Origin of the sequence: Streptomyces sp. S465 (assembly GCF_026898115.1) — a bacterium.
GTDB classification, from domain to species: Bacteria; Actinomycetota; Actinomycetes; order Streptomycetales; family Streptomycetaceae; genus Streptomyces; species Streptomyces luomodiensis.
On the sequence record NZ_CP114036.1, the window covers coordinates 3,900,001 to 4,822,746 of the forward strand.

Here is a 922,746-nt window from a genome sequence, read left to right on the forward strand (position 1 = left end):
TCGGTACGGACCCAGGTCACCCCTTCCAGCGCGGCGCCCCTCACCTGCCAGCTCGCCGCATGCAGCTCGACCCTGAGGGGCCGGCCGAGTTCGTCGAGGGTGAGATCCACGGACCCGGTGTGATCGCCGGAAGGTGAGATCCGCTGTGCGACATAGCGCCAGCCGCTGGGTCCGGGCGCGCACTGGAAGTGCTCCTCACCCAGGGGGGTGTGATCGTGCGGGTCGTGGAGGGAGTAGCGGCCACGGGGCATGGTGAGGTCCTTGACGAGCGTGGGGCCCGCCCGGCCGGACGGCACGGACGGGCCCTGGGGCCCCGCTCGCGAGGGGCGGAGCCAGGTCAGCGGCCGCCGACGGTGCGGTCGGCGGCGCCGGTGCGATCAGCGGACGCGATCAGTAGCGGTAGTGGTCGGGCTTGTACGGGCCCTCGACCGGGACGCCGATGTAGGCGGCCTGCTCGGGCCGGAGCGTGGTCAGCTTGGCCCCGAGCGCGTCCAGGTGGAGACGGGCGACCTTCTCGTCCAGGTGCTTGGGGAGCACGTAGACGTCGGTCGGGTACGACTCCGGCTTGGTGAAGAGCTCGATCTGGGCGATGGTCTGGTTCGCGAAGGAGTTGGACATCACGAACGACGGGTGACCGGTCGCGTTGCCGAGGTTCAGCAGGCGGCCCTCGGAGAGCACGATGATCTTCTTGCCGTCGGGGAAGGTCCAGGTGTGGACCTGCGGCTTGACCTCGTCCTTCACGATGCCCGGGACGGCGGCGAGCCCGGCCATGTCGATCTCGTTGTCGAAGTGGCCGATGTTCCCGACGATCGCCTGGTGCTTCATCTTGGCCATGTCGGAGGCCAGGATGATGTCCTTGTTGCCGGTCGTGGTGACGAAGATGTCGGCGGTCTCGACCACGTCGTCCAGGGTGGCGACCTGGTAGCCATCCATCGCCGCCTGAAGGGCGCAGATCGGGTCGATCTCGGTGACGATCACCCGGGCGCCCTGGCCGCGCAGCGACTCGGCGCAGCCCTTGCCCACGTCGCCGTAGCCGCAGACGACCGCGACCTTGCCGCCGATCAGCACGTCGGTGGCGCGGTTGATGCCGTCGACCAGGGAGTGGCGGCAGCCGTACTTGTTGTCGAACTTGGACTTGGTCACCGCGTCGTTGACGTTGATCGCCGGGAAGAGCAGCGTGCCGTCCCGCTGCATCTCGTAGAGGCGGTGCACGCCCGTGGTGGTCTCCTCGGTGACGCCGCGGATCTCGGACGCGAGCTGGGTCCACTTCTGCGGGCTCGCGGCGATGGTGCGGTTCAGCAGCTCGAGGATGACGCGGTGCTCGTCGTTCTCGGCGGTGGCGACGTCAGGGGCGGCGCCGGCCTTCTCGTACTCGACGCCCTTGTGGACGAGGAGGGTGGCGTCGCCACCGTCGTCCAGGATCATGTTGGGACCGCCGGTGGGGGTGCCGGGCCAGGTCAGCGCCTGCTCGGTGCACCACCAGTACTCCTCCAGCGTCTCGCCCTTCCAGGCGAAGACCGGGATGCCCTGCGGGTTCTCCGGGGTGCCCTGCGGGCCGACGGCGACCGCGGCCGCGGCGTGGTCCTGGGTGGAGAAGATGTTGCAGGAGGCCCACCGGACCTGGGCGCCGAGGGCGACCAGGGTCTCGATCAGAACGGCGGTCTGCACCGTCATGTGGAGCGAGCCGGTGATACGGGCGCCGGCCAGCGGCTGCTGCTCGGCGTACTCCTTGCGGATCGCCATCAGGCCGGGCATCTCATGCTCGGCGAGGGTGATCTCCTTGCGGCCGAAGGCAGCCAGAGAGAGGTCCGCGACCTTGAAGTCCTGACCGGAGACGGCTGTCGTCATGAGTGCTGCTCCTCCTCGATCGTGTGCGAGCGAGAGTGGTTTCGGCTGGGCATGCAAGGCCTGGGCAGGGCCCCCGCACGGCGGGCACACCTGTCCCCTTCTACCTCACAGTGCGCAGTCCGTCGGAGGCCCTCTCTCCCTCGGCCGGCCCGCGGTGCGGACCGCCCGACCGCCATCAGCAGCGACGTCTGGCTCGGTCACGAATCTACACCGATCGGCGCAGCGAACCCCAGCCCGCATCGGCCATCGTCGACCGCGACGCCTTGACCGGGGCCTACGGCCACCCGGCCGCGGGCACCGTGGCGCATCCGGGCGCTTTGATCCCGGCCGGATGTATTGCACGATGCCGCGAGCGCGGGGACGCTGGCAGCTTCCCGCGCCCGCTCAACGCGTTGTTAAGGAGAACCACGTGACCAGTCCAGCCGATCCCCCCAACGGTGCGGGGGCCAGCGGACCGGGGCTCAAGCTGCTCGCGGTGACCGCCTGTCCCACGGGCATCGCCCACACCTATATGGCCGCTGAGAAGCTGGCTCAGGCGGCGGAGTCGCTCGGCCACAGCATGAAGGTGGAGACCCAGGGCTCGATCGGGGCCGAGAACGTGCTGTCTGACAACGATGTCAGAAACGCGGACGGCGTCATCATCGCCGCCGACAAGGACGTCGACCGCAGCCGCTTCATCGGTAAGAAGGTGCTTGTCGTCGGGGTCGCCGAGGGCATCCACCACCCGGAGCGGCTGATCGAGCAGGTCCGTGAAGCGCCGGTGTACCAGGGCGGCGGCCGGGACGCCGAGGGCGGCGCCGCCCCTGCGGCTCCCGGCGGCGGTAAGGGGCGCAGCGTCACCTATAAGGCGCTCATGAACGGCGTCTCGTACATGATCCCGTTCGTCGTGGTCGGCGGACTACTGATCGCGGTCTCGCTCGCCCTGGGCGGTGATACGACGTCCGAGGGCATCGTCATCCCCGACGACTCCTTCTGGAAGACGGTCAACGACATCGGGACCATCGGCTTCCAGCTGATGATTCCGGCCCTGTCCGGCTATATCGCCTACGCCATCGCGGACCGGCCCGCGCTGGTCCCCGGCATGGTGGGCGGCTGGATCGCGGCGCACGGCGAGCTGTACGACAGCGAGGCGGGCGCCGGCTTCATCGGGGCGATCGTCACCGGCTTCCTGGCCGGCTATCTGGTGCTGTGGATCAAGCAGGTCAGGGTTCCGAAGTTCGTCCAGCCGATCATGCCGATCATCGTGATCCCGATCGTGGCGACCTCGGCGCTCGGCCTCTTCTTCATCTATGTCCTCGGCGAGCCGATCTCCTGGGTCTTCGAGCACCTCACCGACTGGCTCGGCGGGCTGACCGGCACCAGCGCGGCGCTGCTCGGCGTCCTCCTCGGATTGATGATCGCGTTCGACATGGGTGGGCCGGTCAACAAGACCGCGTTCCTCTTCGGGGCGGGACTGGTGTCCAAGAACCCCGAGGTCATGGGGGCGTGTGCGGCGGCCATTCCGGTTCCGCCGCTGGGGCAGGGACTGGCCACGCTGCTGCGCCGCCGGATGTTCGACGACCAGGAGCGGGAGACCGGGCTCGCGGCGCTCTTCATGGGCTTCTTCGGCATCACCGAAGGGGCGATTCCGTTCGCCGCGGCGCGTCCGGCGCGGGTCATTCCGGCGAACATGCTGGGCGGCGCGGTCGCCGGGGCGATAGCCGGGGTGGCGTCGGTCGAGGACAACGTGCCGCATGGCGGTCCGATCGTCGCGGTGCTCGGCGCGGTCGGCGGGGTGCCGATGTTCTTCGTCGCCGTCGTCGTCGGTACGGCGGTCACCGCCCTGGGCACGATCGCGCTGATGTCGGTGGGCGGCGGCCGGGCCATGGCCGCGGAAGCCTCCTCTCCGGTTGCCCCGCCCGCGCCCGAGCCCGTCCCGGCCGGGGTGGGCGGCGGTGTCGGCGATATCGGCGATACGGGGGCGGCGAGCGGCGGCGCGAGGACTGCGAGCGGCGGCGCGGCGGTGTCGGCGGCTTCGGCGGCTTCGGCGGTGTCGGCGGCGAGTAGTGGCACGGCGGCCCCGGTGGCGGCCCGTACGGCGGTGTCCGTCGAGACCGCCGACGGCGAACCGGGAAGCGGGACCGCGTCCGAGCCAGGCGCGGTGGACCAGGTGCTGTCCGGCTATCTGACCGAGCGGACCGTGAAGGAGCGGCTGACGGCGAACCGTAAGGACGCCGCGATCCGCGAGATGGCCGAGCTGCTGGCTGCGAGCGGCAGGGTGGCGGATACGGCGGAGCTGGTGCGGGCGGCGTTCGCCCGTGAGGACCAGGGCACCACCGGCCTCGGCGAGGAGATCGCGATTCCGCACGCCAAGACGGATGCGGTGACCGCTCCGGTCGTCGGCTTCGCGCGCGCCCCCGAGGGCATCGACTGGGGCGCGCCGGACGGGACGAAGGCCAGGCTGGTGTTCATGATCGCGGTGCCGGAGGCGGCCGCGGGCGATGAGCATTTGCGGATCCTGGCGCTGCTGTCGCGCACGCTGATGGCCGCGGAATTCCGGGAGCGCTTGCTGGGGGCCGCGGATGTGGGGGCGATTCTGCGGGTGCTGGGGGAGATCGAATAGGTCGGGGGCGGGGGCGGGGCGGACGGGTGCCTACCCCGTTCCGTCCCCGCGCCTTCCCGTGCCCGGAGCAAGCCACGGGCCCGGGACCGTTGGGGCTCCTCCCCCGGTCCCCGGCGCCAGCGAATCCGGTCCCAGCTCGGGAGCCCAGCCCCGGCTCAGGAACCCCAGTCCCAGTCCCAGCTCGGGGGTTCCAGCCCCGACTCGGGAGTCCCCAGCACCGACACGAGGACTCCAACCTCTGGCTCGGCTGCTCCGACTCCCGATGCCACGACTCCGGTCCCGGCTCGGGGACCCCAGCCCAGATCGGTCGGGGCACTTCCGGTCCCGGCTCAGGAGCCACAGCCCGAGCCGGGACTTCGCGCCCCGCCGCCAGGACCCCGGCATCGGCTCGGGAGCCCCAGCCCCCGGCTCAAGGACTTCCCGTCCCGGCGCAAGAATTCTCCGAAGCCACGACTCCGGTCCCGGCTCGGGGAGCCAGCCCAGATCGGGGCACTTCCAGTCCCGGCTCGGGAACTTCCGGTGCCGGCTCAGGAGCTCCAGCCTCCAGCTCGGTTCCCCGCCCCGGCACGGGGACCCCAGCCCCACCAGACGGAGGCGTCGGCGGGGCAGGTCTGGGTGGCAGGCCGGTGGGTCAGGCCGGCGGGGGCGTGGTGGGGGACGTCCGGAGGATGTCCGGCTCCAGGTAGATGACGCGGGCGATGGGCACCGCCTCGCGGATGCGCGCCTCCGCGGCGTCGATCGCGCGGGCGACCTCCGCCGCCGTGTCGTCGTGCTGCACCGCGATCTTGGCGGCGACCAGCAGCTCCTCGGGTCCGAGGTGGAGCGTACGCATGTGGATCACGCTGGTGACGGTGTCGCCGTCCACGGCCGCCTCGCGGATCCTGGCGACCTGGGTGGCGTCGGCCGCCTCGCCGAGCAGCAGCGACTTGGTCTCGGCCGCGAGCACCAAGGCGATCAGCACCAGCAGAGCGCCGATGCAGAGGGTGCCGATGCCGTCCCAGACGCTGTCGCCGGTCAGCAGCGTGAGCCCGACGCCGCCGAGGGCGAGGACCAGACCGATGAGGGCGCCGAAGTCCTCCAGGAGGACGACCGGCAGTTCGGGGGCCTTGGCCCGGCGCACGAACTGCGCCCAGGTCAGCTGGCCGCGGAGCTCGTTGGACTCCTTGATGGCCGTGCGGAAGGAGAAGCCTTCGGCGATGACCGCGAAGACGAGCACCCCGACCGGCCAGTACCAGTGCTCCAGCTCATGCGGATGCTGGATCTTCTCGTAACCCTCGTACAGCGCGAAGACACCGCCGACGCTGAACAGCACGATGGAGACGAGGAAGCCGTAGATGTAGCGCTCGCGCCCGTAGCCGAAGGGGTGCTCGGGGGTGGCCTCGCGCTTGGCCTTCTTCCCGCCGAGCAGCAGCAGCCCCTGGTTGCCCGAGTCGGCGATCGAGTGCACGCCCTCGGCGAGCATCGACGACGAGCCGCTGAAGGCGAACGCCACGAACTTGGCTGCGGCGATGGCCAGGTTCGCGCCCAGCGCGGCAACAATCGCCTTGGTTCCGCCTGATGCACTCATATGTGCCGAATGTCCCTTCCGCTTTCATGACAAGCTCATGGCGGCTGATGCAGCTGATGGCAGCTTTGCCTGTGCTTTACCGCCTCACGGCGGGCCATTGTTCCAGCCCTTCGAACAGGCGGTACCTCAGGCGGTCACTGTGGCCCGGAACACAGTGCCGTCACCGGTCAGCGCGACCTGCTCGCCGGCCCGTACGAAGGCCGACTGCCCGCGCGTCAGCGGAAGTCCGCCGCCATCCGCGCCCCGCAGGGAGACCTCGCCCGAGACGCACAGCAGGATCTGCGGGCCGGTCGCCGGCAGCGGGCGCGGCTCGGCCCCGTCCGCGAGGACGTGGCGGGAGAGCCGGAACTCGTCGATCGGGGTGGCGTACAGCTCCTCGCCGGAGGAGTCGGCCTCGGGCCGCAGCACGGCGGGGGCGGCGCTTTCGAAGCGGACGACGCGCAGCAGCTCGGGGACGTCCACGTGCTTGGGCGTCAGTCCGCAGCGCAGCACATTGTCGGAGTTGGCCATGATCTCGACGCCCAGCCCGTCGAGATAGGCGTGCGGAACGCCGGCGCCGAGGTAAAGCGCCTCGCCGGGCTGGAGGGTCACGAAGTTGAGCAGCATCGCGGCGATCACCCCGGGGTCGCCCGGGTAGTGCCGTGCGATGGAGGCGTACGCCGCGTACGCCGGGGCGTGCGGACCGCCCAGCTCGCCGAGCCGCTCGGCGGCGGCAGCGGCCAGCCTTACGGTCTCCGCCATCGCCTCCGGGTCGGCGGTCAGCACGGCGGTCAGCACCTCGCGCAGGGCGTGCGACTCCGGGTGGGCGTGCAGGATGTCGACGTACGGTTTGAGCGAGTCGACCTCAAGAGCGGCCAGCAGCTCGGCCGCCTCGTTCGGGTCGCGGAAGCCGCACAGACCGTTGAACGGCGTGAGCGCGCATATCAGCTCGGGCTTGTGGTTGGCGTCCTTGTAGTTGCGATGCGGGGCATCGGCCGGAACGCCGCGCTCCGCCTCGTCCGCGAAACCCTCCTTGGCCTGCGCGAGGTCGGGGTGGACCTGGAGCGACAGCGGCGAGGCGGCGGCCAGCACCTTCAGCAGGAACGGCAGCCGCGGCCCGAAGAGCCTTACGGCCTCCGCGCCCAGCTCGCCCTCGGGGTCCGCGGCGATCACCTCGGAGAGCGCGACGGACCCCGCGCCCCGGTCGATCCGGGACGGCGCCCCGGGGTGTGCCCCCATCCATATCTCGGCCTGCGGCTCGCCGCTCGGCCGGATGCCCAGGAACTCGGGGATGGCGGTGGTGGAGCCCCAGGCGTAGGGGCGCACGGTGTTGACGAGGCGGTCCATGCGGTGCGGTCCTGACTGTGCAGTGAGGGACGTTCGGCGGGTGGTGCGCGGTTTACGGCCTCAAGTTCTATCCGCCGAAGCGAGCGCGAGGTAAACGGCGGTGAAATCCGTGATGGCGAGCAGTTCCGCTGCGCTCTCCAGCGGACTGCCCTCGGCCGGTTCCAGCTCGCTGAACGCGGTGTCGTGCGCCAGCGCGAGCTCCCGTGCGGTCGGCACGGCCGAGACGGGGCCCACCGGCTCGTCGTGGAGCAGCACGATCCGGGCGCGGAGCGCCTCGGGCTCCTCGACCCGGTCGCGGAAGAAGTCGTCCGGATCGGCCCCGCCCGCGAACGCCCCGCTCAGCAGCGTGCCGTGCGCGGCGAGCGCGCCGGGGAGCTCGGCGACCAGCGCGGGGCGCCCGGCGAGCGCCGCGAGCAGCCCCGCGAAGCGCCGCCCGGCGGCGGCCGCGACCGGGCCCTCGGTCCACAGCAGCGGAAGCGCCCCGGCCAGCTCGGTCGCGAGCGTCTTGGCGGGGTTGGTGTACGTGGCGATGGCCGGGCCGCAGCGCTCGGCCACCTGGTCCAGCCGGTCGGCCACCTGCTGTAGCGCGGCGGGCGGCGCGGACACCAGCCCGATCCGGTCGACCAGCAGAAGCAGCGGGGTGAGCAGGGCCCACAGCGTGCCGGGCAGCGCGGGGCCGGTCATCTCGTCGGGAGCGGTGCCGGGCGGCTCGACGGGCTGCGGGACGGACGGCGTCCCGTGGGAGGCGGGGGCCGCGCCCAGGGCGCCCTCGGCCTCGCCCGCACCGGGTGCGTGCGGGCCCCTGGTGTACGGATCGGTGCCGTACCCGCCCGTGGCGTACGGGGCCGAGACGTACGGCGTCGTGGCCAGCGGCACCATCAGGCCGCGCGCCTGCGCGACCGCGCCGGTCAGCGGGGACTGGCCCGGGGCCACCGCGACGATCGCGCAGCCGCGGCGGTACGCCTGCTCGACAAGGCGCGGAAGGCCCGGTTCCGTACCGTCCGGTGTCGCGATGACCAGCAGGTCGAGCGGGCCCGCCCAGCCGGGCAGGGTCCAGCGCAGCGCGCCCGGCGCGGGAGCGACGCCGGTGGGCGCGATCAGGCTGACCGGGCAGTTGCCCCCGCTGAGCGCGCCGAGAAAGTCGGCGGTGCAGCTTCCGGCCGCCCCCGGGCCCGCGATCAGGACGGCGCGCGGCCGCCCGTCCGGCTTGAGATCGCCGATCCCCGCCTCGGCGGCATGCCGGGCGGCGGTGCGGATGCGGGCGCCGGATTCGGCGGCTGCCCGCAGCAGCCCGCGGGTATCGGCGCGGGCGAGGGCCTCGGGGGCGTCGAGGAGGGATTCGTCGAGCATCGTGCTTCGGCCTCCGATCGCCGTGGCGGGCGGTACGCGCGGGACCGCGCGGGACCGCGCGGGACCGCGCGGGCTGGTACTCCGGCGGGGTCGCCGGGTCAGGCCGGGCGGCGCGCCTCGTCGACGAGCAGCACGGGGATGCCGTCCCGGACGGGGTACGCGAGACCGCACCCCTCACCCGTGCACACCAGCTCGGAGGCCTCACCGGACTGCTCCTCGCGCAGCGGGGCGTGACACGCCGGGCAGGCGAGGATCTCCAGAAGACCGGCTTCGAGCGGCATGGGGCGTCCCTTCGGGTATGGGTTCCAGCCGGACATCAGTCCGGCGTGGTCAGCGTACCGCCGGGCGAGGGCGCGGCGCGGCCGGTGGGGGCCGGAGGCCGGGGCTGCCCGGGGCTCCGGAAACGCCGTGGGTCCTAGGGACGGAAAGACGGAAACGCCGTGGGGTCTGCACCCGGATGGCCGTGGGTTCTACGTGTCCTACGTGTCCTACGTGTCCTACGCGCGGGCGGCCTTGGGGACCACGTGCCGCGCGGGCGGCCTTGGGGACCGCGTGTGGGCCCACACGCGGTCCCCAAGGCCACGGCCAAGGACCCACACGCGGGCCCACACGCTGACGCCCGCAGGGCCAGCACGCTGACGACCATAGGGACCACGCTCGGCCGGCCGTGGAGACCACGCGCGGACGCGCCCGTAGGGCCCACACGCGCCCACGCACGAGCGCCCGCGCGCGGACGGCGATGGGCCTTCGCGCGGGCGGCCGGGGACCCACACGCTGATGACCGTGGGCCCCACGCCATGACGGCCTTAAGCCGGCGGGCCTTCACCAGCCGCTTGCCGCCCGGACCCGCCGCCGACCAGTCGTACTGGCTGGGCGCGTCCGGGCGGATGGGCATGACGTTCGACGCCCCGGTCGACCCGCGCCCCGTCCCATGCGTCCCGTAAGGGCTACGCGCGGACGAGGGAGAGGACCTCGTCGCGGACGCCGGCCACCGTCCCGGCGTCGCGCGCCTCCACGTTCAGGCGCAGCAGCGGCTCGGTGTTGGAGGGGCGGAGGTTGAACCACCAGTCGGCGGCGGTGACCGTAAGGCCGTCGAGTTCGTCGAGTTCGACGCCCTCGCGGCCTTCGTACGCCGCCTTGACCGCTGCCATCCGGCCGGTCTGGTCGTCGACAGTGCTGTTGATCTCCCCGGAGGCGGCGTACCGGTCGTACTGCCCGACCAGCCCCGACAGCGGACCCTCCTGGCCGCCGAGCGCGGCCAGCACGTGCAGGGCGGCCAGCATGCCGGTGTCGGCGTTCCAGAAGTCGCGGAAGTAGTAGTGCGCGGAGTGCTCACCGCCGAAGATCGCGCCGGTGCGGGCCATCTCGGCCTTGATGAAGGAGTGGCCCACGCGGGTGCGGACGGGGGTGCCGCCGCTCTCCTTGACGACCTCGGGGACCGACCACGAGGTGATGCAGTTGTGGATGACCGTGCCGCCCGGGTGCTTGGCCAGCTCGCGGGCGGCGACCAGGGCGGTGATGGCGGAGGGGGACACCGGTTCGCCACGCTCGTCCACGACGAAACAGCGGTCGGCGTCGCCGTCGAAGGCGAGCCCGATGTCGGCCCCGGTCGCCCGGACCCGGGCCTGAAGGTCGACGATGTTCTTGGGGTCGAGCGGATTGGCCTCGTGGTGGGGGAAGGTGCCGTCCAGCTCGAAGTAGAGGGCGTCGAGCTCGAGCGGGAGCCCCTCGAAGACGCTCGGGACGGTGTGGCCGCCCATGCCGTTGCCCGCGTCCACGACGACCTTCAGCGGCCGGATGGCGGTCAGGTCCACCAGCGAGCGCAGATGGGCACCGTAGTCGGCCAGGACGTCCCGCTGGGTGAGGGTGCCGGCCTGGGCGGCGGCCTCGGGCGCGCCGGTGGCGGCCCACTCCTCGACCAGGGCGCGGATCTCGGCGAGCCCGCTGTCCTGCCCGATGGGGGCGGCGCCCGCGCGGCACATCTTGATGCCGTTGTACTGCGCGGGGTTGTGGCTGGCGGTGAACATCGCGCCGGGCAGACCGAGATGTCCGCTCGCGAAGTACAGCTGATCGGTCGAGCACAGTCCGATCTCGGTCACGTCCGCTCCGAGCGAGGCGGCGCCCCGGGCGAAGGCCCGCGCCAGTCCGGGCGAGGAGGGGCGCATGTCATGACCGATGACGATCGCGTCCGCGCCGGTCACTCGGACGAAGGCGGCGCCGAAAAGTTCGGAGAGCGACTCGTCCCACTGGTCCGGGACCACACCGCGCACGTCGTAAGCCTTCACGATCTGCGACAAGTCGGGCACAGCCAACCCCTTCTGGAGGTCCTGGTGAGATGTCTCTATGGGCAGATGTCTCTACGGACTCCAAAACCTACCCGCAGGACCTTGCCGGGAACTGTGAGGCCCGTCGCGCGGCGTGCTGCGGGCTCCCCGGACCGGCTCACGGCAGCATCCAGCGCAGCAGGAAGGACGACTGCGCGACGACGATGAGGCACATCACCAGCAGCAGCGCGAGGCTCCACGGCAGCACCTTACGGAGCAGATCCCCCTCGCGCCCCTTCAGTCCGACCGCCGCGCAGGCGATGGTGAGGTTCTGCGGGGAGATCATCTTGCCGAGCACCCCGCCCGAGCTGTTGGCGGCGGCGAGCAGATCCGGTGACAGCCCGGATTCCCGGGCGGCGGTCACCTGGAGGGCGCCGAAGAGGGCGTTCGCGGAGGTGTCCGAGCCGGAGACGGCGACGCCGAACCAGCCGAGCACCGGGGAGAGGAAGGCCAGTCCGGCCCCGGCGGCCGCGACGAAGTGACCGATGCTGGCGGCCTGCCCGGAGAGGTTCATGACGTAGGCGAGGGCAAGCACCGAGGTGACCGTAAGGATCGCATGGCGCAGTTCCCGCACCGTGGCCGCCCACTCCCGCAGCGCGTCGCGCGCGGTCACCCGCAGCACGGCGGCGGTGGCCACCCCCGCCACGAGCACCAGGGTGCCGCCGGTGGCGAGCAGCGGAAGGGCGAAGACATTGCCGCCGACCGGCTTCCCGTCCGGGGCGGCGACGTCCAGGAAGGGCCAGTCGACGGTGCGGGTGGCCTTGGCCAGGAGCTCCTTGACCGGGCCGATCTGGGCGATGGAGAAGATCGCGACGATGAGCGCGTACGGGGCGTAGGCGCGCAGCACCTCGGGGCGCGGGTCCTCGCGGTCCAGGTCGTCGCTGCGTACGCCGGTGAGCACGGCGGTACGCACCCGCTCCTCGGCGGGGCGCCGGGCGGCGGGCACGGCCACCAGGGCGGCCGCGCCGATCAGCGCCGCGGCGATGTCGGCGAGCTGGACGGAGAGGTGGTTGGAGACGGTGAACTGGGCGACGGCGAAGGCGACTCCGCAGGCGAGCGCGGGCACCCAGGTCTCGCGCAGCCCGCGCCGCCCGTCGACGAGCGCGACCAGCAGCAGCGGGACGACGAGGGCGAGCAACGGGGTCTGGCGGCCCACGACGGAGGCCACGGAGTGCAGCGGCAGCCCGGTGACCTGAGCAAGCGTCACCACGGGGGTGGCCATGGCGCCGAAGGCGACCGGCGCGGTGTTGGCGACGAGCGCGACGACGGCGGCGCGCACCGGGTCGAAGCCGAGCGCCACGAGCATGACCGAGCAGATCGCCACCGGCGCGCCGAACCCGGCGAGCGCCTCCAGGAGCGCGCCGAAGCAGAAGGCGATGACCAGGGCCTGGACGCGGGGGTCGTCCGAGAGCCGGCCGAAGGAGCGGCGCAGCACGTCGAAGTGGTCGGTGCGGACCGTCATCCGGTACACCCACAGGGCGTTGACGACGATCCACATGATGGGGAACAGGCCGAAGAGGGCTCCCTGGGCGGCGCTGGAGAGGGTCTGGCCGACGGGCATCCCGTACGGGAGCCAGGCGACGAGGGCGGTGACGACGAGCCCGATGGGGCCCGCGTAGTGAGCGCGCATCCGCACCCCGCCGAGCAGGACGAGGACGGTGACGAGGGGAAGCGCGGCGACGAGGGCGGACAGGGAGAGTGAATCGGCGACGGGCTCCAACTGCTGCACGAACACACGGGCCTCCCGGCATGAGCCATCCCTGGAAGGTCACATCCGCTATGCGGAAACGGAGGACCTGGGGTGCAGGCATGGTCGTGTCCGCGCCAAGTCGCAGTCAATGCTCCGTCAGCAAGTGATCCGCGCATATCTCCGAGGAGACGCAAAGGAAGATCACGGAGGGGAGATCACTGAGGGAAGATCGCGGGAGGGAAACGGATCAGGGCTCGGGCGAGCGCAGGACCCGCAGATGACCACGGCGCGCGACCTCACGCGGATCGCCCTCCCGGCCGCTGTGCCCGGGGCCGGCCCCGGGACCGGAACCGGGACTCCCCGGACCGGCCGCCGCCCCCGCCGCGCGCTCATGCGGACGGGCGGCCTCGCGCACCGCGTTGGCCAGCGCTTCCAGATCGTCACCGCTGGGCCGGGTCGGGCCGGTGTCGACGGCGAGCCGGACGACCTCCCAGCCGCGCGGGGCGGTCAGCCGCTCCGAGTGCTCCGAGCACAGGTCGTAGCAGTGGGGTTCGGCATAGGTGGCGAGCGGGCCGAGAACGGCGGTCGAGTCCGCGTAGACGTACGTCAGCGTCGCGACGGCGGGGCGGCCGCAGGCGGTGCGCGAACAGCGACGTACAGGGCTCACGACGTTGGACGGTACCGCACTCTTGAGCGGGCCGCGACGACTCTCCACCAGCTCACTCCGCCGTGTCGTCCCGGTTCGCCCCGTGCACCCGAAACGTGAACCTGCTCGCTGACCAGCGAAGACTCTCCGCCCGAGGATGATCGTCGGCACCGCCGACGGTCAGCTCTCGAACCGCGAGGGATCATCTTGGGCCAGGGAAGCGACCCAAGAGACGTCTGTTTTTGGACCTAAGCGTGGCCGGAATGCTCATTTGGCGACATCCGGTCCGGCTGTCCGGTAAGCGCGTGTGGGCGGGCGGGCGACAGCTACCCTCGTGAGTGATGACCAGGCCCGTACCCCCCCATCAGTCCGAGCCGCGCCCCCGTCGTCGCGATCGTCACGGACGAGGTATGCGCGGCCCCATCGCGCCGCCCCAGGTGCCGCTCTCGGTCAGCCGGGCGGAATCCTTCGTCGACCTCGTGCAGGACTCGGCGGAGCGGCTGGAGAGACGCTGGCCACAGCTGTCCGCGGTCGACTTCACGGTGCTGGAGGTGCCCATGTCGGGCCTCGGCGGCCCGGGGTCCGGCGGGGGCCCGGACGGGCACGGCGGAGCCGACGGCTGGGACGGCGAGTCCGTACCGCTCGGGCGCTTCATCGCGGCTCGCGGGGACGCGCCGGACCGGATCGTGATCTACCGCCGCCCGGTCGAGATCCGGGCGAAGAACCGGGACGAGCGGGCACTGCTGGTGCACGAGGTCGTGGTCGAGCAGGTGGCGGAGCTGCTGGGGCTGGCCCCGGAGTCCGTGGACCCGCGGTACGGACAGGACTAGCGAGCAGCAGGAGAAACGGGCGGGAGCGAGGAATTCCGGGGCGGCTACGGACCCCCCGAGTGTCCGTAGCCGCCCTCCGGACGGGCTCGCCGCGACGCCGCTAGTCGCCGTTGAGCACGGACAGGTCCTGGTCCGCTTCGGGCACCGCGACCGTGCCCCGGTCGTCCGGCAGCGCCTGGATCGTGAACATCGGGACACCGCCCTCCGGCAGCGCCAGCATCCGTGAGGCGTGCACCGGACCGCCCGAGAGCCGCTCGACCGTCACCGCGTACGAGCCCTTGCCCGAGGCCGGGTGCGGCGGCTCCAGGGCCTTGGTGGTGCCGCCCTTGATCTCGTACGTCTTGCTGACCGGGCTGCCGCCGCCGGCGCCCGCGGAGGCGGTGATCCGCACCTTCGCGGCCGCGCCCGGCGCCACCAGGGAGAGTGTCGAGCCCTTGGTGCGGTTGTCGGCCGCGGTGGCACCGCGCTCGATCGCGCCGGTCGCGGGGATGAACGCCGTCTCCTGGTTGCCGCCCTTGCCGCGGGTCACCTGGAGGGCGGCCACGACCGGTGTGGCCGAGCCCTTACCGCCCTCGGGGGTGAGCAGCAGCGAGCCCGGCTCGCCCTTGGTCACGTCGCCGAGGTCTATCGCGGCCGTCATCCCGCTCTTGACGTGCAGCGACTCATGTCCGGCCGGGGTGATCGAGTTGTTCGGCCCGGCCAGCCGCACCTTGAGGTCCGCGTCGTCGGACCCGGGCGCGAAGACGACCAGGCGCGCGGAGGTGACGTCCTCCGGGATGCCGGGGATCGTCACGCTCGCCGAGGGCAGGGCGGAGGCGGGGAGCCAGTCGCTGCCGGCCTTCTGGTCCACGGCCTGCACGGCCGCGCCGATCCGGCCGGTGCGGGCCGTCACGCGCAGCGCGGCGCCCTCCGCCCGCTGGTCGGTGAGGGTCGAGAGCAGGACCGGGACCGTGGAGCGGGGCGGGACCGTGATCGACTCATCGGTCGAGGGCTTCAGCCGGCCGCTCGGTCCGTAGAGCTTCAGATCCACCTCGGCCGCGGCGTCGTCCGGGTTCGTCAGATGGACGAAGTCCTGGCGCTCCTTGTCGGTGCTGACGCCGGGGAACCAGAAGTCGGTGTCGGGCGCCGTGCACGCGGTGCCCAGGAGGCCGCGCCCGCTGCCCGCGTCCACCGTGGTGGTCTGCTGGACGGTCCAGCCGGGCGCGAAGCGGCCGTCGGCGGTCCCGATGAGCGCGGGCGCGTCCGCGCTGTCCTCCTCCACGGTGACGGGCTTACCGGGCTCCTTCAGGGGCAGCACGGCCTTGTCGCCGCCCTTGTCCTCATCGGCGCCCTTGGCGTCCTTGCTGTCGCCGTCGTCCTTACTGTCGCCGTCGCCGGGGTCCGACACGTCGTCCGGGGGGCTCTGGGCGGGCAGCAGTTCGGCGGTGCCGTTCTTGGTGGCCACGTCGTCCCGCTCGGGGGTGTACGCGGTGTAGGTGGTGGTGCTCACGTCCGAGGAGGAGGGCGTCGGGCACAGCAGCGTCGAGCGCTGCACGGGCAGCCGGGTGGCGGCCTTCGCGGCGGGGTCCGGGTCATCGGACGAGCCCCCGGTGAGGGCGGCCACGCCCGTGACGGCGGCCAGCGCCGTGGCGGCGCCGATCAGGGACAGGGTGGTGCGGTTCATCGCTGCTGCTCGCTCCCGTCGCGGCTGTCCTCGGGGCCGGCGTCGCCGTACGTCGTATCGCCCTGCGGGGGGTGGCCGCCGTCGGCGTAGGGCTGCTGCTGGTCGTAGCCGTAAGGATCGGCGTACTGGCCGCCCGCGTACGGGTCCGCCGGGTACTGGCCCTCCTGGTAGCCGGCCGCATAGCCGGTGTCCTGGTAGCCGGTGTCCTGATAGCCGCCCTGGTAGTCACCGGCCGGGTACTGCCCGCCGGGGTAGTGACCCCCGTAGTCCTCGCCCTGGTACTGCTCCCCTTGGTACTGCTCGCCCTGGTACTGACCGGCCGGGTACTGCCCGTATCCGGCGTCGGCGTACGTCTGCGCGTCCCACTGCTGCCCGTACTGCTGCTGGTGCGGCACGGCGGCGGCCTGCTGGTGCGGCACCGCCGCGTACGGGTCACCGGCGGCCGCCTCGCCATACGGGTCACCGGCGGCCGCGGCTGTCTGGTCGCCGTACGGGTCGTTCGCCGCTGCCTGGTCGCCGTAAGAGGCGTTCGCGGCAACCTGATCGCCGTAAGGAGCGTTCGCGGGGACCTGATCGCCGTACGGGTCGGCCATCGCGGCCGGCTCGGCGGGCGGATCCGCCGCCTCCGGCCGCCCCATGGCGGCCTCGGCCCCCGCGGCCTGCGCTGTCTGCGCCTCCGCGGCGGCCCGCAGTCGGCGCGCCCGGCGGCCGTCGCCCGCCAGGTCCTCGGCGGTGACGGCGGCGGCCGCGCCCTCGGCGTCCGGCAGGTCGTCGTCGACATCCCGGCGGCGGCCCGGCAGCGCGAGCACCAGCAGCACCACCGCGAGCAGTCCCTGCGCCCACATCCAGGCGGTGTGCGCGATGGGCGTGTCGTAGGTGAGGTCCAGCCGGCCGCCGCTCGCCGGGAGTTCGAAGCCCTGCGCCCAGCCGTCGACCGTCGTCGGCTTCAGCGGCTTGCCGTCGAGCGTGGCCTGCCAGTCGGGCACGGCCCGGTCGGCGATCCGCAGCACGCGCCCGGCCGCGCCGTCCGGCACGGTGGTGTGCGCCTCGACGGGGCCGGACGCCACATGCACCGGCTTGACCGCCGCCCCGTCCGCCGAGCGCGCCGAGGACTCGGCCGGGACGATGGAGACCCGCGAGACCCGCTCGTCGACCCGCCACAGCACGCCGCCGTCCTCCCGGCTGAGCTGGGTGAGGCCCGGGGTCGCGTTCAGCACCCGCTCCATCTCGCGCGGGGCGCCGTTCTGGACGTACACGTAGCGCACCGCGTAGCCGCCCAGCTGGCGGGTCTGGTCGGCGCCGGAGCCCGCGATCAGATTGGCCACCACGCCGTCGAGCCGGGTGTCGGAGCCGCCCGCCGCGGCGAGCTCGCCGTCACCGAGCCGGGCGCCGGAACCGTGCACCAGGGCGTAGTCGGCGTGGGCGCCGCTGCTGCCGCCGCCGAGCACCAGGGTGCGGGCCTGGTCCTCGGTGGCGCTCTCGGCCGCCACGAACGCCGGGACCTGCGAGGGGTCGCGCCGTTCGACCGGGCCGTCCGCGCCGCTCACCATCCAGCTGACGGCGGCGTACAGCGGCGCGGCCACCGTGGCGACCGCGATCAGCAGTGCGACCGGCTGGCGCCAGCCGAAGCTCTGCGCCGCCACTCGCTCCCGTGCGCCCTCGGCGCCGACCACACCGGCGGTCAGCAGGGCCAGGCCGTAGACGAGGGTCGCGGGCCCGGCCCAGCCGGAGCCGTTGGCGAGCGCCGCGAAGAGGAAGCCGATGAGCGCCACGACCCACGCCGTGCGCACCACCATCTGCCGTTCACGGCGCATCAGGGCGGCGAGGGCGGCCAGGACGAAGCCGATCAGCAGCAGTGTGCCGCCGCCCTTGGGGCCGCCGGGGCTGAGCGCGAGCAGGTCCAGGGCGGACGCGGAGCCGGTGCCGCGGTCCAGCCCGGCCTCCTGGAGGAAGCGGGCCGGGTCGGTGAGGAGGTCCAGCGACCAGGGGGCGAGCACGACGAGCGGGGTGACGACCACGATCAGGAACCGCAGTCCATGTCCCATGAGCTGCTCGGTGCCGCTCTGCCGGTACCGCAGCGCGAGTACGCCGAGGCCCAGCACGAGGGCCATCGGCCAGACGACCGGGGTGAAGGCCATGGTGAACGTCAGCAGCAGCGCGTACGCCCAGGCCGCCCGCCAGCTCGGCAGCCTCGCCCCATTGCTCGTGAACCCGCCCGCGGCGGCCGCGGCGCGGGCCATCAGCGGCAGCAGTATGGCGAGCACGGCGGTGCCGAGCCGCCCGCCCGCGAGCGCGCCGGTCGCGGCCGGCAGGAAGGCGTACGCGACGCTTCCCCAGGCGCGCAGCAGCCGCGACTCGACCAGCGGCCGGGAGGCGAAGTACGCGATGAACCCGGCCAGCGGCACCGAACAGACCAGCAGCAGGGTCAGCGTGAAGCCCGTGGAGCCCAGGAAGACCGTCGCCAGCGCGGCGAGGGCGGCCAGGTACGGCGGCGCGGACTGCGTCCCCCCGGTGCCGACCGGATGCCAGCCGTCCACATAGCTCGACCACAGCGCGGAGACATGAGCGGGCGCGGGCAGCAGGGCGCCGCCCGCGAGCGCGCCCGCGCCGAGCAGGTTCCGGCAGGCGACCAGCGAGACCACCAGCAGGACGAGGAAGAGCATCGGCCCCGGCTTGCGCGCGATCCGCTTGAGCCGGGCGAACTGCTCGATCTCCAGGAAGTCGGCGTCCTCGTCGCCGGGCCCGGACTCGACCGCGCCGTGCCGCCCGCCGGAGGACAGTTCGGGCTCGGAACGGCCGCCTATATTGCTGGCGACCTGCTCAACCGTCGCCCTTACGGTCGCACCGGGCGGCGGGAAGAGCGGCCGCAGCTCGCTCGGCTCCACGGCGGGCCGGCCTCTGCGCTTGCGCGCGGCGAGGATCCGCTCCGGCCGCAGCAGGGTGCCGAAGAGACCGGCGACCTCGTCCAGCGCCTGCCCCGGCACCTTGCCCACCAGATACGCCAGGGTGCGCAGCAGCGTGCCGAACAGGAGCCGCAGCATCACATAGGGCAACAGCGCGCCACGGGTGTTGACCAGCAGCGTGTAGACGGCGCCCGCCTTGTCCACGCGGTGCGGGTTCGCAACCGAGCGCCCCACGCAGTCGATGGGCCGCCGCTCGCGCGCCGACGCCTCCGCGTGCCGCAGTACGGCGTCCGGCGCGACCAGCACCTGGAGTCCGGCCGCCTGGGCGCGCCAGCACAGGTCGACGTCGTCGCGCATCAGGGGCAGCCGGGCGTCGAAACCGCCCAGCCGCTCCCACACGTCGCGGCGGACCAGCATGCCGGCGCTGGACACGGACAGTACGGGGCGCACCTGGTCGTGCTGGCCCTGGTCCTGTTCGCGCCGTTCGAGGCCGGTCCAACGGCGGCCGCTGCGGGCGATGCTGACGCCGACTTCGAGCAGCTGCCGGCGGTCGTACCAGCCGCGCAGCTTGGGGCCGATGATCGCGGGCTCGCGGTTCGCGGTGAGCTCGGCGTCGGCGACCCGCAGCAGCTCGGCCAGGGCGTCGGGCTCGGGCGCGCAGTCGTCGTGCAGCAGCCACAGCCACTGGACGGGCTCGCCGTGCGGCAGCTCCGGCATGTCGTACGCGTCGTCGCGCCAGGTGCGGTTGACGGGGTCCCAGCCGCTGGGGCGCTTGAGGTACGTCAGCTCCTCGGGGCCGAGCACCGGGGCCGTACGGACCGCTTCGGCGACGGCCGTGCCGAAACCGCTGCGGCGCGCCATGTGCAGCACCCGGTCCTCGCCGAGGGCCTCGGTGAGCAGCCGGGCGGAGTCGTCGGCGCTGCCGGTGTCGGCGGCGACGACGCTCTGGACGGGGCGCTCCTGGCCGAGCAGGCCGGACAGCGCGTCGGGCAGCCAGCGGGCGCCGTCGTGGGCGACCAGCACGGCGGTGACGACATGGCGCGGGTAGGCCGGTGCGGGGACCGGTTCTTGAGCGGGCGCAAACGCGGCGGTGGCGGCCGGGTATTGGGCCGCCGAGTGGCTGTGCACGGACATCGAGGTACGGGCCCCGGTTCGCTGGACTGCGGTGGACGCGCGTGCCCCATGGGGGCGTTGGAGCGTCTCGGACGGGGCCCCACACTAACGGCTGTGTACGCGACCGGTCCGCCTCCCGTCGCCACGGGCGCGGCGGGCGGACCGTTCACGCTGACCGGTCACGGCGACTCACTCGGCCGTGACCATGGGCTTGGCGGGTCTGGCGCGGAGGGCAGACCCGGCGGGCGTCAGACGGCGGCCTTCTTCAGCCGGCGGCGCTCACGCTCGGACAGACCGCCCCAGATGCCGAAGCGCTCATCGTTGGCGAGGGCGTACTCGAGGCACTCGGAACGGACCTCACAGGCAAGGCAGACCTTCTTCGCCTCACGGGTGGATCCGCCCTTTTCCGGGAAGAACGATTCGGGATCGGTCTGGGCGCACAGCGCGCGCTCCTGCCAACCGAGCTCCTCGTCCGCCTCTTCGACCAGCAGTTGCTGGAACAACTCGGTCATGTGCGCCCCTCGTCTGTCTACACGTCCCCGCGCCCGCTGCCGTCGGTGAATCGGCAGAACGACACGAGTGAAATTACAAGTGTGCCGATCCGGGCCAGTCAAGCCGAGATCTGCTATTGGGCCTCTTATTCACTCTGCGGAACCAAGGTTGCGCGGAAAGTGTTCAAATCGTCCTAAACTCGACACCTTCCCCGTCCGTGCCTCAGGTCCCTCCTCTCACCTCACTGAGGAGGACGTCATCGGCGCGGGTCGCGTTGCGTGGCACGCGCGGTGTCACGGGGGCGACACGCGTTGATGCGCCGTGTCACCCGTACAACGCCCGCACAAACCTTTCTCCCTCCACAGAGACCGGATGAGGTGAACCTTGACCCGAAATGTGAGACCAAGTTGACAGCGGCGCGACGATCCGGGTCTCCTTGGTCGCATGTCAGTGACCCACGCGCCTTCGCCGACCCGTGACCACGGGTTCAGCTGCGCTGTGCGGGCTCGCTGTCGCTGTTCGAGCTGTTGATGCCTGCTGAGCTCCAGCTTTCTCCGCGTTTCTCTCGCGACGTCTCGTGCTGACAACCGTCGGACACCACCAGGTACCGCCTGATAGCGCCTGACGCCGCACCCCCCACCGCACTCCGCGTGCCTACCGCGCGCTTCCCGCCGAGGAACCCCCGTCATGAACAGCGACGTTCAGATCGCCGGTGACCCGCTCGCCATCCAGCATCTGCTGCCGCCCGTACCCGCGCACCCCTCCACCGTCTCCGGCTTCGCCGGTCTGGCCCGCACCATCGCGGCCGACCGCGACCGCTGGGCGCCCCTCGTCCAGTACGACGCCACCAGCCGCTGGTACCACCGGCTGCGCACCGGCCCCGGTTATGAGGTGTGGCTGCTCAGCTGGGTGCCCGGACAGGGCAGCGGCGCCCATGACCACGGCCGCTCCTCCGGGGTGCTGACCGTGCTCCAGGGCGAGCTCACCGAACGGGTGGGAGCGCGCGGCGCGCGGCATACGTTGCGCGCCGGCGCACAGCGCGTCTTCGCGCCCGGCTATGTGCACGACGTCGTCAACGACTCCCTCGAACCGGCCGTCAGTCTGCACATCTACTTCCCCGGGCTGACCGAGATGCCGCTCCACCCCACCCAGAGCGCCGAGTTGTCCAGCGTCCCGGGGGCCGGGGCGGGGGCCGAGACGCTGGACGTCCTGGGCGGCTGACTGGGCGGCTGAGCGGCCGCCCTCACCGGGACCGGCTCCGGCTGACAGACTGTCTTCATGCGCATTGTGGTTCTGGCAGGCGGTATCGGCGGCGCCCGTTTCCTCCGCGGTCTGATGTCGGCGGCTCCGGACGCCGACATCACCGTCATCGGGAACACCGGCGACGACATCCACCTCTTCGGCCTCAAGGTCTGCCCCGACCTCGACACCGTGATGTACACCCTCGGCGGTGGCATCCACGAGGAGCAGGGCTGGGGCCGGGCCGACGAGACCTTCGCCGTCAAGGAGGAGCTGGCGGCGTACGGAGTGGGGCCCGAGTGGTTCGGTCTCGGCGACCGCGACTTCGCCACGCACATAGTCCGTACGCAGATGATCGGCGCGGGCTATCCGCTGAGCGCCGTCACCGAGGCGCTGTGCGCGCGGTGGCAGCCGGGGGTGCGGCTGCTGCCCATGACGGACGACCGTGTCGAGACCCACGTCCTGATCGACGACCCGGAAGGCGAAGGCCGTAAGGCCATCCACTTCCAGGAGTACTGGGTGCGCCTGCGCGCATCCGTACCCGCCCACGCCGTCGTGCCCGTCGGCGCCGACCAGGCCAAACCGGCGCCCGGCGTCCTTGAGGCCATCGCCGACGCCGACGTCGTCCTCTTCCCGCCGTCCAACCCCGTCGTCAGCGTCGGCACGATCCTCGCCGTGCCCGGTGTGCGCGAGGCCATCGCCGACGCCGGCGTCCCGGTCGTGGGCCTGTCCCCCATCGTGGGCGACGCGCCGGTGCGCGGCATGGCCGACAAGGTGCTCGCCGCCGTCGGCGTCGAGTCCACCGCCGCCGCCGTCGCCAAGCACTACGGCTCCGGGCTGCTCGACGGATGGCTCGTCGACACCGTGGACGCGGGCGCGGTGGAGGAGGTCGAGGCCGCCGGGATCCGCTGCCGGGCGATCCCGCTGATGATGACGGACCTCGAGGCCACGGCGGCGATGGCGGCCGAGGCGCTGGCGCTGGCGGAAGAGGTGCGGGGATGAGCGGCCGGCCCTTGCGGGGCACGGGAGAACTGCCGTCGTATCAGGTGTGGGCCCTGCCCGGCATGCCCGAGGTGCGGCCCGGTGACGACCTCGCCAAGCTCATCGCCGACGCGGCGACCTCCGGCGGTCTGCCGGGGCTCGCGCACGGCGATGTGCTGCTGGTCACCTCCAAGATCGTCAGCAAGGCGGAGGGGCGGATCGTCGAGGCCACCGACCGGGAGGCGGCCATAGACGCCGAAACGGTGCGGGTCGTGGCGCGGCGCGGCCGCACCCGGATCGTCGAGACCCGCCACGGCCTGGTCATGGCCGCCGCCGGGGTCGACGCCTCCAACACCCCGTCCGGGACGGTCCTGTTGCTTCCCGAAGACCCCGACGCCTCGGCGCGGGCGATCCGGGCCGGGCTGCGGGACGTGCTCGGCGTGGAGGTCGGCGTCGTCGTCACCGACACCTTCGGGCGGCCGTGGCGGACCGGGGTCACCGATGTCGCCATCGGGGCCGCCGGGGTGCGGGTCCTGGACGACCTGCGGGGCGGAGTCGACGCGTACGGGAACCCGCTGAGCGCGACCATCGTCGCCACCGCCGATGAGCTGGCCGCCGCGGGTGACCTGGTCAAGGGCAAGGCCGCGGGGCTGCCGGTGGCTGTGGTGCGGGGGCTTCCGCAGGTGGTGAGGTTCGAGGGGCTGGACGAATCGGACGGGGCTGGTGGGACTGGTTGGGTTGGCGGGGCTGGCGAGGCTGGCGAGGACGGCGGGGCTGGCGAGGCCGGCGGGGCTGAAGGAGCTGATGAAGGTGCGCGGGCCCTGGTGCGTGGTGCCGCGGACGACATGTTCCGGCTGGGCACCTCCGAGGCCGTGCGGGAGGCCGTGACGCTGCGCCGTACGGTCCGGGAGTTCACCGACGAGCCGGTGGACGGTGCGGCGGTGCGCCGCGCGGTCGCCGCCGCCGTCACCGCGCCGGCGCCGCACCACACGACGCCGTGGCGCTTCGTCCTGCTGGAGTCGGAGGAGTCGCGGACGCGGCTGCTGGACGCGATGCGGGATGCCTGGATCGCCGATCTGCGGGGGGACGGCTTCTCCGAGGAGAGCATCGCCAAGCGGGTGCGGCGCGGGGATGTGCTGCGCAAGGCGCCGTATCTGGTGGTCCCGTGCCTGGTCGCCGACGGCGCCCACACCTACCCCGACCCGCGGCGGAACGCGGCGGAGCGAGAGATGTTCGTGGTCGCGGCGGGGGCCGGGGTGCAGAACCTGCTGGTCGCGCTGGCGGGTGAGGGGCTGGGGTCGGCGTGGGTGTCTTCCACGATGTTCTGCCGCCCGGTGGTGCGTGAGGTCCTGGGCCTGGCGGACGACTGGGACCCGATGGGAGCGGTCGCGGTGGGCCGCGCGGCAACCGCCCCGCCGGCCCGGCCGGAACGCGGGGCCGAGGGGTTCGTGGTGGTGCGGTAGGGGGACGGGGGCCGGCGTTGGGTGACCGGGGCCGTGGGTTGCGCGGCGGGTTGCGCGGCGAGGTCGTGTGCGCCGGGACCGGGGGCGCGCGTTGCGCGAGGTGGGGGCGCGGGTGTGGTGGTGGTTGCTGGGGCGCGTGGTCGGTTGCGTGGGTGGTGCGGGGGGGCGGGGTTGCCCCGGGGTGCGCGGCCGGTTGTGTGGGTGGTCGGCCGGGGGCGGGGTTGCCCTGGGGGCGCGGTCGGTTGTGTGGGGGGTGCCGGGTGCGGGGCCTCCGGGGCGGGGTCCTGGACCGTATATTTACGGCGCCGACGACAGTTGAACGTGGGGTGGGCCGGAGATTGGCGCCACAAATACACGTAAGCGTCCAGGCCCCCGCCCCTCCGACCCCGCCCCCTCCCGTCTCGTCGGCGACCGCGCCCCGGCGGCCCCCGGCGCCGTCCGGTGCCGGGTCCGCCCGGTGGCGCGGGTGCCGGGGGTGGGTGCGACCCCGCCCCCTCCCGCCTCGTCGACAACCGCGCCCCGGCGGCCCCGGACACCTGCCCGGTGACGGGTACGCCCGGCGGCGCGGGCGCCGGGCGGGGGGTGGCGCACCCCCGCACCCACCCGTCTCGTCAGCGACTCCCCGCCGGTGACCCCGAGCGCCTGCGCGGCCCCGGGTACGCCCGGCGGCGCGGGCGCTGGGCGGGAGTGGGCGCACCCCCGCCCCCTCCCGCCTCGTCGACAACCGCGCCCCGGCGGCCCCGGACACCTGCCCGGCCCCGGGTACGCCCGGCGGCACGGGTGCTGGACGGGGGTGGGCACGCCCCCGCATCCATCCACCTCGTCGATGCCCCCCGGTGGCCCCGGACGCCTGCCCAGTGACGGGTACGCCCGGCGGCGCAGGTGCTGGGCCGAGAGTGGGTGCGACCCCGCGCCCTCCCGCCTCGTCGGCGACCGCACCCGTGGCGCCGGACGGGGGCGGAGGGCGGCTTGGGTGGGGTCGTAGGGTGGCGGCGTGTGTGTGAGACGTACCTGGAGCCCCTCGGGGCCCTACGACCTCTCGCGTAGCCTCGGCGTGCTGCAGCGCGGGCCGGGGGATCCCGCGTTTCAGGTCGGCGCGGACGGCGCGTTCTGGCGGGCGAGCCGGACGCCGGCCGGGCCCGGGACCATACGGATCGCGCGCAAGGGTGCGGAGATCGAGGGCCGGGCCTGGGGGCCGGGCGCCGAGTGGCTGCTGGATGGTCTGCCCGCCCTCCTCGGGGCGGACGACGACCCGGCCGCGTTCGTACCGCGCCACCGGCTCGTCCACGAGGCGCACCGTCGCCACCCCGGCCTTCGGCTCATCCGCACCGGGCTGGTCCTCGAATCCCTGATCCCCTCGATCCTGGAGCAGAAGGTCACCAGCACCGAGGCGTACCGGGCCTGGCGGCTGCTGCTCCAGCGCCATGGCGAACCCGCGCCCGGTCCGGCCGAGCGGATGCGGATGCGGGTCATGCCCGACCCACGGGCCTGGGCCCTGATCCCCTCGTGGGAGTGGCACCGCGCAGGCGTGGACAGCAAGCGTTCCGCGACGGTCCTACGGGCCGTCCGGGTCGCCCGGCGGCTGGAAGAGGCCGCGTCCATGGACCTCACCGCCGCCTCCGCCCGGTTGCAGCTGATCCCGGGCATCGGGCCCTGGACGGCGGCGGAGACCCTACAGCGCAGTAATGGCACCCCGGACGCGATCACGGTCGGCGATCTGCATCTGCCGCGCATCATCGGTTACGCGCTCACCGGAGAGCGGGGTACGGACGACGAGACGATGCTCGGGCTCCTGGCCCCCTACGCGGGACAGCGCCACCGCGCGGCCCGGCTGATCCTCCTGTCCGGCCGCACCCCACCCCGTCGCGCCCCTCGTTTCGCCGTCAGGGACTTCCGGGCTATGTAGCCCCGGCGGCCCGCCACCCAGGTGGGGCCGCCGACGAGGCGGGTGGGGGCGGGGTCACACCCGCGCCACCGGGCGGACCCGGCACCGGACGGCGCCGGGGACCACCGGGGGGCGGTCGCCGGCGAGACGGGAGGGGGCGGGGTCGGAGGGGCGGGGTCCTGGACGCTTACGTGTATTTGTGGCGCCAATCTCCGGCCCACCCCACGCTCAACTGTCGTCGGCGCCGTAAATATACGGTCCAGGACCCCGCCCCGGAGGCCCCGCACCCGGCAGCACCACATAAGCGGCCGCGCGCCCCCGGGCAACCCCGCTCCCGGCCGACCACCCACGCAACCGCCCGCGCCCCCAGGGCAACCCCGCCCCCGCGTTCACTGGTCCGACGAGAAGCGGACCGCACCCGCCGGGATGTCCGCCCCGCACCACACCCGTACGCCGTCCCGCAGTTCGTTGTCCGGTCCGACCAGCGCGCCGTCCCCGACCACCGCGCCCTGGAGCACCGTACGGGCGCCGATCCGTGCCCGCGCGCCGATGAGCGAGTCGCGCACCTGCGCGCCCTCCTCCACGACGGCGCCCTCCAGCACCGTGCTGCCGTCGATGCGCGCACCCGCGCCCACCCGGGCCTGCGGGCCGATGACCGTGCCGCCGGTCAGCTTGGCGTCGTCCGCGACCGATGCGCTGTCCAGGACGAGGCGGTCGCCGCAGCGCCCCGGCACGGCCGGGGAGGGGGCGCGGCCCAGCACCAGGTCCGCGGAGCCGCGCACGAATGCCTGGGGGGTGCCGAGGTCGAGCCAGTACGTGGAGTCGACCATGCCCTGTAGATGCGCGCCCTCGGCGAGCAGACCGGGGAAGGTCTCGCGTTCGACGGAGACGGGGCGGTCGGCGGGGATGGTGTCGATGACCGAGCGGTTGAAGACGTACGCGCCCGCGTTGATCTGGTCGGTGACGATCTCCTCGGGGGTCTGCGGCTTCTCCAGGAATGCGGTGACCCGGCCCTGTTCGTCGGTGGGGACCAGCCCGTACGCGCGGGGGTCGGGGACCCGGGTGAGGTGGAGGGAGACATCGGCCCCCGTCGTGCGGTGGTTGTCGACGAGGGCGCGGATGTCGAGGCCGGTGAGTATGTCGCCGTTGAAGATGAGCACCGGGTCGTCGGGGCCCGAACGCAGCCGGGAGGCCACGTTGCGGATGGCTCCGCCGGTGCCCAGCGGCTCCTCCTCCGTGACGTACTCCAAGTGCAGGCCGAGCGAAGAGCCGTCACCGAAGTACGGCTCGAAGACCTCCGCCAGATAGGAGGTGGCGAGCACGATGTGCTCGACCCCTGCGGCGCGGGCGCGGGCGAGCTGGTGGGTCAGAAACGGAACGCCTGCCGCCGGGACCATCGGCTTGGGGGTGTGCACCGTCATCGGGCGCAACCGGGTTCCCTTGCCGCCGACCAGGAGGATCGCCTCTGGCGATAGCGTTGCTGGCGCTTTGGTCACGTATCGTCTCTGCTTCCTGCTGGGGCTCGCCGGTCGGCGGCCAGTGTAGGCAGATCCCCGGACCGCGCCTGATCAGCGCCCCTGTAGGCGGGCGGCGGTCTTCCGTACCGAACCGAGCTTCTTGTAAAGACGTTTCCCCGGGCACTCGGTGGCGAAGCCGTCGCGGTGACCCGCGATCACATGAAGCTTTACCTTGGCGCCCTTTTTGTACTTGTTACCGCCTCCGGACACCAGATGCGTGGTACCGCGCGGATTTCGCTTGAAGAGGCCGAGTTTCCACGCGGTGAGCTTGGCGATGGCCTTCACGGCCTTGGCCGAGGGCTCCTTGGTAGAGAAAGTGCCGAGGACGGCCACGCCCATGCTGTTGGTGTTGAAGCCCAGAGTGTGCGCTCCGCGTACGGCTTTGGTCACACCCCCGGAGCGGCCTTCGTAAATCTTTCCGCACTTGTCGACGGTGAAGTTGTAGCCGTAGTCACGCCATCCCAGGCTCTTCACGTGGTAACGGTAGATACTGCGCAAAACGGAGGGCGCCTGGGAGCAGCTGTACGTATTGCCCGTGACGGTGTGATGGATGAAGGCCACCTTGACGGTCTTGCTGTAGACGTGGCCCTTTTCGCGGATCTTCTCGTCGGCACCCCAGCCCGCGCGGGTGATGATGCGGGGCCGCGGCGCGGTGTGGCGGGCGGCGTTCGCCTTGGTTTCCACCTCCGCCGGGAGTGCGCCGGGGGGCTGGGTGGACTCGGTGGACTCGGTGGGCTCAGTGGGCTGGACGGAGGGCTTCGAGGACGGTTTCGGGGAGGGCTTCACCGAGGACGGCTTCGAGGACGGCTTCGGAGAAAGCTTCGAGGGCGGCTGCTTGGAGGACGGCTTCGAGGAGGGTTTCGGGGACGGCTTCCCGGGCCATCCGGACGACGGCGACGGGCTCACGGGCCGTCCCAACGACGGCTTCCCGGGCCGTTCCGCCGCCGGCTTCCCCGGCCCTCCCGCCGACGGTTTCGCGCCCGGCCCGGTGCCCCCCGGCGTCGGCGCGGGATGTGCCGGAAGGGCGCGAAGCGCGGCGCGGTCCGGAGGCGGCGGCGGAGCCTCGCCGGGGTCGACCAGCTCCAGCCGGAGTCCGGCGGGCAGGGCCGTCGGCCGCCCGCCCTCACCCGCGGTCGCCGCCCGAGCCTCCTCACCCGGCACCCGAGCCTCCTCACCCGGCCCCCGAGCCTCCTCGCCCGACCCCCGAGCCTCCTCGCCCGCACTCGGCCCCCGAGCGCCCTCGCCCGCTGCCCGCGCCCCCTCGTCCGTCGCCCCCTCGTCCGTCGCCGGCTCGCCCGTCGTCCGCTCGGGCCGGATCCGCGCCTGGACGCCGTCCGAGGCGCCGACCCACAGCGGTGCCGTTCCGCCGCGGGCCCGTGCGCCGCGGTGTTCGGGCGAGTCGGGATCGGGGGCCTCGTCCCCGTACGGCAGCAGTTCGCGCCAGGGGGACCACTCGTCGCCGCCGACCGCGCGGGTGCGGACCTGCACCCGGGCGCGGAGGTCGGCGGCGGACTGGTCCCAGACGACGCCGACGAGCGAGAAGGGCCGCACGCTCGGCGCGGTGACGCCCCGGTCGCCCGCGTCGCCGCCTGGCGCGGCCACGCTCCGGTCGAGTCCGCCCGCCGCGAGCGGGAGGAGCGGCAGCGACTGCGTGGAGCCGGAGGTGGCGGTCCGTTCGGCCCGCTCGGCGCGGGCGTGGGCGGGGCCCGGATGCAGGGCGAGGGGGAGGGCGAGGGCGGCGGTGCACGCGACGCCGATCGAGGATGCCAGATACGCACGCATGATTGAAATCGTCTACATAAGGGGACAAACATGTCCATTCGGAAGAGCCGCCACGTCGCGGACCGTTCGATGACCCGGGCCTCACCGACCCCATCCGCACCGCACCTTCGGCGCGTAGGCTTGCGCGGGTGAACGCCACCGATCGCACCCCCGCCGACCTGCTGGGATCCGCGCTCGCCGCGGATCCGTCCCGCCCGCTCGTGACCTTCTACGACGACGCCACGGGCGAACGCGTCGAACTGTCCGTGGCCACCTTCGCCAATTGGGTGGCGAAGACCGCCAATCTGCTCCAGGACGATCTGGCCGCCGCACCGGGTGACCGGTGCGCGCTGCTGCTGCCCGCGCACTGGCAGACCGCCGTGTGGCTGGTGGCCTGCTCCTCGGTCGGGGTCCTCGTCGACTTCGGGGGCGACCCGGCCTCCGCCGACCTCGTCATCAGCGGCCCGGACACCCTCGAGGAGGCGCGGGAGTGCTCCGGGGAGCGGGTGGCACTGTCGCTGCGGCCGCTGGGCGGCCGGTTCCCCCAGTTGCCGGAGGGGTTCGCGGACTACGCCGTGGAGGTGCCCAGCCAGGGCGACCGCTTCGCCCCGTACTCCCCGGTGGACCCGGAGACGCCCGCGCTGGCCGTCGGCGGTCTGGAGCTGACCAGCGCGGAGTTGGTGGAGCGGGCGCGCGCCGACGCCGCCGCGCGGGGGCTCGGGCCCGGCTCCCGGATCCTCTCGGGGCTTCCGTACGAGAGCTGGGAGGGGCTGTCGTACGGGCTGTACGCCCCGCTGGCCGCCGGTGGTTCGGTGGTGCTCTGCCGCAACCTGGACCGGCTGGACGAGAAGGGGCTGGCCGAGCGCACGGAGAGCGAGCGGGTCACCGCAACCGCCCCGTGAGGCGCCCCCCACCCTGAAACCGCCACCGCGCCCTGAGGCCGCCCCCACCCCAAAACCGCCCCCACTCGGAAACCTCCACCCCACCCCAAAACCGCCCCCACCCCGAAAGCACCACCCCACCCCGAAACCGCCCCACCTCGAAGCCGCCACCCACCCTCAAGCCACCCCACTCCCCGAGACCTCGCCCTCATCCCCACCCTGACCCGTCCGGCGGACCGGAGGGCCGAGCCCACGGGCCAGGGCGTCCGCCCCGCGCGATGATGCACGGATACGTACAACCATGTGCGGGGTTCGCATGTCTGTTCCGTTAATCGGTATCCCGGTAATCGGCATCCCGGCATGCGAAGCCGCTCCGCCCCGCGGGCGGGAGACGGGTGGGAGGACGCGGACGTGACGACTGACGACCCTGAGCCCGCCCCGAGACGCAGGCGTCGCTGGCCGCGCGTCCTCGCCCTGGGCGGGGCCGTGCTGGTGCTGTCGGTCGCCGGGGCGGGGTGGTGGTTCTACGAGCACCTCGACGGCAATATCCGCACCGATACCCGGACCGCGAACGAGCTCAAGAAGTACGAGGCCGAGCGCCCGGTGTCGGTGGTGCGGGACGCGCAGAACATCCTGCTGATCGGCTCCGACAACCGGGGCGGCGAGGGCAACGGCGCATACGGCAGGGACACCGGCACCCAGCGCTCGGACACCACGATCCTGCTGCATCTCCAGGCCGGCGGAAAGAGCGCTACCGCCGTCTCCATCCCCCGCGATCTGATGGTGGACGTGCCGGCCTGCGACGGGCCGGACGGAAAGCGGACCCAGCCCCGGTTCGCCCAGTTCAACTGGGCATTCGAATTCGGTGGTGCGGCCTGCACGATCCGCACCGTGGAGAAACTGACCGGGATCCGCATCGACCACCACGTGATCGTGGACTTCAACGGCTTCAAGCGGCTGGTGAACGCGGTCGGCGGGGTGGAGATGTGCCTGAAGGAGCCCGTCGACGACGCCGACGCGCATCTGAAGCTGCCCGCGGGGCGTCAGGTCCTCCGCGGGGAACAGGCACTCGGTTATGTGCGCGCCCGGTACAGCATCGGCGACGGCAGCGACACGGAGCGTATCGGCAGGCAACAGGAGTTCATGGCTTCACTTGTGAAGAAAATGCAGAGTAATGGTGTGCTGCTCAATCCGGCGAAACTGTATCCGGTACTCAACGCGGCGACGTCCTCGCTGACCACCGATCCCGGGCTCGATTCGCTCAAAGATCTGTACGCTCTGGTGCGCGGTGTGCGGGACATCCCGCGGGAGAAGATCCACTTCCTCACGATTCCCCGTCAGCCGTATACGTACAACAAGAACCGCGACGAGCTGGTCCAGCCCGACGCCGACCGGCTGTTCCGGCAATTGCGGCTGGATCGCCCGGTGTCGGTGGCCCGTACCGTCACGGCGTCGACGAGCGGCGACCCGAAGGCCGGCGACGGCAGCCCCTACCAAGGGACGACCGCGGCTCGCGGCATCTGCGAGTAGCGGCGTCCGCGAGCGGCGGCATCTGCGAGTAAACGCACCATAAGAGCGAGCTGTGATTCGTGAAGGATCGGATAAGGATTGGGCAGATTGCCCAGTTGTAGGGAAGTGGAATCTGTCACCGGCGTCGCTTGACGCTGATCTGGACGGATAGTGTGAGCGATCCGGTGCGCTCTACGAGGTGGCCGCGCACTGCACAGGAAGACGGATGGAGCGCCTTGAGGGGGAGGCGCCGCGTGGCACCGACGGAGGACACAGGCGACCGTGGACGCGCAAGGCCCTGGCGGGGCGGGTGACTTCGACCCAGCCGATCAGTGGGTGTTCGACCCGAACACGGGCAACTACGAGCTGCGGCTGAACCCTGCCGAGACATCGGCGGACACCACCGAGCTGCGAGCTGTCTCCAGATCGTCGAGCGAGGACGAGGCCACCGACTCCGAGCCCCGAGGCCGCCGACGCGCGGCCAGGCGGGAGAAGGAGAAGGAGACCGGCCCGGTCAGCCGTCGCAAGCCGAAGCCGAAGAAGTCGAAGGCGAAGAAGGCGCTCTACTGGGGCAGCGGCACCCTGGCCTTTCTGCTGGTGGGCGGCTCAGCCGCGGCGTACTTCATCTATCAGCACCTCAACAACAACATCAGCAAGGTCGATGTCGGCGAGAACAACGCCGCGGTCTCCGACGGGCCGATGAACATCCTGCTCATCGGCACCGACCGGCGCGACGGCAAGGGGAACGAGGGGTACGGCGACGCGGGGAGCGTCGGGCACGCCGACACCACGCTGCTCTTCCACGTCTCCGCGGACCGGTCCAACGCGACCGTGCTGTCCATCCCCCGCGACATGATCACCGACATCCCGGACTGCCGTACGAAACAGGAGGACGGCTCGTTCAAGACCATCCCGGGCGAGTCGGAGGTGCGCTTCAACACCAGCCTGGGCCAGGAGGGGCGCGACCCCGGCTGCACCTGGCAGACGGTCGAGAAGCTGACCGGGCTGGAGATCAACCACTTCATGATGGCCGACTTCAACGCCATCAAGGAGATGTCCACGGCGGTCGGCGGGGTCGAGGTGTGTCTCGCCAAGGACATCAACGACCCCAAGTCGCATCTGAACCTCACCAAGGGCCGCCACACCATCAAGGGTGAGGAGGCGCTGGCGTTCGTCCGGACCCGGCACGCCGTGGGCTTCGGCGGCGATCTGGACCGGATCAAGCTCCAGCAGCAGTTCCTGAGTGCGCTGATGCGCAAGATGAAGTCCAGCGGGACGCTCACCAGCCCCGGCAAGATGTGGGACCTGGCCCAGAGCGCCACCAAGGCGCTCACCGTGGACACCGGGATCGGCACCGTCTCCAAACTGGCCTCGCTGGGGAAGAACCTGAGCAAGGTCGACCTCAAGAACGTCACCTTCGCAACCGTCCCGGTGGTCGACAACACCGACGGTGCGACCGTGCTGCTCGACAAGACCAAGGCCGAGCCGCTGTTCGCCATGGTCCGTCAGGACGTGTCCCTGACCGAGGTCAAGAAGAAGGAGAAGGCGGAGAAGGACAAGCAGGCGGCGCGGCTGAAGGGGACGAAGGCCGACCCCGCCGATGTGCGGGTCAAGGTGCTCAACGGCAGCGGGCAGTTCGGCGCCGCCCAGGAGACCGTCGACTGGATGCAGAACACCGAGGGGATGATCCGCACCAGCAACGGCGGAAACGCTCCGTCGGAGCTGAAGAAGACGACCCTGGAGTACGCTCCCAACCAGGCCGACCAGGCGCGTCGGCTGGCCGACAGCATGGGGCTGCCCGCCTCCGCCATGAAGGAAGGCACGAAGGACGCCGAGCCGATGGCGGAGATGACTCTGACGCTCGGGGCGGACTTCAAGGGCGCCGGCACTCCGATCTCCGCTCCGAGCAAGGCGCCGAAGGACATTCAGAGGGTCGAGGCCGACGACAAGAACGTCTGCGCCAAGTGACCGTCATCGGCCGGCGGAACCACCCTCGTCCATCGGGCCGGACGACGAAGACAACGGGGAGGGCCCGATGCGGCAGAGCAGTGTGCGGGGGGAGAGAGACCGGCAGTCCGCCGTCCCCGAGCCCCGCGAGGACGGCGAGGACAGTGCGGATGGCGCGGACGGCGGACCGCCGGAGGGAGCGGGTCCCGCGGCGGGGAAGACGGGGCGCCGCCAGGGCGGCCCACGGCAGCCGAAGCCGAAGAGGAGTCGCGGCGTGCGCATCCTGCGCTGGAGCGCGCTGACGCTGGCCGTACTGATACTCGGCGCGGCCGGGGCCGGCTACTTCTACTACCAGCACCTGAACGGCAATCTGCGGAAGGAGGAGCTGGACCTCGGCGACAGCAAGATCGGCAAACCCGAGCCCAACGCCGCCGGCCAGACCCCCCTCAACATCCTGCTCATCGGCTCCGACAGCCGGAACACCGCGGAGAACGTCAAGCTCGGCGGCGCCAAGCAGGACGCGGACCGCAAGCCGCTGGCCGATGTGCAGATGCTGGTGCACGTCTCGGCCGACCGCAGCAATATGTCGGTGGTCAGCATTCCGCGCGACACCCGGGTGACCATCCCCCAGTGCACCGACCCGGACGACGGCACGGTGTACCCGAAGACCGAGGGGGCCATCAACCAGTCGCTCCAGCACGGCGGTCCGGGCTGCACGGTCGCCACCTGGAAGGAACTCACCGGCGTCTACATCGATCACTTCATGATGATCGACTTCTCCGGGGTGGTCTCGATGGCCGACGCCATCGGCGGCGTTCCGGTGTGCGTGGACGGCAACGTCTACTCCCACGACAGCAAGGGCCACGGCTCCGGGCTGAAGCTGACCAAGGGCACCCACAACGTCAAGGGCGTCCAGGCCCTCCAGTGGCTGCGCACCCGCTACGGCTTCGAGGACAACAGCGACATCGGCCGGGCCAAGGCCCAGCACATGTACATGACCTCGATGATCCGCCAGCTGAAGTCCGGCACCAAGCTCAGCGACCCGGGCAAGCTGATGGACCTCGCGGAGGCCGCCACCAACGCGCTGACCGTCGACCACGGCCTCGGCACCGTCAAGAAGCTGTACGACCTGGGCAACGACCTCAAGCGGGTGCCGACCAAGCGCACCACCATGATCACCATGCCCTGGGAGTACGGCGGCGGCGGGCAGTACGTCCTGCCCAAGCCGGGCGACGCCGAGCAGACCTTCGCGCTGCTGCGCAACGACACAGCGCTGGACGGCAAGGACAAGAAGAAGCCCGACGCGACCCCGGCGCCCACCGCGTCCAAGGAGGAGCTCCCGGTGGTGGTGCAGAACGGCACCGCCAGCACCGTCCTGGGGCCGGTCTCCGGCCGGGCCTCGGTCATCACCTCCGAGCTGGTGCGGCTGGGCTACGCCAAGGCCACCGCGAACACGGTGCTCGTCTCGCAGGCCGACACCACCGTCCTCTACCCGAGCGAGGCCGAGCAGGGCGACGCCCTAGCCGTGGCCAAGGCGCTGAAGCTGCCGACGTCCGCGGCGAAGTCGTCGAAGTCCGTGCAGGACGTCACCGTGGTGGTCGGCAACGACTGGCGCGAGGGCACCACCTATCCGAAGGCGACGACGGACGACGGCGACAGCGACAAGGCGCCCAAGAGCGCGGACGCCCTCAACGGCGAGGAGAAGAGCTGTATGAAGGTCAACCCCAACTACACCTTCTGAGCCGTCACGGCACGGCGAAGGGGCCGGACCCGGCACGCGGCACGGGTCCGGCCCCTCGGCGTCCGGGCGGGCGGGGCGGCTACGGGGCCATGACCGCCGGGCGGCGGCTGGCGATGACCTTCTTGGCGAGCGCCCGCGGGCTGGTCAGGAAGCCCCAGCCCCAGGACATGTGCATGGTCGCCAGCGCCACCGGGATCTGTAGCCGGGCCTTCACCGGCAGCCCCTTGCCCGCCGGGACCGAGCCCGCGACGATCGCGGCCAGATAGCCGCCCGGGACCACCAGGCCCCACGGGGTGACGGCCGCGCCCACCACCAGGCCCGCCGCGATGGCGGCGACGGCGGTCGGCGGGGCGAGGTAGCGCATATTGATCGAGCCCTGGTGGAAGCGGGCAACGACATGGCGCCAGCGTCCGTAGTCCTTGTACTGCTTGGCCAGCGCCCGCACGTTCGGCCGCGGCCGGTAGGAGACCTTCAGCTCGGGCGAGAACCAGACCAGCCCGCCGGCCTCGCGGATCCGGAAGTTCAGCTCCCAGTCCTGGGCGCGGATGAACTCCTCGTTGTAGCCGCCCTGGCGCTCCAGCGCCTCGCGCCGGAAGACCCCCAGATAGACGGTTTCGGCCGGGGCCGCGGCACCGCCGGTGTGGAAGGCCGCGTTACCCACTCCGATCTTGGAGGTCATGGCAGCGGCGACGGCCTTCTCCCAATCGTTCTCGCCCTCGGCGAACATGAGCCCGCCGACGTTCTGCGCGCCGGTCTCCTCCAGGAGCCGTACCGCGGTCGCGATGTAGTTCGGCGAGAGCATGCCGTGACCGTCGACCCGCACCACCACCGGGTGGCGGGACGCCTTGATCGCCGCGTTCAGGGCGGCGGGGGTGCGGCCCGTGGGGTTGGGCACCGTATGCACCCGGGGGTCCTCCGCCACCAGTTCGGCGGCGATCTCGTCGGTACGGTCCGTGGACGGGCCGAGCGCGATCACCACCTCCATCTCACCGGCGTACTCCTGCTCCAGGATGTGCCGCACGGCATTGCGCAGATGGCGTTCCTCATTGAGTACCGGCATGATCACGGAGACGGCCGGGAGCTGATGCGGGGGCATGGCACCTCGGGGTTCGGGGGCGGCCGGCCCAGGAGACTGGGGGGTGGGCCCCAAAGGACTGCGGTATCCCGCCCACGTTACCGCGAATGGTGGACACCGGAGCGCGCCGCCCGGGTGGCAGCGCGGGGCAGGGGCGGCGTGGGGCCGCCGGAGCGATCGTCGTACCGGCCTACGGTGAGGCGGTTCCGCCCAGCCCGCCCGTTCCCGGAGGTCTCCTCACGTGAGTGCACCGGCCCGGCCGCCGCGCCCGTCCCGCCCCCGCCCCCGCCGCCCCCGCTGGGGGCTGCGGCTGGCCACGGGCGGCGCCTGTCTGGTGCTGGCGGTCAGCGGCATCGGGCATCTGCTGGTCCGGGAGCTGGAGACCGGGATCCACCGGGTGGATGCCTTCGGCGGCCTGGACAACCGGCCGAAGAGCACCGGCGGCGGCGTCAACTTCCTCGTGGTCGGCACGGACGGACGGGAGAAGATCACGCCACGGGAGAAGGCGCTGTACCGGCTGGGCGGAGCCCCCTGTCACTGCACCGACACATTGGTGCTGCTGCATCTGTCGGCCGACCACCGCCGGGTCAGCGCGGTCAGCCTGCCGCGCGACTCGTACGCCGAGATCCCCGCGTACACCGACGCCGCCGGCGTCCGCCATCCCCGGCATCCGCGCAAGCTCAACGCCGCGTACGCCGAGGGCGGGCCGAGCCTGACCGTGCGGACCGTGGAGCACCTGACCGGAGTGCGGGTCCACCACTACCTCGAGGTCGACTTCACCAGCTTCATGAAGACCGTCGATGTGATCGGCGGGGTGAAGATCTGCACCACGCGGCCGCTCAAGGACGACCACACCGGGCTGGACCTGCCCGCCGGCACCCATGTCCTGGACGGCGGCCAGGCCCTGCAATACGTCCGCTCCCGGCATGTCGACGGCACCTCCGACCTGGGCCGGATCAAGCGCCAGCAGCGCTTCCTGGCCGCCGTGGTCCACCGGACCACGACCGGTGGCATCCTGCTCAATCCGGTGCGGTTCAACCAGGTGACCGGGGCCCTGCTGGGCTCGGTCCGCGCCGACCACGGCCTCGAAGCGGCGGACCTGGTGGCGCTGGGCCGGGCGATGCACGGCGTCACCCCCGCGTCCTCGGAGTTCGCCTCGGTCCCGGTGATCCTGCCCGGCGTTCCGCTGAAGGGGGCCGGCTCCACCCTCCGCTGGGACCGGGCCAAGGCCAAGCGGCTCTTCACCGCCTTCCGCGAGGACCGGCCGCTCGTCGCCCACCACCCGAAGCGGCGGGGGGCCACGACGGTCGAGGTGGCTCCGGGCCGGGTCCGGGTCCGGGTGTTCAACGGCACCGACACGCCGGGGCTCGCGGCCCGCGTGAACCGCGCGCTGCACGCCACCGGCTTCGCCACCACCGGCTCCCCGGCGGACGCCGCGACCCCCGACGTCCGGCACACGGTGATCACGTACGACCCGGGCTGGGACCGCTCGGTGCGCTCGCTGGCGGCCGCGCTGCCCGGTGCCCAGCTGAAGCCGGTGACCGGGCAGGGGGCCGTGATGCGGGTCACGGTCGGCACGGACTACACGGGCGTACGGCCGGTCCGGGCCGAGCAGCCACCGAGCAGTGGTTTCGGGGCCGTCACCGGCGACGAGGTCACCTGCCCCGAGGGGGCCGGCCGCTCGCTCTGAGCGCCGGGCGGGGCACGCTCCGCTACGGCCGGTCGGCGCCGTCGGCGGCCTCGGGGCCCTCGGGGCGCCGGGCGGCGCGCTGGGCGCGGAGCTCCTTGATCGCGCGGCGGCGGGCCAGCCGGTGGGTCCGCCGGATCTCGGCCTCCTGGTAGCGCCGCTTGTCCCGCTCGGTCTCCGGGATGACCGGCGGCACGGGCCGGGGCTTGCCATCGGCGTCGACGGCCGCGAAGACCAGATAGGCGCTGCCGACCTGGGTGGCGGGCGTGGACTCGTTCCACCGCTCGGCCAGCACCCGCACCCCGATCTCCATGGAGGACCGGCCGGTCCAGTTGACCTGGGCCTTCACATGGACGAGATCGCCGACCCGGACCGGTTCGAGGAAGGCCATCTCGTCCATCGACGCGGTGACCGCGGGCCCCTCGGAGTGGCGTCCGGCGACCGCCCCGGCCGCGTCGTCCACCAGTTTCATGATCACGCCGCCGTGCACGGTCCCGAGAAGATTGGTGTCACTGCCCGTCATGATGTGTGACAGCGTGGTACGAGACGCGGAGGTGGGCTTTCCCAGAAGCTCCGGTTCCGCACCCTGGGCCTGATTGGTCATGCCGTCCACCTTATGCGGACCGGATTCTTATCAGGTCTGCAACAGCCGTGCCGCGATCCCGCCCCCGCCCTGTAAGGCGCCCCACCCGACCAGGCACACTGCCTTGCATGAGCGAATGGCCCCAAGGAAGGACCGGCGACGGCAGCGGCCGGTATGGACGTGGCAGCGGCAGCGCCGAACCGGAAGGGGCGCGCGCCATGCCGCAGGTGAGACGCGCGGCACCGGGTGCGGGCGGTCCCCCGCCGCACCCCGAGCCGCCGCTGCCGCCCGAACTCTCACCCCGCGGCACCATTCCGCGGCAGCAGTCGTCCCACGGTCATGACGACTACGACGACGGCTACAACACCGGGCAGGTCTACGGCCACGGCGGACCGGGCGGCCGCGGCCCCGGAGGCCCCGGCGGACCGGGCGGCGGCTCGCGTCCGGTGAGGCCGAAGAACTGGAAGCGCCGGATAACCATCGGCCTGGTCACCCTGATCGTCCTGCTGCTCGCCGTCGGCATCGGCACCTACTTCTGGGCCGACTCCAAGCTCCGCCGCGAGGTCGACCTCAACAAGGTCGAGGACCGGCCGGACGGCGGCAAGGGCACCAACTACCTGATCGTGGGTTCGGACAGCCGCGAGGGCATGTCCGACGACGAGAAGAAGCAACTGCACACCGGCTCGGCCGACGGCAGGCGCACCGACTCGATCATTATCCTGCACGTCGGTGACAACGGGAACACCATGGTCAGCCTGCCGCGTGACTCCTGGGTCACCATCCCGCCGTTCACCGGACCGGACACCGGCAAGCGCTACGGCCAGTCGCAGAACAAGCTCAACGCCTCCTTCTCCATGGCCGGCCCCGAGCTCCTGGTCCGCACGATCGAGTACAACACCGGGCTGCACATCGACCACTACGCGGAGATCGGCTTCGGCGGCTTCGCCAAGATCGTGGACTCGGTGGGCGGGGTCGAGATCGACGTGCCCCAGGACATGAAGGAGAAGCACGCCGGCACCGACCTGAAGAAGGGCAAGCAGACGCTGAACGGCCAGGAGGCGCTCGCCTTCGTACGGCAGCGCTACGGTCTGGCCGGCGGCGACCTGGACCGCACCCGGAACCAGCAGAAGTTCCTCTCCGCGCTCGCGGACAAGGCCGCCACGCCCAGCACGATCCTCAACCCGTTCAAGCTCTACCCGACGATGGGCGCGGGCCTGGACTCGCTGATCGTGGACAAGGACATGAGCCTGTGGGACGTGAAGGACATGTTCTTCGCGATGAAGAGCGTCTCCGGCGGTGACGGCAAGCAGATGAACATGCCCGTCTCCAACCCCGGCCTGGCCACCTCCAAGGGCAGCGCGGTGCAGTGGGACATGACCAAGGTCAAGCAGCTGGTGGGCGAGCTGAAGAACGACGAGAAGGTCACCGTCTCCGGCAACTGACCCGGCCGTCGTACGAAAAGGCCGCCGCCGGACCCGGTCGGGTCCGGCGGCGGCCTTTTCGTTGCGGCCTTACGGCAGGTTGCGCGCCATCACGATGCGCTGGACCTGGTTGGTGCCCTCGTAGATCTGGGTGATCTTGGCGTCCCGCATCATCCGCTCCAGCGGGTAGTCGCGGGTGTAGCCGTAGCCGCCGAGCAGCTGGACGGCGTCCGTGGTGATCTCCATCGCGGCGTCGGAGGCGTAGCACTTGGCCGCGGCGCCGAAGAACGTCAGGTCCTCCTTGCCGCCTCCGGCGGCCACGCGCTCGGACTTGGCCGCCGCCGCGTAGGTGAGCTGCCGGGCCGCCTCCAGCTTCATGGCCATGTCGGCGAGCATGAACTGGACGCCCTGGAAGTCGCCGATCGGCTTGCCGAACTGCTTGCGCTCCTGGACGTACCCCTTGGCGTAGTCCAGGGCGCCCTGGGCGATGCCGAGGGCCTGGGCGGCGATGGTGATCCGGGTGTGGTCGAGGGTCTTCATCGCGGTGGCGAAGCCGGTGCCCTCCGCGCCGATCAGCCGGTCGGCGGGGATGCGGACGTTGTCGAGGTACACCTCACGGGTCGGGGAACCCTTGATGCCGAGCTTCTTCTCCGGGGCTCCGAAGGACACGCCCTCGTCGGACTTCTCGACGACGAAGGCGGAGATGCCCTTGGAGCGCTTCTCGGGGTCGGTGACGGCCATCACCGTGTAGTACTCGGAGACCCCGGCGTTGGTGATCCAGCGCTTGACGCCGTTGAGGACGTAGGAGTCGCCGTCGCGCACCGCCCTGGTCTTCATCCCCGCCGCGTCCGAGCCCGCGTCCGGCTCGGAGAGGCAGTAGGAGAACATCGCGTCGCCCTTGGCGAGCGGGGCCAGGTACTTCGCCTTCAGCTCCTCGGAGCCGGAGAGGATCACCGGCAGCGAGCCCAGCTTGTTGACCGCGGGGATCAGCGAGGAGGAGGCGCAGACCCGGGCGACCTCCTCGATGACGATCACGGTGGCCAGTGCGTCGGCGCCCGAGCCGCCGTAGGACTCGGGGACGTGCACGGCGTGCAGATCGTTGGCCACCAGGGCGTCGAGCGCCTCCTGGGGGAACCGGGCCGCCTCGTCGACCTCGGCGGCATAGGGGGCTATCTTCGCCTCGGCCAGCGAGCGGACGGCGTCACGGAGCATGTCGTGCTCCTCGGACGGCCGGTACAGGTCGAAGTCGTTCACCGAGGACGCCAAGCCTCTCACTCCCCAAGAGTGCTAACTACCGTTAAGTAACTGAATTCTAGGGGGGCCGTCCCGATAGGTATAGGTGAGGTACCCGACACCGTCGGCTGAGCCCGTCCGGCGCTCCCGGCTATGCTCAGGCACCGCATCTGCGATCGACCGTTCTGGAGCACTTCCATGGCCCTCAAGATCACCGTGATCGGCACCGGCTATCTCGGCGCCACCCACGCAGCGGCCATGGCGGAACTGGGCTTCGAGGTGCTGGGCCTCGACATCGTGCCCGAGAAGGTCGAGATGCTCACGGCGGGCCGGGTGCCGCTGTACGAGCCGGGCCTGGAGGAACTGCTGCGGCGCCACACCGCGGGCATCGAGGGCGCCACCGGACGGCTGCGCTTCACCAGCTCGTACGAAGAGGCGGGTGAGTTCGGCGACGTCCACTTCATCTGCGTGAACACTCCGCAGAAGCACGGCGAGTACGCCTGTGACATGAGTTACGTGGACTCGGCCGTGGAGTCGCTCGCCCCGCATCTGCACCGCCCCACGCTGGTCGTGGGCAAGTCCACGGTGCCGGTCGGCAGCGCGGACCGGCTCGCGGCCCGGCTGGCCGAGCTGGCCCCGGTGGGCGCGGACGCCGAGCTCGCCTGGAACCCGGAGTTCCTGCGCGAGGGGTTCGCCGTCCAGGACACCCTGCGGCCGGACCGGATCGTGGTCGGCGTCGCCGGCGACCGGGCCGAGAAGCTGCTCCGCGAGGTGTACCAGAAGCCCATCGCCGAGGGCTCGCCGTTCGTGGTGACCGACTTCCCCACCGCCGAGCTGGTGAAGGCCGCGGCCAACTCCTTCCTGGCCACGAAGATCTCGTTCATCAACGCCATGGCCGAGGTCTGCGAGGCGGCCGGCGGCGATGTGGTCAAGCTCGCCGAGGCCATCGGCCACGACGAGCGCATCGGCAGGAAGTTCCTGCGGGCCGGTATCGGCTTCGGCGGCGGCTGCCTGCCCAAGGACATCCGGGCCTTCATGGCGCGCGCCGGTGAACTCGGCGCCGACCAGGCGCTGACCTTCCTCCGCGAGGTCGACTCGATCAACATGCGGCGCCGTGGCCATATGGTCGAGCTGGCCCGCGAGGCCGTCGGCGGCAGCTTCCTGGGCAAGCGGGTGGCGGTGCTGGGCGCGACCTTCAAGCCGGACTCCGACGACGTACGGGACTCCCCCGCGCTCAATGTGGCCGGTCAGATGCAGCTCCAGGGCGCCCAGGTCACCGTCTTCGACCCCAAGGGCATGGCGAACGCGCGGGCCCTCTTCCCGACCCTCGCCTACGCGGCCGACGCGACCGAGGCGGCGCGGGGCGCCCATGCGGTGCTGCACCTCACCGAGTGGCGCGAGTTCCGCGAGCTGGAGCCGGCGAGCCTGGGCGACGTGGTCGCCGAGCGCCGCATCCTCGACGGGCGCAACGCCCTGGACCCCGACCGCTGGCGCGAGGCCGGCTGGACCTACCGCGCCCTGGGCCGTCCCCTGGCCTGACCGCCGTGGGGTGAGCGGCGCGTCGGTGGTGTGCGCGGGTGCCTCGTGGTTTGAGCGGGTACCTCGTGGTCAACCCGGAACCGGACCACGAGGAGGAACCAATGGCTGTCGCCACACTGGACGTCGTCGTCATCGACTGCCCCGATCCCACCGCGCTCGCCCGCTTCTACCAGCAGGTGCTGGGCGGGGAGATCGAGAACGCGGGCCGGCGCTGGGTCGATCTCTTCCTGCCCGCCGGGCCCCGGCTGGCCTTCCAGGAGGCCCCGGACTTCCGCCCGCCGAGCTGGCCGTCGGCGGACGACTCGCAGCAGCTCCACCTCGATCTGCGGGTGACGGACATCGAGAGCGCCCAGGAACGGGTGCTGGAGCTGGGGGCGCGGGCGCTGGACCTCGACGACGACGGCGGGAAGCGGAACTTCAGGGTGTACGCCGACCCGGCGGGGCACCCCTTCTGCCTCATCCGCCCCTGAGCGGAGCGCACGCCCGGCCGGGGAGCGCGCCCGGCCCGATCGCGCGCCTGGCCGGTCAGTGGCCGGGGCGGGTTCCGTCCAGCTCCTCGATCGTGGCGATGGACGGGCCGCGGGAGGTGCGCAGCCCCTGGGCCACCTCCTCGGCCGAGCGCACCGCGCGGACCGCGTTCTGCCAGGTCAGCTTGGCCAGGTCGGCCGGGGACCAGCGGCGGTCCAGGAGTTCGGCGACGAGGTTCGGATAGCCCGCGACATCGGCGAGCCCCTCGGGGGTGAAGGCGGTGCCGTCGAAGTCGCCGCCGATGCCGATGTGGTCGATGCCCGCCACCTCGCGCATGTGGTCGAGGTGGTCGGCGACGGTCGACACGGTGGCCAGGGGTCGCGGGTTGGCCTCCTCGAAGGCGCGCTGGACCTTCATCGCCGCGGGGGTCATCTCCAGCGGATGCAGTCCATGGGCGCGCATGTTCTCGTCCGCCGCCCGGGTCCAGTCGACCGCCGCGGGCAGGACGAACTTCGGCACGAATGTGGCCATCGCCACACCGCCGTTGGCGGGCAGCAGCGCCAGCACATCGTCCGGGATGTTGCGCGGGTGGTCGCAGACGGCGCGCGCGGAGGAGTGCGAGAAGACCACGGGCGCCTCGGTCACCCGGAGCGCGTCCCGCATGGTGTCGGCGGAGACATGGGAGAGGTCGACCAGCATGCCGAGCCGGTTCATCTCGCGCACCACCTCCTCGCCGAAGCGGGTGAGGCCGTGCGCCTTCGGTTCGTCGGTGGCCGAGTCCGCCCAGGGGACGTTGTCGTTGTGGGTGAGCGTCATGTAGCGCACGCCGAGCTCGTACAGGACGCGCAGGGTGGCCAGGGAGCAGTTGATGCTGTGGCCGCCCTCGGCGCCCATGAGGGAGGCGATCCGGCCCTCGGCCCGCGCCGCCTCCATGTCGTCGGCGGTGCGGGCGGGGCGCAGCTCGGCCGCGTACCGCTCGGTGAACCGCCGGACGACATCGATCTGTTCGAGGGTGGCGCTGACCGCCGTGTCGCCCTGGAAGTCGGAGCGCACGTACACCGACCAGAACTGGGCGCCCACACCGCCCGCCCGCAGCCGGGGGATGTCGGTGTGGGTGTACGCGCTCAGGTCGCCGGCGATGTCGCGCCGGGCGAGGTCGTAGCGGACCTGCTCGCGCAGCGCCCAGGGCAGATCGTTGTGACCGTCCACGACGGGGTGGGCGGCCAGCAGGTCACGGGCGTGCGCGAGGTGATCGGTCATCCTGCCATCTTGCAGTGCGACATGACCGAAGTCACGCGACGGACCTCACCGCCCTCAGGCGTACCGAGGCCGGACGCCCCTCACGTGCCGAAGCCGAAGGAGCCCGCCCCGTCCACCTTGGCGCGCAGCCGCTTGCCCTTCTCGGTGGCCTGCGCGTTGAGCTCGTCCTGGAACGCGCGCATCCGCGCCCGGAGACCGGCGTCGTGCGCGGCGAGTACGCGGGCGGCGAGCAGCCCCGCGTTCCGGGCGCCGCCGACCGAGACGGTGGCCACCGGAACCCCCGCGGGCATCTGGACGATCGACAGCAGCGAGTCCATGCCGTCGAGGTACTTCAGCGGTACGGGCACCCCGATGACCGGCAGCGGGGTGACAGAGGCGAGCATGCCCGGGAGATGGGCGGCGCCGCCCGCGCCCGCGATGATCGCCTTGAGGCCGCGGTCCGCCGCGTTCTCCCCGTAGGCGACCATCTCGCGCGGCATGCGGTGGGCCGAGACGACATCCACCTCGTAGGGGACCTCGAACTCGTCGAGGGCCTTGGCCGCTTCTTCCATGACGGGCCAGTCGGAGTCGGAGCCCATGACGATGCCGATCACAGGAGCGCTCATTCGGTGATGGTCCCTCGGAGGTAGTCGGCGGCGTGGCGGCCGCGCTCGCGCACATCGGCCAGGTCGTCGCCGTAGGTGTTGACGTGGCCGACCTTGCGTCCCGGCTTCACGTCCTTGCCATACATATGGATCTTGAGCGCCGGGTCGCGCGCCATGCAGTGCAGATACGGCGCGTACATGTCGGGGAAGTCGCCGCCGAGCACATTGGTCATCACGGTCCACGTCGCACGCGGCCGCGGATCGCCGAGCGGCAGGTCCAGCACGGCCCGCACATGGTTGGCGAACTGGGAGGTGACGGCGCCGTCCTGGGTCCAGTGACCGGAGTTGTGCGGGCGCATGGCCAGTTCATTGACCAGCAGTCGGCCGTCACGGGTCTCGAACAGCTCGACCGCGAGATGGCCGACCACCCCCAGCTCCGCCGCGATCTTCAGCGCCATCTCCTGCGCCTGGCCGGACAGCTCCTCGGACAGGCCGGGGGCCGGGGCGATCACGGTGTCACAGACCCCGTTCACCTGGATCGACTCCACGACGGGGTAGGCCACGGCCTGGCCGTGCGGGGACCGTACGACATTGGCGGCGAGCTCACGGGCGAAGTCGACCATCTCCTCGGCGAGGACGGGCACCCCGGCGCGGAACGGCTCGGCCGCCTCCGCCACCTCGCGGACGACCCATACGCCCTTGCCGTCGTAGCCGCCGCGCACCGTCTTCAGGACGACCGGGAAGCCTGTGCCCTCATCGGCGAACCGGGCGACGTCCTCGGGGTCGGCCACGATGCGGTGGCGGGGGCACGGCACACCGGCCTCGCGCAGCCGCTCCCGCATCACACCCTTGTCCTGGGCGTGCCGCAGCGCCTCGACTCCGGGGCGGATGACCACGCCCTCCGCTTCCAGGGCGTGCAGATGCTCGGCCGGGACGTGCTCGTGGTCGAAGGTGACCACATCACAGCCTTGTGCGAACGCACGAAGGGTGTCCAGGTCGCGGTAGTCGCCGATGACGACATCGCTGACCACCTGGGCCGCCGAGTCCTGCGGGGTGTCACTGAGCAGCTTGAACCTGATGCCGAGGGGGATGCCCGCCTCGTGGGTCATACGGGCGAGCTGGCCGCCGCCGACCATGCCGACTACCGGGAATGTCACCCTCCCAGGGTAACTTCCCCGTTCGACCGGCCCTGACCTGCGTTGGAGGAACCTCCAGATATCCGTACCGGTCTCCTGACGCGGCCTGAAGGGCACGGGCCACGGCCGCTGGTTAGCATGGGGGGATTGACGACGCCGACGGGACGGGGCTGAACGATCACCATGAGTGAGCGGAGCACACTCGGCGGGCTGCGCGCCCAGATGGGGCAACTGGCCCGCGAGATCGCGAAGTTCGGGGTGGTCGGCGGGGCCGGGGTCTTCGTCAATCTCGCGGTGTTCAACCTGGTGCGCAGCGTCACCGAACTGCCCGTGGTGCGGGCCAGCATCGTGGCGACGGTGGTCGCCACCGGCTTCAACTACGTGGGGTACCGCTACTTCACCTACCGGGACCGCGACAAGCAGGGCCGCACCAAGGAGCTCAGCCTCTTCCTGCTGTTCAGCGCCATCGGCCTGATCATCGAGAACGGTGTGCTCTACACCGCCACCTACGGCTTCGGGTGGGACGGCTCACTCCAGAGCAATGTGTTCAAGTTCGTCGGCATCGGCCTGGGCACCCTCTTCCGGTTCTGGTCCTACCGCACCTGGGTGTTCCGGACGCTGCCCGCACGGGATGCCGTCGAGCGCGCGGAGGCGTTCCTGTCCGAGGCGCCGCCCGCCCAGGCCGGCCGGAAGCAGCCGGTCCGCAAGTAGCCGGTGCGCAAGCAGGGCCCGCCAGGGGTCAGGGCTCCGGGTGTTCCTCGGCCTCCCGGCTGAGGAAGAGCGCGAACACCGGCGGATACTGCTGGAGCAGCTCCAGCCGGCCGCCGTCCGCCTCCGCCAGGTCCCGGGCCACCGCGAGCCCGAGCCCGGTGGAGTTCCGTCCGCTGACCGTCCGCTCGAAGACCCGCGCCCCCAGGTCCGGCGCCACCCCGGGCCCCTCGTCGGAGACCTCCACCACGGCCTGGTTGCCGGTGACCCGGGTACGCAGCGCGACCGTACCGTCACCGTGCATCAGCGAGTTCTCGATCAGCGTCGCCAGCACCTGGGCGACCGCGCCCGGGGTGCCCACCGCGCGCAGCCCCTTCTTGCCCGAGCGCACGATGGCGCGGCCCTCGCTGCGCGAGGCCGGGCGCCACTCCTCGATCTGCTGCTTGACCACCTCGTCCAGATCGAAGGCGACCGCGGAGCCGCTGCGCGGATCGCGGGAGTTGGTCAGCAGCCGCTGGACGACGTCGGTGAGCCGCTCCACCTGGCCCAGCGCGATCGTCGCCTCCTCCTTGACCGTCTCCGGATCGTCGGTGAGCGTGATCTCCTCCAGCCGCATCGACAGCGCGGTCAGCGGCGTACGGAGCTGGTGCGAGGCGTCGGCGGCCAGCCGCCGCTCGGCGGTGAGCATCCGGGCGATGCGCTCGGCGCTCGAGTCCAGCACATCGGCGACCCGGTCCAGCTCCGGCACCCCGTAGCGCCGGTGGCGCGGCCGGGGGTCCCCGGAGCCCAGCCGCTCGGCGGTCTCCGCGAGGTCGGTGAGCGGGGCGGAGAGCCGGTGCGCCTGGCGTACGGCCAGGGCGACCGCGGCGAGCACGGCGAGCAGCGCGACCGCGAGGATGATCAGCATGGTGCGGCCGACCTCGCGGCTCACGGTGGAGCGGGACGCCTCGACCCGTACCACCTCGCCCTGCTCGCCCGTCTCCTCGGCGGAGATGACCTCGCCCGTGGGGCGCTTGCCGATCTCCACATCGCGGTGGTCGGGCATCCTGATCACGGCGTAGCGGCCGGACTCGATCTGCTCGCGCAGCACCCGGGCGGTGACCCCCTCGCCGCCCAGCAACCTGCTGTCGACGATGCTGACCAGGCGTACGGCGTCGGAGCTCACGCTCTCCTTGGCGCTGTTCTCGATGGTCCGCGTCTCGACGATGACCAGCGACAGGCCGAAGACGGCGATGACGACGAGCACCACGGCCAGCGTGGAGTTGATCAAGCGACGGCGCATGGCCCCACCGTGTCAGTCCTGGTCAGCTTTCTCAGCTTTTCTCGAACCGGAAGCCGACACCACGGACGGTGGCGATGTACCGGGGGTTGGCCGCATCGTCACCGAGCTTCTTGCGCAGCCAGGAGATGTGCATGTCGAGGGTTTTGGTGGAGGACCACCAGGTGGTGTCCCACACCTCGCGCATCAGCTGATCGCGGGTGACGACCCGCCCGGCGTCCCGCACCAGGACGCGCAGCAGATCGAACTCCTTGGCGGTCAGCTGGAGCTCCTCGTCGCCCATCCAGGCGCGGTGCGACTCGACGTCGATCCGCACCCCGTGGGTGGCCGGCTGCTGTTGCTGCGTCTCGACGGCCCCGCGCCGCAGCAGCGCCCGCACCCGGGCGAGCAGCTCGGCGAGCCGGAACGGCTTGGTGACGTAGTCGTCCGCGCCGGCGTCCAGGCCGACCACCGTGTCCACCTCGTCCGCGCGGGCCGTGAGCACCAGCACCGGAAAGCCGTGGCCCTCGGTACGGAGCCGACGACAGACCTCGAGCCCGTCCATCCCCGGCAGGCCGAGGTCGAGGACGAGCAGGTCGACGCCTCCTTGCAGACCGGCGTCGAGCGCGGTGGGTCCGTCCTCCCGCACCTCGACCTCGTACCCCTCGCGGCGCAGGGCGCGGGCGAGCGGCTCCGAGATGGATGCGTCATCCTCGGCGAGCAGTACTCGGGTCATGGGGTGATGGTAGTCCGCCGAGGTCGGAGCACGGGGCGCGTACCAGGTGACGGGCGCAGCACGGAAGGTGGCACACGCCACGCGTGAGGTATCTCTCACCGTACCCGGGAGTAGCAAGTACGTATCGTATGGTGAAACAACGTCTGTAGCACTCCTCCGGGGCCTTTGGCCGTGACGACGCGCCGAAGGTCTCTGTCGTGTCCGGAGGGACGAGGTCGGCACGACCGGCCCGGCCCGCGCCGGCGCTCAGTCGCTCAGCCATCCCCCCACGGGCGCTGGCCCCGCTGGCAGCGCTCCCTGAGCACGCAAGGAAACCACCATGGCGTCCAGCCTGACGAAGGGCGCCACCGCGCAGGGGATCCCTGCCGGCGGCAAAACCTTCTTCGGCCACCCCCGCGGCCTGGCCACTCTCTTCATGATCGAGATGTGGGAGCGGTTCAGCTTCTACGGCATGCGGGCTCTCCTCGTCGTCTATCTGATCTCCGGCGGCCCCGACGCCAAGGTCGGTGGACAGGGCGGCGGGCTCGGGATGTCCGAGGGCAACGCGGTGGCCATCTACTCGGTCTACCTGGCCCTGGTCTATCTGCTGGCCATGCCCGGCGGCTGGTTCGGCGACCGGGTCTGGGGGCCGCGCAAGACCGTGGTCATCGCGTCCGGAGTCGTGATGGCCGGACACCTGGCGCTCTCCGTCCCCGGCGAGGCGACCTTCTTCGTCGGCCTCGGCCTGGTGGCGCTCGGCTCGGGTCTGATCAAGGCCAACATCTCGACGATGGTGGGCCAGCTCTACGACGGGCCGCAGGACCCGCGCCGGGACGGCGGCTTCACCCTCTTCTACATCGGCATCAACATCGGTGCCTTCGCCGCCCCGTTGGTGATCGGGACCGTCGGCCAGTCCTACAACTGGCACCTGGGCTTCGCGCTCGCCGCACTGGGCATGGCCCTGGGCCTGGTCCAGTTCCTGATCGGCACCCGCCACCTGAGCCCGGAGAGCAGCACCGTCCCCACCCCGCTGGCGGCCGAGGAGCGCCGCTCCTGGCTGCGCAAGGCGATGATCTGGCTGATCGTCGCCGCGGTCTTCTACACCGGGGTGGCCCTCAGCGGCAGTTGGACGCTCAACTGGGTGCTGGTCCCGATCACCGTCCTGGGCCTGATCATCCCGACCGGGGTGCTGATCCGGATCAAGCGCGACCGGGATCTGTCGGCGGTCGAGCAGACCAAGGTGAGCGGCTACATCTGGTTCTTCGTGGCCGCCGCGGTGTTCTGGATGATCTACGACCAGGGCGGTTCGACGATGTCCGCCTTCGCGGACGCCAAGACCGCGGACACGATCTTCGGGCTGCACTTCCCGTCCTCGTGGTTCCAGTCGGTCAACCCGCTGATGATCATGGCGCTGGCCCCGATCTTCGCCTGGCTGTGGCTGTGGCTGGCGCGGCGCGACCGGGAGCCGAACACCACGGTGAAGTTCGCGATGGCCCTGGTCCTGATCGGTGCCTCGTTCTTCGTCTTCGTCGTGCCGATGGGAATGGCCGAGGACGGGACCAAGGTCAGCCCGCTGTGGCTGGTGTCGATCTACATGGTCCAGACGATGGGCGAGCTGTGCCTGTCGCCGGTCGGTCTGTCGGTGACCACCAAGATGGCGCCGGCGAAGTACGCCAGCCAGATGATGGGCGTGTGGTTCCTGGCCGTGACCGCGGGCGACTGCGTCACCGGGCTGCTGTCCATCGCCGGGGTGGACCTGAGCGGGGTCGGGGTGATCGCGCTGGAGGCGGCCTTGGCGGCGCTCGCGGGCTTCGCGGTCTTCATGTACCGGAAGAAGGTCGTGGCCTTGATGGCCGACGTCCACTGACGTCGATCCGGACCCGTGGGGCCCGGCGCGGGGAGACCGCGCCGGGCCTCGCGCATGTGCTCAGCGGGTGGTGCCGCGCAGTCTGCGCCACGGGGTGAGGACGAAGATGGCGCCGCCGAGCAGGACGGTGGTACCGGCGATCAGGGCGAGCGCCTTCAGCCCGCCGTGGTCGTTCGCACCGGTCTCGGCGAGACCGCCGCTGGTACCGGAGCCGCTGCTGCCCGACGACCCGCCGGAGGTGTCGCCGCCGGTCGTACCGCCGCTCGTGTCACCGCCGGTGGTGCCGCCGGGCTGACCCGTGGTGTCCAGTTCGAGCGAGACACCGGGGTCCTTGGACGGGGTGCACGTGGTGGTCGTACCGAGCGCCTTGACCGTCAGCACCCCGGGGGTGAGCGTCGACGTGCCCGTCGCACCCGGCTTGTAGGTGCCGGTGAGGTCGGGGATCTCCATCGGGTCGCCGGACGTGATGGGCTCCTTGTTGGTCGGCCCCTCCACGGCGACGGTGCCCTTGTCCGCACCGCCGACCTTGACGGCCATCGACGGCTTGACCGAATCGGCGGGGATGTCGGCCGGGCTGTCCATCACGGACTTGCCGAACTTCACGGTCAGATCGAAGTTCGCGCCGTTCTTGGTGGCGTTGATCTGGACCGGGGAGGTCGCGTTCTTGTCGCCGATGGGGGTCTTGCAGGCATAGGCGACCTGGACCTCCTTACCGGTGAACGAGTCGTTCCCGCCGTCCCCGCCACCGGTGGTGCCGCTGGTCGTACCACTACTGCTGGTGCCGCTGGTCGTGCCGCTGCTTGTGCCGCTCGTCGTGCCGCCCGAATCGTCGCCGTCGTCCGTCACCTTGATGGTCGCGGCGGCCTTGACGGCCTCCTTCGCCGAGCACTTGGTGTCCGTGGACAGCGGCTTGCTGACGTTGATGTTGTAGGCGCCGGGCGTCAGCGTCACCTCACCCGCCTTCGTGAGCTTCAGCTTCCCCTTCATGTCGGAGAGCTTCATCTCAGCGCCCTTGGGGATCGCCGGGTTCTCCCGCGGCCCCTCCAGGGACAGCTCACCGGTCTGGGCGCCGCCCACCGTGATGGTGCCGGTCGGCAGCACCGTGTTGGCCTCCAGGTCGAGGATCGGCGGGTTCGTGGAGGCGGCCTTCACCGTCTTCCACACCACCTCGACCTCGTCGCCGACCTTGGCCGTCTTCGGTGCCGTCACGGCCACCGTCGTGGTGCCCTCCACCGGGGGCAGGCCCGAGATGGCGGGCGGTATGCACTCGGTCTGGTACGAGACCTCGGCGCCCTGTGCGGTGCCCGCGCCGAGCAGCACGCCCCCACCGCCGAGCAGCAGCGCGACGGCGGCCGCACTCACTCTTCGTCGCATCTCACGTGGTTCCTTTCGGAGTCGGTCGGATCTCCTCGGACGGTGCGGAAATCTGGTGGTGTGTCCGGGTGTCCGGCGCCGTGTCCGGGGTGAACCAGGGCAGCGCCGGACCCGCGCCGTTGGCCGGGGTGGGGGCGGGGGCCGAGGCCGGGGCGGCGGGCGTACGGGGCCGTACCTTGTCCACGACGGCCATGCCGATCCGGAAGACCGCCGCCGGGACCACCACGCACAGCAGGACCCAGAAGAGCGTGACGCCCCAGGGCCGTCCCACCGCCCACGGCTGTTCGACGAGCAGCTTGTCGCCGTAGCGCAGCGAGACCTGATAGTGGCCATGGGCCCCGGCCGACAGTTCGACGTCCAGCTTGACCTGCGCCTTCTTTCCCGGCTGGATGGTCCCCCGCCATCGCTGCTCCTCCCAGGAGGGGGCGAAGACGCCGTGCGAGGTGCCCACCTCGAAGACCGGATCGCGGGCCGGGGTCGAGCCGAGATTGCCGACGGTGACCACGAGCCGTCGCCTCGGCGGCGCGCCGAACCAGGTCAGCAGCCCGCTGGAGCCGTCGAGCCGGGCGGAGAGCACGCTCAGCCGCTCGCCCCCGGTCCGCTCCTTCGGCAGCGGCGCCACCGGGTGCCCGGCGACCTTGAACGTCACGTCCGCGGCGGCGGCCGCACCGGTGACGGTCGCTATGTGGATGACGCAGGGGCAGGGTTCGGGCGGCTCGGCGACCGGCAGCTTCTTGGTGAAGGTGCCGTCCGCGCCGACGGTGACCGCCCTGCCGTCACCGTTGGCGCAGGAGTTGGTGCCGCCGATCATGTTCTGTCCGCAGATGAGCAGGGTGAGCAGGGCGCGCGGCCGCCATCGTGCGCCGGTCACGGTGACCGTGCCGCCCGTGCCCGCCTCGGCCTGGGAGACCTTCGCGGTCGGGCCCTCGGCGGCCGCGGCGCCGCCCGTAAGGGGCGCACCGAGGGTGAGGAGGACCAGGGCGAGCACGGTGAGCACGGCGGGGGGCCGGGCCGGGGTGGCTCCGTATCGACATGCCTTCACGTGGTCGCTCCTGCCCCTGTGCTCTGCGGTCGCGGTCGCGGGGTGCGGCGCCGTCTCCGCCGCCGTCGCAGCAGCCAGGCGCCCGCGCCGCCGCCCGTGCCCGCCAGGACGGCCGCCGCCGGGGCGAGCGGCCACCAGGGGACGGCGGTGTAGCCGGCGGTCGCGGTGGCGTGCGCGCCCCCGCCCGCGGTGACCGTGAGCCGCACGTCCACCGAGTCGAGGGCGGGCGGGTCCGGCCAGCTCTCGGTGAGCCGCACCCGTGTGCCCGGCTGAAGTTCGACCGGGAGGGTGCGGGGTTTCCGGCGCAGCACCTGGCCGAAGAGCCCGTCGGCGCGTACGGCCAGCCGCGGGGTCAGCACGGTGTTGCCGCGGTTGACGAGGGCGTAGCGGATGGCCGCCCCGCTGCCGCGGCCCTGGACGGTCACGTCCTCGACGGAGAGCGCGGACAGCGTCGCCCCGCTGATCCGCAGCCGCAGCCGCACCGCGATCTCGCGGCCGCCGGAGGACACCAGGACCTTGCCGGGGCGTTCGCCGGGCACCGCGTCGGACGGGACGGTGACGGTGAAGGGAATGTCGGCGCGGGTGCGGGGCGGCACCGTCACGCGCTGTTCGGCGAGCGCGATCCGGGCACCGTCGGCACCGCGCAGCCGGACGGTGCGGGGACGCTGGCTCCGGTTGGTGACCGAAAGCTTGTCCTCGAGGACGGCGCCGGGCCCGCCTTCCAGGTAGATGTACGGCCGGTCGTCCGCGCCCGGTGCGCCCGCGCCGCCGGCGGCGGGCGCCGCCGACCAGTCGGGGCCGGCGGCGGCAGCCGTGGCGGGCCAGGCCAGTAGGGACGCGGCCAGCAGGGCCGGGGCGGATACGCGGACGACCGCACGGACGTCTGCGGGGATGACCGCACGGACGGCAAGGCGGCTGACTGCACGGATACGCGGCGGCATCGGCGGCTCCTCGGATGCCGCGGGACTAGCGCGCGGGCCGCTGACGGCGGGTCAGCCACAGCGCTCCGGCCACGCCCGCGAGCAGCACGGTGCCGCCGAGGGTGCCGAGCGCGACGGCGGAGTCCGCCGGTCCGGTCTGTGGCAGCTCATCGTTCGAGCCGCCCTGCTCACCGCCGGAACCGCCCGAACTCGTACCGCCCGTGCTCGTACCGCCCGTACTGTCCGAGCCGCCGGTGGAACCGGAGTCTTGGCCGCCGCCCGCGGCCTTGACGTCCAGCGTCAGCGAGGGCTTGGGGCTGTTGCCGGGGGTGCAGGTCGTGGTCGTGCCCAGCGCCTTGATGGTGAGGGTCGAGGCGGTGAACGTGACCTTTCCGCTCTTCTTGGGGGTGTAGGTCCCCGACAGGTCACTGATCTTGATCGGGGTGTTGGCGGGGATGGCCTTGTCGTTGGCGGGCCCCGACACGGACACCGTTCCGCTCTCCGCACCGCCCAGTTTGATGAGCGCACTGGGGTGCATGGCGCCCTTACCGAGCTCGACGGGGCTGGAGGAGACGCCCTTCTGGAAGGACATGGTGAGCTTGTAGGCGTCGCCACTCGCGACGCTTTTGATGTCGATGGGCGACACGGCGCTTTTGTCGCCGATCGGCGTCTTGCACTGGTAGTCGACGTCCACGGTGTCGGCGTGCGCGGCCGGGGCGGTGAGGAGTACCACGGAGCCGGCCAGGGCCACCGCGAGCGTGAGGGCGCCGCCACGGCCGGCCGGGCGGCGTTGGTTGCGGGACACCACGAGATCCCCTCTCGTCAAGCGCCGCAGCCGAACGTAACTGACGGCACATCAGATGGGGCGCTGACGGTACGCCGGGGACCTTGTCAAGGGAAGACAAAGAACACGCCGGATCGGCGTGCGGTGGGCCGCGTCTGGGGGTACGCGGCGCCCATGCGGTGGGGCCGAGGCCGCGCTCTTCAGCCCGGCGCGGCGAGTTCGGCCCAGACCGTCTTGCCCGATCCGTCCACGTTGCGCACGACTCCCCAGTCGAGGCACAGCCGCTGCACGATGAACATGCCGTGCCCGCCGGGGCGTCCGGCGCGGTGCGGGGTGCGCGGCGCGGGCGTACCGGTGCCGAGGTCCACCACTTCGAGGCGGAGCACCTTGGCGTTGCAGCTGACGCGCAGCTCCTCGGGGCCGTCGGCGTGCAGACAGGCGTTGGTGACCAGCTCGGAGACGACGAGCAGGACGTCCTCGGCGGCGGCCCGCTGGTCGGCGGTGGCGGCCGGAAGCCACCCCCAGTCACGCAGCGCCTGGCGCGTGAAGTCGCGGGCGCGCGGCACGGCTCCGCTGGCTCCGATCAGATGGAGCCTGCGGATCTGGCGGATAGGGCCGGCGGTCGTGGTTGCCGGTGGGGAGGCCGAAGCGGCGGGGCCGTCCGGGTCCGGGCCGCGGTCGCCCGGCGGGTACGGCCGGGTGGTGCTCATCAGCGCTTCACCTCACCGATTCACCGATTCAGGGACAAGGGATACCTGATCTCTTCAACAGTTTCAGCCTGTCTCCTGCCCGGCCATAGCGTGAGAACACCCACCACTTCCGCGTCGTCGATGTGACGCAGGCAACGCGCCGATGACGCACCGATGACACGCCGGAAACAGGAATGGCTTACTTCACTCGACAAGCGCCGCGTCAAGCGTCTCGTGAACCGTAAAGACGGCGTCCGCGCCCGTGATCTCGAACACGCGAGCAACGATGGGCAGCATCCCGGCCAGATGGACCCCGCCGCCTTCGGCCTCGGCCTTGAGCCGCGCGCCGAGGAGGACGTTGAGCCCCGTGGAGTCGCAGAACTCCAGCTTCGAGCAGTCCACCACCAGCCGGACACGTCCCCCCTCCACGCACTTCTCGAGCGGCTCGCGCAGCACTTCGGCGGTGTGGTGATCCAACTCACCCGCCGGCGTGACGACCGCACTCGCCCCATGGTGCCGAACCTCGACCTGGAGTCGGCCTTTGCTGGCGCTGCCGACCATCCCGCGGTCCATCTGCGCACCTCTTCTGGCGTCTCGTTGCTTTCGATTGCGCGCATCGAACCCTACGCCTTCTACCCGGTCCCCTGGTAGCCGAACATTTCGCATAGTTCGGCAAATATGGACAACGTGGACTTGCCACTTGGTGGCCGTTGCAGGTAGGCGTAGAGAGACACACCCGCTTACGGCCCGGCTTTGGAGGCGCCGCTCACCGGAGCAGCACGTTATGGCACCGGCAGCCATATGCCGAGAACGATGGAGGAGACTATGTCACCCCGCCTCGACGACACGCGTACCGAACCCTCGGGGAGTACCCGGACCACCGTCTCGTCGACCCCCCTGCCCGAGCAGTTCGTACCCGACATGGACGTCCAGGCGACCGTCGGCCACCTCTTCGAGGAACTGCCGGAATTGTCCGATCTGCCGGAGATACCCCCGTATGACACGGTGGCACCGGTGGACGCGAGGGCGCTGTCCAAGACCCTCTTCGAACGCCTCGAGGTGCTGGAAGAAGGCACCCACGAGTACGCCTATGTGCGTAACACCCTGGTCGAGCTCAACTTGGCGCTGGTCAAGTTCGCCGCCTCCCGGTTCCGCTCCCGCAGCGAGCCGATGGAGGACATCATCCAGGTCGGCACCATCGGCCTGATCAAGGCCATCGACCGCTTCGAACTCGGCCGCGGCGTCGAGTTCCCCACCTTCGCGATGCCGACCATCGTCGGTGAGATCAAGCGCTTCTTCCGCGACACCAGCTGGTCGGTGCGCGTGCCGAGGCGGCTCCAGGAGCTCCGGCTCGACCTGGCCAAGGCCGGCGACGAACTGGCGCAGCGGCTCGACCGCGCGCCCACCGTCGGCGAGTTGGCCGAGCGGCTGGACATCACCCAGGCAGAGGTCGTCGAGGGCATGGCCGCGAGCAACGCGTACACCGCGAGCTCGCTGGACGCCCAGCCCGAGGAGGACGACTCCGAGGGAGCGCTGGCGGACCGGATCGGCTACGAGGACCACGGGCTCGAGGGCATCGAGTACGTCGAGTCCCTGAAGCCGCTGATCGCCGACCTGCCCGCACGCGACCGGAAGATCCTCTCCCTGCGCTTCGTGGCGAACATGACGCAGTCGGAGATCGGCGAGGAGCTGGGCATCTCCCAGATGCATGTCTCGCGGCTGCTGTCGCGCACCCTCCGTCGGCTCCGCAAGGGACTGATGATCGAGGAGTGACGCCTCCGCAGACGGATAAGGGCCCGCCCCCGCGCACCGGGACGGGCCCTTATCCGTGCGCGCTCCATGCCGCGCTGCCAGGGCGTCAGACCAGGGTGCCGTGCTGCCACACCGCCGAGACCAGGGGGACGCCGGGGCGGTAGGCGAGGTGCACATGCGAGGGGGCGTCCAGCAGCGCCAGATCGGCGCGGGCGCCCGGACTCACCCGGCCCACATCGGTACGGCGCAGGGCCCGCGCCCCACCGGCCGTGGCGGCCCATACGGCCTCGTCGGGGGTCATCCCCATGTCCCGTACCGCCAGGGCGATACAGAACGGCATGGAGCTGGTGAAGGACGAGCCCGGGTTGCAGTCGGGGGACAGGGCGACCGTGACGCCCGCGTCGAGCAGCCGGCGCGCGTCCGGATAGACCGAGCGGGTGGAGAACTCCGCCCCGGGCAGCAGGGTGGCGACCGTCTCCCCCTGGGCCAGCGCGTCGACGTCGGCGTCGGTCAGATGGGTGCAGTGGTCGGCGGAGGCGGCGCCGAGCTCCACCGCCAGCCGCACCCCGGGGCCGTGGGAGAGCTGGTTGGCATGGACCCGTGGGGTCAGCCCGCGCTCCTTGCCCGCGGTCAGGATGGCGCGGGCCTGATCGCCGTCGAAGGCGCCCTGCTCGCAGAAGACGTCGATCCAGCGGGCGTGCGGGGCGCAGGCGTCCAGCATGGGACCGGTGACCAGATCCACGTAGCCGGCCGGATCGTCGGCGAACTCGGGGGCGACGATATGCGCCCCGAGGAAGGTCACCTCGTCGGTGTGGGCCCCGGCGATGGTCAGGGCGCGGGCCTCGTCCTGCGAGGTCAGCCCGTAGCCGGACTTGATCTCGACGGTCGTGGTGCCCTGGCGGCGCGCCTCGGCCACATAGCGGCCGACGTTGGCGTGCAGCACGTTGTTCGAGGCGGCGCGGGTGGCGGCGACGGTGGTGCGGATGCCGCCGGCGCTGTACGGGCGGCCGGACATCCGGGCGTTGAACTCCTCGGTCCGGTCGCCCGCGAAGACCAGATGGGAGTGGGAGTCCACGAAGCCCGGGATGGCCGCCCGGCCTCCGGCGTCGACCCGGTTGTCGGTGGCGGGTGCTTTGCTTGTCCCACCGACCCAGGCGACGCGGTCGCCGTCGATCACGACGGCCGCGTCCCGGATCAGGCCGAGGGGGCCGTCACCGAGGGAGGGGTCATTGGTGACCAGAGCGGCGATGTTGGTGATGGCGGTCGTGGGCGTGGCGGTCGTCGCGGTCGTCATGGTGCGGGCGTTCTCCTTCGTCGGCCGGGGCGGTTGCGTCGGCCGGGGCGGCCGCGGCCGGATCACCAGTCGTACAGGGCCGCGATGGACTCGGCCAGCGCTTGGGGGACACGGGGGACGAGCTGATGGGCGCCGTCCCGTACGACATGGCGGCCGCCGACCACGGTGTGCCGGACATCCGCGTTGGTCGCTGCGAATACGGCGGTCTCCGCGCCCAGCCGGGACGGCGGCCCCGCCGTGCGCACCGAGTCCAGCGCGATCGTGGTGAGGTCGGCGAGCGCGCCCACCTCGATCCGGCCCGCGTCCGCGCCCCAGCCGAGCGCCGCATGGCCGTCCACGGTGGCGGCCCGCAGCAGCTGGGCCGCGGTCCAGTGGCCCCGGGCGCGGGTGTGCAGCCGCTCGTCGAGCTCCATGGCGCGGGCCTCCTCCAGGATGTCGATCACGGCATGGCTGTCGCTGCCCAGCGAGAGCGGGGAGCCCGCACCGTGCAGCTCGGCGGCCGGGCCGATCCCGTCGGCGAGGTCACGCTCGGTGGTCGGGCACATACAGACACCGGTGGAGGTATGCCCCAGGAGCCGGATGTCGCCGGGGGTGAGATGGGTGGCGTGCACGGCGGTCGTGCGCGGGCCCAGCACCCCGTGGTCGGCGAGCAGCCGGGTGGGCGTGAAGCCGTGGGCCTCCACACAGGCGTCGTTCTCGGCGGTCTGCTCGGAGAGGTGGACGTGCAGGGGCGCCGTGCGCTCCTGGGCCCAGCCGGAGACGGTCGCCAGCTGATCGACGGGGACGGCCCGCACCGAGTGGATCGCCGCGCCGATGCGGGTGTTGCCGTCGGCCTTCAGCTCTTGGACCCGCTCGGCCCAGCCCTCGGCCGTGCCGTCGGAGAAGCGCAGCTGGTGCTCGTTGGGCTCGGCCCCGAAACCGGAGGAGAGATAGCAGGTGTCCAGCAGGGTGATCCGGATACCGGCCTCGGCCGCGGCCGCGATCAGGGCCTCCCCCATCGCGTTGGGATTGCCGTAGCGGGCGCCGCCGGGGGCGTGATGCAGGTAGTGGAATTCCCCGACGCAGGTGATCCCGGCCATGGCCATCTCGGCGTAGACGGCGCGGGCCAACTCGAAGTAGCTGTCCGGGGTCAGCCGGCCGGCGACCTGGTACATCACCTCGCGCCAGGTCCAGAAGGAGTCCGGTGCCCCCGTGCCCGGCCGGTCCGCCTCGCCCTGCGCCTGTACGACCCCGCGCAGCGCCCGGTGGAAGGCATGGCTGTGGGCGTTGGCCAGGCCGGGAAGCGTCAGACCACGGAGGGTGACGGAGCCGGCGGGCGGCCGCGGTCTCCCGGGCACCACCGCCGTGATCCGCCCATTGGCGGCGGCCACGATCACCACGTCCGACCACACGCCTCCGTCCACCCAGGCGTGCTCCGCCCAGTACGTCTGCGCCGTCAGTGACACGCCAGGCCCTCCAGTACCTCCGCGAGCGCGGCCACACCGGCGAGGCAGTCGTCCTCGCCCGCCGTCTCCGCGGGTGAGTGCGAGACGCCGGTGGGGTTCCTTACGAACAGCATGGCCGTCGGAACGGACGCGGACAAAATGCCGGCGTCGTGCCCGGCCCCGGTGGGGAGCACCGGAACGCCGCCCAGCAGCCCCGACAGCCGGTCCCGGAGGGCGTGGGCGAACTCGACGACCGGGGTGAAGGACTCCCGGGTCACCCGGACGTCCACCCCGTCGCGCCGGCCGCGCTCGACGGCGGCGCGCTCGATCTCGCCGACCACGGCGGCCAGGGTCTCCTCGTCGGCGGCGCGGGAGTCCAGCCAGCCGCGCACCAGGCTCGCGATCGCGTTGACCCCGTTCGGCTCGACGCGGACCTTGCCGAACGTCGCCAGCGCCCCCGCGACCCTGGCCTTCTTACGGGCCGCGAGGACGGTGTTGGCGTAGGTGAGCATCGGATCGCGGCGGTCCTCGATCCGGGTCGTCCCGGCGTGGTTGGCCTCACCGTGGAAGTCGAACCGCCAGCGGCCGTGCGGCCAGATCGCGGAGGCGACGCCCACGGGGGCCGCGTCCGCGGCGGAGCCGCCGTCGGACCGCGCCGACAGGGCCCGTCCCTGCTCGATGTGGAGCTCGACGAACGCGCCGATACGGGCCAGCCGCTCCGGGTCGGGCCCGATGGCGTCCGGGTCGTATCCGGCGCGCTCCATGGCCCGGGGCAGCGAGACGCCGTCCGCGTCGCGGAGTCCGTGCGCCTGTTCCCTGGTCAGCTGCCCGGCGGTGAGCCGGGAGCCGACGCAGGCCAGACCGAAGCGGGCGCCCTCCTCGTCGCCAAAGTTGACGACGGCGAGCGGTTTGACGGGGCGCGCGCCGCGTGCCCGCAGCTCGTCGAGGGCGGCGAAGGAGGAGACGACGCCCAGCGGGCCGTCGAAGGCGCCGCCGTCGGGGACGGAGTCCAGGTGGGAGCCGGTGACCACGGCGTCCCCCGCCGTGGGGTCGCCCAGCCAGGCCCATTGGTTGCCGTTGCGGTCCACCTCGTAGGTGAGGTCGCGGTTCCGGGCTTGCTCCTCGAACCACGTTCGGCAGTCGGCGTCGGCTTCGGTCCAGGCGTAGCGGCGGTAGCCGTTCGTCGTGGTGTCGCGGCCGATGGGGGCGAGGTCGCGCCACATCGCGTGGAACGACGCGCCGGAGTTCTCCTGGTTCACTCCGTCTCCCTCATCGGAACCCGGACGTCCTGCTCCCGAGCGACCTGCTCCGCGCGGTCGTAACCCGCGTCCACGTGGCGGATCACGCCCATGCCGGGGTCGTTCGTCAGCACCCGGCGGATCTTCTCGCCCGCCTGCGCGGTGCCGTCGGCGACCGTGACCTGACCCGCGTGGATCGAGCGGCCCATGCCGACGCCGCCGCCGTGGTGGATGGAGACCCAGGACGCGCCCGAGGCGACGTTGACCATGGCGTTGAGCAGCGGCCAGTCGGCGATCGCGTCCGAGCCGTCCAGCATGGCCTCGGTCTCGCGGTACGGGGAGGCCACCGAGCCGCAGTCGAGGTGGTCGCGGCCGATCGCCAGCGGTGCGGCGAGCGTGCCGTCGGCGACCATCTCGTTGAAGCGCTCGCCCGCCTTGTCGCGCTCGCCGTAGCCGAGCCAGCAGATACGGGCGGGCAGCCCCTGGAAGTGGACCCGCTCCCCCGCCATCGTGATCCAGCGGGCCAGCGACTCGTTCTCCGGGAAGAGTTCGAGGAGCGCCCGGTCGGTGGCCGCGATGTCCTTCGGGTCGCCGGACAGCGCCGCCCAGCGGAAGGGGCCCTTGCCCTCGCAGAAGAGCGGCCGGATGTAGGCGGGCACGAAGCCGGGGAAGGCGAAGGCGCGCTCGAAGCCCGCGAGCTTGGCCTCGCCGCGGATCGAGTTGCCGTAGTCGAAGACCTCCGCGCCCGCGTCCATGAAGCCGACCATGGCCTCGACGTGCCGGGCCATGGACTCGCGCGCCCGCTGGGTGAAGTCCGCGGGCTTCTCGGCGGCGTACGAGGCCATCTGGTCGAAGTCCACGCCGATCGGCAGATACGACAGCGGGTCGTGGGCGCTGGTCTGGTCGGTGACGATGTCGATCGGGGCGTTCCGCGCGAGCAGCGCCGGGACCAGCTCGGCCGCGTTCCCCAGCACGCCGATCGACAGGGGACGCCGGGCGTCGCGCGCCTCGGTCGCCAGTTCGAGGGCGTGGTCCAGGCTGTCGGCGCGGACGTCCAGGTAGCGGTGGCCGATCCGGCGCTCGATGGCGCGCGGATCGCAGTCGATACAGATCGCGACGCCGCCGTTCATGGTGACCGCCAGCGGCTGGGCGCCGCCCATGCCGCCGAGGCCCGCGGTGAGGGTGATCGTCCCGGCCAGGGTGCCGTCGGTCCCCTTGCCCGTGGAACGCAGCTTCGCGGCCACGGCGGCGAAGGTCTCGTAGGTGCCCTGGAGGATGCCCTGGGTGCCGATGTAGATCCAGGAGCCCGCGGTCATCTGGCCGTACATGGTCAGGCCCAGCGCCTCCAGGCGGCGGAACTCCTCCCAGTTGGCCCAGTCCCCGACCAGGTTGGAGTTGGCGATCAGCACCCGCGGCGCCCATTCGTGGGTCTGCATGACGCCCACCGGGCGGCCCGACTGGACCAGCATCGTCTCGTCCTGCTTCAGCGTGCGCAGGGTGCGGACCATGGCGTCGAACGAGCGCCAGTCGCGGGCCGCCTTACCGGTGCCGCCGTAGACGACCAGCTGGTCGGGGTGCTCGGCGACCTCCGGGTCGAGGTTGTTCTGGAGCATCCGCAGGGCGGCTTCCTGCTGCCATCCCCGGGCGCTGAGCTCCGTACCACGCGGGGCCCGTACGGGTCGCGGTCCTGACATGAGCCAAGCCTCCCTGGCCGTGACTGGATTGAGTTATTCACATACTGATGCGGTGAATATGCCTAGTCAATAGGGCCGGGCGGCGTGGTGTCGGGAAGCCCTCGGCCCGAGGCCGTCAGCTGGGACCGTCCGTCGGGGCCCGCGCGCTCGGCGTACAGCGACAGGGACAGGCTCAGCTCGCGTCGGGCGCCTAGCGTGGAGGCATGGCGGAGAACGAGAACCGGAACCGACTGGGCGCATATCCACGGGCGCGGCGCGAGCTGATGCGGCCGGACGTACGCCCCGCAGCGTCCTCCACGGATCTGGTCGGCAGCCGTCCCCGGATGGTTGGCTGACGTCATGACGTCGACACCGGTTGCGCTCGCCGCCCGCCGCCGACAGGCCGTGCGGGCCGCCGTGGAACAGGGACTGCTCGGCCCGGACCAGCCCGTGGTCGGGCTGCTGGACGTGGCCGGGATCCGCACCGCCGCCGCCGCGCTGCGCGCGGCCTTCGACGAGGTCGTCGCGCCCGGCACCCCCGTTCTGCACGCCTTCGCGGTCAAGGCCGCCGCGCTCGTCCCCGTACTGCGGCTGCTGGCCGACGAGGGCCTGGGCTGTGAGGTGGCCAGCCCCGGCGAGCTGGCGCTGGCCCGCGCGGCGGGGGTGACGCCCGACCGGATCGTCCTCGACTCCCCCGCCAAGACCCCCGCGGAGCTGCGCGAGGCCCTCGACCTGGGCATCGCCGTCAACGCCGACAACCCGCAGGAACTGGACCGGCTCAGCGCGCTGGTGCGGCACCACCCGGCCCCGCCCCCGCCCCTGGGTCTGCGGGTCAACCCCCAGGTGGGCGGCGGCACCATAGGCGCGCTGAGCACGGCCACCGCGACCTCCAAGTTCGGCATCGCCCTCCAGGACCCGGGGGCGCGCGAATGGGTCGTCCGCGCCTTCGCCGACCGTCCCTGGCTGACCCGGCTGCACGCACACGTCGGCTCCCAGGGCTGCCCGCTGGAGCTGATGGCGGGGGGCGTACGGGTGGCCTACGAACTGGCCGAGGAGATCAACCAGGCGGTCGGCCGCCGGCAGATCGACACCCTCGACATCGGCGGCGGGCTCCCGGTGAACTTCGCCTCCGACGAGATCACCCCCGGCCACCGGGAGTACGCACAGCTGCTGCGGGCCGCCGTGCCGGGGCTCTTCGACGGGCGGTACGGCCTGGTCACCGAGTTCGGACGGTCCCTGATCGCCAAGTCGGGCCTGGTGCTGGCCCGGGTCGAGTACACCAAGTCCGCGGGCGGCCGCCCGATCGCGGTCACCCACGCGGGCGCCCAGCTCGCCACCCGCACGGTCTTCGCCCCCGACGCCTGGCCGCTGCGCGTCACGGCCTACGACGCGGAGGGCCGCCCCAAACCGGCCGACGGCCCGATCCCCCAGGACGTCGCCGGCCCCTGCTGTTTCGCGGGCGACCTGATCGCCTGCGACCGCCCACTGCCGGAGCTGGCGGCGGGCGACCTGATCGGCCTGCTGGACACGGGCGCGTACTACTTCTCCAACCACTTCGCGTACAACAGCCTGCCCCGGCCGGGGATCTACGGCTTCGACGCCACCACCGACGGCGGCGTGCGCTTCGCGACGGTACGGGAGCCGCAGACGATGGACGAGATCGTGGCCGAGAGCGGGGTCGCGCACGCGTTGGCCCTCAGCCGGCTGCGGTAGGCGTTGTTCGGGCGTCGGTGCGTGTGAGGACGGGCGCGGACGGCGCGGACCGCATCGCCGCCCGGCGGGCCGGTCGGACGGCCGGCGGTGCCCAGCCTGGACCAGGGGAGGCGCCACCGGCCCCGCCCCACCGACCCGGCGATCGGCGACGGGCCCCGGCCAGGGCGCCCCCCGGTCCCGTACTCAGAGGCGCCGACGGCGCGCGCCGGCGCCACGCCCGCCCACGCCGCGCAACCCCAGCGCGGGGTAACCCCCAGCGCGGGGCGAGCCCCTGATACGGGGCAACTCCTTCAGCGCGCGGCAAGCCCCACCGCGAGGCGACCCCTCAACACGGGGCGAGCCCCACCACGGAGCAACCCCCCAACACGCGGCAAGCCCCACCACGGAGCAACCCCCCAACGCGCGCAAGCCCCACCACGGAGCAACCCCCCAACGCGCGGCAAGCCCCACCACGGAGCAACCCCCCAACGCGCGCAAGCCCCACCACGAGGCAACCCCCCAACGCGCGGCAAGCCCCACCACGGAGCAACCCCCCAACGCGCGCAAGCCCCACCACGAGGCAATCCCTCAACACGGGGGCGAGCCCCACCACGGAGCAGCCCCCAACGCAGAGCGAGCCCCGCTACCGGGCAACCCCTCAGCGCGCGGCCGACACCACCGCTCGGGCGCGTCGCGCACCGCCCGGCCCCGCGTCCCCGGCCACGATCCCCGTCGTCTGGTAGCCGTTCACCGCCTTGCCCGCGGGCCGTCCACGAGGGACCCACTCCGGGCGCACCCACAGCAGCACATCGTTCGCGCGTTCCCAGCGGCCCAGCCACAGCGCCTTGGCCCACAGCCCCACGCCGAGCCCCGCCATCAGCATCCCGCCCGCCGCCGGAACGGCGAAGGACGAGCCCACCGCGGCGAGGAACGACAACAGCAGCCACCACCGCACGGCGCGTCGGCGGGTCCGTACGGTCACCGCGCGGTCCTGGAGGAAGACCGACTTGCCCGCGCGCGAAGCGCCGCGCGCCAGCGTCAGATACCGCTTGCGCCGCACCATGAAGACGACGACCGCGGCGATCAGGAAGAGCGCCGCCCCGGCGAGCACTCCGATCCGGCGCCCGGTCAGCCCCGGCAGCAGCACTCCGATCCCCGCGGCCAGCACACCGAGCCACCACAGCCACCCCGCGGAAGCCCTCACGATCACCGCCACCCGTGCCAGCGCATACGCCCCGCGCCCCACGACCGACCTCCTCATCCCTGACGAATCCCGGCAGAAATCCCCGTCGAACCAAGGAATTTAGCCAGCATGCCTGAGAATTCGGTGAGAGGGGCGGAACCGGAACCCTGGGCAGTGCCGAAGGGGCTCACTCCACGAACAGGCCCCGCTCCGCGGCCTTCGCGTCGAACTCCTCCAAGCGCGCCTGCGCGTCCGGCAGCGCGTCGCACATCGCCTCGAGCAGCACCCGCCCGAGCAGCATCGGCGCGCACGCGGTGTCGAAGGCGAGGCCCGTACCGACCGCCGCGGGCAGCAGCAGATCGCTGTGGCGGGCGACCGGGGCGAAGGCGCTGTCGGCGACGGTGACCACGGTCAGGCCCGCCTCCCGGGCGTACTCCAGACCCTCGACGACCTCACGCGGATGGCGCGGCAGCGCGAAGCACAGCAGCACCGTCGCGCCCGCGTGCCTCGCCGCGTCGACGCGGTCGGCCAGTATCGTGCCGCCCTCGTCGAGCAGCCGGACGTCCGGATGGACCTTGCGTGCGAAGTACGTGAAGCCGCGGGCCTGCGCGGAGGCGGCCCGCAGACCGAGGACCGGCAGCGGACGGGAGCCCGCGAGCAGCCGGCCGGCACGGACGACGGGGGCGGGGTCGGCCAGCAGCGCGGCGAGATGGCGCAGATTGTCGATCTCGGCCAGCACGGCCTGCTGGTACTCGTTGTACGACCCCTCGTGCGCCTCCGGCCCGGCCGGGGCGACCTCGCGCAGATGCTTGCGCAGCGCCGGATAGCCGTCGAAGCCGAGGGCGACCGCGAAGCGGGTCACGGACGGCTGGCTGACGCCCGCCAGCTCGGCCAGCTCGACGCTGGAGAGGAACGGCGCGTCCGCCGCCCGCCGCACCATGCAGTGGGCGATCCGCCGCTGGGTCGGGGTCAGCCGGTGGCCCTCGAAGAGCGCCTGAAGCCGGGCGGCGGTCGAGGCACCGGATCCGGCCGAACCGGCAGGCGCGCCCGAGCCGGCCGAGCCGGCAGGCTCATCCGAGCCGGCAGCAGAGCCGGCCGAGTCGGCCGACGTGCCCGGCGGCGCCGCCGCGACGTCCTCGCCCCTCGGCGTCACCCTCGCACCGCCCACCCCGTTGTCCGTACTCATCCGGTCCTCCTGACCTTCCTACCCTCATCCCTCATGCTCCCGCCAGCCGGTCGAGCAGGCGTGCGGCCACCGCCACATCCTCTGTCAACGGGCGGTCCGGCATCCGTGGATCGAGCACTTCCGACGCCGGGGCGAAGGCGGCACCGGTCGGGATCGGCGAGAGCGCGGCGCACGAGGGCTGGGCGGGGCCCGGCCGCGAGCCGGGCTCAGACCGGGCTCAGACCGGGCTCCGGCCGGGCCCCGGCCGGTCTCAGGCCGGGGGCAGCAGCTTCTTCTGCGGCTTGCCCATGGCGTTGCGCGGCAGCGCCTCCAGGAAGCGGACCTTGCGGGGCCGCTTGTGGACGGAGAGCTGGGCGGCGACGAAGTCGATCAGCTCCCGTTCCCCGATGCCGTCCGCGACGACATACGCGACGATCTCCTGACCCAGATCGTCGTGCGGGGCGCCCACGACGGCGGCCTCGCGGACGGCCGGATGGTCCAGCAGGGCGTTCTCCACCTCGCCCGCGCCGATGCGGTAGCCCCCGGACTTGATCAGGTCGGTGGAGGCGCGGCCCACGATGCGGTGGAAGCCGTCCGGGTCGACGGCGGCGATGTCGCCCGTGCGGAACCAGCCGTCCTCGGTGTACGAACCGGCCGTGGCCTCGGGCCGGTTCAGATAGCCGTCGAAGAGGGTCGGGCCGGTCAGCTGGAGCTCACCGATCTCGGCGCCCTCCTCGGCGGCGATCCGGGTGCGGATACCGGCCAGCGGGGTGCCGACATAGCCGGGGCGGCGCTCACCGTCGGCCCGGGTGGAGATGGTGATGAGGGTCTCGGTCATGCCGTAGCGCTCGATGGGCCGCTGGCCGGTGAGCCGTTCCAGATCGCGGAAGACGGGGGCGGGCAGCGGGGCGCTGCCGGAGACCAGCAGCCGGGCGGAGGCCAGGGCGCGGGCGGAGTCCGGGTCCTGGACGACCCGGTTCCAGACCGTGGGCACGCCGAAGTAGAGGCTGCCGCCCGCCGCCGCGTACGCCGCCGGGGTCGGCTTGCCGGTGTGCACCAGGCGGCTGCCCACCCGCAGCGGGCCCAGCACACCGAGCACCAGCCCGTGCACATGGAACAGCGGCAGACCGTGCACCAGGGTGTCCTCCGCGGTCCAGGCCCAGGCCGCGGCGAGCCCGTCCAGATCGGCGGCCACCGCCCGCCGGGAGATCAGCGCGCCCTTGGGCGCCCCCGTGGTCCCCGAGGTGTAGAGGATGAACGCCGTGGACTCCGGGTCCGGCTCCGGCTTGGCCCACGCCGCCCGCTCGGTCGGATCCACCGGGACGGTCTCCACGGGGGCCTCGACGGCCTCCCCGGTGAGCAGCAGGGTGGCGCCGGAGTCCCGCAGTATGTGGTCCCGCTCGGCCGGGCCGGAGTCCGGCGGTACGGGCACCACCGGCACCCCGGCCAGCAGCGCGCCGACCACCGCGACCACCGTCTCCGGGGTCGCGGTCGCCCGGACCGCGACGACCGGCGCACCGGCGATACGGGCCGCCACCGCGCCCGCGGCGCCCAGCAGCTCCTCGCGCGAGAGGGAGCGGCCGCCGACGCTCAGCGCGTCGGGGCGGTCGCCGCCGGGCGCGGCGAGGGACGTGAGGAGAGGTGCGGACACGGAACGGACTCCTTCCACAGCGGGCCAGGGACGCCTTTCGCCCCCTTCTTCTTCCGGGGGCCGGCCCTACCGACAAAGCGTCCCCGCGACCGTACCGTCATTCAGCATGGACGCCCGTGACCCGGATCTGAAAAAGGAACTCGACGCGGCCCTGCAGACCCGTAAGGAACTGGGCGCGGAGTACGAGTCGGAGCTGGTCGACTCCTTCATGGAGAAGGTCGAGCAGCGCTTCGACGATGCGGCGGACCGGCAGGTCCGCCGCCGGCTCGCCGAACAGCAGATGGCCACGGCGCGCGGCGCCCGCCCGTACGCCACCGGCGCCCAGCCGGACCAGGCCCATGGCCTGGGCCTCGGCGAGCGCTTCGCCTTCGTCGGGGTCTCCCTGGTGCTGGCGATCCCGCTGTCGGCGATCGGCGTGGTGAACGCGGGCCTGCCCGGTCTGCTGGTCACCTGGTCCGGAATCTTCGGCGTCAACGCGGTCCACGCGGCGGGAGCCCTCTGCCGGCTGCGCCGGAGCCGCGCATCGGACGGGGAGCGGACGCCGCGGGTGCCGGGGTCTTCCGGGGACACCGCCCAGCGGTAGCCGGGGGGAGAACCGGGTCTCGAGAAATACGCGGGGACCGCCGCACCCCGGTGCTGGGCACCGAGGGCGGGACGACGGCGGTCCCCGCGGGGACGCGGACCGGGTCAGGGCCGGGCTCCCGCGTCCGGGCGACCTGGAGGTCCGGGAGCCGCTCCGGAGGTCCTGTCGCCGCCTCGTGGGTGTCGGTGTCGTCCTTCCGACACCCACCAATGTGCCGGAGCTGTGTTAACCCTGTGCTGCGGGCGCGTGACACGTACGTACCACTTGCCCGAAGCCCGAACGGACCCCGGTCACAGGGCGTTGGGCCCCTTACGGGTCAACAGGCGGTTGGGCGCCTCACACACCCTCACTTGGTGCCGCTGGCCAGGTAGGCCAGCAGGTCCTGCCGGCTCACCACGCCCTTCGGCTTCCCCTCCACCAGCACGATCGCCGCGTCCGCCGTGCCCAGCACCGCCATCAGGTCCTCGACCGGCTCACCGGAGCCGACGTGCGGCAGCGGCGGGCTCATGTGCTTCTCCAGCGGGTCGGTCAGCTCCGCGCGCCGGGCGAACAGGGCGTCCAGCAGCTCGCGTTCCACCACCGAACCGATGACCTCGGCGGCCATCACATCCGGGTGCCCGGCGCCCGGCTTGACGATCGGCATCTGCGAGACGCCGTACTCCCGCAGCACGTCGATGGCCTGGCCCACCGTCTCGTCCGGGTGCATATGGACCAGCGAGGGCAGCCCGCCCTCCTTGCCCTGGAGCACGTCCCCGACGCGCACCGAGGGGCCGCCCTCCTCCAGGAAGCCGTAGTCGGCCATCCACTCATCGTTGAAGATCTTGGACAGATAGCCGCGGCCGCTGTCGGGCAGCAGGACGACCACCACATCGTCCGGACCGAGTCGCTCGGCGACCTTCAGCGCCGCCACGACCGCCATCCCGCAGGAGCCGCCGACCAGCAGCCCCTCCTCCTTGGCCAGCCGCCGCGTCATCTGGAAGGCGTCCTTGTCGGAGACCGCGACGATCTCGTCCGCGACGGCCTGGTCGTACGCGGTCGGCCAGAAGTCCTCACCGACGCCCTCGATCAGGTACGGGCGCCCGGAGCCGCCGGAGTAGACCGAGCCCTCGGGGTCGGCGCCGACGACCCGGACCCGGCCCTCGCTGGCCTCCTTCAGATAGCGGCCGGTGCCGGAGATCGTGCCGCCGGTGCCGACGCCCGCCACGAAGTGGGTGATCTTCCCCTCGGTCTGCTCCCACAGCTCGGGGCCGGTGGTCTCGTAGTGGGAGAGCGGGTTGTTGGGGTTGCTGTACTGGTCGGGCTTCCAGGCACCCGGCGTCTCGCGGACCAGGCGGTCGGAGACGTTGTAGTACGAGTCGGGGTGCTCGGGGTCCACGGCGGTGGGGCAGACCACGACCTCGGCACCGTAGGCCCGCAGCACATTGATCTTGTCCGTGGACACCTTGTCCGGGCAGACGAAGACGCACTTGTAGCCCTTGCGCTGGGCGACCATGGCCAGGCCCACGCCCGTGTTGCCGGATGTCGGCTCGACGATGGTGCCGCCCGGCTTGAGCTCCCCCGAGCGCTCGGCGGCCTCGATCATCCGGACCGCGATCCGGTCCTTCACCGAGCCGCCGGGGTTGAAGTATTCGACCTTGGCCAGGACGGTCGCCCGGATGCCTTCGGTCACCGTGTTGAGCTTCACCAGCGGGGTATTGCCGACCAGCTCAATCATCGATTCGTAGTACTGCACGCCTGCTCCTGGTCCGGTTCCGCGGGATCTCCGCGTCGGGACGGCCACCGTCGCGGGGCCGTGCTGTCAGCTTATTGCGCGCCCCGCCTCCGGCCGGTGCGTTGGGACGAAGCCTGCACGGGGCAACAAGCTGTTAGCAAGGCGTACAAAGGAGTAAGAAGCGCGTGCGCGTGCGGACGGAGGTGGGCTGGACCCATGTCGATGTCGAGGGCGAGGGTGGCGCGGCGGATCGCGGCCGCGGCGGCGTACGGGGGCGGCGGGATCGGGCTGCTGGGCGGGGTGACCGCCGTGCTGTTGCTCACCGAGGTGTCCCATGCGAAGCGGGTCGTGGGCGGGTCCGAGGATCCGCCACCGCGTGCGGACGGCCGATATGGCTTCGCCTTCGCCCGCAGGACCGGCCAGCCACCCCTGCGGCTGGCCTTTCTCGGCGACTCCACGGCCGCCGGACAGGGCGTCCACCGCCCCAGCCAGACACCGGGCGCGCTGCTCGCCTCGGGGCTCGCGGCGGTCGCCGAACGCCCGGTGGACCTGCGGAACGTGGCGCTGCCGGGGGCGCAGTCCAGCGATCTGGAGCGCCAGGTCTCGCTGGTGCTGGAGGACCCCGAGCTGCTCCCCGACGTCTGCGTGATCATGATCGGCGCCAATGACGTCACCCGCCGGATGCCGCCCGCCACGTCGGTGCGGCTGCTGTCGGACGCGGTGCGCAGGCTGCGCGCGTACGGCTGCGAGGTGGTGGTGGGCACCTGTCCCGACCTCGGCACGATCGAGCCCGTCTATCAGCCGCTGCGCTGGATCGCGCGGCGGCTGAGCCGACAGCTGGCCGCCGCGCAGACGATCGGGGTGGTCGAGCAGGGCGGGCGCACGGTCTCACTGGGCGATCTGCTCGGCCCCGAGTTCGCGGCCAACCCGCGCGAGCTGTTCGGCCCGGACAACTACCACCCCTCGGCGGAGGGGTACGCCACGGCCGCGATGGCCGTTCTGCCGACCCTGTGCGACTCACTGGGCCTGTGGCCCGAGGAGGCGCCGGAAACGCTCGACGAGGGCATCCTGCCGGTCGCCACGGCGGCGGCCGAGGCGGCCGCCGAAGGCGGCACCGAGGTCACCGCGGCCCGCGGCACCTGGGCCCGGCTGCTGCGCCGCCATCGGCTCGCCCCGAAGGAGCCGACGACCGTGGCCGACCCCACCAACGCCTCGTCCCCCGCACCCCCACCCCCCACCACCTGCTGACCCCCACGGGGCCCACGCCCCCACCGACCCCCGCCGGGCCCCACGGGCCCCCACCAACCGCTACCCCGGCCGGGCCCATGACCCTCACCCGCCACCAACCGCCGGCCACCCGCCGCCCGCCCGCCACGCGACCTCGCCGGGCCCGACCCACGCCTCCTCCGCGTGACCCGATCGTCACCGAGCGTGTGCCGCCACGGGCCGTGGTACGTGGGGCGGATACCCGGACCCCGGCCGGGCCCCACAACCCACCGGCCACCCCCACCGGGCCCCATGCCCCACCGACCGCTGCCCCCTACCGGGCCTCACGGCCCACCGCCCCCGCCGGGCCCCACACCCACCGGGCCCCACGGCCCCACCGACCGCTACCCCCACCAGGCCCCAGGTCCCCACCGGCCCCCACCAGGCCCCACAACCCCACCGGGCCCCACGGCCCCACCGACCGCTACCCCCAACAGGCCCCAGGCCCCCACCGGCCCCCACCAGGCCCCGCAACCCCACCGGCCGCTTACCCCCGATCCGAGCCCCACGACCCCCGTCCGCCCCTTCGGAGCCCACGGCTCCCGGGCCGGGACTGGAACTCCCGAGCCGGAGCCGGGGCCCTGAGCCAGGACCGGGCACCGGGGCCGCAGGGCCGGGGCCGAGCGGCCGGGGCGGGGACCCGAGCCGGGGCCGCGGGGCCGGACGCCGGGGCAGGGCGCCCCCCGAGGCGTCATGGCGTCGCCGCGTGCGGGCTGTCGCGCCCCTCCGGTGCAAGCCGATCTGCTCGGCCAAGTGCGGCTTTCGTCTCGCGCCTTCGGCGCAATTGAGCAGCGGGGCAGGGGGTGGGGGCGCGGGCTTCGCTGCCGGGTGCCGGGCCGGTGGGTGTGGGCCCGGTGGCGGCTTCCGTGTTCGGTGGCCGGGGCCTCTCCGGACTCCGGGCCATAGGGGGCCGGTCCGCCCCCTCCCGGCACCTCTTCTGAGAACGCTTGATCTGGCGCAACTAATTCATCAAGCGTTTTCCAGAGAGGGTGGCGGAGAGGACACGCGAAAAGCCCCTCCGGGGCGTCCCGGGAGCGGAACACTCCCACGTCGGCGGGGAGGACCGAGAGACAGAGAAGACCGCCCCTGACCTGCGATGGAACACCCCCACGTCCAGGTCGCGCAGCACCGGATCGGCGGCCGCGCTGCCCTGGGTGGCCAGCCCCAGCAGGAGCGCACCGGCGGCGGCGAGGCCCCCAACCCCCTGCTGCCCGGCGTCGGCCTCGGCCCCGGCCAGGGGAGGCCACCACCGGCCCTTGCCGCCACCGGTCCGGCGGCCGGCGGCGAAGCCCGCGGCCCCAACCCCCTGCCCCGCTGCTCACATGCGCCGAAGGCGCGAGACGGTGCCGCACCCGGCGACGGTGCGGACGGGCCCCGGCCCGGGGGCACCGGGCTCAGGGCGGGTGCGCCGGACCGCCTGAGCGTACGCTTGGAAAAAAGAGTCCCGCGTCACAGCCCGCACCCCGTGACCCCTGCGATACGTGCGGGTAGCTTCCCTCACAGTCCAGCCCGTACCCCGCCCCCATGGAGCCGTGATGCCCGAAGCAGTGATCGTCTCTGCCGCCCGTTCGCCCATCGGCCGTGCCTTCAAGGGATCGCTCAAGGATCTGCGGCCGGACGACCTCACCGCCGAGATCATCCAGGCCGCGCTCGCCAAGGTCCCCGAGCTCGACCCGCGCGAGATCGACGACCTGATGCTCGGCTGCGGGCTGCCGGGCGGTGAGCAGGGGCACAACCTGGGCCGGATCGTGGCCGTGCAGATGGGGATGGACCACCTCCCCGGCTGTACGATCACCCGCTACTGCTCCTCCTCCCTCCAGACCTCGCGGATGGCGCTGCACGCCATCAAGGCGGGGGAGGGCGACGTCTTCATCTCGGCGGGCGTCGAGATGGTCTCGCGGTCGAACAAGGGCACCTCGGACGGGCTGCCGGACACCCATAACCCGCTGTTCGCGGAGGCCGAGGCCCGTACGGCCGAGCGCGCCGGGCAGGAGGGCACCGACTGGCACGACCCGCGCGAGGACGGTCTGCTCCCCGACCCGTACATCGCGATGGGCCAGACGGCCGAGAACCTGGCCCGGCTCAAGGGGATCACCCGCGAGGAGATGGACGAGTTCGGCGTGCGGTCCCAGAACCTCGCCGAGCAGGCCATCGAGAAGGGCTTCTGGGAGCGTGAGATCACCCCGGTGACCACGCCCGACGGCACGGTCGTCAGCAAGGACGACGGCCCCCGCGCGGGCACCACCCTGGAGGCGGTGCGGGGCCTGAAGCCGGTCTTCCGCCCCGACGGCCGGATCACCGCGGGCAACTGCTGCCCGCTCAACGACGGCGCCGCGGCGCTGGTGATCATGTCGGACACCAAGGCGCGGGAGCTGGGCGTGACCCCGCTGGCCCGGATCGTGTCGACCGGCGTCTCCGGCCTCTCCCCCGAGATCATGGGCTACGGACCGGTCGAGGCGTCCCAGCAGGCGCTGGCCCGCGCCGGGATGGCGATCGGCGACATCGACCTGGTGGAGATCAACGAGGCGTTCGCCGCGCAGGTCATCCCGTCCTACCGCGATCTGGGCATCGACCTGGACCGCCTCAACGTCAACGGCGGCGCGATCGCCGTGGGCCACCCCTTCGGCATGACCGGCGCCCGGATCACCGGCACGCTGATCAATTCGCTTCAGTTCCACGACAAGCAGTTCGGCCTCGAGACGATGTGCGTCGGGGGCGGCCAGGGCATGGCCATGGTGATCGAACGGCTCAGCTGAGCCGTGACCGAATCTCCCCCAGGATGTGACGAAGGTCCTGGGGGCGGGCCTTCCGCCCTGCTCAGCACCGGTGACCAAAGGCCCTCCCGGTACCGAATTCTGCCCATTTCGTGATGGTATGCACTGACGTCGAGAGGCGATAAGCGTCAAGCTGAGGTAGGAATTCGGGGGATCAACAGCCAACCGGGAGTTACGTCAGTGAGCCCCATGACTCTTGCCCTCCTCCTGGCCGCGGTGACCGCCACGGCCGTAGGGGCGGCCGCCCTGCACACCGCGCGCGGTGTGCGCCGGGAGATCAGCGAGCTGCGCGCCGAGCTCGCGGCCACCGTCGCCGCCGGTGCCCGGACCGGCGGAGGCGGCGGCGGCGGCGAGGAGGACGGTGCGCCGGTGCCCGCGCCGCGCGCCACCCCGGCCGCCGAGATACGCGCGGCCGTGGCCGAGGCGCTCGCCGAGGAGCGGGAGCGCGAGCTGGCCGAGGCGCGGGCGTTCTGGGCCGCCCAGGAGGCCAGGGACGCCGGTGGGGCGGCCGACTCCCCTTCGCTGCTGGGCGGGGCGAGCGGCTTCGGCGAGGACTCCGCACAGGACGCGCAGCTCTTCGTGCCCCGCCAGGCCGATCTGGCCGGGCTCGAACCGCTGCTCGGCCTGGACGCGCTGGGCCCCGAGGCCCTGGACCCGGCCGGGGACCAGGCACCCGAGGTCGAGGCCGAGGTGGAGCTGGGCGCCGAGGCGGAGCCGGCCGCCGAGCCCATGGAGTCGGCCGAGCTCGCGGCGGCCCGTCGGCGCCATCCGTCCCACCCCGACTTCACCCCCTCGTCGCCCGTCGCCGACCACGACCGCACGGTGACCAGGATCACCGAGCTGGCCGACGCCCGCACCCCGCTGTCCGATGTGCGCCCCGGCCCCCTCGGCACCCTCGACGTCTACGTGTTCGCCGACGGCACCACGATCTGCATGACCCCGGGCCACCGGGAGACGGCGGAGCGGCTGGCGGACGCGCTGCGCGAGGGCACCACCCCGGTGCTGCTCGGCGGCTCGGGCGTCTCCGGTGCGTACGCGCTCACGTTCGGTTGCGGCGAGGAGAACGTGTACGTCCTCGCCGACCGCGTCATCGCCTCGCTGTAAGCCCCTGCAGAGCCCTCGACGCAGCCCTCGGCAGAAGCGCCCGGCCAAGCCCCGCCAAGAACCGCTGGGGGCCGCTGAGAGCCGGACCGGCGGGCGCTCAGACCCCGCAGCGCCCGGCCGTCTCCGCCACGAGCGCGACCGCCTCGGCGACTCCCTCCGCCGTACGGCCGCCCCCGGCGCCGCCCGGCGCACGCTCCAGCGCGTGCACCAAGTCATGTCCGGCCACCGCGACCTGGTCGGCGACCACGAACATCCCCGCGTCCGGCATGGTCCGCGGCGGGGTTCCCGGCTCCTCGAGACGCTGTGCGCGCAGCGACAATTCCCTTGCCAGCGCCAGTCCCGCGGCCGCGGCGCCCGCGCGCAGCCGGGACTGCGGCAGGGCGCGCAGCCGGTCGGCGAGCCGGTCGACGGCGGTCAGCAGCGGGGTCACATCATCCACGCCCCGAGCGTATGCGCCACCGACGGACTGTTGCCAACGGGCGAACACTCAGGCACGGTGAGCTGAAGGAAACCCGGGCCTGGGCCCGGGACCGGAATGGACGCGTCCGGAGGCGCCGATGTCCCAAATCTTCTCCGACGAGACTCACCGGAACCTACTCTCCCGCATCCCCCACTGCACAGGCCGTGAAGTCGCCGACTGGCTGCGCACGATCGACGAGGGCCCCGCTTTCTTCCGCTTCGAGGAGAAGGTCAGCTGGCTGCGTGGTGAGCATCAGCTCGCCTACGGTCACGCGAAAGCCATCGTCCACGAACACGATTTGAGGCGCGCGGCACGCAAGCTGCTGTAGCCCCTGCCCGGAGGCAGAAGCGTGTATGACAGACCCACCCGACAGGACGGCCCAAGCCGCATAGGAAGAAGGGCCCGCGGAGGTCATCGCCTCCGCGGGCCCTTCTGTGTGGTGCGTCCACGGGGTGCGTCAAGCGCTACGCGCCTGACGCGCGCTAGTCCCTGAAGATGGAGATCAGCCGGAGCAGCTCCAGGTAGATCCAGACCAGCGACAGCGTCAGACCGAAGGCGGCCAGCCAGGACTCCTCGCGCGGAGCGCCGTACCGGACGCCGTCCTCCACCTGCTTGAAGTCCATCGCCAGGAACGCCGCGCCGAGCACGACACCGACGAGGCCGAAGACGATGCCGAGGCCACCGCTGCGGAAGCCGAGGCCGTCACCGCCGCCGAAGGCGGCGAACAGCAGGTTGACCGTCATCAGCAGCAGGAAGCCGATGGCGGCGGCGAGCACAAAGCGCTGGAACCGCGCGTTCACCCGGATGAGGCGGGTCTTGTACGCGACCAGCACACCGACGAACACGGCCATCGTGCCGAGCACGGCCTGCATCGGGATGCCGGACCAGCGGTCGTTGTAGACCTGGCTGATGACACCGAGGAAGAGGCCCTCGAAGAGGGCGTAACCGATGATCAGCGCGGGCGAGACCGTGCGCTTGAACGACTGGACGAGGCCGAGCACCATCGCCACGAGCGCGGCGCCGAAGCCCACGCCCACCGGAAGCTGCGCGATCCAGGCGACCGCGGCGGCGACGATGACGGTACCGAGGGTCATACCGGTGCGCATGACGACGTCGTCCATCGTCATGCGGCCGGTCTGCAGCGGGCTCGCCGGCGGCGCGCCGTACATCTGCTGCATCTGCTCGGGGGTCAGGTTCTGCTGGGCGTCCGCCGCATAGGGGTTCGTGGGCGCCTGCGCGTACGGGTTACCGCCGGCGTACGGATTGCCCTGACCGGCGACGGGGCTCCCGGCCTGCGGCGCCGCGCCGAAACCGGCGTAGCCGCCGCTGCGGCTGAACCCCCGTCGCGAGAAGACCGGGTTGCTGCTCCTCATCTCACTCCTCCATGGCCGCCGGGCGCGACCTTGACTCAAGAGTAATGGGTAAGCAAAGAAAGCACCCTAGTGCCCAAGGAGGATCTTTTCACGCAGCGGGGTGCCGCGCGAGGCCCCTGCGGGCCCCGCGTACGCACAGTGGGCGACCACTCCCACACGCTGAGTGCGCCCACGGGATCTGGAGGTGCCCGGAACCGGACTTGAACCGGTACGCCCGCGAGGGCAGCGAGGTTTAAGCTCGCCGTGTCTGCATTCCACCATCCGGGCCCAGCGGGTCCCCCTGAGCCGTACGGAGCGCATACGACCCTCCCCTGGAAGAGAGCAGCACGAGCCTATCCGGGGACATGCCCCCGCACAGTGAATCCGCAGACCGAGGTTGTCTTATTTTATTGGCAACTGAGGGTGCATCAGCATCGGGGCGGGGTACCCGGCGACGCCGGCGGCCATTGGACCTGCCGATATGCCCTGAACCCCCATTAACTGCGGATTGACGCAATCTCGTCGTCCCGTCCGGGGGTTCGTCTCCTACTCAAGGAGGACTCCGTCTCCGCCGCCTACATCGCGAGGCCCCCCGCAGAACCGGAGCACGGGGTGATCCCCCCGCGCCTCCCAACCGGAACCATGGAGTGTCGCCCCGCCCACTCCCGTAGAGCACGACAGGAGCCATCCACCGTGACCACGACCCCCTACGGCGTTGACACCGCCCTCCGCGCCACCGCGGCGGCCGCCCGCGCCACGGACCTCTGCAAGGTCTACGGCGCGGGCGAGACCCAGGTGAACGCCCTGGACTCCGTCTCCGTCGAGTTCCACCAGGCCGAGTTCACCGCGATCATGGGCCCCTCCGGCTCCGGCAAGTCGACGCTGATGCACTGCATGGCGGGCCTCGACACGGTCTCCAGCGGCTCGGCCCGGATCGGCGACGTCGAACTCACCACGCTCAAGGACAAGAAGCTCACCCAGCTGCGCCGCGACAAGATCGGCTTCATCTTCCAGGCGTTCAACCTGCTGCCGACGCTGAACGCGCTGGAGAACATCACCCTTCCGATGGACATCGCGGGCCGTAAGGCCGACCAGGCGTGGCTGGACCAGGTCGTGGCCACGGTCGGTCTGGCCGGGCGGCTCAAGCACCGCCCCAGCCAGCTGTCGGGTGGTCAGCAGCAGCGTGTCGCCGTGGCCCGCGCCCTGGCCGGCCAGCCGGAGATCATCTTCGCCGACGAGCCGACCGGCAACCTGGACTCCCGCTCCGGCGCGGAGGTCCTGGGCTTCCTCCGCAACTCGGTGCGCGAAATGGGCCAGACGATCGTGATGGTGACCCACGACCCGGTCGCCGCCTCCTACTCCGACCGGGTGGTCTTCCTCGCCGACGGCCGGATCGTGGACGAGCTGCGCAACCCCACCGCCGACTCGGTCCTGGACCGCATGAAGCGCTTTGACGCCAAGGGCCGCACGAGCTGACGCGGGGCGCGCGCCCGCCGCCGCACGCCGCCTCGCACCTCCCCTCCCCACCCTTCAGGACTGACACCCCATGCTCCGTACCGCCTTGCGCAACGTGCTCGCGCACAAGGCCCGGCTGCTGATGACCGTGCTCGCCGTCATGCTCGGCGTGGCCTTCGTCTCCGGCACCCTGGTTTTCACCAACACCATCTCCGACGCCTATCAGAAGAGCTCCGAGAAGGGATTCGAGGGCGTCGACGTCGCCATCACCCCCGACGGGGACCAGGACGACTCGGCCAACCCCGGTGCACCGCCCCGGCTGAGCCAGCAGGTGCTCGACAAGGCGGCCGAGGTGCCCGGCGCCGCCGGTGTCCACGGTGTGGTGACCGGCTACGCCGCCCTGTCCGACAAGGACGGCGACCTGCTCGGCAACGGCTTCTCCAACCTCGGCGGCAACTACTACCCGGGAGCCGACGGCAAGGACTCCCGGTACACGCTGACCGAGGGCCGCGCCCCCCAGAACGCGGGGGAGGTCGCGCTCGACTCCAAGTCCGCCGAGCGCGGCCACTACAAGGCCGGGGACTCCATCCGGGTGTCGGTCGACGGCCCGGTGCGCACCGAGAAGATCGTCGGCGTCTTCACCACCGACGACGGCAATGTGACGGCCGGCGGCACCCTGGCGCTGTTCGACACCGCCACCGCCCAGAAGCTGTTCGCCAAGCCCGGACAGTACGACGAGATCGATGTGAAGGCCGCCGCGGGGACCTCGCAGGCCGAGCTGAAGTCCGCGGTCGACAAGATCCTGCCCGCGCAGGCCAAGTCCGCCACCGGTCAGAAGCTCGCCGATGACCAGGCCGAGGCGATCAAGCAGCAGATGAGCAACATGCAGACCGCGCTGCTGGTGTTCGCCGGGATCGCGCTGTTCGTCGGCATCTTCATCATCGCCAACACCTTCTCCATGCTGGTCGCCCAGCGCACCAAGGAGCTCGCCCTGCTGCGCGCGGTGGGCGCGACCCGCCGTCAGGTGACCCGCTCGGTGCTGATCGAGGCCACCGTCGTGGGCGCCGTCGCGGCCGTGGTGGGCCTGGCCGCCGGTATCGGCATCGGCGCCGGGCTGCGCTCGCTGCTCAACTCCACCGGGGCGGTCGTCCCGGACGGCCCGCTGGTCGTCCAGCCGACCACCGTGCTGGTCTCGTTGCTCGTGGGCGTCGTGGTGACCGTGCTCTCCGCCTGGCTGCCGGGCCGCCGCGCCGCCAAGATTCCGCCGGTCGCCGCGATGAACAGCGTGCACGCCACGCCGACCACCCGCGGTCTGGTGGTCCGCAACACCATCGGCGCGATCCTCGCCGCGGGCGGTGCCGCGCTGGTACTGGCCGGTGCGGGCATGGGTGGCGACGGCAAGGGCCCGATGGGCTTCGGCGCGGTCGTCCTGGTGATCGGCGTCTTCGTCCTCACCCCGCTGCTGTCCCGGCCGCTGATCGCGGCCTCGGCCCCGGTGCTGCGACTGTTCGGGATGTCCGGCAAGCTCGCCCGGCAGAACGCGGTGCGCAACCCGCGCCGTACCGCCGCCACCGCCTCCGCGCTGATGATCGGCCTCACCCTGATCACCGGCATGACGGTGATCGCGGGCAGCCTCCAGCAGGGCATCAACAAGATGGCCGCCGACGGCCTGAAGTCCGACTTCGTCGTCAGCATGGGCGGCGCCGACGGCTCGCGGCCGCTGTCGCCCGAGGTGGCCAGGAACCTGGGCAAGCTGCCCGAGGTCACCACGATCAGCCCGCTGCGCGCCTCCGCGGCCCGGGTCGGCGGCGACTCCGACTCCCTGACCGGTGTCGACCCGGGGGCCATCAAGGACCTGGTCAACGTGGACTTCACCGAGGGCTCGTTCTCCGCGCTCGGTGGCACCAAGGTCGTCATCGACAGCAAGACCGCCGACAGGCACCACTGGAAGCTCGGCTCCACCGTCCCGGTGACCTACGAGGACGGCAGCGCCGGCCGGCTGACCGTGGGCGGTGTGTACGAGGGCAACCAGATGATCCGCGGTGTCATGGTCGACTACGCCACGGTCACCCCGCACATGTCCACCGTCGCCGACTTCCAGGTGATGCTGCGGACCAAGGGCGGCGCGACGCAGGCCAACAAGGACCTGCTGGAGAAGAGTCTCGGCGACAACCCGGCGATCAAGGTGCAGGACAAGAAGGACATCTCCGACGGGATCGCCCAGGTCTTCACCCTGATGCTGAACATGCTCTACGGGCTGCTCGCCATGGCCGTGATCGTCGCGGTGCTCGGCGTCATCAACACCCTGGCGATGTCGGTCTTCGAACGGTCCCAGGAGATCGGCATGCTGCGGGCGATCGGCCTGGACCGGCGCGGCGTCAAGCGGATGGTGCGGCTGGAGTCGCTGGTCATCTCGCTCTTCGGCGGTGTGCTCGGCCTCAGCCTCGGCGTCTTCTTCGGCTGGGCGGTCGGTGAGCTGGTCGCCAACGCCCTGCCGACCTACGAGCTGGTGCTGCCGTGGGGCCGGATGGGCCTGTTCCTGGTGATGGCCGCCTTCGTGGGCGTGATCGCGGCGCTGTGGCCGGCCCGGCGGGCCGCCAAGCTCAACATGCTGGCCGCCATCAAGGCCGAGTAGCGGCACCCCGGACCGGGGAGCGTCCCCGTCCGCCCCTCTCCGGGGCGGGCGGGGACGTCCGTGTTTCAGCCGCTCTCAGCCGCTCGGCCGCGCCAGTCGCGGGTGCGCAGCGGAAGCCCCGAGGCGCCGCTCTCGGGGGTGCGGACGGCGAGGATCTGGTTGACCCCGATCCGGTTGCGTTCGAAGGAGAGGGCGGAGGCGGCCATGTAGAGCCGCCAGACCCGGGCCCGCCCCGGGGAGGTCAGCCGCACGGCCTGCGCCCAGGACCGCTCCAGGTTGGCGACCCAGCCGCGCAGCGTGAGCGCGTAGTGCTCGCGGATCGCCTCCACGTCGCGCACCTCGAAGCCCGCCTCCTCCAGCTGGGTGACGGTCCGGCCAACCGGCGCGAGTTCACCGTCGGGGAAGACGTAGCGGTCGATGAACTCGTCCACCTGGTACGCCTCCTCGTCCGGCTGGGGGCGCCGGGCGATCTGGTGGTTCAGCAGCCGCCCGCCGGGCCTGAGCAGCCGGTGCAGGATCGCGGTGTACTCCGCGTAGCGCACGGCGCCCACGTGCTCGGCCATGCCGATCGAGGAGATGGCGTCGTAGGGGCCGTCCGGGACCTCGCGGTAGTCCTGGACCCGGATCTCCACCTGGCCGGTGAGCCCGGCGTCCGCGACGCGCTTACGGGCGTACGCCGCCTGCTCCTCGGAGAGCGTGACGCCGACGGCGCTCACCCCGTACTCGCGCGCCGCGTGCAGCACCATCGAGCCCCAGCCGCACCCCACGTCCAGCAGCCGCTGGCCGGGCCGCAGGGCGAGCTTGCGGCAGACCAGGTCGAGCTTGGCCCGCTGGGCCTCCTCGAGCGTGCCGTCGGCGCTGTCCCAGTAGGCGCAGGAGTAGACCATCGACGGGCCGAGCACCAGCTCGTAGAAGTCGTTGCCGACGTCGTAGTGGTGGCTGATGGCCTTTTTGTCGCGGCGCAGGGTGTGCAGCGGGCCGTGGGAGGTCCGGGCCTCCTCGCGGGGCGGCGGCGGGGGCAGTCCCGGCCCGGCGAGCGCGAGCAGCTCCCGGGCGGCGGTGCGCAGCGCGGGGTCGCGCAGCGCCTGGAGAGCGGTGCGGAGCCGGGACCGCGGCTGGCCGGCGGGGTCGCGCTCCCAGATCAGTCCGGCCAGCCGGTCCAGGGCGTCGTACAGATCGCCCTCGACATCGATGTCTCCGGCGACCCAGGCGCGGGCCAGCCCCAGCTCGCCCGGCCGCCACAGCAGCCGGCGCAGCGCCCGGCGCCGCCGGACCACCAGGGTGGGAGCGCCGGGCGGGCCGGTCTCGCTGTGGTCCCAGGCCCGGATACGGATCGGGAGGGGGGCTCCCAGCACCTCCTCGGCCAGGGTGACGATCCGCCCAGCGGCGTCGGCCATGTCGCACCTCCGTGATGGCGAGTCAAGAAGATTCACTCACCACGTAAACACCATGGAACCCGCCGTACAGTCCCGCCGACACGTTTGGATACGGCAAAACAGCGTCAAAAAGCCGGATCGGCGGAGGGCATGCGTAAGGGCGTCCGCCCCACGGATGGCGGACGCCCTCGGCGTCGGTCGTGCTGGGCCGGTCCCCTCGTGCTGGTCCGGCCCTTGAGGTCAGGACGCCTTGGCCTTCTCGGCCGGGGCCGGCTTGGCAGCGGCGGCGGCGCTGACCGGGGAGGCGGCCTCGTAGAACTCCTCGCGGGGGTTCTCGATGGCGCCGAGCGAGACGACCTCGCGCTTGAGGAACATCCCCAGCGTCCAGTCGGCGAGCACCCGGATCTTGCGGTTGAAGGTCGGCATGGCCATGCCGTGGTAGCCACGGTGCATGTACCAGGCGAGGCGCCCCTTCAGCTTGATCTTCATCTTGCCGAAGACGATCATCGCGACGCCCTTGTGCAGGCCCAGGCCCGCGACGGCGCCCTTGTTGGCGTGCTTGTACTCCTTCTGCGGGAAGCCCCGCATACCGGAGACGACGTTGTCACCGAGGACCTTGGCCTGACGCAGCGCGTGCTGGGCGTTCGGCGGGCACCAGGCGCCCTCGCCGACGGCGAGGTCCGGGACCTGGGCGTTGTCACCGGCGGCCCAGATGTAGTCACTGCCCTGGACCTGGAGGGTCGGGGCGGTGTCCACGTGGCCGCGCGGGCCGAGCGGGAGGCCGAACCGGGCCAGCGCCGGGTTGGGCTTGACGCCGGCGGTCCACACGATGGTGTTGGAGTCGACCTCGAGTCCGTTCTTGAGGACGACGTGGCCGTCGACGCAGGAGTCCATGGAGGTCTGGAGGTAGACCTCGACACCGCGCTTCTTGAGGTGCTCCAGACCCCACTGGCCGAGCTTCGGGCCGACCTCGGGGAGGATCTTGTCGGCGGCGTCGACGAGGATGAAGCGCATGTCCTCGCGCTTCACGTTCGGGTAGTACTTGGCCGCGTCGCGGGCCATGTCCTCGACCTCGCCGATGGTCTCCGCGCCGGCGAAGCCACCGCCGACGAAGACGAAGGTGAGCGCCTTGCGGCGGATCTCCTCGTCCGTCGTGGAATCGGCCTTGTCGAGCTGCTCGAGGACGTGGTTGCGCAGGCCGATGGCCTCCTCTATGCCCTTCATACCGATGCCGTTCTCCGCGAGACCGGGGATCGGGAAGGTGCGGGAGACCGCGCCGAGCGCGACGACCAGGTAGTCGAAGGGCAGCTCGTACGTCTCGCCGACGAGCGGCTGGATGACGGCGACCTTGCGGTCCTGGTCGATGGTCGACACGCGGCCGGTGAGGACCTCCGCCTTGGGGAGCACGCGCCGCAGCGGAACCACGACGTGGCGCGGGGAGATGCTGCCGGCCGCAGCTTCGGGGAGGAAGGGCTGGTACGTCATGTACGAGCGGGGGTCGACGACCGTGACGGTCGCCTCGCCGTACCGCATCTTCTTGAGGATGCGGCGCGCCGCGTACAGGCCTACGTACCCACCGCCTACAACGAGGATCCTGGGACGCTCCGTGGTGCTCATGTTTCGAGTATCCAGCACCCCCTGGGGGGCACCTCGTGAGCCCCTTCACAAGCATGGTGAAGGCATCTGCTACACTCCGCCGCCCTCGTGACGGACGCCATACCGGCGGAGGGGAACCACCGAGCGGATCACGACGTTGACAGCCCCCCTGATCAGGGCTTGCCGTTGAACGCGGGAGTAGACCACGGGGTCCGCGCGGGGCCGCGCGACACCACCCGGACAGCTCACGATCCGGTCAGCGGCCGGGTCCGACCACGGAAACCGCCCCGGACGGCCGCATCGGGCGGCTACCAGGCGTCTTTTTCATGTGAAGAGTTTCACGAACTTTCTTCGAGGCGGCTCGCGGAAGGCCCTCGAAGGGGGTTCCGCGGCCGCTCATACGTTATCTGGCCCGCTCAGGCGATGCTCCAGGCGATGCCGTCGAGGATGTCATGTTCGCTGACCACGACCTCCTCGGCACCGGTCCGTTCCATGATCGAAAGCAGGATGAGCGCCCCCGCACCGATCACATCGACCCGCCCCGGGTGCATCACCGGAATCTCCGACCGCTCGGCGTGGGTGGAGCCGAGCAGCCTTTCGGTGATCTCGCGGACCTGGTCCACGGTGATCCGGGAGTGATGGATCGCGGCGGAGTCGTACTCCTTCAGGCCCAGCGCGATCCCGGCCACGGTGGTGACCGAGCCGGCCAGTCCGACCAGAGCGTGGCCGTCCGCGGGACGGCAGACCCGGCTGAGCGGCACGGTCCGCTCGGCCAGGTCCAGCGCCTCCGCCACATCGCGCCGTATCGCGCCGATCTGAGCCTCCGTCGGGGGGTCGGTGATCCGGCCGTCCACCACCAGGTGACGCTCGGTCAGCCGGACGCAGCCGATGTCCACACTGCGCGCCGCCCGCACCCCCTCGCCGCCCTCGACGAACTCCGTCGAGCCGCCGCCGATGTCCACCACCAGATACGGCCCCGCCACATGATCATGCCCCATGAGCTCCTTGGTGGCCCCGGTGAAGGAGAACTCCGCCTCCTGGTCCCCGGTGATCACCTCGGGCTCGACGCCCAGGATCGCCACCACCCCGCGGACGAACTCCTCGCGGTTCTCGGCGTCGCGGGAGGCGGAGGTGGCGACGAAGCGGACGCGCTCGGCGCCCAGCTCACGGATGACCGACGCGTACTCGCGGCAGGCGGCGAAGGTGCGCTCCAGGGCCTCGGGGGCGAGCCGGCCGGTGCGGTCCACGCCCTGCCCCAGCCGGACGATCTTCATCCGGCGGTCGAGCTGGTTCAGCTCCCCGGTGGCCGGATCGGCGTCGGCCACCAGCAGCCGGATCGAGTTGGTGCCGCAGTCCACGGCGGCGACACGGGTCATGCGCTCTTCTCCTCGCCGGTCACGCCGGTCTCGCCGGTCTCGCCGGTCTCGTCCCTGTTCTCGTCCCCGTGCTGATCCGCACCGCACGGGGCGACGCACGGGCCCTTGCGCCACCACTCCGGCAGCATCGCGAGGGCCTCGTCCCCGAGCGGATTGACGCCGGGGCCGGCCGCGAGGGCGTGGGCGACCAGGACGTGCAGGCATTTCACCCGGTCCGGCATCCCGCCCGCGCTGGGGAAGCCCTGGAGCACCTCGATGGCGTCGCGGCGCGCGATGTAGTCCTCGTGGGCGGCGCGGTAGGCGGCGGCGAGGTCGGGATCGGTGGCCAGCCGGGCGGTCATCTCCTTCATCACGCCCCCGGCCTCCAGCGTGCCGATCGCGGACGCGGCGCGCGGACAGGTCAGGTAGTAGAGGGTCGGGAAGGGCGTACCGTCCTCGAGCCGCGGGGCGGTCTCCACGACGTCCGGATGGCCGCAGGGGCAGCGGTGCGCGATCGCACGCAGGCCCCGGGGCACGCGGTTCAGCTGCTCCCGTACGGCGCGGACGTCCGCGTCGGTGGGCGCGGTGGGCTCCGTCTGGGGCGGGGGCGTATCCATGAGTGGGAAAGTTCTTCTTCTTCGTGTCGGTTCGTCACCGGGGTGTCACCGACGGCCGGAGCGCGGCGCCTCAGCGGCGCGCGCTGCCCGCCCCCGGCGTGTCCGCCGCGTCCACGGCGTCCCAGAGGTTGGTGTACCACGGGCGGTCGGCCGCGCCCTGGTCGATGGAGTGCTCGGCGGAGCCGCTGCCGTCCGCCACGCTGAAGCCGGTCTCCCCCGGCTTGAGGAAGTGCAGCCGTTCCCGGGCCTGCTGCTCGGTGTAGGCGGGGTCGCGCAGCCGGGCCTTCTGCTCCCGCAGCTTCTTGACGTCCTCGCGGGCCCGCTGGGCCTCGCGCCGCTGCTCGGCGATGTCCGAGCGCTGGGAGATGTACTGCCGCATCGGATAGGCGAGCGCCACGACGAGGGAGCAGACGACCAGCGCGAGCAGCGCCGCGCGGCCGGTCAGCCGGCCCCGGCGGCGCTTGGTCCGCACGCGGTAGACCCGGGCGGCGGCGTGCTCGCCGAGCGCCTTGAGCCTGGTCGCGGTGGAGAACCGTTCCCGATCCGCCGGCACGTCGCCTCCCCGGTGATGACTTCGCTTGCGTAACGCCGTCCCCGGCCACGGTACGGGACCGCGGCCGGGGACATGCGTCAGACGGGTCCGCTCCCCGGAGGGAAGGGTCAGCCCTTGAAGCGCGGGAAGGCCGAGCGGCCCGCGTACACCGCGGCGTCGTCGAGGATCTCCTCGATGCGCAGCAGCTGGTTGTACTTGGCCACCCGCTCGGAGCGGGCCGGGGCGCCGGTCTTGATCTGGCCGCAGTTGGTGGCGACGGCCAGGTCGGCGATGGTGACGTCCTCGGTCTCACCGGAGCGGTGCGACATCATGCACTTGTAGCCGTTGCGCTGGGCCAGCTCGACCGCGTCCAGGGTCTCGGTCAGCGAGCCGATCTGGTTGACCTTGACCAGCAGCGCGTTCGCGGTGTCGTTCTCGATACCGCGGGACAGCCGCTCCGGGTTGGTGACGAAGAGGTCGTCGCCGACCAGCTGGACCTTGTCGCCGAGCTGCTCGGTGATGGTCTTCCAGCCGTCCCAGTCCTCCTCGTTCAGCGGGTCCTCGATGGAGACCAGCGGGTACGCCGCGACCAGCTCGGCGTAGTACGAGGTCATCTCGGCGGCGGTCCGGGACTGGCCCTCGAACTGGTACGCGCCGTCCTTGTAGAACTCGGAGGCGGCGACGTCGAGCGCGAGCGCGATGTCCTGGCCCGGCTGGTAGCCGGCCTTCTTGATGGCCTCGACGATCAGGTCGAGGGCCTCACGGTTGGAGCCGAGGTTCGGCGCGAAACCGCCCTCGTCGCCGAGGCCGGTGGACAGGCCCCGCTCCTTCAGCACGGACTTCAGCGTGTGGTAGACCTCGGCGCCCCAGCGCAGGGCCTCGGAGAAGGACTCCGCGCCGATCGGAGCGATCATGAACTCCTGGATGTCCACGTTGGAGTCGGCGTGCGACCCGCCGTTGAGGATGTTCATCATCGGGACCGGCAGCAGATGGGCGTTCGGGCCGCCGAGGTAACGGAAGAGCGGGAGGTCGGACGCCTCGGAGGCGGCGTGCGCGACGGCCAGGGAGACGCCGAGGATGGCGTTGGCGCCGAGCGAGGACTTGTCCGGGGTGGCGTCCAGGTCGAACATCGCCTGGTCGATCAGGCGCTGCTCGGTGGCGTCGTAGCCGACCAGCTCGGGGCCGATCTGCTCGATGACGGCGAGGACGGCCTTCTCCACGCCCTTGCCGTTGTAACGGTTCTTGTCGCCGTCACGGAGCTCGAGGGCCTCGAAGGCGCCGGTGGAGGCGCCGGACGGAACGGCGGCACGGCCGGTGCTGCCGTCGTCGAGGCCGACCTCGACCTCGACCGTGGGGTTGCCTCGCGAGTCGAGGATCTCGCGAGCTACGACGACGTCGATGGACGGCACGAGGTTCTCCTTCGTATGGGTCTGCGGTAGCAGCACGAGCCTAACGGGCCGGGAGGGCTGCGCCCCGCGTTCGCCCGTCCCACGAGACGGGACGTGACACAAAAAGCCAGATTCAGGATTGAATATCCAGATTTCTCTGGAATGGGTGGCCCGCTATGCGTGAGCCCCGGCCGGGCGCGCCATGGGGCGGCACGCCCGGCCGGGGCCCGTTCTCAGCCGGCCCTCAGGCGGCTGCTCAGCTGAGGTGCAGCCGCTGACCCGGGTAGATCAGGTCGGCCTTCTCGACGATGTCCTTGTTCAGCTGGAAGAGCTTCTTCCAGCCACCCTTGACATGGTGCGCCTCGGCGATCTTGCCGAGGGTGTCGCCGGACTTGACCTTGTACTCGCCGTCACCCTTCTTGATCGGACCGCGCGCCTGCTGACGCGCGGCGTGCTGGGACGCGGTACGGGGCTGCGCCTTCGGCTGGGCGGGCTTGGCGGCCGGGGCCGACTTAGTGGAGGTTCCGCCCTGCGCACCGGAAGACGTCGAAGGCGCGGCGGGCGCCGAGGGTGCGGACGGGCTGCCGCCGGCGGTCAGGCCCTTGCCGCAGACCGGCCAGGCACCCTTGCCCTGGCTGCCGAGGACCTTCTCGGCGATCTGTATCTGCTGGCCCTTGCTGGCCTTGTCCGCGGTGGGGGCGAACGCGGTACCGCCGTAGGCGGCCCAGGTGGAGCTCGAGAACTGCAGACCGCCGTAGTAGCCGTTGCCGGTGTTGATCGACCAGTTACCACCGGACTCGCACTGCGCGACCTCGTCCCACTGAGAGGTGGTGGCCGCGGAGGCGGAGGTGGCCCCGATGAGCGGTGCCGCCACGGCGGCGCCGGCCAGACCGGTGAGCGCGGCGATACGGGTGGCCTTGGAGGGGCGGCGGTGCTTCCCGTTGGACTTGAGCATCGTTGGTTCGTTTCCTCACCGACGCCTACGAGGTGAGCTGTCGGGTTCGGACGTGAGTTGCCCGGCCGGTCGCGATGGTCGCGTCCGGCTTCACCCCTAGCCGACGAGCCCGTGTCCACAGGCCACTCGGCACCTACCTTGGGTCCCCCGCTCCTGCCTTCGGCGCTGACGCGTCGGTTCCCCCCGACCGCCGGCAGGATTCGGCGTGACGATCGACGGTGCCCGCGGTGGCGAGCGGGAAGACGGTAAACACACCTCCGGAGAAGGTTCAAACACCCCAATCGCAGTGAATGGGGCTGTAATTGATCTCACCCGGCCCACATCAGTGCAGGTGGGCCGGGTGGGGAGGGATCGGACACGCGGTGCGGCCCGGAAAATGTGACGAGATGTATGTCTCACCGGAACCAGATCGGGCAATTCACCCCGAATCACTGCTCCCTGATGGTGAGGTCAAGGCGCTGACCAGGAAGGATCAGGTCGGGGTCGATGCCGATGAGGTCCTCGTTGTCTTCGTAGAGCCCTTGCCAACCACGGCTGAGGTTCTGGTCCTCGGCGATCCCTGACAGGTTGTCACCGGGTCGAACGGTGTAAGCGTCGCCCATGGGGTCCTGGGTGCGGTCCGCGCCATCGCGGGAGGCGTGGCGCCCGGAGGGCCGCGCGTCCCCCGAACCGCCGTCACCGGCCCGCTCCCCGGCGTCCTGGGCGCCACGATGGCGGCCGGTGGGCGCGGGGTCGGCGGAGGAGTCCCCCGCGGACCCCTTCGAGCCCTTGTCCGCGGGCTCGTCCGAGGGTTCGTCCGCGGGCTCGTCTCCCGGCTTCTTCGAGGACTCGCCCGCAGGCTCCTTCGAGGACTCCTCGGAACCGCCCGAAGCGGAGCCGTCCGACGCCGAGCCGTCCAGTCCACCGGGGGACCGCGAGGCGTCGGACGTGTCCGGCCGCTCGGCCGCCCCGGACGCGTCCGACCCCCCGGAGCCGTCGGACCGGCCCGCCCCCGGGGCCGGGTCCGCCTCCGGATCCGTCTCCGGGGTGGCCGTGCGGCCGGGGTTCACATCGGGGGCGTCGGCACTGCCGGTGAGTCCGGTACCCAGCGAACAGTTCGGCCAGGCGGCGGGCCCGCGGTCGCCGAGGATCGATTCGGCGACGGATATCTGCTGGGAGCGGGAGGCCAGGTCGGGGCGCGGGGCGTACTCCGTGCCGCCGTACTTCTTCCACAGGTCGAGGGTCAGCCGCAGTCCGCCGTAGAAGCCGTCGCCCTCGTTGGCGCTCCACATGCCGCCGCTCTCGCATTCGGCGACCCGGTCCCAGGTGTCGGCGTCGGCGGCCTGCGCGCCGGCCGCCCCGAAGAGGGGCATGGCGATGCCCGCGCCCGTGACCCCCGCCGCGACGACGATGGCCGGAGCCTGACGGGGGCGACGGTGTCGACCATTACCGGAACGCATGCGATTGACCTCTCCTGTGGCGAATCGGTTGCCGGTGAACATAGCGACGGCACACGATCATCACAAGGCGATGTATCCCAGGTCACGCCGCGGTCACACGGCCGACCTTTCGTCACCTTTGCCGGGCCGTACGGGTCTTGCCGACCTCACTGGGCCCCGGAGTTCCAGGTCACTGGCAGGGTGCGCAGCCCGCGCATGATGAGCCCGCCGCGCCACCGCAGGTCCTCCGGGTCCGCCGCGAGCCGCAGTCCGGGCAGCCGCCGCAGCAGGGTGCCGATCGCGGTCTGGGCCTCCAGCCGGGCCAGCGGGGCGCCCAGACAGTAATGGATGCCATGGCCGTAGCCCAGGTGCTGGTTGTCGCGGCGGGTGAGGTCGAGGACGTCGGGCGCCTCGAACCGCTCGGGGTCCCGGTCGGCGGCGGCGAGCACCACCAGCACCGGCTCCCCCTCGGCGATGCGCTGCCCCCCGAGGGTGAGCGGCTCGGTGGCGAACCGCCAGGTGGCGATCTCCACCGGCCCGTCGTAGCGCAGCAGCTCCTCGACCCCGGCGGCCAGCAGCCGCTCGTCCCCTTCTGTCAGGGCCCGCTGCATGAGGGCGCGCTGCTCGGGGTGGCGCAGCAGTGCGTAGACGCCGTTGCCGATGAGGTTGACGGTGGTCTCGAAACCGGCGAACAGAAGGATGAAGGCCATGGCCGCGGCCTCGTTCTCGGTGAGGTGCTCACCGTGGTCGCCGGCCCGGATCAGACCGGAGATCAGATCCTCCCCGTCCCCTTCTTCTCTCCGCTCTCCTTCTTCCTGCCGCTCCGCGAGCTCCAGCCGCTTGCGGTGGATCAGCTCGGCGAGATACGCCCGGATCCGCTTCACGGCGCGGGCCACCCCACCGCGCGGGCCCCCGCCGTGCCGGATCATCGTGCCGGCCCAGTCGCGGAAGTCGTCCTGGTCCTCGCGCGGCACCCCGAGCAGATCGCAGATCGCATAGATAGGGAGGGGGAAGGCGAACTCATGGATGAGGTCCGCCTCTCCCCTCTCCTCGAAGGCGTCGATGAGCTGGTCGGTGAGAGTCCGCACCCGGGGGGCGAACGCGGCTACCCGGCGCGGGGTGAAGGCCTTCGACACCAGCCGCCGGAGCCGGGTGTGGTCAGGGGGGTCGATATTGAGCAGATGTGTCATCAGCTCCGCGCGCTGTTCGCCGGGAATGCCCACCTTGCCCTTGGCGTGGGCCGCCGCGCTGTGCCGCTGGGGGTTCTTCGAGAGCCGGGGATCGGCCAGTGCCTTCCTGGCATCGGCGTAGCGGGTCACCAGCCACGCCTCGACACCGCTGGGCAGCGTGGTCCGGCGAACCGGGGCGTGCTCGCGTAGCCAGGCGTAGGCGGGGTAGGGATCGGTGGCGAACTCCCAGGTGAAGAGGGTGGGAGCGGAGCTGTCACGGGGCTGTTCCGACACCCCCCGACGATACCGGCCGAGACTCACCTCTCCGATATACCCCGTTATCCGAAATAACGGAACAACGGAAAAAAGAGGAATAAAAGAAACAACGGGGATAAAGGGAACGCGGCCGCCGTCGACAGGTTGAGCGCTGAGCGGAATTACCCCTTCATCTCCACACATCCTTCACAGTTCATCCACAGGTCGAGGCGAATGCCCGGATATCTGATGGCTGTGGCCATCGCCCGGCGAACGCCCGCACCGCCCCGCCAGAAGACCCCGGAACACGCTCTGACGTCGGCCAACGCGGCGAACAGGCGGTGTGGCTGAAACGGCGTCAGGTGGATGAATGGGACTGGGGCACATGCACGGGGCCCCCTGTCGCCGGTGATACGATCACCGCGCTTGCCAGGCGAGCCAAGGGCGCGTAAAAAACACGGCGATCCGGCACAACAGCCGAGAGGATCCCCACTCTGAGGAGCATTATGCCGCCAGTCGGGCATACGGAGTCGTTCCGGCGACGCACCGACGCCTGCGCGCTGCCGTCGGCAAGACGAGTGCGATGTCCCCGAAACCCGCGGACGCCGTACGGTTGCTGACTTACCGCCTCTCAGACACCTTCCAGTTTGACAATGCACCACACCTCCCTAAAGTCCCTGGCGGTCTAGTCGTTTAAAGAGAGTCTTAATGACGCAATATCTACAGGATCCAGCACTCTGGGCCCTGATCGCTGGCACGCCTCTCGCCGCCACCGCCATTATTCGCGGGCGAAAGGCGCAAGCGACTCTGCGCCAGGAGAAGGCGGAGCTCGAGAAACGCACGACCGACCTCGAGAACAACTACGCCGAGGCGGTGCAGGAGGCTCATAACCGGGCCGAGGAAGCCACCAAGAGCGCGCTGAAGTCCGCCATGCGTACGCTCCAGGGTCTCGCCAACGAGCAGCAGCTGGCCATCTCCAAGACCCAGGAAAAATACGGCGAGCACCAGCTCCTCCAGGACCTCCTGGAGATCGACCACATGAACTCGCAGTTCGGACGCCGTGCGCAGTCCATCGCGGTTCTCTGTGACGGCTGGCTGGGCCGTCAGCGGGCCGTCGCCTCGGTGTACGACGTGGTGCGCAGCGCCAAGGGCCGCATCCGTCACTACACCCGGGTGGAAATCCGCTCGCAGAGCAACTTCGCCCTGGTCAGCCGGGTCGTGGAACCGGTCGCACTGGCGCTGGCCGAGCTGCTGGACAACGCGACCAGTTACTCCGCGCCCGACTCGCCCATCGACATCACCATCCGCACCGTGCCCAAGGGCGTCTGCGTCATCATCGACGACGCCGGCGTCGGCATGAACGAGGAGGAGAAGAACCGGGCGGACAAGCTGCTCTCGGCCACGCACGCCACCGGTGTGACAGGACTCGGCAATCCGCCGCAGTTCGGTTTCGCGGTGATCGGTGTACTGGCCGCGCGCTACGGCTTCACGGTGTCCGTCGATTCGGCCTCTCCCTACGGTGGTGTACGCGCGGTCGTACTTCTTCCCGAGGACCTTCTGACCAATATGCCCGAGCCGGCAGAGCAGCCAACGACTTACATTCCCGCCGCGGCCGAGCAGCCGCAGGTGAGCGGCCCCATGGGCGCCTCCACTGTGAGCGGCTCCACCGCCGGGGGCCTGCCCAAGCGTCGCCGCAAGGGCTCGATTTCCATCGTTCCCACGGCGGATTCCACCAGTGCCCCGGCCCGGACGAGCGAGCAAACCGCTTCTATCATGGGCGCCTTCCAGCGCGGCACTCAGTCCGGACGCTCAGCAGCAAACCCGAACAGGGAAGGGCATGATCCTCAGTGAACAACGACCTGTCATGGATGCTTGAGAGCGCCCTGGAAGTGCCAGGGGCTCGTCATGCGATCCTGGTTTCCGCCGACGGTCTGCTGATGGCCCGTTCTCAACAGGTCGCGAAGGACGAGGCCGACACCGTGGCCGCGGCGATGAGCGGCATCCAGTCGCTGAGCCGCACCATGGCCGGCTTCTGCGGTGGCCCCAATATGACGTGGCGCCAGACCCTGGTCGAGTTCGACGGTGGCTGGGTCTTCCTCATCTCCGCCGGTGAGGGCGCGTACCTGGCGGTCTCCTCCGCCCCGGATGTCGACATGGCCGACATCACCTTCCGGATGCAGCAGCTTGTCGGGCAGCTCGGCAAGGCGCTGACCACACCGCCTCGCGAAAACACCGGTATTCAGGCATGACAGCACCAGGCGAGCAAGAGCCCGAGTCCGCTGGATTAGTGCGACCGTACGTCATTACCAACGGTCGAGGGCTTCCGGAGAATGACCAGTTCAACCTGATCACACTGGTCACCACGTCCGAACAGAGACAACCCAGTCATCTCGACCCGGAGAAGCGCAGGCTCCTTGAGCTGTGCTCGGGTGGTTATCTCTCGGTTGCCGAGATCGCGGGTCATATGGGGCTTCCGATCGGCATCGTGAAGGTGCTGCTGTCCGACCTCTCGGCGGACGGCTACCTCGTCACCCGCGCGCCCGCGCCGCCCGCACAGCTTGTCGATGTTTCGCTCCTTCAGGAGGTGCTGGATGGGCTCCAGGCCCGTTTCGGATGACGACGTCTATCTCAACGAAGCGGTGCAGATCGCGGCCAAGATCCTGGTCGTGGGGCATTTCGCGGTGGGAAAGACGACGTTCATCGGCACCATGTCGGAGATTCCGCCGCTGCGCACCGAGGAGCGGATGACGCAGGCCGGTGCCCATGTCGACGACCTCATGGGCACCCGGGGCAAGACCACCACCACGGTGGCCATGGACTTCGGCCGTCTCACGCTGAGCGACAGACTCGTCCTGTACCTCTTCGGCACACCCGGACAGGAGCGCTTCGTCCAGGTGTGGGAGGACATGACCCGAGGCGCCCTCGGGGCACTGATCCTCGTCGATCCCGAACGGCTCAAGGAATCCTTCCCGGTGATCGACCTGGTGGAGCACTACGGGCTTCCCTACGCGATTTCCGTCAACCACTTCGACGGTACGCCGGTCCGCCCCGACGAGGAATTGCGCGAGGCGCTCGATCTGCTGCCCGATACTCCCATCGTCACCTGTGACGCACGTGACGAGAAGTCGTCGGCCAACGCCTTGATGACGCTTGTCCGTTACCTACAGGAACGTACCCGCTAGGAGCACGTCATGACCCAATCGGACTTCCCGGCCCCGCCACCGGGTTGCCCAGCCCACCGCGGCGGTGAGCGGGTGCCGCTGCACGGGCCCGAGTTCGCGGCCGATCCGTACGCGTTCTACGCGCATCTGCGATCGTACGGGCCGATCGCGCCGGTCGAGCTGTCCCCCGGCGTGAACGCCATGCTCGTCACGGACTACTCGGCGGCCCTCCAGGTGCTCCAGAACCCGGACTCCTTCGCGAAGGATGCCCGTCGTTGGCGGGATTTCAACGAGGGCAAAGTGCCGCAGAGCAGTCCGGTTGTGCCCATGCTGGGATATCGCCCGAACTGTCTGTTCACCGACGGTGCGGAGCATATGCGACTGCGCCAGGCGGTGACGGAGAGTCTGGCCGGGGTGGACCCGCACTGGCTGAGCCGCCATGTGGAGCAGGTCGCCTCCTATCTCATCGCCCAATTCAGCGCCCGCGGCACCGTGGATCTGCTGAACGACTACGCCAAGATGCTGCCGCTGCTGGTCTTCAACGAGCTTCTGGGCTGTCCGCCGGAAATCGGTGACCGACTGGTCTTCGGCACCTCCGGGATTTTCGACGGCGGGGTCGACGCGGAAAAGGCCAACGAGGAGCTGACACAGGGCCTCATCGAACTCGTCGCGCTCAAGCGGCGCCAGCCGGGCGACGACGTCACCACCCGGCTGATGCAGCACAGCGCCAAACTGAGCGACGAGGAGATGGTTCATCAGCTCGTCATGCTCATCTCGGCGGGTACGGAACCGCAGCGGAACCTCATCGCCAACGGGCTCTACCTACTGCTGTCCGACGAGCGGTATTCGGGCGGTGGGCTGCTGGTCGAGGACGCCATCGACGACGCCCTGTGGAACCAGGCGCCGATGGCCAACTATGCCCCGCACTATCCGGTGCAGGACATGGAATTCGGCAACGCGCACCTCGACGCCGGCGATTTGGTTCTCATCAGCTTCGCGGCGGCAAATACCGATCCGAAACTCTCCTCGTCCCGCCAGGTCCTGAGCAAGCGGGCCCATCTCGCGTGGAGCGCGGGACCGCACGCCTGCCCGGCCAAGGACTCCGGTCAGCTCATCGCGGTGACGGCCATCGAGAAGCTGCTCAACCAGCTCCCCGACATCGAGCTGGCGGTGCCGGTGGACAGCCTGACCTGGCGTCCGGGCCCGTTCCACCGAGCGCTTGCCGCGCTGCCCGCCCGTTTTGCCCCGGTGCAGCCCCGGCGGACCGCCGCGGCCCCGCCCGGACCGCGGCAGACTCCTCCGGTCACCCCGCAGAGCCGATCCCACGGAAAGCCGGAGAAGAGCGGCTGGTGGAGCTCCTTCCTGTCATGGTGGAGGGTGTGACGTTGTCCACAATTCGAACTTATTTCAGTATGAATGAACGTTCAAGCGCAGGGGTAGAACCAACCGCGGATTCGTGTGATCCATACATCACTCTCGGTAATTCACGCGAAATAAGATAAAGCGGTCCGGGGTGTTGTGGACTTGAAGGAGTCATTGTGGGATTTGTCGCTGCCGACACCACTGTCGACCGACGTTCCGTGGTTTCACTCATGTCCCGTCTGCGCTCATCGCGAGGACAATCGAACCCCTACTCCATCTATGCGAAACTCAGGGCGATGGGAGATGTCGTACCCGCGCCCTGGGGCGGTTATCTACTTCTCTCACATGAGCTCTGCGACCATGTGCTGCGCAGTAGGAAATGGGCCACCTTCGACGCCGAATGGCGGGCGCGACAAGGTGGCGGAACCCGCTGGGACGCGCCCGCCTCAATCATGCTCAGCCAATCTCTTCAGGGACTGAATCCGCCGGTGCACACCATGCAGCGGCGGACCCTGGGGAATGTATTCGATAATGCCACCCTTGACGCTCTGCGGGGGCCGGTCACACGTATCGCCGAGACACTGCTGGACCGACTGGCGGAGCAGCTGCGCACCGCCAAGGAAGTAGATTTCGCTACCACGGTCGGCGAGGAAATGCCAGCGGCGACAATCAGCCACTGGCTGCGTCTCCCGGAATCCGATCACGACCTCCTCAAGGCACTGACCCACGGTCAGGGCCTCGCCCAGGAACTCCTGCCCTCCAAAAGCCAGCTCGCCCAGGCGAACGAGGCCGCCGAGGGCCTGCGCACGTACTTCACCCCGCTCATCTCGGAGCGCCGCCGGACCCCCGGGGACGATGTCCTGTCCGGCTGGATCCGCGTCTGGGACGAGATCGAGCCGGACCGCGCCGTCGCCGATGAGATCCTCTTCCACCTGGTGATGTTCATCGTCATCGCCTCGTTGGAGACCACCTCGACCCTGCTCTCCAACATGGTGTGGGTGCTCGATCAGCACCCCGGGGTCCTGTCCTGGCTGCGGTCCCACCCGGAGCAGGTGCCGCGGGCCGTCGAGGAAGTGCTCCGCTACGACCCGCCGATACATCTGACCACCCGCGTCGCCACCGAGGACACCGTTCTCGGCGGCTTTCACATATCGAGGGACGAGGTGGTGCACGTGATGCTCGCGGCCGCCAACCACGACCCGGCCCACCACCCCGCCCCCGAAACGTTCGACATCCAGCGCACCGAAAGTCATCTCGCTTTCGGCGGTGGAATCCATTACTGCATCGGAGCGGCCCTGGCCCGTTTGGAGGCCACGGTTCTGCTGACGTCCCTCATCAGGCGTTTTCCCACCCTTCGGGTCAGCGTTCCGCCGGTATGGGAGCCGCGGGTCGCCTTCCGGCGGCTCACCGCGCTGTATGTGACCGAGCGCTGAAAGGCGCCGAGGGAGAGAACGAACATGGCGAGGGACTTCAAAACTCTGCACGTTTCCGGCGACGGACCGGAACTGCACGTGGAACTCAACAGTCCGGAAACCGGCAACGCCATCAGCGAGGAAATCCTCGACGATCTCCTTGCGGTGCTGGAGGAAGTACACGATCGGCCGGACATCCGCGTGGTCGTGCTCTCCGGTGCCGGGCCCGATTTCTGCCTGGGCGGAGACCGCGGGGAATTCACCGGACAGCTCGCCGAGGACCCCACCGGATCGGGTCTGCGGACCATAGGCGGCAAGGCACACAGAGTACTCGACGCGCTCGCCACCACCACCGCCGTCACCATCGCCCGGCTGCACGGACAGGTCATGGGTGCGGGTCTGGCCCTCGCCCTCTTCTGCGATCTGCGCATCGGCGCGTCCGACAGCCGTTTCCGACTGCCCGAACTCGCCCTGGGCCTGCCTGCCGCCTGGGGCGGTTCGCTGCCGCGGCTGCTGCACGAGGCGGGCGCCGCCCGGATCCGGGAACTGATTCTGACCGGGAACAGCTTCGACGCCGTCCGTGCCGAGCAGCTTTCCATCCTCCACCGGGTCGTTCCCGAGGCCGGGCTGGACGACGCGATCGCAGAGTGGTCCCGACCCGTGATACGGCGCTCCGCCACCGCCCTCCGCGCCACCAAGGCGCTGCTGAACTCCTACTCGGCCGCCTCCCGGCTCGGCGACACGACCCTGCTGGACGCCGAGTTGCTGACGGCCGTGGTCGCGGCCGGTCGTCGGCAGTAAGGTTCCCCCGCTGATCATGCCCCGCGCTCAGCCGTTACCGAACGAGCCGCTGCTGCCCTCGGTCCAGGTCGGCCGGCCCTCGCTGCCGCCCTTGCCCGAGTCCCTGGTCCCGGAGCCGCCCAGCTGGTACGGGAGCCGACGGCCGGCGTCCCGGTCCAGCTCATCCGGCTCGCGGTTCTGGGTGACGTAGCCCACCCGGTCCTCCTCGTCCTGGTGCCCCGGGCCATGGCCCGCCGCCCGCGCCTCGTGATCGGCCTCCTGGGCCTTCTGCCAGGCACCGGCGCGGCGCTGCGGTCGCTGCGGCGGGACCGGTTCGCGGGCCCGTAGCCGTATCCCCCACCACACGGCCCCGAAGCACAGGATGACGACCACCAGGCCGACGACGAACGGACCCGTCCCGACCAGCAGGTCCCGGGTCACGGCGAGATCCTCGGTGTACGTATCCATGACGGCCGGGTACCCGGACCCGCCCGGATATCACTCCGGCCCCGCGCACGTCACATCACGCCCCGCGCCTCACTCCGGCGCGGAGCCCTCCGCCGCCCGTATCGCGTCCCGGTAGGTGCGGGCCGCCGCGCGCAGCGCCGCCTCCGGGTCCACGCCGTCCGCCTCGGCGCGCACCGCGAGCGCCAGCAGCTCGTAGCCGATGCCCGCGCCACCCGGCAGGACCACGTCGAGCCCGGCCGTCCGGGCGCGGGAGGCGAGCTTGGCGGTCAGCGCGAGCGCGGGCTGACCGAGCGGCACCCCTTCGGTGACCGAGGCGCGCTGCTTCTCGACCGCCTTGGTACGCAGCCAGTGCCGCTTGACGTCCTCGGGGGTCTCCGCGGACTCGTCGCCGAAAATGTGCGGATGGCGGTGGATCAGCTTGTCCACGATGCCGCCCGCCACATCGTCGATCGAGAACGGGTGCTCGGGGTCGTCCTGGGCGATCCGGGCGTGGAAGACGACCTGGAGCAGCACATCGCCGAGCTCTTCGAGCAGCGCCTCACGGTCGCCCTCCTCGATGGCCTCGACGAGTTCGTACGCCTCCTCGATGCCGTACTTGACCAGCTCCTCGTTGGTCCGGGTGCCGCTCCACGGGCACTCGGCCCGGATCCGGTCCATGACCTGCACCAGATCGAGCAGCCGCGCGCCCGGCAGATCGTAGGAACCGGGCAGCAGCTCCAGGTCCGGCATCGCCTCCCGGCCCGAGCCGGCCAGCCGCGCCAGTCCGTCGGTCAGCTCGGACTCGCCCTCGGCGGAGGTGATCACCACGGCCGTACGGCCGCCCTCGGCCAGGCAGTAGTCGACCAGTTCGCGGGCGGCCGGGGAGCCCGGCGCCACCTCGACGCCCGCCTCCCGCAGATACGGCAGCTGCGGATGGTCCGGATCGCCGGACAGCACCCGGTCGGCGCCGCGCAGCGCCTGCCAGGCGGCCCAGGACAGCAGCCCCGGTGCCACCCGGTGGCTGGTGGTGAGGAGGACGATGCGCCCGGTGGGGGCGGCGTCGGCGGCGGGGACGGACGAGTCGGCTGCGGTCACCCTTGCAACGTAACCTACGCCTGCTCCGGGGTGTCGCCGGAGGTGCGCAGCCAGGCCTCCTTGGCGAGGACGGCGGTGCCCTGGGTGTTGTCCCACTTTCCGTAGCGGGGGTTCACGCGGATGTCGAGGGCCTTGGAGGTGCGGGTGAACACCTCGTTGACCTTGGCGGTGCCGAGCTTGCGCAGCAGGGCGTTGCGCGTGAGGTCCATCCGGACGGCCTCGTCGATCTGGCCGGGGGCGATGCCCTGCTGGAGGTACAGGGCGCGCAGGGCGGCGGCCCCGCCGCTCTGCGCCTCGGCGGCGGCGCGGGCGCGCTGCACCTCACGGCGGGTGGGGTTGATCCCGTGGTCCTCGCCGGCCCGCTCGATCACCCGGAACTGGATCATCCGGATCAGTGTGTCCTGGCTCAGCCGGCCGCTGCCCGCGATCGTCTGAGCCGCCCTCGGGTCGTTCCGCTGCGCCTCCCGGACGTCCTTGACCTGCGCCTGGAGCTGGGACACGGTGATCCGGCCGCCGTCCAGGACGGCCGCGGCGCCCGGCCGCGGGGCGTCGCCGCACGCGGTGAGCACGGGGGCGGAGAGGAGGAGGGCGGACGCGGCGGAGACGGTGAGCGCAGTACGGCGGCGGATCATTGAGCCTCCCGGCAGAGATCGTGCGGCGCGACAAACGATCTGGCGTTGATCGATGGTATGGAGTCGGCGCGGCCTAGGCCACTGCTTGGACAACGATTCACCGCGGTCTTGGTCAGCCGCCGCCCGGATCGGCCCTCGGCCCATCTCAGCCGCGCACCTGGCCCAGCCACTCCAGCGTCCGCCGGACCTCCTCGGGGAAGGGGTGGTGCGGTCCGTGCAGCCGCTCCGCGTCATGCAGGAGGCGGACGAGGGTGTCATGGGCGGCCGGGCGGTCGCCCAGGGACAGCAGCAGATGGCCGATGCGGCGGCGGACGTCCAGGGGCTGGGCGGGGTCGGCGGCGGCGTACTGCTCGAAGTAGGGCAGCAGACCGCGGTATTCATGGAGCGCCGCGGCCGATTCGCCCAGCTGCTCCAGGCACTGGGCGGCCTCGTAGCGGAACTGCAGCGACTGGCGCGGGGCCTGCGGTCCCGCCTCGGCGGCGTACTCCTCGGCCAGCCGGCGCAGTTCGGGCAAGGCGCGGCGGTACTGCCCGTCGTCCATCAGCGTCGCGGCGTACTGCCTGCGCAACGACCGTACGACGGCGGAGCGCTCGCCGTGCTCGGCGGCGGCCGCCGGGAGGACGGCCCCGAGGATGTCCACGGCCTGGGTGATCCGGCCCTGGTCGAGCAGGCGCTTGACCTCCTCCACGGCCGCGGCGAGATCCGGCCGCCCGGCCGCGTCCGCGGGACGCGGCGGCGGGACGGGAACGGCGGAGGCGAACCCGGGGCGCTCCGGGCGGTCCGGCCAGGGCGCGTGCGGGCGCGTGAAGGGGCGCGTGGGGTCCATCGGCCCGGTGGCCGGGCCGGTGCCGTGGTCCGGCCGGGGCAGCAGCGGTGCCAGCGCCCGGTAGACCTCCTGGGCATCGGCGGGCCGGGCCTGCGGGTCCTTGGCGAGCAGCCGCAGCACCACCGCCTCCAGCGCCTCTGGCACCTCGGGGCGGATCCGCCGCACCGGGACCGGGGGCTCGTAGAGATGGCGGTGGAGGACGCCGAGGGCGGTGGAACCGGCGAAGGGCACGCTGCCGACGAGGAGTTCATGCAGCAGCACGCCCAGCGCGTACAGATCGGTGTACGGACCGACGGTGCCGCCCATGGCCTGTTCGGGCGCCATATAGGCGGGGCTGCCGATGGGCGACCCGGTGTGGGTGAGACGGGTGGTGTCGGCGTCCAGGACGGCGGCGACGCCGAGGTCGAGGACGGTCACCGCGCCATCGGGGCGGACCATCACGTTCCGCGGTTTGAGGTCGCGGTGGACGATCGGCACCGCGTGCACGGCGGAGAGCACCGCGCACAGCTGGGCGGCGACGCAGACCGCCCAGGGCCACGGGTAGGGGTCGTGCTCGGCGAGGTGGTCGGCGAGATCGGCGCCCTCGACATGGCTCATGACGAGGTAGAGGTCCTCATCGTCACTGCCCGCGTCGTGCACGGTGACCAGACCGCGGTGGTCGACCTGCGCGGTGACGCGGCACTCCCGGACGAAGCGGCGGCGCAACTCGTCCACGGCGTCCGCCCCGCCGCCGTCGGAACCGGGGCCCGCCATCCGGTCGGCGCGCAGCAGCTTGACGGCGACCCGGCGGTCCAGTCTGCGGTCGTACGCGGTCCACACCTGGCCCATACCGCCCTGGCCGAGGAGGGTGGCCAGCTCATAGCGGTCGGCGATGACGCGTCCGTTCACCGGCCCTGCTCCTTGCGGAGGTAGTCGCTCAGCTCATCGAGTTCGGCCCGGACGCGGTCGATGCGCTGGGGCCGGGGTGGCTGTTGCGGCTGTTGCGGCTGAGAGTACGCCGGGGGCTGGGGCTGCCGCGGGACGAAGCCGTACGGCGGCGGTGCGGGCGCGTGACCGGGCGCCGGGAAGGGGGGCGGAGGCGGCCCGGCGACGGGCCCCCGGGCCATGCGGTGGTGCCGGATGTCAGCGATCAGATAGTGCGCGCTGACCCCGGCGGCCAGGCAGAACAGCACTGCCAGACAGATGTACCCGAGCGTGCCCGGCTCGTCGTCCGGCCCGGTGCCGAGCTGCACCAGGGCCGCCATGACCAGCGCGCAGCTGACCCAGAACAGCACCCAGTCGAGCGGCCGACGGCGCAGAATGGCGATCCGCAGCATCGCGGTCCAGGACAGGATGCCCAGGCTCAGCACGGTCACGGTCACCAGGACCACCCGCAGGAGGACCACCAGCGCGGTGGTGGCGGGGCGGGGCTGCGGCGGCGCGGGGAGATGGCCGTGCATTACTGCTCCTGGAAGGGCCTGATGCCAAGGCATACGAGGGAGTGCTGACGCTGAGAGGCGATACGGGATGCTGACGCCTTTTGAGCGTATACATGGACACGGCGGACCGAGCCCGGGTTGTACCGATCTCTGACGCGATTGGTCGTGGAATCGTGATCAATGGGGCTCGACGGTGCCGTCCGCGAGCCCGTCGTACAGTCCCCGCACCAGCTGCTCGCCCAGCCGGGCCGCGTGCCGCAGGGACTCCTCGAAGGAGGCCAGGGTGCGGTAGCGCTCCCCGTAGCGCCGCTGGTCGGCGAGGGGCAGCCGGGGCAGCCGCAGCCGCCGGACGTCGAGCCGGGTGGCGGTGGAGGCGTAGCTGCTGGCCTGCCGCTGGTTGGCGCTGCCCCGCAGATATCCGGCCAGGAACCAGGGGTCGAGCGCATCGGGGTCGGGCCGCAGCAGGCTCAGATTGCGCCCCAGCGCGGCCCCGGCGGTGGACTCGTCCACGACCCGGGCGACGGTGCCGCCGCCGATCAGCGGGACGACCACATCGCCGGGCTCGGTCAGCACGGGCTCCTCCCCCTCGGCCCCCTCTCCGGCGGGGCCGCTGGGGCCGGTCGCGGCCAGTACGTCCTGTTCGGTGAGGACGGGGAAGGAGCCGCCCGCCGCCGTCGTACCGCTCTTGAGCACGAGGGCGCCCGCGCGGGCGAGTTCGCCGACCGTGGTCATCGGCCGGCGGTCGGCGGCGGTCTGCTCGGCGCGGGGCCGGACGGGCGCGGCGGGGGTGAGCTCGGCGGTGCGGGTCAGGGTGGCGGTGAGCCGGTCCCGTACGGCGGCGAGTTCGGCGATCCCGCCGCCCGTGGCGGGCGGCGGGAGATGACGGGCCGGGGCCAGGTCCACGTCGTCGTCGAGGAGTTCGATGACCGGCAGGACGCGGCACACTCCGGGCCGTTCGGGGGCGGCGCCCTCGCGGTCGAAGGCGTGCCAGGCGTCCAGGACGGTGGTCCGCACGGTCTGCCAGGGCAGTTTGCCGCGGCCGGACGAGGGGGCGGCGGCACCTTGCGCGGCGGGACCCAGCGTGGCGGCGCCGGGCGCGGTGGGGCCCTCGGCCGGGGCCGCGACCGCCGCCGCGGCGTCGACGAGCAGGACGTGCGGGGCCGGGGGCTGTCCGGCCCCGGGGCGCCGCAGCACCCACAGGTGCAGCGGGATACCGTACGGCGGCGCCGCCCCGGCAGGCAGCGCCACGACGGCCCGCAGCGCGCCGCGCCGCAGCAGATCGGCGCGGATACGGCGGCCGGAGCGGCGGGAGGCGGCGGCGGGCGGCATCAGCAGAACGGCGGTGCCGCCGTCCCGCAGGTGGGCCAGGGCGTGCTGGACCCAGGCCAGCTCGGACTCGGTCCGGGCGGGGAAGCCGTACTCCCAGCGCGGGTCGTAGGCGAGTTCGTCATGGCCCCAGTTGCGCTCGTTGAACGGCGGATGGCAGACGACGGCGTCGACGGCCGTCCCCGGGAAGGCGTCGGCCCGCAGACTGTCTCCCCCGGCCACCCGCGCACGGGCGTCGGTGCCCAGCGCGAGCCGCAGCGCGGTGAGCGCGGCGAGGTCGGGGTCCCGCTCCTGTGCGTACACGCTCGCCGCCGCCCCCGCGGCCCCCAGCAGCCCCCCGGTCCCGGAAGCGGGATCGAGCACGGAACCGGCGGTACCCGCACCGGCAGCCGGCGCGTCCGGCGCACCGCGCCCCCCGGACGCCCCCTTCCCGCCAGGGGCCACGGCCGCCCCTTGCCCCGGAGTGAGGCCCGCCAGTGCGGCCATCAGGGCGGCGGGACCCGGCGGGGTGAGGGTGTACTGCCGGGGGTTGGCGTCCAGATGGCGGCCCAGCAGGAATTCGTACGCCTCGCGCGGGCCGAGTTCCGCGGCGAGCTCCGCCGCTCCGCGCAGCAGCGGCACCGTGGGACCGAGCCCGGCCGGGTCCGGGAGGCACACCGGGTGGGTCTCGCCGAGCCGTGCGGTCAGGGCCGGGGCGAGGGCGACGGGCAGCATTTCGGCCAGCTGCTCATCGGCACCCTCGCTCAGCCGCTGCCAGACCGCGGGCCGGTCCCTGACCAGCAGGAGGACGGCTCCGACCTGGCACAGCGCGGCCGCGCCGCCCGCTGGATGCCCGGTGAGCAGCTGCCAGACGCGTTCGCGCAGCGGGACCTCGGCGAGCTTGCCCTGGGCGCGCAGCCAGCGCTCGATGTCGCCGAGCGCGAAGGTCGGGCTGGTCTCGGTGCCGCCCACGGGCTTGGGGAAGTCGGCGTGGCGGCGGCGCCAGTTGCTGACGGCGGCGCGGCCCACCCCGGCGAGCCGGGCGATGCCCGCGGCGGTCACCTCTGCTGCGTTGTCCGGCACCTGGCTGACTCCGTCCCGTGGTGCTGCTGTGGCGGCCCAGCATACCGACCGATCAACACATGCAGACCGATTCACAGCGTGAATCCCATCTCCAATATTTTCCTTGTTGACTCGGTTCACAGGCTCTGCTCTTATTGGTCCATCGCACGAGGCTCACCACCGACCGCCCAGCACCCGAAAGGTGTCGATCCGTCATGTCTCAGCAGCGGAAGCAGAAGAACTGGTTCGCCCGGCACAAGGTGCTCACCGGCGCCGGTGCGCTCATCACCGTCATCGCCCTGGGCAGTGCCGTGTCGGGCGCCGGAAGCGGCGACGACAAGGGCAACGGTCCGGACACGGCCGCCTCGTCCGCCGACGGCGGCTCCGGCAAGCACGGGAAGGAGGCCAAGGAGGCGGAGCCGAAGAAGACCAAGGCCGCCTTCAGCGGCGACGGCACGCTCCAAGTCGGCACCGACGTCAGACCGGGCACCTATAGAACCACCGGCAACAGCGGCGGCATGTGCTACTGGGAGCGGGCCAAGGACTCCTCCGGGGAGCCCGACGCCATCCTCGCCAACGACAACGTCACCGGCAGCAGCTATGTGACGATCAAGGCCAGCGACAAGATCTTCACGTCGCAGGGGTGCGAGGACTGGGAGGCCGTCCCCGCGACCGCCTCCGGAACCCCGAAGACCGAGATGGCCGGCGACGGCATGTACCGGATCGGCGCGGACATCGCCCCCGGCACCTACAAGTCCACCGGCAACGGCTCCGACAGCGGCTGCTACTGGGAGCGGAACAAGGACGCCCTGCACGGCATCGAATCGATCATCGCCAACGACAACGTCTCGGGGAACGCCATCGTGACCATCGGCGCCCAGGACGGCTATTTCAAGACCAACGGCTGCGAGAACTGGAAGAAGACGGGCTGATGCGCTCCATCACGATCCTGGCGGCACTGTGCGCCGCCACCGCCCTCACCGCATGCGGGACCGACCAGCACAAGGACGCCTCGGACAAGGGGCCCACCACGGCCGAGGAGACCAAGGCCGCCGAGGGCATCGCCGCCCTGACCGGCCCGCAGATCATCAACAGGGCCATCAAGACCACCAAGTCGGCGACCTCCCTGACCATCGACATGGACGGCATCGTCGACGGCGACCCCATGAAGTACCACATGTCCTCGGACAACAAGGGCGAGTGCACCGGCAGCATGACCATCGGCGACGGCACCGTCCGCGTGATCAAGACCGGTCACACGGCCTATATGAAGTACGACGCGGCCTTCTGGCGTGCGCAGGGCGGTGCGGACGGCGAGGCCGCGGCCAAGATGATCGGCGACCGCTGGACCAAGGCCGACGCCTCGGGCGCGGACGCCAAGGACTTCACCGCCATGTGTGACTCCGACCAGCTGCTCGCCGGGTTCTCGGCCGCCGACAACATCGCGCGCAAGGGCAGGGCCGCCACCGTGGACGGCCGGTCCGCGATCACGGTCACCGAGTCGGACGGCGAGGAGACCTACACCGCCTATGTCGCCACGGAGGGCAAGCCGTACCTCCTCAAGCTGGTGACCAAGGGCGGCAAGGAGCCGGGCACGCTGCGGTTCGACGACTTCGACCGGCCCGTCGAAGCGAAGGCCCCCACCGGGGACATCGTCGACCTCGACACCCTCGGCGACTGACCGGAGTCTGGCCGGTCCTCCCGCGCGCTACGGCCGCCGGCTAGCGCCCGCCCGAGCGCGCGGGCAGCTTCGTCGTGGGGCAGCCGCGCAGCACCCGCCGCATCGCGTCCCTCTCGGCCGAGGTCACCCACAGCCCGTACGCCTTCTTCACCGCCACCTGATGCGCCACATAGTCACAGCGGTACGCCGTGTTGGGCGGCAGCCAGGTCGCCGCGTCGCCGTCTCCCTTACGGCGGTTGGCGGAGGCGTCCACGGCGATCAGGTTGAGCGGATCGTTGGCGAACGCCACGCGCTTGTCCCGGTCCCACTTCTGGGCGCCCTTCTGCCAGGCGTCCGACAGCGCGACCACATGGTCGATGTCCACCTTGCTGCGGCCCCGCACGAACCGCACGGCGCGGCCGGTGTACGGGTCGTCGGTGAGCGTGCCCGAGGCGACCAGGCAGTGGCCGTCGCGGAACTTCACGTCCGTCAGATCCCGCTTGAGGATGTCCTCGCGGGTCCCGCAGCCGTTGTCGTCGGTGTCCACCCAGGAGCTGCCGAACTCGTCGCGCTCATAACCGGTCTTCGGCGCACGCCCCTTGACTGTGAGAGAGGACACAGCCGACAGGGCCGATCCGGACACCGTGGCCCCGCCACCGCCCACGCCGGAGCCGCCGCCTTTGTCCCCCTCCTGGTCACCGGCCTCGCAGCCGCCGACCGCCAGCAGCGCGGCCAGCAACACCACGGAACCCCGCGCCGGTATGCGAACCCGTCCCCGCAACCTTCCCGCCCCCTTCGCGTATCTTTTCGCACAGACCGCCCACACGATAAGGACCCTGGATGGACACGGCCGCAACCGCTCCGCCCGGCACCGGCGCCGAGGGGGCGACCGCCGTCACCACGGGACGTACCCGGCCGCTCACCCGGGCGGCCGCGCTGCGGCACCCGCGGGCCGACCCGTACTGGCTGGCCCTCGCCCTCTTCGCCGCCTTCACGGCGCTGTCGGTCTGCCGCTACCGCCGCATGGCCACCATGTCCTGGGACCTGGGCATCTTCGAACAGGCGATACGGGCGTACGCGCACTTCCAGGCCCCCATAGCGGATCTCAAGGGCCCCGGCGCCAACATCCTCGGCGACCACTTCAGCCCCATCACGGCGCTGCTCGGACCCGTCTACCGGCTCTTCCCCGGCCCCGTCACCCTGCTGGTCGCGCAGGCGGCGCTGTTCGCCGTCTCCGCCGTCCCCGTCACCCGCGTCGCCGCCCGGCTGCTGGGGCGCGGCCGGGGGCTCGCGATCGGCATCGCCTACGGGGTGTCCTGGGGCATCCAGCGCGCCGTGGACTTCGACTTCCACGAGATCTGCTTCGCCGTCCCGCTCATCGCCTTCTCCTTGGAGGCGGTGATCCGCCGGCGCTGGTACGCGGCGATGCTGTGGGCCGTCCCGCTGGCCTTCGTCAAGGAGGACATGGGCGCCACGGTGGCCGCGATCGGCGCCGTCATCTGGCTCCGCGCCCGGCGCGACGGCGAGCGCGGGCCCCGTGTCGCCCCGCTCGCCGTCGCGCTGATGGGCTTCGGCGTCCTGGTCTCGGCGCTCGCGCTCGGCGTGGTCATCCCCGGCTTCAACGGCGCCGGTTCGTACGACTACTGGGACAAGGTCGGCAGCGGCGGCCCGCAGACCGGCACGATCCCGTTCGGCACCGCGCTGCGCACCCTGCTGTGGATCCTGCTGCCGACCACCGGTCTGCTGGCGCTGCGCTCCCCGCTGCTGCTGGCCGCCGTGCCCACCCTCGGCTGGCGCTTCGTCTCCCACGACGACCACTACTGGGGCACGGACTGGCACTACAGCGCGGTGCTGATGCCGATCGTCCTGCTGGCCCTGGTGGACGCCCTGGACCGCAGCCGGGACTCCGCCCGGCCCTGGCTCGCCTCCTACGCCCGCCAGCTGCCCGCCGCGGTGTGCGGCGCGGCCCTGGCGCTGTCGTCCGCCATGCCCCTGTACGAGCTCACCAGGAGCGCCACCTACGAGAAACCGGCGCAGGTCGGAGCGGTGGAGCGGCTGCTGGACCGGATTCCGGACGGGGCGACGGTGGAGGCCAACGTCGGGCCGATAAGCCGGCTCACCAGCCGCTGCCGGGTGCTGTGGGTCGGCGCCACCCAGGGCATACAGCCGGACTACATAGCCCTTCAGGAGCCGCCCGAGCGCACCGCGCGGCAGGTGGTGGAGTACGCCGGACAGCTCCACCCGGGCACGCGGTACACGGCCATCGGCTCCACGTCCGGCTATTTCGTCCTCAAGCGGGGCTGAGCCGGGCTCCGGGCCACCGGACCGGCCGCGCGCCGGCCACCGCGTGCGGTCCTCAGCGCATCGGCTTGGGGGCGATGAGGGCGAAGGACGCGCCCTGCGGATCCCGCACCACGGACATCCGGCCCGCCACCATGTCGTACGGCGGGCGCAGCACCGTGCCGCCCGCCGCGGACAGCTTGGCCGCGGACCGGTCGACGTCCCCGACGGCGAAGTAGACCAGCCAGTGCGGGGGCACCTCCGGCGGCATCCCCGCGCGCAGCGGCTGGAGCCCGCCGACCGTGCGGCCGTTGACGGACAGCGCGAAGTAGTCCTCGGCGCCCTCCATCGGGACCGACTCCAGGCCCAGCGCCTCGGCGTAGAACGCCGAGGCGGCCTCCCGGTCGGTGGTGTTGAGCTCGTTCCAGACCAGCGTGGAGACCTCGTTGACCAGGCCCGCGCCGGGGAAGGCGAGCGGCTGCCAGACGCCGAAGACGGTCCCCAGCGGGTCGGTCGCCACCAGCATCCGCCCGAGGTCCATCACGTCCATGACCGGCAGCAGCACGGTGCCGCCGGCCCGGCTGACGGCCTCGGAGGTGGCCTGGGCGTCGGCGGAGCAGAAGTAGGTGGTCCAGACGGTCGGCGGCGGGGCCTCCTCGCCCACCGACTCCGCGGACATGACCCCCGCGACCGGCTTGCCCTTCAGGGTGCACATCACATAGCCGCCGGTCACCGGCGGTCCGGCCGCCTCCTCCCAGCCGAACAGCCCGGAGTAGAAGTCCAGGGCGGCCCGCTGGTCGGGGACCATCAGATCGATCCAGCAGGGTGTTCCGGGCTGATAGGACGTGACTTCGGGCATCGGGCCGCCTCCGTATCGCCACTACCGGCCGCGCGGCAGCCGGATGGGATGCCCCCACGGCCCATTCTCCTCCGGCCCGGCGCGCACGCCACTCGGCGGGGACGGTTCACCGGGTGCGGCCCGCGGCCTTTCAGGGAGGCGTGCGCCCGCCCTCCCGCGCCACGCCGCTCGGGCCGGCCGAACGCGCCGGGCGGCGGCCGGCCTTCGGGGCCGACCGCCGCCCGGCGGTGGTGAGAAGAGGGTGCGTCAGGCGCCGACAGCGCTTCCGGCCACCCACTGGTCCCAGTCCATGTTCCATCCGTTGAGGCCGTTGTCCGGCTGGATGGTCTTGTCCTTGGAGTTCTTCACGACGACGACGTCGCCGATCTGGGAGTTGTTGTAGAACCAGGCGCCGTCCGTGTTGGGGTCGTTGGCCCCCTTGGTGTCCGACAGGCCCACACAGCCGTGGCTGGTGTTGACGTTGCCGAAGATGGACTTGGCGCCCCAGTAGTTGCCGTGGATGAAGGTGCCCGAGGTGGACAGCCGCATCGCGTGCGGGACGTCCTTGATGTCGTACTCGCCCTTGCCGTCGTCGTCCGTGAAGCCGACCGTCGCACCGTTCATCCGGGTCTCCTTGAACTTCTCGGAGATCACCATCTGACCGTTGTAGGTCGTGTTCTCAGGGCTGCCGGCCGAGATGTTGATGGTCTTGAGCAGCTTGCCGTCGCGGACCACCTTCATCGTCTTGGCCTCGGCGTCGACCGTGGAGACCTGAGAGTGACCGATCTTGAAGGTGACGGTCTTCTCCTGGACGCCCTTGACGCCGGACGACGCCTCGACGCCGTCCAGGTCCAGCTTCAGGGAGACGGTCGAGTTGGGCTTCCAGTACTCCTGCGGGCGCAGGTCGAGCCGGTTGGCGCCGAACCAGTGCCCGACCACCTGCTGGCCGCTGCTGGAGGTGACCTTGATGTGCGACTCGACGTCCTTCTTGTTCGTCACCGCCTTGTCGAACCGGATGGACACCGGCATGCCCACGCCGACCGTGGAGCCGTCCTCCGGCGTGAAGTTGCCGATGAAGCTGTTGGCGGGCGAGACGGTGGTGAAGGACGAGTTCTCGGTCGCCTTACGGCCCTGGGAGTCCTCGGCGGATGCCGTGATCTTGTACTGAGTGGCCCGCTCCAGCTGGCCGTCCGGCTTCCAGGACGTCTTGTCGGCCGATATGGTCCCGGCCACGGTGTTGCCGGTCGCCGCGGACGTCATCGTGACGGAGGTGAGCTTGCCGTCGCTGACCGTGACCTTGGTGTCACTGTTGATGCCCGCGTTCGTCGCACCGGCCTTCGGCGTGATCTTGATGTGGGCGTCCGACGCGTCCTTGGCAGCCGCCTCGTCGACCTGCGACTGCGACTTGTTCCCGTCGTTCTTGGCGTCGTCGCCGCCGTCGTCGTTCCCGCCGCACGCGGCGAGCGTGAGTACGCCGCTGAGCACGGCGGCCGCGGCCACCAGTGCCTTACGGCGTTTGCCGTCCGTCATCACACGCTTCTCCATTTGACCTGGATCTTGATCCGGACCCCAGAAACCCCGAACCTGCCTGACAAGAACGCCTGTACCTTTTGGCCGGTTCCACGCACGGCGAAACTGTGCGCAAGGCCACTCAGCAAAGACACCGGACAAGCCTAAGACCCGCCGACACCCGAATCCGCACGGCTCGGTTGCCCCGGTCGTCCGGATCACTCGTCCTCATCAAGGTCGTCCAGGTCCTCGAAGGCCCCGGACCACTCGGTGGCGCGAGGATCGTAGTCGACGTGCTCGGTACTCCAGGACGCCTGGGCGAGTTCGACCCCCGGCACGTCCTCCACCAGCTCAAACGGATCGACCAGATAGGCCAGCGCCTCCGCCTCGTCCGACTCCACCATCAGGCGTGCGTGACCCCGCTCCTCCTCGGCCATGGAGGCGTCACCGTCGATGCGCTCGTCCGCCGCGCGCCGCAGCCGGTCCTGTTCGGTGATTTCCACCACGAGGTCCACACGAAGCCGGACAAACCGTGATGTCTCGGTACTCGTCATGCGACGGAGGTTAGGGGGCCGAGCGGTCTCGCTTCCGCACGACCCGCAGTTGTCACTACGATCGGGCGCACGGGGCCAATTTGCCGCAGCCTCAAGGAGGATGCCGTTGTCCGCACGCCGACCGCTGCTGACCGCCGCCGCTGCCGGTTCGCTGCTGTGCGCCCTGTGGTTCGTCCCGTCCGCCAACGCCACGCCGGAGGACCCGGGATCGTCGTCGGCGGCCGCACAGACCGCGCCCTCGTCCGGCTCCGGGACCGGGACCGAGGCCGTGCCCGACGGGAACCTGGCCGACACCGGAAGCGTGGACGTCACCCCGTACCTCTTCGGCGGCACCGCCTTCCTGGGCCTGGGCGTCGCGATGGTGACCGCCTCCCTGCGGCGCACCCGCCCCGAGGCGTACTAGGACCTCAACGGGGCGCCCGGGGAGGCGTCGTTGGCCCCGGCCGCTCAGACCAGGTGACCCGTCACCGACTCCACGGCCTCGATCAGCTTTCCGGATCGTACGAACGCGTCCGCCGCCGCCAGGTCCGGCGCCAGATAGCGGTCCTCGCCCGGCCCGCCGACCCCCGCCCGGCGCGCCGCCGCCAGCACCGCCCGGCTCGCGGGTGCGGGCTCCAGCCCGGTGCGCAGCTCGATGGCCCGGGTGGCGGCGACCAGTTCGACGGCCAGCACGCGGGTCAGGTTGTCCACCGCGGTGCGCAGCTTGCGCGCCGCCGACCAGCCCATCGAGACATGGTCCTCCTGCATCGCGGAGGACGGGATGGAGTCGACCGAGGCGGGCACCGCCAGCCGCTTCATCTCACTCACCAGGGCCGCCTGGGTGTACTGGGCGATCATCAGCCCCGAGTCCACGCCCGGGTCACCCGCCAGGAAGGGCGGCAGGCCGTGGGAGCGGTTCTTGTCCAGCAGCCGGTCGGTGCGGCGCTCGGCGATCGAGGCGAGGTCGGCCGCCGCGACGGCCAGGAAGTCCAGGACGTACGCCACGGGCGCGCCATGGAAGTTGCCGTTGGACTCCACCCGACCGTCCGGCAGCACCACCGGGTTGTCCACGGCGGCGGCCAGTTCGCGGTCGGCGACCAGCCGGGCGTGGGCGAGGGTGTCCCGGCCGGCGCCCGCGACCTGTGGGGCGCACCGGACCGAGTACGCGTCCTGGACGCGCGGCGCCTCGTCCTGGTGGTGCCCGGTGAGCCCCGAACCCTCCAGCACCCGCAGCATGTTGGCGGCGCTGGCGGCCTGTCCCGGATGGGGGCGGATGGCGTGCAGCTCGGGCGCGAGCACCCGGTCGGTACCCAGCAGCGCCTCCAGCGACAGGGCCGCGGTCACATCGGCGACGGTGAACAGCCGGGCGAGATCGGCACAGGCCATGATCAGCATGCCGAGCATCCCGTCGGTGCCGTTGAGCAGCGCCAGCCCCTCCTTCTCGCGCAGCTCCACCGGCTCGATGCCGTGCTCGGCCAGCAGCTCGGCGGCCGGCCGCACCACCCCGTCGGGCCCCTCGGCCTCGCCCTCGCCCATCAGGGCCAGCGCACAGTGGGACAGCGGCGCCAGGTCCCCGGAGCAGCCCAGTGAGCCGTACTCGTGGACCACGGGGGTGATCTGCGCGTTGAGCAGCGCGGCCATCGTCTCCACCACCACGGGCCGGACGCCGGTGCGGCCGGACGCGAGCGTCTTCAGCCGCAGGAACATCAGCGCCCGCACCACCTCGCGCTCGACCCGCGCGCCCATGCCGGCGGCGTGCGAGCGGACGATGTTGCGCTGTAGCTGGGCGCGCAGCTCAGGACTGATGTGGCGCACGGCCAACGCGCCGAAACCGGTGGAGACGCCGTAGACGGGCTCGGGCTTGGCCGCGAGGTCGTCGATCACCTGCCGCGCCGCCGCGACGGCCGCCAGCGCCGCCGAGGAGACCTCGACCCGCGCGGCGCCGCGCGCCACGGCGATGACATCGTCGGCGGTCGTCCCGGACGTTCCCACCACCACAGAGTGCATATCCATATTCAGGAACACTAGATTCTGAATCCGCACCTGTCACCCGGCCGCCGGGAAGCGCCACGGCGACCCGTCGCGGAGAAGCGGCCACCACGGCCGGTCACCGGCGGCGACCACCACGGCTCGCCACCCGCAGGCAGCGGCCCGTCACAGGGAAGCGGCCGCCGCAGCCCGTCACCGACGGCAGCCACCACAGCCCGCCACCCAGCAGACAGCGGCCCTCCACGAGGAAACGACCACCACGGCCGGTCCCGCGGAAGCGGCCACGGGCGGCGACCACCACAGCCCGCCACCCACAGACGGCGACCTACCACACGGATGCGGCCACCACAGCCCATCACAGGGAAGCGGTCGCGGCGACCGGCCGCCCGCAGGCGGCCACCGGTCACCGGGAGACGGCCACGACGACCAGCCACAAGGAGGCGCCACAGCGACCGGCCACGGACGGCGACCACCGCGGCCCGCCACCCGCCGACGGCCGCCGGTCATGGGGAGGCGGCCACGACGGCCGGCCGCCGGCAGGCGGTCGCGGCGAGCGGTCACCGACAGGCGGCGGCCCGTCACCGGCGGCCGCGGAAGCGGCGGCGCTCCGGGGGGTGGGCGGGGGAGGTGTCGGCCAGCCGGATCACCGGGTCCTCGGGGCCGCCGTCCCGGCCCGCCACGACCGGCTTGGGGGAGCGGGCGGCCTTGGCGCGGTACTGGGCCGCGTCCGCCAGCCGGAAGAGGCGGCGGGCCGACGACACGGGGCCGATCGGATCGCCGGTGGAGGCGATCCCGCAGGCGACGCCCTCGCCCAGCTCCAGCTCGGCGGCCCGGCGGCACAGCTCGTCGGCCACCCGGACCACCTCGTCCGCCGGGGGGCCGACCCCCAGCAGACAGAACTCGTCGCCGCCCAGCCGGGCCACCAGCGCCCCGGGCAGCATCGCGCCGCACAGCGAGAGCAAGGAGCCGAATCGTTCCAGCAGACGATCGCCGACCGCGTGTCCGAGGGTGTCGTTGACCCGCTTGAGGCCATTGAGGTCGCAGACCACCAGGCTCACCACCGTGCCGTCCGCGTGGTACGCCTCCAGCGCCTCGTCCAGCCGTATGTCCACCGCGCGGCGGTTGCCGAGGCCGGTCAGCGGATCGGTGAAGGCGAGCCGGCGGGCCTCCTCCAGCCGTTCGGTCTGGGCCAGCCCGGCGGCGGTCACCGAGGCCAGCACGGTGGCGAAATCGGCTTCGTCGCGGTCGAAGACGGGGCTCCCGGTCGCCCGCGCCACATACAGCTCGCCCCACGCCCGCCCGTGCAGCACGATCGGGGCCACCACGCAGCTGCCGCGGCCCCGCCGCCGGAGGGCGGCCGCCCTCCCCCAGCCACCGGCGGGGGGCACCCCCTGACGGCCGCGGTGGGGGGCCGGGCCGGTGTGCCCGCCCTCGGCGGTCTCGACCCAGGCGTGCGGCTCCCCGCCCGCGGCCCAGCGCTCGTGCAGGAACTCGGCGATCTCCGGGAAGTCGTGCACCGGATACGACTCGTCCCGCGGCTGCGGCTCCTCGCCCGCCGTCAGCTCGCCCACGTTGACCAGGACCCGCAGCCGCCCCCGCTCGCGCTCCCACAGCGAGATCGCCGCGAAACTGCCGTCGAGGGCGCGGCGGGCGGCCTCGGCCGCCGCGCCCACCGCCTCCTGCGGGGTGTGCGCGGCCGCCATCTCCTGGGCGAGCCCCACGACGGCCCGCAATCGCCCGTCGACCCCGCCGGGCCGTCCGCCGATGTCCCCGTTGTCCGTCACGACGGCCTCGCATTCCTCACGGCACGCACACTCCCGCTCTGCTCTCCAGCGTAAGAACGTCGAGGACATTCCGCTGCGGGCCGTTCACCCCGGGTATCCGGGCGGGCGGTCACCCGTGGGCCTGGCCGGGGAACCGGCCGGGCTCACTCCCCCGGCCAGTTCGGCGGACGCTTCTCATTGAAGGCGGCGACGCCCTCGGCGCGGTCGCCGGAGAAGGCCACCGTCCGCCACGCCGCGTCCTCGACCTCCAGGCCGGCCCGCAGATCCAGCCCCTGCCCCAGCCGCAGCGCCTTCTTGGCGGCCCGCACGCCGACCGGGGAGTTGCCGGCGATCCGCCGGGCCAGCTCCAGTGCCTCGGTCCGGGCCCCGCCCTCCGCCGCCAGCAGATCCACCAGGCCCAGTTCATGGGCCTCCCCGGCGGCCACCCGGCGCGCGGAGAAGATCAGCTCGGCGGCGCGCGCGGCACCCACCCGGCGCGGCAGCAGCTGGGTGCCGCCGCCACCCGGGATCACCCCCACCGACACCTCGGGCAGTCCCAGCACGGCGGTGGGGTCGGCGACGATCACGTCACAGGACAGGGCCAGCTCGAAGCCGCCGCCCAGCGCATAGCCGTGCACGGCGGCGATCGCGGGCATCGGCAGCTCCAGCACCCCGGTGTAGGCGGCGCGGGAGACCGGCCGGTGCCGCAGCATCTCGGCGTCGGAGAGGGAGTTGCGCTCCTTGAGGTCCGCGCCGACGCAGAAGGCCCGCTCATGGGTCGAGGTCAGCACGACGGCCCGGACGTCACGGTCCGCCGCCAGCGCCGCGCAGGCGGCCGCGATACTGCGCGCCATCTCGGAGGAGACGGCGTTCATGGCCTTCGGCCGGTCCAGCACCAGCTCGGCCACGAAGCCGTCCCGACGGACCGCGACCCACTCCCCGTACCGCTGCTCACTCATCCCGCACCCTCCCGGTTAACGACCGTGAACGCATCGTCGGCGATCATTCCAGCTTCCCGGGGTGTCCGGAACCTCATGCCCACCCGGACGGGTCCGGGGCCACCGCCGGGCGGTGGCCCCGGGCGCGGCCGGCGCCGCTGTCACGCCCTAGCGGGACCGCCGCCGCCGGTTGAACAACCCCAGCAGGGCCGACTGCTGCTTGGGCCGGTCCTCCCCCTGCTGCCCAGGGTCCGCCCCGGGCCGGAGCTCACCCGCGGCCCCCGTCCAGGTGGGAAGCGGCAGCGGAAGCGGCGGGGCGGGCGGCTGCGGGGACGCCCCCTGCTCCGTCCCCATCCCCTGCGGACCGCCCCGGCCCCCCTGCCTGCCGACGGGGGCGAACCGCACCGGCAGGGTGATCGCACCCCGTACGAAGACTGCGGACAGCTGCCCCAGCTCCTCCGGCTCACCGGCCAGCGCGAGGTCCGGGATGCGGTCCAGCAGCTTCTCCAGCGCGACGGAGGCGATCAGCCGGGCCGAGCCCCGGCCGGGGCACGCGTGGGGACCCGCACCGAACGCCAGATGGGCCCGGTTGCCCTGCTTGTGCGGGGACCTCAGCAGGGCGTCCCGGTTGGTCGCCGCCAGGCTGATCAGCACGGCGTCACCCGCGCGCAGCCGCTTCCCGGCGAGGTTGGTGTCGTGCACCGGGAAGTAGGGCGTCGTGTTGGCCAGGGGCGGATCGGTCCACAGCACCTCGTCCAGGGCGTCCTCGACGACCATGCTGCCGCCCATGAGGTCCCCGGAGAACCGCTCGTCGGTGAGCAGCACCCGCAGGGCGTTGCCGATCAGACCGGGCACCACCCCGGTCTGCATCCCGATCAGCAGCAGAAGCTGGTCGACCAGTTCCTCGTCGGTCAGCCGCGCCGGATGGGCGATCAGCCAGGACGTGATGTCGGCGCCCGGCTCGCGCCGCTTGAGGTCGACCAGATCGCGCAGCGCCTCAGCGGCGTCCCGGTCCCCGCCGGAGGGATCCGAACCGTCGATGAACACCGCCACGCCCCGCAGCAGCCGGTCCATGATCTCCTGCGGGCAGCCGAAGAGCTGACCGGTCACGAGCACCGGGACCAGCGCGCAGTACGACCCGATCAGCTCGGCCTCGCCCGCCCCGCAGAACTGGTCGATCAGCGCGTCGGCGATGCGCTCCACATAGGTCCGCAGCGCATCGGAGTCGATCCGGCCGGTGCTGTCCTCGATGGCGCCGCGCAGCCGCCGGTGCTCCTCGCCGTCCACGAAGTCGGCCTGCGGCCGGGGCCTGAAGACCTGCGTGGCGAAGCTGGTCCCGGACAGCACGCCCTCGTTCCTGGCGCGCCAGTGGCGGGGGTCCTTGGAGAAGGTCTCGGGGCGCCGCATGATCTCCAGCGCCGTCTCGTATCCCACGCACAACATGGCCGGGACGCCATGGTCCAGCTCCACCGGTGCCAGCGGACCGTGGGCCTCGCGCAGGCGCCGGTAGACCGCGAAGGGATCTCTTCCGAACTCGGGCGCGTGAAGCGGTTCGGCGCCGGCCCCCGCGTGGGCGGGACAGCCCGGCGGAGGTAAGGCGCCCGGATGCTGAGCACTCGAATCGTAAAGCTGGGTCACACGGGCTCCTGGACACCGCCGGGTCCACCCCGCGGGCGGACGCGGACGGTGCTACTTCGACGACAGGACCTGGGATCCACCGAGTGGATCTTGCGGAGGTAGGCTAGCCCAACGGGTGCCGCCGACGCGCCCACTTCAGCCATCCGGACAGCGCCACCGAAACGATCCGGACGCCGGCCCCCCACGATCAGAATCGGGCCACCGGAACGAATCCGGCCCCCCGGGTCATGCGCGACGGCTCAGCAGCCACGGCTCCACGACCCCCAGCCCACGCACCGGCCGCTGCCACATCGGCTGGAGCGCGAACCGGTACGACGGCGGCTCCTCGCCCTCCTTCTCGGCCGCCGCGGCCGCCTCGGCGGCCTCCGCCTCCGACACCGGGGCGTCCCCGGTGCGGCCCAGCTCCTCCGCGAACGCGCCGTCCACCAGGACCGCGTTCTTGGGCGCTATGGACGTCAGCCGGCTGGCCAGGTTCACCGTCGTCCCGAAGACATCGCCCATCCGCGTCGTGACGGTGCCGAACGCGATCCCGACCCGCAGCTCGGGCATCGTCTCGTCATGCGTCAGCGTCTCGATCAGGCGCAGCCCGATCTCGGCGGCGATGCCCGCGTCATCGGCCGCGTAGAGCACCTCGTCGCCCAGTGTCTTGATCAGCCGACCGCCGTGCGCGGCCACCAGGTCGGCGGCCGTGGTCTCGAACGCCTCGACCAGCTCGCCGAGCTCCTCCTCCTCCAGCCGCCGGGTCAGCCGGGTGAAGCTCACCAGGTCCGCGAAGCCGACCGCCAGCCGCCGGTTCACCATCTCCACGTCGTCCGCGGCCTGCACCACCCGGCCGGTCGCGGCCGCGAGCTGGCGCCGGTAGACGTAGACCAGGAACTCCTCCAGCTCCGGCAGCAACAGCTCGACCAGCGGATACGCGATCTCGGTACGGCTCATCCCGGTCTCCTGCGGCTCGGTGAGCCCCTCCAGGAACGAGTCCATCTGCCAGTCGGCGAGCCGGGCGGTGGTCTGGCCGGTGGACCGCGCCACCTGGATGGCCATCGGCTCGCTCAGCAGCCCGGCCTCGACCAGACCGGACAGCCGGCGCAGCGCCAGGACGTCGGCCTCGGTGAGCGCCTTGGCCTGGCCGATGTCGGCGAAGCCCATGGCCCGCCAGAAGCGGGTGGCCAGCTCGACCGAGACACCCGCGCTGCGGGCGGCCTGGAAAGGGGTGTAGCGCCGCTCGGCGCCGAGGATCAGCTGCTCCAGCCGGAGCGCGATGGGGTCCGGCTCGTCCTCGGGGGCCTCCGCGGCGGTGTGCTCCCGCGCCCCGGTGTCCCGTACGGCGGCGTCCGGCGCGGTGGCGTCCAGCGCCTCGCGCCCCTCGGCCGTGCCGGAACCCGCGTCGTCGGCGGTCACCGCCCGCCCCCTGTCCGATCCCTGCGCACTGCCCTTCCGTTCCCTCTTTCCGGCCCGGTTCCGAGCTCGCCCACGGCCGCCCCGAGCTGGACCGACCGCGACCACGATACGTCAGGTGTGCCGTAGCTCACTCTGTACCGCCGGGGTCAATCCCCCCTCGGTACGGAGCGTAGGTGCACGATGTCACCGGCGGAGACCGGCTCCTGGACCCCGCCCTCGGTGGCCAGGACCAGCCGTCCGTCGCCGTCGATCGCGACCGCCTCGCCGATCCGCTCCCGGCCGCCCGGAAGCTCGGCGCGCACCTGACGCCCGAGGGTCGCGCAGCCCGCCGCGTACGTCTCCTGGAGACCGCACGCCCCGGGGTCGCCCTCGAAGCGGCACCACTCCCCGTACCACTCCGCGATCGAGCGCAGCACGGCCCGCAGCAGCGGATCGCGGTCGGTGGAGACCGCACCGGCCAGGGCCAGCGACCCGGCGGTGGGCACGGGCAGTTCCTCCGCGCGCAGCGAGATGTTCAGCCCCATACCGATGACCACCGCGTCCCCGGCCCGCTCGGCGAGGATGCCGCCGAACTTCCGCTCCTCGCCCCCGACCGTCAGCAGCAGGTCGTTCGGCCACTTCAGCGCGGTGTCCACGCCCGCCGTCCGGCTGAGCGCCCCGGCGCCGGCGACCCCGGCGAGCAGCGGCAGCCAGCCCCAGCGCTCCGTGGGCACACCGGCCGCGCCGGGCCGTAGCAGGATGGAGAAGAAGAGCCCGGACCGGGCCGGGGCCGTCCAGGCGCGGTCGAGCCGGCCGCGCCCGGCGGTCTGCTCCTCGGCGATGAGCACCGTGCCCTCGGGGGCCCCGGCCTTGGCCCGGGCGACCAGATCCGTATTGGTCGAGCCGGTCAACCGCACCACCTCGAGCTCGGTCCACAGCCCGCCGGGACGCACCAGCCCCCGGCGCAGCGCGGCGGCGCTCAGCGGTGGCCGCTCCAGGTCGGACCAGCGGTTGTGCGCGTCACCGGGGCTGCCCGAGGTGTCAGAAGGCGTCATGGGGGCCAGCCTAGGGTCAGGAGGTGTGGCCAACGACGCAGTGCCACCAAGCGGTGCCGCAGATACGCTACGTGCCGGTAGCCCAGCCAGCGCAACAGCCGCCAAGCGGCCCGAAGCCCCCATAACTCCCATAGGTCCCGTCTGATTACCTTTCCACCCTCCACCTGAAGAAGTCCGCCGTATCCACCCCCAGGACGAGCAGGAGCCGCATCCCGATGGCCGAGCCGGAGATCGCCCCCGAGATTCCAGACCGTCACACCACCGCGGGGAAGCTCGCGGACCTGGAGCGCCGCATCCAAGAAGCGACCCACGCCGGGTCCGCGCGCGCGGTGGAGAAGCAGCACGCCAAGGGCAAGCTGACCGCACGCGAGCGCATCGACCTCCTCCTGGACGAGGGGTCCTTCACCGAGCTCGACGAGTTCGCCCGGCACCGCTCGACCAACTTCGGCATCGAGCGGAACCGCCCGTACGGAGACGGGGTCGTCACCGGCTACGGCACGGTCGACGGCCGCCCGGTGGCCGTCTTCTCCCAGGACTTCACGGTCTTCGGCGGGGCGCTCGGGGAGGTGTTCGGCGAGAAGATCATCAAGGTCATGGACTTCGCGCTGAAGACCGGCTGCCCGGTCATCGGCATCAACGACTCCGGTGGCGCCCGCATCCAGGAGGGTGTGGTCTCCCTCGGCATGTACGGCGAGATCTTCCGCCGCAACACCCATGCCTCCGGGGTGATTCCGCAGATCAGCCTGGTCGTGGGCCCGTGCGCGGGCGGTGCGGTCTACTCCCCGGCGATCACCGACTTCACGGTGATGGTCGACCAGACCTCGCACATGTTCATCACCGGACCCGACGTGATCAAGACCGTCACCGGTGAGGACGTCGGCTTCGAGGCGCTGGGCGGCGCCCGGACGCACAACACCACCTCCGGTGTCGCGCACTACATGGCCGGCGACGAGAAGGACGGCATCGAGTACGTCAAGGCACTGCTGTCCTACCTCCCCTCCAACAACCTCTCCGAGCCCCCGGCCTTCCCCGACGAGGCCGAACTGGAGGTCTCGGACGAGGACCGGGAGATGGACACGCTCATCCCGGACTCGGCGAACCAGCCGTACGACATGCACAAGGCCATCGAGCACGTCCTGGACGACAACGAGTTCCTGGAGACGCAGGCGCTCTTCGCGCCCAACATCCTCACCGGCTTCGGCCGGGTCGAGGGCCGCCCGGTGGGCATCGTGGCCAACCAGCCGCTCCAGTTCGCCGGCTGTCTGGACATCGACGCCTCCGAGAAGGCCGCCCGCTTCGTGCGCACCTGCGACGCGTTCAACGTGCCCGTCCTGACCTTCGTGGACGTGCCCGGCTTCCTGCCCGGCACCGACCAGGAGTACAACGGCATCATCCGGCGCGGCGCCAAGCTGATCTTCGCCTACGCGGAGGCCACCGTCCCGCTGATCACCGTCATCACCCGCAAGGCGTTCGGCGGCGCCTACGACGTGATGGGCTCCAAGCACCTGGGCGCCGACCTCAACCTGGCCTGGCCGACCGCGCAGATCGCGGTCATGGGCGCCCAGGGCGCGGTCAACATCCTCCACCGGCGCACCATCGCCGCCGCCGACGACCCGGAGGCCACCCGCGCCGAGCTGATCGCGGACTACGAGGACACCCTGCTGAATCCGTATATCGCGGCCGAGCGGGGGTATGTGGATGCTGTGATCATGCCCTCCGAGACCCGCCGCCACATCGTCCGCGGCCTGCGGACCCTGCGGAACAAGCGCGAGGCGCTGCCCCCGAAGAAGCACGGCAACATCCCCCTCTAGCGAAGGGCTGTTTCCATGATCCGGATTGTCCGGGGCAACCCGACCCCCGAGGAGTTGGCCGCCGCACTGGCGGTGGTGCAAGCACGCGCGGCGGCCGCCACGGCCGCCGCGCAGAACGAGGACGCTCCGGAGGAGTGGTCCGATCCGGCCCGAACCGTCCCCAGCCACCGGGTGCCGCACCCGGGCCCCATGGCATGGCGCACCACCTACTGGCCCGCCTGAGCCGGCCACCCACCGCACGACCGCCAGTGCTTCGCGCCGGGGCGCCTGAGTACCCGTACTCAGGCGCCCCGGCGCCACTGGCCTCAGGATCGAAAGCATGCTGTGGTCCGAGCCGCCCGATGAGCCGCCCGAGGAACTGCGGCGGGCCGAGGCCATGCTCCGCCGGGCCCGCACCGTCCTGACCGTCTCCGTGATGCTCGCGATGTGCCTGCTCAGCATGTGGGGATGAGGCCGGGCCGGAGCAGCCGGCCTTCATCCGGGCCGAACGCCGAGACGTAACCCCGATTCGAAGCCGGACCCGGTGCCGGGGCGGGCCCCTCGGGACGAGGGACCAAGCCGCGGCCGAACCCCTGCCCCCGCCTGCGGGGGCGACCGGGTTCGGGGCAGAGCCCTGAGACGCGCGCGGGGGCCCGGCTTACCCTGGTGCGCATGACTGCGCAGCGCACTCTCATCCTCGCCTCCGCCTCACCCGCCCGGCTCGGACTGCTGAAGCAGGCCGGACTGGCGCCGGAGGTGATCGTCAGCGGGGTGGACGAGGACGCGCTCAGCGCCGAGACGCCCGCCGAGCTGGCCCGGGTGCTGGCCGAGGCCAAGGCCACCGCCGTGGCCGCGCTCCCCGAGGCGGCCGGAGCCCTCGTCATCGGCTGCGACTCGGTGCTGGAGCTCGACGGTCAGGCGCTCGGCAAACCGGCGGACGCCGAGGAGGCCACCGCCCGCTGGAAGTCGATGCGCGGCCGGGCCGGGGTGCTGCGCACCGGGCACTGCGTGATCGACACGGCGGACGGCCGCCGCACCTCGGCCACCGCGTCCACCACCGTCCACTTCGGTGAGCCGACGGACGACGAGATCGCGGCGTACGTCGCCAGCGGCGAACCGCTGCACGTGGCGGGCGCCTTCACGCTCGACGGCCGTTCAGCGCCGTTCATCGACGGCATCGAGGGCGACGCCGGAAACGTGATCGGGCTGTCCCTGCCGCTGTTCCGCCGGCTGCTGGCCGAACTGGACGTGCGGATCACCGACCTCTGGAGCGACGAGGCCCACTGACCCGAAGCGTCGCTCACGCGGGGCTCGGGGCGTCGTGGCCGCCGCCCGCCGCCTCGGCGGCGGGCTCAGCGGGCTCGGCGGGCCGCTCCGGCTCGTACCCCAGCAGGGTCAGCACGATCAGCCCCAGCACCACCATCAGCCACCCGAACGCCAACCAGCCCACCAGGCCGACCGCGAACGCCCCCAACAGCCCGTGCACCACCGCACAGGTGATGAGCAGAATGCGGGCGAGCCGGCCGGGGGCCCGGTCGCGCACCGCGGTGCGCAGCAGCACCACCCCGCACACCAGCAGATAGAGGCCGAAGAGGCCGCCCGCGACCCAGGCGCCGATGGACATCGCGTCGGTGTCGAGGCCGCCCATGGACATCTGCTGACGGTCCACGACCAGGCCGAGGATCCAATTCAGCAGCGCTATGCCGACCGCTTCGAGCATCAGCGTCACAGCCGCCACCGCGGCCACTGGTCTGCGCGCCACCGCGTCCCCCTCACTCCGTCGGTGCCGAAGCACGCTACTAACGGGTAAGCGCCGCGACAAGAGGTGTGGACGAGCAGAACACCGCGGCAAAGTTTCCGTTCCTCGTTCGTAGGGTTTCCACAAAGAATCGTGAAGCGCCGCAGCACGGCGGGCCAGAGACCTTGCCCACATCGCGGACCGTGCCGCAGGCCCGAAAACCGGGCGTACCGTGGAGCGACGGGGGATTCGGCCGCTCGCCCAAGGCGAGGTTCACGCTCCGTGTGGTCAAGCTCACGCCAGGAGTCTTCTCGGCGCGAGGTGTCGCCTGTACCTAAACTCGGCTTGTTTCAAGGAGGGAGCCATCGTGCGCAAGGTGCTCATCGCCAATCGCGGCGAGATCGCTGTCCGTGTTGCCCGTGCCTGCCGGGATGCCGGGATCGCGAGCGTTGCCGTCTACGCCGATCCGGACCGGGACGCTGTGCATGTGCGCGCGGCCGACGAAGCCTACGCGCTGGGCGGTGACACCCCGGCGGCCAGCTATCTCGACCAGGCCAAGGTCCTGGCCGCGGCCGCCGAGTCCGGCGCCGACGCCGTCCACCCCGGCTATGGATTCCTCTCCGAGAACGCCGACTTCGCCCAGGCCGTCCTCGACGCCGGCCTGACCTGGATCGGCCCCCCGCCCCAGGCCATCCGCGACCTGGGCGACAAGGTCGCCGCCCGCCACATCGCCCAGCGCGCCGGCGCGCCCCTGGTCGCCGGCACCCCCGACCCGGTCAGCGGCGCCGACGAGGTCGTGGCCTTCGCCGAGCAGCACGGCCTGCCCATCGCCATCAAGGCCGCCTTCGGCGGCGGCGGACGCGGCCTGAAGGTCGCCCGCACCATGGAAGAAGTCCCCGAACTCTACGACTCCGCCGTCCGCGAGGCCGTCGCCGCCTTCGGCCGCGGCGAGTGCTTCGTCGAGCGCTACCTGGACAAGCCCCGCCACGTGGAGACCCAGTGCCTGGCCGACACCCACGGCAACGTGGTCGTGGTCTCCACCCGTGACTGCTCCCTCCAGCGCCGCCACCAAAAGCTCGTCGAGGAGGCCCCGGCCCCCTTCCTGACCGAGGACCAGAACGCCCAGCTGCGCCAGGCGTCGAAGGCCATCCTCAAGGAAGCCGGGTACGTCGGCGCCGGGACGGTGGAGTTCCTGGTCGGCAACGACGGCACGATCTCCTTCCTGGAGGTCAACACCCGGCTTCAGGTGGAGCATCCGGTCACCGAGGAGGTCACCGGGATCGACCTGGTCCGGGAGATGTTCCGCATCGCCGACGGTGAGGCCATCGGCTACGACGACCCGCCGATGCGGGGCCACTCCTTCGAGTTCCGGATCAACGGTGAGGACCCGGGCCGCAACTTCCTGCCCGCTCCGGGGACGGTGACCTCGTTCGTGCCGCCGGCCGGGCCGGGTGTGCGGCTGGACGCGGGCGTGGAGTCGGGCAGTGTGATCGGTCCGGCGTGGGACTCGCTGCTGGCCAAGCTGATCGTCACCGGTGCCACCCGTGCGCAGGCGCTCCAGCGGGCGGCTCGTGCGCTGGCGGAGTTCCAGGTCGAGGGCATGGCCACGGCCATTCCGTTCCACCGGGCGGTGGTGAAGGACCCGGCGTTCACCAGCGAGCCGTTCACGGTCCACACCCGCTGGATCGAGACCGAGTTCCACAACACGATCGCCCCGTTCACCCCGACCGGGACCGACGAGGCCGAGGAGCCCACCGCCCGCGAGACCGTCGTGGTCGAGGTCGGCGGCAAACGCCTGGAGGTGTCGCTGCCCGCCTCCCTGGGCGTGGCCACCGCCCCGGCGGGCGGCTCGAAGAAGCCCAAGCGCAAGGCGGTCAAGAAGTCCGGCTCCGCCGCCTCCGGCGACGCCCTGGCCTCCCCGATGCAGGGCACCATCGTCAAGGTCGCCGTCGCCGAGGGCGACACCGTGGCCGAGGGCGACCTCATCGTGGTCCTGGAGGCCATGAAGATGGAACAGCCCCTCAACGCCCACCGCGCGGGCACCGTCAAGGGCCTGACCGCCGAGGTCGGCGCGTCCATCACCTCGGGCGCGGTCATCTGCGAGATCAAGGACTGAGCCCGGGACGAGGGCTGGGCTTCGAGGACTGACCTCCAGAGGAGCGCCCCGCCCCACCGCACCAGCACGGCGGGCCCCGGCCGGACGCTTCCGGCCGGGGCCCGCCGTTGCCGTCCGGCCGCCGGGCCGGGTCAGCGGCCGCGCACCACGTCCTGGGGGAAGGTCAGCTGACCGTTCATCCACCGCAGGGCCGTGGGCAGCTCACGGCGCCAGGTGCGGAAGTTGTGGCCGCCCCGGTCCAGAATGATCGACTGCGCGCTCATCGGCGGCCGGACCGCGGCCAGGAACTCCCGGGTGGGGCCGTACCCGGACTCGCCCCGGCGGCTGGCGGCCACCAGCACCGACACCTGTGGCTGGGGCAGATGGCGCAGCCGCCACAGCACATCGTGCCCCCGCCGTCTGCGCTCGCCCTCCGGCCCGGGGCCGAACAGGTCGCCGGTGGTGGGGTCGTTGACCACCCGGTAGTCGGGCGAGAGGGCCGCGGCCGCGCCGTAGACGCGCGGATGACGCAGGGTCAGCTGGAGCGCGCAGGTGCCGCCCGAGGAGTAGCCCAGGATGCCCCAGGCGCTGGGGTCATGGCCGATCCGGTAGTGCCCCCGCAGCGCCTCGGGCAGGTCCTGGGCGAAGTAGGTCTCGGCCTGTGGCCCGCCGGGGACGTCCACGCATTCGGTGTCGCGCGGCGGGGCGACCGTGGGCCGCACCATCACGATCACCGCCGGCTGCAACGCGCCGGCCCGGATCAGCCCGCCGGCGGTCTGGGGCAGCCGCAGATGCTGGGCCAGCAGGAAGGACCCGCCGGGGTAGCCGCTGATCGCCACGATCACGGGGAAGCGCTGCCGGGCGTACTGGCGCTGGAAGTACTGCGGCGGCAGATAGACGTACGCCGGGTTGGCCACCTGGCTGCGGCGGCCCAGGATGCGCACCGACTCGACCTTGCCGGTCCGGCCGGAGGGTCCGCTCGGCAGTCCGTGCACCGTGTCCAGCCCCTGCGGCGGGGCGGGGCGCACCAGCCCGCCCGGCGCCCCGGCCGCCCCGGCGGCGCCGCCCCGCACCGGGGCGAGGACCGCCGGTGGCGCGTCGTCCTCGCCCAGCAGTTCGCCCCAGGACCCGTAGAACTGGAAGGTGGTGTTCACCGCGAGGGCCAGGGCGGCCACCCCGGCGCACTGGGTCACGGCGAGGGAGGCCAGCCGGCCCAGCCAGGCCCGTACGCCCCGGCCCGCAAAGCGCGGCCACAGCCAGAGCGTCAGTCCCGCACAGCCCACGGCGAGGGCGATCATCACATATTCGAGTGATCGACTGGTCAGTCCCATCGTTCTTCCACTCCGGCGGACCGCAACGCACGATGCCGACGCCCCGTTTGGGGGCGATCGCGGTGTCCGCATTGCCTGGCCAGGGCGTGCCTGCGGGCACGAAATGGCATGCTTGACTCACGGGCAGGCACGGCAGGGAGGACCGCGATGGCGATCGAGACAGCCACGGCGCACACGCCACCGCGCCCCATGCGCGCCGACGCGCGCCGCAACTACGAACGGCTGCTGGCCGAGGCGCGCACGGCCTTCCTCCAGCACGGCACCGATGCCTCGCTGGAGGACATCGCACGCCGCGCGGGCGTCGGCATCGGCACGCTCTACCGCCACTTCCCCAACCGCACCGTGCTGATGGGCGCGGTCTTCCAGGGCGAGATATGCGCCCTGCTGGAGCGGTCCCGCGAGCTGGCCAAGGCGCCGCTGCCGTGCCAGGCGCTGATCGACTGGCTGCGCGCGATCGTCGACCACGCCAGCACCTACCGCGGGCTCTCCAGGGCCCTGATGGCGTGCTCGGCGGACGAGACCTCGGAGCTGTCCCGCGGCTGCGGTCTGCCGCTGCGCGAGGCGGGCAGCGAACTGCTCGCCCGCGCCCAGCAGAGCGGTGCCGTACGGTCCGATGTCGTCATCGCCGATCTGATGCAGCTCACCAACGCGATCGCGCTGGCCGTGGAGCAGTCGCCGGACGACCCGGAGTTGGCCGACCGGCTGCTGGCGATGGCCTTCACCGGTCTCAAGGCCCGCTGACACGCCCGGGTCCCGTCCGGCCTAGCGACGGCGCGGCGCCAGATCCGCCACCCGCCCCGGCTGCTGCTCCGCCAGCGGCACCGCGCTGCGCAGCTGGGCCGAGCCGGAGCCGCCCGGCGGATGGGGGTGGTTACGGCGCGGCCCCGGCAGCGGCAGGCCCTCCTCGCCGCCGTTCCGGCCCTGGGACGGGCCGAGCCGCCCCGACTGCCGCCCCGCCGCACCGCCGCCCTCGCCCCCGCCGGCCGGGCCGGACCCCGCGCCCGGCCCGGCCACGGCGATCTGAACCCCCTGGTCCGCGAGGGCCTGGAGCTCGGTCAGGGCACGGTCGTCATGAGCGGGCGGCTCGTCGGTCACCAGCCGCGTGATCACATCGGTGGGCACCGTCTGGAACATGGTGTCGGTGCCCAGCTTCGTATGGTCGGCGAGCACGACCACCTCCGCCGCCGCCTGGACCAGCGCCCGGTCGACGCTGGCCGAGAGCATGTTGGAGGTGGACAGGCCGCGCTCGGCGGTCAGCCCGCTGCCGGACAGGAAGGCGCGCGAGACCCGCAGCCCCTGGAGGGACTGCTCGGCGCCGCTGCCGACCAGGGCGTAGTTGGAGCCGCGCAGGGTGCCGCCGGTCATCACGACCTCGACCCGGTTGGCATGCGCCAACGCCTGTGCGACCAGCAGGGAATTGGTGACCACGGTCAGCCCCGGAACCCGCGCGAGCCGGCGGGCCAGCTCCTGCGTGGTGGTTCCGGCGCCGACGACGACGGCCTCGCCCTCGTCGACGAAACCGGCCGCGAGATCGGCGATGGCCGTCTTCTCCGCGGTCGCTAGATGGGATTTCTGCGGGAAGCCGGACTCCCTGGTGAATCCGCCCGGCAGCACCGCACCGCCGTGCCGGCGGTCGAGCAGTCCTTCTGCCTCCAGCGCCCGCACATCACGCCGTACGGTCACTTCGGAGGTCTGGACGACGCGGGCGAGCTCCCGGAGCGACACCGCTCCGTTCGCGCGCACCATTTCAAGGATCAATTGGCGACGTTCTGCAGCGAACACGAAACTGACAGTAACGCCAACGACCGTCTGTTTTCAGCAGCTTGCACCAATTAGCAGAAGTTGTTCATCTGTGAGGGCACGAAGTGCTATAAGGACCGGGTCTACGACTCTTCCTGAGTCTTCCGGGTGTGCAACTGCCGGGCCACCTCGGCGATCGAACCGGACAGCGAGGGGTAGACCGTGAAGGCGTTGGCGATCTGCTCCACCGTCAGGTTGTTGTCGACCGCGAGCGACATGGGGTGGATCAGCTCGCTCGCCCGCGGGGCCACCACCACACCGCCGACCACGATGCCGGTGCCCGGCCGGCAGAAGATCTTCACGAAGCCGTCCCGGATGCCCTGCATCTTCGCCCGCGGATTGCGCAGCAGCGGCAGCTTCACCACCCGGGCGTCGATCTTCCCGCTGTCCACATCCGCCTGGGAGTACCCGACCGTGGCGATCTCGGGATCGGTGAAGACGTTCGCGGACACCGTCTTCAGGTTCAGCGGGGCCACCGCGTCCCCCAGGAAGTGGTACATCGCGATCCGGCCCTGCATCGCCGCCACCGACGCCAGCGCCAGCACCCCGGTGCAGTCACCGGCCGCGTAGACGCCCGGCGCGCTGGTCCGGGACACCTTGTCGGTCAGGATGTGCCCCGACTCCGCGAGCTTGACCCCGGCCTCCTCCAGGCCGATGCCCGCCGTGTTCGGGATCGAGCCGACCGCCATCAGACAGTGGGTACCGGATATGACCCGCCCGTCCGAGAGCGTGACCTCCACCCGGTCCCCCACCCGCTTGGCGGCCTGCGCCCGCGACCGGGACATCACGTTCATCCCCCGGCGCCGGAAGACGTCCTCCAGCACCGCCGCCGCGTCCGGGTCCTCGCCCGGCAGCACCCGGTCCCGGCTGGAGACCAGCGTGACCTTCGACCCCAGCGCCTGGTAGGCACCCGCGAACTCCGCGCCCGTGACACCGGAACCGACCACGATCAGCTCCTTGGGGAGCTCGTCGAGGTCGTACACCTGCGTCCAGTTCAGGATCCGCTCACCGTCCGGCTGCGCGTCCGGGATCTCCCTCGGATGGGCACCGGTCGACACCAGCACCGCGTCCGCCACCAGCGTCTGCTCGGTACCGTCCGCGGCCCGCACGATCACCCGCCGCGAACCGTCCAGCGACTGCTGCGGCTCCAGCCGCCCGCGGCCGCGCATCACCCGGCCACCGGCCCGGGTGACCGAGGCCGTGATGTCGTGCGACTGGGCGAGCGCGAGCCGCTTCACCCGGCGGTTGACCTTCCCGAGGTCCACGCCGACCACCCGGGCCGCCTGCTCCAGCGGCGGGGTATCGTCGGCGACGATGATCCCCAGCTCCTCATAGGAGGAGTCGAAGGTCGTCATGACCTCAGCGGTGGCGATCAACGTCTTCGACGGCACACAGTCGGTGAGCACCGACGCCCCGCCCAGACCGTCGCAGTCGACGACGGTCACCTCCGCGCCGAGCTGCGCGGCGACCAGCGCCGCCTCATAGCCGCCGGGTCCGCCACCAATGATCACGATCCGAGTCACATGCTCCATTGTCCCGCACCGGTGCGGCCGACTTCAGTCCGGGGTGTTCCGGGCGGCGACTTCGGGAGGTTTCGGACCGCGCCCGACGTACGAAGTTGCCCCGAGCTCGCCTGAAGCTCCCACCCCGAGGGGCCCTCCGCCCCTCTCCCGTACCCTCTCACCCATGTCGCTCTACGCCGCGTACGCCGGCAACCTCGACGCGCGGCTGATGTCCCGCCGCGCACCGCACTCACCGCTGCGCGGTACGGGCTGGATCAACGGCTGGCGCCTCACCTTCGGCGGTGAGCAGATGGGGTGGGAGGGCGCCCTGGCCACCATCGTGGAGGCGCCGCGATCCCAGGTCTTCGTCGCCCTCTACGACATCGCGCCCATGGACGAGGACTCCATGGACCGCTGGGAAGGCGTCGGCCTCGACATCTACCGCCGGATGCGGATCCGCGTCCACACCCTGGACGGCGACGAACCCGCCTGGCTCTACGTCCTCAACGGCTACGAGGGCGGCCTCCCCTCGGCCCGCTACCTCGGCGAGATCGCCGACGCCGCGGAATCGGCGGGCGCGCCGCACGACTATGTGATGGAACTGCGCAAGCGGCCCTGCTGATGGGGTGGCCCGGGAGCGGCTGAGACGGCTGGCCAGTACCCCTGGAACAGCGAACCCGGAACACCGAATACAACGATCCGAACACCTCGTCGCCGTTCGTCTACGCGCGTAGGCCACAACCGGCTACCCTCGTGCGCGTGAACGCATCAGTTACTTGGGACAACCAGGACGACCCGCACGCCGCGGCCGACGCCGCCGCCACCCGCCTGCGCGAGCTGACCGGCGCGGATACCCATGACGTCGCCCTGGTCCTGGGCTCCGGCTGGGTACCCGCCACCGACGCTCTCGGGACACCTGAGCACGAGTTCCCCGTCACCGAGCTGCCCGCCTTCCCGCCGCCCGCCGTCGAGGGCCACGCGGGCCGGATCCGCTCGTACCGGATCAACGACAAGCGGGCGATGGTCTTCCTCGGCCGTACGCACTACTACGAGGGCCGCGGTGTCGCCGCCGTCGCGCACGGTGTCCGCACCGCCGTCGCCGCCGGCTGCAAGACCATCGTCCTCACCAATGGCTGCGGCGGCCTCCGCGTGGGCATGCACCCCGGCCAGCCGGTACTGATCAGCGACCACATAAACCTCACGGCCACCTCCCCGATCGTGGGCGCCAACTTCGTCGACCTCACCGACCTCTACTCACCGCGGCTGCGCGCCCTGTGCCGGCAGGTCGACCCGACCCTGGAGGAGGGCGTCTACGCCCAGTTCCCCGGGCCGCACTACGAGACTCCCGCCGAGATCAACATGGCCCGCACGCTGGGGGCCGACCTGGTGGGGATGTCCACCGCCCTGGAGGCGATCGCGGCGCGGGAGGCGGGCGCGGAGGTCCTCGGCATCTCCCTGGTCACCAACCTGGCGGCCGGCATGACCGGCGAACCCCTCAACCACGAGGAGGTCCTCCAGGCCGGCCGCGACTCCGCCTCCCGCATGGGCAGCCTGCTCGCCCAGGTCCTCGACCGCCTATGACCTCGCCGGCCGGGCGACCCACTCCGGGGCTGGGACTCCTGCGCGGCGGCGTCACGGCGCATTGCGCGGGTACTCACCCCTCTGCCAACTGAACAGCGCAGCGCAGGCGGGCACGGGGCCCCCGGAACCGGGGTTGCCCCGGGGTGCGCGGCCGCTTACGTGGCGGTGCCGGGTGCGGGGCCTCCGGGGCGGGGTCCTGGACCGTATATTTACGGCGCCGACGACAGTTGAGCGTGGGGTGGGCCGGAGATTGGCGCCACAAATACACGTAAGCGTCCAGGACCCCGCCCCTCCGACCCCGCCCCCTCCCGTCTCGCCGGCGGCCGCCCCCCGGTGGTCCCCGGCGCCGTCCGGTGCCGGGTCCGCCCGGTGGCGCGGGTGCCGGGGGTGGGTGCGACCCCGCCCCCTCCCGCCTCGTCGGCGACCACGCCCCGGTGGCCCCCGGCGCCGTCCGGTGCCGGGTCCGCCCGGCGGCGCGGGTGCCGGGGGCGGGTGCGACCCCGCCCCCTCCCGCCTCGTCGGCGACTCCCCGCCGGTGATCCCGGGCACCTGCCCGGTGGCGGCTTCGTCCGGCGGCGCGGGGTGCGCCCCCGCACCCACCCGCCTCGTCGGCAACCGCACCCCGTGGTCCCGGGCACCTGTCCGGCCCGGGTACGCCCGGCGGCGCAGGCGCTGGGGGCGCCACCCCGCACCCACCCGCCTCGTCTCCGGCCCCCGGCGGCGCAGGCGCTGGACGGGACGGGTACGGCCCCGCCGCACCCGTCCGTCGGCGACCCCCCGCCGGTGGCATCGGGCACCTGCCGGGTGGCACGGGTACTGGGCGGGGATGGGTCCGATGACGAGCACTCCCCCCGATGGCCCTGCCACGGGCCAGAGCCTGCGAGAGGAGGACCAGCTACCGCGTCGGGGCACGACCGCCGGCCGGGTCCAGTGCCACTGGCGGAGAGCCGCAGGAGGGCGAGAGGAGCGCCGGACCGCACCCACTCGCGAAGCTGACGCCATCGGGCAGGCGCTCGTTGCCACCGAGACGCGGACGCCGACGAGACGCGAGAGGACAGCTACCCACCCCCGGCCCGGCACCCACGCCACCGAGCGGACCCCACACCGAACAGCACCAGGGACCACCCAGGCACGGACGCCAACGAGACGCGAGAGGCAGGGACGCACCCACCCCCACCCGGCACCCACGCCACCGAGCAGACCCCACACCGAACAGCACCAGGGACCACCCAGGCGCGGACGCCAACGAGACGGGAGGGAAGCGGGGACCTGCCCACCCCCGCCCGGCACCCGCGCCACCGGGCGGACCCGGCACCGGACGGCGCCGGGGACCACCGGGGGGCGGTCGCCGGCGAGACGGGAGGGGGCGGGGTCGGAGGGGCGGGGTCCTGGACGCTTACGTGTATTTGTGGCGCCAATCTCCGGCCCACCCCACGCTCAACTGTCGTCGGCGCCGTAAATATACGGTCCAGGACCCCGCCCCGGAGGCCCCGCACCCGCACCCACCCACACAACCGACCGCGCACCCCAGGGCAACCCCGCCCCCGGGCAACCACCAAGCACCCGCACCCGCACCCGCACCCGCATCCGCACCCGAAAACGACCACCCCCCAGGAGGCCCCCCATGGCCACGGAGTCCGACCTCATCGCCCAGGCCCGCACATGGCTCGCCGAGGACCCCGACCCCGAGACCCGCGACGAGCTCAGCAAGCTGCTCCGGGCCAACGCGCTCGACGAGCTCGCCGAACGGTTCTCCGGCACGCTCCAGTTCGGCACCGCCGGTCTGCGCGGTGAGCTCGGTGCCGGACCCATGCGCATGAACCGCGCCGTCGTCATCCGCGCCGCCGCCGGTCTCGCCGCCTACCTCCGCAAGCAGCGGCAAGCGGGGCAAGAGCAGCAGGACGGCCTCGTCGTCATCGGGTACGACGCCCGCTACAAGAGCGCCGACTTCGCCCGCGACACCGCCGCCGTCATGATCGGTGCCGGCTTCCGCGCCGCGCTCCTGCCCCGCCCCCTCCCCACCCCCGTCCTCGCCTTCGCCATCCGCCACCTCGGTGCCGTCGCCGGCATCGAGGTCACCGCGAGCCACAACCCGCCCCGCGACAACGGCTACAAGGTCTACCTCGGCGACGGCCGCCAGATCGTCCCGCCCGCCGACGCCGAGATCGCCGCCGAGATCGCCGCCATCGGCAGCCTGAACGACGTCCCCCGCCCGGACACCGGCTGGGAGACGCTGGGCGACGATGTCCTCGAGGCGTATCTGGCCCGCACCGACGCCGTCCTCACCCCGGGTTCCCCGCGCAACGCCCGCGTCGTCTACACCCCGCTGCACGGCGTGGGCCGCGAGACGCTCACCGCCGCCTTCGCCCGCGCCGGTTTCCCCGCGCCCACCGTGGTCCCCGAGCAGGCCGAGCCCGACCCGGCGTTTCCGACCGTCGCGTTCCCCAACCCGGAGGAGCCGGGCGCGATGGACCTGGCCTTCGCGACGGCCCGCAAGGCCGCTCCGGACATCATCATCGCCAACGACCCGGACGCCGACCGCTGCGCCGTCGCCGTACCGACGACCACGAATCCCACGGCCCCCACGGACGTCGCCAACTGGCGCATGCTCCGGGGGGACGAGGTCGGCGCCCTGCTCGCCACCCACCTCGTCCACAAGCGCGCCCGCGGCGCCGTCGCGACCACGATCGTCTCCTCGTCGCTGCTCTCCCGGATCGCGGCGGACGCCGAGCTGCCGTACGCCGAGACGCTGACCGGCTTCAAGTGGCTGGCCCGCGTGGACGGGCTGCGCTACGCCTACGAGGAGGCGCTCGGCTACTGCGTGGACCCGGAGGGCGTACGCGACAAGGACGGCATCACGGCCGCGCTGCTCGTCGCCGAGCTGGTGTCCGAGCTCAAGGAGCAGGGCCGTACCCTCGGTGACCTGCTGGACGACATCGCGATCGCCCACGGTCTGCACGCCACCGACCAGCTGTCGGTCCGCGTCCAGGACCTCTCCCTGATCGGCACCGCGATGAAGCGGCTGCGCGAACAGCCGCCCACCGAACTCGCGGGGCTCGCCGTGACCTCGGCGGAGGACCTGTCGCAGGGGACGGAGACGCTGCCGCCGACGGACGGCCTGCGCTATCAGCTCGCCGGCAACGGAAACGTCCGCGGCGCGCGCGTGATCGTCCGCCCCAGCGGCACCGAGCCGAAGCTGAAGTGCTACCTGGAAGCGGTCGTCGACGTCCCCTCCGCCGACGCGCTCGCCCCGGCCCGTGCCACGGCGGAGTCGGTCCTGTCCAGCCTCAAGAAGGACCTCTCGGCCGCGACCGGCATCTGAGGTCCGGTCCGGCGGAGGGCCGGTCCGACCGAGGGCCGGTCCGACCGGAGATCGGTTCGGCCGAGGGCGGCCGGCGCAGCCGAAGGCCGGTTCAGCCGCAAGCCGGGGCAACCGGAAGCCGGTCCGGCCGAAGGCCGGTTCAGCCGATCGCCAGCATGACCCCCAGCAGCACCGCCCCCGCCACCGTCGGCGCGATGACCTCGAACGCCCACCGCACCTCGGGCGCCCCCTGGGCGCCCTCGCGCTGGGCGTTGGTCTCGGCCATCTCGCGCAGATCGCCGATCGCCGCGTCGGAGGGGGCCCGCCGGTCCTCCTCGGCCCTGCCCGCCGCGACATGGGCGGACGTACTGCCGAAGGGGTCCTCGGAGGCCGCCCTGGCCTGCTGCCGGGCGGCCCGCTTGCGTTGGCGCAGGGAGACCGGGATGGCCCACAGCTGGTACGTGGCCCCGCCCGCCAGCACCTCGCTGGTGTAGCCGGCGCGCAGGCCCTCGACCGAGGCCCAGGGCAGCGTGATGGTGCGGAACGGGTTGCGGACGAGCAGCCGGTCCTGCCCCGCGTACACCGCCGGGCGCACCGTGAAGGCGATCACCACCGGTACCGCGCACAGCAGCCCGGCCAGCGCCAGCCACGGAATCCGCCCCTCGCCCCGGATCATCGCGTCGATGCCCAGCCAGCCGCCGACCGCGAGCAGCAGCACGCCGCCCGCGATCCCGCCGGTGGAGCGGTAGACCCGGTCCGGGTACGTCTCGGGGGCGGGGGAGGCGGCGGGGGCTGCGTCGTCGTCCGGGCTCGTCATGCGCCCGATTGTGCACCACCCGTCCGGTCCACGGGATTCCGAAGCCGGGGGTGACATCCGGCTACGCGCGTAGATATGCTCATCTGGTGACCATGCCCACCACAGTTCCCGCATACGGCGAAGAGGCCGCGGAGCGACTCGCGTCGATGGCGGACGTGACCGCGAGCGACAGCGCCCTGCGCCGCTTTCTGCACGGCCTGCCGGGCGTCGACGCGGTCGGCCTCCAGGCCCGTGCCGCGACCCTCGGCACCCGCTCGATCAAGACCACGGCGAAGGCGTACGCCATCGACCTGGCGATCTCGATGATCGACCTGACGACCCTGGAGGGCGCGGACACCCCGGGCAAGGTCCGGGCCCTGTGCGCCAAGGGCCTCAACCCCGACCCCACCGACCGCACCGTCCCCCGGGTCGCTGCGATCTGCGTCTACGGCGACATGGTGGCCACCGCCAAGGAGGCCCTGGGGGGCAGCGACATCCAGGTGGCCGCCGTCGCCACGGCCTTCCCCTCCGGCCGGGCCGCGCTGCCGGTCAAGCTGGCCGACACCCGGGAGGCGGTGGCCGCCGGGGCGGACGAGATCGACATGGTGATCGACCGCGGCGCCTTCCTCTCCGGCCGCTACCTCGAGGTCTTCGAGGAGATCCGGCAGGTGAAGGACGCCTGTGCCCGCGAGGACGGCACCGCCGCCCACCTCAAGGTCATCTTCGAGACCGGTGAGCTCCAGACGTACGACAACGTCCGCCGCGCCTCCTGGCTGGCGATGCTCGCGGGCGCGGACTTCATCAAGACCTCCACCGGCAAGGTGGCCGTCAACGCGACCCCGCCCGTCACCCTCGTCCTGCTGGAGGCGGTGCGCGACTTCCGCGCCGCCATCGGTGTGCAGGTGGGCGTGAAGCCCGCGGGCGGCATCCGCACCTCCAAGGACGCCATCAAGTACCTGGTGATGGTCAATGAGACGCTGGGCGAGGAGTGGCTCTCCCCGCAGTGGTTCCGCTTCGGCGCCTCCAGCCTGCTCAACGATCTGCTGATGCAGCGCCAGAAGCTGAGCACCGGCCGGTACTCCGGTCCCGACTACGTGACGGTGGACTGATACGCCATGCCAGTTTTCGAGTACGCACCCGCGCCGGAGTCCCGCGCGGTCGTCGACATCGCCCCGTCCTACGGGCTGTTCATCGACGGGGAGTTCGGCGAGGCGGGCGACGGCAAGGTCTTCAAGACCCTCTCCCCCTCCTCCGAGGAGGTCCTCTCGGAGGTCGCCCAGGCAGGCGCCGAGGACGTCGACCGCGCCGTCAAGGCCGCCCGTAAGGCGTTCGCGACCTGGTCCGCGCTCCCGGGTTCGGAGCGCGCCAAGTACCTCTTCCGCATCGCGCGGATCATCCAGGAGCGCTCCCGCGAGCTGGCCGTCCTGGAGTCGCTGGACAACGGCAAGCCGATCCGTGAGTCCCGTGACGCCGATCTGCCCCTGGTCGCGGCCCACTTCTTCTACTACGCGGGCTGGGCCGACAAGCTGGCCTACGCCGGCTACGGACCCGACCCCAGGCCCCTGGGCGTGGCCGGTCAGGTCATCCCCTGGAACTTCCCGCTCCTGATGCTGGCCTGGAAGGTCGCCCCGGCGCTCGCCACCGGCAATACGGTCGTCCTCAAGCCCGCCGAGACGACGCCCTTGAGCGCCCTGTTCTTCGCGGACATCTGCCGGCAGGCCGGGCTGCCCAAGGGCGTGGTGAACATCGTCACCGGCGACGGCTCGACCGGCGCCGAGCTGGTCGCCCACCCCGGGGTCGACAAGGTGGCCTTCACCGGCTCCACGGAGGTCGGCAAGGCCATCGCCCGTTCCGTCGCCGGTACGCGGAAGAAGGTCACCCTGGAGCTCGGCGGCAAGGCCGCGAACATCGTCTTCGACGACGCCCCCATCGACCAGGCGGTCGAGGGCATCATCGGCGGCATCTTCTTCAACCAGGGCCATGTCTGCTGCGCGGGCTCCCGCCTGCTGGTCCAGGAGTCCGTCCAGGAGGAGTTGCTGGACGCGCTCAAGCGCCGGATGCGCACCCTGCGGGTGGGCGATCCGCTGGACAAGAACACCGACATAGGGGCCATCAACTCCGCCGAGCAGCTGGCCCGTATCCGTGCGCTGGCCGACGCGGGCGAGGCCGAGGGGGCCGAGCGCTGGGCGCCGGAGTGCGAACTGCCCAGCCACGGCTACTGGTTCGCGCCCACCCTCTTCACCGGCGTCACCCAGGCCCACCGGATCGCCCGTGAGGAGATCTTCGGCCCGGTGCTGTCGGTGCTGACCTTCCGCACCCCCGACGAGGCCGTGGCCAAGGCCAACAACACCCCCTACGGCCTGTCGGCGGGCATCTGGACGGAGAAGGGCTCGCGCATCCTGGCCATGGCGAACAAGCTGCGGGCCGGTGTGATCTGGTCCAACACCTTCAACAAGTTCGACCCGGCCTCTCCGTTCGGCGGCTACAAGGAGTCCGGATACGGCCGTGAAGGCGGTCGCCACGGCCTGGAGGCGTACCTCGCCGGAGCAGCCGAACCGACGAGCGAGCGCAGCGAGCGAGAAGGAGAGCGCGACCGATGAAGCAGTCTGACCGCAACGACCGACTCTCCGTGCTCAAGACCTACAAGCTGTTCGTCGGGGGCAAGTTCCCCCGGTCCGAGAGCGGGCGGGTGTACGAGGTGACCGACACGAAGGGCCAGTGGCTGGCCAACGCCCCGCTGGCCTCCCGTAAGGACGCCCGGGACGCGGTCGTCGCCGCGCGCAAGGCGTTCGGCGGCTGGTCCGGGGCCACCGCCTACAACCGGGGCCAGATCCTCTACCGCGTCGCCGAGATGCTCGAGGGCCGCCGGGACCAGTTCATCCACGAGGTGGCCGAGGGCGAGGGGCTGAGCAGGGCCGGGGCCACCGCCGCCGTGGACGCCGCGATCGACCGCTGGGTCTGGTACGCGGGCTGGTCCGACAAGATCGCCCAGATCGCCGGGTCGGCCAATCCCGTGGCCGGGCCGTACTTCAACCTGTCCTCCCCCGAGCCGACCGGCGTGGTCGCGCTCCTGGCGCCCCAGGAATCCTCGTTTCTCGGCCTGGTGTCGGTGATCGCCCCGGCGATCGTCACCGGGAACACGACCGTGGTCGTCGCCGCCGAGGGCGCCCCGCTGCCCGCGCTCTCCCTCGCCGAGGTCCTGGCCACCTCCGATCTGCCCGGCGGGGTGGTGAACCTGCTTTCCGGCAGGACCGCGGAGATCGCCGCCCCGCTCGCCGCGCACCAGGACGTCAACGCGATCGACCTGGCCGGCGCGGATGCGGAGCTGGCGGTGGAGCTGGAGAAGGCCGCCGCGGAGAACCTCAAGCGCGTCCTCCGTCCACAGGCTGTGGACTGGGCGGCCGACCCCGGCACCGGCCGTCTCCTCGCCTTCCTGGAGACCAAGACCGTCTGGCATCCGATGGGCGTCTGATCGAGCCCCTCCCCGACCCTCGCGGCGTCCGTGGCTTCCGGACATCGCGGGGGTCTTTTTCGTCGCACATATTGTCAACAATTTCATCAACAGTTAGGTTGCGAGAGACCCCACGCCACCGAAGGACAACAGCGAATGATCATCGACTGCCATGGCCACTTCACCACCGCGCCGCCGGCGCTGGAGGCATGGCGCACCCAGCAGATCAACGGACTCACCGACCCCGCTCTCTCCCCCGCCCGCGCCGACCTCCGCATCAGCGACGACGAGCTGCGCGAGAGCATCGAGCCGAACCAGCTCCGCCTGATGGACGAACGCGGCATCGACATGACCGTCTTCTCGCCGCGCGCGTCCTTCATGGCCCACCACATCGGTGATTTCGGCACCTCCGCCGAGTGGGCGGCCATCTGCAACGAGCTGTGCTACCGCGTCAGCCGGCTCTACCCGGAGCGCTTCGTCCCCGCCGCGATGCTTCCGCAGTCGCCCGGCGTCGACCCGGCCACCTGCGTGCCCGAGCTCATCCGCTGTGTGGAGGAGTACGGGGCCGTGGCGGTCAACCTCAACCCCGATCCCTCGGGCGGCCACTGGACGGCCCCGCCGCTGACCGACCGCTCGTGGTACCCCGTCTACGAGAAGCTGGTGGAGTACGACGTCCCGGCGATGGTGCATGTGAGCACCAGCGTCAACCCCGCGTTCCACACCACCGGGGCGCACTACCTCAACGCCGACACGACGGCGTTCATGCAGCTGGTGCAGGGCGACCTGTTCGCCGACTTCCCCACCCTGCGCCTGATCATCCCGCATGGCGGCGGTGCCGTTCCGTATCACTGGGGCCGGTTCCGCGGCCTGGCGATGGCGCTCGGCAAGCCGGCCCTGGAGGAGCACGTCCTGGGCAATGTGTTCTTCGACACGTGCGTCTACCACCAGCCCGGCAGCAACCTCCTCTACGAGGTCATCCCGGCCCGGAACATCCTCTTCGCCTCGGAGATGATCGGCGCCGTGCGCTCCGTCGACCCCCGTACCGGCCGGCACTTCGACGACACCCGCCGCTACGCCGAGGCCGCCGGGCTCTCCACGGAGGATCTGGCCGACATATTCGAACGTAACGCCCGCACTGTCTACCCTCGCCTGGACGCGCTGCTGAAGAAGCAGGACCGCTGATGGCCACCGCAGGGCCGCGCATCCGCCCGGAGGAGCCCTCATGAGCACCCTTTCCCCCAAGACCCCGGGCTGGCTGGACTGGTACGCCAACCCGTCCGAGCCCGCCTTCACCCTCCCGCCGGGCACCGTCGACGCCCACTGCCACGTCTTCGGTCCGCAGGCCGCGTTCCCCTTCGCCCCCGAGCGCAAGTACACCCCCTGCGACGGCGGCAAGGACGATCTCTTCGCCCTCCGCGACCACCTCGGGGTCAGCCGCAATGTGATCGTCCAGGCCACCTGCCACGGGGCGGACAACAGCGCCATGGTCGACGCCGTCCAGTCGTCCGGCGGCCGGGCGCGCGGTATCGCGACCGTGCGCCCGGACGTCACCGACGCCGAGCTGCGCCGACTGGACGCGGCGGGGGTGCGCGGGGTGCGCTTCACCTTTCTGAAGCGCCTGGCCGATGCCGCGCCCCAGGACGCCCTGATGACCGTCGCCAAGAAGATCGCCCCGCTCGGCTGGCATGTCGTCCTCTACTTCGAGAGCAACGACCTGCCCGAGCTGGAACGTTTCTTCGGCTCACTGCCCACCCCCCTGGTGGTGGACCACATGGGCCGGCCGGATGTGACCCGGCCGGCCGAGGGACCGGACTTCACCCGCTTCCTGCGGTTCGTCGAGCGCAACGAGGTGTGGGTCAAGGTGACCTGCCCCGAGCGCCTGAGCGTCACCGGTCCCGCCGCGCTGAACGCGGAGCGCCACCCCTACACCGATGTCGTGCCCTTCGCCCGCCGCACGGTCGAGGAGTTCCCCGACCAGGTGCTGTGGGGCACGGACTGGCCGCACCCCAACCTCACCGACCACATGCCGGACGACGGGCTGCTGGTCGACTACGTGCCCCAGGTGGCGGTCACCGCCGAGCAGCAGCGGAAGCTGCTGGTCGACAACCCCATGAGGCTCTACTGGCCCGGCGAAACCGCCTGATCCCTGCCCCCTCCCCCGCTCCGCCCCCTCCCCTCCCCCAGGTGTCTCCCCGGTCTCCCCCTCCCCGTTTCCCGCCTCTCCTCACAAGGGCCGCACATGCACCATTCCAATGCGGTGAACCGGCTGAACAGACTCCCCATAGCCCGGTTTCACAAGATCACCCTGCTGGCCGTCTCCTTCGCCTACTTCTTCGAGTTCGCGGACATCAACACCTTCGCGACCACCGCCCCCCAGCTCGTGGACCTGTGGGGCATCACGGTGGACCAGGTCGCCTATGTGACCTCGCTGTCGTTCGTCGGCATGTTCATCGGCTCGGTCGTCGCGAGCACCATCGCCGACCGGTGGGGCCGCAAGAACGCACTGATCTACACCACGCTGTGTTTCGGCGTCTTCTCCCTGGCCTCGGCCTTCTCCTGGGACATCGTCTCGATGGGCGTCTTCCGGGTGCTCACCTCGGCGGGGCTGGCCGCGATGACCGTCGTGGCGGTCATCTACGTCAATGAGGTCTATCCGGCCGCCGTACGCGGCAAGTACCAGGCGTACGCGATCGTCATCGGCATCTGCGGCACCCCCGCCACCAACCTCATCGCCAGCGCCGTCGTACCGCTCACCGACTGGTCATGGCGGCTGGTCTACCTGTGGGGCTCCCTCGGCCTCCTCTTCGTCTTCTTCACCCGGCACCTCAAGGAGTCCCCCCGCTGGCACGAGAGCAGGGGCGAGTACGGCGCGGCGGACGCGATCCTCACCGAGATCGAGGCCCAGGTCGCCCTGGAGAAGGGCCCGCTCCCCGAGGCCCCGCCGCCGATCGACGAGGCACGGCCCGCCAAGGCGTCGCCGCGCCTGCTGCTGAAGAAGAAGTACCTCGGGCCGACCGTTCTGCTCGCGGTGGTGTGGGTGACCCAGACCATCGGCTTCTTCGGCTACTCGAGCTGGGCGCCCACCCTGCTGGCCAAGGAGGGCTTCAGCGTCGAGAAGTCGGTCTTCTACGTGGCCCTCACCACCGTGGGCGCCCCGCTCGGCTCACTGCTGGCCGCCCTGGTCACCGACCGGTTCGAGCGCAAATGGTGTCTGGTGGCCTTCGGCACGGTGATCGCGCTCTGCGGTCTGCTGTACGGACTGACCTTCAACCCGATCCTGATCGTGGTCTTCGGCTTCCTGGTGAACTTTTTCGAGCGCGGCTACACGGCCCTGGGGTACGCCTACTCCCCCGAGCTGTTCGACACCCAGAGCCGCTCGCTGGGGACGGGCGTCTCCTACGGGCTCGGCCGCCTCTCGAACGCCGCAGGACCGCTGATCATCGCGGGCCTCTACCACCGCACCGGCTATCAGAGCGTCTTCCTGTTCATCGCGGCCACCTGGATCCTGGGCGCCGTCGCCCTGGCGATCTTCGGCCCCAGGACCCGTCCGGCCCGGACGGCGGCGGCGGAACGGCCCCGAGCGGTCGTCTGACGGCGTCGTCATGTGGGGGTCACGCGGGCGTAAGGATGCGTCACACTGGTGTTCCGTGACCAGCCAACCGCCTTCCGCCCGCGTCGTCCTGCTCTCCGGCCCCTCCGGCTCGGGAAAGTCGTCGCTCGCGGCCCGCACCGGGCTGCCCGTACTCACCCTCGACGACTTCTACAAGGAGGCCGACGACCCGACGCTCCCCCAACTCGCCGGCGGCGGGGGCGCCGACTGGGACTCACCACTGTCCTGGGACGCGGACGCGGCGGTCGCGGCGATCGAGGCACTGTGCCGTACGTCACGGGCCACCGTGCCGCTGTACGACATCGCCACCAGCTCCCGCGTCGGTGAGGAGTCGCTGGACATCGGGCAGACACCACTGCTCATCGCCGAGGGCATCTTCGCCGCCGACATCATCGGGCGGTGTGCCGACCTCGGGGTGCTCGCGGACGCGCTCTGTCTGCGCGGCCGTCCGTCCACGACCTTCCGGCGCAGGCTGCTGCGCGACCTGCGGGAGGGCCGTAAGTCGGCGCCGTATCTGGTGCGGCGCGGCTGGCGGCTGATGCGCGCGGAGCGCGGCATCGTGGCCCGGCAGACGGCCCTGGGCGCGTACGCGTGCGGCAAGGACGTGGCGATGGGCCGGATAGCGGCCGCGGCGGCCGGACCACGCATCCCGGCCCCGGGCCCCGCCGCCCAGAAGACACCCGCCTGACAACAGGTGCGAGGCCGGACAGATCCCCCCTGGACTGTCCGGCCTCGCACCCATTTCCCCCGTGTTCCCCCGATTTTTCCTGTTTCCCCCGTTCCCCCCTTTTCCTTTCTCTCCGCCTTCGGTCGTCCCGCCGCCGTCAGGCGACCAGCTCGCCGAAGGACTCCTCCTGGTCACGGCCGAAGCTGAGGGTCTCGTCCTCGCGCAGCCGGCGCAGCGAGCGCCAGATGCTGCTTTTGACCGTTCCGACACTGATGTTGAGTATGTCGGCGATTTCCGGGTCTGTCCGGCCCTCGTAGTAGCGCAGCACCAGCATCGTGCGCTGGAGCTCGGGCAGCCGGGCCAGGGCCTGCCACAGCACGGCGCGCAGCTCGGTGCCGCGCATCGCGTCCTGGTCGCCCACCGTCTCCGGCAGCTCCTCCGTCGGGTACTCGTTGAGCTTGCGCCGACGCCAGGCGCTGATGTGCAGATTGGTCATGGTGCGGCGCAGATAGCCGCCGACCGCCGCCTTGTCGCTGATCCGGTCCCAGGCCCGGTAGGTCGAGAACAGCGCGCTCTGGAGCAGGTCCTCGGCCTCGAAGCGGTCCCCGGTCAGGTGGTAGGCGGTTGCGTACAGGGAGGCGCGGCGCTCCTGGACATAGGCGGTGAACTCCGCCTCCGACGCGGTACGCCGCTCCCCCTCTGCCTCCCCGTACGAGCTCCCCCCGGGTCCCCCCGGACCCCCGTTGTCCCCCCCGAGGCCGTGCCCGGCCTCCTTGTCCCCCGTGATCGCGTCAATGGCCACCATGTAAGGAGGCCGCTGACGCCCGGCGCCGCGAGCGCACCCCCGCCCGCTCACGGCACCGGACTTCTCGTTGCCCCGACCGGCGTCGTGGAGGCGCGTGCGAACTGCGCTGGTGTGAGTGAAGTGCAGTGTGCTCATGGTCGCGCCCCCGTCGGTGGAGCCTTGATCGGTTCGCTGCTTGCCGCCCCGGGCCGGTGGTGTTCCGCCCGGTGCACAGAAGACTTTGCCGGGCCAGTTTCATGGGGGTGTCTGCCGACTGTCACAGCCTCGTCACAGGGGATCGCGCCGATGAACCCCCGACGGTCGAACTACAGGCCCCTTGTAGGCCAGAATGACCAACGTGCCTTTCCTGTTGCTGATCGAGGACGACGACGCCATCCGCACGGCCCTCGAACTCTCGCTGTCCCGCCAGGGCCACCGTGTGGCGACCGCGGCGACGGGCGAGGACGGCCTGAAGCTGCTGCGTGAGCAGCGGCCGGACCTGATCGTGCTGGATGTGATGCTGCCCGGGATCGACGGCTTCGAGGTGTGCCGCCGGATCCGCCGTACCGACCAGCTGCCGATCATCCTGCTGACCGCGCGCAGCGATGACATCGACGTCGTGGTCGGCCTGGAATCGGGTGCCGACGACTATGTGGTCAAACCCGTGCAGGGCCGGGTGCTGGACGCCCGCATCCGCGCGGTGCTGCGGCGCGGCGAGCGGGAGGCCACCGACTCCGCGGTCTTCGGCAACCTGCTGATCGACCGTGCCGCCATGACGGTCACCAAGAACGGCGAGGATCTTCAGCTCACCCCCACCGAACTGCGGCTTCTGCTGGAGCTCAGCCGCCGGCCGGGGCAGGCGCTGTCGCGGCAGCAGCTGCTGCGGCTGGTGTGGGAGCACGACTACCTCGGGGACTCCCGGCTGGTCGACGCGTGCGTACAGCGGCTGCGCGCGAAGGTGGAGGACGTGCCGTCGTCGCCGACGTTGATCCGTACGGTGCGCGGGGTGGGGTACCGGCTGGACGCGCCACAATGAGCCACGCACGTGCGGCCACCCACCCGCACCCGACCACGATGCCCACACCCCCAGCGAGCGCGCTGGGCGCATACGGGGGCGGAGAAGTACGGAGTTGAGCGCAGTGAGCGACGAGCCCGGTCGGGCCCGGGGCTGGGCCGCGGGGCTCTTGCGGTGGTTCAGCCTCAGGCTGCGGCTGATGCTGGTCTTCGGTCTGGTGGCCCTGACCGCCGCCGTGTCCGCGTCGGCCATCGCGTACTGGCTGAACCGTGACGCGGTGCTGACCCGCACCCAGGACGCGACGCTGGACGAGTTCCGCAAAGCGCTGAAGGACGACACCGACCCGCTGCCCTCCCGCCCCACCTGTACCGAATTGCGGGACGCCGCGTTGCGTATGGCGGACAACACCCAGAAGTACGAGGTGCTGCTGATCAGCCGGACCGCGGACGGCAAGAGCTGTTCCGCGGCCTCGGACAAGGATCTGTTCACGCTCGACGTGGTGCCCGCGTCGCTGCGGCACGCGGTGGACCAGAAGCGTTCGGTGGACCAGGGGAACACCTCCCCGTACCACCTCTACTGGCAGCGGATCACGCTGGACGGCACCCCGTACCTGGTCGGCGGGGCCACGGTGAACGGCGGCGGGCCGACCGGCTACCTGCTCAAGTCCCTGGACACCGAGCGCCAGGATCTGAACTCCCTGGCCTGGTCGCTGGGGATCGCCACCGCGCTCGCGCTGATCGGCGCCGCGCTGCTGGCACAGGCCGCCGCGGCCACGGTGCTGCGGCCGGTGCAGCGGCTCGGGGAGGCGGCGCACCGGCTGGGTGAGGGGCATCTCGACACCCGGTTGCAGGTCTCGGGCTCCGATGAGCTGGCCAATCTCTCCCACACCTTCAACCGGGCCGCGGAGCGGCTGCAGAAGCGGGTGGCGGAGCTGTCCGCGCGGGAGGCGTCCAGCCGGCGGTTCGTCGCGGACATGTCCCATGAGCTGCGCACCCCGCTCACCGCGATCACGGCCGTCACGGAGGTGCTGGAGGAGGAGGCCGATTCGCTCGACCCGATGATCGCTCCGGCCGTGCAGCTGGTGGTCAGCGAGACCCGGCGGCTGAACGACCTGGTGGAGAACCTGATGGAGGTGACCCGCTTCGACGCGGGCACGGCCCGGCTGGTGCTCGACGACGTGGACGTCGCCGACCAGGTGACGGCGTGTATCGACGCGCGTGCCTGGCTGGACGCGGTGGAGCTGGACGCGGCGCGCGGGATCGTGGCCCGGCTGGATCCCCGGCGGCTGGATGTGATCCTGGCGAATCTGATCGGGAACGCGCTCAAGCACGGCGGTTCGCCGGTGCGGGTCTCGGTGCGCACGGAAACGGAAGACGAAGAAGAGCTGCTGATCAAGGTCCGGGACCACGGTCCGGGCATCCCCGAGGATGTGCTGCCGCACGTCTTCGACCGCTTCTACAAGGCGAGCGCGTCCCGGCCGCGCTCGGAGGGCAGCGGGCTCGGGCTGTCGATCGCGATGGAGAACGCGCATATCCACGGCGGCGACATCAGCGCCGCGAACTCCGCGGAGGGCGGGGCCGTCTTCACGCTGCGGCTGCCGATGGACGCCTCCCGGATCGTCGCCGACGGGGCCGGGGACGAGCCCGACGGCAAGGGCGACAGCGGCGCCAAGGGCGACGGCACGGCCAAGGGCCGGGGCAAGGAGGGCGGGTCATGAGCGGGCGGTGGAGCCGGTCGGCCGCTCTCCTGCTGACCGGCGCGGTCGCGCTGCTGGCGGCCGGATGCGGGATACGCGGCACCTCGGTGCCGGTGGACGCCGGGCCCGCGCCCTCGCGGGCGTCCTGCCGGACGCCCGAGTCGGAGCGGACCGCCGAAGGGGCGGGCCACGTCTCCGTACGGATCTATCTGCTGTGCTCCTCACGGATCCTGTCGGTGAGCCGGACCGCCCGGCTGGGCGACGAGAAGGCTTCGCCGAAGCCGGTGCAGGTCGCCACCGCGCTGCTGGAGCAGCTGCGGCTGCCGCCGACGGCGGCGGAGTCCGCGGCCGGGTTCTCCACCGCGGTGGAGGACTGGGTGGAGATCTCCGGTCCGGCCCAGGACGACCCGGACCGCGCGCTGCGGCTGAACCGGCCGCCGGAGGAGATCCAGTCGCTCGCGCTCGCCCAGATCGTCTGTACCTTCGCGGACACCACGGTGGCCGACGAGGACGGCAAGGTGGTGCTCGGCGGACCGGACAGCCAGCGGGACCCGCTCAAGGCGTACCAGTGCACCGAGGAGATGCGCCGCAATCCCGGCACCGCGGTCAACTCCGGGGTCCTGGTGTCCTGATCCGTCACCGGTTGGCACCGTCCCGTCCCGGGTCGGCGACCAGTCGGTAACAAGGTGCTGACCAGCGGGGCACGGGCGGAACCACGACCCCCGCACCCGGCGTCCTGATGGTCGTGCAGGGTCCTTCCGGCCGCAGGGCCGCCTTCCGCTACCGCGTCGCGGGCTTCGTCCTCCTCGTCGCACACCTGGCGTTCGTCTGCTGGCTGACCCTGCGACCGGTGAACGTCCCCTGGGTGTCCGCCGTGACCCTCGAACCGCTGGCCACCATCCGCGCCGATCTGGCGCTCAGCCCGTGGGAGGCCGTCCGCTCCATCGGGGGCGGGCTGCTGCTGCTCGCGCCGCTGGGGGTGCTGCTGCCGCTGGCGGGGGGCCGGGTGGAGGCGTATCCGCTGGCCTCGTTGATCCGTACGGCCTTCACCGGGGCGATGGTGTCCCTGGGGGTGGCGCTGCTGCGCAGCGAGGTGACCGGGCAGATCATGAACGTGGACGCGGTGCTGCTGAACACCGTCGGGGTCGCGCTCGCGCATCTGCTGGTGGTCCCCGCCGTCCGGGTGCGGCTCCGCCGCCGGGCCGACCGGCGCCGGGCCGGTGCCGTCCTGCGGGACGACGACGTCCAGGCCGCGACCCCGACGATTCCCAGGGTCGGGATCGCACCGTGGAGCGACGTCTCCTCCAGCACGCGGACATAGCGTTGAGGACATCGGGAACCTGCTCTTCCCGAGCACACCCGACAACTTCCGAGCACACCCGACGACGAGGAGGAATTCCCATCATGGCCGCACCGCTGGTCCGCCCCCGCCACGACAAGAAGATCGCCGGTGTCTGCGCCGGTCTCGCCCGGCGCTTCGGGACCACCTCCACGACGATGCGGGTGCTCTTCGTGGTCTCGTGTCTGCTGCCGGGGCCGCAGTTCCTGCTCTACCTCGCGCTGTGGGTGCTGCTTCCGGCGGAGGAGGGCTACCGCGAGGCGTGGTGACCCGGCGCGGGCGGCTGCTCGTCGACGGTTGTCCGGGGCGGCGGGACGCCCTGGCGTACGGAACGGCCGGGCCCACATCCCTTGAGGGTGTGGGCCCGGCCGGATGTCCGAGCGGAGGATCAGCCCAGCTTGAGGAGGTTGCTGGTCGGCAGACCGCTGAGCCCGCTCAGCAGGCTCTGAGTAGGCCGGCTCTGGGCGGCGGGGGCCGCGGGCTTGGCGGCGGGCTTGGCGGCGGGCTGCCCCGGGGCGGCATGGCCCGCGGAACCGCCGGGGACCGGCGCGCTGCCGGCCGCGGACGCGGCGCTGCCTCCGGCGATGACGGCGGCGGCACCGAGGGCAATGACACCGAGAGTCTTGAGGGTTCCCTGCTTCATCAGAAATCTGTCCTTGAGACGGGGGCTTGACCGATACGGAAACGTAGCCACGCGTTTCGACTGCCCGCAAACACGGAAAACGTCCCCCGAGGTCCCGCCCATGTCGTTTTCCGAACTCGCTCGTTCAGCTTCCCTTGCGGGCGGAATCCCTGGTCACGGAGGATGCGGGGGCCACCTGGCGGAACAGCCATTCGGACTTCAGCTCGGCATACCCGGGCTTGATCACGTCATTGATCATGGCGAGACGTTCGCCAAAAGGAATGAAGGCCGATTTCATGGCATTGACCGTGAACCATTGCATGTCGTCCAGCGAGTAATGGAACGTTGATACAAGATGCTGGAATTCCCCGCTCATGCTCGTCCCGCTCATCAGACGATTATCCGTATTCACGGTGGCCCGGAAATGGAGTCGGCGGAGCAGTCCGATGGGGTGCTCGGCGTATGACGTGGCCGCGCCGGTCTGGAGGTTGGAGGTCGGGCACAGCTCCAGCGGAATGCGCTTGTCCCGGACGTACGAGGCCAGGCGGCCGAGGGTGAGGGAGCCGTCGTCCGCGACCTCGATGTCGTCGATGATGCGGACGCCGTGACCCAGCCGGTCGGCGCCGCACCACTGGAGCGCCTGCCAGATGGACGGCAGCCCGAACGCCTCGCCCGCGTGGATCGTGAAGTGGTTGTTCTCCCGCTTCAGGTACTCGAAGGCGTCCAGGTGGCGGGTGGGCGGGTAGCCGGCCTCGGCGCCCGCGATGTCGAAGCCGACCACGCCGAGGTCGCGGTAGCGGTTGGCGAGTTCGGCGATCTCCAGTGCGCGGGCCGCGTGGCGCATCGCGGTCAGCAGCGCGCCGACGCGGATGCGGTGGCCGTTCTCCCAGGCCCGCCGCTCACCCTCGCGGAAGCCCTCGTTGACCGCCTCGACGACCTCCTCCAGGGTCAGCCCGCCCTCGAGGTGCTGTTCGGGGGCGTAGCGGACCTCGGCGTAGACGACACCGTCCGCGGCGAGGTCCTCGGCGCACTCGGCGGCCACCCGGACGAGCGCGTCGCGGGTCTGCATCACGCCGACGGTGTGGGAGAACGTCTCCAGATAGCGCTCCAGCGACCCGGAGTCCGCCGCCTCGCGGAACCACCGGCCGAGCTTGTCGGGCTCCCGCTCCGGCAGCGCCTCGTACCCCGTCTCCCTCGCGAGGTCGACGACGGTGCCGGGGCGCAGCCCGCCGTCGAGGTGGTCGTGCAGCAGCACCTTGGGGGCGCGGCGGATCTGTTCGGGGGTGGGCTCATGCGTGTGCTCGCTCGTCATCTGCGCACCATAGCCCCTACGCGCGTAGAACGTGGGGGATGAGGTGGGGGATAGATACGCAACAGTGACCCGCACGGGTAGTGGAGTACACCGGTCCTTCTGCGATTGTTCTGCCATGGCTCAGCAAGCGTTGCCCGACCGGGGCGCACGGCTGGGGCGGCCGATGGGCGCGGCCGCCGCGCGAAGGACCGTACACGGTGTGGTGCTGCTGCTCCCCGAGGGCGAACCCCACGGGACGAGACGGCCCTCCAGACTTTCGGTGGCCGCCGTGCTGCCGCTGGCCCGGCGGCTGGTCCGGGCGGGCCGGGACGAGGGGCTGACCGCCCATGTCGTCCACTACCGGCGCCGGGGCTGGAACGGGGCCGCCGCCGATGCCGCGTCGGATGCCGCATGGGCCGTGGAAGAGGTGGTGCGGCGCTACGGCGATGTGCCGGTCTGCCTCGCGGGCCACGGCATGGGCGGGCGCGCCGCCCTCCGCGCCGCCGGTCACCCCGCCGTCAGCTCGGTGGTGGCGCTGGCGCCGTGGCTTCCGGGACCGGATGAGGCGCTCGCACCCGAGCCGGTGAAACAGCTGGTGGGGCGCCAGGTGCTGATCGCGCACGGGACGAACGACGAACGGACCGACCCCGAGCTGTCCTACCGGCTGGCGGAGCGGGCGAAGAAGGCCAACCGCGATGTGTGCCGCTTCGAGGTGCACACCGACGGGCACGGGCTGCATCAGCACCGCTCCGAGGTGCAGGCACTGGCCGTGGACTTCCTCCTCGGCTCCCTCTTCCACGCCGGCTACTCCCGCCCGGTCGCCGACGCGCTGGCGGCTCCGCCGCCGCTGGGGCTGCGGATGCCGCTGGCTGCGGGGTTCGGGGCGAACCTGCGGCACTGAGCGCGTTCGCGTCGCGGGCGCGCCCGGTGGGGGCGTGCCCGGCGGGGCGTGACGGGCGGGGTGCGCCCGGCGGGGCATGACGGGCGGGGTGCGCCCGGCGGGGCATGACGGGCGGGGCATGACGGGCGGGGCGTGCCCGGCGGGGCGTGACGGGCGGGGTGCGCCCGGCGGGGTGCGCCCGGCGGGGTGCGCCCGGCGGGGTGCGCCCGGCGGGGTGCGCCCGGCGGGGTGCGCCCGGCGGGGTGCGCCCGGCGGGGCTGCTCGCCGTTGCCGGGTGCGGCGCCGTCTCGCGCCTTCGGCGCCTTTGAGCATGGGTCGGGGGGTGCCGGACCAGGGCCTCACCGCCGTCCGCCGGGCCGGTGGGGGGCTTGGGCGGTGGCGGCTTCCGTGACCGGGGGCCGAGGCCGATACCGGACAGCAGCGGGGGTGGGGTACCCCGTGCAAGAGGGCCGCTGGCCTCCGGGCCCGGCATGACTGTTGCCCCCCTGTCGAAGGCATGACCCGGGGGGTGGTGTCACCGGGCCCGAGGGGTGCCATGGGAGACCCCCTGGAAACTCATTGACCAATTAGTTGCGTCAGGTCAAGCGTCTTTGGGAGGGGTACCGGGAGGGGGCGCCCCGGCTGCCCGCAGTCCGGAGGGGCCCCGGCCGCCGAGCGCGGGAGCCGCCACCGGCGCCCACACCGACGGGCCCGGCGGACGGCGGCGGCGCCCGCGCCCCCGCCCCCTGCCCCGCTGCTCAACCGCGCCGAAGGCGCGAGACGAAAGCCGCACCCGAAAGACGGCCCCGGCCTCGTCGCCCCCGGCCCCAGCCCACCTCGCCCCGGCCCGCCGGAGACGGGCGAAGGGGCCGGCCCGCCGGACAGTGGCGGGGCGGCCCCTTCGGGCTTCAGGCCGGCTTCAGGGAGCCGGGCTAGGCCGGCACACCGCACAGCTCGCGCCGCGCGGCCTCCGCACGCCGCTCGGCCTTCGCCTTCCGCGTGGCGTACAGCGTGATCGCCGCCACGCCGCCGACCGCGATCAGGCCGATGGCGACCGTGCCGCCCCATCCGGCCGCGTGGAAGGCGAGCGCGCCGAGCGCGCCGCCCACGCTGCTGCCGATGTAGTACGACGCCTGGTAGAGCGCCGCGGCCTGGGCGCGGCCGGTCTTGGCCGTCCGGCTCACCGCCGAGGACGCCGCCGCGTGGCCCGCGAAGAAGCCCGCGGTGATCAGCACCAGACCGGCCAGCACCGCCGCGATCGAGTTCAGCAGGGAGAGCAGCAGTCCGGCCGCCGTCGTGGTCGCCGCCACGTACAGCGCGCCGCGCCGGCCGAGGCGGCCGACCAGCTTACCGGTCCCCGCCGAGGAGACCGTACCGACCAGGTAGATCAGGAAGATCGAGCCGACCAGGCTCTGTGAGAGGCCGAAGGGCTGGGCCACCAGGCGGTAGCCGATGACCGTGTAGACCCCGCCGAAGACCGTCATGAACAGCGCGCCGATCGCGTACAGCCGGCACATCAGCGGATCGGAGAGGTGCCCGGCGAGGGTGCGGCCCAGCGCCCGCGGGCTCACCGCGGCCGGGGTGAAGTGCCGGGCCTTGGGCAGCAGCAGCCGGAAGGCCACCGCGCACAGCAGCGCCATCGCGCCGACCGCGGCCAGCGCGGCCCGCCAGTCCCAGGCGTCCGCCACCCAGCCGGTGAGGATCCGGCCGCTCATACCGCCGACGCTGTTACCGGCCACGAACAGTCCGATCGCGCCGACCAGCGCCTTCGGGTGCACCTCTTCCGACAGGTACGCCATCGCGGAGGCCGGGATACCGGCCAGCGCCGCGCCCTGGACCGCGCGCAGCGCGATCAGCCAGCCCAGGTTGGGCGCGAACGGCACCAGCAGGGCGAGCGCGACCGCGACGGTGAGCGAGGCGGTCATCATGGCGCGCCGGCCGAACCGTTCGGACAGCGCGCTCAGCGGCACGACCGTGAGCGCCAGGCCGAAGGTGGCCGCCGAGACGCTCCAGCTGGCCTGGTCCGCCTGGACCCGCAGATCGTCGGAGATCGCGGGCAGCAGCGCCTGGGTCGAGTAGAGCAGGGCGAAGGTGGCGAGTCCCGCGGTGAAGAGAGCGAGCCGCATCCGGAGGTAACCGGGGTGACCCGGGCTCATCCGCCCGGCCGCGGTGTCGGTGGCCGCGTCGGGCTGAGGCTCGGACCCGGGCTCGGGCCCGGAGGGGTTCGGGTTCGTGGAGATCGAAGCGGAGGCGTCCACCCGGTGGGTTCCGGTGGACGCCTTGGTATCGGCAGGAGGCATGGTTCGACCGTACGTACCCACGGTTGATGCGTCCAATGCACGGAATGGGGATAATCAATCCACCGCAGCATGAGTAAAGGTCAGGACCGTTCGTGTCACGCATCAGTTACGAAAACGACATTCCGGTGACAGCAGATGTCGAGGCCGAGTCCTGGGCGGCCGCCCTGACACCGCGTCTCGCCCAGTTCGCCGCCGTCGCCCGCCATGAGCATGTGACGCGGGCCGCACACGAGTTGGGGGTGCCCCAGTCGACGCTCAGCCGGGCCATGGTCCGGCTGGAGGAGGACCTGGGCGTGGTGCTCTTCGCCCGCCGGGGCCGTACGGTGGCGCTCACCCCGGCGGGACGGACGTTTCTGCGCTCGGTCGAACGGGCCCTCGCCGAGGTCGACCGCGCCGCCGAGTCCGTACGGGCCGACGCCGATCCGGCGGCGGGCCGGGTCTCGTTCGGCTTCCTGCACACGCTGGGCACCGAGACCGTGCCCGGTCTGATCCGAGCCTTCCGGGTGGACCATCCCCGGGTGCGGTTCCAACTGGTCCAGAACTACGGCGAGGCGATGATCGAGCGGATGCGCGCGGGCGGCCTCGACCTGTGCCTGACCTCCCCCGTACCGGACGCCCCCGATCTGGTCGCCCGCCGCCTGGACGAACAGCGGCTGCGGCTGGTGGTCCCCGACGACCACCGGCTGGCCGGCCGCCGCCGGGTCCGGCTCGCCGAGGCCGCCTCCGAACTCTTCGTCACCCTGGAACCCGGCTACGGGCTGCGGCGCATCACCGACGCGCTGTGCGCCGAAGCGGGGTTCACCCCGAGGATCGCCTTCGAGGGCGAGGAGGCGGAGACCCTGCGCGGCCTGGTCGCGGCCGGCCTCGGCGTGGCCCTCCTGCCGCCCCCGGCGGTCCCCCGCCCCGGGGTGGCGGAGCTGACCGTCACCGCCCCGCGCGCCGTCCGCGAGATCGGCGTCGCGTGGCTGGACGGCCACCCCGATACGCCGCCGGTGGCCGCCTTCAAGAGGTTCCTGCTGAGCCGGCGGGGGCAGCTGCTGGCCTAGGGTCTGCGAGCGTCAGGCGATGCGTTCCAGCACGATCGGGGTGGTGGACTCCGTGGCCTGGGGGGCGTAGGCGACCGCGCCCTCCAGGGCCTCGAGGGCGTAGTCGAAGGTCGACGGGGTGTCGGTGTGGAGGGTCAGCAGGGGCTGGCCGGCCGTCACCCGGTCGCCCGGTTTGGCATGGAGTTCCACGCCCGCGCCCGCCTGCACCGGGTCCTCCTTGCGGGCGCGGCCCGCGCCCAGGCGCCAGGCGGCGAGGCCGATCGCGTAGGCGTCGAGGCGGGTGAGGACGCCGTCGGCGGTGGCCGTGACGACGTGGTGTTCGCGGGCGGTCGGAAGCGGGGCGTCCGGGTCGCCGCCCTGGGCGGCGATCATGCGGCGCCAGTGGTCCATCGCCGTGCCGTCGGCCAGGGCCTTGGCGGGGTCGGCGTCCGGCAGCCCCGCGGCGTCCAGCATCTCGCGGGCCAGGGCGAGGGTGAGCTCGACGACGTCGGCCGGGCCGCCGCCCGCGAGCACCTCCACCGACTCGCGGACCTCGAGGGCGTTGCCCGCCGTCAGGCCGAGCGGGGTGGACATGTCGGTAAGCAGGGCGGTGGTGCGGACGCCGTGGTCGTTGCCGAGGCCGACCATGGTCGTGGCCAGCTCGCGGGCGGAGTCGATGTCCTTCATGAAGGCGCCGGAGCCCACCTTGACGTCCAGGACCAGGGAGCCGGTGCCCTCCGCGATCTTCTTCGACATGATCGAGGACGCGATGAGCGGGATCGACTCGACCGTCCCGGTGACATCGCGCAGCGCGTACAGCTTCTTGTCGGCCGGGGCCAGTCCTTCGCCCGCCGCGCAGATGACGGAACCCACGTCGCGCAGGACGGCCAGCATGTCCTCGTTGGACAGCCGCGCCCGCCAGCCGGGGATGGACTCCAGCTTGTCGAGGGTGCCGCCGGTGTGGCCCAGGCCCCGGCCGGAGAGCTGCGGTACGGCGGCGCCGCAGGCGGCCACGAGGGGGGCGAGCGGCAGGGTGATCTTGTCGCCGACGCCGCCGGTGGAGTGCTTGTCGGCGGTCGGGCGCGGCAGGGAGGAGAAGTCCATCCGCTCACCGGACGCGATCATCGCGGCGGTCCAGCGGGCGATCTCGGTCCGGTCCATGCCGTTGAGGAAGATCGCCATCGCGAGCGCGGACATCTGCTCGTCCGCGACCTCGCCGCGCGTATAGGCGTCGATGATCCAGTCGATCTGGGCGTCGGTCAGACGGGTGCCGTCGCGCTTGGCGCGGATGACGGAGATGGCGTCCATGGGGCGGTACGGGGCCTTTCGTGGTCGGAGGCGAGGACGGACTGGTCCCGCCCGGGAGAAGGTTCCGTCCCGGGCGGGGCTTCCCATCCCGGGCGAGTGTTCCCGATCCCGGGCGGGGGGTTCCCATCCCGGGCGGAAGGGGCCCCGTCCCGGACGGAGGGCTCCCATCCCGGACGGAGGGCTCCCATCCTGGGCGGAGGGCTCCCATCCCGGGCGCGGGACTCCCGTCCCGGGGGTGGGGGCGGGGGCGCCCCGACGGGGCCGGAGCGCACAGCCGCGGGGGAGAGTCAGGGGCGCCGGAAGGTTGGCCTCCGGTTTTGCGGGGGCGCCCGGTCCTCCCAGAGGCACCCGGCTCTCCCGGAGGCGGCGGGCCGGGCGGCGGGCCCGCCGTAGCACGCCGCGCGGGCTGACGGCACCGGTCCCGGCCCGCCGTAGCGGGCCACGGCGCCGGGTCCCGGTTTGCCGCACCCGGGCGGGCCGAGTGAGCCGGGAACGCTGGACCCGCCGGACCGGCCAGGTGAGCCGGACAGGCCGAGCCAGGCCGGGCCGAGCCAGGCCGAGCCAGACCGAGCCGAGCCGAGCCGGGCCAGGCCGAGCCGAGCCGGGCCGGGCCGGGCGAACCCGGTGTGGTCCAGGCGAGCCGGGCCGAGCCGAGCCGGGCCGGGCGAACCCGGTGTGGTCCGGGCGGGCCAGGCGAGCCGGGCCGAGCCAGGCCGAGCCGAGCCGAGCCGGGCGAACCCGGTGTGGTCCAGGCGGGCCAGGCGAGCCGAGCCGAGCCAGACCAGACCGGATCCGGCCGGGCCAGGCCGGGGGAACCCGGTGGGCCGGGCGGCGGCCCGGTGGGCCGGGCGGCGGCCCGGTGGGCCGGGCGGCGGCTGGGTGGGGCCGCATTGTCAGGTGGAGGACGGGGTGCGCCGCAGGTCGGCGGGGCCGAAGGCGTCGGGGAGGAGTTCGGCCAGGGGGCGGATGCCGGTGGCGGTGTCCATCCGGAGCTCCGGGCCGCCGTGCTCCCACAGCAGTTGGCGGCAGCGGCCGCAGGGCATCAGTACGGCGCCCTCGCGGTCGCAGCAGGTGAAGGCGGTGAGGCGGCCGCCGCCCGAGGCGACGAGGGAGGAGACCAGGCCGCATTCGGCGCACAGCGCGACACCGTAGGCGGCGTTCTCCACATTGCAGCCGCTGACCGTGCGGCCGTCGTCGACGAGCGCGGCGGCGCCCACCGGGAAGCCGGAGTAGGGGGCGTAGGCCCGGGACATGGCGTCCCGGGCCTGTGCGCGCAAGGCCTCCCAGTCGGGGGCCGCGGCGGTGGACGTGCTCATGTGCCCTGTCCCTTCCGGTAGGGCTTGCTGTTCGCCTTGGGCATCCGCAGCCGCTGTGAGGCGAGCCCCATGACCAGCAGGGTCACGATGTACGGCGTGGCGCTGACCAGGTCGTTGGGCACGGTGTCGGTCAGGGCGTACCACAGCAGCAGCGCGACGGCCGCGGCGCCGGACACCGCGCCCGCGACATAACTCTTGCGGACAATCCGCCAGCCCGCCAGCACGGCGAGGCCGAGTGCGACCAGCAGCAGCAGTGCGTGGACGGTCGCCCCGCCGTTGCGCAGCTGGAGGGCGTCGGAGTAGCCGAACAGCCCGGCGCCCATGGCGAGCCCGCCCGGCCGCCAGTTGCCGAAGAGCATGGCGGCGAGGCCGATGTAGCCGCGGCCGCCGGTCTGGCCCTCGTTGTAGATGTGCGAGCGGACGAGGGCGAGGAAGACCCCGCCGAGTCCGGCGAGAGCGCCGGAGACCACCACGGCCGTGTACTTGTAGAGGTAGACGTTGACGCCGAGGGACTCGGCCGCCGTCGGGTTCTCGCCGCAGGACCGCAGCCGCAGGCCGAACGAGGTCCGCCACAGGGCGAAGAAGCTGCCCGCGACCAGGAGGACGGAGACGATGGTCAGCGCCGAGATGTCGGTGACCAGGCCGCCGAGGATGCCCGCGATGTCCGAGACCAGGAACCAGTGGTGGTTCTCCAGATCCGCGAGCCAGTCGGACAGCCCGGGGACGGTGAACGTCTGGATGGGGTCGACCTGCGGGGAGTTCTTCGGGGAGCCGCCGATGTCGCCCAGCGGTTCGAACCAGCGCTTGGCCAGATAGGTGGTGGCGCCCAGGGCGAGGATGTTGATCGCCACACCGGAGATGATGTGGTCCACACCGAAGGTGACGGTGGCGACCGCGTGGACCAGACCGCCGACCGCGCCGCCGAGGACGCCGGCGAGCACGCCCACCCAGGGGTTGGTCTGATAGCCCGCCCAGGCGCCGAAGAAGGTGCCGAGGATCATCATGCCCTCGAGGCCGATGTTGACCACGCCGGCCCGTTCGGACCACAGTCCGCCCAGGCCCGCGAGCCCGATGGGCACGGCCATGGAGAGCGCGGCGCCGATCTGGCCGGAGGAGGTGACGCGGTCGAAGTCCGCCTGCTGGGCGGCGTCGACGAGGGCGCGCAGCACCGACAGCGCGATCAGCGCCCCGGCGACGATCAGCAGCACCTTGCCCAGGGACATCCGGGAGGCGGGCCCGTTCCCCTTGCCCGGCGCGCTCGTGCTCTTGGTGGCGGTCACCGTGGCACTCATGCCGGCACCTCCGTCTCCGTCTTGTCCGAACCCTGGCCCTTACCGGCCTTGGCCTGGGCGGCGAGCTCCGCGCCCACCCTCTGCTGCTGGCGCTTGAGCCCGTAGCGGCGCACCAGTTCGTACGCGATGACGACACACAGGACGATCACGCCCTGCATCACACCGACGATCTCCTTGTCGTAGCCCTGGAACTCCAGGCGGTTGGCGCCGCGCTCCAGGAAGCCCCACAGCACGGCGGCCAGCGCGATACCGACCGGGTTGTTGCGGCCGAGCAGCGCGATGGCGATACCGGTGAAGCCGATGCCCGTGGGGAAGTCGGAGGTGAACTGGTGGGTGTCGTTGAGCAGGGTCGGCATGCCGACCAGACCGGCCATCGCGCCCGAGAGCACCATGCTGGTGAACACCATGCGCCTGACGTTGACGCCGCTGGCCTGGGCGGCGGACTCGGAGCGGCCCACCGCGCGCAGGTCGAAGCCGAACCGGGTGCGCCCGAGCAGGAACCAGAAGCCGACGCCCGCGAGCGCCGCGACCACGATGAAGCCCCAGACGGGGTCGAGGTCGCCGCCCGCCGGGATGGTGAAGAAGTGGCTGGAGGACGGCAGCGGGTCGGTGGCCACGATGTTGGTCTGCTTGTCGAGGTCGGCCAGCCGCCCGTCCACCAGCAGATAGCTGATGAGGATGCCCGAGAGGGAGTTCAGCATGATGGTGCTGATCACCTCGCTGACGCCCCGGTAGACCTTCAGCAGACCGGCGATGGACGCCCACATCGCGCCGACCAGCATGCCGACCAGGATGATCAGCGGGATCTGCACCAGGCCCGGCAGCTTCAGCGCCCCGCCGACGACGGCGGCGAAGAAGGCGGCGAGCCGGTACTGGCCGTCGACGCCGATGTTGAAGAGGTTCATCCGGAAGCCGACGGCCACCGCGAGCCCCGCCAGGTAGTACGTCGTCGCCTTGTTGAGGATGTAGACCTGGCTGTCGGCCTTCACGCCGTAGTCGAACATGATGCCGAAGGCGTTGAACGGCTCCTTGCCGGTCGCCAGCAGCACCAGGGCGGTCACCACGAACGCGGCGGCGAGCGCCAGCACCGGGGCCGCGACCGCGAGCAGCACCCGCTCCTTGTCCAGCTTCTTCATCGGTCCTCTCCCCCGGTCGCGGCCTCGGTCACGGCCTCGGTCCCGGTCGCGGCCTCGGTCCCCGTTCCGCCGTCCGCGGGGTGCTCCAGATGGCCGGAGGCCGCGCCGGTCATGGCCGAGCCGAGCTCCTCCGGGGTGATGGTGGCGGGGTCGGCGTCGGCGACCAGCCGGCCGCGGTACATCACCCGCAGGGTGTCGGACAGGCCGATCAGCTCGTCCAGGTCGGCCGAGATCAGCAGCACGGCCAGGCCCTCCCGGCGCGCGGTGCGGATCTGGTCCCAGATCTGTGCCTGCGCGCCCACGTCCACCCCACGGGTGGGGTGCGCGGCGATCAGCAGCTTGGGGTGGTGGCTCATCTCCCGGCCGACGATCAGCTTCTGCTGGTTGCCGCCGGACAGCGAGGCCGCGGTGACCTCGATCCCGGGGGTGCGCACGTCGTAGTCGGCGACGATCCGCTCGGTGTCCCGGCGGGCGGCGGCCGGGTTGAGCAGTCCGCCCCTGCTGTTGGGCTCCTCGGTGACATGGCCGAGGATGCGGTTCTCCCACAGCGGCGCCTCCAGCAGCAGTCCGTGCCGGTGGCGGTCCTCGGGGATGTAGCCGATGCCGTCCTCGCGCCGCTTGCGGGTGGGCGTGTGGGAGATGTCGGCGCCGTCGAGGGTGACGGTGCCGGTGTCGGGGTCGCGCATGCCCATGATGGCCTCGACCAGTTCGGCCTGGCCGTTGCCCTCCACCCCGGCGATGCCGAGGACTTCGCCCTTGCGGATGGTGAAGCCGATGTCGTCGAGCACCGCCCGCTCCACCCCGTCCACATCGGTGGCGGTCAGCCGCAGCGCGTCCACGACGAGCATCTCGGTGTCGGTGACGGTGGATTCGCGGGTCTCGGGCGAGGGCAGTTCGCTGCCGACCATCAGCTCGGCCAGCTGCCGGGGGTTGGTCTCGGACGGCACCACGGAGGCGACCGTGGTGCCGCGGCGGATGACGGTGATGTCATCGGCCACCGACAGCACCTCGCCCAGCTTGTGCGAGATGAACAGCACCGTCAGGCCCTCGGCCTTGAGTTCGCGGAGGTTGTCGAAGAGCGCGTCCACCTCCTGCGGGACGAGGACGGCGGTCGGCTCGTCGAGGATGAGCGTACGGGCGCCCCGGTAGAGGACCTTGAGGATCTCCACGCGCTGACGGTCCGCCACGCCCAGGTCCTCGACGAGGACATCGGGGCGGACGCCCAGCCCGTAGGCGTCGGATATCTCCTTGATCCGGGCGCGCGCCCGGCCGCCGATGCCGTGCAGCTTCTCCGCGCCGAGCACGACGTTCTCCAGCACGGTGAAGTTGTCGGCGAGCATGAAGTGCTGGTGCACCATGCCCACGCCGCGGGATATGGCGTCCGCCGGGGAGTGCAGTTCCACCGACTCGCCGTCGAGCGCGATGGTGCCCTCGTCCGGGCGCTGCATCCCGTAGAGGATCTTCATCAGGGTCGACTTGCCCGCGCCGTTCTCGCCCACGAGGGCGTGCACGGTGCCGCGGCGCACGGTGATGTCGATGTCGTGGTTGGCGACGACTCCGGGGAACCGCTTGGTGATTCCGCGGAGTTCTACGGCGACGTCGGTGACGGCACCGGCGGGAGCGCCCTTGGGGGGGCTGGCGGCTTTGATGGCGCACTCCTGAGGGGCGACGGAGGGTGGGGCGGGCCGGGGCCGGACCGGCCGGGGTACGCCGCGGACCCGGGCGGGCGCCCGGGGGCGCCCTGCGGGTCCGTGGCGCGCGGGGTCAGTCCTTGTAGGTGTCGTTGACCTTGATCTGACCGTCGATGATCTTCTTCTTGGCCGCCTCGATCTTCGGCTTGATGTCGTCGATGAACCCGCCGGAGTACGACAGGGAGACACCGCCGCGCTTGAGGTCGTAGGACTGGACGCCGCTCTCGGGCTTCTTGTCCTTGATGACGCTCTTGATGAAGTCGTAGACCGAGCCGTCCACGTTCTTGACCATGGAGGTCAGGATCGAGTTCTTGTACTGGGACAGGCCCTTGTCGTAGTACTGGTCGCCGTCGACGCCGATCGACCAGGTGCCCTTCTTGCCGGCGGTCGCCTCGATGGCGCCCGCGCCGGAGCCGCCGGCCGCGGAGAAGATCACGTCGACCTTGTTGGAGAGCATGCCCTCGGCGATGTCCTTGCCGCGGTCGGGCATCCCGAAGCCCTTGGCCGAACCGACCTGCACCCACTGGACGTCGAGCGACGCCTTGGGGTTGGTGTCCTTCAGGCCCTGCTGGAAGCCACCCGCGAACTTCTTGATCAGCGCGCTGTCGGTGCCGCCGATGAAGCCCACCTTGTCGGACTTGGTCTTCAGCCCCGCGGCCACACCGGCCAGGTAGGAGCCCTCGTGCTCGGCGGCGACCAGGCTGGCCACGTTCTTGGCGTCGACGACCGAGTCGACGATGGCGAAGTCGGTGTCCTTGTACTTCTTGGCGGCCTTGGTGAGCGAGGGGGTCCACGCGTAGCCGACGCCTATGACGGGGTTGTAGCCCGCCTCGGCCAGGCTGGCCAGCTTGTCGTAGCGGTCGGCGTCGGTGTCGCCGTCCTTCGCCGTCAACTCCTTGCCCTTGACGTCGAAGTCCTTCAGGGCCTTGTCATAGCCCTGGGCGGCGGAGTCGTTGAAGGAGTGGTCGCCACGGCCGCCGACGTCATAGGCCAGACCGACGCCGGCGTCCTTGCTTCCCTCTTCCGAACTGCTGCCACACGCGGTGACGGAGAATGCGAGAGCCGCGGTGGCAATGCCCGCGACAGCTATCGTGGATACCCGGCGCACGAGGGTCCCCTCTGAATGACTCGGAGCGCCCCTTTGCGGCGCTGGCTCCGCCGCATCGTAACGCGCGTAGATGTCAGATAAAGGCCCGCTCGGCAGCCGTTATCGGATCGTCGCGAACCTCTCGTGTCCACGAGCCGTACCGGCGGTGGCGGCGGGGTGACGAGACCGCGCGCCCCGAGGGGCGCGCGTACCTTCGCCGATGTCCACGGGCGGCGCCGACGCGGTGGCCGACCGGCGCGTCCGTCTCAGCCGAGCAGGGCGGCGGCCGTGAACAGCTCCACGCCCACCGCGATCGCGCCCTCGTCCACGTCGAAGTCGCCCGCGTGCAGGTCACGCCGGGTGGTGTCGCCGACCTTGCGGACGCCCAGCCGGGCCATCGCACCGGGCACCCGCTCCAGGTACCAGGAGAAGTCCTCGCCGCCCAGGGACTGCTCGGTGTCCTCGACGGCCTGTGCGCCACGGCGGGCGATCATCGCGTCCCGCAGCAGCTCGGCGGAGCTCGCCTCGTTGACCACCGGCGGAACCCCGCGGATGTAGTTGATCTCCGACTTGGCGCGGTGCAGGGTGGCGATCTCGTCGACCGCCGCGTGGACCAGGTCCGGGGCCTCCCGCCAGGCGGGCAGGTCCAGGCAGCGGACCGTGGCGGACAGCTCGGCGTGCTGCGGGATCACATTGCAGGCGTGGCCGGACTCCACCCGGCCCCAGGTGACGGCCAGGCCCGAGCGGGCGTCGACCCGGCGGGCCAGCAGCGCCGGCACCTCGGTGATCACCTTGGCGGTGGCGGTCACCAGGTCGGTGGTCAGATGGGGGCGCGCGGTGTGGCCGCCCGGACCGTCCAGGGAGATCTCCAGCCGGTCGCAGGCCGAGGTGATCGGACCGGTGCGCAGCCCGATCCGGCCGACCTCAACCTTGGGGTCGCAGTGCAGCGCCAGGATTCGGCCGACGCCGTCCAGCACGCCCGCCTCGATCGCGTCAGTGGCGCCGCCGGGCAGCACCTCCTCGGCGGGCTGGAACAGCAGCCGCACCGGACGCGCCAGCCGCCCCTCGCGGGCCAGCTCGGCCAGGACCAGACCGGCGCCGAGCACCACGGTGGTGTGCACATCGTGGCCGCAGGCGTGAGCGCGGTCGGCGACGGTCGAGCGGTAGTCCACCGTCTTGGTGTCGGGGATGGGCAGTCCGTCGATGTCCGCGCGCAGCGCCAGCAGGGGCGCTACGCCATCGCGCGGGCCGATGTCACAGATGAGGCCGGTGCCGGTGGACAGCACCCGCGGCTCGAGGCCCGCCTGCTCCAGCCGCGCCTTGATGGCGGCGGTGGTGCGGAACTCGCAGTTGCCGAGCTCGGGGTGCATGTGCAAGTCGCGGCGGAAGGCGATGAGTTCGGCACGCAGCTCGTCGGGGAGCGTGCCGGGCAGGGCCGGCGCGGCAGTGGGTGTGACATCGGTCGCATCGAGGGACATCAATTGCTTCACCTGAAGAAGCGTAGAACGCCAGGTGGGCCCGCCGAATGTCGATCAACAAAAATTCAATCGGTTCGGGTACGCAAAACCACCCCAGCCGGTGCATGATCCCCCTAGTCAGGGGGTATAACAGGGCGCTCGTCGGCCGACTGCGGGTGAGAAGCGCCACACGGCCGTACGGGCGACGGGCGGTGACGGCCTCAGGACCCGACGGCCTCAGGACGCGGCGACCGGTGCCGCGGGCGGACCCGGGCTCGTCGGCGGGGCCGCGTCCCTCGGGGCCCCCGCGTCCCTCGGGGCCGAGTCCAGCCGGCGCACATCGCGGGCCGTCCCGGTGACCCCGGACAGGAAGCCCTGGGCGCGCGGGGAGGCGTCGCTGGTCAGCCAGGCGGGGTCCACGTCGCAGACCGCGACCTGGACGCCGGTGCCGGCGAGCGCGAGCGGCAGGGTGTGCACCACGGTCGAGGGGAAGCTCACGATCGTGTGGCCGATGGGGCCGCGCCGGGCTATCAGCTCCAGCGGCAGATCGGGCCGTACGATCTCCAGCCCCACCTCGCCCGCGACCCGGCTGAGCTTCTCGGCGCTCTCGCGGCGGTGCGCGAAGTAGCGGGTCGCGCCATGGGCGCGGGCCAGCGAGCCGACCGCCTCCAGATAGCGCTCCAGGTCCACCACACCCGTCTCGACCAGGGACGTGCCCACCAGATCGGTGCCGCCGGTGAGCCGGGGCGGGCCGAACCGGGCCCGGGTCCAGGCGAAGTCGTTGGCGGTGATCGTGACCCCGGTGGGCGGCTCGACCGGCATCGAGCTGAAGACCTCGACCCGACGCTTGTCGTCCGGGGTGAGCCGACGGCGCGCGGTCGCGGAGACGGGCGCGAACACCACGTCGCGCGCCCCCCGGCTGCCGCGCCGGTGCCAGCGCACCAGGGGCTCCCCCTTGGCCAGCTGGGAGATGAACTCCATGGTGGCCGTGCCGTCGTCCACCACGACCAGGTCCTGGGCGCGGGTGAGGGTCAGCAGCAGCTGGACATAGCGGGAGAACGGATCGCCTATCACGATCCGCGCGGCCCGGCGCAGCGGTCCGCGCAGTCCGCCGATGGTCTTGACCGGCGCGCCGGCCCCGCCGCGCGCCTCCTCCCAGCGCACGGTGAAGCCCTCGTCCCGGGCCAGCTCGGCCATCCGGCGCAGCTGGCCGCGGGTCATCGGATCGTGCGGGGAGAGCACCACCACGGTGAGGTCCTGGCACGCCGTGGGCCCCGGGCCCCCGGCGCGCTGGGCGTCGGCGTACGCCCACTCCAGCACGTTCAGCAGCTGGACCGGGCTCTCGACGAAGGCGAGCGTCGCGGGAGAGGTCGCGGGAGTGGCAGCGGAGACCATCGCACCGTCCAAAGGCAGGGCCCGGACGCGGCGGGCAGCCCCCGAGGAGTCAGGGGTGCCCGCCGCTTCCGGGCGAGGGCCGGGCTCACCGGCCGGTGGATTCACGGCAGAGTGCCTCAGACCGCGACCGGCTCGCGGTCGGCGGCCTCGGACTCGGCGACCACGCCGGCGACCCGGCGCAGCTTCTTCATCGGGCCGAGCTCGCTCTCGTAGACCTTCTTCACGCCGTCACCGAGCGACTCCTCGATGGTGCGGATGTCCCGCACCAGCCGCGTCAGACCCTGCGGCTCGACGGAGGCGGCCTGGTCCGAGCCCCACATGGCGCGGTCCAGGGTGATGTGGCGCTCCACGAAGGTGGCGCCGAGCGCGACGGCGGCCAGGGTGGTCTGGAGACCGGTCTCGTGGCCGGAGTAGCCGATCGGCACGTTCGGGTACTCGGCCTGCAGCGTGTTGATCACGCGGAGGTTGAGCTCCTCGGCCTTGGCCGGGTAGGTGGACGTGGCGTGGCACAGCAGGATGTTCTCGCTGCCCAGCACCTCCACCGCGTGGCGGATCTGCTTGGGGGTGGACATGCCCGTCGACAGGATGATCGTGCGGCCGGTGGCGCGCAGGGCGCGCAGCAGCTCGTCGTCGGTCAGCGAGGCGGAGGCCACCTTGTGGGCCGGGACGTCGAACTTCTCCAGGAAGGCGACGGCCTCGGTGTCCCACGGGGAGGCGAACCAGTCGATACCGCGCTTCTGGCAGTGCTCGGAGATGGCGCGGTACTCGTCCTCGCCGAACTCCACCCGGTGGCGGTAGTCGATGTAGGTCATCCGGCCCCAGGGGGTGTCACGCTCGATGTCCCACTGGTCGCGGGGGGTGCAGATCTCCGGGGTTCGCTTCTGGAACTTGACCGCGTCACAGCCGGCCTCGGCGGCGACGTCGATCAGCTTGAACGCGTTCTCCAGGTCGCCGTTGTGGTTGATGCCGATCTCACCGGTGACGTAGACCGGGTGGCCGGGTCCGGCGATCTTGTCACCGAGGGTGCGGAGGCGAGAGTTGGAGCTCACTTAAGACAGTTCCTTTCCGAGAATCCACGAGGCGATCTCGCGGATCGCGCCGTCCCCTCCGGGGGTGGAGGTGACCGCACGTGCGGCGCCGCGCACGACGTCGTGCGCACCTGCGACCGCCACGGGCCAGCCGACGAGGCCGAAGCACGGGAGGTCGTTGACGTCGTTGCCGACGTAGAGCACGCGCTCCGGCGCGATGCCCTGCTCCTCGCACCACTGCTTCAGTGCGAGATCTTTTCGGTCGATGCCGTGGAGCACGGGGACCTGGAGTTTGCGGGCCCGTGCGGCGACGACCGGGTTCTTTTCCGTGGACAGGATCAGCAGCGCCAGCTCAGCGCGGCGCAGGGCGGCGATCCCGAGCCCGTCGCCGCGGTGCACGGCCACGAGTTCGCGTCCTTCGGAGTCGATCAGCACCCTGTCGTCGGTCTGGGTGCCGTCGAAGTCCAGTACCACCGCGTCGATGTCGTCGCGGGTGGGGAGGGCGCCCGGCCGCTCGGCGTCGAGCAGCGGGGCGAGCGCGCGGGCGCGGGCCAGATCGTGCGGATCGTCGATCTCCAGCACCCGGGCGGGGTCAGTGCGCACCAGCTCGGTGCGGCCGAAGAAGCGGTGCCCGGCCGCGCGGAAGCCGCGGGCGTCCATCGCGTAGGCGGCGCCGGTCTCCAGGAAGTCCTGGGGGCGGTCCTGGCGGCGCGGGCGGTACGCCTTGTCGTGGTTGACCCCGTCGCCGCCGTCTTCCTGCGGGTTCTCGCCCTCGCGCCAGACGAAGCCGTGGAAGGGGGCCACGGTCAGGGCGGTGTCGGCGCCCTTCTCGGCGACCGCCGCGGCCACCCCGTCGATGTCCTCGCGGATGATGAACGGGCTGGTGCACTGCACCAGGAGCACCACGTCCACGGTGGTGCCGTGCGACGCCTCGTACGCGTCCATGGCGTGGATCACCGCGGCCTCGCTGGTGGCGGTGTCGCCCGCGATGGCGGTGGGCCGCTGCACGACCACGGCGCCCGCGGCGCGCGCCGCGGCGGCTATGCCGGCGTCGTCGGTGGAGACCACCACGTCCGTCACCAGTCTGCCGGCCCGGCACTCGGTGACGGCGCGGGCGACCAGCGGTACGCCTCCGACCGGGGCGAGGTTCTTGGCGGGGACGCCCTTCGACCCGCCACGGGCGGGGATCACGGCGAGCACGCATGGGCTCGAGGCGGGCATGGCGGCTCCTTCGGGGGTTGCAGAGGTGATCGAGGCGCGCACGGCCTCTCCTTCGTTCGCGCTCACGGCCGCCGGTGGGTTCGCGTCGCTCACAGCTCCCCCATCCGCCGGATGACCGGAGCCACGCGCTGCACGCCGTGGCGGTAGGCGCCGCGGGCCGCTTCCCGCATCGTGTTGCGCACCACCCGCCGCAACGCCCCGACCTGCGCCTGGTCCTCGGCGCCTGCCCCGGGGCGGGGCGAGCCGTCCGGTGCGAAGCCGTACCGGGCGAGCCGGCCGGGCAGATAGCCGGGCGCGGTGACCGGGGTGTAGAAGGGGGCGAGCGGCGGGAGGGTTTCCGCGGCGGCCAGTTCGGCGACCCGCTCCCGTGCGGCGTCGAACCAGGTCTCGTACGGCCCGTCGGCGGCGACGCCCTGGCGGCTGAGCCACTCGGCGTTCGGCTCGGGCAGATGTCCGGCGTCCAGCTGGTCCCAGGAGGCCAGGCAGCCGGAGCCGAGGAAGTGGTGGTTGCCGAGCGCCTCCCGGACCCCGAGGTCGGTGAGGACGGCGGTCGGTATGGAGCGGTGCAGCGACTCCAGGGCGGCCGTGGAGCTGACGGTGACCAGCAGGTCCGCGGTGTCCAGGACCTCGCCCATGTTCCCGTAGGCGAGCCGGAAGTTGGCGGGCAGGTCGTCGCCGAACTTGGCGATCAGCTTCTGGTAGGGAAGCTCTTCGATGTGCGTGGTGTGCTCACCGGGCTTGCTGCGCAGCTTGACCACGACCTCGCGGTCCGGGTGGCGGCGGGCGTGGTCCACGGCCCGGCGCAGCAGATAGGTGCGGTCGGCGCGGTTGTCCGGGACGGACGGCTGGACGGCGAAGACGACCGTGCCGCCGGTGTACTTCCGCCCCTGCCGCGCCTTCTCGTCGTAGCGGGCGCCGCCGAGGAAGGGCAGCGCGCATTCGACGACACTGTCCGCGTCGGCGCCGACGCCCCTGTAGACATCGCGGAAACGGTCGGCGTCATGGCGGGAGTTGGCCAGCACCACATCGGCGCCGTGGCGCAGCAGCAGACCGTCGGCCAGCTTCTCGTAGACGACGCCGACGTAGCCGGTGACGACCACGGGGCGGCGGGCGGCGCCCTGCCAGGCGTGCCGCAGTCCGTGCAGCATCGCCTGGACGGCGCCGCCGACCAGGGAGAGCACGATCACGTCGTAGCGCTCACGGTCCATCGCCCGGACGAATTCGACGCCCGTGACCTCGCGCAGCGCGTCGGCGCGCACTCCGACCTCGGTGAGCTGCCGGGCGGTCGGCGTGGCGCGGCCGCGCAGCAGGAAGCCGTCCAGGCGACGGCCCGAGGCGGCACCCGACGCGTCCGGTACGAGGCGATGCGCGGTGAGCGCGCCCCATTTCCACCGGGTGTCGGAGTCGGCGAGCACGGCTACTCGCACGGGGGGATGGGTACGTGAGGACACGTCGCAGACGCTAGGAAGCGTTGTCGATTCACGGCCCAACTCAGGCGCAACAAAGGGTTAACAGAACATCGACGGTTGGAGAATCGGCTGACCGGCGTGGCGGGTTAACCGTTCCGACGTCCTTCGTTCACCTTTACGTACACCCGTGGTCAAGACGAATGCCGACCGGAGACCTAGCGTCACCCGCGTGGTTAAGCTCTCCGTCATCGTGCCGTTCTACAACGTGCAGACATACGCCCCCGACACGCTCAGAAGTCTGCGCGCGAACGCGCGTGCGGACTTCGAATTCATTCTCGTCGACGACTGCGCCACCGACGGGACGCCGGAGATCCTGGAGCGGGCCGAACGCGATCTTCCGGGGGCCGTCTACGTACGGCACGAGAAGAACGGCGGGCTGGCCACCGCCCGGAACACCGGCCTGGACAAGGCCACCGGGGAGTACATCACCTTCCTCGACGGCGACGACTGGCTGGCGGCCGGGTACTACGAGCGGCTGCTCGCGGCCATCGAGGACCTGGGGTGCGACTTCGTCCGCGTCGACCACGTCCAGTGCACCGCCCGCGCCCGCCAGATCCACCGGGTGCCGCACGGCCGGCGCGATGTGGTCATGAACCCGCGGGACGCGATCCTGCCGGCCGACCGCTCCACCTCCGTGGACTACGCCTTCGCGTGGGCGGGCATGTACCACCGCCGGCTGCTGGACGACGGACTGCTGCACTTCACCGACGGGCTGCGGACCGCCGAGGACCGGCCCTGGATCTGGCGGCTGCACCGCGAGGCGCGCAGCTTCGCCGTACTCGGCCTGCACGGAGTGTTCTACCGGCGCGGGGTCGCCTCCTCGCTCACCCAGATCGGCGATGTCCGCCAGCTTGACTTCATTCGCGCATTCGACCAGGTCATCGAGGAAACCGCACGGGACCGCGACGCGGACGCCCTGCTGCCGAAGGCCGTCCGCACGTATTGCGCGATCATTTCCCACCACCTGGGCAACATCGAAAGATTCGAACCACAAGTGGCCCGCAAACTCCGTTCCATGTCGGCGGCGGCGATGAAACGCATGCCCCAGGACGTATTGAAGGACGCACTGGATTCCATGGACTACGAGCGCGCCGCACGGCTGCGGCGAGTCAAGCGCCGGCCCGCCGGGGCGGAGGTGGCGGCCTGATGTCCGCCTACACGCCCCTGGCGGAGCGCAAGCGCACCCAGATCTTCCTCGCCTCGACCCTCTACGGGGCGGCGACCCTCGCGGCCGCCATCGACGCGGGCAGCGTCGGCCCGGCCGACCGCCGGCTGCTGCTGATCAGCAACAACGCCGCGACACCGGAGACCACCCCGGCGGTCGACGAGATGCCCGGCTTCGAGCGGCTGCGCACCCGCTTCGACCGGGTGCTGTCCTGGAACGAGACCATCTCGCCGTTCCACCCCGGCGGCTGGGCCCCGCGCATGGACGACACCCCGCTGTGGGAGCGCCATCTGCGGCTGCTGTGGAACCTCGGCGACGACGAGATCGAGCTGGTCCTGGAGTCCATCCAGGTCAACCCGGCGATGGCGGTGGCCAACGTCTTCCAGGGCGCGCCCATCGACGTCTACGCGGACGGGCTGATGAGCTACGGCCCGACCCGTAACAAGCTGGACCCGCTGATCGGCACCCGCATCCGCCGGCTGCTCCACCTGGACCTGGTGCCGGGGCTGCGGCCACTGCTGCTGACCGAGTTCGGCGTGGCACCGGAGGTGCTGCCGACCGAGGTGTTCACCAAGGTGCTCACCGAGGTCGCGGACGCCGCCCCGCGCGGTGTCGCCTCCGCCAGTGAGCGGATCGCCGGCGGCGGCGGCCCGGCGCTGATGCTCGGTCAGTACCTGTCCGCGCTGGACATCCTCACCCCGCAGGAGGAGGAAGAGCTGCATGTGCGGATGTTGCGCGGCGCCGTGGCACTGGGCCACCGCACCGTCGTCTTCAAACCGCACCCCACCGCCCCGGCCCGCTGGTCGCGGATGCTGGAGAAGAAGGCCGCGGAGCTGGGCGCGGAACTGACCGTCATGGACACCCCGGTCCTCGCCGAGGTGCTGTACCAGCGGATGCGCCCGGCCCTGGTCATCGGCTGCTTCTCCACCGCGCTGCTCACCGCCGACGTCTTCTACGGCCTGCCGGTGGCCCGGATCGGCACCGAGGTGCTGCTGGAGCGGCTCACCCCGTACCAGAACAGCAACCGCATGCCGGTGACGATCGTGGACGCGCTGCTGCCCGACCTCGAGGACCACAAGGCGGTGACCGCCGCCCAGCCGGTCGACGAGCGGGCGGGCAAGCGGCTCGGCGGACTGGTCACCGCGGTCGGCTTCTGCATGCAGGCGAAGATCTACCCCGATCTGCGGCCCGCCGCCGAGCGCTATCTGGCCACCCATCTGGACGCCCACACCTGGCGCTACTTCAAGAAGCGCCGGCTGACCGCGCTCGCCCTGCCCGGCGCGGTCCCCTCCCAACTCGCGTTCATCCCGCGCAATGAGACGGTGCGCCGGGTGGCCCGCCGGGCCCGCGCCCTGAAGCGGGCCGCGCTGAAGCGGACGGTGACCGGATGAGCGCCCCGCCCGCCCCCGACGCGGGGCCGATACCGTCCGCGGCGGCGACGGCTCCCGCGCCGGCGCCGCCGCGCGCCCCCGACGACGCCCTGGAGAGATCCGCCGAGCAGACCGCCAAGGCGGCCGCACGCGGCGGCGGCCACCCGGTGCGGCTGCGGGCGCTGGACGGGCTGCGCCTGCTCGCCGCGCTCATGGTGGCCGCGTACCACTACGGCGGCCGCAGCGGCGAGATCAGCCAGGCCTGGGGCACCTCGCCCCGCGAGCAGTTCCCCACCCTCTCCGGCTACTTCGCCTACGGCTGCCTCGGCGTCCAGATCTTCTTCGTCATCAGCGGCTTCGTCATCTGCATGAGCGGATGGGGACGGCCGCTGCGCTCCTTCTTCGCCTCACGCGTCTCCCGCCTCTACCCCGCCTACTGGGTCGCGATCATCCTGGTCACCGCCGTCTTCGCGCTCCCCTGGGTCGCCTACGAGGCGGTCTCGCCCAGCGACGCGCTGGTCAACCTGACCATGCTCCAGCAGCCGCTCGGCGCGCACCGGGTGCTGGGCGTGTGCTGGACCCTGTGGGCGGAGCTGCGCTTCTACGCCCTCTTCGCGCTGTTCGTGGTCCTCCCGGGCGCCAGCCGGCACCGGGTGGTGCTGTTCTGCGCCGTCTGGACCCTGGGCGCGGCGTTCGCCGAGGCGGCGAACCTGCCGCTGCTGGACGTCGTCCTGATGCCCGAGTACGCCTCGTACTTCATCGGCGGCATGGGCATCTACCTGCTCCACCGCTTCGGCCACGACGCCCTGGCCTGGGGCATCGTCGGGATCAGCTTCCTGATCGGCCAGCACTACGCGATCGGCGAACTGTGGCACCCGGCGAACGTCAACGCCTTCTCCTACCGCTCGGCCACCGCCATCATCGCCATCGTCGCCTTCGGCTACGTGGCGGTCACGCTGATCGCGCTCGGCAAACTCAACTGGGCGAACTGGCGCTGGCTGACCCTGGCGGGCGCGCTGACCTACCCGTTCTACCTGGTCCACGAGCATCTGGGCTGGGTGGTCGTGGGAGTGCTCCACCGCAAGCTGGGCATCCCGTCCTACGGGACGTTCGCCCTGACCGTGCTGCTGATGCTGGCCCTGGCCTGGGTGCTCTACCGCTTCGTCGAACAGCGGCTCACCCCGGTGATCAAGCGCTCGCTGACCACGGTCCGGCTGTAAGGGGTCCGCTCGGCCACGGGCTCCCGCGCGGCGCGGGAGCCCGGTCCGGGCCCCGCGCCGGACGCGTGGCTCCGGACTCAGAGCCAGCGCGGCTCGTCGGCGCCCAGGCGGCCGGGCGGGCGGGCCCAGTCCGGCGGACCGTCCGGGGAACCGGTCGGGAGGCCGATCGGGGAGCGGGCGTAGCGCAGCTTTCCGAGGTCGGAGGCGGTCTCGGCCAGCCAGGGCGCCGGGTCGTGGGCGGGGCCGTCCGCGCGGCGCCCCAGGGGGGCGGGGGCGATGCCCCGCATGAGCCAGGACGCGGTGCCCGCGAGGGAGAGCCGCAGATGGCGCCCGCCGCCGGTCTCCTGGCGCTCGGTCAGCGCTCGCAGCACCGCCGCCGCCAGCAGATAGCCGGTGCCGTGGTCGAGCGCCTGGGCGGGCAGCGCGCCGGGCCGGCCGTCGGTACCGGCGTCGGTGTCCGCCTCGATCGCGGCGATCCCGGTCGCCGCCTGGACCAGGCTGTCGAAACCGCGCCGCCCGGCCCACGGTCCGGACCAGCCCCAGGCGCACAGCTGGGCGACGATCAGTCTGGGGTGGCGCTCCAGCACGGCGTCCGGGGCGAGGCCGAAGCGGTCCAGCGCACCCGGGCGGTAGCCGGTGACCACCACATCGGCGTCGGCGAGCAGCGCGTCGACGGTACGACGGCCCTCGGGCGCGGCGAGGTCGACGGCGGTGGAACGCTTGCCGAAACCGGTGTCGGCGTGGGCGTCGGGGTCCTCGGGCAGCCGTGGGGAGTCCACGCGCAGGACGTCCGCGCCCAGCAGGGCCAGGGTGCGGGTGGCCACTGGTCCGGCGATGACCCGCGTCAGGTCGAGGACCCGCACCCCGCTCGCGGGCCCGCTCCTGGGCCCGCTCGTGGGCAGTGGCGCCTCCCGGAGCGGGCGCGCGGCGCCCTCGCCGATCCGCCGGGACTCGATCAACGGCAGCCCGGCCAGCGGGATCGCGCTCTCACCGGGCCGCGCCACGGCAACGGCCAGTCCGCCCGCCGCGTAGACGGTCTCCTGGACCGCGCGGGCAGGGCGGGCCGCGAGCGCCGCCGCGAGATCGTCCGGCCCACTGTCGGCGGGCAGGCCGAGGGCGGTGAGCAGCCGGGCTCGGTGGTGCGGGTAGTTGGCGTGGGTGCGCACCCAGCCGTCGGCCGCGCGCCAGAAACCGGACAGCGGGGCGAAGTTGGTGGGCTTGCGGCCGTCGATGCGCAGATGCCGTTCGCTGACGAACGCCGTCGCGACGGCGCCCTCGTCGACCCATACCGCCGGAACCGCCCCACCGGAGCGCCGCGCGCCCAGTTCGGCGGCGGCCAGCGAGCACACGCCCACGGTGGCGCGGGCCAGCTCCGCCACGGGCAGCCGGGCGGGCAGTGCCCCACTCACCGGGCGGTACGCCACCCTCTCCAGCAGCGCCGGATCACCGCCGAGGGCGGTCCAGGCGTGGGTGGTGGCGGCGTCCGGTGGTGCGTCGCTCGTGTCGCTCCTCGTCATCCGCTCATTGTGCGCCGCGGCGCACTGACGCGGCGGCGAGGGCCCCGCCCCCTCCTCCTGGTCGGGGACGGAGGGGGCGGGGCCGGTGCGAGAGGGCGGCGGGCTTACGCGGCGCCTGCCCGGTGGCAGAGGCCGAGGGCCTCGTGCCCGAGAGCGTTGGACAACGTTGTCCGACGCTTGGCCGCCGGTAGGGTGCCACGGCCGCTCCGGCCTGCCAAGACACCCGGCGCCACAACTAGTGCTCCCGTCAGAACTCGTTGCCTGCGCTGGTTCTTCTCCGGTAGTGGCAGCGGCGGGCGGTTGCCTGGTGCTGTCTGCGCCGGGCCGGCCAGTTCAGCGGCCGGTCGGGGGTGTGGCCGTGTCAGGGAACCGGCGCGGTGGATGGTCTACGACGAGGAGTTGATGGAGGCGGGCGAGTGCGGAGAGGAGGGTGTCTCGCTCCTTGTCGTCCACCGCGGCCAGGGCGGTGGTCAGGGCATTGTCGGCGTGTGCGGCGCGGCGCTGTTCGCTGGCGGTGCGGATGGCCTCGGTGAGGTCGACCAGGGTTTTACGGCCGTCGGCGGGGTCGGCGGCGGTGGTCACCCAGTTTCGGCCGGCCAGGGACCGCACGCTGGTGGAGACGCGGCTTTGAGCGAGGCCGGTGCGCTTGGCGATGTCGCCTACGGCGCTGCGAGGGTGCAGGAAGAGGTCCTGGAGGACCAGGAACTCGCCGGGGGCGAGGTTGAGTGCGTGGGCGCCCATGCCTTCGAGGGCGATCTCCGCCAGGCGGCGGCCGAGTTGGTACAGCTCACTCATCTCCATCTCCATCTCTCCAAAATACATCTCCCAGTATCCATCTGAGCAGATACATCTTGACAGATCCATCTTTCCAAAGCATCTTGAGAGATGTAGATGGGCGGCAAGCCCGGACTCCACGAGAGAAGACACCATGAGCCTCAGCGACTACCTGCTCTACACCGGCGTGTTCATCGCGATCCTCGCCACGCAACTCGGCACCCAGCGCCCGGACGCCAGGCGGCTGCTGCTGCCCGTCGCGATCGTCGCGGGTGTCGGCTTCAAGTACGTCAAGGACATACCGTCCGGAAACACGGCCCATCTGATCGAGACGTCCGGACTCGTGCTCGGCCTGCTCTTCGGTCTCGCCTCGATCGCCCTGATCGAGGTCCGCCGCGACCCGGCCGACTCCCGCCTGGTCACCGTCGCGGGCTGGCCCTACGCCGCACTGTGGACGGCCGCGATGGCACTACGCATGGGCTTCGCCTACGGCTCCACCCACTGGTTCACCCACGCCCTGGCCTCGTTTTCCATGCAGCATCACGTCCCGGCCGCCACCTACGGCACCGCGTTCGTCCTCATGGTCCTGGCGATGATCACCGTCCGCACCGTCGGCGTCCTCATCCGCGCCCGCCTCGCGGGCGCCACCATCGACTTCGGCGCCCTGGGCATCGCACGCCGGCTCGCACGCTGAGCGTCCCATGGGGTGACCGCCTTCGCGGCAGGGGCAGGAGCAGGAACAGTCGCAGATGGAATTCGGCCGAATGCCCCGCACTGCGCGACATCACCGAGCTCAGCGACTCAGCATTGCCGACCCAACCGCGTGTTGCGAAGATGCCGAGGACCTCGATGCCCGCAGCGGCGTGGCCAGCCGCCCGCCGCGCACCCGACCCCCACGTCCCACGAGGACCAGGCAATCTCCCCGTGCCCGCCTCTTCCCCGATGTCGGCAGGTCGTCCCTGCCGGCCGTCGCCGCCGGCCAGGCGAGGCCACCGCTCATGTGACCGTTCAGGATTCCCGCGGCCCGTTGTCGCCATGGTGCGCGCTGCCATGATCTACAGAACTGGGACCGGCCGCAGCAGCACGCGCGTTACGTCCCACATGCGTGCAGTATCCACCCCGAGCTCATACAGCCGGGTTTGCACTGCCACGCCCTCGAGTCGAGCACGCCCTCGACGCTCTCCCCAGGCGCGGGTCCTGCACGACGGACGACAGTAGACGCGGCGCCGCCCTGTCGGAAGCTGACGCATCGGACCGCCGCACCATCCACACGGAGCGAACTGGCCTTCGAGGTCTTCCGGAGTGCGGTGGGGCTTCAGAGGGGCAGATCGTCAGGCAGGACATGAAACGCCTTGTGATGGCCGAGGGGACGTACAGCACGGAAGTCCCGGCGGTCCAGGGTGAGGATCGCGTCGGTGTCGTAGTCGGCTGCCAGGGCGACGTTCACCACGTCGGTGAGATCGGGATCGGAGGGTCTGAGCGATGCGTGCCTGCGGCTCTGGGCCATGTCTTCGACGCAGGGGCCTAACCGTGCAATCGGCGTCGCAGGAAGGTGTGCCAGGTCTGCTCGAAGGAGGCGGTCAGCGCTGCCTTGGGGGCGAAGCGGTCCCAGGCGTGGAAGGCGCCGGCGTAGACGTGCAGGTCGACTGGCACGCCTGCGGCGATCAGCTTCCGGGCGAAGTCGACGTTCTCGTCGCGGAAGACGTCGAACTGGGCGGCGGCGACGAAGGTGGGGGGCAGGCCGGCGAGGTCGGTGGCGCGGGCCGGGGCGCAGTACGGGTGCAGGTCGGGCGCGCCGGCCCGGTCGCCGAGGACGGCGGACCAGGCGTGCAGGTTCTGGTCGCGGTCGACGATGCCGAGGTCGAGGATCTCGTGGCTCGACTGGGTCTCGTTGCGGTCGTCGAGCATGGGGTAGCTCAGGGCCAGCAGACACGGCGCCGGGTAGTGGCGGTCGCGGGCCATCAGGGCGGTCGCGGCCGCGGGGGCGCCGCCGCCGCTCGCGCCGGCGAGGCCGATGCGGTCGGGCGCGATGCCGAGATGCGTGGCGTGCTCGCGTAGGTAGGTGTACGCCAGATATCCGTCCTCGGCGGCGCCGGGGGCCTCGGTCTCGGGGGCGAGGCGGTAGTCGACGGCGGCGAGCACGCAGTCGAGTGCCAGGGCGAGCGAGGCGTGGTAGGGCGCGTCTTCGTGCGCGCTTCCGAGCACTTGGCCGCCGGCGTGGAACCAGAGCAGTGCGGGCTTCGGACGGTCCTCGGCTTGCCGACCGGACGGACCGGATGTATTGGATGGACCAGACGTATCGGACGGGTCGGGCTGATCGGACGGACGGAACAGCACGATGTCGAGGAGGGACCCGTCGTCGCGCGCGATCTGCACGGTTTCAACGTTCACGCGCGGGTCGGCCAGATTCTGCGCATTGGAGTGCGCATCAGCCGGCGTTTCGGCGGCGCGCAGTCGGGCGCGCAGTGCGGGCACGTCGGAGAAGTCGAGCAGTGGCCCGTTCGCCGCCTGGATCATCGCCTCGACTATCGGGGCGAGCTCGGGGTCGAGTGCGTAGTCGGAGACCGCCATCGTCTTTCCTTTCGTCAGAACAGATCGGGCCGGCCGCTGCCGGCGTAGATCCCGCCGTCGACCGGTCGGAGGGAGTAGCCGGGCAGGACCCGGCGCGGGTTGAACTTCTCGACCAGGCCCTGGGGCCCGGGGTGGCCCCGGTGCTCCGGGTCGCTGATGAGAGAGGTGTGACGGTGTTGACGCGGATCCTGTGCGGGCCGAGGTCGAAGGCGAGACCGCGGGTGAAGTCCACTACCGCGCCTCGGCCGCGTTGGACGCGGGCCGCGGAGCTGTTCACCGCGGGGCGCTCGACCGGGCAGGTGGCGCGGGAGCTTCGGGTGACGGCCGTGTCGGTGGGCCGGTGGCGGCGGGCCTGGGAGACGGGCGGTGCCGATGCGCTGGTCTCCATGATGAGGATGGTCGATCGACCATCCTCATCAGCCTGGACAACGACGTACTCGACCCCGTGATCGTCACCGGCTGCCATGCCGGCCGCACCCACAAGCTCACTTCCGGCCAGAAGAACGCCAACCGCGTCATCGCTGTCGGGCGGGCACCGGTCGAGCACGGCTTCGCCCACCTCAAGAACTGGCGGGTCCTCACCAAGCTCCGTACCGACCCTGCCCGCGCCACCTGCCTCCTGCGTGCCCTGCTCGTCCTGACGAACCTCGAAGTCCATCGCTGACGGATCTGCTCAGCAGATAGGCACCCACGACAACTCCCCTGGAACCGGTGTGCGTCAGGACTGAATGTTCTCCAGGTCCTGGAGGAGGCTGGGGTGGGTCGGGTGCCACCCGAGGGCCTCGCGGGTGTGGGTGCTGGACGCCGGCTGGTCCATGGCGAAGATCGGGCCGAACGGGCCGAAGTTCTCCTGCGGGACCTCCTGGACCGGCAGGCCCAGTCGCCGGCCGATGACCGTCGCGATGTCCAGCACCGCGTCGCCTTCGTCGCCGACGGCATGCCAGGCCGTCCCCGCCGGTGCGGACTCAAGGACCAGACGGAACAGGACCGCTGCGTCGAGCGCGTGCACGGCCGGCCAGCGCTGGCTGCCGTCGCCCGGGTAGCCGGCCACCCCAGTGCGGCGCGCGTGATCGGTCAACAGGCCGGCGAATCCGCCCCTGCCCTCGTTGTGGACTGTGCGCGGCATGCGGACAGCCGTGCTGCGCACACCGCGCGAGGCGAGGTCCAGCAGTGCGTTGACCGAACGGCCCCGACCGCCTACTGGTCCGTCGGTCGGTAGCGGATCGGCCTCGGTGGAGGCGCGTCCCGGTACCCAGGGTGTGCCGGAGACCGTGACGATCGGGCGGTCGCTTCCGATGAGTTCCTGCCCCAGCGTGGTGAGAGCCGCGCTCTCCTCGGCGATGGCCTGGGCGAGCGCGTCCGGACTGCTGTAGTCGCGTCCGAACGCCAGACTGATCACGCCGTCGCACTGCGCCGCGCCGGACCGCAGGGCGTCGAGGTCGGCCAGGTCTCCTCGCAGCACCTTGGCGCCAGCGCTCTCAAGGGCCTGTGCGGAGCCGTCCGAGCGAGCCAGCGCGAGAACGGTGTGGCCGTTGCCGAGCAGTTCGGCGACGACGGCGGAGCCGATGGTGCCGGTACCGCCGGTGACGAAGACATGCATGAGCTCTCCCAGAAAGTGATGAGACTGTTGTCCCATCACTGACTCTACATGGTGATGGGACAGGTGTCCCATCACCTATCCTGGTCTCATGGCTAGATGGCAACCAGGGGCAGCCCAGCGGCTCGTCGTCGCGGCAGTCGACCTGTTCACCGAGCAGGGGTACGACGCCACCACGGTGACGCAGATCGCCGAGCGCGCCGGCGTCACCAAGAGCACCTTCTTCCGGTACTTCTCCGACAAGCGCGAGCTGCTGGTCGCCGGCCAGGAAACGCTCAGCAGGCTGCTCGCCGACGGCATCACCGAGGCCCCTGCGAGCGCCAGCCCGCTCCAGGCGGTGGCAGCCGGTCTGGAGCGCGCGTCGAGCGCCATGGGACCAGCGAACCGCGAACTCGGCCCGCGCCTCAAAGCAGCCGTGGCAGCCAGCACCGAACTCCAAGAGCGCGACGCCCTCAAGAGCGTCGGACTCGCGGCCGCCATGACAGCCGCGCTCATCGCCCGCGGCGTCCCCGAGCCGACCGCGCACCTCGCGGGCGAGCTGGGAGTCCTCGCGTTCAAGCGGGGCTACGCCCAGTGGTCCGAAGGCGATCGTGATGACACAGAAGGGCTCGCGCCATATGCACTGGCAGCCCTGGAAGACCTGCGTGCGGCAACCGCATCGCTGGGCTGATCGATGCCGCCCGGCCGGCGCCGGCCGGGCCCTGTCGGCGCCACGGGCACCGCGCCCGTCGACCGCCTCCGAGACACCTTGCTCGTCATGACAAACCTCGGAGCCGATCGCTGACAGATGACCGGACGGCATCCGAACCGCCCACCAGCCGCGGTGATCAGCTTGCCGACGTCGTCGGCGATCCCGGGGATCGTCCTGGCCGAGGGCATGCGCGACGACCTGGGCGGTGGTCACGGGCCGCCATGTCAGCCACCAGTTCGCGTACGGCCGGCCGTCGGATGTGCTGGGCCGCGCAGCCTTCGGCCACGCGCAGGACCCGGTACCCGCTCTCTGCCACCGTGAACCGGACGGTGCCTGATGGTGTCGTTTCCGCGTCCCGCGACGACAGCCAGGGACGCGTGAGCGAGCATCACCAAGGCGATGTGCCGGCACCAGCCCGGATAGCGGCGGACTCGTGCTGATTGAGACCGCACTCGTTCTTGGCCGCCTGGGAAGCCTCCTCGATCGCCCAGCGTGATTTCTGGCTGGAGTACCAGGGACCCCCTACCGCGCGGCCTCCGGGGCCAAGGTCGCCTCGATGCCCGCCACGATGGCGCGCAGGCCCTCCTCGAAGCGCTCCTCGTAGCCCTGGAACAGGTCCGCGCTCACCGCCGCCGCCAGCGAATACCCCTCGGCGGCCATGCGTGCCTCACGCTCGGCGACCTCGTAACCGGACATCCGTTCGCCCGGCCTGGGCTCGACCGACTGCTCCTCGATCACGAAGCCGAGCGTGAAGCTGAACGCGATGAACGTGGCGCGGGCGGCGGCGCCCGGGTCGAAGCCCGCCGCGACGAAGGCGCGCAGATGGTCCTCCTGTGACGCGGCGTGGTCGGTTCCGGTGAACCGGCTGCCGCTGAAGACCTTCGCGCCGTCGCGGTAGCCGAGCAGCGCCCGGCGCAGACCGCGCTGGACCTCGATGAGCCGCTCCTGCCAGGTCAGGGCGTCGAGATCGGCATGCGACTCGACCATGCTCCGGAACATGGCGGTGCTCATCTCGTCGAGCAGCGCCTGTTTGTTCTTGAAGTGCCAGTACAGGGCGGGGGCCTGGACGTTCAGCTCCTTGGCGATGCGGCGCAGGGTGAGCCCTTCGAGGCCCACGTCGTTCAGCAGCCGCAGGGCGGTGTCCACCACGAGGGTCCGGTCGAGTCGCGTCGTCGCCATCCGGCCATTCTCCCTGCTCGCGCAAGCCTCCTTGACAATTTAACGCCGTTAAGTGCACGCTCTCCCCATGGAACTTAACAACGTTAAGGACGCGGACGTGCTGATCGTCGGGGCCGGTCCGGCCGGACTCACCCTCGCCGTCGACCTGGCCCGGCGCGGGGTGCGGGCCCGGGTCGTCGAGCGCGGCGAGGGCCTGTTCCCGGGCTCGCGCGGCAAGGGCATCCAGCCCCGTAGCCGGGAGGTCTTCGACGACCTCGGCGTCGGCGACGCGATACGGGACGCGGGCGGTCCGTACCCGCCGATGATGAAGTGGGAGGACGAGCGGCGGCTCGGCGCCTTCGAGATGATGGAGCGGATCGAGCCCGCGCCGGACCGGCCGTACCACGAGGCGTGGATGCTGCCGCAGTGGCGGACCGCGGAGATCCTGCACGCGCGGCTGACGGAGCTGGGCGGCCGCGTCGAATTCGGCACCGCGCTCACCGGCCTGGAGCAGGACGAGGACGGTGTCACGGCGCACCTCGGCCACGCCGACGGCTCGGCCGGGACCGCGCGCGCCGCCTACCTCGTGGCGGCCGACGGCGGCCGCAGCACCGTCCGGAAGGCGCTCGGCATCGGCATGACCGGCGAGACGGTCGACCCGGCGCCGTCGGTGGTCGCGGACGTGGTGATCGACGGCGCGGAGCGGGGCCTGGACCGCGACCACTGGCACGTGTGGTGGCACGCGAAGGGCGGCGGCATCGCGCTGTGCCCGCTCGCCGGGACCGACCACTTCCAGGTCGTCGCGCAGTACGACGACCCGGACGCCGTTCCCGACGCCTCCCCCGAGGCGGTGCGACAGCTGATCGCCGACCGCACCGTCCTCGCCGCCTCCGATGTGCGCGAGGTGCGGTGGGCCTCGGTGTTCACCCCGCGCGCGGCGATGGCGGACCGCTTCCGCGCGGGCCGGGTGTTCCTGGTCGGCGATGCCGCGCACATCCATTCCCCGGCGGGCGGCCAGGGCCTGAACACCAGCGTGCAGGACGCGTACAACCTCGGCTGGAAGCTCGGGCAGGTGCTGCGGTACGGCGCGGACCCGGCGCTGCTCGACAGCTACGAGGCCGAGCGGCTGCCGGTCGCGGCGGGGGTGCTCGGCATCAGCACCCGCATCCACCGGGCGCACCGGGCGGGCGACGCCAAGGGGGGACGGCGCGCGGAGGAGGTCCACCAGCTGGAGCTCTCCTACCGGGACGGGCCGCTCGCCGTGGACGACCGCGGCCGGCCGGGCCCGGTGGGAGCCGGCGACCGGGCCCCGGACGCGCCGTGCGCCCTGCCCGACGGGACGCCCGTCCGGCTCTTCGACGTCCTGCGCGGGCCGCAGTTCACCCTGCTGGTCCTCGGTGACGCGGAACCGCCCGCGCCGGACGCCGACTTCGGCGGCCTCGCCACGGCGCTGGGCGCGGCCGGATGCCTGCGCACCGTCAGGGTCGGCGGCCCGGACCCCGACCTCCTCGACCCGGACGGCCACGTGGCCACCGGCTACGGCCCCGGCCCCGCGCTCTTCCTCATCCGCCCGGACGGCCACGTCTGCTGGGCGGCGGACACCGCACGGACGCGAAGGCGCTCCGCGCTCGCCCACTGAGCGCTGTCCGTCTCAGGCCGCCCGGCCACCACGTCCGCCGTGGGCCGGGCACATCGCGGGGCGCCGGGTCCCGCCCGTATCCGCCGAGGCGCACCCCGGATGCGGGCGGGGCGACGCGCACGCCCCACCCGCCCGCGCGTCCAGCCCCAAAGACACCTCGCGCGCGGGCGGACCGGGATGACGCGGCTGAGCGGCGTCCAACGGAACGTCAGGCGACGCGCAGCGGGACGGCAGGCGGAATCCGCCAGGACCGTGAGCGGAACCCGGCGGGACGGCAGGCGGACCCGGTAGCGGGACCACGGGCACAGCCCAGGGGCCACGAGCGAAACCCACGGACCACGAGCGAAACCCAGCAGCACCGTCCCCGAAGTCCGGCGGGACGGCAGGCGGACCCGGTAGCGGGACCACGGGCACAGCCCAGGGGCCACGAGCGAAACCCACGGACCACGAGCGAAACCCAGCAGCACCGTGCCCGAAGTCCAGCAGGACCTCGGGCACACCCACGGACCACGAGCGAAACCCAGGGACCACGGGCACAGCCCAGGGACCACGAGCGAGACCCGGCAGCGCGGTGCCCGAAGTCCGGCGGGGCCTACGCGAAGTCCAGCAGGACCTTGCACGACTGGCTGCGGTCGGCGGCCTGGCCGAACGCCTCCGCCGCCTCCCGCACCGGCCGTACCGCGCTGATCAGCGCGTCGAACGACGGCTCGGCCGCCAGCAGCCGCAGCGCGTCGTCGAACTCCGCGTGGAAGCGGAACGCGCCGCGCAGGTCGATCTCCCGGGCGACCAGCAGGTTTCCGGCGAACGGGGTCTGCCCCGGCGGCAGCATGCCGAGCTGGACGACCACCCCGCCGCGGCGCACCCGGCGCAGACAGGTGTCGAGCCCGGCGGCCACACCCGATGCCTCGATCGCGACGTCCGCCTCGTCCGAGGGCCAGCTGGGGTCGTCCGGGTCGTCGGCCCGTACGCACGCCGTCGCGCCGGCCGCCGCCGCGAACTCCAGGGCGCGGGGCAGCAGGTCGGTGGCCGTGATGGTCGCGGCGCCCGCCGCGCGGGCCGCCGCGACGGTCAGGCAGCCGATCGGGCCGGCGCCCGTGACCAGCACATGACGGCCCGCGAGGTCGCCTGCGCGGCGCACCGCGTGCAGCGCCACGGACAGCGGTTCGGCGAGCGCCGCCCGGCGGGGCTCCAGCCCCTCGGGCAGGGTCCGCAGCTGCACCGCCGGGACGGCGATACGGGAGGCGAACCCGCCCTGCACATGCGGGAAGCGCGCGGCGCTGCCCAGGTAGCGGGTGTCCCGGCAGACGTTGGCGCGGCCGTCGAGGCATTCGGGGCAGGCCCCGCACGGGGTGGCCGGGTGGACGGCGACCGGGGTGCCGGGCGCGGGCCCGGTCGCCCCGTCGCCGTAGGCCACGACCGTGCCGACGACCTCGTGGCCCAGCAGCATGGGCTCCCGCAGCCGGAAGTCACCCACCCCGCCGTGGCGGTGGTAGTGGAGGTCCGAGCCGCAGATCCCGCCGTAGCGGACCGCGACCACGGCCTGACCCGGCCCCGGCTCGGGCTCGGGGAGTTCATCGATCCGCAGATCGCCCGGCCCGTGGATCACACAGCCCAGCACCATCCGCCCCGCCTCCTCGTCGGTTGTCCCCGCTCGTCGGTGGCCCCCGTGTTCACAGGACGCTCGTCATGCCGCCGTCGACGTACAGCACCTGTCCGCTGACGAAGTCCGAGGCGGGGGAGGCCAGATAGAGCAGCGCGCCGACCAGGTCCTCGGTGCGGCCCCAGCGGCCGGCCGGGGTCCGCCCGCGCACCCAGGCGCTGAATTCCTCGTCCTCGACCAGCGGCCGGGTCAGCTCGGTCTCGATGTAGCCGGGGCCGAGCCCGTTGACCTGGATGCCGTACCGGCCCCAGTCCGCGCACATGCCCTTGGTGAGCATCTTCAGCGCGCCCTTGGTCGCCGCGTACGGGGCGATCCCGGGGCGGACCACCTCGCTCTGCAACGAGCAGATGTTGACGATCTTGCCGTGGCCGCGGGTGGTCATCCGCCGGGCGGCCTCCCGGCCCACCAGGAAGGCGCTGGTGAGGTTGGTGTCCACGATCTGCTGCCAGGCGGCGTCGGTGAACTCCAGCAGCGGCGCCCGGTTCTGCATCCCGGCGTTGTTGACCAGGATGTCGAGCGGGCCCACCCGCTCCTCGACCTCGGCGATCCCGGCGGCCACGGCCGGGCCGTCGGTGACGTCGAACGCGGCGGTGTGCACCCGTGCGTCGGCGCCGCCGACCTCGGCGGCTGCCTTCGCGGCCTCCTCGAGGGCGTGCGGGTCGCGCCCGTTGAGCACCACCGTGCAGCCGGCCTCCAGCAGACCGCGCGCCAGGGCGTGGCCGATGCCCCGGCTGGAGCCGGTGACCAGTGCGGTGCGGCCCGCGATGTCGAAGAGCGGATGTGTGGTCATGGCGTGCGTATCCCTGCCTCTCGCTGCCTGTGCTTCTGCTCGCGTTCCTCTGCTTCTGCTCCCGTTCGGGAACGGTGCTAGATCACCAGCGACAGCAGCAGGACGAAGGCGAGCGAGACGACGGAGATGACCGTCTCCATCACGGACCAGGTCCGCACCGTCTGCCCCACGCTCATCCCGAAGTACTCCTTGACCAGCCAGAACCCCGCGTCGTTGACATGGCTGAAGAAGAGCGATCCGGCGCCGATGGACAGCACCAGCAGCGCCACATGCGTGCTGGACATATCGGCGGCGAGCGGTGTCATCAGCCCGGCGGCGGAGATCGTGGCCACGGTCGCCGAGCCGGTGGCGAGCCGGATGGCGACCGCGATCAGCCAGGCGAGCAGCAGTGCGGAGACGTTCCAGCTCTCCGAGATGTCCATGATCATTTTGCCGACGCCGATGTCGATCAGCGTCTGCTTGAAGCCGCCGCCCGCGGCGACGATCAGCAGGATTCCGGCGATCGGCGCGAGCGAGTGCTCGACGGTGGAGGAGAGGCGGTCCCGGGTGAAGCCGGCCGCCCGGCCCAGCGTGAACATGCCCACGATCACCGCCGCCAGCAGCGCGATCAGGGGCGCGCCGATGACGTCGGCGACCCGCTGGACGTGGTTGTCCGGGTTGTCCACCACGATGTCGACGAGCGCCTTGATGAGCATCAGCACGACCGGCAGCAGCACAGTGATCACGGTGGCCCCGAATCCGGGACGCCGCTCCAGCTCCGCCGACGGGCGCGTGGGGATCAGCCGGTCCGGCGGGGTGACCCGCACCCAGCGGTCGGCGACGCGGGAGAAGACCGGGCCCGCGATGATGGCGGTGGGCACGGCGATGAGGACGCCGAGCGCCAGGGTGATCCCCAGGTCGGCGTGGACCGCGTCGATCGCGGCGAGCGGACCGGGGTGCGGCGGCACCAGGCCGTGCATGACGGACAGGCCCGCGAGCGCCGGGATGCCGATCCGCATCAGCGAATAGTTGCCGCGCTTGGCGACCAGCAGCACCACCGGGATCATCAGCACCATGCCGACCTCGAAGAAGATCGGCAGTCCGATGATCCCCGCGATCAGCACCATGGCCCAGGGCATCGTCCGGTCGCTCGCCTTGGCGAGGATCGTGTCGACGATCTGGTCGGCGCCTCCGGAGTCGGCGAGCAGCTTGCCGAGGATCGCGCCAAGGGCGATCAGCACGCCCACGCCCGCGACGGTCGAGCCGAGTCCGTTGGAGAAGCTGGTGATGACCTTGTCGAGCGGGGCCCCCGCGACGGCGCCGAGCGCCAGTGAGCCGATCGTCAGCGACAGAAACGCGTGCAGCTTGGTCTTGGTGATGAGGAGGACGAGGACGGCTATGCCGACGAGGACGGCTATGCCCAGCTGTGCGTGACCGGCCGACGTGATCGGGTCGACGGTGTCCGCTGCCAGCATCTCGACGCTGAGTCTGCTCACGGGCGGGTTCCTAACGTGCGTTACTGGTGTTCGAGCCGCCGCAGCGCGTCGGCGGCCCGCTCGGTGATGATCTTTGGCTCCGGAGTGACGTCGACGGCCACGCCGCGCTCGTCCGCCTGAAGCGGTTCGAGCGTGGCGATCTGCGAATCGAGCATCTTCTCGGCGAAGAAGTGGCCCTTGCGCTCCTTCATCCGCTCGGCGATCAGCGAGCGATCACCCGTCAGATGGAGGAAGACGATGCCGGGCGCGGCGGACCGCAGCCGGTCGCGGTACGCCCGCTTGAGCGCGGAGCAGCTGACCACCCCACCCCCCTCGGCGTGGTCATGGGCCCAGGCACCGATGGCATCCAGCCAGGGACGCCGGTCGTCGTCGTCCAGCGGGATCCCGGCCGACATCTTCTCGATGTTGGCCGGCGGGTGGAAGTCGTCCGCCTCGGCGTACGGAACGCCGAGCTCCTCCGCCAGCAGGGGGCCGACCGTGGTCTTGCCCGTGCCGGACACTCCCATGACCACGACAACCTGGGGGGCGTGCATTGTGTGAAACCTCGCTGTCTTCTTCGACCTCGGCGCCGGGCACACTCAACCCCACAGATACGACGTATTCAAGAGTCTGTGACTTAAAAGTCATACTTATTTGCCGCTGAACGGCCACGTAGGCTGAGCGCATGGACGAACAGGGGCCCGCGGGCCGTGGTCAGAGGCCCAAGGCCAGGGGGCTGCACGACCGGCTCCTGGAGTCCCTCGGCCCCGCCATCACGGCGGGCGACTACCCACCGGGCACCGTGCTGCGCACCGACGAACTGGAGCGGCGCTTCGACGTCTCCCGCACAGTGGTCCGGGAGGCGGTGCGGGTCCTGGAGTCCATGCACCTGGTGGAGTCCCGCCGCCGGGTCGGGGTGACGGTGCGGCCCACCGAGGAGTGGGACGTCTTCGACCCCCAGGTCATCCGCTGGCGCCTGGCCGGCCCCGACCGCCCCCGCCAGCTGCGCTCCCTCACCGCCCTCCGCTCCGCCATCGAACCCGCCGCCGCCGCGCTGGCCGCCGAGCACGCCACGCCGGAGCAGTGCGCCGAACTCACCGAGCACGCGCTCAACATGGTCGCCACCTCACGCGGCCAGCAGCTGCCCGCGTACCTGATCCACGACATCGCCTTCCACCACGTGATCCTGCGCGCCTCGGGCAACGAGATGTTCGCGCGCCTGGGCGATGTCGTCGCGGAGGTCCTGACCGGCCGCACCCAGCACCAGGTCATGTTCAGCGACCCCGACCCGGAGGCGGTCACCCTCCACGTCCGCGTCGCCGAGGCCGTCCGCGCGGGCGACGCGGAGGCGGCGGAGCGCTATACGAGGGAGATCACCGTGGGGGCCCTGCGCGAGCTGGACATCCTGGCCCCGTAGTCGGGTGCGGGTTCCGTCCGCGCCTTCGACGCGAGACGGAACCCGCACCCACCCGAGCCGAGCGGCCCCAGCGCGGAGCGCCCGCCCCCGCTCAGATCACCGGCACCGGATGCAGGGCGACACGGTCGGCGTCGCCTCCCAGGCTTGCCGCGCGGGCCGCGGCCGCCGTCTCGTTGGGGTTGCCCAGGGAGACGGCGCTGACCTGGGCCAGGCGGGCGTACTGGGCCTCGGTCAGAGTGAGGTCCAACGCGTCCAGATATTCGGTCAGCTGCTCGCTCGTGCGGGGGCCGATGACGGGGATGTAGGCCGTGGCGGCGCGGGCCGCGTGCGCCCGCAGCCAGGCCACGGAGACCTGGGCCGCCGAGACCCCGGTCTCGGCCGCGATCGCGAGGACGGTGTCCAGGACGGCGGTCTTCTGGTCACCGTCCTCGACCCGCACCCCCGCACCCTGGCGGCTCAGCCGCCCGTCCGCACCGGTGCGGTATTTGCCGGTCAGCATTCCGCCCGCCAGCGGCGCGTACAGCGCGGCACCGAGTCCGAACGCCTCCGCCATGGGCAGGAGTTCGCGGTCGGCGGTGCGCTCGGCCAGGCTGTACTCGACCTGTATGCCGACGATCGGCGCCCGGCCGCGCAGTTCGGCCACCGTGGCCGCCGACGCCACCCGCCAGGCGGGGAAGTTGGACAGCCCGCCGTGCAGGATCTTCCCGGCGCGGACCAGGTCGTCGAAGGCCGCGACGATCTCCTCGACCGGCGTGATCGTGTCGGGCATATGCGCCCAGTACACATCGATGTAGTCCGTGCCGAGCCGCCTCAGGCTCGCCTCCAGCGAACGGATCATGTTCTTGCGGCTGTTGCCGGTCGCGCTGATCCCCGTGCGATCGCCTCTCCCCGCGCTGTACTTCGTGGCCAGCACGAAGTGGTCCCGATCGGCGGCGAGCAGCTCGCCGAGCAGCGTCTCGGACGCCCCGCCCTGGTAACGGTCGGCGCTGTCGACGAACGTGCCGCCCGCCTCGGCGAAGGCGTCGAAGATCGCCCGGTACCGCTCGCGATCCGTGGTGGTGAAGTTCGCGGTGCCGAGCGCGTACTCGGATACCCGCAGGCCAGTACGCCTGCCGAAGGTGGTGTACCGCATCAGTGTGCCGCCTTCCCTGAAACTGGAATCTGATTCCGGTAACCGTACCGGAATCAGATTCCGGTACGGTGGCACCGTGGCCACCACCGGCAAGGACAAGCCCCTGCGCGCACACGCCGCCCGCAACCGCGACGCCCTCATCGCGGCGGCCTGCGACGCCTTCGAGGCCGGCGAGCTGGACATCCGCATCGAGGAGATCGCCCGCCGGGCCGGGGTCGGCGTCGGCACGCTCTACCGCCACTTCGCCACCCGTGAGGCGCTGATCGAGGCCGTCTACCGGCAGCGGGTGGAGGACCTGTGCGGCGCGGTGCCCCGCCTACTGGACGAGCTCGCCCCGTACGACGCGCTCCGCACGTTCCTGCGGCAGCTCATCGCGCACTCGGCGGCCAGCCAGGGCATGGCCGTCGCACTGGAGGCGGTCATGAACACCGGATCACCGGTCTTCGCGCAGGCCCGGACGGACATGACCGAGGCCATCGCCACGATCATGACCGCCGCCGTCACGGCCGGGGAGATCCGCGCGGATGTCACACCGGAGACCGTCTTCCGCGCGATGGGCGGCATCTGCACCAGCCATGACCAGCCCGACTGGGAGGACGGCGCCCACGCGATCGTGCGCCTCCTGCTCGACGGCCTCCGCTCCGGCGCGGCAGTCATACCGCGCTAGGCGGGGATACCGCGCCAGGCAGGGACACCGCGCGCGGAAGGGACACCGCGCCAGGCACCGGCCTCGGCTCATCCCGGCAGCCACCCCCGGCTCGCCGCTCGGCCAGACGTCCGGGACGTCGGCGACGGCCTTGGGGGGCAGCACGCCCCGCAGCCCCTGCGCCGTACGTTCCCCGCCCCCCTTCTGCGCCCAACCCCACATGTTCCAGACGTACACGCTGTCCGGAGAGGGCCGGCGCCGCAGCCCCGGCGAGCCCCTGGAACGCCTCCTCGCCGATCTCCTCCACTGGCGTGCGACGACACCCAGCGCGACTTCGACGCCACCCTCGACCGAGCACGGACCCGCCACGCACAGGGCACGGGCACCGGCCTCCGCCTCGGCGCCGGCTAGAGCGAAGGCCAGCGCTCGTACCACCGCTGATCGGCCTCCAGCTGAGCCGCCAGCGAGATGAGCATGGGCTCGCTGCCCGCCGGACCGAGGAACTGCGCGCCAAGGGGCAGCGTGCCCTCGGGGTCGGCGAACCCGGCGGGGACGTTCATCGCGGGCCAGCCCAGCACGTTCCACGGCCAGGCGTACGGGCACGCCGCGATCATCGCCCGGTCGGTCTGCCAACTCGACAGCCGGGCCATGGCCCCGATCCGCAGCGGCGGTGTGGCCGTCGTCGGGGAGAGGACGACGTCGAAGCGCTGGAAGATCGCCCCGACCTGGCGCTGCAACGACTCCTCGTGCGCCCGCGCCCACCGCAGCGCGGCGCCGCCCAGCAGGCGGCCGTTGCGGGCGGCGGAGCGGGTGCGGACGTCCAGCAGGAGCGGGTCGGGGACGCGGCCGGACCATTCCATGAGCCCGGCGGTGGCGCGCGGCAGGAAGGAGAGGCCCACCAGCCCGTAGCGCGGCTCGGCCGCCACGACCTCATGACCGAGTGCCGTCAGCCGCTCGGCGAGCCGGATGACCGAGGTCCGTACGACGGGGTCCAGTCTCTTCGGCGTACCCGTGAAGGCCGTCTTGAACGACAAGGCGATGCGCAGCCGCCCCGGATCGCGTTCCACGGCGGACAGCACATCCACCGGCTCCGGGCAGTGCAGATCCCCCTCGCAGTTGCCGCTCGCGGCATGCAGCAGCAGCGCCGCGTCGGCGACCGTACGGGCCAGCGGACCCATGCAGGTGATGCCGTTGAAGGACTCCACGTCCGGCCAGGTGGAGATCCGGCCGCGCTGGGGCTTGATGCCGATGAGGTGCGTCCAGGCGGCGGGGATACGGATCGAGCCCGCGCCGTCGGAGCCGAGCGCGGCGGGGACGAGACCGGCGGCGACGGCGGCCGCCGCGCCGCCGGAGGAGCCGCCGGGGGTATACGCCGGGTTCCAGGGGTTACGGGTGTCGCCGAAGGCGGGGCCCTCGGTGAACGGCCACTGGCCCAGCTCGGGGGTGTTGGTCTTGCCGACGATCACCGCCCCGGCCGCCCTCAGCCGCCGTACCGCCTCGCCGTCCGCCGCCTTGGCCGGGAAGTCGCCGCAGCAGCCGAAGGCGGTGGGCTCGCCCGCCACATCCGTGTCGTCCTTGACCGCGATCGGCACCCCGAGCAGCGGCAGCCGCTCCCCCGCCGCCAGCCGCCGGTCGGCCTCGGCCGCCTCGCGCAGGGCGGCCTCGGCCCGCACGCGGCGGAAGGCGTTCAGCGTGGGCTGCGTCTCGGCGATGCGCTCGAGCGCCTGCTCGACCAGTGCGCGGGAAGTCACCTCGCCGCCGGCCAGGGCGCGGACCCGCTCGCCGAGACCCTTGGGAATGACGCTGGTCACCGGGGACCTCCTCGGGTGAGTTCGGCCACTTCCCCTTTACCGCAGGTGGCTTCTCCGCGCACCCTGGGCACCGGTGATGACCTGTTTACTCAACTTTCACCACGTTCACCACTTGCGTCACGATCATCGCTGAGCACAGAGGACACCCGCATGACCGACATCGCGGCGCGCCGCACCGGCCCCCACTCCCGCACCGGAGGCCCCTCCGACGACCACGACCACCTGGTGGAGCACCTGTGCGGCTGGGCCCTCGTCGTCGTCCTCGCCATGCTCACCGTCCAGCTCGGGCTGTTCTAGCGGTACGCGGTCACACCACGAACGCCGGGACGTACGCACGTCGGCCGCACACCCCGGGCCGTACACCACACTGCACTCGGCCGTATGGCATATTGGACCACCTGAACGGCAGTACCGGCCCGAGGAGAGACATGACGACCGACACCGCAGGCTGGCTGGACTCCGCCGCCATCGACCCCGCGGTGCACGCCCTGCGCCCGGACTACCGCGCGCTGCTCATCACCGCCGAGGGGCTGCGTCCCGGCCCGAGCGACGAACTGAGCGAGCGGCTGCTGGCCGATGCCGAGTCGGCGGCGCGGGAGCGGTTCGGGGACGGGCCGGTGGAGGAGCATCCGCATCTGGCCGCCTGGCGGGAGGCGTTCCGCGCCTTCGGGGCGAAGCCGCAGCGCACCCGGCCCAGCGCGGAGGCGCTGCTGCGCCGGGTGTCCGCCGGACTGCCCCGGGTGGACCGGCTGACCGACATCTACAACGCGATCTCGGTCGGGCATGTGATCCCCCTGGGCGGCGAGGACCTCTCCCAATACGTGGGCGCGGCCCGGCTCGTGCGCGCCGAGGGCGACGAGACCTTCGAGACGACGGCCGGGGGCGAGCCCGTGGTGGAGCACCCGGCGCCCGGCGAGGTGGTGTGGCGGGACGACGCGGGCGTCACCTGCCGCCGCTGGAACTGGCGCCAGTGCACCCGCACCCGGCTCACCCACGACACCACCCGGGCGATGTTCGTACTGGACGCGCTGGGCCCGATGGACGACACCGCGCTGAAGGCCGCCGGTGATCAGCTCATGGAGGCGCTGACGGACTCCAGCCCGGGGGTGGCGATCGCCGCCAGGCTGCTGGGCGCCGCCTAGAACAGCGCCTGCTGCCCCGGCGTGGGCGGCTCGTCCTCCCCGAACAGCTTCGGCGGGGTGGTGAGCAGCGGCGCCATCCGCCGCGAGCCGGGGCAGGAGATCAGCTCATAGCCGGCGCGCCGCCCCGGCGGGTCGTGGCGGGCGAAGCGCCCGCCGACGACCGCGATCTCACGGGTGCAGACCGGGCAGGTGCGGCGGGGTGACGACGACATGGCTCCAGTGTCACCCACACCCCTGACAACGAGCCGGGGACGACCAGCCCCGGCGACCCTGCCCCACAGCCCGCCCCCTTGGCGGTACGCCACACCCACGGCCCGCCCCCTGGCGGTGCGCCACACCTCCGGCCCACCCCTGGCGGTACGCCACACCGCACGGCCCACCCCTGGCGATGCGCCACACCGCACGGCCGCTCCCTAGCGGTGCGCCAAACCCACGGTCCGCCCCTGGCGGTACGCCACACCCGCGACCGCCCCCTGGCGGTACGCCACCGGCCCGCCCCCTGGCGGTACGCCACACCCGCGACCACCCCCTGGCGATGCGCCACCGGCCCGCCCCCTGGCGGTACGCCACACCGCACGGCCCGCCCCTGGCGATACGCCACACCGCACGGCCGCTCCCTAGCGGTGCGCCAAACCCACGGCCCACCCCCTGGCGATACGCCACACCGCACGGCCGCCCCCTAGCGGTGCACCACACCCACGGCCCACCCCCTGGCGATACGCCACACCGCACGGCCGCCCCCTAGCGGTGCACCACACCCACGGCCCACCCCCTGGCGATACGCCACACCGCACGGCCGCCCCCTAGCGGTGCACCACACCCACGGCCCACCCCCTGGCGATACGCCACACCGCACGGCCGCCCCCTAGCGGTGCACCACACCCACGGCCCACCCCCTGGCGATACGCCACACCGCACGGCCGCCCCCTAGCGGTGCACCACACCCACGGCCCACCCCCTGGCGGTACGCCACACCCACGGCCCACCCCCCTCGCGGCCCGACCCCCACAGACCCGCCCCGCGACCCGCCCCACACAAGACCCGACCCACGCGGATTCACCCCGCGCCCCGGTCCCACACGGTCCCGCCCCACACAGCCCCGGCCCCGCGAAGCGCGGGGCCGGGGCTGTGGGCGGACCGCCCCCTCGCACCGCCCCCCTCGCACCGCCCACGCCGTCACGGCTGCCTCAGAACGCGTCCACCGGCCGGTACGTCCCCCACACCTCCCGCAGCGCGTCGCAGACCTCGCCGAGCGTGGCCCGCGCCGCGAGCGCGTCCTTCATCGGGTACAGCACATTGGCCGTACCCGGCTCGCTCTCGGCGGCCTTCCGCAGGGACGACAGCGCCGCGCCCACCGCCGACCGGTCGCGTTCGGCGCGCAGCCGGGCGAGTCGGTCGCGCTGCCGGGCCTCGATCTCCGGGTCGACCCGCAGCGGCTCGTAGGGCGCCTCTTCGTCCAGCCGGAAGCGGTTCACGCCGACCACCACCCGCTCGCCCGCGTCCGTCTCCTGGGCGATCCGGTAGGCGTTGCGCTCGATCTCCTCCTTCTGGAAGTTCCGCTCGATGGCGGCCACGGCACCGCCCAGGTCCTCGACCCGCCGCAGCAGGCCGACGGCCGCCTCCTCCACGGCGTCGGTGAGCGACTCGACGGCGTAGGAGCCCGCGAAGGGGTCCACGGTCGCCGTCACATCGGTCTCGTGTGCCAGCACCTGCTGGGTGCGCAGCGCCAGCCGGGCGGAGGTGTCGGTGGGCAGGGCGATGGCCTCGTCGAAGGCGTTGGTGTGCAGGGACTGGGTGCCGCCGAACACGGCGGCCAGGCCCTGCACCGCGACGCGTACGAGGTTCACCTCGGGCTGCTGGGCGGTGAGTTGGACGCCCGCGGTCTGGGTGTGGAAGCGCAGCATCTGGGACTTCGGATCGCGGGCCCCGAACTCCTCCCGCATCACCCGCGCCCAGATCCGGCGCGCGGCCCGGAACTTGGCGACCTCCTCCAGCAGCGTGGTGCGGGAGACGAAGAAGAAGGAGAGCCGGGGCGCGAAGTCGTCGACGTCCATGCCCGCCGCGACGGCCGTACGGACGTACTCGACGCCGTCGGCGAGCGTGAAGGCGATCTCCTGCGCGGGCGAGGCCCCGGCCTCGGCCATGTGGTAGCCGGAGATCGAGATGGTGTTCCACTTCGGCAGCTCGGCCTTGCAGTACTTGAAGATGTCCGCGACCAGCCGCAGCGAGGGGCCGGGCGGGAAGATGTAGGTGCCGCGGGCGATGTACTCCTTGAGGATGTCGTTCTGGACGGTGCCGGTCAGCCGACCGCCTGCCACGCCCTGCTCCTCGGCGACGAGTTGGTACAGGAGCAGCAGCAGGGCCGCCGGCGCGTTGATGGTCATGGAGGTCGAGACCCGGTCCAGCGGAATGCCCGCCAGCAGCACCCGCATGTCCTCGATCGAGTCGATGGCCACCCCGACCTTGCCGACCTCGCCATGTGCGAGGGGGGCGTCGGAGTCGTAGCCCATCTGGGTCGGCAGGTCGAAGGCCACCGACAGTCCGGTGGTGCCGTGCTCGATCAGCTGCCGGTAGCGGGCGTTGGACTCGGCGGCGGTGCCGAACCCCGCGTACTGCCGCATCGTCCAGGGACGGCCGGTGTACATCGTGGGATGGACCCCACGGGTGAAGGGATACCCGCCCGGCTCGCCCAGCCGCTCGGCCGGGTCCCAGCCGCTGAGCGCACCGGGCCCGTACACCGGCTCGACGGGGAATCCGGACTCCGACTCGCGCGCCATGGGTCACGCCTCCTGATGGCTGATACCGGGTCCTCTTCCGCTAGGGGCCTCCTACACAGCATGCGTCGAGGTTCGCCCCGTGGCAGCCCCGGGAAGCATTCAGGGCAAAAGATCAGTGGAGTGGGGGGTCGGATGCACCGGACAGCGGTGGTGGGCACGGCGCTGGCCACAGCCACGGCGGCGGCACTGATCGCGGGGTGCCGGGCGGGCGAGACGACCGTGGACGGCCGGGGGCAGGAGAGACCCCGGGCACGGGCCGACACCAGCGCGTCCGCGCGGGAGACGCCCCGGCCGCGTCGCACCTTCACCCACGAACCGACGGCCAAGCCCTCGGCCAAGGCCGTGGTGCGCTCACCGCGCACCACCGAGCCCGCCCCACCACGGCGCACCGCGCCGAGGGTGGCCCCACCGGTCATCGCCTTCGGCACCACCTCGGACCGCGTGCGCGAGCTCCAGGCCCGGCTGCGCGCGCTGGGCCTCTTCCACCGCAATCCGACCGGCTACTTCGGTACCGTCACGCAGGCGTCGGTCAGCGCCTACCAGCGCGGCCACGGCCTGACGGCCACCGGCTCGGTGGACCAGCGCACCTGGGCCTCACTGCGCTCGGCGACCAAGACGCCCACCCACGACGCGCTGTATCCGCCGACCACGCTCCCCCTGGCCAAGCCGGATCCGCGGTGCAAGACCGGCCGGGTGCTGTGCATCAGCAAGAGCAGCCGCACCCTGGCCTGGATGATCAACGGCCGGGTGGTGTCGGCGATGGACGTGCGCTTCGGCTCGGAGTACACCCCGACCCGGGAGGGGCTGTTCCAGGTCAACTTCAAGAGCCGGGACCATGTGTCGACGATCTACGACACCCCGATGCCGTATGCGATGTTCTTCAGCGGCGGCCAGGCGGTGCACTATTCGGCGGACTTCGCCGCCCGCGGCTACAGCGGCGCCTCGCACGGCTGTGTGAACGTCCGGGACAAGAAGAAGATCGCCGCACTCTTCGACCAAGTGAAGGCGGGCGACAAGGTCGTGGTCTACAAGTGAGCCACCGGTGAGCTACCGGTGAGCCGTGCGGCGCGGCCGGCCCGACCGGCACGGGCGGGAAAGGGGCGCGGGCAGAGCCGGGGGAACGTGCTCTGCCCGCGCCGGATGCGCGGAGCCGTCGGTACGGGGGGAACCTCGGCTCCCGCGCGGCCGATGACCAGTCGGCCCGTTTCTTTCAGCGTCACCACCCGCAAAAACGTCACACCTGGCTGCTGACGCCTCTGCCCTTACCCGTTCACCCGCTGGTCGTGGGGTCGGCCGAAGCGGACGAACCCGTCGATGTCACGGGGTCCGTCGAGGTCACGGAGTCACCCGGCGTCGATGGCGTGGAGCCGGAGCCGGAGCCGGAGTCGGTGCCGGAACCCGAGCCGGTGCCGGGGTCACTCGGCGTATCGGTGGTGTCGGGCGGAGGGGGCGGCGCCGCGGAGTCGCCGCCCCCCTCGTCATTTCCCGCGTCGTCACCGCCGCCCGAACCGGTGTCGGTGCCGTCCGAACCGGTGTCGGTACGCGGGCCGCCCCCACTGTCCCCGGCGAGGATCTCGGTGCAGTAGCCATGGATGGCGGACGCGCCCCCGGCCGCCTTCGTCAGCTTCTTCAGCGACTTCTCGTCGAGGTCCGCGCCCGTGCCGGACTCCGACGCCAGATACCGGGTGCAGACGTCGAGGGCCCATTGCGGAACGCCGGCGTTCCCGTTCGAGGAGGGGTTCTCCGTCTTGCCGCTGTTGCCCTTGCCCTCGTTCTCGCCGCTGTTCCCCTTGTTCTCGCCCTTGTGTTGTCCCTTGTTCCCGCCGTCGTCCCCGGGGTGGGAGGAGGCCGCTCCGCCCTGGGCGCCGTTCGCGCCCACGTCGCTGGCATCGTTGTCGGACGAGCCGCTGGGGTCGGGCGTCGTCGTACCGCCGTCCTTCGAGATCTCCGGACGGGCGGACACCCCGCCGGGTCCGGTCCCCGACATGCTCACCGAGGGGCCCGGTGTGCCGTCGCTCTGGCCGAACGGGGTCGGCAGCACACCCGCCGCCGCCGCGACCGCGAACCCGCTCAGCGCGCACCCGGCCACCGCCGCGACCATGCCCGCGCGCAGCGGGCGGCGCAGCCGCGGCTGCCGCTCCTTGAGCCGCCGGATCCGGCACAGCCGCCGGACGGTACCCATTCCGGCCACGGCCTCCGCCTCGGCGCGGGCCGCCCGGAAGGCGGCCACGGCCGCCTCCTCGCCGGGAAGCGGGGACGCGTCGGCGCGGGCCGTGGGGCGGGCCGCGTCGGCGACGGCGCTGAGCACGGCCGCCAACCGTTCCGCTTCGGCATATGACTGGTCACCCCGGCCGTCGGGGGCCATGGGCTGCCCCTCGACCGGTTCGCCGCGAAGCAACCGCTCCGCGGCACTGTCATCCAGCCAGCTGTAGCGGTGGTCTTCGGCCATCACATGTCCTTCTGCGTTGGCGCGCGTGAATCCGTCACACCAGCAGACTTCGCCACACCCGGCTTGGTTGCGCCGCCGCCGTGTGACTCACGTTGCCCCGGGATGCCGTCGAGCACCGCCGGATCGCCCCCGGGCACCGGTCCGATCAGGTCGGCGAGCCGCCGCAGGCCCCGGTGGGCCGCGGTGCGCACCGCCCCCGGCCGCTTGCCGAGCACCGCGGCCGCGCTCTTGGCGTCGAGGCCGAGAACCACCCGGAGCACCACCGCCTCGGCCTGGTCCTGCGGCAGCTGGGCGATCAGCCCGAGCGCCCGGCCGGTGCCGACGGCCGCCATCGCCTCCCCGGCCGTGTCCGCGTCGGAGGCGCGGAACTCCAGCTCCGACTCGTCGCCGCCGATGGCGGGGCGGCGTCCGCGCATCCGTATGTGATCCAGTGCCCGGTTGCGGGCGATCCGGGCCGCCCAGCCCCGGAAGCGGTCGGCGTCACCGCTGAAGCGTTGCAGGTCGCGCGCGATCTGCAACCACGCTTCGGAGGTGATGTCCTCCGCGTCTCCGTCACCGACCAGCGTGCGCACATAGCCGAGGAGGCGAGGGTGCACGGACCGGTACACGGTCCGGAAGGCGGTCTCGTCCCCCTTCTGCGCCGCACTCACCGCGGCGGTCAGTTCCGCGTCGTCCCCCTGCACGCTCTCTTCCTGCCCCACTTGGAGAATCCGTGGTCCAGTCGATTCCGGCGTACCCGCGGGCTAGCCCTGCCCGTAGGGCGGGTACTGCTGACCGGGCTGGCCGGGCGGCGGGGTCGGCGGCATCTGGGGAGCACCATACGGGGCGGGCCCGGGTGCCGGGGCGCCGTACGGGTTCGGCGCGGACATACCGTACGGCGCCGGGCCGGCCAGCTGCGGCGGCAGCGAGGCCCGCTGCTCCTGCATCGCGGTGATCTGCCGGACCAGCAGCAGCGCGAGGACCGCGGCGGCGACGAAGATCATGATGGCGACCATGTCGAAGGCCAGGATGGAGTGCAGGCTCTCGATGTCGCTCTTGGCCTCGGAGGGAGTAGGGGAGTAGTCATCGCTCTCGACCTTGGCCCGCAGAATGTTGTATCGGAGGCCGCTGATGGCGTTGGCGACCAGCGCGACGATCCAGGTCACCCACCAGCCGTTGAGCAGACCGCGGCTGACCGCGTGCGGCCCCTGCGGGGAGCTGGCGCGCCAGATGTCGTTGGCGATCTGCTTGGGGAACCAGAGGTTGACCACCGGGGTGAACCACGAACCGGCTGCCCAGCCGCTGCCGAAGCGGTGCTGACCGGGTGCGAAGACCTCGGCGTTCAGCCGCAGCCGGCGGAACCAGATGGCCCAGACGACGGCGATCGCGAGGGTGATCAGCGAGTAGATGATCCGCGCCGTGGTGAACATGTCATCGGCGTCGTCGAGGTCGCTCTGGCTGAAGGAGACCGACTTGCCCTCGATGGCGTCGAGCATGTCCCCGAGCACGCCGAACTGGTTGGAGCGCGCCACGAGCAGGAAGATCAGCGCCGGCAGCGCCACACCGAAGAGCACCACGAGCGTGGTGGAAAGGCCGCGCCGCAGATCGACCCCGCCGGCCGGCATGCCCATCGGCGGGGCCGCCGGGTAGCCGCCGGGCATCGGCGGTGGCTGCGGCGTCTGCGGCGGGACCGACGGCTGCTGGAGCTGCTGCTGGTAGGTTCCGCATGCGGCACAGCGCCCGTCGGGGCCGACGGCGACAGCCCGGCAGTTCCCACACGGATACATGGTCTTCGAGTCCCCCTGGGAACGTGGCCCGCTCCAGACCACGCGAGAAAATAAGCCTCTGCCCGCGCCCGGAGCGCGGACCTGCACGTTACGGGCATCCGACCGGTCACGTCCAGAGCGGAACCGGCCCCTGGACGCGGGGTGAACTCCCCGGTTTTCGTGCAAGGGGAGGTGTGACGGAATCGAAGCGTGCGACGCTGTAAGGAGTACGAGCCCTTCGCGGGCTCTCCCTGGACGACGGTCGGGGCCTCTCCTGTGGGGGGTGGCGGCCCCGACCGTCCTTTCTTTTCCCAGCCCGCCCAGCAGCCTCCGCAGACCGCTCAGCACGTGCATCGGCCCGCCCAGCACGCCTCTCAGCCCCACCCAGCACGTGCCCCAGCCCGCCCGGCACGCGTCTCAGACCCCGAGCCGCTCGGCCAGCCTGGTGAAGTCGGACCAGCTCAGCGGCGGCTTCCCGGGATCCCACACCCTCTGGGCCAGCGCCGCGAGCGGCAGCCGGATGCCCTGGGCCACCTGTGTGGTGGTCTGGGCCTCGGGGTGGTCACCCCAGACGGCGAAACGGGCACCGAGCACCCTGTCCGGCCCGGTCAGGCTCTTGTCGGCGATGGGCGTGGAGCCGCGCAGGATCGCCGGGGACCACTCGTCGTAGATGCGTTCTCCGGTCGGATAGGTGAAGCCGCCGGGCTCGCCGAGCACGTAGTAGAGGTACGCGTCGTTGAGGTTGACCACCTTCCGGCCCTCCTTCAGATACTCCAGCGGCTGCCGGGCGGTCTCCTTCAGCCGTCCCGTCCAGTACTCCACCTCGATGTTCTTGTCGGGTTTGACGACGCCGCCGGCGAAGAAGCCGTCGTTCCACGCCTTGGGCCGCTTGCCCAGCTGCCGCGCGAGCCGCGCCCGGTCGTTCAGCCAGCCGGTGGCCAGGTCCTGCACCCGGGCGCTGGGGCCGTACCGCTCCTTCGCGGCGGCCGCGAGCTTCGGGAACGACGCCTGGGGGTCCTTGACGGTCAGCGCGAGGTACTCATCGGCGCCCAGATGCCACCAGCGGCCGGGGAAGAGCGGGGCGTATTCGCGCATCAGCTGATCGACGATGCGGGCGGAGGCCGGATTGGAGATGTCCACGGCCCCCTGGAACGTGGTGCCGCCGGCGTTGCGCAGCTGGAGCTGCGGATGCGCCCTGATGACCGCGCCGAGGTGGCCCGGCGAGTCGATCTCCGGGATGACGGTGATGTGCAGCCGCTGCCCGAGCGCCACGATCTGCCGGACCTGGGTCTTGGTGAGGTGCTGGGCCGAGACGATCTCGGGATGGGTGCTGCTCTGGATGCGGAAACCCTGATCGTCCGAGAAGTGCAGGGCCAGCTGGTTGAGCTTGAGATCGGCCATCTGGCGCATCCGTGCCTGAATCCACTCGGCCGTGAAGAATTTGCGCGCGATGTCCAGGTTGAGGCCGCGCTGGGCGCGGGCGGGCCGGTCGTGGATCACACCCTCGGGGAGGCGGCCGCCGGAGCGCAGGGCCTGCTTCACGGTGCGGGTGCCGTAGAAGACGCCCGCCTGGCCCGGACCGGTGATCCGGGCGCGGCCCTTGTCGACGGTGAGCGTGTACGCCTCTTTGCCGCCGCTCTGTTTCGGGGCGAGCGCGAGGGAGAGGTCACCGCTGCGGGCGGTCCCGGAGGCGGTACGCAGCCCCAGCTCGGCCGCGATCAGGCGGGCCTCGTCGGCGAGCGGGCCCTGGAGGTCGACCACCACCCGGCTGCCGCTGCCGGGCCGCCAGCCGGGGCCCGAGGCCGGGGTGAAGTCGCGGACGGAGGGGATGGTGCGGGGCGGGGCGCCCGAGGGGGACCGCGCCGGGGAGGTGGTCGCCGGGCCGGTGGCCGTGGTGTGTGCGGAGGTGTGCTGTGTGGCGTGCGCCGAGGTGTGCGCCGGCGAGGTGCCGGTGCCGGCCGGGGGCCGGCCGGCACCCGTCTGCTGACAGCCGAGGGCTATCAGGACGAAGGTGACGGCGGCGCCGGCGATGAGGCCACGGGCGCAGGACGCCTTGGTGGCTCTGAGCGGCAATCCCATGGCTGTGTCCCTCCTTCGCCCCTCCCCGTCACAGGCGCTGTCAGGCGTTTTTACGGTGGCGGCCGCCGGGCGGATGCCCGGCGGCGGGTGCCGGGCCGCCGGGCGGTGCCCGGTGAAGGCCGCCGGGTGGTGCCCGGGAAGGCCACCGGGCCGTTCCCGGTGAAGCCCACCGGGCGGTGCCCGACGAAGCCCACCGGGCCGTTCCCGGCCGAGCCGCCGGGCGGTCCGGGCGGCTCAGCGCCGCCGGATGGTCCGGGCGACTCCCCGCGAGCGCCGCCGGGCGGTCCCGGACGACTCCCCGCGAGCGCCGCCGGGCGGTCCCGGTGAAGCCGTAGGCGAGGGTGTTCCCCGGCGAAAAACGCTCTGCGCCCCGAATGCCGTCCACCGCAGGCAGTAAAACGTCCCCGTTCGGGTGATATCCCGTCCCCTGCGCCACACCCGCCCCCGTAGGTCGTTAACGTGTACCGCCCACACGCCCAGCCCACGTCTCCCACGCATCTCCCGGGTCATCCGGTCCCGGGCGTCCGACCCCGGATCCCCGGCCCCGGATCCCCGATCCGATGCGTGCCCCACGCGTGTCCGAGGAGTCCACTGCGTGTCCGAGGAGTCCACGCTGTCCAGGTCCAGGTCCAGGCCCCGCGCCACGGCTTCCCGCCTCGGCCGGCTCAACGACGCCCCCGCCGGCGCGGCCGAGGCCGCGTTCCTCTCCTGTTGCGGCAGCCGCCGCTGGGCCCGGCTGATCGCGGCCCACCGCCCGTATCCCGATCTGGAGGCGCTGCTGGCCGCCGGGGACGAGGCCAGCTATGACCTCACCGCCGCCGATCTGGACGAGGCGCTCGCGGACGAGTCGGTCGTCGGTCATGAGCTGCCGCCCGCGCATGGCCTGGGGGCGCTCGCCGCCCACACCGCGCTCCGGGCCGCCCATGACGCGTACGAGCATCGTTTCGGTCACGTTTTCGTCATCTGCCTGGATGGTCTGCGGCCCGAGGAGCGGCTCGACCGGCTGCTCACCGGAATCCGGGACCGGCTGGGCAACGACCGGGAGAAGGAGCGGGACAACACGGCCGAGGAGCTGCGCCGCATCGCCCGCGCCAGGCTCGTCCGACTGGCCGCCAACCTGCCCCATTCGCCGGACATGCCCGGGTTTCGCATCGCGTGATCGCCCGTACGTGCTTGATTGATCACACCTGAGCCCCCAGGAGCAACCCACCGACAGCACGTCGGTACCATGGCCAGGGCCGGTGGACCGTACCCGGCCGGGCCCGACCGACCGTGAAGCCGGCAGGCCCCAATCCCGCTTCCGGAGGGTTTTTCCGTGCCGGCTGGAACGCTGTATCGCGGCCGGGAAGGCATGTGGTCCTGGGTGGCTCACCGAGTCACCGGCGTCCTCATCTTCTTCTTCCTGTTCGTACATGTGCTGGACACCTCGCTGGTCCGCGTCTCGCCCGAGGCGTACGACGACGTGGTCGCCACTTACAAGAATCCCGTCGTGAACCTGATGGAGTACGGCCTCGTGGCCGCCATCCTGTTTCACGCCCTCAACGGCCTTCGCGTCATCGCCGTCGACTTCTGGTCCAAGGGGGCGAAGTACCAGCGCCAGATGCTCTGGGCCGTCGTCGGTGTCTGGGTCGTGCTGATGGCCGGTGCCTTCTACCCGGTCCTCCAGCACTCGCTGCGCGAACTGTTCGGGAGCTGACGCACATGTCCGCCGAGACCACCACCCCCGCGAGCGACCCGGTCACCGGGTACGACGTGGATCATCCGGCCCCGGTCATCGAACCGCCGCGGGCCCGTACCCGCAAGACGCCCAGGGCGACCCGTACGAACTTCGAGATGTACGGCTGGCTGTTCATGCGCCTGTCCGGCATCCTGCTGGTCGTCCTGGTCCTGGGCCATCTGCTGATCCAGCTGGTCCTGGACGGCGGCGTCACCAAGATCGGCTTCGCCTTCGTGGCCGGCCGCTGGGCCTCGCCGTTCTGGCAGGCATGGGATCTGATCATGCTCTGGCTCGCCACGCTGCACGGCGCGAACGGCCTGCGCACGATCATCAACGACTACGCGGAGCGGGACACCACCCGCCTGTGGCTGAAGGCGCTGCTCTACACGGCGGCGACGTTCACCATCGTGCTCGGCACTCTGGTGATCTTCACCTTCGACCCGAACATCCGCTAGGCCCCGGGGCTGAGGTATCCACTCATGAAGATCCATAAGTACGACACCGTCATCGTCGGCGCCGGCGGAGCCGGAATGCGCGCGGCCATCGAGTCGACCAAGCGCAGCCGCACCGCGGTGCTCACCAAGCTCTACCCGACCCGCTCCCACACCGGCGCGGCGCAGGGCGGCATGGCCGCCGCCCTCGCCAACGTCGAGGAGGACAACTGGGAGTGGCACACCTTCGACACCATCAAGGGCGGTGACTACCTGGTCGACCAGGACGCCGCCGAGATCCTGGCGAAGGAGGCCATCGACTCCGTCCTCGACCTGGAGAAGATGGGCCTGCCGTTCAACCGCACCCCGGACGGCACCATCGACCAGCGCCGCTTCGGCGGCCACAGCCGCAACCACGGCGAGGCCCCGGTCCGCCGGTCCTGCTACGCCTCGGACCGCACCGGCCACATGATCCTCCAGACGCTGTACCAGAACTGCGTCAAGGAGGGTGTGGAGTTCTTCAACGAGTTCTACGTCCTGGACCTGCTGCTCCCCGAGATCGACGGGGTCAAGCGCACCGCCGGTGTGGTGGCCTATGAGCTGGCCACCGGTGAGCTGCACATCTTCCAGGCGAAGTCCGTCATCTTCGCCTCGGGCGGCTGCGGCAAGTTCTTCAAGGTGACCTCCAACGCGCACACCCTCACCGGTGACGGCCAGGCGGTCGCCTACCGGCGCGGGCTGCCGCTGGAGGACATGGAGTTCTTCCAGTTCCACCCGACCGGCATCTGGCGCATGGGCATCCTGCTGACGGAGGGCGCCCGCGGTGAGGGCGGCATCCTCCGCAACAAGGACGGCGAGCGCTTCATGGAGAAGTACGCGCCGGTCATGAAGGACCTCGCCTCGCGTGACGTGGTCTCCCGCTCCATCTACACGGAGATCCGCGAGGGCCGCGGCTGCGGCCCCCAGGGCGACCACGTCTACCTGGACCTGACCCACCTGCCGCCGGAGCAGCTGGACGCCAAGCTGCCCGACATCACCGAGTTCGCGCGGACGTACCTGGGCATCGAGCCGTACACGGACCCGATCCCGATCCAGCCGACCGCGCACTACACGATGGGCGGCATCCCCACCAACGTCCAGGGCGAGGTGCTGGCGGACAACGACACCGTCGTCCCCGGCCTGTACGCGGCCGGTGAGGTCGCCTGTGTCTCGGTGCACGGCGCCAACCGCCTGGGCACCAACTCGCTGCTCGACATCAACGTCTTCGGCCGCCGGGCGGGCATCGCCGCCGCGGAGTACGCCGCCAAGGCCGACTTCGTCGAGCTCCCGGAGGACCCGGCCGGGTTCGTCCGCGACCAGGTGGAGAACCTGCGCGACGCCACCGGCACCGAGCGGGTCACCGAGGTCCGCAAGGCGCTCCAGGAGACCATGGACAAGAACGTCATGGTCTTCCGCACCGAGCAGACGCTCAAGGAGGCCGTCGAGGAGATCGGCCACCTGCGCGAGCGCTACAAGAACGTCAGCGTCCAGGACAAGGGCAAGCGGTTCAACACCGATCTGCTGGAAGCCATCGAGCTGGGCAACCTGCTCGACCTGGCCGAGGTCATGGCCATCTCGGCGCTGGCCCGCAAGGAGTCGCGCGGCGGCCACTACCGCGAGGACTACCCGAACCGCGACGACGTCAACTTCATGCGGCACACCATGGCGTACCGAGAGGTGGGCGCGGACGGCTCCGAGTCCATCCGCCTCGACTACAAGCCGGTCGTGCAGACCCGCTACCAGCCGATGGAGCGTAAGTACTGATGAGCACCCCCACGCTTGAGAAGTCCGACCAGGCCCCCGAGGCGGCCGACGCCACCGCCTCGCACCTGATCACCGTCACCTTCCGGATCCGGCGCTTCAACCCGGAGGTCTCGGACCAGGCGGTCTGGGAGGACTTCCAGATCGACATCGATCCCAAGGAGCGCGTCCTCGACGGTCTCCACAAGATCAAGTGGGACCTGGACGGCACCCTGACCTTCCGCCGCTCCTGCGCCCACGGCATCTGCGGGTCCGACGCCATGCGGATCAACGGCCGCAACCGGCTGGCCTGCAAGACGCTGATCAAGGACATCACTGATATCCACGATGGGAAGGGGTCGAAGCCCATCACGGTCGAGCCCATCAAGGGACTTGCGGTCCTCAAGGACCTGGTCGTGGACATGGAGCCGTTCTTCCAGGCGTACCGCGATGTGATGCCCTTCCTGATCACGACGGGCAACGAGCCGACGCGCGAGCGGCTCCAGTCCGCCGAGGACCGGGAGCGGTTCGACGACACCACCAAGTGCATCCTGTGCGCCGCGTGCACCTCGTCGTGCCCGGTGTTCTGGAACGACGGCCAGTACTTCGGCCCGGCGGCGATCGTCAACGCGCACCGCTTCATCTTCGACTCCCGCGACGAGGGCGGTGAGCAGCGGCTGGAGATCCTGAACGACAAGGACGGCGTCTGGCGCTGCCGCACCACCTTCAACTGCACCGAGGCGTGCCCGCGCGGCATCGAGGTCACCAAGGCCATCCAGGAGGTCAAGCGCGCTCTGATCACGCGCCGCTTCTGAGCCTGCTGCCGCGCCTGCTCCTGAGGCTTCCGCGCCTGCTTCTGCGCCACGGAGCCGAGTGGGCGAGGGCCCCGCTTCCCGGACTGTCGGACGGTCCGGGGGCGGGGCCCTCGTCGTATCCGCCCTCGTCGCATCAAGAGCCATACGCAGCTATGCGCAGCCATGCGCAGCTATGCACCCCACGTATACACGCGATGTATACACATGGCGTATAGTCCTCCGCATGGCCACCGCCTACCTTCTGCCGATCAAGACGGCCGCCGCCCTCTTCCCGCTGCTGGCAATCGTGTTGCTGCTGCCGACGGCCGTCCTCCTGTACCGCCGTTACGGCGTGATGTCCCCGGGGCGGACGCTGTCGCTCTACGGCTTCCTCTACTACCTGCTCACGGCCTACTGCATGACGATCGTGCCGCTGCCGAAGCAGACCACCGACATGTGCGAGCGGTTCGCACTCGTGGCCCATCCGCAGTGGACGCCCGGGAACACCTTCAGCGACATCTGGAAGGAGGCGCACCACAAGATCGGCCTCAACGCGCTGATCCTCCAGAACCCCGCCGTCGCCGGAGCCGTCTTCAACCTGCTGCTGCTCCTGCCGCTCGGGGTCTTCCTGCGCTACCACTTCGGGCGCTCGCTGCGCAGCACCGCCGGCATCGGTTTCGCGGTCTCGCTGTCCTTCGAGCTGACGCAGTGGACCGGGGTGTGGGGCCTCTACAACTGCCCGTACCGCCTCTTCGACGTGGACGACCTGATCATCAACACCTCGGGAGCGGTGATCGGCTGGCTGCTGGCCGGGCCGGTCGCGCGGATGCTGCCCACGCTGGAGACGCTGGACGGACGGGCGCTGGCGGCGCGCCCGGTGCCGTTCGGACGGCGGTTGACCGCACTCGTCGTCGATATGGCCGGATATGGCGTGACGGCGGTGTTCACCGCCGCCGTGCTGACCGCGCGCGGCGGCACGGGTCCGTCGTGGCTGCCCGTCGTGGTCTTCGTGGCCTGGTTCGTCCTGCTGCCGCTGGCCACCGGCGCGACACCCGGGAAACGGCTGTTGCTGCTGCGACTGGTCGCGGACGACGGCGGCCCGCTGGTGGCCTGGCGGCTGACCCTGAGGGCGCTGCTGCTGGGGGCGTTGGTGATGCCGTTCCTGTCGGGGCTGTTCCTGGCCGTGCTGACCCTGATGAACGAGCCCTGGCCCTCCGACCTGTTCACCACCGTCCACGACTCGGGTGCCCAGGGCATGGCGGCGGTCCTCAGCGCGCTCAGCCCCGCCCAGCTGCTCGCCGTAACGGCCGGGTTCACGCTGACCGCGATCTGCGTCCACAAGACGCTGCGTCACCCGGACCGGCTCGCCCCGCACGACCGCGTCTCGGGCATTCGCAACGCCACGCTCCCGCACAAGCGCGCCGTACGGGCCACCGACCGGTCCGCTCCCATCGCGGTGGAGCCGGTGGAGCGAGCGGCCGACGACGCACCGGCGAGCGATCGGGAGCGTACACCGGGCGCCACCGTTCCGGCGGAGGGTCAGCGGTCGGCCACCGGCTCCGGCTGATCCGGGGCGTACGAGGCGGGCCGCGGGTGCTCGGGCGCGTGGGTGAACCGGGGACGCACGCGCTCAGGCGCGGGGCGAGGCCAGCTCGACCACGGTGACGTCCGGCGGCGCCCCGACCCGTACCGGCGGACCCCAGGCGCCCGCGCCACGGCTCACATAGAGCTGGGTGTCGCCATACCGGTCGAGACCGGCGGCGGTGGGGTTGGCGAGCTCGGCCACGTAGGTGCCGGGCCACAGCTGACCGCCGTGCGTGTGGCCGGACAGCTGGAGGTCGACGCCCGCCTTCACCGCGTCGTGGATCACCACCGGCTGGTGGGCGAGCAGCACGGAGGCGCGCGCGGGGTCGCGGTCGCCGAGGGCCTTGTCGAAGTCGGGGCCGTGGCCCTCGCTCTCGCCCGCGACGTCGTTCACCCCGGCGAGATCGAAGCCGGGCAGCTCGGTGCGCTCGTTCTCCAAGGGCCGCAGACCCAGCTCGCGCACATGGTCCACCCACTGGTCGGCGCCGGAGAAGTACTCGTGGTTGCCGGTGACGAAGTAGCTGCCGTGCCGGGCGCTCAGTCGGCGCAACGGCTCGACGGCCGGGCCGAGGTCCGCCACGCTGCCGTCCACGAGGTCGCCGACGACGGCGATGAGGTCGGGTTGGGTGCGGTTGATCGTCTCGACGACGCGCTGGGTGTGGGAGCGGCCCAGGATCGGCCCGAGGTGCATGTCGCTGACGACGGCGATCCGGAAGCCGTGCGCCCGGCGCGGCAGCTTGGCGAGCGGCACGGTGATCCGCTTCAGCCGCGGCCCGCGCAGCACGGTGTACGCCCCGTACCCGACCGTTCCGGCCGCCACGGTGGTGGCCGCGCCGGCCACGGTCCGCGCGACAAAGAGCCGCCGAGAGACAGCAAGCGCCTCACCGCCCGCGCGCCCCCTGTCCGCCCCATCGCCGTCAGCCGCTCCACCCGAGCTACCCAAGCCGCCCTCAGCCACCCCATCCACACTCGCCGCAGCCTCAGCCGCCCCGCCCGCGCCGCTCTCGGCCCCACCGCCCCCAGCCGCACCACCCACACTGCCCAAGCTGACCTCGACCGCCTCGCCCGCGCTCACCGCAGCCTCAGTCACACCGTCGACCCCGGCCACACCGCCCCCAGCCGCACCACCCCCGCTGCCCAAACTGCCCTCAGCCACCCGGCCCGCGCTCGCCGCAGCCTCAGCCGCCCCGCCCTTTACCGCCCCACCCGCGCCGGCCTCGGCCACACCACCCAAGCCGCCCAAGCCGCCCTCAGCCACCCCACCCGCGCTCGCCGCAGCCTCAGCCGCCCCGCCCTTTACCGCCCCACCCGCGCCGCTCTCGGCCACTCCGCCCCCAGCCGCACCACCCCCGCTGCCCAAGCCGCCCTCAGCCACCCCACCCGCGCTCGCAGCAGGCGTACCGCCCACGCCCTCCCCGGTCGCCGCCGCGTCGCGCGTCACAGCCACAGCCGCATGCCCAGCCGCATCCACACCGTCGGCCACCGTCGCCATCGCGGCCATCGCGGCCCCGGGGTCGCTCGGGAGCATCGTCGGCGAGCTGCCGCACGGCACACCGCCGGGTGCCGCCGGCCCGCCGTCGCCGTGGCTCGCGGCGGCGCCGACCGGGCCGCCCGCGGCTGTCGGCCCGGTGGCGGCCGCGGGGACGGCCGCCGCCGGGCCCCCGGTCGACCGCACATCAGCGGACTGGGCGGACTCGGCCGGCTTGCGACCCACCCAAGCGCGCAGCAAAGGGCGGACCGCCTCGCCGACCAGTAGGGCGAGGGTCAGATACAGGAGCAGCGCGAGCCAGAGGTAGCCCGGCCAGGCCAGTGCGCGCTGGAGCGGGAAGGGCGCGCCCGCGCGGCCCGCGACCAGCGCCCCGACGCTGGTCAGCGGCAGTACGAAGGCCGCCGCCGTGCCCGTACGGCGAGCCCATCCCCCGCGCGCCGTCGTATCGCGGACGAGCCGGCGCCACACGTACCAGTGGACTCCGGCCAGCAGACCGATGACGGCCACAGCGATCAGGACATAGAGCACGACCATCCCCGGCCCCCTCCCCTAGCGACTACCTGGAACGGCTACGAACGGCTACTGGGAGGCGTCATCGCGACGCAGAGCGCGCACACCGCGCAACCCGATCACCCCGATCGCCGTCCCCAAGAGAAACGAGGTGATCGCGAGCAGCAGATGCACCCAAAAGTAGGCGGTGGGATCACCGGAGTCGTCGAAGGCGAGTCCGCTGGCGTCCTTCCACAGGTTTTTGACAAAGGTGAACCAGATGACCCAGCTCCACACCCCGAAGGCGAGCAGGAACCAGGACACGGGGCGGCTGAGCTTCATGGTTCCCAGTATGGGCGGGTCCGCCGATACCTCCACGCGGGGGTCTGCCGTCAACACGTCGGCGCTGCTTTCGCCCTCTTCAGCGACGCCGGGTACGTTCAGCTCCGTGCCCACATCTTCCTGCACCAGCACTCACGTCCGAGACCGCACCCGTAAGAGCGTCCGCCGCGCCCCTGCCCGTCGCGCCGCCGGTCCGCTGGCCACCGCCGCCGCCCTGCTGCTGTGCGGTCCGCTCACCGTCGCCCCGGCGTACGCCGCCGACCAGCCGGGCGGCTCCACCGACGAGGTCAAGCCGCCCGCCCATATGTCCACGGTGGGCGGGAAGCGGCTCGGCCGCCCCGGTATCCAGGTGGACCTCAAGCAGGGCGCGCCCGCGCTGCCCAAGGGGCTCAGCGGGAAGTCCTGGCTGGTGGCCGACGCCGAGTCGGGCGATGTGCTCGCCTCGTACAACGCCCATTGGCAGCTGCCGCCCGCGTCCACCCTGAAGATGCTGTTCGCGGACACGGTGCTGCCCAAGCTGCCGAAGACGAAGACCCACAAGGTGGAGCTGTCGGACCTGGAGGGGATGGGTGAGGGCAGCAGCCTGGTCGGGGTCAAGGAGAACTACACCTACACGGTCCACGACCTGTGGCTCGGCGTCTTCCTGCGCTCGGGCAACGACGCGGTGCACGTGCTGTCGGCCATGAACGGCGGTGTCCCGGCGACCGTAAGGGATATGCAGGCACACGCGAAGTACCTGAACGCCCGGGACACCCATGTGGTCACACCGGACGGCTACGACGAGAAGGGCCAGGTCAGCAGCGCTTACGACCTGACCCTCTTCGCCCGCTCGGGGCTCCAGAAGGCGGATTTCCGGGAGTACTGCTCGACGGCGACCGCGCAGTTCCCCGGAACGTACACGAAGGACAAGAAGGGCGAGAAGAGCCGCTCGAGCTTCGGCATCCAGAACACCAACCGGCTGCTGACCGGCTACGGTGTCGAGCCCTACAAGGGCATCGCCGGGGTCAAGAACGGCTACACCTCGCATGCGGGCTCCACCTTCACCGGGGTCGCACAGCGCGGGGACCGGGTGCTGCTGGTCACCGTCATGAACCCGCAGAACAACGAGGCGAACGAGGTCTACAAGGAGAGCGCGAAGCTCCTCGACTGGGGGTTCGAGGCGTCGGGCTCGGTGAACCCGGTCGGCACCCTCGTCCGGCCGGGCACGGCGGGCGCGAGCCACCCGTCGGCCGACGGCAAGGACAGCCACAAGGACACCCAGGCGTCCGTCTCGGCGGGCAACGGAAGCTCCAACGGCCTCTGGACCGCGGCGGGCATCGCGGGCGGCTCACTGGCGCTGCTGGGCGCGGCGGCCTTCGGGGTGCACCGCCGCTGGCCGCTGCCGGAGCTGGTACGGCGCCGCTCCCGCGACTGAGCTGCCCGCCTGGCCGCCTTACGGCCGCCGCCTTACGTGGTCGCCTTACGGTTGTCGCCTCACGGCTTACGGTGGTCGCCTTACGGCCGCCGTCTCCGGTCGGTATCCGTACGCCGCCGCCTTACGGCCGCCATGGCCCCGTGTGGCACGGCCGGCCGCCACCGTCCGGTCTCACGCCGCCGCCGACGGGCCCTCCCGCCCGCCGGCGCGGGGCCCATCGACCTTGGTCGGCCCGGACGGCCGGGCCTCGTCCGGCCGGTCCTCCTCCGGCTGCGTCTTGCCGTCAGGCTGGGCCTTGTCCGCCTCGGCCGCCCATTCGGCCTCGTGCTCGGCCTGGGCGGCGGGCGGGATGGCGGTCCACGCGGCGCAGTACAGCGTGAGTTTCGCGGTGAAGTTCATCCACAGCAGCAGGGCGATGGGCACCCCGAAGGCCCCGTACATGCTCTTCGCCGCCACGCCCTTCAGATAACTGCTGAGCAGCAGCTTGAGCAGTTCGAAGCCGATCGCGCCGATGAGCGCGGCGACCGCGACCGTACGGCGGGGCGGTTCCACCCCGGGGAGCCAGGTCAGGACGTAGCACAGCAGCAGGAAGTCGGCGCCGACGGCGACGGCGAACGCGGCGATCCGCAGCAGCCAGCCGCCGAGCCCGTTCTCGGGGATGCCGATGAGCCGGACGACCCGGCCCACGGCGGTGGCGGCCAGGGTGGACACGGCGAACGAGACCAGGGCCACCCCGCCGAGTCCGACCAGGACGAAGGCGTCCTTGACCTTGCGCATCACCGGGTTGCCAGGGTCCTCCTCCAGCTCCCATACGGCGCGCAGGCATTCGCGCAGCGAGCCCACCCAGCTGATGCCGGTGAACAGCAGCAGCGCGCCCGCCACGACTCCGATGGTGGCCGCGTTCTGGACGAGCCCGCCCAGGTCGAGCTGGCCGGAGATACCGGGGATCTGCTGGGCGATCTTCTTCTGCACCTGGGCCATCTGCGCATCGGTGAGCGTCGCCGCGCCGATCGCCGCGCCGACGGCGATGAGCGGGAAGAAGGCGAGAAAGCTGGTGAAGGTGATCGCGGCGGCGAGCCGGGTCCAGTGGACGCGGTCGAGCCGTGCGTAGGTGCGCCAGGCGTGGGTGTGCATCAGCCAGGCGACAGCGGGGCCGACGACAGGCAGCCGGGTCAACGATTCCATGATCAGCCACTACCCTTCCGCGCGTTCTCACTCCTCGGCGCACCGACGAGCGGTACGGAGACGCATATCCGGGTTCCCCGGACCGATGCTCCGCTCATCACTCTTTTCGGTGAGGGCGTGAGTACGACCTTCCGACCGCTCCGGGGAGAGGCTGGTCTTCTTGGAGCGGCTGGTCTTCTTGGAGCGGCTGGTCCTCTTGGGTGGGGCTGGTCCGGCCGGAGGGCTAGCGGTGGGGCGCCGCCGGGCGGGAGAGATCGGCCTGACGGGGCACCAGGGGCGAGGCGCCGCCCGGCTGTTCGTCCGTCCCGAAGGGGTACTCGCGGTCCAGGCGCCAGACCCCGTCCGCCCCCTGCTCGTACAGCGCGAAGCCGTTGATCATCCAGGCGGCCTCGTACTCCTTGAGCTCGATGAACGCCCGGTCCATCGCCTCTTCGTCGATGCCGTGCGCGACCGTGACATGCGGGTGGTACGGGAACTGGAGCTCACGCGCGCACGGCCCGGACTCCATCCGGATCCGCTCCTGGAGCACCGCGCACTCCTCCGCGCCCTCGACGATCCTGACGAAGACGACCGGCGAGAGCGGCCGGAAGGTGCCGGTGCCCTCCAGCCGCATCGGGAACGGCCGCCCCTCGGCCGCGACCCGCGCCAGATGGTCCTCCACGGCGGGCAGCACCGAGGCGTCGACCTCGGTCGGCGGCAAGAGGGTGACGTGGGTGGGGATGCCGTGGGCGGCCGGGTCGCCGAAGCCCGCGCGCCGCTCCTGGAGGAAGCTGCCGTACGGCTCCGGGACCGCGATCGAAACGCCGAGCGTTACGGTCCCCACTGCGTTCTCCCTCCTGGCCCTCCCGGGCTGCTGGGTTCTGGCCGCTGCACCCGTGTCAGTGTGGCGGCTGCGCCGCCTTCGCGGCTAGGTTCCTCGGTCCTTCGGCACACGGGTCCGCGGGCCCCCTGGTCAGGGGGGCCGGACCGGTGTGTTCTGCGGTGGGCGCGGGCAGTGCCCCTCAGCGCGCCGCGGGCAGGAAGCCCACCTTGTCGTAGGCGGCGGCCAGCGTCTCGGCGGCGACGGCGCGGGCCTTCTCGGCGCCCTTGGCCAGGATCCCGTCCAACGTCGCGGGGTCACCGAGGTATTCCTGGGTCCGCTCGCGGAACGGCGTGACCCACTCGACCAGCACCTCGGAGAGGTCGGTCTTGAGCGCGCCGTAGCCCTTGCCCTCGTAACGGCGCTCCAACTCCGGGATGGCGGTGCCGGTCAGGGTGGAGTAGATGGTCAGCAGATTGCTGACGCCCGGCTTCTTCTCCTCGTCGAAGCGGATCTCGGTCTCCAGGTCGGTCACCGCGCTCTTGATCTTCTTCGCCGAGACCTTGGGCTCGTCGAGGAGGCTGATGATGCCCTTCGGCGTGGAGGCCGACTTGCTCATCTTGATCGTCGGGTCCTGGAGGTCGTAGATCTTCCCCGTCTCCTTGACGATGTACGGAGCGGGGACGGTGAAGATCTCGCCGAAACGGCCGTTGAAGCGGTCGGCCAGGTCCCGGGTGAGCTCGATGTGCTGGCGCTGGTCCTCGCCCACCGGGACGTGGTGGGCCTGGTACAGCAGGATGTCCGCGACCTGGAGGATCGGGTAGGTGAAGAGGCCGACGGTGGCCCGCTCGGCGCCGTGCTTGGCCGACTTGTCCTTGAACTGCGTCATCCGGGACGCCTCGCCGAAGCCGGTGAGACAGTTCATCACCCAGCCGAGCTGCGCGTGCTCGGGCACATGGCTCTGGATGAAGAGCGTGCAGCGGTCCGGGTCCAGACCGGAGGCGAGCAGCTGCGCGGCGGCGAGCCGGCTGTTGGCGCGCAGCTCGGCCGGATCCTGCGGCACGGTGATCGCGTGCAGGTCGACCACGGTGTAGAACGCGTCGTGGGTCTCCTGTAGCGCGACGTACTGCCGAATCGCACCGAGGTAGTTGCCGAGGTGGAACGAACCTGCGGTGGGCTGGATACCGGAGAGCGCACGGGGACGATCGAGGGCCATGACACCCATTCTCTCAGGTGTGGAACCAGACTCCGTCCGCCGGTGTATGAAAGGTGTGAGGACTGGTGAAGCACAGATCATCGCGCGGGTGCGGGCCGGCGACACCGAGGCGTACGCCGAGCTGGTGCGGGCCCATGCGCCGATCGCGCACCGCACCGCCCGGCTGCTCGGGGCGGGCGCGGACGCTGAGGATGTGGTGCAGGACGCCTTTGTGAAGGCGTATCTCGCGCTGGGTCGGTTCCAGAGCGAGGCGGCGTTCCGGCCCTGGCTGCTGCGGATCGTCGCCCATGAGACGAGTAATGCGGTGCGCTCGGCGCGTCGGCGGCGGACGGCGGCGGACCGGGAGGGGGCTCTGCTGGCCGGTGCCGAGCCGGTGATACCGGAATCGGCCGATCCGGCGGCCGTGGCGCTGGCGGGCGAGCGGCGGGGGCGGCTGCTGACCGCGCTGGAGGAGCTGAGCGAGCCGCAGCGGCGGGTGGTGATCTACCGCTATCTGCTGGATCTGGACGAGGCGGAGACGGCGGAGGCGCTGGGCTGGCCTCGCGGCACGGTCAAGTCGCGGCTGAGCCGCGCCCTGAGACGGCTGGAGCAGCTGCTGGGGCCGTCGGAGACGGCCGACAAGACGGTCGAGGAGATGACAACAGCCCATGAGGCGGAGCGGGGAGGCGCAGGAGATGGCCGAGGAAGGGCTGCCCGGCGAGCTGCGGGCACTCGGGCGGGCGCTGGAGATACCACCATCCGGCGGACCGTCGCCGCGCGGCGTGCCACGGACGGACGGCGCGTCGCGGACGGACGGCGTGCCGCCGGTAGCACCGGAGGAAGGCGTGCCGCTGGCGCACGGGGAGACGCTGGTCGAGCGGGTGCTCGCCCGGATCGTGGGCCTGCCGGTGCCGGTGGCCGACGACCGGATCCCGGAGGAGCAGTGGTGGCAGCCGCTGCCCGGCCTGGAGGCCGGGCAGGGCCCCGCGCGCGGCGTCAGCGTCAGCCGGTCGGCAGACCGGGAGCCGGGTAGGCGGCCATCAGCTCGGCCACCTCGTCCCTGATCTTGAGGAGGGCGCCCTCGTCACCGCTCTTCGCGGCGGTCACCCCGCGGTCGATCCAGTCGGCCACGGCGGGCATGTGCTCGGTGGACAGACCGCGCGAGGTGAGGGAGGGGGTGCCGATCCGGATACCGGAGGGGTCGAAGGGCTTGCGCGGGTCGAACGGGACGGTGTTGTAGTTCACCACGATCCCGGCCTGGTCCAGAGCCTTGGCAGCGACCTTGCCCGGCACCTCCTTGGGCGTCAGGTCCATCAGGATCAGATGGTTGTCGGTGCCGCCGGAGACCAGATCGAAGCCGCGGGCGAGCAGCTCCTCGGCGAGCGCCTTGGCGTTGGCGACCACGGCATGCGCGTAGTCACGGAAGGCGGGCTGGGCGGCCTCGTGCAGGGCCACCGCGATGGCGGCGGTGGTCTGGTTGTGCGGACCGCCCTGGAGCCCGGGGAAGACGGCCTTGTCAATGGCCTTGGCATGGGTCTCGCGCGCCATCAGCATCGCGCCGCGCGGACCCCGGAGTGTCTTATGGGTGGTGGTGGAGATGACATCGGCGTACGGCACCGGCGAGGGGTGTGCGCCGCCCGCGATCAGACCGGCGATATGCGCGATATCGGCGACGAGCACCGCGTCCACCTCACGAGCGATCTCCGCGAAGGCGGCGAAGTCGATCGTGCGGGGCACCGCCGTGCCACCGCAGAAGATCAGCTTGGGCCGCTCCGCGAGGGCCAGCTCGCGCACCTGGTCGAAGTCGATCGCACCGGTGTCCTGGCGCACCCCGTACTGGACACCGCGGAACCACGCGCCGGTGGCGGAGACGCCCCAGCCGTGGGTGAGATGACCGCCCATGGGCAGTGACATGCCCATCACGGTGTCACCGGGCCGGGCGAAGGCCAGATAGACGGCGAGGTTGGCGGGCGAGCCGGAGTAGGGCTGGACATTGGCGTGCTCGGCCCCGAAGACGGCCTTGGCCCGGTTGATCGCCAGGGTTTCGACCTGGTCGATGACCTGCTGGCCCTCGTAGTAGCGGCGGCCGGCGTAGCCCTCGCTGTACTTGTTCTGGAGCACCGTTCCGGAGGCTTCCAGGACGGCGGCGGAGACGTAGTTCTCGCTGGGGATCAGGCGCAGGGTCTCGGCCTGTAGCAGCTCCTCGGCGCCGACGAGGGAGGCGAGTTCGGGGTCGGCGGCGAGAAGGGCGGGATGGGACAGGGGCAGGCTCATCGGGTCCTCCGGGGCGATCGGTGACGGTCCGGTCGTGTCCCGGGGTGCCCAGGCGGGCGGCACCTCGTGGCGCTGGGGCCACGCATCGCTTCCTCGTGGTCGATTCCACGCCCGGCTCGCCAGTCACGATACGCACCTCCACTCTAGCTAGTGGGACAAGGAAGGAGCACGAGATGGGACCGGGACGCTCCGCGGAGCGGGCCATCACCACCGCCGAGGCCCATGGCGCGCACAACTACCATCCGCTGCCGGTCGTCATCGCGTCCGCCGAGGGCGCCTGGATGACCGATGTCGAGGGCCGCCGGTACCTCGATCTGCTCGCCGGATACTCGGCGCTGAACTTCGGGCATCGCAACCGCCGGCTGATCGAGGCCGCCAAGGCCCAGCTGGACCGGGTCACCCTCACCTCGCGCGCCTTCCACCACGACCGCTTCGGCGCCTTCTGCTCCGAGCTGGCCGAGCTGTGCGGTATGGAGATGGTGCTGCCCATGAACACGGGGGCGGAGGCGGTGGAGACGGCGGTCAAGACGGCCCGTAAATGGGGCTACCGGATCAAGGGCGTACCGGACGGCCGGGCCAGGATCATCGCCGCCGACAACAACTTCCACGGCCGGACCACCACCCTCATCAGCTTCTCCACCGATCCGGAGGCCCGTGCCCACCACGGCCCCTTCACCCCGGGGTTCGCGACCGTGCCGTACGGGGATCTGGCGGCGATGGAGGCGACGCTCGACGCCGCGCCCGAGGAGACGGTCGCCGTGCTGCTGGAGCCGGTCCAGGGCGAGGCGGGGGTGGTGGTGCCGCCGCCCGGCTATCTGACCGGGGTCCGGGAGCTGACCCGGGAGCGGAACGTGCTGTTCATCGCCGATGAGATCCAGTCGGGCCTCGGGCGCACCGGCACCACCTTCGCCTGTGAGCACGAGGGGGTGGTCCCCGATGTCTATGTGCTGGGCAAGGCGCTGGGCGGCGGGGTGGTGCCGGTGTCGGCGGTGGTGTCCTCCCGGGAGGTGCTCGGGGTGCACCGCCCCGGGGAGCACGGCTCGACCTTCGGCGGCTCCCCGCTGGCCTGCGCGGTCGCCCTGGAGGTCATCGCCATGGTGCGGACCGGCGAATTCCAGCGGCGCTCGGCCGAGCTGGGCGAGCTGCTCCACCGGGAGCTGGGACTGCTGCTGGGAAAGGGAGTCCAGCAGGTGCGCGGCCGGGGGCTGTGGGCCGGGGTGGACATCCATCCGTCACGGGGCACCGGGCGGCAGATCTCCGAGCGGCTCATGGACCGCGGGGTGCTGGTGAAGGACACCCATGACGCCACCATCCGGATCGCCCCGCCCCTGGTGATCAGCGAGGAGGATCTGGAGTGGGCGCTGGACCAGCTCAGGGCGGTGCTGGCCGAGTGAACGTGCACGGTTCGGTGCCCCCGTACGGCTCAGCGGAACCGTACGGTTCAGTGGCCCCGAACAGCTCAGTGGCCCCGAACAGCTCAGTGGCCCCGTACGGCTCAGAGAATCACGTGCGGTATGAAGCGCGCGTACTCGTCCGTCACCAGCCCCGCCGACTCGCGGATGCCGAGCCCCGCCGCCTCGCCCTGGACGACCCAGGTGCCGAGCACCACCCGGTTGCCGTCGAAGTCGGGCAGCGGCGCCAGCTCCTGGTAGCAGCACGGCTCGTCGCGGAGGGCCGGGTCCTCGCCCGGCGGATGCACGGTGACCCCGGCGCCCTCGCGGCCGAGCAGCGGTTTGGCCACATAGCCGGTGGTGCGGGCCAGTTCCCGGGGGCCGTCGAGGTAGGCGGGCAGCAGATGGGGGTGGCCCGGGAAGAGCTCCCACAACACGGCCAGCAGCGCCTTGTTGGACAGCAGCATCTTCCAGGCCGGTTCGATCCACAGCGTGGATCCGGTGCCGCCCCCGTTGTCGAGCGTGTCCAGCACATGCGGGCCGAACCGGTCGGTGACCAGCCACTCCCACGGATAGAGCTTGAAGCAGCTCCGGATGAAGCGGAACCGCTTGTCGACGAAGCGGCCCGACAGCCGTTCCCAGCCGATGTCCTCCACGGAGATGGCCTCGGTGCTCAGCCCGGCCTGTTCGGCCGTCTCGCGGAGGTAGGCCACCGTCATCAGGTCCTCGCCCAGCTCGTCCCCGGCCGAATGCGCGAAGTACAGGGGCGAGCCCGGCGGCAGCAGCGCCGCCTGGGTGCGCCAGGCGTCGACCAGCCGTTCATGGAGGGAGTTCCACTGGTCGGCGCCCGGGAAGCGATCCTCCATCCAGAACCACTGGGCGCTGGCCGCCTCCACCAGCGAGGTGGGCGTGTCGGCGTTGTACTCCAGCAGCTTCGCCGGGCCCGTGCCGCCGTCGTAGCGCAGATCGAACCGGCCGTAGACGCTGGGCTGTTCGGCCCGGCGGTGCCAGGACTCGGCGATCAGCCCGGCCAGCCGCGGATCGTCGATGCCGAGGTCGGCGAAGCGGCCGGTGTCGACAATATGGGCGGCCGCGGCCAGCGACATCCGGTGCAGCTCCTCGACGACCTCCTCCAGCGCCTCCACCTCGGGCAGCGAGAAGGCGTAGTAGGCGCTCTCGTCCCAGTAGGGGCGCAGCGAGCCGTCCGGGTAGCGGGTCAGCGGATAGATGACCCCCTGCTCCTCCACCGTGGACTGCCAGTCGGGGCGGGGGTCGATGGTGTGGCGCTTCATCGTGGGGCGGCCCGCTCAGCCGCCGCTGGAGCCCGAGCAGCCGAAGCCGCCGCGGTCGGCCGCCTTGCTCTTGTCGAAGGTGCCGTAGTCCGCCCAGCGGCCGCTGACGTCGGAGTCGTAGTACCACTCGCCGTCGACGCTCTTCTGGCCCCGGCTCTTCTTGCCCTTGCCGGCCGAGGTGGACGAAGAGTTCTTGCAGGCGCTGGAGTCGACGACCCGATATCCGTTCACCGCGTCATAGCTGTTCCGGTCCACACAGCGCTTGTCCGGTTCCGAACCACAGGAGGTGAGCGCCGCCGCCAGCGCGCCCATGCCGCCCAGGATCACCGTGCTCGACCGCAGTCGCCGTGGGGCTTTCCGTATCCTCGGTTCTTCCATTGGTGCCTCCCCCGTCGTGTGCTGCCGCCACTTTAGGGGAGTTGTCGTGCACCTGTACGGCAGGGTCCGGACGGGCAGGATCCAGCCGGACAGGATCCAGCCGGGCAGGGTCCAGCCGGGCTGGGGTTCAGGGCAGCACCCGGCACAGCGCATCCAGGGCGCCCGCGAAGGCGTGGTCGGGCGGGGCGCCGTAGGCGAACACCAGCGCGTCCGGCTGCCCGCCCGGTCCCGGTCCGGGCTCGTCCCGCTGCTCGCCCGGTCCGTCCGGCTGCTCCGGCTCGCGGTAGCGGTAGCGGGCCAGCCCCTCCAGGGCCAGCCCCTGCCAGGCCGCGCCCTGCACCACGGACCGCTCGGTGCCCGGCGGCAGTTCGAGCACCGCGTGCAGCCCCGCCGCGATGCCCGTGATCCGCACCTCCGGGGCGCGTTCGGCGAGCGCCGCCACCAGCTGATCGCGGCGGCGCCGGTAGCGCATCCGCATACCGCGCACATGGCGGTCGTACGCCCCCGAGTCGATGAACTCCGCGAGCGTCAGCTGGTCCAGCCCGCCCGACTGCCACTCCCCCGTCGCCTTGACCGCCAGGAGGTCGTCCATCAGATGGTCCGGCACCACCATCCACGCCAGCCGCAGCGCGGGCGCCAGGCTCTTGCTCGCGGTGCCCAGATAGACCACATGCTCGGGGGCGAGCCCCTGGAGCGCCCCGACCGGCTGACGGTCGTAGCGGAACTCCCCGTCGTAGTCGTCCTCCAGCACCAGCCCGCCCATCCGCGAGGCCCAGTCGACCACGGCGGCGCGCCGGTCGGGCACCAGCCGCACTCCGGTGGGGAACTGATGCGCCGGGGTGAGCAGCACGGTCCGCGCGGTCAGCCGGTCCAGCTCCGCCGTCCGCGCCCCGTGCTGGTCGACCGGCAGCGGCACGGTGCGCAGCCCGGCCCCGCGCATCACGTTCCAGTGGACGTCGAGCCCGTACGACTCCACGGCCACCTCGCGGTGGCCGGCCCGCGCCCGCACCCGGCTGAGCAGGGCCAGCCCTTGGACGAACCCCGCGCAGACCACGATCCGTTCCGGCGCGGCCCGTACGCCGCGGGCGCGCGCCAGATAGTCGGCCAGGACCCGCCGCAGCTCGGGCCGGCCCGCGGGCCGGCCGTAGCCGAAGGCGTCGTTCGGTGCGGTGGTCAGGGCGCGGCGGGCCGCGGAGAGCCAGGCGGACCGGGGGAAGGCCGAGACATCGGGCGATCCGGGCCGCAGGTCGTAGGCGGGCCGCAGGTCGTAGGCGGGCCGAAGGCCGGCCACGGCGGCGGCCGGAGGGGTGCGCGGCGGCGCGGGTTCGGGCGGTACGACGCGCCGGGCGACCCGGGTGCCGGAGCCCTGCCGGGCCGTCAGCCACCCCTCGGCGACCAGTTCCCCATAGGCGTCGGCGACGGTGTTCCGGGCGATGCCGAGGTCGGCGGCGAGGGAGCGGGAGGAGGGCAGCCGGGTGCCCGGGGCGAGCCGCCCGGTGCGGACGGCGTCGCGCAGTGCGCGGATGAGCGCGGCCCGCACCCCGGTCCCGCCGCCCCGGGGCAGATCCAGATGGAGGTCCGCCCCTGGCCGGGCCCCGCCGTCCGCCCGCTTCGCGACCTGGTCCGCCGGCTTCGCGACCTGGTCCGCCGGCGAAGTGGCCCATGAATCCGCCATGAAAATGGACCATACTCCTGGGCCGCCGGGCCTCTAGCGTGGCCGTATGACAACGACCGAGACCCCTCACCCACACGCTCCCCGGATGCGGTTCTTCAAGGCCGCCCCCGAGGTCTACAAGGCCATGGTCAATCTGGACGCGGCCGCCCGGAAGGGCGTGGACCCGGTGCTCGCCGAGCTGGTCAAGATACGGGCCTCGCAGCTCAACCGCTGCGCGTTCTGCATCGACCTGCACGCTGGGGAGGCCCGTGCGGCGGGTGAGTCCGAGGAGCGTCTCTACCTCCTCAACGCCTGGGAGGAGGCCGGTCACCTCTTCACCGAGAAGGAGCAGGCCGCCCTCGCCCTGACCGAGGCCGTCACCGTCCTGACCGACGGTTTCGTCCCGGACGAGGTCTACGAGCGGGCCGCCAAGCACTTCGAGGAGCCGGAGCTGGCCCAGCTGATCGCCCTGATCCTCACCATCAACGCCTGGAACCGGATCGGTGTCACCACCCGCATGATCCCCGGCTCCCACAAGCCGAGCAGGTGACCATCGGCCCCCGCCGTCGTCGCCGACGACGACGGGGGCCGCTTTCCGTCACCGGGCTCAGGGCAGCCACTTCTTCCAGACGTCCGGGTGCTTCTTGACCCACTTCTCCGCGGCGTCCTGGGCCGACATCCCCTGCGAGGCGATCATCTCGGACACCTCGTTCTGGTCCTGCTTGGTCCAGTGGAACCTCTTCAGGAACTCGGCCGCCTCGCCGCCGTGCTGCGCGAAGTCCGCGTTGAGGTACTTCTGGAGCGGTGTGGTCGGGTAGGCGCAGTCGATGGATTGGGGGTCCTCGGTGCCCTCGGCCGCGCACGCGTCCGTGTACTTCGGCAGCTTGACCTCGACCATCGGCACCTGGTTGAACAGCCACTGCGGTTCGTACCAATAGGTCAGGAACGGCTTCTTGGCCTTGGCGAACTGCTTGATCTGGGTGATCTGCGCCGCTTCCGAACCCGAGAAGACGATCTGGTAGTTCAGCTTCAGGTTCTTCACCAGCGCCTTGTCATTGGTGACATAGGACGGGGAGCCGTCCAGCAGCTGGCCCTTGCCGCCGCTCTCCGCGGTCTTGAAGGTCTTCGCGTACTTGTTGAGGTTCTTCCAGTCCAGCACGTCCGGATGGGCGTCGGCGAAGTACTTCGGCACCCACCAGCCGATATGGCCGGTGACGCCGAGCCCGCCGCCCGGCACGATCGTCTTCTTGTCCTTGACGTAGCGCTGCTCCTGGTCCGGGTGGCCCCAGTCCTCCAGGATCGCGTCCACCCGGTCCTGGCTGAGCGCGTCCCACGCCGGCACCTCGTCCACCTGGACGGTGTCGACCCGGTAGCCCAGCTCGTGCTCCAGCAGATACTGGGCGACCGCGACATTGGACTGGGCGCCGATCCACGACTGGACCGAGAGCGTGACGCTCTTCGCGCCGCCCACATTGGCGTACGGCGAGGTCTGCTTGGTCATGTCCGCGGCGCCGCAGCCGGTCGCGGTGAACACGGCCGTGACCCCGGCCGCGGCCATCAGCAGCTGAGTGCGGGTGCGAGCCATCTCAGGCCCCCTTCCTGTCGCGGCGCGCGGTCGGCTGGGTGACCCGGTCCAGCATCAGCCCCAGGCAGACGATCGCCGCACCGGCGACCAGACCGGTGGCCAGATCGCCCTGCGCCAGGCCGAACACCACGTCGTAGCCGAGCGCGCCCGAGCCGACCAGACCGCCGATGATCACCACGGCCAGCACCAGCACCACGCCCTGGTTGACGGCGAGCAGCAGCGCCGGGCGGGCCAGCGGAAGCTGGACCTGGCGCAGCTGCTGTCCCTGGGTGGCGCCGAGCGAACGCGCCGACTCCAGCGCCGCCGGATCGACGCTCCTGAGGCCCTGGGTGGTGATGCGGATGACGGCGGGCAGCGCGTAGACGATGGCCGCGGCCGCCGCCGGGGCGCGGCCGACACCGAACAGCGCGACCACCGGGATCAGGTACACGAACTGCGGCATGGTCTGGCACACGTCCAGCACCGGCCGCAGCAGCCGCTCCAGCCGGGTGGACCGCGCGGCCGCGATGCCGATCGCGAAGCCGAGCACCAGCGTGACGAAGACGGCCGCCAGCACCTGGGAGAGGGTGTCCATGGACGGTTCCCACACCCCGAGCACGCCGACCGCGGCCATGGCGGCGGTGGCGGTCAGGGCGGTGGCCCAGGTGCCGATCAGCCAGGCCAGCGTCGCGACGATCAGCAGCACCGCGTACCACGGCAGGCCCTGGAGCCCCTCGCGCAGCGGGTCCAGGATCCACCTGACGTAGTCCGAGGCCCAGTCGGCGGTGCCGCCGACGACCGGCACACCCGTGTAGAGGTGGTCGACCATCCAGTCCTTGAACTGGTTGACGGGCTCCTCGATGGCGACGGTCCAGCCGGTCGGCCAGGTCTGCGACCCGGTCAGCCGTCCGGCCACGGTCACCACCGCGGTGAGCACCGCGACGCCCGCCCAGGCGGGCCAGCCGCGCAGCAGCCGGGGCCCGTCCTCGGCCGGCGGCTCGCCGAGGCGCTCGCCCGCCGACGCCGTGGTGCGGTCCATCACGACGGCCAGCAGCACGATCGGCAGACCGGCGGCGAGCGCCTTGCCGACGTCCACGCTGGACAGCGCCTGGTAGACGCGGTCACCGAGACCGCCGCCGCCGATCACCGACGCGATCACGGCCATGGACAGCGCCATCATGATCGCCTGGTTGACGCCCAGCAGCAGCTCCTTGCGGGCCAGCGGCAGCCGGGCCGACAGCAGCCGCTGCCGCCAGGTGGCGCCGAGCGAGGTCACCGCCTCCAGCACCCCGGCGTCCGCGCCGCGCAGGCCGAGGGCGGTGAGCCGGGCCATCGGCGGGGCCGCGTAGATCACGGTGGCCAGCACCGCGCCCGGTACGCCGATGCCGAAGATCAGCACGACGGGCAGCAGATAGGCGAACGCGGGCAGCACCTGCATGGTGTCCAGCACCGGCCGCAGCGCCCGGAACGCCCGCTCGGAGAGCCCGCCGGCCAGCCCCAGCACCCCGCCGACGACGACGGACGCGGTGACGGCGACGGCCATCAGCGCGAGCGTCTGCATCGTCGGCACCCACATGCCCAGCAGCCCGCACACGGCGAAGGACACCACGGTCGTCACCGCGACCCGCACTCCGGCGACCCGCCAGGCCACCAGGGTCGAGGCGGCGGTGACCCCGGCCCAGCCGAGGGTGAGCAGGACGACGTAGACGGCGCGCACGCAGATGATGACCGCGTTGCTGATGTGGCCGAAGAAGTAGAGGAAGATCCAGTGGCTGTCGCGGTTGTCGATGATCCAGTCGCTGGCCTTGCCGAGCGGTCCGGACACATCGACGGTCAGCGCGTGCGGCCAGCTGCCGCTCGCCCATGTGGCGTGCGCGAGCGGTACGAGCACGGCGGCGATCACCACGAGCACCGCGAGCTTGCGCACCGCGTGGCTGCGGACGGCCGCGCTCAGCGGGGACGGGCGCGCCGCCGCCGTCCCGGTGGCGGCCGGCTCGGTGGCGGGGTCGGTGGGGCGGTCGGTGGCGGAACGGGTGGCGGTGGCACTCATCCGCGCCCCCCGGCCCCGCCCGGCGGCGCGAGGATCGAGGTGGTGCTCATGCCGCGGCCACCTCCTTGCCGTCCAGGCCCGCGACCACGCTGAGCAGGCAGGCGTGGTCGACGACGCCCAGGCAGCGGCCGCCGTCGACGACGCGCGCGGGGCCGCCGGTACGGGCCACGGCCTCGATCGCGTCGGCGACCGTGGTGCCCGGGGCCAGCGCGGGCCCGCCGTCCTTCTCCTCGGACGTCGCGGGGCGCATCGCGCGGCGCACGGTCAGCACCTGCTCACGCGGTACGTCGCGGACGAAGTCCCGTACGTAGTCGTCGGCCGGGGAGCCGACGATCTCCTCCGGGGTGCCGAGCTGCACGATCCCGCCGTCGCGCATCAGCGCGATCCGGTCCCCGAGCCGCAGCGCCTCGCTGAGGTCATGGGTGATGAAGACCATCGTGCGGCCCTCGTCACGGTGCAGCCGGATGACCTCTTCCTGCATATCGCGGCGGATCAGCGGGTCGAGCGCGCTGAACGGCTCGTCGAAGAGCAGCACCTCGGGGTCGACGGCGAGCGCGCGGGCCAGGCCCACCCGCTGCTGCTGACCGCCGGAGAGCTGTCCGGGGCGGCGGCGCTCGAGACCGGTGAGGCCGACCTTCTCCACCATCTCGGCGGCCCTGGCGCGGCGCTCGGTCCTGCCGACACCCTGGATCTCCAGGCCGTAGGCGACGTTGTCGAGGACGGAGCGGTGCGGCAGCAGCCCGAAGTGCTGGAAGACCATGGCGGCGCGGTGCCGGCGCAGATCGCGCAGCCGGGCCTTGTCCATGGCCAGGACGTCCTCGCCGTCGATCTTCAGGGTGCCGGAGGTGGGCTCTATCAGCCGGGTGAGACAGCGGACGAGGGTGGACTTGCCGGAGCCGGACAGCCCCATGACCACGAACACCTCGCCCGGCTGGACGTCGAAGGACACCTCGCGCACGGCGGCGGTGCAGCCGGTGCGGGCGCGCAGCTCCGCGGCGGGCAGTCCGGCCTCGGGGGAGCCCGGGATGCGGTCGGCCTTGGGGCCGAAGACCTTCCACAGGTCGCGGACCGAGAAGACCGGGGTGCGCGCACCGCTCTCGGGGAGCCCCGGGGTGTCGGGCGTCTCGGGGACCAGGGTCGTCGCCATCACGCCTCGCCTCCCGGCGCGAGGATGGCGGCTCGCTCATCCGGCCCGCGCCGATCCCGATCACGATCCTCGAACAGCAGCTCAGCGCACTTCTCGCCCACCATCAGCACTCCGATCATCGGGTTCACGGCCGGCATCGTCGGGAAGACGGACGCGTCGGCGATACGGACGCCGTCCAGGCCCCGGATCCGCAGATCGGGGCCGACCACGGCGAGTTGGTCCGACGTGGCGCCCATACGGCAGGTGCCCGCCGGGTGGTACACGGTGTGCGCGACCTTGCGGGCGTACTCGCTGATCTCCTCGTCCGAGGTGATCTCCGGCCCCGGGCACACCTCGCGCTTGAGCCAGCCCGCCAGCGGTTCGGTCTTGGCGATCTTGCGCGCGAGGCGGATGCCGTCGACCAGCGTGCGGCCGTCGTAGTCGGCCTCGTCCGTGAAGTACCGGAAGTCGAGGGCGGGCTTGACGGACGGGTCGGCGCTGGTGAGGTAGAGCCGGCCGCGGCTGCGCGGCTTGGGGATGTTGGGGGTCATCGACACGCCGTGCTCGGGCTTTTGGTACCCCAGCCGCTCCGGATTGTCGGTGAACGGGATCTGGTAGAAGTGGAACATCAGGTCCGGGCCCCGGGATTCGGGGTCCCGCCGGATGAACAGGCCCGCGTCGGAGTCCATCGCGGAGTTCTCCGGGATCGGGCCGTCCGTCTCCCACACGATCACCGACTCCGGGTGGTCGAGCAGGTTCTCGCCGACGCCCGGCAGATCGTGGACGACGGGGATGCCCAGCGCCTCCAGATCCGCCCTGGGCCCGATACCGGAGTGCAGCAGCAGCCGCGGGGTGTCCACGGCGCCCGCGCAGACCAGGACCTCGGTTCCGGCCCGGACCACGATCTCCTCGCCGTCCTTGGTGCGGACGTGGACTCCGGTGGCCCGGCCGCTGTCGTCGAGCTCCAGCCGGTACGCCCAGGTCTCCAGCATCAGACGCAGGTTGGGCCGGTCCAGGAACGGGTGCAGATAGGCGACCGACGCCGAGGAACGCTTGTTGTTCTCCGGGTGGTACGCGAGGTCGAAGAAGCCGACGCCCTCGTGGAACGGCTTCTTGTTGAACCCCTCGACGCGCGGCACCCCGGCGGCGGCCTTGGCGGCCTCGACGAAGTCCCGCGCGATCGGGTTCCGGTCCTTCTCGTCCACCGGGACGATGTTGTTGCGCAGCCGGTGGAAGTACGGGTCCATGGACGCCGCGTCCCAGCCCTCGGCACCGGCCTCGGCCCACTCGTCCCAGTCGCCCGGCAGCGGCTTGAAGGAGATCAGGGTGTTGTGCGAGGAGCACCCCCCGAGCACCCGCGCCCGGCTGTGCCGGATATGTGAATTCCCGCGTGGCTGCTCGGTGGTGGGGTAGTCGTAGTCCAAGTCGCCGCCGAGCAGCCCGAGCCAGCGGCGCAGGGTGAGCACATCGGGCCGGTCGACATCGGACGGTCCGCCCTCGATGACGGCGACCCGGATGTCCGGGTCCTCGGTGAGCCGGGAAGCGATCACCGACCCTGCGGTGCCGCCGCCGATGACGACGTAGTCGTATGCGACAGGTTCGGACATGGTGGGGTTACTCCTCGGGGTCTTACCCAGGCGGCCCGCGCCGGTGCGGCGGGCCGGGGGCTGCCGCCCCCCTGGGTGTGGGGGGTGCTGGGTGCCTCGGTGGCTACGGGCGTCAGCCGCCGCCGGCCGTCATCGGGTGCGGCCGGGTCCGGGCCCTGGGGAAGGAGTCCGGGCCCGGCCGTGACCCGGGCGGGGCGGCGGGGGCGTCAGCCGGCGAACCAGCGCACCGGACTCGGCCGCAGGTTCTCGTAGACGTGCTTGGTCTCGCGGTATTCGTCAAGGCCCGCGGGACCGAGCTCGCGCCCGACCCCGGACTTGCCGAAACCGCCCCATTCGGCCTGCGGGAGGTAGGGGTGGTAGTCGTTGATCCACACGGTGCCGTGCCGCAGCCGGGCGGCGACGCGCCGCGCCCGCGCGGTGTCGGCGGACCAGACGGCGCCGGCCAGTCCGTACTCCGTGTCATTGGCGAGTGTGACGGCCTCTTCCTCGGTTTGGAAGGACTCGACCGTCAATATCGGCCCGAACGTCTCCTCGCGCACCACCCGCATCTCGCGGTGGCACTGGTCGAGAACGGTCGGGAGGTAGAAGTAACCGGTGGCCGGGCGGACCTCGCTGGGCTCCGGCTGCTTGCCGCCGCAGCGCAGCAGCGCGCCCTCCGCCAGGGCGGACGCCACATACGCCTCGGTCTTGTCCAGCTGCTGGGCCGAGACCAGCGGACCGCATTCGACACCGTCCTCGGTGCCCCGGCCCAGCTTGATCTTCTCCGCGCGGCGGGCGAGTTCGGCCACGAACCGCTCCCGCACCGACTCCTCGATGATCAGCCGGGCGCCGGCCGAGCAGACCTGGCCGCTGTGGATGAAGGCGGCGTTCAGGGCCTGGTCGACGGCGGTGTCAAAGCCCTCGGCGGTGGCGCAGGCGTCGGCGAAGACCACATTGGGGTTCTTGCCGCCGAGCTCCAGCGCGACCTTCTTGACCGTCGGCGCGGCGGCCTGGGCGACCTTGGTGCCGCTGACCAGGCCACCGGTGAAGGAGACCAGATCCACATCGGGGTGCTCGGACAGCCGGGCGCCCACCGGGTCGCCCGCGCCGGTGACCAGGTTGGCCACCCCGGCCGGCAGCCCGGCCTCGACCAGCAGTTTGACCAGGTGGACGGTGGACAGCGGGGTCACTTCGCTGGGCTTGATCACGAAGGTGTTCCCGGCCACGAGCGCCGGGGCGATCTTCCAGCTGGCCTGGAGCAGCGGATAGTTCCAGGGGGTGATCATCGCGCAGACGCCGACCGGTTCATGGACCACGACGCTGTGCACATCGGGGGTGCCCGCGTCGATGACGCGCCCGGCCGACTCGCCCGCGGCCAGGTCGGCGAAGTACCGGAAGGCGTTGGTCACGTCGTCGACGTCGACCCGGCCCTCCTCCAGGGTCTTGCCGGTGTCACGGCTCTCGGTGAGCGCGATCGTCTCGCGGTCGCGCTGGAGCAGTTCGGCGACGCGGCGCAGCAGCGCCGCCCGCTCGGCCACCGGCGTCCCAGGCCAGGTCCCCTGGTCGAAGGCACGGCGGGCGGCCGCTACCGCCGCGTCGGTGTCCTCCACGCCACCCTCGGAGACGACGGCGAGGGTCTTGGCGTCCGCGGGGTCGAGAACCTCCCGCTGCGCGCCGGATGCGGCCGCCTGCCACACCCCATCCACATGAATCGTCTCGGCTGCCGCCACGTGATCCTCTGCCTTCCGGTTCCACGAGTTCTGCCACTGGCCCAAGCCAGCAACGTGGACCCCTAACCGAATGGCCGGAACCTATGCGCAATTCGCAAGGGAAAGTGGGGCGGCTCACGTGATCCGAAGGCGAAACGGCAGAAGGGCCACATTCCGGAGCGCATACCGGAATGTGGCCCTTCAGATACTTCGGGTACGGCCGTGGTGCGGCGCGAGTACGGCCGTGCTGCGGCGCGAGGCGCGTCAGATGAGGCCGAGACCGCGCACGGCCTCGCGCTCGTCCTCGAGCTCCTTCACCGACGCGTCGATGCGGGTCCGCGAGAACTCGTTGATGTCCAGGCCCTGGACGATCTCGAACTTCCCGTCCTTGGCGGTGACCGGGAAGGAGGAGATCAGGCCCTGCGGCACCCCGTACGAGCCGTCGGAGACCACACCGGCGGAGGTCCAGTCGCCGGCGGCGGTGCCGTTGACCCAGGTGTGGACGTGGTCGATGGCGGCGTTCGCGGCGGAGGCGGCCGAGGAGGCGCCGCGCGCCTCGATGATCGCGGCACCGCGCTTGGCGACGGTCGGGATGAAGGTGTCGGCCAGCCACTGCTCGTCGTTGACGACCTCGGCGGCGTTCTTGCCCGCGACCTCGGCGTGGAAGACGTCCGGGTACTGGGTGGCGGAGTGGTTGCCCCAGATCGTCAGCTTCTTGATCTCGCTGACCGGGGCACCGGTCTTCTTCGAGAGCTGCGACAGGGCGCGGTTGTGGTCCAGGCGGGTCATCGCGGTGAAGCGCTCGGCCGGTACGTCCGGCGCGGCGGCCTGCGCGATGAGCGCGTTGGTGTTGGCCGGGTTGCCCACGACCAGGACCTTGATGTCGTCCGCGGCGTGGTCGTTGATGGCCTTGCCCTGCGGCTTGAAGATGCCGCCGTTGGCCTCCAGCAGATCGCCGCGCTCCATGCCCTTGGTACGCGGGCGGGCGCCGACCAGCAGCGCGACGTTCGCACCGGCGAAGGCCACGTTCGGGTCGTCGGAGATGTCGATGCCCTGGAGCAGCGGGAAGGCACAGTCGTCGAGCTCCATCGCGGTGCCCTCGGCGGCCTTCAGCCCCTGCGGGATCTCCAGGAGACGCAGTTTGACCGGCACGTCCGCGCCGAGCAGCTGGCCGGAGGCGATGCGGAAGAGCAGCGCGTAGCCGATCTGGCCGGCCGCGCCGGTGACGGTGACGGTGACGGGAGTGCGGGTCATGGCGGTCTCCTGCGCTGTGTTGTCAGTCCAAGATGTCTTGGTGTCGAGATACCGGCGTCAGGCTATCCGACGGCACCTGACCCAGGTCCTCTCGGGCCATTGTGTAACCGCTCACCGCGTGTTTCCCCGGCTCACCGCGTACTCCGGGATCGCCGCGTACTCCGGGGTCGCCGCCAGGCACTTTGGCGGCCGCCTGCCAGGAGGGGGAGTGCAGGCGGCCGCCCAGTGTCTCGCCCGTGGGGGGCTCCGGGCAGCGTCTGCCCCGATTCCCCCGGCCCATTCCCCCTGTTTCCGAATTCCCCCGGACGGGCTTCCCGTTCCCGCTCGTGCGCCGGTACGCGCTTCTGGGCGCCCGGCGCGTCGTTGCACAGCCGAGAACTCGTACCGGAACGGTCACTTCCGCGCCACAGGGCGCCGACGATGATTGATCCCGCACAGCTCACACACAACCCTGTTCACCAGGCGGTCCGTCCTTCTTCGGGGGAGAGGGCGGACCGCCGCCGGACCACATGGATCCGGCCACAACGACGGCGGCCCGTCCTCCCACGGGGGAGAGGACGGGCCGCCGTTTCACGCCATCGGCTAGCGCACCGTGAAATGCACCACGTCATCCAGGAACGGGACGGTGACCCACGGATCCGGCTGGGCCATCAGGGACAGCAGCACGATCGCCGCGCCCAGCAGCCCATAGGTCAGCATGTCGGTGAAGCGCGACCGCACCGCGAGCATCCCCACGTCGGGCAGCGCCCACCGCAGGAAGGCACCCGCCAGCAGGGCCAGCCCGATCAGCACCGTGCCCGCGCGGAACGCGTCCAGGGCCACGATCAGCAGCCCCAGGCCCACCCCGCCCATCACCGCGAGCAGCGGCCACTGCCGGGCGGGCGCCGGAGCGGCACCGGGCGCGGCCCGGCCGCCGCCCTCCGGACGCGCGGTGTCCCGGGTGATCAGCGGAAAGCGGCGGGACTTCCGGGCCGGCCGGGCGGACTCATCCGAAGGCGCCGCGGAAGGTGCTCCCGAGGATGCCCCGGAGGCCGCCGCCGAAGGCGCCGCTGAGGACGCCACGGAAGACGCCGACGCCGCACTGTCCGAACGCGGTTCCCCGGCCGCCGGTTCGCTCGCCTCAGCCGTCATGGCCGGCACCGGCGTCGGCGGCCGCCTTCGCGTTCCGCTCCGCGGCCTCCACCACGTTGACCAGCAGCTGGGCGCGGGTCATCGGGCCGACCCCGCCCGGGTTCGGCGAGAGCCAGGCCGCGACCTCGGCCACGCCGGGGTGCACATCGCCGGCGATCTTGCCGTGCTCGTCCCGGCTGACGCCCACGTCGAGCACCGCCGCGCCCGGCTTGACGTCCTCCGGCTTGATCAGATGCCGCACTCCGGCCGCCGCCACGATGATGTCGGCCTGCCGCAGGATGCCCGGCAGATCACGGGTGCCGGTGTGGCAGAGGGTGACGGTCGCGTTCTCGGAGCGGCGGGTCAGCAGCAGCCCGATCGACCGGCCGACGGTGATGCCCCGGCCGACGACCACCACATGCGCGCCGTTGATCTCCACACCGTGGTGGCGCAGCAGCTGGATGACGCCCTGGGGCGTGCACGGCAGCGGGCCGGTCTCGTTCAGCACCAGCCGGCCGAGGTTCATCGGGTGCAGCCCGTCGGCGTCCTTGGCCGGGTCGATCAGCTCCAGCACCCGGTTGGTGTCGACGCCCTTGGGGAGCGGCAGCTGGACGATGTAGCCGGTGCAGGCCGGGTCCTCGTTGAGCTCCCGCACCGCCGCCTCGATCTCCTCCTGGGTGGCGGTCTCGGGCAGATCGCGCCGGATGGAGGAGATGCCGACCTCGGCGCAGTCGCGGTGCTTGCCCGCGACGTACCACTTGCTGCCGGGGTCCTCGCCCACCAGCACCGTCCCGAGGCCGGGATGGATGCCCTTGGCCTTCAGCGCCTCCACACGGCTGACGAGATCGGACTTGATCGCGGCTGCGGTTGCCTTGCCATCGAGAATCTGGGCGGTCATGACTTCATCCTCCCGGATGCGGGGACGTCGGATCCAATCAGGGGCCGGTCGGTACCGGACCGGCGAAGGCCGCACCCCGTGGCCCGTGGTCCGGTCGGGGTGCGGCCTCTTGTGCGTACGAGCCGGCGGACGCTCAGTGCGTACGCGCCGGGGGAACGCTCAGTGCGTACGCGCCGGGGGAACGCTCAGTGGAAGAAGTGCCGCGTGCCCGTGAAGTACATGGTCACGCCCGCCTTCTGGGCCGCCTCCACGACCAGCTCGTCACGGACCGAACCGCCCGGCTGCACCACGGCCTTGACGTCCGCCTCGGCCAGCACCTCGAAGCCGTCCGGGAACGGGAAGAAGGCGTCGGAGGCGGCGTACGAACCGGCGGCCCGCTCGGCGCCGGCCCGCTCCACGGCCAGCTTCGCCGAGTCCACGCGGTTGACCTGGCCCATGCCGACGCCGACCGTGGCGCCGTCCTTGGCGAGCAGGATCGCGTTGGACTTCACCGCGCGGCAGGAGCGCCAGGCGAAGGCCAGCTGGGCGAGGCCGTCGGCGTCCAGCGCCTCGCCCGTGGCGAGGGTCCAGTTGGCCGGGTCGTCGCCCTCGGCCTGGAGCCGGTCCTTGGCCTGGACCAGATCGCCGCCCTCGATCGAACGGGACTCACCACCGGGCGCGGGCGCGTCCGGGCAGCGCAGCACGCGGATGTTCTTCTTACGGGCCAGCACCTCGACCGCGCCGTCCTCGTACGCCGGGGCGACGATCACCTCGGTGAAGATCTCGGCGACCTGCTCGGCCATGGCGACCGACACCGGGCGGTTGACGGCGATCACGCCGCCGAACGCCGACAGCGGGTCGCAGGCGTGCGCCTTACGGTGCGCCTCGGCGACATCCGCGCCGACCGCGATCCCGCACGGGTTGGCGTGCTTGATGATGGCGACACACGGCTCGCTGTGGTCGTACGCGGCCCGGCGGGCGGCCTCGGTGTCGGTGTAGTTGTTGAACGACATCTCCTTGCCGTGCAGCTGCTCGGCCTCGGCGAGCCCCTTACCGCTGCCGTCGGAGTAGAGCGCGGCGGGCTGGTGCGGGTTCTCGCCGTAGCGCAGCACCTGCTTACGGGCGTAGGTGACGCCGATGAAGTCCGGCCAGGGGCCCTCGTCGGCCGCGTAGTCCGCGGCGAACCAGTTGGCCACCGCCACGTCGTAGGCGGCGGTGTGCTGGAACGCCTCGGCCGCCAGCCGCTTGCGCCGCGCCAGGTCGAAACCGCCGTCCGCGGCGGCCTTGAGGACGTCGTCGTACCGCTCGGGGTTGACGACCACCGCCACGGACGGGTGATTCTTGGCGGCGGCGCGGACCATGGAGGGGCCGCCGATGTCGATCTGCTCGACGCACTCGTCCGGCGCGGCGCCCGAGGCGACCGTCTCGCGGAACGGGTAGAGGTTGACCACGACCAGCTCGAAGGGCTCGACGCCCAGCTCCCGGAGCTGCTCACGGTGCGAGTCGAGCCGCTGGTCGGCCAGGATGCCCGCGTGGACGCGCGGGTGCAGCGTCTTGACGCGGCCGTCGAGACACTCGGGGAAGCCGGTCAGCTCCTCGACCTTGGTGACCGGGACCCCGGCGGCGGCGATCTTCGCGGCCGTCGAGCCGGTCGAGACGAGCTGGACACCCGCCGCGTGCAGCCCGCGGGCCAGCTCCTCGAGGCCCGTCTTGTCGTAGACGCTGACCAGCGCGCGGCGAATGGGTCGCTTGGTACCTTCGGCGGTCACGGGATCCTTACCTTTCGTCCCTCTATGCGGTAGCCGTGACGGGCCAGACGCCCCACGACCTCGACGAGCAGCGAGCGCTCGACTTCCTTGATCCGCTCATGGAGAGCGGACTCGTCGTCCTCGTCCCGGATCTCGACCACGCCCTGGGCGATGATCGGGCCGGTGTCGACCCCGTCGTCGACGAAGTGGACGGTGCAGCCGGTCACCTTCACGCCGTGCGCGAGCGCGTCGCGTACGCCATGAGCACCGGGAAAGCTGGGGAGCAGCGCGGGATGGGTGTTGACGCAGCGGCCGCCGAACCGGGCGAGGAACTCCCGGCCCAGGATCTTCATGAACCCGGCCGAGACGACCAGGTCCGGCTCATGGGCGGCGGTCGCATCGGCCAGCGCCGCGTCCCACTCGGCACGGTCGGAGTAGTCCTTGACCCGGCACACGAACGTGGGGATCCCGGCGCGCTCGGCGCGCGCCAGGCCCTCGATGCCGTCACGGTCGGCGCCGACGGCCACCACCTCGGCGCCGTAGCGGGCCACGCCCTCGGCGGCGATGGCGTCGAGCAGCGCCTGCAGATTCGTACCGGAACCGGAGACGAGTACGACGAGGCGGAGGGGGCGCCCGGGGCGGGCAGGTCGGGCGGGAGGAGGCGGGGAGGCCACGGCGGGGCTCTTTCTCGCGGGCGGTACTGCCGTTTGTGCGGTCCTACAAGGTCGCGGACGCATCAATTCCGGGGAACTCTACGAAGCCGCCGACCGTCAGCAACGATACCGGCACACCAAGCGGCCCCCAGGGGACGGGGGCGGGCACGGGAGGTAGCGTCTGGACTGCGCATCCAACTGACGCCGTGGGCACCACCGTCCCACCCGCACCGCCGAGCCGTACGGCACCGGCCGTGCACGCCCCCGGCGTGCAGGACGACGACACAAGGGGAAGACACACTCCACATGCCGGACCGACGCCGCCGCGCGGCTCATCGCCTCACTCCGACTCCCGCCTCGACCGGGGGGCGGCGATGAGGCACGCCCGCATGTCGCCTACGACGCCCCTGCTCCGGGAGCAGCAGTCGTCCTCCTCGTCCTCCTCCGACTCCGCCTCCGGCGGGCAGCACGGGGACCAGCGGCACGAGGACAATCCGTTCGCCCCGCCGCCCGAGGGCAGGCCGGACCAGCCCTGGCAGCCCCGGCAGCGGCCGGAGGGCACCGGTGGGGAGAACGGCGACGGCGGCCAGGACGGCGATCAGGAGGGCCGGCAGCCACAGCAGCCTCCGGCCTGGGGCAGCCAGTGGAGCAGCCGCCAGCCCGGCCGCCAGAGCGGCGGCTTCGGCGTCGGCCCCGGCTCCAACCGCCCCGCCGGCCCCGGCGGGTCCGGCGGCCCGCGCTGGGACCCCAACGACCCGGCCCAGCGGCGCGCCCGGTACGCGCTGCTCGGGGGCATGTGGGCGTTCTTCTTCGCGCTCTTCAGCCTGCCGCAGATCGCACTGCTGCTCGGGGCGCTGGCCCTGTACTGGGGTATCAGCGCACTGCGGGCCAAACCGCGCCGTACGCCGCCGTCCCCGGCCGCCGCGGCGCCCCTGAACGCCCCGCCGCCGCCCCCGGGCGCCACCCCGGCACAGCTGCCCGCGCCCGGCAGCGGTCCCGCGAAGCCACAGTCGACGGCGGCGATCAGCGGTCTGGTGACGGGCGGGCTCGCGCTGGCCATCGTCGCGGCGACGTTCAGCGTCCAGGTCGTCTACGACGACTACTACACGTGCGTGGACGACGCCCTCACGCAGAGCTCACGCCACGCCTGCGAAACCCTGCTCCCGGAGCAGCTCCGTCCCCTGCTGAGCACGCAGGACTGACGTCCCGACCGACGTCCGGCCCGACGTCTCCCGGTCGCCGCCCGGGGCACTGGGACCGGTGGCCGCCTTACGGTTCGTGGCGGGGAGCGGCCGGTGGGGGATCGGGCGGGGGCGGTTCGGGGTTTCCTGGGGGCTTGCGGCTGAGCGGTCGGCGGCGGGGCCGGGTCGCCGCCCGTGGCGTGCCGGGCGTGCCCGCGGGGGTCGCGAACTCGGCCATCGGGCCCACCGTGGTGTCCCGTCCCTCCGTGCCGGGGTCCGGGGTCGGCCGACGGCTGGATCTGGCCGACCCCGACCGGGGACGCAGCCACTGCCACCACGGCTCGGCCATCGCCTCGCGCACCTCGGCGGACTCCATGGGCCGCACCGTCGCACGCGCCGCCGCCTCGGCCGCCGCCGGAGCCGCACGGGCGTCCTTGGTCCGCGTACGGGCCTCCGCGCGGGCCCTGCGATCTGCCCGACGTGCCGCCCGCGCCGCCTTCCACTCCGGCCAGTAGGCCCTGGTGGGGACGCACAGCCGGTACCAGCGCAGCACCATCGCCCCGGGCACGCCGATCACGCCCGTCCAGGCCAGCGTGATCGTGCCCGTGTGCCACCAGTTCGGGCCCAGGTCGGCGAGGACGCCGATCCCCAGGGGGCCGCCCGAGAACCCGGCCAGCAGTGCCATGGCGGCCGCGCAACCGACCGCCGCCAGGGTGGCGAGCACCAGTGTCTCGCCCCAGCCCCAGGGGGGCCTGGGCTCGTCCTTGCCGGGCCGCCGGGCCGCCGCGACCCCGGTGAACCAGGCCACCGACACCCCGGCCGCGATCCCCGTGACCCACACCAGCGGCCCGCCGAAGCCATCCGTGGGCAGCGCGGCGACCAGCGGGAAGTGCGGCAGCTGGGGGTAGGAGGTGATGCCCAGCGGCGCGACCACGCTGCCGCCGCCGACCGTGAATCCCGCGCCGACCCCGTACGCGGCGCCCCAGACGATGGCGTTCGGCAGCAGCGCCAGGCTGACCAGCAGCACCGCGAACCGCCCCGACCACACATCGCTGAGGTTGAGGAAGGTCACCTGGACGGCCCCGGCGTGGCTCAGCATCGACGTCGCCGTAAGGAGCGCACCGCTGCCGAGCAGGACGACGAGACCGCTGGTCCCGGCGCGCAGGGCGGCGGTCAGGCGGCGGCGTCGGCACCAGCTCCGCGCGGTCAGCGACGCGGCCGTGCGGGCGGCCCAGCCGGCGCCGGGGAGCCGGCGGAGCCGGGCGGCCACCCGTTCGGGTGGCCGGAGCGGGCACCGTCCGTCGGCCGTCCACACCCCCAGGGCCGCGATGGCCCCGGTGACGACCGGGAGATACAGCAGCGCGCTGAGCGGGGCGACGTGCAGCGGCCCGGTCGAGGCGTACACTGCGGCCGCGGTGCCGACCAGCAGATAGCCGCCGGTCACCCACGCGAAGGCGAGGCGCGGATCGATCATGGAATCCTCGGCCACCCACTGTCCCCCGCTCTCCTCGGGCTGCGCCTGGTAGACGGCGTGCTGGGCGGCCCGGTAGAGCAGCCAGCACGGCGCCACGCTGAGCAGCAGCGGGGTCAGCCCGACGGGCGCGGTGTGGCCGGAGAGCGTCTCGGTGCGCACGAGGTCGGCGCCATGGCCGAGCAGCCACAGGTCGGCGGCGACGTGCAGGGCCTTGTCGGGGCTGCTCTCGGGGGACGAGGAAGTGATCCACAGCAGCAGGACGACCACGGCGAGCGTGCCGAGGCCGAGCCCCGCGGCGACCACACCGCCGAGGAACGCCTCCCTGATGGCGGAGGAGCGCCGGGCCGCGAAGCGGTCACGCGAGGACACCGACGGGCTGCGATCGGTCGTTTGCGTCACGCGACCAATGCTGCCAATAACAGCCGCTTCATCCCCACATCAAGGGTTTGGTCGCCGTGTCGCCACTAGTCCGCTTATGCGTCTTTTATTGCGGTGTGGGAGGGCTGGTGGCTTGCCGTGTTCCGCCGTCAACGCCGCGGGCCCGCACCACCGTGTGGTGGTACGGGCCCGCGGCATACGAACCGTGGCGGCGTCAGCCGGCCAGCGCGGCGCGCGCCAGGCGCGCGGTCTCGGACGGGGTCTTGCCGACCTTCACGCCCGCGGCCTCGAGGGCCTCCTTCTTCGCCTGGGCGGTGCCGGAGGAACCGGACACGATGGCGCCCGCGTGGCCCATCGTCTTGCCCTCGGGAGCGGTGAAGCCCGCCACATAGCCGACGACCGGCTTGGTGACGTTGGCCTTGATGAAGTCCGCGGCCCGCTCCTCGGCGTCGCCGCCGATCTCGCCGATCATGACGATCAGGTCGGTGTCGGGGTCGGCCTCGAAGGCGGCCAGGGCGTCGATGTGGGTGGTGCCGATGATCGGGTCACCGCCGATGCCCACGCAGGACGAGAAGCCGATGTCCCGCAGCTCGTACATCATCTGGTAGGTCAGCGTGCCGGACTTCGACACCAGACCGATGCGGCCGGGCTTGGTGATGTCGGCCGGGATGATGCCCGCGTTCGACTGACCCGGCGTGATCAGACCCGGGCAGTTCGGGCCGATGATGCGCGTCTTGTTGCCCTTCTTGCCCGCGTAGGCCCAGAAGTTGGCGGTGTCGTGGACCGCGATGCCCTCGGTGATCACGACGGCGAGCGGAATCTCGGCGTCGATCGCCTCGATGACCGCGTCCTTGGTGAACTTCTCCGGGACGAAGATGACCGTGACATCGGCACCGGTGGCGTCGATGGCCTCCTTGACGGAGCCGAAGACCGGGATCTCGGTGCCGTCGAAGTCCACGCTGGTGCCGGCCTTGCGCGGGTTCACGCCACCGACGATGTTGGTGCCCGAGGCAAGCATCCGGCGGGTGTGCTTCTGCCCCTCGGACCCGGTCATCCCCTGGACGATGACCTTGCTCTCCTTGGTGAGGAAGATAGCCATGGTTTCTGGTTCCCTCGTCCCTTACTTCGCAGCCAGCTCGGCGGCACGCTCGGCCGCGCCGTCCATGGTGTCCACCTGCGATACGAGCGGGTGGTTGGCGTCGGTGAGGATCTTGCGACCCAGCTCCGCGTTGTTGCCGTCGAGGCGCACGACCAGCGGCTTGGAGACGTCCTCGCCCTTGGACTTCAGCAGCTCCAGGGCCTGGACGATGCCGTTGGCGACGGCGTCGCAGGCGGTGATGCCACCGAAGACGTTGACGAAGACCGACTTGACGTCCGGGTCGCCGAGGATGATCTCGAGACCGTTCGCCATCACCTCGGCGGAGGCGCCACCGCCGATGTCGAGGAAGTTGGCGGGCTTCACACCGCCGCGGCTCTCACCCGCGTAGGCGACGACGTCGAGGGTCGACATGACCAGACCCGCGCCGTTGCCGATGATGCCGACCTCGCCGTCGAGCTTGACGTAGTTGAGGCCCTTGGCCTTGGCTGCAGCCTCGAGCGGGTTGGCCGCGGCCTTGTCCTCGAGCGCCTCGTGCTCCGGCTGGCGGAAGGCGGCGTTCTCGTCCAGGGAGACCTTGCCGTCCAGGGCGATGATCTTGCCGTCTTCGGTCTTGACCAGCGGGTTGACCTCGACAAGCAGGGCGTCTTCCTTGATGAAGACGGTCCACAGCTGCTGGAGGACCTCGGTCACCTGGTCCGCGATCTCGGCCGGGAACTTCGCGGCCGCGACGATCTCGGCGGCCTTCTCCTTGGTCACACCGTCGATGGCGTCCACCGGGATCTTGGCGAGCGCCTCGGGGTTCTGCTCCGCGACGACCTCGATCTCCACGCCGCCCTCGACGGAGGCCATGGCGAGGAAGGTGCGGTTGGTGCGGTCCAGCAGGAAGGAGACGTAGTACTCCTCCTTGATGTCCGCGGTCTCGGCGAGCATCACCTTGTGGACCGTGTGGCCCTTGATGTCCATGCCCAGGATCTGGGTCGCCTTCTCAACGGCGTCGTCCGGGTCGGAGGCCAGCTTGACGCCGCCCGCCTTACCGCGACCGCCCGTCTTGACCTGCGCCTTGACGACCGCGCGGCCGCCCAGTCGCTCGGCCACCTCGCGCGCCGCCCCAGGCGTGTCGATGACTTCACCGGCCAGCACCGGTACACCGTGCTTGGCGAAGAGGTCCTTCGCCTGGTATTCGAACAGGTCCACGCGCGTCCGTCCCTTTTCCATGGATTTCGCGGTCGTTATCTGCGCGGGCGTGCCGCGGGGGCAGCGTGAGGACGCGATCTGTAACGAGGGCGGCACACGTTCACCGGGTACGCGGCATGTCCGTCTCGCAGGTTATCTCCGCAGGACGTGCGGCCCTAAATCGCAGATCACACTGGCGCGGTGATAACGGTCACAGATCGCGACCGTTTCCATCTATCCGCCTACGCCAACCGGGCAGCCCCCTCCCCAACGAGGACTGCCCGGTTGATGACGCTTGCCTTACGGTTTCATGCTGTCTCGGCCTTCAGCCGTGACTGTCTTACGCCCGCCGGAGCGATCAGACGGTCGGGAGCGTGCCCGGAAGGGTGGGCAGGTCCGCCGGGAGCTGCGGCAGCTCGACCTGGGGCAGCTCGGCCGGCACCTGCGGCAGGTCCGCCGGGAGCTGCGGGAGGTCCGCCGGCAGCGCCGGGAGGGCCGGGATGTTGGCGACGTCTGTCAGGTCGGTGGGCAGCGCCGGGAGCAGGCTCAGCGCACCGTCCTTGACGTTCCCCACGGTGGTCTGGGCGTCCGCGACCGTGCCCGTGGCCAGGTCCTGGGCGAACGGCACGGTGGTGCCGGCCAGGTCCTGCGCGAACGGCACGGCGGTGGTCGGCACGCTCACCACGACCGGGACCAGGCGGTCCACGGTGTCCTGGGCGGCCGGGACCACGTTGGAGGCGGTGCCCAGCGTGAAGCCCTGGACGCTGCCGGTCACGACGCCGGCGTACGGGGTGGTCCGGGCCACGGCACCGTCGGCCAGCGCACCGGCGTCACCGGCGGTCTGCTGCACGACCGGGACGACCTTGACCACGATGCGGTGCGCGGCGGGCGGCAGCACGTCCGAGGCCACACCGTCGACGACCGGCTTGGCGGTGCCGATGACGGCCTGGATCTTGCCGGTCAGGTCCTCGGGGCGGATGCCGGCGCCGGAGAGGGAAGCGAGCAGGTCATTCGCCGAACCCGGGGCGGAGGGCAGCGTCGGGGCGGCGGGGAGCTCGACGGGCAGCTCGCCCGGCAGGCCCTGGACGTCCGTCAGCGAGTCGGTGGGCAGCGCGGAGGTGTCGGGCAGGGTCGGCAGCGAGCCGAGGCCCGGGAGGCTGGGCACCACGCCGGGGACCTCGCCGGTGGGCAGGTCGAGGTGGGTGGTCTTCTTGACGGTCTTCTCGACGCCCTTGACGGCCTTGTGGGCCTTCTTGACGACCTTGCCCGGCTTGGCGACGTCACCGGTGAGGCCGTCGGCGGTGTCCTCGACGGTCTTGGTGACGTCCGAGACCCGCGGCAGGTTGGCGGCGCCCGGGACGCGCTCCTTCACGGGGTCGGTGACACCGTCCACGGTGGAGGCGACGCCGTCCACGGTCTTCTTCGCGGTGTCGGTCACCTTGGAGGTGCCGGCCACGCCGCCGGTCGCGCCGTCGACCGTCTTGGTCACCGTCTTGGTGAGGCCGTCCACGGTGCTGGTGACGCCGTCGGTGGAGGGGACGGCCGGGTTCTCGGCGGCGTTGGCGGCGGCGGAGCCGAGGGCCCAGATACCGGTGGCGGCAGCGGCGACGAGGATGGAGCGGCGAAGGTTGTTGCGCATGGTGGAGGAAGTCCTTCGAAGTCAAAAGGGGTGTCGGACGGGCAGACCTGACCCGCCCCCGCGCGGCAGGTCTTCAACAGACGGGGGTGAGGTCTGCCCTAGCCGGGGAATTCGAGGACTTCGTTGAACCGCTCGCGCGTCGGCGTCGAGCTCTCCGCGCGGACCGTGCCGGGCTTCAGCCCGAACGACGCCACACCGGACGGCGGAAGAGCGGCATGGGTGTTCCCGCCACGGGGAACGCCGCTGTCGCCGGTGCACTGGGAGGTGGCCCCCAGCGGGGACCGCGGAAGGGGCAGCGGCGCCGGGGCGCCGCCCACCGGACCGGTGCCGGAGACCGCCTGCACGACGGGGTCGTGCCCAGTGTGCGAGGCGGCCGCACGGTGCGTGGTGCCGACCGGGGCGTGCGTCACGGGGCCCATCGGGGCCGCGGTGGCGGTCGCCGCCTTGTGCACGGTCGCCGACTCGTCCTTGGCCGCGTGGTGCTCGGCGGCCGGGCCGTGGTCCGACACGGGGACCTGGAGGCCCAGGCCGATCGCGTCACCGAGGCCGACGCCGGGCAGGCCCACCGGCAGGCTGTCGCCCGTGGCGCCGCCGACCAGGTCGCCCACCGGCTCGGTGATCTTCTGCGCGCCCCGCTCGACCGGCTCCTGGATGGGCCGCACGGTCTCCCGTACGACGTCTTCCGCCGTGTGGACGGTACGCACCACCGCGGGCGGCGCGTGCTTCTCCACCTGCTGCCGAGCGTGATCGATACGCGAGGGGTCGAGCAGCCTGGAGACGCCGGAGCGGTCGGCCGGTACGCCGTCAGCGCCGTCAGCCGAAACGCCGGTCACCCCGGTCTGATCGCTCCGCTCGGCGGCGTGAGCGCTGCCGCCGAAGAGGAACGCCAGGGCCAGGAAGCCCCCGAGGAAGAGCGCCGCCAGCAGCGCCCGCCGCGCGGCCACCGTGCGCGGCAGGCGCACGGCGACAGGCATGGCGGACACAACAGACACGAAAGGGCCTTCCCTGGTGAGGGGCGTACAACGAGCACACAGTTGTGGCGGTATGACGTAGTGGGCGCACTGAACAGGACGAACTCGCCAGCCGGATGGCTGGATTCATGTCCTGGGCGACGTGGATGATCCTTGCACGACCCACAGGGGTCGGCGCAAGCCCCGGATCACCGATGCATCGCCTTGTCCGGTATCGGCAGTTGGCGACGTTCGATCGCCGCCGCCATCACCTCCGGGAAGAGGTCGGGGGTGCAGGCGAAGGCGGGCGCGCCCAGCGCGGCGAGCGCCGCCGCGTGCTCGCGGTCGTAACTCGGCGCCCCCTCGTCGGACAGCGCGAGCAGCGTCACGAACTGCACCCCGGACGCCTTCATCGCGGCGACCCGCCCCAGCATCTCCTCGCGTATGCCGCCCTCGTAGAGATCGCTGATGAGGACGACGACGGTGTCGGCGGGCCGGGTGATCCGCGACTGGCAGTAGGCCAGCGCGCGGTTGATGTCGGTGCCGCCGCCGAGCTGGGTCCCGAAGAGGACGTCCACCGGGTCGTCGAGCTCCTCGGTCAGGTCCACCACCGAGGTGTCGAAGACGACCAGCCGGGTGGCGAGCGAGCGCATCGAGGCCAGCACGGCGCCGAAGACCGAGGCGTAGACCACGGACGCGGCCATCGACCCCGACTGGTCGACGCACAGCACCACGTCCTTCTTCACGCCGCGCGCCGCCCGCCCGTATCCGATGAGCCGCTCGGGGACGACCGTACGGTGCTCGGGCAGGTAGTTCTTGAGGTTGGCCCGGATGGTGCGGTTCCAGTCGATGTCCCGGTGGCGCGGGCGGCTGATCCGGGCCGAGCGGTCGAGTGCCCCGGTGAGAGTGGCGCGGGTGCGGGTCGCCAGCCGCTTCTCCAGATCCTCGACGACCTTACGGACGACGGCCCGTGCGGTGTTCTTGGTCGTCTCCGGCATGGCCTTGTTGAGGGACAGCAGGGTGCCCACGAGATGCACGTCCGCCTCCACGGCCGCCAGCATCTCCGGCTCCAGCAACAGGGCGGACAGGCCCAGCCGGTCGATGGCGTCGCGCTGCATGACCTGGACGACGGACGTGGGGAAGTACGTGCGGATGTCCCCGAGCCAGCGGGCCACTTGGGGCGCCGAGCCGCCGAGCCCGCCGGAGCGCGCACCGCTCGCCGCGCCCTGGGAGCCGCCGGTGCGCCCGGCGACCGCGCCGCTGCCGCCGCTTCCGCTGCCGCCGGAACCGTTATGGCCCCCGGAGCCGTAGAGGGCCTCGAGCGTGCGGTCCATGGCGGCGTCGGCCGCGCTGAGCGAGCAGCCGGTGCCGTCGGCGCCCTGGCCACCGAGCACCAGCCGCCAGCGCCGCAGCCGCTCCTGATCAGCCCGGCCATGACCGTGGTCGCGGCCAGCGTCACCGTGACCGTGGTCGCCGTGGGCGCCGTGGGCGCCGTGGGCGCCGTGGGCGCCGTGCTGGTCGCCGTGCGTCATCGGGCTGCCTCCATGGTGTCGTTGCCGTGCGGGGCGGGATCGAGCCCCAGCAGCAGCCGCACCGTCGGTACGACGGCCGCCGCCCGGTCCGGATCCAGCCCGGGGCCGAATCCGGGCGCGGCGGGGGCGCCTGGTCCGCCGGTGCGCCCGTCGGCCGCGGCGCCCCGGCGGACCAGCTCGCCCAGGGTGCGGCGCACCCCCGTGTCGTACGCGGAGAAGGTGCGCCGCAGCAGGGGCAGGACGTCGGTGAACGCCTCGGCGGGAACGGAGGTCAGCCAGCGGTCGACCAGGCCGAGCAGCCGCTCGTCGTGGACGAGCAGCATTCCGCCGCCCGTCCCGCCGCCGACGAACCCCTCGATCCAGGCGGCCGCTTCGGGTGGCTGGGTGCCGGGCGAGAGCGCGAGCCCCATCAGCCGGGCCGCCTCGTCCTCGACGAGCCGGCCGTCGTCCAGCAGCAGCCGCGCGGCGCGGCCCCGGATCAGCCCGGGAGTGGCGGGGGTGCCGTCCCGTCCGGCGAGGGAGCGCAGCATGCCCGCCCAGCGGGCCCGCAGCCCGCCGGGGGCACCGGGCTCGGCCATGGGCGTCTCCGCCGTGCGGCTCCCGGCCCGCGGCCCCGCTTCCGCTCCGGTCTCCGCCCCTGCCGCCGCCTCCGCGCCTGTTCCCGTGCCCGTCTCCGTCCGGGTCTCCGCCAGCAGCCCGATCGCCCGGTGCACGGCCTCCATATGGCCGCGCATCTCGGCGGCGCCGTCCGCGTCGAGGCCGACGCAGGCGGGGGGCAGCCCGACCAGGATCCGCTCGGCCAGCCCGACCGCGACCTCTCCGAGCGCGGCGGTGTCGGTGCCGCGCACGTCCCCGTAGCGCACCGAGCGCACCAGGGCGGGCAGGGCCTGGGCGAGATGGCCGACGTCCGCGTCGAGCGCGGCCCGGTCGGCGAGCGACCGCATCACGACGGGGAGGGCCCCGGGAAGCCCGGCGAGCAGACAGCGCTCGGCCAGCTCGGTCACCTCGGCGAGCCCCTTGGCGCTCCGGGCCTCGGTCTCCGCCTTGGCGGTGGCCGCCGACAGCAGCGTGGTGCCCCACACCCCCGCCTCGGCGACCCGCACCGACAGCTCCGGCTCCCACCGCAGCCGCCAGGTCTCCCGGAAGGTGCCGGTGCTGCCCCGGGAGACGGCCGGGGTGCCCCAGTCGACCCCGAGCAGCCGCAGCCGGTGCAGCAGACGGCTGCGCCCGGCGTCGGTCTCCTTGCGCAGGTCCAGCTCCAGCTCGCGCTCCAGCGCCTCGGGCTTGAGCCGCAGCGAGCGCTGGGTGCGCGTCAGGTCGCGCTGGAGCGGCGCCGCCGGGGCCGACTCGGGGACTTCGCCCAGGACATCCCCGACCACCAGCCGGTCCCGCACCAGCGCGATCGGCACGTCGGAGCCCTCGCACATCACCGCCCTGACGGCGTCGAGGGTCTCGGCGAGCCCGGCGAGCGGACGTCCGCGCATGGCGGCCAGCGTTTCGGCGAGCCTTACGGCCTCGATGACATGGGCCGAGGAGACCGCGAAGTCCTCGTCCCGCAGCAGCCCGGCGACCTTGGTGAGCCAGCGCTCAACGGGCCGGTCGGGGGCGTGGAAGAGGTGGTCGTACCAGCCCGGGGAGGTGATGCCCGCCCCGTAACCGCTGTGCCGGGCCAGCCGCCGGTGGGTCCAGGGCACCCAGCTGATCTCGGTCTTGACCTTGGGCAGGCCCTTGAGCAGCTTACGGTCGGCGGTGGCGGTGGTCCGCTCCCCCAGCGCCGGTACGTGCCAGGCCCCGCAGACGACGGCGACCTCGTCCCCGAACTCCCGCCGCGCCTCGCGCAGCCGCAGCCGCATATGGGCCTCGCGCACGGTGTCGTCCTCGTGCCCGCCGTGCCCGTACTCGGCGCGCAGCGCCCCCATCGCCTCCGCCACGGCCGCGAACGCCTCCGTGCCGCCGGTGCCGCGGTGCTCGATGACGTCCTCCCACCAGCGCTCCGGGTCGTCGTATCCGGCCGCCTCGGCGAGCACGGACAGCGGATCGACGCGCAGCCGCTCGGCGGAGCCGGGGGCCGCAGCGGCCCGGTCCCCCGGGCCCGCCGGGTCGGGCGAGGCGGGCGGGGCGGGCGCATCCGGTGGGGCCGCCGGGGCCGCCGGCGCCACCGGAGCCACCGGGGCCTCCTTCGCCGACATGGCCAGCGAGTTGGCCGCCGGGAGGTCGATGAACCGTACGGGGACCTCGTGGGCCAGCGCCCACTGGATGGCCGCCCACTCCGGGGAGAACCCGGCCAGCGGCCAGAACCCGGCCCGCCCCGGGTCGTCCGCGGCATGGGCGAGCAGCGCGACGGGCGGACGCATGTCCTTCTCCGCGGCGAGCCGCACGATCGCGTCCGCCTCCGGCGGCCCCTCGATCAGCACCACTCGCGGTGCGCACGCCGTGAGCGCCGCCCGCACCGCCCGCGCCGACCCGGGCCCGTGATGGCGCACCCCCAGCAGCAGCGGACCGGCGGCCCGCGCTCGCGGGGCGCCCGTCATGCGGTCACCTCTCGGCACGCGCGGTAGAAGTCCTTCCAGCCGTCGCGCTCGCGGACGACCGTCTCCAGGTACTCCTGCCAGATGACGCGGTCGGCCGCCGGGTCGCGGACGACCGCGCCCAGGATGCCCGCGGCCACGTCACCCGCCCTCAGCACACCGTCGCCGAAGTGGGCGGCGAGGGCGAGGCCGCTGGTGACGACGGAGATGGCCTCGGCCGTCGAGAGCGTGCCCGAGGGCGACTTCAGCTTCGTACGGCCGTCGCCGGTCACTCCCTCGCGCAGCTCACGGAAGACCGTGACCACGCGGCGGATCTCCTCGACGCCCTCCGGGACCTCCGGGAGCTCCAGCGAGCGGCCGATCTGGGCGACGCGGCGGGAGACGATGTCGACCTCGTCGTCCGGGGTCGCGGGCAGCGGCAGCACGACCGTGTTGAAGCGGCGGCGCAGCGCGCTGGAGAGTTCGTTGACCCCGCGGTCGCGGTCATTGGCGGTCGCGATCAGGTTGAACCCGCGGACCGCCTGGACCTCCTCCCCCAGCTCCGGGATCGGCAGCGTCTTCTCGGACAGGACGGTGATCAGCGTGTCCTGCACATCGGCCGGGATGCGCGTCAGCTCCTCCACGCGCGCGGTCATGCCGTCCGCCATCGCGCGCATCACCGGGCTCGGCACGAGTGCGTCGCGGCTCGGGCCGTGGGCGAGCAGCTGGGCGTAGTTCCACCCGTACCGGATGGCCTCCTCGGCCGTCCCGGCGGTGCCCTGGACCAGCAGCGTGGAGTCGCCGCTGACCGCCGCCGCCAGATGCTCGGACACCCAGGTCTTGGCGGTGCCGGGCACGCCCAGCAGCAGCAGGGCGCGGTCGGTGGCGAGGGTGGTGACGGCGACCTCGACGATGCGGCGCGGGCCCACGTACTTGGGGGTGATCACGGTGCCGTCGGGCAGTGTGCCGCCGAGCAGATAGGTGGCGACCGCCCAGGGCGACAGCCGCCACCGCGCGGGACGCGGACGGTCGTCGGCCGCGGCCAGCGCGCGCAGCTCGTCGGCGAAGGCCTCCTCCGCGTGTGGACGCAGGGCTTGCGCGGCTCCGGCGGCCCCCGCCGTTCCGGTGGTATCGGTGGATTCGGTTCCGGGCACAGTGACGGTCACAGCTCCCCCACGACTCGTTTCCTCGTTCCGTTTCCGGACGCGTGAACCACCCTGCACCACCCCACTGACAACCGGGCCCCGGCCGACGAACGCCCAGGTCAGAGCGATTGTCAGTGGGTGCCCGTACCGTCGCAGACATGAATCCGCAGGGGGAACGCTGGACGGCGGAGCAGGTGCTGGCCCTGGCTCCTGACGCCGCGTCGCGCACGGCGGGCGGCAAGCTCGCCGCGGCCGGCTCGTGGTCGGGCGCGGGGGCGCGCGGCCAAGCGGTGTGGGGGCTGTGCTCGGGCAGCGGCAGCAAGCCGTACCAGACGGTCGTCGATCTGAACGGACCCGGCTATCGGTGCAGTTGCCCGAGCCGGAAGTTCCCGTGCAAGCACGCGCTGGGCCTGCTGCTGCTGTGGTCGTCCGGCGAGGGGGGCGTGTCCGGGGGCGGTGAGCCGCCGGAGTGGGCCGAGCAGTGGCTCGGCGGGCGGCGCGAGCGGGCCGGAAGAGCCGCCGCGGCCCGGGAGGCGGGTGCGGGGAGCGGCGGGACGGGCGACGGGGCGGGCCGCCGCGGGACAGGCGACGGCGCGGGGAGCGGGCGGAGCGGCGGAGCGGCCGATCCGGAGGCCGCGCGCCACCGCGCCGAGCGGCGGGCCCAGCGCATCGCGGCGGGTGCCACCGAGCTGGAGCGGCGGCTGGCCGATCTGCTCCGCGACGGTCTGGCCGCCGCCGACCGCGCCGGATACGGGGCGTGGGACGAGACGGCCGCGCGGATGGTCGACGCCCAGGCTCCGGGTCTGGAGACGCGGGTGCGGGAGCTGGCCGCGATCCCCTCGTCCGGTCCGGGGTGGCCCGCCCGGTTGCTGGAGGAGTGCGCGCTGGCCCACCTCCTCACCCAGGGCTTCCTCCATCTCGACCGCCTCCCGGAGCAGCTGGCCGCCACCACGCGCACCCGGGTGGGTCTCACCACGCCGGTGGCCGAGCTGCTGGCGACCGGGGAGGCGATCCGGGACCGCTGGCTGGTCCTGGGCCGCCAGGACGGCACGGACGGCAGGCTGACCACCCGCCGCAGCTGGCTGCGGGGCGAGCGTACGCACCGGATGGCGCTGCTGCTCTCGTTCAGCGCCCCCGGCCGGCCCCTCGAGCCCGCGCTGCCCACCGGCCTGGTCCTGGACGCCGACCTCACCTACTACCCGGCGGCCCGCCCGCTGCGTGCCGCGATCGGCGCCCGCCACGAGGAGGTGCCGGAAGACCCGGCTCCCGCCGTGGCCGCGGCCCCCGAGGGATGCGATGTCGACACCGCGCTCGCGATCTACGGAGCGGCGCTCGGGGACGATCCCTGGCTGGAGGGCTGGCCGGTCGTGCTCACCGATGTGGTGCCGGTCCCTGGCGACGACGGATGGCAGCTGGCGGACGAGCGCAGCGGCTCGGCGCTGCCCGTCGATCCGCGCTGCGCGGGGCGCACCGACCTGTGGCAGCTGATGGCGATATCCGGCGGCGGCCCGGTCACCGTCTTCGGCGAGTGCGGCCATCGCGGCTTCTCGCCCATCACCACCTGGGACCCGACCCCCGTCCCGCTCATCGCGGCGGCAGCGCAGGGAGGCACCCGTTGACCAGCACGACCCCCACCGCGCCCTGGGACGACCTCGTCGCGGCCGCGCTGCTCGGCACCGAGCGGCGCACCCCGCCGGTCGCCCCGCGCCCCGGGCAGGACGCACCGTCCGCCCTGCTGGACGCCGCCGCGCTCAGCACCGTGCGGCGGCGGGCCGGGCTGCGTCCCGCGCCCGCCCGGCCGGGGCCCGGCCGGGCACCCGAGGATCCGCGGCCGGCGCTGCCCATGGCCGCCCGCAGCAGACTGGCGATGCTGCTCGCCGACCGTTCGGCTCCGGGGCGCGGCGGCCCGCGCACCGCACCCGACCTCGCCGAACTGCTGCCGCAGTGGCTCGCGCTGGCCAACCACCACGGCTATCGGGTGCCCGACGCCCTGCTCCCGGCTCTCCTCGACGCCGCCCGCGCCCGCACCGATCTGCGGCCCGAGGCGCTGACGCTCGGCGGGCCGCGTGCGCTGTGGCTGGCCCGGCTCAACCCGGACTGGAAGTTCGCGCTGCGGGGCGCGCCGACGGGCCGGGCGCACACCCCCGTCCCGGAGCCGTCCGAATCGGCCGGGGCGGCCGCCGCCCCGCCCGATGAACAGCGGCTGTGGGAGGAGGGGCTTTTCGCCGAGCGGGTGTCGCTGCTGGCGGCGGCGCGCCACCGCGACCCGGCGGCGGGGCTGGCGCTGCTGGGCGGCACCTGGTCGACCGAGCGCGCCGAGGACCGGCTGATGTTCCTGGACTCGCTGCGCGACGACCTCTGCCCGTCCGACGAGCCGTTCCTCGAACAGGCCCTGTCCGACCGCAGCCGGAACGTGCGGGCGACCGCTGCCGAACTGCTCTCCGCGCTCCCCGGCTCCGCACTCGCCGCGCGCATGGCCGAGCGGTCGCACGGCTGTGTGTCACTGACCGCCGACGCCCGGATAACCGTCCGGCCGCCGGACGAGTGCGACAGCGGCATGCAGCGTGACGGCATCGTGCCCAAGCCACCCTCCGGCCGGGGGGAACGGTCCTGGTGGCTGGGCCAGTTGGTGGAGGCGACCCCGCTGGACCGCTGGAGCGAGTGGTTCGGCGGACGCGGCCCCGCCGAGATCGTGGCGCTGCCCGTCACGGACGGCTGGCGGGCGGATCTGCATGCCGCCTGGTGCCGGGCGGCGGTGCGGCAGCGCGACGCGGAGTGGTGCCGTGCGCTGCTCGGCACCCCGGCCGTCGCGCCCGCCAACACCGGGGAGGCGGCATCAGCCGCCTGGCGGGACCCCGCGAAGCTGCTGTCCGCGCTCCCCGCTCGGGAACGGGCGGAGTGGGTGGCCGAGTTCATCGCGTCCCACGGGCTGTCCGACGCCTTCCGGCTGCTGGGGGTGTGCACGGTGCCCTGGGCCGAACCGCTGGGCCGGGCCGTGGTGGACGCGCTGGACATCGCCCGGGACGCGGGCAGCTACCCGTGGAGCTTCAGCGGGGTCATGGGTCTGGCCGAGCGCTGCCTGGACCCGGCGCAGGCGGACCGGCTCGAGGTGCTGACGGCGATACCGGACGAGGCGGAGGGGGCGGCGCCGGGAGCCGGGGGCTATTGGGCAGAGGCGTTCCAGCGGCTCGTGGGAACGCTACGGCTGAGGGCGACCATGCGAGCCGAGCTCGAACCGGCCTGATCCCCGATCCGCACCGGAATCCGGCCGCCGGATGCCCTGGGCCGGACGTGATCCGGCGCCAGGGCATCCGGGACCCGGCCGTGCCATCGGGCGTTGGCCACGATCCGGGATCCGGTCGTGCTCAGGACCCCGGCCCTGGCTCCGGACCTCAACCGTCACCCGAGATCGGGCCATGCCCCGGGCTCCGGCCATAACCGGGACCCGGCCCTGGCTCCGGGCCCCGGCCATAACCGGAACCCGGCCGTGACTCCGGACAGACCCCGGCCCTCACCCGGGATCAGGCCCTACCTCGGGCCGCCCCGGCCGCGTCCAGGACCCGGCCGCCGTCCAGGACCCGGCCATCGCTCCGAACCCCGGCCCTCACCCGGAGTCAGGCCCTACCTCGGGCCCCGGCCGTCACCGGGAACCCGGCCGTGACTCCGGACAGACCCCGGCCCTCACCCGGGATCAGGCCCTACCTCGGGCCGCCCCGGCCGCGTCCAGGACCCGGCCGCCGTCCAGGACCCGGCCATCGCTCCGAACCCCGGCCCTCACCCGGAGTCAGGCCCTACCTCGGGCCCCGGCCATAACCGGAACCCGGCCGTGACTCCGGGTGCTGGCCGTGAACCGGAACCGACCGCGGCTCCGGACCCCGACCGCGGCTCCGGACCCCGACCGCGGCTCCGGAGCCCGGCCGTGCTCCATGGCGGGTCCGGGTCAGGCGGCCACCGGGCGGACGTTCTCGCGGACCCATTCCACGATGGCCGCCGTCGTCGCCCCCGGGGTGAAGATCTCCGCGACGCCCTGCTCCTTGAGCGGGGGAATGTCCGCCTCGGGGATGATCCCGCCGCCGAAAACCTTGATGTCCTCGGCCTCGCGCTCCCGCAGCAGCTCCAGCACCTTGGCGAACAAGGTCATATGGGCACCGGACAGGATGGACAGCCCGATCGCGTCGGCGTCCTCCTGGATCGCGGTGTCGACGATCTGCTCGGGCGTCTGGTGGAGCCCGGTGTAGATGACCTCCATGCCCGCGTCGCGCAACGCCCGCGCGATCACCTTCGCCCCGCGGTCATGGCCGTCCAGCCCCGGCTTGGCCACCACCACACGGATCGGACCGGTCACACCCATCGCAGCCTCCAAGCCCTTCGAGCCTTGCGAACCGTCGCCCGCACCGACGTGAACGAACGTTATCCCCAGCATCCCCTACCCGGCAGTTTCGCGGCACTCGGCGAGGGGGAAATCACACGTGGGACACGTGCACCGAAGGCGCCGTATGCGCTTCGGGCCGGCCACACCAGGGGAGCCGCAGCGGGGACCGTCGCACCGCGCAGCGCCGCCGGCAGTCGGATGGCGCCGCGGTGCGACGGAGCGGTCCCCGTACGCAACGCCCGCACCACCCCACCACCTCGCCACCGCAGTCCGCGCCCCTGTTGTCCGTACATCCACTCGTGCGTCAGATGTGCCCGGACTTCCAGGCGATAACGGAGTTGCGGCAGCCTGCCCATGAATGCCGTGCGCCTTTCGTCGCTTTGTACTCTTCCGCAACATCCGCAACATCCGCGTCAACGGAATCGGACATCTCGTCCTGGCGGTGCACGGCAACGACGCGAAGGCGCCCTCTCAGTGCCCTCAGGAGGCCGGGAATTGCCGAACGTCAATCGAACATCCGGCCAAGGGAGTGCGTACAGTCAGCCGAAAGACGGCCAAATACCCTTTCCCGAGATGCTCGAAAGTCACGGAAGATTGTGGCTGCCGCGTACTGCCGGGTACAGTCGCCGCTAATTCTCCTGCAGCCGAGGCGAAAGAGAAGTTGGTGGTGAACGACCGTCACCCGTCGGGGGCCTCTCCGACCGTCCCCGCTCCCGACGCCTCGTATCCGTACGAAGAGGCTTACGGTCAGCGGCAGGACACAGCGCACGGCTACGTCGGGTACGACGGCTATTCCACCGGCAGCTTCGACCACCTGGCCACGGCCTACGGTGACGGTGACCCGCTCTTCGGCACGCTTCCGGGCGCGTACGACGGCGGACAGGGCGCCCTCAGCGGTCAGTACGACGCCTCCCAGTGGGCCGCGGTCGACCAGCACCAGACCGGCTCGTACCAGCAGCACGACACGGGCCACTACGACACGGCCTCTTACGGCTCCGGTTACGACACCGGCGCCTACGACACCACCGCGATGTGGGCCGCCTCCGGCTATCACCTGCCGACCGGCATCCCCACCCAGCAGGACGCCGAGACCGGCGCCCAGTGGGACATCGGCGCCTGGGACGCGGGCGCCACCGGCCAGACCGAGATGCCGGGCCAGTGGGATCACGGCACGGGGTACGAGTCCGGGGTACAGACCTCGGGCGTGGACACCGGGCAGACCCAGTTCTGGGACACCTCCCTCTACGGGACCGTGGACGAGGGGCAGTACGACCACTCGGAGCTGAACCACCCGGGGCTGAACCACTCGGGGCTCGACCAGCAGGCCCCCGACCACAGCCCGGGACTCGATCACCACCCCGGGCTCGACCAGGCAGGCTTCGAACAGCCCGGGCACGAGCCCAACGCCTTCGAGCAGACGGCCGTGTTCGAGCAGGCCGTCATCCCCGAGCAGCCCGACGGCTTCGAGCACACCGCCGTCTTCGACCCGATCCACGAGTCCGACCAACCGTACGACCCGGCCCCCGAGGCGGAACCTGAACCCGAGGCGGCGGCCGTGCGGGAATCTGCCCCCTCCCCCCGCCGGGAGGCGAGCCGCGGTCGCCGCCGTACCCCCTCCCGCCCCAAGCGCTCCGCGCTCCTCACCGTCGCCGTCCCCTCCGTCTGCGCCCTGGGCGTCACCGCCGTGGCCGCCGCCTCGGTCAGCGGCATGGGAAGCGACAAGAAAGACGAATCCACCACCCAGGCCGCACCCGACACCGCCGCGGCCCCCGTGAAGCCCTCCGCCGCCAACAGCAAGCTGGACTCCCAGCTCGCCGAGGTCCGGGAGGGCGCCAACGACTTCCGCGACCGCGCCAGCCGCACCCAGGAGCGCATCGACCTCCAGGCGCGCCAGGCCGCCGAGAAGAAGCGCAAGGCCGAGGAGGCGGCGCGGAAGGAAGCGCTGCGCCCGAAGTTCGCGCTGCCCGTCGCCCAGCACGGCCTCAGCGCCCAGTTCGGCCAGGCCGGTATCAACTGGATGTCGGTGCACACCGGCATCGACTTCCCGGTGAGTTACGGCACGCCCGTGATGGCCGCCACCGACGGCACCGTCACGACGCAGTGGAACGACGCCTACGGCAACATGGTCGTGCTGACCAGCCCGGACGGTACGGAGACCTGGTACTGCCACCTCAGCAGCGCCAAGATCCGCTCCGGGACCGTCAAGGCCGGGGACACCATCGCCTACTCCGGGAACTCCGGTAACTCCACCGGCCCGCATCTGCACTTCGAGGTGCACCCCGGCGGCGGCTCGGCCATCGACCCGCTGCCCTGGCTGCGGAGCCACGGCCTCGACCCGACCTGATCCGACCCGGCCGGGTCCGGATCCGGCCTGTGGCGGCGGCCCCGGCCCGTGGCTCCCCCGCTGCCCGCAGGCCGTCCCCTACCGGCCGTCCCCCACAGGCCGCTCCCTACAGCTTCTCCACCGGTGCGTACCGCAGCAGCAGCCGCTTCGGCTTCTCGTCGCCGAAGTCGATCGTCGCCTCCGCGTTGTCCCCGCTGCCCTTCACCGCCACCACCGTGCCGAGCCCGAACGAGTCATGGGTGACCCGGTCGCCGATGGCCAGAGCGACCACCGGACGCTCCTTGGCCCGCCGGGTCGCGAACCCGCTGCCCCCGGTGCGCGCACGCGACGACGACAGACCGGACGACAGCCCCGACGGCGGCGTCGAGGCGACGCCGCCCATGGACGCCGACGGGGTGGCGGGCCCGGTGCGCCGCCACCGCACATACTGGTCCGGGATCTCCTCCAGGAAGCGGGACGGCGGGTTGTACGCGGGCTGTCCCCAGGCGCTGCGCATCGTCGACCGGGTCAGGTAGAGCCGCTCGCGGGCCCGGGTGATCCCCACATAGGCCAGCCGCCGCTCCTCCTCCAGCTCCTTGGTCTGGCCGAGCGCCCGCATATGCGGGAAGACGCCGTCCTCCATGCCGCTGAGGAAGACGACCGGGAACTCCAGGCCCTTCGCCGTGTGCAGCGTCATCAGCGTGATCACGCCGGAGCCCTCGGTGTCCTCGTCCGGGATCTGGTCGGAGTCGGCGACGAGCGCGACCTGCTCCAGGAAGTCCGCGAGGCTGCCGGGGTTCTCCTCGCTCCGGTCCTGCTCGAACTCCAGGGCCACGGCCGCGAGCTCCTGGAGGTTCTCGATCCGGGTCTCGTCCTGCGGATCGGTGGACGCCTGGAGCTCGGCCAGATAGCCGGTGCGCTCCAGCACCGCCTCCAGGACGGTCGCCGGGCCCGCCCCGGACTCCGCGATGGTGTGCAGCTCCTCCATGAGGGTGTTGAACCGCTTGACGGCGTTGGCCGAGCGGGCCGCCATGCCGTACGCCTCGTCCACCCGGCGCAGCGCCTGCGGGAAGGTGATCTTCTCGCGCAGCGCCAGCGCGTCGATCATGGCCTCGGCGCGCTCCCCGATACCGCGCTTGGGCACGTTCAGAATCCGGCGCAGCGGGACGGAGTCCTCGGGGTTGGCCAGCACCCGCAGGTACGCGAGGACGTCCCGGACCTCCTTGCGCTCGTAGAAGCGCACGCCGCCGACGACCTTGTACGGCAGCCCGACCCGGATGAAGATCTCCTCGAAGACACGGGACTGGGCGTTGGTCCGGTAGAAGACCGCCACGTCCCCGGCCTTGGCGTCGCCCGCGTCCGTCAGCCGGTCGATCTCGTCGGCGACGAACTGGGCCTCGTCATGCTCGGTGTCGGCCACATAGCCGACGATCTCGGCTCCGGCGCCGGCCTGTGTCCACAGGTTCTTCGGGCGGCGGTTCTCATTGCGCTCGATGACCGCGTTGGCCGCGCTCAGGATGGTCTGGGTCGAGCGGTAGTTCTGCTCGAGGAGGATCGTCCGCGCGGTGGGGTAGTCCTCCTCGAACTGGAGGATGTTACGGATCGTGGCGCCCCGGAAGGCGTAGATCGACTGATCGGCGTCGCCCACCACGCACAGCTCGGCGGCGGTCGTCTCCTCGGTGTCCGTGCCCACCAGCTCGCGCACGAGGGTGTACTGGGCGTGGTTGGTGTCCTGGTACTCGTCCACCAGGACGTGCCGGAAGCGGCGGCGGTAGTGCTCGGCGACGTCCGGGAACGCCTGGAGCAGATTGACCGTGGTCATGATGATGTCGTCGAAGTCCAGCGCATTGGCCTCGCGCAGCCTCGACTGGTACATCGCGTACGCCTCGGCGAGGGTCTTCTCAAAACCGTCCGCCGCCTGCCCGGCGAAGGTCTCCTCGTCGATCAGCTCGTTCTTCAGGTTGGAGATCTTGGCGCTGAAGGACTTCGGCGGGAACCGCTTGGGGTCGAGGTCCAGATCCCGGCAGACCAGCGACATCAGCCGCTTGGAGTCGGCGGCGTCATAGATCGAGAACGACGAGGTGAAGCCGAGCTTCTTGGACTCCCGGCGCAGGATGCGGACGCAGGCGCTGTGGAAGGTGGACACCCACATGGCGTTGGCCCGCGGGCCGACGAGCTCCTCGACGCGCTCCTTCATCTCGCCCGCCGCCTTGTTGGTGAAGGTGATGGCGAGGATCTGGCCGGGGTGCACCCCGCGGGCACCGAGCAGATACGCGATGCGGTGGGTGAGCACCCGGGTCTTGCCGGAGCCGGCGCCCGCGACGATCAGCAGCGGAGCGCCGGTGTGCTCCACGGCGGCCTTCTGCTGCTCGTTCATCCCCTCGAGCAGGGCGGACGGGTCCACGGCGGGCCGCGGCGCGCCGTCCCGGTAGTGGGCCTCCCTGGGCACGGGCGCGTCGAAGGCGCCGCTGAAGAGGTGATGCGGCACGTCCTCAGCACCACCGTGGGCAGGGTGCGCCGAATCCTCGGGCGGCGGTGGCTCCTCCTCATGCGAGGGGGGCCCGAGGTCCGCCAGGAAGCTGTCGTCAAAGAGGCTGCTCATCGCTCCCCGAGTCTAGGCCGCCCCACTGACACCCGACGTCCGAACATCACGAAACGGTTTCGGGCAAAACGAACACCAGTCTTCACAGAAGCCCCACGCATTGGCTACCGTCCTGCGTCAGGCGGCCCGGACGATCCGTCGGCGAACCGCGTCGGCACGGGCGGCCTCCGCCGAGTCCGGCACCGCCGCGAGGCGGCCCGGAGCCGGGGACCCAGAACGCACGACCGGGGTGAATCGGCCGAGCGGTGCGGCACGCAGGTGCCGCGCGCGAGGCCGTAGGGCAACCTTCCGAACCGCCCGAACCCGACAGCTAACCCGGTAGGCGGTCCACGGAAGGAGTCGCCTCCCTTGGCGTCGCACCGCAAACCGCGGACCCGCATACCCGCCCCGCGCACCGGTCACGGCCGCCGTACGGCCGTCGGGTTCACCACGGCCGCCCTCGCCTCCGTCACCCTCCTGTCCCAGTCGGCCAACGCCGCGCCCGGTGATCCCCGGCCGGCCTCCCAGTCGATCGAGAAGGTCAAGGAGAAGGTCGACACCCTCTACCACCAGGCGGAGACCGCCACCCAGCGCTACAACGCCGCGAAGGAGCGCACCGACCAGCAGCGGGCCAAGGTCGACAAGCTGCTGGACTCCGTCGCCCAGCGCACCGAGAAGCTCAACGAGGCGCGACGCACACTGGGCACCTACGCCGCCGCCCAGTACCGCGACGGCGGATTGGCCCGCTCCGCCGCGACCCTGCTGTTCTCCGACGATCCGCAGGACGTCTTCGACCAGTCGCATCTGCTGGACCGGCTGACCGGTCGACAGAAGCAGGCCGTCGACAACTTCCGGACACAGCGGACGAAGGCCGCCGAGGAGCGCCGTAAGGCCGGCGCGAGCCTCGCCACGCTGACCGCGGCGCAGAAGCAGCTGAAGACCCAGAAGAAGACCGTCCAGGACAAACTGACCGAGGCCCGGCGGCTGCTGGCGAATCTGACCGCCAAGGAGAAAGCACGGCTGGCGGCGATCGAGAAGAAGCAGGCGGAAGAGGCCCGCCGTAAGGCCGCCGCGCTGGCCGAGAAGCAGCGGCAGGAGGCCGCCGCCCGGAAAAAGCAGCAGGAGCAGCAGGGACAGCAGGACGGGAGCGGCGGCTCGACGACCCCCTCGGCCCCCGCCAACAGCTCCAAGGCGGCCCAGGCCATCGCCTTCGCGAAGGCGCAGCTCGGCAAGCCGTACGTGTGGGGCGCCACCGGTCCCAGCTCCTTCGACTGCTCAGGGCTGACGCAGGCGGCCTGGAAGTCCGCCGGGATCTCGCTGCCGCGCACCACCTGGGACCAGGTGAAGATCGGTACGCGCGTCTCGACGTCCGAGCTCCAGCCGGGCGATCTCGTCTTCTTCTACGACGACATCAGCCATGTCGGCCTCTACATCGGCGACGGGATGATGATCCACGCGCCGAAGCCGGGCGATGTGGTGAAGAAGGCCCCGATCACGGAGATGCCGATTTACGGGAGCGTACGGCCCGCGTAGACCAGGCTCTCGTGAGTCAAGGTCTTGTGTGAGCCAGGCTTTCGCGGGTCAGGCCCTCAGAGACCGCGGTGCCGCTGCCCGGGGCCGGGTCCCGGGCAGCGGCACCGGCATCGCCTCAGGTGCCGGGCTTGCGCCCGTAGACGTACACATCGTCGCCGTTCTTCAGCAGGCTCCAGTACTTCTTGGCGTCGGCCGCGCGCATGTTGACGCAGCCGTGGGAGCCGGGCGGGGACCATACGCTGCCGGCGATGGAGTGGAACGCCTGACCGCCGTCGAAGAACTGGCTGTAGGGCATGGCGACCTTGTAGAGCGTCGACCAGTGGTTCTTGTTCCGCCAGTAGACCCTGGTCAGCCCGGTGCGGGTCTCGAAGCCGTTCCGCCCGGTCCGCACCGGAACCGGTCCGTAGACCAGCCGGGAGCCGTCCTGGATCCAGCTCAGCTGCCGGGTGAGGTCGACACAGGCGATGCGGCCCTTGTTGGTCGGGCACTTCTTCGCCGCGTTCGGTTTGTGTCCGGCCGCCTTCTGGGCGTTGATCAGCTTCATCACACCCGAGGTGATCGGGCCGGCGTAGCCAATCGTCGGGCTGATGCCGTGGTTGATCTGGAACTTCTGGATCGCGCGGCAGTCCGCCCGCGACTGCCGCCCGTCGACGGGGCGGCCCAGGAACTTCTCGGCCTGCTTCTGATACGGACCCGCGGTGCTGGTGCAGTACGACGCGGCGGCCTGCGCCGGACCGGCCACGGCGACCGCGAGCGGCACCGTCATCCCCGCCAGCCCCAGCACGATGCCCACACGCCGGCTACGACGACCTCCGAGACTCTTGAGGCCTCCGAGACCTCCGACTGACCCCCATACCCCCATGGCCACTCCTCTCGACTGCCAAGCTCTTTACTACGACAGCTCGCGAGTGCAAATGGTTGCACCGAGGTTGCGCCCTACTCCCCCCGTACACCAGTTCGTCAGGTCCACAGAACGGCGATGAAGATGTTTGCCGTCGTCAAGGCACCCACCGCGCCGAAGGCGGCCGACTCGACCTTCTCCTCGTCGCGCTTCACGTACACCAGACCGAGGATCACGATCAGCAGCGCCAGCTTCAGGCCGATCTTGACGGTGTTGACGCTGTTGTCGTCGGCCTGATTGAGCCCGACCAGCGCCACGCCGGTCACCAGCATGGTCAGCGCGCCGTGCAGCATCCCCGGGGTCATCCGGGCCTCGCCCGCGCTCATCGCCTTCATCTGCGAGAGGAAGCCACCGAGCAGCGCGCCGATGCCGACGATGTGCAGACCGACGAACAGATGAATGAGTACGTCCATAGCTCGGGAGACTAACCGCGCGCATAACACCGGCCGGCACCTGGGTGGGCCCCTATGGGCGCTTCGGTCAGGGTCGCTCGAGACTCTCGGCCACCCCGCTCACCCTGCGATCAGTCGCCGTCACAAGAGCGACGAAAACCGTCCACTCCCGTTCATTCACCCGCATGGCCCCCACTTTCCGGCCTAGCTTCCCCTCCAGGTGGCAGTCCGCTTCCCGTCAACCGAGGGTCCCCGCCTTCGTGGCGGGCTGCCACCCGCCCGTCCGTTCCCCACGAAGGTCCAGGACCCGAAACGTCCTGGAATGCCCAAGAGAGACCAGGTGAACCGCCGCAGTGGCGTCGCACAGGAAGCCCAAGCAGCGCTCGCTCACCAGCAGCACCGCCCGCGCGGCCGCGCTCCTCGCCCTCACGGGCACCGCGTCCGCCACCCTCCTCGACGGCATCGGGCACGCCGAGCACCACCTCACCCCCGCTCAGGTGAGGGCGAAGGTCGATGAGTACCGACGGGAGGCCGAGGAGGCCACCGAGAAGTACAACGGCGCGAAGGACAAGGCCCACAAGGCCCGGCGGGCGCTGGACGCGCTGCGCGACCAGGCCGCCCGCCGCACCACCCGGCTCAACGCCGCGCGCAACGCCCTCGGCGCCTTCGCCGCCGCCCAGTACCGCTCCGGGACCATCGCCCCGGCCCTCCAGCTCGCCCTGTCCTCCTCCCCCGACCAGTACCTCCAGCGCGCCTCGCTCGTGGAGCGCGCGGGGAACCGCCAGACCGCCCTGATCGCCGCCGTCGGCCGTCAGGAGCGGAAATTACGCCAGGTCCGCGGCGAGGCGGCCGACCGCCTCGCCGCTCTGCGCCTCTCCCAGACGGCGGCCGCCCGCCACAAGCGGACCGTCCAGGAGAAGCTCGCCGCCGCCGACCGCCTCCTCGACCGGCTGACCGACGAGCAGCGGCGGCGTCTGTCGGCGGCCCAGGAGGCCCGGGACGGCGGCAAGGCCGGGGCCGGCTCGCCCATTCCCGCCACGGGCCGCGCCGCCCTCGCCGTCTCCTACGCGTACGCGGCCCTCGGCAAGCCGTACGTCTGGGGCGCCACCGGCCCCCATGGCTATGACTGCTCGGGGCTCACGCAGGCCGCCTGGCGCGCCGCCGGTGTCTCCCTGCCCCGCACCACCTACACCCAGATCAGCGCCGGGCGGCGGGTCCAGCGTGACCAACTGGCCCCCGGTGACCTGGTCTTCTTCTACTCCGGCATCAGCCATGTCGGCATCTACATCGGCGGCGGCCGCATGATCCACGCCCCACACCCCGGAGCCCCCGTGCGGATGGCCTCCGTGTCCGACATGCCTTTCGCCGGAGCGGCCCGCCCGGCGTAACCCGCCCCGCTCGGGGAGGCGGTGCTCGCCATGACAGGGGACTCGGCGGACGTGAGTCGATCGCGGCGATCTGTCGGCGGCCGCGGCGGGTGACGGCGATCTGTCGGCGGGCTGCGGCGGCTGACGCTGAACTGTCGGCGGGGCGTCGGTCACGGCCGTAAGGGTGGAGCTCACGGCCGTAAGGGTGTCGTCGCGGCCGTAAGGCTGATACGTGGCCGCGCAGGCCACATCCCGTCACCGAGCAGATGCCGTCATGAACCCCGACGCGAGGAGCCCCGCATGCCTTCCGCATCCCCGACCGAGCCATGGGACGTCCACCGGCTGCCGTCCGCCCAGGGCAAGACCTTCCTGGTGACCGGCGGCAACGCGGGGATCGGGTACTTCGTCGCCGAACAGCTCGCCGGTACGGGGGCCACCGTCGTCCTCGGCAGCCGGGACCCGGCGAAGGCGGACGCCGCCGTGGCCTCGATCCGCTCCCGGCTCCCCGATGCCCGGGTGCGTCATATCCGGCTGGACCTCGCCGCTCTCTCCTCGCTCAAAGCCTCCGTGGAAGCGCTGCGGTTGGATCGTCTGGACGCGGTCGTCCACAACGCCGGGGTGAAGTTCGACCAGCCGCCCCGCCGTGAGACCGACGACGGCCATGAGGCGATGTTCGGGATCAACCACCTCGGGCACTTCGCGCTGACCCACTGGCTGATGCCCCTGCTCACCGCCGCGCCCGAGGGCCGCGTCGTCACCACCGGCAGCTTCGCGGCCAAGTCCGAGCGGCTGGACCTCGACGACCTCCAGAGCATCCGTGACTACCGGCCGGAGCGCACCTATGGGCGGTCGAAACTGGCCCAGATGCTCTTCGGTTTCGAACTCGACCGCCGGCTGAGGGCGGTCGGCAGCACGGTGCGGAGCGTGGTCACCCACCCGGGCGGCGCGCTCGACTCCCTCACCCCCTCGCGCCCGCCGATTCACGTCCGTACGACCGGCGAGCGGCTGCGGGGGCTGCCCGCCGGTGTCCTCGTCCAGGGCAAGGAGGCCGCCGCCTGGCCCGCCGTACGAGCGGTCCTCGACCCGTCCGTCACCGGCGGCGAGCTATGGGTCCCCCGGACCTTCGGTCTCCGCGGCGTCCCCCGGCGCGAGCCCGTCCGAGGCCATCTGGCGGATGCGGAGGTCGCGGCACACCTGTGGTCGGCGAGCCGCGGCCTGACGGGGGTCGAGCCGGAGTTCGGTTCCGTGTGAGGCCCTCAGTCAGAGCATGTAGTCCTTGAGTTCCGCGGTCACGAGGGTGATCCCGACCGGATCCGGGAGCTCGATCACCGCGCCGAAGTACCGTGGAGCCGTCCCGCTTGTCACAGGCGATCCCGCCGGTTGGTGTCCCCGTCCGTGGTTCAGTCGCTGAAGCGGGTCGTTTCGCTCAACTCCGCACGCGGGATGGAGATGCCGTTCACCGGGGCGGACGGGTCCGCGTAGCCGAAGGAGACGCCGAGCAGCAGCTTGCGGTCCGCCGCGACGCCCAGGGAGCGGCGCACCGTGTCGGCGTAGAAGCTGAGGAGGCCCTGTGGGCAGCTCGCGATGCCATGGGCGGTCAGGGCGAGCAGCAGGGTCTGGCCGTACATGCCGACGTCGGCCGCCATCCGCACCTCCGCGGTGGCCGGCAGGAACAGCAGGGCGACGTGCGGGGCGCCGTAGAAGTCCAGGCTCTCGACGTCGTACGCGGCGCGGGCCGCGTGATCGTCGCGGCCTATGCCCAGCGCGCCGTACATCGCGGCGCCCGCCGCGCGGCGCCGCTTCTGGTGGACGTCGCCGTACATGCCGTCGTCGTAGGGGAAGTCCGGGGTCATCCGCCCGGCGGCGTGGGCGGCTCGCAGGTCCGCGCTGAGCCGGTCGCGGGCCGCGCCGCTGACCACCTCGATATGCCAGGGCTGGGTGTTGGAGTTGGAGGGCGCCGCGCCCGCGAGGGAGAACACGGCGCGGAGGGTCTCCTGCGGTACGGGGTCGGAGCGGAAGGCGCGGACGGCCCGGCGGCCACGGATGAGCCGCTCGGCGTTGGCGCGCAGGGCCGGGCAGGGGAGGGTGGTGGTCATGCCGCTGTTGGTTCCTTGGTCGTTGGTCGAGTGCTGAGCCATTGGGCCGTGGGGACTACGGGGCCACCGCGCCGCAGGAGCTGCCGGGGGCCGAGGGAGCGTCCGCGTCCAGGAAGGACTGGATGATCCGCTCGGCCGCCTCCTTCAGCGCGGCCGCGGAGCGCTCGGCCGAGAAGATCTGCGTGGTGACGTTGGCGCCCTCCACCAGCATCTGGAGCATGTAGGCCAGACCCTGCGGATCGCGGACCGGCAGCGGGGCGATCAGCTCGGCCAGCATCTCCAGGTACTCGGCCTTCAGCCCGCCGGCCGTCCGGTGCACCGGGTGGTCGCGGTCGGGGAATTCGACGCAGGCGTTGGCCAACGGGCAGCCGCGGAAGTCCGGCTCGCTGATCCGGTCCGCGATGGCGCCTATGACGTGGCGCAGTTGGGCCAGCGGATCGCCGGGACATGCCCGGCGCGCCGCCTCCAGCCAGTCGCGCGGGGGGTCGGCCTGCGCCTTCACATAGGCGACGGCCAGGTGGTCCTTGGACTCGAAGCTCCGGTAGATGCTGGGCTTCCCGACCCCGGAACGCTCGGCGATCTCGGCGACGCCGACCGCGCGGATGCCCTCTTGGTAGAAGAGATCGCACGCGACGCCCCAGACCCGCTGCCCCGCCGGTGACCGTCCTGCCATCAGGTCCACCCTTCCTCGTCCGACGTACCGTTCGGTACTCACGCGTGATGCCCACCGTACCGATCGGTACGGCGGGACGTCAACCCTCTACGCCGCCGGGGCGTCCCCCACGGCCGACGGGCCGCTCAGGCCCGGCTGCCGCCGTCCACCCGGAGCACCGTGCCGGTCACGTAGGAGGCGCGGTCGCTGAGGAGCCACGCGGCGGCCTGGGCGATCTCGTCCGGGTCGGCGGCACGGCGCAGCGGGGCCTGCGTCGTGATCCGCTCGATGACGCCGGGGGAGCTGTCCTCCCATTCGCGGATCATCTCGGTGATCGTGGCGCCGGGCGCGATGGCGTTGACGCGGATGCCCTCCGGGCCGTACGTGACGGCGGCCGACTCGGTGAGGCTGTTGACCGCGCGCTTCATGGCGCCGTACGCCGGGAGTTCGGGGTTGCCCATGAGGCTGCCGACGCTCGAGTTGTTGACGATGGCGCCCGTTCCGGCGGTGGCGCGGATGGCGGTCACCTCGGCGGTCATGGCCAGCCACGGGCCCCTGAGGTTGACGGCGTAGACGTGGTCGAAGTCGGCCTCCGGGAACTGGTCCATCGGGCCCGGCTGATGGCTCGTCGCGCCGTTGTTGAAGGCCACGTCGAGCCGGCCGTACAGCTCCACGGCCCGGTCGACGGCGGCCCGCACGCTCGCCGCGTCGGCCAGGTCGCACACGACGTGGTCCGCGGTACCGCCGGTCGCCCGGATCTCCTCGGCGACCGCCTTGATCTGGGCCTCCGTACGGGCCGCCAGCAGCACCCGGGCGCCCTCCCGGGCGAAGAGGCGCGCCGCGGCGGCGCCGATGCCGCGCCCGGCGCCAGTGACGAAGGCGACCTTGTCGGCCAGCAGGCCGAGGCCGGCCCCGGTGGCGGCGCGGGTCAGGGTCTCGGGGGTGATGTCCGGTGTGTTGTCCATGGTCACGAGCCTGCGACCGGCCCCACAGCTCATCCAGGCACCGGCGATACCTGGTTGAGCCCCCACCGTCCGCCCACACTGAGGGCGTGGACAGACGAGAACTTGCGGCCTTCCTGCGCAGCCGGCGCGAGCGGATCACCCCCGCCGACGTGGGACTGCCCGCCGGGACGCGGCGCCGCACCCCGGGGCTGCGGCGCGAGGAGGTGGCGCAGTTGGCGTTCATCTCGACCGAGTACTACACGCGGCTGGAGCAGGCCCGCGCGCCGCGCCCGTCCCGCGAGGTGCTGGCCGGGCTGGCCCGCGCCCTGCGGCTGGCCGACGCCGAGCGGGTCCACCTCCACCATCTCGCGGGCGCCCCGCCCGGTCCGGCGGCCGGACCGTCCCGTGAGGTGCGGCCGAGCATCGCGGAGCTGCTGCGGCGGCTGCCGCACGCGGCGGCGATCGTCGTGTCCGCAAGTTACGAGGTCATCGCCTGGAACGACTTGGCCGCCGCCTTCATGGAGGACTTCTCCGCCCTCTCGCGCCGCGACCGCAACCTGGCCCGCCGCGCCTTCCTCGGGCCGCACCGGGACGGGCGGCGGCTGTACGGGGTGACGGACGCGGACGCGTTCGCCCGGACCGCGGCCGAGAACCTGCGCGCCACGGCCGCCCGCTACCCCGACGACCCGGAGGTGACCGGGCTGGTGGCCGAACTCCGTGCGGGCAGCGAGGAGTTCGCCCGGCTGTGGGACTCCCACGACGTGTCGACCGGGCCCACTCTGTGCAAGACGTTCCACCATCCGCTCGTCGGGCCCATCACCGTCAACTGCGACTCGCTGGACATCACCGACCGGGACCAGCGGGTCGTCATCTACACCGCCGACCCCGGTTCACCGTCCGAGGAGGCGCTGAAGCTGCTGTCGGTCATCGGCACCCAGCGCATGGATGTGCCGAGCTAGTCAGGGCCGCCTCGGCGCGGGCGTCCGCGGGACGCGCGGCCGCGCCCGTGGTGGCACCTGACCGTTTGAAGGTGATCAGCTGACCATTTGAAGGTGATCAGCTGACCGTCGCGAGGCCGTTCGCCAGCAGGGCAAAGGCGGCCTCCGCGTCGCGGACCGCGTCCGGGTAGCGGGCATCGGCGGTCTCGCCGGACGCCAGGCGCTCGAAGTTCTCCGTGGACAGCGCCCATTGGACGGCGATGACCTGGACCGAGGCCATCCGGGCGATGAGGTCCGGCGCGTCGGCGGTGTCGCGCAGGGCCTCGGTGAGGGCGCGTTCGCCGCCCGCCTTGAAGCGCTGCATGCGGTCGATCAGGGCGGGGGTCCGGAAGATCAGTTGGGTGAGCTCCCGGATCTCGGGGGTGTCGTTGAGACCGGTGATCGGATCGCGCCGGCGCAGGCCGTCGAGGAAGTGGTCGCGCAGAGCGGTCAGCGGAGTGGTGCGCGCGGAGCGGGCGCGCACCACCCGGGCGGATTCGGTCTCGTGGTCGGCCATGCGGTGCACCACGAGGTCTTCCTTGGTCGGGAAGTACGCGAACAGCGTGCGCTTGGAGACCTCGGCGGCCTCGGCGATCTGGGCCACGGAGACCTCATGGAAGCCGCGCTCGATGAAGAGGGCGATCGCGGCGTCCGAGATCGCCTCGCGGGTCCGCTGCTTCTTGCGTTCCCGCAGGCCGGGCTGGTTCTCGGTCGTCACGCGCCCACACTACCCCACAAACTGCACTTGGAATATTTCTGCACCTGGTGTACTTGTTTACCGAGTGCAGAAGCGAGGGAGGGCGAAATGGAATCGATCGAGACCGAGGTCGTCATCGTGGGCGCCGGGCCGACCGGGCTGACGCTGGCGTACGAGCTGGCCCTGGCCGGGGTGGAGACCCTGGTGCTGGAGAAGCTGCCGGAGCGGCTCCAGCAGGTGAAGGGCGGGGCGATCCAGCCCCGTACGGCGGAGATGCTGGAGCTGCGGGGGCTGCTGGAGCCGATGCTGCGGCGGGCCATGCCGCGCGGACCGGTCGGCGGGCACTTCGCGATGCTGCCGGTGCCGCTGGACTGCCGCCCCTGGGACACCCGGTATCCGTCCCCGATCTCGCTCCCCCAGTGGGAGATCGAAGAGGTGCTGGAAGAGCGGGCGACCGCCCTGGGCGCGCGGGTACGGCGCGGGGCCGCCGTCACGTCGGTCGAGGCGGACGCCGACGGGGTGACCGTCACGGCGCACGACGGTCCGCGAGTGCGGGCGCGGTACGTGGTGGCGTGCGACGGGGGCCACAGTGCGGTCCGTAAGGAGCTCGGAATGCCGTTCCCCGGGCGGTCCGGGACATATCTGGCGGTCCTCGCCGACGTTCGGCTGTCGTCCGTGTCGGAGCTGGTGCCCCGGGAGCAGGGGCACATCAGCACCCTGACGCGGCAGGCGAACGACTACTGGGCGATGCTCGTCCCACTCGGCGACGACCGCTACCGGCTCACCTACGGGTACTACGGGTCCGAGGACCGCCCGGAGGTCACCCGGGACACCCCCGTCGGCGACGACGAGATCGCCGCCGCGCTGCGGGCCGTGTACGGCGAGGGGACGGTGCTCGGCGGGGTGGACAACTCCTCCCGGTTCAGCGACGCCACCCGGCAGGTCGAGCGCTACCGGGCGGGCCGGGTGCTGTTCGCGGGTGACGCCGCGCACATCCATCCGCCGCTGGGCGGGCAGGGGCTGAACCTCGGTGTGCAGGACGCGTTCAACCTGGGCTGGAAGCTGGCCGCCACCCTCCATGGGCGGGCCCCGGCCGGGTTGCTGGACAGCTACCACGCCGAACGGCACCCGGTCGCGGCCGGAGTGCTGCACCACACCTCGGCCCAGCGGGTGCTGGCGGATCCGCGCCCAGACAACGAGGACATGACGGCCCTGCGGGAGATCGTCACCGATCTGCTGCGGCTGCCGGACACCAACCGGCACCTGGCGGGGCTGATGTCAGGGCTGGCGCTGGGGTACGAGATCCCCGGTGCCCGCCATCCGCTGGCCGGGCAGCGGGTGCCGGACGCCGAGCTGGTCACCGCGTCCGGGCCCGCCCGGCTGTCGTCGCTGTTCGGCCCGGGACACGCCGTGCTGCTGGACGTGGGCGGGCTCGTCCCGGACGGCGTACGGCTGCCGGAGCGGGTCGACCTCGTACCCGCCAAGTCCACGGCCGACCTGGGCGCGGGCGCACTGCTGTTCCGCCCCGACGGCTACGTCTGCTGGGCGGCGGACGACGCCGCCGCATGCCGTGAGGGGGTGCTGCCCGCGATCGCCGCGCATCTGGTGGCCTGACGATCCGAGCCGCCAGGTTGGCAGGCCGTCACACCGCCAGAGGTGTCGGACCGCCCAGGCCGTCAGACCGTCAGGCCACTAAGCCGTCACACCGCCAGACCGTCAGGCCCCGTCACGCCGCCAGACCGCCAAGCCGCCAAGCCGTCAGACCAAGCGACGGGCCGTCGCCCAGCGGGTCAGCTCGTGGCGGTTGGAGAGCTGGAGCTTGCGCAGCACCGCCGAGACATGGCTCTCGACCGTCTTCACCGAGATGAACAGCTGCTTGGCGATCTCCTTGTAGGCGTAACCGCGGGCGATCAGGCGCAGCACCTCGCGCTCCCGCTGGGTGAGCCGGTCCAGGTCCTCGTCCACGGGCGGGGCGTCGGTGGAGGCGAAGGCGTCCAGGACGAAACCGGCGAGGCGCGGCGAGAAGACCGCGTCGCCCTCGGAGACCCGGAAGATCGCGTCGACCAGGTCGGTGCCGGTGATGGTCTTGGTCACATAGCCGCGGGCGCCGCCGCGGATGACCCCGATGACGTCCTCGGCGGCGTCCGAGACGGAGAGCGCGAGGAAGCGCACCGGACGGTTCTGGTCGGCCATCAGCGAGGCGCTGCGGCGCAGCACTTCGACCCCGCCCCCGCCGGGGAGGTGCACGTCGAGTAGTACGACCTCGGGGCGGGTCGCGGTGATCACGGTGACGGCCTGGTCGACATCGGCCGCCTCGCCGACCACCTCGACGCCGGTCCGGGCCGTGTCCCCGATCTCGGCCTGCACCCCGGTGCGGAACATACGGTGATCGTCGACCAGCACGACACGCACCCGGCGCGGCTCCGCGGCGTCGTCGGGTCCCGCGCCGCCCGCCCCCACCGGACCGGGCGCGGGCACGCCACCCGCCGGTCCGGGCGTGCCCAGGGCGTCCCTGCCGTCCCTGTTGTCGGGCACCGAAGCACGACCGAACCCACCCGGCACAGGACTGCCGCCCGCCGCCGGGGCACCGCCCGTACCGCCCGGCGCGGCCGTGCCGCCGGGCACCGAACCGCGGCCGGCCCCGCCCGGCACCCGCGAACCCCCCAGCGCGGGGGCACGCGTGCCGCCGAAGGCGGGGGCGCCGCCGGGCGCGGCGGGCGCTCCCCCGCCGCCTGGGTTACCGGCCGGCAGGCCGTACGCGTCGGTCATGTCGTCGCCACCCTCTCCATCTCCAGCTCCACTTCCGTACCCCCGTCCGGCGCGGACCTCAGCCGGGCCGTGCCGCCGTTCCGCTGCATCCGGCCGATGATCGACTCGCGTACGCCCATCCGGTCCTCCGGCACCGCGTCCACGTCGAAGCCGGGGCCGCGGTCGCGCACGGAGATGAACACCGTGGCCCCCTCGACCTCGGCGAAGACCTGGACGGCTCCGCCGTCGCCACCGTACTTGGCCGCGTTGACCATCGCCTCGCGCGCCGCCTGTATCTGTGCGCCCAGTCTCTCGTCCAGCGGGCAGTCGCCGACCACCACCACCTCGATCGGGACGCCGTGGTGGTCCTCGACCTCCGCCGCCGTCTTCCTCACCGCCTCCGCGAGGGTGTCCGGCTCCTCGGCCTCGTCCTTACCGGTGCCCTCCGGCCGGTAGAGCCACGCGCGCAGCTCCCGCTCCTGGGCGCGGGCCAGCCGGGCCACCTCGCGGGGGTCCTCCGCGTTGCGCTGGATCAGGGTGAGGGTGTGCAGGACGGAGTCGTGGACGTGGGCCGCCACCTCCGCCCGTTCCTGCGCCCGGATACGCATCAGCCGCTCTTCGGAGAGGTCCTGCGTCATCCGCACCACATACGGGCCCGCCAGCAGTGCGATACCGACCAGGACGGCCAGGGCCGCCTGTAGTACGGCCCCCAGGTGCTTGGCCGAGCCTTGGAGGACGACGATCCCGGACACCCCGGCGGCCACCAGGACGACCCCCGTGGCGGCACGGGCCAGGGGCAGCACCCGCTTGCTGCGGCTGAGTTCGACCCACTGGGCGCGGCGGGCGTTGTCCGCCTGGCGCCAGAACAGGGCGACGCCCGCGCCGATGAGGAGGAGCGGCCAGATGTAGGTGTTGGCGCGGCCGAGGTGGAAGCCCTTGATGAAGATGCCCATGCCGACGCAGAGGGCGACGAGGGCGATGATCTGGCCCCGCTCCGGCCTGCGGGCCAGGATCCGGCGGCGGCCGTCGGGGCCCACGGTGGTGAGCGGTCGGGTGGTCGTCGTCTCCACGCCGCCGACGCCGAGCGGGACGATGAACCAGAAGAGCGCGTAGACGAGCGCGCCGAACCCCTCCGCCATGAACAACGCGACGAAGACGCCCCGTACCCAGGACACCGGAAGCCCGAGGTGCCCCGCCAGCCCTCGGGCCACACCGCCGAGGAGGCGGCCTTCGGCACTGCGGTAGAGCTTGCGCGGAGGTGGCTCCGGGGTCGTGGGGGGCACGGCGGCGGTCATGGCTCGATCGTCACACGCCCGGTCGGCCACGGGCATCAGGGTCGCCCCTGATCGTTCCCCGACCCCGGCCCGAACCCGACCCGGGCCCGGGGCCCGAACCCGGTCCGGGCCCGAACCCGACCCGGGCCCGGGGCCCGAACCCGGTCCGGGCCCGAACCCGACCCCGGTCCCGGGCTCCTGGAAACCCGCTCGCCGGGGCGGCGTTCAGTCGTCGGGGGTCGCCCGGCGCGACCGGCGGCGGAGGACGTAGCCGAGGGTCGAGGTCATGGCCGCCGCGCACAGGCCGCACAGCAGCGCCGGGAGGGCGATCTCGGGGCGGACGTCCCACTCGCCGGCCGCGTCCATCCCGTACGCGACGGCCACGCCCAGGATGACCAGGCCGGCCACCAGCTTGCCCGGCTCGAACGGATGGCGGGACCGATCGGGGGCCGGGCGGCCGCGCAGGCGACCGGGCGAGCGCCCGAGCCCATGGCCGCGCGCATCACCGAACGCGCGGCCGAACGAACGGCGCCTCATGATCGCCTCACCTCCACGGTGCCCAGCCCGACTTCCAGCTTCAGCGAGACCGTGCCCTTGGCCTCGCCGCCGCCCACCGGGTCCAGGGTGAGCTCGCGCTCCCGGCCCGGACCGACGTCGACGTTGTCCTTGTCCTTCATCTCGCCCGGAAGCCAGATGTCGCCGAGCCCGACCTCGATGTCGAGCCGCACCCGGGCGTCACGCGGAACCGTCACCTCCAGCTTGCCCACGCCCATCTCCACCCGGCTGGCAACGCTGCTGCCCGGTTCCAGGGACAGGCGGTCCAGCTTGAGCTGGGCGGCGCCGCCGCCCAGCTCATAGAGGTCGTGCACGGCGGTTTCCGAGGTCGGGGCCCAGGTGCGGCGGGCCCAGTCGGGGGTCACCGACCCGGGCAGGGCCGCCGCGCACGCCAGCAGCGCGCTCGTGAGCACCGCGAGGCACACCGTGCCGAAGCCGACCCGGCCCCAGCGGGAGCCGATGACCAGGGCGAGCCCGAAGACGCCCAGCGCGCAGGCCAGCCCGATCTCCAGGCTGGTGCCCAGCGGCTGGGAGGACCACGCCGCCCGCGCCCCCACCGCGGCGGCGGCGACCGCCAGCAGGAAGGCCCAGCCGCCGAGCGGCGCCCCGGCCCGCACCCGGCGGGCCCGCTCCGCCTTCGCCGCCGCCTTGTCGTACGGCCCGTCGTCCGGCCCCCACAGATACGAGGCGGAGCCGAGCGGCCCGGTCGTACCGTCCTTGATGATCGGGTCGCGCCACCAGGACGGGGCGGGGCCGCCCCGCGTGGGCGGGGCCTTGGTCTCGGGCGGCGCGTCGGCGACCGCCTGGGCCGTGGCCGGGTCCACCGCACCCACGCTCTGCGCCTGGCGGCGGTGGTGCGACCAGTAGCCCGCACCGGCCGCCGCGAGGGCGAGCATGAACGAGAAGTACATGACGCTGCCGTTGTTGAGCATCGACAGGAACAGCCCACAGCCCACCAGCGCCACCAGAACCGCCGTCAGCGCCGGGCCCTCGACCCGCCCCGAGAGCAGCTTGCGCCCCTCGTTCTCGTCCTCGCCGTGCAGCGGGACCAGCAGCCAGCAGAAGCCGTACCCGATCAGACCGAGGCCGCCCGCCACGGCCAGCACCGACAGCACCACCCGGAAGATCACCGGGTCCAGATCGCAGTACCGGCCGAGCCCTCCGCACACCCCCGAGATCACCTTCTGGTCACGGCTGCGCCGCAGCGGCGTGTGCGACAGGCGGGAACCGGACGCGGTCTCGGCCTCGTCCGCCACGGTGGGTGCATCGGTCATACGGCCATCGTGACAACACCGGCCGCACCCGCGACATCCGGCATGCCCCTAGGTCTTCCCTGAGATCTCCCCAGGGGCCACGGCGGCTATCGTGTCGCATCGAACGTGTGCGGGAGGGGAAAGCGGTGTCGGACGAAGGCCACCTGATAGCCGGACGTTACCGCCTGGTCGAGAAGATCGGCCGCGGCGGCATGGGCACGGTGTGGCGCGCCGAGGACGAACTGCTGGGCCGCCAGGTCGCGGTCAAGCAGCTCCATGTCTCTCCGCACCTCGCCGAGGACGAGTTGACGACGCTGCACGAACGCACCCGCCGCGAGGCGCGCAGCGCGGCCCGTATCACCCACCCCAATGTGGTCGTGGTCCACGACGTGGTGGACCACGGAGGACTGCCGTGCATCGTCATGGAGTACGTGCCCTCCACAACCCTCGCGGACCTGCTCAAGGACGGCGGCTCGATCTCCCCCGACGAGGCCGCCCGCATCGGCCGCGGCATGATCGCCGCCCTGCGCGCCGCGCACGCGGCCGGGGTGCTGCACCGGGACGTCAAGCCCGGCAATGTGCTGCTCGGCCCCGACGGCCGGGTCGTGCTCACGGACTTCGGCATCGCGATGGCCACCGGCACCTCGACGCTGACCAAGACCGGCGAGGTCGTCGGCTCCATCGACTACATCGCGCCCGAACGGGTCAGGGGCCGCAAGCCCGGTCCCGCGTCGGACCTGTGGGCGCTGGGGGCGACGCTCTACCAGGCGGTCGAGGGGCGGGCGCCGTTCCGCAGGGCCACGGCGATCGAGACGGGTTACGCGATCGCCGTCGATCCGCTGGACCCGCCGAAACAGGCGGGCCCGCTGGCTGCGTTGATCGAGCGTCTGCTGGCGAAGGAGCCGGAGCTGCGGCCCTCGGCGGAGGAGACCGAACGGGCGTTGCGGCTGCCCGCCTCGGAGGCCGACACCACATCGCTGCCGGCGCCGTCGCTCGACTCCACCACGCAGACGTCGCGGCTCGACTCCACCATGAACCTGTCGACGCGGCGGGAGCCCGGCACGCCCCCGGACCGGACCACGGGCACGACCGCGCACACTCCGCCGCACACCCCACCGCACGCGCCCACGGCTTCGGTCTCGTACCCCGTTATGCCGGCCGCGCCGAACACCACCCAGAACACCCCTCCGAACACCGCGCTGCCCCCACCCCCCGGCCCGGCTCCCGCTCCCCCTCCTCCGGCGCGGAAGACGAACCGTAAGGCGGTGTGGACCGCCGTGGGAGCCTCCCTGGCGGTCGTGGCCGTGGCGGGCGGCGTCTATGTGTTCGGCATGGACCACGACAGCGGTAAGGACAGCGGCGGGCAGTCCTCCGCCTCGGGCAGTCCGTCGGCCTCCCCGACCCCGTCGTACACCCCGCCGTCGGGCTATCACATCGTCACGGAGAAGAAGTTCGGCTTCTCCCTCCCCATCCCCGACGGCTGGTCCCGCCAGGAGAAGACCGACCCCGACGGCAACACGGTCGACAGCACCCAGGAGGTCCGCTACCTCGACCCCACCCGGATGGTCGGTCTGAGGATCAACGTCCTGGACTTCGCCTCCGCCGACCAAGTCCAGCACTTCGAGGAGGTCGAGACCGAGCTCAAGAAGGCTTACCCGGTCTACCAGCGGATGCGGATGCAGGAGACGAAGTTCCTGAACATGCCGGCGGCGGTGTGGGAGTTCAAGTTCCGCGGCTCGGAGCGGATGTTCCGCGCGATCGACCTCGGCTTCGGCAAGGAGGGCGGCAAGGAGTACGCGATCTACCTGAGCGCCCCGGACGCGGACTGGGACACCTACCGGCCGGTCTTCGACGAGGTCCGGGACGGCTTCCGCATCCTCGGCTGACGGCACAGGGCCTGGGGGCCACGCCCCACGTGAACGCCCTGCGCGAAGAGCCGCGCCCCACCTGAAGCGTCGCGAGAGCTACGTGAACAGCTGCGAGCCCTGTCGGCGCCGGCGCCTGGAGAGGGCGAGGTCCAGGGAGAGATACGGCGCCCCCGCCAGCACCAGCGGCAGCCACGCCATCAGATAGGCCAGGTCGTTGCCGTAGTAGTACGGGTCCGACTGCCAGCTGACCGTGAGCCACAGGCTCAGCGAGATCAGCGCGCCGCCGAAGGCGGCCAGGCGGGAGAGGAGGCCCACCAGAGTGCCGAGACCGACCGCCAGTTCGCCGTAGGCCATGGCGTAGCCGAAGGCGGTGGGGTCCTTGAGGGCCTGGTCGACCAGCCACGGCACGGCCGAGCTGTCCCGCACCTGACGCATCAGCTCGCCGATCGAGCCCGCGCCCGAGTCGGCCAGGAAGGCCGAGTCGGTGAGTTTGTCGAGCCCGGCGTAGACGAAGGTGACACCGAGAAAGATACGCAGCGGCAGCAGCGCGTAACGGGCGGCCGTGGCCCGCACGCCCAGGGACTGCTGCCCGCCTATGCCGCTCACACCGTTCACACTGCCGCCACTGCCCGCCGTGCCCGACCCGGCCATACGGTCCGCATGCCTCATGACGTCCGCCTCTCCCCTCGCACCGCCGCTTCGTCACCCCATCGGCAAGCCCATACGGCAAGCCCATTCGACGAAACCATACGGAGCGACGGACCGGAACAACTCAGTCCATGACGTCGATGGGATAGCGGTTGGTCTCCGCCCCCGAGGCCGTCACGACCTGCACCTCCACCCGGCCCGGCTCCACATCCACCGGGACCGGCACGGTGAGCGCGGTGTCCGTCGGGTTGCTGAAGCCCCCGGCGACCGGCACCAGGGGGACGTGGACGTGCACCGCGCCGATGCGGACGACCATCTTGGCCAGCCGGTCCGGGTCCTGGGCGCCCGGCGGGACGAAGCCGCTGCCGCGGATCTCGATGTCGTCGCCGGTGCGGATCGGGGCATCGCGGTCGATGCCGCCCTCCTCGGGGCGCACCCTCACGACGGACAGCACGGTCGGCCGGCCGCCCTCCGCGTACTTCCCGGCCAGGTACATCACCACGGACACGGCCGCCAACAGCGCCAGGCCCCACGGCAGATCGGGCAGCCGCCACGGCTCGCGGGCCAGACGGACGGCGGTGAAGGCCAGGGCCACGGTGTGGACGACCACGTACTGCACATCGGCGAAGCTGCCGCGGCCCGCGTCGTCGGTCAGCAGATCGGCGGCGCGCGGCCGCACGGCCCGCACCTTCTGCAACCGCTGGGCCCGCACCCGGGCCGCCACGACGAGCCGTGCCAGCACGGCGGTCGCACACGTCAACGCGGCGACCGTAAGGAGCCCGGCGGCGTGGTCGAGGGCCAGCCCGTCGGTCAGCCGCTGCCGGTCGCCGGGGGCCACGGCCAGCTCGATGCCGAGCACCAGCACCGCGAAGACCGCGATCAGCAGCCAGGCGGCCGCGACAGTGCGGGAGGTGGACAGGCGGTTGTCCTCGCCGACGAGCGGGGCGAGCGGACCGCCGGCGGCGTGGTGCAGCCGCGCGGCGAGGGTCAGCAGCACCGCGGTGACGACGGCGGCGGCGAGCCCGGCCGTCCGCGCGACCGACCAGCCCGCGCCGATCGCCGTGGCCAGCTGTCCGATCAACAGCGCCCCGACCACGCCCCACACCACGGACACCGTGCGCCGCCACACCCGGTCGCGCCATGCCGAGGTCTCGGCGCGGCCGCTGTCGGCGACCGAACGGGCCGCCTGGGCCAGCTCGTCCGAGACCCACTGCCGGGACGCCCCGGCCGAGTGGGCGAGCGCCTTGGGAAGGCCCTCTCCGGCCGCGAAACGCTCCCTCAGGGCCACGAACGCGGCCACGGCCCGCCGATGGCCGTCACGGGCCCCCTGAGCGCATTCACAGCCCGTGTGGCCCTTGGGGTGCCCATGGGGGCGCTGTCCTCCTGCCGTCGTGGCGTTCTCCGCCGTCTCCACCGCCACGCGGGTCGCTCCGTCGTTCACTCGTTCCGTACGGCGCCGCGAGGTCGCGCGGCACCGCCCAACTGACATGTGTTGACAGGGGATTGTGCCGCACCGCGGAAGGGGTCAGCTCAGCAGGTCCGGCTCAGCGCGGGTGATCTGGAGATACAGAGGTTGATAGTTGATCCAGGCCACAAGATCGTTTCCGAGCTGCTCACGCGTCCGCAGCGCGTCGGCGCGGTCGATGGGCACCGGTTTCCCCGACGCCTTCGCGGTCAGCTGCACCTGGGCGGCCCGCTCCATCGTGATGAACCACCACGCGGCCGCGTCCACCGAGTCCCCCACCGTCAGCAGACCGCGATTGCGCAGGATGAGGCCCTTGTGCCCGCCGAGCGCGGCGGCGATCGCGCGCCCCTCCTCCTCGTCCACGACGACCCCCGTGCTGCCCGCGTAGACCCCGTGGTCCTCGAAGAAGGCGCAAACCTCCTGAGTGATCGGCTCCAGCGGCTCACCGAGCGCGGCCAGCGCGCGGCCGTGCACCGAGCGGCTGTGCGCGACGGCCACGACGTCCGGCCGCGCCTGATGCACGGAAGAGTGAACGACGAACGCGGCCTGGTTGACGTGGCAGCGACCCTCCACCACCTGGCCCGCCCGATTGACCAGGAGCAGATCGCTCACGGTGATGTGGCCGAAGGGCATGCCGAAGGGGTTCACCCAGTAGCAGTCGGTGAACTCCGGGTCCCGCACGGTGATGTGTCCCGCGACCCCTTCCTCGTACCCGAACCGTCCGAACAGGCGCAGCGCCGCGGCCAGCCGCTCCTTGCGGTGGCGACGCTCGTCCTCGGGGGAGGCGTGCTGCGGGGGCATGGTGAACCGCAGCTGATCGGTCGGTATCGGGGTGGGGGCCTGCGGCTGGTTCGTCATGGGCAGCTCCGCTCCTCTGGGGTGCTGGAGCGGAAGCTACCTCTGGGTATCGCAGGAGGCCAGGGTCAGGGGCGGCGGCGATTGATCGCGGTGAGGTCGATCTCGATGGGGAACGGGACGGTCAGGGTGAGCTTGTCGTGGTAGATGCCGGTGGGCTGGTACGCCTTCACAGCGGGATCGAGTTCGTAGACGTAGACCACGGGCAGTCCGCGGTCCTCCTCCACCCGCCAGAAATGCGGCACACCCGCACCGGCGTACTTGCGCGGCTTGACTTCGCGGTCACGCGCCTTGGAGTCCGGCGATACGACCTCCACAGCCAAAACAACATCCTCCGGTTTGTACCAGGTGGCGTCGGGCCCGGCGTCCTTATCCGCCCGGAAGACCACGACATCGGGCTCCGGACGGTTCTTGTCGTCCAGCCTGATCGTCATCTCACGGTCGACATCCAGATAATCCGGCGCCTGCTCCAAGAGGGCGTTGTCCAGCAATCGCATCGTTCGCGAATGAAACCTGGTCTGCGGACTCACGAGGACGAGACTCCCGTCGATCAGCTCCGTGTGCGGAGGAAGATTCGGAAGCCGGTCGAGGTCGTCCGCCGTCCAGCCGCCCTCCGGCGGGCGGGGCCACTCGTACTGCTCGTCCAGCCCGTACTCGTGTGCGGCGCTCATGATTGCTCCCATGGGACGGAGTCTCGCCTCTGCGCACAGAGTACCCAGCCCAAACGGCGACGCCGCCGCCCAAACGAATGAGCGACGGCGTCGGCGTTTGACGATCAGATGACCATCCGACCCGGAGGGAGCGCGGCGGTCACTCCCACTCGATCGTGCCCGGAGGCTTGCTGGTGATGTCGAGCACCACCCGGTTGACCTGGTCGACCTCGTTCGTGATGCGGGTCGAGATCCGCGACAGCACGTCGTACGGCAGCCGCGACCAGTCCGCCGTCATCGCGTCCTCCGAGGAGACCGGGCGCAGCACGATCGGGTGGCCGTAGGTGCGGCCGTCGCCCTGGACGCCGACCGAGCGGACGTCGGCGAGCAGGACCACCGGGCACTGCCAGATGTCGCGGTCGAGACCGGCGGCGGTCAGCTCCTCGCGGGCGATGGCGTCGGCCTCCCGCAGCAGGTCCAGGCGCTCCTTGGTGACCTCGCCGACGATCCGGATGCCCAGGCCCGGCCCCGGGAAGGGCTGGCGGTGGACGATCTCCTCCGGCAGGCCGAGCTCCTGGCCGACCATCCGGACCTCGTCCTTGAACAGCCGGCGCAGCGGCTCGACGAGCTTGAACTCGATGTCGTCCGGCAGCCCGCCCACGTTGTGGTGCGACTTGATGTTGGCGGTGCCGGTGCCGCCGCCGGACTCCACGACGTCGGGGTAGAGGGTGCCCTGGACCAGGAACTCCACGTCCTCCCCGGCCGCGCCCGCCTCGGCCACCAGCTCGGCCTGGGCCTGCTCGAAGACCCGGATGAACTCCCGCCCGATGATCTTCCGCTTCTCCTCGGGGTCGGACACCCCGGCGAGCGCGGTCAGGAACCGCTCCTCGGCCTCGACGACCTTCAGCTGCACACCGGTGGCGGCCACGAAGTCCTTCTCGACCTGCTCGGACTCGCCCTTGCGCATCAGGCCGTGGTCCACGTACACGCAGGTCAGCTGGTCGCCGATGGCCCGCTGGACGAGGGCGGCGGCCACGGCGGAGTCCACTCCGCCGGACAGCCCGCAGATGGCGCGCTTGGTACCGACCTGCTCGCGGATCGCGGCCACGGACTCCTCGACCACATTGGTGGTGGTCCAGGTGGGCTCCAGGCCCGCGCCCCGGTAGAGGAAGTGCTCCAGCACCTGCTGGCCGTGGGTGGAGTGCATCACCTCGGGGTGGTGCTGTACGCCGTAGAGTTTGCGCTCGTCGCATTCGAAGGCCGCGACCGGCACCAGATCGGTGGACGCGGTGACGGTGAAGCCCTCGGGCGCCTGGGAGCAGGCGTCGCCGTGCGACATCCACACCTGCTGCTCCTCGGGGGTGCCCGCGAAGAGCGTCGAGCCGGGCTTGCTGACGGTGAGCTCCGTACGGCCGTACTCACGCGCCCCGGTGTTGTCCACGGTGCCGCCGAGCGTCGTGGCCATCAGCTGGAAGCCGTAGCACATGCCGAAGACCGGGATGCCCGCCTCGAAGATCGCGCGGTCGAGGGTGGGCGCGCCCTCGGCGTAGACCGACGAGGGGCCGCCGGAGAGGATGATCGCCTTCGGCTTCTTGGCAAGCATCTCGGCCACCGGCATGGTGGACGGAACGATCTCGCTGTAGACCCGGGCCTCACGGACCCTCCGGGCGATGAGCTGGGCGTACTGCGCGCCGAAGTCGACGACCAGGACGGTGTCGGGGGCGGCAGCAGGGGACGCTGATGGCACTTCGGCGGCCTTCCGGCGGTGGTGGCGTGCGGTGGAACTGTCTGCGGCGGGACCGCAGGTTTGGACTTTCGATTCTAACGGGCTCATAATCGACGCCATGTCCACGCGCATGACCTTCGTCTTTACCTATGGCACCGGCCCGTCCGGCTGCCATGGTCGTGCTGCGTAAACACTGACAGCGACTTCCCAGGCGCCCCGGGCCGGCAAAGGCCCGGGGCGCTGTTGTCTTTCCTCCGGGTCCCGGCCGGATTCCAGGGCTCCGTGACACGGACCAGGAGATACGGACATGAGCAGCGGTACGGCCCCGGAGAGCACCGAGATGATCAGCACTGCCCGGGAGCGGATCGACGCCCTCGACGGACAGATCCTCGATCTCGTCCGGGAGCGGATGGCCGTCTCGGCCGCCATCCAGGAGGCCCGGATCGCGGCGGGCGGGCGGCGGGTGCAGCTCTCCCGCGAGATGGAGATCCTCGACCGCTACCGGCAGCGGCTCGGCAAGCCCGGTACGACGCTCGCCATGACGCTGCTGGAGCTGTGCCGGGGCCGCGTCTGAGGCGGGGCCGGGCCAAAGCAGGGCCGGGCCAAAGCGGGGACCGGGGCCGAGGCGGGGCCGGACCCTGCCGGACAGGCTTAGGGCCCCGGGGGCGCCCTAACGGGGCGGGCGCCTCCGGGGCCCTAGGCGGTCAGCACCGGCGTCAGGGCAGCGCCGGTGCCGAGAAGCGGCGCCGGGGGGTTGCGCCGCCGGCTTCCGGGTCCCGTATCTCTGGGGTGTCTGGACGGCGTACGCCCGCGTGGTCCGACCAATGTCGGGGGGTGTCCGGGGGCGTTCTCGCTCTCAGCATCGTGGTGGATGCCAAGCGCCGGGCGCAACTGTTTCGACCGGATACGGTCGGCCCCAGGCGTCCCCGGGACCGGCCGTCCTTGAGGTGGTGACCGGGCTGCTGTCCCCTGCCGACCGGTCACCTCGCCGAAGCGAGGTCCCACGACGCGCCGCCTGAATCACCACAGGGGCCGCGTCTCATCGCTACGGCGGATATGAGCCACGCGTGGATTCTCTCCGGACCGCTCCTGGCTGGCGCGGCACCGGGCACAACGAGCCCGCTCACGGGCCGGTCACCCGCCGTACGGGTGATGACGTGCGGAACCGAGCACCCCATGCGGATTCTGTGACCATTCTGTGAGCAACCGGGAGCGCAACCTTTCAGCCATTGGCCTGGTCATGTACGTGCAAACGCACGGCCATCCCGCGTCCCCACCGCGACGGCCTTCCACACGCGTATCCGCCCACCACAGCGATACGTACGGACCCAGAGAGGTCTTCATGAAGCTTCGCCGCGCCCTGGCGGCCGCCGCAGCAACGGCCGCCATAGCCCCTGCCGCGCTCCTCGCGGCCCCCGCCGCCTTCGCGGATGAGCCGACGGACAGCCCGTCGTCGACCGCCTCCGAGACCGTCACGCCGTCCCCTGACGACCCGACGACGGCGCCGACGGAGACCGCTCCGACCGACGAGCCCACCACCCCGGCGCCGTCCGCGACCGACACCCAGGCTCCGACCCCCACTGACGAGCCCACCGACAAGCCCACTGACAAGCCCACCGAGACCACCACCCCGACCCCCGGGCCGACCGAGGAGCCGGGCGGGGAGTGCGCGGACGACGGGGACTACAACGAGGACCCCGACCTCAGCACGACCCTGGTCGGCCTGCCGTCGAAGGTCGTGGCGGGCAGCGGCTTCCACGGCTTCACGTACCAGGTGAAGAACGACTCGGACCGCACCTACCAGCGGGTCGACTTCGGGCTCTTCGCGGGCACGGTGCACGAGTCCGCCCCCGACGGCACGGGCACGTACCTGACCCTCCAGTACAAGGACCCCGAGTCCGGCGCCTGGAAGGCGATCTCCACCGACGAGAACGACCCGGGCTCCGGCTACATCGGCTACACCGATGTGCGTCCGCACGAGACCCTTACGGTCGACCTCCGGCTGAGCGTCGCCAAGAGCGCGCCCGAGGGCTTCGGCTACGCCATCAGCGTCGGGGTGTACGCGGACGACGAGGGCAACTGCGCCTACTCGACCGGTGAGTACTACGAGTTCGACGTGCTCAAGGCGGGTTCGAAGCCGGGCGAGGTGCCGCCGGCCGACCCGAAGCCGCAGGGCGGGAAGAAGCCGCTGCCGCACAAGCCGGAAGGCGACACGGAGATCAGCCCGAAGGGCAGCCTGGCCGAAACCGGTTCCTCCTCCGCGCTGCCGATGATCGCCGTGATCGGCGGGGTGGCGATGGCCGCCGGCGGAGGCGCGGTCTTCGTGGTCCGTCGCCGTCGCGCCACGGTCTGACGGTCCCGGACGCCAGGGGCGGGGCGGACGCCGGCCCGCCCCTGGCGCTCACGCCGGACCGCTCGCGCCGGGCCGCTCGCAGGACTCCTCACGCGGAGGCCGGCGGGACCTTCGGCACCGGCAGCAAGGGGAGCCTCAGCGCCCCGAAGGCGTCCGCCGGTACGGCCGGACTGCGGGGCGGCACGGGCTGAAGGCGCTCGTACGGCGCCTCCGGGGACGGACGCGGGTCGGGCTCGCCCTTGTTGGGCCACAGGGACATCGCACGTTCGGCCTGGGCCGTGATGGTCAGGGACGGGTTGACGCCTAGGTTGGCCGAGACGGCGGAGCCGTCGACCACATGGATGCCCGGATGCCCGTAGAGACGGTGGTACGGGTCGATGACGCCCTCCCGCGGGGACGCGCCGATCGGGCAGCCGCCGAGGAAGTGGGCGGTCAGCGGGGTGCCGATCAGCTCGCCGACGTTGCTGCCCGCGAAACCGTTGATCGAGGCGGCGATGTGGCGGGCGGCCTCGGCGCCTTCGGGGATGTGGTCGGGGTTGGGCTCGCCGTGGCCCTGGCGGGCGGTGAGCAGGCCCTTCCCCGGCCCCTTCGGCTTGCGGTAGGTGGTCAGCGAGTTGTCGTGCGTCTGCATAACCAGGCCGATGATGGTCCGCTCGGACCAGCGGCGGTTGGACAGCGAGCGCACCGCCAGGGTGGGGTGCCGGAGGTTGGCGCCCAGGAAGCGCAGCCAGCGCGGGAGACGGCCGCCGTCGGGGATCTGGAGGACGGAGAGCAGCCCCATCGCGTTGGAGCCCTTGCCGTAGCGGACGGGCTCGATATGGGTGGTCTCGTTCGGGTGGATGGACGAGGTGATCGCGACACCCCGGGTGAAGTCCGCTCGCCGCTCGCCGCGCCGGGCGCGGCGGTAGCGCCGGTCGGTGGTCTGCGCGCCCACCAGGGCCTCGGAGTTGGTGCGGGTGAGGACGCCGAGCCGGTCCGAGACGCGCGGCAGCAGCCCCTTGTCCCGCATCGTGTGCAGCAGCGTCTGGGTGCCGTACGTACCGGCGGCGAGGACGACGTACCGGGAACGCAGGGTCTTGGGCTTGCCCTTACGGCGGTTGTCGGTCGGCACGGTGGTGACCGTGTAGCCGCCGAGCGGATCGTCCTCCAGGGCGACGACGGTCGTCATCGGGTGGACCACGGCACCGGCCCGCTCGGCGAGGTGGAGATAGTTCTCGTTGAGGGTGTTCTTGGCGCCGTGGCGGCAGCCGGTCATGCACTCACCGCACTCCGTGCACGCCGTACGGGCCGGGCCCGCGCCGCCGAAGTACGGATCGGGGACCGTCTGGCCCGGCTCGGCCCTCGGAGGGTCGGCGCCCTCCCCGCCCTCCCCGCCGACGGCGTCGTGACCGTCGCCGAAGAAGACTCCCACGGGCGCCATGTGGAAGGTGTCCCCCACGCCCATCTTCTCGGCGGCCGCCTTGAGGTGCACATCGGAGGGGGTGACGGTGTGGTTGAGGCGCGCCCCGAGCATCCGCCGCGCCTGGTCGTAGTACGGCCGCAGTTCGTCCTGCCAGTCGGTGATGTGCCCCCACTGGCGGTCCCGGAAGAACGGCTCGGGCGGTACGTAGAGCGTGTTGGCGTAGTTGAGCGAACCGCCCCCGACCCCGGCGCCCGCCAGCACCATGACCTTGCCGAGGAGGTGGATGCGCTGGATGCCGAAGCAGCCGAGGGCCGGGGCCCAGAGGTAGTTGCGGAGGTCCCAGGAGCTTTTGGGCAGGGTGTCCCGGGTGAAGCGGCGGCCCGCCTCGAGGACGCCGACCCGGTAGCCCTTCTCGGCCAGGCGCAGGGCCGATACGGACCCCCCGAAGCCCGAGCCGACCACGATCACGTCGTAGTCGAAGTCCTCGTCGTGCTCGGGCCCTTGCTCCCGGTTGTGGGCAGACTTCTCCCCTGGCACTGGTACCTCCATTGGAATGTGCTGGTCAGCGCAGGCGCAGTGCCTTGAGCGCGCGCAGGCTGCGGGTCATGAAGGCCGCGTACTTCTCGTCCGTCATCCCGAAGGCCGGGCCGAGCGGCAGCAGCCGCTGCTGGGCGACGGTCTGTGCCTCGGTGAATCTGAGGATGCCCTCGGAGCCATGGCGGCGGCCGAGTCCGGAGTCGCCCATGCCGCCCATGGGAGAGGCGGTGCTGCCGAAGGCGGCGGCGTAGCTCTCGTTGACGTTGACCGTGCCCGCGCGCAGCCGGGCGGCGAGCGCGCGTCCGCGCCGGGCGTCCTTGGTCCAGACGCTGGCGTTCAGACCGTAAGGAGTGGCGTTGACGCGCTCGACCGCGTCGTCCTCGTCGCTGAAGCGGTAGACGGAGACGACCGGGCCGAAGGTCTCCTCGGTGCACACGGCCATCGGGGACTCCACGCCGTCCAGGATCGTCGGCTCGTAGAAGTACGGGCCGATGTCGGGGCGCGGGCGGCCGCCGGCGAGCACCGTGGCGCCCTTGGAGACGGCCTCGTCCACATGGCGGGTGACGGTGTCCAGCTGGCGCTGTGAGACCAGTGAGCCCATCTCCGCGCCGTACGCGAGGGCGGTGCCGAGCCGCATGGCCCTCGTGCGGGCCACGAAGCGCTCCAGGAAGGCGTCCGCGACCGACTCGTGGACGTACAGCCGCTCCATGGAGATGCACAGCTGTCCGGCGGAGGCGAAGCTGCCGCGCACCGCGCCGTCGACCGCGCGGGCGAGGTCGGCGTCGCGCAGCACCAGCATGGCGTTCTTACCGCCGAGTTCGAGGGAGCAGCCCACCAGGCGGGCGGCGGCGGCCTGGGCCACCTCGCGGCCGGTGCGGGTGGAGCCGGTGAACGAGACGTAGTCGGCGTGCTCGACCACGGCGGGGCCGACCACCGGGCCGTCCCCGAGCACGACCTGCCACACCCCGGCCGGCAGTCCGGCCTCCACCATCAGCTCACGCGCCCACAGGGCGGACAGGGCGGTCTCGGTGTCGGGCTTCATCACGACGGCGTTGCCCGCCACGAAGGCGGGCATCGCATCGCCCACGGAGAGCTGGAGGGGGTAGTTCCAGGGCGCTATGAGGCCGACGACCCCGCGCGGCTGGCGCAGTTCGGTGACCTTGGTGAGGGTGGGCACGGCACCCAGGTGCCCCTTGGGGTGCAGATAGGCGGGCGCCTTACGGCCGTAATGGCGGGCGACCGCGGAGACGCCCTGGATCTCCTCGTGGGCGTGCAGCCGGGTCTTCCCGGTCTCCAGCTGGATGAGGTCCAGGATCTCCGGCTGGCGGCGCAGCAGCAGATCGTGGAAGCGCAGGAGGACGGCGGCGCGCCGGCGGACGGGGGTCGCGGCCCAGGCCCGCTGGGCGGCGCGGGCGTTGTCGAAGGCGGTGACGACGTCCTCGGGGGTGGCCTCGGGCAGGCCGGAGGCGAGGACCTCCCCGGTGAACGGGGTGTGGCTGACGGTGGTGCCGCTGCCGACGACGCCCCGGGTGAGCCGGGTGATCAGCTCGGGCGTGACGACGTCGGCGGCGGTGCGGGTGCCTTGGGGGGCGACCGGGTTGCCGGTGGCGCCCCGCGTGGTGTGCGAGTCCGTCATGGGGGCGAGAGTAGGCCCGCCCGGCGGCTTTGGGTACCCGGCGGTAACAACTTTCCGCCGACGGCCCCGGCCGGACCCGCCCCACGCGCTCAGAGCTTTTCGATCTTCAGATTCCGCACGATCTCCTCGTACAGCTTCTCGCCGTCCTTCAGGGCGTCACCGGCGGCGGGCATGGTGACCGTCAGATCCCAGGCGACCTTGTTCTTGTTGACGTAGAGGTGATCGCGCTTCAGGTACCGGACCGGGTTCTTGTCACTGCTGGTGCCGTACGGCAGGTAGGTGGTGGTCACCTCCCGCGCCTCCTGCCCCTGCTGCTCGGTCTCGGCCGTCTCGCTCTTGGCGTCCTCCACGGTCGACGCGCCGCCGTCCTTGTAGAAGGCGACGATCTGCTCCGCCGCGGCGTTCACGTCCACCGGGTCGTTCTCGCCGTCCGGTGTGGAACGCCTCAGGGACACCGTGAAGACCCCACTGGGGTCGTAGAAGGTGACCAGCGGGTTGTCCGAGTCGCTGTCGTCCTGCACCCGCCGGTACTCGCCGGGCACGGCCAGCGAGGCGCCCACCACATCGCGCTCCTCCCGGACCGTCCAGCCCGACGGCAGCCCCTCACCGCCGAACGGCCCCGTGACCACCAGCACCAGGGCGGCGGCCACCACCAGCACCAGACCGCCCAGCCCGAGCTGCGCCTTACGGTTCTTGTGCAGGATGGGCGGTACGAAGCGGTTGCCGGCGGGCGGCCGGGCACCACCCGGCGCGTATCCGGCCGTGCCGAGCACCGTGGGCACCGGCCGCGGCTCCCGCGCCGCCGCCTGTAGGGCCTGCCGCACCTCGGGGGCCGCCGGGCGCATCGCCGGGTCCTTGCGCAGCAGCTGCATGATCAGCGTGCCGAGCGGCCCGGTGGCGCGCGCGGGGACCTGCGGTTCGGAGCCGAGCACGGCCTGGAGGGTCGCGGGGCTGTGGGAGCGGCGGAACGGCGACATGCCCTCCACCGCCGCGTACAGCACGACGCCGAGCGACCACAGGTCGGACTCCGGCCCCGGCCGCTGCCCCAGCACCCGCTCCGGCGCGACGAATTCGGGCGAGCCGACGAACCCGCCCGTCTCGGTGAGCCCCTGCTCGCCCTCGATCTGCGCGATGCCGAAGTCGGTGAGCACCACCCGGTCGCTCCGGCCGAGCAGCACGTTGTCCGGCTTCACATCGCGGTGCAGCACGCCCGCCTCATGGGCCGCCGCCAGCGCGCCGAGCACGGCGAGGCCGATACGGGCCGCCTCGCGCGGATCGAGCGTGCCCTCCATCAGCCGGTCGCCCAGCGAGTGGCCGCGCACCAGCTCCATCACGATCCAGGGGCGGCCGTCCTCGACCACCACGTCGTGGACGGTGACGACCGAGGGGTGGTCGATCCGGGCCGCGGCGCGCGCCTCGCGCTCCATCCGCTGGTAGACGGTCTGCCGCTCGCGCTCGGGGAGATGGTCGGGGACGCGCGGCTCCTTGACCGCCACATCGCGGTCCACGACCTGGTCGTGCGCCCGCCAGACGGTGCCCATGCCGCCGTGGCCGAGCCGGGAGACCAGCCGATAGCGGCCGCCGATGAGCCGCCCGCTGTCCGGGTCCTGCGCCCCGGCGGCGGGCTGCCGCCCGGCGGGCGGCTGGGCCCCCTGCTGGTGACCGGCGGCCGGCTGGGCTCCCTGGTGCGCACCGGCGAACTGCGTCGGCTCGTACGCGTGCTGCCCCGGGCGCGCCGTCCCGGGCGCCCGGTCCGGCTGCTGGAACGCCTCGGGTGGCGGCTGGGGCGCCGGCACCGGGGCGGTCGGCGCATGCGGCGGCCGCAGGCTGTAGCTGGTGGGCTCGTTCGCCCGTCCCCCGTCGTTCGTCATGGGCTCATCATTACCCACGAGGTGGGACCGCCCGCCACCCGCGAGGAGGCCGCCGCGGGCGCTCGTGACAAAGCCGTTGCGACGCCGCTCAGTTCGCCGCGCCGACACCCCTGAACGTGGCGACAGCGGTGTCGAAATGCCGCTTGCCCACGGACTTTTCGTTCACCGGCGCGGAAAGCCAGACGTCATACATTTTGCCGCCCTCGTTCCAGCTGAGGTCGTAGGTCTGGCGGGAGCCCCCGTCGTCGGCCGAACCGTTCCAGATGAACGCCCAGAGGGCGGCGGGACGGCCGTTGTGCTCCGTTTCGATGACCTGGCCGCTGCGGTAGCCCGGATAGTTCTGCGGCCCCTTGGCGTCCGCCTGCCGGCTCAGCCCGAGCGGGCCCTCGGGGCTCTGCTCCTGGACGTGGACCCCGATCCGGAACTCCATACCGGGCGAGTTGTAGTAGACCCGGGGCGGCTTGTACTCGCGGTCGAACCCCTCGGGCACCGAGAGCGAGAACCCGAGCGGGTCCTTGACCTGCTCATAGCCCTCGGTGGAATAGCCCTCGGAGGCCCCGGCGGACGGGCTCGACGTGGGATCGGCGGTCTTCGACGCGGTCTGCGACGGCCGCCCGGAGGCACTCGGTCCGCGCGAGCCGTCGGAGGAGTCCGAACGTCCCTTGTCGCCGGGCGCGTCCGCCTGGTCGCTCGTCCCCGCACCGCTGTCCCCGTCCCTCAGCAGCGCCACGCCACCCACGCCCGCCCCCGCCAGCGCGACCACCGCGACGGCCACCATCAGGACGGTGCTGCCCCGGCGGGCACGCCCGGAGCGGGACGGCCGGGCGGCGGCGGCCTGAACGGGAGCGGGAGCGGGGACGGGCGCGGGAGGCGGCACGGGTACGGACCCGGAGGCCGGGCGGGCGTCGTTCGTGACCGGCACACCGGGCTGGGTCGGGGTGTACTCCAGCGGGATCTCCGGGGTGTCCCCCACCTCCTGGAACATCCGCAGCATCCGCTCGACCTCGTCGGCGCTCAGCCGCTGCTCCGGATCGCGCTGCAACAACCCCTCGATGAGCGGCTTCAGCGCCCCTGCGGCCTCGGGGACGGCGATCTCCTCGAAGACGACGGCGTGCAGCACCGCGGCCAGGGATTCGCGGTGGAACGGGGACTCGCCGCCCAGCAGTGTGCAGAGCAGCACCCCGAGCGACCACAGGTCCGACTCCGGACCCGTGCGGCGCCCCGACATCCGCTCCGGCGCGGTGTATTCGGGCGAGCCCACGAACGAGCCGGTCTCGGTGATCGTGGTGGACCCGGTGACCTGCGCGATGCCGAAGTCCGTCAGCACCACCCGCCCGGTGCCCGACTCCACCAGCACATTGGCGGGTTTGATGTCCCGGTGCAGCACCCCGCGTGCGTGCGCCGCGCGCAACGCGCCCAGCAGCGCGGTCGCGATCCGAGCCGCCTCCCGCGCCTCGACGGGCCCGTCGGTGCCCAGCCGGTCGGCGAGCGAGCACCCGTCGACCAACTCCATGACGATCCAGGCGCAGTCGTCCTCCTCGATCACATCGTGGAGGACGATCACGTTCGGATGCTTGATCTGTGCGACGGTCCGGGCCTCGCGCAGGGTGCGCTCGCCGCGCAATCGCGAGTCCAGGCCCGCGAGCCCCTCGTCCACGTGGAGTTCCTTGACCGCGACAGCACGGCCCAGGAGTTCGTCGACGGCCCGCCAGACCGTGCCCATTCCGCCGCGTCCGAGCCGTGTGACCAGCCGGTAGCGATTGGCGATCAGACAGCCTTCTCCCCCGGTACCCATGGCCTCATCTTGCCTCACCCCGCCGAAGCCCTCGAACACCGGACCGCCGGCCCGCCCCCACGGGCGATTGAGCGTGCGCGCGGCGTACGGAAATGTAAGGCATGCCGATGTCAAGGGGGGCGGACCGCGGCCGCCCCCCATCGGGCACAAAGGTGGGCCGCCCCGCGGCGGGGGTCCACGGGGCGGCCAGTCAAAGGGGCGCGTCAGACGGTGCGCCCGTCGGCGGTCGGGTCAGCCGGTGACCTTCCACGTGCGGGAGCCGCTCAGCAGCTTGCGCAGTGCGGGGTCCCGCACCGCGTCCGTGTCGTCCGTCGCCTTGGCGGTGACGGTGTGGCTCGCGCCGTCGGCCGGGACGCCCAGGGTGGCCGGGGTGACGCTCGCCTTACCGTTCGCGGCGGTGACCCGGGTCCCGTCCACGTACCAGGTGAGCGAGGCGCTCTGCGGGACGTCCACCTCGATACCGGCCGACCGTTTGAGGGCCGTGGCGGTGGCGTTACGGCTGCTGAGCACACTCGCGTGGCGGTAGAAGCCCGCGATCATCGCCTCGCGGCCGGGGAGGCTGAACTCGCGGCCCAGGGTGCGCATGATCGAGTTGTCCGTGGGGCGGTTGATGCCCTTGGGGTAGTAGCGGCCGCCCTCGTAGACGCCGACCGTGCCGCCGTCGGGTGAGGTCTGGCCGATCCAGCGGTACCACTTCTTCTGCTGGGCGGTCAGCTGCGCCGCGGTCAGCGTGGTGGCGTTGGCCTCGCTCGGCTCGGCGCCGGTGTAGGTGCCGTAGTCCGCGTAGAAGTACTCGTCGGCCAGCTTGCCGAGCGAGTGGCCGGTCTCGTGGACCGCGATCTGGTCGGAGTCGGCGTGGTCGGAGGAGGCGGTGGCGATGCCGTCGTAGCCGACCTTCGAGGTGAGGGTGTAGCCCGCACCGCCGTATTTGGTGGAGTTGGACAGGACGACCACCAGATCGGCCTGCGGCGCCTTGGCCGCGTACGACTCGACCTTGGCGGTGTCGACGCACAGCAGCCGCTCGATACCGTCGCACCAGAAGTACGAGCCCAGGGCGGTGTCCTTGACGACGTCCTTGGACGGGTCGCCGGAGACGCCGGACTGGTTGGAGACGGCGTCCACGGTCCAGACGTTGAACAGGTCCTGGTACGAGGCGTACGGCTGCACGGCCGACATCTGCGCCCACTTGGAGCGCGCGTCGGTGTGGAAGTCCTCCTGCTGGCTCGCGGTGTAGCCGTCGCCGATGAAGACGACGTCGAGCTTGTCGGCCGTGGTGCCGTTGCTGATGAGCGAGGAGACGTCGCCGTCGGCGGCGGCCTCGGCGGCGGACAGCGGGCGGGCGGCGCTGGTCAGCCGCTCGGGGGCGGCCGCCGGGATCTCGGTGTGGCGGGGGTGGCCACCCGGTCCGGTGAAGTACTCCACGTCCAGGGTGCGCTGGCCGGCGGAGGGGCCGGCCGGTCCGCCGGGGTGTGGTGATCCCGGCGAGGCCGTGGCCGGTGCGGTCATGGCGACGGCCGCCGCCAAGGCGATGCCTCCGGCGACGGCCGCGGTGCGCAGGGAGATGCGGTTGCGTATGCGTCTGCGCACAGTGACTCCCCAAGTCTCCGTCATAAGCGGCCAGTTAAGCAAAGTTAATGCGCCGCTCAACCTAAAGGGGGCCGGAGGGTCTGGGCAATGGGTATTAGGGATGTCGCTAGGAATTCGAACACAGCACAACCGTGTGGGCTGTCACGGGCTCGGCCCCGTCCGTCACGCGCCGTCACGCACCAGCCCCAGCAGCCGGTCCAGCACCCGGCGGCCTCCGGCCCGTATCCCGTCGTGTTCGAACTCGTCCGTCACCCAGGTGCGCAGGCCCCCGATCGCCCGAGCGGTGGCCAGGGAGTGCGCGGTGTCCACGTACAGGTCGTCGTGGTAGATCACGGCGGCCACCGGCACGGTGTTACGGGCCAGCCGCTCGGTGTCGTACAGCGGGCCCCAGCCGGTGCGCGCGGCGAGCAGCTCGGCGGTGTGGCGCAGCGGGCGCAGCGCCGCGTGGGTGTCCAGCATCCAGGGGTGCACGGTCTCGCCCGTGAGGAGCACCGGACGGCCCTCCGCGACCGCCTGCCCGGCGTCGAAGGCGGGGAACTCGGCGCGGACCCGCTCCGCGGCCCAGCCGGTGGCCCGGCCGTCCTGGGCGTAGGTGGACTCCAGCAGCAGGGCGAACAGCGGGCTGGCGGCGCGCGAGAGCACCGCCGCCACCTGCTCGCGGAAGGCGTCGCCCAGCCGCGGCCCGCCGGCGGTGGGCACGAACGCGTCCTCCAGGAGGTAGTGCAGCCGGTGCGATCCGTCGCCCGTGCCGAGCAGGAAGCCGAGCTGCTGGAGGGCGGGGACGGTGAGCCGGGTCCCGTCCGTCAGCACCTCCTCGTGGTCGGTCAGATGACGTACGAGGGCACGGACCACGCCCGCGTCCTGCGGGTAGCGGGCGTAGTGGGCGTGGGTCTTGCGGGCCATCCGCGGATAGGCGGTCCGGTAGACGGCGGCCACGTCGATGCCGGGGTCGATCGCGGGAAGCCCACCGGCGATCAGGACCGAGTCGAGCCCCTCGGGCGCGTGGGACAGATAGCTCACGGCGCAGAAGCCGCCGAAACTCTGGCCCAGCACGGTCCACGGACGGTCCCCGATGAGCTGCCGCCGGATCAGCTCGCAGTCGCGGACGATCGCGTCGGCGCGGAAGTGGGAGAGGTACTCGGCCTGTTCGGCCGGTCCGCCGCGCAGCGGCAGGGTCTGGCGGTTGGCCGGGGTGGAGCGGCCGGTGCCGCGCTGGTCGAGCAGGAGCACACGGTATTCGTCGAGCGCGCGGTCCAGCCAGCCGGAGCGGCCCACCGGGCGGTCCGCGGCGCAACCGGGCCCGCCCTGGAGATAGAGCAGCCAGGGGAGCCGGTCACGCTGGGCGGCGGTTTTCCCGGCGGCGACGACCTCTCGTGCGTAAAGCCGGATCAGCTCCCCCTCGGGAGCCTTATGGTCGAGCGGTACGTCGAAGTGATAGTCGGTGAGGAGCAGTTCCGGCTGACGGACGGTCGTCGCGGCGCCCGGTCCGGCCGGTGCCGCTGTGCTTGCCTGCTGCATCCTTCAATCCTCACGTTAAATGGACTTAGCTCGGCGATTAAGTTACCGCCGGGAGAAGAGGGCACGGTGGCCGACAAAAGCGCCGGTGACGGACGGACGGCGGAAGCGGTGACGGCGACGGGATCGGCGACGGGGACGAGATCGGTGTCGGGGACGGCGACGGGGGCGGGGTCCACCGCCGAGATAGGGCGCCGGGTGCTCAAGCTGCGCACCGAACGCGGCTTCACCCAGCGCATGCTGGCCGAACCCGCGTACACCGCCGCCTACGTCTCCACCCTGGAGGCCGGTAAGGTACGCCCCTCCGAGGCCGCACTGCGCCATCTCGCCGAACGGCTCGGCGTCAGTTACGACGAGCTCGCCACCGGCCGCTCACCGCACGACGCCACCCGGCTGCGGGCCGCCCTCACCGACGCCCGGCGGGCGCTGGCGACCGGCGCCGCCGAGGACGCCGCCGGGCTCTTCGAGGACGTACGCGCCGAGGCGGAACGGCTCGGGTTCGCCGAGGAGCGGGCGTCGGCCCTGCTGGGACTCGGCGACTGCGCGCTGGAAACCGGCGAACTGACGCTCGCCCGCGACCACTTCGAGGCCGTCGAGCGGCTGCTGGCCGCCGAACCGCTGCCCCGCCGGGTCCCGGCGATCCGCGGCCGGGCCGTGGCCCATCTCCTCGCGGGCGAACTGCGCTACTCCTGCTATCTGCTGGAGAGCGCCATCGACGAACTCAACGCCTCGGGACTGCACGACCCGTATGCGTTGCTGCTGCTCTATACGGCCGCCATCGCGCCCTATATGGACATGGGCGCGCACGCCCGTGCCGTACGCGCCGCCGAGTTGGCGCTCGCGCTGGCCCCGAGCGTGGACGACCCGGGCCTCATCGCCCGGATGCACCGTGGAGTGGCCCGCACCCTGATCGCCGAGGGCCGGACCGCCGAGGCCGATGCCTCCCTGGCCAAGGCGCAGGAGCTGTACGAGCAGCTGCGCATCCACACCGACCTGGCGCACTGCCACTGGATGCGCGGCTATGTGCACGCCCAGGACGGCAATCTGGAGCGCGCCGAACGCGAACTGCGCACCGCCCGGGACATGCTGGCCTCCAAGCGGGCCGCGCTGTTCACCGGACAGGTCGAGGTGGAGCTGGCGGACGTACTGCGCCGACGCGGCCGTGCGGCGGAGGCGGAGGCCCTGCTGCTGCCCCTGCTGACGCGCTCGTCCGTCACCGGGCCCACCACGGACGCGGCGGACGAGGTGAACGAGTCGGCCCAGGCGGACGAGCCGGCCCAGGCGGACGAGCCGGATGAGCCGGACGAGGCCGGGCTGACCGCGGACCGGGGCGCGGTCCACGCGGGCGGCGCACACCGGCTGCTGGGTCTGATCGCGGACGAACGGGGTGACGTCGAGGCCGCGGAGGAGCACTACTGCGCGGCGCTGTCGCTGCTGGAACGCACCGGCGCGGCCGGTGACCTGGCCGACCTGTGCCGGCTGCTGGGCGATCTGCTGCGCCGCGAGGGCCGTCTGGAGGCCGCGATGGACGCCTACCGCACCGGCCTCGGCCACCGCGCCGCCCCCGGCACCACCACGCTGGGCCCGGCACCCGCCGAACCGCCCATGTGAGGCGACGGCATATGCGGTGAGCCCATGTGAGGCGACGGCATATGCGGTGAGCCCATGTGAGGCGACGGCGACCACGACCGCCCGCCCGGCCCCCTCCCCGTCGGACGGGGGCCGATCGGCGCGCCCGGGTCACGGCGCCTGGGTCACCGTGACGTGTGCGCCTCCGGCGCGCCTGGTCGGGGCGCACCGCGGCGGGCGGTCGAGAAAAGAGGTCAGGCCGTCGCGTGTGGGGGTCGCGGCGGCCTGACCGCTGCAACGCCCCGCTGCCGGGTCCGCTGACCGCGCATCGGGAGCTCTCCGGCGCGACCACGGGGCTGGGGTCTCGGGACGACCCCACGGGGTGATGCGGCTTGAGATCCACTCTGCCTGGTGGGAGCCGCTGGGGAAATCCCCCATTGGTCTTTCGTCACCCCCGCCGACCGGCGGGGGTGTTCCCTCCCACTGACGGAGCCAAGCACTCCATTTTCAGCGGCTGATGGGGCAGGCTGTCCGGGCAATGAGCATGACAGCTGAGGAGAGGGAGCGGTCGGTGATCCGTGTTGCTGTTGTGGATGACGAGGCCCTCGTACGGTCCGGTCTGCGGCTGATCCTGGGCACGGCCCCGGACATCGAAGTGGTCGCCGAATGCTCCGGGGGCACCGCCGTGGACACGGTGCTCGGCAGCCAGGCCGATGTCGTCCTCCTCGACATCCGGATGCCGGACGCCGACGGGCTCAGCGTGCTCAGACAACTGCGGGCCGCGCCCCGCTCCCCCGCCGTGGCGATGCTGACCACCTTCGACGTCCAGGAGTACCTCGCGGCCGCGCTGCGCGCCGGGGCCGCGGGCTTCCTCCTCAAGGACACCGATCCGGAACAGCTCGTACGGGCCGTACGCACGCTCGCGGAGGGCGGCAGCGTCCTCGACCCGGCCGTCACCCGCGCCGTGATCGGCGGTTATCTCGCCGCCGAGGCGGAGGCGACGGCAGCCGAGGCCGTCGAGGCGCTCACCCCGCGCGAACGCGAGGTGCTGGCGCTGCTGGGCGAGGGGCTGGCCAATCCGCAGATCGCCGAGCGGATGGGGCTCGCGCCCAGCACCGTCAAGGACCATGTGCGGGCGGTGCTGGGCAAACTGGGCGGCCTCAACCGCGTCCAGGCGGCGATCGTCGCCGACCGCGCCGGGCTCGTCACCAGCCGTCCCCCGATAGGCGGCCCCCGATGACCGTCTCCCCGCTGCCCCCGCCGCGACGTACGTCCCCGGACACGCCGGGCACCACCCCGGCCTCGTCGGTCGAACGCCCCTCGGCGCCCGAACGTCCCTCGGCACGGGAACAGCCCTCGTCGCCGCTGCCCGCCCGGAGCGCCCGGCGGCGGCTGCCGCGCTGGGCCATGCGCTGGGGGTCACTGATCGTCCCCGTCCTCCTCGCGGTGGCCGACGCGCTGCTCGTCAACGGCGTCACCTTCGGACTGGAGCTGAACGTCTCGCTGGTGGCGGCGGCCGCGCTGCTGGTGCGCCGGCGGCTGCCCGTCCTGGTCTTCCTGGTCACGCTGCCGGGCATCCTCATCGGCTACGTCTGGTTCGCGCCGATGATCGCCCTCTATACGGTCGCCCAACGCCGCCCCGACCGCAGGCTGCTGACGATCTGCGCACTGCTGCTGGCCGCCGCGCACTTCGTCCCCTGGCCGGTCTCCGACTTCGAGCCGACCGCGTACCGGGAGAACACCCTCACCCTGATCGACGCGTGCGTCACCTCGGTGGGGCCCATCGCGCTGGGCCTCCTGGTCCGTACGCGGAGTGAACTCGCCGCCCGCATCGAAGACCTGACCCGCAGCCGCCGCCATGCGGACGAGCTGATCGCCGAGCAGGTGCTGTCCACCGAACGCGCCCGGCTCGCCCGCGAGATGCACGACGTGGTCGCCCATCAGGTCAGCCTCATCAGCCTCCAGGCCGGGGCGGTGCAGATCAGCGCGGAGGACGCGAAGGCGCGGGAGGGCGCGCGGACGATCCGCGAGCTGTCCGTGCGGACCCTGGACGAACTCCGCCATATGGTCGGCATCCTGCGCGCGGCGGGCGGCGACCACGAAGAACTGACCCCCCAGCCCCGGCTGGCCGACCTGCCCCGCATGATCGAACTCAGCGCGCTGGACGTCGACTACGAGACGGACGACGCGGTGCGGCGGTCGGGCCATCCGGAGGCGGTGGAACGGGCCGCCTTCCGCATCGTCCAGGAGGCGCTGACCAACGTCCGCAAGCACGCGCCGGGGGCGCGCGTGACGGTCCGGGTGAGCGAACCGGATGCCGAGGATCCGGAAACGGCGGAAGACCCGGGAGGGCGTCAGGAAACGGCTCACGAGACGACGGACGAGACGACTGACGAGCCCACTGACCAGACCACTGATCAGACCACTGACGAGACTGAGGAGCCACGGGGGCTGCGGGTCGAGGTGCGCAACGGCCCGCCCGACGCCTCCGCCGTGGCCCCGGGGCTGCCGGGCGGCGGACACGGTCTGGTCGGGCTGCGGGAGCGCGCCCAGTTGCTGGGGGGCACGCTGGAGGCGGGGCCCACGGAGGAGGGCGGCTTCGTCGTACGGGCCGACTTCCCCGGGACCCCGCGCGTCACGGGGCCGGTGTGAGCGGGCCGGGACCCTTCCGGCGGCACCGGGCAGCCCGGCGCCGCCCGGCCCCGCCCGCCCCAAGCCCGCCGGCAGACTCCTGGGCGGCACGCCCCCGGACGACACACCCCTGGCCGACACGTCCTAGGGCGGCATGTCCCCGAACGGCACCTCCCCAGACAGCGCACCCCTGGACGACAGACCCCAGAGCGGCACCTCCCCAGGCAGCACACCCCTGGACGACAGACCCCAGAGCGGCACATCCCAGCACGGCGCGCCCCAGGACAACACGACCCCAGGGCGGCATGTCCCCGAACGGCACCTCCCCAGAGAGCACGCCCCTGGACGGCAGGCCCCAGAGCGGCACATCCCTGGGCAGCACATCCCTGGGCGGCAGGCCCCCAGGCCGCCTGGGCAACAGGTCAGGCCGACAGCGAGTCGACCGCGTCCTCGTCCTCCCCGCCCGGCTCCGTGGCCGCGCCCAGGTCGGGGTAGACGTCGAACAGCCGGCGCACCCCCAGGGCCGCCAGCACCCGGTGGACGTGCGAACCGTGCGCGGCGCCCTGGGGCGGCAGGATCAGCCGCAGCCGACCCGAGCACGACCGCATCAGCCGACGCGCCGCGATCAGCACGCCGACCCCGCTGGAGTCGCAGAACCGGACCTCCGACAGGTCCAGTACCAGCCAGTGGCGGCCCTCGGCGACCGCGTCGTGGACGTGCTGCCGGACTGCGGGCGAGGTCACCAGGTCCATCTCCCCCGAGACCTGGAGAACGACCCACTCCCCCCGCCGGTCCTCCATCACCTTCAACGTCACGCGCCCGAAGCCCTTCGCTCGCCGCTAACCGGAATTTGCTGTTCCCGGGCGGCTGCCCGCCCGTCCGCGCATGAAACTCCCCCAGGCATACGCCTTGAGGGACGACCCTATGCCGCGCCGAAGCGTTTCGTCTTCCCGATCCTGCGCAAAGTGAGCGGCTCAATACCATGCGCAGCCTGGTTCGCGCGCACTTTGCCTGATGGACGCGTGTTATGACAGCCACCGGCACTACATTCGATATGAACGTGGGCATAGTGCCTGGAGAACCGGTCGAACGACTCCGGAATGGGGGCCGCATGGCGAATGACGCACCGCCCCGCTGGGACCGCAGGATGCAGCAGCGCCTCGCGCGCGGCGAAGCAGCCGCCCTGGCCGAGTTATACGACCGATTCGCCTCACTTGTCCATAATCTGGCGTATCGGGTGCTGGAGGACGAGACGGCAGCCGACCGCGTCACCCGTGAAGTCTTCGGCTACGTCTGGGAGAACCCGGACGCCTACGACCCCCAGCAGGGCTCGTTGCGCTCCTGGGTCGCCATGCTCACCCACAGCCAGGCGGTGCACCGGCTGCGCACGGCGCACAGCGCCTCGGCCGACGGGGGCACGCTCACGGCCGAGGCCATGGAGGAGCGGATCCGCGAGGCGTCCGTGGCCGCCCGCGCCGACTACATCGTCACCTCGATGCCCGCCCCGCTGCGCGCCGCCCTGGAGCTGGCCTACTTCGACCGCCGCGACTACCGCCAGGCCGCGGCCGCCCTCGGGGTGACCGAGGACGAGGCCAGGCGCCGCCTCCGGCTGGGCCTCCAGCTGCTGTCCACGGCCCACGCCCAGCCGCCCCGCGCGGTCTCGCCCCCCGGCTACGGACGGGCGCTGTGACGGGGCGCGGCGGGCCGGACCCGTACGACGACGCCTTCGGCGACAGCTCCGGCCCCGGAGACGGGAGAGACGGGAGAGACGGGCCCGGACGGGGCAGCGAGCCGGATCTGCCGGCCCACCCCGCCGGGCCACCACGCATACCGCAGCCGCGGCCGGCCGCCGAGGACAGCGGCCACTGGCCGGGCGCGCTGGACGGCGGAATCCCGACCCCGCGCCCGCCCACGGCGGACCAGGCGCCGGCGGAACGGCCACCGGAGCCGGAACCCGCACCAGAACCGGAACCGGAATCAACGACGGAACCGGAACCCGAGCCGGAACCGGAACCAACGACGGAACCGCAGCCACCCACATCCGCGTCCCTGCCACCGTCCACCCCACCGCCCGCACCGGCCGTACCCCTGGCCGCGCCCACACCCTCGGCGGCCCACCCGCTCCCGCACCATCTGCTCCGGTCGCTGCTCGGGGCCTGGGCGCTGACCGCGTGCTCGCAGGAGGAGACCGCCGCCGTCGAGGCGCACCTCAACCACTGCCCCTCCTGCGCCGAGGAGGCGCTGCGGCTGCGCGACGCGGTCGGACTGCTGCACACCGAGCACAGCCTGGACCTCAACCCGATGCTCCGCTCCCGAGTGCTCGCGGGCTGCCTGGGCCGCCGCCCGGCCCGGATACCCGTGCCCGACTGGGCCGGTGCGTACGACGCGGAGGCCGCCCGGCTGGACGCGCTGCTGATCGACATGGGCGAGGCGGAGTGGCGCGCGCCGGTGCGGCTCAAGTGGTTCGACGGGCGGCGGCTCACCGGTCGGGACACCACCGTCGCCGGGGTGATCGGCCATCTGATGGCCGTGGACGGCATCATCGCCGCCTCCCTCGGCCTGCCCGACCCGCTGGGCGCCGACGCACCCAACTCGCCCGTGGCGCGTACGGAGGCGTACTGGCACCACGAGCCGGGCGCCGCGTACGGCTCCGGCCCGCCGGGTGCGGTCCGGGAGGCGTGGCGCGAGCAGGGCCACGCCCTGGTCCGTACGGTGTCCTTCGCCGGGCGCGGGGTCGCGGATCTCGATGTGCCGTACGGGGAGTTCGCACTGCCGGTCCGCGATGCGTTCCTGGACCGGGCCTTCGCGTGCTGGGTGCACGCCGGGGACATCGCCGAGGCCATCGACTACCCCTATGAACCGCCGGCCTCCGGCCACCTCAAGGCCATGATCGACCTGTGTGCGCGGCGGCTTCCGGGCACGCTGGCCGAGCGGCGCCGGGCCGGGCTCGCGGCCCCGCCGCGGCGGCTGGTCGAGGCCGGCACCCCGGGCCGTACGCTCCATCTCCAGGTCGAGGGCACGGGCGGCGGCGACTGGTACATCGCGCTGGACTCCCCGGCGGCGACGGCCTCACCGGAGGAGGCGGTGGCCACGATCGCGCTGGACCAGGAGGCGTTCTACCTGCTGGCGTCCGGGCATGTGCCACCGCAGGACGCGGCGGCGGGCCTGTCCGGGGACACCGAGGCGATCCGGGACGTCCTCTTCGCCACGGCATCCCTGTCCCGGCTCTGAGGGCTCCCGGCTCTAGAGGGCTCCCGGCTCCGAGGGCTCTGGACTCCGAGGGCTCCGGGCTCTGAGAGACCAGGTCAGCCGAAGACGACCGTCCGGTGGCCGTTGAGCAGCACCCGGCGCTCGCTGTGCCACTTCACGGCGCGGGCCAGCGCCTGGCATTCCACATCGCGGCCGACCGCCACCAGCTGCTCCGGGGTCAGCTCATGGCCGACACGCTCGACCTCCTGCTCGATGATCGGGCCCTCGTCCAGGTCGGCGGTCACGTAGTGGGCCGTCGCGCCGATCAGCTTGACCCCGCGCGCATGCGCCTGGTGGTACGGCTTGGCGCCCTTGAAGCTCGGGAGGAAGCTGTGGTGGATGTTGATGATCCGGCCGGACAGCGCCTTGCACAGGTCGTCGGAGAGCACCTGCATGTAGCGGGCCAGCACCACCAGCTCGACGTGCTCCGCCCGCACCAGGTCCAGCAGCCGGGCCTCGGCCTCCCGCTTGGTGTCCTTCGTCACGGGGATGTGGTGGAACGGAATCCCGTAGGAGCCCACCAGCTCCTCGAAGTCCGTGTGGTTGGAGACCACCGCGGCGATCTCGACCGGCAGCGCCCCGATCCGCGACCGGAAGAGAAGGTCGTTCAGACAGTGCCCGAACTTGCTGACCATGAGCACAACGCGCATCTTCTGATCGGCGCGGTGGATCGCCCAGTCCATCTGGAAGGACTCGCCGACCGCCGCGAAGCTGGCCCGCAGATCCTCCACCTTCACCGGTGAGACGGCACGGAAGGCCACCCGCATGAAGAAGAGTCCGGTGTCACGGTCCCCGAACTGCTGACTGTCCTCGATGTTGCAGCCGGTCATGAAGAGATAGCTGGACACGGCGTGCACGATGCCCTGCTTGTCCGGGCACGACAGCGTCAGGATGTACTGATCGGGGAGGGCAGGCGACTCGCTCATGGCTCCATAGCGTCCCACACCGGACGGCGCTCAGACCGCCCGCGTCATGATCGCCAGTACTTCCAGGGTGCGTGGCGGCACATCCGGGTCCTCGCCGTCGTTGGTGGCGAGCCGCACATGGGCCTCGCGGGCCGCCCGGACGGCCTCCGGCCAGCCGTGGTGCTCGAGGTAGGCCGAGACGGGGGCGTCCGCGCCCACCTGGTGCATGATCCTCAGCACCCGCAGCACGGCGACATCGACCAGCGCAGCCTCCTGCGAGTCACGGAAGATCGTCCCGACGTATTTCTCGGCGGACCAGTTGTCCAGCCAGGTGTCCTCGACCAGCCGGTAGACGGCGTCCGTCACATCCCCGTACCCGGGCTGGCCGGCCAGCCAGCACTCCTGCTGGAAGACGGGGTCCGAGAGCATGTGCAGCGCGGAACGCACATTGGTGCGCCAGCGCCACCACGGCATGTCATTGACAGGCATACCCCCCATGGTGGTCGAGCGACGGCCGCGACGGGAAGACTTCTCCGAACCTTGCACAGTTACCGATCGTACGTTCTTCACACACGAGGACGTATCAGTACCCCTCTGTTCACCTCACCGACACCCTTCCTTGTCTTGTCATAGCCGTGCCGTTACTCCCGGAGCGCAAGGCTCGCTTGTCATGACCGGACGGCGACGCCCCTCCTCCCGCCCCATCCGAGCCGCCGTCGCGGCCCTGTCCACGGCAGTCGGCGCGTCGCTGTTGACCGGCTGCGGCGCGGTGCTGCCGAACGAGGCCGACGACGCGCCCATCACCGTCATGACCTGGGCTCCCCAGGGCACCAAGGCGACCAATATGCCGGGAATGCCCGCGATGGCGCAGGCATTCGCCCGCTGGGTCAACGACACCGGCGGCATCCACGGCCGCGAGCTGCACGTCGTCACCTGCAACGAGCACAACGACGCCGTCCAGGCGGCCCGCTGCGCCCAGCGGGCCCAGGAGGAGAAGGCCGTCGCGGTCGTCGGCTCGTACAGCCAGTTCGGCCGCGCCTTCATCTCCCCGCTGGAGGTGGCCGGCATCCCCTACATAGGCGGCTACGGGCTGACGCAGGAGGAGTTCGACAGCCCGTACTCGTATCCGGTCAACGGCGGCCAGGCGGCCCTGCTGGCGGGCAACGGCCGCCAGCTGGCCTCCCGCTGCGAGCACGTCGCCCTGGTGCGGCCCGACACCATCGCGGGCGACGAGCTCCCCCAGCTCCTCAGTACCGGGCTCAAGGCGGGCGGCCGCGACGCCGCCCAGGACGTCCGCGCCCCCGAGGACGCGGGCGACTACAGCAAGCAGGCCACCAGCGCGCTGGAGCGCGTCGGCGCGGACAGCGCCCTCGGCACCGCCGCCCAGGGCGCGACGCTGGACAGTTCCTGCGTCACCGCCGCGCTCGGCAACCGCACCGGCACCTTCTTCGACTCCTTCCGCCGGGTGCAGGACGACCATCCCAAGGTGCGGATCGCCTCCATCCTCGGCAGCGTCCGGCAGTCCCTCGTCGACTCCACCGGCGGCAGCTCGAGCCCCCTGGAGGGCACCTACGCCACCGGCTGGTACCCGGCCGCGGACGACGCGCGCTGGAACCCCATGAAGAAGGTCATCAACAAGTACGCCTTCGACGACAACCGCATCGACCCGAACGACCCCGGTACCCAGACCACCTGGATCGGCTACACCGTGCTCCGCTCGGTCCTGATGTCGCTCAACGCCAACGACATCAGCGCCCGCACCGTGCGCAACGCCCTGGACGACGGCCACGCGGTCGACACCGGCGGGCTGACGCCGACCCTGCGCTGGGGCTACGACGACACGCTGCACGTGCCCAACTACTCGCGGATCGTCAACGCGCACGTCACCTACCAGGTGGTGCGGAACGGCCGACTGGTGGCGGTGCGCAAAGGGTTCGTCGACATGGCCAGGACCCTGGAGGGCTACCACCCGGCGGACTGAGCCGGGGACGGCCTGAACCCAAGGCGGCCTGAGCCAAGGCAGCCTGAGCCGAAAGCAGCCTGAGCCGGGGGCGGCAGTACCGCCCCCGGCCGTCCGGTCACAGGTCGGTGGCCTCGTGGTTGGTGAGGCCGTACTGGGTGGCGATCGGGTTCCACAGCCCCGAGGCCGTCTTCTTGGCCTCGGTCGCCTCGCCGCTCGCCCGCTCGGCCGCCCCGACCCGGGGCGTACGGCGGGCCTTGCCCTTGGGGCAGCCCTTCTTGCCGCCGACCTGATCGGCCCAGGCCGCGTACTCGTTGTCGGCCCTGGCCGAGGACTTCCACGCCTTGGTCAGGGCGGCGGTCAGCTCGGTGTGGTTGGGCAGCTTGTCCACCGACAGCTTGCCCAGCCGGGTCACCAGGTCATTGCGCTGGCCCGCGGCCGTCCGCAGGTCCGAGGCCGCCGTGGACAGGTCCTTACAGGACTTGATGTTGTCCACGGCCTTGATCACCGAGGCCCGGCTGTTGTTGCTGTCGGCGAGCAGCGCGTCCAGCGCCTTCGCCTGCGGCTCGGCGGGGTCGGTGGTCTTGGACGGCTCCGCGGCGCTCGGCGAGGAGCTGCTCAGCGTCGTGGCCTTCTTCTCGTCGTCGCCGCCCGTGCTGAGCGCCGCCCCGGCGGCGAGCCCGGCGATGCCGCAGCCCGCCACGACGATGCCGATGACCATGCCGCGCGACATCCGGCGCCGCCCACCGCCGCCGCCAGTGCCACCGCCGCCCCCACCACCGGTCGGCGGCGGAACGTCGCTGAACTGCGGAAGCTGCTGCGTCTCCGCGGCGCCGCCGTCACGGAACAGCCCGTCGAACTCCGACGGCGGCGGCCGGTCCCCGGGGCGGCCGGGACGGATCGCGAACGGGGGGCTGCCGGGCCGCTCCGGAACCGGCGGCGTGGGCGGGAGCACCGCGGTCTCCTCGGCCGCGGACTGCTGACGGTGGGCTCCCCGGTGGCCGGGACGGACGGCACGCAGCTGGGTGGTGGACTCGGCGGCCGACTCGGGCAGGTTCTCGGGCGGCAGCGGCACGCTCTTGACCGGGGCGAGCGTGGTGGTGGGGGTGTCCAGGGGCGGCGGGGCCTCGCCCGGGACCGGGGGAATGACCTGAGTCGCCTCGGCGTCGGGCTGCGGCGGCAGCACCTGGGTCTCCTCGGCGGGGTTGAACGGCGGCTGGGCCGGTCTCTCCGGCGGCAGCGGCCCGCCCTGCTGCTCCGGCGGCGACCAGCCCTGCTGCTCCGGCGGCAGCGGCCCGCCCTGCTGCTCCGGCGGCGACCAGCCCTGCTGCTCCGGCGGCAGCGGCCCGCCGAACTCTCCCTGCGGCGCCTGCGGCGGCAGTTCCGCGGCGCCCTGCGGCCCCCAAGGCTGCCCCCATGCCTGCCCCCCGGCCGGGGCCCCCTGATGGGTCTGCGAGGGCCGGTAGTCCCCCTGAGCGGGCAGCACGACCCCCTCACGCACGGGCTGCGCGGGCGGGACCGCAGGAAACTGCGGCTCGTTCCCCTGACCGCTCTGCGTCACCGGGACTCCTTGGCTATACGGAACTACGGAATCGTCGGCTCACGCTACCGGTTCCCCGGACGGCTCGGTGCCCGGGAGACAGCCCGACAAGGGAGACACTGGTCACCGCGCCCCAGGGCGAACCACCATGAACGAGGCGTCGCGCGGCGACGACACGGAGGCTATGAGACGGCGGCACCACCCCGCCCCTCCGCCCACCCCCACACCACCATCCAGCGGCCCGCTCAGCCGACCTGCACCTGCAACCGCGCCCCGAACTCCCGCACCACCGGCTCGTCCCGATACGGCTCCAACCGCTGCTGGAAGTCGTCCAGATACTCCGCGCCCCGGTTGGACCGCAGCGTGCCCAGCAGATCCACCGCCTGGGTGCCGACATGGCACGCCTGCTCCACCTCGCGCTGCTGCACATGCGCCGTGGCCAGCAGCAGCAGCCCGATCGCCCGCCGCCGGACGCGCCCCTCCGGATGCCCCTCCAGGGCCTCCTCGGCGCGCCGCCGGGCCTGTTCGGCCTGGCCGAGGTCGCGGTGGCAGTGGGCCAGCTCATCAGCCAGATACGCATGGTCGAAGTGGCGGATCCAGGTGGGGTCGTCCCCCGTGACGGAGCCCGGACCGCTCCCCACCGCCCGCTCCATCGCGTCCAGCGCGCGCCCGGCCGCGGACTGGCAGGCCCGCGCGTCCCCCATCAGGGCGTGGCCGCGCGCCTCGGCGGCCAGGAACATCGACTCGGCGCGGGGCGGCACCTGCCCGCGCGCGCCCTCCTGCGCGGCCTTCGCCAACTGGGCGATCTCCCGGGGATTTCCCAGCTGGGCGGCGAGATGGCTCATACCGGCGGCGAGCACATAGCCGCCGTAGCCCCGGTCCCCGGCGGCCTGGGCGAGCCGCAGCGCCTGGATGTAGTACCGCTGGGCGAGCCCCGACTGGCCGGTATCGACCGCCATATAGCCGGCCAGCTCCGTCAACCGGGAGACGGCGGCGAAGAGTTCGCGCCCCACGGCCTCGGTGTACGAGCCGGCCAGCAGCCCGGAGACCACGCTGTTCAGATAGTGGACGACGACGGGGCGCACATGGCCGCTGCCGTAGCGGTGGTCGAGGTCGACCAGCGCGTCCGTGGTGGCCCGCACCGCCGCGACGTCGGACCGCCCCACCCGGGCGCCCGCGCTGCGCGCGACCTGCGGGTCCGCACCGGTGATCAGCCAGTCACGGCTGGGCTCGACCAGCGCGGAGGCGGCGACCGTCGAACCGCTCAGGAAGTCACGGCGCCCGACATCGCTCCGCCACAGCTCGCAGACCTGCTCTATCGCGCCGAGCACGGTGGGCGAGAACTGGAGACCGACCCCGGAGGCCAGGTTCTTGCCGTTGGCCATGCCGATCTCGTCGATCGTGACCGTACGGCCCAGCTTGCGGCCGAGCGCCTCGGCGATGATGCCCGGCGCCCGGCCCCGGGGCTGCTGGCCGCGCAGCCAACGGGCGACCGACGTCTTGTCGTAGCGCAGGTCGAGACCGTGCTCGGCGCCGCACATGTTGACCCTGCGCGCCAACCCGGCGTTGGAGCAGCCGGCTTCCTGGATGAGCGCTTGCAGCCGTTCGTTCGGCTGCCGCGCCACAAGCGGCCTAGCGGCCATGGCGTTACCCCCAGTGACTGCTTGCGTTCTCGGCGTATCCGTCCCTGTGCTGAGTGATGCCCAGCGCATATCGCAGCTATACGGTGAATGCGGAACTTGCCCGTATTGACCGCATCGTTCGCATAACCCGCATAACTTCGTTCGCGCACGGCGCCGAGACGAGTCCGGGACCGCCCTCCCCCTGGCGTCGCGGCATGGCCGCCGGACACTCGCACGCCCGTCACGCATGGTGGCTACCCGCTTACCCAGCCGCGACCCCGCACGCGCCCCCGCCCGTGCTCCCATGCGCCCCGCCGTGCCGTCACCGCGCGTCCCGGCCCCCTGACGGCACCGCCCGTGCGGGGCCCGGCCCGTAACCCCCGTTGACGGCGGAAGTTGTCCTGAGCGTGGAAGAGACCATGGACGTGACAGGACCATCGCGGTTCCCCGCGGAACCATCGCACATCCCCGCGGAACCATCGCAGATCCCCCAGCAGCGCGGGGAGCGGCTGCGCGACGCCGCGGTGCGATACGCCGAGGAGCGGCACTGGGACGTGCTCTCCGGCGCCTGGCTGGAGGCCCTGGACGGGGACGGGGTGGCGCGCTGCTCCTGCGGGACCGCCGACTGCCCGGCCCCCGGCGCGCATCCGACCGGCCGGGACTGGGTGAACCAGGCCACGGGCAGCACGGTGGTGATCCGCCGCATGTGGGCCAGGACGCCGCGCGCCGCCATCCTGCTGCCCACCGGCCGCACCTTCGACGCGCTCGACGTACCGGAGTCGGCGGGCTGCCTGGCGCTCGCGCGGATGGAGCGCCGCCGGGTCGAGCTGGGTCCGGTCACCTGCACCCCCGGGCGCCGGATGCTCTTCTTCGTCCTCCCGGGCGCCGCCGCCAAGGTCCCCGACCTGCTGCGCGATCTGGGCTGGCCGCCGAACGCGATCGACCTGACCGCGCGCGGCGAGGGCGACTACGTCGTGGCGCCCCCGACCCGGGTGGGCCACCGCGGCCCCATCCAGTGGGCCCGCCGGCCCACCGCCGCCAACCGCTGGCTCCCCGACGCCCAGGAACTCGTGAGCGCCCTCGCCTACGCCTGCGGCCGCGAGCGCCGCTGAAGCGCCGGGGCCGCTGAAACGCCCGCACCGCTGAGGCGTCGGACCCCTCCCCGGCTCGGCCCCTATCGTGGAGCGACGGGCGGAGGTCGGCAAGTCCGGGCCCCCGCCGGCACATCAGAACGGAACGGGGTAAGCCGGTGCCGCAGGAGCAGCCAGCACACAACACACAGCCGTCCAGGGCCGCCGCCGTGCGGGTGAGCGGCCTGTCGAAGCGTTACGGGGAGCAGATCGCGGTCGCGGGGATCGATCTGGAGCTGCCCGCCGGGCAGTTCATCGGACTCGTCGGGCCCAACGGCGCCGGTAAGACCACCACGCTGTCGATGATCACCGGCCTGCTGCGCCCGGACTCGGGGACCGTGGAGATCGGCGGTTACGACGTCTGGCGGGACCCGGTCGAGGTCAAGGCGCGGATCGGGGTGCTGCCGGAGGGGCTCCGGATGTTCGAGCGGCTCTCCGGCCGGGAGCTGCTCACCTACATGGGACGGCTGCGCGGGCTGCCCGGCGAGGAGGTCGACAAGCGCGCCACCCAGCTGCTGGACGTCCTGGATCTCGCGGGCTCCCAGAGCAAGCTGGTCATCGACTACTCCACCGGGATGCGGAAGAAGATCGGCCTGGCCACCGCGCTGCTCCACAACCCCGAAGTCCTCTTCCTCGACGAGCCGTTCGAGGGCGTGGACCCGGTCTCCGCCCAGACCATCCGCGGCGTCCTGGAGCGCTACACCCGCTCGGGCGCGACCGTCGTGTTCTCCAGCCATGTCATGGAGCTGGTGGAGTCGCTGTGCGACTGGGTCGCGGTGATCGCGAAAGGCCGGATCCGGGCCCACGGCCCGCTGGCCGAGGTGCGGGGCGACGCGCCCTCCCTCCAGAACGCCTTCCTGGAACTGGTGGGCGCGAACCGGCGCCTGGCGGGCCAGAGCCAGAGCCTCGACTGGCTGGGCGGCGGCGCCCGATGACGCTCACCGACCCGCTCGACGCCGGCGGTCCGCCCGGCACCAAGGGCCCGTTCGACGCCAAGGGGCCGCTCGACGCCGCGGCGCCCGCGCCGCCCGCCGCCCCCACCGGCTCCCCCACCCCCGTCTTCGTCGCGCTGAAGCTGACGCTGCTGCGCAACGGACTGCGCCAGTCGGCCGGCCGGCGGGCCGCGTATGTCTCCTCGATCGTGGTGACGCTGCTGTTCGCCGCGTTGCAGTTGCTCGGTCTGGTGCTGCTGCGCGGCCACGCCCACGTCGACGCGCTGGTCACGGTGTTGACGGCGGTGCTGGCCCTCGGCTGGGCGGTGATGCCGCTGTTCTTCCCCGGCGGCGACGAGACCCTCGACCCGACCCGGCTGGTGATGCTGCCGCTGCGCCCGCGCTCGCTGATCACCGCGCTGCTGGTGTCCTCGCTGATCGGCATCGGTCCGCTGTTCACCGTGACCCTGGCGGCCGGTTCGGCCGTCGCCGTCGCGCATGGGGCGGCGGCCGCGGTGGCGGCGGCGGTCGCCGTGGTGCTCACGGTGTTGGTGTGCGTGGCGCTGGCCCGCGCCGTCGCAACGGCCAACACCCGCCTGCTGACCAGCCGCAAGGGCCGCGATCTGGCGCTGCTCAGCGGTCTGTTCGTGGCGATCGGCGCGCAGTTCGTGAACCTCGGGGCCCAGCAGCTCGGCGGCGAGAACGGCCTGGCCGTGCTGGAGCCGGCCGCGAAGGTGCTGCGCTGGGTGCCGCCCGCGGCGGCGGTCGACGCCGTCCAGGGCGTGAGCGACGGCGCCTACGGGGTCGCCGCCGCCCAGTTCGCCCTGACGGCGGGGGCGTTGGCGCTGCTGCTGTGGTGGTGGACGGGGAGCCTCACCCATCTGATGACCACCCCCGATGCCTCCACCCTCCAGGCGGTGGCCCCGCGCGCGCGGCGGCGCTCCGGGGCGGCCGGCACCCCGGACGCCTCGGGCCCGTTCGCCCGGCTGCTGCCCGCCGGCCGCACCGGCACGGTGCTGCTGCGGACGCTGCGCTACGCCCTGCGGGACCCGAAGACCAAGTCGGCGTGGGTCACCTCGGTGGGTATCGGCCTGCTGCTGCCGGTCATCACCGCGGTCCAGGGCAATGGCTCGGTCTATACGGCGTGCTGGGCGTCGGGGCTGTTCGGCATGCAGATGTACAACCAGTTCGGGCAGGACACCTCCGCCTTCTGGATGGTCGCGCAGACGATCTCCTCGCGGCGTGACGCCTATCTGGAGCTGCGGGGGCGTGCGCTGGCACTCCTGTTGGTCGCGGTGCCGTACGTGGCGTTGGCGGTGGTCGGCTCCGGCTTCTTCCTGAAGGACTGGCCGGTCGTCCCCGAGGCGCTCGGGCTGGCGCTGGCGCTGCTCGGTTCGATGCTGGCGACCGGCGCCATGACCTCCGCGCTGGCCCCGTACTCCGTCCCGCAGGACAGCGGTTACAAGAACGTCGTCCCGGCACAGGTGGGGATCGCCTGGATCAGCATCTTCGGCGGCATGGCCGCGGGAGCCGTGCTGTGCGCACCGGTGCTGGGCCTGACGGTCTGGCTGCATCTGACCGGGGCGCACGGCTGGCTGTGGGTGGTGCTGCCGCTGGGCGCGGTGTACGGCGCGGCCATCGCGGAGACCGGTCTGCGGATGGCGGCGCCACGTCTGGCGGCGCGGCTGCCGGAGATCCTGGCGGCGGTCAGCAAGGGCTGAGCCACGGGAACGGACGACGGCGGGGCCGGGGCCTGGACAGGGGCTCCGGCCCCGCCGCACGGCGGTGCCGCGCCGCACCGCCCGCGCCCCACTGCCGTAACGTTCCGGCTAGTCGAGGTACTGGCTGTAGACCCAGCCTTTGGTCCCGGCCCGGATTCCCGAGGTGGTCCGCTTGAGGATCTTTCCGTAGGACCAGCTCTTCTCAAAGCCCCGGGTGCGGCAGAAGTACCGGAAGGCATCGCCCCGGTAAAGCGTCCCGATAACGCGGTACCGCTTTCCCGGTCCGGTACGGAATTGCGCTCCACTGGTCGAGACCTTGAAATCGACATCCGGGGAATTGAACTGACACGCCGATGAGCCCACCGCCGACGCCGTCGGTGCCAGGGCCACCGAACCGCCCAGTATCAGCGCCGCCGAGACCACGACCATCGAGGCTTTACGTTTGATCTGCACGCAATCACCCCCGCGATCGGTTGATTCACTTGATCCACTTGCTTCGTTGCGCGGCGAAGAGCGTAGCACCCGGCAATCCGGAGTCTCCGGTCCCAGCACGGGGAAAAGCGGGGGCAATTGTCAGCCGAGTGCCTCCGGGGTGAGTCCCGCCGCATCCGTATGGCCCGACAGCGCCATCGTCAGCTCGAACTCGGCCAGCAGGGCGCGGATCACATGCTCCACCCCCGGCTGCCCGTCCAGCCCCAGCCCATAGGCGTACGGCCGGCCCAGCAGCACCGCGCGGGCGCCGAGGGCGAGCGCCTTGAACACGTCGTCACCGGTGCGCACCCCGCTGTCGAAAAGCACCGCCAACCGGTCGCCGACCGCCGCCACCACCCCGGGCAGCGCGTCGGCCGCCCCGATCGAACCGCCCACCTGGCGGCCGCCGTGGTTGGAGACGACGACGCCGTCCATCCCCGCCTCCTGCGCGCGGCGGGCGTCGTCGGGGTGCAGCACCCCCTTCAGCACGATCGGACCGTCCCAGTGCTCCCGCAGGAACGCCAGGTCCTGCCATGTCTTCCCGGGGTCGCCGAACATCCGCACGAAGTGCAGCACCGCGGCGTCCCGGTCCTCGTGGACCGGCTTGGCCAGCCCGGCCTGGAACGCCGGATCGGTGAAGTAGTTGGCGGTGCCCACACCGCGCAGGAACGGCAGATACGCCTGGTCGAGATCGCGCGGCCGCCAGGCCAGCAGCGGGGTGTCGAGGGTCACCACGAGGACCGTGAAACCACATGCCCTCGCCCGGCTCAGAAAGCTCCTGGTGACCTCGCGGTCCTTGCCCCAGTACAGCTGGAACCACCGCTCACCGTCGCCCATCGCCTCCGCGACCCGCTCCATCGGCGTACTGGACGCCGAGGACAGGATGAACGGCACGCCCTGCGCCGCGGCGGCGCGGGCCGCCGCGCACTCCGCCTCCGGGTGCATGATCGACAGCACGCCGATGGGCGCGAGCGCGAGCGGCGCGGGCAGCCGGGCGCCGAACAGCTCGACCGACAGATCCCGCCGCCGTACGTCACGGAGCATCCGCGGCACGATCCGATGCCGGTCCAGCGCCGCCCGGTTGGCCCGCTCGGTGCTGCCGTTGCCCGCGCTGCCCGCGACATAGCCCACCGGTCCCGGCCCCAGCCGCGCCTCGGCCAGCTCCTCGAGCCGGGTCGGATCGGCGGGCAGCCGGGGGACGGCGCCGGTCATTCCGTTCAGATAGATCTCGTACTGAAAGGCCGCCCAGTCCCTGCCGGGTTCCGGATCCGTGACGTCGCCGCCGATCATGCGCTTCCCTTCGTCTGCCCATGCCCATGCCCATGCCCGTGTCCATGACGGGTCGATTTCTCATTGCCGGAGGAGAGGAGAGGACTCGTAGGATCGACGAACCGTCGATCGTGTTCAAGAGGCGTTGCGTTCAAGGGGGCGAAGCGGGACCAGCCGCTAGACGGGCAGGACGGAGGCCAGGAACGGCTCCACGGCGCGGCGCCACCCGTCCGGCTGGTCGTAGTGGACGAGATGACCGGCGTCGGCCACCTCCGCATACTGACCGCGGGGCAGCACGCGGACCATCTCCTGCGCCTCCGCACGGCCCAACTCACCGTCCGGCCCGCGCACGACTAGGGTGGGGCACTCGACCAGCGCCAGCTCCTCCCAATGGGCGTCATGCACCCAGGCCTCACGGGCCTTCAGCATCTGACGGCAGGAGAAGACGGGGCGCCAGCCGTCCGAGCGCTCGGCCATGACCTCGGCGAAGAAATCGCCCCGGGACGGATTCGGCCGCTCCAGCGTCGGATCGTCCTCACCGAACCACTTGCGCACGTCGGCGAGGGTCGCGAACGGCACCGGCCAGGAGCGGAACCAGTCGGCCCACTCACGCTGGGAGGCGGCGCCCAGGGCCGAGGCCCGCATATCACTGATGACCAGCGCCCGGACCAGATCGGGCCGACGGGCGGCGAGCTGCCAGGCGGTGAGGGCACCCATGGCATGGCCGATCAGGGTCACCGGGGCGAGGCCGAGCTGCTCCACGGCCGCCTCGGCGTCGTCCACATAGGTGGAGCGGTCGAACGGCCCCTCGGCCGGCCGCTCGCTGCGGCCGTGGCCGCGCTGGTCCAGGGCGACCGCCCGATGGCGGGTGGCGAGCCAGCGGGCCGTCTCCGCCCAGTGGGCGGCGCGGCCCAACAGCCCATGGAGCAACAGCACTCCGGGCCCCGGCGCTTCCTCGCGGCCGCTGCCCGCCTTGGGCGGATCGGTGAACTCCCAGGCGGCGAGCCGCACACCGCCGGCCCCGCTCACATCGATGCGTCGCACCATGAGGTCTGGCACCTCCAACCCTCTCTCGAACGCCCTCACAGTATCGAACTCGTATTCGAACATGCCGCTGTCGCGGCTCAACACCCCTCATTCGAGTGACCACGCCCAGGGATTGATCGTCTGCGCCACGGGGAGACAGCTAGCGGGAGGCGGACTGCTCGGGGAAGGGAGTCCGCGGGGGAGGACCCTGAGAGCTCGGGGCTCCGGGTCACCAGGGTCCCGGGTCGCACCGGCCGCGTTCGCACGGCCGGTGCGACCCGGAGCCCGGCGGGGGACATGGGGAAGCGGGGCCCCGGCACCCGACGGCACCGGGGCCCTCGCTGAAGCGCACCCCCTCGACGGCACACTCCCTCGGCGCCACAGCCCCTCGGGCCCACCCGAGCCCCCCTCCCCTGACGACCTGAGCGTCAGCGACAGCGTCGCACGCGTCGGCCGCGCCCGCTCGGTTTCCCTCGACTCCGGTTTCGGAAAAATCCGTCGTCGCAGGTCGTGACGGCCGAATCAACTGAACGGGGTGTATCGGTCAGCGTGTCGGCACGCGGAGCGGTGTGGGTGGTGCGGAGTGCGGTCGCGAGGGGCCCGCCGGTCAGGGGGCGGGGAAGAGGGCGAGCGGGCACTGGGGGCCGGCGGGAGGCAGGAAGGGGCGAAAGGGGCGAAGAGGCAGAAAAGGCTCGGGTCAGCGCTTCGCCACGAAGACGTGCGAGGCGATGTCCGCCTCCAGCTCCGCCGCCTCACCGCTGCTGCCCACCAGCACTCCGCCCGGCGACTCGGTGACGCTCACCACGGAGCCCGGCTGCACCCCGGCCCGCCGCAGCGTGTACATCACCTGGGCGTCCGCCTGGATGGGCTCGCCGATGCGGCGCACCACCACCGTCTTGCCCTCGGAGCCGGGCTCCAACTCCCGCAGGCTCACCATGGACTCGTCCAGGAACGGATCGACCTCGGCCTTCTCGCCCAGCTCCTCCAGGCCCGGAATCGGGTTTCCGTACGGCGACTCGGTCGGATGGCGGAGCAGCTCCAGGACACGCCGCTCCACCGCCTCGCTCATCACATGCTCCCAGCGGCACGCCTCGGCGTGGACCTGCTCCCACTCCAGCCCGATCACGTCGACGAGCAGGCACTCCGCGAGCCGGTGCTTGCGCATCACCCGCGTGGCCAGCCGACGGCCCTCCTCGGTCAGCTCCAGGTGCCGGTCGCCCGCGACGGTGACCAGCCCGTCGCGCTCCATCCGCGCCACCGTCTGGCTGACCGTCGGACCGCTCTGCTCGAGCCGCTCGGCGATCCGGGCGCGCATGGGGACCACGCCCTCCTCCTCGAGCTCGAGGATGGTGCGGAGATACATCTCCGTGGTGTCGATCAGTCCGGACATGCGTGCCCCTCGATGTGTCGTGCGGTGGCCCTCAACCAATTCTGACGCATCCCACCGACAACGGGGCCGAGTCGGCCCCTTCCGCCGCAAGGGGCCGGACTGCTATTGACAGCGTCATGATCGGAACACCTACATGGAAGGTCACGCGTTGATGAGCGAGTCCAAGCAGGCCGGGCAATTCTTCGACGCGGCCATCGGCCTGCTGCGGCAGGTGCGGGACGAAGAAGGCGAGCATATCGCCGCGGCGGGCACCCTGATCGCCGATACCGTCGTCTCGGGCGGCCGCCTCTTCACGTTCGGCGCCGGGCACTCCTCCCTGCCCGCCCAGGACGTCGTCTACCGCGCGGGCGGGCTGGCGCTGATGAACCTGCTGCCGGTGCCGGGGATGGTGGGCGTGGACGTCATGCCCGCCACGCTGGGCAGCGCGCTCGAACGCGTCGACGGACTCGCCACGACCGTCCTCGACAGCAGCCCGCTCGGGGCCGGGGACCTGCTGTTCGTGATCTCGCTGTCCGGGCGCAACGTCCTGCCCGTGGAGATGGCGACGAGCGCGCGGCAGCGCGGTGTCACGGTGATCGGGGTGACATCGGTCGGCTACGCGACCGGCACGACCTCGCGCAACTCCTCCGGTGGCTTCCTGAAGGACCACTGCGATCTGGTCATCGACAACAAGATCCCGGTCGGGGACGCGGAGCTCACGGCGGACGGCGTGGGCGCGCCCTTCGCGCCCGCGTCCACGGTGGTGACGAGCGCGATCATGCAGTCCGTGGTGGCGGCGGCGGTCGGGGAACTGGCCGAGCGGGGGATCGAGCCGCCCATGCTGAGGTCGGGGAACGTGGACGGCGGCCACGAGTGGAACCGCAAGGTGATGACCGAGTACCGGGACCGGATCTTCTACCAGCGGTGATACCGGCGGTGATTCCAGCGGTCCGTCTCGGCGGTCGTCTCAGCGGTGATCGCTTGCCGGCGCGCCGTTCGGTGACCTTCAGTACCGGCGTACGGCCAGGTCCACCGAGGCCGCGACCCGCGCCGCGACGTCCTCCGCGTACACCGCGTCCGTACGGTCGAAGGCCCGGCGGCCGGAGGTGCGCAGGAAGGTGACCACGCCGAGGGTGCGGCCGCGGCTGCGCAGCACCGCGCACAGCCCGTGCACCACGCCCTCCGGCCATTTGCGGGCGGCCGCCCACTGGGTTCTCGCCGGCTCGTCCGAGCGTCTCGCGCTCGTCCGTACCGAACCGCAGCGCTCGACCGCCTGGAGCGCCGGATGGCCCCCCGCGTAGCCCAGCGGGATGCCGCCCGGGGCGACGGGCGGGCAGGGGCCGGGGGTGCCGGTGGGGGTGGCCGCCGCCCGGACCAGCCGGATCCGGTCCGCCGGGGCGCCCGGCGGCGGGTCCAGGGCCAGGTCGATCAGGGCGTGATCGGCGAAGCCCGCCAGGGCGAAGTCCAGGTGGACCGAGGCCGCCTCCATCGGGTCCTCGCATTCGGCCGCCGCCCGCGTCGCCCGGTGCAGCTGGTTGCTCCTGAAGCGCAGCCGGGCGCTCTCCTGCTCCTGGCCCTTGGCCTCCGTCATGTCCTGGAAGATCCAGGCCACCCCGAGCGGTGTCGGCTCCTCGGTGAGCGGTGAGGCCAGCCGGAGGAAGCCGCTGCGCCAGCAGCGGCGCAGCGCCCCCGCGCCGTCCGTGCCCGCCGTGTCGCGGCCCGGGACCTCGCCGCGCACCGCCTCCTCGTCGTCGAGCAGCTCGTAGCGCACCCCGGCCGGGCCCTCGATACCGTGCCCCGCGCCGGCGTCCCGCAGGGTCACCCACAGCTCGGTCGGCGCCAGGGGCGCGCCCTCCGCGAGGACGTGCTGGAGCGCGGCCTCCGCCTCCTCGACGCCCTGGTCCAGGAAGTCGCCCAGCGGCCGGCCGGGCGCGGCCTTACGGGCGGTGCGCAGCGCGCCGGCCGCGTTGGCGTTGACGACGGCGACCCGCAGATCCGCGTCGACCAGGACCACGTTCCACGACGCGTCCTCCAGCAGCGCCTCGCTCAGCGCGATCGACCGCTCCAGGTCGATCTGCTCGTGCGCCTCGCCGAAGGCGCAGTACACCCCGGCCGGGCGGCCGTCCGCGCCCGGCATGCGCGAGGACTGCGTGCGCACCAGGACCCGGCCGCCGTCCTTGGTCAGCAGCGCGAACTCGTGCACCCGGCGTCCCGTGGCGCTCATGGCCTCCTTAAGGCGCGCCTCGACCTCCCGCGCGTCCTCCGGGCGGGCCGCCCAGCCGCCCAGCCCCTTGCGGTCGACCGCCTCCGCCGCCGTCCAGCCGAGGATGCGCTCGGCCTCGCGGTTCCAGTGGGTCACCCTGCCGTCGGTGTCGAACGCGCACAAAGCCGCGTCCATCCCGTCGAGCAGCGCGGCGAGCAGCTCGGAGTCGAGCCGCTCCGGGCGGTCGGGCCGGCCGGACGCCGCCGACTCCGCCTCCGCCTGCCCCGGGACGCCCCGCGCGGAGCCGGCGGAACGCGCCGGACGTGCAGGTTCGGAACGTTGTGAAGCGCTCACCGGACACCCCCTGCTGGACGTGGCTGTCTGTGGTGGGGCACGTCGGACATTGAACTCGAACGTGACACGCGCCACACCGCATTCGGGGAAATCGTTGCCTCCCGGAAATTCGCTTGTGTGTGGCACCAGGGCGTTCTTAGGCTGTGCGGTACACGAGAAGGGAGGTGGTTCGGCAGATGTATGAAATCCGGACGCGTGAGGTGACTGCGGGCTAGCGGTCCGTCGTCGCGCTCAGCGCATTCGCCGGACTGGCGCACGAACGGGTGCGCAGCCGGCCAATCCCACGCAGTCACCCGACCCGCGGGTCGCCGGTACGTCCGACCGGCCCCCTTCCGCCTCAGGGCGCAGGGGACAGACCCGCGGGTTGTCCGCGTTCTGAGGGACCTCACGGGCGCGGGGCGCCTCACGGGTCGAGGACGCCGCGGCTCCTACGGGTACAGGCGCTCCACCCGCCAGCCCTCCGCACCAGGCAGCCGGACGTACCGCAGCCGGTCGTGCAGCCGGTTCTCCCGGCCCTGCCAGAACTCCACGGCCTCCGGGACCACCCGGAACCCGCCCCACTCCGGCGGCACCGGCACCTGCTCGCCCGGCGGATAGCGGTTCGCCAGCTCCTCGTACGAGCGGTCCAGCTCCGCCCGCGAGCCCACCACCGCGGACTGCGTGCTCGCCCACGCCCCCAGCTGCGAACCGTGCGGCCGGGTGCGGAAGTACGCCGCCGTCTCGTCCCGCCCGGTCCGCTGCGCGGTGCCGGTCACGATCACCTGCCGGGCGATGGGATGCCAGGGGAAGAGCAGTGCGACCTGCGGGTTCTCACCCAGCTCACGGCCCTTGCGGGAGCCGTAGTTGGTGTAGAAGACGAAGCCGCGCTCGTCGAAGCTCTTCATCAGCACCGTGCGGGAGCTGGGGCGGCCCGCCGCGTCGGCCGTCGAGACCACCATGGCGTTCGGTTCGAAGAGCCCGCTGCCGACCGCGTCCTCGAACCACCGGGTGAACTGCCGGAACGGGTCGTCCGCGAGGTCCGCCTCGTCGAAGCCCGCCGCGCGGTAGTGCTCGCGCATGGCGGCCGGGTCGTACGTACGCGCGGAGGAAGCCGAGGGCTCCGAGTCAACGTGAGGCACGGGCATATCTTGCAACATCATCGGTCCGCCGCACCGGCGGCCCCGGAAGAGCGGTCCCCTCCCCCGGCCACGCGCCCACACCCGTTCCGCGAAACCCTCCCGCGCACCGCACGCGGTGGCGCACCACACGCGGTGTGCCGCTTCTCACGCTTCCCCACGGGGAGCGCACCCACCAGACTGAGTCGGACCACGCGCCTGTCCGCGCTGGGCAGGCCCCACCCTCCCGTGTCCTGGCGGTCACTCCCCGCCATGGTTGGGTGACCACCACCCGCACGGGGCACATCACCGGTGTGGCCGGTACGGACCGCGAGCCGTGTCAGGCGGCCGCGTAACCGTCCCGGCACCGCCCGCCGCCGCCCGTCGTCCGCGTCATGACCGCATCATGAGGAGCCGCCTGATGTCCGACTTCGTACCCGGACTCGAAGGAGTCATCGCGTTCGAGACGGAGATCGCCGAACCCGACAAGGAGGGCGGCGCGCTCCGCTACCGAGGCGTGGACATCGAGGACCTCGTGGGCCATGTCTCCTTCGGGAACGTCTGGGGTCTGCTGGTCGACGGCGCCTTCAACCCGGGGCTGCCGGCCGCCGAGCCGTTCCCCATCCCGGTCCACTCCGGGGACGTCCGGGTCGATGTGCAGTCCGCGCTGGCCATGCTCGCGCCCGTCTGGGGGCTCAAACCGCTGCTGGACATCGACGAGGAGCAGGCCCGTGAGGACCTGGCGCGGGCGGCCGTGATGGCCCTGTCGTACGTCGCCCAGTCGGCCCGCGGCCAGGGGAAGCCGATGGTGCCGCAACGGGAGATCGACAAGGCCGGGACCATCGTGGAGCGCTTCATGCGGCGCTGGCGCGGCGAGCCCGACCCCAAGCACGTCGCCGCCGTCGACGCGTACTGGACCTCGGCGGCCGAGCACGGGATGAACGCCTCCACCTTCACCGCCCGTGTCATCGCCTCCACCGGCGCCGATGTCGCCGCCGCGCTCTCCGGCGCGGTGGGCGCCATGTCCGGGCCGCTGCACGGCGGCGCGCCCTCCCGGGTGCTCGGCATGATCGAGGAGATCGAGCGCACCGGGGACGCCACCGCGTACGTCAAACAGGCCCTCGACCGGGGCGAGCGGCTGATGGGCTTCGGCCACCGCGTCTACCGCGCCGAGGACCCGCGGGCGCGGGTGCTGCGGCGCACCGCGCGGGAGCTGGGCGCACCGCGCTTCGAGGTCGCCGAGGCGCTGGAGCGGGCCGCCCTGGAGGAGCTGCACAACCGCCGGCCCGACCGGGTGCTGGCCACGAACGTGGAGTTCTGGGCGGCCATCGTGCTGGACTTCGCCGAGGTCCCGGCGCACATGTTCACGTCGATGTTCACCTGTGCCCGCACGGCGGGCTGGAGCGCGCACATCCTGGAGCAGAAGCGGACCGGCCGGCTGGTCCGGCCGTCGGCCCGGTACGTCGGCCCCGGCGCGCGCAGCCCGCACGACATCGAGGGCTACGGGGACGCCCAGCGGTAGCTCGGGCCACAAGCTCGAACGCCGGCCGCGGTTCAGGAGGGGGTTGCCATGATCCCCTCCAGGATCTTCGACCACTGGGCCACCACCCGCTCCCGGCGGTGGCCGTCGTCCGTCAGGAGGTTGGCCAGGCCGAGGCCGCGTCCCATGTCGAGCAGGCCCTGGACGGTCTCCCGGACGCCCGGCACCGATTCGTCGGCGCCCAGCAGCTCCACCGCCATCCGATGCGTCTCACGGCCGATCTTCGCCTCCAGGGCGGTCACCCGGGCGCCCAGCTGCTCCTCGTACGAGGCCGCCACCCACAGCTGGAGGGCGGCCCGGAAGAGCGGGCCGGTGTAGAGGCTCACCAGCGCCTCGACCACCGTGCGGACGCGGCCCTCCCCGCGCGGGGCGACCAGGGCGCGCAGCTCGGCCGAGCGCTCCTCGGCGACATGCTCGACGGCGGCCGTAAAGAGGTCCTCACGGGTCGGGAAGTGGTGCTGGGCCGCGCCCCGCGACACCCCGGCCCGCTCGGCCACCACCGCGACCGTGGAACCGGCCCAGCCGTGCTCGGCGAGGCAGGACACGGCGGCCTCCAGCAGCCGTCTGCGGGTCGCGCGGCTGCGGTCCTGCTTGGGGTCGCGCAGTGCCGTACGGGGGGTCATCGGGACGCCCCCGCGGCCCCGGCGCCGGAGTCCGGCGCCACCCCCGCGTCCGGTGCCCCCGTGGCCCCCGCGTCCGGCGCCGTGTCCCGTGGCGCCCAGGCCGGGTCGCGCCGTTCCAGGAACGCCGCCATGCCCTCACGGGCCTCCTCGGAGGCGAAGAGGCGGGCCGACAGCTCGGCCAGCGGTGCCGCGTCCCGGTCGAAGGCGCGCAGCACATCGGCGGTCACCAGCCGCTTGGACTCGGCGAGGCCCTGCGGGGAGCCCCGGCGCAGCCCGTCCAGGACGGGCGCCAGCGCCCCGTCCGCGTCCCCCTCCGGGTCCGCGATCGTCACCAGCCCGATCCGGGCCGCCTCGGCGGCGTCGAACCGCTCACCCGTGAGGTAGTAGCGGGCCGCCGCGCGCCGGTCCAGCCGGGGCAGCAGCGGCATCGAGATGACGGCCGGGGCGAGGCCGAGCCGCGCCTCGGTGAAGGCGAAGCTCGCGCCGCGCCCCGCCGCCGATATGTCGCACGCTCCGAGCAGTCCGAGCCCACCGGCCCGCACATGCCCGGTGACGCGTGCGACGACCGGCTTGGGCAGCTCCACGATCGCCCGCAGCAGCGCCACGAGTCCGGCCGCCCCGGACGCCGAGGGCGGTTCGCTCAGGTCCGCGCCCGCGCAGAAGGTGGTGCCGGTGTGGGTGAGCAGCACCGCCCGGACGCGGTCGTCCCGCCCGGCCGCCGCCAGCGCCTCGCGCAACTCGCCGACCAGGCGCGTCGAGAGGGCGTTGCGGTTGTGCGGCGAGTCCAGGGTGAGGGTGGTGATGCCGCGCTCGAAGGCAGCCCGTACGAGCGGAGCGGGCGCGGCGGACACCGGCGCGGCGGCCGAGGGTCCGTCGGCCGTGGAATCGTCGGCCGTGGAGCCATCGGTCAGGGAGCCATCCGTCGGGGAGCCGTTGGTCATCGTGCGGTCGCACTCCTTTCCCTGGCGCGCAGTTCACGCCTCAGGATCTTGCCGGTGGCCGAGCGCGGCACGGAGTCCGTGAACTCCACGCGGCGCACCTTCTTGTACGGGGCCACCTGCCCGGCAACGTACGCGATCAGGTCCTCCTCCGAGATCCGGGCCCCGGGTCCGCGCACCACATACGCCTTGGGGATCTCGTTGCCGTCCCCGTCCGTCACCCCGATCACGGCGGCGTCGGCGACGGCCTCATGGGCGAGCAGCACGGCCTCCAGGTCGGCCGGGGCGACCTGATAGCCCTTGTACTTGATCAGCTCCTTCACCCGGTCCACCACATACAGCCAGCCGTCCGCGTCCACGTGCCCGACATCGCCGGTGTGCAGCCAGCCCTCCGCGTCGATCATCGCGTCGGTGTCCTCGGGGCGGCCCAGATAGCCCTTCATCACCTGGGGGCCTCGGATGACGATCTCGCCGTCCTCGCCCGCGGGGAGGTCCTCCCCGGTGTCCGGGTGCACGATGCGCATCTCGGTGCTCGGGAGCAGCTTTCCGACGGTGCCCTGTGGTGCGTTCTCCGCGTCGCGCGGCACCAGGTGGCAGGCCGGTGACAGTTCCGTCATCCCGAACCCCTGGAGCAGCGGCGGTACGCCGAGCCGCCGGGCGCACGCGTCCGCGAGCCGGGCGTCCAGCGGGGCCGCCGCGCTCAGCACGTACCGCACCGACGACAGGTCATGCCCGTCCACCGCCGGATGCTTGGCGAGCGCGAGCACGATCGGCGGGGCCACATAGAGCGCCTCGGCCCGGTGCTTCTCGGCCGCCGCGAGAAACTGGTCGAGTTCGAAGCGCGGCAGCACGATCACCGTGCCGCCGTTGCGCAGCGGCGCGTTCATGAGCGCCGTAAGGCCGTAGCTGTGGAAGAACGGCAGAACGGCCAGGACCCGTTCCCCCGGTTGGTTGGGGACCAGCGTCTCCACCTGGGCGATGTTGGTGGCGACGTTGCGGTGGGTGAGCATCACGCCCTTGGGGACGCCGGTGGTCCCGGAGGAGTACGGCAGCACCGCGACGTCCTCGGCCGGGTCGATCTCCACCGCCGGTTCGGGCGCGGTGCTCGTCAGCATGGAGCGCAGTGAGCGGTGGCCGCTCGCCTCGTCGCAGACGAAGACCTCCCGTATCCCGCCCGCCCGTTCGGCGGCCTGCCGGGCCACGCCCAGCAGCGCCGAGACGGTGATGACCCAGGACGCGGCCGCGTCCCGGAGCTGCTTGGCGAACTCCTCCGGCGTCGCCAGCGGATGCACCGTGGTCACCGCGGCACCGGTGCGGGTCGTGCCGTAGAACGCCGGTGGGTACATGACCGAGTTGGGGCTGTGCAGGGCCACCACATCGCCCTTGCACACCCCCGCCTCGGCCAGCGCGGCCCCGATCCGGCGGGAGGCGCGGTCCAGCGCGGCATAGCTCAGGGACACCCCGGTCACGCCGTCTATCAGGGCGGTCAGCTCGCCGAACTCCCCGGCCGCGCGGGCCAGTACGGCGTCGTGGATGGGCAGATCGACGAGCGGGACATCGGGATACTCGCTGCGCAGCACCGTGGCCATGGCCGTTCCCCTCAGCTGTGATGTACCTACCTGTCCGTTCTGCCCTACCCGCGAGATCGGTACGGCGCCTGGCTCCCCACCCGTGGAAGCCGGTCCCCTAGGGAAGTTGGCCGTCAGTACGACTTCGGCAGGCCCAGGGTCTGGTGGGAGACGAAGTTGAGGATCATCTCCCGGCTGACGGGGGCGATCCTGGCCACCCGGGCGGCCGTGATCAGCCGGGCCAGCCCGTATTCGGCGGTCAGGCCGTTGCCGCCGAGGGTGTGCACGGCCTGGTCCACCGCCTTCACCGCGGCCTCCCCGGCCGCGTACTTGGCCATGTTGGCCGCCTCGCCGGCGCCCGCGTCATCGCCCGCGTCGTAGAGGTACGCCGCCTTCGCCATCATCAGCCGGGCCAGCTCCAGCTCGATATGGGCCTGGGCGAGGGGGTGGGCGATCGCCTGGTGGGCGCCGATGGGCTCCTTCCAGACCTGGCGGGTGCGGGCGTAGTCGACGGCCTTGTCGAGCGCGTAACGGCCCATGCCCAGCGCGAACGCCGCCGTCATGATGCGCTCGGGGTTGAGCCCCGCGAACAGCTGGAGCAGCCCGGCGTCCTCGTCGCCGACCAGCGCGTCGGCGGGCAGCCGTACGTCGTCCAGCACCACCTCGAACTGCTTCTCCGGGGCGGACAGTTCCATGGGGATGTGGTGGTGGGAGAAGCCGGGCGTCTCGCGCGGGACGATGAACAGGCAGGGCTTGAGCTTCCCGGTCCTGGAGTCCTCGGTGCGGCCGACGATCAGGGTCGCGTCGGCGATGTCCACACCGGAGATGAAGACCTTACGGCCGTTGAGTACCCAGCCGCCGCCCTCGTCCCGGCGGGCGACGGTGGTGATGCGGTGCGAGTTGGACCCGGCGTCGGGCTCGGTGATGCCGAACGCCATGGTGACGCTGCCGTCGGCCAGACCGGGCAGCCAGCGCTTCTTCTGCTCTGCGGTGCCGAACCGGGCGATGACGGTGCCGCAGATGGCGGGCGAGACGACCAGCATGAGCAGCGGGCAGCCCGCGGCGCCCAACTCCTCCAGGACGATGGACAGCTCGGTGATCCCGCCGCCCCCGCCGCCGTACTCCTCGGGCAGGTTGACGCCGAGATAGCCGAGCTTGCCGGCCTCGGCCCACAGGTCGAGGGCGCTGTCACCCTCCTGGGGGCCGCCCGGGGCGTGCCCCTTGGCGAAGGACGAGACCGCGGCGCGGAGCGCCACGTGCTCCGGGGTGTCCACGGGCGTATGGGTGCTGGTCATGGACGGCTCCTCCTGGTCATGGACGGCTCCTGCCACCGTGCGGCGCGTGGTGCGGGCCGGGCGGGCCGGCGCGGTTCGCGCACGGGTCACTCCCCCGGCGCCACGACGGCGAGCAGGGCTCCGACCTCGACCTGACGGCCGGTGGCGGCGTGCAGCGCGGTGAGCACTCCGGCGGCGGGCGCGGTGACGCGGTGCTCCATCTTCATGGCCTCCAGCCACAGCAGCGGCTGTCCGGCCGCGACCCGGTCCCCGACCGCCACCTCGGCGACCCGCACCACCGTGCCCGGCATGGGCGCCAGCAGCGAGCCCGGTTCGGTGCGGGCGGTGGGGTCGGGGAAGCGGGGCAGCGCGGTGAACGCGTGGCCGCCCTGGGGCGTGTCGACGTAGCGGCGGTCCCCATAGGCCGCCACCTCGAACGTCCGCCGGACGCCGGCCACGTCGAGGACGACCCGCTCCGGGTCGGCGCTCAGCAGCCGGACGCCGGGGAAACCTTCCGCGAGCAGCCCGTCACGGGTGAGGCGGTAGCGCACCTCGTGCTCGGTGCCGTCCGGTTCGGCCCGGTAGCTCCGCAGCTGTGGCTGGGAGGGGACGTTGCGCCAGCCGCCCAACCGCCCGGCCACGGTCGCCGGCCGCCGCGCCGCGTCGGCCAGGGCGGCGGCGAGGGCGGCGAGCGGCACCGCCCGATCGTCGTCACCGCCTCGGGGGGAATCAGCGGCCGAGGCGGACTCCGAGGCGGTGGCCGACGCGGTGAGTTCGGGCAGATGGCGTTCGAGGAAGCCGGTGTCCATCCGGGCCGCCTCGAACTCCGGGTGGCGCAGGGCCCGCACCAGCAGCTCCCGGTTGGTCACCGGACCGTGCAGCCGGGCCCGCTCCAGCCCGTGGGCCAGCCGCCGCACGGCCTCGGCGCGGGTCGGGGCGACGGCGATGACCTTGGCCAGCATCGGGTCGTAGTGGACGCCGATCGCGTCCCCGTCGGCCGGCCCGGAGTCGACCCGCAGCCCGGCGATCTCCAGCCGGTGCATGATCCCCGTCTGTGGCTGCCAGTCGCGCGCCGGGTCCTCGGCGTACAGCCGCGCCTCGACGGCGTGCCCCCGTGGCGCCGGGGGCTCGGCCTCGAGGGCCGCCCCCTCCGCGATCCGCAGTTGCAGCGCCACCAGGTCCAGTCCGTAGATCTCCTCGGTGACCGGATGCTCCACCTGGAGGCGGGTGTTCATCTCCAGGAAGTACGCCCGTCCCGCCGCCGAGACCAGGAACTCCACCGTGCCCGCGCCCTCGTAGCCGATGGCGCGCGCCGCGTTCGCCGCCGACTCGGTCAGGGTGCGCCGCAGTTCCTCGTCCAGCCCGGGGGCCGGGGCCTCCTCGATGACCTTCTGGTGGCGGCGCTGGAGGGAGCAGTCCCGGGTGCCGAGGGTCCAGACGGTGCCGTGGGTGTCGGCGAGCACCTGGACCTCGACATGGCGGGCGCCCTCCACATAGGGCTCCACGAAGATCTCGCCGTCGCCGAAGGCGGAGGCCGCCTCGGCGCGGGCGGAGTCGAGTGCGGCGGGGAGCGCGTCCAGGTCGCGGACCACCCGCATGCCCCGGCCGCCGCCGCCCGCCGCCGCCTTGACGAGCACGGGCAGATCACCGGCGGTGACCCCGGCCGGGTCGAGCGGATCGAGCAGCGGGACGCCCGCCTTGCGCATGAGCTCCTTGGCGCGGGTCTTGGAGGCCATGGCCTCCATCGCCTCGGGCGGCGGCCCCACCCACACCAGCCCCGCGGCCCTGACGGCGCGCGCGAAGTCGGCGTGCTCGGAGAGGAAGCCGTAGCCGGGGTGAACGGCGTCGGCCCCGGCGGCCATGGCGGCCTTGACGAGGAGATCACCGCGCAGATACGTGTCCGCCGGGGCGTCGCCCGGCAGCCTTACGGCGGTGTCGGCCTCCCGCGCGTGGGGCGCGGCGGCGTCCGCGTCGGAGTGGACCGCGACGGTGGCGATGCCGAGGTCGCGGCAGGTGCGGACGATACGCCGCGCTATCTCGGCGCGGTTGGCGACCAGGAGGGAACGGATCACGGGTTTCCTCACTCACATCCGGAAGACACCGAAGCCACCACGCGCCCCCTCGACCGGCGCGGTGTGCAGGGCGGACAGACACAGGCCGAGGACAGTGCGGGTGTCGCGCGGGTCGATGACGCCGTCGTCGTAGAGCCGCCCGGAGAGGAAGAGCGGCAGCGACTCGGACTCGATCTGCTGCTCCACCATGGCGCGCAGCGCGGCATCGGCCTCCTCGTCGTACGGCTGCCCCTTCGCGGCGGCGGACTGCCGGGCGACGATCGACATCACGCCGGCGAGCTGCTGCGGGCCCATGACGGCGGACTTGGCGCTGGGCCAGGCGAAGAGGAAGCGGGGGTCGTACGCGCGGCCGCACATCCCGTAGTGGCCGGCGCCGTACGAGGCGCCGATGAGCACGGACAGATGCGGTACCCGGGAGTTGGAGACGGCGTTGATCATCATGGCGCCGTGTTTGATGATCCCGCCCTGCTCGTAGTCGCGGCCGACCATGTAGCCGGTGGTGTTGTGCAGGAAGAGCAGCGGGATGTCACGCTGGTTGGCGAGCTGGATGAACTGCGCGGCCTTCTGGGACTCCTCGCTGAACAGCACCCCCTGGGCATTGGCCAGGACCCCGACCGGATAGCCGTGCAGCGCGGCCCAGCCGGTGGCCAGGCTGCGCCCGTACAGCGGCTTGAACTCGTCGAAGTCCGAGCCGTCGACGATCCGGGCGATCACCTCGCGCGGATCGAAGGGGATCTTGAGGTCGCCGGGGACGATGCCGAGCAGCTCCTCGGCGTCGTACTTGGGCGGTTCGGCGGGCCCCGGATCGGGGTGCGCCTTGCGCCAGTTGAGCCGGGCGACGACCCTGCGGGCCTGGCGCAGCGCGTCGGGTTCGTCGGTGGCGAAGTAGTCGGCGAGGCCCGAGGTGCGGGCGTGCATCTCGGCGCCGCCCAGCGATTCGTCGTCGCTCTCCTCACCGGTGGCCATCTTCACCAGCGGCGGGCCGCCCAGGAAGACCTTGGAGCGCTCCTTGACCATGATCACGTGGTCGGACATCCCGGGGATGTACGCGCCACCGGCGGTGGAGTTGCCGAAGACCACGGCGATGGTGGGGATGCCCGAGGCGGACAGCCGGGTGAGATCGCGGAAGAGCGCGCCGCCGGGGATGAAGATCTCCTTCTGGGAGGGGAGATCGGCGCCGCCGGACTCGACGAGGCTGACGACCGGGAGCCGGTTGGCGCGGGCGATCTCATGGGCGCGCAGCGACTTCTTGAGCGTCCAGGGGTTGCTGGACCCGCCCCGTACGGTCGGGTCGTTGGCGCTGATCAGGCACTCCACACCGGAGATCACCCCGATACCGGTGACGATCGAGGCGCCGACCGGATACTCGCTGCCCCAGCCGGCCAGCGGGGACAGCTCCAGGAACGGGGTGTCCGGGTCCAGCAGCAGCTCGATCCGCTCGCGGACGAGCAGCTTGCCGCGCTTGCGGTGGCGCTGGACGTACTTCTCCCCGCCCCCGGCGAGCGCCTTGGCGTGCTCGCCCTCCAGTTCGGCGAGCTTGCCGAGCATCGCCTCCCGATGGGCCGTGTAGTCGGCGCCTGCGGGGTCGAGCGCGGACGCGAGCACGGTCACAGCAATACCTCCGGTATCTCCAGGTGGCGTGAGCGCAGCCATTCGCCGACGGCCTTGGCCTGCGGGTCGAAACGGGCCTGTGCGGCGACGCCCTCGCCGAGCAGCCCGTCCACGACGAAGTTCAGGGCGCGCAGATGGGGCAGCGGATGGCGGGTGACGGTCAGCGGGGCCGTCTCCGGGAGCAGCTCCCGCAGCCGGTCGACGGTGAGGGTGTGGGCCAGCCAGCGCCAGGCGTCCTCGCCGCGCGCCCAGACGCCGATGTTGGCGCTGCCGCCCTTGTCACCGCTGCGGGCCCCGGCGACCGCGCCGAGCGGGGCGCGGCGGGTCGGCAGGCCGGGCGGGAGGGGCGGGGGCAGCGGGGGCCGGCCCACCGGGTCCTCGGGGACGGGGGCGGGGGCGTCCGGGGACGGGGGGACGGCCGGGGGGACGGCCGGGGGGATGGTCCGCCGGGAGCCGTCCGGCAGCACGGCGGTGTGCGGCACGGTGTCGGCCGGGAGGTACACGGCCTCGAAGACGCCGTAGGGCGAGCCCTTTCCCGGTGGGGCGGTCACATGGAAGCCGGGAACGCTCGCGAGGGCCAGTTCGACGGCCGCGCCGCTGATCGCCCGCCCCACCGCCGCCGGGTCCCGGTCACGGACCACCAGTCGCAGCAGCGCGCTCGCCTCCTCCTGCACGGCCGCGTCGGGGTGGTCGGTACGGGACAGGGTCCAGCGGACCTCGGCGGGGCGGCGCTTGCTCATCGCCTCCTCCATCTGGTCCCGTACGAGCGCCGCCTTGGCCTCGATGTCGAGGCCGGTGAGCACGAACACCACCTCGTTGCGATGGCCGCCGAGCCGGGTCAGCCCGGCCTTGAGGGTGCCGGGCGGCGCCTCGCCCCGTACGCCGTGGACGCGCACCCGGTCCGGCCCGTCCGGGGTGAGCCGCACCGAGTCCAGCCGGGCGGTGACGTCCGGGCCGACGTAGCGGGCCCCCGCCGTCTCGTAGAGGAGCTGGGCGGTGACCGTCCCGACCGTGACGGCGCCGCCCGTCCCCGGATGCTTGGTGATCACGCTGGAGCCGTCGGGGTGGATCTCGGCGAGCGGGAAGCCGGGACGGCGTACGTCCCCGAGCTCGGTGAAGAAGGAGTAGTTGCCGCCGGTCGCCTGGGTACCGCACTCCAGGATGTGCCCGGCGACCACGGCTCCGGCCAGCGCGTCCCAGTCGTCGGCGGCCCATCCGAAGTGCGCGGCGGCCGGGCCCGTCACCAGCGCGGCGTCCGTCACCCGCCCGGTGACCACCACCTCCGCGCCACCGCGCAGACACTCCGCGATCCCGGCCCCGCCCAGGTAGGCGTTGGCGGTGACCACGCCCGGCCCCCAGTCACGGGCGCCGACGAGGTCGTCCCCCTCGACATGGGCCACCCGGCAGCCGACGCCGAGCCGGTCGGCGAGTGCGCGTATCGCGTCGGCCAGCCCGGCCGGGTTGAGTCCGCCCGCGTTGGTGACGAGCCGTACGCCGCGCTCCATGGCGAGCCCCAGGGTGTCCTCGAGCTGGCGCAGAAAGGTGGTGGCATAGCCGCGCGCCGGGTCCTTGGCGCGGTCCCGGCCCAGGATGAGCATGGTCAGCTCGGCCAGATAGTCCCCGGTCAGCACGTCCAGGGGGCCGCCGGTGAGCATCTCGCGCACCGCGTCGAAGCGGTCGCCGTAGAAGCCGGAGGCGTTGCCGATGCGGAGGGGGGCGGGCGACGGGGTCACGGGGCGCCTCCGGCGCGGTGTTCGGCGGCGTCGCGTTCCGCTCCTCCCGCGACGCGGCCTGCGGAGGCGTCACCCGGGGCGCTGCCGCCCGGCTCACCGGCACCTCCGCCCCCCGGATGGCCCGTGCCGCCCACCGCGTGCTCCGTCCGCTGCCCCGGGGCGCGGCCCTTGCCGGGCGGGCCCGCGAACGCCTGCGCGATGTCCAGCCAGCGGTCCGCGTCCGGCCCCTCGGCCCGTACGGCCAGATCGTCGCGGTGCGCCCGCTGGGTCACCAGCAGGCAGAAGTCCAGCGCGGGCCCGGTCACCCGCTGGGCCGCGTCCTCGGGGCCGTACGTCCACACCTCACCGTGCGGGCCGGTGAGTTCGACCCGGAACTCCTCGGCCGGCGGCTCCAGCCCCCGCGCCGCGTACGCGTAACCCCGCGCCCGGACCCCGATCCGGGCCACATGGCGCAGCCGGGCGGTGGGGGCCCGGTGCACGCCCAGCGCGTCGGCGACGTCCTGGCCGTGCGCCCAGGTCTCCATCAGCCGGGCCGTCGCCATCGACATCACGCTCATCGGCGGCCCGTACCACGGCAGCCGGGCGCGCGGCGGCTGCGCCGCCAGGCTGCGGATCAGCCGCTCCCGGCCCTCCCGCCACCGGCTGAGCAGCACCTCGTGCCCCAGGGCCACGCCGCGCTCCGCGCCCTCGTCCACGAACGCGTCCGGAGCGGCCCACGCCTTGCGCACCTCGTCGGCGAACCCCTGGGGGTCCTCGGCGGCCTGCACGGCCCGCTCGTCGGTCCAGGCGAGATGGGCGATCTGATGCGCGACGGTCCACCCGGGCGCGGGCGTCGCCGTACGCCACGCCACGTCTCCGAGCCCGGCCACCAGGCCGTCCAACTCGTCCCCCTCCGCCCGCAGATCGGCGAGCAGAGCCTCCGTCTCGGACACGCGTCGCTCCCGTCTCGTCGGGTCTGCCGTGTGTCGGCTTCTTCATTTCTTGTCGAGCGAGGGTGGCAGCGCGGCGAGAAACAATCAAGCACGCTTGCATGATTCAGCCGGTTGTGGCCGTTGACGAGGGGCGCGCGGCGCGTTGGGGGTGCGGGTGGCGCGTTGGGGGTGCGGGTGGGCCGGAGCGGAGCTGGGGTGGGTCGGGCTACTGGGCTCGGTTGGGTGCGGCTTTCGTCTCGCGCCTTCGGCGCAGTTGAGCAGCGGGGCAGGGGGTGCCGGGCCGGGCCCTCGCCGCCGAGCGCCGGGCCGGTGGGGGCGGCGGCCGGTGGCGGCTTCCGTGGCCGGGGGCCGAGGCCGAGGCCGGACAGCCGGGGGGTGGGGGTACCTCCTGCAATCGTTTGATGAATTAGTTGCGTCAGATCAAGCGTTTTGGAGAGGGGTACCGGGAGGGGGCCGGAAGAGCGCCGCCGGACCGCCGGGGCCGGGGCGAGCGCACGGGCGAGCCACCCGGCCAACCCCATCGACAGCTGACGGACGGCGCTTGCGGTCCAACGCCGCGTTGGCCGAAATCTTGCCCCGCCGCCCGCCGCCCGCAGTCCGGCTGGGCCCCGGCCGCCCAGCGCGGAAGCCGCCACCGACGCCCACCTCCACGGGCCCAGCACCCGGCGGCGGCGCCACGCCCCCCACCCCCGCCGCCACTGCTCAATGGCGCCGAAGGCGCGAGACGGCGCCGCACCCGGCCGAGCCGACCGACCCCGCGACAGCGTCACCCAAGCACTACGCCGAACCCCCCGCCACGCCCTTCGCCAAGCCGCCCGCAGTCCGGCTGGGCCCCGGCCGCCCAGCGCGGAAGCCGCCACCGACGCCCACCTCCACGGGCCCAGCACCCGGCGGCGGCGCCACGCCCCCCACCCCCGCCGCCACTGCTCAATGGCGCCGAAGGCGCGAGACGGCGCCGCACCCGGCCGAGCCGACCGACCCCGCGACAGCGTCACCCAAGCACTACGCCGAACCCCCCGCCACGCCCTTCGCCAAGCCGCCCGCAGTCCGGCTGGGCCCCGGCCGCCCAGCGCGGAAGCCGCCACCGACGCCCACCTCCACGGGCCCAGCACCCGGCGGCGGCGCCACGCCCCCCACCCCCGCCGCCACTGCTCAACGGCGCCGAAGGCGCGAGACGGCGCCGCACCCGACCGAGCCGACCGACCCCGCGACAGCGTCACCCAAGCACTACGCCGAACCCCCCGCCACGCCCTTCGCCAAGCCGTCCGCCAAAACCTCCGCCAGGTGGCGTCCCTTCCGCCCCGCCAGCTGGTTCAGCTGGGTACGGCAGGAGTAGCCGTCCGCCAGCACCTCCGTGCCCATCTCCGCAGCGCGTACCGACGGCAGCAACTGCTCCTCGGCACAGGCCACCGAGACCTCGTAGTGCCCGTCCTCGAAGCCGAAGTTGCCCGCCAGACCGCAGCAGCCGCCGCTCAACGCGCCCGTAAGGCCGGCGCGTTCCCGCAGACGGCGCTCGGCGGCGTCGCCGAGGACGGCGTGCTGGTGGCAGTGGGTCTGGCCGACGACGGGGCGGTCGATCCTCGGCGGCTGCCAGTCCGGGGCGTACCGCTCCAGCGCCTGGGCGAACGTCGACACCGACTCGGCCAGGCGTGCGGCGCGCGGGTCGGTGCCGAGGAGTTCGGGGAGGTCGGTGCGGAGGGCGGCCGTGCAGCTGGGTTCGAGGCCGACCACCGGAAGTCCGGCGTCCAGGGCCGGGGCCATGACGTCCAGCGTGCGCCGCATGACCGTGCGGGCGCGGTCGAGCTGACCGGTGGAGACCCAGGTCAGCCCGCAGCACACGGGCCTGGGCGGGACCACCACCCGCAGCCCGGCCGCCTCCAGCACAGCGACCGCCGACCGGCCGACCGACGGGGAGAGGTGGTTGGTGAAGGTGTCCGGCCACAGCACGACGGTGCGCCCCCTCCCGGCCCCCTGGCCCGGCCCCTCCTGCTCCCCCGGTCGCCCCGGTGCCGTTGGTGCCGCCGTGCCGCGCCCGGCCCCGCCGGGCAGCCGCCCGGCCCGTCCCGGCCCGGACCCGGACCCGGTTCCGGCTCCCGCGCCACCCACCGCCGCGCGCACCCACCCGGCCAGCCCCCGACCGGCTCCGGACCGGGAGCCGCCACCGGGGTTGGCGGGGCTGGCACCAGGTCCAGCGGGGCGGCCACCGAGACCGGCAGGAGCGCCACCAGGGCTGGCAGGGCCGGCGTCAGGTCCGGCAGGACCACCACCGGGACCGGCGGCGCCAGCACCAGGACCAGCGGGGCCGACACCAGGACCGCCGGGGCCGGGACCCGGTCGGGCCTCGGTCCCCGCGCCACGCGCACCCGCGCCCCGCGCCGCCGCGCGCGCCCGCTCCCGCCACCACCTCGTGAAGGGTTCACGGGCCAACTCGGGGATGTCCCGTTCGGGGGCGAGGCCGCCCATGCGCTTGGCCAGGGCGGCGAGCGGGCTCACCCCGGACAGCGCGTTGAGCACCGGCGCCGCCCGCAGGGCGGCACCGGCCCGCAGCCACACCGGGAGCCAGCCCATCGAGTAGTGCGCGGCGGGCCGCAGCCGTCCCTCGTAGTGGTGGTGCAGGAACTCGGCCTTGTACGTGGCCATGTCGACCTCCACCGGGCAGTCGCTGCGGCAGCCCTTGCAGGACAGGCACAGGTCGAGCGCGTCCCGTACCTCCTCCGAGCGCCAGCCGTCCTGGACGACCTCGCCCGCGAGCATCTCGTGCAGCAGCCGGGCGCGGCCGCGCGTGGAGTGCCGCTCCTCGCCGGTCACCCGGTACGACGGGCACATCACGCCCGCGCCGGACACCGACTCGTTACGGCACTTGGCGACGCCCACACAGCGCCGGACCGCCGCCGAGAAGTCGCCCTTGTCGTGCGGGTAGCCGAACGCGACGTCCACCGGGCGCCTGGGCAGGACATCGAAGCGCAGGTTCTGGTCCACGCGCTGGGGGCGGGCCAGGACGCCGGGGTTGAGGCCGCCTTCCGGGTCCCACAGGTCCTTGAACCGGGAGAAGAGGCCGACCATCTCCTCCCCGTACATGCGCGGCAGCAGCTCGGCGCGGGCCAGCCCGTCGCCGTGCTCACCGGAGAGCGAGCCGCCGTGGGCGACGACGAGATCGGCGAGGTCGGAGGAGAAGGCCCGGAACACCCGGATCCCGGCCTCACGCATCAGGTCGAAGTCGATGCGGACGTGGATGCAGCCGTCCCCGAAGTGCCCGTACGGCGTGCCGCGCAGCCCGTGCTGGGCCATCAGGGCGCGGAAATCACGCAGGTAGGCGCCGAGCCGGGGCGGCGGCACCGCGCAGTCCTCCCAGCCGGGCCACGCCTCGCTGCCGTCCTGGTTGCGCGTGGCCGTGCCGGAGGCGTCCTCGCGCACCCGCCACAGGGCGCGCTGCCCGGCCGGGTCGGCGACGACGGTGTGGCCGGTGGTGGCCTCGGCGGCGGCGCGGGCCACCTCCTGGGCGCGGGAGAGCGCCTCCTCGCGGTTGGCCCCGCCGACCTCCACGAACAGCCACGCGCCGCCCTTGGGCAGCCCGGACGCCCCGGCGACCAGATCGGCGGCCATGCCCTCGACGGTCAGCGGACCGTGGGGCAACAGGGTGTGCGCGGCCTCGGCCGCCGCGCTCTCGTCGGGGTAGCCGAGCACGGCGAGGGCGCGGGCGCCGGGCGCCTTCACCAGCCTTACGGTCGCCTCGGTCACCACGCCGAGGGTGCCCTCGCTGCCGGTGAGGGCGCGGGCGACATCGGCGTTCTTCTCGGGCAGCAGCTCGTCCAGGGCGTAGCCGGAGATCCGCCGGGGCAGCTCGGGGAAGCCGGTGCGCAGCAGGGCCAGGTGCCGGCCGACCAGGGACCGAATGCCGTCGCGGAGCCGGGCGGGCAGGTCGTGGAGGCCCTGGGCGGCCCGTACCCGCTCCCCGCCGTAGGTGAGGACGTCCAGCTCGCGGACGTTGTCGGCGGTGGTGCCCCAGGCCACCGAGTGGGAGCCGCAGGAGTTGTTGCCGATCATGCCGCCGAGGGTGCAGCGGCTGTGGGTGGACGGGTCGGGGCCGAAGGTCAGCCCATGGGCGCCGGCCGCCGCACGGAGGTCGTCCAGGATGACCCCGGGCTGGACGACGGCGGTCCGCCGCTCGGGGTCGAGCGAGACGATGCTCCGCATGTGGCGGGTGAAGTCGAGGACGACACCGAGCCCGGTGGCCTGCCCCGCGATCGAGGTCCCGGCGCCGCGCGCCACCACCGGCACCCCGCGCTCCCGGCAGACGGCCAGCGCCGCCGCCACGTCGTCCGCGTCGCGCGGTGCGACCACTCCGGTGGGCACTCTGCGGTAGTTGGACGCGTCCATGGTCATCAGCGCCCGGCTCGCCGTATCGAAGGAGACGTCCCCGCGGACGGCCCTGCGCAGCGCCTGCTCCAGCTCGTCTGCCTCGTGGTCAGCCATGCCTCCATGGTCCACGGCGAGCGGACCGTTGAAAATGTCCAATTCCGATTCATGGCCGTCGTGTTCCGAGATCGCGGCTACAGCGGGGCGATCGCCCACGTCAACACGGTGTGGACGGGTTGTCTCAGCCGCTGGACGCACGGTCGGACGGCGAGGGCCGACGGATTAGGCTTCGGTTCGTGGCTGAGATCCGGATTCCCGATGACATCAAGCCCGCCGACGGACGCTTCGGCTCGGGCCCCTCCAAGGTGCGCACCGAGGCGCTCAGTGCCCTGGCCGCCACCGGAAGTTCCCTGCTGGGCACCTCCCACCGGCAGGCTCCGGTCAAGAACCTGGTCGGCGCGGTGCGCGAAGGGGTGCGCGAACTCTTCCAGCTCCCGGAGGGGTACGAGGTCATCCTGGGCAACGGCGGCTCCACCGCCTTCTGGGACATCGCGACCCACGGTCTGATCGAGTCCAAGTCCCAGCACCTGTCCTTCGGCGAGTTCTCCTCGAAGTTCGCCAAGGCGGCGAAGCTCGCGCCGTGGCTGGCGGAGCCCACGGTGATCTCCTCCGACCCGGGCACCCACCCAGAGCCGCAGGCCGAGAGCGGCACGGACGTGTACGCCTTCACCCACAACGAGACCTCCACCGGTGTCGCCATGCCCATCCAGCGGGTGGCCGGCGCCGACGAGGGCGCGCTGGTGCTGGTGGACGCCACCTCCGGTGCGGGCGGTCTGCCGGTCGACATCGCCGAGACGGACGTCTACTACTTCGCGCCGCAGAAGTCCTTCGCGGCGGACGGCGGCCTGTGGATCGGCGTGTTCTCCCCCGCCGCGCTCGAGCGCGCCGCCCGCGTCCACGCGTCCGGCCGGCACGTCCCGGAGTTCTTCTCGCTGCCGACCGCGATCGACAACTCGCTGAAGAACCAGACGTACAACACCCCGGCGCTGGCGACGCTCTTCCTGCTCAACGACCAGCTGGAGTGGATCAACGGACAGGGCGGCCTGGACTGGGCCGTGCGGCGCACCGCGACCTCCTCGCGCACGCTGTACGGGTGGGCCGAGGAGGCCAAGTTCGCCACCCCGTTCGTGGCCGACCCGGCCAAGCGGTCGCAGGTCGTCGGCACGATCGACTTCAACGAGGAGATCGACGCCGCCGCGGTCGCCAAGGCGCTGCGGGCCAACGGGATCGTGGACACCGAGCCGTACCGCAAGCTGGGCCGCAACCAGCTGCGGGTGGCGATGTTCCCGGCCGTCGACCCGGCGGACGTCCAGGCGCTGACGGCGTGCGTGGACTACGTCATCGAGCACCTCTGAGGGTGCCTGCTCACGGGTTGCCCGTTCATGGGTCGCCCGTTCATGGGTGAGCGTGAGGGGCCCGCGGCCGACCGGCCGCGGGCCCCTTCGCACGGGTGAGGCCCACGGGGGATGCGCACCAGGGATGCGCACGGGTGACGATCAGGTACGACTCCGGCGGAAGAGCCTGCGCAGGCCGTAGAACACCACCAGCGCACCGGCGAAGGTGAGCCCGGCCTTGACCAGGTTGCCGTTCTTCTCGTCATCGGAGAGCTTGCCGTCGGGGCGGTCGGAGTACTCCCCCTTCTTCTTCTGCTCCTTCGCGGTGGCGTCCGGCAGCAGTTCCCCGCCGAGGTCCACCGGCGTCACCTTGGAGCCCGCGCCCTCGGTGCCGTACATGAGCGTGCCGCCGTCGGGGGTGAAGGTGACCGACTCGCCCTGCCGCTGGAGCGGCAGTCCCGGCTCCTCCTCGAGCTTCGTCGGCTTGTCGTTCCGCCAGCGGTACTCGGCGGCCGAGAAGTAGCCGCGGAGCACCAGCCGGGTGCCGTCCGGGGAGAACGCCCCGTCCGTGACCTCCAGATCGAGGTCGGAGACCCGCCGGAAGACATTCACCCCCGAGGAGCTCAGCGTGGCCGGTCCGATGTACAGCCCGCCGTCCTCGTCGCTCTTGCTGGCGATGTAGACGCGGCCCGTCCTGGGGTTAACCATCAGCGCCTCGGCATTGCGCGGCCCGCCCTGGTACTGGACGGTGAACTGGGTCGCGGTGACGGTGGTGTCCTTCAGCTGCTTCGGCTCGGGGAACCGGTAGATCCACACATGGGACCACTGGCCGCCCAGGTTGTCGCCGATATCGCCGACGTAGACATTGCCGTCCGGCCCTATCGAGATCGCTTCCACATCGCGGGGACTTCCTATGCCGCGCAGGGTGACCCGCGCGACCGTCTTCCCGGTCCGGCCGTCGACGGCGTAGACGTACGGCCCGTCCGAACTGTCGTTGTGCGTCCAGTAGACGCCGGGGTGGAGACGGCTCGCGGCGAGACCACTGGACTCGGTGATCCGTGGATCCTCGATCGTGAAGGGAGACGGCGACGACGACGAGCCGGCGGCGGCCGGGGCGGCAGCGGCGGCCGGGGCGGCAGCGGCGGCCGGGGCGGCTGCGGACACGGCCAGCAGCGCGGCGGCGCCGAGTACGAACGGAAGCGGACGCATGGGCCCAAGCCTGCCATCCCGCCGGGGGCGTCAGGTGCCGGAACCACGCCGCGGGACGCCCTCCGGCCACGCATGACTTCCCGGATAACGGGCAGATAACGTCCGCCAATTATCCGCGAGAGCGGAGAAGTCGAAATAACCCCGAGATTATTTGATCCCATCCGGGGATTATTTCGGCGAGAAATTTATCGGTCATTGACGGCATAGCGGGCGGCGGCATTGCGATACAGAAAGGCCCCCCTTACGGTCTCTGCTCATGAGCGAATACAGCCAGTCCTCCTATGCGCAGACCGCACCTCCCACGCATTCCACAGGAGCCCCGAACGGCGGTGCCGCACCGGCCGCGCCGTCCAAGAAGATCGCGATCTTCGGGATCGTCGGCTCGGTGATCGCGCTGGTCGGCTCCCTGGTGAACTGGGTGGTCTCCGACGCCGAGGGCGCCACCGGGGGCATCAAGGGCATCGACGGCGACGGCATCATCACGCTGATCGTCGCCCTGGTCGCGGCGGTCCTGTTCATCGCCGCCATGGCCACCAAGAAGGCGGTGATCTACCTGGTCAGCGCGGTTGCGGGGCTCGCCATGGCGATCGTCGCGGGCCTCAACATCTCGGACCCCGAGCGGCTGGTCGTCCAGAAGCTGACGGACGAGGAGGGGGTGTCGCAGAGCGTCGCGGAGAAGGCGGCGGAGCAGGCCGCGAAGCTGTACGACATGACCGCGGGGCCGGGGCTCTACATGGTCCTCATCGGCGCGCTGCTGGCCCTGGCCCTCGGCGTCCTCGGCTTCATGAAGGCCCGCGCCGCCCGGTAATCGCCTTCGGCGATTCAGCCGGACCCATCACGCCCGCTTTTTGACCGCACGGGGGGCCAAAAAGCGGGCCTTCGGGTTTTCTGTGGGGCGTGGGGAATTCACGGAGGGGGTGGTGAGTGATTCCCTCGGAATTTTTCGGATAATTCTCTCCCCGGCGGCCGCCGATACCTCGGACTCGCCCCACGCGATTCCGGTCCTCGATTCCGGCCCTCTTGATTAGAGCGCACTCCAACGGCTTGGCTGACCCCATGGAGTACACACAGCTCGGACGCACAGGTCTCAAGGTCAGCCGGATCGTTCTCGGCACCATGAACTTCGGTCCGCAGACCGAGGAGGCCGACAGCCACTCGATCATGGATGCGGCGCTCGACGCCGGCATCAACTTCTTCGACACCGCCAATGTGTACGGCTGGGGCGCGAACAAGGGCCGCACCGAGGAGATCATCGGGAGCTGGTTCGCCCAGGGTGGCGGGCGGCGCGAGAAGACGGTCCTCGCGACCAAGGTGTACGCGAACATGGCCGCGGACGATGTGGCCTGGCCGAATACCGACAAGCTCTCGGCCGTCAACATCCGCCGGTCCGTGGACGCCAGCCTCAAGCGGCTCGGCACGGACTACATCGACCTCTACCAGTTCCACCACGTGGACCGCTCCACCCCGTGGGACGAGGTCTGGCAGGCCATCGACGTCCTCGTCCAGCAGGGCAAGATCATCTACGCCGGTTCGTCCAACCACGCGGGCTGGCACATCGCCCAGGCCAATGAGACCGCGTCCCGCCGCGGCTCGTACGGGCTGGTCAGCGAGCAGTGCCTGTACAACCTGGCCGAACGCCGCGCCGAGATGGAGGTCATCCCGGCCGCGCAGGAGTACGGCCTGGGCGTCATCCCCTGGTCGCCGCTGCACGGCGGGCTGCTCGGCGGCGCGATCCGCAAGGAGCGTGAGGGCGGCGGTTCGCGCACCACATCGGGCCGCAGCGGCGACGCGCTGAAGAACACCAAGGTGCGCGAACAGATCCAGCGGTACGAGGACCTGCTGGACAAGCACGGTATCGAGCCCGGCGAGGCGGCCCTGGCCTGGCTGCTCACCCGGCCCGGGGTGACCGGTCCGATCGTGGGCCCGCGCACGGCCGAGCAGCTGGCGTCGGCGCTGCGCGCCGCCGATCTGAAGCTCAGCGAGGAGCTGCTGGCCGAGCTGGACGAGATCTTCCCGGGGCCGGGGCCGTCGCCCGAGGCGTTCGCCTGGTAGCGGGGAGGCTCCGCTTGGTCAGCGTGGTCGAGTGCGTGGAGGAGGCGTGGGCCGTGTGCGGCCCACGCCTCGCTTCGCTCCCGTTTCAGCCTCCTAGGGCGGCCGCCGCGGCGACGACGACGAGAATCAGCACCAGCGCGCCGCTCATGATCATGTTCCGGGTCTTGGGGTCCACACCCCGAGACTAGCCGGACCGCTCAGTGCCCCAGCGGCCAGGCCGCCACCACCTCGTAGCGCGGCTGCCGCCCGGGGACGCCCGGGGCCGGTGGATGGCTGCGCACCAGGCTGAGCTCCCGCACGGTCCACTCCTGGCCGGCGAAGTCCGCGAGCCGCTCGGCGTACGGCGCGAGGCTGAGGCCGGCGGAGCCGTGGCGTGCGGAGCCGTGGCGTGCGGAGCGGGCGCGCGCGATGGTCAGATGCGGATGGTACGGGCGGTGCCGGTCCATCGGGATCCCGGCCCGCCGGCCCCCCGCGGCGGCGGAGTCGGCCAGCCCCCGCAGCGTCTCGCTGTCGCCGTCGACGCCCACCCACACCACGCGGTCGTCGAACCGGCCCCCGCGGGCGAGCCGCAGCTCGTGGGGGCGGTGCCGGTGGGCGGCGCGGGCCAGCCGGGTGTGCAGCTCGGGCAGCACCTCCTCGGCCACCTCCCCGTAGAAGGCGAGCGTGAAGTGCCAGCCCTCCCGCTCGGTCCAGCGCAACCCGTCCGCCCCCGGCAGCGCCCGGAGCGCCTCGACTCGCGCGGCCAGCTCGGCGACGGCGGCGTCCGGCGGCAACACGGCGGCGAAGAGTCTCACCCGCCCAGTCTCCCCCACGGGGTGCCGCCTTCGCGGCACGGACAGCTGGACCGGGGTTGCCCGCGGGGGGCGGGGTTGCCGCGGGGGGCGGGGTTGCCCCGGGGAGGGTGGGGATGCCCGGGGGCGGGGTTGCCCCAGGGGGCGGGTGCCGGGGGCGGGGCCTCCGGTGCGGCGCCCTGGACCGCATATTTACGGCGCCGGTGCCCGGGGGCGTGGGGTGGGCCGGAGATTGGCGCCACAAATATGCGTAAGCGTCCAGGACACCACCCCTCCGGCCCCGCCCCCTCCCGTCTCGTCGGCGGCTACCCCTCCGGTGGCCCCAGACGCCAGCTCGGCGGCAGGCCCGTCCAGCGGCGCGGGGGCCGGGTGGGCCCGACCCCGTCCCCTCACGGCTCATCGACACCTGCCCGCCGGTGGCCCCACACGACAGCCCGGCGGCAGGCCCGTCCGGCGGCGCGGGCACCGGGGTGGGGTGGGCCCGACCCCGTCCCCTCACGGCTCATCGGCGCCTGCCCGCCGGGGGCCCCACACGACAGCCCGGCGGCAGGCCCGTCCGGCGGCGCGGGGGCCGGGTGGGGGTGGGACCGGCCCCGCCCCCTCCCGTCTCGTCGGCGCCTGCCCGCCGGGGGCCCCACACGACAGCCCGGCGGCAGGCCCGCCCGGCGGCGCGGGCACCGAGGTGGGGTGGGCCCGACCTCGCCCCTCACGGCTCGTCGACACCTCCCCGCCGGGGGCCCCGGACGCCAGCCCGGCGGCAGGTCCGCCCGGCGGCGCGGGCACCGAGGTGGGGTGGACCCGACCCCGTCCCCTCACGGCTCATCGGCGCCTGCCCGCCGGGGGCCCCACACGACAGCCCGACGGCAGGCCCGCCCGGCGGCGCGGACACCGGGTGGAATAGGACCGTGGTCCCGGGTGCCTGCCGGGGTCAGGCTGTGGTGGCTAGTTGCTTGTGGTCCTCGGGGGTGCGGGGGACGAAGGCCACGCGGGGATGGCCGCGGCGGAGGTCCAGCTTCAGCCGCAGTCCGCCGGCCCGGACCAGGACCAGGCCCACCGCGACCGCGGCGGCGGCCGAGACCAGACCGCCCGCGGCGAAGCCGATGCGCGCGCCGCAGGTGTCGGTCAGCCAGCCCACCAGCGGGCCGCCGATCGGCGTACCGCCGACGAAGACCATCATGAACAGGCTCATCACCCGGCCCCGCATCGCGGGATCGGTCGCGAGCTGGACGCTGGAGTTCGCGGTCACGTTGAACGTCAGGCTGAAGATCCCGATCGGCACCATGAGCGCCGCGAAGAGCCAGAAGTACGGGGTCGCGGCCGCGACCATCTCCAGCACGCCGAACATCAGCGCGGCCCCGACCAGCAGCCGCCGCCGCGCCACCACGCGCCGGGCGGCGAGCAGCGCACCGGTCACCGAGCCGATCGCTATCAGGGTGTTGAGCAGGCCGTACGTACCCGGGCCCGCGTCGAAGACATCGTCGGCGAAGGCGCTCAGCCAGATCGGGAAGTTGAAGCCGAAGGTGCCGATGAAGCCCACGAGCACGATCGGCCAGATGAGATCGGGGTTGCCGGCGACATAGCGCAGCCCCTCCCGCAGCTGCCCCTTGCCGCGCGGCGCCCGCTGGACCTTGTGCAGCTCGCTGGTGCGCATCATCAGCAGCCCGATGAGCGGGGCGCCGAAGGAGAGTCCGTTGATCAGGAAGGCCCAGCCACTGCCCACGGCGGTGATCAGCACACCGGCGACCGCCGGGCCGATCAGCCGGGCGGACTGGAAGTTCGCGGAGTTGAGGCTGACCGCGTTCCGCAGATCCTTGGGGCCGACCATTTCGTTGACGAAGACCTGGCGGGTCGGGTTGTCGACGACGGTAACCATGCCGAGCAGGAACGCGATCAGATAGACGTGCCAGACCTGCACATGGCCGCTGAGGGTGAGGGCGGCGAGGGCGAGCCCGCACAGCCCCAGTGCGGCCTGGGTGATCAGCAGCAGCCGGCGCCTGGGACAGCGGTCGGCGATGACCCCGCCGTAGAGGCCGAAGAGCAGCATGGGCAGGAACTGCAGCGCGGTGGTGATACCGACCGCGGTGGAGGAGCCGGTGAGGCTGAGGACCAGCCAGTCCTGGGCGATCCGCGACATCCAGGTGCCGGTGTTGGAGATCATGGCACCGGTCGCGAACAGCCGGTAGTTGCGGATCCTCAGGGAGCGGAAGGTGCCGCCCTTGGTGCGCCCGCCGGGGTCGCCGCCGGTGGCGACGGCACGGTCGGGGCCGGGTACGGACGCGGAATCTGCGGGGTTCTTCGGTGCGGGTGCGGAGTCTGCTCCGGGTCCCGTACTCAAGTGCGTTCGCCTCCTGGCTGCCTCAGTCATTGCTACATGTGCGCGAGCTTCTCCAGCACGGGCGCGGCGGCGCGCAGCGCGTCCCACTCGTCCTCGGTCAGCTGCCCGACCAGTTCGGTCAGCCAGGCGTTGCGCTTGCGTCGGCTCTCTTCGAGCATGGGCTCTACACGCTCGGTCGGCGAGACGACCTTCTGCCGCCGGTCCTCCGGGTGCGGCTCGAGTCCGACCAGTCCCTTGGCTTCCAGCAGGGCCACGATGCGGGTCATCGAGGGCGGCTGGACGTGCTCCTTACGGGCCAGCTCACCGGGGGTGGCGGAGCCGCACTGGGCCAGGGTGCCCAGGACCGCCATCTCGGTGGGACTGAGCGATTCGTCCACTCGCTGGTGCTTGAGCCGCCGCGACAGACGCATCACTCCGGACCGCAGGGCGTTCACGGCCTCCGCGTCGTCGGGGGGCGCCTCCGCCTTGTGCTGGGGGCGGGACAGATCCGGCATGGTCTTTAGCATAACTCATTACCTCGCCTAATGAAACCCTGGTGACATCCCTATTTCTATTTCACCCGAACGAGTGAGTTGACTTCGGGTAGTAACGCCCGGGTGCACCACGTCACAGGGCCGCGCGACACGCGTGAGCGCCCCGGACCTGAGGTGTCCGGGGCGCTCACGGGGGGGTTGGGGGACGGCCGGGCGGCTCAGGAGACGCCGAGCGCCTGCTCGATCGGGTTGAGCAGGAAGTACACCAGGAAGCACAGCCCCACCACGCCCAGCAGCCACGGGATCTCCCGGGCCCGCCGGGTGGCGATGCGCAGCAGCAGGAACGCGAGCACGCCCACGCCGATCCCGTTGGTGATGCTGTACGTGAACGGCATCGAGATCATGGTCAGGAAGGCCGGGATCGCGATCGTGGAGTCGCTCCAGTCGATCTCCTTGACGTTCGCCGCCATGATCAGGAAGCCGACGACGACCAGCGCGGGGGTCGCGGCCTGCGAGGGCACCACCTTGGCGAGCGGGGTGCAGACCAGCGAGAGCAGGAAGAGGCCGCCGGTCACCACGTTCGCGAGCCCGGTGCGCGCCCCCTCCCCGACACCCGCCGTGGATTCGACGAAGCAGGTGTTGGCCGAGGCCGAGCCGAAGCCGCCGCCCGCGACCGCGACACCGTCCATCATCAGGATCCGGCCCATGCCCGGCAGCTGCCCGCGCTCGTTGGTCAGCCCGGCCTCCTCGCCGACGCCGATGATCGTGCCCATCGCGTCGAAGAAGCCGGACAGCAGCACGGTGAAGACGAAGAGACAGCCGGTGAGCAGGCCGACCTCACGGAAGCCGCCCCAGAGGTCGACTTGGCCGATGAGGCCGAAGTCCGGGGTGTCGACCACCTTCTCCGGCACCTTGGGGACGGTCAGCCCCCACTGGGCGTCCGGGATGTGCGCCAGGGAGTTGATCACGATCGCGACCACGGTCATGACCACGATGCCGATCAGGATCGCACCGCGCGTCTTGCGGACGATCAGGATGAACGTGAGCGCGAGGCCGAGCACGAACACCAGCACCGGCCAGCCCTGGAGCCGCCCGGCCACCCCCAGCCCCAGGGGGACGGTGGTGTGCGCGGAGTCCGGGTTACGGCTGATGAAGCCGGAGTCGACCAGGCCGATCAGGGCGATGAAGAGCCCGATGCCGATCGCGATCGCCCGCCGCAGTCCGTTCGGGATCGCGTCCATCACCCGCTGCCGCAGGCCCGAGGCGACGAGGATCATCAGCACCAGACCCGCGAGCACCACCATGCCCATCGCGTCCGGCCAGCTCATCTTGGGCGCGAGTTGCAGCGAGACCACGGCGTTGATGCCCAGGCCCGCGGCGAGCGCGATGGGGACATTGCCGATGATCCCCATGAGCAGCGTGGTCAGGCCCGCCATCAGGGCGGTCGCGGTGACCAGCTGGCCGTTGTTGAGCTGATCCCCGAACTTGTCCGTACCGGCCCCGAGGATGATCGGGTTCAGCACGATGATGTAGGCCATCGCGAAGAACGTGGCCAGCCCGCCACGGATCTCCCGGGAGACCGAGGAGCCGCGCTGGCTGATCTTGAAGAACTTGTCGATGCCGTTGGCAGGGGGAGCCGGAGTCTGCTTGCTCGCGTCGACCGGCGCGCTGGCCGAGGGGGACATGAAGAACCTCAGTGGTGGTGAACGTCAGCGGCGGGCCTCTTGGAGGATCGAACGAGACATTCCACCCAGACCCAGAAGTATTCAGTATGAAACTATAAACGGCCGGCCGCCAAACCCATCCGGTGCGGCCCCGGACGGACCCGTCACCGGCCCCCTTAAGCTGTGGCCATGACGAAGTGGACCCCCAGGCACGAGGCGCCGGAGCCCCTCGAGGGCAATGTCGTGGCCACGATCACCGGCGGCACGATCGTGTGGTTCGTCCTCTTCCTCGTCCAGCTACCCTTCTACCGCTGGTACGACGAGCACGGACACCTGTGGTGGCTGTGGACCTGCCTGGCCGGCGGCGGCCTCGGTCTGATCGGCGTCTGGTACGTGCGCGCCCGGGACGCGGCGATCCGCGGCTCGCGGAACGGGAACGAGAGCGGCTGACGCGACCGCCGTACGCGCGCACCGACGGCACCGGATCGCCCACCGACGGCGCGGCGCCGGACCATCGCCGTTCCCGGTGACGATCCGGCGCCCCGGCCTGGTGTGCGGGCGCGCTCCCCTCCCGGCGCGCCCGCTCACCCGTCTGCGGTGCGCGCGGAGGACGCACAGAAGATGAGGGCCCCGCCGCGGGGACGCGCGGGCGGAGCCGGATGGGACAACTGTACGATCTTCACGGCTCGTTCACAATGTTGCGGAAGCCTCACGGCGCGCACTTTGTTCGGGAACTACCGCCTTATAGACGTCAACTCACCAGTAATGTGAGGGATATGACCGGTAACCGCTTTCGTGCCGATGAAATCGACACCAGCAAGCCGCACTCGGCCCGCATGTACGACTACTTCCTGGGTGGCAAGACCCACTACGCGGTCGACACCCAGGCGGCCGAACAGGTCGAGGCCGTCTGGCCCGACGTCAAGCCGTGGACCCGCGCCAACCGGTCATTCATGCACCGCGCGACCCGCTGGCTCGCGGCCGAGGCGGGCATACGGCAGTTCCTGGACATCGGCACCGGCATCCCCACCGAGCCCAATCTCCACCAGGTGGCCCAGAAGGTCGCCCCGTCGTCCCGGGTCGTCTACGCGGACAACGACCCCATCGTGCTGGCCTACGCCCAGGCCCTGTTGCTCTCCACGCCCGAGGGCCGCACCGCGTACATCCACGCGGACGTCACCGAGCCCGAGACGATCCTGACCGCCGAAGAGCTGACCGACACCCTCGATCTGTCCCGGCCGATCGCCCTGTCGCTCAATGCGATCATGCACTTCATCGCGGATGAGCGGAAGCCGTACGACATCGTCGGACAACTGGTCGAGGCCCTGGCACCGGGCAGTTATCTGGTGCTCTCGCACGGAGCGCTCGACCCCCGCCCCGGAGTCTCGGACGCGGTGACCAACCTCTACCGCGGCAGCGGCATCCATGTGCAGGGGCGCGACCAGGAGGAGATTGTCGCGTTCTTCGACGGGCTGGAGCTGGTCGATCCGGGCGTGGTGATGCCGCACCGCTGGAAGCCCGAGACCGAGCAGGCCAGGGCCGACGCGGAGGCCCTGGACCTGTGGATCTTCGCGGGGGTGGCCCGCAAGCCCTGACCCGGTAGCGCCCGTGCGTCCGTCAGTCGAACCAGCGGGCCCGCGCCAGCTCCTCCGTACGGGTCAGATCCTCCAGCAGCGCCGCGACCTCGAACCGGCGCGACCAGTGACCGGACGCCCAGGCCAGACCGGCCGCGACACCCTCGACCGTCGAGGCGTGCAGAGTGCCGTCCGCATACCGCCAGTCCAGCTCGACCTCGCCGCCGTCGTCGGCCTCGATCAGCAGTTCCTCGTGCTCGACGTACGACAGCGGGGCGCCCGGGAGGAGTTCGCGGACCGCTTCCGGCACCTCGTGTAGATCGCCCTGTGAGGTGACCCGCGCCGGATACGCCTCGCTCAGCCGCCGCACCTGGAACAGCTCCGCCAACTCCGCCGCCCGCGTGGGGCGTACGGGCAGCAGCGCACGGCCGTCCGCCTCGGCCAGCGGCATCAGGTCGGGGGCGTCCGCGACCAGCGCCTCGCCCGCGTCGACCACCACCGGCTCGCCGCTCACCACGGCTCGCACCTCGTCGGGCAGGGTGACCTGCTCGGGGTCCAGCTCGGCCAACTGGCTGTAGAGGCCGTGCAGCTGGGCGGGGGTCACCTCGCGGTCCGGGTCGGCGAGGCGGGCCAGCAGCTCGGCGGCACCGCCCGGTTCGTCCAGCAGCGCCGCGACGGAGGTCCGCACCCCCAGCGCGCGCAGCACCTGCTCGTCCTCGAACCCGGCCGCGTCCACCGACTCGTACAGCCCGGTCAGCAGCGGATCGCCGCCGGCCGCGCGCAGCCCGGCGGGGCGGCGGCCGTCCAGCACCGGATGGCCGCGCAGCCACCACGCGGTGTACGAGCGCACCGTCTCGGTCGTGCCGTCCGGCAGCAGCACCCGCACCGGCGCGGTCAGCGCGTCGCGCAGCGGCGGCTGGGCGAGCATGGCCAGCGCCCTCGGCCAGGCGTCGTCGTCGACGAGGTCCAGGTCCCGTACGGCGACGATCTCGGTGGCCACCGGCGGCACCGGCGTCTCCGGCAGCCGGTCCAGCGCGTCCTCGCACCACACGTCGACGGCGTCCAGCACACCGACGTCGTCCGGTTCGGCGAAGTCGCCCTCGCGCGGTTCCAGTTCATCCGGGTCCAGCACCACATCGGTGGCCCTGACCAGGGTGAAGCCCGCCAGCACACCGACGGCGGCCAGCGGCTGCTCGCCCCAGCGCTCGGCCAGCTCGGCGTCGCACGCGGCCAGTTCGCCCTCCCGCATCACCTGCTCGAAGGCGCTGCCGGGGAAGACCAGTTCACCGGCCGGGGCCAGCTCCCCGTCCTCGTCCGGCAGCGCGAGCGCGGCCAGCCACGGCTCGTCACCGGGGGCCAGCCGGGCCTGCTGGACCAGGCCGAGAACGGTGTCGGCCAGCGTGTCGGCGTCCAGCGCCGCGCCCAGCGCCGCGCCTTCCTCCGCGAACGGGTCGTACTCGTCCTCCGCCTCCAGCGAATGCGCGACGGCGGCCCGCACCTGCGGGGTGGTCAGCACGGCGCGGGGGGTGGCCGGGGTCGCGCCGAGCTTCTCCAGGAGTGGATGGGCGGCGTCCGGATGTGCGACTTTCAGGCCGAGACGGGCAAGGGTGCGATGCGCATCGCCGACCGTGCCGGCCCCGGCCGCCCCGGTCCCGGTCTCCCCGGTCTCGATCCCCGCGGTCACGGCGGTTTCGGTGACGCCGATGGTGCCCAGGTCCCCGTCGGCCTCGCCGGGCAGCGGCAGCAGCACCTGCCGGGGCCCGATCGTCGTCCGGCCGTCCGCCAGCGGCACCGGCAGCCCGCTGAGCCGGTCCGGGTCGATCCCGCCCAGCGAGTCGTACAGCCGCCGCCACCAGGCCGGGGTGCGCTCCACACCCGCGAGCCGGTCGATCAGCTCCCCCAGCGGCACCCGGGCCACGCCCAGCACCCGCAGCTCCGCCCGGCGTTCAAGACCCGCGGGCAGCAGCGTCGGGAACAGCTCGGCCAGCACCTCCACCGTCTCCGCGCCCGCGCCCTCGACGATCTCGGCGTCCCGGGGGCGCAGCGCGTACGGCTCGCCCTCGAAGCCGCCGCGGGCCAGCACGTCATCGTCCCAGTCGACGGCGGCGGGAGCCGACGGGGCGGCGGCCGCGGGCGGCTCCCCCGCCGCCGGTCCGCCCTGGGCGGCGTCCGGGCCGAGCGCGTCCGGCGACCCGAGCCAGCCCGCGGCGCCCTCGGGGCCCGCGCCCGCCGCCGGCGCGGCGGCGCTGGGCAGGAACGGCACCCTCGGCAGCCGCTCCAGCACCCGCCCGCGCAGCTCCCCGTCCAGCTCGCCCCGGCCCAGCCGGCCCGGGACCAGGCCGATCGTGCCGACCGACACCGGATGCCAGTCGCGCAGCAGCGTCGCGTACGCCTCGGCCGCGCGCTCCACCAGGAAGTCCGTGAGCGGCCCGGGGGCGGTGTGCCGGCGGGTGGGCTCCAGCGGGAAGGACGCGATCAGCAGCGCGGGCATGCCCAGCGGCTCATCGGTCGGCGTCGGGGCGTGGACCACCGGGGCGGTCGTGGGCCGCACCGGCGCGCCCTCCTCGTCCACCGGAACCGCCCAGGTCACCGACCACACCGGGCGCAGCCGCTCCTCCACCGGGCGGTCGGCGAGCAGCTCGGGCTCCAGCCGCCCTCCGGCGCTCTCGGTACGCCAGCGCATCGCACCGCCCGTACCGCTCCGGCCGCTGTCCTCGACGACGGTGTACGGGCCCTCCTGGCGGCGGCGCAGCGTCCGGGTGCCCTCAGCGGTCTCGACCACGACCTCGGCCAGGCCGGGCAGGGTGAGCAGCAGCGCGTCGTCGATCCCGGCCAGCAGCCGCTCCGCCACGTCCAGGGCGGCGCCGTCGCGCAGCGGCAGCACCACGACCGTGTCATAGCCGTCCGGCGCGGTCCCCTCGGCGGGCAGCGGCAGCCGCAGCAGCGGTACGTGGCCGTCGCGGCGGCGCAGCTCGTCGGCGAGGCCGGGGCTGGTCTCGGCGGTCCGCCGGGTCAGCTCCCGCGCCTCGGCCAGCGACCAGCGCACCCCGCCGGTGCGGCCCACGACCGCGGGCTCGTCGCTCACCGCGAGCACCGCCGCGAAGCCGACGCCGAACCGCCCCACGGCGCTCTCCGGCTCGTCCCGCTTGGCCGACGCCCGCAGGGTGGACAGCGACTCGACCCCGGCCGCGTCCAGCGGCATCCCGGTGTTGGCGGCGGCCAGCACGGCGGGCTCGCCGTCGGTGGCCGGCCGCAGGGTCAGCCGGAGCCGTCCGGGCACCCCGGCGCGGGCGGCGGCGTCCGCCGCGTTCTGGGCCAGCTCGACGACCAGCCGGTCGCGGTGACCGCCCAGCGCGAGGTCCTCCTCGGCGTTGGCGTCCTCCCGGAACCTGGCGGGCGACGCGGCCCAGGCGTCCAGCACGCCGCGCCGCAGCCCCGCGGTCCCGAACGGGTCCGCGTCCTCGGTCGCGCCTCGCACCATCGCCGTGCTGCTCACGTCTCGCCTCCGGAGTTCCTGGTCGGGGTCCGTCCCGCGCTACGGCTCCACACCGCCGAGTCCCCCACGGTGCGGCTCGGCCCACCGCGCTCGCCGTTCCCTCGCGTGTCGCCCTTGCTAGCCGCGAACGTACCGCGATCCGCCGCCGAACGACGCCTCGGGCCCCACCCGACCGTCCCCACCCGACCGGATGGCCGGACCGACGGCGGCCGAACGCGGCCCGGCAGCACGACGGCGGGACTGGCGGGACGAAGACGGCGGGACTGGCGGGACGAAACAGACGGCGTGCGGACGGAACGACGGAACGGGCGGCACGAAGCGGTGGCGAACCGCCTCAGCTGTGGCCCAGTTCCTCCGGCGGGGTGTCCGGTTCGACGGAGCCGCTCAGCCGGTCCGGGTGGAGGGGGAGCGGTTCCACGACGGTTTCGTCGACCACGGGCGGGGCCGGACGCGGGGGCTTGGGCATGACGGCCGCCTCGGAGTGGGCGCCGCAGCCGTACGCGAGGGAGACGACGCGGCCGTCCGCCGGGCTGAACTCATTCGCGCACACCCCGAACGCCTGCCCCAGCGAGCCACCGAGGGGCACCAGGAATCCGCAGGTCGCGCAGGTGCCGGGGGCCGCCTGGGCCATGGGCGTCTTGGCGCCGAACGACTCCTCCCACCGGTCGGCCGCCACATGGAGGCCGTAACGGGACAGCACCCGGGCGCGGCGCATGCCCAGTTCCTCGGCGACGGCCGCGATCGAGCCGGTCGTGGGCGGGATCGCCTGGGTGGCGGGGGCACCGGCCGTCACATCGGCCTCCTCCACCGCCGCGAGCTGCTGCATCTCCTCCGAGACGACCGAGTTGGGCGGCGGGGCGTCCTCGCCCGAGTAGCCCGGCTCCAGGCGCAGGTCCTCGGCCTCGGTGGGGAGCAGATCGCCCGGCCCCATGTCGCCGGGGCGCAGCCGCTCGCTCCAGGGCACCCACTCCGGCGCGAGCAGCGCGTCGGGGCCGGGGAGCAGCACCGTCTCGTCCAGCGTGACGGTCTTCGCCCGGGAGGCGCGGGTCACGGTGACCGCCCAGCGCCAGCCGCGATAGCCCGGCTCGTCGTTCTCGAAGAGGTGCGTGACCACGCGGTCGCCTTCGGCGACGGCGCCCAGATACTCGCCGACCTTCCCCGGGTGGGCGGCTTCCATGGCCGCCTCACGGGCGAGTTCGACCGCCTCGGCGCACAGGCGGTCGGGGGTACGGCTTCGCATCGCACTCACAGGATCGATTCTCTCTTCCACGCCGTCGCAGCCGTCTGACCTGGTGCGCCAGCCGTACAGCCAGAACGCGGGACCGCGGACGGAGCGGACCACGGGACCGCGTCGACGTCCGCGCCCTTCCGTCCTTCGGGCGCACCTTGTACGTCCCATTCTGCGGGATGGCTACTCGGCGCACGGCCAGGAACGACCGTCGGTGGCGCGGTTACGCACGCTACCTTGTCCGGCCGCGCCGCCCCTACCCCCGTCTCACGCCCGGCTCCCGCTCCGGCGCCGTGCAGCCCCTGCCCGCCCGGCCCGGCGGCGCCGCATTTCCGCTGGACAGAGGGGTGTTGTCGGTCCTCCCCGACGGCGCTGCCAGCCGGAAAGCCGTCGAAGGTCTGACGCCGGAGCCGCGTTGGCTGCACCATGGTCGAGTGGCAGGAAAGCGATGGCACGGCGGCGGCCCGATCCAACGGTCGGGCCGTTGGATCGGCCATGCGCTCCGTTTTCCGTTCACCGCCACCGGCCGGGGCATCCGCCGGGCCACCCATGCCCATGGGGCCGGGGAGTCGGGGCTGGGCAAGCTGATCGAGCTGCACGCGGTGAACTCCGCGGGCGACATGCTGGTCACCGTCGCGCTCGCCTCCACGATCTTCTTCTCGGTCCCGACCGACCAGGCCCGCGGCCGGGTCGCGCTCTACCTGGTCATCACCATGGCGCCGTTCGCGCTGCTCGCCCCCGTCGTCGGCCCGCTCCTGGACCGCCTCCCGCACGGCCGCCGGGCGGCGATGGCGGGCTCGATGCTGACCCGTACGGTGCTCGCGCTGACGATGGCGGGCGCGGTGGCGGGCGGCGGCCTCGAACTGTATCCGGCGGCGCTGGGTGTGCTGGTGGCGTCCAAGGCGTACGGAGTCATCCGCTCCGCCGTCGTGCCGCGGCTGCTGCCACCCCACTTCTCGCTGGTCAAGGCCAACTCTCGGGTCACGCTGGGCGGGCTGCTGGCCACCGGCGCGGCGGCCCCGCTGGGGGCCGGGCTGCATCAGATCGGGCCGAGCTGGCCGCTGTACGGGGCGTGTGCGATCTTCTCGCTGGGCGGGTTCCTGTCGTTCACCCTGCCGCATAAGGTGGACTCCTCGACGGGTGAGGCCAGGGCGCAGCTGACCTCCGGCCAGCGCCATCCGCATCTGCCGGTGACGGTGACGGTGCGCAACCCCAAGGCCAGGGTCGGCGGGGCCCGGAACGCCTTCCACGTCTTCTCCCTGAACGTCTTCCGGAGCGTCTTCCCCCGGAACGTCTTCCGCCGGAACGCCCACATCCGGCACGCCCACGTCCGGCACGCCTGGCGGAGCGTCCTGTGGCGGAACGCGTTCTTCCGGCGCGCCTTCTGGCGGAACCGGTCCGGGCGGCCCGGCCTCCGCACGGTCGGTCCCTCCGTCCTGCACGCCCTCCAGGCATGTGCCGCGCTGAAGACCCTGTCCGGCTTCCTCACCCTCTTCCTCGCCTTCCTCCTCCGCGACCAGCCGGTGGGCGGGCTCGGCCCCGAGGTCTCGCTCGGCCTGGCCGCGGTCTGCGCGGGCGGCGGCAACGCGCTGGGCACCGCGATCGGCGCCTGGCTGCGGGCGCGCGGCCCGGAGCGGATCATCGCGGTGGTGCTGAGCTCCGCCCTCGCCGTGATCATCGTGTCGGCTGCCTTCTACGGAGCGGTGGCGGTCGCCGCCGTGGCCGCCACCGCGGGCATCTCCCAGGCGCTGGGCAAGCTGTCGCTGGACGCGCTGATCCAGCGCGACGTCCCGGAGGAGGTCCGCACCTCCGCGTTCTCCCGCTCCGAGACGACGCTCCAGATGGCGTGGGTCGTCGGCGGCGCCATCGGCATCGTGCTGCCGCTGCACGGGGTGCTGGGGATGGCGGCCGCCTCGGCGGTGGTGGCCCTGGGCGCGGCGTTGAGCGTCCGGGGACTGCTGAGCGCCTCCCGGCAGGGGGCGCCGTACCCACGGGTGGCGTGAGGCGGCCCGCCGTGCCACACCCCCGCGCGAGGCGACCGGGGCGGCCAGATAGCCTGCCAGCATGACCGCTGCGTTGTTTTCCAGGGGCAAGGGCCGCCGCGCCGTCACCGCCGCCTGTGCCGTGTCCCTCGGGCTCGTCGCCCTCTCCGCCTGCGACAAGCCGACCCCGCTGGCGACGGTGACGGTCGGTTCGGACACCGTGACGGCCGAGGCGAGCGACGGCTGCTACGGCGACGGCAAGGACCTGAGCTCGGCGAAGTTCAAGTCGTGCCTGTCCGCCAAGCCCGAAAAGACGATCAAGGTCGCCGCCGGGGAGAAGGTGCGGATCGGGGTGGACCCCGAGATCGCCGACTCCAGCTGGGGCCTGATCGCCAACAACCCGGTCATGGCCGAGGCGAGCAAGGAGACGTACCGCAGCTTCGACAGCGACACGCTCTTCGCCAAGCAGAACCCGCAGACCGGTCAGACCACGCTCGAGAAGAAGGTCACGATCACCATCGCCGAGCTGGGCAAGAGCAGCCAGGGCGTCAAGGGCATCTGGCGCTTCACCCTCGAACGGGACTCCTGACGAGCGGGACTCCTGAGCCCACGGTGGTGGTCGGGACAGCCGTGGCAGCTGTGACAAGGGAAAGCCACCCATGCGCGTACTGATCGTCACGGCCGTACCCGCCGAACGGGATGCCGTGGTGCGGGGCGTCGGCGCCGCGGCCCCCGAGGTGGCCGAACTCCCCGTCCCCGGCGGAGTGCTCCACCGGCTGAGCCCGGCGCCGCCCGCCGGGCCGCCGCTCACCGTGGACGTGCTGGCCGCCGGGGTCGGCCCGGCAGCCGCGGCGGCCGGAACCGCCGCCGCCCTCACCACGGCCGCGGTCGCCCACACCCCCTACGACCTCGCCGTATCGGCCGGTATCGGCGGCGGTTTCGGCACCGCCCGACCCGGTGCCGTGCGGCTCGGCTCCGTCGTGGTCGCGGACGCGATCGTCGCCGCCGACCTGGGCGCCGAGACCCCCGACGGCTTCACCGCCGTCACCGACCTGGGCTTCGGAACCGTCGAACACCTCCCGCCCGCCCCGCTCGTCGCCGCCGTCGCCGAGGCGACGGACGCCGTGCGCGGCACCGTGCTCACCGTGTCGACCGTGACCGGAAGCGCCGAACGGGCCGCCGAGCTGCTGCGCCGCCATCCGCGCGCCGCCGCCGAGGCCATGGAGGGCTTCGGCGTGGCGGAGGCCGCGGCGGCCCAGTCCGTGCCCGTCCTGGAGGTACGGGCGGTCTCCAACGCCGTCGGCCCGCGCGACCGCGCGGCCTGGCGGATCCGGGAGGCGCTCGACGCCCTCACGGGCGCCTTCGGGACCCTCGCCCCCCGCCTCGGCACCTGGACCTGGACCTCGGACCCGGAAGGAACCGGCAGTGACTGAGCCCCTGAAGATCGCGTACTCCCCGTGCCCGAACGACACCTTCGTCTTCCACGCCTGGGCCCACGGCCGCGTCCCGGGCGCGCCCGCGCTCGACGTCACCTTCGCCGACATCGACATCACCAACGGGATGGCCGAGCGCGGTGAGTTCGATGTGCTGAAGGTGTCGTACGCCGTACTGCCGTGGGTGCTGGACGACTACGCGCTGCTGCCCTGCGGCGGGGCGCTCGGCCGCGGCTGCGGACCGCTGGTGCTCACCCGGGACCCCGGTGACGGGACGGAGCTCACCGCGAAGGACCTGGCGGGGAAGACGGTCGCGGTGCCGAGCGAGCGTTCGACCGCGTATCTGCTCTTCCGGCTGTGGGCCGCCGCCGAGGTGCCGGGCGGGGTCGGCGAGATCAAGGTGCTGCCGTTCCACGCGATCATGCCGGCGGTACGGGACGGCGAGGTCGACGCCGGGCTCGTCATCCACGAAGCCCGGTTCACCTATCAGAATTACGGGCTGCACTGCCTGGCTGACATGGGTGAGCACTGGGAGCGGACCACCGGACTGCCGATCCCGCTCGGCGCGATCATCGCCAAGCGCTCACTGGGCGCCGAGCGGCTGCGGGAGCTCGCCGACGCCACCCGGACGTCGGTACGGATGGCCTGGGACGACCCGGAGGCATCGCGCGCCTATGTCCTGGAGCACGCCCAGGAGATGGACCCGGCCGTCGCCGATCAGCACATCGGGCTGTACGTGAACGAGTTCACCGCCGGCCTGGGCGAGAACGGCTACGCCGCGGTGCGCGGACTGCTCACCCGCGCGGCGGCCGAGGGGCTGGTACCGCCCCTCGGCCCCGGAGCACTGGATGCGGCCTGATCACGTCACGGCATAGGCAGCCGGTCAGGTCATACGTCGAGCTGGTCGGCCACGGCCCGCAGCATGCCCGCGATCTTGTGGCCGTGCGCCTTGTCCGGATAGCGGCCGCGCTCGAGCTGCTGCGTCACGTTCTCCAGCAGGGTGGTCAGGTCCTGGACGATCGACGCCAACTCGTCCGGCTTGCGCCGCTGGGCGGCCGCTACGGAGGGGGTCGGCTCGAGGACGGTGACGGACAGTGCCTGATCTCCGCGGTTTCCGGCCACCACGCCGAATTCCACGCGCTGCCCCGGCTTCAGTGAGTCGACGCCTTCCGGGAGCACCGACGAGTGCACGAAGACGTCGCCGCCGTCGTCGCGGGAGAGAAAGCCGAAGCCCTTCTCACTGTTGAACCACTTGACCTTGCCGGTAGGCACGTCTGTCTCGTCCTCGTCGCTCGTCGGAAAACACGGAAAAAAAGCTCTGGATAGCACTAGAGCGGGTCGTAAGACCCGCCACCACCAAGGCTAATGGTCCGGAGCCTGGTGACAAGACGTACCCGGGTGGTTCCTATGCGCGCTCTGGCACGGATCTACCCTGGTGCGGTGAGCAATGAAACCCCGCACAGTGGAACCTCCTCGCCCCGCTCCCGCGGGGAGGGAGCCGCGCCCGGCGACCGGCTCATCCGGTCCGGCGTCATCGTCTTCGCCGTCGGAGCGGTGGCCACGCTCGTCACCATCGCGCCGCTCTTCCTGGGCGCCGATCCGCTGCCTTCGGTGGCGTACTTCGTGTGCATGCTGATGGGCGTCGGCTTCCTCCTCGCCGCCGCCGGGCTGCTGCGGTCCATCGCGGCACAGCGGCGGGAGGCCGCGGCCGCTCGGGCCGCCGCCCATACCGGCCCGTCCATACCTCCGTCCGGGTGAATACCGCCGTCCGGGTGAATCAGCCCCGGTGATCCTCCGGATCGATCAGCTTCCCGTGTGACCGTCCACGCGGCCCGCTATGTGACCCGCCAGCCACGTGGGGAACGCCGTCAGATCGTCCAGGACGACATCGGCGCCGGCCGCGCGCAGCTCGTCCGCCGCGCAGGGCCCGGTGGCGACCGCCACGGACAGCGCACCGGCCGTACGGGCGCCCCGTACGTCACCCGTGTGATCCCCGACGTACACCGTCGCCCCGTACTCCCGCAGCGCCTCCGCCTTGGCCTCGGCCCACAGCCAGCCGATGACCGCGTCCGCCTCGATGCCCAGGTGGCTCAGGTGCAGCTTGGCGTTGGGCTCGTGCTTCGCGGTGACCACGATGGCGCGGCCCCCCGCCCGCCGCACGGCCTCGATCGCCTCGCGGGCCCCCGCCATGGCGGGGGTGGGCGCGATCGCGTAGTCCGGGTACAGCTCGCGGTAGAGCTCGCTCATCTCCTCGATGCGCTCATCGGGGAACCAGTGCACCAGCTCCTGCTCCAGCGGCGGGCCGAGCCGGGTGACGGCGAGGTCGGCGTCCACGTAGGTGCCGGTCCGGGCCGACAGGGCCTCGTACGTCGCCTTGATGCCCGGACGGGAGTCGATCAGGGTCATGTCGAGGTCGAACCCGACGGTCACGGTGTGTGACGCTGCGTCCGAGGCGAGATGCGGGTCGGTGTTCGGGTCGGTGGTGGTGGCGGTGGGCACGGCGGAGTACGAAGACATGACCGTCATTGTGCCTTGGCCGGCCCGTGCACTCAGCGTCACCTCGGCCTCTCTGGGGTGGCCATGCTTCGTGGCCCGACGCCCCTGTCCCCGCTGTCGGCCCCGCCCCTCGTATCAGCCCTTGCGCCGCGAACGCCACAGCAGGAACAGCACCGAAGCGACGGCCGCGCCCCGGCCGATGAACGGCCAGGTCTCGATCACCGCGTCCTTCATCCCGTGCTCGGGGATCGGCTCGCCCCACTTGCCGACGGACCGTCCCCACAGCCAGAGCACGCCCCCGGCCACGACCAGACCGGGCAGGCCCAGCGCGGCCCACTTCGCCGCGGCCGGGGAGCGCCGGTAGGTGCCGTAGTACGCGATCACCCAGCCGAAGCCGATCAGGACGATGTTGCCCAGGGCGGCGCCTGCCACGAGGAGCCCGACCGCCACCAGCAGCACCGGGCCGAGCCCGGTCAGCCATGTGACGCCGCCCCCGCCCTCGGGCCGACCGGCCGCCTTACCGGGCCCGAGCAGCACACGGCGCAGCGGACCGCGCGGCTTGCCCCCGGCCTTGCCCTTGGCCTGGGCCTCGGCCTGCGCGTCCGCCGCGGCCTGGGCCTCGGCGGCCGCCTCCGCCGCCGCCTTCTCCTCGGCCTCCCGCCGCTCCTCGCGCTGCCGCTCGGCCGTCTTGCCGCCTCCGAGCAGTTCGGGGATCTCGATCCCGCCGGTGAACCCCTCGACCGAGCCGTACTGCGCGTCGCGCCGCTCGGGCTGCGCGAACGGCCCCGGCTCCACATGCCACCAGTCCATGTTGGACTCGCGCGGGCTCAGTTCGTCCTCACCCGCGAGATGGGGCGGCGAGGCGGCGTTGGGCGACGGCCCGGCGGGGGTGGCGGGCCTCGGCTTGATCAGGGAAGGAGCGCCGTCGCCGTTCTGGCTGCCGTTGGGGCCGCCGTTCTGGCCCACGCCGGTCGCCCCCGGGGCGTTCTCCTCGCGCGGCGCGGGCACCTTACCGGTGAGCCCGCTGCTCTTGGCGAGCCCGGCCAGCTTGTCGCGGGCCGCCCGAGCCGCCCCGGCGGCTCCGCGCGACGGCGCACCACCGGCCGCGCCGCCGGTCGTACCGCCGGCTTCCGCGCCAGGGTCAGCGCCCGATCCCGCTCCCGGGTCGGGGGGCCGACCGCCCGCGGCTGCCACCACATCGGCCGGCGAGCCCAGTTTGGACAGAATCCGCTTCACCCCGGCCGGACTGTCCGTACCCCCGGTCGCCCGGCGATGGTCGATGTCGGCGCGCAGCCCGGAGACCAGCCGCATGCGTTCACCGGACGACAGACCCTGCTGCTGAGCCAGGTCACCGACACGGCTCAGATAGTCGTAGACGAGCTTCTCGCTCTCGATCCCCACCAAGACCCCTGAGAATGCGCACGGTCGGCGTATCAGTCGGCTCCGACGGTACCGCGCGGAACCGGAATCCCGCCGCACCCCCTGCGTTCCGCACCCCGCGGGTACTGTGGATCGAATGAGCAGTTCATGGAATCGGGAGGCATGAGGTGCCCGAAGAGACCAGCTCGCGCAACCGGGAGGCATGAGGTGCCCGCAGAGACCGGCCGAGGGGGCGGCGGCCCACGGGACAGCGGCACACGGGACGACGGCCTCCAAGACCTCGGCCGCCAGGACCGGAACCGCGACGACCACAGCCGCGCCGATCGCGGCCGTGGGGCGCCGCGCACCCTCGCCGAGGAGCTGCGCACCCGGCCCGACGACGCCCTCGCCGCCCTGCTGCGCGCCCGCCCCGATCTGCTCTCCCCGGTGCCGAACGACCTCACCCAGCTCGCCACCCGGGCCGGCACCCGCGCCTCGGTCGTACGGGCCGTGGAGCGGCTCGACCGGTTCGCCCTCCAGACCGCCGAGGCCCTGGCGATCGCGCCCGACCCGTGCCCGTACGCAACGCTGCGGGACCTGCTGACGGGCGATGCGGACGCGACCGGAGCCGACGGCCCCGGTGCCGGGCCGGACGCCGGAGAACGCGCGGCCATCGTGGCCGAGCTGCCGCGTGCCGTGGCCACTCTGCGCGACCAGGCCCTTGTCTGGGGCGGGGACGACCGGCTGCGCCTCGTCCGCACCGCCCGCGAACTGCTCGCCCCGTCCCCCACCTCCCCCTCCCCCACCGGTCTCGGCCCGACCGTCCAGGAGGCCACGTCCGGGATGTCGCCGGGCCGGCTTCAGGAGCTGCTGGCGGGTGCCGGGCTGCCGCCCACGCACGATCCGGTGACGGCGGTGGCGGCCCTGACCGGGCTGTTCCAGGACCGCGCCCGGATGGCGGCGCTGCTCGACGGGGCGCCGGCGGCCGCGACGACCGTGCTGGCCAAGCTGACCTGGGGACCGCCGTACGGGGAGGCGTCCGTCTCCTCGCCGACCCCGCCCGTCGGCTGGCTGCTGGACCGCGGACTGCTGCTGCCGTCCGGGCCGCGCAATGTGGTGCTGCCCCGCGAGGTCGCCCTGCATCTGCGCGGCGGCCGGGCGCACCGCGCCCCCGAGCCGCTGGCCCCGCCGCTCTCGCCCGTCGCCGAGCGCGATCCACAGGCTGTGGACAACGCCGCCGCGGGCCAGGCCTTCACCGCGTCGGCCACCGTCGAGGAGTTGCTGGGCCAGTGGGAGAGCGCCGGACCGCCGGTGCTGCGCGCGGGCGGGCTCAGCGTCCGCGACCTCAAGCGGACCGCCGTGGCACTCGACGTGTCCGAACCGGTGGCCGCCTTCTGGATCGAGCTGGCGTACGCGGCCGGGCTGGTGGCCTCCGACGGCGAGACCGACGAGCGCTACGCCCCCACCCCCGCCTATGACGACTGGCTGCGGCTGCCCGCCGAAGAGCGCTGGGCCCGGCTCGCCGCCGCCTGGCTGCCCGCGACCCGTACGGCGGGGCTGGTCGGCAGCCGGGACGGCAGGGGCCGCACCCTCGCCGCCCTCGGCCCGGACCTGGACCGCTCACCGGCTCCCGAGGTCCGCCGCCGGGTCCTCGAACTCCTCGCCACCCTCCCGCCCGGTGCCGCACCCGCCCCCGAGGTGCTGCTGACCCGGCTGCGGTGGGAGCGACCGGTCGGCCACCGCGGTGCCTCCGCCCCCGGAGCCGCCGCCCCGGGCACCGCCTCGCCCACCGGGGCCGCCGTTGGAGCCTCGCCCACCGGGGCGGGCACCAGCACCGCGGAGGACCTGCGCTCGCGGCTGGCCCGCTGGACCGTGGCCGAGGCCGAGATGCTCGGGATCACCGGCCGGGGCGCGCTGTCCTCCCACGGCCGCGCGCTGCTGGAACGCCGCCCGGACGAGCCGTCCGCCGGGGGCGACGCGGCAGCCGCGCACGCCGCGTCGCTGCTCGCGCCGCTGCTCCCCGAGCCCCTCGACCACGTCCTGCTCCAGGCCGACCTGACCGCCGTCGCGCCCGGCCCCCTGGAACGGCCGCTCGCCGAGACGCTGGGCGTCCTCGCCGACGTCGAGTCCAAGGGCGGCGCGACCGTCTACCGCTTCACGCCCGAGTCCGTACGCCGTGCGCTGGACGCCGGGCGGACCGCCGACGACGTGCACACCTTCCTCGCCGCGCACTCCCGCACCCCGGTGCCGCAGCCGCTCGCGTACCTCGTCGACGACGTGGCCCGTAAGCACGGCCGGCTGCGCATCGGCGCCGCCTCCGCGTATCTGCGCTGCGACGACGACGCGCTGCTCGCCGAGATCCTCGCCGACCGCCGCTCGGCCGGGCTGCGGCTGCGCCGTCTCGCCCCCACCGTGCTGGCCGCCGAGGCACCGCCGGACATGCTGCTGGAGGGGTTGCGGGCGATGGGGTACGCCCCCGCGGCCGAGTCCGCCGAGGGCGATGTGCTGGTCACCCGCCCGGAGGCCCAGCGCACCCCGCCCCGTACGCCACCCGTCCCGGTCCCGGAGGGCCCGCCGGTGCCCAACGCCGCCCTGCTGGGCGCCGCGGTGCGCGCCATCCGCGCCGGGGACCTCGCCGCGACCGCACCCCACAAACCGGTGGCCGGGTCCGGAGCCGGACCGGGCTCCGGGGCCGGGGCCGGTACTGGGGCCGGGGCTGGGTCGGGTTCCGGGGCAGGGTCGGGTTCCGGAGCCGGTTCCGCCGCCGCCGGCGACCGGCTGCCCCGCACCACCTCCGCCGACACCCTCGCCACCATGCAGGCCGCGGCCCTGACCGGCTCCAATGTGTGGATCGGCTACGTCAACGCCGACGGCGCGGCCTCCCAGCGCGTGATCGCCCCGGTCCGGGTCGAGGGCGGCTTCGTCACGGCGTACGACCACACGGCCGACGAGGTCCGTACGTACCCCCTGCACCGCATCACCGGCGCCGCCGAACTGGCCGAGGACGCGACCTAGACCAGGCGGCGGCACAGGTCACGCGGCAGGCGGCCGCTGGGTCCACCGGTGCCACCAGTGGCGGCGGCGGGGGTGCAGGGCGCGGCCCAGCCGGCGGCCGACCACCACATAGCCGAGCAGAGCGCCCGTGGTGTTGAGGATGACGTCGTCGATGTCGAAGGCCCGGCCCTCGACGATGAGCCCCTGAGCGGTCTCGACGGCCACCATCACCAGGGCCGTCACCACCACCACCCGCACCGCGCCCCGCGCCTTGGGCACCAGCATCGGCAACAGCACCCCGAAGGGCACGCCGAGCAGCACATTGCCGCCGATCTGCTTGACCGTGTCCCGGAAGGCGGGCTGATCGATGTAGGCGCGCAGCGACTGCCCGGGATGCAGATTGGTGTGCACGAGGTCGACGGAACCGGGCGAGGGCACGAGCGTGGCCTTGGCGAGCCCCACCGCGAAGCCGACCATGCAGACGAACGCCAGCAGCAACACCAGCGCCCGCGCCATGCGCGAGCCGAACGAGTCGCGCTGAAGGGGCGCCTTCGCCGGGGCGTCCTGCGGCTCCGGGGGGCTGGTGGCCCGGCCCTTCCCGCTCCGGGGCTCGGCGGGTCGCGCTTCGACCGCCTCCGACCGCATGGCCTGGGGCTCCGTGGTCCCGGGCTTCGCCGTACGGGGCTTCGCGGCCTTGGGCTTCGCGGCGCCCGGGGACTTCGTGGCCGGGGACCGCTTCGTCGTGGACGGCTTCGTCGTGGACCGCTTCGTCGTGGACGGCTTCGTCGTGGACCGCTTCGTCGTGGGCCGCTTCGTCGTGGGCCCGGTCCGATCCGTCCGGGCCCCGGTCTTCTCCTGGGCGCCCGTCGTCCTGGAGCCCTCCCGCGGCTTCTTCTCCGCCGTCCGCTTCGCCGTCCCCCGCCGCTCCGGCGTCCCCTTCTCCGTCGTCCCCTTCCGCGTCGTCCTCTTCCGCGTCGTCCTCTTCACCGCCGTCCGCCGGATCTCCCATCCAGCGATGCTGATCACAGGGACTCCCTCCCGCCCGTGGCTCTGTCGTCGCCGCTCCGTCGGTGCGTGTCCGTCTTCGCCGCTTGCCCGTAGCCGCCCGGAGTATCCCTGTGGCTCTCCGCCACCCCGGCCCGATGGTGGACACTGGTTCTTTGGCCGGCAGTACGAAAGGACCCAGGCGCGTGAATGGACCCCTCATCGTCCAAAGCGACAAGACGCTCCTGCTCGAGGTGGACCACGAGCAGGCGGACGCCTGCCGCCGCGCCATCGCGCCCTTCGCCGAGCTGGAGCGGGCGCCCGAGCACATCCACACCTACCGGGTGACCCCGCTGGGGCTGTGGAACGCCCGCGCCGCCGGGCACGACGCCGAGCAGGTGGTCGACGCCCTCGTCGCGTACTCCCGCTACCCCGTCCCGCACGCCCTCCTCGTCGACGTCGCCGAGACCATGGCCCGCTACGGGCGGCTGCGGCTGCTCAAGCACCCCACCCACGGTCTGGTCCTGGAGACCAGCGACCGCCCGGTCCTCGAGGAGATCCTGCGGTCCAAGAAGATCCAGCCGCTGGTCGGCGCCCGGATCGACCCGGAGACCGTCGTCGTCCACCCCTCCGAGCGCGGGCAGATCAAGCAGACGCTGCTGAAGCTGGGCTGGCCCGCCGAGGACCTGGCCGGCTATGTGGACGGCGAGGCGCACCCCATCGAGCTGTGCGAGGACGGCTGGGCGCTGCGGCCGTACCAGAAACAGGCCGTGGAGGGCTTCTGGCACGGCGGCTCGGGTGTCGTCGTCCTGCCCTGTGGCGCCGGAAAGACGCTGGTGGGGGCGGGTGCGATGGCCACCGCCAAGTCGACCACGCTGATCCTGGTCACCAACACCGTCTCCGCCCGGCAGTGGAAGCACGAGCTGGTGCGCCGCACCTCGCTCACCGAGGACGAGATCGGCGAGTACAGCGGTACGCGGAAGGAGATCCGCCCGATCACCATCGCCACGTACCAGGTGCTCACCACCAAGCGGAAGGGCGTCTACCCGCATCTGGAGCTGTTCGACTCCCGCGACTGGGGCCTGATCGTCTACGACGAGGTGCATCTGCTGCCCGCGCCCGTCTTCAAGTTCACCGCCGATCTCCAGGCGCGGCGGCGGCTCGGGCTCACGGCGACCCTCGTCCGGGAGGACGGCCGGGAGTCCGACGTCTTCTCGCTCATCGGGCCGAAGCGCTTCGACGCGCCCTGGAAGGAGATCGAGGCGCAGGGCTACATCGCCCCCGCCGACTGTGTCGAGGTCCGGGTCAATCTGACCGAGACCGAGCGGCTGGCGTACGCGACCGCCGAGGCCGACGAGAAGTACCGCTACTGCGCCACGACCGACTCCAAGCGGCGGATCACCGAGGCGCTGGTCGCCCGGCACAAGGGGCAGCAGACGCTGGTCATCGGCCAGTACATCGACCAGCTCGACGAGTTGGGCGAGCATCTGGACGCCCCCGTCATCAAGGGCGAGACCACCAACGCGCAGCGGGAGAAGCTCTTCGACGCCTTCCGGGAGGGCGAGCTGTCGGTGCTCGTCGTCTCGAAGGTCGCCAACTTCTCCATCGACCTCCCCGAGGCCACGGTCGCCATCCAGGTCTCCGGCACCTTCGGCTCCCGCCAGGAGGAGGCCCAGCGGCTGGGCCGGGTGCTGCGTCCGAAGGCCGACGGCCACCCGGCGGTCTTCTACTCGGTGGTCGCACGCGACACCATCGACCAGGACTTCGCGGCACACCGCCAGCGGTTCCTGGCCGAGCAGGGATACGCGTACCGGATCGTGGACGCGAGCGAACTGCTCGCGGACGAGGACGTCTGACCTTCGCCGACCCGGGCCGCCGTCCCCCTCCCTCCACCCATGACTTCTGTCATGGGTGACCGGTGATCGCCGACTCTGCCCGGGGCGTTCTCCGCCCGGAAGGATCGTGGGTGTCAGCAGGACACCGCACCACACGACGCCGAAAGGGCGGGGGACATGGGCATCAGCATCCGCGCACGCAAGACCGGTGAACGCAAGGCCGGTGAACGCAGGCCCGGTGAACGCGACACCGGTACCGCCGACGTCGACCTGAGCGAGGTCAAGCCACTGCCGGTGTGGTTCTTCGGCTTCGAAGGCGTCATGGGCGCCGCGTACGACCTGACCAAGGCGTGGGACGACGCCTGGATGGTGCTCGTCGGGATCGGCCTGGTGAACGTCGTGGTCGGGGTGACCGTGCTGCGCCGCCGGATGAAGCTGATGCGCGCCATGCTCAAGAACTCCCGTACGCGCGGTATCGCCCTCGGGCTGATCACGCTCCGCGTCGGCCTCCATCTCCTCCTCGCCGTCCTCGGCGCCCCGGTCACCTCGGTCGCCGGACACCTGGCCGTCGCCGTGCTGATGGGCGTGACGACGGTGACGCTGCTCTGGTTCAACCAGCGCGTGACCTTCCGCGCGCTGCGGCTCGCGTGAGGCCGGCCCGGGACCGCCCGCCCGGCACGGCACTCCCGGAGCCGCGCTCCCGGGGCCGCAATAATTCATTCGCCTCCGCGACACGCCGTGGCTACAATCGCCGGTCTTGCCGCCTCCCGCGTTCCGGACGAACGACGAACGGGAGAGCCGCCGTCCGGACGGAAACCGGCCGGCATCCGGACCGCGCGCATCCGTACCGCGCATCCGCTTTGTGTGCTCGTTTGTGTACTCGCTCGTGTACTCGCTCGCCGGAGGCTACGCCGTGCCCTCGCACGCCCCTGACCACCCAGAATCCCTCGCGGACCCCGCCTTGGACCCCGTCGCGGACCCCCTCGCGCGGGAGCGCGCCCATCTGACCGCGTCCCGCGCCGCGCTGCGCGCCATGCGCGCCGACGTCGAGGCCCTCGACCTCCGGGACGTCGCCGCGAACTGGGTCAACGCCGAAGCCCTGCACCATCAGGTGAGCGAACGCATCAAGGCCCTGGCCGACCTCGCCGACACCCCGCTCTTCTTCGGCCGCCTGGACTATCTGCACGCACCGGGCGCGGAGGCGGCGGAGGGCGCGGAGGGGGAACGTTTCTACATCGGCCGCCGCCATGTACACGACGCGGACGGCGACCCCATGGTCATCGACTGGCGCGCCCCCGTCTCCGAGCCCTTCTACCAGGCGTCCAAAAAAGCGCCCATGGACATCGCGCTGCGCCGCCGCTTCGGCTACACCGGCGGCGAGTTGACGGCGTACGAGGACGAACGGCTCAGCGACCCCACCGAGTCGGAACAGACCAGCAAGCTGCTCCAGTCCGAGATCGAGCGCCCGCGCGTGGGACCGATGCGGGACATCGTCGCGACGATCCAGCCGGAGCAGGACGAGATCGTCCGCCAGGGAATCGGCGGCACCATCTGCGTCCAGGGGGCGCCGGGCACCGGGAAGACGGCCGTGGGGCTGCACCGGGTGGCGTATCTGCTGTACGCGCACCGCGAGCGGCTGGCCCGCTCCGGCACCCTGGTCATCGGCCCGAACCGGTCCTTCCTCCACTACATCGAGCAGGTCCTGCCCGCCCTCGGTGAGTTGCAGGTGGCCCAGGCGACCGTCGAGGACCTGGTGACCCGCCCGGCCCTGGGCGCGCAGGCGCGTGGCGCCGACACGCCCGACGCGGCCCGCGTCAAGGGCGACGCACGGCTGGCCGAGGTGCTGCGCCGCGCCCTGCGCTCCTACGTCACCACCCCCACCGAACCGTGTGTGGTGGTGCGCGGCTCCCGCCGCTGGCGGGTACCCGCGTACGAACTGGAGGAGATCGTCGAGGAGTTGCTCACCCGCGACATCCGCTACGGTGCCGCCCGCGACGCGCTGCCGCAGCGCATCGCGCACGCCGTGCTCGTCCGGATGGAACAGGCGGGCGAGGCGCCCGACGACCGGGTCCAGGACGCGGTCGCGCGCAACGCGGCCGTCAAGGCGGCGGTCAAGGCGATCTGGCCGCCGGTCGACCCGGCCAAGCTGGTGCTGCGGCTGCTCTCCGACGCCGACTTCCTGGCCGAGCACGCGGACGGCGTCCTCGACGCCGAGGAACAGAAGACCATCCTGTGGACGAAGCCGGCGCGCGGCGTGAAGTCCGCTAAGTGGTCCCCGGCGGACCTGGTGCTGATCGACGAGGCCGCCGATCTCATCGAGCGCACCCCGTCCCTCGGCCATGTGGTCCTGGACGAGGCACAGGACCTGTCCCCCATGCAGTACCGGGCGGTGGGCCGCCGCTGCAGCACCGGTTCGGCGACCGTGCTCGGCGACATCGCCCAGGGCACCACCCCGTGGGCGACGGCCAGTTGGGAGGAGGCACTGACCCACCTGGGCAAGGAGGGGGCGGCGGTCGAGGAGCTGACGCAGGGGTTCCGGGTGCCGCGCGAGGTGATCGCCTACGCCTCGCGGCTGCTGCCCGCCATCGCCCCCGGCCTGTCGGAGGCCACCTCGATCCGTGAGGCGGCGGGCGACTTCTCCGTACGCGCCGTGGACCCGGCGGAACTGGACGCCGCCGTGATCGCCGCGTGCCGGGAGGCGCTGACACATGAGGGCTCGATCGGCCTGATCGCGGCGGAGGCCCGGATTCCGATGCTGGTCCGGGCCCTCGACGCGGCGGGCCTGGCGCATCTCTCCCCCGGCGAGGAGACCAGCGCGGAGGCCCGCCTCACCCTCGTCCCGGCGACGCTGGCGAAGGGTCTGGAGTACGACTACGTGGTACTGGACGAACCGGCCGCCGTGATCGACGGCGAGCCCGACGAACGCACTGGACTGCGCCGCCTGTACGTCGCCCTGACCCGCGCCGTCTCCGGCCTGACGGTGATCCACGCGGCACCGCTGCCAGAGCGATTGGCCTGACACCTCCGGAAGGGGGCGGCGGCCAGGTACGCGGCGGCCCCGCTCCGGGGAGGGGCGGCCGGTGCTGCGGCGGCCCCACTACCGGGAGGGGACGGGCCGGGGCTGCGCGACCCCGCCCCCCGGAAGGAGAGCGGCCGGGCCTATGGCAGCACCGCTACCGGGAGGGGGACGGCCAGGTCTGCGGCAGCCCCGCGCCCGGAGGGGGGACAGGCCGGGCCTACGACAGCACCGCCCCCGGAAGGGGGACGGCCGGGGCCGGCGGCCTCGCTTCCGGAAGGGGGCCCGGCCTGCGGCGGCCGGCGCCCGGCTCCCCCTTCCTCCTCCCGTCAGGTCCGTCAGGCCACCGGCACCGACGCGTCCAGGGCCGTGCGCCACTGGCCGACCACGGCCGCGTCCACGGGGCCGGACCAGCCCGCCGGGCGGGCCGCGCCGCCGATGTGGAAGGCGTCGATCCCGCCGGCGCGCAGCATGGGCAGATGGTCGAGGCGCAGCCCGCCGCCCACCATGAGGCGCGGCTCGTAGCCTGGCGTGCCGGCCCGCTCGGCCTCGGCGAGCAGTGTCGGCAGGCCGTCGTCGACGCCGTGCGCCGAACCGGCGGTGAGGTACGTGTCCAGGCCGGGGAGGTCGGCGAGCCGCTTGCGCAGTCCGTCGCGGTCCCCGGTGCGGTCGATGGCCCGGTGGAAGGTCCAGCGGCTCTCGTCCACGCCCGCGCCCGCGCGCACGGCCTCGGTCAGCGCGGTCACGGCGGCCAGGTCGACCTCGCCGTCGTCGGTCAGGAAGCCCAGGACGAACTCGTCCGCCCCCTCCGAGTACAGCGCGGCGGCGGCCTCGCACAGCGCGTCGAGCGCGGCGGCGTCCCCCGCCGCGAAGCCGTCGGACGCGCGGAGCATCACCCGCACCGGAAGGTCCACGGCCGAACGGACCGCGGCGAAGGTCTCACGGGATGGAGTGAGTCCGTCGGCGGCGATGTCGGTGACCAGTTCGAGGCGGTCAGCCCCTCCGGCCTGTGCGGCGATCGCGTCCGCCGGGTCCAGGGCGATCACCTCGAGAATTGGTCTAGACATGCCTCACAGCTTGCCACACCGCGCAAGAGGACAAACCCTTACCCCACAATTGGCCCATGCCCGCGCCCTCACCCGCACGTCATCCGGCCCACGACGCCCTGCTCGCCCGCTGGACAGACCTCCTCACCAGCGCCCGCGAAACCAGCACCCGCGAAACCACCGCCCCCGCCCCCGGCCCCTACGGTGAGGACCTCCTGTCCCGCTGGGCCGAACCCCAGCGCCGCTACCACACCACCGACCACCTGATCGCGGTCCTGGACCGGGTGGACGAACTGCTCCCGCACGTCCAGGCCCCCGACCCGGCCGCCATCCGCCTCGCCGCCTGGTTCCACGACGCCGTCTACCTCCCCGACCGCTCGACCAACGAGGAACGCAGCGCCCGCCTCGCCGAACGCGCCCTCACCGAGGCGGGCGTCCCGGCCGCCCGCACGGCCGAGACCGTGCGCCTCGTCCTCGTCACCCTCGACCACGACCCCGCCGAGGGCGACACCAACGGCGAGGTCCTCTGCGACGCCGACCTGGCCGTGCTGGCCGGCTCCCCCGAGGAGTACGGCGCCTACGCGGCGGCGGTCCGGGAGGAGTACGGCTTCGTCCCCGACGACGCCTTCCGCGAGGGCCGCGCGAACGTCCTCCGCCACCTGCTGGGACTCCCCCATCTGTTCCGTACGCCCGTCGCCCACACCCGCTGGGAGGCCGCCGCACGCCACAACATGGCCACGGAGCTGGAGTTGCTGACCGCGTGACCTGCACGACGCAGCGCGGGCTGCCTGAACTCCACGCTGCGGCGATACCCATAGGGCATCGGCCTTGCGGAACGGATCTTGGACAGCCGCGGGGCCCTGGCGGTGCACTCGGACCATGACCGACGCAGCCAAGACCAGCGCACCGCAGACCGAGCCCGCCGTATCGGTGGTCGGCCCCGACGACGGCGAGATGATCGTCCTGGGCACCACACGCATGCGCGTCCTCGAAGACGGCAGCCACACCGAGCACCGCCTCGCGATCGCCGAGTCCGTCCTCGCCCCGCACACCTCCGGACCGCCGCAGCACCGCCACGCCCAGCACGACGAGGGCTTCTACATCGTCTCCGGCACGCTCCGGTTCACCGTCGGGGACAAGGACTACGAGGCCACCGCGGGCACACTCGTGATGGTTCCGCCCGGCGTCCCCCACACCTTCGCCAACCCCACCGACCAACCCGCCGTCTTCCTCAGCACGTTCACCCCGGACCTGTACGTGCAGTACTTCCGAGACCTCCAGAACGTGATCGCCGAGGGCCGGCCGCTGACGCCACAGGACAACCTCCGCGTGATGCGCCGCTACGCGACCGAGCCCGCGGGACGGGAAGCGTGAACATCGCCTATTGGATCGTCGCCGGGCTGCTCGCCCTCTTCTATCTCTACTCAGGCGCGGTGAAAGCGATCCGTGACCGCGACCGACTCCGCCCGATGATGGCCTGGGTCGACCGCATGCCCATGCCCGCCGTCAGGGCGCTGGGGGCGGTCGAGATACTCGGTGCGGCCGGGCTGGTCCTGCCGCCGCTGACCGGCATCGCACCCTGGCTGGCGCTGGCCGCGGCCATCGGGTTCGTGCTCCTCCAGATCGGCGCCGTCGCCGTCCACCTGACCGGCGAAGACCGCCAGATCACACTCAACGTCGGGCTCATCGCCATGACGGCTCTGGTCATCTGGCCGGCCACCACCTGGCTGTGATCGGGCACCGTACCTGGACAGCTCCTCGTCGCCGCTGCTCCGGGCAGGAATGCCGAGCTCATCCGGTGGCGTTGAGCCTGGCATGCCCTCGTCCTCCCCAGCGGATTCCGCTCGCTCCCGCATGCCCCTGGCCGTCTATGTCCTCGGGCTGTCCGTCTTCGCTCTCGGTACCTCCGAGTTCATGCTGTCCGGGCTGCTGCAACCCGTCGCCCGGGACATGGGGGTGTCGATCCCCACGGCCGGGCTGCTGATCTCGGCCTTCGCCATCGGCATGGTGGTCGGGGCGCCGGTGCTGGCGGCGGCCACCTTGCGGCTGCCGAGGCGCACGACGTTGATCGCCCTGCTCGCCGTCTTCGGGCTGGGGCAGATCGCCGGGGCGCTGGCCCCGTCGTACGGGGTGCTGTTCGCCTCCCGGGTGGTGAGCGCGCTCGCGTGCGCCGGGTTCTGGGCCGTCGGCGCCGCGGTGGCCGTATCGCTGGTGCCGGTCGGCGCGCGGGCGAAGGCGATGGCGGTGATGGTCGGCGGCCTGAGCATCGCGAACATCGCCGGGGTGCCGGCCGGGGCGTTCCTCGGGCAGCACGCCGGGTGGCGGGCCGCCTTCTGGGCGGTGGCCGGGCTGTCGGCGCTCGGACTGGTCGGGGTCGTCGCGCTCGTACCGCGTACCGAGGTGCCGACCGGGGACGACCAGCCGCGGCTCCGCGCCGAGCTGCGCATCTACCGCGATCCGCAGGTCTGGCTGGCGCTGGCCGCCACCGCGCTGAGCGGTGGCGCGGTCTTCTGCCTCTTCTCCTACCTCGGACCGCTGCTGACGGATGTGTCGGGACTGGACGAGGGCTGGGTCCCGACCGTCCTCGCGCTGTTCGGGGTCGGCGCGCTGCTGGGTACGGTGATCGGCGGACGGATCGCGGACGCGCATCTGTTCGGCACGATGTTCGGCGGCATCGTCGCCTCGACGGTCGTGCTGAGCGCGCTGGCGCTGACCGCGCACAGCCCGGTCGCGGCCGTCGCCCTGGCGCTGATGCTCGGCTTCACCGCCTTCTTCACCGCGCCCGCGCTCAACGCCCGGATGTTCAACCTCGCGAACGCCGCGCCCACGCTCGCGGGTGCGACGAACACCTCCGCCTTCAACATCGGCAACACGGTCGGCCCGTGGCTCGGCGGACTGGTCATCGACGCGGGCTGGGGCTACCCGGCGGTCGCCTGGACGGGCGCCGCGCTCGCCGGTACGGGCGTGGTGGCGACGGCGGTCGCCGCACGGGTGCACCGGGCAACCGGCTCCTCGCGCATCATCGCCACCTCGGCCGACTCGCTGGAGGAGGCTGCGCACGGCTCCGCCCACCACGCCGCCCACGACTCCGCCCGCGTCTCGCGCTGAGGCCGGGAAGCGCCCCGCCCCGGTCCCTCCGCGCCGATCCCGGCGGCAGGTTCCGCCCGCGCGGCCGGGCGACGGGCACCCCGGAAGTCACGGGTGCCCGACGGCGCGGCGCCCCGCGCTGCCGCGCTGCCCCGCCCCACGGCCCAACGGGCGCGCACGCGGGGCGCGTCGGCGCCATCGGGCGGTGCGGTCGCCGCACGGCCTGTCCCCGGACAGGCCGTGCGGCGTGGGTCCCGGGACACGCCGTGCGGTGTGAGATTCCCTCGGGCCGGCCGCTCCGGTCGGCCGGCCGGAGCGGCGGGCCCGAGGAGCGGGCCGCAGGGCCGACCCCTGGTCAGTCCGCGTTCGCGGCGCGCTTGGGGCGGCGGAGGCCCGCGGCCTTCAGACGGCGGAGGAGTTCCTTGCTGCCGACCTCCTCCGCCCCCGCCCGTACCGCCTCCTCGTACAGCTCGCCCGGTACGTCGTAGTGGTCGCGGTCGAAACCCCGGCGCGGAGCGCCGATGCGGGCGGCGAAGGCGTGGAGTTCGGCGTAGGAGACATCGCTGACGAGGTGGGACCACATGCGGCCGTGGCCCGGCCACGAGGGCGGGTCGATCAGTACGGCCATCAGAGGGTGGTGCCCAACGACCCCACGGGCGCCACCGCGACCGCCGTCTTGCCGCAGACCCAGTGCGGGTCGGGGCCCAACTCGGGCTCCACGTCCAGGGCGTGGAGGTCGCCGCCCCGGGTGCAGACGGGACACAGCGGCCATCGGCCGTACCGCTCCAGCAGGGCGTCCTGGACGTCCTGGGCGACCAGACCGGCCACGTACGCCGCGCCCTCCGGCCACTGCTCGACCCACCACCGCCGGTGCGCGATCGCGTCCTCGACCAGCGAGACGATATCGGCCCGTGCGACCTCTCCCGCCGCGAGGTCGGCCAGGACGAGGGCGCGGGCCGCGTGCAGTGCGTGTTCGAGCTTCATGGGTCCCATTGTCACCTTTGCTGCGTTCCGGCGCCTGTTCGCTCCCCTGGCGCCTGCGCGCCTACCGGCCACGCAGCCTCGCCGAGGGTTGACGGGCCCCACCCCCGGAAATAGTTTTCACCGATGAGTAGCGAACTGAAGGAAACTTTCAAGGAAGCTTTCATGTCACCACCGAACCCCGGCGCCCCGCCCCCCGCCCCGGCGGCCCTCGCCGCGAAGGTCCGCACGTTAGCTCCCTCCATGACCCGCTCCATGCAGCGCGTCGCGGAGGCGGTGGCGGGTGATCCGGCCGGATGCGCGGCGCTCACCGTCACCGGGCTCGCCGAGCGGACCGGCACCAGCGAGGCCACCGTCGTCCGCACCTCCCGGCTGCTCGGCTACCCCGGATACCGCGATCTGCGCCTCGCGCTCGCCGCGCTCGCCGCGCAGCAGGCGGCCGGCCGGGCCCCGGCCGTCACGGCGGACATCGCGGTCGACGATCCGATAGCCGACGTGGTCACCAAGCTGGCGCAGGAGGAGCAGCAGTGCCTGGCCGACACCGCCGCCGGTCTGGACACCAGCCAGGTCGAGGCCGCCGTCTCGGCGCTGGCCACGGCCCGCCGGATCGATGTGTACGGGGTGGGGGCGTCCAGTCTGGTCGGACAGGACCTGGTCCAGAAGCTGCTGCGCATCGGGCTGATAGCCCACGCGCACGCCGATCCGCACCTCGCGGTCACCAACGCGGTGCAGCTGCACTCCGGTGACGTCGCCATCGCGATCACCCACTCCGGGCGTACGACGGATGTCATCGAGCCGCTGCGGGTGGCGTTCGAGCACGGGGCGACCACCGTCGCGATCACCGGACGGCCGGACGGCGAGGTCGCGCAGTACGCCGACCTGGTGCTCACCACCTCGACCGCGCGCGAGAGCGAGCTGCGACCGGCGGCCATGTCCAGCCGCACCAGCCAGCTGCTAGTGGTGGACTGCCTGTTCATAGGGGTCGCCCAGCGGACGTACGAAGCGGCCGCGCCCGCCCTCTCCGCGTCGTACGAGGCCCTCGCGCACCGGCACGACCCGCGTCCCCGGCATCGCTGAGCCCGACGCGCCACCAGGCCGTTCGCCACCAGACCGTTCGGTCTCACCCCCGATCCCCCGACCCCGAACCCCGAACCTCCCGGTCACCGCATCGCCCGGTGGCTGCCCTTCCAGTCACCGTCACCCCCACCTTTACGCTGACGTACCGGAAAGAGCCGCTTCACCATGACTTCCGCCGACTCCACAGCCGATCAGGACGCCGCACGGCTCCGCGACCAGCTCGACACCCTGACCACCGAGGCGTTCCGCCCCGAACTCGCCGGGATCGACCGGCTCGAAACCCTCGAGATCGCCCGGATCATGAACGCGGAGGACGCCGCCGTCCCCGCCGCCGTCGCCGGCCGGCTGCCTCAGATCGCCGCCGCCATCGACGCCATCGCCGCGCGGATGTCCCGTGGCGGCCGTCTGATCTATACGGGCGCGGGCACCGCGGGACGGCTCGGGGTGCTCGACGCGAGTGAATGCCCACCCACCTTCAACACCCGGCCCGAGCAGGTCGTCGGCCTGATCGCGGGCGGCCCGGAGGCCGTGGTGACCTCGGTCGAGGGAGCGGAGGACAGCGCGGAGCTGGCCGCCCGGGACCTCGAGCGGCTCGGGATCGGACCCGACGACACGGTGATCGGCGTCTCGGCCTCCGGGCGCACCCCGTACGCCGTGGGCGCGGTCGAGTACGCCCGGCACCGTGGCGCGCTGACCGTCGGCCTGTCCTGCAACGCCGGCTCGGCGCTCGCCGCCGCGGCCGACCACGGCATCGAGGTCGTGGTGGGGCCGGAGCTGCTCACCGGCTCGACCCGGCTGAAGGCGGGCACGGCCCAGAAGCTCGTGCTCAACATGATCTCGACCATCACCATGATCCGGCTGGGCAAGACCTTCGGGAATCTGATGGTCGATGTGCGGGCCTCCAACGACAAGCTGCGCGCCCGCTCGCGGAGGATCGTCTTCCTGGCGACCGGCGCCTCCGACCAGCGGATCGAAAGCGCGCTGGCGGCCACGGACGGCGAGGTGAAGAACGCGATCCTCACCATCCTGGGCGGGGTGGACGCCCCGACCGCAAAGAAGCTGCTCGGCGCGGCCAACGGCCATCTGCGCGCCGCCCTCGAGGCCGCCACGGGGTGACCTCCGCACCGCCTTGGAACGCCGTCGGGGCGGCACCCCTGGGAGAGGGTGCCGCCCCGACGTATCGGACGGTTCGACCGATCGGCGTGTGAACGCGCCGAGTCGATCAGAAGTCCATGTCACCGCCCGGCATGCCGCCCGGAGCGCCCGCCGGGGCGGCCTTCTCCGGCTTGTCGGCGATGACGGCCTCGGTGGTCAGGAACAGCGCGGCGATCGACGCGGCGTTCTGGAGCGCCGAGCGGGTGACCTTGGCCGGGTCGATGATGCCCTCGGCGATCAGGTCGACGTACTCACCGGACGCGGCGTTGAGGCCGTGACCCGGGGTCAGGTTGCGCACCTTCTCGACCACGACGCCGCCCTCGAGACCGGCGTTGACCGCGATCTGCTTGAGCGGGGCCTCCAGGGCCAGGCGCACGGCCTGGGCACCGGTGGCCTCGTCGCCCTCGAGCTCCAGCTTCTCGAAGACCGAGACGGTCTGGAGCAGGGCCACGCCACCACCGGCGACGATGCCCTCCTCGACGGCGGCCTTGGCGTTGCGCACCGCGTCCTCGATGCGGTGCTTGCGCTCCTTGAGCTCGACCTCGGTGGCGGCACCGGCCTTGATGACGGCCACGCCGCCGGCCAGCTTCGCCAGGCGCTCCTGGAGCTTCTCGCGGTCGTAGTCCGAGTCCGAGGACTCGATCTCGGCGCGGATCTGGTTGACGCGGCCCTGCACCTGGTCGGTGTCGCCGGCGCCGTCCACGATGGTGGTCTCGTCCTTGGTGACGGTGACCTTGCGGGCGCGGCCGAGCAGGTCCAGCCCGGCGTTCTCCAGCTTGAGGCCGACCTCCTCGGAGATGACGGTGCCACCGGTGAGGATGGCGATGTCGCCGAGCATGGCCTTACGGCGGTCACCGAAGCCCGGGGCCTTGACGGCGACGGACTTGAAGGTGCCACGGATCTTGTTGACGACCAGGGTCGCCAGGGCCTCGCCCTCGATGTCCTCCGCGATGATCAGCAGCGGCTTGCCCGACTGCATGACCTTCTCGAGCAGCGGGAGGAGGTCCTTCACGCTGCTGATCTTGGAGTTGACGATCAGGATGTACGGGTCGTCGAGCGACGCCTCCATACGCTCCATGTCCGTCGCGAAGTACGGGGAGATGTAGCCCTTGTCGAAGCGCATGCCCTCGGTGAGCTCGAGCTCGAGCCCGAAGGTCTGCGACTCCTCGACGGTGATGACGCCTTCCTTGCCGACCTTGTCCATCGCCTCGGCGATGAGCTCACCGATCTGGGTGTCGGCGGCGGAGATGGAGGCGGTGGAGGCGATCTGCTCCTTGGTCTCCACGTCCTTGGCCTGCTCGAGGAGCTGGGCGGAGACGGCCTCGACGGCCTTCTCGATACCGCGCTTGAGCGCCATCGGGTTGGCACCCGCGGCGACGTTGCGCAGGCCCTCCTTGACCAGCGCCTGGGCGAGGACGGTCGCGGTCGTCGTGCCGTCACCGGCGACGTCGTCCGTCTTCTTCGCGACCTCCTTGACCAGCTCGGCGCCGATCTTCTCGTACGCGTCCTCGAGCTCGATCTCCTTGGCGATGGACACACCATCGTTGGTGATCGTGGGGGCGCCCCACTTCTTCTCGAGGACGACGTTGCGACCCTTGGGGCCGAGGGTGACCTTGACGGCGTCGGCGAGCTGGTTCATCCCGCGCTCGAGGCCGCGCCGTGCCTCCTCGTCGAACGCGATGATCTTGGCCATGTGAAGTGGTCCTCCCAAGACTTAGGGGGTACCTCCCAGGCCGTTAGGCCGTGGGGGCGGATTGCTCCGGACCGCGCTGGCGCCCGCGACGGACGGCCTGTCTGCCGTGCGGTTCCTTGCCCCGCATGGCCCGACGGGCCTCACCGACCCGGTCCTTCTGTCACTCTCAACGTCAGAGTGCTAACGCCAATGATTAGCACTCGGACCATGCGAGTGCAAGCGCCCGAAGGGCTCCATGGGGGGTGGCGGCCGGGTGACGGGTGGGCGCAAGCGCCCGAAGGGCTCCATGGGGGGTGGCGGCCGGGTGACGGGTGGGCGCAAGCGCCCGAAGGGCTCCATGGGGGGTGGCGGCCGGGTGACGGGTGGGCGCAAGCGCCCGAAGGGCTCCATGGGGGGTGGCGGGCGTGGGCGAGGCGCGCGGGCCGGGGGGGAGCCCCCGGGCATGCCGAAGGGTCCGTACCCTGGTCGAGGTACGAACCCTTCGGACTTGTTCTGTTCAGCTGCGTCGCGTCGGCGCGTCAGCCTACGGCCACGCGGACCATGTCGGCCTGCGGGCCCTTCTGGCCCTGCGAGATCTCGAACTCGACCCGCTGGCCTTCCTCGAGGGTGCGGTACCCGTCCATCTGGATCGCGCTGTAGTGGACGAACACGTCCGCACCACCGTCGACCGCGATGAAGCCGTACCCCTTCTCCGCGTTGAACCACTTGACGGTGCCCTGAGCCATTCCTAACTCCCCTATTGCTGGCCCTTGCGCAGGACCGCACTCCGCGGACCCGGGTCAGACCTCACCCCCCGGATGTGGGGGGTGTGCGCCGGAACGCGTCGACCGCCGCTGAATGTATCCGTCCCAACGCCCTCTGCAACAGGTCAATCGGACGAGAATTCTGGGCACGGCCGAACGGTTAAAAGCGAGAATTCATATGAAGTTCGGGCAAGCCGGGCGGGACATAAGGGACCAACCCGACAATTCATGCACACACTTTACGCACAAGTTGACGAGTTCTCATATGTGGCTCCGGCCCCGGGTGCACTGGGGAATCCGGGCAACTGTATCGCGTTTCCACACACGGAATCGCCCCGTCCGGTTGTCCCCGGACGGGGCGACGTCAAAGGTGAGGAGGGGGACGCGGGGTCAGCAGCCGCCTGCGACCGCCGGGATGATCGAGACGCCGGCGCCGTCCGGGGTCGCCGTGGCCAGGCCGTCGGCGAAGCGGACGTCATCGTCGTTGACGTAGACGTTGACGAAGCGGCGGAGCTTGCCGGTGTCGTCCAGAACGCGCGCCGCGATCCCCTGGTGGTTCTTCTCCAGGTCCGCCAGGACCTCGGCGAGGGTCGCGCCCTCGGCGGTGACCTCGGCCTGACCGCCGGTGTAGGTGCGCAGGATGGTCGGGATGCGAACGTTGACGCTCATACGAGGCCAGCCTCTCGGAACGAGTCAAGGGTGGGGCGGATGATGGCGGAGGGGCCCGTGGTGGGAGCCACCGCGTCGAGGGTCTTGAGGCCGTCGCCGGTGTTCAGCACGACGGTCGTCAGGGACGGGTCGAGCAGGCCGTCCTCGATCAGCTTCTTGGTCACGCCGACGGTCACGCCGCCCGCGGTCTCCGCGAAGATCCCCTCGGTGCGGGCCAGCAGCTTGATCGCGTCGACGATCTGCTCGTCGTTCACGTCCTCCACCGCGCCGCCCGTACGGCGGGCGATGTCCAGGACGTACGGGCCGTCCGCGGGGTTGCCGATGGCCAGCGACTTGGCGATGGTCCGCGGCTTCTGCGGCCGTACGACGTCATGGCCGGCCTTGAAGGCGGCGGAGACCGGGGAGCAGCCCTCGGCCTGGGCGCCGAAGATCTTGTAGGGCTTGTCCTCGACCAGCCCGAGCGCGATCAGCTCCTTCAGCCCCTTGTCGATCTTGGTGAGCTGGGAGCCGGAGGCGATCGGGATGACGATCTGGTCCGGCAGCCGCCAGCCGAGCTGCTCGCAGATCTCGTACGCCAGGGTCTTGGAGCCCTCGCCGTAGTAGGGCCGCAGATTGACGTTGACGAAGCCCCAGCCCTCGCCCGCGGGGTCGCCGATCAGCTCGCTGCAGAAGCGGTTGACGTCGTCGTAGGTGCCCTCGATGCCGACCAGGTCACCGCCGTAGACCGCGGCCATGACGACCTTGCCCGCCTCCAGGTCGTGCGGGATGAAGACGCAGGAGCGGAAACCCGCGCGGGCGGCCGCGGCGCCGACCGCGCCGGCCAGGTTCCCGGTGGAGGAGCAGGAGAGGGTGGTGAAGCCGAAGGTGCGGGCGGCCTGGACGGCGATGGCGACGACCCGGTCCTTGAAGGAGTGGGTGGGGTTGCCGGAGTCGTCCTTGATGTGCAGCTCACCGGTGACGCCGAGCTCACGGGCGAGGTGGTCGGCCTTGACCAGCTTGGTGAAACCGGGGTTCAGACTGGGCAGGTCCGCCACGTCCGCCGGGACGGGCAGCAGCGGGGCGTAGCGCCAGATGCTGTTCGGGCCGGCCTCGATCCGGCGGCGCAGCCCCTCCGGGTCGCCGGCCGGCAGCTCGTACGCGACCTCGAGCGGCCCGAAACAGACCTCACACGCGAAAATCGGGCCCAGATCGAACCGCTCACCGCACTCCCGGCAGGACAATGCGACGGCAGGGCCGAAAGCCTTGGAGGCGGCGGAGGTGGAGGTGGTGGAGGAAGTGGTTGAGCTTTCTACTGACTGCACAGCCATGGATGGCGAGGCCCTTTCTCCTCATCTTCCTCGGGACGCGTTTCGCCACGAGCCGGAATTGGCACCTTCCCTAGCTGGGAGCCTCACTGCGGAAGCTCGGAGCCTCGCTGCGGAGCGCGAGACCAGCTGGAGGGTTGCCGGGGCTTCAACGGGCCGTTCCCTCTGCCCCTCTGGATGAGCGGTATGGCACCGGGCGGGCCCGGAGCGTTTGTCAGCACGGCCGTGCCGGTCGGCCATCTTCGGTAAACACCGAGGTCGACCCCGACATACGACGGTCATGCGCGTTGTTCAAGACTGTAACCGAAGGCCCGGATGGTTGAGGTAGCCGTCCGAAGCGCGAGATGGATCACAGCAGGGAGAGACACAGGTGCTGGATGAGGTGGAGCGCTGGCTGAAGCACCGCTCCTGGTCTGCCGACGACCGTCCGCTGGATCGCCTGCTGGCCGCGAAGCGGGCCACGACGACGACGGTGAGCGTGGTCCTGCCCGCCCTGAACGAGGAGGCCACGGTCGGCGAGATCGCCGGGGCGATCCGCCGTGAGCTGATGGGCGAGGCGGTGCCGCTGGTGGACGAGCTGGTGGTGCTGGACTCCGGTTCGACGGACCGCACCGCCGAGGTCGCCGCGGCGGCGGGCGCGACCGTCGTCGCCCGCGACTCGCTGCTGCCCCGGCTGCCCGCGCTGCCCGGCAAGGGCGAGGTGCTGTGGCGGTCGCTGCTGGCCACCAGCGGCGACATCGTCTGCTTCATCGACGCCGACCTGCGGGAATTCGACCCGCGCTTCGTCTCGGGGATCGTCGGCCCGCTGCTCACCGACCCCGCGCTCCAGCTGGTGAAGGGCATGTACGACCGTCCGCTCGGCGAGGCGGCGGGCCAGGGCGGCCGGGTCACCGAACTGGTCGCGCGGCCCCTGCTGAACCTGCACTGGCCCCAGCTGGCCGGATTCGTCCAGCCGCTGGGCGGTGAGTACGCGGCCCGCCGCTCGCTGCTGGAGCGGCTGCCCTTCCCGGTGGGCTACGGGGTCGAGCTGGGACTGCTGGTCGACGCGCTGCACACGGTGGGCCTCGACGCGCTCGGCCAGGTGGACGTCGGGGTCCGCAAACACCGCCACCAGGACGGGCTGGCGCTCGGCCGGATGGCGGCCGCGATCTACCGCACCGCGCAGCTGCGGCTGGCCCGCGGCCACCTGGTGCGGCCGCGGCTGACCCAGTTCGACCGGGGCGAGAACGGCTTCGAGCCGCGTACCACCTCCGTGGACACCGAGGAGCGGCCGCCGATGATCGAGATCCCGGAGTACGCGGCGCGCCGCGCGGCGTGAGCCCGCGGCGTGAGCCCGCGCACGGCGCCTGCGCGCCTGCGCGCCGGGGTGACGCGTGGCGCGCGTGGCGGCCGGCGACACACCTACGGGGCAAGAAACCGTACGTACGTTTGCGCGGGGCCGCGCGTGGCTAGGCTCGCGACATGGCAGCCCCGCGTACCGCCCCGATCCTGGTCGCCTCCAACCGCGGTCCGGTCTCGTACACCCTGGGCGAGGACGGCTCGCTGACCGCCCGGCGCGGCGGCGGCGGGCTGGTCTCCGGCCTCAGCGCGATCGGTCCCGAGGCCGGCGCGGTGTGGGTGTGCGCGGCGCTCAGTGAGGCCGACCGCGAGGCGGCCCGGCGCGCCGGGACCAACCATCTGAACCCCGGTGACACCGGCGGTCAGCAGGTGCGGATGCTCGACATCGCGCCGGACGTCTTCGCCGCCGCCTACAACGGCATCGCCAACTCGGTGCTGTGGTTCGTCCACCACCTGCTCTACCAGACCCCGGTCGAGCCGGTCTTCGACGCCGAGTTCGCCGCCCAGTGGGCGGCCTATGAGAGCTACAACGCGGCCTTCGCGGACGCGCTCGCCCGGGAGGCGGTGGACGAGGCCGTCGTCCTGGTGCAGGACTACCACCTGGCGCTGGTGCCCGGGATGCTCCGCGAGCTCCGCCCCGACCTGCGGATCGGCCACTTCTCCCATACGCCCTGGGCGCCGCCGGACTACTACCGGCTGCTGCCGGACGAGGCGGCGGCGGGGGTGCTGCGCGGCATCCTCGGCGGCGACCGCGCCGGGTTCCTCACCGAGCGCTGGGCCGGCGCCTTCGCCGACTGCTGCGCGGCCGTGCTGGGCGCGGAGGTCGTGCGGGACGGCGACGGCGCGGCGACGGCCGTGCGCTTCGAGGGGCGCGAGACCCGGCTGGGCGTGCACGGACTGGGCGCGGACGCGGACTTCCTGCGGGAGCGGTCGCGGCAGGCGGATGTCGACGAGCGGCTGACCAGCCTGCGGGCACAGATCGGAGCGGGCCGGAAGTCGATCGTCCGGGTGGACCGCACCGAGCTGTCCAAGAACATCGTGCGCGGACTGCTGGCGTACCGGCGGCTGCTGGAGACCCGTCCCGAGTGGCGGGAGCGCGTGGTGCACGTGGCCTTCGCCTACCCCTCACGCCAGGACCTCGCCGTCTACCGCGACTACACCGAGCGGGTGCGACGGCTCGCGGACGAGATCAACGCCGAGTACGGCACGGAGGGCTGGACCCCGGTCGCACTGCACGTGAAGGACGACTTCGCCCGCTCCCTCGCGGCCTACCGGCTGGCGGACGTGGCGCTGGTCAACCCCATCCGGGACGGAATGAACCTGGTGGCCAAGGAAGTGCCGGTGGTCTCCGAGCGGGGATGTGCGCTGGTGCTGTCGCGGGAGGCGGGGGCCTACGCCGAGCTGGGCGAGGACGCGCTGGTGGTGAACCCGTACGACGTGGAGGCCACGGCTCAGGCGCTGCACGAGGGCTTGCGCATGGGCGACGGCGAGCGCGCGGAGCGTACGAAGCGGCTCGCCGCCGCCGCGACCGCGCTGCCGCCGCAGGCGTGGTTCCTGGCGCAGTTGCGGGCGCTGTAGAGGTGACCGCCCGCGATGCGCCGCTCGGGGAGTGTTGACGGGTAACCGGCGTAACCGGCCCCGGACCGGGAGCTGTCCGAGCGGGCCCTAGGCGGCGTCGCCGCCGACCGCGTCGGCCAGGGCCGAGAGCAGCCCCACCACGCCCGCCGGGCCGTCGACCACCAGGTCCGCCCGTTCGGCCAGCTCGGTCACCTCCGCGCTGCCACTGCACACCAGCAGCCCCGGCACGCCCTCCTCGCGCAGCCGCTCCACCGCCGCGAACGCGGCCAGGTCACCGAGGTCGTCGCCCGCGTAGAGCACGGCCGCCGCGCCCGTCCGCCGCACGTACTCGGTGAGCGCCACGCCCTTGTCCATGCCCGGCGGCCGCAGCTCCAGCACCAGCCGGCCGGGCTCGACGATCAGCCCATGGCGCTCGGCCAGTGCGTGGAGGGGTGCGCGCAGCCGCTCGAACGTGGCCTGGGGGTCCTCGGCGCGGCGGGTGTGGACGGCGACGGCGCGGCCCTTGTCCTCGATCCACGTGCCCTGCGAGGCACCGTGCGCGGTGAGGGTGGCCGGGAGTTCGGTCTTGACGTCGGCGACGCCGGGGTGCGGTTCGGGCGCCTGGACGGCGCCGCTCGCCGCGTCCCAGCGCTCGGCCCCGTAGAGGCCGAGGACCACGAGCCCATCCAGCCCCTCGGCCCCGGCGAAGCCGCCGTACCGGACGGCGACCTCGGCCGGACGGCCCGTGATCACCGCGACGGAGCGCATCCGCGGGGCCAGCCGGGAGAGCGCGGGGACGGCGCCGGAGTGGGCGCGGGCCCGGTCGGGGTCGGGGACGATCTCGGCGAGGGTGCCGTCGAAGTCGAGTCCGACGACGGCGTGGCCGGGCCGTTCGAGAAGAGCGGCAAGGCCCTCACGGCCGACGGAGGTGGTGGGTACGGGGAGGGGATGACTGCCCATAGCGCTGCCCATGGCGGTGACCCTACCGGCCCCGACGCCACGACGGGCTTCCGGTGGCCACCCCATGGACGTCCCCCCGGTGAATGGCGCGATGGCGTCCCGCCGGTGAACACACCACGGGCGCCGGGCCGGTGAACCGCACCTGGACGTCGGGCCGGTGAACCGCATCGTGGGCGCCTCGCCGAGGAGCAGCGCGACGGCTCCCGCCAGTGACCACACCACGGGCGCCGCACCGGAGAACGGCTCAACGGGCGTCGGGCCGGTTGCCCCGCCCACGGCGTCGCGTCGGTTGCCCCCGTAGACGTCGCGCCGGTGGGGGAGGCTTCAGCGCCGTTCGCGGCGCTCGTCCCTGATCCGGCGCAGCCGGTTGATGGTCACCGGGTCGTGTGCCAGGGCTCTGGGGTCGTCCAGCAGCGCGTTCAGCAGCTGGTAGTAGCGGGTCGGGGAGATGCCGAGCCGCTCCCGTATCGCGCGCTCCTTGGCGCCGGGGCCCGGCCAGCCACGCCGCTCCACCGCGAGCACGGACCGGTCACGGTCGGACAGCCCGGCTCCCGAGCCCCGCTCCTGAGCCTGGTCCTGCCCCTGCCCCTGGTCCTGCCCCTGCCCCTGGTCCTGCTCGGCGGGGTCTTCCGAAGGGTCCGGGCCGGGCGGGCCGGGCGTGGTGGGCCTGTCCACTGTCATGCCCCCGCATTCTCCACGGTGTCCGTCATGCCCCCGCGTTCTCCAGGGCGTCGGCCTCGCGCTGGATCTGGCCCAGCACGCTCGCCGGGTCGCCGCCCTTGGCCACGGTCGAGCCGATCTTCTCCTTGATCAGCTTGCTGACCTCCGCCCAGGAGGTCTTGTCGGCCGGGTAGAACTCGGCGCTCTCCAACTCGTCGAGGAACTGCCACAGCCGCTTGTGCTCACGGTCGTCGCGCATCGTCTGCTCGACGGAGGTGGTCACCGGCAGCAGGTCGTACTCGTCGGCGAAGGCGAGCACGTTCTTGTCGCTGTAGACGAAGTCGAGGAAGGTCCCGATCTCCTCGCGGTGGCCGTTCTGTTTGAAGGCCATCGCCCAGTCGGCGACGCCCATCGTCGACTCGGCCTTGCCCTTGCGGCCGGGCAGGGGGGCGGTGCCGTAGCTGATGCCGTGGCCGGCTGCCTGCTGCATCAGGGTCGGGTGGCCGTTGAGCATGCCGACCTCGCCGCGGGTGAAGGCGTCGAAGGTGTCCTGCCGGTTGGTGCGGGCCGGGGAGCCGGGGCCGGTGAGGCCGGCGCCGACCAGTTCGTCCCGCAGCCATTCGAAGGTCTTGATGTTCTGGGTGGAGTCGATGGTGTAGCTGCCGTTGGTGTCGGTGTAGCCGCCACCGCCGCTGAGCATCCACATCATGGTCTCGGCCTGGCACTCCTCGGGGCCGAGCGGCAGCCCGTACGGGATCTTCACCCCGCTGGACCTGAGCAGCTCCGCGGTCTCCTTGAGCTCGTCCCAGCTGGTGGGGGCGGAGGATATGCCGGCCTGGTCGAAGAGCTTCTTGTTGTAGAAGAGCAGCCGGGCGCTGGCCACGAACGGCACCCCGTACTGCACCCGTCTCACCTCACCCGCATGGGCGATGGAGGCGATGAAACCGGCCTGGGTGGGGATGGAGAGCATCTCGTCGGCGCGGTAGAGCATGCCCTGCGCGGCGTAGTCGGCGTACGCGCCGATCTGCGCGATGTCCGGGGCCTGCCCCTTCTTGACCATGTCGGCGACGCGCCGGTCGACATCGGTCCAGCTGTAGACCTTCACGTCGACCTTGATGCCGCGGTGCTTCGCCTCGAACGCCCGGACCAGCCTGTCCCAGTACTTCTGGGAGCTGTTGGCCGTGCTGTCGCCGTAGTCGGCCGCGACCATCTTCAAGGTGACGTCGCCGTCCGAACCGGAGCCGCCGCAGGCCGTGAGCCCCGGGGTGGCCGCCACCGCGGCGACACCCGCCGTCGTCAGACCCAAGAACCGTCGCCGCTGCACCGCTGTTTCCCACCCTCTGGCTTGATTCATCCTCCAGGGGCCTCCCCCGAGGTCGAGCGAGTCTGCCTCACAAACCTCCACAGGGTCTACACCATGGGCATCCCGCTTCTCTGTCGACGTGGCGCCTTCCCAGGTCAGCGGGGTTCTACACACCCAAGTGCGATGCGTCACGCAGGCACAAGCGGAATGGTTGGTTCATACCAATCCCCTGGTGCGCAAGGGTGCGATCTCCGCACGAGAAGCGGTGCGAGGCGGCCGGAAGTCACGGCGTTGAAGCGCCGAGAAGCGCTGAGAAGCGGCGAGAAGCGGCGAGTGGACTAGACCTCTCATGGTGGATCGCGGGAGACTGTTCCCTGTGAAACACGTCATCGCCCTGGATGTGGGCGGCACCGGCATGAAGGCCGCCCTGATCGGGGCGGACACCACACTCCTCCACGAGGCCCGGAGGCCCACCGGGCGGGAGCGCGGACCCGACGCGGTCGTGGCCGCGATCCTCGACTTCGCCGCCGAGCTGCGCGAGATCGGCGAGCGGCGGTTCGGCGGGCCCCCGGTGGCGGCCGGGGTCGGCGTGCCCGGGGTCCTGGACGAGGACCGCGGAGTGGCCGTCTTCGCCGCCAACCTCGGCTGGAGCAACGTCCCGCTGCGGGCGCTGCTGACCGAGCGGCTGGACGGCATCCCGGTCGCGCTCGCGCACGACGTCCGGATGGGCGGGCTGGCCGAGGGGCGGATAGGAGCGGGTGAGGGCGCCCCGCGCTTCCTGTTCGTGGCCGTCGGCACCGGGATCGCGGGCGCCATCGGCGTCGAGGGGCGCGTCGACCCCGGAGCGCACGGTTCCTCCGGCGAGATCGGCCATATCGTCGTCCGGCCGGGCGGCCCCGCCTGCGGCTGCGGCCAGTCCGGCTGTCTGGAGACGCTCGCCTCGGCGTCGGCGGTGGGCCGTGCCTGGGCCGACGCGAGCGGCGATCCGGCGGCGACCGCCGCCGACTGCGCCAAGGCCGTCCGGGCCGGGGACCCGAAGGCCGTGGCGGTGTGGCGGGAGATGGTGGACGCGCTCGCCGACGGTCTGGTGACCGCCCTCACCCTGCTGGACCCCGGTGTGCTGATCGTCGGCGGCGGGCTGGCCGAGGCCGGCGAGACGCTGTTCGCACCGCTGCGTACCGCGGTCGAGGAGCGGCTCACCTTCCAGCAGCTTCCCCGTATCGTCCCGGCGGCCCTCGGGGACACCGCCGGTTGCCTGGGCGCGGGTCTGCTCGCCTGGGATCGTCTCTCTACGGAGGTAACCACCTGATGGTCCAGCGAACGGTTCTCACGGGCGCCCGGGTGGTCCGGCCGGAAGGCGTGGTCGACGACGGGCGGGTCACGATCGAGGGCACGCGCATCGCCGCGACCGGCACGCGCATCGCCGCGACGGACGCGCACACCGCCGCGACGGGACCGGCGGCGGACCCGGCGTCCGCCCCCGGCGGGGAGGTGCTCGACCTGCCGGGCTGCTGGATCGTCCCCGGCTTCGTGGACCTGCATGTGCACGGCGGCGGCGGGGCCTCGTTCTCGGCGGGCACCCCCGAGGAGGCCCTGACCGCCATCCGTACGCACCGGCGGCACGGCACCACCACCATGCTCGCCTCCACCGTCACCGGCGATCTGGACGACCTCGCCCAGCAGGCCGCCGCCCTCTCGGAACTGGTGGAGCAGGGCGAGTTGGCGGGCATCCACTTCGAGGGGCCGTTCATCTCCCCCCACCGCTGCGGTGCCCACCAGCCGTCGCTGCTGCGCGCACCCGATCCGGCGGATGTGCGCAAGCTCGTGGACGCGGCGCGCGGCACCGCGCGGATGATGACCCTCGCGCCCGAACTGCCGGGCGGGCTGGAGTCCGTACGGCTGCTGGCCGACAGCGGAGTCCGCGCGGCCGTCGGCCACACCGACTCGACGTACGAGGCGACGCTGGAGGCCGTCGAGGCGGGCGCGACCGTGGCGACCCACCTGTTCAACGCGATGCCGTCACTGCTGCACCGCGCCCCCGGACCGATCGCGGCGCTGCTGGAGGACGAGCGGGTCACCGTCGAGCTGATCAACGACGGCACGCATCTGCACCCCGCCGCGCTCCAGCTGGCGTTCCACCGGGCCGGCGCGGACCGGGTCGCCTTCATCACCGACGCGATGGGCGCGGCGGGCATGAGCGACGGGCGCTATCCGCTCGGCCCGATGGAGGTCGAGGTCAAGGACGGTGTCGCACGGATCAGCGACGGGCCGACGGCCGGCTCCATCGCGGGCTCCACCCTCACCCTGGACCGGGCCTTCCGGCGGGCCGTCACGGTCGACGGGCTCAGCGTCGAGGAGGCCGTAAGGGCGCTGTCCGCCACCCCCGCCCGGGTGCTGGGCATCGCCGACCGGGTGGGCTCGCTGGAGCCGGGCAAGGACGCCGATCTCGTCGTGCTCGACGACGGCTTCCGGCTGCGGGGCGTGATGCGCCGGGGCGACTGGGTGGTCCGTCCCGAACTGGGCTGAAGTGCCCTGATTCCAGGCGGCGGTGAGGTGTCCGGACGGTGTCCGGAACGACACGGAGGTCTGGGCCGACGCCACTCGTTTTGGCATGATCGCTCGGGCACGGGCACCGCTCGGCGCACAGTCGCACGCTTCAGCACAGGAATCTCCGTCCGGCGGGGGGACGGGAGAGGGGATGCCAGGGTGATCCTTACGGTCACGCTCAACACCGCCCTCGACATCACCTACCGGGTGCCAGAACTGCGCCCACACGCCACCCATCGCGTCACCGAGGCCCTCGAACGGCCCGGCGGCAAGGGCCTCAACGTGGCCCGGGTGCTGGCCGCGCTCGGCCATGACACCGTCGTCACCGGCTTCGCCGGCGGGGTCACCGGAACGGTGCTGCGGCAACTGCTCGCCCAGCTCCCCACGGCTGGTGACGGCCTCGGGGGCGGGTCGCGTCCGGGGGCGGTCCCCGGCGGCGCACGGCCGGGGAGGATCACCGACGCGCTGGTCCCGATCGCCGGCACCACCCGGCGCACCATCGGTGTCGTGGACGCCACCACGGGCGACACCACCCAGTTCAACGAGCCCGGCCCGGTCGTCACCACCCCCGAGTGGTCCGCCTTCATGGAGCGTTACGGCCGGCTGCTGCGCGAGGCGTCGGCGGTCGCCCTGTGCGGCAGTCTGCCGCCCGGGGTCCCCGTCGGGACGTACGCCCTGCTGATCCGGGAGGCGCATGCGGCGGGCGTACCCACCCTGCTGGACACCAGCGGCGAACCGCTGCGCCGGGGCATCGCCGCCCGCCCGCATGTCGTCAAGCCCAACGCCGAGGAGCTCGCCGGACTCACCGGCGCCACCGACCCGCTGCGCGCCGCGCGTGACGCCCGGCGGCGCGGGGCGCACGCGGTGGCCGCCTCACTGGGCTCCGAGGGCATGCTCGCGGCCACCGCCCACGGCACCTGGCGCGCCGCCCCGCCCCGCCGGCTGACGGGCAATCCGACGGGGGCCGGGGACGCGGCGGTCGCGGGGCTGCTGTCCGGGCTGGTGGAGGAGTTGCCGTGGCCGGACCGGCTGGCCCGCGCGGTGGCCCTGTCGGCGGCGGCCGTACGGGCCCCGGTGGCGGGCGAGTTCGACCGACCGGTCTACGACGAGGTGCTGAGCCAGGTCGAGGTGACGGAGCACCCCACGGCGGCGTGAGGCAGCGCACTCAGCGCCCTTCGAGCACACCCAGCGCACCTATCTCTCTTCCCGGGAGATGACGAACAGCACGCGCAGCACCAGCAGCGCCGTGATCACCAGCAGGTGGTAACCCAGCAGTTGGAAGAGCCCCGTGCCGGGGACGACCTCCGGGCCGCGCTGGATGGTCAGCAGGATCGCCGACATCAGGCCGCTGGTCGCCGCGATGAAGGTGAGCAGCACCTGATGGACCAGGGTGCGGACGTAACGCCGGTCGCGGGCGTCGGCGAACAGCCGCACCCCGACCCCCAGTCGGCCCTGCTCCAACGCGCTGGTGACGCGGTCCAGACGGCGCGGCAGCCGGCGCAGCAGCTCCCATGCGGCCAGCAGCTCCCCCGGCAGAACCTGTTCCGGGGTTACGGGCCCGCCCTGGCCGGGAGATGTGCCGCGGCGTGCCGTCCCCAGGGTGGCGCCGCGTGCCTCGTCCACCATGTTGAACCCCGGGGAGATCTTGGTGAGCGTCCCTTCCAGCGTGGCCAGCGCCCGGAAGACCGCGGCCGCCTCCGGCGGCACCGTCAGCCCGTACCTGGCGACGAGCTGGAGGAGGTCGGCGAACACCTGCACCGAGGGGGTGGAGCCGGGCACGAAGTGGCGGGACAGGAAGCGGCCCAGCGCCCGTTCGAGTCCACGTTCGTCGATCTCGTCGGGGCGGGGCACGATCTGGAGCAGGGCGTCGTACAGGGCGGCCGGATCACCGGTGTTGACGGCCAGCAGGAACAGCTTGAGCCCGGACCGCAGCTGGGCGTCGACCCGGCCGACGGAGCCGAAGTCGATGAGTCCGATCCGCCCGTCGTCCAGCAGCAGGATGTTTCCCGGGTGCGGGTCGGCGTGGAACACGCCGTCGACCAGGATCTGATCGAACATGCTGGTGAGCAGGGCCCGCGCCCAGTCCAGCCGCTCCGCGTCGGTCGCGGTGGCAAGCCGTTTGGCCGCACCGATGGACTCCCCCGGCAGCCACTCCAGGACCAGCACGCGCTCACCGGACAGCTCTTCGCGGACCGACGGCAGCCGTATGGGCCCGTCCTGCGGCCGCCGCGCCCACGCGGCCGCCACCGTGGCGATGTTCGCCGCCTCGACCCGGAAGTCCAGCTCCTCGTGGACGGAGGCGGCGAACCCCTCCGCCAGCCCCACCATGCCGAGGGTGCGCGCCCAGCGGGTGCGCCGCTCCAGCATGGCGGCCAGCCGGCAGATGATGTCCAGGTCGCGCTCGACGACCGTACGGACGCCCGGACGCAACACCTTGATGACGGCCTTCTCGCCACCTCGCAACCACACCGCGTGCACCTGGGCGACGGAGGCGGAGGCCAGCGGGACCGGGTCGACGTCCTTGAAGATCTCCTCCCAGGGCACCCCGTACGCCTCGGCCAAGGACTTCTCCACCGCGGGCCAGGGCTCGGGAGGGACCTGGGACTGGAGTCTGCTGAGCTCGCTGATGAACTCCGGCGGCAGCATGTCATGCCGGGTCGACAGCATCTGGCCGAGTTTGACGAAGGTGGGGCCGCCCTCCTCCAGGGCCAGCCGCAGCGGCCGGGCCAGCCGGACGGACCCGGTGGAGCGACCGCGCAGATACGGGCGCAGCCCGTGCCGTACCGCGATCGAGACGATGTGGGAGTAGCGGCGGCCCCGGGCGATCCGCGACCGCAGTGCCCTCGGCCAGCTGGCCGGCGAACCCATCGATCCGCTGGGGAACACCACCTCCCAGGCGGCCAGGAATCCCATCGTGACCAGGAGCGTGGAGCCGAACTGCACCCCGGTGAGGGCGCCCTGCTGCTCGGGGCGCTGCATCACCAGGTTGAAGACCCCGAGCCCCGCCAGGCTGACCAGCCCGGCGAAGAGCGCCCGGATGAAGCCGATGTGCAGCCCGAGCAGCCGCCGCGCGCTCACCACGAAGGCGGTCATGAACCCGCTCATCACCAGCAGGACCAGGGAGAACTGAGCCACCTTCACCCGCTGCCCCCATGCCCCCGCCGTCGGACGACCCGTCCGCCCACTCTGCGCCGTCCGCCCATTCTGCGCGGGGCGGGGGACAGAGGGAGCGGGGAGGATCATTCGTGGCCGGAACCTGCCACGGGGGTGGTCAGCCCTTGTCCAGCCACATCTGGTCGATGTTGGCGTCGCACTTGTCGCCGTTCTCACACGACACGGTGATCGTGTTGGTGCCCTTGTTGAGCTGGACGATGGACCAGGTCTCCGTCCAGCCCTTCTCGTAGTCGCCCTTCGGCGCGCCCGCGAAGTTCTTCATGTTGAGCGGCCGCGACTCCTTCTTGCCGTTGATCGTCAGCGACATGCTCTGGTCCTCGCCGGGCACGCCGTAGGTGACGTACAGCCGGTACGACTTCGCCTTGGCCACGTCCACGGTCCAGGTCGCCGACGCGCCCGGGGTGTTGAGCCCGCCGACGTAGGTGCCGCCCTCGGCCTTGGCGCCCTGGATGTCGCTCGCGGCGGCCGCGCCGCCGGCCAGCCGCATCTTCGCGGCGTCCTCGGTGGGCAGGTCCGCATCCGGGTCCTTGGAGGCCCCGGCGGACCCACTGGGCTGGGCGCTGGCGCTCGCCGTGGGCTGGTTGGTCGGGTCGGCCTGGTCGTCCTTCTTGTCGTCACCGTTGGTGATCATGGCGACGCCGATGCCCACGATGACCACCGCGACCACGGCGATCGCGCCGATGAGCAGCCCCTTGTTGTTGGGGCCGCGGCCGCCGCCCCCGTGGCCGCCGCGCGGGGCGGCCGCACCGGGCTGCCGGGGAGCGCCGCCGGGCAGGGTCTCGGGGGCGGCGTAGTAGGCGTTCTGCCGGCCGGGGCCGCCCTGCTGGCCGTACCCCTGCGGCTGCTGGTTCGGGATCTGCTGGCCGTAGGTGCGCTCACCCACCGCGCGCACATGGTTGTAGGAGGTGCGGGGGACCCCCGGCTGGGCCGGACCGGGGTAGCCGTAACCACCGGTGCGGGGGGCGGCACCCGGCTGACCCGACTGACCGCCCTGCTGTCCCTGGTCGCCCTCCGAGCGATACAGGTAGGCGAACGGGTCGTCGTTCTCCGGCGTGTCCGAGCCGTTGTTGCCGGCCGTCATCCCTGGTCACTCCCCTATGCATATGGCCATCGGCGCAACTGTGAGAACGCGCCACGACAGCTCATATCAGGGGCGAGAGGGCCTCAACAGAGCGTGTGCCGTCCGGATGGCCAATATTCATGATCGGTTCACTGTCGGCGGCAAGGCCGCATCGGCGCAGCCTACCGCGCACGGACACCCCAACGCCTCTTCCGGCCCGGCGGCAGCGCATCATCCGGCCCGCCGGCGCTCCTTGGAGCGGGACCGCTTCTCGATGTACATCCGCTGGTCAGCGGATTGCAGCACCTCTTCGGCGGACATTCCGCAGCCCGCCCAGCCGATGCCGAAGCTGGCCCCCACCCGGACGGCCCGGCCGTCCACCCGGATGGGCGGGGTGATCGCGTTGCGCAGCCGCACCGCCAGGTCCTGGGCGTCGGCCCGGCCGAGGCCGTCGGCGAGGACGACGAACTCGTCGCCGCCGAGGCGGGCGACCGTGTCCCCGTCCCGTACGCCGTTGCTCAGCCGGCGGGCGACCTCGATGAGCACGGCGTCGCCCGCGTGGTGGCCGAACCGGTCGTTGATGGACTTGAAGCCGTCGAGGTCGCAGAAGAGCACCGCGAGTCCCTTGTGACCGTCGTCGGCGGCGGAGTCCTCGTTGGGCGGGATGACGTGCACATGACCGTCGAACGGGACGCTGTCGGCGGGGGGCGGGGTGCCGAAGCACTCGAAGTCGTCGAAGCCGTGGAGACGCCCCGCCGCGTCCACGTAGACCCCGCCGCCCATGACGCCGCCGTCGGGCGAGGCGGCCTCGTCCTCGTACCCCCCGCCCGGCTGCGGCGGCGTGGCGCACAGCCGGGCGGCGAGGCGGGCGCGCAGCTCGGCGCTGTTGGGCAGTCCGGTCAGGGAGTCATGGCTGGCGCGGTGGGCGAGCTGGAGCTCATGGCGCTTGCGCTCCTCGATGTCCTCGACATGGGTGAGCAGGAAGCGCGGGCCGTCGGCGGCGTCGGCCACCACCGAGTTGCGCAGCGAGACCCAGACGTACGAACCGTCGCGGCGGGCCAGCCGCAGCTCGGCGCGGCCGCCCTCGGCGGAGGTGCGCAGCAGGGTGCCGATGTCCTCGGGGTGGACGAGGTCGGAGAACGAGCAGCGGCGCATCGCGGAGGCGGGGCGGCCCAGCAGCCGGCACAGGGCGTCGTTGGTGCGCAGCAGCCGGCCGTCCTGATCGCCGCCCATCTCGGCGATGGCCATACCGCTGGGCGCGTACTCGAACGCCTGCCGGAAGGACTCCTCGCTGGCGCGCAGCGCCTGCTGCTCGCGCTCCAGGCGCAGCAGGGCGCGCTGCATGTTGCCGCGCAGCCGGGCGTTGCCGATCGCGACGGCGGCGTGGAAGGCGTACACCTGGAGGGCTTCGCGGCCCCAGGCGCCGGGGCGGCGGCCGTTGCGGGGCTTGTCGACGGACAGCACGCCTATCAGCTCCCCGCCGGAGGCGCCCGCCGCGTAGAGCGGGGCGAACAGGCGGTCCATGGGGTGCCATTCGTCGGGGAAGCGGGGCGCGGGGCCGGGCGTGTGCCACTGCGGGACGTCGTCGTCGTCCAGGACCCAGCCCTCGCTGTACGGAATGAAGCGCAGATCGCCCCAGCGGTCGCCCATGGCCAGCCGGCGCTCCCAGGAGGAACGGGAGCCGACCCGCCCGGCCATCAGCGCCTCGGCGCCCGGACTGCCGCCGACGGCGGCGACGACGAGGTCTCCGTCGGGGCGGACGAGGTTGACGGCCGACAGCTCGAAGCCGAGTCCGGCGATGACGCCGTCGGCGACGGCCTGGAGCGTGTCGGCGAAGTTGCGGGCGGTGTTCAGATCGGCGACCACCTGGTGCAGCTGCCGCAGTGTCGCAAGGCGGATGTACGGCTCCGACTCGGTCTCCATAGCTCGCACTCCCCCGAGACCTCGACAGCAAACTCCTGGCTTCTTGTCGTCCGATTGCCACGGCCACTGAATCACAGCGAGCTGCTCACTCGGTACACAGGGTCAACAATTACTGCCTGCTGTGACTTATGTCACAGACCGTATTCGCTCCTTCGACAGAGCGTATGGGAGCGCTCCTAGTTTTTGTGATCGCAAATCCCGGAACGATCACGCCTGGTCATACAAGGTGGTCGCGCGAAGGACCGAACCCCGCCGGGGGCCGCCCGGCCGCACCCGGCCTACGGCCGACGGCTGAGCCGGGCATGGTTCCGGCGCCCGATGCGGGGAGCGGGCGGGGGCGTCTAGCGTCGAGGTGTGTGCTCTACGACGCCTTCCACCCCAGCCGAGTCCGCCGTCCCCCATGCTGGTGGGGTGAGTGAGGACGAGTTCCGCGCCGCGCTGTCACGGTTCACCGCCGGTGTGGTGCTGGTCACCGCGCACGACCCGGAGGAGGGGCCGCGCGGTGAGGACGTCGGCATGACGGCCACCGCGTTCATGTCGGTGTCACTTGACCCGCCGCTGGTGATGGTGAGCGTTCGCAACGGTTCCCGGATGGACGAGCTGCTGGAGCGACAGCCGCACTGGGCGGTATCGGTCCTGTCGGACGCTCAACGGCACATCGCGGGACGATTCGCCATGAAGGGGCGCATCAGCGACAGGCTGCTGTTCCAGGACATGACCGTGGCGCGCGGAGCGCATACGGACGCCCCGCTCGCGGTGGGCGCGCTGGCGACACTGGAGTGCCGCACCGAGCAGCGGGTGACCGCCGGGGACCACACGCTGGTGGTGGGACGGGTACTCGAGGCGTCGGCACCGGCCGGGGAGGGCGGACCGCTGACGTACTACCGGGGGCGCTACCGCACCCTGGGCTGAGGGCCTCACCAAACACGGGGCCGGGGTGCCCGGGGAGCGGCTGAGACGCAACCGGATACCGCCGGCCGATAAGGCTGACGGAAGACCCGACCGAAGCCGGCGCTCAGCGTTCTTCGAGTTCCCGACGCACGGTCGTGGCTATGCGGGCGAGCGCGGTCCCGAGGTGGCGGCGCTGGGCGGCGGTGAGCGGATCGAAGACGAGCCGCTTGACCTGTGCGACGTGCTCCGGTGCGCTCTCGACGAGCTTCTGCCGACCCGTGTCGGTCAGAGTCGCGAGGGTGTACCGGCCGTCTCCGGGATCGGGCCGGCGGGCGACCCAGTCACGGGCCTCGAAGCGGTCCATCGTCTTCGACAGGCGGGGCTGGGTGCTGTCGCAGTCCCGGGCCAGATCGCTGAGCCGCATCGTGGCCCCGTCGGCCATGGACAGCCGGGCCAGCACCCCGTACTCGAAGTTGGAGATTCCCGACGTTCGCTGGAGCTGACGGTCGAGGGCCGCCGGCAGGGCGATGACGACGGTGAGGAGCGCCTGCCACAGGTCCTGCTGGTCGTCGTCGAGCCAGGGTGACTGGGTGTTCATAAGCCTCATCATACTTGCCCAGGCAAGTGGCATCACTTGCCTGGGCAAGTGCGAACGGGTTACGGTTTCGCTTGCCCAGGCAAGTCAAGAAACTTGCCTGGGCAAGCGAAGGAGTCGATTTCGATGACCCCCATGAGCAGCCTGACCTCCCCGGACAGCCCGGGTTCCCCCGTTCCATCACCCCTTCCGGCCGCGGCGTACGACGACCTTCTGGCCCGGGTTCTGCCACAGGCGCGCCAGCAGCGGGCGTGGCACCCGTCGGACGGTCCTCTGCCCAGCCTTTTCGTCAGTCACGGGGCCCCGTTCACCCTCGATGACCCGCTCTGGCTCGGTGACCTCTTCGACTGGGCGCAGTCGATGCCCAAACCCCGGGCGATCGTCGTCGTCTCGGCTCACTGGGAACAAGCCCCGGCCGCGATATCCGGAGCCGCCGCCGGTACCCCGCTCTATTACGACTTCAGCGGCTTCCATCCCCGCTACAAAACCCTTCCCTACGCGACCCCGGACGCCACCGACCTGGCGCGCAGGCTCACGGGCCTGCTGAGCCCGACGCCGGTGCACAAGTTCGCGGACCGCGGTCTCGACCACGGCGCCTTCATCCCGCTCATGGCCATGTATCCCGCGGCGGACATCCCGGTCGTACAGCTGTCGATGCCCAGCCTCGCCCCCGGCGCCCTGCTCGAGCTCGGTGCGCGCCTGCGGCCCCTGCGCGAGGAAGGCATCCTCGTGCTCGGCTCGGGCTTCATGACGCACAGCTTCGCTGTCTTCCGGCACCCAGAACTCGCCGCGGCCACCACGGCCTTCGACACGTGGGCCGTTGACGCCCTCGCCCGAGGTGATGCCGACGCCCTTGTCGACTACCGCTTCAAGGCACCCGGTGCCGCCATCGCCCATCCGTCGGCCGAGCACTTCGTCCCGTTGCTGGTTGCCGTCGGTGCCGCCGATGACCCCGCCAGCGCCGTGAGCGCCATCGACCGCATGGTGATGGGCAACTCCACCCGGTCGGTGCAGCTGACCTGAGCACCTTGGCGTGCTTCCCGTTCCCGCCCGATCGCCTCACTCCCTTGGCGACGGCATCAGCAGATCCAGGAGGAAAGTGTCATGAAGGCAATGCGTTTCCACGAGTTCGGCGGCAGTGAGGTCCTGCGCTACGAGGACGTCGACCGTCCGGTTCCCGGGGCCGGGCAGGTGCTGGTGCGGGTGGCGGCCACCTCGTTCAACCCGGTCGACGACCACATCCGCGCCGGTGTCCTGGCCGAGATGATCCCGATCGCTCTCCCGTACGTGCCGGGGATCGATCTGGCGGGCACCGTCGATGAACTCGGCGCGGGCGTGTCGGACGTCCAGGTGGGTGACCGGGTGGTGGCGATGCTGCCCCTCGACTCCGCCGGGGGCGCCGCCGAGTACGTCGCCGTCCCGGCCGAGTCCCTGGCCCCGGCGCCCCGGACGATCGAGCTGGCCGACGCCGCCGCCCTGCCGCTGACCGGCCTGTCGGCCTGGCAGACGGCATTCGAGCTGGCCGAGCTGAAAGCCGGTCAGTCCGTCCTGGTCAACGGGGCAGGGGGCGCGGTGGGCAGCCTCGTGGTGCAGCTCGCCGTCGACGCGGGAGCCCAGGTGACCGCGGCGAGCACGCCACGGCACGCCGACCGCCTCCGCGGCTACGGCGCGCACCGGGTCGTCGGACCTCTCGACCTCGCCGCGGGTCCGGCCGCCGTGGGCGGCCCGTTCCAGGCCGTGGTGAACCACGTGCGGGTCTCCCCGGAGGAGCTCGCACAGCTGACGGCCTACGTCGCCGACGGCGGAGTCGCCGCGAGCACGGCCGGCCCGATTCCCGAGGACCCCGCCCGGGGAGTGCGCAGCGCCAACCTGTGGGTCCGCAGCGACGGAGCGCAGCTGGCCGAGCTGGTCGGCAAGGTGGACGCCGGCAAGCTCGCACTCCACGTCGCCGCCCAGCGCTCGGTGGCCGATCTGGCCGCCGTTCACGAAGACGCCGCCGCCGGGCGGCTGCCCGGCAAGACGGTCGTACTCGCTCCCTGACCGAACCCGGCCCGGCCGCCCGGCCGTGCTCGGCACCAGGCCGGTGGGCCGTGCCCCGGTCCTATACGGCGGGTACGGCTGGTTCGGCCCTGCCGTGGGCCGTCCCCGACGCAGCTGCCGAGGCTGTCGCCATGTCCGAGGGAGGACGGTGTGACCGAGACCGGCCGGAAACGGCTGCGGCGGGCCTGGCTCGCACGACTGGCCCCGCGGGGCGAGGTCGATCTCGACCGAGCGGCATGCCCGCGCACGGTGATCGAGGACGCTGTCGCGCGCCTCGGTCCAGGCCCCGTGCGCTGGGCGATCGAGCTGAATAACCTGGTCGTGCGACAGATCGTCGCCGAGGTGCCGCATCTCGGCGGGAGCCCGGCCGCGGTCGAGCTGCTCCGTCGTGGCAATGAAGCGACCACCTTGCGGGCGCTGTCCACTTTGCTGGACAGCGCCGCCGCCCCGCCCGTCGGTGAGGCGACGCTGGAGGGCATCCGCGAGTTCGTCCACCGGGCCATCCCACTGGAACGCGTGTTGCAGGGGGTCCGGGTCGGGCACGCGGCAACCACCGAGGCGTTCTTGCGGGCCTGCGCCGAGCTGGTCGATCCGGACGTGGCGGTCGACGAGGTCACGTCGGTCTCCCGCGAGCTGTTCAGCTACGTCGACGACCTCTCTGACGCCATGATCCGCGCCTACCTCGCAGAGTATGAGGCATGGCGCACCAGCGCGGCCGCGGCACGGGCCGACCTCGTGCGTTCCCTGCTGAGCGATGCCGCGTCGGCGGACGCCGACGAGGCGTCCCGTGCCCTCGGCTACGACCTGCGGCGCACGCATGAGGCGGTGGTGGTGTGGTCGGATTCGCCGGACGACGGCTCCGCGCTTCAGGCGGCGGCTGTGGAGGTGCTCCGGGTCCGGGGGGCCACGGCGACGCTGGCCGTGCCCGTGGCCGCGGGGCGGCTGTGGGCATGGGGCACCGTATCCGCGGACCGCACGCGATCTCCGGACGGCACACACCAGGCCGGTTCGTGGGAGACCATCGCGGAGATGCTGTCCCGGCGGCAGGTCCAGGCGGCCTTCGGCACCCCGGGCGTCGGCGTCGCGGGCTTTGCCCGCTCGCACCGCGAGGCCCGGCGCGCGGAGCGGGTCGAGCGGCTGCGGCGCGAGGCGGGGCGGGATGCGCGGCACGCCACCGCCTACGCCGACGTCGCCGCCATCGCGCTCCTGGCCACCGATCTCGAGGCGGCCGGTGACTTCGTACGACGAGAGCTCGGCGCCCTCGCTGAGCGCGGCGAGGCGATGGCGGCACTGCGGACCACGCTGTACTCCTACCTCGGCGCCGAGCGCAGCCTCATGGATGTCGCCCGACGCCTGCACGTGGCGAGGGGCACCGTGACCTACCGCGTGAAGCGGGCCCAGGAGGTGCTGGGACGCGACCTCGACGACCGCCGCTTCGCCCTCCACACCGCCCTGGCACTCGCCGAGGAACTGGGCGACGCGGTCCTCCTGCCCCGCGACATCCAGCGGTGAGCCCGGTGTGGGGGCGCGGACCGGACCGACACGGCAGGCCGGTAAGCCCGCAGACCAACGGAAGAGCGGCATTCTCCGCCGGCAGACCAAGCGGCCGCCTGACAAGCGGAGTTGACTCGGTGCTGCCGGACGCGGCGAGGACGGGACCACGCGTTACGGCACACCGATTCCAGCACACCGGGAGGCAGGCAATGATCGACCAGGAAACCTTCGTCGAGCTGATGAGCGGGGTGTGTGCCCCGGTCACCGTGGTGACGGCGATGTCCGCGGACGGACGGCCGCACGGCAGCACCGTGTCGAGCTTCGCCTCGCTCTCACTCCACCCCCCGCTCGCGAGCTTCGCGCTGGACCGCTCCTCGGGGCTGCTGCCCCACCTGCGGCCGGGGGCCCGGGTGGGGGTGCACATCCTCGGCGCCCACCAGCAGGAACTGGCGTCGGCATTCGCCCGCCGGCACCAGGGGCCGGGCTCGAAGTTCGACGGCCTCACCTGGACCGTCCGCGCCGGACTGCCCTACCTGCCCGAGTCCGCCGGCTGGACCGCGGGGCGCGTCGGACGCCACGTGGACGGCGGCGACCACGTCCTGCTCATCATCAGCCTTCAGGAAGCCGAGTCGACCGCCGCGGCCCCGCTGGTCTACGCCCGCCGGACCTACGGCACCCACTCCGGCCTCGCCATGGCCGGCTGACCCGCTGTCCCATCCCTGACCCGACACGGAAGTGACGACGATGAGCACCATCACCGACCTACCCCGCACCACCGACGCCGCGCGCACCCTGCGGGCCGACCTCGTCGAACGCGCCGCCGCCCTGCGACCACTGATCGCCGCCAACGCCGATGCGACCGACCGCGAACGGGCGGTGCCCGCCGGGAATATCGACGCCCTGGCCCAGGCCGACCTGCTCTCTCTGATGCGGCCCGCCCGCTACGGCGGCCTTCAGACCGACTTCCGCACCCTGCTGGAGGTCAGCCGCGAGATCGGACGCGCCTGCGGCTCCACCGCCTGGCTGACCTCCCTGCTCAACGCCAACGCCTGGTTCGTCGGGCTCTTCCCCGCGCAGGCCCAGGACGACGTCTGGGCCCACAGCCCCGGCGCCCGGGTGGCCGGTGTCGTGACCCCCTCGGGTACCGCGCGCGTGGTCGAGGGCGGATACCGGGTGAGCGGGCGCTGGGCGCCGGCCTCCGGGTGCACCCACGCCGACTGGGCCGTCCTGGGGGTCACCCGGCCCGACGCCGAGGGCACGGCGGACGCCGTCGGCATCGTGCTCGCGCCGATGTCGGAGCTGACGATCGAGGACACCTGGTACGTGGCGGGAATGCGCGGGACCGCCTCGCACACCCTCGTCGGCGAGGACCTTTTCGTGCCCGCTCACCGCTTCCACTCCGTACCCGACGCCATCGATGGCCGCTACGCCACACCCTTCACCGACGAGGCCCTCTACCGCTCACCCTTCGTGCCCACCACCGCGCTGGTGCTGACCGGGCCCCAGCTCGGGCTGGCCGCCGCCGCCGTCGATCTCCTGATCACCAAGGCCCCGCAGAGGGGGCTGACCCTGACGCACTACACCGTCCAGGCCGAGGCACCCACGATCCAGCTCGCCGCCGCGCACGCGGCCTCGCACGCCGACTCCGCCCAGCTGCACGCCTACCGCGCCGCCGACGACATCGACCAGGCGGCGCGAACCGGGGAGTACCCCGCCTACGACACCCGGGCGCGGATGCGCATGGACGCGGGCAGGGCCGCGGTCCACGCACGCGAGGCGGTCCGCACCGTGTGCTCGGCCCAAGGCGCCTCGAGCTTCGGCGAAGCCAACCCGCTCCAGCGCATCTGGCGCGACATCGAGACCGCAAGCCGGCACGCCGTCCTCAACCCCGAGGTCGCCGCCGAAATCTACGGCAAGTCACTGCTCGGCATCCGGGGCACGGTGTCCGCGCTGGTGTGAGCGCGGTCGGCCGCCGCACCGCCGTACCAGGGCCTAGACCCACCCGCGCCCCGAACGTCCCCGCTTGGTCTCACCGCGCTGCTTCTTCTCACGCAGCCGCCGCTCGTTGATGCCCCGGGGAATCCGGGTGGGGCGGCGCGGCTTGGGCGGTGGCGCGGTCGCCTCCGCGAGCAGTGATGCGAGCCTTACGGCGGCCGTCTCCCGGTTGCGCCACTGCGAACGGTGCTCGGCGGCCCGTACGGTCACCACCCCGTCCACCAGGCGGCCCGCCAGCCGCTCCAGCGCGCGCTCCTTCCACACGGGCGGCAGCGCCTCGGTGCGGGCGAGGTCGAAGCGCAGCTCGACCTGGCTGTCGCTGGTGTTGACGTGCTGTCCACCGGGCCCGGAGGAGCGCGAGAAACGCCACATCAACTCGGCCTCGGGCAAGCAGACCGAACCTCGGATGACATAGGGCGCGGACATGCCACCATGGTCGCGCGCCGACCCCGATGGCGTCATCTTCTTATCCGGTCCGGTCATCTCGTCGCACCAGGCCATCAGGGTTTGGCAAAGAAAGTAAAGGGAGCTGGAACCTGTCGGTGTGTTCGTGGCGTTGTGGAGGGTGACGACGGCTTCGCCCGTCGCCTCGGACCATCGAGACCACGAAAGGGACTCCCCATGGCTGTAAGCCTGTCCAAGGGCGGCAACGTCTCGCTCACCAAGGAGGCACCGGGCCTGACCGCCGTCACGGTCGGCCTCGGCTGGGACGTCCGCACCACCACGGGCACCGACTTCGACCTCGACGCGAGCGCCATCGCCGTGAACGCCAACGGCAAGGTCTACTCCGACCAGCACTTCGTGTTCTTCAACAACAAGTCCACGCCGGACCAGACCATCGTCCACACCGGTGACAACCTCACCGGCCAGGGCGAGGGCGACGACGAGCAGATCAACGTCAACCTGGCCGGTCTGCCGGCCGACGTGGAGAAGATCGTCTTCCCGGTCTCGATCTACGACGCCGAGTCCCGCAGCCAGAACTTCGGTCAGGTGCGGAACGCGTTCATCCGCATCGTCAACCAGGCCGGCGGTACCGAGATCGCCCGCTACGACCTGAGCGAGGACGCCGCCACCGAGACCGCCATGGTCTTCGGCGAGCTGTACCGCAACGGCGCCGAGTGGAAGTTCCGCGCCGTCGGCCAGGGCTACGCCTCCGGCCTGGTCGGCATCGCCCAGGACTTCGGCGTCAACGTCTAGAGTTGCCCTACTGACCTGCGAAAACCCGGGTTTAGGCAGTACTGAGTCAGCACAGAGCCAGCACGGTCCAACCTGGTCAGCACGAAGACCCCCCAACTTTCCCTTGGGGGGTCTTCGGCATGTGTGGGTCAGGGAGCGGCTAGGCGGCCTGTGCGACCTCTTCCCGACCGCTCGGGGCGCCTCCCTTGATGACCGTCATCTGTGGCCGCATGGCCGCTTCCATGGCCTTCCGGCCGCGCTCCCAGGACTCCGGGACCAGATGCCCGTAGGTGTCGGCGGTCACCTGGATGGACTTGTTCTCCATCAACCCGTTCCGCGATCTTCTCTAATAAACAGCTTAGCTAGATGCCCAGAACAAGCAACCACGCTCTTATGCGATGAGAGACGCAGGCGTGACTACTCGTGCGCGTTCGTAAAGCTCCCGTGCCGCATGGTTCTTAAGGTAAGGTCGAATACGAGAATGCATATTTGCGATACTTCGGTCACACTGACCTGATTGCACTTGGGGGTAGATATCCACGACCTTTTCCCAAGTGGCGCATGCGGCTTCGAGGTGGCCAATCTCTAGTTGGCGCTCGGCGAGCATGGATAGGTAGCGCACCCGGTTTCGACGGAATGAGTGGTGGCGCAGCTTATCGGATTCCTCCAGTGCCACAATGGAGCCGCGAACGTCGCCCAGTTCGTATCGCACCTGACCAATATGGTACGTAAGCGATGAGGGATTATACGAACCGAACGTTTTCGACCGAGATTCAGCCTTTTCCATGGCAACCTCGGCCTCTTTAAGGTAACTAAGGGAATTCTTGCGTTCGCCAAGTTGCGCAGCGGCGTGCGCCTGTTGACCCGCGAGGAATGCGCGCATCCTCGGTCCCGCGTTGGGGGATGCAGCAGCAGCGGAATTCGCTAGCTTCATGGCTTCCCGGCCGTGGCCTAGGTCAACAGCTTGAACGCTCATTCCCCGCAGCGTGGTGCAATAGGTTAGGTGATCCTCTGAGGACCCGGCCAATTCCAAAGCCTTCAAATAGTACTGCTGCGCCAATCCGTGAACCCCCTCATCCACAGCCATGTATCCGGTGAGGTAACACAGATCTGACGCTGCCGACATCATCTCTTTACGGACCGCTTCCGTAGCATCGGCGCGGAGGTATGGAGTAACCGTATTGACTAGGAATGCAGCGGCCATGGGGCGTGCGTGTCGGCCACCGAACTGATCATCAAGCTCTGAGATCCGTTCGGTCATGGCCACGACCGTATGGACGTCAGGCATCCCGATGCGCTGCACTTTCCCTGTCTGAATGGCTTCCATCCGGCCTACAACGTCCGGCCAATTGGGCACAGTCAACGCGACAGAGAAGAGGCTCACGCCAAGGACACTGCGGCGCGAAGGGTCCATGTCCTGCCTCCCCAAGTCGATCAACGCCTCAACGGTACTCAGGCGTGCGTTCGACTCGTCGGCAGGCAGGGGGAACCCTGCCTCAGTGTGCGTGATCGGTCGGCCCAGCTTCCGGGCGAACGCCTCCAAGATCAGCGGTCGGGCAGCCTCTTTCGGCATGTGCCCCTTAAGCCACTGATGGGCGGACGGCTCCCGGTACTTCTGTGGCGTTCCGCGTTCGGTGCCAATGCGGTTGACCTCCTGGACGAGCTGCCGCAGTGTCCACCCGGTCTCTCGAAACAGCCGTTCCAGACCCTCGTTCCGCTCCCGCTCACTCACGACACGCTCAACTCCCCAGTAAAGCAGGCGCTTAAAGCTCTTAAAAACTGCCGCTCTTGCCACGGTACCGCGATGCGTAGTGGAGCGGTTGCCTAGAGCGAGAAGGACCCCCGCAACCGTGCGACCGGTCCGGGGGAATGGCCAACGCTGCGAAGGAGCGTCAACATGAGAGAGCGTATCGCCCGATCCATGAGGCCGTGGCCGCGGAGGTTATTCCCCGCCACCGGTCGCCATCGGACAGTCGATACCTCAAGGTCCGCACCGGGTGCCGGTGCCGTGCCCGTACCCGCCCCGGCCTGCGTGCCTGTCTGTAACGCAGACACGCCCACGCTTCAGCTCCCGCGCATCGCGGCCGGAGAACGCTTCCCGATCGCTTGGGACACCGACCCCGTGCCGTTGTACGTCATCCGGCACGAGCGGCAGCAAGCCTTGGGGGTCTCGCGGTGAGCGCGATCGAGCCTCCGGCCCAACCGCAGGAGGCACAGCAAGACGCGCCCAAGTCCCCGACTCAGCAGGAGTTGGACGAGCGTGCGGACGCCCTGCATCAGAGGATTGACAAGCACCTTGGGCGCGGAGGGCTGACCCGATGACCTCATGTGCCACGTGCACCCGGCTGAAGCAGGAGAAGGCCAAGGCCATGGAAGCCGGTGACTACCGGCTTGCCGCTGATTGCGAACTGAAGATCCGGCACCATCCGGACGGTCACACGATGCCTCCGTTCGGACCTCGATGGGGGTGGATCGGATGAAAGAGCCGAGCCCGTACAAGGGGCCCCAGCCGGGCGAGGAGGCTTACGACACCGCCACGGGGCGCCTGGGCGTTCTTCAAGCCGTCTGTGACGTCGATGAACTCATCTTCGATCACCAGATGCCGGGCCCACTCGTCGCGTTCCTCCGCCCCCAGAGGGGCGGACAGGAGTGGATGACTGACTCCAGGAACGTCCAGTTCCCCAATGAGGCACGGGCGCATCCCGATTCCGGCGGCGAGTAGCCCTGACGCATCCCATGACTCCACCCGCCGGACGGTGTTGATTCCCGCCTGGTGGGTGGGTGAACCCCCGCCCCGATCGTTCGCAACAGGAAGGGCTGGCGGTCGGGGCGGGTCAGCAAGTGCCGTGCACCACTCCAACCAGGGAGGGATTACACCAATGACAGCAGTAGTGAACGACCAGCGGACCGGCCGCTCACTGGTCAGCGAAGAGTTATTCGGCAGCCTCGCCCACTTCGTGGCCACCCACAACGCGCAGACCCCGGAGCGGGCCGAGCGCATCGCCGACCAGGCGGTCGCGTTCCTCGCGACCGTGGCCACCGCCACCGTGCCCATGGTCCCGTCGGACGACGTGGACATGGGTCTGCACGCCTTCATCCTGCACACCAAGGCGTACGGGGAGTTCTGCGACCAGCACGCCGGGCGCTTCCTGCACCACAACCCGGCCCCCGGTGGTGCGGGCGCACCCTGGAAGCCATCACAGCCGGCGCGCACGCCATGAAGGCAGCGGGCTTCATGGTCTTCGATGACCTGTGGACCGTGAACGGCGAGAACGCCGCGCAGTGCGATTCCGACTGCGGACGACCGTACGGACAGGCGGAGTAATCTCCGGCCGGTGATGTGAGACAGGGCCGCCCCTCGGCACATGCTGAGGGGCGGTTCGCTCCTCTGGAGAGGATCAGAATTCGTGGCCGAAGCAGCGTCGTACGAGATCCCCACCCACGTCTTAGAGACGCTGGTGGCTTCAGGAAGGCGGCTCGTACTCGACCGGCGCGGGTCAACTGTTTGGGAGGTCGAGACGCAGCAGGGCCGGTATGCCGTGAAGCTCGGCTACCCAATCAAAGCAACAAGCGAATGGGAGGCTCAGGAATGGACGGCCCTGGCCCCCGCCCGCGAGGGCGCGATCTTGCAGCAGCTCAACAGGGGCAACGTCAGCTACGGCGAATGGGAACACGGAACCTGGAACATCCAGCCCTGGCACCAGGGCGCCAGCCTGTACGACCTGTGGCAGCCACACCGCGCCGAAGGGGCCTCATCAGAGCCCGACCTAGGCGAAGCACTGTCGTGCGCGGAAGCCGTAGCCGCATTGCACGCCACGGGGTGGGCACACGGGGACGTCCAACCCGCACACCTGATCATCAGCGATGAGGGAACAGCGCTCATTGATCTCGCGCTGGCCCATGGCGGAGACATCCCCATCGCGTATGACTTCAACTATCGGGGCTGTCTCGTCCACTACGAGAGCCCGGAGATCTCCCGGAGCGTGCTGGAGACCGGCACGGCCACCCCGACCATGACAGCGGACGTCTACGCCCTTGGCGCCTCACTCTTCATCAGCGCGACCGGACTGCGCCACGTCGCGTACCCGGACGACGCCAGCCGCAAGGATCAGCGGCAAGCCATCGTGGACGGACCGCACCGCCCGGTGAACGTGGCCGGAGTGCTCGGCAAGCTCATCGAAGCCATGCTCAGCCCCGATCCGGCCGACCGGCCAACGAGTGCCGAAGTCTGTAAGGAACTGAGCAGCGGGTGGAGCATGTAGGCTCTGACCTGCCAGTTTGGCAAGGACTAGCAGGGGTGCTACGGAGCCCGCGCATGTACGGTATGGACTTCGGCGTCAACGTCTAGCGTCGCGCTCCGGCTGACCTGGTCGGCACGAAGAGACCCCCCAATTCACCGCTGGGAGGTCTTTCGTTGCAGGAAGAGGACGCTGCCGTTCGTGCGGTGACTGCGGTTTCAGGAGTCAGAACAGGCTTTCAGCGGCCGAACCGTGACTGCAACTGCTCAGGGACACGTTCGCCCTGGATCCGGATGTTGGCCGCGGCCTCTTCGATCCGATGCAGGTCGCCGGTTGTCAGCTCGACGTCGAGTGCGCCCAGGTTCTCTTCCAGGCGGTGCAGCTTGGTGGTGCCGGGGATCGGCACGAACCACGGCTTCTGCGCCAGCACCCAGGCGAGAGCGATCTGGGCCGGCGTGGCTCCTTTGTCGTCGGCAATCTGCTGTAGCAGGTCGACCAGCACCTGGTTGGCTTGCCGTGCTTCAGCGCTGAAGCGCGGAAGCAGGCGGCGGAGGTCGTTGTCGGCCAGCGACGTGCTGGAATCAATCTTGCCGGTCAGAAATCCTTTGCCGAGCGGGCTGTAGGGCACCAGACCGATGCCCAGTTCCTCCAAGGTCGGAATGATTTCGGTTTCGTGCTCGCGCATCCAGAGCGAGTACTCGCTTTGCAGTGCCGTTACTGGCTGCACGGCGTGGGCGCGACGAATCGTCGCGGCACCGGCCTCGGACAAGCCGAAGTGCTTTACCTTGCCTTCGGCGATCAGCTCCTTGACCGTGCCGGCCACGTCTTCAATGGGCACGTTGGGGTCGACGCGGTGTTGGTAGAGCAGGTCGATGCATTCGGTTCGAAGACGCTTGAGCGAGGCCTCGGTCACTTGGCGGATCTGCTCGGGCCTGCTGTCGACCCCGGACATCGGGGTCGGCCCGTGCTCGCCGTGCTTGATTCCAAACTTGGTGGCGATCACCACCTGGTCGCGGACCGGTGCCAGCGCCTGACCGACCAGGTCCTCATTGGTGAACGGGCCGTAGACTTCGGCAGTGTCGAAGAAAGTCACGCCATGGTCAACGGCCGCCCGCAGCAGCTTCGTCATCTCGGCTGTGTCTTGTGGCTGACCGTAGAAGAAACTCATGCCCATGCAGCCGAGCCCGAGAGCCGAGACTTCGAGGCCTTGCCCTAGTTTGCGTTGTTGCATCAGAGATGCTCCTGGGATATCGATCGTCCGGCTCCCGCTGATTTCGTGTTGAGCCGGGAGCCCGTATAGAAGTCAGGCAGCCTTCCGGGACGCCGGCGAGACCCCAGTAATACAGGCATGCCCTCAACGCTATGGCCTTGGAGTGCACTCCAAGCAAGCGGAACAGGTAAGAGGCGTTTTCTCCCGTCGTCTCATCCCGAATGAGCTTGTCATTCAACGGCGGCCGTAGAGGGCGCCGTGCCCGCGGCGGTGTTCCGGCCAAGGCCGGGGCGTTCTCGGAGGACTCGGTGTGGCCGCCGGCAGCCGGGCTGGTCGAGGCGTTGCAGGCCATCCACGCCAAGGGCCTGCTCCACCGTGATCTCAAGCCGTCGAACGTGTTGCCGGCCGCGGACGGCCCGCGCGTGATCGACTTCGGGATCGCCCGCGCGATGGACGCCACCGTGCTGACCGGAACCGGCGCGGCCATCGGCACGCCCCGGCTTCATGCCCCCGGAACGAAGCGCCGGGGTGAGCCGCCTCGGGCGGTTGGGCCCGTTGTCACTCCTGCGGGGGGTGGGTGGCGGCCGGGTGGAAGGCGGCGGACACCGCTGTGGCGAGGGCCTGCTTGCGGCGGTCGTGGTCCGCGGTGGGGTCGTCCGGGCGGGCGGTGGCGTGGAGGCCGGACGGGGACCAGGTCAGGGCCATGGCGGTGACCAGGGCGAGGACGTCCGGCGGTGCGATCGCGGCGATGACGCGGCCGGTGCGCTGGGCTTCGGCGATCGCGCTCAGTTTGGCGGCGCCCACCGATGACTCGGTCACCGAGTCGTCGGTGGCGACGCCCTCCATCTTGGCCCAGGTGGCCAGGCGGACCAGTTCCGGTCGTGCGACGGCGGCGTCGTACAGCCGCACGGCGTACCGGGGGAGGTCGTCGGCCGTGAACGGCACGGCGTCGACCACGGCGTCGGCGTGCAGGCGGAAGACGGCGCGGAAGAGGCCGAGTTTGTCTCCGAAGTAGGCGTACAGCTGGGCCTTGTTGACGCCCGCGGCGGCCGCGATGCGGTCGACCCGGGCACCGGCGATGCCATGGGCGGCGAAGTCGGTGGTGGCCGCGTCGAGGAGGCGGCGGCGGGTGGCATCGCTTTTCCGGGGGGACACGGGAGTCAGGTTACCAACTGGTTAGTTGCTATCGCCGGACGGTGGTGCGTAGGCTCGGCATTTCCGAAACCAACTAGTTAGTTAGAAACGAGGTGGCGGCGCATGACGGTGCGCGCTTACGCGGTGGAGCGGGCCGGCGGCCCCGTTCGGCGGTACGAGTACGAGCCGGAACCCCTGGGCCCCCTGGAGGTCGACGTCGCCGTGACGCACTGCGGCGTCTGCCAGACCGACGTCGGCGCGGTCGACGACGCGTATGGCATCTCCCGGTTCCCGGTGGTCGCGGGGCACGAGGCGGTCGGCGTCATCGAGGCCGTGGGCAGCGCTGTGGACGGCACCCGGCTGGCGGTCGGTCAGCGGGTGGGGGTGGGGGCGACGGCCGGGGCGTGTTTCGCCTGCGCGTGGTGCCTCAGCGGCCGGCAGCACCTGTGCGCGGAGAAGGACGACCTGGTCCTGCGTGGCGTCGGGGGCGCGTTCGCCACCCGCGTGCGCGCGGGCGACTGGCGGTATGTCCACCCCCTGCCCGACGCCCTCGCCTCCGAGCACGCGGCACCGCTCCTGTGCGCCGGGATCACGGTGTTCTCGGCGGTCGTACGGTACGGGGTCCGGCCCACGGACCGGGTCGCCGTGGTGGGGGTGGGCGGACTGGGCCATCTGGCGCTCCAGTTCCTCGCCAAGTGGGGCTGCCATGTGACGGCCATCTCCACGACGGCCGCGAAGGAGGACGACGCCCGCCGGTTCGGCGCCCATGAGTTCGTCGTCGCGGATGACCTCCTCCAGGGGGACGGCGGCCCCCACGCGGACGGCGGACTCCAGCGGGGCTCGGGCTCGTTCGACTTCATCCTCTCCACCGTCTCGGCCGATCTGCCGTGGGACGCGTATCTCGCGGCGCTGCGCCCCCACGGAACGCTGTGCGTGGTCGGCGTCCCCCACGGAGCGCTCACCATCAACCCGTTGAGCCTTCTGCTGGGCGAGAAGCGGCTCGTCGGCGGTCTCGTGGGAACACCGAAGGAGACCCGGCAGATGCTGGACTTCGCGGCCCGGCACGACATCCGCCCCACCGTCGAGGCCTTCCCCGCCGCGCGCCTGGACGACGCGCTCGACCACGTCCGCCACGGCCGCGCCCGCTACCGCGCGGTGGTGGAATTCTGACCGGGCGGCCCAGGGGCGCGGTCCGCCGAAACGGCCCCGTCCGGCCCGCCGGAGGGACGCGGCGGCGCACAGGCACCGCATAGATCGACTTCTCGTCGCGTACACGGCAAAACCGCGCCCGCCTCGCCCTGCGCGGCCGCCGCGCGGCCCGCCACGCTCCCCACCTGCGCGATCAGCGCGGTTCGACCCCGGGTGGCCGGAGGGCCGCCGCGGTGGCGCGGGCATGACCTAGAGGGATAAGTCGGCATCAACTACCTGTTGTTGCCTCATGCCTCGCTGACCGAATTCGCCCCTACTTGAACAACGGCGAGTCAAATTCTTGTTACGCACCTATCCGAATCGATCGGTGGGATGCCAATCTCTGCTCGGCTCGCTGCGCGTCAGCTGACTCCGCGGTAAGGGCTCAGGCACCACGACGCGCACCACCGCACCACGCGCACCACTCGCACCACTCCTGCTCGACCGGGCGGCCCACCCATGGCCGTCCGCACCCCCTACCCAGGGCCGCGACCCGGCGGCCCCAAGGCAAGGAGACCGAGTGAGACCCATCGCTTCCTCCCCCCGCAAGAAGACCGTCCGCGCGGCCGCGTTCATCGCCTCCGCCGCCATGGTCGTCATCGGTGTGCAGACCGGCCAGGCCAGCGCCCAGCCGGAGCGCTCCCGCGAGGCGGGCGCCACGGCGCTTTCGCTGACCCCCGCCGAGCGCACCACCGCGATCGAGGCGGCCCAGGCCGACGCCTCCGCGCAGGCCGAGTCCCTCGGGCTCGGGGCCAAGGAGAAGCTCCTCGTCCGCGACGTCATCAAGGACGCGGACGGAACCGTTCACACCCGCTATGAGCGCACCTACGCGGGGCTGCCCGTCCTCGGCGGCGACCTGGTCGTCCACCAGAAGACCAACGGCACCCAGTCCGTGGACAAGGCCACCAGCGCGCGCATAGCGGTCAAGAGCACCGACGCCGCCGTGACCCCCTCGGCCGCCTCCGGCACCGCGCTGAAGGCCGCGCCGAAGGCGACCACCGGCGAGAAGGCCAAGTCGCCGCGGAAGGTGGTCTGGGCGGCCACCGGCACGCCCCTCCTGGCCTGGGAGACCGTCGTCACCGGGACGCAGGCCGACGGCACCCCGAGCGAGTTGCACGTCGTCACCGACGCGAGCACGGGCGAGCAGCTCTCCCAGTGGGAAGCCGTCAAGAACGGCACGGGCACCAGCAAGTACAGCGGCACGGTGACCCTGGGCACCACCAAGAGCGGCTCCACCTACAGCCTCACCGACGGTGCGCGCGGCAACCACAAGACCTATGACCTGAACCAGGGCAGCTCGGGCACCGGCACCCTGTTCACCGACGCGGACGACGTATGGGGCGGCGGCCGGCAGACCGCCGGCGTCGACGCGCACTACGGCGCGGCCGAGACCTGGGACTTCTACAAGGAGTTCCTGGGCCGCAACGGCATCAAGAACAACGGCGTGGGCTCGTACTCCCGCGTCCACTACGGCAACAACTACGTCAACGCGTTCTGGCAGGACTCCTGCTTCTGCATGACCTACGGCGACGGCTCGGGCAACGCCAACCCGCTGACCTCGCTCGACGTGGCCGCCCACGAGATGAGCCACGGCGTGACCGCCGCCACCGCCAACCTCAACTACAGCGGTGAGTCCGGCGGTCTCAACGAGGCCACCTCCGACATCTTCGCCTCCGCGGTGGAGTTCTACGCGGGCAACTCCTCGGACGTCGGTGACTACCTCATCGGCGAGAAGATCAACATCAATGGCGACGGCACCCCGCTGCGCTACCAGGACAAGCCCAGCAAGGACGGGGCGTCCCGGGACTACTGGTCCTCGTCGCTCGGCAGCATCGACGTCCACTACTCCTCCGGGCCCGCCAACCACTTCTTCTACCTGCTGTCCGAGGGCAGCGGCGCGAAGACCATCAACGGCGTGAGCTACAACAGCCCGACCTACGACGGCTCGACCGTCACCGGGATCGGCCGGGACAAGGCCATCAAGATCTGGTACCGGGCCCTGACCACGTACTGGACCTCGACCACCAAGTACGCGGGCGCCCGCACCGGCACCCTCAGCGCCGCGGCCGACCTCTACGGCTCCGGCTCCACCGAGTACAAGGCGGTCGCCGCCGCCTGGACCGCGATCAACGTGAAGTAGGACCGTAAGCCTTCGATCAGAAGCGGTCATGGGCCGCACCGGGGAACCGGTGCGGCCCATTCCCGCCATGCCCGGTCATCCCTGTCGTAGCCGCTGATCAGCGCTTACGCTGCTGCCATGACTCAACAGGTACGCGGCGTGGTGGCCCCCGGCAAGGGCGAGAAGGTCAGGATCGAGACGATCGTGGTGCCGGACCCCGGCCCCGGCGAGGCGGTGGTGAAGGTCCAGGCGTGTGGCGTCTGCCACACCGATCTGCACTACCGGGAGGGCGGGATCAACGACGAGTTCCCCTTCCTGCTCGGCCACGAGGCGGCGGGCGTCGTGGAGTCCGTGGGCGACGGCGTCACGGAGGTGGCCCCGGGCGATTTCGTGATCCTCAACTGGCGGGCGGTGTGCCATGAGTGCCGGGCCTGCCGTCGCGGCCGCCCCTGGTACTGCTTCAACACCCACAACGCCGGCCAGCCCATGACGCTGACCGACGGCACCGCGCTGACCCCCGCGCTGGGCATCGGCGCGTTCGCCGAGAAGACGCTGGTGGCCGCCGGTCAGTGCACCAAGGTCGACCCCTCGGCCTCGCCCGCCGCGGCCGGGCTGCTCGGCTGCGGGGTGATGGCCGGGATCGGCGCGGCGATCAACACCGGCAACGTCCAGCGCGGCGACTCGGTCGCCGTCATCGGCTGCGGCGGGGTCGGCGCCGCCTCGGTCGCCGGGGCGCGGCTGGCCGGCGCCGCGAAGATCATCGCGGTGGATCTGGACGAGCGGAAGCTGGACTGGGCCCGTTCGCTGGGCGCCACCCACACCATCAACGCCAAGAGCGCCGACGTCGTCGAGGCCGTCCAGGGGCTGACCGACGGCAACGGCGCCGATGTCGTCATCGAGGCGGTGGGCCGCCCCGAGACCTACCGGCAGGCGTTCTACGCCCGTGACCTGGCCGGCACGGTCGTCCTGGTCGGCGTCCCCACCCCCGAGATGAAGCTGGAGCTGCCGCTGCTGGACGTCTTCGGGCGCGGCGGGGCGCTCAAGTCCTCCTGGTACGGGGACTGTCTGCCGTCCCGCGACTTCCCCATGCTGATCGACCTCTACCAGCAGGGCCGCCTCGGCCTGGACGCGTTCGTCAGCGAGACGATCGGACTCGAGGACATCGAGGAGGCGTTCGCCAAGATGCACCGCGGTGAGGTGCTCCGTTCGGTGGTGAACCTCTGATGACCCCTCCGCCCGTACGCGTCGACCACCTCGTCACCTCCGGCACCTTCTCGCTGGACGGCGGCACCTGGGAGGTCGACAACAACGTCTGGCTGATCGGCGACGACCACGAGGTGTACGTGATCGACGCCGCGCATGACGCCGACGCCATCGCGGACGCGGTCGGCGGCCGCCGGCTGCTCGGCATCATCTGCACCCACGGCCATGACGACCACATCGACGCGGCCCCGGCGCTCGCCGACCGCACCGGCGCGCCGATCCTGCTGCACCCGCGGGACGAGGTGCTGTGGCGGATGCGCCACCCCGACCGCGCCCCGGACAAGCCGCTGGCCGACGGCGACGTGCTCACCGTCGCCGGCGCCCAGCTGCGGGTGGTGCACACCCCCGGCCACTCCCCCGGCGCGGTCTGCCTGCACGCCCCGGCGCTGACCACGGTCTTCTCCGGGGACACCCTCTTCCAGGGCGGACCGGGCGCGACCGGGCGCTCGTACTCGTCCTTCCCCACGATCATCGAGTCGATCCGGGAGCGGCTGCTGACGCTGCCCCCCGAGACGGTGGTCCGCACCGGCCACGGCGACTCCACGACGATCGGGGACGAGGCCCCGCACCTGGACGAGTGGATCGCGCGGGGACACTGAACGGCACGCGTCGTGTGCGCGGGACCGGCGGGCGCGAGGGCGGGGCCGCCCTCCGGCCGGCGGCCCCGCGCCGCATGACACCATCGGCCCTGTGATCGACCTGGGCTACTCCCTCTCGCGCCGCTTCCCGGACCCCCCGCAGACGGACTACCGGACCGCTGATGTGCGCGCCCTGCGGCACGACCTGTTCTGCGGGGACGTCTACATCGCCGATACGGACACGGACCGCGAGCTGTCCACAGCCTGGGGATGGGTGCCGGTGCTCGACTTCGCCTGGGCGCTGTGCGACATCGTGGAGCGGCTGGACCGGGACCCGCGCGGCAGCCGTTCCGCCACCGCGATCCACGCGGATCTGGACTTCACCGAGTCGACGGACCGGATGCTCTTCGAGCGCCGCTTCGGCTGGGTGGACATCACCGCCGACTGGGTGCCGCTGGAGGAGGCTCCGCTGACGTTCCAGCACGCGGCGCTGCGCCGGGAGGCACGCGACTTCCTGCACGATCTGATCGCCGATCTCGTCGATATGCACGAGGGGCTCGGCGACAACCCCGTGGTGTGGGGCCTCCAGTCCCGCTTCCCCCGGGTCTGACCCGGCGCACTGTCAAGAATTCTATTTCGATGCCACGTCGCCCGCTCCCGACCGCACAATACGACCAGCATTACCGTCTGCGGCGTCCCCCACCCGTTGAACAAGGGCGATGACGGGCGGTATTCCATGCTGGTTCCGCGGCCGCAGGCGTGCGTCCGCATGAAAACCGGGGAGGAAGCATTGGAAACGAATACGACGGAGATTCTGGCCAGAATGGAACGTGACTACACGACCTGGCTGGAGCAGGGGGGCCTGAGCCGGATGGTCAGTCTGGAGGGCCGTGATCTGACCGATCCGGCCGTGTTCGCCGAGGTGATCAGCGAACTGGCCCTGGAGCCGCACCGCGCGGAATACGCCGGGTCCCTGGCGGGCCACTCGCTGATGAGCGACGCCAGCGCCCGCTGGGCGAGTCTGGTGGGCACCTTCATCAACGCCGTGCACAGCGACACCTTGGACGCCCTGCGCGCCGAGACCTCGGTGATGGCGGCGAGCCTGGACGGCGGCCACGCGGGTGGCTGCGGCTGAGCGGTCGCATGGCAGCGGCATCCGTTCGGCGGCCGTCACACGGTGGCCGCCGAACGGTCCGCCGGCCACGCCATCCCGCGGACCGCGGACCGTCATCCCACACGCCCCGCCGGGCGATCCCTGCCCGGCGGGGCGCTTTTGGTGGTGCGGGGCGGGCCGTCAGCCGCCCGAGAGTTCGGCGAGCCGGACGGCCGCGTCGATCGTCTTGGCCCCGTACTGCCGCCCGGGGTGCCGGGTCACCCGGCTGACCGGCCCGGACAGCGACACGGCGGCGATCACCTGCCCACCGGGGCCACGGACCGGAGCCGCGACGGTGGCCATGGCGGGCTCCCAGCCGCCGAAGCTCTGGGCCCAGCCGCGGCGGCGGACCCCGGAGAGCACCGACGCGCTGAACCGGGCCCCGCGCAGGCCCTCGCAGAGCAGCTCGGGCTCGTCCCAGGCGAGCAGCGCCTGGGCGACCGCCCCGGACTTCATGGGGAAGGCGCTGCCCACGGGCACGCTGTCGCCCCCGGCGGGCGTCTCGGCGGAGGCCACGCAGACCCGCAGCTGCCCCCGGCGCCGGTAGAGCCGGGCGCTGGCGCCGGTGCGGTCGCGCAGCTCGGGGAGCACCGTCTCGGCGGCGAGCAGCAGCCGGTCATGGCGGGCTTCGACGGCCATGTCGCCGAGGCGCGGGCCGAGCGCGAACCGCCCGTCGGGGTCCCGGGCCACCAGCCGCAGCCGCTCGAGGGCGAGGGCGAGCCGGTGCACGGTGGGGCGCTTGAGACCGGTGACGGAGACGAGGGTGGCCAAGGTGGCCGGGCCCGCCTCCAACACCCCCAGCAGCATCGATGCCTTGTCGAGTACGCCGACTCCGCTTTCCGGCCGGAGGGGCGTGGTTACCGTCGCGGTGGCCATGGCAGTCAGTTCCTCAGCCGAGGTGTGCGGCCAGCGTGCGGACCAGGACGTCCTGCTGCTGGACCAGGTAGAAGTGGTCGCCGGGCAGCACCGTGAGGTCGAAGCCGGCCGGGGCCACGGCGGCCCAGGCCCGCATGTCGGCCACGGTGATCCCGGGGTCGCGGTCGCCCACGTGGGCGCGGACGGGGCAGCTCACCGGAGTGGCGGCGCGGGGGCCGTAGGTGCCCACGGCCTTGAAGTCGGCGCGGATCGCGGGCAGGACGAGTTCGCGCAGGTCCACATCGTCCAGCAGCGCGGTGTCGGTGCCGCCCAGCCCCCGGACCTCGTCCAGCAGGGCCTGGTCACCACGGAGATAGGTGTCCTTGGGGGTGAGCGCGTGGGGTGCCTTGCGGCTCGACACGAAGAGCGCGTCGGGCCGGATGCCGTGCCGGGTCTCCAGCCGCAGCGCCACCTCGTAGCCGACCGAGGCCCCCATGCTGTGGCCGAAGAGGGTGAGGGGCGTGTCGGCGAACGGCAGCAGGGCCGCGGTGATCTCGTCGGCCAGGGCCTCGACGCTGTCCAGGGCCGGTTCCTCCAGCCGCTCCTGGCGGCCGGGGTAGCGGGTGGCCAGCACCTCCACCCCGTCGGCGGTCCCCGGTCCGGCCAGGGCGGTCCCCCAGCCGTGGAAGAAGCTCGCGGAACCCCCCGCGTGGGGCAGGCAGACCAGCCGCCTGTGTGGTGTCCCCCCGGTTCCGTACCTGCGGAACCATCTGCTGTCGATGCCGACGGTCATGACTGTTGTGCCTCCCCGTTGAGAGGAATCCGTGATTCACCATACGGACCGGACAGCCCCCGAATTCCCCTGTTCCTGTCTAGCGGCGGCCCTCGGTATCCCGCAACGCCTCTTCATGAAGCTGCCATCGACCTGGATAGCCCGGTGCCGCGCGCAATTCCCTCATCGTCGCGGACTGGGTGACCGGGCCAGCAGAAGGCCCAGTTCAGCGGCGCGCACACCGGCCTGGAATCGCGAGGTGGCGCCCAGCAGGGACATTATCTCGGCCACATATCTTCGATAGGTCCGCACGGAGATGGCGAGTTCCCGTGCGGCGACCTCGTCGGTGACCCCGGCGCGCAGCCGCTCCAGAATCTGCTGGGCGATTTCCGTACGGGTCCGGTCCCCGAAATCGATACGGTCGGCCACCACCACCGCGTTCCGCCACACGCCGTCGAAGAGCGCGCGCAGCGGCCGGATCACCCCGACCGAGCCGGTGGCCGAGGCGCGGCGGCCGGCCGCCGAGTCGGCGCAGACCAGGGCCTGTTCGTCGTCGGCGATGACGGCGGCGAGCGCCGGTATCCGGGCCACCCGGGTCTCGACCCGGGGCTCGGCGGCGTACGCCGTGACGAACCGCCAGTCCAGGGTGCTCGGGGTGCACAGCAGCCGCACCGCGAGGCGGTCGCCGCCGTCGGCCGACAACCGCTCGGTCAGGGCCTGGTACACGGCCCGGGAGTAGCCGTGCTCGGCCGCGAGCACCACATCAACGCGCGTCACCGCGTCCGTCACCAGCCGTGCCGCCGCTTCCACGGCGATATGCGGAACGTCGATGACACAGACCCGCGCGTCCCGGTGCAGCCGGTCCCGTCGGCGCACCACGGTGGACGCCAGAAGGGCGCTCACTTCCAGGAGTTCCTGCTCGAATTCGTCGCCGACGCGGACCGGTGCCAGGCTGACGTCGCACTGGCCGGTACCGGACGTCCGTTCGGACATGACGGATGACACACCACTCACCCCCGTGTGAGTTCGTCCGGCGGAATCGGCCACCGGACGTGTTGTTCAGTCGGACTGTCCCGTTGTTCGGTCAGACCGTCCTGCGGACCGGCGGCGGATCAGTCGCCCGCCGGCAGTAAGCCCAGCTCGACCGCGCGCACCCCGGCTTGGAACCGGGAACTGGCCCCCAGGCCGCGCATGATCTCGGCGACATGGCGTCGGTAGGTGCGCAGTGACACCTCGACCTCCCGGGCCGCCACGTCGTCGGTGTACCCCTGACAGAGCCTCTCGAGGATGCGCCGGACCGACTCGGTCCGCAACCACTTGTCGATCCACTCATGCTCGGCCAGCGGTACGGCGCTCCCCCACGCGCCCGCGAACAGCAGGTCCAGCGTCCGGACCAGGGCCGGGTCCTCGATGACGGAGACGACCTCCTCGCCGCGGCTCTCCACGCGGGAGCGGACCATGGCGATCCTGCCGTCCACGATCAGGGTGTCCGCGAGCGCCTCCGCCACCCGCACCTGCACCTGCGCCTCACCGCGCTCGACGGCGGCGCGCACGGCGGACTCGCGTAAGGACTCGGGCGTGCACAGGAGACGGGCCGGTATGCGCTTACGGCCGCCCACGGCAAGCCGCTCCATGGCCGCGCCGACCACCTTCGCGCGCTCTCCCCCGTCCGGCAGGGCCACGCTGACGCTGTGTTTGGCCTGACCGATCAGGACGTCCACGGCATTGGCGACGGCGGCCTCGTCGCGGTCCAGTGTGATGACGGAGTTCCGGGCGGTGCGGCGGTGCAGATTCACCGTGGACACGATCAGCTCGCGGGCCTTGAGCAGTGCCGCTTCCACGCTGTCGGCCGATCTGACGTCGGCCGGTCTGACGGAATCGGAAGCCTTCGATGGACCTGTCATGCCTACCCCCCGAACGGAACGCACAGCGTGATCCACGGGATGCCGAGAGACTGCCCCAGCATTGGTTGACCCTTAAATTTATTACCGACGTACAGGGCCGAACCAGGAGGGAATCGCCTGAACATCCGAGCAGAACTCCGTGAAGCGGAAAAGCTGCGGAGCGCTAAACACATTAACAAGCGGCTCGCGGCCGAGGTTAGTTTGGGCGGCGCATCACCGTCAACGCGCCCAAGAGCGTAAAGAGTTGGCAAAGATACCCGCTTATCCGGAATGCCGCCTCCCGCCGCCCCGTCCGGCGTCCGCCTTGTCAGGAACTTCCCCGCCCGACCGGAAACTGTTCCCCGACCCCCTGCCCCTCGGCCACCCTGCGCACCGGCCACACTACGCTCAGCCATCATCGGCACTCTCTCTGTCCTCTTGCTGCCACCTCCGCGCGATATCGGAGCCGCCCCGGACGAAAGGCCATCGGCGGCCCGAATTCCACAGCGTCCGCCGGATGCGGAATACGCGATACGGAATCTGTACAACCGTTCTTCCACGGCCTTTTATCCGCGGCCACTCAGCGTCCACCAGTGCGTCGCCTCGACCGCGCCGGCGGCCTCGGTCAGCAGGTCGGGGCGCACCGGCCGGTCCACGCCCAGCACGACCACCGCGTCGCCGCCCGGCGCGGTGCGGGCCACCCGCATCGCGGTGATGTGCACCCCGCCCCGGCCGAGCGCGGCACCGAGCCCGCCGAGCACGCCCGCCGCGTCCCGACAGCGGAGGAAGAGCGTCTCCCCGGCGAGCGGGAAGTCCAGCGGCCGGCCGCAGATCTCCACCAGCCTGACGGTGCCGTCGGGCGCCGGCAGGGCACCGGTCACCGAGACGCCGTCGCCGCCGGGGAGGGTCGCGCGGACCGTCACCGAGCGGTCGCCCCCGGCTTCGGGGGCGGCGGTGGTGGCGGTGGCCGTCATGCCGCGCTCCTCGGCCAGCGCGGGCGCGTTCACGTACGAGACGCGGGTGAGGCCCGCACCGGTCAGCGCGCCCTTCAGGGCCGCGAGTTCCAGCGCGGCCGGTTCCAGCGCCGCGGGCTCCCGTGTCGTGGGCTCCGGCGCGGCCGCCTCGGGTTCGGTGGGTCCGCCCGTCGCCACGATCTCCAGCCGGGGCGGCGGCCCTCCGGTGGCGGCGGTGACCAGGGCGGCCAGCCGTTCCGTCAGCGCCAGCCAGGGCGCCGGCGCGCGAGGGACCGTCCCGGCCCCCACGTTGACCGCCTCCGGCACCACCTCACCGCCGAGCACACGCCGTACGGACCGTGCCGCCGACACCCCGGCCCGCTCCTCGGCCTCCGGCGTGTGCGCCGCCGGCTGCGGGGTGACCACCACGGTGTCCAGTTCGGCCAGCGGGGACTCGGCGCGGGCGACGATCCCCGCCGCCGCGACCCGGCCCTCCTTCAGCGCCGCGTACAGCTCCAGCTGGTCCACGGCGCCGCCGCCGGTGACGTCGACCAGGCGCGCCCCCGGTCCGATCCGGTGCAGCGCCTCGAACCCCAGCAGCCCGCGGTGCTCGGGCGTTTCGGGCAGGTGCACGGAGATCAGATCGGCACGGGCCAGGAGTTCGTCCAGCGTGACCAGCCGGACGCCCTCCGCCGCGAGGTGGCCGGTGCCCGCCGATGGGTCGTAGGCGATCACCTCCATGGCGAACGCGCGCATCCGCCGGGCCACCTCCCACCCGACCGGTCCCAGGCCGACCAGCCCCAGCACCTTGTCCGCCAGCTCCATCCCCGGCGGCCGGGAGCGCGGCCGGCGCCCGCCCGTGGGCAACGCGTCGGCCCGCGGGATGCCGCGTGCCACGGCCAGCAGCAGCCCGACGGCGAGCTCGGCGGCGCTCACGGCGTGCGCGGTGGGCGCGTTGACCACCATGACCCCGGCGGCGGTGGCGGCGGGTACGTCCACCGCGCCCACCCCCGCCCCGGCCGTGGCGATCACCTTCAGCCGGGGCGCGGCGGCCAGGGCCTCGGCGTCGATCCGCGTGGTGTCGCGGACGAGCACCGCGTCGGCCTCGGCCAGCTCCCTCAGCAGGGCCTCCCGCCCGGCGCCGGAGCGCTCGCGGATCTCCACCTCCGGTCCGAGGGCGGCCACGGCGGTGGGCGACAGCTCCTCGGCGATCAGTACGACCGGCCGGCGGTCCGCGGTGGCCTCGCCCCCGGCCACCGTTCCGCCGCCGCGCACGGGGCCGGTCAACCGGCACCGACCAGTTGGGAGGAGGGATCGGTGCGGGGGGCCGGGAGCTGCGCACCAGCGGGCTCCTCGTAGTGCTCGGCCACCCACTCCGGGTCGTACACCGAGTCGAGATAGCGGTCACCCTGGTCGGGTGCGATGGCCACCGAGACGAGCGGACCGCCGCCCGGCCGCCCGGCCAGCCAGCGCCGGGCGCCGCTGACCACGGTGCCCGTCGAACCGCCGAAGAGGAAACCGCGCCGCGCCATGGCCCGGCAGGTCGCGATGGTCTCCGGCTCCTCCACCATCACCACCTCGTCGACCAGTCCGGGGTCCAGCAGCGCCGGCCGGACCCCGGCCCCGAGGCCCGGGATCAGCCGGCGCGCCGGCGGTCCGCCGAAGGTGACCGACCCGACCGAGTCCACGGCCACCACGGTCACCGAAGGCTCGTGCTCCCGGAACCAGCGGGCGCAGCCCATCAGGGTGCCGGTCGTGCCGGCGCCGATGAACACCACGTCCAGTCCGGGGAACTGCTCGGCGATGGCCGGGGCGGTGGTGCGGTAGTGGGCCAGCCAGTTGTGGCGGTTGTCGTACTGGTTGAGCCAGACATACCGCGGGTCGTAGGCGCACAGCCGCTGTACGTAGTCCAGGCGGGCGCCGAGCAGGCCCCGGGTCTTGTCCGGGCGGCTGATGGTGAGCACCTGGGCGCCGAGGGCCTGCATCTGGCGGCGGCTGGCCGGGTTGCAGCGCGAGTCCGTGACGCACAGGAAGCCGTAACCGCGGCTGGCGGCGATCATGCTCAGCGCGATTCCGAGGTTGCCGGAGGAGGACTCCACCAGGACCGACCCCGGGGCCAGCAGCCCGTCGCGTTCGGCGGCGAGCACCATCTCACGAGCCGCCTTCAGCTTCACGGATCCCGCGAAGTTGAAGCTCTCGCATTTGAGATACAGAGGAACGTCGACCACCGCGCCGAGATCCACATAGAGGTCTTCCATGTTGATCTCGTGCGGGGCTGAGATTACGGGCACGTCATCACCGTTATTCGTCTGGGGCGCAGCCGCCCGGCCGGTTACGAGCCCGATCGTCCGTAGCGGCTGAGCTCGTGGAAGAAACCGTCCACCACCGACAACGCCCCTTCGGCGCGCAGCTGATCGTGGATGTAGCGGCCGAGCGCGATGTCGAGTACGCCCAGGCCGAACGGGGAGAACACCAGCGGGCGGTCGGCGGGCAGCTCGACCCGGCCCTCCAGCACGTCGTAGAGCGTCCCGGCGATGAAGTCCCGGTTGCCGGTGAGCTGTTCGGCCAGGTGCGGGGAGGTGTCCGCCTTCAGGCAGTGCTCCACGTCGTCCACCACGTTGGTGGCGGCCAGCAGGATCTCGGGGGCCAGATCGCGCAGCGAGACGTTGAGCACCAGCGGGTTGTGGGCGAACCAGGCCGGGTCGTGGATATGCGGGGTGCCCGCGACGGTGGCGAGGATCACCAGGTCGCTGGCCTCGATCAGCTCGCGGGCGCCGGCGTGCACCACGGCCGGGGCGGCGTCCGCGCGCGAACCGAGGTAGCCGGCGAAGCCCTGGGCGTGCTGCGCGGACAGGTCGAAGATGCCGACCTCGTCGAAGTCCCAGCCGCTCGCCACCAGATAGGTGTGGATGTAGCGGGCGATCAGTCCGGTGCCGATGAAGCCGACCCGGCGCGGCCGCTCCCCCCGGCTGAGCTTGTCGGCGGCGAGCGCCGCCGAGGCCGCGGTGCGCGAGGCGGAGATGATGGACGACTCCAGGCAGGCGAACGGGTAGCCGGTGTCGTGGTCGTTGAGGATCAGCACGGCCGAGGCGCGCGGGATGCCCGCGGCCACGTTGTCCGGGAAGCTGGAGATCCACTTCAGGCCGTCGGTGGCCCGCTCACCGCCGACCGACGCGGGCAGTGCGATGATCCGCGAGCTGGGGCGGTCGGGGAAGCGCAGGAAGTACGACGGCGGGTTGACGGTCTGCTGGGCGCCGTGCAGCCGGTAGACCTCCTCCACCAGTTTCAGGACCTGCTTCTCGTTGCCCGAGAGCACGTGGTCCACCTGCGCGCCGGAGATGACGGCGAAGGGCGGCACGCCGGATTGCCGGGACATGTAGGGCACTCCATTCATCCGTGGGATCGGGGCGACGTCGGGGGCGACGTCGGGGGTCGGTCAGGCCGTGTCCGGCACCCGCACCGGGTCGCCGAGGACGACGACGACCTCACGCTCCCCCTCGTAGGGCTCGCGGCTGTGCGCCATCCGCAGGTTGTCCACCACCATCAGGTCCCCGGCCTGCCAGGGCTCCCGGAGCGTGTGCTTCTCGTACACCGCGTTGATGGCGAGCACCGTGGCCTCGTCGATGGTGCCGCCGTCTCCGTAAGCGCTGTTGAACGGCAGTCCGTCCGGGCCGAATTCGAAGGTCAGGTACTCGCGGATCACCGGGTCGAGGGTCCACTCGTTGAGGAAGGCGATCTGGTTGAACCAGCCGAGGCGGCCGTTCACCGGATGGCGCAGCACCGCGGCCGAGCGCTGCCGGGTGCGCAGATCGCCGCCCGGCCGCCACTCGGTCTCGATGCCCCACCGGCGGCAGTAGGCGTCGACGGCCTCGCGGTCCTCGGCGCCGAAGGACTCCGCGCGCCCGATCCCCACGGTGTCGGTGTAGTTCCGGTCCAGCCGCCAGCCGACCTGCTGGAACCGGGCCACCAGCGCCGGGTCCAGCGCCTCCAGCACCGTCTGGGAGTCGGCCACGCCGGTGACCCCGCCGGAGGCCGGCGGTGTGAGGCACGCGAAGAGCAGGGTCGCGGGCACTTCGCGGCGGTAGCTCAGCTCGTGGTGCATGCACATCGGCTGGTCGGGCGGCCACTCCGAGGAGGAGTAGACGCCGTCGGCGCGGAGGTGGCGGGTGGCGAAGCCCTCCCGTTCGGCCATCACCTCGTCCAGGAGTTCCTGGGCCACCCGGCCCACCGTCCGGGCGTCGGCGAGGCCGAGGCCGCGCACCAGCACCGCGCCGTGTTCGGCGACGGCGGCGCGCAGTGGGGCGCGGTGGGCGGCGGCCCAGGCGGCCGGGTCGGCGGGCGGGGGCCCGTCGAGGCGGAGCACCGCGGGTCGGTCGGCGAGGACCTCCACCGGCATCGCGCTCGACGTCGCGCTCGATGTCGTGTCCGATGCCGCGCTCGTTGTCATGTCCGGCGTCACAGCCATGGTCGAAGGTGTCCTCACGTGTCGTTGCGGGCGTCGATCAGTTCGGCCAGCTCGGCGAGCACGGGGCGCTGGTGGATGTCGCGCAGGGTGAAGCCGCGCTCCATCCGGACCACCAGCCGCACCGCCGAGAGCGAGGTGCCGCCCCGGTCGAAGAAGTTCTCGTTCCGCCCGATCTCCTCGTCGGGCAGCCGCAGCACCTCGGCCCACGCCCGCGCCAGCCGGCGCTCGGTGGCGGTGCGCGGGGCCTCCCGGACGGCGTCCCCGGCGGGGGCGTCGAGGTCGGCGGCCACGGCGCGCAGCGCCTTCTTGTCGATCTTCCCGTTGCCGGTCAAGGGCAGCGCCGCCAGGCGCTCGATCCGGTGCGGCACCATATAGGCGGGCAGCACCGCGCGGAGCTGTTCACGCAGGCCGTCGGAGGACTCGGCGGAGCCGGCCTGGAAGCCGACCAGGTGCTTTCCGGCGTCCGGGGTCTCCACGACCACCACCGCCGCGTCCCGGACCGCGTCCAGCTTCAGCAGCTGGTTCTCGATCTCGCCGATCTCGATCCGGAAGCCCCGGATCTTGACCTGCGCGTCCCGGCGGCCGAGGAACTCCAGCTTGCCCTCCGGGAGCCAGCGGCCGAAGTCGCCGGAGCGGTAGAGCCGGTTGCCGGGGCGGTGCGGATCGGTGCCGAACGCCTGGGCGGTGCGCTCGGGGTCGTTGACATAGCCGCGCCCCACGCAGACCCCGGAGAAGACGATCTCGCCGGGGGCGCCCAGCGGCACCGGCTGGAGGTTCTCGTCCACCACGTACACGGTGACATTGCCGACCGGTGGGCCCAGCGGGACCGAGTCCCGCTCGGGCACGCCCGTCATCACCTCGTGGTTGGTGTCGTCGCTGGTCTCGGTGAGCCCGTAGGCGTTCATCAGCGCGATGCCCGGGAAGCGGGCGAACCAGCGGACGGTCAGCTCCTTCTTGAGCGCCTCGCCGGTGACCGACACACAGCGCAGCGCGGGCAGGTCACGCGGCCGGTTCTCCAGCCGGGACAGCACCACCTCGAGATAGGAGGGCACGGCCTGGAGCACCGCGACCTCGCCGCGCTCGATGGTGTCGAGATAGCGGTCGACGTCGAGCACCGCCTCCTGCTCCACGATGAGCGTGCGGCCACCCACCACCAGCGCCGCCACCAGCTGCCACAGCGAGATGTCGAAGGACTGCGGGGCGGTCTGCGCCACCACCTGCCCCGCACCGATCGACTGGTCGTCGATCTTGGCGTAGAGGTGGTTGACGAACCCGGCGTGCTCGCACATCGCGCCCTTGGGCTCCCCCGTGGAACCCGAGGTGAAGTAGAGGTACGCCAGCCGGTCGGGGCCGATGACGAGGCCCGGGTCGGTGTCCGGCCGTCCCTCCGCCCAGGCGTCCTGGACCGTCAGCAGCTCCAGGCCCTCGGGCGCGGCCTGCTGGAGGTGGCCGGGGCCACCGGGCTCGGTGAGCACCAGCCGGCAGTCGGCCCGGACCAGGGTGCGGGCCATCCGGTCGGCGGGGGCCTGCGGTTCGATGGGCAGATACGCGGCGCCCGCCTTGAACACGCCGATGACCGCGGCCATCCAGTGCAGATTGCGCTCGGTGACGACGGCGACGACGGCCTCGGGGGCCAGCTCGCGGGCGAGCAGCGCATGGGCGATCCGGTTGGCGCGGGCGTTGAGTTCCGCGTAGGTCCAGCTCGTACCGGCGTGGACGGCGGCGCTCTCCTCGGGGCGGGCGGCCACCTGCGCCTCGAACAGCTCGTGGAACCGCCGGTCCGGCAGGGCGCGTTCGGGCCCCGACAGGCCGGTGATCTGGTGGCGCAGCTCCTCGTCGGAGAGCAGGGTGCGGGCCCGGCAGGGCGCGTCCGGCTCGGCCACCAGCCGGGCCAGCGCCGTCAGGTGGTAGCCGGCGATCCGGTCGGCCGCCTCGGCGTTCAGCACATCGACGCGGTGGCGCAGCCGGAGGGTGCGGGTGGCGGGGTCGAAGGACACGGTCAGCACGACGGGGGACCCCTCGGGCGGGGTGTGGCCGCCGCCGAGGTCCAGGACCGTCTCGTAGGCCGTGTCGTACGCCGGGTCGTGGGCGGACGGGGACGCGTCGACGGCGCGCAGCAGCTCGCGCCAGGTCAGGGTGGTGACCTCGACCCGGCGGCCGGCCGGGGCGGTGGCGGTGTCCGCCACGTACCCGGCGATCAGTTCGGGTTCGCCGCTGAGCGCCGAGAGCACCACGGCGTGCGCGGCGAGCGCGACGGCCTGCCAGCTGGTACCGGTACGGCGGGACACCAGCCGGGCGGCGGCCACCAGGCGGGCGGGCAGGGGGCGGGACAGCTCGGCGGTGCGCGGCTCGGTCGCGAAGGACCAGCGGGGCACGATGCGCTGGGGTTCGGCGGTCACCCGGGGCTCGTCGGTCATCGGGACGCCCCTTCCGGCCGGGTCCCGGCGACGGCCGGTGCCGAGGAGGGGTCTTCCGACGGACGGCCTGCCGAGGAGAGGTCTGGGGCGAGGTCTCCCGAAGAGCGGTCGAACGGGGCGTCCGAACGGCCGTCCCAGGTGGTGCCGCGCACCGAGGCGACGAAGGCGGAGACCCGCTCGGCGCCCCAGAAGCCCTCCCGGCCGTTGACGAAGTACGGCACCCCGAAGGCGTCGTCGTGGTACGCGGCGGCCAGGCACTCCACGCCCTTGGCGCGCAGCCGGTCGTCGTCCACCGAGTCCGCGATCCCCGGGTCGAGGCCCAGCTCGTCGGCGATCAGGGTGATGGTGCCGCGCTCGGCGAGGTCCAGGCCCCGGTGCCAGCGGGCCCGGTAGGCGGCGGCGACGAACTCCCGGCCCCGGCCCGCCTCCTCGGCGGCGAGGTACGCCAGGTGGGAGACCTCCCAGTGCGGCGCCCGGTCCACCGGCCAGGTGACCCGCCAGCCGCGGGCGTGCGCCCAGCGGCGGGCGTCGCGCAGGATGTAGAAGTTCTTGGCCCGCGACATCGGCACCACGGGCAGGGTGACGCCCTGGTCGGCCAGCAGCTTCTCGGACACCGCGTCCGGCTCCCAGTACGGGATCCACTCGATCGCGTCGAGGACGTCGGGATAGCGCTCGCTCAGGTCGCGGTACGCGAACCACGAATACGGGCTGCGCAGCGAGAAATACCATCGAGGATGTTTCTTCTTACGGCTCACAGCACGATTCCCCCGTCGATCTGGAAAACGGATCCGGTGATGTAGCCGGCGCGGTTCCCGGCCAGGAAGCCCACCAGTTCGGCGACTTCCTCCGGGGTGCCCATGCGGCCCAGGGCCACGGTGGCGAGCGCCGCGCCGCGCGCCTTCTCGCTCACGGCCGCGACCATGTCGGTGTCGATGAAACCGGGCGCGACGACGTTGACCCGCACGCCGTAGCGGCCGATCTCCTTGGCCAGGGACCGGGAGAACCCGATGATCCCGGCCTTGGAGGCGGCGTAGTTGGTCTGGGTGGCGTTGCCGTGCACCCCGGCCACCGAGGAGATGTTGACGATGCTGCCGGAGCGGCGCTTCATCATGGAGAAGCCGACCGAGCGGCAGACGTGGAAGACCCCGTCGAGATTGGTGGCGACCACCGAGCCCCAGTCCTCGTCGCTCATCATCACCATCGCCTTGTCGCGGGTGATGCCGGCCGAGGTGACGGCGACCTCCACGGGGCCCAGCTCCTGCTCGGTGCGGGCCACCCAGGCGCGTACGGGCGCGGCCTCCGAGACGTCCACGCGCTCGGCGAGCACCCTGGCGCCCAGTGCCTCCGCCTCCTTGGCGAGGAGTTCGGCGGCCTCGGGGCGGGAGTGGTAGCAGAAGCTCACGTCGTAGCCGTCCTCGGCGAGCCGCAGCACCGTGGCCCGGCCGATGCCGCGTGAGCCGCCGCTGATCAGCGCGACGGGACGGCCTTCGGGCCGATGCGGATCCTGTGTCATGAAGTCGCCTCCTTGAGCGCGCCGGCCGGGCGGAAGGCCATCACCATGCGCGCCACGGACATCACCGGACGGGAGCCGCAGCGGCTCTCGCCCTCGAAGATCACCGAGTCGCCGAGCGAACGCGCGATGCGGACCCGGTGCTCGATCAGCTCCCCGGGCCGGACCGGGCTGTGGAACGCGGCGTCGGCCACGGAGCCGAAGAGCATCACCTGGCCGCGGCTCTCCGGGGAGTCCGCCGAGGCCAGCAGCCCCGCCGCCTGCCCCCAGGACTCGATCACCAGGGACGGGGGGTAGGCGAGCCCGGCCCCCGGTGTGAGCCCGGCGTACCAGGGCTCGTTGAGCGTGACGGCCTTGACCGCGGTGACCCGCTCTCCGGGCACCAGCTCCACCACCCGGTCCACCAGCAGCATCGGATAGCGGTGCGGCAGCAGATCGGCGACGGCGGGTGCGGACGCCGGGGCCGCCGCCGCCATCGGTTCGGGCGCGGCCGCCGGTTCGGGTCCGGCCGCCGGCTCGGGCGGCTGCCCGGCGGGCCGGTAGCGCAGCCGTACGGAGGCGGCCTCACCGCGTGCGGTCGAGGCCGACGCCGAGCAGCGCCAGCCGTCGCCCCGGCGCCGCCAGGTGAGGCGGAGGTCGATGACGTCGCCCGGGTAGACCGCACCGCTGAACCGTGCCGAGTCCACGGCCGCGAGCGCGACCGGCTCCGGCGCGGTGGACAGCGCGGCGCGGTGGGCGCACTCCACGACGCAGACCCCGGGGAAGATCGGGAAGTCGGGGTAGTGTCCCGCGAAGACCGGCTCCGAGGCGTCGACCGCGACGCGGGCCGTGGCGCGCCCGTCCTCGAGCGCGCCGGTGACCGTCATCCGCGCCGCCACGGGGCTCACCCCGGCAGCCCCGTCGGCGACCGCCGCCCCCGCCGGGCTCACCTCGCGGGGAGCGGCACCGCCGCCCTCCGGCACGGCAGCGCTCACCGTGTTCACCACACCCACCGGCCCGTTCACGGTGCCACCAGCCTCAGGACCGCGCAGGCCAGGGAGCCGTCGCGGTCGGCCGAGGTGATGACGGCCAGACGGCCCGCCGCCTCGTCGGACAGTGCGGCCGTCGCCAGCAGGAAGGCGATCTGGAAGGTGGCCGAGGCCGCCGAGACATCGCCGAGCCGGCCCACTCCGGGCACCCGCTCCACCGCCTCCGTGCCGAACAGCGCGGTCAGCGCCTGTCGTTCGCACGCGCCCAGGCGGCCGGGCGCGTCGCCGGGGCTGGCCGCCCACACGTCGTGCGGCCGGGCGCCCGCGGCCTCCAGGGCGGAGGCGACACACGCCTCCAGCACCGGCCGCACCCGGTCTCCGGTGGCGACGCGGGTGCGGACCGCGAGGACCTCGGCGAGCGCCGGGCGGGCGGGGCTGAGCGTGTCCGGCCGCTGGACCAGCAGCGCCGCCGCGCCCTCGCCCAGCGCCACCTCCGCGTCGTACCCGGCGTCGCCGGCCTCGGCGGCCCGGCTGTGGCGCTCGAGCCAGTAGCGGGCCCGGGAGAACTCCTCGGCGGCGGTGCACAGCACCGACCCCGCCCGCCCCGAGGACAGCAGCCGGGTGGAGTAGTGGAGCGCCGCGAGTCCGGCGGTGCGGCCCTGGGCGAGCGTGGTGTTGGGGCCCCGGATGCCGTACCAGATGGAGCACTGTCCGGCCGCGCAGTTCATCACCGCGTTGGGCATCACGGCCGGGTCGACGTCGAACGGCGCCTCACCCAGGAGGGAGGTGCGGGTGAAGTCCATCATGGACTCGGCGCTGCCGGTCGTGGTGCCGAGCACCAGCGCGGCCCGCTCCCCGGTCTCCCGTTCCCGGTCGGCCTCCGGCTGGTCCAGCAGTCCGCCGACCACGCTGACCGCGAGACCGGTCACCCGGTCCATCGAGCGGGTGCCCTTCTTGCCCAGCACCTGGCGGGTCTCGAAGCCGGGTACCAGATGGGCCGGGCCCTCGGGTACGCCCCAGCGGGCGGTGTCCACCGGGGCGGCGGTGGACCGGCCCGAGCGGAGCCCGTCCACGAGCGCCTGGGCGCCCAGGCCGTACGGGGAGACCGCCGACCACGCCGAGATCACCGGCCGGGTGGCGGCGGGGGCCGCCGCGGCGGTCATGACCGGACCCCCTTCGGGCTGCTGAGGGCCTCGACGGTCGCCTCGTCGAGGGTGGCCATGGACCACTGGTTGGGGGCGTGCTCGGTGAGGTAGCCGTGGGTGATGGTGCCGGTGGCGGTGTGCACCAGCGCGCCGTCGCGGATCACGTAGCAGTCCATCCGCGCCGTGTAGAGCAGGCTCTTGAAGATGTCCTCGATGGTGTAGACGGTGTAGAGCTCCTCCTCCATCACCGTCTCGTCGAGCAGCCGGATACGGGACTGGGTGACGACGGGGATCCAGCCGCGGCCGTCCAGCACCTCCTTGATGGCCAGGCCCCGGTCGGCGAGGAAGAGGTCCTCGGCCTCCTCCATCACGCGCAGGAAGCCGGACATCTGCACCCGCTCGTTGAAGTGGCAGTAGAAGTACGGCATCCGCCAGCGCCAGCCGAACGCGTTGTCCTCGCCGATCAGCTGGGCCAGGACCGGGTCCGAGGTGCCGGTGGTGCCGCGGCCCTCGGCGAAGCCGCCGTACGGGCGCGGGGTCACGGCCAGTTCGCGGCGTTCGCCGGTGCCCAGCCGCTCGACGGCGAACCGGGCGAGCCCGGCGGGGTACGCCTCGGACGCCTCGATGTGGCCGTCGATCCGCAGCACCACCCGCACCGTGGAGCCGGCGCATTTGACCCGCCGGCCGTCGCGCTGGACGAAGAGCGCCACCTTGAAGGTGAGTTCACCGGCGTCGGCCTTGGTGGCGGGGGTCACCTCCGCCTCGACCTCGTCGTCCACCGCGAGCAGCGCGCCGAGCCGCGAGCGCAGCTCGACGACCTCGAAGCCGAGGCCGTAGCGCTGGTAGAGCTCGCCGACGGGAAGCCCGGCCACCCGGAAGTGGTTCAGCACGGCCGCTTCGGCGACGTAGTTGATGTGCTTGAAGCCGATCGCGTAGCTGATGTTGTTGCCTTCGAACACCGGGCGCAGCCGCACGGTGGTCGCAGCGTCCAGCAGGGCCGACACGGCCGGGTCTGGCACCGGTCCCATCGCAGTCTCCTTCGTTCAGGGGTCGTTTCCGTCGCCGGGTTCAGGTGCCGGCCACCGGGCTGAGGTCGCAGCGGTCGAGGAAGTCGTGCAGGACGCCGGTGAACCACGCGGGCCGCTCCAGCATCGGGAAGTGGCCGCCGCCGGGCAGGACGCGCACCCGGCCGCGGGGCAGTTCGGCGGCGAGCGTGCGGGCCTGGGCGACGTCGGCGGTGGCGTCCCGGTCTCCGCCGATCACCAGGCACGGGGTGTCGATCGCGGCCACGCGGATCAGCGGGGTGCCGAGGTAGGCGTCCAGGAAGCGCAGCCAGCCGTACGGGCCGACCCATTCGCACAGCCGCCGGGCGATGTCGGCCCGCAGCTCCGGCTGGATCGGGCGGTCGCCGGACTGGAGCCGGATGCCCTCCGACATGGTCTGCGGAAAGCTGTCCAGCAGGGGCGCCATCATGCCCCACTCGAAGTCGTCCGCGGCCCGCCGGTAGAAGGGGTTCACCAGCACCACACCGGGCACGTCGAGGGGGTTCCCGGCCAGCGCCCGGCGGGCGAGCAGCTCCAGCAGCAGCACCGAGCTGAAGGAGTGCGCGACCACCAGGTCCGCGCCGCCGCCCGGAGTGGCCGCCAGGACCTCCTCGACCAGCCGGGCCGAGTCCCGCTCATGGCGCCATGCCGCGATCCCCGTGCCGTTCCACGGCAGGTCGGGAGCGTGGATCCGCACATCGGGACGCCAATGGGCGGCCAGCCCGGTCCAGATGCCGCTGCTGTTGCCGAGCCCGTGCAGCAGGACGATCCGCTTCACGCCGCACGCTCCACCGGGATCCAGACCGTGCCGCTCGCTTCCCCGCCGGCGCCGCCGAGCAGCGCGTAGACCGGTTCGGTACGGCCGGAGTCGGCCCAGGCGACGGCGGTGGCGCAGTGCAGCAGCCCCAGCGCGCCCGAGCAGTCGCCCCAGCCGGAGAGGTCGGCCGTCTCGCCCCCGGGCGGGACGGCGGACGGGTCCGGGCCGAGCCACAGCCCGGCGGCCGCGTCCCGGGCCGGGCCCGGGACGGCGTCGGCCAGGGCGGCGACGCAGTCGGGCAGCTTCTCGGTACGGAACGAGGGGCCGAGCAGCACCCGGGGCGCGGCGGCGCCCGCCGCGTCCGACCGGCTGACCACCACGGCCGCCCCGCCGTCGACCATCCGCGCGCCGGTGAGCCGCCGGGTGACGTCGTTGTCCGGCTCCACGCCGGCCACCACCATGTGGTCGGCCCGGCCCGAACGCAGCGTCAGGCGGGCCCAGCGCAGCGCGTCGAGGCCCGAGGTGACGCCGTTGCACACGGTGAGGTTCGGTCCGCGCAGCCCGAAGCGGATCGCGATCTCGGAGGCGATGATGTTGCTGGACGCGTTGGGCGTGTCCATCGGGCTCAGCGCGCCGGTGTTCTCCTCGGCGATGGTCGCCACCGCCCGGCAGACCGTATCGGCGTTGCCCAGGTTGGAGCTGACCACCACCCCCACCCGGTCACCGGGGACGAGCAGCCCCCGCGGGCCGAGGAGTCCGGCGTCGGTCAGCGCGGCCGCGGCCATGCACAGCCCCAGCTGAGTGGCGCGGTCCTTGAACCGCAGCCCCTTCTTGCCGATGAGGGCGGCCGGATCCACCGGGTCCGCACCGGCCACCGGGCCGTGCCGCAGCCCGCCGGGCTCGTTCAGTCCGGGCAGGACGACCCCGACGCCCGTGACCGCCACGGCCGTCGCCGCCGCTGATGTTGTCGCTGTCGCCGTCGTCGCTGCCGCCGTCATGCCGCACCCGCCACGATCGCGACGGCGTTGACGCCGCCGAAGCCGAAGCCGTTGACCTGGGCCACCCGGACCGGTGCGGTGAGCGGACGGTCACTGACCAGCCGCAGCCCCTCGCCCTCGGGCAGCGGCTCGGTGAGGTTGGCGATCGGCGGTATCCGGCCGCTCTCGACCGACCGGAGCGCCACGATCAGGCTCATCAGCCCGGCGGAGCCGGAGGTGTGCCCGGTCAGTGCCTTGATCCCGGTGAAGGCGGGGGAGGCGCCCTTGAACACCTCGGCCACCGCCTCCGCCTCGGTGCGGTCGTTGAGCGGCGTTCCGGTGGCGTGCAGCACCACCAGGTCGATGTCCTCGGGGCGGCTGCCCGCCGCCCGCTGGGCCTGTTCGATGGAGGCCCGCACCCCGTCCGCGTCGGGCGCGGTCTGGTGGTAGGCGTCGCAGTTGACCGCGACCGAGCGCAGCCAGCCGCGGACCGGACGCCCGGCCGCCGGCTCGCGGCGCAGCACGATCGCCGCGGCGCCCTCGCCGAGGATGGTCCCCTGCCGGTCCCGGTCGAAGGGGCGCACCTGCGGCGGCGGGTCGAACTGCACCCGGTCGGCGAGGCCGAACATGGACTCGGTCACCGTGTCGCAGCCGGCCACGATCACCGTGTCGGTCTCGCCCTGTGCCAGCAGGTCCCAGCCGAGCGCCAGCGCGTAGAGCGAGGCGGAGCAGGCACCGGCGAAGGTGTGGGTGTCGTACGCGCCGAAGCGGCGGCGCAGCGCGGGCCCGAAGTCGAGGCCGTCCGCGGTGAAGGGGACGCCGTCGCGCCACCACAGCTCCAGCGAGCGCAGCTCCCGCAGCCCGGTGCCGACCAGCACCGGGACCCCGCCGAGGTCGTCGGGGAGCCCGGCGTCCGCGGCGGCCTGGCGCACCGCCTCCATCAGGAAGCGGGTGGCGCGGCCGGGTTCGTCGCCGTCGCCGGTGCGGTCGTCGATCTCGAAGAGCTGCCGTGCGGTGAACCGCCGCTCGTCGAAGCCGCGCAGCGGCCCGATGCCGCTGCGGCCCTCGCACAGGGACGCGAAGATCTCGTCGGGGTCGTCGCCGATGCTGGCGATGGCGCCGATACCGGTGATCGGGAAGCTCATGAGCCGCTCCGCGATCCCGCCGGGGTCCCGCTGCCGGCCTCGGCCTGCTCGGCTCCCCTGGCTTCCTTGGCCTGCTCGGCCTCCTCGTCGCCCTCGTACTTGCCGAGGATGACGATGGCGTTGTTGCCGCCGAAGGCCAGGCCGTTGTTCTGGACGACCCGCAGATCGGCGTCGACGGCCTGGTTGGGCACGCAGTCGATCTCGCACTCGGGGTCGGTCACCGTGTGGTTGATGGTCGGCGGGATGAAGCCGTGGGTGATGGCGAGTCCGCAGGCGATCGCGCCCAGGGCGCTGGCGGCGCCCATGGTGTGTCCCAGCATGGACTTCAGGGAGATGGTGCGCGGTGTCGCGGCATCGAAGACCTGGCGGATCGCCCGGGACTCGGTGATGTCATTGGCCTTGGTGCCGGTGCCGTGGGCCGAGATCAGGTCGACCTCTTCCGGTTTGACCCCGGCGTTGTTCAGGGCGAGCTCCATGCACGCGGCGACGCTGTCCCCGTTGGGCGCCACCTGGTGGTAGGCGTCGCAGTTGAGGCCGTAGCCGAGCACCTCGGCGTAGATACGGGCGCCGCGCGCCAGCGCCGACTCCAGGCTCTCCAGCACCAGCACCCCGGCGCCCTCGCCGGTGAGGATGCCCTTGCGGTTCACATCGAAGGGCTGGCAGCACTCGGGCGCGATGGTGCCCAGCCGGTAGAAGCCGGTGAAGGTCTTGCGGCACATCGCGTCCGCGCCGCCGCACAGGGCGTACTCGACCTCTCCGGAGCTCACCGCGTCGAAGCCGTAGCCGATCGAGTAGTTGCCCGCGGAACAGGCGGTCGCGATCGTCAGCGCCTCGACGTCGGTGAGCTGGAGCTCCTGTGCGATGGCGGTGGACAGCCGGGCGGCTGGCACCCGGCGCACCGTCTGCCGGTCCATCCGCTCGGGGCCCTCGGCGAGTTCGGTCGCCACCAGCTGGTCGAGTTCGAAGGACTCACCGTCCGTGGTGCCCACGGAGACCAGTCCCCGCCGGTCGCCCAGCCACGCGGGGTCGAGTCCCGCGTCCTGGACGGCCATCCGGGCCGCCGCCACGGCGAACCGGCTGGCCCGTCCGAGCTCCTCGACGGGGGTACTGGTGATCCACTGCTCGGGGGCGAACCCCCTGACCTCACACCCGTTGCCGTGTGCGAAGCCCTCGACGTCGAACACCGAGATGGGGCTGACTCCGCTGCGCCCCTCCCGCAGGCTCCGGGTGAAATCGGCGGCGCCGATCCCGATACTGGAAATGACGCCGAAACCGGTGAGCACCACACGGCGTTTCACCGCGTCGGCACCGGGACGTGATTCGGACATGGTGACTTCCCTTTTGACTCGGCGGCCACGGGCCGGTTACCGGCTGGGGGCCTCCGCCACCACCTGGTAGACCTTTTCCAGATTCACCATTTCGCTCAGCTCGGACTGGTCAATGGTGATCTTGAACTCCTTCTCCAGGGAGGCGAGGATCTCGATGGCCCGGAGTGAGTCGGCGCCGTGGTCATCGATGAAGAGGCTGGTGTCGGTGACCTCGTCCTCTTCCAGTTCGAGAATGTCGCAGACGATCTCCTTGATGGTCGCCTGGAGCTCCGCAGTGATCGTGGCCATGCCGGTTTTCTCCTCATCCACGGTTTCGTTGACGCGTTGCTGTGCTGTGCTGTGTGGCCCGGTGCGGTGCGGTGCGGCCGGTCCGTGCCTTCAGGACCCGTCCGCCGCCATGGCCTCGGCGAGGCTGCGCGGCCGCATGTCGGTCCAGTTCTCGTTGATGTAGTCGAGGCATTGCTGCCGCGGGGCAAGGCCGTGAACGGACTTCCAGCCGGCCGGTATCTCGGCGAAGGCGGGCCACAGGGAATGCTGTCCCTCGTCGTTCACCAGGACGTAGTAGTCGGCCCCGTCGTCCTCGAATGGATTAGCCATCAGCTTCCCTTCCAGGGGTGCTCGCCCATTTCGGACCGACCATAGGCAGCCGTGATTCCGGCCCACAAGCTTCTTTGGCGACGAGCGACGGGAGGGGCGTGAGAGATTGCAATGAGAAGAATTTGATAAAGCGTTGCCAACGCCCGGCCCGCGCGTTCCGCCCTCAGCCGGGAACGCGAGAAAAGGGATGTTCGGCGCAGCACGACCCCCGCGGCGGACGTCGCGGCGTCACCCAGCCCGACCGCGCTACCACGCACCGTGACTTCGGGCCATCAAGAAATTCTCGGCTCCGGGCACCGGCCGGGAACCGGGGCGGTACCGTGACCGGGCCAACCGCTGTCCACCGCCGAGGAGTCGCCGGTGTCCCGGGCACTGTTCCATCCGCTTCCCCGCCCAGCCGCCGACCGGACCCTGCTGTGCCTGAGCTTCTGCGGCGGCGGTACGGCCTCCTTCCGGCCCTGGGCCGAGGCCCTGCCGCCGGACGTGGAACTGGCCTTGTACTGCTACCCCGGCCGCGAGGGCCGATACACCGTGCCGTTCGCGGCCGACTGGAACGCGCTGGTCGAGGACGCGCTGACCGCCGTCCGGGCCGTCGCCGCGACGCGTCCGTACGTCCTGCTGGGGCACAGCATGGGCGCCTGGGTCGGCTTCGAGCTGACGTGCCGGCTCGAGGCGGGCGCCGGCACCCCGCCACAGGCTCTGGTGGTCTCCGCCTCCGACTCCCCCACCCGCTGGGCCGAGAAGAGCCGCCGGAGCCCGCGCGCGAGCGACACCGACGAGCAGCTCCTGACCTGGATGAGCACGGTGGGCCAGCTCGCCCCCGAGGTGCTGGGGGAGCCCGATCTGTGCGCGATGGCGCTGGAGGTCTTCCGCGCCGATCTGCGGCTCTCCGACGGCTACCGCTACCGCGAGGGCCTCGCGGTGCGCACACCGCTCCAGGTGCTGTACGGCGCGGACGACGACCTCGACGCCCCGGCCGACCGCTGGCGCCCCCTGGCCGCCGGGGAGTTCCGGGCCGACGAGCTGCCGGGCGGGCACTTCTACACCCCCGAGGTATGGGCCCGCCTACCCGAGTCGGTAGCCGCGCTGACCCCGTCGGCGGCGCGGTAGCCCCGACCCCCGTGCGCTGCTGTTCCGCCGGCGCGCCGCAACCCCGCCCCCCGCGCTGCTGTTCCATCGGCGCGCTAGTGGCTCGTCTCACATCGTTGACCGGACAATCGACGTGCCTTCCGTCGGTCAGCAGACTGGCTTCAGGACCTGATCTTGGAGGTGGTCGTGGGACGTCGAGCGAGTGTGTTCGTCCGGCCGGTGAGTATGGAGGAAGGCCGCAAGCTGCAGCGGATCAATAAGCCTCTGAGGTGATCAACCGCTTAGGCAGTCACGGCCGACATGCGGAACGCGGCCACCAGTCGGCTGCTGTCCGCGGCCCGGGTTGCCACGACGATGTGGCTCGGTTCGACGCCGTGTAGCGGGATGGTGGTGAGGTCGGGTCGGGTGCCGCCGGTGTGCAGGGCGGCCGGGATGATGGCCACGGCCTGTCCGGCGGCTATGTATTCGAGCTTGTCCTCAATGGTCTCGACCGAGGGTCCGTCGGGTGCGGGGCGGCCTCCCGGCCGCGGGTCGATGCGCCAGTACGCGTCCCATTCCGGATCCGGGAAGCGGGGGATCGGCTCCCCCTCGATGTCGTCGAGCGTGACCGACTCCTTGCCCGCCAGCCGGTGCCCGACCGGTACGAGCAGCATCTTCGGCTCGTCGTAGAGGACCGTCACGTCCAGGCCGTCGGTCTGCAGCGGCAGCCGGGTGATCGCCGCGTCGACCCGCCGGTCGAGCAGGGCCTGGCGCGGCTCGTTCCAGTTCAGGTGCAGCGTACGTACATCGGCGTCGGGGTGTTTGTGCCGCAGATTCCGCACCACCGGGGTGACGATCAGGCCCGCGGTGTAGCCGACGGTGATCCGGGTAGGCCGCGCGGCGGCCCGGGCGGCGGCCGTGGCCTGCCGGGCCGAGCGCACCAAGGCGCGTGCGTGAGGGAGGAAGGCCTCTCCCGCTTCGGTGAGCCGCGTGCCTTGTCGCGTCCGGTCGAAAAGCCGCGCACCCACCTGGGCCTCGAGCTGGCTGATCTGCCGGCTCAGCGACGGCTGCGCGATGTGCAGCTCGGCCGCGGCTCGGCCGTAGTGCAGATGTGACGCGACGGTGGTGAAGTAGCGCACCAGCCGAATGTCGAGATCTGTCATGCCTGAATGGTATGACGTGTTCCGGAACAGGTCTTTGATGACCGAGAGTCTGCGTCCCTACCGTGAAATCCATGGCAAACGACAATGAAATCGCGGTCCGGCGTTTCTACGAGGCACTCTCCACCGGTGACAGCGCGCTGGTCGATGAGGCCCTCGCCGCCGGCTGGGAGGCCGTCCCGGCCCTGCGCGCCGGGGGCGGCCCAGAGGGGTGGAAGGCGAGCATTGCTCACCTTCGTGGTGTGTTCAGTGACCTGACCGTCGAGATCGAGCACGTCGTCGTGAACCGGGACATGGTCGCAGTGCGGGCGGTCAGCCGCGGGAAGCACACCGGCGAGCTGCTCGGTGTCGAGGGCACCGGCCGCGAGGTCGAGTTCCGGGCGGCCGACTTCCACCAGGTGGTCGACGGCCGCATCGTGCGGACCTGGCACCTGGAGGACTACTTTTCGCTCGCCACCCAGATCGGACTGGAGTTCACCCGTGGCGCTTGACGGAAAGACGGCGGTGGTGACTGGGGCGGCCCGGGGCATCGGATACGCATACTGCCGGCGGCTCGCCGCGGACGGCGCGCACGTGGTCGCCGTCGACATCGACGACCCGGTGGACGCCGTGAGCGAGCTGCCGGGCGGCGGCGACAAGCTGGGACTGATGTGCGATATCAGTGAGCCGTCGCAGGTCGACGCCGTGACCCGCACGGTCCTCGACCGGTACGGGCGCTGCGACATCCTCGTCAACAATGCCGGCATCTTCCCCTTCACCGACCTGGAGCACCTGTCGATCGAGCTGTGGCGCAAGGTGCAGGCGGTCAACGTCGAGTCGATCCTGCTCTTCGCTCGGGCGTTCGCGCCGGGGATGCGGGCCGCGGGGTGGGGGCGCATCGTCAATACCGGCTCGGGCATCACCCTGACCCAGAACCGCGACCTCGCGTACATGACCAGCAAGGGCACCGTGCACGTGCTGACCCGGGCGCTCGCCAACGAACTCGGCGACAGCGGCATCACGGTCAACGCGATAGCACCCGGCCTGGTGGCGACCCAGGGCTTCCTGGGCCGGGCCCGGCCCAACGGCCCGACAACCGACGAGGTCTTCGCCCGTGTGACGGCCCTGCAGACCATCAAGCGCCAGTCGGTCGCGGCGGACCTCGGTAACGCCCTGGGCTTCCTGGTATCCGACGACGCCGACTTCATCACCGGCCAGATCCTGCACGTCGACGGCGGCATGACACGTACGGGAGCCTGACATGCTCGAAGCCATCGCCGACCGTTTCAGCACCTCGCCACGCTCGCCCGTGCTGCACTCCCCCGCCGAGCACGGGCTGGACTTCGAGGACGTCACGTTCCCCTCCGAGGACGGGGTTCCCCTTGAAGGCTGGTTCGTGCCGGCCCCCGGCTCCGACCGAATCGTGATCGTCAACCATCCGCGCTTCTTCAGTCGTTCGGGGCTGCCGTCCCATCTGGAGCCCTGGCGGTCGGTCCACGGCGAGACCGGCAATGACATCGAGGTCGACTTCGTGCCGGACATCGCGCTCCTGCACGCCGCCGGCTACCACGTCCTCGCCTACGACCTGCGCAACTTCGGCCTCAGCGGCGCCGCCAACGGTGGCGTGACCACCAGCGGCAGATTCGAGTCGCGCGACGTCGTGGGGTCCCTGCGGTATGTGCGGTCGCGTCCTGACCTGCGCGGGGCGCGGATCGCGCTGTTCAGCCGCTGCCTGGGCGCCGACGCCACGCTGTTCGCGATGCAGCGGGCCCCGCAGGAGTTCACGGACGTCTGCTGCCTGGTCGCGTGCCAGCCGCTGTCGCCGCGCGCGGTTCTGGAGCGAACGCTCGAGCGGCGCTGCATCCCGGCCGAGCGGATGGAGGAGCTGGACCGGCTGATCAGACTCCGCACCAGCTTCGGCCTCGACGAGATGTCCCCGGTCGAGACCGGCGCGGCCGGCAGCGTCCGGGTGCCGACGCTCGTCTACCAGGTCCACGACGACCTCATGACGCGGCCGGCCGATGTCCAGTCCATGTTCGACGCCATCCCCTCGGACGTGCCGAAGGAGCTGTTCTGGATCTACGGCACCACGCGTCGCTGGGACGGATACCTGCACTTCCAGAAAGACCCGGACCGCATTCTGGAGTGGCTTGCCGGCCACATAGGTTAGTGGCTTGTCACGCAGCCTTGGCCGGGTAATGGGTCCAGGTGCGGATGGGTGAGTCGGGGGCGAAGTTCGTCTGGCAGGTAGACCAGCTCGACTTGGTGGGCCGCGGCCCATGCCCGGATGTTCGGGTGCTTGTGCGGGGAGAAGCTGTCCAGTACGACGCAGAGCTTCTCCCCGGGCCAGCGGGCGCGAAGGCCTTGAGCAGGCCGAGGAATTCCTGCCCTGCCCGGAGACCGACAGCCGATCAATTACCGCGTCAACCATCCGAGCCGAGCCACTAGTAACCCCGGCGCCCGCGTGAGCGACCCCGTCCCCCGCGCCATAGCGCGCGGCGTTGCAGCCCCCGTCCCGTGCTTGAAGCCCGGTCCCCGCGCCGAAGCCCCGGCCCCGCGCCGTAGCGGCTGCCGCGCGGTGTCCAGCGCGTCCGCGCGGCGGCCGCTGCCCGAAGGGCCCGGTGGCGGATCGCCCGCCCCACACACCCCAGCCGCCCCGCCCGCGCGCGGGCCGGCCCGCACCCCGGAAGATCCGGCGGCGGACCACCCACCCCGCCCGGCGCCCACGCGCGGGCCAACCCGCCACCCACAAGACCCCGCCGACCGGCCACGCCACCCCGACGCCGGTCAGCCCACCCCCCGAAGGGCCCGGCGGCGGATGGCGCGGAGCATTGATGTCCGGGTCAGGCCGCTCCCGGCACGGACGGCCAGCCAGTACGGGCGGAAGCGGCGCCGGGTGCGGTCATCGGTGGCGTACACCCGGGTCTCCGTGCTGAGCACTCCCTCGCGGAAGCGCACGTTCATCACCATCTTCAGCAGCCCCGGTTCCGCGCATTCCCGGACCAGCTCCACCGCGCTGCCCTCGGGCCGTGGCCGGTCCTCCAGCGTGTCCACGCCCACGAACACGACCTCGCCGCCTCCGGCGTTCAGCGTCTCCCCCATCCCGCCGAGGAAGTCCCTGACGATCCGCCGGTCCTTGCGCACATCGGCCCGGGTCAGCGCCACCAGCGCGCGGGCGATCGGCGCCTCCCCCCAGGTGGTCTCCCACACCGCCCGCAGCACGGCCTCGGCCGGCGCCGCGACACACACCTGGTGGACCTCCCGGAAATGCCAGCGCGGCAGTATCCGGTCCAACTCGGCCTGGCCCTCGTGGCTCCGCGCGCCCATCGGCAAGCATCTCCCTGGCGTCCCGTAGGGGGTGGCTTCCCGGCAGTCCTCCCACGGGTGGCGGGTGGCTGTCCACGCCATATCGAATTCCGCGAACCGGGGTGCCGCCCGGCCCGGAAGGGGGCGTGGTCGGCGGTGTCCGGCCGCTTCCGGCGGCCTCCGGCGGCTACCCTGCGGGCACGTCCCCTGGGCACAACCCGGCCACGGGGCACGACGGGGTGGGACAAGCGCGGGGGGAGAGGCCATGGGCGGGGAGAGCGGGCGCGGGTCGTGGCGGGGAGTGCGGAAGGTGGTGTGCGGGGTCGCCGCCGGAGGTGCGGTGGTGGGCGGGGTGGCGGCCGGGCCCCGGGCCGGATGGGCGGCGGCCGCGTCCCTGGTGGTGGCGGTCGGGGCCACGCTGGTGACGGTCGGCTGGTGGCCGCGGACGCGACCGCGGCTCAGCGCGACGGCCGGGGCGGTGGCCCTGGTCTCCGTGCTGGGGACGCTGCTGACCGGGGACGCGGGTGAGGAGTCGCCGATCGGTCTGCTGATGCTGGTGGAGTTCGCCGCGGTGATGGCGCTGGTGTTCGTCGTGGCCCGGTTCGCGCCCGCGCCGCAAGGGGCTCCGCTGGTGGTGCTGTTGTCGGTGTCGGGCTCGACGGTGATCCTGCGGGTGGGGACGTACGACACGTTTCTGGAGGCGTGCGGCCAGTGCGCGTTCATGGGTTTCGGGGTCATCGTGGCGGCCGTGGTCGGGGGGTACCTCCGCGCGCTGGACGTACGGCGGCTGAGTTCGGTGCGGGAGGCGCGCCGCAGTCAGCGCCTCGAACTCGCCCGGGACCTGCACGACTTCGTCGCCCATGACATCTCGGGCATCGTGGTGCTCGCCCAGGCCGCGCAGCTGGTGGGGGCCGACCAGCCGGAGCGGGTCATGCCGCTGCTCCAGCAGATCGAGGCGGCCGGTCAGCAGGCTCTCGGCTCGATGGACCGTACGGTGCGGATGCTGAGCGACAGCGCCGGTGCCGAGGGCGACGAGTCGGAGGACCGGCCGCGGGCGTACGGGCTGGAGGACATCACCGATGTGGTGGAGCGGTTCCGCTCCTCGGGGCGGGCCGATGTGGGGCTCGAACTGGAGCTGACCGCCGAGGCGATCGCCCGCATCCCGCGCGAAGTGGCCAGCACCGCGCACCGGATGGTGGTGGAGGCGCTCACCAACGTCCGCCGGCACGCCCGTACGGCGGCCACCGTACGGGTCAGGGTGGCGCTGGAGCCGTCCGACGGCCGGGGGAACGGGGCGGAGGGGCACGCGCTGGCCGTCAGCGTCATCAACGGCGCCGAGGCGATCAGCTCGGGCTCCGGCGGCCTCCTCGGCGAGGACGGCCGCCGGGGCGGGCAGGGGCTGCTGGGCCTGACCGAGCGGATCGAGGCGCTCGGCGGCACGTTCAGCGCGGGTCCGGACGCGCGGGGAGGCTGGCGGACGGCCGCCGTTCTGCCGCTCGGCGACGCCGGTAGTACGCGACGGTGACCACGCCCAGCAGCGGCCCCCAGGCCAGCAGGGGTGCGTAACAGGCGGTCTGGAGCCAGTAGAACGGGCCGTACGGATCGCTGATCTCGGCCAGGTTCTCCGGGGCGTTCCAGGTGAAGGCGCCGACGATGGTGATGAAGGTGACGGCGAGCGCGCCGAGGGAAGCCGGGATCACCGCGCACAGCACCGGAATCCGCTTGCCGCCCAGGAACGGGATCCAGCGCGGCACGACCTCGCCCCAGGGCCGCACCAGGCCGAGCGTGAGCAGCCCGAGCCCCTCGGCGAACAGGCTGAGCGCGATGACGTACAGCGTCATCCAGCTCGGGAACTGGCTCTCGTGCAGGTCCGAGGTCGGGGCGAAGCCGAGCGGCACGCCGAACCCCATCGCGCATCTCCACAGCCCGGTGGGCAGCAGGGTGAACGGCACGGCGTGCGCCGCCCAGCGGACCAGCCGCGAGGGGCGTGGGCCCGGCCCGACCGCGCCGTCGGCGGGCTGCGGGGAAGCCAGGTCCTGGTCGGTGGTCATCGTCATGATGGTCTCCTCCGTCGGTCCGCTCTCAGCGTGACGGAACGGGACGGGCCGGCACATCCACCGATCGGCAGGTACCGGGGGATCCCGGCCGGTGCGGAATGTGCCGTTCGGCAGACCACGGCAGACATCGGCGGACCACGGCGGACTCGGCGGACTCGGCGGACGGGAACGGCGCGTCGGCGGAAACAGCACATCGACCGGAATAGCACCGCTATCCGCACCCGGCAATTCCAATTCGACGTTATCGATAGCCGGGTCCTTCGGCGCGGCATTCCACCTACCGTATATCCGGTGGACACGATGATGATCGACGTCTCGCATATTTCGAAGCGATTCGGGTCGATGACCGCGCTGGACGATATCAGCCTCGCCGTACCGCGCGGCTCCGTCCTGGGGCTGCTCGGGCACAACGGTGCCGGGAAGACCACCCTGGTCTCCATCCTGAGCACCCTGACCCGCCCATCCTCCGGACGGGCCAGGGTCGCCGGGCTCGATGTGACCACCCAGGGCGAGGAGGTGCGCCGGCTCATCGGCCTCACCGGCCAGTACGCGGCGGTGGACGAGACGCTTCCGGGGCGCCACAACCTGATCCTCATCGCCCGGCTGCTGGGGGCGACCCGGGCGGAGGCGGCGGCGCGCGCCGATGAGCTGCTCGAGCTGTTCGACCTGACCGACGCCGGGCGCCGGAACGCCAAGAACTACTCCGGGGGCATGCGCCGCCGTCTGGACCTGGCGGCCAGTCTGGTCGGACGGCCCGAGGTGGTCTTCCTGGACGAGCCCACCACCGGACTGGACCCGGTGGCCAGGCGCGGGCTGTGGGAGATCGTGGAGCGCCTGGTGAAGGACGGCACCACGGTCCTGCTGACCACGCAGTACCTGGAGGAGGCCGACCAGCTGGCCGACTCGATCACCGTCCTGGCGGCGGGCCGGGTCATCGCCTCGGGCACGGCGGCCGAGCTCAAGGAGCGGGTCGGGCGGCGCAGCGTCTCCGTCACCCTGCGCCGGGCCGAGGACCGGGCCCGCACCGTCGAGGCGCTGCGCCGGGCGGCCCTGACCCCGTCCCACGAGGAGGACGGGCTGGTCCTCACCATCCCCGTGGCCGACTCCACGGATATCGCGGTGGTGGTCCGGGCCGTCGACGAGGCCGGTACCGACATCGCGGGGCTCGCCTTCTCCGAACCGACCCTCGACGACGTGTACATGGCCCTGAACCACCCCACGGCCCTGAATCACTCCACGACCACCGACTCCGAGGCAGGGACGTCCTGATGAGCATCGCCACCGAGCGCCCGAACCCACCGGAGGCCGGTGCCACCGCGGCGCCGGGCCCGCCGCGCGACCGGCAGCGCTTCCACGGCTCCGGCCCGCTCCGGCAGATCCAGGTGCTCTCCGGGCGGTCGCTGCGGGCGCTGCGCGAACCGGCCCTGGTGCTGCCGGGCGTCCTGGAACCGATCCTGATGCTGACCGTCTTCAGCCAGGTGTTCCGCAGCGTGTCCCAGGCGCAGTCGTTCCCGGCGGGCGTCAGCTACATCGACTATCTGCTGCCCGCCTTCCTCATCACCAGCGCGATCAGCGCGGGGCTGAAGTCCGGTGTGGCGCTGACCACCGAGCTGAACAACGGGATCATCTCCCGCTTTAAGTCCATGCCGATCCACACCGGCACCATCCTCATCGGCCGGAGCATCGCCGACACCGTGCTGAACGCGGTGAACATGGTGGTGATGCTGGTCGCCGGCGCTCTGATCTTCGGGTTCGACCCCGAGGGCGGGGTCCTGGGCTCCATCGGCGCGCTGCTGGTGGCCGTGGTGCTGGGCTGGTCGCTGGGCTGGGTGTTCATGGCGCTCTCGGCGTGGCTGCGCAAGCCGGAGGCGATGCAGCCGGTGGGCGGCATGGTCAACATGGTGCTGCTGTTCGCCTCGAACGCGTTCGTACCGCCCGACGGGCTGCCGTCCTGGCTGCGGGCCTTCGCCGAGGTGAACCCGATGTCCCACGCCATCACCGCCGCCCGGGGCCTGGCACTGGGCGAACCACGTGCCGGTACGGTGCTGGCGACCCTGGGCATCTGCACGGTGGTCGTCGCCGTCATCGCCCCACTGGCCATCCGCAACTTCCGCAAGGCCAGCTGAACGAGGGCCGAGAAGCTCACGCCCAGGTGAGGCGTTGCCCGTCGGGGCCGACGTGCAGCCGCATGCGGTCGGCCGACGGCCGCCCGTCCGCCTGCCATCGTGTGACGCGCTCGGTGATCTCGTCCCACAGACGCGTCGTGCCGCCCTGCCGGACCATCCACCGTCCGCCGTCTTGGAAGACGACCGCCCACGCCTCGCCGTCCACGTCGATCACGACGTGTTCCGTCCGGCCCTCACGTTCCAGCGAGAGCCGCTGCGCGCGCGGCGCGGCGAACTGCGCGACGAACCGGGTCGTCCAGTCGTCGAGCGCATCGGCACCCAGCTCGGCGGGCACCGCGTCGCCCGCGCCGAGGTTCGGCAGAACGCCGAGCGGGGGCGGGAGGTGGGGACGGGCCAGCATGAACGAGACCTGTCCGCCGAGAACCGGGCCGCTCGCCGTGCCGTCATCGGCGACCGTGAGCCGTACGAGTTCGGATGCGTGCATCCACCCGCCGACCGTGACCAGGACCTCACCGCCGGGCCGGGTCTGCGCGAGCCAGTCGGCCGGCACCGTGTGCACGCCGCACGTGGCGATCACGCGGTCATACGGGCCGCCCCCCTTGTGGCCGGCCAGGCCGTCACCGACCACGCGGTCAGGCCAGTACCCGGCGCCCGCGAGTGCCATTCCGGCACGGGCGGACACCTCCGCGTCGACCTCGACCGTGGTCACATTGTCCTCGCCTAGGACATGGCACAGCAGCGCGGTCGAGTAACCCGTACCCGTGCCGATCTCCAGAACACGCGTCCCCTGGGGCGCCCGCAGGTCTTCGAGCATCCGCACGACCAGACTCGGCAGGGTGGACGACGACGACGGGGCAGCGGCGATACGCCCCTCGACCTGGTCGGGGAAGACACCCCCGGCCACCTGTGTCACGAGGGTGTCGTCTTCGTAGATCCGCGCCAGCCCTTCCTCGGACTCCCCGGATACGGGCCGGTACCAGCCGCCCTCTTCGTACTCGAACCAGCCGTGCGAAAGGAACGCCTCGCGGGGCACGGACGTGACGGCCGCTTCCCATTCCGGGCTGCACAGGTTGCCGGACGTGGACAGGCGCTGCGCGAGGTCGGCGCGTAGGTGTTCCGAGGGCAGGGGGTCATTCATGCCGGCTCGCTCCGTTCTCCAACAGCGAGGAACGATCGTTGTGCGAGTGCGGTCTGGGTTAGTTGGCGCAGTTTCCGGTAGTCCGCGATGCGTGCGCCGGTGTGTTCCTCATTGCTCTGTCGCACTGCTGAACTCCGTTCTGCTCGACACTCAGAACGGTACCCGCGGTCGGCTCCGCCGGTACGGCTGATCGGCCCCCACGGCGGGGGCCGACGTACGCCCAAGCGGTTCCACAACGCCATGGGCCCAAGCGCCGCCGTCCATCGCCGTATCCAGAACGGTTGGGCAAACCGTAGTGACGTGAAGCGTCACCATGGGTTCGAATCCCACCGCCTCTACAGGTCAGTGGCGCTGAGGTCCGGACCAGGGATACCAGGACTGGACCGCCCCGGATCGCTGTCCAGGTTGAGGGGTGGTCCGGTCTCTTGTCGGCGCCCGCCGCTCGTAGCGCCGGGCGCCGAGGAAGCCGTGTCCCCTCGGGGAGTGGGGCCACGCGGTGGGCTACTGCGGCAGCAGCTCGATTTCGATGGCGAGCGCGCCGAGCGCTTCCTTCTCCGCTGGGTAGATCTCGCGGATGTTGGCGAGCTGCTGCTCGCGGGTGGCGACCGGGTTGACGTTCGCCGGGCCCTCCCCGGCGAGCAGTTGCTCGAACGTCTTGTACTCCGTGACCCGCTTCACCAGGACGTCGCACGTCTCGTCCGTGCCCTTGATGCGGAAGCGGATGACGTCTCCGGCCGCCAGGTCTTCGAGAAGGCCCCATGGTGCGCGCGTTCACCTCGGGGCCGAGCTGATGAGTACTCCAGCTGTAGATCGTGATCAGCCGTCAGCGTCGAAGCGGTGGCGGGCGGCCTCGATGTGACCGAAGTACCGGTGGGTCCAGTCGCACATTCCGTCGACGGTTGCGCGTAGGCCCTGGCCCGGCTCGGTGAGGGTGTATTCGACACGTGGCGGGACGGTGGGGTGCACGCTTCGCTCGACCAAGCCGTTGCGCTCCAGCATGCGCAGGTTCTGGGTGAGCATCTTGTGGCTGATGCCCTCGATCTCGTTCCGCAGTTCGCTGAAGCGCAGGGTGCGTTCACCGAGAGTCTCGATGATCAGGAACGCCCACTTGTTGGCGACGTCGGAGAAGATCTCTCGCGCCAATGAGTCCGCGCGTCTGAGGTCTGCGTCCTCGGATGGACCCTTGACCTGTTTGGTCACCATCAGGTTCCCCAGTCACTAAAAAGTGCGTTCTTCCATGTCAGCGACCACTCTCTTACGGTTTCTGAGTAACCACAAGAGACCACGAGGGTCTGGAGTGACGAGCACGGGCCCACGACGCACTGACAAGGAGGCGGGCGGCATGCCCATCACCCTGGTGAACCCCAGCGGATTGCCCAAGATCGATGTCTACCGGCAGGTGTCGATCGCGACTGGCTCGAAGCTGGTCTTCATCGCTGGTCAGGTCGCCTGGGACGCCGAGGGGATCACGGTCGGCGAAGGCAACCTCGCCGCGCAGGTCGAGCAGTGTTACCTCAACATCGGCACCGCCCTGGCCGAGGCCGGCGGCTCCTTCGACGACGTTGCGAAACTGACCTTCTACGTCGTCGACTGGACTCCCGACAAGATGTCCCCGCTCCTGGACGGGATCTCCCGGGCGGCCGCAAAGCTGGGAATCACCCCGGTCCCGCCGGCCACGCTGCTGGGTGTTGCGGCACTCGACGTCCCCGACCACCTGGTCGAGATCGAAGCCACCGCGATTCTCGGCTGAACGGATGCCCTTCGCCCGCTGCGCACCGAAGTGGCCAACCACGGTGCTCAGCGGCCATCCAGCGTGCTCAGCACATCATGTCTGATGCGCGGCTTGCCGGTGGTAGTGGCCGGCACGGGACCGGGCCTGATGACGTCGCCGCCAGCCGGACCAGCCCAGCCGGTGGGCGGCGTCGTGCACGGGTCGGAGAACGAGGGCGACGAACACGCGCTGGATCTCGTTGCGGGTGAGCGGGATCGGATCCTCAGGGGCGGGGTACCGGGCGTGCTCGTCAGCGCGGACGGCAGCGAGGAAGGCGTGGGCGAGCATGGCGAGGGTGGCCCAGCGGGTCCAGGAGACGAAGCCGCCACCTTGAGCCCGCGACACGCACCAGCGCCGTCAGGGGCACCGGGCTGGGCGGGAAACAGCGGTAGAAGGCGAGTTCACCGGTGGTGCGGTTGCGGCGGATCAGCAGTTGGCTGCTGCCGGGGTGCGGATCGGTGAGATCCATGACTGCCCAGTCGTAGAAGCGGTCGCGGTCTACCTTGTCCACGCAGGCCGGCGCGGACACGCAGCGGTCGAGTCCCCGTCAGAGCCGGCCGCAGCGTTTGCAGCGGCCGCGGCGGCGGAGGTGGTAGGCGAGGGTGGCGGTGGCCAGCGCGGCTCCCCACAGCGGCCAGAACATCTCCGGGACCGTCGTGCCCCAGTCCTCGCTCTGGTTGTCGAACTTGCCCTGGATCTCCAGCCGGATGTACATCACCCCGGCGATCGTGATCAGCAGCGACACCAGCGAGGCCGGGATGATGGCCAGCAGCGGCGGCACCCGCTTGCCGCGCAGCCCGAGCATCCAGCGCGGGAAGATCTCGCCCCAGCGCTGGACCAGGCCGAGGGTGAGCAGGGCGCCGAGGGCGCCGAGCGTGGCGAGGCCGGCGCCCCAGTACCACAGGTGGTCCTCCTTGCCCTCCTCCCAGAGCTTGTCGGAGATGCCCAGCGGAATGCCCAGCGCCCAGGCCCAGCGGGTGCTGGCGTACACGAACGGGATGACGACGGCGATCCGCACGGCCTTGCGGCCCCACCGCGCGGCCTCGGCCGGGCTGGTCCAGTCCGGACCGCCGTCGGTGCGGCCGCAGTTGCCGCAGGCGTTCCGCAGCCGGCGCTGGTAGGCGAGGGCCGTGGCCGCCATCAGCCCGGCGCTCACCACGAGGAAGAACTGGTTGACGACCGTCCAGTTGATGGCGCCGATCTGGAGCATCACCGCGTAGGCGAGGTTTCCCAGCAGCCGGAAGTCGGCGAACGCCGCGAGGGTGACGGCGACGAAGCACCAGGTGCAGCCCAGCAGCACGTTCCGCGGCACCCGGCGCCGGCCCGGGAGCGCCATCAGCAGCGCGACGGCCGAAGCGGGCAGCAGCAGGGCGGCGAGTACGGGCGCGAGGGTGGTCGCCGGGGTGTCCTCGAACGCCGAGTACTCGGGGTTGGCGTCCTCCGCGCCGAACGGGAAGCCGTCGCCCCCCAGCGCCCAGTAGACGTTGGCCAGGCCGTAGAGGAACAGCGCGGCGGCCGCCGCATAGCCGATCCGGTCCGGCCAGCGGGAGCGGAAACGGGCGGCGCGCGTGACCTTCGGCCGCTCCCGGTCCCTGTTCGCCACCTGGGTCATGACTCATCCTTTCCACCACCGGATCACCCGGATCACCCGGATCCCCCGGTCAGGATCACCTTTCGGGGAACCGGCCCACATCTGCCGATCGGGAGATTTGAGGGGCGGAAACGGCGGTGCTCCCGAGCAGGGGGGCTCGGGAGCACCGGACGGGGTGACGCGGGTCTCAGCAGGTGGCGAGGCCCTCGTAGCGGCTGGCGTAGATGATGGACGCGCTGTGGCTGGCGGTCTCACCCGGCGCCAGGGTGAAACACGGGCTGAAGTAGTCGCGGTCGTAGTCGACCTTGACCTTCTGCGTGGTGGAGCAGTTGTTGGTGATGTCGACGAAGATGCCGACCAGGTAGGTGACGTCGGCCTGGACGCAGCTCGGGGCGGCGGCCTCGGCGGTGGCCGGGGCGGCCTGGGCCGCGCCCTGGGTGGCGGCGACGAGGGCGAGCCCGCCCAGAGCGGCGCCCGCGGCGGCGGCGAATTTCTTCACGGTTCCTCCGTCAAGGAAATGTGGGTTCGGGATGTCGCGATCGTGCACCGAAGACATATCCAGGTGATCGCCTCCGGCAATTCCTGGTTCAGTTCTTTCGATCCAGGGTTTCGCGGACCACCCGGCCGATTTCGGCCAGCGGTACCGGCTGAAGCATCTGCCGGTGCTCGCAGTCCACCTCGTGGACCGTCATCCGCCCGCCGACGTAGGGCGCGATCCGGTCGGTCCAGCTCGCCACCTTGCCCGCCGGGTCGTCGGGGAAGTCCTCGGACTCGGTGGCCACGAACAGCAGCACATCGCCGTCGTAGACCTCGGGTTCATGGCCCAGCGTCAGCTCCCAGTTGTGGTTGTTGACCTGGCCGATCCGCAGGATGTCCGGCTCCTCGAAGGTGGCCAGCGCACTGCCCTCGGCCCGGAGGACCTCCATCACCGCGCCGTACTCCAGCGGACCGTCCCCGAAGGCGCCCGGGTCGTGCCCGGCGAAGTCCAGCAGCACCGCCAGCACCTTCTGCTCGTCCGCGGCGGCGAACGCCTCGCCGAACTCCTCGGCGGGCATCGGCGGCTGGTCGAGGTTGACCAGTACGCCGACCTCCTCGCCGGCCCGGCGCAGCTGGACCGCCATCTCATGGGCGACCAGGGCGCCCATGGACCAGCCCAGCAGGTGGTAGGGGCCGTGCGGACGGACCGCGCGGATCTGCTCGACGTAGTCCGCGGCCATCTCGGAGATCGAGGCGGGCAGCGCCTCGGCACGGGCGATACCGCGGGCCTGGAGGCCGTAGACGGGCCGGTCGGCGGGGAGGTGGCGGAGCAGCCCCGCGTACATCCAGCTGACGCCGCCGACCGGGTGCACACAGAACAGCGGCGGCTGGTCCCCGCCGGTGCGCAGCGGCAGCAGCACCTCGAAACCGCCGTCGCCGGTGTCGGCGGCGCCGGGCGCGTCGGTGGCGTCCCGCCCCATCAGCTCGATCAGCTCGGCGACGGTGGGCGCCTGGAAGACCGCCCGGTTGGACACCTCCGCGCCGAAGACCGACCGGATGCGGCTGACCAGCTGGATGGAGACGATGCTGTCCCCGCCCAGTTCGAAGAAGTTGTCGTCGATGCCGACCCTCGGCAGCCGCAGCAGCTCGGCGAAGAGCCCGCACAGCAGCTCCTCGCGCGGATTGCGCGGGCCGCGGCCGCCCCCGGCGGACGTGCCGAAGTCGGGGGCGGGCAGCGCCTTGCGGTCCACCTTCCCGTTGGGGGTCAGCGGCAGCGCCGCCAGGGGGACGAACGCGGCGGGCACCATGTACTCCGGCAGCACGGCGGCCACCCGGTCGCGCAGCGCGCCGATGTCCGCCCGGCCCGCACCGCTCCCGGCGGCCGGGACGACATACGCCACCAGCTTCTTGCTGCCCGGCCGGTCCTCGTGGACCACCACCGTCACCTGGGCGACCTCTTCGGCGGCGGCCACCGCGGTCTCGATCTCGCCGAGTTCGATCCGCAGGCCGCGGATCTTCACCTGGTGGTCGGCCCGGCCGACGAACTCCACCCGCCCCTCGGCGTCCCACCGCACCAGGTCACCGGTCCGGTACATCCGCGCCCCGGGCGGGCCGTACGGATCGGCGGTGAACCGCTCCGCCGTGAGTCCCGGCAGGTTCACATAGCCGCGGGCCACCCCGGCGCCCGCCAGGTACAGCTCGCCGACCACGCCCGGCAGGGCCGGCTCCAGCCGCTCGTCCAGGACGTAGGCCCGCATCCGGTCCATGGCCCGGCCGATGGGCACGGTCGTCCCCACCCGGTGCGGGGCGCGCATCGGGTGGCAGGTGGCGAAGGTGGTGGTCTCGGTGGGCCCGTAGACGTGCACCACCTCGGTGTCCGGGCAGGCGTCCAGCACCCGCTGGAAGGCGCCCGGGGACACCTGCTCACCGCCGGTCCACACCTGCGCCAGACCGGCGAAGCAGCCCGGGTCCTCCTCGGCCATGAGGTTGAACAGGGCGGTGGTGAGGAAGACCGCGGTCAGCCCGTCGCGTTCGGCGTGTCCGCGCAGCCGGCCCGCGTCGAGCTGACCGGGCGCGGCCAGGACGCAGGTGCCGCCGCCGAGCAGCGGGGCCCACATCTCGTACGTCGAGGCGTCGAAGGCGTGCGGGGAGTGCACCAGCACCCGGTCGTGTCCCCCGCCGCGCCAGTGGCCGTCGGCCGCAAGCGCCACCACGTCCTGGTGGGTGATGGCGATGCCCTTGGGCCTACCGGTCGAACCGGAGGTGTACATGATGTACGCCAACTGGGCGGCCGACAGCGGTACGGCGGGGTCGGCGGGCTCGTTCTCCTCCCCCCGCGGCCGCTCCTCGTCGACCACCAGCACATGGGCCGAGTGCGCGAACTCCACCCCGGCCATGGCCCGGTCGGTGAGCAGCGTGCCCGCACGCGTCTCGGCCACGATCGACTCCAGCCGCGCGACCGGGGCCCGGGAGTCCAGCGGTACGTACGCCGCCCCGGCCTTGAGCACCGCGAGCGTCGAGACCACCAGCTCCACCGAGCGGTCCTGGAGGATCGCCACCCGGTCGTCGGGCCGGACGCCCAGCCCGATGAGGCGGTGCGCCAGCCGGTTGGCGCGGGCGTTGAGCTCGGCGTAGGTCAGGGTGACGCCGTCCGCGACCACGGCCGTGGCCCCGGGCGCGGCCGCCACGCGTGCCTCGAACCGCGAGACCACCGTGCCGGCGGGCACCTCCTCCGCCGTCTCGCCCGCACTCGGCAGCAGCCGCGCCCGCTCCTCCGGGGCCATCAGCTCCAGCCGCCCCAGCGGCGCCTCGGGGTCGGCGACCGCCGCCGTCAGCAGCCGCACCAGCCGCTCGGCCATGGTCTCCACCGTCGAGCGGTCGAACAGCGCGCTGTTGAACTCGATGCCCGCGCCGAGCACCGGTACGGACCCGGCCCCGTCCTCGGCGGACTCCTCGGCGAGCGCCTCGGCGGACGCCTCAGCAGGCTCCTCCGCGAAGGCGAACGTCAGGTCGAACTTGGCGATGTCGGCACCGGCCGGCTGCGGCTCCAGGGTCAGTCCGGGCAGCTCCAGGTCGGCCGGTTCGTTGTTCTGGTAGCTGATCGCGACCTGGAACAGCGGGTTGCGGGCCAGCGACCGGACCGGGCTCAGCTCCTCGACCAGCCGCTCGAAGGGCACGTCCTGGTGGGCGTACGCCGCCAGGTCCGCGCTCCGCACCCGCTCCACCAGCGCCCGGAAGCCCGGGTCGCCGGAGGTGTCGGTGCGCAGCACGAGGGTGTTGACGAAGAAGCCGACCAGCTCCTCCAGCGCCTGGTCGGTCCGGCCCGCGACGACCGTGCCCAGCGGGATGTCCGTACCGGCGCCGAGCCTGGTGAGCAGCGCGGCGACGGCGGCCTGGAGCACCATGAAGGGGCTGGCCCCGGTGGTGCGGGCGAGGTCGAAGACGCCCCGCGCCAGGTCGGCGCCGATCGGCACCGGCACCGTCTCCCCGGCGTGTCCGGCCTCTGCCGGGCGGGGGCGGTCGGTGGGCAGGCTCAGCTCCTCCGGCAACCCGGCGAGCGCGTCGCGCCAGTGGTCCAGCTGCCGGGATATGGCGCTGTCCGGGTCGTCCTCGGCGCCCAGCGTCCGCCGCTGCCACAGGGCGTAGTCGGCGTACTGCACGGGCAACGGGGCGTACGCGGGCGGCCGCCCCTCGAGCCGGGCGCGGTACGCGGTGCCCAGGTCGCGGGCGAACGGGGCGAGCGAGGCGCCGTCGCCCGCGATGTGGTGCACCACCACGAGCAGCACGTGCTCATGCGGGGTGAGCCGCAGCAGCCGGGCGCGCAGCGGGATGTCCGCCGTCAGGTCGAAGTCCTCGGCGGCCGCGGCGGCCAGGGCCGGCTCCAGCCCCTCCGGGGTGACCTCGGCGACCTCCAGCGCCACGGGGGCCTCCCCGGGCGGCAGGACCCGCTGGGCGGGCACCCCGTCCCGGACCGGGAAGACCGTCCGCAGGCTCTCGTGCCGGGCCGCCACATCGGACAGCGCGGCGCGCAGCGCACCGGTGTCCAGCTCGCCCCGCAGCCGCACGGCCAGCGGGATGTTGTACGTGCCGGTGCCGCCCTCGACCTGGTTGATGAACCACAGCCGGCGCTGGGCGTACGACAGCGGGACCGTCTCCGGCCGCTCCGCCGGGCGCAGCTCCTCCCGCGCCCCGGCCGCCCCGGCCAGCCGCCCGGCCAGCGTGGCGACGGTCGGCGCCTCGAAGACGACCCGCACCGGGAGTTCCGCGCCCAGCACGGTGCGGATGCGGTTGACCAGCCGGGTCGCCAGCAGGGAGTGGCCGCCCAGGTCGAAGAAGCCGTCGTCGATGCCGACCTCGTCGACCCCCAGCACCTCGGCGAACAGCCCGCACAAGGTCTCCTCGCGCGGGTCGCGGGGGGCGCGCCGCTCACCGGCGGCCCCGTACTCCGGCACCGGCAGCGCCTTGCGGTCCACCTTGCCGTTCGAGGTCAGCGGCAGGGCGTCCAGGACGACGACGGCCGCGGGCACCATGTAGCCCGGCAGCTCGCCCGCGAGGAACCCGCGCAGCTCGGCGGGGGTGACCGGCGCCTCGGTGACGGCATAGCCGACGAGCCTGCGGTCCCCGGGCCGGTCCTCCCGCACCACGACCGTGGCCTGGGCGACGTCCGGGTGCGCGGCGAGCCGGTTCTCGACCTCGCCGAGTTCGATGCGGAAGCCGCGGATCTTCACCTGGTCGTCGGCGCGCCCGACGAACTCCAGCTGTCCGTCGGCCCGCCAGCGGACCACGTCCCCGGTGCGGTACATCCGCGCCCCGGGCGGGCCGAAGGGGTCGGCGGTGAACCGCTCGGCGGTCAGCGCCGGCCGCCGCAGATAGCCGCGCGCCAGCCCCGCCCCGGAGACGTACAGCTCCCCGGCCACCCCGGGCGGCGCAGGCCGCAGCGAGCCGTCCAGCACATAGGCCCGGGTGCCGGGCACGGGCGCGCCGATCGGCGGGAGGCCGGTGTCGGCGGCCAGTGGCCCGCTGGTCGTCACCATGACGGTGGACTCGGTCGGCCCATAGGCGTTCACCATCCGGCGGCCGGGCGCCCAGCGCGCCACCAGCTCCGCCGGGCACGCCTCGCCGCCCACCACCAGGCCCCGGAAGTCCGGCAGTTCCTGGGCGGGGACGGTCGCGAGCGCGGCCGGCGGGATCAGGGCGTGCGTCACCCGGCGCTCGGCGAGCACCTCGGCGAGCGGTTCGCCCGCCAGCGGCCCAGGGGCCGGCACCACCAGGGTGGCGCCCGAGGTCAGTGCGGCGCACAGCTCCAGCACCGAGGCGTCGAAGCTGGGCGAGGAGAACTGGAGCACCCGGCTGTCCCCGGTGACCGCGAACCGCTCCCGCTCCGCCGCGGCGAAGGCGGCGAGGCCGCGGTGGGTGACCACCACGCCCTTGGGCACCCCGGTCGAGCCCGAGGTGTAGATCACGTAGGCCGGCCCGTCCACCCGAACCCGCGCCGGGTGCGCATCGCCTGCGGCGGCGTCGGCGGGACCGGCGTGGCCGACGGAGTCGGCAGGACCGGCGGGATTGGCGTGGCCGACAGGGCCGACGTGGCCAGCCTGGCCACCGGAGTCGGTGGGGCCGACGGGGCCGACAGGGCCAGCCTGGCCACCGGAGCCACCGGAGCCACCGGAGCCACCGGAGCCACCGGGACCACCGGGACCACCGGGACCACCGGGACCACCGGAGCCGACAGGTTCCGCCTGGCCGCCCAGACCGGCGAGGTCGTCGAGCACGATCAGCGGCCGGTCCGGGGCGGTGGGCACCACCTCGGTGTACGCCCGGGTGGTGAGCACCGCGACCGGACGGGCGTCGTCCAGCATGAAGGCGATCCGCTCGGCCGGATAATCGGGGTCCACCGGCAGATACGCGGCGCCCGTCCGCATCACGGCGAGCGAGGCGACGACGGACTCGGCCGACCGGCCCAGGACCTGCGCCACCACGTCCTCCGGGCGCACGCCCGCGGCCGTCAGCACCCGGGCCAGCCGGTCCGCCCGCGCGGCCAGTTCCGCGTAGGTCAGGGTCTCCTGGGCGGACTCGACCGCGACGGCGTCCGGTGTCTGGGCCACCTGGGCCGCGAACAGCTCGCCGAAGGTGGCCGGTTCGGGCGCCGTGCCCGTGTCGTTCCAGCGTGCCAGCCGGGCCCGCTCCTCGGCCGACAGCAGGTCCACCGCCGCCACCGGGCGCGCCGGGTCCTCGGCGAACGCCTCCAGCAGCCGCACCAGCCGCTCCCCGAGGGCGTGCGCGGCGGCCTCCTCGAAGAGGTCGGGGCGGTAGTCCAGCTTGAGGCTGAAGGAGCGGGTGCCGTCGGTGACGGCGAGCTGGAGCGGATAGTGCGTACCGTCCTGGATCTCGGCGTCCACGACGCCGAGCCCCTGGGCGGCCTCCTCAAGCCCGCCGGAGTCCACGGGGAAGTTCTCGAAGGCGGTGGAGGTGTCGAACAGCGCACCGCCCGCGTCGGCGAGCCGCTGGATGTCGGTGAGCCCGAGGTATTTGTGCGGCAGCAGGTCCAGCTGCCGCTCCTGGAGCCGGGTGGCCACGTCCAGCAGGGTGTCGCCGCGTTCGACGGTGACCCGCACCGGCAGGGTGTTGATGAACAGGCCCACCATCGTCTCGACGCCGGGGAGTTCGGCCGGGCGCCCGTTCACGGTCTCGCCGAACAGCACGTCGTCGCGGCCGGTGACCGCGCCCAGCAGCAGCCCCCACGCGGCCTGTACCACGGTGTTCTTGGTCAGCCCGTGCCGGCGGGCCCGCGCGGTGAGCGCGGCCGCGGCCTCCGGCGACAGTTCGGCCTGCCAGGCGTCCGGCCGCACCGGCCGGCGGGCCGGGTCGGCCGGGGCGACCAGCGTCGGCTCGTCCACCCCGGCCAGCGCGGTGCGCCAGGCGGCCTCGGCCGCGTCCCGGTCCTGCTCGGCCAGCCAGGCCAGGTAGTCGCGGTACGGGGTCACCGCGGGCAGCCCGGAGGCGTCCCCGCGCCGCCCGTACAGCTCGAACAGCTCGGCCATGACCAGCGGTCCCGACCAGCCGTCCAGCAGGATGTGGTGGTTGGTGAAGAGCAGCCGGTGCTCGTCCTCGCCGAGCCGGATCAGGGTGAACCGCAGCAGCGGCGGCCGGCGCAGGTCGAAGCGGGTGGCGAGGTCGTCGGCCAGCAGCCGCTCCACAGCGGCCGTGCGGCCCGCCTCGTCGAGCCCGCTCAGGTCCACCTCGGACCAGGGCACGTCCACATCGCGCGGGATGACCTGGAGGGACTGGCCCCGCCCGCCCGGCTGGAAGGCGGCGCGCAGGTTCTCGTGGCGCGCGAGCACCGTGCGGGCCGCGTCGCGCAGCGCCGCCGGGTCCAGCTCGCCGCGCAGGTCGAGCGCCATCTGGACGTTGTAGACGTCCGAGCCGCGCTCGTCGTAGCGGGCGTGGAAGAGCAGCCCCTCCTGGAGCGGGGAGAGCGGGAGGACACCGGCGAGTCCCTGGTACGCGGCCGCCAGCCGGTCGATCTCCGGCTGGTCGAGGTCCACCAGGGGCAGGTCGGACGGGCTGAGCCCGCCGGCCTCGGGGCGTTCGGCGCAGGCGACCAGGGCGCGCAGCGCCCGGAACCAGGCGCGGCCCAGTTCCCGTACGTCCGCCTCGGTCAGCAGCCGGGTCGGGTAGATCCAGTTCGCCACCAGACGCGGACCGTCGGGGTGGGTGACGGCGCTGGCCGTCAGGTCGAGGGTGTGCGGCAGCGGCATCGCGGCATCGGCGACCGCCGACAGATCACCGGTCGCGGAAGGCTCCTCGGGGACGTCGGTGTGCGGTGACTCGCCCAGCCGGCCCAGGTAGTTGAAGCCGATCTGGGGTTCGGGGAAGCGGCCCAGCGCGCGGGCGGTCTGCGGGTTGAGGTGGCGCAGCAGACCGTAGCCGACGCCGTTGTCGGGGATGGTCCGCAGCCGCTCCTTGACCTGCTTGAGCGCGGTGCCGACGGCCGGTCCCGCGGCCGCGACGTCCGCCGCGCCGAGCGCTCCCGCGTCCAGCCGCACCGGGTACAGGCTGGTGAACCAGCCGACCGTGCGGGACAGATCGGCGCCGGGCACGATCTCCTCCCGGCCGTGGCCCTCGAGGTCGATCAGGACCTCGGAGCCCTCGCCCCGCCCGGTGGCGCGGCGCCACTGGGCGACGGCGATGGCGAGCGCGGTCAGCAGGACGTCGTTGACTCCGGCGCGGAAGGCGGCGGGCACCCGGCCCAGCAGCGGTCCCGTCACCTCGGCCGGCAGGGTGAAGCGCAGGTGGGCGGCGGTGCCCATGGTGTCCTGGGCCGGGTCCAGCGGCTCTTCGGTGAGCAGCGGGTCGGGGCCGGTCAGCATGGTGCGCCACAGCGTCAGCTCCCGCATCCGCTCCGGTTCCCCGGCGGCCTCGGTGAGCGCTTGCGACCAGCGGCGGAACGAGGTGCCCACGGGTTCCAGCGCCACCCGGCGGCCCGCGCCCAGCGCGTCGATCGCCGCCTGGAGGTCGGGCAGCAGAATCCGCCAGGACACCCCGTCGACCACCAGGTGGTGGGCGACCAGGGCCAGCTGGCCGGGGGTGTCGGGGCCGGCGTCGAACCATACGGCCCGCACCATCCGGCCTTCGTCGGGGGCGAGTTCGGTCTGGGCGGCGGCGATCTCCTCGGTGGCCCGCCGGTCCAGCTCCGCCTCGTCGTACCCGGCGCGCACCAGCTCGGTGACGTCGACCCGGCGCAGCACCTCCTCGGCCCGTACGGCGCCGGGCGGGGCGATCTCCAGCGACCAGCCGACGTCCTCGGCGATCCGGGTCAGGGTCATCCGCAGCGCGTCGTGGTGGTCCAGGACCGCCCGCAGCGCGCTGTGCAGCGTCCCCAGGCCGACACCGGGCGGGACGGGCATCGACATGGTCTGGTTGAACTGGTCGATGGTGCCGCCGCGTTCGCGCAGCCAGTGGATGATCGGGGTCAGGGGCACGTCCCCGACGGCGTCCGGGACGGCCGGTTCGGGGGCGGCCCGGTCGGGTTCCTCGGCCGCCCCGACGGCCGCGGCCAGGGCCGCGACGGTCTTGTGCGCGAACACGTCGCGGGGGGTGAACCGCAGCCCCTCCTTGCGGGCGCGGCCGACCAGCTGGATGGAGATGATGCTGTCGCCGCCCAGTTCGAAGAAGCTGTCGTCCACGCCGACCCGCTCGACCCCGAGCACCTCGGCGAAGAGGGCGCACAGCGTCTCCTCGGCGGCGCCGCGCGGCGCCCGCGCGTCCTGCGACGCGCCGCCGAACGACGGGGCGGGCAGGGCCCGGTGGTCGAGCTTGCCGTTGACGGTGAGCGGCAGGGCGTCGAGGGTGACGAACGCGGCCGGGACCATGTGGTCCGGCAGCGCGGCCGCGGCGTGCTCGCGCAGCTCCCGGCCGCCGGGCTCGCGGCCGCCGGCCTCCCGGCCGGCCGGCACCACGTAGGCGGCCAGCAGCTTGCGGCCCGGCTGGTCCTCGCGGACCCGCACCGCCACCTGGCCGACCGCCGGATGCGCGGCGAGCACGGCCTCGATCTCGCCGAGTTCGATCCGGAAGCCGCGGATCTTCACCTGGTCGTCGGCGCGCCCCAGGTACTCCAGCCGCCCGTCCGCCGTCCGGCGGGCGAGGTCGCCCGAGCGGTACATCCGGTCGCCCGGTGCGCCGAACGGATCGGCGACGAACCGTTCGGCGGTGAGCCCGGGGCGGCCCAGATAGCCACGCGCCAGGCCCGCGCCGGAGATGTACATCTCGCCGGGCGCGCCCGGCAGGACCGGCCGCAGGGCGGAGTCCAGCACCCGCACCCGCAGGTCGGGGATGGCCTCGCCGATCACGCTGCCGGTCGCGGCGGCGGCGCCCGCCCGGTCCAGTGCCACATGGCTGACGTGCACGGTGGTCTCGGTGATGCCGTACATGTTGACCAGCACCGGCGCCCGGTCGTCATGCCGCTCGTACCAGTCCTGAAGCCGCCACAGGTCCAGCGCCTCGCCGCCGAAGACCACGGTGCGCAGGGCGAGCCGCCGGCCGAGGGCCGGGTTGTCCCGGTCGGCGCCCATCAGCTGGTAGAAGGCGGAGGGGGTCTGGTTCAGCACGGTGACCCGCTCGCGCACCAGCAGCTCCAGGAACCTTTCGGGGGAGCGGCTGACGGCGTGGTCCACCACCACGAGCCGGCCGCCGTGCAGCAGCGGGCCCCAGATCTCCCACACCGAGAAGTCGAAGGCGTAGGAGTGGAACATCGTCCACACGTCGTCGGGTCCGAAGCCGAACCAGTGGTCGGTGGCGGTGAACAGCCGCACCACGTTGCGGTGCGGGATCTGCACGCCCTTGGGGCGCCCGGTCGAGCCGGAGGTGTAGATGACGTACGCCGGGGAGTCGGGGGTGAGGGCGGCGGTCCGGTCGGCGTCGGTGGGGTCGGTGTCCGGGCGCCCGGCGAGCCCGGCCCGCACCGCCGGGTCGTCCAGGGCCACCACGGGCAGCCCGTCCGGGAGCGCCCCGGCCACGGCGGCGCCGGCGCCGGCGCCGGTCAGCACCAGCGCGGGCGCCGCGTTACCGGCCATGTAGGCGATCCGCTCGGCCGGGTAGTCCGGGTCCAGCGGCACATACGCGGCTCCCGCCTTGACCACGGCCAGCAGCGCCACGATCGTCTCGGCCGAGCGCGGCAGCGCGAGTGCGACCCGCCGCTCGGGGCCGGCGCCCCGGGCGATCAGCTCATGGGCCAGCCGGTTGGCGCGCGCGTTCAGCTCGCGGTAGGTCAGCGCGGTGTCGCCGGAGACGACGGCGGTGGCGTCCGGGCGGGCGGCGGCCGCCGCCTCGAAGACCTCGGTGAGGGTGCGGGGCGCGCTCTCGGGCTGCTCCGTCCCCTCGGCGTGCGCACCGCGTTCGGCGGCGGTCCGCAGGTCCACCCGGCCCACCGGGAGCGCCGGGTCGGCGACGAACGCCTCCAGCAGCCGCACATAGCGGTCCGCCAGGGTGCGCACGGCGTCGGGGCCGAGCAGGTCCGGGCGGTAGGACCAGGTCAGGGTCAGCTCGTCGCCGCGCTGCGCGGCCAGCAGGCCGAGCGGATAGTGCACCGCGTCCTTGACGTCGGCGTCGACCACGCCGAGGTCGCGGGCGGTGGACTCCAAGGTCTCCGCGTCGACCGGGTAGTTCTCGAACACCACCAGGGTGTCGAACAGCTCCCCGGTACCGGTGAGCCGCTGGATGTCGGCCAGCCCCAGGTACTGGTGGGCCATCAGCCCCGACTGCCGGGTCTGGAGCCGGTGCGCCATCTCCAGCAGGGTCTCCCCCGGCCGGGCGTCCACCCGCACCGGCAGGGTGTTGATGAACAGCCCGACCATGGACTCCACACCGGGCAGCTCCGGCGGCCGCCCGGAGACGGTGGTGCCGAAGACCACGTCGTCCCGTCCGGTCAGCTGACCCAGCACCACGCCCCAGGCGCCCTGCACCAGGGTGTTGACCGTCAGCCCGTGCTCACGGGCGGCGGTGAGCAGCCCGGCGCTCAGGCTTGCGGGCAGCTCCTGCGTCCACCGCTCCGGGGTGGCGGGGGCGCGTTCGGCGGCGGGGCCGCCGAGCAGCAGGGTCGGCTCGGTGACCCCGTCGAGGGCGGCCCGCCAGGCGTCCTCGGACGCCTGCCGGTCCTGCTCGGCGAGCCAGGCCAGATAGTCCCGGTACGGGGTCACCGGGGGCAGCCCGGTGTCGTCGCCGCCGCGCCCGTACAGCTCGAACAGCTCCCCGATCAGCAGCGGCATCGACCAGCCGTCCACCGCGATGTGGTGGACGGTCACCACGAAACGGTGCCGGTCCTCCGCGAGCCGGATCAGGGTGCAGCGCAGCAGCGGCGGGGTGGCCAGGTCGAACCGCGCGGCGCGGTCCTCGGCCAGCAGCCGCGCCAGCTCCGCCGCCCGCCCGGCCTCCTCGGCCCCGCTCAGGTCCACCTCGGCCCAGGGGAGTTCCGCCTCGCGCGGGACCACCTGGAGGGAGCGGCCCGCCGCGGAGGTACGGAACGAAGCGCGCAGGTTGTCGTGGCGGCGCAGCAGGGTACCGGCGGCCCGGCGCAGGGCCGCCGCGTCCAGCGGGCCGTGCAGTTCCAGGGCCGACTGGATGGTGTAGACGTCCGGTGCCGACTCGTCGTACACCGAGTGGAACAGCAGGCCCTGCTGGAGCGGCGAGAGCGGCAGGACGTCCACCAGCCCGCCGGGCGCGGCCTGGAGCCGGTCGATCTCGTCCTGGCCGATCTCCACCAGCGGCAGGTCGGACGGGGTGAGGCCGCCCGCGCCGGGGGCCTGGGCGTGTGCCGCGAGGGCGCGCAGCGCCTCGAACCACAGCCGGGCCGCCTCGGTGACCTCCTCGTCGGTGAGCAGTTCGGCGGAGTAGGTCCAGGAGGCCACCAGCCGCTGCCCGTCGGGGTGGGCGAGGGTCGCGGCGTTGACCTCGAGGGTGTACGCCAGCGGCATGGCGGCGTCGCCCGCGCCGGTGAGGTCGCGGACCCGCACGGTGTCGGCGGCCTCGGCGTCGGCCGCGTCCGCCTCGCCCATCCGGCCCAGGTAGTTGAAGCCGATCTGCGGTTCGGCGAACCCGGCCAGCTCAGGCCCGGTCTCGGGGTTGAGGTGGCGCAGCAGGCCGTAGCCGATGCCCTTGTCCGGGATGGCCCGCAGCTGCTCCTTGACCGCCTTCAGCGCGGTGCCCAGCGCCGCGCCGCCGGCCCACAGCTCCTCCTCCGGCAGCGCGCCCGGGTCCAGCGCCACGGGGAAGAGGCTGGTGAACCAGCCGACCGTACGGGACAGGTCGATCCCCTCGGCGATCTCCTCACGGCCGTGGCCCTCCAGCCCGACCAGCACCGCACCGCCCTCGCCCCGGCCGCGCTCCCGGCGCCAGCGGGCCACCGCCAGCGCGAGCCCGGTCAGCAGCACGTCGTTGATCTGGGCGTGGTAGGCGGCGGGGACCTGGTTCAGCAGCGCTTCGGTCACCTCGGCGGGCAGGGTCAGCGTGACCTGGCGGGCGACGCCCACCACGTCCCGCGCCGGGTCGGTCCGCCGCCCGGCCAGCAGCGGGTCGTCGGTGGCGGCGATGGTGCGCCACAGCTCCAGCTCGGCCACCCGCGCGGGGGTGGCCGCGTTCTCCGCCAGCAGGTGGGTCCAGCGGCGGAACGAGGTGCCCACGGGCTCCAGTTCGGGGGTCTTGCCGTTGCCGAGCGCCTCCAGCGCCGCCTGGAGGTCGGGCAGCAGCACCCGCCACGACACCCCGTCGACCACCAGGTGGTGGGCGACGACGGTGAGCCGCCCCGGCGCGGTGGGGCCGGCGTCCACCCACACGGCCTGGAGCATCCGGCCGTCCTCGGGCGCCAGCCGCCCCATCGCGGCCCGCACCTCCGCCTCGTCGCCCGGCGCCGCGACGCGCCGCACACAGTCCTCGGCCCGCACGGCACCCACCGGGGCCACCGCGAGCGCCCAGTCGGCGCCGGGTGCGCGGGTCAGCCGCAGCCGCAGCGCGTCGTGCCGGTCCAGCAGCGCCTGGACGGCGGTGTGCAGCCGGGCGAGGTCCAGGCCGGCCGGGACCGGCATGGTCATGGTCTGGTTGAACGCGTCGACGGGGCCGCCCTGCGCCTGCTGCCAGCGCATGATGGGCGTCGGCACGATCGGGCCGACCCCGTCCTCCGCGGTCACGGCCGGCTGCCGCGGGCCGTGGTCGAGCGCGGCGAGCCGGGCCACCGTGCGGTGCTCGAAGACCTGCCGCAGGGTCAGGTCCAGGCCCTCCTTACGGGCCCGGTGGGCGAGCTGGATGGAGGAGATGCTGTCCCCGCCCAGCTCGAAGAAGCTGTCGTGGACGCCGACCGTCTCCACGCCCAGCACCTCGGCGAACAGCGCGCACAGCGCCGCCTCGCGCTCGGTGCGCGGCGCCCCGCCCGACGCCTCCTGCGCCTCCTGCGCCTCCGGTGCGGCCGGGGCGGCGGGCGCCTCGGCGGCGGCCTCGGCGGTCACCAGCCGGGCCCGGTCCTCGGGCGTGAAGGCGGGCACCGAGCCGGCGGGCCGCTGCGGGTCGGCGGCGAACGCGGCCAGGACGGCGAGGAACCGGTCCAGGATCTCCCGCCCGGCGCCCGCCACGAAGAGGTCGGGGCGGTAGTCCAGCCGCACCGTCATCCGCTCCCCGCGGACCGTGCCCTCCAGGTTGAGGGTGTAGTGGGTGGCGTCCACCGTGGTGGCGGCGACCGCGCCGATGCCCTCGGCGGAGTCCTTCAGGGTGTCGGTGTCGATCGGGTAGTTGGCGAAGATGGTGATCGCGTCGAACAGCTTCTCCTCGCCCGCCAGCTGCTGGATCTCGGCGAGCCCCAGATGCTTGTGGGCGAGCAGCTCGCTCTGCCGGTCCTGGAGCCCGCGCACCAGCTCCGCCAGCGGGCGCTCGGGGTCGATGCGCAGCCGTACCGGCAGGGTGTTGATGAACAGCCCGACCATCGACTCCACCCCGGGCAGCTCCGGCGGCCGCCCGGAGACGGTCTCGCCGAACACCACGTCGTCCCGCCCGGTCAGGCCGCCCAGCACCAGCCCCCACGCGGTCTGCACCACGCTGTTGAGGGTCAGGCCCAGGGAGCGGGCCCGGCGGCCGAGCGCGGCCGCCAGCTCGGCGTCCACCTGCTCGACCAGCGTCTCGGGCAGGGCGGGGCCGCGCCGGGGGTCGGGCGGGGCCACCAGCGTCGGGCCGTCCACCCCGGCCAGCGCCCGCCGCCACGCCTCCTCCGCCTCGCCCTGGTCCTGCTGGGCGAGCCAGGCCAGGTACTCGCGGTAGGAGACGACGGGCGGCAGCTTCGAGGCGTCGCCACCGTTGGTGTAGAGGGCCATCAGCTCGCCCAGCACCAGCGGCATGGACCAGCCGTCCAGCAGGATGTGGTGGGCGGTGAACACGAAGCGGTACTCACGGTCGGCGAGCCGCACCAGGGAGAACCGCAGCGGCGGCCGCGCCAGGTCGAACCGCCGGGTCCGGTCCGCCGCCAGCAGCCGCGCCAGCTCCGCCTCCCGGTCCGCCTCGGCGACCTCGCGCAGATCGTGCTCCGCCCAGTCCGGTTCGGCCTCGCGCAGGATCACCTGCACCGGCTCGCCGGACTTGCGGTTGCGGAAGGACGCCCGCAGGTTGTCATGGCGGCTCAGCACCGTCTCCACCGCGCCGCGCAGCCGTCCGGCGTCGATGTCCCGGCGCAGGTCCAGGGCCATCTGGATGACGTAGACGTCCGCGCCGGCCTCCTCGTACAGGGCGTGGAAGAGCATGCCCTTCTGGAGCGGCGACAGCGGCCACACGTCCACGAAGCCCGGCTTCGTCACTTCGCTGGGTCCTTTCATCAGAGGCCACTCTCGAATTCGTCGATCTCGTCCTGGGACAGCGACAGCAAGGAGATGTCGGACGGGGTGAAGCCGCCCGCCTCGGGGCGTTCGGCATGGGTGACCAGCGCGGTCAGCGCCTCGAACCAGTAGTCGGCCACCCGGCGCACCTCGTCCTCCTCGAGCAGCGCGCCCGGCCAGGACCAGATCGCCACCAGGGACACCCCGTCGGGGCGGTCCTGGGCGACGGCGCTGACGCCGAGGACGTGGGCGAGCGGACGTGCCGGGTCGCCGCCGCTGCCGAGCGTCTCGGTCGCCTCCGGCGGGGCCGCCCAGTCCTCCGCGCGGACCGCGTCGGGGTCCACGGCGGCGAACCGGCCCAGGTAGTTGAAGCCGATCTGCGGTTCGGCGAAGCCCGCCAGCTCCGGTCCGGTCTCGGGGTTGAGGTGGCGCAGCAGCCCGTAGCCGATGCCCTTGTCCGGGATGGCCCGCAGCTGCTCCTTGACCGCCTTCAGCGCGGTGCCCAGCGCCGGGCCGCCGGTGCGCAGCTCCTCCTCCGGCAGCTGACCGGGGTCCACGGCCACCGGGTAGAGGGTGGTGAACCAGCCGGCCGTACGGGACAGATCGACACCGTCGGCGATCTCCTCGCGGCCGTGGCCCTCCAGGCCGATCAGCACCGCCGACCCGTCGCCCCGGCCGCGCTCCCGGCGCCAGCGGGCCACCGCCAGGGCGAGCCCGGTCAGCAGGGCGTCGTCGACCCCGGCGTTGAACGCGGCGGGCACCCGGCCCAGCAGCGGTTCGGCCACCTCGGGCGGCAGCGTCACGGTCAGCTGGCGGGCGGTGCCCACCACATCGCGCGCCGGGTCCGGACCGCGGTCCGCCAGCAGCGGATCGGGCGTGGCCAGCACCGAGCGCCACAGCGGGAGTTCACCGGCCCGCGCGGCGGACCCGGCCTGCTGGGTCAGCAGCCGCGCCCAGCGGCGGAAGGAGGTGCCCACGGGCGCGAGCCGCGCGTCCTCCCCCGCCGTCACCGCCTGCCAGGCGGCCTTCAGGTCCTCCTGGAGGACCCGCCAGGACACCCCGTCCACGGCGAGGTGGTGGACGACCAGCATCAGCCGGCCGGGCCGGTCGCGTCCGGCGTCGAACCACACGGCCCGCACCAGTTCCCCCGCCTCGGGCGACAGTTCGCCCTGGACCAGGGTCTGGGCCGCGGCGACCTCGTCGATCAGCCGGTCCCGCGGCACGGCGGAGATGTCCACCCGGCGGATCAGCCGGGCGGCCTCCACCGCGCCCTTGGGCGCGACCTCCAGCCGGGCCCCGGTCTCGCCGGTGGCGGGCAGCAGCCTGGCGCGCAGCATGTCGTGGTGGTCCAGCAGCACCTGGAGCGCGGCGGCGAGCAGGCTCTCGGTGCAGTCCGCGGGCACCTGGACGAGGTTGGCCTGGTGCACGCTCGCGGTGGGCCCGCCGCGCTCGTACAGGTCGAGCATGACGGGCGTGAGCGGCAGTTCGCCGATCGCGTCCTCGGGGGACTCGCCGACGGCCCGGTCCTCCTCCGCGCGGGCGACCCGGGCGAGCGCCCTAACCGTCTTGTGCTTGAAGATCTCCCGCAGGCTGATGGTCAGCCCGGCCTTGCGGGCGCGGCTGGCGAGCTGGATGGAGACGATGCTGTCGCCGCCCAGCTCGAAGAAGTCGTCGTCCAAACCGACCTCGGGGATGCCCAGCACCTCCCGGAAGATCCCGGCGAGCAGTTCCTCGCGGGCACCGTCCTCGCCCCGCTCCGCCGCCACCGGTGCGGTGCGGGCGGTGCGGGCCTCCAGCGCGGGCCGCACCGAGGCCCACCAGCGGGCCGGGGCGTCGTCGCCGAGCTGCCCGACGGGGGTGCCGGGGCCGTCCGCCATGGCGCGCAGCACACCGCGCAGCGCGGCCATCAGCTCGGCGACCTCGGTGGCGGTGAACAGGTCGGGGCGGTAGCCGAGCCGGCAGTGCAGCGCGGTGCCGTCCATACCGGCGTCCAGGGTCAGCGGGTAGTGGGTGGCGTCGTTCATCTCCACGTCCACCGCCCGGACCCGGCCGTCGTCCTCGCCGCCGAACCCGGCCCCGTCGGTGGGCACGTTCTGGAACACCAGCAGGGTGTCGAACAGCTCGCCGTGGCCGGTGAGCGGCCGCAGGTCCACCAGCCGGACGTCCTGGTGGTCCAGCAGCTCGGTCTGGTGCCGCCACAGCCGGCGCAGCAGCTCCTCCAGCGGTTCCTCCGGGTCGATGGTGACCCGCACCGGCACGGTGTTGATGAACAGGCCCACCATCCGCTCGATGCCCGGCACCTGCGGCGGACGCCCGGCCACGGTGGTGCCGAAGACCACGTCGTGGCGTCCGGTGATCCGGCTGAGCAGCAGCCCCCAGGCGGCCTGCACGACGGTGTTCATCGTCAGCCCGTGCCGGTGGGCGGTCGCGGTGAGCGCCGCGACCAGCTCGCGGTCCATATGCGCGGAGACCTTCTCCGTCATCACCGGCAGCCGGTCCGGATCGGCGGGCGCCAGCAGCGTCGGCCCGGCGAGCCCGGCCAGCTCCCGCCGCCAGGCCGCCCGCGAGACCTCGGGGTCCCGGTCGGTCAGCCAGCGCAGGTAGTCCCGGTACGGGCGGGCCGGGGGCAGCGCGGACTCATCGCCCGCGGCCGCGTACAGCCGCATCAGCTCGTCCAGCAGGATCGGCGTGGACCAGCCGTCCAGCAGCAGGTGGTGCCAAGTGAGCACCAGCCGGTGGCGGCCCGCGCCGAGCCGCACCAGGGTGCAGCGCAGCAGCGGCGGCCGGGCCGGGTCGAACCGGTGGGCGCGGTCCTCGGCCATCACACGGGCCAGTTCGGCGGCGCGCTCCGGCTCGTCGTGGCCGCTCAGGTCGATCTCGGCCCAGGGCAGTTCGCCCTCGGCGAGGATGATCTGCACCGGCCGGGTGAGCCCGTCGTGGGCGAATCCGGCCCGCAGGTTCTCATGGCGGCGCAGCAGCGCGGCCACGGCGGCGCGCAGCTCGGCGGGGTGCGGCTCACCCTCCAGGTGGAGGCCGAACTGCACGGTGTAGACGTCGAGTTCGCGCTCGCTGTAGAGCGAGTGGAACAGCAGGCCCTCCTGGAGCGGCGCCAGCGGCAGCACGTCCACCAGGCCGGGGTGGCGCTCCTCCAGCAGCTCGACCTCGCGCTGGTCCAGGGAGACCAGCGGGAAGTCCGACGGGGACCGGCCGCCGGACCCGGCGCCGCCCGCGTGCGCGGCCAGCCCCTCCAGGGCCCGCGACCAGGTGTCGGCCAGGTCCCGCACCTCCGCCTCGTCCAGCAGCTCACCGGCCCAGGTCCACCGGGCGGCCAGCCGGCCTCCGGCGGTCGTCCAGGCGATGTCCAGCGCGTACGGCAGGGGCGTGTCCGGGGCGGCGGGGGGCGTGGTGACGGCCGCGCCGCCGAGCGGGGTGACCCGGATCTGCGGGGCGGGGAAGCCGGCGAACAGGGCCGCGGTCTGCGGATTCAGATGGCGCAGCAGTCCGTAGCCGATGCCCTGGTCGGGCAGGGCGGCGAGCTGTTCCTTGACCCGCTTGAGCGCGGCCCCGGCCTCGGGGCCACCGGCCAGCGCGGCCGCCGGGTCCTGGCTGCGGTCCTGGTCCCCCAGCGGGTCGAGCCGCACCGGCCGGGAGACGGTGAACGGTCCCACGGTGCGGGCCAGCTCCTTTGGGGCGCGTATCCGGCCGTCGGCCGCGACCTCCAGCAGCGCACCGGCCGGGGCCGGGCGGCCACGGCGGGCCCGCCAGTCGGCGAGGGCCAGCGCGAGCGCGGTCAGCAGCACCTCGTCCGGGCCGGTGGCGAACGCCTCGGGCACTTCGGTGAGCACCGCAGCCGCCCGCTCGGCGGGCAGCGCCACCTCCAGGGTGCGGGCGGTGGCGGTCAGGTCGCGGGAGGGGTCCAGCGGCCGTGCGGCCAGCGGGGTGTCGCCCGCGCCGAGGAGACCGGTCCACACCGGCACCTCGTCCAGCCGGGCCGGGTCGGCCGCCTCCTGGGCCAGTTGCTCGGCCCAGGCGCGGAAGCTGGTGGCCACCGGCGCGAACCGGGGCCGCCCGCCCTCGGCCGCCGCCCGCAGCGCCTCGCCGAGGTCCTCCAGGAGGACGGTCCAGGAAGCGGGGTCGGCGGCGAGCTGGTGCACCACCAGCAGCAGCCGGTGCGTCCCGCCGGGCCCGCCGTCGAACCACACGGCCTGGAGCACCACACCGCTCTCCGGGGCGAGCCGTGCGCGGGCGGCGGCCGACCGCTCCCGTACGGCGGCGTCCAGGCGGTCGCCGGTCAGCTCCCGGGCGTCCACCCGCAGCAGCGCGGCCTCGGCCCGTACGGCCCCGCGCGGCAGCGTCTCCAGGCTCCAGACGTGGTCGCCGGCCCGGCGGGTGAGCCGCAGCCGCAGCATGTCGTGGTGGTCCAGCAGCGCCTGGAGCGCCTCGGTCAGCTCGGCCTCGCCGCCGACGCCGGCCGGCTCCACCAGCGCCTCGCGGCCGAGGTGGTCGGCCGGGCCGCCGGTACGCAGCGTGTGCAGCGCCGGGGTCAGCGGGATCTCGCCGATCCCGGCGTCCGAGCCGGACCGCCCCTCCTCGCCGGTCGCGACCGCCGCCGCGGCCAGCTCCTCGACCGTGCGGTGCCGCAGTACGTCGGCGGCGGTGAACTCCAGCCCCGCCTCCAGGGCGCGGCTGACCAGCTGTACGGAGACGATGCTGTCGCCGCCGAGTTCGAAGAAGCCGTCGTCGATGGTGACCCGCTCGATGCCGAGCAGGTCACCGATCAGCTCGCACAGCAGGGTCTCCTTGGCGTCCCTGGGCGCCCGGCCCGCCGAGCCGCCGAACACCGGCTCCGGCAGGGCCGCGCGGTCCACCTTGCCGTTGGCGGTCAGCGGCAGCTCGTCCAGCGTCATCAGGGCCGCGGGCACCATGTAGTCGGGCAGCCGGGCCGCCAGGAAGGCGCGCAGCGTCTCCGGGCCCGGGGGCCTGCTGCCCTTGGCCACGGCGTAGCCGATGAGCTGGGCGCGGCCCTGGTCGTCCCGGCGGACGGTGACCGCGGCCCGGTCGACCTTGGGGTGGGCCGCCAGCGCCGCCTCGATCTCGCCGAGTTCGATGCGGTAGCCGCGGATCTTCACCTGGTCGTCGGCGCGGCCGACGAACTCCAGCTGCCCCGCGGTGGTCCAGCGCACGATGTCGCCGGTGCGGTAGAGCCGCTCGCCGGGGCCGCCGAAGGGGTCGGCGACGAAGCGTTCCGCGGTGAGCCGGGGCCGGTTCAGATAGCCGCGGGCCAGGCCCGCACCGGCGATGTACAGCTCGCCCGCGACCCCGGCCGGGACCGGTGCCAGCCGCTCGTCCAGGACGTAGACCCGGGTGTTCCACACCGGGCGGCCGATGGGCGGGTGCACGGCGCCGGACAGCGGGTCGCTCATGGTGGCGGCCACCGTGGTCTCGCTCGGGCCGTAGGCGTTGACCATGCGCCGCCCGGCCGACCAGCGCGCGACCTGGTCCGGTGCGCAGGGCTCACCGCCCACGCCGATGGTGCGCAGGTCCGGCAGCTCGCCCTCGGGCAGGGTGGCCAGGGCGCCTGCGGTGAGCTGGAAGTGGGTGACGCCGAAGTCCCGCACCAGGGCGGCCAGCTCCGCTCCGACGGGCGCGGTGTGCCCGCCGGGCAGGACCAGCGCCGCCCCGCTGAGCAGCGTCATCGTCAGGTCGGCCATCGATACGTCGAAGCTGGGCGAGACCGCCTGGAGGACCCGGCTGTCCTCGTCGATGGCGAAGTTCTCCCGGTGGGTCCCGGCCATGCTCGCCACCCCGGTGTGGGTGACCAGCACGCCCTTGGGGCGGCCGGTGGACCCGGAGGTGTAGATCACGTACGCGGCGTGCGCGAGCGTCAGCGGGCGGACCCGGTCCCGGTCGGCCGGGTCGGTGGTCGGCGCGGCGGCGAGCGCCGCACCGGCCTGAGCGCCGTCGATCAGCAGCGGCGCCGGGCCGCCCGCTTCGGTGAGGGCGGGGCCGTGCTCGGCGGTGGTGAGCGCCAGGACGGGCCGGGCGTCGCGGGTGATGAACGCGATCCGCTCGGCCGGGTAGCCGGGGTCGACCGGCAGGTAGGCGGCACCGGCCTTCAGCACGCCGAGGGTGACGGCGAGCCAGTCCACCGACCGGGGGACGGCGACGGCGACCAGGTCCTCGGGGCCCGCGCCCCGTTCGATCAGCAGATGCGCCCACCGGTTGGCGCGCTCGTTCAGCTCGGCGTAGGTCAGGCTCTCCGGTCCGGCGACCACGGCCGTGTGGTGCGGGGTGCGCGCCACCTGGGCCTCGAACAGGGCCGGCAGGGTGGCCGGTTCGACCTCGCGGGCGGTGTCGTTCCAGTCGGTCAGGACCCGCCGCCGCTCGGCGCCGGTGAGCAGCTCGACCCGGCTGACGGGCCGTGCGGGGTCGGCGGCCACGGCGGCGAGCACGGCGCCGAACTGCGCCGCGAGCGACTCCACGGTGGCGTGGTCGAACAGGTCGGTGCGGTAGGTGATCTGGCCGCGCAGCCCTCCCGGGGCGCCGTCCGCGTCGTACACCTCGCCCAGTTCCACGCCGAGGTCCACCTTGGCCGCCGTCAGCTCCAGCTCGGCGGGGGAGGCGGTCAGACCGGGCAGGTCCAGGCGCGGGGCGGCGTTGTTCTGGAAGGCGAGGAACACCTGGAACAGCGGGCTGTGCGCGGTGGACCGGTCCGGGCCGAGCTCGTCCACCAGCCGCTCGAACGGCACGTCCTGGTGGGCGTAGGCCGCCAGGTCCGCGGCCCGCACCCGGCCCAGCAGCTCGCCGAAGGCCGGGTCGCCGCCGAGGTCGGTGCGCAGCACCAGGGTGTTGACGAAGAACCCGACCAGCTCGTCCAGGGCCGCGTCGGCGCGGCCGGCGACGGCCGTGCCGATGGGGATGTCGGTGCCCGCGCCCAGCCGGTGCAGCAGGGTGGCCAGGCCCGCCTGGACCACCATGAACAGGCTCACCTGGTGCTCCCTGGCCAGCTCGGTCAGGCGCCGGTGCAGCGCGGCGTCATAGCCGAACTCCACCACGCCGCCCTGGTGGCCGGGTTCGGCCGGGCGCGGCCGGTCGGTGGGCAGGGGGATCTCGGCGGGCGCGCCGTCGAGCGTGTCGGCCCAGAAGTCGAGCTGCCGGGAGAGCAGGCTCTCCGGGTCGTCCGCGCTGCCCAGCAGCTCGCGCTGCCACAGGGTGTAGTCGGCGTACTGGACCGGAAGCGGGGCGAGGGCGGGCGCACGGCCCTCCCGGCGCGCCGCGTAGGCGGTGGACAGGTCGCGGGCCAGCGGCGCGTTGGACCAGCCGTCGCTCGCGATGTGGTGGACGGTGAGCAGCAGGACGTGCTCGGTGGGCGAGAGGGCGAACAGGGTCGCCCGCAGCGGGATCTCGGCCGCCAGGTCGAAGCCCCGCGCGGCGGCGTCGCGCAGCGCGCCGGGCAGCTGTGCGGCGGTGACGTCGGCCACCTGAAGCGGGACGGTGATCTCCGCCGGGGCGAGGACGTGCTGCCGGGGCCGGCCGCGGTGCTCGGGGAAGACGGTCCGCAGGCTCTCGTGGCGGGCCAGCACATCGCCGAGGGCCGCGCGCAGCGCCTCCCGGTCCAGCTCGCCCGTCAGCCGGATGCCGATCGGCACGTTGTACAGCCCGCTGGGGCCGTGCAGCCGGCCCAGGAACCACAGCCGCGCCTGGGCGGAGGACAGCGGGATCTCCTCGGGGCGGTCCGCCGGGGCCAGGGCCGGGCGGGTGCCGGCGCCGGCGGACGACAGCCGCCGGGCGAGCGTCTCGGCGGTCGGGGCCTCGAACACGGCCCGTACGTCCACCTCGGCGCCGAAGGCCGACCGGACCCGGCTGAGCAGCCGCACCGCGCTGAGGGAGTTGCCGCCGAGGGCGAAGAAGTCGTCGTCCACGCCGACCCGCTCCACCTCGAGCACCTGGGCGAACAGCCCGCACAGGATCTCCTCCTGCGGGGTGCGCGGGGCCCGCGCACCCGCCTCGGAGCGGAACTCCGGCTCGGGCAGCGCCGCGCGGTCCAGCTTGCCGTGCGCGGTCAGCGGCAGGGCGTCCAGCACCACGACCGCGTCCGGGACCATGTACTCCGGCAGGGCGCGGGCGATCCGCTCGCGCACCGCCGCGCCGTCCAGCTCCCGGTCCGGCCGGGCGGTGGCGTAGGCGACCAGCCGCCGGGTGCCGGGCTGGTCCTCGCGGACCACGACGGCCTGCGCGGCCACGTCCGGGTGGGCCGCGACGGCCGCCCCCACCTCGCCCAGTTCGATCCGGTGGCCGTGCAGCTTCACCTGGTCGTCGGCGCGGCCGGCGAACACCAGGTCGCCACCGGCCAGCCGGCGGGCCAGGTCACCGGTGCGGTACATCCGGGTGCCGGGCGCGCCGTACGGGTCGGCGACGAACCGCTCGGCGGTGAGCGCGGGCCGGTTCAGATAGCCGCGGGCCAGCGCGGGCCCGGCGATGTACAGCTCGCCCGCGACCCCGGCGGGCACCGGCGCCAGGCCGGCGTCCAGGACGTAGGCCCGCACATTGCCCTGCGGGCGGCCCATCGGCACCGGGCCGCCGGGCAGTTCGTCGCCCGGGGCGATGCGGTACTCGGTGCAGTTGACGGTGGCCTCGGTGGGCCCGTACACGTTCCACACCGTGGCCGCCGGGTGGCGCTCCCGCCACTCGGCGAGCGCCTCGCCGACCAGCGCCTCGCCGCCCAGCAGCAGTTCGGTGGCGGGCGAGAAGCCGTCCGGCAGGGCGCCGAGCAGCGGCAGGTGGCTGGGGGTGGCCTTCATGAAGGTCACCGGGGTGGCCGCCAGCCGCGCGGCGATCGCGTCGTTCTCCTCCAGGGCGCCGATGAGCACCGTGCCGCCGACCACCAGCGGGGTGAACAGCGCGGTCACGGTCAGGTCGAAGGCGACCGGCGAGTGCAGCAGCGCCACGCCCGCCGCGCCCGGATAGGTGCGGGCGGTCCAGCCGAGGTAGTCGGCGACCGAACGGTGCGCGACCACCACGCCCTTGGGGCGGCCGGTGGAGCCGGAGGTGTAGATGACGTACGCCGGATGGTCCAGGGCGAGCGGCGCGGCCCGGTCGGCGTCGGTCAGCCGCGCCGGCTCCCGCTCGGCGAGGCCGGCAATGGTCGCGGGGTCGTCCACGACCACCCGCGGCGTGCCGGACCCGGGCAGCCCGGCGGCGACCGCCGTGCTGGTCACCAGGAGCGCGGGGGCGCTGTCGGTGAGCATGTAGGCGATCCGCTCCGCGGGGTAGGCCGGGTCCACCGGTACGTACGCGGCACCGGCCTTGACCACCGCGAGCAGCGCGATGACCAGGTCGGCGGAGCGCTCCATGGCCACCGCGACGCACCGCTCGGGGCCCGCGCCGCGTTCGGCCAGCAGCCGGGCGAGCCGGTTGGCGCGCTGATCGACCTCGGCGTAGGACAGTTCGGTGCCGTCGAAGAAGAGCGCGGGCGCGTCCGGCGTGCGGTCGGCCTGTGCCTCGAACAGCTCCGGGAGGGTCGCGGTCGGCTCGGGGGCGGTGGGGCCCGCCCACTGGGATGCAAGCAGCCGCCGCTCGTCCTCGCCGAGCAGGTCGAGCCGCCCGACGGGGAGTTCGGGGGTGGCGGCGACGGTCTCCAGCAGCCGCCGCAGCCGCGCGGTGAGGGCCGTGGCGGTGGCCGTATCGATCACATCGGGGCGGTGGTACCAGTTGAGCACCATGCGCCGCTCGTCCCGCATCACCACGATGCCCAGCGGATAGTGGTTGTCGCCCTTGGTGTCGACCTCGGACAGGGTGAGGCCGGCCACCGGCTCGTCCGATCCGCCGGAGGGGAAGTTCTCGAAGACCACGGCGGTGTCGAACAGCGTGCCCAGCCCGGTGAGCCGCTGGAGATCGGCCAGGCCGAGGTAGTGGTGGCCCATCAGCTCCACCCGGCGCTCCTGCACCGCGGCCAGGGTCTCCAGCAGGGAGGCGGCCGGGTCGACCCGCACCCGCACCGGCACGGTGTTGCTGAACAGCCCCACCATGGACTCCACACCGGGCAGCTCCGGCGGGCGGCCCGAGACCGTCTCGCCGAACAGCACGTCGTCCCGCCCGGTCAGACGGGCCAGCAGGATGCCCCAGGCGCCCTGCACCACGGCGTTCATGGTCAGGCCGTGCCGGCCGGCCAGCGCGCCCAGCGCGGCGGTCAGCTCCTCGGGCAGCTCGTCCACGATCCGCCCCGGCAGCACCGCCTCGCGGCCCGCGGCGCCGGGCGCCACCAGCGTCGGCCCGTCCACCCCGGCCAGCGCGGTGCGCCAGGCGTCCTCGGCCGCGTCCCGGTCCTGCCGGGAGAGCCAGGCCAGGTAGTCCCGGTACGGGCTGACCGGCGGCAGCGCCGCGTCATCGCCGCCGCTGCCGTACAGGGCGAACAGCTCACCCGCGAGCACCGGCGCCGACCAGCCGTCCAGCAGCAGGTGGTGGGCGGCGAACAGCAGCCGGTGGGTGTCCGGGCCGAGCCGGATCAGGGTGAAGCGCAGCATCGGGGGGCGCTTGGGGTCGAAGCGGTGGGCCCGCTCGGCCCGCAGCAGCCGGTCCAGTTCGGCCTCCCGCTCGTCCTCGCCGAGTGCGGTCAGGTCGATCTCGTACCAGGGCAGCTCGGCCTCGCGCGGGATCAGCTGGAGGGGCCGGCCGTCGGCGGTGTGGTGGAATCCGGCCCGCAGGTTGTCGTGGCGGCGCAGCAGCCCGGCGACGGCGGCGCGCAGCGCGGCCACGTCCAGGCGGCCGGTCACGTCCACGGCGAGCCGGGTGATGTAGACGTCCTCGGCGTCCTGGTCGTACTCGGTGTGGAAGAGCAGCCCCTCCTGGAGCGGGGAGAGCGGCAGGATGTCGGCCAGCCCCGGCTGGGCGGCCGCCAGCCGGTCGATCTCCTCCTGTGCCACGGAGACCAGGGGCAGGTCGGACGGGGTGAGCCCGCCGCCCTCCGGCCGGTCGGCGTGGGCGACCAGCGCCCGCAGCGCGTCGAACCAGCCGTGCGCCAGCTCCGCGACCCGGTCCTCGTCCAGCAGCTCGCCCGGCCAGGTCCAGGTGACGGACAGCCGGGGCCCGTCGGCGTGGGTCTCGGTCACCGCGTTGACGGTGAGGGTGTACGGCAGCGGGGTCGCCTGGTCGGCGCCGCCGCCCAGGCCGCCCGCCGCCGGGTCGTCCCCGGCGTCCCCGGCGTCGCCGATGCGGCCCAGGTAGTTGAAGCCGATCTGCGGTTCGGCGTACGTGGCGAGGGTCACGGCGGTGCGCGGGTTGAGGTAGCGCAGCAGGCCGTAGCCGATGCCGTGGTCGGGGATGGCCCGCAGCTGCTCCTTGACCCGCTTCAGCGCCCCGGCCAGCTCCGGCCCCGCGGCCGCCACCTGCTCCCCGGTCAGCTCACCGGGGTCGATCCGGACCGGGTAGAGGCTGGTGAACCAGCCGACCGTACGGGACAGATCGGCACCGGGCACGATCTCCTCCCGGCCGTGCCCCTCGAGGCCGATGAGCACCGAGGAGGTGTCGCCGCGCCCGTGGCGGCGCCGCCAGCCGGCGACCGCGAGCGCCAGCGCGGTCAGCAGGACGTCGTCCACCTGGGCGCGGAAGGCGGCCGGCACCCGGCCCAGCAGCGGCTCGGTCACCTCCGCCGGAAGCCGCAGGGTCAGGTGCCCGGCCGTGGCGAGGGTGTCCCGGGCCGGATCGAGCGGGCGGTCGGTCAGCGCCGGGTCGGCGCCGCCGAGCATCTCGCGCCACAGCGGCAGCTCCCGCATCCGGTCCGGTTCGGAGGCCGCGGCGGTGAGCTTCTGGGCCCATGTGCGGAACGAGGTGCCGACCGGCTCGGGCTCGAAGCGGCGGCCCTCCGCCGCGGCCTGGAGCGCCTCGGTCAGCTCGGGCAGCAGGATGCGCCAGGAGACGCCGTCGATGGACAGGTGGTGGATCACCAGCAGCAGCCGGCCCGGCCGGTCCGCGCCCGCGTCGAACCACACGGCCCGCACCATCCGCCCCTCGTCGGGCGCCAGCCCCGCCTGGGCGGCCTGGAACTCCTGGGCGGTGAGCGCCGCGAGGGCGTCGGGGGCGAGCCCGGCGGTGTCCACCCGGCGCAGGCAGTCCTCGGCCCGGACCGCGCCGCGCGGGGCGACCTCCAGGGTCCACTCGCCGATGTCCTCGAGCCGGCCCAGCCGCAGCCGCAGCGCGTCGTGGTGGTCGAGGAAGGTCTGGAGCACCCGCTGCACGCGCTCGGTGTCCAGTCCGGCGGGCACCGGTGCGGGCATGGCCTGGTTGAACTGTTCGACGGGGCCGCCGTGTTCGCTGAACCAGTGGATGATCGGGGTCAGCGGCACCCCGCCGATCCCGTCGGTGGGGGCGGCGGCCCGGCGGGCGGGCGCCTTGGCCTCCTTGGCGACCTTCGCCAGCGCCTCCACGGTCTTGTGGCTGAAGACGTCCCGGGGGCTGAACCGCAGCCCGGCCTTGCGGGCCCGGCTGATCAGCTGGATCGAGCCGATGGAGTCGCCGCCCAGCTCGAAGAAGGACTCGTCCACCCCGACCTTCTCCACGCCCAGCACCTCGGCGAAGAGCGTGCACAGCAGCTTCTCGCGCTCGGTGGACGGCTCCCGGCCCGAGCCGGTGGGGCCGAAGTCCGGCACCGGCAGCGCCTTGCGGTCCACCTTGCCGTTGACCATCAGCGGCAGCGCCACCAGGGGCACGAAGAGCGCCGGGACCATGTACTCGGGCAGCGCCGCCGCCACGTGTGCGCGCAGCGCGTCGGGGCCCGGCACCCCGCCCGGGGCGGGGACGACGTACGCCACCAGCTGCTTGACGCCCGGCTGGGACTCGTGGACGACCACGGCCGCGCCGTCCAGCTCCGGATGGCGGGCCAGCACGGCCTCGATCTCGCCGAGTTCGATGCGGAAGCCGCGGATCTTCACCTGGTCGTCGGCCCGGCCGACGAACTCCAGCTGCCCGTCGGCCCGCCGGCGCGCCACGTCCCCGGTGCGGTACATGCGGTCTCCGGGCGCGCCGAAGGGGTCGGCGACGAACCGCTCGGCGGTCAGCGCCGGCCGCCGCAGATAGCCGCGCGCCAGCCCCGCCCCGGAGACGTACAGCTCCCCGGCCACCCCGGGCGGCGCCAGCCGCAGCGAGCCGTCCAGCACATAGGCCCGGGTGTCCCGCACGGGGGCGCCGATCGGCGGGGTACCCGCGTCGGCCGCCAGCGGAGCGCTCATCGACACGGCCACGGTGGATTCGGTCGGCCCGTAGGCGTTGACCATCCGGCGGCCGGGCGCCCAGCGCGCCACCAGCTCCGCCGGGCAGGCGTCCCCGCCCACGATCAGGCACTGGAAGTCCGGCAGCTCCTGGGCGGGCACGCTGGCGAGCGCGGCCGGGGGGATCAGGGCGTGCGTCACCCGGCGCTCGGCGAGCACCTCGGCGAGCGGCTCCCCGGCCAGCGGCCCGGGAGCGGGCACCACCAGGGTGGCGCCCGAGGTCAGCGCGGCGCACAGCTCCAGCACCGAGGCGTCGAAGCTGGGCGATGAGAACTGGAGCACCCGGCTGTCCTCGGTGACCGCGAACCGCTCCCGCTCGGTGGCCGCGAAGGCGGCGAGCCCGACGTGGGTGACCTGCACGCCCTTGGGCACCCCGGTCGAACCGGAGGTGTAGATGACGTACGCGGGGCTGTCCAGGCGGACCGGCACGTCCGGCGCCGCCTCCTCGGGCCGCTCCGCCGTGGCCGCGTCGTCCACCCGCAGCACGGTCGCACCCTCGACCGCGGGCACCACCGGCTCGTACGCGGCCGTGGTCAGCACCGCCACCGGCCGTGCGTCGCGCAGCATGAAGGCGATCCGCTCGGCCGGGTAGTCGGGGTCCACCGGCAGATACGCGGCACCGGCCTTCATCACCGCGAGCGAGGCGACGACCGACTCCACGGACCGGCCCAGCACCTGGGCCACCACCGTCTCGGGGCCCACCCCGGCCTCGATCAGCAGCCGGGCCAGCCGGTTGGCGGACGCCTCCAGTTCGGCGTAGGACAGCGTGCGGCCGGGGGCCTCCACCGCCACCGCGTGCGGCGCCTCGGCGACCCGCGCCGCGAACAGCTCGGGGAAGGTGGCGGGCGTCACCGCACGGTCCATGGCGGGCCCGCCCGCCAGGGTCCGCCGCTCCTGGTCGGACAGCAGCGCCAGCCGCCCCACCGGACGCTCCGGCTCGTCGATGAGCGTGCGCAGGATGCGCACCAGGCGCTCGCCCGCGACCTGGACGTCCGGCCTTGGGAAGATGTCGGGCCGGTAGTTGAGCACCAGCCGCAGCCGGCCCTCGAAGACGTGCGCCACCAGGCACAGCGGATAGTGGTTGGCGTCCAGCACATCGAAGCCCTCGATGCGCAGCTCGCCCGCCAGCGCGCGCAGCGACTCCAGGTCGAAGGGGAAGTTCTCGAAGGCCACGTACGTGTCGAACAGCTCGCTGTGCCCGGCCAGCCGGTGGATCTCGCTCATCCCCAGGTGCTGGAACGGCATCAGTTCCATGTGCTCGCGCTGGAGCCCCGCGAGCGCCTCCACCAGCGGCCGGCCCGGTTCGGTGCGCATCCGCACCGGAAGCGTGTTGATCAGCATGCCGACCATCCGCTCCACTCCGGCGACCTCCGGCGGGCGGCCGGAGACGACCGTGCCGAAGGTGACGTCGTCACGGCCGGTCAGCGCGGACAGCAGCAGCGCCCAGGAGCCGTGCACGGCGGTGGAGAAGGTCAGGTCCCGGCCGCGCAGCCGGGCCGACAGGGCCTCGGTCTCCGCCTCCGACAGCTCCATGACCAGCTGTTCGGGGTGGACCACCGCCCGCCCCGGGTCGACCGGGGCCAGCCGGGTCGGCGCGTCGATGCCCTCCAGGGCCTGCTTCCACACCTTCTCGGCGCGGGCGTTGTCCTGGCCGGCGAGCCACGCCAGATGCTCCCGGAAGGGGGTGACGGCGGGCAGCGCCGAGGTGTCGCCCCGGTGCGCGTACAGCTCGAAGAGCTCGCCGAGCAGCACCGAGGTGGACCAGCCGTCGAGCAGGATGTGGTGGAAGGTGCACAGGAAGCGGTACGCGCCCTCCTCCAGCCGCACCAGCAGGAACCGCATCAGCGGCGGCCGGGACAGGTCGAAGCGGTGCGCCTTCTCCTGGTCCTGGAGCCGTGCCAGCTCCGCGGCGCGGGCGTCCGCGTCGAGCCCGCCGAGGTCGGCCTCCGCCCACGGCAGCCGCACCTCGCGCGAGACCACCTGCACCGGACGGCTCTGCTTGGGGTGGAGGAAGCCGACGCGCAGGTTGGCGTGGCGGCGCAGCAGCGCCGCGGCGCTCTCCTTCAGGGCCGCCACGTCCAGCGTCCCGCCGAGGTCGAGGACGACCTGCACGGTGTAGACGTCATGGCCCTTCTCGTCGTACAGCGCGTGGAAGAGCAGACCCTCCTGAAGAGGCGACAGGGGAAGGATGTCCTCGGGGCCCGACTTCGTCATTGCAGCGTCCTCCACTCGGCTTCGAGGCCGTCGATCTCGTCTTGGGAAAGCTCCACCAGCGCCAGGTCCGACGGCGTCCAGCCGCCGGCGTCCGGCCGCTCCGCGTGGTCGGCCAGGGCGCGCAGCGCGCGGAACCAGCCGTCGGCCAGCTCCCGCACATCGGCGTCGGACAGCAGCCGTCCGGGCCAGGTCCACATGGCCGTCAGCCGGTGGCCGGACCCGTCGCCCAGGGCGACCGCGTTGAGTTCCACCGCGTGCGACAGGGGCTGGCGGGGATCGCCGTCGCCGAGCACGGCGTCGGTCTCCGGGGCGGGACTCCAGTCGCCCGCCGAACCGTCCCCGGGCGCGTCGGCACGGCCCAGGTAGTTGAAGAGCAGTTGGGGGCGGGCCAGGCCGGTGAACCGGCCGCCCGTCTCCGGGTGCAGATGGCGCAGCAGGCCGTAGCCGATGCCCTCGTCGGGCAGGGCGCGCAGCTGCTCCTTGACGGTGCGCAGCGCCTCACCGGCCGCGGCCCCGCCCGCCCACAGGTCGGCCCAGTCCCCGTCCGCCACACCCGGGTCCAGCCGGGCCGGGTGGATGCTGGTGAACCAGCCGACGGTGCGGGACAGGTCCAGTCCGTCCGCGAGTTCCTGGCGGCCGTGGCCCTCCAGGTCGACCAGGGCGCCGGGCCCGCCCGCGTGTCCGCGCCGCCGCCGCCAGTCGGCGACGGCCAGGGCGAACGCGGTGACCAGCACCTCGTGGACGGTGGCGCGGAAGGCCGCGGGCACGGTCGTCAGCAGCGGCTCGGTGCGCTCCGCCGGCAGGGTCGTCGTCAGCCGCCGGGCCACCCCGGCGGTGTCCGCCGCCGGGTCCAGCTCGGTGTCCACCAGGCCGGGGGCGGGCAGCCGCAGCGCCTCGGCCCACCGCGCCGCCTCGGCGGTCCGCTTCGGGTCCGCGGCCTGTTCGCGCAGCACGGTGGTGAAGTGGCGCAGCGGGGTGCCCACGGGCGGCAGGGCGGGGGCGCGGCCCTCGGCCGCCGCCTCCCACGCGGTGCGCAGGTCCGCCAGCAGGATCTGCCAGGAGACCCCGTCCACGACCAGGTGGTGGGCGGCGAACAGCAGTCGGCCCGGGGCCCCCGGCCCGGCGTCGAACCAGACGAGCTGGACCATCACCCCCGCCTCGGGGTCCAGCCGGCGCCAGGCCGCCTGGGCGGCGCCGCGCACCGTCTCGCGCAGCGCGGCCGGGTCCTGGCCGGTCACCTCCACCCGCCGGATCAGTTCCTCGGCGCGCACCGCGCCGCGTTCGGCGATCCGGTACGTCCACCGGCCGTCCGCCTCCCGGCGGGCGCGCGTCCGCAGCGCGTCGTGGTGGTCCAGCACGGTCCGCAGGGCGGCGGTCAGCCGGTCCCCCTCGCCCGCGCCGGGCGGCACCTGGCTCAGGGTGGACTGGTGGAACGAGCGGAACGGCCCGCCGGGTCCGCCGCGCTCCTCCAGCCAGCGCATCACGGGCGTGGGCGGGAGTTCGCCGATGCCGCCCGGTCCGCCGGAGGGGGCGGCCGGGGCGGGTGCGGAGTCCGGGAGCACGGCGGCGATACGGGCCACCGTCTTGTGCTCGAACACGTCCTTCGGCGCGAGGTCCAGGCCCATCCGGCGGGCGCGGGCGACCAGCTGGATGGAGACGATGCTGTCGCCGCCCAGTTCGAAGAAGGACTCGTCCAAACCGACCTTCGGCACGCCCAGCACCTCGGCGAACAGCCCGGCCAGCGCCTCCTCCTGCCAGGTGCGCGGCGCCCGCTGGTCCGCGCCGCCGCCGGCCGCGCCGAACCCGGGCGCGGGCAGCGCCTTGGTGTCGAGCTTGCCGTTCGGGGTGAGCGGCAGCGTGGGCAGGGTGACGAACGCGGCGGGCACCATGTAGTCCGGCAGCAGCCCGGCCACATGCGCGCGCAGGGAGGCGTCATCCGGCGCGGTGCCTTCTGCGGGCACCACATAGCCCACGAGCTGCCGCAGTCCCGGCTGGTCCTCGCGGACCACCACGGCGGCCCCGGCGACCCGCGGATGGCGCCGCAGGGCGGCCTCGATCTCGCCCGGTTCGATCCGGAAGCCGCGCAGCTTGACCTGGGTATCGACGCGGCCGAGGTAGTCCAGCACCCCGTCCGCCCGCCAGCGGGCCAGGTCCCCGGTGCGGTACATCCGGGTGCCGGGCGCGCCGTACGGGTCGGCGACGAACCGCTCGGCGGTCAGGCCCGGCCGGTTCAGATAGCCGCGGGCCAGCTGGCCGCCCGCGATGTACAGCTCGCCGGGGACCCCGGGCGGCAGCGGCCGCAGTCCCTCGTCCAGCACGTAGACGGCCGAGTTCCACATGGGGCGGCCGATCGGCACCGGGCCGTCGGGCACCGGCTCGTCGGGGCCGATGCGGTGTTCGACACAGCCGACGGTCGCCTCGGTGGGGCCGTACTCGTTGACGACCGTGGCGCCGGGCCGCTGTTCGCGCCACCGCGCGACCACCTCGCCCAGCAGCATCTCGCCGCCGACGACCAGTTCACCGGTGGGCGAGAACTCCTCGGGGAGGACGCCCAGCAGCGCCAGATGGGACGGGGTGGCCTTGAGGAAGGTGGGCCGGGGCGCGCCGCTGCCCGGTCCCTCCAGCGCGGTGACCCGCACCCGGCCGCCGGTGATCAGGGGCGCGTAGAGGGCGGTGACGGTCAGGTCGAAGGAGACCGGCGAGTGCAGCAGCGCGCCGCCCGCCACCGACGGGTAGCGCTCCGCCGCGTACGCCAGGTACCCGGCCACCGACCGGTGGCTCACCACCACGCCCTTGGGGCGGCCGGTGGAGCCCGAGGTGTAGATGACGTAGACGGGGTGGCCGGGGGCCAGCGGGGCGATGCGGTCGGCGTCCGAGGGGTCGCGCTCGACGGTGCCCGCGCAGGCCCGGACGTCCAGCACCGGCACGCCGTCCGGGACCGCGGCGGCGGCCGGCGGGGCGGTCAGCACCAGCGCGGGGGCGGCGTCGGAGAGCAGGTACGCGATGCGCTCGGCCGGGTAGGCGGGGTCCACCGGCACATAGGCGGCGCCCGACTTGACCACCGCGAGCAGGGCGACGACCAGGTCGGCGGAGCGCGGCAGCACCACGCCCACCACCCGCTCGGGCCCGGCGCCCCGGGCGATCAGCTCGTGCGCGAGCCGGTTGGCGCGGGTGTTGAGTTCGGCGTAGGTGAGCGTCACGGCGCCCTCGACCAGGGCGGGCGCGTCGGGAGTGCGGGCGGCCTGGGCCTGGAACAGCTCCGGCAGCAGCGCGGCCGGCTCCACTGTGCGGGCCGGGTTGAAGCCGTACAGCACCTGTTCGTGCTCGGCCGGGGTGAGCAGGGAGATCGCGCCGAGCCGGCGGTCCGGCTCGGCGGCGACGGCCTCCAGCAGCCGGACGAACCGGGCCGCCATCAGCTCGATGGTCTCCCGGTCGAACAGATCGGTGGCGAACTCCAGCCGTCCGTCGACACCGGTGACCGCGTCCGGTCCGGCGGGCCGCTCGTCCAGCCCGAAGAGCAGATCGATCTTGGTGACGCCGGGGTCGACCTGCTGCGGGGTGGCGACCAGGCCGGGCAGCTCCAGGGTGGACTCGGACGGCGTCTGGACGTCCATCATCACCTGGAACAGCGGGTTGCGGGCCAGCGAGCGCTCCGGGTTGAGCGCCTCGACCAGCCGCTCGAACGGCACGTCCTGGTGGGCGTGGGCGGCCAGCGCCATCTCCCGCGACCGGCCCAGGAGTTCGCTGAACGCCGGATCGCCGGTCAGGTCGTTGCGGAACACCACCGTGTTGACGAAGCAGCCGATGAGGTCGTCCAGCGCCGCGTCGGTGCGTCCGGCGACCGCGCTGCCCAGCGGGATGTCGGTGCCCGCGCCGAGCTTGTTCAGCAGGACGGCCACGGCGCTCTGGAAGACCATGAACAGGCTCGCCCCGTGGGCGCGGGCCAGCTCCACCAGCCGGCCGTGCAGCGCGGCGCCGATCTCGAACCGCACGATGTCGCCGCGCTGGCTCATCGTGGGCGGCCGGCTCCGGTCGACCGGCAGCGTCAGCTCCTCCGGCAGCCCGGCCAGCGCCCGCTTCCAGTAGGCGAGCTGGCGGGCCAGCGGGCTCTTCTCGTCGTCCTCGGTGCCGAGCACGGAGTGCTGCCACAGGGTGTAGTCGGCGTACTGGACGGGGAGCGGCGCGAACCGCGGCGCCGACCCGGCCGCCCGTGCGGTGTAGGCCCGGCCGAGGTCGCGGGCGAGCGGGGCGAGCGAGAGCCCGTCGCCGACGATGTGGTGCAACACCACCAGCAGGACGTGTTCCTCGGGGCCGAGCGCCAGCAGCCGGGGCCGCACCGCGAGGTCCGCCGACAGGTCGAAGCCCTCGGCCACCACGGCGGCCACGGTCGCGTCCAGCGCGCCCTCGGTCACCTCGGTCACCGTCAGCGCGATCCGGGCCGCCGCCTCGGCGGGGGTGAGGATGTGCTGCCGGGGGCGGCCGTCGGTGTCCGGGAAATAGGTGCGCAGGCTCTCGTGCCGGGCCATGACATCGGCCAGCGCCCGGCCCAGCGCGTCCCGGTCCAGCCGCCCGGACAGCCGCAGCGCGAGCCCCATGTTGTAGGCGCCGCTGGGCCCTTGGAGGCGGTTGATGAACCACAGCCGCTGCTGGGTGAGCGACAGCGGCAGCTCGGCGGGGCGCGCCACGGGCGCCAGCGCCCTGCGCGCACCGCCGGCCTCCTCGGCGCGTGCCACCAGCCCGGCGACGGTGGGCGCCTCGAAGACCGTGCGCACCGACAGCTCGACGCCGAGGGTCTCCCGGATGCGGCCCAGCAGCCGGATGGCGGACAGCGAATGGCCGCCGAGTTCGAAGAAGTCGTCGTCCAGGCCGACCCGTTCGGCTCCCAGGACCTCGGCGACCAGGGCGCACAGGGCCTGCTCGCGCGGGGTGCGCGGGGCCCGGTAGGCCGCCTTCCGGCGGGCCTGCGGCCCGGCCGGCTCGGGCGCCGGGGGGACCCAGCCCTCGGGCAAGGGGAGGTCGAGCGCCCCGACGGTGTCCTGGGGCGCGGCGTCGGCCAGACAGGTGAGGAAGTCCACCAGCCGCTGCCGGTGGCCGGCGACGGTCTCGCGCGGGTACAGGTCGGCGTTGGCGTGAAAGTCGATCAGGAAGCCGTCGCCGGGCTCCCGGTTGTCGACCACCAGCGACAGGTCCTCCTCCGGGCCGATGGAGAAGCCCCGCACGGTGCAGGGACGGCCGGCGAAGGTCAGCGGCGTCCCGTACATGATCAGGTTGATCTCCGGGCCCCACAGCCGCTGCCGCTCGCCCACCCTGCGCAGATCGCGATGCAGGTCCTCGTAGCGGTAGCGCTGGTGGCGCAGCACCTGGTGGAGTTCCCGGCTGACGGAGGTGAGCAGCGCGGCCACGGTGGTGTCCGGGCCGACCGCCACCCGCAGCGGCAGCGCGTTGGACACCATGCCGGGGGTGCGGCGGGCGGCCTGGTCGGGGCGGGCGGCCACGGCGAGCCCGAGCACCACGTCGGTGGCCCCGGTCAGCCGGTGCAGATACGCCGCGATGGCCGCCACGGTGACCGCGGGCCAGCTCACCGACGTCTCCCGGGCGAGCGCGCGCAGCGCCTCCGCGGTCTTGGCGGGCACCTCGCCGGCCAGCCGCACATGGTCGGTGGGGACGCGGGTGGGGCGGGCGGCCAGGCTCACCGGCGCGGTGAGGCCCTCAAGCCGCCCGGTCCAGAACTCCCGGTCCTCGGCGAACCGTTCGGACTCCCGGTACGTCAGGTCCTGGGCCACCAGATCGCGCACCGAGCCGAAGGGGTTCGGCGCCGGCTCCACACCGGCCACCAGCGCCGTGTACACCTCGGCCACCCGGGCCACGATCAGCGACCAGCTGTAGCCGTCCACGATGGCGTGGTGCACCCGGCTGAACCAGGTGTACCGGTCCGGGGCCAGGGTGATCAGCCCGAATGTGAACAGCGGCCCCGCGGACAGGTCCACCGGGGCCGCCACCCGTGCCAGCATCCACGCCTCGGCCTCGGCCGAGGGGTCCTGCGCACCGCTGACATCGAGCGTGTGCAGCGGCCAGTCCACGGCGTCCTGGACGACCTGGCGGGGGCCCTGGGGGCCGGGGACGAACCGCAGCCGCAGGGTGTCGGCCTCGTCCACGGTCCGGCGCAGCGCGGCCTCGAACAGCGCGGTGTCGACCGGACCGGATATCTCGACGCATTCGGCGATGCTGTACATCGGGTTGTCCGGGTTCACCTGCTGGGCAAGCCACATTCCGGACTGGGCGGCCGTCAGCGGCAAGTGGGGACCATTCTGATCGGCCATTGCCGTTCACCTCGTTTGAATAGGCTCAACGATCGAGCCCAACCCTACGAAGCTTCCCCGAACACCCCTATGGGCGAATGAAAAACTTGAAATCGCCGAGAAAGGCATATCGAAGAATGCGCATCGCGCTGTACCGGCGCCGGTCGCGGCCCGTAAAGTCGACTGCCCCGACCTGTGCCGGTCGGGGCAGTCATGTCTGGGCCGTGCTCGTAGCGCCTGGTCAGGCCGTACGAGACCGGGCCAGTCCGGCCTGGTCCGGGGTCAGCGACACCGGCAGGCTGCTGTAGCCGTGCAGAAAGTTGGAGTGGATCGGCCGGCCGGGACCGGTCAGCTCCGCCTCCGTCACCATGGTCCGCAGCGCGGTGAGCATCGCATGGATTTCCGCCCGGCCCAGATAGGCGCCGAGGCAGAAGTGCGGCCCGTATCCGAACGACACATGCTTGTTCGGTGTGCGGCCCAGGTCGAATACGTCGGGCTCGGCGAACACCGCGTCGTCGTAATTGGCGGCGGTGTTCCACATCGTGACGATGTCACCGGCCTTGATGCGCGTGCCGCCGATCTCGGTGTCCACCACGGCCCGCCGCCCGAAGTGCATGGCGGGGGTGACCCAGCGCAGCACCTCCTCGACAGCGCTCTCCACCGTGACGTCCCCGGCGCGCAGCCGCTTCCACTGCACCGGATGCTCGATCAGCTCCCGCATCCCGCAGATCATCGACAGCCGGCTGGTCTCGTCGCCGCCGAGGATCAGGCTGTAGCAGTTGAAGACGATCTCCTCCTCGGTGAGCGGCTCACCGTCGATCGTCGCCGTGGCCAGCGCGCTGACCACGTCCTCGGTCGGCTCCGCGCGCCGGTCCTCGGCCAGGTCGGCGAAGTACAGCAGCAGTTCGTTGCGCGCGATCAGGGACTCCTCGACGCTCTGCCCGGCCTCCTCGGCGCTGAGCGCCTGCTTGGTCAGGGTGAGCAGATAGCCCCGGTCGGACTCCGGCACACCGAGCAGATCGGCGATGGTGGCCATCGGGATGTGCTCCGCCACGTCCTGCGCGAAATCGCACGCCCCGCGCTCGACGGCGGTGCGCACCAGCCGTTCGGTGCGCCGCCGCACCCCCTCCACCACCGGCTCCAGCACCCGTGGCGCGAACGCCTTGAGCAGCAGATTGCGGATCTCCCGGTGGCGTACGCCGTCGGTGACCGCCAGCATCTTGCCGCTCGCGGAGTCGCCGCCCCGCAACAGCGTGGTGAGGACGTTGCCCTTCTCGGAGGTGAAGGTGCGGTTGTCCCGGTACACCGCCATCACGTCCCGGTAGCGGGAGAGCACCCAGAAGCCGGGCATCAGCCCCTCGGTCGGGTGCCAGTGCACCGGGCTCTGCTCCCGGAACCGCCGCCACATCGGCGGCAGTTCCTGCTCCAGGAACGTCTGCGGATCGGTGAGGTCCAGCTGGTCGAGGTCGATCGCGCCGGGATCGGCCGTCGGCTGACTCGCCATGCCGCGCCTACCCCTCACGCTGGGTCATCGACACCAGCACCTTGCGGTCCCCGGTGAACGGGCGCCGGCCGTGCGTGGTGAGCAGGTTGTCGATCATCAGCAGATCGCCGTCGTCCCACCGCTCCGCCAGGGTCGTGGCCTCGTACGCGGCCTGGATCGTGGCCAGTTCCTCCGGGGCGATCGGGGTGCCGTCGCCGAAGTAGGCGTTGCGCGGCAGCCCGTCCTCGCCGCAGATTTCCAGCAGCCCCTCGCGCACCGCCTCCGGCAGCGCGTGCACATGGAACAGATGGGCCTGGTTGAACCACACCCTGCGGCCGGTGATCGGGTGCTCCACCACCGCGGGGCGGCGCTGCCGGGTGCGCAGCACATCGCCGTCCCACGCCGCCTCGATGTCGTGCTCCGCGCAGTACCGGTCGACGTAGGCCTTGTCGTCGGTCTGGAACCCCTCCTGCCAGGACAGTCCCATCCCGGTGCGGTAGGTGCGGGTGTAGAGCACCCCGTGCTCCTCGAACCGCGCCACCAGGTCCTCGGGCAGCCGGTCCAGGACCGCCCCGCTGTCGGCCACCGGGGTCTCGCCGCCGGTGGCCGCCGCCTTGGCGCAGTACAGGTAGAGGTTGTGCGGCCAGTTGCTGGAGTACGCGCTCTCGTTGTGCTGCGGGATCGACTGGTCGGCCGGGTACTCGGTCGAGGTGTAGACGTTGCCCTTGACCCGGCTGCGCGGTGTGGAGCGCTCGTTGTACTCCAGCGTCTTTCCGCCGATCAGCGCCGCGAGGCCGGCGAGTTCGTCCTGCTCCCCCAGACCCAGGTTCTTCACCATGACCGCCGCGTGGTCGAGCATCGCCGAGCGCAGCCCGTCCAGGTTGGCCGCGACCCAGCCCGGACCGTCACCGCCGTGGTCGGGGGTCACCCGCACCAGGTGGGTGCCGTTGTGCTCGAGCAGGTCGACATCGGCGTCCGCGAAATACTTCTCCATCATTCCTTCTCCCCATCCAGGCTGAACCCGTCGATGCTGACGTGGTTGACCGGGTCGCCGGCCGCGTACTCGTAGGCGTTCAGGAAGGGCCCGTCGGAGACCGGCTGGGTGAAGCGGCCGAGCGGGTTGTTCAGCAGCCGGGTGTCCAGCACCGTGGAGAACAGCGCCCCGGCGTGCTCGGAGCCGCGCTGGTACTGGCCCAGCCAGCCGTAGTCGAAGTCACCGGGCAGGTTGTCCGGGACGTGGTCGGGGTCCACGGTGCCGTCCGCGGTGAGCGGCTCACCGTACGGGCCGTACTGGTACAGATCGCCGACCTGCTTCCCGTCGTCACCCGCGACGGCGAAGACATCGCCGCGGACGGTCGGGTAGCTCCAGGTGGAGCGGCCCTCGGAGGAGGCCGCCTTGGCGTAGACCACACCGCCCGGCAGCGACACCACCCGGCTCAGCACCCGCTTGTCCTCATCCAGCACGAAGTCGATGTCCGGGTCGGTGTGCGAGGTGTGGCCGTAGCGCTGGGTCGAGCCGTCCGCGCCGGTGGCCGCGCGCTCGATCAGGTGGTCGGCGATGTCGGAGGTGTACCGGACGTCGGCCGCGTCCTTGCCGGTGATGCCCGACCCCAGGTAGCGCTCGCCCGCGTCGTGGCGCTGCTCCACCGTGGCGCCGTCCTGCCGGTAGCCGGTCATATGGCCGTTCGCGGCGTAGGTCACGTCCGTCACCGGGTGGGCGCCGGTGGTGGCCAGCAGCCGGTCGGCGGCGTCGTAGCAGTAGCCGGTCTCGGTGGTGCCGTCGGCCGTGCGGTCCGTCAGCCGCAGCCGGTCGCCGTTCCGCCCCGCGCCGTCCTGGGTGCCCTCGGGGCAGTCCTTCGGCGCGTCGGCGAAGTCATAGCTGTAGTGGTGCCCGGTCACCCAGGCGTCGACCAGCCGGCCCGACGCGTCGTAGCGGTAGTTCGGCTCGCCCTCGCGGGCGTCCTTGCCCGCGGTGGACTCGTCCGTCACCACGCCCGACCGGGCCCGGGTCACCGTGGACGACAGCGAGCGGCCGTCGGCCGGCTTCCAGTCCTTGCCCGTGATCCGGCCCGCGGCGTCCCGGGCCACCTTCAGCGACGAGCCGTTGGCATAGGTCACCCGCTCGACCTCGCCGCCCGCGTCCAGCGAGACGGTGGCGAGCGTCTTCCCGTCCAGCGCGACGGCGGTCTTACGGCCCGCGTCGTCGTAGCGCACCGTCTTCACCTGCGCCGCGTCCGCGTCACCGGCGGGGGTCGAGGTCTCCCGCACCGCCCGCCCGGCCCGGTCGTAGACCGTCTCGGTGCGGATGCCCTGGGCGTCGGTGAACCGGACGGTACGGCCGAGCAGGTCCACGGTGTAGAGCAGCTCGTCGCCGGGCTCCGACGCCTTGGTGGTCAGCGGATCACCGCCGTAGGCGGTGTCGTAGGTGATGGTGCGCGCCGGGGCCCAGTCGTTCCCGGGCACGTGCATGGCGCGGATCTGGCCGCGGTCGCCGTAGTCCACGCAGGTCCACTCGGTCCCGCCGAAGGTCACCGCGACCGGCAGCCCCCGCTCGTCGTAAACGAACTTCTCCACCCGGGAGGAGCCGGTCGCCGACGCCGCCGAGGTGATGGACTTCGGCAGGCCGGCCTGCGGCAGCGGATCGTCCTCGTCGGTGCAGGGGTTGTCGGCCTTCTCCGTCGCGCCGTAGTACGCGTAGCTCTGCTTGGCGCCGCTCGGCATGACCTTGGCGGTGGGCCGGAACATCTCGTCGTACTCGTAGCCGGTCGTGAGCTTCCATCCGGTCGGGTCGGTGACCGACGCGACCGGCACCCCCAGCTCGTTGAGCCGCCTCTCGACCGTCACGTCCGGCACCCCGTCGGAGCCCGCCGTGACGGTCGTGACGCTGGTGTCGCCGTACGCCGTCGTCGTGGCCGGGACCTTCGCGCACCCCGAGGGGGCCGGGCTCACCAGGCGGCCGTCGTCGGCGAAACACGTCCGGGGGCCGGGGCCGAAGGTGCCGACCGGGCGGCCCGCCTCGTCGTAGACCGTGGTGGTCAGCCGGCCGGCGGCGTCGAGGGTGGACGCGGGCTGCTCCGCCGCCGTCCACTCGGTGCGCACGGTGCGCCCGGTCGCGTCGGTGTCGGAGCTGACGCGCCCGGCGGAGTCGTAGGCGACGGTGCGGGTGCCCTTCAGGCCCGCCACGTCGATCGTGGTGGAGCCCGAGGCGTAGCCGTAGCGCCGCTCGGGGCGGGCGGTCCGGCCCTCGGTGAAGCCGGTGGGCTCGGGACCGGCCAGCCGGGTGGCCCGGGTGTCGGAGTTTCCGTAGCCGACCTGGTAGTTGGCGGTGGCGTGGTCGCGCCGGTCCGGGTCGACCGCGATCCAGTCCATCACCAGCGGGGTGCGGACGGCGGTGAGCCGGTGGTCGGCGGAGTAGCCGAAGTCGGTGGTCTCCTCACCCGGATTGACGATCCGGGCGAGCTTCCCGGCGGAGTAGTACAGCTGGGTCGTCCCCGCGCCGGGCACCTTGACCGCGCATACGAACCCCTCGGGGGCGTCGTCGTCCTCGCAGGTGGAGTCGCCCGCGTAGGAGAACGTCAGGCCCTCGTCCGCGGCCTCCTCGGCCGCCTTGAGCTCCGCGGCGTCGGAGTCGGCGTCGGTGTCCTCGGCGCCCTTGGCCCCGGCGGCGGCCTTGGCCAGGGCGGCGGGGCTCTGGGCGGCGCCCGCCGCCGAGCCGGTGCCCGTGCCCGTGCCGGTACCCGCGCCCGTGCCCGATCCGGTGGTGTCAGCGCCCTGCGGGCTCAGCGGGTCGGCCGCGTGCGTACCGGCCGCGCCGTCCGCCGCCGCGACGCCCTCCCCGGTGCCCTCCTTGACCGCGCTCACGCCGTCCGGGCCGGTCGCGGCGGGGGTCACGCTCCAGCCGGGCGGCAGCACGGACCCGGCGGGCGCGAGCCAGGACGAGGGCACCGGAAGGCTGCCCTTGCCCGTGCGCTGCGCCCACAGCGCCACCTGCCCGCCGTCGGCGGGACGCTGGTACTCGATCCGCACCGCGTAGGCGTGGCCGGCCTTGAGCTGCCGCGTCGTGCCGAAGCGGGGCGTGGCGCCGCCCTTCTCGCCCGTCCAGTCGTCCACGACCAGCGTGCCGTCCAGCCAGATCCGCACCCCGCCCTGGTAGACGCCGCCCAGGCGGTAGCCGCCCGAGTCCGGCACGCGCAGCTGACCGGTCCAGCGCACCCGGAACCGGTCGCCGGCCTCGGCGCCCTCCCACGGGGCCTGCCCGTCCCAGCGGAAGGACGGCTGGGTGTCGGTCCGTACGACCGCCGGCTTCTCGGTGCCGCCGATGCCCTTCTCGGACGTCCCGGTGAAGTACGAGCCGGTGAGGCCCACTTCGGCCGTGGCCAGCGAGTTGTAGGTGAAGGTCGCCGCCTGGGTGCCCGTCGCCGTACTCGTCTGCGGGGTGGCCACGGACGTGGTCGCGTTGCCGTTGGCGAGGTTCACCGACACCGGGCCGAGCGTGTCCGTGGGCACCGGGCCGTCGGCGGACTGCGCGCCCAGCCGCAGATTCACGGTGAGGGACCTGGCCGTGGCGTCCGCGGTCACCTTTCCGGACGCCCGGTTCCGCGCCCGTACGGTCCACTGGTACTGACCGCCGTCCTTGAGCAGCCCGTCCGGCACCGTCCAGCGCGGGGTGCGCAGCCAGCCGGAGGAGACGACCTGCCCGCCCCGCGGACTGTCACCGGTGCCGATGACGAACTCGTACTCGGCGTTGCCCGCGATCCGCGCGGCGGTCAGCACCGGGCTCCGGTCGGCCAGCGTCGAACCGTCGGCCGGGGAGGCCGGTTTCGGCGCCGCGGCCGTCCCGCGCTTGCCGGCGGACTCCGCGATGCCGTCGAAGGTCCCCGCGGGCCAGGCGGGCCGGACCGCGTTCCCGGCCTTGGCGGACAGCATGGCCACGTCGGATGGGCTGCCGTGGGCGGCGCGGCTGAGCCGGTCCGGTGTCGCCGAGGCCGTGCTCCCGCTCGCGAGCAAGGCCATGGAGACGGTCACGGACGTCGCACACGCCGCCGCCACTGTGAGTGTTCTGGTGCGAGCCATGCTCAGTCACCACTCCAACCTGAAAACGCACCGCGCTACGCCGCACGGCGTCGAGAGGGGGTCTGGCCGAATGCTGTCAACCGCTCCACTCGCCCCAAAGCCCTTAGTGAATCTTTCGATACGGGCCCCGGGAGGATCTCGTGCGGCCGGGTGCCGTTACGGCTACGGTGTGTGCCGTGACCACGCGCATCCTGCTGGCCGACGACCAGGACACCGTCCGCATCGGCTTCCGGCTGATTCTCGACTCCCAACCGGACATGGAGGTCGTGGGCGAGGCCGCCGACGGCCTGGAGGCCGTCGAACTGGCCCGTAAGTTACGCCCCGATGTGGTGCTGGCCGACATCCGGATGCCCCGGATGAACGGACTCGAGGTCACCCGCTTGCTCGCCGGGCCGGGCGCCGAGGACCCGGTCAAGGTCATCGTGGTGACCACCTTCGACCTCGACGAGTATGTGCACAGCGCCCTGCGCAACGGGGCCTGCGGCTTTCTCCTCAAGCGCTCCGGGCCGACCCTGCTGGTGGAGGCGATCCGGGCGGCCATGGCCGGAGACGCCATGATCAGCCCCTCGGTGACGGTCCGGCTGCTGCGCCACATCCAGGAGCCCGAGCGGCCCCGGGTCAAGCAGCCCCTCGAGGCGCTGACCGAACGCGAAGTGGAGATCGCCAAGTTGGTCGCCCAGGGCATGACCAACGCGGAGATCGCCGGCGAGCTGTTCATCTCGGCCGGGACGGTCAAGACCCATATCGCCAACGTCCAGCGGAAGTTGGACGTCCGCAACCGGGTCGGCATAGCGGCCTGGGTGTGGGACAGCGAACGCGTCGACTGACCCGCACAGCGGCCACCGCGGGCCACTCCCGCATCAGTTGTACCGTCTGCACCTTCCTGCCATCCGCCGCCCGGCCGCCGCGCCGGGAGGCGGGCACGGCAGCACAAGGGCCCGCCTCCCGGTGCGGTGGCAGGGAGACGGGCCCGTGGAAGTGGCGGGACGGTGGGTGTCAGGCGGCCGCGCAGACGCCCTTCATACTGTCGATGAGGGCCAGTACCGCACGGGCCGAGGGCAGGATCATCCGCCCTTCGCGAGTGAGCTGGGCACCCGTGGAGTCACGGGTGAAAAGCTTGGTGCCCAGCATTTGTTCCAGGCATTTGATCTGATAGCTGATGGCCGGCTGCGAATAACCGAGTGCCTTCGCCGCCTGATCCATACGTCCTATCTCCGCTATAGAGACGAAGGCGCGGAACTCCCGCTCGTGCATTTTTCCCCCTGTCCGATTCGGCTGCCTTCTGGGCTGCCGAGAACCGGTTACACAACACCGGTCATCCGATCCGTCGAGACCATATCAACGTACCTAATCTCGGAAGGCAACAGCCGGTGCAGGAAGCTGCAATGCGACCCGCGTCTCGTTCGGCAGGGAAGCCCCACGGTGCCTCGCCGGGGGAATATGCGAGGCACCGTGGGAGCCTTTTCGGGGTTCCCGCGGCACTTTCCGGGCGCGGTCCACCCCATCCGTCATGTCCTGGGCCTCACTCCTGTGTGACGGCCCGGAGGACATTCAACCGGGCACCGCGCCGGGCCGGGCCGAGCGAGGCCAGCGCCCCGACGATCGCCGCACCCACCAGATAGACCGCCATCAGCGACCAGGGCAGGGACAGGGTGTTGACGCCCTGGGACCGCATCGAGTGGGCCACCGCGAGCCCGAGCCCGGCCCCGACCACCACCCCGAGCACCGCGCCGAAGAGCGAGATCACCACCGACTCGGTCATGATCATGCGGATCGTCTGGCCGCGTCCCAGCCCGATGGCCCGCAGCGCGCCCAGCTCCTTGGTCCGCTCCATCACCGACAGGGCCAGGGTGTTGACGATGCCCAGGACCGCGATGATCATCGCGACCGCGAGCAGTGCCTGCACCACGTTGAGCATCATGTCGAAGCCGTCGTTGAACTTCTTCGCGATCGCGTCCTTGGACTGCACCGTCACCTCGGGGCTGTCCCGCAGCGCCTTCTCGATCCCCGGCTGGACCGAGGCCACCGAGGCGTCCGGGGCCAGCTGGAAGTACGCCTGCGACGGCTGCGCGTAGCGGAAGCCCTCGGTCGCGTCGGCCCATGGGATCACCACGCTGTTGGCGAGCGCCATGTCCTCGAAGGTGCCGGCCAGCCGGTAGGTGTGCGGCTCCCCGCGCTGGAGCTGGACGGTGACCTTGTCGCCCACCGCCAGATCGCGGTCCTTCGCGGTGGCCTTGTTCATCAGCACCGTACCGGGGGCCAGTTCATCCACCGACCCGGCCTCGGCCCGCAGGCTGAGCATGCCGCGCGCCGCCTCCCAGTCCTCCCAGGAGGACACCGACTGAGTGCTCTTGCCGACCTTCGCGGTGTCGAACGAGGCAGCGGCGACCGCCGCCACCCCGTCCAGGCCACGCGCCTGGCGCAGCGCCGCCGGGTCGATGGAGGCCGACATGCTGTCGCCGGAGTCGCCCATCGCCACCAGCTGGGCCTTCAGCTTGTCCGAGATCTCGTTGTTGACGCTGTCCTTCGCCGAGGCGGCCACCGTACTGAGCGTGGTGACCAGCGCCACGCCGATCATCAGCGCCGAGGCCGTGATCGCGGTACGGCGCGGATTGCGCGCCGAGTTGCGGCGCCCCAGCTGGCCGGGGAGCGAGCGGGAGAACAGCCCGCCCAGCAGCCATACGGCGGGCCGGCTGAACAGCGGGGTGAGCAGCGTGACCCCGATGAAGGCGAGCAGCACCCCGGGCAGCACGGCCGACATCGCCGCGTCGCCCGATCCGACGAGCCCCGTCATCAGCAGCCCGGCACCCAGCACCAGCAGCACCGAACCGGTCCAGGTCTGCTTGCGGTGCCTGCGGTCCGGCGCGACCGCCGAACGGATGACGGCGATGGGCGCGACCTTCGCGGCCCGCAGCGCCGGGAACAGCGCGGCCAGCATCGTCACCCCCACACCGACCACCAGCGACACGATGACCGCGCTGGCGGGCACGCCGAGATCGGCGACCTCCAGCCCCTCCATGGTGTCCGCCAGCAAGGAGGCGCCCAGCGCTCCCAGGCCGACCCCGAGGCCCAGCCCGATGACCGCCGCGACCAGCCCGATCACCAGCGACTCCAGCAGCACCGAGCCGATCATCTGACGGCGGCTGGCGCCCAGCGCCCGCAGCAGTGCCAGCTCACGCATCCGCTGGGCGATGATGATGGAGAAGGTGTTGATGATCAGGAAGACCCCCACCAGCACCGCCACCGCCGCGAAGCCCAGCAGCACCTGGGTGACCAGGTCGAGGACCTCCCGCGAGCGGTCGGCCGACGCCTTCGACAGCTCCTCACCGGTGCGCACCTCGAAACCGGACCCGAGCTCCTTCTTCAGCGCCGCCTGGACGGTGGCGCTCTTCGCGCCCGAGGCCAGGTCCACGGTGACGGCCGAGTACTGGCCGTTGTCGCCCAGCATCAGCTCCCGCGCCACCGGTTCGGTGAACGCGACCGTCTGCTCGCCGCCGATGGAGTCCCGGTCACCGGAGTAGCCGAAGATCCCGGCCACGGTGAAGGTCCGCTTCGGCTGTCCGGTCAGCACGCCGATCGAGTCGCCGACCGAGAAGTGCCCCTTCTCGGCGAGCCCGGCGTTGATCGCCACCTCGTCCGGCTTGGCCGGCGCGTGGCCGTCGCGCAGGGCGAGCAGCGAGGTCTCGCCGGTCCACCCCTTGCCGTACCGCGGGCCGCCGGTGCTCGGCACCACCTTGCCGTCCTTGCCGAGCGCGCGGGCGCCCTCGACGCGGATGTCCCCGCGGGCCTTCCCGACGCCGGGGACGTCCGCCACCCGGCGCACGGTCGCCGCGTCCAGCCCGACCGGCGCGCTCGCCGCGTCCCCCACGCCCCCGCTGACCCGCGCCTTGGCGGCCACCTGGAGGTCGATGTCGTCGTACGCGCCCGCGAACTGGGCGTCGAACGAACGGTTCAGGGTGTCCTGGAGGACGAAGGCGCCCGCGACGAAGGTGACACCCAGCACCACCGCGAGGCCCGACAGCAGCAGCCGTACCTTCCGCGACAGCACGCTTTTGAGAGTCGCCTTGAACATCAGGCCACCTTCTCCACCGTGTCGATCTTCTTCATCATGTCGAGCACGGCGTCCGCGGTCGGCTCGGTGATCTCGCCGACCACATGGCCGTCGGCGAAGAACACCACCCGGTCCGCGTACGAAGCGGCGTTGGGGTCGTGCGTGACCATGACGATGGTCTGGCCCAGCGACCTGACCGAGTCGCGCAGGAACTTCAGCACCTCGGTGCCGGCCCGCGAGTCCAGATTGCCGGTCGGCTCATCAGCGAAGATCACCTCGGGCTGGGACACCAGCGCCCGTGCGCAGGCCACCCGCTGCTGCTGACCGCCCGACAGCTCCGAGGGACGGTGCCCGAGCCGCTCGCTCAGCCCCACCGTCTCGATCACCTTCGCCAGCCACTCCGGCGAGGGCTTGCGGCCCGCGATCGCCAGCGGCAGCAGGATGTTCTCCTCGGCGGTCAGCATCGGCAGCAGATTGAATTGCTGGAAGATAAATCCGATGCGGTCTCTGCGCAGGCTGGTCAGCTCCTTGTCGCTCATTCCATTGACCTTCATATCGGCCACATAGACATCGCCCTCACTGACCGTGTCGAGACCGGCCAGGCAATGCATGAGGGTCGACTTACCGGAACCCGAAGGCCCCATGATCGCCGTGAACTCACCACGACGCAGCTCCACGTCGACCCCACGCAGCGCGGCGACTTGCGCATCGCCGGTGCCATACACCTTGTGGACGTTCACCGCACGGGCGGCCAACTCCGTATCCGTCGAAATCGTCGCGCTCACGCGGCTCACTCTCCCTTTGCGGGGTCGGGCTTACGCTGACGAGCCGAGATTAAGACCGGACCCCGGGGCGCCACCTCTGCCGAATGGCAGAGATCCGGGCCGGGATTCGGGGACCGGCATCCCGGCCCGCTTCGAAGTCTTTGCATCGCACCTGTGGCATCGGGAGGGCCGACCTAGGGTCGTCCGGGACGTAAGGGCCCCGGATGGCTGAGGGAGACGGCATGGCCGCCACACGGACACTCTCCAAGTACTGGCTGCTCACCAACGAGTTCACCCAGAACCCGTATCCCGTTCTGGAGCATGTCCGCCAGGAGCGTCCGGTGTGCGAGGTCTCCCTGCCCGGCGGCAGCCGCGCCTGGGTGGTGACCCGGTACGACGACGCCAAGGCGGCCCTCGCCGACCCGCGGTTCAGCCGCGACATCCACGTCCACTACCGGCTGATGTCCGCCAAGTCGGGCCGCACCATGACCCCGCCCGTCGAAGAGGCCAACCACCTGGCCAACCTCGAACCGCCCCGCCACACCCCGCTGCGCAAGGCCATCAGCTTCGCCTTCACCCCGCGCCGCGCCGAAGCGCTGCGGCCGAAGGTGGTGGACATCGTCGACGACCTGCTCGACCAGCTGGCCGGCCGGCCCGCCCCGGACCTGATCGCCGGATACGCCGACCCGCTGCCCGTGATGACCATCGCCGAGCTGATGGGCGTGCCCGCCGAGGCGTGGCCGGACTTCCTGCGCTGGTCCCAGGCGCTGCGCGAGTACTCCCCGACCGACACCTCGGGCGTCCTGGACCGCAACATCCGGGATCTGTCGGCCTACATGTCCGCGCTGATCGCCCAGAAGGAGCGGGAGCCGGACGACGGCCTGCTCTCCTCCCTCATCCACGCCGGCCCCGAGCGCCGGCTCACCTCCACCGAGATCCTCTCCACCGGCTTCGCCCTGATGACGGGCGGCAACGAGACCACCGCCAGTCTCGTCGGCGGCGTCCTGGCCGCCCTCCTCACCCATCCGGCGGAACGCGCCCAGCTCCTCGCCGAACCGGGCCGCTGGGGCGCCGCGATGGACGAGCTGATCCGCTACGTCAACCCGATCAGCAACGCGCTCCAGCGCGTCACCACCGAGCCGGTGGAGATCGGCGGAGTCACCATTCCGGCGGATGAGGTCGTCATCATCTCGGTGCTGTCCGCCAACCGGGACCCCGACCAGTTCCCCGGCCACCCGGACGTACTCGACCTCACCCGCCCCAAGCCCGCCCACCTCAGCTTCGGCTTCGGCATCCACTACTGCTCCGGCGCCCATCTCGCCAAGATCATCACCGAGACCGCCGCCCGCCGCCTCTTCGAGCGCTTCCCCGAGGCCCGCCTCGCGGTCCCCCCATCCGACCTCCGCTACCAGCAGACCGGCCTGGTCCGCCCCCTGGCGGCCCTCCCGGTCCAGTGGTGACCCGTCCAGTGGTGACCCGTCCAGTGGTGACCCATCCAGTGGTCACCCGTCCACCCCTCGAAGGAGAAAGGCAAACAGACATGAAAAACACCGGAACGGCCTTACGCACCGCCGCCCTGTCCCTGGCCACGGCCACGAGCGCCCTGGGCCTCACCCTGGCCGCCCAGTCCCCGGCGGCTGCGGCGGACGACACCGTGCCGAGCTGCGTCAAGACAGCGACCACGCACGATCTGTTCGGTTACTTCGGTGCCTTCATCACCAACGACTGCACCACCGAACAGCGGGTGCTCCCCGTCTTCAAGATCGTATGGAGCACGGGCCCCCAGCCGCAGTGCCACGTCCTGCAACCGGGCGAGAAGGCCACCGAGTGGGTGAAGCCCACCGGCATCCTCGGTCAGGGCCTCGTCGGCCTGGTCCGCTGCTGAACCGCCTGCCCCATGCCCTCCCCGCGCGCCGCCCGGCCACCCCGGGCGGCGCGCCCTCGTTCAGCGGCGCTCCCGGTGCGCGGGCCCCGCTCAGGGCCGGTCGAGCCGGAGCCGCTCGGCCCGCGGCAGACCCGCGACCACCAGGTCGTAGGAGTCCTCGATCAGCTCCCGGACCAGCCGGTCCGGGAGCCCGCCGGCCACCGCCACCGTGTTCCAGTGGCGCTTGTTCATATGCCACCCCGGGACGATCAGCCCCGGATGCTCATCACGCAGCCGCACCGCGGCCTCCGGATCGCACTTCAGATTCACCGTGAGCGGACGCGCGTCCAGCGTGGTCAGGGCGAAGATCTTGCCGTTCACCTTGAAGGCCGAGACCTCCGGGGACCGGGAGAAGGGCCACTCCTCCACCGCCGAGTTGAACGAGAGGCAGAAGGACCTCAGCCGCTCGGGGGTCACTCCGCACGCTCCTCACGCTCGGCCGACATGGACGGCCCCACCGTAGCCCAGGGCTCCGACAGCCCGGTCTCGCTCCAAGGATGGGCGTCTCACGTCTGGGGGATGGACCGCACCCGAGGGAGCGGATGCCACTCCGAGAGGAGAATCGTCGCGTCGTCGTCGAGCCGGCCGCCATGGTGATCGAGGACCGTGTGGATCAGACGGCGCAGCGCCTCGGGGGCGGGATCGCCGGCGGCTATGGCACGGATGATGAGATCCGTGAAGCGTCCCTCGCCGAAGCGCTCCCCACTCGGCGAACGGGCCTCGGTGACCCCGTCGGAGTACAGCAGCACCCGGTCACCGGGCTCCATCTGGAAGCGGTGCACCTGGCGGGTCATGTCCGTGTCGATGCCGTCGAGGCCCAGCGGAGGCTCGGCGTCCCGCGTCAGCGCGTCGTGGAGCACCTCCTGACCGCGCAGCAGCATCGGTGGCGGATGGCCGCAGTTGACCCACTCCAGACCGCCGGTGCTGGTGTGCATGTTCGCCAGCACGGCGGTGACGTAGCGGTCGGGAAAGACCTCACGGACCGCTTGGTCGATGGTGACCGCGTTCTCGACGATGTCCGCGTCCCGGCGGCGGGCGGTGCGGCAGGCCGCGAGGGCCACCGACGTGGTGAGCCCGGCGGCCAGGTCGTGGCCCATGGAATCGAAGATGCCCAGGTGCAGCGTGTGGTCGGAGGTGGAGTGGTCGAAGGCGTCACCGCCCAGATCGTAGGCGGGCTCCACCACGGCGCTGGAGGTGAAGCGATCGGTCCCGATGGTCCGCGGTGCGAGAAACGCCCAGACCATCTCGGAGGGCAGCGCCATGGACTCCTGGCGCTGCCGCTTGGTGTAGGCGTCGCTGTGGGCGGTCTTGTCGACCACTATCAGCGCGATCAAGGCCACCAGCGCGCGGCAGGCCTCCATGGTGATGGCATCGAAGGCCGGGGCCTGGATGGCGACGACGCCCAACCGCTCCACCCCATCGACCAGCGGCAGCCACAGGACCATCCCGCTCCCCGTGGCCTCCTCGGTGATACGGGGCGAGACCGACCGGTACGCCCAACCGGCCAGCGTCCCGTCGATCGGCACGGTACGCGGCGCCTCGACCCGGGCGTCCGGCACCGACACCAGCACCTTCTGCTGGAGGTCGGCGAGGTAGATGGTCAGATGGCTGATCTGCAACGACTCGTACTCGCGCCGCAGCACCTCGGGCAGGTCGGCGGGTGCGACGGACGGATACCTCCGCAACAGGCGAAGCACTGCCTGAGCCCGCTCGGGCATGGCCCTCACCAGCTTCCCGCAAGAGCTCTCCCCTCCCGTCCACGCTACTCCCGCTCGCCACGCACGCCCCGACGAGCCAAGAGAGGCGCGGCCGGGATCGCCGGGGACGTCGGCAAACTGTGATCGCGCGACCGGCCGCCGGGCCCGGACTGGCAGCCGTCCGGGGCTCGTTCGCATATCAGCTTCCGCACCCGCAGCCCATGGCGGCCTTGGGGGTCTCCGTGGAGGCGGGCCCGCTGGCACGGCATGCGCCGGCGGTGTCGAGTGCCGCGCTCTTGCCCATCTGGTCTACGTCGCCCTTGACGACGTAGACCTCCCAGGGCTCCTTGCCGGGGCCGTGCACCCAGACCTTGTCCTGGAGGGCGTAGCAGCAGGAGGTGTCGTTCTCCTCGAAGGTGGCGAGCCCTGCCTCTTTGAGCCGGTCAGTGGCGGCCTCGACCTGGTCGGTGGAGTCGACCTCGACACCGAGGTGATCCAGCCGGGTCTCCTGCCCCGCCTCGCCTTCGATCAGGACGAGCTTCAGTGGCGGCTCGGTGATCGCGAAGTTGGCGTAGCCGGGGCGGCGCTTGGCCGGCTCGACGCCGAAGAGCTTGGCGTAGAACGCCACCGAAGCCTCGAGGTCGGGCACGTTCAAAGCGAGCTGCACACGAGACATAAAGGCCCCATCTGGTTGCATCGATGTTCATCAATACAAGATTGCAACCTGGATCGAGAAACGTCAATATAGAAGAATGTCGAAGCAAGAGATCGCGGTGCTGGGCCAGGACGGCGTCGACGGCTGCTGCCCAGGGCTGCTGACCGCCCCCCTGGACGAGGCACAGTCCGTCGAGCTGGCGAAGGTGTTCAAGGCGCTGGGCGATCCGATCCGGCTGCGGCTGCTGTCGATGATCGCCTCACGGGCCGGGGGCGAGGTGTGCGTATGCGACCTGACCCCGGCCTTCGACCTGGCGCAGCCGACGATCTCCCATCATCTGAAGCTGCTGCGGCAGGCCGGGCTGATCGACTGCGAGCGTCGGGGCACCTGGGTCTACTACTGGCTGCTGCCGGAGATGACAGACCGGCTTGCCGCGATCCTCACCCGCCCTGCCGGGCAGCCACTGCCCCAGCGCCCCGAGACGCCGGTGGATGCCTGATGACCACCGAAACCACCACCGCGCCGGTTGCCGGGCGCCTGTCGTTCGTGGACCGCTTCCTCGCGGTCTGGATCCTGCTGGCGATGGCCGCCGGCCTCGGCCTGGGGCGGCTCGTTCCCGGCCTGGGTGACGCCCTGGCGAAGGTGACCGTCACCGGCGTCTCCCTGCCCATCGCGCTGGGCCTGCTGGTGATGATGTACCCGGTCCTGGCCAAGGTGCGCTACGACCGCCTCGACACGGTCACCCGGGACCGGCGCCTGCTGGTCCCCTCGCTCGTGCTGAACTGGATCCTCGGGCCAGCGGTCATGTTCGCGCTCGCCTGGCTCCTCCTGCCGGACCTGCCGGAATACCGAACGGGCCTGATCATCGTCGGCCTGGCCCGCTGTATCGCCATGGTCATCATCTGGAACGACCTGGCCTGCGGCGACCGCGAAGCAGCCGCCGTCCTCGTCGCCCTGAACTCCGTCTTCCAGGTGATCGCCTTCTCCGCGTTCGGCTGGTTCTACCTCACCGTGCTGCCCGGCTGGCTCGGCCTGGAACAGACCGACCTCGACGTCAGCGTGCGGGAGATCGCCCGCAGTGTGTTGATCTTCCTCGGCATCCCCCTGGTGGCCGGGTTCCTCACCCGACGCCTCGGCGAGAAGGCCAAGGGCCGAGACTGGTACGAGACCACGCTCATCCCGAGGATCGGCCCCTTCGCGCTCTACGGGCTGCTGTTCACGATCGTCGTCCTGTTCGCCCTCCAAGGCGACGCGATCACCTCGCAGCCGATGGACGTGGCGCGGATCGCCCTGCCGCTGCTGGTCTACTTCGCCGTGATGTGGGCCGGGTCCATGGCCCTGGGCAAGGCCGTGGGCCTGGACTATCCCCGCTCCACGACGCTGGCGTTCACCGCCGCCGGCAACAACTTCGAACTCGCCATCGCGGTCGCCATCGCCACCTTCGGCGCCTCCTCCGGGCAGGCCCTGGCCGGAGTTGTCGGCCCGCTCATCGAGGTCCCGGTCCTGATCGGCCTCGTGTACGTGGCCTTGGCCACCCGTCGCCACTTCCCCCAGCCCGCCACCACGTCCGCCGAACACCCGCCCGCCCGAGGTTCCGCCCGTGTCTGACTCCCGAAAGCCATCCGTGCTGTTCGTCTGCGTCCACAACGCGGGCCGTTCCCAGATGGCCGCCGCCTTCCTCACCCACCTCGCGGGCGACCACGTCGAAGTCCGCTCCGCCGGTTCGGCACCGGCCGAGCACGTCAACCCCGCCGTGGTGGAGGCGATGGCGGAAGTCGGCATCGACATCGCCGCGGAGATCCCGAAGGTGCTGACCGCCGAAGCCGTGCAAGCGTCCGACGTGGTCATCACCATGGGCTGCGGCGACGCCTGCCCGTACTTCCCCGGCAAGACCTACCTGGACTGGAAGCTCGACGATCCGGCCGGTCAGGGTGTCGCGGCGGTACGGCCGATCCGTGACGAGATCCGGATCCGCGTGCAGAGCCTCGTCCGCGAACTCACTGCCCGCTCGCGAAAACCGTGACTGACCGAGGCGGACCATGCGATCGGGCACGCTGTCGCGGTGGAGGGCGCGCACCGCCGCTTCCTGTTTCGGCGAACCGATCACCGCGCCGCGACGCGACGGTACTTCGCGGTCCTGGGCAGCCAGGTGTCTCCCAGGGACAGATGTGCCCTCTACGGTGTGTCCACGCACCAGGACGCCTCCAAGCCCGCGTGACACGCCTGGCGCCGGTCCTCTTCCTCGGTTCTCTTACCCACCACGTTCGCCCCCAGCATGACCACGAGCGTGAGGCCCACGACCGCGCCCTGGCCCCAGGCGATCCCCGACGCACCGCGCACGGCGGCCACCACCGCCGTACCGGCCGCGAGCACGGCCACCACAGCCGCCATCATGAGATAGGGACCGATCGGGTCCCCGACGTGCTGCGGATCCCAGGAAAAGTGGGAAGCGCACCACCCAAGGAAGATCAGCACAAGGGCAGCCAGCTCGGCGCCGACCAGAAGACACCCGCCACACCCGCCAGGGGTTCGCTCAGCCACCCGCCCAGGGCACCATGACCGCACCGTCCCCGCATGAGTACCCGTACTCATGCGGGGACGGTGACGTGACGGGGGCTAGTGATAGGCGTGCACGACGGCGTGCCCCTTGCCTCTGCCGATCATCCACCGGTTGACCGGAGTGGTCAGAACGAAGGCGAGAACGAGAGAGAAGGCAAGCGAGAGCCAGAAGAGGGCCTGGGACAGGCCGGCGTCCATGGCCCCGGGCACACCCACCATGACCACATTGTCGATCAGTTCCATCACCGCGATGGACACGGTGTCCGCGGCCAGCGCGACCTTGAGCGCCTGCCGGACGGGCAGGCCCGCGCGCAGCACACCGCGCATCGTCAACGCGTAGCCGAAGACGAAGGCCAGCGCGATCGCGAGAGGCACGGTGGCCGCGTTGTGCAGGCCGGCGGCGGTGCCGATGACCATGCCGAGGACTTCACCGATGGCGCATCCGGTCAGACAGTGGAGTGTGGCCCGCGCGGCCATACGCCAGGAAGTGCCTGGTGCGTGAGGGTCGTGATGCTCGCGCCGGTGCATGCGTGCGATGTGGCCCATCGTCCGTTCCCCTTGTCGGATCAGGTCCAGGAGGGTCGGGGCAGCCCTACAGCCGCTGCCCCGACCCTCCCCGGGGGATGGCCCCCTACTGGTCGAGCTTGCCGAGCATCTTGTTCATCTCGGTGATCTCGGCCGACTGCGAGGTGATGATCGACTTCGCCAGCGTCGTGGCGGGACCGCTGGCACCCTTGGCCTGTTCGGTCTTCGCCATCTCGATGGCGCCCCGATGGTGGCTGATCATCATCTGGAGAAACGCCGTGTCGAAGGCGTCACCGGAGAGCTTCCTCAGCTTGCTCATGTCCGCCTCCGACATCATGCCGGGCATCGACGCGCCGGAGTGGTGGTCCATGCCTGGCATACCGGCGTCCGGAACCTTCTCGCCCCAGGCCGTCAACCAGCCCGACATGGTCTTGATCTCCGGGCTCTGCGCCTTCTTGATCTTCGAGGCGAGGTTCTTCACCTCCTGGGACTTCGCCCGTGACGGAGCCAACCCGGCCATCGTCACGGCCTGCCGGTGGTGCGAGATCATTTCCTGCGCGAAGGTCACGTCCTGCGCGTTGTGGCTGCCCTGCGGGGCGGAAGCGGTGGCCGAGGCGCCGGCGGACAGCTTTGCGCCCGTGTCGTGGCCGGAGTGCCCCGACGAGGAAGCAGCATCGTCACTGCCGCAAGCGGCCAGCACCACCGCGGCGGTCGTGGCCGCGGCCAGCGCGGCAGTCCGACGAATGAGAGAACGGCGAGATGCCATGAGAAGGAGAGCTCCTTGCGTGCCCGCGCTCGCGCGCGGCAAGAACGGATGGTGAGGCAGGCCGGAACGCGGCTCCCCGCCGGCAGGGAGTCGCGCGGGTGCCTCTATATCCGCAGAAGCTGGAGCTCGGAGAGGCTCGGCGGAGCCCGGCCGTCGACCGACCGCGCGACGTGGTTGCCGAGGGCCGTCACGGAGGGTTCAGCGGGCACAGCCAGTGCCGGCAGCAGGGTGGGGGGCACGTAGGACGCGGCCGTGCCCTTGGCCGCACAAGTGCCGCCAAGGTGGTCCATGGCCATCCCGCCATCATCCGCAGCCGACACATGCGGACAGGCGCTGTCGCCCGCATCAGCGGACACGGCGTGCTGCCCGGCCTCACCCAGCGGCGCCGTCATGACGTGCTGCCCCGCTGACGGCATCCCGGACGGTGAGAGCCCATGCATGGCCAGCACCCCGGCCACCACCGCCATCACCAGCAGCATCCAGCGAGCACGGCTCACCGCGGAGCGGGTGCGGGTGCGGGTACGGAGGCCGGATGTCACGGCACCCATGGTACGAACACCGGCCGCCGCACTCCCGCCGTAGGGTCGCCCATCAGGCTCGGCGTCCGCGCATCGCGGGTGTGCTGGACGGTTCGTCGCGGCAGCCGCCGCCAGGGTCCGGACCTCCGCGTTCGAGGTGCGGAGCCGGTCCTGCCGTCAACGCCCCCACGATCCACGATCGCGGGGGCGTTCGGCCTGGTGAGGCACAGAGCCGACTGTCGGGTTCGAACCGACGACCTTCGCTTTACAAGAGCGGCGCTCTACCAGCTGAGCTAAGTCGGCATCCCCTGCAGTGTACCCATCTCCGGGGCATGATCCGTTCGAAAAATTCCCAGGTCTTGCCTAGAGACATGGCGGCCCTCACCGGTATAGCGTCACGCCAATCCACCTCGTGTGGACCAGACCACTGCCTTTACTCGGATCGTCCGGCACGTTCCTGCCGGTGAAGGGACAGATCACCATGGCCACTGTCACGTACGACAAGGCGACCCGGTTGTACCCGGGCACCGAGAAGCCCGCTGTCGACCAGCTCGACATCGCCATCGAGGACGGCGAGTTCCTCGTCCTCGTCGGCCCCTCCGGCTGCGGGAAGTCGACCTCCCTGCGGATGCTCGCGGGGCTGGAGGACGTCAATGGCGGGGCCATCCGGATCGGCGACCGGGACGTCACCCATCTGCCGCCGAAGGACCGGGACATCGCCATGGTGTTCCAGAACTACGCGCTGTACCCGCACATGACCGTCGCCCAGAACATGGGCTTCGCGCTCAAGATCGCCGGCGTGAACAAGACCGAGATCCGGCAGAAGGTCGAGGACGCCGCGAAGATCCTGGACCTCACCGAGTACCTGGAGCGCAAGCCGAAGGCGCTCTCCGGTGGTCAGCGGCAGCGTGTGGCGATGGGGCGCGCGATCGTCCGGGAGCCGCAGGTGTTCCTCATGGACGAGCCGCTGTCCAACCTGGACGCCAAGCTGCGTGTGCAGACCCGTACGCAGATCGCCAGCCTCCAGCGCCGGCTCGGCATCACCACGGTGTACGTCACCCACGACCAGGTCGAGGCCATGACCATGGGCGACCGGGTGGCGGTGCTCAAGGACGGGCTGCTCCAGCAGGTCGACTCGCCGCGCAACATGTACGACCGCCCCGCCAACCTCTTCGTCGCGGGCTTCATCGGCTCGCCGGCGATGAACCTCGTCGAGGTGCCGATCACCGACGGCGGTGTGAAGTTCGGCAACAGCGTCGTCCCGGTCTCGCGTGAGGCGCTGAGCGCCGCGGCCGACAAGGGCGACCGCACGGTCACCGTGGGCGTCCGGCCCGAGCACTTCGAAGTGGTCGAGCAGAACGGCGGAGCGACGAAGACGCTGTCCAAGGCGGCCGACGACGCCCCGGCGGGTCTCGCGATCACCGTCAACGTCGTCGAGGAGACGGGCGCGGACGGCTACATCTTCGGTTCGGCCGACATCGGCGGCGAGACCAAGGACCTGGTAATCCGGGTCGACAGCCGCCAGGTGCCGGAGAAGGGCGCCCAGCTGCACGTGGTGCCGCGGCCGGGTGAGACCCACGTCTTCTCCACCTCCACCGGGGAGCGGCTCAGCGACTGAGCCGGCCGCCCCGCCGACCGTACGTACCGACGGCGCCGTCCGTCCGCTCCCCGCGGACGGGCGGCGCCGTCGCGTTGTGGAGTTGTGGCGGCGTTGTGCTGTTGCCGCGTTGGGCTGTTGCCGCGTTGGACTGTTTGCGGCGTTGAGTTGTTGCGGCGTTGAGTTGTTGCGGCGTTGAGTTGATTGTCGATAAATTCCCCGACATTTCGAGCATTTCACCTCCGAACGTCAACTCGCCGATCGCCAAGAGCGGCTTTCCGTCACCCGGCTTGGTGACTGAATGTCGCCAAATCGTCGCTCCTCGCTACGATCACCGCGTACCGCAGTCCCGTACCACCCACCCGCGAGGAACTACCCCGTGAACACCGCAGCCCGCCGCATCGGCAGAACGCTCGCCTTCGTCCTCCCCGTCGTGCTCGTCCTCTCCGGCACCCTCGCGGTCACCCGCGTCCCCTGGGCCTCGCCGAGCGCCGAGTCGCAGATCCTCACCGCCTCCTCCGACCGGGCGTCCACCCATGCCACCCACCGGGCCCCGCATGAGCTGCTGCGCGACCGGCTGCTCGCCGAGCTCCAGGAAAAGGACCCCGCCGTGGCGCTCACCCACCTCCAGGTCGCGACGTCCAGGCGGCCCTCGCTCGCCAAGCACTGCGCCTCCATCGCCCGCGCGCTCGGCCGCGCCGCGGTCGCCAAGTACGGCGGCGTGAGCCGCGCCCAGGCGTACGCCCGGCCCGTCTGCGACACCTCGTTCGCGTCCGGGGTCACCCAGGCGTACCGCTGACCCGTCCCCCGGCTCCCCCGGCGCCCGCCCCCGTGCCGCCGATGTCGCGCGGCTCCCGCCGTCCCCTTTTCCACCCGCTCCCGTTCTTCTCGCTCCGGCTCCGCCTACGGCGGTCCCCTGACCGCATATGGTGCGGTTCATGAGCGATGACGACGAGCGCAGACCCGGGCACCCCCACCAGACCGCGCGCCCCACACAAGCCGTCGTCCTGGCCGGAGGCCAGGGCTCACGGCTGCGTCCGTACACCGACGACCGCCCCAAGCCGATGGTCGAGATCCCCGGCACCGGGACCCCGATCATCGGCCATCAGCTGGCCTGGCTGGCCGCCGAGGGCGTCACCCACGCTGTGGTCTCCTGCGGCCACCTCGCCGCCGTCCTCCAGGACTGGCTCGAGACGGCGGAGTTGCCGCTGCGGGTGACGACGGTCGTCGAGAAGGAGCCGCTGGGGCGCGGCGGCGGCCTCAAGTTCGCCGCCGCCCGGCTCCCCGAGCCCGACCGGCCCTGGTACGCCACCAACGGCGACATCTGGACCCGCTTCTCGCTCCGCGACATGGCGGACTTCCACGACGAGCGCGGCGCCACCGCCACGCTCGCCCTCGCCCGGCCGCGCATTCCGTGGGGGGCGGTGGAGACCAATGAGTTCGGGCACGTCCTGGACTTCATCGAGTCGCCGCCCTCGCCGTATCTCATCAACGCGGGCGTCTACGTCTTCTCCGCCGCCTTCACCTCGCTCCTGCCCGACCGGGGCGACCACGAACGCACCACCTTCCCGCGCCTGGCACGCGAACGGCGGCTGGCGGGGTTCCCGCTGCCCCAGGGCGCGTACTGGCGGGCCATCGACACCGCGAAGGATCTGACCGAGGCCGCGAAGGAACTCGCCTCGGGCCCACCACCCCACGGCCACGGCCCCTTCGACACAGCACCGGTGCCACACGGCTGAGCCGACGGTCTGATCTATCGCTACGCGGTCCGGGCGAAGGTACGCCGGTACGGGGGCACGGCGGCACGGCGCTGCTGTACGCGGGAGACCGGGCGCGCGGCACCGAGCCGGTACGGGACCACAGGTGGCGCGGGACGCAGGCCCGTGGCACGGGGCACCCGAACCGGTACGGGACCACAAGGCGCGCGGGACGCAGGGCACCGGGCCGATGCGGGACCGCAGGCCGGTACGGGACACAAGGCCCGTGGCGCAGAACACCGGCCCGGTACGGGACACAGGCCAGTACGGCACACGAGGCGCATGCCGCGGGGCACCGAGCCGGTACAGGACCACAGGGCGCGGAACACAGAGCACCGAGCCGATGCGGGACCGCAGGCCAGTACGGGACACAAGGCCCGTGGCCCAGAACACCGGCCCGGTACGGGACACAGGCCAGTACGGCACACGAGGCGCATGCCGCGGGGCACCGAGCCGGTACAGGACCACAGGGCGCGGAACACAGAGCACCGGGCCGATGGCGCGGGGCACCGAGCCGGTGCGGGACCGCAGGGCGCGCGGCGCGAGGCGCCGCGAGGCCGCAAGAGGCGATGTGCGACGCGAGCTTGCTCACGGACAGGGGGGTGGGTCTGCCCTAAGACGCGGGCTCAGCCGCAAGCGCAAGCTGAGCCGGAAGGGCGCAGGCCCTGCCGAAAGCTCGGGCCCGGCCCAAGACGCAAAACCAGCCCAAGAAGGCAGGCCCAACCAGAACGCAGACTCGGCCGAAAGAACGCAGGCTCAGCCGAGGAGGCCGCTCAAGGCGGCCTCCTCGGCGGCCGGGTCGGTGTAGCCGTACGTGTTCTCCTCCGGCGGGCCGCCCTCCGGGCCGCCCGCGGACATCCCCCCGCCGGTGCCGCCCAGCGACGGCGGGCCCGCCGTCGCCGTCGGGGCGAGGGGGTGGCGCGGGGAGCGGGAAGTGCTGCCCAGGCCGCTGCGCGGCCGCGAACCGCCGCTCGGGCGGCCGGAGATGCCGGACGCCGGCCCCGTCGCGCTCGGCTCCCCGGACGAGGAGGCCGACGCCGAGGCGGACGGCTCGGGGCGGTGCGGCAACCGCTCACGCGGCGACCGCGCACCGGCCGATCCGCCCCCCGTTCCCATCGGCCCGCGCTGCCCGCCGCGCGGGCTCTCCACGGACTGGCTGGGCAGTGGCGAACCGGGCAGGTTGTTCGTCGGCAGATCGCTCGGCTGGGGCGCCTTGACGACCTCCGACGACCGTACGGCGGCGCCCAGCATCGAGCCCATCAGCAGCGTCAGCCCGGCGACCACCATCACCAGCACGCTGCCCCGGCGCAGCACCCGGCGCCGCAGCTGCCACAGTTCGGACCGGGGGCCGAGCCGCCGCCACGCCTCGCCGGCGAGCCGGGCGTCCGCCGAGTAGACCGGCGCGCCCGCGATGACCAGCGGGCTCCAGGCGGCGAGGTAGATGATGTCGGGCGCGTCGTAGACCGGCACCGTACGCCAGCTCACGGTGACGATCAGCGCGGCGGACAGCAGCGCGCCGAACGCGGCGGCCAGCCGCTGCCACAGCCCCAGCACGGTGAGCACCCCGACCACGATCTGCAGGAACGCCACGGTCAGCCCGGCGCCCACCGGATGCTCCAGCGCCAGGTCGCGCAGCGGCTCGGCGATCGGCCAGGGGTGCAGCGTGCGCAGCCAGGTGACCATCGAACCGCGCTCGCCGCCGTCGAAGTAGACGGGGTCGGAGAGCTTGCCCATCCCTCCGTAGACGGAGATGAAGCCGAGGAAGATGCGCAGCGGCAGCAGGACGATGCCGAGGTTCATCCGGCGCCCGGGGTAATAGGCGGCGTGGCGTACGGACTCGGAGTGGCGGCGCGGACGCGGAAGCGTGGCGCGCCGCGACTCGTGCCCGTCGCCGTCGCCCGCGCTCCGGCCCGACGCGGAGGCCGCGCCGCGCCGCTCCATCCCGGCCGCCCTGGCCACCGCCCTCGCCCCGCCCGGTTCGGCCGTCCCGCCCGCGCCCGCGCCCGGACGGCGCCGTCCACCGGTCCCGGGCACGGTCTCCGTACGGGGGTTGCGGGGGCCGATGACCGTGGGTGCGCCGTCGTCGAAGGCGATCCGCGGCAGCACCTGGGTGGCGCCCACGTCCTCGGCGGCCTCCCCGGACCGGGCGCGGCCCAGCCCCTCGGACAGGCCGTCAGCCAGGCCGTCGGACGGACTGTCGGTCAGACCCTCGTGGGAGTACCGCACGGCCTGGAGAAGCCGGGTCGCCGCGGTGTCACCGCCGGGGCGGGTACGGCCGCTCCACACCACGGGCGGCCGGCGCCGGGCCGCGACCGGAACGCGGGCGAGCCGGGCCGTGTCCGCCAGCGCGCTGCTGACGACCGGGGCGCTGAGCTGCACCCGGAAGCTCGGGGCGTTGACGGCGACCTGCGCCGGATCGCACGGCACCTTGGCCATGGTCAGCTGTGGCTCGTCGTCGAACCCCCGCGCGCGTCCCGCCAGGGGCGAAGGCATGCGGGCTTTTCTGGTCTCCACGCCCAACTAACCGAGTGACGGACGGGAAAGACACTGCCGGGGACGCCCCGATCTGTCCGAGGCCCGTCAAGATCATCGCCCGGAGGACGAACCCGGCCCGGAGCCCCCGGAACCGGCGCACACCCGCACCGAAACACCAGGGCGCCCCACGGCCGACCACGCCAAGCCGCCAAGCCGCCAAGCCCCAGCCGACAGCGGCACCGGACCCACTACCCCCGGCGACCCACCACGCCCGGCCACCCACTACGCCCGGCGGCGCGCCGCCTCGTAGAGGACGACGCCCGCCGCCACGCCCGCGTTCAGCGACTCCGCGCCGCCCGGCATCGGAATCCGCACCCGCAGATCGCAGGTCTCGCCCACCAGCCGCGACAGCCCCTTCCCCTCACTGCCGACGACGATCACCACCGGGCCGTCCAGCACCTCGAGGTCCTGGAGCTCGACATCGCCGTCCGCCGCCAGCCCGATCACCGTCAGGCCCGCCTTCTGGTAGGTCTCCAGCGTCCGGGTGAGGTTGGTCGCGCGGGCGACCGGGGTGCGGGCGGCGGTGCCCGCGGAGGTCTTCCAGGCGCCCGCGGTCATCCCGGCCGCGCGCCGCTCCGGCACGACCACGCCGTGGCCGCCGAAGGCGGACACCGAGCGGACCACGGCGCCCAGGTTGCGCGGGTCGGTGACGCCGTCGAGAGCGACGATCAGCGGGTCCTCGCCGTCGTCGAAGGCGGCCGCGCTCAGGTCCTCGGGGTGGGCGTACTCGTACGGCGGGACCTGGAGCACCAGGCCCTGGTGGTTCAGGCCGTTCGTCATCCGGTCCAGCTCGGGCTTGGGCGCCTCCATGAGGTGGATGCCGCCGCGGTCGGCGGCGAGCTTCAGCGCCTCGCGCACCCGGTCGTCGCTGTCGATGAACTGCTGGACATACAGGGTGTTGGCCGGAACGCCCTCACGCAGCGCCTCGACCACCGGGTTACGGCCCACCACCAGCTCGTTCGAGCCCTTGCCGCCGCGGCGCGGGGCCGGGCGCTTGGCGGCCTGGCGAGCGCGGGCGTTGGCGGCTCGCTGCTTCACGTGGCCCTTGCGCATCTCGGCGGGCGGGGTGGGCCCCTTGCCCTCGAGGGCGCGGCGCCGCTTCCCTCCGCTGCCGACCGTCGCGCCCTTCTTGTTGGTGGTACGGCGGTTCCTGCGCTGGCTGTTGCCGGCCATGAATGGTCACCTGTCTCTTCACTGCTCAGCGCTGCTCAGCAAGCGGCTCGAACGTCGAACGTCGCACACCCGATCGAACACGGTCGTGTGTGTGCGGTTGTACGGTCACAAGTGTGCCGTCCGGGGCGCCGGGCGGCGCAACAGGGCAGGTCGAGGCCAGGGCCTCAGCGCTGCCCCAGCTCCCAGCGCGGTCCGGACGGGGTGTCCTCGATCACCAGACCCGACTGCTGGAGCTGATCGCGGATCGCGTCCGCCGTCGCGTAGTCCTTACGGGTCCGCGCGGCCTGCCGCTGCTCCAGGACCAGCCGGACGAGGGAGTCGACCACGCCGTGCAGGTCCTCACCCCGGTCCGCACCGCCCGCCCAGTGCTCGTCGAGCGGATCGAGGCCCAGCACGCCCAGCATGGCCCGCACCTCGGCCAGCCGGGCGACCGCCGCCTCCTTGTCGTCGGCGGTCAGGGCGGAGTTCCCCTGGCGGACGGTGGTGTGGACGACCGCGAGCGCCTGCGGCACCCCGAGGTCGTCGTCCATCGCCTCCGCGAAGGCGGGCGGCACCTCGGCCGCGGGCTCGACGGTCCCCGCCTTTTCCACCACCCGCTGGACGAAGCCCTCGATCCGCGCGAACGCCGACTCGGCCTCGCGCAGCGCCTCCTCGCTGTACTCGATCATCGACCGGTAGTGCGGGGTGCCCAGGTAGTAGCGGAGCACGATCGGGCGCCAGCGCTTGACCATCTCGGAGACCAGCACCGAGTTGCCGAGCGACTTGCTCATCTTCTCGCCGCTCATGGTCACCCAGGCGTTGTGCGCCCAGTAGGCGGCGAAGTCGTCGCCGAACGCCTTGGCCTGCGCGATCTCGTTCTCGTGGTGCGGGAAGATCAGGTCGACGCCGCCGCCGTGGATGTCGAAGGCGCGGCCGAGGTACTTGTGCGCCATCGCCGAGCACTCCAGGTGCCAGCCGGGGCGGCCGCGGCCCCACGGGGTCTCCCAGCTGGGCTCCCCCGGCTTCGCCGCCTTCCACATGGCGAAGTCGCGCGGATCGCGCTTGCCGGTCTCGCCCTCGCCGGAGGGCTGGCGCAACCCGTCCAGGTCCTGGTTGGAGAGCTTCAGATACTCGGGGAACGAGCGCACATCGAAGTAGACATTGCCCTCGGCGGCATAGGCATGACCCCGATCGATCAGCTCTCGCATCATCTCGATCATTTCGGGGACGTGACCGGTCGCCCGCGGTTCATAGGTCACCGGCAGGCAGCCGAGGATGTCGTAGGCGTGGTTGAAGGCACGCTCGTTCTCGTAGCCGATCGCCCACCACGGCCGCTTCTGCTCCGCCGACTTAGCGATGATCTTGTCGTCGATGTCCGTGACATTGCGGATGAACGTCACGTCGTAGCCGCGATGGGCGAACCAGCGACGCATGATGTCGAAGTTCAGCCCCGACCTGATGTGGCCGATATGCGGGGCGGCCTGCACGGTCGCGCCACACAGGTAGATCGAGACGCAGCCCGGCCTGAGCGGGGTGAAGTCACGGATCTGCCGGGCGCTGGTGTCGTACAGGCGAATAGTCACGCATCAAGGGTAGTGGGAAGTGAACGGTGCCCTGTGCAGCTTCCGCCGCGTGGACACAGAAGCGTGACACTCGGGACGCTACGGTCGCCTCTCCCCGATTTCCGCCGATCCCGGGGGCCGGTCCCTCCTCCGTGAGTGCCGGTCCCTCCGTGGAGGCCGGTCCCTACCGGGGGTCGATCCCCCCCCGTGAGGGCCGATCCCCCGTGGGGCGGACCGTCACCGCCGGAACACCAGCGCCGTCGCGATCGCCGCGAGGCCCTCGGCGCGCCCCGTCAGCCCCAGGCCGTCCGTGGTCGTACCGGACACCGAGACGGGGGCTCCCACCGCCGCCGTCAGCGCCTTCGTCGCCTCCTCGCGCCGTTTGCCGATCTTGGGGCGTACGCCGATCACCTGGATCGCCACATTGCCGATCCCGAAGCCCGCGTCCCGGACGATCCGGGCCGCCTCGGCCAGCAGAGTGGTGCCGGCGGCACCGGACCACTCGGGGCGGTCGGTGCCGAAGTGGGCACCGAGATCGCCGAGCCCGGCGGCGGAGAACAGCGCGTCACAGGCGGCGTGCGCGGCCACGTCGCCGTCCGAGTGGCCGGCCAGTCCGTACTCCTCGCCCTCCCACAGCAGCCCGGCGCACCACAGCTCACGGCCCTTCTCGAAGGCGTGCACATCGGTGCCGATGCCCACCAGGGGGAGCACCACCGCGCCGGAACCCACTGCCTCCGAAGCCTTCGCGTCAGAGGCCATCGCGTCAGAAGCCTTCGCGTCAGAAGCCATCGTTCGCCCTCCTGCGGGCCAGAACCGCCTCGGCCAGCACCAGATCCAGCGGCCGGGTCACCTTGAACGCCTCCTCGTGGCCGGGGACGACCACGACCTCGACGCCGAGCCGCTCCACCATGCCCGCGTCGTCCGTCGCGCCCTCGCCCTCCAGGGCGATCTTCTCGTGCGCGGCCACGAGCGTGGCGCGGTCGAAGCCCTGCGGGGTCTGGACGGCGCGCAGCAGGGCGCGCTCGGGGGTGCCGACGACCGGCTCGGGCTCACCGGCCCGCTCCCCGGTGCGCGGCTCGACCTGCTTCACGGTGTCGGACAGCGGCAGCGCCGGGACGACGGCGGGCGCCCCGTCCCGTACGGCGGCGACGACCGCGTCCACCGTGTCCACGGGGACCAGCGGACGCGCCGCGTCGTGCACCAGCACGGTGGTCACGGTCTCGGGGACGGCGGCCAGCCCCTTGCGCACCGACTCCTGGCGGGTCTCGCCGCCGGGCACGACGACCACCTCGGTGGTGTCGGTGAGGCTGCCGCTCAGCGGATACGCGTCCAGCAGCCGCCGCACCTCGTCGGCGCCGTCCGGCGGGGCGACCACGACGACGAGGGAGACGGAGCGGGATCCGGCCATCGCCCGTACCGCGTGGACCAGCATCGGGGTGCCGTTCAGCGGGCGCAGCGCCTTGGGGGCGCCCGGCCCCAGCCGCACTCCGCGGCCCGCGGCGGGGATCACGGCGGCGGTGCGGGCGGGGCGCCCGGACGCGGCGGCATCGCCGCGATCCGGACGTGCGGACATTGAGTTGGCGTTCAGGTTTGCTTCCTCAGCCGAAGTGGGTATGGCCACAGCGTGCCGGGCGCGATGCCCCGACCGGCCCCTTCCGTGACGACTGGTCGAGCCAGCTGCCCGGGCCCGGCACACTTCGCACCGCGCGGGGTGGCGCGGCGGCGGGCACCGGCACCGGGTGCCGGAGAAGCGCCCGGAGCACAGGGTTTCGGAGGAGCACGGCGTTCGGCACGCAGACATGCCGCAGCGCCCGGCGACAGACGACTAACGGGAATCAGGTCTGAGTCACTCGGGCACCGCGGCATGGAGATGTCAGGACGCGAGAACCTCGTCGAGCAGGGCCTCGGCCTTGTCCTCGTTGGTGCTCTCGGCGAGAGCGAGTTCGCTCACCAGGATCTGGCGGGCCTTGGCGAGCATCCGCTTCTCCCCGGCGGAGAGTCCGCGCTCACGCTCTCGGCGCCACAGGTCACGCACGACCTCGGCGACCTTGATCACATCGCCGGAGGCGAGCTTCTCGAGATTTGCCTTGTAGCGACGGGACCAGTTCGTCGGCTCTTCCGCATACGGCGCACGCAGCACCTCGAAGACCCGATCCAGCCCGTCCTGGCCGACCACATCACGCACACCGACGAACTCCGCATTGTCCGCCGGCACACGAACCGTCAGGTCACCCTGAGCGACCTTCAGCACCAAGTAGGTCTTGTCCACGCCTTTGATCTGGCGAGTTTCGATGGCCTCGATCAGCGCGGCCCCGTGATGGGGATAGACCACGGTGTCGCCAACCTTGAACGTCATGTGACAGGTACCCCTTCCGTGGCTATCCAGGGTAACACGGGAACGCCTTCTTCTGAATGGCGTTTTCGCAGGTCAGGGCATATCTCGGGGCTTGACAAGTGCGGCAGGAACGTGCTGCGCGGGGCCTGCGGAAGCGGGTATTCGCAGGTGGGAGCGGCTGTCCGGGCGCCCGGAAACCCACCCGATACCCGCCCGGAGAAGCCCGGCCGAGTGGCCGTACGTCCCGTTTTGCCGGAGTCCGGTCGATGGACTTCCGCTACTCCGTTCGGATCAGGAGCGAGCGATCCGGCCCCGATTCACGAATTGATCACAACGTTCATCCAGCGTTGATGGCGACGTTGATCGCGGGGCTGATCGCGAGTTGATCGCGGCGTTGATCGCGCGGTTGATCACGCGGCCCGGATCAAGTCTGTGATCAATTCTCGGACATGCATGGATTCCTTACCGATAATCTCCCGCGCCGCCGGTCGAGTCGATATTCGGGATGGCGCCCGGATGGTGTCGGGACGGCGTCCGACGGGCCCCGTAACGCACGCCGGCACCGGCATCGGACGGGCATACCCCAGGGGCGGATCGGCTTGAGGCGGGTCGGGTGCGGGCCGAAGAGGGCGGATCGGTAATCTAAGCGCGCTGATCCAACCTTTACCTCGTCCTAGGAGATGCCGCCGCCGTGAGCAGCAGCCTTCGACGCGGCGCCCTCGCCGCAGCCGCCATCGTGGTCTCGGTCGCCCCGCTCTCCGCCTGCGGAGCCGGTAACGACGCGCAGACGCTGCAGGTCAAGCCCGACAACGCGGCCACCGCTGTCGGCGATATCAAGATCCAGAATGCCACTGTGGTGACCCAGCCGGATCGCACGGCGAAGGGCCCGGCCGTCGTCACCGGCCGGCTCTTCAACAACGGCAAGGAGGACCAGACCGTCAAGGCCATCACCCTCGCCGGCAGCAGTGCGCGGGTGAAGATCTCCCCGCCCAAGGGCAAGACCGGCCCGGTCGTCGTCCCGAAGGGCGGCTCGGTGGCCTTCGGCGGCGAGGGCAACGCCTCCGCTGTCATCAGCGACGGGCGCGAGGCGGCCAGGGACGGCGACGCACAGCGGGTCGTGTTCGACCTCAGCTCCACCGGCAAGGTCCAGATCACCGCGTTCGTCGTCCCGGCGACGAGCTACTTCGAGGGCTGGGGCCCGACCGAGCTGCCGACCGCGAAGCCGTCGGCCCCGACACCCGGCGGATCGAAGAGCGGTACGCCGAGCGGCACCCCGACCGGCTCGGCGAGCGACAACCCGGGCGGTAAGCCGAGCAACACGCCGAGCGGCGGAGCCACCACCGGCACGTCGAACGGCGTCGCGACGGGCGAGCCGGACCCGAACGACGGCTGAGGGACCCCGCGGACACGCGTGAGGGCGGCCCCGGAGCTTTCCGGGGCCGCCCTCACACATGCCGGGACGCCGGGAGACAGACCGACCGCGGTACCCGCGACCCCCCCGGCCGCCGGACGCGCACCGCTCGGCCCGAGCGGGCCTCCCGGGCTTCGGAACGCTGCGCCGGACTCCGTCCGGCCGACCCGGACACCAAGACCGGTTTACGGCTCGAACTTGTAACCCAGACCCCGCACCGTCACCAGGTAGCGCGGCGCGCCCGGGTCGGGCTCGAACCCCCCTCCCCGTGCATCCCTCGCACCGCTCGGCCCCAGCGGGCCTCACGGGCTTCGAGACGCCGCGCCGGACTCCGTCCGGCCGACCCGGACACCAAGACCGGTTTACGGCTCGAACTTGTAACCCAGACCCCGCACCGTCACCAGGTAGCGCGGCGCGCCCGGGTCGGGTTCGATCTTGGCCCGGAGCCGCTTGACGTGGACGTCGAGGGTTTTCGTGTCGCCCACGTAGTCCGCGCCCCAGACCCGGTCGATCAGCTGCATACGGGTCAGCACCCGGCCCGCGTTGCGCAGCAGCATCTCCAGCAGGTCGAACTCCTTCAGCGGGAGGTCCACCTTGCCGCCGCCGACCGTGACCACGTGCCGGTCCACGTCCATCCGGACCGGCCCGGCCTCCAGGGCGGCGGGGGTGACCTCCTCCGGCTCACCGCGGCGGCGCAGGACGGCTCTGATCCGGGCGACCAGTTCACGTGAGGAGAAGGGCTTGGTCACGTAGTCGTCGGCGCCTATCTCCAGACCGACCACCTTGTCGATCTCGCTGTCCTTGGCGGTCACCATGATCACCGGGACGTTGGACCGGCCGCGCAGCTGACGGCAGACCTCCGTACCGGGCAGGCCGGGCAGCATCAGGTCGAGGAGCACCAGGTCGGCGCCGTTCCGCTCGAACTCGTCGAGACCCTCGGGGCCGGTCGTCGCGATGGCGACCTCGAATCCCTCCTTGCGAAGCATGTACGACAGCGCGTCGCTGAACGATTCCTCGTCCTCGACGACCAGAACTCGGGTCACGGAAGGACCTCCGGGGCAGAGAGTGGTTCATTGGTGAAGGTCTCGTACGGCCGGTCGTGGTCCTCGCCATCGAGGTCTGCTCCGGTGTCGTACGACTCGCTCGACTCGCTCGACTCGCGCGCCTGGCTCCGCGAGCGGTCCCGGTCCCGTGCCGCACCGGCTTCCGGGAGTCTCAGGGTGAAGGTGGAGCCCTGTCCCTCGGCGCTCCACACGGTGACCTCCCCGCCGTGCGAGGCGGCCACATGCTTGACGATGGCGAGCCCGAGCCCGGTCCCGCCGGTCTGCCGGGAGCGGGCCGGATCGACCCGGTAGAAGCGCTCGAAGATCCGCTCGCGGTCCTTCTCGGAGATGCCGATGCCCTGGTCGGTCACGGCGATCTCGATCAGGTCCCCGCCGGTCGCGGGGATGCGGCGGGCGGCGATGCCGACGCGGGTACGGGCCGGGCTGTAGTTGACCGCGTTCTCGACGAGGTTGCCGAGCGCGGCGGCCAGCTGACCCCGGTTGCCCCACACATGGAGATCGGCGGTGCCGCCGGTGGCCATCGTGATCTGCTTGGTGCCCGCCTGGTGGCGGCACCGGTCGATGGCCTCGGCGACGAGCTCGTCCACCCGGACCGGCTCGGCGTCCTCCAGCGGGTCGTCGTTCTGCACCCGGGAGAGGTCGATGAGCTCCTGGACCAGACTGGTCAGCCGGGTGGCCTCGACCTGCATCCGCCCGGCGAAGCGGGTGACCGCCTCGGGGTCGTCCGACGCATCCATCACGGCCTCGGACAGCAGGGACAGCGCGCCGACCGGGGTCTTCAGCTCATGGCTGACGTTGGCGACGAAGTCGCGTCGTACGGCCTCGATGCGGCGGGCCTCGGTGAGGTCCTCCACCAGCAGCAGGACCAGCCGGGAGCCCAGCGGGGCCACTCTGGCGGACACGGCGAGCGCGTCACCGCCCCGGCCGGTGCCGCGCCGTGGCAGGTCCAGCTCGATCTGCCGGATCTCGCCGTCCCGCCGGGTGTCGCGGGCCATCGCCAGCATCGGCTCGACGGCGAGCTTGCCGCCGCGCACCAGGCCCAGGGCGTACGCGGCCGAGCTGGCCTTGACGACGGAGTCCGCTTCGTCGAGGACGACGGCCGAGGAACGGAGCACCGAGAGAACGGTGTCCACGCCGGGCGGCAGCACGGCGTCGGTGTGCAGCGAGGAGCGCGTAGGCTTCGCCTGTTCGCGCTCGCTCCAGCGGAACGCCAGCATGGCGATGACGCCGGTGCACAACCCGGCGAGCGCCGCCACTGCGGCGATCGCCGCGTTCACGTTCATGCGTCCAGGTTATGCGGGCGGCAAGACACCTCCACAGCCCCGAGGCGATCCCCTCAGGCAGACGTTGCCGAGAGTTCACCGGGGCGTCGGTATCGGTTCACTACGGACGTTTCGGCAGGCGGATGGCGCGCGGTGGCGCCCGGACCGCGCTACCGAGAGTTCACCTGGGGGTCAGGTGTGGTTCACGCCCGGTGCCGGAACCGGACGCGTTACGACCGGAGCGTGGGAGTCTGGGGACCTCGGGTCAACGAGCCCACGGTCGGGTCAGTGAGCCCGCGACGATCCTTCGGAACGAAAGAAAACGAAAGATCCAATCGAGGTCCACGAGGTCCACGGGATCCCTCGCGATCCACCGGGATCATCGGAATCCGTCAAGGCCCATCAGTGAGAGTCGGCGAAAGAGGTCAGTGATGCGGGACGCGTACCACGAGGAGCTGGACACGATCGGGGACGGCCTGGTCGACATGGCCCGGCTTGTCGGTTCGGCCATCGGCCGTGCCACCACCGCCATTCTGGACGCGGACCTCAAGCTCGCCGAGAGCGTCATCGCGGCCGATGAGAAGGTCGACGATCTCCAGCGGGACCTGGAGGGACGGGCGATAGCCCTGCTCGCCCGACAGCAGCCGGTCGCCACGGATCTGCGCATAGTGGTGACCAGCCTGCGGATGAGCGCCGACCTGGAGCGCTCCGGCGACCTCGCGCAGCATGTCGCCAAGCTCGCCCGGCTCCGCTTCCCGGACACGGCCGTGCCGCACGACCTGCACGCCACCATCCTGGAGATGGGCCAGCTCGCCCAGCGGCTGATGGCGAAGGCCGCCGAGGTCATCATCACCAAGGACGTCGACCTCGCGCTCCAGCTGGAGCACGACGACGACGCGATGGACCTACTGCACCGCGCCCTCTTCCAGCACCTGATGGACGACCGCTGGAAGCACGGCATCGAGACGGCGGTGGATGTGACGCTGCTGGGCCGTTACTACGAGCGGTTCGCGGACCACGCGGTCTCGGTCGCCAAGCGCGTCGTCTACCTGGTCACCGGCGAGCACGCCGACGAGATCGCCTCACAGGACGCGGTCAGCACCGTCGAAGGGGCGTGAGCGTCCGCGACGGCGTGCCTCCGCGCGCCGTCGACGCGCCCCTGCGCGGGGCCGCCGGGTCGTCGGCACCATGAGCGGCAGTGACGTGACCCCCTCCCGAGGAGGCGACTCATGGCGGACCTCTCCAAGCCCGAACCCCGTCCGGCCCACCCCGGCGGCTCCACGGTCGGCGCCTGCGGCTGCGGCTCGGGCTGCGGCTGCGGCTGTCAGTCCGGCGGCCCCTGCCAATGCGGCGGCTGCTGCGGCTGACCGACCCCTACGACAGAGGGCCTGGGACCGGTGACCGGTCCCAGGCCCTCTGTCCTGTGGCGCTCCTGTGGCGGCGGTTTCCCGGCCGAGGTGCGGGGTCCCCGTCCGCCCGAGGTGCGGACGGCGCCGGGAGCGGCGAGCCTGGTCCTATGGAGGACAAGACCCCGGCCCCGCCTCGCGTGGTAGTGGACGAACCGCTCGACGGCCGCCGCCGTGTGCTGATCGACGGCCAGGACGTCGGAGTGGTGGTGAGCCCGGACGAGCTCCGGCGGCTCCTGCACCGCGCGGGTCTGATGGAAGAGGACGCCCCCCTCGACAACCCCGAGCTGATCGAATGGCACGGCGGCAGCTCCGACGACTGGCCGGCCGCGCCGAGATGACCTGATCGGCTGATCGGGGTTCGCTGTCCGGCTTGCCTGGCTGGGCCGCGCTGATCGGGCCCCGTTGACCGGGCCGCGCTGATCCGGCTCCGTTGATCGGCTTGCCTGGTCCGCTTCCTGGTCCGCCTCAACCGCATGCCACAACCGTCCGGCGCCGGTCCCTCCCCTCGTGGGGACCGGTGCCGAACGGTGCAGCGGTGTCGATCCGCGCCGTACGGGTGCGGATCGGGGAGAGGCCGGGCCCGTGGTCGATGCGGCAGCCGTCCGGAAGGGACCGGGACCGGCTCCACAGACCTCCCGAGCGCTCGCGACGTGCCCGGCGTCGCCGTCTCGTCACTTCGGCAAAAGCTGTCCGAGAACGAGCGGTGCCATGGGCTGTCTCCGCGGGCCCCGAGCTGGTGGCCTGGCCAAGTGGCTAGTAGTGGATGCGCGACTGGGGCATGATCCTGCCAGTTGTGCCTCCCGCCGAGGAGGTTCCGGTATCGGACCACCGACTTCGCCGCAGGTCAGCCGTATAAAGTGACTTTTCCGGTCCGGAAGTCGACAGGTGCGGGGGAAGAAGGAGAGGGGACCTTGAGCTCCGACTCAGGGGCACGCACGGCCTTCGCGGAACGTCTCGCGCTGCTGTACAAGGAGGCCGGTAACCCTCCCCTCAAGAGCGTGGCCGATGCGGTCGTCCGGCTTCAGCGGACCGACGAGCGAGGGCGGCCCGTACGGGTCTCCGCTCAGCGGATCAGCGACTGGCGACGAGCCAAGAACGTACCCGCCCAGTTCGCCGCCCTCGCGGCGGTGTTGCACGTCCTGATTCCCGAGGCACGGCGCCTGCGGCCGGTGCCGGTGTCCACGGGCCTGTACGACCTGGTCCAGTGGCAGCGCCTGTGGGGGCGCGCGGTGGCCGATCCGGTCGGTGAGCGCCCCGCGGCCTTGGCCACGGAGGAGGAACGGCCCTCCCCCGAATCCCCGGCCGTGCCCGGTGGGGTGTGCCCGTACCGGGGGCTGGCGTCGTACCGGCAGCAGGACGCCCGGTGGTTCTTCGGCCGGGAGCGGAGCACGGAGGCCCTGGTCGCCCAGCTGCGCGCGGCCGAGCGGACGGGTGGCCTGGTCATGCTGGTGGGCGCTTCGGGGGCGGGGAAGTCCTCCCTGCTGAACGCCGGTTTGGTGCCCGCGCTGCACAGCGGCGCGCCGGGCGGGGGGAACGGCCCGGCGAGGGAGGTGCTGCACCTCGTGCCGGGGGCCGATCCGCTCGCGGAGCTGGCCCGCCGGATACCCGAACTCGCCCCTGTCATCTCCTCCGCCAAGGAACCGACAGCCAAGGAACCGACGGCCAAGGAACCGACGGCCAAGGAACCGGCGGCCAAGGAACCGGAGGCGGAGCACGGCTCCGCGCGGTTCGCGCACGCGGTGCGGGAGGCCGTCACGGCATGGGCGGAACGCGGGACGGAACCCAGGGCCGACGCCGGGACGGAACCCGGGGCGGCCTGCGGGACGTCCCCCACCGGCCGTCCGGTCGTCATCGTGGACCAGTTCGAGGAAGCGTTCACCCTCGGCTCCGACGAGAGGGACCGGAGCACGCTCATCCAGCTCCTCCACGCCGCCTGCACGCCCGCCGGGCCGGGCGAGCCGCCCCCCGTCCTCGTCGTCCTCGGCATACGCGCCGACTTCTACGAGCAGTGCCTGGTCTACCCCGAACTGGCCGACGCCCTGCAACACCGTCATATGGTGCTCGGCCCGCTGACCACCACGGAGCTGCGCGAGGCGGTGACCGGCCCGGCCAAGGCCGTGGGGCTGGAGCTCGAACCGGGACTGGCGGAGCTGATCGTCCGGGAGGTGAGCGCCGACGGTCCGCGCGGGACGCATGACGCGGGGGTGCTGCCGCTCCTCTCCCACGCCCTGCTCGCCACCTGGCAGCGGCGGAAGGCGGGCCGGCTGACACTGGCCGGCTACCGCGCGGCGGGCGGCATCCAGGGCGCGGTGGCGGCGACCGCCGAACGGGCCTGGACCGGCCTCGACCCGGGGGCCCGTACGGCCGCGCGGCTGCTCCTGCTCCGGCTGGTCCGGCTGGGCGAGGACACCGCGGCCACCCGCAGGCGGGGGACGCGGCGCCAGCTGGCGGCGGAGTCGACGGACCCGGGCAAGACGGAGGAATCGCTCGAAGCCCTGGTCCGCGCCCGATTGGTGACACTCGACGCGGAGACCGTGGAGATCACCCATGAGGCGCTGCTGCACGCCTGGCCACGGCTGCGCGACTGGATCGACGAGGACCGGAACGACCACCTTCAGCGCCAGCGGCTGGAGGAGGACGGCAGGGCCTGGGAGGGCTCGAACCGCGACAGCTCACTGCTCTACCGGGGTTCTCGGCTGGAGCAGGCCCACACCTGGGCGAAGTCGGCCGGTGACACCTTTCTGACCAGGAGCGCGGTGGAGTTCCTCGCCGCCTCGGTCAGGCTGCGCCGGCGCACCGTCTGGCTCAGCCGGGGCGCGGTCTCCGCCCTGGTCGTCCTGGCGGTGCTGGCCGCCGGTGCGGCGGTGGTCGCGTGGCAGCAGCGGGACGACGCGATGTTCGAGCAGGTGGTGACCGAAGCCGACCGCTTCCAGTCCACCGATCCGTCGCTGTCCGCCCAGCTCGCCATGGTGGCCCACCGCATGCGGCCGGACGACGAGGGCACCAACAGCCGGTTGATCTCGATGGTGAACGCGCCGCTGGCCACTCCGCTGCTCGGCCACACCGGCGCCGTCTACCTCACCTCGTTCAGTCCGAACGGGCGGACCCTGGCCACCGCCAGCTACGACCGGACCGTCCGGCTGTGGAACGTGAGCGACCCGACCCGCCCCGAACGGCTGGGCACACCGCTCACCGGCCATACGAGCTGGGTGAGCAGCGCGGTCTTCAGCCCGGACGGCCGCACCCTCGCCAGCGCGGGCGACGACGGCACGATCCGCCGGTGGGACGTACGGGACCCCGGCCACCCGCGTCCGCTCGGTGAGCCCCTGTCCGGGCATGACGGCACCATCTACCTGGTCGCGTTCAGCCCGGACGGACGGACGCTGGCCGCCGCCACCGAAGATCACGTCGTACGCCTGTGGAACATGAGCGACCCGGACCGCCCGACCGCGCTCGGTGCGCTGACCGGCCACACCGCCGCCGTGCGCTCCGTGGCGTTCAGCCCGGACGGCCGGACGCTGGCGGCCGGCGGCGACGATGGCGCGATCAGGCTGTGGAACATGGCCGACCCGCGTCACCCGAAGCGGATCGACACCGTACTGACCGGCCACTCGGACCTGGTCCACTCCGTGGCGTTCAGCCCGGACGGCCGCACGCTCGCCAGCGGCAGCGCGGACAACACCGTCCGGCTGTGGAACCTGGCCGACCCGCGTCACGCGGAGCCGCTGGGCTCGCCGCTCACCGGCCACACCGGCCCCATCTGGTCCGTGGCCTTCAGCCCGGACGGCACCATGCTCGCCGCCGCCAGCCAGGACAGTACGGCGAGCCTGTGGAACGTCAGCGATCCGGCGTACCCGTCGCAGGTCGGCGAGCCGCTCGCGGGGAGCAGCGGCGAGATGTACGCCCTCGGCTTCAGCCCCGACGGCCGGACCCTCGCCACCGGCACCGGCGACAACATGGTCCGCCTGTGGTCGCTGCCGACATCGGACATGGTCGGGCGGATCGGGGTGTTCCGTCCGGACGGGCGCGTGCTCGCCACGGCCGGGCGCGACGAGAAGCTCCGGCTGTGGAACGTGGAGAATCCCAACCGGCCGGTGTCGCTGGGCAAGCCGTTCCGGCCCGGGAAGGGCTCGGTGCGCGAGCTGACGTTCTCCCCGGACGGCCACACCCTCGCGATGATGACCGGAGACCGCGAGGCGCGGCTGTGGAACGTCACCGACCCGGCCCACCCCGTCGCCTATCCATCGCCCATCGCGCTGCGGACCCGGTTCGCGGGCGCGCTGGCCTTCAGCCCGGACGGGCGCACCCTGGCGAGCGCGTACGACGACCGCACCATCCAGCTGTACGACGTCAGCGACCCGTCCCATGTGCGTCGGCTCGGCGCACGTCTCACCGGCCACCGGGGCTACGTCAACACCCTCCTCTTCAGTCCGGACGGCCGCACGCTCGCCAGCGGCAGCGCGGACAACACCATCCGGCTGTGGAACGTGACCGACCCCCGTCACACCACCCGGCGGGGCGCGCCGCTCACGGGGCACCTCGGGCCCATCAACGCGCTCGCCTACAGCCCGGACGGGCGGACGCTGACCAGCGGCGGCGACGACAACACGGTCCGGCTCTGGAACGTCACCGACCCGTCCGAGGCCACCCGGCTGGGCAAGCCGCTCACCGGCCACACCGATGCGATCGTGTCGCTGACGTTCAGCCGGGACGGCCGCACCCTGGCGAGCGGCGGCAACGACAACGCGGTCCGGCTGTGGAACATCACCGACCCGTCCGAGGCCGCGCCCATCGGCCAGTCGATGAGCCCCAACGCCAAGACGGGCAACTTCCTGTCCTTCGGCCCCTACAGCCGCATGCTCGGGGTGTCGAGCGGCGCCGGCACCGTCCGGCTGTGGAATCTGGACGTCGACCGGGCCGCCCACCGCATCTGCTCGATGACCCGGGGCGTTCTGACCCGGGAGAAATGGCACGAATACCTGCCCAGTCTGTCGTACGCGCCGCCGTGCGGCCGATGATCATGTTGCCCGGACATCGCGTGATCGCGATCACAACTCCGCGTCGCGACCGAGGAGTCGGCTGCCATATGCGAGAAGCCGCGTTACTCTTAAGTACAGCCCGACCGCTGGTGCATCCCCCGTCGCCAGCGGTCGGGCGCTTCCATGTCAGGGGGAGGCCCGGCGCGAGCGCCGGGAACCGGACCGAGAACGCACCTTCATGACTTGGAGATCCCCCGTGACACGCAGGCCCGACAGGCCCCACAGGCCCGAGAGGCCCGCCAGGCCGCACAGGCTCGACAGGCCGCACAGGCTCGATCAGGCCGTGCTGGACCTGGGCCGCGAGTACGTCCGCCATGCCCCATGGAGCGCGGGGAAGCGGGCCCTGGTCGAGCGCCGCCTGAACGCCGCGCTGCGGGACCGCCCCCTGCACCGCATGGCCCGTACGCGCTTCGGCGCCACCTTCGCCGTCGACACCCAGGACCTCATCCAGCGGTACCTCTACCTCTTCGGCGTCTGGGAGCCGCATATGACGCGCTGGCTCCAGCGCCGGCTGCGGCCCGGGGACGTCTTCGTGGACGTCGGGGCCAACATCGGCTACTACAGCGTCCTCGCCTCCCGCCTCGTCGGGCGCGGCGGGAAGGTGGTGGCGGTCGAAGCCTCGCCGCGGTTCCACCAGATCCTCCTGGGGCACGCGCGGCGGAACGGATGCGCCAACATCCGCGCGCTCAACGCCGCGGTGTCCGACCGCGACGAGCTGTTGACCTTCGTTCTCGCCAGCTCGCGCAACATGGGAGCGAACAGCATCGTCCCCTACGACGGCCCGGCCGAGTCCACCTTCCAGATCGCGGCCCGCCCGCTGCCCGACCTCCTCACCGAAACGGAGATCTCCCGGGCCAGGGTCATCAAGGTCGATGTGGAGGGCGCGGAAGGCGGCGTGGTCCGGGGCCTCGCGCCCCTCCTGGACAACCTGCGCCCGGACGCGGAACTGACCGTCGAGGTCACTCCACAGCGGATGGCCGAGCTGGGGGAATCCGTCGAAGAGCTGCTGGACGTCCTGCGCGGACACGGCTTCCACGTCTACCGCCTGGCCAACGACTACGCGGCCGGCAGCTACCCGGCCGCGCTGCGGCACGCACCCGAGGTGCCGGTGCGGTGGCGGGGACCGGTCGCCGAGGAGAGCGACCTGATCTTCTCCCGGGTCGACGCCGAGACCCTGCCCTGAGAAACGCCTCGTTCAGGACGTTCCGTACCGCCAGCCGTCCATACCCGCCAGGACGCGGGCCCTGGCCTCGACCACCGCGAACCGCGCCCGGCGCTCGGCCTCGTCGGTGTGGGCGGCGTGGCTGGTGACCTGGCCGGGCCACTTGCGGTAGAGCAGGCCGGTCTCGGCGGTGAACCAGCCGCGGCTGACCGCGCTGAGGGCCATCAGCAGGCCGGTGTCCTCGGAGGCGGGCAGGGCCATCCAGCCGCCGAGGGCCAGGAGGAGGTCGCGGCGCAGGAAGAGGGTGGCGGGGTGGACCTGGGCGCGGTAGCCGTTCGCCTTCCAGAAGTCCAGGACGGCGCCGCGGGCGATGGGGCCCTGCGGCGGGTCGCCCTCGAAGCCCACCGTGGAGCCGTCGGGCAGGAGGTCCAGGGCGCGGGAGGTGGCCCAGCCGAGATCGGGGTTCTCGGTGAGCGCGCGCAGATCGCGGGCGAGGGCGCCGGGGGTGAGCATGTCGTCGGCGTCCAGCACCTTGACGTACTCGCCCTCGGCGCGGGAGAGCCCCATCGTGCGGGCCATCGCGGCCCGGCCGGACCGGCCCTGGCCGAAGCTGACGCGGGCGTCGTCGGGGACGTAGGGACGTACGGCGTCGGTCTCACCGTCTTCCTGGATCACCCACTGCCAGTCCCAGCCGTCCGGCAGCTCCTGCTCGCGCAACGACTTGTAGGCGTCCGGCAGATACTCGGCGCCCGGGGCGTGGACCGCGGTGATGACGGTGATGGTGTTCGGCATGGTCACCACCTCTTCAGGGGAGTCGTGTAGACGAGTTCCGTACGGTCCGCGGCCAGCGTCACGTCGGAGACCTCGACGACCCGGCCGCCGGTGTCCGTACAGATCTTGCGCAGAAGGATCACCGATACACCTTTCTTGAGACCGAGTCGGTCGGCCTCTTCCACCGTCGGGGGCCGGGCCGTGATCCGTTCCGTTACGCGGTCCAGCTCGATGCCGATGGTGTAGAGCTGGTTCTGGGTGCCGCCGGGCCAGGGCTCATTGGCGGCGTCGAGCAGATCCGGGTTGGCGGCCACCACGTCATGCACCAGATATGAGTGCACCAGGGCGAACGGCGCGTCCTCCGCGCGGCAGTTGGTGCGGTAGATCCGCTCCAGCAGCCGCGTGCCCACGGGAATGCCGAAGACGGACGCCAGGTCCTCGTCGGCCGTCGCGTCCCGGTACTCGGCGTGGAAGGCGAGATCGGTCACCTCGAGCCCGGTGTCGTGCTCGGTGGACCCGGTCCGCAGCCGTTCGGCCTTCGGCCGGCGCACCCGGTCCTTCTCCCACTGGTGCCGGTCGTTGTTCCGCTCGATCCGCCGGCGCGGGGTGCGGACGAAGGTCCCCACCCCGTGCCGCCTGTCGATCAGCCCCTCGGCCACCAGCTCCGACAGCGCCCGCTGAAGCGTCGGCACGCTGGTCCGGTACCGCACGGCGAGCTTGTCCTCGGCCGGCAGCCGCTCCCCGGGGAGCAGCCGGCCCGCACGGATACCGGCCCGCAGGGCATCCGCGATCTGCTCGTACTTGGCCATGCGTGCTCACCGTCCTCGGTGGTGGGGACGGTTTCAGGGTAAGTCCTCAAGAGGTCTTGAGGACTCGCGAAGGAACTCGCGAAGGAACTCGCGAAGGAACTCGCAAAAGAGACTCGCGAAGAAGCTCACGAAGGCTTTGCCATCGCGCCGCCTCACCCGTCGGATGCCGACCTCACCCGTCGGCGGCCAGTCGGTCCAGCCACTCCCGCAGCAGCCGCTGCTCCGCGCCGCTGAGGGAGGTCTGTTCGGGCAGTGTGGCGCGCAAGGTGCGGGCGGCGCCGGCCGGGCCCGCGTCCCGCACGGCCGGCTCCCGGTTGGTGACGGCGGCGACCATGGCTTCCCGGAGCGTGGTCAGCAGCGCCGGATCGCGCCGGTCCTCGGGCTGGGACAGCCAGGTGAGCACGGCGCCGCGCGCCGTGGCGTGGATGATCTGGGCCGCCAGCTCCTCGTCGACGCGCAGCCAGCCGCCGACGGCGAGGCGCCTGACGCGGCCCATCAGGATCTCCATACCGAGCTCGAAGGCGGCCGACGCGGGCCGTGCGGGCCCGCTGTACATCAGTGCGTACAGGGCGGGGTTGGCCAGACCGAACTCGACCGCCAGATCCCAACCGGCCTTCAGGTCCTCAATGGGGTCCCGCGGGTCGGGGTCGACGTGTTTGGCCGCGAGGAATGTGGCGAAGCCGTGCTCGGCCACCGCTTCGAGCAGCCCGTCCTTGTCGCCGAACAGCCGGTAGATGGCCGGCGGCTGAAGCCCCGCCGCCTCGGCCACCGCGCGCGTGGTGACCGCGTCACGCCCTCCGCGCTCCAGAAGACCGACGGCGGCCTCGATGATCCGCCGGCGGGTCTGCTCGCGGCCCGTGGCCGAGGTGTCGGATGCGTCGGCGGCGCCGTCTCCGCCGCCCGTACGTGGCGTCATGTATCAACGATACCTTTCCGAGGGTTCCGTCGATAGTTCCACTGATACCATCACTATGTTTCCACCGGAAGCAACAGCGGCGCCGCGCCGCCTTGCAGACCAACAGGAGCAGCACATGATCGTCATTACGGCCCCGACCGGCCGGATCGGCCACCAGGTTCTCGAGAGCCTGACCGGCGGTACGGAAGCGATCCGCGTGATCGCCCGCGACCCGGACCGGCTGTCCGCCCAGATCCGCGATCGCGTCGAAGTCGTCCAGGGTTCGCACAACGATCCCGCGGTGCTGACCAAGGCGTTCACCGGGGCCGACGCCGTGCTGTGGCTGGTCCCGCCGAACCCCTCCACCGACGACCCCATGGAGCACTACCTCGGCTTCACCCGCCCCGCCTGCGAGGCCGCCACGGCGCAGGGTGTCCAGCGGATCGTCGGCGTTTCCAGCCTGGGGGCCGACTACGGCGAGGACGCCGGGCTGCTCACGCCCGCCTTCGCCATGGACGACCTGATCGAACGGACCGGGGTGGCCTACCGGTCCCTGCGCATGCCGTTCTTCATGGAGAACCTCCTCGCCCAGGCCGAGACCATCAAGCACCAGGGCACGTTCTTCCTGGCCAACGCCACAGACCGCCCCCTGCACCTGGTCGCCACCCAGGACATCGCCACCACCGCGACCCGGCTGCTGCTCGACAACACCTGGACCGGACAGGACAGCGTTCCGGTACTGAGCCCCGACGCACTGACGCCCACCCAGATGGCGCGGACCATCTCGGAGACCCTCGGCAAACCGGTCACCTTCCAGCAGGCCGGCATGGCCGACTACAAGGCCCACATGATGCGGTACGGGATGAGCGACGCCTGGGCACAGGGGTTGGCCGACATGGCCCGCGCCCAGAACAACGGAATCTACGAAGCCGAGGCAGCCTCCGCCACGCCGTCCCCCACCACCTTCCTCCACTGGTGCCACGACGTCCTCGCACCCGCCGTCCGGTAGCCGTCGGGCCGGGCCGCGAGGCTCACGCGATCACCGTTTCATCTTGGCGCGTTCGTGCTCCGCGTTGCCGATGATGGCCTCGACGCCGTCGATCTGGCGTTGGAGTTGGCCGAGTACGTCGGTGCGGGCCGACTGGATGAGGTGGTCCGTAGTCGGTGCCGTGCCTGTAGGAGTACTGATGGGGACCCAGTTCGCCTTGCGGCTGTGGTCGCGGATGACGTCCTGGCAGGCGCGGATCACCCAGTTCATCGCCACGGTGATCTCGTCACGGTGGAGCCGGTCGAGGTCGCAACCGTCGTTGTGGTCGCGCCCGGCCGTCATCCGACGGCCCCCTGGGCTTGCGCGGTCTTGACGGTGAACCAGACCGTCTTGCCGACCGTGTGCTCGATGTCGCCCCACGCATCAGCGAGTTCGCCTACGAGAAGCAGGCCACGGCCGTTCTCGCTGTCCGCGTGCGGGGATTGGGTGGCCGGGCGGCCGGGGCCGGAGTCTCGTACTTCGATGCGCACCTCTTCCTCGGCTGCCTCGATCCGTACCCGGAACAGTCGACCTGGTGGCACACCGTGCAGGAGGGCGTTGGTGGCGATCTCCGATACGCATAACTGGATCTCGTCCAGGCGGTCGGCGTAACCCCACTCGGACAGTGTGAGGGTGACGAACTGTCGCGCTGCACGAATGGATGGCCTGCGTCGCGTGAAGAACTGCTGCCGCGTCAGGGACACAGCGAGTCACCACCTCAGAGCTGGGTGCGAGAGCTGAAAGCACCTTATCGCTATTCACGAAAGGTAGCTAGGTAGGCTCGAAGGAGTAGTGGCCATGGGGTCGCTTACTGTGTAAAGCGGCAAGGTCGGTCGGCGAGTGTCGATCACGCTTGAGGAGGGGCTCAGTGGCCAGCGATGCGTGGATCAGTTCCTCAATGCCCTATCTACGGCCCGCGGCGGGCGGTCGGGGCGACGCATGGGGTGAGGAAGCGGCAGCGCGCGGGCGACGCGGAACGCAGCGCATCCTGCATGCCGGGGAGGTGTCCGCCCCGCCTGTCGTGGCCCGTCTTCTGGGACTCGAGGACGGGGACACGGTCGTCGTACGGCGCCGGATCATGTACCTCGACGAGGAACCGTGCGAGCTGACCGACTCCTACTACCCGGCACATATCGCGGCAGGCACCGGCCTCGCGGGCACCGCGAAGATCCGTGGAGGAGCGGTAGCGCTGCTCGCCGAGCTGGGGCACGAAGGACGGCGGGTGCGGGAGGACGTGACAGCCCGGATGCCGGACGTACAGGAGCGGGAGCTGCTGCGAACCGGTGCGGAGGAACCGGTGCTGTGGCTGGAGCGGGTCGTTCTCGACGGGGATGGCCGGGCCATTCAGGCTGACCTGATCACCATGCCCGCCCAGCGCCAGCGCCTGCGCTATGAACTCGAGAGGGGATGAGCTGTGCCGAAGGCCGAACAGGACGCGGTCGACCGGCGGTCGCTGCATGAACGGATCGCCGCCGACCTGCGCGACGAGATCATGTCCGGCGACCTCCCTCCGGGCGCCAAGCTTCCCTCGACCGCCCAGCTCAAGGAGCGGTTCACCGCCTCCAACGCGACTGTGCAGAAGGCTCTGCAACTGCTGAAGGACGAAGGGCTGGCAGTCGGCCGCGCCGGAGCGGCGGTCACCGTACGGGAGCACCGGCAGCGCACCATGCGACCCGCCTCCTACATGGCCCCGGCCGCGCCCGGCGAACCGTATCGATGGATCAGCGAGGCCGCGGCCCACCAGGCGCGCGGAAGCAGCCGGCTCCTCGACGTCACCGAGATCCGCCCGCCCGCCGACGTGGCCGAGGCACTGCGCCTCCCCGAGGACGGCACGGCCCTGCTGCGGGCGCAGGTGCTGCTCCTGGACGACGAGCCGGTGGAGCTGGTGAAGTCGTACTACCCGCTGGAGCTGGCTCGCGGGACGGCGATGATGGACCACCGCAAGATCAAGGGCGGCACCCCGGCCCTCCTCGCGGAGCTGGGCTACCCGCCCCGCCTCAGCGTCGACAAGGTCTCCGCCCGCGTACCGACCCAGGAGCAGTACACGGTCCTCGACCTGCCGGGCAACCTACCGGTCCTGCGGACGCTACGCGTCGTCTACAGCGACGACGAGCGCCCCATCGAAGCCACGGTGATGGCCAAGGCCGGCCACCTCTACGAGCTGCAGTACGAGTTCACCCCCTCCTGACCGCCCCCTCTTTGCGCACCGATCTTCGGAGCGGCGCTGCGCCCGCACGGGCCAGGACAGTGCGCTGACGCCGTCCCAGACACAGCGAAAAGCTCCCTACCAGCGGCGAACCCGCAGGTAGGGAGCTTGAAGGTGGGGGCGAACTTCTTCTTGCCCTGAGACTTGCCGGGGATCTCGGTGACCTGCATTTCCGCTGCTCAGAGTCGGTGGACACGTGCGCCTGGTGGTCGTCGTTGGTCGTCATTGGCCACTGCCGAGCAGCCTTGGACGGCCCAGAGACGGCCCAGCTTCTGCGCGCTCGACTGACGGCTGGCGCCCTCGACGCGCCTCGTCTGAAGCTCAGCTGACGACAGTCAGCCACGACGGCGGGGGCGCCAGCCGGCCACGTGCGCGTGTTCCTCGCTGTGCTCCCACTGGCCTCCGCCACGCTGCCGGTGCCGCCGACCAGAGCGAGCAGTCGGGCGACATGTGCCTGTACGCACGCTGCGCTGTAGTGGTCGTGTGGGAGAGCGTCTCCGCGACAACGAGAATTGCTGTTCAGAGTTACTCTCTGCTCTCCTGACCGCCTGCTGGACAGCCCGCTTCGTAGAAGCGCGAGGCTGGGTCTCACCCGGAGCGGGCGAGACTGGCCCGGAAGAACGGCAGCAGCGGCGGTGGCATTACGGCGGGGGATTCGAGCAGCACCCATTGGCAGCCGGGCACCTTCTCGTCGAGACAGCGGAGCGCCTGCCGCATCATCAACAGACCCACGGACGCCGACGCTTGGTCCGCCGGGGACCAGTAGCGACTACTCACATCGGCCATCAGCAGCATTCCCGGCGCAAGGGTTCTGCCCATCAGCCATTCGTAGGCCGCGTCATCCAGCACGTTGGCCTCAATCTCCGCCTCGACCCGCACGCACAGGTCCATAGCCCATTCCCGGGTCGCTCCGCTTGCCTCCCAAGCCTCTCGCAGATCGTCCAGGGTCGCTGTCTCCGCCAGACACAGCAGGGTGTCGAGAACAGGGCGGTCGGGGAGGGTGCTCATACCGCCATCGGGGGGAAACACCTCCTCAGCAAGATCCGGGACGTCCTCGACTGTGTATTCAGCCATAGACGCCCATGGGTTGTACCACCCCGCAGGCTGCATGGCCCGCAGCACATCACCGATTCCCTGTGGCGTGATGACGGCCCCCCCGCGCAGCACCGTGGTCACTGCCGCAGCCGTGACGTCCCCGTCGGACAGATTCGGAGGCTCTGGGTTCCGGTCCAGTTCAGCCAGCTCCGGCGGAGGCCACACCACACCCCGGTTACGCATGCATCGGATGATCCCCTCATCGATCCGGCGGGCCCGAGCGGGAACGAGCCGGACCCGTTGGCCGGAGGCGACCACCTCGTCGGCGACACGCTCCGCCCACTCCCCCTCGTCCTCCCGGCCTCTCGGGCCCTCCTCATCGAGAACGGTACCCAGACCCCGGACGGCTTGCCCGAACGCTCCCCGCACTGCATCCTCCGGCACCGGATGTCCCTCACCGAACAAGGCCAGTGCCAGATGAAACGGCCGAGCGCCACGCCGGGCTGATCGGGCGAGCGCCACGACCAAGCCGAATGCCTCGTCAACCGGAACCGATGCACTCCCCCGACCCCGGCCCAGTGCCCGCACCGTGTGCCTTGGCAACAAACCCGCCCGGCGCCAAGACGCGAGCTGCTTCATCGACACCCCGTAGCCGTACTGGCGCGCGTGGTCGATGAGCTGCTGATCAGCGGATACCGGACCACCCGTGGAAGACATGGCGCGAACCTACCCACTCCCGCCACAGGAGGACGTGGCTTTGGGAGAGATATAGAGCCTTCCCACCTTCACCAAGGCCAGGTGTGCCGCACATGGTGCTCTTGGGGAACCGCCGGACTACACGGCCCGGCAACGAACCAGGAGAACCCATGCTGATCACCTTCACCGACCTCTTCCCGACGACCGGCCCCCTGCCCTGGGCACTGATCACGGCCCTGCACATCTGGATCACCGTGTACATCGTCATCGTCGGCGTCGCCCTGCTCCACCCTCGCCGCTCCCGCCGGAAGGAAGCCCGCAAGATCTTGGACTGTCACTTCCTCGTCCCCCGGACCCTGTGACCTTCCCGCGCAAGTGACTAGCCTCGATCTTTCGGGAGGGTCCGCCGATGAAGTCGGCGGACCCTTCGCTGCCAGATCTCTGGCCGAGGCTGCGGTCGAGGCTGCCGAGCGCCAGCACACCTCCGTCCCCGGGGAGAAGACAATCGCCAAGCTGGTCCACACCCTGGCCGAGGAGGTGATGGCCCTCAACGAGCAGATCGCCGAGATGGACAAGCTCATCAAGGGCCGGTTTCGCGAGCACGAACCCGCCGACATCGTCCTGAGCGTCCCGGGCATCGGCACCGTGCTCGGCGCCGAGTTCCTCGCCGCCGTCGGTGACAGCCTCGACGATTTCGACTCCCCCGACGCCATGGCGGCCTTCGCCGGCGTTGCCCCCGCACCGCGCGACTCGGGCAAGGTCAGCGGCAACCTTCACCGGCCGCTCGTCTATCACCGACGACTCCAGCGCGTCCTCTACACCTCGGCGCTCGTCAGCGTCCGCTACGACCCGAACTCGCGGAAGTTCTACGACCGCAAACGCGCCGCAGGGAAAAAGCACGTCCAGGCCGTGCTCGCCCTCGCCCGCCGACCCATCAACGTCATCTGGGCCCTCATCCGTGATCGACGGTGCTACGAGGCCACGCCGCCGGTCACGACGGCTGCTTGACAACAGCATTAGGAAGCTGATTGCTGTGAGCGCGGTACGGGCACCGGCCGGGTTGGAGCGGGGCGGAGACATGAGCGGCGGCCCGGCCGGGGGCCGGGCCGCGCGCGGTGAGCGGAGCGAGCCGCCTTGAACTCGCACCACCCCGCCGCCGCTGCCCCAACTCGGCAACCTTGCAGCTCTCGGACACCTTCCACCTGATCACCGCCGGACTACGCGGCGGCAAAGGCACCCCGGAAGACGTCGCCACCCACCCCCGCGTCTTCGCCACCTTCACCGCACCCAGCTTCGGCCCCGTCCACAACCGGCTTACCGACCCGGCTGGCACGGTCCGTCGGTGCTGCTGCGGCGTCCGCCACGACCAGGACGACGACGCCCTTGGCACACCGTTCGCCCCGCACAGGTACGACTACGAATCCGCGGTGCTCTGGACCGCCCACGCGGGCATGCTCTGGCGGCGCTTCTCCATCTACCTGCGGCGGGAAGTCGCCAAGCGGGCCGGACTCAGCCAGCGAGCCCTCCGCAACCACGCCCGACTGTCCTTCGCCAAGGTCGCCGAGTACCAAAAGCACGGCGCCGTCCACTTGCCTGATGGCCGAGCACATCCAAGATCGCTGGTACACGACCGAGACTGGACCGGACGGGAAGGTACGCAAGGTCAAGACGGTGCGCCATGGATCGGGGCTCCGTTACCGCGCTCGGTACGTTGGTCCGGACGGTACAGAGAAGTCCAAGAGCTTCCCCGACTGGCAAAAGCGGCTTGCCGATCAGTGGCTCGCCCACGTTAAGGCGGATATGGCGCGAGGGCAGTACATCGACCCCCGCACCGCTCGGATCACGTTCCAGCAGTACGGCGAACGCTGAGTGGCCACCCAGGGTGCCGATCCGAACACACAAGCCTCGATGGAGTCGCAGCTTCGACTTCACGCCTTCCCGTATCTGGGCACGCGTCCGCTCGGTTCCTTCCAGCCTGCGCACATCCGGGACTGGGTGCCTCAGCTTCATCCGGGGGTCGTATGCGCGAACGATCTACTCCAACGTGCGTGCTGCCCTGAGTGCGGCCGTGGACGATGGCCATCTTCCCCGGAACCCATGCGCTGCCCGTTCGGTCCGGCCCCCAACGGTTGACGCGAAGCGCGTGATCCCGTGGACGTCGGAACGTCTCTTCGCCGTCCGGCTGCCATACCGGAGCGCTATCAGGCCATGGTCGACCTGGGCGGCGGCTGCGGGCTCCGTCAGGGCGAGATCCTGGGCGTGGCCACCGACGCGATCGACTTCGAGTCGGACACGCTCCACGTGGTCCAGCAACTGAAGCTGAGCCGCAGCAAGGCCATGTTCGCTCCGCCCAAGGGCGGCAAGCTCCGGCACGTACCGCTGCCCGGGCCAGTCACCGAGGCGCTCCGGGAGCACATGAAGCGGTTTCCGCCGGTCGAGATCACCTTGCCGTGGAAGGTGGCCGACGGTCCCCCGGTGACCAAGCGACTGATCTTCACTGGGCCACGTGGCGGTCACGTCTGGCGTACGTCGCTCAACGAGGAGGCGTGGAAACCGGCGCTGGCTACGGCCGGGGTCATCCCAGTGCCCAAGCAGGGCCAGCTATACGCGGAGTCCCGCGAGAACGGCATGCACGCGCTGCGGCATTTCTACGCGTCGGTGCTCCTGGACGCCGGGGAGAACATCAAGGCTCTCGCCGAGTACCTCGGCCACTCGGATCCCGGCCTGACGCTCCGCGTGTACGCTCATCTGATGCCATCTAGTCAGGAGCGGACTCGGAAGGCAATCTCCGCTATTTTTAATCTCTAGCGCAATGACTGTGGTTCGGCGGCCGAGAATGGGTGCCCCTTGGATCGGCCGTCTTCGCGCTTCATCCGATATCGTTCTTGAAGGTCACGCGTTGTGCACGCTTAGACATAACCTCGGTCGATTTTTTGATCACGAATATTCCGAACTCAGGGTCGGCCGCCAACGGTGCAAGTTTGGTGTTCTGAGAGATGCGTTGGGAGACAACGGCAGCAATGGACTCGGCCGTCCACCCGCGATCTACATCTTTAGTTACTCCACCAACCACACCGCTCACCGACTGAACAATTGGGTACGGATCTTTTCCGCTTATAACTCGTGCAGCTATGTCTTTCAACACTTGGGTAGAGGTGCGCGTATCATCACTTGACAGCCTCGGAGCGATTACTGGGCTATACATTTGAGCCCAGGTGACCCGCACACCCTGATGTTCAATCTCAAGGACACTGTGAGCGCTTGAAAGATACCTAATGCGTGCCGCCAATGACAGAGGACGTTCCCCCGGCCAGGGAGTCCCAGGACTAAGGGAGAAGCTTGATCCAACGAAAAATGCGTGCCCGGGAAGCAGGATACGAGCCAGTGCTATAAGCCCTGCCGTTGCGGAGACTTCAGCTTTCGCCAAGTGTGCCAGAACCGCCTTGGCTTGACCTCCATCAAAATGAGAGATCCCGCTGGTCACTGGCTTAAGCCATGCCGGAGGAACTAAGAGATGCGATGCAAATTCGTTAGCCTCCCGCTCCAGCGTGGCGATTTCGAATGAGTTGCTCGCCATCTCAATATTGGTCGCTTCGGGCGAACACTCGACCATGTTCGTATGCCAGGCTAGTTCGATGTGCCCAAGTTCATGCCCCAACGTGAAACGTTTGCGTGCATCCGTGCGTCCACTATGGGCGACAACAAGAGGGCGAGCGCGATCAAGAAAGGTAATCGCGTCACAGTCGTAAGGCCATTCATCCCATTCCAGCTCAGCCTTGGAACAAATCAGCGCCTCAATATCGATAGGCGGAATGAGTCCTAGTTTACCTATCAGGACCCTCGCCCGGGTGGCGGGAGCGCTCAGACTCGCCCCCTCCTAACCAGCCAGTCATAAACTCCCTTAGCCTGCTCCACAGACCCAGACCGAGCCGCAAGAGCATAGCCGGATTGTGCAGTGGCAGCCGCTTTGATTTCCTCTGTGAATGGCCTACCCTTTTTCCGAGCAGACAAGACCAGCCGCAGAGCCTCGGGGCGCTCCGTGCAGAGCCGATATTCGTCTCGTGTCATCCCCAGGTATTCATAAAGAGGAAGATCGCTTCCCTCGTCGTGCCAGTCGTCGATGTAATCATCAAGATCATCGACAGAAGCACGCCCACTCAGTGCCGCTGAGACGAAATTCTCTCGTCCGGACTCGCTACTACTAGACACTTATCCTCCTCCCGTTCACTGGGTCCTTAACGTACTCACCAGTCACGGCATCGACTACACCTCGATGTCTTCCCCTTTTGGAAAAAACCTCGACTTCTCCGCCATGCTCGCCGTCCCAGGTATAGATGAGCCCTGATATTTGGTCGACCCATCGCTCTTCACCGTACTTGAACTCCTTGCGGTAGCGCGGGCTTCTGAGGAAGCAGTTCGCTGGCATAGGGGCGTAGACCACGACAACTCAATGTATCGGCTACGCACGGCACTTGCACACGCACGGCACACATCTGATCTCAGAACCCAGGGCGAGCGCCTCAACAACGCATCGGGTCGGTGCCGTCAGCTTTCCATCGCGCTGGTCCAGCGGCCCAGGGACGGCCCCAGCCCAGCAATAAGCCCCCTACTCGCGGAGAAACCGCCGGTAGGGGGCTTACTGGCGTCGGTTTACTTCTTCTTGCCCTGGTTCTTGACCGCCTCGATGGCGGCCTTCGCGGCCTCCGGGTCGAGGTAGGTGCCGCCCGGGTTGACGGGGCGGAAGTCGGCGTCCAGGTCGTAGGAGAGCGGGATGCCGGTGGGGATGTTCAGGCCCGCGATGTCGGCGTCGGAGATGCCGTCGAGGTGCTTGACCAGGGCGCGGAGCGAGTTGCCGTGGGCGGCGACCAGGACCGTGCGGCCGGTGAGCAGGTCCGGGACGATGCCGTCGTACCAGTACGGCAGCATGCGCTCGACGACGTCCTTGAGGCACTCGGTGCGCGGGCGCAGCTCCGGCGGGATGGTCGCGTAGCGCGGGTCGTCGCTCTGGGACCACTCGGCGCCGTCCTCGAGCGGGGGCGGCGGGGTGTCGTAGGAGCGGCGCCACAGCATGAACTGCTCCTCGCCGAACTCGGCGAGGGTCTGCGCCTTGTCCTTGCCCTGCAGCGCGCCGTAGTGGCGCTCGTTCAGCCGCCAGGAGCGGCGGACCGGGATCCAGTGGCGGTCGGCGGCCTCCAGGGCGGACTGCGCGGTGCGGATCGCGCGCTTCAGGAGGGACGTGTGGACCACGTCGGGGAGCAGGCCGGCGTCCTTCAGCAGCTCACCGCCGCGGACGGCCTCCTTCTCGCCCTTCTCGTTCAGATTGACGTCCACCCAGCCGGTGAACAGGTTCTTCGCGTTCCACTCGCTCTCGCCGTGGCGGAGGAGGATCAGCTTGTACGGTGCGTCGGCCATGTCGTCGAGCCTACTGGACCGGCCTGAGCGGCTCGGTTGACGGACCCCGTCAATTCGGTGGCGGGGTGGGGGCGGGGTCGGTAATTTGCGGTTGCTGGTTGTGCCACTTACAGGGGGGAGTCGCCCGGTGTCCGTCGTCCGACTGAGGCAGGCCACGAAGGAGAGCGTTTCGGGGCTGCCCCGGGCGTTCTGGTGGCTGTGGACCTCCACCCTGGTCAATCGGCTGGGCGGGTTCGTGGCCACGTTCCTTGCCATGTACCTGACCGTGGACCGTGGTTATTCGGCGATGTTCGCCGGACTGGTCGGGGCGCTGCACGGGCTGGGCGGGGCGGTGTCGGCGGTGGTCTCCGGGGTGCTGACCGACCGGCTGGGGCGGCGGCCCACGCTGCTGGTCTCGCAGCTGTCGACGGCGGTCACGGTCGCCGTCCTGGGCTTCGTCCAGGACCCGGTCGCCATCGCCGTCGTGGCCTGTCTGGTGGGGATGACCAGCAACGCGTCACGGCCCGCCGTGCAGGCGATGATCGCCGACATCGTCGCCCCCGAGGACCGGGTGCGGGCCTTCTCGCTCAACTACTGGGCCATCAACCTCGGCTTCGCCGTCTCGGCGGCGGCGGCCGGGCTGATCGCGCGCCACGGCTATCTCACCCTCTTCCTGGCCGACGCCGGGATGACGCTGCTGTGCGCGGTCATCGTCTTCGCCAGGCTCCCGGAGTCCCGGCCGGAGCGGGATGCCGTCGGCGAGGGTCAGGGTGCGGCGGGGGTGGCGGCTGACCCGCCGGAGCCGGAGGTCGGGCTGGGCACGGTGCTGCGGGACCGGCGGTTCATGGCCGTGGTCGCGCTGTCGTTCCTGATCGCGACCCTCATCCAGCAGGCGTTCGTGGCGCTGCCGGTGGCGATGGGAACGGACGGGCTGTCCAGTACGGACTTCGGCGTCGCGATCGCGACGAACGGCGTGCTGATCGTGGCCGTGCAGATCCCGGTGACGCGGTTCATCGAACACCGCGATCCGGCTCCCCTGCTGATCGCCTCCGCGCTGCTGACCGGAGCGGGCTTCGGGCTGACCGCCTTCGCCGGGTCGGTGGGGATGTACGCGCTGGCCGTGGCCGTCTGGACGCTCGGCGAGGTCATCAACTCGCCCACGCAGATGGGGCTGGTGGCCCGGCTCTCCCCGACCCATGGGCGCGGGCGCTACCAGGGGATGTACACCCTGTCGTGGTCCCTCGCCTCGCTCATCGCACCGCTCGCCGGCGGCGCGGTCATCGACCGCTTCGGGGCGGACACGCTGTGGGCGGCCAGCGCGGTCGTGGGGGGCGTGGCCGCCGCCGGGTACGCGGCGCTGGGGCGCGCGATGCGGAGCGGTTCTGGGGTTGAGGATTCTGGGGGCTCTGGTGTTGAGGGTTCCGGGGTGAGGAGTTCTGGGGGCGAGGGTTCGGGGGTTGGGGGATCTGAAGGCAAGGGTTCCGGGGTTGGTGCGGGTGCCGCTGAGGTGGGGTAGCTGCCACGATCACCGCGTGGGCCTGGGGAGCAGTGGTTTGATGTCGATGCTCGGCAGCGAGGGCGACGGCAGCCGGTAGGCCGGGGGCGTCGGCCACCCAGGGGTGGTGGGGAAGCCGTAGGTCGGGAACGGGGCAGGCGCGGGCGCGGTGCCGGTGCCGGTGCCGCCGCCCGGCTGGTAGGGGTTGTGCCACCGGGTCACCGGCGTTCCGGGGTAGCTCGGCTCGTCCCTGTTCGCCCACAGCGCGAGCGTCAGCCCCGTCATCCCCACCAGCACGGTGAACGCCAGCGCCCGTACGGCGGTGATCCGCCGGCGCGCGGGGCCGGTGACTCCCGGCGCGATGCTGATCCGCCGCGCCTTCTCCCCCGGCGCCGGGCCGGTGGGCAGGGGTGCGCGTTCGTCCACGCCCAGGGCGGCCAGGTGCAGCCCGAGCCGCTGGGTCTGGCCGGGCAGCCGGACGGCGGTGTCGGCCCAGGCGTGGATGGTCTCGGGGGCGATGCCGTCGGGCGGTACGAGGATGCTGGGGCCGGTCCAGTCCATCGCCCAGTACGCGGTCCCCCGCGCGACCAGCTGCGCCCCGATCAGCACGGCCAGGGCGTCGGCCAGGGGGCGAAGTGGATCGCGCTCGGTCTGCTCGGTGTGGGGCAGTCGGGAGTTGAGGGCGCGGGCGAGCGGCATCCGGCGGCCGCCGTCCAGCAGTCGCAGCACCCGCTGGATCGTCAGCGCGTCCGGCTCCGTTTGCGGCTCCGTTTGCGGCTCCGTTTGCGGTTTCGCACCCTGTTCCGCGTCCCGTTTCGCGCCCGGTTTCGCCGTCTCTGGTTCCGCGTCCGGCTCCGCCCTCCGCCGTCCCGTCCCCTCGGCCTCCTCCACCGTGCGCACGGCCTCGGCCAGTGGGGTGAGGGTCCGCGTCGCGCGGTGTTCGGCCAGTTCGGTGAGCCAGTCCCGCCAGGGCACTCTGGTCCCCGCGTCCGGGCCGGACAGCAGGACGCGGCCCAGCTCGACCGCGTACCGCGGCGGGACGGGGACGGGGTCCGGGAGCCGGGGTTCGGTGCCGGACTCCCGGGCTTCCCGGGCGGGCAGGCGCGCCAGCCGTTCCAGCCGGGTGGCCAGGGCCGGATGCGCGTCGTCGGGGCCGGCGGGCCGCTCGGCGGCGCGGGCGCGCAGCGCGGCCATCGGCTCTCGTATTTCGGGCGCCTCGACCATATGGGCGAAGGCGCGGAACGGATCGTCGGGAATCCGGCCGGTCGCCCGGCGCATCGGGGCGAGGAAGTCGGCGAGGAACTCCTGCCACGCCGCCGCCAGCGCCTCCGTGGAGCACAGCGCGTCGGCGACGGCGCCCGGACCCGCCACCCGGGCGGCCTCCCGGTCGGCCTCCAGCTCCTGCCGCCGCCGGACCGGGCGGGTGAGCCAACGGAAGACACGGGAGTAGAGGCCGAGCAGCAGCAGCGGCCCGCCCGCGTACAGCCGCACCAGGTCATTGGCGGCCGACGCGTCCTGGATCGCCTGCCGGGCGGCGACCAGGCCCGCCGCGCCCCGGTGGGCCACCGCGCCGAAGCGGCTGTGGCGGCGGGAGAAATGGCCCAGCTCATGCGCGAGGACGGCGCACAGCTCGGCGGGCGGCAGGCCGACCAGCAGGGGCAGGCCGAGATAGAGGACGCGCCGGCCGGGGGCCAGCCCGAGGAGTGGGGCGTCCTCGGTGACGGAGGCGTTGACCTCGGCAGTCAGCCGGATCTGGGCGGGCGGCCGGGTGCCGACGCCGAGCGCCAGCTCCTCGACCGTGCGCCATAACTCGGGCGCCCCGCGCCGGGTCACCGTCACCGCGTCCCCGCGCGGGGCGGCGGGCCGCGCGGTGCGGACCACCGCCCACACCATGCCGAAGACGATCGGCGCGAACGCCGCGCAGGCGGTGACGACGCTGGTGGGCGGCGACTGGACCCCCGGCTCACCGGCGGTCCACAAGGCCGCCGCCAGAAAGGCCCCCCAGAGCAGCACCATGGCCGCGACCAGCGCGTAGAAGACGGCGAGCAGGGCGAGGGCGAGGACCGCACGGGCGACGGCGAGGACCGAACGGGCGACACCGATCATCGGCGCTCCCGGGTGGTGTCGGGGACGCCGTTGCGGGCGGTGTCGCGTGTCTCGTTCCGGATGCCTTGCCGGGCGGGATCGCGTGCCCCGTCCCGCATGCCTTGCCCGGCGGGATCGCGTGCCCCGTCCCGGGCGCGTTTCCGGGCAGCATCGCGAGCCCCGTCCTGCGCGGCATCTCGCGCCCTGGCCCGAGTGGCGTCGGGGACACCTTTCCGGGCGGCATCACATGTCCCGTCCCGGATGCCTTGCCGGGCAGCATCATGTGCCCCGTCCTGCGCGGCATCACGTGCCCCGGCCCGAGTGGCGTCGGGGACACCTTTCCGGGCAGCATCACGCGCCCCGGCCCGAGTTGTGTCACGAGCGCCGTCCCGGACGGCATCATGCACCCCCGCCCGAGTCGTGTCACGGGCCCCGTCCCGGACGGCGTCGCGGCCGTCGGCACAGACGTTGCCCCAGGCGGCGTCGCGGGCGTCGCCCCAGGCACCGTCCCGGCCGTCGCCCCAGGCACCGTCCCGGCCGTCGCCCAGGTCGCCGTCCCGGGCAAGGCCCACGGCATCGTTCCCCGGTTCCGCCCGGCGGCGTTCGCTCCGGAAGCCGTCCGACAGCCACTCCGCGGCCCCGTACAGCGCCACGGCCAGCGGGTCCCGCGCCGTGCGGGTCAGCAGGCGCTCGCCCGAGCGGTCCAGCTCGGGGGAGACGTCGAGCAGCAGGCTCAGCCGGGCGCGGGCCTTGTGCAGGTTGCTGCCGACGCTGCCGACGGAGATCCCCAGCTCTGCGGAGATCGCCTGATAGCTCATGCCCTCCAGCGAATGCATGACGACCACCTGGCGCTGGCGCGGCGGCAGCGTGCCGAGTGCGCGCAGCGCGGCCAGCGCCTCGGCGGTCTCCTCCACGGTGGCGGTCGCGGCGGCCGGGACGGTCAGCTCGACCGGCTTCCAGCGGAACCACCAGCGGCGCCCGTCCCGCGAGAGCTTGCGCCGCATGGTGGTGGTCACCCATGCCTCGGGCGAGGCGCACGCCCTGACCTCGGGCCAGCGGCGCATCGCCTCGATGTACGCCTCCTGCACGGCGTCCTCGGCGTTCTGCCGGTTGCCGCTGAGCATCACCGCACGGGCGGCCAGCCAGGGGTAGGTGCGGGCGTAGAAGGCGTCGAACTCCTCCTCGGACCTCTCTTCGCGCGTGATCTCCTCCGCGGTCCCGCTCATGCCGCCCGCCCCCCGTCCCGTTCGGCCCGCTCATCCCACTCATCCCGCTCGGCCCGCTCCTGCGGCCGCCGCCGTATGGTCAGCGCCGCGCCGTCGGGACGGCGGTCGGTGAGCACCGTGCCCGGAGCCGTTCTGCTCACCAACTCGGCCAGCGTGCGCGCCCGGAGCCGTTCGCCCGAGCGCGCCGCCAGCCAGCGGATGACGTCCCCCATCAGCCGTAGCACCCCCACCGTCACGATCGTTGCCACCGTGAGCCACGGATTGTCCATGAGCACCCTTATGTCTCCTCTTCATGGTTCCCGGCCGGAGCCGGTTCACCATGAAGAGCCGTCATGGATCGGTTTTCTTCACCGTGCTTCTTGAAGACCGCTCGTGTACGCCGGCGCGGCGTACGTCGCGTCAGCGGCCTGTTAGTCATGGGTTAGCCGATCGACAGCAGCGGCGGACAAGGTTGTTTCCAGGACGCGGAACGCAGCGCGCGAACCGCACCGACAAACCGGACCGCGAAAACTCGCACCGCGTCCCGGACCCACTTCGACCGCCCTTGGGGGATGCCATGCCGCGCAAGACCGCTCTCCGCCGCACTCGCACCCGCACCCGCACCGTCGCCGCCGCCTCGCTGATCGCCGCTGCCGCGCTCTCGCTCACCGCCTGCGGAAGCGACGGTTCCGACACCGACGCCAAGGGAAACCCGTCCACGGTCGCCTCGCCCATCCACCCGGACCCGAACACTTCGGCCGTCCACCCGAACGAAGCCTCCGACGACTCGCCCAAGGCCGACACCCTGACGGGCGACGCCTCCGACAGCTCCTCGTCGGCGAACCGCTGCGCCAGCGACCAGTTGGAGGCCGCGTGGTCGGACTTCGAGGGCGGCCCGGACATGGAGTACGACGGACAGCAGACCGCCCGGGTGGTGCTGAAGAACACCGGCGCGAAGGACTGCACCATGGTCGGCTTCCCGGGTGTGCAGCTCCAGACCGAGCACGGCGAGACCTGGGACCTGCGGCGCACCAATGACAAGCCGGCACCGGTGACGCTCGACGCCGGCGGTCGGGCCGTCTTCGACATCACGTTCCTGGCGTCGACCCGCGACGACGACCGGAAGTTCGCGCCGAGCCAGGTCGTCATCACCCCGCCGGACGAGCGCCGCAACATCGTGCTGGACTGGCCCTACGGCGGCGCGCTGCTGGACCAGTCGGGCGCCACCCGCCCGGGGACCTACGTCGGCCCGGTCAGCGAGCCGCAGACCTGAGGGCGGACATCAGCCGGGCGGGCGGTACGACGACGGGCCGTACCGCCCGCCCGGCGTGACCGCGCACCTCATCGCAGTGACGGGGCCCCGGCGCCGCCGCGCCGGGCCGTCGGCTCGGCTCCTTCACTTCGCCTTGTCGCGCGTCAGATTGCTGAACGCCTCGAGGTTGCGGGTGGATTCGCCGCGCGAGGTGCGCCACGCGTACTCCTTGCGGATGGCGGTGGCGAACCCCATCTCCAGCAGGGTGTTGAAGCTGCCGTCCGCGTTCTCCAGCACGGTGCCGAGCAGCCGGTCGACTTCCTCCGGGGTGACGGCGGCCAGCGGCAGCTTGCCCACCAGGTAGATGTCGCCGAGCTGGTCGATGGCGTAACTCACCCCGTAGAGCCGGGTGTTGCGCTCCAGCAGCCAGCGGTGGACGGCCTCGTGGTTCTCGTCGGGGTGGCGGACGACGAAGGCGTTGACGGAGAGGGAGTGCCGGCCGACCCGCAGCGAGCAGGTGGTCGACAGCTTGCGGGTGCCCGGGAGCGTGACGACGAAGGTGCCGTCGGACGGGCTCTCCCATGCGAGCTCGGCGTCGCGCAGGGTCCGCTCGATCACGGCCTTGGCATCGGACACGGCCCGGGGCCCGGAGGAAGCGGCCCGGGGCCCGGACGACGCCTGGTCCTCGGACATGCCCCCGGGCGCGGAGGAAGCGCCCCGGCTGCCCGACGACGTCTGGTCCTCGGCCACGGCCCGGGGCCCGGACGCGCCCCGGTCCCCGCTTACGCCCCGGTCTCCGCTCGCGGACGTGCTGTCGGTGTCACCCATGGGCCGATCGTAGGCGACGCCGCTCACGCAGCGCCTCCGTATAGACCTCCGCCGTGGCCGCGGCGGAGGTGTCCCAGCCGAAGGACTCGGCGTGTCGGGCCGCGGCCGCGCCCATACGCTCCGACCGGCCCGGGTCCTGCGCGAAGGGGCGCAGGGCGCGGGCGTAGTCGGCGGGGTCGTGGCCGTCGATCAGCGTGCCGCTGACCCCGTCCCGTACGGCCACCGGCAGACCGCCCACCGAGGCCGCCACGACCGGGGTGCCGCATGCCTGGGCCTCGATCGCCACCAGCCCGAACGACTCGCTGTACGACGGCATGACCAGCACGGACGCCGCCCGGTACCAGTCCGCGAGCTCGTCCTGGACACAGGGCGGCCGGAACCGCACCACATCGCAGATGCCGAGCCGCGCCGCCAGCTTGTGCAGCCCCTCGGGCTTGGCCAGGCCGCTGCCGCTGGGACCGCCCACCACGGGGACGACCATGCGCCCGCGCAGCGAGGGGTCCTCCTCCAGGAGGTGGGCGACCGCGTGCAACAGGATGTCGGGGGCCTTGAGCGGCTGTATGCGCCCGGCGAAGAGGGGTATGAGCGCGTCGGCCGGCAGCCCCAGCCGGGCACGGGCGGCGGCCCGGCCGTCGGCGGGCCGGAAGCGGTCGAGGTTCACCCCGGGGTGGACGACCGCGACCAGCTCGCGCGCCGCCTCGTAGTGGCGCACCAGCTCCTCGGCCTCCTCGCCGGTGTTGGCGATCAGCCGGTCGGCGGCGCGGACGATCTGCTGTTCCCCGATGACGCGGGCCGCGGGTTCGGGGGTGTCGCCCTCCGCCAGCGCGGCGTTCTTGACCTTGGCCATGGTGTGCATGGCGTGCACCAGGGGCACTCCCCAGCGCTCGGCGGCCAGCCAGCCGACGTGGCCGGAGAGCCAGTAGTGGGAGTGGACGAGATCGTAATAGCCGGGCCGGTGCCCGGCCCACGCCTGCATGACCCCGTGCGTGAAGGCGCACAGCTGCGCCGGCAGGTCCTCCTTCGCCAGCCCCTCGTAGGGCCCCGCGTCCACATGCCGTACGAGCACCCCGGGGGCGAGCTCGACGACCGGGGGGAGCGCGGCGGTGGTGGACCGGGTGAAGATCTCCACCTCGATGTCGATGGCGGCCAGGCGCTTGGCCAGCTCGACGATGTAGACGTTCATCCCCCCGGCGTCGCCGGTGCCGGGCTGATGCAGCGGCGAGGTGTGCACGCTGAGCATCGCGATCCGCCGCGGCCGCCGCGGAACGCGACGAAACCGCTGGTGGGACGGGACGCCGAACGGTGCATGGGGCCGGCCTCGCAGGCCGCCGAGCCGGGGCGCGTACTGGCTCACCGCGCGATACCTCCTTGCCGGGGCGGGCTCCCTCCTGGGTCCTCAACACCGGAACGCGTTGTTCCCATTTCCGCTTTGCCAAAGCGTGACGTTCCGTGTTCGTCGGCCCCTCGTGTCCGCTCCCATGCCCGCCCCGAAGTCCTCCCCTGTCCCCCGGTCCTCCCCGGTCCCCCGAGGTCTCCCCTGCCCCCCGGGTTTTCCCCTGCCCTCGGGTCCGCCCCGCCCCGTCCACCCCGTCCGCCCCCGCATAGGCTCTGCGCCATGCCCGCCCGCGTACCCCCGCCGTCCCGTCCGATCGGTTCGGCGACCCGTGGGACGACCAACCCCAATCGGCTGCGCCGGATGGACCGGTGGATAGCGGCGGCGCACGGGGCCGCGTTGCGGCGGGCCGGCGAGGCACCGGTGGCGGTGGACCTGGGGTACGGGGCGGCCCCCTGGACCGCCGTCGAGCTGCTGGACCGGCTGCGGACCGTACGGGCCGGGACCCGCGTGGTGGGCGTCGAGATCGACCCCGGACGCGTGGCCGCCGCGCGGCCGTACGAGCGCGAGGGGCTCACCTTCGCGCACGGCGGCTTCGAGGTGCCGCTGCCGGACGGGGCCCGCCCCGCGCTCATCCGGGCGGCCAATGTGCTGCGGCAGTACGAGGAGGACGAGGTCGCCGCCGTGTGGCGGCGGCTGTGCGCCCGGCTGGCGCCCGGCGGGCTGCTGGTGGAGGGCACCTGCGACGAGATCGGGCGGCGGCACGTATGGGTCGCGCTCGACCCGGCCGGCCCGCGCACCGTGACCTTCGCGGCCCGCCTCGGCTCCCTGGAACGCCCCTCCGACCTGGCCGAACGGCTCCCCAAGGCGCTGATCCACCGCAATGTGCCGGGCGAACCGGTGCACGCCTTCCTGCGCGACTTCGACCGCGCCTGGGCGGCCGCCGCCCCGTATGCGCCGCTCAGCGCACGTCAGCGCTGGATACGCAGCGCCCAGACGCTGCGCGCCGAGGGCTGGCCGCTCACCGACGGGCCGCGACGCTGGCGCCAGGGCGAGGTCACGGTGCGGTGGGAGGCGCTGGCACCCCAGGGCTGACGGCCCCGCCCGGCCCGTCGGCCGATGTGTCCGGCCCGTCGGGCGTCGTGTCCGACCCGTCGGCCATCGTGTCCGACCCGTCGGCCGTCGTGTCCGACCCGGAGGCGGGAACGCCTGAACGCGTCCCTCAAGCCACCGCCGCCGCACCCGCCAGTACGCTCAGTGCCTCCGCCGTCGCCGACCCCTTGTCGGCCGTGTACGTGCACAGCATCTGCCCCGGGTCCGCGGGCAGGACGAACGCCTCGAACCGCAGCACCAGCTCCCCCAGCTCCGGGTGGCGGAACCGCTTGACGCCCCGCGTCCGCTCCTGCACCGCCTGCGCCTCCCACCGCCGCTTGAACTCCTCGCTCCGCTCCAGCAGCTCATGGATGACCCGGCACACCCGCGAACTGCCCGGGTGGCGTCCGATCTCCGCGCGCAGCCCGGCCACCGTGTCATCGGCGACCTCGTCCCAGTTCGGATGGATCTCCTTGAACCGGGGGTCGAGGAAGACCAGCAGCGGACCGTTCCGCCGCTCCTCGGGGATCGTGGCGTAGTCGATGCCGAGCCGGCTGCCGAGCCGGTTCCAGGCCAGGACGTCCATCGCGGGCCCGTAGACGTAGGCGGGGACGGTGCCGTCCATCGCGTCCAGCAGCTGCTGGATCTCCGGCCGCACCCGCGGCCGCGGTTCGGGATCGCAGGCTCCGCCGGACCGCCGCGGCAGCGTGATGTTGCGCAGATAGGTGTGCTCGGCGGGGGTCAGCCGCAGCGCCCGCGCCAGCCCGCCGACCACCGAGTCCGAGATGGCCGGGGCCCGGCCCTGCTCGATCCGGGTGTAGTAGTCGACGCTGATCCCGGCCCGCTGGGCCACCTCCTCACGGCGCAGCCCCCGCACCCGGCGCCGGACGACCCCCTCCGGCAACCCCAGTTCGGCCGGGTCGAGCGCGGCGCGGCGTGCCTTGAGGAACGCTTTGATCTCCGGTTCGGAATGGCCCATCGGTCCATTATCCGCGGTCCATCGTGCGCGATCCGTTGTCCGCGGTCCGTCTGTCCGCGCCCGGTGATCATCGGACCGCGCACCATGGAGCAGCTGGAGGCCCTGCCGGGCGGACAGCTACTACGTGCCCCCGGCGCGCGGACAAGACCCAACGCCGCCGCTGACGGCTGGTCATGAGGGCAAGGCGTGCAGCAACGCGTCGATGAGCGTGCGGTCGTGGTCGTAGGTGAGACGGCGACGGGCAACGTCCGGGGGCAGCCAGACCAGGCGGTCGACCTCCCGATTGGGTACGAAGGTCTCGTCCTCGACGTCGACCGCCTCCGCCGCCCAGTAGCGGACCTCCTTGGGGCGGCCCTTGGCCAGGTAGTGGAGGGTGGGCAAGGCCGGCCCCGGGGCGCAGCCCATACCGGTCTCCTCGGCGACCTCACGCACCGCGCCGTGCAGCGCGTCCTCGCCGTGCTTCAGCTTGCCCTTGGGATGGGACCAGTCGTCGTAGCGCGGCCGGTGGACGAGGGCGACCTCCAGCCGACCGCCCCGCGGGGACCGTCGCCACAGCACACAGCCCGCCGCGAGGACGGTCCCGGCGCCCATTTCCCGGTCACCTTCACCGTCACCGTCACCGCGGGAATTCCGCCGACTCATCCGCCGTCTCCCTCCGGGGTCTCCCGTTGTCCGTCCTCAGCCGCGCGACGAGCACTGTCGCAGATCCCCGCCACCCAACGCCCGCGGCCCGCCGCCCGGCACCCGTGGCCCGCCGCCCAACGCCCGACGCCCGTGGCCCGTGGCCCGTGGCCCGTGGCCCGTGGCCCAGCGTCCGGCGCCTGACATCCCGCGCCTGTGACCCGATATCCGACACCCGGCACCCGGCACCCGGCACCCGTGCCCCGCCGCCCAACGCCCGTGACCCAACACCCAACACCCGACACCCGTGCCCCGCCGCCCGATGCCCGTGACCGGCGACCGTCGCCCAACGCCCGACAACCGGCACCCGACGCCCAACGCCCAACGCCCGACACACCCGTCGCCCGACGACCGATGTCCGGCCCTCTCCCCTGGCCCGGTGCCCCGTGTCAGGAGGCTCTGACGGCCACGCGCCGCCAGATCCGGCCGAACGCGAAGCGGGCCGCCTCGACCTCATGCCGCTGATCGGCGTGGAGCACTCCGAGCGCGTACGCCGTCGCCGGGGCGATGCGGGGCGTACGGGCGGCCGCCGCAGCGGCGGCGGCCGCTTCGGCCGCGTCGCGGTGGCGCTCCAGCGCCTGTCCGGCGGCCAGCAGCCGTACGGACAGCGGCGGTTCGGTGTCCACGGCGCCGGACCCGACCGGCCCTGCCCCATTGGGTCCGCTCGGCCCGTCCGGCTGCTGCCACGCCTGGTCGAACGTCTGGCCGTACCCCTGACCGTATGCCTGGTCAGACGCCTGGTCGAGCACCTCCAGGGCGTACCGCCGCAGCCGCAGCAGATGGCGCACCTGGTGCCAGGGGGCGTCCTGGCGCTCGCTGGCGGGCGGGGCGTCCGCCGCCGGGGTCGCCGCCAGACCGTGGACCAGTGCCTCCGCGTTGTACGGATGTCCGGCGCGGACCAGCGGCAGCGCCTCCACCGCCTCGGTCAGCCGCCGGTTCGCCAGGTCGGCGAGCGGAGGCAGCACCTGTCCGGCGGGGCGGGCGGCGTTGGCCTCGTCGAGCGGGGCATCGGAGGCGAGCAGGGCGACGGTGTCGGCGACCGCGTGGAAGCGGGAGGAGCCGAGCGCCTCCAGGGCGGCCGTGTGGGCCCGGGTCCGGGCCAGGGTGAGCTGGCGCTCCAGTAGCGCCCCGGCGCGGGCGGCGCCGACGGTCAGCGCCCCGCCCCGGGCCTCCTCCTCGGCACCGGCCCGCTGGTGGGCCGCGCCCTGGCCGGACCGGTCGCCCTTCTCGCCCCTGCCGCCCCGGCCGCTCTTGTCACCGCGTTCGCCGCGTTCGCCGCGTTCACCGCGCCGCCGTCCGGCCGCGCGGCCCTCATCCCTGGACGTCCCGGCCGCGCCCTCGGCGCCGCCGCCCGTACCGCCCGTATCGGCCGGCCCGGGACCCTGCCCCCCGACCGAGCCCCCGGCCCCGCCTCCCGGCGCGCCGGCGGCCAGGGAGACGCTGCGGCGGGCGGTCCGGGTGGACCGGGGCGGAACGGAGCCAGGCGGGACGGAGCCGGGCGGGCCGCCCGCGCCGTCGACCGCGACCGTGACCCCGCCGCGTGCGGTGCGCGCGGCACTCGTAGCGCTCGCCGCACCCGTGGCGCTCGTTGCGTTCGTGGCGCTCGTTGCGTTCGTGGCGCTCGTGGCGCTCGTTGCACCCGTGACGTTCGTGGCACTCGCGGCGTTCGAACCATGCGCGGCGTCCTCGGAGAAGCGCTCACCGGCATTCGCGCGCTCGGCGGCGGCCCCCTCGCCCTGCGTCGACCGGTCCGCCGATCGGTCCGCCAACCGGTCTGCGGGACCGCCCGCGCCGGAGAGCCGGTGCAGGGCACCGCGCAGCCGGGCCAGCCGCTCCGCGTAGGCGTGCTCCCGCGCCAGCGTCCCCGACAGCCAGGCCAGCTCGGTCCGCAGCTGATCGGACCAGGCCGTGTCGGTGAGCGGGCGGTAGACGTACAGCACGCCGCTGATCCGCCGCGCGGCGCGGCACAGCAGCCGGGCGGCCTCGGCCGCCTCCACGACATCGGATCCGCTCTCGCGGTGCAGCCGCAGGCTGCGGAGGAAGTCCCCGGCCTGGGCGTGCAGATACGCCGAGAGCACCTCCCCCGCCGTCGCCGACTCCCCCCACGGCGGTCCCACCGCCGCGGCCGTGGCCGCCCGGTCCGCCGTCCGATCGTCCGCCGCCCGGTCCGCCACGCCCTCGGCCCCGGGGCAGGCCGGGCCGCCGGCGGCCGCGTCCACGGCGGCGCCCGTCAGCCCGGCCGACGGCAGGTCATGTCGTTGCACCACGCCGTCGCCTCCGGCCGTCGATGAGCATTTCCTGTACGTTCCGCAGCGGCTGGCCGTCCGCGTCCGTCGCATGCCGTGTCCACTCACCGTCCGGGCCCAAGTGCCAGGAGGAGGTGGAGTCGGACATCCCGGTCTCCAGCAGGCGGTTGAGGGCGGCGCGGTGGCCGGGGTCGGTGACCCGCACCAGCGCCTCGATCCGGCGGTCGAGATTGCGGTGCATCATGTCGGCGCTGCCGATCCACACCTCCGGCTCGCCGCCGTTCCCGAACGCGAACACCCGCGAATGCTCCAGGAAGCGTCCGAGAACCGAGCGGACCCGGACGTTCTCCGAGAGCCCGGGGACACCCGGCCGCAGCGCGCAGATGCCGCGCACCCACACATCGACCGGCACCCCCGCCTGCGAGGCCCGGTAGAGGGCGTCGATGACGGCCTCGTCGACCATCGAGTTGACCTTGATCTTGATGTAGGCCGGGCGCCCCGTCCGATGGTGGGTGATCTCCTTGTTGATCCGGTTGACCAGCCCGCCGCGCAGCGACTTGGGGGCGACCAGCAGCCGCCGGTAGTTCTCCCGCCGGGAGTAGCCGCTGAGCCGGTTGAAGAGGTCGGAGAGGTCGGCGCCGACCTGCGGATTGGCGGTCAGCAGCCCCAGGTCCTCGTAGAGCCGGGCGGTCTTGGGGTGGTAGTTGCCGGTGCCCACGTGCGAGTAGCGGGTCAGGGTGTCGCCCTCCTGGCGCACCACCAGCGACAGCTTGCAGTGGGTCTTCAGCCCGAGGAGGCCGTAGACCACATGGCAGCCGGCCTCCTCCAGCTTGCGCGCCCACTTGATGTTGGCCTGCTCGTCGAAGCGGGCCTTGATCTCGACGAGCACCAGCACCTGCTTGCCGGACTCGGCGGCGTCGATGAGCGCGTCGACGATCGGCGACTTGCCGGAGGTGCGGTACAGCGTCTGCTTGATCGCGAGGACGTCCGGATCGGCGGCCGCCTGCTCCAGGAACGCCTGCACGGAGGTGGAGAAGGAGTCGTACGGGTGGTGCAGGAGGACGTCCCGCTCGCGCAGCGCGGCGAAGATGTCCGGCGGGGACGCGGACTCCACCTCGGCGAGATCCCGGTGGGTGCCCGCGACGAACTTGGGGTACTTCAGCTCCGGCCGGTCCAGCGCGGATATCCCGAACAGCCCGGTGAGGTCGAGCGGCCCCGGCAGCGGATAGACCTCCGCGTCCGAGATCTTCAGCTCGCGCACCAGCAGGTCCAGCACATACGGGTCGATGGACTCCTCGACCTCCAGCCGCACCGGGGGTCCGAAACGGCGGCGCAGCAGCTCCTTCTCCAGGGCCTGGAGGAGGTTCTCCGCGTCGTCCTCCTCGACCTCGAGGTCCTCGTTGCGGGTCACCCGGAACATGTGGTGCGCGAGCACCTCCATACCGGGGAACAGCTCCTCCAGATGCGCCGCGATCACGTCCTCCAGCGGCACAAAGCGCCGGGGCGACGCCTCCAGGAACCGGGAGAGCAGCGGGGGAACCTTCACACGTGCGAAGTGATCATGCCCGCTCACGGGGTTGCGCACCACGACCGCGAGGTTGAGCGAGAGCCCCGAGATATAGGGGAAGGGGTGTGCCGGGTCCACGGCGAGCGGGGTCAGCACGGGGAAGATCTGCTGCCGGAAGAGGGTGAAGAGGCGGGACTGCTCCTTCTCGGTCAGATCCGGCCAGCGGATCAGATGGATGCCCTCCTCGGCGAGCGCCGGGGCGACGTCCTGCTGATAGCAGGCGGCGTGCCGGGCCATGAGCTCACGGGACCGGTTCCAGATCAGCTCCAGCACCTCGCGCGGCTGGAGCCCGGAGGCCGAGCGGGTGGCGACCCCGGTCGCGATGCGCCGCTTGAGGCCGGCGACCCGCACCATGAAGAACTCGTCCAGATTGCTGGCGAAGATCGCCAGGAAGTTGGCCCGCTCCAGCAGCGGGGTGGACGGGTCCTCGGCGAGCTCCAGCACCCGCTCGTTGAACGCCAGCCAGCTGCGCTCCCGGTCCAGGAACCGCCCCTGCGGCAGCTCCCCGCCCTTCGCGTCGGGCCCGGTCCCGTCCTCGTAGGAGTCCAGGTCGGAGTCGAGGTCCGGGTCGAGCGACCGCACCGGTGGCACGGCCACGGCATGCGGCCGGTGCGCCGCGATGGACCCGACCGAGGGCTGGGGCTGGGGCTGCGGGGGGACCGGTGCCTGACCGCTGGTGTGGCTCATGAACTCATTGTTCCGCGCCGGGGATGAATACGGCGTGGCGGAAGCGGGTGCGGAAACGGCACAGAGCCTCCGGTTCGACGAATTCGGCACAGCGGGCTGCATTCCGTGATGCTCGCAACCGAGATTGAATCGCCGGTAACGGACACATGGCGCGTAGGAAATCGGGACCCATCCCGCAGGGGTCCGGGCCGGGTCCCGTCCAGACCCGGATCAGCCCTTCCCCGGTCAGCCCCGGTCAGCCCCGGTCAGGACACAGCCAGACCCCGATCAGGTCACGTCTCGGTCCGGTACATCAGATCCGTCTCATGCGTGCCGAAGCCGAGCCGCTCGTAGACGGCGACCGCGGGGAAGTTGTCGGCGTCCACGTACAGCATCGCGGTCGGCAGCCCCTGGGCCGCCAGATGCCGCAGCCCGATCGAGGTCAGCGCCTTGCCGAGGCCACCCCCCTGGGCGTCCGGCCGCACGCCCACCACGTACACCTCCCCCAGCCCCTCCTCGGCATGCACCTTCGTCCAGTGGAAGCCGACGATCTCGCCGCCGCGCTCGGCGAGGAAGAACCCCTCGGGATCGAACCACGCCTCGCCCTTACGGTCGTCCAGATCGCGCTGGGTGAGCGAGCCCTGCTCGGGGTGGTGGGCGAAGGCCGCCGCGTTCGCCGCCAGCCAGGCGGCGTCGTCCGCACCGGGCCGGAAGGTCCGCACGGTCACGCCCTCCGGCAGCACGGGCTCCGGCAGACCCAGATCCGTGAGCGACCCCAGGGGCCGCCGCATCTGCCGCAGCTCCCGGAACAGCGTCAGCCCCAGCACCTGCGCCAGATGACGCGCCGAGGCATGCCCCCCGTGCGCCCACACCCGCAGCCGCTTCCCCGACTCCTTCAGCAGGGTGACCCCCAGCGCCCGGCCGTGCCCCTGTCCCCGGTGCGCCGGATGCACGACCAGCTCGGCGGCCGGGGCCTCCACCGGGTCGGTGTCCTCCAGCTGCGCGTATCCCACCAACTCCCCGCTCGGCTCACGCAGCACCAGATGCCGCACCCCCTCCCGGCGCCCCCGCAGCTGCAACCGCCCCTGCTCGGACACGGCCTGCTGACCATCGATACGCGCGGACTCCGCGATCAGCCGCAGCACATCCTGCGCCTCGGCGGGCGTCAGCTCCTCCAGCACATCGAGCCGACGGGCACCGGATGTCTCGTTCACCACGTCATTCATGAGGCCGAGCCTACGGCGGCCCAATTGGCCAGCAAGCTGCTGCACAATTTGTTACCGGCGAGTCACCCGGCTGTCCCACTCCCGTCGAGGATGTCATCGGCGATACGGGAGAGGTCCTCGGCGCTGGGCATCAGCTCCCGCACATGGGGCGGCAGCGCGGCGTAGGTGCTCACGGCGAGCGGTGCGTTGTTGCTCCGCAGGGCGTACTCGATCGTCCCCTTGTCTCGGCTCTTCGCGATGAGGATGCCGAGCGTCGGATCATCGCGCTCCGCGTCCCGGACCAGGTCGTCGACGACGGTGACGTAGAAGCCGAGCTGGCCGAGATGGGCGGGCTCGGCCTGCTTCGTCTTCAGCTCGAAGACGACGTAGCGGTGCAGCTTGAGGTGGTAGAAGAGCAGGTCGATGCGGAACTCCCGCTCCCCCACTTTGACGGGGTACTGCCGCCCGACGAACGCGAAGCCGACCCCGAGCTCGGTCAGGAACCGGACGAGATGAGTGACCAGCGCGTCTTCCAGATCACGTTCGGCGGGCTCACCAGTGAGCCGGGTGAAGTCGAGGCGGTACGGATCCTTGGTGATCTCCTGGGCCGCTTCCGACTCATCAGGGACGGTGAAGGTGAAGTTGGACAGCGCCGCGCCGTGGGTGAGGTGCGCCTTGCTGAGGATCACGGATTCGAGCTCGCTCCGCGACATGCCTCGATAGACGGCCACTTGGGAGTAGAAGTCCAGCTCAGCGCGGTCGTTGCACTTGTCCATGAGCAGCTGGATGTGGGCCCAGGGCAATTGTGCAGCAGCCTGCTGCACAATTGGCTCCGGCCACAGCCGCGCCATCTTCAGCATGTACTGAAGGCTTCGAGTGCCGAAACCCCGCTGGTTCGGGAAGGCCGTGCGCAGCTCCACCGCCACCCGGTTGATGATCTTCGTTCCCCACCCCTCCCGCTCCCTGCGCTCCAAGATCGTCCGCCCGATCTCCCAGTACATCGCGATCATCTCGGTGTTGACCTTGAGCTGCGCCCGGACATGCGCCCCTCTGACGATCGCCTTGAGATCATCGACCAGCTCGAAGAAGCCCGGCGGGAGCTCGGACCCCTGTGCGGGGATGGGCGTCTGCTTCGCGAGTTCGTTCTGCATGATCCGCACGCTCACATACCAAACCGGCACCCAAACCCCGATCAGGACTTTTCCGCCGAACGGGCGTATCCACCCCACACCGTTGACCACCCGCAACCAGCTCTTAACCCCACCCCCCTGCCCCACTACGCGCGTTGACCGTAAGCTGCGTCCACCGCCCATCAGGGGCACGCACGGTCATATACGGACACACAACGGGCACAAGGGGACGACATGTCAGCAGGACCTCAACGGCGCGGGGCCGCCCGCCGATTGGCCACGGGAGTCGCGGTACTGGCCGCCGCGGCCGGGGTGCTGACCGCAGCCAACCCGGCGGGCGCGGACACCGCCGCCGCCTCGGCGAAGCACCGGCCCGGCCGCACCGTCGACGTACAGCTGCTGTCCTTCAACGATCTGCACGGCAACCTGGAGCCCCCGCAGGGCTCTTCGGGCACCGTCACCGAGACCCAGCCGGACGGCACCACCAAGACGGTTCCGGCGGGCGGCGTCGAATACCTCGCCACCGCCCTCCGTGACGCCCGTAAGGGCCACGAGTACTCCGTCACCGCCGCCGGCGGCGACATGATCGGCGCCAGTCCCCTGATGTCCGGTCTCTTCCACGACGAGCCGACCATCGAGGCGCTCAACAAGCTCGACCTCGACGTCACGTCCGTCGGCAACCACGAATTCGACGAGGGCCGCACCGAGCTGAGCCGGATGCAGAACGGCGGCTGCCACCCGAAGGACGGCTGTTACGAGGAGGGCAAGACCTTCCAGGGCGCCGACTTCCCCTACCTCGCCGCGAACGTCACCGACGAGAAGACCGGCAAGCCCATCCTCAAGCCGTACACCGTGTGGAAGCACAAGGGCGTGAAGATCGGCTTCATCGGGGTCACCCTCGAGGGCACCCCGGACATCGTCACCGCCGAGGGCGTCAAGGGCCTGAAGTTCCACGACGAGGTCGAGACGATCAACAAGTACGCCAAGGAGCTCAACCGTAAGGGCGTCAAGTCGATCGTCGCGCTCATCCACGAGGGCGGGCTGCCCGCGTCCTCCTCGTACAACTACGACTGCGACAGCCCCGGCGCGGGCGACGGCATCTCCGGCCCCATCGTCGACATCGCCAAGAACATCACGCCCACGGTCGACGCCCTGGTCACCGGCCACACCCACCAGGCGTACACCTGCACCATCCCGGACCCGTCCGGCACCCCGCGCACCGTGACCTCGGCGGCCTCCTTCGGCCGCCTCTACACCGACACCACGCTGACCTACGACCGCCGTACCGGCGACATCGTGCGGACGAGCGTCAAGGGCGCCAACGCGGCGAACCACGTCGTGAACCGCGACCAGCCCAAGGCCCCCGACATGACCTCCCTCATCGGGCGCTGGAACGAGCTGGCCGCCCCGATCGCCAACAAACCCGTCGGCTATGTCTCCGCCGACATCAACGGCCGCGGCTCCACCGCGTACGAAACGCCCCTGGGCGACGTCATCGCCGACGGCCAGCTCGAAGCGCTCGCCCCGGCCGACAAGGGCGGCGCCCAGCTCGCGCTGATGAACCCCGGCGGTATCCGCTCCGACCTCGCCTACGCCGCGTCGGGCAGCGAGGGGGACGGGGTGGTCACCTACGGCGAGGCGTTCACGGTCCAGCCGTTCACCAACATGATGAACGTCCTCGACCTGACCGGCACCCAGCTCATCACCGCGCTCCAGCAGCAGGTCAGCGGCTCCAACGAGGCGTCCCCGAAGATCCTCCAGGTCTCCGAGGGCCTCACCTACACCCTGGACCTCACCAAGTCCGGCAAGGACCGGATCGTCACGGACTCGGTGAAGCTGAACGGTGAGCCGATCGACCCCGCCAAGACCTACCGCGTCGCGATGAACGAGTTCCTCGCGGGCGGCGGCGACGGCTTCACCGCCTTCAAGGAGGGCACGAACAAGCTCGTCGGCGCCTCCGACCTGGACACGTTCACGGCCTACCTGGGCGCCCACTCCTCGCAGTCCTCGCCCCTGGACCCGCCGAAGGCGGACCGCATCACGATCGTGAAGTAAGCACCGCAAGCGGACGGCCCGGCCGGCATGGCCGGGCCGTCAACGTCTTCCGGGCAGGATCAGCCCAGCATCCCCTCGATCAGATCGGCGGCCCGCCGGGTGCCGCCCTCGGCCCGCACCTCGTCCCGCAACCGCGCCGCCCGCCGCGCGACCTCCGGGTCGGCGGTGAGTTCGAGCAGTGCGGCGCGCAGCGCGCCGGCGGTGGCGTCCCCCGTGTCCAGACGACGGGCCACGCCCAGTTCGACGAGCCGATCGGCATTCATGGCCTGTTCGGCACCCTGCGGAACGGCGATCATCGGAGAGCCGGTGTACAGCCCCTCATTGCTGCCGCCCATCCCCGCGTGGGTGATGAACGCGTCGGCCTGCTCCAGGATCGCCAGCTGCGGCACCCACGAGTGCACCTCGACGTTGGCCGGGATCTCCCCCAACTCCCCGACCTCGACGTACTTCCCGATCTGTAGCACCACATGCCACCCGGGCAGGTCCCCGAAGGCCGCGAGGCACGCGCGGTAGAAGGCGGCCTGCCGGGTGTACGCCGAGCCCAGAGAGATCAGCAGCACCTTCTCCGCACCGGCCGGACGCTGCCACCCGCCCTGGTCGGCACGGTCCCCGAGGCAGGGCCCGACGAACGTCACGGCCTCCGTGTTCACCCGGTCGGCGTTCGGCTGCATGGCGCGGGGGATGAGCGCGATGGCCCGTTCGGGCCGCCCACTGAAGACGTCGGGGTCGAGCGTGGTCGCCCCGCAACGGGCCAGCCACGAGGCGAACTTCTCCTGATACGCGTCCGCACCGGGCAGGCCCATGATCTGGGCCCCGAACTCCTCCTGGTAGCCCTCCCAGGCCACGATCGTCGGCGACAGCTGAACCAGCGGCCGCCCCTGCACCTCGGCGAGCGCGCGGGCGGCATACCCGCCGATGTCGTACAGGTACAGATCGGCCGGATCCCGGTCGTACACCGCGCGCAGCTGCGGCAGCACGCGCACGGCGTCGTCCAGGAACAGGGTCATCGCGGCGATCGGGTCGTCCGGCCAGTCGTTGTCGGCGACCGGCAGGGTGGACTCGAACGGCACGAACTCGGCACCGGTCGACTTGACGACATCCGCCACGAAGGGATCGTTGGCGTACGTCACCCGGTGACCGCGCGCCACGAGCTCGCGGATGATGTCCAGGCTGGGGAGGGTGTGGCTGATGGCGGGGATGCCGACCATCGCGATATGGGCACGGCGACGGGACTCGGACATACGAGATCACTCATTTCAGATCAACGGCGAAATGGACACGACGGCCCAGCGCACGGACGCGATCGCCGGTGCGCCGGAGTGAGCGGCGTGTCAGCCGTAGATCTGCAGAAACGAGTCCATGCGGCGAACGGTACCCGGACCAACCCCTCCGCCGCCTCCCCTTTACGCCACCCCCGGCCGGCCTCAGCCCGATGTAAGCGCCCGCTCAGCGTTGGCCCCTAGGGTCACGTACGCGACGGGCCGTCCGTTCTCCCACCCCTCTCCCGACGGACCGTCGCCCTTACGCCCCGCCTTACCGGATGCGGTCGAAGTCCCCGGCCTTGGCACCACGTATGAAGGCACCCGGAGCACTATGCCGTTGCCGTCAACGGGACGCCAACGAGACCAGCCCGGCCATCCCTCAATCGAGTGATCGCCGGAGCATGTGCCCCGTGCACATGCTCCGATGACCATACGTTCACACCCATGGTCAGTTCGCGGCACGAGGCCGCACATCGCATCTTCCAAGAACGACCGGAGTTACTCGCACCGGTATTCCGCATATTGGACGTCCCGCTGCCGGAGGAAGCAGCCGTCGAGGTACTCACCCCAGACGCCACCGAGATCCGTCCGCTGGAACGGCGCGTGGACAGCGTGCTGCGCGTCGATCCGCCTGCCGGCGGGGGCTTCCTCCTGGCCATCGAGGCACAGGGGCGCCGTGACCCGGGCAAGGCGGTCAGCTGGGCGTACTACCTGTCGTTTCTGGCAGCGAAGCACGAGCGTTCGGCCACCGGGACGCCCCGGCGATACTGAAGGCCCTGGCTCGCGCCATGGGAACGGCCGACCCGGAGTGATCGGCCTGGAGGGCTTCCCGGCCAAAGACACTTGGACGAACGAGATGAGCGTGGGTACCTACTTCCCCGGCCGTGGCACCCTCATCGAGGAGACTTTCCTCAAAGGCAAGGCAGAGGGCAAGGCAGAGGGCGAAGCGCATGGGCGAGCCCAGGGCGTGTTGCGCGTCCTGGAAAAGCGGGGCATCCCAACCCAGCCCGAGACCCGCGACCGCATCACCAACTGCACCGACCTCGACACCCTGGACCGCTGGCTCGACCGGGCCATCACCGTCTCCACTGCCGATGAGCTCTTCGAGGAGGAGCCGGGCCAGTAGGTCACCGGGCAGGGCCGGGACCCGAGCCAGGGGCCGGGGTCACCGGCGGGGAGCCGCCGACGAGACGGGAGGGGGCGGGGTCGGAGGGGCGGGGTCCTGGACGCTTACGTGTATTTGTGGCGCCAATCTCCGGCCCACCCCACGTTCAACTGTCGTCGGCGCCGTAAATATACGGTCCAGGACCCCGCCCCGGAGGCCCCGCACCCGCACCCACCCACACAACCGACCGCGCACCCAGGGCAACCCCGCCCCCAGCGTCCACCCACGGCAAACCTCCACCCGCCCTACGCCCACCCCGCCTACCCTGGTGGCTCTGAACGGCCGACAACGTCACCGGGGGGACGGGGCCTCATGGATCCCGCAGCCGCAACCGCAGCCACAGACGCACTGGTCCAGGAACTCTTCGTCGCGGACGGACCGGTGGACCGGCCCGTCCGGCTCGCCTCCCTCGTCGCCTTCCAGGGCGACCACCGCACGCTCACCGAACGGGACCTGCCCCGGATCGCCGCCGCGCTCGCCGAGGCGGAGCTGCGACGTACGGCGCGCCCAGGAGTCATCGGCGCGCTCGCCCGCACCCTCCACTCCCTCGGCACCATCGACCTGGACGACGTACGGGCGGTACGCCTCGGCCCCGAAGCCTTCGCCCGGCATCTGGCCGTCGCCGCGCCCGACGCCGGGGAAGGGCTGGACCCGGACGAGGCCCGGCTGCACGCCTCCCTCCGGGAGGCCGTCGCCGCGCACATCCTGCGCTTCCTCACCCTCCGCTCCCGCTTCGTCGCGGCCGCCGAGGACGCCGCGTTCGAGGAGCGCTACGCCCAGGACATCGTGGCCGCCCACGACCACCTCACGATCTACGGCATCGACCTGGCCCACTCCCCCGACAGCTGGCCCCTGGACGCCGCCTACCTCAGCCTGGAGACCGAGACCGACGGGGGCAGCCCCAGCGCCCCCGCCGAGCAGGCCCTCGCCGGACGCGAAAGGGTGCTGCTGTGGGGCGTGGCCGGGGCGGGCAAGACCACGCTGGTGCAGCGGCTGGCGGTATCCGTGGCACGCGGCGACCTCCCGGCCCCGCTGGAGGGGCTGCGCGGACGGGTGCCGTTCGTACTCCCGGTGCGCCGCTTCCGCCACGACGGCAACGGCAACAGCAACAGCCACCGCAACGGCTTCCCGGAGCCCGACGCCTTCCTCTCCGCCGTCCGCTATCCGCACGCCGCCGCACAGCCCCCAGGATGGGCCGAACGCGTGCTGTCCGACGGGCGCGGCCTCCTCCTCGTGGACGGCGTGGACGAGGCCCCGGAACAGGCCCGCGAGCGGCTCCGCGAGGCACTGCGCGAGCTTCCGGCACGCTATCCGGGAAATGTTTGGCTGGTCACCTCGCGCCCCTCCGCCGTACGGGAGAACTGGCTGGCCTCGGAGCGCTTCACCGAGCTGAAACTCTCCCCGCTCAGCCGCGACGGCGTCACCGCGTTCATCCGGCGCTGGCACGAAGCAGCCCGCCAGGACATCACCGACCGGGCCGATCTGGACCGGCTGAGCGGTTACGAGGAAACGCTGCTGGACGCCGTAAGGATTACCCGGGAGCTCGGCCGGCTGGCCACCAATCCGCTGATGTGCGGTCTGCTGTGCGCACTGCACCGGGACCGCCGCGGCTATCTGCCGCGCGGCCGTAAAGCCCTCTATGACGCGGCCCTTTCCATGCTGCTGGAACGGCGCGACCGTGAGCGCGCCATGCTGCCGCCGGATGGAATCGACCTCACCCAGGAACCGAAGATCCAGCTGTTGCAGAAGCTCGCGCACTGGATGCTCGTCAACGGCCGGTCCGAAATGGACCGGGCCACCGCGGTCGAGACGCTGGGCCGGCACCTGCCCGCCATTCCGCACGCGGCGCGGCAGGGCGGACCGGAGGAGATCTACCGCCATCTGCTCAACCGGACCGGTCTATTGCGCGAGCCCACACCCGGGTCGGTCGATTTCGTGCACCGAACGTTCCAGGACTATCTCAGTGCGCGAGCGGTCGTGGAACGGCACGATTTCGACTTCCTGATCGACCACGCACACCTGGACGACTGGGAAGAAGTGATCAGAATGTCGGTGGCTCTCGCCCGCCCCGATGAATGCGGCTACCTCCTGGAGGGGCTGCTGGCGGCCCGTAAAGACGCCCGGCCGGTCCACGCCCGCCATCGCAAACTCCTGGCGGCCGCCTGTCTGGAACACGCGACGGAGCTGGACCCCGAGGTGCGTTCCCGGGTGCATCGCTATACCCGGGATCTGGTACGCCCGACCTCGCTCGAAGCGGCCCGTGCGCTGGGCTGGATCGGGCCTATCGTGCTGGAAATGCTGCCCGATCCCAGCGGCGTATCCGATGAGGAAGCCCACCGGCTGGCGGTCACCGCCACCTCGATAGCCGACGACCGCGCCATCGACTATCTGGTGCGGCTGCGGGACCGCGCCTCCTGGGCGGTACGGGCGCAGCTCGCGGGCGCCTGGCGGCGATATGACACCGACCGTTACGCCGACGAAATCATCGCCCATCTCGATGCGCGGGAACTCGACTTTCCGGTGTCGGACCTGGAGGAACTGCGGGCGCTGCGCCGGCTCGGCGGCCGCCCCTGCGTCCAGATAGCCGGGGCGTTCACCCCGGAGCAGCTGACCGAGGGCCTGGTGGCCGAGCGGCTGACCGAGCTGTGGCTCGCCTACGACCTCGGCGAGGACTTGGACCTGAGCTGGCTGGCTGCCTTCCCCCAGCTGCACACCCTGCGGCTGAGCCACCGCAACGCGGAGGTGACCGGGGTCCCGGAGGGCGTCCAGGTCATCGTGACGGGGGCGTGAGGGGAGCCCCGGAGGCGACCGTGAGGGGAGCCCCGGAGGCGACCGTGAGGGGAGCCCCGGAGGCGCCCCGGAGGGTTCGGCCTCCCGGGGCGTCACAGGCCCCTCAGGGCGCGCCTACGCGGCACCCGCACAAAGCCCCGTACAAAGCCCCGCACAAAGCGGCACCCGCACAAGCGGCACCCGCACAAAAGGGGGCCGCCCCGGACCGGGGAACGGTCCGGGGCGGCCCCGAGGCGAGAGACGGCTCCGCGTCACGCCTCCTTGCTGAGGTTCGGGCCCGCGCCACCGGCGGCGGACTCGATCGGCGGAGTGTCCGGCAGCGCGGCCTTCTCCTCGCCGCGGAAGGTGAACTTCTTCTCCTCACCCTCGCCCTCGGTGTCCACGACCACGATGTGGCCCGGACGCAGCTCACCGAAGAGGATCTTCTCCGAGAGCACGTCCTCGACCTCGCGCTGGATCGTCCGGCGCAGCGGCCGGGCGCCCAGGACCGGGTCGTAGCCCCGCTTGGCCAGCAGCTTCTTGGCCTCGCCACTGAGTTCGATGCCCATGTCGCGGTCCTTGAGCCGCTCGTCCACCTTGGCGATCATGAGGTCGACGATCTGGATGATGTCGCTCTCGGTGAGCTGGTGGAAGACGACGGTGTCGTCGACACGGTTCAGGAACTCCGGCCGGAAGTGCTGCTTCAGCTCCTCGTTGACCTTGGCCTTCATCCGCTCGTAGCCGGTCTTCACATCGCCCTGGGCGGCGAAGCCCAGGTTGAAGCCCTTGGAGATGTCCCGGGTGCCGAGGTTGGTGGTCATGATGATCACCGTGTTCTTGAAGTCCACGACCCGGCCCTGGGAGTCGGTCAGCCGACCGTCCTCCAGGATCTGGAGCAGCGAGTTGAAGATGTCCGGGTGGGCCTTCTCGACCTCGTCGAAGAGGACCACGGAGAACGGCTTGCGGCGCACCTTCTCGGTGAGCTGGCCGCCCTCCTCGTAGCCCACGTATCCGGGCGGGGAGCCGAAGAGCCGCGAGACGGTGTGCTTCTCGCTGAACTCCGACATGTCGAGCGAGATCATCGCGTCCTCGTCGCCGAAGAGGAACTCGGCGAGGGTCTTGCTGAGCTCGGTCTTACCGACACCGGACGGGCCCGCGAAGATGAACGAGCCGCCGGGGCGCTTGGGGTCCTTGAGGCCCGCACGGGTGCGCCGGATGGCCTGGGAGAGCGCCTTGATGGCGTCCTTCTGGCCGATGACGCGCTTGTGCAGCTCGTCCTCCATGCGCAGCAGCCGGGAGGACTCCTCCTCGGTCAGCTTGAAGACCGGGATACCGGTGGCCGTGGCCAGGACCTCGGCGATCAGCTCCTCGTCGACCTCGGCGACGACGTCCATGTCGCCGGCCTTCCACTCCTTCTCCCGCTTCGCCTTGGCGGCCAGGAGCTGCTTCTCCTTGTCCCGCAGGCCCGCGGCCATCTCGAAGTCCTGCGAGTCGATCGCGGACTCCTTCTCCCGGCGCACATCGGCGATCTTCTCGTCGAATTCGCGCAGGTCCGGCGGTGCGGTCATCCGGCGGATCCGCATCCGGGAACCGGCCTCGTCGATCAGGTCGATCGCCTTGTCCGGCAGGAAGCGGTCCGAGATGTAGCGGTCGGCCAGGGTGGCGGCCGCGACCAGGGCGGAGTCCGTGATCGAGACGCGGTGGTGCGCCTCGTAGCGGTCCCGCAGGCCCTTGAGGATCTCGATGGTGTGGGGCAGCGACGGCTCGGCGACCTGGATGGGCTGGAAGCGGCGCTCCAGGGCCGCGTCCTTCTCCAGGTACTTGCGGTACTCGTCGAGCGTGGTCGCGCCAATGGTCTGGAGCTCGCCCCGCGCCAGCATCGGCTTGAGGATGCTCGCGGCATCGATCGCGCCCTCGGCGGCGCCCGCACCCACCAGGGTGTGGAGCTCGTCGATGAACAGGATGATGTCGCCGCGGGTGCGGATCTCCTTGAGCACCTTCTTCAGGCGCTCCTCGAAGTCACCGCGGTAGCGGGAGCCGGCGACCAGGGCGCCCAGGTCGAGGGTGTAGAGGTGCTTGTCCTTGAGGGTCTCGGGCACCTCGCCCTTGACGATGGCCTGGGCCAGTCCCTCGACGACCGCCGTCTTACCGACGCCGGGCTCGCCGATGAGGACCGGGTTGTTCTTGGTACGGCGCGAGAGCACCTGCATGACCCGCTCGATCTCCTTCTCGCGCCCGATGACCGGGTCGAGCTTGGATTCGCGGGCCGCCTGGGTGAGGTTGCGGCCGAACTGGTCCAGGACGAGCGAGGTGGAGGGAGTGCCCTCCGCCGGGCCGCCGGCGGTGGCGGCCTCCTTGCCCTGGTAGCCGGAGAGCAGCTGGATGACCTGCTGCCGCACCCGGTTCAGATCGGCGCCCAGCTTCACGAGGACCTGGGCGGCGACGCCCTCGCCCTCGCGGATCAGGCCGAGCAGGATGTGCTCCGTACCGATGTAGTTGTGGCCGAGCTGAAGGGCCTCGCGGAGCGACAGCTCCAGGACCTTCTTGGCACGGGGGGTGAAGGGGATGTGCCCGGACGGGGCCTGCTGGCCCTGGCCGATGATCTCCTCCACCTGCTGGCGGACCGCCTCGAGCGAAATCCCGAGGCTCTCCAGGGCCTTAGCGGCGACACCCTCACCCTCGTGGATCAGGCCCAGGAGAATGTGTTCGGTGCCGATGTAGTTGTGGTTGAGCATCCGGGCCTCTTCCTGAGCCAGGACGACAACCCGCCGCGCGCGGTCGGTGAACCTCTCGAACATCGTTAATCGCTCCTCAGAGCGGTCAGAAAGATCGGGGACGATCCCCTCCCTGTCCTTCCGCATGCTAGTCCCGCAACCCGGGACAGCTCATTCCAACTGCCGACAACCGTCCGGATCACCCCCGCTCGCACGGGGCAAACAGCCACTGGCCAATGCCCGAACAGCCGACACCTGCTTCAACCCGATGGTGCGAGACGATGTTCCCGCAGGCCAGGCATCTACGCCGACCGCCAGTACGCCGATGGCGAACGCCGCTTTCTCCTGACACGCGGACCGCCCCTCCCCACTAGGGATGTCTTACCCGCAAGCACAGATACTCCATGCCGCACGGGCCGGTTCCATCCGCTACGGGCGAACAACCTTGCGCCCGTTCACCACCCCTGTAGGGGCCCTTTCGGGCACGGTGTGCGCAGAGGCCCGTACGGACCGTGATGACCCGGGTGACCCATGGCGTACGTAACCAAGCGGGTGGGCGGGACGTTCTGCCGGGCATGATCCCCAGGGCTCACGGCGTGCGGCGGTCCGCACCGGCCGCCTTGTCACGCTGGTACGAGCGGGAGCTGGGCTGGCCGACGGCCGGCAGCGATCCCGTCGAGCTGCTCACGGGGGTGGCCTTCGACGTCATCGAGCTGCCGGCCGTGGCCGGTTTCGCGATGCTGAGGCGCGTGCCGCGGACCGGTCCGGTCGCGGTGGAGGGCGCCTGGATGCGGCTTCTGGTGGCCGCCGGCTGCGCCGACGAGCTGCCGGGGCTGCTCGACTGGCTGGAGTGGGGCGGTGTGCCCCTGGACCTGAGCGCGATCGGGGCCGGAGGCCGGATCACCGCTCCCTGCCGCGCCTCCTCCTGGCCCCTGCCCCTGGCCGCCGGGGCGCCCGGTGAACGGTGCCGGCAGGAGGCCGCCGTATGGCTGCGACCTCCCGACCCGAAGGGCGAGGTGGAGCCGACGCTGCCGAGGACAGGCTTCGGGGGCGATGGGGGCGCCCCCGATCTTGTGCGGCTCGTGGGTGCGGCGGCCACCGAGTGCCACCGAGCCCGATTGCTGCGCGCCCGGCCGCTGCCCAGGCAGCGGCGAGCCGGGGAAGGCTGACGCGCTCAGCCGTTGGCCTTCTCGTACGCCTCACGAACGGTCGCCGGGACACGGCCGCGGTCGTTGACCTCGTAGCCGTTCTCCTTCGCCCAGGCGCGGATCTTCGCGGTGTCCTGGCTGCCGCCCGACGCCACGCGCGTCTTGCCGCGGCCGCCGGAGGCCCGGCCACCGGTGCGCCGGCCGCCCTTGGTGTAGGGCTCCAGTGCGTCACGGAGCTTGTCCGCGTTGGCGGTGGTGAGGTCGATCTCGTAGCTCTTGCCGTCCAGCGCGAACGTCACGGTCTCGTCCGCCTCGCCGCCGTCGAGGTCGTCGACAAGAAGGACCTGAACCTTCTGTGCCATGGGGTTCCTTTCAGGGAAAACCGGGGGGCTCGGGGCGCGGCCTTAGCCGCTGATGACTCACCCCCCAGGTAATTACACTACGGGAGAATAGGAAACCGCTTTTCCCGGAAAAACACAAACCCCCCGGGAAGGTTCGACCGATCGACCAAGCGGGAAGGCTCATGGAAGGCGATGTTCCGGAGCTATGTGATAGGGGAGCGATTCGGACATAGGGCCCGCGATCACAGTTGCAGAAGCATCCGGCTGTTGCCAAGGGTGTTCGGCTTCACCCGTTCGAGACCAAGGAACTCGGCGACGCCCTCGTCATAGGAACGCAGGAGCTCGCTGTAGACATCGCCGTCGACCGGCGTCTCGCCGATCTCCACGAAGCCGTGCTTGGTGAAGAAGTCGACTTCGAAGGTGAGGCAGAAAATGCGCCGCACGCCCAGCCAGCGGGCCGTCTGCAACAGCTTGTCGAGCACCACGTGGCCTACGCCGCTGCCCTTGAGAGACCGATCGACGGCGAGAGTGCGGACCTCCGCGAGGTCTTCCCACATGACGTGCAGCGCGCCGCAGCCAATGACCTCACCGTCCTCGTCGCGCTCGGCGACCCAGAACTCCTGGATGTCCTCGTAAAGCGTCACGGTGGCTTTGTCGAGCAGGATGCCATCGGCCACGTAGGAGTCGATGAGTCGGCGCACCGCCCGTACATCGCTGGTCCGGGCACGGCGGACGGTGACTACTTTTGATAGTGCTGAGGACATGACCGGACGCTATCGCCCCGGGTCATCGCCCCGACTCACCGGGGCTCTCCCCCGGCTCCCCCAGTTGTGCGACGCGCATGGCATCCCGTAGTGCGTCGCGCTGCTCTTCGGACATCATCCCGAAGAACGCGACGAGGGCGGCCGCGGGGTTGTCACTGGCCGACCACGCTTCGTTCATCAGTGCGGCCGAGTAGGCGGCGCGGGTGGAGACCGCCGCATATCGATAGGCGCGGCCTTCCACCTCCCGGCGCAGCCAGCCCTTGTGATGGAGGTTGTCCATTACGGTCATGACCGTGGTGTAGGCGATCGAGCGTTCCCGCTGAAGGTCTTCCAGGACTTCCCGGACCGTGACCGGGCGGTTCCACTTCCACACCCGCGTCATGACCGCGTCTTCGAGATCTCCCAATGGCCTAGGCACACCGAGAATAATAGTGGGAGATGCCCCGAATGTCGGGATGTCCGGGATGTTTGCCTGGAAAAGACACACGCCCCGGACGCGGTGCGTCCGGGGCGTGGTGCGGTGTGGTCCCATGTGCCGCGGCGTACCGCGGCCGTGGTGTGCGCGGTGGCGTCAGATCGGCTTGATCAGGACGCTTCACGCGCCGAGGCCGGGCCCTCCGCCTCGGCGCGGGCCGCCAGCGCGGCGTCCACCGCGGCGTCCTCCTTGGCCTTGTTGGCGCCGCCCTGGCTCTTCACCATCGTCACGATGAGCGCGGTGAAGGCCACGGCCATCACGACGGGCGGGACCAGCGCGGAGACGTAATCCATGGCTCTCGGCCTCCTTTTGCTCGAGACCACCAGGTTACGCGGCCCGCCGCGGCCGGCCGGAGCCGGGCACCCGCCCCGGACGTGGCGGCCCGGGGCCCGAGGGCCGGGGCGGGCGCCGGTGCGGGGATCGGCCCCGGGACCAGGCGGAACGGCCCCGGCGACCGGCCCAGGGCCCGTTCATCGGTCATCTGCCGCCTGCCCCCCCTGCCACCGGTCACCGGTCACCTGTCAGGCGGAACGGGCCCCGGCGTCCGGGCCGAGCCTCGATTCGTGCTCCGGGGGCGGCGAGGGGCGGCGCTTGGGCGGGAAGACCTCCGCCGGCGTGGGCACCGGACGCCCCGGGCGCGGCGCCCGGCGGGCCGGCTCCCCTCGCCTCGGCTCCTCGCGGTCGCCGTGTTCGGGCGCCACGGGCTTCTTGCGCGGCGCCCGCTTCGGCTCGTCGGCCTTCTGCCCGGCCTCCAGCGCGGCGCCCCACCCGGCCTTCTGCCCGGTCTCCAGCGCGGCGTCCCACCCGGCCTTCTGCCCGTTCGCAGCCGCCTCCTGCGCGGCCTCTCGCGCGCTCCGAACCGCCGCTCCCCGCACGGCCTCCTCCGCGTTCCGGGACGCCCCCTGCGCGGCCTTCCCGGCCGCCGCCGAGACCCCGCCGGGCAGGGCGCGCAGCCGGGGCGCCAGAGGGCGCGTGGGCGGCTCTGCGGCGGCGCCGGCGCGCTCCGCGAGCCGGGTGCGCACGCCTCGCTCGGCGAGCCGCTCACAGTGGCTCAGCAGCGCGCGCCGGCGCGTCGCCTCACCGCCCCCGGCGGCCGACCCGCACAGCGTGCGGAGCGCGGCCAGGTCCTCGGCGAGCGGCTCGTAACCGGCCGCGAGGGCGCCCTGGAGCTGCTCGAGGTAGCCGACGGCGGCCCCGGGCAGCGCGGCGCGGTAGCGGGCGAGCTCATCGAGCAGGAACGCTCGCAGCCGCCCGCCCTCGCGGACCGCTTCGTCCACGGCCTCGGCGAGCCGGAGACAGTCCTGGACCTCCTCCGCCCGGTCCGGGCCGAGGGGGCCGGCAGAGGGGGTGACGGGGTCGGGTTGGAGGGCGATGGCGAGGGCGCGTCGGAGCACACGCAGCTCATCCGCACTGAACGCCATTCCGCCGCGGGATCCATATGGCGTGGGCATGGGGCGACTTTAAGTGCTAAGCGGACAAATTTCGCTGAGCGTCGGACGGTGCGGCGCGTTGCGGGTGCCGCCAGCTCGCGGCCGGCCATTGCGCGCGCCACCTGGCCGCCATTACGGCCGCCATACGGGGGAGGCGTCGGCCGGGGCCGCGTCGACGCGGCCCCGGCCGAACCCGGCACCCGGGGGCGGACCGTCGCATCCGGGTGCCGGTGCATGTGGTCGACGGCCTCTTCCGCTTGTCAATACGGAATTCGAAGTGCCGTCTTTCCCTCGATCGCTCCTTGACCCAATGGCGAAGAGCGATCGGTGCGCCTGACGATTCCAGAGCGCGGGAATTCGTTTCGGAATGCCGTCAATGCGGTCGAGCACGCAGGTGAAGAGCTGATCGCCGGTGCTCAGCCGCGCGAGACGTTCCGCTCGTAGACCAGTCTGAGGCCGATGAGAGTCAGCCAGGGCTCATGCTCATCGATCACTGAGGATTCTCCTAGCACCATGGGCGCCAGCCCGCCAGTGGCGATCACGGTGACGTCCTCCGGGTCCTGGGCCAGCTCTCGCGCCATACGGCGGACGATCCCGTCGACCTGGCCCGCGAAGCCGTAGAGGATGCCGGACTGCATGGCCTCCACCGTGTTCTTGCCGATCACGCTGCGTGGGCGGGCCAGCTCGATCTTGCGCAATTGCGCCCCGCGTACGCCCAGCGCCTCGACCGAGATCTCGATGCCCGGCGCGATCACCCCGCCCAGGTACTCACCGCGGGCGCTGACCGCGTCGAAGGTCGTCGCGGTGCCGAAGTCGACGACCACGCACGGACCCTCGTACAGCTCGACGGCGGCCAGCGCGTTGATGATCCGGTCGGCGCCGACCTCCTTGGGGTTGTCCACCAGGATCGGCACCCCGGTCTTCACCCCCGGCTCCACCAGGACGGACGGCACATCGCCGTAATAGCGGCGGGTCACCTCGCGCAGCTCGTGGAGCACCGAGGGGACGGTGGAGCAGATGGAGATGCCCGCGATGCCGTCGCCCAGCTCCTCGCCGAGCAGCGGGTGCATGCCCATCAGGCCCTGGAGCAGGACGGCGAGTTCATCGGCGGTGCGGCGGGCGTCGGTGGAGATCCGCCAGTGCTCGATGATCTCGTCGCCGTCGAAGAGGCCCAGCACGGTGTGGGTGTTACCGACGTCGATGGTCAGCAGCATGGGCGGCACCGCTTCCGGGCGGACTCACGGCCGAGGTCCGGCCCTGGGGTGGTGGGTGGGGTGACGGGCGGGCGGGTGTTACCGACGTCGATGGTCAGCAGCATGGGTCAGCTCGCCTCGGCCTCGCGCAGGTCCAGGCCGATGTCCAGGATCGGGGAGGAGTGGGTGAGCGCCCCGACCGCCAGATAGTCGACGCCCGTCTCGGCGTACGTACGGGCGCCCGCGAGCGTCAGCCGGCCCGAGGACTCCAGGGCGGCGCGCCCGGCGACCAGCTCGACGGCCTCGCGGGTGCGCTCCGGGGTGAAGTTGTCCAGCAGGATCAGATCCGCGCCCGCCTCCAGGACCGGCGGGATCTGGTCGAGGGTGTCGACCTCCACCTCGATCGGCACATCCGGGAACTCGGCCCGCACCGCGCCGAACGCCTCCGCGACGCCGCCCGCCGCGATCACGTGGTTGTCCTTGACCAGCGCGGCGTCCGAGAGCGACATCCGGTGGTTGACGCCGCCGCCGCAACGCACCGCGTACTTCTCCAGGGCACGCAGCCCCGGGGTGGTCTTACGGGTGTCCCGGACCCTGGTCTTCGTCCCCTCCAGTGCGTCGGCCCACGCGCGGGTCGCGGTGGCGATACCGGAGAGGCGGCACAGGAGGTTGAGCGCGCTGCGCTCGCCGGTGAGCAGATCGCGGGTGCGGGTGCGGACGCTGAGCAGCTTCTGGCCGGCCACCACCCGGTCGCCGTCCTCGACATGCCGCTCGACCTCGAACGCGTCCGTGCAGACGACGGACAGGATCGCCTCGGCGATCCGCAGCCCCGCGACGGTGCCCGCCTCACGGGCCGTGAAGTCGCCGGTGGCGAAGGCGTCCTCGGGGACGGTGGCCACGGTGGTGACGTCCACGCCCTGGTCGAGGTCCTCCTCGATGGCCATGTGCGCGATGTCCTCGACCTGGACGGGGTCGAGTCCGGCGGCGACCAGCAGCGCGGCGAGATCGGGGTCCAGACCGCACTCCATCGGGTCGAGCCCATAGCCGTCGGCGTCGTCCCCGCCGCAGCCGCAGGCGTCACCGCAGCCCGAACCCTCACCGGGGCGGCCGATCTGCAACAGCGGCAGGGCCACTGGTGGCTGGCGGTCTTCGGAGGTGCTGCTGCTCACGGGCGGGACTCCGTCTCGGTTCGAGGGGTGATCGGTGGGGGGAACGCTTCGGAGTCCGTGGCACGGACATCCAGGGCGCCGTCCGGGCGGAGGGTGACCAGGAGGTGGCGGCGCCAGGCGGCGTCGTCCCGCTCGGGGCGGTCCTCGCGCCAGTGGCAGCCGCGGGTCTCCTCGCGGCGGAGCGCGGCGGCGACCAGGACGCGGGCGACGAGATGGAGGTTGGTGGCCTCCCAGGTCTCGACCCCGGGCTCGGCCGTCTTGCCGTCGCGCCGCAGCTCCTCCGCGGCGTCGTCGTGCACCCGGTCCAGCCGGTCGGCGGCACGGGCCAGGCTCTCGGCGGAGCGGAGGACTCCGGCGCCGTGGGTCATGATGTGCTGGATCTCGTAGCGGGACTCGGAGGCGAGCAGGGGCGGGCCACCGGCGTCCGGGGCGGGACGCGCGGGCGCTGCGGTCCCGGCGGGCCGGGGCCCGGCGGCGATGTGCTCCGGGCCGCGGCCCGCGATGCCCTCCGCGCCGCCTGCTGCGATGTCGTCCGCGAGGTCCTCCGCGCTGCGTCCCGCGATGTCGTCCGCGATGCGCTCCGCGAAGACCAGGCCCTCCAGCAGGGAGTTGGAGGCCAGGCGGTTGGCGCCGTGGACCCCGGTGCAGGCGACCTCCCCGCAGGCGTAGAGGCCGGGAACGGTGGTGCGGCCGCGCAGATCGGTGCGGACCCCGCCGCTCGCGTAGTGCGCGGCGGGGGCGACCGGGATGGGCTCGGTCACCGGGTCGATGCCGTGCGCGCGGCAGGCGGCGAGGATGGTCGGGAAGCGCCGCTCCCACATCCGGGCGCCGAAGTGGCGGGCGTCGAGGTACATGTGCTCGGCGCCTCGCTCCCGCATCCGGCGCATGATGCCCTTGGCGACGATGTCCCGGGGCGCCAGCTCGGCCAGCTCGTGCTGCCCTCGCATGAAGCGCACCCCGTCGGCGTCGACGAGATACGCGCCCTCGCCCCGCACCGCCTCCGAGACCAGGGGCTGCTGGCCCTCCGCCTCCGGGCCCAGCCACAGCACCGTGGGGTGGAACTGCACGAACTCCAGATCGCTGACCTCGGCCCCCGCGCGCAGCGCGAGCGCGACCCCGTCACCGGTGGAGACGGCGGGGTTGGTGGTCGCGGAGAAGATCTGGCCCATACCGCCCGTGGCGAGGACGACGGCGTCCGCGCGCACCGCGCCCACGCCGTCCCGCCGGCCCTCGCCCATGACGTGCAGGGTGACCCCGGCCGCCCGGCCGGAGCCGTCCTTGAGCAGGTCGAGCACCAGGGCGTTCTCCACGGTGTCGATACCGGCCGCGCGCACCGCCTCGACCAGGGCCCGGGAGATCTCCGCGCCGGTCGCGTCGCCGCCCGCGTGGGCGATCCGGCGGCGGTGGTGGCCGCCCTCGCGGGTCAGCAGGATCTCGCCGGTGTCGTCGTCGGCGTCGAAGCGGGCGCCGGTGGTGATCAGCCGGCGCACCGCGTCGGGCCCCTCGGTGACCAGCGTCCGTACGGCCCGCTCGTCGCAGAGCCCGGCGCCGGCGACCAGGGTGTCGTCCAGATGCTGCTCAGGGGTGTCGCCCTCGCCGAGGGCGGCGGCTATGCCGCCCTGGGCCCAGCGCGTGGAGCCGTCGTCCAGCCGGGCCTTGGTGACCACGGTGACCTTGGCGCCGGCCGCGGCGCAGCGCAGCGCGACGGTCAGCCCGGCGACACCGGAGCCGACCACCACGACATCGGCCTCGATGGCCCAGCCGGGGGCGGGGGCGCGCAGCGCGAGGGCGGGCGCCGCGACGTCGGCCGCCGGCCGCCCGGTCGGGCGGCTCATCGGGCGGCTCCGATCCACAGGCGGATGTTGTCGATCAGGCGGGTGGCGCCGACCTTGGCCGCGACGGCCAGCACGGCCTCGCCGGTGTGCCCGTCGGAGACCTCGGTGAAGTCGGCGGGGTCGACCAGGGCCAGATAGTCGAGGACCAGCGGCGGTTCGAGCGTGGCCGCCTCGTCGAGCACCGCGCGCGCCGCGGACCGCACCGCGTCGGGGGACGCGACCCGTATCAGCTCGTGCTCCTCGGCGTCGGCCGGGGCCTCCCCGGCCGCCAGCAGCCCCGCGTCCCGCCCCGCGAACAGCGCCCGGGACAGGGCCAGCGCGGTGTCCCGCTCCTGGGCGGACAGATAGCGGTTCCGGCTGGAGAGGGCGAGGCCGTCGCCCTCCCGGACGGTGGGGACGCCGACGATCTCGACCGGGAAGTTCAGGTCGCGCGCCATCCGGCGGACCAGCGCCAGCTGCTGGGCGTCCTTCTCGCCGAAGAAGGCGACATCGGGGCGGGTGATGTGGAGCAGCTTGGCGACGACGGTGAGCATCCCGTCGAAGTGGCCGGGCCGCGACGCGCCCTCATAGCCCTCGCCCATGGGGCCGGCGGCCATCCGGATGCGCGGCTCCCCGTCCGGGTACACCTCCTCGCCGGCCGGGGCGAAGACGATATCCGCGCCCGCCGCGGCCGCGACCTTGAGGTCGGCGTCCAGGGTGCGCGGATAGCGGTCGAGGTCCTCGCCCGCGCCGAACTGGAGCGGGTTGACGAAGACGGTGACGGTCACCAGCCCCTTGGCGCCCACCCGGGCGCGGGCGGCGCGGATGAGCGAGGCGTGCCCGTCGTGCAGCGCGCCCATGGTCATCACGACGGCCGTGCGCCCCGGCACGGCGAAGTGGGCGAGCGCCGCGTCCAGCTCCGAGCGATGACGGAACAGCTCCACATCCGGCTCCCCGGGAAGCGCCTTGGTCCACAGCTTCGGGCTCATGCCTCGGTACCTCCCCGGCCCCGCACATCGGTCACATCGGAGAGCACGCCCAGCAGGTCCTCCGCGAGCTCCGGCTTGAGCAGGCCGTGCGCGAGCGCCCGGTCCGCGGTCGTACGGGCCATGGCCAGATAGCCGGCGACGGCCTGGGGGGCGTGCCGCCGCAGCTCCGCGACGTGTGCGGCGACCGTGCCCGCGTCGCCGCGCGCGACCGGACCGGTCAGCGCGGCGTCGCCGCTGCGCAGCGCGTTGTCCAGCGCGGCGCCGAGGAGGGGGCCGAGCATCCGGTCGGGGGCCTCGACCCCGGACGCGCGCAGCAGCTCCATGGACTGGGCGACCAGCGTGGTGAGGTGGTTGGCACCGATGGCGAGGGCGGCGTGATAGAGCGGACGGGCCTCCTCCGCGACCCACTCGGGCTCCCCGCCCATCTCGATGACCAGCGCCTCGGCCGCCAGCCGCAGCTCCTCGGGGGCGGTGACGCCGAAGGAGCAGCCGGCCAGCCGCTGGACGTCCACCGAGGTGCCGGTGAAGGTCATGACGGGGTGCAGCGCGAGCGGCAGCGCACCGGCCCGCAGCGCCGGCTCCAGCACACCGACCCCATAGCGGCCGGAGGTGTGCACCAGCAGCTGGCCGGGGCGCACCGCACCGGTTTCGGCCAGACCGCTGACCAGCTCGGGCAGGGCGTCGTCGGGGACGGTGAGCAGCACCAGCTCGGCCCGCGCCAGCACCTCGGAGGGCGGGACGACCGGGACTTCGGGAAGCAGGGCGGCGGCCCGGCGCACGGAGGCGTCGGAAACACCGGACGCGGCGACCGGGCGGTGCCCGGCCAGCCGGAGCGAGGCGGCGAGGGCGGGGCCGACGCGGCCCGCGCCGACGACCCCGACGGTGAGCCGGGCAGGTCGGTCCCGCGGCTCGGGAAGTGGTTGTGCGTTCACGCGACAGCGGCCTTCCGTTCCAGTCCTCAGGGGGTACCGGACGATTCCCCGCCATGCTACGCGAGTGTTTCCGGGGGGTTTGGCCGCACACCCGGGCCTGTGGACAACTCTGTGGTCCGAGGGACGTCCGTACGACATCATCGGCCCATGACGGACGACACGGACGGCACGGACAGCGGCACGGACGAGGTGGCCGACGGCACGGGGGGCGACCCGGAGCGGGCCGCGCGAGCACGCCGCCTCGCGGCCTGGCACGCCTCCGAGCGGACGCTCGCACGGCCGTCGGCGAATGGGCGGATCGCCGAGCGGCTGGCCGCCCTTACGGCCGACGGCCCGTCGTACGGCGGGGACGAATACGTGGACGTCTACGGCGACGGGATCGTGGAGGAGCTGGAGCGGCGGGTCGCCGCACTGCTCGGCATGGAGGCCGCGGCGTTCTTCCCCACCGGCACCATGGCGCAGCAGATCGCGCTGCGCTGCTGGGCGGGGCGCACCGGCACCCCGGTGGTGGCGGTGCATCCGCTGGCGCATCTGGAGGTGCACGAGCGGGACGCGTATCTGACGGTGAGCGGGCTGCGCGCGGTGGCTACGACGCGCGAGCCGCGGCCGCCCACCGCCGAGGAGGTCCGCGACCTCGACGAGCCGTTCGGCACGCTCGCCCTCGAACTGCCGCTGCGCGACGCCGGATTCCTGCTGCCCGAGTGGGACGAGCTGGTCGCGGTCGTGGAGGCGGCCCGGGAGCGGGACGCGGTGGTGCACTTCGACGGGGCGCGGCTGTGGGAGTGCACGGCGCACTTCGGCCGGGGGCTGGAGGAGATCGCCGCCCTGGCGGACTCCGTCTACGTGTCCTTCTACAAGTCGCTCGACGGCATCTCGGGGGCCGCCCTGGCCGGGCCCGAGACCCTGGTGGCGGAGGCCAAGGCATGGCGCCACCGGTACGGCGGCCAGGTCTTCCAGCAGTGGCCGGCCGCACTGGCCGCGCTGGCCGGCCTGGACCGCGAACTGCCGAGGCTTCCGTCGTACGTGGCACACGCCCGGGTCGTGGCGGAGGCGCTGCGGAAGGCGTTCACGGCGGCGGGGGTGGCGTGGTCGCGGGTGCATCCCGAGGTGCCGCACACCCACCAGTTCCAGGTGTGGCTGCCGTATCCGGCGGCGGTGCTGGACGAGGCGGGGGTGCGGCTGGCGGAGGAGACCCGGACGACGCTGTTCCGGCGCTGGGCGGAGCCGGGGCCGCCCGGACTGGCCACCACGGAGGTGACGGTCGCCTCACCCGCACTGGAGTGGACCGCCGACGACGTCACGGCCGCGGCCGACGCCTTCCTGGCGCGGGTCCGGGAGCTCATGAAGGAGGACGGCTGACCGGCGCCGCAGGGCGTCGGACCCCTCTTACGGCGTGCACGGATCGCACGGCGTCCACGGATCGCACGGCTCTTACGGCTGTCGCGGCTCGTGCGCCTGCTGTCCCAGTCCACAGGACGCTGAGGGCCCTTACGGCGCGCAGCGCGTCCGTAAGGCGGCCATGACGGCCGCGGCGGCGGACCGGGCGCTCCGCCAGCACCCGCCGGAAGTCGCGGTACTCCCGCAGCTCCCGGAGGGTGCGCCAGTGGTGCCGGCCCGGTGCGGGCGGGGCGGGTTCGCCGCGCTGGGCGGCCCGGTACAGGTCGAGTGCGTACTGCTCGGCGAGGGACATGGCTCGACCGTCCGCCCGGCCCCGGGCGCGGGTCACGCCGATTGACGAGGGCCGTCAAACGAGGGCGGCGCCGACGGGGGACTCCCGCACCATGGGCACATGGCCAACGTCATCGACATCGCCGGGCTACCGCCCGAGCGCATCGTCTTCAGCCCGTCCCCGCTCGCCGAGCTGGGCGCCGCGCTCCATGTGCTGTCCGAGCCCGGCCACCACCCCGGGCTGCACGGCTGGGCCACCGCCACCGCCTCCGGCCTCAAACCGGATCTCGCGGACCGGCTGCACGAAGCCGACTTCCTGTGGCGCTCGGCCCGCTCCGATCTGCTCCTCCCGGCCGTCCCCGGGGCGACGCTCGCGGAGGAGCTGGACGCGCTGGACCGGATCGACGACGAAACGTTCGTGACGGCCGCCTTCGAGATCGCATGCTCCGCCTCGTACACCCAGCACACCCCCTCGCCGCTGGTCGACGCGGACGAACGGGCCCGGGTCCGCGAGATGGCGGCGGCCCGGGGGCCTCGGCAGGCGGCCTTCACCGATCGCATGCTGGCGGACCCGGACGGGCTGCGGGTGTGGTTGCGGCGGCTGCTGGAGGACTGCGACCAGGCGTTCTTCGCCGACACCTGGCGGCGGGTGCGCGTCCAGCTGGCCGCCGACGCCCGCCACAAGGCCGAGCTGCTACGGCGCAAGGGGCTCGCGGAGGCGCTGGCGGCGGCCTCGGCGGCGCTGTCGCTGTCGGAGGACGGGGACCGCGTCCTGGTCGACAAGCTGGCGGGCGGCCGTACGACGGCGTCCGGCGACGGCATCACCTTCATCCCGACCGCCTTCGGCTGGCCGCATCTCTTCGTCGTCCACGCCCCCGGCTGGCGCCCGGTGGTCCAGTACCCGGTCACCACCCCCGAGCTGCCCCCGCCCGCCGCCCTGGAGCTCGTCCAGCGCCGCCTCGATGCCCTGGCCCACCCGATGCGCATGCGCCTGTGCCGCACCCTCGCCCGCGGCCCGCACACCACCGGTGAACTCTCCGAGTCGCACGGCATCACGCCCCCGGAGGTCTCCCGCCATATCGCCGTCCTGAAGAAGGCCGGTCTCCTCACCACCCGCCGCCGTGGCCGCTATGTGCTGCACCAGCTCGAGCTGACCTCGGTGGCCCGGCTGGGCAGCGACTTCCTGGAGAGCGTCCTGCGGTAGGGCCGCATGCCCGGCCCCGCCCGCCTAGGATGTTCACCCCACAGCGAACATCAGCCGGGGCCGTGCGTGGGCCGTGAGCGGCGGAGGAGCAGAGCAGCGATGAGCAACCGGAGCCACCGGGCCGCGCCCGAGCACACCCACCCCGACGACGTCCCCGTGCAGACCGCGCTCGCGGCGCTCGCCGATCCCGTGCGGCTTCAGCTGGTCCGCGAGCTGGCCACGGCGGCCGACTGGGAGCGCACCTGCGGCACCTTCGACGTGCCCGTGGGCAAGGCGGCCCTCAGCCACCACTTCTCGGTGCTGCGCGCGGCCGGGCTGATCGAACAGCGCGACCAGGGCCCCAAGCGGGTCAACCGGCTGCGCCGCCCCGAGTTCGACCAGCGCTTCCCCGGACTGCTCGACCTGGTGTTGCGCGAGCGGCAGGAGGACAGTGCCCGCGGCGAGGACGAACGGTAAGGCGCCCACCCAGGCGGTAAGGCGCCCACCCAGGCGGTAAGACGCCCATCCAGGCAGTAAGACGCCCGCCCAGGCAGTAAGGCGGCCGTCACGGCGGTAAGGCGGCCGTCACCGCCGTGAACACGGCCGTAAGGACGCCGTCTCAGCGGGCCGGTCCGGCCGAGCCCCCGGCCCGTACCAGCCCCGTCTCATAGGCCATCACCACCACCTGCACCCGGTCGCGCAGCTCCAGCTTGGTGAGGATGCGGCCCACATGGGTCTTCACGGTCGCCTCGGACAGCACCAGCCGCGCCGCGATCTCGCCGTTCGACAGCCCCTGCGCGACCAGCAGCATCACCTCCCGCTCCCGGTCGGTGAGCCGCGCCAGCTCCGGACGGTCCCGGCCCACCGCCCCGCCGGCTCCCCCGCTGCCCGGCAGCATCGGCGCGAACCGGTCCAGCAGCCGGCGCGTCGTACTGGGCGCGACCACCGCGTCACCGCTGTGCACCGCGCGGATCGCCGTGAGCAACTCCTCCGGCGGCACGTCCTTGAGCATGAAGCCGCCCGCCCCGGCCTTGAGCGCGGAGAAGGCGTACTCGTCCAGATCGAACGTGGTCAGGATGATGACCTTCGGCGCCCCCTCCCGCTCGCATATCCGCCGGGTCGTCTCCACCCCGTCCAGCTTCGGCATCCGGACGTCCATGAGGACGACGTCCACCTCCGTGGAGCGCAGCGCCTCCAGCGCCTCCACCCCGTCTCCCGCCTCGGCGACGACCTCCATGTCGGGCTGGGCCGCGAGCACCATCCGGAAGCCGGTGCGCAGCAGCACTTGGTCATCGACGAGCATGACGCGGATCGACATCCGGACGGGTCCCTTCCCTCTGGCCGACAGCCGGCCGACAACCAGCCGACAACCTGGTCTGATGACGAGCACATACGGGCATACACGTGCACGTGCGGCTCATGGCGCGCCCACCGCTCAGCGGACCGGCTTCAGCGGCAGCAGTGCGCTGATCCGGAAGCCGCCGCCCGGCCGCGGGCCCGCGTCGAGCGTGCCGCCCACCATGCCGACGCGCTCCCGCATCCCGATCAGCCCGTGGCCGCTGCCGTCGGCGCCGCCGTCCTCGTACATCTCGCGCTGCGCACCCCGCCCGTCGTCCTCGACCAGCAGCCCGAGCCCGTCGTCGAAGTAGGTGAGGCGGACGCTCGCGCCCACGTCCGGGCCGCCGTGCTTACGGGTGTTGGTGAGCGCCTCCTGCACGATGCGGTACGCGGTCAGCTCGACCCCGCTGGGCAGCTGGCGCGGGCTGCCCACCACCTTGAAGTCCACCGGGAGCCCGGCGCCGCGCGCCTGCTCCACCAGCTCGTCGATCTGCTCGACGTCCGGCTGGGGGACGTACTCGTTCTCCTCGCCCGGCTCCCCGGTGCGCAGCACGCCCAGCAGCCGCCGCATCTCGGCGAGCGCCTGGCGGCCGGTGCCGGAGATCGTCTCCAGCGCCTGCCGGGCCTGTTCGGGCGAGGTGTCCATGACGTACGCGGCGCCGTCCGCCTGGACCACCATCACCGACACGTTGTGCGCCACGACGTCGTGCAGCTCCCGCGCGATCCGGGCGCGCTCGGCGGCCACCGCGACCTTCGACTGGGCCTCGCGCTCCTTCTCCAGCCGGGCGGCGCGCTCCTCGAGCTGGGCGTAGTAGGCGCGGCGGGTGCGGATCGAGTCGCCGAGCACCCAGGCCAGGACGAAGGGAATGGCCGCGAAGACCGTCGAGACGACGTTCGCCCACCAGGTCTGCTCGGCGTGCGGCCAGCGGAGGACCGAGAGGGGGGTCGCGCTGAGCGCCGCGCCCAGCGCGAAACGGGAGGCCGGGCGCGAGCAGGTGACCGCCACCGTGTAGACGATCACCAGCATGGCGAAGTCGGTGGGGTTGGGCCGGATGCCCGTGGCCATCTGGGCGACCCCGCACAGAATGGCCAGCGCCAGCATCTTCTCGGGGGCGCGGCGGCGCAGCGCGATCGTCGTGCCCAGCGCCAGGATGATCGGCACGGCCGCGCCCCGGGGCTCCGCGCCCACGGACGCCTCCACGAGCCACAGGAACCCGAAACCGACGAGGAGGACGGCCCAGAAGGTGTCCACCCCCGTCGGATGCCTGCGGAGGAATTCGTAGAGGCGCTGCACGTCACCCAGCGTAGGTAGCGCGGAGACCCTCTCGGGTCAGCCCGAGGGGCGATCCGTACCACCCGGTCCTACTCCCCAAGGTGGATACGACTCCGTTTAGCGTGGCGGAGTGGCGACTGAGCAGCATGAGTGGAGCGGATGGCGTACGGCGGCCGAACAGGCGCTGTACGGGATGGGCGGCTTCTTCCGGAGCGCGGAGGGCCCGGCGGGGCATTTCCGCACGTCGGTGCATGCCTCACCGCTCTACGCCCAAGCGGTGGCACGGCTGCTGGAGCGCGTGGACGAGGCGCTGGGACGCCCCGCGGAGCTGGCGCTGGTGGACCTGGGCGCCGGCCGCGGCGAACTGCTCACGGGGGTGCTCGCGCTGGCCCCCGGCCTGCCGCACGGACTGGGCCGGCGGCTGCGTGCGTACGCGGTGGAGCGGGCGGAGCGGCCGGCCGGCCTGGACGGGCGGATCGCCTGGCTCGACGCCCCGCCGGAGGGGTGCGTGGGGCTGCTGTTCGCCAATGAGTGGCTGGACAACGTCCCGGTGGACGTCGCCGAGACCGACGCGGACGGCGTGCCGCGCCGGGTCGAGGTGGATCTGACGGCCGGGGACGGCACCGAGCGGCTCGGCGCCCCGGTGGCCGGCGAGGACGCCGAATGGCTGGCCCGCTGGTGGCCCCTGGCGGGCGCCGAACCGGGGCTGCGGGGCGAGATCGGCCACCCGCGCGACGCCGCCTGGGCACGGGCCGTGCGCTCCCTGCGGGCGGGCCTGGCGGTCGCCGTCGACTACGCCCACGAACGCGCCGCCCGTCCCCCCTTCGGCACGCTGACCGGCTTCCGGGCGGGGCGCGAGGTCCGGCCCGTCCCGGACGGCTCGTGCGATCTGACGGCGCACGTCGCGATGGACGCGTGCGCCGCCGCGGCCGGGCCCGGCTCCGGGCTGATGACGCAGGCCGAGGCGCTGCGTGCCCTGGGCCTCGACGCCCGTCGCCCCCCGCTCACCCTGGCCACCACCGACCCCGTCGGCTACGTCCGCGCCCTCAGCGCGGCGGGCGAGGCCGCGGAGCTGACCGACCCGGCCGGTCTGGGCGCCTTCACCTGGCTCCTCCACCCGGTGGGTCCCGCCTGCGCCGCCCTCCGCCACCTGTGACCGGCGGCGGACATCCCAAGGAGCGCAGGAGCCCCGTCCGGGGCCGGGGAGCACCCGCGAGGGGCGTTCGGGGAGCTGAGAGACTGGGGGCATGACGGAGACGACGGTCGGCATCGGCGGCGCCGCGGAGAGCACGGACATGGTGCTCAACATCGGCCCACAGCACCCCTCCACCCATGGCGTGCTGCGGCTTCGGCTGGTCCTCGACGGGGAGCGGATCCACAGCGCCGAGCCGGTGATCGGCTATATGCACCGGGGCGCGGAGAAGCTCTTCGAGGCGCGCGACTACCGGCAGATCATCATGCTCGCCAACCGCCACGACTGGCTCTCCGCCTTCTCCAACGAGCTCGGCGTGGTCCTGGCCGTCGAGCGGATGCTGGGCATGGAGGTCCCGGAGCGGGCGGTGTGGACCCGTACGCTGCTCGCCGAGCTCAACCGGGTCCTGAACCACCTGATGTTCCTCGGCTCCTACCCCCTGGAGCTGGGCGGCATCACGCCGATCTTCTACGCGTTCCGGGAGCGCGAGGACCTCCAGCACGTCATGGAGGAGATCTCCGGCGGCCGGATGCACTACATGTTCAACCGGGTCGGCGGCCTCAAGGACGACCTCCCGGCGGGCTGGCTGGGCCGGGCCCGGCAGGCCGTGGCCGAGGTGCGCTCGCGGATGGACGTGTACGACGACCTGGTGCTCGGCAACGAGATCTTCCGCGGCCGCACCCGCGACGTCGGCGTGCTGGCGCGCGAGACGGTGCACGCCTACGGGGTCAGCGGCCCCATCGCGCGGGCCTCGGGCGTCGACTTCGACCTGCGGCGCGACGAGCCGTACCTGGCGTACGGGGACCTCCAGGACGTCCTCAAGGTCGTCGTCCGCGAGGAGGGCGACTGCCTCGCCCGTTTCGAATGCCTGCTGGAGCAGACCCACAACTCCCTGGCGCTGGCCGACGCCTGCCTGGACCGGATCGAAGCGCTCCCGCCGGGCCCGATCAACCAGCGGCTGCCGAAGGTGCTCAAGGCGCCCGAGGGCCACACCTACGCCTGGACCGAGAACCCGCTCGGTCTCAACGGCTACTACCTCGTCTCCAAGGGCGAGAAGACGCCGTACCGGCTGAAGCTCCGCTCGGCCTCGTACAACAACATCCAGGCGCTCACCGAGCTGCTGCCGGGCACCCTCGTCGCCGACATGGTGGCGATCCTGGGGTCGCTCTTCTTCGTCGTCGGCGACATCGACAAGTAGTCCGCGAGCAGCCGTCCGCGAGCAGCCGGTGCCGGCGGCGGGCCGCGCGGGCGATCCCCTTACGAGATCGCGCTGCGCAGCTCCCCGAGGTCGATGTGCTCGGTGTCGTCGTGCGCGGTCAGGTCGATGACCTCGCCGACCGCACCCTTCCTGGTCTCCGCGAGGGTCTCGTCGCCGATCACGTCGGCGAGGTCCTCCTCGGCCGGTGCGGGCGCCCGCTTCTGCTTCTTCGGGTGCTTCTTCTGGGTGCCGAAGTAGTCGAAGCCGCCCTCCGAACGGGAGGCGGCCCGGCGCGCCGCGGCATACGGCACCACCGCCGAGGCGGCCGTACGGGCGTGGGTACGCGGCTCGCGGGGGCCGTCGTCGTCCTGCCCGCCGGCCGCCGGGGACTTCCCCAGCGGGGCGGCACCGTCCCCTCGGTCCTCGTCCCGGTTCTCGGACCGGTTCCCGGGCCGGTTCTCGTCCCGGTTCGCGGGCCGGGTCTCGTCGCGGTTCGCGGGCCGGGTCTTCCGGTCGCCCTGCTCCGCGTCTCCCTCCGGGGCCGCGGGCCGGGCGTCGGTCGTCCGGGCGTCCGCCGCGGCGGCCTGCTCCCGCCGCTCCTTCTGCCGTCGCGCGCTCTCCTTGAGCCGGTTCAGCGCCTCGTCGGCCTTGGCGTACGCGGCGGCCGACAGCGCGGCGGTCCCGGAGGCGGAGTCACCGGCCCCGGAGGGGGACTCACCAACCCCAGAGGCCGGCTCATCGGTCCCGGTGGCCCCGGGCGCCGCCTCCAGTTCCCTCGCCGGGGTGGTCGCGGCCTCCAGCGCGAGCCGGCGGCGGCCCTCCAGGGCGCTGGCCCGCTCGGTCTCGGCCGTGGCGTAGCGGCGCAGCAGCTCGGCGTGCTCATTGCGCAGCCGGGCGAGCTCGGCGCGTTTGGCCCGCAGCCGGGTGTTGAGCGCGACGCGGAGCTCGACCGCCTTCTCGGCGTCCGCCTCGAGCTCCGCGATCCGCTCCTCGTACTTCATCTCCTGGCGCGCGGCCTCACTCGCGGCCTCCGCGACCCGGCGGCCGGCCGAGCGGTCCCAACGGCGCATCAGAACGGCACCGACGACCGCGGCGGCGGCCGCGGTCGCGGCGCATCCGCGGATCACGGCCGTGTCGCCGACCAGCCAGGCACCGGCGGCACAGGTTATTGACGCGGCTGCGACCGAAACCGGGAGAAGGAGCCTGTGCAGCGGTGGGGATTGGCGGTGGCGTCCACGTGGCATGGCCCGAAACTTACCGTGCAAAGGGGTCGCTTGGGTGCCCGCCGGGCCAGATCCGTTGTCAATCCGTTGGCAAATACGGTGGTGGCGCGGCGATGATCACTTACCGAACCCTCCCGAGCGGGGTTTTGATCCTACTTCACCAGTCCCTTGTCCCGCAGGTAGTCATCGGCGACCTCGGCCGGCTTGAGCCGCTCGGCGTCGACCTTCTTGTTGAGTTCGGCCAGATCCGTGGTCGTCAACACGGTGTTCAGCTTGTTCAGCGTGTCCGCGATCTTCTGCGAACCAGCGGACTTCGCATTCACCACGGGAAGTACGTTGTCGGCATTCTGGAGATTTTTGTCGTCGTCGAGCAGCACCAGTCCGAACTGATCAAGCGTGCTGTCCGTGGTCGTGGTCAGGACCATCTGGTCCTTACCGTCCTTGACCGCCTGCTTGGCCTGGACGCTGCCGATGTCCAGCGGGTCGATCCCGGCGACGTCGATGCCGTACGTCTTCTCCAGACCCGGCTGGCAGAAGGGCCGCTTCGGGCATTCGTCACCCGCCGCCAGGGTGACCTTCTGCTTCGACTTCCCGAGGTCGGAGAGCGTCTTGAGGTCGTGCTTCCGGGCGAAGTCACGGCTGACCGCGAAGGCGTTCTGATCCACGGCCTTACCCGGGTCCAGCACCTTCAGTCCGCGCGGTCCGGCGAGCTTCTTCAGCGCCGTGACCGTCTCGTCGATGTCCGAGGAGGCCACCGGGGCGGCATTCGACCCGTTCTTCTTCTGGTTGAGGAATTCGGCCAGCGTCGCCGCGTACTCCGGTACGACATCCATCTGGCCCTTCTCCAGGGCCGGTTCATACAGCTCGCGGGCGTCCACCGTCTTGATCGAAGTGGAATAGCCGGCGTCCTTCAGAAGCCCCGCGTACAGCTCCGCGAGGATCTTCGACTCGGAGAAGGAGGCGGACCCGATCACCAGCGAGCCCTTGCCCGGTTCACCGGAGCTGTCGCCGCCGCCCGACTTCTCCAGGCTGTCGCCGCCACAGGCGGTCAGACCGGCCGTCAGCACGGCGGCTCCCGCCACGGCGGCCGCCGCCCGATAGATCTTGCTCATGGGTTCCCCATCCATTGTTGTCAGCGTTGTGCGCGCCATCCGCGCCGTCCGCGCTCGGCATCCGGTCACGGGGCCCCCGCGCCGTGTGCTACGTCGTCAGCGCGGGTGACGTGGGCGCCTGGTCGGCGGGCGGGCGCTGGGCGGCGGCCGGCCGCCGCCCCGTCCTGCGCCGCATCGGGTCCAGCACCAGGCCCAGCACCACGAAGACGCCCTCGACCGCCAGCGCGAGGGCGGCGACCAGCACCGCCCCGGCCACCACCTGCGGGGTGTCGGTGAGCCGGAAGCCCGCCGTGATGATCCGGCCGAGCCCGCCGCCGCCGGGCAGCGCGGCCAGCGTCGCGGTGGCCACGACCTGCACCGCGGCGGTCCGCACCCCCGTCATGACGAGCGGGAACGCCAGCGGCAGCTCGACCCGACGGATCAGCTGGCCGCCGGTCATCCCCATGCCGCGGGCCGCCTCCACGACCTCCCGGTCCGCCTCGCGCACCCCGACATAGGCGTTGGTGAGCAGCGGCGGGATGGCGAACAGCACCAGCGCGATGATCGTGGGCCACTGACCGTGCGACCCCAGCGGGCTGAGCAGCAGCAGCACCAGCACGGCGAAGGTGGGCACGGCGCGCCCCGCGTTGGAGATGTTGACCGCGAGCGCGCCGCCCTTGCCGATGTGGCCGAGCGCCACGGCGATCGGCAGCGCCACCGCGCAGGCGATCGCCAGGCAGACGAAGGTCAGGAACAGATGCTGGCCGAGCCGGTGCCACACCCCGTCGGGCCCGGTCCAGTGCGAACCGGTGGCCAGCCAGGTCCACGCCTTGGCGACGACGTCCATCAGGCGGTGCCCTTCCGACTCTTGCGCGTCCACGGCGTCAGCAGCCGCTGGAGGGCGAGCAGCAGCAGATCCGCCACGACCGCCAGCGCCACGCACAGCACCGAGGCGGTGAGCACCTCGGCCTTGAAGAAGCTGCGCATGCCCTCGTAGATGAGGTTGCCGAGGCCGCCGTAGCCGATGATCGCGCCCACCGTGGTGAGCGAGACCGTGGAGACGGTCGTGATCCGCAGACCGGCCATCAGCGCGGGCAGCGCGAGGGGCAGTTCCACGCCGAAGAGCAGCCGCAGCGGGCCGTATCCCATGCCCCGGGCCGCCTCCCGCGCCTCCTCGGGCACCGAGGCGAGACCGGCCATGATGTTGCGCACCAGGATCGTCAGCGAATAGAGCACCAGGCCGGTGATCACCACCGCGGCCGAGATCCCGAACACGGGCAGCAGCAGCGAGAACATCGCCAGCGACGGCACCGTGTAGAGGATCGTGGTCAGCCCCAGCACCGGTCCGGCCACGGCCCGCCAGCGGCGGGCCAGCAGCGCCAGCGGAAAGGCGACCACCAGACCGATCGCGACCGAGGCGAGTGTGATCCACACATGTTCGAGCGTCGCGTCCGTCAGCTCCTGACCACGTGTGCGTACATACTCACCGCATATCCACTCGTTACTGATCAGACAGTTTCCGTCGGCCATACGCTCACCTCCCCCGTCGGTCGCGGACCGGTTGCCCTTCACCAATTCCTGGTGACCCTAACCCCGGGAGATGACAATCTCGTCCGATCGCCACACAACAGCAACAATGTCTGCCACGAATGCGGCAACAATGGGGAGCCATGATCCGTTTCGAGCATGTCACCAAGCGCTACGCCGATGGCACAACGGCCGTGGACGGCCTCTCCTTCGAGGTGGCGGAGGGTGAGCTGATCACGCTCGTCGGCCCCTCGGGCTGCGGCAAGACCACGACGATGAAGATGGTGAACCGGCTCATCGAGCCGACGTCGGGGCGGATCCTGGTGGACGGCGAGGACATCGCCGAGGCGGATCCGGTCGCCCTGCGCCGCCGGATCGGCTACGTCATCCAGCAGGTCGGGCTCTTCCCGCACAAGACCGTGCTGGAGAACACCTCCACCGTGCCGCATCTGCTGGGCTGGCAGCGGAAGAAGGGGCGGGAGCGCGCCGCCGAGCTGCTCGACCTGGTCGGCCTCGACCCGTCCGTCTACGGCGACCGCTACCCCGACCAGCTCTCGGGCGGACAGCGGCAACGCGTCGGCGTGGCCCGCGCGCTGGCCGCGGATCCGCCGGTGCTGCTGATGGACGAGCCGTTCGGCGCGGTCGACCCGGTCGTCCGGGAACATCTGCAGAACGAATTCCTGCGCCTTCAGTCGCAGGTGCGCAAAACGGTGCTCTTCGTGACCCATGACATCGAGGAGGCGGTCCGGCTCGGGGACCGGATCGCGGTCTACGGGTCGGGGCGGATCGAGCAGTTCGACACCCCCGCCACGGTGCTGGGCGCGCCCGCCACCCCGTATGTGGCCGACTTCGTCGGCGCCGACCGCGGGCTGAAGCGGCTGTCGGTCACCCCCATCGAACCCGGCGACCTGGAACAGCCGCCCGTCGTCCACCTCGACGACCCGCTCCCCAAGGCGGCCGCCCGGCTGGCCTCGGACGGGGCGCGCTGGGCCGTCGTCCTGGACGACGCGGAGCGGCTGCACGGCTGGATCCCGGCGGACGCGGCCGACGGCGAGAAGGGGACCGTACGGGACCACGCGCGCCGGATGGAGGCGTGGCTGCCGGTCGGGGCGCCGCTCAAGCAGGCGTTCAGCACGATGCTCCAGCACGACGCGGGCTGGATCGCGGTCCTCGACGAGGACCGCTTCCTCGGCGTCCTCACCCCGGCCCGCCTGCACGAGGCCCTGCGCCGCTCGATCGACGCCGACGCGGGCGGCGTCGCCCGCGGTGACGTCCAGCTCCAGACCGTCGCCGACGCGTAGGGGGCTCCGCCCCCGTCGACCACGGCACGCGCCCCCGGCCCGCGCCGCGCGCCCGCGGCGAGGGGCCCCGCGCAACCCGTGCCGAAGACCCGCACCCGCCCCCGCGCGAGCCCGCACACCCCACTCCGGGACCAGGCCCGCACACAACGCACAGGCCCGCGCGCCTCGCACGGGCAGCGCCCTGCCACGCGGCGGAGCCGCTGGGCAGCACCACCGCCCGGCAAGGCGCCATACGGCGGAGCCGCTGGGCAGCACCAGCGTGCGGCAGGGCGCCATGCGGCGGAGCCGCGCGGAGGGCGGGTGTGGGGCGGGAAAACGGCCGCCTCAGCGGTCGCCGAGGCGGCCGGCGAGCCACTCCAGCGCGGCGGGCAGTTCCCGCTTCCAGGTGTTGAAGTTGTGACCGCCGGTGTCCAGGATGATCGACGAGATGCGGGTGGGCTCCCCGCGCCGGTTCAGCCGCTTCACCTTGTTCACGAAGCGCACGGTGTCCTGGTAGTTCTGCTCGCCGTGCGCGCTGCTGGAGACCAGTAGCGACACCGGCGGCGCCGGCTTGTGGTCCAGCCGCCACATCAGGTCGTTCTCCCGCTCCAGCCGCTCGCTGCCGCCGAACAGATCGCCGGTGGTCGCGTCGATCGGCGCCCGGTACGACGGGGAGAGTCCGGCGGCCGCGGAGAACGCGTCGGGGTGGCGCATCGCCATCTTCAGGGCGCAGTAGCCGCCGGTGGAATTCCCGATGACGCCCCAGTTACGGGCCCGCTTGCCCACCCGGTAGTGCTGGGCCACGGCCTTGGGCAGGTCCTCTGTGAAGAACGTCTCGGTCTGCGGGCCCCTGGGGACGTCCACGCATTCGGTGTCGCGCGGCGGTGCGACCGTCGGCCGCATCATCACCAGCACGAGGGGCTGCATTTTCCCCGAAGCGACCAGCTTGTGCGCCTTCTGGGGATATTTCAGGCCATTGATGAGGGATTCGGTGGTGCCCGGATAGCCGGTCAGCACCAGCGCGGCGGGGAAGGTCCGCCGGGCGTACTCGGGCCGGAAGTACTCCGGCGGCAGATAGACGTAGGCGGGGCTCACGATCCGCGAGACCGGCCCCTGGATGTCCACCTTCTCGATCCGCCCGGCGACCTCGGGCGACGAGTCGCCCGCCACGGCCAGGTGGCGGGTGTCGGTGACCCGCACCCGGGTGCCCGGCGTGTCGTGGTCCACCACGACACCCGGCTCGTCCTGCGTACCGAACAGGTCCGACCAGGAGCCGTAGAAACCGAAGGACTGGTTGGCGAACAGCCCGACCGCCACGAACACGGTCAGCTGCGTGCCCAGCAGCAGACCGGCCCGGCCGAGCACGGGGGCCACCCCGCGCCCGGCCAGCCGGGGCCACAGCCATATCGTGACCGCGAACAGCAGCAACGCCGCGACGGCCGCCGCGATCACGATGTTGTTGCTCGTGAGACCCATCACTATCTTTCTGCCGGGCGGTCGGCTCCGGGCCACCGGGGGCGCCTCCCAGCGGTGGCCGGGGAAGCAACCCCGCTCCCTCGAACGCCGTCTTACTGGACGCAAATCGTGCGGATGCCGCGCAACAGAACCAAAGATCCCCTTGACCGATGCGACGGGAATGGACATGCCTGACAGTCAAGATGCCGAAACGTCCGGAGAGGTTCCCACCCGGTTTCGGCGCCTGCTGCGCGGTCCTAGGCCGGAGGCGGTGCCGACGGCCGTCGGCACCGCCTGCACGCTGATCGGGCTGATGGACATCGTCTTCCCCCGGCTGCGGCACAGCAGGGTGCACGCCCTCGCCGAGCTGCTGCCGGGCGCCGTGAGCTCCCTGGCGGCCGCCGCGTCGATCGTGGTCGGCCTGCTGCTGCTGATGCTGGCCCACGGCCTCAAGCGGCGTAAGCGGCGGGCCTGGGTCGCGGCCGTGGGGCTGCTGCCCGTCGGCGCGGCCGCACAGCTGCTCTACCGGCACTCGATCATCGGCATGGCCCTCTCCCTGGTCCTGATGGCGGTGCTGATCCGCTACCGCGCCGAGTTCGCGGCGCTGCCCGATCCGCGCAGCCGCTGGATGGCGCTGGCCAATTTCGTGGGTCTGGGCGCGGTCAGTGTCGGCGTCGGGCTGCTCATCGTGCGCTCGCACCCGCACTCCATCGAAGGCCGTCCCTCGCTCGGCGATCAGCTGGAACACGTCCTGTGGGGTCTGTTCGGCTTCGAGGGGCCGGTCGACTACCGCCACGGCGCGGACTACACCGTCGGCTACTCGCTCGGCGCGCTCGGCCTGCTGACCGTCGCCACCACCGCCTATCTCGCCTTCCGTCCCGAACACCCCGCCGCCCGGCTCACCCCGCGGGACGAGGAGCGGCTGCGGGACCTGCTCGCCGCCCACGGGGGCCGCGACTCGCTCGGCCACTTCGCGCTCCGCCGCGACAAGGGCGTGGTCTTCTCCCCCAGCGGCAAGGCCGCGGTCTGCTACCGCGTGGTCTCCGGGGTGATGCTCGCCAGCGGCGACCCGGTCGGCGACGTGGAGGCGTGGCCCGGCGCCATCGCCCGCTTCATGGACGAGGCGCGGGCCCACTCCTGGACCCCGGCGGTGATGGGGTGCAGCGAGACCGGCGGCGAGGTGTGGACCCGGGAGACCGGCCTGGACGCGCTGGAACTCGGCGACGAGGCCATCGTCGATGTGGCGGACTTCACCCTGTCCGGCCGTGCCATGCGCAACGTGCGCCAGATGGTCAAGCGGATCGAGCGGGCCGGCTACCGGACCCGGGTGCGGCGCGCCGCCGACCTGAGCCCCGAGGAGCTGGAGACCATCCGGCGCGCCGCCGCCGACTGGCGGGGTACCGACACCGAGCGCGGCTTCTCCATGGCGCTGGGCCGGATCGGCGACCCGGCGGACGGGGACGCGGTCATCGCCACCGCCCACAAGACCGCCGCCGAGGGCGCCGAGGAGGGCCCGTACGGGGACTTGAAGGCCGTCCTGCACTTCGTGCCGTGGGGTCCGGACGGGATGTCGCTGGACCTGATGCGGCGCGACCGGAGCGCCGACCCGGGCATGAACGAGCTGCTGATCGTGGCCGCGCTGCGGGCCGCCCCCGAGCTGGGCGTGCGGCGGGTGTCACTGAACTTCGCGATGTTCCGCTCGGCGCTGGCGCGCGGCGAGAAGCTGGGCGCCGGCCCGGTGCTGCGGGGCTGGCGGGCGCTGCTGGTGTTCCTCTCCCGCTGGTTCCAGATCGAGTCGCTGTACAAGTTCAACGCCAAGTTCCAGCCGCGCTGGGAGCCGCGCTTCGTGGTCTTCCGCAACACCCGCGACCTGCCCCGGATCGGCCTGGCCGCGATGCAGGCCGAGGGGTTCGTCTCGCTGGCCCTGCCCCGGCTGCTGCGCCGCGGACCGCGCCCCGAGCGCCGGCCGTGCGCCCATCGGCACCTGACCGAGGGCCGGGAGCTGCGCCAGGCGGCCTGACCAGCCAGCCGACGGTCGGCAGACGCGGCAGCTGCGGCAGGCGCGGCCTGCCGCACCTCGCCACCGCCCGGCCGGGCCGCCGCTACGCCTAGTCTGGGGACATGAGCACGTTGCATGGGCGGGGCCGGGTGGCCGGACTGCCGGAGTGGGACCGGTGCGCGGTGATGGGCGTGGTGAACGTCACACCCGACTCCTTCTCCGACGGCGGCCAGTGGTTCGACACCGAACTGGCCGTCAAGCACGGTCTCGATCTGGTCGCCGCCGGGGCCGACCTGGTGGACGTCGGCGGTGAGTCGACCCGCCCCGGCGCGGCGCGCGTCGACGAGGCCGAGGAGCTGCGCCGGGTGATCCCCGTCGTCCGGGAGCTGGCCGCGGCCGGGGTCGTGATCAGCGTGGACACCATGCGGGCCGCGGTGGCCGAGCAGGCCGTGGCGGCCGGTGCCCGGCTGGTCAACGACGTCAGCGGCGGCGCCGCCGACCCCGCGATGGTGCCCATGGTGGCCGCGGCGGGGGTGCCGTTCGTGGTGATGCACTGGCGCGGCCAGTCGGTCGACATGAACGACCGGGCGGTCTACGCGGACGTGGTCGGCGAGGTCGTCGCCGAGCTGCGCACCAGCCTGGAGCAGGCGGTCGCGGGCGGTATCGACCCGGAGCGGATCGTGGTCGACCCGGGCCTGGGCTTCGCCAAGGACGCCGGGCAGGACCTGGCGCTGGTGGCGCATCTGTCCGCGCTGCGGGAGCTGGGCCGGCCGCTGCTGGTGGCGGCCTCCCGCAAGCGGTTCCTGGGGCGCGTCCTGGCGGGCGACGGAGGCACCCCGCCGCCCGCCCGGGAGCGGGACGCCGCCACCGCGGCGGTCTCCGCGCTCGCGGCGCGCGAGGGCGCCTGGGCCGTCCGGGTGCACGAGGTACGGGCCAGCGCGGACGCGGTGCGCGTGGCGCGGGCCATCGAAGCGGCCGAGAACACGGCGGGAGCGCTGTGACTTCCCTTACCGACAACGAGCGTGTGGCGCTGGTGAACACCGCGCTGTACGAGGCCATGGAGCAGGGCGACCACGCCACGCTGCAACGGCTGTGGCTGGACTCACCCGACACCGAGGTGTCCTGTGTCCACCCGGGCTGGCCGGTGCTGCGCGGCCGCGGCGAGGTGCTCCGCTCCTATGCGCTGATTATGGCCAATACGGACTACATCCAGTTCTTCCTGACCGATGTCGAGGTGTCGGTGATGTCCGACACCGCCCTGGTGACCTGCACCGAGAACATCCTCAGCGGCGCCCCCGCGGAGGAGGAGGGACAGCTGGGCCCGCTGGTGGGCCAGCTGGTCGTCGCCACGAACGTGTTCCGCCGTACGGAGGACGGCTGGAAGGTCTGGGCGCACCACGGCTCCCCGGTGCTCGCGGAGAGCGACGACGAGGAGCCGGGCGGCCCCGAAGGACCCGCCGGCGGCGGGTTGATGCCGGGCTGACCGCACCCCGTTCGAGCCCCGCGCGGTGGGGGTAGAAGGCTGGGACGCGGAGCGTCGGAGGGGCGCCGCCCACCCCATGGGCGAATGCGGACGGGGCCCGCAGGTAGATTCGAGGCAGGTACCCCCGCATACGGCAGGGGACGGGTGGTGCGTTCCGGAAAGGGCCGGGACGTGCCCGCGTACCGACGACCAGCAGGAGTGATTCAGGTGGATCGTGTCGCACTGCGCGGCCTGAAGGCTCGCGGGCACCACGGTGTGCTACCCCATGAGCGCGAGGAGGGCCAGGACTTCGTGGTGGACCTCGTGCTCGGCCTGGACACTCGGCCCGCCGCGGCCGCTGACGACCTCGGCAAGACCGTGCACTACGGCGTGGTGGCGGAGGAGGTCGTGGACGTGGTACGGGGTGAGCCGGTCGATCTGATCGAGACGCTGGCCGAGCGGATCGCCGACCGGTGCCTCGAGCACGACGTGGTGCGGGAGGTCGAGGTCGTGGTGCACAAGCCGCAGGCCCCGATCACCGTGCCCTTCGACGACGTGACCATCACCATCACCCGGAGCCGAGTATGAGCAGCAGCGACCCGACCGTGCAGCCCGTTCCCACCTCCGTCGTGGAACAGGTGGACGCCGCCGATGTGACGTTGAGCAACCCCAAACGAGCGGTGATCTCGCTCGGCAGCAACCTGGGCAACCGCCTGGAGACCCTCCAGGGCGCCATCGACGCGCTGGAGGACACCCCGGGGCTGCGGGTCAAGGCCGTGTCGCCGGTGTACGAGACGGACCCGTGGGGTGTGGAGCCGGGCACCCAGGCCACGTACTTCAACGCGGTGGTGCTGATCAAGACCACGCTGCCGCCGTCCTCGCTGCTGGAGCGCGGCCACGCGATCGAGGAGGCGTTCGAGCGGGTGCGGGACGAGCGCTGGGGCCCGCGCACCATCGACGTGGACATCGTGGCGTACCAGGACGTGGTGTCCGACGACCCCCAGCTCACCCTGCCGCATCCGCGCGCCCATGAGCGCGCCTTCGTCCTGGTGCCGTGGAACGACGTGGACCCGCAGGCCGAGGTCCCCGGGCGCGGGGCGGTCGCGGCGCTGCTGGCGGCGCTGGGCCAGGACGGGGTCCGGGTCCGCACCGATCTGGAACTGCGACTGCCCGAGTAGACGTTGCTCCGGAGAGGTTCCGGGCTCCGGAGGGGTTCCGGGGACGTTGGCACGTACTGAATTGAGGGGCGACCGGTCGGTGAGGCAACTTCGGATCGGGGTGCTGGTCGGGCTGTTCGCCGTGGCCGGCGTGGTGTCGTGGGCGGGATCCCGGCTGTGGGACACGTACGGGTCACTGCCGAGCGTGCCGGTGGCCGCGCCGATCGTGCTGGCACTGATCGCGGTCGTGCTGGCCGCCACCGCGCTGTCGCTGCGGTCCCGGCTGCGCGCCCAGCGGGAGCGTCAGCCCGGCGCCAAGGGTGTGGACCCGATGGTGGCCGCCCGTGCGGTGGTCTTCGGGCAGGCCAGTGCGCTGGTGGCGGCGCTGGTCGCGGGGATGTACGGCGGTGCGGGGGTCTTCCTGGCCATGGAGCAGCTCGATGTGCCCGCCCGCCGGGATCAGGCGCTCTACGCCGGGGCCTCGGTCCTGGCGGCCGTAGGGGTGGTGGCGGCCGCGTTCTTCCTGGAGCGGGTCTGCAAGCTCCCGGAGGACGACGACCGCGACGGCAACGGCCCTGCCGCGGCGGCCCGCCCCTGAGCGAAGCCCTCGGGGGGTCGCGTCCGTGGCTCGGGGGGTCGCGGGTCGCGTCCGAGGCGGGGTCCTCAGCGGGCCATGATGAGGCTCATCGCCTCGGCCCGGGTGGCCGGGTCACGCAGCTGGCCGCGGACGGCCGAGGTGAGCGTCTTGGCGCCGGGCTTGCGCACCCCGCGCATGGTCATGCACATGTGCTCGCACTCGACCACCACGATCACCCCGCGCGGCTCCAGTATCCGCATCAGGGAGTCGGCGATCTGCGTGGTCAGCCGCTCCTGGACCTGGGGGCGGCGGGCGAAGACGTCCACCAGCCGGGCCAGCTTGGACAGCCCGGTGATCTTGCCGTCGTTGGACGGGATGTAGCCCACATGGGCGACGCCCACGAAGGGCACCAGGTGGTGCTCGCAGGAGGACATCACCTCGATGTCCTTGACCAGCACCATCTCATCGTGGCCCAGGTCGAAGGTGGTGGTCAGAACGTCCTCGGGCTCCTGGCGCAGCCCCGCGAAGATCTCCTTGTAGGCGCGGGCGACCCGTCCCGGCGTCTCGCGCAGCCCCTCCCGGTCCGGGTCCTCGCCGACGGCGATCAGCAACTCGCGGATCGCGTTCTCGGCGCGCTTCTCGTCGAACACGCCGATGGAACTCTCGCCGTCCAGCGTCACCGGGTCGGTCATGGAGCTGCCTCGTTCCTCACACACAACACGTACAAACGCGAAATGCCGCGTCCACCAGGCTAGAACCTGGTGGACGCGGCGTTCATTCCGGGGTCACCGGGGACGGGCCCGGTGCCGGGATCAGCTCTCCGAACCGGAGCCCGACCCCTCGGGGCGCTCGGCGCCGTCCTCCGGGGCGGTGCTCTTGGTCAGCGAAGCCGCCGAGGTGGGCTGGGCGCCGTTGGCCGGGGCCAGCTCCTTGGGGGAGAGCACCGGCGGGCGGGTCGAGGGCGTACGCCGCGAGGAGCCGGTCCACGCCGGGCGGGCCGGGCGCTTGACGACCGGGGCGAAGATCTCGGCGATCTCCTCCTTGTTCAGCGTCTCCTTCTCCAGCAGCGCCAGCACCAGGTTGTCCAGGACGTCCCGGTTCTCGACGAGGATCTCCCACGCCTCGTTGTGCGCGGCCTCGATGAGCTTCTTGACCTCCTCGTCCACCAGCGCGGCGACCTCTTCGGAGTAGTCGCGCTGGTGAGCCATCTCACGGCCCAGGAACGGCTCGGAGTTGTCGGAGCCGAACTTGATCGCGCCGAGCCGCTCGGTCATGCCGTACTGCGTGACCATCGCGCGGGCCGTGGCGGTCGCCTTCTCGATGTCGTTGGACGCGCCCGTGGTCGGGTCGTGGAAGACGAGCTCCTCGGCCGCCCGGCCGCCCATCATGTAGGCGAGCTGGTCGAGCATCTCGTTGCGCGTGGTCGAGTACTTGTCCTCGTCGGGCAGGACCATGGTGTAGCCCAGGGCCCGGCCACGGGAGAGGATCGTGACCTTGTGCACCGGGTCGCTGTTCGGAGACGCCGCCGCGACCAGGGCGTGACCGCCCTCGTGGTACGCGGTGATCTTCTTCTCCTTGTCGCTCATGATCCGGGTCCGCTTCTGCGGACCGGCCACGACACGGTCGATCGCCTCGTCCAGGAAGTGGTTGTCGATCAGCTTCTTGTCGCTGCGGGCCGTCAGCAGAGCGGCCTCGTTCAGCACGTTCGACAGATCGGCACCGGTGAAGCCGGGGGTGCGGCGGGCGACGGCCGACAGGTCGACGTCCGGGGCGACCGGCTTGCCCTTCTGGTGGACCTTGAGGATCTCCAGCCGGCCCTGCATGTCCGGGCGGTCGACGGCGATCTGCCGGTCGAAGCGGCCCGGACGCAGCAGCGCGGGGTCGAGGATGTCGGGCCGGTTGGTGGCGGCGATCAGGATGACCCCGCCCTTCACATCGAAGCCGTCCATCTCGACGAGCAGCTGGTTCAGCGTCTGCTCACGCTCGTCATGGCCGCCGCCCATGCCCGCGCCACGGTGCCGGCCGACGGCGTCGATCTCGTCGACGAAGACGATGGCCGGGGCGTTGGCCTTGGCCTGCTCGAACAGGTCGCGGACACGGGAGGCACCCACACCGACGAACATCTCGACGAAGTCGGAGCCGGAGATCGAGTAGAACGGGACACCCGCCTCGCCCGCGACGGCGCGCGCGAGCAGCGTCTTACCCGTACCGGGCGGGCCGTAGAGCAGCACACCCTTGGGGATCTTGGCGCCCACGGCCTGGAACTTCGCCGGCTCCTGGAGGAACTCCTTGATCTCCTGGAGCTCCTCCACCGCCTCGTCGGCCCCCGCCACATCGGTGAAGGTCGTCTTGGGGGTGTCCTTGGTGATCAGCTTGGCCTTCGACTTGCCGAAGTTCATCACCCGGGAGCCGCCGCCCTGCATCTGGTTCATCAGGAACAGGAAGACGACGACGATCAGCACGAACGGGAGCAGCGAGAGCAGGATCCCGACGAACGGGTTCTGCTTCGACGTCGAGACGTTGTACCCGTCGGGGATCCCGTTCGGCTTCTGGGCATTGGCCTGCAGCGTCTTGGCGAGATCGACGCCCTGGTCACCGATGTAGGTGGCCTGGAGCTTATTGCTGCCCGAGATCTTGGCGACGTTGTCCTTGAGCTTGATCTTTACCTTGTGCTCGTCGCCGGTCGTCAGTTCGGCGGACTGGACCTGGTTCTGGTTGATCGCCTTGACGACCTGACTGGTGTCCACCGACTTGTAGCCGCCGGACGAGCCGACGACCTGCATCAACACGACCACGGCGAGGACGGCCAGCACGATCCACATGACCGGCCCACGGAAGTAGCGCTTCACGTCCATCCATACGGGGCGAAGCCGCCCCGTCCCTCCTGCCACAGTGAGGCACGGCAGCCCTGGAGGGGCGCCTGTGCGTGCGGTGTATTTGCGGTGTATTTGCGGTGTATGAGCTGTGTAACCCTCAGTCTCGAAAAAGACTGACCTTCGGACGGTACCCCAGCATTGTCACCCGACGCCGCCGTGGACTGTTAACAAAACCGCCTTCCCCTGCTCCAACGGCGGAAAACCCCGCCAGGTTCCCAGGGGGCCGCGGCGCCGTCAGCCGCCGTAGACGTGAGGGGCCAGGGTGCCGACGAACCGAAGGTTCCGGTACTTCTCGGCGTAGTCCAGGCCATAGCCGACGACGAACTCATTGGGAATGTCGAAGCCGACCCACTTCACATCGATGGCGACCTTGGCCGCCTCCGGCTTGCGCAGCAGGGTGCAGACGTTCAGCGAGGCCGGCTCACGCGAGCCCAGGTTCGACAGCAGCCACGACAGCGTCAGTCCGGAGTCGATGATGTCCTCGACGATCAGGACGTGTTTGCCCTTGATGTCGGTGTCCAAGTCCTTCAGGATACGCACCACACCGGAGGACTGGGTGCCCGCGCCGTAGGACGACACGGCCATCCAGTCCATGGTGACGGGCGTGGACAGGGCCCGCGCCAGGTCCGCCATCACCATGACCGCGCCCTTGAGCACGCCGATGATCAGCAGATCCTTGCCCGCGTACTCCTCGTCGATGGCGGCGGCCAGCTCGGCCAGCTTCGCGTTGATCTCTTCCTCGGTGATGAGGACCGACTTGAGGTCGGTGCCCATGTCCTTGTCGTCCACCCGCGCCACTCTCGTTCGACGTACCGGCTCATCTGGCTCGGGCGGATCAGCCCTGCCGGATGACCAGTCTGCCACCCTCACGGCGGACCTCGACGCGGCCGGGGAGGTTGATGGCCCGCTGGCCCCGCCAGCCGGTGATCAGCCGGTCCACCTCTTCGATGTGCCGGGCGAAGAGCGATCCGGCGGGCGCGCCCGCGGCGATGGCGGCGCGGCGCAGCACCCGGCGGCGGACGGCGGCGGGCAGTCCGTGCAGGCCGACGGTGTCGAGATGCACGGCCTGCGCGCCACCGGCCGCCGCCGGTGCGGTGGTCATCACATCGGCCTCGGCGCGGGCGGCCCAGGCGTCGAGGGCGTCGGCGTCGTCACGGGAGAGCTGGGCGGTACGGGCCAGCGCCTCGACCACGCCCTTGCCCAGCGCCTTCTCCAGGATGGGCAGGGCCTCGTGGCGGACCCGGGAGCGGGTGTAGGCCGGGTCCGCGTTGTGCGGGTCCTCCCAGACGGGCAGCGACTGGGCCAGGCACGCCTGGCGGACGGTGTGCCGGTCCAGCTGGAGGAAGGGGCGGCGGTAGCGGCCGCCGGCCCCGGAGACCCAGGCCATACCGGACAGCGAGCGGGTGCCGGAGCCGCGGGCGAGGCCCAGCAGAACCGTCTCGGCCTGGTCGTCCCGGGTGTGGCCGAGCAGCACGGCGGCGGCGCCGTGGCGGTCGGCGGCGGCGTCCAGCGCGGCGTAGCGGGCGTCCCGGGCGGCGGCCTCGGGGCCGCCGTCCCGGCCGACGGACACGGCGACGGCCTCGACCGGCGCCAGGCCCAGGGCCCGCATCCGGTCGGCGACCTCGGCGGCGCGGGCGTCGGACCCCTGCTGGAGGCCGTGGTCGACGGTGATCCCGCCGGCGCGCAGGCCGAGCCGGGGGGCCTCGAAGGCGAGGGCGGAGGCGAGCGCCATGGAGTCGGCGCCGCCCGAGCAGGCGGCGAGCACGAGCGGCGCGTCGTCGCGCGGGGCGGAGCCGCGGGATGCGGAGCCTCGGGGGGTGGCGGCGGCCGGACGGACCGGTGCGGGCGCGGCGGGCTCGGCGGGCTCGGCGGGCGAGGAAACCGGGGAGGGCGAAGAGGGCGAGGTGGGTGAGGATGAGGCCGACTGGGCGACGAGGACGTCGTGGAGGACGCGGCGGACCGCGAGGCGTATCGCGGCGACCGCTGGATGGGGACCCATGTCCGTTTTCCCATCTGTCAGTTCGAGGGGGTGCCTCGGGGGCGAGGGCTTTCGTCACGCTGCGTATGTCGATGGTGACAGAAGCGAGCTGTTCCCCGAGCATCGCACGCCTACCCGTCGCCAACGGTCCCTCGGACGAGTGATTGAGGGGAGCATTCGTCCGTTTCCGGGTGTGCCGGGGGGTGTGCTTGTTCTACGACTCCGCCGTGCGGTGCACCCGCGCGACCCACTCGGCGGGTTTGCTGATCTCCGCCTTGGTCGGAAGGGTGTTGGGCGAGGTCCAGACCCGGTTGAAACCGTCCATGCCGACCTGGTTCACCACGGCCCGTACGAACCGCTCACCGTCACGGTACTGCCGCAGCTTGGCGTCGAGCCCCAGCAGCTTGCGCAGCGCCTGGTCCAGCCGGCCCGCGCCGCTCGCCCGGCGCTTCTGGAACTTCTCCCGGATCTCCGCCACGGACGGCACGACCTCCGGCCCCACCCCGTCCATGACGTAGTCGGCGTGCCCCTCCAGCAGCGACATCACCGCGGTCAGCCGGGCCAGGATCTCGCGCTGGGCCGGGGTCTGGACGAGCTCGATGATGGTGGGCGCGCCGCCCTCCGCCGCGTCCCCCTCCTCGCCGGAACGGCCGCCGCTCAGCGACTGGACGGCCTCGCGGATCCGCTCCAGCAGGGTGGCCGGGTCCACATCGGTCTCGCCGAGGAACGCCTGGATCTCGGACTCGATGTGGTCGCGCAGCCAGGGCACGGCGGTGAACTGGGTGCGGTGGGTCTCCTCGTGCAGCGAGACCCACAGCCGGAAGTCGTGCGGGGCCACGTCGAGCTCCCGCTCCACATGGACGATGTTGGGCGCCACCAGCAGCAGCCGGCCGCCGCCCGGGGAGCCGGCGGGCAGCTCACGGGTCGCAGGCGCGAAGGTCTCGTACTGGCCGAGCACCCGGGAGGCGAGGAACGACAGCAGCATCCCCAGCTCCACCCCGGTCACCTTGCCGCCGACCGTGCCCAGCACGGCCCCGCCGGGCAGTCCGCCGCGCCGGTCCTGCATCTTGCCCAGCAGCGGTTTGAGGAGCTGCCGGAAGCCCGCCACATTGGCCTTGATCCAGCCCGTGCGGTCCACCACGAGGACGGGGGTGTCGGAAGCCGGACCGCCCGAGACGGCCATCCGGGTGAATCCGCGGACGTGCTCCTCCGAGGACTTGGCGTGCCGGCGCAGCTCCGCGACGACGGCGCGTGCCTCCTCGCGGCTGACCTCGGGCCCCGGGCGCACCAGCCGGGTCGCGGTCGCGACCGCGAGGTTCCAGTCGACCATCTCCACACCACCGATGCTCGTCATGGCTTCACGGTACGTGGCCCGCGCCCCATCCGGGAGGACACCAGGGCCCGCGCAGGCGGCCGCCCCGCCTCCGGTCCGCCGCCCCGTCCGCCGCCCGGTCCGCCGCTCCGGTTCAGCGGCAGGTCAGCGGCAGGTCAGCGGCAGCCGCAGTTGGCGAGGGCCGAGGCCATCCGGTCCAGGGCGTGCTGGGCGCCGTTCGGGTCGGTGGTGCCGTTCGTCAGATACGCGAAGACCAGCAGCCGGCCGTCCGCGTCCACGACCGAACCCGCGAGGCTGTTGACCCCGGTGAGCGTGCCGGTCTTGGCGCGGACCACGCCCCGGCCCACCCCGTCGGCGTAGCGGGTGCGCAAGGTGCCGGTGAAACCGGCCACCGGCAGCCCGGTGAGCAGCGACCGCAGCTCCGGGTGGTCCTGGGCGGCGGCGCGCACCAGCACCTGGGCGAGCAGCCCGGCGGACACATGGTCGGCACGGTCGAGCCCGCTGCCGTCCGCGATCCGCGCACCGTCCAGCGGCAGCCCGAGCTTCCGCAGCCGCTCGGTCACGGCCTTGGCCCCGCCCGCGAAGCTCGCGGGCTCGCCCGCCGCGAGGGCGGTCTGCCGGGAGAGGGCCTCGGCGATGTCGTTGTCGCTGGTGGTCAGCATTCGCTCGACGAGCGAGGACAGCGGCTGGGAGCGGACGGAGGCCAGCGTCCGGGCGCCCTTGGCGGCCTTCCCCGACCGGGGCTCGCCCGTCACCTCGACACCCCGGTCGCGCAGCATCGACGCGAACGTACCGGCCGCGTCGGCGGCCGGGTCCGTGGCGCGCGGGGCCGGGCCGTGGTCGCTGTCGTCCTTACGGCCTTCGTCGGCCATCAGGGGGACGACGGGCGAGATGTTCTCGTTGGGGCCGATCGGGTGGAGCTTCGACCCGGAGTAGAGCGAGGTGTCGTAACCGAGCCGGTAGGGTCCGGCGCCGCGCTTCTTGAGGGCGCGGGCGGTGGCGTCGGCCAATTGGACGAGCGCGGCCGGGTGGTCGTCCCCTGTGACCTCGCGGGCGGTGAGCGTGGGGTCACCGCCGCCGACCAGCACGATGTCGTTCTCGCCCGCGCCCGCCACGACGCTGGTCCTGATGCGGTGGTCCGGGCCGAGGGCGGAGAGGGCCGCGGCGCCGGTCGCGAGCTTGATCGTCGAGGCGGGGACCATGGCCGTCCCCGCCTTGCTGCCGAACACCTGCTGACCGGTGGTCACGTCCACCACCGACACCGAGCGCTCATCGCCCAGCGCGGAGTCCTCCAGCAGCGGTTCGAGCGTGTCGGCGAGCCCCGCCCCGGTGGGGGGCGGTACGGCGTCCTCGCCGCTGTCCGGCGACCGGGGCGCGGCCGGCCCGCCGAGCGCGGCCAGGACCGGCGCGGCGCTGGGCGCGGGCCGCGCCGGACCGTCGTCGCGCCCGCCGCCCGGAACCCCGTCCTCGGTGGCGCGGGCGCGTTCGGCCGTACGCTGACCGGCGTCCCACGGCCCGGCCACGAGCACCGCCACCACGGCGACCGCCAGGCCGGTCCCGGCGGAGACCGCCACCAGCTGCCAGGTCCGCCGCTGCTCCGGCGGCGTGCGCCGCCACTGGCGCCGGATACGGTCGCGCGCGCGATCCAGCGCGCGCAGCCCACGCCCCCGCGCGCGGTCCAACTCGTGCAACCCTCGGCTGAGCCGGTGGCTCAGCCACTCCCTGACCTGCCACGATCTGGCTTCAGGCACGACCGACCAGCCCCTTTCGCCACCACACAGCTGCGTGGGGGACACTTAATCACCAGACGTATGTGTTGATCATGGAGGAGCCACCCGTGGAGTTCGACGTCACCATCGAGATCCCGAAGGGTTCGCGGAACAAGTACGAGGTGGACCACGAGACGGGTCGCATCCGTCTTGACCGGCGACTCTTCACGTCGACCAGCTACCCCGCGGACTACGGCTTCGTCGAGAACACCCTCGGCGAGGACGGCGACCCGCTGGACGCACTGGTCATTCTCGACGAGCCGACGTTCCCCGGCTGCCTGATCAAGTGCCGTGCCATCGGCATGTTCAGGATGACGGACGAGGCGGGTGGCGATGACAAGCTGCTTTGCGTACCGGCCTCGGACCCGCGGGTGGAGCACCTGCGTGATATTCATCACGTTTCGGAGTTCGACCGCCTGGAGATCCAGCACTTCTTCGAGGTCTACAAGGACCTCGAGCCGGGCAAGTCGGTCGAGGGGGCCAACTGGGTGGGCCGCGCCGAGGCCGAGGCCGAGGTGGAGGCGTCCATCAAGCGCCTCGAGGCCGCCGGCGGCCACTGAGTCCTGACCACGCCGGGCGGGCGGGGCACCCAGCGGGTGCCCCGCCCGCCCGCGTTTTCGGGCTGATGGCGCGTCCGGGCTGCCCGCGGTTTCGGGTCGGCGGCGCCGCGCCCCACCGGGCCGAGCAGCCCGGCCCGGCGCGGGCAGCCCCTGGGGTCAGAAGCCCCTGGTGCGTTTGGCGGCGCGCCGGTCGGACGGGTCCATGGGCGCACCCGGGGTCTTCAGGAAGAGCCGCGCGGCCTCGCCACCGAGGTTCACCCCTATGGCGATCGCCAGGGCCAGCGCCGCCGCCTGGGTGAGGTGGGGGATGCCGCGGTCCAGGTTTCCCTGGGCCAGGGCGAGCAGCCCGAAGTAGGTCGCGCTACCGGGGAGCAGGGGCCCGATCGCCGCCGTGACGTACGGCAACGCCGAGGCGTACCGATAGCGCGAGAGCAACTGGCCGAAGAGGCCGACCAGCCCGGCGGCCACGGTCGTGGCGGCGACGGGCGGCACGTCGGCGGTGTCGGCCAGCGCGCCGTAGACCACCCAGGCGACCCCGCCGTTGAGCGTGGCGAACAGCACGGTGTGCCGTTCCTGCTGGAGCAGGATGCAGAAGGTCAGCGCGAGCAGCATCGCGGCCAGGATCTGGATGTACGGCCGCTCCACATGGCGCAGCGCCGCCTCCGGGTTGAGCTTGGCATCGAGCTGGACGCCCCCGTAGAGCACCGTGAGGACACCGCAGACGATGCCGACGATCAGATAGCCGACCTCGAGGAGGCGCGCCGCCGCGGTGATGTAATAGCCGGTCAGCCCGTCTTGGACGCCCGCGACCAGGGCCCGCCCCGGGATCAGTGCGAACAGCCCACCGGTGATCACGGCGGACGCCTGGAGCCCGGAGTTCGCGAGGCTGAGCGCCACCCCCATCGCGGCGGGCGGCATCGCCGCGGCCACGAACTGGTAGAACTCCGGAAGCCCGCGCCCCGAGGCCAGCCACGCCAGCCGGTCGCCGAGCATCGCGCCGATGGCCGCCGCGAAGAAGACCGGCCAGTCACCGCCGACCAGCATGCTCGCCGCGCCGGCCAGCCCGCCGCCCGCCACGGTGAGCGCCCAGCCGGGGTAGGGGTGGCGGTTACGGCGTATCTCGGCCAGGCGCCGGTACGCCTCCTCCAGCGTGAAGTCGTCCTGTGAGGTGATGTCGTCGACCAGCCGGAAGACCGCGGACAGCCGGGTGTAGTCGGTGCCCCGGCGCCGTACGGTCCGGCTGGCGGTGACCGGGTCGTCGACCAGCGAGGGCTGGTAGCTGACCGACAGCAGGGTGAAGGTGACGGTCGGCTCGCAGCGGTCGAGCCCGTAGGCGTGCGCCACGCCGAGCATCGCCGCCTCGACGTCCTCGGCCCCCTCGCCGCCCGCGAGCAGCAGCTCGGCGATACGGAGGGTGAGGTCGAGCACCCGCGGCACGGCCGGCCCCGTCTCGTCCTGCCGCTCCACCCGCTCGGGCGTCGGGCGCTCGCTGATCGGCATGCGCAGCATCGTGCGCATCCGGTCCTGCCAGGGGGCGTCCTTGGTCAGCCGGAGGACGGGGATGCCGTTCGGCGGGGTGATGGCGGGGAAGCCGCCGGTGGTCTGGTTGCTCGACGGCGCCTTCACCCCGGCCGGGGGTACGAAGGCCGAGCCCTCGGGCTCACTGGGGGCCTCCGCGCTCAGCCCCTCGGGGACGGCGAACTCCGATGTCGGGTGCTCGTCCTCGGGCGGGGACGGCCGGGGGATGCCCAGAGGCGGCGTGAAGGCGCTGTGGGCCTCGTCGGACTGCGGCTTCTGGTTCTCTGCCGTGTCCACGTCCGGCGCGCTCATACCACGCGACACGTGCTGACGGTCCGGGGTCACGTCTTCTCGCTCCTCACCAGCCTCCCCGTACGGTTCTCAGCAGCCAAGGATGCAGCATCGGCGGCCACCGGAGCCCATTGTGCGGGGCGGCGACCGCCGAGCGGGAGTGGGGGCGGTGTGAAGCGGATGTGAAGCCAGGGGAAAGGGCGGGGGAGCGAGGGAGGACGACGGGTGTCGCTCAGCGCTTCGCGTGGCGTCCGCGCGGCCCCTGGGAGGGGGCACCCGGGGTCGGGCCCTGCGGCTCGGCCGGTCCCGCCGCGCCCTCCTTCTTGGCCTTGCCGCGGGCCCGGAGGTACTCGATCACGATCGGGATGACCGACAGCAGCACGATCGCGATCAGCATCATCTCGATGTGCTGATGGACGAAGTCGATCTTCCCGAGCGCCGAGCCGAGCAGGGTGACGCCGGTGCCCCACAGCACGCCGCCGATGACGTTGAAGATGATGAACGAGCGGTAGTTCATCCGGCTCACGCCCGCGATGATCGGCGTGAACGTGCGCACGATGGGCACGAAGCGGGCCAGGATCAGCGACTTCGGCCCGTGCTTCTCGAAGAACTCATGCGCCTTCTCCACGTTCTCCTGTTTGAAGAGCTTGGAGTCGGGGCGCCGGAACAGCGTCGGCCCCACCTTCCGGCCGAACAGATATCCGGCCTGGTCACCGAGGATCGCGGCCACGGCCACGGCCACGCACACCAGCCACAGCTCCTGCTTGATCACATCGGTGGTCACCAGCAGGCCGGTGGTGAAGAGCAGCGAGTCGCCCGGCAGGAAGAAGCCGATGAGCAGGCCGGACTCCGCGAAAACGATGGCCAGGACACCGAGCAGACCGAAGGTTTCGATCAGATAGTCCGGGTCCAGCCACTGAGGGCCGAGCGCGAGGGTGTTCACGGGTGTGAGGCTCCTGGGTCGAGGGGTGCAGGCTCGTGCGAGGCCCGGCCGCAGGTTCGGGGCGGACTGAGTGTTTATCGCAGTGTGCCGCCCAAAGCTATCAACGCCATGTGCCTGCCCTGGGTTCCCACCGGCCCGGTCCGCTGGTGGTGCCGCTCCGCCTTGGCGCGGACCGCGCCCCGGAGGCGGGGCTCGTCGATGCCGGTTCGGTACGGGTTCCACGGTGCGGCCTCACATCGCGTGAGGTGCGAGTCCGGATGGCGAAACCATCCGGCCGGCGCGGCGGGCCGCTGTCATCCTGCCGGTTGTGCTGGGGATAACCGATCTTTCGACCTATCTGGCCGGTCTGGCGCTGATCATCCTGCTGCCGGGCCCCAACTCGCTGTACGTGGTATCGGTCGCGGCCCGCCGCGGCCCCCGTACCGGCTACCGGGCGGCGGCCGGGGTGCTGTGCGGGGACACGGTCCTGATGGCGCTGTCGGCGGGCGGGGTGGCCTCGCTGCTGCACGCCAGCCCGGTGCTCTTCGCGGTGGTCAAGTTCGTGGGCGCGGGCTATCTGACCTGGCTGGCGGTGGGCATGCTGCGCGGGGCGCGGGCGCTGTGGCGCCGCCGGGCGCAGGGCGCGGGGGCGGCCCGCGGCGCCGAGGGCGCGGCCGGGGCCATGGGGTCCGCGGAGGGCGAGCGCCCGTACCGCCGGGCTCTGGTCATCAGCCTGCTGAACCCGAAGGCGATCCTCTTCTTCATCTCCTTCTTCGTGCAGTTCGTGGATCCGCACTACGCCCATCCCGCGCTGTCCTTCGTGGCGCTGGGCGTCTGGGCGCAGTTGTTCAGCATCACCTACCTGTCGGTGCTGATCTTCAGCGGTACGTATCTCGCGGCCACCTTCCGGCGGCGTCAGCGGCTGCGGGCGGGGCTGTCGGCGGCCGCGGGCGCGGCGTTCCTCGGCTTCGCGGCGAAGCTGTCGCTCAGCAGCGCGGGGTAGCCGGTACGGCGCGGGATCGGGATGCGTGCCCGATATGCCCGTAATTTAACGAAGATGGCACTTCATCATGGCACGCGTGGCCGACGCGACAAGAAAGAGCGCCCCGAGTTCTCCGTCAACCCGCTCTACGGGGAGGCCAATCCGGTCAGCGGGATGAGCGGCAAACCCCCGCGCCACCGTTTCCCGGACGGGCCGATGGCGCCCACGACCGCGTATCAGTTCGTCCATGACGAGCTGATGCTGGACGGCAACGCCCGCCAGAATCTCGCCACCTTCGTCACGACGTGGATGGAGCCGCAGGCGGGCCGGCTGATGTCCGACTGCCTCGACAAGAACATGATCGACAAGGATGAGTACCCGCGCACCGCCGAGCTGGAGCGGCGGTGCGTGGCGATGCTCGCCCATCTGTGGCACGCCCCCGACCCGGACACGGTCATGGGCTGCTCCACCACGGGGTCGAGCGAGGCGTGCATGCTGGCCGGAATGGCGCTCAAGCGGCGCTGGGCCAAACGGAACCCGGTGAGCTATCCGGCGACCGCCCGGCCCAATCTGATCATGGGGACCAATGTCCAGGTGTGCTGGGAGAAGTTCTGCGACTTCTGGGAGGTGGAGGCGCGACAGGTACCCATGGAGGGCAACCGGTTCCATCTCGATCCCCAGGCCGCGGCCGATCTGTGCGATGAGAACACCATCGGGGTCGTCGCGATCCTCGGCTCCACCTTCGACGGCTCCTACGAGCCCGTCGCCGAGGTGTGCCGGGCGCTGGACGCCCTCCAGGAGCGCACCGGACTGAACGTCCCGGTGCATGTGGACGGCGCCTCGGGCGCGATGGTCGCCCCGTTCCTCGACCAGGAGCTGATCTGGGACTTCCGGCTGCCGCGGGTCGCCTCCATCAACACCTCGGGGCACAAGTACGGCCTGGTCTACCCCGGGGTGGGGTGGGCGCTGTGGCGCACGGCGGAGGATCTGCCCGAGGACCTGGTCTTCCGCGTCGACTACCTGGGCGGCGACATGCCGACCTTCGCGCTCAACTTCTCCCGCCCCGGCGCCCAGGTGGCCGCCCAGTACTACACCTTCGTGCGGCTGGGCCGGGAGGGCTTCCGCGCCGTCCAGCAGAACACCCGCGACGTGGCGCGCTCGCTGGCCGAGCGGATCGAGGCGCTCGGCGACTTCACCCTGCTGAGCCGCGGCGATCAGCTGCCGGTGTTCGCCTTCACCACGGCCGAGGAGATCGACACCTTCGACGTCTACGACGTCTCCCGGCGGCTGCGCGAACGCGGCTGGCTGGTGCCCGCGTACTCCTTCCCGCCCAACCGGGAGGACCTGTCCGTGCTGCGGGTGGTGTGCCGCAACGGCTTCTCGGCGGACCTCGCCGATCTCTTCCTGGACGACCTGGCGTCCCTGCTGCCGGAGTTGCGGGCCCAGGCCGCGCCGACGGGGAAGGCCGTCACGGCGTTCCACCACTGAGCCCCTGTCCGCCTGCCCCTGTCAGCCCGTCTGGGCCGGGGACCGGAGCAGCTCGGCCCGGCGCCGGACCGCCTCCAGGGCGCCGGGTCTGCGGCCGGGCACCCGGCCCCGCAGGTCGAGCAGCAGCGGGGCGAGGGCGGCGGCCCTGGCCCGGTCCTGGACGAACTGCCACTGGTGGTGCGCCCGGTCCACGGCCCCCTCGACCTCCGGGTGACCGGCCGGCTCCCCGTTGCCCAGCCGCGCGTCGGCCACCGCGAGCCACAGCTCACAGGCGCGGGCCGGGTCCCCGGCGATCCGGGAGAGGTCGGCGCGGACCTCCAGCCAGTGGATCGCCTCGGCGGAGCGGGGACCGGCCGTCCGGAATGCCTCCTGCTCCCAGGCGGCCGCCATCGAGGCCGCCTCGCTGTGCCGCCCCGCGTTGGCCGCCTCGAATATCGCGGCGTGTATCGCGGCGTGCGGATCGGGTACGGGCGCCCGTCCGGGCGCGGGAGCGTGGGCCGGTGGCGCCGGGACCCGCACGGGACCGGCCGGCCGGAACGGTTCGGCAGTGCCCGGCGGCAGCGGGGGCGGGCCGGCCGCCACCGGACCGGCCGCCACCGGACCGGCCGGCCGGACCTCCGGCGCGAAGGCGGCCGGGACCGCGTACGTCTCGTCCGGTCCGGCGCCGTCCAGCAGCAGTTCGGGACCGCCGCCCAACCCCGCCTCCGCCGCGGCCCGCTGATGCAGCAGCGCGAACGGCGGGCGTTCGGCGGCGGCCCGCAGCAGCCCGGCGAACGCCTGGCTGTAGCCCGGCGTCGCCATCCCCCGCTTGGGCCGGGCGGGCGCCACCGTGCCGTACAGCGTCAGCCCGGCGGCGAGCCCGTACGGCCCGGCGGCCCTCAGCAGCGGCCAGGCCGTCTCGTCGGCCACCAGATCGGCGACCACGACGGTACTGCCCGGCGGCCGTCCGCCGAGCTCGGCCGCCAGCCAGTGCCAGGGCAGCGCGGTGTAGCGGACCGTCCTCGGCGCCGTACGGGCCAACGCCACATGCGGCAGCCGCTGTTTGGCGTCGAGCGTGAGCTGGCCCGTGAGATGGACCAGCACCGGGCCCGGGTGCGCGGCGGCCGTCCGCAGATGCGTCAGCACGGTCTGCGGATCGACCGGGTCCACGAGTTGGACGACGCTGGCGCCGCCGGGCGTGCCCAGCAGCGCCGCCGGTGGTACGGCGGCGAGCTGGGGCAGCGCGGCGGTCGCGTCCATCAGTCGCTGTTTTCCGACCGGGCCGGCGGCGAGCAGCAGGGCATAACCGGGCCCGCTCACCGTCTCCGCCCCCGTGCCCGACCTGTCGTTCCCCATACCTGAACCGTAGCCGCAACCGGCGACGACCGGTGCGGGCAGCCGTCCTCGGTCGCGTGGCTTTCTCAGTCGGTGCCGGGTTCGGCGTACGGGTTGGGGGCGCCGTCCGGCAGGACGTCCACCGAGCGCTCCCCCTCGCCCGCCATCACATACGCCCCGCCCTCGAGCCGCTCGATCAGCCCACGGGTCCACTCGGCCCCGCTGTCCGCGGAGTGCACCCAGAACTTCATGATCTCGCCGATATGGCCCCACTCCTCGGGCGTGCCGTCCGGCGGCGTCCAGTGCCGGGTCACCTCGGCCCGCCACTCCTCCAGCGCCGCCACCCGCCGCTTCAGCAGGGTGATCGCCTCGGCACGGGGCAGGTCGACGATGAACCCCACCCCGGCCGTCAGCTCGTCGATCTTCTGGTCATGGCGCAGCAACGCCTCCCGCAGCAGCCGGACGTACTCCTCCTCGCCCGCCTCGGTCAGCTCGTACTCGGTCCGCGGCGGCCCGCCGGCCGTGCTCGGCGCGACGTCGTGGGCGTGCATCAAGCCCTGCTTCGCCATCTGCTTGAGGGCGTGGTAGATCGACCCGGGTTTGGCGTTGGACCACTGGTGCGCGCCCCAGAACTCCAGGTCGTTACGGACCTGGTAGCCGTGCGCCCGCCCGTGCTGGCGCACGGCCCCCAGCACCAGCAGCCGGATCGCTGACATCGCCCGCTCTTCTCCATCCTGGTCCCGTCCCCGCCGTGACCAGGCTAGTGCCGCGTCGGAGGGCGCCACCGGACCGGGCGGATCACCGCTCGCGTCACCGGTCGCGCCACCGCGCACGTCACCGGTCGAGGACCGACCAGTCCGGCTCCGGCATCGCCCCGGTCGGGTCGTAGATGCCGGGCAGGGGTCCGGCGAGCATCTCCGGGACCAGGCCGTGGGCTGTGAGGTGGTCGGCGAGAGCTCTGTTCGCGCTTCGCGATGAGGAGCCGCGCGTCGGCGTACCGCCGAACGGAAGTGGCGACCTTCACAGTCCTTCCCCACCCCGGGCCGGCACCCGCACCCCGCCCGCTGCCGCAACCGTGCCGGCTTCGGCCGGGTCGGCACGGTTGCGGCAGCCCCGATCGGCACTCACTGAATCAGGCCGCCGGGCCGATTGTTCGGATGCTGCACCGCTCTCTGCGGTGCCGACCCTTGCCCAGGTTGCTGCGCGTGGACGCTCCCGGGCAGGACCGCGGGGCTGTGTGCTGCGACATCGCGGCCCCGGTCCCCCGGTGGTGCGTGATCCGGAGAGGGGTAGGCAGGCCACCTCAACCGTGCTATCAAAGTACAACCAAACGACTAACGTGCGATTTCCCGACGTTAACGCTGCGGATTGTTCTCTGATTGCACGATGCACTGGTGAGTGTGGGTTGCTGTGTGCGGAAGGCGAGGTCCCCAAGCATGAAGATCGTGATCGTGGGCTGCGGCGAGGTGGGTCTGGCCTACGCCGAGAAGGCCCTACGGCTCAGTTCTGCTCCGCGCCTGGAGTTGCTCGATCCCGCTCCGGCGTCTGCGGCGGTGGCTTTTGCCGACGGGCGGAGCCTGTCACTGCACCGTGAGACGGGGCAATGGCTGAGCGGGGCGGAGCTGGTGCTGCTGGCCACCCCGGGCGGTGCGCTCCAGCCAGTGCTCGACTCACTGCTACCTCGTCTCCCCGCCGGTGCCGTGATCGCCGACCTGAGCACCGCCTCTGCGGACGCGAAGCGGGACGCCGCCTCACGCTGCGCACAAACCTCCGCACGCTACGTCGACATCGCCATCACCGGGTCGGTGGCGGTCAGCGGGGCCGCCACCCCGCTGCTCTACGCGGGCGAGACGATCCCGGAACTCCTCGACCTGTTCCGGGAACTCGGCGCGCCGGTCACGGTGCTGGACGACAGTCGCCCTGGTGACGCGATGCGGGTGAAGCTCCTGCGCTCGGTGCTGATGAAGGGGCTGGAGGCGCTGGCCGTGGAGTGCCTGCCTGCTGCCCGTGCCTACGGCGTGCTCGATCAGCTCTGGCCCGCTCTGCAGGACGTGGACCGCACGGGCTTCGCCAACCTGCTCCAGGCCATGACCCGCACCCACCCAAGGCACGCCGCCCGCCGCGAGTACGAGGTCGCGCAGGCCGCTGAGCAGCTTGAGCAGATCGGCTGCCCGAGCGCGATGACCCGCGCCACCGAGCAGTGCTTTGCGGTAACCCGGGCGGCTGCCGACTCCTCCGTCCCCGAGGCCGACACCGTCGACGCAGCGATCGGCTGGATCACCGCGACCCGCTCGAACCCGCTCTGATCCGTGCCTCCCTTAGCCCGCCCCCCACCTTTCCTCATCCACCTCTTCAGCGGAGAGTCATGTCCACAGTCCCCAATGACGTGGCCGGACAGTACAGGCCCGCCGTCGTCAACAAGGTCAAACTGCGGCTCGTACCGTTCCTGGCACTGCTCTACGTCATCGCCTTCATCGACCGCGCCAACGTCGGCTATGCCGCCCTCGACATGAACGCCGACCTGGGGATCAGCCAGGCCCAGTTCGGTCTGATAGCGGGCCTGTTCTCGATCGGCTACTTCCTCTTCGAAGTGCCCAGCAACATGCTCATGCGCAAGGTCGGCGCCCGGCGCTGGATCGCCCGCATCCTCTTCAGCTGGGGCGCTGTCGCGGTGGCGACCGGCTTCGTGCACAACTTCACCCAGCTGGCCATCGCCCGTGTGATCCTCGGCGTCGCCGAGGCCGGCTTCTTCCCCTGCGTCATCCTCTACCTGAGCTACTGGATCCCCGAACGTGAACGTGCCCGCGTGGTTGCCCAGTTCATGGTGGCCCTCCCGGTGGCCACCCTGATCGCCGGACCGCTGTCCGGCCTCATCCTCGACCACGTCCACTGGTTCGGCGTCTCCGGCTGGCGCTGGGTCTTCATCATCGAGGGTCTGCCCGCCGTTCTGCTGGGCCTGGTCACCCTGTTCCTGCTCACCGACACCCCGCAGCAGGCCAAGTGGCTCTCCGCCGAGGACAAGGCATGGCTGACCGCGACCCTGGAAGCAGAGGACGTCGCCAAGGCCGCACGCAATCAGCACACAGGCTTCTGGCGCAGCCTTGCCGGCTGGCGCACTCTGGCCCTCGCCCTGATCTACTACAGCAAATCCGTCGCCATCTACGTCCTTGCCTTCTTCACCCCGCAGATCGTCAGCGGTCTCGAGGACAACCTCAGCAACACGATGGTCGGCGTGCTCAGCGCCCTGCCCTACGGCGTGGCCGCGGTGTTCATGGTGTGGTGGGCCCGCCGCTCCGACCGCACACGCGAACGGCGCTGGCACGTCGCCCTGCCCCTGTTCGTCGCCGCCGCCGGACTGTGCGCCATGCCTTTGGCCGACGACAGCATTACGTTGTCGCTCCTGCTGCTCACCGTCGTCACCGCCGCGGTCTACGCGACCTACGGCCCCTTCTGGTCGCTGCCCTCGCTGTTCATGACGGGCTCCGCCGCCGCGGTCGGGATGGCCTCCATCAACTCCATCGCCAACCTCGGAGGCTTCGTGGGCCCCTACGGCTTCGGGGCGTTGCAGAGTGCCACCGGCGGCAACAACCTCGGCCTCGCCCTCGTGGCCGTCGTCCTGATCGTCTCCGGTCTCCTCGTGGTGCGCCTGCGCTTCGTCCGCGACGCCGAAGCCACACTGCGCGCGCCCACCAACACCGACCACGACCGCACCCCCACGCCTACCCCCGCGGCCGACACCTCCCGCTAGCCGATCCCGAAGGACCGAACGTGACCCTCATCCAGGCTCCCCGTCCCCCTCAGCGAGTCCTCACCCGTCTGCGCGAACTCGGCGCGGCCACCGTCTACGAGGCCAACGGCCGGACCGGCGCCCTGGACGCCGGTCTCAAGCCGCTCGACGCCGGCCGCACGCTGGTCGGCACCGCCGTCACCGTCGACCTGGCGCCCGCCGACAACTGGTACATCCACGTGGCACTCCTCCAGGCCGGCCCCGGCGACGTCCTCGTCGTCAACGCCCAGGGCTACACCGAAGCAGGGCCCTGGGGCGACGTCCTGACCTGCGCAGCCCAGGAACGAGGGCTGGCCGGACTCGTCATCGACGGTGCCGTCCGCGACAGCCGCGACATCATCGAGGCCGGCTTCCCGGTCTTCGCCCGCGGTCTGTCCATCAAGGGCACCAGCAAGGCCGTCCCCGGCCAGGTCAACGTTCCCGTCACCGTCGGAGGCGTCCTCATCCAACCCGGCGACGTGATCCTCGGAGACGCCGACGGCCTCGTCCGCATCGCCGCCGACCGCACCGAGCACGCCCTGTCCGCCTCCGAGGCCCGTGCCGCCAAGGAAGCTCACTTCCGCGACCGCATCCGCGCCGGTGAATCCACCCTTGACCTGCTCGGACTCCCTCACCCGGGCACCACGGAGGCAAGCCGGTAGTCGGCTAGTCTTGCCGGGGGCAACCGGTATGAGGAGGCGAACAAGATTGGGGCGGCCAGCAGACGCGATCTACCGCGCTCTCAAATCCTCCATCCAGACCGGCCAGCTCGCCCCCGGCGAGCACCTCGTCGAAGAAAACCTCCGCGCCGAGTACGGCGTCAGCCGCACACCGGTCCGCAACGCCCTGCGCCGACTCAGCGAGGACGGCCTGGTCACCATCGAGACCAACCGCGGCGCCTTCGTGGCCTCCTGGACCGACAGCGACGCCACCGAAGTCATGACGATCCGCTCCATGCTCGAGCCGTACGCCGCCCAACTCGCCGCCGAACGCCGCACCGACTCACAGCTCACCGAGCTCTACACCCTGTGCGACCGGATGGAAGCCTGCGCCACAGAGCAAGCCCCTGACTTCCGCGATGAACTAGCACACCGCAACCACGAGTTTCATCTCCTCGTGCTGCAATGTGCCGCCTCACCTCGCCTGTACGGCATCGCCGCCAACCTCGCCCGCGCGCCGATGATGCTGGGCTCCTTCCAGCTTTACAACAGTCACCAACTCGGGCGCAGCCTCCAGGACCACCGCGAACTGACCAACGCCATCGCCCTCCGCGATGCCGCCGCCGCGCGCGCCGTCATGGAGGCTCACCTGCGGCTTTCCTACCTGGCACTGACCGCGGCGCCGGCGCCCCTACAGCACCAGCGGGGGTGAGGAATCCACCGTTCCCGCCGGTTCAGAACGGGAACTGGCTCCGGCCGTGCTGGATGGAGATCCACTTGGTGGTGGTGAAGTCCTCGATCATCGACTCCCCGTTGAGCCGCCCCAGCCCGGAGTGCTTCTCCCCGCCGAACGGCACGATCGGCTCGTCGTGGACCGTGCTGTCGTTCACGTGGATCATGCCGGTGTGGACCCGCTGGGCGAACCGCACCCCGCGCTCCACGTCGCCGGTGTGCACGGCGCCGCTGAGCCCGTAGTCCGTGTCATTGGCGATCCGGACGGCCTCGTCGTCGCCGTCGAACGGAATCAGCGTCACCACCGGCCCGAACACCTCCTGGCCGAGGATCGCCGAGCCCTCCGGGACCCCGCTGAGCACGATCGGCCCCATCAGGGTGCCCTCGGTGCGGCCCCGCACCAGCGCGGTGGCGCCGTCGGCGATCGTCTGGTCGACGAGCGAGGTGATCGCCTCGGCCTGGCTCTCGTTGATCAGCGGGCCGATGTGGGTGGTGGGATCGCCCGGGTCGCCCACCTTGAGCGTCTCCACCTTGGCCACGAACTTCTCGGTGAACTCCCGCTCCACCGCCCGGTCCACCAGCACCCGGTTGGCCGCCATACAGACCTGCCCCTGGTGGACGAAGCGGCTGAAGACCGCCGCGTCCACCGCGTAGTCCAGGTCGGCGTCGTCGAGCACGACCAGCGCGCTGTTGCCGCCCAGCTCCAGGACCGTGCGCTTGAAGTGGGCGGCGGCCACGGTGGCGACATGCCGGCCGACCTTGTCCGAGCCGGTGAACGAGATCACCTTCGGGACGGGGTGCTCGATCAGGGCGTCGCCGATCTCCGCGATGTCGGTGACCACGACATTGAGCAGCCCGGCGGGCAGCCCGGCCTCCTCGAAGATCCTGGCGACCAGACCGCCGCCGCAGACCGGGGTGTTCTGGTGCGGCTTGAGGACGACGGCGTTGCCGAGGGCCAGCGCGGGGGCGACCGACTTCAGCGACAGCAGGAAGGGGAAGTTGAACGGGCTGATGACACCGACCACGCCCACCGGCAGCCGGTAGAGCCGGTTCTCCTTGCCGTCGACGGGCGACGGCAGGATGCGGCCCTCGGGCCGCAGCGCCAGCTGGACCGCCTCCCGCAGGAACTCCTTGGCCAGGTGCAGCTCGAAGCCCGCCTTCACATGCGTGCCACCGCACTCCGCGATGATCGCCTCGGTGAGCTCCTTCTCCCGCTCCTCGATGATCCGCAGCGCCCGCTCGAAGACCGCCCGGCGGGCATAGGGGTTGGTGGCACCCCACGCGGACTGCGCCCGCTCGGCCGCCCGGTAGGCCAGGTCCACCTCCTCGACGGTCGCCACGGTGATGGAGGCGAGCTTCTCCCCGTTGTAGGGGTTGAAGTCCACGATGTCCCAGGAACCGCTTCCACCGCGCCACTCGCCGTCGATGAACTGAAGGGCCAACTCGGAGAAGTAGGACATGCCATCCCTCTCTGGATGACGCGGTGCCGTTCACCGACAACCGCGCACAGGTGGGGGTATTCGGTATTCCTGACAGAACGTCATCCTACTGGCGGGTTATCGGCGCGTCATTGACGAGTCGCTGATGAGGCACTGATGCGCCACTGATGAGACGCCGATGCGGCACCGATGAGACGCCGATGCGCCACTGGGCGCGTCAGGCATCGCGGAGGAGCCCGCGGAGCAGGTCCCGGCTCTTCTCCGGGGAGAGGCTGTCGGCGCTCAGCCGCTCCAGCACCCGCTCGTAGTGGGCCACTTCATCGGGCTTGTCCAGGTAGAGCGCGCTGGTCAGCTGTTCCAGATAGACGACGTCGGGCAGATCGGACTCCGGGAACCGCAGCCGGGTGAACGCCCCGCTCTCCGCCGCGTGCCCGCCGAAGGCGAACGGCATCACCTGGAGCGTCACATGCCGGTACTCGGAGACCGTGAGCAGATGGCGCAGCTGGGCGGACATCACGCTCCGCCCGCCGTAGGGGCGGTGCAGCGCGGCCTCGTCCAGCACCACGTGGAACGCCGGGGCGCGCTCGGAGACCAGCAGCTTCTGCCGCTCCAGCCGCAGCGCCACCCGCCGGTCCACCTCCGATGCGCACGCCTGCGGCTGGCCGCAGGCGACCACGGCGTGGGCGTAGCCCTCGGTCTGGAGCAGCCCGTGGATGAACTGGACCTCGTAGCAGGCGATATGGGAGGCGGCGCCCTCCAGGCCGACGTAGGTCTGGAACCAGCCGGGCAGCACATCGCCGTAACTGTGCCACCACCCGGCGACATTGGCCTCGCGGGCGAGCCCGAGCAGCGCCGCGCGCTCCGCGTCGTCGCTGACTCCGTACAGGGTCAGCAGGTCCTCGACGTCCCGCGCCTTGAAGCTCACCCGGCCCAGCTCCATCCGGCTGATCTTGGACTCGGAGGCCCGGATCGAATAGCCCGCCGCCTCACGGGTGATGCCGCGGGCCTCGCGCAACCGCCTGAGCTGAGAGCCCAGGAGGATCCGGCGCACCACCGATCCACTCGACTCGCCTGCGGCCATGTCGGCGATCCTCCCTGTACGGAAAGCATCCTTGCGAACGGCGCCCCGCGGCCCCTGGAGGCGAAGTCTGCCACTGATCGGGCTGCGCGCCGTATGCGCGTCGTTACTCAGCCACGGGTTGAACATCAGTGTACGGAGTCAGAAATCCCGGTAAAACCGAGCGGACCGGACCAACTGAAGGCCGTGCACGTGCATCTGCCCTTGCATCTGCCGTGCGCATTCGGAACCATAGGTGTGCGCACGGGCAAGCTGGTACGAAATCTGGCCAGGATTCGTCACGGCCACGGATGCGGGGGTGCTCGCATGGGGAACGAAGGTTCAACCCTGCTGGAACCCTTGTGGCAGGGGCTTGCCCCGATCGATCCCTCCGGTGTCTCCGGGGCCGTCTCCTGCGCACTCCCCGCCCGCTACGAGGCGGTCAAGGGCGCCCGTCAGTTCACCGGCTCGACCCTGCGGCAGTGGGACATCCCCGAGCTCCTCGACGAAGTGGCGCTGGTCGTCTCCGAACTGGTCACCAACGCGCTCCGGCACGCCCTGCCCTGCGGCCCGGCGGCCGGTGAGCCGGACCGCCCGGTGCGGCTGCACCTGATGCGCGGCCCCTCACGGCTGGTGTGCGCGGTACGCGACCCCAGCGAGGTGGGTCCGGTGGCGGGCGAGGCGGGCTGCGGCGAGGAGTCGGGGCGCGGCCTGCACCTGGTGGAGTCCTTCACGGACGGCTGGGGCTGGCGGCCGCTCGCGGGCACCCGGCGCGGCAAGATCGTCTGGGCCGTCTTCCACCTGCCCCGGACGTAACCGGCCGCGCGCTCGGTTCGCACGGGCGGGCGGTCATCGGCGGATGGTCACGGGCGGATGGTCACGGGCGGATGGTCACGGGCGGGTGGTCACGGGCGGGTGGTCACGGGCGGGTGGACTCCGGCGGGGCCGTGGTGATGCCCAGGCTGTGCAGCTGGAAGAGCCGGGTCACATCGTGCATCGTGACGATGCCCTCCAGCCGCCCGTGGTCCACCACCAGCACCGGCATTCCGCCACCGCCCGGACGCGCCCGTTCCAGCACCTCGCTCAGCAGCTCACCGGGCTCGGCCACCGTGCACCGCGCCAGCGGTATCGCCACATCGCGCGCCCGCTGGGTCTCCCGGGCCCCGGCCGGCACCGCCGCGAGGGCGCGCAGCTGGACGACCCCGCTGGGCCGCCCCTCGAAGTCCAGCAGCGGCAGCACCGAATGCCGGGAGTGGGCCGCCACCTCGTCGATGAACCGCTCCACGGTCAGCCAGTCCGCCCCGGTGGCGACCGGCGCCGACATCGCGTCGCCCACCCGCACCCCGCGCAGCGCCGTGTCGACTCCGGCCCGCTGCCGCTCCGCATTGGCGATGATCACCATGAACAGGCCGATGAGCGAGAGCCACAGCCCGCCGGTGTTCCCGCGCAGGAAGGAGATCCAGCCGAGCGCGATGAGCGCCACGCCGAGGATCTGCCCACTGCGCCCCGCCGCCCGCTCGGCGCGTTGACGGTCCCCGGTGCGCCACCAGATCACCGCCTGGACCACCCGTCCGCCGTCCAGCGGCGCGGCGGGCAGCAGATTGAAGACGCCCAGCAGCAGATTGGCCCAGCCCAGCCAGATCAGGACGGCGGTGGACACCCCCCATCCGGTGAGCGCGTGCACCCCGATCCCCGCGCCGACCGCGATACCGCCGATGACCAGGCTGGTGAGCGGCCCGCTGACGGCCACCCAGAACGCGACCCCGGCGGTGCGGGGCCGTCCCATCTTGGTCATGCCGCCAAGCGCCCACAGCGTCACGTCCTCCACCGAGACGCCCCGCTTGCGGGCGGTGACCGCGTGCGCGGCCTCGTGCAGCAGCAGGCTGCCCATCAGCAGTACGGCGCCGACGGCGCTGGCGAAGGCGTAGACGGCGGTTGTCCGGCCGGGGGTCCACGCGGGCAGCGTCTCGTGGCCGAGCCCGTAAGCGAGCAGCACGATGAGCACTGGGACGCTCCAGTGCATCCGCAGTGGAACCCCGAGTACGCGTCCGACGCGGACCGAGCCGTTCATCGCCGTCTCACATCAGTCGGGTGCCCCCGCCTGCCACTACCAGTGTCGCGCGTCCGCGGCGATCAGCCCAGAGCGGCCGGATCGTGTGCCAGATGGTCGAATTCGCCGTCCTTGGCCCCGCGCAGCATCGCCTCGACCTCGGCCGGGGTGTAGATCAGCGCCGGGCCGTCGGGGAACCGGGAGTTGCGGACAGCCACGTCCCCGCCGGGCAGTTTGGCGAACTCGACACAGGACCCCTGGGAGTTGCTGTGTCTGCTCTTCTGCCAGACGACCCCCTGAAGGTCCGCGGCCGCCATGCCGTTGTACGGGTGGTCGCGCACAGGGCTTCTCCACTGTTCGTGCAGCTGTCAACTGCCCCGGATCATAGCCGCGTTCCTTTGCGAATGCATGAGCGAATGCACTCGCCTCTGCACAGGTAGATGCACCAGCAGATGCACGTGCACCTTGCGTATCGGCGTGATCACCCGACACCCGGCGTCTCCTGCCCCGCGTGATGGAGAGCAGTCGTCATGAAGGACGCGGGGGTCCTCCCCCGGGTTGAGCCGGCCTCGTCGCCCGGCCTGGTGCGGGCGTCGCCCGGCGTTGAGCCGGCCTCGTCGCCCCGCGTCGTGCGGGCGTCGCCCGGCGTTGTCGGACCGTTGTCAGACCCCCCTGCCAGACTCACGGGCATGAGATGGGCGGCGGCGGAGACGGATCACGGGGGTGTTCGTCTCTGCCCGCTCGGCCCCGGGGGAAAGGCCGCCGGACCGGTTGTCGAGGTGACGGCGGAGCAGGGCGGGATCGCCGAGGCCGTGCGGTCCCGCCCCGAGGCCGACCGGTGGGTGTGGCGGTCCACCGCCGAGGTCTATCCGCGGCTGCTGGCCGCCGGGGTCCGGGTCGAGCGGGCCTACGACGTCGAGGCGGCCGAGGCACTGCTCCTCGGCCATGAGGGGCGCTCGGGCGCGCCGCGTTCGCTCGCCGCCGCCTGGGCGCGGCTGCGCGGACTGCCCGTCCCCGAGGATCCGCCGCCCCGGGCGGCCGGGGCCCAGCCGTCGCTGTTCGAACCCGGCCCGCCGCCGCTGCCGCCGGGCACCGACCCGCTCGACGCGCTGCTCGCGGTGTACGCGGGGCAGCTGGTCCGTACGGAGGCGGCCGAGCACCCGGACCGGATGCGGCTGCTGACCACCGCCGAGTCGGCGGGGACGCTGATCGCCGCCGAGATGCGGCGCGCCGGGGTGCCCTGGCGGGCCGACCGCCACCGGGAGCTGCTGGACGAGCTGCTCGGCGAGCGCTATCCGGGCGGTCTGGAGCCACGGCGCCTGGCCGAGCTGGCCGACGAGGTGTCACGCGCCTTCGGCACCCGGGTGCGGCCCGATCTGCCCGCCGAGGTCATCAGGGCGTTCGCCCGCGCGGGCATCGCGCTCGGCTCGACCCGCGCCTGGGAGCTGCGGCGGATCGACCACCCCGCCGTGGAGCCGCTGCTGCGCTACAAGAAGCTCTACCGGCTGCACACCGCCCACGGCTGGGCCTGGCTCCAGTCCTGGGTGCGCGACGGCCGCTTCCGCCCCGAGTACCTGCCCGGCGGCACCGTCTCCGGCCGCTGGACCACCCACGGCGGCGGCGCGCTCCAGATCCCCAAGGTGGTGCGGCGCGCGGTGGTGGCCGATCCGGGGTGGCGGCTGGTCGTGGCCGACGCCGACCAGATGGAGCCCCGGGTGCTCGCCGCGATCTCCCGGGACCCCGGGCTCATGGAGGTCGCGGGCAGCGCCCGGGACCTGTACGCGACGCTGTCCGAGACGCGCGTGGTCGGCAACCGCGACCAGGCCAAGCTCGCGCTGCTGGGCGCGGTGTACGGCCAGACCTCCGGCGACGGCCTCAAGCATCTGGCGGCCCTGCGGCGGCGCTTCCCGGCGGCGGTGGCGTATGTGGACGAGGCGGCCCGCGCGGGCGAGGAGGGCCGGCTGGTGCGCACCTGGCTGGGCCGCACCTGCCCGCCCGCCGGGGACGCCACCGAGGAGCCGGCCGACGAGGCGGGGCTGCCCCGGGACCAGGCGGAGCCGTCGTACGGCAGCACGGCCGGCGCCCGCGCGCGGGGCCGGTTCACCCGGAACTTCGTGGTGCAGGGCAGCGCCGCCGACTGGGCCCTGCTGATGCTCGCGGCACTGCGGCGGTCGCTGGCCGGGGCGGGGCTGCGCGCGGAGATCGTCTTCTTCCAGCACGACGAGGTGATCGTGCACTGCCCCGCTCAGGAGGCCGACACGGTCCGGGAGGCGATCGCCGAGGCGGGCCGGACGGCCGGCCGGATCGCCTTCGGACCGACACCGGTGCGGTTCCCCTTCACCATGGCGGCGGTGGAGTGCTACGCCGACGCGAAGTAGGCGGCCACCGGGTGCGGCCCGTCCCCCGACAGCAGGCGGCCACGGGGTACGGCCCCTCCCCCGACCGGCTCAGCCCCACAGGCAGGGGTCCCGGCCCTCCCCACACGATGAGAGCGGAGGGCCGCCGGGCGGCGGCCCGCCACGCCGCCCACCGGGGAGACCTGCCATGACCATCAGTCTCGAGGCACTGCGCCGCTGCTCCATCGCCGTCGACCTCGGCGCGGCCAGAACGCGTGTCTACCTCAGACGGACCGGGCTCATCGTGGACGAGCCGACCGTCGCCGCCGTGAACACCCTCACCGGCGGGCTGATCGCGGTCGGCACGCCGGCGGAGCGGATGAGCGGGCGGACGCCCGCGCACATCCAGGTGGTACGGCCGGTCTCCAACGGCACCGTCGTCGACATCGCCATGGCCCAGCGGATGCTGCGGCTGCTGCTGGGCAACAAGCTGCGCCGGGCCTGGCGGCGCCGGCCGCTGGTGAGCGCCGCCGTCTGCGTCCAGCACGACGCCAACCCACTCGCCCAGCGCGCCGCCGTGGAGACACTCACCGGTATCGGCGCCAAGCGGGTCGAGCTGGTGGACAGCCTGATCGCCGCCGCCGTGGGCTGCGGTCTGCCCGTCGAACGGCCCGAGGCGACGATGATCGTGGTGTGCGGCGCGGCCACCACCCAGGTCGCGGTGTTGTCGCTGGGCTCGATCGTGGCCGCCGAGCGGGTACCGGTGGGCGGGGAGACCGTGGACCACGCCGTCGTCCAGCACCTGCGCAACGAGCACGCGCTGATGCTGCCCAGCCAGGCCGTCCGCCCCCTGCATCTGGTCCTCAAGGAGGGCGCACCGGCCTCGGGCAGCACCGAGGTGCACGGCCGGGACGTGGCCACGGGGCTCGCCCGGTCCGTACGGATCGACGTCGAGAGCGTGCGGACCGCCATCCGCACCCCGCTCACCGGGGTGCTGGACGCCATCGGCACGGTGCTGCGCCGCTGCCCGCCCGATCTGGTGGCCGACCTCGCCGACCGCGGCATCATGCTGGCCGGCGGCAGCGCGGTGCTGCCGGGGTTCGACGAGATGCTGCGGGAGGCCACCGGTATGCCGCTGAGCATCGCCGACCACCCCGACGTCTGCGCGGTCGAGGGGCTCGGCGCGATGCTCGACGGCAAGGTGCAGCCGTTGGCGCTGGACGCGATGGTCTCCTGACCCCGCCGCCTGATCGCGTCTCCGGGTGCCGGTGCCGCCGCCTGATCCCGCCCCTTGACCCCGTCTCCTGACGCCTGATCGGAAATTCTTCGCGACGCGTTGAGCGGCCGTCTCCTCCCCTGCGTAGTGAAGGGGGAAGAGGCCGGCATGGCCGCCGATCCCCCCGGGGGCACAGACCGGGAGTCGTCCGTTGATGTTGTCCAACTCAGGTCAGGTCCTGGAGGTTCAGGTGCGCGACGACGCCGCCGTGGCCGATGAGCGTCCGTCGAGATCCCGCCGTGGCACGCCGGACGAGCAGCTCATCCGCGCGCTCTACCAGGAGCACGCCGGACCGTTGTTCGCGTTCGTGCTGCGGCTGGTCGCGGGCGACCGGCACCGTGCGGAGGACGTCGTCCAGGAGACCCTGGTGCGCGCCTGGCGGAACGCCGACCGGCTGTCCCGGGCCACCGGCTCCATCCGGCCCTGGCTGGTCACGGTCGCCCGGCGGATCGTCATCGACGGACACCGCAGCCGGCAGGCCCGGCCGCAGGAGGTCGACCCCTCCCCGCTGGAACTCCTGCCCGCGGAGGACGAGATCGACCGCGCGCTACGGCTGATGACCCTGGCCGACGCGATGCAGGACCTCAGCGACGCCCACCGCGAGGTGCTGGTCGAGACCTACTTCAAGGGGCGGACCGTCAGCGAGGCGGCCCAGACCCTCGGCATACCCAGCGGGACGGTACGGTCCCGGGTCTTCTACGCGCTGCGCTCCATGAAGCTCGCGCTGGAGGAGAGAGGAGTGACGGCATGACAGCGCGGACGCATCACCACCACCCGGGACACGACGCCGTCGGCGCGTATGCGCTCGGCGTGCTCGACGAGGCGGACGCCGCCCGGTTCGAGGAGCATCTGGCCGGCTGCGCCCCGTGCGGACGGCGGCTGGACGAGCTGGCCGGACTGGAACCCCTGCTGGCCGCGCTGGCCGCCGATGTCCCCGGAATCCACGGCAGCCCCGGGCGGACCCGGCTCACCGGTCACACCCCGCATGCCTTCAGCGCCACCCCGGGCGCCATCGAGACCCTCACCGCGCGCCCCGGCCCGGCCGTGCTCCACCGCGTGGCGGGCGAGGTCGCCGCGTCCCGCGCCAAGCGGCGGCGGCGCGGTCTGTACCTGGTCGCGGCGGCGGCCGCGCTGATCGTCGGCGGTCCGCTCGGCACCGTCGCGGTCACCTCCGGCGGCGGCTCGGACAGCTCCGTCTCGGCCGCGCCCAGCGAGCGCGGCCTCTTCGAGCGGATGCCGGACAAGGTGCGGGGCACCGACCCGGACACCGAGGTGGACGCGGCGGTCGCGCTGGAGGACAGGATGTGGGGCACCGACGCCGTGCTCAGGCTGAAGAACGTCAAAGGCCCCCTGGACTGCAGCCTGATCGCGATCTCCAGGGACGGCCGTGAGCAGACGATGATGACCTGGTCCGTGCCCACGTGGGGATACGGCATCGAGGACAGCCCCAAGGCGGTCGCGAGAGAGCCGCTGTGGGCCCACGGCGGCGCGGCGATGAAGCGCGCCGACATCGAACGTCTCGAGGTCCGTACGGACGAGGGAAAGCGCCTGATCTCCCTGGCCGCCTGACGTCCGCCGACGGGCCTTCCGGCCGGTGCCACCCGGATCGCCGATCACTCCGTGCGGCGTGGTGAACGAGATGTTACACAGAGTGTGATATGTCGTGCTTCGCGTCCCCGGGGGGTCCGGATCCGAGGAGGCACCCGTGGCTGACCCGGACGCCCATCAGCAGCGCATGTTCGCTCAGTATGTGTTGCCGGAGGTCGAGGTGCTGCTGCGCGTGGCCATGTCACTGACCGCCCAGCGGGCCGACGCCGAGGATCTCGTACAGGACACGCTCCTACGGGCCTACCGGGCGGTCGGCCGTTTCGACGGGAGACATCCGCGGGCCTGGCTGCTGACGATCATGCGGCATGCGGAGGTCAGCCGGCGCCGCCAGCGCCGGCCCCGGCTGCTCGACGATCCGGACACCGACCTGGAGCGGCTGGTCCCCGCCCGGGGCGCGACACCGGAGGAACTGGTGGTCGACACGACGTTCGACGAGGCCGTGGACGCCGCGTTCACGGCACTTCCGCTGCGGGACCAGCAGGTGGTGCGGCTGGTGCATGTGGACGGGCTGTCGTACGCGGAGGCCGCACAGGTGCTGGACGTCCCCAAGGGGACGGTGATGAGCAGGCTGCACCGGGCGCGCAAGCGGATCCGGAGCCGGCTGCTGGCCGCGGGAGTGGAATCGGAGCGAGGTGGCGCATGAGCAGATGGACATGGTGGCGGACCACGCGGACCGCGCCGATCACCCGAACCGCACAGGCGACCACCGAGCGGCGCCGGACCACCCGGTGTCCCGTGGGCGCGCCGATGCTCCAGTCGTATCTGGACGGGGAGCTGGACGCGCCGGCCGCCGCCCGGGTGCGGGCCCATGTGGCCGAGTGCCACCGCTGCGCCCGGGAGCTCGCCGTCTACCAGCGCATCGGTGAGGCGCTGGCCGCCCGCGGGGCGACGGACGAGGCGGTGCTGGACCGGCTCAGGGACTTCGCGGAGTCCCTCGCGGAGCGGGAGAGCCGGGAGCCGGGAGCGGACCCGATGCCGGGGGCGGAGCCGGTGCCGGCGGCGGAGCCGATGCCGAGGACGGAGCCGGTGCCGAGGACGGAGGCGGTGCCGAGGACGGAGCCGGTGCCGAGGACGGAGGCGGTGCCGGCGGCGGACCCGGTGCCGAGGACGGAGCCGGTGCCGGGGACGGAGACGGTCCCCGGGACGGCGCCGGGGGCGGAGCGGGACGCGGATCAGGGCGCGGTGCACAAGGCCGGAGGCTGACGGCCGGGCCGGGCAGCGCGCGCGGGGTCCTGCGCAGCAGCAGGGCCGCGGTGAGCAGAATGCCGGTGATCAGGGCCACATCGGCGAGGTTGAACACCGGGCCCCGGGCGTCCACCGTGATCCAGTCGATGACGGCGCCGCGCAACGGGCCCGGCGACCGGATCATCCGGTCGGCGCCGTTGCCCGTCGCTCCCCCGGCGATCAGCCCCAGGCCGAGCGCCGCGCCCCGGCCGCGCGCCCGCAGCCCCGCGCCGGCCGCGGCCAGTGTGGCGACCGCGCCCGCGAGTGTGATCACGACGATGAGGGCGGGCCTGCTGTGTCCCAGGCCGAAGGCCACCCCGGTATTGCGCACCAGCAGCGCGCTGAACGGCCCGAACCGGGCCTGCGGACCGAAGGTGCCGCTCCAGGCGGCCAGCGCCATGGCCTTGGTCAGCTGATCGGCCACGATCACGACGAGCGCGATCAGGGGGAAGAGCAGCCGACCGGCCGCCGGACGGGGCTTCATCATCGGCCTCCCTCGGGGCCGGCCCGCGGGCGCGGTCCGCGGCCCGGAAGGGAAACCCACCGAGCGCCCGCCCCGCTTCCCTTCCGGCACAACGAGTCCGGGCCGGAGGGGCCGCGGGGCGGTACGGAGGGGCCGGGGTCGTCCCGGACGCTCCCGGGCGCCCCGGGCGACCCCGGCCAACCCAGGACGACCCAGGCAACCGGACAGGCCCCAGCACACCGGACAACCCCCGACGCACCCAACGACCCCGAGCGCACCAGGCGACCCCGGCCAACCCCAGGACGACCCAGGCAACCGGACAGGCCCCCGGGCTCGGGACGACCCCGAGCAGCGCCGAGCGGTCCCGGACGGCACCGGGACCCCGAGCAGCCCCGGACGACCCCGGACAGGCCCCGATCCCCGGAGGGTCCCCGGCGCACCGGACGACTCCGAGCGCACCAGATGGTCCCGAGCGACCCCGGACGACCCCGCATGGCCCCAAGCAGTCCGGGCGGTCGGGCGCCCCTGAGCGGCCGCCGCCCGGGGCCCCGGGCGGCGGCCCCGGGCGGAAAAAGGGCAAGGGCCCGCAGGCGGATGCCTGCGGGCCCTTGCCGCTGTCCGTCGCCGGGGTTACCGGCGCGGTACCGAAGGGGTCACTCCGACGATTACTTCCCCTTCTTCGCCTCCAGCAGAGGCGTCTGGTACTTGGACAGCATCTTCATCTTGTTCTTGTCGATGGTCTTCCAGTCGTTCTTCAGCACACCGCCGGTGTCACCCGAGTCCGGGTTCCAGGTCCAGTAGGTGTAGCTGATCCCGTTCTTCTTCAGGTAGTCCATCAGGGCGTTCTGCCAGACGGCCTCGGAGCTCTTGCCGGCGGTCTTCTTACCGCCGAACTCACCGAGCAGCAGCGGGGCGATGTTCTGCTTCTTGATGTACGCCCAGTGCTTCTCCCAGATGGCCGGCATGTTCTTCGGGAAGTCCTTCGCCATGAACCAGTTCTGGTTGTAGACGCCCGGACCGTAGTCGTGGGCCGAGTAGACGACCTTGTTCGGCTCCTTGAGCTTCACCGGGTGCTTCTTCACACCCTGGAGGTCGCCGCCCCACCAGAACTGCTCGTCCTTGAAGCGGTCGGTGCCCTCGACGAAGATCAGCCAGTTCTTGTTGACCTTGTGGATGGCGTTACCGGCCTTGGTGGCTGCCAGCTGCCAGTCGGTCTTGGGGTTGCCGTCGCCCCACGTGGCCTGGCCACGCGGCTCATTGTGCAGGTCGGCGCCGATCACCCGGTCGTTGTTCTTGTAGCGCTTGGCCAGCTTGACCCAGTCGTCCAGCCACTGCTTCTCGGACAGGCTCTGGGAGTACCACAGCTCACTCTGGCCGTACTGGTCCGGACGGTGCTGGTCCAGGATCACCCGGATGCCGCGGTCGGTGGCACCCTTGACGATCTTGTCCATGATCTGCTGGGGGGTGAGGCCCTTCAGATCGGGGTTCTTCTTGAAGTCGATGCCGTTGGGCTTGGCCGACGACTTGAACATCTCGTTCGAGTACGGCAGGCGCATGGTGTTGAAGCCCTGCTTGGCCATCTGGTCCAGCATCGACTCCCAGTTACGGGTCCACAGGCCGTGCGGCGCGTAGGTCCCGGTCTCGAAGCCGAACCAGTTCACACCGGTCAGGACGACCTTCTTGCCGTTCGAGTCAACGATGTCGCCCTTCTTGGTCGACAGCGGGCCGTCAGCACCCGCACCGGTGGCCTTGGCCTCGGAGGCGGTGGTGGTGGCCGCACCGGCCGGGCCATCGTTGTTCACCGCGAAAGCGGTGACGGTGCCACCCACGGCAGCAGCAGCGACGACGGCCGCCGCGATACCGAAGCGGAGACGCTGCGGGCGCGGCGCGCGCTTGGTCTCGGTGGTCGGGGCGTTGTTCTGGTCCATGGGGGAATTCATTCGGTGATGCTCCTGAGGAATTCGGGTACTGCGGTCTTGAGGATGCTGGGGATTTTCGTCGGAGATTCCAGACATTCCATCTGCGGGTCGGAGACTGCGGTCAGCCGGACAATCCGCGCGGACGGTAGGAGTTCACCGATCAGGCGGTCCAGCCGTTGCGCTCGCCAGCTGGGCTCATCCACGTCGATCAGCACCACATCCGGTCGCATGTGATGGGCCAGAGAAATTGCTTCTCGGGCCGATCCAGCGATGCCGGACAGCTCCAGTCCGGGCTCCTCGACTACGAGATCGGCGAGAGCACTCAACACCAGTGGGTGGTGCTCCACGACGAGAACTCTGTGCATCGATTTGGAGCTCCTTCGGGCTTGTCCTTTCGCTGCACGACATTAGGGAGTGGCCGCAGTCCGATTCGCCGTACGCCTGGTTGAAATCTGCGTACCTCAATTGCAGGAATTCCGGGCACACCAAACGGCCGAATTCCGCCTACCTCAATTGAGGTAGGAGAATTCGGCCGTTTTGTATGGGTTATGTCCGCTTTGGGGGAGGCAAGAAGGCATGCGAAGGCGCCGGTCAGCGGGTGACCGGCGCCGGTGAGAGGGGGGTCAGCGCATCAGCGGGGCAGCGGAGCAGCGCATCAGCGGGTCAGGCGGTACGCGTAGCCGGGGACGAACGTGCCCGCACCGGCGGCACAGCCGTCCGCCTGGCCCGGCTCCTTGATCCACAGGAAGGCGTCCACCCCGGGGATGCCCGTGGCGGCGGTGGGGGGCTTGCCCAGCTTGCGGCCCGGCGGGTCGCAGAAGCGGTGGTTCCGCGTGGGCCCCGCCCCATTGCGGCTGGTGTCGACCACGACCCCCAGCCGGGGCCGGCGCACCTCCCTGACCACGGACAGTCCGTAGCGCACCTCGTCGGCGGTGGCGTTGAAGTTGGAGACGTTGACCGCTATCCCGTCCCCGTACCGCTCTATCCCGGCGTGCCGCAGCCGGGCGGCCATGGTGCGCGCGGGCTGCCATCCGGAGTTCCCGGCGTCGTAGTAGACCCGGGCCCGGGGCGCCCCCCGCTGGAGCGCCCGCGCCGCGTACGACAGCGCCGCGAACCGCTCCGCCCGCTGCCGCGGCTTGAGACAGCTCATATGCGCGAGCGCGTCCGGTTCCAGGATGACGATGGCGCGCCCGTCCCCTATCCCCCGGGTGAGGGCCTCGCTCCACCGCCGGTACGCGGCCGTGTCCCCGGCGCCGCCGGAGCTCAGCTGCTGGCAGTCGCGCTGCGGGATGGTGTACGTGACCAGCACCGGAATCCGCCGCTGGGCGGCGGCGGTGCGCACGACGTAGCGGGCCCGCTCCTCGATCAGGGACTCATTGGTCTCGGTGAGCCAGGCGCCCTGGGGCTCGGCGGCGATCCGCCGGGAGATGGCCGCCGCCCGCCGGTCGCGCGGATGGTCGCGTACCCAGCTCGCCGCCGGGTTGTGGGGATCGACATAGAAACGGGTCGTCGCCGGGAAGGCCGGCTTGACCACGGGGAGTGTCGGCTTGGGCGCGGACCGCGGCGTCGGGCCCGCGAACAGGGCCTGCACGGTGGTCGCCGCCATCACCACCTCGGCCACCAGCACCATGACGATCAGCTGGGCGACACCCCGGCCCGCCCACCGGGAGGTCCGTCCGCGCGTCGGCGGGCGGGTCCGGCCGACGCGTTCGCGCAGTTTGGCGATCATGGCGAGTCCGTCCGGTCTCAGCCGTTGCGGGAGTTGTCGGGCGGGGGCCTGCGCCGGCTGATGAGCACCACCGCCAGAACCGCGAGCACCACCAGGACTCCGGCCACTATCCCTATCGCGACCAGGGCCGATTCATCGCCCTTCGGTTCGGCGGCGGAGGCGGCCGGGGTGGCGTGCGGATGGCGGCGGGGGGCGGCGGGCTCGGCGGCGGCAGCCGGCGCGGCCCGGTCCGCCAGCGCCTTGGCCGGGGCGATCACCCCGTAGCCGTAGCGGGGGTCATGCCCGGCGGAGCCCTTGCGGTGGGCGGTGTCGATCAGCTTCTGGACGATCTGGTTGGCGTTCCAGCGGGGGTGCTCCGCGCGCAGCAGCGCGGCCCCGGCCGCGACCCAGGGGGCGGCGAAGCCGGTGCCGTCACCGGTCCAGTAGTCGTTGTCGCCGGAAGTGGTGAGGATGGCGACGCCGGGGGCGGCCAGGAGGGTCTTCCCGCCGTGGTGGGAGGAGCTCCACACGGCGCCCTTCCGGTCGGTGGCCACCACGGCGACCACACCGGGGAGCGCGGCCGGGTAGGTGGGCCGGTTGCCGTCCTTGCCGTTGTCGCCCGCACCGGCCACCACCACGGCGTTCTTGGCGACGGCGTACTTGACCGCGGACCGCAGCGCGGGGGTGGGACGCTTGAAGGAGACGGTCAGATCGATGATGCGCACGCCATGGCCGACCGCGTGCCGGATGGCCTGCGCGGTGGCGTCGGCCACGGGCTTTCCGTCGCGGTAGACGCCGAGCGGCATCACCTTGGCCTCGGGCGCCAGCCCGTACACCCCGTCGCCGCGGTAGTTGCGGCCGGTGCCGGCGATGATTCCGGCGGCGTGGGTGGACTGCTCGGCCGCATGGCCGGTGTCCCGGGTGCCGAAACCGCCGGTGCCGCCCGCGAAATCCTTTCCGCGGACCACGCGGCCGCGCAGATCCGGATGGGTCGCGTCGACCCCGGTGCCGATGACCGCGACGGTCACCCCGGCGCCTTTGTTGAATTTCCAGGCACGTTCCGCATTGAGCGTGGTCAGCGCCCATTCGGAATCGTGCAGCGAACCGGAACCGGAATCACTTGCCGCGGCCGGCGTGGCCAGTGCGAGCGTCATCACCGCGATGACTGCTCCGGCCCGGCCGGCGAATGGATGGCGTGACATCGCGTGACCTGACATTACGTCACCTACTCTCCTCGCATGGGACGCAAGGCCGTCGGGCCCATCTCATCTTTGGACATCCCCCGCAAGTAATGACACCCGCGAGCGGGTGAGCACACCGTCCCTTCTTTGGGGGACCGGTGGGAACGCCCCGGGTCCGGCTCTCCCCAATACGGGGGACCGGACAGGTCCGCCGAAGGTGTACCAGCCGCTCCCCCGAGCGCGGGTACTACCTCCTTTTCGGGTGACGCACTCTTGGTGCAACGGCGATAAAAGCCTCCTGCCGAGGGAGTCGCGATGCAGCGTTTCCGAACGTTCAGCGAGCGCACCGGCGAGCCGGATGACGAGGTGGATACCACCGCCCGGAGGCGTACCGGGATGTTCTCGCGCGCCCTCCCGAGGCGGAACCCGATGGCGGGCCTGCCCGGTCTGGCCGTGCGTTTCGCGGTGGTCGGCGGGGGCGGAGTGCTGGTGAACACGGTGGTCCTCTTCGTGCTCTACCACTGGGCCGGGCTGCCGCTGCTGGCGGCGTCGTCGATAGCGGTGGAAATCGCCGTGGTCCACAACTATCTGCTGAACGACCGGTGGACCTTCGCGGTGCGCACCCCGTCCCTCAGACGATTCATCAAGTTCAATGTCACCGTCCTGGGCGGGCTCGCGGTGAATGTGTTCATCGTCTGGTCGCTGGTGCGGGCCGGAATGCATTTGCTGATGGCCAATTGTCTCGGCATCGCGGCGGCGTTCGCGGTCAACTTCGCATCGAGTACCGGCTGGGTCTGGGGGAGGCGAAGCCGATGATTGTCGCCATCGTCTACCTGGTGCTGATCGTGGTCTCGATCCTGCTCACCGTGCAGTCGGCCCATGTCCTCTATCTCATGCTCTACACCTGGGACCGGGCGGACGCCGAACGGAAGGCCAGGGCGCCGGAGGAGTTTCTGCCGCCCCAGCTCTCCTTCAGTGTCCTGCTGCCCGCCCGGCATGAGGAAGACGTCATCCAGAGCACCATCGAACGCGTGGTGCGGGCCGACTATCCGGCCGAACTGCTGGAGGTCTTCGTGATCTGCTCCCAGGACGACACCGGCACGGTGAAAAAGGCGGAGGAGAAGATCGACGAGTTGCACCGCGAAGGTCTGCACAATGTGCGGGTCGTGGTGTTCGACGACAAGCCGATCAACAAGCCGCACGGCCTCAACACGGCCCTTCCGCACACCGCCAACGAGGTGGTGACCATCTTCGACGCGGAAGACGACATCCACCCGAAGATCTTCAGTCTGGTGAACACCGTGATGGTCCAGGAGGACGTCAGGGTCGTCCAGGCCGGTGTGCAGCTGATGAACTACCAGTCCAACTGGTACTCCACACTCAACGTCCTCGAGTACTTCTTCTGGTTCAAGAGCCGGCTGCACTACCACGCCCACTTCGGCTCGATCCCGCTCGGCGGCAACACCGTCTTCTTCGCCCGCCAACTGCTGCTGCGGCTCGGCGGCTGGGACGACCGCAACCTCACCGAGGACGCCGACATGGGCCTGCGGATATCCGCCATGGGCGAGCGGGTGCGCGTCGTCTACGACGACCGGTACGTGACCAAGGAGGAGACCCCGCCGACCCTCGGCCACTTCATCCGGCAGCGCACCCGCTGGAGCCAGGGCTTCATGCAGACCCTGAAGAAGGGCACCTGGAAGAAGATGCCGACGCGCAAACAGCGCTGGCTCGCCTTCTACGTCCTGGCGTTCCCGCGCGGGCAGGCGCTGCTCGGCCTCTATCTGCCGCTCTCACTGGGCATGATCCTGATCCTCAAAGTGCCGGTGATGATCGCGCTCTGCTCCTATCTGCCCGTGCTGCTGCTGGCCGCGCACTTTCTGGTCCAGGCAGTGGGCCTGTACGAGTTCACCGGCGCCCACGGTCTCGAGGCCTCGCCGAAGGCCGTCCTCCGGATGGCCATCGCCTGGTTCCCCTTCCAGATGGTCCTCGCGTACGCCGCGCTGCGCGCCATGCGGCGCGAGATGCTCGGCCGCCACGACTGGGAGAAGACACAGCACGTAGGCGCCCACCGGGCCACCACGGAGGAGGCGGAGTCGCGTGTCGGATAACACCACGCCCTCGCGGCCGACGCCCGTCGCCGCGACGGACAAGCGCGCCGCCAAGCGCGCCACGGAGGAGAAGCGGCCCGCGGGGGACAAGCGGCCCGCAGGACCCAACAGGGCCGCAGAGGACAAGAAGCCCGCGGCGGACAAGAAGCCCGCGCGGCCGCCGCGGCGGCGCCGCCCGAGGTTCTCGGTGGAGCGCGGCTGGTTCCCCCCGCTGGGATCCAAGGGGAAGGTCGCCCTGGTCGTCTCCCTGCTGACCGGGCTGCTCACCCACGGCTACCACCTGTTCCGCTATCCGCTCTACCTCACCGACGAGGGCATCTACATGCAGCGGGCGTGGTCGGTGGTGCGGGAGACCAGCCTGTCGCCGTACACCTACGACTACGACCACGCCCCGCTGGGCTGGATCACGCTGGCCGGGTGGGCCTTCCCGCTGCCGAAGCAGTTCGAGACCTTCGGAAACGCGATCAACACCGGACGGTTTCTGATGCTGCTGGTGCATGTCGCGAGCGTCTATCTGCTGTTCGAGATCACCCGTCGGCTGTCCGGCAGTGTGCTGGCCGCCACCGTGGCCTCGTTCCTCTTCAACGTCTCGCCGATCGCGGTCTACTTCCAGCGCCAGGTTCTGCTGGACAACCTGATGATCTTCTGGCTGCTGCTGAGCCTGTTCGCGCTGCTGCGCCGGGAAGTCACCATCAGATCGGTGTTCGGTGGCGGGTTCGCGCTGGGCATCGCGCTGATCACCAAGGAGAACGCGATCTTCTTCGTGCCGACCTTCATGTATCTGCTCTACCGGAGGGTCAAAGGGTCGGCCAGCCACCGGTTCACCAGCTCCCTGTGGCCGTTCGCCGCGCTCGCCCCGATCGGCGGCTATGTGACCTACGCACTGCTCAAGAACGAGCTGCTGCCGAGCGGGTTCGACTTCGACCTGAACAATCCGCCCGCGGACCACGTCTCGCTGCTCTACACCCTGTGGTGGCAGCTCAACCGCAACCAGGGCACGCTCTTCAGCGAAACCGGGCTGTTGCAGACCAGCTGGCTGGTGCGGGACAAGTACCTGCTGATCGTCGGGGTGTGCGCGATGCTGATCAGCCTGTGGCTCGGCGTCCGGGACCGTAAGCGCAACCTGGGATTTCTCATCGCCGGGACGCTGGCCTTCGGATACGCCTTCTACCTGGTGCGCGGCAGCGTGGTGCTGGATTTCTACGTCACCCCGCTGATCCCGATGCTGGCGATCAACGTCGGCATGGTCACGGACCGGCTGCTCACGGGTTCGTCCGGAAATCGGTTCCTCCGCGGCGCCCATTCCATGACGCGGGTCGCCCTGCCGTCGTTCGTCGCGATTCTGCTCCTCGCGTCACCGGCCTCCGGATATCTCGTCCACACCAATACCGAGGGCCGTACGCAGATCGCCGACCAGTACCAGTCCAGGATCAATCTCACCGGAATGCAGCATGCCCAGATCGCCTGGGTGCGCAAGCATGTCCCGCCCAATTCGCGCATCATCATGGACGACGACCTGTGGGGGGAACTCCACGATGTGCGGCCGTTCTATCCGTATGCGCATTCCCACTGGAACGCCTCGTCCGACCCGGATGTCCGCGACAAACTGTTCAAGAAGAAATGGCAGAACGTCGACTACATCATCATGTCGAACAAGATGCGCAAGTCGATGGCCACAAACAATGCGGACGGCCGGGAGAACTGGATACTCCAGGCGCTGCGTAATTCCGACCGGGTCTGGTCGGAAACCCAGGGCAATATCAAGCTGGAAATCTACCGTGTGCAGTAGCCATGGGAAGAGGAGGTGAAGGCCATGCCTGAGTACGACGAGGACTGGGATGTCTCCGAGGACAGGGATGATCCCGAGTACGAGGAGAACACCCCCGACGGTGGCAAGAAGAAGAAAAAGCTCACCTGGAAGACCGTCCTGCTGGCTCTCGTGGTCTTCGCGATCGTCGGATCGCTCGTCCAGGTGGTCGCGCGCGGCGGCTTCGGAGGCGCCCTGAACACCACCGGCAACGGAGGCGGGGGCGCGCCGAAGAAGGAGCACTCCCAGCAGGAGCGGGAAATACGCCCGCCCAAGCAGCCCAAGACCATCAAACTGGGCAACCAGCGGGTTCCCCAGGCGTCCGGCCCGATCATCGTGATCAACCCGGGGCTGGTCAGTCCGGGCGGCAGCGCCGCGGTCGAGGGGGGTGGCTTCGACAAGAAGGCCACCGTGGACATCCTGCTCAAGGCCCGGAAGTCGGACACCAAGGGCCGCGCCATCGGCAGCGTCCGCTCGGACAAGCACGGGTCGATCTACGCCCGGTTCACCATGCCCGAGACCGCGGGCAACCGCCCCGCGGTCCTGGTGGCGCAGCAGCGCGGCTCGTCCAAGGCGGCCGAGGCCCAGGTGGTCACCGGCGGCGCGGTCGGCACCGCGAAGATCAACAAGCTGGTCGGCCGGCCCGGTGACGTGGTGACGGTCAGCGCCCGCGGCTTCCGCCCCGGCGAGGCCATCGACGTCTTCTGGGGACGGACCACCGGCACCCCCGTGACCACGCTGCACACCGACGGCAGCGGCGGCGTCGCCCATGCGGCGATCAAGGTGGGCGTGGCCCCGACCGGCTCCAGCACCCTGGTCCTGGTGGGCAAGCGCAGCAAGACCACGGCCACCGCGCCGTTCCAGATGCTGGCCATGTACCCCTCGATGAAGTCCCGGCCGTACGCGCTCAAGGCCGGTCAGCGGATCACGCTGTCCGCCAACAAGTTCGCGCCGGGTGAGCGGGTGCTGGTCTACATCAACTCCACCGGGGGCCTGCCGGCCTTCACCGCGCAGGCGAACGGCATGGGGCAGATCCGCGATGTGGCGTTCAACGTGCCGTTCGGCCTCAAGGGGCGGCAGACGCTGATGGCGATCGGCGACCAGAGCCGGGCCGTGGTCCGCTCGGGCTTCACCGTGCTGCCGTACACCCCGTCCGCCGAGCCCAGCGCCTTCGGCGGCAGGGCGGGCACCACGCTCAGCTTCTACGTCGCGGGGTTCGCTCCGGGCGAGACGGTGAACGCCTACGCCGGTTCGGGCTCCAAGGCCCAGCGCAAGATCGGCACCTTCCAGGTGGACAGCCGGGGCAAGGCGTCGGCCGTGGGCTCGTACAAGATCACCCCGGCCGATGAGAACGGGGTGGCCTTCCAGCTCATCGGCCAGAAGAGCGGTGGCGTCGCCAAGGCGAGCATCAACATGTCCTCCGGCCACGGCCAGGGCGACTAGGGACCGGAACCACACCGGGGAAGAACGTGGGCCGGTCCGTGCCGGAGGACCGGCGGGGGCCCACGTTCCGGAAGGCGGCCGCCGACGGCCATAGGGCGGCTCACCAGTTCCATAGATGTACCATGCGTCCTGGAGTGTCCTATGAGTGTAGTTTTCGGCCCTAACTCGCGAAGAGTCCTGCAATTCCTGACCCATATCGAGGACCTCTCCCCCGAGGAAATCGACCGGGTGGCCGATCTGTGGAAGCAGACCTCCAGCCAGACCCGCGCCGAGGGCTGGGCGGTACTCCACCGCACCACCACCGAGGAGGAGCGGTACCGGATCCTGCTCGCCGCCTCGGTGGCGCGCCGGGCCGCGCTGGACGCCGCACGGAACCACCACAGACACGACTGGGCCTTCTGGGCCGCGGTATGGGACGCCGCGGCGGCGGTCGCCGTATGCGACCGCCTCGGAAGCCACTACAACGTGCTGGTCGCGCCGCTGGCCGCGGTCATGCCGTCGCTGGCGCACTGCCGGCGCGATGAATTCACCACCCGCGAGTTGCGGGGGGCCGTCCTCAAGGGAGGTGGGTAGCGATGGGCGACAACCGGATCGATGTTGTGGTGGCCGATGACGACCCGGCCGTCCGGGAGGCGCTCGCCGACCTCATCGACTCCCACCCGAACCTGGAGCTGGTCGGCCTGGCCATCAACCACGAGCAGGCCGTGCGCGCGGCGGTCGAGCACCGCCCACAGGTCGTGATCATGGATGTGCACATGCCCCGGGGCGACGCCCCGAGCAGCGTCCGGGCCATTCGCGACCAGGTCCCCGGCGCCCGGGTGGTGGCGCTGTCCGCCCACGGCGACCGCGAGACCGTGCTCACCATGCTCGCCGTCGGGGCCAGCGGCTACCTGGTCAAGGGCACCCCCGCGGAGGAGATCCTGGAGGCCGTCGTCCGGGCCTCCCGCGATCAGTTCAGCATGTCCGCGGAGCTCCTCGCCGACTGCGCCGAGCCGCTGCGCCGCGCCGAACGCGCCTCCTGGCGGTTCGAGGACCTGGTCGGCAACCGACTCGAGGAGTCGTATCTGGAGCTGCTCGGCCACGCGCCGTGCGGCGTCCTGATCGTCGGCTCCCGCGGCCGGATCGAGTACGCCAACGCCCACGCCCGGCACATGTTCGGCTACGGCTCGGCGGAGCTGCGCGACAAGCGGCTGCGGGACCTGGTCCCCGAGCGCTACCACACCGCCTCCGAGCAGCTGATCGGCCGGGTCTTCACCGCACCGTCGGCGATGAGCGGCCGCCGCCGGGACGGCACCGAGTTCCCCGCCCAGTTCAGCGGCGGCCATCTCCAGGGCCGGCAGCCCCGCGGGGTGGTCTTCGTCGCCGACCTCGGCCCGCTGCGGGCGGCGGAGAGCCGGTTCCGCCAGCTCATCGAGTCCTCCCCGGACGCGATGGTGATCGTGGACGCCGACGGCCGGATCCAGGCCGCCAACAACCGCACCGAGGCGCTCTTCGGCTATGACCGCGACCATCTGACCGGCCGGGCCGTGGAGGCGCTCCTGCCCGACCAGCCGCTCACCGTCTCGCTGCGCGAATGGGACGCCAGCCTGGAGGAGCCGCTCGGCCACAGCATGGAGCTGGTCGGCCGGCGCAGCGACGCCAAGCAGTTCCCCGCCGACGTCAGCATCAGCCCGCTGCGTACGGAGGAGGGCCTGCTCACCGTCCTGACCATCCGCGACATCACCGAGGTGCAGCGCGCCCAGTTCGTCCTGGAGCGCAGCCTGGAACTGCTGGAGGTCACCGACCGCGACCGCCAGGCGCTGCTCAGCCATCTGGTGCACGCCCAGGAGGCCGAGCGGGGGCGGATCGCGGCCGACATCCACGACGACACCATCCAGGTGATCACCGCGGCCAGCCTCCGCCTCCAGCAGCTGCGCCGGCGGCTGCGGGACCCGGAGGAGCAGCGGGTGATGGACAAGCTGGACGAGACCCTGAAGCTCTCGCTGAGCCGGCTGCGGCAGCTGATCTTCGACCTGCGGCCGTCCAGCCTGGAGCACGGCTGCCTGGCCGGGGCGCTGCGCGGGCTGCTGGAACAGATGCGCACCGAGACCGGTGTCACCTACCGGCTGGAGGACCGACTCACGGCCCACCCACCGGCCGAGACGATGGCACTGATCTACCGGACCGCCCAGGAAGCGCTGGTGAACGTGCGCAAGCACGCCCACGCCAAGACGGTCCACGTACAGCTGCTCGGGCTCGACGACGGCTGCCTGGTGCGGATCGTCGACGACGGCGAGGGCTACAACCCGCTCGAGGTGGAGTCCCGCCCCGGCCATCTGGGGCTCTCCCTGATCCAGGAGCGGGCCCAGATCGCGGGCGGCTGGTGCCGGATCGAGAGCGAACCCGGCTCGGGCACCACCGTGGAGTTCTGGGTGCCGCTCGGCGACTCCCCGGACGCGTCGCTCGGCCCCGGCCCCACGGGCTCCGCCGGGCTCGGGCCCGTCGACTCCCCCGAAGGGGACGCGCAGCCGTGACCGCACCTCCCGATCTGACGAAGGTGCTGATCGTCGAGGACCACCGGGTGGTGGCCGAGGGGCTGTGGGCCCTGCTGGCCGAGTACGCGGACCTGACGGTCGTCGGCTGGGCCGACTCGGTCGCCGAGACCGTGCCCATGGCCAAGGAGCTCAAGCCCGATGTGGCGCTGGTCGACTTCCGGCTGCCGGACGGCACCGGGGCCGACGCGGCGGCCGGCATCCGGGCCCATGACCCCTCCGTCGCCATCGTGATCCTCAGCGCCGACGCCAGCGACTCGGCACTGCTGGCCGCGGTGGAGTCGGGCGCCTGCGGCTATCTGCTGAAGTCGGCGGGCGGCGACGAGATCGCGGCCGCCATCCGCTCGGCCGCCGAGGGCGAGACCCTCATCCCGGCCAGCACCCTGATGGAGGTGCTGGCCCGGCACCGCGAGAACGCGCGGTCGACCGCCGAGCAGACCGAGCGCCTGGGCAGTCTGACCCCGCGCGAGCAGGAGATCCTCACGCTGATGAGCCACGGCCTGGACAACCGGGCGGTCGCGGAGCGGCTGAGCATCAGCTACGCCACCGTGCGCACGCATGTGCGCAGGATCCTGGAGAAGCTGGACGCGCGCTCGCAGCTGGAGGCGGTCGCGAAGGCCACCGACTTCGGCTTCAAGGCCGCGCAGCCGGAGGGGCCGGAGGAGTGACGGGCTGACCGGGTGTCGGCCCGTCGTCGGCTGTCGGACGTTGCTTTCGGCCGTCGGCTGTCGGCCAATGGCTTTCGGCTGTGGGCTGTGAGCTGTTGTCGGCAAGGGCCTTCCCTCCTGTGGTGGGGGGCCGTTCGCCGTACGGGCCCGGTACCGGCTCTCCCCTCCATGGGTCCGGTACGGATGGGGCGGGACCACCGGGACGGGCCTCCGAGGGCCGAACGGTCCGATAAGTCCCCCCTTGGATGGAATCGTGGACGCACCGGGACGGGTTCCCCTCCCATGCGAGTCCCTGGACGCATCCGATGCCCGCTCAGCCGCGGGCACACGATCGCCTTCCTGGCGGCCGCCGCCTGTTACGCGGCGGTCCTCGCGGCCGTCGTCACCGGCTCGGGACTGGTCCGGCTCGACTGGCAGGTGGCCCTCTTCAAGCCGTACAAGCAGTGGCCGCAGGCCCGGCCGGTGCTGGACGCCTTCGTCATCGCGGGCCAGCGCGGCCCCACCGCCCTGGCCGCCCTGGTCTGGGCCGGATGGCGCGGCCGGCGGACCGGGAGCCTCCGTCCGCCGCTGGTCCTGGGCAGCGCGCTGGTGCTGCTCAACGCGAGCGTCGGCGCCGTCAAGATCCTCACCGGGCGGCTGAATCCGCAGTACGCCCAGACCCCCGGGTCCGCCGAGCTCCTCCACGGCGGAATGGCCTTCCCCTCCGGTCACACCGCCAACGCCGTCGTCGTCTGGGGCGCCGTCGCCTATCTCGCCGGGCGCCACCGGCGGTCGGGCGCGCTGGTCGCCTGCCTGATGGCCCTCGGCGTCGGTCTGACCACCGTCTATCTGGGCACCCACTGGGTCAGTGACGTCCTGGGCGGCTGGGCCGCCGGCGCGCTCGTCCTGCTGACCCTTCCGCTTCTCGAACCGCTGATCGCGACCGTATCCGCATCCGTCTCCGCTCGTGCGGCGGTCTACTCCATGGGCAGGTGAACCAAGTGGCGCTTCGCGTGCTGATCGCAGACGACCATGTGGTGGTCCGGCAGGGCCTGCGCATGATCCTCGGCCTCGACAACGACATCAAGGTGGTCGGCGAGACGACCAACGGCCGGGAGGCCGTGCGGCTGGCCCGGGAGCTGTGCCCCGACGTCGTCCTGATGGATCTGCTGATGCCGGTGATGGACGGCGTATCGGCCACGGCGGAGATCCGCCAGGACCTCCCCGAGGTCGAGGTGGTGGCACTGACCAGCTCCCTCGACGACGCCATGGTCATGGGCGCGGTCCGGGCCGGGGCCATCGGCTTCCTGCTGAAGAACGCCGAGGCCGACGACCTCAGGAACGCGGTGAAGGCCGCGGCCGCGGGCCAGATCCATGTCTCCCCCGCCGCGATCTCCCGGCTGATGGGCCAGGTCAGGGAGCCGAGCGGCCCGGAACAGCTCACCGAGCGGGAGACCGAGGTGCTGACCATGCTCGCGCGTGGCAAGGCCAACAAGGAGATCGCCCACGATCTGCGGATCGGCCAGCAGACCGTGAAGACGTACGTGAGCCACATCCTGACCAAGCTCGGAGTGCACAGCCGGACCCAAGCGGCGGTCTACGCGGTGCAGTCGGGCCTGGTACCGGCGGGTGAGCTCACCCCTCCGCAAGCACTCGAGACGACGACGAGGGAGCAGTGGTGGTCGGCGTGATCGGTATCGGTACACGGTGGTTCCCGACGACCCGGCGGAAGCGGAGCGCCACGGCGCTCGCCGAGGTCACCGAACACATCCTGGCGGGCGAGACCGCCGATGCGACCCTCCGGCTGATCGCCCGCCGGGTGCGTGAGCTCCTGGGCGCCGACATGGCGCGGGTGATGGTGCTGGAGCCGGGCGACGTCCTGACGATACGGGCCACCGACGGCGCCCCGTGGACCGCGCCGAGCGGACCGCTGACGCCCGGCGGCTCCTCCCCCGCCCGCCAGGCGATCCGCGCCGGACGGCCCACGGTGACCGGCCCGGAACAGCGGCCACACCGGCATCGGGACCCCCGGCACGCGGTCCCGGCCTCGGTCCTGGACGCGCCGCTGCTGGTGCGCGGCCACCCCGTGGGGGTGATCGAGGTGGCGAACCGGGGCGGCGGGCGCCGGCTCACCCATGCCGATGTGCGCACCGTGGGACGCTTCGGGGCGCCCGCCGGCCATGCCGTCGCCCAGATCCGGCACCGGGAACATCTGCGCCGACTGGCCTCCGCCGCCGCCGGACCGGGACCGGACTCCACGGGTCCGGCGGATGCCGCGGGCGGCTCAAGCTCTGCCAGTTATATGAGCTTCATGGGCTCTATGGGCCCTATGGGCTCCATGGCATCTACGGGATCTGCGGGCTCAGCGGGCTCCATGAGCTTCATGGGTTCCATGGGCCCCGCGGGCTCGGCGAGGGTTTTCGGTGGCCCCCGTTCCTCCGGCTCCTCCGTACGGCGGACCCTGGACTCCCTGGCCGCGGGCGCGGTGGCCCGTACCGGCGCCGCGAGCTGCACGGTCTATCTGCTGGAGCCCGGCCCGTCGGCGCCCCTGCGCCTGGTGGGCGGCGGACACGGCCACACCCCGCCGTCGCGGAAACCGGCGCTGGAGGCGATCGCCGGGGCCGCGCCCGTCATCCACGGCGGCGGCCGTACGGGCGCGGACGGCGAGGGCCCGGCGCGGGGCGCGGTGGCCGCCTGGCCACTGCTGCGCGAGTCCACCGCTATCGGCGCGATGTGCTGCCACTTCCCGCCCGGCCGCGACCCCGGCGAGGCGGACCTCACCCTCCTGGAGGTGATCGCGGGGCATGCGTCCTGCGCGGTGGAGAGCGACCGGCAGCGGACGGCCGCCCTGGAGCGGGCGGTCCGGGAGGAGCGGCAGCGCATCGCGCGCGAGCTGCACGACTCGGTCTCGCAGGCGCTCTACGGCATCGCGCTGGGCGCCCGTACCGCCCGCGAGCTGCTGGAACGCGATATCCGGCGGCCCGAGTCGGCGCACCGAGCGGAGCCGATCACCGGGGAGGAGCTGGGCGAACTCGCCGACCTGGCCGAACTCGCCGAGCCCATCGAGTACATCCGGCGGCTCGCGGACGCCGCGATCGCCGAGACCCGGACGCTGCTGTGCCGGCTGCGGCCCGAATCGCTGGAGACCGAGGGCCTGGTGGCCGCGCTCGCCCATCATGTCGAGGCGCTCCGGGCCCGGTACGGGATCGCCACCGAGGCGAAGCTCGACGCCGAACCGGAGACCACACCGGAGGCCAAGCACGCCCTGTACCGGATCGCCCAGGAATCGCTGCACAACATCGCCAAGCATTCACAGGCCCGGAACGTACGGCTCCATCTGCTCAACGAACCCGGCGCCGTCACCTTGACCGTCGCCGACGACGGCGTGGGCTTCGACTGCAAGGGTTCGTTCCCCGGCCACCTCGGGCTGCTCTCCATGCGGGAACGGGCCCGGGAGGTGGGCGGCACGCTGAACGTGGACAGCCGCCCCGGGCAGGGCAGCCGTATCCGGGCCAGGGTCCCGGCCGTACCGGGTACGACCGGGACCGGCCGCTGACGACGACATGGCTGACCACACGGCAGACGGCACGACCGACAACGCGACAGACGACGCGACAGACGACACAGCAAACGACATATGAGACATTTCTGTCCATGCAGCCGACCGTGCGGGACCGTGCGCTGGCGGACGGCCTCCGGGCCGCCCAAGCGGCGGTGGAAGAGGGCCTGTCGCGGGCCACCGAGAGCGATGTGCCGTTCATCACCGAGGCCGCGCGGGAGCTGACGCGCACGGCCGGGCGGCGGTTCCGGCCGCTGCTGGTGCTGCTGGCGGCGCGGTTCGGCGACCCCGGCGCACCGGGCGTGGTGCCCGCCGCCGTCGTCGTCGAACTGACCCATCTGGCCACGCACTACCACGACGGCGTCCGGGACGAGACGGCCGTACGGCACGGCGCCCCGCGCCCGGACACCAACTGGGACAGCACGGTGGCGGTGCTCACCGGTGACTTCCTCTTCGCCCGCGCCTCGCACCTCCTGGCCGACCTGGGGCCACGGGCCGTACGCATGCAGGCCGAGGCGTTCCGGCGGCAGGTCACCGGCCAGATCCTGGCGACGACCGGACCGCGCGACGGCCGCGACCCGATCGAGCACCATCTGGAGGTGCTGGCGAGCCGGACCGGCTCGCTGACCGCCGTCTCCGGGCAGCTGGGTGCGCTGGCCTCGGGGGCGGACGCGAGCGTCGCGGACGCCCTCGTGCGGTACGGCGAACGGCTGGGCGTGGCGAGCCACCTCGCCGATGAGCTGGCGGCCCCCACCGGCCGCCGCCCCACCCTGCCCGTCCTCCTGCTGGCCCGTGCGGACCCTGAGCTGTATGCGCTGCTCACCGGGCCGGCCGAGGGGGCGGGGTACGCGGAGGCGGTGGCGCGGCTGCGCACCCACCCGGTCCTGGAACGGGCCCGCGAGGAGACCGTCCGCCAGGCCGACGCGGCCCGCGTGGCGCTGTCCCCGCTGCCCGACTGCCCGGCGAGGGCCGCCCTGGAAGCGCTGTGCGAGACGGTCGCCCCTACGGCACCCAGTAGTTGTGGCTGACCACCAGCATCGACTGGAGTCGCACCCCCGCCGCGTAGGCGCGGGCCGGGTCGGGCGGCGCGCCGCACATCCGCGCCCACAACGCGTCCAGCCAGCCCTGCGCCCCCTCGCCACCCTCCCCCTCGTCCCGCCCGCCCTCATGCCGCTCGCCCTCCGCCATCGCGGCGACCGCGAAGGGCGCGGTGAAGGCAGGTGAGCCGGGGCCCCCGTAGGCCGTGCCGTCGAGCCGGTATCCGCTCCGGATCCGTGCCGGATCACCGCCCGTGGCCGCCCGCGCCCAGCGGCTGAGCCCGCGTGCGGCCGCCCTGGTCCGTGGGTCGCCGCTGGTCACCGCGTCGGCGCCGAGCCGCCAGGGGTCGCGGCAGGCGTTCCAGTGGTAGTCACCGTCGTGCGGGCTCTCCAGGACCTTCCCCGGCGCGGGCCTCGGATCGCCGGAGGCGGTGTCGACGACGAAGTCGGGGAGCAGCCCAGTGGCCGGGGCGTGGCGGGTGCGCACCGCGCCGACCAGCGTCAGATGCGCGTCCAGCACCTCGTCCCAGCGCGGATCGCCGGTCGCCGCCCGGAACGCCCTGAAGTGGTCCGGCATCCAGTCCGACGTACGGGAGACCTCGTCGAAGCGGCCCGAGGACCAGTCGCCGAGCTTGGTCAGCCGGGTGCCGCCGTGCACCTCGCACTCCAGGACGGCGTCGATCCGCCGTACCGCGAGCGCCTTGTAGTCGCTGTGGCCGCCGCCCCACTGCCGGTCCGCGAGCAGCAGCCCGTAGGCGATGTCGAGGTCGCCGTCGGTCGCGGAGTCGTGTCCCCCGACGTCCCGGCCGCCGGCGTCCTGCTGGGCGGCGTGCAGATCGGGGTGGTTGACGGAGGGGTGGGCCAGGACGTGCCGGAGGATGCCGTCGAAGAGGCCGTGGGCGTCCGGGTCGGCGCCCGCCATCAGCGCGGTGATCACCAGCCCGTAGCCCTGCGCCTCGGCCACGAAGGGGTGCGCCGCGTCGGGGGTGAACACCGCACACCGGCCCCGGCCGCCGACCTCGTCACCGGACCGGAGGAAGGAGGCCTTCCACCACCGGTAGTGCTCCAGGACCTGCCGGTCGGCCGCCGCCGGGTCGCCGGAGGGCCGGAGCGTGCCGGGGGCATAGGGGATGGAGTGCGCCCCGAAGGGGATCATCGGATCCGGCGCCGCCGGGATCTCCGCACCAGGCGCACCACTGCCAGGACGATGTCGACCACGAGCACCACCACACCGATGATCAGCAGATAGTCCAGCCCGTGCACCACCCATCCGATGAGGCCGAGCACGATGGCCACGATCACCAGGAACAGGAAGAGCGCCACGGCCGACACCTCTCCTCGAGCGTCAAGCGTTCTCGCGGTCAGCGCCGTCAGCGGCGTGCGAGCTGCCGCCCGCCGCCCGCCCCGGCCTGGTACGTCTTGCCGTAGTGCTGGAAGATCGCCCCCTCCTGCTCGGCCGGCAGCACATCGTCCATGCCGAGCGAGGGCGCCTTCTTCACCTGCGATCGCGCGTACGAGACCTTCACATAGCCCGGCCCGACGATCGCGTCGTCCACCGGGACGAACACCAGACGGTGGCGGGTGGGCAGTCCGGTGCGGACGGTGGCCATGGCGGGTTCGTCGGTGGCCGTGGCCACGTAGATCGCCTCGAGTACCCCGATCTTGCGGCCCTGCTCATCGACGACATCCTGGTCGCGCCACTCACGGATATCCGCTGACTGGATCATGACGTATCACCCTCTGACCTCTGCCCTTCCAGCCTGCCTCCGCTCGCCGTGGGACGCCACGCCACCCATCCAGCAGGGGTAACCCAGGTGTTCGAACCGAAACGAATTGATCAGGTGTGCCGCTTTCGGGAAGGGGTACTCGCGGCGTCGAGGAGGTTGGTATTCATGGTTCCCCTGCTGGTCGTTCTTCTTCTCGCACTGCTTCTCTTCGGTGCCGGATTCGCCCTCAAGGCCCTGTGGTGGATCGCGGTCATCGTGCTCGCCGTCTGGCTGCTCGGCTTTCTCGTCCGGCCGACGGTCAGCGGGCGCCGTGGTCGGTGGTACCGCTGGTAGCCGCCAGGCAGGACAGACAAGAGGGGCCCGGCCGGGGAAATCCCCGGCCGGGCCCCACGTCTGCCCGGATCAGCGGAAGCCGTCCGTCCGCCTTCGCGTCAGCCACTACTGGGCTCGCGGCAGCCACTACTCGGCGAGCATGCCGCGCCGCAACCGGCCGAGCGCACGGCTGAGCAGCCGGGAGACATGCATCTGGGAGACGCCGAGTTCGGTGCCGATCTCCGACTGCGTCATCTCCTCGCCGAACCGCAGCTGCAGAATGCGGCGGTCCCGCTCCCCGAGCTGTTCCACCAGCGGCTTGAGCGCGTGCAGGTTCTCCACGGCCTCCATGGCCGGGTCGACGTCGCCGAACCGGTCCGCGTACGTGGTCACGCGGGCGGCCCCGCTCTCCTGGTCGGCGGGCGCGTCCAGCGAGGTGGTGAGGTAGCCGTTGCTGGCCACCAGCCCGTCGATGACCTCGTCCTCGCTCAGCTTCAGGTGCTCCGCGAGCTCGGCCGTCGTGGGCGACCGGTCCAGCCGCTGGAACAGCTCCTCGTTCGCCTTGGCCAGGTCGATACGCAACTCCTGGAGACGGCGAGGGACGTGCACCGCCCAACTGGTGTCCCGGAAGAACCGCTTGATCTCGCCGACGATGTACGGCACGGCGAAGGTCGTGAACTCCACCTCACGGCTCAGGTCGAACCGGTCGATCGCCTTGATCAGCCCTATGGTGCCGACCTGGACGATGTCCTCCATCTCCACCGTGCGGTTGTGGAACCGCCGGGCGGCGTACCGGACCAGCGAGAGGTTGAGCTCGATGAGGGTGTTCCGCACGTACTGGTACTCGTGCGTCCCCTCCTCCAGCTCCGTCAGCCGGTCCAGGAACGTCTTGGTCAGCGCCCGCGCGTCCTTGGGCGCCACCTTCGCCGGATCGTCCACCGAGGGCAGACCGGTCGCTCCGGCACTCTCGATTCCTACTGTGTCGTTGTCACTTACCCGAGCCCCAAGTGCGTCCTCAGCTTCCGCCCCTGTCAGCTTCGACGTCACCACGGGTGCCGTGTAGTTCACTGTCGCACTCCCTGTATCGGCTGCATGCATAGGCTGATTGGGGTCCCGCCTACCCACCTTCCAAACCTTCATGCCTCCTTGTCTCCGGCCGACGACGGACCGGCGGCGACCACGGTCCGGCCCGGCGGCGACGAGCGGCCGCACGGAGGAGAGGGACAATACGGCCGCCATGACGGGGCGTTAGCCAAGCGTTAGCGGTTCGGCAGCGAGCGTTAAAGGAACGCCAGCGGCGGCCGACACCATGGGTGGTGCGCGAGCAGGAACCATCCGTACCGAACGCCCTGGGGGTCGTCGCCATGTCGCACCGCATTCTCAACCGCCGCATCCGAAACGCCGGCGTGGCCGCGGTGATCGCCGCCGCATCCGCCGTCGCCCTCACCGCCTGCGGAAGCAACGACTCCTCGTCCGACGCCAAGGGGAACTCCTCCTCCACCGTGTCGTCCGCCACGAAGGCGTCGGGGTCGGACGCCTCGATCCACAGCCAGGCGGGCAAGCAGGCGACGACCCTGAGCGGCTCGGAGGCCGACACCTTGCGGGCGACCGCCGAATGCCAGCCGGGCACGCTGAAGGCGACCCTGGACTCGGCCGGCACCTCCCAGGCGGGAATGAACCACCGGGGTACGTTCCTGCGGGTGACCAACACCGGCGACGAGACCTGCGTGATCAGCGGCTACGCCGGGGTGGCGCTGGAGGGCGCCGGGCACACCGCCATCAAGACCACCGCCCGGCACGGCAACACCTACTTCGCCACCGACCCGGGCGCGCACCCGATCACCCTCGGGCCGGGCAAGAGCGCCTGGGCCGACCTGGTGTGGACCACCACCGGCGTCGAGACCGCCCACGCGAAGTACCTCCAGATATCCCCGACGGGCAGCAACTCCCACAGCACCGTCCCCTTCGCCGAGGACCTCGACAACGGCACCCTGTCGCTGACCGCCTGGTCCTCCAAGCCCCCCATCAACGCCTGACCAACAGCCGAGCACACGACGAAGCCCCGGTGCGGACAGCGGTCCGCACCGGGGTTTCGCCGTACGTCCGCCACAACAGTGCGAAGATCAAGCCCTGATCATTGACCGAGACGTCAACAACGCAGCTCAGGAGCGCCGATGGACCTCAACCTGCTGCGCGCCCTGGACGCCCTGCTCCAAGAGAACAGCGTGACCCGCGCCGCGGAACGACTCGGCACCTCCCCCGCGGCCGCCAGCCGCACCCTGGCCCGGCTCCGCCGTGCCGTCGGCGACCCGCTGCTGGTCCGCGCGGGCCAGCAGATGGTCCCGACCCCGCGCGCGCTGGAACTCCGGGAGGAGGTCAGCGCGTTGCTGCGCGGCTGCGACAACGTGCTGCGGCCCGGAGCCGGGTTCGAGGCCGTGCACCTCCAGCGCACCTTCACCGTGCAGGCCGCCGACCTGCTCCTGGTGGGACTGGCCGGAGCCCTGACCGACCGCATCCACACGGAGGCCCCACAGGTGGACGTGGTCTTCCTGCCGGAGGCGGTGGAGGGCGGCCCCGCGCTGCGCCAGGGCCTGGTCGACGTCGAACTGGGCGTCCTCGGGCATCTGGACCCGGAGATCCGCACCCAACAGCTCACCCGGACCAGGATGGTCGGCATCGCCCGCAGCGGTCACCCCCTCTTCGACGCGCGGATCGACGCCCGCCGCTTCGCCGCCGCCGCCCACATCGGCATCTCCCGGCACGGCAAACGCCTCGGCCCCATCGACGAGGCACTCGCGGAACGCGGGCTGCGGCGCCGCGTCGCGGTCGTCGTACCCAGCCACACGAGCGCGATGATGCTCGCCCGCAGCACCGACCTGGTCGCCCTCACCCTGGCCGACTGGCTCCCCGATACCACCTCCGCACTGGGCCTGCGCACCTTCCCGATCCCCCTCGACACGGCACACATCGACATCGGAATGGCCTGGCACCCCCGCAACTCGGCCGACCCGGCCCACCGCTGGTTCCGCGACCACCTGGCAGCCGCGGTCCTGAACCCACCCGGCAGTACGAAGCCCTCCCCCTCGCCCCCTCCTCGCGGCGCATGAGAGACACCGGCTCACGTCGGCGATGTCTCGGCCGGGAGCAGGGCCCGTTCGCCGCATCGCGCAGGGACTCGGCCAGGCGTGTAGCGAGAAACCGGAGCTGAACGGGGGTGGCCCCGCGATCGGCGAGCAGGCCGTCGGCGTGGCCGAGCAGTCTGGCGGCCATGTCGAGCTGCACACGCTCGACGTTGTCGGCGACACGGGACACGTACCCGGCCCCGTCACCGACGACGTAACAGGGCTTCCCCCCGGAGTGGACGACGGGAGCAGCCGAGTCCCACTCGGCTCACGCAGACGGCGCCACAGTCCGGCGCGAGCAACAGCGAAGGATTACGGACACGATGGCTGAGCAGCTTCTCGGTGGATACGTGGTCATCGTTCGTCGCCGCAGTCAGGAGCGGCGACTTTCCAGCCTGACCAACGTGAAAGAACCCCAGCTCGGACACTGTCCGGGCTGGGGTTCCGTGGAGCCGCCTAAGGGAATCGAACCCTTGACCTACGCATTACGAGTGCGTCGCTCTGGCCGACTGAGCTAAGGCGGCATGCTGCGGAGCCAGATTGGCAGCAGCAGCGTCGCCAAGTCTACACAGTTTCGAGGGATGCTCCGTACGGGGCCCGGCGGGGCCCGGAGCGGGGCCGGTGGGCTGGTCAGCGGCAGCGGGTGTGGGGGACGGGTGGGCGGCCGGTGAGGAGGTAGGTGTTGATCGCGCGGTCGACGCAGCCGCTGCCGCGGCCGTAGGCCGTATGGCCGTCGCCGTCGTAGGTGAGGAGGGTGGCGGAGGAGAGCTGGGCAGCCAGGGAGCGGGCCCAGCGGTAGGGGGTGGCGGGGTCGCGGGTGGTGCCGACGACGACGATGGGGGCGGCGCCCTTCGCATGCAGGGGGTGCGGGGTGCCGGTCGGGCGGACGGGCCAGTAGGCGCAGTTCAGGGCGGCATAGGCGAGGGCCTCACCGAAGACGGGGGACGCCTTCTCGAAGGCGGGGAGGGACTTCCTGACCTCGGCGGGGGTGCGGAAGGCGGGTGGGAGGTCGAGGCAGTTGACGGCGGGGTTGGCGTACATGAGGTTGGCGTACGAGCCGTCGGTGTCGCGCTCGTAGTAGAGGTCGGCGAGGCCGAGCAGACCGCCGCCGTGGCCACGCATCGCGGAGCGGAGGGCGGTGCGCAGCTGCGGCCAGGCGGTCTCGTCGTACATGGCGGAGATCACGCCCATGGTGGCGAGGGACTCGCCCAGGGCGCGGGACTCGCCGGTGCGGACCGGATGGGAGTCGAGGCGGGCGAAGAAGGCGCCGAGCCGGTCGCGGGCGGCGGCCACGGAGCGGGTGCCGAGGGGACAGCCGGTGCGGCGTACGCAGTCCTTGGCGAAGGCGGTGAAGGCGGTCTCGAAACCGGCGGTCTGGTCGCGGTTCATGCGCCGGGAGGACAGCGCCGGGTCGAGCGCGCCGTCGAGGACGAGACGGCCGACGCGGTGGGGGTAGAGGTCGGCGTAGGTCGCGCCGAGGAAGGTGCCGTAGGAGGCGCCGACGTAGTGGAGCTTCCGGTCGCCCAGCGCGGCGCGCAGCACGTCCATGTCGCGGGCCGCCTCGACCGTCGAGACATGGCCGAGGACCCGGCCGGAGCGGTCCGCGCAGCCTCGGGCGAACTTCTTGTAGGCGGCGACGAGGCGATCCGTCTCGCCGGGGGCGTCGGGCGTCTGGTCGGTCTGGGTGAAGGCGTCCATCTGCTTGTCGCTCAGACAGGTGACGGGCTCGCTGCCGGCCACGCCGCGCGGGTCCATCGCCACCATGTCGTAGCGGGCCCGCACCCGGGCCGGGTAGCCCACGGCCGCGAAGCTCTGGAGATAGCCGATCGCGGAGCCGCCGGGGCCGCCGGGGTTCACCAGGAGCGAACCGATGCGGCGGCCGGGGCCGGTCGCCTTCTCGCGGGAGACCGCGAGCTTCAGGTCCCGGCCGGTGCCGGGTCTGGCGTAGTCGAGCGGAGCCTTGAGCGTGGCGCATTCGAACTCCGCGCCGCCGCAGGGGCGCCAGCTCAGCGTCTGCTCGTAGTACGGCCTGAGGGCCGCGGGGACGGCCCGCTTCGACATGGACGCGGCGCGCGGCGAGGAGGCGCCGGCCGAGCAGCCGGAGGACAGCAGGGCGGCGGCCGCGAGGGCGGCGCCGAGCGTCCGGAGCGGGCGGCTGCTGTGTCGGGTGTCCATGGGCTGATCCCTCGGTTCGCGGTCGAGTCGCGGGACCACCCCGGCCGGATCACTCGCCTTGATCACCGCATCACTCGGATCACTGCTGGATCACTCGGACCGATGGATCGCTCGGATCTATCGGATCACTCGGATCGCTGGCTTCTGGAGATACGACCGGTTCGCCCCCTTACGGAGCGTATCCACCCGGACACACTCCATGCGTCCGGAAACGAACCCGTATGGGTGAGATTCGGTCCGCCCGCACGGGTGACTCAGCCGGCCCGCAGCGCCATGGTCATCGCCTCGACCGCCAGCAGCGGCGCCACATTGCTGTCCAGCGCCTGACGACAGGCCGTGATCGCCTCGATCCGGCGCAGCGTCCGCTCGGCCTTCGAGCCCGACGCGATCCGCTCCAGCGCGTCCCGTACGTCGGTGTTGGCGAGCGCGACCTGGGAGCCGAGCTGGAGGGCCAGCACATCCCGGTAGAAGCCGGTCAGCTCGGTGAGCGCGAGGTCGAGGCTGTCGCGCTGGGTGCGGGTGGCACGGCGCTTCTGCCGGTCCTGGAGCTCCTTCATGGCCCCGGCCGTGCCGCGCGGCAGCCGCCCGCCCGTGCCGGCGGCGGCACCCAGGGCGGCACGCAGCTCCTCGGTCTCCTTGGCGTCGACCTCTTCCGCCATCTGCTTGGCGTCCTCGGCCGCCGCGTCGATCAGCTCCTGCGCCGCCTTGAGGCAGCCGCCCACGTCGTCGACGCGCAGCGGGAGCTTCAGGACGGCGGCGCGGCGGGCACGGGCCCGCTCGTCGGTGGCCAGCCGGCGGGCGCGGCCGATATGGCCCTGTGTGGCGCGGGCGGCGGAGGCGGCGAGCTCGGGGTCGATGCCGTCGCGCCGGACGAGGACGTCGGCGACGGCGTCCACCGAAGGCGTGCTGAGGGTGAGGAGGCGGCAACGGGAGCGGATCGTGGGCAGCACATCCTCCAGCGAGGGCGCACACAGCAGCCATACGGTGCGCGGCGCGGGCTCCTCGACGGCCTTGAGGAGGACATTGCCCGCGCCCTCGGTAAGGCGGTCGGCGTCCTCCATGACGATCACCTGCCACCGGCCGCCGGCGGGCGACAGCTGGGCGCGCCGGACCAGGTCACGGGTCTCCTTGACACCGATGGAGAGCATGTCCGTCCGGACCACCTCGACATCGGCGTGGGTGCCGACGAGGGCGGTGTGACAGCCGTCGCAGAAGCCGCAGCCGGGGGCGCCACCGAGCGCCCGGTCCGGGCTGACGCACTGGAGCGCGGCGGCGAAGGCGCGGGCGGCGGTGGCCCGGCCGGAGCCGGGCGGGCCGGTGAACAGCCAGGCGTGGGTCATCCTGGACGACGACGCCAATGCCGCCATGGACTCCCCGGCGGAGGTGTCGGCCGCCTCACTGGCCGCCGTGACCAGGGCGTCCGCATCCCGCGCGGCAGCCGTCAGCTGGGCCGCTACTCGGTCCTGCCCGACCAGGTCGTCCCACACCGCCATGGCTGCCTCCGCCGTCCGTGCTTACGGCATCCCATTGTCGTCCACCCCACCGACAGCCCGGCGCACCCCTCGGCAACGACGCCCAGCCGGCCGTCAGCACACCACCGTCACCACGCGCCCTCAGCGGTACGGCCGTCGGCGGTACGGGCCGTGTCAGCGACCTGCCGTCGGCAGTACGGGCCGTCAGCCACCTACCGCAGCGCGCTGCCGCCAGCGGTACAGGCGCCGCCAGCGACCTACCGCTGGCACCGCCGGCAGCAGCACAGGCCGTCGGCGGCACCCGCCGTCAGCAGCCCACAACCAGCGACACAAACCCGCAGTACAGGCCGTCGGCCACCTACTGCCAGCGCACCGCCGCCAGCGGTACAGGCTCGGCGGCAGCGACCTACCGCCGACACCACCGCCAGCAGCACAGGCCGTCGGCGACACCCGCCGTCAGCGACCCACAACCAGCGACACAAACCCGCAGGACGGGCCGTCGGCCACTTGCCGCCAGCGCACCGCCGCCAGCAGCACAAGCCATCGGCGACACCCGCCGTCAGCAGCCCACAACCAGCGACACAAACCCGCAGTACAGGCCGTCAGCCACCTACCGCCAGCACGCCGCCACCAGCAGCACACAGGCTAGGCGGCAGCGCCAATCAGCGGTACCGGCCGTCCTCGTCGTCGCGCGGGCCGAGCAGCTCGTCGGCCAGCGACGGGAGGTCGTCCAGCGGGGTCTCCTCCGCCCACTCGGGGCGGCGGCGCCGACGACGCGGCGGTTCCGCCCCGCCCTGCGCCTGGCCTTGGCCGTACCCCTGACCCTGGCCGTACCCCTGGTCCTGGCCCTGACCGTAGTGCGGCATCTCGCGCGTGCGCTCGTTGTCCCCGCCGTATGTCTGTCCCTGTCCCTGCTCCTGGCCCTGGTCCGGGCGGAACAGCCACGGCGGGACCCGGTCCGCCGGGTCGGCGGACCGCTCGTCCCGTACGGGCGGCAGCACGGCCGTCTCGTCGGCCGCGTTCGTGGGCGGCTCGACGGGCGGCTTGGGGAGTACGGCCGTCTCCTCGGCGTCCGAGCCGTCCGAGCCGCCCCGGTGCTCCTCCGGGCGGTCCTGGGGCCGTACGGACGGCAGTACGGCGGTCTGGTCCGCCTCCGGGCCGTTCTGGGGAGGCACGGGCGGCAGCACCGCGGTCTCGTCCGCGTCCGGCCCGACGGCGGGACGACCCGTCACCGGACCGCCCGCCTCGCGACCGCCGGAGGCGTTCTCGCCGCCGTGCCCCACCCGCGGGTCGAACCGCGGCGACTGGACCGTCTCCGTCGTGTCCGGGTCCTCGGCGGCGGGCCCCGCCGCGTCCCGGGCGCCGCCGGTGTCCTGGGCACCGCCGGTGTCCTGGGGCGGCGGGGCCGGGATCTCGGTCTCCACGGTCGGCGCGTCGGCTCCGGCGGCCCCGGATGACGCCGCTTCCGCCGCCAGCCGCGCCTGCTCGGCCCGCAGCAGCGCCTCCTCGGCCTTGCGCTGCTCCTCCTGGCGGCGCGCCTCGGCCTCGGCCCGCCGCAGCGCCTCCGCCTCCGCCTGGAGGCGGCGCCGCTCCTCCTCGGCGGCGCGGGCGCGGTCCTCGGCCTCGATGCGCTTGCGCTCCTCCTCGGCCCTGCGGCGCGCGTCCTCGGCCCGCTGACGGGCCGCCTCCGCCTGCCGCTCGGCCTCGCGCCGGCGGGCCTCCTCCTCTTCGCGGCGCTTGCGCTCCTCTTCCTCGGCGCGCGCCTTGGCGAGCGCCGCCTGGCGCTCGGCCTCCAGCCGCTCCTCCTCCGCCTTACGGGCGGCCTCTTCCTCGGCCCGGCGGCGGGCCTCCTCCTCGGCGGCCTTACGGGCCTCCTCCTGGGCCTTCACCTCCGCCTCGGACAGCGGCAGCATCCGGTCCAGACGGTGGCGCACCGCGGAGGTGACCGCCTCCGGCAGCTGTCCGGCGTCGACGACGAGGTAGCGGGCCGGGTCGGCGGCGGCCAGGGCCAGGAATCCGGCCCGTACCCGCTGGTGGAACTCGGCTGGCTCGGACTCGAGCCGGTCCGGGGCCTCGGTGAAGCGCTCGCGCGCGGTCTCCGGCGAGATGTCCAGCAGCACCGTCAGATGCGGCACCAGGCCGTTCGTCGCCCAGCGCGAGATACGGGCGATCTCGGTCGCGGCGAGGTCGCGCCCCGCGCCCTGGTAGGCGACGGACGAGTCGATGTAGCGGTCGGAGATGACGACCGCGCCGCGCTCCAGCGCCGGGCGGACCACGGAGTCGACGTGCTCGGCGCGGTCCGCCGCGTACAGCAGCGCCTCGGCACGGTGGGAGATCCCGGCGGAGGAGACGTCGAGCAGGATCGAGCGGAGCCGCTTGCCGATCGCGGTCGCGCCCGGTTCACGGGTCACCACCACCTCGTGCCCCTTGGCCCTGATCCACTCGGCCAGCGCCTCCACCTGCGTGGACTTGCCCGCGCCATCGCCGCCCTCGACGGCGATGAAGAAGCCGGTGGCGGCCGGGGCCTCCGCCGCGCCCCCGCCGAGCAGCGCCTCGCGCAGGTCGCGGCGCAGCGGCACTCCCTGCCGGTCGTCGGTCCGGCCGAGGACCAGTGCGGCGACCGGCAGCAGCAGTGCGCCCACCAGCATCAGGGTGAAGGCCGCGCCGCCGTGGGCGAACACGAAATCGCCGCTGCCGAGCCGGTGCGGTCCGATGACGGCGGCGAGCAGCGGCGCGACGACCGCGCCGAGCCCGACGCCGACGCGCACGACGGCCTGAAGATGCTCGGTCATCCGGGGCCGGCGGGCCTCCTCGGACTCCTGGTCCAGGAGGGCGTGGCCGGTGTTGGCGGCGATACCGGCCGACACACCCGCGACCAGGGCGATCAGCACGACGGTCGTGGTGTCGTGCACCAGGCCCACCGTGAGCAGCGCGAGCCCGGTCAGCGCGACCGACAGCGCCAGCAGCCTGCGCCGGGAGAGCCCCGGGAGGACCTTCGGGGCCCAGCGGATGCCGAGGGCCGGACCGCCGGTGAGGACGAGGACGAGCAGGGCGAAGCCGACCGGCCCGCCGCCGAGGTCCATGGCCTGGAGCGGGGCGACGCCCACGGCCGCGGCGATCGCGCCCGCCACTCCGGCGCAGGCGAGCACCAGCAGCCCGACGGCGCCGGTGCGACCCTTGTCGGCACCGGTGCCGGAGGCGGTGCGGGGCCGGCGCAGTCCCTCCAGGGGGGAGCGCGTGCGGCTGGTCTGCGCGCCGGGCAGTTCCAGGAAGACGAGGATCGAGATCGACGCGGCGAAGAGCCCGGCGCCGACGTACGAGCCGAGGGCGACCTGGTGGTCGTGGAACCACTCCACGCCGGTGCCCAGCAGCCTGCCGACCAGGGTGACGACGAGCAGCCCGGCCGCGGCGATCGGCAGCGTCAGGAAGTTCGTACGGAGCGAGAGCCGGCGCAGCGCGTCGAGGTGATCGGGCAGCGGGCGCACCGCGGCGCCCTCGGCGGGCGGCGCCGGGAGCAGCGAGGGGGCCGCGCCGTCCTTGGCGACGGTCCAGAAGCGCTCCGTGACGCCGACGACGAAGGTGGTGATGAGCAGCCAGGCGACGGCGTCGGCGGGGGTCCAGTCGATCCACAGCGGCGCGACGAGGAGCAGCGCCAACCGCAGACCGTCCGCACCGACCATGGTCCAGCGGCGGTCCAGCGGACCGGTGGGGCCGATGAGCGCGGCGAGCGGCCCGAGGAGGACCGCGCCGAAGAGCACGGTCGCGAAGAGCCGTACGCCCAGCACCACCGCGACGGCGAAGGCCGCGCCGCGATAGCCGCCGCCGAAGGAGCCGGCGGCCACGGACGCCTGAAGCGTCAGCACCACCAGCACCAGCACGGCGAGCGCGTCCCCGGCGCCGCCGACGAGCTGGGCGCTCCACAGCCGTCGCAGGGGCGGATAGCGCAGCAGGGCTCGTACGGCCCGCTCGCGGGAGTCCGCGGCAAGGGCGCCGGAAGTGGGTGTCACGTCCGTTGGCTGCTCTCGCGTCATCCCGCCAGCCTATCCGGATGACATGAATCCACGGCCCCCCGGCCGAACAAACGGGCGGTGAGCCGTGGATGGCGCGGGCCTCACCCCGCCCCGGCCGCGCCGTCCTCCTCGGCGTCTCCGCCGCCTTCCGACTCGACGCCCGCCCGCCTTCCGGCTCGACGTCGGCCGCCTTCCTACTCGACGCCCGCCGCCTCCCGCTCGACGTCCGCCCGCCTTCCCGCCCGGCTTCGCCCGCCTTCCCGCCCGGCTTCGCCCGCCTTCCCGCTCGGCGTTTTGCCGCCTTCCTACTCCGCGTTCGCCGACGACTTCTTGGCCGCCGTCGTCTTCTTGGCGGCGGTCTTCGCGGTCGTCTTCTTGGCGGCCGTCTTCGTGGCCGTCGTCTTCTTCGCCGCGGTCTTCTTGGCGGCGGTCTTCTTCGCCGCCGTCTTCTTGGCCGCGGTCTTCTTCGCCGCCGCCTTCTTGGCGGTCTTCTTCGCCGGTCCCTTGGCGCGCTTCTCGGCGAGCAGCTCATAGCCGCGCTCAGGCGTGATGGTCTCCACGTCGTCGTCGCGGCGCAGTGTGGCGTTGGTCTCGCCGTCCGTGACGTACGGGCCGAAGCGGCCGTCCTTCACCACCACGGGCCGCTCGCTGACCGGGTCGGTGCCCAGCTCCTTCAGCGGCGGCTTGGCCGCGGCCCGGCCACGCTGCTTGGGCTGGGCATAGATCGCCAGCGCCTGCTCGAGCGTGATGGTGAAGATCTGCTCCTCGCTCTCGAGCGACCGCGAGTCCGTGCCCTTCTTCAGGTACGGGCCGTAGCGGCCGTTCTGCGCGGTGATCTCGACGCCCTCGGGGTCGGTGCCGACCACGCGCGGCAGCGACATCAGCTTGAGCGCGTCCGCCAGGGTCACCGTGTCCAGGGTCATCGACTTGAGCAGGGACGCGGTGCGCGGCTTGATGGCGTTCTTACCGCTCTTCGGGGTGTCCTCGGGGAGCACCTCGGTGACGTACGGACCGTAGCGGCCGTCCTTGGCGACGATCATGCGGCCGGTCTCGGGATCGGCGCCCAGCTCGAACTCGCCGCTCGGCTTGGCGAGCAGTTCCTCCGCGTACTCCACGGTCAGCTCGTCCGGCGGCAGGTCGTCGGGGACGTCGGCACGGCGGCCGGTGCCGCCCTCGACCTCCGTGGGGCGCTCGACGTACGGGCCGTAGCGGCCGACACGCAGCACGATGCCGTCGCCCACGGGGAAGGACGAGATCTCCCGGGCGTCGATCGCGCCCAGGTCGGTGACCAGCTCCTTGAGGCCGCCGAGGTGGTCACCGTCGCCGTTCCCGGCCTCGGCGGCACCGCCCGGCGTGCCCTCGCCGAAGTAGAAGCGCTTGAGCCACGGCACGGCCTCGGCCTCGCCGCGCGCGATGCGGTCGAGGTCGTCCTCCATCTTGGCGGTGAAGTCGTAGTCGACCAGCCGGCCGAAGTGCTTCTCCAGCAGGTTGACCACGGCGAAGCTCAGGAAGGAGGGCACGAGCGCGGTGCCCTTCTTGAAGACATAACCGCGGTCGAGGATGGTGCCCAGAATCGTGGCATAGGTCGAGGGGCGGCCGATCTCGCGCTCTTCGAGCTCCTTGACCAGCGACGCCTCGGTGTAGCGGGCCGGGGGCTTGGTCGCGTGGCCGTCGGCGGTGATCTCCTCGGCGGTAAGCCGGTCGCCCTCGGCGACCTGCGGCAGCCGGCGCTCACGGTCGTCCAGCTCGGCGTTCGGGTCGTCGGCGCCCTCCACATATGCCTTCAGGAAGCCGTGGAAGGTGATCGTCTTACCGGAGGCGGAGAACTCGGCGTCCCGGCCGTCGCTCGCCTGTCCGCCGATCTTGACGGTGACCGAGTTGCCGATCGCGTCCTTCATCTGGGAGGCGACGGTCCGCTTCCAGATCAGCTCATAGAGCCGGAACTGGTCACCCGTGAGACCAGTCTCGGCCGGGGTGCGGAAACGGTCTCCCGAGGGGCGGATGGCCTCGTGCGCCTCCTGGGCGTTCTTGACCTTGCCCGCGTAGGTGCGCGGCTTGTCGGGCAGGTAGTCGGCGCCGTACAGCTGGGTGACCTGCGCACGGGCCGCCGTCACCGCCGTGTCCGACAGGACGGTGGAGTCCGTACGCATATAGGTGATGTAGCCGTTCTCGTACAGCTTCTGCGCGACCTGCATGGTGGCCTTGGCACCGAAGCCCAGCTTGCGGCTGGCCTCCTGCTGAAGGGTCGTCGTGCGGAACGGCGCGTACGGCGAGCGGCGGTACGGCTTGGACTCGACCGAACGCACCGTGAAGGCGGTGTCGGCGAGGGCGGTGGCCAGGGAGCGGGCGCCCGCCTCGTCCAGGTGCAGGACGTCGCGCTGTCCATCCTTGAGCTGCCCGAGCGAGGTGAAATCGCGCCCCTGAGCGACCCGGAGTCCGTCGACGGCCGTAAGGCGGGCACCGAAGGTGCCGGGGTCGCTGACGTCTCCATTGAGGGTGGTGGCGGGTGACGGGTGGGAAAAAGTGCCGGTGAGGTCCCAGTACTCGGCGGACCGGAAGGCCCTGCGCTCACGCTCGCGCTCGACGACGAGACGGGTGGCGACCGACTGCACCCGGCCCGCGGAGAGGCCGCGCATGACCTTCTTCCACAGGACCGGCGACACCTCGTAGCCGTAGAGGCGGTCGAGGATGCGGCGGGTCTCCTGGGCGTCGACCAGGCGCTTGTTCAGCTCGCGCGGATTCGCCACGGCGGCCCGGATGGCGTCCTTGGTGATCTCGTGGAAAACCATGCGGCGGACCGGGACCTTGGGCTTGAGGACCTCCTGGAGGTGCCAGGCGATGGCCTCGCCCTCGCGGTCCTCATCGGTGGCCAGGAAGAGTTCGTCGGAGTCGGCGAGCAGCTCCTTGAGCTTCCTGACCTGGCTCTTCTTATCTGCGTTGACCACATAGACGGGCTGGAAGTCGTGCTCGACGTCCACACCGAGGCGCCGGACCTCACCGGTGTACTTGTCGGGAACCTCGGCCGCACCGTTCGGCAGGTCCCGGATGTGCCCGACGCTGGCCTCGACCACGTATCCCGGGCCGAGGTAGCCCTTGATCGTCTTCGCCTTGGCAGGCGACTCGACGATGACGAGTCGGCGGCCGCCCTGTGCGGTCTCGCTGGTGGTCGGGGACAACTTGGCTCTTCTCTCCGGTCGACTCTCGGTGAACGGGCAGTGCCGCGCGGGTAACGCTTACACGGCCTCCCTCTACGGTGACGCTGCGGAGTGTGACGGTACATCCCGCCCCCGTGTCAAACGGAAAAAGCCCGCAACGCCACTCGAACGGTAACCCGACAACCGACCTGTCTGCCGCCCGGACCGGCACAAGGCAGTGCGGAAGGCCCTGTCAGGCGTAACCCAGGCACCAGATCCCGCCGCCGAGCGCGGCGGCGCCGAAGAGCAGGGAGAGCGTCGCGGAAGCGACGGGATTCACACCGTGTACGACCGGCGCACGCAGCCTCAGGCGCGCCGCCGCCCACAGCAGCAGCGCGGCGCCGAACAGCACGAATGCCGTTCCGGCGAAGATCGCAGGTCCGCTCTCCATGACGGGAGCGTGACACGCGTGGGAGGCGTGGGCGCGAACCCGGAGTGAACAGCGTGCGACGGCCCGTCCGGCCCCGCTGGTACGCCGCCCCTACGCCCGTCCGGGACGGCCCCCCGCGTATCCGCCGGGCCCGGCCCGTCCGTCCCCTCCCGCCCCGTCCTGGGCGGCTCTTCGCGCACCTCCGGCGGCAGCTTCCTGCCATATGGGGGCGCGGGGCGCGAGGATGTACCACCCGGCGCACGCCCCCACGCGCGCCCCCGGCGCGCTTCATGTTCTGGCACGCACGTTCTGGCGCGTTATATGCCGTTGTCGCCGCATATGCCGTCGTCGCCGACCGGCCGCAGAAATCCCTGCTCGACCAGGAGCCGGATGGACTGCGGTGTGCGGTCGCGCAGCACCACCGGGTCCTCCCCGAGCAGCTGGGCGATGGCGTCCAGGATCCGGCCCGCGCTCAGTGTGCCGTCGCACACACCCGCGAAACCCGCCCCGACCGTGTCCACCTTCGTGGCGCGCCGCATCCCCCGGTACTGCCTGAGCACCACATGCTCCGGATCCTCGGCTCCGGGCGGGCCCACCTGCTCCTGGACGACCTCGTCCGCCAGCTGGAAGCGGGCGGTCAGCAGCGCCGCGTCGTCATGCGTCCGCAGGAAGCCCTGCCGGTCGAAGTGGGCCATGACCTCGCTCCCCAGCGGCTGCTCGACCGGATGGGGCCACTCCTCCACGGTCACCGAGGGCCGGTCGGCGCCGGACTTGCGCAGGGTGATCCAGCCGAAACCGACGGCCTTGGTCCTCCGCGCCTCGAACTCGTCCAGCCAGGCGTCGTAGCGCGCCGCGTACGTCTCGGGGCCGGCCAGGTGCTCACCCGCGTCGCGCAGCCACAGCTCGGCGTACTGGGTGATGTCCTGCACCTCGCGCTGCACGATCCAGGCGTCACAGCCGGCCGGGACCCAGGAGGCCAGCCGCTCGCGCCAGTCCTCCCCCTCGATGTGCTGCCAGTTGGCGAGCAGCTGGCACCAGCCACCGTCGGCCAAATGCCCGGCGGACCGCTGGACCAGGGTGCGGCACAGATCGTCCCCGGACATCCCGCCTTCCCGGTAGACCAGCTCGCTGCCCTCCGGCGCGCGCGGGGAGATCACAAAGGGCGGGTTGGAGACGATCAGGTCGTACGTCTCGTCCCGGACCGGCTCGAACAGCGACCCCTCGCGCAGATCGGGCTCCGGCGCCCCGGACAGGGCGAGGGTCAACCGGGCGATGGCCAGGGCGCGGGGGTTGCGGTCCGTGGCGGTGACGTGGTTGGCGTGGCGGCCCGCGTGCAGCGCCTGGATACCGGAGCCGGTGCCCACGTCGAGGACCCGGTCCACGCGCGCGGGGACGGTGAGACCGGCGAGCGTGGTGGACGCCCCGCCCACCCCGAGGACGAGCCGGGAGCGGTCCGCACGCCCCCGCGCGCCGCCGGGGCCGCCGATCCCTCCCGCACCGCCGACCGCGCAACCCAGGTCGGAGACGATCCACCAGTCCTGGCCCTCGGGACCGCCGTAAGGCCGCACATCGACGGTCGCGCGCACCTCGTCGCCGTCGCGCACCAGCCAGCCGTCCGCGAGGCAGTCCTCGACCGGCAGGGCCGCGGCCGCCCGCCCGTGGGCCACGGGGTGCTGGAGCAGAAACAGCCGCACCAAGATCTCCAGCGGGCTCTCGCCCCGGGTGGCGCGCCGCGCCGGGACGGTCTCCCCGCGCGCCAGGGCCGCATAGGCGGACGGACCGAGCTGATCGAGCAGACCATCGGCAGTGAAGGCGGCAGCCGACAGCGCCTCGCGAAGGCGGGCGGTGCGCTCGGGGTCGGCGGTGGGGAGGCGGAACGGGAGCTGGTGCGTACTCACGCCCCCATTGTCGGGGCAACCACCGACAGCGGGCGACGGCAGTCGGCATCGGGACGACATCGCCGGCGCCGCCCGGGGTGACGGGACGACAAGGGAGGCGTGCGACGGGGGCGTTGGCCCCTGGGAGCGGGCCCTGTGCGTGGCCCTTGTGAGTGGCCCGTGGGGAGCGGGATCCCGGGCGGGTCCGCCAGGACCGCGCGGAGCCGCCCAAGGACCGCGCGGAGCCGCCCAGGACCGCGCAGTGCCCCTTAGGGCTCCGCCGTGTCCCTTAGGACTTCTGCGGGGCCCTTAGGACTGCGTAGTGGCGCCGGCGCTCGTCTTCGGCTTCTGGCAGCCGGGCTGCTTGGCCATGGCCGAGCCGACCTTTCCTTCCTGTAGCTTCCGCAGGGCCTGGTCACCCGACTTGCTGAGCTTGTCGAGATCATCGGCGATGTCCTTGAGCCCCTGGGCGAACTTGGACTTGTCCGAGGTGTCCAGCTTGTCGACGGCCGTCCTCAGCTTCGTGTACGCCACGGAGGTGGCGTTGAGCTCCTTGACCGCCTGCTTGTGGGTCTCCTCGCCCTTGTCCACGGGCGGAGCGCCCGCGCTGTTCACGGCCTTGGCGAGCGCGCCGTAGGACTCGGAGATCTCCTGGAACGCCGCGGAGTCGGTCTGCTGAAGCTTCTTGGAGTCCTGCTCGTCGGCGGCACCCTGGATGGCGGTGTTGGCGCCCTGAATCTTCTTCAGCTGCGGCTGCACCTCGTCACAGACCGACTTGGCCCAGTCGTTGACCTTCTTGTCCTCATCGCCGCCCCCGCAGCCGGTCAGCGCCAGTACGAGTGCCGCACCGCCGGACAGTGCAGCCACAAGCTTCTTGTTCACCGGATTGGTCCCTTCCATGGCTCTCGGCCCCGGAACATACACGTCCATCCGGCAAGGCCTGCCGAGCGAGCATCCCGTGCGCCCCCTTTTGACAGCATTTGCACCGCACTCGTTGTGGACATGGCCTCATCGAGCGGGCCGGACGCGGGAACAGGGACGCGGGCGGACGATGTGCCGTGGCACACCGCCCGCCCGCATGTCGCGGGGGCTCTTCCGGCCCCGTGCCCCTCCCGGGGCTAGGACACCACCGCCGCGTCGGCTGACTCCGCCACGCGCTCGGAGTTGTCTTCGTCACCTACGGCGATGCCGCGCCGCTTGGAGAGGTAGACCGAGACCACGATGATCACGGCTGCGATCGCCGCGATGACCGCGCGCAGCCCCGGGCTCGCGTGGTCCCCGTAGGAGAACTTCACCACCGCGGGGGCGATCAGCAGCGCCACCAGGTTCATCACCTTCAGCAGCGGGTTGATCGCGGGGCCGGCGGTGTCCTTGAACGGATCGCCGACCGTATCGCCGATCACCGTCGCGGCATGCGCCTCGCTCCCCTTGCCCCCGTGGTGACCGTCCTCGACCAGCTTCTTGGCGTTGTCCCAGGCGCCCCCGGAGTTGGCGAGGAAGACGGCCATCAGGGTGCCGGTGCCGATCGCGCCCGCCAGGAACGCGCCGAGCGCGCCGACCCCGAAGGTGAAGCCGACGGCGATCGGCGCCATCACGGCGAGCAGCCCCGGCGTGGCCAGCTCGCGCAGCGCGTCCTTGGTACAGATGTCGACGACCCGGCCGTACTCGGGCTTCTCGCTGTAGTTCATGATCCCGGGCTTCTCGCGGAACTGCCGCCGCACCTCGAAGACCACCGCGCCGGCCGACCGCGACACCGCGTTGATCGCCAGCCCGGAGAAGAGGAAGACGACAGCGGCGCCGAGGACGAGTCCCACCAGGTTGTTGGGCTGCGAGATGTCCAGGCTCAGGTTCATCTCCCCGGCCACGGAGGTGTGCACCTTGTCCACGGCCTCGGCGATGGCGTCGCGGTACGAGCCGAAGAGCGCTGCCGCGGCGAGCACCGCCGTCGCGATGGCGATGCCCTTGGTGATCGCCTTGGTGGTGTTGCCGACCGCGTCGAGGTCGGTGAGCACCTGCGCGCCCGCGCCCTCGACATCGCCGGACATCTCGGCGATGCCCTGGGCGTTGTCGGAGACCGGACCGAAGGTGTCCATGGCGACGATCACGCCGACCGTGGTGAGCAGACCGGTGCCGGCGAGCGCGACGGCGAACAGCGCCAACATGATCGAACTACCGCCGAGCAGGAAGGCGCCGTAGACGCTGAGCCCGATCAGCGCCGCCGAGTAGACGGCGGACTCCAGACCGATCGAGATACCGGAGAGCACCACCGTGGCCGGGCCGGTCAGCGAGGTCTTGCCGATGTCCCGCACCGGGCGCCGGGTGGTCTCGGTGAAGTAGCCCGTGAGCTGCTGGATCAGCGCGGCCAGCACGATGCCGACAGCCACGGCCACGAGCGCGAGCACACGCGGGTCACCGCTGTGGCCGAGAATCTCGCGGTTGGTGACGCCGTCGAGATCGGCGTAGCTGGACGGCAGATAGACGAAGACCGCGACCGCCACCAGCGCCATCGAGATCAGGGCGGAGATGAAGAAGCCGCGGTTGATGGCGGTCATTCCGCTGCGGTCGGAACGGCGCGGGGCCACGGCGAAGATCCCGATCATGGCGGTGACCACGCCGATGGCCGGGACCAGCAGCGGGAAGGCGAGCCCCGAGTCGCCGAAGGCCGCCTTGCCGAGGATCAGCGCGGCCACCAGGGTGACGGCATACGACTCGAAGAGGTCCGCGGCCATGCCCGCGCAGTCGCCGACGTTGTCGCCGACGTTGTCCGCGATGGTGGCGGCATTGCGCGGATCGTCCTCGGGGATGCCCTTCTCGACCTTGCCGACGAGGTCGGCGCCGACGTCCGCGGCCTTGGTGAAGATGCCACCGCCGACCCTCATGAACATCGCGATCAGCGCGGCGCCGAGCCCGAAGCCCTCCAGCACCTTGGGCGCGTCGGCGGCGTAGACCAGCACCACACAGGAGGCACCCAGCAGGCCGAGGCCCACCGTGAACATGCCCACCACACCACCGGTACGAAAAGCGATCTTCATCGCCTTGTGCGAGACGGCCGTGAGATCCGCACCCGGCGCGCCCGGCTTACCGGGCGTGGAAGATGCCGAATCGCCATTGACGGGTGTGGTGGGGGTTTCGGGGGTGGCCTCACGGGCGGCGGCGGCGACCCGCACATTGCTGCGCACGGCGAGCCACATCCCGATATAGCCGGTGGCCGCCGAGAATCCCGCACCGATCAGAAAGAACGCCGAACGCCCGATGCGCTGCGGCCAGTCGTCCGCGGGCAACAGCATGAGCAGGAAGAACACCACCACGGCGAATCCGCCGAGGGTACGCAGCTGCCGGGCCAGATAGGCATTGGCGCCTTCCTGAACGGCCTCGGCGATCTTCTTCATACTGTCCGTGCCCTCGCCGGCCGCGAGGACTTGTCGTACCAGCACCACCGCGACCGCCAGTGCCGCGATCGCGACGGCGGCGATCACCAGCACGATCACACGGTTGTCGTCGGTCAGCTCTGCGGCGGCCAGGGTTGGGGTGAAGTGCAGCTGATGAGGGGTGAGAGGCCCCGCCATTCGTCCTCCTTGACGTTTGGCACATGGGCGCGCAGCAGTTCTGCGACCGCAGAAGAGCCGCCACGCTCAGGCGTCCTGAGCTCGAGATGTGGACGGATTGTAGGGAGCGTCACACGATCAAAACAGGGCACCGGAATGGGAATTCGCCCGCACCAGCGAAGATCAATAGGTTTGGCGGTATGAATTCCTTCGGAAGAAGGAAGGTCGACAATTAACTGACGGATGTAAAATGATCTACATAAATGATCTCACGCCGCTATAAGAAAGCGCTGCTCAAAGGATACGCGCGAGATCGAAAATGCGCGCGCCGAGAGGCCAGCTGTGGCCATAGGGCCGAGCGGAGCACGGGCGCGCCGACACCCCGGACCGGCGATCACGAAACGGCCGATCCGGTGGTACACGGATCAGTAGGGCCCGGCCTGGGGGAGCCCAAGAGGCCCTCCGGCGGGGCAAGGCCCCGAAGGCCCCGATCGGAGAGGGGAAGCACATCAGGGTTCCGGCCAGGACACGAGATCTGGCCGGAAGAGACGCTGAAGAAGCCAGGACAGGACAGGGCCCTGCCCCAACGAGGTCAGGTCAGCACATCCGGAACCGGCCAGGACACCGGAACCCGGCCGGAAGGGCCAGTACAGGGATCTACCCAATGGGCCAGGACACCGGGACCCGGCGTGAAGGGCCAGGACAGGCATCTGCCCCATGGGCCAGGACACGGGCTCGGCCACGACAGCCGGACCCGGCGGATCGGCCTAGCAGACTGGCCTAGGACACCAGGGGCTGGGGAGCGGTCGGCCAGCTCATCCGGATCACCCCACCGGTTGCGCTGGTCGTCACCTCGACATCGTCGACGAGCCCGCTGATGACGGCGAGTCCCATCTCGTCCTCGCCCTCGGCCTCGTCCTCCACCTCCGGGTGGGAGCCGGGCGCCAGGGCCGCCGAGGTCGGGGATTCGTCACCCACCTCGATGGAGAACTTCTTCTCCTCCTCGGTCAGCATCACCCGCACCGGTGCCTCCACCCCATTGCTCAGGTGGAGCCCGACCGCACGCGTGCATGCCTCGCCGACCGCGAGCCGCACCTCGTCGAGCACGGCCTCATCCACCCCCGCCCGGCGCGCCACGGCCGCCGCGACAAGACGGGCGGTCCTGACGTGCTCGGGCAGCGCGCTGAAGCGGAGTTCGACGGTGGCCATGCCATCCCCCTCGGGCGTATGGGCGTGCGTATGGGGAGGGCCGGGCGTGCACCGCCCGGAACCCCCTATCTGTGTCTTCCTTCGGCGATCTTGTCAGTCGGTCGCCGCGACAGCGTCCTCGACCGAGGTGTGAATCGGGAACACCTTGGTCAGGCCGGTGATGCGGAAGATCTTCAGAATGCGCTCCTGGTTGCAGACCAGGCGCAGCGAGCCCTCGTGGGCCCGCACTCGCTTGAGCCCGCCGACGAGCACGCCGAGTCCGGTGGAGTCGAGAAAGTCGACGCCCTCCATGTCGACGACCAAGTGGTAGTTGCCGTCGTTGACAAGCTCGACCAGCTGCTCACGCAGCTTGGGCGCGGTGTATACATCAATCTCGCCACCGACCTCGACGACCGTGCGGTCGTCGACGGTCCGGGTCGACAGGGACAGGTCCACGGATCCTCCAGCACCTTGCATCGAGCGGTCGCCCCCCATGGATCGGCAGCCGCGATGGCATTCAATCACTTACCAGCAGGCGTGCACGACGCCTTGAGCCCATTGTCCGTCAGACCAGTGACACACTCGGTGTCGATGGCCCACAACCAAATCCCGCGGCAGACGGGCATACACCCCTCACCCCGGGCCGTCCTCGGGCGGCTGAGCACCGGGGCGGGCCGGGGCACACGCATCACTCATACGGAGCACTTGCCCCCGCGTCCCGGAACCCATGCCCACTGGCCCTCGGCGATCCGTCCGGAGGTGATCGACGCCATTCGCGCGGCCGGTATCGAGCGCCCTTGGACCCACCAGGCGCGCACGGCCGAACACGCGCTGCGCGGGGAATCCGTGGTCGTGGCCACCGGAACCGCCTCCGGCAAGTCCCTCGCCTATCTGGCCCCCGTCCTCAGCACCCTGCTGGACGGCTCGGAGGCGCCCAGCGGACGGGGAACGACCGCCCTGTACCTCTCCCCCACCAAGGCGCTGGCCGCTGACCAGCGCCGCGCGGTGGCCGGCCTCGCCGCCCCGCTGGGCACCGGTGTCCGGGCGGCGGTCTACGACGGCGACACGCCCGTCGAGGAGCGCGAGTGGGTCCGCCAGTACGCGAACTATGTGCTCACCAACCCCGACATGCTGCACCGGGGCATCCTGCCCGGCCACCCCAGGTGGTCCTCCTTCCTGCGCGCGCTGCGCTATGTCGTCATCGACGAATGCCACACCTACCGGGGTGTCTTCGGCTCCCATGTGGCCCAGGTGCTGCGCAGACTGCGCCGCGTCTGCGCCCGTTACGGCTCCTCGCCGGTGTTCCTGCTCGCCTCGGCCACCGCCTCCGATCCGGCGGTCGCCGCGAGCCGACTGACCGGCGTGCCCGTCGTGGAGATCACCGAGGACAGCTCGCCCCGCGGCGAGGTCGTGTTCGCCCTCTGGGAACCGCCCCTGACCGAGCTCCACGGCGAGCAGGGCGCCCCGGTGCGCCGCACGGCCACGGCCGAATCCGCGGACCTGCTCACCGACCTGGCCGTCCAGGGGGTCCGTACGGTCACCTTCGTACGCTCCCGGCGGGGCGCGGAACTTATCGCGCTCATCGCCCAGGAGCGGCTCGCGGAGGTGGACCGCTCGCTGCCGGGCCGGATCGCCGCCTATCGCGGCGGTTACCTGCCCGAGGAGCGCCGCGCCCTGGAACGGGCCCTGCACTCCGGTGAGCTGCTGGGGCTCGCCGCGACCACCGCCCTGGAGCTTGGGATGGACATCGCCGGACTGGACGCCGTGGTGGTGGCGGGCTACCCCGGCACCCGCGCCTCCCTGTGGCAGCAGGCGGGGCGAGCCGGGCGCACCGGCGAAGGGGCCCTCGCGATCCTGGTGGCCCGGGACGACCCGCTGGACACCTATCTCGTCCACCACCCGGACGCCCTCTTCCGGCAGCCGGTGGAGTCCACCGTCCTGGACCCGGACAACCCCTACGTCCTCGCGCCGCATCTGTGCGCGGCCGCGGCCGAGCTTCCGCTCACCGAGCCGGACCTGGAGCTCTTCGGCCCCGCCACCGAGGAGCTGATGCCGCAGCTGGAGCAGCGCAAGCTGCTGCGGCGCCGGGCGACCGCCTGGCACTGGACCCGCCGTGAGCGCGCCGCCGACCTCACTGACATCCGCGGGGCGGGCGGCAGCCCGGTCCAGGTCGTGGAGGCGGCGACCGGGCGGCTGCTGGGCACCGTGGACGCCGCGGCGGCCCACACCACCGTGCACGAGGGCGCCGTCCATCTCCACCAGGGCCGGAGCTATCTCGTCAAACAGCTCGACCTCGACGACTCGGTCGCCCTGGTGGAGGAGGCCAGTCCGCCCTACTCGACCACGGCCCGCGACACCACGGCGATCTCCATCCTGGAGACCACCACCGAGATCCCCTGGGGGGACGCGCGGCTGTGCTTCGGTTCGGTCGAGGTCACCAACCAGGTCGTCTCCTTCCTGCGCCGCAAGCTGATCACCGGTGAGGTCCTCGGCGAGTCCAAGCTCGACCTTCCGCCGCGCACCCTGCGCACCAGGGCCGTGTGGTGGACGGTGACCGACGACCAGCTGGAGGAGGCCCGGGTGCACCCCCAGGCCCTCGGTGGCGCCCTGCACGCCGCCGAGCACGCCTCGATCGGCATCCTGCCGCTGTTCGCCACCTGTGACCGCTGGGACATCGGCGGGGTGTCCGTCCCGCTGCACCCCGACACGCTGCTGCCGACGGTCTTCGTGTACGACGGGCATCCGGGCGGCGCGGGCTTCGCCGAGCGCGCCTTCCACACGGCCGCCCGCTGGCTGGCGGCCACCCGCGAGGCGATCGCCGCCTGCGAGTGCGAGGCGGGCTGTCCGTCCTGCATCCAGTCGCCCAAATGCGGCAACGGCAACGACCCGCTGGACAAGAAGGCCGCCATCCGCCTGCTGACGACCCTTCTCGCCGGAGCCCCGGAGCAGCCGCCGGCCGCCGAGTGACCGCTCCCCGCCGTCCGGCCCCGACGCCACCAACCGCCGCGCCCCGGGCTGGCCCTCCGACCGCTCCCCGCCGTCCGGCCCCGACGGCCGTGCGGTGACGGGAGCGCCCACGGGACCCGCCCGCGCCCGGACCCGGAGGGCGAACGGGCCGGTGCGCACCTCCGCCGTGAGATCCGCGATCTCACCGCTCAGAGTGCACCGCACCACGCGCGCGCCCTGGGCGGAAGCCACCCGCCGGGCGAGACCGCAAGCCGTACGAGCCCCCTCCAGGCCGTGGTCCGCCGCCGCGAGTGCCGCCAGATCGGCGGCTCCGCCCGCCCGATGGCGGGCCACCATGGCCTGCCCGGCCGCCAGCACGGCCGCGAACACCGCGCACAGGGCCGTCGCGGCCAGTGCGGTCCATACGGTCGCCGACCCCCGGTCGTCCGCCCTTCTCACGGGGCCGCATCCCGTGCCGCGCCGCCCGCGCCCACCGCGTCCTCGGCGAGCGCGGCCGCCTCGCCGCGCAGACTCACCGCCAGCGGACCGGGACCCGCCGCATGGGTCCGGACCCGCACCCGCACCAGGTCCCCCTCGCGCCACAGTTCGACCCGCGCTCCCTGAGGCGCGGCCGAGCGGGCGGCCGCCATCGCGTCCGCCCTCGGCTCCGAACGCGCCGCCGCCCTCGCCCCGGCCCGAGCCGCGTCCACGCACTGAAGCTGCGCGGACGCGGCCATCAGCCCCCAGATCAGCATCAGGGCGAACACCGCCAGCACGGGCAGCGCGACGGCCGCCTCCGCCGTGACGAAACCGCCGTCCCGCCCCGCGCCCCGAGCCCTCGGGAGGCCCCGCGCGCCGCCCCTGGCTCGCGGGTGCGCCCGCGCCGCCGTCCCCGGCGCCTCAGAACTGCGCATCGAGCGCCCGTCCGATGACCGACTGCAGCGCACCGCTGACCGTCCCGCTGGTCACCACCTTGTAGAGCACCGCGGCGAAACCGCACGCCGCGATCGTTCCCATCGCGTACTCGGCGGTGGCCATGCCCGCCTCGGCCCTCGCACGCGCCGCCGCGTACCGCCGTACCCACCACTGCTTCACCATGACGGCCCCCCTTGGCCTGTTCGCTGTCCTGTCCGCGGCGTCACTGACCACGGTGCTGTCGTTCCGTGGTGCTGTCGCCGTGCCGGTGTCGTTTCGTCGTGCTGTTGCCGTACCGCTGTCGTTCGTGCCGCCGCCGGCTGTCGTTGCCGGTGACGTTTCGTATCGCTGTCATCGCGTGGTCTCACCGGTGCTCAGGGGCCGTCGCCCGCCAGGCCGCGGGCCAGCCCGATCAACACCGGGGCGAGGCCGACCAGCAGGAACGCGGGGAGGAAGCAGCCCCCGAGGGGTGCGTTGACCAACACGCCGGTCCGGTCGGCCCGTCTCATCGCCTCCCGCCCCTGCTCGGCCCGGCATTCGGCCGCCAGCCGGGTCACCTGCTCCACTGCCGGAGCGCCCGTTGTCCCGGCGCGCTCCAGGGCGCGCGCCAGCCCGTGCGCTCCAGGCAGAGCCCCGATGCGCCCCCAAGCGTGGGCCGGTTCGCCTCCCAGCCGCAGCTCCGCAGCGGTCTGGGCAAGCCGCTCACCGACCGGGCCGCCGAGCGAACCGCCCACCGCCTCCGCCGCCTTCCGCGGACCGGCTCCGGCCGCCAGGCAAGCGGTCAGCAGATCCGCTGCCAGCGGGATCTGGCGCGCGGCGAGATGCTCGAGGCGCCGGTCCGGGCCGGATCGCCCGGCCGTTGCCCGACGGTGCCGCAGCCACCGCCACAGGCCCCAGACCGCGGCGAAGCCCAGCACCCACCCCGACGGCCCTCCGACGAGGACGACCGCGACCGGCAGAGCGCCACCCGCCGCGGCCCAGGCCGGCAGGGCGCCCGCACCGGCGTCCGCCCGCCACCGCCTCCACGGCCGGGCCCGCCTCGGCCGCCCGTGTTCCGCACCCGGAAGCAGCGCCGCCAGCCGCCGTCGGGCGGTACGCGCCCGACGGGCCTCGACCATCGCCGACGCCGTGCACAGGGCCGCCGCCAGGAAGGCCAGCGCGATCCCCAGGCTGTGGACAACCTCAGCGCTCATCGGCCACCGGCCGCCCCGGCTCGCGCGCCGCCCGCACCATCCGACCGGTCCAGACCAGACCCGCCCACTCCAGCAGACCGCCCACCAGCAGACAGCTCAGCCCGGCAGGGGTGTGCAGCAGCTCGTGCAGCGGATCGGCCCCCAATAGAGCGCCCAGCACCAGCCCGACGACGGGCAGCACGGCCAGCGCGACGGCGGTGGCCCTGGCCCCCGCGAGCTTGGCGTCCAGGCTCTCCCGTTGGTCCCGCTCCGCGCGCAGGGCCGCCGCCACCCGGTCGAGGCCCGCCGCCAGCCCCGCCCCCTCGTCGACCGCCACCTGCCAGCAGGCAGCGACCCCGGTCAGCCCCTCGGCACCCGGCAGCCGGGCCGCTCTCCGCAGGGCGTCCGGCACGTCCCCGCCGAACCGCGCGGCGGCCGTCACCAGCCCCCAGCGCTCCCTCAGGTGCCCCGGGTCCACGGCCAGCAGCGCCTCGCCGGGATGCCGCCCGGCCCGCAGCTCGCCCGCCACGGTGGCACAAAGCTCGATCACCCCGGCGGCGCGCCGCACACGGTCCCGCTCTCGCCGCCGGGCCCGCAGCCACCGGCCGACGGCCGGAGTGGCCAGCACCGCGCCGAGCAGCGGCAGAACCGAACCGCCCAGCAGCGCGATCACGCATCCGGCCGGCAGACACAGCAGCTCACGCCCCATCCGGCCGCCGTACCCGACCCGCCAGCGCTCGCGCAGCCACGCGGCCGTCTCGGACAGCCTCCGCACCGGGTCGCGGCCGGCGGGCTCGACGGGTCCGCCGCCCGCGAGCAGCAGCCTGGCCCGGCGCAGCTGCCGGTCCCGCCCGGCGAGGAGCCATACGGCCGCTCCCACGCACAGCACCGCGGCGCCCAGCGTCAGCGCCCCCGGGTCCGATCCCGTGCCCGTCATGCCGGGCCTCCGCCCCGCGTACACAGCCGCTGGAGCCGCTGCCAGCCCGCCGCCCGCTCGAAGCGCTCCGGGCCCCATACGGCCGCGGGAACGGTCGTGACATAGCCCGCCCGGTCCCGGTCCAGCACATGCAGCTCGGCGATCCTGCGCCGCCCGCCACGGTCCCGCACCAGATGGACCACGACCGACAGCGCCGCCGCCAACTGGCTGTGCAGCGCGGCCCGGTCCAGCCCTGCGGTCGAACCGAGCGCCTCCAAGCGCGCGGGTACATCCGCCGCCGTATTGGCGTGGACCGTGCCACAGCCGCCCTCATGGCCAGTGTTCAAGGCCCCCAGGAGGTCCGTGACCTCGGCGCCTCTCACCTCCCCGACCACCAGCCGGTCGGGGCGCATCCGCAGCGCCTGCCGCACCAGGTCCCGCAGGGTGACCTGGCCTGTGCCCTCCTGGTTGGCCGGGCGCGTCTCCAGCCGGACCACATGGGGATGGTCGGGCCGCAGCTCGGCCGAGTCCTCGGCGAGGACGATCCGCTCCTCCGGACCAACCAGCCCCAGGAGAGTGCTGAGCAACGTCGTCTTGCCCGATCCCGTACCGCCGCTGACCAGGTAGGAAAGCCGGGCGTCCAGCATGGCCCGCAGCAGCTGGGCGCCGCCCGGCGGCACGGTCCCGGCCGCTTCCAGCTCCGCGAGGGAGAACGCCCGGGGGCGCACCACCCGCAGCGACAGACAGGTCGAGCCGACCGCGACCGGAGGAAGCACCGCATGCAGCCGTGTCCCGTCCGGCAGGCGGGCGTCCACCCACGGCCGGGCGTCGTCCAGCCGCCGCCCGGCCACCGCGGCGAGCCGCTGCGCGAGCCTGCGCACGGCGGCCGCGTCGGCGAAGGTGACGGCCGTGCGCTCCAGCCCCGAACCGCGGTCCACCCATACCTCATCGGGGGCGGTGACCAGGACGTCCGTGACATCGGGGGCGGCCAGCAGCGGCTCCAGCGGCCCGGTGCCGACCAGCTCCGAGCGCAGCGCCTCGACAACCCCGAGCACCTCGGTGTCGCCGAGCAGCCGCCCCTCCTCGCGCAGGGCCGCCGCCACCCGTGCGGGCGTGGGCTCGGCACCGCTCCCGGCCAGCCGCAGCCGCACCGCGTCCAGCAGCTCCGGCGATACGGCGCTCATGCGGTGACACCCCCCTCGTCGGCGAGAGCACGCACCCAGAACTCGGTGCAGAACCGGCCGAGCGGTCCGCGGGGGCTGCCGCCCGGGGGCTCCCCGCCCTCGAACGCGTCCGGCAGTCCGGGCTCCGGTGGCAGCTGCCCGGCCAGCGGCAGCCCGAGCAGCCCCGCGATCTCCTCGTCGCCGAGCTCCGGTCCGCACGGGCCTCGCACCACCGCGCGCAGATCCCGCAGCACCATGCCCACCGTGGACGCCACCCGGTGGGCGGCCGCGACCGCTCGCAGCTCCGCCGGGACGACCAGCAGCCCGAGGTCGATCTGGGCCAGGGCCTCGGCCGCCGCGTCGTCGACGCGGCGCGGCAGATCCACCACCACGACCCCGCCGCGCCGTCTGGCCGCAGCCAGCACCGCCCGCATCGCGGACGGCGGGATGACGACCGAATCGCCGCGGTCCCAGCTGAGCACCCGCAGCGAGTGCAGCTCGGGCAGCGACTCCTCCAGGGCGCTGCCGGCGACCCGCCCCCGCGACTCGGCGAAGGCGGGCCATCTCAGCCCCTGCGCGCCCTCGCCACCGAGCAGCACATCGAGCCCGCCGCCCAGCGGGTCGCCGTCGATCAGCATGGTGCGGCGGCCCGATCGTGCTGCGGTGACCGCCAGGGCGCAGGCGAGGGTGGAGGCGCCCGCGCCACCGCGGCCGCCGATGACCCCGATGGTCAGGGCCTGCCGGCCCACGCCCTCGGCGACATCGGCGATCCGGTCCACCAGCCAGGTCTCGGCATCGGGCAGGAACGCCACATTGTCCGCGCCGAGCGCCACCGCCCGCCGCCAGATACCGTGGTCGTCCAGATCGCGTCCGATGAGCAGCACCCCTTGTCTGCGGGCTCGGTCGCACAGATGGGCGGCCGAGTCGTCGCCGACCAGAATCAGCGGTGCGGCCTCCCAGCTGCCCCGGCGGGTGAGTGCGCCATGTGCCACTTCCGGTTCTGCTCCGGCCGCCGCGCACAGCCGCAGCAGATCGTCGAGAAGTTCCTCGTCCTCGGTGACGATGAGCGGTCTGCCCCGCTGTCCTTCGGCCGCCGAAGGGCGTTCCGGTGTGATGGATGCAGTCACGGTCCCCTCCCATATCCGTTACGCGCTCTCACTCCCGCGAACGGCGAGTGCGAGCATCGCGGAGAATCACCATGCTGCGATCCAGAAAATCTTGGGGATCTTGGTCCAAAACTGTGGACAACTCATCCGTTGTGAATATCCCAGTCACCTAAACCGGTGACTTCCGGAGAGCAGCCTAGCGATTACGTACGGTTACCGCTCAAGCTATGGAGAGACAGGGCCGCACGGGCCCGAGGGAGGGGAGCAAGATCCCATGAGAACGCCGAAAAAGCGTCCGGACATGCGACGACCCCCGCCGGGGGGGAGAGCGGGGGTCGTCCCCACGGCCGACTCGGGGGGGGAGGAGTCGGGCCGGGTTAGCACGGTCGCGAACGATCCGTGACTTCCATGGTGTACCCGAGAGCCTTCTCAGGCAAACCCACGCGCCTAAGCTTACGCCGAATGGTGGGCCCTATGCTCGGCGTCGTGGAAAACCACTCCTTGCCCCGGACAGCCGCCTTCTTTGACCTGGACAAGACGGTCATTGCGAAGTCAAGCACTCTCACCTTCAGCAAGTCCTTCTACCAGGGTGGGCTGATCAACCGTCGAGCCGTACTGCGTACTGCCTATGCGCAGTTTGTCTTCCTGGCCGGCGGCGCCGATCACGAGCAGATGGAGCGGATGCGCGAGTACCTCTCCGCGCTTTGCCGAGGATGGAATGTCCAGCAGGTCAAGGAGATCGTCGCGGAGACCCTGCACGACCTCATCGACCCGATCATCTACGACGAGGCCGCCTCGCTCATCGAGGAACATCACACCGCCGGCCGCGATGTGGTGATCGTCAGCACCTCGGGGGCGGAGGTGGTCGAGCCGGTCGGCGAGCTTCTGGGCGCGGACCGCGTGGTGGCCACCCGCATGGTCGTCGAGGACGGCGTGTTCACCGGAGACGTGGAGTACTACGCCTATGGCCCGACCAAGGCGGAGGCGATCGCCGAACTGGCCGAGTCGGAGGGCTACGACTTGTCGCGCTGTTACGCCTACAGCGATTCGGTGACCGACCTTCCCATGCTGGAGGCGGTCGGCCACCCTCACGCGGTCAACCCGGACCGTGCGCTGCGGCGTGAGGCGGCGGCGCGCGGCTGGCCGGTGCTCTCCTTCAACCGCCCGGTCCGACTCAAGCAGCGCAGACCCTCGCTCTCCATGCCGCCGCGCCCGGTGCTCGCCATGGCGGCGGCCGTCGGCGCGGCCGCCGCCACCGCCGGTCTGCTGTGGTACACCACTCGGCGCCGCACCCCTTATGCCCGCATTTAGGGGCAATACCAAAGATCTGCGGCGAGGGGTTCCGCTTGGCCCCTCGCAGGAGTACAAAGGAATCGACGGCCCGCGAGACCAGGGGTATCCGGGAGGAAACCCCCAGACGCCAAGGCCCCACGGACCGAAGCACGGATGCTGAGCACCCACGCGACGTCGACCCGTCGATTACGGGCCAGCCGCACCAGGTGACGGGCGAAGTTCCCGACCTGATGGGCGAATGAGAATGCACGCATGGTAACCCGGCGGATGTGCCAGCGGCGGTACCCACGTGGTACCGCCGCAACTCTGTCCGGCGTCAGGCCGCCCCACGCTGTAGGGCCTCGCAGACCGCCGTGGACTCCCGCACCCCGAGCTCAACCGCCCGTCCGCAGTGCCCGATCCACGCCGCCATCCCCTCCGGCGTCCCGGACGCATAACCCTCCAGCGCCGCCATGTACGGCGCGACGCCCAGTTCCGCGTACCCCACCTCGGCCGGGCAGATCGACTTAGGGTCAAGCCCGCTGGCGACCAGGACGATGCGCTCGGCCGCACGCGCCACCAGGCCGTTACGGGAGACAAAGGGCCGCAGGGCGAGCAGTTCACCGTGCACCACCGCCGCCGTCACCAGCGCCGGAGCCTGGCTGCCCGCGAGCAGCAGCCGGGCCAGTCCATCGAGCCGACCCGCCACCTCATCCGCGTCCGGCAGCGGCAGAGCCGACCCGATCAGCGGTTCGTCCACGGGTTCACCCGACTGCCGGGGGCGCCCGATCCGCTCGTTCTCCTCCGCCCCACCCGCCGCGACCAGATGTAGCCGGGCCAGCACCCGCAGCGGCGACTGACGCCAGATGCTCAGCAACTGCCCCGCCTCGGCGGTCAGCCGCAACGCCGCACCCACCGTGCGCGGCTCGCCCTCGGCTCCGAAGTCGGTACGACGGCGCACCTCTTCCAGCGCCCAGTCCGCACCGGCCAGCGCGGCGGAGCCACGCGCCCCGCGCAACGCCGCCTCGGAGGTGACCTCATTGCTGCGGCGGCGCATCACCCGGTGCCCATAGACCCGGTCCACCGCGGTCCGTACGGCGTCCACGGACTCGGTCACACCGGGCAGGGCGGCCAGGGCGGCGAGCGGATCAGCTGACGTACTCATGGGTACGACACTACGCACACCACTCCGGACGCCCCTCGTTGGAGTGGTGTTCTTCACGTAAATCCCTCATCGTCCGGAATCACTCACCTACGCTAGGTGAACATGAAGATCGCTTTCGTAGGCAAGGGTGGAAGCGGAAAGACCACGCTGTCGTCGCTGTTCATCCGCCATCTCGCCGCCACCCACGCCCCCGTCGTCGCTGTCGACGCCGATATCAATCAGCACCTGGGTGCGGCGCTCGGTCTCGACGAGGCGGAGGCCGCCGCCCTGCCCGCCATGGGCGCCCATCTCCCCCTGATCAAGGACTACTTGCGCGGTACGAACCCCCGGATCACCTCCGCCGAGACCATGATCAAGACAACCCCGCCGGGTGAGGGATCGCGGCTGCTGCGGATCGACGAGGACAACCCCGTCTACCAGGCGTGTGCCCGGACCCTGTCGCTCGACGACGGTGCGGTGCGGCTGATGGCGACCGGCCCCTTCACCGCATCCGACCTCGGCGTCGCCTGCTACCACTCCAAGGTCGGTGCCATCGAGCTGTGCCTGAACCATCTCGTCGACGGACGCGGCGAGTTCATCGTCGTCGACATGACGGCGGGCAGCGACTCCTTCGCCTCCGGCCTCTTCACCCGCTTCGACATGACGTTCCTGGTGGCCGAGCCCACGCGCAAGGGCGTCTCCGTCTACCGCCAGTACAAGGAGTACGCCCGCGACTTCGATGTGGCGCTCCGGGTGGTGGGCAATAAGGTGCAGGGCCCGGACGACCTGGACTTCCTCCGGGCGGAGGTGGGCGATGACCTCCTGGTCGCCTTCGGCCACTCCGACTGGGTCCGGGCGATGGAGAAGGGCCGCGCGCCCCGGTTCGAGGAGCTGGAGGAGGCGAACCGCGACGCGCTGCGCGCGCTACAGGACGCGGTGGACGCCTCGTACCAGCGGCGTGACTGGCAGCGGTACACCCGCCAGATGGTGCACTTCCATCTCAAGAACGCGCAGAGCTGGGGAAACGCGAAGACGGGTGCCGATCTGGCCGCCCAGGTCGACCCCGCCTTCGCGTTGGGGGAGTTCGCGCCGGAGCAGGGCTCGGCGGCTACTCCCGCTCCCGCTTAGTCGTATGCGTGTGCTCGGGCGTCCGCCCGTGCGCCGGTTCACGGTCGGACGTCCGGCGCCCGGCGGCCAGATAGTGCCGCCAGCCGCCCGGGGGCCGCATCCCGACATCCAGCACACGCAGCTTCTCCAGCACGAGGGGGTTCTGCGCGTCCAGCCAGTCGGCCACCTGCTTGAAGGAGACGCCGCGGCTTGCCCTTCTTCTTGCGCGCCCTGTTGGCCAGGAAGTTGTAGTCCATGGAGAGCATCTCGAACGGGCGGCGTTGTACCGGAATCCGCTGCAACGGGGAGTCCCAGATGCCGTGGGTCTTGCGGGGCCAGACCTGAAGCCCGCCGGGCGAACTCGCGCGCGGAAGTGGGAGAACAGCTTGTGTTCGTCCTGGCCTGCGCCGTCCCAGGAGATGACGACGAACTGCGGTGGCCTCTCCCCCGGTTGCAGCGGTTCGGCCTCCGACCCGCGGTGCCACCTGGCCCATGGGCCTGGGTGGAGTCTCCCGAGCAACCGACCGCTGCGGACAGCGCCATGGAGAAGACAGAGGATGACAAGGCGTTTTAAATGACTATTCCCCCCATAGGGGGAATAGCGGCCTACTCTCCCCCAAAAGACTTCCCATCGACTTTACTCAACATTACGATTCATTTACCAACGCTTGGGGTTCAGTACCGCAGTACGCCGTGACCACGGACACGCCCTTGTCCGCGACCGCGAAGCCCGGAGGAGACGGGAATGTTGAAGCTCTTGGACCGAATTCAGAGGGCCTCCCGCCACACAGCTCTCTCCGTCTCGATCGCCCTCTTCCTGCTCGCCGCTACCCTCTCGCTGGGCATCGCACTGGCCTCCGGCGCTCCGCTCCTGACCGGGCTCCTGGCCGGACTCCTGACAGGACTCCTGGCCGGGCTCACGGCCGGACTCATGACCGCCGCCGCGCCCGCCGTGGCCGCCCGCCTCACGGCGCTCCGCCACCCCTCGGGCTCCGGGCGGGCGGCGGCCGATGGGCGGGCGGGGCGGCCGACTGGTGGACGGTCGGGGCGGCTAGCGGCGGAGGCGGGCGGCGCCCTGGCCTGCCGGCCATGGACACCGTGGCGTGACCACCACTGCACCCGTCCCGTCCCGGCGGCCGCGGGAGCCGGCGGACACGTAGGCGGTCAGCTGCTCGGCGGGGTGCGCGCGTTCCAGCGCCATACGGCACCGCTGGTCCGCGACGAGCTGGCCCGGCTGGCACGAGAGGGGCAGCGGCCCAGTCAGCTGTTCCTCACCTGCGCCGACTCCCGCCTGGTGACCAGCATGATCACCTCCAGCGGCCCCGGTGATCTGTTCACCGTGCGCAATGTCGGCAATCTGGTGCCGCCGGGTGCCGACGGCTCCTGCGACTCGGTGGGTGCGGCGATCGAGTACGCGGTGGAGGTGCTGCGGGTCAGCAGCATCACGGTGTGCGGGCACTCCGGGTGCGGCGCGATGCAGGCGCTGCTCGACTCATCGGCCCCGGCCAGGACGCCACCCCAGCCGATGGCGTCCGGTGTCGGGGGCCGGACGCCGCTGACGCGGTGGCTGCGCCACGGCAGACCGGCGCTGGCGCGGATGGAGCGGATCGGCCGGCTGGGGCGAGGGGAGGTCGCCCTGTCGAGCCGGCCGGTGGCCGACGAGCTGGAGCGACTGGCCCTGGTCAATGTGCGGCAGCAGCTCGACCATCTGATGGAGCATGCCTGTGTGGCACGGCGGGCGGCGGAGGGCGGGCTGGCGCTACAGGGGATGTATTTCCATGTGGCGGAGGCCCAGGCGTATGTCCTGGATACGGGTTCGGGGAGATTTCTGCCCGTCCGCCCGGACCATGGCACGCCGACGACCGCCTGCTGTGCCGCAACGGTCCCCGCCCGGCCTGGGAGCGGCCGTTCCAGCGTCGGCCGTTCCAGCGTCGCGGAGCGAGGAAGCGGGCCCAGCCACGGGGCCCTGGAGCTGGGGCGGTCATGCAGACGATGACAGGTCTAAACCAATTTTCGGCTGACAACCCTTGTCAGGGCGTGCCGTGGGCTGATGAGCTATGGCCTGGGACACAACGGACACCCTGGGAATGGGAGATGTCGTGAGCAACGAAAGCCTGGCCAACCTTCTTCGGGAGGAGCGTCGCTTCGCGCCGCCCGCCGAGCTTGCCGCGGACGCCAATGTCACAGCCGAGGCGTATGAGCGGGCGAAGGCGGACCGCCTGGGCTTCTGGGCCGAGCAGGCCCGTCGGCTGTCCTGGGCGACCGCGCCGACCGAGACGCTGGACTGGTCGAACCCGCCGTTCGCGAAGTGGTTCGCCGACGGCAAGCTGAATGTGGCGTACAACTGCGTCGACCGTCATGTCGAGAACGGCCTGGGCGACCGGGTGGCCCTCCACTTCGAGGGCGAGCCCGGCGACACCCGCTCCCTCACCTATGCCGATCTTCAGCGAGAGGTCTCCCAAGCGGCCCATGCGCTGACCGAGCTGGGGGTCCAGACCGGCGACCGGGTCGCCATCTACCTGCCGATGATCCCGGAAACCGTGATCGCGATGCTGGCCTGCGCCCGTATCGGCGCCCCGCATTCGGTGGTCTTCGGCGGCTTCTCGGCCGATGCTCTCGCCACACGCATCCAGGACGCCGACGCCCGCGTCATCATCACCGCCGACGGCGGCTATCGGCGTGGCAAGGCATCCGCGCTCAAGCCCGCCGTCGACGAGGCGCTCACCCGGCCCGGCACCGAGAACGTGCGCAGTGTGCTGGTCGTCCGCCGCACCGGCCAGGAAGTGGACTGGAACGAGGGCCGCGACGTCTGGTGGCACGAGATCGTGCAGCGCCAGCCGGAGCAGCACACCCCCGAGGCGTTCGACGCCGAGCACCCGCTGTTCATCCTCTACACCTCGGGTACGACCGGAAAGCCCAAGGGCATTCTGCACACCTCCGGCGGCTACCTCACCCAGATCTCCTACACCCACCACGCCGTCTTCGACCTCAAGCCGGAGACCGACGTCTTCTGGTGCACGGCGGACGTCGGCTGGGTCACCGGCCACTCGTACATCGTCTACGGCCCGCTCTCCAACGGCGCCACCGAGGTGCTCTACGAGGGCACCCCGGACACCCCGCACCAGGGCCGCTGGTGGGAGATCGTCCAGAAGTACGGGGTCACCATCCTCTACACCGCCCCGACCGCGATCCGCGCCTGCATGAAGTGGGGCGACGACATCCCGGCCAAGTTCGATCTCTCCTCGCTGCGCGTCCTCGGCTCCGTCGGCGAGCCCATCAACCCCGAGGCATGGGTCTGGTACCGCAAGCACATCGGCGCGGACACCACGCCCGTCGTCGACACCTGGTGGCAGACCGAGACCGGCGGCATCATGATCAGCCCGCTGCCGGGCGTCACCGCGACCAAGCCCGGTTCGGCCCAGGTCCCGCTGCCGGGGATCGCCGCCACCGTCGTGGACGACGAGGCCAATGAGGTGCCGAACGGCCATGGCGGCTATCTGGTGCTCACCGAGCCGTGGCCGTCCATGCTCCGCACCATCTGGGGCGATGACCAGCGCTACCTGGACACCTACTGGTCCCGCTTCGACAAGCGCTACTTCGCGGGTGACGGCGCCAAGAAGGACGACGACGGCGACATCTGGCTGCTCGGCCGGGTCGACGATGTGATGCTGGTGTCCGGCCACAACATCTCCACGACCGAGGTCGAATCGGCGCTGGTCTCGCACCCCAAGGTCGCCGAGGCGGCGGTCGTCGGCGCCACCGACCCGCAGACCACCCAGGCCATCTGTGCCTTCGTGATCCTGCGCGGCGGCGCGGCCGAGGACGACGGCCTGGTCGAGGAGTTGCGGGCGCATGTCGCCAAGCAGCTCGGCCCGATCGCCAAGCCCAAGCGGATCCTGCCGGTGGCCGAGCTGCCCAAGACCCGCTCCGGCAAGATCATGCGCCGTCTGCTGCGCGATGTCGCCGAGAACCGCGCGCTGGGCGATGTCACCACGCTCACCGACTCCTCCGTGATGGAGCTGATCCAGAGCAAGCTGCCGTCCGCCCCCAGCGAGGACTGATCACCCCGCCGTAGGCCCGCCCGCCACGGGGCGACACCGGTGGGCAACGGACGACACCGATCGACACCGGTCGAGACGGTCGGCACAGGCCACACCACATGATCGAGGGGCGCTCCGCCTGGCGGGGCGCCCCTCGTTCTCGTTCATCACGGCTGGTGCGGGTGGCTGTCGCGGAAAAGTTACGACAAGATGAGGGGTGGAGCGCCGGGAAGTCTGGTCGGCATACGTCACCCGTATGTCCGTACCACCGACCCCAGGAGGCCCGCCCGTGGCCGCGCCCACCAACCGCAAGTTCCTCGGACGCCAGTCGCTGCCCGAGCGGACGTTCGTCACCGACGCACTGCGCACCGAGACCGTCGGCGGTGTGATCCTGCTGGTGGCCGCCGTCGTGGCGCTGATCCTCGCCAACACCCCGCTGAGCGGCGTCTACGGCGACATCAGGGACTTCTCCTTCGGCCCCCAGGCGCTGCATCTGCATCTCTCGGTCGCCTCCTGGGCCACCGACGGTCTGCTCACCATCTTCTTCTTCGTCGCCGGTATCGAGCTCAAGCGCGAGCTGGTCTCGGGCGAGCTGCGGGACCCCAAGGCGGCGGCGCTGCCCGTGATCGCCGCTGTCTGCGGCATGGCCGCGCCCGCGCTCGTCTATGTCATCGTCAACGCGAGCGGTGGCGGCAGCCTCAAGGGCTGGGCCGTGCCGACCGCCACCGATATCGCCTTCGCGCTCGCCGTCCTCGCCGTGATCGGCACGGCGCTGCCCGCCGCCCTGCGCGCCTTCCTGCTCACTCTCGCGGTCGTCGACGACCTCGGCGCCATCCTGATCATCGCGATCTTCTTCGCCCAGCACATCAACTTCGTCGCCCTGGGCCTCTCCTTCGCCGGCCTCCTCCTGTTCTGGCTGCTGCACCACAAGGGCGTCCGGACGGCCTGGGTCCATCTGCCACTCGCGGTCGTGATCTGGGCGCTGATGCATGCCAGCGGTGTGCATGCCACGATTTCCGGCGTCGCGATGGGCCTGATACTGCGCTGCACCGTCCGGGAGGGCGAGGAGCGCTCCCCCGCCGAGCGCATCGAGCACCGGATGCGCCCTGTGTCGGCGGGCCTGGCGGTGCCGCTGTTCGCCCTGTTCGCGGCCGGTGTGCCGCTCTCCGGCGACGCCGTCGCGGATGTCTTCACCCGCCCCGAGACGCTCGGCGTCGCCCTCGGCCTCGTCGTGGGCAAGGCCGTCGGCGTCTTCGGCGGCTCCTGGTGCGCCGCCCGCTTCACCCGTGCCGAGCTGAACGAGGAGCTGGCCTGGGCCGATGTCTTCGCCGTGGCCACCCTCGCCGGAATCGGCTTCACCGTCTCCCTCCTCATCGGCGAACTCGCCTTCCCCGGCGACCCCACGCTCGCCGGGGAAGTCAAGGCGGCGGTGCTCATCGGCTCGTTGTGCGCCGCCCTGTTCGCCGGAGTCCTCCTCAAGCTGCGCAACACCACGTACCAGCGGCTGTGTCAGGAGGAGGAACGGGACGAGGACATGGACGGCATCCCGGACGTCTACGAGCAGGACAGCCCCGAATACCACCTGCGGATGGCCGCCATTCACGAGGCAAAGGCCGCCGAGCACCGGCGGCTTGCCGAAGTGGCCGCCGCGGCCGACTCCGGCGACGATGGTCCGGCATGATCTGAGAGGCTTGACGCCCGGAGAAATGTGCAGAAGACGTAGCAAGCACAGACGGCGTACCAAGCACAGACCGCACAAGAGCAGAGGGAGATGGCGATGAGCGCAGCCGACGACGGCGGCAACCGCAGCCTCGGCCAGCTGGTGGCGACGGCGACCACCGAGCTGTCGGCGCTGGTGCACGACGAGATCGCGCTGGCCAAGGCCGAGCTGCGGGTGGGAGCCAAGAAGGCCGCGGTCGGCAGCGGCGCCGGTATGGCGGCCGGGGTGCTGCTGCTCTTCTCGCTGCCGGTGCTGAGCTTCGCCCTCGCCTACGGCATGCGCTCCTGGACCGGGCTCGGCCTCGCCTGGTGCTTTCTGATCGTGGGCGGTATCTACTGGCTGTTCGCCGGGATCCTGGGCATGGTGGCGCTGCTGAAGTTCAAGAGGGTCAAGGCGCCCAAGCGGTCGATCGCCTCGTCCAAGGAGACGGCCGCCGTACTGGGGAGCGTCAAGCCGCATCCGCGTGCCGCGAGCAATGGCGGACGCCCCGCGCGGGATGTGACACGCTCGTCGGCATGACCGTCCCTGATACCGCCGCGTCGGTCGTACGGCTCGACGGCCCCTGGACCCACCGGGATGTCGCGGCCAACGGCGCGCGCTTCCACATCGCCGAGCTGGGTGACGGCCCGCTGGTACTGCTGCTGCACGGCTTTCCACAGTTCTGGTGGACCTGGCGGCACCAGCTGCCCGCGCTCGCCGACGCCGGCTACCGGGCGGTCGCGATGGATCTGCGCGGAGTGGGCGGCAGCGACCGTACGCCCCGGGGTTACGACCCGGCCAACCTCGCCCTCGACATCACCGGCGTGATCCGTTCGCTGGGTGAGCCGGACGCCGCGCTCGTCGGCCATGACCTGGGCGGATATCTGGCGTGGACGGCCGCCGTGATGCGGCCGAAGCTGGTACGGCGGCTCGCGGTGGCCTCGATGCCGCACCCCCGCCGCTGGCGCTCGGCGATGCTGGCGGACGTCAAGCAGAGCGCGGCCAGCTCGCATGTGTGGGGCTTCCAGCGGCCCTGGCTGCCCGAGCGCCAGCTGGTCGCGGACGATGCGGCGGCCGTGGGACGGCTGATCCGGGACTGGTCCGGGCCGCGACTGCCCGAGGACGAGGCGGTGGAGATCTACCGGCGGGCGATGCGCATCCCCTCGACCGCGCACTGTTCGATCGAGCCGTACCGCTGGATGGTGCGGTCTCTGGCACGGCCGGACGGTTTCCAGTTCAACCGGCGGATGAAGCGGCCGGTGCGGGTGCCGACCCTGCATCTGCACGGGTCACTCGACCCGGTGATGCGCACCCGCAGCGCGGCGGGTTCCGGGGAGTATGTCGAGGCCCCCTACCGCTGGCGGCTCTTCGACGGGCTCGGTCACTTCCCGCACGAGGAGGACCCGATGGCCTTCACCGCCGAGCTGATCAACTGGCTGAAGGACCCCGAGCCCGACCGCTGAGCGTCATCAGCCGTAGGCATGCCGTACACGTGCTGTCCGCATACCGTCCGCATGCAGTCCGCATTCCGACGACCCCGCCACGGGTGGCCGAACATCAGTTTTTCGAACAGCCAAATGCCCGGAGCATAGGCCAATTGCCGCAGCCAGCGGCGATTACGGACCTTGGGTCACGGGCAGACACGGGGGTATGGGCTGGACGCACGACTACCGTGACGCACCTGACGGCCGCGGCCCCGAGGCCGCCGCTACCGCCAATGCCGCGCTGAGCGTTTCCGAGCGGGGCGGCTCCGGGCCTACCCAAGGCCATGACCCGAACATCGGGATTCCCCGCATCATCCGCCGCCGGGCCCGGTGGGTCTCGGCGCGACTGCGCCATCCACGCAGCCGCTAGCAGTACCTCGGGCGCGGCCCGGGGCGCCGCCGGCACACCGGAACCCCTGGGTCACAGGGCACACCCCTGGCTGTCCACCGGCTGGTCCGCCGTACGCCCCTTCTCGACGTCCTGGCGCACCTCGTCCGCCGTCAGCGCGTACCCGGTGTCCTCGTCGTCGAGGGACTTGGCGAAGACCACGCCGTACACCCGCCCCTGCGGGGTGAGCAGCGGACCGCCGGAGTTGCCCTGCCGCACCGTCGCGTACAGCGAGTACACATCGCGGTGCACGGTGGAGCGGCGGTAGATGTCGGGGCCATTGGCCTGGATACGGCCGCGGATCCGGGCGGCTCGCACATCGAAGGCGCCGTTCTCCGGGAAGCCGGCGACGATCGCGTCGTCACCGGTGTGTGCGTCGTCCTGGGCGAACCGGAGCGCCGGGGCGTGCAACGAGGGCACATCGAGGACCGCGATATCGCGCTTCCAGTCGTAGAGCACGACCTTGGCGTCGTAGAGCCGGCCCTCGCCGCCTATCTGTACGGTCGGCTCGCTGACGCCGCCGACGACATGGGCGTTGGTCATGACCCGGTTCGGCGCGAACACGAACCCGCTGCCCTCGAGGACCTTGCCGCAGCTGGGGGCGGTGCCGACGACCTTCACGATGCTCTGCTGGGCGCGTGTGGCCACCGGGGACCGGGCGAGCGCGGGGTCGGGCTGTGGCACCGAGGTGATCGGCTCATTGGCGAAGGGCGAGAAGACCTGCGGGAAGCCGTTCTGCGCGAGCACCGACGAGAAGTCGGTGAACCAGGTGTTCGCCTCGTCCGGAATGACGCGGGAGACCCCGGTCAGCACCTTGGAGGTACGGACCTCCCGGCCCAGGGTGGGCAGCGAGGTCTGGGCCACGAGGGAGCCGATCAGCCAGGCGACCAGCAGCATCGCCAGGACATTCACCAGCGCGCCGCCGGTCGCGTCCAGGGCGCGCGCCGGTGACCAGGTGATGTGCCGCCGCAGCTTGTTCCCCAGGTGGGTGGTGGCGGCCTGGCCGACCGAGGCGCACACGATCACCAGGACGATCGCCACCACGGCACCGAAGGTGCCGGGGGATGTCTTGTCGGTGGTGCCGTCCCAGATGAGCGGCAGCAGATAGACCGCGATCAGACCACCCCCGATGAACCCCGTCACCGACAGCACGCCGACGACGAAGCCCTGGCGGTAGCCGACGACCGCGAACCATACGGCGGCGAGCAGCAGCAGGATGTCCAGCACATTCACCGCAACACCGTCTCACGCGCGCCAGTCGAGTGGGACGTGCCTGGCGCGGTCCCAAGGCCGCTCCCAGCCCGCGAAATGCAGCAGGCGATCGATCACTCCGGCGGTAAAGCCCCAGACCAGAGCGCCTCCGACGAGGAAGGCGGGACCCCGGTGACCACTGGGGTGGACGGTCGTGGCCCGGTTCGCCGGATCCGTGAGATCCGCCACGGGAACGGTGAAGACCCGGGCCGTCTCGGCCGGGTCCACCGGCCCGACCGGACTGGGCCGGCGCCACCAGCCCAGCACCGGGGTGACGACGAAACCGCTCACCGGGATGTAGAGCCGCGGCAGCACCGCGAAGACCTGGACCCCCGAAGGGTCGAGCCCCGTCTCCTCCTCGGCCTCGCGCAGCGCCGCACGCAGCGGACCCTCCCCGTCCGGATCCCCGTCCTCCGGGTCGAGGGCCCCGCCGGGAAAGGAGGGCTGGCCGGCGTGCGAGCGCAGCGAGCCGGAGCGCTCCATGAGCAGCAGCTCGGGGCCGGCCGGGCCCTCTCCGAAGAGCACCAGCACGGCGGAGGGGCGGCCGCCGCCCTGCGGGGGCGGCAGGAACCGGCTCAGCTGGCGCGGTTCGATCGTCTCGGCCACCCGCACCACCGGCCGCAGCCACTCGGGCAGCCCATGGGCGCTGATCTCCACGCCCCCGCCGTACGTGCTCGTCACTCGGCGGCTCCCAGGGGGGCGGCGGGACGGCCGGGGTAGTCGGACGGCGGACGCAGGCGCTGGCCCGGCTGGCCGCCCATCTCGTACTTCAGCAGCTTCTTCGCCTTGTCCGGGTCGGTCTCGCCCTCCCCGTACGCCGGGCAGAGCGGGGCGATCGGGCAGGCGCCGCACGCGGGCTTGCGGGCGTGGCAGACGCGACGGCCGTGGAAGATGATGCGGTGCGAGAGCATCGTCCACTCGCTCTTGGGGAAGAGCGCGGCGATCTCCGCCTCGACCTTCTCGGGGTCCTCCTGGGCGGTCCACTTCCAGCGCCGCACCAGCCGCCCGAAGTGGGTGTCGACGGTCAGGCCCGGCACCCCGAAGGCGTTGCCGAGCACCACATTGGCCGTCTTACGGCCGACACCGGGGAGGGTGACCAGGTCCTCCAGACGGCCCGGGACCTCGCCGCCGAAGCGGTCACGGAGGGCGGCGGACAGGCCCAGCAGCGATTTGGCCTTGGCGCGGAAGAAGCCCGTGGGCCGGATCAGCTGCTCCAGTGCCTCCGGGTCGGCGGCCGCCATGTCCTCGGGCGTCGGATAGGCGGCGAAGAGCGCGGGAGTGGTCTGGTTGACCCGCAGATCGGTGGTCTGGGCGGACAGGACCGTGGCCACCAGCAGCTGGAAGGAGTTCTCGAAGTCCAGCTCGGGATGAGCGTACGGATACACCTCGGCGAGCTCGCGGTTGATGCGCCGGGCGCGGCGGACGAGGGCGAGCCGGGACTCCGGTCGGGCGCCTTGCGAACCCTTGACCGATTTATGCGGTTTCGCCACTTCTGTCGATTCGGCGGATCCTTGTTCGCCCACAGCGGAATCACGCGATGCGGTCACCCGTCCGGCCCCCTTGCCCTGTGCTCTCACCGGCCTATTGGACACCCGGCCAGCCTAAGCCCAGCCACTGACATCCGCCCCGGCCGCCGCGAAGAGGCCCTCAATCGGACCCCTGCCGCACAGCTCGGCAGGCCAGTGCGTCAAACTTGTGATTGATCGCACTGTTTTACCGTCCGGCATCATGGGGACGTCGGTCCCCTGTGCATGTCGACAAGGAGAGACTCGTGGACGACGTTCTGCGGCGCGCCCCGCTCTTCGCGGCGCTCGATGACGAGCAGGCCGCTGAGCTGCGCGCCTCCATGGGAGAGGTCACCCTCGCGCGAGGTGACGCACTCTTCCACGAAGGGGACCCCGGCGATCGCCTGTACGTGGTCACCGAGGGCAAGGTGAAGCTCCACCGCACCTCTCCCGACGGCCGCGAGAACATGCTGGCCGTGCTCGGTCCCGGCGAGCTGATCGGCGAGCTGTCGCTGTTCGACCCCGGCCCGCGCACCGCCACCGCCACCGCCCTCACCGAGGTCAAGCTCCTCGGCCTCGGCCACGGCGACCTTCAGCCGTGGCTGAACGCCCGGCCCGAGGTCGCCTCCGCGCTGCTGCGCGCGGTCGCCCGGCGCCTGCGCAAGACCAACGACCAGATGTCCGACCTGGTCTTCTCCGACGTCCCCGGCCGGGTCGCCAGGGCCCTGCTGGACCTGTCGCGCCGCTTCGGCGTGCAGTCGGAGGAGGGCATCCACGTCGTCCACGACCTGACCCAGGAGGAGCTGGCCCAGCTGGTCGGCGCCTCCCGCGAGACCGTCAACAAGGCGCTCGCCGACTTCGCGGGCCGCGGCTGGCTGCGGCTGGAGGCGCGCGCGGTGATCCTGCTGGACGTCGAGCGGCTGGCCAAGCGCTCCCGCTGACGCCGGACGGAGACGCACGCGGAAACGGATCGTGAGGGCCCCGCCGGAATCCCGGCGGGGCCCTTACGGCGCTCCGGAACGGCGCTCCCGAACGAGGTCCCGGCACGGCGCTCCGGAACGGCGCTCCCGAACGAGGTCCCGGCACGGCGCTCCGGAACGGCGTAGCGGAACGCGCCGCCTCAGATCAGCCCGTGCTCGCGCAGATACTCCAGCTGGGCCCGGACCGACAGCTCCGCCGCCGGCCACAGCGACCGGTCCACGTCCGCGTACACATGCGCCACGACCTCCGAGGGCGTCCGGTAGCCGTTCTCGACCGCCGTCTCCACCTGGGCGAGCCGGTTGGCGCGGTGCGCGAGGTAGTACTCCACCACGCCCTGGGCGTCGTTCAGCACCGGCCCGTGGCCCGGAAGGACCGTGTTCACCCCGTCGTCCACGGTCAGCGACCGCAGCCGCCGCAGCGAGTCCAGATAGTCGCCGAGCCGCCCGTCGGGATGCGCGACGACGGTGGTGCCCCGCCCGAGCACCGTGTCGCCCGTAAGGACCGCGCCATCGGCCGGAAGGTGGAAGGACAGCGAGTCGGCGGTGTGGCCGGGCGTGGGCACCACCCGCAGCTCCAGGCCGCCGGTGGATATGACGTCCCCCAGCTCCAGCCCCTCGTCCCCCAGCCGCAGCGCCGGGTCCAGCGCCCTTACGGACGTCCGCGTCAGCTCGGCGAAGCGCGCCGCGCCCTCCGCGTGATCCGGATGGCCATGGGTGAGCAGCGTCAGCGCGACCCGCTTGCCCGCCCGCTCGGCCGTCGCGATGACCTCCTTGAGGTGCGCGTCGTCGAGCGGCCCGGGGTCGATGACGACGGCGAGGTCGGAGTCGGGCTCGGCGACGATCCAGGTGTTGGTGCCGTCCAGCGTCATGGGGGAGGCGTTCGGCGCCAGGACGCAGACGGCCCGGTCGGTGGCCGGGCCGCCGATGGCGCCCCCGCGCGGCTGACCGGGCAGAGCGGATGCGTACGTCATGCGGAAGATCCCCCCGTGGCGCGCGGAATGTGCCTGGTGAACTCATCATGGCCCGGCCAGCTCAGCACCAGCTCCCCGTTCTCCACCCGCGCCTGGGCCAGGATCGGCTTCAGGTCCCGGTCCGCGGCCGCGGCCAGCGCCTCGGCGACCGAGCCGTGGGCCGCGAGCTGGCGCAGCGTCGCGATCGTGGGCGGCATCATCAGCAGCTCGCCCCGGTCGTAGCCGTCGGCCGCGTCGACCGGACGGATCCAGACGGTCCGGTCCGCCTCCGTGGAGGCGTTACGGGTGCGCTGCCCCCGCGGCAGCGCAGCCACGAAGAACCAGGTGTCGTAGCGGCGCGGTTCGAACTCCGGGGTGATCCAGCGCGCCCAGCAGCCCAGCAGATCCGAGCGGAGCACGAGCCCCCGGCGGTCCAGGAACTCCGCGAAGGACAGATCCCGGGCGACCAGCGCCGCGCGGTCCGCCTCCCAGTCGTCCCCCGTCGTGTCCGCGACCACGGTGTGCGGTGTCGGACCCGCCAGCAGGACCCCCGCCTCCTCGAAGGTCTCGCGGACCGCCGCGCACACGATGGCCTGCGCCTGCGTCGGCTCGTCGGGGTCCAGGCCCAGCCGCCGCGCCCACTGCGCCCGCGAGGGTCCGGCCCAGGTGACCATGCGCTCGTCGCGCGGGTCCACGGAGCCGCCCGGATAGGCGTACGCGCCTCCGGCGAAGGCCATGGAGGCGCGTCTGCGCAGCATGTAGACGGCGAGCCCACCGGGCCCGCCCGCCGCGTCCCGTACGCCCTCCGCGGGCGCCTCAGGGCCGTGCGCGGCCCTTGCGGGCCCCGGCGCCGCCGCGAGCTTCTCCGCCGCGTGCTCCCCGTCGCCGTCCTGCCGGCCCTGCGGGTCCTGCCGGTCCTGTTCAGGTTGTCCGTCCCGCAGCAGCAGCACGGTGGCGGCCCGGCGCGGTGTCACCGGTGTGAGCTCACCGGCCGACAGGAGGCGGATCCGCTCGGGCCATTCGGGCGGGTACCACTGGCCGTTCGTAGTGGACATGGCCGGATGCTATGCGCTCACGGGCTGATGTTCGAGTGGCTCCGACGGCGCCACGCCGGGGGCGGTCCGGGCACGGCGGTCCGGGCACGGCCGTCGCACCGGCCCACGCATCCCCGCGCCGGCCGGCCCGCCACCGGCTCCGCTCGCTGGTCCGCGACCTCGACCTGGATCTAGTCCGCGACCTCGACCTGGATCTCGACCTCGACGGGGGCGTCCAGCGGCAGCACCGCCACGCCCACCGCGCTGCGCGCGTGCACGCCCGCGTCGCCCAGGACCTCGCCGAGCAGCTCGCTCGCACCGTTGACGACACCCGGCTGGCCGGTGAAGTCCGGCGCCGAGGCGACGAAGCCGACGACCTTCACCACCCGCACGATGCGGTCGAGGTCACCGACGACCGACTGCACGGCGGCCAGCGCGTTCAGCGCACAGGTGCGCGCCAGCTCCTTGGCCTCCTCCGGGGTCACCTCCGCGCCGACCTTGCCGGTCACGCCCAGCTTCCCCTCGACCAGCGGCAGCTGGCCCGAGGTGTAGACGTACGGGCCGGTGCGGACTGCGGGCACATACGCGGCGAGGGGCGCCGCGACCTCGGGCAGCGTCAGACCGAGCCCGGCGAGCCTGCCCTCGACCGCGCCGCTGCCCATCAGCTCTTCTCCCGCTTCAGGTAGGCCACCAGCTGCTCCGGGTTGTTCGGCCCGGGAACGACCTGGACCAGCTCCCAGCCGTCCTCGCCCCAGGTGTCCAGAATCTGCTTCGTGGCGTGTACGAGCAGCGGTACGGTCGCGTATTCCCACTTGGTCATGGGCCGACTGTAATGCCTCTCCGCCGGGCCCTGGTGCGTAGCCCGAGGGGCGACTGGTTAGGCTCCCCACTGTGAGCAGGCTCCATGTCGTCAGTGGCAAGGGCGGAACCGGCAAGACCACGGTCGCCGCCGCACTCGCGCTGGCCCTCGCGACCGGTGGCAGGCGAACCCTGCTGGTCGAAGTCGAGGGCCGTCAGGGCATCGCGCAGCTCTTCGAGACCGAGCCGCTGCCCTACGAGGAGCGGAAGATCGCCACCGCACCGGGCGGCGGGGAGGTGCACGCCCTGGCGATCGACCCGGAGTTCGCACTCCTGGACTACCTCCATATGTTCTACAAGCTGGGCTCGGCCGGACGTGCGCTCAAGAAGCTCGGTGCGATCGATTTCGCGACCACCATCGCCCCGGGGCTGCGGGACGTCCTGCTGACCGGCAAGGCGTGCGAGGCGGTGCGCCGTAAGGGCAAGGACGGCCGCTTCGTCTACGACTCGGTGGTCATGGACGCGCCGCCCACCGGCCGCATCACCCGCTTCCTGAACGTCAACCACGAGGTGGCGGGGCTGGCCCGGACCGGCCCGATACACAATCAGGCACAAGCCGTGATGCGCGTCCTCAAGTCGCCCCAGACGGCGGTCCACATGGTGACCCTGCTGGAGGAGATGCCGGTCCAGGAGACCGCGGACGGCATCGCGGAGCTGCGCGCCGACGGCCTTCCGACGGGCGGGGTCATCATCAACATGGTGCGGCCCGCGATCCTCGACCAGGAGGCCGTCGAGGCCGTCGCCAACGGGCAGCGTACGGCCGTCGCCAAGGCGCTCTCCCAGGCCGGCCTGGGCGGCGCCCGCCGCGGCGGCCTGGCCGAACAGCTGGTCGACCCGCTGCTGGAGCAGGCGCGCGAGCACGCCGAACGGGTGGAGCTGGAGCGGGCGCAGCGCGCCGAGCTGACCGGTCTGGGACTGCCGCTGCACGAGTTGGAACTGCTCACGGACGGCGTCGACCTGGCCGGGCTGTACCGGCTCGCGGCGGATCTGCGCAAGCAGTGGCCGACGTGAGCGGCGTCCGCCGTAAGGGCGCCACGGGCAACAAGTCGTACGCGAGTCGTACGCGGGAGGCGGCATGAGCATGGACGTGGCACCCCGGCTGGACACCGACGCCCTGCTGGACGATCCGCAGACCCGCATCGTGGTGTGCTGCGGCTCCGGCGGCGTCGGCAAGACCACCACCGCCGCGGCCCTGGGCGTACGGGCCGCCGAGCGCGGCCGTAAGGTCGTCGTCCTCACCATCGACCCAGCCCGCCGGCTCGCCCAGTCCATGGGCATCGACGCGCTCGACAACATCCCGCGCCGGGTGGACGGCGTCGGCGGCGGCAACGGCGGCGAACTGCACGCCATGATGCTCGACATGAAGCGGACGTTCGACGAGTTCGTCGAGGCGCACGCCGACCCCGAGCGCGCTCGGGCGATCCTCGCGAACCCCTTCTACCAGTCGCTCTCGGCCGGTTTCGCGGGCACGCAGGAGTACATGGCCATGGAGAAGCTCGGTCAGCTGCGGGCCCGCGACGAATGGGACCTGATCATCGTCGACACCCCGCCCAGCCGGTCGGCGCTGGACTTCCTGGACGCGCCGAAACGCCTCGGCTCCTTCCTGGACGGGAAGTTCATCAAGGTCCTGATGGCCCCGGCGAAGGTCGGCGGCAAAGCCGGGATGAAGTTCCTGAACGTGGGCGTGTCGATGATGACGGGCACGGTCAGCAAGGTGCTCGGCGGGCAGTTGTTGCGCGACGTGCAGACTTTCGCTGCCGCGATGGACACCATGTTCGGCGGGTTCCGCACCCGCGCGGAGGCCACCTACCGGCTGCTTCAGGCCCCCGGTACGGCCTTCCTGGTGGTGGCCGCGCCCGAGCGGGACGCCCTGCGGGAGGCGGCGTACTTCGTCGAACGGCTGGCCGCGGACCAGATGCCGCTGGCCGGGCTGGTGCTGAACCGGGTGCACGGCAGCGGGGCCGAACAGCTGTCGGCGGAACGCGCGTTGGCCGCGGCGGAAACCTTGTCGCTGGCCGACTGCCCCGCGGATCCGGACGACACATCCGTGGACGGTGCGCCCGCGAACACCGCAGAGGGAAGCGTTCCGGCCAAGAACGGCACCGGGTCAGAAAATCTTGCCGTCGGCGGATTTGTCGATCCCCACTCAGGGAATGCTCAAGCGCGGAACCCCTCAGCAGCGGACCCCGACGTCTCCCCCACGTCGGCGGACTCGTCGGCGGAGCGGCTCGCCGCGGGACTGCTTCGGCTGCACGCGGAGCGTATGCAGGTGCTCGGACGCGAGCAGCGCACACACGACCGCTTCACGGCACTCCACCCCGAGGTTCCGGTGGCCCAAGTGGCCGCACTCCCTGGCGACGTACACGACTTGGCAGGACTCCGGGCGATCGGCGAACGCCTCGCGGTCCCGCTGGAACGGACCAAGCGCGCGGCGGGCTGAGCCGGTGCCCGCCCGGCGGTCGGAACGGTCATACGGTCACCGGTAGCGGACCCACCCCCGGACCGCGCCGCCCCGTTGGGCCGCGCGACCGGCACGCCATGTGACCCACAGGCCGCCATGTGGCCCGCGCCCCATCGCCGACCGCAGCCGCGACCCGCGCCCCCGTGCTCGGAGGCGTGCGCATACCCGTACTCGCCCCGACGAGGCGTGCCGTACTCGCACCCCCGCTCGTGCCGTTGCCGAGAGGTGGGTGAGGTGATGGTGAGGCATGCCGTCTCGTCGGCAGGCCGTCTCGTGGGCAGGCCGTCTCGTGGGCAGGCCGTCTCGTGGGCAGGCCGTCTCGTGGGCAGGCCGTCTCGTGGGCAGGCCGTCAGTCGATCGCCACTCGATCCCCAGTCGATCGCCGAGACCGCCTCCGGCCTATCCGACCGCGGCGAAGCGCTCGTAGTCCTCGTCGTCGAAGGGCAGAATGCCCGCGCTGCGCTCGTACTCGGTGCGCGCGGTCTCCAGGAGCCTGCGCCAAGAGGTCACCGTCGGCCGGCGGCGCAGCAGTGCTCGCCGCTCGCGCTCGGTCATCCCTCCCCACACACCGAACTCCACGCGGTTGTCCAAGGCATCCGCAAGGCACTCGGTGCGCACCGGACATCCGGTGCAGACCGCTTTGGCCCTGTTCTGTGCCGCGCCCTGGACGAACAGTTCATCTGGATCAGTAGTGCGGCAGGCGGCCTGCGCACTCCAGTCGGTTACCCAGCCCATGCTGGCGCCGTCCTCTCCCGAATCGGAGCTCCCCCACGGCGACAAACGGCATATTCACCGTCGCCAGTTGAGGACGTTACGGAAGCGAGACAAGGCGCAACACCCCCTGCAGGCCCAATCTTGGATGGTCCGAACGGACTATGGGTACGCGGCAGATCACCCAACGGAGTGAGCTGGCGACATTTGAGATTACTAGTGCAAATCCGGGCAGTTCACCCGACGGACAACGGGCAGCTCATGACAGGGGCGGCAATCCGGACAGCTCTCATCACTCGCTCGAGTGAGGATGGGGGTGTGGCTCAGCCACACAGCTGTGGCTGGCGTGAAACAGCTTATGCGAACACCCGGTCCCCTGTCCGGCGATTCGAGACGTAGGCTGCCCCCTATGGGAAACACGCGCTCGAGCGGCGGTCTATCCACCGCTCAACAGGCCGCCAAGTTCCTCGGCGTCAGCGCGCTGGCCGGTGCCGTGATGGCCGGGCTCGCGCTTCCCGCCGTCGGGGCGCTCGGCCTCGCGGCCAAGGGAACGGTGGAGGAGTTCGACGGAATTCCGGCCAATCTCAAGACACCGCCGCTCAGCCAGCGGACGACGATCCTGGACGCCAAGGGCGGAGAGATCGCGAAGGTCTACTCACGCGACCGGACGATCGTGAAGCTGAAGGACGTCTCCCCCTATATGCGGCAGGCGATCGTCGCGATCGAGGACGCCCGCTTCTACCAGCACGGGGCGGTCGACCTCAAGGGCGTGCTGCGCGCGCTGAACACCAACGCGCAGGAGGGCGGGGTCTCCCAGGGTGCCTCCACGCTGACCCAGCAGTATGTGAAGAACGTGTTCGTCGAGGAGGCGGGCAACGACAAGGAGAAGGTCGCCCAGGCCACCCGGCAGTCCATCGGCCGCAAGATCAAGGAACTGAAGTACGCGATCAAGGTCGAGAAGGAACTGGGCAAGAAGCGGATCCTCGAGAACTACCTGAACATCACCTTCTTCGGGCAGCAGGCATACGGCATCGAGGCGGCCTCGCAGCGCTACTTCAGCAAGTCCGCCAAGGACCTGAACCTGGAGCAGTCGGCGATGCTGGCCGGTCTCGTCCAGTCACCCAGCCGCTACGACCCGATCAACGCCCCGGAGACCGCCAAGGAACGCCGCGACACCGTGCTGCGGCGCATGGCCGAGGTGAAGGACATCACCCCCGCACAGGCCGCCGCGGCCCAGAAGAAGCCGCTCGGCCTCAAGGTCAGCATGCCCAGGAGCGGCTGCATCACGGCCGTCCAGGGCGCCGGGTTCTTCTGTGACTACGTCCGCGAGATCCTGCTCAACGACCCGACCTTCGGCAAGACGGCGGAGGCGCGCGCCAAGCGCTGGAACCAGGGCGGCCTGACGATCCGTACGACGCTGGACCCGCAGGCCCAGGAGTCGGTCCAGAAGTCGATCAAGTCGCATGTCTACCAGTCCGACTCGGTGGCCACCGCGGTGACGCTCGTCGAGCCGGGCACCGGCAAGGTGCTGGGGATGGGCCAGTCCCGGCCGTACGGCTTCGGCGAGAACGAGACCCAGATCAACCTCTCCGCGGACAAGGCCATGGGCGGCTCGAACTACGGCTTCCAGGTCGGTTCCACGTTCAAGCCGATCACCGCCGCGGCCGCCATCGAGCAGGGCAAGAAGCCGTACCAGCGCTACTCCTCGCCGTACAAGATGAAGTATCCGAGCCCGGTCACCACCTGCAAGGGCACTTGGCGCAACGACGAGGGCGCGACCGTCGAGAACGAGAACGAGAGCGAAGTCGGCCCGTACGCGATGAAGGAGGCGACCGCCAAGTCGGTCAACACCTACTTCGTCCAGCTGATCAGCGACATCGGGGTCTGCCCGGTGACGCAGATGGCCGACAGGATGGGCGTGGAGCGCGCCGACGGCGAGGAGCACAACCAGGTGCCCTCCCTCACTCTCGGCTCCGAGGGCTTCTCGCCGCTGACGATGGCCAACGCCTACGCGACCTTCGCCAACCGCGGCGTCTACTGCTCCCCGGTCTTCATCGAGTCGATCACCGGCCCGAACGGCAAGGCGCTGAAGGTCCCGCAGTCGAAGTGTTCCCGCGCGATGTCGGAGAAGACCGCGGACACCATCAACACGCTGCTGCGCGGGGTGGTCGAGGACGGCACCGGCAAGCAGGCCGGCCTCAAGAACCGCCCGAGCGCCGGTAAGACCGGTACCACGGACGAGCGGCGGGCCGCGTGGTTCGTCGGCTACACCCCGAACCTGGCCGGTGCGGTGTGGGTCGGCGGTCCGGGCGCCAAGGGCGTCACGATGGAGAACATCAGCATCGGCGGCGTCTTCCACGACAAGGTCTACGGCGCGGACACCCCCGGCCCGATCTGGAAGGACGCGATGAGCGGCGCGCTGGAGGGCAAGCCGGCGCCGAACTTCGAGTCCGTCTCGATCAAGGACCCGAACCAGCACAAGCCCGATGACGACAAGAAGCGGAACGACCGCAAGCCGGGCAATGACAACGGTGGCGACAAGGGCGACAACGGCGACAACGGCGGCCAGGAGAACCCGTGGCCGGACATCTCCCTGCCCTCGGACCTGATCGGCGGCGGCAACGGGAATGGCGGGAACGGCAACGGAAACGGCGGCCGGCACTGGCCGCGGTAGCGGTGACGGTGACTGAGCGCTAAAGGGGGCCGGACAGAGATGTCCGGCCCCCTTCTTGGCTATGTGCGCCTTACGGTTACGTGGTGCGATCGCGCGGTTACGCCGAGCGCCTTACGGCTTGGCCATGCGGCGCCTTACGGCCGCGCGGCGAACACGAACATTCGGATACGAACAGCGCGTGAACGGTAACGCCACGCGACGGCTGTCCGGTCGCGCGAGTTACCCGCCCGCGAGCTGCCGCTTCACCGCGGCGGCGACCCGGCCGCCCTCCGCCCGCCCGGCGATCTTCGGGTTCACGATCTTCATCACAGCGCCCATGGCCCGCGGACCCTCGGCACCGCCCGCCGCGGCTTCCCGCACCGCCTCGGCCACCAGGGCGTTCAGCTCGTCGTCCGTCAGCGGCTTCGGCAGATACTCGGCGAGCACCTCGCCCTCCGCCCGCTCCCGCTCGGCCTGCTCCGCGCGGCCACCCTTCTCGAACGCCTCGGCCGCCTCACGGCGCTTCTTGGCCTCCCGCGCGACGATCTTCTCCACCTCGGCGTCGGACAGCTCACGGGCGCTCTCGCCCGAGACCTCTTCCTTCGTGATCGCGGTGATGGTGAGCCGGAGAGTCGAGGAGCGCAGCTCGTCGCGCGCCTTGATCGCCGCGGTGAGGTCGTCCTGGAGCCTGGACTTGAGCTTGGTGGTCATGGCGTCGAGTCTGCCAGCACTGGCCGGGAATCACCCGAAGATTTCTCCCCCTCCCGCGTTCTGCGACCATGGATGGCATGCGCGCGCGATACGGAGTACCCCTGGGAATCACGGCGGTCGGCGCAGCCGGCCTCGCCTACGCCGTCGGCTTCGAAGTCCGGTCCTTCAGGCTCCGGCGGATCACCGTCCCGGTGCTCCCGCACGGGATGCGCCCCCTGCGCGTCCTCCAGGTCTCCGACATCCACATGGTGAGCGGACAGCGCAAGAAGCAGCGCTGGCTCCAGTCCCTCGCCGGGCTGCGCCCCGACTTCGTGGTGAACACCGGGGACAACCTGTCGGACCCCGAGGGCGTGCCGGAGGTCCTGGACGCGCTGGGCCCGCTGATGGAGTTCCCCGGCGCGTACGTCTTCGGCTCGAACGACTACTACGGACCGAAGCTGCGTAATCCCGCCCGCTATTTGCTGGAGAAGGCCAGCGGCCGGCATGGGCTGAACGGCAACCCCCCGGCCGTCGGCGCCATCCACAACCCGTGGACGGAACTCCGCGACGCCTTCGACGCGGCCGGCTGGGTCGGACTGTCGAACACCCGCGGCCGGCTGAAGCTGGACGACATCGAGATCGCCCTCACCGGCCTCGACGACCCCCACATCAAGCGCGACCGCTACGCCGAGGTGGCCGGCGGCCCCGAATCGGGCGCCGACCTCTCCCTCGCCGTGGTCCACGCCCCGTATCTGCGGGTCCTCGACGCCTTCACCGCCGACCGCTACCCCTTGATCCTCGCCGGCCACACCCACGGCGGCCAGCTGTGCATCCCCTTCTACGGCGCCCTGGTCACCAACTGCGACCTCGACACCCGCCGGGTCAAGGGCCTCTCCCAGCACCACGCCGGCGGCCACACCTCCTACCTCCACGTCTCCGCGGGCTGCGGCACCAACCGCTACACCCCGGTCCGCTTCGCCTGCCCCCCGGAAGCCACCCTGCTCACCCTGACCCCCCAGACCCTCTGACCCCACCCCCACCCAGCCGGACCGCCCGAAACGCCCCGACCTGCGAGCCCTCGGAAACCGGATTTCGTCTCTGGCCGCAGGTCCGCTAAAGTAGAGCTCGTTGCTTCGGGGTGTAGCGCAGCTTGGCAGCGCGCTTCGTTCGGGACGAAGAGGTCGTGGGTTCAAATCCCGCCACCCCGACACAGGTCAGAGGGCCTATCCGCTTCCTGCGGATAGGCCCTCTGAGTGTCTAGGGGGCCAAACAGGGGGCCAACCGGTTTTGATCAAGCCTCTTCGATGTCGTGCGAAAAGATCACGTCCATGGCTTCGGCTCCCTGGGTGATGACCGGCCGAAGCTGTTTCCGATAGACGGCCTCGGTGGTCGCCTGGCTGCTGTGCCCGACCAGCAGCGCGATTCGCTCCAGCGGGATGCCGTGGTCCGAGAGCAGCGATACGAAGCTGTGGCGTAGCTCACGGGGCGTCCACTCCGGCGCCAGCCCTGCCTTCTTCACGATGGCCCGGAAGTCCCGACGCACGTTGGCAGCGTCCAGCGGCTCACCGCTCCGCGTCGTGAAGACGAGACCAGTCGGGCTCCACTCCATGCCCTTCGATGCGCGTTCCTGCTTCTGCCACCGCAGGTGTTCGTTGAGCACGTCGACCACCTGCTTCGGGAGCGCGATCGTCCGACGACTCTTCCGGGTCTTGGTGTCGCCGTGCCTCCGCACCGACCGCCACACCGCGACGTGGGGAGGGACGCCGTCTTGCGTCGACAGGTAGACGTGATCCCACGTGAGGGGCCGCGCCTCTTCCGTACGCACGCCGCTGAGGAGTGAGAGCACGAGGTAGGCGTATAGCCGCGATCCTCGGGCCGCAGCCAGGACGGCCTTCGCCTGCTCCAAGTTCAGCGCCTTGCTCGGGCGTCCTGGACGTCCCTCGGGGACTGTCACGAGAACCGCGACGTTCCGCACAGCCTTGTCCCTGCGCTGAGCGTGCTCGATAGAACGGCGAAGCACGGCGAGTAGGTCACGGAGACTCCGTGTCGCGAGCGCATCGGCCCTGTCGTCCAGCCAGTCGTCAACGTCGTCGGCGCTGAGGTCTTTCAGCTTGGCCCTGCCGATGAACGGAATCAGATGCTTGTCGGCGAGCGAGCGGTTCTTGCTGACGGTCTGCTCGTCGCGGCCCTTCAGCCCCCGCTCCAGCCAGTCGTTCACCGCGTCGGTCACTGTGTAGTTGGCGGGCGACTTGATGCCGGTGCGCACCTCGTTCTTCAGGTCCCGGATCTTCGCGCGGACTTCTGTCTTGGTCTTGCCGTGCACCTTCGGGCGGCGGCGCTTGCCGTTCGGGGCGTACCCAAGAGAGACGGCGCCCACGTAGCGGTTCTTCGCCGCGTCCCAGTAGATCGTGTCCTCACCGTGGCCTGCCCTGCGGGCACGCTTCGGGGTCTCGGTCATGCTGCTTTGGGCCTCTCGAAAGGACGGGGCCGCACCCTGGAGGGGCGCGGCCCATGGAGGTCGGAGGAAGTCAGGCGGCAGCTCTCGCTTCGCGCTTGAGGAGTTCGACGTATTCCGTGAGGTACTCGAGCGGCACGAGTCGGCGACGGCCTATACGAACGGTCTGGAGACGGCCAAGCCGTACCTCTTCGTAGACCGTCGAGCGGCCGACCCCGAGGACTACCGCAGCCTCTTCGAGCCTGTAGAGCATTTGGCCGACAGGTGTGGCGACAGCAGAACTCATGCGGTGACGCCTCCTCGACGAGTTCGGGAAGGTGGGCCCCCTTCTCTCAGGTCCGCTACATCCGCCACGGCTGCTACGTCGCAGGTTAGGGGCGGGTTTTGGCGTAGCGGCTGATCGGGGTGTAGCGGATGCGTCCGCTACAGGGCCGGGGTTTGTAGCGGTTGGAGGGGTGGTGTAGCGGGGGCGTAGCGGTTGTCGTGCGCGACATCCGCTACGCCGTTTCCGCTGATCAGATGGGGGCTACTCGGGGTCGGTGGCGGATGTAGCGGACTCCGGCGCCTTGGGGGCGGGGCAGTACCGCTTCCATGCGTCGTAGAGGTCGGCGGCGTAGTAGCCCTTGGCCACCCCGGCCCCGGTGCGGATGTTGCGAGCCTTGATGGGCTCGTTGTCGGCGGTGACGTACTCCCCCAGCCGCTTGGCGAGCTGCCGGGCGTCCAGCGGCTTGCCGTTCATGTCGGCCCATGGCGCCTCGTCCAGGGCGTTCAGGGCGGCGATGATCTGGGCAGTGGGCATGCGGTCGGCTCCGCAGAACACGCTGTCGCGCAGGTCGGTCAGCAGTCGGATACCCAAGGACGCCTTGTCCCCGGCGGAGGCAGCGGCCACCAGCTCCACGCACGCCTCACGGGCGCGGCGGGGCCAGTCACCCCCTGCTGCGTCGGCCACGGCCAGCAGCGGCTCCCACACCCGACCGCCGCATGGACGGAGGTCGTCGAGCCGGACGGCGAAATCCGAGACGGCGCTGGGTCGCCGAACTGTCCGGCGGCTGTCTGAAGCTCGAGTCAGAGGGAATGCGGCTGATCGTCCGCTAGAAACGGCCCCATTCCAGCGCCCAGTTGCACTTCACCGAGGTCGACAGCCTGCGGCTCACCGCATTCGCCACCAACACCACCGGCGTCCCGATCGCCACACTCGAACTGCCGCACGGCCAGCGCGCGAAAGCCGAGGACCGCATCCGCGCCGTCCGCGCCATCGCCTGCACAACCTGCACGACACCGCGCAGAACCAGATCTGGCTGGGGATCGGCCAGATCGCCCTCGATTCCTGACCTGGATGCCTATGCTCACCCTGACCGGCGAAGTCCGCAGGTGGGAGCCTGGCCGCCTCCGGCTCCGCCTCTTCTCCGCAGCCGCCCAGATGTCACCACTGCCCGCCGCAGGAACCTGAGATTCGCACGCCACTGGCCCTGGCCCGACGAAATCACGGAGGCCCCGGCACAGCTCGAAACCCTCCCAAACCCGGGCTGAACAGTACACTTCCCGCCCCCGCGAACAGCACCGCCCCCGCCGGGCCAGTGGAACCCGACGCGACAGCCGGACCATCAGCGAGTCCATGACCGACTCGAACACCCGAAATGGTCCGACGAAAGAACCGACGGGCCGTCACGAAAGATCGAGGCTGGGAGTCCCAACAGAACAGGGCATCGGCGAGTTTGGGCGCTCGACGCCCCGCCGTCTCGATCCTACTGCACGTCAGCAAGAACGTCTTGTCACATTAGACGTCTGCTGGCGATGCTGCACACTAGATCGTCAGTTCCCACCCCCAGGAATCGATCTCGCGCCATCCTCCCCCAAGACTCGGCGCTCTGTTGGACACTGTCTCTGCGGCAATGCAAGAACCAAGAGAGGTGAAACCAGGCATGGGGGGGATGACGCGTGACGGTTCGGTAGAGGTCCTCAAGTACCTGCACAAGCGACTGCATGACCACTTCCGTACGCTTCACGAACGTCGCCAGGCACTCCAGCGAGCGGCTCCAGTCTTTGCGTTGGAGCACGACCTCAGCAGTAGTGACTTCGCGTTGCTCCTAGCTGCGGTACGGGATGCCGTCAGGCAGGGACTCGATACTCGCTCCCGCACCTGGTGGTTGCCCTTTGTAGTACACGCAGCAGAGATCGGCTATAGGTACGTTGGAGATGAGTACTGGCCGCTCTTTGTCCAGGAAACACCGGGCTGGGAAAATAGTCCGGGTTGGAGCGTGACCACCAACCGCCAGCGCATAAAACAGTGGTTCAAGCGATTCGCAGCCGACTACGGCGGCGCCGAGCCGAAGGGGAGCTTTGCAACCAACTTCAACATCATTGCCTGGCCAATCACACACGCCGTCATACCCGCAGACCTCCAACGGCAGTTGGCGCAGCTTCTGTTTGAGTCGCGAGCGGTTATGACCGCAGAGCTCCTTAGTGATCCCAACGCTCTGGGCGCATGCCTGGCTACGCGCACGGGTGGATATAGCGAGCGTTTCCAGATCTTCTGCAGCAACCAGAGCCTCCTCGGCCAGGTGGCCGCCGCAATGCTCTCAGGCGACGACGAGGACTCCCCGTACCTAGTGCGATCGACACTCGCTCGCCTGGTCGACGACCTGACCAACGAACGTCAGTCACGAACCTGGTTGGCCCGCGCCAAACACTCGGCCAACTTGGTCCGCTCAAGCGGATTTCTCCCCCTGAACCCGAGTGTGAGCCTCGTGAACCGGGGGCAGCCACTCGCGGCCGTCACCAACCCGAAGCTGCTCCTGCGACAGGAAAACAGCGGTTGGCGTCCCTATTTAGGGCTTCCCGATCTCACGCCTCTGCAGGCTCGGCATGATCAAGTTGGTCAGGAACTTCGGAGTCTCCGCCCGAAAGTTGAGGGCCGTCGCCAACCACTTCCCCGCGGTAAACTGTTGTACCCAGGTGAAGTATCTCTGTCCACGTGGCCACAGCCCGAGATTCCAATTATCCAACTGGAGCGGGGATCATCGGTCGTGAACAGCCTGATCGCGGAGCATTGCTCCATCACTCAGGGCCCGTGGTGGGTTTTCCGGAAGCAACCGGGTGGGCTGGCCCTTGAGGTCAAAGGAAAATTTGTCCGGCCAGGGCATGAGTACTGTCTGGTCGGACGACTCGAGGGTGAACTGCCCGCGCTACCGTTCGTCACTAAAGCGACGGTTCTGGCTGAAGGAGTGCACGCCTTCGAGGTGAAGGTGCCTAAAGTTGTTGGCGAAGCGGAACTTTCCATGCTTGCGGCGGCCGAGCTGCCAGTGTTGACAGACGTGTCGATTCGCCCCGTCGGTCTCGTCCCTGGAGCCTGGGACGGGGAAGGTGCCGTCGAGTGGCTAGCTGGAGATCCGGTGCTGCTCGCTGTACATTCCAATCGCACCATGGAAATGTGCGCTGTGACCGTCGATGGTGGGCTCCCTACAGCGCTCGAGTGGCCTGCCACCAAGGCAGAATTAATCTTTTCCCTTGAGGATCTCACTGTGGGCACTCACGAGGTCGACATTGCGCTACTGGGCACAGACAACGGTGCGCCGGTTAAAAGCGGCTCACTCGCGATCACGATCCGTGACCCACACACAAACCTGGATGAAACTACTGATGGCGCAGGCATCCGACTGTTTGCCACGCCAGCGCGTCCGAAACTGACCGAGCTCTGGGATGGTCGGGCGAGCCTCTCGATCGACGGTCCGCCAAGTACGAAGGCAGAACTGGCGATCGTGCTGCGTGACGATGTCGGCAACGCACTGGCACAGGCGCAGCACAGCGTCTCGCTTCCTTTCAGCGATAGTGCATGGGGAAGACTGGCAGATCAGGAACTACACAGGAGAAAACTGCTCGCCGCCTACGATGATGCCGAGTCGTGCGAAGTGTCGGTCGCCCGAAGCGGAGTGGGTTTCGCGTCCCTGATTTGCGAACGCGGCTTCCATCCGCTCCGCTGGGTGCTTACCAAGCGGCACAATGGCGAGCATGAGGCACGCCTGATCGATCGGACAGGCGGGGATGACACTCAGGTGCTCCTGTTTTCGGTGGAGGCGCCTCTGGTTGGCGAGCGCTGCGATTCCTGTCGACCAATTACAGTTCCGGCGAATGGAGGACTGCTGCAGGCGACGTCCGGCAATGTGACCGCGGCCATCGTCTTGCCACCCGAGCCGAACCGGCTGCGCCAGAGGCTAAACGACCGTCCGAGCATCCGGTACGCAGAAACGTCGCTCTCTGAGATGAAGCGGCTCATCTTTGGTCACCGTCGGTGGCTTGACGCCGATGCGCCAGCAGATCCGTTCACTCGTCATCAGCGGGAACAGGTTCTCAACGCAATCACCACGGCCCTTGTGTCCCTTGCTGCTGGAAGCAGGTGGGCTAGATTGGAGCACAAACGCCTTCCTGTCGGCGGTCGCAAGCCGCCTGATGTATTGGACGAAATGCGGGAACTCGTGGGTCAGGCTCCGAAGCAGCGTGCTGCGGCCCAGCAGATTGCCAGCCACCTCTGGCAATGGGCGGACTCACCGGCAGCGCTGAGCGATGGATTCGCCAGCGCGGTCCACATCATCGCTGCGGCCAGCGGCATCGACGATCCGCACACCGCAGCAGACTTCTTGCTTCCCCTTGTGACCAAACCGGGCTCTCTCGCGAGTTGGGACGAGGCCGAACGAGACCAACTCTTGGAGTGTGTGCTCCGGTCTCCTGTACTCATTCGGGCAGCTCGCTTTGCTGTGCTCGGGACTGAAGACCTACGAGAGGCGTCGAACAAGTCAGTTGTCGGAGTTAGCCGATGAAGATAACTCCGATAAGTGGTCCCCATGCAGCGGAACGTGCGGTCCGCGCGCTGGGGCTGGATGAGGCTGCTACTGACCTGTTCTCGACAGAAGCGGTATGCGCCTCGCTTCGCCGCGCGGCTTCATTCCTGTGTCCGGCGACACCGCGTCGACTTGTGGAAGCAGTCCTTGAGGCCATTAGCCCGCTCGACGAGTCTTGCTTGGTTACTCGGGGCCAGGTCGCGGAGCAATTGGATTTCTTGGTGTCGATTGGTGACCTGGTCGAACTCCCTCGCCAGGAGGATCGCGGCAGTCGCCATCTCTACCTGGCTCCTCCCTCGTATGTGGAGAAGGCTCCGGGGCAGTACCTCTTCCTAGGTGTACGCCCCAACGCCTCACCGCTCGTTGACGAGTCTGTGGGCGCGGAGGTGCTGTACGAGGGCCATACACGGTCCATAGAACTGGCCCCAGGGGTGGCTCCTATGCGATTGAAAGCCGCTGGCCTGCGTGAGATCCGACGTGAGCACTGGCTCCAACATCCGAGGGCGGATCACGCAGCCGCTGTCGTCGTTGCGATGCGTCAACGTTTGGACCAGGCCGCAGAATCTGGCGACGTCAGCGGTCTGACAATCATCGATCCTGGGAAGTCCGTTCACTACTACCGCGGCCGCTGGCGACCACCCGCGGACGACGACTCCGGCGACTTCGTTGCTCGCCGGCCCCAAGCCTACGGTGCAGATCTGTGGTGCCTTGTACGGATTGAGCGTGGTGTGCCCCGCGCACTTGTGGATCTGCCGGTTGACGCCTCTGATGTGCCAGCCTGCGACGAAGCGTGGCGCTTCCAGGCAGCCATCGATGCCGTGACGGGAAACCCGCAGGTCATGCACGTCCGGTCTGCTACAGGGGCGCCCGGGAGCCGAATGTTGGACTTGTTCGGACCTGTGCCCGGCTGGGCTCAGCGCTACCTCGACCTCGTGGGAACCCCTGTCTCACGGGCGAGAGGCGCGTTGATCTCGTACCGCGTACCGATGTCGGCGATCGGCGAGATGTCGGCGTTCGTCACTGACATGCTGTGGATGCACGTCAGAGAAGAGGGAGGGGTGGCGTGACAGTGGAAGCGCCAACGATCGCGGAGACGGTCACCAAGATTCAGGCGGCCCTTCGGGACTACATCGAGGCGACCTATCACGTGGGGCATCCCACCGTGATCGATCAGCGTCGTGTGCTGCTCGAACAAGAGGGCGTGCTGTTCCGAGCACCCTTCATCGAGAGCACTCCCCGCTATCAGACGAACCGACGTTTTGGTGATCTCGAACTCGCTGCACCTGGCCAAACGCTCTTCGGCAGCTTGACCACCCACGTTGGTGGCCTGAAGCCCATGCTGTATGACCCGCCCTATACCCATCAGGCTGAAGCACTTGAGTGGACGACTCGTGACGGCCTTAGCCTTGCGGTCACCACTGGTACCGGCTCGGGGAAGACCGAGTCGTTCCTCCTGCCGATGCTGGCGAAGCTTGCAGCAGAGGCGGCGAACAAGCCTGAGTCCTTCGCCGCTCCGGCTGTGCGGTCCCTGATCCTCTATCCGATGAACGCGCTGGTGAACGACCAGTTGGGTCGTCTTCGGCTCCTGCTCGGCGATCCGCGCGTCACAGCCCAGTTCAGCGAGTGGGCCGGCCGCCCAGCACGCTTCGCTCGTTACACCAGCCGAACCCTGTACCCCGGCGTACGGAAGGTCGAGAAGGACCAGGCACGGCTTCGCTCGATCGAGAACTTCTACGTTCACCTCATCAATCGGGCAGACGACCCTTCCTCGCCGGGGCACGGCGAGGCGGCAGCTCTCATCGAGAAGCTGCGATCGCGCGGAAAGTGGCCGGCCAAGCCAAATCTGAAGGCCTGGTACGGCGAAAGTGGCTCCCGTTGGAAGAACAAGGATGGCGAGTTCGCCCGTGCCGTCCTTCAGCCCAACGACCCTGAACTGCTGACGCGCCATGAGGTGCTGGGCACACCTCCGGATGTTTTGATCACAAACTACTCGATGCTTGAGTACATGTTGATGCGCCCACTTGAGCGGCCAGTGTTCGATGCGACGCGGGCTTGGTTGGCGAACAACCCCGATGAGAAGTTCCTCCTGGTCATCGATGAGGCCCACCTCTATCGCGGCGCGGCTGGCGCCGAGGTTGCCCTTCTGCTGCGCCGGCTTCGCGCCAGGCTTGGGATTGCCCCCGAGCGGCTACAGGTGATCTGTACGAGCGCGAGCTTCGCGAGCCCTGAGTACGCGCGTCAGTTCGCTGCACAGTTGAGCGGCAAATCCGAGGGCGACTTCAAGACTGTAGAAGGTCGTCTCGCCCTTCGAGAACTCGCTGGTCCCGGGAGCCTCCAGGACGCCCAAGCTCTCGCTGCCGTACCGATGCACGAGTTCTACGAGGGCGAGGGAGACGAAGCCCGCATCGCCGCCGTTCAGGGGCTACTGGACTACCGGAAGGTAGCCGTGAAAGAGGGCGCCACGGTCGGTGAACTGCTGCACGATGCTCTCAGCGCATTCGGCCCCATGAACCTGCTCGTTAACGAGACGATGCAGCGGGCACAACCGGTACATGAGTTGGGCTCGCTCATCTTCCCGACCGTTGAGACGGAGCTTGCCGATCGGGCTGTTTCTTCCATGGTGGCACTCGGTAGCGCGGCGCGACGGTCGGCGAATGACGCGGGTCTGCTGCCATGTCGCGTGCATGCATTCTTTCGTGGGCTGCCTGGGCTGTGGGCTTGTCTCGACCCCGACTGCCCGGAGGTTGACCGGGAGGCACACCCGGAGCCGGGGCCGGTTGGAAAGCTTTACGCCCAGCCGCGGGCAACTTGCGAATGTGGTGCACGGGTCTTCGAGTTGTACACCTGCAGGCACTGCGGCTCCGCCTACGCACGGGCCTACACCGACGTCGTAAGCGAGCCGACGTACCTATGGCACGAGCCGGGGGGATCGTTCGAGTCCGCATCGGGTTCCATCCCCGAACTCCAGGCACTCGATCTACTGCTTGAGGAGCCCTCCGATGGCGATGTCGAACCCGCCGACATCGATCTCGTTACCGGCCGGCTCAATCCGGAAGAACTAGGCGCCCGCGTCCGCAGTGTCTTCATTCCTCGGCTTCGAGGGGGAGAAGTCGTCAGGGGTGACGACGATGGCGGTGATGGTGAGGCGGAGGCGAACGGAGAGTTCAAGCCGTGCGGTGTCTGCGGGCAACTCGCCGGGTTCGGCCGTTCATCGGTACAGGATCACCAGACGAAGGGTGACCAGCCGTTCCAAGCCTTGGTGACACGTCAGCTCGAGGTCCAACCACCGGGGGCCCAACCGTACACCGATTTTGCGCCACTGCGCGGTCGCAAGGTACTCGCGTTCTCCGACTCCCGGCAGGTTGCCGCACGGCTGGCACCCAACCTTCAGAGTTACTCGATGCGCGATGTCATTCGGCCCCTGCTCTTGCGCGGGTGGCAGGAACTGGCAAATCAACCGTTCCTTGCACCGTCGCTCAGCTTGGAGCGTCTGTACGTGGCCGTCATGGTCGGAGCGCGAGTCTTGTCGGTGCGGCTGCGTCCGGAACTACGACCCATGGAGACGCTCCATGTCTTTGACACGGTCGCGAAGGCAATCGACAACGGTGCGCTCTCAGGCAATCCCGCTGGGTTGGTGCCACTGCTTACCACTGCCAATCCACCGCAGTCGCTGTTGAGGGCCATGTACGCGACGCTAACGGACAAGTACTACGGGCTGTCGTCCCTGGGCCTGGCATCCCTCCGTGAGCGGGCGGACCTCACCGATACATTGTTGACGGAACTGCCGGACATCGGCGGGGTCGCAGACAGCGCCGAGGCCAAGCTCGCGCTCGTCCGGTTGTGGCTAGCGCAGTGGAGCAGCCCAACCCGCGGCATCTGGTTCCCGTCGATGACCGATGGTGAATGGGGGAGGACGAAGGGCGGCGTCAAACCGCACAGGGGTAAGTTCCAATCGATCGAGCGTTGGCTCGATTCGAGGGCGGCGAGGAAGAAGTTCGCGGACGACTGGCTGCAGACGTTGCTCACAACGTTCTGCGAGCCAGTGGCCGGGAGGTTTCGGTTGTTGGCCCAGAACGTTGCCCTGGAACTTGGTGGAATGTGGGGATATTGCGAGCGCTGCCGCTTCACGCAGCGGCCCTTCCCCGGCACAATCCGGTGCGTCAATTGCGGGTATGATCGGGTTCGCACGCTAAATCCCGACACGGATCCCGTCTTCCAAGCCCGGAAGGGCTACTACCGTGCTAGCGCGTCCCGGGCGTTGGGTGAACCGCCCGAGCCTCCATTGAGCATCATCGCCGCCGAGCACACGGCCCAACTCAATGCCGCCCAGTCCGACGCAGTATTCTCCAAAGCAGAAGAACACGAGTTGCTGTTCCAGGACGTCGACCTCGGCTTGACCCGCCAAGGAAAGCAGTCACGCGCCGCCATCGACGTTCTGTCCTGCACGACCACCATGGAAGTTGGCATCGACATCGGCAGCCTGACCGGCGTCGCGCTGCGCAATATGCCACCGTCGCGCGCCAACTACCAGCAGCGCGCAGGGCGGGCGGGGCGTCGGGGCAACGCTGTTGCCACCGTACTCGCCTTCGGAAGCGCCGACACACACGACGACCACTACTTCCGTCAACCAGAGCTCATGATCCGCGGCAAAGTCGATGACCCAGTGCTGACGATGAACAACGACGAAATCGCGCGGCGCCACGTCATCGCTTACCTGCTGCAGCGCTATCACCAGGATCGACTGCCAGCAATCGAGCCTGAGGATCAGCCTCAGCTCTTCGAAGTCCTGGGCACTATCGAGGACTTCGTCGGAACAGCATCTCCTCTGAATCGGAACGACTTGGAAGAGTGGCTGAGGTCCGAGGAAGATAAGCTGCGTGAGGAGATTGCATCGTGGCTTCCCGGTGAACTGAGCGAGACGGACCGCAGAGCCGTTCTAAGCGGTGTCGTCACGAACACACTTCGCGAGATCGACAAGGCACTTGACCTCGACCTCAACGGGAGGCTGCCAGCTACCTCTGAGGGCGATGCGGCATCTGAGCACGATGAGGTGGAGGCAGAAGGCCCCGCGGAAGACGGCGCCGAGGAGCCGAGCGCCCGGCGGAGCCAGACGAACCTGCTTGATCGGCTGCTGTACAAGGGGGTGCTGCCGCGCTACGCGTTTCCGACGGATGTCGTGGCCTTCCACGTCTTCGATCTCGATCGGTCAACGCCGTTCAATGCCGAGTTCCACTATGCGCCCAGTCAGGGGCTCCCGGTGGCCCTCAGCCAGTATGCACCTGGCAAAGTGGTGTGGGTTGATAACAAGGAGTGGACCTCTGGTGCCATCTATGCACCGGTCCAAGAGGAACGCTTCCAGGCCTGGCGGGACAAACTGCTGTACTTCGAGTGCCAGGTATGCCACTACGCCAAGCATTACCCTCACGACACGGCAGAGCGCGGCAAGGAGCGGGACTGTCCCGCCTGCGGTGCCGAGGGCAAGTTCGGCAAGGCGAAGAACTGGATGCGACCGCCAGGCTTTGCGCACCCGGCCGATAAGGCGCCGGGTACAAGCCCAGACGACGCGCCGGCCCGCAGTTACGCCACACGCGCCAAACTCATGGCTCCCGGGCCGACCGAGGAGACTGCCTGGCGACGTGTCACCGATCGCTTGGCACAGACGTACCGCCGCGAAACACTGCTCGTCACTAACACCGGTCCCCGCAACGAGGGATACACCTACTGCACGCGCTGCGGGCTCATCGAGCCGACTGCGACTGCAACTGGGGCGGTCGTCGGTACGCACAAGAAGCCTTACCCCGACGAGAAAGCCCCGGAATGTCCTGGCACGGCCTCAACCCGGGGCCTCGTGCTCGGAACTGACTTTCTCTCAGATGTGCTTCTGGTTCGCTTGAAGGTGGCCCCGCCGATCACATTGAGGCCAGCTCTGCTGTCGACACACGTCGCTCTCCGTACGGTCGCTGAGGCGCTGACGATTGCCGCGACCCAAAGGCTCGATATTGAGGCGACGGAACTACAGGCAGAGTACCGTCCTGCGCTGACTTCCCTCGGTAAAGAAGGCCTTGAGGCCGAGATCTACGTGTACGACACGCTCGCAGGTGGAGCTGGCTTCGCTCGACGGGTCAACGACTGCGGAATGGAAATCCTCGAACAGACGCTGGAGCGCCTCGAAGAATGCCCGGCGAACTGCGACGAGTCCTGCTACCGCTGTCTTCGCAGCTTCCGTAACCGGTTCGAGCACAACCTCCTTGACCGGCACGTCGGTGCCAGCCTGCTGCGCTACCTGATCCGCGGAACCCAGCCGAGTCTGGACGAGGAGCGACTCGAACGATCGGCCGACAAGCTCTATGAGGACCTCGACAGCCGAGCACTCGACGACATCTCTTTCGCCCGAGGGGCCAAGATCGACGTTGAGGGAGTTGGAACGATCACCGCGCCTATCCTGGCAAGGCGTGGTGACCAGCAGTTGATCCTGGGCGTACACGGCCCGCTAAGCCCTGATCTGGCGCCAACTGACGGGTTGCGTGCGGCGAAGCAGTCCGGCAACGTGCTGATCCGTCTGATCGACGACATGGTGATCTCCCGCAATCTCCCGTTCGCCAGCCAGCAGGTACTGCAGGCGCTGAGCTAAGCGGAATCAGTGTCTAGACCGCCACCGGCGCCGAGGCGTTGGTGGCGGTCCTGTCGTCGCCATCCGCAACCGCCGTTCGTATGACGTAGCCCAAGAACGGAAAAGAATGGACCTTAGGGCGACTTTGACCGCTGGCAGCGACACCAGAAGGGGAACATATGCCGGCAGATGACCTTGAAGAGGCCATGGGCGAAGATGACCTCGCAGAGGGGCAGGTGCCTATCACGGCGCTGCAGGAACATTTCAGCGTTTCGTTTACACGAATGATCGCCTACGCCGCCGGGTGCTCGATAAAACCTCATGAGACCGACTATGAGGGCGTTGACATTACGATCGTCTCCTCAACGGAGTACCGCGGTTACTATGGTCCGCAGTTCGAACTCCAACTCAAGTGCACCTATCAAGAAAGTCTACTCAAAGATGACAGCATGACCTGGCGCATGAAGGCAAAGCCGTTTCGGAAATTGACACGCAGGAAACGGTACATCCCCGCCTATCTCGGCGTACTCCTCATCCCTCGCGAACCAGAGCCGTGGCTACGAACCGACGAATGGGGGTTGTTCACGCGTAGCCGCATGTTCTGGGAGTCTGCCGATAACCTGAGATATGACGGCCCGATCAAGGAGTACCACACAGTACATTTGCCACGCCGAAACCTGTTCACGGGTGAGCAACTTTTGGGCATAATGAAAACGATCGGCGACGCAGAGGAGGGTTCGCGGTGAACCGATCTACACTCGACAGTTACCGCGATATTGCATCCGCGTTGACCCCTCTTGCCGTCTCCCAGTTCCTAGCTTCTCATGACTGGGAACTGGAGCATCAGCAGCCAGATGTCCGTCAGGTCTGGCGCTACGGTTCGGGCCATTTGTCCACCGCGCCACGTGTCATGATTCCGCTTGCTACTGACTTCGCAGATTTCATGCCACGCTTCGTGGATGCGCTCGAGTCGCTCGGACACATCCATGACTGGGATGCAGGTCAGCTACTGGAACGCGTCATCGCTACACGCGCGGACCTCTTTTTCGTTCGCCTCGACCAAGGCATGATTGACGGCACAATCCCCTTCCAGCAAGCCGAAAGGACGCTGCAATCCATTTACAAGATGATGAGGGCAGCAGCAACCACAACCGCTGACCCGCATCACTCGCACAAGGGACGTAGGCCAGCAGCAGTAGGCGAATTCCTGGATGAAGATGTACGACTTGGGCACACGAAGCGCGGCAGTTTTGTGTTCACTGTCGTAACACGCCTGGGAGACCCTAGCCCTCAGGCTGTCGACGGCCAAGAGCAGCCAACCATTGCCTTCCCCCGACGGGTCATGGAAACCCTAGCCAGAGGACTTGAGACCACAAAGCGCCTAACGCAATCCTGGGACCAGGAAGCCTTCGAATTTCCAAGCAATCTAGGGCTAAGTGCAGGGCTAGTCGAATCACTCGAAGATATGTCGCAGCCCGAACACCTTCGTTCGCTGGACTTGTCTTTCCAATGGGCGGCAGCTGAACCTAAGCCGGACGTAGGACTAGCAACCATTGTGCTGGACCGCGATGTGATTGACGAGCTCCCGCGAGTTCGGGAGCGGCTCGTACGAAGAGAAGAGCCCGTACGACGGGAGACATTGGTCGGACTCGTTAAGTCACTCACGCGGGATGATGCGGCACCCGACAACGATGAATCAGCAATCATCACCGTCGCAGCGGAGGTAAGCGGCAAAACTCTGCGTGTCCAGGTTCCACTAACCGGAGACAATCACGGCTGGGCAATAATGGCTTATAGGCGCCGACTGCCCTTTACGGTGACCGGAGACCTCTCATACGAACGCCGCGCATGGCGTCTGACGGGGGATATCGAAGTCGATTCGAGCTTCCTGCAGCATCTCTCAGGATCATCAACACCGGACTTGGGCGAGGCATGAAGCCGGAGCACTGCAAGCATCAGCGTTGGTCCCTCGCGGGCTGTGACACCCCGGAGCCCGGGGTGTCACAGCCCGCGGACACAGGCCGCATGACGGCTCCTGCACTCAAGCATCCGCGCTCGCGCACGCGATGGAGCACGCCCCGCTGGTGGAAGCCGCAGGCTGCGCGCTGGCTGGCTCCGACGTCTGGAGTAGGTGGTGGCCGTCTCTTAATTGGAGATAGGGAACATTTCCTCGCCGGGTGCCGGCATCCCCTCCCCTACAGGCAGCGGTACACGGGCGCCGTGCTCCACTGGACGGACCAACCGATGCGAGCGCATGGACTCAAGAACATGCTCCTGTATGGCCCGCCGTCGGCACCAGCGCTCAAGCCACCACTCGGAGACCTTGGCGTCCGCTTCGGTCAGTTCGGGATTCAGCAGGTACTTCGGCTCCTGGTCGATGCCGAGCGAGTAGTCCCGCAAGTTCTCGACCAGAGGAACCCCGTAGAGGATGCGCTCGCGTCCGTGCTTGAGAAGCTCGTTGGCGGGCCAGCCAAGCGCTGCCAGCCCCACTCGAACCTTACGTAGTCGAGGGCTGACACCCTCGCCGAAGAGACTGTTGATCCGGACGAGCGAGCCGCGCAACGTCGAGACTCGAACCAGGGCGTCGACGGTCTCATCGGAGAAGTGAGACGTCCCGAAGGACCGTGACCGTCCAAGCTCGTGAAAGCCCATTCGGATGTCGCTCTCACCGCCCATGACGTTAGCAGGCCAAAACAGTCGGTTGTACTGACTTGAACCGGTGCCGTAGAGCGACGTGGTTCCGACGAAGGAGAGCCGCGGCTCACGCAGGATCGGGCGGCCGGCCATCGCCGACGCGATCTCGCTTGGGCGTGCATACTTCTCGCGGTAGGCGGATAGAACCTGGGGCGAGACGGCAAGTGCCCCCACCAGCTTCCCCGCCGCTAGCGCGCTGTAAGGCGCCACGGCGCCGCAGACGGTGAGGTCGGCGATGACAGTACCGACCCTCTCTCCACGTGCGCGACGCACCACTCGGCGCATCTGCGAACGCGCCTTTGGATCCGAGAAGGCCTTGGTCAGTCCTTCGATCGTAGGCGGGGAGAGATAGCCCCCAAGCAGTCTGGCGATCTCTAGGGCTTCTGCGAGCGCTGACGAACGCTTGCTCCGAAATAGGTCAGTTTCGGCGCGCTCCACCCACGCTTCGCGGTCGATGTTGCGGACCGCACGGATCGTGCTTGCCTGGTGGTGCCTCTGACGGTGCCGATCGGCATCGGCCCGCAGCCGAGCGATGACCTCAGGCGTGGGCGCTGCCAGGTCGGTCGGTTGGAGAATCCCATCACGAAGGAGATCGTCAACGTAGATCTCGTTCTGCTGCCCCTCGATCCGTCGAGCCAGCCAGCCAGCAATATCAGCAGTGGGCTCAGCTTGCACCTGCTTGAGGAACTGATCGGTCTCCCAGCCCATCCAGTGGTCACGCTCGGCAATCTGGACGACAGGGCTGGAGATGGCCGCCAACCCGATCACCGCGTGGAACTCGGTGGCTGCGTCCCGGACCAAGACCGGCATCGAGCGGCCAGGCACGGTCGCGTAGGCGTTGGACCATGTGTGGCGGAAGTAACGCCAGATGTCGTGAAGCTTGAATCCAGTCAGTTCACAAGTCGATGAGTCGACGATCTGAACGTAGGGCTTAATGACATCCGCAGGCGCGTCGGCGCGCTGAAGCGCGTCCGCCAGCTCGCGGCCGTCACGCATCAGGTTGAAGACGGAGACCAATGTGCCGCTGTGCTGGTGCGTGCGCTCCATACCCTCGACGAACCGTCGAACACTGGTCTTTCTGAGCTGTTCATCACGACGGAGGTGCTCCTGGCGCCGGATCCGGGCCTTCTCCACCTTGCGGTCGCCGTGGACCGAAGGGGGAGCGAAAACAGCCTTAGACCTGTCTACTCGAACAGTCCAGCCTTGATCCACAAGATCGATGGCGACGTGAGCAGCTGCCGCGAGCAGAGGCTGGTCGTACAGGTTGTTGATCTTGGCTGCCTTCAACCACCGCTTGTGGTCGCCTGCGGCTTCAGCCCCCACCGGCGTGCTCGCAAGCTGGGTGCAGAGCCGGGCGAACCCTTGCCGTTCCCGACGGGAGGCGTAGGCCGGAAGGCTGAGAGGAACGAGCTTGGCCTCTTCTTTCATGACTTTTGGAGCATCCGTCCGTAGGTCCTGCTCCACATGCGCAGGAGATCGTCGCAGTTGTGGCCGTCACGGCTGAGGAGTGTTGTGGTGCGGGCGAAGGACAGGAGGAACAGTTCGAGAGCAGTCCGGAGTTCTCCTGCCGCCTCATCACCCAACTTCTGGAGCGGACGGTACAACGCTGCGAAGGCAGGGTGGTCAACGTTCAGCGTGACATCGAGCGTGCGCCGCTTCAGAGAAGCAGCGAACATCTTATCGATCGAGAGTTGCTCGGATCCAATCCGGTAGCTCAGGGCGCCCGAGCCCTTCCCCGCCGTAGGGATGACAGGCAGATCGGCATCCGCGGCCGCCGCTACCCGACACGACGCCTCCGTGGCCGCTTGAAACTTGACCTCCTCGAAAGCTTGGCGGACACGCGAGTTCAAAAGCCGGGCGATCGCCTCCAACTCCGGCCCGAGGGCCTCCTGGAGTACCTGGGAAGGCCGAATTCCCTGCTTGTTGATGGTGATACCAAAGTGCTCGTCGAGGACGGGATCAAACTCGATCTCGCAGCGCCACCAGTCGTCGTAGTTCTCTTTGCGCTTCGCCCCCATGAGGTGCCAGCCGCTCGCGATCTCGCGACCGGCGCGGAGGATGGAGACGCCGGCTCCGCCTACGATGCCGCTGCGCCGTTTGGTCACGTTATCCAGGTGCTGCCAGTGCTGCACCGGCAGCATCGCGAACCGGACGGTAACGAAGGCCGTCTTGCCCGACGACGCTGCCAGTTCATAGCGGAGCGGCTCGAACGCCAAGCCTGCGCTGTGCCCCTCGATCTTCGGCGTGAGAAGCATGGGATCGACCGGATCGACCCGCTTCCCATTGAGGGTCAACGTGAGGTCCCCGTTGCTGAGGAAGCGGCGGTAGATGCGTCCAAGATCCCGCCGCAGCGCTCGCTCGAGCCAGGCGAGGCGCCGGTACTCAATACGGTCACAGTGCTGCCAGGTCACCACGCAGCCGGACCCCGTGGTGACGCCAGGCTGGCGGAGGGCCCGAAGATCAACTGGTGTCCCGGCGGCGATGGCGTCGACGTCCAAGCTGACCTGGTTGGCTGCCTGACCGTTCTGCCATGAAGTCACCTCTACTCGCCGTGCCTGGCTGAGGGACGCGGCAGGCAACCCCATACCGAACCGGCCGAACGACTGTCTCTCGTCGAAGCGTGACGAGCCGCCGAAACGGAGGCATGCCTCGAGTCGCGAACGCGACATGCCCTCCCCATCGTCCTCCACACGGATCTCCGGAAGGCCGCCTGGTTTGGGTCTCGTGACCGTGACCGCGACCTCCGTCGCTGATGCCTGGAGCGAGTTGTCGATGAGTTCTGCGAGGGCGGTCGAGAGGCTGACGTAGCCCGACTCCCGGACTGCGCGGATGAAGTTGGAGGAGACCAGGAGGTCGTCCTTGCGTTGCGTCTGCTGGCCCATCGCTTCTCCCGATGACTTGCTCAGATTCCTGCGTCGAGAGTAGCTGCATCGAGGCCGCCTGGAAAGCAGGTCGTTCGGTGCGGCAAAGTCAGTCAGACCTGGTCACGATCGTGACCGTGATCCGCTTCGTCTTGGCCGGTTCGGTCAGGTCTAGGCCCGAGCCGTCGGCCATGAGGAGGCGGACGGTAGGGCGGCTGGCCCCGGCAGCAAGCCGGTAGGGCTCAGCAGATTCGAGCGGTACGACCCGACCCGTACGCTGCAGATCGAACGAGATACGGTGGCCGGCCGTGTGTATGTTGATGATGCGCTCAACGACGTCCACCTCTGTCACCGCCTCCCCTACGAGCGCTTCTGGAAGCGGCGAAACGGACTTGAGCGAGTTGACGCCGAGCACCTGGAGCATGGCGATCTTCTTCCCTTTGAGTCGCTCCAGGAGCGGTGCGATCTCGGCTGCGGACTGGATGGTGGCCATGTGAGCATCATGGCTGAAGAAGCAGGGCGTGTGCGCCAGGCCCGGCAGTTACTGTTCCGAGTATCCGCTGCCCTCCTTGTCAATCTGTAGTCAGGCACCCGGCATCCAGGGTTCCTTCCTGGGCGGGACAGGATCTCCACTTCAGATGACCAGCACGAACGGCCCGATAGCCGAGTCTGAGAACTCGGTGCCGAGCCCGACCCGCCGCTGAGTACGACGCCGACCTGGCCGGTTTTAATGGCACGAATCCACGTCGCGAGCGGCTGCACCACGCACGGCCTTCGCCCGTCCCGCGTCAGGGCCGGAACCACACCCACGGCCATGGCCGCACTGCGCAACCTTGCCATCGGCGCATCCGCCTGGTCGGAAGCGGCATTGCCGTCGGCCTCCGCAAGCACTCCCGCAACACCACCGGGCCGCCCAATACTCTCGGCATCACGTAATCAAAACCAATCCGCAACCACAAGAGCGACGCCGTCCTTGTCTCGGTCGTCCGGGTGGATCCGTGCTCGCCATGCACTGCTCCTGGGCTGAGCTTCCTTGGGAGCCAATCGGGAGCCGACCCCCTTCCTGAGCCCCCCGAGAGCACGCGAAACTGACTGATGCCAGCCCGCTGAACAGGGCAAGCGACGCCTGCGCAGGTAACGATCTCACCCGAACCTAATTCGGGACGAAGAGGTCGTGGGTTCAAAGCCCGCCACCCCGACTGAAGGAACAGGCCGGAGGCCCCTCTCGTACGAGAGGGGCCTCCGGTGCGTTCGGGTGACGTGTGACACATCCCCGCCGCCGATCCGGCGGTGTGACCCCGTCGTCATCGTGGCCACCGGTGCCGCCGTACCGTCTCGTCCTCGGCTTCGCCTCGCTGATCTTTCTCCGGGGGCGTGCTCCCGGTCGGCTGTCCGTGGTGCATGACGGGCTCCCCTGCGCATTTGTCCATGATCGCGCCGGGGCGCGCCCGTGCGGCGTTAGGCATCGCTCCGCCCCGGGCGGGTCGCGGCCCTTGCGGTGAGCTCCAGCAGCAGTGCCTGGAGCATCGACGAGCGGTCGAAAGACGATGGGCCAGCGCATACGAGCTGAAGGGCGATCCGGAAGAGCCATCGGCGTATCAACTGACTGGTGCACGCTTCCCCGTTCACTGCGTCTCCACCCCCGGTTGCGTTCCTGGCGCGCCATCACGTCCAGGTGGCCGCCTACCATTGGAGGGCGTGGTGCCGGGATGGGCACAGGTGCGCCGCGGCGGACCGTGGGTACACCGGGGGCCCGAAGCGGGCGCACTTCGGGTAAAGGCTTAGTAAAGCCGCCATCGACTCCTAGCATGAGTTCCACCGGAGGAACTCGATCGGGGGCGTCATGAGCAATCGCCGAGAGCCCAATCACCAGCTCGAGGCCTTACTCGCCGAAGCGCGGTTCTCGCGCAAGGGGCTGGCCCGGCGGGTGAGTGAACTCGCGGCCACGCAGGGGCTCAGCGTGCTCTGTGACCACACGTCCGTCGCTCGCTGGCTGTCCGGTTCGGTTCCCAGAGATCCGACCCCGACGCTTCTCGCCCAGGTGTTCTCGCACCACATCGGACGCACGGTGACACCTCGCGACCTCGGCATGGAAATGGCATCCGAGGACCAGACGATCGGCCTCCGCTATCCCAGAACCCTGGGATGCGCCGTAGAAACGGTCACCCGCTTGTGGAGGTATGACGTGGAACGCCGCGGGTTTCTCACGGACTCGGTCTTCGCCGCCGGAGCCGTATCGGTCGCCAGCCGCGACTGGCTCATCGGCAGCCCGCGCGAAGACCTCAGTCAGCACAGCAGGTCCACCCGGGTGACGATGGCCGACGTGCGCGAAGTACGCGCGCTGGGCGATGAATTCGAGCGGCTCAGCCATGAGTTCGGGTCACAGCGGATCCGCCGGCACATGGTGAACTACCTGCGCTACGACGTCGGGCCGCTGCTGAAGAAATCCCGTACGGACACGGTGGGCCGGGCACTGTTGCAGACCGCCGCGGAGTTCACCGCATCGGCGGGCTATATGGCCATCGACTGCAATCAGCTGAATCTCGCCGAGCGCTACTACATCCAGGCTCTCGCCCTGGCCAGCGCCGCCGATTCACGGCATTACGGAGCGCAGGTGATGGCCACGCACATGGGCCATCTCGCGCTCTACGCCGAGCATCCGGCCGAGGCGGTGCAGCTGGCCGAGGCGGCTCGGGCCGGGGGCCGGCAGAACGGCGAGCCCCTCGGCATCGCGGTGTCCTGGGTGGTCGAAGCGCGCGGCCACGCCCGGATGGGCGACGCCCGAGCCTGCGGCCGGGCGCTGTCGGAGGCGGAACGGCACTTCGGCCGGTCGGGCCCGGCCCATGATTCACCGCCGTATCTGCGGTATTTCAAGGAGGCATATCTGGCGGATGCCTTCGCGCACTGCTTCAGGGATCTCAACCAGCCGAAGAAGGCCAGTGAGTACGCGATGGCCGCATTGCGCGATCTGCCCGCGACACATATACGCCGACGGGCCATCAACACCGGGATTCTCGCGCATGCCAATCTGTCGAAGGACGAGCCGGAGGAGGCCGCACGGCACGGTCTCGAGGCGGTGCGGCTGACACGTCAGCTGCATTCCCCGCGGGCCTTTCGCCGGATCGCCCGGCTGCGCAAGCGTTTCGATCCGTACCGGCAGGCACCGGGCGTCGCCGCGTTCCTGGAGCAGGCCGATGGTCTTGTCGCGGACGCTGCTGTCTGAGCGGCGCTGCTTTTCTGAGCGGCGCTGCCGTATGAGTGGCGCTGCTGTCTGAAAGGTGCTGCTGTGTGAAAGGTGTTGCTACCCGCATCTCTCAGAGCTGGTCGGTGAGGTCGGGGCCGAGGCCGTCGATCTCGTCGGGTTCGGCGATGCCATAGCCCTCGGCACATCCGAAGTATGTGGGTTGGCCGGGCCGGGCGGAGGTGCCGAGCAGGGAGTCGAGGGCCCGCAGGGCCGCGGCCAGGCGGGGCGCGTTGCGCCGCTGGACGTCCGGGTGGGGGACGCCCCGGAAGTCGTAGCGGCCCCAGATGTCGTGGAACACCTCGACGGCCGCCGTCAGAGCGTGGTCGTCCGGGTCGACCGTCAGCACGACGAGATCGCGCTCACGCCGCTCCCCGCCCTCGGCGTCGAACCATGTGCCCTTACCGGTGACGGCGATGGGTCCGACCTGGGCGTCCGGGTACCCCACGGGGCGGCTCCGCCGGACCCGCCGGGCCAGTTCCGCCGCGTCGAACCGGCCCATGACCGGCAGCCGCGTGAGCACGCCGATGCCGCCGACGCCATGGACGAACCACATCCACTCCAGGACGTCCGCCTCCAACAGCCCGTGCTCCCTCAGCACGGCCGACATCCGCGCCGCCGTCATCAGCGCCGGCTCCAGACCGGGGGCGGCGAAGGCGTCCAATTCCCATTCCCACGAGGCGCATTCCCGCGGCGCCCGCATCAAGAAGGACATGCTTGTCTCGGTCTCTTCACCTCGCGGCCAGCCCCAGCACGGCCTCCGCGTTGGCCAGCATCCGTGCGATGTCGATGGGGAGGTGCTGGAACTCCTCCATCACGACGTCGTACGGCTCCACCCGGTGGGTCTGTCCATCGCGGCCCTCGGTCTCGATGAGATAGCGGTAACCGGCCGGGGAGCTCCGGTCGCCGACTCTCTTCCAGGCCGCTCCATGGCGTCGTACCAGCACATCGCCCAGGTAGGAGGTCAGGTCCGTGTGCAGCGTGATCCAGTCCGACTGCTCGAATTCACCGAGCGGCAGCCGGTCCACATAGTGCTGAAGGCCGGGCATGAGCGCCAAGGCGTCCTCCGCGTACCGCGCGGGCGCCACCCCGAGCATCATCGCGAGGCCGACGACGTTGCGGTGCGCCCCTTCCGCCCACTCCACGGCCTCCGCGGCCGCCCCCTCCGGTGTTGTGTTCCGCATCCGCACAGCATTTCAGCCACGCCGGCCGACCGCTATGGCCGACTCAGTGAGCGGGTGATGCCCGCCGCGATGGTGGTGGCCAGGATCCAGCCGGTGACGATGAGGGTGTAGGAGAGCCACTGGCACCAGCCCTGTGGTGCGAAGGCCGACTGCTGACCGAAATCGGTGATCGGCAGCAGCAGGTCCACGGTGTAGAAGACGGGGTTGAAATCGGGGGCCTCATCCGCCTTCAGGGGACGGGGCCGGTCCAGGGTGAAGGCGATGGCGCCGGTGAGGAGGAGGGCCAACAGCCATCCGGCGGCGCGCAGGGGACGGAAGCCGTAGCCGACGGTGATGTCCTGGAGGTGGCCCCAGGCCCTGGCGTACGGGGGGAGGGTGCGGCGGTGCCTGCGGAGCTTGGCGAGTTGGACGGTGCGGGCGGCGGCGTCGTCGCCCGCAGTGCGGTAGGCGGCGGTCAACTGCTCGTAGGCGTACGGCAGATAGCCCGACTCCTCGCGCTCCAGCAGCGGCAGACGCTGTTCGGCGGGGAGGTCGGGAGTGAGTCTGCGATAGCTGAGGCCGTCGATCCTGACCCGGTCGGGCCAGGTCTCCGGGGCGATGTGCAGCAGATCGGCCTGGCAGCCACGGAGGTTCACCGTGCCCTCGATCGGGGCGGCCGCGCGCAGCCACAGCTCACCTATCACACAGCTGCTGGCGCGCAGGGCCTGGCCGCCGGGGTTGGAGAGCCGGGCGTAGGCGAGGTTCAGGTGACGGGGGATTCTGGCGCCGCTGATGTTGACGCGGCCATGGGCGCGCAGCCGCATCGCGCGCAGGTCGGTGCCGACCGACAGGGTCTCGGCGTGCAGGGCGTTGTGGCCGGGGTGGTGCAGTACGGCGTCGTCGAGATTGACCTCACCGGTGACGGCGGCCCCGTTCAGCCGGACCTGGCCGTGGGACACGAGCCCGGCGGCGGCTATGTCGTTGCCCACGACCACATGGTTGAGCTCCAGCGCCGGCTCCTGGAGTGTGTCGGGGTCCGGGGTGCCAGGGGTGTGCTGCCCACTGGGTGCGGTGTGCGATCCATCGGGGTTGTCGGGTCCGTCAGGGGCTTCCGGGGAGACGCCCAGACGCGCTCCGTCGAGGAAGATCGCCCCGGCGATCTGGGATCCCGCGAGCCTTACGGGGCCCGCGATACGGCAGCGGCTCATCCGCAGCACCCCCTCGACGCGGAGCGCTCCCGCGGTGAGGGCGGGCAGCACGGAATCGCTGAGCACCAGGGCGCGCAGCTGCGCCCCGTAGAGCATCGGGCCTTCGGTGAAGTGGCAGGAGCGCAGCCGTATGGAGTGCTGGACCACCCCGTATCGGAGGTCGAGGCGCCCGGTGATGCGCGCACCCGCCAGCTTCAGCCCCGCTATCTCCCCGCTCCGGCTCTCCCCGCCGACCAGCAATGCCCGCAGCACCTCGGCCCGTACGGTCCGCTCGGGACCCCATGCCGCACCGGCTGCCGGGTCGTCATCGGCGCTTTCGCGCAGATCGACGCCCTCGCCCAGCGGGAACGCCGCACAGACGCGGCGCTCGGCTGGGGTCGGGTCGGCGATCTCCATCGGCGGGGCCTATTCGGCCGTGCCCGGCCGGCCCGGCCAGCCCTGGCGGCGCAGGACGGCCGGGATGTCGGGGGCCTGGTAGTGGTCGCCCTTGAGGACCTTGCCGTCGGCGCGCAGGGTGGGGCGGCCGTCGGGGCCGAGTTTGGTCATGTTGGCCCGGTGGATCTCGGCGATCACCGCGTCGAGGTCGATGCCGTGGACCAGGGCGGTGCCGTAGGCGACGTAGACGACGTCGGCCAGCTCATGGGCGAGGTGGTCGAGGGTGCCGTGGGCGCTCGCCTCGGCTACTTCGGCGCACTCCTCGGCCAGCAGGTTCTGGCGGTGGGCGGCGAGTTGCGGTGGGACCTCGGTGGGGGTCGTACGGGCGTCGAGGCCGAAGGCCAGGTGGAATTCGCGGACGAGGTCGGCGGGAGAGGGACGCATTCGTCCGATCGTACGTGTGCGCTGTGCGCTCCCGCCGGATCACGCCAATCCCCCGCCCCCCGCCAATCTCGCGCCGGCTCTCGCACCGGCTCCCGCGCCTCCGGCTCCGCCAACTTCTACAGTGTTGTAGATTTTGGAGACCGGTCCATCGAGTACCAGGAGGAGATCGTGGGAGTTTCCCTGTCCAAAGGCGGCAATGTCTCGCTGAGCAAGGAGGCGCCGGGCCTGAGCGCGGTCGTCGTCGGCCTGGGCTGGGACGTGCGGACGACGACGGGCACCGACTACGACCTCGACGCGAGCGCCCTGCTGTGCGACGAGGCCGGGAAGGTGGCGTCCAACCAGCACTTCGTCTTCTACAACAACCTCACCAGCCCCGACGGTTCGGTCGAGCACACCGGCGACAACCTGACCGGTGAGGGCGAGGGCGATGACGAGGCCATCAAGGTCAACCTGGCCGCGGTGCCCGCCGAGATCGCCAGGATCGTCTTCCCGGTCTCCATCCACGACGCCGACAGCCGCGGCCAGAGCTTCGGCCAGGTCCGCAACGCCTTCATCCGGGTGGTCAACCAGGCCGACAACGCCGAACTCGCCCGCTACGACCTGAGCGAGGACGCGGCGACCGAGACGGCGATGGTCTTCGGCGAGCTCTACCGCCATGGCGCGGAGTGGAAGTTCCGCGCGGTCGGCCAGGGGTACGCCTCGGGTCTGGCGGGCATCGCCTCCGACTTCGGCGTCAACCTCTGATCCCGGTCTCCGGCCCCCGGGACGGCCTTACCCCTGGTCGTCGAGCGCGTCGGTGACCGTGCGGGTCCCCTGGAGGGCGGCCGGCAGGTCCCTGGGCGTGGTGGCGTCGCCGACGGTACGGACAGCCGGAGCGTGGTGTGCGGCCAGTGTCCCAGCAGGACCACCTGATGGCCTCCTCCCGCCGCCTCGTCGGCTCCCTGGAGGCCGGCGGCGCCGGAGCCCAGGGCGGTGAACCGCGAGGGAGGTACGGGGGACGCGCCGACCGACGAGGCTCGGCCGCCGCGTCCCCAGCCCGGGTCGACCGGGCAAGCCGTGGTGCGGCCCGCGTGCGCCTCGCCCCAGCAGGCATCGCAGTAGACGCAGGGCCGGATCTCCGCCTCCGGTCCCGCCCGTGTCCTCGCCGGGAGGGCGGCGTCCGCGCTCATGCCCATGCCGGGGACCGGCACCCCCGCCCCCGGCCGGACGCGCCGGGACCGCTGCCCGTCCGCGCCCTGTAGCACCTTTCGCGCCGCCCGAGAGACAATGCGAGGGTGACCGAGCGCAAGCCTCCGGGCATCAGCTTCGAGACCTGGGCCGACCGGCAGATCCGCGAGGCGGAGGAACGCGGCGCGTTCGCCGACCTCCCCGGCAAGGGAAAGCCTCTCCCCGGCCTCAACAGGCCCTATGACGATCTGTGGTGGGTCAAGGAGAAGATGGCCCGCGAGAATCTGTCGTTCCTGCCCCCGACACTCGTGCTGCGCAAAGAGGCGGAGGACGCGCTCGCCGCCGTCGAGAAGGCACCGTCGGAGCGGGTGGTGCGGGAGATCCTCGCGGACGTCAATGACAAGATCCGTGAGGCGATCCGGCGGCCCCCGCCCGGCCCGCCGCTCAATCTCGCCCCCTTCGACATCGACGAGATCGTCCGGGAGTGGCGAGAGCGCCGGGACCCGCCCGCGCACGAGGACTGACCGCTGCGCAAGCGGCCACGAAGACGGCCGGGACGCCATACGCCCCGGCCCGTCACCGTTGGTTCAGGGTCGCCCGTCGCCCGGAACTACTCCTCGTTGCCGTACGGGCGGGTGATGATCTCCATGCCATGACCGGCCGGGTCCAGGAAATACAGCCCGCGCCCGCCGTAATGATGGTTGATCTCGCCCGGCTGCTTCAGATGGGGATCGGCGTAGTACGTGACCCCCTGCTCCCGGATCCGCGCGAAGGCCGCGTCGAACTCCTCGTCCGAGATGAGGAACGCGTAGTGCTGCATGACGATCGACTCGCCGGGGATGGTGGCGAAGTCCAGGGTGACGCCGTTACTGGTCTCCACCGGAACGAACGGCCCCCACGCTTCTCCCACTTCGAGGCCGAGGATGTTCGCCAGGAACTCCGCGGATGCGTGGTTGTCCAGAGAGTGGACGATCGTGTGGTTCAACTCGACTGACACTGTGGAATGCCTCCGTAAGGCAATCTCACGGGCACCTCCATGCCTCACCCGGCCGGTGACCGACACGCGATGCCGTACCTCCGATGTTAGGCGGCACCGCATACCGCCGTCGAGGCCGTGGACGCTCAGCTCCGGTCCGCGGAATCCCCGGCGTCGGGCAACTTCTTGACGGCCGCCACATAGAAGATCCCGCCCTCCGGGTCGCGCAGCGCCGCGATGCGCCCATAGGGGGTGTCGATGGGCTGGGAGAGCACGCCGCCGCCGAGCTCCACGCCGCGTCCGGCCACCTCGTCGACGTCCTTCACACAGAAGTAGACCCGCCAGCGGGGCCGGACGTTCGGGTCCGGGGCGGCCTCGATGGCGCCGCCGCGCAGCCCGGCGACCGCCTTACCGTCGATATGGAGGACCACCCGGTCGTGTTCGAAGCGGACGTCGCAGCGCTCCCGCTCATGGCTGTCCCAGCCGAAGACCTGCCCGTAGAAGAGCGCCGCCTCGAAGGCGTCGCGGGTGCGCAGCTCCAGCCATACGGGCGCGCCGGGTCTGCGCTCGCCCCACCAGGCGGAGGTCAGATCGCCCTCCCAGATGCCGAAGTTGGCCCCGTCCGGGTCGGCCGCCCAGGCCACCCGGCCGCTGCCGAACTCCAGCGGCCCGACCGCGACCGTGCCCCCGCGCTCCTGGATGCGCGAGGCCACCTCGTCCGCGCTGTCCGCCGCGAAGTACGTGGTCCAGGTGACCGGGAGGGCCACACCCGCCGACGGGGACGAGCCGCCGATGCCGACGGTCGGTACGCCTCCCTCGGTGTACGCGATGGTGTAACGGCCGTGACCCTGCCGGGTGGGACGGAAGCCCCATCCGAAGAGCTCTCCGTAGAAGGCGTGCGCGCGGTTCAGGTCCGCCGCCATGAGACTCACCCAGCACGGCGCGCCCTGGACGGCACGGAACCTCTCCCGCAAGGCCGCTCACCTCACTCGTTTCCCCGGGGACGCCGCGGACGTCCCGCGGGCAGCCGTCATCGCTCGCGCTTCAGGCCCGATATCTCCACTTTCCTCCGATTTCGCGTTCGGCGCCACCTTGATGGCCCTCGGCGCGCCCCGGGGAGGGAGCGGGCCCGTTGTGGCGCATCACACCGGGGCACGTCCGACACCGGGGCGTGGCCGATCGGCCGCGGCAGGGCAGTATTGCGCCCATGTCGAATCTCCGCTCAAACATCGTTTCCTGGCTGGGCCGCAAGTATTTTTCGAGAATCCAGAAGAACGGCTTCGATCTGTCCAAGATGTCGTTCCTCCCGGACGCCACGCTGGCGCCGCTGCGCCGCGACGGTCTCGACCCCGTGGCCGACCTGTCCCGAACCAGGGCAAAGGAACCCATCAGCAAGATATGGCTGCCTTTCGGGATCAATGCCTGGCTTGTCACCGGATATGACGAGACCAAGGCGGTGCTCGGGAAAGCGAAGGGGTTCAGCTCCGATTTCACCAACCTCGCAGAACGGAACATCGGCGTCGCCCCGCAGCAGAATCCAGGCGGTCTCGGCTTCAGCGATCCACCGACGCATACGAGACTGCGACGCCTGCTGACGCCGGAATTCACCATGCGGCGGCTCAGCAGGCTCACCCCGCGCATCCACTCCATCGTGGAGGAGCGCCTCGACGAGATGGCCACGGCCGAGGGCCCGGTGGACCTCGTACAGGCGTTCGCCCTTCCCATCCCCGCGCTGGTCATCTGCGAGCTGCTCGGCGTCCCGTACGAGGACCGCGATGACTTCCAGCGCCACAGCACGGCGCGGTTCGACCTGTTCAGCGGGGCGAACGCCTCCTTCGGCGCGATGTCGGACTCCCTTACCTATCTGCACGGAATCGTCCGGAAGCAGCGGGAGAAGCCCGGCGACGGGCTGCTCGGCATGCTGGTGAAGGAGCACGGCGACGAACTCGACGACCAGGAGCTGGCCGGGCTCGCCGACGGGGTACTGACCGGCGGTCTGGAGACGACCGCGAGCATGCTGGCACTCGGCACGCTGGTGCTGCTCCAGGCCCCCGAGCACTTCGCGGCGATACGCGACCAGGACGATGTGGTGGACCAGTTCGTGGAGGAGCTGCTGCGCTACCTCACGGTGGTGCAGGTGGCCTTCCCGCGGTTCGCCCGCGAGGACATGGAGATCGCGGGCACCCGGATATCCACCGGTGACCTCGTGCTGTGCTCGCTGAGCGGGGCCAACCGGGACGAGAAGCTGGGTCCGGACATGGAGCGGGTCGACCCGTACCGGCAGGCCCCTTCGCATCTGGCCTTCGGACACGGCATCCACCGCTGCATAGGCGCCGAGCTGGCCAAGATGGAACTGCGGGCCGCCTATCCCGCGCTCGTCCGGCGGTTCCCGGAGATGCGGCTCGCGGTACCGGCGGAGAAGCTCTCGTTCCGCAAGCTCTCCATCGTCTACGGCGTGGAGGAGCTGCCGGTGCTGCTGAGGTAGTGCCCGGAGGGGATGGCGAGGGGAGGGAACGGGGCGAACGGGAGGGGACGGGGGCGAACGGGAGGGTGGTGTGGGCCAGAGATGGCCAGGCCCGGTCAGAAGCGTTCGACGAGGTGATCGCGCTCGCGCGGGGGCTCGTACGGCGCCGGCCAGAAGTCGGTGATCGTCTGGATCCGGCCGTCCGGCGCGGCGGTGAAGAAGCTGATCGCCTGCGTCTCCTCCTCGTCCACGCTGAAGCGCACCCAGGAGACCGCCTGCGCGCCGTCGGCGACGACGCGCTCGATCTCCAGGCTCCACTCGCCGACGTGCTCGGCGTTGAAGCGGACCACTCCGTCCCGGCCGAGCACCCGCTCGCGGGTCTGCGGCAGCTCGTAGCGGACGTCGTCGGCGAGGGTGGCGCCGAATGCCCGCCAGTCCCTGGCCTGGGCCGTCGCCCAGTACGTCTCCACCGTCACGCCTATGTCGGCCATCGGCTCCCCCTCGGTGTGCGGCCGCGGTCCATCCCGCCGGGAACGTTATCCACAGGCGCAGGGCGACGCCAGCGCGCATGTCGGGGTGCGGCGCAGAATGGTGGGCATGACTGAGAGCACGGAGTCCATGCCGGACTGGGAGAAGCGCTTCCGAGCGCCGCGAGTGGGGCTGCCCGACTGGGCGGAGGAGGCCCCGGACCGCTCGCTGTTCGTCTCGAACGCCACGGGCACGTACGAGCTGTACGCATGGGACCGGGCGACGGGTGCGCAGCGGCAGGTCACGGACCGGCCGAACGGCACGACGGACGGGGTCCTGTCCCCGGACGGCCAGTGGATCTGGTGGTTCTCGGACACCGACGGCGATGAGTTCGGGGTATGGCTGCGCCAGCCGTTCAGCGGCGGCGAAGGGGGCGAGCGCCCGGCCGACGAGCCCGCGGCCCCCGGCCTCGAGCCCTCCTACCCCGCGGGGCTCGCGCTGGGCCGCGACGGCACGGCGGTGGTCGGCCGGTCCACCGACGAGGACGGCTCGACCATCCATGTGGTGCGGCCGGGCGGCGAGCCCGAGGAGATCTACCGGCACCGCGAGTCCGCCGGAGTGGGCGATCTCTCCCATGACGGGACGCTGATCGCGGTCGAGCACACCGAGCACGGCGACGCGATGCACTCCGCGATCCGGGTGGTGCGGCTGGACGGGACGGCCGTCGCGGAGCTGGACGACACCAAGGGCGGCACCGAGGAGCTGGGCCTGTCCGTGATGGGCTTCGCACCCGTCGAGGGGGACACCCGGCTGCTGGTCGGGCACCAGCGGCGCGGCCGGTGGGAGCCCATGGTGTGGGATCCGCTGACCGGCGCGGAGACCGCGCTGGCCATCGATCTGCCCGGTGACGTCGGGGCCGACTGGTTCCCGGACGGATCGGCGCTGCTGGTCGAGCACAGCCATCAGGCGCGCAGCGAGCTGTGGCGGTACGACCTCGCCTCCGGCGAGCTGACCCGCCTGGAGACCCCGGCGGGCACGATCTCGGGCGCCACGGCGCGGCCGGACGGCACGGTGGAGTTCCTGTGGTCGTCGGCCGAGAAGCCGCCCCAGGTGCGCTCGACGAGCGGGCGGACCGTGCTGGACCCGCCCGGTTTCACGGCCCCGGAGTCGGTGCCGGTCACCGACGCCTGGGTGGACGGCCCCGGTGGGCGGGTGCACGCGCTGGTGCAGAAGCCCGCGGGCGAGGGCCCTTTCCCGACCGTCTTCGACATCCACGGCGGCCCGACGTGGCATGACAGCGACGCCTTCGCGGCGGGCCCCGCGGCCTGGGTGGACCACGGCTTCGCCGTGGTCCGGGTCAACTACCGCGGCTCCACCGGATACGGGCGGGCGTGGACGGACGCGCTCAAGCACCGGGTCGGACTGATCGAGCTGGAGGACATCGCGGCCGTGCGGGAGTGGGCGGTGGCCTCCGGGCTCGCCGACCCCGAGCGCCTGGTGCTGGCCGGAGGTTCATGGGGCGGCTATCTGACCCTGCTGGGGCTCGGGACCCAGCCGGATGCCTGGGCGCTGGGGCTGGCCGCGGTCCCGGTCGCGGACTATGTGACGGCCTACCACGACGAGATGGAGGCCCTGAAGGCGATGGACCGCACCCTGCTGGGTGGCACCCCGGAGGAGGTGCCGGAGCGGTTCGCGGCCTCCTCCCCGCTGACCTATGTGGATCAGGTGCGGGCGCCGGTCTACATCTCGGCGGGGGTGAACGACCCGCGCTGCCCCATACGGCAGATCGACAACTACGTGGAGCGCCTCGAGCGGCGCGGCGCCCCGCATGAGGTCTACCGCTATGACGCGGGCCATGGCTCGCTGGTCGTCGAGGAGCGGATCAAGCAGGTGCGCTTGGAGATCGAGTTCGCCCGGCGTCATCTGGGGTCCGGTCCGCGTCCGGCGCCGCCGGAGCCGTCGGCTCGGCAGGCGTGATGCCGAGGGCCAGATCGCGGGCCGTCTCGGCCTCGCGGCGGAACAGCCGGAACCACATGAAGACCACGAAGCCCGCGAAGACGAACCACTCACCGGTGTAACCCAGGTTCTGGAACGCCTTCATGTCGAGCCCGGTGCCCTCCGCCACCTTGGGGGGCACCGGCTTCAGGGCCCCGGGAGCCTCGGCGGAGGTCACCCACGCGTCGTACACCTGGTACGGCACCAGGTTGACCAGGGAGGCGGCGCTGATCATGCCCAGCTGGCCCCGGGGCAGGCCGCCGCGCGCGCTCACCCCGTCGCTGCCCTGGTGCTCGGACGCCTGGAGCACACCGGTGACGGTCACCTCGCCGGAAGGGGGTGCCGGCACCTTGGCGGTGGCCGCCGGATCGCCGGGGTCGCCGGGGAGCCAGCCGCGGACGACGGGCAGCGCCTTGGCCCCGGCCTCGCCCCCGTCCTTGCCGTCGTCGACGCGCAGCAGGGTCAGCACGTAGAAGCCGTCGCGGCCGTCCAGCCGCCGGTCGGGCACGAGGAGTTGATGTGCGGTGTCGTATCGGCCGGTGGCGGTCGCCCGCTGGCCGGAGGTCTCGGCGGTGACCGGCAGCAGCTCGCCCAGCGGCCGGGCCGCGGCCTTCTGCTCGCGGGACGTCTCGTCGTGCTGCTCGTTGTGGGTGTTGACGCGCGTCTCGAAGCGGCTGAGCTGCCAGCTGCCCATGAAGAGGCAGACCGGGATCGCCAGCAGGGTGAACACGTTGATCACCCACCAGCGGGGTGTCAGCAGAAACCGATACACACCACCACGGTACGGGCTTGACGTCGGGGCCCCGGCGCCGGGTCCGCCCCTTACGCCCCCGCGCACCGGCCTCCCCGACCCCGCCGGGGTACGTCCGGACCGCCGTGGCGGCCGCCGGGCGGGACCGCTGTGGAGGCTGCCTGGCGGGACCGCCGTGGAGGCCGCCGGGCGCGGGCGCCCGGAAGGCCGCTGCCGTGCTCCAGCCGCTGCTCCCAGGGCTCAGCCGCTGCTCTGCTCCGGGACTCTAGGGGGACGCCAGCAGACCGGTGCGGTAGACCGTGCCGGCGCAGGCGCCGCCGATCGTCACACTCGCCGCGGCCGGATCGCCCGCCTCCGGGGTGTGGCTGACCAGGACGCTCGCGTCCTGCGGCGCACCGCCGCCACCCGGGGTGCTGCCCGGATCGCCCGTGCTGGGGTCGTCCTGCGGCGCGCCCTGGGCCGCGTCCGTGGACGGATCGGGGGTCGGCGTACCGGTGGTGGAGCAGCCGCTGGTGCCGCCGCCCGACGCCGGGATCCAGGCGAACTTGACCTCGTACGCCTGCCCCGGCTTGAGGATGAGCGTGCCCGGCTGGGTGGCGGGGTCGGGCAGCCCGGCCGCCGCGTCCCCCGCCGTATGGTCGACGACGAAGATCCGCGAGGAGTCCGCGCCACCCTGGGCGTCGGCGCCCACCGAGCCGCTGCCCTCGACCGTGCAGGTCTGGTCCGAGGTGTTCACGACGCGGAAGGCCCCATAGACCCGCCCCTCGGCGTCCGCCGTTCCGACCGACCCGGCGCCACTGCTGGTGAGCTGGGCGCGGCTACAGGTCGGGGAAGTGGCGTTCAGCGTGTTGGAGGGATCGGGGGCCGCACCGCCGGAGCCGCTCCCCTCCTCCTTCGACGGCTTGTCCTTGCCCTTGTCCTTGCCCTTGTCGCCCTTGTCCTGCTCGACCGTGTCCGAGGGCCCGTCGGAGCCCTTGCCGCCGCCGGCCTCACCGTGCCGACCGCCGTCGGCCCCGGGGGTGCGGTGGCTGCTGGCGGCATTGGCCGGGTGGTCGTTGGCGCCGTCGCTGGTGGTCGCGACATGCACCAGCGCCGGGACGGCCGCGCAGCCGAGCACCACCGTCGCCACGGCTCCCACCAGGGCCTGGCGCCGGCGCGCACGGCGGGCGGGCACGGCGCGCCGCAGCCGGTCGAGGGTCTCGGGGGACGGTTCGAGATCCTCGACGGCGTGGTGCAGCAGCCGCCGCAGCGCCTCCTCGTCGTCCCCGCCGGCCCCGTCACCACCGGACCCGTCGCCGAGCCGGGCGTGGAGAGGTGTCACCCGCCCCGTCCCGGACGGGGCCGAATCGCCGGACTGGCGAGGATTGCCGGACTCGCCAGGATTGCCGGACTGGCCAGGGTTGTCGGACTCACGGGACTCGCCGGGCTCAGAGGACTCCTCGGAGCCCGCGGACCCGGTGACCTCCCCGGCCTCCCCGGCCTCCATGGCCTCCGTGGGCCCCACCGGCTCCCTGGGTTCGGGCTCATGGCCGTCCCGCCGGCCGGGTTCCCCCGGGTCCGGCGTATGTGTGGTGTGGTTCATGCCGGAGCCTCCATGGCGACGCGGAGCGCCGCGATGCCGCGCGAACCGTACGCCTTGACCGAGCCGAGCGATATGCCCAGCGTCTCGGCCACCTGGGCCTCGGTCATATCGGCGAAGTAGCGCAGCACGAGAACCTCGCGCTGACGGCGCTGAAGTCCCCTCATCGCCTTGATCAGTTGATCGCGTTCAAGCTGTTCGTACGCCCCCTCCTCGGCGCTGGCCATATCGGGCATCGGCTTGGAGAGCAGCTTCAGCCCGAGAATGCGCCGACGCAGCGCGGAGCGGGAGAGATTGACGACCGTCTGCCGCAGATAGGCGAGGGTCTTCTCGGGATCCCGGACTCGCTTGCGCGCCGAGTGCACACGGATGAACGCTTCCTGCACGACGTCCTCGCAGGACGCGGTGTCGTCGAGGAGGAGCGCGGCGAGACCGAGCAGCGACCGGTAATGGGCGCGGTAGGTCTCGGTGAGGTGATCGACTGTGGTGCCCGCTGCCATCGCGTTGTCAGTGTCCTCGCGCCCTGTGGTGATGTGCGCGGGGCGGGCCGTCGGCCATGGCGCGATCACCGGCATGCCGCCTGGCGTGAGCGGGCGCGGGGGGCGTACCGCCGCGCTGCCGTGCCCTGAAACCGTTGCGATGCCGAATACCTCTGCCACGCTTGTTGGACACGCCGCCCCCTGTCAGGGTTGTACGCGCGAGGCACCGCTTTTGACGATGCGTTCAATGCCCCCATGCGCACCAACTCTTCCCCAATGCCCCAGTTGTCCCAGCACCCACTGCGGGGCGGCTGGAAAGACGCTCCCCGCCCGCTGCCGGTTGCAGTGGGCGGGGAGCGCATACATCGATCAGATCAACGGCCCAGCTCAGCCCGTCCAGGCCAGGTATCGCACACAGGATATTCACATCTGTCGGGCGACGCACCGCTGAAACGTCACTTTAAGACGGTCCCTCACTTTACGGCGGCCCGTCCCTCTCACTTGAGGGTGGGCCCTCCCCGGCAACAGGCCCTCACCCGGCGGCGGACCCACTCACCTGACGGCGGCCGCGGCGGTCAGCTCGGCCGCGACGACCTCCGCGATCTGCGCGGTGTTCAGCGCCGCGCCCTTGCGCAGGTTGTCGCCGCAGACGAACAGCTCCAGCGCCTTCGGGTCGTCCAGCGACCGCCGCACCCGGCCCACCCAGGTGGGATCGGTGCCCACGGCGTCGGCGGGGGTCGGGAACTCGCCCTCGGCCGGGTTGTCGCACAGCACCACCCCGGGGGCGCCCGCCAGGATCTCGTGCGCCGCCTCGACCGTCACCTCGTTCTCGAACCGCGCGTGCACGGCCAGCGAATGGGTGGTGATCACGGGCACCCGCACACAGGTCGCGGTGACCCTCAGCTCCGGCAGCCCCAGGATCTTGCGGGACTCGTTCCGCACCTTGAGCTCCTCGGAGGACCAGCCGTCCTCCTTGAGCGAACCGGCGAACGGCACCACGTTGAGCGCCATCGGCGCCGGGAACGGCCCGGTGTCGCCCACCGCCCGCCGTACGTCCCCGGGGTGGGTGCCCAGCTCCGTACCGGCGACCTGCGTGAGCTGCTCGCGCAGGGTGTCGATGCCTTCCTTCCCCGCACCGGAGACCGCCTGGTACGAGGAGACGATCAGCTCGCTCAGTCCGAACTCGGCGTGCAGCGCGCCGATCGCGACGATCATCGACAGCGTGGTGCAGTTGGGGTTGGAGATGATGCCGCGCGGGCGGACACGGGCCGCGTGCGCGTTCACCTCCGGAACCACCAGCGGGACGTCGGGGTCCATCCGGAAGGCGCCGGAGTTGTCGACGACCACCGCGCCCTTGCTCGCCGCGATGGGCGCCCACTGCGCGGAGACCTCGTCCGGTACGTCGAACATCGCGACGTCGACGCCCTCGAACGCCTCCTCGCTCAGCGCGACAACCTCGACCTGCTCGCCCCGGACGGTCAGCTTCCGGCCGGCCGAGCGGGGCGAGGCGATCAGCCGGATCTCGCCCCAGACATCGGCGCGCTCCGAGAGGATCGAAAGCATGACGGTGCCGACGGCGCCGGTGGCGCCGACGACCGCGAGGGTCGGCTTGACGCCACCGACGGCACCGCCGGAGCGGGTCATCGGCCGGTCCCTCCGTAGACCACCGCTTCGTCGCTCTCGCTGTCCAGGCCGAACGCGCTGTGCACCGCCACCACCGCGTCCTTGACGTCGTCGGCGCGGGTGACGACCGAGATGCGGATCTCGGAGGTCGAGATCAGCTCGATGTTGACCCCGGCGTTCGACAGCGCCTCGAAGAACGTCGCGGTGACCCCCGGATTGGTGCGCATACCGGCACCGATCAGGGAGATCTTGGCGATCTGGTCGTCGTAGCGCAGCGAGTCGAAGCCGATCACCGGCTTCGCCTTGGTCAGCGCCTCCATCGCCCGGTGGCCGTCCGTCTTGGGCAGCGTGAAGGAGATGTCGGTCAGCCCGGTCGACGCGGCGGAGACGTTCTGCACCACCATGTCGATGTTGATCTCGGCGTCGGAGATGGTGCGGAAGATGGCCGCGGCCTCACCCGGCTTGTCCGGCACCCCGACGACCGTGACCTTGGCCTCGGACGTGTCGTGCGCGACCCCCGAGATGATCGCCTGCTCCATGCCTTCTTCTCCTTCTCCCGCTTCCGGCCGGTTGCGCACCCAGGTGCCCTGGTGGCCGGAGAAAGACGACCGTACGTGGATGGGGATGTTGTACCGGCGCGCGTACTCCACGCAGCGCAGGTGCAGCACCTTGGAGCCGCTCGCGGCGAGCTCCAGCATGTCCTCGTACGGGATCTCGTTGATCTTGCGAGCCTTCTTCACCACCCGCGGATCGGCGGTGAACACGCCGTCCACGTCGGTGTAGATCTCGCACACCTCGGCGTCCAGGGCCGCGGCCAGCGCGACGGCGGTGGTGTCCGAACCGCCCCGGCCGAGGGTGGTGATGTCCTTGCTCTCCTGGGACACGCCCTGGAAGCCGGCGACGATCGCGACCGCCCCGAGCTCGAGCGCGTCACGGATGCGGCCCGGTGTGACGTCGATGATCCGCGCTTTGTTGTGAACCGCGTCGGTGATGACTCCCGCCTGGCTGCCGGTGAACGACAGCGCCTCGTGACCGAGGTTTTTGATCGCCATTGCCAGCAAGGCCATGGAGATCCGCTCTCCCGCGGTCAGCAGCATGTCGAACTCACGGCCGGCAGGAATCGGAGATACCTGCTCGGCGAGATCGATCAGCTCGTCCGTCGTGTCGCCCATCGCGGAGACCACGACCACCACCTGGTGGCCGTTCTTCTTGGCTTCCACGATTCGCTTGGCAACCCGCTTGATGCCTTCGGCATCGGCAACGGAGGAGCCTCCGTACTTCTGCACGACAAGGCCCACGTGCGCTCCTCGCAGCTCTCAATAATGCGGTCGGCTCAGTCTAGCGAGTGGCCGGAATTATCCCTTCCAATATCACATAGCGAGACGAAAGCCTCACAACGTGATCAGGAAAGACCCAAAGGCATCAAGCGGTGCAACGTCCACGCACCAGCGAGATTCCCCGCATCCCTCCCACCCGCTCCAGCGACGAACCCTGCCCGCTGACGGACGAAGCACACGGGAACGTAACTCAGCTCACAGAAACCGGCCCGCGCCGCGGGCCGTCCGGGATGCCCCTCAGCCCTGCCCCGGGCGCAGGACGCAGCCGTGTCCCGAGCGCAGGACTCAGCCGTGTCCCGAGCGCAGAACTCAGCCCTGCCCCGAGCGCAGGCCGAGCGGCGCCGCGATCTCCGCCGCCATGACCCGGCCGGCCTCCTCCGCGAGCTCCTCGTCACCGCCCGCGTTGCTGTCCGTGTCCAGGCCGTCCAGCTCGTCCAGCGGGCTGTCCAGCCGTACGTGCGCGACCAGCGACTGCAGCGCGCGCAGGGCCGCCGAGGCGGTCGTCCCCCAGTTGGAGAGGTACGAGAACTGCCACCACCACAGCGCCTCGCTGATCCGGCCCTCGCGGTAGTGCGCCATCCCGTGCCGCAGATCGGTGATGATTCCGGCCAGATCGTCGGAGATCCGGCAGGCCACGGGCTGGCTGCGCGGCACGTACGGGTCGAAGACCTCCGAGTAGACGTCCACCGGCTCCAGCAGCCGGGCGAAGCGCTCACGCAGCTCGTCGACGTCCGGCTCCGGACCGGCGTCCGGTTCGTACCGCTCGTCCGGGACGAAGTCCTCGTGCGCGCCGAGCCGGCCGCCCGCGAGGAGCAGCTGGGACAGCTCGAGCAGCAGGAACGGCACAGCGCTGTCCGGCTCGTCACCCTTGGCGACTTCGGTGACCGCGACGATGAAGCTCTCGATCTGGTCGGAGATCTGGACCGCGAAGTCGTCCGGGTCCGGGTGGGCGTCGTGCAGCGTTGCGTCAGACATCGAGAAGTCTTCTCCCTTCGAAGGCACGGCCCAGCGTGACCTCGTCGGCGTACTCCAGGTCGCCACCGACAGGGAGGCCGCTGGCCAGCCGGGTGACTTTCAGGCCCATGGGCTTGATCATGCGCGCGAGGTACGTGGCGGTGGCTTCGCCCTCCAGATTCGGATCGGTGGCCAGGATGAGCTCGGTGACCGTCCCGTCCGCGAGCCGCGCCAGCAGCTCCCTGATCCGCAGATCGTCCGGGCCGACGCCCTCGATGGGGCTGATCGCCCCGCCGAGCACGTGATAGCGCCCCCGGAACTCACGCGTCCGCTCGATCGCGACGACGTCCTTCGGCTCCTCGACCACGCAGATGACCGCGGGATCGCGACGAGGGTCCTGGCAAACGCGGCACTGCTCGGCCTCCGCGACGTTCCCGCAGACCGCGCAGAACCGCACCTTCTCCTTGACCTCGGTCAACGCGTGCGCGAGGCGGCGGACGTCGGTGGGCTCGGCCTGGAGGATGTGGAAGGCGATCCGCTGCGCGCTCTTGGGACCGACGCCGGGCAGCCTGCCCAACTCGTCGATGAGGTCCTGGACCACGCCCTCGTACACGCCTTCATCCAATCTCGCGCCGCCACGCGGTGGCTGTACTTCACATGAATATTCGGTTTCGCCGCATCCTCCCGGCCGACCAGGAAGCCGGGCCGGGAAGTACGGAGAACCCGGTGGGCTCGGGGAGCCCGAGGATCAGAACGGGAGCCCCGGCATCCCGCCCAGCCCCTGGGCCAGCGGGCCGAGCTTCTGCTGCTGGAGCTCCTGCGCGGCGTTGTTGGCGTCACGGACGGCCGCGACGACCAGATCCGCGAGGGTCTCCGTGTCCTCAGGATCCACGGCCTTGGGATCGATGACCAGGCCCTGCAACTCACCGGCACCGGTCACGGTCGCCTTCACCAGACCACCGCCCGCGGAACCCTCGACATGGGTCCGGGCCAGCTCCTCCTGGGCCGTGGCGAGGTCCTGCTGCATCTTCTGAGCCTGCTGCAGCAACTGCTGCATATTCGGCTGACCACCACCGGGGATCACGGCTTCGCTCCTGGCTCTCGACAGTCGTTCTCTTCGATAGCCCGAGCCTACGTGCTCCCCGGGCGCCTTGCCCTACGCCGTACGGAGGAGACGCGGGCACGCCGCGGAGACGTGGGACGAGGGGTGGAGTGGGTACGTGCGGACGATGCGATCATGCGGGGCCCCGGGGCATGGCCCGCGCCTCGTACGCGGTTCTCACAGGTCTCCCACTGGTTCCTCTACTCGCCTACCCGTCCCGGCCTACTCGTTGACGATCTCCTCGACCACCGTGGCACCGAGCTCGCGGACGATCAGGTCGTGCCCGCTCAGCGCGGTGTCGTCCAGATCCGGGTCGTCCTCGGCCGGCATGTCGTCCTCCAGCGACACCCGCGGAGGCTCGGGCTCCCGGTACGCCACCGGCTCGGGGGGCGGGCCCGCGTCCGCCGGGCCGGACGGGGAAGCGGGTGCGGCCGGGGGCGGGGAGGCGGGACCGGACCGGGGCGCGGCCTGCCGTGGCGCCATGGGCTGGCCACCGCCGCCGAAGCCACCGCCACCAGCGCCACCAGCGCCACTGCCGCCACCGAAGCCGCCTGCGCCGCTTCCGCCACCGCCGCCGAAGCCACCGGCACCGGCACCGCCACCGGCACCGACGGCGCCGCCTCCGCCGTAGCCGCCGCCTCCGCTGTAGCCGCCGCCCGGACCAGCGGGACCACCGGGACCGCCTGGGCCGCCGCCCTGCTGGCCGGCGCCGCCCGAGGGGTCGACGATCGCCTCGATCCGCCACTGCACACCGATGGCGTCCTGGAGCGCCTGTCGCAGCACGTCCTCACTGCCGCCGCCCACGAAGCTGTCGCGTGCGCCCGCGTTGGAGAAGCCGAGCTGGAGGGTGGTGCCGTCGAAACCGGACACCGTCGCGTTCTGACTCAGCAGGATCCAGGTGAAGCGGCGGCGGTTCTTGACCGCCTCCAGGATGTCCGGCCACATCTGCCGCACCTGCACGGCGCCCTGCGCCATGCTCGGTGCACCCGGTGCACCCGGTGCGGACGCGGAGGGTGCGGCGGGCGCGGTCGGCGCGGAGGGCGCCGCGGGCGTCGGTGCGGGCGCGCCGCCGCCCTGTCCCGGCGCGGCGGCCGTGGGCCAGCCGCCCGGCTGTCGGGCGGGCGCCCCGGCACCCCGTCCACCGCCACCGCCCCCGCCGCTAGGAGCAGCGCCCGCGCCGCCGGCTCCGGGACTCCCGGAGCCGGGAGCCGAGGCGGTGGGCCAGGCTCCGGGCCGTGATCCGCCGCCCTCCGCGGCCGGGAGCTGGGCGCCCGACGGCCAGGCACCGGGCCGCTGCCCGCCGCCGCCCGCCGGGGGCGCGGCCGGGGCACCGGCCTGCTGTCCGCTGTCCCCCGCACCGCCCGGACCGCTGTCCGCCGCGGGCCGCGCACCCGCGGGCCACCCGCCGGGTGCCTCGGCGCCGGCCGGGTCTCCCGGGCCCTGCCCCTGGCCGGGCCCTCCCCCGGCCATGGCCGCACGCGCGGCGGCCGGGCCGGACGGCCCCGCGGCGGGCGGAGCCGCCGGGGCGGCCGGGGCGTGGGCGTCGGGCCCTGGTACGTACCCCATGGCGGGGCCGGGCCCGGCGGCTCCCGCGAAGCCACCACCGCCACCGGCGCCACCGGCGCCGCCGCCCAGGCCGCCCGCGAGGGCCCCGCGCTCCAGACGCTCCAGCCGTGCCTGCACCGAGCGCTCGTCGTCGAAGGCGGCGGGCAGCAGCACCCGGGCGCAGATCAGCTCCAACTGCAACCGCGGCGAGGTGGCGCCGCGCATCTCGGTCAATCCCTCATTGACGAGATCGGCCGCCCGGCTCAGCTCGGCGCCGCCGAAGACCGACGCCTGCGCCTGCATCCGCTCCACGACATCGGCCGGGGCGTCGATGAGCCCCTTCTCCGCCGCGTCCGGCACGGCGGCGAGGATCACCAGGTCACGCAGCCGCTCCAGCAGATCGGCAACGAAGCGCCGGGGGTCGTTGCCCCCCTCGATCACGCGGTTGACGACCTCGAACGCCGCCGCGCCATCGGCCGCCGCGAAGGCGTCCACGATCGAGTCGAGCAGCGAGCCGTCCGTATAACCGAGCAGCGCGGTCGCCATGGCGTAGGTGACGCCGTCGTCAGCGGCGCCCGCGAGCAGCTGGTCCATCACCGACATCGAATCCCGCACGGATCCGGCCCCGGCCCGCACCACCAGCGGCAGCACCCCGTCCTCGACCGGGATCGCCTCGCGCCCGCAGACCTCCCTCAGGTAGTCGCGGAGCGTCCCGGGCGGCACCAGCCGGAACGGATAGTGATGCGTACGCGACCGGATCGTCCCGATGACCTTCTCCGGCTCGGTGGTCGCGAAGATGAACTTGAGGTGCTCCGGGGGCTCCTCGACCACCTTCAGCAGGGCGTTGAACCCGGCCGAGGTGACCATATGGGCCTCGTCGATGATGTAGATCTTGTAGCGGCTCGACGCGGGCCCGAAGAACGCCTTCTCCCTCAGCTCACGGGCGTCGTCCACACCACCGTGGGACGCGGCGTCGATCTCGATCACATCGATCGACCCCGGTCCGTTCCGCGCGAGGTCCCGGCACGACTGGCACTCGCCGCACGGCGCCGGTGTCGGGCCCTGCTCGCAGTTCAGACAGCGGGCCAGGATGCGCGCACTGGTCGTCTTGCCACAGCCGCGCGGACCGCTGAACAGATACGCGTGATTGACCCGGTTGTTACGCAGCGCCTGCTGCAGCGGGCCGGTGACATGCTCCTGCCCGATGACCTCCGCGAAGGTCTCGGGTCGGTAGCGGCGGTACAGCGCGAGGGACGACACGCTTACGACGATATCGGGGCCCACGGACAACGGGACGCCGCCCGCACCCCACGGGACGCCCCGCACCCCGGCCCCGCAGAGACAGCTCCCCGCGGCGACCGCCGGGACACAGCCCCCACAGACGCGAAGGGCCCCCCACGTACCCGCCAGAGCCCACTTACCCTTGCTGCCTTCCGGCCCTGGGGGAGTTCGGTGAGATAGCGCCACGTGAGGGGCTGGCCCCCACCTTAGCGGATCGACCCCGGTGGGAACGAGTTCGCGAGCACGGCATTCGGTCTTGTATTGTTTGCGGCGGAGGATTCGCCTAGAGGCCTAGGGCGCACGCTTGGAAAGCGTGTTGGGGGCAACCCCTCACGAGTTCGAATCTCGTATCCTCCGCAGCCGCCCAGCAGGGCAGATGAAGGGCCCGGACCGATCATGGTCCGGGCCCTTCGTCGTTCGTCGTCTCATCCGCGGTCTCGACGAGACGTGCCGGCGCCCTTCGGTCCCAGCGGCCATGGCGGGGGACGACCACCCCATGATCTGCGTCACCACTCGTTCCGGGACGCCGAGGATGAGCGGCACCGTGGCGGCGGTGTGGCTCGTTCGAGGGCGGGGGACGCCACCGATGAGTTTGGGGGGCTGCGGCGGTCTGAAGGGGGAAGCGTGCGCCGACCGCCTGCTCCGGAGGGCCTCATGAGGAAGATCGTTGCCAGTCTGTTCATCTCGCTCGACGGTGTCGTGGAGGCACCCGATCAGTGGCACTTCCCCTACTTCAACGACGAGATGGGCGCCGCCGTCGACGCGACCCTCGGCGTGGCCGACACCATCCTGCTGGGCCGTAGGACCTACGACAGCTTCGCCGGGGCGTGGCCGGACCGGGAGAGGGCCGGCGGTGAGGACGCCGGGTTCGCCAAGAAGCTCGGCGACACTCGGAAGATCGTCGTATCGCGCCAGGATCTCGAGTTCCGCTGGCGGAACTCCGAACAGCTGAAGGGGGAGTTGGTGGACGCCGCCACCGCGGTGAAGCGCGAATCGGGTGGGACTGTCGCCGTGAGCGGTTCGGTCTCGGTCGTGCGGCAGTTGCTGGCTCATGGGCTGCTGGATGAGTTGCATCTGCTGGTGCACCCGATCGCGGTGCGCAGGGGCATGCGGCTGTTCGACGAGGGGGAGCCCACGATCCCGTTGCGACTGGTCTCGTCCGCCGCCTTCCGTACCGGTGTGCTGCACCTGGTCTACGCCCCGGCCGAGCCGGCGGACGACGCCACCTACGACGATGCGAAAGTCCACCTGCCCCGGCACGATGCGTAGCACCGGTCCGGGGCAGGTGGGCTGCCGCCGCTGGGCGGTCAGGCCCGGACGGCGCCGTCCGCCGGGGTCGCGGGGGCGGTCGGGGCGGGTCCGCTCGCCGGGCGGCTGGTGGCCAGGAGGAGCACGGCGACGATGGCCTGGATACCGATGATCATGGCCTGCGTCACGGGGGCCTTGACGTCCAGCAGGACCATCGTCGTGTTGACCGCGAAGTGCACCGCGATCGACGCCACGACGCCGGCGCGTTCGTAGGCGGAGGCGGTCAGCATGGCCATCGGGATGGTGCTGACGGCGAAGAGCACGCCGCCCGGGGTGTTCAGGCCCAGTTCCTTCTGCGGGGTTCCGTCGATGAAGAACAGCGGCAGGTGCCATACGGCCCAGATGGCACCCAGCACCAGGCCGACCTGCAAGCGGCCCATCGACGCGCGCATCCTCGGGTAGGCGGTGCCGCGCCAGCCCGGCTCCTCGGACAGCGGACCGGAGATCACCATGCTGACGAGGAACGCCGCGGGCCCGCCCATGTCGTTCATCACGTCCTTCGCGCCCTCCCAGCTCAGCGCGGGGCCACCCGCTTCGTGTGCCAGCAGCGCGGCGGACAGCACGCTTGCCGAGGCCAGCACCAGCAGCAGCGGCGCCCAGAACAGGGTGCTCCGCCGGAACCGGACCGCGTGTTCGGGGACGGGCTCGCCGCGCCGCCTGCGGCGGACCCGGATCACCAGGGCGCCTGTCAACGGGCCGAAGGCGCCGACGAGATAGGGCAGGGCCGCGGGGGACTTCATCGCCTCTCCGCCGATCCCGATGGCCGCGGACCACGACACCCAGCTCACGCCGAAGGCGATGGCCATGAAGAGGATGAGGTCGCTTCGGCGGCGGTCGGGGACGGAGGGGGTCGCGGGGTGGGCGGGGCGGGCTGGGTGGGCGGAGGTCGCGTAACTTGAAGTAGGCATGCCAAATCCCTGTGTCCGGTGTCCGTTGGGTTGTCTTACACGCGGTGGAGGGGGCGGGCGCTCGTGCGCGGGCGCCGGGCCCGGCTCAGAAGGAGGTCGTTCGCCCCTCGGTGCGCATCTGCCCCGGGGCCGCGTCGAGTTGGCGGACGAGCCAGCTGGTGACGAGGGTCAGGAGGTCGGGGTCGACCGGGTCACGCAGAAGGCGGCGGTAGGAGCGGAGAGTGTGGTGCGCCGGGTCGCGGCGCAGGACGTGGGTGAGGTCGGGCACTCGGTGGATCTCCGTCTTGCCCGGCACCAGCCGGTCGATCTCGGCCAAGTCGGCCGGGTCGACCTGGACGTCCTTGTCACCGGTGACGGCCAGGACGGGTGCGTGGATGGCCACGAGGTCGTCACGGGTGTCGTGGACGAGGTTTTCCCGCATCCAGCGGGCGTTGAGCGGAATTCCGGCGATACGCGCCACATCCGTACGGGTCTTCTTGATCCGGGCGAGGGCCCGGTTGCCCAAGGCCCCCAAGGGGCGCCGCAGGAGGCGGACGGGGGCGGGCATGTCCTGGGCGATCGAGCGGGCCTGCCAGCGCAGGGCGTCCTCGCCCAGGCGTGCGTAGCCGGCCAGCAGCACCGCCGCCCGCACCTCGTGCCGCGCGGCGAGGGTCATGGCGTGCAGGGCCCCTTCGCTGTGGCCGACGACACCGACGGCGTCGGACCGGACGGCGGGGTGGGCGGCCAGGGCGCGCAGGGCGACGGCGGCGTCCTTGTAGTTGTCGGTGAAGCTGGCGGCCCGCCAGGTGCCGGGGGTGGCGCCGACGCCGCGACGGTCGTACCGGAGCGTGGCGATCCCCTCCGCCGCGAGGGCGGCGGCCAGCGGCCGGCCGAGGTTCATCCGGATCTTGCGGGCGTTGCCCTCGCGGTCCAGGGGGCCGGAGCCGTGCAGCAGGAGAACGGCGGGGTGCGGGCCGGACCCGGCGGGCAGGGTCAGAGTGCCGGCCAGGGGGGTTCCGTCATCCACGGTGACCGTCATATCGGTGTCGGGCAAGGCTCCGCCTCTCATTGCTCTCAACTACGAGAACGTTATCAGATGTGAGACCATGGAGTCATGCCCACCCCGAATCTCCTCCTTCATCCCGTCCGGATGCGCATCCTGCAGACCCTGGTCGGCGCCGATGAGCTGACCACCGCCCAGCTGCGCGATCGGCTGCCCGAGGTCCCGCCGGCCACCATGTACCGGCACATCGCCACCCTCACCCAGGCCGGCATCCTGGAGGTGGTCCACGAAAGGCGGATCCGCGGCACCGTCGAACGCAGCTACCGGGTCCGCCAGGACAAGGCCCTCGTGGACACCGACGCCCGCACCGCCATGACCAAGGACGATCACCGACAGGCCTTCACCGTCTTCACGGGGGCCCTGATGGCGGACTTCGACCGCTACCTCTCCCGCGACGACACCGAGCCCGCCCGCGAAGGCGTCGTCTACCGACAGGGCGCGGTCTGGCTGACCGAGGACGAATTCGCCGAACTCGTCGAAGAGATCGAAGCCGCCGTCGCCCGCCGCGCCCACGCCACCCCCGACGACGGCCGTACCCGCCACATCATCAGCTTCGTCCTCGTACCCGACAAAGCCACGGCCGCCGACGCGGAGGCCGACACCGGGGCCGACACCGGGGCCGACACCGAGGCCGGCGATTCGCCGAGTTGAGGGAGCACTCGTTCGTCAACGGGTGCGAGCGGAAGCGTCGCTGGGAGGCGGGCCTGAAGCGCTCCACCGGTACCGGATGTTTCACGTGAAACCTGCCCGCTGCCGCATATCGGGCCACCCGCTCCGCCCCCGTGGGCGCGCCGGGTCGCTTAGCCTGACGGCCATGCGGGAGACGGTGCGGCGGGCGCAGCGGGCCTCGGTCGAGTTACTGAGGGGGGCCGGGCTGTCCCTGGTCTCGTATTTCTTCGTCGCGCTGGCGGTCTTCACCGCCGTCGCGATGGTCACCGTCGTGGGGGCGGGGGTGCTGCCCGAGTCGGTACTGCTGCTGCGCAGGACGGCCGGGTACAAGCGGCGGTGGGTGGGCTCCTGGACGGGGGAGCCGGTGCCCGAGGCGTACCGGCCGCTGACCGGGGAGGTGTTCACGCGGGTGCGGACGGCGGTCGGGGATCCGGTTACGTACCGCGATCTGCGCTGGCTCGCGGCCCACGCGGTCTACGGCTGGCTGCTGGCCTGCTGTGCGCTGCCGGTGTGGGTCGTCGGACTGCTCGTCGACGGGGTGTGGTGCGGGCTGCTGCGGAAGCGGGCCGTGGTGCTGCCGCTGATCGAGCGGCTCGTCGACGTCGACGCGGCGTGGTCGCGGGCGCTGCTGCTGCCGTCGCCGGAGGCGCTGCGCACCGTCCGGCTCGCCGAGCGGGTGGCGGAGCTGTCCGAGACCCGGGCGGGCGCCGTCGCCGCACATGGGGCGGAACTGCGCCGTATCGAGCGGGACTTGCACGACGGTACGCAGGCGCGCCTGGTGGCGCTCTCGATGCGGGTGGGGCTGGCGCGGCGCGCGTACGACAAGGACCCCGACGCGGCGCGCAAGCTACTGGAGGACGCGCAGGACCAGGCCGAGGAGGCGCTCACCGAGCTGCGCCATGTCGTGCGCGGCATCCACCCACCGATCCTCACCGACCGCGGACTCGTCGGCGCCGTACGGGCGCTGGCGGCCGGCAGCGGGCTCGAGGTGTCCGTGCACGACGACGGGGTGGCGGACGGCCCCCGGGCACCGGCGGCGGTCGAGGCGGCCGCGTACTTCGTGATCGCGGAGGCGCTGACCAACGCGGCCAAGCACAGCGGGGCGCGGCAGGCGTCGGTGAGCCTGGTCCGGATGAGAGACCGGTTGCGGGTCGCGGTACGGGACGAGGGGCGGGGCGGGGCCGACCCCTCGGGCGGCAGCGGGCTGCTCGGCATGCGGCGCCGGGTCGCGGCGCTCGACGGGACCGTGGAGATGACCAGCCCCGTCGGGGGGCCGACGCTGATCGAAGTGGAGTTGCCGTGCGTGTGGTGATCGCCGAGGACAACGCCCTGCTGAGGGAGGGCATGGTCCTGCTGCTGACCTCCGCCGGGCACGAAGTGGTGGCGGTCGCGTCCAGCGGCCCCGAGGTGCTGCCCGCCCTCCTCGAACACCGCCCGGACGCGGCCGTGCTCGACGTCCGTATGCCGCCGGGCTTCCGCGACGAGGGGCTGCGCGCGGCGCTCGCGGCGCGGCGGGAGATGCCCGGCCTGCCAGTGCTGGTGCTCTCGCAGTACGTCGAGGAGACCTACGCGGCCGAGCTGCTGGCCGATGGCGCGGGCGGGCTCGGCTATCTGCTGAAGGACCGGGTGGGGCGGGTGGAGGAGTTCCTGGACGCGCTGGAGCGGGTGGTCGCGGGCGGTACGGCGCTGGACCCGGAAGTGGTGAAGGAGCTGCTGACCCGGCGCCGTGACGACCCGGTGGACTCCTTGACGCCGCGCGAGCGCGAGGTGCTGCACCTGATGGCGGAGGGCCGGGACAACACCACGATCGCCCGGACGCTGGTGGTCTCGGAGCGCGCGGTCAGCAAGCACATCGGCAATGTCTTCGCCAAGCTGGGGCTGCCGCCGAGCGACAGCGGGCACCGACGGGTGCTGGCGGTTCTGGCGTACCTCGACAAGGGGGCGAACAAGGGGGCTGGGCACGGCGCGGCGTCATAACGGGTGGCGTCATAACGCGCGACGGTCGGCGGGGCGGGGCGGGTGCGCGCCCCGCCCCGTACCGCCCGCCCCGTACCGCCCGCCCTGTCGGCCACCGTTCACCGGTCGCCATCGGCCGCCTGCCGCCATCGGTCAGCCACCGGCCACCTGTCGTCGTTCGCCGTCGGTCGGCCCGGTGTGGGCCAGCCGCCTGTCGTCGGCCAGCGGCCACCGTTCGCCCTCTGCGCCCCGGTCGTCCCTACCGCGCCGCCGCCTCCCGTGGGTACCGCCCCCGCAGCGTGGTCCACACCGGTGGCAGGGCGCCCGCCGCCGTCGTCGCCACGACCACCGCGACGATCATCGCGGCCTGCGTCGGTGGCAGATACGGCACCGTGCCCGCCATGGCCACGCTGAAGGCCAGCAGCGGTACGGCGGCCACGGCCGCGCCCACCAGCAGCCCGGTCAGCACCGTGGCCGCCGCCTCCAGCCGCAGCATCCGGCGCAGTTGGCCGCGGTCCGCGCCCGCCAGCCGGAGCAGCCGCAGCTCGGGCCGGCGGCCGATCGCGATGAGCGCGAGGGTGCTCAGGACGGCGATCACCGTAAAGGCCCCGATCGCCCCGACCACGGCCACCGAGACCACCTCGGCCAGCGCCCGGTCCGCCGGCTCGCCTTTGACCGGTGCCGGGTCCCGCTCCACCCGGGCCCCGCGCACCGCCCGCGCCAGCGCCTTCGTGACCGCCTTACGGTCGGCATCGGGCGCGGTCGCGACCAGGACCCGCCCCGTACCGGGACCCGTACCGGACGCCGAGGTGTGGCGCAGCAGCTCTTCGCGCGAGAGGAGGAAGTCCCCGAGGGCGAGCGAGCGGGCGTAGGTCGCCACGACCCGCAGCCGGGCCTCCTGACCGTCCCCGAAGCGCAGGGTCACCGTGGAGCCGGGCCGTACGCCGAGGGAGTCCGCCCGGTCGGCGCCGACCGCGACCGTACCGGGCCGCAGCCGGGCGAGATCACCGTCCCGCAGCCCCGGATCCAGGGTGCGCGTCAGCCGCTCAGGGGTGACGCCGAAGACCGGCAGCCGTTCCAGTTCGGGCGAGCCGAGCCGGCGCGCCGCCAGCAGCACCGTGCCGGGGACGACCTCCGTGGCCGCCCGTACGCCGGGGACCTGCCGGATCCGCTCCACCGCGCCGGCCGGGAGCCCGCCGTCCGCGTGCACCGCGAGATCGGCGCGCAGCACCTGGCGGGCCTGGGCGTCCCCCGCGTGCGTCAGCGTCGCGCCGCCGCCGAGCTGGACCCCGGCGAACGCGGTGACCAGCACGATCGGGGTGATCGCCGCGCCCAGCCGCTGGGCGGACGCGGCGCAGTTGGCGGCGGCGAGGCGGCCGCCGGGGCCGAACCGCCGCAAGGGAGCCCCGAGCAGCCGCATCGCGCCCTCGGCGATCCACGGTCCGAGCACCGCGCAGGCGATCACCATCGTCACCGCCGCCGCACCGGCCGCGGCCGCCGCGGTCGCCCCCTGCTGGAGGGCGGCCGTCCCCGCCGAACCCGCGCCCACGGCCAGCAGCACCAGCCCGGTGATACGGCGCGCCCTGCCGGGCGTCCGTTCGCGCAGCGCCTCCGCCGGACGCGCCGTGGCGGTCCCGGAACAGCCGATGAGCGCCGCGATCCGGGCCACCAGGACGGTGACGGCGGCGGTGGCCAGGGGCGCGGTCCACAGCGGCGCGGGCAGTGTCAGGTCGAGTCCGGTGGGCAGCGCGCCCCGCGCGTCCAGCAGGGCACGCAGCCCCAGGTAGGCGGGGGCCGCCCCGGCCGCGCCCACCAGCGCCGCCCAGGCCGCGACCCGCCCCACCTCCCGGCCCACCGCACCGCGCAGCTGCCCCGGCGTGGCGCCGACCGCCCGCAGCATGCCCAGCTCGTGGGAGCGTTGCCGCAGCGCCTGGACGATGGTCGACGACACCACGAGCAGCGCCACGAGGACGACGGTGCCGGCCACGGAGGCGAGCGCCGCCAGCAGCTCGCCGCGGGCGGGCGCGGCGTCCAGGTGCTCGGCCTCACCCCGGCCGTGCCCGGTCAGGACGCGCACGGTGGCCGGGTCGCCATCCGCGCGACCCCCGACGTCGGTGACACCGGCCGTGTCCAGGGCCGTCCGCACCCGCCCGGCCAGCGCCTCCGGGTCCGTGCCGGGTCCGGCGACGACGCCGATGGCGTCCAGCGCGTCCGGGTGGCCGGCCAGCCGGTGGGCCTCGGCGCCGGTGAACCAGACGGCGGTGCGCGGGCCATGGGCCACGCCGACCACGGTGTACGCCGTGTCGCGGCCGCCTACGCGCAACGTCAGCCGCGCCCCGACGCGGCCCGCGCCGCCGCCCGTCACGACCTCGTCGGCGCGCTGCGGGGCGCGGCCCGTCCGTAGCGCGTAGGGCGCCAGCCGGGCGGCCTCCCAGGGCCGTCCGGTGGCGGACCGTCCCGCGAGCCCCACCGGGAACTCCACGTCGGCGACGGCCGCGCGCACCCCTGGCACCCCGCGCACCACGGTCAGCGCCGTGCGGGGGATCCGGACCCGCTCGGTGAGCCCGGCGCTCACGGTCTCGCGCTCGCCCAGCGACGTCGCGCTGAAGCGAGTGGTCTGGTCGCCGGCCACGACGAGATCGGCCCCGGCGTACCGCTCCACCCGTGGATGGGCGCTCCAGGCCGAGGCGAGGGTCAGCCCGAAGGCGCCAAGCAGCAGGGAGGTGAGGGTGAGCGCGGCGAAGACGGCGGTCCACGCCTTACGGTGAGCACGGATGGCGCGGGCGGCCAGCAGGGCGGTGACCTTCCCGCCCTCCCAGGTGTCCGCCTTCACGCCGGCCCGGGGGGTCGCCTTCACCCCGGCCCCGGGGGTCGCCTTCACGCCACGCCTGGCGGTCGCCTTCACGCCGTCCCCACTCCCAGGTCCTTGAGGAAGCGGCGGATGTCGGCCGCGTCGGGCCGCTCCTGCCGTCCGACGAGCCTCCCCCGCATCAGGAACAGCGCCTCGTCGGCCCAGGCGGCGGCGAACGGGTCATGGGTGACCATGACGACCGTATGGCCCTCACGGTCGACGGCCTCCCGCAGCAGTGCCAGCACCTCCTCCGCGGCGGCGGGGTCGAGTGCGCCCGTCGGCTCGTCGGCGAAGACGATGTCGGGCGCGGTGACCAGCGCGCGGGCGATCGCCACCCGCTGGCACTGCCCGCCGGACAGCTCGGACGGCGAGGCGTCGCCCCGGTCCCCGAGTCCGACCGCCGCGAGCCCCCGCAGGGCGCGGTCGCCGACGGTCCGGCGGCCGAGCAGCAGCGGCAGGGCGACGTTCTCCGCGACGCTCAGCGACGGCACCAGGTGGTGTGCCTGGAAGACGAAACCGATCCGCTCCCGCCGCAGCCGGGTCAGCGCCGCCTCCTTCAGCGAGGACAGCTCCGTACCGCCGATGCGCACCGTTCCGGCCGTCGGCCGGTCGAGCCCGGCGGCGCACTGAAGCAGCGTCGACTTCCCGCAGCCGGAGGGGCCCATCACCGCGAGGAACCGCCCGCGCGGCACCGTCAGATGGATGGGGTGCAGCGCCACGACCCCCCGCCCGTACTCCCGGCTGACGCCTTCCAGGCTCAGCGCGTGGTGCCAGGTCCCCGCCCGTTCCGCGGTGGCCGTCGTACGGCTCCGCCCCTGCCCGTCCATCTGTCCCGCCCCTCTTCCGTGTCCCGCGCACCGGGCGGATCAGACGGTCCGCCGGCCACGAAGAACGCTAGAAACGGGCGCGGCCGCGCGGGAGGGAGCGCGGTCCCGTACTGGGGGTGGAACGGGCTACACCCCCGGTGGCGGGGCGGTCCCCAGCCGGGACGGTCCCCAGCCGGGGCGGTCCCCAGCCGGGACGGTCCCCAGCCGGGACGGTCCCCAGCTGGGACGGTCCCCAGCCGGGGCGGGGACGGACTCCGGGTGGGGTCCGCCCGGCCGCCTGGCCGCCGTCATGACCGGGCGTCGTCTGACGGACCGGCATCCGGGATCACACCGACGGCGCATCGGTCGACGGCACATCGGCCGACGGCATATCGACCGCCGTGCGCACCGTGCCGAGCGCCGGCTTGCGGAGCAGCAGCAGCGCCGCGTCGTCGTGGAGCCGGCCGCCCACATGGGTCAGCAGTTCGTCGTGGAGCGCGGCGAGCGTGCGGGACGGCTCGTCGCAGATGTGCCGCGGCACCCGTTCCAGCAGCGGGAAGTACTCCCGGCCCCGGTCCCGCGCCTCGATGACCCCGTCGGTGTAGAGCAGCAGCTGGTCCCCGTCGGCGAACGGCACCGCCTGGAGGCTCGGCTGATCGCCGCCCAGGGAGGCCAGACCGAGCGGCGGGGCCGGGCGGGTGGGCTCGACGGCGATCACCCCGGACGCGCCGAACAGCAGCGGCGGGGCGTGTCCGCAGTTGACGAGCTCCATCCGGCCCTCCCCGGGATACCCGGCGACCACGGCGGTGACGAAGTCGTCGGGCGCCAGGTTGCGAGACAGGCTGCGCTCGATCCTGGCGACGACGTCGAGCAGGTCGGGTTCGTCGTAGGCGGCCTCGCGGAAGACGCCGAGCACCAGCGCGGCGGTGCTCACCGCGGGCAGTCCCTTGCCGCGCACATCGCCGACGATCAGCCGGACTCCGTGCGGGGTGGGCAGCAGGGCGTAAAGATCGCCGCCCACCCGCGCCTCGGCGGCGGCGGCGCTGTAGCGGACGGCCACCTGGAACTGACCGACCCGGGCGGGCACCGGTTTGAGCAGGGCGTTCTGGGCGGCCTCGGCGACCGAGCGGACCGCGGCGAGAACCTGCTCACGGCGCCTGAGCAGACCACTGGCCAGACTGCTCGCCAGGGTCACGGCGGCGGGCGTGGCCACCATGATCGCCAGGGTGCGCGGCTGCTCTCCGCCCCACGCCCCCAGCAGCCCGCTCATCGCGATGGCGAGCAGTCCGACCCTCAGCACCCCCCACGGTCGGCAGGTGGCGGCGGCGAGCGCCGGGCCGACGGCGAGCATCGGCAGCCAGCCCAGACCCCCCGAGGTGACGAGGGCGAGCGACACCACGCCACAAATGATCAGTACGGGCACCGCGGGGGCGACGTACCCGGGAAAGTACGGCTGAAGGTTCGGCTGGTCGGGGTCGTAGGGGCGAAGTCGGGGCGGGAACATGTCCTGCTTCGCTGCTCTCTTCCGCTCAGGCGGCGATAGACGGTGATGCCGGAACACCGGAATGTCCGCTTCATCCAGGTAAGCAGTAATTGCACGCATCCGACAAGGCCGAGATTTTCAGATAGTGAGCGAGAGGTTCCTGGTCACCCGGGTCGCCGCCGGGACCAGCCGGGTCCGGAACAGCTCACGGTGCGGATCCATGCCGGCCGGCCGGGCGAGCCGGTCCGTCCTCAGCGAGACCCCGAGCGAGCCGAGCCGCTCCCCGCTGTAGACCGGCACCGCGAAGCAGACCGTGCCCATGGCGTACTCCTCCAGATCCGCGACCAGCGGACTGCCGGTCGGGGAGTCCAGCCGGCGCAGCAGATCGACGGGGTGAGTGACGGTGCGGGGCGTGAGACCGGGGAGCGTATGGCGGGACAGATACTCGTGCCGGGCGTCGTCGTCCAGCTCCCGCAGGACGCATTTGCCGAGCGCGGTGGCGTGCCCGGCGTCCTCGAACCCCACCCACAGATCGACCCGGGGCGCCCGGGGGCCGTCGACGATCTCCGCGACCCGGATCTCGCCCTCGTCGTAGAAGGTCAGGTAGGCGGCGGCCGACAGCTCGTCGCGCAGCGCGGCGAGGATGGGGCGGACCCGGGCGAGCAGCGCCTGATCGCGGGCACCGGCCTCCAGGGTGCGCAGTCTGTCGCCGATCACGAAGCCGCCGTCGTCCAGCCGACGCACATAGCCGTCATGGGCCAGCGTCCGCAGCAGGTGATACGTGGTGGCGAGCGCCAGTCCCGTCTCCCGTGCGAGCTGTTTGGCCGGCGCACCGCCCTCGTGTGCGCCCACTGCTTCCATCAGCCGGAAGGCCCGCTGCACGGATGAGATCAGTGTGGGGGCCGCTCGCTCTCCCATGTATCCAGATTGCTCCGATATGGGCGGGCGGACAAGATCTGGAAAATCCCGCAGACATGCGTGAGGGCGCCGACCGGTGGGGTCGGCGCCCTCACGCACTCGTTCGGTGCGGTCAGGGAACGGTCAGAGTGCGGCCAGGGTGCGGTCAGCCGGGGAGGTCAGCCGGGGGAGATCCGGCCGCGCCAGCCGCCTTCCGCCTCGCCCCGCTGCTCGATGAAGTCCTTGAACCTCCGCAGGTCCCCCTTCACCCGCCGGTCGAGCGTCCCGGTCATCTCCGCGGCCTTCTCCGCCATACCGGTCGGCTCGAAGACCATGGCCAGGTTGACCCGGGTGTGGTCCTCGTCAACGGACTCGAAGGTCACCAGACCCTGCTGCTGCACGTCACCGGAGGTGGTCCGCCATGCGATGCGCTCGTCGGGGAGCTGATCCACGATCTCGGTGTCGAACTCCCGGCGCACACCCGCGATGGAGGTCGCCCAGTGATTGTGGCGGTCGTCCACCTGGGTGACCTGGTCCACGCCTTCCATGAACCTCGGGAACTCGGTGAACTGCGTCCACTGGTCGTAGGCGGTGTGGAGCGGAACCCTAACCTCGACGGACTCCCGCACGGTGCTCATCGGTGACTCCTTTCGACGTTGCCGCGTCGCTCAGCACGGCGGGTATCCGAGACCACCGGCCCCAAACGTGCGGCGCCCGGACGGTCGGCGCGGCGGCCGCGGATCGGCGCAGCGGCCGCGGATCAGCGCAGCGGATGCAGCGCGGCCAGTTCGGCCGGGGAGGTGCCGGTCGCGATGGCGTCGGCCAGCAGCCGTCCGCTGAGCGGGCCGAGGGCCACGCCCCACATGCCGTGGCCGCCGTTGACGTAGACGCGCGGCGAGCCGGTCGGGCCGACCAGCGGCAGCCCGTCGGGGGTGCAGGGGCGGGCGCCGACCCAGGTGTCCGTACGGGCGTCCCAGTCGATGCCCCGCAGCAGCGGACGGGCCGCCGCGATGATCGCCTGAATCCGGCGCGGGTCCACCGGCCGTTCCGCGGGGGCCAGTTCCATCATCCCCGCGACCCGCACCCGGCCCCCGCCCAGCGGAGTGCAGACGACCTTCTGGGCGGCCAGGTACGTGGGACGGGTGGGGGCGCCCTCGGCCGGGACGCTGAAGCTGTAGCCGCGTCCGGCCTGGACCGGCACCCGGACCCCGAACGGGCGGACCAGCCCGTCCAGCCAGGCCCCGGTGGCCACGACGGCGACGTCCGCGCGGAGTTGGCCCCCGGCGGTGGCGACGGCCACCTCCCGCCCGAGGTCCCGGATTCCGGACACCTCCGTCCGCTCCAGGATCTCGCCGCCGCGCTCGCGCACCGCGCCGGCGAGGGCGCGGACGAAGTTCCCGGGGTTGAGATAGCGCTGGCCGTGGAGTTCGACGGCCGCGCCGATGCCGTCGCCGAGCGCCGGTTCCAGCGCACGGGCCCGGTCCCCGTCCATCGGCTCGTACGCGATCTCGAAACCGGCCGCGCGGGCCTGCTCCAGCTCCTCGACCATCCGGGCGCGCTCGGCCGCGGTGCGGAAGGCGAGCAGACAGGGTTCGGCGGACCGGGTCGGTTCGGCGACACCGGCCGCCGCGAGGGCGTCGTACGCGTCCAGCGCACGGCGGTTCAGCGTGGCGAAGGTGGCGGCCAGGACCCGCCAGCGGCGCGGGGTGCAGTTCCGGGTGAAGGCGAGCAGGAAGCGGGCGAGCCGGGGGTCGGGCCGGGGCGGGATGTAGACGGGCGACTCGGGCGAGACCAGGCTGCGCACCCCGTAACGGAGCGCGGCGGGTTCGGGCAGCGGCAGCGTCAGGGCCGGGGACAGCCAGCCGGCGTTCCCCCAGGAGGCCCCGGCCGCGGGGTGCCGCCGCTCCACGACGGTGACCTCGACGCCGTGCTCCTGGAGCGACCAGGCGGTGGCAAGGCCGACCATGCCCGCGCCGACGACGACGGCGCTGCGCGGAGGGCGGGACGGACCGGTGGCAGTGGGCACGAATGCGCTCCTTCCCATGGGTGGAACGCCATCATCGGGGTACGGGGGCGGGCAGCGCACGGGTGCGGGCACCGCGCCGTCCGCGGGCCGCGCCGTCCGCGGGACCGCGCCGTCCAGGCCACCGAGAGCACGCCGCCCCGACCACCCGCACCGCCGCCCCCGCACCTCGGTTACCCGATCCCCGTCGGGCGCCGCCGCCAGTGCCCGGTGGCCTGTTCGAAGGCGTGGCCGACCTGGAGGACCGCGAAGTCCGCCCGGTGCGGCCCGACGATCTGTAGTCCGACCGGAAGCCCGCCGGGGGTGAACCCGGCCGGCACGGACAGCGCCGGGCTGCCGGTCGAGCTGATCAGATACGCCGAGCGCATCCAGTCCAGATAGTCGTCCATGGCCACCCCGGCGACCTCCGTCGGGTACTCGATGCCGACGTCGAACGGCACCACCTGGCTGACCGGGAGCAGCAGCACGTCATAGCGGCCGAAGAACTCCCGGACCCGGTGGTAGAGCTGGGTGTGCAGCACCTCGGCGCGGGCGACGTCCGGGCCGGTGAGCTTGCGCCCCGCCTCGGCGTTCTCCCGGATGGTCCGCTTCAGCCCCTCGGGGTGGCGGTCCATGAGCGGGCCGAAGGCGACCTCGAACATCGAGGCGCGCAGCGTCCGGAAGACCTCGTCGGCCTCGGTCAGGTCCGGGCAGGCCCGCTCCACGACACAGCCGAGGCCGGTGAAGACCTCCACCGCCGATTCGACCGCCGCGGCCACCTCGGGCTGCACCGGCACCAGCCCCCCGAGATCCGGCGACCAGGCCACCCGCAGCCCCGTCAGATCGCGGTCGAGGGGGCGGGCGAAGCGGGCGCCGGGCTCCTCCAGGGCGATCGGCGACCGTGCGTCCGGTCCGGCGATGGCGGACAGCAGCAGGGCGGTGTCGGCCACGGTGCGGGCCATCGGCCCCTTGACGCCGAGGGTGCTCCAGGCGTCTGCGGCGGGCCAGTTGGGGACCCGTCCGGGCGACGGGCGCAGACCCACGACATTGCAGAACGAGGCCGGATTGCGCAGCGAGCCGCCGGTGTCGCTGCCGTCCGCTATCGGGATCATGCCGGAGGCCAGCGCGGCCGCCGCACCCCCGCTGCTGCCACCCGCGCTGAGCCCCAGGGCGTACGGGTTGTGGGTGGCGCCGAAGATGGGGTTGAAGGTGTGCGAACCGGCCCCGAACTCCGGCACGTTGGTCTTGCCGATGGTGATCGCACCGGCGGCCCGGATCCGTTCGACCACCAGATCGTCCCGGTCGGGTACGCCGTCGGCGAGCGGCGAGCCATGGCTGGTGCGGATGCCCGCGGTCTCGTGGAGGTCCTTGTGGGCGATGGGCAGCCCGTGCAGCGGTCCGAGCTCCTCCCCGGCCGCGATCCGCTCATCGGCCTCCGCGGCGGCCTCCCGGGCCCGCTCCGCGACCAGGGTGACGATCGCGTTGACGGCGGGGTTGACCCGTTCGATACGGGCCAGATGGGCCTCGAGCAACTCGCGGGCGGACAGCTCGCGGGTGCGCAGCAGGTCGCTGAGTTCCAGCGCGGTCCTGAAGCAGAGATCGTCATCCGTCGTCACGGTCGCTCGCCTTCCTACTTCCTCGGTGGTCATCACTGCACGCGATCGTCCCGCCGCCGGATTCCGGCATCCGCACCGGCCGGCTGGTGTCGCGGGCGGAACCCATGGTTCGGGAAGCGGCCGGGCCGGGGAAGGGCATCGCGGCCGGGGACCCACAAGCGGCCGCCCCGCCTCGTCCCGGTGGACAAGGCGGGGCGGCGGCCTGCGGCGAGGTCCTTACGGACCGAGCGAGCCCCTTACGGACTTGCGGACTGACGGACTGGCGGACTTACGGACGTGCTCCGGCAGGCGCCGGAATCCGCGCGGCCGAGGTGCCGAGCCCGGTGGGCCCCTGCCAGGGGGCCACCGGCCGCGCCCCGGACGCGGCCCCGGCCCCACTCCCCGCCCCGGCCCCGATCCCAGCTCCGACCCCGCCCCCGAACCCGGCCGGACGCCGAGCCGCGCGGCGCAGCTCGTCCTCCCGGTAGCGCGGCACCTCCCGGTGCCAGTTCATGATCCCGGTCATCCAGTCGCGCAGCTCCCCCACATAGCCGTCCATGGCCTCCCGGGCCTCCGGCCCCAGGTCGAAGTCGTCGTACAGCACAGGGAACTCCTGCTCCGCGACATGCTGGAACTGCCGCATCCGGGAGGTCATCAGATCGTTCACGATGGCGACCCCGGTCGGATAGTCGCAGTCGAAGAAGTTCTGGACGACGAGGACGCCGTTGTGGACCTCGCCCTCGAACTCGATCTCCTTCTGGTACGAGAAGACGTCGTTCAGCAGGGTCGCGTAGTCCATGGCGGCGTTCTCCAGCGAACGGACCGGGCCGCTGCGGTAGATCTCGGGCGGCACCCGCCGTCCGCGCGTCAGCCGGCACAGGCTCATGGTGAGATCGGAGCCGAAGGTGTGCCTGCGCATCTCGATGTAGTCGACCGGATCGGGGATCCGGTGCTGCGTCTGGTTGGCCAGCTCCCACAGCCAGCTGGCGGTCATGTCCTCGATGGACTGACGGAACTCGCGGCGCGCCGACTCCTCCATCGGCCCCGCCGTACGGCCCCACAGATCGGCCAGCGACCGCTCCAGCGCGTTCGCCGGGGCCGGGGTGGGGCCCGCGTCGAGCGGCATGAACGCCCCGAGCCGGGCGTTGCACGCCCGCGCCCCGGCCAGATCACGGGTGCGGCCGAAGACCGCCGGATAGTAGTCGTCGGCGTAGGTGCCCCAGGCCAGCCAGCCGGATGTCAGATCGAGCTCGTCCGGGGAGCCGTCCGGGTGGATGCCCGCCGCGCACAGCGGAAGGTCGGCGGCGAGCAGCCGGTGCTCGTCCCAGACCTGCGCACCGGACAGGTCGGGCTGCGGTTCGAGGATGCCCATCCGGTGTGCCCAGTCGGTCAGATTGCGGCGGGCGGCGGGCAGATGTGGATTGAGCCGGAGGGTGAACGGCATGAAGAAGTCCGGCAGCAGGGACGGCCCGGTCCGCTGGAACGGGACGTGGCTGAACCCGCGTGCCCTCGCCGCCTCCGCCCGGCCGGTGGTCAGCGGCAGGTTCGCCGCCGAGACGCCGAGGCCGCTGAGCGCGAACGGGGACCACGCGGCGGCCGTGGCCTCCTGACCGGTGCGGCCGCCCGCCGCGTTCGCACTGTCCGAGCCGTTCACGCCATCGGCGCCGTTCGCGCCGTTCATATAGCGGCTGGAGCGCATATGCCACTCGTGGCCGCCGGACTGCCAGTCCTGGAGCCCCTTGACGTAGGCGAGGACGCCCGCGCAGGCCGCCGGGTCCAGGCCGTGTTCGGCGAAGAGCGGGCCGAGCTCGGTGAGCGTGGTGTTCTCGAACTGCCTCAGCCGTGAGGTGAGCAGCTCATTGACGGAGTCGGCCGCCTCCTGGGTGGTACAGCCCAGGAACGTCTCGAGGACCAGGACGCCATTGCTGAGCTCGCCCTCCTCCTCGATCTCCCGCTGGTAGGAGAACAGGTCGTTGCGCAGATGCACCGCGTCCGAGAAGGCGTCGCGCAACACGCGCATCGGCCGCGACCCGGCGATCACCGCCGGCACCTCCGCCCCCACCGCGTGCTCGACCAACCCGGCCGACCAGGGCGCGCCGCCGACCTTACGGCGCATCTCGATGTACTCGACCGGGTTGGGGATCCGGTCGATGTTGATGTTCGAGAGCTCCCAGAGCGATTCGTTGAGCAGATTCTCGGTGCTCTCCCGGAACCGCGCCCGCCAGTCCGCCGACATCGAAGGCACCGTCCGCACCCACAGATCCGCGAGCCCCGCCTCGACCGGGTTGGTGGGCTCGGGCGTCCCGGCACCCGGATCCATCGGCATGAAGGCGGGCAGCCGGTCGAGATACGCCTTACCGGCGGCACGGTCCTGGGAGCGCTTGAACGTCTCCAGGAAGTGGTCGTCGAAGAAGAACACCCACACATACCAGTCCGTGATCAGCGAGAGTTCCGCGCCGGAACAGTCGGGGTGGGTGTACGCGCAGAGCAGGGCGTAGTCGTGGGCGTCGAGATCCTCCTGCTCCCAGATCCCCGAGCCCTCGAGCATTCCCATCTCGCGGGCCCACTGGGTGGAGTGCTCCCGTGCCTCCTGGACATGGGGGTTCAGCCGCGCCGGATACGGCATGTAGAAGTCGGGGAGTTGAAAGGGCTGTGTCACTGGTGGGCCGGCACCTCTCCGTTCGACGGTGGCCCGTAGCCGTCCGACTACGGACCGGGTCGGCTACGGGCTACCCAGGCCACTCCTGGCCTATCCGACAGCCTCATTAATCACACAAATGCCGAGCCGACCGCCGCGGCCACGAGGCCGGAGCGGTCGGCAGGGCGTTGGGCCGGGGCCGTACGGGGAGCCACCCAACCCGGTCAGGTGCGGCCCCGCCGGCCCACGGTCCCGTCAACACCGGCACCAGCACCGACACCAGAACCGAGACGGCCGCCGACACGGCCGCCGACACCGGCACCGGGACCGCCGTCGGACCGCCCGGTCGGCCGGAAGGCCCATTCCATTCGCGGCTCCATCGCGAAGCGGAACATCCGCTGGACGGGCGGGCTGCACAAGGCGGTCACCACGGCCGCCCCCACGGCCGTCACCGCGATCTCCCCCAACGGCCGGTGCAGCCACGGGTGGTCGTACCAGTCCCAGAAGCGGGAGCCCTTGGCGAGGAAGCCGTGCAGCAGATAGCCGTACAGCGTCCCGGCGCCGAGCACCGTGAACCACGTCCGGCGCCGGGGCACCCAGGCGAGGAAGCACACGGCGAGCACCATGGAGCAGCCGAAGAGGGCGAACGTCATCACCGCCCCGACCCACCAGGGCGCACCCAGCTCCTCCGCGCTGTCCATGCGGTAGAACCACGCCGGGTTCATCCGCGGCACGGCCCAGTAGGCGAAGACCACCGCGGCGGCGGCCACCGGCACCGACAGCCATCTGACCTCGCGCCGCCGCACCATCTCGAAGTGCTCCGGCCGCATCTGCGACCCCAGGACGAAGAACGGCAGGAACTGGAGCACCCGCTGGAGATCCAGATCGTCACCGATCTCCGGCGAACAGGTGGCGAGCGCGGCGACGGAGAGCGCCACCGGCACCGGCCACCGCACGATCCGCCACAGCGGCGTGGTCAGCCGCCAGACGAAGAGCGCGATCAGAAACCAGGTCAGGTACCAGGGGTCGAGCAGGCTGATCGGATAGGACGGATCGTCGCCCGCCCACCGCTTGAAGAAGGTGTACGCGACCTCGAAGAGGACGTAGGGGACGGCGACACCGGTGATCAGGCGCTTGAGACGGTCCGGCCGGAGGTCGAAACTCCGCGAGAAGTACCCGGAGATGAGGATGAACACCGGCATATGGAACGTGTAGACGGTCATGTAGAGCGCGGACGCCGCTCTGCTGCCGCCCCTCAGGGGCTCCCACGCGTGCCCCATCGCGACCAGCACGATCGCCAGGTACTTGGCGTTGTCGAAGAACGCGTCACGCTGTTTCGGCACACGGGACGCGGCCGAAGCCTCCACAGGGGCCGGAGCCGCCTCGGAGGGCGGGGCCGCCGGTGCCCGTCGCGCGGGCAATAAGGACGAGATGTTCATCACATACAGCCTCCGGGGGAACCTGTGGGGACGATCCCGACTCTTCCTGGGTTTGGGCGGAGGATTGCGGAGTGGAACATTCCACGCACCATAGTGGTCGCCACCGAACCGCGCCGAAGAAGGCTCAGCCCTCGCGTACGAGGGTTTACGCCCAGCCCAGCACATCCGTCACCTCCTCGACCGGGGAACTTCTCCGACCCTGCGGGCAGTTCAGAGAGTGACAAAGAGGGCCGATCCATCCAGCTTCGACCGGCCCCGCCTGCTAACTTCTACACAGCTGTAGATGCTAACCAACGAACCTGTGAATGGAGTGGCCATGGCCCTGTGGGACCGCATCAAGGAATCCGCCCAGACGATGCAGAGTCAGCTCGAGGCGAAGAAGAACGACTTGAAGAGCGGCGCGTTCCGCGATGCGAGCATGGCGATGTGTGCGCTGGTGGCGGCGGCGGACGGCTCGATCGACCCGGCCGAGCGGCAGCGCGTCGCCCAGCTGATCGCCACCAATGAGGTGTTGCAGAACTTCCCGGCCGACGACCTCCAGCGTCGCTTCAACGACTACCTCAACAAGCTCATCACCGACTTCGACTTCGGCAAGGTGAGCGTGTTGCAGGAGATCGCCAAGGCCAAGAAGAAGCCGGCCGAGGCGCGCGCCGTGATCCAGATCGGCATCGTCATCGGCGGCGCCGACGGCGACTTCGACAAGACCGAGCAGGCCGTGGTCCGCGAGGCGTGCTACACGCTGGAGCTTCCCCCGGCCGAGTTCGACCTGTAAGCCGCTCCGCGCACGCGCCCCCCTCGCGCGCCGACCGGCGCCCCCTTCCGCGCGCCGGCCGGCGTCCACAGCCGCCGGCCGGCCGGGACGCCGCGTCGACCGTCGCGGCCGGCCCTACAGCGGGGTCGCGGCATGCAGGACGAGTACCAGGGCGACCGCCGCGTTCGCCGAGGAGACGGCGGACGCGGCCGTGCCCACCGCGGCGACCCACAGGGCCAGCCCCGCGGCCGTCCAGGTCGGCGGCCAGGGCCGGGACGGCGGCACCGGGCCCAGCAGCGCCGCGACCCTGCGCGGCACCGGCCCCGGCGCGGCGATCCCGGCGAGCGTCGGGCCCGGCGTGCCCTGGGAGACCAGGGCGGCCTTGCCGACCGCCAGCGCCATCACCCGGCGGTCGCCGACCTCCCGGGCCGCCTCCTCGTCCGCCCAGCGCTCGGCGCAGTAGTCCACCGCGGCCCGGAGCGGCCGCAGCAGCGGATTGGCCCGCGCCGCGAGCTGCGCGGTCAGCAGATGGCGGTGGTGGTGCGCGGTCAGGTGGGCGCGCTCATGCGCGATCAGGGCCCGGCGCTCGCGGGGGTTGAGGCTGTCCAGCATCCCGGTGGAGACGACGATCCGGCCCGGTTTCCCCGTCCGTCCGGAGGTCCCGGGCAGCGCGTACGCGTACGCCTTGTCGTCGGGCAGCACCGCGACCGGCGACTCCGGCAGTCCGGCGAGCGCGAGCTGAGCGCTGCGCCGTACCCGTCCATGGCGCAGCCAGGTGGCCGTACAGGCGACGGCCACCGCCGCCAGCGCGCCGATCGCCGCCTTCCCGGCCACCACGTCGTAGGGCACCGCCGCCCGTACCTCGGGGTCCGACCAGCTGTCCGGCAGCGGGTTGCCCGGCAGCTGTGCCGTACCGACGACCATCAGCAGTCCCAGGCACAGCGTGGAGCACACCGCGAGGACGGCGCCCACGAGGGTCAGCAGCCGGGTGGCGGTGCGCGGGTGGAGATGCTGCTCGGCGAGCCGAGCGATCGGCAGCGCCGTTAAGGGCAGAACCAGCGGGAGGAAGACGAAGACGCCCATCGGTCAGTCCTCCGGCTCCTCCGCCACGTCGCTCAGCAGGTCGCGCAGCAGCCGCTCGTCATCCTGGGTCAGTCCGGTCACAAAGCTGGCCAGGACCGCCTCGCGGTCGTCCTGGCCGTCCAGCACCCGGCGCATCCGCAGCGCCGCGAGCCCCGCCTCGTCCGACGCCGCCCGCCAGACGAAGGAGCGGCCCGCGCGTTCGCGGGTCACGGCCTGCTTGGCGTGCAGCCGGGACAGGATGGTCATGACCGTGGTGTAGGCGAGCTCGCCCTCGATCCGCTCCTGCACCCATGCGGCGGTCACCGGCCCCGGCGCCCGGCGCAGCGCCGCGAGCACCTGCGCCTCCAGTTCGCCCTGGCCACGCCGACGGGGGCGGCGGGGCCAGCCGGGCCCGCCGGTCCGGTCGTGGTCCGTCACACCGTCTCCTTCCACGCCACACGCGCCCGGCGCGCGGCGCTCCATCGTAACGAGCGGCCTGGGTGCGGGCGGGCGGTCGGGCGGTCGGGCGGTCGCCCCTTTGGCCCGGCTGTACGCGCGGGCACAGGCCGCCTCGCCCATGCTGAGCGGGGGGACCGATCCGAGCTGTGGAAAGGCGGGGCCCCGAAATGAGGCTTGTCCGGTGACGGCGTGGTGCGTGCGCCCCGGTTCCAGGGGCGGATCGTGATCGTGGGCGCCTCGGCCGGTCCGCGGGCCGCGGCGGTCCCGGCCGGCTTCCCGGGCTCCTCGCTGTCCGGACAACGGACCCGGAAGGAACTCACTCAGCCATGACGCAGACGCAAGGCTCGCTCGTGCGGCAGATCACCGACTACGCCCATCGTGCCGACCCGTACCCGATCTACGCCGAGCTGCGCAAGACGCCCGTGGCGCACGACGAGGGGGGTCCGTACATCGTCTCCACCTACTGGGAGATCCACGGTCTGCTGCACGACCCCCGGCTCAGCTCCGACGCGCGCAATCTGGACCCGCGGACCGCGCCGGAGCTGATCGAGGCGGACGAGACGGGACTGCCGCCCAGCTTCCTGAAGCTCGACCCACCCGAGCACGACCGGCTGCGCCGACTCGCGATGGCGCCCTTCGGCCCGCCGCACACCCCGCGCCGGCTCCACACCATGCGCGGTGAACTCACCCGGATCGTCGGCGAGCTGATCGACGGCTTCGAGGGCCGGGACCGGATCGATCTCGTCGACCACTTCTCGTACCCGTTCCCGGTCACCGTGATCTGCCGGCTGCTCGGGGTGGACCGCGAGGACGAGGCGCGCTTCCACAGCTGGGCCGGCGCCCTCGCCACCGGCCTCGACCCCGATCCGGAGGCGGACGCCGCCGAGCGGCAGCGGACCACCCGGCAGGCCCGTACGGAGCTGGCGGGGTATCTGTCCGAGCTGATCGAGAAGCGCCGCCGCTCCCCCGGTGACGACATGCTCTCCGCCCTGGTCGGCGGGCAGGGTCCGGAGGAGGGGATGAGCCGTACGGAGCTGCTGAGCACCGCGGCGCTGCTGCTGGTGGCGGGGCACGAGACCACCGTCAACCTGATCACCAACGGCATGCTGACCCTGCTGCGCAACCCCGATGTGCTCAGCCGGCTGCGCGCGGACCCCCATCTGGTCGTCCCGCTGGTGGAGGAGCTGCTGCGGTTCGATCCGCCGGTGCAGATGCTTCCCCAGCGCACCCCGCTCTCGGAGATCGACATCGCGGGCGTGACCATCCCCGAGGGAGCGCCCGTCTGGCTGCTGCTGGCCTCGGGCAACCGCGATCCGCAGCGCTTCCCCGATCCCGACCGGTTCGATCCGCAGCGCAGGGACAACCAGCACCTGGGCTTCGGCAGCGGTGTCCACAGCTGCTTCGGCGCACCGCTGGCCCGGCTGGAGGCGCAGATCGCGCTGACCGAACTGGCCCGCCGGCTGGACCGGCCCCGGCTGCTGGAGGACCCGCCGACCTACCGGCGCAACGCGGTGCTGCGCGGCCCGCGACAGCTGCCGCTCGCCTTCGAGGGACTGCGGCCGAACGGGTCCCGGTGACGCGGTTCGCCGTGTGCGGGGTGACGCGGTGCACCGTGCGCGGGGTGACGGGGTTCACCACGCGCGGGGCGTTCACCCTGGGCGGAACGCGGGCCCGTTCGTCCCGGCCGGCGACGGGGTCGTTCACCGTGGGCGGAACGCGGACCCGCTCGTCCCGGCCGCGTCCTTCCAGCCCGTATCCCTCCCGGCCGCGTCCCTCTCGGCCCGGACGGCGATGTTCCGGGCCATTCCACCGAAGACGAGGGCGTGGAAGGGCGCGACCGACCACCAGTACAGGTGCCCGCCGAGGCCGCGCGGATGGAACAGCGCCCGCTGCCGGTACACCGCCCCGCCCCGCGCGTCCCGGTCGACCGCCATCTCCAGCCAGGCCGGCCCCGGCAATCGCATCTCGGCCCGGAGCCGCAGCAGCCGGGGCGGCAGGATCTCCTCCACCCGCCAGAAGTCGAGGCTGTCGCCCACCCTGAGCCGCGCCGCGTCCCGGCGGCCCCGGCGCAGCCCGACGCCGCCCACCAGGGTGTCGATCCAGCCGCGCAACGCCCAGGCGAGCGGTAGCGAGTACCAGCCGTTCTCACCGCCGATCCCCTCCACCACCCGCCAGACGTCCTCCGGCGAGGCGTCCACCGCGCGCTCGCGACGGTCCTGGTAGAGGCTGCCGCCCGCCCAGTCGGGGTCGGTGGGCAGCGGATCGCTGGGCGCGCCGGGGGTGGCGGCGGAGGACCAGCGGGTGGCCACGTCCGCGTCGCGGATCCGCCGCAGGGCCAGTTCCAGCGCCTGGTCCACCCCGAGCGGCCCGCCCGGCGGATCCGGCACATGGTGCGCGAGGTCCCGTTCGGCGCACACCACTTCATGGCGCAGCGACTCCACCAGCGGGCGGGCGATGGCGCCCGGCACGGGCGTGACCAGGCCGACCCACAGACTGGACAGCCCGGGGGTGAGCACCGGAACCGGTGCTGCTTCGGCGCACCGCTGGCCCGGCTGGAGGCGCAGATCGCGCTGACCGAACTGGCCCGCCGGCTGGACCGGCCCCGGCTGCTGGAGGACCCGCCGACCTACCGGCGCAACGCGGTGCTGCGCGGCCCGCGACAGCTGCCGCTCGCCTTCGAGGGACTGCGGCCGAACGGGTCCCGGTGACGCGGTTCGCCGTGTGCGGGGTGACGCGGTGCACCGTGCGCGGGGTGACGGGGTTCACCACGCGCGGGGCGTTCACCCTGGGCGGAACGCGGGCCCGTTCGTCCCGGCCGGCGACGGGGTCGTTCACCGTGGGCGGAACGCGGACCCGCTCGTCCCGGCCGCGTCCTTCCAGCCCGTATCCCTCCCGGCCGCGTCCCTCTCGGCCCGGACGGCGATGTTCCGGGCCATTCCACCGAAGACGAGGGCGTGGAAGGGCGCGACCGACCACCAGTACAGGTGCCCGCCGAGGCCGCGCGGATGGAACAGCGCCCGCTGCCGGTACACCGCCCCGCCCCGCGCGTCCCGGTCGACCGCCATCTCCAGCCAGGCCGGCCCCGGCAATCGCATCTCGGCCCGGAGCCGCAGCAGCCGGGGCGGCAGGATCTCCTCCACCCGCCAGAAGTCGAGGCTGTCGCCCACCCTGAGCCGCGCCGCGTCCCGGCGGCCCCGGCGCAGCCCGACGCCGCCCACCAGGGTGTCGATCCAGCCGCGCAACGCCCAGGCGAGCGGCAGCGAGTACCAGCCGTTCTCACCGCCGATCCCCTCCACCACCCGCCAGACGTCCTCCGGCGAGGCGTCCACCGCGCGCTCGCGACGGTCCTGGTAGAGGCTGCCGCCCGCCCAGTCGGGGTCGGTGGGCAGCGGATCGCTGGGCGCGCCGGGGGTGGCGGCGGAGGACCAGCGGGTGGCCACGTCCGCGTCGCGGATCCGCCGCAGGGCCAGTTCCAGCGCCTGGTCCACCCCGAGCGGCCCGCCCGGCGGATCCGGCACATGGTGTGCGAGGTCCCGTTCGGCGCACACCACTTCATGGCGCAGCGACTCCACCAGCGGGCGGGCGATGGCGCCCGGCACGGGCGTGACCAGGCCGACCCACAGACTGGACAGCCCGGGGGTGAGCACCGGAACCGGTGCGATGAGCCGCCGCCGCAGCCCGGTCACGGCCGCGTACCGCCGCATCATGTCGCGGTAGGTGAGGACGTCGGGGCCGCCGATGTCGAAGGCCCGGTGCACCTCGTCCGGCAGCGTGGCGCAGCCCACCAGCAGGCGCAGCACATCACGGACGGCGATCGGCTGGGTACGGGTGCGCACCCAGCGGGGCGTCACCATCACCGGCAGCCGCTCGGTGAGGTAGCGCAGCATCTCGAACGAGGCCGAGCCCGAGCCGATGATCACACCGGCCCGCAGCACGGCCGTCGGCACCCCGGAGTCCAGCAGCACCCGGCCCACCTCGGCCCGGGACCGCAGATGGGGCGACAGCTCGCGTTCGGGCACGCCGTACGGGGTGAGCCCGCCGAGGTAGACGATCCGGCGCACCCCGGCGGCCCGCGCCCGCCTCCCGAAGATCCGGGCGGCACGGCGGTCGGTCTCCTCGAAGCCGGGTCCGGTGCCCAGCGCGTGCACCAGGTAGTACGCGACGTCCACGCCCTCCATGGCGGCGCGCAGCGACTCCTCGTCGGTCACATCTCCGCGTACGGTCTCCACCCGCCCCGCCCAGGGGTGGTCGCGCAGCTTCTCGGGCGAACGGGCCACACACCGCACCTGGTGCCCCGCCGCCAGCAGCTCGGGCACCAGCCTGCCGCCGATATAGCCGGTGGCCCCGGTGACCAGGCAGCGGCGCGGCTCCGGCGCGCGGTCCGACTCCGGCGCGCGGCCCGGCTCCGCATCCGGTGGAGGTTCGGGAACGGCCATGAGGCCATGGTGCGCGGGCAGGACAAAACCTGCGAGGTGGGCTCCCTTCGGCGGCATTGTCCGTATCAGGTGTTTGGAGGTCGCTCTCCGGTCTCCCCGACCTTCGAGCCTCTCAGCCCGGCCATCTAGAAGACATTCCGGGGGACTGACGTCCTCTGTCCTGAATGTCTCTCCGGTCGAGCTCCCTCGCTCGCCCCGCAGGCTGTTATTTACGTTACTCCGACCCCCCTTGGGCGCCTAGACCCTTTCGCGTATTTTTTCCATTTTTCTGAGCGCTGTAGGTGCGGTGCCGGAGCAGTGTGGGAGCACTGTGGGAGCGGGCCCCCGCCCGGCACTCCCGCGCCTTGGCTGCGCCGGAAGGCGCTTGCCCGGTAGGCTTTCCGTGTGATCTTCAAGCGCATCGGAAACGGTCGGCCCTATCCCGACCACGGCCGGGAAAGCACCCGCCAGTGGGCGGATGTCGCCCCACGCCCGGTACGTCTTGACCAGTTGGTCACGACGAAGCAGCAGCTCGATCTGGAGACGCTGCTCGCGGAGGACTCGACGTTCTACGGGGACCTCTTCGCCCATGTCGTGAAGTGGCAGGGCGACCTCTATCTGGAGGACGGGCTGCACCGCGCGGTGCGCGCCGCGCTCCAGCAGCGCCAGGTGCTGCACGCGCGCGTCCTGGAACTCGAGGGCTGACCGCGCCCGCGCCGCCCCTGGCGACCGATCGCCGCCGACCGGCTTCGATCTTTCTTGACCCTTTCGGGTTGCTCTGAGCACCAACCATTGATCATTTAGTAGGCATCGCCACCAGCCCGCACTACGCTGCGCACATGAGCATGCTGACCCCTCCAGGCATGGGCGGAAAGTACCGCATTACGGGCGATCGCTATCCGCGGATGAGCCGACCCCGGAACCGCAGGCGGCTGGTCTTCGCCGCGTTCGGCTCGGTCCTGGCGCTCGGCCTGGTGGGCTGGGGAACGCTTCAGCTCATCGACGTCTTCTCCGGCGACGGCGACGGCCAGACGGTCCGCGCGGCACACGGCACCGGGGACTGTGAGCGCGGCGACAAGCGCCCCGACGAGAACGCGAAGTCCGGTCGGGGCGACAGCGGCCAGAGCGGCAACAGCGACCGTACGGGCGGGAAGCTGCCGAAGCCCGCCCAGATCACGGTCAACGTCTACAACGCGACCACGCGTTCCGGCCTCGCCAAGAACACCGCGGACGAGCTGAAGAAGCGCGGCTTCAAGATCGGCAAGGTGGGCAACGCCCCGGCCGAGTACGACAAGAAGGTCAAGGCTTCCGGGATACTGCTCGGCGCCCCGGGCGCCGACGACGGGGCGTTCAACGTGCTCGGCACCCAGCTCGACGGGGCCCAGACCAAGAACGACGCGCGGGACGGCAAGGACATCGACCTGATCATCGGCAGCGGTTTCAAAACCCTGGTCAAGCAGAAGGACGCCGAGAAGGCTCTGGCCGCCCTGGCCACGCCCTCGCCCACGCCCTCCGGCACGCCCTGCCGCTGAACCGTCGTAGAGCGCCTGGAAGGAGGGTGGTCAGCCGGCGGTCCCGTACATCCGGTCGCCCGCGTCGCCCAGACCGGGCACGATGTACCCCTGCTCGTTGAGCCGCTCGTCGATGGACGAGGTGACCACCGTCACCGGCGCACCCGCCAGCTCGCGCTCCATGAGCTCGACGCCCTCGGGCGCCGCCAGCAGACACAGCGCGGTCACATCGTCGGCGCCCCGCGATATCAGCTCCTTGATCGCCGCGACCAGCGTCCCGCCGGTGGCGAGCATCGGGTCCAGGACGTACACCTGACGGCCGGAGAGGTCCTCGGGCATCCGGGTGGCGTAGGTGGACGCCTGGAGCGTCTCCTCGTCGCGGATCATGCCCAGGAAGCCGACCTCGGCGGTGGGCAGCAGCCGCACCATGCCGTCGAGCATCCCGAGACCGGCCCGCAGGATCGGCACCACCATGGGACGCGGATGGGACAGCCGCACCCCGGTCGTGGTCGTCACCGGGGTCTCGATGTCGACCTGTTCGGTGCGCACATCGCGCGTGGCCTCGTACGCGAGCAGGGTCACCAGCTCGTCGGCGAGCCGCCGGAAGGTGGGGGAGTCGGTGCGCTTGTCGCGCAGCGTGGTGAGTTTGTGCGCCACCAGCGGGTGGTCGACGACGTGGATCCGCATGGCAACGACACTAACCGAGCCCCCGGGGCCCAGCTGCCCCCGGAGCCCGGCTGCCCCCGGAGCCCGGCCGCCGCCCTGACCTCCCGCGCGCCTCCCGTGCGCTCCACCGTCTGCCGCCGTACTGGCATCAAACCGCCGTTTCGGGGGAAAGTGGGCAAGAGCGCCCCGGCGGCCCCCGGGGCGATACCTCGGCCCCGAGGAGTGATGTGACCATGGCCGACGCGACCGCGCAGGAGACGGAGTCCGCCGCGGACCGCCGCCGCCGTCGCGACCGCTTCCTGCGCGCACTGAACGAGGCCAGGGCGGTACGGAACCGGGTGCGTCCCCAGCAGGCCCGCGCCGCCCGGATGCGCCGGGCGATACACCTGCGGACGTTCTCCTGGTGAGCCCTGGAGGGCTCCCACCGAACCGCCGGAGAGGGTTTCCGCGCGTTTCGTTTCCGTCCGCGTGAGCCACATCTCTTTGGACTGGTGCACGACGCAGCGCGGAAGACCTCTCGCGAAGCGATGGTTTCTGCCACGATTCCGATTGGGCCGGGACGCTGTCCCGCCCACCCCGGCACGCCTATGACCAGTGGGAGAGTCACGGTGTACTTCGCCGCATTGCTCGCGCGCACCGCAGAAGGGTGGGAAGCGAGCGACACAGAGCTCGATGACGTGGAAACCCTGACGGATCTGATCGAACTGGCCCGTCTGGCTTCCAAGGACGACGACACGGTATTGGCCTTCATCGAGCACGAAGACGCGTGGTTCGGCGTCGTCCGTGTGGACGGCGAGGACGACCCGCACATCTACGTATCGGACGCGGCAGCGGCCGCCCGCACCTCGTACGGCTCGATGCTCACCGACGAGCTGCTCGGCCGGGACCCCGACGACGATCTGGACAGCCTGGTCGACCTGGACGGCACCGAGGACGGCGAACCGGACCGGGACGACGAGGACGCCGACGACGCCCCGGTCCCGATCGGCCCGCTCGGTGACGCCGACATCCTGGCCGACCTGGGCATGGACGAGAAGGAGCTGAAGGCCCTCGACGGGGACGCCCTCGAATCGATCGCCGAGATGCTGGGTTGCAGCATGGAGGGCCTGGAGGCGGTGCGCTGAGCGCCGCCGTCCCACCCTGTCACCACACCGAACCGGACCGAACCGAACCCACCAGCATCCATTCACCATCTGATCCACACCAATCCACATGTGATCCGCAGTGATCCACACTGATCCAGACTGACGTCATGACCGATCCGCTGACCGGCCTCCTGCCCGGCCCCGAACCCGACCCCCTGCGCGACCCCTGGCGCGCCCCGATGCGCCTGGCGCTGGAAGAAGCGGTACGGGCACCCGAGACGGGAGATGTGCCGGTCGGCGCCGTCGTGCTGGGCCCGGACGGCTCGGTACTCGGCCGCGGCCGCAACGAGCGCGAGGCCCACGGCGACCCCACGGCCCACGCCGAGGTCCTCGCCCTCCGCGCCGCCGCCCGCCACCTCGGCGGCTGGCGGCTGACCGGCTGCACTCTCGTGGTCACCCTGGAGCCGTGCACGATGTGCGCCGGGGCGATCGTCCTGTCCCGTCTCGACCGGCTGGTCTACGGCGCCGTGGACGAGAAGGCGGGCGCGGTCGGCTCCCTCTGGGACGTCGTCCGCGACCGCCGCCTCAACCACCGCCCCGAGGTCATCGCGGGCGTCCTGGCGGACGCGTGCGCGGCCCCCCTGACCACCTTCTTCCGCAAGTCCTGACCCTCCGCCCCGGCCCCGGCCGGGAACCGATTTCGGTTCCCGGCCACCTGTCCGCTAGGCTCTCCCTCGGTAGCGTGTCCGAGCGGCCGAAGGAGCGCGCCTCGAAAGCGCGTGAGGGGGCAACTCCTCCGTGGGTTCAAATCCCACCGCTACCGCTGTGAAGCACGTAGGGCCCGGCTCATCGAGCCGGGCCCTACGTGTGTCCGGACACCGTTCCCGTCAGGGGCCGGACGGGGGCGGTTGCTGCGGGGGCTGCTGCTGATTCGGGTCACCCTGCGGGGGCTGGTCCTGCGGCTGCTGCTGGTTCTGGTCGGGGGGCTGCTGCTGGTTCTGGTCCGGCGGCTGCTGGGGCGGGGGCTGGTTCGGCGGGGGCTGGTTCGGGGGCGGTTGGTTCGGGGGCGGTTGGTTCGGCGGAGGCTGATTCGGTGGAGGCTGATTCGGCGGGGGCTGGTTCGGCGGAGGCTGCGGCTGCTGTTGGCCCGGATCGGAGGGCTGGTCCTGCGGCTGCTGCTGACCCGGATCGGAGGGCTGGTCCTGCGGCTGCTGCTGACCCGGATCCGACGGCTGATCCTGCGGCTGCTGCTGACCCGGATCCGACGGCTGATCCTGCGGCTGCTGCTGACCCGGATCCGACGGCTGATCCTGCGGCTGCTGCTGACCCGGATCCGACGGCTCGTCGGAGGGCTGCGACTGCTCCGAAGGGGACCCGGACGGACGGTCGGTCTCCAGCGGGGTGAACCTGTCCGACGGCTTCAGGGTGACCTTCGGCGCCTCCCGCAGACGCGGAGCCTGCTGCTCGCCCGGCATCGCCAGGGAGGAGGGGTAGTCCGCCCGTGCCAGCAGCGTGTCCCGCGGGTTCTCACTGCCGTTGCCGTCACCGAGCGGGCGCTTGAAGAGCTCGGCTTTGCCGATCCCCACCAGGACGAGCTGTTTCACATCCTTCGCGGCCGGCCGGATGACGGTCACCGTGGTCCGGGAGAAACCGTTCCACTGCGGTCCGGTGAAGGTCGGCTTGGCGTTGCGCGGTGGGGCCGAGACCTTTACCGGATTTCCGGAGTCGCACTTCACGACGGGCGCACCGTGCTCATCCACGAAGACCGCCGTCCCGGCCTGGAGAACGGCGGAGACCGGCTTCAGCCCACCGCGGTAGCCGTAGGTCTTCGCATAGGTGTCGGAGCGCAGGATGACGCTCGTGAGGCCATGGACATAACCAGAGATGTCATCGGCCGAGCCGATGCGCTGGACCCGGCTCCAGGCGGCACCCTTCTGCTTGTCGGCCTCGAGGTCGTGGATCAGTCCCTGACGGTCGCAGGGCTGCCGGTTCCGGACGCCGGAGTAGAGACCGGGGGTGTTGCCCCGGAAGGCGCGGCCTCCGTTGGAGGGCGACACCACGTGTTTGCGGTCGTGGCCGACGGAGGAGGTGAACGCGGGGACCGAGGTCTTTCCGACGGGTTCCCTCCGGTATTCGGCCGCCGCGGCGTATCCGGGAATTTCCCCGGAAGCGCCCCTGGAGGCTTGTCGGGAGGCGTCACCGGATGCCTTTTCGGAGGAGGAGATCACCCCAAGGACCACCACGGCGGCCACCACGACGACGAACCCGACGGCGAATGCTGAACGACGCGAGGTGAGGTGCCATGAGATCGAGCGCATTTCCCTCTCCTTCCCTTACCTCGCCCCCATCCTGCGCTCGCGCGGCATGCCCCCGCTTCCCCCGAAACCCAGACATCTCCCCCCACCTTCGGGGGACTTGGGCCCGGTTTGGCCGTCGCCGCTCGCAGAACCGCCCCCGACCCGGGTGACCCCGGATCGGGGGCGGTCGCTGCCCTCGCGGTCTGTGCGCGGCCTCGCGGTCTGTACGCGGTGAACCCTCCGATCGCGGCTCCGACCGTGTCGGATGTCCGCCGCGTATCTAGACTGAGCCGCGTATCCAGACTAAACGGATATGCCCCAGTTGGCAGGAGAACGATCGGACAACCGGACAGCAGCCGAGGAGGACCGGATGAGCGGCCCTGTCGTAGCGGGGGTCGACGGCTCGCGGCACAGCCTTACGGCCGCCGAATGGGCCGCGCGGGAGGCGGCGCGGCGCGGGGCCGCGCTGCGGCTGGTGCACGCCTGTCCGCCGCTGCCGCGCAGGGTCTCGCCGGTGCCCGGGGTGGACGCCTGGCAGCACGTGGGCGAGCAGATGCTGGGGCAGACGGTCGCCGACTTCCGGGTCCGCCATCCGGCCCTCGAGCTCGACGGGGAGCACACCGCCGCCGAACCGGCCGAGGCGCTGCTCACGGCCGCCGCGAGCGCCGGGCTGCTGGTCGTCGGGGCCCGGGGCTGGGGAGGCTTCGACGGGCTGGCGGTGGGCTCGGTGGCTCTGCGGGTGGCGGCGATGGCGGACTGTCCCGTCGTCACGGTCCCGGAGGCGCGGCGCAGGGGCGCCGGGTGGGACGGCGCGGACCGGGACGAGGTGCGGCTCGGCTTCGACGCGCACGCCCCGGCGGATGCCACGGCCGACTTCGCGTTCCGCGCCGCCTGGGAGCGGGGCGTCCCGCTGCGGGTCGTGCACGCGTGGGCGCTGCCCCCGGCCTCCCCGTCGGCCTGGATGCTCACGGTGCTGGAGGAGGACCGGGCGAGGTGGGAGGACCAGGAGAGCCAGGTGGTCTCCGACGCCCTGCGGCCATGGCGGGAGAGATATCCCGAGGTCACCGCGGTGCCGGATGTCATCCTGCTCAATCCGGCGGAGGCGCTGGTGAGGGCCTCGGAGCGGGCCGGGCTGCTGGTGCTCGGGCGCCGTACGGCCACCCGGCCGACCGAACTGCGGCTGGGGCCGGTCGCCCATGCCGTACTGCACCATGCCCACTGTCCGGTGGCGGTCGTACCGCACCCCGCGAGCTGAGCCGCCGCCACGCGCTCGCGGCGAGGCGATTCATGCCGAGGCGGCGGTACGTGACGAGGCGGCACCTCGCGAGGCGGACACCCCGGATCAGCCGAAGAACACCCCGAATTCGGAGTAGAGCGCGGGGTCGACGGTCTTGGTGCCCACCGTGGCCTCCGCGAGCGGTATGCGGACGATGTCCGTGCCGCGCAGCGCCACCATGGTGCCGAAGTCCCGGTCCTGGACGGTGTCGATCGCACGCAGCCCGAAGCGGGTGGCCAGCCAGCGGTCGAAGGCGCTGGGCGTCCCCCCGCGCTGGATATGGCCGAGGACCGTGGTGCGGGCCTCCTTGCCGGTGTGATCGGCGATCTCATGGGCGAGCCACTCGCCGATCCCGGAGAGCCGCACATGGCCGAACTCGTCCCGGCTGGAGTCCTTGACCACCATCTGGCCCTGCTTCGGCACGGCTCCTTCCGCCACCACCACGATCGGCGCGTACCTGATCTTGAAGCGGTTCTCCACCCAGGCGCAGACCTGGTCGATGTCGAACGGCTGCTCGGGGAGGAGGATGACGTTGGCGCCACCCGCGATGCCCGAGTGCAGGGCGATCCAGCCGGCGTGCCGCCCCATCACCTCGACCACCAGGGTGCGGGTGTGGGATTCGGCGGTGGTGTGCAGCCGGTCGATCGCCTCGGTGGCGATGTTGACGGCGGTGTCGAAGCCGAAGGTGTAGTCGGTGCCGGCCACGTCGTTGTCGATCGTCTTGGGCACCCCGACCACCTGGATGCCCTCGCCCGCCAGTGCCGCGGCGACGCCGAGCGTGTCCTCGCCGCCGATCGCGATGAGCGCGTCCACCTCGTACTCGGCGAGGGTCTCCCGCACCCTGCCGACCCCGTCCTCGCTGGCCAGGGGGTTGGTCCGGGAGGAGCCGAGGATGGTGCCGCCGCGCGGCAGGATGCCGCGTACGGCCGGGACGTCCAGCGGCATGACGACCCCTTCGAGCGCGCCGCGCCAGCCGTCCCGCACTCCGACGAACTCGAAGCCGTGCATCTCCACGCCCTTACGGACGATGCCGCGGATCGCGGCGTTGAGCCCGGGGCAGTCGCCGCCGCCGGTCAGCACACCGACACGCATCTCCGCTCCCTCCGCCGACGGCGCGAGCCGCTGCCGCCGCTTCTTCCGGCACCACTCTTGCCACCCTCCCTTTCTCCAGAATCCACCCATATGTAGCGCGGCGCCCACACCGGCGCAGCCCCGTCCCCACAGCCCCGGTGGGTTCATCCGACTGATACGACTGATGCGCCAGCGGTGTGGATAGACTCTCGCAACTGTGTAACGGGGACGGCGGGAGAGGCAGCACAGATGGCCCAGGCCAAGAAAATCGCGCTCTATATGCTGATCGTCTTCGTGCTGTACACGATCATCAAGACGCCGGCCCGAGCTGCCGACCTCGTCCAGGTCGGTTTCGAGGGCATATCGGACGCCGCCAAGAGCGTCGGCGAGTTCATGACGGAACTGGTCAACTAGCCTCAGTCCCCCCTGACCCCACTCCCCGGACCCCGCCTCCCGTCGATCCCTTTACGGGCGATTCCTCCACCAACACGTGGTAAAGAGGTGCTTGCACACAGTGCACATGTCTTGTGATGCTATGACCGCTTTGCCGGGTGAGTACATCGTGAAGGGGTGGCGTGACCGTGTCGGCCCGAACCGCGCCCAGAACCCCGCCCCAGGGCGATGGCGGCAGCGAGAGCGGCAGAAGCCGAGGGGCTGACGCCAGAGCGCTCACCCAGGTGCTCTTCGCCGAGCTGTCGGACCTCACCCCCGGAACCCCCGAGCACGCCCGTGTGCGCGCCGCGCTGATCGAGGCCAATCTGCCGCTGGTCCGCTACGCCGCGGCCCGCTTCCGCAGCCGTAACGAGCCCATGGAGGACGTGATCCAGGTCGGCACCATCGGCCTGATCAACGCGATCGACCGGTTCGACCCGGACCGCGGGGTGCAGTTCCCGACCTTCGCCATGCCGACCGTCGTCGGCGAGATCAAGCGCTACTTCCGCGACAACGTCCGCACCGTCCATGTGCCGCGCCGGCTGCATGAGCTGTGGGTGCAGGTCAACGGCGCGACCGAGGACCTGACCGTGCTGCACGGCCGCTCCCCGACGACGGCCGAGATCGCCGAGCGGCTCAAGCTCAGCGAGGAGGAGGTGCTCGCCTGCATCGAGGCGGGCCGCTCATATCACGCCACCTCCCTGGAGGCCGCCCAGGAGGGGGACGGCCTGCCCGGACTGGTCGACCGGCTCGGCTACGAGGACCCGGCGCTCGCCGGAGTCGAGCACCGCGACCTGGTGCGCCATCTGCTCGTACAGCTGCCCGAGCGCGAGCAGCGTATCCTTTTGCTCCGTTACTACAGCAATCTGACGCAATCTCAGATCAGCGCCGAGCTCGGAGTCTCCCAGATGCATGTGTCCCGGCTGCTGTCCCGGAGCTTCGCCAGGCTGAGATCCGCGAACCGGATCGAGTCCTGATCCTTGCGAGGGGCCCTCGACCTGACGCGTCAAGGCTGTAATGTCGACTTGGCGCTACAGCGTGTTGCCGACATGTGACATTCTGCAGGAACCGCGTTTGCCGCGGCCCGACCTCCGGTATTCAGGGGAAGGCTGCGTCGGACGCGAACCGCGCAGCTGCGATCCGTCCGCGACCTCTAGGGGGTGGCATGTCCGTAGAACTGGGCAGCTCGAAGGTGCTCACCAACGACGCACCGCACATGCCTGACGACTGCGACGCCATCGACACCCGCACCCTCTCCCGCTCCCTCTTCCTGCGGCTCGCCACACTCGACAAGGACAGTGCGGAGGCCGGCTACGTCCGTGACACCCTCATCGAGCTGAACCTCCCGCTCGTCCGCTACGCGGCGGCCCGGTTCCGCAGCCGTAACGAGCCGATGGAGGACATCGTCCAGGTCGGCACCATCGGCCTGATCAAGGCGATCGACCGCTTCGACTGCGAACGGGGCGTGGAGTTCCCGACGTTCGCCATGCCGACCGTCGTGGGCGAGATCAAGCGGTTCTTCCGGGACACCAGCTGGTCGGTCCGGGTGCCGCGGCGGCTGCAGGAGCTGCGGCTGGCGCTGACCAAGGCCAGTGACGAGCTGTCGCAGAAGCTCGACCGCTCCCCCACCGTCACCGAGCTCGCCACGGCGCTGGGCGTCTCGGAGGAGGACGTGGTCGACGGCCTCGCGGTGGGCAATGCCTACACGGCCAGCTCGCTGGACTCCCCGTCCCCCGAGGACGACGGCGGCGAGGGGTCGCTCGCCGACCGGCTGGGGTACGAGGACAGCGCGCTGGAGGGCGTGGAGTACCGCGAGTCGCTCAAGCCCCTGCTGGCCAAGCTGCCGCCGCGCGAGCGCCAGATCATCATGCTGCGCTTCTTCGCCAATATGACGCAGTCGCAAATCGGCGAAGAGGTCGGGATCTCCCAGATGCATGTCTCACGGCTGCTCACCCGGACCCTGGCTCAGCTGCGCGAGGGTCTGATCTCGGACTGAGCCGGGCCGGGCCGCGCTGACCGGCCCGTCCCCTGCCGGATCCCTGTACACCTGACGAGCCGTCAGACACACTGGCCCGATGCGATACGCAGGGAGCCGGACAACGGGCCGCCGAGGCACGGCGATCGCCTCCTCGGCGGCCGCGCTGTGCCTGGGGGCACTGCTCAGCGGCTGCGGCGGGGGCGGCGACGGCTATGTCGCCGCCGGGGCGGCGGGGCCCGATGGCCGACGGGCCACGACGGCCGTACCGCCCAAGGGCGGCGTCGATCTGGTGCCCCTGGACGAGGACGGCACGGGGAACGATCGCGACGGTAAGGGCGACGCGGCCCCCGACGCCACCGGGGACGGCAGGACGGACGGACCGGCCTCACAGGCGCCCTCGGCGTCCACGGAGGCCCGGGGCCGCACAGACGGCGGCTCAGACGGCCCAGGCGGCGCAGGCGGCGGCACAAGCAGCTCCGGGGCCCCGGGCCGCCCGGACGACGGTCCCGAGGGCGAGGCCGGCCCCGGCGAGCCCTCGCCCTCCGGGTCCGGCGCTTCGGACCCCTCTGGCTCTCCCACCCCCACCGGCCCGGCCGTCCTGGAGGTCGGCGAGCCGGAGCGCACGGCGACCGATGAGCGCTGGTGCGAGAAGGTGAAGGTCGAGTTCCGCAACACCGGAGGGACTCCGGTCACCTCGGGCACCGTCACCTTCGGCACGCATGTGATCGACATCCTCGGCATCGACTGGGCGACGCTCGAGTCCGAGGAAGAGTTGCCCGCGCCGATCGGCGCGGGCCAGAAGAAGGAGAAGACCTGGACGGTGTGCGTGGACGACTGGCGAGTGCCGCTGGGCATGCACATCGAGACGCAGGACGTCTCGGTCACCTGGAAGCCATAAGGCCGCCTCGGCAGCCGTAAGGGGATCGCGGGAGCCACAAAGCGTCGCCGGAACCGTAAACCGGAACCGTAAAGGGGCACGGCGGCCGTAAGGAGGTTCGCGGGGGCTCACGCCCCCGCGGGAGGCGTCACGACCTCGACGCGGCTCAGGCCAGCGCGAGCCAGGCCACCGCGGCGACGATCACGACCGCCGCGATCACACCGACGATCACGCCAACGCGCGAACCGCCGCTCGATCCGGTGGTCGCCTGGGGCTGCCGCGTGCCCTCGTCGACGAAGGCGCGGAACATCTGGGTGGAGCCGGCCGGGTCGTAATTGCCGTTGGGGCTCTGGGGGTTGTTCGCCATGAGCCCCGACCCTAGCGAACGAGCGGATTCCGGGACACCCCCGGGTCTCAGCGGTCCCTCGCTCCCCACCTATCCCACTTGACCGACTCCAGGACGACTCTTTAACGGCAATTTACCGCCCAGACCCCCCTTTCATTTGCCTGTAGCAACTAACTTCTTCTATGGTTGCCTTAAGCAACTGATCTACCCCTCTGGGAGGTGCCGTGGCCACACAGCGCCACTACGAGGAGCTGGCCCGGCAGCTCAGCGCCATCGGCACCGTCAAGCGCGGACTCACCCGGGTCCTGCCGGCCGACTGCCCATCGGGCGCCGCCGTCGTCCTGATGCTCCTCGACCGCTACGGCGAGATGCGCATGGGAAAGCTCGCCGAGCTGCTCGACATCGACATGTCGGTCACCAGTCGGCACGTAGCACATGTCGCGGACCGCGGCTGGGTGGACCGCAAGCCCGACCCGCTCGACCGGCGGTCGCGGCTGCTGAGCATCAACACCAGTGGACGCACGCTGCTCGGTGAGGTGTCCGAGCGCTACACGAACGCACTCGCCAGCTGCCTGAGCGACTGGTCCGACGAGGACGTCGACCGGCTCAACGAACTTCTCGCCCGGTTGCGGACGAACTTCGGGGACACCCGGACCCGGGCTCTGCCGCAGCAGGTGGCGAGCAGCACCACCCGTACACCTTCGCAACGTTAAGGAACTTCATGGCAACGACCACACCGGACGGCGGTGTGCGGGGACCCGCGGGGCACCCCGCCCACGCCAAGCACGGCGGAGGAGGCCACCGGGCCCCACACGGCCACGGTCCGGATTCCTCGGCACCGATGACCCACCGGCAGATCATGGAGGCGCTCTCCGGTCTGCTGCTGGGGATGTTCGTGGCGATCCTGTCGTCGACGATCGTCTCCAACGCGCTGCCCGAGATCATCGCCGATCTCCACGGCGGCCAGTCCGCGTACACCTGGGTCGTCACCGCCACCCTGCTGGCCATGACCGCCGCCACCCCGCTGTGGGGCAAGCTCTCCGATCTGTTCAGCAAGAAGCTGCTGGTCCAGATCGCTCTTGTGATCTATGTGGCGGGCTCGGTGGTGGCCGGTCTGTCGCAGAACCCCGGCATGCTGATCGCCTGCCGTGTGGTGCAGGGCATCGGCGTCGGCGGGCTCTCCGCCCTCGCCCAGGTCGTCATGGCGGCGATGATCTCCCCGCGTGAGCGCGGCCGCTACAGCGGCTACCTCGGCGCGACCTTCGCCGTCGCGACCGTCGGCGGTCCGCTGCTGGGCGGCGTGATCACCGACACCTCCTGGCTGGGCTGGCGCTGGTGCTTCTACGTCGGCGTCCCGTTCGCCGTCATCGCACTGATCGTCCTCCAGAAGACCCTGAAGCTTCCGGTGGTGAAGCGGGACGTCAAGGTCGACTGGAGCGGCGCCTTCTTCATCAGCGCCGCGGTCTCGCTGCTGCTGCTCTGGGTCACCTTCGCGGGTGACAAGTACGACTGGGTCTCCTGGCAGAGCTACGCGATGGTCGGCGGATCGATCGTTCTCGGTCTGATCTTCGTCCTGATCGAGTCCAAGGCGAGCGAGCCGATCATCCCGCTGCGGCTGTTCCGCAACAAGACGATCACCCTCGCCTCGCTGGCGTCGCTCTTCGTCGGTATCGCGATGTTCTCCGGAACCGTCTTCTTCAGCCAGTACTTCCAGCTGGCGCGCGGTAAGTCGCCCACCATGTCGGGCGTCATGACCATCCCGATGATCGGCGGTCTGTTCATCTCCTCGACCGTTTCCGGTCAGGTCATCACCAAGACCGGTCGCTGGAAGGCGTGGCTGGTCAGCGGTGGTGTGCTGGTGACGGCGGGCCTCGGGCTGCTGGGCACCATCCGGTACGACACCCCGTACTGGCACATGGGGATCTACATGGCGCTCATGGGCCTCGGCATCGGCATGATGATGCAGAACCTGGTGCTGGCCACCCAGAACCAGGTGGCCCCGCAGGACCTCGGCGCGGCCAGCGCCGTCGTCACCTTCTTCCGCTCCCTGGGCGGTGCGGTGGGCGTCTCGGCGCTCGGTGCGGTGCTCGCCAACCGCGTCACCCACTACGTCAAGGACGGCCTGGCCGAGCTGGGCCCCAAGGGCGCCGCACTCGGCCACGCGGGCACCGGCGGCGGTGCCATCCCGGATGTGAAGACGCTGCCCGAGCCGCTGCGCACGATCATGGAGAGCGCCTACGGCCACGGTGTCGCGGACATCTTCCTGTTCGCCGCCCCGGCCGCGCTGCTCGCCCTGCTGCTGACCCTGTTCATCAAGGAGGTCGCCCTGAAGACCAGCGCCGGATCCCAGCAGGCCGCCTCGGACGCCCCGGCTCCCCAGGCCGCGTCGGCCGACGCGGTGCCGGCCACGGCCGTCACCGACCAGGTCGCCGACCTCGAGCCCGCGCTCGTGGGCGCCCCGGCCCCCGAGGTGCACGCGCCGGACTCGAGCGGTGTCCTCGCGGCCACCGCCCCGCAGCGCCTGGCGGCCTTCGCCTCCGCCGGGGGCGGCGGCGACCACCAGCCCCGGCAGGGCGTGCACGGCTTCGTGCGGAACGCGGACGGCGGCCCCGTCGCCCGCGCCGCGGTGACGCTGATCTCGCTCGCCGGGCGGCAGCTGGGCCGTTCGGTGGCGCACCCCGACGGCTCCTACGCCCTGGACGCGCCGGGCTCCGGTTCGTACGTCCTGATCGCGGCGGCCGACGGCCACCAGCCGCAGGCGTCCACGATCGTGGTCGGGGAGGAACCGCTCGGCTTCGACATCGTCCTGTCGGCCACCAGCGGTCTGGTGGGCACCGTGCGCGGTGCCGCCGACGGCCGGCCGGTCGACTCGGCGATGGTCGTGGTCACCGATGTCCGCGGAGAGGTGCTGGCCACCGGAAAGACCGGTGAGCAGGGCGACTTCAGCTTCGAGGAGCTGGTCTCCGGGACCTTCACGGTCGCGGTGAACGCGCCCGGCTACCGGCCGGCGGCCCTGCCCGTCGAGGTGGGCGCCCAGGGGCTGACCCGGGTGGAGATAGCCCTTCAGGCCGGCGCCCGGGTGCAGGGCACCGTCCGGGCCGGGGCCGACCGGCGGCCCCTGCCGGACGCGCGGGTCACCCTCGTGGACGCGGCCGGGAACGTGGTCGCCACCGCCACCACCGGTGAGGACGGCGCCTACGCCTTCACCGACCTGGACGCGGGCGACTACACGGTCATCGCGAGCGGCTACCCGCCGGTCGCGGGGGCGCTGACGGTCTCCGGACCCGGCGTCGACGGCCACGACGTCGAGCTCGCTCACCCGGGCGAGTGACGAACCTCCGGGCGCGGGGCGCGCATGAGCGGAGACGCGCCCCTCGCCCGGACCGGGCGGCGGATTTTCTCCGCCGGGCCCGGAACCCGGATCCCGGCGGCGGTGTAGTGAAGGCAGGGGACGGCCTGACACCGCCGCCCGGATCCGGCGCACAGCATGACGAGCAACACGGGAGCGGGAGCGAAACGCGGCATGACGACCACAGGAGCAGGAGCAGGCGGGGGAGCGGGGCTGCGGGCCCGGATCCGCACCCGTGACGGCTGGGCGGTCCAGCACGCGGTGCTGACCGTCACCGATATGACGGGCGCGCAGGTGCTGCGCGCGCAGGCCGACGGGGAAGGCACCGTGCGGACCGACGAGCCGCTGCCGGCCGGGCCGTACACGGTCATCGCCACCGCGGTCGGCTACGCCCCCGTCGCGTCCACGGCGATCGTCACCGCCTCGGGGCGGGTCGACCTGGGCACGGTGGTGCTGGCGCGGCAGGGCGGGGTGGAGCTTCCCCCGCCCGGCGTGTGGACGCTCGACCCGGCGCATTCGACGGTGGCCGCCGTCGCCCAGCATCTGGGGATCTCCAGCGTGCACGGGCGGTTCACGGAGTTCAGCGGGCGGATCGAGGTCGCCGAGGACGTCGAGAAGTCGCGCGTCGAGGCGGTCATCCAGGCAGCCAGCATCGACACCGGCAACACGATGCGGGACGGCCATCTGAAGTCGCCCGACTTCCTCAATGTGGAGGAGTTCCCGCAGCTGACGTACCGGAGCTCGCATCTGAGCGCGGCCGGGCCGGACCGCTGGACGGTCCACGGCGAGTTGGCGATGCACGGCGTTGTCCGCGACGTGGACCTGGACCTGACGTATCTGGGCACCGGCCCGGACCCGTGGGGCGGAGTGCGGGCGGCCTTCCGGGCCACCGCGGAGCTGCGCCGCGAGGACTTCGCGATGAACTACAACCAGGTGGTCGCGGCGGGCATCGCGGCGATCGGCACCACCCTGCGGGTCGAGCTCGACATACAGGCGGTGCAGGGCGAGGGGCTCCCCACGGCCTGACGCCCCCGGGCCGGCGCGCCGACCCGCCGGCGCGCACCACCGGCCCCCGCGGAGCCGCGGGCGCGTACGCCCCGGGCCCGACGCCCGCGGGCGCCTACCACCGGCCCTCCAGGCCTCGCCTGCGCCACCTGGGGCCGCGGGACCGCCCGGACCGCGGAACCACCGGACCGCGGAACCACCGGGCCGCAGGACCACCCGGGCCGAAGGACCACCCGGGCCGAAGGGGCGTCCGTGCTACTGGGTCCGTAGGGCCTCGATACCGGCGATCGCCAGGTCCAGGGCGAAGGTGAACTCCCGGTCGCGCATTTCCTCGACCGTGTCGCCGCCGCGGGCTTCCATGATCTGCCGGGGCTCGTCGAACTCCGGGCGGTCCTCGACCAAGTTCATCACGTCGTGGAAGAGCTCGTCCTGGCTGAGCCCCGCCGCCCGGCAGCGGGCGGCGAAGCGGGCCTCGTTGGTGCCGAAGCCGTAGACGAACTGGTAGACGAGGGCCAGCGCGCTGGTGATCTTGTCATCCGGCAGTCCGCTGTTGCGCATCACGGCCTGCGCGGCGTTGGAGAAGGTCATCGAGTTGGGCCCGATGTTGAGGTACTCCCCCAGCAGCGCCGACAGCCATGGGTGGCGGACCAGCACCTGGCGGTACTCGGAGGCGAGTTGGCGCAGCTGCTCGCGCCAGTCCCGCGGCTCGGCCAGGGTGTCCGCACAGCCCTCGGCGGGGCGGACGGCCTCCATGGGCAGGGCTATCTCGCCCATGGCGGCGTCGAGGGCGAGTTCGAGCAGATGGTCCTTGGTCTCCACGTACCAGTAGACCGACATGGCGGTCACGCCGAGCTCCGCCGCGAGCCGCCGCATCGAGAAGCCGGACAGCCCCTCGGCGTCCAGCAGCCGCATCGTCGCCGCGACGATCTTCACACGGTCGAGTCCGACCGGCTGCTGATCGCCCTTGCGCCTGGGGGTCCTGCGCTCTGAGAGCCAGACGCTGGACCGCTGGCGGGTGACACGGCTGCCGGTAGCCATGGCGCCTCTCTTTCTCCCGTGCGCTGGCACCTTCTCCAGTGCGCCGGCGCCGCACGCCCGGACCCGGCCTGCGGCGCCTCACTACCTTAAGATGCTATGCCGCCGGGGATTCCTGTGAAGATCGTTCGGCCCTGCTGAGCAGGAGTGCGGCCAGCACCCCGCCCGCCAGCACGGCCGCCGCGCCGACCAGCTGGCTGGTCTCGACCCCGGAGGCGAAGGCGTCCGCGACGGCCTCCCGGTCCTCTGGGGTGCGAGCCGCGGCGACGGCGGCCGGAAGCGAACCCGCTCCGGCGGCGACCGCGGGCAGCAGCGAGGCGAAGCGGGAGTTCAGCACCGCGCCCAGGACGGCGACGCCGAGCCCGTTGCCGAATTCGGTGAGCGTGCCGTTGACCCCGGCGCCCACCCCCGCCTTCTCCCGCGGGATGGCCGACATGATGGCGTTCGCCATCGCGGGCATGGCCAGCGCGATGCCGGCCCCCATCACCACCAGCCCGAAGAGCATCCCGCCGTAGCCGTCCGCGCCGAGCGTCGCGATGGCGGCCAGACCGGCCGCGAGCAGCCCCATCCCGCCGACGACCGTCAGCGCGGTGCCCAGCTTGGGCAGCAGCCGCGCTCCTATACCGGTGAGATTGAGCGCGACGATCACCACCGCGAGCGGCGCGGTGCGCAGCCCCGCGTCCAACGCGTCATAGCCGAGCACGAATTGCAGATGCTGGGTGAGCAGGAAGAACGAGCCGCCCATGCCGAAGGCGACGAGAATGCCGCCCGCCACCGCGCCCACGAACCGGCGGTTGCGGAAGAAGTGCATGTCCAGCATCGGATGGGGGATACGCCGCTCCCAGAGCGCGAAGCCGGTCAGCACGGTGATGCCGATGACGGCCGACACCAGCACCCGGTGGGAGGTCCAGCCGTGCTCAGGACCGGAGATGATCGCGAAAACGATCGAGGTCATGCCGATCGTGGAAAGCAGCGCGCCCAGCAGATCGGGGCGGTCGCCGGTCGGAACCTTCGACTCCGGCACCATCCAGACCACGGCGACCAGCCCAAGCAGTGCGACGGGCAAGTTGATCAGGAAGATCGACCCCCACCAGAAGTGCTCCAGCAGCGATCCGCCGATCAGCGGCCCCGCGGCGATCCCGAGGGAGCTGACCGCGCCCCAGAGCCCGATGGCCTTGGTCCGTTCGTCCTCGTCGAAGACCTGCACCACGACGGCCAGCGTCGTGGTCATCAGCAGCGCTCCGCCGATTCCCATGCCCGCGCGGGCGGCGATCAGCTGACCGGGGCTCTGCGCCAGCGACGCGGCGAGCGATCCGATGCCGAACAGGGCGAGCCCGGCGATCAGCATCTTCTTCCGCCCGTAGCGGTCGGCGGCGCTGCCCGCGGTGAGCAGCAGCCCGGACTGGACCAGCGAATAGGCGTTGATCATCCACTGGATGTCGGCGGTGCGGGCGTCCATCTCCCTGGCCAGGGAGGGGATCGCCACATTGAGGATCGTGTTGTCCAGCAACACGGTGAGCTGCGCCAGGCAGATGACGGCGAGGATCAGCCACCGTCGGGGATGGCCACCGGACGGTCGGCCGGGCGGGGCATCGGGGGCGGTATCGGCGATCGGTGCCGTCATGAGAGTCTCCAGGGGCACGCTTGTACGGTGTATGGCAACACGTTTGTCATACACCGTACAAGGATTGCCGGAGGACGTGCGGGGAATTTCGCCCCGCGCGCGTCGGCCGGACCGCCGGAGGGCCTGTCGGCCGGACCGTCGGCCGGCCGGCACAGGGCAGGCCGGCAAGCCGGCAGGCCGCTCATCCGCTCATTCAGCTGGACTTCTTCTGTGTCAGGTCATAGAGCGTGGTACTGCCCACGGTGACCTTCTTGTAGGTGGCCTCGATCCAGGAGGTGATCTGGGACGAGGTCCCCTGACCGCCACCCGGTCCGCCGCCCATACCGGTGCCCGAGGAGATGAAGTAGTGGATCTTGCCCTGCTTCACATACTCCTTGAACTGGGCGAGGGTCGGGGACGGGTCGCTGCCGTTGAAGCCGCCGATGGCCATCACCGGCTTCTCGGTGGCGAGCTGATAGCTCGCGGCGTTCTGGGACCCGATCGCCGCGGCCATCCAGGTGTAGTCGTCGGCGTTCTTCTCCAGCTTCGCCTTGACCTCGGCGTCGACCCGCTGGCCGTTGAGCAGTCCGCCCATGCCGCCGCCGGGACCGCCGCCTTCGCCCGTGCCGCCGCCGGGCATCATGCCCTGCCGGCCGTTCTGCCCCTGCCCCTGGCCATTGCCCTGGGCATTGCCCTGGCCGTTCTGCTGGGACTGGCCGCCGCCCGGGAAACCACCGCCGGGGAAGCCGTTCTGGCCGCCGGGGAAACCGTTCTGACCACCCGGCATGCCCTGCTGATTGCCCTGGCCCTGGCCACCCTGCTGGCCCGTACCCGTGCCCGTGCCTTGACCCTGCTGGCCCGCCCCCTGGCGACCGTCCTGCATCCCCGGCGGACCACCCATCCGGCCGCCGCCAGGACGGCCACCGGGACCGCCCATGCCACCCGACACCGCCGGACCGGCGGTAATGATCGAGCCGCTCTTCGGGGTGTCGACCGTGTTGAGGGTGTACGCGACCGGTCCGGCCAGCCCCGCCGCGAGCCCGAGGCCCGCCGCGACCAGCGCCGCCTTACGGCCGAGGCGCACCGTCAGCAGCAGCCCGACCGCCGCCACCAACCCGGCGATCAGCACCGCCCAGCGCAGCCAGGGGTACCAGTCCGGCGACCGCTCCAGCAGCACGTACGACATGGCGGCGGTGGCCGCGACCGTGACGGCCAGCACCGCGGAGGCCGCCGCCCCCGCCCGGCCGCCCTCGTTCCGCCGCTCCCACAGCAGCGCCGAGCCCATGCCCACGACCGCCGCGATATAGGGCGCCAGGGCGATGTTGTAGTACTGGTGGAAGATCCCGGACATGAAGCTGAAGGTGGCGAACGTCATCAGCAGCGCCCCGCCCCACACCAGGAAGGCCGCGCGCCGGGTGTCGGTGCGCTTGGCCCGCCAGGTCAGCCAGATCCCGGCCGCCAGCAGGATGAACGCCGCGGGCAGCAGCCAGGCGATCTGACCGCCCATGTCGGAGTTGAAGAGCCGGTCGATCCCGGTCTCGCCCCACATGCCGCCACCGCCGCCACCGGGGCCGCCGCCGCGGCCGCCGCCCCCGACGCTGCCGGTCTCGTTGCCGTTGATCCGGCCCAGACCGTTGTAGCCGAAGGTCAGCTCCAGGAAGCTGTTGTGCTGCGAACCGCCGATGTACGGGCGCGAGGACTCCGGCCACAGCTCGACGATCGCGACCCACCAGCCGCCGGAGACCACCATCGCGAGCCCCGCGAGCAGCAGCTGCCCGATCCGCCGGCCGAGCTTCGCCGGGGCGCACACCACGTACACCACCGCGAGCGGCGGCAGGATCAGCCACGCCTGGAGCGTCTTGGTGAGGAAGCCGAGGCCGAAGCAGACTCCCGCGAACACCAGCCACTTGGTGCGGGCGTCCTCCAGCGCGCGCAGCACGCAGTAGATGGCCGAGACCATCAGCAGGCACAGCAGCGCGTCGGGGTTGTTGAAGCGGAACATCAGCGCCGCGACCGGGGTGACCGCGAGCGCCGCGCCCGCGATAAGCCCGGCGGCCGCGCTGAACCTGCGGCGGACGGCCGCGTACAGCACTCCGACGGTCGCGACGCCCATCAGCGCCTCGGGGACGAGGATCGCCCAGGAGGAGAGGCCGAAGATCCGCACCGACAGGGCCATCGGCCACAGCGCGGCCGGGGGCTTGTCGACGGTGATGGCGTTCGCGGCGTCGGAGGAGCCGAAGAAGAACGCCTTCCAGCTCTGGCTGCCCGCCTGCACGGCCGCCGAGTAGAACTGGTTGGCGTAGCCGGAGGCGCCCAGGCTCCACAGGTAGAGCACGGTGGTCACGGCCAGCAGGGCCCACAGGGCGGGCCGCGCCCAGCGCGGGTCCTCCGGCCGTCCCCGCCAGGCCCGCGCCAGACGCGAGCCGCTGGGGGCCTGCGGGCGCGCCGCCTGGCCCGCGTCCGGACCGGCGGGGGCCGTCGGGGACGGGGGCCCGGCGTCCCGGGTGCCGTAGTCGTAGGTCGTCATCAGTTGTCGTTCCTCGGGTCGTCGTCGATGGTGGCCCCGCTGTCCGACGGGAAGACCCAGGCCCGGAAGAGCAGGAAGCGCAGGATGGTCGCGGCGAGGTTCGCCGCGATCAGCACGGCCAGTTCGGTGCCGTGCGAGGCGGTGCCGGGGGCGGCGTCCAGGGCGGCCAGGGAGCCGCTGGTCAGCACGAGGCCGATGCCGAAGACGACCAGCCCCTGTGCCTGGTGGCGCATCGCGCGCTCCCGCCCGCGTACGCCGAAGGTGAGCCTCCGGTTGGCCGCGGTGTTGCCGAGCGCCGACAGCAGCAGCGCCAGCGCGTTGGCCACCTGCGGGCCGGTGCCCAGCCGGAAGAGGGAGTACAGCAACAGATAGATCAGCGTGCTCAGCGCGCCGACCACGCAGAACCCGACCAGCTGGCGGGCCAGGCCCTTCGGCACCCCGCTCAGCTCGCGGTCGCGCGGATCGTCGCCGAACGGACGGCGCACCCGGTCCAGCGGCAGCGCGCCGGTGGCCAGCGCGCGCCCCACCCGCCACACCCCCTTGAGGTCCTCGGTGGCCGTCTTCACGATGTGGACCGTGCTGTTCGGGTCGTCGACCCAGTCCACCGGCACCTCGTGGATGCGCAGCCCGGCCCGCTCGGCCAGCACCAGCATCTCGGTGTCGAAGAACCACCCGGTGTCCTCGACCATGGGCAGCAGCCGTTCGGCGACGTCCTTACGGATCGCTTTGAAGCCGCACTGGGCGTCGGAGAAGCGGGCGGCCAGGCTGCCGCGCAGGATCAGGTTGTACGCCCGCGAGATGAACTCGCGCTTGGGCCCGCGCACCACGCGTGAGCTGCGCGCCAGCCGTGATCCGATCGCCAGGTCGGAGTGCCCGGAGATCAGCGGGGCGACCAGCGGCAGCAGCGCCTTGAGGTCCGTGGACAGATCGACGTCCATATAGGCGAGCACGGGCGCCTCGGACAGCGACCACACCGTGCGCAGCGCCCGCCCGCGCCCCTTCTGCTCCAGCCGGACCGCCGCCACCTCCTCGATGGTGTCGTCCAGGCGGGCCGCCAGCTCGGGGGTGCGGTCGGTGCTGGCGTTGTCGGCGATGGTGATCCGGAAGCCGTACGGAAAGGTGCGGGTCAGGTGGTCGTGCAGCCGCCGTACGCACCGTTCCAGGTCCGCTTCCTCGTTGTAGACGGGGATGACGACGTCCAGCACCGGGCGGCCGGGTACGACCGACACCGGCCCACGGGCGGGCAAGGTCTGTAGGGGGATCTCGGGCGGCGCCTCGAGAGGGGTGTGGGTTCGCATGACGTCGACGGTCGCGAGCGGCGCTGTCACGGCTGTGTGGTCAGCCTGTGACCTGCCTGTGAGTGCGTTACACCCCGGTGAACAGGCAGATGTACGCCGAAGACGGTGCGCCCGGGAACGCTGTTCACCGTCACCTGCCCGTCGTGTGCCGCCACGACCGCGTGCACGATGGCCAGGCCGAGCCCCGTGCTGCCCGCGGCGCGGGAGCGCGAGGCGTCGCCGCGCGCGAACCGTTCGAAGACGTGCGGCAGCAGCTCGGGCGGGATGCCCGGCCCGTCGTCCTCGATCTCCAGCGAGACGTACGAGGGCGGCTGCGGCGGACCGAAGACACCGGCGGCACGGGCGGCCGCGTACGGCGATCCGTACGGCGCGGCATAGGGCGCACCGCCCTTCTTACGGTGCCCGTCGGGGCTGCCGGGGCTGCCGGGGTTGCCGGAGCTGCCAGCCCCACCGGCCCCACTGGCCCCGCTGCTCCCACCAGCCCCGTAGGACAGTCCGTACGGCGCCGGATACGGCGAGGCGTACGGTGCCGCCCGCGACCCGCACAGCACCCGCGCCGTGACCGTGGTGCCGGGCGGAGTGTGCGTACGGGCGTTGGCGAGGAGGTTGACCAGCACCTGGCGCAGCCGGGCGTCGTCGCCGTGTACGACCGCGGGTTCATCGGGCAGCTCCAGCCGCCAGTTGTGGTCGGAACCGACCGCCCGCGCGTCGCTGACGGCGTCGACGACCAGCGGGGACAGATCGACCTCCGCCGACTCCAGGGGCCGGCCCGCGTCGAGCCGGGCCAGCAGCAGCAGATCCTCGACCAGCCCGGTCATCCGCCCGGCCTCGGACTCGACCCGGCCGAGCGCATGCCGGGTCTCGGGCCCGATCTCCTCCCGGCCGCGCCGGGTCAGCTCGGCGTAGCCGCGGATCGAGGCCAGCGGCGTACGGAGCTCATGGCTGGCGTCGGCGACGAACTGCCGTACCCGTGTCTCGCTCTCCTGACGGGCCGCGAGCGCCGACTCCACATGGCCGAGCATGCGGTTGAGCGCCGCGCCCACCTGGCCGACCTCGGTACGCGGATCGGCCTCCGAGGACGGGACGCGCTCGCGCAGCGCCACCTCACCGCTGTGCAGGGGGAGTTCGGAGACCCGGGTGGCGGTCGCGGCCACCCGCCGCAGCGGGCGCAGCGAGATGCCGACCATCGCGGCCCCGGCGATCCCGGCCGCGACCAGCCCGGCCGCGGTCACACAGACCTCGACGAGGATGAGGGTGTTGACCGTGTCCTGGGTCTGGGCGAGCGGGAAGGCGAGGATGATGCCGCCTTCCGCGTGGTCCCACTGGGCCACGGCCCGGTAGCCGCCGAGGCCGGGCAGATCGACGGTGTGCACCCGGCCGTCCCGCGGGACGGTGCCGAGCGCCTTCAGCTGACCGCTGCTCAGGGAGTCCACCCGGCCCGCCACGTCGGTGTCGTCCGTCATGGGCGAGTCATTGCTCTTGCCGGACGTGGAGATATCACCGTTCTGGTCGAAACGCGCCCCGACCGTGCCGATGGGCTGACCGGGCGAGGCGACGAAGAGCACGTCGTCATGGGGCAGCTGGCGCTCCGGACCCGGCCTGCTCTGAAACCGCCCGACGGCCCCCCGCAGGTCTTCGTCCACCTGGCCCTGTAGGTACGACTGCAGGGCGATGGTCGTGACGGTGGCGATCACCGCGCAGACCACCGCGATCAGCGCGACGGCCGAGACGACGAGGCGAGTGCGCAGCGACCAGGGACGGCGCCCGGCCCGCTGAGCGCGCCGGGCGTGCGCACGCCCCCGAGGCGCCGCCGGAGCGGCGGCGGGACCGGCCCCTCGAGCCGCACCGGACGCCTGCGACGCTCCGGCGGCCTCGGACGCTCCGGCTGCCTCGGGCGTCCCGACGACCTCGGGCGTACGGCGGGCCTCAGGCATCCCGACAGCCTCAGACGTACGGGCAGCCTCGGAAGCACGGCCGGCCCCGGGCGTACGGCCGGCCCCGGACGTACCGTCGTGCGGGGGCGTCTCGGAGGCCCGGGACGGCCGGGTCGGGAGGTGCGCCACGGTGCCTACTCCCCGGGCTTGATCAGATACCCGGCGCCACGCCGGGTGTGGATCATCGGGCTGCGCCCCGCGTCGATCTTGCGCCGCAGATACGAGATGTAGAGCTCGACGACGTTCGCCTGGCCGCCGAAGTCATAGCTCCAGACCCGGTCGAGGATCTGCGCCTTGCTGAGCACACGGCGCGGATTGCGCATGAGGTAGCGCAGCAGCTCGAACTCGGTCGCGGTGAGGTGGATCTCCTGGCCGCCGCGCGAGACCTCATGACTGTCCTCGTCCAGGACCAGGTCGCCGACCGCCAGCACCGACTCACTGCGCGCGGCCGCCGCCCCCGACCTGCGCAGCAGACCGCGCAGCCGGGCGACGACCTCTTCCAGGCTGAACGGCTTGGTGACGTAGTCGTCGCCGCCCGCCGTCAGCCCCGCGATCCGGTCCTCCACCGCGTCCCGCGCGGTCAGGAACAGCACCGGGACGTCGGGCAGTTCGCGACGCACCCGCCCCAGCACCGTGAGCCCGTCCATATCGGGCAGCATGACGTCCAGGACCACCGCGTCCGGGCGCATTTCCCGGGTGATCCGGATCGCCTCGGCGCCGTCGCCCGCGGTGCGCACCTCCCAGCCCTCGTAGCGCAGTGCCATCGACAGCAGGTCGGCGAGCGCCGACTCATCGTCCACAACCAGCACCCGGACGGGACTCCCGTCGGGACGCAGCAGCTCGGTACGCCCATGAGGCGAGGTCGACATCATGGACTCCACCCTCCGGGCGCGATCTGAGAGGTCTCTTTCGGCTGCCTGTGAATTACCTGAGAATCCTGTGCGGCCGCCGGGCCCCGCCGCGACGCGGAACGCAGGCCGAAGGCGGGAACGACAGACCGCAACGCGAGGACGGAATAAGCGCAAGGGCTCTCCGGCTTCCCCCTGTATGACTTCTCGTCCCGCACTTGGCAAGGTCGGCGTCTGGACCGCGGCCCTGAAGGCGAACTCGGTTCCATCAGAGCAGGTCAGCGAGGCAGCAGCCGAACTGGACGAGCTGGGGTACGGCGCCATCTGGCTCGGCGGCAACCCCAGCCCGGATCAGGCCGGGCTCCTCCTGGAGGCCACCTCTCGGATCACCGTCGCGACCGGCATCCTCAGCATCTGGGACCACGAGGCGGCCTACGTCGCCGAGCGGCACACCGCGCTCAACGCGGCCCACGACGGCCGCTTCCTCCTCGGCCTCGGCGTGAGCCACAGCGCCATCGCCGGCGAGCGCTACCGGCGTCCGTACACGGCGATGAAGGAGTACCTGACCGCGCTGGACTCCGCCCCGGGCCCGGTCCCCGCCTCCCAGCGGGTCCTGGCCGCCCTGGGCCCCAAGATGCTGGAGCTGTCCCGGGACCGGGCGGCCGGCGCGCATCCGTACCTCGTCACCCCGGAGCACACCGGCAAGGCCCGCGACATCCTGGGCAAGGATGCCGTGCTCGCGCCGGAGCTGAAGGTCGTCCTCGACACGGACCCGGACCGCGCCCGCGCCACCGCCCGCCGCTATCTCAGCCACTACCTGGCACTGCCCAACTACACCAAGAACTTCCAGCGGCTGGGCTTCGAGGACCAGGACTTCGTGGACGGTGGCAGCGACCGTCTCATCTCGGCCATGTTCGCCCTCGGCGACGCGGAGGTGGTCCGGGGGCGCGTCGAGGAGTTCCTGGCCGCGGGTGCGGACCATGTCGCGCTCCAGGTGGTGACCGAATCGCCGATGACCGATCTGCCGCGCGCGCAGTGGCGCACCCTGGCCGAGGCGCTGCCGCTGGACAAGAGCTGACCGCTGGACGGCAGCTGACCGCCGGACAAGCCCCGAGCCCCGCCCCCTCGTCCGGCGCCGGAATGGCGCCGGACGAGCCTCACACCTCAAAGAACCCTCGCACCCCGAACAGCCCTCATATCCCGAACAGCCGCGCCGCGTTCCCGTAGCACACCGCGCGCAGCCACTCCTCGTCCTGGCCGATCCGCGTCAGGGCGTCCAGCGCGTGCCGGTACCCGTACGGGATGTTGGGGAAGTCGCTCCCGAACAGCACCCGGTCCCCCAGGGCGGCCAGCCTGCCCCGCTCCGCCCGCGGAAACGGCCACTGGCTCTCGGTGAAGTCGGTGAAGGCCATCGTGGTGTCCAGGTGCACGCCTTCGTACCGCTCCGCCAGTCCCAGGAAGTCCGCGTACTCCGGCAGCCCCATGTGCGCGATGATCAGGCGCAGTCGAGGATGGCGGGCCAGCACCCGCGCCACCGGCTCCGGGCCGGTGTACTTGCCCGGCTCGGGCCCCGAGCCACAGTGGATGACCACAGGCGTCCCGCTCTCGGCGAGCGTGGCCCACACCGGCTCGAGCAGCGCGTCGCCCGGGTCGTACGCCCCCACCTGCACATGCGCCTTGAACACCCGCGCCCCGGCGTCGATCGCCGCCCGCACATACCCCTCCACACCGGGCTCGGGGAAGAAGGTCGCGGTGTGCAGACAGTCGGGCGTACGGGCGGCGAAGCCGGCGGACCAGTCGTTCAGCCACCGCGCCATGTCCGGCTTGTGGGGATACAGCATCGAGGTGAAGGCCCGCACCCCGAACGCCCGCAACAGCGCGAGCCGTTCGGCCTCCTCCTCGCGGTAGGTGATGGGCCAGCGGGGCTCGACGGCGTCGAAGTAGGCCCAGACCTTGTCCAGGACGCGCTGGGGCATGAAGTGGGTGTGCACATCGATGAGTCCGGGCAGCCCGAGCTCCTGCCAGAACCGCTGCACCGAGACCACGGCGGGATCGCTCATGCGGTCACGGTAGTTGCCCCGGGCGTATTGCTACAGCCTCGTCTCAGGCACGCTGCGGGTTGATCACGGCCGCGACCAGCAATTTTGTCACGGCCATGATGATCTACGGCAGCAAGATCATCGCTACCGGAACCGACAAGGTGAACCGACGCTCCGTGACCGACGTACCCATCTGAGGCGACCGCCGCCCTTCCGACGTCGTCACCGACCACCACCACGGGGGACGCCCATGCCCAACCACCCGCCACGCACCGCCCGGTCCGGGACCGCTCTGCTCTGCGCTCTCGGTGTCACCCTCCTCGGCCTCGCCACCGCCGGCTGCGAGGACGACACCGCCGCCGCGTCCGGCCGACAGCAGTCCGACGCGACCCGCGCCGATGTGGCGGCCGACAGCGACGGGGGCAGGACGCTGCCGCTCGGCGAACCCACGTCGATCACCTACAAGAGCGGCTCGGACCATATGCGCGGCGCCCTGCGGGTCACGGCGGTGAGCGTGCGCAAGGGAGAGCATGACGAGCTGAGGACGGCGGGTGCGGAACCGTCCGATGTGCGGACGACCCAGCCGTACTACGTCACCATGGCCTTCGAGAACATCGGCGAGAACTCCCTCCATTACCCCTTCCTCAACACCCCCACCGGTCTGGAGGACACCAGCGGCGTGGACGACCAGCCGCTGATCGCCGCCGACACCGAGGTGGCGGCGTGCCCGGGGAAGGACCCGGACGACTTCGCGGCGGGGGCGAAGGTCTCCCTGTGCAAGGTGTTCCTGGTGCCGAACGGCGCGCGGCCGTCGCGTGTGACATACAGCACGGGCGATGCCACCAAGCGGCCGGTGAGCTGGAAGGTCACGCGCTGACGAGGCACGGACGGCGTAGCCACGGAACGGCGTAACGACGGAACGACGGAACGACCGAGGGCCCGGCACTCAAGAAGTGCCGGGCCCTCGATATCCAAGTAGCGGGGACAGGATTTGAACCTGCGACCTCTGGGTTATGAGCCCAGCGAGCTACCGAGCTGCTCCACCCCGCGTCGGTAGTTGTAACCGTACGTCATTCTCCCCGCTAAGGGAAATCCACCGTCTCCACACCGGTTACTTTGCAACGGCTCGGTCCCGCCCCCGCTGCGAACGGATCTTTCTCGCCGCTGCCACCGTCTGTCCTGCCCATGATGAACGGCAGCACCACTCACCAGCACAAACGACAACCACCACGCAACGGGGACCGACCATGCGCGACCACACGACCCATACGACGACCGGCGCCACCCGCACCGTCCGCGCCACCCGTGCCCGGCGTACGCGCGCCTCCGCGGCACTCGCCTGCGCGACCGCCGTCGCCCTCCTGGCCACGGCGTGCAACGACGACGCCGCCCAGGGCGCGGGCGGCAGCGAGTCGCCCGCCGCGGCCCAGAAGCCGTCGGCCTCGGCGAGCAAAGGCGCGGACAAGACATACAAGACGGACAAGGCGGTCGACAGCGACACCGGCAAGACGCTCGCGCTCGGCGAGACCACCGCCCTCACCTACAAGCGCTCCAACAAGGTGGCCACCCTGGAGATCGCGACGAAGAGCGTCCAGAAGGGCTCACCGGCCGATCTGGCCGATCTGAACATGGACGCCGACGCGAAGGCGATGCAGCCGTACTACGTCACGATGTCCTTCAAGAACATCGGCGACCAGGCGCTCCACTACCCCTTCCTCAGCACCCCCATGGCCCTGCGCGACAGCCAGGGCAACCCGGGGAAAGTCCTCATCACCTCGGGCGACGCGGTGCCGCAGTGCGAGGACGAGGACCCGGACGACTTCGCGGTGGGCGCGAGCACCACCCTGTGCAGGATCGTCCTGCTGCCGAAGGGCCAGACCCCGTCCGTGGCGCTCTACAACGGCGACTTCGACAAGGAGCCGGTGTACTGGAAGGCCACGCAGAGCTGACCCCGACCGGGGTGGCCGGGCGCCCACCGGCCGGCCGCCCCGGCACGGAGATCAGCGCGTGCGACGAACACCGCACACCGCTGTCAGGCCCGGTAGACCAGCAGATACCGCCAGAACAGCAGCCGACGCAGCGTCGAGCCGGGCAGCAGGCGGGCGGATTCGGCGCGGGTTCCGGCATACGTCAGCGGCGGCCAGACGAGCGGCACATGGACGGCCCCAGCGACGTGCCGACGCCTGCTCAGCAGCCGCTCCGCCTTCAGAAGGGTCCGCGCCGGTAAAGCACACAGGAAGTCGGTGGCCGTCCTGACCGTATAGAGCCCCAGCACCGCGAGCACCCCGCCCGGCGCGAGCGCCTTTCGCAACGTCGATATGCCTGCGGATATGCGCGTACCGGCGAGTAGCTCCATCAACATTCCACTATTCCAGGCGGGTTGGAGCTCGGAGGAAACCGCCGAAAAATCCCTCCCGAGAGGGAGAACGCGGGAGTCCACGAGCGGAATCCCTACCGTGAGGGATTTTTCTATCTGCGCAGACTGTTACCTAGTCACTGCTGAAAGCGGCTTTGGAAAGGTCTCACTCAGCATTGCCGGGCGCTCCCCCAAGGGTGGCTCCCTCGGGGTCCCGGCACCTCATATGGCCTCGCCCTGTCCGGGCGGGGCCATCCTCTTGCCCGATCAGAGCCATCTTGCCTGATCAGAGGCGTCCGTAAGGCGATCACCGAGCCGTAGCCCCCGCTGCCCAATCCATGCCTTACCCCTGTGGAACATGCGGCGTGACGTTCTTCCCAAACCGGAGGGATTCCCTCTGGCTGGGCTTTAGTTGGACCTCTGCCCCACGTCCGATACGCTCTGTCGTCAACCGGTCGTGGAGGACCCTTAGCCGGGGTTTTCCCGCGCGGCCGGCCGACAAGTTGAGAGACCTTTCCATTTCACCACGTCGTCGCGGTCGAGTGCTTCCTGGTGCTCGACCGCACGTTCGTCGACGCTTCCTCTGGAGAACCGTTGTTCAGCGTCACGCCGCTCGATGCGGTCTTACTCATCTTCATGATCGCGCTGATAGCCGCCTGCTACGCGATTCGCCGACTGGAGAACAAGCCCGCCCACGTCGCCACCGTCATCCTCGCGCTCGCCGCCCTGGTAGGTGCGCTGGTACCCGTCGTCAGGCTCCTCACCGAGGGAGCCGAACCCCTTTCCACACAAGTCGTCGCCCCGTCCGTCCCCGACGAAGCCACACCCCCCGCGGCGCTCGCGTCGCCTTCCCTCCGGACTCCGGCGCGCACGGTCAGGGAGGGGATGTGACGAGCCCGCACTGGGGAGAAGCGGAGACCACCGTACGGTCGCCCGGCGCCGACACGATCCGGACCTACTTCGACCGGTACGCCTTGCCCAAGGAGACGATCGCCGCCCTCGAGGACGCCTGCCACAGGCGGACCTACCCCCGCGGCAGCAGCTTCTTCTCCAGCGGCGGCCGTTACGTTCGCTTCATGGTCCGCGGATGTGTCTCCGAGCACACTCCATCCGGCGAGACCCGGCTGTGGGGCAGCCACGCCGTCATCGGGGACCTGTACGTCGGCCGCCGGTTCATGAAGGGCGGCCGGATGAAGCCGGCTCGTGGGCGCGGCAGGTTCCTGTCCGACACGGAGGCAATCGTCATCGGTACCGGAGCTCTGCACTCCATGGCGCTGCACGACCCCGCCGTGATGCGCGTGATCAACGCCGTCAACATGGAACGGAACGCGGTGCTGGAGGAGGTGTACGCGGTGAGCCGGAAGTCCCCGAGGGCCCGCGTGGCCATGCTCCTCGACTACCTCCTCGACGGCCGAGGGACGAACCGGTACAAAGTGGTCAGAAAGACGGAGGGCGACGGGAAGGTCATCGTCACCGGCTTTGACAGATCCCTGGCCATTGAGGGGCCTTCCCAATCCCAGATCGCCGAGGCCCTGGCCCTCGGACGGGCCACCGTCGAGAAGGTCATCGCATCCCTGCGCAAGGAAGGCGTTCTCGCGACCCCCACGCCGGGCCTGCGCACCAACCGCTATTACGAGGTCGGGGACCGCGACAGGCTGAAGGAGATCGCCCTGGGGGCGTGACTCCGGCACCAGCCGCCCGACATCGACACAGCGGGGGCGCTCCCGGGCATCCGCCGGGGAGCGCCCCCGCGCTCCGCAAGCGCTCTGTAGGCGCTCCGCAGACCAAGCCGTGCGCAGGCACCCAATGCCTCGTAGGCGGTCAACGACCAACGGACCGATATCCGGTCCAACCGGGTGATACCGCTCGCGAACGGGTGATTCAGGTGGTTTCCGTATGACCAGGTGGAAGGAAGAAAGAGGCATTCATGCGCGAACAAGACGCATGAGCCCCCAGGGAGGAAACATGCCGATACCCGCGAGCGCGCTCATGCGCGGCGGCACGGTACTGGTCACCGCCGCGGCGACCGTCGCCATGCTGGCCGCCCCTGCCCACACCACCGAAGCCGAAGCCCGGGACGGGGGGACACGCGGCGGCGGGGAGGCCGAGACCAGGCAGATCGCGTCCTCGGTCCTGGACGCGGACCAGAACGTCAAGTTCACCCTGACCGCCATCCGGTCCACCGCCGACCCGCTGAGGGCCTCCGTCCGCCTGAAGGCATTCGCCCGTCAACACGGCCGGCTCGTACAGACGGACGAGGTGCGAGTCGGCCCGGTGGACCGCTTCTTCTGGTTCCCGGTCACCGGAAAGGGGGCGATCTGCGAGTTCTCGACGGCGAGTACCAACCCCGCGCCCATCACCGTAAGCCTGCTGATCACCCCGGCGATCGGCTGCTCGCCGCCTGAGCACTTCGAGCTACAGGACGGGAAGTTCGAGGCCGACGGCCGCAGCGCACGGACCCCGCACGGCGGAGTGAGCACCGGCGGTGGCGGCATGGCCGGACGGACCGCCGACACGACGGCAACGGACCGGACGACGATCACGGCGGGACCGGCGACCTGACCAACACCTGACCGACCGCTGCCCGACCCCTGACCGGAGCGCACGGCGGTGGCCGTCGAGCCCTCCGCCACCGGGTCACACCAGAGGCCCCTCCCACCCATGGCAGGGGCCTCCCCTCCGCTCCGTCTCCGCCACCGCCGCATCGCCGGCGTTGGTTTCGGTCACGCCCGCAATGCGTCGATCGCGGTGTCGATCGCGGCCAGGGCCGCGGTCCTGTCGAGACCCGCCCTCGATACGAGCGAGAGGCCCTGGACGATGTACAGCAGCAGCTGGGCCTGGGCCTCGGGGTGGGCGTTGTCGGTGACTTCTCCGGTGGCCTGTCCGCGACGGAGTGCGTCGGTGACGATGTCGGTGAACCGACGATATGAGCGGGTGACGAGTTCTGTGGCTTCGCTGTCGCGGGGTACGAGTTCGGCGGTGGTGTTGCCGACCAGGCAGCCGTGCGGTGCGCCCACGTCGGAGATCAGTTCGTCCAGTCGTGCCGGGTGGGTCAGGATCTCGCGGAGCGCCGGCAGAAGTGGAGAGGTGTCGAGTGCGGTGATCAGGTGCCGCTCGTACACATCCCAGTAGAGCCTGACGGCGTCGAGGTAGAAGCGGCGCTTGTCCCCGAACGTTCCGTAGAGGCTGCCGCGTTCGACGGCCAGCGCGTCGACCAGGTCTTGGATCGATGTCGCCCCGTATCCCCGGGACCAGAACAGCTCAAGTGCGCGCGCCAGCGTCTGGTCCTTGTCGAACTCGCGGGGGCGTCCGGTTCGTGCCACCTGCCCGACGCTACAACTTCTTGACACAGCGTTCAAGAAGTCATAGCTTCACTCACGCTACTTTTTGAACGGTCGCACAGAAGTCGACTGGACACTTGCCTGGCGCGAAGGGCGAAGCAATGGAGTTTGCGGGAAAGACGGCACTCATCACCGGATCCGGCGCGATCGGCGGACTCGGGCACGCGACGGCCAAGGTTCTGGCCGCGGGGGGAGCCGACCTGATCATCACCGGCACCGATCCGGAGCGCGGTGCCCAGGTCGTGGATGACCTTCACGCGGTCGGTGGCGAGTCCACCGGGACGGCGCGTTTCGTCGCAGCGGATCTGGCCGACCCCGCGGCCGTGCAGCAGCTGGCCGATGACGCCGGAGCCGTGGACATATTGATCAACAATGCGAGCATTGTCACATTCGGCCCGACCACCGAGCAGGACATCGCGAGCTATGACGCCGCCTTTGCGGTCAATGTGCGTGCGCCGTTCCTGCTCACCGCGCTGCTCGCGACCAAGATGGCCGCCAACGGCGGCGGCAGCATCGTCAACGTCAGCTCCACCGCGGCCGGCCTCGGCATGCCGGGAATGGCTGTTTACGGCGCCACCAAGGCGGCGATCGAATCGTTGACTCGCACCTGGGCGGCAGAGTTCGCCCCGTCGAACGTGCGGGTCAACGCCGTCGCTCCGGGCCCGATGCGCACCTCGAAGGTGGTCGCGGCAATGGGCCCGGACATGGGTGGTATGGGCCTGACCACCGCTCTCAAGCGCACCTCTGACCCGACCGAAGTGGCACACGTGGTCGCCTTTCTCGCCAGCGACCGAGCCAGCTATATGACCGGGGCGATCGTGGCCGCTGACGGTGGCCGAACCGCAATCTGAGGCGAAATCGGCTACCAGCCGAATGGTGCCTCGTGCTGACGGGGACAGCCCGTCAGCGTTGTCGAACCACGCGCCTTGGCGCCAAGTGAGGAGCAAAAGTTATGGGCCGTCTTGAAGGAAAGCACGCACTGATCACAGGGGGGACGAGCGGGATTGGGCTTGAGACAGCCCGTGAGTTCCTCGCCGAGGGAGCTTCTGTCGCGATCACCGGTCGCTCACAGGAAAGACTGGACGAGGCCGCCCGGCAATTGGAGGGCCCGCTGCTGACCATCGCCAGCGACGCCGGCGACGTACCCGGCCAAGCTGCGCTTGCATCACGGCTGCAAGCGGAATGGCCGAAGCTCGACATCCTGATGAGCAACGCCGCCGACACCACCCACCTCCCGATCGAGGAATGGACCGAGGAGGCATTCGACAGACTCCTCGCGACCAATCTCAAAGCGCCATTCTTCCTGATCAGAGATCTGTTGCCGCTCTTCTCGCAGCAATCCTCGATCATTCTCGTCGGTTCGGTTTCCGCTTATATCGGACACGACAATGCGACGGTCTACGGTGCGGCCAAGGCGGGCCTGCTCTCCTACACTCGCGGACTGACCCACGAGTTGAAAGATCGGGGCATCCGTGTCAACGGACTGAGCCCGGGGCCGACTGTCACCAACGCGTTCAAGGCGCTTGGTTCCGAGCGCGAAGCCGCCATCCACGAGGAACTTCGGCGGACCGTACCCCTCCATCGCCTAGGGACCACCACCGAGATGGCGAAGGCAGCCGTCTATCTCGCCTCGGACGAGTCCGCCTACACCGTCGGCACCGTGCTGCGCGTTGACGGCGGCATCGGGGAGCTTGCGTACTAGGCCGTTGGCGACGTAGGCGGCCACCTTCTGATTCGGTCAGTTCCCCGTCACCCAGAACCGCGATCTCGCGGACGCCGAACTGATCACCCCAGCCGAGTTCTCGTTCACCAACGGCCTCGGACGCCACGATGAGCACAGCCCCTCGACGCGCGCCCTTGACCGCGCGGGTAAGGGCGCCGGCGGCGCCCCACCGCGCGGAGGCTCGTTGCTGCCCTCGGACCCGTCGAGACGGATCACGGCGTGGACGCAACGATCTTGTCTCCACCACGAATCTCCGGCATACCCGCGCCTCCCTGCTCCACGGACAGGGAGGCGACGCCCGCATGATCAGGGGCGGAGCCCGGGGAGCGGTCTGAGTGAGCCGCACGGCGGTTGCCGTCACCGTTGCCGTCACCGCATACGCCAGAGGCCCCTTCCGATGATCGGAAGGGGCCTCTGAGCTGCTGCGCGCTCGGCAGGATTCGAACCTGCAACCTCTTGATCCGTAGGTTCGGGCAGGGGGCTGGTACGGGGTCCGATTGCGCCTCGGTCCGGTGCTCGCGGTGGGCCGATGCCGGGCGTCATGTGCCGTCGTTGCCGTCACCGTTGCCGTCAACCATGCCCGTGATCGTTACATGTCCAGGGTGCGGAGTGGAACCGCGCTGCCTATGTCGCCTCATGTGACGCCTACGCATGACTTGCGATGCCCATGGGGCGCTGGCTGGCGAAAAGGGAGCGAAGCGCTCCTATGACCATAGATCAACTAACAGTAATCGAACGTACACCCCTCGTGACAGGAGCCCACTCTCCCAATATCTTGATCTGATGGCGGCAGGTGAACAGCAGCAGGAGAAGGGCCGTGAAGGCGCCTACTTTGCACGCGAGTGGCTGGAAAGTACTACTCGCGTAAACGCGCCCTGGATTGTTTACGAGGCGCCGCAGATGACGACGTTGACGCTACTCAACGGGAAGAATGAGTCCTGGGATGTGGCGGGATACTTCGAGAATGAGAAGAAGAATCAGTTCTATGCAGAAGTGAAGGCTTACGATAGCGATAACCAGGGTCCCAAATATCGCGAGTACCTAACCGACTGCTATTCTGCGACCGCAAGAATGATCAAAGATGGCCTAGATAGAGAATGTGAGTTCATGTGGATAACATGGCACCCATTTTCTATGGGGGCATGGACCAGACTCTGCAACGCAGACACAATCGAGAAAGCCGTCGAAGAGTATCCCGATAAGCTCGGAGGGGATGCTTATGACCCAGAGATTGGCAAACTACTATCTGACCGACTGTGGCTCATCGTTTTGTCGAGCAAGCAAGAAGAATTAATGATGAAACGCGAGTTTCTCGGTCATATTCGTTCTTACATCACTAGGGGAGCGTGAAGGCTATGCAGAGTGTCGCGACGCAGATCCAGAACGCTTTGCATCAAAGCTCCCCCGAGGCAGCAATTCGCGATGTGAAGCACGTTATGGCACGCGAGTTGCAATCGCTTGACCCGAAAACAGAGATCAAGTCGACTGACTACTTCAATCACACGTTCGTGCCGGATTTTGTGCTCACATGGGGATCGGGCAACCAGCGGCCGACTCGGGACGTATATCTGCGATTCAGCGTTGATACTCCATTGATTCAGCGGGACCTAAAAAGCTTACATGAGGAGGCGCCTGCATTTATTTCCATTGGCCGCAATATCGAAGGTGATGACGAAGCGGGGCAACTGGCAAGCCAATATGATAACTGCCTTCTTTCTAGTGCTACTGCCCTGGAAGCGATCTCCAATGAGGACTCCCGGACGCCAGTGACTCAGATGCTTAAGTCCTCACTATTGCAGGGCGGCAAGGGCTATCTAATCGGTGAAGCCGCAGGCGATATCCACCAAGCCGTGTCACGCACAGATTCAGCGCTCGCGTCCCTTGATGTCCCACAGGTATCTGCGACTGTTCGAGCGATGAACGAACACTTCTCGCACGGCTTCGCAACGCGTATTGAGCGAGTGATGCAAGTTCTGTGGATAAGTCAAGGTGGTGATGCCCAAGAGTTCCCTGGGACGCTAGAAGCGGATACAGCGCTATCCGCCAGCGAGTTGACTCAAATCCTTCCCTTCCTTTTGCCGCTAGAGGAGATTTCTAACATCGAGTTTTGGCGGTCGCTGGGAGAGAACCTGGACCTCGGCCACCTTCAATCACTTGAACACTGGAAATCTAGCTTCAATCTGAACCTACTGATCAATGCAAACTTGGACCGCATCAAGGCCAAGGGCGTTGCGCTGGATCAGGTCGAACTCAATCTATTCGACGACCCGGATGCGGCGCCTTACTGGGAGATTGTAGATTCTCAACTTCGCATGCGCTGCGGCCACATTGATTGTCGGTTTGTGGATGATCTGCGTAAAACCGCACACCGGACCGCTGTTGGGCGAGCACCTCGATGGTTCGCAATCGAGCAGCGTCTTGACCGCTACGGAATCGAGGGAATCGAGTTCACCTCACCTGTCAGTAAGACGCGAATCCAAAGCAGCACGACAGAAGGGCTGCGCGAGTCTACAGACATGCGGGCGCTTTCAGAAGCGCTTGGAAAGTTGGCACGGGTTGTTGCGGTCGAGCTGCGGTTGCCCAACTCGCGCGATAATGTCGAGATCAACTTTGATCGAGCAGCAGTTGATGCAGTCGGTACATCACTAAGCGCGCATGTGCTCGCGCACTTGGGGCTGGACCTTCTCTATCAGTCGACGCAAGAAACCCTTGACGAATTCCGTAGGTTCGTAAGCGTGGAGCAGAGACTGCCATGGTGGAGGAGCGAAAGTGCGGAACGCCTGACTGACCAGGCAGATTAAGAGTCTGGACGGAACCGGGAGGGCAAGCAGGGCACCGCCTAGATCCTCGACTTCTGTCCGGAGCCACTGTCCCTGGTGGGCTTTCTCCGTACCGGCCTCATCCGGGGCGCATCGGATCACGCAGTGGCGGATATGGCAAGGCCAGAAGGCAGCTTCACCTACGTGTCGTGTGCGCAAAGCGGAGCCATAGATCAATACAGCTAGCTGTATTGATCAGGATGTTGATCAATCGTGTGAAGTGCGATTGGTTGGCGCATATGGCTAGTTATATTTACCCCTCGTTTCGCTCTTACTCGCTACTTGATCTCGATCAATCCGAGGAGGACATCTTTCCCACGCGCACTTGCAGTTTGTGAGTTTAGGAGTTCTGGGTTCTTATACAAGCGGCGCATGGCTTCAACAGCAACTTCAAGCGCCCTGTCACCGTGCTCGATGACTGTTTCGATGCTCGGCTCTCGAGCACTCCCGTGAACAATCGCACTGCGACTGCTATAGATCCGAGTCAGCTCCTTGTTTATATCCCTCCTTCTACTTCGATCAGACGGTTCCATGAGGATGGAGAGCGACCCACATACTCGTAGTGACGTTTCCGGCGAATCGCTGAACATGTTTTCCCAAGCAAGAACTGCGTCCACCAATGTATCCGAGGGGTCTGTGCGCGCCACAGCAGCCGAAAGAATCCTGCGCATCGCAACACGAAGTGATCTCGGATGGCGTGATGTTACATTCTCAACCCACTGTCGAAAGTCATCGATCTCATTCGCCTTTATTTCCATGCGTGTGGCAGATGTCTGCACACTTCCATCATTCCACGACACAAACGGAGTTGCATGCAATGGGTTGACAACGGCCTGCAAAACTTGGACTGCCCCAGATCGATGGGTTTCCCTATTGGCAAGCATAAAGGCCAAGCGATGGCAGTCGATACTCCATTGCAGAGAATTTTGCCACCTACGCGAGCTTTCCATGGCGCATTCCCAAACGCCAGAGTCTTCATCGTCACGTGATTTCGGGTGCTTTGCTTTAGCTGAAATTTTCATCGGCATCTCAAGTACGAGCAGTGCATCTACAGTAACCTGAGGTGGAAGGTAACATCTATCCTGTGAAGAAACTTCTCTTAGGCAACCTCCAGGAAGATTAATCTTTCCAACATGCGAGAGCGAAACATTAGAGAATCCTAGGACAACAGGAACCTTCGCCACCCCTCCGGCAGCCATGGCCCTAGCATCGGATAGCGTCCGAGATACGCTTTCGATATAGGAGCTAAAGCTGTCGTCACCTTCAATCGAGCAGCGGATGTAGGCGGAGTTGAGCATGTGGAAAGCGAGTAGAGGTAGCTGAAAGCTACCGCCCTGACCACACTCGAAGAACACCAGCGAATCAACGCGACGCAGTTCGGAGAAGTCGATGCCTTCTGGGTCCGACTTCAAGTGTTCCGGGAATAGAGACCTAAGCTGAGGATCCGCTAGGGCCGCTTTGAAGAACCTGGCGTTGCTGGCTTGATCGTCGGGGCCATGATACGCATTACCCAGAACCCAATCCCCTCCTGGGCGGTCAATAAGCAAAGCCGCGTACGCGTCTCTCGCATATTTGACAAGGGCCGAAAATACTTCATCCCCCTCACGTTCCGGAATTTGCAGACTTCCACCGCACTTCTCCCTCATTACCGAAGCAATAGAGGCATCATTTTCCGCGACGTGCCTGGTTAGAAGTGACGCCAGATTAGCCCAACGATTCGATGGGTCCAAATGCTGGAACATTCTGGCCCAGTCATGCAACGCACTCGCTACGCTTGCCTGCTCTTCAGTCAACTCGTCGCCTATTTCCCACGTATCGGAAAGAGCCAAAACGAAGCGGAGGAGCCGAATCCCGTAGATTTCGACAAGCATGGGAACTGCCTCTGAGATATTCAGTGGCGAAGTGTTGTTCTCTGCTGCTCCGTGCACAGGTAATCTCTCCTTAGTCGTGACCTTAGGATAGTACGCTGTTAGGGGCTGGATGAGGCACCATTCAAGAAGACACTTCGCCTGGCCCTCTGCTGACGTCCCCAGGCGACACTGAGATACTGCAAGTCGGGCAGAGTTCAGCGTTCAAACCAGGCGCAATAGCAAGGCCGCAGATTCACTGGCCGAGTGCTTGCTAATAGTCTTAACCCAGTGCTCGCTCCGCTATCAGATGTATGTGCAGACCGGAGACCATCACATCCACCAGTTGGAACCCGCTCGGGATCGACTCGCTTGCTGGATTGGGAACAGAGGACGGCGGCAAACCAGGCACATCGATGATCACGCGGTCCACGACGTCAGCAAGGAGCCAGGCCACGTCGTTGGAACTGCCTTCTATCAGCACAGTCCGAGCCCCTGCCTCGTTAAAGGCTTGCAGCACCTTCCCGGGCTCGTCGTCGAGTGGAGGCAGCGGGACGCGGAAGGCGTCTTCACCGTGGCTGCCTCGCACGCCTTCCTCAACCGCGCCGTCTCGCCGAATCACAAGATCGTGTGTGCGGCGGAGTTCGGCCAGGACCTGGTCGCGGTCGTCCTCCTCGGCACCAGCTGAGTACGCCCAGGTGATGTGCGGCCTGCCGGTACGCAGTGAGTGCAGCCACGGACCGAGAACAAGCAGCGCTTCCTGCTCTAGAACCCCCCGCTCTACCTCGATGCCGGCCTGTTCCAGCACCGCCGCGCCGCCCTCTCCGCGTGAGGTGGGGTCCATGACGGCTATCAGGACGCGGGAGACTTTGGCGTCGATGAGGGCCTGTCGGCAGGGCGGGGTCCGGCCGTGGTGGTTGCAGGGCTCCAAGGTGACCACTGCCGTGCCACCCTCGGATCGCTCCCCCGCTGCGGTGAGTGCGTTCACCTCGGCGTGGTGGTCGCCCTTGCGGAGGTGGTAGCCCTCGCCGACCGGTACGCCGTCGCGGTCGAGGATCACGCACCCGACGGGCGGGTTGGGGCTCGTCGTTCCGAGGCCCTGGGCAGAGATGGCGATTGCTCGCCGCATGGCCGTCAGTTCGTTCGGCGTGGCCATCAGAACCCCGCATTCTCCTTGACTGCGTCGAGTAGGTCCCGCACGGCGGGAACATTACTCGCCGCCGCGAGAGCGTTGACCGCCGTGACGGCCTCTTGCAGAGTGCGGCCGGAACCGGAGCCGCGGGCCATTTCGAGGACGGCTGCGGCCTCGGCGGCGGCCTGCTCGTACTCCTGGATTCCGACGTAGGCCATGGCGAGCCGCGCCTGTGCGAATCCCCGGTCACGCTGGTAGACATCCGGGAGCTCGGCCAGCGCGGTCTGGAAAGTGGAGACCGCCCGGTCCGGCCGGGAGAGGTTGAGCCAGCAATTCGCGCGCTGGATTTCGATGTAGCTGGACGTGCAGAAATCCCCGTGGCCGGATCGGGCGTCACCGGAGGATTCAGCGATGGCGGCGAACTCGTGGGCCTCGTCCAGCTTCCGATGGCAGGCGACCTCGTCCCCATCGAGGGCAAGTCCTTGCGCTTCCTGCTGGATGGCGGCGGCCTTCATCGGGTGGGTGAGTGCTCGTTCGTGGCGCTGGACGGCCTGGGCGAGTCCGATTGCCTGGCCTGCGTTCTTCTTCCCTGCCGCGAGCTGGCTGCGACGGAACAGGGTCCACGAAAGCATGGCTTCGTCTCCGGCCTCCATAGCCCATTCCATGGCCCGGCTCGTCCATGTCTCCGCGCTGGTCACGTCCATGGAGTCTTCGTGGAGCCATGCGGCGGACTCGGCGTACTGAGCCGAGAGTTTCAGCAGCTCCTGCCGGTGCTCGCCCCGGCTGTCCTCCAGGAGACCTTGCAGCATGTCGAGCTGCTGATGGACTCCTGCGAGGGCGTGACGCGGGCCGAAGAGGTTATCGGCCCTCACCAGGGTGTGCCACATGTCGCGGAAGTGCTCGATGGCCGCTTCACCTCGTCCGGCGGGGAGTCGGTGCGGTCTGGCGGGCTTGGGGCTCACGACCTCGGCGGAAGCGTTGACGGCACGGAGGGGCCCGCTTCCTTGTAGGGCGACACCAACGGCGTGCCCAAGAAGGGCTCGGCGATTTATCGGCACGATCTGCTCTCTCCCATCGACGTACACCGAAACCAAAACGATTTCGGGTAGCGCATCCGCGTCCGCCGAATTCGAGGGGTCCACGTGCACAATCGGCAGACCAGAAATCGCCCCCGCTGCGGGTAACGGCGGGGGTTCGTTCGAGCTGTCTGGGCTACTGGGAGCGTAAGCCTGGTTCTGGGCAGCGGCGGCCGGTGACGGGGTACCCTCCCATGGCCGCTCGGGCAGGTCGAGCATGTGGCCGGGAATGCCCAGTCCATCAGCGATGCGTTCCATGACGGCGACGCTGCGAATACCCCGCTCACCTCGGATCACGTCGCCGACACGCGCGCTGGTCATCTTCGTGACGGCGCCGGCAATCGCCGCGTAGCTCGCTGGGACGCGTCTGTTGACGAGACGGAAGATCTCGCCGAAATCCCTACGACTGCATGCCCGCTTCATGTCCTCGCTGTGCAGCAAGCGGTCCGGGATGGTGAGGGGGTATCCGCTGCGCGTGGCTTCACGTTCACTCATGGGCCGCTCACGAGGTCTAGGGACGTGCGTCCAGTCCAGCGTAGATCGCGCCATGGATTGGGGTACCCCGTTTCGCCGACCGGGGTACCCCGTTGGCTGTCCCGGTGACGGCGTCTCACCTGCACTCTTGTGGCCATGAAGCCAGAGCTGACAGGCCCCGATGGACGCGTGGTGGTGAGGCGTTGGACCCGCCATCCCCGTTGCGTCGCCCTGGCCCGAGCCGACTTGCGTAAGGCTCTGGCTGGCTGGGGGCTGGTCGCGGTCGAGGAGGTCGCGCTGTTGGTGCTGTCTGAACTGATAACGAACGCCGTGCGGCATGCGCGGGTGCCGGGACAAGAGATCGAGACGCGTTACCTGTACCAGGGCGACAAGGTGCAGATCGAGGTTCACGACGCGTCCGACCTGCGACCGGAACTGAGGAATCCGAGCTGCGAAGTAGCGCACGGGAGAGGTCTGCTCCTGGTCGAAGCGCTCGCGGACCGGTGGGGCGTCACCCCGTGCCCGGTGGTCGGCAAGTCGGTGTGGGCCGTGCTGACGGCTCCCGGCTCGGATGTGGGTCAAGCGATGAAGGGCGGGACGCGGCATGGCAAGGCGGACGCCGAAATGGACGGAACATGAGTCAGAGATCATCGCCGCGTACCGGGACGGCATGCGGGTCACAGAGATTCAGCGGCGGTTCGGCATAGCGAACACGATGCTCTACGACCTGCTTCACCGCAGAGACGTACCACTGCGTTCGGGTCGGCAAAAGGCCCCCTGGTGGCGAGGCGGGTTGCTGCCCTAGAGACGGGGCGGGGGCTGCCGTTCCCGGGGAAGGACCGACCCGGTAGCCCTCGCCCTCCAGCTCCCCTCGGCTCAGTGTCCGTGAGGCAAGCACCTCCCCCGCCTCACTCACGTCACACACTGCGCCTCGGGAGAAGACGGCGGACACCGCACCGTCCGCCGTCAGCGGTCCGGCTCCCAGACTCGCGCCCAACCAATCGACCCGCGAAAGGGAGCCGGACCGCCCAGAAGAACAACCACAAACGCGAAACCGGACCACCCCTCAAACCCTGGCAGGCGCGGGGTGGTCCGGCGGAGAGTCCATGATCAGGACCTCGGTGCCGACGGTACCGGGGCGGTTGTCGTGCTCGCTTCGACTCCGCCCGTTCCCACACAAGTTCAGACGCAGGAAAGAGATGGTGACGAGTGCGAGGCAGATGCGAGGCGGCGGGCACGGTGGTGACGGTCGCCAGAGCGTTTACGACACGCTGGTCAGCCACCGCGAAACGGAAACCGACGCGGAGCGACCACGACGGCCTGAGCCACCGCGCGGCAGCAGCTGCTCCCCACCGGCCACGACCGAGCCGTTCGGCCTGCTCACGCACCCGCATCCGTGACGGCGACAGTACGGCTGCCGGCCACACCGAACCGGGGCCGACGACCGGCATGCCCCGGGCCGGGCACCCCTCCCCTCCCACTGGCCGTTGCTACGCGCACAACGACGATGGCCGCAGTCGGCGGACGGCCGGCCATGTAAACCGCAACGCGTAGCCGCCCCTCGACGGCGGGCAGGCCGGGCGCCTGGTCCTGGCCGTGCTGCCGCGTCGGCGCGTCCGCTGCGGTCGGCAGGCGCTCCGTGGGAGCTGTTCCGGGTGCTGGCTGTGGCTGGTGGGCTGCTGGTGTGGGGTGGCGCGCTGAGTGGTCCGCGGGCGCCGCTGAGCGGGGCGGCAGACAGGAGCGGGCAGCCATGAGGCCGACACCGACCGCGAGGCCGTCGCCGCGCGCTCCGCCGCCCGGATCGAGGCGACGCTCGGCCGGGGACGGCCGGCGGAGCCGGCCGTCCGGCTCGACTCGCAGCGCTCCGCCTTCGACCGCGTCGGTGATGCCCTGCGTGACGGCAACGGCCCGGAAGACGATGGCGGCCCAAGCGGCCGCCTGGTCGCCGTCTGATCGAAGCGCGCGGCGGTTGCCGTCAACGACCGCCGTCAACGACCAACGCAAGAGGCCCCCTCCATCACTGGAAGGGGCCTCTGAGCTGCTGCGCGCTCGGCAGGATTCGAACCTGCAACCTCTTGATCCGTAGTCAAGTGCTCTATCCGTTAAGCTACGAGCGCTTGGCTTCCCGGCGGTTTTTCTTGCCGGTCGGCGTTGCGGGGACAACATTACATGACCTGCGCCGTCAGGCGAAATCCGTTTCCCAAACCCTGGCTGACCTGCGAAAACTCCGTTTTCAGGGGGCGGGGGGGACCGGCGGCGCGGGGTGTCGGGGAGTGAGCCTTCGGGGTGCGAGATGCCCGAGGAGCGGAGGGGGTCGACACGCAGGGCGATCATCTGGGCACCCTGGGTCATATCGGTCGGCGTTCACCGCGCCGACCTCCGGAAACAGCTCAGGGAGTCCGTGCCGTGGGCACGAACTCCCTGAGCGGAGAGCGGAGGCTGAGGGATTTGAACCCTCGATGGGCTTTAGGGCCCAAACCGCATTAGCAGTGCGGCGCCATAGACCAGACTAGGCGAAGCCTCCAACACACCGGTCGCTCGCGCGAGCGCGATGTGGTGTGTGCAGATGATGTCACAGCCCAGTGGGATGTCACCAATCGCGGACTACGGTACTCGGCGGGCGGGGCCCACCGCAAAGTTCTTACGGCGGCGGCAGCCCTTACGGCGGAGTGCGGTCCTTATGGCGGAGCGCGACCCTTACGGCGGCGCAACGCGCGCGGCGGCGGCGCGTTAGACGGGGCGGGGCAGCGCCGCCCCCGACTGATCACACCAGGAGTACCCCCATGCCCCTGCTGCACCGCATCGCCGTCACCGCCGCCCTGACGACCGCCGCCGGCGCGGCCGCGCTGGCCCCCGCCGGGGCCACGCCGCTGCCGCTGCCCCTGCCGTTCGACGGGGAGAGCTCCGACCGGCTGGTGATCACCGTGAGTGAGACCGGTGAGCCCGACGACGCCGCGACCTATGTACTGGCCTGCCACCCGACCGGCGGTACGCACCCCCGGGCCCGAGCCGCGTGTGCGCAGCTGGACTCGGAGACCGAGTGGGGGCGCGATCCGTTCGCGCCGGTGCCGCCCGGGGCAATGTGCACCGGGCAGTACGGCGGGTCGGCCACGGCGCGGGTGACGGGTCACTGGGCGGGGCGTCACGTCAACGCCTGGTTCAACCGCACCAACGGGTGTGAAATCGCCCGGTGGAATCGGTTCTCCATCGTTTTGCGCACACCTGGGAGCTGACCTGGGGATTGGGCCGGGAGTGAGAAGGGGAGGGCCCGGGGAAGTTTGTCCGGGCGTGCGCCGAGACGCGTACGTCGTGCTGCGACCTCCCTCTCATCCACCGCCGCGCCTGGCCCAGGTGCCCGTAGACTCCCCTAGAGACACTCCGCGGACGGGGAAGCAGAATGACCGCGAGTGTCGGCAAGGTGCGGTAGTCAGGGAGGAAGCGTCGTCGTGAGCAGCAGGCCATCCCGAGGCGCTGCTCGCCTCGCAGCGATACTCGACGCCCTCCCGGACGCGCTGTTGCTGGTCAACTGCAACGGCACGATCGTCAACGCCAACCACATCGCACTGGAGTCCTTCGAGGCCCCGGGCACCGCCCTGGTCGGCCGTGGTCTGCTCGATCTCCTCCCCTCCTTCGATCCCAATCGCATTCCCGGGTCGATGCGTCGCCCCGACGCGGCACAGCGCAACGGCAGCAAGCCGACCCGGATGATGGCCCGGCGCACCGACGGGGCGCAGTTCCCCGTCGAGGTGACCAGCGCGAACCTGGAGGACGGGCGGACCCCCTACGCCGATCAGTACAGCTACACCGGCGATGAGCTGCTGATGCTCATCGTGCGCGACCTGACCGGGACGCTCGACACCGAGGCCGAACTCGCCCGTCAGCAGCGCCAGACCGAGATGATCCTGCGCGCGGCGGCGGAGGGCGTGGTCGGCGTGGACACCGAGGGCAAGGTGGTCCTCGTCAACCCGTCCGCCGCGCAGATCCTCGGCTACCGGGCCAGCGACATGGGCGGTCAGGAGCTTCACTCTCTTGTACACCACTCGCGCCCGGACGGTTCCCCTTTCCCGTACGAGGAATCGCCCCTCGCCGACACCCTGCGCTCCGGCCGCAAGCATCGGGTGCGCGGCCAGACGCTGTGGGCCAAGGACGGAAGCGAGGTCCCGGTCGATCTGACGACCGCGCCCGTCCGCGACGGCGACCAACTCGTGGGCGCCGTGCTGACCTTCACCGACCGGCGTCCCGAGCGGGCCATGGTGGCCCACCACACCGAGGAGCTCGAGAGCCTCACCGCCCAGCACGCTGAGGAGCTGGAGAAGCTCACCGCCCAGCACACGAAGGAGCTGGAGGAGCTGCGGACGCGGCTCGCCGAGGAACGCGAGCGGTACACGGCACGGCTGGAGGCCGTCACGGCGCGGAACAGCCAGCTGCTCGCCGTGCTGGACCAGTCGCTGCGCGGACCGCTGCTGGAGCTGCGCAGCGAGCTCGGAGTGCTCGCCGACGACCCGGCCGGGCAGCTGTGGCCCGAGGCCAATCAGATCCTGCACCACCTCGCCGCCGGGTACACCCGGATGACCACGCTCGTCGACAACGTCCTGAGCTATCAGCGGCTCGACGCCAGCGGCGAGGAGCTGGCCCGCCGTACGGTCTCGATGGACGAGGTCGTGTCGACCGCCGTCGAGGGCGCGGTCGAGCTGATCGGCCCGGGGCGCGCGCAGTTCGCCGTGCACGCGCCGCCGATCGACGCCGAGGTGGACCCGGAGCGGCTCGCCCAGGCGCTCGCCCATCTGATCGCGGACGTGGCCGGGGTCGACTCCACCGGCAACGCCGCCTCGGGCACGGGCGGCACGGCGAGCGACTCGACGATCGTGGTCGCGGCGGCGCAGCGCGGCGACGTCGTACGGATCGAGGTCCGTGGGCCGTACGCGGGCGGCGACCCGGTGCACGAGCCGATCGTGCGCGGGATCGTGCGCCGGCACGGGGGCGTGCTGCAGACCCATGAGATGCCGGGTATGGGCGGGCACGCCTATGTCCTGGAGGTGCCGATCTCGGCGGCGGCCGCCGCCGAACAGGAACGCGCGGACGGCGACACCGCCGGGCAGGGCGACGGTACGCAAGGACAGGGCACCTCCGGCACGGGCGCCGGCGCAGGCACGGCCACCGCGGGCGGCAACACGACCGGCCAGACCCCGACCGGACAGACCCCGACCGGCCAGGTCCCGACCGGACGCCGCGCCCGGCACGGGGCGGCCCCCGGCGGCGCGCCAGGCGACACCAGCGGCGGCGGTACGCACGGAGGTGCCGCCGGACAGGACGCCACGCACGGCAACGCGACGCACGGCAACGGCATGCCAGGCGACGCCGCACAGGCCAACGGCACGCAAGGCGCCGGCACGCAGGGCGGTACGCCTCCGCCCAGCCTCCGTAAGGCCGACCCCCGTACGGCCCACCCCCGTACGGCCGACCCCCGTGCCGCCCAGCAGGGCGTCCCGGGCGTGGGCGCGCCCACCGCGCTGCCCGCGGTCGTCGGCGAGGACACCCCGGCCCAGCAGCAGAGCGCGGCCGAACCCGCGCACCCCCCGCGGCCCACCGGGCGGCGCAGGGCGCGCCCCCACCCCGACGAGGACCCGTCGGCCGCCGCGGCCGCGAACCCCGCCCAGAACGCCGGGGGAGCCGCGACCGGCAGCCATCGCCATGCCCGCGGCGACGCACCGGAGGCGGCCGGTCCGCAGCCGATGGGCCCCGCCGCCATGGGCGTCGTGCCGCCTCAAGGCATTCCCGCCCAGCAGCAGCCCCAGGGCCGTCGCGCCCGGCGTGGCGCCCCTGCGCAGGAGCAGGGCGGCCCCCAGGCGGCCGGTGCCCCCGCGCAGGGTGCGGGCGGTCGGCCCGCCCTCGCTCTGCCCGCGGCCTCCTCCGACACGCCCCAGCAGCCCGTCCAGCCGGCCGGATCGGGCATGCCCGCGCTGCCCGCCGCCCGCACCCCGGAGGAGCAGCAGCCCAACTGGGGCCAGGACACGGGCGCCGGCCAGCCGCAGGAGGTCCCGCCCACCGGACGCCGCCGAGCCCGCCGTGCGCTGGCCGAGGCACCGGAGCGGCCGATGCCCGAACAGGCCCAGGGCCAGGCTCAGCCGCAATCCCAGCCCCAGCCGCAGCCCGCGGGGGAGCCCGGTCTCGTCCGCTCCCCCTTCGCACTGCCCCCGGCCGCCGCCGACCGGGCGCAGCCCGGTGCGCTGCCGCCGGAGCTCGGCCCGGCCGGGCTCGTCCCCGCGCAGCACGGCGCCCGCGACGCGCGGGGCGGCGCGCCCCAGCCGCCGCAGGGCGGGGGCCTGGCCGTACGAGGCGAGCCGGTACCCCCCAACGGCGCCGCACGGCCCGAGGGGTGGCCGTCCGACCCCGTTCAGGGCCAGGACCCGCATCGGCCCCAACCCGAGCCGCAGGCCCAGGGCTCCGGCGCCGCCGCCGGACCGGGTGAGTCCGCCATGCCCGCGCTGCCCGCCGCCCGCGCCCCCGAGCAGCAGCCCACCGGACGGCGCCGCGCCCGGCGGCCGCTGACCGAGGAGCCGCCGGAGGCGACGCAGGGCGGTCCGCAGCCCGTGGAGCCGGGTCCGCGCCCACCTGTCCAGCAGTCGGCCCAGCAGCCTGTCCAGCAGCCGACGCAGTGGCCGGAGGCGCCCGCGCAGCCCCGTCCGCAGCCGCTGCCCGCGGAGGCCCCGCCGAGCGCCGACACCACCCAGGGGCGCGCGATCAGCGTGCGCACCCTGGGCCAAGGGGTGCCGTTCGCCCACCAGGTGGGGGAGCACCCCCAGGGCCAGGCCCCGCAGGGACAGCCCCCGCACGGCCAGCCGCAGGGGCGTCCGCCGCACGGCGGCCAGCCGCAGACCCCCTCCGGCGGTACCAGCACCGCGGGTTCCGGCAGGCGGCGCAAGCTGGCCGCCCGGCCCGAGATGACGGACCAGGACACCGCTGCCGAACCGCAGTCCCCTGGCGGCCGGGCGCATCCGCACGCCGGGCCGCGTCCGCACCCCGGGCCACCTGCCGGACCGCACACCGGACCGCAGCCGCATCCCGGCCCGCAGACGGGCGGCCAGCCGCGGCCCCAGGGGGGACCGGGGCCGCAGCGTGCGGCGGGTCCGTCGCACAGCTCGGGCCGTGCGTTCGCCATCGGCGCGCCGGACGAGGGGGCCGAGGGGCCGGAGCCGCTGGACGGGCCCAACGGCGCCGTCGAGGTCGTCGACGACCGCACTCCGCCGCCCGACGACGAACTGCCGCCGGAGCCGCTGGACAACCCGCGCCGCCTCCTCGTGTGGCCGGCCCCGGACATGTCCACCCAGCAGGCGCTGAGCGACCGCGGCTACCGCCCGGTGATCGTCAACTCCCGTGAGGAGGTGGACGCGCAGATCGCCGCGTACCCGGCGGCGCTGTTCGTCGACCCGCTGACCGGCCCGATCACCCGGACCGCGCTCCAGTCGCTGCGTACGGCCGCGGTCGCCGCCGAGGTGCCGGTGCTGGTGACCGCGGGGCTCGGCCAGGCGACGCGGGAGGCGGCGTACGGCGCCGACCCGGCCGTCCTGCTCAAGGCGCTCGCCCCGCGCGACAGCGAGCAGCATCCGCCGCGCGTTCTGCTGATCGAGGAGCACGAACCGATCGCGGCGGCGCTGACGGCGACGCTCGAACGGCGCGGGATGCAGGTCGCCCGCGCGGCGACGGACGCGGACGCGGTCTCCCTCGCGGCGCAGATGCGGCCGAATCTGGTGGTGATGGACCTGATGCAGGTGCGCCGCCGCCGGGCCGGGATCGTCGACTGGCTGCGCGGTAACGGACTGCTCAACCGCACCCCGCTGGTCGTCTACACCTCCGCGGACATCGATCCGGCGCATCTGTCGCGCCTGGCCTCGGGCGAGACGGTGCTGTTCCTCGCGGAGCGCTCGACGAGCGCGGAGGTGCAGTCGCGGATCGTGGATCTGCTGGCGAAGATCGGCACCAACTGACGCTCACCACGGCCCCATGGCGTGGCCCCCGGCGGCCCCCGGCACCGCCTGACGCCACGGCCCTCACGGTGACATGCGGCCCGTAAGGAGACGCTCGCCTCCTTACGGTGCCGCTCTCCCTACGGGGACCGCCGCCGTGACCGCCGCCGTGACCGTCTTCGGGGGGCGTGAGCGCACCGAACACGCCCCCGTCCGGCCGCTCCTCATCCCAGCGTGGTCACGTCCAGCTCTCCGTCCGCGTACTGCTTGCGGAGCACCTTCTTGTCGAACTTCCCCACGCTCGTCTTCGGCACCGCCGGAATCAGCGCCCAGTGGTCCGGAAGCTGCCAGCGGGCGATCCGTTCGGCGAGGAAGGCCCGCAGGCCCTCGTAGTCGACCGTGGCGCCGTCCGTGAGCACCACCGTGGCCAGCGGCCGCTCGCCCCACTTCGCGTCCGGCACCGCCACCACCGCCGCCTCCGCGACCTCCGGATGGCCCATCAGGTGGTTCTCCAGCTCGACCGAGGAGATCCACTCGCCACCCGACTTGATGACGTCCTTGGCCCGGTCGGTCAGCGTCAGATAGCAGTCGGGGGTGATGGTGCCGACGTCGCCGGTCTTGAGCCAGCCGTCGTCGGTGAACTTGTCGTCGGGGCGGAACGGCTCGCCGTCCGCCCCTCCGTAGTACGCGCCCGCGATCCAGGGCCCGCGCACCTCCAGCTCACCCGGCGTCTTCCCGTCCCAGGGCACGAGTTCGCCGTCGGCCGAGACCAGCCGGAACTCGACGGACGACGGGAAGCGGCCCTGCGAGATCCGGTACGGCCAGGCGTCCTCCGCCGAGAGTCCGCCGGGCGGATGGGCCACGGAGCCCAGCGGCGAGGTCTCCGTCATGCCCCACGCGTGGACGACGCGGATGCCGTGGCGTTCCTCGAACGCCTTCATCAAGGAGGGCGGACAGGCCGCTCCGCCGATGTAGACGTTCCGCAGACTGCTCACCTCCCGCGGCGTCTCGTCGAGCTCGGCGAGCAGCCCCTGCCAGACGGTGGGTACGGCGGCGGCGAGGGTGGGACGCTCGCGCTCGATCATCTCGGCGAGCGGTTTGGGCTGGAGGAACCGGTCGGGCATCAGGATCGAGGCGCCCGCCATGAAGGCCGCGTGCACGGTTCCCCACGCGTTGGCATGGAACATGGGCACCACGGGCAGCAAGGTGTCGCTCTCCGACTGCCCGAACGACTCGGCGGCGTTGACCTGCATCGAGTGCAGATAGATGGAACGGTGGCTGTAGGCCACGCCCTTGGGGTCGCCGGTCGTCCCCGAGGTGTAACAGAGCGCGGCGGCCTGGCGCTCGTCGATCTCCGGCCAGGCGTAGCGCTGCGGCCGGCCCTCGATCAGCTCCTCGTACTCATGGACCCGGGCGGCGCAGCCGTCCAGCACGGAACGGTCGCCGGGGCCGGTGACCACGATGTGCTTCACGGTGGTGAGGCCGGGGAGGAGCGGGGCGAGCAGCGGCAGCACGGAGCCATCGACGATGATCACGCGATCGGCGGCGTGGTTCACGATCCAGCCGAGCTGCTCGGCGGGCAGCCGGAGGTTGAGGGTGTGCAGCACGGCGCCCATGGAGGGGACCGCGAGGTACGCCTCCATGTGCTCGGCGTTGTTCCACATCAAGCTGGCCACGGCCTGCCCCGGCTCGACCCCGAGCTCATCGCGCAGCGCGTTCGCCAGCTGGATCGACCGTACGCCCACGTCGTGGAAGCTACGGCGCCGGGGCTCGCCCTCGCCGGTCCAGGTGGTCACATGGGACGTGCGGCCGTGCACGATCGCCCCGTGCACAAGGATGCGGGTCACGGTCAGCGGTACGTCCTGCATCGTGCTGAGCACCGGGGCCTCCAGGCTTACGGTTACGCGCGGGTAGAGGTTCCGCCGATTGTGCAGCCGACCACCTGGTATGTCACTACCCCGGTCACTGCCCCCGGCCCGCTCGCCCGCTCACCCGCCGCCCGGCCGCTCACGCCGCTCACGCCGCGTGGCTGAGATCCGGGTCCTCGCGGAGCTTGCCGAGGGCGCGCGAGACCGCGCTCTTGACCGTGCCGACGGAGACCCCGAGCACCTCCGCCGTCTGGGCCTCGCTCAGGTCCTCGTAGTACCTGAGGACGACCATCGCCCGCTGACGGTCCGGCAGGCGCAGTACGGCGCGCCACATCGCGTCGCGGAGGGCCTGCCGTTCGGCGGGGTCCGGGACGGGCACCGACTCCGGCTCGGGCAGCTCCTCGCAGACGAATTCGTCGACCTTGCGCTTGCGCCACTGCGAGGTCCGGGTGTTGACCAGCGCGCGCCGCACATAGCCGTCCAGCGCTTTGTGGTCCTCGATGCGCTCCCAGGCCAGGTACGTCTTGGTCAGCGCGGTCTGGAGCAGATCCTCCGCGTCACAGGCGTTGGAGGTCAGCGAGCGGGCGGTGCGCAGCAGCACCGGACCCCGCGCCCGTACGTACGAGGTGAACGACGGGAACGCGGCGGTGGATGCGCCTGTGCACACGGTCGTGGTCATACCTCAACGCTAGGAGCGGGCAGGGTTCGCGCGGATCGGCCATAAGTGCCGAAGGAGAATCAGTCTCAAGTTGGAGGGGTGGTGCCAACATCACCTCCTGCGGGGGGAGGGTGCGGACGGAGGATCAGGGTTCGCCCCGGGGGGGTGTCCGGAGGGGTACCCGGGGAGAGCCTGGAGGCTGTCCGGGGGGGACCGACGGTGGGTCACCCCGCGATCACTTGATGATCGCGACCGGTGCGTCCACCTTGTTGCGGTCGATACGCAGCTTCCGGCCGCCGTGCGTCACGTCGACATTGCCCTTGTACTGGTGGATGCGGCGGTGCGGATTCCACGCGCTCTTGGCCAGCACCGGCTCCCCGTACAGCGACGGCTTCTTCTTCCAGCGCGCGAACCACATCGCGGAGGGCAGGTCACGGACCCCGGCCCGGCGGGCCTGCTCCACATGGCGCACCCCGGACTCGGCGCTGCTGTAGAAGCCGGGGAAGAAGCCGCGCGAGCGGACCTCGCGGTTCCAGCCGCGGATGAAGGAGAGCGTCTTGGCGGCACAGCTCTTCCGCGTCAGGTCGTACGCCTCCATGTCGAGGTAGAGCGCGCTGCGCTTCTTCATGGACAGCGCCTTGGCGCGCGCCACCGCGTCCTTGCCCTCCTTGCGCCCCTGGGAGAAGGGCTTGCTGCCGATGGGCACATGCTTCTTGTTGGCGCTGCGGACGCAGGGGGCCTGGGATCCGACGAAGATGGGCAGGACCCGCCACTTCATGCTCTTGACGCCGCGCATCCAGGAGACGGTGAGGTGGGGCTGGCTCGCACAGGCCCGGCCGCGGCCGGCGTAATAGACGCCGACGGCGCGGTAGCGCGAGCTGTTCCACGCACGCAGGGTGGCGAGGGATGGCGCGTGGCAGGTGTCGAAGGCCCAGCCCTTGAAGACCTTGGCGCCCAGGGGGCGGGGGTCGGGGAGGACCTCCGCCGAGGCGGCGGGGGTGGCACCGGCGACCGAGGTGGCCAGCGCCGCGACCAGACCGGCGATCCAGCCCGTGGCCTTCCATCTGCCCTTCGTGGCCTTCCATCTGCTCTGGTTACGTCGGGTCATATGACGAGTGAAGGTGGACATCGGCGGACCGCTACCGCCGACACGCGCACGGTTCAGCCGTCTGCGCCGAGGAGAAGCCCGGATGTCGGTACCCCGGTGCCCGCGGTGACCAGGACCCGGGCGGCCTCCGCCACCTGGTTGACGGAGGTGCCGCGGATCTGTCGGACGGCCTCGGCGATCCCGTTCATCCCGTGCAGATACGCCTCCCCCAGCTGACCGCCGTGCGTGTTGAGCGGCAGCGCGTCCTCGGCGACGAACCCGGCCGCCTCACCGCGTCCGCAGAAGCCGAACTCCTCCAGCTGCATCAGCACGAATGGCGTGAAGTGGTCGTACAGGACGGCCACGTCGATGTCGGCCGGGGTCAGCCCGCTGCCGCGCCACAGCTGACCCGCCACCACCCCCATCTCGGGCAGGCCGGTCAGATCGTCGCGGTAGAAGCTCGTCATCTGCTCCTGGCCGCGCCCTGCCCCCTGCGCCGCGGCCGTGATCACGGCGGGCGGACGCCGGAGGTCCCGCGCCCGCTCCACGCTGGTGACCACGAGCGCCTGGCCGCCGTCCGTCTCCTGGCAGCAGTCGAGCAGCCGCAGCGGCTCGACGATCCAGCGGGAGGCGGCGTGGTCGGCGAGGGTGATCGGCTTGCCGTGGAAGTACGCGGCCGGGTTGGTGGCGGCGTACCGGCGATCGGTGACGGCCACATGGCCGAAAACCTCGGGCGTCAGCCCGTAGGCGTACAGATAGCGCTGGGCGGCCATGGCGACCCACGAGGCCGGGGTCAGCAGCCCGAAGGGCAGCGACCAGCCGAGCGCGGCGCCCTCGGCGGACGGCTCGCGGTGCTGTACGCCTGAGCCGAAGCGGCGCCCGGAACGCTCGTTGAACGCGCGGTAGCAGACGACGACCTCGGCGACACCGGTCGCGACGGCGAGCGCGGCCTGCTGCACGGTGGCACAGGCGGCGCCCCCGCCGTAGTGGACCCGCGAGAAGAAGGTGAGATCGCCGATGCCGCACGCCTGGGCCACGGTGATCTCGGGGCTGGTGTCCATGGTGAAGGTGACCAGCCCGTCCACATCGGCCGGGGCGAGCCCCGCGTCGTCCAGGGCCGCCTGGACGGCCTCGACCGCCAGCTTCAGCTCACTGCGGCCGGAGTCCTTGGAGAACTCGGTGGCCCCGATCCCGACGAGGGCGGCCCGGCCGCCCAGGGCGTCCGCCTTGCGGGCGCTCATCGGGACGCGTCCGGGGTGGGTGTGGGGGCGTCGGCGGTGGTCGTGGGGTCGTCGGCACGCGGGGCACGCGGGACGTCGTCGGGGAGCCGCACCGTGACCTTGCCGGTCACATGGTGGCCGATGCCGTTCCTGCCGGTGACCGCGACCTCCGCCATGCCATCGACGACCGAGGTGATCTCGCCGGTCAGCACCATCTCATCACCGGGGTAGTTGGGCGCACCGAGCCGGATGGCGACCCTACGGAGCTGGGCCCGCGGCCCGAAGTGATCGGTGATGTACCGGCCGACCAGCCCGTTGGTGGTGAGGATGTTCATGAAGATGTCCGGGGAGCCCTTCTCCTTGGCCGCCTCGTGGTCGTGGTGCACATCCTGGTAGTCCCGGGAGGCGAGGGCGCCGGCGACGATCAGGGTCCGGGTGATCGGGATGCGCAGCGGGGGCAGCTCATCGCCCGTACGCACCGTCATACGACCGCCTCCTCGTCCGTACCGTGTCCGTGCCCTGTCTGCCCTGTCCGTGCCGTCCGTCGGGGCTGTCCTTCCGGTTCTCGCCCCCGGCCCGTCGCTCAGACCTCCGCGCACCGGAACACGGGCAGCTCCAGCTCGTCGTCCACACGCAGGAACTCCAGCTGGACGGGCATGCCGATGCGCACCTTGTCGTACGGCACGCCGGTGATGTCGCTGATCATCCGCACCCCCTCCGCGAGCTCGATCAGGCCGACCGCGTAGGGCGGGTCGAAGGCGGGGAAGGGCGGATGGTGCATGACCACATAGCTGAACACCGTGCCGTCGCCGGACGCCTCGACCGCCTCCCACCGCTGGGAACCGCACGTCCCGCACCCCGGCAGCCAGGGGAAGCGCGGGGCGGCGCAGTCCAGGCAGCGCTGGATGAGCAGCTGATGCCGGGCGACGCCCTCCCAGAAGCCCGCGTTGTCGCGGTTGACGACGGGCCGGGGGCGGCGGGGACGGTCGGCCCTCGTCGGCGGCTTCGACTGCGTTCGCGGTGGTGTGTACGTCGCGGGTGCGTACTTGAGGATGCGGAAGCGGTGGGTGCCGACCAGCCCCCCGTCACCGGCCCGGACGTTCATCCGGGTGGTGACGAAGTGCCCGCTGCCCAGCCTGGTGGTCTTGCGCGGCGACACCGACTCGATGACCGCGTCGAAGGTGATCTGATCGCCGGGACGCAGCGGCCGCAGGTACTCCTGCTCGCAGTCGGTGGCGACCACCGAGGTGCAGCCCGCGCGGTCAAGCAGCGCCAGCAGTTCGAGGTACGCGTTGGAGCGGGCCGAACCGGCGGGGCGCCCGGCCAGCCCTGCCATCGTCCACGCCTGGAGCATCGTCGGCGGGGCGATGCCGGGGTAGGCGGGGTTGGTGTCGCCCATCGCCTCGCACCAGTGCCTGATCATGGGCTCGTTGACGGGGTCCCTGCCCCTGCCGCCGCTCGAGGCCGTCCGTCCCTCGTACGCCTTCAGCCGTCCGTACAGCTCGTCCTGGTCATGCGGGTCATCCAGCTCGTCACGCGTCATCGCTTCCCCTGCCGCATGTCTGCCGTAGAAAGCTTTTCTGACTATCCGTCAGCTAAATCGACGCTGTCAAGAACACCGGGATGCCGAAGCGCACCCGCCACGCACGATCGCGCGACGGCGTTGATTCGCCATCGCGCGATCGTTACGACCTCACCCGTCCCGTTCGCTCAATGAATCACCACGGCTCACTCAGATCGATCGGACAATGCCCCACCCCCGGCTCCCCCGCTTTCCCCTCGCGGGCGCCCGCGAGGGCGGCGATCTCCCCCCGCGCGAGCGGGGCAGGCCCCAGGAGCCGAGGACCGGCCGGCCGAGACTCACCCGGATGTCCGCCATGTCGATCCCTCCGATCCCCCGACGCTCGGGAAGTGTCGCGGAAGCAGAGTTGCCCACCGATTCCCGGACGATGCGCGCGGGCCGCTGGAATTACCACGCAAGCATGATGAACCTGTTTTAAACGCCGGATGCACCCTCACTCCCCGCCCCGCACCGATGCGCCGCCCCGCCCGGGCGCAGGACGAGAAGAGCCAGGGAATCGAGTCCGGGAACGGGACGGGGAGGGGAACCGGTTCCGCATACTTTCGGCCATCCTCGACGGCTTGCCGAGCCCTCTTCCCATTACCGAACACTTGTCCGAAACTGGAGGACATGGCGAACCCTGCACTCGCCCATGCTCTCGCCCACGCCCTGACCGCCGCGGCCCACGGCTTCCGCGTGATCCCACTGACCCGCGCCAAACTGCCCGCCGTGCGCTCCCCCCACCACCACGACCCCGCGCCCCTGCCGTGTCACGGCGAATGCGGCCGACTGGGCCACGGTGTCCATGACGCGTCGGCGGACCCGGAGGCGATCCGCGCCCTGTTCGCCGCGGCCCCCTGGGCCACCGGCTACGGCATCGCCTGCGGATGCGCCCCGCACCACCTCATCGGCGTCGACCTCGACCTCAGGGACGGACGAGCCGGAGCGCATCAAGGGGCCGGAGAAGCGGGCGGCACGACCAGTCGAGCCGGGCAGGCCGGGGAGCCCGGTGGAGCCGGGCAGACGCGGCAAGACGGGCAGGCCGGGGAGCCCGGGAAGCCGGGTGCAAGCGGTAAGGCCGGTGCAAGCGCCAGGACCGGCACAAGCGCCAAGACCGGTGCAAGCGCCAGGACCGGCACGGACGGTCCGGCCGCCCTCGCCCGGCTGGCCCGCGAGCACGCCTTCGCCATCCCCCGTACGGTCACCGTGCTCACCCCGAGCGGCGGCCGCCATCTGTGGCTGTGCGGCCCGCCCGGCCTCACCGTCCCCAACTCCGCCGGCCGGCTGGCCCCCGGCATCGACATCCGCGGGCTGGGCGGCTATCTGGTCGGCCCCGGTTCGTACAGCTCACATGGCAGTTACCGGCTCGCGCCCGGCTCCCCCGACTGGGCCCCGGCGCCCGCCCCGCCCGCGCTGCTGCGCCTGCTCACGCCCCCACGCCCCTCCCCCCGCCCGTACCCGCCGTCCCCCGGACCCCGTCCCGCGGCCCTGGCGGGACTCGTACGGTTCGTCCGCGCCTCGCGGGAGGGCCAGCGCAACGTCCGGCTGTTCTGGGCCGCCTGCCGCGCCTACGAGACGGGCGCCGGGCCGGAATTGGCCCCCGACCTGATCGAGGCCGCGCTGGACACCGGTCTGCCCCCGCACGAGGCCCGCGCCACCGTCGCCTCCGCGGCCCGCAGCGCCGCCCGCCACCTCCAGCCCCCGGAGGCATGGGCCTGACGCCTGCTGGGCCGCATGAACGGAGCTGGGGCGGCAGGCGTACGACAGGACGCCAGAGGCGGCGCGATCCAGCGGTACACAGACAGTGATCCGTGCGCTACGGGAACGAGGAGCACTATCGTGACCACGCGACGAGGCGCTCCGTACAGGAACCCAGCGGCGCAGGGACCAGGCGACGTAGCAACCCGAACGTCGTAGGAACCAAGCGGCACAGGAACCGAACGGCGTAGGGACCGAACGGCGTAGCAACCACACGCCCACTCGCCGGCGCTTCCGCCCTTGAGGCGGACAGTGAAGGGATCCCCGCTCTCCCCGTGACCGGCCGGCCGCCTCCGGCGCACCGGCACCAAGGCGCGAGAGGGGGGAGCATTGCACGAGCTCTACGCACAGGGGTGGTTCGCGGACGCCGTGTTACCCATGGGCGTCTGTGCGCTGGTCACCTGGATTTCGCTGGTCCATCGCTTCGCCGACAAGGGCCGTCTGCTGGGGACCGTACGGTCCGCGGCGCTGTGCTGCGGGATCATCGCCTGCACCTGCGCGGCGGCGCTGCTCACCATCGTCCTGCTGCTGCCGCACGCCGCCGATGTGCCTCCCGCCGTGGCCGCTGCCGCCGCGGGCGGCGCCCTGGCGCCACGCGTCCGTCAGCAGCAGAGCCAGCAGTCCACACCACCCTTCGTGGCCGTGATCACGCTGGGTATCGCGGTGCTGCTGAGCGAACTGGAGCGGCGGCTGGTACATGACATGTACATCCACTGCCACCGGCTGGTCAGGGACTTCGAGAACGTGGCCCAGCTGCGCATGTTCGCCTTCGAGGCCCGCCGCCACCTGCGCGGCTGCGCCTCCGCGACCAAGGACAAGACGACGATCAACACCTTGTACGAAGAGGTGGACCAACTCCTGGACGACGCCGCCAAGGTGGAGGCCGACGTCGAGGCGAGGTGCCGGCAGCGCGAGGTCCAGGAGTTCGCGCCGGAGCTGCACGCCCCGACCCGGGAGGAGGCGGAGGACCGCCGTCAGGCCCTGGCGATGGCCATGGACGCCTGCGTGCGCATGCTGGAGTTCGGCTACCGCACCGGCAAGCGGAGCGGCGACCGGGAGCTGATGCGGCTCCGGGACGAGGCACTGGCCGTACGGCCACTCGCCACGACGGGCGCCCCACACCCCTGACCAGGCGCCACGCGCCGCCAACAGGGGTCAGGGCGCGCGCCGCCACCAGGGTCAGGGCCATCAGGGCCATCCGAGGCACACCGACGCACTCAGGGAGCGTAGACAAAGGCATCGGACCCATCGCCGAGCCCATGCGCCCGACGAGCCCCGTCCTCCTTGGGCTCCACAAAGCTGATCTTGATGTCCAGCTCAAGGGCCTCGGCCACGGCCGCGAGGGACCGCAGCGTCAGATTCTCGTCCCCGGAAAGTATTTGGCTCACCCGTCCCGGGCTGACGTCCATGAGCCGGGCGAGGTCCGCGCGGCTCATGTCGCGCTTCCCCAGCAACCCCGCGACCTCCACCGTGGCCTGCCGCGCCAACCGGGCCCCGGCACGGTCCGCAGCCTCCCCCTTCGTACCTTTGCTCTTCCACGGCACACTCATCACTCTCCCAGCGCATGGTGCCGGCCATGGGGCATCGCCCCCTCAGCGACAGGTTCCCACCTTTAGCTACAACTAAAAGCCCTCTTCCGCCATCCCCGCCCGCCAACCCACCCCCACTCGGCCGAACCCCCCGCCCTGACCTGCACCAAGCCCCCATCCACCACTTTTCGGCCAGATTCGCGGCGACGGGCTCGTAACCTCGTCACCGTGCAGAGCAGCGAAGCCAGTGAATCTGCGGGCGCAGCCCCCTATGTACGCTTCCAGAGCACCGTCCGGAACGCGCGCGGCTACTACACCGGAGTCTTCGGACTGGTCAACGGCCTGGCCCGAGCCGGGAAGCTGACCGCCGAGCAAGAGCGCTTCCGCCGGACCAACAACGACTGGTACAACGCGGCCTATCCCGACCCTTCCACCGTCGACCCCACGGTTTACGACCACGAACTCCACCCCGGAGCCGCCGCCTGGTTCAAGTCCACGTCCCGGGAACTCATCCAGCGAGCCGACGGCTACCTGCGTATCCTCACCGCCCATGGGATCGAGTGCCGGATGCTCAGCTCATCGAACCCAGGAAGGATCGTCTACGAGGACGCCCACCAAATCGTCGTCGTCCCCCACACCGGGGTTAGCGGCCGAAACCACAGCCACAGCGCCGCCGTCCCGACCACGCGTCCATCGCCCCCGATCCGTGAGTCCCCGTCAAGCGCCGGCCCGTCTTCGAGCCCGGCACCAGCGTCTCGACCCGGAAACGGCGGACACGCAGAAGGGGTGCCCCTGAACCAGGGGCACCCCTTCCGACCAGCTAGTTCGCTGACCTGCGCGGAGGCTGAGGGATTTGAACCCTCGGTGACATCGCTGCCACGACGGTTTTCAAGACCGTTCCCTTAGGCCGCTCGGGCAAGCCTCCCCGCGCCACTCTCGGTGGTGGCGCGAGGATCAGCCTAGCGTGTCAGCTGTCGCCCTTGCGCTTGCCCAAGGTGACATCCACCGTCGACAGCTTGCCGCCGCGCTTGTAGGTGAGGGTGACCTTGTCGCCCGGCTGGTGGGTCCAGATCTCGCTGATGAGGGTCGGGCCGCTGTCGATGACCGTGTCGTCCAGCTTGGTGATCACGTCGCCGGACTTGAGGCCGGCCTTGTCGGCCGGGCCGCCGGGGACGACGGCGGCGGTGCCGCCGGCGCCGCTGGAGGCGATGGTGGCGCCGTCGCTGGAGTCCTTCATGTTGACCGTGGCCTCGATCACCGGGTAGACCGGCTGGCCGGTCTTGATCAGCTGCTCGGCGACGTTCTTCGCCTGGTTGATCGGGATCGCGAAGCCGAGGCCGATGCTGCCGGACTGCTGGGACTCGCCGAGGCCGCTGCCGTTGCCGGCGGACTGGATGGCGGAGTTGATGCCGATGACGCCGCCGTCCGCGTTGAGCAGCGGGCCGCCGGAGTTGCCCGGGTTGATGGAGGCGTCGGTTTGCAGGGCGCTCATGTACGAGGCGTTGCCGCCGCCTCCGTCGCTGGAGGCGACCGGGCGGTTCTTGGCGCTCACGATGCCGGTGGTGACGGTGCCCGAGAGGCCGAAGGGGGCGCCGATGGCGACGGTGGCGTCGCCCACGGCGACCTTGTCGGAGTTGCCGAGCGGCAGCGGGTCGAGCTTGGCGCCCGAGGCGTTCTTGAGCTTGATCACGGCGACGTCGTAGCCCTCGGCGCGGCCGACGACCTCGGCGGTGTACCGCTTGCCGTTGGAGAAGGTGGCGGTCAGCTTGCCGTTGTCGGCGGCCGAGGCGACGACGTGGTTGTTGGTGAGGATGTGGCCCTGCTTGTCGTAGACGAAGCCGGTGCCGGTGCCGCCCTCGCCGTTGTTGCCCTGGGCCTCGATGGTGACGACGCTGGGCAGCGTCTTGTTGGCGATGCTGGAGACCGAGCCGGGCGCGCGGCTCTCCGTCTTGGGGTTGCCGTAGGCGGAGACGGTGGTGGTGTCGCCGTCGCTCTCCCGGTCGGCGGCCCAGAAGCCGATGCCGCCGCCGATGCCGCCCGCGACCAGCACGGCGGCCAGCACGGCGGCGACCAGCCCGCGGGACTTGCGCTCGGACGGGCCGGAGGGCGGCACGGGTGCGGTCCCCCACGGTCCGCCCGGGCCGCCCTGTCCGCCCGGCCCGTCACCCGGGCCGGGCTGCGGCTGTCCGCCCCCGGCCGACCACCAGGCGCTGGACTGTCCCGCGTCCTGGCCGGGGCCCGAGGCGCCGGGCACGCCGCCGCCGGACCCGTCGCCCGCGCCGGCCGACGCCGGGACGACCGCGGGAGCGGCCGGTGACGCGGGCGGGGGCGTCGACGGGGGCTGGGCGGGGGGCGCGGCCGACGGCGCGGGGTCGGCGGCACCCGACGGCCCTGCCGCATGCGGCGTGCCTATTGGCGCCTCCGGTGCGGCAGGCCGCCCGCCCGCGGTGGGTTCGTAGTCCGGCGCGGGCGGCACCGCCGGGTTCGGGTGCGACGCCGGAGGGGCCGGATGCGGCCCGGGCGCGGGCGGAACGGCAGAGCCCTCGTTCTCGGTGCTCACAGCTCTCTCCTCAGGTGCACGACAGATTTCCTCGACGGCCCACGTGTACGTCTTACCGTCGTCAGCTTTTCCCACAGCGCGTCAGACCGCCGTAAGGAGCGGCGGCCCTGCGGACTACCACCCTTTATCCCGGACAATTCGCCCTACCGCCATTCCGTGCGAACGAACGGAGGGGCCGCGTCCACCGGCTCACACCGGGCGGTGGCACCATAACGCGGTGACCTATGCGCGCCCTGCCCGGGACAGCCGCCCCGGGCCGCACACCGTCTCCGTCGTGGCCCACCGCGGGGCCTCCGAGGACGCCCCGGAGCACACCCTGGCCGCCTACCGTAAGGCGATCGAGGATGGCGCCGACGCCCTGGAATGCGATGTCCGGCTGACCGCCGACGGCCATCTCGTCTGCGTCCACGACCGCCGCGTCAACCGCACCTCCAACGGCCGGGGCGCGGTCTCGGCACTGGAGCTGTCCGACCTGGCGGCCCTGGATTTCGGCTCGTGGAAGGGCCGGACCACCGACAAGGAGGAGCCGGACCGCGACAGCCGCGACAGCACCTCCGTCCTCACCCTGGAACGACTCCTGGAGCTCGTCGCCGACGCCGGACGCCGCATCGAACTGGCGATCGAGACCAAGCATCCCACACGGTGGGCGGGCCAAGTGGAGGACCGGCTGCTCGCGCTGCTGCGCCGCTTCGGCCTGGACACGCCGCCACCCGGCGCACCTTCACCCGTCCGTGTGATGAGCTTCTCAGCACGCTCGCTGAACCGGATCCGGAGCGGGGCCCCCGCCCTCCCCACCGTCTACCTGATGCAGTTCATGCTGCCGCGCCACCGGGACGGCCAGCTGCCGGCCGGGGTGCGGATCGCGGGGCCGAGCATCCGGATCGTACGGAACCACCCCGACTATGTGCTGCGGCTACAGCGCGCGGGGCACCGAGTGCACGTATGGACCGTCGACGAACCAGAGGACGTCGAGCTGTGCATCCGCCTCGGGGTCGACGCGCTGATCACCAATCGCCCCAAACGGGTGCTGTCCCAACTCGGACGCTCATAGTGGGCATTACAAGGCGTGCACCGGCGCGTTCGGTACGTATTCGATCGTGACGAGTGCGTCACACGATGCCACTTGGCCGGTTTCCGCTCCAGTGCCGCGGGGCATCCAACCCGTGGCGTGGGGCTAAGGAGGTCTCGGGGGTGGCATTGGTGGTGGCACGGCAGGTGCCGACGTCGTCGACCATGGCCGTGCCCCATGGTCCTGCGGGCGTCCGCGCGGCAAGACAGTGGTTGCGTGGCGATTTGGGCAGGACTGGGGTATCGGATTCGGTCATAGACGACGCTGTATTGATCCTTTCAGAACTACTCAGCAATGCGTGGCGACATGGCAGCCCTTGGCGTTCCGGCCATGGTGGCGGCACGGTCCGGGCGGCATGGAGTGTCGACGAAGACGATCGAGTGATGGTCGAAGTCACGGATGGCGGAGGACCCACAAGACCTCTTCCAGCCAATCCTTCGATCACTGCCCGCGGCGGCCGCGGGCTGAACATCATCAGGTCGCTGGCCGAGGACTGGGGCGTGCGGGACGGCATCGGTGAAGTCACCGTATGGGCCCTTCTTCCGGCTGACGACAGCTTCTCCCGTCATGTCACGATTTCAACGGATCTATCCCCCGCGCTGGGTGCGGAGCTGGCCTCCGGTCTGCGTCCGAGCCTCGACGCGAACGGCTCACGGCTCGACGCGAACATCAACACGACCATCGACACGAACATCAACGCGGATATCGACACGAACATCGATCCCGATTTCGATCGCGAGCTGGACTTCGCCGATCTGGACGAGCTCGCGTAGCCGACGCGGCTCATGGAGCCGACGAGGTTCGGCCAAAGGGCTAGGCTCGCGCCCGTACCAGTCGTACGCGCCGTAAGGCACCGTCACGGCCGTACGCAGTCCGTCACGGGTGTACGAGCAAGCCCAGAGCCGCACGATCGGGAGACAGCCTCACCATGGCCAAGAAGCGCCGCCCCCAGACGAAGGCCACAGGCCCACAGGTCGCCAACGGCGAGATCCCTGTGGTGGGTGCGCGGGAGCCCTGCCCGTGCGGCTCGGGCCGTCGCTACAAAGCCTGTCACGGCCGGGAAGCCGCACACGCCGTCACCGAACTGGTGCAGCGCCCCTTCGAGGGGCTTCCCGGCGAATGCGACTGGGTGGCCCTGCGCGAGCTGGTGCCCGCCGCCACCGTCGAGCTGACCCTCGCCGAGGGGCTGCCCGAGGGGGTTCCGTCGGTCACGCTCGCGACCGTGCTGCCCATGGCGTGGCCCGCGCTGCGCCGCGACAACGGCGCCGTGCTGCTCGGCCTGCAGAACGACATGCCCTCCGGCGACATCAGCCGGGACCTGGCCGACACCCTGCGCCGGGCGCTGACCGCCGAGCCGGGCAGCCCGGTGTCCGCCGAGCGGGCTCCGGGCGACGGTCCGCGACTCCAGGATCTGCTCGACCCGAAGGGCACTTTCTCGCCGACCCTGCACGAGGGCTTCGAGTTCTGGCTCGAGGACGCCGCGAACGCGACCGGAGAGGTCGCCGCGTCGCTGGAGCGGGCCAACGCGGCCGCGATCCCCACCGTCCGGCTCACCGGCGTGGAGGCCGCCTACTGGTGCGAGACGCCCGAGAAGAACCACCTGCGCTGGGTGATGTCCCACCCCGAGGAGAAGCTGCTCGACGCGCTCGCCCGGCTGCACGCCGCGGGCGCCTCCTCGCTCGGTGAGAACACCCGGCTGGTGGGCTCCTTCCGGGCCCACGGGCTCACGGTGCCGGTATGGGACCTGCCACGTGGGATGAGCGCCGAGGACACCGAGAAGCCGGCCGTGGACCTCGCCGAGCGGCTCGCGGAGGCGCTCGCCTCCGACGCCCCGCTGACGCCCGAGCAGCGACGCGCCCGGGGCGGACTCACCAACCGTCAGGTGACGCTGAGCTGACCGTCACCTGAGGGCCGGAGGGGGCCGACGGGACATGTGACGCTGCTCACAACTTACCGTTACGCCCTGCAAATAGGCGTCCGGAAATCCGCGATCGAATTTGCTAACGGCCGATCTCTTGTTACGGTTCTAAAAGCCCGGTCGCTGGTGCATCCCCCGTCGCCAGCGACCGGGCGCTTCCATGTCCGCGTCCGGACGGTGCCACGAAGCGCTGGTGGCGGACCAACGGACGTCAGCACCGCGGGAGTTGCTCCCGGAAGCGGCAGTTGCTCAGGAAGCGGCAGTTGCTCCCGGAACGCGAAACGCCGGAACGCGAATCCCGGAACGCGGAGTCAGGAGCCCGGAGCCCGGAGCGCGGGCAGTCGCCTCCCCGCCCTCCGCGCCTCCGAGCCCCACACGGGCCCCACACACACCCGAGCGTCGCGCTCAGCGGGCCCCGAACCCCCGCGCCCGGGGCCCGCCCTCAGTAGGCGAGCCGGCTGCCCCCGTCGGGCGCGCTGGTGCTCGCCTCGACCAAGGCGTCCACCACCGTGGCCACCTGAGGCAGCCAGGGCCGCCCGGAGCGGCGCAGCGGCGGCCGCTCCCAGCGCACCCGCCCGGGACCCGTCTGCGACGGCGGCAGCACCACATAGCCGCCCTCGCCGTGGAACCGCAGCGAGCTGGGCACCCAGTCCTTCTGGTGCAGAAGCTCGCCGAGCTCTTCCAGGGAGTACGGCTCCACCAGCAGCGACCAGCGGGTGGGCGTGGCGACCACCGGGCCGAGCCGTATGCCCGCCCGGTCGAAGACCGCCAGCGCCCGCGCTCCGGCGACCGCGGGCAGGCTCACCGCGCAGGGCGCGTGGCCGCCGGTGGCCAGCAGGAGGGGCGCGGTGGGCCGGTTGGTCCACCACCAGCGCACCATGCGCGCATCGGTGGTGGCGGCCAGGAGGACGGGATCGAACGGATGACCGCCTGGGACCGCGCACTCCGGATCGGGGCAGCCGCACACCCGGAGTCGTCCGCCGCCGGCCCTGAGGCCGACACCCGGGACCACGGGCCACTGCCACTCGGTGGCGCAGGTGAGCGCCGCGCGCAGCAACGGCGACCGCGCGCCGCGCCGCAGCGAGAACTTGCGTCGCCTTCCGAGGATCTCGCGCATGAGCGCTCGTTCCTTTCCGTTAACGCCGAGGGCTGTCCGTCGCACTACATGGCACTTCAGATGGCACTTCACTTGGCACTACGTGGCGCTGTCCGGCATCGTTCGGCCCGTCACAGCAGGTGGATCACAAGTCACTGCGCGTACAAGGCAGCGCATCACGCCGCAGGCCGGGCGTGGAACCTGGCGAGGGGTGGCGGGCGCATGGCGCTTGCCGTCCTGGTTGGTGCCTTCCTCGCCACTCGGGGATGGGCACGGCCGTCGTCGTGTATGACGCCTGGACCGGCCGCAGGGTTCCGGGACGATCCGAACTGCCCCTGTCCCTCTCCGATGTGTACCCGTCGCGGTGGAGACGACGCGCTGTGGAACGACGTCAGTCGACCGCGACGGACGGGCGTAATGACTTTTTTTCGGCCAAGTTCAATTCCCCACAGACACCAACAAGACCACCGGGACGATGCTGGACATCGCATCTGCGGTCCGTTACATCTGGAGACAGTAGCGGCACAGTAGCGGCGCAGCACGACAGGGGGTTTGCGATGCTATTGAGCGAGCCGGACCCGGCGGGTGAAAGCAGCGGGCCATGAACTCGTCCCACGCGCCGAAAGTGGCTGGAATCGATCCTTCCCTCCCTGCGCCCACGCAAACTGCCGACCCGATCACTCCGCCCCTGGCCGCGCCCAACTCCGGGGTCCAGGACCGGCTCGCGGGCTGGGTCTCGGATCTCACCACCCTTCATGAGCTCACCGAGCGGCTGGTCCGGACCGTCACGCTCGAGGACGCGCTCCATGAACTGCTGCGCGCGGGCGCGGCCCTGGTCGGCGCCCGGCGCGGACTCGTCGCGCTGGAACCGGCCGACGGGCTCGGCCCGGTGACCACCGTGGGGCTGGGACTCGGCCACGCCGACCTCGGCCAGATCGAGACCATCCCGCACGGCTCCGCCTCCGCCGGTCATCTCCTCGACGGACTGCCCGAACCGGGACCGGGCGGTGAGCGGCGCGCCGAGGTCACGCACCCCGATATCGCGAGCGAGGCCGACCTCGACCCGCGCCACCGCGAGGTGGCCGCACGGCTCGGCTTCTCCGCGAGCTACGCCGTACCCCTGGACCCGTTCCGGGCCGGCCCCTGGACCGCGCCCGGCCTCACCGCCATCCCCGCGCCCGCCCCCGACGCGGACCGTGCCGGCGTCGACTCCCCTGCGGGCGTCAGCTCCCCCGCAGGCCTCGGCTCCCCCACGGGCGCCGGCGACCACCTGGCCCCCGGCACCTGCGACACCGCGAGTGCCCCCGGCACCGGCCACGGGCGCGGCGCCGCGCCCTCCGCCGCGCACCCGTCCGGGCTCGCCGCCGCCATGGGCACCGACGGCCCCTCCGGGCGGCTCGGCGGGGCCGCCTGGCTGTACGACGAGCCCGCCGAGCCGGGGGAGCGCCAGCGCCACCTCGTGGGGCTGTACTGCCGCTATGCCACCGCGCACATCGCCCGGCTGATCGAGCTCTCCCGCGCTCGCGCCGCCGTCGCCACCGTTCAGGAGGAGCTGCTGCCCACCCGGCTGCCCCGGGTCCCCGGGGTGCGCCTGGCCGTCCGCCACCACCCCGGTCCGCGCGGCGGCGGGGACTGGTACGACGCCCTGCCGCTGCCGGACGGGGCGCTGGGGCTCTCGGTCGGCGGAGTCACCGGCTCCGGCCCGAGCGCCGTCGTCGCGATGGGGCGGCTGCGGTCCTCGCTGCGGGCGTACGCCGTGATGGAGGGCGAGGACCCGGTCGCCGTCCTGTCCGACCTGGAGCTGCTGCTGCGGCTCACCGAGCCCGCCCGTTCCGCGACCGCCCTGTTCGCCTACTGCGAGCCCGGGACGCGCAGAGTGGTGCTGGCCGGGGCCGGGCACTGCCCGCCGCTGCTCACCGGGGAGCGGCGCACCGAGTTCGTGGAGACCACCCTGTCCGCGCCGCTGGGGATGCTCTCGTGCTGGGAGGCGCCCAGCGTCGAGATCGAGCCGTCCTCGGGAGAAACGCTCCTCTTCTACAGCGACGGGCTGCTGCACCGCACCGGGGAGCCGATGGACCGGGCCTTCGCCCGGCTGCACACGGCGGCGGCGAGCGCTCCCAAGGGCGTCCGGGGCGATCCGGACGCCCTCGCCGACCATGTGCTCCGTACGGTCCTCCCCGACGGAACCGGCGGAACCGGCGGAACCGGCGGTCCCGACGGCCGGGCGGCACCCGTGGGGCGGCCCTCGGAGGACGGCACCGAGGACCTCGTCCTGCTCGTGGCCCACTTCGACTGAGGCTCCAGGGCTCCCCGGGGGCTCCTCGATGCTGCGGACCCGGAGCTTGGGACCCTCCCGGCCGCCATGCCCCCGCACATACGATGGGAGGGGTCCAGTGCGAGGAGGATGACGTGACCGAGGAGCCCACTCCCGAAGCCCCGGCGACCCCGGAAGGCGAGGAGCCCATCAAGCAGCGGAAGAACGGCCTCTACCCCGGCCTTTCCGACGAGCTCACCGCGAACATGAGGTCCGGCTGGGCGGACACCGAGCTGCACGACCTGGAGCCCGTCGAACAGGCCCCGCACACCGCCCGCCGCCGCGCCGCGCTCTCCGCGCGCTTCCCCGGCGAGCGCCTGGTCATCCCCGCGGGCAACCTCCGCACCCGCTCCAACGACACGGACTACAGCTTCCGCGCCTCGACCGAGTACGCGTACCTCACCGGCGACCAGTCCGAGGACGGTGTGCTGGTGCTGGAGCCCGAGGCGGGCGGCGGCCACACCGCGACGCTGTATGTGCTGCCGCGCTCCAACCGGGAGAACGGCGAGTTCTGGCTGGACGGCCACGGCGAGCTGTGGGTCGGCCGCCGGTACAGCCTTACGGAGGCCGAGAAGCGGCTGGGCCTGCCCGCCAAGGACGTGCGCAAGCTGGCCGACGAGCTCAGGGCCGCGACCGGCCCGGTCCGTATCGTGCGCGGCCACGACGCCGCGCTGGAGGCCGCCCTGACCGACAAGGTCACCGGTGAGCGCGACGAGGAGCTGCGGGTCTTCCTCAGCGAGCAGCGCCTGATCAAGGACGAGTTCGAGATCGGGCAGCTACAGGCGGCCGTCGACTCGACGGTCCGCGGCTTCGAGGACGTCGTCAAGGTGCTGGACAAGGCGCAGGCGACCTCCGAGCGCTATATCGAAGGAACGTTCTTCCTCCGGGCCCGGGTCGAGGGCAACGACGTCGGCTACGGCTCGATCTGCGCCTCGGGCCCGCATGCCACCACCCTGCACTGGGTGCGCAACGACGGCCCGGTCCGCGCCGGCGATCTCCTCCTCCTGGACGCGGGCGTGGAGACCACCACCCTCTACACCGCCGACGTCACCCGCACCCTGCCGGTGAACGGCACCTACAGCCCGTTGCAGCGCAAGATCTACGAGGCGGTGTACGAGGCGCAGGAGGCGGGCATCGCCGCCGTCCGGCCGGGGGCGAAGTACCGCGACTTCCACGACGCCGCCCAGCGCGTCCTCGCCACCAGGCTCGTCGAGTGGGGCCTGGTCGAGGGCCCGGTCGAGCGGGTGCTGGAGCTGGGACTACAGCGCCGCTGGACGCTGCACGGCACCGGCCACATGCTCGGCATGGACGTCCACGACTGCGCCGTGGCCCGTACCGAGACCTATGTGGACGGCACCCTGGAACCCGGTATGTGCCTGACGGTCGAGCCGGGTCTGTACTTCCAGCCCGACGACCTGACCGTGCCCGAGGAGTACCGGGGCATCGGCGTCCGGATCGAGGACGACGTCCTGGTGACGGAGGACGGCAACCGCGTGCTGTCGGCCGCGCTGCCGCGGACCGCCGACGACGTCGAGGCGTGGATGGCCCGCCTGACCGCCTGAGGCGGCACCTCACCGCTTGCGCAGGCGGTCCCGCGGGGAGCGCTTGACCACGCGGTTTCGGGGGGAGCGGCGGCGCCGCTCCCCCCGTCCGTTCGCATCACGTCTGCCCCGGCACCTCGCGGGTGGTCACCGCGAATCTGCTGGCCCGCGTCCCGCTCCTCGCGACCGACGTGTGGCGGTCCCCTCCGCCGTCGTCCCCACTGCCGGTGTCGCCGCTGCTGTCGCCGCTGTCGTCGTCATGGGAATGGAATCAGGCCGCGAAGCGACCGCCTGTAGGGTGCGTTTCCATGGCGGATCGGTGGGTCAATTCGGCGGCGATCCTCGGCACCGACCTCCATCTGGAGCTGACCCGCGCGGGCAGCCGCAGGGCCGCCCTGATGGGCGCGCTGCGGGAGGCCGTCCGCGATGGGCGGCTCGCCCCGGGCACCCGGCTGCCGCCTTACCGTTCCCTCGCCGCCGACCTGGGCATCGCCCGGAACACCGTCGCCGACGCCTACGCCGAACTGGTCGCGGAGGGCTGGCTCACCGCCCGCCAGGGCTCCGGCACCCGGGTGGCGCCCCGCCCCGCACCACCCCCGCCCCCGCCCGTGCCCGCGCACCAGCGGCGCACGGCCGACCGGGGGTCCGGCGGGCACCCGGCCGGGGCGACCCGCGGCCGCCGCGCGCCCCGGACCGCCCCGCGCCCGGTACACGACCTGCGCCAGGGCCGGCCGGACGCCACCGCCTTCCCCCGGACGGCCTGGCTCGCCTCGGCCCGCCGGGCCCTGATCGCGGCCCCCCACGAGGCGTTCGGGCCCGGCGATCCGCGCGGCCGCCCGGAGCTGCGCCGCGCCCTGGCCGACTACCTCGCCCGCGCCCGCGGCGTACGCACCGACCCCGGCCGGATCGTCGTCTGCTCGGGCTTCGCACACGCGCTGCGGCTGCTGAGCGGCACCCGGCTGCTGCGGCCCCGGATGGCCGTCGAGTCCTACGGCCTGGCCTTCCACCGCTCGCTCCTGGGCTCCGCCGGGGTCCGTACGGTCCCGCTGCCGCTGGACGCCGATGGCGCCCTTACGGATCGGCTGACCGCTCTCGACGGCGTACGGGCGGCCCTGCTCACCCCCGCCCACCAGTTCCCCACCGGCGGTCCGCTGCACCCCGAGCGGCGGGCCGCGGCCATCGCCTGGGCCCGGGGGAACGACGCTCTGGTCCTGGAGGACGACTACGACGGGGAGTTCCGCTACGACCGCCGTCCGGTGGGGGCCGTCCAGGGCCTCGACCCCGAGCGGGTGCTCTATCTCGGCTCGGTCGGCAAAAGCCTCTCCCCGGCCCTGCGGCTGGGCTGGATGGTCCTGCCGGACCATCTGGTCGACCGCGTGCTGGACGCCAAGGGGGAACGCGAGGAATGGACCAGCGCCCTGGACCAGCTGACCCTCGCGGACTTCATCGAATCGGGCGGATACGACCGCCATGTGCGCCGTATGCGCCGGCGCTACCGCCGTCGGCGGGCCGAGCTCGTCGCCACCCTCGCCGAACGCGCGCCCCATATCCGCGTCTCGGGGATCTCCGCGGGTCTGCACGCGGTCCTGGAGCTACCGCCCGGCACCGAGCGGTCCGCGCTGCGCGCCGCCGCCCTCCAGGGGCTGGCGCTCGACGGTCTCGGCGACTACCGCCACCCGGACGCCACCACACGGCCCCTCGACGGGCTCGTGGTGGGCTACGCGACCCCGCCCGAGCGCTCCTTCCCGGGAGCGCTGGAGGCGCTGTGCCGCGCCCTGCCGCCCGGACGAACGCCTTCTTGACCGGACGGACGCCTTCTTGAAGGGCCGGCCTTCTGAGGTCAGCGGCTATGACGCTCTGAGCAGCGCTCCTTCGCGCCACTTGAGGATCTTGTCGAAGCTCACCACCACCCCGCCGCGGCCCGGACGGTCGCGATAGCGGACATGGTCGGTCAGGGCCTCGATGAGAAAGAGCCCCCGCCCGTGCTCCGCCTGCGGCGGAGCCGGACTGCGCGGCTGCTGTGGTCTCGGCGCACCGGCCGGACGCCGCTCGTCCCGGGTGCGGGCCGCGCGGCGGACGGTGCCGTGACCGGCGAAGCCGGGACCGGAGTCGGTGACCTCGATACGACAGGTGTCGCCGTCGATATAGGCCGTGACCCGATAATCCCCGCCCGTGCCGTCGCGACCCCCGTGCTCCACCGCGTTCGCACACGCCTCGGAGAGGGCGACCGACAGATCGTAGGAGATGTCCGGATCGACTCCGGCCGTCTCCATGGTGCCGAGGAGCAGTCGTCGTGCGAGCGGAACGCTCGCCGCCTCGCGGGGCAAATGGAGTGACCACCAGATGCTCATGCTCCAGCCTCCCGGCCGCGGCTCGACATACCGTTACGTATTGCCTGGGTCCATGGTCCGTAAGCGTGTTATTGACGTGACGCCGCTCATTCAGCGGACGCGCGCGATGCACAAACCGGTGTATGGACCTGTCCGGTGTGCGCCGGTACGCCCCACCCGCCGTAGGGAACGCGACCGCCCAGTGGGATGATGGCGCGGCCATGGCTTCCTCTGTCGCCCGTGCCGGCGCCGATCTGCGAATGCTGCGGGCCGCGGTGTTCACCGCGGTCTGTGTCGTGCTGTCCGCGGCGGGGCATGTGCTGGCCTCCTGCGCGGTCGTGCCGCTGTGGACGGTGGGCGTGGGCTGTGCGGCGACGTTCACGGTGGCGCTGTCGCTGGCCGGGCGGGAGCGGTCGCTGCCCGGGATCGTGGCGCTGCTGGCCACCGGACAGCTCGCCCTGCACACGCTCTTCTCGCTCGGGCAGGCGCGGTCCGACGCCGCGGCGGCCGCCCAGCGGGCCGACGCCGCCGAGGGCCACGTCATCGGCCTGGCCGCCAGGCTGCTGTGCGCGTCGGGTCCCGGCCGGCTCGACGCCGCGACGGCCCATCGGATCGTCGCGCAGGCGGGCATCGACCCGACCGGCCCGGCTGCCTCGTCCGCCGCACACCTTCCGCACACCGTGCCGTCGGCCGCCGCCCCGTCGGGGCACGCGGCCGGGCTGCCGGGCCTGCTGCCGTCGCTGCCGATGACCCTGGGCCATCTGCTCGCCGCGCTCGCCATCGGCTGGCTGCTGCGCCGTGGCGAGATGGCCGTATGGCGGGCGGTCCGGCTGTCGGTGGACGGGGCCCGAGGGGTCGCGGAGGCCGCGCTCGTACGGGCGCTGCGCGCCGCCCTCGGACTCGTACGGATGCTCCTGGCCGGTCCGTGGGCGCCTTACGGCGGGCCGTGCCGTCCGCGCACGGCCGAGCGGGACGAGGGCGGGACGACGGCCCTCGCCCTCCAGCACAGCGTGATCAGGCGGGGACCGCCGGTCTGCGACCTCGCGGCCTGACCGACGCGACGTTCCTCCAGCGGGACCGGAGGGCGGCCGCGACGTCTCCGCACGCGCGCCAACCCACCTGATCATTCCTGTCCCTGGAGTGTTGACATGAACGCCATGCGTCTTCGCCGTCTGCCGGTCCTCGGCTGTCTCGCCGCGGGCGGCCTGGTGCTGCTCGCCGCGGGCCCTGCCTTCGCACACGTCAGCGTGCAGCCCGGCCAGGCCGAGAAGGGCGGCTACAGCACCATCGACTTCAAGGTGCCCAACGAGCGCGACGACTCCTCCACCGTCAAGCTCGAGGTGACCCTGCCCAGCGACCACCCGCTCACCTCGGTGATGCCCCAGCCGGTGCCCGGCTGGGACGTCAAGGTCACCAAGTCCAGGCTCGCCAAGCCCGTGGAGGTGCACGGCGAGAAGGTCAGCGAGGCGGTCACCAAGGTCACCTGGTCCGGCGGGAAGATCGAGCCGGGGATGTTCCAGCAGTTCCCGCTCTCGGTCGGCCAGCTGCCCGAGGACGCCGACCAGCTCGTGTTCAAGGCCCTCCAGACGTACGACAACAAGGAGGTCGTGCGCTGGATCGAGGAGCCCAAGGAGGGCGCCGCGGAACCCGAGAACCCCGCGCCGGTGCTCAAGCTCGTCGCCCCGGCCGAGGGCTCGGACGGCCAGGACGCCGGCGCGGCCTCCGACAAGGACGACGACTCGGGGACGGCCGGGGCCGAGGAGTCCGCGTCGGGCGACTCCGACGGCAAGGACAGCAGCGACACCACCGCCCGGGTGCTGGGCATCGCGGGCATCGTCGTCGGCGCCGCCGGTGTCGTCTTCGGCGTGGTCGCCGGCCGCCGCCGCTCCGCCTGACCGCCGGCCACCCGGCCCAGCGTGTGTGCCGCCGGTGACCGCGAACGCTGAACCGCTCGCGTGATCCGGGGGGCGGCGGGCCCTCGTGCGCGCCGCCCCCGCACACCACCGATCCACCTCTGTACTTTCTCTCTGTCTCTTTGGAGAACAGCTCCATGCGCACCAAGATCCTGGCCACCGCCCTCGTCGCCACCGCCGCGCTCACCCTCAGCGCCTGCGGCGGCTCGGACGGCGGGGGCACGGGCGACAGCAACGCCGCCGCCGAGGTCAAGGGAGGCCAGAAGTCCGGGCAGGCCATCGTCCTGGACGACGCCAAGGCCAAGCCGGACCTGGTCCTCACCGACACCGACGGCAAGAAGTACGACCTGCTCGAGGAGACCAAGGGCCGGCCCACCCTGCTCTTCTTCGGCTACACCCACTGCCCGGACGTCTGCCCGCTGACCATGAGCAACCTCGGCATCGCCGAGAAGAAGCTGTCCAAGGCCGAGCGGGAGAAGCTGCGGGTCGTCTTCGTCACCACCGACCCCGCCCGGGACACCGCCAAGCGGATCCGCTCCTGGCTGGACGCCCAGGGCGGCACCGACTTCGTCGGGCTGACCGGCGACTTCGACACCATCGAGGCCGCCGCGCGGCCGCTGGGCATCTACATCGAGAAGCCGAAGAAGGAGAAGGACGGCAGCGTCACCGTCAGCCACGGTGCCGAGGTGATCGGCTTCTCGCCCAAGGACGACAAGGGCCACTGGATCTACACCATTCAGGCCACGGCCGATCAGTACGCCAAGGACCTGCCGAAGATCATCGAGGGGCGGAACCCGTGACCGCGGAACCCGTGACCGCCGTGACCGCGGCAGGTCCCGGCATCCGTAAGGCGGCCGCCGCGGTCCTCGCCCTCGCCCTGTCCGCCACGCTCGCCGCCTGCTCGGGCGACGGCGGCGGGGACGGTAAGGGCCACGGGGGCGGTCCGGAGCTGTCCGTGAGCGGCGCGTACCTGCCGCGGCCGCCCATGACCGACATGGCGGCGGGCTTCCTGACCGTACGGAACACCGGTGGCGGCGCCGACGAACTGACGTCCGTCACCACCCCGCTCGCCTCCGAGGTCACCCTGCACAGCACCAAGGGCACCCGGATGAAGGAGGTCAGCTCGCTCGGCGTGCCGGCGAACGGCCGGCTCGAACTGAGCAGCGGCGGAGATCATCTGATGCTGACAAAACTCACCCACCGGCCGAAGGTCGGTGAGAAGGTCACCTTCACTCTGCACTTCGCCACATCCGACCCCATCGAGATCAAAGTCCCGGTCGAGCCGACGACGTACCGCCCCAAGGACTGACGCCCGATGCCCTCGCTGACCTCCCCGGCCCCCGCCGGACCCACCGCGACCCCGGCCCGGACCACCACGGCCGCCACGTCCCGGACCGCCACGGCCGCCCGGCGGCTGGTGGCACGGCGGCTGACGGCGGTCTGCGGCACCCTGCTGGCCGCGCTGCTGTGCGCGCTGAGCGTGGGCGCGGGCTCCGCGTCCGCGCACGCCGCGCTCACCTCGACCGACCCCGCGGACGGCTCGGTGGTGCAGACCGCCCCCAGGGAGGTCACGCTGCACTTCTCGGAGGGCGTGCTGCTCTCCGACGACTCGGTGCGCGTGCTCGACCCCAGCGGCAGGCGCGTGGACACCGGGAAGGCCACCCATGTCGGCGGCACGTCGTCGACCGCCGCCGCCGAGCTGCACTCCGGACTTCCGGACGGCACCTACACGGTGGCGTGGAAGGCGGTCTCCGAGGACAGCCACCCGGTGAGCGGGGCGTTCACCTTCTCCATCGGCGCACCGTCCAAGACCACGGCGAAGGTGCCGACCGGCGGGGCCTCCGACACCACGGTCGGCACGCTCTACGGGATCGGCCGGTACGCCGCCTACGGCGGTTTCGCGGCGCTGGTGGGCGGCTGCGTGTTCGCCGGGTTCTGCCGGTCCTCCCGCCCGGTGCGGAAGATCGCCGTGGGCGGCTGGGTGACGGTCTTCGCGGCCAGCCTGCTGCTGTTGCTGCTGCGCGGGCCGTACACCGAGGGCGAGGGCATCGGCGGCGTCCTCGACCTCGGCGGGCTCGGCGATGTGCTGTCCACGAAGCCGGGCGCGGCGCTGCTGTCCCGGCTGCTGCTGCTCGGCGCGGCGGCGGTCTTCCTGGCCGTCCTCTTCGGCTCGTACACCCGTCGTACGGAGGCGAAGGCGGAGGCGGAGGGGGAGACGGCTCAGGCGGCTGAGGCGGCGGACGTGCGGCGCCGCCAGGACCTCGCCTTCGGGCTCGGCTTCGGCGGCACGGTGATGGCCGTGGGCCTCGCCGCGACCTGGGCGATGGCCGAGCACGCCTCGGTCGGCCTCCAGCGGCAGCTGGCCATGCCGGTGGACGTGATCCATCTGATCGCGGTCGGGGTGTGGCTGGGCGGTCTGGCCTCGCTCGCGGCGACGCTCCGGGCGGGCGAGCCGATCGAGCGGGCGGCGGTGCGCCGCTTCTCGCGGCTGGCCTTCGGCTCGGTCGTCGCCCTGGTCGTCACCGGGCTGTACCAGTCGTGGCGGCAGGTGGGCTCCTGGGGCGCGCTGACCGACACCGAGTACGGGCGATGGCTGCTGGTCAAGGTGGGTCTGGTGGCGGTGCTCGTGGGCATCGCGGCCATCTCGCGCCGCTGGACCGGGCGCCTTACGGATGCCACGGCGGAGGCGGGGAACGCGGCGGAGGCCGAGGGCCCGGTGAAGGCCGCGCGGCCGGTCCGCACCGGCGCGGCCGACGCGGCTGGCGCGGCTGGCGCGGCTGGCGCGGCTGGCGATACCCGTGAGATCCCTGACGCCTCTGACACCCCTGACACCCCTGCCGACGCCGAAGCCGAGTCCGGGGAAGGGGAAGGGACAGGTGAGGCGTCCGGTGACGGCGCCGAGAGCGCCGCCGGCGACGACCCCGTCCGCGCCGCCCAGCTCGCCCGTCAGCGAGCCGCCAGGGACAAGACCGCCACGCTGCGGGAGCGCGACGCCGACGCCGAGCGCAGCGGTCTGCGCCGGTCGGTGATCGCCGAGACCGTCGTGGCCGTCGTGCTGCTCGCGGTGGCCACCGTGCTGAGCGGCACCCAGCCCGGCCGGGCCGAGACCGGGCAGGCCGCCGCCGCGGCCACGGACCCCGGCGGCCGGCCGGAGGTGGACCCGGTGAGCGTGCTGATCCCCTACGACACCGGCCCCAAAAGCGGCCGCGGCAAGGCCGTCGTCATGATCGAACCCGCGCTGCCGGGTGACAACGCGCTGCATGTCTTCCTCACCGACCCGGCCGACCGTCCCGTGGACGTGCCCGAGGTCAAGGTGGCGCTGACGCTGAAGCCGAAGGGGATCGGGCCGCTGCGCATCCCGCTCGAGCACCTCTCGACCGGGCATTGGAGTGCCGCGAACGTCCAGCTGCCCATGGCCGGCACCTGGCAGCTCTCCCTGACCGTACGCACCTCCGACATCGACCAGGTGACGGAGACCAGGAACGTGAAAGTCGCTCAATGACCACAGAGCAAGCACCCTCCCCCGGCATCTCCCGGCGGCGTCTGCTGGGCTCGGCGGGCGCCGCCGGCGCGGCCGGACTGGTCGCCGGCGGGGCCGCCGGAGCCTACGCGGCCGAGGCGACACGGGAGGCCCCCGAACCGCTCAGCTCCCTCGGCGCGACCGCCGTGCCCTTCCACGGCAAGCGCCAGGCGGGCATCACCACCCCCCTCCAGGCCCACGGCCATCTCCTCGCCTTCGACCTGACGGCCGGTGCGAACCGTAAGGCGGCCGCCGCACTGCTGCGCCGCTGGTCGAGCACGGCCCGAGAGCTGATGGCGGGCGAGGCCCCGCCGGACGATACGGGGATCGCGCTGGACGCCGGTCCCTCGTCCCTTACGGTCACCTTCGGCTTCGGCCGGACCTTCTTCGGCAAGGTGGGACTCGACGACCAGTTGCCGGAGGCACTCGCCCCGCTCCCCGACTTCGTCTCGGACGCGCTCGATTCCCAGCGCAGCAACGGCGACCTGTGGATCCAGATCGGCGCCAATGACGCGCTGGTCGCCTTCCACGCGCTGCGCGCCCTGCAACGCGAGGCCGCCGGGACGGCCCGGCCGCGCTGGCAGATGAACGGCTTCAACCGCAGCCCCGGTGCCACCGACCGCCCCATGACCACCCGCAACCTCATGGGCCAGATCGACGGCACCAACAACCCCAAGCCGACGGACGACGACTTCGAGCGGCGGATCTTCGTACCGGAGAAGGGGGAGCCCGGATGGATGGCGGGCGGGTCCTACGCGGTCGTCCGGCGCATCCGGATGCTGCTGGACTCCTGGGACCACCTCTCCCTGGAGCGGCAGGAGAAGGTGATCGGCCGCCGTAAGTCGGACGGCGCGCCGCTGTCCGGCGGCACGGAGACCACCCCGGTCCGGCTCGACAAGGTCAACAAGGACGGTTCGCTGGCCATCGCGGGCGCCGCCCATGTGCGGGTCGCGGCGCCCGAGTCCAACCAGGGCGCCGCGATGCTGCGCAGGCCCTTCTCGTACCACGACGGCTTCCGCGACGACGGGGCGCCGGACGCCGGTCTGCTGTTCATCGCCTGGCAGGCGGACCCGTTGAAGGGGTTCGTCCCGGTGCAGCGGAAGCTGGACCTGGGCGACGACCTCTCGCGGTTCCTGCGGCACGAGGCGAGCGCGCTGTTCGCGGTGCCCCCGGGCTGCGCCCCGGGGGAGTACGTGGGTCAGGCACTCTTGGAGGGATAGGGAAGGGACGAGCCACCTGTGCGCCACCGCGTCCGCGGACGGGGAGGCGAGCGGGTCGGCGGTCCGGGCCGACGCGGGTATCGTGGCGGTCTCGTCTGATCACAGGGAGCGACCGTGATGTCGGCCAGCCGCTATGCCTACCTCGGCCCCGAGGGCACCTTCACCGAGGCCGCCCTGCGCTCCATGCCGGAGGCCGCCACCCGGGAACTGGCGCCGATGGTCTCCGTGCCGGCCGCGCTCGACGCCGTGCGCTCCGGCGCCGCGGCGGCCGCCCTGGTGCCCATCGAGAACTCGGTCGAGGGCGGCGTCACCGCGACCCTCGACGAGCTCGCCACCGGCGAACCGCTGATGATCTACCGCGAGGTGCTGCTGTCCATCAGCTTCGCGCTGCTGGTACGGCCGGGCACCACGCTCGCCGACATCAAGACGGTGACCGGACATCCGGTCTCCCAGCCCCAGGTCCGCAACTGGCTGGCGGCGAACCTCCCGGACGCCCTGTGGGAGTCGGCCGCCTCGAACGCGGACGGCGCGCGGCTGGTGCAGGAGGGGCGGTACGACGCGGCGTTCGCGGGCGAGTTCGCCGCGTCCAGGTACGGTCTGGAGCCGCTGGTCGCCAACATCCACGACGCGCAGAACGCGATGACCCGCTTCGTGCTGGCCGGCCGCCCCGCCCGGCCCGCCGCCCGGACCGGCGCGGACAAGACGTCCCTGGTGCTCTGGCTCGGTGACGACCACCCGGGCGCGCTGCTGGAACTGCTCCAGGAGTTCTCCGCGCGCGGGGTCAACCTGGTGCGGATCGAATCGCGCCCGACCGGTGAGGGCATCGGCCGCTACTGCTTCTCGGTGGACTGTGAGGGGCACATCTCCGACCGGCGGGTGGGTTCGGCCCTGATGGGGCTGAAGCGGACCTGCCCGAAGGTGCGGTTCCTGGGCTCGTATCCCCGGGCGGGTGCGACGGCGGAGGACATGTCGCCGCTGCGGCACGGGACCTCGGACGAGGCGTTCGCGGAGGCGGCGGAGTGGCTGGCCCGCTGCCAGGACGGCCGGGCCTGACCCGAACGCCCACCCGTATCCCCGGCTCATCTGGCTCATCACTGAAAAAAGTTATCCACAGGCTGGTGCGCCTGCTGGGGATAAGTCGACATCGTCACATCCGGCAAAGCGGACTCATCGCGTCATGTGCCGCGTCCAGCTCCAATGCCGACATCACCACCCTGTCACCCAATTCCCCTGCCCAACCCCTTGGAGTGAGGGATTCCTGTCTTGTGGAAGGTGTGAACGCGGCTTGATAGGGGAATCCATGGCCGAGCATGTCGGCGGCCTAAACGATCACCGTGACATCCACAGATCTCACACACAGCCTGTGGATAACCACAGGACTTCCCCCCGTACCTGTGGACAACCAATCCCCAACTCACCCCGCCCACAAGGGAAGAGGGGCGCCTCGGCGCCGCCCCTTTGCCCCGTTTCGGGGAGTTCGTAGGCATTCCCTGACGGCGGCCGAGTGGCGGCCGAGTGGCGGCCGGGTGGCGGTCGTCACAGGAATTCCCCGGTTTACCCACAGCCACAAGAAGGGGCAAACCGGGACGCAAAGGAGTATCGCGTCGAGCCCCCGAGGTCCCACCGGTAACCTGGTGGGGTGATTGACCTTCGCCTGCTCCGTGAGGACCCCGATCGTGTGCGCGCCTCCCAGCGCGCTCGTGGAGAGGACGTCGGCATCGTCGACGCACTCCTGACCGCCGACGAGCGGCGCAGGTCCTCCAGTGTCCGCTTCGACGAGCTGCGCGCCGAGCAGAAGGCGCTCGGCAAGCTCATCCCCAAGGCCGCCGGTGACGAGAAGGCCGAGCTGCTGAAGAAGGCGGGCGAGCTGTCCGCCGCCGTCAAGGCGGCCGACGCCGAGCAGGACGCGGCCGCCGAGGAGACCCAGCGGCTGCTGCTCCAGCTGGGCAATCTCGTCCACCCGGAGGTGCCGGTCGGCGGCGAGGACGACTTCGCCGTCCTGGAGACGGTCGGCACCCCGCGCGACTTCGAGGCCGAGGGCTTCGCCCCCAAGGACCACCTGGAGCTCGGCGAACTGCTCGGCGCGATCGACACCGAGCGCGGCGCCAAGGTCTCCGGTTCGCGCTTCTACTACCTGACGGGGATCGGCGCCCTGCTCGAGTTCGCCCTGGTGAACGCGGCGATGGCACAGGCCACCGCGGCGGGCTTCACCCCGGTGCTCACCCCGGCGCTGGTCAAGCCGAAGGCCATGGAGGGCACCGGCTTCCTCGGCCAGGCCGCGGACGACGTCTACCACCTCGACAAGGACGACCTCTACCTGGTCGGCACCTCCGAGGTGCCACTGGCCGCATACCACATGGACGAGATCCTGGACGCGGGCGAACTGCCGAGGCGCTACGCCGGGTTCTCCTCCTGCTTCCGCCGCGAGGCCGGGTCGTACGGCAAGGACACCCGGGGGATCTTCCGGGTGCACCAGTTCGACAAGGTCGAGATGTTCGTCTACACGACCCCGGAGGAGGCCGAGGCCGAGCACCAGCGGCTGCTGGAGTGGGAGAAGCAGTGGCTGACCTCGCTCGAGCTGCCGTTCCGGGTGGTCGACCTGGCCTCGGGCGACCTGGGCTCCTCGGCGACGCGGAAGTTCGACTGCGAGGCGTGGATCCCGACGCAGGGCAAGTACCGCGAGCTGACCTCGACCTCCAACACCACCGAGTTCCAGTCCCGGCGGCTGTCGGTCCGGATGCGCGAGGGCAAGCGGGTCCGCCCGCTGGCCACGCTCAACGGCACGCTGTGCGCGGTGACCCGGACCATCGTCGCGATCCTGGAGAACCACCAGCAGGCCGACGGCTCGGTGCGGGTGCCCGAGGCGCTGCGGCCGTTCCTGGGCGGACGCGAGGTCCTGGAACCGGTCGCACAGTGAGCGACGCACGGCGGGGGGACGGGCTGCCCTATCGCCTGGTGGCTACCGATCTCGACGGGACCCTGCTGCGCCCCGACCACACCGTCTCGGCGCGGACCCGCGCCGCGCTCGCCGCGGCCACCGGGGCGGGTGCCGCGCATATCGTCGTCACCGGGCGGACCGTCCCGGTGGCCCGGCACATATTCGACGATCTCGGCTACCGGGGTCTCGCGGTGTGCAGTCAGGGCTCGCAGCTCTACCACGCGGGCGAGCAGCGGCTGCTGACCTCCGTCACGCTGGACCGCAAGGTGGCCCAGCTGGCGCTGGAGAAGATCGAGGCGGAGATCGGTCCGCTGCGGCTGGCCGCGGCCCGTGACGGGCTGGACGGCGAGGTGCTGTTCGGCGAGGGGTACCGGGCGGACCACGAGGGGATGCCCCTGGTGCGCTTCACCGACCCGGCCGAGCTGTGGTCCCAGCCCCTCAGCAAGCTCTACATCCAGCACGCGGAGCTGGACGACGACGCACTCGCGGACGCCGCCCGGACGGCCGTCGGCGGCCTGGTCGGGGTGACGATGGCCGGTGCCGGACTGGTGGAGCTGCTGCCGCTGGGGCTGACGAAGGCCACGGGCCTTTCGATGGCCGCGCGCCGGCTGGGGATGACCGCCGCCGACGCGATCGCCTTCGGCGACATGCCCAATGACATCCCCATGTTCGGCTGGGCGAAGCACAGTGTCGCGATGGCGAACGCGCACCACGACCTCAAGGCCGTCGCCGACGAGATCACCGCGTCCAACACGGAGGACGGCATCGCGGTGGTGCTGGAGCGGCTCTTCCCGGCGGCAAGCGGGTGAACCGGCCGGATGCCGGTGCGGCCGCCTCGGCGGGCCGCCCGGCATCCGGGCGGCCCGGCAGCGGCGTGCCTCTCAGCCCTTCCGACCGCGGCCGAGGGGCCGGGCCGAGGGGCCGGGCCGAGGGGACGGGGCCGAGGGGCCGGGGTCACGAAAGGTCAGCCGAAGACCTTGACCGCCTGGTAGTACGTCCACGCCGTACCGTCGCACGAGGTCTTGGTGGCACCGCTGTAGGCGTTGCAGACCCGCTTGAGGTCCTCGTAGAAGGCGCTGTCGATACGCGCCTTGTTGGCGTCGAAGATGCCGAGCGCCTTGTGGTTGCGGTAGCCGAAGTCATGCCGGGCGCAGGCGGTCTGGAACGGGAAGCCGAAGGGGTTGTCGGGGGAGCTGCTGCAGTAGTCGGTGGACCAGTCGAACTGGTAGGCCGCCCAGGCACTCTGGTTGTTCCGCGCCGCGAGCCAGGTGTTGTAGCTGCTGGCGCTGGTCTGGGTCCAGCTGGCGAGGACCTGCTGCTTGTCCGCGGGGACCGCCTGGGCGGGTGCGGCCAGGGCGACGGTGGCGGCCGCGGTGACCGCGGTGGCGGCGAGACTCGTGACAAGGCGACGCATTCGGGTTCCCTCCGTTTTTTCACTTCTGACGTCCCCTCACACGCTTGTGGCGAAGGGAGGGGGCGACGTGGTGTGATCCAGCGCACGCCAAGAGTTCGCCAGGTCCCTGACAACCGTCAAGATCTCCACCGACGTGGAGATGAACAGACTTCGACCACGGGGGTTTCGGAGCTTTCTCCAACTACCGCCGGTACAAGGGACGTTCAGGAAGCACGCCAGGGCACCCGGGAGGGAGGGGTGAGCAGCGGCCCCGGACCCTTGATCCGGCGCAGGACCGGGGAGGTCTCCATATCCAGCACGGCGGGCAGTTCGGCGATACGGGTGGTCAGATAGGTGTAGAGAGCCGGGACATCGGCGCAGACCACGGTGGCCATCAGATTCTTCGACCCGGTGGTCGCACAAGCGAACGCCACCTCGGGGTGGTCCGCGAGCTTCTGCCCGGTGGCGTCGAGTTCGGACGGCCGCACCGACAGCCACATCGTGGTCGTGACGCCTTGGCGGAACAGCCGGGGGGAGTAGTCCACGTCGAAGTACAGGGTGCCGTCGGCACGCAGATCGGCCAGCCGGCGGCGCACCGTGGACTGCGACCAACCGGTGGCGTCGACCAGTTCGGCCAGCGGTGTCCGCCCGTCGCGCGCCAGGGCGTCCAGCAGTTTGCGGTCCTCGGCGCCCAACGGTCCGCGCGGGCCCTTCGACCGGACCGCGGCGGGCGGGCGCAGCCGCTGGATCTGCTCGGCCGTCAGCGCACCGGACTTGTTGACCGGGCTCTGCTGCCCGCCGAAGTACTCGTGCAGCACGCAGTACGCGCTCACCCCCACCACCCGTGGTGTTTGCGGGAGTTTGCGCAGCAGCAGGGCGTCACTCTCCTGTCCGTGCGCCGCCCGGGTCGACGCGGCGACCTCGGTGCCGTCGGACAGTACGTTCACCCAGGAGGTGTCGGTCCGCCGGGCCAGCGCCTCGGCCACCGCCAGGGCGGCGTCCGGCAGGCATCGCACCCGCACCAGCCAGACCACGTCGCCGACCGCCATCGGGGCGGTGAGTCCCAGCACCCGTATCGTCCCCGTCGTCCGCAGCCGGGTGTAGCGGCGGGCCACGGTCTGGTCGGAGACGCCCAGCACCTCGGCGATCCGGGTGAAGGGGGCCCGGCCGTCGAGTTGGAGGGCGTGCGCCAGCGCCCGGTCCAGGTCGTCGTACCCATCGGATTCCACCGCTCAAAGCTAGCGGGCGTCGGATATCACCACCGGGGCGGTGCCGGCTGGAGGAGCGGCCGGGGGACGGCGACGGTAAGAGCCGCGGGGACCGCCGCCTGGGCCGGTCCCCGCTCCTCTTGCCGGAATGTCCGGCCCGCTCGAATTCCTGGAGTCAGTCATGCGCAGATCATGGTGGCCGCTGGCCGCCATCACGCTCGGCAATTTCATGCTGTTGATAGACGTGACGATTGTGAACACCGCGCTGCCGCAGGTGGCTCGGGGGCTGGACGCGTCGTTCACCTCCCTCCAGTGGGTGATGGACATCTACGCGCTGGCGCTCGCCGCGCTGCTGATGGTGGCCGGTTCGGCGGCGGATCTCTTCGGACGGCGGCGGCTGTATCTGGCCGGTCTCGCGGTGTTCGCGCTCTCCTCCCTGGTCTGCGGTCTGGCACCGGACGCCGGGGTGCTGATCGCGGCCCGCGCCGTCCAGGGGGCGGGGGCGGCGGCCATGTTCGCCACCAACACCCCGCTGCTGATGGCGACATACTCCGGACGCGACCGCGGTATCGCCTTCGGGGTGTGGGGCGGGACGAGCGGGGCGGCCGCGGCGATCGGCCCGGTGCTGGGCGGACTGCTGACCGAGTACGTCGACTGGCGAGCGATCTTCCTGGTCAATCTGCCGCTGACGGCGATCGCGGTGTGGATCACGGTCCGTTCGATCGACGAGTCGCGCGGTGCGCCGGGGGTGCGGATCGACTGGCCGGGCGCCGCCTCGTTCACGGTGTGCGCCGGGGCGTTGACGTACGGGCTGATGCGGGGCGGCGAGGAGGGCTGGGCCGAAACCGGCACGGTCACCGCGCTGGTGGCGGCCGCGATCGCGCTGCTCGTCTTCGTCGCTGTAGAGCGCGGGAAGCGACAGCCGCTGCTGGACCTGGGGCTGTTGCGCCGTCCGACGTTCGCGGTGCTGATGGCGGCGGCCCTGCTGCTGCAAGCGGCGGCCTTCCCGTACCTCACCTACGCCGGGCTGTGGCTACAGTCGGTGCTGGACATGAGCCCGGTGCAGGCGGGGCTCGCGGTGACGCCGATGGCGGGCGTCTCGCTGGTCGTCGGCGCGGCGGGCGGACGGCTGCTGGAACGGGTCGCCCCCGGGCGCGCGCTCGGCGGCGGACTGCTGCTGGTGGGCGCGGGCGCGCTGGTCAACGCCGCGATGGTGACACCGGACGCGGACTGGACGGCCTTCGTCCCGGGCCTCGCGCTGGCCGGTCTGGGAATCGGTCTGGCCATGCCGGTGCTGGTTTCGGCGGCCCTCGGCTCGGCCCCACCGGAGCGTGCGGGCATGGCCAGCGGCGCGGTGAACACCTTCCGGCAGCTGGGCTACGCACTGGGGATCGCCGTCCTGGGCACGGTGTTCGCGACGCGGGTGCGGGACATGGTCGACGGCAGCGGCGCCGTCCCGGCACGGGCCGCCGGACAGGCCGCCGAGGCCATCAGCGGCGGCCACGCCGACGCCTTGATCGCCGCCGCCCCACCGGCGCGGGCGGACGCGGCCCGAGCGCTGGTCCACGAGTCGTTCGCGGCCGGGCTCGATCGCATCTGCGTGATCGCCGGTATCGCGGCCCTGGCGGCGGGCCTGCTGGTGCTCGCCGTCGTCCGGGGCGGCCCCGCCGCACCGGACGCGAAGCCGAGCGCCGAGGAGTCCCCGGCGGAGCCGGTCCACGCCTGAGCGTGCACGACGCGAGACGCGCGACACGGGACACGCGAGACACGCGAGATACGAGGGGCGGGCGCCCGACGGTGCCCGCCCCTCGCGGCGTGAGGCCGACGTCCGTCAACGCGCGCGGCGCAAGTAACCCTCCCGCGGTCGGATCGTTGTTCCTTATACGCGTTATGCGCGGAGGCAACGCGAGCTGGAGCCTCGGCCGGGCGACGGATCGACGGGCAGCGATGTCACGGCGGTTGGGTCCGAAAGAGGTAGGGCAGCCTCCGCTCCTGGTCCCTGGATACGGGCGGCCTGGCCCCTGGCTGGTGGGGCGTGACCATCACCTGAAATCCACACCGGAAGGCACATCCATGCCACCTGAGACCGCACTACTGGAGTCGCGCTCGCTGCGCGACAGTGTCATCGCCCGGACGGACGTCCTCGACAAGGTCAAGGTCCTGACCCTGCTGCCCGATGGGCTGCATATCACCACGCGCATGGTCGCGGAGTACTTCGAGGTTGGGGAAGAAGCCGTCAAGAGTCTGACCAAGCGACACCGGAAGGAGTTCCACAGCAACGGGATGCACACCCTTCGAGGCGCTGACCTGCGGTCCTTCCATAGGTCCACAATGGACCTATGGGAGTCGAGTTATCCACAGGCCATCACCCAGCTCACCCTCTACCCCCGCCGGGCCATCCTCAATGTCGCCATGCTGCTGCGCGACAGCGATATCGCCAGGCGGGTACGCACCTATCTCCTCGATATCGAGGAGTCGACCCGGAACGGACCGGGAACCGGGACGGAGCAGCTTCCGCTCGAACAGGTGCTCACCGAGCGGATGCTGGCCGGGCCGATCGGCAACCGTCTCGAGGCCGTCGAGGCGTGTCTGGCGGATGTCGGCTCCACGCTGCGGGAGCTGGCGCCGTGGATGGCCAGGGTCTCCGCCCGGCTGGACGGCATGGACCGGCGGCTCGATGCGCACGGACGGGTCATCTGCGCCATGAGCGAGCGGCTCTGCGATCTCGGTGATGACATGACCGAGGTCCGCAAGGACGTCGCCACACTCAAGGCCGAGGCGGCCCAGCGGCGGGCGCGGCGCGCCCAGCGACGGCGCGCGTAGCGGACCGGCGGAGCCCGGTGGGCGGGGTGACGTCCCGCCCACCGGGTTCGCCCGAGCGCACTTGTAGGATGACTGGGCAATCGGGCGAATTGAAGCGGAACCGAACGAGGGGAACGGGCGAGATGGCGTTGCGGGCGGCCGGACGACAGTCGCTGGTCGACACCGTGGTGGAGCAGCTGCGGGCACAGCTCGCCGAGGGCGAGTGGAAGGTCGGCGACCGCGTGCCCACCGAGCACGCCCTCGCCGAACAGCTCCAGGTCGGCCGGAACACGGTCCGCGAGGCGGTCCGCGTCCTCGTGCACGCGGGAATGTTGCAGTCCCGGCAGGGCGAGGGCACCTTCGTGGTCTCCACCACCGACCCCGCCGAAGTCATGCGGGATGTGCGGCGCGCCGGAATCCGGGATGTGCTGGAGTTGCGGATCGCCCTGGAGGCGGAGGGCGCGCGGCTGGCCGCGCTCCGCCACACCCCCGCCGATCTGCGGCGGATGCGGGCGGCGTTGGAGTCGCTGGAGTCGTTGGAGGCACTGGAGTCTCCGGAACCGTTCGAGCACGCCGGAGAGCAGCCCGCGTCCGGCAGCCATGAGCTGTACGCGTCCCATGACGTCGGATTCCACATCGCCGTCGTCGACGCCGCGCACAACGCCGCGCTGAGCGCGACCTACGGCTGGTTCAGCACCTCGGTACGCGAGTCGCTGGTGGCCTCGCTCGGCGACCGGGAGTTGCCGAGCATTTCCCATGCCGACCACCGCGCCCTTGTCGACGCCATCGCCTCCGGCGATCCGGCGGCCGCCGAGGCGGCGGCGCGGGCGCTGCTGGAGACGCCGAAGCGCGCGATCGAGGCGCTGCTCGCCGCCGACGCCACCGGCTGAGCCCCCTTCGGCGCGCCTGACCGCGGCCCGGCGCTCCCACCACCCACCACCACACCCACCTCACCGCCCCCACCTCACCCCACCTCATCACGTCGGAACGGAGCTCTTCTTGCCACGCCCGCACACCCCCGGCCCCGAGGCCGAACCCCTGCTCGTGGACGCCGAGACGGATCTGCGGCCGACCCGCGAGGTGGCCGCCGCGCGGCGCACTCTGCGGGCCCACCCCGCGCTCCTGCTGATCGGCATCGTGCTGGCGTCGCTCAACATGCGGGCCGCGCTCGCCGGGGTCTCCCCGCTCCTCGGTGAGATCAGCGGCCACTTCGGGCTGTCCGCGACCGCGGGCAGTCTGGTCACCACCATTCCGCTGATCTTCATGGGCCTGGCCTCGCCCTTCGCACCCCGGCTCGCCCGGCGCTGGGGCACCGAGGCGGTGCTGCTGGGCGCGCTGGTGCTGCTGTTCGGCGGCGTACTGCTGCGCGTGGCGTCGCCCGTGACGGCGCTCTTCGCCGGCGGCGCCCTCGTCGGCAGCGGGATCGCGTTCCTCAATGTGCTGATGCCGGGCCTGGTCAAGCGTGACTTCCCGCACCGGGCCGCCGGGATGACCGCGCTCTACACCACCTCGATGATCGCGGGGGCGACGGTCTCCGCCGCCTCCGCCGTGCCCCTGGAGGACGCGCTCGGCGGCTGGCGGGGTTCGCTCGCCTTCTGGGCACTGCCGGCCGCGGTCGCGACGCTGGTCTGGATACCGCAGACGGTGCTCGCCCGGCGCGGAACGCACCACGGGGAGCCCGCGGCGACTCCGGTGAGGACCACGCCGGACGCGGCGGGGCCGAGGCTGAGCCGCTCCCCGCTGGCCTGGCAGGTCACGCTGTACATGGGGTTGCAGTCGTCGATCGCGTACGTCTGCGTCGCGTGGATGCCGACGATCTTCACCGACCACGGTATGAGCAAGAGCACGGCCGGGCTGGTGTTCGCGTTCAGCAACATGCTCCAGATGGTCGGTTCGTTCGTGGTGCCCACCCTCGCCGGGCGGATGCGCTCCCAGCGGTCGCTGGCCGTCGCCGTAGCGGCGCTGATGGCGTCCGGTATCGCGGGCATGCTGGTGGCCCCGGTCGCCGGTGCCTGGGTGTGGGCGGCGCTGATCGGCGTCGGACAGGGCGGGGCCGTGGGGCTGGCGCTGACCATGATGGTGCTGCGGACCGGGGACGCCCACACCTCCGCGCGCCTGTCCGGAATGGCGCAGACCTGGGGCTATCTGCTCGCCGCCGCGGGCCCGCTGGTGCTCGGCGCGGTGCACCAGGCCACCGGCGACTGGACCGTGCCGCTCACGCTGATGCTGGCGGTGTGCGGGGTGCTCGCGGTGCTGGGCCTGGGCGCGGGACGCGACCGCAAGATCCGGTCCTGAGCTCCTTGACCGCTCCGGGAGTCCGAGCGGCTCAACTGGCCGTACTCCGTGCGCGGTCCGACGCTTTCACAGCCGGTCCTCAGCCCGCAGAGGGCCGGTCGACAACCACCGCCGCCACTCTCGGTGTCATCGGCACCGACGAGGACCGGAGGACGGGATGAGCGGCATGGACGAGGCGGAGACCACCCAGGGCACTCGGGCCACGGCGGGCACCCGGCGACCGTGGCGGAAGCTGCTGCGGGCTCCCTGGACCGTGGTGTGTGTGGCGGCGACCGTGCTGCTCGGTTCGTCCGCGACCGTGGCCTCGGCCCTGGACAAGGCCAACGCGGCCCCCACACGCTTCGTGGCGGCGGCCGTCACGACGACCGCCGCCACCGCGGAGACGACCGGCGGCCGCTCCGCCGTCCCGGCGCGGTGGCGGCCGTAAGGCGCGCATGAGCCACCGCCGTAAGGCGCGCATGAGCCCTCCCTGGGCGCCGGGCGTCCGCATAAGCCCCTGCGCGCCGGGTGTCACCCCGCGCGGGTGGTCACTCCTCCCCCGCGAGGGTCAGCGAGCGCAGCTTGCGGCCCGCGTACCAGGTCGCGGCCCCGGTCACGGCCAGCAGCAGGACGACACCGGTCGCCAGGCCGACGTCCGACGAGATCACATCGCCGTCCTCGACCTTCTGCGCGAGCGCCAGCGCCCACTGCTGCACGCTGAGCTTGCGGGCCCCGGCCACCAGGCTGCCGAAGAAGGTCTCCCAGACCAGGGCGTAGACCAGCCCGGCGATCACCGCGTGCCGGGTCACGGTGCCCAGCAGCAGGAAGATCGCGCTGTAGGCGACCGAGGCCACGGCGGCGGCGACGGCGTAGCCGACGGCCAGCTGATGGGCGTTGCCGTTGAGCAGGAAGCCCGCGAGCAGGGTGGGGATCGCGGAGAAGGCGACCGTGACGCCGATCGCCACGACCAGCTTGGTGATGATGATCGTCGGCCGCTTCACCGGCTTGGCCAGCAGATAGATGACCGAGCCGTCGTCGATCTCCGGGCCGATCGCGCCCGTACCGGCGATCACGCCGATCAGCGGGACCATGGTGGCCATCGCGAAGCCGCCGAGGACCGCGTCGGCCGTGTTGTCGTCCGCTCCGGTCAGCAGCCGTACGGCGAGCGAGATCAACAGCAGCAGACCGGGCAGGGTGAAGAGGATCAGCGCCCGGCGGCGGCCGAGCAGGGCCCGGTAGGTGAGCCGCGCGACGGTGGGGTGGTAGAGCGAGGACATCGCTGTGGGCTCCTTTCAGGCCGCGACGAGGTAGGAGAAGACGCTCTCCAGGGACTCGTCGGAGGGCGAGACCGTGAGGAGCCGGATGCCCTGGTCACGGGCGACCCGGGGGAGCAGTTCGGTGAACCGGGCGAAGTCGACGGCCTGGATGTGCAGTCCGCCGTCGGCGCCGGTGCTCGCGTCGACCTCGATTCCGGTGGTCGACGGGTCGGCGATCAGGGCGGCGGCGAGCGCGCGGTCGTCGCTGGACCGGACGAGATAGCGGTGCGGACGGTCCGTCATCAGCCGGCGGATCTTGCGGAAGTCGCCGGAGGCGGCGTGCCGGCCCGCGACGATCACCTCTATGTGCGCCGCCAGCTGTTCGACCTCCTCGAGGATGTGCGAGGAGAACAGCACGGTACGGCCCTCCGCGCCCATCCGCCGCAGCAGATCCATGAGCTGCATCCGCTGCCGCGGGTCCATGCCGTTGAACGGCTCGTCCAGCAGGAGCACCGACGGCTCGTGCACCAGCGCGGAGGCCATCTTCACCCGCTGGCGCATGCCCTTGCTGTACGTGGCGATCTTGCGGGAGCCCGCGTAGTCCATCTCGACGGTGTCGAGCGCCTTACGGGCGGCGGCGCGCGGATCGGGCAGCCCGTGCAGCTCGGCGTTGGCGATCACGAACTCACGGCCGGTGAGGAAGTCGTACATCGCCTCGCGCTCGGGGACGATGCCGATGTGGCGGTAGGCCTGCTCATTGCGCCAGATCTGGGCGCCGTCGAGGGTCACCGATCCGGTGGAGGGGGCCAGGAAGCCGCCCATCATGTTGATGAGGGTGGACTTCCCGGCGCCGTTGGGGCCGAGCAGCCCGGTGACCCCGGGGCCGATGGTCATGGTCACGTCGTTGACGGCCACGACGTTCCCGAACCAGCGGGAGACGTTGTCGATGGCGATCGTGGTCACAGGCCGACCTTTCGGTAGCGGCGCATCAGCAGCCCGTACGAGCCGGCGATCAGGCCGAGGAGGACGAGGACGTAGACGAGCCCGGTCCCGGTGCCGGGGCCGTACTCGCCGGGGAAGGAGGAGTCGGCGCCGAGGAACGCCGTCTGCACCCCGTCGATGATGGTGATCGGCGAGAACAGTCCGATCCAGCTCACCGCGCCGGTGCTGCCCTGGTCCCAGGCGATGGCCTGGACGGCGGACACCGCGCCGTAGGAGATGGTCAGCAGGGCGATGACGGCGGCGACGCCGAAGCCGCGGCGCGGGGTGAGCGCGGCGATGACCAGGCTGAGACCGGCGAAGAGGAGGGAGAGCAGAGCCACGGAGACCAGTCCTTGTGCGAAGCCCTTCGTCTGATCGGCGAAGTCGAGCTTGGCGAGCAGTGCCCCGACGTAGAGGATCAGCAGGGGCGCGCCGGTGAGGATGAACAGGGCGGAGGCCATGGCGGCGAACTTGGCCACCACGTAGTCCATCGTGTCGATGGGGCGGGAGAAGTAGAGCGGAATCGTCCGGAAGCGGAGGTCCCGGGAGACGGACTGCGGCGCCTGGGAGGCGGTGTAGAGGCCGATGACGGCCTGGAGCATGATCGCGTAGCGGGTGTACTGGACGGGCAGCTTCTCCGCGCTGGTGGCGACGGCGACCGCGACGATGATCGCGGCGGGCATGCACATCACGGCCAACAGCAGCATCGGCGCGACCTTGGACTTCGCGGAGCGGCCGAGTCCGTAGGCGCCGCGCAGGCTCTGGGAGAAGAGCGAGCGGCGGGCGTAGGCGCGGCCCAGGCGCGGGCCCTCGTAGTGGCGGTAGCCGATGTTGTGAATGACGTCGGCGCGCTGCTGGGTCACGGTCTCAGGCGGCATCGACGGCACCTCCGTTCGCGTTCGCGTTCGCTTTCGCGCCCTCGTCGGCGTCGGCGTAGGCGTCCGTGTCGGCGCCCTCGTCCGTGTCGGCGCCCTCGTCGTCGGCGTCGGGCCGGAAGATCTCCGCGATGCGGTGGCGGCGCTGTTCCATGCGGACCAGGCCGAGGCCGAGGCCGGCGATGGTGTCCCGGACCGTGTCGTACGTCGCCTCCCCCGCGACGTCCACCAGCAGCACGTGGTCGGAGCCGGGCGCCCCGTCGGCACCCCGGCCGGCGGGCTGGACGGTGAGCCCGGCCCGGTCCAGGGCGGTGCGCAGCGCCGCGGTGCCGTCCGGGTGGTCGGCGGTGTCGGTCACCTCGACCGCGAGCGAGGCCGTCATCTGGGTGAAGTCGCTGGTGGAGCTGGAGCGGAGCAGCTTGCCGCCGTCGATGACCACCACGTGGTCGCAGGTGCGCTCCAGCTCGCCGAGCAGATGCGAGGTGACCAGGACCGAGATGCCGAAGTCGGTGTGGACGCGGCGGATCAGGCCGAGCATCTCATCGCGGCCGACCGGGTCCAGCCCGTTGGTCGGCTCGTCCAGCAGCACCAGACGCGGATCGTGCACCAGGGCCTGGGCGAGCTTGACCCGCTGCTTCATGCCCGTGGAGTAGCCGCCCATAGGGCGATATCGCTCCTCGTACAGCCCGACATGGCGCAGGGTGTCGGCCGTGCGCTCACGGGCGGCGGACGGCGGCAGCCCGGACATGCGCGCCATGTGGACGACGAACTCGGTCGCCGAGACATCGGGCGGCAGGCAGTCGTGCTCGGGCATGTAGCCGACGCTTTCGCGGATGGCGCTGCCGTCCTTGGCCACGTCGAGACCGAGCACGGTGGCGCGACCCTCGCTGGCGGGCGACAGCCCGAGCAGGATCTTGATCAGCGTGGACTTACCGGCGCCGTTGGCACCCACCAGGCCGGTAACGCCTGGCGCGATGTCGACGGAGAGCCGGTCGAGCGCGGTGACCCGGGGGAACCGCTTGCTCAGGCTTTCGGTGGCGATCACAGTCACGTCTTCGACCGTAGTGGTGTGAGGCACGGACGACGTCCCTCCAGACGGTGGGATTCGTCTAGTCCTCGGGTCTGACGCGCCCGTAAGGGACGGGCCCCTGACCGGAGGGGGTTACCGAGGGTATCCACAACCTTGGCGGGACTTAAGTCCGGTGTGGGCGACGTCGACAACAGGCCCTGACGACGAACCCTGACGGCAGATCCTGACGACAGCCCGGACGGCAGGTCCTGACGACAGCCCGGACGGCAGGTCCTAGAGACCCGGCGCGCCCCAGACCGGGAACCAGCGGCTCAGCTCCTTCTCGATCCGCAGATCGTCCCCGAGCAGCGCCCGCACCTGGAGCTCCAGCGCGTTGTCCCGCCGCTCCGTGCCGCCCGGCAGCGGCGCGAAGGGGTAGAAGGTGCCGCGCTTGTAGAGATACACCAGCGCGAGGGAACGCCCCGCCGCGTCCCGGAAGCCGATCAGCGAGCACAGCAGCTGCGGGCCGAACCCCCCGTCCTGGAGCAGCGAATTGACCGCGTGCAGGTCGTTCACCAGGGCCGCCACATCGTCCGGCGGCTGCCGGGCCAGCAGCCAGGTGAAGCCGTACGCGTCCTGGCTGAACTCCACCGGCACCCCGCCCCGGTCCGTGTCCGCGTCCAGCAGCTCCCGCACATCCCGCTGGAGCTGGGAGAAGGCGCCGCCCTCCACACTCGCGAAACAGACCGAACCCTGTCCGGTCGGGGTGAACCCCGCCCCCGCCTCCAGGCTGACCGCGGCCCCGGGGAGCCCGAAGAGCCGGTCGAGGTCGGGGCGCACCGGCTTGCTGCGGCCCAGGAGGGCGTCCCAGAACCCCACGCCTCAGCCCCTTCCCGCCTGGCCCAGCTGGGCGGAGACACGGGCGAGCCCCTCGAGCCGCCGCTCCAGCGTCGGGTGCGAGGAGAACAGCCGGCTGACGCTCTCCCCGGAGAGCGCGGGGGCGAAGAAGAAGGCGTTGAACGGCTCGACCTTGCGCAGATCGCGGGTCGGAATCCGGGCCATCTGCCCGGTCACCTTGGTCAGCGCGGCGGCGAGCGCGGAGGGACGCCCGGTCAGCAGCGCACCGGCGCGGTCGGCGGACAGCTCGCGATAGCGGGACAGCAGCCGGGTCAGCAGAAAGCTGATCGCGTAGACCACGGCGCTGACCAGCGGAATGAGCAGCACCGCGATGCCCGCGTTGCTGTTGCGGCTGCCCCGGCTGAGCCCGCCCCACAGCGCCGCGCGGGTCATAATGCCCGCCAGGACGCCGAGGAAGGAGGCGATGGTCATGACCGCCACATCGCGGTGCGCCACATGCGACAGCTCATGGGCGAGAACGCCCTCCAACTCCTCCGGCTCCAGCCGGCGCAGCAGCCCCGTGGTGGCGCACACCAGGGCGTTCTGCTGGTTGCGGCCGGTGGCGAAGGCGTTGGGCACATCGGTGTCCGCGATGGCCACCCGTGGCTTGGGCATGTCCGCGAGCGCGCACAGCCGGTCCACGGCACCGTGCAGCTCGGGCGCCTGCCGCGGGCTGACCTCCCGGGCGCCCATGCTGAAGGCCGCGATCCGGTCGCTGAACCAGAACTGCGCCACGAACAGCCCTCCCGCGATGATCACGATCAGCGGCCAGGCGCCCTTGAACAGCGCGAGCAGCACGCCGATGAAGACCACATAGAGCAGCCCGATGAAGAACATCGTCGTGACCATGCGGGCGGTCAGCCCCCGGTCAGGGGCATAGCGGGTATGCGGCATGGGACACCTCCCCTGGCGACGCCAAAGCCCTATACCCGATTCTGCCGCTTATCGCGGCATAAGCGATATCAGAGGCGTAAGGTGCCTCATCAGGCGATCTGCGCCGCACCCTCCGTGGCGATCTTCTCGAAGACATCGAGGTCGGCCGCGAAGACCGAATCGGGGATCGGCCAGTGCAGCACGATCTCGTCGATGCCCAGCTCGGCATGGCGCCCGGCGAAGTCCACGAAGGCGTCCACCGAGCTCAGCGGCCGTCCAGGGTCCGGGGTGAAACCGGTGAGCAGCACCGCGTCGAGATCGTCGGGGTCCCGGCCGGCCTGCTCGCACGCCTCGCCCAGCCGTGCGAGCTGCCCGCCGATGGCCGCCAGCGAATCGGCCGGGGTGCCCGTCTCGGAGATCTTCGGATCGCCCGTGGTCACCCACGCCTGGCCGTACCGCGCCGCCAGCCGCATCCCACGCGGACCGGTGGCGGCCACCGCGAACGGAATGCGCGACGGCTGCACACAGCCGGGGATGTTGCGCACCTCGTGCGCGCTGTAGTGCGTGCCCTCGTACGTCACCACATCGTGGGTCAGCAGCCGGTCGAGCAGCTCGACGAACTCGGCGAACCGGTCCGCCCGCTCCCTCGGCGACCATGGCTCCTCACCGCCGCGCAGCAGCGCCGTCGCGTCGAAGCCGGAGCCGCCCGCGCCGATGCCCAGCCCGATCCGCCCGCCGGACACGTCGTCCAGCGTGATCAGCTCCTTGGCCAGCGTCACGGGATGGCGGAAGTTGGGGGAGGTGACCAGGGTGCCCAGCCGCATCCGCGAGGTCGCCGCCGCGGCCGCCGTCAGTGTGGGTATGGCCCCGAACCAGGGCCCGTCGCGAAAACTGCGCCAGGACAGATGGTCATAGGTGTACGCGGCGTGGAAACCCAGCTCCTCGGCGCGCTGCCATACCTCCCGGCCGCCCTCGGTCCAGCGGCGGACGGGCAGGATCACGGTGCTCAGTCGCATACGGGGAGCCTAAGCGGCGGGTGTGACAACGCCGTACCACCGGGACGCCGACGCCGTACACCGGACGCCGCACCACCGGGACGCCGACGCCGCACCGCCGGAACCCCGGAAACGGCGCCGGGGCCATGGGAACGGCGCCGGAGGCCCGGGAACGGCGCCGGAGGCCGCAGCCGAGCACCGTCGCCTCACCGATGAGCGCATATGCGGGAGGATGGTTGCCGTGACTCCTGCGACCGAGCGGCCGAACACCCCGGCCACAGAGCCCTCCCGTCCCGCCCCGGCCCGGCCCCGGCTGATCGCCACCGACCTCGACGGCACCCTGCTGCGGGACGACAAGACGGTCTCCGACCGCACCGTCGCGGCGCTCGCGGCGGCCGAGCGGGCGGGCATCGAGGTGTTCTTCGTGACCGGCCGGCCGGCCCGCTGGATGGACGTCGTCAGCGCCCATGTGCACGGCCACGGCCTGGCGATCTGCGCCAACGGCGCCGCCGTGGTCGATCTGCACCGGGGCGGGCTGCCGATCGAGGTCCGCCCGCTGGCCGCCGACCGGGCCCTCGCCGTGGTGGAGGTGCTGCGCGAAGCGGCTCCCGGCACGTCCTTCGCGATCGAGCGCAGCGGCGGAATCTTCTACGAACCGCAGTACCCGCCCTTCCACCTCGACCCGGGCGCGATCGTCGCCCCCGCCGAGAAGCTGCTCCACGACGGTTTCGCCCACGCCGACACGCCGGTCCTCAAGCTGCTCGCCCACCACCCGGAGCTCGCGCCCGACGCCTTCCTCCAGCTGGCCCGCTCGGTGGCCGGGACGCACGGCGACTTCACCCGCTCCAGCCCGTCCGCCCTGCTGGAGGTCAGCGGTCGCGGGGTCAGCAAGGCCAGCACCCTGGCCCGGTGCTGTGCCGAGCGCGGGATATCCGCCGAGGAGGTCGTGGCGTTCGGGGACATGCCCAACGACCTGGAGATGCTGATATGGGCGGGCACCTCGTACGCGATGGCCAACGCCCACCCGGATGTGCTCGCCGCGACCACCCACCGCACGGCGAGCAACACCGAGGACGGCGTGGCCGCGGTCATCGAGCGGCTCCTGGCGGGCTGACCGACCGGGCGGAACAGCCGGAACCGCCCCCGGCCACACGGCCCGGGGCGGTCGGACGGCTGGGACTGCCAGAAGCTGGGACTACCAGAAGACGACCAGGTAGCCGTTGCCACCGTTGGTGCCGTTGGCGCCCGAGGCCCCGGGGGTGCTGCCGGTGGGGCCACCCCTGCCACCGTCACCACCCGCGCTGCTGTTCAGCGGGGGCAGCTCCACGATGCCGTCGACCGCGTCGCCGCCCTCACCGCCGGCGTCGCCGTTCTCCCCGTTCTCACCGTTGCGGGTCACCACGGAGAAGCTGTTGCAGGTGGAACCGGTACCGCCCGAGCCGCCGGCGCCCGGGATACCCGGGGTGCTCCCGGTGGCACCCTGGCCGGCCTGGCCGGGGTGACCGCCGGTGGCGGTGAGCTGGACGCCGCCGCCAGAGGCCAGGGTCGTCGAGGTCCCGGCCTGGCCGGCCTGCCCGGTCTGGCCGGGACCACCGGTGGCCGGACCGCCGGCGCCACCAGGACCACCCGGACCGCCGGCACCCAGGTCGACCGTGTAGGTGGTGAACGGCGTGACCGGGATCACACACCAGACGAAGCCGCCGGAGCCACCGCCACCGCCGGTGCCGCCGGGGGCAGCGCCGGTGCTCGCCGTCGGAACGCTGGCGCCACCGCCACCGCCGCCACCGCCACCCGCTCCCCACGCCTGGATGTGCACCGAGGTGACGCCCGCGGGAGGCGTGAAGGTGCCGTCCGCGGTGAACTCCTGGATCCCGTGGATGATGGACGGCGGCCTGGGGGGCTTCGGCTGGCCGCCAAGGCTCGTCGTGGCACTGTCATCCGCCGCGGCCACGGGGGACATGGTCAGGACCTGGCCGGTGAGGGCCGCCGCGGCGACGGTGGCGAAGAGGACCCGGCGGCGCGTCCGGGATCGCTTGGGAGTGGGACTGTGGCTGTTCACTTCATGACTTCCTTCCCCGCGGTCGGGCCAACAGCTGTCGCGGAGTGCGATGGGATACGGAGGACCGAACGGCCCGCGAGGCTCATCCCACCGTCGGTCACCACGGCCCGCATCCTGACGAGGTGATGGTTGGTACGCGCAGGTGAGGCGTTGGCCCGAGCGGGCGAGCAACAGCCGCCCCGCCGAGGCATGTCGGCCACCCCACCGCGCCGCGCCAGCCGCCCTACGGCGGCCTGTGAGGCGGGGCGCGGCGCGGGGCACCCCCCTCACAGCACCGCGTCAGCCGCCCACGCGGCCCTGGCAGTCGCGCCACGGCGCTGGGCAACTCCTCCACAGCGACGTATCGCCGTCCCCCCAGCGCCGGGTCAGCCACCCATGGCGCGCGTCAGCCCCCTCCGCAGCGACGTGTCAGCCCCTTCACAGGATCGCGTCAGCCCCCAGGAACGCCACGGCGTCAGCCCCCGCAACGCCCCGTCGACCTGCTCCACAGCACCGCGCCGGCCCGTCTCCACCCACGGCACCGCGCGAGCCCGCCCCCTCACGGCACCGCGTCTGGCACCCCTTCACCACCCGGCAAGGGGGCCTCCCACACCACCGTCGTACCGCGCCCGCCTTCCCCGAGTCCGGGGCCGACGGTGCTCGACCCGCCCAGCGCCTCCGCCCGCCGCACCAGGTTCGCCAGGCCGCTGCGCCGCCCGTCCTCGGGCACGCCCACTCCGTCGTCCGCGACCGTCAGCCGCACCCCCGGCCGCCCGTCCGCGAGCCGCGCGGTCGCGTCCACGACCACCTCGATCCGCTCCGCCCGTGCGTGCCGGAAGGCGTTGGACAGCGCCTCGCGCAGCGCCGCGACGAGATGGGCGCCGATCACCGTGCCGACCCGGGAGTCCACCGGGCCCACGAAGGTCAGGGACGGCTGGAAGCCCAGCGGTACGGCGGCCGTGCCGACCTCCCGCAGCACCCGGCCGCGCAGCCCGGCCGGTGCCTCCGGCGGGGCCTGTTGCAGCGCGAAGATCGCCGTGCGCACCTCCTGGACGGTGGCGCCCAGTTCCTCGACGGCCCGCTCGATCAGCTCCCGCACCTCCGGCGCGTCCACCCGGCGCTCCGCGCTCTCCAGCATCATCCCGGTCGCGAAGAGCCGCTGGACGACGAGGTCGTGCAGATCGCGGGCGATCCGGTCGCGCTCCTCACGGACCGCGAGTCGCTCCCGGTCGCGCTGCGCCTCGGCGAGCACCAGCGCGACCGCGGTCTGGGCCGCGAACTGGGCGGCCAGGGCGCGCTCGGTGGCGGTGAACGGGCGGGCGCCGCGCTCACGCGGGACGGCCAGCGCACCGAGCACCCGGTCCCCGCTGCTCAGCGGCAGCATCATGCTCGGCCCGTAGCGCCCCGGGAGGGTACTGAGCAACGGATCGGCGGCCGGATCGTCGATCCGGACCGGCAGCCCGGCCAGCAGCCTCGGTACGGCCGGGGCGCGGGCCGGGAGCACCGCGCCGAGCAGCGCGGACGGCTCCCCGGCGGCCACCGCCGCGACCTTCAGCCCGCCGCCGTCCTCCGGCAGCAGCACGATCCCCGCCGCCGCGTCCGCGACTTCCCGGGCCTTCTCGGCGATCACGGTCGGCCCGTCCTCGGCGGCGCCGGACAGCAGTGCGTGGGTGACCGCCACCGATCCCTCGATCCAGCGCTCGCGCTGCCGGGTGGCCCCCTGGACGCGGGTGTGGCCGATGGCGATCCCCGCCTCGGTCGCCAGCACCTCGACCAGATGGCGATCGGACGCGGTGAACGGACCGCCGCCGCGTCTCCCGGCCAGACAGAGGATGCCGAAGGTCTCCTCCCCGACCCGGAGGGGGACGGAGAGATACCCGCCCGGCGGCCGGGGAGCCCGGGGGGCCGTCGGCGCTCCGGCCCGCCGCACGTCGGCGAGCAGCGCCGCACACCGCTCCCGGTCGGCCTCGGTCGCGCCGTATGTGACCACATCGGCCAGACCTCGCTCCCCGGCGGCGTCCCCACCGGGGTCATGCACCCCGATCACGGCACGTCGGGCGCCCACCAGCTCGGCCGCGGTACGGACGATCCGGTCGAGGACGGTGTGCGGGTCCGGCCCGGTACCGAGGGAGCGCATCGCCTCCAGCAGCCGCGGCAGCCGCGCCGTGAGCTCGGTGGACAGCCCCCGCAGACCGCGGGTCGCCTCCGCGGCCATATCCAGGGGGTCGGGGGAGGGAGCAGCGGCCGCCATGCCGTCGAGCCTAGTGAGTACCGCGGGCGAACGCTCTGCCCGCACCGGGACCCCGCTCAGGGCCGTCGCACGCCAGGACCGCCCAACGCCCTACTCGGCCAGAACCCGCCTAACGCCCCACCCACGCCAGAACCCGCCTAACGCCCTACCCACGCCAGAACCCGCCGCACGCCAAGGACCCGTGTCACGGGGCGCCGCACGCTGAGAACCTCAGGGGCGCCGCACGCGGCACCCGCCTCACGCGGCGCCCAGGTGCCCCGCGACCGCCAGGGTGCCGACGCCGTCCTCCGCCGCCTCGCGTTCCAGCATCCGGCGGAACGGACCGTCGGCCGAGGCCAGGTCCTGGTAGGTGCCGCGCTGTACGGCCCGGCCCCCGTCGAGCACGATCACCTCGTCGACCGCGTCGAGGCCCGCCAGCCGGTGCGTGATCAGGACGGTGGTACGCCCCTGGGTCGCCGACAGTAGGTCGGCCGTGAGCGCGTCGGCCGTGGGCAGGTCCAGATGCTCGGCGGGTTCGTCCAGCACCAGCACCGGGAAGTCCGCCAGCAGCGCGCGGGCCAGCGCCAGCCGCTGCCGCTGGCCGCCCGAGAGCCGCGCCCCCTGCTCGCCCACGAGCGTGTCCAGACCGTCCGGCAGCCCGTCCACCCAGTCCAGCAGCCGGGCCGCGGCCAGCGCCGCGCGAAGCTCGTCCTCGGTCGCGGCGGGGCGCGCCAGCCGCAGGTTCTCGCGCAGCGAGCTGTCGAAGACATGGGCGTCCTGGGCGCACAGGCCGACGAGACGGCGCACCGCGTCCCCGTCCAGGGCAGCGGCGTTCCGGCCGGCCAGGGTGTAGGTGCCGCCGTCGGCGTCCAGGAACCGGAGCAGCACCTGGGCGAGGGTGGTCTTACCGGCCCCCGACGGGCCCACGACCGCGACCCTGCGCCCCGGGCGCAGCTCCAGGCCGAATCCGTCCAGGGCGGGGTCGGACTGCCCGGGGTGGCGCGCGGTGATCCCGCGCAGCACCAGCGGATACGGGGCGTCGGGTGCCTTCTCGCGCCGTGCCTCGTCGGGCTCGCGCACCGGAAGCGGCTCGTCCATCACCTCGTACACCCGCTCCTCGGCCCGCCGCACCCGCTGCCGGTGCTGCACCGCGAGTGGCAGTCCCGCGACGGCCTCGAAGGCGGCGAGCGGGGTCAGCACCACGACCGCCAGCCACACCCCGTGGATCCGGCCGTCCGCCACGGCCGGCACCCCCAGCCACGCCGCGGCCGCCACGGTCAGCCCGCAGACCAGCGCGGACAGCCCGGCGCCCGCGCCGGTGGCGGCCGCCGCCCGCCGGGCGATCCGGGTGAGCACCCCGTCGGCCCGGCGCACCGCGTCCAGCCGGCGCGGCAGCGCGCCCGCGACGGTCAACTCGGCGGTTCCCGCGAGCAGGTCGACGACCTGCGCCGACAGGGCACCGCGCGCCGGTGCCAGCCGGCGCTCCGCCCGCCGCGCGACCGCCCCGGACACGGCGGGCACCACGACCCCCGCCACCAGCAGCCCCGCCGCCAGTACGGCCCCGGCCTCGGGCAGCACCCAGGTGAGGAACCCCACCGAGGCCACGCCGACGGTCAGCGCGCTGCCCACGGGCAGCAGCCAGCGCAGGAAGTAGTCCTGGACGGTGTCCACATCGGCCACCAGCCGGGACAGCAGATCGCCGCGGCGCGTCCGGCCGAGCCCCGCGGGCGCGAGCCGCTCCAGCCTCCGGTAGACGGCGACCCGCAGTTCGGCCAGGACCCGCAGCACGGCGTCGTGCGAGACGAGGCGCTCGGCGTAGCGGAAGGCGGCCCGGCCGATCCCGAACGCCCGGGTCGCGGTGACCGCCACCATCAGATAGAGCACGGGCGGCTGCTGCGCGGCCCGCGAGATCAGCCATCCGGAGACGGCCATCAGCCCGACCGCGCTCAGCAGGGCGAGACTCCCGAGCAGCAGCGCCAGCCCGAACCGTCCGCGCCACCCCCGCGCGGTACCCCGCACCCGCGCGAGCGCACCCCGCGACGCGCCCCGCCGTACCCGCGCGGCAGGGCCGTGCGGCACGGTCCGGCCCGTGGCGTCAGGCCCGGTCCGCGCCTCACCCGGCCGCCCACCGGGGCCGGTGTCCGCCGTCGCCTCGTGCGCGGCACCCGACACGGCCACCGGCACCCGCCCCGGGCCCGGCCGCTCCAGCGCCGGACCCGCCGCCTCCGGCCCGGATACCCGCGCCTGGGCACGCGGGTGCCCGCCCGCGCACGCGACGGGCACGCAGACGGCATCCCCACCAGAGGCAGCAGCCTTAGAGACAGCGGACCCAGAGGCAACAGTCCCAGAGACAGCAGCCCGACGGGCAACAGCCCCAAGGCCAGCAGCACCAGAGACGCCACCCGGCCCCGGAAGGCGCAGCACCCGGTCGGCCAACGGCAGCAGCGCCGGGCGGTGGACCACCAGCAGCACCGTGCGGCCCTCGGCCAGCCGCCGCACCGCCTCGACGACCGACGCCTCCGTCTCGCCGTCGAGGTTCGCGGTGGGCTCGTCCAGCAGTAGCACCGGCCGGTCGGCCAGGAAGGCGCGCGCCAGGGCGATCCGCTGCCGCTGGCCCGCGGACAGCCCCGCGCCCATCTCGCCGAGCCGGGTCTCGATCCCGTCCGGCAGCGCGGAGACGAAGCGATACGCGTCCGCGTCCCGCAGGGCGGTCCGTACCGCCTCGTCATCGGCGTCCGGCCGGGCCAGCCGGACGTTCTCCGCGATCGTCCCGGCGAAGAGATACGGGCGCTGGGGCACCCAGGCGATCTGGCGTCGCCAGCTCTCCGGGTCCAGCGCGGCCAGGTCCCGGCCCCCGATCAGCACCCGGCCCTCGTCCGGCGCCGCGAAGCCCAGCACGGCGTCCAGCAGCGTCGACTTCCCGGCGCCGCTGGGCCCCACGACGGCCACCGTCTCCCCGGGGCGGATCTCGAACGAGGTCCGGGCGAGGGACGGTTCGGTACGCCCGGGGTGGCGGACCACCAGCCCGTCCAGCGCGAGCGCGGCGGACCGGGCGTCGGGGGCGGAGACACCTCCCCTGTGCGCGGGTTCGCGCTCCAGCACCGCGAACACCTCGTCCGCCGCCGCCAGCCCCTCCGCCGCCGCGTGGTACTGCGCGCCCACCTGCCGCAGCGGCAGATACGCCTCGGGCGCCAGTACCAGCACCACCAGTCCGGTGAAGAGGTCCATCTCACCGCGTACCAGCCGCATCCCGATGTCGACCGCGACCAGCGCGACCGACACCGTGGAGAGCAGCTCCAGGGCGAAGGAGGACAGAAAGGCCAGCCGCAGTGTCTTGAGCGTGGCCCGCCGGTAGTCGCCCGTGATGGCACGGATCGAAGCGGCCTGGGCCTTGGCCCGGCCGAAGACCTTGAGGGTCGGCAGTCCGGCGACGACGTCGAGGAAGTGCCCGGACAGCCGGGACAGCAGCCGCCACTGACGGTCCATCCGGGACTGGGTGGCCCAGCCGATGAGCGCCATGAACAGCGGGATCAGCGGCAGCGTGACGACGATGATCAGGGCCGAGACCCAGTCCGCGGTGACGATGCGGGCGAGCACCGCCACCGGCACCACCACGGCCAGCCCCAGCTGCGGCAGATAGCGCGCGAAGTAGTCGTCCAGCGCGTCGATGCCCCGGGTGGCGAGGGTGGTGAGCGCACCGGTCCGCTGGGAGTCCAGCCAGCTCGGCCCCAGCCGCACCGCCCGCTCCAGCAGTCGCAGCCGCAGCTCCGACTTGACCGCCGCGCTCGCCCGATGGGCGGCCAGCTCGGTCAGCCAGGAGACGACCGCCCGGCCGACGGCGACCAGCGCCAGCAGCCCCAGTGGAAGCATCAGCGCCCGTACGCCGTCGCCCCGCTGGAAGGCACCCACCACGATCTCGGCGATCAGCATCGCCTGCGCGATGACCAGTCCCGCTCCGGCCAGGCCCAGCGCCACGGAGGCGGCCAGGAAGAAACGGGTGGCTCGTGCGTGGCGCAGCAGCCGGGGGTCGATTGGTTTCACGTGAAACACACCATCCCGCGAGCGCTCAGTGCCCGGCCGGCTCGGGGATGTGGTGGGTGCCGATCCGCTTGCGGAAGACCCAGTACGTCCACGCCTGGTACGCCATGATCAGCGGCGTCATGATGCCCGCGACCCAGGTCATGATCTTGAGCGTATAGGGGCTGGAGGCCGCGTTCGCCGCCGTCAGGCTCCACGCCGGGTCCAGCGAGGAGGGCATCACCTCGGGGAAGAGGGCGAGGAAGAGCATCGCGACGGCCGCCGCGATGGCCACCCCGGACAGCGCGAACGCCCAGCCCTCACGCCCCCGCTGGTTCATGATCAGAGCCACCGCCAGCGCCAGGACGGCGAGGACGACCGCCACCAGACTGCGGGCGTTCCCGCTGTCGCTCTGCGTCCAGACCAGGAACGGCACCGAGACCACGACGGTGGCCAGCCCGAGCCCGGTCGCGCACCGCCGGGCCCGCACCCGGATGTCCCCGACCGTCTTGAGCGCGGCGAAGACGGCGCCGTGGAAGGTGAACAGCACCAGCGTGACCGCCCCGCCCAGCAGGGCGTACGGCGTGAACAGGTCCGTCGGACCGCCCGCGTAGTTCCCGTCCCGGCCGATCGGCACCCCGTGCACCAGAGCGGCGAAGATCGCCCCCCAGAGGAACGCGGGCAGCAGCGAGCACCAGAAGATCACATGTTCCCAGTTGCGCTGCCAGCGGTCCTCGGGGCGCTTGTGCCGGTACTCGAAGGCCACACCGCGCAGGATCAGGCAGACCAGGATGGCCAGCAGCGGCAGGTAGAAGCCGCTGAAGAGCGTCGCGTACCAGTCGGGGAAGGCCGCGAAGGTCGCCCCGCCCGCCGTGATCAGCCAGACCTCGTTGCCGTCCCACACCGGCCCGATCGTGTTGATCAGGACCCGGCGCTCGGTGCGGTCGCGGGCGAGCAGCTTGGTCAGTACGCCGATACCGAAGTCGAAGCCCTCCAGGAAGAAGTAGCCCGTCCACAGGAAGGCGATCAGCAGGAACCAGAAGTCGTGAAGGTGCATGATCCTCTCCGGCCGGTCAGTACGCGAAGGTCAGCGGCTTGTCGGCGTCCTCGTCCTCGGCGGCGGCCCCGCCGGCCGGACCGCCCGGACCGCCCGGACCGCCCGAGGGCAGCCGCAGCTTCGGGTCCTTGGCGGGCGGCTTCTCGTCGGTGTCCGGTCCGGCCTTGGCGTACTTGGTCAGCAGCCGCACCTCGATCACCGCGAGCACCCCGTACAGCAGCGTGAAGACGCCGAGCGAGATCAGTACCTCGGTCCGGCCGACCCCGGGGGAGACCGCGTCGGCGGTCTTCATCAGCCCGTAGACCGCCCAGGGCTGCCGGCCCATCTCGGTGAAGATCCAGCCGAAGGAGTTGGCGATCAGCGGGAAGCCCATGGTGAGGATGCCGATGCGCCAGGACCAGGTGGACAGCAGCGGGCTCAGCTCGCGCTTCTTGGTGAGCATGAGCCGGGGGACCTCGTCCTCGCCGGTGCGGAAGGCGGGGTCGAGCCACCGCTTGCGCCGGGTCGTCCACAGCCCGATGAGTCCGGCGACGAACGAGGTCATGCCGAAGCCGATCATCAGCCGGAAGCCCCAGAAGGTCATGAAGATGCTGGGGATGTAGTCATCGGGCTGACCGCCGTAGGCGGCGGCCTCCCGCTGGGCGATGTCCGTGATACCGGGGACGGAGTCGGTGAAGTTGCTGTGCGCCAGGAAGGAGAGCACCCCGGGCACCTCCAGCTCGACGCTGTTGTGGCCCTTGCTGACATCGCCGACGGCGAAGACCGAGAAGGGTGCGGGTGCCTGGGTGTCCCAGAGCGCTTCGGCGGCCGCCATCTTCATCGGCTGCTGCTCGAACATCACCTTGCCGAGCTGGTCACCGCTGATCGCGGTGCCGAGACCGGCGATGACCGCGACGACCAGACCCACCCGCAGCGAGGCCCGCATCGCGCCGATCCGCTTCGTCCCCTTCTCGCCCAGCTCCTCGCCGCGCTCGCGCCGGCGCTTGGCCCGCAGCAGATGGAAGGAGGAGACGCCGATGACGAAGGCGGCGCCGGTGAGGAAGGCCGCGGTCAGTGTGTGGAAGACCACGACCAGGGTGGTGTTCTGGGTCAGCACCGCCCAGATGTCGGTGAGCTGGGCCTTTCCGGTGGCCTTGTCGATCGTGTAGCCGGTCGGGTGCTGCATCCAGGAGTTGGCGGCCAGGATGAAGTACGACGAGAGGATCGTGCCGATCGAGACGATCCAGATGCAGGCGCAGTGGATCTTCTTGGGCAGCTTGTCCCAGCCGAAGATCCACAGACCTATGAAGGTGGACTCGAAGAAGAAGGCCAGCAGGGCCTCCATCGCGAGCGGGGCACCGAAGACATCACCGACGAAGCGGGAGTAGTCCGACCAGTTCATACCGAACTGGAACTCCTGCACGATGCCGGTGACCACACCCATCGCGATGTTGATCAGGAAGAGCTTGCCCCAGAACTTGGTGGCGTGGAAGTACTTCTCCTTGCCCGTGCGGACCCAGGCGGTCTCCAGACCTGCGGTGATCGCGGCGAGAGAGATCGTCAGGGGCACGAAGAGGAAGTGGTAGACGGTCGTGATACCGAACTGCCATCGCGCCAGCGTCTCCGGCGCCAGAGCCAGATTCACCCGAATCTCTCCTTACGGTCGTGCCTGCCCGCGAGCGAGCTTGTGAACGTATTCACATTCACAAGCCATGATACGCATATGGCTTCGCCCCCTCCCACGGGGGTGGGTAGGGGGCGAATGGGACACGTATGGGTATGCTGCCCGCCGCACGGAAGGCCCGATGGGCCCCTTGACGGCTCCGGAGGCGGCCGTCCCGCGGAGCCCGGCACTCCGCGCCGGGTTCAGAGCTCCTTGCGGAACTCCTCCGCGGCCCGCAGGAAGATCTCGTTCGCCTCGCGCTCGCCGACCGTCACCCGCACACCCTCGCCCGGGAACGGCCGGACCACCACGCCCGCCGCCTGGCACGCCGCGGCGAAGTCGGCCGTGCGCTCCCCCAGCCGCAGCCAGACGAAGTTCGCCTGGGAGTCCGGGACCGTCCAGCCCTGGGCGGCCAGCGCCTCCCACACCCGGCCCCGCTCGGTGACCAGCGCGTCCACCCGCTCCCGCAGCGCGTCCTCACTGCGCAGCGAGGCCACCGCCGCGTCCTGGGCGAGCTGGCTGACGCCGAACGGCACCGCCGTCTTGCGCAGCGCCGCCGCCACCGGCTCATGAGCGATCGCGAAGCCGACCCGCAGCCCGGCCAGGCCGTACGCCTTGGAGAAGGTGCGCAGCACGCACACGTTCGGCCGGTCACGGTAGAGGTCGACGCCGTTGGGGACCCGCTCGTCCCGGATGAACTCGACGTACGCCTCGTCCAGCACCACCAGCACATCGGACGGCACCCGGTCCAGGAAGCGCTCCAGCTCGGCGCGGCGCACCACGGTGCCGGTCGGGTTGTTGGGGTTACAGACGAAAATCAGCCGAGTACGGTCGGTGATCGCGTCCGCCATCGCCTCCAGATCGTGCTCCTCGGCGTCGGTCAACGGGACCTGCACCGACGTCGCGCCCGCGATCTGAGTGATGATCGGATATGCCTCGAAGGACCGCCAGGCGTAGATCACCTCATCGCCCGGCCCCGCCGTGGACTGGACCAGCTGCTGGGCGACGCCGACCGAGCCGGTCCCGGTGGCCAGATGCTCCAGCGGCACGTCGAAGCGGTCCGCGAGCTCGGCGATCAGCTCGGTGCAGGCGAGGTCCGGGTAGCGGTTGAGAGCGGCGGCGGCGTTCGCCGCGGTCTCCAGCACCCCGGCCAGCGGCGGATAGGGGTTCTCGTTGGAGGACAGCTTGAAGGCCCGGGGGCCGCCCGCGGCGGCCGGCTTGCCGGGCTTGTACGTCGGAATGCCGTCCAGCACGGCGCGCAGCTTGGGGCTCTTCTCGGTCACCGACAGTCCTCCTCGACCCATCCTGTCCCGGGCCGTGTGCAGCGTTCGCACACGGCAATACTGCACACCTTATGAGGATTCCCCCGTTCCGCGTACCCGCCGGGCGCCGCCGCGTACCCGCCCCCGGCGCCCGCGTACCGACCGGGGGGAGCGCCCCGCTTTTCCGCGCGCGCCCGTGGCGAGCGCCGTGGCGCGCATCCCCCGTGCAGGTGAGTTGAGACCTCTTCGAGACATGTATCAAACAGCAGGCACAGATATGCCAAAGGCGACCAGAGGCCCGACGGATGGCCCAACTGGCTTCCATTCCAAGGGAATTGAGGAAGGCGCTCATGCAGAAACGTGCCTTCCGAATACCGATGGCGGAATCGCGCAGACCGCCCGCCCGAGCCCTACTATCGGCTGGCCATGACAGCAGCAGGGAAGCACCAGGTGAGCCGGTCGGCCGGCCGCCGGTTAGGGCGGGCGGGCATCCGGGACGTGGCCGCCGCCGCCGGGGTCTCGATCACGACCGTCTCCGACGCGCTCAACGGCAAGGGCCGGCTCCCGGAGGCCACCCGCCGCCATGTCCGCGAGGTCGCCGAGCGGCTGGGTTACCGCCCGTCCGCAGCGGCCCGCACCCTCCGTACCGGCAAGTCCGGCCTCATCGGCCTGACCGTGACCACGTACGGGGATGAACCTTTCACCTTCACCGAGTTCGCCTACTTCGCCGAGATGGCGCGGGCCGCCACCTCCGCCGCGCTGGCCCGCGGCTACGCCCTCGTCATCCTCCCCGCCACCTCCCGCCACGACGTGTGGTCCAACGTCGCCCTCGACGGCACCGTGGTGATCGACCCCTCCGACCACGATCCGGTCGTCACCGAGCTGCTGCGCCAAGGCATCCCCGTCGTGAGCGACGGCCGCCCGGCCGGCGCCCTGCCCGTCACCGCCTGGGTCGACAACGACCACGAGGCGGCGGTGCTCGGACTGCTCGACCATCTCGCCGAGGCCGGCGCCCGCCGGATCGGACTGCTCACCGGCACCTCCACCGACACCTACACCCGGCTGTCCACCACGGCGTACCTGCGCTGGTGCGAACGTGTGGGACAGGACCCGGTCTATGAGGCGTACCCGGCCCACGACCCCTGTGCCGGGGCCGTCGCCGCCGACCGGCTGCTCGCCCGCCCCGACCGCCCCGACGCGGTCTACGGCCTCTTCGACCCCAACGGCACCGATCTGCTCGCCGCCGCCCGCCGCTACGGACTGCGCGTCCCGGACGATCTGCTGCTGGTCTGCTGTAGCGAATCGACCGTTTACCGCACCACCGAGCCACCCATCACGACCCTCTCACTCAAACCCCGCCGGATCGGCACGGCGGTCGTCCAGCTGCTCATCGACGCCATCGAGGGCCTTGACCCCGACCAGCCGGTCGAGCAGGTCATACCCACCGAATTGATGGTGCGGACGTCGTCACAGCGCCGTCCGCCGCGTACGACGGTCAGCGCCCCGCGCAGCCGCGCCGGAGGCTGAACTGAGGCTGACTCAAGGACGTCCCGAGAATGACCCGGGGAGGACCTGAGGCCAATGGGCTTCCCCTACCGGGCCAATCCGGGATAAAAGTCCGTCCAAGCAGGAGTGAGCACCGATTGACGGCACCCTGGTGCGTCACAAGCCCTCACGGTCATTCCTATGATGGGCGGACGACACCGCGGACCGCCGTCGACCAGGCAAGGTCCACAAGGTGGCACGGCGGCGTGATGGTGGAGGGGTCGATGACTCAGGGGGCCGGTCTGGAAGCCACGGCAGGGACCACGGGCGCGATCCCACCCGTGCCCGCGTACGGGGCGTCCACCCCGCCCAGCGGGGTCGCGCCCGCGGCCGTACCGCCCGGCTCCGCCCCCGCCGCACCGGGCCCCGCCGCGCCCGTACCGCCGCCCGCGCCCGCGCCCGGAGAGCCCGTGCCCGCCCCCGGGGCGCCCGCGCCCGCCACGCTTCCGCCCGCCGAGTACACCCCGACCGAGCGGCTCCCCGTCCTCGGCCCGGGGCACACCATCCCGGACACCCCGCTCGTCCCGCCGCAGGACCGCCCCACCGTCGCCCTCACCCCGGTGCCCGAGCCCGAGCACGGCCCGCTCGCCAAGGACGAGGGCCCCGGCCCGCTGTACGTCGTGGGCGATGTCCACGGCTACCACGACGAACTGCGCGAGGCACTCGCCGCCGAGGGCCTCATCGACGCCAAGGGCAACTGGGCCGCGGGCAACGCCCGGCTGTGGTTCCTCGGCGACTTCACCGACCGCGGCCCGGACGGCATCGGCGTCATCGACCTGGTCATGCAGCTCTCCGCCGAGGCCGCCGCCGCGGGCGGCTACTGCAAGGCGCTGATGGGCAATCACGAACTGCTGCTGATCGGCGCCAAGCGATTCGGCGACACGCCCGTCAACTCCGGTGCCGGAACGGCCTCCTTCCAGGCCGCCTGGCTGCTGAACGGCGGTCAGCACACCGACATGGAGCGGCTCGAGGACCACCACGTCCAGTGGATGTCCCGGCTGGACGCGATGGCGGAGGAGGACGGGCATCTGCTGGTCCACTCCGACACCACCGCCTATCTGGAGTACGGCGACTCGATCGAGGCCGTCAACGACGCCGTCACCGAGACACTTCAGCGCAGCGACGCCGACGAGTGCTGGGACCTGTTCCGCAAATTCACCAAGCGGTTCGCCTTCCGCGACGAGGAGACCGGGCCGACAGCCGCCCGCGAACTGCTCGACACCTACGGCGGGCAGCGCATCGTCCACGGCCACAGCCCCATCCCGTATCTGCTCGGCGAGGTCGGCTCGGAGGACGGCGAGGACGGCGGCACGCCCGCCGTCGAGGGCCCGCACGTCTACGCGGACAACCTCGCGGTGGCCATGGACGGCGGCATCACCATGGCCGGAAAACTGCTGGTCGTCCAACTTCCGCTGGCCAACTGAGGATTCAGCGGGCATTCCCCGGGGCAGATAGACAGTTTCCGCGGCGCGGAAGCAATTCGCGAAACCTGCTGTCACCCCGCGCCGGATCGGCTCTACCATCGGCTTATCCGTCGCAGGCTCTCCTCCGTTTCCGCCGGACTGCCCGGTGAAAGCCGGCGTCACGGCCCTACGGAGCATCGGGGGATGCACCCATGAAAAGCGCTCCGCACCTGCTGCCCGAGGACCGCCCGGAGTTCGAGCGGGTTCTCGACGAGGCATTGCGCACCGCGGACCGCCGCCCGGACCTCACCGGCATCGGGCAGCGGCTCACCGCCGAACAGCTGCGCACCATGGCGCTCGGCGCCTCGGCCGCGATCTCGGCATGCGCGGCCGCCGAGTACCAGGAGTACCGCGCCACTCGCGCCAAACTACGCGAGCCCATGCCGCGCTTCCCGCTCGGCGGGGACGCCGGTGAGCGCGAGCACCCGGACGGGACGGCGGGGCTCGCCGGCGCGATGCAGGACGCCGCGGGGGCGGGGCTCGTCGCCATGCTGGCGGTGCTGGCCCCGGTGCTCGCCGGAACCGCCGCGATCATCTTCCTCATCGTCGGCTACGTCCTCAAGGTCCTGGACCCCGCCCCGTCCATCGCACAGCCGATGGTCACCGCGGGCTGGCTCTTCGCCGCCCTGACCGCCGCGGGCATCCTGGTCGCCGCCGTCGGCCTGCTCCTGACCGCGCTGCGGAACGGCTCCAGCGCGGTCCGGGGCGAGGCGCGCAGCGAGCTGCTCGAGGAGGTGGACCGCGCCAGAGAGGTCTGGCGCCAGGCCCTGCTGGAGCGCGGCATCCTGCCGTTCCTCCGCGAGGCCCTGGCCAACCCCTCGGCCCCGTCCCCCTCCGCCTACGTCCCGAGAAACCCCGAAACCGTCAGCCGCACCCCGCACCTCGGCTACAGCCGTCCCGGCTTCAGCACCGAACGCGAAACCCCCAGGTCCCGCCCCCACTACAGCAGCCCGGACTACACCAGCCCCGACTACGGCGGGCCGGAGCACCAGCCGGATTAGCACTGGTGGGCGGTTTGTCCACGGAATGATCCATTACCAGCCTATCGAGCGAACTTCCGCCCGTTCGGGGGAATTGCGCGCCGGTTGTGTTTAGCGTCCGTCGCGGAGGTGATGCGCGATGCGCAAACACAACACACCGCAGGGATCATCGGCCCGGCGCGACGCCATGGACGTCAACGATTTCGTCTACGCGGCCACGGGGGCCCGAGTCCGAAGGTTGACCCTGCCCAACGGAGAGCACTGGTTCCCCGCTGCCGACGTATGCCGAGAGCTCGGCTACACCACGACGCGAAAGGCTCTCCTCGATCATGTACCGGAAGAGCGGCGAGAGTCTCTCGAGACTGTGACTGGAAGTCACAGTCTCAGCATTCCCGCAGGTAGGGAATGGCGACGAGACTTGCAGCTCGTCGATCTAGAAGGACTCATCCTCTTGGTGAACGGCTGCACCAAGCCCACGTGCCTGCCCTTCAAACAGTGGGTGTCGAGGGTGATCGCCACCATCCAGCGCGAGGGCTCGTACGCGCTGGACGTCTCGGAGGTCTCCCGCCCCGTACCACCGACCGAGCTCATGGACGCGATCGTCCGACTGGAGATGCGGACTGAACGCTTCCATACGGAAGTACTGGCTTCCCTCCACCGCTCCGAGCAGGCATGGTCACAAATCCTCGATGCTCTGGGCTGCCGATCGGGCGCGGAGCCCGAACCCGACAAGCGAGAGCTGAGGCTCAGGACGGAAGACCTGTTCGCGCAGTGGAAGGACCGGCTGAGCATCACCGAGGACGTGTGGGCGGTGGCCGTCTACATCATTCCCACACTGGCGGAAGCCGGCCGGGTCGGTCACTCGCTGGAGACGCTCGCGAGCAAAACGGGGCTCACCCGGCAGCGGGTCCACGCCTGTCTGCGGTTCCTTCAGAAGCACCGCTGCATCCGCCAGCAAGGGGTGACGGACGGCGGGCAGCCGGTCTATGTGGCCGAGCTGCCGCCCGCGTAGCCGCACAGAAGGGTCCGAAGTCGCAAAACGACGTTGCGGCTTCGGACCCAACCCGCAGCGTAGCGCCTGACCTTCCTGCCACGTGACGCTTTCGGCAACCTGACGGATCTCCACCTTCCGCGGAGCGTCGCGCACCGGGCGCGACGGGCGCCACGACGCGGAGACGCCGGCCCCCGGGAACCGCGTTCCCGGGGGCCGGCGGCCGGAATCCGTGGTGCGCCTCAGTCCGTGATCGGCAGGTAGACGCGGTTGCCCGCGGCGGCGAACTCCTTGGACTTCTGGGCCATACCGGCCTCCGCCTCCGCCTCCACCGTGTCCATCGCACCGCCGTGCTCGCGGCGGATGTCCTGGGAGATCTTCATCGAACAGAATTTCGGTCCGCACATCGAGCAGAAGTGCGCCGTCTTGGCCGGCTCCGCCGGAAGCGTCTCGTCGTGGAAGGAGCGGGCCGTGTCCGGGTCGAGGGCCAGGTTGAACTGGTCCTCCCAGCGGAATTCGAAGCGCGCGTCGGACAGCGCGTCGTCCCACGCCTGGGCGTCCGGGTGCCCCTTGGCCAGATCGGCCGCATGGGCGGCGATCTTGTAGGTGATCACGCCGGTCTTGACGTCATCGCGGTCCGGCAGGCCCAAGTGCTCCTTGGGGGTGACGTAGCAGAGCATCGCCGTGCCCCACCAGGCGATCATCGCCGCGCCGATGCCCGAGGTGATGTGGTCGTAGGCGGGGGCGATATCGGTGGTGAGGGGGCCCAGGGTGTAGAACGGGGCCTCCTCGCAGATCTCCTGCTGGAGGTCGATGTTCTCCTTGATCTTGTGCATCGGGACATGGCCCGGCCCCTCGATCATCGTCTGGACGCCGTGCTCCTTGGCGATCCGGTTGAGCTCACCGAGCGTCCGCAACTCCGCGAACTGCGCCTCGTCATTGGCGTCGGCGATCGACCCCGGGCGCAGTCCGTCACCCAGCGAGTAGGTGACGTCGTACGCCGCCAGGATCTCGCACAGCTCCTCGAAGTGCGTGTAGAGGAAGGACTCCTTGTGGTGGGCGAGGCACCACGCCGCCATGATGGAGCCGCCGCGGGAGACGATGCCGGTCTTGCGGCGGGCGGTCAGGGGTACGTACGGCAGCCGGACGCCGGCGTGGACGGTCATGTAGTCGACGCCCTGCTCGGCCTGTTCGATGACCGTGTCCTTGTAGATCTCCCAGGTCAGTTCCTCGGCCTTGCCGTCGACCTTCTCCAGCGCCTGATAGAGCGGCACCGTGCCGATGGGCACCGGGGAGTTGCGCAGCACCCATTCGCGGGTGGTGTGGATGTTGCGCCCGGTCGAGAGGTCCATGACCGTGTCGGCGCCCCAGCGGGTCGCCCAGGTCATCTTCTCGACCTCCTCCTCGATGGAGGAGGTGACGGCGGAGTTGCCGATGTTGGCGTTGACCTTCACCAGGAACCGCTTGCCGATGATCATCGGCTCGATCTCCGGGTGGTTGACGTTGGCCGGCAGGACGGCGCGGCCCGCCGCGATCTCCTCCCGGACCACCTCGGGGGAGACGTTCTCGCGGAGCGCCACGTACTCCATCTCCGCCGTGATCTCCCCCCGCCGCGCATAGGCGAGTTGGGTCACGGGGACGCCTTCCCGACCGCGCCGCGGCTGGCGCGGCCGGCCGGGGAAGACCGCGTCGAGGTTGCGCAGCCCCCCGCGGGGCGCGGTGTGTTTGATCCCGTCGTCCTCGGGACGGACAGGACGGCCCGCGTACTCCTCGGTGTCACCGCGGGCGACGATCCAGTTGTGCCGCAGCGGCTCCAGGCCGCGGCGGACATCGGTTTCGATGGTGGGGTCGGTGTACGGACCGGACGTGTCGTACAACGTCACGTCCTGGCCATTGGTGAGGTGCACCCGGCGGACCGGGACCCGAAGGTCCGGACGTGAACCCTCGACATATCCCTTATGCCAGCCGAATTCGGCCTTCTCGGCACGTGTGTGTGCATCCTGCTGAGTCATGAGACCCACTCCCTACGCCGGCATTACCCGGTAACAGGTTCAGCGGTCGGCGCAGCTGTCAGCGTCAGCGCCCTCTCAGCCCGGTGCTCCGAGCTCCCGCGATTGCAAAGGTGGTCCCCACGCTAACGGTTTATCCACAGTGCTGACCAGGGGGCCCACTTCTCTTGCGATGATGCGACCGTGACCGCCATCCAGCAGGACCACCCGCCCGAGCAGCCCCGCCCCTCCGACCAGGCCCATGGCCACGGACACGGACACGGACACGGACACGGCCATGCGCACGGCCACTCCCACGGCCATTCCCACGGCCACGGTCCGGCCACCCCTGTCTCGGCCCGCCTCCGCAAGGTCATCGCGGCGGTGCTCATCCCCTTCACCGTCGCCGTCGTCGCCGGTCTGATCGTGCTCTGGCCGGGCGGCACACCCGACCACAAGGCGAACGGCCGCAGCGGCCTCGGCTTCGACCAGCAGACCGTCGCGGGGCGAGTGGTGAAGGTCGAGGAGGTGAACTGCGCCGATGTCAACGCCCAGCCGCAGGCGCCCACCGAGCCCGGCCAGGACAGCGCCGCCCAGAACGGCGCCTCCGGGCAGGACGGGAAGAACAGCGTCTGCGAAAAGGCCACCATCGAGGTCACCTCGGGCAAGGACAAAGGCCGCACCTTCCCCGAAATCGTCCAGCCCAATGCCTCCCGCCACTTCAGCGCCGGGCAGGAGCTGAAGCTGGCATACGCCCCCAAGGCGCCCAAGGACCTCCAGTACTCCGTGTCCGACGTCGACCGGTCGATGCCGATGGCGCTGCTCGCGGGGCTGTTCGCGCTCGCCGTCGTGGTGGTGGGGCGGCTGCGCGGGGTGTTCGCGCTGGTGGCGCTGGCCATCAGCTTCGGCGTGCTGACACTGTTCATCCTCCCGGCGATACTCCAGGGTTCCAATCCGCTGGTGGTCGCGGTCGTCGGGGGCAGCGCGATCATGCTGCTGGCGCTCTATATGTGCCACGGCCTGACGGCGCGTACATCGGTCGCCGTGCTCGGCACGCTGGTGTCACTGCTGCTGATCGGGGTGCTCGGCTCGCTGTTCATCGGCTGGGCGAGCCTGACCGGCAACACCGACGACCAGACCGGGCTGGTACACGGCCTCTATCCGAACATCGAAATACGCGGGTTGCTGCTCGCAGGCGTGATCATCGGCTCGCTGGGGGTGCTGGACGATGTGACGGTCACCCAGACCTCAGCGGTCTGGGAGCTGCGGGACGCGGACCCGACCGCGTCCCGGCGCACGCTCTACGGGGCGGCGATGCGGATCGGGCGGGACCACATCGCCTCCGTCGTGAACACCCTGGTGCTGGCCTACGCGGGCGCGTCGCTTCCGCTGCTGCTGCTGTTCTCCATCGCGGACAGCAGCGTGGGCACAGTCGCCACGAGCGAGATCGTGGCGGAGGAGATCGTACGGACGCTCGTGGGCAGCATCGGGCTCGTCGCCTCGGTGCCGGTGACCACGGCGCTGGCCGTGCTCGTGGTCTCGGCGGACCGTGCGCCGGCGGCGGCCGGCGGCGGGGAGCGAACCGGCACGGGCGCCCAGGGAGCCTCCCGGGCCGGCCGGAGCGGACGCGGGCGGCGGCGCCGGGCGAAGACCCGCTGAGCCGGCCGGGGCACGCCACCCCGGCGGTTCGCGGGACCCGGCCCGGCGGTTCCCCGGTTCCGGCCCGCCCGTTCGCCGACCCCGGCCGGTGGTTCGCGGGACCCGGCCCGACGGTTCCCCGGTTCCGGCCCGCCCGTTCGCCGACCCCGGCCGGTGGTTCGCGGATCCCGGCCCGGCGGTTCACCGGTTCCGGCCCGGCGGTTCGCGGGACTCGACCGCGCCACCGCGCACCAGCCGCGCCGCCGCGGGCCGGCCTCGGCCCGCGCATCCGGCGCTCAGCCCGCGTACCGGTCCTCGGCCAGGATGCGGTCGAGCTCGGCGTCGAGGTCGCCGACCGGATCGCAGGCCATCGGCTCCTGGCCGAAAGGCACCACCCGGTCCGTCCGGTCCAGGAAGGCCACGAGAGGAGCGGCGCCGGCCCGGAACAGGGCCCGCTCACAGCCCACCTGAAGTCTGATGAAGACGTCGGAGAGCCCCTCGGGCGAGGCGGGGGCGATGCGCACATCCCCCTCGCCGGTGGGTCTGCTCAACCCGTCCAGCAGCAGCTCCCGGGCGAAGGACCAGCTCACCGGCGCGTCACCGGGCAGATGGAAGGTGATCTCGACCGCATAGGGGTCACTGCTGTCGTAGGACAGCTCGACCGGGATCCGGAAGGAGAGATCCTGCGACACCAGGAAGGTCATCGTCACTTCCGCCTGGACTGTGTCACGCATGTCACGCATCGTTCGCCGCCCCGGGTTGTTTGCGCTTGGCCGCCGACTCTGGAGAGTAGCGACTCGATTGCGCTGCGGAGTCGGTTTGCCTCATGTGAGGGAACGAAAATGGCCAGTGTTGCCGTGGGGAGACCCACACGTCCGGACGGTGCCGTCCCGGTGGGCGGGGGATCGGGGCCGGCGCACCGGCCATATCGAAGATCGCTGTCGTCAACAGGCACCCCCGGGGTGTGTTGCGAGGCAGACGCCGAAAGGAAGAGCGAGGAAGAACGCCGAGGACTCGCACTCTAACGGCAGGGGTGCCGCCGGGCCGTGCTCCCGCCCCGGCGGTATCCCTCGCGCGGCGTATCCGCGCGAGGCGGGGTCCGACAGGGCCCGCCCGCGCGATGCGACAGATCCTGGGGGAACGCGACGGGGAACGCGACAGGCCCTGGGGCGCGTCAGGCCGACGGAGACGCGTCAGCCCCTGAGGGACCCGTGAGACCGGACCGACCCGTCAGACCCGACCGGAACCCGTCAGAACGGCGGGAACGAGCAAGGGCCCCCGGGAACGTGCCGTGCGCGCCATGGGGACGCGTCGAGCGCCGTGGGGGCACGTCAGGAGGTGAACTTCCGTACGACGTAGATCAGCCCGGCGATCAGCGCCACCAGCAGCAGCGCCTTGAAGACGAGGCTCACCACGAACCCGATCACGCTCATGATCAGGCCGCCGAACACGGCGAGCACGAGGACCGGTATCGCGATCCAGGTCACCCACCACGGCAACCCCTGGAATATCCCCTTCGTGGTCACGTGACTCCCTGCTTTCTCTGCACGCCGTGGGCCCGGCACCGACGGCCGGTCCGCCCTGCCGTCGATGCTAGGACGGGACGGAAGCGCGCGGGCGGCCCGCGCCCCCCGTCCTCCCCTGACCGGACCCCTACGGGACCGGCCCGCGGCACATCAGCTCCGCGATGGACCAGACGGCGACAGCCCTCCGGCGGCTCAGCCCTCCGGCGGCGAGAACACCACCAGCACCCGCAGGTCCTCGGTGATGTGGTGGAACTTGTGCGCCGTGCCCGCCGGTACGTACACCACGCTGCCCCGCGCCACCTGCGTCGTCTCCATCCCCACCGTGATCGACGCCCGGCCGCTCACCACCATGTACACCTCGTCCTGGCCGTGCGGCGACTGCGGGTCGGCCTGGCCCGCGTCCAGCGCGTAGAGTCCCACGGACATGTTCCGCTCCCGCAGGAACTGTAGATACGCGCCGTTGTTCGCGGCGCGCTCCGCCTCCAGCTCATCCAGCCGGAACGCCTTCATTCGCCTCTCCACCCCTGTGTACGGTGCCCCTGCCTGTGGCGGGGCCGGTCTGCGACGATCTCAGCCATGAAGAATTTTCTCGTCAAGACGATCGCGAACGCCGGTGCCCTCGGCGTCGCCATCTGGCTGCTCAAGGACATCACGCTCACCGGTGAGAACACCGGCCGCAAGGCGCTCACCCTCATTCTGGTCGCGCTGGTCTTCGGCGTGGTGAACGTGGTGGTCAAGCCGATCGTCAAGCTCCTGGCCTTCCCGTTGTTCATCCTGACCCTGGGGCTGATCACGCTGGTGATCAACGCCCTGATGCTGCTGCTGACCTCATGGCTGGCCGGAAAGCTGGATCTCAGCTTCCATGTGGACGGTTTCGGCACCGCCGTGCTCGGCGGTCTGATCGTCGCCATAGTCGCGTGGGCCCTGCACGTCGTGCTGCCCGAGGACGATGACTGATCACGGCCGGAGATGATGGACGGCATGAGAGACCCGTCGCCCTACCGTGTCTGCTTCGTCTGTACCGGCAACATATGCCGCTCGCCGATGGCCGAATCCGTCTTCCGCTTCCATGCCGAGGAAGCCGGGCTGGACGGTCGCGTCGAGGTGGACAGCGCGGGCACCGGGCCCTGGCACGAGGGCGACGGGGCCGACCGCCGTGCCGTCGACGTGCTCACCGCCCACGGCTATGAGCAGGATCACATCGCGCGCCAGTTCCGGGCCGAGTGGTTCGAACGCCTCGATCTGGTCATCGCCTTGGACAGCGGCCATCTGCACGAGCTGCGCGCGCTCGCCCCGACCCCGCACGACGCCGCGAAGGTGCGGCTGCTGCGGAGTTACGATCCGGACGCGGACCAGGACGCGCTGGGCGGCCTCGATGTGCCGGACCCCTACTTCGGCGGGACGGACGACTTCGAGGAGTGCCTGGAGATGATCGAGGCCGCCAGCGGCGGGCTGCTGGACGCGGTCGCCGAGGCCCTCGACGCCGCGGAGCGGACCGGAAGCACGGCGCGCGCCGAGAGCGCCGAGAGCGCCGAGAACAGCACCCAGGGCGCCCAGAGCGCCGAGAACACGGAGAACGCGCCGGCCGCCGATGGCCCGGACGCGGGAAAGGAGCCCGTATGACCGGTGACGGTACCCGTGCCGTACGGGCCGGACTGCCCGAGGCCGAGGCGTACGCGCCGACGCTGCCCGGCCCGGTATTCGCCGCCCACTTCCACCTTCCCGGCGACGCCGTCGGCCCCTACACCTACGGCCGGGACGCCAACCCCACCTGGTCCCTGCTGGAGCGGGCGATCAGCGAGCTGGAGTCACCGGGCACCGACGCCGAGACGGTCGTCTTCTCCTCCGGCATGGGCGCGATCTCGGCCGTACTGCTGTCCCAGCTGCGCCAGGGCGAGGCGGCCGTCCTGCCGTCCGACGGCTATCAGCTGCTGCCGGCGCTGATCGAGCGGCTGGAGGGTTACGGCGTCACGGTGCGCACCGCCCCGACCGGCGAGGACGCCCAGCTGGCCGCGCTGGACGACCGGACGAAACTGCTGTGGCTGGAAACCCCGTCCAATCCCGGACTGGACGTCTGCGACATCCGCCGGCTGGCCGCGGCCGCGCACGCCCGCGGTGCGCTGGTCGCCGTCGACAACACCCTCGCCACCCCGCTCGGCCAGCGCCCGCTGGAGCTCGGCGCGGACTTCGCCGTGGCCAGCGGCACCAAGGCGCTCACCGGCCATGGCGATGTGCTGCTCGGCTATGTGACCTGCCGCGATCCGCGGCTGGCCGCCGAGGTGCGGGCCTGGCGCAAGACGGTCGGCGCGATCCCCGGCCCCATGGAGGCATGGCTCGCCCACCGCTCGCTGGCCACCCTCCAGCTGCGCGTCGACCGCCAGGCGGCGACCGCCCTGGCCCTCGCCGAGGCGCTGCGCGACCGCCCCGAGATCACCGGGTTGCGCCACCCCGGTCTGCCGACCGATCCGGCGCACCGGCTCGCGGTGGAGCAGATGCGCGGTGGGCGCTTCGGCTGCGTGGTCTCCTTCACCCTCCCGGACAAGGCGCATGCGGAGCGCTTCCTGGCCGAGCTGCGGCTGGTGGACGACGCGACCAGCTTCGGCGGGGTGCGCTCCACGGCGGAGCGGCGCGGACGGTGGGGCGGCGACGCCGTACCCGAGGGCTTCATCCGGTTCTCGGTGGGCGCCGAGGACCCGGACGACCTGATCGCCGATGTGCTGCGGGCGCTCGACACGGCACGCGCCGGAACCGGTAACCGAACCGGGGCGAGTGGCTGAAGCCGGGAATTAGGGAGCCGGTGGCTGAAACCGACCGGGTAGACCTGTGCGGGCGTCTCAAGCCTCCCCCCTCGTGGCTTGAGACGCCCCGGCTCTCCCGTGGAGAACCGCTCGAACAAGGCTAGTTGACTCAGCGTCAGTGTCCAATCACAGTAGCGACATGGACCTATCGGCATATTTATAGTTGGCATGCGGTCGGGGCGGGACGAGGCGAGGGGAACCGCATGGATCTAGCCCTCTTACGCACCTTTGTCACGGTTCACCGCGCCGGGTCCTTCACCCGCGCCGCCGGGCTGCTCGGGCTCTCCCAGCCCGCCGTCACCGGCCAGATACGCACCCTGGAGCGGCAGCTGGGCCGCCCCCTGTTCCTCCGTACGGCGCGCGGCGTCGTCCCCACCACCGTCGGGGACGAACTCGCCCACAAGGCAGCGCCACATCTCGACGCCCTGGTGGAGATCACCGAGACGGGTCTGGACGACCGCTCCCCGCTGCGCACCCTGCATCTCGCGGGCCCTCCGGAGTTCACCGCGCTGCGCGCCCTGCCCGCGCTGACCACCCTCGTCACCCAGGGCCTGGCGGTGCGCTGCGCCTTCGGCAGCGCCGAGGAGCTGTTCGAGGGTCTCGGCGCCGGCCACCACGACCTGGCCATCGCCACCGCCCGGCCACGCGGCCGGCTGCTGGCCGCCACCCCGCTGTGCGACGAGGAGCATGTGCTGGTCGCCGCCCCCCGCTGGGCCGCCCGGCTCGGCGGGCCCGCGGTGCTCCAGATGAAGGGGGTGAGCGCGCTGGAGGCGCTGCCCGTCGTCGAGGTGCACGAGAGCCTGCCGCTGGTCACCCGCTACTGGTCGGCCGTCTTCGACGCCCGTCCGGTCACCGCCGGCACGATCATCGCGCCCGATCTGCGCGCGGTGCTGGCGTGCGTCGCGGAGGGCGCCGGGCTCGGCGTCCTGCCGCGCTATCTGTGCATGGACGCGCTGGACGCCGGGGAGGTGGTGGCGCTGCTCAATCCGCCGGTGCCGCCGCTGCGTACCTATTTCCTGGTGGTCCGGACGGGAGCGCTCGCCCTGCCGCATATCGCGCGGGCGCACGATTGGCTGTTACGCGCGGCTGTCGACTGGTGAGTAAGTGGTTTCGCGGGACGAAAGGCGCGGCAGATGTCCTGCATGACCGAACGACCCGTGGTCAAACGCACCGCCCGCGCCATTCTGCTCGAGGGCGACACCGCCCCCCGGATGATTCTGATCAAGCGCACCAAGCCCGGACAGCCGCCCTACTGGATCACTCCGGGCGGCGGGATGGAGCCCGAGGACCCGACCGTCGTCGAGGCCCTGCACCGCGAGGTGGACGAGGAGCTGGGCGCGAAGGTGACGGATGTGGTGCCCGCCTTCGTCGACACCGTCCCGCACCCCGACGGCGGGAGCGCGGACGGCGTCAAGGTGCAGCACTTCTTCGTCTGCCGGCTCGCCTCGATGGATCTCACCCGGCGGCACGGCCCGGAGGTGGACGAACCGTGCGGGGAGTACGAGGTGGTCAGCGTGCCGTTCACCCGCGAGGGGATCGCCTCGGTCGAGGTGGTGCCGCCGTCGCTGCGGGCCTACCTCGACGCGAACGTCGAGGGTGTGCGGGCCCTGCTCGCGGACGACCTCGGCTAGGAGGCGGGGCCGGGGCGGGCCCCGCCCCGACCGATCCTCGCCGCACCACGTCCGCGTTCTAGCGGAACCAGCCGCTGAACGGCTGTTGGGTCTTCCGGGCCGCCCGCTGCCGCGCCTCGGCCAGCACCCGCTCCGCCTCCGCCCGCCAGCTCTCGGGCCCCGCATCGGCCCGACCCCCGGGCTGGTCCCCGAATCCGTCCTCGGGACGGAGATGGGCCCCGAAATCGGACCGCGCCACCGCCGACGGCGACTGCCCAGAAGCCGACTGCACGGCCTCCGGCACCCACTGAGCCGCATCGTCTGCGGGGGCGGCCGGAGCCGCTGGGACGGGCGGGGCCGCCGGAACGGGCGGGGCCGCCGAAGCCGCCGGAGCCGCTGGGGCTGCCGGATCAGCAGAGGCGACCGGACCAGCCGAAGCCACTGGAACCGCCAGGTCGACCGGAGGCCCCGGTACCCACTGAGCCGGGTCGGTCGAGGCCACTGGGGCGGGCTGGACCACTGGGACGGGCGGAACTGCCGGGCCAGCCGCCCCGGCCGAGGCTACCGGGACCTCCGGGTCAGCCGAGACGGGCGGGGCCACCGGGACGCGCGGGGCCGCAGGGGTCTGTGGGGCCGCCGGAGCCGCTGGGGCTGCCGGATCAGCAGAGGCGACCGGGCCGGCCGAAGCCACTGGAACCGCCAGGTCCACCGGAGACCCCGACACCCACTGACCCGGGTCAGCCGAGGCCACCGGGGCGGGCTGACCGGCCGGGGCCGCCTGGTCCGCCGGGGCGCCCGGGGCCGTCTGGCCGGCCAGGGCGGGCTGGTGGGGCTGGTTCATCGGGGGTGTCGGTCGCGGGGCCGACTCGGCGCTCGGTGCGCGGCGGGCTTCGCGGGCGTCGGCGGCGGCGCCGAAGAAGTCGCCGCCCTTCCGCTTGACGTCGTCCGTCCCCCAGTCCCGTTCCCGGCCGTGCTCGAGGGCCCGGTCACCGGAGGGGCTGCGGTGCCGGCCCTCGGCTCCGCGGGTGCGGCGTTGCGCGGGGACCCTCTGGAGGTGGGGGATGTGCTTGGCGCAGTGGATGTACGCCTCCTCGACGGTCACCTCGACCCACACCACCGCGCGCCGCCCCGGCACCGGGTCCACCGGCAGGTCGGGGTGGGCCGCGCGCATCTCGGCGTCCTCCACCACCCGGGCCCGGCCGTTCACATGCAGCCCGATCCGGTCCCGGAAGAAGTCGACCATGAGAATGCCGAGGTGGGGGTTCTCCTGGATGTTGCCGAGACTGGCCAGGACGCCGTTCCCCCGGTATTCGGGATAGGTCAGCGTGCGCGCGTCGAGCACCCGCAGAAAGCCGGGCGGCCCGGCCCGGAAGGTGCTGTCGCACTCCCCGTGCCGGTCGGAGGTGGCCAGGAAGAACATCTCCTGGCGGCCGATGTACTCCCGCATCCGGACGTTGAGGTGGTCCAGCACCTGTTCGTCGTAGAAACGGTCGGCGCGGTCGACCGTACCCAGCCGCCGCTGTAGAAGGTGTTCGCCGTCGCTCCCCGGACGCCACGCGCGGTCGTCCAGGTGCTCCGTACTGTCCACGGTTCTCGTCCCCGTTCCTGCATCGCCGTCGTGCCTGTCGCCGTCCGTAATCGCCGGAGTCACTGCCCCGTGTCGCCGTTCCGTCATGTGCCGTCCGCGCCCTACTCCGCGGCGGCGGCGAGCTCCTCGATGGAGTCGTGCCGTATCCGGTGGGACGGAATGCCGATGCCCATCAGGGTGTCGACACCGCTGCGGATCAACCCGGGCGGCCCGGAGAGATACGCGTCGAACGCGTTCCACGGGCCGTACTGCCGCACGGCGTCGGGCAGCCGGCCGCTGAGGCCGTTGGTCGGGCCGTCGGAGACGACGGGGCGGACCGCGAGCCACGGATGCTTGTGCGCCAGCCGCAGCATGGTGTCGATGTCGTACAGATCGTGATCGCTGCGCGCGCCGTAGAAGACCTCGACCGCCCGCTGGCGGCCATGATCGGCGACATCCTCGACCAGCGCCTTGATCGGCGCGATACCGGTGCCGCCGCCCAGGCAGAGCAGCCCGTTGTCGCTGGAGTGGTCGACGGTCATCGAACCGGCGGGCGGCCCGAGGCGGATCACATCGCCGGGGCGGGCCCGGTGCACCAGCGCGGAGGACACCCATCCGGCCGGTACGGCCTTCACGTGGAAGGAGAGCAGCCCGTCGGGGCGCGGCGCCGAGGCGAACGAGTAGTGCCGCCACACCCGCGGCCACCACGGGGTTTCCAACGAGGCGTACTGGCCCGCCAGAAACGGGTACGGCTGGTCCGGACGGACCGTGATCACGGCGATGTCGGGGGTGCGCAGTTCATGCCCGACCACCTCGGCCTGCCACCACGCGGGGGCGACCAGCTCGTCCTCGGCGGCCGCGTCGATCATGATCTGGGAGAACTTGGTGTAGGCGCGCACCCAGGCGGCCTCGGCCTCGTCGCTCCAGGTGGTGACCGCGTAACGGGTGAGCGCGTCGATCAGGGATTCGCCGACGGCGGGGTAGTGCTCGGGCTGGGTGCCGTACTTGCGGTGGCCGCGGCCGAGCCGGGAGAGGAACTCGGTGAGGATGTCGTCGTCGTCGACGAGCCGGGCGGCGGTCAGCATCGCCTTGAACAGCCGGTCGCGCTGGGCGTCCATGGCGGCGGGGAAGAGCGGCCGCAGCTCGGGGTGGTGGACGAAGAGCATCGCGTAGAAGTACGAGGTGACCTTGTCGCTGATGGGCTCGATCTCGGCCATCGTGCGGCGCAGCAGGATCGCGTCGGGCGAGGCGGTCTCGGGGACGGCGAACCGGGGGTCGGGGCCGGGCCGGACGTCCTGCGGGACAGGGGCCGCCTCGTCGGGGCGCTGATGCTCCTCATGCCCGGTGACCGCGGGGCCGCCCGCCGATCGATCGGCCGCCGACCGGTTGGCCGCCGGACGGTCAGCCGCCGGACGGTCAGCAGCCGGGCCGGACGCGGGGCGGGCGCCCACCCCAGGGCCGGACGCCGGGCCCGGCTCGGCGGACGTACGGCGGTCGGCTCCGGTGCCGACCGGCCGTATCGGGTTCACCGGACGGCTGGGCGTCCGCTCATCGCTCTGCCGGTCCGGGACCCGTGTCTGTTCCTCGGCCGGATTCCTGCTCGGGCTGAACCAGCCCCAGTCGCCACTGTTTCCGCCGGAGCCGTCACTGCCGGCCGACGATGTGGTGGTCGGAGCGTCCATGGTTGCCTCGCCTCGAACATCTTTCTGTCGGTCTTCGCACTTCCGCTGGCGGAGTATGCCCGCAATTCCCCGTTCTGGTGCTTGGTTCAAGCGAGAATGGTCGTGCCGACCTTCTCCGTAACTCTCATCCGGGCAGGATGCCACGGCCGTTGCCCGCCCCGGGTGCGCATTCCCGAACTCCAGGGAAACCGGAGCCGCAATCCCGTCACGCTGGTTGGCCTGGGTTGCCCGGTTCTGCCCCTACCCGTACAGCCTGCTGGACGGAGCCGGACCCGACCCTACCGGCCGCGGATGAATTCACAAGCCCCGCGGACGCGGCATCCATTACACCCGCCAACTCAGGTAATTACCGATAGTTACGTGCAGTTACCCGTCAATTCGTAAGCCTCTCGGAGATCGCGTCCGGTATAGGCGTGGGATGCGATTTCGCTCACATGGTGGTCGGCGTTCACGGCGACCGAGACCGGCACCACGGCGAACAGCTCGGCGTCCGACCGGGAATCCCCGTAAGCCACGCAATGGCTCCTGGTCAACCCGAACTTCGCACAAAGTTCATCGGCGATCCCGACCTTCGCGGCCGGGGTCAGGATCCCCGCCGGATCCACCGGGTCCCGGAACGGCACCGAGGGCCAGGCCGATCCGTAGGTGGCGTCCGCTCCCCACTCCAGCAGCCGCGACACGAAGAAGCCCGGCGAGAGGGAGATCACCGCACAGCGCTCGCCCCGCGACCGGATGTCCGCCCACACCTCGCGGATCCCCGCCAGCCACGGCGCCCCTTCGAACGCCGCGGCCACATGGTCCTCCGTCAGCTCCGCCCACAACGCACAGGCCCGCTCGGCGAACTGGGCCGTCGTCAGCGCACCACCCGCGAACGCCCGCTCCAGCTCGGCGATCTCCCGCTCCAGGCCGAGTTGCCGGGATATCTCGATCGCGGCGGCGGAGCCATGGATAAGCGTCCCGTCCAGGTCGAACAGATGCAGTCTGGTCATGACAACCGAGCGTAGGGGCACCTGGACACTCGGACCGTTGTCCGCCAGACGTCGCGACGCTGCGATGCCGCGACGCCGCGATACCGCAATGGCCGATGTGCCGGCGAGGCGAGCGGGGGCTGACGGCCCGGGGGGCGGCAGCTGTGGACGTCGAAACACCGATAATTGCATACGCGGTCTATTTCATCGCTGCACTATCCTGGGATTCGCTCACCCACCAAGGAGGGGTTCCATGACGGATGAGCCGCACGGCACCGCCACCCCGCCCACCGGGCGGGCCCTCGCCCAGGGCTGGTGCGCCCTGTCCTCCCTGCACGGCCGGATAGAGACGCATATCGAGCGTGCGCTTCAGGCCAGGCACGGGCTGAGCGTCCGCGAGTTCTCCGTGCTCGTCGTGCTCAGCGAACAGCACGACGGCGAGGGCGGACATCTGCAGATGAAGCAGCTCGCCGACTCCGTCGTGCTCAGCCAGAGCGCTACGACCCGGCTGGTCACCCGGCTGGAGGACCGCGGTCTGCTCTCCCGCTACATCTGCCCCGACGACCGCCGCGGCATCTACACCAATGTCAGCCCCGAGGGGCTGAAGCTGCTGGAGGCGGCGCGGCCGACGAACGACGCCGCGCTGCGCGAGGCACTCGCCGACGCCGCCCGGCGGCCGGAGCTGGCCCCCCTCGTCGCCGCCGTCGAAGGGCTGTCCACCCCGCGCTGATCATCACGGGTACGCCCCCGGCCGATCGCCGCGGGTGCGCCCCGGCCCAGTCGCAGCACGCCGCGCCCCGGACCGGTCACCACGCATGCACCCCAGCCCAGTCGCAGCACGCCGCGCCCCGGACCGGTCGCCGCCGACCGGGCCCGATGGGCCCCGCGTAGGCTTCCCGCGTGACCGACTTCGCAATACGGCGCGCGACCGCCGATGACCTCCCGGCGATCGTGGCCATGCTCGCCGACGACCCGCTCGGCGCCCGCCGGGAGTCCCCGGACGACCCGGCCCCGTACCGCGCCGCCTTCGAGCGGCTGGACCGGGACCCCAACCAGCGGCTGGTCGTCGCGGTCCAGGACGGCCGGACCGTCGGCACCCTCCAGCTGACCATGATCCCCGGGCTGTCGCGGCGCGGCGCCACCCGCTCGATCATCGAGGGTGTCCGGATCCACGCCGACGTGCGCGGCGGCGGACTCGGCACCCAGCTGATCGAATGGGCCATCGAGGAGTCACGCCGCGCGGGATGTGCGCTGGTACAGCTCACCTCGGACGCGACCCGTACCGACGCCCACCGCTTCTATGAGCGGCTCGGCTTCGAGGCCAGCCACCTCGGCTTCAAGCTTCCGCTGGACTGACATCCGTTCCCCGCTGGACCGACAATCCGCCTCCCGCCGGCCGACAATCCGTCGTCCTCCGGACCGACATCCACAGGAGCCTCCGCAGAAGCATCCGCGAGGCCCCGTCAGAGCGCGCGCCAGCCCTCCGGGTCGACCCCGCCGGGCACCACGCCGTCCGGCGCGTAGGGCTCCCGGGTGAACACGAAGGTGCCCAGGTCCAGATGGGCCGGGGCGCCGCCCTCCCCGTCGACCACCCGCAGCGTCTCCCCCGCGTAATAGCCGTCGAGCCCGGTCCAGGTGCCGTCCGGCTCGGCCCGGAAGCGCGAGGCGCGGCCTCCCCCGGCGGCCGGGGACAGCTCCAGACCGCGGTCCGCGCGCAGCCGCAGATGATACGGGCGGGGTCCCCAGTACCAGGGGCCGGTCAGCGCCAGCAGCTCCGGATCGACTTCGGGCAGCGGCCGCCAAGGCTCGGGTATACGGGGTTCGTGCTCCGCCACGACCTGTATGAGGTCGGCGGCGATGGCTCCGATCGCGGGCCCCGAGGTGGTGTTGGCCAGCGCGATCCCGGCCAGCCGGTCCTCCGCGCTCACCCACAGCGCGGCCAGGAAGCCGGGCATGGAGCCGGTGTGGCCGTAAAGGAACCGTCCGCCATGGCGGACGAGCTGGGTGCCCAGGCCATAGCCGGCGTCCCGGTCCCCGTCCTCGGGGGCGGCGGATGCCCGCATCTCGGCGAGCGTTCCGGCGCCGAGCACCCGCTCGTCCCCGTCCAGCAGGAACGCGGCGAAGCGGGCCAGATCCCCGGAGGTCGACCAGAGCTGTCCGGCCGGGCCCATCCACCCGGTGTCCTCGGCCGGCTCGGGCAGCAGCACATCCGCCCAGGGGTGGACGGCCCAGCCCCCGGCGTGCGGGGCCCGCGGCTCGAGCGACGTACGCCCCATCCCCAGCGGCTCCAGCACCTCACGGGCGAGCACCTCGCCCCAGGGGGCGCCGCGCAACCGCTCGACCAGCGCGCCGAGCAGCGCGAAACCGGGGTTGGAGTAGTGGTACCGGCGGCCCGCGGGGTGGACCAGCGGGCGCTCGCCGAAGATATCGGCCGTCCCGGGCCGCAACGCCCCGGGCGTACGCTCCCACCACGGGCCACGCGCCTCGGCGGCGAGACCCCCGGTGTGGGAGAGGAGCTGGGCCACGGTCGCGCCCTCGGCCTGCGGCACGTCCAGATGCCTGGCCAGCGGATCGCCGAGGTCCAGCAGCCCCTCATCACGCAGCCGCAGCACCAGCACCGCCACAAAGGTCTTGGTCAAGGACCCGATGCGGTACTGGGTCTCGGCGTCCGGCGCGCGCCCGTCCACACAGCCGCGCGCCCCCGTCCACACCAGCCGCCCATCCCGCACCACGGCCCCCATCAGGGACGGGGCACGGCCCTCGGCCTGGCCGAGGGCGACGCGCCGCAGCAGGGCACGGCGGGTGGCGGGCAGCGGCTCGGCGAACTCATCGATGTCGCGCGTGGTCATGTCGGCACTGTACGGCGAGGGTCCGACAATTCCAGCGGATCGCACACAGCCTGGCAGGCGGTCTGGCACCTGGTCCGGTCTGGCCTTGACGTCAGGGTCAAGGTCTACCGTCGGGCCATGCGGATCGGAGAGCTGGCCGAACAGGCGGGTACCACCACCCGCACCCTGCGCTACTACGAGTCGCTCGGGCTGCTGCCCGCGCGCCGTACCGGCAATGGTTACCGGTCGTACGACGAGGACGACCTGCGGCTGCTCCAGCAGATCCGCACGCTGCGGGACTTCGGCTTCGAGCTGGAGGAGACGCGTCCGTTCGTCGAATGCCTGCGCTCCGGCCACCCGGCCGGTGACTCCTGCCCCGCCTCACTGGAGGTCTACCGGCGCAAGCTGACCGAGCTGGACGAGTGCATCGCCCGGCTGAGCGCCATCCGGGAGCGGGTCGGGACGCAGCTCGCCGAGGCGGAGCGGGCCCGCGCGGAGCTGGAGGCCGCGGCGACGTCGCCCGAAGGGGCCCCGGAGCCGCGCTGCGAACTGACTGCGAACTGACGCCGCCCGGACCGTGAACCCGCCCTCCCCATGGACGGCTTCGGACGGCTTCCTTACGACGACTCCGAAGGAGAGATGAGATGACGCTGGCGCACACCGAGGAAGTGGTCACGGTCACGGACGCCACCTTCGCCGAGGAAGTGCTGGCGGCCGACCTGCCGGTGCTGGTGAAGTTCACCGCCTCGTGGTGCCCGCCGTGCCGGATGATCGCCCCGGTGCTGGCGGAGATCGCGCAGGAGGAGGCCCACCGGCTGAAGGTGGTGCGGCTGGACGTGGACCAGAACCCGTCCACCACCACCGCCTACGGGGTCCTGTCGATGCCGACGCTGATGCTGTTCCGGGCGGGCGAGCCGGTGCGGTCGCTGGTCGGGGCCCGCACCAAGCGGCGGCTGCTGGAGGAACTCGGCGACGTGATCTGACACATGCCTGAGCCGCGGCCGAACCACCCCTGCTACGTTGGCCGGACGTGACCATCAGCGGGGGCGGAAAAGGGTGAGGTCAGCGGTGCGCGTCCTGGTGCAGGGGAAACCTGTCGGTTCCTATCCGGCCCTGCCTCCCGAGGCCGAGCGGGGTTCACCGCGCCGGATCACCGAGGTCGGTGAGGAGGTGCTCCGCCGCTCCTGCCGGGAGGTGACCGAGTTCGGCACATCCGAGCTGAGCACCCTTATCGACGACATGTTCCTCACCATGTACATCGCCGACGGCGCCGGGCTGGCCGCCAACCAGGTCGGCGTCGACCTGCGGCTGTTCGTCTACGACTGCCCGGACGACGACGGCGTACGGCATATCGGCCACATCATCAACCCCGTCCTGGACCAGCCCGACCCGGCCAACCGGCTGCTCATCGAGGAGGCCGAGGGCTGTCTGTCCGTACCGGGTGCGCGGATGGACGTACCGCGCACCGACCGCACCGTGGTCCGCGGCGTCGACAAGGACGGGAACCCGCTGGTGATCGAGGGCACCGGCTACTTCGCCCGGTGTCTCCAGCACGAGGCCGACCACCTCTCGGGGCATCTCTACATCGACCGGCTCTCCAAGCGCGACCGCAAGGAGGCCCTGCGACAGATGGCGGACCGCCATGAGCAGGTCCTCGCCCGGCGCGTGGAGAAGGCGGCGGCCCTGGGCCACCGCCTGAAGCCCTGACCCCCCAGCCGGTCCCGCCCGCCCCGGGCTCAGACGGCGGCTCACTGTCGCGTCCTCAGCCGGTCCGATCTCCACGATCCACCCCGCTGTCGGCCACTCAGCTCGGCCACTCAGCTCGACACGAGGAGAGTCGCATCAGGCACGTACCGCAGGAGGCGCAGTTCAGGGGCACCACCCGATCGGGTAACGCCCCTGAAGGCAGTGTCAACCCGATCAAGATGCTCAAACGCCAGATGTTCGGCCGTGCCGGGTTTGATCTCCTGCGAAAGCGCGTCCTCCTCCATGGATGACACCGTGCACCACGCTCGTGCGTCGACGCTATAGCCTCGGCCCGTGGCCAACAGCGGCAACTGGACGACAGAGAGCCCTCCCCCCGAGCTGAAAGGCCCTGGCCATGCCGCAGATGTCGGAGTGGGATCCGGAATACGCATCCCGTGCTGTCCGTTGTAGTTGATCATGAAGGCAATCACGCTACAGCAGTACGGGGGCCCTGAAGACCTGGAGCTCACTGAGTTAACGACCCCGAAGGTCGCCCCCGGCGAGGTCCTCGTCCGGGTCAAGGCGGCGGGCGTCAACCCAGCGGACTGGAAGGTCGCCGCCGGTTACCTCGACGAGGTCATGGAGGCGCACTTCCCCTTCATCCCGGGCTGGGAGGTCTCCGGCGTCGTCGAAGCCAGAGGCTTCGACGCCACCGAGTTCGAGGTCGGCGACGAGGTCGTGGGCTACATCTGCAAGGACTGGGCGCAAAACGGCGGCTATGCCGAACTCGTGTCCGCCCCGGTGCGCACTCTCGCCCGCAAACCCGAGTCCCTCAACTGGCTGCAGGCCGCCGGGCTGCCGCTGGCCGGGCTGACGGCCTACCAGGCCATCCAGCGGCTCGGCATCGGCAGGGGCGACACCGTGCTGATCCACGCGGCGTCCGGCGGTGTCGGCTCGTTCGGCGTGCAGATCGCTGTCGCCCGTGGAGCGCGCGTCATCGGCACCGCCAGCGAGCACAATCACGACTACCTTCGCGGGCTCGGCGCCGAGCCCGTCACCTACGGCGACAGCTTGTCAGACCGGGTACGCGAGCTGGCGCCCGACGGCGTCGACGCGGCACTCGACTTCTTCGGCGGTGACGCGGTGGCCGTCTCCCAGGAAGTGCTCAAGAACCCGAAGCGAGTCGCCTCCATCGTCGACACCACCGTTACCGAGAAGGGCGGTCACCACGTGTGGGCCCGCCCCAGCTCGGACGACCTCGGCGTACTGTGCGCCCTCGCGGACTCCGGCAAGCTGTCCGTCACCGTCGACCGCACCTTCCCTCTGGCCGAGGCGGCCGACGCCTGGCGGGCCATTCAGGAAGGCCACACCCGAGGCAAGATCGTGCTGGACGTCGACGCGAGCTGAGCCTGGCCGTCGTCGACCGCCTCACTTTCAGCGGTGCCGTCATCGAGACGGCACGACTCCTGCCGCCTCGCCGGCGCTCCTTACCTCAACGGCCCGTCGCCCGAAGGACGGCGGGCCGTCACCCAGAGCGCATGTCATGTCCTCGGGTGCCCAACTGCTTCTGGTGCGGGTGCGAAAGTCTGCGGTGAGAGGTGACGCCCGGCATGCGCGCGGGCAAGTCGCGGTGGCAAGCCACTCGCGCGTGGACGGGCGGGTACTCCCCGGCGGTTCCGTCCGGCGGTTCCGTCGCAAACTCAACTGGACCGCGTGACCGGCCGGCAACTATAGCCGACATCGCGGGCCGGGCCCAGAAAAGACGCGGTCCCTTCTTCGGTTCCGACGACTGCTACATCTCGTGCTCCCACCAGCCGCGCGTGTCGACGCCTGCGTCATCCGCCAGCGCCTCCAGTTCCGCGATCTCCTCGTCGGTGAGCTCGATGCCGCGAGCTCGGACCAACCCGTCGATGTAACCCGCCTTCGTGACCCCGATGATCGGGGTGGTCCCCTTGGCGATGGCCCAGGCGGTGGCGACATCGGCGGCGGACGCGCCTCGGTCCTTGCCGATCACCCCCATCCGGTCCGTCAGCGCCTGCAGCTGGGGCAGGATGCCGTTGTACACGGCCGCCCGGCTGCTCCCCTCCGGCAACGGATTCGCCGGGCTGTACCTGCCGGTCAGCGCTCCTTGCTCGAGGACCATGTAGGAGAAGAACCGCACGTCGTGCTCGCGGCAGTAGTCGAGGATGCCCGCGCGCTGAGAGCTCCGGTACAGGATGCTGTAGTGGTTCTGGACCGCCTCCACGCGGAAGCCGGCCTCGCCGAGGATCTGATCGGCAAGAGCGATCTCCTCCATGTTGTGGTTCGAGACGCCGACATGCTTGATTTTGCCGCTCTCGAGCAGCGGGATCAGAAACGGCGTCCATCGTGCCACGTCGGCAGGATTATGGATCCAGAAGAGATCCACGTAGTCCGTACGCATTCGGTCGAGGCTCTGCTCCAGCATGTCCGCGACCGGATCGTCGCCGTCGCCCGCCATCTGCGGGGTGAACTTCGTCGACAGCTGGTACTCGCTGCGGTGATAGCCCTTCAGTGCCTGGGCGAGGACAGTCTCCGAGCGGCCCATGCCGTACGCCACGGCGGTGTCCCACAAGGTGAACCCGTTCGACTGCGCCTTCTCGACGACCTCTCGCAGGCCGGACTCGCTCAGCTGACTGCCGAAGTAGCCGTCGCCTGCCTCGCCGCTGTCTCCCCAGGCCCATGTGCCCAACGCCACCGCCGGCACCGTTAGCGCCTTGCTCGTCACGTCTTACCTCCGTTGTTTGTTCTTGCGATCGTGTCGGAACGTTCGAACCCAGCAGACCGCGATCGCCACCACCGGAGAAGGTCGCGTCTATGGGGGGTATAACCTCAACCCCCTTTGCGCCGTGACCAGTGGCTACCATGAACGACATGGACCAACAGTCCGGAAACCGCGGCGAGATCCGGGACTTCCTTGTCAGCCGACGCGCCAGAATCACCCCGGCGCAGGCCGGACTGCCGACCAGCGCCCGTCGCCGGGTCGCCGGGCTGCGGCGCGAGGAGGTCGCCGTCCTTGCCGGCGTGAGCACGGAGTGGTACACGCGGCTGGAGAAGGGGCATATCGGCGGCGTGTCCGAAGACGTCCTTGACGCGGTCGCTCGTGCCCTGCGACTGGATGACGACGAACGCACCTACCTGTTCGATCTGGCCCGGTCATCGCGGCACGAGAGTCGCACTCCGTCGCGTCGCAGGGACGTCGAGGTCCCGCCCCGGGTCCAGTGGCTGCTCGACTCCATGACGATGTCCTCGGCGTTCGTACGCAACGGCCGCACGGACATCGTCGCCGGCAACCCCCTGGCCCGAGTCCTGCTCGCGCCGATGTTCGACAGCGCCACCATCGACAAGCGTGGCCGCCCCAACATCGCCCGCTATATCTTCCTCGACCCTGGTGCACATGACTTCTTCGTCGACTGGGAGGCCGCCGGCGTCGCCACCGCCGCCCTGCTGCGCGCCGAGGTCGGGCGCGAGCCCCGCGACCGGGCACTGCGCGAACTCGTCGGCGAGCTGTCCACCCTCAGCCCAGAGTTTCGCAGCCAATGGGCCGCGCACGACGTCCTGATGCGCCACGACGGCGTCAAACGGCTCCAGCACCCCGACGTCGGCCACCTGGAACTGCCCTTCCAGTCCCTCGACCTACCCTTGTCGCGCCGAGCCGTGCACGAGCTGATCATCTACACTGCCGAACCCGGCACCGCATCCGAGGACCGGCTCAAACTCCTCGCCATCTGGGCAGCTACGGAATCTCGGGCGGCACAGCCCACCCGCCATTCTCCTCAGTCCGGGCCGCTCTGATCCGTCGCGGTTCGCCTGGCCGGGAGGCCGGAGTGCCTCGACCGGCCACGCGAAGCTCCCGCACCCGTTGATCATTGACTACGGTCTCGCGCGGGACGCGCAGGGCAGAGTGAGTCAATACTCGGTGTTTCTGGGGTAGTTCATCCGCAGCTTGCCGTACTGACCCTCCGGCCGACCAAATCTCAGCTCCGTGTCGGATCCGACTCAGATCCGACATCGGCCGTGAGATTCCGACACGAAACTTGAGACCCTACAAACACGCGCGTCAGGTCGTGGCCATGTCCACGAAACGCGAGTAGTGGCCCTGGAAGGCGACCGTGATCGTGGCCGTGGGGCCGTTGCGGTGCTTGGCCACGATCAGGTCCGCCTCGCCCGCGCGCGGTGACTCCTTCTCGTAGGCGTCCTCGCGGTGGAGCAGGATGACCATGTCCGCGTCCTGCTCGATGGATCCACTCTCGCGGAGGTCCGAGACCATCGGCTTCTTGTCGGTGCGCTGCTCGGGACCTCGGTTGAGCTGGGAGAGCGCGATGACCGGCACTTCCAGCTCCTTGGCCAGCAGCTTCAGGTTTCGCGACATGTCCGAGACCTCCTGCTGACGGCTTTCGGGGCGCCGGGCGCCGCCGGACTGCATCAGCTGGAGGTAGTCGATGACGACCAGCTGTAGATCGTTGCGCTGCTTGAGCCGACGGCACTTGGCGCGGATCTCCATCATCGACAGGTTCGGGGAGTCGTCGATGTAGAGCGGGGCCTGGGAGACATCCGGCATCCGCCGGGCCAGCCGCGTCCAGTCCTCATCCGTCATGCTGCCGGAGCGCATATGGTGCAGCGCCACCCGGGCCTCGGCGGAGAGCAGACGCATCGCGATCTCGTTACGGCCCATCTCCAGCGAGAAGATCACGCTCGGCATGTTGTGCTTGATCGAGCAGGCGCGCGCGAAGTCGAGGGCCAGGGTGGACTTACCCATCGCGGGACGCGCGGCGATGACGATCATCTGACCCGGGTGCAGACCGTTGGTCAGGGAATCCAGGTCGGTGAAGCCGGTGGGCACCCCGGACATCTGTCCGCTGCGCGAGCCGATCGCCTCGATCTCGTCGAGGGCGCCCTCCATGATGTCGCCGAGCGGCAGATAGTCCTCGCTGGTGCGCTGCTCGGTGACGGCGTAGATCTCCGCCTGGGCGTTGTTGACGATCTCGTCGACGTCTCCGTCCGCCGCGTATCCCATCTGGGTGATACGGGTGCCGGCCTCGACGAGGCGGCGCAGTACGGCGCGCTCGTGGACGATCTCCGCGTAGTACTCGGCGTTGGCGGCGGTGGGGACCGACTGGACGAGGGTGTGGAGATACGAGGCGCCGCCGACCCGGGCGATCTCACCGCGCTTGGTCAGCTCCGCGGCGACCGTGATCGGGTCGGCCGGCTCGCCCTTGGCGTAGAGGTCCAGGATGGCCTGGTAGACGGTCTCATGGGCGGGCCGGTAGAAGTCGTTGCCCTTGAGGACCTCCACCACATCGGCGATGGCGTCCTTGGAGAGCAGCATGCCGCCGAGCACGGACTGCTCGGCGTCGAGGTCCTGCGGCGGTACGCGCTCGAAGCCGGAGCCCTCCCAGGGGGAGCCGCCGCCTCCGTCGCGGTCCTGCTGACCGTCGCGGCCCCGGCCGCCGCCCTCACCGCGGCGGAAGCGGGGAGCCGGGAACCGGTCGGACGGGCCGGAGTCCGCCCACGGGTCGTCCATGGGCTCGGGCACGCTCACCCCGCCACCTCCTCCCGTCCGCGAAGCGAACCTCGCCGCGCCCGTCCTTCTTAGGGCACGGCTATGACACAACAGAGCGGCCGGCTTTCCGGACACGGCGCATCGGAGGCTGGGGGTTCCAGGGCCGGATCGGGTGGCGGGCGCCGGACCACGTTAGGCCCGTCCGCACCACGAGCCAACTTGGTTATCCACAGGGCATGTGGATGATGGGATCCATCCTGTGGGTAAGTCGCGCGAACCTGTGCACGGGCCGGGGGACAGCGCTGTGGACAAACACACAATCACCTCGAGAAGGCTCCTCTGACCTGCGGTTTCTCTATCCAGGGGCTGTGCAGAAGAAAAACTTTCGCCCCCAGCGCAAGATCGCGACAAAGGGCGCAGAGAAGATCGTCTCGCGCGCCGCCTTGTAAGGACCAGTCGTCGCTTGTGTCTCTTACCTGTGGACGATTACATTGCCCTCATGACACAGGCCCCCACAAGCGCCCGGAGCACCCCGCGCCATCACGACCGCGAGATCATCGCACTCGCGCTTCCCGCCTTCGGCGCGCTCGTGGCGGAGCCCCTCTTCGTCATGGTCGACAGCGCCGTCGTGGGTCATCTGGGCACCGCCCAGCTGGCCGGTCTGGGCGTCGCCGCCGCCCTGCTCACCACAGCCGTCAACATCTTCGTCTTCCTGGCTTATGCCACCACGGCGGCGGTGGCCCGCCGCGTCGGCGCGGGCGACCTTCCCGGAGCGATCCGGCAGGGCATGGACGGCATCTGGCTGGCCCTGCTGCTCGGTGCCGGCGTCATCGCCGTCGCCCTGCCCACCGCCCCCGCTCTCGTCGATCTGTTCGGCGCCTCGGACACCGCTTCTCCCTACGCCATCACCTATCTGCGGATCAGTACCCTCGGCATCCCCGCGATGCTGGTGGTGCTCGCCGCTACGGGTGTCCTCCGCGGTCTCCAGGACACCCGCACCCCGATGTACGTGGCCATCGGCGGCTTCGGGGCCAATGCCGCGCTGAACGCCACTCTGGTCTACGCGGCCGGGCTGGGCATCGCGGGCTCGGCCTGGGGCACGGTGATCGCCCAGAACGCCATGGCCGCCGTCTACCTCGCCGTCGTCATCCGGGGCGCCCGGCGCCATGGCACCTCGCTACGGCCGGACGCCGCCGGGATCAGGGCCTGTGCCCACGCCGGGGCACCCCTGTTGATCCGTACGCTCTCGCTGCGCGCCGTGATGCTGATCGCGACGGCGGTGGCGGCCCGCCTCGGCGACACTGATATCGCCGCCCATCAGATCGTGCTCACCCTGTGGAGTCTGCTGGCGTTCGCCCTGGACGCCATCGCCATCGCGGGCCAGGCGATCATCGGACGCTATCTGGGAGCGGGCGACGAGGAGGGGGCACGGGCCGCCTGCCGCCGCATGGTGCACTGGGGCATCGCCTCGGGCGTGGTGCTGGGCCTGCTGGTGGTCGCCTCCCGGCCGCTGTTCATCCCCCTGTTCACCACCGATTCCGCGGTACGGGACGCCCTGCTGCCCGCCCTTCTGGTGACGGCCCTCATCCAGCCGGTCTCGGGTGTGGTCTTCGTCCTCGACGGAGTGCTGATGGGCGCGGGCGACGGACCCTATCTGGCCTGGGCGATGATCGTCACCCTTGCCGTCTTCGCCCCGGTGGCGCTGCTGGTGCCATCGCTCGGCGGCGGACTGACCGCGCTGTGGTGCAGCATGGCGCTGATGATGTCGGTCCGGATGGCCACCTTGTGGCTGCGCACCCGCTCCGGCCGCTGGATCGTCACCGGCGCGGTACGACGCTGAGCCACGCCCCGCGCACCCCCCGACCACAGCGCTCGGACCACAGCATCCGGGCCCGGCGGTCCGGAAGTCCCCCGGCACGGCGGAGGGCCGCACCCACACAGGGTGCGGCCCTCCGGTGCACGGTGCCGAAGGCGACCGTCACGGTCGTCAGGCGGCGACGACCTCGACGCCGACCTTGGCAGCAACCTCGGCGTGCAGACGGACCGAGACCTGGTGCGCGCCCAGGGTCTTGATCGGCGCCTGCACCTCGATACGGCGCTTGTCCACATCCGGGCCACCCGCGTCCTTGATCGCCGAAGCGATGTCGGCCGGGGTGACGGAGCCGAACAGCCGGCCGGCGTCGCCGGCACGGGTCTTCAGCCGCACCTTGACGCCCTCGAGCTGAGCCTTGACCTCGTTGGCCTGCTCGATCGTGGCGATCTCGCGGATGCGACGACCGCGGCGGATCTGCTCGACGTCCTTCTCGCCGCCCTTGGTCCAGCGGATCGCCAGACCACGCGGAACCAGGTAGTTACGGGCGTAACCGTCCTTGACGTCCACGACGTCACCGGCGGCGCCGAGGCCGGAGACCTCGTGGGTGAGGATGATCTTCATGACTCGGTCACCCTTCCCTTATCGCGCGGTGGAGGTGTAGGGCAGCAGCGCCATCTCACGGCTGTTCTTCACGGCCGTGGCGACGTCACGCTGGTGCTGGGTGCAGTTGCCGGTGACCCGGCGGGCACGGATCTTGCCGCGGTCGGAAATGAACTTCCGCAGCAGGTTCGTGTCCTTGTAGTCGACGTAGGAGATCTTCTCCTTGCAGAACACGCAAACCTTCTTCTTAGGCTTGCGAGCAGGCGGCTTCGCCATTGTCTCTCTCCAGTGTGATCAAGAAGTTTGTGCTGGTCGCCCAGACCAGACCGCGCGGTGGTTTCACGTGAAACAGCCCGTTTCACGTGAAACACCGCCCCGGGCCTAGAAGGGCGGCTCGTCCGAGTAGCCGCCGGAGTTGCCGGAGCCGCCGCCCCAGCCACCACCGCCGCCCTGGCCGCCGGCCGGTGCGCCGGTCGCCCACGGGTCGTCGGCCGGAGCGCCGCCGCCCTGCTGACCGCCGCCGGGGCCACCGCCCCAGCCACCGCCGCCGCCCTGGCCGCCACCGCCGCCGTAGCCACCCTGGCCACCGCGACCGGTGGTCTTGGTGACCTTGGCCGTGGCGTTGCGCAGGCTGGCGCCGACCTCGTCGACATCCAGCTCATAGACCGTGCGCTTGATCCCCTCGCGGTCCTCGTAGGACCGCTGCTTCAGACGGCCCTGCACGATGACGCGCATGCCACGCTGAAGCGACTCGGCCACGTTCTCCGCGGCCTGCCGCCACACCGAGCACGTGAGGAAGAGGCTCTCGCCGTCCTTCCACTCGTTGGTCTGCCGGTCGAAGGTACGGGGAGTGGACGCGACGCGGAACTTCGCGACCGCCGCACCGGACGGGGTGAAGCGCAGCTCGGGGTCATCGACGAGATTGCCGACGACCGTGATGACGGTCTCGCCTGCCATTGGGGGAACCTCTCGGCGGGTACTGCTGGGCTGCTTGCTACTCGTTGCGATACGGCCCGATGACCGCTGAACGCTTACGCGGTCAGTGGGTCTCGGGACGGAGGACCTTGGTCCGGAGGACCGACTCGTTCAGGTTCAGCTGGCGGTCGAGCTCCTTGACGACCGCGGGCTCGGCCTGCAGGTCGATGACCGAGTAGATGCCCTCAGGCTTCTTCTTGATCTCGTACGAGAGACGACGACGGCCCCAGGTGTCGACCTTCTCGACCTTGCCGTTGCCCTCGCGGATGACGGAAAGGAAGTTCTCGATCAGCGGGGAGACAGCGCGCTCCTCGAGATCGGGGTCGAGGATGACCATCACCTCGTAGTGACGCATGTGGAACCCACCTCCTTTGGACTCAGCGGCCACGGTCGTTCCGTGGCAGGAGGGTCGTGATGCGTTCCGCGTCGGCGTCTGCGCAGACACCACCGCGGACGGTACACAGTACCCGCCTCCGGCCTCCCGCTTGAAATCCGGGCGTCTTGGCCCGCAATCTGTACACATCGGGTGTGAGCGGCATTACAGTTCGCCGCCCTGCTCTATGTGCCTATCTGGAGGTGCCCCATGGCACAGGCAGCACGAACCCACCACGGCTTGTTCACCTTCCTGGACACCGATGGCAAGTCGCATCCCGTGGAGAACACCATCGCCGTGGTGACCGTGGTGATCGGCGTAATCGCCTTTGTCACGGCTCATTTCCCCCATCTCCACCTGGTCAGCTCATGGGTCGGGCTGGTCGGCATGTGCACGGGTGCGTGGGGCCAGCTGCGGTCCGCGACTACCGGTGAGCGGTTCCTGCTGATCATCGGGCTCGGTGCCTCCGCGGTCGGCTTCTACCTCGGCATGGCCCACGGAGGCCTCTTCGGCGGCGTGCTGGGCTGAGCCCGGCCGGGGCCCGGTTGTCCCCAGGCCCGAACAGGGCGCGTCCCTGTCGCAGTAGGCTTCGGCGCGAGAGCCGGAGCCCCGACCCTGGGGACAAACCTGCCGAGGAGCGCCCCGCATGAGCCTGACCCTGAGGACGATCAGCCGAGAGCAGCATCTGGCGTACATCCAGAGCCTGCCGGCGGCCAGCCACATGCAGGTCCCGGCGTGGGCCGACGTCAAGTCGGAGTGGCGCTCGGAGAGCCTCGGCTGGTTCGACGCCACGGGCCAGCTCGTCGGCGTCGGCCTCGTCCTCTACCGCCAGCTGCCCAAGATCAAGCGCTACCTCGCCTATCTGCCCGAGGGTCCGGTCATCAACTGGTACGCACCCAACCTCGAGGAGTGGCTGCGCCCGATGCTCGCGCATCTCAAGCAGCAGGGCGCGTTCTCCGTGAAGATGGGCCCGCCGGTCATCATCCGCCGGTGGGACGCCTCCGCGATCAAGTCCGGCATCCAGAACCCGGACGTGAAGCGGCTGCGCGATGTCGAGGCGACCTTCATCGAGCCGCGCGCCTTCGAAGTGGCCGAGCGGCTGCGGCGAATGGGCTGGCAGCAGGGCGAGGACGGCGGGGCCGGCTTCGGTGACGTCCAGCCGCGGTACGTCTTCCAGGTGCCGCTGGCCAACCGCTCCCTGGAGGATGTCCACAAGGGCTTCAACCAGCTGTGGCGCCGCAACATCAAGAAGGCCGAGAAGGCTGGTGTCGAGGTCGTCCAGGGCGGCTACGAGCATCTGCCCGAGTGGCAGCGGCTCTACGAGATCACCGCGGAGCGCGACCACTTCCGGCCCCGCCCGCTCAGCTACTTCCAGCGCATGTGGACGGCCCTCAACACCGAGGACCCCAACCGGATGCGCCTGTACTTCGCGATGCACGAGAACGAGGCCGTGGCCGCCGCCACGATGCTGATCGTCGGAGGCCATGTCTGGTACTCCTACGGTGCCTCCGCCAACCACAAGCGCGAGGTCCGGCCCTCTAACGCGATGCAGTGGCGGATGCTCCGCGACGCGTACGCACTGGGCGCGACCGTCTACGACCTGCGCGGCATCAGCGACTCCCTCGATGAGACGGACCATCTCTTCGGTCTGATCCAGTTCAAGGTGGGCACCGGTGGGCAGGCTGCCGAGTACCTCGGCGAGTGGGACTTCCCGCTCAACAAGCTCCTGCACAAGGCGCTCGACATCTACATGTCGCGCCGTTGACCACGATTCGCTGTTTCCCATACCTCCAATACACCGCGGCAACGAGAAAGGTTCCGGGACCGGCCAATGGCTCTCACCCTCTACGTCGACACCGCGCGCTGGCGGGCGCACCAGCAGATGGTGATCCAGCAGTTCCCAGGGATAGTCCCGGTCTGCAAAGGCAACGGCTACGGCTTCGGCCATGAACGGCTGGCCGAGGAGGCCGCCCGCATCGGCACCGACATCCTCGCGGTCGGGACCACGTACGAGGCCGCCCGGATGAAGGACTTCTTCAGCGGTGACCTGCTCGTGCTCACCCCCTTCCGCCGCGGTGAGGAGCCGGTGCCGCTGCCGGACCGGGTGATCCGCTCGGTCTCGTCGGTCGACGGCGTCTACGGCCTGGTGAACGCGCGTGTGGTCATCGAGGTCATGAGCAGCATGAAGCGGCACGGCGTCACCGAGGAGGACCTGCCCAAACTGCACGCCGCGATAGAGAACGTCCGGCTGGAGGGGTTCGCCATCCACCTCCCGCTCGACCGCACCGACGGACTGGACGCGGTCGAGGAGGTCATCGCCTGGATGGACCGCCTGCGGGCGGCGCGGCTGCCGCTGCACACCATGTTCGTCAGCCACCTCAACGCCGAGGAACTGGCCCGGCTCCAGCAGCAGTTCCCGCAGACCCGCTTCCGGGCGCGCATCGGCACCCGGCTGTGGCTGGGCGACCACGATTCGACGGAGTACCGGGGCTCGGTGCTCGACGTCACCCGCGTGGCGAAGGGCGACCGCTTCGGCTACCGCCAGCAGAAGGCCGCCTCCGACGGCCATCTGGTCGTCGTCGCCGGCGGCACCTCCCACGGCGTCGGCCTGGAGGCCCCCAAGGCACTGCACGGTGTGATGCCCCGCGCCAAGGGCGTCGCCCGCGCCGGTCTCGCGACCGTCAACCGCAACCTCTCGCCGTTCGTGTGGGCGGGCAAGCAGCGGTGGTTCGCCGAGCCGCCGCATATGCAGGTGTCCATCCTGTTCGTGCCCAGCGATGTCCAGGCGCCCCAGGTGGGGGATGAGCTGGTGGCGCATCTGCGGCACACCACGACGCAGTTCGACCGGCTGCTCGACCGCTGAACCCGCGCCGCCGGGAGTGAGCTCCCGTCCCCGAGGCTCACTCCCGGTGGACGCCCCAGTCCACCAGCACCACGCCGTCGTCGTACCTGGACGCGCGCCGCGCCTCTCCCAGGACGAACGCGTCCGGGGCCCGGTCCAGCACGCCTCCCCCGGGGTCGTCCGAACCGTCCTGCCGCACCGGGTCCCGCTCCGGCACCAGCGCGTCCCGGACGACCAGGGCGCACAGGTAGAGCGTCCCCAGCAGATGCACGACGATCGCCAGCTGATAGCCCTCCGCGGGCAGCCCCCGGTGCTGATCACCGCTGCCCATGTACGCGAGGTACATCCAGATCCCGAGGAAATACATCACCTCGCACGCCTGCCAGACCAGGAAGTCCCGCCAGCGCGGTCGTGCCAGCGCCGCCAGTGGGATCAGCCACAGCACGTACTGCGGTGAGTAGACCTTGTTGGTGAGCACGAAGCCCGCGACGACCAGGAAGGCCAGCTGGGCCAGGCGCGGACGGCGCGGGGCGCACAGGGCGAGCGCCGCCACACCGACGCAGGCCAGGATCATCAGCAGGGTTCCGTAGGTGTTGACGTCCTCCAGGGGGTCCCCGGTGCGCTGCGAGATGATCAGCCACAGGGAGCCGAAGTCGACCGGGCGCTCCTGGCTGAAGGTGTAGAAGGTCTTCCAGCCGTCGCGGATGTGCAGGCCCCCGCCCTGCGTCGTGATCATCACGGGGACGTTCACCACGAGCCAGGCGGCCACGGCCCCGCCGGCCGCCGACCAGAAGGCCCGCAGCCGACCCGCGCGCAGGCAGAGCACCAGCAGCGGACCGAGCAGCAGCACGGGGTAGAGCTTCGCGGCCGTCGCGAGCCCCAGCAGCACACCGGCGGCCATCGGGCGGCTGCGGGACCACACCAGCAGGGCGGCGGCCGTGAGCGCGACGGCGAACAGATCCCAGTTGATGGTGGATGTGAGCGCGAAGGCGGGGGCCAGGGCGACCAGCAGCGCGTCCCAGGGGCGGCGGCGGTGCGTACGGGCCACACAGACCGCGATGACCGCGGTGCAGACCATCAGCATGCCCGCGTTGACCAGCCAGTAGATCTGCTCACGGTGCTGGATGGAGCCGCCGGACGGGGTCATCCAGGAGGCGACCTCCATGAAGAGCCCGGTCAGGACGGGGTACTCCAGGTATTGCATCCCGCCCGAGACGCTGTCCGGTATGCGGTCGAAATACGGGACGAGGTCGTCGGCGAAGCCGCGACCGTTGTAGAGGTGCGGTATGTCGGAGTAGCAGGCATGGGTGTACTGGGCGGTGGCGCCGTGGAACCAGCCGCCGTCGTAGCACGGCAGCTTCTGCACCATGCCCAGGGCAAACATGCCGATGGCGACGATCGCCACGATCCGCACCGGAGTCCACCAGCTCGTGCCGAGCAGGGCCCGGCGCCCGGCCGGCCCACCGATCAGCTCGCTGCCGGCCGCGGCCACCGGGTCCTCGGCGGTCGGCCTGACGGGCTGGGCCTGTGGGTCCTCGCGCACGCTCATGGCCCCATCCTGCCGTACGGGTCCCACGGGAGGAGTCAGGACCGCCCCAGCGGCCACTGAGCGCGCCGCGGACGTCGGGACGAGCTTGCGCTCGGGGGACGGGGTGCCAGAGGCGCAGAGAGCCGTCCAGGGCCCTGAACGGCGCCGGCCGCGCCGGAGCGGGGTTCGCTCCGGCGCGGCCGGCGAGTGTGAACGGGCCGTACGGGGTGGTACGGGCTAGTTCTCCCTTCTGGCCCCGGACGGGCCGCCGAAT

Annotated in this window: 746 protein-coding genes, 10 tRNA genes, 1 other RNA gene, 22 pseudogenes and 4 riboswitches (2 of these 783 cut by a window edge); of the genes and pseudogenes, 329 read left to right on the forward strand and 450 right to left on the reverse strand. The window is 71.6% G+C overall.

What is annotated here, in order from left to right:
* Together N6H00_RS16430 and ahcY are read right to left on the reverse strand one after the other, a co-directional pair.
* Positions 1-251 carry the start of a hypothetical protein gene (locus N6H00_RS16430; protein WP_268972460.1) on the reverse strand. Its footprint begins 367 nt before the window's first position, so 251 of the gene's 618 nt are visible here — the first part of the coding sequence; the start codon lies at positions 249-251; the stop codon falls past the left edge of the window.
* A 139-nt stretch (positions 252-390) separates the two neighbouring features.
* Positions 391-1,848, reverse strand: coding sequence for an adenosylhomocysteinase (ahcY, locus tag N6H00_RS16435; protein WP_268972461.1), 1,458 nt, complete (start codon positions 1,846-1,848; stop codon positions 391-393).
* A 409-nt stretch (positions 1,849-2,257) separates the two neighbouring features.
* On the opposite strand from ahcY, the gene N6H00_RS16440 reads away from it, so the two are divergent.
* Positions 2,258-4,450, forward strand: a complete 2,193-nt coding sequence (locus N6H00_RS16440; protein WP_268972462.1) for a fructose-specific PTS transporter subunit EIIC — start codon at positions 2,258-2,260, stop codon at positions 4,448-4,450.
* Between the two features lie 631 nt (positions 4,451-5,081).
* Here N6H00_RS16440 and N6H00_RS16445 read toward each other — a convergent pair.
* From N6H00_RS16445 to N6H00_RS16475, 7 genes are all read right to left on the reverse strand, one after another.
* Positions 5,082-6,017: a cation diffusion facilitator family transporter gene (locus N6H00_RS16445; RefSeq protein WP_268972463.1), complete on the reverse strand. Its 936-nt coding sequence runs from the start codon at positions 6,015-6,017 to the stop codon at positions 5,082-5,084.
* Between the two features lie 126 nt (positions 6,018-6,143).
* Positions 6,144-7,343, reverse strand: coding sequence for a mannose-6-phosphate isomerase, class I (gene manA, locus N6H00_RS16450; protein WP_268972464.1), 1,200 nt, complete (start codon positions 7,341-7,343; stop codon positions 6,144-6,146).
* A 60-nt stretch (positions 7,344-7,403) separates the two neighbouring features.
* The gene (locus tag N6H00_RS16455) at positions 7,404-8,693 is read right to left on the reverse strand and encodes an SIS domain-containing protein (RefSeq protein WP_268972465.1); all 1,290 of its coding nucleotides are present in this window, start codon (positions 8,691-8,693) and stop codon (positions 7,404-7,406) included.
* 98 nt (positions 8,694-8,791) lie between these two features.
* Entirely contained in the window at positions 8,792-8,974 is a 183-nt protein-coding gene (locus N6H00_RS16460; RefSeq protein WP_268972466.1) for a Trm112 family protein, read from the reverse strand.
* A gap of 666 nt (positions 8,975-9,640) precedes the next feature.
* The gene (locus N6H00_RS16465) at positions 9,641-10,999 is read right to left on the reverse strand and encodes a phosphomannomutase/phosphoglucomutase (protein ID WP_268972467.1); all 1,359 of its coding nucleotides are present in this window, start codon (positions 10,997-10,999) and stop codon (positions 9,641-9,643) included.
* Between the two features lie 136 nt (positions 11,000-11,135).
* The gene (locus N6H00_RS16470) at positions 11,136-12,752 is read right to left on the reverse strand and encodes an L-lactate permease (protein ID WP_268972468.1); all 1,617 of its coding nucleotides are present in this window, start codon (positions 12,750-12,752) and stop codon (positions 11,136-11,138) included.
* A 202-nt stretch (positions 12,753-12,954) separates the two neighbouring features.
* Positions 12,955-13,422 (reverse strand): DUF3499 domain-containing protein, encoded by a 468-nt coding sequence (locus N6H00_RS16475; protein ID WP_268972469.1) that lies wholly within the window; start codon positions 13,420-13,422, stop codon positions 12,955-12,957.
* Between the two features lie 341 nt (positions 13,423-13,763).
* On the opposite strand from N6H00_RS16475, the gene N6H00_RS16480 reads away from it, so the two are divergent.
* Positions 13,764-14,183: a metallopeptidase family protein gene (locus N6H00_RS16480; RefSeq protein WP_268972470.1), complete on the forward strand. Its 420-nt coding sequence runs from the start codon at positions 13,764-13,766 to the stop codon at positions 14,181-14,183.
* Between the two features lie 100 nt (positions 14,184-14,283).
* Here the strand turns inward: N6H00_RS16480 and N6H00_RS16485 are convergent, their stop codons facing one another.
* The 3 genes from N6H00_RS16485 to N6H00_RS16495 all read right to left on the reverse strand — a co-directional run bounded on the left by N6H00_RS16485 (position 14,284) and on the right by N6H00_RS16495 (position 20,374).
* Entirely contained in the window at positions 14,284-15,846 is a 1,563-nt protein-coding gene (locus N6H00_RS16485) for a DUF5719 family protein (RefSeq protein WP_268972471.1), read from the reverse strand.
* Entirely contained in the window at positions 15,843-19,883 is a 4,041-nt protein-coding gene (locus N6H00_RS16490; protein WP_268972473.1) for a glycosyltransferase family 2 protein, read from the reverse strand. The genes N6H00_RS16485 and N6H00_RS16490 overlap by 4 nt, the downstream gene beginning before the upstream one ends.
* Before the next feature lie 227 nt (positions 19,884-20,110).
* Positions 20,111-20,374 carry a WhiB family transcriptional regulator gene (locus N6H00_RS16495; protein ID WP_004952403.1) on the reverse strand — a complete coding sequence of 88 codons (264 nt, stop codon included), beginning with the start codon at positions 20,372-20,374 and terminating at the stop codon, positions 20,111-20,113.
* A gap of 667 nt (positions 20,375-21,041) precedes the next feature.
* Here N6H00_RS16495 and N6H00_RS16500 point away from each other — a divergent pair.
* The 4 genes from N6H00_RS16500 to N6H00_RS16515 all read left to right on the forward strand — a co-directional run bounded on the left by N6H00_RS16500 (position 21,042) and on the right by N6H00_RS16515 (position 25,943).
* Positions 21,042-21,575 carry a cysteine dioxygenase gene (locus tag N6H00_RS16500; protein ID WP_268972478.1) on the forward strand — a complete coding sequence of 178 codons (534 nt, stop codon included), beginning with the start codon at positions 21,042-21,044 and terminating at the stop codon, positions 21,573-21,575.
* A 57-nt stretch (positions 21,576-21,632) separates the two neighbouring features.
* The gene (cofD, locus tag N6H00_RS16505; RefSeq protein WP_268972479.1) at positions 21,633-22,595 is read left to right on the forward strand and encodes a 2-phospho-L-lactate transferase; all 963 of its coding nucleotides are present in this window, start codon (positions 21,633-21,635) and stop codon (positions 22,593-22,595) included.
* The gene (locus N6H00_RS16510) at positions 22,592-24,037 is read left to right on the forward strand and encodes a coenzyme F420-0:L-glutamate ligase (RefSeq protein WP_268972480.1); all 1,446 of its coding nucleotides are present in this window, start codon (positions 22,592-22,594) and stop codon (positions 24,035-24,037) included. Before cofD ends, N6H00_RS16510 begins: the two co-directional genes overlap by 4 nt.
* Before the next feature lie 994 nt (positions 24,038-25,031).
* Complete coding sequence (locus N6H00_RS16515) at positions 25,032-25,943, forward strand: DNA-3-methyladenine glycosylase family protein (protein ID WP_268972481.1); 912 nt, start codon at positions 25,032-25,034, stop codon at positions 25,941-25,943.
* A 368-nt stretch (positions 25,944-26,311) separates the two neighbouring features.
* Here the strand turns inward: N6H00_RS16515 and N6H00_RS16520 are convergent, their stop codons facing one another.
* Complete coding sequence (locus N6H00_RS16520) at positions 26,312-27,418, reverse strand: NDP-sugar synthase (RefSeq protein ID WP_268972482.1); 1,107 nt, start codon at positions 27,416-27,418, stop codon at positions 26,312-26,314.
* 72 nt (positions 27,419-27,490) lie between these two features.
* Positions 27,491-29,221, reverse strand: a complete 1,731-nt coding sequence (locus N6H00_RS16525; protein WP_268972483.1) for an N-acetylmuramoyl-L-alanine amidase — start codon at positions 29,219-29,221, stop codon at positions 27,491-27,493.
* Positions 29,222-29,349: 128 nt separating this feature from the next.
* Here N6H00_RS16525 and N6H00_RS16530 point away from each other — a divergent pair, with 128 nt between their 5' ends.
* From N6H00_RS16530 to N6H00_RS16545, 4 genes are all read left to right on the forward strand, one after another.
* Entirely contained in the window at positions 29,350-30,102 is a 753-nt protein-coding gene (locus tag N6H00_RS16530; RefSeq protein ID WP_268972484.1) for a TIGR03089 family protein, read from the forward strand.
* 390 nt (positions 30,103-30,492) lie between these two features.
* Entirely contained in the window at positions 30,493-31,611 is a 1,119-nt protein-coding gene (locus N6H00_RS16535) for an LCP family protein (protein ID WP_268972485.1), read from the forward strand.
* A 261-nt stretch (positions 31,612-31,872) separates the two neighbouring features.
* On the forward strand, positions 31,873-33,558 hold the full coding sequence (locus N6H00_RS16540; protein WP_268972486.1) for an LCP family protein: 1,686 nt from the start codon (positions 31,873-31,875) through the stop codon (positions 33,556-33,558).
* Between the two features lie 67 nt (positions 33,559-33,625).
* Positions 33,626-35,278 carry an LCP family protein gene (locus tag N6H00_RS16545; protein ID WP_268972487.1) on the forward strand — a complete coding sequence of 551 codons (1,653 nt, stop codon included), beginning with the start codon at positions 33,626-33,628 and terminating at the stop codon, positions 35,276-35,278.
* 79 nt (positions 35,279-35,357) lie between these two features.
* Here N6H00_RS16545 and N6H00_RS16550 read toward each other — a convergent pair whose 3' ends face one another.
* Positions 35,358-36,374 carry a glycosyltransferase family 2 protein gene (locus N6H00_RS16550; protein WP_268972488.1) on the reverse strand — a complete coding sequence of 339 codons (1,017 nt, stop codon included), beginning with the start codon at positions 36,372-36,374 and terminating at the stop codon, positions 35,358-35,360.
* Positions 36,375-36,594: 220 nt separating this feature from the next.
* Between N6H00_RS16550 and N6H00_RS16555 the strand changes: the two genes are divergently transcribed.
* Positions 36,595-38,043 carry an LCP family protein gene (locus N6H00_RS16555; protein WP_268972489.1) on the forward strand — a complete coding sequence of 483 codons (1,449 nt, stop codon included), beginning with the start codon at positions 36,595-36,597 and terminating at the stop codon, positions 38,041-38,043.
* A 22-nt stretch (positions 38,044-38,065) separates the two neighbouring features.
* On the opposite strand, the gene N6H00_RS16560 is transcribed toward N6H00_RS16555, so the two are convergent.
* Complete coding sequence (locus N6H00_RS16560; RefSeq protein WP_268972490.1) at positions 38,066-38,644, reverse strand: acyl-CoA thioesterase; 579 nt, start codon at positions 38,642-38,644, stop codon at positions 38,066-38,068.
* A 107-nt stretch (positions 38,645-38,751) separates the two neighbouring features.
* Here N6H00_RS16560 and N6H00_RS16565 point away from each other — a divergent pair, with 107 nt between their 5' ends.
* Positions 38,752-40,065: an LCP family protein gene (locus tag N6H00_RS16565; RefSeq protein ID WP_268972491.1), complete on the forward strand. Its 1,314-nt coding sequence runs from the start codon at positions 38,752-38,754 to the stop codon at positions 40,063-40,065.
* A 69-nt stretch (positions 40,066-40,134) separates the two neighbouring features.
* Here the strand turns inward: N6H00_RS16565 and N6H00_RS16570 are convergent, their stop codons facing one another.
* Positions 40,135-41,310, reverse strand: a complete 1,176-nt coding sequence (locus N6H00_RS16570; RefSeq protein WP_268972492.1) for an acyl-CoA dehydrogenase family protein — start codon at positions 41,308-41,310, stop codon at positions 40,135-40,137.
* Positions 41,311-41,475: 165 nt separating this feature from the next.
* Here N6H00_RS16570 and N6H00_RS16575 point away from each other — a divergent pair, with 165 nt between their 5' ends.
* Together N6H00_RS16575 and N6H00_RS16580 are read left to right on the forward strand one after the other, a co-directional pair.
* Positions 41,476-42,816, forward strand: coding sequence for a UDP-glucose dehydrogenase family protein (locus N6H00_RS16575; RefSeq protein ID WP_268972493.1), 1,341 nt, complete (start codon positions 41,476-41,478; stop codon positions 42,814-42,816).
* 101 nt (positions 42,817-42,917) lie between these two features.
* Entirely contained in the window at positions 42,918-43,286 is a 369-nt protein-coding gene (locus tag N6H00_RS16580; protein ID WP_268972494.1) for a VOC family protein, read from the forward strand.
* A 55-nt stretch (positions 43,287-43,341) separates the two neighbouring features.
* Here N6H00_RS16580 and N6H00_RS16585 read toward each other — a convergent pair whose 3' ends face one another.
* The 3 genes from N6H00_RS16585 to N6H00_RS16595 form a co-directional block, all read right to left on the reverse strand.
* On the reverse strand, positions 43,342-44,544 hold the full coding sequence (locus N6H00_RS16585; protein ID WP_268972495.1) for a dipeptidase: 1,203 nt from the start codon (positions 44,542-44,544) through the stop codon (positions 43,342-43,344).
* Positions 44,545-44,624: 80 nt separating this feature from the next.
* Entirely contained in the window at positions 44,625-45,149 is a 525-nt protein-coding gene (gene purE, locus N6H00_RS16590; protein ID WP_268972496.1) for a 5-(carboxyamino)imidazole ribonucleotide mutase, read from the reverse strand.
* Entirely contained in the window at positions 45,146-46,264 is a 1,119-nt protein-coding gene (locus N6H00_RS16595) for a 5-(carboxyamino)imidazole ribonucleotide synthase (RefSeq protein ID WP_443073218.1), read from the reverse strand. The genes purE and N6H00_RS16595 overlap by 4 nt, the downstream gene beginning before the upstream one ends.
* Positions 46,265-46,447: 183 nt before the next feature.
* Between N6H00_RS16595 and N6H00_RS16600 the strand changes: the two genes are divergently transcribed.
* Positions 46,448-46,975, forward strand: coding sequence for a GtrA family protein (locus tag N6H00_RS16600; RefSeq protein ID WP_268972497.1), 528 nt, complete (start codon positions 46,448-46,450; stop codon positions 46,973-46,975).
* Positions 46,976-47,003: 28 nt separating this feature from the next.
* Here the strand turns inward: N6H00_RS16600 and N6H00_RS16605 are convergent, their stop codons facing one another.
* Entirely contained in the window at positions 47,004-48,254 is a 1,251-nt protein-coding gene (locus N6H00_RS16605) for an ATP-binding protein (RefSeq protein ID WP_268972498.1), read from the reverse strand.
* A 31-nt stretch (positions 48,255-48,285) separates the two neighbouring features.
* Positions 48,286-48,966, reverse strand: coding sequence for a response regulator transcription factor (locus tag N6H00_RS16610; protein WP_014061218.1), 681 nt, complete (start codon positions 48,964-48,966; stop codon positions 48,286-48,288).
* A gap of 319 nt (positions 48,967-49,285) precedes the next feature.
* Between N6H00_RS16610 and N6H00_RS16615 the strand changes: the two genes are divergently transcribed.
* Positions 49,286-50,812, forward strand: a complete 1,527-nt coding sequence (locus N6H00_RS16615) for a peptide MFS transporter (protein ID WP_268972500.1) — start codon at positions 49,286-49,288, stop codon at positions 50,810-50,812.
* A 60-nt stretch (positions 50,813-50,872) separates the two neighbouring features.
* Here N6H00_RS16615 and N6H00_RS16620 read toward each other — a convergent pair whose 3' ends face one another.
* From N6H00_RS16620 to N6H00_RS16645, 6 genes are all read right to left on the reverse strand, one after another.
* Complete coding sequence (locus tag N6H00_RS16620) at positions 50,873-52,186, reverse strand: hypothetical protein (protein WP_268972501.1); 1,314 nt, start codon at positions 52,184-52,186, stop codon at positions 50,873-50,875.
* Between the two features lies 1 nt (position 52,187).
* A complete protein-coding gene (locus N6H00_RS16625) occupies positions 52,188-53,228 on the reverse strand; it encodes a hypothetical protein (protein WP_268972503.1) in 1,041 nt (346 codons plus the stop codon).
* Positions 53,225-54,169 (reverse strand): COG1470 family protein, encoded by a 945-nt coding sequence (locus N6H00_RS16630; RefSeq protein ID WP_268972504.1) that lies wholly within the window; start codon positions 54,167-54,169, stop codon positions 53,225-53,227. The genes N6H00_RS16625 and N6H00_RS16630 overlap by 4 nt, the downstream gene beginning before the upstream one ends.
* A 25-nt stretch (positions 54,170-54,194) precedes the next feature.
* Positions 54,195-54,956 carry an LPXTG cell wall anchor domain-containing protein gene (locus N6H00_RS16635; protein WP_268972505.1) on the reverse strand — a complete coding sequence of 254 codons (762 nt, stop codon included), beginning with the start codon at positions 54,954-54,956 and terminating at the stop codon, positions 54,195-54,197.
* 176 nt (positions 54,957-55,132) lie between these two features.
* A complete protein-coding gene (locus N6H00_RS16640; RefSeq protein WP_268972506.1) occupies positions 55,133-55,642 on the reverse strand; it encodes an ATP-binding protein in 510 nt (169 codons plus the stop codon).
* 183 nt (positions 55,643-55,825) lie between these two features.
* Positions 55,826-56,194, reverse strand: coding sequence for an STAS domain-containing protein (locus N6H00_RS16645; protein ID WP_030837180.1), 369 nt, complete (start codon positions 56,192-56,194; stop codon positions 55,826-55,828).
* Positions 56,195-56,446: 252 nt separating this feature from the next.
* Here N6H00_RS16645 and N6H00_RS16650 point away from each other — a divergent pair, with 252 nt between their 5' ends.
* Entirely contained in the window at positions 56,447-57,394 is a 948-nt protein-coding gene (locus tag N6H00_RS16650) for an RNA polymerase sigma factor SigF (RefSeq protein WP_268972507.1), read from the forward strand.
* An 85-nt stretch (positions 57,395-57,479) separates the two neighbouring features.
* Here N6H00_RS16650 and hutI read toward each other — a convergent pair whose 3' ends face one another.
* The 4 genes from hutI to hutU form a co-directional block, all read right to left on the reverse strand.
* Complete coding sequence (gene hutI, locus N6H00_RS16655) at positions 57,480-58,667, reverse strand: imidazolonepropionase (protein ID WP_268972508.1); 1,188 nt, start codon at positions 58,665-58,667, stop codon at positions 57,480-57,482.
* 62 nt (positions 58,668-58,729) lie between these two features.
* Positions 58,730-60,112, reverse strand: a complete 1,383-nt coding sequence (locus N6H00_RS16660; protein WP_268972509.1) for a formimidoylglutamate deiminase — start codon at positions 60,110-60,112, stop codon at positions 58,730-58,732.
* A complete protein-coding gene (locus N6H00_RS16665; RefSeq protein WP_268976997.1) occupies positions 60,103-61,314 on the reverse strand; it encodes an allantoate amidohydrolase in 1,212 nt (403 codons plus the stop codon). The genes N6H00_RS16660 and N6H00_RS16665 overlap by 10 nt, the downstream gene beginning before the upstream one ends.
* 32 nt (positions 61,315-61,346) lie before the next feature.
* On the reverse strand, positions 61,347-63,023 hold the full coding sequence (gene hutU, locus N6H00_RS16670; protein ID WP_268972510.1) for a urocanate hydratase: 1,677 nt from the start codon (positions 63,021-63,023) through the stop codon (positions 61,347-61,349).
* A gap of 339 nt (positions 63,024-63,362) precedes the next feature.
* On the opposite strand from hutU, the gene N6H00_RS16675 reads away from it, so the two are divergent.
* Positions 63,363-64,715, forward strand: a complete 1,353-nt coding sequence (locus N6H00_RS16675) for a diaminopimelate decarboxylase (RefSeq protein WP_268972511.1) — start codon at positions 63,363-63,365, stop codon at positions 64,713-64,715.
* A 637-nt stretch (positions 64,716-65,352) separates the two neighbouring features.
* On the opposite strand, the gene N6H00_RS16680 is transcribed toward N6H00_RS16675, so the two are convergent.
* From N6H00_RS16680 to N6H00_RS16690, 3 genes are all read right to left on the reverse strand, one after another.
* Positions 65,353-65,940: a hypothetical protein gene (locus tag N6H00_RS16680; protein ID WP_268972513.1), complete on the reverse strand. Its 588-nt coding sequence runs from the start codon at positions 65,938-65,940 to the stop codon at positions 65,353-65,355.
* 124 nt (positions 65,941-66,064) lie between these two features.
* Entirely contained in the window at positions 66,065-67,063 is a 999-nt protein-coding gene (locus N6H00_RS16685; protein ID WP_268972514.1) for a MurR/RpiR family transcriptional regulator, read from the reverse strand.
* A gap of 250 nt (positions 67,064-67,313) precedes the next feature.
* Positions 67,314-68,693: an acyl-CoA synthetase gene (locus tag N6H00_RS16690; RefSeq protein WP_268972516.1), complete on the reverse strand. Its 1,380-nt coding sequence runs from the start codon at positions 68,691-68,693 to the stop codon at positions 67,314-67,316.
* 106 nt (positions 68,694-68,799) lie between these two features.
* Between N6H00_RS16690 and N6H00_RS16695 the strand changes: the two genes are divergently transcribed.
* The gene (locus N6H00_RS16695) at positions 68,800-69,276 is read left to right on the forward strand and encodes a hypothetical protein (RefSeq protein WP_268972517.1); all 477 of its coding nucleotides are present in this window, start codon (positions 68,800-68,802) and stop codon (positions 69,274-69,276) included.
* A gap of 346 nt (positions 69,277-69,622) precedes the next feature.
* On the opposite strand, the gene N6H00_RS16700 is transcribed toward N6H00_RS16695, so the two are convergent.
* Positions 69,623-71,008, reverse strand: a complete 1,386-nt coding sequence (locus tag N6H00_RS16700) for a cystathionine beta-synthase (RefSeq protein WP_268972518.1) — start codon at positions 71,006-71,008, stop codon at positions 69,623-69,625.
* A 195-nt stretch (positions 71,009-71,203) separates the two neighbouring features.
* Here N6H00_RS16700 and N6H00_RS16705 point away from each other — a divergent pair, with 195 nt between their 5' ends.
* The 3 genes from N6H00_RS16705 (at position 71,204) to N6H00_RS16715 (ending at position 76,131) form a co-directional block, all read left to right on the forward strand.
* Positions 71,204-72,235, forward strand: a complete 1,032-nt coding sequence (locus N6H00_RS16705) for an SGNH/GDSL hydrolase family protein (protein WP_268972519.1) — start codon at positions 71,204-71,206, stop codon at positions 72,233-72,235.
* 1,553 nt (positions 72,236-73,788) lie between these two features.
* On the forward strand, positions 73,789-75,009 hold the full coding sequence (locus N6H00_RS16710) for an acetyl-CoA C-acetyltransferase (protein WP_268972521.1): 1,221 nt from the start codon (positions 73,789-73,791) through the stop codon (positions 75,007-75,009).
* 198 nt (positions 75,010-75,207) lie between these two features.
* Positions 75,208-76,131, forward strand: a complete 924-nt coding sequence (locus tag N6H00_RS16715) for a hypothetical protein (RefSeq protein ID WP_443072968.1) — start codon at positions 75,208-75,210, stop codon at positions 76,129-76,131.
* A 97-nt stretch (positions 76,132-76,228) separates the two neighbouring features.
* On the opposite strand, the gene N6H00_RS16720 is transcribed toward N6H00_RS16715, so the two are convergent.
* Positions 76,229-76,570, reverse strand: coding sequence for a hypothetical protein (locus N6H00_RS16720; RefSeq protein WP_268972523.1), 342 nt, complete (start codon positions 76,568-76,570; stop codon positions 76,229-76,231).
* A gap of 118 nt (positions 76,571-76,688) precedes the next feature.
* Between N6H00_RS16720 and N6H00_RS16725 the strand changes: the two genes are divergently transcribed.
* Entirely contained in the window at positions 76,689-76,919 is a 231-nt protein-coding gene (locus tag N6H00_RS16725) for a DUF4287 domain-containing protein (protein WP_268972524.1), read from the forward strand.
* Between the two features lie 154 nt (positions 76,920-77,073).
* Here N6H00_RS16725 and N6H00_RS16730 read toward each other — a convergent pair whose 3' ends face one another.
* Positions 77,074-77,964: a Bax inhibitor-1/YccA family protein gene (locus N6H00_RS16730; protein ID WP_268972525.1), complete on the reverse strand. Its 891-nt coding sequence runs from the start codon at positions 77,962-77,964 to the stop codon at positions 77,074-77,076.
* A 185-nt stretch (positions 77,965-78,149) separates the two neighbouring features.
* Positions 78,150-78,231: transfer RNA gene (locus tag N6H00_RS16735), tRNA-Leu, on the reverse strand.
* 354 nt (positions 78,232-78,585) lie between these two features.
* Between N6H00_RS16735 and N6H00_RS16740 the strand changes: the two genes are divergently transcribed.
* On the forward strand, positions 78,586-79,419 hold the full coding sequence (locus tag N6H00_RS16740) for an ABC transporter ATP-binding protein (protein ID WP_311036101.1): 834 nt from the start codon (positions 78,586-78,588) through the stop codon (positions 79,417-79,419).
* 70 nt (positions 79,420-79,489) lie between these two features.
* Positions 79,490-82,033, forward strand: coding sequence for an ABC transporter permease (locus N6H00_RS16745; RefSeq protein WP_268972527.1), 2,544 nt, complete (start codon positions 79,490-79,492; stop codon positions 82,031-82,033).
* A gap of 65 nt (positions 82,034-82,098) precedes the next feature.
* Here N6H00_RS16745 and N6H00_RS16750 read toward each other — a convergent pair whose 3' ends face one another.
* The 9 genes from N6H00_RS16750 to N6H00_RS16790 form a co-directional block, all read right to left on the reverse strand.
* Positions 82,099-83,430, reverse strand: a complete 1,332-nt coding sequence (locus tag N6H00_RS16750) for an SAM-dependent methyltransferase (protein ID WP_268972528.1) — start codon at positions 83,428-83,430, stop codon at positions 82,099-82,101.
* A gap of 219 nt (positions 83,431-83,649) precedes the next feature.
* Positions 83,650-85,026 (reverse strand): NAD(P)/FAD-dependent oxidoreductase, encoded by a 1,377-nt coding sequence (locus N6H00_RS16755; RefSeq protein ID WP_268972529.1) that lies wholly within the window; start codon positions 85,024-85,026, stop codon positions 83,650-83,652.
* 395 nt (positions 85,027-85,421) lie between these two features.
* The gene (locus tag N6H00_RS16760) at positions 85,422-86,381 is read right to left on the reverse strand and encodes a Ppx/GppA phosphatase family protein (RefSeq protein ID WP_268972530.1); all 960 of its coding nucleotides are present in this window, start codon (positions 86,379-86,381) and stop codon (positions 85,422-85,424) included.
* Complete coding sequence (locus tag N6H00_RS16765; protein WP_268972531.1) at positions 86,378-86,977, reverse strand: DUF501 domain-containing protein; 600 nt, start codon at positions 86,975-86,977, stop codon at positions 86,378-86,380. The genes N6H00_RS16760 and N6H00_RS16765 overlap by 4 nt, the downstream gene beginning before the upstream one ends.
* 70 nt (positions 86,978-87,047) lie before the next feature.
* The gene (locus N6H00_RS16770; RefSeq protein ID WP_268972532.1) at positions 87,048-87,530 is read right to left on the reverse strand and encodes an FtsB family cell division protein; all 483 of its coding nucleotides are present in this window, start codon (positions 87,528-87,530) and stop codon (positions 87,048-87,050) included.
* A 107-nt stretch (positions 87,531-87,637) separates the two neighbouring features.
* Positions 87,638-88,918 carry a phosphopyruvate hydratase gene (gene eno, locus N6H00_RS16775; protein WP_268972533.1) on the reverse strand — a complete coding sequence of 427 codons (1,281 nt, stop codon included), beginning with the start codon at positions 88,916-88,918 and terminating at the stop codon, positions 87,638-87,640.
* Between the two features lie 235 nt (positions 88,919-89,153).
* Positions 89,154-89,852 carry a LysM peptidoglycan-binding domain-containing protein gene (locus N6H00_RS16780; protein WP_268972534.1) on the reverse strand — a complete coding sequence of 233 codons (699 nt, stop codon included), beginning with the start codon at positions 89,850-89,852 and terminating at the stop codon, positions 89,154-89,156.
* A gap of 7 nt (positions 89,853-89,859) precedes the next feature.
* A riboswitch (cyclic di-AMP (ydaO/yuaA leader) is annotated at positions 89,860-90,027 on the reverse strand.
* A 253-nt stretch (positions 90,028-90,280) separates the two neighbouring features.
* Positions 90,281-91,291 carry a transglycosylase family protein gene (locus N6H00_RS16785; RefSeq protein ID WP_268972535.1) on the reverse strand — a complete coding sequence of 337 codons (1,011 nt, stop codon included), beginning with the start codon at positions 91,289-91,291 and terminating at the stop codon, positions 90,281-90,283.
* A gap of 146 nt (positions 91,292-91,437) precedes the next feature.
* A complete protein-coding gene (locus N6H00_RS16790; protein WP_268972536.1) occupies positions 91,438-92,733 on the reverse strand; it encodes a cytochrome P450 family protein in 1,296 nt (431 codons plus the stop codon).
* A gap of 669 nt (positions 92,734-93,402) precedes the next feature.
* Between N6H00_RS16790 and N6H00_RS16795 the strand changes: the two genes are divergently transcribed.
* From N6H00_RS16795 to N6H00_RS16825, 7 genes are all read left to right on the forward strand, one after another.
* Positions 93,403-94,545 carry a sensor histidine kinase gene (locus tag N6H00_RS16795; protein WP_268972537.1) on the forward strand — a complete coding sequence of 381 codons (1,143 nt, stop codon included), beginning with the start codon at positions 93,403-93,405 and terminating at the stop codon, positions 94,543-94,545.
* Positions 94,542-94,943 carry a roadblock/LC7 domain-containing protein gene (locus N6H00_RS16800; protein WP_268972538.1) on the forward strand — a complete coding sequence of 134 codons (402 nt, stop codon included), beginning with the start codon at positions 94,542-94,544 and terminating at the stop codon, positions 94,941-94,943. Before N6H00_RS16795 ends, N6H00_RS16800 begins: the two co-directional genes overlap by 4 nt.
* Positions 94,940-95,311 (forward strand): DUF742 domain-containing protein, encoded by a 372-nt coding sequence (locus N6H00_RS16805; protein WP_268972539.1) that lies wholly within the window; start codon positions 94,940-94,942, stop codon positions 95,309-95,311. The genes N6H00_RS16800 and N6H00_RS16805 overlap by 4 nt, the downstream gene beginning before the upstream one ends.
* Positions 95,286-95,876 (forward strand): GTP-binding protein, encoded by a 591-nt coding sequence (locus N6H00_RS16810; RefSeq protein WP_268972540.1) that lies wholly within the window; start codon positions 95,286-95,288, stop codon positions 95,874-95,876. The genes N6H00_RS16805 and N6H00_RS16810 overlap by 26 nt, the downstream gene beginning before the upstream one ends.
* Positions 95,877-95,885: 9 nt before the next feature.
* On the forward strand, positions 95,886-97,238 hold the full coding sequence (locus N6H00_RS16815) for a cytochrome P450 (RefSeq protein WP_268972541.1): 1,353 nt from the start codon (positions 95,886-95,888) through the stop codon (positions 97,236-97,238).
* Between the two features lie 275 nt (positions 97,239-97,513).
* On the forward strand, positions 97,514-98,650 hold the full coding sequence (locus tag N6H00_RS16820; RefSeq protein ID WP_329618536.1) for a cytochrome P450: 1,137 nt from the start codon (positions 97,514-97,516) through the stop codon (positions 98,648-98,650).
* Between the two features lie 24 nt (positions 98,651-98,674).
* Positions 98,675-99,430 (forward strand): enoyl-CoA hydratase/isomerase family protein, encoded by a 756-nt coding sequence (locus N6H00_RS16825; protein WP_268972542.1) that lies wholly within the window; start codon positions 98,675-98,677, stop codon positions 99,428-99,430.
* Positions 99,431-99,457: 27 nt separating this feature from the next.
* Here N6H00_RS16825 and N6H00_RS16830 read toward each other — a convergent pair whose 3' ends face one another.
* From N6H00_RS16830 to N6H00_RS16855, 6 genes are all read right to left on the reverse strand, one after another.
* Positions 99,458-99,877 carry a DUF6479 family protein gene (locus tag N6H00_RS16830; RefSeq protein WP_268972543.1) on the reverse strand — a complete coding sequence of 140 codons (420 nt, stop codon included), beginning with the start codon at positions 99,875-99,877 and terminating at the stop codon, positions 99,458-99,460.
* 69 nt (positions 99,878-99,946) lie between these two features.
* Complete coding sequence (locus N6H00_RS16835) at positions 99,947-100,951, reverse strand: nucleoside triphosphate pyrophosphohydrolase (RefSeq protein WP_268972544.1); 1,005 nt, start codon at positions 100,949-100,951, stop codon at positions 99,947-99,949.
* 14 nt (positions 100,952-100,965) lie between these two features.
* Positions 100,966-101,583 (reverse strand): SurA N-terminal domain-containing protein, encoded by a 618-nt coding sequence (locus tag N6H00_RS16840; RefSeq protein ID WP_268972546.1) that lies wholly within the window; start codon positions 101,581-101,583, stop codon positions 100,966-100,968.
* 145 nt (positions 101,584-101,728) lie between these two features.
* The gene (locus tag N6H00_RS16845; RefSeq protein WP_268972547.1) at positions 101,729-103,297 is read right to left on the reverse strand and encodes a serine/threonine-protein kinase; all 1,569 of its coding nucleotides are present in this window, start codon (positions 103,295-103,297) and stop codon (positions 101,729-101,731) included.
* Positions 103,294-103,848, reverse strand: coding sequence for a hypothetical protein (locus N6H00_RS16850; protein ID WP_268972548.1), 555 nt, complete (start codon positions 103,846-103,848; stop codon positions 103,294-103,296). Before N6H00_RS16850 ends, N6H00_RS16845 begins: the two co-directional genes overlap by 4 nt.
* A 156-nt stretch (positions 103,849-104,004) precedes the next feature.
* The gene (locus N6H00_RS16855; RefSeq protein WP_268972549.1) at positions 104,005-106,215 is read right to left on the reverse strand and encodes an N-6 DNA methylase; all 2,211 of its coding nucleotides are present in this window, start codon (positions 106,213-106,215) and stop codon (positions 104,005-104,007) included.
* A 194-nt stretch (positions 106,216-106,409) separates the two neighbouring features.
* Between N6H00_RS16855 and N6H00_RS16860 the strand changes: the two genes are divergently transcribed.
* Together N6H00_RS16860 and N6H00_RS16865 are read left to right on the forward strand one after the other, a co-directional pair.
* Positions 106,410-107,126, forward strand: a complete 717-nt coding sequence (locus N6H00_RS16860) for a hypothetical protein (RefSeq protein ID WP_268972550.1) — start codon at positions 106,410-106,412, stop codon at positions 107,124-107,126.
* Complete coding sequence (locus tag N6H00_RS16865; protein WP_268972552.1) at positions 107,126-107,875, forward strand: hypothetical protein; 750 nt, start codon at positions 107,126-107,128, stop codon at positions 107,873-107,875. Before N6H00_RS16860 ends, N6H00_RS16865 begins: the two co-directional genes overlap by 1 nt.
* A gap of 40 nt (positions 107,876-107,915) precedes the next feature.
* On the opposite strand, the gene N6H00_RS16870 is transcribed toward N6H00_RS16865, so the two are convergent.
* Positions 107,916-108,593, reverse strand: coding sequence for an HNH endonuclease family protein (locus tag N6H00_RS16870; RefSeq protein ID WP_268976999.1), 678 nt, complete (start codon positions 108,591-108,593; stop codon positions 107,916-107,918).
* 101 nt (positions 108,594-108,694) lie between these two features.
* On the opposite strand from N6H00_RS16870, the gene N6H00_RS16875 reads away from it, so the two are divergent.
* Positions 108,695-110,158 (forward strand): DUF2079 domain-containing protein, encoded by a 1,464-nt coding sequence (locus N6H00_RS16875; RefSeq protein ID WP_268972553.1) that lies wholly within the window; start codon positions 108,695-108,697, stop codon positions 110,156-110,158.
* A 52-nt stretch (positions 110,159-110,210) separates the two neighbouring features.
* On the opposite strand, the gene N6H00_RS16880 is transcribed toward N6H00_RS16875, so the two are convergent.
* From N6H00_RS16880 to N6H00_RS16890, 3 genes are all read right to left on the reverse strand, one after another.
* Positions 110,211-110,993, reverse strand: a complete 783-nt coding sequence (locus tag N6H00_RS16880; protein WP_268972555.1) for a VOC family protein — start codon at positions 110,991-110,993, stop codon at positions 110,211-110,213.
* A gap of 246 nt (positions 110,994-111,239) precedes the next feature.
* Complete coding sequence (locus N6H00_RS16885; protein ID WP_268972558.1) at positions 111,240-112,502, reverse strand: L,D-transpeptidase; 1,263 nt, start codon at positions 112,500-112,502, stop codon at positions 111,240-111,242.
* Positions 112,503-112,699: 197 nt separating this feature from the next.
* Entirely contained in the window at positions 112,700-113,035 is a 336-nt protein-coding gene (locus tag N6H00_RS16890; RefSeq protein ID WP_268972559.1) for a hypothetical protein, read from the reverse strand.
* Between the two features lie 100 nt (positions 113,036-113,135).
* Between N6H00_RS16890 and N6H00_RS16895 the strand changes: the two genes are divergently transcribed.
* Positions 113,136-113,438, forward strand: a complete 303-nt coding sequence (locus tag N6H00_RS16895) for a hypothetical protein (protein ID WP_268972560.1) — start codon at positions 113,136-113,138, stop codon at positions 113,436-113,438.
* Positions 113,439-113,482: 44 nt separating this feature from the next.
* On the opposite strand, the gene hutH is transcribed toward N6H00_RS16895, so the two are convergent.
* From hutH to N6H00_RS16925, 6 genes are all read right to left on the reverse strand, one after another.
* The gene (gene hutH / locus N6H00_RS16900; RefSeq protein WP_268972561.1) at positions 113,483-115,027 is read right to left on the reverse strand and encodes a histidine ammonia-lyase; all 1,545 of its coding nucleotides are present in this window, start codon (positions 115,025-115,027) and stop codon (positions 113,483-113,485) included.
* A 554-nt stretch (positions 115,028-115,581) separates the two neighbouring features.
* The gene (locus N6H00_RS16905; RefSeq protein WP_268977000.1) at positions 115,582-116,706 is read right to left on the reverse strand and encodes a GGDEF domain-containing protein; all 1,125 of its coding nucleotides are present in this window, start codon (positions 116,704-116,706) and stop codon (positions 115,582-115,584) included.
* Positions 116,707-116,930: 224 nt separating this feature from the next.
* Positions 116,931-117,725, reverse strand: a complete 795-nt coding sequence (locus tag N6H00_RS16910) for an enoyl-CoA hydratase/isomerase family protein (RefSeq protein ID WP_268972562.1) — start codon at positions 117,723-117,725, stop codon at positions 116,931-116,933.
* Positions 117,726-117,872: 147 nt separating this feature from the next.
* Positions 117,873-119,174: a cytochrome P450 gene (locus tag N6H00_RS16915; protein WP_268972563.1), complete on the reverse strand. Its 1,302-nt coding sequence runs from the start codon at positions 119,172-119,174 to the stop codon at positions 117,873-117,875.
* Between the two features lie 393 nt (positions 119,175-119,567).
* Complete coding sequence (locus tag N6H00_RS16920; RefSeq protein ID WP_268972564.1) at positions 119,568-120,740, reverse strand: adenylate/guanylate cyclase domain-containing protein; 1,173 nt, start codon at positions 120,738-120,740, stop codon at positions 119,568-119,570.
* A gap of 146 nt (positions 120,741-120,886) precedes the next feature.
* Positions 120,887-121,774, reverse strand: coding sequence for a biotin--[acetyl-CoA-carboxylase] ligase (locus N6H00_RS16925; protein ID WP_268972565.1), 888 nt, complete (start codon positions 121,772-121,774; stop codon positions 120,887-120,889).
* 215 nt (positions 121,775-121,989) lie between these two features.
* Between N6H00_RS16925 and N6H00_RS16930 the strand changes: the two genes are divergently transcribed.
* From N6H00_RS16930 to N6H00_RS16945, 4 genes are all read left to right on the forward strand, one after another.
* Positions 121,990-123,585, forward strand: a complete 1,596-nt coding sequence (locus N6H00_RS16930) for an acyl-CoA carboxylase subunit beta (RefSeq protein ID WP_268972566.1) — start codon at positions 121,990-121,992, stop codon at positions 123,583-123,585.
* Positions 123,586-123,600: 15 nt separating this feature from the next.
* Complete coding sequence (locus N6H00_RS16935) at positions 123,601-123,807, forward strand: acyl-CoA carboxylase epsilon subunit (RefSeq protein ID WP_268972567.1); 207 nt, start codon at positions 123,601-123,603, stop codon at positions 123,805-123,807.
* 97 nt (positions 123,808-123,904) lie between these two features.
* Positions 123,905-124,036 carry a morphogenic membrane protein MmpB gene (gene mmpB / locus N6H00_RS16940; RefSeq protein WP_268972568.1) on the forward strand — a complete coding sequence of 44 codons (132 nt, stop codon included), beginning with the start codon at positions 123,905-123,907 and terminating at the stop codon, positions 124,034-124,036.
* Between the two features lie 200 nt (positions 124,037-124,236).
* A complete protein-coding gene (locus N6H00_RS16945) occupies positions 124,237-124,851 on the forward strand; it encodes a Maf family protein (protein ID WP_268972569.1) in 615 nt (204 codons plus the stop codon).
* A 13-nt stretch (positions 124,852-124,864) separates the two neighbouring features.
* Here the strand turns inward: N6H00_RS16945 and N6H00_RS16950 are convergent, their stop codons facing one another.
* Entirely contained in the window at positions 124,865-125,326 is a 462-nt protein-coding gene (locus N6H00_RS16950) for a hypothetical protein (RefSeq protein ID WP_268972570.1), read from the reverse strand.
* A 343-nt stretch (positions 125,327-125,669) separates the two neighbouring features.
* On the opposite strand from N6H00_RS16950, the gene N6H00_RS16955 reads away from it, so the two are divergent.
* A complete protein-coding gene (locus N6H00_RS16955; protein ID WP_268972571.1) occupies positions 125,670-127,418 on the forward strand; it encodes an acetyl/propionyl/methylcrotonyl-CoA carboxylase subunit alpha in 1,749 nt (582 codons plus the stop codon).
* A 131-nt stretch (positions 127,419-127,549) separates the two neighbouring features.
* On the opposite strand, the gene N6H00_RS16960 is transcribed toward N6H00_RS16955, so the two are convergent.
* Positions 127,550-128,728 carry an alpha/beta hydrolase gene (locus N6H00_RS16960; RefSeq protein WP_268972572.1) on the reverse strand — a complete coding sequence of 393 codons (1,179 nt, stop codon included), beginning with the start codon at positions 128,726-128,728 and terminating at the stop codon, positions 127,550-127,552.
* A 147-nt stretch (positions 128,729-128,875) separates the two neighbouring features.
* Between N6H00_RS16960 and N6H00_RS16965 the strand changes: the two genes are divergently transcribed.
* Positions 128,876-129,469 (forward strand): TetR/AcrR family transcriptional regulator, encoded by a 594-nt coding sequence (locus N6H00_RS16965; protein ID WP_268972573.1) that lies wholly within the window; start codon positions 128,876-128,878, stop codon positions 129,467-129,469.
* A 21-nt stretch (positions 129,470-129,490) separates the two neighbouring features.
* Here N6H00_RS16965 and N6H00_RS16970 read toward each other — a convergent pair whose 3' ends face one another.
* Positions 129,491-130,474, reverse strand: coding sequence for a DeoR/GlpR family DNA-binding transcription regulator (locus tag N6H00_RS16970; protein ID WP_443073219.1), 984 nt, complete (start codon positions 130,472-130,474; stop codon positions 129,491-129,493).
* Between the two features lie 137 nt (positions 130,475-130,611).
* Positions 130,612-132,060: an NAD(P)H-quinone dehydrogenase gene (locus N6H00_RS16975; RefSeq protein ID WP_268972574.1), complete on the reverse strand. Its 1,449-nt coding sequence runs from the start codon at positions 132,058-132,060 to the stop codon at positions 130,612-130,614.
* Between the two features lie 154 nt (positions 132,061-132,214).
* On the opposite strand from N6H00_RS16975, the gene N6H00_RS16980 reads away from it, so the two are divergent.
* The 3 genes from N6H00_RS16980 (at position 132,215) to N6H00_RS16990 (ending at position 136,933) form a co-directional block, all read left to right on the forward strand.
* Positions 132,215-132,652 (forward strand): gamma-glutamylcyclotransferase, encoded by a 438-nt coding sequence (locus N6H00_RS16980; protein ID WP_030843724.1) that lies wholly within the window; start codon positions 132,215-132,217, stop codon positions 132,650-132,652.
* A gap of 137 nt (positions 132,653-132,789) precedes the next feature.
* Entirely contained in the window at positions 132,790-133,611 is an 822-nt protein-coding gene (locus tag N6H00_RS16985) for a purine-nucleoside phosphorylase (protein WP_268972575.1), read from the forward strand.
* Positions 133,612-135,235: 1,624 nt separating this feature from the next.
* The gene (locus N6H00_RS16990) at positions 135,236-136,933 is read left to right on the forward strand and encodes a phospho-sugar mutase (RefSeq protein ID WP_268972576.1); all 1,698 of its coding nucleotides are present in this window, start codon (positions 135,236-135,238) and stop codon (positions 136,931-136,933) included.
* A gap of 139 nt (positions 136,934-137,072) precedes the next feature.
* On the opposite strand, the gene N6H00_RS16995 is transcribed toward N6H00_RS16990, so the two are convergent.
* On the reverse strand, positions 137,073-137,729 hold the full coding sequence (locus tag N6H00_RS16995) for a PH domain-containing protein (protein ID WP_268972577.1): 657 nt from the start codon (positions 137,727-137,729) through the stop codon (positions 137,073-137,075).
* A 92-nt stretch (positions 137,730-137,821) separates the two neighbouring features.
* Between N6H00_RS16995 and deoC the strand changes: the two genes are divergently transcribed.
* From deoC to N6H00_RS17030, 7 genes are all read left to right on the forward strand, one after another.
* Positions 137,822-138,817 (forward strand): deoxyribose-phosphate aldolase, encoded by a 996-nt coding sequence (gene deoC, locus N6H00_RS17000; protein WP_268977004.1) that lies wholly within the window; start codon positions 137,822-137,824, stop codon positions 138,815-138,817.
* Positions 138,818-138,823: 6 nt separating this feature from the next.
* Complete coding sequence (locus tag N6H00_RS17005; RefSeq protein WP_268972578.1) at positions 138,824-140,308, forward strand: aldehyde dehydrogenase family protein; 1,485 nt, start codon at positions 138,824-138,826, stop codon at positions 140,306-140,308.
* Positions 140,305-141,180, forward strand: a complete 876-nt coding sequence (locus N6H00_RS17010; RefSeq protein WP_268972579.1) for an aldehyde dehydrogenase family protein — start codon at positions 140,305-140,307, stop codon at positions 141,178-141,180. Before N6H00_RS17005 ends, N6H00_RS17010 begins: the two co-directional genes overlap by 4 nt.
* 135 nt (positions 141,181-141,315) lie before the next feature.
* Positions 141,316-142,341 (forward strand): amidohydrolase family protein, encoded by a 1,026-nt coding sequence (locus N6H00_RS17015; protein ID WP_268972580.1) that lies wholly within the window; start codon positions 141,316-141,318, stop codon positions 142,339-142,341.
* A gap of 40 nt (positions 142,342-142,381) precedes the next feature.
* Positions 142,382-143,302 (forward strand): amidohydrolase family protein, encoded by a 921-nt coding sequence (locus N6H00_RS17020; protein ID WP_268972581.1) that lies wholly within the window; start codon positions 142,382-142,384, stop codon positions 143,300-143,302.
* Positions 143,303-143,398: 96 nt separating this feature from the next.
* Positions 143,399-144,751 carry an MFS transporter gene (locus N6H00_RS17025; RefSeq protein ID WP_268972582.1) on the forward strand — a complete coding sequence of 451 codons (1,353 nt, stop codon included), beginning with the start codon at positions 143,399-143,401 and terminating at the stop codon, positions 144,749-144,751.
* Between the two features lie 10 nt (positions 144,752-144,761).
* Complete coding sequence (locus N6H00_RS17030; protein ID WP_268972583.1) at positions 144,762-145,457, forward strand: ATP-binding protein; 696 nt, start codon at positions 144,762-144,764, stop codon at positions 145,455-145,457.
* 136 nt (positions 145,458-145,593) lie between these two features.
* Here N6H00_RS17030 and N6H00_RS17035 read toward each other — a convergent pair whose 3' ends face one another.
* Positions 145,594-146,376, reverse strand: coding sequence for a SigE family RNA polymerase sigma factor (locus N6H00_RS17035; protein WP_268972585.1), 783 nt, complete (start codon positions 146,374-146,376; stop codon positions 145,594-145,596).
* A 202-nt stretch (positions 146,377-146,578) separates the two neighbouring features.
* Here N6H00_RS17035 and afsQ1 point away from each other — a divergent pair, with 202 nt between their 5' ends.
* The 5 genes from afsQ1 to N6H00_RS17060 all read left to right on the forward strand — a co-directional run bounded on the left by afsQ1 (position 146,579) and on the right by N6H00_RS17060 (position 150,539).
* Positions 146,579-147,256: a two-component system response regulator AfsQ1 gene (gene afsQ1 / locus N6H00_RS17040; RefSeq protein ID WP_268972586.1), complete on the forward strand. Its 678-nt coding sequence runs from the start codon at positions 146,579-146,581 to the stop codon at positions 147,254-147,256.
* Positions 147,257-147,434: 178 nt separating this feature from the next.
* Entirely contained in the window at positions 147,435-148,952 is a 1,518-nt protein-coding gene (locus N6H00_RS17045) for a sensor histidine kinase (RefSeq protein ID WP_268977006.1), read from the forward strand.
* The gene (locus N6H00_RS17050; protein WP_268972588.1) at positions 148,949-149,563 is read left to right on the forward strand and encodes a hypothetical protein; all 615 of its coding nucleotides are present in this window, start codon (positions 148,949-148,951) and stop codon (positions 149,561-149,563) included. Before N6H00_RS17045 ends, N6H00_RS17050 begins: the two co-directional genes overlap by 4 nt.
* A 107-nt stretch (positions 149,564-149,670) precedes the next feature.
* Complete coding sequence (locus tag N6H00_RS17055; protein ID WP_268972590.1) at positions 149,671-150,252, forward strand: VanZ family protein; 582 nt, start codon at positions 149,671-149,673, stop codon at positions 150,250-150,252.
* An 83-nt stretch (positions 150,253-150,335) separates the two neighbouring features.
* Positions 150,336-150,539 carry a PspC domain-containing protein gene (locus N6H00_RS17060; protein ID WP_268972591.1) on the forward strand — a complete coding sequence of 68 codons (204 nt, stop codon included), beginning with the start codon at positions 150,336-150,338 and terminating at the stop codon, positions 150,537-150,539.
* A 119-nt stretch (positions 150,540-150,658) separates the two neighbouring features.
* Here N6H00_RS17060 and N6H00_RS17065 read toward each other — a convergent pair whose 3' ends face one another.
* Positions 150,659-150,913, reverse strand: coding sequence for an ATP-binding protein (locus N6H00_RS17065; RefSeq protein WP_268972593.1), 255 nt, complete (start codon positions 150,911-150,913; stop codon positions 150,659-150,661).
* Between the two features lie 124 nt (positions 150,914-151,037).
* Positions 151,038-152,204, reverse strand: coding sequence for an adenosine deaminase (locus tag N6H00_RS17070; RefSeq protein WP_268972595.1), 1,167 nt, complete (start codon positions 152,202-152,204; stop codon positions 151,038-151,040).
* 115 nt (positions 152,205-152,319) lie between these two features.
* Between N6H00_RS17070 and N6H00_RS17075 the strand changes: the two genes are divergently transcribed.
* On the forward strand, positions 152,320-153,084 hold the full coding sequence (locus N6H00_RS17075; protein ID WP_268972596.1) for an alpha/beta hydrolase: 765 nt from the start codon (positions 152,320-152,322) through the stop codon (positions 153,082-153,084).
* A gap of 911 nt (positions 153,085-153,995) precedes the next feature.
* Here the strand turns inward: N6H00_RS17075 and N6H00_RS17080 are convergent.
* A complete protein-coding gene (locus N6H00_RS17080) occupies positions 153,996-155,363 on the reverse strand; it encodes an MFS transporter (RefSeq protein WP_268972597.1) in 1,368 nt (455 codons plus the stop codon).
* Positions 155,364-155,482: 119 nt separating this feature from the next.
* Here N6H00_RS17080 and N6H00_RS17085 point away from each other — a divergent pair, with 119 nt between their 5' ends.
* Complete coding sequence (locus N6H00_RS17085; RefSeq protein ID WP_268977007.1) at positions 155,483-156,409, forward strand: LysR family transcriptional regulator; 927 nt, start codon at positions 155,483-155,485, stop codon at positions 156,407-156,409.
* A 12-nt stretch (positions 156,410-156,421) separates the two neighbouring features.
* Here N6H00_RS17085 and N6H00_RS17090 read toward each other — a convergent pair whose 3' ends face one another.
* The 11 genes from N6H00_RS17090 to N6H00_RS17140 form a co-directional block, all read right to left on the reverse strand.
* Entirely contained in the window at positions 156,422-157,696 is a 1,275-nt protein-coding gene (locus N6H00_RS17090) for a thymidine phosphorylase (RefSeq protein ID WP_268972598.1), read from the reverse strand.
* An 893-nt stretch (positions 157,697-158,589) separates the two neighbouring features.
* On the reverse strand, positions 158,590-159,012 hold the full coding sequence (locus tag N6H00_RS17095) for a cytidine deaminase (RefSeq protein ID WP_268972599.1): 423 nt from the start codon (positions 159,010-159,012) through the stop codon (positions 158,590-158,592).
* The gene (locus N6H00_RS17100) at positions 159,009-160,304 is read right to left on the reverse strand and encodes an ABC transporter permease (RefSeq protein WP_268972600.1); all 1,296 of its coding nucleotides are present in this window, start codon (positions 160,302-160,304) and stop codon (positions 159,009-159,011) included. Before N6H00_RS17100 ends, N6H00_RS17095 begins: the two co-directional genes overlap by 4 nt.
* The gene (locus tag N6H00_RS17105; RefSeq protein ID WP_268972601.1) at positions 160,301-161,440 is read right to left on the reverse strand and encodes an ABC transporter permease; all 1,140 of its coding nucleotides are present in this window, start codon (positions 161,438-161,440) and stop codon (positions 160,301-160,303) included. The genes N6H00_RS17100 and N6H00_RS17105 overlap by 4 nt, the downstream gene beginning before the upstream one ends.
* Complete coding sequence (locus N6H00_RS17110; RefSeq protein WP_268977008.1) at positions 161,437-163,089, reverse strand: ABC transporter ATP-binding protein; 1,653 nt, start codon at positions 163,087-163,089, stop codon at positions 161,437-161,439. Before N6H00_RS17110 ends, N6H00_RS17105 begins: the two co-directional genes overlap by 4 nt.
* Before the next feature lie 115 nt (positions 163,090-163,204).
* Positions 163,205-164,239, reverse strand: coding sequence for a BMP family lipoprotein (locus N6H00_RS17115; RefSeq protein WP_268972602.1), 1,035 nt, complete (start codon positions 164,237-164,239; stop codon positions 163,205-163,207).
* 245 nt (positions 164,240-164,484) lie between these two features.
* A complete protein-coding gene (locus N6H00_RS17120; protein ID WP_268977009.1) occupies positions 164,485-165,696 on the reverse strand; it encodes an amidohydrolase in 1,212 nt (403 codons plus the stop codon).
* Positions 165,697-165,912: 216 nt separating this feature from the next.
* Positions 165,913-167,175, reverse strand: a complete 1,263-nt coding sequence (locus N6H00_RS17125) for a hypothetical protein (RefSeq protein ID WP_443072969.1) — start codon at positions 167,173-167,175, stop codon at positions 165,913-165,915.
* 11 nt (positions 167,176-167,186) lie between these two features.
* A complete protein-coding gene (locus N6H00_RS17130) occupies positions 167,187-168,119 on the reverse strand; it encodes an N-acetylneuraminate synthase family protein (protein WP_268972604.1) in 933 nt (310 codons plus the stop codon).
* The gene (locus tag N6H00_RS17135) at positions 168,120-169,319 is read right to left on the reverse strand and encodes an acylneuraminate cytidylyltransferase (RefSeq protein WP_268972605.1); all 1,200 of its coding nucleotides are present in this window, start codon (positions 169,317-169,319) and stop codon (positions 168,120-168,122) included.
* An 89-nt stretch (positions 169,320-169,408) separates the two neighbouring features.
* A complete protein-coding gene (locus N6H00_RS17140; protein ID WP_268977010.1) occupies positions 169,409-170,734 on the reverse strand; it encodes a DUF6716 putative glycosyltransferase in 1,326 nt (441 codons plus the stop codon).
* Positions 170,735-170,957: 223 nt separating this feature from the next.
* On the opposite strand from N6H00_RS17140, the gene N6H00_RS17145 reads away from it, so the two are divergent.
* Genes N6H00_RS17145 through N6H00_RS17155 form a run of 3 tightly spaced genes read left to right on the forward strand, consistent with a single transcriptional unit; the run spans position 170,958 to position 174,543 of the window.
* Positions 170,958-171,935 carry a glycosyltransferase family 2 protein gene (locus N6H00_RS17145; protein WP_268972606.1) on the forward strand — a complete coding sequence of 326 codons (978 nt, stop codon included), beginning with the start codon at positions 170,958-170,960 and terminating at the stop codon, positions 171,933-171,935.
* Complete coding sequence (locus N6H00_RS17150) at positions 171,935-173,344, forward strand: polysialyltransferase family glycosyltransferase (protein ID WP_268972607.1); 1,410 nt, start codon at positions 171,935-171,937, stop codon at positions 173,342-173,344. Before N6H00_RS17145 ends, N6H00_RS17150 begins: the two co-directional genes overlap by 1 nt.
* On the forward strand, positions 173,341-174,543 hold the full coding sequence (locus N6H00_RS17155) for an acyltransferase family protein (protein ID WP_268972608.1): 1,203 nt from the start codon (positions 173,341-173,343) through the stop codon (positions 174,541-174,543). Before N6H00_RS17150 ends, N6H00_RS17155 begins: the two co-directional genes overlap by 4 nt.
* A 77-nt stretch (positions 174,544-174,620) precedes the next feature.
* Here N6H00_RS17155 and N6H00_RS17160 read toward each other — a convergent pair whose 3' ends face one another.
* On the reverse strand, positions 174,621-176,060 hold the full coding sequence (locus N6H00_RS17160) for a CoA transferase (protein ID WP_268972609.1): 1,440 nt from the start codon (positions 176,058-176,060) through the stop codon (positions 174,621-174,623).
* A gap of 333 nt (positions 176,061-176,393) precedes the next feature.
* Positions 176,394-176,855, reverse strand: a complete 462-nt coding sequence (locus N6H00_RS17165; protein ID WP_268972610.1) for a MarR family winged helix-turn-helix transcriptional regulator — start codon at positions 176,853-176,855, stop codon at positions 176,394-176,396.
* A 133-nt stretch (positions 176,856-176,988) separates the two neighbouring features.
* On the opposite strand from N6H00_RS17165, the gene N6H00_RS17170 reads away from it, so the two are divergent.
* Positions 176,989-177,528 (forward strand): hypothetical protein, encoded by a 540-nt coding sequence (locus N6H00_RS17170; protein ID WP_268972611.1) that lies wholly within the window; start codon positions 176,989-176,991, stop codon positions 177,526-177,528.
* Between the two features lie 621 nt (positions 177,529-178,149).
* Here the strand turns inward: N6H00_RS17170 and N6H00_RS17175 are convergent.
* Positions 178,150-178,338: pseudogene (locus tag N6H00_RS17175) on the reverse strand (VapC toxin family PIN domain ribonuclease); the annotation flags it as partial.
* 20 nt (positions 178,339-178,358) lie between these two features.
* The gene (locus N6H00_RS17180; RefSeq protein WP_268972612.1) at positions 178,359-179,405 is read right to left on the reverse strand and encodes an alpha/beta hydrolase fold domain-containing protein; all 1,047 of its coding nucleotides are present in this window, start codon (positions 179,403-179,405) and stop codon (positions 178,359-178,361) included.
* A 190-nt stretch (positions 179,406-179,595) separates the two neighbouring features.
* Here N6H00_RS17180 and N6H00_RS17185 point away from each other — a divergent pair, with 190 nt between their 5' ends.
* Complete coding sequence (locus tag N6H00_RS17185) at positions 179,596-180,069, forward strand: transposase family protein (RefSeq protein WP_268972613.1); 474 nt, start codon at positions 179,596-179,598, stop codon at positions 180,067-180,069.
* Between the two features lie 54 nt (positions 180,070-180,123).
* On the opposite strand, the gene N6H00_RS17190 is transcribed toward N6H00_RS17185, so the two are convergent.
* Positions 180,124-181,005: an SDR family oxidoreductase gene (locus tag N6H00_RS17190; RefSeq protein WP_268972615.1), complete on the reverse strand. Its 882-nt coding sequence runs from the start codon at positions 181,003-181,005 to the stop codon at positions 180,124-180,126.
* A gap of 88 nt (positions 181,006-181,093) precedes the next feature.
* Between N6H00_RS17190 and N6H00_RS17195 the strand changes: the two genes are divergently transcribed.
* Entirely contained in the window at positions 181,094-181,672 is a 579-nt protein-coding gene (locus tag N6H00_RS17195; protein ID WP_268972616.1) for a TetR/AcrR family transcriptional regulator, read from the forward strand.
* A gap of 157 nt (positions 181,673-181,829) precedes the next feature.
* On the opposite strand, the pseudogene N6H00_RS17200 reads toward N6H00_RS17195, so the two are convergent.
* From N6H00_RS17200 to N6H00_RS17210, 3 genes and pseudogenes are all read right to left on the reverse strand, one after another.
* Positions 181,830-181,997: pseudogene (locus tag N6H00_RS17200) on the reverse strand (helix-turn-helix domain-containing protein); the annotation flags it as partial.
* Positions 181,918-182,189 (reverse strand): annotated as a pseudogene (locus tag N6H00_RS40530) (IS701 family transposase); the annotation flags it as partial. The pseudogenes N6H00_RS40530 and N6H00_RS17200, both read right to left, overlap by 80 nt.
* A gap of 26 nt (positions 182,190-182,215) precedes the next feature.
* Entirely contained in the window at positions 182,216-182,872 is a 657-nt protein-coding gene (locus N6H00_RS17210; protein ID WP_268972617.1) for a TetR/AcrR family transcriptional regulator C-terminal domain-containing protein, read from the reverse strand.
* A gap of 67 nt (positions 182,873-182,939) precedes the next feature.
* On the opposite strand from N6H00_RS17210, the gene N6H00_RS17215 reads away from it, so the two are divergent.
* Positions 182,940-184,490 carry an FAD-dependent oxidoreductase gene (locus N6H00_RS17215; protein WP_268972618.1) on the forward strand — a complete coding sequence of 517 codons (1,551 nt, stop codon included), beginning with the start codon at positions 182,940-182,942 and terminating at the stop codon, positions 184,488-184,490.
* Positions 184,491-185,082: 592 nt separating this feature from the next.
* Here the strand turns inward: N6H00_RS17215 and N6H00_RS17220 are convergent.
* The 4 genes from N6H00_RS17220 to N6H00_RS17235 all read right to left on the reverse strand — a co-directional run bounded on the left by N6H00_RS17220 (position 185,083) and on the right by N6H00_RS17235 (position 188,948).
* Positions 185,083-186,111, reverse strand: coding sequence for an L-idonate 5-dehydrogenase (locus N6H00_RS17220; protein WP_268972619.1), 1,029 nt, complete (start codon positions 186,109-186,111; stop codon positions 185,083-185,085).
* 49 nt (positions 186,112-186,160) lie between these two features.
* Complete coding sequence (locus N6H00_RS17225) at positions 186,161-186,940, reverse strand: SDR family oxidoreductase (RefSeq protein WP_268972620.1); 780 nt, start codon at positions 186,938-186,940, stop codon at positions 186,161-186,163.
* A gap of 77 nt (positions 186,941-187,017) precedes the next feature.
* Complete coding sequence (locus tag N6H00_RS17230) at positions 187,018-188,415, reverse strand: GntT/GntP/DsdX family permease (RefSeq protein WP_268972621.1); 1,398 nt, start codon at positions 188,413-188,415, stop codon at positions 187,018-187,020.
* Positions 188,416-188,435: 20 nt separating this feature from the next.
* On the reverse strand, positions 188,436-188,948 hold the full coding sequence (locus N6H00_RS17235; RefSeq protein ID WP_268972622.1) for a gluconokinase: 513 nt from the start codon (positions 188,946-188,948) through the stop codon (positions 188,436-188,438).
* A gap of 131 nt (positions 188,949-189,079) precedes the next feature.
* On the opposite strand from N6H00_RS17235, the gene N6H00_RS17240 reads away from it, so the two are divergent.
* On the forward strand, positions 189,080-189,811 hold the full coding sequence (locus N6H00_RS17240) for a FadR/GntR family transcriptional regulator (RefSeq protein ID WP_268972623.1): 732 nt from the start codon (positions 189,080-189,082) through the stop codon (positions 189,809-189,811).
* A 91-nt stretch (positions 189,812-189,902) separates the two neighbouring features.
* Here the strand turns inward: N6H00_RS17240 and N6H00_RS17245 are convergent, their stop codons facing one another.
* The gene (locus N6H00_RS17245; RefSeq protein ID WP_268972624.1) at positions 189,903-190,943 is read right to left on the reverse strand and encodes an aldo/keto reductase; all 1,041 of its coding nucleotides are present in this window, start codon (positions 190,941-190,943) and stop codon (positions 189,903-189,905) included.
* Positions 190,944-191,019: 76 nt separating this feature from the next.
* Between N6H00_RS17245 and N6H00_RS17250 the strand changes: the two genes are divergently transcribed.
* A complete protein-coding gene (locus N6H00_RS17250; RefSeq protein ID WP_268972625.1) occupies positions 191,020-191,610 on the forward strand; it encodes a TetR/AcrR family transcriptional regulator in 591 nt (196 codons plus the stop codon).
* A 386-nt stretch (positions 191,611-191,996) separates the two neighbouring features.
* Here N6H00_RS17250 and N6H00_RS17255 read toward each other — a convergent pair whose 3' ends face one another.
* Positions 191,997-193,400, reverse strand: a complete 1,404-nt coding sequence (locus N6H00_RS17255) for an amidase (RefSeq protein ID WP_268972626.1) — start codon at positions 193,398-193,400, stop codon at positions 191,997-191,999.
* Positions 193,401-193,550: 150 nt separating this feature from the next.
* On the opposite strand from N6H00_RS17255, the gene N6H00_RS17260 reads away from it, so the two are divergent.
* Both N6H00_RS17260 and N6H00_RS17265 read left to right on the forward strand, forming a co-directional pair.
* Positions 193,551-193,697: an SCO1431 family membrane protein gene (locus N6H00_RS17260; RefSeq protein ID WP_268972627.1), complete on the forward strand. Its 147-nt coding sequence runs from the start codon at positions 193,551-193,553 to the stop codon at positions 193,695-193,697.
* A 131-nt stretch (positions 193,698-193,828) separates the two neighbouring features.
* Positions 193,829-194,542 carry a B3/B4 domain-containing protein gene (locus tag N6H00_RS17265; protein ID WP_268972628.1) on the forward strand — a complete coding sequence of 238 codons (714 nt, stop codon included), beginning with the start codon at positions 193,829-193,831 and terminating at the stop codon, positions 194,540-194,542.
* On the opposite strand, the gene N6H00_RS17270 is transcribed toward N6H00_RS17265, so the two are convergent.
* Together N6H00_RS17270 and N6H00_RS17275 are read right to left on the reverse strand one after the other, a co-directional pair.
* Positions 194,539-194,754 (reverse strand): hypothetical protein, encoded by a 216-nt coding sequence (locus tag N6H00_RS17270; protein ID WP_268972629.1) that lies wholly within the window; start codon positions 194,752-194,754, stop codon positions 194,539-194,541. The two genes, N6H00_RS17265 and N6H00_RS17270, sit on opposite strands and share 4 nt — an antisense overlap.
* 975 nt (positions 194,755-195,729) lie before the next feature.
* On the reverse strand, positions 195,730-197,319 hold the full coding sequence (locus N6H00_RS17275; protein ID WP_268972630.1) for an acyl-CoA mutase large subunit family protein: 1,590 nt from the start codon (positions 197,317-197,319) through the stop codon (positions 195,730-195,732).
* Positions 197,320-197,451: 132 nt separating this feature from the next.
* On the opposite strand from N6H00_RS17275, the gene N6H00_RS17280 reads away from it, so the two are divergent.
* Positions 197,452-198,354: a L,D-transpeptidase family protein gene (locus N6H00_RS17280; protein ID WP_268972631.1), complete on the forward strand. Its 903-nt coding sequence runs from the start codon at positions 197,452-197,454 to the stop codon at positions 198,352-198,354.
* Positions 198,355-198,589: 235 nt separating this feature from the next.
* On the opposite strand, the gene N6H00_RS17285 is transcribed toward N6H00_RS17280, so the two are convergent.
* The 4 genes from N6H00_RS17285 to N6H00_RS17305 all read right to left on the reverse strand — a co-directional run bounded on the left by N6H00_RS17285 (position 198,590) and on the right by N6H00_RS17305 (position 203,592).
* Positions 198,590-199,768, reverse strand: coding sequence for a hypothetical protein (locus N6H00_RS17285; protein ID WP_268972632.1), 1,179 nt, complete (start codon positions 199,766-199,768; stop codon positions 198,590-198,592).
* Entirely contained in the window at positions 199,768-200,451 is a 684-nt protein-coding gene (locus tag N6H00_RS17290) for an RNA polymerase sigma factor (protein WP_268972633.1), read from the reverse strand. The genes N6H00_RS17285 and N6H00_RS17290 overlap by 1 nt, the downstream gene beginning before the upstream one ends.
* Positions 200,452-200,511: 60 nt before the next feature.
* On the reverse strand, positions 200,512-201,534 hold the full coding sequence (locus tag N6H00_RS40170) for a DUF4328 domain-containing protein (RefSeq protein ID WP_329618537.1): 1,023 nt from the start codon (positions 201,532-201,534) through the stop codon (positions 200,512-200,514).
* Positions 201,535-201,930: 396 nt separating this feature from the next.
* Positions 201,931-203,592, reverse strand: a complete 1,662-nt coding sequence (locus tag N6H00_RS17305) for a beta-N-acetylhexosaminidase (RefSeq protein WP_268972634.1) — start codon at positions 203,590-203,592, stop codon at positions 201,931-201,933.
* Between the two features lie 595 nt (positions 203,593-204,187).
* On the opposite strand from N6H00_RS17305, the gene N6H00_RS17310 reads away from it, so the two are divergent.
* The 6 genes from N6H00_RS17310 to N6H00_RS17335 all read left to right on the forward strand — a co-directional run bounded on the left by N6H00_RS17310 (position 204,188) and on the right by N6H00_RS17335 (position 209,880).
* On the forward strand, positions 204,188-204,751 hold the full coding sequence (locus N6H00_RS17310; protein ID WP_268972635.1) for a 2-oxo-4-hydroxy-4-carboxy-5-ureidoimidazoline decarboxylase: 564 nt from the start codon (positions 204,188-204,190) through the stop codon (positions 204,749-204,751).
* A gap of 156 nt (positions 204,752-204,907) precedes the next feature.
* Complete coding sequence (gene sdhC, locus N6H00_RS17315; RefSeq protein ID WP_268972636.1) at positions 204,908-205,288, forward strand: succinate dehydrogenase, cytochrome b556 subunit; 381 nt, start codon at positions 204,908-204,910, stop codon at positions 205,286-205,288.
* A 5-nt stretch (positions 205,289-205,293) separates the two neighbouring features.
* Positions 205,294-205,764: a succinate dehydrogenase hydrophobic membrane anchor subunit gene (locus N6H00_RS17320; protein ID WP_268972637.1), complete on the forward strand. Its 471-nt coding sequence runs from the start codon at positions 205,294-205,296 to the stop codon at positions 205,762-205,764.
* A 24-nt stretch (positions 205,765-205,788) separates the two neighbouring features.
* Positions 205,789-207,543: a succinate dehydrogenase flavoprotein subunit gene (gene sdhA / locus N6H00_RS17325; protein WP_268972638.1), complete on the forward strand. Its 1,755-nt coding sequence runs from the start codon at positions 205,789-205,791 to the stop codon at positions 207,541-207,543.
* Positions 207,543-208,334: a succinate dehydrogenase iron-sulfur subunit gene (locus tag N6H00_RS17330; RefSeq protein WP_268972639.1), complete on the forward strand. Its 792-nt coding sequence runs from the start codon at positions 207,543-207,545 to the stop codon at positions 208,332-208,334. The genes sdhA and N6H00_RS17330 overlap by 1 nt, the downstream gene beginning before the upstream one ends.
* 223 nt (positions 208,335-208,557) lie before the next feature.
* Positions 208,558-209,880, forward strand: a complete 1,323-nt coding sequence (locus N6H00_RS17335) for a VanZ family protein (protein WP_268972641.1) — start codon at positions 208,558-208,560, stop codon at positions 209,878-209,880.
* A 63-nt stretch (positions 209,881-209,943) separates the two neighbouring features.
* Here N6H00_RS17335 and N6H00_RS17340 read toward each other — a convergent pair whose 3' ends face one another.
* Positions 209,944-211,389 (reverse strand): metallophosphoesterase, encoded by a 1,446-nt coding sequence (locus N6H00_RS17340; protein WP_443073220.1) that lies wholly within the window; start codon positions 211,387-211,389, stop codon positions 209,944-209,946.
* Between the two features lie 576 nt (positions 211,390-211,965).
* Positions 211,966-212,217, reverse strand: coding sequence for an SCO4848 family membrane protein (locus N6H00_RS17345; RefSeq protein WP_268972643.1), 252 nt, complete (start codon positions 212,215-212,217; stop codon positions 211,966-211,968).
* Between the two features lie 106 nt (positions 212,218-212,323).
* Between N6H00_RS17345 and N6H00_RS17350 the strand changes: the two genes are divergently transcribed.
* Positions 212,324-213,631 (forward strand): D-alanyl-D-alanine carboxypeptidase family protein, encoded by a 1,308-nt coding sequence (locus tag N6H00_RS17350; RefSeq protein WP_268972644.1) that lies wholly within the window; start codon positions 212,324-212,326, stop codon positions 213,629-213,631.
* 171 nt (positions 213,632-213,802) lie between these two features.
* Here the strand turns inward: N6H00_RS17350 and N6H00_RS17355 are convergent, their stop codons facing one another.
* From N6H00_RS17355 to trpS, 3 genes are all read right to left on the reverse strand, one after another.
* Complete coding sequence (locus tag N6H00_RS17355) at positions 213,803-214,816, reverse strand: YihY/virulence factor BrkB family protein (protein ID WP_268972646.1); 1,014 nt, start codon at positions 214,814-214,816, stop codon at positions 213,803-213,805.
* Positions 214,817-215,039: 223 nt separating this feature from the next.
* Complete coding sequence (locus N6H00_RS17360) at positions 215,040-215,639, reverse strand: 2'-5' RNA ligase family protein (protein WP_268972647.1); 600 nt, start codon at positions 215,637-215,639, stop codon at positions 215,040-215,042.
* A gap of 178 nt (positions 215,640-215,817) precedes the next feature.
* Entirely contained in the window at positions 215,818-216,831 is a 1,014-nt protein-coding gene (gene trpS / locus N6H00_RS17365; protein WP_268972648.1) for a tryptophan--tRNA ligase, read from the reverse strand.
* 76 nt (positions 216,832-216,907) lie between these two features.
* Between trpS and N6H00_RS17370 the strand changes: the two are divergent.
* Positions 216,908-217,429, forward strand: a pseudogene (locus N6H00_RS17370) (RNA polymerase sigma factor); the annotation flags it as partial.
* A gap of 383 nt (positions 217,430-217,812) precedes the next feature.
* Here N6H00_RS17370 and glyA read toward each other — a convergent pair.
* On the reverse strand, positions 217,813-219,084 hold the full coding sequence (gene glyA, locus N6H00_RS17375; RefSeq protein WP_268972649.1) for a serine hydroxymethyltransferase: 1,272 nt from the start codon (positions 219,082-219,084) through the stop codon (positions 217,813-217,815).
* Between the two features lie 39 nt (positions 219,085-219,123).
* Positions 219,124-219,221: riboswitch (ZMP/ZTP riboswitch) on the reverse strand.
* A gap of 36 nt (positions 219,222-219,257) precedes the next feature.
* Here glyA and rocD point away from each other — a divergent pair.
* Complete coding sequence (gene rocD / locus N6H00_RS17380) at positions 219,258-220,478, forward strand: ornithine--oxo-acid transaminase (RefSeq protein WP_268972650.1); 1,221 nt, start codon at positions 219,258-219,260, stop codon at positions 220,476-220,478.
* 101 nt (positions 220,479-220,579) lie between these two features.
* Here rocD and N6H00_RS17385 read toward each other — a convergent pair whose 3' ends face one another.
* The 3 genes from N6H00_RS17385 to pdxR (N6H00_RS17395) form a co-directional block, all read right to left on the reverse strand.
* Positions 220,580-221,767, reverse strand: a complete 1,188-nt coding sequence (locus N6H00_RS17385) for a glutathionylspermidine synthase family protein (protein WP_268972652.1) — start codon at positions 221,765-221,767, stop codon at positions 220,580-220,582.
* A 15-nt stretch (positions 221,768-221,782) separates the two neighbouring features.
* Entirely contained in the window at positions 221,783-222,145 is a 363-nt protein-coding gene (locus N6H00_RS17390) for a hypothetical protein (RefSeq protein ID WP_268972653.1), read from the reverse strand.
* 127 nt (positions 222,146-222,272) lie between these two features.
* Positions 222,273-223,820 carry a MocR-like pyridoxine biosynthesis transcription factor PdxR gene (gene pdxR / locus N6H00_RS17395; RefSeq protein WP_268972654.1) on the reverse strand — a complete coding sequence of 516 codons (1,548 nt, stop codon included), beginning with the start codon at positions 223,818-223,820 and terminating at the stop codon, positions 222,273-222,275.
* Between the two features lie 46 nt (positions 223,821-223,866).
* On the opposite strand from pdxR (N6H00_RS17395), the gene N6H00_RS17400 reads away from it, so the two are divergent.
* The gene (locus N6H00_RS17400; protein ID WP_268972655.1) at positions 223,867-224,349 is read left to right on the forward strand and encodes a carboxymuconolactone decarboxylase family protein; all 483 of its coding nucleotides are present in this window, start codon (positions 223,867-223,869) and stop codon (positions 224,347-224,349) included.
* Between the two features lie 57 nt (positions 224,350-224,406).
* Here N6H00_RS17400 and N6H00_RS17405 read toward each other — a convergent pair whose 3' ends face one another.
* The 10 genes from N6H00_RS17405 to purN all read right to left on the reverse strand — a co-directional run bounded on the left by N6H00_RS17405 (position 224,407) and on the right by purN (position 237,497).
* Positions 224,407-225,384: an ABC transporter substrate-binding protein gene (locus N6H00_RS17405; protein ID WP_268972656.1), complete on the reverse strand. Its 978-nt coding sequence runs from the start codon at positions 225,382-225,384 to the stop codon at positions 224,407-224,409.
* A 1-nt stretch (position 225,385) separates the two neighbouring features.
* Positions 225,386-227,413 carry an ABC transporter permease gene (locus N6H00_RS17410; RefSeq protein WP_268972657.1) on the reverse strand — a complete coding sequence of 676 codons (2,028 nt, stop codon included), beginning with the start codon at positions 227,411-227,413 and terminating at the stop codon, positions 225,386-225,388.
* A gap of 46 nt (positions 227,414-227,459) precedes the next feature.
* Positions 227,460-228,560 (reverse strand): quaternary amine ABC transporter ATP-binding protein, encoded by a 1,101-nt coding sequence (locus tag N6H00_RS17415; RefSeq protein WP_268972658.1) that lies wholly within the window; start codon positions 228,558-228,560, stop codon positions 227,460-227,462.
* Positions 228,560-230,146, reverse strand: a complete 1,587-nt coding sequence (locus N6H00_RS17420; protein WP_268972659.1) for a GMC family oxidoreductase — start codon at positions 230,144-230,146, stop codon at positions 228,560-228,562. Before N6H00_RS17420 ends, N6H00_RS17415 begins: the two co-directional genes overlap by 1 nt.
* Before the next feature lie 206 nt (positions 230,147-230,352).
* Complete coding sequence (locus tag N6H00_RS17425) at positions 230,353-231,855, reverse strand: aldehyde dehydrogenase family protein (RefSeq protein WP_268972660.1); 1,503 nt, start codon at positions 231,853-231,855, stop codon at positions 230,353-230,355.
* Positions 231,856-232,098: 243 nt separating this feature from the next.
* Positions 232,099-233,088 carry a malate dehydrogenase gene (locus N6H00_RS17430; protein WP_268972661.1) on the reverse strand — a complete coding sequence of 330 codons (990 nt, stop codon included), beginning with the start codon at positions 233,086-233,088 and terminating at the stop codon, positions 232,099-232,101.
* 582 nt (positions 233,089-233,670) lie between these two features.
* Positions 233,671-234,150 carry a DUF3017 domain-containing protein gene (locus N6H00_RS17435; protein ID WP_443072971.1) on the reverse strand — a complete coding sequence of 160 codons (480 nt, stop codon included), beginning with the start codon at positions 234,148-234,150 and terminating at the stop codon, positions 233,671-233,673.
* A gap of 58 nt (positions 234,151-234,208) precedes the next feature.
* On the reverse strand, positions 234,209-235,096 hold the full coding sequence (locus N6H00_RS17440; RefSeq protein WP_268972663.1) for a bifunctional methylenetetrahydrofolate dehydrogenase/methenyltetrahydrofolate cyclohydrolase: 888 nt from the start codon (positions 235,094-235,096) through the stop codon (positions 234,209-234,211).
* Between the two features lie 185 nt (positions 235,097-235,281).
* Entirely contained in the window at positions 235,282-236,844 is a 1,563-nt protein-coding gene (gene purH, locus N6H00_RS17445) for a bifunctional phosphoribosylaminoimidazolecarboxamide formyltransferase/IMP cyclohydrolase (RefSeq protein ID WP_268972664.1), read from the reverse strand.
* Positions 236,841-237,497: a phosphoribosylglycinamide formyltransferase gene (gene purN, locus N6H00_RS17450; protein ID WP_268972665.1), complete on the reverse strand. Its 657-nt coding sequence runs from the start codon at positions 237,495-237,497 to the stop codon at positions 236,841-236,843. The genes purH and purN overlap by 4 nt, the downstream gene beginning before the upstream one ends.
* A gap of 368 nt (positions 237,498-237,865) precedes the next feature.
* On the opposite strand from purN, the gene N6H00_RS17455 reads away from it, so the two are divergent.
* Entirely contained in the window at positions 237,866-238,678 is an 813-nt protein-coding gene (locus tag N6H00_RS17455) for a hypothetical protein (RefSeq protein WP_268972666.1), read from the forward strand.
* A 67-nt stretch (positions 238,679-238,745) separates the two neighbouring features.
* On the opposite strand, the gene N6H00_RS17460 is transcribed toward N6H00_RS17455, so the two are convergent.
* The 8 genes from N6H00_RS17460 to N6H00_RS17495 form a co-directional block, all read right to left on the reverse strand.
* Positions 238,746-240,530 carry a cell division protein PerM gene (locus tag N6H00_RS17460; protein ID WP_268972667.1) on the reverse strand — a complete coding sequence of 595 codons (1,785 nt, stop codon included), beginning with the start codon at positions 240,528-240,530 and terminating at the stop codon, positions 238,746-238,748.
* A gap of 193 nt (positions 240,531-240,723) precedes the next feature.
* On the reverse strand, positions 240,724-241,608 hold the full coding sequence (sucD, locus tag N6H00_RS17465) for a succinate--CoA ligase subunit alpha (RefSeq protein WP_268972668.1): 885 nt from the start codon (positions 241,606-241,608) through the stop codon (positions 240,724-240,726).
* A 21-nt stretch (positions 241,609-241,629) separates the two neighbouring features.
* Positions 241,630-242,802, reverse strand: a complete 1,173-nt coding sequence (gene sucC / locus N6H00_RS17470) for an ADP-forming succinate--CoA ligase subunit beta (protein WP_268972669.1) — start codon at positions 242,800-242,802, stop codon at positions 241,630-241,632.
* A gap of 337 nt (positions 242,803-243,139) precedes the next feature.
* Positions 243,140-244,420, reverse strand: a complete 1,281-nt coding sequence (locus N6H00_RS17475) for a hypothetical protein (RefSeq protein ID WP_268972670.1) — start codon at positions 244,418-244,420, stop codon at positions 243,140-243,142.
* Positions 244,421-244,518: 98 nt separating this feature from the next.
* On the reverse strand, positions 244,519-245,394 hold the full coding sequence (locus N6H00_RS17480; RefSeq protein ID WP_268972671.1) for a hypothetical protein: 876 nt from the start codon (positions 245,392-245,394) through the stop codon (positions 244,519-244,521).
* A 185-nt stretch (positions 245,395-245,579) separates the two neighbouring features.
* Positions 245,580-246,902, reverse strand: coding sequence for a VWA domain-containing protein (locus N6H00_RS17485; protein WP_268972672.1), 1,323 nt, complete (start codon positions 246,900-246,902; stop codon positions 245,580-245,582).
* Positions 246,899-249,433: a DUF5682 family protein gene (locus N6H00_RS17490; RefSeq protein WP_268972673.1), complete on the reverse strand. Its 2,535-nt coding sequence runs from the start codon at positions 249,431-249,433 to the stop codon at positions 246,899-246,901. The genes N6H00_RS17485 and N6H00_RS17490 overlap by 4 nt, the downstream gene beginning before the upstream one ends.
* Positions 249,430-250,575 carry an ATP-binding protein gene (locus N6H00_RS17495; protein ID WP_443072972.1) on the reverse strand — a complete coding sequence of 382 codons (1,146 nt, stop codon included), beginning with the start codon at positions 250,573-250,575 and terminating at the stop codon, positions 249,430-249,432. The genes N6H00_RS17490 and N6H00_RS17495 overlap by 4 nt, the downstream gene beginning before the upstream one ends.
* A gap of 137 nt (positions 250,576-250,712) precedes the next feature.
* On the opposite strand from N6H00_RS17495, the gene N6H00_RS17500 reads away from it, so the two are divergent.
* Positions 250,713-252,173: an SWIM zinc finger family protein gene (locus N6H00_RS17500; protein WP_268972674.1), complete on the forward strand. Its 1,461-nt coding sequence runs from the start codon at positions 250,713-250,715 to the stop codon at positions 252,171-252,173.
* Positions 252,170-253,798: a DUF5691 domain-containing protein gene (locus N6H00_RS17505; RefSeq protein ID WP_268972675.1), complete on the forward strand. Its 1,629-nt coding sequence runs from the start codon at positions 252,170-252,172 to the stop codon at positions 253,796-253,798. Before N6H00_RS17500 ends, N6H00_RS17505 begins: the two co-directional genes overlap by 4 nt.
* Before the next feature lie 696 nt (positions 253,799-254,494).
* On the opposite strand, the gene N6H00_RS17510 is transcribed toward N6H00_RS17505, so the two are convergent.
* Complete coding sequence (locus tag N6H00_RS17510; RefSeq protein ID WP_268972677.1) at positions 254,495-254,905, reverse strand: cobalamin B12-binding domain-containing protein; 411 nt, start codon at positions 254,903-254,905, stop codon at positions 254,495-254,497.
* 685 nt (positions 254,906-255,590) lie between these two features.
* On the opposite strand from N6H00_RS17510, the gene N6H00_RS17515 reads away from it, so the two are divergent.
* Positions 255,591-257,270, forward strand: coding sequence for a M23 family metallopeptidase (locus N6H00_RS17515; protein ID WP_443072973.1), 1,680 nt, complete (start codon positions 255,591-255,593; stop codon positions 257,268-257,270).
* A gap of 106 nt (positions 257,271-257,376) precedes the next feature.
* Here the strand turns inward: N6H00_RS17515 and pcrA are convergent, their stop codons facing one another.
* Positions 257,377-259,851 (reverse strand): DNA helicase PcrA, encoded by a 2,475-nt coding sequence (gene pcrA / locus N6H00_RS17520; RefSeq protein ID WP_268972680.1) that lies wholly within the window; start codon positions 259,849-259,851, stop codon positions 257,377-257,379.
* Positions 259,852-260,024: 173 nt separating this feature from the next.
* A riboswitch (cyclic di-AMP (ydaO/yuaA leader) is annotated at positions 260,025-260,191 on the forward strand.
* A gap of 8 nt (positions 260,192-260,199) precedes the next feature.
* Between pcrA and N6H00_RS17525 the strand changes: the two genes are divergently transcribed.
* Positions 260,200-261,363 carry a C40 family peptidase gene (locus N6H00_RS17525; RefSeq protein WP_268972681.1) on the forward strand — a complete coding sequence of 388 codons (1,164 nt, stop codon included), beginning with the start codon at positions 260,200-260,202 and terminating at the stop codon, positions 261,361-261,363.
* A gap of 115 nt (positions 261,364-261,478) precedes the next feature.
* Here N6H00_RS17525 and N6H00_RS17530 read toward each other — a convergent pair whose 3' ends face one another.
* Together N6H00_RS17530 and N6H00_RS17535 are read right to left on the reverse strand one after the other, a co-directional pair.
* Positions 261,479-262,129: a L,D-transpeptidase gene (locus tag N6H00_RS17530; RefSeq protein WP_268977012.1), complete on the reverse strand. Its 651-nt coding sequence runs from the start codon at positions 262,127-262,129 to the stop codon at positions 261,479-261,481.
* A 194-nt stretch (positions 262,130-262,323) separates the two neighbouring features.
* Positions 262,324-262,677, reverse strand: a complete 354-nt coding sequence (locus N6H00_RS17535) for a hypothetical protein (protein ID WP_268972682.1) — start codon at positions 262,675-262,677, stop codon at positions 262,324-262,326.
* A 332-nt stretch (positions 262,678-263,009) separates the two neighbouring features.
* Between N6H00_RS17535 and N6H00_RS17540 the strand changes: the two genes are divergently transcribed.
* Positions 263,010-264,044: a C40 family peptidase gene (locus N6H00_RS17540; RefSeq protein WP_268972683.1), complete on the forward strand. Its 1,035-nt coding sequence runs from the start codon at positions 263,010-263,012 to the stop codon at positions 264,042-264,044.
* A 279-nt stretch (positions 264,045-264,323) separates the two neighbouring features.
* Entirely contained in the window at positions 264,324-265,274 is a 951-nt protein-coding gene (locus tag N6H00_RS17545; protein ID WP_268972684.1) for an SDR family NAD(P)-dependent oxidoreductase, read from the forward strand.
* 149 nt (positions 265,275-265,423) lie between these two features.
* Here the strand turns inward: N6H00_RS17545 and N6H00_RS17550 are convergent, their stop codons facing one another.
* The 3 genes from N6H00_RS17550 to N6H00_RS17560 all read right to left on the reverse strand — a co-directional run bounded on the left by N6H00_RS17550 (position 265,424) and on the right by N6H00_RS17560 (position 267,736).
* On the reverse strand, positions 265,424-266,119 hold the full coding sequence (locus N6H00_RS17550) for a nitroreductase (protein ID WP_268972685.1): 696 nt from the start codon (positions 266,117-266,119) through the stop codon (positions 265,424-265,426).
* Positions 266,120-266,174: 55 nt separating this feature from the next.
* Entirely contained in the window at positions 266,175-266,792 is a 618-nt protein-coding gene (locus N6H00_RS17555; protein WP_268972686.1) for a TetR/AcrR family transcriptional regulator, read from the reverse strand.
* A gap of 125 nt (positions 266,793-266,917) precedes the next feature.
* Entirely contained in the window at positions 266,918-267,736 is an 819-nt protein-coding gene (locus N6H00_RS17560; protein WP_268972687.1) for an SDR family NAD(P)-dependent oxidoreductase, read from the reverse strand.
* Between the two features lie 86 nt (positions 267,737-267,822).
* Here N6H00_RS17560 and N6H00_RS17565 point away from each other — a divergent pair, with 86 nt between their 5' ends.
* Positions 267,823-268,674, forward strand: coding sequence for a helix-turn-helix transcriptional regulator (locus tag N6H00_RS17565; RefSeq protein WP_268972688.1), 852 nt, complete (start codon positions 267,823-267,825; stop codon positions 268,672-268,674).
* 97 nt (positions 268,675-268,771) lie between these two features.
* Here the strand turns inward: N6H00_RS17565 and N6H00_RS17570 are convergent, their stop codons facing one another.
* Positions 268,772-269,410 (reverse strand): TetR/AcrR family transcriptional regulator, encoded by a 639-nt coding sequence (locus N6H00_RS17570; protein WP_268972689.1) that lies wholly within the window; start codon positions 269,408-269,410, stop codon positions 268,772-268,774.
* Positions 269,411-269,497: 87 nt separating this feature from the next.
* Between N6H00_RS17570 and N6H00_RS17575 the strand changes: the two genes are divergently transcribed.
* Positions 269,498-271,003, forward strand: coding sequence for an FAD-dependent monooxygenase (locus tag N6H00_RS17575; RefSeq protein WP_268972690.1), 1,506 nt, complete (start codon positions 269,498-269,500; stop codon positions 271,001-271,003).
* Positions 271,004-271,147: 144 nt separating this feature from the next.
* Here N6H00_RS17575 and N6H00_RS17580 read toward each other — a convergent pair whose 3' ends face one another.
* From N6H00_RS17580 to N6H00_RS17595, 4 genes are all read right to left on the reverse strand, one after another.
* The gene (locus tag N6H00_RS17580; RefSeq protein ID WP_443073222.1) at positions 271,148-271,924 is read right to left on the reverse strand and encodes a LuxR C-terminal-related transcriptional regulator; all 777 of its coding nucleotides are present in this window, start codon (positions 271,922-271,924) and stop codon (positions 271,148-271,150) included.
* Positions 271,925-272,154: 230 nt separating this feature from the next.
* Positions 272,155-273,432 carry an ATP-binding protein gene (locus tag N6H00_RS17585; RefSeq protein WP_268972691.1) on the reverse strand — a complete coding sequence of 426 codons (1,278 nt, stop codon included), beginning with the start codon at positions 273,430-273,432 and terminating at the stop codon, positions 272,155-272,157.
* Between the two features lie 204 nt (positions 273,433-273,636).
* A complete protein-coding gene (locus tag N6H00_RS17590; RefSeq protein WP_268972692.1) occupies positions 273,637-273,948 on the reverse strand; it encodes a hypothetical protein in 312 nt (103 codons plus the stop codon).
* Entirely contained in the window at positions 273,945-275,240 is a 1,296-nt protein-coding gene (locus N6H00_RS17595) for a PspC domain-containing protein (RefSeq protein ID WP_268972693.1), read from the reverse strand. Before N6H00_RS17595 ends, N6H00_RS17590 begins: the two co-directional genes overlap by 4 nt.
* A gap of 125 nt (positions 275,241-275,365) precedes the next feature.
* Between N6H00_RS17595 and N6H00_RS17600 the strand changes: the two genes are divergently transcribed.
* Positions 275,366-277,105, forward strand: coding sequence for a serine/threonine-protein kinase (locus N6H00_RS17600; protein WP_268972694.1), 1,740 nt, complete (start codon positions 275,366-275,368; stop codon positions 277,103-277,105).
* 78 nt (positions 277,106-277,183) lie between these two features.
* On the opposite strand, the gene N6H00_RS17605 is transcribed toward N6H00_RS17600, so the two are convergent.
* The 5 genes from N6H00_RS17605 to guaA form a co-directional block, all read right to left on the reverse strand.
* Positions 277,184-277,756, reverse strand: a complete 573-nt coding sequence (locus N6H00_RS17605; protein WP_268972695.1) for a DoxX family protein — start codon at positions 277,754-277,756, stop codon at positions 277,184-277,186.
* Positions 277,757-277,859: 103 nt separating this feature from the next.
* Positions 277,860-279,155, reverse strand: a complete 1,296-nt coding sequence (locus N6H00_RS17610; RefSeq protein ID WP_443073223.1) for a hypothetical protein — start codon at positions 279,153-279,155, stop codon at positions 277,860-277,862.
* Positions 279,156-279,260: 105 nt separating this feature from the next.
* Positions 279,261-280,058, reverse strand: a complete 798-nt coding sequence (locus tag N6H00_RS17615; protein ID WP_268972697.1) for a class II aldolase/adducin family protein — start codon at positions 280,056-280,058, stop codon at positions 279,261-279,263.
* A 65-nt stretch (positions 280,059-280,123) separates the two neighbouring features.
* A complete protein-coding gene (locus tag N6H00_RS17620; RefSeq protein WP_268972698.1) occupies positions 280,124-280,726 on the reverse strand; it encodes a Uma2 family endonuclease in 603 nt (200 codons plus the stop codon).
* Between the two features lie 139 nt (positions 280,727-280,865).
* Positions 280,866-282,452 carry a glutamine-hydrolyzing GMP synthase gene (guaA, locus tag N6H00_RS17625; RefSeq protein ID WP_268972699.1) on the reverse strand — a complete coding sequence of 529 codons (1,587 nt, stop codon included), beginning with the start codon at positions 282,450-282,452 and terminating at the stop codon, positions 280,866-280,868.
* A gap of 286 nt (positions 282,453-282,738) precedes the next feature.
* On the opposite strand from guaA, the gene N6H00_RS17630 reads away from it, so the two are divergent.
* Together N6H00_RS17630 and N6H00_RS17635 are read left to right on the forward strand one after the other, a co-directional pair.
* Entirely contained in the window at positions 282,739-283,005 is a 267-nt protein-coding gene (locus N6H00_RS17630; protein ID WP_268972700.1) for a chorismate mutase, read from the forward strand.
* Positions 283,006-283,773: 768 nt separating this feature from the next.
* Complete coding sequence (locus N6H00_RS17635; RefSeq protein ID WP_268972701.1) at positions 283,774-284,784, forward strand: LAETG motif-containing sortase-dependent surface protein; 1,011 nt, start codon at positions 283,774-283,776, stop codon at positions 284,782-284,784.
* Between the two features lie 88 nt (positions 284,785-284,872).
* Here the strand turns inward: N6H00_RS17635 and N6H00_RS17640 are convergent, their stop codons facing one another.
* From N6H00_RS17640 to N6H00_RS17665, 6 genes are all read right to left on the reverse strand, one after another.
* The gene (locus N6H00_RS17640) at positions 284,873-286,735 is read right to left on the reverse strand and encodes a GMC oxidoreductase (RefSeq protein WP_443072974.1); all 1,863 of its coding nucleotides are present in this window, start codon (positions 286,733-286,735) and stop codon (positions 284,873-284,875) included.
* Positions 286,736-286,748: 13 nt separating this feature from the next.
* Positions 286,749-288,359, reverse strand: a complete 1,611-nt coding sequence (locus tag N6H00_RS17645) for a succinic semialdehyde dehydrogenase (protein WP_268972702.1) — start codon at positions 288,357-288,359, stop codon at positions 286,749-286,751.
* A gap of 89 nt (positions 288,360-288,448) precedes the next feature.
* Positions 288,449-290,230 carry a serine/threonine-protein kinase gene (locus N6H00_RS17650; protein ID WP_268972703.1) on the reverse strand — a complete coding sequence of 594 codons (1,782 nt, stop codon included), beginning with the start codon at positions 290,228-290,230 and terminating at the stop codon, positions 288,449-288,451.
* A gap of 88 nt (positions 290,231-290,318) precedes the next feature.
* The gene (locus tag N6H00_RS17655) at positions 290,319-292,025 is read right to left on the reverse strand and encodes a serine/threonine-protein kinase (RefSeq protein WP_268972704.1); all 1,707 of its coding nucleotides are present in this window, start codon (positions 292,023-292,025) and stop codon (positions 290,319-290,321) included.
* A 231-nt stretch (positions 292,026-292,256) separates the two neighbouring features.
* A complete protein-coding gene (locus N6H00_RS17660) occupies positions 292,257-293,612 on the reverse strand; it encodes a M64 family metallopeptidase (RefSeq protein ID WP_268972705.1) in 1,356 nt (451 codons plus the stop codon).
* 162 nt (positions 293,613-293,774) lie between these two features.
* Entirely contained in the window at positions 293,775-295,130 is a 1,356-nt protein-coding gene (locus N6H00_RS17665) for an alpha/beta fold hydrolase (RefSeq protein WP_268972706.1), read from the reverse strand.
* A gap of 144 nt (positions 295,131-295,274) precedes the next feature.
* Here N6H00_RS17665 and N6H00_RS17670 point away from each other — a divergent pair, with 144 nt between their 5' ends.
* The 3 genes from N6H00_RS17670 (at position 295,275) to N6H00_RS17680 (ending at position 299,348) form a co-directional block, all read left to right on the forward strand.
* The gene (locus tag N6H00_RS17670; protein ID WP_268977015.1) at positions 295,275-296,738 is read left to right on the forward strand and encodes a helix-turn-helix domain-containing protein; all 1,464 of its coding nucleotides are present in this window, start codon (positions 295,275-295,277) and stop codon (positions 296,736-296,738) included.
* A gap of 529 nt (positions 296,739-297,267) precedes the next feature.
* Entirely contained in the window at positions 297,268-297,936 is a 669-nt protein-coding gene (locus N6H00_RS17675) for a response regulator (protein WP_268977016.1), read from the forward strand.
* 167 nt (positions 297,937-298,103) lie between these two features.
* Positions 298,104-299,348, forward strand: coding sequence for a sensor histidine kinase (locus N6H00_RS17680; protein ID WP_268977017.1), 1,245 nt, complete (start codon positions 298,104-298,106; stop codon positions 299,346-299,348).
* Positions 299,349-299,749: 401 nt separating this feature from the next.
* Here the strand turns inward: N6H00_RS17680 and N6H00_RS17685 are convergent, their stop codons facing one another.
* Positions 299,750-300,127 carry an STAS domain-containing protein gene (locus N6H00_RS17685; RefSeq protein ID WP_268977018.1) on the reverse strand — a complete coding sequence of 126 codons (378 nt, stop codon included), beginning with the start codon at positions 300,125-300,127 and terminating at the stop codon, positions 299,750-299,752.
* Between the two features lie 311 nt (positions 300,128-300,438).
* On the opposite strand from N6H00_RS17685, the gene N6H00_RS17690 reads away from it, so the two are divergent.
* Positions 300,439-301,017 carry a sigma-70 family RNA polymerase sigma factor gene (locus N6H00_RS17690; RefSeq protein ID WP_268972708.1) on the forward strand — a complete coding sequence of 193 codons (579 nt, stop codon included), beginning with the start codon at positions 300,439-300,441 and terminating at the stop codon, positions 301,015-301,017.
* Positions 301,014-302,558 carry a zf-HC2 domain-containing protein gene (locus N6H00_RS17695; RefSeq protein ID WP_268972709.1) on the forward strand — a complete coding sequence of 515 codons (1,545 nt, stop codon included), beginning with the start codon at positions 301,014-301,016 and terminating at the stop codon, positions 302,556-302,558. The genes N6H00_RS17690 and N6H00_RS17695 overlap by 4 nt, the downstream gene beginning before the upstream one ends.
* A gap of 74 nt (positions 302,559-302,632) precedes the next feature.
* On the opposite strand, the gene purU is transcribed toward N6H00_RS17695, so the two are convergent.
* Both purU and N6H00_RS17705 read right to left on the reverse strand, forming a co-directional pair.
* Positions 302,633-303,502, reverse strand: coding sequence for a formyltetrahydrofolate deformylase (gene purU / locus N6H00_RS17700; protein ID WP_268972710.1), 870 nt, complete (start codon positions 303,500-303,502; stop codon positions 302,633-302,635).
* A 30-nt stretch (positions 303,503-303,532) separates the two neighbouring features.
* Complete coding sequence (locus N6H00_RS17705; protein ID WP_268972711.1) at positions 303,533-303,979, reverse strand: SCO4402 family protein; 447 nt, start codon at positions 303,977-303,979, stop codon at positions 303,533-303,535.
* Between the two features lie 172 nt (positions 303,980-304,151).
* Between N6H00_RS17705 and N6H00_RS17710 the strand changes: the two genes are divergently transcribed.
* Positions 304,152-305,462 carry an ABC transporter substrate-binding protein gene (locus N6H00_RS17710; protein ID WP_268972712.1) on the forward strand — a complete coding sequence of 437 codons (1,311 nt, stop codon included), beginning with the start codon at positions 304,152-304,154 and terminating at the stop codon, positions 305,460-305,462.
* Positions 305,463-305,559: 97 nt separating this feature from the next.
* Here N6H00_RS17710 and N6H00_RS17715 read toward each other — a convergent pair whose 3' ends face one another.
* Entirely contained in the window at positions 305,560-307,002 is a 1,443-nt protein-coding gene (locus N6H00_RS17715) for a hypothetical protein (protein ID WP_268972713.1), read from the reverse strand.
* Positions 307,003-307,226: 224 nt separating this feature from the next.
* Complete coding sequence (locus N6H00_RS17720; RefSeq protein ID WP_268972714.1) at positions 307,227-308,624, reverse strand: transcriptional regulator; 1,398 nt, start codon at positions 308,622-308,624, stop codon at positions 307,227-307,229.
* A gap of 398 nt (positions 308,625-309,022) precedes the next feature.
* Here N6H00_RS17720 and N6H00_RS17725 point away from each other — a divergent pair, with 398 nt between their 5' ends.
* The 3 genes from N6H00_RS17725 to N6H00_RS17735 all read left to right on the forward strand — a co-directional run bounded on the left by N6H00_RS17725 (position 309,023) and on the right by N6H00_RS17735 (position 312,386).
* Positions 309,023-309,715, forward strand: coding sequence for a bifunctional DNA primase/polymerase (locus N6H00_RS17725; protein ID WP_268972715.1), 693 nt, complete (start codon positions 309,023-309,025; stop codon positions 309,713-309,715).
* A 137-nt stretch (positions 309,716-309,852) separates the two neighbouring features.
* Positions 309,853-310,668: an ABC transporter ATP-binding protein gene (locus N6H00_RS17730; RefSeq protein WP_268972717.1), complete on the forward strand. Its 816-nt coding sequence runs from the start codon at positions 309,853-309,855 to the stop codon at positions 310,666-310,668.
* A complete protein-coding gene (locus tag N6H00_RS17735) occupies positions 310,665-312,386 on the forward strand; it encodes a transporter (protein WP_268972718.1) in 1,722 nt (573 codons plus the stop codon). Before N6H00_RS17730 ends, N6H00_RS17735 begins: the two co-directional genes overlap by 4 nt.
* Before the next feature lie 108 nt (positions 312,387-312,494).
* Here N6H00_RS17735 and N6H00_RS17740 read toward each other — a convergent pair whose 3' ends face one another.
* The 4 genes from N6H00_RS17740 to N6H00_RS17755 all read right to left on the reverse strand — a co-directional run bounded on the left by N6H00_RS17740 (position 312,495) and on the right by N6H00_RS17755 (position 316,542).
* Positions 312,495-312,839: an SH3 domain-containing protein gene (locus N6H00_RS17740; RefSeq protein ID WP_268972719.1), complete on the reverse strand. Its 345-nt coding sequence runs from the start codon at positions 312,837-312,839 to the stop codon at positions 312,495-312,497.
* Positions 312,840-312,959: 120 nt separating this feature from the next.
* The gene (locus N6H00_RS17745) at positions 312,960-314,147 is read right to left on the reverse strand and encodes a lactate 2-monooxygenase (RefSeq protein WP_268972720.1); all 1,188 of its coding nucleotides are present in this window, start codon (positions 314,145-314,147) and stop codon (positions 312,960-312,962) included.
* Between the two features lie 156 nt (positions 314,148-314,303).
* Positions 314,304-315,173, reverse strand: a complete 870-nt coding sequence (locus N6H00_RS17750; protein ID WP_268972721.1) for an alpha/beta fold hydrolase — start codon at positions 315,171-315,173, stop codon at positions 314,304-314,306.
* Positions 315,174-315,849: 676 nt separating this feature from the next.
* Positions 315,850-316,542, reverse strand: a complete 693-nt coding sequence (locus tag N6H00_RS17755) for a metal-dependent transcriptional regulator (RefSeq protein ID WP_268972722.1) — start codon at positions 316,540-316,542, stop codon at positions 315,850-315,852.
* A 151-nt stretch (positions 316,543-316,693) separates the two neighbouring features.
* Between N6H00_RS17755 and N6H00_RS17760 the strand changes: the two genes are divergently transcribed.
* A complete protein-coding gene (locus N6H00_RS17760; protein ID WP_268972723.1) occupies positions 316,694-317,449 on the forward strand; it encodes an SIS domain-containing protein in 756 nt (251 codons plus the stop codon).
* Between the two features lie 78 nt (positions 317,450-317,527).
* Here the strand turns inward: N6H00_RS17760 and N6H00_RS17765 are convergent, their stop codons facing one another.
* Entirely contained in the window at positions 317,528-319,078 is a 1,551-nt protein-coding gene (locus N6H00_RS17765) for a PAS domain-containing protein (RefSeq protein ID WP_443072975.1), read from the reverse strand.
* 428 nt (positions 319,079-319,506) lie between these two features.
* The gene (gene pdxH, locus N6H00_RS17770) at positions 319,507-320,202 is read right to left on the reverse strand and encodes a pyridoxamine 5'-phosphate oxidase (RefSeq protein ID WP_268972724.1); all 696 of its coding nucleotides are present in this window, start codon (positions 320,200-320,202) and stop codon (positions 319,507-319,509) included.
* A gap of 391 nt (positions 320,203-320,593) precedes the next feature.
* Between pdxH and N6H00_RS17775 the strand changes: the two genes are divergently transcribed.
* Positions 320,594-321,694: a citrate synthase 2 gene (locus tag N6H00_RS17775; protein WP_268972725.1), complete on the forward strand. Its 1,101-nt coding sequence runs from the start codon at positions 320,594-320,596 to the stop codon at positions 321,692-321,694.
* Between the two features lie 32 nt (positions 321,695-321,726).
* On the opposite strand, the gene N6H00_RS17780 is transcribed toward N6H00_RS17775, so the two are convergent.
* From N6H00_RS17780 to N6H00_RS17820, 9 genes are all read right to left on the reverse strand, one after another.
* Positions 321,727-322,335, reverse strand: coding sequence for a TetR/AcrR family transcriptional regulator (locus tag N6H00_RS17780; RefSeq protein ID WP_268972726.1), 609 nt, complete (start codon positions 322,333-322,335; stop codon positions 321,727-321,729).
* Positions 322,332-323,186 carry an enoyl-CoA hydratase family protein gene (locus tag N6H00_RS17785; RefSeq protein WP_268977020.1) on the reverse strand — a complete coding sequence of 285 codons (855 nt, stop codon included), beginning with the start codon at positions 323,184-323,186 and terminating at the stop codon, positions 322,332-322,334. Before N6H00_RS17785 ends, N6H00_RS17780 begins: the two co-directional genes overlap by 4 nt.
* Positions 323,187-323,272: 86 nt before the next feature.
* The gene (locus tag N6H00_RS17790) at positions 323,273-324,862 is read right to left on the reverse strand and encodes a 4-coumarate--CoA ligase family protein (protein ID WP_268972727.1); all 1,590 of its coding nucleotides are present in this window, start codon (positions 324,860-324,862) and stop codon (positions 323,273-323,275) included.
* Between the two features lie 113 nt (positions 324,863-324,975).
* On the reverse strand, positions 324,976-326,136 hold the full coding sequence (locus N6H00_RS17795; RefSeq protein ID WP_268972728.1) for an acyl-CoA dehydrogenase family protein: 1,161 nt from the start codon (positions 326,134-326,136) through the stop codon (positions 324,976-324,978).
* 86 nt (positions 326,137-326,222) lie between these two features.
* Positions 326,223-328,187: an acetyl/propionyl/methylcrotonyl-CoA carboxylase subunit alpha gene (locus N6H00_RS17800; protein WP_268972729.1), complete on the reverse strand. Its 1,965-nt coding sequence runs from the start codon at positions 328,185-328,187 to the stop codon at positions 326,223-326,225.
* 12 nt (positions 328,188-328,199) lie between these two features.
* Positions 328,200-329,798: an acyl-CoA carboxylase subunit beta gene (locus N6H00_RS17805; RefSeq protein ID WP_268972730.1), complete on the reverse strand. Its 1,599-nt coding sequence runs from the start codon at positions 329,796-329,798 to the stop codon at positions 328,200-328,202.
* On the reverse strand, positions 329,795-331,531 hold the full coding sequence (locus N6H00_RS17810) for an acyclic terpene utilization AtuA family protein (RefSeq protein ID WP_268972731.1): 1,737 nt from the start codon (positions 331,529-331,531) through the stop codon (positions 329,795-329,797). Before N6H00_RS17810 ends, N6H00_RS17805 begins: the two co-directional genes overlap by 4 nt.
* Positions 331,528-332,463 carry a TIGR03084 family metal-binding protein gene (locus tag N6H00_RS17815; RefSeq protein ID WP_268972732.1) on the reverse strand — a complete coding sequence of 312 codons (936 nt, stop codon included), beginning with the start codon at positions 332,461-332,463 and terminating at the stop codon, positions 331,528-331,530. Before N6H00_RS17815 ends, N6H00_RS17810 begins: the two co-directional genes overlap by 4 nt.
* Positions 332,464-333,690: 1,227 nt before the next feature.
* Positions 333,691-336,936, reverse strand: a complete 3,246-nt coding sequence (locus tag N6H00_RS17820) for an FAD-binding and (Fe-S)-binding domain-containing protein (RefSeq protein ID WP_268972733.1) — start codon at positions 336,934-336,936, stop codon at positions 333,691-333,693.
* A 179-nt stretch (positions 336,937-337,115) separates the two neighbouring features.
* Between N6H00_RS17820 and serC the strand changes: the two genes are divergently transcribed.
* A complete protein-coding gene (gene serC, locus N6H00_RS17825; protein ID WP_268972734.1) occupies positions 337,116-338,234 on the forward strand; it encodes a phosphoserine transaminase in 1,119 nt (372 codons plus the stop codon).
* 141 nt (positions 338,235-338,375) lie between these two features.
* Here the strand turns inward: serC and N6H00_RS17830 are convergent, their stop codons facing one another.
* Positions 338,376-339,422: a hypothetical protein gene (locus tag N6H00_RS17830; protein ID WP_268972735.1), complete on the reverse strand. Its 1,047-nt coding sequence runs from the start codon at positions 339,420-339,422 to the stop codon at positions 338,376-338,378.
* A gap of 256 nt (positions 339,423-339,678) precedes the next feature.
* Between N6H00_RS17830 and N6H00_RS17835 the strand changes: the two genes are divergently transcribed.
* A complete protein-coding gene (locus N6H00_RS17835) occupies positions 339,679-340,230 on the forward strand; it encodes a hypothetical protein (RefSeq protein ID WP_268972736.1) in 552 nt (183 codons plus the stop codon).
* 248 nt (positions 340,231-340,478) lie between these two features.
* On the forward strand, positions 340,479-341,474 hold the full coding sequence (locus N6H00_RS17840; protein WP_268972737.1) for an aldo/keto reductase: 996 nt from the start codon (positions 340,479-340,481) through the stop codon (positions 341,472-341,474).
* Positions 341,475-341,671: 197 nt separating this feature from the next.
* On the opposite strand, the gene thpR is transcribed toward N6H00_RS17840, so the two are convergent.
* From thpR to N6H00_RS17860, 4 genes are all read right to left on the reverse strand, one after another.
* Positions 341,672-342,268, reverse strand: coding sequence for an RNA 2',3'-cyclic phosphodiesterase (gene thpR, locus N6H00_RS17845; RefSeq protein WP_268972738.1), 597 nt, complete (start codon positions 342,266-342,268; stop codon positions 341,672-341,674).
* A gap of 925 nt (positions 342,269-343,193) precedes the next feature.
* Positions 343,194-344,600, reverse strand: coding sequence for an MFS transporter (locus tag N6H00_RS17850; protein WP_268972739.1), 1,407 nt, complete (start codon positions 344,598-344,600; stop codon positions 343,194-343,196).
* Positions 344,601-344,632: 32 nt separating this feature from the next.
* Positions 344,633-345,094 (reverse strand): MarR family winged helix-turn-helix transcriptional regulator, encoded by a 462-nt coding sequence (locus N6H00_RS17855; protein ID WP_268972740.1) that lies wholly within the window; start codon positions 345,092-345,094, stop codon positions 344,633-344,635.
* Positions 345,095-345,291: 197 nt separating this feature from the next.
* Entirely contained in the window at positions 345,292-346,758 is a 1,467-nt protein-coding gene (locus N6H00_RS17860) for an NCS2 family permease (protein ID WP_268972741.1), read from the reverse strand.
* Positions 346,759-346,926: 168 nt separating this feature from the next.
* Here N6H00_RS17860 and N6H00_RS17865 point away from each other — a divergent pair, with 168 nt between their 5' ends.
* Both N6H00_RS17865 and N6H00_RS17870 read left to right on the forward strand, forming a co-directional pair.
* Positions 346,927-347,187 (forward strand): DUF2530 domain-containing protein, encoded by a 261-nt coding sequence (locus N6H00_RS17865; RefSeq protein ID WP_268972742.1) that lies wholly within the window; start codon positions 346,927-346,929, stop codon positions 347,185-347,187.
* Between the two features lie 326 nt (positions 347,188-347,513).
* Positions 347,514-348,332, forward strand: a complete 819-nt coding sequence (locus N6H00_RS17870) for an SAM-dependent methyltransferase (protein WP_268972744.1) — start codon at positions 347,514-347,516, stop codon at positions 348,330-348,332.
* A 22-nt stretch (positions 348,333-348,354) separates the two neighbouring features.
* Here N6H00_RS17870 and N6H00_RS17875 read toward each other — a convergent pair whose 3' ends face one another.
* Together N6H00_RS17875 and N6H00_RS17880 are read right to left on the reverse strand one after the other, a co-directional pair.
* Positions 348,355-351,792, reverse strand: a complete 3,438-nt coding sequence (locus N6H00_RS17875) for a sacsin N-terminal ATP-binding-like domain-containing protein (RefSeq protein ID WP_268977021.1) — start codon at positions 351,790-351,792, stop codon at positions 348,355-348,357.
* 349 nt (positions 351,793-352,141) lie between these two features.
* Positions 352,142-353,047 (reverse strand): DUF3027 domain-containing protein, encoded by a 906-nt coding sequence (locus tag N6H00_RS17880; protein WP_268977022.1) that lies wholly within the window; start codon positions 353,045-353,047, stop codon positions 352,142-352,144.
* A 422-nt stretch (positions 353,048-353,469) separates the two neighbouring features.
* Between N6H00_RS17880 and N6H00_RS17885 the strand changes: the two genes are divergently transcribed.
* The 4 genes from N6H00_RS17885 to N6H00_RS17900 all read left to right on the forward strand — a co-directional run bounded on the left by N6H00_RS17885 (position 353,470) and on the right by N6H00_RS17900 (position 357,309).
* Complete coding sequence (locus N6H00_RS17885; RefSeq protein ID WP_268972746.1) at positions 353,470-355,038, forward strand: MFS transporter; 1,569 nt, start codon at positions 353,470-353,472, stop codon at positions 355,036-355,038.
* Between the two features lie 61 nt (positions 355,039-355,099).
* A complete protein-coding gene (locus N6H00_RS17890) occupies positions 355,100-355,606 on the forward strand; it encodes a hypothetical protein (protein WP_268972747.1) in 507 nt (168 codons plus the stop codon).
* A 70-nt stretch (positions 355,607-355,676) separates the two neighbouring features.
* Entirely contained in the window at positions 355,677-356,450 is a 774-nt protein-coding gene (locus N6H00_RS17895) for a futalosine hydrolase (protein WP_268972749.1), read from the forward strand.
* Positions 356,443-357,309: a 1,4-dihydroxy-6-naphthoate synthase gene (locus N6H00_RS17900; RefSeq protein ID WP_268972751.1), complete on the forward strand. Its 867-nt coding sequence runs from the start codon at positions 356,443-356,445 to the stop codon at positions 357,307-357,309. The genes N6H00_RS17895 and N6H00_RS17900 overlap by 8 nt, the downstream gene beginning before the upstream one ends.
* A gap of 29 nt (positions 357,310-357,338) precedes the next feature.
* On the opposite strand, the gene N6H00_RS40175 is transcribed toward N6H00_RS17900, so the two are convergent.
* Positions 357,339-357,722, reverse strand: coding sequence for a cold-shock protein (locus N6H00_RS40175; RefSeq protein WP_030828368.1), 384 nt, complete (start codon positions 357,720-357,722; stop codon positions 357,339-357,341).
* Between the two features lie 168 nt (positions 357,723-357,890).
* Between N6H00_RS40175 and N6H00_RS17910 the strand changes: the two genes are divergently transcribed.
* Positions 357,891-358,208, forward strand: a complete 318-nt coding sequence (locus N6H00_RS17910) for a hypothetical protein (RefSeq protein WP_268972753.1) — start codon at positions 357,891-357,893, stop codon at positions 358,206-358,208.
* A gap of 45 nt (positions 358,209-358,253) precedes the next feature.
* Here N6H00_RS17910 and N6H00_RS17915 read toward each other — a convergent pair whose 3' ends face one another.
* Positions 358,254-358,976 carry an HAD family hydrolase gene (locus tag N6H00_RS17915; protein WP_268972754.1) on the reverse strand — a complete coding sequence of 241 codons (723 nt, stop codon included), beginning with the start codon at positions 358,974-358,976 and terminating at the stop codon, positions 358,254-358,256.
* Positions 358,977-359,081: 105 nt separating this feature from the next.
* A complete protein-coding gene (locus N6H00_RS17920) occupies positions 359,082-360,347 on the reverse strand; it encodes a hypothetical protein (RefSeq protein ID WP_268972755.1) in 1,266 nt (421 codons plus the stop codon).
* Positions 360,348-360,533: 186 nt separating this feature from the next.
* Between N6H00_RS17920 and N6H00_RS17925 the strand changes: the two genes are divergently transcribed.
* Positions 360,534-363,320 (forward strand): helicase-associated domain-containing protein, encoded by a 2,787-nt coding sequence (locus N6H00_RS17925; protein WP_443072976.1) that lies wholly within the window; start codon positions 360,534-360,536, stop codon positions 363,318-363,320.
* Between the two features lie 18 nt (positions 363,321-363,338).
* Here N6H00_RS17925 and N6H00_RS40535 read toward each other — a convergent pair whose 3' ends face one another.
* Positions 363,339-364,325 (reverse strand): VanZ family protein, encoded by a 987-nt coding sequence (locus tag N6H00_RS40535; RefSeq protein WP_443072977.1) that lies wholly within the window; start codon positions 364,323-364,325, stop codon positions 363,339-363,341.
* A 164-nt stretch (positions 364,326-364,489) separates the two neighbouring features.
* Here N6H00_RS40535 and N6H00_RS17935 point away from each other — a divergent pair, with 164 nt between their 5' ends.
* The 3 genes from N6H00_RS17935 to N6H00_RS17945 all read left to right on the forward strand — a co-directional run bounded on the left by N6H00_RS17935 (position 364,490) and on the right by N6H00_RS17945 (position 369,137).
* Positions 364,490-366,139, forward strand: coding sequence for a DNA repair helicase XPB (locus tag N6H00_RS17935; protein ID WP_268972756.1), 1,650 nt, complete (start codon positions 364,490-364,492; stop codon positions 366,137-366,139).
* A 156-nt stretch (positions 366,140-366,295) separates the two neighbouring features.
* Positions 366,296-366,769 (forward strand): hypothetical protein, encoded by a 474-nt coding sequence (locus N6H00_RS17940; protein ID WP_268972757.1) that lies wholly within the window; start codon positions 366,296-366,298, stop codon positions 366,767-366,769.
* A 262-nt stretch (positions 366,770-367,031) separates the two neighbouring features.
* Complete coding sequence (locus N6H00_RS17945) at positions 367,032-369,137, forward strand: HelD family protein (RefSeq protein ID WP_268977026.1); 2,106 nt, start codon at positions 367,032-367,034, stop codon at positions 369,135-369,137.
* Positions 369,138-369,472: 335 nt separating this feature from the next.
* Here N6H00_RS17945 and N6H00_RS17950 read toward each other — a convergent pair whose 3' ends face one another.
* Positions 369,473-370,201 (reverse strand): copper homeostasis protein CutC, encoded by a 729-nt coding sequence (locus N6H00_RS17950; RefSeq protein ID WP_268972758.1) that lies wholly within the window; start codon positions 370,199-370,201, stop codon positions 369,473-369,475.
* 56 nt (positions 370,202-370,257) lie between these two features.
* Here N6H00_RS17950 and N6H00_RS17955 point away from each other — a divergent pair, with 56 nt between their 5' ends.
* From N6H00_RS17955 to N6H00_RS17970, 4 genes are all read left to right on the forward strand, one after another.
* Complete coding sequence (locus N6H00_RS17955) at positions 370,258-370,944, forward strand: HD domain-containing protein (RefSeq protein WP_268972759.1); 687 nt, start codon at positions 370,258-370,260, stop codon at positions 370,942-370,944.
* 115 nt (positions 370,945-371,059) lie between these two features.
* Positions 371,060-371,554, forward strand: a complete 495-nt coding sequence (locus tag N6H00_RS17960) for a cupin domain-containing protein (RefSeq protein WP_268972760.1) — start codon at positions 371,060-371,062, stop codon at positions 371,552-371,554.
* Positions 371,551-371,913 (forward strand): DoxX family protein, encoded by a 363-nt coding sequence (locus N6H00_RS17965; RefSeq protein WP_268972761.1) that lies wholly within the window; start codon positions 371,551-371,553, stop codon positions 371,911-371,913. Before N6H00_RS17960 ends, N6H00_RS17965 begins: the two co-directional genes overlap by 4 nt.
* 121 nt (positions 371,914-372,034) lie before the next feature.
* The gene (locus tag N6H00_RS17970; RefSeq protein ID WP_268972762.1) at positions 372,035-373,288 is read left to right on the forward strand and encodes a Cmx/CmrA family chloramphenicol efflux MFS transporter; all 1,254 of its coding nucleotides are present in this window, start codon (positions 372,035-372,037) and stop codon (positions 373,286-373,288) included.
* Positions 373,289-373,622: 334 nt separating this feature from the next.
* Here N6H00_RS17970 and N6H00_RS17975 read toward each other — a convergent pair whose 3' ends face one another.
* On the reverse strand, positions 373,623-373,895 hold the full coding sequence (locus N6H00_RS17975) for a DUF4031 domain-containing protein (protein ID WP_268972763.1): 273 nt from the start codon (positions 373,893-373,895) through the stop codon (positions 373,623-373,625).
* Positions 373,895-374,251 carry a hypothetical protein gene (locus N6H00_RS17980; protein WP_268972764.1) on the reverse strand — a complete coding sequence of 119 codons (357 nt, stop codon included), beginning with the start codon at positions 374,249-374,251 and terminating at the stop codon, positions 373,895-373,897. Before N6H00_RS17980 ends, N6H00_RS17975 begins: the two co-directional genes overlap by 1 nt.
* Before the next feature lie 123 nt (positions 374,252-374,374).
* Between N6H00_RS17980 and N6H00_RS17985 the strand changes: the two genes are divergently transcribed.
* Together N6H00_RS17985 and murQ are read left to right on the forward strand one after the other, a co-directional pair.
* Complete coding sequence (locus N6H00_RS17985) at positions 374,375-375,325, forward strand: MurR/RpiR family transcriptional regulator (protein ID WP_443072978.1); 951 nt, start codon at positions 374,375-374,377, stop codon at positions 375,323-375,325.
* A gap of 165 nt (positions 375,326-375,490) precedes the next feature.
* Positions 375,491-376,441, forward strand: a complete 951-nt coding sequence (murQ, locus tag N6H00_RS17990) for an N-acetylmuramic acid 6-phosphate etherase (RefSeq protein ID WP_268972765.1) — start codon at positions 375,491-375,493, stop codon at positions 376,439-376,441.
* A gap of 106 nt (positions 376,442-376,547) precedes the next feature.
* On the opposite strand, the gene groL is transcribed toward murQ, so the two are convergent.
* The 4 genes from groL to thrC all read right to left on the reverse strand — a co-directional run bounded on the left by groL (position 376,548) and on the right by thrC (position 380,892).
* A complete protein-coding gene (groL, locus tag N6H00_RS17995) occupies positions 376,548-378,173 on the reverse strand; it encodes a chaperonin GroEL (RefSeq protein WP_268972766.1) in 1,626 nt (541 codons plus the stop codon).
* Positions 378,174-378,691: 518 nt separating this feature from the next.
* Positions 378,692-378,898, reverse strand: coding sequence for a cold-shock protein (locus tag N6H00_RS18000; protein ID WP_009716982.1), 207 nt, complete (start codon positions 378,896-378,898; stop codon positions 378,692-378,694).
* 408 nt (positions 378,899-379,306) lie between these two features.
* Positions 379,307-379,585 carry a MoaD/ThiS family protein gene (locus tag N6H00_RS18005; RefSeq protein WP_030828304.1) on the reverse strand — a complete coding sequence of 93 codons (279 nt, stop codon included), beginning with the start codon at positions 379,583-379,585 and terminating at the stop codon, positions 379,307-379,309.
* Positions 379,582-380,892 (reverse strand): threonine synthase, encoded by a 1,311-nt coding sequence (gene thrC / locus N6H00_RS18010; protein WP_268972771.1) that lies wholly within the window; start codon positions 380,890-380,892, stop codon positions 379,582-379,584. Before thrC ends, N6H00_RS18005 begins: the two co-directional genes overlap by 4 nt.
* An 18-nt stretch (positions 380,893-380,910) precedes the next feature.
* Positions 380,911-381,073: riboswitch (SAM riboswitch) on the reverse strand.
* A 186-nt stretch (positions 381,074-381,259) separates the two neighbouring features.
* Between thrC and N6H00_RS18015 the strand changes: the two genes are divergently transcribed.
* Together N6H00_RS18015 and N6H00_RS18020 are read left to right on the forward strand one after the other, a co-directional pair.
* Positions 381,260-382,207: a glucosyl-3-phosphoglycerate synthase gene (locus N6H00_RS18015; RefSeq protein ID WP_268972773.1), complete on the forward strand. Its 948-nt coding sequence runs from the start codon at positions 381,260-381,262 to the stop codon at positions 382,205-382,207.
* 143 nt (positions 382,208-382,350) lie between these two features.
* Positions 382,351-383,805, forward strand: coding sequence for an alpha,alpha-trehalose-phosphate synthase (UDP-forming) (locus N6H00_RS18020; RefSeq protein ID WP_268972775.1), 1,455 nt, complete (start codon positions 382,351-382,353; stop codon positions 383,803-383,805).
* A gap of 87 nt (positions 383,806-383,892) precedes the next feature.
* Here N6H00_RS18020 and otsB read toward each other — a convergent pair whose 3' ends face one another.
* From otsB to N6H00_RS18035, 3 genes are all read right to left on the reverse strand, one after another.
* Positions 383,893-384,744, reverse strand: a complete 852-nt coding sequence (gene otsB, locus N6H00_RS18025) for a trehalose-phosphatase (RefSeq protein ID WP_443073224.1) — start codon at positions 384,742-384,744, stop codon at positions 383,893-383,895.
* A 324-nt stretch (positions 384,745-385,068) separates the two neighbouring features.
* Positions 385,069-385,425, reverse strand: coding sequence for a DUF3263 domain-containing protein (locus N6H00_RS18030; RefSeq protein ID WP_268972778.1), 357 nt, complete (start codon positions 385,423-385,425; stop codon positions 385,069-385,071).
* Between the two features lie 25 nt (positions 385,426-385,450).
* Entirely contained in the window at positions 385,451-386,728 is a 1,278-nt protein-coding gene (locus tag N6H00_RS18035; protein WP_268972779.1) for an extracellular solute-binding protein, read from the reverse strand.
* A 355-nt stretch (positions 386,729-387,083) separates the two neighbouring features.
* Here N6H00_RS18035 and N6H00_RS18040 point away from each other — a divergent pair, with 355 nt between their 5' ends.
* From N6H00_RS18040 to N6H00_RS18050, 3 genes are all read left to right on the forward strand, one after another.
* Complete coding sequence (locus N6H00_RS18040) at positions 387,084-388,016, forward strand: ROK family protein (RefSeq protein ID WP_268972780.1); 933 nt, start codon at positions 387,084-387,086, stop codon at positions 388,014-388,016.
* Positions 388,016-389,233, forward strand: a complete 1,218-nt coding sequence (nagA, locus tag N6H00_RS18045) for an N-acetylglucosamine-6-phosphate deacetylase (protein WP_268972781.1) — start codon at positions 388,016-388,018, stop codon at positions 389,231-389,233. Before N6H00_RS18040 ends, nagA begins: the two co-directional genes overlap by 1 nt.
* Positions 389,234-389,413: 180 nt before the next feature.
* A complete protein-coding gene (locus tag N6H00_RS18050; RefSeq protein ID WP_268972782.1) occupies positions 389,414-390,409 on the forward strand; it encodes a 1-phosphofructokinase family hexose kinase in 996 nt (331 codons plus the stop codon).
* Between the two features lie 39 nt (positions 390,410-390,448).
* Here N6H00_RS18050 and N6H00_RS18055 read toward each other — a convergent pair whose 3' ends face one another.
* From N6H00_RS18055 to cdgB, 3 genes are all read right to left on the reverse strand, one after another.
* A complete protein-coding gene (locus N6H00_RS18055; RefSeq protein WP_268972783.1) occupies positions 390,449-392,395 on the reverse strand; it encodes an ABC1 kinase family protein in 1,947 nt (648 codons plus the stop codon).
* A gap of 130 nt (positions 392,396-392,525) precedes the next feature.
* Positions 392,526-393,509 (reverse strand): carbohydrate-binding protein, encoded by a 984-nt coding sequence (locus N6H00_RS18060; protein WP_268972784.1) that lies wholly within the window; start codon positions 393,507-393,509, stop codon positions 392,526-392,528.
* 210 nt (positions 393,510-393,719) lie between these two features.
* Positions 393,720-395,411: a diguanylate cyclase CdgB gene (gene cdgB / locus N6H00_RS18065; protein ID WP_268972785.1), complete on the reverse strand. Its 1,692-nt coding sequence runs from the start codon at positions 395,409-395,411 to the stop codon at positions 393,720-393,722.
* A 354-nt stretch (positions 395,412-395,765) separates the two neighbouring features.
* On the opposite strand from cdgB, the gene N6H00_RS18070 reads away from it, so the two are divergent.
* Positions 395,766-396,323 (forward strand): flavin reductase family protein, encoded by a 558-nt coding sequence (locus tag N6H00_RS18070; protein ID WP_268972786.1) that lies wholly within the window; start codon positions 395,766-395,768, stop codon positions 396,321-396,323.
* 103 nt (positions 396,324-396,426) lie between these two features.
* On the opposite strand, the gene N6H00_RS18075 is transcribed toward N6H00_RS18070, so the two are convergent.
* Positions 396,427-396,900, reverse strand: coding sequence for a MarR family winged helix-turn-helix transcriptional regulator (locus tag N6H00_RS18075; RefSeq protein WP_268972787.1), 474 nt, complete (start codon positions 396,898-396,900; stop codon positions 396,427-396,429).
* Between the two features lie 270 nt (positions 396,901-397,170).
* Between N6H00_RS18075 and N6H00_RS18080 the strand changes: the two genes are divergently transcribed.
* The 5 genes from N6H00_RS18080 to N6H00_RS18100 all read left to right on the forward strand — a co-directional run bounded on the left by N6H00_RS18080 (position 397,171) and on the right by N6H00_RS18100 (position 402,390).
* Positions 397,171-397,920, forward strand: a complete 750-nt coding sequence (locus N6H00_RS18080) for a DODA-type extradiol aromatic ring-opening family dioxygenase (protein ID WP_443073225.1) — start codon at positions 397,171-397,173, stop codon at positions 397,918-397,920.
* Between the two features lie 81 nt (positions 397,921-398,001).
* Complete coding sequence (locus N6H00_RS18085; RefSeq protein WP_268972789.1) at positions 398,002-398,937, forward strand: NADP-dependent oxidoreductase; 936 nt, start codon at positions 398,002-398,004, stop codon at positions 398,935-398,937.
* A gap of 150 nt (positions 398,938-399,087) precedes the next feature.
* Entirely contained in the window at positions 399,088-400,449 is a 1,362-nt protein-coding gene (locus N6H00_RS18090) for a PucR family transcriptional regulator (RefSeq protein ID WP_268972791.1), read from the forward strand.
* A 191-nt stretch (positions 400,450-400,640) separates the two neighbouring features.
* Positions 400,641-401,135 (forward strand): flavin reductase family protein, encoded by a 495-nt coding sequence (locus N6H00_RS18095; protein ID WP_268972792.1) that lies wholly within the window; start codon positions 400,641-400,643, stop codon positions 401,133-401,135.
* A 40-nt stretch (positions 401,136-401,175) separates the two neighbouring features.
* A complete protein-coding gene (locus N6H00_RS18100; RefSeq protein ID WP_268972793.1) occupies positions 401,176-402,390 on the forward strand; it encodes an acyl-CoA dehydrogenase family protein in 1,215 nt (404 codons plus the stop codon).
* A gap of 33 nt (positions 402,391-402,423) precedes the next feature.
* Here the strand turns inward: N6H00_RS18100 and arfB are convergent, their stop codons facing one another.
* Positions 402,424-402,852, reverse strand: coding sequence for an alternative ribosome rescue aminoacyl-tRNA hydrolase ArfB (gene arfB / locus N6H00_RS18105; RefSeq protein ID WP_268972794.1), 429 nt, complete (start codon positions 402,850-402,852; stop codon positions 402,424-402,426).
* A 195-nt stretch (positions 402,853-403,047) separates the two neighbouring features.
* Here arfB and N6H00_RS18110 point away from each other — a divergent pair, with 195 nt between their 5' ends.
* Positions 403,048-403,623 carry a TerD family protein gene (locus N6H00_RS18110; protein ID WP_268972795.1) on the forward strand — a complete coding sequence of 192 codons (576 nt, stop codon included), beginning with the start codon at positions 403,048-403,050 and terminating at the stop codon, positions 403,621-403,623.
* Between the two features lie 139 nt (positions 403,624-403,762).
* Here the strand turns inward: N6H00_RS18110 and N6H00_RS18115 are convergent, their stop codons facing one another.
* Positions 403,763-403,927 (reverse strand): hypothetical protein, encoded by a 165-nt coding sequence (locus N6H00_RS18115; protein ID WP_268972796.1) that lies wholly within the window; start codon positions 403,925-403,927, stop codon positions 403,763-403,765.
* A 66-nt stretch (positions 403,928-403,993) separates the two neighbouring features.
* The gene (locus N6H00_RS18120) at positions 403,994-405,334 is read right to left on the reverse strand and encodes a tetratricopeptide repeat protein (protein WP_268972797.1); all 1,341 of its coding nucleotides are present in this window, start codon (positions 405,332-405,334) and stop codon (positions 403,994-403,996) included.
* A 1,147-nt stretch (positions 405,335-406,481) separates the two neighbouring features.
* Between N6H00_RS18120 and N6H00_RS18125 the strand changes: the two are divergent.
* Positions 406,482-406,927: pseudogene (locus tag N6H00_RS18125) on the forward strand (glycine-rich domain-containing protein).
* 82 nt (positions 406,928-407,009) lie between these two features.
* Positions 407,010-407,864 carry a protein kinase domain-containing protein gene (locus N6H00_RS18130; RefSeq protein WP_268972798.1) on the forward strand — a complete coding sequence of 285 codons (855 nt, stop codon included), beginning with the start codon at positions 407,010-407,012 and terminating at the stop codon, positions 407,862-407,864.
* 214 nt (positions 407,865-408,078) lie between these two features.
* Here the strand turns inward: N6H00_RS18130 and N6H00_RS18135 are convergent, their stop codons facing one another.
* Positions 408,079-409,071, reverse strand: coding sequence for an aldo/keto reductase (locus N6H00_RS18135; RefSeq protein ID WP_268972799.1), 993 nt, complete (start codon positions 409,069-409,071; stop codon positions 408,079-408,081).
* A gap of 200 nt (positions 409,072-409,271) precedes the next feature.
* Here N6H00_RS18135 and N6H00_RS18140 point away from each other — a divergent pair.
* Positions 409,272-409,502: pseudogene (locus tag N6H00_RS18140) on the forward strand (protein kinase domain-containing protein); the annotation flags it as partial.
* A gap of 106 nt (positions 409,503-409,608) precedes the next feature.
* Here N6H00_RS18140 and N6H00_RS18145 read toward each other — a convergent pair.
* Complete coding sequence (locus N6H00_RS18145) at positions 409,609-410,205, reverse strand: TetR family transcriptional regulator (protein WP_268972801.1); 597 nt, start codon at positions 410,203-410,205, stop codon at positions 409,609-409,611.
* Between the two features lie 102 nt (positions 410,206-410,307).
* Here N6H00_RS18145 and N6H00_RS18150 point away from each other — a divergent pair, with 102 nt between their 5' ends.
* From N6H00_RS18150 to N6H00_RS18175, 6 genes are all read left to right on the forward strand, one after another.
* On the forward strand, positions 410,308-411,354 hold the full coding sequence (locus tag N6H00_RS18150) for an NAD(P)-dependent alcohol dehydrogenase (protein WP_268972802.1): 1,047 nt from the start codon (positions 410,308-410,310) through the stop codon (positions 411,352-411,354).
* A gap of 538 nt (positions 411,355-411,892) precedes the next feature.
* Positions 411,893-413,512 carry a M4 family metallopeptidase gene (locus N6H00_RS18155; RefSeq protein ID WP_268972803.1) on the forward strand — a complete coding sequence of 540 codons (1,620 nt, stop codon included), beginning with the start codon at positions 411,893-411,895 and terminating at the stop codon, positions 413,510-413,512.
* A gap of 117 nt (positions 413,513-413,629) precedes the next feature.
* Positions 413,630-414,715, forward strand: a complete 1,086-nt coding sequence (locus N6H00_RS18160; RefSeq protein WP_268972804.1) for an S-(hydroxymethyl)mycothiol dehydrogenase — start codon at positions 413,630-413,632, stop codon at positions 414,713-414,715.
* Positions 414,715-415,353: an MBL fold metallo-hydrolase gene (locus N6H00_RS18165; protein ID WP_268972805.1), complete on the forward strand. Its 639-nt coding sequence runs from the start codon at positions 414,715-414,717 to the stop codon at positions 415,351-415,353. The genes N6H00_RS18160 and N6H00_RS18165 overlap by 1 nt, the downstream gene beginning before the upstream one ends.
* Before the next feature lie 91 nt (positions 415,354-415,444).
* Positions 415,445-415,942: a hypothetical protein gene (locus N6H00_RS18170; protein ID WP_268972806.1), complete on the forward strand. Its 498-nt coding sequence runs from the start codon at positions 415,445-415,447 to the stop codon at positions 415,940-415,942.
* 213 nt (positions 415,943-416,155) lie between these two features.
* On the forward strand, positions 416,156-416,467 hold the full coding sequence (locus tag N6H00_RS18175) for a hypothetical protein (protein WP_268972807.1): 312 nt from the start codon (positions 416,156-416,158) through the stop codon (positions 416,465-416,467).
* Between the two features lie 159 nt (positions 416,468-416,626).
* On the opposite strand, the gene N6H00_RS18180 is transcribed toward N6H00_RS18175, so the two are convergent.
* From N6H00_RS18180 to N6H00_RS18280, 20 genes are all read right to left on the reverse strand, one after another.
* The gene (locus tag N6H00_RS18180; protein ID WP_268972808.1) at positions 416,627-417,361 is read right to left on the reverse strand and encodes an IclR family transcriptional regulator; all 735 of its coding nucleotides are present in this window, start codon (positions 417,359-417,361) and stop codon (positions 416,627-416,629) included.
* Between the two features lie 13 nt (positions 417,362-417,374).
* Positions 417,375-418,133 carry a thioesterase II family protein gene (locus tag N6H00_RS18185; RefSeq protein WP_268972809.1) on the reverse strand — a complete coding sequence of 253 codons (759 nt, stop codon included), beginning with the start codon at positions 418,131-418,133 and terminating at the stop codon, positions 417,375-417,377.
* A gap of 162 nt (positions 418,134-418,295) precedes the next feature.
* Positions 418,296-419,105 (reverse strand): helix-turn-helix transcriptional regulator, encoded by an 810-nt coding sequence (locus tag N6H00_RS18190; RefSeq protein WP_268972810.1) that lies wholly within the window; start codon positions 419,103-419,105, stop codon positions 418,296-418,298.
* 119 nt (positions 419,106-419,224) lie between these two features.
* The gene (locus tag N6H00_RS18195; RefSeq protein WP_268972811.1) at positions 419,225-419,953 is read right to left on the reverse strand and encodes a helix-turn-helix transcriptional regulator; all 729 of its coding nucleotides are present in this window, start codon (positions 419,951-419,953) and stop codon (positions 419,225-419,227) included.
* Between the two features lie 608 nt (positions 419,954-420,561).
* On the reverse strand, positions 420,562-422,223 hold the full coding sequence (locus N6H00_RS18200; protein WP_268972812.1) for an NAD(P)-dependent oxidoreductase: 1,662 nt from the start codon (positions 422,221-422,223) through the stop codon (positions 420,562-420,564).
* Positions 422,224-422,231: 8 nt separating this feature from the next.
* Positions 422,232-423,239, reverse strand: a complete 1,008-nt coding sequence (sbnA, locus tag N6H00_RS18205) for a 2,3-diaminopropionate biosynthesis protein SbnA (RefSeq protein WP_268972814.1) — start codon at positions 423,237-423,239, stop codon at positions 422,232-422,234.
* A 41-nt stretch (positions 423,240-423,280) separates the two neighbouring features.
* Positions 423,281-424,324 (reverse strand): 2,3-diaminopropionate biosynthesis protein SbnB, encoded by a 1,044-nt coding sequence (sbnB, locus tag N6H00_RS18210; protein ID WP_268972816.1) that lies wholly within the window; start codon positions 424,322-424,324, stop codon positions 423,281-423,283.
* A gap of 60 nt (positions 424,325-424,384) precedes the next feature.
* A complete protein-coding gene (locus tag N6H00_RS18215) occupies positions 424,385-425,413 on the reverse strand; it encodes a TauD/TfdA family dioxygenase (protein ID WP_268972818.1) in 1,029 nt (342 codons plus the stop codon).
* Positions 425,414-425,427: 14 nt separating this feature from the next.
* Positions 425,428-427,830, reverse strand: coding sequence for a non-ribosomal peptide synthetase (locus N6H00_RS18220; protein WP_268972819.1), 2,403 nt, complete (start codon positions 427,828-427,830; stop codon positions 425,428-425,430).
* Positions 427,827-428,585 carry a 2-hydroxychromene-2-carboxylate isomerase gene (locus tag N6H00_RS18225; protein WP_268972820.1) on the reverse strand — a complete coding sequence of 253 codons (759 nt, stop codon included), beginning with the start codon at positions 428,583-428,585 and terminating at the stop codon, positions 427,827-427,829. The genes N6H00_RS18220 and N6H00_RS18225 overlap by 4 nt, the downstream gene beginning before the upstream one ends.
* Positions 428,582-429,343, reverse strand: coding sequence for a 3-oxoacyl-ACP reductase FabG (gene fabG / locus N6H00_RS18230; protein ID WP_268972821.1), 762 nt, complete (start codon positions 429,341-429,343; stop codon positions 428,582-428,584). Before fabG ends, N6H00_RS18225 begins: the two co-directional genes overlap by 4 nt.
* A complete protein-coding gene (locus N6H00_RS40180; protein WP_329618539.1) occupies positions 429,340-430,314 on the reverse strand; it encodes a 3-hydroxyacyl-ACP dehydratase FabZ family protein in 975 nt (324 codons plus the stop codon). Before N6H00_RS40180 ends, fabG begins: the two co-directional genes overlap by 4 nt.
* A 26-nt stretch (positions 430,315-430,340) precedes the next feature.
* Complete coding sequence (locus N6H00_RS18245) at positions 430,341-431,471, reverse strand: beta-ketoacyl synthase N-terminal-like domain-containing protein (protein ID WP_268972822.1); 1,131 nt, start codon at positions 431,469-431,471, stop codon at positions 430,341-430,343.
* On the reverse strand, positions 431,468-432,481 hold the full coding sequence (locus N6H00_RS18250; RefSeq protein ID WP_268972823.1) for a hypothetical protein: 1,014 nt from the start codon (positions 432,479-432,481) through the stop codon (positions 431,468-431,470). The genes N6H00_RS18245 and N6H00_RS18250 overlap by 4 nt, the downstream gene beginning before the upstream one ends.
* A 40-nt stretch (positions 432,482-432,521) precedes the next feature.
* Positions 432,522-433,274: an alpha/beta fold hydrolase gene (locus N6H00_RS18255; protein WP_268972825.1), complete on the reverse strand. Its 753-nt coding sequence runs from the start codon at positions 433,272-433,274 to the stop codon at positions 432,522-432,524.
* Complete coding sequence (locus N6H00_RS18260; protein ID WP_268972826.1) at positions 433,271-434,251, reverse strand: beta-ketoacyl synthase N-terminal-like domain-containing protein; 981 nt, start codon at positions 434,249-434,251, stop codon at positions 433,271-433,273. The genes N6H00_RS18255 and N6H00_RS18260 overlap by 4 nt, the downstream gene beginning before the upstream one ends.
* Positions 434,248-435,375 carry a beta-ketoacyl synthase N-terminal-like domain-containing protein gene (locus N6H00_RS18265; protein WP_268972827.1) on the reverse strand — a complete coding sequence of 376 codons (1,128 nt, stop codon included), beginning with the start codon at positions 435,373-435,375 and terminating at the stop codon, positions 434,248-434,250. Before N6H00_RS18265 ends, N6H00_RS18260 begins: the two co-directional genes overlap by 4 nt.
* Positions 435,372-436,703 carry a beta-ketoacyl-[acyl-carrier-protein] synthase family protein gene (locus N6H00_RS18270; protein WP_268972828.1) on the reverse strand — a complete coding sequence of 444 codons (1,332 nt, stop codon included), beginning with the start codon at positions 436,701-436,703 and terminating at the stop codon, positions 435,372-435,374. The genes N6H00_RS18265 and N6H00_RS18270 overlap by 4 nt, the downstream gene beginning before the upstream one ends.
* Before the next feature lie 36 nt (positions 436,704-436,739).
* Complete coding sequence (locus N6H00_RS18275; RefSeq protein WP_268972829.1) at positions 436,740-436,991, reverse strand: acyl carrier protein; 252 nt, start codon at positions 436,989-436,991, stop codon at positions 436,740-436,742.
* 90 nt (positions 436,992-437,081) lie between these two features.
* Entirely contained in the window at positions 437,082-437,300 is a 219-nt protein-coding gene (locus tag N6H00_RS18280) for an MbtH family protein (RefSeq protein WP_311036324.1), read from the reverse strand.
* A 360-nt stretch (positions 437,301-437,660) separates the two neighbouring features.
* On the opposite strand from N6H00_RS18280, the gene N6H00_RS18285 reads away from it, so the two are divergent.
* Positions 437,661-438,410 carry a thioesterase II family protein gene (locus N6H00_RS18285; protein ID WP_268972830.1) on the forward strand — a complete coding sequence of 250 codons (750 nt, stop codon included), beginning with the start codon at positions 437,661-437,663 and terminating at the stop codon, positions 438,408-438,410.
* Positions 438,411-438,670: 260 nt separating this feature from the next.
* Here the strand turns inward: N6H00_RS18285 and N6H00_RS18290 are convergent, their stop codons facing one another.
* Positions 438,671-439,531: a LysR family transcriptional regulator gene (locus N6H00_RS18290; RefSeq protein WP_268972831.1), complete on the reverse strand. Its 861-nt coding sequence runs from the start codon at positions 439,529-439,531 to the stop codon at positions 438,671-438,673.
* A gap of 71 nt (positions 439,532-439,602) precedes the next feature.
* Here N6H00_RS18290 and N6H00_RS18295 point away from each other — a divergent pair, with 71 nt between their 5' ends.
* Genes N6H00_RS18295 through N6H00_RS18305 form a run of 3 tightly spaced genes read left to right on the forward strand, consistent with a single transcriptional unit; the run spans position 439,603 to position 441,677 of the window.
* A complete protein-coding gene (locus N6H00_RS18295) occupies positions 439,603-440,019 on the forward strand; it encodes an ester cyclase (protein ID WP_268972832.1) in 417 nt (138 codons plus the stop codon).
* Positions 440,009-440,767: an SDR family NAD(P)-dependent oxidoreductase gene (locus tag N6H00_RS18300; protein ID WP_268972833.1), complete on the forward strand. Its 759-nt coding sequence runs from the start codon at positions 440,009-440,011 to the stop codon at positions 440,765-440,767. Before N6H00_RS18295 ends, N6H00_RS18300 begins: the two co-directional genes overlap by 11 nt.
* A gap of 1 nt (position 440,768) precedes the next feature.
* The gene (locus N6H00_RS18305; RefSeq protein WP_268972834.1) at positions 440,769-441,677 is read left to right on the forward strand and encodes an alpha/beta hydrolase family protein; all 909 of its coding nucleotides are present in this window, start codon (positions 440,769-440,771) and stop codon (positions 441,675-441,677) included.
* Positions 441,678-442,294: 617 nt separating this feature from the next.
* On the opposite strand, the gene N6H00_RS18310 is transcribed toward N6H00_RS18305, so the two are convergent.
* Positions 442,295-442,834: a hypothetical protein gene (locus tag N6H00_RS18310; protein ID WP_268972835.1), complete on the reverse strand. Its 540-nt coding sequence runs from the start codon at positions 442,832-442,834 to the stop codon at positions 442,295-442,297.
* A gap of 244 nt (positions 442,835-443,078) precedes the next feature.
* On the opposite strand from N6H00_RS18310, the gene N6H00_RS18315 reads away from it, so the two are divergent.
* Positions 443,079-444,338, forward strand: coding sequence for a sensor histidine kinase (locus N6H00_RS18315; protein WP_268972836.1), 1,260 nt, complete (start codon positions 443,079-443,081; stop codon positions 444,336-444,338).
* Here the strand turns inward: N6H00_RS18315 and N6H00_RS18320 are convergent.
* The gene (locus tag N6H00_RS18320; RefSeq protein WP_268972837.1) at positions 444,256-444,870 is read right to left on the reverse strand and encodes a hypothetical protein; all 615 of its coding nucleotides are present in this window, start codon (positions 444,868-444,870) and stop codon (positions 444,256-444,258) included. The genes N6H00_RS18315 and N6H00_RS18320 overlap by 83 nt on opposite strands.
* Before the next feature lie 300 nt (positions 444,871-445,170).
* Here N6H00_RS18320 and N6H00_RS18325 point away from each other — a divergent pair, with 300 nt between their 5' ends.
* Complete coding sequence (locus tag N6H00_RS18325; RefSeq protein ID WP_443073226.1) at positions 445,171-446,139, forward strand: ATP-binding cassette domain-containing protein; 969 nt, start codon at positions 445,171-445,173, stop codon at positions 446,137-446,139.
* Entirely contained in the window at positions 446,139-446,996 is an 858-nt protein-coding gene (locus N6H00_RS18330) for an ABC transporter permease (protein WP_268972839.1), read from the forward strand. Before N6H00_RS18325 ends, N6H00_RS18330 begins: the two co-directional genes overlap by 1 nt.
* 16 nt (positions 446,997-447,012) lie before the next feature.
* On the opposite strand, the gene tgmC is transcribed toward N6H00_RS18330, so the two are convergent.
* The 3 genes and pseudogenes from tgmC to N6H00_RS18345 form a co-directional block, all read right to left on the reverse strand.
* On the reverse strand, positions 447,013-448,134 hold the full coding sequence (tgmC, locus tag N6H00_RS18335) for an ATP-grasp peptide maturase system methyltransferase (RefSeq protein WP_268972840.1): 1,122 nt from the start codon (positions 448,132-448,134) through the stop codon (positions 447,013-447,015).
* Between the two features lie 501 nt (positions 448,135-448,635).
* Positions 448,636-448,884 (reverse strand): annotated as a pseudogene (locus N6H00_RS18340) (ASCH domain-containing protein); the annotation flags it as partial.
* 66 nt (positions 448,885-448,950) lie between these two features.
* Entirely contained in the window at positions 448,951-449,337 is a 387-nt protein-coding gene (locus tag N6H00_RS18345) for a winged helix-turn-helix transcriptional regulator (protein ID WP_268972841.1), read from the reverse strand.
* A gap of 139 nt (positions 449,338-449,476) precedes the next feature.
* Here N6H00_RS18345 and N6H00_RS18350 point away from each other — a divergent pair, with 139 nt between their 5' ends.
* Positions 449,477-449,884 carry a RidA family protein gene (locus N6H00_RS18350; RefSeq protein ID WP_268972842.1) on the forward strand — a complete coding sequence of 136 codons (408 nt, stop codon included), beginning with the start codon at positions 449,477-449,479 and terminating at the stop codon, positions 449,882-449,884.
* Between the two features lie 75 nt (positions 449,885-449,959).
* Here N6H00_RS18350 and N6H00_RS18355 read toward each other — a convergent pair.
* From N6H00_RS18355 to N6H00_RS18405, 9 genes and pseudogenes are all read right to left on the reverse strand, one after another.
* Positions 449,960-450,395: pseudogene (locus N6H00_RS18355) on the reverse strand (IS701 family transposase); the annotation flags it as partial.
* A gap of 57 nt (positions 450,396-450,452) precedes the next feature.
* Positions 450,453-451,517 (reverse strand): hypothetical protein, encoded by a 1,065-nt coding sequence (locus N6H00_RS18360; protein ID WP_268972843.1) that lies wholly within the window; start codon positions 451,515-451,517, stop codon positions 450,453-450,455.
* 166 nt (positions 451,518-451,683) lie between these two features.
* On the reverse strand, positions 451,684-451,995 hold the full coding sequence (locus tag N6H00_RS18365) for a hypothetical protein (protein WP_268972844.1): 312 nt from the start codon (positions 451,993-451,995) through the stop codon (positions 451,684-451,686).
* 88 nt (positions 451,996-452,083) lie between these two features.
* The gene (locus N6H00_RS18370) at positions 452,084-467,296 is read right to left on the reverse strand and encodes a non-ribosomal peptide synthetase (protein ID WP_268972845.1); all 15,213 of its coding nucleotides are present in this window, start codon (positions 467,294-467,296) and stop codon (positions 452,084-452,086) included.
* A gap of 17 nt (positions 467,297-467,313) precedes the next feature.
* Positions 467,314-482,790, reverse strand: a complete 15,477-nt coding sequence (locus N6H00_RS40185) for a non-ribosomal peptide synthetase (protein ID WP_329618540.1) — start codon at positions 482,788-482,790, stop codon at positions 467,314-467,316.
* A complete protein-coding gene (locus N6H00_RS18390) occupies positions 482,787-489,110 on the reverse strand; it encodes a non-ribosomal peptide synthetase (RefSeq protein WP_268972846.1) in 6,324 nt (2,107 codons plus the stop codon). Before N6H00_RS18390 ends, N6H00_RS40185 begins: the two co-directional genes overlap by 4 nt.
* Positions 489,111-489,330: 220 nt before the next feature.
* Complete coding sequence (locus tag N6H00_RS18395; RefSeq protein ID WP_268972847.1) at positions 489,331-490,593, reverse strand: cytochrome P450; 1,263 nt, start codon at positions 490,591-490,593, stop codon at positions 489,331-489,333.
* A gap of 7 nt (positions 490,594-490,600) precedes the next feature.
* Positions 490,601-491,566 (reverse strand): TauD/TfdA family dioxygenase, encoded by a 966-nt coding sequence (locus N6H00_RS18400; RefSeq protein ID WP_268972849.1) that lies wholly within the window; start codon positions 491,564-491,566, stop codon positions 490,601-490,603.
* Positions 491,566-495,645, reverse strand: a complete 4,080-nt coding sequence (locus tag N6H00_RS18405) for a PA14 domain-containing protein (RefSeq protein WP_268972850.1) — start codon at positions 495,643-495,645, stop codon at positions 491,566-491,568. Before N6H00_RS18405 ends, N6H00_RS18400 begins: the two co-directional genes overlap by 1 nt.
* 176 nt (positions 495,646-495,821) lie before the next feature.
* Between N6H00_RS18405 and N6H00_RS18410 the strand changes: the two genes are divergently transcribed.
* Entirely contained in the window at positions 495,822-496,472 is a 651-nt protein-coding gene (locus tag N6H00_RS18410; RefSeq protein ID WP_268972851.1) for a response regulator, read from the forward strand.
* A gap of 169 nt (positions 496,473-496,641) precedes the next feature.
* Here N6H00_RS18410 and N6H00_RS18415 read toward each other — a convergent pair whose 3' ends face one another.
* The 3 genes from N6H00_RS18415 to N6H00_RS18425 form a co-directional block, all read right to left on the reverse strand.
* Positions 496,642-496,899 (reverse strand): LysR family transcriptional regulator, encoded by a 258-nt coding sequence (locus N6H00_RS18415; protein WP_014061570.1) that lies wholly within the window; start codon positions 496,897-496,899, stop codon positions 496,642-496,644.
* Between the two features lie 268 nt (positions 496,900-497,167).
* Positions 497,168-499,717 (reverse strand): ABC transporter permease, encoded by a 2,550-nt coding sequence (locus N6H00_RS18420; RefSeq protein WP_268972852.1) that lies wholly within the window; start codon positions 499,715-499,717, stop codon positions 497,168-497,170.
* Complete coding sequence (locus N6H00_RS18425; protein WP_268972853.1) at positions 499,717-500,481, reverse strand: ABC transporter ATP-binding protein; 765 nt, start codon at positions 500,479-500,481, stop codon at positions 499,717-499,719. Before N6H00_RS18425 ends, N6H00_RS18420 begins: the two co-directional genes overlap by 1 nt.
* A 221-nt stretch (positions 500,482-500,702) precedes the next feature.
* On the opposite strand from N6H00_RS18425, the gene N6H00_RS18430 reads away from it, so the two are divergent.
* Both N6H00_RS18430 and N6H00_RS18435 read left to right on the forward strand, forming a co-directional pair.
* Positions 500,703-501,920 (forward strand): cytochrome P450 family protein, encoded by a 1,218-nt coding sequence (locus N6H00_RS18430; RefSeq protein WP_268972854.1) that lies wholly within the window; start codon positions 500,703-500,705, stop codon positions 501,918-501,920.
* An 80-nt stretch (positions 501,921-502,000) separates the two neighbouring features.
* Positions 502,001-502,345, forward strand: a complete 345-nt coding sequence (locus tag N6H00_RS18435) for a hypothetical protein (RefSeq protein WP_268972855.1) — start codon at positions 502,001-502,003, stop codon at positions 502,343-502,345.
* A gap of 90 nt (positions 502,346-502,435) precedes the next feature.
* On the opposite strand, the gene N6H00_RS18440 is transcribed toward N6H00_RS18435, so the two are convergent.
* The 3 genes from N6H00_RS18440 to N6H00_RS18450 all read right to left on the reverse strand — a co-directional run bounded on the left by N6H00_RS18440 (position 502,436) and on the right by N6H00_RS18450 (position 504,757).
* Positions 502,436-502,801 carry an MmcQ/YjbR family DNA-binding protein gene (locus N6H00_RS18440; protein WP_268972856.1) on the reverse strand — a complete coding sequence of 122 codons (366 nt, stop codon included), beginning with the start codon at positions 502,799-502,801 and terminating at the stop codon, positions 502,436-502,438.
* Positions 502,802-502,890: 89 nt separating this feature from the next.
* Positions 502,891-504,102 carry a PP2C family protein-serine/threonine phosphatase gene (locus tag N6H00_RS18445; protein ID WP_268972857.1) on the reverse strand — a complete coding sequence of 404 codons (1,212 nt, stop codon included), beginning with the start codon at positions 504,100-504,102 and terminating at the stop codon, positions 502,891-502,893.
* Positions 504,103-504,280: 178 nt separating this feature from the next.
* Entirely contained in the window at positions 504,281-504,757 is a 477-nt protein-coding gene (locus tag N6H00_RS18450) for an ArsI/CadI family heavy metal resistance metalloenzyme (protein ID WP_268972858.1), read from the reverse strand.
* Between the two features lie 76 nt (positions 504,758-504,833).
* Between N6H00_RS18450 and N6H00_RS18455 the strand changes: the two genes are divergently transcribed.
* From N6H00_RS18455 to N6H00_RS18465, 3 genes are read left to right on the forward strand one after another with little or no spacing between them, the layout of a single operon-like run.
* Positions 504,834-505,235, forward strand: coding sequence for an ArsR/SmtB family transcription factor (locus N6H00_RS18455; protein ID WP_268972859.1), 402 nt, complete (start codon positions 504,834-504,836; stop codon positions 505,233-505,235).
* Positions 505,235-506,344 carry an ACR3 family arsenite efflux transporter gene (gene arsB, locus N6H00_RS18460; RefSeq protein WP_268972861.1) on the forward strand — a complete coding sequence of 370 codons (1,110 nt, stop codon included), beginning with the start codon at positions 505,235-505,237 and terminating at the stop codon, positions 506,342-506,344. The genes N6H00_RS18455 and arsB overlap by 1 nt, the downstream gene beginning before the upstream one ends.
* Complete coding sequence (locus tag N6H00_RS18465; RefSeq protein ID WP_268972863.1) at positions 506,337-506,759, forward strand: arsenate reductase ArsC; 423 nt, start codon at positions 506,337-506,339, stop codon at positions 506,757-506,759. The genes arsB and N6H00_RS18465 overlap by 8 nt, the downstream gene beginning before the upstream one ends.
* 152 nt (positions 506,760-506,911) lie before the next feature.
* Here N6H00_RS18465 and N6H00_RS18470 read toward each other — a convergent pair whose 3' ends face one another.
* The 5 genes from N6H00_RS18470 to N6H00_RS18490 form a co-directional block, all read right to left on the reverse strand.
* The gene (locus N6H00_RS18470; RefSeq protein WP_268972865.1) at positions 506,912-507,328 is read right to left on the reverse strand and encodes a DUF6234 family protein; all 417 of its coding nucleotides are present in this window, start codon (positions 507,326-507,328) and stop codon (positions 506,912-506,914) included.
* A gap of 24 nt (positions 507,329-507,352) precedes the next feature.
* Positions 507,353-507,823: a DUF4396 domain-containing protein gene (locus tag N6H00_RS18475; RefSeq protein ID WP_329618686.1), complete on the reverse strand. Its 471-nt coding sequence runs from the start codon at positions 507,821-507,823 to the stop codon at positions 507,353-507,355.
* A gap of 103 nt (positions 507,824-507,926) precedes the next feature.
* Positions 507,927-508,586, reverse strand: coding sequence for a DUF305 domain-containing protein (locus N6H00_RS18480; RefSeq protein ID WP_268977033.1), 660 nt, complete (start codon positions 508,584-508,586; stop codon positions 507,927-507,929).
* 104 nt (positions 508,587-508,690) lie between these two features.
* Positions 508,691-509,125: a DUF6153 family protein gene (locus tag N6H00_RS18485; protein WP_268972867.1), complete on the reverse strand. Its 435-nt coding sequence runs from the start codon at positions 509,123-509,125 to the stop codon at positions 508,691-508,693.
* Positions 509,126-509,334: 209 nt separating this feature from the next.
* A tRNA-Thr gene (locus tag N6H00_RS18490) sits at positions 509,335-509,407 on the reverse strand.
* A 178-nt stretch (positions 509,408-509,585) separates the two neighbouring features.
* Here N6H00_RS18490 and N6H00_RS18495 point away from each other — a divergent pair.
* The 3 genes from N6H00_RS18495 (at position 509,586) to N6H00_RS18505 (ending at position 512,440) form a co-directional block, all read left to right on the forward strand.
* Positions 509,586-510,722 carry an ABC transporter ATP-binding protein gene (locus N6H00_RS18495; RefSeq protein WP_268972868.1) on the forward strand — a complete coding sequence of 379 codons (1,137 nt, stop codon included), beginning with the start codon at positions 509,586-509,588 and terminating at the stop codon, positions 510,720-510,722.
* A 358-nt stretch (positions 510,723-511,080) separates the two neighbouring features.
* Positions 511,081-511,500 carry a hypothetical protein gene (locus N6H00_RS18500; protein WP_268972869.1) on the forward strand — a complete coding sequence of 140 codons (420 nt, stop codon included), beginning with the start codon at positions 511,081-511,083 and terminating at the stop codon, positions 511,498-511,500.
* A 139-nt stretch (positions 511,501-511,639) separates the two neighbouring features.
* On the forward strand, positions 511,640-512,440 hold the full coding sequence (locus tag N6H00_RS18505; RefSeq protein ID WP_268972870.1) for a nucleotidyltransferase family protein: 801 nt from the start codon (positions 511,640-511,642) through the stop codon (positions 512,438-512,440).
* Between the two features lie 774 nt (positions 512,441-513,214).
* On the opposite strand, the gene N6H00_RS18510 is transcribed toward N6H00_RS18505, so the two are convergent.
* From N6H00_RS18510 to N6H00_RS18535, 6 genes are all read right to left on the reverse strand, one after another.
* Positions 513,215-514,951: a DoxX family protein gene (locus N6H00_RS18510; protein ID WP_268972871.1), complete on the reverse strand. Its 1,737-nt coding sequence runs from the start codon at positions 514,949-514,951 to the stop codon at positions 513,215-513,217.
* Positions 514,952-515,215: 264 nt separating this feature from the next.
* Positions 515,216-516,166 carry a 23S rRNA (guanosine(2251)-2'-O)-methyltransferase RlmB gene (gene rlmB / locus N6H00_RS18515; protein WP_268972872.1) on the reverse strand — a complete coding sequence of 317 codons (951 nt, stop codon included), beginning with the start codon at positions 516,164-516,166 and terminating at the stop codon, positions 515,216-515,218.
* A 164-nt stretch (positions 516,167-516,330) separates the two neighbouring features.
* A complete protein-coding gene (gene cysS / locus N6H00_RS18520) occupies positions 516,331-517,728 on the reverse strand; it encodes a cysteine--tRNA ligase (protein ID WP_268972873.1) in 1,398 nt (465 codons plus the stop codon).
* Between the two features lie 216 nt (positions 517,729-517,944).
* Positions 517,945-518,466, reverse strand: coding sequence for a 2-C-methyl-D-erythritol 2,4-cyclodiphosphate synthase (ispF, locus tag N6H00_RS18525; RefSeq protein ID WP_268977034.1), 522 nt, complete (start codon positions 518,464-518,466; stop codon positions 517,945-517,947).
* Positions 518,467-518,485: 19 nt separating this feature from the next.
* Positions 518,486-519,280: a 2-C-methyl-D-erythritol 4-phosphate cytidylyltransferase gene (gene ispD, locus N6H00_RS18530; RefSeq protein ID WP_268972874.1), complete on the reverse strand. Its 795-nt coding sequence runs from the start codon at positions 519,278-519,280 to the stop codon at positions 518,486-518,488.
* A gap of 300 nt (positions 519,281-519,580) precedes the next feature.
* On the reverse strand, positions 519,581-520,063 hold the full coding sequence (locus N6H00_RS18535) for a CarD family transcriptional regulator (protein ID WP_009716930.1): 483 nt from the start codon (positions 520,061-520,063) through the stop codon (positions 519,581-519,583).
* Positions 520,064-520,733: 670 nt separating this feature from the next.
* On the opposite strand from N6H00_RS18535, the gene N6H00_RS18540 reads away from it, so the two are divergent.
* Positions 520,734-521,435: a DUF461 domain-containing protein gene (locus N6H00_RS18540; protein ID WP_268972875.1), complete on the forward strand. Its 702-nt coding sequence runs from the start codon at positions 520,734-520,736 to the stop codon at positions 521,433-521,435.
* Between the two features lie 380 nt (positions 521,436-521,815).
* Here the strand turns inward: N6H00_RS18540 and N6H00_RS18545 are convergent, their stop codons facing one another.
* Positions 521,816-522,496 (reverse strand): response regulator transcription factor, encoded by a 681-nt coding sequence (locus tag N6H00_RS18545; RefSeq protein WP_037960596.1) that lies wholly within the window; start codon positions 522,494-522,496, stop codon positions 521,816-521,818.
* Complete coding sequence (locus tag N6H00_RS18550) at positions 522,493-523,800, reverse strand: sensor histidine kinase (RefSeq protein WP_268972877.1); 1,308 nt, start codon at positions 523,798-523,800, stop codon at positions 522,493-522,495. Before N6H00_RS18550 ends, N6H00_RS18545 begins: the two co-directional genes overlap by 4 nt.
* Positions 523,801-524,210: 410 nt before the next feature.
* Between N6H00_RS18550 and phoU the strand changes: the two genes are divergently transcribed.
* The 5 genes from phoU (at position 524,211) to N6H00_RS18575 (ending at position 531,410) form a co-directional block, all read left to right on the forward strand.
* On the forward strand, positions 524,211-524,897 hold the full coding sequence (gene phoU, locus N6H00_RS18555) for a phosphate signaling complex protein PhoU (protein WP_268972878.1): 687 nt from the start codon (positions 524,211-524,213) through the stop codon (positions 524,895-524,897).
* 111 nt (positions 524,898-525,008) lie between these two features.
* The gene (locus N6H00_RS18560) at positions 525,009-525,146 is read left to right on the forward strand and encodes a hypothetical protein (protein ID WP_268972879.1); all 138 of its coding nucleotides are present in this window, start codon (positions 525,009-525,011) and stop codon (positions 525,144-525,146) included.
* 149 nt (positions 525,147-525,295) lie between these two features.
* Entirely contained in the window at positions 525,296-525,526 is a 231-nt protein-coding gene (locus N6H00_RS18565) for a hypothetical protein (RefSeq protein WP_268972880.1), read from the forward strand.
* Between the two features lie 573 nt (positions 525,527-526,099).
* Positions 526,100-530,206, forward strand: coding sequence for an nSTAND1 domain-containing NTPase (locus N6H00_RS18570; RefSeq protein ID WP_268972881.1), 4,107 nt, complete (start codon positions 526,100-526,102; stop codon positions 530,204-530,206).
* Positions 530,207-530,510: 304 nt separating this feature from the next.
* A complete protein-coding gene (locus N6H00_RS18575) occupies positions 530,511-531,410 on the forward strand; it encodes an FkbM family methyltransferase (RefSeq protein ID WP_268972882.1) in 900 nt (299 codons plus the stop codon).
* A 12-nt stretch (positions 531,411-531,422) separates the two neighbouring features.
* On the opposite strand, the gene N6H00_RS18580 is transcribed toward N6H00_RS18575, so the two are convergent.
* The 3 genes from N6H00_RS18580 to N6H00_RS18590 form a co-directional block, all read right to left on the reverse strand.
* The gene (locus N6H00_RS18580; protein WP_268972883.1) at positions 531,423-532,181 is read right to left on the reverse strand and encodes a glycosyltransferase family 2 protein; all 759 of its coding nucleotides are present in this window, start codon (positions 532,179-532,181) and stop codon (positions 531,423-531,425) included.
* Between the two features lie 2 nt (positions 532,182-532,183).
* Positions 532,184-532,969, reverse strand: a complete 786-nt coding sequence (locus tag N6H00_RS18585) for a GntR family transcriptional regulator (RefSeq protein ID WP_268972884.1) — start codon at positions 532,967-532,969, stop codon at positions 532,184-532,186.
* A 172-nt stretch (positions 532,970-533,141) separates the two neighbouring features.
* Entirely contained in the window at positions 533,142-533,885 is a 744-nt protein-coding gene (locus N6H00_RS18590; RefSeq protein ID WP_268972885.1) for a TetR/AcrR family transcriptional regulator, read from the reverse strand.
* Between the two features lie 115 nt (positions 533,886-534,000).
* On the opposite strand from N6H00_RS18590, the gene N6H00_RS18595 reads away from it, so the two are divergent.
* On the forward strand, positions 534,001-534,873 hold the full coding sequence (locus tag N6H00_RS18595) for an NAD(P)H-binding protein (protein ID WP_268972886.1): 873 nt from the start codon (positions 534,001-534,003) through the stop codon (positions 534,871-534,873).
* 30 nt (positions 534,874-534,903) lie between these two features.
* Here N6H00_RS18595 and N6H00_RS18600 read toward each other — a convergent pair whose 3' ends face one another.
* Both N6H00_RS18600 and N6H00_RS18605 read right to left on the reverse strand, forming a co-directional pair.
* A complete protein-coding gene (locus N6H00_RS18600) occupies positions 534,904-535,194 on the reverse strand; it encodes a hypothetical protein (RefSeq protein ID WP_268972887.1) in 291 nt (96 codons plus the stop codon).
* On the reverse strand, positions 535,191-535,595 hold the full coding sequence (locus N6H00_RS18605) for an ATP-binding protein (RefSeq protein ID WP_268972888.1): 405 nt from the start codon (positions 535,593-535,595) through the stop codon (positions 535,191-535,193). The genes N6H00_RS18600 and N6H00_RS18605 overlap by 4 nt, the downstream gene beginning before the upstream one ends.
* Positions 535,596-535,789: 194 nt before the next feature.
* Between N6H00_RS18605 and N6H00_RS18610 the strand changes: the two genes are divergently transcribed.
* Complete coding sequence (locus N6H00_RS18610) at positions 535,790-536,302, forward strand: GntR family transcriptional regulator (protein ID WP_443073227.1); 513 nt, start codon at positions 535,790-535,792, stop codon at positions 536,300-536,302.
* Between the two features lie 3 nt (positions 536,303-536,305).
* Positions 536,306-537,079: a GntR family transcriptional regulator gene (locus N6H00_RS18615; protein WP_268972891.1), complete on the forward strand. Its 774-nt coding sequence runs from the start codon at positions 536,306-536,308 to the stop codon at positions 537,077-537,079.
* A gap of 606 nt (positions 537,080-537,685) precedes the next feature.
* Here the strand turns inward: N6H00_RS18615 and N6H00_RS18620 are convergent.
* Positions 537,686-538,849 (reverse strand): hypothetical protein, encoded by a 1,164-nt coding sequence (locus N6H00_RS18620; RefSeq protein WP_268972892.1) that lies wholly within the window; start codon positions 538,847-538,849, stop codon positions 537,686-537,688.
* A gap of 149 nt (positions 538,850-538,998) precedes the next feature.
* On the opposite strand from N6H00_RS18620, the gene N6H00_RS18625 reads away from it, so the two are divergent.
* The 4 genes and pseudogenes from N6H00_RS18625 (at position 538,999) to N6H00_RS18645 (ending at position 541,636) form a co-directional block, all read left to right on the forward strand.
* A complete protein-coding gene (locus N6H00_RS18625) occupies positions 538,999-539,190 on the forward strand; it encodes a hypothetical protein (protein WP_268972893.1) in 192 nt (63 codons plus the stop codon).
* A 70-nt stretch (positions 539,191-539,260) separates the two neighbouring features.
* Positions 539,261-539,836: pseudogene (locus N6H00_RS18630) on the forward strand (transposase); the annotation flags it as partial.
* A gap of 179 nt (positions 539,837-540,015) precedes the next feature.
* Positions 540,016-540,417, forward strand: a pseudogene (locus tag N6H00_RS18635) (replication initiator); the annotation flags it as partial.
* A 7-nt stretch (positions 540,418-540,424) separates the two neighbouring features.
* Positions 540,425-541,636, forward strand: a pseudogene (locus N6H00_RS18645) (tyrosine-type recombinase/integrase).
* A 61-nt stretch (positions 541,637-541,697) separates the two neighbouring features.
* Here the strand turns inward: N6H00_RS18645 and N6H00_RS18650 are convergent.
* The 3 genes from N6H00_RS18650 to N6H00_RS18660 all read right to left on the reverse strand — a co-directional run bounded on the left by N6H00_RS18650 (position 541,698) and on the right by N6H00_RS18660 (position 544,240).
* On the reverse strand, positions 541,698-542,693 hold the full coding sequence (locus tag N6H00_RS18650; RefSeq protein WP_329618687.1) for an ImmA/IrrE family metallo-endopeptidase: 996 nt from the start codon (positions 542,691-542,693) through the stop codon (positions 541,698-541,700).
* 336 nt (positions 542,694-543,029) lie between these two features.
* Positions 543,030-543,269: a colicin E3/pyocin S6 family cytotoxin gene (locus tag N6H00_RS18655; RefSeq protein ID WP_268972894.1), complete on the reverse strand. Its 240-nt coding sequence runs from the start codon at positions 543,267-543,269 to the stop codon at positions 543,030-543,032.
* 209 nt (positions 543,270-543,478) lie between these two features.
* Positions 543,479-544,240 carry a phosphoglyceromutase gene (locus tag N6H00_RS18660; protein WP_268972895.1) on the reverse strand — a complete coding sequence of 254 codons (762 nt, stop codon included), beginning with the start codon at positions 544,238-544,240 and terminating at the stop codon, positions 543,479-543,481.
* A gap of 127 nt (positions 544,241-544,367) precedes the next feature.
* Here N6H00_RS18660 and N6H00_RS18665 point away from each other — a divergent pair, with 127 nt between their 5' ends.
* Complete coding sequence (locus N6H00_RS18665) at positions 544,368-545,735, forward strand: MDR family MFS transporter (protein ID WP_268972896.1); 1,368 nt, start codon at positions 544,368-544,370, stop codon at positions 545,733-545,735.
* Positions 545,736-545,744: 9 nt separating this feature from the next.
* Here the strand turns inward: N6H00_RS18665 and N6H00_RS18670 are convergent, their stop codons facing one another.
* The 3 genes from N6H00_RS18670 to N6H00_RS18680 are packed head-to-tail and all read right to left on the reverse strand — an operon-like array spanning position 545,745 to position 549,294.
* The gene (locus N6H00_RS18670; protein ID WP_268972899.1) at positions 545,745-547,820 is read right to left on the reverse strand and encodes a M48 family metallopeptidase; all 2,076 of its coding nucleotides are present in this window, start codon (positions 547,818-547,820) and stop codon (positions 545,745-545,747) included.
* On the reverse strand, positions 547,817-549,025 hold the full coding sequence (locus N6H00_RS18675; protein ID WP_268972901.1) for an RNA polymerase sigma factor: 1,209 nt from the start codon (positions 549,023-549,025) through the stop codon (positions 547,817-547,819). Before N6H00_RS18675 ends, N6H00_RS18670 begins: the two co-directional genes overlap by 4 nt.
* Entirely contained in the window at positions 549,022-549,294 is a 273-nt protein-coding gene (locus tag N6H00_RS18680) for a hypothetical protein (protein WP_268972903.1), read from the reverse strand. The genes N6H00_RS18675 and N6H00_RS18680 overlap by 4 nt, the downstream gene beginning before the upstream one ends.
* A 287-nt stretch (positions 549,295-549,581) precedes the next feature.
* Here N6H00_RS18680 and N6H00_RS18685 point away from each other — a divergent pair, with 287 nt between their 5' ends.
* Positions 549,582-550,277, forward strand: a complete 696-nt coding sequence (locus N6H00_RS18685; RefSeq protein WP_268972904.1) for a DUF4232 domain-containing protein — start codon at positions 549,582-549,584, stop codon at positions 550,275-550,277.
* A gap of 123 nt (positions 550,278-550,400) precedes the next feature.
* On the opposite strand, the gene N6H00_RS18690 is transcribed toward N6H00_RS18685, so the two are convergent.
* Together N6H00_RS18690 and mshA are read right to left on the reverse strand one after the other, a co-directional pair.
* Positions 550,401-550,949: a YbjN domain-containing protein gene (locus N6H00_RS18690; protein ID WP_268977037.1), complete on the reverse strand. Its 549-nt coding sequence runs from the start codon at positions 550,947-550,949 to the stop codon at positions 550,401-550,403.
* Positions 550,950-551,076: 127 nt separating this feature from the next.
* Positions 551,077-552,438 carry a D-inositol-3-phosphate glycosyltransferase gene (mshA, locus tag N6H00_RS18695; RefSeq protein ID WP_268972905.1) on the reverse strand — a complete coding sequence of 454 codons (1,362 nt, stop codon included), beginning with the start codon at positions 552,436-552,438 and terminating at the stop codon, positions 551,077-551,079.
* A 261-nt stretch (positions 552,439-552,699) separates the two neighbouring features.
* On the opposite strand from mshA, the gene N6H00_RS18700 reads away from it, so the two are divergent.
* The gene (locus tag N6H00_RS18700) at positions 552,700-553,512 is read left to right on the forward strand and encodes a class I SAM-dependent methyltransferase (protein WP_268972906.1); all 813 of its coding nucleotides are present in this window, start codon (positions 552,700-552,702) and stop codon (positions 553,510-553,512) included.
* Positions 553,513-553,639: 127 nt separating this feature from the next.
* On the opposite strand, the gene N6H00_RS18705 is transcribed toward N6H00_RS18700, so the two are convergent.
* The 6 genes from N6H00_RS18705 to N6H00_RS18730 all read right to left on the reverse strand — a co-directional run bounded on the left by N6H00_RS18705 (position 553,640) and on the right by N6H00_RS18730 (position 562,004).
* Positions 553,640-554,488 carry a helix-turn-helix transcriptional regulator gene (locus N6H00_RS18705; RefSeq protein ID WP_268972907.1) on the reverse strand — a complete coding sequence of 283 codons (849 nt, stop codon included), beginning with the start codon at positions 554,486-554,488 and terminating at the stop codon, positions 553,640-553,642.
* A 171-nt stretch (positions 554,489-554,659) separates the two neighbouring features.
* Positions 554,660-555,079, reverse strand: coding sequence for an NUDIX hydrolase (locus tag N6H00_RS18710; RefSeq protein ID WP_268972908.1), 420 nt, complete (start codon positions 555,077-555,079; stop codon positions 554,660-554,662).
* A 479-nt stretch (positions 555,080-555,558) separates the two neighbouring features.
* Positions 555,559-557,343 carry a CHAD domain-containing protein gene (locus N6H00_RS40540; protein ID WP_443073228.1) on the reverse strand — a complete coding sequence of 595 codons (1,785 nt, stop codon included), beginning with the start codon at positions 557,341-557,343 and terminating at the stop codon, positions 555,559-555,561.
* Between the two features lie 76 nt (positions 557,344-557,419).
* Entirely contained in the window at positions 557,420-559,669 is a 2,250-nt protein-coding gene (locus tag N6H00_RS18720) for an RNA degradosome polyphosphate kinase (RefSeq protein WP_268972909.1), read from the reverse strand.
* A gap of 272 nt (positions 559,670-559,941) precedes the next feature.
* Positions 559,942-560,874 carry a mycothiol synthase gene (gene mshD, locus N6H00_RS18725; RefSeq protein ID WP_268972910.1) on the reverse strand — a complete coding sequence of 311 codons (933 nt, stop codon included), beginning with the start codon at positions 560,872-560,874 and terminating at the stop codon, positions 559,942-559,944.
* Positions 560,875-560,936: 62 nt separating this feature from the next.
* A complete protein-coding gene (locus N6H00_RS18730) occupies positions 560,937-562,004 on the reverse strand; it encodes a PDDEXK nuclease domain-containing protein (protein ID WP_268972911.1) in 1,068 nt (355 codons plus the stop codon).
* 213 nt (positions 562,005-562,217) lie between these two features.
* Here N6H00_RS18730 and N6H00_RS18735 point away from each other — a divergent pair, with 213 nt between their 5' ends.
* On the forward strand, positions 562,218-564,038 hold the full coding sequence (locus N6H00_RS18735; RefSeq protein WP_268972912.1) for a bifunctional metallophosphatase/5'-nucleotidase: 1,821 nt from the start codon (positions 562,218-562,220) through the stop codon (positions 564,036-564,038).
* A gap of 59 nt (positions 564,039-564,097) precedes the next feature.
* On the opposite strand, the gene N6H00_RS18740 is transcribed toward N6H00_RS18735, so the two are convergent.
* Entirely contained in the window at positions 564,098-565,279 is a 1,182-nt protein-coding gene (locus N6H00_RS18740; RefSeq protein ID WP_268972913.1) for a macrolide family glycosyltransferase, read from the reverse strand.
* Positions 565,280-565,744: 465 nt separating this feature from the next.
* On the opposite strand from N6H00_RS18740, the gene N6H00_RS40200 reads away from it, so the two are divergent.
* From N6H00_RS40200 to N6H00_RS18750, 3 genes are all read left to right on the forward strand, one after another.
* Positions 565,745-566,071, forward strand: a complete 327-nt coding sequence (locus tag N6H00_RS40200) for a hypothetical protein (protein WP_329618541.1) — start codon at positions 565,745-565,747, stop codon at positions 566,069-566,071.
* Positions 566,072-566,156: 85 nt separating this feature from the next.
* On the forward strand, positions 566,157-566,426 hold the full coding sequence (locus N6H00_RS40205) for a hypothetical protein (protein WP_329618542.1): 270 nt from the start codon (positions 566,157-566,159) through the stop codon (positions 566,424-566,426).
* Positions 566,427-566,777: 351 nt separating this feature from the next.
* The gene (locus tag N6H00_RS18750; RefSeq protein ID WP_268972914.1) at positions 566,778-569,255 is read left to right on the forward strand and encodes an NACHT domain-containing protein; all 2,478 of its coding nucleotides are present in this window, start codon (positions 566,778-566,780) and stop codon (positions 569,253-569,255) included.
* Positions 569,256-569,506: 251 nt separating this feature from the next.
* Here N6H00_RS18750 and N6H00_RS18755 read toward each other — a convergent pair whose 3' ends face one another.
* Positions 569,507-572,032, reverse strand: coding sequence for an ATP-dependent Clp protease ATP-binding subunit (locus N6H00_RS18755; protein WP_268972915.1), 2,526 nt, complete (start codon positions 572,030-572,032; stop codon positions 569,507-569,509).
* A 491-nt stretch (positions 572,033-572,523) separates the two neighbouring features.
* Between N6H00_RS18755 and N6H00_RS18760 the strand changes: the two genes are divergently transcribed.
* The gene (locus tag N6H00_RS18760) at positions 572,524-573,117 is read left to right on the forward strand and encodes an SCO3374 family protein (protein WP_268972916.1); all 594 of its coding nucleotides are present in this window, start codon (positions 572,524-572,526) and stop codon (positions 573,115-573,117) included.
* Positions 573,118-573,122: 5 nt separating this feature from the next.
* Here the strand turns inward: N6H00_RS18760 and N6H00_RS18765 are convergent, their stop codons facing one another.
* The 10 genes from N6H00_RS18765 to N6H00_RS18810 form a co-directional block, all read right to left on the reverse strand.
* Positions 573,123-573,458, reverse strand: coding sequence for a histone-like nucleoid-structuring protein Lsr2 (locus N6H00_RS18765; protein WP_268972917.1), 336 nt, complete (start codon positions 573,456-573,458; stop codon positions 573,123-573,125).
* Positions 573,459-573,679: 221 nt separating this feature from the next.
* Positions 573,680-574,201: an amino-acid N-acetyltransferase gene (locus N6H00_RS18770; protein WP_268972918.1), complete on the reverse strand. Its 522-nt coding sequence runs from the start codon at positions 574,199-574,201 to the stop codon at positions 573,680-573,682.
* A gap of 22 nt (positions 574,202-574,223) precedes the next feature.
* Positions 574,224-574,619: a BlaI/MecI/CopY family transcriptional regulator gene (locus N6H00_RS18775; RefSeq protein ID WP_078962213.1), complete on the reverse strand. Its 396-nt coding sequence runs from the start codon at positions 574,617-574,619 to the stop codon at positions 574,224-574,226.
* Positions 574,620-574,786: 167 nt separating this feature from the next.
* On the reverse strand, positions 574,787-574,969 hold the full coding sequence (locus N6H00_RS18780) for a hypothetical protein (RefSeq protein ID WP_268972919.1): 183 nt from the start codon (positions 574,967-574,969) through the stop codon (positions 574,787-574,789).
* 228 nt (positions 574,970-575,197) lie between these two features.
* Positions 575,198-576,127: a hypothetical protein gene (locus N6H00_RS18785; protein ID WP_268972920.1), complete on the reverse strand. Its 930-nt coding sequence runs from the start codon at positions 576,125-576,127 to the stop codon at positions 575,198-575,200.
* A gap of 395 nt (positions 576,128-576,522) precedes the next feature.
* The gene (locus N6H00_RS18790; RefSeq protein ID WP_268972921.1) at positions 576,523-577,320 is read right to left on the reverse strand and encodes a type III pantothenate kinase; all 798 of its coding nucleotides are present in this window, start codon (positions 577,318-577,320) and stop codon (positions 576,523-576,525) included.
* 107 nt (positions 577,321-577,427) lie between these two features.
* Positions 577,428-578,468, reverse strand: a complete 1,041-nt coding sequence (nadC, locus tag N6H00_RS18795; protein WP_268972922.1) for a carboxylating nicotinate-nucleotide diphosphorylase — start codon at positions 578,466-578,468, stop codon at positions 577,428-577,430.
* On the reverse strand, positions 578,465-580,303 hold the full coding sequence (locus N6H00_RS18800; protein ID WP_268972923.1) for an L-aspartate oxidase: 1,839 nt from the start codon (positions 580,301-580,303) through the stop codon (positions 578,465-578,467). The genes nadC and N6H00_RS18800 overlap by 4 nt, the downstream gene beginning before the upstream one ends.
* Entirely contained in the window at positions 580,300-581,271 is a 972-nt protein-coding gene (gene panC, locus N6H00_RS18805) for a pantoate--beta-alanine ligase (RefSeq protein WP_268972924.1), read from the reverse strand. Before panC ends, N6H00_RS18800 begins: the two co-directional genes overlap by 4 nt.
* Positions 581,268-582,203 (reverse strand): Rossmann-like and DUF2520 domain-containing protein, encoded by a 936-nt coding sequence (locus N6H00_RS18810; protein ID WP_268972925.1) that lies wholly within the window; start codon positions 582,201-582,203, stop codon positions 581,268-581,270. Before N6H00_RS18810 ends, panC begins: the two co-directional genes overlap by 4 nt.
* A 147-nt stretch (positions 582,204-582,350) precedes the next feature.
* On the opposite strand from N6H00_RS18810, the gene N6H00_RS18815 reads away from it, so the two are divergent.
* Positions 582,351-583,562, forward strand: a complete 1,212-nt coding sequence (locus N6H00_RS18815) for a threonine aldolase family protein (protein WP_268972926.1) — start codon at positions 582,351-582,353, stop codon at positions 583,560-583,562.
* On the opposite strand, the gene N6H00_RS18820 is transcribed toward N6H00_RS18815, so the two are convergent.
* Positions 583,543-583,893, reverse strand: a complete 351-nt coding sequence (locus N6H00_RS18820) for a hypothetical protein (protein WP_268972927.1) — start codon at positions 583,891-583,893, stop codon at positions 583,543-583,545. The genes N6H00_RS18815 and N6H00_RS18820 overlap by 20 nt on opposite strands.
* Positions 583,894-583,992: 99 nt before the next feature.
* Between N6H00_RS18820 and N6H00_RS18825 the strand changes: the two genes are divergently transcribed.
* Positions 583,993-585,075: a DUF5937 family protein gene (locus N6H00_RS18825; RefSeq protein WP_268972928.1), complete on the forward strand. Its 1,083-nt coding sequence runs from the start codon at positions 583,993-583,995 to the stop codon at positions 585,073-585,075.
* Between the two features lie 99 nt (positions 585,076-585,174).
* Positions 585,175-585,531, forward strand: coding sequence for an ArsR/SmtB family transcription factor (locus N6H00_RS18830; RefSeq protein ID WP_268972929.1), 357 nt, complete (start codon positions 585,175-585,177; stop codon positions 585,529-585,531).
* Positions 585,532-585,673: 142 nt separating this feature from the next.
* Here N6H00_RS18830 and N6H00_RS18835 read toward each other — a convergent pair whose 3' ends face one another.
* Together N6H00_RS18835 and N6H00_RS18840 are read right to left on the reverse strand one after the other, a co-directional pair.
* A complete protein-coding gene (locus N6H00_RS18835; RefSeq protein ID WP_268972930.1) occupies positions 585,674-586,372 on the reverse strand; it encodes a response regulator transcription factor in 699 nt (232 codons plus the stop codon).
* Positions 586,373-586,489: 117 nt separating this feature from the next.
* A complete protein-coding gene (locus N6H00_RS18840; RefSeq protein ID WP_268972931.1) occupies positions 586,490-587,686 on the reverse strand; it encodes a sensor histidine kinase in 1,197 nt (398 codons plus the stop codon).
* A gap of 109 nt (positions 587,687-587,795) precedes the next feature.
* Between N6H00_RS18840 and N6H00_RS18845 the strand changes: the two genes are divergently transcribed.
* The gene (locus N6H00_RS18845) at positions 587,796-588,821 is read left to right on the forward strand and encodes an SAM-dependent methyltransferase (RefSeq protein ID WP_268972932.1); all 1,026 of its coding nucleotides are present in this window, start codon (positions 587,796-587,798) and stop codon (positions 588,819-588,821) included.
* Positions 588,822-588,912: 91 nt separating this feature from the next.
* Positions 588,913-590,055 carry an NADH-quinone oxidoreductase subunit D gene (locus N6H00_RS18850; protein ID WP_268972933.1) on the forward strand — a complete coding sequence of 381 codons (1,143 nt, stop codon included), beginning with the start codon at positions 588,913-588,915 and terminating at the stop codon, positions 590,053-590,055.
* Between the two features lie 59 nt (positions 590,056-590,114).
* Here the strand turns inward: N6H00_RS18850 and N6H00_RS18855 are convergent, their stop codons facing one another.
* The 4 genes from N6H00_RS18855 to N6H00_RS18870 form a co-directional block, all read right to left on the reverse strand.
* Complete coding sequence (locus N6H00_RS18855; RefSeq protein ID WP_268972934.1) at positions 590,115-591,182, reverse strand: hypothetical protein; 1,068 nt, start codon at positions 591,180-591,182, stop codon at positions 590,115-590,117.
* Positions 591,183-591,430: 248 nt separating this feature from the next.
* On the reverse strand, positions 591,431-592,390 hold the full coding sequence (locus N6H00_RS18860; RefSeq protein ID WP_268972935.1) for an ABC transporter substrate-binding protein: 960 nt from the start codon (positions 592,388-592,390) through the stop codon (positions 591,431-591,433).
* Positions 592,391-592,478: 88 nt separating this feature from the next.
* Positions 592,479-593,216, reverse strand: coding sequence for an ABC transporter permease (locus tag N6H00_RS18865; RefSeq protein ID WP_268972937.1), 738 nt, complete (start codon positions 593,214-593,216; stop codon positions 592,479-592,481).
* Complete coding sequence (locus N6H00_RS18870; RefSeq protein WP_268972938.1) at positions 593,216-593,899, reverse strand: ABC transporter permease; 684 nt, start codon at positions 593,897-593,899, stop codon at positions 593,216-593,218. Before N6H00_RS18870 ends, N6H00_RS18865 begins: the two co-directional genes overlap by 1 nt.
* Before the next feature lie 140 nt (positions 593,900-594,039).
* Here N6H00_RS18870 and N6H00_RS18875 point away from each other — a divergent pair, with 140 nt between their 5' ends.
* Positions 594,040-595,197: an ABC transporter ATP-binding protein gene (locus tag N6H00_RS18875; protein WP_268972939.1), complete on the forward strand. Its 1,158-nt coding sequence runs from the start codon at positions 594,040-594,042 to the stop codon at positions 595,195-595,197.
* 324 nt (positions 595,198-595,521) lie between these two features.
* On the opposite strand, the gene N6H00_RS18880 is transcribed toward N6H00_RS18875, so the two are convergent.
* Positions 595,522-596,652, reverse strand: coding sequence for an alpha/beta hydrolase (locus tag N6H00_RS18880; protein WP_268972941.1), 1,131 nt, complete (start codon positions 596,650-596,652; stop codon positions 595,522-595,524).
* Between the two features lie 166 nt (positions 596,653-596,818).
* On the opposite strand from N6H00_RS18880, the gene N6H00_RS18885 reads away from it, so the two are divergent.
* From N6H00_RS18885 to N6H00_RS18910, 6 genes are all read left to right on the forward strand, one after another.
* Positions 596,819-598,651: a phosphatidylglycerol lysyltransferase domain-containing protein gene (locus tag N6H00_RS18885; protein ID WP_268972943.1), complete on the forward strand. Its 1,833-nt coding sequence runs from the start codon at positions 596,819-596,821 to the stop codon at positions 598,649-598,651.
* Between the two features lie 101 nt (positions 598,652-598,752).
* Positions 598,753-599,631, forward strand: a complete 879-nt coding sequence (gene folP, locus N6H00_RS18890; protein ID WP_268972945.1) for a dihydropteroate synthase — start codon at positions 598,753-598,755, stop codon at positions 599,629-599,631.
* Positions 599,628-600,113, forward strand: coding sequence for a nuclear transport factor 2 family protein (locus N6H00_RS18895; protein ID WP_268972947.1), 486 nt, complete (start codon positions 599,628-599,630; stop codon positions 600,111-600,113). The genes folP and N6H00_RS18895 overlap by 4 nt, the downstream gene beginning before the upstream one ends.
* A 207-nt stretch (positions 600,114-600,320) precedes the next feature.
* Positions 600,321-600,680, forward strand: a complete 360-nt coding sequence (gene folB, locus N6H00_RS18900) for a dihydroneopterin aldolase (protein WP_268972948.1) — start codon at positions 600,321-600,323, stop codon at positions 600,678-600,680.
* Complete coding sequence (gene folK / locus N6H00_RS18905) at positions 600,677-601,270, forward strand: 2-amino-4-hydroxy-6-hydroxymethyldihydropteridine diphosphokinase (protein ID WP_268972949.1); 594 nt, start codon at positions 600,677-600,679, stop codon at positions 601,268-601,270. The genes folB and folK overlap by 4 nt, the downstream gene beginning before the upstream one ends.
* A gap of 79 nt (positions 601,271-601,349) precedes the next feature.
* The gene (locus N6H00_RS18910) at positions 601,350-601,847 is read left to right on the forward strand and encodes a DUF3180 domain-containing protein (protein ID WP_268972950.1); all 498 of its coding nucleotides are present in this window, start codon (positions 601,350-601,352) and stop codon (positions 601,845-601,847) included.
* 65 nt (positions 601,848-601,912) lie between these two features.
* Here N6H00_RS18910 and folE read toward each other — a convergent pair whose 3' ends face one another.
* From folE to dacB, 6 genes are all read right to left on the reverse strand, one after another.
* A complete protein-coding gene (folE, locus tag N6H00_RS18915; RefSeq protein ID WP_268972951.1) occupies positions 601,913-602,518 on the reverse strand; it encodes a GTP cyclohydrolase I FolE in 606 nt (201 codons plus the stop codon).
* 120 nt (positions 602,519-602,638) lie between these two features.
* Positions 602,639-604,681: an ATP-dependent zinc metalloprotease FtsH gene (gene ftsH, locus N6H00_RS18920; protein ID WP_268972952.1), complete on the reverse strand. Its 2,043-nt coding sequence runs from the start codon at positions 604,679-604,681 to the stop codon at positions 602,639-602,641.
* 255 nt (positions 604,682-604,936) lie between these two features.
* Positions 604,937-605,476 carry a hypoxanthine phosphoribosyltransferase gene (gene hpt / locus N6H00_RS18925; RefSeq protein WP_268977039.1) on the reverse strand — a complete coding sequence of 180 codons (540 nt, stop codon included), beginning with the start codon at positions 605,474-605,476 and terminating at the stop codon, positions 604,937-604,939.
* Positions 605,477-605,537: 61 nt separating this feature from the next.
* Positions 605,538-606,701 carry a tRNA lysidine(34) synthetase TilS gene (gene tilS, locus N6H00_RS18930; protein ID WP_268972953.1) on the reverse strand — a complete coding sequence of 388 codons (1,164 nt, stop codon included), beginning with the start codon at positions 606,699-606,701 and terminating at the stop codon, positions 605,538-605,540.
* Between the two features lie 193 nt (positions 606,702-606,894).
* Positions 606,895-608,034 (reverse strand): zinc-dependent metalloprotease, encoded by a 1,140-nt coding sequence (locus tag N6H00_RS18935; protein ID WP_268972954.1) that lies wholly within the window; start codon positions 608,032-608,034, stop codon positions 606,895-606,897.
* 134 nt (positions 608,035-608,168) lie between these two features.
* Entirely contained in the window at positions 608,169-609,764 is a 1,596-nt protein-coding gene (dacB, locus tag N6H00_RS18940) for a D-alanyl-D-alanine carboxypeptidase/D-alanyl-D-alanine endopeptidase (RefSeq protein ID WP_268972955.1), read from the reverse strand.
* Between the two features lie 86 nt (positions 609,765-609,850).
* Here dacB and N6H00_RS18945 point away from each other — a divergent pair, with 86 nt between their 5' ends.
* Complete coding sequence (locus tag N6H00_RS18945; protein ID WP_014061662.1) at positions 609,851-610,342, forward strand: inorganic diphosphatase; 492 nt, start codon at positions 609,851-609,853, stop codon at positions 610,340-610,342.
* A gap of 156 nt (positions 610,343-610,498) precedes the next feature.
* Here N6H00_RS18945 and N6H00_RS18950 read toward each other — a convergent pair whose 3' ends face one another.
* Both N6H00_RS18950 and N6H00_RS18955 read right to left on the reverse strand, forming a co-directional pair.
* Positions 610,499-612,172 carry a threonine/serine ThrE exporter family protein gene (locus N6H00_RS18950; RefSeq protein ID WP_268977040.1) on the reverse strand — a complete coding sequence of 558 codons (1,674 nt, stop codon included), beginning with the start codon at positions 612,170-612,172 and terminating at the stop codon, positions 610,499-610,501.
* Between the two features lie 211 nt (positions 612,173-612,383).
* The gene (locus N6H00_RS18955) at positions 612,384-613,094 is read right to left on the reverse strand and encodes a DedA family protein (RefSeq protein WP_268972958.1); all 711 of its coding nucleotides are present in this window, start codon (positions 613,092-613,094) and stop codon (positions 612,384-612,386) included.
* Between the two features lie 307 nt (positions 613,095-613,401).
* Between N6H00_RS18955 and leuE the strand changes: the two genes are divergently transcribed.
* Positions 613,402-614,076 carry a leucine efflux protein LeuE gene (leuE, locus tag N6H00_RS18960; protein WP_268972959.1) on the forward strand — a complete coding sequence of 225 codons (675 nt, stop codon included), beginning with the start codon at positions 613,402-613,404 and terminating at the stop codon, positions 614,074-614,076.
* Between the two features lie 54 nt (positions 614,077-614,130).
* Positions 614,131-615,543, forward strand: coding sequence for a glutamate decarboxylase (locus N6H00_RS18965; RefSeq protein ID WP_268972960.1), 1,413 nt, complete (start codon positions 614,131-614,133; stop codon positions 615,541-615,543).
* Between the two features lie 21 nt (positions 615,544-615,564).
* On the opposite strand, the gene N6H00_RS18970 is transcribed toward N6H00_RS18965, so the two are convergent.
* A complete protein-coding gene (locus tag N6H00_RS18970; protein WP_268972961.1) occupies positions 615,565-616,878 on the reverse strand; it encodes a hypothetical protein in 1,314 nt (437 codons plus the stop codon).
* A 65-nt stretch (positions 616,879-616,943) separates the two neighbouring features.
* Positions 616,944-617,573 carry a PadR family transcriptional regulator gene (locus N6H00_RS18975; RefSeq protein WP_268972962.1) on the reverse strand — a complete coding sequence of 210 codons (630 nt, stop codon included), beginning with the start codon at positions 617,571-617,573 and terminating at the stop codon, positions 616,944-616,946.
* A 720-nt stretch (positions 617,574-618,293) separates the two neighbouring features.
* On the opposite strand from N6H00_RS18975, the gene N6H00_RS18980 reads away from it, so the two are divergent.
* From N6H00_RS18980 to N6H00_RS18995, 4 genes are read left to right on the forward strand one after another with little or no spacing between them, the layout of a single operon-like run.
* Positions 618,294-619,163 (forward strand): DUF1932 domain-containing protein, encoded by an 870-nt coding sequence (locus N6H00_RS18980; protein ID WP_268972963.1) that lies wholly within the window; start codon positions 618,294-618,296, stop codon positions 619,161-619,163.
* A gap of 59 nt (positions 619,164-619,222) precedes the next feature.
* Positions 619,223-620,605 carry an MFS transporter gene (locus tag N6H00_RS18985; RefSeq protein ID WP_268972964.1) on the forward strand — a complete coding sequence of 461 codons (1,383 nt, stop codon included), beginning with the start codon at positions 619,223-619,225 and terminating at the stop codon, positions 620,603-620,605.
* Between the two features lie 20 nt (positions 620,606-620,625).
* A complete protein-coding gene (locus tag N6H00_RS18990) occupies positions 620,626-621,285 on the forward strand; it encodes a 4-carboxy-4-hydroxy-2-oxoadipate aldolase/oxaloacetate decarboxylase (protein ID WP_268972965.1) in 660 nt (219 codons plus the stop codon).
* A gap of 46 nt (positions 621,286-621,331) precedes the next feature.
* Positions 621,332-621,994, forward strand: a complete 663-nt coding sequence (locus tag N6H00_RS18995; protein WP_268972966.1) for a GntR family transcriptional regulator — start codon at positions 621,332-621,334, stop codon at positions 621,992-621,994.
* Positions 621,995-622,016: 22 nt separating this feature from the next.
* Here the strand turns inward: N6H00_RS18995 and N6H00_RS19000 are convergent, their stop codons facing one another.
* Both N6H00_RS19000 and N6H00_RS19005 read right to left on the reverse strand, forming a co-directional pair.
* Complete coding sequence (locus tag N6H00_RS19000) at positions 622,017-623,474, reverse strand: aldehyde dehydrogenase family protein (protein WP_268972967.1); 1,458 nt, start codon at positions 623,472-623,474, stop codon at positions 622,017-622,019.
* A gap of 196 nt (positions 623,475-623,670) precedes the next feature.
* Positions 623,671-624,534, reverse strand: a complete 864-nt coding sequence (locus N6H00_RS19005; RefSeq protein WP_268972968.1) for a helix-turn-helix domain-containing protein — start codon at positions 624,532-624,534, stop codon at positions 623,671-623,673.
* Positions 624,535-624,837: 303 nt separating this feature from the next.
* On the opposite strand from N6H00_RS19005, the gene N6H00_RS19010 reads away from it, so the two are divergent.
* Positions 624,838-625,326 carry an ATP-binding protein gene (locus N6H00_RS19010; protein ID WP_268972969.1) on the forward strand — a complete coding sequence of 163 codons (489 nt, stop codon included), beginning with the start codon at positions 624,838-624,840 and terminating at the stop codon, positions 625,324-625,326.
* 103 nt (positions 625,327-625,429) lie between these two features.
* On the opposite strand, the gene N6H00_RS19015 is transcribed toward N6H00_RS19010, so the two are convergent.
* Both N6H00_RS19015 and N6H00_RS19020 read right to left on the reverse strand, forming a co-directional pair.
* Positions 625,430-626,581: a site-2 protease family protein gene (locus N6H00_RS19015; protein WP_268972970.1), complete on the reverse strand. Its 1,152-nt coding sequence runs from the start codon at positions 626,579-626,581 to the stop codon at positions 625,430-625,432.
* A gap of 62 nt (positions 626,582-626,643) precedes the next feature.
* Complete coding sequence (locus tag N6H00_RS19020) at positions 626,644-626,877, reverse strand: DUF397 domain-containing protein (RefSeq protein WP_268977041.1); 234 nt, start codon at positions 626,875-626,877, stop codon at positions 626,644-626,646.
* Between the two features lie 372 nt (positions 626,878-627,249).
* On the opposite strand from N6H00_RS19020, the gene N6H00_RS19025 reads away from it, so the two are divergent.
* From N6H00_RS19025 to N6H00_RS19050, 6 genes are all read left to right on the forward strand, one after another.
* Positions 627,250-628,938: a bifunctional 3'-5' exonuclease/DNA polymerase gene (locus N6H00_RS19025; protein WP_268972971.1), complete on the forward strand. Its 1,689-nt coding sequence runs from the start codon at positions 627,250-627,252 to the stop codon at positions 628,936-628,938.
* A gap of 166 nt (positions 628,939-629,104) precedes the next feature.
* On the forward strand, positions 629,105-630,133 hold the full coding sequence (locus tag N6H00_RS19030) for a rod shape-determining protein (protein ID WP_268972972.1): 1,029 nt from the start codon (positions 629,105-629,107) through the stop codon (positions 630,131-630,133).
* Between the two features lie 193 nt (positions 630,134-630,326).
* Positions 630,327-630,923 carry a sigma-70 family RNA polymerase sigma factor gene (locus N6H00_RS19035; RefSeq protein WP_268972975.1) on the forward strand — a complete coding sequence of 199 codons (597 nt, stop codon included), beginning with the start codon at positions 630,327-630,329 and terminating at the stop codon, positions 630,921-630,923.
* A complete protein-coding gene (locus N6H00_RS19040; protein ID WP_268972976.1) occupies positions 630,920-631,741 on the forward strand; it encodes a zf-HC2 domain-containing protein in 822 nt (273 codons plus the stop codon). Before N6H00_RS19035 ends, N6H00_RS19040 begins: the two co-directional genes overlap by 4 nt.
* A 136-nt stretch (positions 631,742-631,877) precedes the next feature.
* A complete protein-coding gene (locus tag N6H00_RS19045; protein ID WP_268972977.1) occupies positions 631,878-632,423 on the forward strand; it encodes an RNA polymerase sigma factor in 546 nt (181 codons plus the stop codon).
* On the forward strand, positions 632,420-632,983 hold the full coding sequence (locus N6H00_RS19050) for a zf-HC2 domain-containing protein (RefSeq protein WP_268972978.1): 564 nt from the start codon (positions 632,420-632,422) through the stop codon (positions 632,981-632,983). Before N6H00_RS19045 ends, N6H00_RS19050 begins: the two co-directional genes overlap by 4 nt.
* A gap of 97 nt (positions 632,984-633,080) precedes the next feature.
* On the opposite strand, the pseudogene N6H00_RS40545 reads toward N6H00_RS19050, so the two are convergent.
* The 5 genes and pseudogenes from N6H00_RS40545 to N6H00_RS19075 all read right to left on the reverse strand — a co-directional run.
* Positions 633,081-633,491 (reverse strand): annotated as a pseudogene (locus N6H00_RS40545) (signal peptidase II); the annotation flags it as partial.
* A gap of 641 nt (positions 633,492-634,132) precedes the next feature.
* The gene (locus tag N6H00_RS19060; RefSeq protein WP_268972980.1) at positions 634,133-635,407 is read right to left on the reverse strand and encodes a glycoside hydrolase family 5 protein; all 1,275 of its coding nucleotides are present in this window, start codon (positions 635,405-635,407) and stop codon (positions 634,133-634,135) included.
* A complete protein-coding gene (locus N6H00_RS19065) occupies positions 635,404-635,751 on the reverse strand; it encodes a DNA-binding response regulator (protein WP_268972981.1) in 348 nt (115 codons plus the stop codon). The genes N6H00_RS19060 and N6H00_RS19065 overlap by 4 nt, the downstream gene beginning before the upstream one ends.
* 290 nt (positions 635,752-636,041) lie before the next feature.
* Positions 636,042-637,115: a glycoside hydrolase family 6 protein gene (locus tag N6H00_RS19070; RefSeq protein WP_268972982.1), complete on the reverse strand. Its 1,074-nt coding sequence runs from the start codon at positions 637,113-637,115 to the stop codon at positions 636,042-636,044.
* A 17-nt stretch (positions 637,116-637,132) separates the two neighbouring features.
* Positions 637,133-638,296, reverse strand: a complete 1,164-nt coding sequence (locus N6H00_RS19075; RefSeq protein ID WP_268972984.1) for a S8 family serine peptidase — start codon at positions 638,294-638,296, stop codon at positions 637,133-637,135.
* A gap of 294 nt (positions 638,297-638,590) precedes the next feature.
* Between N6H00_RS19075 and N6H00_RS19080 the strand changes: the two genes are divergently transcribed.
* The 11 genes from N6H00_RS19080 to N6H00_RS19130 all read left to right on the forward strand — a co-directional run bounded on the left by N6H00_RS19080 (position 638,591) and on the right by N6H00_RS19130 (position 651,398).
* The gene (locus N6H00_RS19080) at positions 638,591-639,091 is read left to right on the forward strand and encodes a GtrA family protein (RefSeq protein WP_268972985.1); all 501 of its coding nucleotides are present in this window, start codon (positions 638,591-638,593) and stop codon (positions 639,089-639,091) included.
* The gene (locus tag N6H00_RS19085) at positions 639,088-640,383 is read left to right on the forward strand and encodes a glycosyltransferase (protein ID WP_268972986.1); all 1,296 of its coding nucleotides are present in this window, start codon (positions 639,088-639,090) and stop codon (positions 640,381-640,383) included. The genes N6H00_RS19080 and N6H00_RS19085 overlap by 4 nt, the downstream gene beginning before the upstream one ends.
* Positions 640,373-642,172 (forward strand): glycosyltransferase family 39 protein, encoded by a 1,800-nt coding sequence (locus N6H00_RS19090; protein ID WP_268972987.1) that lies wholly within the window; start codon positions 640,373-640,375, stop codon positions 642,170-642,172. Before N6H00_RS19085 ends, N6H00_RS19090 begins: the two co-directional genes overlap by 11 nt.
* Before the next feature lie 24 nt (positions 642,173-642,196).
* Positions 642,197-643,633, forward strand: coding sequence for a hypothetical protein (locus N6H00_RS19095; RefSeq protein WP_268972988.1), 1,437 nt, complete (start codon positions 642,197-642,199; stop codon positions 643,631-643,633).
* Between the two features lie 141 nt (positions 643,634-643,774).
* On the forward strand, positions 643,775-644,206 hold the full coding sequence (locus tag N6H00_RS19100; RefSeq protein WP_268972989.1) for a hypothetical protein: 432 nt from the start codon (positions 643,775-643,777) through the stop codon (positions 644,204-644,206).
* A gap of 2 nt (positions 644,207-644,208) precedes the next feature.
* A complete protein-coding gene (locus tag N6H00_RS19105; protein WP_268972990.1) occupies positions 644,209-646,146 on the forward strand; it encodes a PAS domain S-box protein in 1,938 nt (645 codons plus the stop codon).
* Positions 646,143-646,832: a response regulator gene (locus N6H00_RS19110; protein WP_268972991.1), complete on the forward strand. Its 690-nt coding sequence runs from the start codon at positions 646,143-646,145 to the stop codon at positions 646,830-646,832. Before N6H00_RS19105 ends, N6H00_RS19110 begins: the two co-directional genes overlap by 4 nt.
* 282 nt (positions 646,833-647,114) lie before the next feature.
* Complete coding sequence (locus tag N6H00_RS19115) at positions 647,115-647,807, forward strand: phosphatase PAP2 family protein (RefSeq protein WP_329618543.1); 693 nt, start codon at positions 647,115-647,117, stop codon at positions 647,805-647,807.
* Between the two features lie 5 nt (positions 647,808-647,812).
* Positions 647,813-648,502 (forward strand): response regulator, encoded by a 690-nt coding sequence (locus N6H00_RS19120; RefSeq protein ID WP_037647511.1) that lies wholly within the window; start codon positions 647,813-647,815, stop codon positions 648,500-648,502.
* A complete protein-coding gene (locus N6H00_RS19125; RefSeq protein ID WP_268972992.1) occupies positions 648,490-650,367 on the forward strand; it encodes a sensor histidine kinase in 1,878 nt (625 codons plus the stop codon). The genes N6H00_RS19120 and N6H00_RS19125 overlap by 13 nt, the downstream gene beginning before the upstream one ends.
* Positions 650,368-650,465: 98 nt before the next feature.
* On the forward strand, positions 650,466-651,398 hold the full coding sequence (locus tag N6H00_RS19130; protein ID WP_268972993.1) for a polyprenyl synthetase family protein: 933 nt from the start codon (positions 650,466-650,468) through the stop codon (positions 651,396-651,398).
* Here N6H00_RS19130 and N6H00_RS19135 read toward each other — a convergent pair.
* Genes N6H00_RS19135 through N6H00_RS19145 form a run of 3 tightly spaced genes read right to left on the reverse strand, consistent with a single transcriptional unit; the run spans position 651,373 to position 653,134 of the window.
* Positions 651,373-652,563 (reverse strand): glycosyl hydrolase family 8, encoded by a 1,191-nt coding sequence (locus N6H00_RS19135; RefSeq protein ID WP_268972994.1) that lies wholly within the window; start codon positions 652,561-652,563, stop codon positions 651,373-651,375. The two genes, N6H00_RS19130 and N6H00_RS19135, sit on opposite strands and share 26 nt — an antisense overlap.
* The gene (locus N6H00_RS19140; protein WP_268972995.1) at positions 652,560-652,730 is read right to left on the reverse strand and encodes a hypothetical protein; all 171 of its coding nucleotides are present in this window, start codon (positions 652,728-652,730) and stop codon (positions 652,560-652,562) included. Before N6H00_RS19140 ends, N6H00_RS19135 begins: the two co-directional genes overlap by 4 nt.
* Positions 652,731-652,777: 47 nt before the next feature.
* Entirely contained in the window at positions 652,778-653,134 is a 357-nt protein-coding gene (locus N6H00_RS19145; protein WP_268972996.1) for a PRC-barrel domain-containing protein, read from the reverse strand.
* Positions 653,135-653,299: 165 nt separating this feature from the next.
* On the opposite strand from N6H00_RS19145, the gene N6H00_RS19150 reads away from it, so the two are divergent.
* A complete protein-coding gene (locus N6H00_RS19150; protein WP_268972997.1) occupies positions 653,300-653,467 on the forward strand; it encodes a hydrophobic protein in 168 nt (55 codons plus the stop codon).
* A gap of 126 nt (positions 653,468-653,593) precedes the next feature.
* On the opposite strand, the gene N6H00_RS19155 is transcribed toward N6H00_RS19150, so the two are convergent.
* The gene (locus N6H00_RS19155; protein ID WP_443073229.1) at positions 653,594-654,481 is read right to left on the reverse strand and encodes an RNA polymerase sigma factor SigF; all 888 of its coding nucleotides are present in this window, start codon (positions 654,479-654,481) and stop codon (positions 653,594-653,596) included.
* Between the two features lie 281 nt (positions 654,482-654,762).
* Here N6H00_RS19155 and N6H00_RS19160 point away from each other — a divergent pair, with 281 nt between their 5' ends.
* Positions 654,763-655,482, forward strand: a complete 720-nt coding sequence (locus tag N6H00_RS19160) for a DUF4232 domain-containing protein (protein WP_268972999.1) — start codon at positions 654,763-654,765, stop codon at positions 655,480-655,482.
* A 138-nt stretch (positions 655,483-655,620) separates the two neighbouring features.
* A complete protein-coding gene (locus N6H00_RS19165) occupies positions 655,621-656,553 on the forward strand; it encodes a LysR family transcriptional regulator (protein ID WP_268973001.1) in 933 nt (310 codons plus the stop codon).
* Positions 656,554-657,015: 462 nt separating this feature from the next.
* Here N6H00_RS19165 and N6H00_RS19175 read toward each other — a convergent pair.
* From N6H00_RS19175 to bldG, 11 genes are all read right to left on the reverse strand, one after another.
* Positions 657,016-657,092 (reverse strand) — tRNA-Thr (locus N6H00_RS19175).
* Positions 657,093-657,198: 106 nt separating this feature from the next.
* The gene (locus tag N6H00_RS19180) at positions 657,199-658,743 is read right to left on the reverse strand and encodes an alpha/beta hydrolase (RefSeq protein WP_268973003.1); all 1,545 of its coding nucleotides are present in this window, start codon (positions 658,741-658,743) and stop codon (positions 657,199-657,201) included.
* 254 nt (positions 658,744-658,997) lie between these two features.
* Positions 658,998-660,236: a DNA polymerase III subunit delta' gene (locus N6H00_RS19185; protein ID WP_268973005.1), complete on the reverse strand. Its 1,239-nt coding sequence runs from the start codon at positions 660,234-660,236 to the stop codon at positions 658,998-659,000.
* Between the two features lie 641 nt (positions 660,237-660,877).
* Positions 660,878-664,246 carry a dTMP kinase gene (tmk, locus tag N6H00_RS19190; protein ID WP_268973006.1) on the reverse strand — a complete coding sequence of 1,123 codons (3,369 nt, stop codon included), beginning with the start codon at positions 664,244-664,246 and terminating at the stop codon, positions 660,878-660,880.
* Between the two features lie 284 nt (positions 664,247-664,530).
* The gene (gene topA / locus N6H00_RS19195) at positions 664,531-667,401 is read right to left on the reverse strand and encodes a type I DNA topoisomerase (RefSeq protein ID WP_268973007.1); all 2,871 of its coding nucleotides are present in this window, start codon (positions 667,399-667,401) and stop codon (positions 664,531-664,533) included.
* 211 nt (positions 667,402-667,612) lie between these two features.
* On the reverse strand, positions 667,613-667,810 hold the full coding sequence (locus N6H00_RS19200; protein ID WP_268973008.1) for a hypothetical protein: 198 nt from the start codon (positions 667,808-667,810) through the stop codon (positions 667,613-667,615).
* Positions 667,811-668,106: 296 nt separating this feature from the next.
* The gene (locus N6H00_RS19205; protein WP_268973009.1) at positions 668,107-669,747 is read right to left on the reverse strand and encodes a N5-glutamine methyltransferase family protein; all 1,641 of its coding nucleotides are present in this window, start codon (positions 669,745-669,747) and stop codon (positions 668,107-668,109) included.
* 228 nt (positions 669,748-669,975) lie between these two features.
* Complete coding sequence (locus N6H00_RS19210) at positions 669,976-670,548, reverse strand: small secreted protein (RefSeq protein WP_268973010.1); 573 nt, start codon at positions 670,546-670,548, stop codon at positions 669,976-669,978.
* 236 nt (positions 670,549-670,784) lie between these two features.
* Positions 670,785-673,232 carry a sodium-translocating pyrophosphatase gene (locus N6H00_RS19215; protein ID WP_268973011.1) on the reverse strand — a complete coding sequence of 816 codons (2,448 nt, stop codon included), beginning with the start codon at positions 673,230-673,232 and terminating at the stop codon, positions 670,785-670,787.
* A 759-nt stretch (positions 673,233-673,991) separates the two neighbouring features.
* On the reverse strand, positions 673,992-674,420 hold the full coding sequence (locus N6H00_RS19220) for an ATP-binding protein (protein ID WP_268973012.1): 429 nt from the start codon (positions 674,418-674,420) through the stop codon (positions 673,992-673,994).
* A gap of 93 nt (positions 674,421-674,513) precedes the next feature.
* The gene (bldG, locus tag N6H00_RS19225) at positions 674,514-674,855 is read right to left on the reverse strand and encodes an anti-sigma factor antagonist BldG (RefSeq protein ID WP_014061729.1); all 342 of its coding nucleotides are present in this window, start codon (positions 674,853-674,855) and stop codon (positions 674,514-674,516) included.
* Positions 674,856-674,909: 54 nt separating this feature from the next.
* Between bldG and N6H00_RS19230 the strand changes: the two genes are divergently transcribed.
* The gene (locus tag N6H00_RS19230) at positions 674,910-677,366 is read left to right on the forward strand and encodes a DEAD/DEAH box helicase (RefSeq protein WP_268973014.1); all 2,457 of its coding nucleotides are present in this window, start codon (positions 674,910-674,912) and stop codon (positions 677,364-677,366) included.
* Between the two features lie 171 nt (positions 677,367-677,537).
* Here N6H00_RS19230 and N6H00_RS19235 read toward each other — a convergent pair.
* From N6H00_RS19235 to ssd, 7 genes and pseudogenes are all read right to left on the reverse strand, one after another.
* Positions 677,538-677,804, reverse strand: a pseudogene (locus N6H00_RS19235) (Rv3654c family TadE-like protein); the annotation flags it as partial.
* Positions 677,801-678,259, reverse strand: a complete 459-nt coding sequence (locus tag N6H00_RS19240; protein WP_268973015.1) for a TadE family type IV pilus minor pilin — start codon at positions 678,257-678,259, stop codon at positions 677,801-677,803. The pseudogene N6H00_RS19235 and the gene N6H00_RS19240, both read right to left, overlap by 4 nt.
* Entirely contained in the window at positions 678,246-678,443 is a 198-nt protein-coding gene (locus N6H00_RS19245) for a DUF4244 domain-containing protein (protein WP_030838042.1), read from the reverse strand. Before N6H00_RS19245 ends, N6H00_RS19240 begins: the two co-directional genes overlap by 14 nt.
* 191 nt (positions 678,444-678,634) lie before the next feature.
* The gene (locus N6H00_RS19250; protein WP_268973016.1) at positions 678,635-679,453 is read right to left on the reverse strand and encodes a type II secretion system F family protein; all 819 of its coding nucleotides are present in this window, start codon (positions 679,451-679,453) and stop codon (positions 678,635-678,637) included.
* Positions 679,443-680,369, reverse strand: coding sequence for a type II secretion system F family protein (locus N6H00_RS19255; protein WP_268973017.1), 927 nt, complete (start codon positions 680,367-680,369; stop codon positions 679,443-679,445). The genes N6H00_RS19250 and N6H00_RS19255 overlap by 11 nt, the downstream gene beginning before the upstream one ends.
* The gene (locus N6H00_RS19260) at positions 680,366-681,532 is read right to left on the reverse strand and encodes a TadA family conjugal transfer-associated ATPase (protein ID WP_268973018.1); all 1,167 of its coding nucleotides are present in this window, start codon (positions 681,530-681,532) and stop codon (positions 680,366-680,368) included. The genes N6H00_RS19255 and N6H00_RS19260 overlap by 4 nt, the downstream gene beginning before the upstream one ends.
* Complete coding sequence (gene ssd / locus N6H00_RS19265; RefSeq protein ID WP_268973019.1) at positions 681,529-682,638, reverse strand: septum site-determining protein Ssd; 1,110 nt, start codon at positions 682,636-682,638, stop codon at positions 681,529-681,531. The genes N6H00_RS19260 and ssd overlap by 4 nt, the downstream gene beginning before the upstream one ends.
* Positions 682,639-683,091: 453 nt before the next feature.
* Between ssd and N6H00_RS19270 the strand changes: the two genes are divergently transcribed.
* Positions 683,092-683,928, forward strand: a complete 837-nt coding sequence (locus N6H00_RS19270; protein WP_268973020.1) for an HAD family hydrolase — start codon at positions 683,092-683,094, stop codon at positions 683,926-683,928.
* A gap of 298 nt (positions 683,929-684,226) precedes the next feature.
* Here the strand turns inward: N6H00_RS19270 and N6H00_RS19275 are convergent, their stop codons facing one another.
* A complete protein-coding gene (locus tag N6H00_RS19275) occupies positions 684,227-685,054 on the reverse strand; it encodes an oxidoreductase (RefSeq protein WP_268973021.1) in 828 nt (275 codons plus the stop codon).
* Positions 685,055-685,156: 102 nt separating this feature from the next.
* On the opposite strand from N6H00_RS19275, the gene N6H00_RS19280 reads away from it, so the two are divergent.
* A complete protein-coding gene (locus N6H00_RS19280; protein ID WP_268973022.1) occupies positions 685,157-686,161 on the forward strand; it encodes an ATP-binding protein in 1,005 nt (334 codons plus the stop codon).
* Here N6H00_RS19280 and N6H00_RS40550 read toward each other — a convergent pair.
* Complete coding sequence (locus N6H00_RS40550; protein WP_443073269.1) at positions 686,142-686,327, reverse strand: hypothetical protein; 186 nt, start codon at positions 686,325-686,327, stop codon at positions 686,142-686,144. The genes N6H00_RS19280 and N6H00_RS40550 overlap by 20 nt on opposite strands.
* An 804-nt stretch (positions 686,328-687,131) precedes the next feature.
* Between N6H00_RS40550 and N6H00_RS19290 the strand changes: the two are divergent.
* The 6 genes and pseudogenes from N6H00_RS19290 to N6H00_RS19315 form a co-directional block, all read left to right on the forward strand.
* Positions 687,132-688,136, forward strand: a pseudogene (locus tag N6H00_RS19290) (carbonic anhydrase); the annotation flags it as partial.
* A 103-nt stretch (positions 688,137-688,239) separates the two neighbouring features.
* Entirely contained in the window at positions 688,240-690,201 is a 1,962-nt protein-coding gene (gene acs / locus N6H00_RS19295; RefSeq protein WP_268973023.1) for an acetate--CoA ligase, read from the forward strand.
* Positions 690,202-690,469: 268 nt separating this feature from the next.
* Positions 690,470-691,861, forward strand: coding sequence for a Na+/H+ antiporter NhaA (gene nhaA, locus N6H00_RS19300; protein ID WP_268973024.1), 1,392 nt, complete (start codon positions 690,470-690,472; stop codon positions 691,859-691,861).
* Positions 691,862-691,957: 96 nt separating this feature from the next.
* The gene (locus N6H00_RS19305; RefSeq protein ID WP_268973025.1) at positions 691,958-692,419 is read left to right on the forward strand and encodes a phage holin family protein; all 462 of its coding nucleotides are present in this window, start codon (positions 691,958-691,960) and stop codon (positions 692,417-692,419) included.
* Positions 692,416-693,342: an alpha/beta fold hydrolase gene (locus N6H00_RS19310; protein ID WP_268973026.1), complete on the forward strand. Its 927-nt coding sequence runs from the start codon at positions 692,416-692,418 to the stop codon at positions 693,340-693,342. Before N6H00_RS19305 ends, N6H00_RS19310 begins: the two co-directional genes overlap by 4 nt.
* A gap of 187 nt (positions 693,343-693,529) precedes the next feature.
* The gene (locus N6H00_RS19315) at positions 693,530-693,733 is read left to right on the forward strand and encodes a hypothetical protein (protein ID WP_268973027.1); all 204 of its coding nucleotides are present in this window, start codon (positions 693,530-693,532) and stop codon (positions 693,731-693,733) included.
* Between the two features lie 51 nt (positions 693,734-693,784).
* On the opposite strand, the gene N6H00_RS19320 is transcribed toward N6H00_RS19315, so the two are convergent.
* Genes N6H00_RS19320 through nth form a run of 3 tightly spaced genes read right to left on the reverse strand, consistent with a single transcriptional unit; the run spans position 693,785 to position 696,492 of the window.
* Positions 693,785-694,984, reverse strand: coding sequence for a MarP family serine protease (locus N6H00_RS19320; RefSeq protein WP_268973028.1), 1,200 nt, complete (start codon positions 694,982-694,984; stop codon positions 693,785-693,787).
* A 12-nt stretch (positions 694,985-694,996) separates the two neighbouring features.
* Complete coding sequence (locus N6H00_RS19325) at positions 694,997-695,683, reverse strand: NUDIX hydrolase (RefSeq protein WP_268973029.1); 687 nt, start codon at positions 695,681-695,683, stop codon at positions 694,997-694,999.
* Positions 695,680-696,492 carry an endonuclease III gene (gene nth, locus N6H00_RS19330; protein ID WP_268973030.1) on the reverse strand — a complete coding sequence of 271 codons (813 nt, stop codon included), beginning with the start codon at positions 696,490-696,492 and terminating at the stop codon, positions 695,680-695,682. The genes N6H00_RS19325 and nth overlap by 4 nt, the downstream gene beginning before the upstream one ends.
* Before the next feature lie 281 nt (positions 696,493-696,773).
* Between nth and N6H00_RS19335 the strand changes: the two genes are divergently transcribed.
* Positions 696,774-697,448: a Crp/Fnr family transcriptional regulator gene (locus tag N6H00_RS19335; protein WP_014061749.1), complete on the forward strand. Its 675-nt coding sequence runs from the start codon at positions 696,774-696,776 to the stop codon at positions 697,446-697,448.
* Positions 697,449-697,627: 179 nt separating this feature from the next.
* Here N6H00_RS19335 and N6H00_RS19340 read toward each other — a convergent pair whose 3' ends face one another.
* The 4 genes from N6H00_RS19340 to N6H00_RS19355 all read right to left on the reverse strand — a co-directional run bounded on the left by N6H00_RS19340 (position 697,628) and on the right by N6H00_RS19355 (position 700,291).
* Positions 697,628-698,458 carry an MBL fold metallo-hydrolase gene (locus tag N6H00_RS19340; RefSeq protein WP_268973033.1) on the reverse strand — a complete coding sequence of 277 codons (831 nt, stop codon included), beginning with the start codon at positions 698,456-698,458 and terminating at the stop codon, positions 697,628-697,630.
* Positions 698,455-699,492 (reverse strand): NUDIX hydrolase, encoded by a 1,038-nt coding sequence (locus N6H00_RS19345; protein WP_268973035.1) that lies wholly within the window; start codon positions 699,490-699,492, stop codon positions 698,455-698,457. The genes N6H00_RS19340 and N6H00_RS19345 overlap by 4 nt, the downstream gene beginning before the upstream one ends.
* A 170-nt stretch (positions 699,493-699,662) precedes the next feature.
* Positions 699,663-700,133 carry a RidA family protein gene (locus tag N6H00_RS19350; protein WP_268973037.1) on the reverse strand — a complete coding sequence of 157 codons (471 nt, stop codon included), beginning with the start codon at positions 700,131-700,133 and terminating at the stop codon, positions 699,663-699,665.
* A complete protein-coding gene (locus N6H00_RS19355; protein WP_017947820.1) occupies positions 700,133-700,291 on the reverse strand; it encodes a DUF4177 domain-containing protein in 159 nt (52 codons plus the stop codon). Before N6H00_RS19355 ends, N6H00_RS19350 begins: the two co-directional genes overlap by 1 nt.
* Before the next feature lie 71 nt (positions 700,292-700,362).
* Between N6H00_RS19355 and N6H00_RS19360 the strand changes: the two genes are divergently transcribed.
* Both N6H00_RS19360 and N6H00_RS19365 read left to right on the forward strand, forming a co-directional pair.
* The gene (locus N6H00_RS19360; protein WP_268973040.1) at positions 700,363-701,340 is read left to right on the forward strand and encodes an ArsA-related P-loop ATPase; all 978 of its coding nucleotides are present in this window, start codon (positions 700,363-700,365) and stop codon (positions 701,338-701,340) included.
* A gap of 64 nt (positions 701,341-701,404) precedes the next feature.
* Positions 701,405-702,769: an ArsA family ATPase gene (locus tag N6H00_RS19365; RefSeq protein ID WP_268973041.1), complete on the forward strand. Its 1,365-nt coding sequence runs from the start codon at positions 701,405-701,407 to the stop codon at positions 702,767-702,769.
* Between the two features lie 420 nt (positions 702,770-703,189).
* On the opposite strand, the gene N6H00_RS19370 is transcribed toward N6H00_RS19365, so the two are convergent.
* Positions 703,190-703,525, reverse strand: a complete 336-nt coding sequence (locus N6H00_RS19370; RefSeq protein WP_066027259.1) for a WhiB family transcriptional regulator — start codon at positions 703,523-703,525, stop codon at positions 703,190-703,192.
* Between the two features lie 385 nt (positions 703,526-703,910).
* Between N6H00_RS19370 and N6H00_RS19375 the strand changes: the two genes are divergently transcribed.
* The gene (locus N6H00_RS19375) at positions 703,911-706,175 is read left to right on the forward strand and encodes a transglycosylase domain-containing protein (RefSeq protein ID WP_268973043.1); all 2,265 of its coding nucleotides are present in this window, start codon (positions 703,911-703,913) and stop codon (positions 706,173-706,175) included.
* A gap of 219 nt (positions 706,176-706,394) precedes the next feature.
* Here the strand turns inward: N6H00_RS19375 and N6H00_RS19380 are convergent, their stop codons facing one another.
* Entirely contained in the window at positions 706,395-706,865 is a 471-nt protein-coding gene (locus N6H00_RS19380; RefSeq protein ID WP_268973044.1) for a GatB/YqeY domain-containing protein, read from the reverse strand.
* A gap of 77 nt (positions 706,866-706,942) precedes the next feature.
* Here N6H00_RS19380 and N6H00_RS19385 point away from each other — a divergent pair, with 77 nt between their 5' ends.
* Both N6H00_RS19385 and N6H00_RS19390 read left to right on the forward strand, forming a co-directional pair.
* A complete protein-coding gene (locus N6H00_RS19385; protein WP_268973045.1) occupies positions 706,943-707,872 on the forward strand; it encodes a metallophosphoesterase in 930 nt (309 codons plus the stop codon).
* 106 nt (positions 707,873-707,978) lie between these two features.
* Positions 707,979-708,052: transfer RNA gene (locus tag N6H00_RS19390), tRNA-Pro, on the forward strand.
* Between the two features lie 83 nt (positions 708,053-708,135).
* Here N6H00_RS19390 and N6H00_RS19395 read toward each other — a convergent pair.
* From N6H00_RS19395 to N6H00_RS19405, 3 genes and pseudogenes are all read right to left on the reverse strand, one after another.
* Positions 708,136-709,302, reverse strand: a complete 1,167-nt coding sequence (locus N6H00_RS19395) for a site-specific integrase (protein ID WP_268973046.1) — start codon at positions 709,300-709,302, stop codon at positions 708,136-708,138.
* A gap of 70 nt (positions 709,303-709,372) precedes the next feature.
* Positions 709,373-709,585 carry a helix-turn-helix domain-containing protein gene (locus tag N6H00_RS19400; protein WP_268973047.1) on the reverse strand — a complete coding sequence of 71 codons (213 nt, stop codon included), beginning with the start codon at positions 709,583-709,585 and terminating at the stop codon, positions 709,373-709,375.
* A gap of 240 nt (positions 709,586-709,825) precedes the next feature.
* Positions 709,826-710,269: pseudogene (locus N6H00_RS19405) on the reverse strand (DUF3631 domain-containing protein); the annotation flags it as partial.
* On the opposite strand from N6H00_RS19405, the pseudogene N6H00_RS19410 reads away from it, so the two are divergent.
* The 5 genes and pseudogenes from N6H00_RS19410 to N6H00_RS19430 form a co-directional block, all read left to right on the forward strand.
* Positions 710,261-710,829: pseudogene (locus N6H00_RS19410) on the forward strand (transposase); the annotation flags it as partial. The pseudogenes N6H00_RS19405 and N6H00_RS19410 sit on opposite strands and share 9 nt — an antisense overlap.
* Positions 710,830-711,557: 728 nt before the next feature.
* Complete coding sequence (locus N6H00_RS19415; RefSeq protein ID WP_268973048.1) at positions 711,558-714,113, forward strand: hypothetical protein; 2,556 nt, start codon at positions 711,558-711,560, stop codon at positions 714,111-714,113.
* 1,084 nt (positions 714,114-715,197) lie between these two features.
* Positions 715,198-720,765, forward strand: a complete 5,568-nt coding sequence (locus N6H00_RS19420) for a DEAD/DEAH box helicase (RefSeq protein WP_268973049.1) — start codon at positions 715,198-715,200, stop codon at positions 720,763-720,765.
* A 158-nt stretch (positions 720,766-720,923) separates the two neighbouring features.
* The gene (locus N6H00_RS19425; protein WP_268973050.1) at positions 720,924-721,490 is read left to right on the forward strand and encodes a DUF4365 domain-containing protein; all 567 of its coding nucleotides are present in this window, start codon (positions 720,924-720,926) and stop codon (positions 721,488-721,490) included.
* Positions 721,487-722,680, forward strand: coding sequence for a hypothetical protein (locus tag N6H00_RS19430; protein ID WP_268973051.1), 1,194 nt, complete (start codon positions 721,487-721,489; stop codon positions 722,678-722,680). Before N6H00_RS19425 ends, N6H00_RS19430 begins: the two co-directional genes overlap by 4 nt.
* Before the next feature lie 209 nt (positions 722,681-722,889).
* On the opposite strand, the gene N6H00_RS19435 is transcribed toward N6H00_RS19430, so the two are convergent.
* The 3 genes from N6H00_RS19435 to N6H00_RS19445 form a co-directional block, all read right to left on the reverse strand.
* Positions 722,890-724,866 (reverse strand): Druantia anti-phage system protein DruA, encoded by a 1,977-nt coding sequence (locus tag N6H00_RS19435; protein WP_268973052.1) that lies wholly within the window; start codon positions 724,864-724,866, stop codon positions 722,890-722,892.
* Positions 724,863-726,320: an ATP-binding protein gene (locus N6H00_RS19440; RefSeq protein ID WP_268973053.1), complete on the reverse strand. Its 1,458-nt coding sequence runs from the start codon at positions 726,318-726,320 to the stop codon at positions 724,863-724,865. Before N6H00_RS19440 ends, N6H00_RS19435 begins: the two co-directional genes overlap by 4 nt.
* 88 nt (positions 726,321-726,408) lie before the next feature.
* Positions 726,409-726,792, reverse strand: a complete 384-nt coding sequence (locus N6H00_RS19445) for a hypothetical protein (RefSeq protein WP_268973054.1) — start codon at positions 726,790-726,792, stop codon at positions 726,409-726,411.
* Between the two features lie 1,350 nt (positions 726,793-728,142).
* On the opposite strand from N6H00_RS19445, the gene N6H00_RS19450 reads away from it, so the two are divergent.
* A complete protein-coding gene (locus N6H00_RS19450; protein ID WP_268973055.1) occupies positions 728,143-729,522 on the forward strand; it encodes a transcriptional regulator in 1,380 nt (459 codons plus the stop codon).
* A gap of 91 nt (positions 729,523-729,613) precedes the next feature.
* Here N6H00_RS19450 and N6H00_RS19455 read toward each other — a convergent pair whose 3' ends face one another.
* From N6H00_RS19455 to N6H00_RS19470, 4 genes are read right to left on the reverse strand one after another with little or no spacing between them, the layout of a single operon-like run.
* Positions 729,614-730,255 carry a hypothetical protein gene (locus N6H00_RS19455; RefSeq protein ID WP_268973056.1) on the reverse strand — a complete coding sequence of 214 codons (642 nt, stop codon included), beginning with the start codon at positions 730,253-730,255 and terminating at the stop codon, positions 729,614-729,616.
* A gap of 16 nt (positions 730,256-730,271) precedes the next feature.
* The gene (locus N6H00_RS19460; RefSeq protein ID WP_268973058.1) at positions 730,272-730,724 is read right to left on the reverse strand and encodes a hypothetical protein; all 453 of its coding nucleotides are present in this window, start codon (positions 730,722-730,724) and stop codon (positions 730,272-730,274) included.
* A gap of 32 nt (positions 730,725-730,756) precedes the next feature.
* Positions 730,757-732,307 carry a membrane-associated oxidoreductase gene (locus N6H00_RS19465; RefSeq protein WP_268973059.1) on the reverse strand — a complete coding sequence of 517 codons (1,551 nt, stop codon included), beginning with the start codon at positions 732,305-732,307 and terminating at the stop codon, positions 730,757-730,759.
* Positions 732,308-732,316: 9 nt separating this feature from the next.
* Positions 732,317-732,730, reverse strand: a complete 414-nt coding sequence (locus tag N6H00_RS19470) for a MazG nucleotide pyrophosphohydrolase domain-containing protein (RefSeq protein ID WP_268973060.1) — start codon at positions 732,728-732,730, stop codon at positions 732,317-732,319.
* Between the two features lie 168 nt (positions 732,731-732,898).
* On the opposite strand from N6H00_RS19470, the gene N6H00_RS19475 reads away from it, so the two are divergent.
* Positions 732,899-733,474, forward strand: a complete 576-nt coding sequence (locus tag N6H00_RS19475) for a TerD family protein (protein WP_268973061.1) — start codon at positions 732,899-732,901, stop codon at positions 733,472-733,474.
* Positions 733,475-734,004: 530 nt separating this feature from the next.
* Positions 734,005-734,421: a J-domain-containing protein gene (locus N6H00_RS19480; RefSeq protein WP_268973062.1), complete on the forward strand. Its 417-nt coding sequence runs from the start codon at positions 734,005-734,007 to the stop codon at positions 734,419-734,421.
* An 86-nt stretch (positions 734,422-734,507) separates the two neighbouring features.
* Here the strand turns inward: N6H00_RS19480 and N6H00_RS19485 are convergent, their stop codons facing one another.
* On the reverse strand, positions 734,508-734,894 hold the full coding sequence (locus N6H00_RS19485) for a VOC family protein (RefSeq protein WP_268973063.1): 387 nt from the start codon (positions 734,892-734,894) through the stop codon (positions 734,508-734,510).
* Between the two features lie 125 nt (positions 734,895-735,019).
* Positions 735,020-735,796: a VOC family protein gene (locus tag N6H00_RS19490; protein ID WP_268977042.1), complete on the reverse strand. Its 777-nt coding sequence runs from the start codon at positions 735,794-735,796 to the stop codon at positions 735,020-735,022.
* Between the two features lie 284 nt (positions 735,797-736,080).
* Here N6H00_RS19490 and N6H00_RS19495 point away from each other — a divergent pair, with 284 nt between their 5' ends.
* Complete coding sequence (locus tag N6H00_RS19495) at positions 736,081-737,358, forward strand: cytochrome P450 (RefSeq protein WP_268973064.1); 1,278 nt, start codon at positions 736,081-736,083, stop codon at positions 737,356-737,358.
* A 95-nt stretch (positions 737,359-737,453) separates the two neighbouring features.
* Here the strand turns inward: N6H00_RS19495 and N6H00_RS19500 are convergent, their stop codons facing one another.
* Positions 737,454-737,828, reverse strand: coding sequence for a nuclear transport factor 2 family protein (locus tag N6H00_RS19500; protein WP_268973065.1), 375 nt, complete (start codon positions 737,826-737,828; stop codon positions 737,454-737,456).
* 106 nt (positions 737,829-737,934) lie between these two features.
* Between N6H00_RS19500 and N6H00_RS19505 the strand changes: the two genes are divergently transcribed.
* Positions 737,935-739,782, forward strand: a complete 1,848-nt coding sequence (locus tag N6H00_RS19505; protein ID WP_268973066.1) for a S9 family peptidase — start codon at positions 737,935-737,937, stop codon at positions 739,780-739,782.
* Here N6H00_RS19505 and N6H00_RS19510 read toward each other — a convergent pair.
* The 10 genes from N6H00_RS19510 to ffs form a co-directional block, all read right to left on the reverse strand.
* Positions 739,688-740,572, reverse strand: coding sequence for an SURF1 family protein (locus N6H00_RS19510; RefSeq protein ID WP_268973067.1), 885 nt, complete (start codon positions 740,570-740,572; stop codon positions 739,688-739,690). The genes N6H00_RS19505 and N6H00_RS19510 overlap by 95 nt on opposite strands.
* 244 nt (positions 740,573-740,816) lie before the next feature.
* The gene (locus N6H00_RS19515) at positions 740,817-742,133 is read right to left on the reverse strand and encodes a hypothetical protein (RefSeq protein WP_268973068.1); all 1,317 of its coding nucleotides are present in this window, start codon (positions 742,131-742,133) and stop codon (positions 740,817-740,819) included.
* On the reverse strand, positions 742,130-742,705 hold the full coding sequence (locus tag N6H00_RS19520) for a SigE family RNA polymerase sigma factor (protein WP_268977043.1): 576 nt from the start codon (positions 742,703-742,705) through the stop codon (positions 742,130-742,132). Before N6H00_RS19520 ends, N6H00_RS19515 begins: the two co-directional genes overlap by 4 nt.
* A gap of 456 nt (positions 742,706-743,161) precedes the next feature.
* Positions 743,162-744,253, reverse strand: a complete 1,092-nt coding sequence (locus N6H00_RS19525; RefSeq protein ID WP_268973069.1) for an aspartate-semialdehyde dehydrogenase — start codon at positions 744,251-744,253, stop codon at positions 743,162-743,164.
* Positions 744,250-745,530 (reverse strand): aspartate kinase, encoded by a 1,281-nt coding sequence (locus N6H00_RS19530; RefSeq protein WP_030829846.1) that lies wholly within the window; start codon positions 745,528-745,530, stop codon positions 744,250-744,252. The genes N6H00_RS19525 and N6H00_RS19530 overlap by 4 nt, the downstream gene beginning before the upstream one ends.
* A 348-nt stretch (positions 745,531-745,878) precedes the next feature.
* Positions 745,879-746,544 carry a DUF5063 domain-containing protein gene (locus N6H00_RS19535; protein WP_268973071.1) on the reverse strand — a complete coding sequence of 222 codons (666 nt, stop codon included), beginning with the start codon at positions 746,542-746,544 and terminating at the stop codon, positions 745,879-745,881.
* Positions 746,537-747,136, reverse strand: coding sequence for a recombination mediator RecR (recR, locus tag N6H00_RS19540; protein WP_064456056.1), 600 nt, complete (start codon positions 747,134-747,136; stop codon positions 746,537-746,539). Before recR ends, N6H00_RS19535 begins: the two co-directional genes overlap by 8 nt.
* A gap of 135 nt (positions 747,137-747,271) precedes the next feature.
* Complete coding sequence (locus tag N6H00_RS19545) at positions 747,272-747,607, reverse strand: YbaB/EbfC family nucleoid-associated protein (protein WP_268973072.1); 336 nt, start codon at positions 747,605-747,607, stop codon at positions 747,272-747,274.
* A gap of 240 nt (positions 747,608-747,847) precedes the next feature.
* Positions 747,848-750,430: a DNA polymerase III subunit gamma and tau gene (locus tag N6H00_RS19550; protein WP_268973074.1), complete on the reverse strand. Its 2,583-nt coding sequence runs from the start codon at positions 750,428-750,430 to the stop codon at positions 747,848-747,850.
* 124 nt (positions 750,431-750,554) lie between these two features.
* Positions 750,555-750,649: signal recognition particle sRNA small type (ffs, locus tag N6H00_RS19555), an RNA gene on the reverse strand.
* A 74-nt stretch (positions 750,650-750,723) separates the two neighbouring features.
* On the opposite strand from ffs, the gene N6H00_RS19560 reads away from it, so the two are divergent.
* Positions 750,724-750,808, forward strand: a tRNA-Ser gene (locus tag N6H00_RS19560).
* A 297-nt stretch (positions 750,809-751,105) separates the two neighbouring features.
* Entirely contained in the window at positions 751,106-751,720 is a 615-nt protein-coding gene (locus N6H00_RS19565) for a dihydrofolate reductase family protein (RefSeq protein ID WP_268973075.1), read from the forward strand.
* Between the two features lie 38 nt (positions 751,721-751,758).
* Here the strand turns inward: N6H00_RS19565 and N6H00_RS19570 are convergent, their stop codons facing one another.
* Both N6H00_RS19570 and N6H00_RS19575 read right to left on the reverse strand, forming a co-directional pair.
* On the reverse strand, positions 751,759-752,667 hold the full coding sequence (locus N6H00_RS19570; protein WP_268973076.1) for a CPBP family intramembrane glutamic endopeptidase: 909 nt from the start codon (positions 752,665-752,667) through the stop codon (positions 751,759-751,761).
* 85 nt (positions 752,668-752,752) lie between these two features.
* On the reverse strand, positions 752,753-753,700 hold the full coding sequence (locus N6H00_RS19575; protein ID WP_268973077.1) for an alpha/beta hydrolase family protein: 948 nt from the start codon (positions 753,698-753,700) through the stop codon (positions 752,753-752,755).
* Between the two features lie 60 nt (positions 753,701-753,760).
* On the opposite strand from N6H00_RS19575, the gene N6H00_RS19580 reads away from it, so the two are divergent.
* The 3 genes from N6H00_RS19580 to N6H00_RS19590 all read left to right on the forward strand — a co-directional run bounded on the left by N6H00_RS19580 (position 753,761) and on the right by N6H00_RS19590 (position 756,355).
* Positions 753,761-754,360, forward strand: a complete 600-nt coding sequence (locus tag N6H00_RS19580) for a helix-turn-helix domain-containing protein (RefSeq protein ID WP_268973078.1) — start codon at positions 753,761-753,763, stop codon at positions 754,358-754,360.
* Between the two features lie 163 nt (positions 754,361-754,523).
* Positions 754,524-755,690: a sensor histidine kinase gene (locus N6H00_RS19585; RefSeq protein ID WP_268973080.1), complete on the forward strand. Its 1,167-nt coding sequence runs from the start codon at positions 754,524-754,526 to the stop codon at positions 755,688-755,690.
* A complete protein-coding gene (locus tag N6H00_RS19590; RefSeq protein WP_268973081.1) occupies positions 755,678-756,355 on the forward strand; it encodes a response regulator transcription factor in 678 nt (225 codons plus the stop codon). Before N6H00_RS19585 ends, N6H00_RS19590 begins: the two co-directional genes overlap by 13 nt.
* 238 nt (positions 756,356-756,593) lie before the next feature.
* On the opposite strand, the gene N6H00_RS19595 is transcribed toward N6H00_RS19590, so the two are convergent.
* From N6H00_RS19595 to N6H00_RS19635, 9 genes are all read right to left on the reverse strand, one after another.
* On the reverse strand, positions 756,594-759,215 hold the full coding sequence (locus N6H00_RS19595; protein ID WP_268973082.1) for an FtsX-like permease family protein: 2,622 nt from the start codon (positions 759,213-759,215) through the stop codon (positions 756,594-756,596).
* Between the two features lie 20 nt (positions 759,216-759,235).
* A complete protein-coding gene (locus tag N6H00_RS19600) occupies positions 759,236-760,012 on the reverse strand; it encodes an ABC transporter ATP-binding protein (RefSeq protein WP_268973083.1) in 777 nt (258 codons plus the stop codon).
* Positions 760,013-760,337: 325 nt separating this feature from the next.
* Positions 760,338-761,495: a PP2C family protein-serine/threonine phosphatase gene (locus N6H00_RS19605; RefSeq protein ID WP_268973084.1), complete on the reverse strand. Its 1,158-nt coding sequence runs from the start codon at positions 761,493-761,495 to the stop codon at positions 760,338-760,340.
* 117 nt (positions 761,496-761,612) lie between these two features.
* The gene (locus N6H00_RS19610) at positions 761,613-762,392 is read right to left on the reverse strand and encodes an IclR family transcriptional regulator (RefSeq protein WP_268973085.1); all 780 of its coding nucleotides are present in this window, start codon (positions 762,390-762,392) and stop codon (positions 761,613-761,615) included.
* Between the two features lie 158 nt (positions 762,393-762,550).
* On the reverse strand, positions 762,551-763,009 hold the full coding sequence (locus N6H00_RS19615) for an SRPBCC family protein (RefSeq protein ID WP_268973086.1): 459 nt from the start codon (positions 763,007-763,009) through the stop codon (positions 762,551-762,553).
* 122 nt (positions 763,010-763,131) lie between these two features.
* The gene (locus N6H00_RS19620; RefSeq protein WP_268973087.1) at positions 763,132-764,397 is read right to left on the reverse strand and encodes an NAD(P)/FAD-dependent oxidoreductase; all 1,266 of its coding nucleotides are present in this window, start codon (positions 764,395-764,397) and stop codon (positions 763,132-763,134) included.
* Positions 764,398-764,567: 170 nt separating this feature from the next.
* Positions 764,568-765,989: an amidase gene (locus N6H00_RS19625; RefSeq protein WP_268973088.1), complete on the reverse strand. Its 1,422-nt coding sequence runs from the start codon at positions 765,987-765,989 to the stop codon at positions 764,568-764,570.
* A gap of 268 nt (positions 765,990-766,257) precedes the next feature.
* On the reverse strand, positions 766,258-768,627 hold the full coding sequence (locus N6H00_RS19630; protein ID WP_268973089.1) for a family 2 encapsulin nanocompartment cargo protein terpene cyclase: 2,370 nt from the start codon (positions 768,625-768,627) through the stop codon (positions 766,258-766,260).
* Between the two features lie 203 nt (positions 768,628-768,830).
* Positions 768,831-770,045, reverse strand: a complete 1,215-nt coding sequence (locus tag N6H00_RS19635; RefSeq protein WP_268973090.1) for an acyltransferase family protein — start codon at positions 770,043-770,045, stop codon at positions 768,831-768,833.
* Positions 770,046-770,361: 316 nt separating this feature from the next.
* Here N6H00_RS19635 and N6H00_RS19640 point away from each other — a divergent pair, with 316 nt between their 5' ends.
* Positions 770,362-770,817: a tellurite resistance TerB family protein gene (locus tag N6H00_RS19640; RefSeq protein ID WP_268973091.1), complete on the forward strand. Its 456-nt coding sequence runs from the start codon at positions 770,362-770,364 to the stop codon at positions 770,815-770,817.
* A gap of 114 nt (positions 770,818-770,931) precedes the next feature.
* On the opposite strand, the gene N6H00_RS19645 is transcribed toward N6H00_RS19640, so the two are convergent.
* A complete protein-coding gene (locus N6H00_RS19645) occupies positions 770,932-771,879 on the reverse strand; it encodes a M56 family metallopeptidase (RefSeq protein ID WP_268973092.1) in 948 nt (315 codons plus the stop codon).
* 3 nt (positions 771,880-771,882) lie between these two features.
* Positions 771,883-772,296, reverse strand: a complete 414-nt coding sequence (locus tag N6H00_RS19650) for a BlaI/MecI/CopY family transcriptional regulator (protein WP_014061822.1) — start codon at positions 772,294-772,296, stop codon at positions 771,883-771,885.
* Positions 772,297-772,643: 347 nt separating this feature from the next.
* On the opposite strand from N6H00_RS19650, the gene N6H00_RS19655 reads away from it, so the two are divergent.
* Positions 772,644-773,894 (forward strand): cytochrome P450, encoded by a 1,251-nt coding sequence (locus N6H00_RS19655; protein ID WP_268973094.1) that lies wholly within the window; start codon positions 772,644-772,646, stop codon positions 773,892-773,894.
* Between the two features lie 123 nt (positions 773,895-774,017).
* Here the strand turns inward: N6H00_RS19655 and N6H00_RS19660 are convergent.
* Positions 774,018-774,842, reverse strand: a pseudogene (locus tag N6H00_RS19660) (SDR family oxidoreductase); the annotation flags it as partial.
* Positions 774,843-774,845: 3 nt separating this feature from the next.
* On the opposite strand from N6H00_RS19660, the pseudogene N6H00_RS19665 reads away from it, so the two are divergent.
* Positions 774,846-775,025, forward strand: a pseudogene (locus tag N6H00_RS19665) (cytochrome P450); the annotation flags it as partial.
* Between the two features lie 123 nt (positions 775,026-775,148).
* On the opposite strand, the gene N6H00_RS19670 reads toward N6H00_RS19665, so the two are convergent.
* On the reverse strand, positions 775,149-776,753 hold the full coding sequence (locus N6H00_RS19670; RefSeq protein ID WP_268973095.1) for an SDR family oxidoreductase: 1,605 nt from the start codon (positions 776,751-776,753) through the stop codon (positions 775,149-775,151).
* Positions 776,754-777,137: 384 nt separating this feature from the next.
* Here N6H00_RS19670 and N6H00_RS19675 point away from each other — a divergent pair, with 384 nt between their 5' ends.
* The gene (locus N6H00_RS19675) at positions 777,138-777,437 is read left to right on the forward strand and encodes a type II toxin-antitoxin system VapB family antitoxin (protein WP_014061825.1); all 300 of its coding nucleotides are present in this window, start codon (positions 777,138-777,140) and stop codon (positions 777,435-777,437) included.
* A 134-nt stretch (positions 777,438-777,571) separates the two neighbouring features.
* Positions 777,572-778,264 (forward strand): LytR C-terminal domain-containing protein, encoded by a 693-nt coding sequence (locus N6H00_RS19680; protein WP_268973096.1) that lies wholly within the window; start codon positions 777,572-777,574, stop codon positions 778,262-778,264.
* Positions 778,265-778,294: 30 nt separating this feature from the next.
* Here the strand turns inward: N6H00_RS19680 and upp are convergent, their stop codons facing one another.
* Positions 778,295-778,930 carry a uracil phosphoribosyltransferase gene (gene upp, locus N6H00_RS19685; protein ID WP_268973097.1) on the reverse strand — a complete coding sequence of 212 codons (636 nt, stop codon included), beginning with the start codon at positions 778,928-778,930 and terminating at the stop codon, positions 778,295-778,297.
* Positions 778,931-779,142: 212 nt separating this feature from the next.
* Here upp and N6H00_RS19690 point away from each other — a divergent pair, with 212 nt between their 5' ends.
* The 4 genes from N6H00_RS19690 (at position 779,143) to N6H00_RS19705 (ending at position 780,817) form a co-directional block, all read left to right on the forward strand.
* On the forward strand, positions 779,143-779,316 hold the full coding sequence (locus N6H00_RS19690; RefSeq protein WP_268973098.1) for a hypothetical protein: 174 nt from the start codon (positions 779,143-779,145) through the stop codon (positions 779,314-779,316).
* A gap of 180 nt (positions 779,317-779,496) precedes the next feature.
* Complete coding sequence (locus N6H00_RS19695; RefSeq protein ID WP_165556255.1) at positions 779,497-780,033, forward strand: tRNA adenosine deaminase-associated protein; 537 nt, start codon at positions 779,497-779,499, stop codon at positions 780,031-780,033.
* A 128-nt stretch (positions 780,034-780,161) separates the two neighbouring features.
* On the forward strand, positions 780,162-780,662 hold the full coding sequence (gene tadA / locus N6H00_RS19700; RefSeq protein ID WP_268973099.1) for a tRNA adenosine(34) deaminase TadA: 501 nt from the start codon (positions 780,162-780,164) through the stop codon (positions 780,660-780,662).
* A 68-nt stretch (positions 780,663-780,730) separates the two neighbouring features.
* Positions 780,731-780,817, forward strand: a tRNA-Ser gene (locus N6H00_RS19705).
* A 64-nt stretch (positions 780,818-780,881) separates the two neighbouring features.
* On the opposite strand, the gene N6H00_RS19710 is transcribed toward N6H00_RS19705, so the two are convergent.
* Entirely contained in the window at positions 780,882-782,312 is a 1,431-nt protein-coding gene (locus N6H00_RS19710) for a DUF6777 domain-containing protein (protein ID WP_268973100.1), read from the reverse strand.
* A gap of 349 nt (positions 782,313-782,661) precedes the next feature.
* Here N6H00_RS19710 and N6H00_RS19715 point away from each other — a divergent pair, with 349 nt between their 5' ends.
* Positions 782,662-783,546: a universal stress protein gene (locus tag N6H00_RS19715; RefSeq protein WP_268973102.1), complete on the forward strand. Its 885-nt coding sequence runs from the start codon at positions 782,662-782,664 to the stop codon at positions 783,544-783,546.
* Positions 783,547-783,633: 87 nt separating this feature from the next.
* Here N6H00_RS19715 and N6H00_RS19720 read toward each other — a convergent pair whose 3' ends face one another.
* Complete coding sequence (locus tag N6H00_RS19720; RefSeq protein WP_268973103.1) at positions 783,634-784,659, reverse strand: 6-phosphofructokinase; 1,026 nt, start codon at positions 784,657-784,659, stop codon at positions 783,634-783,636.
* 228 nt (positions 784,660-784,887) lie between these two features.
* On the opposite strand from N6H00_RS19720, the gene N6H00_RS19725 reads away from it, so the two are divergent.
* From N6H00_RS19725 to N6H00_RS19740, 4 genes are all read left to right on the forward strand, one after another.
* A complete protein-coding gene (locus tag N6H00_RS19725; protein ID WP_268973104.1) occupies positions 784,888-785,052 on the forward strand; it encodes a hypothetical protein in 165 nt (54 codons plus the stop codon).
* Between the two features lie 161 nt (positions 785,053-785,213).
* Positions 785,214-786,047, forward strand: a complete 834-nt coding sequence (locus tag N6H00_RS19730; RefSeq protein ID WP_268973105.1) for an RNA polymerase sigma factor SigF — start codon at positions 785,214-785,216, stop codon at positions 786,045-786,047.
* A gap of 188 nt (positions 786,048-786,235) precedes the next feature.
* A complete protein-coding gene (locus N6H00_RS19735; RefSeq protein WP_268973106.1) occupies positions 786,236-787,066 on the forward strand; it encodes an RNA polymerase sigma factor SigF in 831 nt (276 codons plus the stop codon).
* Positions 787,067-787,145: 79 nt separating this feature from the next.
* Positions 787,146-787,946: a hypothetical protein gene (locus N6H00_RS19740; protein WP_268973107.1), complete on the forward strand. Its 801-nt coding sequence runs from the start codon at positions 787,146-787,148 to the stop codon at positions 787,944-787,946.
* Positions 787,947-788,091: 145 nt separating this feature from the next.
* Here the strand turns inward: N6H00_RS19740 and N6H00_RS19745 are convergent, their stop codons facing one another.
* Positions 788,092-788,292 carry a hypothetical protein gene (locus N6H00_RS19745; protein ID WP_268973108.1) on the reverse strand — a complete coding sequence of 67 codons (201 nt, stop codon included), beginning with the start codon at positions 788,290-788,292 and terminating at the stop codon, positions 788,092-788,094.
* A gap of 203 nt (positions 788,293-788,495) precedes the next feature.
* On the opposite strand from N6H00_RS19745, the gene N6H00_RS19750 reads away from it, so the two are divergent.
* The 3 genes from N6H00_RS19750 (at position 788,496) to N6H00_RS19760 (ending at position 792,646) form a co-directional block, all read left to right on the forward strand.
* Positions 788,496-788,984 carry a MarR family winged helix-turn-helix transcriptional regulator gene (locus tag N6H00_RS19750; protein WP_268973109.1) on the forward strand — a complete coding sequence of 163 codons (489 nt, stop codon included), beginning with the start codon at positions 788,496-788,498 and terminating at the stop codon, positions 788,982-788,984.
* An 8-nt stretch (positions 788,985-788,992) separates the two neighbouring features.
* Positions 788,993-791,602, forward strand: coding sequence for an MFS transporter (locus N6H00_RS19755; RefSeq protein WP_268973110.1), 2,610 nt, complete (start codon positions 788,993-788,995; stop codon positions 791,600-791,602).
* A gap of 192 nt (positions 791,603-791,794) precedes the next feature.
* Entirely contained in the window at positions 791,795-792,646 is an 852-nt protein-coding gene (locus N6H00_RS19760; RefSeq protein WP_268973111.1) for a YceI family protein, read from the forward strand.
* Positions 792,647-792,880: 234 nt separating this feature from the next.
* Here the strand turns inward: N6H00_RS19760 and N6H00_RS19765 are convergent, their stop codons facing one another.
* The 6 genes from N6H00_RS19765 to N6H00_RS19790 form a co-directional block, all read right to left on the reverse strand.
* Entirely contained in the window at positions 792,881-793,663 is a 783-nt protein-coding gene (locus N6H00_RS19765; RefSeq protein WP_268973112.1) for a TetR/AcrR family transcriptional regulator, read from the reverse strand.
* 94 nt (positions 793,664-793,757) lie between these two features.
* Positions 793,758-795,284, reverse strand: a complete 1,527-nt coding sequence (locus N6H00_RS19770; RefSeq protein ID WP_268973113.1) for an MFS transporter — start codon at positions 795,282-795,284, stop codon at positions 793,758-793,760.
* A 193-nt stretch (positions 795,285-795,477) separates the two neighbouring features.
* A complete protein-coding gene (locus N6H00_RS19775; RefSeq protein WP_268973114.1) occupies positions 795,478-797,790 on the reverse strand; it encodes an ArnT family glycosyltransferase in 2,313 nt (770 codons plus the stop codon).
* On the reverse strand, positions 797,790-799,088 hold the full coding sequence (locus tag N6H00_RS19780) for a bifunctional glycosyltransferase family 2/GtrA family protein (protein ID WP_268973115.1): 1,299 nt from the start codon (positions 799,086-799,088) through the stop codon (positions 797,790-797,792). The genes N6H00_RS19775 and N6H00_RS19780 overlap by 1 nt, the downstream gene beginning before the upstream one ends.
* 26 nt (positions 799,089-799,114) lie before the next feature.
* Complete coding sequence (locus N6H00_RS19785; protein ID WP_268973116.1) at positions 799,115-801,022, reverse strand: sensor histidine kinase; 1,908 nt, start codon at positions 801,020-801,022, stop codon at positions 799,115-799,117.
* A gap of 134 nt (positions 801,023-801,156) precedes the next feature.
* Positions 801,157-801,894, reverse strand: coding sequence for a response regulator transcription factor (locus N6H00_RS19790; RefSeq protein ID WP_268973118.1), 738 nt, complete (start codon positions 801,892-801,894; stop codon positions 801,157-801,159).
* Positions 801,895-802,069: 175 nt separating this feature from the next.
* Here N6H00_RS19790 and N6H00_RS19795 point away from each other — a divergent pair, with 175 nt between their 5' ends.
* Complete coding sequence (locus N6H00_RS19795) at positions 802,070-802,948, forward strand: LLM class F420-dependent oxidoreductase (RefSeq protein ID WP_268973119.1); 879 nt, start codon at positions 802,070-802,072, stop codon at positions 802,946-802,948.
* A 115-nt stretch (positions 802,949-803,063) separates the two neighbouring features.
* On the opposite strand, the gene N6H00_RS19800 is transcribed toward N6H00_RS19795, so the two are convergent.
* Entirely contained in the window at positions 803,064-803,930 is an 867-nt protein-coding gene (locus N6H00_RS19800; RefSeq protein WP_268973120.1) for an amidohydrolase family protein, read from the reverse strand.
* Positions 803,931-804,159: 229 nt separating this feature from the next.
* Between N6H00_RS19800 and N6H00_RS19805 the strand changes: the two genes are divergently transcribed.
* Positions 804,160-804,786: a hypothetical protein gene (locus tag N6H00_RS19805; RefSeq protein WP_268973121.1), complete on the forward strand. Its 627-nt coding sequence runs from the start codon at positions 804,160-804,162 to the stop codon at positions 804,784-804,786.
* 99 nt (positions 804,787-804,885) lie between these two features.
* Here N6H00_RS19805 and N6H00_RS19810 read toward each other — a convergent pair.
* A tRNA-Met gene (locus N6H00_RS19810) sits at positions 804,886-804,959 on the reverse strand.
* A gap of 197 nt (positions 804,960-805,156) precedes the next feature.
* Here N6H00_RS19810 and N6H00_RS19815 point away from each other — a divergent pair.
* Positions 805,157-805,858, forward strand: a complete 702-nt coding sequence (locus tag N6H00_RS19815; protein ID WP_268973122.1) for a hypothetical protein — start codon at positions 805,157-805,159, stop codon at positions 805,856-805,858.
* 83 nt (positions 805,859-805,941) lie between these two features.
* On the opposite strand, the gene N6H00_RS19820 is transcribed toward N6H00_RS19815, so the two are convergent.
* Positions 805,942-806,265 (reverse strand): hypothetical protein, encoded by a 324-nt coding sequence (locus N6H00_RS19820; protein ID WP_268973123.1) that lies wholly within the window; start codon positions 806,263-806,265, stop codon positions 805,942-805,944.
* 552 nt (positions 806,266-806,817) lie between these two features.
* On the opposite strand from N6H00_RS19820, the gene N6H00_RS19825 reads away from it, so the two are divergent.
* From N6H00_RS19825 to N6H00_RS19835, 3 genes are all read left to right on the forward strand, one after another.
* Complete coding sequence (locus N6H00_RS19825) at positions 806,818-807,156, forward strand: hypothetical protein (protein WP_268973124.1); 339 nt, start codon at positions 806,818-806,820, stop codon at positions 807,154-807,156.
* Positions 807,153-807,947 (forward strand): Crp/Fnr family transcriptional regulator, encoded by a 795-nt coding sequence (locus tag N6H00_RS19830; RefSeq protein ID WP_268973125.1) that lies wholly within the window; start codon positions 807,153-807,155, stop codon positions 807,945-807,947. Before N6H00_RS19825 ends, N6H00_RS19830 begins: the two co-directional genes overlap by 4 nt.
* 283 nt (positions 807,948-808,230) lie before the next feature.
* Entirely contained in the window at positions 808,231-808,827 is a 597-nt protein-coding gene (locus tag N6H00_RS19835; RefSeq protein WP_268973126.1) for a hypothetical protein, read from the forward strand.
* 161 nt (positions 808,828-808,988) lie between these two features.
* Here the strand turns inward: N6H00_RS19835 and N6H00_RS19840 are convergent, their stop codons facing one another.
* Positions 808,989-809,588: a TetR/AcrR family transcriptional regulator gene (locus N6H00_RS19840; protein WP_268973127.1), complete on the reverse strand. Its 600-nt coding sequence runs from the start codon at positions 809,586-809,588 to the stop codon at positions 808,989-808,991.
* 119 nt (positions 809,589-809,707) lie between these two features.
* Between N6H00_RS19840 and N6H00_RS19845 the strand changes: the two genes are divergently transcribed.
* The 4 genes from N6H00_RS19845 (at position 809,708) to N6H00_RS19860 (ending at position 814,130) form a co-directional block, all read left to right on the forward strand.
* The gene (locus N6H00_RS19845; RefSeq protein ID WP_268973128.1) at positions 809,708-810,457 is read left to right on the forward strand and encodes an SDR family NAD(P)-dependent oxidoreductase; all 750 of its coding nucleotides are present in this window, start codon (positions 809,708-809,710) and stop codon (positions 810,455-810,457) included.
* 101 nt (positions 810,458-810,558) lie between these two features.
* Positions 810,559-811,308, forward strand: a complete 750-nt coding sequence (locus N6H00_RS19850; protein ID WP_268973129.1) for an SDR family oxidoreductase — start codon at positions 810,559-810,561, stop codon at positions 811,306-811,308.
* Positions 811,309-812,112: 804 nt separating this feature from the next.
* Positions 812,113-812,679, forward strand: coding sequence for a hypothetical protein (locus N6H00_RS19855; RefSeq protein ID WP_268973130.1), 567 nt, complete (start codon positions 812,113-812,115; stop codon positions 812,677-812,679).
* Positions 812,680-812,684: 5 nt separating this feature from the next.
* Positions 812,685-814,130 (forward strand): hypothetical protein, encoded by a 1,446-nt coding sequence (locus N6H00_RS19860; protein ID WP_268973131.1) that lies wholly within the window; start codon positions 812,685-812,687, stop codon positions 814,128-814,130.
* A gap of 296 nt (positions 814,131-814,426) precedes the next feature.
* On the opposite strand, the gene N6H00_RS19865 is transcribed toward N6H00_RS19860, so the two are convergent.
* The 3 genes from N6H00_RS19865 to N6H00_RS19875 all read right to left on the reverse strand — a co-directional run bounded on the left by N6H00_RS19865 (position 814,427) and on the right by N6H00_RS19875 (position 818,698).
* Complete coding sequence (locus tag N6H00_RS19865; protein ID WP_268973132.1) at positions 814,427-816,076, reverse strand: HEPN domain-containing protein; 1,650 nt, start codon at positions 816,074-816,076, stop codon at positions 814,427-814,429.
* A gap of 202 nt (positions 816,077-816,278) precedes the next feature.
* Positions 816,279-817,151, reverse strand: a complete 873-nt coding sequence (gene ribD / locus N6H00_RS19870) for a bifunctional diaminohydroxyphosphoribosylaminopyrimidine deaminase/5-amino-6-(5-phosphoribosylamino)uracil reductase RibD (protein WP_268973133.1) — start codon at positions 817,149-817,151, stop codon at positions 816,279-816,281.
* Entirely contained in the window at positions 817,151-818,698 is a 1,548-nt protein-coding gene (locus N6H00_RS19875) for a hypothetical protein (RefSeq protein ID WP_268973134.1), read from the reverse strand. The genes ribD and N6H00_RS19875 overlap by 1 nt, the downstream gene beginning before the upstream one ends.
* A gap of 135 nt (positions 818,699-818,833) precedes the next feature.
* On the opposite strand from N6H00_RS19875, the gene N6H00_RS19880 reads away from it, so the two are divergent.
* Positions 818,834-819,316, forward strand: coding sequence for an ATP-binding protein (locus tag N6H00_RS19880; protein WP_268973135.1), 483 nt, complete (start codon positions 818,834-818,836; stop codon positions 819,314-819,316).
* Between the two features lie 1,405 nt (positions 819,317-820,721).
* On the opposite strand, the gene N6H00_RS19885 is transcribed toward N6H00_RS19880, so the two are convergent.
* Positions 820,722-820,794, reverse strand: a tRNA-Arg gene (locus N6H00_RS19885).
* Between the two features lie 316 nt (positions 820,795-821,110).
* Positions 821,111-821,201, reverse strand: a tRNA-Ser gene (locus N6H00_RS19890).
* A gap of 259 nt (positions 821,202-821,460) precedes the next feature.
* Here N6H00_RS19890 and N6H00_RS19895 point away from each other — a divergent pair.
* Together N6H00_RS19895 and N6H00_RS19900 are read left to right on the forward strand one after the other, a co-directional pair.
* Positions 821,461-821,910 (forward strand): SSI family serine proteinase inhibitor, encoded by a 450-nt coding sequence (locus N6H00_RS19895; protein WP_268973136.1) that lies wholly within the window; start codon positions 821,461-821,463, stop codon positions 821,908-821,910.
* Positions 821,911-822,123: 213 nt separating this feature from the next.
* The gene (locus N6H00_RS19900) at positions 822,124-826,662 is read left to right on the forward strand and encodes a response regulator (RefSeq protein ID WP_268973137.1); all 4,539 of its coding nucleotides are present in this window, start codon (positions 822,124-822,126) and stop codon (positions 826,660-826,662) included.
* A gap of 203 nt (positions 826,663-826,865) precedes the next feature.
* On the opposite strand, the gene N6H00_RS19905 is transcribed toward N6H00_RS19900, so the two are convergent.
* From N6H00_RS19905 to N6H00_RS19930, 6 genes are all read right to left on the reverse strand, one after another.
* Positions 826,866-828,521, reverse strand: coding sequence for a long-chain fatty acid--CoA ligase (locus tag N6H00_RS19905; protein ID WP_268973138.1), 1,656 nt, complete (start codon positions 828,519-828,521; stop codon positions 826,866-826,868).
* Positions 828,522-828,657: 136 nt separating this feature from the next.
* Entirely contained in the window at positions 828,658-829,188 is a 531-nt protein-coding gene (locus N6H00_RS19910; protein WP_268973139.1) for a SigE family RNA polymerase sigma factor, read from the reverse strand.
* A gap of 214 nt (positions 829,189-829,402) precedes the next feature.
* Positions 829,403-830,275: a DUF1906 domain-containing protein gene (locus tag N6H00_RS19915; RefSeq protein WP_268973140.1), complete on the reverse strand. Its 873-nt coding sequence runs from the start codon at positions 830,273-830,275 to the stop codon at positions 829,403-829,405.
* Positions 830,276-830,328: 53 nt separating this feature from the next.
* The gene (locus N6H00_RS19920) at positions 830,329-831,495 is read right to left on the reverse strand and encodes a lipid-transfer protein (protein ID WP_268973141.1); all 1,167 of its coding nucleotides are present in this window, start codon (positions 831,493-831,495) and stop codon (positions 830,329-830,331) included.
* Positions 831,492-831,959: a MaoC family dehydratase gene (locus N6H00_RS19925; protein WP_268973142.1), complete on the reverse strand. Its 468-nt coding sequence runs from the start codon at positions 831,957-831,959 to the stop codon at positions 831,492-831,494. The genes N6H00_RS19920 and N6H00_RS19925 overlap by 4 nt, the downstream gene beginning before the upstream one ends.
* A 98-nt stretch (positions 831,960-832,057) precedes the next feature.
* Positions 832,058-833,017 carry a bifunctional MaoC family dehydratase N-terminal/OB-fold nucleic acid binding domain-containing protein gene (locus N6H00_RS19930; RefSeq protein WP_268973143.1) on the reverse strand — a complete coding sequence of 320 codons (960 nt, stop codon included), beginning with the start codon at positions 833,015-833,017 and terminating at the stop codon, positions 832,058-832,060.
* A gap of 648 nt (positions 833,018-833,665) precedes the next feature.
* On the opposite strand from N6H00_RS19930, the gene N6H00_RS19935 reads away from it, so the two are divergent.
* Positions 833,666-834,754, forward strand: coding sequence for a bifunctional DNA primase/polymerase (locus tag N6H00_RS19935; protein WP_268973144.1), 1,089 nt, complete (start codon positions 833,666-833,668; stop codon positions 834,752-834,754).
* A gap of 369 nt (positions 834,755-835,123) precedes the next feature.
* A complete protein-coding gene (locus tag N6H00_RS19940; protein ID WP_268973146.1) occupies positions 835,124-835,921 on the forward strand; it encodes a hypothetical protein in 798 nt (265 codons plus the stop codon).
* An 89-nt stretch (positions 835,922-836,010) separates the two neighbouring features.
* Here N6H00_RS19940 and N6H00_RS19945 read toward each other — a convergent pair whose 3' ends face one another.
* Positions 836,011-836,343, reverse strand: a complete 333-nt coding sequence (locus tag N6H00_RS19945) for a helix-turn-helix domain-containing protein (protein WP_268973147.1) — start codon at positions 836,341-836,343, stop codon at positions 836,011-836,013.
* 207 nt (positions 836,344-836,550) lie between these two features.
* Here N6H00_RS19945 and N6H00_RS19950 point away from each other — a divergent pair.
* Positions 836,551-836,958, forward strand: a pseudogene (locus tag N6H00_RS19950) (hypothetical protein); the annotation flags it as partial.
* Positions 836,959-837,160: 202 nt separating this feature from the next.
* Here N6H00_RS19950 and N6H00_RS19955 read toward each other — a convergent pair.
* Together N6H00_RS19955 and N6H00_RS19960 are read right to left on the reverse strand one after the other, a co-directional pair.
* Positions 837,161-837,247 (reverse strand) — tRNA-Ser (locus tag N6H00_RS19955).
* A gap of 42 nt (positions 837,248-837,289) precedes the next feature.
* A complete protein-coding gene (locus N6H00_RS19960; protein WP_268973148.1) occupies positions 837,290-838,882 on the reverse strand; it encodes a S1C family serine protease in 1,593 nt (530 codons plus the stop codon).
* A 217-nt stretch (positions 838,883-839,099) separates the two neighbouring features.
* Here N6H00_RS19960 and N6H00_RS19965 point away from each other — a divergent pair, with 217 nt between their 5' ends.
* The 3 genes from N6H00_RS19965 (at position 839,100) to N6H00_RS19975 (ending at position 841,848) form a co-directional block, all read left to right on the forward strand.
* Positions 839,100-839,933, forward strand: coding sequence for a glycerophosphodiester phosphodiesterase (locus tag N6H00_RS19965; protein ID WP_268973149.1), 834 nt, complete (start codon positions 839,100-839,102; stop codon positions 839,931-839,933).
* Positions 839,934-839,986: 53 nt separating this feature from the next.
* Positions 839,987-840,724, forward strand: a complete 738-nt coding sequence (locus N6H00_RS19970; protein ID WP_443072985.1) for an ATP-binding protein — start codon at positions 839,987-839,989, stop codon at positions 840,722-840,724.
* 155 nt (positions 840,725-840,879) lie between these two features.
* Positions 840,880-841,848 carry a DUF5926 family protein gene (locus N6H00_RS19975; protein ID WP_268973150.1) on the forward strand — a complete coding sequence of 323 codons (969 nt, stop codon included), beginning with the start codon at positions 840,880-840,882 and terminating at the stop codon, positions 841,846-841,848.
* Between the two features lie 463 nt (positions 841,849-842,311).
* Here the strand turns inward: N6H00_RS19975 and N6H00_RS19980 are convergent, their stop codons facing one another.
* The gene (locus tag N6H00_RS19980; protein ID WP_268973151.1) at positions 842,312-842,986 is read right to left on the reverse strand and encodes a bifunctional DNA primase/polymerase; all 675 of its coding nucleotides are present in this window, start codon (positions 842,984-842,986) and stop codon (positions 842,312-842,314) included.
* A 604-nt stretch (positions 842,987-843,590) separates the two neighbouring features.
* Between N6H00_RS19980 and N6H00_RS19985 the strand changes: the two genes are divergently transcribed.
* The 3 genes from N6H00_RS19985 to pdxR (N6H00_RS19995) all read left to right on the forward strand — a co-directional run bounded on the left by N6H00_RS19985 (position 843,591) and on the right by pdxR (N6H00_RS19995) (position 848,622).
* Positions 843,591-845,261, forward strand: a complete 1,671-nt coding sequence (locus tag N6H00_RS19985; RefSeq protein ID WP_268973152.1) for a GAF domain-containing SpoIIE family protein phosphatase — start codon at positions 843,591-843,593, stop codon at positions 845,259-845,261.
* 83 nt (positions 845,262-845,344) lie between these two features.
* On the forward strand, positions 845,345-846,841 hold the full coding sequence (locus N6H00_RS19990) for an aminopeptidase P family protein (RefSeq protein ID WP_268973153.1): 1,497 nt from the start codon (positions 845,345-845,347) through the stop codon (positions 846,839-846,841).
* 287 nt (positions 846,842-847,128) lie between these two features.
* Positions 847,129-848,622 carry a MocR-like pyridoxine biosynthesis transcription factor PdxR gene (gene pdxR / locus N6H00_RS19995; protein WP_268973154.1) on the forward strand — a complete coding sequence of 498 codons (1,494 nt, stop codon included), beginning with the start codon at positions 847,129-847,131 and terminating at the stop codon, positions 848,620-848,622.
* A gap of 45 nt (positions 848,623-848,667) precedes the next feature.
* On the opposite strand, the gene N6H00_RS20000 is transcribed toward pdxR (N6H00_RS19995), so the two are convergent.
* Complete coding sequence (locus N6H00_RS20000) at positions 848,668-849,171, reverse strand: ATP-binding protein (protein WP_268973155.1); 504 nt, start codon at positions 849,169-849,171, stop codon at positions 848,668-848,670.
* A gap of 200 nt (positions 849,172-849,371) precedes the next feature.
* On the opposite strand from N6H00_RS20000, the gene N6H00_RS20005 reads away from it, so the two are divergent.
* From N6H00_RS20005 to N6H00_RS20045, 9 genes are all read left to right on the forward strand, one after another.
* Complete coding sequence (locus tag N6H00_RS20005) at positions 849,372-850,202, forward strand: hypothetical protein (RefSeq protein ID WP_268973156.1); 831 nt, start codon at positions 849,372-849,374, stop codon at positions 850,200-850,202.
* Positions 850,203-850,307: 105 nt separating this feature from the next.
* Complete coding sequence (locus N6H00_RS20010; protein ID WP_268977045.1) at positions 850,308-851,045, forward strand: YcnI family copper-binding membrane protein; 738 nt, start codon at positions 850,308-850,310, stop codon at positions 851,043-851,045.
* Positions 851,046-851,200: 155 nt separating this feature from the next.
* Positions 851,201-851,863, forward strand: coding sequence for an SCO family protein (locus N6H00_RS20015; RefSeq protein WP_268973157.1), 663 nt, complete (start codon positions 851,201-851,203; stop codon positions 851,861-851,863).
* Entirely contained in the window at positions 851,860-852,372 is a 513-nt protein-coding gene (locus N6H00_RS20020; RefSeq protein WP_268973158.1) for a copper chaperone PCu(A)C, read from the forward strand. Before N6H00_RS20015 ends, N6H00_RS20020 begins: the two co-directional genes overlap by 4 nt.
* A gap of 6 nt (positions 852,373-852,378) precedes the next feature.
* The gene (locus tag N6H00_RS20025) at positions 852,379-854,565 is read left to right on the forward strand and encodes a copper resistance CopC/CopD family protein (RefSeq protein ID WP_268973159.1); all 2,187 of its coding nucleotides are present in this window, start codon (positions 852,379-852,381) and stop codon (positions 854,563-854,565) included.
* Positions 854,562-855,803, forward strand: coding sequence for an iron uptake transporter deferrochelatase/peroxidase subunit (gene efeB / locus N6H00_RS20030; RefSeq protein ID WP_268973160.1), 1,242 nt, complete (start codon positions 854,562-854,564; stop codon positions 855,801-855,803). Before N6H00_RS20025 ends, efeB begins: the two co-directional genes overlap by 4 nt.
* Before the next feature lie 117 nt (positions 855,804-855,920).
* Positions 855,921-856,856 (forward strand): prephenate dehydratase, encoded by a 936-nt coding sequence (gene pheA, locus N6H00_RS20035; protein WP_268973161.1) that lies wholly within the window; start codon positions 855,921-855,923, stop codon positions 856,854-856,856.
* Between the two features lie 586 nt (positions 856,857-857,442).
* The gene (gene serS / locus N6H00_RS20040; RefSeq protein WP_268973162.1) at positions 857,443-858,720 is read left to right on the forward strand and encodes a serine--tRNA ligase; all 1,278 of its coding nucleotides are present in this window, start codon (positions 857,443-857,445) and stop codon (positions 858,718-858,720) included.
* The gene (locus N6H00_RS20045; protein ID WP_268973163.1) at positions 858,717-859,550 is read left to right on the forward strand and encodes an HAD family hydrolase; all 834 of its coding nucleotides are present in this window, start codon (positions 858,717-858,719) and stop codon (positions 859,548-859,550) included. The genes serS and N6H00_RS20045 overlap by 4 nt, the downstream gene beginning before the upstream one ends.
* A 155-nt stretch (positions 859,551-859,705) precedes the next feature.
* Here N6H00_RS20045 and N6H00_RS20050 read toward each other — a convergent pair whose 3' ends face one another.
* Both N6H00_RS20050 and N6H00_RS20055 read right to left on the reverse strand, forming a co-directional pair.
* Positions 859,706-860,155 carry a phospholipase gene (locus N6H00_RS20050; protein ID WP_268973164.1) on the reverse strand — a complete coding sequence of 150 codons (450 nt, stop codon included), beginning with the start codon at positions 860,153-860,155 and terminating at the stop codon, positions 859,706-859,708.
* 203 nt (positions 860,156-860,358) lie between these two features.
* The gene (locus N6H00_RS20055) at positions 860,359-861,363 is read right to left on the reverse strand and encodes an Lrp/AsnC family transcriptional regulator (protein WP_268973165.1); all 1,005 of its coding nucleotides are present in this window, start codon (positions 861,361-861,363) and stop codon (positions 860,359-860,361) included.
* A gap of 160 nt (positions 861,364-861,523) precedes the next feature.
* Between N6H00_RS20055 and N6H00_RS20060 the strand changes: the two genes are divergently transcribed.
* The 5 genes from N6H00_RS20060 (at position 861,524) to N6H00_RS20080 (ending at position 866,866) form a co-directional block, all read left to right on the forward strand.
* Positions 861,524-863,068, forward strand: coding sequence for an MFS transporter (locus tag N6H00_RS20060; RefSeq protein WP_268973166.1), 1,545 nt, complete (start codon positions 861,524-861,526; stop codon positions 863,066-863,068).
* A gap of 347 nt (positions 863,069-863,415) precedes the next feature.
* A complete protein-coding gene (locus tag N6H00_RS20065; protein ID WP_268973167.1) occupies positions 863,416-864,165 on the forward strand; it encodes a hypothetical protein in 750 nt (249 codons plus the stop codon).
* 122 nt (positions 864,166-864,287) lie between these two features.
* Positions 864,288-865,034 (forward strand): FadR/GntR family transcriptional regulator, encoded by a 747-nt coding sequence (locus N6H00_RS20070; protein WP_268973168.1) that lies wholly within the window; start codon positions 864,288-864,290, stop codon positions 865,032-865,034.
* Between the two features lie 109 nt (positions 865,035-865,143).
* Positions 865,144-866,439 carry a CynX/NimT family MFS transporter gene (locus N6H00_RS20075; protein ID WP_268973169.1) on the forward strand — a complete coding sequence of 432 codons (1,296 nt, stop codon included), beginning with the start codon at positions 865,144-865,146 and terminating at the stop codon, positions 866,437-866,439.
* A gap of 157 nt (positions 866,440-866,596) precedes the next feature.
* Complete coding sequence (locus N6H00_RS20080; protein ID WP_443072987.1) at positions 866,597-866,866, forward strand: hypothetical protein; 270 nt, start codon at positions 866,597-866,599, stop codon at positions 866,864-866,866.
* A 100-nt stretch (positions 866,867-866,966) separates the two neighbouring features.
* Here the strand turns inward: N6H00_RS20080 and N6H00_RS20085 are convergent, their stop codons facing one another.
* The 7 genes from N6H00_RS20085 to N6H00_RS20115 form a co-directional block, all read right to left on the reverse strand.
* On the reverse strand, positions 866,967-867,695 hold the full coding sequence (locus N6H00_RS20085; protein WP_268973170.1) for an ABC transporter permease subunit: 729 nt from the start codon (positions 867,693-867,695) through the stop codon (positions 866,967-866,969).
* A gap of 15 nt (positions 867,696-867,710) precedes the next feature.
* A complete protein-coding gene (locus tag N6H00_RS20090) occupies positions 867,711-868,637 on the reverse strand; it encodes an ABC transporter ATP-binding protein (RefSeq protein ID WP_268973171.1) in 927 nt (308 codons plus the stop codon).
* Positions 868,634-869,533 carry an ABC transporter permease gene (locus N6H00_RS20095; RefSeq protein ID WP_268973172.1) on the reverse strand — a complete coding sequence of 300 codons (900 nt, stop codon included), beginning with the start codon at positions 869,531-869,533 and terminating at the stop codon, positions 868,634-868,636. The genes N6H00_RS20090 and N6H00_RS20095 overlap by 4 nt, the downstream gene beginning before the upstream one ends.
* Positions 869,523-870,608, reverse strand: a complete 1,086-nt coding sequence (locus N6H00_RS20100; RefSeq protein WP_268973173.1) for an ABC transporter ATP-binding protein — start codon at positions 870,606-870,608, stop codon at positions 869,523-869,525. The genes N6H00_RS20095 and N6H00_RS20100 overlap by 11 nt, the downstream gene beginning before the upstream one ends.
* A 225-nt stretch (positions 870,609-870,833) precedes the next feature.
* The gene (pspAB, locus tag N6H00_RS20105; protein ID WP_268973175.1) at positions 870,834-871,418 is read right to left on the reverse strand and encodes a PspA-associated protein PspAB; all 585 of its coding nucleotides are present in this window, start codon (positions 871,416-871,418) and stop codon (positions 870,834-870,836) included.
* 3 nt (positions 871,419-871,421) lie between these two features.
* Complete coding sequence (gene htpX / locus N6H00_RS20110; RefSeq protein WP_268973176.1) at positions 871,422-872,330, reverse strand: zinc metalloprotease HtpX; 909 nt, start codon at positions 872,328-872,330, stop codon at positions 871,422-871,424.
* Between the two features lie 89 nt (positions 872,331-872,419).
* A complete protein-coding gene (locus tag N6H00_RS20115) occupies positions 872,420-873,325 on the reverse strand; it encodes an LLM class flavin-dependent oxidoreductase (protein ID WP_268973177.1) in 906 nt (301 codons plus the stop codon).
* 211 nt (positions 873,326-873,536) lie between these two features.
* On the opposite strand from N6H00_RS20115, the gene N6H00_RS20120 reads away from it, so the two are divergent.
* Positions 873,537-874,418: a Cof-type HAD-IIB family hydrolase gene (locus tag N6H00_RS20120; protein ID WP_268973178.1), complete on the forward strand. Its 882-nt coding sequence runs from the start codon at positions 873,537-873,539 to the stop codon at positions 874,416-874,418.
* An 81-nt stretch (positions 874,419-874,499) separates the two neighbouring features.
* Here N6H00_RS20120 and N6H00_RS20125 read toward each other — a convergent pair whose 3' ends face one another.
* From N6H00_RS20125 to hisC, 6 genes are all read right to left on the reverse strand, one after another.
* Positions 874,500-875,363: a hypothetical protein gene (locus N6H00_RS20125; protein WP_268973179.1), complete on the reverse strand. Its 864-nt coding sequence runs from the start codon at positions 875,361-875,363 to the stop codon at positions 874,500-874,502.
* Positions 875,364-875,901: 538 nt separating this feature from the next.
* The gene (locus N6H00_RS20130; RefSeq protein WP_268973180.1) at positions 875,902-877,593 is read right to left on the reverse strand and encodes a GAF domain-containing sensor histidine kinase; all 1,692 of its coding nucleotides are present in this window, start codon (positions 877,591-877,593) and stop codon (positions 875,902-875,904) included.
* Positions 877,594-877,830: 237 nt separating this feature from the next.
* Positions 877,831-881,613 (reverse strand): thiol reductant ABC exporter subunit CydD, encoded by a 3,783-nt coding sequence (cydD, locus tag N6H00_RS20135; protein ID WP_268973181.1) that lies wholly within the window; start codon positions 881,611-881,613, stop codon positions 877,831-877,833.
* Between the two features lie 25 nt (positions 881,614-881,638).
* On the reverse strand, positions 881,639-882,646 hold the full coding sequence (cydB, locus tag N6H00_RS20140) for a cytochrome d ubiquinol oxidase subunit II (protein ID WP_268973183.1): 1,008 nt from the start codon (positions 882,644-882,646) through the stop codon (positions 881,639-881,641).
* Between the two features lie 16 nt (positions 882,647-882,662).
* Entirely contained in the window at positions 882,663-884,270 is a 1,608-nt protein-coding gene (locus N6H00_RS20145) for a cytochrome ubiquinol oxidase subunit I (protein ID WP_268973184.1), read from the reverse strand.
* A 221-nt stretch (positions 884,271-884,491) separates the two neighbouring features.
* Positions 884,492-885,571 (reverse strand): histidinol-phosphate transaminase, encoded by a 1,080-nt coding sequence (hisC, locus tag N6H00_RS20150; RefSeq protein ID WP_268973185.1) that lies wholly within the window; start codon positions 885,569-885,571, stop codon positions 884,492-884,494.
* Between the two features lie 405 nt (positions 885,572-885,976).
* Between hisC and N6H00_RS20155 the strand changes: the two genes are divergently transcribed.
* From N6H00_RS20155 to N6H00_RS40560, 5 genes and pseudogenes are all read left to right on the forward strand, one after another.
* Positions 885,977-887,077, forward strand: a complete 1,101-nt coding sequence (locus N6H00_RS20155) for a LacI family DNA-binding transcriptional regulator (protein ID WP_268973186.1) — start codon at positions 885,977-885,979, stop codon at positions 887,075-887,077.
* Between the two features lie 242 nt (positions 887,078-887,319).
* Positions 887,320-888,519: a metallophosphoesterase gene (locus N6H00_RS20160; RefSeq protein WP_443072988.1), complete on the forward strand. Its 1,200-nt coding sequence runs from the start codon at positions 887,320-887,322 to the stop codon at positions 888,517-888,519.
* A 191-nt stretch (positions 888,520-888,710) separates the two neighbouring features.
* Positions 888,711-889,559: a hypothetical protein gene (locus N6H00_RS20165; RefSeq protein ID WP_268973187.1), complete on the forward strand. Its 849-nt coding sequence runs from the start codon at positions 888,711-888,713 to the stop codon at positions 889,557-889,559.
* Positions 889,560-889,725: 166 nt separating this feature from the next.
* A pseudogene (locus N6H00_RS40555) lies at positions 889,726-889,983 on the forward strand (BRO-N domain-containing protein); the annotation flags it as partial.
* Between the two features lie 9 nt (positions 889,984-889,992).
* Positions 889,993-890,550, forward strand: a complete 558-nt coding sequence (locus N6H00_RS40560) for a DNA-binding protein (RefSeq protein ID WP_443073270.1) — start codon at positions 889,993-889,995, stop codon at positions 890,548-890,550.
* 221 nt (positions 890,551-890,771) lie between these two features.
* On the opposite strand, the gene thiC is transcribed toward N6H00_RS40560, so the two are convergent.
* Positions 890,772-892,541 (reverse strand): phosphomethylpyrimidine synthase ThiC, encoded by a 1,770-nt coding sequence (thiC, locus tag N6H00_RS20175; protein WP_268973189.1) that lies wholly within the window; start codon positions 892,539-892,541, stop codon positions 890,772-890,774.
* A 180-nt stretch (positions 892,542-892,721) separates the two neighbouring features.
* Between thiC and N6H00_RS20180 the strand changes: the two genes are divergently transcribed.
* Positions 892,722-894,176, forward strand: coding sequence for a YibE/F family protein (locus N6H00_RS20180; protein ID WP_268973190.1), 1,455 nt, complete (start codon positions 892,722-892,724; stop codon positions 894,174-894,176).
* Positions 894,177-894,451: 275 nt separating this feature from the next.
* Here N6H00_RS20180 and N6H00_RS20185 read toward each other — a convergent pair whose 3' ends face one another.
* The 3 genes from N6H00_RS20185 to N6H00_RS20195 all read right to left on the reverse strand — a co-directional run bounded on the left by N6H00_RS20185 (position 894,452) and on the right by N6H00_RS20195 (position 896,191).
* Positions 894,452-894,889, reverse strand: a complete 438-nt coding sequence (locus N6H00_RS20185) for an SsgA family sporulation/cell division regulator (protein WP_268973191.1) — start codon at positions 894,887-894,889, stop codon at positions 894,452-894,454.
* Between the two features lie 597 nt (positions 894,890-895,486).
* Positions 895,487-895,681, reverse strand: coding sequence for a DUF5326 family protein (locus N6H00_RS20190; protein ID WP_030827636.1), 195 nt, complete (start codon positions 895,679-895,681; stop codon positions 895,487-895,489).
* Between the two features lie 192 nt (positions 895,682-895,873).
* The gene (locus tag N6H00_RS20195; RefSeq protein ID WP_268973194.1) at positions 895,874-896,191 is read right to left on the reverse strand and encodes a cupin domain-containing protein; all 318 of its coding nucleotides are present in this window, start codon (positions 896,189-896,191) and stop codon (positions 895,874-895,876) included.
* A 66-nt stretch (positions 896,192-896,257) separates the two neighbouring features.
* On the opposite strand from N6H00_RS20195, the gene N6H00_RS20200 reads away from it, so the two are divergent.
* The 5 genes and pseudogenes from N6H00_RS20200 (at position 896,258) to N6H00_RS20220 (ending at position 900,110) form a co-directional block, all read left to right on the forward strand.
* The gene (locus N6H00_RS20200; RefSeq protein ID WP_268973196.1) at positions 896,258-896,638 is read left to right on the forward strand and encodes a phage holin family protein; all 381 of its coding nucleotides are present in this window, start codon (positions 896,258-896,260) and stop codon (positions 896,636-896,638) included.
* A gap of 87 nt (positions 896,639-896,725) precedes the next feature.
* Positions 896,726-897,160: pseudogene (locus tag N6H00_RS20205) on the forward strand (low molecular weight protein-tyrosine-phosphatase); the annotation flags it as partial.
* Positions 897,161-897,300: 140 nt separating this feature from the next.
* Positions 897,301-898,458 (forward strand): cystathionine gamma-lyase, encoded by a 1,158-nt coding sequence (locus N6H00_RS20210; RefSeq protein ID WP_268973198.1) that lies wholly within the window; start codon positions 897,301-897,303, stop codon positions 898,456-898,458.
* Between the two features lie 224 nt (positions 898,459-898,682).
* Positions 898,683-899,579, forward strand: a complete 897-nt coding sequence (locus N6H00_RS20215; protein WP_268973199.1) for a LysR family transcriptional regulator — start codon at positions 898,683-898,685, stop codon at positions 899,577-899,579.
* Between the two features lie 42 nt (positions 899,580-899,621).
* A complete protein-coding gene (locus N6H00_RS20220) occupies positions 899,622-900,110 on the forward strand; it encodes an NUDIX domain-containing protein (RefSeq protein ID WP_268973200.1) in 489 nt (162 codons plus the stop codon).
* Between the two features lie 829 nt (positions 900,111-900,939).
* On the opposite strand, the pseudogene N6H00_RS20225 reads toward N6H00_RS20220, so the two are convergent.
* The 3 genes and pseudogenes from N6H00_RS20225 to N6H00_RS20235 form a co-directional block, all read right to left on the reverse strand.
* Positions 900,940-901,602 (reverse strand): annotated as a pseudogene (locus tag N6H00_RS20225) (pyridoxamine 5'-phosphate oxidase family protein); the annotation flags it as partial.
* 176 nt (positions 901,603-901,778) lie between these two features.
* Entirely contained in the window at positions 901,779-903,338 is a 1,560-nt protein-coding gene (locus N6H00_RS20230; protein WP_268973201.1) for a globin domain-containing protein, read from the reverse strand.
* Between the two features lie 356 nt (positions 903,339-903,694).
* Positions 903,695-904,327 (reverse strand): HAD family hydrolase, encoded by a 633-nt coding sequence (locus N6H00_RS20235; RefSeq protein WP_268973202.1) that lies wholly within the window; start codon positions 904,325-904,327, stop codon positions 903,695-903,697.
* A 232-nt stretch (positions 904,328-904,559) separates the two neighbouring features.
* On the opposite strand from N6H00_RS20235, the gene N6H00_RS20240 reads away from it, so the two are divergent.
* Together N6H00_RS20240 and N6H00_RS20245 are read left to right on the forward strand one after the other, a co-directional pair.
* Positions 904,560-905,036, forward strand: coding sequence for a MarR family winged helix-turn-helix transcriptional regulator (locus tag N6H00_RS20240; RefSeq protein ID WP_268973203.1), 477 nt, complete (start codon positions 904,560-904,562; stop codon positions 905,034-905,036).
* 170 nt (positions 905,037-905,206) lie between these two features.
* Complete coding sequence (locus N6H00_RS20245; RefSeq protein WP_268973204.1) at positions 905,207-905,662, forward strand: GNAT family N-acetyltransferase; 456 nt, start codon at positions 905,207-905,209, stop codon at positions 905,660-905,662.
* A 107-nt stretch (positions 905,663-905,769) separates the two neighbouring features.
* Here N6H00_RS20245 and N6H00_RS20250 read toward each other — a convergent pair whose 3' ends face one another.
* The gene (locus tag N6H00_RS20250; RefSeq protein ID WP_268973205.1) at positions 905,770-907,155 is read right to left on the reverse strand and encodes a serine hydrolase domain-containing protein; all 1,386 of its coding nucleotides are present in this window, start codon (positions 907,153-907,155) and stop codon (positions 905,770-905,772) included.
* A 117-nt stretch (positions 907,156-907,272) separates the two neighbouring features.
* Here N6H00_RS20250 and N6H00_RS20255 point away from each other — a divergent pair, with 117 nt between their 5' ends.
* From N6H00_RS20255 to def, 3 genes are all read left to right on the forward strand, one after another.
* The gene (locus tag N6H00_RS20255; protein ID WP_268973206.1) at positions 907,273-907,698 is read left to right on the forward strand and encodes a MerR family transcriptional regulator; all 426 of its coding nucleotides are present in this window, start codon (positions 907,273-907,275) and stop codon (positions 907,696-907,698) included.
* Between the two features lie 80 nt (positions 907,699-907,778).
* Complete coding sequence (gene trxA / locus N6H00_RS20260; RefSeq protein WP_329618544.1) at positions 907,779-908,117, forward strand: thioredoxin; 339 nt, start codon at positions 907,779-907,781, stop codon at positions 908,115-908,117.
* Positions 908,118-908,202: 85 nt separating this feature from the next.
* Positions 908,203-908,841 (forward strand): peptide deformylase, encoded by a 639-nt coding sequence (def, locus tag N6H00_RS20265; protein ID WP_268973208.1) that lies wholly within the window; start codon positions 908,203-908,205, stop codon positions 908,839-908,841.
* A gap of 110 nt (positions 908,842-908,951) precedes the next feature.
* Here the strand turns inward: def and N6H00_RS20270 are convergent, their stop codons facing one another.
* Positions 908,952-909,125, reverse strand: coding sequence for a hypothetical protein (locus tag N6H00_RS20270; protein WP_268973209.1), 174 nt, complete (start codon positions 909,123-909,125; stop codon positions 908,952-908,954).
* 172 nt (positions 909,126-909,297) lie between these two features.
* On the opposite strand from N6H00_RS20270, the gene N6H00_RS20275 reads away from it, so the two are divergent.
* Complete coding sequence (locus N6H00_RS20275; protein ID WP_268973210.1) at positions 909,298-910,227, forward strand: NADP-dependent oxidoreductase; 930 nt, start codon at positions 909,298-909,300, stop codon at positions 910,225-910,227.
* 385 nt (positions 910,228-910,612) lie between these two features.
* Here N6H00_RS20275 and N6H00_RS20280 read toward each other — a convergent pair whose 3' ends face one another.
* Complete coding sequence (locus N6H00_RS20280) at positions 910,613-911,566, reverse strand: aldo/keto reductase (protein ID WP_268973211.1); 954 nt, start codon at positions 911,564-911,566, stop codon at positions 910,613-910,615.
* Positions 911,567-911,712: 146 nt separating this feature from the next.
* On the opposite strand from N6H00_RS20280, the gene N6H00_RS20285 reads away from it, so the two are divergent.
* Entirely contained in the window at positions 911,713-912,633 is a 921-nt protein-coding gene (locus tag N6H00_RS20285; protein ID WP_268973212.1) for a helix-turn-helix transcriptional regulator, read from the forward strand.
* A 265-nt stretch (positions 912,634-912,898) separates the two neighbouring features.
* On the opposite strand, the gene dnaB is transcribed toward N6H00_RS20285, so the two are convergent.
* Positions 912,899-914,362 (reverse strand): replicative DNA helicase, encoded by a 1,464-nt coding sequence (dnaB, locus tag N6H00_RS20290; RefSeq protein WP_268977049.1) that lies wholly within the window; start codon positions 914,360-914,362, stop codon positions 912,899-912,901.
* Positions 914,363-914,840: 478 nt separating this feature from the next.
* On the opposite strand from dnaB, the gene N6H00_RS20295 reads away from it, so the two are divergent.
* Positions 914,841-916,181, forward strand: a complete 1,341-nt coding sequence (locus N6H00_RS20295) for an MATE family efflux transporter (RefSeq protein WP_268973213.1) — start codon at positions 914,841-914,843, stop codon at positions 916,179-916,181.
* A 147-nt stretch (positions 916,182-916,328) separates the two neighbouring features.
* Here the strand turns inward: N6H00_RS20295 and rplI are convergent, their stop codons facing one another.
* The 4 genes from rplI to rpsF all read right to left on the reverse strand — a co-directional run bounded on the left by rplI (position 916,329) and on the right by rpsF (position 918,084).
* Positions 916,329-916,775 (reverse strand): 50S ribosomal protein L9, encoded by a 447-nt coding sequence (gene rplI, locus N6H00_RS20300; RefSeq protein WP_268973215.1) that lies wholly within the window; start codon positions 916,773-916,775, stop codon positions 916,329-916,331.
* An 18-nt stretch (positions 916,776-916,793) separates the two neighbouring features.
* Complete coding sequence (rpsR, locus tag N6H00_RS20305) at positions 916,794-917,030, reverse strand: 30S ribosomal protein S18 (RefSeq protein ID WP_003978893.1); 237 nt, start codon at positions 917,028-917,030, stop codon at positions 916,794-916,796.
* Between the two features lie 105 nt (positions 917,031-917,135).
* On the reverse strand, positions 917,136-917,711 hold the full coding sequence (locus tag N6H00_RS20310) for a single-stranded DNA-binding protein (protein ID WP_268973218.1): 576 nt from the start codon (positions 917,709-917,711) through the stop codon (positions 917,136-917,138).
* Positions 917,712-917,793: 82 nt separating this feature from the next.
* On the reverse strand, positions 917,794-918,084 hold the full coding sequence (gene rpsF, locus N6H00_RS20315; protein ID WP_123106135.1) for a 30S ribosomal protein S6: 291 nt from the start codon (positions 918,082-918,084) through the stop codon (positions 917,794-917,796).
* A 228-nt stretch (positions 918,085-918,312) separates the two neighbouring features.
* On the opposite strand from rpsF, the gene N6H00_RS20320 reads away from it, so the two are divergent.
* The 3 genes from N6H00_RS20320 (at position 918,313) to N6H00_RS20330 (ending at position 920,965) form a co-directional block, all read left to right on the forward strand.
* Positions 918,313-918,630, forward strand: a complete 318-nt coding sequence (locus N6H00_RS20320) for a hypothetical protein (RefSeq protein ID WP_268973219.1) — start codon at positions 918,313-918,315, stop codon at positions 918,628-918,630.
* A gap of 118 nt (positions 918,631-918,748) precedes the next feature.
* Positions 918,749-919,867 carry a lipid II:glycine glycyltransferase FemX gene (locus N6H00_RS20325; RefSeq protein ID WP_268973220.1) on the forward strand — a complete coding sequence of 373 codons (1,119 nt, stop codon included), beginning with the start codon at positions 918,749-918,751 and terminating at the stop codon, positions 919,865-919,867.
* A 66-nt stretch (positions 919,868-919,933) separates the two neighbouring features.
* Positions 919,934-920,965, forward strand: a complete 1,032-nt coding sequence (locus tag N6H00_RS20330; RefSeq protein WP_268973221.1) for an alanine racemase — start codon at positions 919,934-919,936, stop codon at positions 920,963-920,965.
* A 37-nt stretch (positions 920,966-921,002) separates the two neighbouring features.
* Here the strand turns inward: N6H00_RS20330 and N6H00_RS20335 are convergent, their stop codons facing one another.
* Together N6H00_RS20335 and N6H00_RS20340 are read right to left on the reverse strand one after the other, a co-directional pair.
* Positions 921,003-922,493 carry a glycosyltransferase family 87 protein gene (locus N6H00_RS20335; protein WP_268973222.1) on the reverse strand — a complete coding sequence of 497 codons (1,491 nt, stop codon included), beginning with the start codon at positions 922,491-922,493 and terminating at the stop codon, positions 921,003-921,005.
* Positions 922,494-922,709: 216 nt separating this feature from the next.
* Positions 922,710-922,746, reverse strand: the end of a protein-coding gene (locus tag N6H00_RS20340; protein ID WP_268973223.1) for a transglycosylase domain-containing protein. The gene runs 2,630 nt beyond the window's last position; 37 of the gene's 2,667 nt are visible here — the last part of the coding sequence; the start codon falls outside the window, past its right edge — the gene reads right to left on this strand; its stop codon occupies positions 922,710-922,712.

Coding starts and splice junctions, on each gene's coding strand:
- ahcY (WP_268972461.1), bottom strand. CDS start 1,848: ATGACGACAGCCGTCTCCGGTCAGGACTTCAAGGTCGCGGACCTCTCT.
- N6H00_RS16445 (WP_268972463.1), bottom strand. CDS start 6,017: ATGAGTGCATCAGGCGGAACCAAGGCGATTGTTGCCGCGCTGGGCGCG.
- manA (WP_268972464.1), bottom strand. CDS start 7,343: ATGGACCGCCTCGTCAACACCGTGCGCCCCTACGCCTGGGGCTCCACC.
- N6H00_RS16455 (WP_268972465.1), bottom strand. CDS start 8,693: ATGCTCGACGAATCCCTCCTCGACGCCCCCGAGGCCCTCGCCCGCGCC.
- N6H00_RS16460 (WP_268972466.1), bottom strand. CDS start 8,974: ATGCCGCTCGAAGCCGGTCTTCTGGAGATCCTCGCCTGCCCGGCGTGT.
- N6H00_RS16480 (WP_268972470.1), top strand. CDS start 13,764: ATGCGCGGCCCCATCGCGCCGCCCCAGGTGCCGCTCTCGGTCAGCCGG.
- N6H00_RS16485 (WP_268972471.1), bottom strand. CDS start 15,846: ATGAACCGCACCACCCTGTCCCTGATCGGCGCCGCCACGGCGCTGGCC.
- N6H00_RS16490 (WP_268972473.1), bottom strand. CDS start 19,883: ATGTCCGTGCACAGCCACTCGGCGGCCCAATACCCGGCCGCCACCGCC.
- N6H00_RS16495 (WP_004952403.1), bottom strand. CDS start 20,374: ATGACCGAGTTGTTCCAGCAACTGCTGGTCGAAGAGGCGGACGAGGAG.
- N6H00_RS16500 (WP_268972478.1), top strand. CDS start 21,042: ATGAACAGCGACGTTCAGATCGCCGGTGACCCGCTCGCCATCCAGCAT.
- cofD (WP_268972479.1), top strand. CDS start 21,633: ATGCGCATTGTGGTTCTGGCAGGCGGTATCGGCGGCGCCCGTTTCCTC.
- N6H00_RS16510 (WP_268972480.1), top strand. CDS start 22,592: ATGAGCGGCCGGCCCTTGCGGGGCACGGGAGAACTGCCGTCGTATCAG.
- N6H00_RS16525 (WP_268972483.1), bottom strand. CDS start 29,221: ATGCGTGCGTATCTGGCATCCTCGATCGGCGTCGCGTGCACCGCCGCC.
- N6H00_RS16545 (WP_268972487.1), top strand. CDS start 33,626: ATGCGGCAGAGCAGTGTGCGGGGGGAGAGAGACCGGCAGTCCGCCGTC.
- N6H00_RS16550 (WP_268972488.1), bottom strand. CDS start 36,374: ATGCCCCCGCATCAGCTCCCGGCCGTCTCCGTGATCATGCCGGTACTC.
- N6H00_RS16560 (WP_268972490.1), bottom strand. CDS start 38,644: ATGACCAATCAGGCCCAGGGTGCGGAACCGGAGCTTCTGGGAAAGCCC.
- N6H00_RS16565 (WP_268972491.1), top strand. CDS start 38,752: ATGAGCGAATGGCCCCAAGGAAGGACCGGCGACGGCAGCGGCCGGTAT.
- N6H00_RS16575 (WP_268972493.1), top strand. CDS start 41,476: ATGGCCCTCAAGATCACCGTGATCGGCACCGGCTATCTCGGCGCCACC.
- N6H00_RS16580 (WP_268972494.1), top strand. CDS start 42,918: ATGGCTGTCGCCACACTGGACGTCGTCGTCATCGACTGCCCCGATCCC.
- N6H00_RS16585 (WP_268972495.1), bottom strand. CDS start 44,544: ATGACCGATCACCTCGCGCACGCCCGTGACCTGCTGGCCGCCCACCCC.
- purE (WP_268972496.1), bottom strand. CDS start 45,149: ATGAGCGCTCCTGTGATCGGCATCGTCATGGGCTCCGACTCCGACTGG.
- N6H00_RS16595 (WP_443073218.1), bottom strand. CDS start 46,264: ATGGTCGGCGGCGGCCAGCTCGCCCGTATGACCCACGAGGCGGGCATC.
- N6H00_RS16600 (WP_268972497.1), top strand. CDS start 46,448: ATGAGTGAGCGGAGCACACTCGGCGGGCTGCGCGCCCAGATGGGGCAA.
- N6H00_RS16605 (WP_268972498.1), bottom strand. CDS start 48,254: ATGCGCCGTCGCTTGATCAACTCCACGCTGGCCGTGGTGCTCGTCGTC.
- N6H00_RS16610 (WP_014061218.1), bottom strand. CDS start 48,966: ATGACCCGAGTACTGCTCGCCGAGGATGACGCATCCATCTCGGAGCCG.
- N6H00_RS16615 (WP_268972500.1), top strand. CDS start 49,286: ATGGCGTCCAGCCTGACGAAGGGCGCCACCGCGCAGGGGATCCCTGCC.
- N6H00_RS16620 (WP_268972501.1), bottom strand. CDS start 52,186: ATGCGACGAAGAGTGAGTGCGGCCGCCGTCGCGCTGCTGCTCGGCGGT.
- N6H00_RS16630 (WP_268972504.1), bottom strand. CDS start 54,169: ATGCCGCCGCGTATCCGTGCAGTCAGCCGCCTTGCCGTCCGTGCGGTC.
- N6H00_RS16640 (WP_268972506.1), bottom strand. CDS start 55,642: ATGAGCACCACCCGGCCGTACCCGCCGGGCGACCGCGGCCCGGACCCG.
- N6H00_RS16645 (WP_030837180.1), bottom strand. CDS start 56,194: ATGGACCGCGGGATGGTCGGCAGCGCCAGCAAAGGCCGACTCCAGGTC.
- N6H00_RS16650 (WP_268972507.1), top strand. CDS start 56,447: ATGTCACCCCGCCTCGACGACACGCGTACCGAACCCTCGGGGAGTACC.
- hutI (WP_268972508.1), bottom strand. CDS start 58,667: ATGACGACCGCGACGACCGCCACGCCCACGACCGCCATCACCAACATC.
- N6H00_RS16665 (WP_268976997.1), bottom strand. CDS start 61,314: ATGTGGCGCGACCTCGCCCCCATCGGCCGCGACACCACGACGAACGGC.
- hutU (WP_268972510.1), bottom strand. CDS start 63,023: ATGTCAGGACCGCGACCCGTACGGGCCCCGCGTGGTACGGAGCTCAGC.
- N6H00_RS16675 (WP_268972511.1), top strand. CDS start 63,363: ATGACGTCGACACCGGTTGCGCTCGCCGCCCGCCGCCGACAGGCCGTG.
- N6H00_RS16685 (WP_268972514.1), bottom strand. CDS start 67,063: ATGAGTACGGACAACGGGGTGGGCGGTGCGAGGGTGACGCCGAGGGGC.
- N6H00_RS16695 (WP_268972517.1), top strand. CDS start 68,800: ATGGACGCCCGTGACCCGGATCTGAAAAAGGAACTCGACGCGGCCCTG.
- N6H00_RS16705 (WP_268972519.1), top strand. CDS start 71,204: ATGTCGATGTCGAGGGCGAGGGTGGCGCGGCGGATCGCGGCCGCGGCG.
- N6H00_RS16710 (WP_268972521.1), top strand. CDS start 73,789: ATGCCCGAAGCAGTGATCGTCTCTGCCGCCCGTTCGCCCATCGGCCGT.
- N6H00_RS16725 (WP_268972524.1), top strand. CDS start 76,689: ATGTCCCAAATCTTCTCCGACGAGACTCACCGGAACCTACTCTCCCGC.
- N6H00_RS16730 (WP_268972525.1), bottom strand. CDS start 77,964: ATGAGGAGCAGCAACCCGGTCTTCTCGCGACGGGGGTTCAGCCGCAGC.
- N6H00_RS16740 (WP_311036101.1), top strand. CDS start 78,586: ATGGAGTGTCGCCCCGCCCACTCCCGTAGAGCACGACAGGAGCCATCC.
- N6H00_RS16745 (WP_268972527.1), top strand. CDS start 79,490: ATGCTCCGTACCGCCTTGCGCAACGTGCTCGCGCACAAGGCCCGGCTG.
- N6H00_RS16750 (WP_268972528.1), bottom strand. CDS start 83,430: ATGGCCGACGCCGCTGGGCGGATCGTCACCCTGGCCGAGGAGGTGCTG.
- N6H00_RS16755 (WP_268972529.1), bottom strand. CDS start 85,026: ATGAGCACCACGGAGCGTCCCAGGATCCTCGTTGTAGGCGGTGGGTAC.
- N6H00_RS16760 (WP_268972530.1), bottom strand. CDS start 86,381: ATGACCCGTGTCGCCGCCGTGGACTGCGGCACCAACTCGATCCGGCTG.
- N6H00_RS16765 (WP_268972531.1), bottom strand. CDS start 86,977: ATGGATACGCCCCCGCCCCAGACGGAGCCCACCGCGCCCACCGACGCG.
- N6H00_RS16780 (WP_268972534.1), bottom strand. CDS start 89,852: ATGCTCAAGTCCAACGGGAAGCACCGCCGCCCCTCCAAGGCCACCCGT.
- N6H00_RS16785 (WP_268972535.1), bottom strand. CDS start 91,291: ATGCGTTCCGGTAATGGTCGACACCGTCGCCCCCGTCAGGCTCCGGCC.
- N6H00_RS16795 (WP_268972537.1), top strand. CDS start 93,403: ATGACGCAATATCTACAGGATCCAGCACTCTGGGCCCTGATCGCTGGC.
- N6H00_RS16805 (WP_268972539.1), top strand. CDS start 94,940: ATGACAGCACCAGGCGAGCAAGAGCCCGAGTCCGCTGGATTAGTGCGA.
- N6H00_RS16810 (WP_268972540.1), top strand. CDS start 95,286: ATGGGCTCCAGGCCCGTTTCGGATGACGACGTCTATCTCAACGAAGCG.
- N6H00_RS16815 (WP_268972541.1), top strand. CDS start 95,886: ATGACCCAATCGGACTTCCCGGCCCCGCCACCGGGTTGCCCAGCCCAC.
- N6H00_RS16820 (WP_329618536.1), top strand. CDS start 97,514: ATGGGAGATGTCGTACCCGCGCCCTGGGGCGGTTATCTACTTCTCTCA.
- N6H00_RS16825 (WP_268972542.1), top strand. CDS start 98,675: ATGGCGAGGGACTTCAAAACTCTGCACGTTTCCGGCGACGGACCGGAA.
- N6H00_RS16830 (WP_268972543.1), bottom strand. CDS start 99,877: ATGGATACGTACACCGAGGATCTCGCCGTGACCCGGGACCTGCTGGTC.
- N6H00_RS16840 (WP_268972546.1), bottom strand. CDS start 101,583: ATGATCCGCCGCCGTACTGCGCTCACCGTCTCCGCCGCGTCCGCCCTC.
- N6H00_RS16850 (WP_268972548.1), bottom strand. CDS start 103,848: ATGCACGGCCATCTCCCCGCGCCGCCGCAGCCCCGCCCCGCCACCACC.
- N6H00_RS16860 (WP_268972550.1), top strand. CDS start 106,410: ATGTCTCAGCAGCGGAAGCAGAAGAACTGGTTCGCCCGGCACAAGGTG.
- N6H00_RS16865 (WP_268972552.1), top strand. CDS start 107,126: ATGCGCTCCATCACGATCCTGGCGGCACTGTGCGCCGCCACCGCCCTC.
- N6H00_RS16875 (WP_268972553.1), top strand. CDS start 108,695: ATGGACACGGCCGCAACCGCTCCGCCCGGCACCGGCGCCGAGGGGGCG.
- N6H00_RS16880 (WP_268972555.1), bottom strand. CDS start 110,993: ATGCCCGAAGTCACGTCCTATCAGCCCGGAACACCCTGCTGGATCGAT.
- N6H00_RS16885 (WP_268972558.1), bottom strand. CDS start 112,502: ATGACGGACGGCAAACGCCGTAAGGCACTGGTGGCCGCGGCCGCCGTG.
- N6H00_RS16890 (WP_268972559.1), bottom strand. CDS start 113,035: ATGACGAGTACCGAGACATCACGGTTTGTCCGGCTTCGTGTGGACCTC.
- N6H00_RS16895 (WP_268972560.1), top strand. CDS start 113,136: ATGCCGTTGTCCGCACGCCGACCGCTGCTGACCGCCGCCGCTGCCGGT.
- hutH (WP_268972561.1), bottom strand. CDS start 115,027: ATGGATATGCACTCTGTGGTGGTGGGAACGTCCGGGACGACCGCCGAC.
- N6H00_RS16905 (WP_268977000.1), bottom strand. CDS start 116,706: ATGGCGGCCGCGCACACCCCGCAGGAGGCGGTGGGCGCGGCGGCCGAG.
- N6H00_RS16910 (WP_268972562.1), bottom strand. CDS start 117,725: ATGAGTGAGCAGCGGTACGGGGAGTGGGTCGCGGTCCGTCGGGACGGC.
- N6H00_RS16925 (WP_268972565.1), bottom strand. CDS start 121,774: ATGACGCCTTCTGACACCTCGGGCAGCCCCGGTGACGCGCACAACCGC.
- N6H00_RS16930 (WP_268972566.1), top strand. CDS start 121,990: ATGGCCGAGCCGGAGATCGCCCCCGAGATTCCAGACCGTCACACCACC.
- N6H00_RS16935 (WP_268972567.1), top strand. CDS start 123,601: ATGATCCGGATTGTCCGGGGCAACCCGACCCCCGAGGAGTTGGCCGCC.
- mmpB (WP_268972568.1), top strand. CDS start 123,905: ATGCTGTGGTCCGAGCCGCCCGATGAGCCGCCCGAGGAACTGCGGCGG.
- N6H00_RS16945 (WP_268972569.1), top strand. CDS start 124,237: ATGACTGCGCAGCGCACTCTCATCCTCGCCTCCGCCTCACCCGCCCGG.
- N6H00_RS16960 (WP_268972572.1), bottom strand. CDS start 128,728: ATGGGACTGACCAGTCGATCACTCGAATATGTGATGATCGCCCTCGCC.
- N6H00_RS16965 (WP_268972573.1), top strand. CDS start 128,876: ATGGCGATCGAGACAGCCACGGCGCACACGCCACCGCGCCCCATGCGC.
- N6H00_RS16970 (WP_443073219.1), bottom strand. CDS start 130,474: ATGGTGCGCGCGAACGGAGCGGTGTCGCTCCGGGAGCTCGCCCGCGTC.
- N6H00_RS16975 (WP_268972574.1), bottom strand. CDS start 132,060: ATGGAGCATGTGACTCGGATCGTGATCATTGGTGGCGGACCCGGCGGC.
- N6H00_RS16980 (WP_030843724.1), top strand. CDS start 132,215: ATGTCGCTCTACGCCGCGTACGCCGGCAACCTCGACGCGCGGCTGATG.
- N6H00_RS16990 (WP_268972576.1), top strand. CDS start 135,236: ATGGCCACGGAGTCCGACCTCATCGCCCAGGCCCGCACATGGCTCGCC.
- N6H00_RS16995 (WP_268972577.1), bottom strand. CDS start 137,729: ATGACGAGCCCGGACGACGACGCAGCCCCCGCCGCCTCCCCCGCCCCC.
- deoC (WP_268977004.1), top strand. CDS start 137,822: ATGCCCACCACAGTTCCCGCATACGGCGAAGAGGCCGCGGAGCGACTC.
- N6H00_RS17005 (WP_268972578.1), top strand. CDS start 138,824: ATGCCAGTTTTCGAGTACGCACCCGCGCCGGAGTCCCGCGCGGTCGTC.
- N6H00_RS17010 (WP_268972579.1), top strand. CDS start 140,305: ATGAAGCAGTCTGACCGCAACGACCGACTCTCCGTGCTCAAGACCTAC.
- N6H00_RS17015 (WP_268972580.1), top strand. CDS start 141,316: ATGATCATCGACTGCCATGGCCACTTCACCACCGCGCCGCCGGCGCTG.
- N6H00_RS17020 (WP_268972581.1), top strand. CDS start 142,382: ATGAGCACCCTTTCCCCCAAGACCCCGGGCTGGCTGGACTGGTACGCC.
- N6H00_RS17025 (WP_268972582.1), top strand. CDS start 143,399: ATGCACCATTCCAATGCGGTGAACCGGCTGAACAGACTCCCCATAGCC.
- N6H00_RS17030 (WP_268972583.1), top strand. CDS start 144,762: ATGTGGGGGTCACGCGGGCGTAAGGATGCGTCACACTGGTGTTCCGTG.
- N6H00_RS17035 (WP_268972585.1), bottom strand. CDS start 146,376: ATGAGCACACTGCACTTCACTCACACCAGCGCAGTTCGCACGCGCCTC.
- N6H00_RS17045 (WP_268977006.1), top strand. CDS start 147,435: ATGCTGGTCTTCGGTCTGGTGGCCCTGACCGCCGCCGTGTCCGCGTCG.
- N6H00_RS17050 (WP_268972588.1), top strand. CDS start 148,949: ATGAGCGGGCGGTGGAGCCGGTCGGCCGCTCTCCTGCTGACCGGCGCG.
- N6H00_RS17055 (WP_268972590.1), top strand. CDS start 149,671: ATGGTCGTGCAGGGTCCTTCCGGCCGCAGGGCCGCCTTCCGCTACCGC.
- N6H00_RS17060 (WP_268972591.1), top strand. CDS start 150,336: ATGGCCGCACCGCTGGTCCGCCCCCGCCACGACAAGAAGATCGCCGGT.
- N6H00_RS17065 (WP_268972593.1), bottom strand. CDS start 150,913: ATGAAGCAGGGAACCCTCAAGACTCTCGGTGTCATTGCCCTCGGTGCC.
- N6H00_RS17070 (WP_268972595.1), bottom strand. CDS start 152,204: ATGACGAGCGAGCACACGCATGAGCCCACCCCCGAACAGATCCGCCGC.
- N6H00_RS17075 (WP_268972596.1), top strand. CDS start 152,320: ATGGCTCAGCAAGCGTTGCCCGACCGGGGCGCACGGCTGGGGCGGCCG.
- N6H00_RS17080 (WP_268972597.1), bottom strand. CDS start 155,363: ATGCCTCCTGCCGATACCAAGGCGTCCACCGGAACCCACCGGGTGGAC.
- N6H00_RS17090 (WP_268972598.1), bottom strand. CDS start 157,696: ATGGACGCCATCTCCGTCATCCGCGCCAAGCGCGACGGCACCCGTCTG.
- N6H00_RS17095 (WP_268972599.1), bottom strand. CDS start 159,012: ATGAGCACGTCCACCGCCGCGGCCCCCGACTGGGAGGCCTTGCGCGCA.
- N6H00_RS17100 (WP_268972600.1), bottom strand. CDS start 160,304: ATGAGTGCCACGGTGACCGCCACCAAGAGCACGAGCGCGCCGGGCAAG.
- N6H00_RS17105 (WP_268972601.1), bottom strand. CDS start 161,440: ATGAAGAAGCTGGACAAGGAGCGGGTGCTGCTCGCGGTCGCGGCCCCG.
- N6H00_RS17120 (WP_268977009.1), bottom strand. CDS start 165,696: ATGTCCCTCGATGCGACCGATGTCACACCCACTGCCGCGCCGGCCCTG.
- N6H00_RS17135 (WP_268972605.1), bottom strand. CDS start 169,319: ATGCCCGCCTCGAGCCCATGCGTGCTCGCCGTGATCCCCGCCCGTGGC.
- N6H00_RS17150 (WP_268972607.1), top strand. CDS start 171,935: ATGTCCGCCTACACGCCCCTGGCGGAGCGCAAGCGCACCCAGATCTTC.
- N6H00_RS17155 (WP_268972608.1), top strand. CDS start 173,341: ATGAGCGCCCCGCCCGCCCCCGACGCGGGGCCGATACCGTCCGCGGCG.
- N6H00_RS17160 (WP_268972609.1), bottom strand. CDS start 176,060: ATGACGAGGAGCGACACGAGCGACGCACCACCGGACGCCGCCACCACC.
- N6H00_RS17165 (WP_268972610.1), bottom strand. CDS start 176,855: ATGAGTGAGCTGTACCAACTCGGCCGCCGCCTGGCGGAGATCGCCCTC.
- N6H00_RS17170 (WP_268972611.1), top strand. CDS start 176,989: ATGAGCCTCAGCGACTACCTGCTCTACACCGGCGTGTTCATCGCGATC.
- N6H00_RS17180 (WP_268972612.1), bottom strand. CDS start 179,405: ATGGCGGTCTCCGACTACGCACTCGACCCCGAGCTCGCCCCGATAGTC.
- N6H00_RS17190 (WP_268972615.1), bottom strand. CDS start 181,005: ATGCATGTCTTCGTCACCGGCGGTACCGGCACCATCGGCTCCGCCGTC.
- N6H00_RS17195 (WP_268972616.1), top strand. CDS start 181,094: ATGGCTAGATGGCAACCAGGGGCAGCCCAGCGGCTCGTCGTCGCGGCA.
- N6H00_RS17210 (WP_268972617.1), bottom strand. CDS start 182,872: ATGGCGACGACGCGACTCGACCGGACCCTCGTGGTGGACACCGCCCTG.
- N6H00_RS17215 (WP_268972618.1), top strand. CDS start 182,940: ATGGAACTTAACAACGTTAAGGACGCGGACGTGCTGATCGTCGGGGCC.
- N6H00_RS17220 (WP_268972619.1), bottom strand. CDS start 186,111: ATGGTGCTGGGCTGTGTGATCCACGGGCCGGGCGATCTGCGGATCGAT.
- N6H00_RS17225 (WP_268972620.1), bottom strand. CDS start 186,940: ATGACCACACATCCGCTCTTCGACATCGCGGGCCGCACCGCACTGGTC.
- N6H00_RS17235 (WP_268972622.1), bottom strand. CDS start 188,948: ATGCACGCCCCCCAGGTTGTCGTGGTCATGGGAGTGTCCGGCACGGGC.
- N6H00_RS17240 (WP_268972623.1), top strand. CDS start 189,080: ATGGACGAACAGGGGCCCGCGGGCCGTGGTCAGAGGCCCAAGGCCAGG.
- N6H00_RS17245 (WP_268972624.1), bottom strand. CDS start 190,943: ATGCGGTACACCACCTTCGGCAGGCGTACTGGCCTGCGGGTATCCGAG.
- N6H00_RS17260 (WP_268972627.1), top strand. CDS start 193,551: ATGACCGACATCGCGGCGCGCCGCACCGGCCCCCACTCCCGCACCGGA.
- N6H00_RS17265 (WP_268972628.1), top strand. CDS start 193,829: ATGACGACCGACACCGCAGGCTGGCTGGACTCCGCCGCCATCGACCCC.
- N6H00_RS17270 (WP_268972629.1), bottom strand. CDS start 194,754: ATGTCGTCGTCACCCCGCCGCACCTGCCCGGTCTGCACCCGTGAGATC.
- N6H00_RS17275 (WP_268972630.1), bottom strand. CDS start 197,319: ATGGCGCGCGAGTCGGAGTCCGGATTCCCCGTCGAGCCGGTGTACGGG.
- N6H00_RS17280 (WP_268972631.1), top strand. CDS start 197,452: ATGCACCGGACAGCGGTGGTGGGCACGGCGCTGGCCACAGCCACGGCG.
- N6H00_RS17285 (WP_268972632.1), bottom strand. CDS start 199,768: ATGGCCGAAGACCACCGCTACAGCTGGCTGGATGACAGTGCCGCGGAG.
- N6H00_RS40170 (WP_329618537.1), bottom strand. CDS start 201,534: ATGTATCCGTGTGGGAACTGCCGGGCTGTCGCCGTCGGCCCCGACGGG.
- N6H00_RS17305 (WP_268972634.1), bottom strand. CDS start 203,592: ATGGGATTGCCGCTCAGAGCCACCAAGGCGTCCTGCGCCCGTGGCCTC.
- N6H00_RS17320 (WP_268972637.1), top strand. CDS start 205,294: ATGTCCGCCGAGACCACCACCCCCGCGAGCGACCCGGTCACCGGGTAC.
- sdhA (WP_268972638.1), top strand. CDS start 205,789: ATGAAGATCCATAAGTACGACACCGTCATCGTCGGCGCCGGCGGAGCC.
- N6H00_RS17330 (WP_268972639.1), top strand. CDS start 207,543: ATGAGCACCCCCACGCTTGAGAAGTCCGACCAGGCCCCCGAGGCGGCC.
- N6H00_RS17335 (WP_268972641.1), top strand. CDS start 208,558: ATGGCCACCGCCTACCTTCTGCCGATCAAGACGGCCGCCGCCCTCTTC.
- N6H00_RS17340 (WP_443073220.1), bottom strand. CDS start 211,389: ATGGCGACGGTGGCCGACGGTGTGGATGCGGCTGGGCATGCGGCTGTG.
- N6H00_RS17345 (WP_268972643.1), bottom strand. CDS start 212,217: ATGAAGCTCAGCCGCCCCGTGTCCTGGTTCCTGCTCGCCTTCGGGGTG.
- N6H00_RS17355 (WP_268972646.1), bottom strand. CDS start 214,816: ATGGAATCGTTGACCCGGCTGCCTGTCGTCGGCCCCGCTGTCGCCTGG.
- trpS (WP_268972648.1), bottom strand. CDS start 216,831: ATGGCCCTCGATCGTCCCCGTGCGCTCTCCGGTATCCAGCCCACCGCA.
- glyA (WP_268972649.1), bottom strand. CDS start 219,084: ATGAGCCTGCCCCTGTCCCATCCCGCCCTTCTCGCCGCCGACCCCGAA.
- rocD (WP_268972650.1), top strand. CDS start 219,258: ATGGGACCGGGACGCTCCGCGGAGCGGGCCATCACCACCGCCGAGGCC.
- N6H00_RS17385 (WP_268972652.1), bottom strand. CDS start 221,767: ATGAAGCGCCACACCATCGACCCCCGCCCCGACTGGCAGTCCACGGTG.
- N6H00_RS17390 (WP_268972653.1), bottom strand. CDS start 222,145: ATGGAAGAACCGAGGATACGGAAAGCCCCACGGCGACTGCGGTCGAGC.
- pdxR (WP_268972654.1), bottom strand. CDS start 223,820: ATGGCGGATTCATGGGCCACTTCGCCGGCGGACCAGGTCGCGAAGCCG.
- N6H00_RS17400 (WP_268972655.1), top strand. CDS start 223,867: ATGACAACGACCGAGACCCCTCACCCACACGCTCCCCGGATGCGGTTC.
- N6H00_RS17405 (WP_268972656.1), bottom strand. CDS start 225,384: ATGGCTCGCACCCGCACTCAGCTGCTGATGGCCGCGGCCGGGGTCACG.
- N6H00_RS17410 (WP_268972657.1), bottom strand. CDS start 227,413: ATGAGTGCCACCGCCACCCGTTCCGCCACCGACCGCCCCACCGACCCC.
- N6H00_RS17415 (WP_268972658.1), bottom strand. CDS start 228,560: ATGGCGACGACCCTGGTCCCCGAGACGCCCGACACCCCGGGGCTCCCC.
- N6H00_RS17420 (WP_268972659.1), bottom strand. CDS start 230,146: ATGTCCGAACCTGTCGCATACGACTACGTCGTCATCGGCGGCGGCACC.
- N6H00_RS17430 (WP_268972661.1), bottom strand. CDS start 233,088: ATGACCCGCACTCCCGTCACCGTCACCGTCACCGGCGCGGCCGGCCAG.
- N6H00_RS17440 (WP_268972663.1), bottom strand. CDS start 235,096: ATGACCGCCCAGATTCTCGATGGCAAGGCAACCGCAGCCGCGATCAAG.
- N6H00_RS17455 (WP_268972666.1), top strand. CDS start 237,866: ATGTCGCCTACGACGCCCCTGCTCCGGGAGCAGCAGTCGTCCTCCTCG.
- sucD (WP_268972668.1), bottom strand. CDS start 241,608: ATGGCTATCTTCCTCACCAAGGAGAGCAAGGTCATCGTCCAGGGGATG.
- N6H00_RS17475 (WP_268972670.1), bottom strand. CDS start 244,420: ATGCGCAACAACCTTCGCCGCTCCATCCTCGTCGCCGCTGCCGCCACC.
- N6H00_RS17480 (WP_268972671.1), bottom strand. CDS start 245,394: ATGCCTGTCGCCGTGCGCCTGCCGCGCACGGTGGCCGCGCGGCGGGCG.
- N6H00_RS17485 (WP_268972672.1), bottom strand. CDS start 246,902: ATGACGCACGGCGACCAGCACGGCGCCCACGGCGCCCACGGCGCCCAC.
- N6H00_RS17490 (WP_268972673.1), bottom strand. CDS start 249,433: ATGACGGGCGCCCCGCGAGCGCGGGCCGCCGGTCCGCTGCTGCTGGGG.
- N6H00_RS17500 (WP_268972674.1), top strand. CDS start 250,713: ATGAATCCGCAGGGGGAACGCTGGACGGCGGAGCAGGTGCTGGCCCTG.
- N6H00_RS17510 (WP_268972677.1), bottom strand. CDS start 254,905: ATGGGTGTGACCGGTCCGATCCGTGTGGTGGTGGCCAAGCCGGGGCTG.
- pcrA (WP_268972680.1), bottom strand. CDS start 259,851: ATGAGCAGCCTCTTTGACGACAGCTTCCTGGCGGACCTCGGGCCCCCC.
- N6H00_RS17530 (WP_268977012.1), bottom strand. CDS start 262,129: ATGACGGTGCCGCTCGCGGTCGCCGTGGCCGGTCCGGCGCAGGCCGCC.
- N6H00_RS17535 (WP_268972682.1), bottom strand. CDS start 262,677: ATGGACGTACTCATTCATCTGTTCGTCGGTCTGCACATCGTCGGCATC.
- N6H00_RS17545 (WP_268972684.1), top strand. CDS start 264,324: ATGCCTTCCGCATCCCCGACCGAGCCATGGGACGTCCACCGGCTGCCG.
- N6H00_RS17550 (WP_268972685.1), bottom strand. CDS start 266,119: ATGACCACCACCCTCCCCTGCCCGGCCCTGCGCGCCAACGCCGAGCGG.
- N6H00_RS17555 (WP_268972686.1), bottom strand. CDS start 266,792: ATGGCAGGACGGTCACCGGCGGGGCAGCGGGTCTGGGGCGTCGCGTGC.
- N6H00_RS17560 (WP_268972687.1), bottom strand. CDS start 267,736: ATGGACAACACACCGGACATCACCCCCGAGACCCTGACCCGCGCCGCC.
- N6H00_RS17575 (WP_268972690.1), top strand. CDS start 269,498: ATGGAATCGATCGAGACCGAGGTCGTCATCGTGGGCGCCGGGCCGACC.
- N6H00_RS17585 (WP_268972691.1), bottom strand. CDS start 273,432: ATGACCGCCGCCGTGCCCCCCACGACCCCGGAGCCACCTCCGCGCAAG.
- N6H00_RS17590 (WP_268972692.1), bottom strand. CDS start 273,948: ATGAGGCGCCGTTCGTTCGGCCGCGCGTTCGGTGATGCGCGCGGCCAT.
- N6H00_RS17595 (WP_268972693.1), bottom strand. CDS start 275,240: ATGACCGATGCACCCACCGTGGCGGACGAGGCCGAGACCGCGTCCGGT.
- N6H00_RS17605 (WP_268972695.1), bottom strand. CDS start 277,756: ATGAGGCATGCGGACCGTATGGCCGGGTCGGGCACGGCGGGCAGTGGC.
- N6H00_RS17615 (WP_268972697.1), bottom strand. CDS start 280,058: ATGACGAACCAGCCGCAGGCCCCCACCCCGATACCGACCGATCAGCTG.
- N6H00_RS17620 (WP_268972698.1), bottom strand. CDS start 280,726: ATGAGCGCCGCACACGAGTACGGGCTGGACGAGCAGTACGAGTGGCCC.
- N6H00_RS17630 (WP_268972700.1), top strand. CDS start 282,739: ATGAGCAGCGGTACGGCCCCGGAGAGCACCGAGATGATCAGCACTGCC.
- N6H00_RS17635 (WP_268972701.1), top strand. CDS start 283,774: ATGAAGCTTCGCCGCGCCCTGGCGGCCGCCGCAGCAACGGCCGCCATA.
- N6H00_RS17640 (WP_443072974.1), bottom strand. CDS start 286,735: ATGGAGGTACCAGTGCCAGGGGAGAAGTCTGCCCACAACCGGGAGCAA.
- N6H00_RS17645 (WP_268972702.1), bottom strand. CDS start 288,359: ATGACGGACTCGCACACCACGCGGGGCGCCACCGGCAACCCGGTCGCC.
- N6H00_RS17650 (WP_268972703.1), bottom strand. CDS start 290,230: ATGACGAACGACGGGGGACGGGCGAACGAGCCCACCAGCTACAGCCTG.
- N6H00_RS17655 (WP_268972704.1), bottom strand. CDS start 292,025: ATGGGTACCGGGGGAGAAGGCTGTCTGATCGCCAATCGCTACCGGCTG.
- N6H00_RS17665 (WP_268972706.1), bottom strand. CDS start 295,130: ATGCAGCAGGCAAGCACAGCGGCACCGGCCGGACCGGGCGCCGCGACG.
- N6H00_RS17680 (WP_268977017.1), top strand. CDS start 298,104: ATGCGCTGGGGGTCACTGATCGTCCCCGTCCTCCTCGCGGTGGCCGAC.
- N6H00_RS17685 (WP_268977018.1), bottom strand. CDS start 300,127: ATGGAGGACCGGCGGGGGGAGTGGGTCGTTCTCCAGGTCTCGGGGGAG.
- N6H00_RS17690 (WP_268972708.1), top strand. CDS start 300,439: ATGGCGAATGACGCACCGCCCCGCTGGGACCGCAGGATGCAGCAGCGC.
- purU (WP_268972710.1), bottom strand. CDS start 303,502: ATGAGCGAGTCGCCTGCCCTCCCCGATCAGTACATCCTGACGCTGTCG.
- N6H00_RS17705 (WP_268972711.1), bottom strand. CDS start 303,979: ATGGGGGGTATGCCTGTCAATGACATGCCGTGGTGGCGCTGGCGCACC.
- N6H00_RS17710 (WP_268972712.1), top strand. CDS start 304,152: ATGACCGGACGGCGACGCCCCTCCTCCCGCCCCATCCGAGCCGCCGTC.
- N6H00_RS17720 (WP_268972714.1), bottom strand. CDS start 308,624: ATGGCCGCTAGGCCGCTTGTGGCGCGGCAGCCGAACGAACGGCTGCAA.
- N6H00_RS17725 (WP_268972715.1), top strand. CDS start 309,023: ATGGACGTGACAGGACCATCGCGGTTCCCCGCGGAACCATCGCACATC.
- N6H00_RS17735 (WP_268972718.1), top strand. CDS start 310,665: ATGACGCTCACCGACCCGCTCGACGCCGGCGGTCCGCCCGGCACCAAG.
- N6H00_RS17745 (WP_268972720.1), bottom strand. CDS start 314,147: ATGATCGGCGGCGACGTCACGGATCCGGAACCCGGCAGGGACTGGGCG.
- N6H00_RS17750 (WP_268972721.1), bottom strand. CDS start 315,173: ATGGTGCGACGCATCGATGTGAGCGGGGCCGGCGGTGTGCGGCTCGCC.
- N6H00_RS17755 (WP_268972722.1), bottom strand. CDS start 316,542: ATGTCCGGACTGATCGACACCACGGAGATGTATCTCCGCACCATCCTC.
- N6H00_RS17760 (WP_268972723.1), top strand. CDS start 316,694: ATGAGCGAGTCCAAGCAGGCCGGGCAATTCTTCGACGCGGCCATCGGC.
- pdxH (WP_268972724.1), bottom strand. CDS start 320,202: ATGCCCGTGCCTCACGTTGACTCGGAGCCCTCGGCTTCCTCCGCGCGT.
- N6H00_RS17775 (WP_268972725.1), top strand. CDS start 320,594: ATGTCCGACTTCGTACCCGGACTCGAAGGAGTCATCGCGTTCGAGACG.
- N6H00_RS17780 (WP_268972726.1), bottom strand. CDS start 322,335: ATGACCCCCCGTACGGCACTGCGCGACCCCAAGCAGGACCGCAGCCGC.
- N6H00_RS17790 (WP_268972727.1), bottom strand. CDS start 324,862: ATGGCCACGGTGCTGCGCAGCGAGTATCCCGATGTCCCGCTCGTCGAT.
- N6H00_RS17795 (WP_268972728.1), bottom strand. CDS start 326,136: ATGACCAGCACCCATACGCCCGTGGACACCCCGGAGCACGTGGCGCTC.
- N6H00_RS17820 (WP_268972733.1), bottom strand. CDS start 336,936: ATGGCTGACCACGAGGCAGACGAGCTGGAGCAGGCGCTGCGCAGGGCC.
- N6H00_RS17830 (WP_268972735.1), bottom strand. CDS start 339,422: ATGCGTCCGCTTCCGTTCGTACTCGGCGCCGCCGCGCTGCTGGCCGTG.
- N6H00_RS17835 (WP_268972736.1), top strand. CDS start 339,679: ATGAGCGAATACAGCCAGTCCTCCTATGCGCAGACCGCACCTCCCACG.
- N6H00_RS17840 (WP_268972737.1), top strand. CDS start 340,479: ATGGAGTACACACAGCTCGGACGCACAGGTCTCAAGGTCAGCCGGATC.
- N6H00_RS17855 (WP_268972740.1), bottom strand. CDS start 345,094: ATGCCGGATCTGTCCCGCCCCCAGCACAAGGCGGAGGCGCCCCCCGAC.
- N6H00_RS17860 (WP_268972741.1), bottom strand. CDS start 346,758: ATGTCCCCCTCGGCCAGCGCGCCGGTCGACGCGAGCAAGCAGACTCCG.
- N6H00_RS17865 (WP_268972742.1), top strand. CDS start 346,927: ATGACGAAGTGGACCCCCAGGCACGAGGCGCCGGAGCCCCTCGAGGGC.
- N6H00_RS17870 (WP_268972744.1), top strand. CDS start 347,514: ATGACCGGTAACCGCTTTCGTGCCGATGAAATCGACACCAGCAAGCCG.
- N6H00_RS17875 (WP_268977021.1), bottom strand. CDS start 351,792: ATGGTGCGAGGCGCGACCGAGGACGCGGACCCGTTCGGGACCGCGGGG.
- N6H00_RS17880 (WP_268977022.1), bottom strand. CDS start 353,047: ATGCGAAGCCGTACCCCCGACCGCCTGTGCGCCGAGGCGGTCGAACTC.
- N6H00_RS17890 (WP_268972747.1), top strand. CDS start 355,100: ATGACCGCTGCGTTGTTTTCCAGGGGCAAGGGCCGCCGCGCCGTCACC.
- N6H00_RS17895 (WP_268972749.1), top strand. CDS start 355,677: ATGCGCGTACTGATCGTCACGGCCGTACCCGCCGAACGGGATGCCGTG.
- N6H00_RS17915 (WP_268972754.1), bottom strand. CDS start 358,976: ATGACGGTCATGTCTTCGTACTCCGCCGTGCCCACCGCCACCACCACC.
- N6H00_RS17940 (WP_268972757.1), top strand. CDS start 366,296: ATGGGCATCAGCATCCGCGCACGCAAGACCGGTGAACGCAAGGCCGGT.
- N6H00_RS17950 (WP_268972758.1), bottom strand. CDS start 370,201: ATGTCTAGACCAATTCTCGAGGTGATCGCCCTGGACCCGGCGGACGCG.
- N6H00_RS17955 (WP_268972759.1), top strand. CDS start 370,258: ATGCCCGCGCCCTCACCCGCACGTCATCCGGCCCACGACGCCCTGCTC.
- N6H00_RS17960 (WP_268972760.1), top strand. CDS start 371,060: ATGACCGACGCAGCCAAGACCAGCGCACCGCAGACCGAGCCCGCCGTA.
- N6H00_RS17970 (WP_268972762.1), top strand. CDS start 372,035: ATGCCCCTGGCCGTCTATGTCCTCGGGCTGTCCGTCTTCGCTCTCGGT.
- N6H00_RS17975 (WP_268972763.1), bottom strand. CDS start 373,895: ATGGCCGTACTGATCGACCCGCCCTCGTGGCCGGGCCACGGCCGCATG.
- N6H00_RS17980 (WP_268972764.1), bottom strand. CDS start 374,251: ATGAAGCTCGAACACGCACTGCACGCGGCCCGCGCCCTCGTCCTGGCC.
- N6H00_RS17985 (WP_443072978.1), top strand. CDS start 374,375: ATGAGTAGCGAACTGAAGGAAACTTTCAAGGAAGCTTTCATGTCACCA.
- murQ (WP_268972765.1), top strand. CDS start 375,491: ATGACTTCCGCCGACTCCACAGCCGATCAGGACGCCGCACGGCTCCGC.
- groL (WP_268972766.1), bottom strand. CDS start 378,173: ATGGCCAAGATCATCGCGTTCGACGAGGAGGCACGGCGCGGCCTCGAG.
- N6H00_RS18000 (WP_009716982.1), bottom strand. CDS start 378,898: ATGGCTCAGGGCACCGTCAAGTGGTTCAACGCGGAGAAGGGGTACGGC.
- N6H00_RS18005 (WP_030828304.1), bottom strand. CDS start 379,585: ATGAGCGTCAACGTTCGCATCCCGACCATCCTGCGCACCTACACCGGC.
- thrC (WP_268972771.1), bottom strand. CDS start 380,892: ATGGCTGTGCAGTCAGTAGAAAGCTCAACCACTTCCTCCACCACCTCC.
- N6H00_RS18020 (WP_268972775.1), top strand. CDS start 382,351: ATGGCAGCCCCGCGTACCGCCCCGATCCTGGTCGCCTCCAACCGCGGT.
- otsB (WP_443073224.1), bottom strand. CDS start 384,744: ATGGGCAGTCATCCCCTCCCCGTACCCACCACCTCCGTCGGCCGTGAG.
- N6H00_RS18030 (WP_268972778.1), bottom strand. CDS start 385,425: ATGACAGTGGACAGGCCCACCACGCCCGGCCCGCCCGGCCCGGACCCT.
- nagA (WP_268972781.1), top strand. CDS start 388,016: ATGGTCCAGCGAACGGTTCTCACGGGCGCCCGGGTGGTCCGGCCGGAA.
- N6H00_RS18060 (WP_268972784.1), bottom strand. CDS start 393,509: ATGACGGCCGGCAACAACGGCTCGGACACGCCGGAGAACGACGACCCG.
- cdgB (WP_268972785.1), bottom strand. CDS start 395,411: ATGGAGACCGAGTCGGAGCCGTACATCCGCCTTGCGACACTGCGGCAG.
- N6H00_RS18075 (WP_268972787.1), bottom strand. CDS start 396,900: ATGAACACCCAGTCACCCTGGCTCGACGACGACCAGCAGGACCTGTGG.
- N6H00_RS18085 (WP_268972789.1), top strand. CDS start 398,002: ATGAAGGCAATGCGTTTCCACGAGTTCGGCGGCAGTGAGGTCCTGCGC.
- N6H00_RS18095 (WP_268972792.1), top strand. CDS start 400,641: ATGATCGACCAGGAAACCTTCGTCGAGCTGATGAGCGGGGTGTGTGCC.
- N6H00_RS18100 (WP_268972793.1), top strand. CDS start 401,176: ATGAGCACCATCACCGACCTACCCCGCACCACCGACGCCGCGCGCACC.
- arfB (WP_268972794.1), bottom strand. CDS start 402,852: ATGTCCGCGCCCTATGTCATCCGAGGTTCGGTCTGCTTGCCCGAGGCC.
- N6H00_RS18110 (WP_268972795.1), top strand. CDS start 403,048: ATGGCTGTAAGCCTGTCCAAGGGCGGCAACGTCTCGCTCACCAAGGAG.
- N6H00_RS18115 (WP_268972796.1), bottom strand. CDS start 403,927: ATGGAGAACAAGTCCATCCAGGTGACCGCCGACACCTACGGGCATCTG.
- N6H00_RS18135 (WP_268972799.1), bottom strand. CDS start 409,071: ATGCAACAACGCAAACTAGGGCAAGGCCTCGAAGTCTCGGCTCTCGGG.
- N6H00_RS18150 (WP_268972802.1), top strand. CDS start 410,308: ATGACGGTGCGCGCTTACGCGGTGGAGCGGGCCGGCGGCCCCGTTCGG.
- N6H00_RS18160 (WP_268972804.1), top strand. CDS start 413,630: ATGACTCAACAGGTACGCGGCGTGGTGGCCCCCGGCAAGGGCGAGAAG.
- N6H00_RS18165 (WP_268972805.1), top strand. CDS start 414,715: ATGACCCCTCCGCCCGTACGCGTCGACCACCTCGTCACCTCCGGCACC.
- N6H00_RS18175 (WP_268972807.1), top strand. CDS start 416,156: ATGGAACGTGACTACACGACCTGGCTGGAGCAGGGGGGCCTGAGCCGG.
- N6H00_RS18180 (WP_268972808.1), bottom strand. CDS start 417,361: ATGGCCACCGCGACGGTAACCACGCCCCTCCGGCCGGAAAGCGGAGTC.
- N6H00_RS18185 (WP_268972809.1), bottom strand. CDS start 418,133: ATGACCGTCGGCATCGACAGCAGATGGTTCCGCAGGTACGGAACCGGG.
- N6H00_RS18190 (WP_268972810.1), bottom strand. CDS start 419,105: ATGTCCGAACGGACGTCCGGTACCGGCCAGTGCGACGTCAGCCTGGCA.
- sbnB (WP_268972816.1), bottom strand. CDS start 424,324: ATGTCCCGGCAATCCGGCGTGCCGCCCTTCGCCGTCATCTCCGGCGCG.
- N6H00_RS18215 (WP_268972818.1), bottom strand. CDS start 425,413: ATGGCTGTGACGCCGGACATGACAACGAGCGCGGCATCGGACACGACA.
- N6H00_RS18220 (WP_268972819.1), bottom strand. CDS start 427,830: ATGACCGACGAGCCCCGGGTGACCGCCGAACCCCAGCGCATCGTGCCC.
- fabG (WP_268972821.1), bottom strand. CDS start 429,343: ATGACACAGGATCCGCATCGGCCCGAAGGCCGTCCCGTCGCGCTGATC.
- N6H00_RS18245 (WP_268972822.1), bottom strand. CDS start 431,471: ATGACCGCCGCGGCGGCCCCCGCCGCCACCCGGCCGGTGATCTCGGCG.
- N6H00_RS18250 (WP_268972823.1), bottom strand. CDS start 432,481: ATGGGACCGGTGCCAGACCCGGCCGTGTCGGCCCTGCTGGACGCTGCG.
- N6H00_RS18260 (WP_268972826.1), bottom strand. CDS start 434,251: ATGACGGCGGCAGCGACGACGGCGACAGCGACAACATCAGCGGCGGCG.
- N6H00_RS18265 (WP_268972827.1), bottom strand. CDS start 435,375: ATGAGCTTCCCGATCACCGGTATCGGCGCCATCGCCAGCATCGGCGAC.
- N6H00_RS18270 (WP_268972828.1), bottom strand. CDS start 436,703: ATGTCCGAATCACGTCCCGGTGCCGACGCGGTGAAACGCCGTGTGGTG.
- N6H00_RS18275 (WP_268972829.1), bottom strand. CDS start 436,991: ATGGCCACGATCACTGCGGAGCTCCAGGCGACCATCAAGGAGATCGTC.
- N6H00_RS18280 (WP_311036324.1), bottom strand. CDS start 437,300: ATGGCTAATCCATTCGAGGACGACGGGGCCGACTACTACGTCCTGGTG.
- N6H00_RS18290 (WP_268972831.1), bottom strand. CDS start 439,531: ATGACAGATCTCGACATTCGGCTGGTGCGCTACTTCACCACCGTCGCG.
- N6H00_RS18295 (WP_268972832.1), top strand. CDS start 439,603: ATGGCAAACGACAATGAAATCGCGGTCCGGCGTTTCTACGAGGCACTC.
- N6H00_RS18305 (WP_268972834.1), top strand. CDS start 440,769: ATGCTCGAAGCCATCGCCGACCGTTTCAGCACCTCGCCACGCTCGCCC.
- N6H00_RS18310 (WP_268972835.1), bottom strand. CDS start 442,834: ATGGGCGCGCGGAGCCACGAGGGCCAGGCCGAGTTGGACCGGATACTG.
- N6H00_RS18315 (WP_268972836.1), top strand. CDS start 443,079: ATGGGCGGGGAGAGCGGGCGCGGGTCGTGGCGGGGAGTGCGGAAGGTG.
- N6H00_RS18320 (WP_268972837.1), bottom strand. CDS start 444,870: ATGACGATGACCACCGACCAGGACCTGGCTTCCCCGCAGCCCGCCGAC.
- N6H00_RS18325 (WP_443073226.1), top strand. CDS start 445,171: ATGATGATCGACGTCTCGCATATTTCGAAGCGATTCGGGTCGATGACC.
- N6H00_RS18330 (WP_268972839.1), top strand. CDS start 446,139: ATGAGCATCGCCACCGAGCGCCCGAACCCACCGGAGGCCGGTGCCACC.
- tgmC (WP_268972840.1), bottom strand. CDS start 448,134: ATGAATGACCCCCTGCCCTCGGAACACCTACGCGCCGACCTCGCGCAG.
- N6H00_RS18345 (WP_268972841.1), bottom strand. CDS start 449,337: ATGGTGACCAAACAGGTCAAGGGTCCATCCGAGGACGCAGACCTCAGA.
- N6H00_RS18350 (WP_268972842.1), top strand. CDS start 449,477: ATGCCCATCACCCTGGTGAACCCCAGCGGATTGCCCAAGATCGATGTC.
- N6H00_RS18360 (WP_268972843.1), bottom strand. CDS start 451,517: ATGACCCAGGTGGCGAACAGGGACCGGGAGCGGCCGAAGGTCACGCGC.
- N6H00_RS40185 (WP_329618540.1), bottom strand. CDS start 482,790: ATGACGAAGTCGGGCCCCGAGGACATCCTTCCCCTGTCGCCTCTTCAG.
- N6H00_RS18390 (WP_268972846.1), bottom strand. CDS start 489,110: ATGGCCGATCAGAATGGTCCCCACTTGCCGCTGACGGCCGCCCAGTCC.
- N6H00_RS18395 (WP_268972847.1), bottom strand. CDS start 490,593: ATGGCGAGTCAGCCGACGGCCGATCCCGGCGCGATCGACCTCGACCAG.
- N6H00_RS18400 (WP_268972849.1), bottom strand. CDS start 491,566: ATGGAGAAGTATTTCGCGGACGCCGATGTCGACCTGCTCGAGCACAAC.
- N6H00_RS18405 (WP_268972850.1), bottom strand. CDS start 495,645: ATGGCTCGCACCAGAACACTCACAGTGGCGGCGGCGTGTGCGACGTCC.
- N6H00_RS18415 (WP_014061570.1), bottom strand. CDS start 496,899: ATGCACGAGCGGGAGTTCCGCGCCTTCGTCTCTATAGCGGAGATAGGA.
- N6H00_RS18420 (WP_268972852.1), bottom strand. CDS start 499,717: ATGTTCAAGGCGACTCTCAAAAGCGTGCTGTCGCGGAAGGTACGGCTG.
- N6H00_RS18430 (WP_268972854.1), top strand. CDS start 500,703: ATGGCCGCCACACGGACACTCTCCAAGTACTGGCTGCTCACCAACGAG.
- N6H00_RS18435 (WP_268972855.1), top strand. CDS start 502,001: ATGAAAAACACCGGAACGGCCTTACGCACCGCCGCCCTGTCCCTGGCC.
- N6H00_RS18445 (WP_268972857.1), bottom strand. CDS start 504,102: ATGCCCGAGCGGGCTCAGGCAGTGCTTCGCCTGTTGCGGAGGTATCCG.
- N6H00_RS18450 (WP_268972858.1), bottom strand. CDS start 504,757: ATGTCTCGTGTGCAGCTCGCTTTGAACGTGCCCGACCTCGAGGCTTCG.
- N6H00_RS18455 (WP_268972859.1), top strand. CDS start 504,834: ATGTCGAAGCAAGAGATCGCGGTGCTGGGCCAGGACGGCGTCGACGGC.
- arsB (WP_268972861.1), top strand. CDS start 505,235: ATGACCACCGAAACCACCACCGCGCCGGTTGCCGGGCGCCTGTCGTTC.
- N6H00_RS18470 (WP_268972865.1), bottom strand. CDS start 507,328: ATGAGTACGGGTACTCATGCGGGGACGGTGCGGTCATGGTGCCCTGGG.
- N6H00_RS18475 (WP_329618686.1), bottom strand. CDS start 507,823: ATGCACCGGCGCGAGCATCACGACCCTCACGCACCAGGCACTTCCTGG.
- N6H00_RS18480 (WP_268977033.1), bottom strand. CDS start 508,586: ATGGCATCTCGCCGTTCTCTCATTCGTCGGACTGCCGCGCTGGCCGCG.
- N6H00_RS18495 (WP_268972868.1), top strand. CDS start 509,586: ATGGCCACTGTCACGTACGACAAGGCGACCCGGTTGTACCCGGGCACC.
- N6H00_RS18505 (WP_268972870.1), top strand. CDS start 511,640: ATGAGCGATGACGACGAGCGCAGACCCGGGCACCCCCACCAGACCGCG.
- N6H00_RS18510 (WP_268972871.1), bottom strand. CDS start 514,951: ATGCCTTCGCCCCTGGCGGGACGCGCGCGGGGGTTCGACGACGAGCCA.
- rlmB (WP_268972872.1), bottom strand. CDS start 516,166: ATGGCCGGCAACAGCCAGCGCAGGAACCGCCGTACCACCAACAAGAAG.
- ispF (WP_268977034.1), bottom strand. CDS start 518,466: ATGGCCTCTGACGCGAAGGCTTCGGAGGCAGTGGGTTCCGGCGCGGTG.
- ispD (WP_268972874.1), bottom strand. CDS start 519,280: ATGTCCGCACGTCCGGATCGCGGCGATGCCGCCGCGTCCGGGCGCCCC.
- N6H00_RS18535 (WP_009716930.1), bottom strand. CDS start 520,063: ATGACGTTCAAGGTTGGCGACACCGTGGTCTATCCCCATCACGGGGCC.
- N6H00_RS18550 (WP_268972877.1), bottom strand. CDS start 523,800: ATGAACGTGAACGCGGCGATCGCCGCAGTGGCGGCGCTCGCCGGGTTG.
- phoU (WP_268972878.1), top strand. CDS start 524,211: ATGCGGGACGCGTACCACGAGGAGCTGGACACGATCGGGGACGGCCTG.
- N6H00_RS18560 (WP_268972879.1), top strand. CDS start 525,009: ATGGCGGACCTCTCCAAGCCCGAACCCCGTCCGGCCCACCCCGGCGGC.
- N6H00_RS18565 (WP_268972880.1), top strand. CDS start 525,296: ATGGAGGACAAGACCCCGGCCCCGCCTCGCGTGGTAGTGGACGAACCG.
- N6H00_RS18580 (WP_268972883.1), bottom strand. CDS start 532,181: ATGCCGAACACCATCACCGTCATCACCGCGGTCCACGCCCCGGGCGCC.
- N6H00_RS18585 (WP_268972884.1), bottom strand. CDS start 532,969: ATGGCCAAGTACGAGCAGATCGCGGATGCCCTGCGGGCCGGTATCCGT.
- N6H00_RS18590 (WP_268972885.1), bottom strand. CDS start 533,885: ATGACGCCACGTACGGGCGGCGGAGACGGCGCCGCCGACGCATCCGAC.
- N6H00_RS18595 (WP_268972886.1), top strand. CDS start 534,001: ATGATCGTCATTACGGCCCCGACCGGCCGGATCGGCCACCAGGTTCTC.
- N6H00_RS18600 (WP_268972887.1), bottom strand. CDS start 535,194: ATGACGGCCGGGCGCGACCACAACGACGGTTGCGACCTCGACCGGCTC.
- N6H00_RS18610 (WP_443073227.1), top strand. CDS start 535,790: ATGCCCTATCTACGGCCCGCGGCGGGCGGTCGGGGCGACGCATGGGGT.
- N6H00_RS18620 (WP_268972892.1), bottom strand. CDS start 538,849: ATGTCTTCCACGGGTGGTCCGGTATCCGCTGATCAGCAGCTCATCGAC.
- N6H00_RS18625 (WP_268972893.1), top strand. CDS start 538,999: ATGCTGATCACCTTCACCGACCTCTTCCCGACGACCGGCCCCCTGCCC.
- N6H00_RS18660 (WP_268972895.1), bottom strand. CDS start 544,240: ATGGCCGACGCACCGTACAAGCTGATCCTCCTCCGCCACGGCGAGAGC.
- N6H00_RS18670 (WP_268972899.1), bottom strand. CDS start 547,820: ATGATCGGTGTCGCCCGTTCGGTCCTCGCCGTCGCCCGTGCGGTCCTC.
- N6H00_RS18675 (WP_268972901.1), bottom strand. CDS start 549,025: ATGAGCGGGACCGCGGAGGAGATCACGCGCGAAGAGAGGTCCGAGGAG.
- N6H00_RS18680 (WP_268972903.1), bottom strand. CDS start 549,294: ATGGACAATCCGTGGCTCACGGTGGCAACGATCGTGACGGTGGGGGTG.
- N6H00_RS18685 (WP_268972904.1), top strand. CDS start 549,582: ATGCCGCGCAAGACCGCTCTCCGCCGCACTCGCACCCGCACCCGCACC.
- N6H00_RS18690 (WP_268977037.1), bottom strand. CDS start 550,949: ATGTCCGAGGACCAGGCGTCGTCCGGGCCCCGGGCCGCTTCCTCCGGG.
- N6H00_RS18700 (WP_268972906.1), top strand. CDS start 552,700: ATGCCCGCCCGCGTACCCCCGCCGTCCCGTCCGATCGGTTCGGCGACC.
- N6H00_RS18705 (WP_268972907.1), bottom strand. CDS start 554,488: ATGGGCCATTCCGAACCGGAGATCAAAGCGTTCCTCAAGGCACGCCGC.
- N6H00_RS18710 (WP_268972908.1), bottom strand. CDS start 555,079: ATGGGCGCCGGGACCGTCCTCGCGGCGGGCTGTGTGCTGTGGCGACGG.
- N6H00_RS18720 (WP_268972909.1), bottom strand. CDS start 559,669: ATGAGCCACACCAGCGGTCAGGCACCGGTCCCCCCGCAGCCCCAGCCC.
- mshD (WP_268972910.1), bottom strand. CDS start 560,874: ATGAATGACGTGGTGAACGAGACATCCGGTGCCCGTCGGCTCGATGTG.
- N6H00_RS18730 (WP_268972911.1), bottom strand. CDS start 562,004: ATGCAGAACGAACTCGCGAAGCAGACGCCCATCCCCGCACAGGGGTCC.
- N6H00_RS18735 (WP_268972912.1), top strand. CDS start 562,218: ATGTCAGCAGGACCTCAACGGCGCGGGGCCGCCCGCCGATTGGCCACG.
- N6H00_RS18740 (WP_268972913.1), bottom strand. CDS start 565,279: ATGTCCGAGTCCCGTCGCCGTGCCCATATCGCGATGGTCGGCATCCCC.
- N6H00_RS40200 (WP_329618541.1), top strand. CDS start 565,745: ATGGTCAGTTCGCGGCACGAGGCCGCACATCGCATCTTCCAAGAACGA.
- N6H00_RS40205 (WP_329618542.1), top strand. CDS start 566,157: ATGAGCGTGGGTACCTACTTCCCCGGCCGTGGCACCCTCATCGAGGAG.
- N6H00_RS18750 (WP_268972914.1), top strand. CDS start 566,778: ATGGATCCCGCAGCCGCAACCGCAGCCACAGACGCACTGGTCCAGGAA.
- N6H00_RS18755 (WP_268972915.1), bottom strand. CDS start 572,032: ATGTTCGAGAGGTTCACCGACCGCGCGCGGCGGGTTGTCGTCCTGGCT.
- N6H00_RS18760 (WP_268972916.1), top strand. CDS start 572,524: ATGATCCCCAGGGCTCACGGCGTGCGGCGGTCCGCACCGGCCGCCTTG.
- N6H00_RS18765 (WP_268972917.1), bottom strand. CDS start 573,458: ATGGCACAGAAGGTTCAGGTCCTTCTTGTCGACGACCTCGACGGCGGC.
- N6H00_RS18770 (WP_268972918.1), bottom strand. CDS start 574,201: ATGTCCTCAGCACTATCAAAAGTAGTCACCGTCCGCCGTGCCCGGACC.
- N6H00_RS18780 (WP_268972919.1), bottom strand. CDS start 574,969: ATGGATTACGTCTCCGCGCTGGTCCCGCCCGTCGTGATGGCCGTGGCC.
- N6H00_RS18785 (WP_268972920.1), bottom strand. CDS start 576,127: ATGCCCACGCCATATGGATCCCGCGGCGGAATGGCGTTCAGTGCGGAT.
- N6H00_RS18790 (WP_268972921.1), bottom strand. CDS start 577,320: ATGCTGCTGACCATCGACGTCGGTAACACCCACACCGTGCTGGGCCTC.
- N6H00_RS18800 (WP_268972923.1), bottom strand. CDS start 580,303: ATGAGCCGCCCGACCGGGCGGCCGGCGGCCGACGTCGCGGCGCCCGCC.
- panC (WP_268972924.1), bottom strand. CDS start 581,271: ATGAGCCCGAAGCTGTGGACCAAGGCGCTTCCCGGGGAGCCGGATGTG.
- N6H00_RS18815 (WP_268972926.1), top strand. CDS start 582,351: ATGACGGACGACACGGACGGCACGGACAGCGGCACGGACGAGGTGGCC.
- N6H00_RS18820 (WP_268972927.1), bottom strand. CDS start 583,893: ATGTCCCTCGCCGAGCAGTACGCACTCGACCTGTACCGGGCCGCCCAG.
- N6H00_RS18825 (WP_268972928.1), top strand. CDS start 583,993: ATGGCCAACGTCATCGACATCGCCGGGCTACCGCCCGAGCGCATCGTC.
- N6H00_RS18830 (WP_268972929.1), top strand. CDS start 585,175: ATGAGCAACCGGAGCCACCGGGCCGCGCCCGAGCACACCCACCCCGAC.
- N6H00_RS18835 (WP_268972930.1), bottom strand. CDS start 586,372: ATGTCGATCCGCGTCATGCTCGTCGATGACCAAGTGCTGCTGCGCACC.
- N6H00_RS18850 (WP_268972933.1), top strand. CDS start 588,913: ATGACGGAGACGACGGTCGGCATCGGCGGCGCCGCGGAGAGCACGGAC.
- N6H00_RS18860 (WP_268972935.1), bottom strand. CDS start 592,390: ATGAGCAAGATCTATCGGGCGGCGGCCGCCGTGGCGGGAGCCGCCGTG.
- N6H00_RS18865 (WP_268972937.1), bottom strand. CDS start 593,216: ATGGACGTCGTCGCCAAGGCGTGGACCTGGCTGGCCACCGGTTCGCAC.
- N6H00_RS18870 (WP_268972938.1), bottom strand. CDS start 593,899: ATGGCCGACGGAAACTGTCTGATCAGTAACGAGTGGATATGCGGTGAG.
- N6H00_RS18875 (WP_268972939.1), top strand. CDS start 594,040: ATGATCCGTTTCGAGCATGTCACCAAGCGCTACGCCGATGGCACAACG.
- N6H00_RS18880 (WP_268972941.1), bottom strand. CDS start 596,652: ATGGGTCTCACGAGCAACAACATCGTGATCGCGGCGGCCGTCGCGGCG.
- N6H00_RS18885 (WP_268972943.1), top strand. CDS start 596,819: ATGCCTGACAGTCAAGATGCCGAAACGTCCGGAGAGGTTCCCACCCGG.
- folP (WP_268972945.1), top strand. CDS start 598,753: ATGAGCACGTTGCATGGGCGGGGCCGGGTGGCCGGACTGCCGGAGTGG.
- folK (WP_268972949.1), top strand. CDS start 600,677: ATGAGCAGCAGCGACCCGACCGTGCAGCCCGTTCCCACCTCCGTCGTG.
- folE (WP_268972951.1), bottom strand. CDS start 602,518: ATGACCGACCCGGTGACGCTGGACGGCGAGAGTTCCATCGGCGTGTTC.
- ftsH (WP_268972952.1), bottom strand. CDS start 604,681: ATGGACGTGAAGCGCTACTTCCGTGGGCCGGTCATGTGGATCGTGCTG.
- hpt (WP_268977039.1), bottom strand. CDS start 605,476: ATGGGCACCGACCTCAAGTCGGTCCTCATCACCGAGGAAGAGATCAAC.
- tilS (WP_268972953.1), bottom strand. CDS start 606,701: ATGGGTCCCCATCCAGCGGTCGCCGCGATACGCCTCGCGGTCCGCCGC.
- N6H00_RS18935 (WP_268972954.1), bottom strand. CDS start 608,034: ATGACGAGCATCGGTGGTGTGGAGATGGTCGACTGGAACCTCGCGGTC.
- N6H00_RS18950 (WP_268977040.1), bottom strand. CDS start 612,172: ATGAGCGCGCCGGACGTGGACACGGCAGAGAACCAGAAGCCGCAGTCC.
- N6H00_RS18965 (WP_268972960.1), top strand. CDS start 614,131: ATGGCACTTCATCATGGCACGCGTGGCCGACGCGACAAGAAAGAGCGC.
- N6H00_RS18970 (WP_268972961.1), bottom strand. CDS start 616,878: ATGGGGAACGACAGGTCGGGCACGGGGGCGGAGACGGTGAGCGGGCCC.
- N6H00_RS18975 (WP_268972962.1), bottom strand. CDS start 617,573: ATGTCAGCGATCCGGCTGCTGGTGCTGGGGGCCGTGCGCCAGCACGGG.
- N6H00_RS18980 (WP_268972963.1), top strand. CDS start 618,294: ATGAAGATCGTGATCGTGGGCTGCGGCGAGGTGGGTCTGGCCTACGCC.
- N6H00_RS18985 (WP_268972964.1), top strand. CDS start 619,223: ATGTCCACAGTCCCCAATGACGTGGCCGGACAGTACAGGCCCGCCGTC.
- N6H00_RS19000 (WP_268972967.1), bottom strand. CDS start 623,474: ATGTCCTACTTCTCCGAGTTGGCCCTTCAGTTCATCGACGGCGAGTGG.
- N6H00_RS19005 (WP_268972968.1), bottom strand. CDS start 624,534: ATGGCCGCAGGCGAGTCGAGTGGATCGGTGGTGCGCCGGATCCTCCTG.
- N6H00_RS19010 (WP_268972969.1), top strand. CDS start 624,838: ATGGGGAACGAAGGTTCAACCCTGCTGGAACCCTTGTGGCAGGGGCTT.
- N6H00_RS19015 (WP_268972970.1), bottom strand. CDS start 626,581: ATGAACGGCTCGGTCCGCGTCGGACGCGTACTCGGGGTTCCACTGCGG.
- N6H00_RS19020 (WP_268977041.1), bottom strand. CDS start 626,877: ATGGCGGCCGCGGACCTTCAGGGGGTCGTCTGGCAGAAGAGCAGACAC.
- N6H00_RS19025 (WP_268972971.1), top strand. CDS start 627,250: ATGAGATGGGCGGCGGCGGAGACGGATCACGGGGGTGTTCGTCTCTGC.
- N6H00_RS19030 (WP_268972972.1), top strand. CDS start 629,105: ATGACCATCAGTCTCGAGGCACTGCGCCGCTGCTCCATCGCCGTCGAC.
- N6H00_RS19035 (WP_268972975.1), top strand. CDS start 630,327: ATGTTGTCCAACTCAGGTCAGGTCCTGGAGGTTCAGGTGCGCGACGAC.
- N6H00_RS19040 (WP_268972976.1), top strand. CDS start 630,920: ATGACAGCGCGGACGCATCACCACCACCCGGGACACGACGCCGTCGGC.
- N6H00_RS19050 (WP_268972978.1), top strand. CDS start 632,420: ATGAGCAGATGGACATGGTGGCGGACCACGCGGACCGCGCCGATCACC.
- N6H00_RS19060 (WP_268972980.1), bottom strand. CDS start 635,407: ATGAATTCCCCCATGGACCAGAACAACGCCCCGACCACCGAGACCAAG.
- N6H00_RS19065 (WP_268972981.1), bottom strand. CDS start 635,751: ATGCACAGAGTTCTCGTCGTGGAGCACCACCCACTGGTGTTGAGTGCT.
- N6H00_RS19070 (WP_268972982.1), bottom strand. CDS start 637,115: ATGATCGCCAAACTGCGCGAACGCGTCGGCCGGACCCGCCCGCCGACG.
- N6H00_RS19075 (WP_268972984.1), bottom strand. CDS start 638,296: ATGTCACGCCATCCATTCGCCGGCCGGGCCGGAGCAGTCATCGCGGTG.
- N6H00_RS19080 (WP_268972985.1), top strand. CDS start 638,591: ATGCAGCGTTTCCGAACGTTCAGCGAGCGCACCGGCGAGCCGGATGAC.
- N6H00_RS19085 (WP_268972986.1), top strand. CDS start 639,088: ATGATTGTCGCCATCGTCTACCTGGTGCTGATCGTGGTCTCGATCCTG.
- N6H00_RS19095 (WP_268972988.1), top strand. CDS start 642,197: ATGCCTGAGTACGACGAGGACTGGGATGTCTCCGAGGACAGGGATGAT.
- N6H00_RS19100 (WP_268972989.1), top strand. CDS start 643,775: ATGAGTGTAGTTTTCGGCCCTAACTCGCGAAGAGTCCTGCAATTCCTG.
- N6H00_RS19105 (WP_268972990.1), top strand. CDS start 644,209: ATGGGCGACAACCGGATCGATGTTGTGGTGGCCGATGACGACCCGGCC.
- N6H00_RS19115 (WP_329618543.1), top strand. CDS start 647,115: ATGCGAGTCCCTGGACGCATCCGATGCCCGCTCAGCCGCGGGCACACG.
- N6H00_RS19130 (WP_268972993.1), top strand. CDS start 650,466: ATGCAGCCGACCGTGCGGGACCGTGCGCTGGCGGACGGCCTCCGGGCC.
- N6H00_RS19135 (WP_268972994.1), bottom strand. CDS start 652,563: ATGATCCCCTTCGGGGCGCACTCCATCCCCTATGCCCCCGGCACGCTC.
- N6H00_RS19145 (WP_268972996.1), bottom strand. CDS start 653,134: ATGATCCAGTCAGCGGATATCCGTGAGTGGCGCGACCAGGATGTCGTC.
- N6H00_RS19150 (WP_268972997.1), top strand. CDS start 653,300: ATGGTTCCCCTGCTGGTCGTTCTTCTTCTCGCACTGCTTCTCTTCGGT.
- N6H00_RS19165 (WP_268973001.1), top strand. CDS start 655,621: ATGGACCTCAACCTGCTGCGCGCCCTGGACGCCCTGCTCCAAGAGAAC.
- N6H00_RS19180 (WP_268973003.1), bottom strand. CDS start 658,743: ATGGACACCCGACACAGCAGCCGCCCGCTCCGGACGCTCGGCGCCGCC.
- N6H00_RS19185 (WP_268973005.1), bottom strand. CDS start 660,236: ATGGCGGTGTGGGACGACCTGGTCGGGCAGGACCGAGTAGCGGCCCAG.
- tmk (WP_268973006.1), bottom strand. CDS start 664,246: ATGACGCGAGAGCAGCCAACGGACGTGACACCCACTTCCGGCGCCCTT.
- N6H00_RS19200 (WP_268973008.1), bottom strand. CDS start 667,810: ATGGAGAGCGGACCTGCGATCTTCGCCGGAACGGCATTCGTGCTGTTC.
- N6H00_RS19205 (WP_268973009.1), bottom strand. CDS start 669,747: ATGTCGTCCCGATGCCGACTGCCGTCGCCCGCTGTCGGTGGTTGCCCC.
- N6H00_RS19215 (WP_268973011.1), bottom strand. CDS start 673,232: ATGGCGGGGCCTCTCACCCCTCATCAGCTGCACTTCACCCCAACCCTG.
- N6H00_RS19220 (WP_268973012.1), bottom strand. CDS start 674,420: ATGGCCACCGTCGAACTCCGCTTCAGCGCGCTGCCCGAGCACGTCAGG.
- N6H00_RS19230 (WP_268973014.1), top strand. CDS start 674,910: ATGGCATTCAATCACTTACCAGCAGGCGTGCACGACGCCTTGAGCCCA.
- N6H00_RS19240 (WP_268973015.1), bottom strand. CDS start 678,259: ATGCGCAGTTCTGAGGCGCCGGGGACGGCGGCGCGGGCGCACCCGCGA.
- N6H00_RS19245 (WP_030838042.1), bottom strand. CDS start 678,443: ATGGTGAAGCAGTGGTGGGTACGGCGGTACGCGGCGGCGCGTGCGAGG.
- N6H00_RS19250 (WP_268973016.1), bottom strand. CDS start 679,453: ATGAGCGCTGAGGTTGTCCACAGCCTGGGGATCGCGCTGGCCTTCCTG.
- N6H00_RS19255 (WP_268973017.1), bottom strand. CDS start 680,369: ATGACGGGCACGGGATCGGACCCGGGGGCGCTGACGCTGGGCGCCGCG.
- N6H00_RS19260 (WP_268973018.1), bottom strand. CDS start 681,532: ATGAGCGCCGTATCGCCGGAGCTGCTGGACGCGGTGCGGCTGCGGCTG.
- N6H00_RS19270 (WP_268973020.1), top strand. CDS start 683,092: ATGCTCGGCGTCGTGGAAAACCACTCCTTGCCCCGGACAGCCGCCTTC.
- N6H00_RS19275 (WP_268973021.1), bottom strand. CDS start 685,054: ATGAGTACGTCAGCTGATCCGCTCGCCGCCCTGGCCGCCCTGCCCGGT.
- N6H00_RS19280 (WP_268973022.1), top strand. CDS start 685,157: ATGAAGATCGCTTTCGTAGGCAAGGGTGGAAGCGGAAAGACCACGCTG.
- N6H00_RS19305 (WP_268973025.1), top strand. CDS start 691,958: ATGAGCGCAGCCGACGACGGCGGCAACCGCAGCCTCGGCCAGCTGGTG.
- N6H00_RS19310 (WP_268973026.1), top strand. CDS start 692,416: ATGACCGTCCCTGATACCGCCGCGTCGGTCGTACGGCTCGACGGCCCC.
- N6H00_RS19315 (WP_268973027.1), top strand. CDS start 693,530: ATGGGCTGGACGCACGACTACCGTGACGCACCTGACGGCCGCGGCCCC.
- N6H00_RS19340 (WP_268973033.1), bottom strand. CDS start 698,458: ATGACGTACGCATCCGCTCTGCCCGGTCAGCCGCGCGGGGGCGCCATC.
- N6H00_RS19345 (WP_268973035.1), bottom strand. CDS start 699,492: ATGTCCACTACGAACGGCCAGTGGTACCCGCCCGAATGGCCCGAGCGG.
- N6H00_RS19350 (WP_268973037.1), bottom strand. CDS start 700,133: ATGGGCAGCGGCGCGGTCGAGGGCAGGCTCGCCGGGCTCGGTCTGACG.
- N6H00_RS19355 (WP_017947820.1), bottom strand. CDS start 700,291: ATGACCAAGTGGGAATACGCGACCGTACCGCTGCTCGTACACGCCACG.
- N6H00_RS19365 (WP_268973041.1), top strand. CDS start 701,405: ATGAGCATGGACGTGGCACCCCGGCTGGACACCGACGCCCTGCTGGAC.
- N6H00_RS19370 (WP_066027259.1), bottom strand. CDS start 703,525: ATGGGCTGGGTAACCGACTGGAGTGCGCAGGCCGCCTGCCGCACTACT.
- N6H00_RS19375 (WP_268973043.1), top strand. CDS start 703,911: ATGGGAAACACGCGCTCGAGCGGCGGTCTATCCACCGCTCAACAGGCC.
- N6H00_RS19380 (WP_268973044.1), bottom strand. CDS start 706,865: ATGACCACCAAGCTCAAGTCCAGGCTCCAGGACGACCTCACCGCGGCG.
- N6H00_RS19385 (WP_268973045.1), top strand. CDS start 706,943: ATGCGCGCGCGATACGGAGTACCCCTGGGAATCACGGCGGTCGGCGCA.
- N6H00_RS19395 (WP_268973046.1), bottom strand. CDS start 709,302: ATGACCGAGACCCCGAAGCGTGCCCGCAGGGCAGGCCACGGTGAGGAC.
- N6H00_RS19400 (WP_268973047.1), bottom strand. CDS start 709,585: ATGAGTTCTGCTGTCGCCACACCTGTCGGCCAAATGCTCTACAGGCTC.
- N6H00_RS19425 (WP_268973050.1), top strand. CDS start 720,924: ATGCCGGCAGATGACCTTGAAGAGGCCATGGGCGAAGATGACCTCGCA.
- N6H00_RS19435 (WP_268973052.1), bottom strand. CDS start 724,866: ATGAAAGAAGAGGCCAAGCTCGTTCCTCTCAGCCTTCCGGCCTACGCC.
- N6H00_RS19440 (WP_268973053.1), bottom strand. CDS start 726,320: ATGGGCCAGCAGACGCAACGCAAGGACGACCTCCTGGTCTCCTCCAAC.
- N6H00_RS19445 (WP_268973054.1), bottom strand. CDS start 726,792: ATGGCCACCATCCAGTCCGCAGCCGAGATCGCACCGCTCCTGGAGCGA.
- N6H00_RS19450 (WP_268973055.1), top strand. CDS start 728,143: ATGAGCAATCGCCGAGAGCCCAATCACCAGCTCGAGGCCTTACTCGCC.
- N6H00_RS19455 (WP_268973056.1), bottom strand. CDS start 730,255: ATGTCCTTCTTGATGCGGGCGCCGCGGGAATGCGCCTCGTGGGAATGG.
- N6H00_RS19460 (WP_268973058.1), bottom strand. CDS start 730,724: ATGCGGAACACAACACCGGAGGGGGCGGCCGCGGAGGCCGTGGAGTGG.
- N6H00_RS19465 (WP_268973059.1), bottom strand. CDS start 732,307: ATGGAGATCGCCGACCCGACCCCAGCCGAGCGCCGCGTCTGTGCGGCG.
- N6H00_RS19470 (WP_268973060.1), bottom strand. CDS start 732,730: ATGCGTCCCTCTCCCGCCGACCTCGTCCGCGAATTCCACCTGGCCTTC.
- N6H00_RS19490 (WP_268977042.1), bottom strand. CDS start 735,796: ATGGCGGCGGACCTGAACCGCGCGCACGCCTTCTACGGAGAGCTCTTC.
- N6H00_RS19495 (WP_268973064.1), top strand. CDS start 736,081: ATGTCGAATCTCCGCTCAAACATCGTTTCCTGGCTGGGCCGCAAGTAT.
- N6H00_RS19500 (WP_268973065.1), bottom strand. CDS start 737,828: ATGGCCGACATAGGCGTGACGGTGGAGACGTACTGGGCGACGGCCCAG.
- N6H00_RS19505 (WP_268973066.1), top strand. CDS start 737,935: ATGACTGAGAGCACGGAGTCCATGCCGGACTGGGAGAAGCGCTTCCGA.
- N6H00_RS19515 (WP_268973068.1), bottom strand. CDS start 742,133: ATGAACCACACCACACATACGCCGGACCCGGGGGAACCCGGCCGGCGG.
- N6H00_RS19520 (WP_268977043.1), bottom strand. CDS start 742,705: ATGCCGGTGATCGCGCCATGGCCGACGGCCCGCCCCGCGCACATCACC.
- N6H00_RS19525 (WP_268973069.1), bottom strand. CDS start 744,253: ATGACCCGCTCCGGCGGTGCCGTCGGTGGCGTCAAGCCGACCCTCGCG.
- N6H00_RS19535 (WP_268973071.1), bottom strand. CDS start 746,544: ATGTCTGACGCAACGCTGCACGACGCCCACCCGGACCCGGACGACTTC.
- N6H00_RS19565 (WP_268973075.1), top strand. CDS start 751,106: ATGAGGAAGATCGTTGCCAGTCTGTTCATCTCGCTCGACGGTGTCGTG.
- N6H00_RS19570 (WP_268973076.1), bottom strand. CDS start 752,667: ATGCCTACTTCAAGTTACGCGACCTCCGCCCACCCAGCCCGCCCCGCC.
- N6H00_RS19580 (WP_268973078.1), top strand. CDS start 753,761: ATGCCCACCCCGAATCTCCTCCTTCATCCCGTCCGGATGCGCATCCTG.
- N6H00_RS19585 (WP_268973080.1), top strand. CDS start 754,524: ATGCGGGAGACGGTGCGGCGGGCGCAGCGGGCCTCGGTCGAGTTACTG.
- N6H00_RS19600 (WP_268973083.1), bottom strand. CDS start 760,012: ATGGACGGGCAGGGGCGGAGCCGTACGACGGCCACCGCGGAACGGGCG.
- N6H00_RS19605 (WP_268973084.1), bottom strand. CDS start 761,495: ATGTTCCCGCCCCGACTTCGCCCCTACGACCCCGACCAGCCGAACCTT.
- N6H00_RS19610 (WP_268973085.1), bottom strand. CDS start 762,392: ATGGGAGAGCGAGCGGCCCCCACACTGATCTCATCCGTGCAGCGGGCC.
- N6H00_RS19615 (WP_268973086.1), bottom strand. CDS start 763,009: ATGAGCACCGTGCGGGAGTCCGTCGAGGTTAGGGTTCCGCTCCACACC.
- N6H00_RS19635 (WP_268973090.1), bottom strand. CDS start 770,045: ATGAACATCTCGTCCTTATTGCCCGCGCGACGGGCACCGGCGGCCCCG.
- N6H00_RS19640 (WP_268973091.1), top strand. CDS start 770,362: ATGGCCCTGTGGGACCGCATCAAGGAATCCGCCCAGACGATGCAGAGT.
- N6H00_RS19645 (WP_268973092.1), bottom strand. CDS start 771,879: ATGGGCGTCTTCGTCTTCCTCCCGCTGGTTCTGCCCTTAACGGCGCTG.
- N6H00_RS19655 (WP_268973094.1), top strand. CDS start 772,644: ATGACGCAGACGCAAGGCTCGCTCGTGCGGCAGATCACCGACTACGCC.
- N6H00_RS19670 (WP_268973095.1), bottom strand. CDS start 776,753: ATGGCCGTTCCCGAACCTCCACCGGATGCGGAGCCGGGCCGCGCGCCG.
- N6H00_RS19680 (WP_268973096.1), top strand. CDS start 777,572: ATGAGCATGCTGACCCCTCCAGGCATGGGCGGAAAGTACCGCATTACG.
- upp (WP_268973097.1), bottom strand. CDS start 778,930: ATGCGGATCCACGTCGTCGACCACCCGCTGGTGGCGCACAAACTCACC.
- N6H00_RS19690 (WP_268973098.1), top strand. CDS start 779,143: ATGGCCGACGCGACCGCGCAGGAGACGGAGTCCGCCGCGGACCGCCGC.
- N6H00_RS19695 (WP_165556255.1), top strand. CDS start 779,497: ATGACCAGTGGGAGAGTCACGGTGTACTTCGCCGCATTGCTCGCGCGC.
- tadA (WP_268973099.1), top strand. CDS start 780,162: ATGACCGATCCGCTGACCGGCCTCCTGCCCGGCCCCGAACCCGACCCC.
- N6H00_RS19710 (WP_268973100.1), bottom strand. CDS start 782,312: ATGCGCTCGATCTCATGGCACCTCACCTCGCGTCGTTCAGCATTCGCC.
- N6H00_RS19715 (WP_268973102.1), top strand. CDS start 782,662: ATGAGCGGCCCTGTCGTAGCGGGGGTCGACGGCTCGCGGCACAGCCTT.
- N6H00_RS19720 (WP_268973103.1), bottom strand. CDS start 784,659: ATGCGTGTCGGTGTGCTGACCGGCGGCGGCGACTGCCCCGGGCTCAAC.
- N6H00_RS19725 (WP_268973104.1), top strand. CDS start 784,888: ATGGCCCAGGCCAAGAAAATCGCGCTCTATATGCTGATCGTCTTCGTG.
- N6H00_RS19735 (WP_268973106.1), top strand. CDS start 786,236: ATGTCCGTAGAACTGGGCAGCTCGAAGGTGCTCACCAACGACGCACCG.
- N6H00_RS19740 (WP_268973107.1), top strand. CDS start 787,146: ATGCGATACGCAGGGAGCCGGACAACGGGCCGCCGAGGCACGGCGATC.
- N6H00_RS19745 (WP_268973108.1), bottom strand. CDS start 788,292: ATGGCGAACAACCCCCAGAGCCCCAACGGCAATTACGACCCGGCCGGC.
- N6H00_RS19755 (WP_268973110.1), top strand. CDS start 788,993: ATGGCAACGACCACACCGGACGGCGGTGTGCGGGGACCCGCGGGGCAC.
- N6H00_RS19760 (WP_268973111.1), top strand. CDS start 791,795: ATGACGACCACAGGAGCAGGAGCAGGCGGGGGAGCGGGGCTGCGGGCC.
- N6H00_RS19765 (WP_268973112.1), bottom strand. CDS start 793,663: ATGGCTACCGGCAGCCGTGTCACCCGCCAGCGGTCCAGCGTCTGGCTC.
- N6H00_RS19770 (WP_268973113.1), bottom strand. CDS start 795,284: ATGACGGCACCGATCGCCGATACCGCCCCCGATGCCCCGCCCGGCCGA.
- N6H00_RS19775 (WP_268973114.1), bottom strand. CDS start 797,790: ATGACGACCTACGACTACGGCACCCGGGACGCCGGGCCCCCGTCCCCG.
- N6H00_RS19780 (WP_268973115.1), bottom strand. CDS start 799,088: ATGCGAACCCACACCCCTCTCGAGGCGCCGCCCGAGATCCCCCTACAG.
- N6H00_RS19785 (WP_268973116.1), bottom strand. CDS start 801,022: ATGCCTGAGGCCCGCCGTACGCCCGAGGTCGTCGGGACGCCCGAGGCA.
- N6H00_RS19790 (WP_268973118.1), bottom strand. CDS start 801,894: ATGATGTCGACCTCGCCTCATGGGCGTACCGAGCTGCTGCGTCCCGAC.
- N6H00_RS19795 (WP_268973119.1), top strand. CDS start 802,070: ATGACTTCTCGTCCCGCACTTGGCAAGGTCGGCGTCTGGACCGCGGCC.
- N6H00_RS19800 (WP_268973120.1), bottom strand. CDS start 803,930: ATGAGCGATCCCGCCGTGGTCTCGGTGCAGCGGTTCTGGCAGGAGCTC.
- N6H00_RS19805 (WP_268973121.1), top strand. CDS start 804,160: ATGCCCAACCACCCGCCACGCACCGCCCGGTCCGGGACCGCTCTGCTC.
- N6H00_RS19815 (WP_268973122.1), top strand. CDS start 805,157: ATGCGCGACCACACGACCCATACGACGACCGGCGCCACCCGCACCGTC.
- N6H00_RS19820 (WP_268973123.1), bottom strand. CDS start 806,265: ATGGAGCTACTCGCCGGTACGCGCATATCCGCAGGCATATCGACGTTG.
- N6H00_RS19835 (WP_268973126.1), top strand. CDS start 808,231: ATGCCGATACCCGCGAGCGCGCTCATGCGCGGCGGCACGGTACTGGTC.
- N6H00_RS19845 (WP_268973128.1), top strand. CDS start 809,708: ATGGAGTTTGCGGGAAAGACGGCACTCATCACCGGATCCGGCGCGATC.
- N6H00_RS19850 (WP_268973129.1), top strand. CDS start 810,559: ATGGGCCGTCTTGAAGGAAAGCACGCACTGATCACAGGGGGGACGAGC.
- N6H00_RS19855 (WP_268973130.1), top strand. CDS start 812,113: ATGGCGGCAGGTGAACAGCAGCAGGAGAAGGGCCGTGAAGGCGCCTAC.
- N6H00_RS19860 (WP_268973131.1), top strand. CDS start 812,685: ATGCAGAGTGTCGCGACGCAGATCCAGAACGCTTTGCATCAAAGCTCC.
- ribD (WP_268973133.1), bottom strand. CDS start 817,151: ATGGCCACGCCGAACGAACTGACGGCCATGCGGCGAGCAATCGCCATC.
- N6H00_RS19875 (WP_268973134.1), bottom strand. CDS start 818,698: ATGAGTGAACGTGAAGCCACGCGCAGCGGATACCCCCTCACCATCCCG.
- N6H00_RS19880 (WP_268973135.1), top strand. CDS start 818,834: ATGAAGCCAGAGCTGACAGGCCCCGATGGACGCGTGGTGGTGAGGCGT.
- N6H00_RS19895 (WP_268973136.1), top strand. CDS start 821,461: ATGCCCCTGCTGCACCGCATCGCCGTCACCGCCGCCCTGACGACCGCC.
- N6H00_RS19910 (WP_268973139.1), bottom strand. CDS start 829,188: ATGACCACGACCGTGTGCACAGGCGCATCCACCGCCGCGTTCCCGTCG.
- N6H00_RS19915 (WP_268973140.1), bottom strand. CDS start 830,275: ATGACCCGACGTAACCAGAGCAGATGGAAGGCCACGAAGGGCAGATGG.
- N6H00_RS19920 (WP_268973141.1), bottom strand. CDS start 831,495: ATGAGCGCCCGCAAGGCGGACGCCCTGGGCGGCCGGGCCGCCCTCGTC.
- N6H00_RS19925 (WP_268973142.1), bottom strand. CDS start 831,959: ATGACGGTGCGTACGGGCGATGAGCTGCCCCCGCTGCGCATCCCGATC.
- N6H00_RS19930 (WP_268973143.1), bottom strand. CDS start 833,017: ATGACGCGTGACGAGCTGGATGACCCGCATGACCAGGACGAGCTGTAC.
- N6H00_RS19935 (WP_268973144.1), top strand. CDS start 833,666: ATGGCGAACCCTGCACTCGCCCATGCTCTCGCCCACGCCCTGACCGCC.
- N6H00_RS19945 (WP_268973147.1), bottom strand. CDS start 836,343: ATGAGTGTGCCGTGGAAGAGCAAAGGTACGAAGGGGGAGGCTGCGGAC.
- N6H00_RS19975 (WP_268973150.1), top strand. CDS start 840,880: ATGGCCAAGAAGCGCCGCCCCCAGACGAAGGCCACAGGCCCACAGGTC.
- N6H00_RS19980 (WP_268973151.1), bottom strand. CDS start 842,986: ATGCGCGAGATCCTCGGAAGGCGACGCAAGTTCTCGCTGCGGCGCGGC.
- N6H00_RS19990 (WP_268973153.1), top strand. CDS start 845,345: ATGGGAGGGGTCCAGTGCGAGGAGGATGACGTGACCGAGGAGCCCACT.
- pdxR (WP_268973154.1), top strand. CDS start 847,129: ATGGCGGATCGGTGGGTCAATTCGGCGGCGATCCTCGGCACCGACCTC.
- N6H00_RS20000 (WP_268973155.1), bottom strand. CDS start 849,171: ATGAGCATCTGGTGGTCACTCCATTTGCCCCGCGAGGCGGCGAGCGTT.
- N6H00_RS20005 (WP_268973156.1), top strand. CDS start 849,372: ATGGCTTCCTCTGTCGCCCGTGCCGGCGCCGATCTGCGAATGCTGCGG.
- N6H00_RS20010 (WP_268977045.1), top strand. CDS start 850,308: ATGCGTCTTCGCCGTCTGCCGGTCCTCGGCTGTCTCGCCGCGGGCGGC.
- N6H00_RS20015 (WP_268973157.1), top strand. CDS start 851,201: ATGCGCACCAAGATCCTGGCCACCGCCCTCGTCGCCACCGCCGCGCTC.
- N6H00_RS20025 (WP_268973159.1), top strand. CDS start 852,379: ATGCCCTCGCTGACCTCCCCGGCCCCCGCCGGACCCACCGCGACCCCG.
- efeB (WP_268973160.1), top strand. CDS start 854,562: ATGACCACAGAGCAAGCACCCTCCCCCGGCATCTCCCGGCGGCGTCTG.
- pheA (WP_268973161.1), top strand. CDS start 855,921: ATGTCGGCCAGCCGCTATGCCTACCTCGGCCCCGAGGGCACCTTCACC.
- N6H00_RS20050 (WP_268973164.1), bottom strand. CDS start 860,155: ATGCGTCGCCTTGTCACGAGTCTCGCCGCCACCGCGGTCACCGCGGCC.
- N6H00_RS20060 (WP_268973166.1), top strand. CDS start 861,524: ATGCGCAGATCATGGTGGCCGCTGGCCGCCATCACGCTCGGCAATTTC.
- N6H00_RS20065 (WP_268973167.1), top strand. CDS start 863,416: ATGCCACCTGAGACCGCACTACTGGAGTCGCGCTCGCTGCGCGACAGT.
- N6H00_RS20070 (WP_268973168.1), top strand. CDS start 864,288: ATGGCGTTGCGGGCGGCCGGACGACAGTCGCTGGTCGACACCGTGGTG.
- N6H00_RS20080 (WP_443072987.1), top strand. CDS start 866,597: ATGAGCGGCATGGACGAGGCGGAGACCACCCAGGGCACTCGGGCCACG.
- N6H00_RS20085 (WP_268973170.1), bottom strand. CDS start 867,695: ATGTCCTCGCTCTACCACCCCACCGTCGCGCGGCTCACCTACCGGGCC.
- N6H00_RS20095 (WP_268973172.1), bottom strand. CDS start 869,533: ATGCCGCCTGAGACCGTGACCCAGCAGCGCGCCGACGTCATTCACAAC.
- htpX (WP_268973176.1), bottom strand. CDS start 872,330: ATGCCGCATACCCGCTATGCCCCTGACCGGGGGCTGACCGCCCGCATG.
- N6H00_RS20115 (WP_268973177.1), bottom strand. CDS start 873,325: ATGCGACTGAGCACCGTGATCCTGCCCGTCCGCCGCTGGACCGAGGGC.
- N6H00_RS20120 (WP_268973178.1), top strand. CDS start 873,537: ATGGTTGCCGTGACTCCTGCGACCGAGCGGCCGAACACCCCGGCCACA.
- N6H00_RS20130 (WP_268973180.1), bottom strand. CDS start 877,593: ATGGCGGCCGCTGCTCCCTCCCCCGACCCCCTGGATATGGCCGCGGAG.
- cydB (WP_268973183.1), bottom strand. CDS start 882,646: ATGCACCTTCACGACTTCTGGTTCCTGCTGATCGCCTTCCTGTGGACG.
- N6H00_RS20155 (WP_268973186.1), top strand. CDS start 885,977: ATGACAGCAGCAGGGAAGCACCAGGTGAGCCGGTCGGCCGGCCGCCGG.
- N6H00_RS20160 (WP_443072988.1), top strand. CDS start 887,320: ATGACTCAGGGGGCCGGTCTGGAAGCCACGGCAGGGACCACGGGCGCG.
- N6H00_RS20165 (WP_268973187.1), top strand. CDS start 888,711: ATGAAAAGCGCTCCGCACCTGCTGCCCGAGGACCGCCCGGAGTTCGAG.
- thiC (WP_268973189.1), bottom strand. CDS start 892,541: ATGACTCAGCAGGATGCACACACACGTGCCGAGAAGGCCGAATTCGGC.
- N6H00_RS20185 (WP_268973191.1), bottom strand. CDS start 894,889: ATGCGTGACACAGTCCAGGCGGAAGTGACGATGACCTTCCTGGTGTCG.
- N6H00_RS20195 (WP_268973194.1), bottom strand. CDS start 896,191: ATGAAGGCGTTCCGGCTGGATGAGCTGGAGGCGGAGCGCGCCGCGAAC.
- N6H00_RS20200 (WP_268973196.1), top strand. CDS start 896,258: ATGAAGAATTTTCTCGTCAAGACGATCGCGAACGCCGGTGCCCTCGGC.
- N6H00_RS20210 (WP_268973198.1), top strand. CDS start 897,301: ATGACCGGTGACGGTACCCGTGCCGTACGGGCCGGACTGCCCGAGGCC.
- N6H00_RS20215 (WP_268973199.1), top strand. CDS start 898,683: ATGGATCTAGCCCTCTTACGCACCTTTGTCACGGTTCACCGCGCCGGG.
- N6H00_RS20220 (WP_268973200.1), top strand. CDS start 899,622: ATGACCGAACGACCCGTGGTCAAACGCACCGCCCGCGCCATTCTGCTC.
- N6H00_RS20230 (WP_268973201.1), bottom strand. CDS start 903,338: ATGGACGCTCCGACCACCACATCGTCGGCCGGCAGTGACGGCTCCGGC.
- N6H00_RS20235 (WP_268973202.1), bottom strand. CDS start 904,327: ATGACCAGACTGCATCTGTTCGACCTGGACGGGACGCTTATCCATGGC.
- N6H00_RS20240 (WP_268973203.1), top strand. CDS start 904,560: ATGACGGATGAGCCGCACGGCACCGCCACCCCGCCCACCGGGCGGGCC.
- N6H00_RS20250 (WP_268973205.1), bottom strand. CDS start 907,155: ATGACCACGCGCGACATCGATGAGTTCGCCGAGCCGCTGCCCGCCACC.
- N6H00_RS20255 (WP_268973206.1), top strand. CDS start 907,273: ATGCGGATCGGAGAGCTGGCCGAACAGGCGGGTACCACCACCCGCACC.
- trxA (WP_329618544.1), top strand. CDS start 907,779: ATGACGCTGGCGCACACCGAGGAAGTGGTCACGGTCACGGACGCCACC.
- N6H00_RS20270 (WP_268973209.1), bottom strand. CDS start 909,125: ATGGAGGAGGACGCGCTTTCGCAGGAGATCAAACCCGGCACGGCCGAA.
- N6H00_RS20275 (WP_268973210.1), top strand. CDS start 909,298: ATGAAGGCAATCACGCTACAGCAGTACGGGGGCCCTGAAGACCTGGAG.
- N6H00_RS20285 (WP_268973212.1), top strand. CDS start 911,713: ATGGACCAACAGTCCGGAAACCGCGGCGAGATCCGGGACTTCCTTGTC.
- dnaB (WP_268977049.1), bottom strand. CDS start 914,362: ATGGACGACCCGTGGGCGGACTCCGGCCCGTCCGACCGGTTCCCGGCT.
- N6H00_RS20295 (WP_268973213.1), top strand. CDS start 914,841: ATGACACAGGCCCCCACAAGCGCCCGGAGCACCCCGCGCCATCACGAC.
- rplI (WP_268973215.1), bottom strand. CDS start 916,775: ATGAAGATCATCCTCACCCACGAGGTCTCCGGCCTCGGCGCCGCCGGT.
- rpsR (WP_003978893.1), bottom strand. CDS start 917,030: ATGGCGAAGCCGCCTGCTCGCAAGCCTAAGAAGAAGGTTTGCGTGTTC.
- N6H00_RS20310 (WP_268973218.1), bottom strand. CDS start 917,711: ATGGCAGGCGAGACCGTCATCACGGTCGTCGGCAATCTCGTCGATGAC.
- rpsF (WP_123106135.1), bottom strand. CDS start 918,084: ATGCGTCACTACGAGGTGATGGTCATCCTCGACCCCGATCTCGAGGAG.
- N6H00_RS20320 (WP_268973219.1), top strand. CDS start 918,313: ATGGCACAGGCAGCACGAACCCACCACGGCTTGTTCACCTTCCTGGAC.
- N6H00_RS20325 (WP_268973220.1), top strand. CDS start 918,749: ATGAGCCTGACCCTGAGGACGATCAGCCGAGAGCAGCATCTGGCGTAC.
- N6H00_RS20330 (WP_268973221.1), top strand. CDS start 919,934: ATGGCTCTCACCCTCTACGTCGACACCGCGCGCTGGCGGGCGCACCAG.
- N6H00_RS20335 (WP_268973222.1), bottom strand. CDS start 922,493: ATGAGCGTGCGCGAGGACCCACAGGCCCAGCCCGTCAGGCCGACCGCC.